The 920,134-nt window shown below is 55.3% G+C and carries 844 protein-coding genes, 10 tRNA genes, 7 rRNA genes, 2 other RNA genes, 7 pseudogenes and 2 riboswitches (2 of these 872 running past the window's edge); of the genes and pseudogenes, 503 read left to right on the top strand and 367 right to left on the bottom strand.

All coding sequences use genetic code 11. The annotated features are described in order from the left end of the window. Together ACSOSI_RS24685 and ACSOSI_RS24680 are read left to right on the top strand one after the other, a co-directional pair. Positions 1–200, top strand: the 3' portion of a protein-coding gene (locus ACSOSI_RS24685; protein ID WP_476706294.1) for a hypothetical protein. The gene continues 10 nt to the left of window position 1, outside the view; the window shows 200 of its 210 coding nt (coding positions 11–210); its start codon lies off the left edge, out of view; the stop codon is at positions 198–200. 51 nt (positions 201–251) lie between these two features. Continuing rightward, on the top strand, positions 252–461 hold the full coding sequence (locus tag ACSOSI_RS24680) for a hypothetical protein (RefSeq protein ID WP_259191248.1): 210 nt from the start codon (positions 252–254) through the stop codon (positions 459–461). A 90-nt stretch (positions 462–551) separates the two neighbouring features. Here the strand turns inward: ACSOSI_RS24680 and ACSOSI_RS24675 are convergent, their stop codons facing one another. Continuing rightward, positions 552–974: an Lrp/AsnC family transcriptional regulator gene (locus ACSOSI_RS24675; protein WP_017894339.1), complete on the bottom strand. Its 423-nt coding sequence runs from the start codon at positions 972–974 to the stop codon at positions 552–554. Between the two features lie 143 nt (positions 975–1,117). On the opposite strand from ACSOSI_RS24675, the gene ctlX reads away from it, so the two are divergent. Next, positions 1,118–2,044 (top strand): citrulline utilization hydrolase CtlX, encoded by a 927-nt coding sequence (ctlX, locus tag ACSOSI_RS24670; RefSeq protein WP_115183582.1) that lies wholly within the window; start codon positions 1,118–1,120, stop codon positions 2,042–2,044. Here ctlX and ACSOSI_RS24665 read toward each other — a convergent pair. The 9 genes from ACSOSI_RS24665 to ACSOSI_RS24625 form a co-directional block, all read right to left on the bottom strand. Further along, complete coding sequence (locus ACSOSI_RS24665; RefSeq protein ID WP_012147353.1) at positions 2,036–2,647, bottom strand: helix-turn-helix transcriptional regulator; 612 nt, start codon at positions 2,645–2,647, stop codon at positions 2,036–2,038. The two genes, ctlX and ACSOSI_RS24665, sit on opposite strands and share 9 nt — an antisense overlap. Positions 2,648–2,649: 2 nt before the next feature. Further along, positions 2,650–4,284, bottom strand: a complete 1,635-nt coding sequence (locus ACSOSI_RS24660) for a PglL family O-oligosaccharyltransferase (protein WP_476706293.1) — start codon at positions 4,282–4,284, stop codon at positions 2,650–2,652. Positions 4,285–4,308: 24 nt separating this feature from the next. Beyond that, positions 4,309–4,848, bottom strand: a complete 540-nt coding sequence (locus ACSOSI_RS24655) for a fimbrial protein (protein ID WP_012147351.1) — start codon at positions 4,846–4,848, stop codon at positions 4,309–4,311. Between the two features lie 18 nt (positions 4,849–4,866). Next, a complete protein-coding gene (locus tag ACSOSI_RS24650; protein ID WP_012147350.1) occupies positions 4,867–5,871 on the bottom strand; it encodes a fimbrial protein in 1,005 nt (334 codons plus the stop codon). Between the two features lie 14 nt (positions 5,872–5,885). Beyond that, positions 5,886–6,500 carry a fimbrial protein gene (locus ACSOSI_RS24645; RefSeq protein WP_261133130.1) on the bottom strand — a complete coding sequence of 205 codons (615 nt, stop codon included), beginning with the start codon at positions 6,498–6,500 and terminating at the stop codon, positions 5,886–5,888. Between the two features lie 11 nt (positions 6,501–6,511). Further along, a complete protein-coding gene (locus tag ACSOSI_RS24640; RefSeq protein ID WP_476707296.1) occupies positions 6,512–7,237 on the bottom strand; it encodes a fimbrial biogenesis chaperone in 726 nt (241 codons plus the stop codon). Positions 7,238–7,286: 49 nt separating this feature from the next. Next, positions 7,287–9,788, bottom strand: coding sequence for a fimbria/pilus outer membrane usher protein (locus tag ACSOSI_RS24635; RefSeq protein ID WP_017894333.1), 2,502 nt, complete (start codon positions 9,786–9,788; stop codon positions 7,287–7,289). Between the two features lie 98 nt (positions 9,789–9,886). Beyond that, the gene (locus ACSOSI_RS24630; RefSeq protein WP_261139595.1) at positions 9,887–10,438 is read right to left on the bottom strand and encodes a fimbrial protein; all 552 of its coding nucleotides are present in this window, start codon (positions 10,436–10,438) and stop codon (positions 9,887–9,889) included. An 87-nt stretch (positions 10,439–10,525) separates the two neighbouring features. Continuing rightward, a complete protein-coding gene (locus ACSOSI_RS24625; RefSeq protein WP_006317526.1) occupies positions 10,526–11,056 on the bottom strand; it encodes a fimbrial protein in 531 nt (176 codons plus the stop codon). A gap of 762 nt (positions 11,057–11,818) precedes the next feature. Here ACSOSI_RS24625 and ACSOSI_RS24620 point away from each other — a divergent pair. From ACSOSI_RS24620 to fetB, 5 genes are all read left to right on the top strand, one after another. After that, positions 11,819–12,232, top strand: a complete 414-nt coding sequence (locus tag ACSOSI_RS24620) for a hypothetical protein (RefSeq protein ID WP_012147345.1) — start codon at positions 11,819–11,821, stop codon at positions 12,230–12,232. Positions 12,233–12,234: 2 nt separating this feature from the next. After that, positions 12,235–13,380 carry an FKBP-type peptidyl-prolyl cis-trans isomerase N-terminal domain-containing protein gene (locus ACSOSI_RS24615; protein WP_476706292.1) on the top strand — a complete coding sequence of 382 codons (1,146 nt, stop codon included), beginning with the start codon at positions 12,235–12,237 and terminating at the stop codon, positions 13,378–13,380. Between the two features lie 18 nt (positions 13,381–13,398). After that, on the top strand, positions 13,399–13,680 hold the full coding sequence (locus ACSOSI_RS24610; protein ID WP_041418798.1) for a FaeA/PapI family transcriptional regulator: 282 nt from the start codon (positions 13,399–13,401) through the stop codon (positions 13,678–13,680). Between the two features lie 183 nt (positions 13,681–13,863). Beyond that, positions 13,864–14,541: an iron efflux ABC transporter ATP-binding subunit FetA gene (fetA, locus tag ACSOSI_RS24605; RefSeq protein ID WP_476706291.1), complete on the top strand. Its 678-nt coding sequence runs from the start codon at positions 13,864–13,866 to the stop codon at positions 14,539–14,541. Beyond that, on the top strand, positions 14,528–15,301 hold the full coding sequence (gene fetB / locus ACSOSI_RS24600) for an iron efflux ABC transporter permease subunit FetB (RefSeq protein ID WP_476706290.1): 774 nt from the start codon (positions 14,528–14,530) through the stop codon (positions 15,299–15,301). Before fetA ends, fetB begins: the two co-directional genes overlap by 14 nt. Before the next feature lie 230 nt (positions 15,302–15,531). On the opposite strand, the gene ACSOSI_RS24595 is transcribed toward fetB, so the two are convergent. Both ACSOSI_RS24595 and ACSOSI_RS24590 read right to left on the bottom strand, forming a co-directional pair. Then, positions 15,532–16,368 carry a TIM barrel protein gene (locus tag ACSOSI_RS24595; RefSeq protein WP_476706289.1) on the bottom strand — a complete coding sequence of 279 codons (837 nt, stop codon included), beginning with the start codon at positions 16,366–16,368 and terminating at the stop codon, positions 15,532–15,534. A gap of 46 nt (positions 16,369–16,414) precedes the next feature. Next, positions 16,415–17,842, bottom strand: coding sequence for a sugar porter family MFS transporter (locus ACSOSI_RS24590; RefSeq protein ID WP_115183587.1), 1,428 nt, complete (start codon positions 17,840–17,842; stop codon positions 16,415–16,417). 563 nt (positions 17,843–18,405) lie between these two features. Between ACSOSI_RS24590 and ACSOSI_RS24585 the strand changes: the two genes are divergently transcribed. Both ACSOSI_RS24585 and iolB read left to right on the top strand, forming a co-directional pair. Beyond that, positions 18,406–19,911: a CoA-acylating methylmalonate-semialdehyde dehydrogenase gene (locus ACSOSI_RS24585; protein ID WP_112364234.1), complete on the top strand. Its 1,506-nt coding sequence runs from the start codon at positions 18,406–18,408 to the stop codon at positions 19,909–19,911. A gap of 243 nt (positions 19,912–20,154) precedes the next feature. Beyond that, positions 20,155–20,976 carry a 5-deoxy-glucuronate isomerase gene (iolB, locus tag ACSOSI_RS24580; RefSeq protein WP_261133141.1) on the top strand — a complete coding sequence of 274 codons (822 nt, stop codon included), beginning with the start codon at positions 20,155–20,157 and terminating at the stop codon, positions 20,974–20,976. 117 nt (positions 20,977–21,093) lie between these two features. On the opposite strand, the gene ACSOSI_RS24575 is transcribed toward iolB, so the two are convergent. Both ACSOSI_RS24575 and ACSOSI_RS24570 read right to left on the bottom strand, forming a co-directional pair. Beyond that, a complete protein-coding gene (locus ACSOSI_RS24575) occupies positions 21,094–21,930 on the bottom strand; it encodes a MurR/RpiR family transcriptional regulator (RefSeq protein ID WP_012147336.1) in 837 nt (278 codons plus the stop codon). Between the two features lie 197 nt (positions 21,931–22,127). Then, entirely contained in the window at positions 22,128–24,056 is a 1,929-nt protein-coding gene (locus ACSOSI_RS24570; RefSeq protein WP_476706288.1) for a bifunctional 5-dehydro-2-deoxygluconokinase/5-dehydro-2-deoxyphosphogluconate aldolase, read from the bottom strand. Between the two features lie 534 nt (positions 24,057–24,590). Here ACSOSI_RS24570 and iolD point away from each other — a divergent pair. The 4 genes from iolD to iolE all read left to right on the top strand — a co-directional run bounded on the left by iolD (position 24,591) and on the right by iolE (position 29,489). Continuing rightward, a complete protein-coding gene (iolD, locus tag ACSOSI_RS24565; RefSeq protein WP_476706287.1) occupies positions 24,591–26,531 on the top strand; it encodes a 3D-(3,5/4)-trihydroxycyclohexane-1,2-dione acylhydrolase (decyclizing) in 1,941 nt (646 codons plus the stop codon). A 64-nt stretch (positions 26,532–26,595) separates the two neighbouring features. Continuing rightward, positions 26,596–27,609, top strand: a complete 1,014-nt coding sequence (iolG, locus tag ACSOSI_RS24560) for a bifunctional inositol 2-dehydrogenase/D-chiro-inositol 1-dehydrogenase (RefSeq protein WP_017894323.1) — start codon at positions 26,596–26,598, stop codon at positions 27,607–27,609. Between the two features lie 39 nt (positions 27,610–27,648). After that, complete coding sequence (locus tag ACSOSI_RS24555) at positions 27,649–28,533, top strand: sugar phosphate isomerase/epimerase family protein (protein ID WP_012147332.1); 885 nt, start codon at positions 27,649–27,651, stop codon at positions 28,531–28,533. A 59-nt stretch (positions 28,534–28,592) separates the two neighbouring features. Next, the gene (iolE, locus tag ACSOSI_RS24550; RefSeq protein WP_017894322.1) at positions 28,593–29,489 is read left to right on the top strand and encodes a myo-inosose-2 dehydratase; all 897 of its coding nucleotides are present in this window, start codon (positions 28,593–28,595) and stop codon (positions 29,487–29,489) included. Between the two features lie 134 nt (positions 29,490–29,623). On the opposite strand, the gene ACSOSI_RS24545 is transcribed toward iolE, so the two are convergent. The 3 genes from ACSOSI_RS24545 to ACSOSI_RS24535 all read right to left on the bottom strand — a co-directional run bounded on the left by ACSOSI_RS24545 (position 29,624) and on the right by ACSOSI_RS24535 (position 32,119). Further along, positions 29,624–29,944: a hypothetical protein gene (locus ACSOSI_RS24545; protein ID WP_017894321.1), complete on the bottom strand. Its 321-nt coding sequence runs from the start codon at positions 29,942–29,944 to the stop codon at positions 29,624–29,626. A 481-nt stretch (positions 29,945–30,425) separates the two neighbouring features. After that, a complete protein-coding gene (locus tag ACSOSI_RS24540) occupies positions 30,426–31,604 on the bottom strand; it encodes a P1 family peptidase (protein ID WP_017894320.1) in 1,179 nt (392 codons plus the stop codon). Beyond that, complete coding sequence (locus ACSOSI_RS24535) at positions 31,601–32,119, bottom strand: GNAT family N-acetyltransferase (RefSeq protein ID WP_012147329.1); 519 nt, start codon at positions 32,117–32,119, stop codon at positions 31,601–31,603. The genes ACSOSI_RS24540 and ACSOSI_RS24535 overlap by 4 nt, the downstream gene beginning before the upstream one ends. A 387-nt stretch (positions 32,120–32,506) precedes the next feature. Here ACSOSI_RS24535 and ACSOSI_RS24530 point away from each other — a divergent pair, with 387 nt between their 5' ends. The 4 genes from ACSOSI_RS24530 to gntK (ACSOSI_RS24515) all read left to right on the top strand — a co-directional run bounded on the left by ACSOSI_RS24530 (position 32,507) and on the right by gntK (ACSOSI_RS24515) (position 36,608). Continuing rightward, positions 32,507–33,202 (top strand): pirin family protein, encoded by a 696-nt coding sequence (locus ACSOSI_RS24530; RefSeq protein WP_012147328.1) that lies wholly within the window; start codon positions 32,507–32,509, stop codon positions 33,200–33,202. Between the two features lie 131 nt (positions 33,203–33,333). Beyond that, positions 33,334–34,329: a gluconate operon transcriptional repressor GntR gene (gntR, locus tag ACSOSI_RS24525; protein ID WP_017894317.1), complete on the top strand. Its 996-nt coding sequence runs from the start codon at positions 33,334–33,336 to the stop codon at positions 34,327–34,329. Positions 34,330–34,659: 330 nt separating this feature from the next. Beyond that, entirely contained in the window at positions 34,660–35,976 is a 1,317-nt protein-coding gene (gene gntT / locus ACSOSI_RS24520; RefSeq protein WP_012147326.1) for a gluconate transporter, read from the top strand. A gap of 104 nt (positions 35,977–36,080) precedes the next feature. Continuing rightward, positions 36,081–36,608: a gluconokinase gene (gntK, locus tag ACSOSI_RS24515; protein ID WP_012147325.1), complete on the top strand. Its 528-nt coding sequence runs from the start codon at positions 36,081–36,083 to the stop codon at positions 36,606–36,608. 48 nt (positions 36,609–36,656) lie between these two features. Here the strand turns inward: gntK (ACSOSI_RS24515) and ACSOSI_RS24510 are convergent, their stop codons facing one another. Beyond that, positions 36,657–37,250: a YhgN family NAAT transporter gene (locus tag ACSOSI_RS24510; RefSeq protein ID WP_012147324.1), complete on the bottom strand. Its 594-nt coding sequence runs from the start codon at positions 37,248–37,250 to the stop codon at positions 36,657–36,659. A 238-nt stretch (positions 37,251–37,488) separates the two neighbouring features. Here ACSOSI_RS24510 and asd point away from each other — a divergent pair, with 238 nt between their 5' ends. From asd to glgP, 6 genes are all read left to right on the top strand, one after another. Next, complete coding sequence (gene asd, locus ACSOSI_RS24505; RefSeq protein ID WP_261099989.1) at positions 37,489–38,592, top strand: aspartate-semialdehyde dehydrogenase; 1,104 nt, start codon at positions 37,489–37,491, stop codon at positions 38,590–38,592. A gap of 497 nt (positions 38,593–39,089) precedes the next feature. Continuing rightward, a complete protein-coding gene (gene glgB / locus ACSOSI_RS24500; RefSeq protein WP_419246284.1) occupies positions 39,090–41,276 on the top strand; it encodes a 1,4-alpha-glucan branching protein GlgB in 2,187 nt (728 codons plus the stop codon). Next, positions 41,273–43,258 carry a glycogen debranching protein GlgX gene (gene glgX / locus ACSOSI_RS24495; RefSeq protein WP_261278267.1) on the top strand — a complete coding sequence of 662 codons (1,986 nt, stop codon included), beginning with the start codon at positions 41,273–41,275 and terminating at the stop codon, positions 43,256–43,258. The genes glgB and glgX overlap by 4 nt, the downstream gene beginning before the upstream one ends. 12 nt (positions 43,259–43,270) lie before the next feature. Next, the gene (gene glgC / locus ACSOSI_RS24490; RefSeq protein WP_012147320.1) at positions 43,271–44,548 is read left to right on the top strand and encodes a glucose-1-phosphate adenylyltransferase; all 1,278 of its coding nucleotides are present in this window, start codon (positions 43,271–43,273) and stop codon (positions 44,546–44,548) included. A 140-nt stretch (positions 44,549–44,688) separates the two neighbouring features. Further along, positions 44,689–46,122 (top strand): glycogen synthase GlgA, encoded by a 1,434-nt coding sequence (gene glgA / locus ACSOSI_RS24485; RefSeq protein WP_012147319.1) that lies wholly within the window; start codon positions 44,689–44,691, stop codon positions 46,120–46,122. Between the two features lie 91 nt (positions 46,123–46,213). Beyond that, a complete protein-coding gene (gene glgP, locus ACSOSI_RS24480; protein WP_012147318.1) occupies positions 46,214–48,661 on the top strand; it encodes a glycogen phosphorylase in 2,448 nt (815 codons plus the stop codon). Positions 48,662–48,704: 43 nt separating this feature from the next. On the opposite strand, the gene glpD is transcribed toward glgP, so the two are convergent. Next, positions 48,705–50,213 (bottom strand): glycerol-3-phosphate dehydrogenase, encoded by a 1,509-nt coding sequence (gene glpD / locus ACSOSI_RS24475; protein ID WP_112364245.1) that lies wholly within the window; start codon positions 50,211–50,213, stop codon positions 48,705–48,707. Positions 50,214–50,622: 409 nt separating this feature from the next. Between glpD and ACSOSI_RS24470 the strand changes: the two are divergent. Further along, positions 50,623–51,186 (top strand): annotated as a pseudogene (locus ACSOSI_RS24470) (virulence RhuM family protein); the annotation flags it as partial. Positions 51,187–51,413: 227 nt separating this feature from the next. On the opposite strand, the gene ACSOSI_RS24465 reads toward ACSOSI_RS24470, so the two are convergent. The 4 genes from ACSOSI_RS24465 to malT all read right to left on the bottom strand — a co-directional run bounded on the left by ACSOSI_RS24465 (position 51,414) and on the right by malT (position 56,878). Continuing rightward, positions 51,414–52,172, bottom strand: a complete 759-nt coding sequence (locus ACSOSI_RS24465; RefSeq protein WP_012147315.1) for a DeoR/GlpR family transcriptional regulator — start codon at positions 52,170–52,172, stop codon at positions 51,414–51,416. A gap of 36 nt (positions 52,173–52,208) precedes the next feature. Beyond that, entirely contained in the window at positions 52,209–53,045 is an 837-nt protein-coding gene (gene glpG / locus ACSOSI_RS24460) for a rhomboid family intramembrane serine protease GlpG (RefSeq protein WP_476706286.1), read from the bottom strand. A 165-nt stretch (positions 53,046–53,210) separates the two neighbouring features. Further along, a complete protein-coding gene (gene glpE, locus ACSOSI_RS24455; protein ID WP_012147313.1) occupies positions 53,211–53,537 on the bottom strand; it encodes a thiosulfate sulfurtransferase GlpE in 327 nt (108 codons plus the stop codon). A gap of 626 nt (positions 53,538–54,163) precedes the next feature. After that, positions 54,164–56,878, bottom strand: a complete 2,715-nt coding sequence (gene malT, locus ACSOSI_RS24450; RefSeq protein ID WP_017894307.1) for an HTH-type transcriptional regulator MalT — start codon at positions 56,876–56,878, stop codon at positions 54,164–54,166. Between the two features lie 544 nt (positions 56,879–57,422). Between malT and malP the strand changes: the two are divergent. Together malP and malQ are read left to right on the top strand one after the other, a co-directional pair. Continuing rightward, positions 57,423–59,833 (top strand): annotated as a pseudogene (gene malP / locus ACSOSI_RS24445) (maltodextrin phosphorylase). 9 nt (positions 59,834–59,842) lie between these two features. Further along, entirely contained in the window at positions 59,843–61,933 is a 2,091-nt protein-coding gene (gene malQ, locus ACSOSI_RS24440) for a 4-alpha-glucanotransferase (protein WP_476706285.1), read from the top strand. An 82-nt stretch (positions 61,934–62,015) separates the two neighbouring features. Here malQ and nfuA read toward each other — a convergent pair whose 3' ends face one another. Both nfuA and gntX read right to left on the bottom strand, forming a co-directional pair. After that, a complete protein-coding gene (gene nfuA / locus ACSOSI_RS24435; RefSeq protein ID WP_012147309.1) occupies positions 62,016–62,591 on the bottom strand; it encodes a Fe-S biogenesis protein NfuA in 576 nt (191 codons plus the stop codon). Between the two features lie 67 nt (positions 62,592–62,658). After that, entirely contained in the window at positions 62,659–63,342 is a 684-nt protein-coding gene (gene gntX, locus ACSOSI_RS24430; protein ID WP_476706284.1) for a DNA utilization protein GntX, read from the bottom strand. A 42-nt stretch (positions 63,343–63,384) separates the two neighbouring features. On the opposite strand from gntX, the gene bioH reads away from it, so the two are divergent. Beyond that, positions 63,385–64,179 (top strand): pimeloyl-ACP methyl ester esterase BioH, encoded by a 795-nt coding sequence (bioH, locus tag ACSOSI_RS24425; protein WP_476706283.1) that lies wholly within the window; start codon positions 63,385–63,387, stop codon positions 64,177–64,179. A gap of 244 nt (positions 64,180–64,423) precedes the next feature. Then, a complete protein-coding gene (locus ACSOSI_RS24420; protein ID WP_012147306.1) occupies positions 64,424–64,705 on the top strand; it encodes a YdgH/BhsA/McbA-like domain containing protein in 282 nt (93 codons plus the stop codon). A 54-nt stretch (positions 64,706–64,759) separates the two neighbouring features. On the opposite strand, the gene ACSOSI_RS24415 is transcribed toward ACSOSI_RS24420, so the two are convergent. The 8 genes from ACSOSI_RS24415 to ACSOSI_RS24380 all read right to left on the bottom strand — a co-directional run bounded on the left by ACSOSI_RS24415 (position 64,760) and on the right by ACSOSI_RS24380 (position 74,885). Continuing rightward, entirely contained in the window at positions 64,760–64,999 is a 240-nt protein-coding gene (locus tag ACSOSI_RS24415; protein WP_012147305.1) for a FeoC-like transcriptional regulator, read from the bottom strand. Continuing rightward, entirely contained in the window at positions 64,999–67,314 is a 2,316-nt protein-coding gene (gene feoB / locus ACSOSI_RS24410) for a Fe(2+) transporter permease subunit FeoB (protein ID WP_476706282.1), read from the bottom strand. The genes ACSOSI_RS24415 and feoB overlap by 1 nt, the downstream gene beginning before the upstream one ends. Before the next feature lie 71 nt (positions 67,315–67,385). Continuing rightward, positions 67,386–67,610: a ferrous iron transporter A gene (gene feoA, locus ACSOSI_RS24405; protein WP_012147303.1), complete on the bottom strand. Its 225-nt coding sequence runs from the start codon at positions 67,608–67,610 to the stop codon at positions 67,386–67,388. A 642-nt stretch (positions 67,611–68,252) separates the two neighbouring features. Next, the gene (locus tag ACSOSI_RS24400; RefSeq protein WP_476706281.1) at positions 68,253–70,586 is read right to left on the bottom strand and encodes a Tex family protein; all 2,334 of its coding nucleotides are present in this window, start codon (positions 70,584–70,586) and stop codon (positions 68,253–68,255) included. 281 nt (positions 70,587–70,867) lie between these two features. Continuing rightward, entirely contained in the window at positions 70,868–71,341 is a 474-nt protein-coding gene (gene greB / locus ACSOSI_RS24395) for a transcription elongation factor GreB (RefSeq protein WP_476706280.1), read from the bottom strand. Positions 71,342–71,426: 85 nt separating this feature from the next. Continuing rightward, positions 71,427–72,290 (bottom strand): fumarylacetoacetate hydrolase family protein, encoded by an 864-nt coding sequence (locus ACSOSI_RS24390; protein WP_017894297.1) that lies wholly within the window; start codon positions 72,288–72,290, stop codon positions 71,427–71,429. A 69-nt stretch (positions 72,291–72,359) separates the two neighbouring features. Next, entirely contained in the window at positions 72,360–73,394 is a 1,035-nt protein-coding gene (locus ACSOSI_RS24385) for a cupin domain-containing protein (RefSeq protein WP_476706279.1), read from the bottom strand. Beyond that, positions 73,395–74,885, bottom strand: coding sequence for an aldehyde dehydrogenase family protein (locus tag ACSOSI_RS24380; RefSeq protein ID WP_476706278.1), 1,491 nt, complete (start codon positions 74,883–74,885; stop codon positions 73,395–73,397). A 113-nt stretch (positions 74,886–74,998) separates the two neighbouring features. Here ACSOSI_RS24380 and ACSOSI_RS24375 point away from each other — a divergent pair, with 113 nt between their 5' ends. The 3 genes from ACSOSI_RS24375 to envZ all read left to right on the top strand — a co-directional run bounded on the left by ACSOSI_RS24375 (position 74,999) and on the right by envZ (position 78,370). After that, positions 74,999–75,943, top strand: coding sequence for a LysR family transcriptional regulator (locus ACSOSI_RS24375; protein ID WP_476706277.1), 945 nt, complete (start codon positions 74,999–75,001; stop codon positions 75,941–75,943). A 331-nt stretch (positions 75,944–76,274) separates the two neighbouring features. Continuing rightward, positions 76,275–76,994, top strand: coding sequence for an osmolarity response regulator transcription factor OmpR (ompR, locus tag ACSOSI_RS24370; RefSeq protein WP_004709363.1), 720 nt, complete (start codon positions 76,275–76,277; stop codon positions 76,992–76,994). Continuing rightward, a complete protein-coding gene (gene envZ / locus ACSOSI_RS24365) occupies positions 76,991–78,370 on the top strand; it encodes a two-component system sensor histidine kinase EnvZ (protein ID WP_012147296.1) in 1,380 nt (459 codons plus the stop codon). Before ompR ends, envZ begins: the two co-directional genes overlap by 4 nt. A gap of 16 nt (positions 78,371–78,386) precedes the next feature. Here the strand turns inward: envZ and ACSOSI_RS24360 are convergent, their stop codons facing one another. From ACSOSI_RS24360 to ACSOSI_RS24330, 7 genes are all read right to left on the bottom strand, one after another. Next, complete coding sequence (locus ACSOSI_RS24360; protein ID WP_017894293.1) at positions 78,387–78,866, bottom strand: type II toxin-antitoxin system VapC family toxin; 480 nt, start codon at positions 78,864–78,866, stop codon at positions 78,387–78,389. Continuing rightward, positions 78,863–79,126 carry a FitA-like ribbon-helix-helix domain-containing protein gene (locus ACSOSI_RS24355; RefSeq protein ID WP_017894292.1) on the bottom strand — a complete coding sequence of 88 codons (264 nt, stop codon included), beginning with the start codon at positions 79,124–79,126 and terminating at the stop codon, positions 78,863–78,865. Before ACSOSI_RS24355 ends, ACSOSI_RS24360 begins: the two co-directional genes overlap by 4 nt. A gap of 125 nt (positions 79,127–79,251) precedes the next feature. Beyond that, the gene (gene pckA / locus ACSOSI_RS24350) at positions 79,252–80,871 is read right to left on the bottom strand and encodes a phosphoenolpyruvate carboxykinase (ATP) (RefSeq protein ID WP_112364261.1); all 1,620 of its coding nucleotides are present in this window, start codon (positions 80,869–80,871) and stop codon (positions 79,252–79,254) included. Between the two features lie 196 nt (positions 80,872–81,067). Then, positions 81,068–81,946, bottom strand: coding sequence for an Hsp33 family molecular chaperone HslO (gene hslO, locus ACSOSI_RS24345; RefSeq protein WP_476706276.1), 879 nt, complete (start codon positions 81,944–81,946; stop codon positions 81,068–81,070). Positions 81,947–81,971: 25 nt separating this feature from the next. After that, the gene (gene hslR, locus ACSOSI_RS24340) at positions 81,972–82,379 is read right to left on the bottom strand and encodes a ribosome-associated heat shock protein Hsp15 (protein WP_476706275.1); all 408 of its coding nucleotides are present in this window, start codon (positions 82,377–82,379) and stop codon (positions 81,972–81,974) included. Further along, the gene (gene yrfG / locus ACSOSI_RS24335) at positions 82,379–83,056 is read right to left on the bottom strand and encodes a GMP/IMP nucleotidase (protein ID WP_012147290.1); all 678 of its coding nucleotides are present in this window, start codon (positions 83,054–83,056) and stop codon (positions 82,379–82,381) included. The genes hslR and yrfG overlap by 1 nt, the downstream gene beginning before the upstream one ends. 98 nt (positions 83,057–83,154) lie before the next feature. Further along, on the bottom strand, positions 83,155–85,287 hold the full coding sequence (locus ACSOSI_RS24330; protein WP_375190583.1) for an intracellular growth attenuator family protein: 2,133 nt from the start codon (positions 85,285–85,287) through the stop codon (positions 83,155–83,157). 465 nt (positions 85,288–85,752) lie between these two features. Between ACSOSI_RS24330 and nudE the strand changes: the two genes are divergently transcribed. After that, the gene (gene nudE / locus ACSOSI_RS24325) at positions 85,753–86,307 is read left to right on the top strand and encodes an ADP compounds hydrolase NudE (protein WP_012147288.1); all 555 of its coding nucleotides are present in this window, start codon (positions 85,753–85,755) and stop codon (positions 86,305–86,307) included. Positions 86,308–86,358: 51 nt separating this feature from the next. On the opposite strand, the gene mrcA is transcribed toward nudE, so the two are convergent. Continuing rightward, the gene (gene mrcA / locus ACSOSI_RS24320) at positions 86,359–88,917 is read right to left on the bottom strand and encodes a peptidoglycan glycosyltransferase/peptidoglycan DD-transpeptidase MrcA (protein ID WP_112364264.1); all 2,559 of its coding nucleotides are present in this window, start codon (positions 88,915–88,917) and stop codon (positions 86,359–86,361) included. A gap of 122 nt (positions 88,918–89,039) precedes the next feature. Between mrcA and pilM the strand changes: the two genes are divergently transcribed. The 12 genes from pilM to trpS all read left to right on the top strand — a co-directional run bounded on the left by pilM (position 89,040) and on the right by trpS (position 99,280). Further along, a complete protein-coding gene (gene pilM, locus ACSOSI_RS24315) occupies positions 89,040–89,882 on the top strand; it encodes a type IV pilus biogenesis protein PilM (RefSeq protein WP_476706274.1) in 843 nt (280 codons plus the stop codon). Further along, positions 89,882–90,418 carry a PilN domain-containing protein gene (locus tag ACSOSI_RS24310; RefSeq protein ID WP_476706273.1) on the top strand — a complete coding sequence of 179 codons (537 nt, stop codon included), beginning with the start codon at positions 89,882–89,884 and terminating at the stop codon, positions 90,416–90,418. Before pilM ends, ACSOSI_RS24310 begins: the two co-directional genes overlap by 1 nt. Beyond that, positions 90,411–90,938: a hypothetical protein gene (locus ACSOSI_RS24305; protein ID WP_476706272.1), complete on the top strand. Its 528-nt coding sequence runs from the start codon at positions 90,411–90,413 to the stop codon at positions 90,936–90,938. The genes ACSOSI_RS24310 and ACSOSI_RS24305 overlap by 8 nt, the downstream gene beginning before the upstream one ends. Next, a complete protein-coding gene (locus tag ACSOSI_RS24300; RefSeq protein ID WP_218218323.1) occupies positions 90,931–91,293 on the top strand; it encodes a DUF2531 family protein in 363 nt (120 codons plus the stop codon). The genes ACSOSI_RS24305 and ACSOSI_RS24300 overlap by 8 nt, the downstream gene beginning before the upstream one ends. Continuing rightward, positions 91,290–92,531 carry a DNA uptake porin HofQ gene (hofQ, locus tag ACSOSI_RS24295; protein ID WP_476706271.1) on the top strand — a complete coding sequence of 414 codons (1,242 nt, stop codon included), beginning with the start codon at positions 91,290–91,292 and terminating at the stop codon, positions 92,529–92,531. Before ACSOSI_RS24300 ends, hofQ begins: the two co-directional genes overlap by 4 nt. Before the next feature lie 350 nt (positions 92,532–92,881). Next, positions 92,882–93,403: a shikimate kinase AroK gene (gene aroK / locus ACSOSI_RS24290; RefSeq protein ID WP_004391482.1), complete on the top strand. Its 522-nt coding sequence runs from the start codon at positions 92,882–92,884 to the stop codon at positions 93,401–93,403. Between the two features lie 91 nt (positions 93,404–93,494). Further along, a complete protein-coding gene (gene aroB / locus ACSOSI_RS24285) occupies positions 93,495–94,595 on the top strand; it encodes a 3-dehydroquinate synthase (protein ID WP_218218325.1) in 1,101 nt (366 codons plus the stop codon). A gap of 155 nt (positions 94,596–94,750) precedes the next feature. Next, positions 94,751–95,773, top strand: a complete 1,023-nt coding sequence (locus ACSOSI_RS24280) for an SPOR domain-containing protein (RefSeq protein ID WP_476706270.1) — start codon at positions 94,751–94,753, stop codon at positions 95,771–95,773. Positions 95,774–96,028: 255 nt separating this feature from the next. Then, positions 96,029–96,841, top strand: coding sequence for an adenine-specific DNA-methyltransferase (gene dam / locus ACSOSI_RS24275; protein ID WP_012147279.1), 813 nt, complete (start codon positions 96,029–96,031; stop codon positions 96,839–96,841). Positions 96,842–96,904: 63 nt separating this feature from the next. Further along, complete coding sequence (rpe, locus tag ACSOSI_RS24270; RefSeq protein WP_012147278.1) at positions 96,905–97,582, top strand: ribulose-phosphate 3-epimerase; 678 nt, start codon at positions 96,905–96,907, stop codon at positions 97,580–97,582. Further along, the gene (locus tag ACSOSI_RS24265) at positions 97,575–98,273 is read left to right on the top strand and encodes a phosphoglycolate phosphatase (RefSeq protein WP_218218327.1); all 699 of its coding nucleotides are present in this window, start codon (positions 97,575–97,577) and stop codon (positions 98,271–98,273) included. Before rpe ends, ACSOSI_RS24265 begins: the two co-directional genes overlap by 8 nt. A 2-nt stretch (positions 98,274–98,275) precedes the next feature. After that, complete coding sequence (trpS, locus tag ACSOSI_RS24260; RefSeq protein ID WP_012147276.1) at positions 98,276–99,280, top strand: tryptophan--tRNA ligase; 1,005 nt, start codon at positions 98,276–98,278, stop codon at positions 99,278–99,280. Between the two features lie 51 nt (positions 99,281–99,331). On the opposite strand, the gene cysG is transcribed toward trpS, so the two are convergent. The 4 genes from cysG to nirB are packed head-to-tail and all read right to left on the bottom strand — an operon-like array spanning position 99,332 to position 104,487. Beyond that, positions 99,332–100,735, bottom strand: a complete 1,404-nt coding sequence (gene cysG, locus ACSOSI_RS24255) for a siroheme synthase CysG (RefSeq protein WP_261099998.1) — start codon at positions 100,733–100,735, stop codon at positions 99,332–99,334. 49 nt (positions 100,736–100,784) lie between these two features. Beyond that, entirely contained in the window at positions 100,785–101,585 is an 801-nt protein-coding gene (gene nirC / locus ACSOSI_RS24250; protein WP_115183612.1) for a nitrite transporter NirC, read from the bottom strand. A gap of 29 nt (positions 101,586–101,614) precedes the next feature. Then, on the bottom strand, positions 101,615–101,941 hold the full coding sequence (nirD, locus tag ACSOSI_RS24245; protein WP_012147273.1) for a nitrite reductase small subunit NirD: 327 nt from the start codon (positions 101,939–101,941) through the stop codon (positions 101,615–101,617). Further along, the gene (gene nirB / locus ACSOSI_RS24240) at positions 101,938–104,487 is read right to left on the bottom strand and encodes a nitrite reductase large subunit NirB (protein WP_261422754.1); all 2,550 of its coding nucleotides are present in this window, start codon (positions 104,485–104,487) and stop codon (positions 101,938–101,940) included. Before nirB ends, nirD begins: the two co-directional genes overlap by 4 nt. A gap of 304 nt (positions 104,488–104,791) precedes the next feature. Here nirB and ACSOSI_RS24235 point away from each other — a divergent pair, with 304 nt between their 5' ends. Next, on the top strand, positions 104,792–106,060 hold the full coding sequence (locus ACSOSI_RS24235; RefSeq protein WP_368461266.1) for a cytosine deaminase: 1,269 nt from the start codon (positions 104,792–104,794) through the stop codon (positions 106,058–106,060). A gap of 55 nt (positions 106,061–106,115) precedes the next feature. Here ACSOSI_RS24235 and ACSOSI_RS24230 read toward each other — a convergent pair whose 3' ends face one another. The 5 genes from ACSOSI_RS24230 to ACSOSI_RS24210 all read right to left on the bottom strand — a co-directional run bounded on the left by ACSOSI_RS24230 (position 106,116) and on the right by ACSOSI_RS24210 (position 111,587). Further along, entirely contained in the window at positions 106,116–107,267 is a 1,152-nt protein-coding gene (locus tag ACSOSI_RS24230; RefSeq protein ID WP_261422755.1) for a Fic family protein, read from the bottom strand. A gap of 220 nt (positions 107,268–107,487) precedes the next feature. Further along, positions 107,488–108,672, bottom strand: a complete 1,185-nt coding sequence (gene tsgA / locus ACSOSI_RS24225) for an MFS transporter TsgA (protein ID WP_012147270.1) — start codon at positions 108,670–108,672, stop codon at positions 107,488–107,490. Between the two features lie 190 nt (positions 108,673–108,862). Further along, on the bottom strand, positions 108,863–109,843 hold the full coding sequence (locus ACSOSI_RS24220) for a LacI family DNA-binding transcriptional regulator (protein ID WP_041419075.1): 981 nt from the start codon (positions 109,841–109,843) through the stop codon (positions 108,863–108,865). Positions 109,844–109,938: 95 nt separating this feature from the next. Continuing rightward, positions 109,939–111,246, bottom strand: a complete 1,308-nt coding sequence (locus ACSOSI_RS24215; protein ID WP_012147268.1) for a 6-phospho-beta-glucosidase — start codon at positions 111,244–111,246, stop codon at positions 109,939–109,941. Next, entirely contained in the window at positions 111,243–111,587 is a 345-nt protein-coding gene (locus ACSOSI_RS24210; protein WP_037410805.1) for a PTS lactose/cellobiose transporter subunit IIA, read from the bottom strand. Before ACSOSI_RS24210 ends, ACSOSI_RS24215 begins: the two co-directional genes overlap by 4 nt. Positions 111,588–111,941: 354 nt before the next feature. Between ACSOSI_RS24210 and ppiA the strand changes: the two genes are divergently transcribed. From ppiA to btsR, 3 genes are all read left to right on the top strand, one after another. Further along, the gene (gene ppiA / locus ACSOSI_RS24205; RefSeq protein ID WP_012147266.1) at positions 111,942–112,511 is read left to right on the top strand and encodes a peptidylprolyl isomerase A; all 570 of its coding nucleotides are present in this window, start codon (positions 111,942–111,944) and stop codon (positions 112,509–112,511) included. 161 nt (positions 112,512–112,672) lie between these two features. Next, positions 112,673–114,358, top strand: coding sequence for a sensor histidine kinase (locus ACSOSI_RS24200; RefSeq protein WP_012147265.1), 1,686 nt, complete (start codon positions 112,673–112,675; stop codon positions 114,356–114,358). Further along, the gene (btsR, locus tag ACSOSI_RS24195; protein WP_012147264.1) at positions 114,358–115,083 is read left to right on the top strand and encodes a two-component system response regulator BtsR; all 726 of its coding nucleotides are present in this window, start codon (positions 114,358–114,360) and stop codon (positions 115,081–115,083) included. Before ACSOSI_RS24200 ends, btsR begins: the two co-directional genes overlap by 1 nt. On the opposite strand, the gene ACSOSI_RS24190 is transcribed toward btsR, so the two are convergent. Next, complete coding sequence (locus ACSOSI_RS24190; protein ID WP_012147263.1) at positions 115,084–115,368, bottom strand: type II toxin-antitoxin system RelE/ParE family toxin; 285 nt, start codon at positions 115,366–115,368, stop codon at positions 115,084–115,086. It abuts the gene before it with no gap. 17 nt (positions 115,369–115,385) lie between these two features. After that, positions 115,386–115,655, bottom strand: a complete 270-nt coding sequence (locus ACSOSI_RS24185; RefSeq protein WP_012147262.1) for a hypothetical protein — start codon at positions 115,653–115,655, stop codon at positions 115,386–115,388. A gap of 230 nt (positions 115,656–115,885) precedes the next feature. Here ACSOSI_RS24185 and ACSOSI_RS24180 point away from each other — a divergent pair, with 230 nt between their 5' ends. From ACSOSI_RS24180 to argD, 5 genes are all read left to right on the top strand, one after another. Beyond that, entirely contained in the window at positions 115,886–117,412 is a 1,527-nt protein-coding gene (locus ACSOSI_RS24180; RefSeq protein ID WP_476706269.1) for a helicase HerA-like domain-containing protein, read from the top strand. 102 nt (positions 117,413–117,514) lie between these two features. Next, complete coding sequence (locus tag ACSOSI_RS24175) at positions 117,515–118,831, top strand: AAA family ATPase (protein WP_261422758.1); 1,317 nt, start codon at positions 117,515–117,517, stop codon at positions 118,829–118,831. 2 nt (positions 118,832–118,833) lie between these two features. Further along, entirely contained in the window at positions 118,834–119,571 is a 738-nt protein-coding gene (locus tag ACSOSI_RS24170; RefSeq protein WP_476706268.1) for an HNH endonuclease, read from the top strand. Between the two features lie 68 nt (positions 119,572–119,639). Next, a complete protein-coding gene (locus ACSOSI_RS24165; RefSeq protein WP_012147260.1) occupies positions 119,640–120,215 on the top strand; it encodes an aminodeoxychorismate synthase component II in 576 nt (191 codons plus the stop codon). 131 nt (positions 120,216–120,346) lie between these two features. Further along, complete coding sequence (gene argD / locus ACSOSI_RS24160) at positions 120,347–121,564, top strand: bifunctional acetylornithine/succinyldiaminopimelate transaminase (protein WP_476706267.1); 1,218 nt, start codon at positions 120,347–120,349, stop codon at positions 121,562–121,564. 37 nt (positions 121,565–121,601) lie between these two features. Here argD and ACSOSI_RS24155 read toward each other — a convergent pair whose 3' ends face one another. Together ACSOSI_RS24155 and crp are read right to left on the bottom strand one after the other, a co-directional pair. After that, positions 121,602–123,677, bottom strand: a complete 2,076-nt coding sequence (locus ACSOSI_RS24155; RefSeq protein ID WP_476706266.1) for a YccS/YhfK family putative transporter — start codon at positions 123,675–123,677, stop codon at positions 121,602–121,604. A gap of 54 nt (positions 123,678–123,731) precedes the next feature. Beyond that, positions 123,732–124,364 (bottom strand): cAMP-activated global transcriptional regulator CRP, encoded by a 633-nt coding sequence (gene crp / locus ACSOSI_RS24150; RefSeq protein ID WP_004718520.1) that lies wholly within the window; start codon positions 124,362–124,364, stop codon positions 123,732–123,734. 379 nt (positions 124,365–124,743) lie between these two features. Here crp and ACSOSI_RS24145 point away from each other — a divergent pair, with 379 nt between their 5' ends. Then, positions 124,744–125,151, top strand: a complete 408-nt coding sequence (locus ACSOSI_RS24145; protein WP_012147257.1) for an OsmC family protein — start codon at positions 124,744–124,746, stop codon at positions 125,149–125,151. A 39-nt stretch (positions 125,152–125,190) separates the two neighbouring features. On the opposite strand, the gene ACSOSI_RS24140 is transcribed toward ACSOSI_RS24145, so the two are convergent. From ACSOSI_RS24140 to ACSOSI_RS24130, 3 genes are all read right to left on the bottom strand, one after another. Further along, entirely contained in the window at positions 125,191–126,060 is an 870-nt protein-coding gene (locus ACSOSI_RS24140; protein WP_012147256.1) for a phosphoribulokinase, read from the bottom strand. Positions 126,061–126,211: 151 nt separating this feature from the next. After that, positions 126,212–126,445 (bottom strand): YheU family protein, encoded by a 234-nt coding sequence (locus ACSOSI_RS24135; protein WP_012147255.1) that lies wholly within the window; start codon positions 126,443–126,445, stop codon positions 126,212–126,214. Next, positions 126,442–127,422 (bottom strand): hydrolase, encoded by a 981-nt coding sequence (locus tag ACSOSI_RS24130; protein ID WP_012147254.1) that lies wholly within the window; start codon positions 127,420–127,422, stop codon positions 126,442–126,444. The genes ACSOSI_RS24135 and ACSOSI_RS24130 overlap by 4 nt, the downstream gene beginning before the upstream one ends. Before the next feature lie 118 nt (positions 127,423–127,540). On the opposite strand from ACSOSI_RS24130, the gene ACSOSI_RS24125 reads away from it, so the two are divergent. Next, complete coding sequence (locus ACSOSI_RS24125) at positions 127,541–128,143, top strand: LysE family translocator (protein WP_012147253.1); 603 nt, start codon at positions 127,541–127,543, stop codon at positions 128,141–128,143. Between the two features lie 10 nt (positions 128,144–128,153). Then, positions 128,154–128,936, top strand: coding sequence for a PhzF family phenazine biosynthesis protein (locus ACSOSI_RS24120; protein ID WP_017894266.1), 783 nt, complete (start codon positions 128,154–128,156; stop codon positions 128,934–128,936). On the opposite strand, the gene ACSOSI_RS24115 is transcribed toward ACSOSI_RS24120, so the two are convergent. Beyond that, a complete protein-coding gene (locus ACSOSI_RS24115) occupies positions 128,937–129,917 on the bottom strand; it encodes a LacI family DNA-binding transcriptional regulator (protein WP_012147251.1) in 981 nt (326 codons plus the stop codon). 243 nt (positions 129,918–130,160) lie between these two features. Between ACSOSI_RS24115 and ACSOSI_RS24110 the strand changes: the two genes are divergently transcribed. From ACSOSI_RS24110 to tauD, 9 genes are all read left to right on the top strand, one after another. Next, the gene (locus ACSOSI_RS24110; RefSeq protein ID WP_476706265.1) at positions 130,161–131,078 is read left to right on the top strand and encodes a GNAT family N-acetyltransferase; all 918 of its coding nucleotides are present in this window, start codon (positions 130,161–130,163) and stop codon (positions 131,076–131,078) included. 31 nt (positions 131,079–131,109) lie between these two features. Beyond that, positions 131,110–132,369 carry an MFS transporter gene (locus ACSOSI_RS24105; protein WP_115183622.1) on the top strand — a complete coding sequence of 420 codons (1,260 nt, stop codon included), beginning with the start codon at positions 131,110–131,112 and terminating at the stop codon, positions 132,367–132,369. Further along, on the top strand, positions 132,362–133,441 hold the full coding sequence (locus ACSOSI_RS24100; protein ID WP_012147247.1) for a Gfo/Idh/MocA family protein: 1,080 nt from the start codon (positions 132,362–132,364) through the stop codon (positions 133,439–133,441). The genes ACSOSI_RS24105 and ACSOSI_RS24100 overlap by 8 nt, the downstream gene beginning before the upstream one ends. Continuing rightward, a complete protein-coding gene (locus ACSOSI_RS24095; protein WP_476706264.1) occupies positions 133,438–134,502 on the top strand; it encodes a sugar phosphate isomerase/epimerase family protein in 1,065 nt (354 codons plus the stop codon). Before ACSOSI_RS24100 ends, ACSOSI_RS24095 begins: the two co-directional genes overlap by 4 nt. Next, the gene (locus ACSOSI_RS24090) at positions 134,499–135,620 is read left to right on the top strand and encodes a Gfo/Idh/MocA family protein (RefSeq protein WP_476706263.1); all 1,122 of its coding nucleotides are present in this window, start codon (positions 134,499–134,501) and stop codon (positions 135,618–135,620) included. Before ACSOSI_RS24095 ends, ACSOSI_RS24090 begins: the two co-directional genes overlap by 4 nt. Positions 135,621–135,727: 107 nt before the next feature. Then, positions 135,728–136,723, top strand: coding sequence for a taurine ABC transporter substrate-binding protein (gene tauA / locus ACSOSI_RS24085; protein WP_017894260.1), 996 nt, complete (start codon positions 135,728–135,730; stop codon positions 136,721–136,723). Between the two features lie 9 nt (positions 136,724–136,732). After that, positions 136,733–137,500 (top strand): taurine ABC transporter ATP-binding subunit, encoded by a 768-nt coding sequence (gene tauB, locus ACSOSI_RS24080; protein ID WP_017894259.1) that lies wholly within the window; start codon positions 136,733–136,735, stop codon positions 137,498–137,500. Next, positions 137,497–138,336, top strand: a complete 840-nt coding sequence (gene tauC, locus ACSOSI_RS24075; RefSeq protein ID WP_012147242.1) for a taurine ABC transporter permease TauC — start codon at positions 137,497–137,499, stop codon at positions 138,334–138,336. The genes tauB and tauC overlap by 4 nt, the downstream gene beginning before the upstream one ends. Further along, positions 138,333–139,181, top strand: coding sequence for a taurine dioxygenase (gene tauD, locus ACSOSI_RS24070; RefSeq protein ID WP_476706262.1), 849 nt, complete (start codon positions 138,333–138,335; stop codon positions 139,179–139,181). The genes tauC and tauD overlap by 4 nt, the downstream gene beginning before the upstream one ends. On the opposite strand, the gene ACSOSI_RS24065 is transcribed toward tauD, so the two are convergent. Then, complete coding sequence (locus ACSOSI_RS24065; protein WP_476706261.1) at positions 139,178–141,091, bottom strand: ABC transporter ATP-binding protein; 1,914 nt, start codon at positions 141,089–141,091, stop codon at positions 139,178–139,180. The genes tauD and ACSOSI_RS24065 overlap by 4 nt on opposite strands. A gap of 133 nt (positions 141,092–141,224) precedes the next feature. Between ACSOSI_RS24065 and kefG the strand changes: the two genes are divergently transcribed. The 4 genes from kefG (at position 141,225) to slyD (ending at position 144,530) form a co-directional block, all read left to right on the top strand. After that, positions 141,225–141,776: a glutathione-regulated potassium-efflux system ancillary protein KefG gene (gene kefG / locus ACSOSI_RS24060; RefSeq protein ID WP_012147239.1), complete on the top strand. Its 552-nt coding sequence runs from the start codon at positions 141,225–141,227 to the stop codon at positions 141,774–141,776. Positions 141,777–141,778: 2 nt separating this feature from the next. Continuing rightward, positions 141,779–143,587, top strand: a complete 1,809-nt coding sequence (gene kefB, locus ACSOSI_RS24055) for a glutathione-regulated potassium-efflux system protein KefB (RefSeq protein ID WP_012147238.1) — start codon at positions 141,779–141,781, stop codon at positions 143,585–143,587. A 14-nt stretch (positions 143,588–143,601) separates the two neighbouring features. After that, entirely contained in the window at positions 143,602–143,805 is a 204-nt protein-coding gene (locus tag ACSOSI_RS24050; RefSeq protein ID WP_012147237.1) for a YheV family putative zinc ribbon protein, read from the top strand. Positions 143,806–143,927: 122 nt separating this feature from the next. Beyond that, positions 143,928–144,530 (top strand): peptidylprolyl isomerase, encoded by a 603-nt coding sequence (gene slyD, locus ACSOSI_RS24045; protein WP_012147236.1) that lies wholly within the window; start codon positions 143,928–143,930, stop codon positions 144,528–144,530. Between the two features lie 60 nt (positions 144,531–144,590). Here slyD and ACSOSI_RS24040 read toward each other — a convergent pair whose 3' ends face one another. Beyond that, entirely contained in the window at positions 144,591–144,818 is a 228-nt protein-coding gene (locus tag ACSOSI_RS24040) for a SlyX family protein (RefSeq protein ID WP_012147235.1), read from the bottom strand. Positions 144,819–145,187: 369 nt separating this feature from the next. Between ACSOSI_RS24040 and fkpA the strand changes: the two genes are divergently transcribed. The 41 genes from fkpA (at position 145,188) to ACSOSI_RS23835 (ending at position 168,596) form a co-directional block, all read left to right on the top strand. Beyond that, the gene (fkpA, locus tag ACSOSI_RS24035; RefSeq protein ID WP_261409398.1) at positions 145,188–146,021 is read left to right on the top strand and encodes an FKBP-type peptidyl-prolyl cis-trans isomerase; all 834 of its coding nucleotides are present in this window, start codon (positions 145,188–145,190) and stop codon (positions 146,019–146,021) included. 400 nt (positions 146,022–146,421) lie between these two features. Continuing rightward, the gene (locus ACSOSI_RS24030) at positions 146,422–147,144 is read left to right on the top strand and encodes a helix-turn-helix transcriptional regulator (protein WP_012147233.1); all 723 of its coding nucleotides are present in this window, start codon (positions 146,422–146,424) and stop codon (positions 147,142–147,144) included. Then, positions 147,144–147,533 (top strand): sulfurtransferase complex subunit TusD, encoded by a 390-nt coding sequence (tusD, locus tag ACSOSI_RS24025; RefSeq protein ID WP_017894253.1) that lies wholly within the window; start codon positions 147,144–147,146, stop codon positions 147,531–147,533. The genes ACSOSI_RS24030 and tusD overlap by 1 nt, the downstream gene beginning before the upstream one ends. An 8-nt stretch (positions 147,534–147,541) precedes the next feature. Beyond that, the gene (gene tusC / locus ACSOSI_RS24020; RefSeq protein WP_476706260.1) at positions 147,542–147,901 is read left to right on the top strand and encodes a sulfurtransferase complex subunit TusC; all 360 of its coding nucleotides are present in this window, start codon (positions 147,542–147,544) and stop codon (positions 147,899–147,901) included. Positions 147,902–147,909: 8 nt separating this feature from the next. Then, entirely contained in the window at positions 147,910–148,197 is a 288-nt protein-coding gene (tusB, locus tag ACSOSI_RS24015; RefSeq protein WP_112363684.1) for a sulfurtransferase complex subunit TusB, read from the top strand. Between the two features lie 142 nt (positions 148,198–148,339). Beyond that, complete coding sequence (gene rpsL / locus ACSOSI_RS24010) at positions 148,340–148,714, top strand: 30S ribosomal protein S12 (RefSeq protein WP_004930426.1); 375 nt, start codon at positions 148,340–148,342, stop codon at positions 148,712–148,714. Positions 148,715–148,810: 96 nt separating this feature from the next. After that, positions 148,811–149,281 carry a 30S ribosomal protein S7 gene (gene rpsG / locus ACSOSI_RS24005; protein WP_012147229.1) on the top strand — a complete coding sequence of 157 codons (471 nt, stop codon included), beginning with the start codon at positions 148,811–148,813 and terminating at the stop codon, positions 149,279–149,281. 97 nt (positions 149,282–149,378) lie between these two features. After that, positions 149,379–151,493 (top strand): elongation factor G, encoded by a 2,115-nt coding sequence (fusA, locus tag ACSOSI_RS24000; RefSeq protein ID WP_012147228.1) that lies wholly within the window; start codon positions 149,379–149,381, stop codon positions 151,491–151,493. A 70-nt stretch (positions 151,494–151,563) separates the two neighbouring features. After that, positions 151,564–152,748 carry an elongation factor Tu gene (gene tuf / locus ACSOSI_RS23995; protein ID WP_012147227.1) on the top strand — a complete coding sequence of 395 codons (1,185 nt, stop codon included), beginning with the start codon at positions 151,564–151,566 and terminating at the stop codon, positions 152,746–152,748. A 132-nt stretch (positions 152,749–152,880) separates the two neighbouring features. Continuing rightward, positions 152,881–153,075: a bacterioferritin-associated ferredoxin gene (bfd, locus tag ACSOSI_RS23990; RefSeq protein ID WP_017894251.1), complete on the top strand. Its 195-nt coding sequence runs from the start codon at positions 152,881–152,883 to the stop codon at positions 153,073–153,075. Positions 153,076–153,149: 74 nt separating this feature from the next. After that, positions 153,150–153,614, top strand: a complete 465-nt coding sequence (gene bfr / locus ACSOSI_RS23985) for a bacterioferritin (protein ID WP_012147225.1) — start codon at positions 153,150–153,152, stop codon at positions 153,612–153,614. A 406-nt stretch (positions 153,615–154,020) separates the two neighbouring features. After that, a complete protein-coding gene (gene rpsJ, locus ACSOSI_RS23980) occupies positions 154,021–154,332 on the top strand; it encodes a 30S ribosomal protein S10 (RefSeq protein ID WP_001181005.1) in 312 nt (103 codons plus the stop codon). A gap of 32 nt (positions 154,333–154,364) precedes the next feature. Beyond that, complete coding sequence (gene rplC / locus ACSOSI_RS23975) at positions 154,365–154,994, top strand: 50S ribosomal protein L3 (protein WP_012147224.1); 630 nt, start codon at positions 154,365–154,367, stop codon at positions 154,992–154,994. A 10-nt stretch (positions 154,995–155,004) separates the two neighbouring features. Next, positions 155,005–155,610 (top strand): 50S ribosomal protein L4, encoded by a 606-nt coding sequence (gene rplD, locus ACSOSI_RS23970; RefSeq protein ID WP_012147223.1) that lies wholly within the window; start codon positions 155,005–155,007, stop codon positions 155,608–155,610. Continuing rightward, entirely contained in the window at positions 155,607–155,909 is a 303-nt protein-coding gene (rplW, locus tag ACSOSI_RS23965) for a 50S ribosomal protein L23 (protein ID WP_012147222.1), read from the top strand. The genes rplD and rplW overlap by 4 nt, the downstream gene beginning before the upstream one ends. Positions 155,910–155,927: 18 nt before the next feature. Continuing rightward, positions 155,928–156,752 (top strand): 50S ribosomal protein L2, encoded by an 825-nt coding sequence (rplB, locus tag ACSOSI_RS23960; RefSeq protein ID WP_012147221.1) that lies wholly within the window; start codon positions 155,928–155,930, stop codon positions 156,750–156,752. Between the two features lie 14 nt (positions 156,753–156,766). Then, positions 156,767–157,045, top strand: a complete 279-nt coding sequence (gene rpsS / locus ACSOSI_RS23955; protein ID WP_004929772.1) for a 30S ribosomal protein S19 — start codon at positions 156,767–156,769, stop codon at positions 157,043–157,045. 14 nt (positions 157,046–157,059) lie between these two features. Continuing rightward, complete coding sequence (rplV, locus tag ACSOSI_RS23950) at positions 157,060–157,392, top strand: 50S ribosomal protein L22 (RefSeq protein ID WP_004391423.1); 333 nt, start codon at positions 157,060–157,062, stop codon at positions 157,390–157,392. A gap of 17 nt (positions 157,393–157,409) precedes the next feature. Continuing rightward, on the top strand, positions 157,410–158,108 hold the full coding sequence (gene rpsC, locus ACSOSI_RS23945; RefSeq protein ID WP_012147220.1) for a 30S ribosomal protein S3: 699 nt from the start codon (positions 157,410–157,412) through the stop codon (positions 158,106–158,108). A 12-nt stretch (positions 158,109–158,120) separates the two neighbouring features. Continuing rightward, positions 158,121–158,531: a 50S ribosomal protein L16 gene (gene rplP, locus ACSOSI_RS23940; RefSeq protein WP_004951171.1), complete on the top strand. Its 411-nt coding sequence runs from the start codon at positions 158,121–158,123 to the stop codon at positions 158,529–158,531. After that, positions 158,531–158,722: a 50S ribosomal protein L29 gene (gene rpmC / locus ACSOSI_RS23935; RefSeq protein WP_004951169.1), complete on the top strand. Its 192-nt coding sequence runs from the start codon at positions 158,531–158,533 to the stop codon at positions 158,720–158,722. The genes rplP and rpmC overlap by 1 nt, the downstream gene beginning before the upstream one ends. Next, positions 158,723–158,977: a 30S ribosomal protein S17 gene (rpsQ, locus tag ACSOSI_RS23930; RefSeq protein WP_012147219.1), complete on the top strand. Its 255-nt coding sequence runs from the start codon at positions 158,723–158,725 to the stop codon at positions 158,975–158,977. It begins immediately after the preceding gene. A gap of 165 nt (positions 158,978–159,142) precedes the next feature. After that, on the top strand, positions 159,143–159,514 hold the full coding sequence (rplN, locus tag ACSOSI_RS23925; protein ID WP_004951161.1) for a 50S ribosomal protein L14: 372 nt from the start codon (positions 159,143–159,145) through the stop codon (positions 159,512–159,514). Between the two features lie 10 nt (positions 159,515–159,524). Beyond that, complete coding sequence (gene rplX, locus ACSOSI_RS23920; protein WP_004951158.1) at positions 159,525–159,839, top strand: 50S ribosomal protein L24; 315 nt, start codon at positions 159,525–159,527, stop codon at positions 159,837–159,839. A gap of 14 nt (positions 159,840–159,853) precedes the next feature. Further along, positions 159,854–160,393 carry a 50S ribosomal protein L5 gene (rplE, locus tag ACSOSI_RS23915; protein ID WP_004951155.1) on the top strand — a complete coding sequence of 180 codons (540 nt, stop codon included), beginning with the start codon at positions 159,854–159,856 and terminating at the stop codon, positions 160,391–160,393. Between the two features lie 13 nt (positions 160,394–160,406). Beyond that, entirely contained in the window at positions 160,407–160,712 is a 306-nt protein-coding gene (gene rpsN, locus ACSOSI_RS23910) for a 30S ribosomal protein S14 (protein ID WP_012147218.1), read from the top strand. 30 nt (positions 160,713–160,742) lie between these two features. Then, positions 160,743–161,135 carry a 30S ribosomal protein S8 gene (rpsH, locus tag ACSOSI_RS23905; RefSeq protein WP_004951149.1) on the top strand — a complete coding sequence of 131 codons (393 nt, stop codon included), beginning with the start codon at positions 160,743–160,745 and terminating at the stop codon, positions 161,133–161,135. Between the two features lie 14 nt (positions 161,136–161,149). Beyond that, entirely contained in the window at positions 161,150–161,683 is a 534-nt protein-coding gene (gene rplF / locus ACSOSI_RS23900; protein ID WP_012147217.1) for a 50S ribosomal protein L6, read from the top strand. Positions 161,684–161,692: 9 nt separating this feature from the next. Further along, positions 161,693–162,046: a 50S ribosomal protein L18 gene (gene rplR, locus ACSOSI_RS23895; protein ID WP_012147216.1), complete on the top strand. Its 354-nt coding sequence runs from the start codon at positions 161,693–161,695 to the stop codon at positions 162,044–162,046. Positions 162,047–162,060: 14 nt separating this feature from the next. Beyond that, positions 162,061–162,564 carry a 30S ribosomal protein S5 gene (gene rpsE, locus ACSOSI_RS23890; protein ID WP_004951140.1) on the top strand — a complete coding sequence of 168 codons (504 nt, stop codon included), beginning with the start codon at positions 162,061–162,063 and terminating at the stop codon, positions 162,562–162,564. A gap of 2 nt (positions 162,565–162,566) precedes the next feature. Further along, positions 162,567–162,746 carry a 50S ribosomal protein L30 gene (rpmD, locus tag ACSOSI_RS23885; RefSeq protein ID WP_012147215.1) on the top strand — a complete coding sequence of 60 codons (180 nt, stop codon included), beginning with the start codon at positions 162,567–162,569 and terminating at the stop codon, positions 162,744–162,746. 3 nt (positions 162,747–162,749) lie between these two features. Further along, a complete protein-coding gene (gene rplO / locus ACSOSI_RS23880; protein WP_012147214.1) occupies positions 162,750–163,184 on the top strand; it encodes a 50S ribosomal protein L15 in 435 nt (144 codons plus the stop codon). A gap of 7 nt (positions 163,185–163,191) precedes the next feature. Beyond that, positions 163,192–164,523, top strand: coding sequence for a preprotein translocase subunit SecY (secY, locus tag ACSOSI_RS23875; protein ID WP_004929740.1), 1,332 nt, complete (start codon positions 163,192–163,194; stop codon positions 164,521–164,523). A gap of 32 nt (positions 164,524–164,555) precedes the next feature. Next, positions 164,556–164,672, top strand: coding sequence for a 50S ribosomal protein L36 (rpmJ, locus tag ACSOSI_RS23870; RefSeq protein ID WP_002227352.1), 117 nt, complete (start codon positions 164,556–164,558; stop codon positions 164,670–164,672). A 146-nt stretch (positions 164,673–164,818) separates the two neighbouring features. Next, entirely contained in the window at positions 164,819–165,175 is a 357-nt protein-coding gene (gene rpsM / locus ACSOSI_RS23865) for a 30S ribosomal protein S13 (RefSeq protein ID WP_012147213.1), read from the top strand. A 16-nt stretch (positions 165,176–165,191) separates the two neighbouring features. Next, positions 165,192–165,581: a 30S ribosomal protein S11 gene (gene rpsK, locus ACSOSI_RS23860; RefSeq protein ID WP_004951128.1), complete on the top strand. Its 390-nt coding sequence runs from the start codon at positions 165,192–165,194 to the stop codon at positions 165,579–165,581. A 31-nt stretch (positions 165,582–165,612) separates the two neighbouring features. After that, positions 165,613–166,233 carry a 30S ribosomal protein S4 gene (rpsD, locus tag ACSOSI_RS23855; RefSeq protein WP_012147212.1) on the top strand — a complete coding sequence of 207 codons (621 nt, stop codon included), beginning with the start codon at positions 165,613–165,615 and terminating at the stop codon, positions 166,231–166,233. Positions 166,234–166,258: 25 nt separating this feature from the next. Then, a complete protein-coding gene (locus tag ACSOSI_RS23850) occupies positions 166,259–167,248 on the top strand; it encodes a DNA-directed RNA polymerase subunit alpha (protein ID WP_002919219.1) in 990 nt (329 codons plus the stop codon). A gap of 40 nt (positions 167,249–167,288) precedes the next feature. After that, positions 167,289–167,678, top strand: a complete 390-nt coding sequence (rplQ, locus tag ACSOSI_RS23845) for a 50S ribosomal protein L17 (protein ID WP_004929726.1) — start codon at positions 167,289–167,291, stop codon at positions 167,676–167,678. A 195-nt stretch (positions 167,679–167,873) separates the two neighbouring features. Continuing rightward, a complete protein-coding gene (gene zntR / locus ACSOSI_RS23840; protein ID WP_012147211.1) occupies positions 167,874–168,305 on the top strand; it encodes a Zn(2+)-responsive transcriptional regulator in 432 nt (143 codons plus the stop codon). An 84-nt stretch (positions 168,306–168,389) separates the two neighbouring features. Next, positions 168,390–168,596, top strand: coding sequence for an alternative ribosome-rescue factor A (locus tag ACSOSI_RS23835; protein WP_261422770.1), 207 nt, complete (start codon positions 168,390–168,392; stop codon positions 168,594–168,596). A gap of 57 nt (positions 168,597–168,653) precedes the next feature. Here ACSOSI_RS23835 and mscL read toward each other — a convergent pair whose 3' ends face one another. The 5 genes from mscL to def all read right to left on the bottom strand — a co-directional run bounded on the left by mscL (position 168,654) and on the right by def (position 173,499). Further along, complete coding sequence (gene mscL / locus ACSOSI_RS23830; RefSeq protein WP_012147209.1) at positions 168,654–169,070, bottom strand: large-conductance mechanosensitive channel protein MscL; 417 nt, start codon at positions 169,068–169,070, stop codon at positions 168,654–168,656. Between the two features lie 140 nt (positions 169,071–169,210). Beyond that, a complete protein-coding gene (gene trkA, locus ACSOSI_RS23825) occupies positions 169,211–170,587 on the bottom strand; it encodes a Trk system potassium transporter TrkA (protein WP_012147208.1) in 1,377 nt (458 codons plus the stop codon). A gap of 77 nt (positions 170,588–170,664) precedes the next feature. Continuing rightward, on the bottom strand, positions 170,665–171,954 hold the full coding sequence (gene rsmB / locus ACSOSI_RS23820; RefSeq protein ID WP_012147207.1) for a 16S rRNA (cytosine(967)-C(5))-methyltransferase RsmB: 1,290 nt from the start codon (positions 171,952–171,954) through the stop codon (positions 170,665–170,667). Between the two features lie 73 nt (positions 171,955–172,027). Next, on the bottom strand, positions 172,028–172,972 hold the full coding sequence (fmt, locus tag ACSOSI_RS23815) for a methionyl-tRNA formyltransferase (RefSeq protein ID WP_476706259.1): 945 nt from the start codon (positions 172,970–172,972) through the stop codon (positions 172,028–172,030). 17 nt (positions 172,973–172,989) lie between these two features. After that, positions 172,990–173,499 carry a peptide deformylase gene (gene def / locus ACSOSI_RS23810; RefSeq protein ID WP_012147205.1) on the bottom strand — a complete coding sequence of 170 codons (510 nt, stop codon included), beginning with the start codon at positions 173,497–173,499 and terminating at the stop codon, positions 172,990–172,992. A 133-nt stretch (positions 173,500–173,632) separates the two neighbouring features. Between def and dprA the strand changes: the two genes are divergently transcribed. Genes dprA through aroE form a run of 5 tightly spaced genes read left to right on the top strand, consistent with a single transcriptional unit; the run spans position 173,633 to position 177,177 of the window. Further along, the gene (dprA, locus tag ACSOSI_RS23805) at positions 173,633–174,754 is read left to right on the top strand and encodes a DNA-protecting protein DprA (RefSeq protein WP_476706258.1); all 1,122 of its coding nucleotides are present in this window, start codon (positions 173,633–173,635) and stop codon (positions 174,752–174,754) included. Continuing rightward, a complete protein-coding gene (gene smg / locus ACSOSI_RS23800) occupies positions 174,726–175,199 on the top strand; it encodes a DUF494 family protein Smg (RefSeq protein ID WP_012147203.1) in 474 nt (157 codons plus the stop codon). Before dprA ends, smg begins: the two co-directional genes overlap by 29 nt. Before the next feature lie 25 nt (positions 175,200–175,224). After that, complete coding sequence (locus tag ACSOSI_RS23795) at positions 175,225–175,770, top strand: DNA topoisomerase family protein (protein WP_099065716.1); 546 nt, start codon at positions 175,225–175,227, stop codon at positions 175,768–175,770. A gap of 7 nt (positions 175,771–175,777) precedes the next feature. After that, on the top strand, positions 175,778–176,347 hold the full coding sequence (tsaC, locus tag ACSOSI_RS23790) for an L-threonylcarbamoyladenylate synthase type 1 TsaC (RefSeq protein ID WP_115183626.1): 570 nt from the start codon (positions 175,778–175,780) through the stop codon (positions 176,345–176,347). A gap of 11 nt (positions 176,348–176,358) precedes the next feature. Continuing rightward, positions 176,359–177,177, top strand: coding sequence for a shikimate dehydrogenase (gene aroE / locus ACSOSI_RS23785; RefSeq protein WP_012147200.1), 819 nt, complete (start codon positions 176,359–176,361; stop codon positions 177,175–177,177). 37 nt (positions 177,178–177,214) lie between these two features. Here aroE and ACSOSI_RS23780 read toward each other — a convergent pair whose 3' ends face one another. Further along, a complete protein-coding gene (locus ACSOSI_RS23780) occupies positions 177,215–177,757 on the bottom strand; it encodes a gamma carbonic anhydrase family protein (RefSeq protein ID WP_012147199.1) in 543 nt (180 codons plus the stop codon). 535 nt (positions 177,758–178,292) lie between these two features. On the opposite strand from ACSOSI_RS23780, the gene ACSOSI_RS23775 reads away from it, so the two are divergent. From ACSOSI_RS23775 to aceK, 10 genes are all read left to right on the top strand, one after another. Then, positions 178,293–179,835, top strand: a 16S ribosomal RNA gene (locus tag ACSOSI_RS23775). 143 nt (positions 179,836–179,978) lie between these two features. Next, positions 179,979–180,054 (top strand) — tRNA-Glu (locus ACSOSI_RS23770). Between the two features lie 235 nt (positions 180,055–180,289). Beyond that, positions 180,290–183,198, top strand: a 23S ribosomal RNA gene (locus tag ACSOSI_RS23765). Positions 183,199–183,295: 97 nt separating this feature from the next. Further along, a 5S ribosomal RNA gene (gene rrf, locus ACSOSI_RS23760) occupies positions 183,296–183,411 on the top strand. Positions 183,412–183,424: 13 nt separating this feature from the next. Next, positions 183,425–183,500: transfer RNA gene (locus ACSOSI_RS23755), tRNA-Thr, on the top strand. A gap of 50 nt (positions 183,501–183,550) precedes the next feature. Then, positions 183,551–183,666 (top strand): 5S ribosomal RNA (gene rrf / locus ACSOSI_RS23750). The 16S, 23S and 5S rRNA genes sit together here with 2 tRNA genes alongside, the layout of an rRNA operon. A gap of 195 nt (positions 183,667–183,861) precedes the next feature. After that, positions 183,862–184,791, top strand: coding sequence for a homoserine O-acetyltransferase MetA (gene metA, locus ACSOSI_RS23745; protein ID WP_012147198.1), 930 nt, complete (start codon positions 183,862–183,864; stop codon positions 184,789–184,791). A 386-nt stretch (positions 184,792–185,177) separates the two neighbouring features. Beyond that, complete coding sequence (aceB, locus tag ACSOSI_RS23740; RefSeq protein ID WP_112362600.1) at positions 185,178–186,776, top strand: malate synthase A; 1,599 nt, start codon at positions 185,178–185,180, stop codon at positions 186,774–186,776. 47 nt (positions 186,777–186,823) lie between these two features. Continuing rightward, entirely contained in the window at positions 186,824–188,131 is a 1,308-nt protein-coding gene (aceA, locus tag ACSOSI_RS23735) for an isocitrate lyase (RefSeq protein ID WP_476706257.1), read from the top strand. A gap of 70 nt (positions 188,132–188,201) precedes the next feature. Next, positions 188,202–189,956: a bifunctional isocitrate dehydrogenase kinase/phosphatase gene (gene aceK, locus ACSOSI_RS23730; protein ID WP_012147195.1), complete on the top strand. Its 1,755-nt coding sequence runs from the start codon at positions 188,202–188,204 to the stop codon at positions 189,954–189,956. A 30-nt stretch (positions 189,957–189,986) separates the two neighbouring features. Here the strand turns inward: aceK and ACSOSI_RS23725 are convergent, their stop codons facing one another. From ACSOSI_RS23725 to iclR, 10 genes are all read right to left on the bottom strand, one after another. Next, positions 189,987–190,628: a bifunctional 4-hydroxy-2-oxoglutarate aldolase/2-dehydro-3-deoxy-phosphogluconate aldolase gene (locus ACSOSI_RS23725; protein ID WP_476706256.1), complete on the bottom strand. Its 642-nt coding sequence runs from the start codon at positions 190,626–190,628 to the stop codon at positions 189,987–189,989. 56 nt (positions 190,629–190,684) lie between these two features. Further along, complete coding sequence (edd, locus tag ACSOSI_RS23720) at positions 190,685–192,499, bottom strand: phosphogluconate dehydratase (RefSeq protein WP_261137703.1); 1,815 nt, start codon at positions 192,497–192,499, stop codon at positions 190,685–190,687. 109 nt (positions 192,500–192,608) lie between these two features. Then, positions 192,609–193,946, bottom strand: coding sequence for a gluconate transporter (gene gntU / locus ACSOSI_RS23715; RefSeq protein WP_012147192.1), 1,338 nt, complete (start codon positions 193,944–193,946; stop codon positions 192,609–192,611). After that, positions 193,943–194,482: a gluconokinase gene (gntK, locus tag ACSOSI_RS23710; protein WP_012147191.1), complete on the bottom strand. Its 540-nt coding sequence runs from the start codon at positions 194,480–194,482 to the stop codon at positions 193,943–193,945. Before gntK (ACSOSI_RS23710) ends, gntU begins: the two co-directional genes overlap by 4 nt. A 277-nt stretch (positions 194,483–194,759) precedes the next feature. Beyond that, the gene (locus ACSOSI_RS23705) at positions 194,760–195,623 is read right to left on the bottom strand and encodes an acid phosphatase (protein WP_476706255.1); all 864 of its coding nucleotides are present in this window, start codon (positions 195,621–195,623) and stop codon (positions 194,760–194,762) included. 60 nt (positions 195,624–195,683) lie between these two features. Continuing rightward, positions 195,684–196,985 carry a YhfT family protein gene (locus ACSOSI_RS23700; protein WP_476706254.1) on the bottom strand — a complete coding sequence of 434 codons (1,302 nt, stop codon included), beginning with the start codon at positions 196,983–196,985 and terminating at the stop codon, positions 195,684–195,686. Positions 196,986–196,995: 10 nt separating this feature from the next. After that, on the bottom strand, positions 196,996–197,349 hold the full coding sequence (locus ACSOSI_RS23695) for a DUF2620 domain-containing protein (protein WP_112362605.1): 354 nt from the start codon (positions 197,347–197,349) through the stop codon (positions 196,996–196,998). A gap of 5 nt (positions 197,350–197,354) precedes the next feature. After that, on the bottom strand, positions 197,355–198,248 hold the full coding sequence (locus ACSOSI_RS23690) for a phosphotriesterase-related protein (protein ID WP_012147187.1): 894 nt from the start codon (positions 198,246–198,248) through the stop codon (positions 197,355–197,357). Between the two features lie 351 nt (positions 198,249–198,599). Next, positions 198,600–199,496, bottom strand: coding sequence for a hypothetical protein (locus tag ACSOSI_RS23685; protein ID WP_017894232.1), 897 nt, complete (start codon positions 199,494–199,496; stop codon positions 198,600–198,602). Between the two features lie 329 nt (positions 199,497–199,825). Further along, entirely contained in the window at positions 199,826–200,656 is an 831-nt protein-coding gene (iclR, locus tag ACSOSI_RS23680) for a glyoxylate bypass operon transcriptional repressor IclR (protein ID WP_012147185.1), read from the bottom strand. A gap of 198 nt (positions 200,657–200,854) precedes the next feature. Here iclR and metH point away from each other — a divergent pair, with 198 nt between their 5' ends. Beyond that, complete coding sequence (metH, locus tag ACSOSI_RS23675) at positions 200,855–204,550, top strand: methionine synthase (protein WP_375189607.1); 3,696 nt, start codon at positions 200,855–200,857, stop codon at positions 204,548–204,550. A gap of 37 nt (positions 204,551–204,587) precedes the next feature. Here metH and ACSOSI_RS23670 read toward each other — a convergent pair whose 3' ends face one another. Continuing rightward, positions 204,588–205,298, bottom strand: coding sequence for a UTRA domain-containing protein (locus ACSOSI_RS23670; RefSeq protein WP_476706253.1), 711 nt, complete (start codon positions 205,296–205,298; stop codon positions 204,588–204,590). Between the two features lie 191 nt (positions 205,299–205,489). Between ACSOSI_RS23670 and ACSOSI_RS23665 the strand changes: the two genes are divergently transcribed. From ACSOSI_RS23665 to ACSOSI_RS23640, 6 genes are all read left to right on the top strand, one after another. Further along, complete coding sequence (locus ACSOSI_RS23665) at positions 205,490–206,551, top strand: ABC transporter substrate-binding protein (protein WP_017894228.1); 1,062 nt, start codon at positions 205,490–205,492, stop codon at positions 206,549–206,551. Positions 206,552–206,562: 11 nt separating this feature from the next. Beyond that, complete coding sequence (locus ACSOSI_RS23660; protein WP_261133040.1) at positions 206,563–207,360, top strand: alkaline phosphatase family protein; 798 nt, start codon at positions 206,563–206,565, stop codon at positions 207,358–207,360. Positions 207,361–207,369: 9 nt separating this feature from the next. Next, positions 207,370–208,209 carry an ABC transporter permease gene (locus ACSOSI_RS23655; RefSeq protein ID WP_476706252.1) on the top strand — a complete coding sequence of 280 codons (840 nt, stop codon included), beginning with the start codon at positions 207,370–207,372 and terminating at the stop codon, positions 208,207–208,209. 17 nt (positions 208,210–208,226) lie between these two features. Beyond that, positions 208,227–209,012 (top strand): ABC transporter permease, encoded by a 786-nt coding sequence (locus ACSOSI_RS23650; RefSeq protein WP_012147179.1) that lies wholly within the window; start codon positions 208,227–208,229, stop codon positions 209,010–209,012. A 3-nt stretch (positions 209,013–209,015) separates the two neighbouring features. Continuing rightward, positions 209,016–210,008 carry an ABC transporter ATP-binding protein gene (locus ACSOSI_RS23645; RefSeq protein ID WP_012147178.1) on the top strand — a complete coding sequence of 331 codons (993 nt, stop codon included), beginning with the start codon at positions 209,016–209,018 and terminating at the stop codon, positions 210,006–210,008. 127 nt (positions 210,009–210,135) lie between these two features. Further along, positions 210,136–211,785: a Na/Pi cotransporter family protein gene (locus ACSOSI_RS23640; RefSeq protein ID WP_012147177.1), complete on the top strand. Its 1,650-nt coding sequence runs from the start codon at positions 210,136–210,138 to the stop codon at positions 211,783–211,785. A gap of 89 nt (positions 211,786–211,874) precedes the next feature. Here ACSOSI_RS23640 and ACSOSI_RS23635 read toward each other — a convergent pair whose 3' ends face one another. The 5 genes from ACSOSI_RS23635 to ACSOSI_RS23615 form a co-directional block, all read right to left on the bottom strand. After that, positions 211,875–216,722: a hemagglutinin repeat-containing protein gene (locus ACSOSI_RS23635; RefSeq protein WP_476706251.1), complete on the bottom strand. Its 4,848-nt coding sequence runs from the start codon at positions 216,720–216,722 to the stop codon at positions 211,875–211,877. A gap of 45 nt (positions 216,723–216,767) precedes the next feature. Further along, a complete protein-coding gene (locus tag ACSOSI_RS23630) occupies positions 216,768–218,444 on the bottom strand; it encodes a ShlB/FhaC/HecB family hemolysin secretion/activation protein (RefSeq protein WP_476706250.1) in 1,677 nt (558 codons plus the stop codon). A gap of 385 nt (positions 218,445–218,829) precedes the next feature. Beyond that, positions 218,830–219,747, bottom strand: a complete 918-nt coding sequence (panS, locus tag ACSOSI_RS23625; RefSeq protein WP_261277122.1) for a ketopantoate/pantoate/pantothenate transporter PanS — start codon at positions 219,745–219,747, stop codon at positions 218,830–218,832. 144 nt (positions 219,748–219,891) lie between these two features. Further along, complete coding sequence (gene lysC, locus ACSOSI_RS23620; RefSeq protein ID WP_261277123.1) at positions 219,892–221,259, bottom strand: lysine-sensitive aspartokinase 3; 1,368 nt, start codon at positions 221,257–221,259, stop codon at positions 219,892–219,894. A gap of 109 nt (positions 221,260–221,368) precedes the next feature. Continuing rightward, positions 221,369–221,562: riboswitch (Lysine riboswitch) on the bottom strand. A gap of 52 nt (positions 221,563–221,614) precedes the next feature. After that, positions 221,615–223,423 (bottom strand): cation:proton antiporter, encoded by a 1,809-nt coding sequence (locus ACSOSI_RS23615; protein WP_261099254.1) that lies wholly within the window; start codon positions 223,421–223,423, stop codon positions 221,615–221,617. A 273-nt stretch (positions 223,424–223,696) separates the two neighbouring features. Here ACSOSI_RS23615 and pgi point away from each other — a divergent pair, with 273 nt between their 5' ends. Further along, positions 223,697–225,343, top strand: coding sequence for a glucose-6-phosphate isomerase (gene pgi, locus ACSOSI_RS23610; protein WP_017894221.1), 1,647 nt, complete (start codon positions 223,697–223,699; stop codon positions 225,341–225,343). Positions 225,344–225,405: 62 nt separating this feature from the next. Here pgi and ACSOSI_RS23605 read toward each other — a convergent pair whose 3' ends face one another. Next, positions 225,406–226,839: a capsule assembly Wzi family protein gene (locus ACSOSI_RS23605; protein WP_017894220.1), complete on the bottom strand. Its 1,434-nt coding sequence runs from the start codon at positions 226,837–226,839 to the stop codon at positions 225,406–225,408. 221 nt (positions 226,840–227,060) lie between these two features. Here ACSOSI_RS23605 and psiE point away from each other — a divergent pair, with 221 nt between their 5' ends. Then, positions 227,061–227,468 carry a phosphate-starvation-inducible protein PsiE gene (psiE, locus tag ACSOSI_RS23600; protein WP_012147169.1) on the top strand — a complete coding sequence of 136 codons (408 nt, stop codon included), beginning with the start codon at positions 227,061–227,063 and terminating at the stop codon, positions 227,466–227,468. A gap of 220 nt (positions 227,469–227,688) precedes the next feature. Here the strand turns inward: psiE and malG are convergent, their stop codons facing one another. The 3 genes from malG to malE form a co-directional block, all read right to left on the bottom strand. Further along, on the bottom strand, positions 227,689–228,579 hold the full coding sequence (malG, locus tag ACSOSI_RS23595) for a maltose ABC transporter permease MalG (protein ID WP_012147168.1): 891 nt from the start codon (positions 228,577–228,579) through the stop codon (positions 227,689–227,691). Positions 228,580–228,590: 11 nt separating this feature from the next. Further along, on the bottom strand, positions 228,591–230,168 hold the full coding sequence (gene malF / locus ACSOSI_RS23590; RefSeq protein WP_476706249.1) for a maltose ABC transporter permease MalF: 1,578 nt from the start codon (positions 230,166–230,168) through the stop codon (positions 228,591–228,593). 63 nt (positions 230,169–230,231) lie between these two features. Further along, positions 230,232–231,425, bottom strand: coding sequence for a maltose/maltodextrin ABC transporter substrate-binding protein MalE (gene malE / locus ACSOSI_RS23585; RefSeq protein ID WP_012147166.1), 1,194 nt, complete (start codon positions 231,423–231,425; stop codon positions 230,232–230,234). A gap of 359 nt (positions 231,426–231,784) precedes the next feature. Between malE and ACSOSI_RS23580 the strand changes: the two genes are divergently transcribed. The 4 genes from ACSOSI_RS23580 to malM all read left to right on the top strand — a co-directional run bounded on the left by ACSOSI_RS23580 (position 231,785) and on the right by malM (position 236,196). Then, entirely contained in the window at positions 231,785–232,756 is a 972-nt protein-coding gene (locus ACSOSI_RS23580) for an alpha-amylase family glycosyl hydrolase (RefSeq protein ID WP_012147165.1), read from the top strand. Then, positions 232,749–233,858, top strand: coding sequence for a maltose/maltodextrin ABC transporter ATP-binding protein MalK (gene malK, locus ACSOSI_RS23575; protein ID WP_419246259.1), 1,110 nt, complete (start codon positions 232,749–232,751; stop codon positions 233,856–233,858). The genes ACSOSI_RS23580 and malK overlap by 8 nt, the downstream gene beginning before the upstream one ends. Before the next feature lie 29 nt (positions 233,859–233,887). Next, a complete protein-coding gene (locus ACSOSI_RS23570) occupies positions 233,888–235,192 on the top strand; it encodes a maltoporin (protein WP_153858812.1) in 1,305 nt (434 codons plus the stop codon). Between the two features lie 95 nt (positions 235,193–235,287). Beyond that, on the top strand, positions 235,288–236,196 hold the full coding sequence (malM, locus tag ACSOSI_RS23565) for a maltose operon protein MalM (protein ID WP_017894215.1): 909 nt from the start codon (positions 235,288–235,290) through the stop codon (positions 236,194–236,196). Positions 236,197–236,251: 55 nt separating this feature from the next. Here malM and ACSOSI_RS23560 read toward each other — a convergent pair whose 3' ends face one another. The 3 genes from ACSOSI_RS23560 to ACSOSI_RS23550 are packed head-to-tail and all read right to left on the bottom strand — an operon-like array spanning position 236,252 to position 239,664. Next, complete coding sequence (locus ACSOSI_RS23560) at positions 236,252–237,235, bottom strand: nucleoside hydrolase (protein ID WP_012147161.1); 984 nt, start codon at positions 237,233–237,235, stop codon at positions 236,252–236,254. 22 nt (positions 237,236–237,257) lie between these two features. Beyond that, positions 237,258–238,259 (bottom strand): LacI family DNA-binding transcriptional regulator, encoded by a 1,002-nt coding sequence (locus ACSOSI_RS23555; protein ID WP_375189593.1) that lies wholly within the window; start codon positions 238,257–238,259, stop codon positions 237,258–237,260. A 22-nt stretch (positions 238,260–238,281) separates the two neighbouring features. Continuing rightward, positions 238,282–239,664 (bottom strand): MFS transporter, encoded by a 1,383-nt coding sequence (locus ACSOSI_RS23550; RefSeq protein WP_476706248.1) that lies wholly within the window; start codon positions 239,662–239,664, stop codon positions 238,282–238,284. A 392-nt stretch (positions 239,665–240,056) separates the two neighbouring features. Between ACSOSI_RS23550 and ubiC the strand changes: the two genes are divergently transcribed. Both ubiC and ubiA read left to right on the top strand, forming a co-directional pair. After that, entirely contained in the window at positions 240,057–240,581 is a 525-nt protein-coding gene (ubiC, locus tag ACSOSI_RS23545; protein ID WP_261277130.1) for a chorismate lyase, read from the top strand. Beyond that, entirely contained in the window at positions 240,578–241,471 is an 894-nt protein-coding gene (gene ubiA, locus ACSOSI_RS23540) for a 4-hydroxybenzoate octaprenyltransferase (protein ID WP_012147157.1), read from the top strand. The genes ubiC and ubiA overlap by 4 nt, the downstream gene beginning before the upstream one ends. A gap of 60 nt (positions 241,472–241,531) precedes the next feature. Here the strand turns inward: ubiA and plsB are convergent, their stop codons facing one another. Beyond that, the gene (plsB, locus tag ACSOSI_RS23535; RefSeq protein ID WP_012147156.1) at positions 241,532–243,997 is read right to left on the bottom strand and encodes a glycerol-3-phosphate 1-O-acyltransferase PlsB; all 2,466 of its coding nucleotides are present in this window, start codon (positions 243,995–243,997) and stop codon (positions 241,532–241,534) included. A 149-nt stretch (positions 243,998–244,146) separates the two neighbouring features. On the opposite strand from plsB, the gene ACSOSI_RS23530 reads away from it, so the two are divergent. The 4 genes from ACSOSI_RS23530 (at position 244,147) to ACSOSI_RS23515 (ending at position 247,396) form a co-directional block, all read left to right on the top strand. Then, complete coding sequence (locus ACSOSI_RS23530; RefSeq protein ID WP_012147155.1) at positions 244,147–244,515, top strand: diacylglycerol kinase; 369 nt, start codon at positions 244,147–244,149, stop codon at positions 244,513–244,515. A gap of 121 nt (positions 244,516–244,636) precedes the next feature. Next, entirely contained in the window at positions 244,637–245,245 is a 609-nt protein-coding gene (lexA, locus tag ACSOSI_RS23525) for a transcriptional repressor LexA (RefSeq protein WP_012147154.1), read from the top strand. 292 nt (positions 245,246–245,537) lie between these two features. Then, positions 245,538–246,902 carry an MATE family efflux transporter DinF gene (gene dinF, locus ACSOSI_RS23520; RefSeq protein ID WP_012147153.1) on the top strand — a complete coding sequence of 455 codons (1,365 nt, stop codon included), beginning with the start codon at positions 245,538–245,540 and terminating at the stop codon, positions 246,900–246,902. Positions 246,903–247,186: 284 nt separating this feature from the next. Continuing rightward, positions 247,187–247,396, top strand: coding sequence for a CsbD family protein (locus ACSOSI_RS23515; protein WP_012147152.1), 210 nt, complete (start codon positions 247,187–247,189; stop codon positions 247,394–247,396). A 108-nt stretch (positions 247,397–247,504) separates the two neighbouring features. On the opposite strand, the gene zur is transcribed toward ACSOSI_RS23515, so the two are convergent. The 4 genes from zur to ACSOSI_RS23495 all read right to left on the bottom strand — a co-directional run bounded on the left by zur (position 247,505) and on the right by ACSOSI_RS23495 (position 250,001). After that, the gene (zur, locus tag ACSOSI_RS23510) at positions 247,505–248,017 is read right to left on the bottom strand and encodes a zinc uptake transcriptional repressor Zur (RefSeq protein ID WP_012147151.1); all 513 of its coding nucleotides are present in this window, start codon (positions 248,015–248,017) and stop codon (positions 247,505–247,507) included. 156 nt (positions 248,018–248,173) lie between these two features. Then, positions 248,174–248,932 (bottom strand): anti-sigma factor family protein, encoded by a 759-nt coding sequence (locus tag ACSOSI_RS23505; RefSeq protein ID WP_476706247.1) that lies wholly within the window; start codon positions 248,930–248,932, stop codon positions 248,174–248,176. Continuing rightward, positions 248,929–249,378, bottom strand: a complete 450-nt coding sequence (locus ACSOSI_RS23500; RefSeq protein WP_232020746.1) for an RNA polymerase sigma factor — start codon at positions 249,376–249,378, stop codon at positions 248,929–248,931. The genes ACSOSI_RS23505 and ACSOSI_RS23500 overlap by 4 nt, the downstream gene beginning before the upstream one ends. Positions 249,379–249,467: 89 nt before the next feature. Continuing rightward, entirely contained in the window at positions 249,468–250,001 is a 534-nt protein-coding gene (locus ACSOSI_RS23495) for a tetratricopeptide repeat protein (protein WP_012147148.1), read from the bottom strand. A 205-nt stretch (positions 250,002–250,206) separates the two neighbouring features. On the opposite strand from ACSOSI_RS23495, the gene dusA reads away from it, so the two are divergent. Together dusA and pspG are read left to right on the top strand one after the other, a co-directional pair. Then, on the top strand, positions 250,207–251,217 hold the full coding sequence (gene dusA / locus ACSOSI_RS23490; protein WP_012147147.1) for a tRNA dihydrouridine(20/20a) synthase DusA: 1,011 nt from the start codon (positions 250,207–250,209) through the stop codon (positions 251,215–251,217). A 159-nt stretch (positions 251,218–251,376) separates the two neighbouring features. Next, complete coding sequence (pspG, locus tag ACSOSI_RS23485; RefSeq protein WP_012147146.1) at positions 251,377–251,595, top strand: envelope stress response protein PspG; 219 nt, start codon at positions 251,377–251,379, stop codon at positions 251,593–251,595. A gap of 310 nt (positions 251,596–251,905) precedes the next feature. Here the strand turns inward: pspG and ACSOSI_RS23480 are convergent, their stop codons facing one another. Both ACSOSI_RS23480 and ACSOSI_RS23475 read right to left on the bottom strand, forming a co-directional pair. After that, complete coding sequence (locus tag ACSOSI_RS23480) at positions 251,906–252,337, bottom strand: lysozyme inhibitor LprI family protein (protein WP_012147145.1); 432 nt, start codon at positions 252,335–252,337, stop codon at positions 251,906–251,908. 118 nt (positions 252,338–252,455) lie between these two features. Next, positions 252,456–253,445, bottom strand: a complete 990-nt coding sequence (locus tag ACSOSI_RS23475) for a quinone oxidoreductase (RefSeq protein ID WP_012147144.1) — start codon at positions 253,443–253,445, stop codon at positions 252,456–252,458. A 177-nt stretch (positions 253,446–253,622) separates the two neighbouring features. Between ACSOSI_RS23475 and dnaB the strand changes: the two genes are divergently transcribed. After that, positions 253,623–255,047: a replicative DNA helicase gene (gene dnaB, locus ACSOSI_RS23470; protein WP_012147143.1), complete on the top strand. Its 1,425-nt coding sequence runs from the start codon at positions 253,623–253,625 to the stop codon at positions 255,045–255,047. 17 nt (positions 255,048–255,064) lie between these two features. Continuing rightward, positions 255,065–256,144: an alanine racemase gene (gene alr, locus ACSOSI_RS23465; RefSeq protein ID WP_012147142.1), complete on the top strand. Its 1,080-nt coding sequence runs from the start codon at positions 255,065–255,067 to the stop codon at positions 256,142–256,144. Between the two features lie 42 nt (positions 256,145–256,186). Here the strand turns inward: alr and ACSOSI_RS23460 are convergent, their stop codons facing one another. Next, a complete protein-coding gene (locus ACSOSI_RS23460; protein ID WP_012147141.1) occupies positions 256,187–256,954 on the bottom strand; it encodes a transporter substrate-binding domain-containing protein in 768 nt (255 codons plus the stop codon). A gap of 214 nt (positions 256,955–257,168) precedes the next feature. Here ACSOSI_RS23460 and ACSOSI_RS23455 point away from each other — a divergent pair, with 214 nt between their 5' ends. From ACSOSI_RS23455 to maa, 5 genes are all read left to right on the top strand, one after another. Continuing rightward, positions 257,169–257,636, top strand: a complete 468-nt coding sequence (locus ACSOSI_RS23455; RefSeq protein ID WP_012147140.1) for an Lrp/AsnC family transcriptional regulator — start codon at positions 257,169–257,171, stop codon at positions 257,634–257,636. Between the two features lie 82 nt (positions 257,637–257,718). Further along, positions 257,719–258,912, top strand: a complete 1,194-nt coding sequence (locus tag ACSOSI_RS23450; RefSeq protein ID WP_476706246.1) for an amino acid aminotransferase — start codon at positions 257,719–257,721, stop codon at positions 258,910–258,912. A gap of 122 nt (positions 258,913–259,034) precedes the next feature. Next, a complete protein-coding gene (locus tag ACSOSI_RS23445) occupies positions 259,035–259,451 on the top strand; it encodes a secondary thiamine-phosphate synthase enzyme YjbQ (RefSeq protein ID WP_017894193.1) in 417 nt (138 codons plus the stop codon). Positions 259,452–259,455: 4 nt separating this feature from the next. Beyond that, positions 259,456–259,809, top strand: coding sequence for an MmcQ/YjbR family DNA-binding protein (locus ACSOSI_RS23440; RefSeq protein ID WP_012147137.1), 354 nt, complete (start codon positions 259,456–259,458; stop codon positions 259,807–259,809). A 164-nt stretch (positions 259,810–259,973) separates the two neighbouring features. Beyond that, on the top strand, positions 259,974–260,531 hold the full coding sequence (maa, locus tag ACSOSI_RS23435) for a maltose O-acetyltransferase (protein ID WP_476706245.1): 558 nt from the start codon (positions 259,974–259,976) through the stop codon (positions 260,529–260,531). A gap of 38 nt (positions 260,532–260,569) precedes the next feature. Here the strand turns inward: maa and ACSOSI_RS23430 are convergent, their stop codons facing one another. Together ACSOSI_RS23430 and uvrA are read right to left on the bottom strand one after the other, a co-directional pair. Continuing rightward, entirely contained in the window at positions 260,570–261,622 is a 1,053-nt protein-coding gene (locus tag ACSOSI_RS23430) for an NAD(P)-dependent alcohol dehydrogenase (RefSeq protein WP_261409373.1), read from the bottom strand. Between the two features lie 222 nt (positions 261,623–261,844). Continuing rightward, complete coding sequence (gene uvrA / locus ACSOSI_RS23425; RefSeq protein ID WP_012147134.1) at positions 261,845–264,676, bottom strand: excinuclease ABC subunit UvrA; 2,832 nt, start codon at positions 264,674–264,676, stop codon at positions 261,845–261,847. Between the two features lie 277 nt (positions 264,677–264,953). On the opposite strand from uvrA, the gene ssb1 reads away from it, so the two are divergent. Beyond that, entirely contained in the window at positions 264,954–265,490 is a 537-nt protein-coding gene (ssb1, locus tag ACSOSI_RS23420; protein ID WP_017894189.1) for a single-stranded DNA-binding protein SSB1, read from the top strand. A 614-nt stretch (positions 265,491–266,104) separates the two neighbouring features. Then, positions 266,105–267,985: a group II intron reverse transcriptase gene (locus ACSOSI_RS23415; protein WP_476706244.1), complete on the top strand. Its 1,881-nt coding sequence runs from the start codon at positions 266,105–266,107 to the stop codon at positions 267,983–267,985. A 172-nt stretch (positions 267,986–268,157) separates the two neighbouring features. On the opposite strand, the gene ACSOSI_RS23410 is transcribed toward ACSOSI_RS23415, so the two are convergent. Next, positions 268,158–269,708: an MltF family protein gene (locus ACSOSI_RS23410; RefSeq protein WP_476706243.1), complete on the bottom strand. Its 1,551-nt coding sequence runs from the start codon at positions 269,706–269,708 to the stop codon at positions 268,158–268,160. Between the two features lie 270 nt (positions 269,709–269,978). Further along, positions 269,979–270,728: a 3-oxoacyl-ACP reductase family protein gene (locus tag ACSOSI_RS23405; protein WP_476706242.1), complete on the bottom strand. Its 750-nt coding sequence runs from the start codon at positions 270,726–270,728 to the stop codon at positions 269,979–269,981. 130 nt (positions 270,729–270,858) lie between these two features. On the opposite strand from ACSOSI_RS23405, the gene ACSOSI_RS23400 reads away from it, so the two are divergent. Continuing rightward, positions 270,859–271,776 (top strand): LysR family transcriptional regulator, encoded by a 918-nt coding sequence (locus ACSOSI_RS23400; RefSeq protein ID WP_261277139.1) that lies wholly within the window; start codon positions 270,859–270,861, stop codon positions 271,774–271,776. A 56-nt stretch (positions 271,777–271,832) separates the two neighbouring features. Here ACSOSI_RS23400 and bhsA read toward each other — a convergent pair whose 3' ends face one another. Continuing rightward, positions 271,833–272,093: a multiple stress resistance protein BhsA gene (gene bhsA, locus ACSOSI_RS23395; protein WP_012147129.1), complete on the bottom strand. Its 261-nt coding sequence runs from the start codon at positions 272,091–272,093 to the stop codon at positions 271,833–271,835. A gap of 211 nt (positions 272,094–272,304) precedes the next feature. On the opposite strand from bhsA, the gene ACSOSI_RS23390 reads away from it, so the two are divergent. The 5 genes from ACSOSI_RS23390 to ACSOSI_RS23370 all read left to right on the top strand — a co-directional run bounded on the left by ACSOSI_RS23390 (position 272,305) and on the right by ACSOSI_RS23370 (position 277,411). Next, entirely contained in the window at positions 272,305–272,748 is a 444-nt protein-coding gene (locus ACSOSI_RS23390; protein ID WP_017894185.1) for a lipocalin-like domain-containing protein, read from the top strand. Further along, positions 272,745–273,413, top strand: a complete 669-nt coding sequence (locus ACSOSI_RS23385; RefSeq protein ID WP_012147127.1) for a glutathione S-transferase family protein — start codon at positions 272,745–272,747, stop codon at positions 273,411–273,413. The genes ACSOSI_RS23390 and ACSOSI_RS23385 overlap by 4 nt, the downstream gene beginning before the upstream one ends. A 47-nt stretch (positions 273,414–273,460) precedes the next feature. Next, complete coding sequence (locus ACSOSI_RS23380; protein WP_012147126.1) at positions 273,461–273,868, top strand: VOC family protein; 408 nt, start codon at positions 273,461–273,463, stop codon at positions 273,866–273,868. 336 nt (positions 273,869–274,204) lie between these two features. Further along, positions 274,205–275,566: an NCS2 family permease gene (locus tag ACSOSI_RS23375; RefSeq protein WP_012147125.1), complete on the top strand. Its 1,362-nt coding sequence runs from the start codon at positions 274,205–274,207 to the stop codon at positions 275,564–275,566. A gap of 195 nt (positions 275,567–275,761) precedes the next feature. Then, positions 275,762–277,411 carry a Na+/H+ antiporter gene (locus ACSOSI_RS23370; RefSeq protein ID WP_012147124.1) on the top strand — a complete coding sequence of 550 codons (1,650 nt, stop codon included), beginning with the start codon at positions 275,762–275,764 and terminating at the stop codon, positions 277,409–277,411. A 29-nt stretch (positions 277,412–277,440) separates the two neighbouring features. Here ACSOSI_RS23370 and ACSOSI_RS23365 read toward each other — a convergent pair whose 3' ends face one another. Further along, entirely contained in the window at positions 277,441–278,328 is an 888-nt protein-coding gene (locus ACSOSI_RS23365; RefSeq protein ID WP_012147123.1) for a LysR family transcriptional regulator, read from the bottom strand. A gap of 139 nt (positions 278,329–278,467) precedes the next feature. Between ACSOSI_RS23365 and ACSOSI_RS23360 the strand changes: the two genes are divergently transcribed. Together ACSOSI_RS23360 and ACSOSI_RS23355 are read left to right on the top strand one after the other, a co-directional pair. Further along, the gene (locus ACSOSI_RS23360; protein ID WP_476706241.1) at positions 278,468–278,890 is read left to right on the top strand and encodes a CidA/LrgA family protein; all 423 of its coding nucleotides are present in this window, start codon (positions 278,468–278,470) and stop codon (positions 278,888–278,890) included. Then, on the top strand, positions 278,883–279,572 hold the full coding sequence (locus tag ACSOSI_RS23355; RefSeq protein ID WP_012147121.1) for an LrgB family protein: 690 nt from the start codon (positions 278,883–278,885) through the stop codon (positions 279,570–279,572). The genes ACSOSI_RS23360 and ACSOSI_RS23355 overlap by 8 nt, the downstream gene beginning before the upstream one ends. Positions 279,573–279,683: 111 nt before the next feature. Here ACSOSI_RS23355 and lpxP read toward each other — a convergent pair whose 3' ends face one another. From lpxP to acuI, 13 genes are all read right to left on the bottom strand, one after another. Continuing rightward, on the bottom strand, positions 279,684–280,604 hold the full coding sequence (lpxP, locus tag ACSOSI_RS23350; protein WP_012147119.1) for a kdo(2)-lipid IV(A) palmitoleoyltransferase: 921 nt from the start codon (positions 280,602–280,604) through the stop codon (positions 279,684–279,686). Positions 280,605–280,960: 356 nt separating this feature from the next. Continuing rightward, positions 280,961–281,257 carry a DNA-binding transcriptional regulator Fis gene (gene fis / locus ACSOSI_RS23345; RefSeq protein ID WP_000462905.1) on the bottom strand — a complete coding sequence of 99 codons (297 nt, stop codon included), beginning with the start codon at positions 281,255–281,257 and terminating at the stop codon, positions 280,961–280,963. 21 nt (positions 281,258–281,278) lie between these two features. Then, positions 281,279–282,244, bottom strand: coding sequence for a tRNA dihydrouridine synthase DusB (gene dusB / locus ACSOSI_RS23340; RefSeq protein WP_012147118.1), 966 nt, complete (start codon positions 282,242–282,244; stop codon positions 281,279–281,281). A gap of 386 nt (positions 282,245–282,630) precedes the next feature. Next, positions 282,631–283,365: a carbonic anhydrase gene (locus ACSOSI_RS23335; RefSeq protein ID WP_012147117.1), complete on the bottom strand. Its 735-nt coding sequence runs from the start codon at positions 283,363–283,365 to the stop codon at positions 282,631–282,633. Positions 283,366–283,551: 186 nt separating this feature from the next. Next, a complete protein-coding gene (prmA, locus tag ACSOSI_RS23330; RefSeq protein WP_012147116.1) occupies positions 283,552–284,433 on the bottom strand; it encodes a 50S ribosomal protein L11 methyltransferase in 882 nt (293 codons plus the stop codon). 12 nt (positions 284,434–284,445) lie between these two features. Then, positions 284,446–285,891 carry a sodium/pantothenate symporter gene (gene panF / locus ACSOSI_RS23325; RefSeq protein ID WP_259190332.1) on the bottom strand — a complete coding sequence of 482 codons (1,446 nt, stop codon included), beginning with the start codon at positions 285,889–285,891 and terminating at the stop codon, positions 284,446–284,448. After that, positions 285,881–286,123, bottom strand: coding sequence for a YhdT family protein (locus tag ACSOSI_RS23320; protein ID WP_026142555.1), 243 nt, complete (start codon positions 286,121–286,123; stop codon positions 285,881–285,883). Before ACSOSI_RS23320 ends, panF begins: the two co-directional genes overlap by 11 nt. 155 nt (positions 286,124–286,278) lie before the next feature. Next, the gene (gene accC / locus ACSOSI_RS23315) at positions 286,279–287,628 is read right to left on the bottom strand and encodes an acetyl-CoA carboxylase biotin carboxylase subunit (RefSeq protein ID WP_012147113.1); all 1,350 of its coding nucleotides are present in this window, start codon (positions 287,626–287,628) and stop codon (positions 286,279–286,281) included. Between the two features lie 10 nt (positions 287,629–287,638). Beyond that, positions 287,639–288,103: an acetyl-CoA carboxylase biotin carboxyl carrier protein gene (gene accB / locus ACSOSI_RS23310; protein WP_012147112.1), complete on the bottom strand. Its 465-nt coding sequence runs from the start codon at positions 288,101–288,103 to the stop codon at positions 287,639–287,641. 32 nt (positions 288,104–288,135) lie between these two features. After that, the gene (gene aroQ, locus ACSOSI_RS23305; protein ID WP_012147111.1) at positions 288,136–288,588 is read right to left on the bottom strand and encodes a type II 3-dehydroquinate dehydratase; all 453 of its coding nucleotides are present in this window, start codon (positions 288,586–288,588) and stop codon (positions 288,136–288,138) included. 241 nt (positions 288,589–288,829) lie between these two features. Then, positions 288,830–289,429 (bottom strand): protein-methionine-sulfoxide reductase heme-binding subunit MsrQ, encoded by a 600-nt coding sequence (gene msrQ, locus ACSOSI_RS23300; protein WP_012147110.1) that lies wholly within the window; start codon positions 289,427–289,429, stop codon positions 288,830–288,832. After that, positions 289,430–290,431 carry a protein-methionine-sulfoxide reductase catalytic subunit MsrP gene (msrP, locus tag ACSOSI_RS23295; protein WP_012147109.1) on the bottom strand — a complete coding sequence of 334 codons (1,002 nt, stop codon included), beginning with the start codon at positions 290,429–290,431 and terminating at the stop codon, positions 289,430–289,432. A gap of 122 nt (positions 290,432–290,553) precedes the next feature. Further along, positions 290,554–291,531 carry an acrylyl-CoA reductase (NADPH) gene (gene acuI / locus ACSOSI_RS23290; protein ID WP_012147108.1) on the bottom strand — a complete coding sequence of 326 codons (978 nt, stop codon included), beginning with the start codon at positions 291,529–291,531 and terminating at the stop codon, positions 290,554–290,556. A gap of 293 nt (positions 291,532–291,824) precedes the next feature. On the opposite strand from acuI, the gene csrD reads away from it, so the two are divergent. From csrD to ACSOSI_RS23210, 16 genes and pseudogenes are all read left to right on the top strand, one after another. Then, the gene (csrD, locus tag ACSOSI_RS23285; RefSeq protein ID WP_012147107.1) at positions 291,825–293,756 is read left to right on the top strand and encodes an RNase E specificity factor CsrD; all 1,932 of its coding nucleotides are present in this window, start codon (positions 291,825–291,827) and stop codon (positions 293,754–293,756) included. Positions 293,757–294,168: 412 nt separating this feature from the next. Next, complete coding sequence (mreB, locus tag ACSOSI_RS23280; RefSeq protein ID WP_012147106.1) at positions 294,169–295,212, top strand: rod shape-determining protein MreB; 1,044 nt, start codon at positions 294,169–294,171, stop codon at positions 295,210–295,212. 94 nt (positions 295,213–295,306) lie between these two features. After that, on the top strand, positions 295,307–296,311 hold the full coding sequence (mreC, locus tag ACSOSI_RS23275; RefSeq protein ID WP_026142554.1) for a rod shape-determining protein MreC: 1,005 nt from the start codon (positions 295,307–295,309) through the stop codon (positions 296,309–296,311). Next, complete coding sequence (gene mreD / locus ACSOSI_RS23270) at positions 296,308–296,796, top strand: rod shape-determining protein MreD (RefSeq protein WP_012147104.1); 489 nt, start codon at positions 296,308–296,310, stop codon at positions 296,794–296,796. The genes mreC and mreD overlap by 4 nt, the downstream gene beginning before the upstream one ends. A 10-nt stretch (positions 296,797–296,806) precedes the next feature. Beyond that, positions 296,807–297,391, top strand: a complete 585-nt coding sequence (locus ACSOSI_RS23265) for a Maf family protein (RefSeq protein ID WP_012147103.1) — start codon at positions 296,807–296,809, stop codon at positions 297,389–297,391. Positions 297,392–297,429: 38 nt separating this feature from the next. Beyond that, complete coding sequence (rng, locus tag ACSOSI_RS23260) at positions 297,430–298,899, top strand: ribonuclease G (RefSeq protein WP_012147102.1); 1,470 nt, start codon at positions 297,430–297,432, stop codon at positions 298,897–298,899. Positions 298,900–299,002: 103 nt separating this feature from the next. Beyond that, positions 299,003–302,818 (top strand): AsmA2 domain-containing protein YhdP, encoded by a 3,816-nt coding sequence (gene yhdP, locus ACSOSI_RS23255; RefSeq protein ID WP_476706240.1) that lies wholly within the window; start codon positions 299,003–299,005, stop codon positions 302,816–302,818. Beyond that, positions 302,815–303,675 carry a deaminated glutathione amidase gene (gene nit1, locus ACSOSI_RS23250; RefSeq protein ID WP_012147100.1) on the top strand — a complete coding sequence of 287 codons (861 nt, stop codon included), beginning with the start codon at positions 302,815–302,817 and terminating at the stop codon, positions 303,673–303,675. Before yhdP ends, nit1 begins: the two co-directional genes overlap by 4 nt. A gap of 7 nt (positions 303,676–303,682) precedes the next feature. Further along, positions 303,683–305,128, top strand: a complete 1,446-nt coding sequence (gene tldD, locus ACSOSI_RS23245) for a metalloprotease TldD (protein WP_012147099.1) — start codon at positions 303,683–303,685, stop codon at positions 305,126–305,128. Between the two features lie 287 nt (positions 305,129–305,415). Next, entirely contained in the window at positions 305,416–307,089 is a 1,674-nt protein-coding gene (locus tag ACSOSI_RS23240; RefSeq protein WP_476706239.1) for a ShlB/FhaC/HecB family hemolysin secretion/activation protein, read from the top strand. A 26-nt stretch (positions 307,090–307,115) separates the two neighbouring features. Continuing rightward, entirely contained in the window at positions 307,116–316,061 is an 8,946-nt protein-coding gene (locus ACSOSI_RS23235) for a hemagglutinin repeat-containing protein (RefSeq protein WP_476706238.1), read from the top strand. Position 316,062: 1 nt separating this feature from the next. Beyond that, entirely contained in the window at positions 316,063–316,572 is a 510-nt protein-coding gene (locus tag ACSOSI_RS23230; RefSeq protein ID WP_476706237.1) for a DUF2247 family protein, read from the top strand. Positions 316,573–316,714: 142 nt separating this feature from the next. After that, a pseudogene (locus tag ACSOSI_RS23225) lies at positions 316,715–317,947 on the top strand (hypothetical protein); the annotation flags it as partial. A gap of 5 nt (positions 317,948–317,952) precedes the next feature. Beyond that, positions 317,953–318,336, top strand: coding sequence for a CDI toxin immunity protein (locus ACSOSI_RS23220; protein ID WP_476706236.1), 384 nt, complete (start codon positions 317,953–317,955; stop codon positions 318,334–318,336). 359 nt (positions 318,337–318,695) lie between these two features. Then, positions 318,696–319,043 carry a hypothetical protein gene (locus ACSOSI_RS23215; protein WP_476706235.1) on the top strand — a complete coding sequence of 116 codons (348 nt, stop codon included), beginning with the start codon at positions 318,696–318,698 and terminating at the stop codon, positions 319,041–319,043. A gap of 963 nt (positions 319,044–320,006) precedes the next feature. Next, positions 320,007–320,174, top strand: coding sequence for a hypothetical protein (locus ACSOSI_RS23210; RefSeq protein ID WP_329907766.1), 168 nt, complete (start codon positions 320,007–320,009; stop codon positions 320,172–320,174). 89 nt (positions 320,175–320,263) lie between these two features. Here ACSOSI_RS23210 and uriH read toward each other — a convergent pair whose 3' ends face one another. Next, positions 320,264–321,208 (bottom strand): uridine-preferring nucleoside hydrolase UriH, encoded by a 945-nt coding sequence (gene uriH / locus ACSOSI_RS23205; RefSeq protein WP_017894163.1) that lies wholly within the window; start codon positions 321,206–321,208, stop codon positions 320,264–320,266. 208 nt (positions 321,209–321,416) lie between these two features. Here uriH and ACSOSI_RS23200 point away from each other — a divergent pair, with 208 nt between their 5' ends. Both ACSOSI_RS23200 and ACSOSI_RS23195 read left to right on the top strand, forming a co-directional pair. Next, positions 321,417–321,698, top strand: a complete 282-nt coding sequence (locus ACSOSI_RS23200) for a zinc ribbon domain-containing protein (RefSeq protein ID WP_261132964.1) — start codon at positions 321,417–321,419, stop codon at positions 321,696–321,698. A gap of 2 nt (positions 321,699–321,700) precedes the next feature. Next, entirely contained in the window at positions 321,701–322,078 is a 378-nt protein-coding gene (locus ACSOSI_RS23195) for a hypothetical protein (protein WP_476706234.1), read from the top strand. Here the strand turns inward: ACSOSI_RS23195 and aaeR are convergent. Further along, the gene (gene aaeR, locus ACSOSI_RS23190) at positions 322,041–322,952 is read right to left on the bottom strand and encodes an HTH-type transcriptional activator AaeR (RefSeq protein ID WP_012147088.1); all 912 of its coding nucleotides are present in this window, start codon (positions 322,950–322,952) and stop codon (positions 322,041–322,043) included. The genes ACSOSI_RS23195 and aaeR overlap by 38 nt on opposite strands. 308 nt (positions 322,953–323,260) lie before the next feature. Between aaeR and aaeX the strand changes: the two genes are divergently transcribed. From aaeX to ACSOSI_RS23165, 5 genes are all read left to right on the top strand, one after another. After that, positions 323,261–323,464: a p-hydroxybenzoic acid efflux pump operon protein AaeX gene (gene aaeX, locus ACSOSI_RS23185; protein WP_012147087.1), complete on the top strand. Its 204-nt coding sequence runs from the start codon at positions 323,261–323,263 to the stop codon at positions 323,462–323,464. Between the two features lie 7 nt (positions 323,465–323,471). Continuing rightward, entirely contained in the window at positions 323,472–324,407 is a 936-nt protein-coding gene (gene aaeA, locus ACSOSI_RS23180; RefSeq protein ID WP_012147086.1) for a p-hydroxybenzoic acid efflux pump subunit AaeA, read from the top strand. After that, entirely contained in the window at positions 324,407–326,374 is a 1,968-nt protein-coding gene (gene aaeB, locus ACSOSI_RS23175; RefSeq protein WP_476706233.1) for a p-hydroxybenzoic acid efflux pump subunit AaeB, read from the top strand. Before aaeA ends, aaeB begins: the two co-directional genes overlap by 1 nt. Positions 326,375–326,617: 243 nt before the next feature. Beyond that, positions 326,618–327,067 (top strand): ribonuclease, encoded by a 450-nt coding sequence (locus tag ACSOSI_RS23170; protein ID WP_112362643.1) that lies wholly within the window; start codon positions 326,618–326,620, stop codon positions 327,065–327,067. 5 nt (positions 327,068–327,072) lie between these two features. After that, a complete protein-coding gene (locus ACSOSI_RS23165) occupies positions 327,073–327,372 on the top strand; it encodes a barstar family protein (protein ID WP_012147083.1) in 300 nt (99 codons plus the stop codon). A 30-nt stretch (positions 327,373–327,402) separates the two neighbouring features. Here ACSOSI_RS23165 and yjgA read toward each other — a convergent pair whose 3' ends face one another. Next, on the bottom strand, positions 327,403–327,951 hold the full coding sequence (yjgA, locus tag ACSOSI_RS23160) for a ribosome biogenesis factor YjgA (protein ID WP_476706232.1): 549 nt from the start codon (positions 327,949–327,951) through the stop codon (positions 327,403–327,405). A gap of 187 nt (positions 327,952–328,138) precedes the next feature. On the opposite strand from yjgA, the pseudogene ACSOSI_RS23155 reads away from it, so the two are divergent. The 4 genes and pseudogenes from ACSOSI_RS23155 (at position 328,139) to cybC (ending at position 330,873) form a co-directional block, all read left to right on the top strand. Beyond that, a pseudogene (locus ACSOSI_RS23155) lies at positions 328,139–328,484 on the top strand (type II toxin-antitoxin system RelE/ParE family toxin). Beyond that, the gene (locus tag ACSOSI_RS23150) at positions 328,481–328,819 is read left to right on the top strand and encodes a helix-turn-helix domain-containing protein (protein WP_012147080.1); all 339 of its coding nucleotides are present in this window, start codon (positions 328,481–328,483) and stop codon (positions 328,817–328,819) included. Before ACSOSI_RS23155 ends, ACSOSI_RS23150 begins: the two are co-directional and overlap by 4 nt. A 175-nt stretch (positions 328,820–328,994) precedes the next feature. After that, positions 328,995–330,335, top strand: a complete 1,341-nt coding sequence (gene pmbA / locus ACSOSI_RS23145) for a metalloprotease PmbA (protein WP_476706231.1) — start codon at positions 328,995–328,997, stop codon at positions 330,333–330,335. A 151-nt stretch (positions 330,336–330,486) separates the two neighbouring features. Further along, positions 330,487–330,873, top strand: coding sequence for a cytochrome b562 (cybC, locus tag ACSOSI_RS23140; RefSeq protein WP_476706230.1), 387 nt, complete (start codon positions 330,487–330,489; stop codon positions 330,871–330,873). On the opposite strand, the gene ACSOSI_RS23135 is transcribed toward cybC, so the two are convergent. Then, complete coding sequence (locus ACSOSI_RS23135) at positions 330,870–331,655, bottom strand: AraC family transcriptional regulator (RefSeq protein ID WP_476706229.1); 786 nt, start codon at positions 331,653–331,655, stop codon at positions 330,870–330,872. The genes cybC and ACSOSI_RS23135 overlap by 4 nt on opposite strands. 121 nt (positions 331,656–331,776) lie before the next feature. Here ACSOSI_RS23135 and ACSOSI_RS23130 point away from each other — a divergent pair, with 121 nt between their 5' ends. Then, the gene (locus tag ACSOSI_RS23130; RefSeq protein ID WP_476706228.1) at positions 331,777–332,565 is read left to right on the top strand and encodes a sulfite exporter TauE/SafE family protein; all 789 of its coding nucleotides are present in this window, start codon (positions 331,777–331,779) and stop codon (positions 332,563–332,565) included. 39 nt (positions 332,566–332,604) lie between these two features. Here ACSOSI_RS23130 and rnk read toward each other — a convergent pair whose 3' ends face one another. After that, the gene (gene rnk, locus ACSOSI_RS23125) at positions 332,605–333,015 is read right to left on the bottom strand and encodes a nucleoside diphosphate kinase regulator (protein ID WP_012147077.1); all 411 of its coding nucleotides are present in this window, start codon (positions 333,013–333,015) and stop codon (positions 332,605–332,607) included. Positions 333,016–333,438: 423 nt separating this feature from the next. Here rnk and ACSOSI_RS23120 point away from each other — a divergent pair, with 423 nt between their 5' ends. The 10 genes from ACSOSI_RS23120 to ACSOSI_RS23075 all read left to right on the top strand — a co-directional run bounded on the left by ACSOSI_RS23120 (position 333,439) and on the right by ACSOSI_RS23075 (position 342,267). Beyond that, a complete protein-coding gene (locus ACSOSI_RS23120) occupies positions 333,439–333,786 on the top strand; it encodes a glycine dehydrogenase (RefSeq protein WP_261277159.1) in 348 nt (115 codons plus the stop codon). A 34-nt stretch (positions 333,787–333,820) separates the two neighbouring features. Next, positions 333,821–334,186: a glycine-rich SFCGS family protein gene (locus ACSOSI_RS23115; RefSeq protein ID WP_012147075.1), complete on the top strand. Its 366-nt coding sequence runs from the start codon at positions 333,821–333,823 to the stop codon at positions 334,184–334,186. Next, positions 334,186–334,482 (top strand): DUF4312 family protein, encoded by a 297-nt coding sequence (locus ACSOSI_RS23110; protein ID WP_012147074.1) that lies wholly within the window; start codon positions 334,186–334,188, stop codon positions 334,480–334,482. The genes ACSOSI_RS23115 and ACSOSI_RS23110 overlap by 1 nt, the downstream gene beginning before the upstream one ends. A gap of 30 nt (positions 334,483–334,512) precedes the next feature. Further along, positions 334,513–335,289 carry a DUF4311 domain-containing protein gene (locus ACSOSI_RS23105; RefSeq protein ID WP_012147073.1) on the top strand — a complete coding sequence of 259 codons (777 nt, stop codon included), beginning with the start codon at positions 334,513–334,515 and terminating at the stop codon, positions 335,287–335,289. Positions 335,290–335,300: 11 nt separating this feature from the next. Beyond that, positions 335,301–335,951 carry a DUF4310 family protein gene (locus ACSOSI_RS23100; protein ID WP_017894152.1) on the top strand — a complete coding sequence of 217 codons (651 nt, stop codon included), beginning with the start codon at positions 335,301–335,303 and terminating at the stop codon, positions 335,949–335,951. A gap of 62 nt (positions 335,952–336,013) precedes the next feature. Beyond that, entirely contained in the window at positions 336,014–337,153 is a 1,140-nt protein-coding gene (locus tag ACSOSI_RS23095) for an amidohydrolase/deacetylase family metallohydrolase (RefSeq protein WP_135344866.1), read from the top strand. Continuing rightward, entirely contained in the window at positions 337,137–338,255 is a 1,119-nt protein-coding gene (locus ACSOSI_RS23090) for a DgaE family pyridoxal phosphate-dependent ammonia lyase (RefSeq protein ID WP_012147070.1), read from the top strand. Before ACSOSI_RS23095 ends, ACSOSI_RS23090 begins: the two co-directional genes overlap by 17 nt. Then, on the top strand, positions 338,252–338,992 hold the full coding sequence (dagF, locus tag ACSOSI_RS23085) for a 2-dehydro-3-deoxy-phosphogluconate aldolase (protein ID WP_476706227.1): 741 nt from the start codon (positions 338,252–338,254) through the stop codon (positions 338,990–338,992). Before ACSOSI_RS23090 ends, dagF begins: the two co-directional genes overlap by 4 nt. A 92-nt stretch (positions 338,993–339,084) precedes the next feature. Further along, entirely contained in the window at positions 339,085–340,299 is a 1,215-nt protein-coding gene (locus tag ACSOSI_RS23080; RefSeq protein WP_476706226.1) for a lactonase family protein, read from the top strand. A gap of 51 nt (positions 340,300–340,350) precedes the next feature. Continuing rightward, positions 340,351–342,267: a BglG family transcription antiterminator gene (locus tag ACSOSI_RS23075; RefSeq protein WP_476706225.1), complete on the top strand. Its 1,917-nt coding sequence runs from the start codon at positions 340,351–340,353 to the stop codon at positions 342,265–342,267. A 55-nt stretch (positions 342,268–342,322) separates the two neighbouring features. Here the strand turns inward: ACSOSI_RS23075 and npr are convergent, their stop codons facing one another. The 12 genes from npr to ACSOSI_RS23015 form a co-directional block, all read right to left on the bottom strand. Next, entirely contained in the window at positions 342,323–342,595 is a 273-nt protein-coding gene (gene npr, locus ACSOSI_RS23070; RefSeq protein WP_012147066.1) for a PTS phosphocarrier protein NPr, read from the bottom strand. Continuing rightward, positions 342,592–343,446, bottom strand: a complete 855-nt coding sequence (gene rapZ / locus ACSOSI_RS23065; RefSeq protein ID WP_012147065.1) for an RNase adapter RapZ — start codon at positions 343,444–343,446, stop codon at positions 342,592–342,594. The genes npr and rapZ overlap by 4 nt, the downstream gene beginning before the upstream one ends. Positions 343,447–343,577: 131 nt before the next feature. After that, entirely contained in the window at positions 343,578–344,039 is a 462-nt protein-coding gene (ptsN, locus tag ACSOSI_RS23060) for a PTS IIA-like nitrogen regulatory protein PtsN (protein ID WP_012147064.1), read from the bottom strand. Between the two features lie 163 nt (positions 344,040–344,202). After that, positions 344,203–344,490, bottom strand: a complete 288-nt coding sequence (hpf, locus tag ACSOSI_RS23055) for a ribosome hibernation promoting factor (protein ID WP_012147063.1) — start codon at positions 344,488–344,490, stop codon at positions 344,203–344,205. A 23-nt stretch (positions 344,491–344,513) separates the two neighbouring features. Continuing rightward, positions 344,514–345,947 carry an RNA polymerase factor sigma-54 gene (rpoN, locus tag ACSOSI_RS23050; RefSeq protein WP_012147062.1) on the bottom strand — a complete coding sequence of 478 codons (1,434 nt, stop codon included), beginning with the start codon at positions 345,945–345,947 and terminating at the stop codon, positions 344,514–344,516. Positions 345,948–345,997: 50 nt separating this feature from the next. Then, complete coding sequence (lptB, locus tag ACSOSI_RS23045) at positions 345,998–346,723, bottom strand: LPS export ABC transporter ATP-binding protein (protein WP_006317106.1); 726 nt, start codon at positions 346,721–346,723, stop codon at positions 345,998–346,000. A 6-nt stretch (positions 346,724–346,729) separates the two neighbouring features. Further along, positions 346,730–347,269, bottom strand: a complete 540-nt coding sequence (gene lptA, locus ACSOSI_RS23040; RefSeq protein WP_012147061.1) for a lipopolysaccharide ABC transporter substrate-binding protein LptA — start codon at positions 347,267–347,269, stop codon at positions 346,730–346,732. Further along, complete coding sequence (gene lptC / locus ACSOSI_RS23035) at positions 347,238–347,816, bottom strand: LPS export ABC transporter periplasmic protein LptC (protein ID WP_012147060.1); 579 nt, start codon at positions 347,814–347,816, stop codon at positions 347,238–347,240. The genes lptA and lptC overlap by 32 nt, the downstream gene beginning before the upstream one ends. Continuing rightward, the gene (gene kdsC, locus ACSOSI_RS23030; protein WP_017894144.1) at positions 347,813–348,367 is read right to left on the bottom strand and encodes a 3-deoxy-manno-octulosonate-8-phosphatase KdsC; all 555 of its coding nucleotides are present in this window, start codon (positions 348,365–348,367) and stop codon (positions 347,813–347,815) included. The genes lptC and kdsC overlap by 4 nt, the downstream gene beginning before the upstream one ends. Before the next feature lie 17 nt (positions 348,368–348,384). Next, positions 348,385–349,371: an arabinose-5-phosphate isomerase KdsD gene (gene kdsD, locus ACSOSI_RS23025; RefSeq protein WP_112362650.1), complete on the bottom strand. Its 987-nt coding sequence runs from the start codon at positions 349,369–349,371 to the stop codon at positions 348,385–348,387. Positions 349,372–349,391: 20 nt separating this feature from the next. Further along, entirely contained in the window at positions 349,392–350,369 is a 978-nt protein-coding gene (locus ACSOSI_RS23020) for a calcium/sodium antiporter (protein ID WP_017894142.1), read from the bottom strand. 20 nt (positions 350,370–350,389) lie between these two features. Then, positions 350,390–350,668 (bottom strand): hypothetical protein, encoded by a 279-nt coding sequence (locus ACSOSI_RS23015; RefSeq protein WP_156779312.1) that lies wholly within the window; start codon positions 350,666–350,668, stop codon positions 350,390–350,392. 4 nt (positions 350,669–350,672) lie between these two features. Here ACSOSI_RS23015 and mlaF point away from each other — a divergent pair, with 4 nt between their 5' ends. The 7 genes from mlaF (at position 350,673) to murA (ending at position 355,466) form a co-directional block, all read left to right on the top strand. Next, positions 350,673–351,488, top strand: a complete 816-nt coding sequence (gene mlaF, locus ACSOSI_RS23010) for a phospholipid ABC transporter ATP-binding protein MlaF (protein ID WP_012147056.1) — start codon at positions 350,673–350,675, stop codon at positions 351,486–351,488. A 4-nt stretch (positions 351,489–351,492) separates the two neighbouring features. Next, complete coding sequence (mlaE, locus tag ACSOSI_RS23005) at positions 351,493–352,275, top strand: lipid asymmetry maintenance ABC transporter permease subunit MlaE (protein ID WP_476706224.1); 783 nt, start codon at positions 351,493–351,495, stop codon at positions 352,273–352,275. A 4-nt stretch (positions 352,276–352,279) separates the two neighbouring features. Continuing rightward, on the top strand, positions 352,280–352,813 hold the full coding sequence (gene mlaD / locus ACSOSI_RS23000) for an outer membrane lipid asymmetry maintenance protein MlaD (RefSeq protein WP_261413917.1): 534 nt from the start codon (positions 352,280–352,282) through the stop codon (positions 352,811–352,813). Between the two features lie 14 nt (positions 352,814–352,827). Beyond that, positions 352,828–353,457, top strand: coding sequence for a phospholipid-binding protein MlaC (gene mlaC / locus ACSOSI_RS22995; protein ID WP_218216724.1), 630 nt, complete (start codon positions 352,828–352,830; stop codon positions 353,455–353,457). Further along, positions 353,457–353,756 carry a lipid asymmetry maintenance protein MlaB gene (mlaB, locus tag ACSOSI_RS22990; RefSeq protein ID WP_153858882.1) on the top strand — a complete coding sequence of 100 codons (300 nt, stop codon included), beginning with the start codon at positions 353,457–353,459 and terminating at the stop codon, positions 353,754–353,756. The genes mlaC and mlaB overlap by 1 nt, the downstream gene beginning before the upstream one ends. Positions 353,757–353,896: 140 nt before the next feature. Beyond that, positions 353,897–354,151: a BolA family iron metabolism protein IbaG gene (ibaG, locus tag ACSOSI_RS22985; RefSeq protein WP_017894138.1), complete on the top strand. Its 255-nt coding sequence runs from the start codon at positions 353,897–353,899 to the stop codon at positions 354,149–354,151. Between the two features lie 55 nt (positions 354,152–354,206). Further along, positions 354,207–355,466 (top strand): UDP-N-acetylglucosamine 1-carboxyvinyltransferase, encoded by a 1,260-nt coding sequence (gene murA / locus ACSOSI_RS22980; protein ID WP_012147050.1) that lies wholly within the window; start codon positions 354,207–354,209, stop codon positions 355,464–355,466. A gap of 69 nt (positions 355,467–355,535) precedes the next feature. On the opposite strand, the gene degS is transcribed toward murA, so the two are convergent. The 3 genes from degS to zapG form a co-directional block, all read right to left on the bottom strand. Beyond that, positions 355,536–356,594: an outer membrane-stress sensor serine endopeptidase DegS gene (gene degS, locus ACSOSI_RS22975; protein WP_476706223.1), complete on the bottom strand. Its 1,059-nt coding sequence runs from the start codon at positions 356,592–356,594 to the stop codon at positions 355,536–355,538. 96 nt (positions 356,595–356,690) lie between these two features. Next, positions 356,691–358,061 carry a serine endoprotease DegQ gene (gene degQ / locus ACSOSI_RS22970; RefSeq protein ID WP_476706222.1) on the bottom strand — a complete coding sequence of 457 codons (1,371 nt, stop codon included), beginning with the start codon at positions 358,059–358,061 and terminating at the stop codon, positions 356,691–356,693. A gap of 195 nt (positions 358,062–358,256) precedes the next feature. Then, positions 358,257–358,658 (bottom strand): Z-ring associated protein ZapG, encoded by a 402-nt coding sequence (gene zapG / locus ACSOSI_RS22965; RefSeq protein WP_012147047.1) that lies wholly within the window; start codon positions 358,656–358,658, stop codon positions 358,257–358,259. 231 nt (positions 358,659–358,889) lie between these two features. Between zapG and zapE the strand changes: the two genes are divergently transcribed. The 5 genes from zapE to sspB all read left to right on the top strand — a co-directional run bounded on the left by zapE (position 358,890) and on the right by sspB (position 362,614). Next, positions 358,890–360,020, top strand: coding sequence for a cell division protein ZapE (gene zapE, locus ACSOSI_RS22960; RefSeq protein WP_476706221.1), 1,131 nt, complete (start codon positions 358,890–358,892; stop codon positions 360,018–360,020). Between the two features lie 276 nt (positions 360,021–360,296). Then, the gene (gene rplM, locus ACSOSI_RS22955; protein WP_012147045.1) at positions 360,297–360,725 is read left to right on the top strand and encodes a 50S ribosomal protein L13; all 429 of its coding nucleotides are present in this window, start codon (positions 360,297–360,299) and stop codon (positions 360,723–360,725) included. 15 nt (positions 360,726–360,740) lie between these two features. Then, positions 360,741–361,133 carry a 30S ribosomal protein S9 gene (rpsI, locus tag ACSOSI_RS22950; RefSeq protein WP_012147044.1) on the top strand — a complete coding sequence of 131 codons (393 nt, stop codon included), beginning with the start codon at positions 360,741–360,743 and terminating at the stop codon, positions 361,131–361,133. A 336-nt stretch (positions 361,134–361,469) separates the two neighbouring features. After that, the gene (gene sspA / locus ACSOSI_RS22945) at positions 361,470–362,111 is read left to right on the top strand and encodes a stringent starvation protein SspA (protein WP_012147043.1); all 642 of its coding nucleotides are present in this window, start codon (positions 361,470–361,472) and stop codon (positions 362,109–362,111) included. A 5-nt stretch (positions 362,112–362,116) separates the two neighbouring features. Then, positions 362,117–362,614: a ClpXP protease specificity-enhancing factor gene (sspB, locus tag ACSOSI_RS22940; protein ID WP_012147042.1), complete on the top strand. Its 498-nt coding sequence runs from the start codon at positions 362,117–362,119 to the stop codon at positions 362,612–362,614. 120 nt (positions 362,615–362,734) lie between these two features. Here the strand turns inward: sspB and ACSOSI_RS22935 are convergent, their stop codons facing one another. Together ACSOSI_RS22935 and gltB are read right to left on the bottom strand one after the other, a co-directional pair. Beyond that, positions 362,735–364,153, bottom strand: coding sequence for a glutamate synthase small subunit (locus tag ACSOSI_RS22935; RefSeq protein WP_012147041.1), 1,419 nt, complete (start codon positions 364,151–364,153; stop codon positions 362,735–362,737). Positions 364,154–364,163: 10 nt separating this feature from the next. After that, a complete protein-coding gene (gene gltB, locus ACSOSI_RS22930) occupies positions 364,164–368,624 on the bottom strand; it encodes a glutamate synthase large subunit (protein WP_112363741.1) in 4,461 nt (1,486 codons plus the stop codon). Positions 368,625–369,317: 693 nt separating this feature from the next. On the opposite strand from gltB, the gene mnmL reads away from it, so the two are divergent. The 4 genes from mnmL (at position 369,318) to mtgA (ending at position 374,307) form a co-directional block, all read left to right on the top strand. After that, complete coding sequence (gene mnmL, locus ACSOSI_RS22925) at positions 369,318–370,256, top strand: tRNA modification radical SAM protein MnmL/YtqA (RefSeq protein ID WP_153860904.1); 939 nt, start codon at positions 369,318–369,320, stop codon at positions 370,254–370,256. A gap of 92 nt (positions 370,257–370,348) precedes the next feature. Next, positions 370,349–372,688, top strand: a complete 2,340-nt coding sequence (gene arcB / locus ACSOSI_RS22920; protein ID WP_012147038.1) for an aerobic respiration two-component sensor histidine kinase ArcB — start codon at positions 370,349–370,351, stop codon at positions 372,686–372,688. Positions 372,689–372,925: 237 nt separating this feature from the next. Further along, a complete protein-coding gene (gene elbB, locus ACSOSI_RS22915; protein WP_017894133.1) occupies positions 372,926–373,579 on the top strand; it encodes an isoprenoid biosynthesis glyoxalase ElbB in 654 nt (217 codons plus the stop codon). Continuing rightward, positions 373,576–374,307, top strand: a complete 732-nt coding sequence (gene mtgA / locus ACSOSI_RS22910) for a monofunctional biosynthetic peptidoglycan transglycosylase (RefSeq protein WP_012147036.1) — start codon at positions 373,576–373,578, stop codon at positions 374,305–374,307. Before elbB ends, mtgA begins: the two co-directional genes overlap by 4 nt. An 81-nt stretch (positions 374,308–374,388) precedes the next feature. Here the strand turns inward: mtgA and dolP are convergent, their stop codons facing one another. Genes dolP through ACSOSI_RS22890 form a run of 4 tightly spaced genes read right to left on the bottom strand, consistent with a single transcriptional unit; the run spans position 374,389 to position 377,990 of the window. Further along, positions 374,389–374,964 (bottom strand): division/outer membrane stress-associated lipid-binding lipoprotein, encoded by a 576-nt coding sequence (dolP, locus tag ACSOSI_RS22905; RefSeq protein WP_012147035.1) that lies wholly within the window; start codon positions 374,962–374,964, stop codon positions 374,389–374,391. A gap of 9 nt (positions 374,965–374,973) precedes the next feature. Further along, positions 374,974–375,564 (bottom strand): DnaA initiator-associating protein DiaA, encoded by a 591-nt coding sequence (diaA, locus tag ACSOSI_RS22900; protein WP_004948462.1) that lies wholly within the window; start codon positions 375,562–375,564, stop codon positions 374,974–374,976. A 51-nt stretch (positions 375,565–375,615) separates the two neighbouring features. Further along, the gene (locus ACSOSI_RS22895; protein WP_012147034.1) at positions 375,616–375,969 is read right to left on the bottom strand and encodes a YraN family protein; all 354 of its coding nucleotides are present in this window, start codon (positions 375,967–375,969) and stop codon (positions 375,616–375,618) included. Next, positions 375,966–377,990 carry a penicillin-binding protein activator gene (locus tag ACSOSI_RS22890; RefSeq protein ID WP_329907720.1) on the bottom strand — a complete coding sequence of 675 codons (2,025 nt, stop codon included), beginning with the start codon at positions 377,988–377,990 and terminating at the stop codon, positions 375,966–375,968. The genes ACSOSI_RS22895 and ACSOSI_RS22890 overlap by 4 nt, the downstream gene beginning before the upstream one ends. Before the next feature lie 62 nt (positions 377,991–378,052). On the opposite strand from ACSOSI_RS22890, the gene rsmI reads away from it, so the two are divergent. Together rsmI and rnpB are read left to right on the top strand one after the other, a co-directional pair. After that, positions 378,053–378,916 (top strand): 16S rRNA (cytidine(1402)-2'-O)-methyltransferase, encoded by an 864-nt coding sequence (gene rsmI, locus ACSOSI_RS22885; RefSeq protein ID WP_012147032.1) that lies wholly within the window; start codon positions 378,053–378,055, stop codon positions 378,914–378,916. Positions 378,917–378,957: 41 nt separating this feature from the next. Continuing rightward, positions 378,958–379,336: RNase P RNA component class A (gene rnpB / locus ACSOSI_RS22880), an RNA gene on the top strand. 58 nt (positions 379,337–379,394) lie between these two features. Here the strand turns inward: rnpB and ACSOSI_RS22875 are convergent. Continuing rightward, positions 379,395–380,096: a pirin family protein gene (locus ACSOSI_RS22875; RefSeq protein WP_476706220.1), complete on the bottom strand. Its 702-nt coding sequence runs from the start codon at positions 380,094–380,096 to the stop codon at positions 379,395–379,397. Between the two features lie 107 nt (positions 380,097–380,203). On the opposite strand from ACSOSI_RS22875, the gene ACSOSI_RS22870 reads away from it, so the two are divergent. Next, positions 380,204–381,109: a LysR family transcriptional regulator gene (locus ACSOSI_RS22870; RefSeq protein WP_012147030.1), complete on the top strand. Its 906-nt coding sequence runs from the start codon at positions 380,204–380,206 to the stop codon at positions 381,107–381,109. A 37-nt stretch (positions 381,110–381,146) separates the two neighbouring features. Here ACSOSI_RS22870 and ACSOSI_RS22865 read toward each other — a convergent pair whose 3' ends face one another. The 11 genes from ACSOSI_RS22865 to ACSOSI_RS22815 all read right to left on the bottom strand — a co-directional run bounded on the left by ACSOSI_RS22865 (position 381,147) and on the right by ACSOSI_RS22815 (position 388,654). Next, positions 381,147–382,133: a glutathione S-transferase family protein gene (locus ACSOSI_RS22865; RefSeq protein WP_476706219.1), complete on the bottom strand. Its 987-nt coding sequence runs from the start codon at positions 382,131–382,133 to the stop codon at positions 381,147–381,149. Between the two features lie 73 nt (positions 382,134–382,206). Next, the gene (locus tag ACSOSI_RS22860) at positions 382,207–382,602 is read right to left on the bottom strand and encodes a DoxX family protein (RefSeq protein ID WP_112363736.1); all 396 of its coding nucleotides are present in this window, start codon (positions 382,600–382,602) and stop codon (positions 382,207–382,209) included. A gap of 295 nt (positions 382,603–382,897) precedes the next feature. After that, positions 382,898–383,185 (bottom strand): YqjK-like family protein, encoded by a 288-nt coding sequence (locus ACSOSI_RS22855; protein WP_012147027.1) that lies wholly within the window; start codon positions 383,183–383,185, stop codon positions 382,898–382,900. Continuing rightward, on the bottom strand, positions 383,182–383,583 hold the full coding sequence (locus ACSOSI_RS22850; protein ID WP_012147026.1) for a phage holin family protein: 402 nt from the start codon (positions 383,581–383,583) through the stop codon (positions 383,182–383,184). Before ACSOSI_RS22850 ends, ACSOSI_RS22855 begins: the two co-directional genes overlap by 4 nt. Positions 383,584–383,585: 2 nt before the next feature. Further along, a complete protein-coding gene (locus tag ACSOSI_RS22845) occupies positions 383,586–383,891 on the bottom strand; it encodes an ElaB/YgaM/YqjD family protein (protein WP_085119129.1) in 306 nt (101 codons plus the stop codon). Between the two features lie 164 nt (positions 383,892–384,055). Next, the gene (locus ACSOSI_RS22840; protein ID WP_112363735.1) at positions 384,056–384,427 is read right to left on the bottom strand and encodes a DUF1090 domain-containing protein; all 372 of its coding nucleotides are present in this window, start codon (positions 384,425–384,427) and stop codon (positions 384,056–384,058) included. Positions 384,428–384,651: 224 nt separating this feature from the next. After that, the gene (mzrA, locus tag ACSOSI_RS22835) at positions 384,652–385,023 is read right to left on the bottom strand and encodes an EnvZ/OmpR regulon moderator MzrA (RefSeq protein WP_012147023.1); all 372 of its coding nucleotides are present in this window, start codon (positions 385,021–385,023) and stop codon (positions 384,652–384,654) included. Next, on the bottom strand, positions 385,023–385,694 hold the full coding sequence (locus tag ACSOSI_RS22830; RefSeq protein WP_012147022.1) for a DedA family protein: 672 nt from the start codon (positions 385,692–385,694) through the stop codon (positions 385,023–385,025). The genes mzrA and ACSOSI_RS22830 overlap by 1 nt, the downstream gene beginning before the upstream one ends. A gap of 140 nt (positions 385,695–385,834) precedes the next feature. Further along, positions 385,835–386,281, bottom strand: a complete 447-nt coding sequence (locus tag ACSOSI_RS22825) for a hypothetical protein (RefSeq protein WP_012147021.1) — start codon at positions 386,279–386,281, stop codon at positions 385,835–385,837. A gap of 184 nt (positions 386,282–386,465) precedes the next feature. Further along, the gene (gene exuR / locus ACSOSI_RS22820) at positions 386,466–387,242 is read right to left on the bottom strand and encodes a transcriptional regulator ExuR (RefSeq protein WP_261413926.1); all 777 of its coding nucleotides are present in this window, start codon (positions 387,240–387,242) and stop codon (positions 386,466–386,468) included. Between the two features lie 113 nt (positions 387,243–387,355). Continuing rightward, entirely contained in the window at positions 387,356–388,654 is a 1,299-nt protein-coding gene (locus ACSOSI_RS22815) for an MFS transporter (protein WP_012147019.1), read from the bottom strand. 389 nt (positions 388,655–389,043) lie between these two features. On the opposite strand from ACSOSI_RS22815, the gene uxaC reads away from it, so the two are divergent. Together uxaC and ACSOSI_RS22805 are read left to right on the top strand one after the other, a co-directional pair. Then, positions 389,044–390,456 carry a glucuronate isomerase gene (gene uxaC / locus ACSOSI_RS22810; protein WP_476706218.1) on the top strand — a complete coding sequence of 471 codons (1,413 nt, stop codon included), beginning with the start codon at positions 389,044–389,046 and terminating at the stop codon, positions 390,454–390,456. Between the two features lie 20 nt (positions 390,457–390,476). Continuing rightward, positions 390,477–391,967 (top strand): UxaA family hydrolase, encoded by a 1,491-nt coding sequence (locus ACSOSI_RS22805; protein ID WP_476706217.1) that lies wholly within the window; start codon positions 390,477–390,479, stop codon positions 391,965–391,967. A 65-nt stretch (positions 391,968–392,032) separates the two neighbouring features. Here ACSOSI_RS22805 and sstT read toward each other — a convergent pair whose 3' ends face one another. From sstT to ACSOSI_RS22770, 7 genes are all read right to left on the bottom strand, one after another. Further along, positions 392,033–393,268 (bottom strand): serine/threonine transporter SstT, encoded by a 1,236-nt coding sequence (gene sstT / locus ACSOSI_RS22800; RefSeq protein ID WP_012147016.1) that lies wholly within the window; start codon positions 393,266–393,268, stop codon positions 392,033–392,035. A 266-nt stretch (positions 393,269–393,534) separates the two neighbouring features. Continuing rightward, positions 393,535–394,512 (bottom strand): TerC family protein, encoded by a 978-nt coding sequence (locus ACSOSI_RS22795; RefSeq protein WP_112363732.1) that lies wholly within the window; start codon positions 394,510–394,512, stop codon positions 393,535–393,537. 258 nt (positions 394,513–394,770) lie between these two features. Further along, positions 394,771–395,502, bottom strand: coding sequence for a glutamine amidotransferase (locus ACSOSI_RS22790; protein WP_012147014.1), 732 nt, complete (start codon positions 395,500–395,502; stop codon positions 394,771–394,773). 1 nt (position 395,503) lies between these two features. Continuing rightward, the gene (locus ACSOSI_RS22785) at positions 395,504–396,484 is read right to left on the bottom strand and encodes a Gfo/Idh/MocA family protein (protein ID WP_012147013.1); all 981 of its coding nucleotides are present in this window, start codon (positions 396,482–396,484) and stop codon (positions 395,504–395,506) included. A 50-nt stretch (positions 396,485–396,534) separates the two neighbouring features. Further along, positions 396,535–397,047, bottom strand: coding sequence for a M48 metallopeptidase family protein (locus tag ACSOSI_RS22780; RefSeq protein WP_012147012.1), 513 nt, complete (start codon positions 397,045–397,047; stop codon positions 396,535–396,537). Continuing rightward, on the bottom strand, positions 397,040–397,363 hold the full coding sequence (locus ACSOSI_RS22775) for a HigA family addiction module antitoxin (protein WP_012147011.1): 324 nt from the start codon (positions 397,361–397,363) through the stop codon (positions 397,040–397,042). The genes ACSOSI_RS22780 and ACSOSI_RS22775 overlap by 8 nt, the downstream gene beginning before the upstream one ends. Positions 397,364–397,456: 93 nt before the next feature. After that, on the bottom strand, positions 397,457–397,693 hold the full coding sequence (locus ACSOSI_RS22770; protein WP_476706216.1) for a type II toxin-antitoxin system RelE/ParE family toxin: 237 nt from the start codon (positions 397,691–397,693) through the stop codon (positions 397,457–397,459). Positions 397,694–397,923: 230 nt separating this feature from the next. Here ACSOSI_RS22770 and rlmG point away from each other — a divergent pair, with 230 nt between their 5' ends. Next, on the top strand, positions 397,924–399,063 hold the full coding sequence (gene rlmG, locus ACSOSI_RS22765; RefSeq protein WP_115183677.1) for a 23S rRNA (guanine(1835)-N(2))-methyltransferase RlmG: 1,140 nt from the start codon (positions 397,924–397,926) through the stop codon (positions 399,061–399,063). On the opposite strand, the gene ACSOSI_RS22760 is transcribed toward rlmG, so the two are convergent. The 3 genes from ACSOSI_RS22760 to ACSOSI_RS22750 all read right to left on the bottom strand — a co-directional run bounded on the left by ACSOSI_RS22760 (position 399,057) and on the right by ACSOSI_RS22750 (position 402,685). After that, complete coding sequence (locus ACSOSI_RS22760) at positions 399,057–400,313, bottom strand: type II toxin-antitoxin system HipA family toxin (RefSeq protein WP_476706215.1); 1,257 nt, start codon at positions 400,311–400,313, stop codon at positions 399,057–399,059. The genes rlmG and ACSOSI_RS22760 overlap by 7 nt on opposite strands. After that, complete coding sequence (locus tag ACSOSI_RS22755) at positions 400,306–400,578, bottom strand: helix-turn-helix domain-containing protein (protein ID WP_012147007.1); 273 nt, start codon at positions 400,576–400,578, stop codon at positions 400,306–400,308. The genes ACSOSI_RS22760 and ACSOSI_RS22755 overlap by 8 nt, the downstream gene beginning before the upstream one ends. Before the next feature lie 85 nt (positions 400,579–400,663). Further along, positions 400,664–402,685: an NADPH-dependent 2,4-dienoyl-CoA reductase gene (locus ACSOSI_RS22750; protein ID WP_261099289.1), complete on the bottom strand. Its 2,022-nt coding sequence runs from the start codon at positions 402,683–402,685 to the stop codon at positions 400,664–400,666. Between the two features lie 298 nt (positions 402,686–402,983). Here ACSOSI_RS22750 and ACSOSI_RS22745 point away from each other — a divergent pair, with 298 nt between their 5' ends. Then, positions 402,984–404,603 (top strand): ABC-F family ATP-binding cassette domain-containing protein, encoded by a 1,620-nt coding sequence (locus ACSOSI_RS22745; protein ID WP_017894114.1) that lies wholly within the window; start codon positions 402,984–402,986, stop codon positions 404,601–404,603. A gap of 18 nt (positions 404,604–404,621) precedes the next feature. Here ACSOSI_RS22745 and pdxR read toward each other — a convergent pair whose 3' ends face one another. Further along, positions 404,622–406,088 carry a MocR-like pyridoxine biosynthesis transcription factor PdxR gene (gene pdxR / locus ACSOSI_RS22740; RefSeq protein WP_017894113.1) on the bottom strand — a complete coding sequence of 489 codons (1,467 nt, stop codon included), beginning with the start codon at positions 406,086–406,088 and terminating at the stop codon, positions 404,622–404,624. A gap of 128 nt (positions 406,089–406,216) precedes the next feature. Between pdxR and ACSOSI_RS22735 the strand changes: the two genes are divergently transcribed. Genes ACSOSI_RS22735 through ACSOSI_RS22725 form a run of 3 tightly spaced genes read left to right on the top strand, consistent with a single transcriptional unit; the run spans position 406,217 to position 410,253 of the window. After that, complete coding sequence (locus tag ACSOSI_RS22735) at positions 406,217–407,482, top strand: 4-aminobutyrate--2-oxoglutarate transaminase (protein ID WP_476706214.1); 1,266 nt, start codon at positions 406,217–406,219, stop codon at positions 407,480–407,482. A gap of 13 nt (positions 407,483–407,495) precedes the next feature. Continuing rightward, positions 407,496–408,950: an NAD-dependent succinate-semialdehyde dehydrogenase gene (locus tag ACSOSI_RS22730; protein WP_476706213.1), complete on the top strand. Its 1,455-nt coding sequence runs from the start codon at positions 407,496–407,498 to the stop codon at positions 408,948–408,950. Between the two features lie 58 nt (positions 408,951–409,008). After that, positions 409,009–410,253, top strand: coding sequence for an aromatic amino acid transport family protein (locus tag ACSOSI_RS22725; RefSeq protein WP_476706212.1), 1,245 nt, complete (start codon positions 409,009–409,011; stop codon positions 410,251–410,253). 71 nt (positions 410,254–410,324) lie between these two features. On the opposite strand, the gene yfcF is transcribed toward ACSOSI_RS22725, so the two are convergent. Continuing rightward, a complete protein-coding gene (yfcF, locus tag ACSOSI_RS22720) occupies positions 410,325–410,960 on the bottom strand; it encodes a glutathione transferase (RefSeq protein WP_476706211.1) in 636 nt (211 codons plus the stop codon). 171 nt (positions 410,961–411,131) lie between these two features. Here yfcF and ACSOSI_RS22715 point away from each other — a divergent pair, with 171 nt between their 5' ends. Then, complete coding sequence (locus ACSOSI_RS22715) at positions 411,132–411,848, top strand: HPP family protein (protein ID WP_476706210.1); 717 nt, start codon at positions 411,132–411,134, stop codon at positions 411,846–411,848. A gap of 165 nt (positions 411,849–412,013) precedes the next feature. Continuing rightward, a complete protein-coding gene (locus tag ACSOSI_RS22710) occupies positions 412,014–412,628 on the top strand; it encodes a Fic/DOC family protein (protein WP_476706209.1) in 615 nt (204 codons plus the stop codon). Here ACSOSI_RS22710 and ACSOSI_RS22705 read toward each other — a convergent pair. Both ACSOSI_RS22705 and ACSOSI_RS22700 read right to left on the bottom strand, forming a co-directional pair. Next, on the bottom strand, positions 412,625–412,783 hold the full coding sequence (locus ACSOSI_RS22705) for a hypothetical protein (RefSeq protein ID WP_476706208.1): 159 nt from the start codon (positions 412,781–412,783) through the stop codon (positions 412,625–412,627). The genes ACSOSI_RS22710 and ACSOSI_RS22705 overlap by 4 nt on opposite strands. Before the next feature lie 219 nt (positions 412,784–413,002). Beyond that, positions 413,003–413,079 (bottom strand) — tRNA-Ile (locus ACSOSI_RS22700). Positions 413,080–413,226: 147 nt separating this feature from the next. Here ACSOSI_RS22700 and mug point away from each other — a divergent pair. Further along, positions 413,227–413,715, top strand: coding sequence for a G/U mismatch-specific DNA glycosylase (mug, locus tag ACSOSI_RS22695; protein ID WP_261422944.1), 489 nt, complete (start codon positions 413,227–413,229; stop codon positions 413,713–413,715). Positions 413,716–413,833: 118 nt separating this feature from the next. On the opposite strand, the gene ACSOSI_RS22690 is transcribed toward mug, so the two are convergent. The 4 genes from ACSOSI_RS22690 to rpsU all read right to left on the bottom strand — a co-directional run bounded on the left by ACSOSI_RS22690 (position 413,834) and on the right by rpsU (position 418,308). Further along, positions 413,834–413,989 carry a YegP family protein gene (locus tag ACSOSI_RS22690; RefSeq protein WP_017894064.1) on the bottom strand — a complete coding sequence of 52 codons (156 nt, stop codon included), beginning with the start codon at positions 413,987–413,989 and terminating at the stop codon, positions 413,834–413,836. Positions 413,990–414,213: 224 nt separating this feature from the next. Further along, entirely contained in the window at positions 414,214–416,049 is a 1,836-nt protein-coding gene (gene rpoD, locus ACSOSI_RS22685; RefSeq protein ID WP_017894063.1) for an RNA polymerase sigma factor RpoD, read from the bottom strand. 158 nt (positions 416,050–416,207) lie between these two features. Further along, positions 416,208–417,956: a DNA primase gene (dnaG, locus tag ACSOSI_RS22680; RefSeq protein WP_012146996.1), complete on the bottom strand. Its 1,749-nt coding sequence runs from the start codon at positions 417,954–417,956 to the stop codon at positions 416,208–416,210. 136 nt (positions 417,957–418,092) lie between these two features. Beyond that, positions 418,093–418,308: a 30S ribosomal protein S21 gene (gene rpsU, locus ACSOSI_RS22675; RefSeq protein WP_001144069.1), complete on the bottom strand. Its 216-nt coding sequence runs from the start codon at positions 418,306–418,308 to the stop codon at positions 418,093–418,095. Between the two features lie 324 nt (positions 418,309–418,632). On the opposite strand from rpsU, the gene tsaD reads away from it, so the two are divergent. Then, a complete protein-coding gene (gene tsaD, locus ACSOSI_RS22670; protein WP_153858921.1) occupies positions 418,633–419,646 on the top strand; it encodes a tRNA (adenosine(37)-N6)-threonylcarbamoyltransferase complex transferase subunit TsaD in 1,014 nt (337 codons plus the stop codon). A gap of 34 nt (positions 419,647–419,680) precedes the next feature. Here tsaD and plsY read toward each other — a convergent pair whose 3' ends face one another. Continuing rightward, positions 419,681–420,319, bottom strand: a complete 639-nt coding sequence (gene plsY / locus ACSOSI_RS22665) for a glycerol-3-phosphate 1-O-acyltransferase PlsY (RefSeq protein ID WP_115183683.1) — start codon at positions 420,317–420,319, stop codon at positions 419,681–419,683. Positions 420,320–420,426: 107 nt separating this feature from the next. On the opposite strand from plsY, the gene folB reads away from it, so the two are divergent. Together folB and bacA are read left to right on the top strand one after the other, a co-directional pair. Continuing rightward, positions 420,427–420,786, top strand: coding sequence for a bifunctional dihydroneopterin aldolase/7,8-dihydroneopterin epimerase (gene folB, locus ACSOSI_RS22660; protein ID WP_006320572.1), 360 nt, complete (start codon positions 420,427–420,429; stop codon positions 420,784–420,786). Between the two features lie 131 nt (positions 420,787–420,917). Then, positions 420,918–421,742 carry an undecaprenyl-diphosphate phosphatase gene (gene bacA, locus ACSOSI_RS22655; RefSeq protein ID WP_012146993.1) on the top strand — a complete coding sequence of 275 codons (825 nt, stop codon included), beginning with the start codon at positions 420,918–420,920 and terminating at the stop codon, positions 421,740–421,742. 39 nt (positions 421,743–421,781) lie between these two features. Here bacA and ACSOSI_RS22650 read toward each other — a convergent pair whose 3' ends face one another. Both ACSOSI_RS22650 and ACSOSI_RS22645 read right to left on the bottom strand, forming a co-directional pair. Further along, positions 421,782–423,026 carry a multifunctional CCA addition/repair protein gene (locus ACSOSI_RS22650; RefSeq protein WP_261099296.1) on the bottom strand — a complete coding sequence of 415 codons (1,245 nt, stop codon included), beginning with the start codon at positions 423,024–423,026 and terminating at the stop codon, positions 421,782–421,784. Between the two features lie 123 nt (positions 423,027–423,149). Beyond that, on the bottom strand, positions 423,150–423,770 hold the full coding sequence (locus ACSOSI_RS22645; protein ID WP_012146991.1) for a TIGR04211 family SH3 domain-containing protein: 621 nt from the start codon (positions 423,768–423,770) through the stop codon (positions 423,150–423,152). Positions 423,771–424,050: 280 nt separating this feature from the next. Here ACSOSI_RS22645 and ACSOSI_RS22640 point away from each other — a divergent pair, with 280 nt between their 5' ends. The 4 genes from ACSOSI_RS22640 to yjeH all read left to right on the top strand — a co-directional run bounded on the left by ACSOSI_RS22640 (position 424,051) and on the right by yjeH (position 431,044). After that, entirely contained in the window at positions 424,051–425,358 is a 1,308-nt protein-coding gene (locus tag ACSOSI_RS22640) for a CYTH domain-containing protein (RefSeq protein WP_476706207.1), read from the top strand. A 45-nt stretch (positions 425,359–425,403) separates the two neighbouring features. After that, a complete protein-coding gene (glnE, locus tag ACSOSI_RS22635; protein WP_112363702.1) occupies positions 425,404–428,241 on the top strand; it encodes a bifunctional [glutamate--ammonia ligase]-adenylyl-L-tyrosine phosphorylase/[glutamate--ammonia-ligase] adenylyltransferase in 2,838 nt (945 codons plus the stop codon). A gap of 93 nt (positions 428,242–428,334) precedes the next feature. Next, complete coding sequence (hldE, locus tag ACSOSI_RS22630) at positions 428,335–429,765, top strand: bifunctional D-glycero-beta-D-manno-heptose-7-phosphate kinase/D-glycero-beta-D-manno-heptose 1-phosphate adenylyltransferase HldE (RefSeq protein ID WP_012146988.1); 1,431 nt, start codon at positions 428,335–428,337, stop codon at positions 429,763–429,765. Between the two features lie 25 nt (positions 429,766–429,790). Further along, positions 429,791–431,044 carry an L-methionine/branched-chain amino acid transporter gene (gene yjeH / locus ACSOSI_RS22625; RefSeq protein ID WP_017894056.1) on the top strand — a complete coding sequence of 418 codons (1,254 nt, stop codon included), beginning with the start codon at positions 429,791–429,793 and terminating at the stop codon, positions 431,042–431,044. 29 nt (positions 431,045–431,073) lie between these two features. Here yjeH and ubiK read toward each other — a convergent pair whose 3' ends face one another. Continuing rightward, on the bottom strand, positions 431,074–431,352 hold the full coding sequence (ubiK, locus tag ACSOSI_RS22620; RefSeq protein WP_012146986.1) for a ubiquinone biosynthesis accessory factor UbiK: 279 nt from the start codon (positions 431,350–431,352) through the stop codon (positions 431,074–431,076). 146 nt (positions 431,353–431,498) lie between these two features. Next, a riboswitch (FMN riboswitch) is annotated at positions 431,499–431,660 on the top strand. A 110-nt stretch (positions 431,661–431,770) separates the two neighbouring features. Here ubiK and ribB point away from each other — a divergent pair. After that, positions 431,771–432,424: a 3,4-dihydroxy-2-butanone-4-phosphate synthase gene (ribB, locus tag ACSOSI_RS22615; RefSeq protein ID WP_012146985.1), complete on the top strand. Its 654-nt coding sequence runs from the start codon at positions 431,771–431,773 to the stop codon at positions 432,422–432,424. 62 nt (positions 432,425–432,486) lie between these two features. On the opposite strand, the gene zupT is transcribed toward ribB, so the two are convergent. Then, complete coding sequence (zupT, locus tag ACSOSI_RS22610) at positions 432,487–433,254, bottom strand: zinc transporter ZupT (protein ID WP_261277183.1); 768 nt, start codon at positions 433,252–433,254, stop codon at positions 432,487–432,489. Positions 433,255–433,460: 206 nt separating this feature from the next. On the opposite strand from zupT, the gene ygiD reads away from it, so the two are divergent. After that, entirely contained in the window at positions 433,461–434,243 is a 783-nt protein-coding gene (gene ygiD, locus ACSOSI_RS22605) for a 4,5-DOPA-extradiol-dioxygenase (protein ID WP_476706206.1), read from the top strand. A gap of 15 nt (positions 434,244–434,258) precedes the next feature. Here ygiD and ACSOSI_RS22600 read toward each other — a convergent pair whose 3' ends face one another. Beyond that, entirely contained in the window at positions 434,259–435,284 is a 1,026-nt protein-coding gene (locus ACSOSI_RS22600) for a LacI family DNA-binding transcriptional regulator (RefSeq protein WP_261137922.1), read from the bottom strand. A 214-nt stretch (positions 435,285–435,498) separates the two neighbouring features. On the opposite strand from ACSOSI_RS22600, the gene ACSOSI_RS22595 reads away from it, so the two are divergent. Genes ACSOSI_RS22595 through ACSOSI_RS22575 form a run of 5 tightly spaced genes read left to right on the top strand, consistent with a single transcriptional unit; the run spans position 435,499 to position 439,850 of the window. Beyond that, complete coding sequence (locus tag ACSOSI_RS22595; protein ID WP_476706205.1) at positions 435,499–437,268, top strand: class I mannose-6-phosphate isomerase; 1,770 nt, start codon at positions 435,499–435,501, stop codon at positions 437,266–437,268. Between the two features lie 5 nt (positions 437,269–437,273). Continuing rightward, the gene (locus ACSOSI_RS22590) at positions 437,274–437,702 is read left to right on the top strand and encodes a PTS sugar transporter subunit IIA (protein WP_126501831.1); all 429 of its coding nucleotides are present in this window, start codon (positions 437,274–437,276) and stop codon (positions 437,700–437,702) included. 9 nt (positions 437,703–437,711) lie between these two features. Next, entirely contained in the window at positions 437,712–438,206 is a 495-nt protein-coding gene (locus ACSOSI_RS22585; RefSeq protein ID WP_012146979.1) for a PTS sugar transporter subunit IIB, read from the top strand. 22 nt (positions 438,207–438,228) lie between these two features. Then, complete coding sequence (locus ACSOSI_RS22580) at positions 438,229–439,029, top strand: PTS mannose/fructose/sorbose/N-acetylgalactosamine transporter subunit IIC (RefSeq protein ID WP_012146978.1); 801 nt, start codon at positions 438,229–438,231, stop codon at positions 439,027–439,029. Further along, on the top strand, positions 439,029–439,850 hold the full coding sequence (locus ACSOSI_RS22575; protein ID WP_012146977.1) for a PTS system mannose/fructose/sorbose family transporter subunit IID: 822 nt from the start codon (positions 439,029–439,031) through the stop codon (positions 439,848–439,850). The genes ACSOSI_RS22580 and ACSOSI_RS22575 overlap by 1 nt, the downstream gene beginning before the upstream one ends. A gap of 157 nt (positions 439,851–440,007) precedes the next feature. Here the strand turns inward: ACSOSI_RS22575 and ACSOSI_RS22570 are convergent, their stop codons facing one another. The 4 genes from ACSOSI_RS22570 to ACSOSI_RS22555 form a co-directional block, all read right to left on the bottom strand. Then, positions 440,008–440,790, bottom strand: coding sequence for a glucose-6-phosphate isomerase family protein (locus tag ACSOSI_RS22570; protein ID WP_476706204.1), 783 nt, complete (start codon positions 440,788–440,790; stop codon positions 440,008–440,010). Next, positions 440,783–441,346, bottom strand: coding sequence for a glucose-6-phosphate isomerase (locus tag ACSOSI_RS22565; RefSeq protein ID WP_259190387.1), 564 nt, complete (start codon positions 441,344–441,346; stop codon positions 440,783–440,785). The genes ACSOSI_RS22570 and ACSOSI_RS22565 overlap by 8 nt, the downstream gene beginning before the upstream one ends. A 272-nt stretch (positions 441,347–441,618) precedes the next feature. Beyond that, positions 441,619–442,779, bottom strand: a complete 1,161-nt coding sequence (locus ACSOSI_RS22560; RefSeq protein ID WP_261132913.1) for a glutathionylspermidine synthase family protein — start codon at positions 442,777–442,779, stop codon at positions 441,619–441,621. A 3-nt stretch (positions 442,780–442,782) separates the two neighbouring features. Beyond that, positions 442,783–443,445 carry a DUF1190 family protein gene (locus ACSOSI_RS22555; RefSeq protein WP_012146973.1) on the bottom strand — a complete coding sequence of 221 codons (663 nt, stop codon included), beginning with the start codon at positions 443,443–443,445 and terminating at the stop codon, positions 442,783–442,785. Positions 443,446–443,797: 352 nt separating this feature from the next. On the opposite strand from ACSOSI_RS22555, the gene ACSOSI_RS22550 reads away from it, so the two are divergent. The 4 genes from ACSOSI_RS22550 to dhaM are packed head-to-tail and all read left to right on the top strand — an operon-like array spanning position 443,798 to position 448,114. Continuing rightward, positions 443,798–444,904, top strand: coding sequence for a glycerol dehydrogenase (locus ACSOSI_RS22550; RefSeq protein WP_017894049.1), 1,107 nt, complete (start codon positions 443,798–443,800; stop codon positions 444,902–444,904). 52 nt (positions 444,905–444,956) lie between these two features. Then, complete coding sequence (gene dhaK / locus ACSOSI_RS22545; RefSeq protein WP_476706203.1) at positions 444,957–446,027, top strand: dihydroxyacetone kinase subunit DhaK; 1,071 nt, start codon at positions 444,957–444,959, stop codon at positions 446,025–446,027. A 9-nt stretch (positions 446,028–446,036) separates the two neighbouring features. Then, positions 446,037–446,669: a dihydroxyacetone kinase subunit DhaL gene (gene dhaL, locus ACSOSI_RS22540; RefSeq protein ID WP_017894048.1), complete on the top strand. Its 633-nt coding sequence runs from the start codon at positions 446,037–446,039 to the stop codon at positions 446,667–446,669. Between the two features lie 11 nt (positions 446,670–446,680). Next, positions 446,681–448,114: a dihydroxyacetone kinase phosphoryl donor subunit DhaM gene (gene dhaM, locus ACSOSI_RS22535; protein WP_476706202.1), complete on the top strand. Its 1,434-nt coding sequence runs from the start codon at positions 446,681–446,683 to the stop codon at positions 448,112–448,114. Positions 448,115–448,124: 10 nt separating this feature from the next. Here the strand turns inward: dhaM and dhaR are convergent, their stop codons facing one another. Both dhaR and tolC read right to left on the bottom strand, forming a co-directional pair. Continuing rightward, positions 448,125–450,071: a dihydroxyacetone kinase operon transcriptional regulator DhaR gene (dhaR, locus tag ACSOSI_RS22530; RefSeq protein ID WP_476706201.1), complete on the bottom strand. Its 1,947-nt coding sequence runs from the start codon at positions 450,069–450,071 to the stop codon at positions 448,125–448,127. A gap of 151 nt (positions 450,072–450,222) precedes the next feature. Next, positions 450,223–451,716: an outer membrane channel protein TolC gene (gene tolC / locus ACSOSI_RS22525; RefSeq protein WP_012146967.1), complete on the bottom strand. Its 1,494-nt coding sequence runs from the start codon at positions 451,714–451,716 to the stop codon at positions 450,223–450,225. 281 nt (positions 451,717–451,997) lie between these two features. Here tolC and nudF point away from each other — a divergent pair, with 281 nt between their 5' ends. The 6 genes from nudF (at position 451,998) to ACSOSI_RS22495 (ending at position 457,427) form a co-directional block, all read left to right on the top strand. Then, the gene (gene nudF, locus ACSOSI_RS22520; protein WP_261132903.1) at positions 451,998–452,630 is read left to right on the top strand and encodes an ADP-ribose diphosphatase; all 633 of its coding nucleotides are present in this window, start codon (positions 451,998–452,000) and stop codon (positions 452,628–452,630) included. After that, a complete protein-coding gene (locus tag ACSOSI_RS22515; RefSeq protein ID WP_012146965.1) occupies positions 452,630–453,055 on the top strand; it encodes a DUF1249 family protein in 426 nt (141 codons plus the stop codon). Before nudF ends, ACSOSI_RS22515 begins: the two co-directional genes overlap by 1 nt. Before the next feature lie 27 nt (positions 453,056–453,082). Continuing rightward, the gene (cpdA, locus tag ACSOSI_RS22510) at positions 453,083–453,910 is read left to right on the top strand and encodes a 3',5'-cyclic-AMP phosphodiesterase (RefSeq protein ID WP_012146964.1); all 828 of its coding nucleotides are present in this window, start codon (positions 453,083–453,085) and stop codon (positions 453,908–453,910) included. Next, positions 453,910–454,494 carry an esterase YqiA gene (yqiA, locus tag ACSOSI_RS22505; RefSeq protein WP_012146963.1) on the top strand — a complete coding sequence of 195 codons (585 nt, stop codon included), beginning with the start codon at positions 453,910–453,912 and terminating at the stop codon, positions 454,492–454,494. Before cpdA ends, yqiA begins: the two co-directional genes overlap by 1 nt. A 44-nt stretch (positions 454,495–454,538) precedes the next feature. Continuing rightward, on the top strand, positions 454,539–456,434 hold the full coding sequence (gene parE / locus ACSOSI_RS22500; protein ID WP_218216693.1) for a DNA topoisomerase IV subunit B: 1,896 nt from the start codon (positions 454,539–454,541) through the stop codon (positions 456,432–456,434). Positions 456,435–456,530: 96 nt separating this feature from the next. Further along, positions 456,531–457,427, top strand: coding sequence for a LysR substrate-binding domain-containing protein (locus ACSOSI_RS22495; protein WP_112364137.1), 897 nt, complete (start codon positions 456,531–456,533; stop codon positions 457,425–457,427). Between the two features lie 13 nt (positions 457,428–457,440). Here the strand turns inward: ACSOSI_RS22495 and ACSOSI_RS22490 are convergent, their stop codons facing one another. Together ACSOSI_RS22490 and ACSOSI_RS22485 are read right to left on the bottom strand one after the other, a co-directional pair. After that, a complete protein-coding gene (locus ACSOSI_RS22490; RefSeq protein ID WP_012146960.1) occupies positions 457,441–457,749 on the bottom strand; it encodes a putative quinol monooxygenase in 309 nt (102 codons plus the stop codon). Between the two features lie 33 nt (positions 457,750–457,782). After that, complete coding sequence (locus ACSOSI_RS22485; RefSeq protein ID WP_261092670.1) at positions 457,783–458,364, bottom strand: NAD(P)H-dependent oxidoreductase; 582 nt, start codon at positions 458,362–458,364, stop codon at positions 457,783–457,785. 316 nt (positions 458,365–458,680) lie between these two features. Between ACSOSI_RS22485 and parC the strand changes: the two genes are divergently transcribed. The 3 genes from parC (at position 458,681) to ftsP (ending at position 463,481) form a co-directional block, all read left to right on the top strand. Then, positions 458,681–460,954 carry a DNA topoisomerase IV subunit A gene (gene parC, locus ACSOSI_RS22480; RefSeq protein WP_012146958.1) on the top strand — a complete coding sequence of 758 codons (2,274 nt, stop codon included), beginning with the start codon at positions 458,681–458,683 and terminating at the stop codon, positions 460,952–460,954. 241 nt (positions 460,955–461,195) lie between these two features. Beyond that, complete coding sequence (locus tag ACSOSI_RS22475; RefSeq protein WP_012146957.1) at positions 461,196–461,933, top strand: 1-acylglycerol-3-phosphate O-acyltransferase; 738 nt, start codon at positions 461,196–461,198, stop codon at positions 461,931–461,933. Between the two features lie 132 nt (positions 461,934–462,065). After that, a complete protein-coding gene (gene ftsP, locus ACSOSI_RS22470; protein ID WP_112364139.1) occupies positions 462,066–463,481 on the top strand; it encodes a cell division protein FtsP in 1,416 nt (471 codons plus the stop codon). Here ftsP and ACSOSI_RS22465 read toward each other — a convergent pair. Beyond that, a complete protein-coding gene (locus ACSOSI_RS22465; RefSeq protein ID WP_476707295.1) occupies positions 463,478–464,416 on the bottom strand; it encodes a LysR family transcriptional regulator in 939 nt (312 codons plus the stop codon). The genes ftsP and ACSOSI_RS22465 overlap by 4 nt on opposite strands. A gap of 132 nt (positions 464,417–464,548) precedes the next feature. Here ACSOSI_RS22465 and xapA point away from each other — a divergent pair, with 132 nt between their 5' ends. The 15 genes from xapA (at position 464,549) to ACSOSI_RS22390 (ending at position 478,109) form a co-directional block, all read left to right on the top strand. Continuing rightward, positions 464,549–465,370 (top strand): xanthosine phosphorylase, encoded by an 822-nt coding sequence (gene xapA / locus ACSOSI_RS22460; protein ID WP_476706200.1) that lies wholly within the window; start codon positions 464,549–464,551, stop codon positions 465,368–465,370. An 81-nt stretch (positions 465,371–465,451) separates the two neighbouring features. After that, positions 465,452–466,711: a nucleoside permease gene (locus ACSOSI_RS22455; RefSeq protein ID WP_261277198.1), complete on the top strand. Its 1,260-nt coding sequence runs from the start codon at positions 465,452–465,454 to the stop codon at positions 466,709–466,711. Positions 466,712–467,050: 339 nt separating this feature from the next. Then, positions 467,051–467,527 carry a winged helix-turn-helix domain-containing protein gene (locus tag ACSOSI_RS22450; protein ID WP_476706199.1) on the top strand — a complete coding sequence of 159 codons (477 nt, stop codon included), beginning with the start codon at positions 467,051–467,053 and terminating at the stop codon, positions 467,525–467,527. Positions 467,528–467,575: 48 nt separating this feature from the next. Continuing rightward, positions 467,576–468,109 (top strand): type II secretion system protein N, encoded by a 534-nt coding sequence (locus ACSOSI_RS22445; protein WP_476706198.1) that lies wholly within the window; start codon positions 467,576–467,578, stop codon positions 468,107–468,109. Between the two features lie 87 nt (positions 468,110–468,196). Continuing rightward, complete coding sequence (gene gspD, locus ACSOSI_RS22440; protein WP_476706197.1) at positions 468,197–470,140, top strand: type II secretion system secretin GspD; 1,944 nt, start codon at positions 468,197–468,199, stop codon at positions 470,138–470,140. Beyond that, a complete protein-coding gene (gene gspE / locus ACSOSI_RS22435; RefSeq protein ID WP_476706196.1) occupies positions 470,137–471,621 on the top strand; it encodes a type II secretion system ATPase GspE in 1,485 nt (494 codons plus the stop codon). Before gspD ends, gspE begins: the two co-directional genes overlap by 4 nt. Continuing rightward, positions 471,611–472,822 (top strand): type II secretion system inner membrane protein GspF, encoded by a 1,212-nt coding sequence (gene gspF, locus ACSOSI_RS22430; RefSeq protein ID WP_476706195.1) that lies wholly within the window; start codon positions 471,611–471,613, stop codon positions 472,820–472,822. Before gspE ends, gspF begins: the two co-directional genes overlap by 11 nt. Before the next feature lie 16 nt (positions 472,823–472,838). Continuing rightward, complete coding sequence (gspG, locus tag ACSOSI_RS22425; protein WP_476706194.1) at positions 472,839–473,273, top strand: type II secretion system major pseudopilin GspG; 435 nt, start codon at positions 472,839–472,841, stop codon at positions 473,271–473,273. Between the two features lie 40 nt (positions 473,274–473,313). Further along, positions 473,314–473,796 carry a type II secretion system minor pseudopilin GspH gene (locus tag ACSOSI_RS22420; protein ID WP_476706193.1) on the top strand — a complete coding sequence of 161 codons (483 nt, stop codon included), beginning with the start codon at positions 473,314–473,316 and terminating at the stop codon, positions 473,794–473,796. Beyond that, complete coding sequence (gene gspI / locus ACSOSI_RS22415) at positions 473,777–474,157, top strand: type II secretion system minor pseudopilin GspI (RefSeq protein ID WP_476707294.1); 381 nt, start codon at positions 473,777–473,779, stop codon at positions 474,155–474,157. The genes ACSOSI_RS22420 and gspI overlap by 20 nt, the downstream gene beginning before the upstream one ends. Then, positions 474,144–474,737, top strand: a complete 594-nt coding sequence (gspJ, locus tag ACSOSI_RS22410) for a type II secretion system minor pseudopilin GspJ (protein WP_476706192.1) — start codon at positions 474,144–474,146, stop codon at positions 474,735–474,737. Before gspI ends, gspJ begins: the two co-directional genes overlap by 14 nt. Next, entirely contained in the window at positions 474,734–475,690 is a 957-nt protein-coding gene (gene gspK, locus ACSOSI_RS22405) for a type II secretion system minor pseudopilin GspK (protein WP_476706191.1), read from the top strand. The genes gspJ and gspK overlap by 4 nt, the downstream gene beginning before the upstream one ends. Continuing rightward, entirely contained in the window at positions 475,687–476,781 is a 1,095-nt protein-coding gene (gene gspL / locus ACSOSI_RS22400) for a type II secretion system protein GspL (protein ID WP_476706190.1), read from the top strand. The genes gspK and gspL overlap by 4 nt, the downstream gene beginning before the upstream one ends. Continuing rightward, positions 476,778–477,230: a type II secretion system protein GspM gene (gspM, locus tag ACSOSI_RS22395; RefSeq protein ID WP_476706189.1), complete on the top strand. Its 453-nt coding sequence runs from the start codon at positions 476,778–476,780 to the stop codon at positions 477,228–477,230. The genes gspL and gspM overlap by 4 nt, the downstream gene beginning before the upstream one ends. 15 nt (positions 477,231–477,245) lie before the next feature. Next, on the top strand, positions 477,246–478,109 hold the full coding sequence (locus ACSOSI_RS22390) for a prepilin peptidase (RefSeq protein ID WP_476706188.1): 864 nt from the start codon (positions 477,246–477,248) through the stop codon (positions 478,107–478,109). Between the two features lie 2 nt (positions 478,110–478,111). Here ACSOSI_RS22390 and gspS read toward each other — a convergent pair whose 3' ends face one another. Further along, positions 478,112–478,495 carry a type II secretion system pilot lipoprotein GspS gene (gene gspS / locus ACSOSI_RS22385; RefSeq protein ID WP_476706187.1) on the bottom strand — a complete coding sequence of 128 codons (384 nt, stop codon included), beginning with the start codon at positions 478,493–478,495 and terminating at the stop codon, positions 478,112–478,114. A gap of 254 nt (positions 478,496–478,749) precedes the next feature. On the opposite strand from gspS, the gene gbpA reads away from it, so the two are divergent. The 3 genes from gbpA to ACSOSI_RS22370 all read left to right on the top strand — a co-directional run bounded on the left by gbpA (position 478,750) and on the right by ACSOSI_RS22370 (position 482,267). Beyond that, positions 478,750–480,165: an N-acetylglucosamine-binding protein GbpA gene (gbpA, locus tag ACSOSI_RS22380; protein ID WP_476707293.1), complete on the top strand. Its 1,416-nt coding sequence runs from the start codon at positions 478,750–478,752 to the stop codon at positions 480,163–480,165. 66 nt (positions 480,166–480,231) lie between these two features. Continuing rightward, positions 480,232–480,762, top strand: a complete 531-nt coding sequence (locus tag ACSOSI_RS22375; protein ID WP_012146937.1) for a cytochrome b — start codon at positions 480,232–480,234, stop codon at positions 480,760–480,762. A gap of 74 nt (positions 480,763–480,836) precedes the next feature. Continuing rightward, positions 480,837–482,267, top strand: coding sequence for a DUF1996 domain-containing protein (locus ACSOSI_RS22370; RefSeq protein ID WP_476706186.1), 1,431 nt, complete (start codon positions 480,837–480,839; stop codon positions 482,265–482,267). Positions 482,268–482,280: 13 nt separating this feature from the next. Here ACSOSI_RS22370 and ACSOSI_RS22365 read toward each other — a convergent pair whose 3' ends face one another. Together ACSOSI_RS22365 and ACSOSI_RS22360 are read right to left on the bottom strand one after the other, a co-directional pair. Further along, positions 482,281–483,138 (bottom strand): helix-turn-helix domain-containing protein, encoded by an 858-nt coding sequence (locus ACSOSI_RS22365; protein WP_476706185.1) that lies wholly within the window; start codon positions 483,136–483,138, stop codon positions 482,281–482,283. A 222-nt stretch (positions 483,139–483,360) separates the two neighbouring features. Beyond that, a complete protein-coding gene (locus ACSOSI_RS22360; RefSeq protein WP_051071230.1) occupies positions 483,361–483,870 on the bottom strand; it encodes a tyrosine-type DNA invertase in 510 nt (169 codons plus the stop codon). Positions 483,871–484,496: 626 nt separating this feature from the next. Between ACSOSI_RS22360 and ACSOSI_RS22355 the strand changes: the two genes are divergently transcribed. Then, the gene (locus tag ACSOSI_RS22355) at positions 484,497–486,662 is read left to right on the top strand and encodes a YgiQ family radical SAM protein (protein WP_476706184.1); all 2,166 of its coding nucleotides are present in this window, start codon (positions 484,497–484,499) and stop codon (positions 486,660–486,662) included. Positions 486,663–486,880: 218 nt separating this feature from the next. On the opposite strand, the gene ACSOSI_RS22350 is transcribed toward ACSOSI_RS22355, so the two are convergent. Together ACSOSI_RS22350 and ACSOSI_RS22345 are read right to left on the bottom strand one after the other, a co-directional pair. Continuing rightward, positions 486,881–487,486, bottom strand: a complete 606-nt coding sequence (locus tag ACSOSI_RS22350; protein WP_041418756.1) for a transglycosylase SLT domain-containing protein — start codon at positions 487,484–487,486, stop codon at positions 486,881–486,883. A 38-nt stretch (positions 487,487–487,524) separates the two neighbouring features. Further along, positions 487,525–488,727, bottom strand: coding sequence for an ROK family protein (locus tag ACSOSI_RS22345; protein WP_261133345.1), 1,203 nt, complete (start codon positions 488,725–488,727; stop codon positions 487,525–487,527). 107 nt (positions 488,728–488,834) lie between these two features. Between ACSOSI_RS22345 and ACSOSI_RS22340 the strand changes: the two genes are divergently transcribed. From ACSOSI_RS22340 to ACSOSI_RS22290, 11 genes are all read left to right on the top strand, one after another. Next, positions 488,835–492,125, top strand: coding sequence for a DUF5107 domain-containing protein (locus ACSOSI_RS22340; protein ID WP_476706183.1), 3,291 nt, complete (start codon positions 488,835–488,837; stop codon positions 492,123–492,125). A gap of 36 nt (positions 492,126–492,161) precedes the next feature. Continuing rightward, a complete protein-coding gene (locus ACSOSI_RS22335; protein ID WP_476707292.1) occupies positions 492,162–493,565 on the top strand; it encodes a sugar porter family MFS transporter in 1,404 nt (467 codons plus the stop codon). A gap of 157 nt (positions 493,566–493,722) precedes the next feature. Continuing rightward, the gene (locus ACSOSI_RS22330) at positions 493,723–494,712 is read left to right on the top strand and encodes a substrate-binding domain-containing protein (RefSeq protein WP_476707291.1); all 990 of its coding nucleotides are present in this window, start codon (positions 493,723–493,725) and stop codon (positions 494,710–494,712) included. Continuing rightward, on the top strand, positions 494,712–496,250 hold the full coding sequence (locus ACSOSI_RS22325) for a sugar ABC transporter ATP-binding protein (RefSeq protein ID WP_476706182.1): 1,539 nt from the start codon (positions 494,712–494,714) through the stop codon (positions 496,248–496,250). Before ACSOSI_RS22330 ends, ACSOSI_RS22325 begins: the two co-directional genes overlap by 1 nt. Positions 496,251–496,280: 30 nt before the next feature. After that, positions 496,281–497,267: an ABC transporter permease gene (locus ACSOSI_RS22320; protein WP_026142532.1), complete on the top strand. Its 987-nt coding sequence runs from the start codon at positions 496,281–496,283 to the stop codon at positions 497,265–497,267. A gap of 47 nt (positions 497,268–497,314) precedes the next feature. Then, positions 497,315–498,373: a zinc-dependent alcohol dehydrogenase family protein gene (locus ACSOSI_RS22315; RefSeq protein WP_476706181.1), complete on the top strand. Its 1,059-nt coding sequence runs from the start codon at positions 497,315–497,317 to the stop codon at positions 498,371–498,373. A 14-nt stretch (positions 498,374–498,387) separates the two neighbouring features. Beyond that, positions 498,388–499,275, top strand: coding sequence for an aldose 1-epimerase (locus ACSOSI_RS22310; protein WP_419246173.1), 888 nt, complete (start codon positions 498,388–498,390; stop codon positions 499,273–499,275). 144 nt (positions 499,276–499,419) lie between these two features. Further along, the gene (locus tag ACSOSI_RS22305) at positions 499,420–499,731 is read left to right on the top strand and encodes a PTS sugar transporter subunit IIB (RefSeq protein ID WP_012146923.1); all 312 of its coding nucleotides are present in this window, start codon (positions 499,420–499,422) and stop codon (positions 499,729–499,731) included. Positions 499,732–499,816: 85 nt separating this feature from the next. Then, positions 499,817–501,136 carry a PTS cellobiose transporter subunit IIC gene (locus ACSOSI_RS22300; RefSeq protein ID WP_012146922.1) on the top strand — a complete coding sequence of 440 codons (1,320 nt, stop codon included), beginning with the start codon at positions 499,817–499,819 and terminating at the stop codon, positions 501,134–501,136. Continuing rightward, positions 501,133–501,462 carry a PTS lactose/cellobiose transporter subunit IIA gene (locus ACSOSI_RS22295; protein ID WP_012146921.1) on the top strand — a complete coding sequence of 110 codons (330 nt, stop codon included), beginning with the start codon at positions 501,133–501,135 and terminating at the stop codon, positions 501,460–501,462. The genes ACSOSI_RS22300 and ACSOSI_RS22295 overlap by 4 nt, the downstream gene beginning before the upstream one ends. Next, a complete protein-coding gene (locus ACSOSI_RS22290) occupies positions 501,459–502,862 on the top strand; it encodes a GH1 family beta-glucosidase (protein WP_476706180.1) in 1,404 nt (467 codons plus the stop codon). Before ACSOSI_RS22295 ends, ACSOSI_RS22290 begins: the two co-directional genes overlap by 4 nt. Positions 502,863–503,018: 156 nt before the next feature. Here ACSOSI_RS22290 and dkgA read toward each other — a convergent pair whose 3' ends face one another. Further along, positions 503,019–503,843: a 2,5-didehydrogluconate reductase DkgA gene (dkgA, locus tag ACSOSI_RS22285; RefSeq protein WP_112364167.1), complete on the bottom strand. Its 825-nt coding sequence runs from the start codon at positions 503,841–503,843 to the stop codon at positions 503,019–503,021. A gap of 202 nt (positions 503,844–504,045) precedes the next feature. Then, positions 504,046–505,209, bottom strand: a complete 1,164-nt coding sequence (yqhD, locus tag ACSOSI_RS22280; RefSeq protein WP_218216666.1) for an alcohol dehydrogenase — start codon at positions 505,207–505,209, stop codon at positions 504,046–504,048. Positions 505,210–505,432: 223 nt separating this feature from the next. Here yqhD and ACSOSI_RS22275 point away from each other — a divergent pair, with 223 nt between their 5' ends. Further along, positions 505,433–506,320, top strand: coding sequence for an AraC family transcriptional regulator (locus tag ACSOSI_RS22275; protein WP_256137947.1), 888 nt, complete (start codon positions 505,433–505,435; stop codon positions 506,318–506,320). A 38-nt stretch (positions 506,321–506,358) separates the two neighbouring features. On the opposite strand, the gene ACSOSI_RS22270 is transcribed toward ACSOSI_RS22275, so the two are convergent. Both ACSOSI_RS22270 and metC read right to left on the bottom strand, forming a co-directional pair. Further along, the gene (locus ACSOSI_RS22270; protein WP_476706179.1) at positions 506,359–507,021 is read right to left on the bottom strand and encodes a DedA family protein; all 663 of its coding nucleotides are present in this window, start codon (positions 507,019–507,021) and stop codon (positions 506,359–506,361) included. A gap of 153 nt (positions 507,022–507,174) precedes the next feature. Next, positions 507,175–508,371, bottom strand: a complete 1,197-nt coding sequence (gene metC / locus ACSOSI_RS22265) for a cystathionine beta-lyase (RefSeq protein WP_012146911.1) — start codon at positions 508,369–508,371, stop codon at positions 507,175–507,177. Between the two features lie 255 nt (positions 508,372–508,626). On the opposite strand from metC, the gene exbB reads away from it, so the two are divergent. The 4 genes from exbB (at position 508,627) to ACSOSI_RS22245 (ending at position 510,712) form a co-directional block, all read left to right on the top strand. Continuing rightward, on the top strand, positions 508,627–509,598 hold the full coding sequence (gene exbB, locus ACSOSI_RS22260; RefSeq protein ID WP_012146910.1) for a tol-pal system-associated acyl-CoA thioesterase: 972 nt from the start codon (positions 508,627–508,629) through the stop codon (positions 509,596–509,598). Positions 509,599–509,601: 3 nt separating this feature from the next. After that, positions 509,602–510,030: a TonB system transport protein ExbD gene (gene exbD / locus ACSOSI_RS22255; protein WP_012146909.1), complete on the top strand. Its 429-nt coding sequence runs from the start codon at positions 509,602–509,604 to the stop codon at positions 510,028–510,030. A gap of 128 nt (positions 510,031–510,158) precedes the next feature. Further along, positions 510,159–510,419 (top strand): type II toxin-antitoxin system ParD family antitoxin, encoded by a 261-nt coding sequence (locus ACSOSI_RS22250; RefSeq protein WP_261133329.1) that lies wholly within the window; start codon positions 510,159–510,161, stop codon positions 510,417–510,419. After that, a complete protein-coding gene (locus tag ACSOSI_RS22245) occupies positions 510,419–510,712 on the top strand; it encodes a type II toxin-antitoxin system RelE/ParE family toxin (protein WP_261099329.1) in 294 nt (97 codons plus the stop codon). Before ACSOSI_RS22250 ends, ACSOSI_RS22245 begins: the two co-directional genes overlap by 1 nt. 152 nt (positions 510,713–510,864) lie before the next feature. Here the strand turns inward: ACSOSI_RS22245 and ACSOSI_RS22240 are convergent, their stop codons facing one another. The 8 genes from ACSOSI_RS22240 to ACSOSI_RS22205 all read right to left on the bottom strand — a co-directional run bounded on the left by ACSOSI_RS22240 (position 510,865) and on the right by ACSOSI_RS22205 (position 521,901). Next, positions 510,865–511,908 carry a LacI family DNA-binding transcriptional regulator gene (locus tag ACSOSI_RS22240; protein WP_476706178.1) on the bottom strand — a complete coding sequence of 348 codons (1,044 nt, stop codon included), beginning with the start codon at positions 511,906–511,908 and terminating at the stop codon, positions 510,865–510,867. A 21-nt stretch (positions 511,909–511,929) separates the two neighbouring features. Further along, positions 511,930–513,339, bottom strand: a complete 1,410-nt coding sequence (locus ACSOSI_RS22235; RefSeq protein ID WP_476706177.1) for a sucrose-6-phosphate hydrolase — start codon at positions 513,337–513,339, stop codon at positions 511,930–511,932. Beyond that, a complete protein-coding gene (locus tag ACSOSI_RS22230) occupies positions 513,339–514,709 on the bottom strand; it encodes a sucrose-specific PTS transporter subunit IIBC (RefSeq protein WP_012146904.1) in 1,371 nt (456 codons plus the stop codon). The genes ACSOSI_RS22235 and ACSOSI_RS22230 overlap by 1 nt, the downstream gene beginning before the upstream one ends. 65 nt (positions 514,710–514,774) lie before the next feature. Continuing rightward, entirely contained in the window at positions 514,775–516,184 is a 1,410-nt protein-coding gene (locus tag ACSOSI_RS22225; RefSeq protein ID WP_012146903.1) for a carbohydrate porin, read from the bottom strand. Between the two features lie 214 nt (positions 516,185–516,398). Continuing rightward, positions 516,399–517,328: an aminoimidazole riboside kinase gene (locus ACSOSI_RS22220; protein ID WP_476706176.1), complete on the bottom strand. Its 930-nt coding sequence runs from the start codon at positions 517,326–517,328 to the stop codon at positions 516,399–516,401. A 177-nt stretch (positions 517,329–517,505) separates the two neighbouring features. After that, complete coding sequence (gene abgT, locus ACSOSI_RS22215) at positions 517,506–519,032, bottom strand: p-aminobenzoyl-glutamate transporter (RefSeq protein WP_017893995.1); 1,527 nt, start codon at positions 519,030–519,032, stop codon at positions 517,506–517,508. A gap of 104 nt (positions 519,033–519,136) precedes the next feature. Further along, positions 519,137–520,588: a M20 family metallopeptidase gene (locus tag ACSOSI_RS22210; protein ID WP_476706175.1), complete on the bottom strand. Its 1,452-nt coding sequence runs from the start codon at positions 520,586–520,588 to the stop codon at positions 519,137–519,139. Continuing rightward, the gene (locus tag ACSOSI_RS22205) at positions 520,585–521,901 is read right to left on the bottom strand and encodes a M20 family metallo-hydrolase (protein ID WP_012146899.1); all 1,317 of its coding nucleotides are present in this window, start codon (positions 521,899–521,901) and stop codon (positions 520,585–520,587) included. Before ACSOSI_RS22205 ends, ACSOSI_RS22210 begins: the two co-directional genes overlap by 4 nt. A 271-nt stretch (positions 521,902–522,172) precedes the next feature. Between ACSOSI_RS22205 and ACSOSI_RS22200 the strand changes: the two genes are divergently transcribed. Next, the gene (locus ACSOSI_RS22200) at positions 522,173–523,069 is read left to right on the top strand and encodes a LysR family transcriptional regulator (protein WP_476706174.1); all 897 of its coding nucleotides are present in this window, start codon (positions 522,173–522,175) and stop codon (positions 523,067–523,069) included. 52 nt (positions 523,070–523,121) lie between these two features. Here the strand turns inward: ACSOSI_RS22200 and ACSOSI_RS22195 are convergent, their stop codons facing one another. The 7 genes from ACSOSI_RS22195 to ACSOSI_RS22165 all read right to left on the bottom strand — a co-directional run bounded on the left by ACSOSI_RS22195 (position 523,122) and on the right by ACSOSI_RS22165 (position 530,711). Next, positions 523,122–525,269, bottom strand: a complete 2,148-nt coding sequence (locus tag ACSOSI_RS22195; protein ID WP_476706173.1) for a phosphocholine-specific phospholipase C — start codon at positions 525,267–525,269, stop codon at positions 523,122–523,124. 122 nt (positions 525,270–525,391) lie between these two features. Then, positions 525,392–526,234 (bottom strand): NADPH-dependent 7-cyano-7-deazaguanine reductase QueF, encoded by an 843-nt coding sequence (gene queF, locus ACSOSI_RS22190; RefSeq protein WP_012146896.1) that lies wholly within the window; start codon positions 526,232–526,234, stop codon positions 525,392–525,394. Continuing rightward, on the bottom strand, positions 526,212–527,108 hold the full coding sequence (locus ACSOSI_RS22185) for a queuosine precursor transporter (RefSeq protein ID WP_012146895.1): 897 nt from the start codon (positions 527,106–527,108) through the stop codon (positions 526,212–526,214). The genes queF (ACSOSI_RS22190) and ACSOSI_RS22185 overlap by 23 nt, the downstream gene beginning before the upstream one ends. Next, the gene (locus tag ACSOSI_RS22180; protein WP_476706172.1) at positions 527,109–527,723 is read right to left on the bottom strand and encodes a helix-turn-helix domain-containing protein; all 615 of its coding nucleotides are present in this window, start codon (positions 527,721–527,723) and stop codon (positions 527,109–527,111) included. Positions 527,724–528,270: 547 nt separating this feature from the next. Then, on the bottom strand, positions 528,271–529,566 hold the full coding sequence (locus ACSOSI_RS22175; protein ID WP_012146893.1) for a cytosine permease: 1,296 nt from the start codon (positions 529,564–529,566) through the stop codon (positions 528,271–528,273). A gap of 19 nt (positions 529,567–529,585) precedes the next feature. Continuing rightward, the gene (locus ACSOSI_RS22170; protein WP_012146892.1) at positions 529,586–530,275 is read right to left on the bottom strand and encodes a helix-turn-helix transcriptional regulator; all 690 of its coding nucleotides are present in this window, start codon (positions 530,273–530,275) and stop codon (positions 529,586–529,588) included. 25 nt (positions 530,276–530,300) lie between these two features. After that, positions 530,301–530,711 carry a GNAT family N-acetyltransferase gene (locus tag ACSOSI_RS22165; RefSeq protein WP_012146891.1) on the bottom strand — a complete coding sequence of 137 codons (411 nt, stop codon included), beginning with the start codon at positions 530,709–530,711 and terminating at the stop codon, positions 530,301–530,303. Between the two features lie 947 nt (positions 530,712–531,658). On the opposite strand from ACSOSI_RS22165, the gene ACSOSI_RS22160 reads away from it, so the two are divergent. From ACSOSI_RS22160 to ACSOSI_RS22135, 6 genes are read left to right on the top strand one after another with little or no spacing between them, the layout of a single operon-like run. Next, positions 531,659–534,193, top strand: a complete 2,535-nt coding sequence (locus ACSOSI_RS22160; RefSeq protein ID WP_476706171.1) for a DUF2169 family type VI secretion system accessory protein — start codon at positions 531,659–531,661, stop codon at positions 534,191–534,193. Then, positions 534,190–535,260: a pentapeptide repeat-containing protein gene (locus tag ACSOSI_RS22155; protein ID WP_476706170.1), complete on the top strand. Its 1,071-nt coding sequence runs from the start codon at positions 534,190–534,192 to the stop codon at positions 535,258–535,260. Before ACSOSI_RS22160 ends, ACSOSI_RS22155 begins: the two co-directional genes overlap by 4 nt. A 9-nt stretch (positions 535,261–535,269) precedes the next feature. Next, entirely contained in the window at positions 535,270–535,875 is a 606-nt protein-coding gene (locus tag ACSOSI_RS22150; RefSeq protein WP_012146888.1) for a DUF3540 domain-containing protein, read from the top strand. 10 nt (positions 535,876–535,885) lie between these two features. Next, on the top strand, positions 535,886–536,278 hold the full coding sequence (locus ACSOSI_RS22145; protein ID WP_012146887.1) for a DUF4150 domain-containing protein: 393 nt from the start codon (positions 535,886–535,888) through the stop codon (positions 536,276–536,278). A gap of 46 nt (positions 536,279–536,324) precedes the next feature. Next, on the top strand, positions 536,325–538,634 hold the full coding sequence (locus tag ACSOSI_RS22140) for a type VI secretion system Vgr family protein (protein WP_476706169.1): 2,310 nt from the start codon (positions 536,325–536,327) through the stop codon (positions 538,632–538,634). Positions 538,635–538,645: 11 nt separating this feature from the next. Next, a complete protein-coding gene (locus ACSOSI_RS22135) occupies positions 538,646–538,969 on the top strand; it encodes a hypothetical protein (RefSeq protein ID WP_012146885.1) in 324 nt (107 codons plus the stop codon). A 63-nt stretch (positions 538,970–539,032) separates the two neighbouring features. Here ACSOSI_RS22135 and ACSOSI_RS22130 read toward each other — a convergent pair whose 3' ends face one another. After that, positions 539,033–539,914 (bottom strand): alpha/beta hydrolase, encoded by an 882-nt coding sequence (locus tag ACSOSI_RS22130; protein ID WP_476706168.1) that lies wholly within the window; start codon positions 539,912–539,914, stop codon positions 539,033–539,035. Between the two features lie 333 nt (positions 539,915–540,247). Here ACSOSI_RS22130 and ACSOSI_RS22125 point away from each other — a divergent pair, with 333 nt between their 5' ends. Continuing rightward, complete coding sequence (locus ACSOSI_RS22125; protein ID WP_476706167.1) at positions 540,248–540,817, top strand: MepB family protein; 570 nt, start codon at positions 540,248–540,250, stop codon at positions 540,815–540,817. Here the strand turns inward: ACSOSI_RS22125 and ACSOSI_RS22120 are convergent. The 9 genes and pseudogenes from ACSOSI_RS22120 to ACSOSI_RS22080 form a co-directional block, all read right to left on the bottom strand. Beyond that, positions 540,818–541,003 (bottom strand): annotated as a pseudogene (locus ACSOSI_RS22120) (transposase); the annotation flags it as partial. 405 nt (positions 541,004–541,408) lie between these two features. After that, positions 541,409–541,900, bottom strand: a complete 492-nt coding sequence (locus ACSOSI_RS22115; protein WP_476706166.1) for an isochorismatase family protein — start codon at positions 541,898–541,900, stop codon at positions 541,409–541,411. 212 nt (positions 541,901–542,112) lie between these two features. Continuing rightward, a complete protein-coding gene (locus tag ACSOSI_RS22110; RefSeq protein WP_476706165.1) occupies positions 542,113–542,583 on the bottom strand; it encodes a RidA family protein in 471 nt (156 codons plus the stop codon). Between the two features lie 508 nt (positions 542,584–543,091). After that, positions 543,092–543,775 carry an outer membrane protein gene (locus ACSOSI_RS22105; protein ID WP_476706164.1) on the bottom strand — a complete coding sequence of 228 codons (684 nt, stop codon included), beginning with the start codon at positions 543,773–543,775 and terminating at the stop codon, positions 543,092–543,094. 128 nt (positions 543,776–543,903) lie between these two features. After that, on the bottom strand, positions 543,904–544,512 hold the full coding sequence (locus tag ACSOSI_RS22100; protein WP_476706163.1) for a response regulator transcription factor: 609 nt from the start codon (positions 544,510–544,512) through the stop codon (positions 543,904–543,906). Positions 544,513–545,134: 622 nt separating this feature from the next. Further along, positions 545,135–545,293 carry a DUF1427 family protein gene (locus ACSOSI_RS22095; RefSeq protein WP_476706162.1) on the bottom strand — a complete coding sequence of 53 codons (159 nt, stop codon included), beginning with the start codon at positions 545,291–545,293 and terminating at the stop codon, positions 545,135–545,137. A gap of 275 nt (positions 545,294–545,568) precedes the next feature. Then, the gene (locus ACSOSI_RS22090; RefSeq protein ID WP_476706161.1) at positions 545,569–546,273 is read right to left on the bottom strand and encodes a DJ-1/PfpI family protein; all 705 of its coding nucleotides are present in this window, start codon (positions 546,271–546,273) and stop codon (positions 545,569–545,571) included. Positions 546,274–546,806: 533 nt separating this feature from the next. Continuing rightward, a pseudogene (locus tag ACSOSI_RS22085) lies at positions 546,807–546,910 on the bottom strand (transposase); the annotation flags it as partial. A 181-nt stretch (positions 546,911–547,091) separates the two neighbouring features. After that, positions 547,092–547,697 carry an FMN-dependent NADH-azoreductase gene (locus ACSOSI_RS22080; protein ID WP_476706160.1) on the bottom strand — a complete coding sequence of 202 codons (606 nt, stop codon included), beginning with the start codon at positions 547,695–547,697 and terminating at the stop codon, positions 547,092–547,094. 104 nt (positions 547,698–547,801) lie between these two features. On the opposite strand from ACSOSI_RS22080, the gene ACSOSI_RS22075 reads away from it, so the two are divergent. After that, positions 547,802–548,737, top strand: a complete 936-nt coding sequence (locus ACSOSI_RS22075) for a LysR family transcriptional regulator (protein WP_476706159.1) — start codon at positions 547,802–547,804, stop codon at positions 548,735–548,737. 587 nt (positions 548,738–549,324) lie between these two features. Here the strand turns inward: ACSOSI_RS22075 and ACSOSI_RS22070 are convergent. The 11 genes from ACSOSI_RS22070 to ACSOSI_RS22020 form a co-directional block, all read right to left on the bottom strand. Next, entirely contained in the window at positions 549,325–549,654 is a 330-nt protein-coding gene (locus ACSOSI_RS22070; RefSeq protein ID WP_476706158.1) for a type 1 glutamine amidotransferase family protein, read from the bottom strand. A gap of 18 nt (positions 549,655–549,672) precedes the next feature. Beyond that, a complete protein-coding gene (locus ACSOSI_RS22065; protein WP_476706157.1) occupies positions 549,673–550,275 on the bottom strand; it encodes a TetR/AcrR family transcriptional regulator in 603 nt (200 codons plus the stop codon). A gap of 427 nt (positions 550,276–550,702) precedes the next feature. Next, positions 550,703–551,233, bottom strand: coding sequence for a type II toxin-antitoxin system RelB/DinJ family antitoxin (locus ACSOSI_RS22060; protein ID WP_476706156.1), 531 nt, complete (start codon positions 551,231–551,233; stop codon positions 550,703–550,705). Positions 551,234–551,271: 38 nt separating this feature from the next. Beyond that, positions 551,272–552,339: a fimbrial protein gene (locus ACSOSI_RS22055; RefSeq protein ID WP_476706155.1), complete on the bottom strand. Its 1,068-nt coding sequence runs from the start codon at positions 552,337–552,339 to the stop codon at positions 551,272–551,274. 21 nt (positions 552,340–552,360) lie between these two features. Beyond that, positions 552,361–554,871, bottom strand: coding sequence for a fimbria/pilus outer membrane usher protein (locus tag ACSOSI_RS22050; protein ID WP_476706154.1), 2,511 nt, complete (start codon positions 554,869–554,871; stop codon positions 552,361–552,363). Positions 554,872–554,886: 15 nt separating this feature from the next. After that, positions 554,887–555,582, bottom strand: coding sequence for a fimbrial biogenesis chaperone (locus ACSOSI_RS22045; RefSeq protein ID WP_476706153.1), 696 nt, complete (start codon positions 555,580–555,582; stop codon positions 554,887–554,889). 49 nt (positions 555,583–555,631) lie between these two features. Then, a complete protein-coding gene (locus ACSOSI_RS22040) occupies positions 555,632–556,216 on the bottom strand; it encodes a fimbrial protein (RefSeq protein WP_476706152.1) in 585 nt (194 codons plus the stop codon). Positions 556,217–556,848: 632 nt separating this feature from the next. Beyond that, complete coding sequence (locus tag ACSOSI_RS22035) at positions 556,849–558,456, bottom strand: FKBP-type peptidyl-prolyl cis-trans isomerase N-terminal domain-containing protein (RefSeq protein ID WP_476706151.1); 1,608 nt, start codon at positions 558,454–558,456, stop codon at positions 556,849–556,851. Continuing rightward, complete coding sequence (locus ACSOSI_RS22030) at positions 558,453–558,839, bottom strand: hypothetical protein (RefSeq protein ID WP_476706150.1); 387 nt, start codon at positions 558,837–558,839, stop codon at positions 558,453–558,455. Before ACSOSI_RS22030 ends, ACSOSI_RS22035 begins: the two co-directional genes overlap by 4 nt. Beyond that, positions 558,832–559,560 (bottom strand): response regulator transcription factor, encoded by a 729-nt coding sequence (locus tag ACSOSI_RS22025; protein WP_476706149.1) that lies wholly within the window; start codon positions 559,558–559,560, stop codon positions 558,832–558,834. The genes ACSOSI_RS22030 and ACSOSI_RS22025 overlap by 8 nt, the downstream gene beginning before the upstream one ends. Positions 559,561–559,644: 84 nt before the next feature. Further along, positions 559,645–559,953 (bottom strand): FaeA/PapI family transcriptional regulator, encoded by a 309-nt coding sequence (locus ACSOSI_RS22020; RefSeq protein ID WP_476706148.1) that lies wholly within the window; start codon positions 559,951–559,953, stop codon positions 559,645–559,647. Positions 559,954–560,668: 715 nt separating this feature from the next. On the opposite strand from ACSOSI_RS22020, the gene ACSOSI_RS22015 reads away from it, so the two are divergent. The 15 genes from ACSOSI_RS22015 to ACSOSI_RS21945 all read left to right on the top strand — a co-directional run bounded on the left by ACSOSI_RS22015 (position 560,669) and on the right by ACSOSI_RS21945 (position 576,531). Beyond that, a complete protein-coding gene (locus tag ACSOSI_RS22015) occupies positions 560,669–561,211 on the top strand; it encodes a fimbrial protein (protein WP_476706147.1) in 543 nt (180 codons plus the stop codon). 85 nt (positions 561,212–561,296) lie between these two features. After that, the gene (locus ACSOSI_RS22010; protein ID WP_476706146.1) at positions 561,297–561,839 is read left to right on the top strand and encodes a fimbrial protein; all 543 of its coding nucleotides are present in this window, start codon (positions 561,297–561,299) and stop codon (positions 561,837–561,839) included. Positions 561,840–561,861: 22 nt separating this feature from the next. Then, the gene (locus ACSOSI_RS22005; protein ID WP_476706145.1) at positions 561,862–564,402 is read left to right on the top strand and encodes an outer membrane usher protein; all 2,541 of its coding nucleotides are present in this window, start codon (positions 561,862–561,864) and stop codon (positions 564,400–564,402) included. Beyond that, entirely contained in the window at positions 564,399–565,154 is a 756-nt protein-coding gene (locus ACSOSI_RS22000; protein ID WP_476706144.1) for a fimbria/pilus periplasmic chaperone, read from the top strand. The genes ACSOSI_RS22005 and ACSOSI_RS22000 overlap by 4 nt, the downstream gene beginning before the upstream one ends. 32 nt (positions 565,155–565,186) lie before the next feature. After that, positions 565,187–565,855 (top strand): fimbrial protein, encoded by a 669-nt coding sequence (locus tag ACSOSI_RS21995; RefSeq protein WP_476706143.1) that lies wholly within the window; start codon positions 565,187–565,189, stop codon positions 565,853–565,855. Between the two features lie 10 nt (positions 565,856–565,865). Further along, on the top strand, positions 565,866–566,381 hold the full coding sequence (locus ACSOSI_RS21990; protein WP_476706142.1) for a fimbrial protein: 516 nt from the start codon (positions 565,866–565,868) through the stop codon (positions 566,379–566,381). A 9-nt stretch (positions 566,382–566,390) separates the two neighbouring features. Next, on the top strand, positions 566,391–566,903 hold the full coding sequence (locus ACSOSI_RS21985) for a fimbrial protein (protein WP_476706141.1): 513 nt from the start codon (positions 566,391–566,393) through the stop codon (positions 566,901–566,903). A 10-nt stretch (positions 566,904–566,913) separates the two neighbouring features. Then, on the top strand, positions 566,914–567,411 hold the full coding sequence (locus ACSOSI_RS21980; protein WP_476706140.1) for a fimbrial protein: 498 nt from the start codon (positions 566,914–566,916) through the stop codon (positions 567,409–567,411). A gap of 11 nt (positions 567,412–567,422) precedes the next feature. Continuing rightward, complete coding sequence (locus ACSOSI_RS21975; protein WP_476706139.1) at positions 567,423–567,920, top strand: fimbrial protein; 498 nt, start codon at positions 567,423–567,425, stop codon at positions 567,918–567,920. Positions 567,921–567,929: 9 nt separating this feature from the next. Then, on the top strand, positions 567,930–568,472 hold the full coding sequence (locus ACSOSI_RS21970; protein WP_476706138.1) for a fimbrial protein: 543 nt from the start codon (positions 567,930–567,932) through the stop codon (positions 568,470–568,472). A gap of 77 nt (positions 568,473–568,549) precedes the next feature. Continuing rightward, entirely contained in the window at positions 568,550–569,494 is a 945-nt protein-coding gene (locus ACSOSI_RS21965) for a reverse transcriptase domain-containing protein (RefSeq protein ID WP_476706137.1), read from the top strand. Then, positions 569,491–570,375 carry an MrpH family fimbial adhesin gene (locus ACSOSI_RS21960; protein ID WP_476706136.1) on the top strand — a complete coding sequence of 295 codons (885 nt, stop codon included), beginning with the start codon at positions 569,491–569,493 and terminating at the stop codon, positions 570,373–570,375. The genes ACSOSI_RS21965 and ACSOSI_RS21960 overlap by 4 nt, the downstream gene beginning before the upstream one ends. Before the next feature lie 1,495 nt (positions 570,376–571,870). Beyond that, positions 571,871–572,245 carry an MrpH family fimbial adhesin gene (locus tag ACSOSI_RS21955; protein WP_476706135.1) on the top strand — a complete coding sequence of 125 codons (375 nt, stop codon included), beginning with the start codon at positions 571,871–571,873 and terminating at the stop codon, positions 572,243–572,245. A gap of 1,092 nt (positions 572,246–573,337) precedes the next feature. Further along, positions 573,338–574,018 (top strand): MrpH family fimbial adhesin, encoded by a 681-nt coding sequence (locus tag ACSOSI_RS21950; RefSeq protein ID WP_476706134.1) that lies wholly within the window; start codon positions 573,338–573,340, stop codon positions 574,016–574,018. A gap of 2,021 nt (positions 574,019–576,039) precedes the next feature. Next, a complete protein-coding gene (locus ACSOSI_RS21945; protein WP_476706133.1) occupies positions 576,040–576,531 on the top strand; it encodes a hypothetical protein in 492 nt (163 codons plus the stop codon). Between the two features lie 170 nt (positions 576,532–576,701). Here ACSOSI_RS21945 and ACSOSI_RS21940 read toward each other — a convergent pair whose 3' ends face one another. Beyond that, a complete protein-coding gene (locus ACSOSI_RS21940) occupies positions 576,702–577,106 on the bottom strand; it encodes a winged helix-turn-helix domain-containing protein (RefSeq protein WP_476706132.1) in 405 nt (134 codons plus the stop codon). 465 nt (positions 577,107–577,571) lie between these two features. Between ACSOSI_RS21940 and ACSOSI_RS21935 the strand changes: the two genes are divergently transcribed. Both ACSOSI_RS21935 and ACSOSI_RS21930 read left to right on the top strand, forming a co-directional pair. Continuing rightward, on the top strand, positions 577,572–578,363 hold the full coding sequence (locus ACSOSI_RS21935; RefSeq protein WP_476706131.1) for a winged helix-turn-helix domain-containing protein: 792 nt from the start codon (positions 577,572–577,574) through the stop codon (positions 578,361–578,363). A gap of 17 nt (positions 578,364–578,380) precedes the next feature. Then, entirely contained in the window at positions 578,381–578,827 is a 447-nt protein-coding gene (locus ACSOSI_RS21930) for a hypothetical protein (RefSeq protein WP_476706130.1), read from the top strand. A gap of 105 nt (positions 578,828–578,932) precedes the next feature. Here ACSOSI_RS21930 and ACSOSI_RS21925 read toward each other — a convergent pair whose 3' ends face one another. The 4 genes and pseudogenes from ACSOSI_RS21925 to ACSOSI_RS21910 form a co-directional block, all read right to left on the bottom strand. Then, positions 578,933–579,142, bottom strand: coding sequence for a hypothetical protein (locus ACSOSI_RS21925; RefSeq protein ID WP_476706129.1), 210 nt, complete (start codon positions 579,140–579,142; stop codon positions 578,933–578,935). Between the two features lie 1,005 nt (positions 579,143–580,147). Beyond that, positions 580,148–580,981, bottom strand: a complete 834-nt coding sequence (locus ACSOSI_RS21920) for a DJ-1/PfpI family protein (protein ID WP_476706128.1) — start codon at positions 580,979–580,981, stop codon at positions 580,148–580,150. Positions 580,982–581,595: 614 nt separating this feature from the next. Next, positions 581,596–581,709, bottom strand: a pseudogene (locus tag ACSOSI_RS21915) (hypothetical protein); the annotation flags it as partial. 178 nt (positions 581,710–581,887) lie between these two features. Beyond that, positions 581,888–581,963 (bottom strand) — tRNA-Phe (locus ACSOSI_RS21910). Between the two features lie 703 nt (positions 581,964–582,666). On the opposite strand from ACSOSI_RS21910, the gene speF reads away from it, so the two are divergent. Together speF and ACSOSI_RS21900 are read left to right on the top strand one after the other, a co-directional pair. Next, a complete protein-coding gene (speF, locus tag ACSOSI_RS21905; RefSeq protein ID WP_476706127.1) occupies positions 582,667–584,829 on the top strand; it encodes an ornithine decarboxylase SpeF in 2,163 nt (720 codons plus the stop codon). A 104-nt stretch (positions 584,830–584,933) separates the two neighbouring features. Then, positions 584,934–586,046 (top strand): GGDEF domain-containing protein, encoded by a 1,113-nt coding sequence (locus ACSOSI_RS21900; protein WP_476706126.1) that lies wholly within the window; start codon positions 584,934–584,936, stop codon positions 586,044–586,046. Between the two features lie 47 nt (positions 586,047–586,093). Here the strand turns inward: ACSOSI_RS21900 and mltC are convergent, their stop codons facing one another. From mltC to mutY, 3 genes are read right to left on the bottom strand one after another with little or no spacing between them, the layout of a single operon-like run. Continuing rightward, entirely contained in the window at positions 586,094–587,170 is a 1,077-nt protein-coding gene (gene mltC, locus ACSOSI_RS21895) for a membrane-bound lytic murein transglycosylase MltC (protein WP_112364225.1), read from the bottom strand. A gap of 55 nt (positions 587,171–587,225) precedes the next feature. Next, positions 587,226–587,498: an oxidative damage protection protein gene (locus tag ACSOSI_RS21890; protein WP_012146746.1), complete on the bottom strand. Its 273-nt coding sequence runs from the start codon at positions 587,496–587,498 to the stop codon at positions 587,226–587,228. After that, entirely contained in the window at positions 587,495–588,595 is a 1,101-nt protein-coding gene (gene mutY, locus ACSOSI_RS21885) for an A/G-specific adenine glycosylase (RefSeq protein ID WP_375189088.1), read from the bottom strand. The genes ACSOSI_RS21890 and mutY overlap by 4 nt, the downstream gene beginning before the upstream one ends. A gap of 177 nt (positions 588,596–588,772) precedes the next feature. Between mutY and trmB the strand changes: the two genes are divergently transcribed. The 5 genes from trmB to ACSOSI_RS21860 all read left to right on the top strand — a co-directional run bounded on the left by trmB (position 588,773) and on the right by ACSOSI_RS21860 (position 592,107). Then, positions 588,773–589,492 carry a tRNA (guanosine(46)-N7)-methyltransferase TrmB gene (gene trmB / locus ACSOSI_RS21880; RefSeq protein WP_012146744.1) on the top strand — a complete coding sequence of 240 codons (720 nt, stop codon included), beginning with the start codon at positions 588,773–588,775 and terminating at the stop codon, positions 589,490–589,492. Continuing rightward, positions 589,492–589,818: a YggL family protein gene (locus ACSOSI_RS21875; protein WP_020828611.1), complete on the top strand. Its 327-nt coding sequence runs from the start codon at positions 589,492–589,494 to the stop codon at positions 589,816–589,818. Before trmB ends, ACSOSI_RS21875 begins: the two co-directional genes overlap by 1 nt. An 83-nt stretch (positions 589,819–589,901) precedes the next feature. Continuing rightward, on the top strand, positions 589,902–590,825 hold the full coding sequence (gene glsB / locus ACSOSI_RS21870) for a glutaminase B (RefSeq protein ID WP_012146742.1): 924 nt from the start codon (positions 589,902–589,904) through the stop codon (positions 590,823–590,825). 30 nt (positions 590,826–590,855) lie between these two features. After that, positions 590,856–591,572: a YggN family protein gene (locus ACSOSI_RS21865; protein WP_012146741.1), complete on the top strand. Its 717-nt coding sequence runs from the start codon at positions 590,856–590,858 to the stop codon at positions 591,570–591,572. A gap of 100 nt (positions 591,573–591,672) precedes the next feature. After that, positions 591,673–592,107 (top strand): DUF29 domain-containing protein, encoded by a 435-nt coding sequence (locus ACSOSI_RS21860; protein WP_476706125.1) that lies wholly within the window; start codon positions 591,673–591,675, stop codon positions 592,105–592,107. A gap of 35 nt (positions 592,108–592,142) precedes the next feature. On the opposite strand, the gene hemW is transcribed toward ACSOSI_RS21860, so the two are convergent. The 6 genes from hemW to ACSOSI_RS21830 are packed head-to-tail and all read right to left on the bottom strand — an operon-like array spanning position 592,143 to position 596,308. Next, complete coding sequence (gene hemW / locus ACSOSI_RS21855) at positions 592,143–593,282, bottom strand: radical SAM family heme chaperone HemW (RefSeq protein WP_261409214.1); 1,140 nt, start codon at positions 593,280–593,282, stop codon at positions 592,143–592,145. Then, positions 593,275–593,868 (bottom strand): XTP/dITP diphosphatase, encoded by a 594-nt coding sequence (locus tag ACSOSI_RS21850; protein WP_368454209.1) that lies wholly within the window; start codon positions 593,866–593,868, stop codon positions 593,275–593,277. The genes hemW and ACSOSI_RS21850 overlap by 8 nt, the downstream gene beginning before the upstream one ends. A gap of 17 nt (positions 593,869–593,885) precedes the next feature. Beyond that, positions 593,886–594,176 carry a DUF167 family protein YggU gene (gene yggU, locus ACSOSI_RS21845; protein ID WP_012146735.1) on the bottom strand — a complete coding sequence of 97 codons (291 nt, stop codon included), beginning with the start codon at positions 594,174–594,176 and terminating at the stop codon, positions 593,886–593,888. Then, positions 594,173–594,727 (bottom strand): YggT family protein, encoded by a 555-nt coding sequence (locus ACSOSI_RS21840; RefSeq protein WP_012146734.1) that lies wholly within the window; start codon positions 594,725–594,727, stop codon positions 594,173–594,175. The genes yggU and ACSOSI_RS21840 overlap by 4 nt, the downstream gene beginning before the upstream one ends. Positions 594,728–594,758: 31 nt before the next feature. Further along, positions 594,759–595,580, bottom strand: a complete 822-nt coding sequence (gene proC / locus ACSOSI_RS21835) for a pyrroline-5-carboxylate reductase (RefSeq protein WP_476706124.1) — start codon at positions 595,578–595,580, stop codon at positions 594,759–594,761. A gap of 20 nt (positions 595,581–595,600) precedes the next feature. Continuing rightward, the gene (locus tag ACSOSI_RS21830; RefSeq protein ID WP_012146732.1) at positions 595,601–596,308 is read right to left on the bottom strand and encodes a YggS family pyridoxal phosphate-dependent enzyme; all 708 of its coding nucleotides are present in this window, start codon (positions 596,306–596,308) and stop codon (positions 595,601–595,603) included. A 20-nt stretch (positions 596,309–596,328) separates the two neighbouring features. Between ACSOSI_RS21830 and ACSOSI_RS21825 the strand changes: the two genes are divergently transcribed. Next, positions 596,329–597,351 (top strand): type IV pilus twitching motility protein PilT, encoded by a 1,023-nt coding sequence (locus ACSOSI_RS21825; protein WP_476706123.1) that lies wholly within the window; start codon positions 596,329–596,331, stop codon positions 597,349–597,351. Here ACSOSI_RS21825 and ruvX read toward each other — a convergent pair. The 6 genes from ruvX to ACSOSI_RS21795 form a co-directional block, all read right to left on the bottom strand. Continuing rightward, the gene (gene ruvX / locus ACSOSI_RS21820; protein ID WP_012146730.1) at positions 597,348–597,770 is read right to left on the bottom strand and encodes a Holliday junction resolvase RuvX; all 423 of its coding nucleotides are present in this window, start codon (positions 597,768–597,770) and stop codon (positions 597,348–597,350) included. The two genes, ACSOSI_RS21825 and ruvX, sit on opposite strands and share 4 nt — an antisense overlap. Continuing rightward, positions 597,770–598,333, bottom strand: coding sequence for a YqgE/AlgH family protein (locus tag ACSOSI_RS21815; protein WP_012146729.1), 564 nt, complete (start codon positions 598,331–598,333; stop codon positions 597,770–597,772). The genes ruvX and ACSOSI_RS21815 overlap by 1 nt, the downstream gene beginning before the upstream one ends. 132 nt (positions 598,334–598,465) lie before the next feature. Next, entirely contained in the window at positions 598,466–599,416 is a 951-nt protein-coding gene (gshB, locus tag ACSOSI_RS21810; RefSeq protein WP_476706122.1) for a glutathione synthase, read from the bottom strand. A gap of 10 nt (positions 599,417–599,426) precedes the next feature. Beyond that, positions 599,427–600,158: a 16S rRNA (uracil(1498)-N(3))-methyltransferase gene (gene rsmE, locus ACSOSI_RS21805; RefSeq protein ID WP_115183839.1), complete on the bottom strand. Its 732-nt coding sequence runs from the start codon at positions 600,156–600,158 to the stop codon at positions 599,427–599,429. A 188-nt stretch (positions 600,159–600,346) separates the two neighbouring features. Next, positions 600,347–601,042: a deoxyribonuclease I gene (endA, locus tag ACSOSI_RS21800; protein ID WP_259191716.1), complete on the bottom strand. Its 696-nt coding sequence runs from the start codon at positions 601,040–601,042 to the stop codon at positions 600,347–600,349. Positions 601,043–601,143: 101 nt separating this feature from the next. Beyond that, entirely contained in the window at positions 601,144–601,656 is a 513-nt protein-coding gene (locus ACSOSI_RS21795; RefSeq protein WP_112363511.1) for a SprT family zinc-dependent metalloprotease, read from the bottom strand. A gap of 370 nt (positions 601,657–602,026) precedes the next feature. On the opposite strand from ACSOSI_RS21795, the gene fumA reads away from it, so the two are divergent. Both fumA and ACSOSI_RS21785 read left to right on the top strand, forming a co-directional pair. Continuing rightward, positions 602,027–603,673, top strand: a complete 1,647-nt coding sequence (fumA, locus tag ACSOSI_RS21790) for a class I fumarate hydratase FumA (RefSeq protein ID WP_476706121.1) — start codon at positions 602,027–602,029, stop codon at positions 603,671–603,673. 169 nt (positions 603,674–603,842) lie between these two features. Further along, positions 603,843–604,709 (top strand): helix-turn-helix domain-containing protein, encoded by an 867-nt coding sequence (locus ACSOSI_RS21785; RefSeq protein WP_012146723.1) that lies wholly within the window; start codon positions 603,843–603,845, stop codon positions 604,707–604,709. Here the strand turns inward: ACSOSI_RS21785 and ACSOSI_RS21780 are convergent. Together ACSOSI_RS21780 and ACSOSI_RS21775 are read right to left on the bottom strand one after the other, a co-directional pair. Further along, complete coding sequence (locus ACSOSI_RS21780) at positions 604,633–605,685, bottom strand: XdhC family protein (RefSeq protein ID WP_476706120.1); 1,053 nt, start codon at positions 605,683–605,685, stop codon at positions 604,633–604,635. The two genes, ACSOSI_RS21785 and ACSOSI_RS21780, sit on opposite strands and share 77 nt — an antisense overlap. 7 nt (positions 605,686–605,692) lie before the next feature. Further along, positions 605,693–606,277, bottom strand: a complete 585-nt coding sequence (locus tag ACSOSI_RS21775; protein WP_112363508.1) for a nucleotidyltransferase family protein — start codon at positions 606,275–606,277, stop codon at positions 605,693–605,695. 204 nt (positions 606,278–606,481) lie between these two features. Between ACSOSI_RS21775 and ACSOSI_RS21770 the strand changes: the two genes are divergently transcribed. The 3 genes from ACSOSI_RS21770 to ACSOSI_RS21760 are packed head-to-tail and all read left to right on the top strand — an operon-like array spanning position 606,482 to position 611,054. Further along, positions 606,482–609,271 (top strand): xanthine dehydrogenase family protein molybdopterin-binding subunit, encoded by a 2,790-nt coding sequence (locus ACSOSI_RS21770; protein WP_115183844.1) that lies wholly within the window; start codon positions 606,482–606,484, stop codon positions 609,269–609,271. Further along, positions 609,268–609,822, top strand: coding sequence for a (2Fe-2S)-binding protein (locus ACSOSI_RS21765; protein ID WP_012146719.1), 555 nt, complete (start codon positions 609,268–609,270; stop codon positions 609,820–609,822). The genes ACSOSI_RS21770 and ACSOSI_RS21765 overlap by 4 nt, the downstream gene beginning before the upstream one ends. Further along, complete coding sequence (locus ACSOSI_RS21760) at positions 609,819–611,054, top strand: c-type cytochrome (protein ID WP_112363506.1); 1,236 nt, start codon at positions 609,819–609,821, stop codon at positions 611,052–611,054. The genes ACSOSI_RS21765 and ACSOSI_RS21760 overlap by 4 nt, the downstream gene beginning before the upstream one ends. Before the next feature lie 198 nt (positions 611,055–611,252). On the opposite strand, the gene ACSOSI_RS21755 is transcribed toward ACSOSI_RS21760, so the two are convergent. The 3 genes from ACSOSI_RS21755 to ACSOSI_RS21745 all read right to left on the bottom strand — a co-directional run bounded on the left by ACSOSI_RS21755 (position 611,253) and on the right by ACSOSI_RS21745 (position 615,193). Continuing rightward, positions 611,253–612,203, bottom strand: coding sequence for a glycoside hydrolase family 43 protein (locus ACSOSI_RS21755; protein ID WP_017893952.1), 951 nt, complete (start codon positions 612,201–612,203; stop codon positions 611,253–611,255). Between the two features lie 10 nt (positions 612,204–612,213). After that, positions 612,214–613,614, bottom strand: a complete 1,401-nt coding sequence (locus ACSOSI_RS21750; protein WP_012146716.1) for a glycoside-pentoside-hexuronide (GPH):cation symporter — start codon at positions 613,612–613,614, stop codon at positions 612,214–612,216. Between the two features lie 196 nt (positions 613,615–613,810). Next, positions 613,811–615,193 (bottom strand): amino acid permease, encoded by a 1,383-nt coding sequence (locus ACSOSI_RS21745; protein WP_476706119.1) that lies wholly within the window; start codon positions 615,191–615,193, stop codon positions 613,811–613,813. A gap of 633 nt (positions 615,194–615,826) precedes the next feature. Here ACSOSI_RS21745 and pdhR point away from each other — a divergent pair. From pdhR to yacL, 6 genes are all read left to right on the top strand, one after another. Beyond that, positions 615,827–616,591, top strand: a complete 765-nt coding sequence (pdhR, locus tag ACSOSI_RS21740) for a pyruvate dehydrogenase complex transcriptional repressor PdhR (RefSeq protein WP_012146714.1) — start codon at positions 615,827–615,829, stop codon at positions 616,589–616,591. 170 nt (positions 616,592–616,761) lie between these two features. Continuing rightward, positions 616,762–619,425 carry a pyruvate dehydrogenase (acetyl-transferring), homodimeric type gene (gene aceE / locus ACSOSI_RS21735; RefSeq protein WP_012146713.1) on the top strand — a complete coding sequence of 888 codons (2,664 nt, stop codon included), beginning with the start codon at positions 616,762–616,764 and terminating at the stop codon, positions 619,423–619,425. Between the two features lie 13 nt (positions 619,426–619,438). Continuing rightward, a complete protein-coding gene (aceF, locus tag ACSOSI_RS21730) occupies positions 619,439–621,322 on the top strand; it encodes a pyruvate dehydrogenase complex dihydrolipoyllysine-residue acetyltransferase (RefSeq protein ID WP_476706118.1) in 1,884 nt (627 codons plus the stop codon). 233 nt (positions 621,323–621,555) lie between these two features. After that, positions 621,556–622,980, top strand: a complete 1,425-nt coding sequence (lpdA, locus tag ACSOSI_RS21725) for a dihydrolipoyl dehydrogenase (RefSeq protein ID WP_012146711.1) — start codon at positions 621,556–621,558, stop codon at positions 622,978–622,980. A gap of 425 nt (positions 622,981–623,405) precedes the next feature. Further along, positions 623,406–626,003, top strand: a complete 2,598-nt coding sequence (acnB, locus tag ACSOSI_RS21720) for a bifunctional aconitate hydratase 2/2-methylisocitrate dehydratase (RefSeq protein ID WP_012146710.1) — start codon at positions 623,406–623,408, stop codon at positions 626,001–626,003. A gap of 139 nt (positions 626,004–626,142) precedes the next feature. Then, entirely contained in the window at positions 626,143–626,505 is a 363-nt protein-coding gene (gene yacL / locus ACSOSI_RS21715) for a protein YacL (RefSeq protein WP_012146709.1), read from the top strand. A gap of 43 nt (positions 626,506–626,548) precedes the next feature. Here the strand turns inward: yacL and ACSOSI_RS21710 are convergent, their stop codons facing one another. The 7 genes from ACSOSI_RS21710 to ACSOSI_RS21680 all read right to left on the bottom strand — a co-directional run bounded on the left by ACSOSI_RS21710 (position 626,549) and on the right by ACSOSI_RS21680 (position 632,618). Beyond that, positions 626,549–627,784 (bottom strand): phosphopentomutase, encoded by a 1,236-nt coding sequence (locus tag ACSOSI_RS21710; protein WP_476706117.1) that lies wholly within the window; start codon positions 627,782–627,784, stop codon positions 626,549–626,551. Next, the gene (locus ACSOSI_RS21705) at positions 627,777–628,943 is read right to left on the bottom strand and encodes a YhfX family PLP-dependent enzyme (RefSeq protein ID WP_476706116.1); all 1,167 of its coding nucleotides are present in this window, start codon (positions 628,941–628,943) and stop codon (positions 627,777–627,779) included. The genes ACSOSI_RS21710 and ACSOSI_RS21705 overlap by 8 nt, the downstream gene beginning before the upstream one ends. Positions 628,944–629,003: 60 nt before the next feature. Continuing rightward, positions 629,004–629,372 (bottom strand): PRD domain-containing protein, encoded by a 369-nt coding sequence (locus tag ACSOSI_RS21700; protein WP_012146706.1) that lies wholly within the window; start codon positions 629,370–629,372, stop codon positions 629,004–629,006. 15 nt (positions 629,373–629,387) lie between these two features. Then, on the bottom strand, positions 629,388–630,287 hold the full coding sequence (yhfZ, locus tag ACSOSI_RS21695) for a GntR family transcriptional regulator YhfZ (RefSeq protein ID WP_115183849.1): 900 nt from the start codon (positions 630,285–630,287) through the stop codon (positions 629,388–629,390). Positions 630,288–630,474: 187 nt separating this feature from the next. Further along, positions 630,475–631,269: an adenosylmethionine decarboxylase gene (gene speD / locus ACSOSI_RS21690; RefSeq protein WP_012146704.1), complete on the bottom strand. Its 795-nt coding sequence runs from the start codon at positions 631,267–631,269 to the stop codon at positions 630,475–630,477. Between the two features lie 27 nt (positions 631,270–631,296). Continuing rightward, positions 631,297–632,160 (bottom strand): polyamine aminopropyltransferase, encoded by an 864-nt coding sequence (gene speE, locus ACSOSI_RS21685; RefSeq protein ID WP_012146703.1) that lies wholly within the window; start codon positions 632,158–632,160, stop codon positions 631,297–631,299. A gap of 110 nt (positions 632,161–632,270) precedes the next feature. Further along, positions 632,271–632,618 carry a YacC family pilotin-like protein gene (locus tag ACSOSI_RS21680; protein WP_037410781.1) on the bottom strand — a complete coding sequence of 116 codons (348 nt, stop codon included), beginning with the start codon at positions 632,616–632,618 and terminating at the stop codon, positions 632,271–632,273. A gap of 221 nt (positions 632,619–632,839) precedes the next feature. Here ACSOSI_RS21680 and cueO point away from each other — a divergent pair, with 221 nt between their 5' ends. The 4 genes from cueO (at position 632,840) to hpt (ending at position 635,690) form a co-directional block, all read left to right on the top strand. Continuing rightward, positions 632,840–634,459, top strand: a complete 1,620-nt coding sequence (gene cueO, locus ACSOSI_RS21675; RefSeq protein ID WP_218217918.1) for a multicopper oxidase CueO — start codon at positions 632,840–632,842, stop codon at positions 634,457–634,459. 103 nt (positions 634,460–634,562) lie between these two features. Further along, positions 634,563–634,754, top strand: coding sequence for a type II toxin-antitoxin system RelB family antitoxin (relB, locus tag ACSOSI_RS21670; protein ID WP_017893941.1), 192 nt, complete (start codon positions 634,563–634,565; stop codon positions 634,752–634,754). After that, entirely contained in the window at positions 634,754–635,041 is a 288-nt protein-coding gene (locus ACSOSI_RS21665) for a type II toxin-antitoxin system RelE/ParE family toxin (protein ID WP_017893940.1), read from the top strand. The genes relB and ACSOSI_RS21665 overlap by 1 nt, the downstream gene beginning before the upstream one ends. Before the next feature lie 112 nt (positions 635,042–635,153). Next, on the top strand, positions 635,154–635,690 hold the full coding sequence (gene hpt, locus ACSOSI_RS21660; RefSeq protein WP_012146700.1) for a hypoxanthine phosphoribosyltransferase: 537 nt from the start codon (positions 635,154–635,156) through the stop codon (positions 635,688–635,690). A 37-nt stretch (positions 635,691–635,727) separates the two neighbouring features. On the opposite strand, the gene can is transcribed toward hpt, so the two are convergent. Then, positions 635,728–636,384, bottom strand: a complete 657-nt coding sequence (gene can / locus ACSOSI_RS21655) for a carbonate dehydratase (RefSeq protein WP_012146699.1) — start codon at positions 636,382–636,384, stop codon at positions 635,728–635,730. Between the two features lie 236 nt (positions 636,385–636,620). Here can and ACSOSI_RS21650 point away from each other — a divergent pair, with 236 nt between their 5' ends. The 3 genes from ACSOSI_RS21650 (at position 636,621) to ACSOSI_RS21640 (ending at position 639,813) form a co-directional block, all read left to right on the top strand. Continuing rightward, positions 636,621–637,544: an ABC transporter ATP-binding protein gene (locus ACSOSI_RS21650; protein ID WP_476706115.1), complete on the top strand. Its 924-nt coding sequence runs from the start codon at positions 636,621–636,623 to the stop codon at positions 637,542–637,544. Continuing rightward, positions 637,541–638,311, top strand: coding sequence for an ABC transporter permease (locus ACSOSI_RS21645; protein ID WP_012146697.1), 771 nt, complete (start codon positions 637,541–637,543; stop codon positions 638,309–638,311). The genes ACSOSI_RS21650 and ACSOSI_RS21645 overlap by 4 nt, the downstream gene beginning before the upstream one ends. 221 nt (positions 638,312–638,532) lie before the next feature. Further along, positions 638,533–639,813 carry a polysaccharide deacetylase family protein gene (locus tag ACSOSI_RS21640; protein ID WP_017893937.1) on the top strand — a complete coding sequence of 427 codons (1,281 nt, stop codon included), beginning with the start codon at positions 638,533–638,535 and terminating at the stop codon, positions 639,811–639,813. 39 nt (positions 639,814–639,852) lie between these two features. Here ACSOSI_RS21640 and panD read toward each other — a convergent pair whose 3' ends face one another. From panD to panB, 3 genes are all read right to left on the bottom strand, one after another. After that, a complete protein-coding gene (gene panD / locus ACSOSI_RS21635) occupies positions 639,853–640,233 on the bottom strand; it encodes an aspartate 1-decarboxylase (RefSeq protein WP_012146695.1) in 381 nt (126 codons plus the stop codon). Between the two features lie 134 nt (positions 640,234–640,367). Further along, positions 640,368–641,222, bottom strand: a complete 855-nt coding sequence (gene panC, locus ACSOSI_RS21630; protein WP_476706114.1) for a pantoate--beta-alanine ligase — start codon at positions 641,220–641,222, stop codon at positions 640,368–640,370. Positions 641,223–641,246: 24 nt separating this feature from the next. Next, a complete protein-coding gene (gene panB / locus ACSOSI_RS21625; RefSeq protein WP_476706113.1) occupies positions 641,247–642,041 on the bottom strand; it encodes a 3-methyl-2-oxobutanoate hydroxymethyltransferase in 795 nt (264 codons plus the stop codon). Positions 642,042–642,210: 169 nt separating this feature from the next. Here panB and qseB point away from each other — a divergent pair, with 169 nt between their 5' ends. Together qseB and qseC are read left to right on the top strand one after the other, a co-directional pair. Further along, on the top strand, positions 642,211–642,873 hold the full coding sequence (qseB, locus tag ACSOSI_RS21620; protein ID WP_012146692.1) for a quorum sensing response regulator transcription factor QseB: 663 nt from the start codon (positions 642,211–642,213) through the stop codon (positions 642,871–642,873). Then, a complete protein-coding gene (gene qseC, locus ACSOSI_RS21615) occupies positions 642,870–644,228 on the top strand; it encodes a quorum sensing histidine kinase QseC (protein ID WP_476706112.1) in 1,359 nt (452 codons plus the stop codon). The genes qseB and qseC overlap by 4 nt, the downstream gene beginning before the upstream one ends. Positions 644,229–644,254: 26 nt before the next feature. Here the strand turns inward: qseC and folK are convergent, their stop codons facing one another. From folK to thpR, 6 genes are all read right to left on the bottom strand, one after another. After that, complete coding sequence (folK, locus tag ACSOSI_RS21610; RefSeq protein WP_017893931.1) at positions 644,255–644,755, bottom strand: 2-amino-4-hydroxy-6-hydroxymethyldihydropteridine diphosphokinase; 501 nt, start codon at positions 644,753–644,755, stop codon at positions 644,255–644,257. Next, a complete protein-coding gene (gene pcnB / locus ACSOSI_RS21605; protein WP_071593043.1) occupies positions 644,755–646,305 on the bottom strand; it encodes a polynucleotide adenylyltransferase PcnB in 1,551 nt (516 codons plus the stop codon). The genes folK and pcnB overlap by 1 nt, the downstream gene beginning before the upstream one ends. Before the next feature lie 61 nt (positions 646,306–646,366). Continuing rightward, the gene (gluQRS, locus tag ACSOSI_RS21600; protein ID WP_012146688.1) at positions 646,367–647,278 is read right to left on the bottom strand and encodes a tRNA glutamyl-Q(34) synthetase GluQRS; all 912 of its coding nucleotides are present in this window, start codon (positions 647,276–647,278) and stop codon (positions 646,367–646,369) included. Between the two features lie 71 nt (positions 647,279–647,349). Continuing rightward, complete coding sequence (dksA, locus tag ACSOSI_RS21595) at positions 647,350–647,805, bottom strand: RNA polymerase-binding protein DksA (RefSeq protein WP_012146687.1); 456 nt, start codon at positions 647,803–647,805, stop codon at positions 647,350–647,352. A 183-nt stretch (positions 647,806–647,988) separates the two neighbouring features. Continuing rightward, entirely contained in the window at positions 647,989–648,696 is a 708-nt protein-coding gene (sfsA, locus tag ACSOSI_RS21590; protein ID WP_017893929.1) for a DNA/RNA nuclease SfsA, read from the bottom strand. Continuing rightward, positions 648,693–649,235, bottom strand: coding sequence for an RNA 2',3'-cyclic phosphodiesterase (gene thpR, locus ACSOSI_RS21585; RefSeq protein ID WP_012146685.1), 543 nt, complete (start codon positions 649,233–649,235; stop codon positions 648,693–648,695). The genes sfsA and thpR overlap by 4 nt, the downstream gene beginning before the upstream one ends. Positions 649,236–649,314: 79 nt before the next feature. Here thpR and hrpB point away from each other — a divergent pair, with 79 nt between their 5' ends. From hrpB to nadS, 10 genes are all read left to right on the top strand, one after another. Continuing rightward, positions 649,315–651,753, top strand: a complete 2,439-nt coding sequence (gene hrpB, locus ACSOSI_RS21580) for an ATP-dependent helicase HrpB (protein ID WP_476706111.1) — start codon at positions 649,315–649,317, stop codon at positions 651,751–651,753. A gap of 99 nt (positions 651,754–651,852) precedes the next feature. Further along, a complete protein-coding gene (mrcB, locus tag ACSOSI_RS21575; protein WP_261422787.1) occupies positions 651,853–654,357 on the top strand; it encodes a bifunctional glycosyl transferase/transpeptidase in 2,505 nt (834 codons plus the stop codon). Positions 654,358–654,538: 181 nt separating this feature from the next. Then, positions 654,539–655,933, top strand: coding sequence for a DUF1996 domain-containing protein (locus tag ACSOSI_RS21570; protein WP_261277263.1), 1,395 nt, complete (start codon positions 654,539–654,541; stop codon positions 655,931–655,933). 222 nt (positions 655,934–656,155) lie between these two features. After that, complete coding sequence (fhuA, locus tag ACSOSI_RS21565; protein WP_476706110.1) at positions 656,156–658,351, top strand: ferrichrome porin FhuA; 2,196 nt, start codon at positions 656,156–656,158, stop codon at positions 658,349–658,351. A gap of 47 nt (positions 658,352–658,398) precedes the next feature. Beyond that, on the top strand, positions 658,399–659,196 hold the full coding sequence (fhuC, locus tag ACSOSI_RS21560; RefSeq protein ID WP_012146680.1) for a Fe3+-hydroxamate ABC transporter ATP-binding protein FhuC: 798 nt from the start codon (positions 658,399–658,401) through the stop codon (positions 659,194–659,196). Further along, entirely contained in the window at positions 659,196–660,104 is a 909-nt protein-coding gene (gene fhuD / locus ACSOSI_RS21555; RefSeq protein ID WP_261409237.1) for a Fe(3+)-hydroxamate ABC transporter substrate-binding protein FhuD, read from the top strand. The genes fhuC and fhuD overlap by 1 nt, the downstream gene beginning before the upstream one ends. Further along, positions 660,101–662,089 (top strand): Fe(3+)-hydroxamate ABC transporter permease FhuB, encoded by a 1,989-nt coding sequence (gene fhuB / locus ACSOSI_RS21550; RefSeq protein ID WP_368460916.1) that lies wholly within the window; start codon positions 660,101–660,103, stop codon positions 662,087–662,089. The genes fhuD and fhuB overlap by 4 nt, the downstream gene beginning before the upstream one ends. A 316-nt stretch (positions 662,090–662,405) precedes the next feature. Further along, positions 662,406–662,558 carry a Hok/Gef family protein gene (locus tag ACSOSI_RS21545; RefSeq protein WP_041418706.1) on the top strand — a complete coding sequence of 51 codons (153 nt, stop codon included), beginning with the start codon at positions 662,406–662,408 and terminating at the stop codon, positions 662,556–662,558. Between the two features lie 222 nt (positions 662,559–662,780). Beyond that, complete coding sequence (locus ACSOSI_RS21540; protein WP_476706109.1) at positions 662,781–663,065, top strand: type II toxin-antitoxin system RelE/ParE family toxin; 285 nt, start codon at positions 662,781–662,783, stop codon at positions 663,063–663,065. A gap of 1 nt (position 663,066) precedes the next feature. Next, positions 663,067–663,351, top strand: a complete 285-nt coding sequence (nadS, locus tag ACSOSI_RS21535; RefSeq protein WP_153859146.1) for a NadS family protein — start codon at positions 663,067–663,069, stop codon at positions 663,349–663,351. A gap of 101 nt (positions 663,352–663,452) precedes the next feature. Here the strand turns inward: nadS and metK are convergent, their stop codons facing one another. After that, complete coding sequence (gene metK, locus ACSOSI_RS21530) at positions 663,453–664,607, bottom strand: methionine adenosyltransferase (protein ID WP_012146676.1); 1,155 nt, start codon at positions 664,605–664,607, stop codon at positions 663,453–663,455. A gap of 516 nt (positions 664,608–665,123) precedes the next feature. Here metK and ACSOSI_RS21525 point away from each other — a divergent pair. The 5 genes from ACSOSI_RS21525 (at position 665,124) to rluF (ending at position 670,085) form a co-directional block, all read left to right on the top strand. After that, entirely contained in the window at positions 665,124–665,267 is a 144-nt protein-coding gene (locus ACSOSI_RS21525) for a hypothetical protein (RefSeq protein ID WP_476706108.1), read from the top strand. A gap of 98 nt (positions 665,268–665,365) precedes the next feature. Next, a complete protein-coding gene (locus ACSOSI_RS21520; RefSeq protein WP_112347340.1) occupies positions 665,366–665,509 on the top strand; it encodes a virulence promoting factor in 144 nt (47 codons plus the stop codon). Next, positions 665,502–667,478, top strand: coding sequence for a biosynthetic arginine decarboxylase (gene speA / locus ACSOSI_RS21515; RefSeq protein ID WP_012146675.1), 1,977 nt, complete (start codon positions 665,502–665,504; stop codon positions 667,476–667,478). Before ACSOSI_RS21520 ends, speA begins: the two co-directional genes overlap by 8 nt. Positions 667,479–668,250: 772 nt before the next feature. Beyond that, positions 668,251–669,171, top strand: coding sequence for an agmatinase (gene speB, locus ACSOSI_RS21510; RefSeq protein WP_115183856.1), 921 nt, complete (start codon positions 668,251–668,253; stop codon positions 669,169–669,171). Between the two features lie 53 nt (positions 669,172–669,224). Beyond that, positions 669,225–670,085: a 23S rRNA pseudouridine(2604) synthase RluF gene (gene rluF / locus ACSOSI_RS21505; protein ID WP_017893917.1), complete on the top strand. Its 861-nt coding sequence runs from the start codon at positions 669,225–669,227 to the stop codon at positions 670,083–670,085. Positions 670,086–670,135: 50 nt separating this feature from the next. On the opposite strand, the gene ACSOSI_RS21500 is transcribed toward rluF, so the two are convergent. Beyond that, a complete protein-coding gene (locus ACSOSI_RS21500) occupies positions 670,136–671,383 on the bottom strand; it encodes an MFS transporter (protein WP_476706107.1) in 1,248 nt (415 codons plus the stop codon). Between the two features lie 394 nt (positions 671,384–671,777). On the opposite strand from ACSOSI_RS21500, the gene ACSOSI_RS21495 reads away from it, so the two are divergent. From ACSOSI_RS21495 to ACSOSI_RS21430, 14 genes are all read left to right on the top strand, one after another. Then, positions 671,778–672,095: a non-heme iron oxygenase ferredoxin subunit gene (locus tag ACSOSI_RS21495; protein WP_012146671.1), complete on the top strand. Its 318-nt coding sequence runs from the start codon at positions 671,778–671,780 to the stop codon at positions 672,093–672,095. A gap of 2 nt (positions 672,096–672,097) precedes the next feature. Beyond that, positions 672,098–672,406 carry a recombinase-like helix-turn-helix domain-containing protein gene (locus ACSOSI_RS21490; protein WP_012146670.1) on the top strand — a complete coding sequence of 103 codons (309 nt, stop codon included), beginning with the start codon at positions 672,098–672,100 and terminating at the stop codon, positions 672,404–672,406. Between the two features lie 20 nt (positions 672,407–672,426). After that, complete coding sequence (locus tag ACSOSI_RS21485) at positions 672,427–673,470, top strand: Rieske 2Fe-2S domain-containing protein (protein ID WP_476706106.1); 1,044 nt, start codon at positions 672,427–672,429, stop codon at positions 673,468–673,470. Continuing rightward, the gene (locus ACSOSI_RS21480) at positions 673,467–674,222 is read left to right on the top strand and encodes an SDR family oxidoreductase (protein ID WP_135344943.1); all 756 of its coding nucleotides are present in this window, start codon (positions 673,467–673,469) and stop codon (positions 674,220–674,222) included. Before ACSOSI_RS21485 ends, ACSOSI_RS21480 begins: the two co-directional genes overlap by 4 nt. Positions 674,223–674,250: 28 nt before the next feature. Next, a complete protein-coding gene (locus tag ACSOSI_RS21475; protein ID WP_135317939.1) occupies positions 674,251–675,045 on the top strand; it encodes an IclR family transcriptional regulator in 795 nt (264 codons plus the stop codon). Between the two features lie 110 nt (positions 675,046–675,155). After that, positions 675,156–676,097: a VOC family protein gene (locus tag ACSOSI_RS21470; protein WP_476706105.1), complete on the top strand. Its 942-nt coding sequence runs from the start codon at positions 675,156–675,158 to the stop codon at positions 676,095–676,097. Continuing rightward, positions 676,094–677,305, top strand: a complete 1,212-nt coding sequence (locus ACSOSI_RS21465; protein WP_476706104.1) for an NAD(P)/FAD-dependent oxidoreductase — start codon at positions 676,094–676,096, stop codon at positions 677,303–677,305. The genes ACSOSI_RS21470 and ACSOSI_RS21465 overlap by 4 nt, the downstream gene beginning before the upstream one ends. A gap of 24 nt (positions 677,306–677,329) precedes the next feature. Beyond that, on the top strand, positions 677,330–678,592 hold the full coding sequence (locus tag ACSOSI_RS21460) for an MFS transporter (RefSeq protein ID WP_017893911.1): 1,263 nt from the start codon (positions 677,330–677,332) through the stop codon (positions 678,590–678,592). A gap of 31 nt (positions 678,593–678,623) precedes the next feature. Beyond that, positions 678,624–679,148 (top strand): cupin domain-containing protein, encoded by a 525-nt coding sequence (locus tag ACSOSI_RS21455; RefSeq protein ID WP_012146663.1) that lies wholly within the window; start codon positions 678,624–678,626, stop codon positions 679,146–679,148. Then, entirely contained in the window at positions 679,148–679,966 is an 819-nt protein-coding gene (locus ACSOSI_RS21450; protein ID WP_476706103.1) for an alpha/beta fold hydrolase, read from the top strand. Before ACSOSI_RS21455 ends, ACSOSI_RS21450 begins: the two co-directional genes overlap by 1 nt. Next, entirely contained in the window at positions 679,963–680,757 is a 795-nt protein-coding gene (locus ACSOSI_RS21445; RefSeq protein WP_112363484.1) for an SDR family oxidoreductase, read from the top strand. The genes ACSOSI_RS21450 and ACSOSI_RS21445 overlap by 4 nt, the downstream gene beginning before the upstream one ends. A gap of 17 nt (positions 680,758–680,774) precedes the next feature. Continuing rightward, positions 680,775–681,569 carry an aspartate dehydrogenase gene (locus tag ACSOSI_RS21440; RefSeq protein ID WP_012146660.1) on the top strand — a complete coding sequence of 265 codons (795 nt, stop codon included), beginning with the start codon at positions 680,775–680,777 and terminating at the stop codon, positions 681,567–681,569. Positions 681,570–681,584: 15 nt separating this feature from the next. Continuing rightward, entirely contained in the window at positions 681,585–683,054 is a 1,470-nt protein-coding gene (locus tag ACSOSI_RS21435; protein ID WP_012146659.1) for an aldehyde dehydrogenase, read from the top strand. 50 nt (positions 683,055–683,104) lie between these two features. Beyond that, the gene (locus tag ACSOSI_RS21430) at positions 683,105–684,745 is read left to right on the top strand and encodes a thiamine pyrophosphate-binding protein (RefSeq protein WP_375189112.1); all 1,641 of its coding nucleotides are present in this window, start codon (positions 683,105–683,107) and stop codon (positions 684,743–684,745) included. 304 nt (positions 684,746–685,049) lie between these two features. Here the strand turns inward: ACSOSI_RS21430 and ACSOSI_RS21425 are convergent, their stop codons facing one another. Both ACSOSI_RS21425 and loiP read right to left on the bottom strand, forming a co-directional pair. Further along, a complete protein-coding gene (locus ACSOSI_RS21425; protein ID WP_218217956.1) occupies positions 685,050–685,394 on the bottom strand; it encodes a hypothetical protein in 345 nt (114 codons plus the stop codon). Between the two features lie 290 nt (positions 685,395–685,684). Then, positions 685,685–686,437, bottom strand: coding sequence for a metalloprotease LoiP (gene loiP / locus ACSOSI_RS21420; RefSeq protein WP_012146657.1), 753 nt, complete (start codon positions 686,435–686,437; stop codon positions 685,685–685,687). Between the two features lie 238 nt (positions 686,438–686,675). Between loiP and tkt the strand changes: the two genes are divergently transcribed. Further along, positions 686,676–688,670, top strand: coding sequence for a transketolase (gene tkt / locus ACSOSI_RS21415; protein WP_012146656.1), 1,995 nt, complete (start codon positions 686,676–686,678; stop codon positions 688,668–688,670). Positions 688,671–688,723: 53 nt separating this feature from the next. Here the strand turns inward: tkt and brnQ are convergent, their stop codons facing one another. Continuing rightward, positions 688,724–690,043: a branched-chain amino acid transport system II carrier protein gene (gene brnQ / locus ACSOSI_RS21410; protein WP_012146655.1), complete on the bottom strand. Its 1,320-nt coding sequence runs from the start codon at positions 690,041–690,043 to the stop codon at positions 688,724–688,726. 149 nt (positions 690,044–690,192) lie between these two features. After that, the gene (locus ACSOSI_RS21405; protein WP_476706102.1) at positions 690,193–690,702 is read right to left on the bottom strand and encodes a 2OG-Fe dioxygenase family protein; all 510 of its coding nucleotides are present in this window, start codon (positions 690,700–690,702) and stop codon (positions 690,193–690,195) included. A gap of 346 nt (positions 690,703–691,048) precedes the next feature. On the opposite strand from ACSOSI_RS21405, the gene ACSOSI_RS21400 reads away from it, so the two are divergent. From ACSOSI_RS21400 to ACSOSI_RS21385, 4 genes are all read left to right on the top strand, one after another. Continuing rightward, positions 691,049–691,966, top strand: coding sequence for a DMT family transporter (locus ACSOSI_RS21400; protein WP_476706101.1), 918 nt, complete (start codon positions 691,049–691,051; stop codon positions 691,964–691,966). Positions 691,967–692,168: 202 nt separating this feature from the next. Beyond that, on the top strand, positions 692,169–693,224 hold the full coding sequence (locus ACSOSI_RS21395; RefSeq protein ID WP_375190131.1) for an ABC transporter substrate-binding protein: 1,056 nt from the start codon (positions 692,169–692,171) through the stop codon (positions 693,222–693,224). A 78-nt stretch (positions 693,225–693,302) separates the two neighbouring features. Further along, positions 693,303–695,072: an ABC transporter permease gene (locus tag ACSOSI_RS21390; protein ID WP_017893897.1), complete on the top strand. Its 1,770-nt coding sequence runs from the start codon at positions 693,303–693,305 to the stop codon at positions 695,070–695,072. Next, positions 695,065–696,135: an ABC transporter ATP-binding protein gene (locus tag ACSOSI_RS21385; RefSeq protein WP_115183866.1), complete on the top strand. Its 1,071-nt coding sequence runs from the start codon at positions 695,065–695,067 to the stop codon at positions 696,133–696,135. Before ACSOSI_RS21390 ends, ACSOSI_RS21385 begins: the two co-directional genes overlap by 8 nt. A 43-nt stretch (positions 696,136–696,178) precedes the next feature. Here the strand turns inward: ACSOSI_RS21385 and ACSOSI_RS21380 are convergent, their stop codons facing one another. The 4 genes from ACSOSI_RS21380 to ACSOSI_RS21365 all read right to left on the bottom strand — a co-directional run bounded on the left by ACSOSI_RS21380 (position 696,179) and on the right by ACSOSI_RS21365 (position 701,379). Continuing rightward, positions 696,179–697,144, bottom strand: coding sequence for a PDR/VanB family oxidoreductase (locus ACSOSI_RS21380; RefSeq protein ID WP_261277283.1), 966 nt, complete (start codon positions 697,142–697,144; stop codon positions 696,179–696,181). A gap of 37 nt (positions 697,145–697,181) precedes the next feature. Continuing rightward, complete coding sequence (locus ACSOSI_RS21375) at positions 697,182–698,306, bottom strand: aromatic ring-hydroxylating oxygenase subunit alpha (protein ID WP_261132566.1); 1,125 nt, start codon at positions 698,304–698,306, stop codon at positions 697,182–697,184. A gap of 41 nt (positions 698,307–698,347) precedes the next feature. Beyond that, positions 698,348–699,937, bottom strand: a complete 1,590-nt coding sequence (locus tag ACSOSI_RS21370) for a BCCT family transporter (protein WP_261132564.1) — start codon at positions 699,935–699,937, stop codon at positions 698,348–698,350. A gap of 356 nt (positions 699,938–700,293) precedes the next feature. Beyond that, positions 700,294–701,379 (bottom strand): tartrate dehydrogenase, encoded by a 1,086-nt coding sequence (locus tag ACSOSI_RS21365; RefSeq protein ID WP_261132562.1) that lies wholly within the window; start codon positions 701,377–701,379, stop codon positions 700,294–700,296. Between the two features lie 79 nt (positions 701,380–701,458). On the opposite strand from ACSOSI_RS21365, the gene ACSOSI_RS21360 reads away from it, so the two are divergent. The 4 genes from ACSOSI_RS21360 (at position 701,459) to fbaA (ending at position 706,192) form a co-directional block, all read left to right on the top strand. Continuing rightward, positions 701,459–702,418, top strand: coding sequence for a LysR family transcriptional regulator (locus ACSOSI_RS21360; protein ID WP_314725715.1), 960 nt, complete (start codon positions 701,459–701,461; stop codon positions 702,416–702,418). Between the two features lie 324 nt (positions 702,419–702,742). After that, positions 702,743–703,759 carry an erythrose-4-phosphate dehydrogenase gene (epd, locus tag ACSOSI_RS21355; protein WP_012146648.1) on the top strand — a complete coding sequence of 339 codons (1,017 nt, stop codon included), beginning with the start codon at positions 702,743–702,745 and terminating at the stop codon, positions 703,757–703,759. 77 nt (positions 703,760–703,836) lie between these two features. Then, positions 703,837–704,997, top strand: coding sequence for a phosphoglycerate kinase (gene pgk / locus ACSOSI_RS21350; RefSeq protein ID WP_012146647.1), 1,161 nt, complete (start codon positions 703,837–703,839; stop codon positions 704,995–704,997). Between the two features lie 115 nt (positions 704,998–705,112). After that, entirely contained in the window at positions 705,113–706,192 is a 1,080-nt protein-coding gene (gene fbaA / locus ACSOSI_RS21345) for a class II fructose-bisphosphate aldolase (protein ID WP_012146646.1), read from the top strand. Positions 706,193–706,248: 56 nt separating this feature from the next. On the opposite strand, the gene ACSOSI_RS21340 is transcribed toward fbaA, so the two are convergent. Beyond that, positions 706,249–706,917, bottom strand: a complete 669-nt coding sequence (locus ACSOSI_RS21340; RefSeq protein ID WP_012146645.1) for a DUF1345 domain-containing protein — start codon at positions 706,915–706,917, stop codon at positions 706,249–706,251. 193 nt (positions 706,918–707,110) lie between these two features. On the opposite strand from ACSOSI_RS21340, the gene mscS reads away from it, so the two are divergent. Next, entirely contained in the window at positions 707,111–707,977 is an 867-nt protein-coding gene (mscS, locus tag ACSOSI_RS21335; RefSeq protein ID WP_017893892.1) for a small-conductance mechanosensitive channel MscS, read from the top strand. A 32-nt stretch (positions 707,978–708,009) separates the two neighbouring features. On the opposite strand, the gene ACSOSI_RS21330 is transcribed toward mscS, so the two are convergent. The 13 genes from ACSOSI_RS21330 to ACSOSI_RS21270 form a co-directional block, all read right to left on the bottom strand. After that, on the bottom strand, positions 708,010–709,359 hold the full coding sequence (locus ACSOSI_RS21330; protein ID WP_476706100.1) for an MFS transporter: 1,350 nt from the start codon (positions 709,357–709,359) through the stop codon (positions 708,010–708,012). A gap of 227 nt (positions 709,360–709,586) precedes the next feature. Then, positions 709,587–710,285, bottom strand: a complete 699-nt coding sequence (locus ACSOSI_RS21325; protein ID WP_112363476.1) for an RluA family pseudouridine synthase — start codon at positions 710,283–710,285, stop codon at positions 709,587–709,589. 195 nt (positions 710,286–710,480) lie between these two features. Continuing rightward, complete coding sequence (gene araD / locus ACSOSI_RS21320) at positions 710,481–711,182, bottom strand: L-ribulose-5-phosphate 4-epimerase (RefSeq protein ID WP_012146641.1); 702 nt, start codon at positions 711,180–711,182, stop codon at positions 710,481–710,483. Then, positions 711,176–712,036, bottom strand: a complete 861-nt coding sequence (locus ACSOSI_RS21315; RefSeq protein WP_476706099.1) for an L-ribulose-5-phosphate 3-epimerase — start codon at positions 712,034–712,036, stop codon at positions 711,176–711,178. Before ACSOSI_RS21315 ends, araD begins: the two co-directional genes overlap by 7 nt. Before the next feature lies 1 nt (position 712,037). Continuing rightward, a complete protein-coding gene (gene ulaD, locus ACSOSI_RS21310) occupies positions 712,038–712,694 on the bottom strand; it encodes a 3-keto-L-gulonate-6-phosphate decarboxylase UlaD (protein ID WP_476706098.1) in 657 nt (218 codons plus the stop codon). Next, positions 712,691–714,172, bottom strand: a complete 1,482-nt coding sequence (locus ACSOSI_RS21305) for an FGGY-family carbohydrate kinase (protein ID WP_129939800.1) — start codon at positions 714,170–714,172, stop codon at positions 712,691–712,693. The genes ulaD and ACSOSI_RS21305 overlap by 4 nt, the downstream gene beginning before the upstream one ends. Next, positions 714,172–715,467, bottom strand: a complete 1,296-nt coding sequence (locus ACSOSI_RS21300; protein ID WP_012146637.1) for an MFS transporter — start codon at positions 715,465–715,467, stop codon at positions 714,172–714,174. The genes ACSOSI_RS21305 and ACSOSI_RS21300 overlap by 1 nt, the downstream gene beginning before the upstream one ends. Before the next feature lie 108 nt (positions 715,468–715,575). Next, a complete protein-coding gene (locus ACSOSI_RS21295; protein ID WP_259191632.1) occupies positions 715,576–716,046 on the bottom strand; it encodes a NanQ anomerase/TabA/YiaL family protein in 471 nt (156 codons plus the stop codon). Between the two features lie 13 nt (positions 716,047–716,059). After that, positions 716,060–717,058 (bottom strand): 3-dehydro-L-gulonate 2-dehydrogenase, encoded by a 999-nt coding sequence (gene yiaK / locus ACSOSI_RS21290; protein WP_012146635.1) that lies wholly within the window; start codon positions 717,056–717,058, stop codon positions 716,060–716,062. A gap of 256 nt (positions 717,059–717,314) precedes the next feature. Beyond that, on the bottom strand, positions 717,315–718,175 hold the full coding sequence (locus ACSOSI_RS21285) for an SMP-30/gluconolactonase/LRE family protein (RefSeq protein WP_476706097.1): 861 nt from the start codon (positions 718,173–718,175) through the stop codon (positions 717,315–717,317). A gap of 11 nt (positions 718,176–718,186) precedes the next feature. After that, the gene (locus ACSOSI_RS21280; RefSeq protein ID WP_115183872.1) at positions 718,187–719,287 is read right to left on the bottom strand and encodes an ABC transporter substrate-binding protein; all 1,101 of its coding nucleotides are present in this window, start codon (positions 719,285–719,287) and stop codon (positions 718,187–718,189) included. 15 nt (positions 719,288–719,302) lie between these two features. Then, positions 719,303–720,385 (bottom strand): ABC transporter permease, encoded by a 1,083-nt coding sequence (locus tag ACSOSI_RS21275; protein ID WP_112363470.1) that lies wholly within the window; start codon positions 720,383–720,385, stop codon positions 719,303–719,305. Continuing rightward, entirely contained in the window at positions 720,378–721,931 is a 1,554-nt protein-coding gene (locus ACSOSI_RS21270; protein ID WP_012146631.1) for a sugar ABC transporter ATP-binding protein, read from the bottom strand. Before ACSOSI_RS21270 ends, ACSOSI_RS21275 begins: the two co-directional genes overlap by 8 nt. Before the next feature lie 362 nt (positions 721,932–722,293). Here ACSOSI_RS21270 and ACSOSI_RS21265 point away from each other — a divergent pair, with 362 nt between their 5' ends. The 3 genes from ACSOSI_RS21265 (at position 722,294) to ACSOSI_RS21255 (ending at position 724,696) form a co-directional block, all read left to right on the top strand. Beyond that, positions 722,294–723,112 (top strand): IclR family transcriptional regulator, encoded by an 819-nt coding sequence (locus ACSOSI_RS21265; protein WP_012146630.1) that lies wholly within the window; start codon positions 722,294–722,296, stop codon positions 723,110–723,112. Between the two features lie 123 nt (positions 723,113–723,235). Further along, positions 723,236–723,853, top strand: a complete 618-nt coding sequence (argO, locus tag ACSOSI_RS21260; RefSeq protein ID WP_012146629.1) for an arginine exporter ArgO — start codon at positions 723,236–723,238, stop codon at positions 723,851–723,853. 111 nt (positions 723,854–723,964) lie between these two features. Next, a complete protein-coding gene (locus ACSOSI_RS21255) occupies positions 723,965–724,696 on the top strand; it encodes an oxidative stress defense protein (RefSeq protein WP_012146628.1) in 732 nt (243 codons plus the stop codon). 49 nt (positions 724,697–724,745) lie between these two features. Here ACSOSI_RS21255 and ACSOSI_RS21250 read toward each other — a convergent pair whose 3' ends face one another. Then, a complete protein-coding gene (locus ACSOSI_RS21250) occupies positions 724,746–725,639 on the bottom strand; it encodes a LysR family transcriptional regulator ArgP (protein WP_012146627.1) in 894 nt (297 codons plus the stop codon). Positions 725,640–725,842: 203 nt separating this feature from the next. Here ACSOSI_RS21250 and rpiA point away from each other — a divergent pair, with 203 nt between their 5' ends. Next, positions 725,843–726,499, top strand: coding sequence for a ribose-5-phosphate isomerase RpiA (rpiA, locus tag ACSOSI_RS21245; RefSeq protein WP_261414430.1), 657 nt, complete (start codon positions 725,843–725,845; stop codon positions 726,497–726,499). 301 nt (positions 726,500–726,800) lie between these two features. After that, positions 726,801–728,039 (top strand): phosphoglycerate dehydrogenase, encoded by a 1,239-nt coding sequence (gene serA / locus ACSOSI_RS21240; protein ID WP_012146625.1) that lies wholly within the window; start codon positions 726,801–726,803, stop codon positions 728,037–728,039. A 43-nt stretch (positions 728,040–728,082) separates the two neighbouring features. Here the strand turns inward: serA and ACSOSI_RS21235 are convergent, their stop codons facing one another. The 3 genes from ACSOSI_RS21235 to zapA form a co-directional block, all read right to left on the bottom strand. Beyond that, on the bottom strand, positions 728,083–728,691 hold the full coding sequence (locus ACSOSI_RS21235) for a 5-formyltetrahydrofolate cyclo-ligase (RefSeq protein WP_476706096.1): 609 nt from the start codon (positions 728,689–728,691) through the stop codon (positions 728,083–728,085). Positions 728,692–728,719: 28 nt separating this feature from the next. Then, a non-coding RNA gene (gene ssrS / locus ACSOSI_RS21230) (6S RNA) lies at positions 728,720–728,902 on the bottom strand. A 41-nt stretch (positions 728,903–728,943) separates the two neighbouring features. Then, positions 728,944–729,273, bottom strand: coding sequence for a cell division protein ZapA (gene zapA / locus ACSOSI_RS21225; protein WP_012146623.1), 330 nt, complete (start codon positions 729,271–729,273; stop codon positions 728,944–728,946). A 321-nt stretch (positions 729,274–729,594) separates the two neighbouring features. On the opposite strand from zapA, the gene ACSOSI_RS21220 reads away from it, so the two are divergent. The 9 genes from ACSOSI_RS21220 to ACSOSI_RS21180 all read left to right on the top strand — a co-directional run bounded on the left by ACSOSI_RS21220 (position 729,595) and on the right by ACSOSI_RS21180 (position 743,669). Then, positions 729,595–730,173, top strand: a complete 579-nt coding sequence (locus ACSOSI_RS21220) for a YecA/YgfB family protein (RefSeq protein ID WP_012146622.1) — start codon at positions 729,595–729,597, stop codon at positions 730,171–730,173. Between the two features lie 60 nt (positions 730,174–730,233). Beyond that, complete coding sequence (gene pepP / locus ACSOSI_RS21215; RefSeq protein ID WP_476706095.1) at positions 730,234–731,547, top strand: Xaa-Pro aminopeptidase; 1,314 nt, start codon at positions 730,234–730,236, stop codon at positions 731,545–731,547. 4 nt (positions 731,548–731,551) lie between these two features. Next, on the top strand, positions 731,552–732,730 hold the full coding sequence (gene ubiH / locus ACSOSI_RS21210; RefSeq protein ID WP_012146620.1) for a 2-octaprenyl-6-methoxyphenyl hydroxylase: 1,179 nt from the start codon (positions 731,552–731,554) through the stop codon (positions 732,728–732,730). Between the two features lie 83 nt (positions 732,731–732,813). After that, positions 732,814–734,016: an FAD-dependent 2-octaprenylphenol hydroxylase gene (gene ubiI / locus ACSOSI_RS21205; RefSeq protein WP_017893874.1), complete on the top strand. Its 1,203-nt coding sequence runs from the start codon at positions 732,814–732,816 to the stop codon at positions 734,014–734,016. Positions 734,017–734,561: 545 nt separating this feature from the next. Then, positions 734,562–735,659 carry a glycine cleavage system aminomethyltransferase GcvT gene (gene gcvT / locus ACSOSI_RS21200; protein ID WP_012146618.1) on the top strand — a complete coding sequence of 366 codons (1,098 nt, stop codon included), beginning with the start codon at positions 734,562–734,564 and terminating at the stop codon, positions 735,657–735,659. Between the two features lie 45 nt (positions 735,660–735,704). Continuing rightward, positions 735,705–736,091: a glycine cleavage system protein GcvH gene (gene gcvH / locus ACSOSI_RS21195; RefSeq protein WP_017893873.1), complete on the top strand. Its 387-nt coding sequence runs from the start codon at positions 735,705–735,707 to the stop codon at positions 736,089–736,091. 92 nt (positions 736,092–736,183) lie between these two features. Next, complete coding sequence (gene gcvP, locus ACSOSI_RS21190; RefSeq protein WP_476706094.1) at positions 736,184–739,063, top strand: aminomethyl-transferring glycine dehydrogenase; 2,880 nt, start codon at positions 736,184–736,186, stop codon at positions 739,061–739,063. 250 nt (positions 739,064–739,313) lie between these two features. After that, a complete protein-coding gene (locus ACSOSI_RS21185) occupies positions 739,314–742,586 on the top strand; it encodes an autotransporter outer membrane beta-barrel domain-containing protein (RefSeq protein ID WP_476706093.1) in 3,273 nt (1,090 codons plus the stop codon). Between the two features lie 117 nt (positions 742,587–742,703). After that, positions 742,704–743,669, top strand: coding sequence for a quinone oxidoreductase family protein (locus tag ACSOSI_RS21180; RefSeq protein WP_476707290.1), 966 nt, complete (start codon positions 742,704–742,706; stop codon positions 743,667–743,669). A 99-nt stretch (positions 743,670–743,768) separates the two neighbouring features. Here ACSOSI_RS21180 and ACSOSI_RS21175 read toward each other — a convergent pair whose 3' ends face one another. Further along, positions 743,769–745,175: a sensor histidine kinase gene (locus ACSOSI_RS21175; RefSeq protein ID WP_476706092.1), complete on the bottom strand. Its 1,407-nt coding sequence runs from the start codon at positions 745,173–745,175 to the stop codon at positions 743,769–743,771. Further along, a complete protein-coding gene (locus ACSOSI_RS21170) occupies positions 745,172–745,840 on the bottom strand; it encodes a response regulator (RefSeq protein WP_017893868.1) in 669 nt (222 codons plus the stop codon). Before ACSOSI_RS21170 ends, ACSOSI_RS21175 begins: the two co-directional genes overlap by 4 nt. Before the next feature lie 187 nt (positions 745,841–746,027). Between ACSOSI_RS21170 and ACSOSI_RS21165 the strand changes: the two genes are divergently transcribed. The 4 genes from ACSOSI_RS21165 to ACSOSI_RS21150 all read left to right on the top strand — a co-directional run bounded on the left by ACSOSI_RS21165 (position 746,028) and on the right by ACSOSI_RS21150 (position 747,841). Next, positions 746,028–746,246 (top strand): hypothetical protein, encoded by a 219-nt coding sequence (locus ACSOSI_RS21165; RefSeq protein WP_476706091.1) that lies wholly within the window; start codon positions 746,028–746,030, stop codon positions 746,244–746,246. Positions 746,247–746,394: 148 nt separating this feature from the next. Beyond that, on the top strand, positions 746,395–747,141 hold the full coding sequence (locus tag ACSOSI_RS21160) for an SDR family oxidoreductase (protein ID WP_112363189.1): 747 nt from the start codon (positions 746,395–746,397) through the stop codon (positions 747,139–747,141). A 96-nt stretch (positions 747,142–747,237) separates the two neighbouring features. Beyond that, complete coding sequence (locus ACSOSI_RS21155) at positions 747,238–747,546, top strand: BrnT family toxin (protein WP_476707289.1); 309 nt, start codon at positions 747,238–747,240, stop codon at positions 747,544–747,546. Then, positions 747,524–747,841: a BrnA antitoxin family protein gene (locus ACSOSI_RS21150; RefSeq protein ID WP_218217324.1), complete on the top strand. Its 318-nt coding sequence runs from the start codon at positions 747,524–747,526 to the stop codon at positions 747,839–747,841. Before ACSOSI_RS21155 ends, ACSOSI_RS21150 begins: the two co-directional genes overlap by 23 nt. A 90-nt stretch (positions 747,842–747,931) precedes the next feature. Here ACSOSI_RS21150 and ACSOSI_RS21145 read toward each other — a convergent pair whose 3' ends face one another. Further along, positions 747,932–748,609 carry a GntR family transcriptional regulator gene (locus ACSOSI_RS21145; protein ID WP_026142516.1) on the bottom strand — a complete coding sequence of 226 codons (678 nt, stop codon included), beginning with the start codon at positions 748,607–748,609 and terminating at the stop codon, positions 747,932–747,934. A gap of 129 nt (positions 748,610–748,738) precedes the next feature. Between ACSOSI_RS21145 and ACSOSI_RS21140 the strand changes: the two genes are divergently transcribed. The 4 genes from ACSOSI_RS21140 to ACSOSI_RS21125 are packed head-to-tail and all read left to right on the top strand — an operon-like array spanning position 748,739 to position 752,828. Continuing rightward, positions 748,739–749,452 carry a DUF2848 domain-containing protein gene (locus ACSOSI_RS21140; RefSeq protein WP_012146607.1) on the top strand — a complete coding sequence of 238 codons (714 nt, stop codon included), beginning with the start codon at positions 748,739–748,741 and terminating at the stop codon, positions 749,450–749,452. After that, the gene (locus ACSOSI_RS21135; RefSeq protein WP_476706090.1) at positions 749,452–750,801 is read left to right on the top strand and encodes an amidase; all 1,350 of its coding nucleotides are present in this window, start codon (positions 749,452–749,454) and stop codon (positions 750,799–750,801) included. Before ACSOSI_RS21140 ends, ACSOSI_RS21135 begins: the two co-directional genes overlap by 1 nt. A gap of 51 nt (positions 750,802–750,852) precedes the next feature. After that, positions 750,853–751,506 carry a hypothetical protein gene (locus ACSOSI_RS21130; RefSeq protein ID WP_419246133.1) on the top strand — a complete coding sequence of 218 codons (654 nt, stop codon included), beginning with the start codon at positions 750,853–750,855 and terminating at the stop codon, positions 751,504–751,506. Further along, complete coding sequence (locus tag ACSOSI_RS21125; protein ID WP_017893860.1) at positions 751,503–752,828, top strand: MFS transporter; 1,326 nt, start codon at positions 751,503–751,505, stop codon at positions 752,826–752,828. Before ACSOSI_RS21130 ends, ACSOSI_RS21125 begins: the two co-directional genes overlap by 4 nt. Before the next feature lie 50 nt (positions 752,829–752,878). Here the strand turns inward: ACSOSI_RS21125 and ACSOSI_RS21120 are convergent, their stop codons facing one another. Continuing rightward, positions 752,879–753,487, bottom strand: a complete 609-nt coding sequence (locus ACSOSI_RS21120; protein ID WP_012146603.1) for an HD domain-containing protein — start codon at positions 753,485–753,487, stop codon at positions 752,879–752,881. Positions 753,488–753,670: 183 nt separating this feature from the next. On the opposite strand from ACSOSI_RS21120, the gene trhA reads away from it, so the two are divergent. Continuing rightward, on the top strand, positions 753,671–754,345 hold the full coding sequence (gene trhA, locus ACSOSI_RS21115; RefSeq protein WP_012146602.1) for a PAQR family membrane homeostasis protein TrhA: 675 nt from the start codon (positions 753,671–753,673) through the stop codon (positions 754,343–754,345). Between the two features lie 90 nt (positions 754,346–754,435). Here trhA and ygfZ read toward each other — a convergent pair whose 3' ends face one another. Beyond that, the gene (gene ygfZ, locus ACSOSI_RS21110) at positions 754,436–755,428 is read right to left on the bottom strand and encodes a tRNA-modifying protein YgfZ (RefSeq protein ID WP_112363194.1); all 993 of its coding nucleotides are present in this window, start codon (positions 755,426–755,428) and stop codon (positions 754,436–754,438) included. A gap of 323 nt (positions 755,429–755,751) precedes the next feature. Here ygfZ and sdhE point away from each other — a divergent pair, with 323 nt between their 5' ends. From sdhE to creD, 5 genes are all read left to right on the top strand, one after another. Beyond that, positions 755,752–756,018 (top strand): FAD assembly factor SdhE, encoded by a 267-nt coding sequence (gene sdhE / locus ACSOSI_RS21105; protein ID WP_261414453.1) that lies wholly within the window; start codon positions 755,752–755,754, stop codon positions 756,016–756,018. Continuing rightward, on the top strand, positions 755,999–756,421 hold the full coding sequence (locus tag ACSOSI_RS21100) for a protein YgfX (protein ID WP_012146599.1): 423 nt from the start codon (positions 755,999–756,001) through the stop codon (positions 756,419–756,421). The genes sdhE and ACSOSI_RS21100 overlap by 20 nt, the downstream gene beginning before the upstream one ends. After that, positions 756,421–757,116 (top strand): two-component system response regulator CreB, encoded by a 696-nt coding sequence (creB, locus tag ACSOSI_RS21095; protein ID WP_012146598.1) that lies wholly within the window; start codon positions 756,421–756,423, stop codon positions 757,114–757,116. The genes ACSOSI_RS21100 and creB overlap by 1 nt, the downstream gene beginning before the upstream one ends. Then, positions 757,113–758,531, top strand: coding sequence for a two-component system sensor histidine kinase CreC (creC, locus tag ACSOSI_RS21090; RefSeq protein ID WP_476706089.1), 1,419 nt, complete (start codon positions 757,113–757,115; stop codon positions 758,529–758,531). The genes creB and creC overlap by 4 nt, the downstream gene beginning before the upstream one ends. Positions 758,532–758,613: 82 nt before the next feature. Then, positions 758,614–759,978: a cell envelope integrity protein CreD gene (gene creD, locus ACSOSI_RS21085; protein WP_476706088.1), complete on the top strand. Its 1,365-nt coding sequence runs from the start codon at positions 758,614–758,616 to the stop codon at positions 759,976–759,978. A gap of 36 nt (positions 759,979–760,014) precedes the next feature. On the opposite strand, the gene fldB is transcribed toward creD, so the two are convergent. Next, positions 760,015–760,533 carry a flavodoxin FldB gene (gene fldB, locus ACSOSI_RS21080; protein WP_017893855.1) on the bottom strand — a complete coding sequence of 173 codons (519 nt, stop codon included), beginning with the start codon at positions 760,531–760,533 and terminating at the stop codon, positions 760,015–760,017. A 107-nt stretch (positions 760,534–760,640) separates the two neighbouring features. Between fldB and xerD the strand changes: the two genes are divergently transcribed. The 6 genes from xerD (at position 760,641) to ACSOSI_RS21050 (ending at position 767,058) form a co-directional block, all read left to right on the top strand. Then, positions 760,641–761,540: a site-specific tyrosine recombinase XerD gene (xerD, locus tag ACSOSI_RS21075; protein WP_012146594.1), complete on the top strand. Its 900-nt coding sequence runs from the start codon at positions 760,641–760,643 to the stop codon at positions 761,538–761,540. Positions 761,541–761,567: 27 nt separating this feature from the next. Beyond that, positions 761,568–762,284, top strand: a complete 717-nt coding sequence (dsbC, locus tag ACSOSI_RS21070; RefSeq protein ID WP_012146593.1) for a bifunctional protein-disulfide isomerase/oxidoreductase DsbC — start codon at positions 761,568–761,570, stop codon at positions 762,282–762,284. A gap of 6 nt (positions 762,285–762,290) precedes the next feature. Continuing rightward, complete coding sequence (recJ, locus tag ACSOSI_RS21065) at positions 762,291–764,024, top strand: single-stranded-DNA-specific exonuclease RecJ (protein ID WP_476706087.1); 1,734 nt, start codon at positions 762,291–762,293, stop codon at positions 764,022–764,024. A 166-nt stretch (positions 764,025–764,190) separates the two neighbouring features. Beyond that, positions 764,191–765,289, top strand: a protein-coding gene (gene prfB, locus ACSOSI_RS21060; protein WP_112363199.1) for a peptide chain release factor 2 whose coding sequence is annotated in 2 segments (ribosomal slippage) — positions 764,191–764,265 and positions 764,267–765,289 — 1,098 coding nt in all. Because the reading frame shifts where the segments join, the coding sequence is not laid out codon by codon here. 9 nt (positions 765,290–765,298) lie between these two features. Then, positions 765,299–766,816: a lysine--tRNA ligase gene (gene lysS, locus ACSOSI_RS21055; RefSeq protein ID WP_012146591.1), complete on the top strand. Its 1,518-nt coding sequence runs from the start codon at positions 765,299–765,301 to the stop codon at positions 766,814–766,816. A 168-nt stretch (positions 766,817–766,984) separates the two neighbouring features. After that, positions 766,985–767,058 (top strand) — tRNA-Gly (locus tag ACSOSI_RS21050). Between the two features lie 13 nt (positions 767,059–767,071). Here ACSOSI_RS21050 and ACSOSI_RS21045 read toward each other — a convergent pair. The 3 genes from ACSOSI_RS21045 to ACSOSI_RS21035 all read right to left on the bottom strand — a co-directional run bounded on the left by ACSOSI_RS21045 (position 767,072) and on the right by ACSOSI_RS21035 (position 769,923). Further along, positions 767,072–768,301 (bottom strand): cysteine desulfurase-like protein, encoded by a 1,230-nt coding sequence (locus tag ACSOSI_RS21045; protein WP_476706086.1) that lies wholly within the window; start codon positions 768,299–768,301, stop codon positions 767,072–767,074. Next, entirely contained in the window at positions 768,298–768,912 is a 615-nt protein-coding gene (locus tag ACSOSI_RS21040; RefSeq protein ID WP_476706085.1) for a 2OG-Fe dioxygenase family protein, read from the bottom strand. Before ACSOSI_RS21040 ends, ACSOSI_RS21045 begins: the two co-directional genes overlap by 4 nt. A gap of 177 nt (positions 768,913–769,089) precedes the next feature. Continuing rightward, positions 769,090–769,923, bottom strand: coding sequence for an oxidoreductase (locus ACSOSI_RS21035; protein ID WP_476706084.1), 834 nt, complete (start codon positions 769,921–769,923; stop codon positions 769,090–769,092). A 161-nt stretch (positions 769,924–770,084) separates the two neighbouring features. On the opposite strand from ACSOSI_RS21035, the gene ACSOSI_RS21030 reads away from it, so the two are divergent. Beyond that, a complete protein-coding gene (locus ACSOSI_RS21030) occupies positions 770,085–771,026 on the top strand; it encodes an AraC family transcriptional regulator (RefSeq protein ID WP_218217314.1) in 942 nt (313 codons plus the stop codon). 97 nt (positions 771,027–771,123) lie between these two features. Here the strand turns inward: ACSOSI_RS21030 and ACSOSI_RS21025 are convergent, their stop codons facing one another. Further along, positions 771,124–771,561, bottom strand: coding sequence for a winged helix-turn-helix transcriptional regulator (locus tag ACSOSI_RS21025; RefSeq protein WP_476706083.1), 438 nt, complete (start codon positions 771,559–771,561; stop codon positions 771,124–771,126). Positions 771,562–771,648: 87 nt separating this feature from the next. Between ACSOSI_RS21025 and ACSOSI_RS21020 the strand changes: the two genes are divergently transcribed. Both ACSOSI_RS21020 and ACSOSI_RS21015 read left to right on the top strand, forming a co-directional pair. Then, on the top strand, positions 771,649–772,590 hold the full coding sequence (locus ACSOSI_RS21020) for an aromatic alcohol reductase (RefSeq protein ID WP_476706082.1): 942 nt from the start codon (positions 771,649–771,651) through the stop codon (positions 772,588–772,590). Positions 772,591–772,843: 253 nt separating this feature from the next. After that, positions 772,844–774,184, top strand: a complete 1,341-nt coding sequence (locus tag ACSOSI_RS21015; RefSeq protein ID WP_112363205.1) for an anaerobic C4-dicarboxylate transporter — start codon at positions 772,844–772,846, stop codon at positions 774,182–774,184. Between the two features lie 163 nt (positions 774,185–774,347). On the opposite strand, the gene cspE is transcribed toward ACSOSI_RS21015, so the two are convergent. The 4 genes from cspE to ACSOSI_RS20995 all read right to left on the bottom strand — a co-directional run bounded on the left by cspE (position 774,348) and on the right by ACSOSI_RS20995 (position 777,673). Then, the gene (gene cspE, locus ACSOSI_RS21010) at positions 774,348–774,560 is read right to left on the bottom strand and encodes a transcription antiterminator/RNA stability regulator CspE (RefSeq protein WP_012146565.1); all 213 of its coding nucleotides are present in this window, start codon (positions 774,558–774,560) and stop codon (positions 774,348–774,350) included. A 1,160-nt stretch (positions 774,561–775,720) separates the two neighbouring features. After that, the gene (gene cbpM / locus ACSOSI_RS21005; RefSeq protein WP_012146564.1) at positions 775,721–776,026 is read right to left on the bottom strand and encodes a chaperone modulator CbpM; all 306 of its coding nucleotides are present in this window, start codon (positions 776,024–776,026) and stop codon (positions 775,721–775,723) included. Continuing rightward, positions 776,019–776,948, bottom strand: coding sequence for a curved DNA-binding protein (gene cbpA, locus ACSOSI_RS21000; RefSeq protein WP_012146563.1), 930 nt, complete (start codon positions 776,946–776,948; stop codon positions 776,019–776,021). Before cbpA ends, cbpM begins: the two co-directional genes overlap by 8 nt. Before the next feature lie 155 nt (positions 776,949–777,103). Beyond that, the gene (locus ACSOSI_RS20995; RefSeq protein WP_017893844.1) at positions 777,104–777,673 is read right to left on the bottom strand and encodes an HdeD family acid-resistance protein; all 570 of its coding nucleotides are present in this window, start codon (positions 777,671–777,673) and stop codon (positions 777,104–777,106) included. A 212-nt stretch (positions 777,674–777,885) separates the two neighbouring features. On the opposite strand from ACSOSI_RS20995, the gene ACSOSI_RS20990 reads away from it, so the two are divergent. Then, a complete protein-coding gene (locus tag ACSOSI_RS20990) occupies positions 777,886–779,652 on the top strand; it encodes an ABCB family ABC transporter ATP-binding protein/permease (RefSeq protein ID WP_261137690.1) in 1,767 nt (588 codons plus the stop codon). Positions 779,653–779,695: 43 nt separating this feature from the next. Here ACSOSI_RS20990 and ACSOSI_RS20985 read toward each other — a convergent pair whose 3' ends face one another. Then, positions 779,696–780,085: a tautomerase family protein gene (locus ACSOSI_RS20985; protein ID WP_476706081.1), complete on the bottom strand. Its 390-nt coding sequence runs from the start codon at positions 780,083–780,085 to the stop codon at positions 779,696–779,698. A 140-nt stretch (positions 780,086–780,225) separates the two neighbouring features. On the opposite strand from ACSOSI_RS20985, the gene ACSOSI_RS20980 reads away from it, so the two are divergent. Next, positions 780,226–781,176, top strand: a complete 951-nt coding sequence (locus ACSOSI_RS20980; protein WP_476706080.1) for a LysR family transcriptional regulator — start codon at positions 780,226–780,228, stop codon at positions 781,174–781,176. A 64-nt stretch (positions 781,177–781,240) separates the two neighbouring features. On the opposite strand, the gene lldD is transcribed toward ACSOSI_RS20980, so the two are convergent. The 3 genes from lldD to ACSOSI_RS20965 form a co-directional block, all read right to left on the bottom strand. Beyond that, positions 781,241–782,383 (bottom strand): FMN-dependent L-lactate dehydrogenase LldD, encoded by a 1,143-nt coding sequence (gene lldD / locus ACSOSI_RS20975; protein WP_476706079.1) that lies wholly within the window; start codon positions 782,381–782,383, stop codon positions 781,241–781,243. 34 nt (positions 782,384–782,417) lie between these two features. After that, positions 782,418–783,998 (bottom strand): L-lactate permease, encoded by a 1,581-nt coding sequence (locus tag ACSOSI_RS20970; protein WP_017893840.1) that lies wholly within the window; start codon positions 783,996–783,998, stop codon positions 782,418–782,420. A 334-nt stretch (positions 783,999–784,332) separates the two neighbouring features. After that, a complete protein-coding gene (locus ACSOSI_RS20965) occupies positions 784,333–785,253 on the bottom strand; it encodes a LysR family transcriptional regulator (RefSeq protein ID WP_218217311.1) in 921 nt (306 codons plus the stop codon). Positions 785,254–785,406: 153 nt separating this feature from the next. Between ACSOSI_RS20965 and ACSOSI_RS20960 the strand changes: the two genes are divergently transcribed. The 3 genes from ACSOSI_RS20960 (at position 785,407) to ACSOSI_RS20950 (ending at position 787,760) form a co-directional block, all read left to right on the top strand. Beyond that, positions 785,407–787,059: a multidrug ABC transporter permease/ATP-binding protein gene (locus ACSOSI_RS20960; RefSeq protein WP_476706078.1), complete on the top strand. Its 1,653-nt coding sequence runs from the start codon at positions 785,407–785,409 to the stop codon at positions 787,057–787,059. A gap of 402 nt (positions 787,060–787,461) precedes the next feature. Beyond that, complete coding sequence (locus tag ACSOSI_RS20955; RefSeq protein ID WP_017893837.1) at positions 787,462–787,575, top strand: YmiA family putative membrane protein; 114 nt, start codon at positions 787,462–787,464, stop codon at positions 787,573–787,575. An 11-nt stretch (positions 787,576–787,586) separates the two neighbouring features. Further along, the gene (locus tag ACSOSI_RS20950) at positions 787,587–787,760 is read left to right on the top strand and encodes a hypothetical protein (protein WP_017893836.1); all 174 of its coding nucleotides are present in this window, start codon (positions 787,587–787,589) and stop codon (positions 787,758–787,760) included. Here ACSOSI_RS20950 and ACSOSI_RS20945 read toward each other — a convergent pair. Further along, the gene (locus tag ACSOSI_RS20945) at positions 787,750–788,970 is read right to left on the bottom strand and encodes a CynX/NimT family MFS transporter (protein ID WP_476706077.1); all 1,221 of its coding nucleotides are present in this window, start codon (positions 788,968–788,970) and stop codon (positions 787,750–787,752) included. The two genes, ACSOSI_RS20950 and ACSOSI_RS20945, sit on opposite strands and share 11 nt — an antisense overlap. 513 nt (positions 788,971–789,483) lie before the next feature. Here ACSOSI_RS20945 and agaR point away from each other — a divergent pair. From agaR to agaF, 6 genes are read left to right on the top strand one after another with little or no spacing between them, the layout of a single operon-like run. After that, complete coding sequence (agaR, locus tag ACSOSI_RS20940; protein WP_012146552.1) at positions 789,484–790,257, top strand: transcriptional repressor AgaR; 774 nt, start codon at positions 789,484–789,486, stop codon at positions 790,255–790,257. A gap of 23 nt (positions 790,258–790,280) precedes the next feature. Beyond that, complete coding sequence (locus ACSOSI_RS20935) at positions 790,281–791,564, top strand: D-tagatose-bisphosphate aldolase, class II, non-catalytic subunit (protein ID WP_476706076.1); 1,284 nt, start codon at positions 790,281–790,283, stop codon at positions 791,562–791,564. Between the two features lies 1 nt (position 791,565). Next, positions 791,566–792,042 carry a PTS N-acetylgalactosamine transporter subunit IIB gene (gene agaV, locus ACSOSI_RS20930; RefSeq protein ID WP_476706075.1) on the top strand — a complete coding sequence of 159 codons (477 nt, stop codon included), beginning with the start codon at positions 791,566–791,568 and terminating at the stop codon, positions 792,040–792,042. Between the two features lie 14 nt (positions 792,043–792,056). Next, positions 792,057–792,836 carry a PTS N-acetylgalactosamine transporter subunit IIC gene (gene agaW / locus ACSOSI_RS20925; protein WP_012146549.1) on the top strand — a complete coding sequence of 260 codons (780 nt, stop codon included), beginning with the start codon at positions 792,057–792,059 and terminating at the stop codon, positions 792,834–792,836. Continuing rightward, on the top strand, positions 792,826–793,719 hold the full coding sequence (locus tag ACSOSI_RS20920; protein WP_012146548.1) for a PTS system mannose/fructose/sorbose family transporter subunit IID: 894 nt from the start codon (positions 792,826–792,828) through the stop codon (positions 793,717–793,719). Before agaW ends, ACSOSI_RS20920 begins: the two co-directional genes overlap by 11 nt. A 10-nt stretch (positions 793,720–793,729) precedes the next feature. Beyond that, entirely contained in the window at positions 793,730–794,164 is a 435-nt protein-coding gene (gene agaF, locus ACSOSI_RS20915) for a PTS galactosamine/N-acetylgalactosamine transporter subunit IIA (protein WP_261132499.1), read from the top strand. Positions 794,165–794,204: 40 nt separating this feature from the next. Here the strand turns inward: agaF and ACSOSI_RS20910 are convergent, their stop codons facing one another. After that, complete coding sequence (locus ACSOSI_RS20910) at positions 794,205–795,941, bottom strand: ABC transporter ATP-binding protein/permease (protein WP_476706074.1); 1,737 nt, start codon at positions 795,939–795,941, stop codon at positions 794,205–794,207. 191 nt (positions 795,942–796,132) lie between these two features. On the opposite strand from ACSOSI_RS20910, the gene ACSOSI_RS20905 reads away from it, so the two are divergent. Then, entirely contained in the window at positions 796,133–796,840 is a 708-nt protein-coding gene (locus ACSOSI_RS20905; RefSeq protein ID WP_476706073.1) for a tetratricopeptide repeat protein, read from the top strand. A 49-nt stretch (positions 796,841–796,889) separates the two neighbouring features. Here ACSOSI_RS20905 and ACSOSI_RS20900 read toward each other — a convergent pair whose 3' ends face one another. Together ACSOSI_RS20900 and ACSOSI_RS20895 are read right to left on the bottom strand one after the other, a co-directional pair. Further along, positions 796,890–797,540 carry a DsbA family protein gene (locus ACSOSI_RS20900; protein ID WP_261277313.1) on the bottom strand — a complete coding sequence of 217 codons (651 nt, stop codon included), beginning with the start codon at positions 797,538–797,540 and terminating at the stop codon, positions 796,890–796,892. Positions 797,541–797,615: 75 nt separating this feature from the next. Beyond that, the gene (locus tag ACSOSI_RS20895) at positions 797,616–798,500 is read right to left on the bottom strand and encodes an MBL fold metallo-hydrolase (protein WP_017893827.1); all 885 of its coding nucleotides are present in this window, start codon (positions 798,498–798,500) and stop codon (positions 797,616–797,618) included. 109 nt (positions 798,501–798,609) lie between these two features. On the opposite strand from ACSOSI_RS20895, the gene ACSOSI_RS20890 reads away from it, so the two are divergent. Together ACSOSI_RS20890 and ACSOSI_RS20885 are read left to right on the top strand one after the other, a co-directional pair. Next, entirely contained in the window at positions 798,610–799,518 is a 909-nt protein-coding gene (locus ACSOSI_RS20890) for a LysR family transcriptional regulator (RefSeq protein ID WP_012146542.1), read from the top strand. A gap of 315 nt (positions 799,519–799,833) precedes the next feature. Next, entirely contained in the window at positions 799,834–800,988 is a 1,155-nt protein-coding gene (locus ACSOSI_RS20885) for an MFS transporter (RefSeq protein WP_259191569.1), read from the top strand. Here ACSOSI_RS20885 and ACSOSI_RS20880 read toward each other — a convergent pair. Further along, a complete protein-coding gene (locus ACSOSI_RS20880) occupies positions 800,978–801,901 on the bottom strand; it encodes a LysR family transcriptional regulator (protein ID WP_012146540.1) in 924 nt (307 codons plus the stop codon). The genes ACSOSI_RS20885 and ACSOSI_RS20880 overlap by 11 nt on opposite strands. A 132-nt stretch (positions 801,902–802,033) precedes the next feature. Between ACSOSI_RS20880 and lysA the strand changes: the two genes are divergently transcribed. Next, on the top strand, positions 802,034–803,296 hold the full coding sequence (gene lysA / locus ACSOSI_RS20875) for a diaminopimelate decarboxylase (protein ID WP_476706072.1): 1,263 nt from the start codon (positions 802,034–802,036) through the stop codon (positions 803,294–803,296). Between the two features lie 33 nt (positions 803,297–803,329). Here lysA and ACSOSI_RS20870 read toward each other — a convergent pair whose 3' ends face one another. The 3 genes from ACSOSI_RS20870 to ACSOSI_RS20860 all read right to left on the bottom strand — a co-directional run bounded on the left by ACSOSI_RS20870 (position 803,330) and on the right by ACSOSI_RS20860 (position 805,132). After that, positions 803,330–803,632, bottom strand: coding sequence for a helix-turn-helix domain-containing protein (locus tag ACSOSI_RS20870; protein ID WP_012146538.1), 303 nt, complete (start codon positions 803,630–803,632; stop codon positions 803,330–803,332). A 5-nt stretch (positions 803,633–803,637) separates the two neighbouring features. Further along, the gene (locus tag ACSOSI_RS20865; protein ID WP_115183925.1) at positions 803,638–803,982 is read right to left on the bottom strand and encodes a type II toxin-antitoxin system RelE/ParE family toxin; all 345 of its coding nucleotides are present in this window, start codon (positions 803,980–803,982) and stop codon (positions 803,638–803,640) included. A 139-nt stretch (positions 803,983–804,121) separates the two neighbouring features. After that, entirely contained in the window at positions 804,122–805,132 is a 1,011-nt protein-coding gene (locus ACSOSI_RS20860; protein WP_261137638.1) for a LacI family DNA-binding transcriptional regulator, read from the bottom strand. 154 nt (positions 805,133–805,286) lie between these two features. On the opposite strand from ACSOSI_RS20860, the gene ACSOSI_RS20855 reads away from it, so the two are divergent. Next, positions 805,287–805,742, top strand: coding sequence for a GNAT family N-acetyltransferase (locus tag ACSOSI_RS20855; RefSeq protein ID WP_476706071.1), 456 nt, complete (start codon positions 805,287–805,289; stop codon positions 805,740–805,742). On the opposite strand, the gene galR is transcribed toward ACSOSI_RS20855, so the two are convergent. Further along, positions 805,739–806,758 carry an HTH-type transcriptional regulator GalR gene (galR, locus tag ACSOSI_RS20850; protein ID WP_012146535.1) on the bottom strand — a complete coding sequence of 340 codons (1,020 nt, stop codon included), beginning with the start codon at positions 806,756–806,758 and terminating at the stop codon, positions 805,739–805,741. The genes ACSOSI_RS20855 and galR overlap by 4 nt on opposite strands. 219 nt (positions 806,759–806,977) lie before the next feature. Between galR and ACSOSI_RS20845 the strand changes: the two genes are divergently transcribed. The 3 genes from ACSOSI_RS20845 (at position 806,978) to lplT (ending at position 813,104) form a co-directional block, all read left to right on the top strand. Then, on the top strand, positions 806,978–809,236 hold the full coding sequence (locus ACSOSI_RS20845) for a molybdopterin guanine dinucleotide-containing S/N-oxide reductase (protein WP_012146534.1): 2,259 nt from the start codon (positions 806,978–806,980) through the stop codon (positions 809,234–809,236). Positions 809,237–809,754: 518 nt separating this feature from the next. Further along, a complete protein-coding gene (gene aas, locus ACSOSI_RS20840; RefSeq protein WP_261409283.1) occupies positions 809,755–811,908 on the top strand; it encodes a bifunctional acyl-ACP--phospholipid O-acyltransferase/long-chain-fatty-acid--ACP ligase in 2,154 nt (717 codons plus the stop codon). Further along, on the top strand, positions 811,908–813,104 hold the full coding sequence (gene lplT / locus ACSOSI_RS20835; RefSeq protein WP_218217301.1) for a lysophospholipid transporter LplT: 1,197 nt from the start codon (positions 811,908–811,910) through the stop codon (positions 813,102–813,104). Before aas ends, lplT begins: the two co-directional genes overlap by 1 nt. A 52-nt stretch (positions 813,105–813,156) precedes the next feature. On the opposite strand, the gene ACSOSI_RS20830 is transcribed toward lplT, so the two are convergent. From ACSOSI_RS20830 to mutH, 4 genes are all read right to left on the bottom strand, one after another. Then, complete coding sequence (locus ACSOSI_RS20830; RefSeq protein WP_259191556.1) at positions 813,157–814,197, bottom strand: NADP(H)-dependent aldo-keto reductase; 1,041 nt, start codon at positions 814,195–814,197, stop codon at positions 813,157–813,159. Positions 814,198–814,394: 197 nt separating this feature from the next. Continuing rightward, positions 814,395–814,613, bottom strand: a complete 219-nt coding sequence (locus ACSOSI_RS20825; protein WP_012146530.1) for a YgdI/YgdR family lipoprotein — start codon at positions 814,611–814,613, stop codon at positions 814,395–814,397. A gap of 167 nt (positions 814,614–814,780) precedes the next feature. After that, entirely contained in the window at positions 814,781–815,497 is a 717-nt protein-coding gene (locus tag ACSOSI_RS20820) for a TerC family protein (protein ID WP_012146529.1), read from the bottom strand. Positions 815,498–815,592: 95 nt separating this feature from the next. After that, positions 815,593–816,279: a DNA mismatch repair endonuclease MutH gene (gene mutH / locus ACSOSI_RS20815; RefSeq protein ID WP_012146528.1), complete on the bottom strand. Its 687-nt coding sequence runs from the start codon at positions 816,277–816,279 to the stop codon at positions 815,593–815,595. A 696-nt stretch (positions 816,280–816,975) separates the two neighbouring features. Here mutH and rppH point away from each other — a divergent pair. From rppH to recD, 12 genes are all read left to right on the top strand, one after another. Beyond that, positions 816,976–817,503 (top strand): RNA pyrophosphohydrolase, encoded by a 528-nt coding sequence (gene rppH / locus ACSOSI_RS20810; RefSeq protein WP_012146527.1) that lies wholly within the window; start codon positions 816,976–816,978, stop codon positions 817,501–817,503. Positions 817,504–817,515: 12 nt separating this feature from the next. Further along, entirely contained in the window at positions 817,516–819,762 is a 2,247-nt protein-coding gene (gene ptsP, locus ACSOSI_RS20805; RefSeq protein ID WP_012146526.1) for a phosphoenolpyruvate--protein phosphotransferase, read from the top strand. A 193-nt stretch (positions 819,763–819,955) separates the two neighbouring features. Then, complete coding sequence (gene lgt, locus ACSOSI_RS20800) at positions 819,956–820,828, top strand: prolipoprotein diacylglyceryl transferase (RefSeq protein ID WP_012146525.1); 873 nt, start codon at positions 819,956–819,958, stop codon at positions 820,826–820,828. Positions 820,829–820,835: 7 nt separating this feature from the next. Continuing rightward, positions 820,836–821,630 (top strand): thymidylate synthase, encoded by a 795-nt coding sequence (gene thyA / locus ACSOSI_RS20795; protein WP_017893814.1) that lies wholly within the window; start codon positions 820,836–820,838, stop codon positions 821,628–821,630. 198 nt (positions 821,631–821,828) lie between these two features. Beyond that, positions 821,829–822,338, top strand: coding sequence for a prepilin peptidase-dependent protein (locus ACSOSI_RS20790; protein ID WP_261100340.1), 510 nt, complete (start codon positions 821,829–821,831; stop codon positions 822,336–822,338). Beyond that, positions 822,326–822,904 (top strand): prepilin peptidase-dependent protein, encoded by a 579-nt coding sequence (locus tag ACSOSI_RS20785; protein WP_476706070.1) that lies wholly within the window; start codon positions 822,326–822,328, stop codon positions 822,902–822,904. The genes ACSOSI_RS20790 and ACSOSI_RS20785 overlap by 13 nt, the downstream gene beginning before the upstream one ends. 8 nt (positions 822,905–822,912) lie before the next feature. Then, entirely contained in the window at positions 822,913–823,359 is a 447-nt protein-coding gene (locus ACSOSI_RS20780; RefSeq protein ID WP_476707288.1) for a YgdB family protein, read from the top strand. Then, complete coding sequence (locus tag ACSOSI_RS20775) at positions 823,349–823,690, top strand: prepilin-type N-terminal cleavage/methylation domain-containing protein (RefSeq protein ID WP_012146520.1); 342 nt, start codon at positions 823,349–823,351, stop codon at positions 823,688–823,690. Before ACSOSI_RS20780 ends, ACSOSI_RS20775 begins: the two co-directional genes overlap by 11 nt. A gap of 33 nt (positions 823,691–823,723) precedes the next feature. Further along, positions 823,724–827,095, top strand: a complete 3,372-nt coding sequence (gene recC / locus ACSOSI_RS20770; RefSeq protein WP_476706069.1) for an exodeoxyribonuclease V subunit gamma — start codon at positions 823,724–823,726, stop codon at positions 827,093–827,095. Positions 827,096–827,324: 229 nt separating this feature from the next. Next, entirely contained in the window at positions 827,325–830,213 is a 2,889-nt protein-coding gene (gene ptrA / locus ACSOSI_RS20765; protein ID WP_476707287.1) for a pitrilysin, read from the top strand. Continuing rightward, positions 830,210–833,761, top strand: coding sequence for an exodeoxyribonuclease V subunit beta (gene recB / locus ACSOSI_RS20760; protein WP_476706068.1), 3,552 nt, complete (start codon positions 830,210–830,212; stop codon positions 833,759–833,761). Before ptrA ends, recB begins: the two co-directional genes overlap by 4 nt. Further along, the gene (gene recD, locus ACSOSI_RS20755) at positions 833,758–835,623 is read left to right on the top strand and encodes an exodeoxyribonuclease V subunit alpha (RefSeq protein ID WP_476706067.1); all 1,866 of its coding nucleotides are present in this window, start codon (positions 833,758–833,760) and stop codon (positions 835,621–835,623) included. The genes recB and recD overlap by 4 nt, the downstream gene beginning before the upstream one ends. Before the next feature lie 36 nt (positions 835,624–835,659). Here recD and argA read toward each other — a convergent pair whose 3' ends face one another. Further along, on the bottom strand, positions 835,660–836,985 hold the full coding sequence (gene argA, locus ACSOSI_RS20750) for an amino-acid N-acetyltransferase (RefSeq protein WP_012146515.1): 1,326 nt from the start codon (positions 836,983–836,985) through the stop codon (positions 835,660–835,662). A gap of 239 nt (positions 836,986–837,224) precedes the next feature. On the opposite strand from argA, the gene amiC reads away from it, so the two are divergent. Further along, on the top strand, positions 837,225–838,478 hold the full coding sequence (amiC, locus tag ACSOSI_RS20745; RefSeq protein WP_012146514.1) for an N-acetylmuramoyl-L-alanine amidase AmiC: 1,254 nt from the start codon (positions 837,225–837,227) through the stop codon (positions 838,476–838,478). A gap of 100 nt (positions 838,479–838,578) precedes the next feature. Here amiC and ACSOSI_RS20740 read toward each other — a convergent pair. From ACSOSI_RS20740 to ACSOSI_RS20730, 3 genes are all read right to left on the bottom strand, one after another. Next, positions 838,579–838,655 (bottom strand) — tRNA-Met (locus ACSOSI_RS20740). 64 nt (positions 838,656–838,719) lie between these two features. Further along, positions 838,720–838,796, bottom strand: a tRNA-Met gene (locus ACSOSI_RS20735). Positions 838,797–838,863: 67 nt separating this feature from the next. Continuing rightward, positions 838,864–838,940 (bottom strand) — tRNA-Met (locus ACSOSI_RS20730). Positions 838,941–839,153: 213 nt separating this feature from the next. Here ACSOSI_RS20730 and mltA point away from each other — a divergent pair. Both mltA and tcdA read left to right on the top strand, forming a co-directional pair. After that, positions 839,154–840,296, top strand: a complete 1,143-nt coding sequence (gene mltA / locus ACSOSI_RS20725) for a murein transglycosylase A (protein ID WP_017893804.1) — start codon at positions 839,154–839,156, stop codon at positions 840,294–840,296. Positions 840,297–840,368: 72 nt separating this feature from the next. Beyond that, positions 840,369–841,175: a tRNA cyclic N6-threonylcarbamoyladenosine(37) synthase TcdA gene (gene tcdA, locus ACSOSI_RS20720; protein ID WP_012146512.1), complete on the top strand. Its 807-nt coding sequence runs from the start codon at positions 840,369–840,371 to the stop codon at positions 841,173–841,175. Here the strand turns inward: tcdA and csdE are convergent. After that, a complete protein-coding gene (gene csdE / locus ACSOSI_RS20715) occupies positions 841,166–841,600 on the bottom strand; it encodes a cysteine desulfurase sulfur acceptor subunit CsdE (RefSeq protein ID WP_476706066.1) in 435 nt (144 codons plus the stop codon). The two genes, tcdA and csdE, sit on opposite strands and share 10 nt — an antisense overlap. 18 nt (positions 841,601–841,618) lie before the next feature. Further along, positions 841,619–842,824, bottom strand: a complete 1,206-nt coding sequence (csdA, locus tag ACSOSI_RS20710) for a cysteine desulfurase CsdA (protein ID WP_476707286.1) — start codon at positions 842,822–842,824, stop codon at positions 841,619–841,621. A gap of 194 nt (positions 842,825–843,018) precedes the next feature. Here csdA and ACSOSI_RS20705 point away from each other — a divergent pair, with 194 nt between their 5' ends. From ACSOSI_RS20705 to rlmM, 5 genes are read left to right on the top strand one after another with little or no spacing between them, the layout of a single operon-like run. Further along, positions 843,019–843,243, top strand: a complete 225-nt coding sequence (locus ACSOSI_RS20705; RefSeq protein ID WP_012146509.1) for a YgdI/YgdR family lipoprotein — start codon at positions 843,019–843,021, stop codon at positions 843,241–843,243. Continuing rightward, positions 843,227–843,574: a hypothetical protein gene (locus ACSOSI_RS20700; RefSeq protein WP_172641819.1), complete on the top strand. Its 348-nt coding sequence runs from the start codon at positions 843,227–843,229 to the stop codon at positions 843,572–843,574. Before ACSOSI_RS20705 ends, ACSOSI_RS20700 begins: the two co-directional genes overlap by 17 nt. A gap of 50 nt (positions 843,575–843,624) precedes the next feature. After that, positions 843,625–844,542, top strand: a complete 918-nt coding sequence (locus tag ACSOSI_RS20695) for a transcriptional regulator GcvA (protein WP_012146508.1) — start codon at positions 843,625–843,627, stop codon at positions 844,540–844,542. Between the two features lie 52 nt (positions 844,543–844,594). Continuing rightward, positions 844,595–844,990, top strand: a complete 396-nt coding sequence (locus ACSOSI_RS20690) for a DUF423 domain-containing protein (RefSeq protein ID WP_012146507.1) — start codon at positions 844,595–844,597, stop codon at positions 844,988–844,990. Then, positions 844,983–846,086 carry a 23S rRNA (cytidine(2498)-2'-O)-methyltransferase RlmM gene (rlmM, locus tag ACSOSI_RS20685; RefSeq protein ID WP_012146506.1) on the top strand — a complete coding sequence of 368 codons (1,104 nt, stop codon included), beginning with the start codon at positions 844,983–844,985 and terminating at the stop codon, positions 846,084–846,086. Before ACSOSI_RS20690 ends, rlmM begins: the two co-directional genes overlap by 8 nt. 30 nt (positions 846,087–846,116) lie before the next feature. On the opposite strand, the gene xni is transcribed toward rlmM, so the two are convergent. The 3 genes from xni to queF (ACSOSI_RS20670) form a co-directional block, all read right to left on the bottom strand. Next, complete coding sequence (gene xni, locus ACSOSI_RS20680) at positions 846,117–846,872, bottom strand: flap endonuclease Xni (RefSeq protein ID WP_368454523.1); 756 nt, start codon at positions 846,870–846,872, stop codon at positions 846,117–846,119. Between the two features lie 56 nt (positions 846,873–846,928). Next, positions 846,929–848,293, bottom strand: a complete 1,365-nt coding sequence (ppnN, locus tag ACSOSI_RS20675; RefSeq protein ID WP_012146504.1) for a nucleotide 5'-monophosphate nucleosidase PpnN — start codon at positions 848,291–848,293, stop codon at positions 846,929–846,931. Between the two features lie 199 nt (positions 848,294–848,492). Further along, entirely contained in the window at positions 848,493–849,338 is an 846-nt protein-coding gene (gene queF / locus ACSOSI_RS20670) for an NADPH-dependent 7-cyano-7-deazaguanine reductase QueF (RefSeq protein WP_476706065.1), read from the bottom strand. Positions 849,339–849,401: 63 nt separating this feature from the next. Here queF (ACSOSI_RS20670) and syd point away from each other — a divergent pair, with 63 nt between their 5' ends. Beyond that, positions 849,402–849,953 (top strand): SecY-interacting protein, encoded by a 552-nt coding sequence (gene syd, locus ACSOSI_RS20665; RefSeq protein WP_476706064.1) that lies wholly within the window; start codon positions 849,402–849,404, stop codon positions 849,951–849,953. A gap of 620 nt (positions 849,954–850,573) precedes the next feature. Here syd and ACSOSI_RS20660 read toward each other — a convergent pair. Then, a complete protein-coding gene (locus tag ACSOSI_RS20660; protein ID WP_012146501.1) occupies positions 850,574–851,812 on the bottom strand; it encodes an MFS transporter in 1,239 nt (412 codons plus the stop codon). A gap of 183 nt (positions 851,813–851,995) precedes the next feature. On the opposite strand from ACSOSI_RS20660, the gene ACSOSI_RS20655 reads away from it, so the two are divergent. The 3 genes from ACSOSI_RS20655 to ACSOSI_RS20645 are packed head-to-tail and all read left to right on the top strand — an operon-like array spanning position 851,996 to position 853,578. After that, on the top strand, positions 851,996–852,325 hold the full coding sequence (locus ACSOSI_RS20655) for a YqcC family protein (protein ID WP_012146500.1): 330 nt from the start codon (positions 851,996–851,998) through the stop codon (positions 852,323–852,325). Further along, entirely contained in the window at positions 852,325–853,095 is a 771-nt protein-coding gene (truC, locus tag ACSOSI_RS20650) for a tRNA pseudouridine(65) synthase TruC (RefSeq protein WP_012146499.1), read from the top strand. Before ACSOSI_RS20655 ends, truC begins: the two co-directional genes overlap by 1 nt. 33 nt (positions 853,096–853,128) lie before the next feature. Beyond that, positions 853,129–853,578 carry a flavodoxin gene (locus ACSOSI_RS20645; RefSeq protein WP_017893795.1) on the top strand — a complete coding sequence of 150 codons (450 nt, stop codon included), beginning with the start codon at positions 853,129–853,131 and terminating at the stop codon, positions 853,576–853,578. Between the two features lie 98 nt (positions 853,579–853,676). Here ACSOSI_RS20645 and ACSOSI_RS20640 read toward each other — a convergent pair whose 3' ends face one another. From ACSOSI_RS20640 to map, 4 genes are all read right to left on the bottom strand, one after another. Then, positions 853,677–854,066 carry a DUF3461 family protein gene (locus ACSOSI_RS20640; protein WP_006318690.1) on the bottom strand — a complete coding sequence of 130 codons (390 nt, stop codon included), beginning with the start codon at positions 854,064–854,066 and terminating at the stop codon, positions 853,677–853,679. 129 nt (positions 854,067–854,195) lie between these two features. Beyond that, a complete protein-coding gene (gene dapD, locus ACSOSI_RS20635; RefSeq protein WP_012146497.1) occupies positions 854,196–855,020 on the bottom strand; it encodes a 2,3,4,5-tetrahydropyridine-2,6-dicarboxylate N-succinyltransferase in 825 nt (274 codons plus the stop codon). 43 nt (positions 855,021–855,063) lie between these two features. Next, complete coding sequence (glnD, locus tag ACSOSI_RS20630) at positions 855,064–857,742, bottom strand: bifunctional uridylyltransferase/uridylyl-removing protein GlnD (RefSeq protein ID WP_012146496.1); 2,679 nt, start codon at positions 857,740–857,742, stop codon at positions 855,064–855,066. 74 nt (positions 857,743–857,816) lie between these two features. Beyond that, complete coding sequence (gene map / locus ACSOSI_RS20625; protein WP_012146495.1) at positions 857,817–858,611, bottom strand: type I methionyl aminopeptidase; 795 nt, start codon at positions 858,609–858,611, stop codon at positions 857,817–857,819. Positions 858,612–858,967: 356 nt separating this feature from the next. Here map and rpsB point away from each other — a divergent pair, with 356 nt between their 5' ends. The 18 genes from rpsB (at position 858,968) to ACSOSI_RS20535 (ending at position 880,949) form a co-directional block, all read left to right on the top strand. Then, the gene (gene rpsB / locus ACSOSI_RS20620) at positions 858,968–859,693 is read left to right on the top strand and encodes a 30S ribosomal protein S2 (RefSeq protein WP_012146494.1); all 726 of its coding nucleotides are present in this window, start codon (positions 858,968–858,970) and stop codon (positions 859,691–859,693) included. A 128-nt stretch (positions 859,694–859,821) separates the two neighbouring features. Continuing rightward, positions 859,822–860,673: a translation elongation factor Ts gene (gene tsf / locus ACSOSI_RS20615; protein ID WP_012146493.1), complete on the top strand. Its 852-nt coding sequence runs from the start codon at positions 859,822–859,824 to the stop codon at positions 860,671–860,673. A 148-nt stretch (positions 860,674–860,821) separates the two neighbouring features. After that, complete coding sequence (gene pyrH / locus ACSOSI_RS20610; RefSeq protein WP_004952223.1) at positions 860,822–861,547, top strand: UMP kinase; 726 nt, start codon at positions 860,822–860,824, stop codon at positions 861,545–861,547. A 123-nt stretch (positions 861,548–861,670) separates the two neighbouring features. Beyond that, a complete protein-coding gene (gene frr, locus ACSOSI_RS20605) occupies positions 861,671–862,228 on the top strand; it encodes a ribosome recycling factor (RefSeq protein ID WP_012146492.1) in 558 nt (185 codons plus the stop codon). 157 nt (positions 862,229–862,385) lie between these two features. Further along, positions 862,386–863,582 carry a 1-deoxy-D-xylulose-5-phosphate reductoisomerase gene (gene ispC, locus ACSOSI_RS20600; RefSeq protein ID WP_115183939.1) on the top strand — a complete coding sequence of 399 codons (1,197 nt, stop codon included), beginning with the start codon at positions 862,386–862,388 and terminating at the stop codon, positions 863,580–863,582. 278 nt (positions 863,583–863,860) lie between these two features. Then, positions 863,861–864,619, top strand: a complete 759-nt coding sequence (ispU, locus tag ACSOSI_RS20595; RefSeq protein ID WP_012146490.1) for a (2E,6E)-farnesyl-diphosphate-specific ditrans,polycis-undecaprenyl-diphosphate synthase — start codon at positions 863,861–863,863, stop codon at positions 864,617–864,619. Positions 864,620–864,628: 9 nt separating this feature from the next. Next, the gene (cdsA, locus tag ACSOSI_RS20590) at positions 864,629–865,477 is read left to right on the top strand and encodes a phosphatidate cytidylyltransferase (RefSeq protein ID WP_012146489.1); all 849 of its coding nucleotides are present in this window, start codon (positions 864,629–864,631) and stop codon (positions 865,475–865,477) included. Positions 865,478–865,505: 28 nt separating this feature from the next. After that, a complete protein-coding gene (gene rseP, locus ACSOSI_RS20585) occupies positions 865,506–866,861 on the top strand; it encodes a sigma E protease regulator RseP (RefSeq protein ID WP_012146488.1) in 1,356 nt (451 codons plus the stop codon). 35 nt (positions 866,862–866,896) lie between these two features. Then, the gene (gene bamA, locus ACSOSI_RS20580; RefSeq protein WP_012146487.1) at positions 866,897–869,302 is read left to right on the top strand and encodes an outer membrane protein assembly factor BamA; all 2,406 of its coding nucleotides are present in this window, start codon (positions 866,897–866,899) and stop codon (positions 869,300–869,302) included. Between the two features lie 159 nt (positions 869,303–869,461). Further along, positions 869,462–869,959 (top strand): molecular chaperone Skp, encoded by a 498-nt coding sequence (gene skp / locus ACSOSI_RS20575; RefSeq protein WP_017893791.1) that lies wholly within the window; start codon positions 869,462–869,464, stop codon positions 869,957–869,959. 4 nt (positions 869,960–869,963) lie between these two features. Further along, positions 869,964–870,986 carry a UDP-3-O-(3-hydroxymyristoyl)glucosamine N-acyltransferase gene (lpxD, locus tag ACSOSI_RS20570; protein WP_012146485.1) on the top strand — a complete coding sequence of 341 codons (1,023 nt, stop codon included), beginning with the start codon at positions 869,964–869,966 and terminating at the stop codon, positions 870,984–870,986. Between the two features lie 161 nt (positions 870,987–871,147). Then, complete coding sequence (fabZ, locus tag ACSOSI_RS20565; RefSeq protein ID WP_017893789.1) at positions 871,148–871,603, top strand: 3-hydroxyacyl-ACP dehydratase FabZ; 456 nt, start codon at positions 871,148–871,150, stop codon at positions 871,601–871,603. A gap of 3 nt (positions 871,604–871,606) precedes the next feature. Further along, positions 871,607–872,395 carry an acyl-ACP--UDP-N-acetylglucosamine O-acyltransferase gene (lpxA, locus tag ACSOSI_RS20560; protein ID WP_012146483.1) on the top strand — a complete coding sequence of 263 codons (789 nt, stop codon included), beginning with the start codon at positions 871,607–871,609 and terminating at the stop codon, positions 872,393–872,395. Between the two features lie 3 nt (positions 872,396–872,398). After that, the gene (lpxB, locus tag ACSOSI_RS20555) at positions 872,399–873,547 is read left to right on the top strand and encodes a lipid-A-disaccharide synthase (RefSeq protein ID WP_012146482.1); all 1,149 of its coding nucleotides are present in this window, start codon (positions 872,399–872,401) and stop codon (positions 873,545–873,547) included. Further along, complete coding sequence (gene rnhB / locus ACSOSI_RS20550; RefSeq protein WP_012146481.1) at positions 873,544–874,137, top strand: ribonuclease HII; 594 nt, start codon at positions 873,544–873,546, stop codon at positions 874,135–874,137. The genes lpxB and rnhB overlap by 4 nt, the downstream gene beginning before the upstream one ends. Positions 874,138–874,206: 69 nt before the next feature. Further along, positions 874,207–877,695: a DNA polymerase III subunit alpha gene (dnaE, locus tag ACSOSI_RS20545; protein ID WP_476706063.1), complete on the top strand. Its 3,489-nt coding sequence runs from the start codon at positions 874,207–874,209 to the stop codon at positions 877,693–877,695. A 12-nt stretch (positions 877,696–877,707) separates the two neighbouring features. Next, complete coding sequence (gene accA, locus ACSOSI_RS20540) at positions 877,708–878,667, top strand: acetyl-CoA carboxylase carboxyl transferase subunit alpha (protein WP_012146479.1); 960 nt, start codon at positions 877,708–877,710, stop codon at positions 878,665–878,667. Positions 878,668–878,804: 137 nt separating this feature from the next. After that, entirely contained in the window at positions 878,805–880,949 is a 2,145-nt protein-coding gene (locus ACSOSI_RS20535; protein ID WP_012146478.1) for a lysine decarboxylase LdcC, read from the top strand. Here the strand turns inward: ACSOSI_RS20535 and ACSOSI_RS20530 are convergent. Next, positions 880,946–881,491: a MarR family winged helix-turn-helix transcriptional regulator gene (locus tag ACSOSI_RS20530; RefSeq protein ID WP_476706062.1), complete on the bottom strand. Its 546-nt coding sequence runs from the start codon at positions 881,489–881,491 to the stop codon at positions 880,946–880,948. The genes ACSOSI_RS20535 and ACSOSI_RS20530 overlap by 4 nt on opposite strands. Before the next feature lie 150 nt (positions 881,492–881,641). Between ACSOSI_RS20530 and ACSOSI_RS20525 the strand changes: the two genes are divergently transcribed. The 8 genes from ACSOSI_RS20525 (at position 881,642) to ACSOSI_RS20490 (ending at position 891,189) form a co-directional block, all read left to right on the top strand. Next, positions 881,642–881,875 (top strand): glutaredoxin family protein, encoded by a 234-nt coding sequence (locus tag ACSOSI_RS20525; RefSeq protein WP_012146476.1) that lies wholly within the window; start codon positions 881,642–881,644, stop codon positions 881,873–881,875. Between the two features lie 120 nt (positions 881,876–881,995). Beyond that, on the top strand, positions 881,996–882,385 hold the full coding sequence (locus ACSOSI_RS20520) for a VOC family protein (protein WP_017893785.1): 390 nt from the start codon (positions 881,996–881,998) through the stop codon (positions 882,383–882,385). Positions 882,386–882,473: 88 nt separating this feature from the next. Then, a complete protein-coding gene (gene cadC / locus ACSOSI_RS20515; protein WP_476706061.1) occupies positions 882,474–884,030 on the top strand; it encodes a lysine decarboxylation/transport transcriptional activator CadC in 1,557 nt (518 codons plus the stop codon). 358 nt (positions 884,031–884,388) lie between these two features. After that, positions 884,389–885,738, top strand: coding sequence for a cadaverine/lysine antiporter (gene cadB / locus ACSOSI_RS20510; protein ID WP_218217287.1), 1,350 nt, complete (start codon positions 884,389–884,391; stop codon positions 885,736–885,738). Positions 885,739–885,829: 91 nt separating this feature from the next. After that, positions 885,830–887,971: a lysine decarboxylase CadA gene (locus ACSOSI_RS20505; RefSeq protein ID WP_476706060.1), complete on the top strand. Its 2,142-nt coding sequence runs from the start codon at positions 885,830–885,832 to the stop codon at positions 887,969–887,971. Positions 887,972–888,037: 66 nt separating this feature from the next. Continuing rightward, a complete protein-coding gene (dtpD, locus tag ACSOSI_RS20500; RefSeq protein ID WP_012146471.1) occupies positions 888,038–889,486 on the top strand; it encodes a dipeptide permease DtpD in 1,449 nt (482 codons plus the stop codon). Positions 889,487–889,542: 56 nt separating this feature from the next. Next, entirely contained in the window at positions 889,543–890,853 is a 1,311-nt protein-coding gene (tilS, locus tag ACSOSI_RS20495) for a tRNA lysidine(34) synthetase TilS (RefSeq protein ID WP_476706059.1), read from the top strand. Between the two features lie 18 nt (positions 890,854–890,871). Next, on the top strand, positions 890,872–891,189 hold the full coding sequence (locus ACSOSI_RS20490; protein WP_026142508.1) for a c-type cytochrome: 318 nt from the start codon (positions 890,872–890,874) through the stop codon (positions 891,187–891,189). Between the two features lie 69 nt (positions 891,190–891,258). On the opposite strand, the gene rof is transcribed toward ACSOSI_RS20490, so the two are convergent. Together rof and ACSOSI_RS20480 are read right to left on the bottom strand one after the other, a co-directional pair. After that, positions 891,259–891,516, bottom strand: coding sequence for a Rho-binding antiterminator (gene rof / locus ACSOSI_RS20485; RefSeq protein WP_368040125.1), 258 nt, complete (start codon positions 891,514–891,516; stop codon positions 891,259–891,261). Then, the gene (locus ACSOSI_RS20480) at positions 891,509–891,709 is read right to left on the bottom strand and encodes a YaeP family protein (protein WP_012146467.1); all 201 of its coding nucleotides are present in this window, start codon (positions 891,707–891,709) and stop codon (positions 891,509–891,511) included. The genes rof and ACSOSI_RS20480 overlap by 8 nt, the downstream gene beginning before the upstream one ends. Before the next feature lie 213 nt (positions 891,710–891,922). Here ACSOSI_RS20480 and ACSOSI_RS20475 point away from each other — a divergent pair, with 213 nt between their 5' ends. The 3 genes from ACSOSI_RS20475 to nlpE are packed head-to-tail and all read left to right on the top strand — an operon-like array spanning position 891,923 to position 893,601. Then, complete coding sequence (locus ACSOSI_RS20475; RefSeq protein ID WP_012146466.1) at positions 891,923–892,471, top strand: YaeQ family protein; 549 nt, start codon at positions 891,923–891,925, stop codon at positions 892,469–892,471. A gap of 3 nt (positions 892,472–892,474) precedes the next feature. Then, positions 892,475–892,888, top strand: a complete 414-nt coding sequence (arfB, locus tag ACSOSI_RS20470; protein WP_012146465.1) for an alternative ribosome rescue aminoacyl-tRNA hydrolase ArfB — start codon at positions 892,475–892,477, stop codon at positions 892,886–892,888. Between the two features lie 29 nt (positions 892,889–892,917). Beyond that, positions 892,918–893,601, top strand: a complete 684-nt coding sequence (gene nlpE, locus ACSOSI_RS20465; RefSeq protein ID WP_476706058.1) for an envelope stress response activation lipoprotein NlpE — start codon at positions 892,918–892,920, stop codon at positions 893,599–893,601. Positions 893,602–893,652: 51 nt separating this feature from the next. On the opposite strand, the gene proS is transcribed toward nlpE, so the two are convergent. The 6 genes from proS to metN all read right to left on the bottom strand — a co-directional run bounded on the left by proS (position 893,653) and on the right by metN (position 899,690). After that, entirely contained in the window at positions 893,653–895,371 is a 1,719-nt protein-coding gene (gene proS, locus ACSOSI_RS20460) for a proline--tRNA ligase (protein WP_012146463.1), read from the bottom strand. A gap of 390 nt (positions 895,372–895,761) precedes the next feature. Next, positions 895,762–896,469: a tRNA (N6-threonylcarbamoyladenosine(37)-N6)-methyltransferase TrmO gene (gene tsaA, locus ACSOSI_RS20455; protein ID WP_115183944.1), complete on the bottom strand. Its 708-nt coding sequence runs from the start codon at positions 896,467–896,469 to the stop codon at positions 895,762–895,764. Continuing rightward, positions 896,466–896,870 (bottom strand): Rcs stress response system protein RcsF, encoded by a 405-nt coding sequence (gene rcsF / locus ACSOSI_RS20450; RefSeq protein WP_012146461.1) that lies wholly within the window; start codon positions 896,868–896,870, stop codon positions 896,466–896,468. Before rcsF ends, tsaA begins: the two co-directional genes overlap by 4 nt. Before the next feature lie 266 nt (positions 896,871–897,136). Then, a complete protein-coding gene (locus ACSOSI_RS20445) occupies positions 897,137–897,952 on the bottom strand; it encodes a MetQ/NlpA family lipoprotein (protein WP_004952177.1) in 816 nt (271 codons plus the stop codon). A 60-nt stretch (positions 897,953–898,012) separates the two neighbouring features. After that, a complete protein-coding gene (locus ACSOSI_RS20440) occupies positions 898,013–898,666 on the bottom strand; it encodes a methionine ABC transporter permease MetI (protein WP_012146460.1) in 654 nt (217 codons plus the stop codon). Continuing rightward, positions 898,659–899,690, bottom strand: a complete 1,032-nt coding sequence (gene metN, locus ACSOSI_RS20435; protein ID WP_012146459.1) for a methionine ABC transporter ATP-binding protein MetN — start codon at positions 899,688–899,690, stop codon at positions 898,659–898,661. Before metN ends, ACSOSI_RS20440 begins: the two co-directional genes overlap by 8 nt. 187 nt (positions 899,691–899,877) lie before the next feature. On the opposite strand from metN, the gene gmhB reads away from it, so the two are divergent. From gmhB to ACSOSI_RS20400, 7 genes are all read left to right on the top strand, one after another. Further along, on the top strand, positions 899,878–900,441 hold the full coding sequence (gene gmhB, locus ACSOSI_RS20430; RefSeq protein ID WP_017893778.1) for a D-glycero-beta-D-manno-heptose 1,7-bisphosphate 7-phosphatase: 564 nt from the start codon (positions 899,878–899,880) through the stop codon (positions 900,439–900,441). Between the two features lie 423 nt (positions 900,442–900,864). Next, positions 900,865–902,407 (top strand): 16S ribosomal RNA (locus ACSOSI_RS20425). A 73-nt stretch (positions 902,408–902,480) separates the two neighbouring features. After that, positions 902,481–902,557: transfer RNA gene (locus tag ACSOSI_RS20420), tRNA-Ile, on the top strand. A 37-nt stretch (positions 902,558–902,594) separates the two neighbouring features. Continuing rightward, positions 902,595–902,670: transfer RNA gene (locus ACSOSI_RS20415), tRNA-Ala, on the top strand. A 205-nt stretch (positions 902,671–902,875) separates the two neighbouring features. Continuing rightward, positions 902,876–905,784: ribosomal RNA gene (locus ACSOSI_RS20410) — 23S ribosomal RNA — on the top strand. Positions 905,785–905,881: 97 nt separating this feature from the next. Next, positions 905,882–905,997 (top strand): 5S ribosomal RNA (rrf, locus tag ACSOSI_RS20405). A 231-nt stretch (positions 905,998–906,228) separates the two neighbouring features. Next, entirely contained in the window at positions 906,229–907,539 is a 1,311-nt protein-coding gene (locus tag ACSOSI_RS20400) for an MFS transporter (RefSeq protein ID WP_012146457.1), read from the top strand. A 1-nt stretch (position 907,540) separates the two neighbouring features. Here the strand turns inward: ACSOSI_RS20400 and ACSOSI_RS20395 are convergent, their stop codons facing one another. The 5 genes from ACSOSI_RS20395 to trxC all read right to left on the bottom strand — a co-directional run bounded on the left by ACSOSI_RS20395 (position 907,541) and on the right by trxC (position 913,404). Continuing rightward, a complete protein-coding gene (locus ACSOSI_RS20395; RefSeq protein ID WP_012146456.1) occupies positions 907,541–907,873 on the bottom strand; it encodes a YfiM family lipoprotein in 333 nt (110 codons plus the stop codon). A 79-nt stretch (positions 907,874–907,952) separates the two neighbouring features. After that, complete coding sequence (gene pssA, locus ACSOSI_RS20390) at positions 907,953–909,308, bottom strand: CDP-diacylglycerol--serine O-phosphatidyltransferase (RefSeq protein WP_165366774.1); 1,356 nt, start codon at positions 909,306–909,308, stop codon at positions 907,953–907,955. A gap of 153 nt (positions 909,309–909,461) precedes the next feature. Next, positions 909,462–912,110, bottom strand: a complete 2,649-nt coding sequence (locus tag ACSOSI_RS20385; protein WP_261435411.1) for a bifunctional acetate--CoA ligase family protein/GNAT family N-acetyltransferase — start codon at positions 912,108–912,110, stop codon at positions 909,462–909,464. A gap of 33 nt (positions 912,111–912,143) precedes the next feature. Further along, entirely contained in the window at positions 912,144–912,848 is a 705-nt protein-coding gene (locus ACSOSI_RS20380; RefSeq protein WP_476706057.1) for a tRNA-uridine aminocarboxypropyltransferase, read from the bottom strand. 136 nt (positions 912,849–912,984) lie between these two features. Further along, the gene (gene trxC / locus ACSOSI_RS20375; protein WP_012146452.1) at positions 912,985–913,404 is read right to left on the bottom strand and encodes a thioredoxin TrxC; all 420 of its coding nucleotides are present in this window, start codon (positions 913,402–913,404) and stop codon (positions 912,985–912,987) included. A 208-nt stretch (positions 913,405–913,612) separates the two neighbouring features. Between trxC and ACSOSI_RS20370 the strand changes: the two genes are divergently transcribed. Then, on the top strand, positions 913,613–914,713 hold the full coding sequence (locus ACSOSI_RS20370; RefSeq protein WP_476706056.1) for a tRNA/rRNA methyltransferase: 1,101 nt from the start codon (positions 913,613–913,615) through the stop codon (positions 914,711–914,713). Positions 914,714–914,769: 56 nt separating this feature from the next. On the opposite strand, the gene emrB is transcribed toward ACSOSI_RS20370, so the two are convergent. The 6 genes from emrB to ACSOSI_RS20340 form a co-directional block, all read right to left on the bottom strand. After that, complete coding sequence (gene emrB, locus ACSOSI_RS20365) at positions 914,770–916,305, bottom strand: multidrug efflux MFS transporter permease subunit EmrB (protein ID WP_012146450.1); 1,536 nt, start codon at positions 916,303–916,305, stop codon at positions 914,770–914,772. 17 nt (positions 916,306–916,322) lie between these two features. Next, positions 916,323–917,495: a multidrug efflux MFS transporter periplasmic adaptor subunit EmrA gene (gene emrA, locus ACSOSI_RS20360; protein ID WP_012146449.1), complete on the bottom strand. Its 1,173-nt coding sequence runs from the start codon at positions 917,493–917,495 to the stop codon at positions 916,323–916,325. A 25-nt stretch (positions 917,496–917,520) separates the two neighbouring features. Beyond that, complete coding sequence (locus ACSOSI_RS20355) at positions 917,521–918,972, bottom strand: efflux transporter outer membrane subunit (protein ID WP_112362834.1); 1,452 nt, start codon at positions 918,970–918,972, stop codon at positions 917,521–917,523. Between the two features lie 21 nt (positions 918,973–918,993). Then, positions 918,994–919,515, bottom strand: coding sequence for a transcriptional repressor MprA (mprA, locus tag ACSOSI_RS20350; RefSeq protein WP_012146447.1), 522 nt, complete (start codon positions 919,513–919,515; stop codon positions 918,994–918,996). 159 nt (positions 919,516–919,674) lie between these two features. Continuing rightward, a complete protein-coding gene (ygaH, locus tag ACSOSI_RS20345; protein WP_012146446.1) occupies positions 919,675–920,028 on the bottom strand; it encodes an L-valine transporter subunit YgaH in 354 nt (117 codons plus the stop codon). Continuing rightward, positions 920,018–920,134 carry the end of an AzlC family ABC transporter permease gene (locus tag ACSOSI_RS20340; RefSeq protein WP_012146445.1) on the bottom strand. It continues 630 nt past the right edge of the window, so 117 of the gene's 747 nt are visible here — the last part of the coding sequence; its start codon lies off the right edge, out of view — the gene reads right to left on this strand; its stop codon occupies positions 920,018–920,020. Before ACSOSI_RS20340 ends, ygaH begins: the two co-directional genes overlap by 11 nt.

Genomic DNA, 920,134 nt, shown 5'->3' with positions numbered 1-920,134 from the left:
GAAAATCCTGGATGCCGTCTGCTGTAGGTTCTTGTATATTTAATCTATGGATTGTCAATCAATCATCATTGCAGATTGCCCAGTTTTGTGGGGATGTCTTTGATATTATTGTCGCGATTCTTTCTTTTGTCGGGTTTTATACCTTGTCGATGAATGTATTTGCTTTGTACTTTTTGCATAAGGGGGAAGAGTTTAAGTAACCGCTATCAATTACCGTTTCTTTTTAATATAACTCGCAAAGGGAGAGTGGCATGGCAAGCAGAAAATCCTGTAGGCCGCTAGCTGCGGCTGCCAGTTTTTTTAATCTATGGTTAATCAATAAGTCATCATTGCAGATTGTCCAGCCCTGTGGGCAACTGATTGACGTTATTGTCGCAGTTCTTTCTTTTGTAGGGTTTTATACCCTGTGGATGAGTATCTTCGCTTTATACTATTGGTGTAATGATAAAGAGTTTAAATAACGGCCATCACTTGGCGCCTCGTTTTCGTCATAACTTCGTCTGCGATATTGCCTGTGCAAAATTTGGGCTAGTCAAACCTCCCGTGAGCCGTTAAGCCTTGTGCGTCGACAGCAGGATGCTGGTCTCGGTGCCGGCAATGCCGGCAATACGCCGGATGCGGCCCAAAATTTTATCGAAGCTCTCCAGGCTGTCGGTGCGGATCTCCACCAGAATATCCCACTTGCCGTTGGTGGTGTGCAGGGTGAAGACCGAAGGTTCGCCACGCAGTTGCTGCAACACGCTGGGTGCCTTGGTGCCTTCTACCGCCACACACATCCAGGCGCGGATGCGGTTATGCTCCACGCCCGGTTTGATGCGGATGGTATAGCCGGTAATGATCCCCTGTGCTTCCAGCGCCTCAATTCTTTTTTGTACAGTAGCGCGTGAAACCCGCACCTTGCTGGCGATCTCGGTGATGGAGGCACGGGCGTTTTCGCGCAGCAGCGCGAGGATCTGGCGATCGGTATCATTCATGTTGTCAATGTGTCACTGGTTTGTGGCGATTTGTCAAAATATAGAGCAATTTAATCATTTTTCACACTGACTGGTTTCAAATTGATTATCCATAATGGTGTCGCGCCAGCCCCTGGCTAATCCTGAACCCGGTGAAAAATAACATGCAAACCACCCAGTCCGTTTTTATGATCAGGCCGTCTGGCTTTACCGCTAATCCGGAAACCCGGCACAGCAATTTTTTCCAGAAAATCACCGAGAAAAATGAGGATCACAAGGCTGGGGCCGTCATTGCCTTTAACGGCTACGTTGATGCATTACGGCAGGCCGGTGTCGACGTCAGGGTGATTGATGAGATTGACGGGCAGGAAACGCCGGACGCGTTATTTCCCAATAACTGGATTGCCCTGTTGGGGGACGGCACCCTGTTCACCTTTCCGATGGAAGCCGTCAACCGACGACGGGAACGCCGACAGGACATTATCGCGCAGCTCGCCAATGACTTTGTGGTTGAACGATGTGTCGATCTTTCAGCCCACGAACTGGCCGGGCGCTTTCTGGAAGGTACCGGCTCGCTGATCCTGGATCGTCAACACCAGCTGGCTTACTGCTGCCAGTCGTCCCGCAGCTCGCCGGAGGTAGGTGGCGAATTTGAGCGCCATTCGGGTTATCAGATTGTCTGGTTTGACGCCGTAGATGCTAATAATCAGCCGATCTATCACACCAATGTGATGATGAGCGTCGGAGTGCAATACGCCATTATTTGCCTTGAAAGCATCCGCAACGAGGCGCAAAAAAGCAGGTTGATCGCCACGCTGGAACGCAGCGGAAAAACCATTATTGACGTCAGTTTCGCTCAGATGGAAGCTTTCGCCTGCAACGTATTGGAACTGCGAGCCGGGGACGGCAGCCCGGTCTATGCCATGTCGACCCGCGCCTGGGCCAGTTTCACCCCGCAGCAGCAGGCGCTGATCGGCGATTATGCCCGGCTGGCGCTAGGATCGATCGACATTATTGAAGATCTTGGCGGTGGTGGCGCACGCTGCATGCTGGCGGAGATCTTCCTGCAAAAGAAACCGCTGTCAGTTTAATCCCATCTGATTTAACAGCATTTTGTTCAGCTCGGTGCTTTTATGCACGTTCAGTTTGCGCATCGCCGAGCGTTTATGGGCGCTGATGGTCTTCTGGCTGCGGTGCAGCATACCGGCGATGGTGCAGGCGGACATGCCGGTGCTCATCAGTTTCAGCACCTTCTTTTCGCAACTGCTCAGGGCGGCGATGCGGCACTGCCGGCATTTCCAGATGCCGCTTGCGTGCAGTGCCACCCAGGGCTGCTGGCAAAACTGTTCCAGCGCCATCTGCAACTTGTTGCGGACAGTCGCGGTGGCGTCACGGCGGTTAATACTGAACAACGCCGGATGGGCGTGCGAATAACGGGTGTCGCGATCGTCGAGGATCAACACGGTCATTTGCCGGTGGCGCGGCGTCTGGTGCGGGCTTTGATAGCAACGTGCGCAGCCGCAAGTATCTTCCAGAGTACGAAACACGATTTCTATCGGCTCCAGATTCTGCAGATCGACCTGATATCTACGGCTGCTGGTGTTCAGGTCATGCAGATACTCTTCCAACAGCAGCCGTAAGCCGAATTGATAAAAGTTATCGCTGCCCAGTAGGGTGAACCGAATATTAAGCATGATTACTCCTCAAAACGCATATCGTGCGGGAACAGTCGACGAGCCTGATGTTGCAGTTCGGCGGCCCGCTGGGGCTGTTGCAGTAAGCGGCTGACCGCTACCAGATTGATGTAGATATTGGCGTCCGGCCGCACGCGGATTTCGTTTTCTGCCCACTGCCGGTAGCTCAACAGCGTGGCGGTATCACGGTTTTGCGGATATTGCAGCAGCCGCTGCAACTGGACGTCGTAGTCATAACGTACCTGCCAGGGCGTCGGCGTTATCACCCGGCCCATGGGGCCAAACTGCCACAGGCCGCTCTTCTCCACTGCGGTAACGATCAGTGCGCTGTGCAGGCCGTTGAACAGATAGGGCAGGATCAGTAAGGCAGCGGCACCGATAAGCAGACGCAGTGTCTGTTGCGGCCAGCGAGGTAACCGCCAGCGGCGGCGTACGTCACCCGCGCGCAAGATTGCCAGCAGCAGCACGGCGTGGGCGGCGGAAAGATAAAGTGGGTACTCCACCATCATATGCAACAAGATTGGCAGCGCAGCCATCCAGGGGGCAGGGCGCAGTGGCAGTACTCGAGTGCGTCGCAGCAAACACCATAATCCCCAACCGACCATTACAATGCCGCTCAGGCCGAGCAGGCCACCTTCGATGCCCCACAGCAAAATTTCGTTGTGTGGGTGGCTGATGGCGACGCTTTCCATTCCACTGCTATGGGTGGTGTAGAAATGATGCAGGAAATCGTGCTGAAAATGGCCGTAACCCCAGCCAAACCACGGGCGTTCGGCGATCATGCGCAGTGCTTCTTGCCAGTAAGCCAACCGGTAGAAAATCGGTTCTGTCACTGTGACCGCCCGTGTCGCACCGTTGAGCAGCACCAACAGTACCCCGGCGGCTACCCCGGCTAGCAGTAGCAACAGGGAGAGGGTGGCGCGGCGGCGATTAAGGCGATATAGCATCCACAGTTGCAGTGGTGACAGCAGCAGAGCAGCCAGCAGTCCGACGCGCGAAGCAATAACCACCAGCAACAGCGGTGCCAGTACCAACATGGTGGCGCTCAACCATTGCAGGCTACGCGACAAGGGGCGACGACTGCTGAGCAAATACAGCGCCAGCGCCAGACCGGTCGCCATAAAGCTGGCCATCAGGTTCCACTGCTGGAAGATGCCGTAAGGGCGGTTTTTCAGGCTGTTATAGCCGATCCAGTTGCCCGGCTGCAGCAGGCTGTATTGCACCAGGCCGAACAGGGCCTCGATCACCGTTGCCGCCAATAACAGAGTCAGCAGCCTGCGCCGCCCTTGGCGGCTGAGCGGGATCTGCAGCAGTGCGAAGTAGGCCATGATGCCCAGTGCCAGACCCATCAGGCGCGGTAGGGCTTCGCTTAGCCAGGGTTGTTGCGCCCACAGCAGCGGCAAAAATAAAATCAGGCCCCCCAGCGCCAGCCGGTTAAAAAAGCCGGAGACCGCCAGCGGTGGTCGGCAAAACAGCAGGGTGCCGAGGATCGTCAGGGCGATAAATATCCCACCAACCAGATTCCACGGCAGATAAAAACCGCTGCCGCCGCGATTGGGCCAGTAAATATGCATGGCAATCAGGCAATAAAACGCCGCCAGCCCGAATAACCAGGCTGTTTTGGATTTGGATATCATCACTTCTTCCTGCAGATGCCGGGCTTATTGATAGGCCAGCACGAAATTGGCCACCGAGCTGAACTCACCCTCGGTAATGGTTTTATTCTGTATCGCGCTGGGGTGGCCCTGCACATAGGCGGTAAAGTTCAGAATGTTGGCGCCATCCTGCAATGCCACCGCGCTGGTGGCCTGGTTCAAATCAATATCGGCCCCCTTGCTGTCAAACAGGGCGATAGCGGCGCCGTTGGTGCCGTTATTGATCGCCAGCTTGCCCGGCAGTTCACTGTCTTCGGTACCGCTGAAGGTAACGTTGACGGATTTGAATACCGACGTTTTACAGTCGGTCAGCTTGATGTTGAACGGTACCGGGTTGCTATGCCCATAGCGGTACAGGGTTTTGACGATCACCGTGTCCATTTCCACCACCTGATCGGCCGATTGCGGCTCAATATTGCACGGCCGGCTCACCACGGTGCCGTGGAACTGCAGCGGAGACCCGACCAACTCGGTATCCGCCAGAGTCGGCAATGTTGTAAACCAAAAGGGCGTGCAACTGAGCATCGCTAAAGCGCGTAAACGCATCGTCTGTTTCTCCCTGAATTACTCGAAGGCCGCCACAATGGTGGCCGAGGCGTTAAATTCCCCTTCTGCGATTTCCTTGCTACCGTTGGCCAAGGGGGCGGCAACCAGGTTCCAACTGCCGCCGTTACCGATATTCGGCACCGGGTAAAACTCATTCGGGATAACCAACTGGCCGTTATGTTTGATCTCGATGCCGAGATCGGTTTTATCGGTCTTAAACGCGTTATTGGTGAAGGGCGCCGGGGTGCCGGAGACCGCCAGTTTGATATTCAGCGTGCCGTCCTCAAAGCTGCCCCCTTCACACTGGAAGCGCACCGGAATGCTTTGCGGATAACTTTTGCCGTCCAGGTTGCTGCCGCTGATTTCACCGAACTCAACGTTGATCAACTGCCCTTCGTTCACCACGCATTTGTCCGGTACGTAGAGGATGGCGGACTGAATAAATACCTGCGCCATAGGGTTGGGGCCGAAACCGCCGTCGGTCGACCCTAAGCGGCCATACATCTCGATGATTTGGCGGTCATTAATCTGTACGCCGTTGATGATTTTTTTGCGCACCCGGAAGGTGATCTTGCCTTTAGATCCGCTGCCGTAGTTATTGACCTGCAAATAGGGTGGCCGACAGGAATGTTGGCTTAACAGGTTGGACTCGTTATAAAACGGCACCGTGATATAGGCGTTTTTATTACCGGCGATCCAAACCTCGGCTTTTAAATCCAGGAAATCATTAAGTTTTAAATAACCGTTACCGTATTCGGAAGGCGGTAACGCCGAATCCGATTTATAAAAGTGCGGGCTGGTAGGAATTGGCGTATCGCAATAGACTTTACCGGTATAGGTACCGCCGAGATCATAGAGAAACTGCTTGGTAAAGCCGACGGTATTGGTAATGTTGCTTTCATTCAGGTCGATATAAAACTGCTTCGGGCCACCATCCGGCGTTACATAACCGTTGGCCCAGACGGCAGGGGCTGACAGCAGCAACGCCAGTGGCAAGCAGTGGCTCAGGTAGGTTTTTTTCATCGTGTTTGTGAACCTCACAGGTAAATCACCTGAATATGTGCCACGCCGGAAAAACCGGCCGCCATTACCGCCCGCTGCGTGGATTCCACGCTGGCACTGAACCACAGCGTATTGCTGCCGGGCTGCAGAATGTAAGGCCGACTCTGTTGGTTGAGCGCCAGCGCACGGCCTTGTTGATCCTTCAACCGCAGGCCGATGCCCTGTACGCCGCCGTTAAGTTTCAGCAGCTCCGGGTTGTTGACATCGCTGTCGCCGAGAAACACCAGCGTGGCAGCCTGCTCACCCTGTAAATAAAGCTGCGCGGCATCGCCGTTGCGCTGCCCTGCCGGGTTATCCGCCAGCGCTTTGGCACCCAGCAGGCAGTTGCGGAAAGAGAGGCGAAAGCGCACCGGCGTGCTTTGGTCGCCGGCATTCTGGAAGTCGCGCGCGTTAACATCACCCAGATCAATCGATTGATCCTGGCTGTCCGGCGTCAGGCTGCAGGGGGAACTGAGCAGGCCGCCATGAAAGCTGACGGTGCCGGTGGTGCCTTGGATCACGCCCAGTGGCGTCGCCGCCGTTGCGCTGCCGGTGAACAGCAACGCGCCGAGCAGCAGGGGCCGCAGGCGGCCGCCGGTGAATTCAGCCATGCGCTATCTCCTTATTTTTTGCTATCGGGCACGGCGTTGCAGACGCTGCCGTTGCAGGCGAAGCGCAGCTCCGGATGGCCGCCGTAGTCATTGATATAGCTGACGACAAAGCTGCTGAGGCCAGTGTCGCTCAGCTTGAGGGGCTCGCTGGATTTTGGCTTCAGCATCACCGGCTGGAAACCAGCCAGTGCGCCGCCGCCCTGTTTCTGCGTCTGACGGGTCATACCGGTCAGGGTGATATAAAACGGCGTTGGGTTCTCAACGGTAAAACCGCCGGCGCTTTTGTGAAACACCAGCTTCTCCTGCCACACTTCACCTTTAGGCGCGACGATGGCCTTCGGGCGATAAAACAGTTTGATCTGGGTTTGCAACGCCAACTGCATCACATTGGTTTTGCTGCTTTTCGGCGGGATCTCTCGCAGGTTGAAATAGAACACCGATTCGCGATCCTGTGGCAGGCGATCGGCCTCCGGCGTCTTGGTGATACGCACCACGCTGCGTTCGCTGGCCTCAACCCGTTGCAATGGCGGCAACACCACCAGCGGTGAGGTGACTTTCTGGTGCTGCTCGTTTTCCAGCCAGGACTGCGCCAGGAAGGGCAGTTCCTTGTTTTCATTGACGATATTCAGGCTGATCGATTTCGCGTCGCTGAGGTAAACGGCGCGGGTGCGATCCAGCGATATCGCCGCGTTGGCGACGGGGGCTGCGGCGGCCAATGCCAGGCCCAGCGAGGCCATTTTTGCTAACGGAAAGTGGTTCATCATCTTCAATTCTCTGCGTTACGGATTACAGTTTGGCGCACGGCAGCAAGAGCTGATCCAGCGGCTTGGCGGCGCCCGGTATGACAATGCGGCACTGACGCTGGCCTTCCCAGGCGACGTCGAGTTGCTCTTGCGGCTGTACGCCGGTCAGGTAGACCGAGCCACCGTCGTTCACTACGGCCACTTCGCGGCCTTTTTCGCTCAGCACGGTGGCACCAAACGGCGGTTCACTGCCGTCGGCCAGTTTGATGGTGGCCAGCAGCTTGCTGCCTTTCACCACCTCAAAGTGGCGGTAGCCGATGGCCCCTTCGGTTAGCGTGCCCTGTACTACGGCACGGGTGGCCTCCACGTCGTCCGCCAAGGTATTGACGTCGATGCGGGTGTCGGTGTTGTAGTAGCTGGTGATGTCGGAGATCACCGCCAGGCCGAAACGGTTGCTGTAGGCGCGGCCGTTGTTGATTGGCACCCCGGCAATGCCGTCGGTATCGAGCATCATCCGGCTGCCGCCGTTGCTGGAGTTCTGGTGTGCGGCTATGCCGTGTCGGGTGGCGGTAATGCCACTGCGGAAGGTACCGCCGATCGACGAATAACTGTCCTGTTGATAAGAGGCGCTGGCGTTGAGCGAACCAAACGAAGCGTTATGGCTGTAGTAACCACGGGCCAGTGATTTGCCTGACTGGTTAAAGCCACCGCTGACCTGCCAGGTGTTGTTCGGATCGGTATAGTCGTTGTAGGACGCCATCTGCGTCACGTCGCTGTTGCTGGTTTGCAACGAGTAACCGACCCGACGGCGATCGCCAATCGGCACGCTGAAATTCACCATCACGCTGTCGTCGGTGCGGCCGTGATAAGTGGTGCGATAGGCCGACAGCGAGGCGGTGATGTTGCTGACATTGCCGACGTTGAACAGTTTACTGGCAGACAACCCGTAACGGTCCTGCGCCCTGGCATCCCAATAGGTTTGGTGCGAGTAGGTCAGGTAAGCGGTGATCGCCTTGGCGCTGTCTTCCGCCATAAAGGTTTTGCTGGCGGTAATGGTGTACAGCTCTTTTTGCCGCCCGTCGTAGCGCTCGTCGTAATCGTTGTAGCGTTCCTGCAGATATTGCGACATGTTCATGAATTTGCGCTGTGAGAAGCGGTAGCCGGCAAAGGTGATCTGGCTGTTCATCTCATCAAACCGCTTGGCATAGTTGACCTTGAACGACAGGCCGCTGGCGGTCGGCTCATTGGGCAAACGAGCGATAGACTGCGTCACGTCCACCGACATGGCGCCAAACACGTTCAGGTCACGACCCAGGCCGAGTGCCCAGGCGTTGTAATCGCCGCCGAGCAACGCGCCGCCGTACAGCGACCAGGCGCTGGTTAATCCCCAGGAGAAATCACTGGCGGAGAATAGCGGCCCTTGCGTTCGGTGATCGTAAGCCGAGGGCTTGCCCACGGCGACGTTGTAGCGGACATAGCCGGGGCGAGTCAGGTAAGGAATGGTGGCGGTGTCTACCTGGAAGGTCGATACGCTGCCGTCCTGTTCTTCTACCTTCACATCCAGCCGACCGCGTACCGAACTGTTGAGATCCTGAATGGCGAACGGCCCGGCGGGCACGGTGGTTTCGTACAGCGTGCGGCCTTCTTGCGACACGGTGATCTTGGCGTTGCTTTTGGCAATGCCGCGCACTTCCGGTGCATAACCCTGCAGGTTTGGCGGCAGCATACGCTCGTCGCTGGCCAGGTTAAGGCCGGTGAAGCGGTAGGAGTCGAACACGCCCGAGTCGAGGAAGATTTCGCCGAGCGTCAGCTTGGCGGCCTGCATCGGCAGCGCGCGATAGGCGTAAATCTGGTTCCAGTCGAAATTGCTGTCGCGCTGACCGGCCTGCTGATTGTAGGTGGCCTGATAATCGGCGCGCAGACGCCAGGCACCCAGATTGGCGCCGACCGTCCCGTAGCTGCTGAGGTTTTCTGCGGTGTTGTTATTGTGGCTTTGCTTACCGACCTGGCCGCTGATGCTGTAGTCCAGCAACAAACCAGGGATGCCGTCATCCCACTGTTCCGGTGGCGTCCAGTCCGGATCGGAATATTTCATCCAGGCCTGTGGAATAGTGATCGCCAGCACGCCCCCGCCGATGCGGTCGGAAATGGTCGCCCCTTTGATGCCGCTGATATCGGCGCAGCTGTTGTCGTGCCACAGGGTGATTTTTTTGACGACTTCTTCTTTCAGCGCCATTTTCTCTATCAGATCCGGCGGCAGACAGACACGGGAACGATCCTTTTGGTCCGGCGACGGGTAATACTGGATGCTGCGCTGCGGCAGGGTTTTCTGGTTGATCTTGATATCCAGCAGATAGGCACCGGGCATGACGTAATCGGCGTCGGAAAAACGCGATAAATCCACTTTGCTGCGATCGCCAATATCTAATACGTCGGTATTAAATTCCGTGGCGGAAAAAGCCGAATGCACCCAGAGGAAAGATAGAATGACGGTGAGGGGTATTTTTTTCCGTGTCAGTAATGACGTCATAGAATAATCACTCATGGCAAATCCGCGCCCAATAGCAGGTCATCCTGTACGACCTGAATACGTAATACGTGATGTCATTCAGTGCCCTATGCAGGCACCCGCCTAACGAGGCGTTACAGATAAGACAGGGTGAATTTCGCCAGAGAGCTGAATCCGCCGGCTCGGGCCCTGTCAGGGTGAATACGTAGCTGAGCGCTAAAGCGCAGCGTATTGTCGCCGGCGACAATCTGATAATCCGCCGTGGTGCTACCCAGCGGGATCGGGATACCGGCAGCGGTCAGCAGCTCAATGGCCACGCCTTGCGCTTCGCCGTAAACGGCCAATAACTCGGGATCCCGGCTGTCAGCCGTGCCGTCGAAGGTGACGGTGGCTGCGCGGTAGATAAAGTCGGGTTTTACCTGGCTGGCCAATTCGCAATTCACCAGCTTGATTTCAAAGTTGCGGCGACTGCCAATCAGCACCGGCTGCGAATCCAACGCGGCATCAGTCATGGATATCAGCCCGAAATCAACGGTCTGGTCCAGGCTTTCGCTGGCAATCCCACAGGGGGTTTCGACGATCTCGCCGCCCAGGTTGAGCGTGCCGTGGCCCTGATTTTTTGCCGTCGCTTCGGCGCTGCAAACGCTGAGCGCGATAAGCACTACGCCCCAAATCCGCTTGGTCATGCTGGCTCTCCCTGTTGCCGTTGGTGCCGTTACCCAATATCCGTGCAGGTAAAGCGGGGATACCGCAGTGATATCCCCAGCGAGGGATTACAGGTAGGCCAGAGTGAAGTTTGCAACGCTGGTGAATTCGCCTGGAACCACGGCGCCAGAAGCGCTGCTGCCTTGCAGATAGGCGGCGAATTTCAGGGAGTTATTGCCTTCGGTCAGGCCCTGACCATCGGTCGCGGTGCCCAGCTCAACGTCTTTGGAGTGCAGGTTGTCATAGATCATGATGCCAGCGCCGGTTGCGGTGCCGCTCAGAGCCAGCAGTTTGCTGTTATCTGGATCCGGAGTCCCGGTGAAGGTCACCTGGACGTTCTTCATCGTGGCGATGGAACAGTCTTTCAGTTCAATGCTGAATGGCTCAGAGCTGGATTTACCTTCTTTGGCCAACAGACGGCTGCTGATTTGGCCCATTGGCACAGTTTGGTCAACAGATTCCGGTGCTACGCTGCATGGCGCATCAATAATTTCACCGGTAAAAGTGACTTTACCGCTACCCTGGTTAGATGCGGCGTGAGCAACAGATGCAGAAGCGAAAGCAATCACGGTTGCCAGCATTAATTTATTCAGTTTCATTTCTCAAGTTCCTGTAGAGAGTATTTAAATAAAAAGAACAGCACATCTAAATCCCCCACAGCGGCAGCAACTTCATGTCACCGACGCGGTAGTTGGAGCCAGATCCTTTTGCTCTGGGCAATACGCCACCGTCCGTTATTCATGAGTGAATAACGAAAGGTTTTGTAAGTCGAATAGGCGAAATCCATAGAATTAAAATAGGTATATCGCCGTAGCGTTTTGCTGGGATTATTCTTGCAAATAATAGGCTTGATTGGAAATAGCTTTTATTAAGTTGAGTCAAATACAGAATATAAACCCAAAAGGAAAAAGAAATATATATGATTGAAAATCAATAGATCGTATACAACTATTATCCAGAATAAATGACTATATAAATAGCAATATGCGAGATATTAGATCGCCAGAATTAGTCTTCACACTACAATTAGCAATATTGTTTTGATAATATCGCCCTCAGACAGCAGATGATGAATTCTGGCTGTTAATCATAAGTTAAAAGTTAACTCGTTGTTTTGAAAGGTATGTAGGCCATAAATACTGGCTTGCATGCGGACTTTATTCATTGTGGTGCGGCTAACTCTCTTCGTGAAATTAACAAATTTATAACAATGTGATTGGCTGTCGGATTATTACCAATATCCGCCTGTTGCCGTGCGATTTTGTTATTTAACTCGTTAGGATTAATCAGAGGAAGTGAGGTCTGGCAGGGCTTCGCGACACAATAATGACCTAAGTGATAATTAAGGGATGATAAACGGAATGATTACAATAACTGATGATTCAACTCGCCGTTCTGCTACCGTTATGGCCGCGTTGATAATGACATGTTTACTGTTGTCCGGCTGTGTTGGAAAAAATAGCACGGGTAACGTTGCCGTGAAAAAAGTTTCACAGAATAATCCTAAGGAAAACACTGATGAGCAACGCATTGCGCTTTGTCAGCAACGGGTCAATTCGCTCAAGGATATTAATCCGCAAAGCTACCAGAAAAGGATAGCTTATTTTAACGGACTGTTATCCAACGCCTCCGGATATGCCGGCATTCGCAGTAATGTCGATGAAAGTACCCGTAAGGCTATAGACGCACTTTATAAATACAAGACCGAGAAGTTCTGCGCCGACGTTGAACATGAGCTAATGTCCAGTCTGTCCAGCCGGGTGGAGAGCCTGTAGCCATGAAAAAGTACGCGGAAGGAGCCGCGGCTTTACTGCTGTTGATTGCAGGAGGCAGCGCGTTAGCGGCAGGTAATGCGTCTGGCGGGGATGACGGCATCCCTGCATTGCTGAAATTTGCCGAGCAACAGCAGGCCGTGCCGGTGGTGGAAAAAGTGCCGCCGACGCCCCCGCCTGCGGCCAGCAAGCCAAAACCTGCGCCCGTTCCGCGTGGGGATAACGCCCGGCTAGCGGCGTTGAATCAGGCGTTACAGCGGCAGGCCGACACTATCCGCCTGTTGGAACAGCAGTTGGCAACTCAGGCTCAACCAACGATGCCGGTACCGCTACCCAAGGCTGCACCTGTGGATATCCGGCCGCTGGTGGCGGCGTTAAAAGGCGTTCGCCGGGCCATTGCCACACCGCCGGATCTACTTGCCATGGCGGCAGCACTAGCACGGCAGCAGCGGTTGATCGCGGAGCAAGAGCGGCAATTGCAGCAGCTCAACCGCCAGCTTCAGCCACCGGAGCTGGTCAGTGTGGCAGATAAACAGGCTTACGCCGCCGGGGTTTCGCTCGGACGCGACATTCTGCGGCTGCAGGAAGAGAACCGACGGCTGGGGATTGAGGCCGATCGGTCACGTCTGCTGGCGGGTATTGGCGATACGTTGGCGGGCAAGCCGCGGCTGGACAACGCCGCTATCGACAGCGCGCTGCAGGCTGCAGACGCTGCATTGCAGCAGGCCCGGCAGCAACGGCAACAGGACATACGGCAGGATGGCAAAGCCTATCTTGCCGATTTTGCCAAACAGCCGGGGGTACAAAAGGATGAACTCGGCTTCTATTACCGTGTGGATTACGCCGGCAGTGGGCAGATAGCCGCAGGCGACAATGTCGATATTGTGGTGCGTGAAAGCCTGCCCGACGGGCAAGTGATCAAGGATATGGAGTTGGCCGGCACGGTGATCTCACAACCCCTGGCACAGTACCCGGCGCTGTTCCGCGCAGCCATCGGCAAACTGAACAAACACGGTTCGATGACTCTGGTGGTGCCGGCGGCGCTGGCCTATGGCGATAAGGGAAGCCCACCCGCCATACCACCTGGGGCCACCATGATTTATACCCTGCGCGTGGCGGATGCGCTGCCGCAGGACAGGAGCAGGCAATAGTAACTCAAGGAGAACGCGATGGCCAAGGTGCCGATAACATATGAAATCAGGAAGTCACATATGCTAAACGTGTTACGAAAACTGTGTATGGAACGTGCGGCCGGAGCCGATGGACAGCATCCACCCGCGCCGGAACACTGGCCCAAAACCAGGGAGTTGGCGGATAAATGCGGTGAGAATATTTACACTACGCGTACCTTGCTATTGGCGTTGGAAAAAGAGGGCAAAGTGAGCTGTACCCATCGCAGCATCAATAATTCGTTGCGCTGGTATATTTGTACATCAGCCAAAAAAGCGTAATTCCTTTCCCGTTTTGTGTTTTGACTACCTTTCACAGCAGAGATTTATAGGGCTGACGGAGCGAAATGCCCCTCAGCCCGACTCCTTTGTTACGGCTAATGACCAACCATTGTCAGTGCATTTTTTTAAGCTCTATACTGGTGGCCTGAGCGCCAATATTTTTATGAGGGATGCGGTTTTATAATGAAGGAAAGCAAAGAAATACTGTTGTTGGATGATATTCATTATCAAATAGGTGAGCAGGTTATTCTGGATTCTGTCTCTTTCGGTCTGAATCAGGGGGAATTTAAACTGATTACCGGGCCGTCCGGCTGCGGGAAAAGTACGCTGCTTAAAATCGTTTCCTCGCTGATCGACCCGACCCGTGGAAAAATTATTTTTGCCGGTAAGGCCATCACCGAAATACCTCCGGAAGAATATCGCCAGCAGGTGTCTTACTGTTTTCAAACCCCCTCGCTGTTTGGCGACAGCGTGTATGACAATATTGCGTTGCCTTACCAGATCCGTAAGCAAAAACCGGACGAGAAAAAAATGCAGGCCGATCTGGTGCGCTTTGGGCTGCCGGAAAATATGCTGAAGAAAAGCGTGAATGAATTATCCGGTGGGGAGAAACAGCGCATTTCCTTGATCCGTAATCTGCAATTTATGCCCAGAGTACTGTTATTGGATGAGATTACCAGTGCGTTGGATGAAGATAATAAGCGCAATGTAAACGAAATTATTCATCAACTGATAGAGCAGCATGGCGTGGCAGTGCTGTGGGTCACGCATGATAAAGATGAAATCAAACATGCGGATGATGTGATTACCCTGAGTGCGCACGGTGCAAGCGCACAGGAGACAAACGATGAACCAGCATAATATCAGCAATGAGTCCCTGGTGCTGTCGATGGTATTGGTGGTGATCGCCATTTTCATCAGCCATAAAGAAAAGTTGGCGTTGGAAAAAGACATTATCTGGAGCATTTGCCGCGCGGTGGTGCAGCTGATTATCGTCGGCTATGTGCTGAAGTACATTTTTGATGTGAACAACGCTATTCTGACCGTGCTGATGGTGCTGTTTATCTGCTTTAACGCCGCTTACAACGCGCAAAAACGCAGTAAATATATCGGTCATGCGTTCATGACGTCATTTATCGCCATTACCACTGGTGCGGTACTGACGCTGGTGGTGCTGGTGCTGACCGGCTCGATAGAATTTACCCCGATGCAGGTGATCCCGATTTCCGGCATGGTGGCCGGTAATGCGATGGTGGCGGTGGGGCTGTGCTACAACAACCTGGGGCAGCGTTTCAAAAGCGATCAGCAGAAGATTCAGGAAATGCTCAGCCTGGGGGCATCACCGAAGTTTGCCTCGGCTGCGCTGATCCGCGACAGCATCCGCGCTTCGTTGATCCCGACGGTAGACTCGGCCAAAACCGTCGGCCTGGTCAGCCTGCCGGGCATGATGTCCGGTCTGATCTTCGCCGGTATTGACCCGGTGAAAGCCATTAAGTACCAGATTATGGTGACCTTTATGCTGCTTTCTACCGCCAGCCTGTCGACCATTATCGCCTGCTACCTGGCCTACCGTAAGTTCTACAATGCCCGCCATCAACTGGTGGTGAGCACGCTGAAATAGCGCCATAAAAACGGCCTCGGAAGAGGTAATGCTTGTAAGTTAAGGTGATATTGTTCCCTCTCCTTTGGGAGAGGGTCAGGGTGAGGGGATACATACCAACGCGAAAGCCCCTCACCCCGGCCCTCTCCCTCGGGAGAGGGGGACGCCCACTTAAACAACGTCGTACATTCTTATTCAGAACTTTGCTTAACTGATCGGCATTACCTCCGAAGAGGCCGTTTTACTGTCGATTACCCTTGCAGCAGAGCGATGCTCTGGCGGATTTCACGTTCGATATCCGCCTCTGTCCAGCTATCCAACTGCGAAGAGAACGGCTCGAAGGCGTAAATGCCGGTGTAGCCCAGGCGCTCCAGATTCTGCACCTGCTTTTTGCTCTCCAGCCGATCCTGATGACTCAACATAATGCGTTCTTCGTCGCTGAGCGCGCTTTTGCTTCGCGCATCTTCCACCCCGGAAAGGTGTACCAGACCGATACCCTCAATCTGAATTTGCGCATCAAACTCAAGCTGCGCCACATCACTTAAATAGTGGTGGAAGGTATCCAGCACGATCTTGTACGGCGCGCCGGAGTCGCGAATCAGGGATTGCGTCAGCAGCGATGAGCGCAGTGAACTGATACCGAACCCCAGCGGCTCGACGTAGCCCTGCACGCCATATTGCTTGAACAGGGGAGCCAGCAGCTTCAGCGCCGCCAGCGTATCGGTTTTTTTCTGCTCCTCACTGCGCCGATCGTCCGCGCTGCAGTGTGGACACAGTACCAGCGCCTGGCTATGGATCGCCTGAGCCTGCGACAACAGCGCCTCGGCGTTTTGCAGCAATATGGCACTATCGCCTGGCAGGTTAAACTTGCCGAGGGCGTTAATGGTGACGATTTCGATACCGTATTTGGCCGCCAAAGCATTTAATTGATCGTTGCTCAGGTTATCTGTCACCTTGCCGCTCGGCATATCGTTGCGCAGCTCAACTTTGCTGAGTCCGCACTTTTTTACCAGGCTGAAAAACGGCTCCAAATCGAGATTGGGTGCGATCTTGCGGTTGATACAAAAACGGTCTGGCGCAATGGTCATGATGCATTACTCCTGAATGGTTTGATACAGCCTGAGAATTGCCGACTTACAGCGGCGTGCGTTGTGTTTCGGGTGGCGCTTGGCGATAGCGTTTGGCCATCACCACGTCTTCCATTTTTTCCAGCGAGACGCCTTTGGTTTCCGGAATATAGCGGCCGATGAACCAGTAGCTAAACAGGCAGCAGGCGGCAAAGACCCACATCGGGAAGGCACCATGGAAGCTGGAGAACAGATAAGGGTTGTCGTTGATCATCGGGAAGCTCTGCGAAACGACAAAGTTGGCCAGCCACATGCAGCCGACGGCGATGCTCATGCCCTGCGCTCGCATGCGATTTGGGAAGATTTCCGACACCAGAACCCAGGCACCCACTCCCCAGGACAGGGCGTAAAACACCATAAAGAACAGCATGCCGAACAGGGCAAGGTAGCCGGTGGCCTGGGTGTAGAGCGCATAAGAGGTGATAAGCAACCCGGCAATGGCGCCAAGGGTGCCGTAGCGCATCAGCGGAATGCGGCCCATGCGATCCATCAGCATGGCGCCAATCACTGAACCGACCAACTGCAGCACGCCGATCCAAATGGTTTGGAACAGTGCCTCCTGGGCATTTTCGGTAACGGTTTTCAGCACCATTGGCGCGTAGTACATCATTACGTTGACGCCAGTGACCTGTTGCAGCATGGCGATCATACAGCCGACAAAAAGAATGAAGCGCACCCGCACGTCGCCGAAGTTCAGCTTCTGCTGGTGTTTTTGCCGGTCCTGCTGCAATGAGTCTTTGATTTCCTGCAGTACGCTTTGCGCATGGGCAGCGTTGGAGACTTTGGTCAACATCGCCAAAGCCTGGCTGTCACGGCCGACCATGACGCTCCAGCGCGGCGATTCCGGAATGATAAACACCAGCATCAGGAACAGCATGCACGGGATCACTTCCGACCCTATCATCCAGCGCCAGCCCATCTCCACCAGCCAGGCTTCGCTGGCGATGCTGGCGATTTTGAAGTTAACGTAGAAAATCACAATTTGGCCGAACACGATGGCGAACTGCTGCATGCTGAGCGCTCGACCACGCATGTCTTTAGGTGAGACTTCCGACATATACATCGGTGAGACGGTGGCGGCAATGCCGACGGCCAAACCGCCAATAATGCGGTAAATCACAAACCAGGTGAAGGTCATGGCCAGGGCTGCACCGACCGCTGAAATAGTGAACAGCACCGCCGCCAGCATCAGGGCCTTTTTACGGCCGTAACGCGCAGCCAACGGCCCGGCACCAAAGGCACCGACCACACAGCCGATCACCACGTTAGAGACTGCCCAGCCGGTTTCAAGCGGGTTGAGGTCAAAATAAGTTTTTAGGGCATCGATCGCGCCGGAGATCACGGCGGTGTCATAACCAAACAGAATGCCGCCGAGTGCTGCAATACCGCAAATTCGCAGTATGTACCCGGTGTTGTGCTTACGCTGATGTGACATGTGTTGCTCCGATTTTTTCCTGGCTTCCACCCGCGCAGTAGGTTGTAGGGAATAGGGAGGCGGAAGGGTGTGAACCGTGCCTGTCATCAAGGCGGTGATATTTGAATGAATCTTCTCTAAACAAGAACATTTATTTCATAATTAGTGAATAATGAAATATTGATTTTTAGATCCAGTTCAAAAAAAACCGCAAACAGCCAACAAGGGTTGTCGGGCGATCCTATTGCGGCAGGTTTCGCTATTTTGTCCGGTGGGTCGCCTATTTCTGTATAAAAGTCAGGGCTAATTCCCGCCGCCCGACGGAGAAGTGGTACGGCGAGTTTTTTCCGGCATGTAATGGCTTTGCACAAGGGCATGGCAAAACTGCGACCTCCCGCACTAAAAACAAATTTTCTAAAATAATTTATTTGAAACTTTTTTTTCAATGAAATAGAGTTTGCTTCATCCGGTCAGGATTTAGCCTGCTTGTGGGCCGTTTCCGGCAGGCGGTGTGATGAAAACGCCACCGCTTGCGGCAGTGCCGCAGGCAGTCAGGCGACAGCGGACTTAAAAGAGGGTGAGACATGAAAACCGTGGGTAACTTTATTGGCGGGCAGGTGTGCCTGAGCAGCAGCAATCAAACCGTCGACGTTCATAACCCGGCTACCGGGCAGGTCGAACGTCGCGTTACGCAGAGCACTGCCGCCGAGGTGAAGCAGGCCATTGATGTGGCTCACCAGGCCTTTGCCGACTGGTCGCGTACCACGCCGCTGCGCCGGGCGCGCATCATGTTCAATTTTAAGGCACTGCTGGAACAGCATCGCGACGAGCTGGCAGCGCTGATTGTCAGTGAGCACGGCAAGGTTTACTCCGACGCGCTGGGCGAACTGACCCGCGGCATTGAAGTGGTCGAGTTTGCCTGTGGCATTCCGCATTTGATCAAGGGTGAGTATTCGGCGGACGTCGGCAGCGGCGTTGACAGCTTCTCGCTGATGCAGCCGCTGGGGGTGGTCGCAGGTATCACCCCGTTCAACTTCCCAGCGATGGTGCCGATGTGGATGTTCCCTATCGCGTTGGCCTGCGGCAACACCTTCGTGCTTAAGCCACCGGCGCTGGTGCCTTCGGCTTCGGTGCGGATGGCGGAATTACTGAAAGAAGCCGGCCTGCCGGATGGCGTATTTAACGTGGTGCACTGCGCTAACGAAGATGCCGCGCAGCTGTGCACCGACCCGCATATTCAGGCGGTGAGCTTTGTCGGCTCGTCCGCCGTGGCGGAACATATCTATACTACTGCCAGTGCCCACGGCAAGCGGGTACAGGCCTTCGGCGCGGCGAAAAATCAGGCGATTATCATGCCGGATGCCGATTTGGACGCAACGGTAAATGCCCTGATGGGCGGGGCTTTCGGCTCTGCCGGCGAACGCTGTATGGCGCTGCCGGTGGCGGTGGTGGTCGGTGACGACACGGCTGATAAACTGATCGCCAGACTGAAACCGTTGATCGCTCAACTGCGCGTTGGCCCAGGCATTCAGCAGGGCGGCGAAGAGAACGAAATGGGGCCGCTGGTCTCCTCGGCGCACCAGAAAAAAGTATTGGGTTATATCGATCTTGGCGTCGAAGAAGGCGCAACCCTGGTGGCCGATGGCCGCAATTATCAGGTGGCGGGCTACCCGGACGGCTACTATGTCGGCGGCACCCTGTTTGACCACGTCAAACCAAACATGCGTATCTATCGCGAAGAGATTTTCGGACCTGTGTTGGGTATTGTCCGCGTGCCGGACTACCAGACCGCCATCGACACGGTCAACAGCCACGAGTTTGGCAACGGCAGCGCCATCTTTACCAGCAACGGCCACTACGCACGTCAGTTCGTGCAGGAAGTGCAGGCCGGTATGGTGGGGGTTAACGTACCGGTGCCGGTTCCTATGGCATTCCATAGCTTCGGCGGCTGGAAGCGCTCGGTATTTGGTGCGCTGAACGTGCATGGCACCGACGGTGTACGTTTCTACACCCGCATGAAAACCGCCACCGCCCGCTGGCCAACCGGACAGCAAACGGTGTCTGAATACAGTATGCCGACGTTGGGTTAAAGTTCTACGTTTGAATTGATTAATGCCCATACCCTATGGATTTCGAGTTGCAGCTAGGCGCCCAGCTCGCTCACCCCAGGCGCTTATTTAGTAAGTAACTGGGGTGAGCGACAAATCTGTCGGGAACAGATTTGAACGCTGCTTGCAGCGGCCCCGAAGGGGCAAGACCCACGGATGGGTCTTGTAAAGCAGGTAACAACGCTGCAGCTTGAAAGACGACGGGTATTTAATTCGGAGGAATATATGTCTTCATTACTCGCCAAGTGTCAGCAGCCGGATGGCCAGGGGCGCATCCAGCATGTCACCCCAGAGAATGCCGACTGGCGCTTTGTCGGCTTTGATGTTTATCGCCTTGAGGCCGGTCAATCACTGCGGTTGGAAAGCGGCGACAAAGAGCTGTGCCTGGTGTTGGTCGCCGGCATCGCCTCCGTCGCCACTCTGCGCGCGGAATACCCGAGCATCGGCAAACGCATGAGCCCGTTTGAACGCACTCCGCCTTACGCGGTATACGTGCCGCATCACGACAAGATTGAAGTGCGGGCGGAAAGTGCCCTGGAATTGGCGGTCTGCAGCGCCCCGGGTCATGGGCATCTGCCGTCGCGCTTGATCACCCCGGCGGAGGTCGGCGTCGAACGTCGTGGCAAAGGGCGTAACCAGCGTCTGGTACACAACATTCTGCCGGACAGCGAACCGGCTGACAGCCTGCTGGTGGTGGAGGTGTATACGGATGAGGGTAATACCAGTTCGTACCCCAGCCACAAGCATGACCAGGAAGACTCGCCGGATGAAACCTACCTGGAAGAGACCTATTATCACCGGATCCAGCCGGAGCAGGGTTTTTGCATGCAGCGGGTGTATACCGACGATCGCTCACTGGATGAGTGCATGCCGGTGTATAACCGTGACGTGGTCAAGGTGCCGCGTGGCTACCACCCGGTGGCGACGCTGGCCGGTTACGACAGCTACTATCTCAACGTGATGGCCGGGCCGGTGCGGCTATGGAAGTTCACCTGGGAAAAAGACCACGCCTGGATTAACACCGACGGCTATCCCGCAGCTAAATAATTGCCTATTTACGACGTTGCCAAGATGAGCGTCACCCTCTCCAGGGGGAGAGGGCCGGGGTGAGGGGATTTCACGCCACTATGCCTACCCTTTCCCAAGGGAGAGGGTAATTCTTCGTTACTCTTCTTTGGCGTTATTCAGCGCCAGCGATACCGCCAGGGTCTGCGCCAGACACATTGAAGCAACCTGGGAGCGGAAGCCATCCACCTGCGCCTCTCGTACCACAAAGCACACGTCGCTGAAGGCAGCCAACGGGCTGACCTGGCTGTCGGTTATGGCGATCTGCTGCGCTCCGTTCTTGGCACCTAATTCAACCAGTTCCAGCGCTTCCTGCGCATACGGCGAATAGCTGATGGCAATCACCACGTCATTCGGCTTCACCATGCTGAGCTGTTCGGTAAACATGCCGCCCAGCCCGTCGATCAGGAACGCCCGGCGCTCCAGATGGCGCAACGCATAGGTGAGATAGGATGCGACGCTAAATGAGCGACGCAGGCCAATCACGTAGATATTCTCGGCATTGTTCAGCAGTTCAACCGCCCGATCCAACTGCTCGGAACTGGTTTGCATCGCCAATTGTTGCAGCGCCTGGGCATTGACCATGGTGAAAACGTTAAGGATTTCCGCCGGCTTTTCTGGGGCCACGTTACCGTCGGTAGAGGTCTGCCGGAACAGGCGAGCCCGTTCGGTGTAGTTGACCGTTTCCTCCATCAGGTGCTGGCGGAAAACCTGTTTCATTTCGTTGAAACCGCTAAAGCCAAAGGCGTTGGCAAAGCGGATCAGGGTTGAAGGGGGGACGCTGGCCTGTGCGGCGATGGAGGCGACGGTATCGAAAGCAATGCTGTTACTGTTATCCAAAATGTAACGCGCCACCTGTTTTAAACGCTTGCTCAGCGTTTCATAACGGTGGCGGATCTCGTCCTGTAACAGCGAAAGTTGAGTTGGGTTGTTCATCCATTCGGCTCGCAGTGGGGGCTAAGGCGTATCGGCCTGACGCCTGAGTTATTGACAGGTTATTCTAACAGATGGATTGGAAATTTCATTTCAACAAAAAGCGATTTATTCGATTGCAAGTTGCGTTACTTCACAGAAAAAAGGCAAAAAAATCCCCTTAAAGCGGCGAAAATCCGTTTAAGGGGAGGGTTCGGTAATTAATGCTGGTGAGAGGTTGGGCGATATTGACGCCAGAAACCAATCAGCGTCAGGTATTTTTGTTTCACCTGCTCGATTAACGCGGCGTCATCCAGCTCACCCTGCAGCCAGCGGCGTGAAGGTTGGCCAAAAATGGTCCGCCCGACGGCAAAACCTTTTACCCAGCGTGCATCCGCCGCCGCGGCAAAGCCCGCCTTCAGCGTTTCTTCCGGCGAATCTAGCCCCAGAATCAGCACCCCGCGACACTGGGGATCGTTAGCGTCGATCAACGCGCCGACCTGCTGCCAGTTCTCAGCTCTCAACGGTGGCAACTTCCACCAGTCCGGTTTAATTCCCAGTTGATAAAAGTGCTGCAGCATTTCCAGATAGTGGCTTTCATCCTTGTCGGCGTTGCTTTCCGGCAGGATCACTTCCAGCAACAGTTCATGGCCGGATTTGCAGCAGCCGCGATACACATCGCCAATCAGTTCATCCTGCTCACGGCGCAGTTCGGCGGAGTCATGCGGATGGTAAAACACCAGACATTTCACTACGTGCTCCTGCGGCCAGTCGATCAGCTGCGAGCCAATATTGCCGTGCTCCAACCGCAGCGGACGTGAGCCGGGCAGCTCGACCGGTCGGCCTATCCACCAACCCTGCCCGGTGATCTGGTTCAGCGCCGCTTGGCCATAGGTGGTATCGGCCAGAATGCCGCTGTTGCCCTTCAGCCCGGCGGCCTCTGCGGCCTGTTGCGCCGCCGTCAGCAGCAGGGTTTTCAGTTTGGGGATGCGTTCTTCGCTGACGTTGGCTTCTCGCGCCATATCCGCCAGCTGTTTGCGGTGATCGAAGGCGAACACGCACAGTTCCGGCCATTGCTGTTTGCGGGTGGTGACCCGATGCAGATGGTTAAGCCGCTCATCGCGGTCTGGGCGTTTCACTTGCTGTTCGCGTTGCAGATAGTCATCCAGCTCCTGCTTGCTGGGCATCGCCGGGGCGCAGCCGTGGCGCGAAACCACCAATGCGCCGCAGGCATTGGCATAGCGGCAGGCCTGATCCCAACCTTCATCGTTCAGATAGCCACGCAGCAGGCCGGACATAAAGGCATCACCTGCGCCCAGCACGTTCAGCACTTCAACCCGTACCCCGGAATGCAGTTTTACCTGCTGCCAGTCGGCGGCGATCTCGCCTTCGAATACCGAACAGCCCTGTGCGCCGCGCTTACAGACCAGCGTGGCCTGGGTCGCTTTACGCACGTTTTTCAGAGCGGTCAGGGTGTCGGTGCTGCCACCGGCAATATGAAACTCTTCTTCGGTGCCGACGATCAGATCAAAGTGATGCAGCACCTCCTGCAGTTCGCGGGTCACTTTCTCTGACTCGACAAAGCGGGTTTCACCGTCACCCAGCGACGTCAGGCCCCACAGCACCGGTCGGTAGTCGATATCCAGCGCGGTGCGCAGGCCATGGCGGCGGGCGTATTCCAGCGCTTTTAATACCGCGGCGCGGGTGTTTGGGTGTGACAGGTGAGTGCCGGTTATAGCCAGCGCGCGCGATGACGCGATGTAGGACTCATCGATATCGTCCGGCGTCAGTGCCATATCGGCACAGTTCTCACGGTAGAAAATCAGCGGGAAGGTTTCCTGATCCTTGATGCCGAGGATCACCAGACCGGTCAGCCGCTGGGGGTCGGTGATCAGGCACTGGGTGTCGGCTCCGACGCGTTGCAGTTCTTCACGCAGGAAACGGCCCATATGCTCGTCGCCGACGCGGGCCAGCATGCCGGACTTCAGGCCCTGAATGGCGGTGCCATAAGCCACGTTGCCGGAAGAGCCACCGAGATATTTGGAGAATGTGCTGGCATCTTCCAGGCGTGCGCCGATCTGTTGTGCATAGAAATCGACGGCAATACGCCCGAGACAAATGACATCAAGCTGTTTTTCTTGTGTAGCCATACCCGTTTCCTTCTGTATTAAGCCAAACCCCGACTACGAAGCATTTTTGGAGTATGAGGAATAAAAATTTCAATTTCAAGATTGAATGAAATTTACACCCCAAAAATGTGATGCATTTAAAACGGCGCCAATGCGTTAGCTGAAAGCACTAAAAACCGCGTCCTGTCTGATGCGAAAACACCGGTTAACGGCAAGGTTATCGCTTGTGTCACAAGCTGACGATGCCAAGGGTTGCGGTACCCTCGGCTGCTGCTGGACTGAGGTGTCGGCGGGAGCTGGAGCCCTAAGTCAGTGAATTCTAAAGGCATGAATGAAACGTCGTTTTCATCAATATGCGATCTTTATCGCAAAATGAAATGTTTCTTCTGTAATGTGATTTTATGAAAAATATATTTGTTTATAATCGCTTCACGTTTCAGGTTGTCGGCCTAAGTAGCGCTGCGCGCTTGAAGGCAACGGGGACCACAGAGATTCCAGGCTCGGCATGCAGGTATTTTGCCGGAGCGGGCGCGACTAATCTAAAAGGGTGAGCAAATGGGCAAGATCCGGTTAACCATGGCACAGGCACTCGTCAGGTTCCTTGATAACCAGTATCTGGTAGTCGACGGCGTGGAAACCAAATTCGTCAAAGGCATCTTTGCGATTTTCGGTCACGGCAACGTACTCGGTCTGGGGCAAGCGCTGGAACAGGACAGCGGTGATCTGATCGTGCATCAGGGGCGTAATGAGCAGGGCATGGCTCACGCAGCGACCGGTTTTGCCAAGCAGAAACTGCGTCAACAGATCTACGCCTGCACCTCTTCTGTCGGTCCCGGCGCCGCCAATATGATCACCGCCGCCGCGACGGCCACCGCCAACCGCATTCCTTTATTACTGCTGCCGGGCGATGTTTACGCTTCACGCCAACCGGACCCGGTGTTACAGCAGATTGAACAGTCCTACGATCTCAGTATCAGCACCAACGACGCTTTCCGCGCGGTGAGCAAGTATTGGGATCGCATTGTGCGACCGGAACAGTTGATGAGCGCCTGTATCAACGCGATGCGCGTGCTGACCGATCCGGCGGAAACCGGTGCGGTGACGCTGAGTTTGCCGCAGGACGTACAGGGTGAAGCCTACGACTACCCTGACTACTTCTTCCAAAAACGCGTGCACCGGCTGGATCGCCGTCCGGCGACCGAAGGCATGTTGGCCGACGCGCTGGCGCTGCTGACCACCAAGCGTCAACCGCTGCTGGTGTGCGGCGGTGGGGTGAAATATTCGCAGGCCGGTCAGGCGTTGCGCGAGTTCGCCGAACGCTTCCAGATCCCGTTTGTGGAAACCCAGGCCGGCAAGGGCACAGTCCCGTCCAATCACCCGTTTAACCTGGGTGGCATTGGTGAAACCGGCTGTCTGGCGGCCAATACCCTGGCCAGACAGGCCGATCTGGTGATTGGCGTGGGCACCCGTTATACCGATTTCACTACTTCATCCAAATGGCTGTTCCAGAATCCTGACGTTGATTTTCTCAACGTCAACGTCAGCGCCTTCGACGCCGGTAAGCTCGACGGCCTGCAGGTACTGGCCGATGCCCGTGAGGCACTGTCTGCCCTGGGGGCATTATTGGCTCAGGCCGATTACCGCGCCGGCTGGGGCAACGCCATTGCCGAAGCGCGTAGCGCACAACAGCAGGAAACCGCCCGAGTTTATGCGGTGGAATACACCGGCGAAGGTTTTGTACCGGAAATTGACGACCACCTCGATCGCGACAGCGTGTTTGCCGAATTTATCGAAAAGACCGATTCACTGCTAACCCAAAGCCGGGTGCTGGGGGTGCTAAACCAGCATCTGCCGCAGGATAGCGTGATCGTCGCCGCTGCCGGTAGCCTGCCGGGGGATTTACAGCGCGTGTGGCAGAACCATGGCGAGCACGGCTACCACGTGGAATACGGTTATTCCTGCATGGGTTACGAGGTCAACGCCGCGCTGGGGGTCAAGTTGGCAGAGCCGCAGCGTGAAGTGTACGCGATGGTCGGCGATGGTGCCTTTATGATGCTGCACTCCGAGCTGGTCACCTCAATTCAGGAAGGCTGCAAAATCAACGTGGTGCTGTTCGACAACATGACCAACGGTTGCATCAACAACCTGCAGATGGAACACGGCATGGACAGCTACACCACCGAATTCCGCTTCCGCAACCCGCAGGGCGGCAAACTCGACGGCAAACTGGTTCCGGTCAACTTCGCCATGCTGGCGGCAGCTTACGGTTGTAAAACCTACAGCGTGACCACCGAACAACAGCTGATCGAGGCGCTGGCCGATGCTCGCCGGCAAAGCGTTTCTACCCTGCTGGACATCAAAGTGCTGCCAAAAACCATGGTGCACAAATATCTCAGCTGGTGGCGCGTGGGCGGTGCTCAGGTGGCGGACAGCGAAAAAATTGTCGCCGTGGCCCGCAAGCTGCAAGAGAACATCGACAAGGCCCGCGACTACTGATTAACACATTGCTTGATGACCCAGACCTTGCGTCTGCCGCAACTATTTGAAGAGGATAACGAAAATGACACTGAACATTGGGGTTATTGGCACCGGCGCAATCGGTCGGGATCACATTCGTCGCTGCAGCAAAGTGTTGCAGGGCAGCCGCATCGTGGCGGTCAACGATATTAACCGTGACAACGCCGCCAAGGTGGTGAGCGACCTGAAGCTGGACGCCAAGGTGTATGACAATGGCCACGATCTGGTCAAGGCGGCGGACGTTCAGGCGGTGCTGGTGACCTCCTGGGGCCCGAGCCACGAAGAGTTCGTGCTGGCGGCGATTGCTGCCGGCAAGCCGGTATTCTGCGAGAAGCCGCTGGCGGTCACTGCGCAGGGCTGTAAAAACATCGTTGAGGCAGAGGCCAAACACGGCAAACGCCTGGTGCAGGTAGGCTTTATGCGCCCTTACGATCAGGGCTACCGAGCACTGAAGCAGGTGCTGGCCAGTGGGCAAATCGGCGAACCGCTGATGCTGCACTGTGCGCACCGCAACCCCACCGTGGGTGAAGCTTACACCACGGATATGGCGATCACCGACACCCTGATCCACGAGATCGACGTGTTGCGCTGGCTGCTGGATGACGACTATGTTTCGGTTCAGGTGGTGTTCCCGCGCAAAAGCGCCAAGGCATTCCCGCACCTGAAAGATCCGCAGATCGTGCTGTTTGAAACCGCCAAGGGCACGCGCATCGACGTCGAAATCTTCGTTAACTGCCAGTACGGCTATGACATCCAGTGTGAAGTGGTGGGTGAAACCGGCATTGCCAAACTGCCGGAGCCGTCTTCAGTACAGATGCGCAGCGGGGCCAAACTTTCTACCGAAATTCTGACCGACTGGAAAGATCGCTTTATCGATGCTTACGATGTTGAGCTGCAAGGCTTTATCAACGACGTGCTGGCCGGCAAGTTGACCGGGCCTTCTGCCTGGGACGGCTACGCTGCAGCCGTGACGGCCGATGCCTGTGTGGCTGCGCAGCTCAGCGGCGAGATCGTACCCGTGACTCTGCCGCCACGCCCGGCGTTCTACAACAAGTAGTGTGCTGAACGCGGTACTCACGTTTAAAGGGGAATCACCATGAAGATCGCTTTTGATGTTGATGTCATCAGGGACCTGGGCATCACTAAAATGGTTCAGCAGGTGGCGGACTGGGGCTATCAGTATATTGAGCAGTCGCCGCATCCGCAGATCAATCCGTTCTACAAGCATCCGAAGGCCGGGCGTGAAGTGATGGCGGAATACAAAAACGCGCTGAAGGCCACCGGCGTGGAGATTTCCTCATTTATCGTGGTGTATCGCTGGTCCGGCCCGGGGGAAGATCGTCGCCAGGCGGCGGTCAAAAACTGGCGCAGGATGATCGAGATCGCGGTGGAAATGGGTGTGCAGGTGATCAACACCGAACTGGCGGGCAACCCTAATGAGCCGGAGATCTGTGAAGAGCTGTGGTATCGCTCCATGGAAGAGCTGTTGCCGATTATCGAGCGCGAAGGTATTCGCATGGAGATCCAGTCTCACCCGTGGGACTTCTGCGAGTTGAGCAATGAGACCGCCGATATCGTTAAATCGCTACGTAGCGATCACGTCAAGTACCTCTACAGCGTGCCGCACACCTTCTACTACGACAAAGGCCAGGGTGACGTGGCCGGCATGCTGAAATATGCCGGTGACGATCTCTCGCACGTGTTGATCGCCGACACCATGAACCATACCAAACACTGTCGCTATATCGTCAATCCGCCGGGTGTCGATGCCGCCGTGCACCAGCATATGGGCATCGGCGAAGGGGAAGTGGACTTCGATACCCTGTTCCAGACCCTGCGCGATATGGAGTTTGCCAACCGCAGCTTTAAGGTCGGCGGTGAGTCGATTATCTGCACCTCGCTGTTTGGTTATCCGGAAAGAATGAAAACCCAGGCGGTAGCGACCCGCGAGCGAATCGAAAAAGAGCTGCTGGGTAAATAAATTTCTCGGCTGCGCGGGTTGGCATCACCGTCGGGCCGTTTCGACTATTGAGGCTGAAAATGAATAAAGACAACGTAAAACTGGCCATCGCCCCGATTGGCTGGACCAATGACGACATGCCCGACCTGGGCAAAGAGAATACTTTCCAACAGTGCGTCAGTGAAATGGCGCTGGCCGGGTTCACCGGTAGCGAAGTGGGCAGCAAGTACCCGCGCGATCCGGCGGTGCTGAAACCGATGCTGGATATCCGCGGTATTCAGATCTGCAACGCCTGGTTCAGCACCTTCTTCGCCGATGGCCTGAAAGAAAAAACCATCGATGAGTTTATTAACCATATGAATTTCCTGCATGCGATGGGCGCCAAAGTGATTGGCTGTTCCGAGCAGAGCAAGAGCATTCAGGGCACCACCAAAGGGGTGTTCGAAGAGAAGCCATATTTCAGCGATGAAGAGTGGCAGCGGGTGGCCGATGGCTACAATGAGCTGGCTAAAATTGCCGCTGACAAGGGGATGCAGGTCTGCCTGCACCATCATATGGGCACCGGCATCCAGACTACCGCCGAGATCGACCGCTACATGAGCATGGTAAACGACGACGTTTACCTGCTGTTTGATACCGGCCATGCCTACTACTCCGAAGGCAGCCAGCAGGCGATGATGGCAATTCTGGAAAAATACCTGCCGCGCATTAACCATGTGCATTTGAAAGACGTGCGTGACGAAGTGGTGGCAGAGGTGAAGGCCAACAAACTGAGCTTCCTGGATGGTGTGAAGAAAGGCACCTTCACCGTGCCGGGTGACGGGGTTATCGACTTCCGGCCGGTATTCAAACTACTGGACGAGCGCGGTTACAAAGGCTGGATGGTGGTGGAGGCCGAGCAGGATCCGGCGTTGGCCAATCCGTTTGAGTATGCGGTGAAGGCACGGCGTTATATCAAAGAGACTGCCGGCATTTAATCCGGCCGTGATCTGCAAGGGGCGCTTGATTAATCAATGCGCCCCTTTTTATTCTGTCTGTCAGGCGAGAGTTTTCCAGGTGGTGACCAGCCTGCCAGTCACGAACAAAGGCCTTTTGGCGTTTGCTCTTAAAACTATACGCATTGGAAAACGAGCTTTGCGACGCCATTAACCAAAAGGTGCGAATCGGTTTCTGATTTAACTTCTTTCATCGCCTTGTTTTGCAGTTTGCAATAATCTGCAGCATCCTTTGCTACCAGGGCCTCGGCGCCAGTTACTCTTCCGCGGCCAGGTGAAGCTTCCACCGCCGCCGTATAATCTCCATTCGGCAGTTTCTCTATGTTGCTATGATAAGATAAACCAATAAATCCGACCCGGGTATTGTCGTTTTTTACTGCGCAACCGGATAAGAGAAGCGCAGTTCCTAATAATAAAGTACAAAAACGCATTGTCATTTGATAGTTACTCCGTCTGTGTATTGTTGTGTGTCCCAACATAAAGACAGCCGTCGATAACCTTAGTTCTTATTCGAAGTGTGCAAATCAATGTCGTTTAGTTTTCATTGAAAACACATATCAAAATATTGCTACTGAACGGTCTGGTTTTCTTGATGATTTCATATATAACAATTGGTTATGTGTGAATTTAAAATGGATGTGTAGTTTTGGCGTTACATTTATGGTCGGTTTATTGATTAACGGGTAAAGATGTGTGCGTTTATTTATAACGCGACTTTATATCTACGGGATATTAAATTCCTAAAGTGTCTGGTCTGTATTTTGTTGATTGTTTTTGTAAGGCTTAATAGCCAATTCTCTTTTCTATTTAGTCCATTATATAGCTATTCATTACCTCAAAGAGACTGCCGGCTTTTAAGCCGGCAGGGATCTGCAAGGGGCGCTTGAGCCATCAATGCGCCACTTTTTATTCCGGCTGTCAGGCGAGAGTTTTCCAGGTGGTGACCTGCCCACCGGGCCATGGGGTTGCCGCGTAAACGCCACGGGCGATCGCTCGTGCCAGGGTGTCTGCCGCCAGCGCGCCAATCTGTAGCACCGCCAGCTCTCGGCTGCCTTCGACTTTACGTTGGCCGGTGGACAGGGCAAACACCACGTCGCCGTCGAACGGGCTATGCAGTGGGCGGATAGCACGCGCCATGCCGTCCTGTGCCATCATTGCCACGCGTTTAAGCTCTACCCGTGTCAATGCCAAATCGGTGGCGATACAGGCCAGGGTGGTGTTCTTCCTGCCGCCCGTCGGTTCTTCGGGCATCCAGTCTTCGCCCTGGCCGTGCAGTTGTGCCAGTGCCGAGGCTCCGCCATTGCCAAACTCGCCGTTGATTTCATAAGGCGTAGCCCAGAAGGCGCGGGTGCCCGGGGCCACCACAGAACCCAGGCTGTTGACCGCTACCAGTGCGCCGACGGTAGCGCCATTAGCCGCCATGATTGAAGCCGACCCGAGGCCGCCTTTCAGCTTGCCCATGCCGGTCATGGCGCCATAGCCTGCGCCTACGGTACCGAGCGGGAAGTCGTGACCTGCTTTGCTCGCAGCCTCGATCCCCAGTTGACGATAAGGAGGATTAAGCTGCCAGTCTTTATCGCCGGCGTTGCTTAGATCGTACAGGCATGCGGTGGGGACTATCGGGGAGACCGGCACGCCCGGAGCCGGGCGCAGCGCATAGCCTTTGCCCTGTTGCCCGAGCCAGGCGGCCACGCCATCCGCCGCCGCCAGGCCATACACCGAGCCGCCGCTCAGCACCAGCGCATCGAGGGTTTGCACCAGGTTATCTTCACCCAGCGCATCGGTTTCACGGGTTGCCGGGCCGCCACCGCGTACGTCGACGGCGGCTGTCGCCGGGCGATCCGGCAAGATCACCGTGGTACCGGTACGCACCCGACTGTCCTGGGCGACACCGACCCGCAGGCCGGGCACGTCGGTAATCAGGTTACGGGCGCCGGTACGGACGGCTGGAGAGGTTGGCATCGCGGCCCCCAGAAAGGTGGTGGGAGAAAGGATGCCGATAGCACCCGTTACGCAGGCCAGCGTTTGCACAAAGGTGCGGCGGCTGACGGTGAAGGGGCGGTTTGCCGCCCCTGATCCACTTTTGCTTTCACTCATAATGAGGGTTTTTTCTGTTGTTCGCTGCGAAAACGCGCCATGTGATGGGAATCGACCAGCTCACCGTCGCGCATGGCGTAGGCACGGCTGGTGCCTTCAATTTCAAAACCGAACTTGCGGTAAAGCGCAATGGCGGCCTGATTGTCGGTAAACACCGTCAGTTCGATGCGTTCGATTGCCGCCCAATTGTCGCAGAGGTCAATCATTGCGGTCATCAGGCTGCTGCCGACGCCTTTGCCCTGATGGCGGTCATCAACGCCAATGCCAAAGCTCGCCACGTGACGGCGGCGCACCCGCTGGTTCAGCATAAGGCCCAGTTGGCCGACGATTTGCCCGTCGATGCAGGCCACCAGGCTATGGGTACCTGGTTCAAGGTTGGCAAGGCGTTGGTGCCACGACTCGATTGAATGTAGTGGAAGATGTAGCGTGTCACGGTAAGCCTTCGGCTGAGAATAAAGTTGATGCAGGGCCTGTGCATCTGCCGTTTCCACGTGACGAACTACGATTTCACTCATTACGCTGCTCCTTTGGCTTACCGGTTGAATAACCTCTGAATTTATCCGTTTAATGTTTCGAGTCAATATTATTTCGGATTGGTTAAAAAAACGCTTTACAGATACGAATGATAATGATTATTATTGCGATGCGTTCTCGGGAGAGTATCAACCTTTGGTACCCTCGCTACGAAGGCACGACATTGCTCACATTGCTTCCAAGTATTACTTAGCCAGCTCGGGTGCTGGCTTTTTTTTTGCCTGCGTTCCGCCCTCCAAGCCTCCTCCAAATTCACTGCCCATGGCTCCATAACTCCATCTAATTTTTTGAACAGAGGGAAGAGTTTTTTGCGCTTTCTTATTCTGCTGTCAGGACTAGACTGTAAAAAACATTGAGGAGAGTTGAATATGATTTATTTACGTAAGGCAGAAGATCGCGGTCATGCCAATCATGGTTGGCTGGACAGCTGGCACACCTTCTCATTTGCCAACTATCACGATCCTGATTTTATGGGGTTCTCGGCGCTGCGGGTGATCAACGAAGACGTGATTGACGCAGGGCAGGGTTTTGGCACCCACCCGCATAAAGACATGGAAATCCTGACCTACGTGCTGAGCGGCACGGTAGAACACCAGGACAGCATGGGCAATAAAGAGCAGATCCAGGCCGGTGAATTCCAGATCATGAGTGCCGGCACCGGAGTACGTCACTCCGAGTACAACGGCAATAGCGATCGTCCGTTGCACCTGTACCAGATTTGGATCATTCCCGATCGGGTCGGGCTGGAACCGCGTTATGAGCAACGCATGTTTGATGCGCCACAGGGGCGCCAACTGGTGCTGTCGCCGGACGCACGTGAAGGTTCACTGAAGGTGTTCCAGGACATGACGCTGTCCCGTTGGGCGTTAGGTAAAGACGAACTGGCGGAGTGCCCGATTGAAGCCGGACGTCGCGTGTGGATCCAGGTGGTACGCGGTAAGGTGACGGTCAACGGTCAACAGGCCGGCACCAGCGATGCTTTCGCGGTGTGGGATGAAACCGCACTGTCGATTAAGGCCGATGAAGACAGCGAAATCTTGCTGTTCGATCTGCCGCCAGTCTGATTAAGCGGTAAATATCAAGGGCTCACGCGATGAGCCCTTTTTGCGTCGTACCTTCCAACAACCAACAATATCGGCCCCGGTTTTTTTTTGCTAAAATGAGCGCCCATTCACGGTTAGCCAGTTCATTGATAATGAAGAAAAAACGGCCGGTACTCCAAGATGTTGCAGACAAGGTTGGCGTGACCAAGATGACGGTGAGCCGTTATCTGCGTAATCCCGATCAGGTTTCTGCCGTCTTGCAGCAAAAAATTGCCGTCGCGCTTGATGAGCTGGGCTACATTCCCAACCGTGCGCCGGATATCCTTTCCAACTCCACCAGCCGCGCCATTGGCGTCCTGCTGCCGTCGCTGACCAACCAGGTGTTTGCCGAAGTATTGCGCGGCATCGAGAGCGTCACCGATGCGCACAATTACCAGACCATGCTGGCGCACTACGGCTATTTGCCGGAGCGTGAAGAACAGCGCCTGACCTCGTTGCTGTCTTACAATATTGACGGGTTGATCCTGTCTGAACGTCACCATACGCCACGTACCATGAAAATGATCGAGGTTGCGGGTATCCCGGTCGTCGAGCTGATGGACTGCGTTTCACCCTGTATCGATCTGGCGGTAGGTTTCAATAACTTTGAGGCCGCACGCCAGATGACCCAGCAAATCATCGCGCACGGCCATCGCCACGTGGTGTATTTCGGCGCGCGTCAGGATGAACGTACCATTATCAAACAGCAGGGCTATGAACAGGCGATGCGTGAATCCGGTCTGCAGCCGTACAGCGTGATGACGGCGCGTTCGTCTTCTTATTCCGCCGGTGGTGAACTGCTGCGTCAGGCGCAACGCGACTACCCGCAGATTGACAGTATTTTCTGCACCAACGATGACCTGGCAATAGGGGCTACCTTCGAGTGCCAGCGGCAGGGGCTGTCGATCCCCAACGATATGGCGATTGCCGGTTTCCACGGCCACGATATCGGTCAGGTGATGGTGCCGAAGCTGGCCAGCGTGTTGACGCCGCGTGAACGTATGGGGCAAATCGGCGCCGAACGCCTGTTGGCCCGACTGCGGGGTGAAACGGTCAGCCCGCGCATGGTGGACGTCGGTTTCACCGTGATCCCCGGTGGCAGTATCTGATCGGTTTTAAGCCATTTTAATTCTGGAACCGCGCTGCTTGGCGCGTTTTCATTTCCCTCTGTAAGCCTGCCCCCTGTTACCCCCATAAGTTTGATCTCTATCCCAGAACGGGAATTTTAGCCCGTTACCCGGTTCCGGCGATCGGGTTGTTACCGGTATCATGATACCGGTAACAATGAGTGTGCGGTGATATTGATCGCGATAGAACCTTTGCCTCAGCACCACCTACAGCTCGTCTTCTAACACCGGGAAGAGCCTAAAAATACAACAAACGCGCGCTTTACGATCTATCGTAAAGAGGGTCTGCGATAAAAAGGTTGGAGAAAAATTATGCCATTAGTGATTGTTGCAGGCGGCGTAGCGCTGCTGCTGCTGCTGATGATTCGCTTTAAGCTGAACGGCTTTATCTCTTTGATTTTGGTTGCTCTGGCGGTCGGGATCACCCAGGGGATGCCGGTCGATAAAGTGATCGGCTCCATCAAGGCCGGCGTTGGCGGCACGCTGGGTAGCCTGGCGTTGATCATGGGTTTTGGTGCCATGCTCGGCAAGCTGCTGGCGGACTGCGGCGGCGCCCAGCGCATCGCCACTACGCTGATCGAAAAGTTCGGTAAAAAACACATTCAGTGGGCAGTGGTGCTGACGGGCTTTACCGTCGGCTTCGCGCTGTTCTATGAGGTGGGTTTCGTGCTGTTGCTGCCGCTGGTATTCAGTATCGCCGCTTCCGCGCGCGTTCCTCTGCTGTATGTCGGTGTGCCAATGGCGGCTGCGCTGTCGGTAACCCACGGTTTCCTGCCGCCGCACCCTGGCCCAACGGCTATCGCCACCATCTTCCATGCCGATATGGGTAAAACCCTGCTGTACGGTACGCTGCTGGCTATCCCGACGGTGATCCTGGCCGGTCCGGTTTATGCCCGCTTCCTGAAAGGTATCGACAAGCCGGTACCGGAAGGCCTGTATAACCCAAAAATCTTCACCGAAGCGGAAATGCCAAGCTTTGGTATCAGCGTGGCAACCTCTCTGGTGCCGGTGATCCTGATGGCGCTGCGCGCGGTAGCCGAAATGGTGCTGCCGAAGGGTCATAGCCTGTTGCGCTTTGCCGAGTTCTTCGGCGATCCGGTAATGGCGACGCTGATTGCGGTGCTGATTGCTATCTTCACCTTTGGCCTGAACCGTGGCCGCACCATGGATGAAGTGATGGGCACCATCACCGACTCCATCAAGATTATCGCCATGATGCTGTTGATCATCGGCGGTGGCGGCGCGTTCAAGCAAGTGCTGGTCGACAGCGGCGTAGAGAAATATATTGCCGCCCTGATGGAAGGCAGTAACGTCTCGCCGATTCTGTTGGCATGGTCGATTGCCGCCGCACTGCGTTTGGCACTGGGTTCGGCTACCGTGGCGGCGATTACCGCCGGGGGTATCGTTGCTCCGCTGATCGCCACTACCGGCGCCAGTCCGGAACTGATGGTGATCGCGGTCGGTTCAGGCAGCGTGATTTTCTCTCACGTCAATGACCCGGGTTTCTGGCTGTTCAAGGAGTACTTCAACCTGAGCATCATGGAAACCATTAAATCCTGGTCGGTGCTGGAAACCATCATTTCAGTCTGTGGTTTGGTAGGTTGCCTACTGCTGGCGACGGTCGTCTAAAATACTGAGGTTTCCGGCACCTTGGCGGTGTCGGAAACTATTTTGAGTTTGGGGCGCATTTGATGACGCTACCAGCGTCATCTGATCCCATAAGGGCATGACATATGAGCAATCCACAGCACCACGTATTTATTTTGATGGGCGTTTCCGGCAGCGGAAAATCCGCCGTGGCCAACGCCGTTGCCCATGAGGCGAATGCCGCCATGCTGGACGGCGACTACCTGCATCCGCGTGCCAACATCAATAAAATGGCCGCCGGGCACGCGCTGGACGATAACGATCGTGCCCCGTGGCTGGCGGCGTTGAATGACGCGATTTTTGCCATGGAGCGCACCAACGATGTTTCACTGCTGGTCTGTTCGGCGTTGAAAAAGAGCTATCGTGACCGTCTGCGCGAAGGTAACCGCAATCTGCATTTCATCTATCTGAAGGGTGACAAGGCGGTGATTGAAGAGCGTCTGAAGCAGCGCAAGGGCCATTTCTTCAAGCCGCAGATGTTGGTTTCCCAATTCGCTACTTTAGAAGAGCCGAACGAGCAAGAACAAGACGTGCAGGCGATCGAGATTGACCAGCCGCTGGACGGCGTGGTGGCCGATACCCTGGCCTATATTCGTCGTGTTGCAGCCCAGTAACCCGGGCTGCCGCCACTTCTCGGCGCCGTACTGGCGCCAGTAACTTCACTACAACTTCATGTAAGCTCTCACGCCGTCCAGGAACATCTGGGTCGACAGCATCACCAGAATCAGCCCCATCAGCCTTTCCAGCGCACTCACCCCTTTGCTACCCAGCAGGCGCAGGAACAGGTTCGACATCAGCAAAATGGCGGCGGAAATGCCCCAGGCAATCAGCAGCGCCACCACCAGATATGAAATCTGGTTTGGATACTGGTGCGACAGCAGCATCAGCGAGGCCAGAATCGAAGGGCCGGCCACCAGCGGGATGGCCAGTGGCACCAGGAAAGGTTCTTCACCGGCGGAAAGCCCGCTGCTGTCACCCTCCTGCGAGGGAAAAATCATCTTGATGGCGATCAGGAACAGAATAATCCCGCCGGAAATGGATACGGTTTCGGTGCGCAGATTAAGGAACGCCAGAATTTTTTCACCGGCAAACAGGAAAATCAGCATCAACAGCAGGGCGATCAGCAGTTCACGGATCAACACCACCCGACGACGACGCGGCTCCAGGTGCTTGAGCACCGACATAAAAATCGGCAAATTGCCCAGCGGATCCATGATTAAAAACAGCAACACCGTGACCGAAATCATCTCTGTCATTACTACCTCTGAATCTGAAAAGTGCGTCGGTCATCCCGACCGCTTAATAACCTATACCCTATGACTTTCAAGTTACAGCCAGGCGACCAGCTCGCTCATCCCCAGGTATATAAGAAGGATTGCTGAGAATCGCTCACCCATCGAATAAATTCACTTTGCGCCTGCGCCGACATTTTGTAAGGTGGAGAGATATTGCACACAACTTATAGCAGTCATCCTCCAAGGCAGGACAGTCATTATGAAAAACGTTGGTTTCATCGGTTGGCGCGGAATGGTCGGCTCCGTACTCATGCAACGCATGACGCAAGAGCGTGATTTTGACGCCATTCGCCCGGTCTTTTTCTCCACCTCGCAACACGGCCAGGCGGCACCCACCTTCGGCGGCCAGCAGGGCACGCTGCAGGATGCTTACGATGTTGATGCGCTGAGCGCGCTCGACATTATTATTACCTGCCAGGGCGGCGATTATACCAACGAAATTTACCCAAAGCTGCGTGAAACCGGCTGGCAGGGGTACTGGATCGACGCCGCTTCTTCTCTGCGCATGCAGGATGACGCGATCATCATTCTGGATCCGGTCAACCGTGCCGTGATTCAGCAGGGCCTGGATAAAGGCATCAAGACCTTTGTCGGCGGTAACTGCACCGTCAGCCTGATGCTGATGTCGCTGGGCGGCCTGTTCGCCAATGATCTGGTGGAGTGGGCGTCCGTTGCTACCTATCAGGCGGCTTCCGGCGGTGGCGCGCGTCACATGCGTGAACTGCTGACCCAAATGGGCATGCTGCACGCCGACGTGGCGAAAGAGCTGCAGGACCCGGCTTCGGCGATTCTGGATATCGAGCGTAAGGTCACTGAGGCCACCCGCAGCGGCAAACTGCCGACCGATAACTTTGGCGTGCCGCTGGCCGGCAGCCTGATCCCCTGGATTGACAAGCAGCTCGATAACGGCCAGAGCCGTGAAGAGTGGAAAGGCCAGGCGGAGACCAACAAAATCCTGAACAGCGGCCTGGTGATCCCGGTCGACGGTCTGTGCGTGCGCGTTGGCGCGCTGCGCTGCCATAGCCAGGCGTTTACCCTGAAGCTGAAAAAGGACGTTTCGCTGCCGGAAATCGAACAAATGCTGGCGACCCATAATGACTGGGTGCGGGTGATCCCGAACGACCGTGAACTGACCATGCGTGAACTGACGCCGGCAGCGGTCACCGGGACGCTGAACACTCCGGTCGGTCGCCTGCGCAAGCTGAATATGGGGCCGGAATACCTGTCTGCGTTCACCGTGGGTGACCAGTTGCTGTGGGGTGCGGCCGAGCCGCTGCGCCGCATGCTGCGCATCCTGCTGTAAACCTGAACTGTACTTCCCGGGGGCTGACCTCTTTTGGCCCCCAAAAGCCTTATTTTCTTCCTTTTTCTTCGTTTCTGCGCGCTATGGACCAAATCGCTGCAAAGGGGGAAAAGCACACAAGTCATCAGCACTTCTCCACGCGGGCAGCAGCGCAAAGACGCTGTCAGGCTGGCAGTTTTCTTAATGAAGAGTTTTCCTTGCTAATGGGCAATGTTTTTAACCGGCATTGGCTATGCTTAAAGGGCTGGCGGATACATTTTCACCAGCGCTAAAAATAAGCATAAAGAGCGGAATTCGGGCCGGGAAGGTGAGAATTGATCAATAACCGACCGCAATCACGCTTTAGATACCGAATGAATTGCATGATAACCAAAACGGCTATGGATTAAGCGTTACGCCCTGTGGATCTCAAGGTGCAGCCATTTCGCGGCAACCTGAAAGACGATGAGCTTACGCGGCCCCTTATAAATCATGCTCTTAATCTTAGGAAGAAGACTATGCCTGTACTTCCCGATCGTGACGTGATTGATCAGCTTTTCTCCGGCAATTCTGCCGACCCCTTTTCTCTGCTGGGTATGCATGCGGCCGATAACGGTCTGCAGGTGCGTGCGCTGTTGCCTGATGCCAGCGAAGTCTGGCTGCTGGAGCAGCAAACCGGCCGGCGTCTGGTGCAGCTAAACTGCGACGATGCGCGCGGCTTTTTCAGCGCCACGGTACCGCGTCGCAAAACCCCGTTCCGCTATCAATTCGAAGTTCGCTGGCAGGATCATCAGCAGATCGTCGACGATCCCTACCGTTTCGGCACCCTGCTGCAGGATATTGACAGTTGGTTGCTGGCCGAAGGCACCCATTTGCGTCCTTATGAACGTCTGGGGGCACACCTCAGTACGCTTGATGACGTCGAAGGCGTCAGCTTTGCCGTTTGGGCGCCGAATGCCCAGCGCGTCTCGGTGGTTGGCGAGTTTAACTTCTGGGACGGCCGCCGCCACCCGATGCGCCTGCGGCGTGAAAACGGGATTTGGGAGCTGTTCCTGCCGGGGGTGAAAGCCGGGCAATTGTACAAGTACGAAATTATAGACTGCTACGGCAATACCCAGTTGAAGGCCGATCCTTACGCCTTCGAGGCGCAAATGCGGCCGGATACCGCGTCGCTGGTGACGCCGTTGCCGGAGGTGGTGGAAAACACCCCGCAACGCCAGCGGGCCAATGATTTTGACCGACCGATTTCGATCTACGAGGTGCATCTTGGCTCGTGGCGGCGTCACACCGACGATAATTTCTGGCTCAGCTATGGCGAACTGGCCGTGCAGCTGATTGATTACGTCAAGGACATGGGGTTCACTCATATCGAGCTGCTGCCGATTAACGAGCATCCGTTTGACGGCAGCTGGGGCTATCAGCCGTTGGGGTTGTATGCCCCGACCCGGCGTTTCGGCACCCCGGCCGACTTCAAAGATTTTGTCGCGGCGGCGCACCGGGCGGGCATCAACGTGATCCTGGACTGGGTGCCGGGGCATTTCCCCAGCGATGCCTATGGCCTGGCGAATTTCGACGGCACCGCGCTGTATGAATACGCCGACCCGCGTGAAGGCTTCCATCAGGACTGGAATACCCTGATTTACAACTATGGCCGCCATGAAGTGCGTAACTATCTGGCGGGTAATGCCCTTTACTGGTTGGAACGCTATGGCATCGACGCATTGCGTGTCGATGCGGTGGCTTCGATGATCTACCGCGATTACAGCCGTGCCGAAGGCGAATGGGTACCGAACTACTACGGTGGCAACGAAAATCTGGAGGCCATTGCCTTCCTGCGTTACACCAACCAGAGCATCGGCAAGGAGCGGCCCGGTGCGGTGACGCTGGCGGAAGAGTCCACCGATTACCCAGGGGTAACGCTGCCGCCGGAATCTAACGGGCTGGGGTTCCACTACAAATGGAATCTGGGTTGGATGCACGACACGCTCAACTACATGCAATGCGACCCGGTACACCGCAAGTATCATCACAATCAGATGACCTTCGGCATGTTGTACGCCTACACCGAAAACTTCGTGCTGCCGATTTCCCATGACGAAGTGGTGCACGGCAAGAAATCGATTCTCGACCGCATGCCCGGCGACGCCTGGCAGAAGTTTGCCAACCTGCGTGCCTACTACGGCTTTATGTGGGCGCACCCGGGCAAAAAACTGTTGTTTATGGGCTGCGAGTTCGCCCAGGGCCGCGAATGGAATTTCGACAGCAGCCTCGACTGGCATCTGCTGGAAGGGCTGGACGGCTGGCATCATGGCGTGCAGCGGCTGGTGCGCGATCTTAACCATTGCTATCAACAGCAGGCGCCGTTGTATGAGCGTGACTACCGGCCGGACGGTTTTGAGTGGCTGGTGGTGGACGACCATGACAATTCGGTGTTTGCCTTCGCCCGCTATGATGCGCATGGCAATGAGCTGATCGCTGTCAGCAACTTTACCCCGGTGCCGCGTCACCACTATCGCATCGGTATTTCCCGCCCCGGTGAGTACCGGGAAATCCTCAATACCGACTCGCACCATTATCACGGCAGCAATACCGGCAACCAGGGGCGCGTGGTGTCCGAGCAGATAGGCAACCACGGCCGCGAGCATTCGATTAGCGTGACCGTACCGCCGCTGGCGACCATCTACCTGCTGCGGGAGGCGCAATGACTGAGCTGACGCCCGGCATCGCCGCGCCTCTCGGGGCGCACTATGACGGTAACGGCATCAACTTTAGCCTGTATTCCGCCCATGCTACCGGGGTGGAGCTGTGCCTGTTTGACGAACAACAGCGTGAAGTTCGCCTGCCGCTGGCGACGCGCAGCGGTGATATTTGGCACGGTTATCTGCCGGGCGGCAAACCGGGCCAGCGTTATGGATACCGGGTGCATGGCCCGTTTGATCCTGCGCAGGGGCTGCGTTTTAACCCCAATAAGCTGCTGCTGGATCCCGCCGCCCGCGCGGTCGAGGGACCGGTGGCCGATGACCCCTACCTGCATGGTGGCTATGACCGGCCGGATCGGCATGACAGCGCCGAGCTGATGCCAAAGTGCGTGGTGATCGACGAAGCCTACGACTGGCAGGATGATTGCCCGCCGGCCACGCCGTGGGGCAAAACGGTGATCTACGAAGCGCATGTGCGCGGTCTGACCCTGCAACACCCGGAGATCCCGCAGGTGCTGCGTGGCAGTTTTGCCGCGCTCGGCCACCCGGTGATGATCGCCTACTTCAAGCGCCTTGGCATTACCGCGCTGGAACTGCTGCCGGTGCAGCAACACAGCTCCGAGCCGCGCCTGCAACGCCTCGGGTTGATTAACTACTGGGGCTATAACGTGCTGGCGCCCTATGCGCCGGATAACCGTTACTCCAGCCTGCGTACCGACATGACGCCGCTGCGCGAATTCCGCGACGCGGTGAAGGCGCTGCATAAGGCCGGGATTGAAGTGATCCTCGACGTGGTGTTCAACCACAGCGCCGAGCTGGATACCGACGGGCCGACGCTGTCGCTGCGTGGCATCGATAACCCGGGCTATTACTGGCTCACTCCCGAGGGAGGCTACGTGAACGATACCGGCTGCGGTAACACGCTGCGGCTTGATCAACCACAGGGCGTAGCCTGGGTGATGGACTGCCTGCGTTTTTGGGTGGGTGAGTGTCACGTAGACGGCTTCCGCTTTGATCTGGGTAGCGTGCTCGGCCGCACGCCAGCGTTCGATCGCGACGCGCCGCTGTTCCAGGCGATGCTGGCCGACGACCTGCTGTCACGCTGCAAGCTGATCGCCGAACCCTGGGATATTGGTCCCGGCGGCTATCAGGTGGGTGAGTTTCCCGGTCGTTTTGCCGAGTGGAACGACCATTACCGGGACGATATGCGCCGCTTCTGGCTGCAGGGCGATATTTCGCTCGGTCAGTTCGCCCAGCGTTTTGCCGCTTCCAGTGACCTGTTCAACCAACGCGGGCGTGCGCCGTACGCCAGCATCAACATGCTGACCGCTCATGACGGTTTTACCCTGCAGGATCTGGTCAGCTTTAGCCGTAAGCACAACCAACTGAACGGCGAAGGTAACCGCGACGGCAGCGACCGTAACTTTAGCAACAACCACGGTGTTGAAGGCCCGATAGCCGACGACGCCATTGTGCAACGCCGTAGGGCCAGCCGGCAGGCACTGCTTGCCACGTTATTGCTGTCCCAGGGAACGCCGATGCTGCTGGCCGGCGATGAACATGGACACAGCCAGCAGGGCAACAACAATGCTTATTGTCAGGACAACGCTATCACCTGGCTCGACTGGGCCACGGCGGATGACTCACTCACCGCTTACACCGCCGCACTGATCCACCTGCGCCAACAAATTCCCGCCCTGCAGCATGACCGCTGGTGGCAGGAGGGCGACGGTAACGTGCAGTGGCTGAACGCGCAGGGGCAATCGCTCAGCGCGCAACAGTGGGAGCAGGGAGATCTGCAGTTGCAGATCTGTCTGTCACAACGCTGGCTGGTGGTAGTGAACGCCACGCAGCAGGCGGTGGAGATGACGTTGCCTGCCGGCGATTGGCAGCTTGTCGCCCCCTTTACTCAGGAAGATTCGCGGGCGGTCTTACCCGCCTGGAACCAGGCTGCGCACTCGATTTGCGTGCTGGTCAAGAAAAAATAAAAGGAGTCAGCTATGGTTAGGTTTGAAAATAAAGACCCCCTGATGTTGGCACGCCAACTGCCGATTAAGTCCGTCGCCCTGATTTTGGCCGGTGGCCGCGGTTCGCGTTTGAAAGATTTAACCTCAACCCGTGCCAAGCCGGCCGTCCACTTTGGCGGTAAATTCCGCATCATTGATTTTGCCCTGTCGAACTGCCTGAACTCGGGGATCCGCCGCATCGGTGTGATCACCCAATACCAGTCTCATACCCTGGTGCAGCATATTCAGCGTGGCTGGTCGTTCCTCAACGAAGAGATGAATGAGTTTGTCGATCTGCTGCCGGCCCAGCAACGCCTCAGTACCGAGCACTGGTACAAGGGCACGGCGGATGCGGTGTACCAGAACCTGGACATTATCCGCCGTTACGACGCCGAATATGTGGTGATCCTGGCGGGCGATCATATCTACAAGATGGATTACTCGCGCATGCTGATCGATCACGTGGAAAAGGGCGCGCAGTGTACCGTTGCCTGCCTGCCGGTGCCGCGCGATGAGGCCAGCGAGTTCGGCGTGATGGAAGTGGACGAGAACGATCTGATCCTCGAATTTCTGGAGAAACCCAGCAACCCACCGCCGATGCCAGGTAACCCTGATATGTCGCTGGCCAGCATGGGGATCTACATCTTTAACGCCGACTACCTGTTCCAACTGCTGGAGGAGGACATGTCGACACCGGGCTCAACCCATGACTTCGGCAAGGATCTGATCCCGAAAATCACCGCCCAGAAAGCGGCGTGGGCGCACCCGTTCACGCTGTCCTGCGTAACCTCCAACCCCGAGTTGCCGCCGTATTGGCGCGACGTGGGGACGCTGGAAGCCTACTGGCGCGCCAACCTTGATTTGGCTTCGGTGACGCCGGAGTTGGATATGTATGACCGCGCCTGGCCGATCCGCACCCATATGGAGCCGCTGCCGCCGGCCAAGTTCGTGCAGGACCGTTCCGGCAGCCACGGCATGACCATGAACTCGCTGGTGTCCGGCGGCTGTATTGTTTCCGGTTCGGTGGTGGTGCATTCGGTGCTGTTCCCGCGGGTGCGGGTGAACTCGTTTTGTACCATCGACTCTACTGTATTGCTGCCGGACGTTAACGTCGGCCGTTCCTGCCGTCTGCGACGCTGCATCATTGACCGCGCCTGCCATATCCCCGAGGGCATGGTGATTGGCGAAAACGCCGATGAGGACAGCAAACGCTTTTATCGCTCGGAAGGCGGCATTGTGTTGGTCACGCGCGAAATGTTGTCAAAATTGTGAGTTAAGGTATCCGGCAGAACGATAGCCTGCCGCCATGTAAACGGATTGACTGATGGCTTGCAAAACGCGGATTAACAACAGCGGCAAGCCTGCTTTATTTCTTATCCAGAGGCATTTTTTGCCGACTCTCAGGAGTGATAATGCAGGTTTTACACGTATGTTCTGAAATGTTCCCCCTGTTGAAAACCGGGGGGCTCGCAGACGTGGTTGGCGCATTACCGGCGGCTCAGATCGCCGAGGGCGGCGATGTTCGGGTGTTATTGCCCGCTTTCCCTGACGTTCGTAATGGCATACCGGATTCCGTGTTGGTGGCGGAAATCGACTCGTTCGCCGGCCGGGTCGGTCTGCGTTACGGTACCTATCACGGTGTGGGCATCTACCTGATCGACGCCCCCTGGTTGTACGAACGCCCCGGCAGCCCTTATCACGACCAATCCATGAATGCCTATTCCGACAACCACCGGCGCTTTGCCCTGTTGGGTTGGATGGCCTGCGAACTGGCCAAGGGGCTGGACCGCTACTGGCGGCCACAGGTGGTGCATGCCCATGACTGGCACGCCGGGCTGGCCTGTGCCTATCTGGCGGCTAACGGTCACCCGGCGCGTTCTGTTTTCACCGTGCACAACCTGGCCTACCAGGGGCTGTTCTCCGCCCATCATGTGCCGGAACTGTGGTTGCCGCCTTCGTTCTTCAACATCTATGGCCTGGAGTTTTACGGCCAGATGTCATTCCTGAAGGCCGGTCTGTTTTACGCCGACCATATCACCGCCGTCAGCCCGACCTATGCGCGTGAGATCACCCGGCCGGAGTTCGGCTACGGCATGGAAGGGCTGTTGCAGGAACGCCAGCGGCAGGGGCGTCTTAGCGGCATTCTTAACGGCGTGGATGACAAGATTTGGGACCCGTCCCACGATCCGCGCCTGACTGCGCGCTATGACGCCGACAATCTGAAAAACAAGGCCAAGAATAAACTGCACCTGCAAAAAGCCATGGGGCTGAAAGTGGATGAGTCGCTGCCACTGTTTGCTGTCGTCAGCCGTCTGACCAGCCAGAAAGGTCTGGATTTAGTCCTGGAAGCGCTACCGGCGCTGCTGGAGCAGGGCGGTCAACTGGCGCTGTTAGGGGCCGGCGATGCGGTGTTGCAGCAGGCATTTCTGGCCGCGGCCGCCGACTACCCTGAACAGGTTGGCGTGCAGATTGGTTACCACGAGGCCTTCTCGCACCGGATCATCGGCGGGGCCGATGTGATTATGGTGCCGAGCCGTTTCGAGCCCTGCGGGCTGACCCAACTCTATGGCCTGAAATACGGCACGCTGCCGCTGGTGCGTCGCACCGGTGGGTTAGCGGATACGGTAGTGGACTGCGCGTTGGAGAACCTGGCCGACGGCAGCGCCAGCGGGTTTGTTTTTGATGATTGCGACGCCGTCGCTCTGGGTAACGCCATTCGGCGTGCCATGGTGCTGTGGAGCCGACCCAAGCATTGGCGTCACGTCCAGCGCCACGCCATGAGCGTGGATTTTGGCTGGCAAGTTGCGGCACAGGAATATCTGTCGCTTTATCAACGCTTATCGTAACTATTGTTATGCCCTATGAATTTCAAGCTGCAGGTAACAAGGCTGCGGCTTGAAAGGCGACGGGCAATCACGCACTTGGGATCGAAAAACTATGACGTTACCGATTAGTTACACCTCACCCACGGTCAGTGTTGAAGCGCTGAAACACTCCATCGCCTATAAATTGATGTTTATTGTCGGCAAGGACCCGGCAATTGCCAATCAGCATGACTGGCTGAATGCCGTGTTGTTTGCGGTTCGCGACCGTATGGTGGAACGCTGGTTGCGTTCTAACCGTGCGCAACTTTCACAGGATGTGCGTCAGGTGTATTACCTGTCGATGGAGTTCCTGATCGGCCGCACGTTGTCCAACGCCCTGCTGTCGATGGGCATTTATCAGGATATTGACGACGCATTGAATGAGATGGGGATGAGCCTGGGCGAGCTGCTGGAGGAAGAGAACGATCCGGGCCTCGGCAACGGTGGCCTGGGGCGGCTGGCGGCCTGTTTCCTGGATTCGCTGGCGACGCTGGCGCTGCCGGGACGTGGCTACGGTATTCGTTATGAATATGGCATGTTCAAACAAAATATCGTCAACGGTCAGCAGATGGAATCGCCGGACTACTGGCTGGAATATGGCAACCCGTGGGAATTCCCACGTCACAACACGCGCTATAAGGTGCGTTTTGGTGGGCGGATCCAACAGGAAGGCGCCAAGGCTCGTTGGGTAGAAACCGAAGAGATTATTGCCACCGCTTACGATCAGGTGATCCCCGGTTTTGATACCGATGCGACCAACACGCTGCGGCTATGGAGCGCCCAGGCCAGTAATGAAATCAACCTGGGAAAATTCAACCAGGGCGATTACTTCGCGGCCGTTGAGGATAAAAACCACTCGGAGAACGTGTCACGCGTGCTGTATCCGGATGATTCCACCTATTCCGGGCGCGAACTTCGCCTGCGGCAGGAGTATTTCCTGGTGTCGGCCACGGTGCAGGATATCCTCAACCGCCACTGGACGATGCATAAAAGCTTCGACAACCTGGCAGACAAGATTGCCATTCACCTGAATGACACTCACCCGGTCCTGTCGATCCCGGAGCTGATGCACCGATTAATTGACGAGCATAAATTCAGTTGGCTGGATGCCTGGGCCGTGGTGGAAAAGGTGTTCTCCTATACCAACCACACGCTGATGAGCGAAGCGCTGGAAACCTGGCCGCTGGATATGATCGGCAGGATCCTGCCGCGTCACCTGCAGCTGATTTTCGAGATTAACGATCACTTCCTCAAACACGTACAGGAAGTCGCGCCGGGTGACAATGATCTGCTGGCTCGAGTGTCGATCATTGATGAAACCAATGGCCGCCGGGTACGTATGGCCTGGCTGGCGGTGGTGGCCAGCCACAAGGTTAACGGCGTTTCCGCACTGCATTCCGAACTGATGGTGCAATCGTTGTTTGCCGATTTTGCCCATATCTTCCCCGATCGCTTCTGCAATAAAACCAACGGTGTTACGCCACGCCGCTGGCTGGGGCTGGCTAACCGTCCGTTATCCGCCGTACTCGATGACAGTATCGGCCAGACCTGGCGCACCGATCTCAGCCAACTGAGCGAGATCAAGGCCAATGTTGATTATCCGAGTTTCTTGCAGGCTGTGCAGGCCGCCAAACGGCAGAACAAGGAGCGACTGGCTACCTACATCGCCAAAACGCTGAATGTGGTGGTCAACCCGGATGCGCTGTTCGACGTACAGATCAAGCGTATCCACGAATATAAGCGGCAGTTGCTCAACGTACTGCACGTGATCACGCTGTATAACCGTCTGCTGCAGGATCCGGAAACCGAGCGGGTGCCGCGGGTGGTGATCTTTGCCGGCAAGGCGGCCTCGGCTTATTACGCCGCCAAGCAGATCATTCGTTTGATCAACGATGTCGCCAAGGTGATCAACAACGATCCGCGCGTGCATACGCAGTTGAAAGTGGTGTTTATCCCGAACTACGGCGTCAGTCTGGCGCAGATGATCATTCCGGCGGCGGATCTTTCCGAGCAGATCTCACTGGCGGGCACCGAGGCGTCCGGCACCAGTAATATGAAGTTTGCGCTTAACGGTGCGCTGACTATCGGCACGCTGGACGGTGCCAACGTCGAGATGCTGGAACACGTGGGTGAGGAGAATATCTTTATCTTCGGCAATACCGCCGAGCAGGTAGAAGAGCTGCGGCGCAACGGTTACAACCCGCATCTTTACTATGAGCAGGATCCCGAGCTGCATCAGGCGCTGACTCAGATCGCCACCGGTGCTTTCAGCCCTGAGGAGCCAAAGCGCTACAGTAACCTGTTTGATTCACTGGTTAACCTGGGCGATCACTATCAACTGCTGGCCGATTATCGCAGCTATGTGGATACGCAGGACAAGGTGGATGAGGTGTATCGCAATCAGGATGACTGGACGCGGCGGGCAATATTGAATATCGCCAACATGGGCTACTTCTCTTCCGACCGCACCATTCAGGAGTATGCGGACGAGATCTGGCACATCAAGCCTATCAAGCTGTAAATACAAAAGGGCCGGAAATCCGGCCCTTTTTAGCTTTGGCGAGTTACGATGCCAGAGACAGGGTTTTCGCTTTCGCGTGTTCTGCCAGCCAGGCTTTTACCCGCGCCTGCTGCGCTTCATCCAGCCACATACCCAGCTTGGTACGGCGCCAGATAGCGTCATCGAGTTCCACCACCCATTCTTTGTCGATCAGGTAGCGCAATTCGGCTTCATGCAGGCCATGACCGAAATCTTCGCCCAGGTCGCTGAGGCTATTGGCATTGGCCAGGATCAGCTCGCTGTGGCTGCCGTAGGTGCGTGCAAAGCGGCGTGCCAGCGATTCCGGCAACCAGCTGTGTTCACGACGCAGTTTCGCGGCGTAGCTGTCGCGATCGCCACCGATGTCACCACCTGGCAGCGAACCGTTTTTGGTCCACGCCGGGCCACAACCAGGGTAGTAGTGCGCCAGTTTTTCCATCGCATGCTCAGCCAGCTTGCGGTAGGTCGTCAGTTTGCCGCCGAATACGGAAAGCAACGGCGCTTTACCCTGCTCGTCATGCACGTCCAGCGTGTAATCACGGGTCACCGCCTGCGGTGAATCGGACTCGTCGTCACACAGCGGACGCACACCAGAGTATGTCCAGACGATATCGTCACGGCCCAACTGCTTCTTGAAGTGGTCGTTATACACTTTCAGCAGATAGTTGATTTCGTTATCGTCGATCTTCACATCTTTCGGATCGCCGTGATACTCCACGTCGGTGGTGCCGATGATCGAGAATTCGTCATTCCATGGGATCACGAAGACGATACGATGGTCTTCGTTTTGCAGAATATAGGACTGTGGCTGATCGTGTACACGCGGTACCACGATGTGGCTGCCTTTGATCAGACGGATGCCATAAGGGGATTTCAGCTTCAGACCATCGTCGAAGAAGTGTTTCACCCATGGACCGGTGGCGTTCACCAGGCCCTTGGCGCGCCAGGTAAAGGTTTTGCCACTGTCGACGTCGACCGCTTCCACCATCCACAGGCCGTTTTCACGCCATGCACGGGTCACTTTGGTGCGTGTGCGCACTTCGCCACCGCGCTTTTCCACTTCCTGGGCATTGAGTACCACCAGGCGAGCATCGTCGACCCAGCAGTCAGAATATTCGAAACCGCGCTTCAATTCAGGCTTCAGCACCGATTCTGGTCCAAAGCGCAAACCCTTGCTGCCTGGCAGACTGGTGCGTTTCCCCAGGTGATCGTACAGGAACAGGCCGATACGGATCATCCAGGCCGGGCGCAGGTGCGGCTGATGCGGCAGACGGAAACGCATTGGGAAGGCGATGTGTGGCGCCAGTCGCAGTAACACTTCACGCTCGGCCAGCGCTTCGCTCACCAAACGGAATTCGTAGTGTTCCAGGTAGCGCAGGCCGCCGTGGATCAGTTTGGAACTGGCGGAAGACGTAGCACAGGCCAAGTCTTGCGCTTCCAGTAGCAGAACGGACAGCCCGCGCCCGGCAGCATCGGCCGCGATGCCGGCACCGTTGATGCCGCCACCGATAACGATCAAGTCTTTGGTTTCCACGTCAACTTCCTCCAGATGTTCGAAATAGCTCTTTCATGTTCGTTTTCGCTCATGATTGTAATCAAAAACCAACAAACAAGCCAAGACTTAACCAAACAAAAACATTTAGGCGTGATAGAGGTAACAGTTTGATGATAGTAGTTATACAAAAAGAAGGGGTATTAGGCGTTGCGAGCATTGCGCTGTGCAGTGTGTTAACCGAGCTACTAATAAACCAGATGAATAATAAATGCTTATCTATCTAGAAGTTACAAGATGCTAGAGTTTTTGAATCGTCAGAGTATATTTCTAAGTCGGATGTAATAAAGTCACGGACTTAAAGCTGAAAAACAGGTGCTGATGCAGAAGCGGAAAATAGCGCGTCGTGCTGTAAGACCGCAAACTCTGTGCCCTATAAAAGGATATTGTCATGGCGAACTCGTTTCTTTCTCCTTCCCCTGATGGGGAGTTTGTTCTGTTTCAGTCAACGGATGGCAAGGTACGTTTAGAGTGTCGTTTTGCATCGGATACACTTTGGTTATCACAGGCGGCGATGTCTGAACTCTACCAGGTGACACCGCAGGCGGTGACCCAGCATATCAAGGCGGTTTACGACGAAGGTGAGCTTGAACAAAGTTTAACCTGTAAGGATTACTTACAAGTTCAAACTGAAGATACAAGACAGGTTCAGCGGAAAATTCGCCACTATAATCTGGGTGTTATCCTCGCGGTTGGCTATCGTGTTCGTTCTTCTCGTGGTACTCAGTTCCGCCAGTGGGCGACACAAACGCTGCAAGAATATCTGGTGAAAGGCTTCGTGATGGATGACGAACGTCTGAAAAACCCGCCGGTCGGTAAATCGGTGGTGCCGGATTACTTCGACGAGCTTCTTGAGCGCATCCGTGATATTCGCACTTCCGAGTTACGCTTTTATCAAAAAATCCGCGATCTGTTTACGCTATCAGAAGATTACAGAGCTAACGAAAAAGACACTGGGTTAATGAACAGCCACTGTTGAGCCACTGTGGCTCCGTAAGTCGTGAACAGATGAAGTCTGTTGTACACCAACGTTATGAATCCTTCGATCAGCAAAGAAAAATGACTGATGCACGTGAGGCCGACCGAATTGAACTGGAACAACTTGAGCAGCTTGAAAAACGCTTAAGCAGGAAAAATGCTCCCTAGCACCTTCTCCAAATGGAGAAGATGCGAGAGAAGGGCTTAACACAACTCCAGCTGTACGTCGTACTGCTCGATGATTTTCATCACGCTTGGCGGCGGCAGTTGATCGGTAAACAGGTAGTCGATCAGGCTCATATTGCCGAGGTTAACCATCGCGTTGCGGCCGAATTTGGAATGGTCGGTGACCAACATCACGCAGCGTGAATTTTCGATAATTGCGCGTTTGGTGCGCACTTCGTGATAGTCGAATTCAAGCAGCGAGCCGTCCATATCGATGCCGCTGATACCCAGAATGCCGTAATCGAGACGGAACTGGGAGATAAAGTCCAGCGTGGCCTCACCCATGATACCGCCGTCGCGGGTACGTACCTCGCCACCGGCCAGGATCAGACGAAAATCTTCCTTGGCGGTCAGCAGAGTGGCGACGTTCAGGTTATTGGTCACCACGCGCAGGTTCTTGTGATTCATCAGCGCATGGGCGACCGCTTCCGGCGTGGTGCCGATGTCGATAAACAGCGTGGCGCCGTCCGGGATCTGGCTGGCGACGCGTTGAGCGATACGCGCTTTCTGTTCCGACCACATCACTTTGCGATCGTTGTAGGCGGCATTGACCGAACTGGAAGGCAAGGCTGCCCCACCGTGGTGGCGTTGGATTTTGTTCTGATCGGCCAGGTCATTCAAATCACGACGAATCGTTTGCGGGCTAACGTCAAAATGTTCGACCAGCTCTTCGGTACTGACATAACCCTGCAGGCGCACCAGCTCGATAATAGCGTCATGACGCTGTGTTTGCTTCACGGTAATCCCCTAAAACGCCTGGCTTGTACCTGGCTGTTATTGTTCGTTGTGCGCGCGATGTCGCGTGTCCCAAAATGCCATCAATAACCCTAACACTAAACCGGCTACGTGTGCCGCGTTAGCGATCGACATTCCTAAAATATCGAAATATCCGGCCACCAGCCACAGGACCGAAAACACCATCAGGCCGCGCGGCAGCATCAGACCGCGTTCCGGTGCTCGCTCGCCGCTGAGCCAGCAGTAACCCATCAGAGCGTAGACCACGCCGGACAGGCCGCCGAACAACGCACCGCTAAACAGCGACTGCGCCCAGCCGCTGAAGAAGGCCGAGACCACTGCCAGCACGAACAGTTTGCCGCTGCCGAGGCGTTTTTCCAGCGGGCCGCCGAGATACCACCACCACAGCAGGTTAAAGGTGATGTGCAGCAGTGAAAAATGCAGGAAAGCGTGGCTGACCCAGCGCCACAGCTGCAGGTACTGGCTGCTGTCTTGCGGCCAGGAGAGCCAGTACATCAGGATATCATCGCCCAATATCTGCATCAGGATATAGACCATAATGCACAGCGCCATCACGCCGAGCGTCAGCGGCCCGGCCTTGCTGCGCAGGGTTTGCAGATAGGAAAAACCCTGATAGTGCAGATCGGCATCGGTATTGCCGGCCTGCCAACTGGCGGCGCGATAGCGACTGTTAAGCGGATCGATCAGAAACTGCTGCAGTTCGTGCTGCACCTGCTCCAGATGGCTGTCGTCTGCCAGCCAGATTTCCGCCGCCTCGCCGGTATTGTGCACCCTAAGCTCAATGCCCTGTGTCGTCATGTAGTCGACAAAGGCCTGCGCCAGGCGGGGATTGGATACGGCGATTACTCTAACCATTGCTCTTCCGTCTAAGTGAATGATTTTAGCCGCCGGTGACCCGATGGCGTTGACGGCCGATTATAGCGTCGAAATCCTGAGCGCAGGCAAAGGATCTGCTAAAAACCAGTAAAAACACTCACTAACGGCGCGAGGAAGGAACCCGCCGAAGGGGCGGGAAGAGGATTATGCGGAGGTTTCAACGTCCTGCGGATACTGACGCGCCCAGGCCTCAAAGCCACCGTCAATGCTGTATACCGCGTCAAACCCCTGATGTAGCAGGTATTGCGCCGCGCTGCGGCTGCTGTTGCCGTGGTAGCACATCACCATCACCGGCCGTTCAAAATCATTCTGCTGCATAAAAGTCTGCAGGCTGGCGTTGGTGAGATGAAAAGCGCCCGGTGTGTGCCCGGCTTCAAAACTCTGTGGATCGCGGATATCAACCAGGGCGGCGCTGCCGTCTTTCCAACGGCTGTATGCCTGCTCAACGTTGATCGCTTCAAACTGTTCCATGACTTCCGACTGCCTCGTAATTAGATAATGTCGCTATTGTAACCAACTCCGAGGCAATTAAGACCAGAGCGACGTTGTGGGTTTGGGGAGCGTATATTTTTGAAATTTATCCTGTGGGCTGACAGCCATGTCTTTAGGGACAGAAACAAAAAAACCGCCGAGGGGGCGGTGTTTTTGTGCTAGTCCGGTAAGCGGCCATTCCAGCAGGTTCGGTACTAATGTAATGCAAGCACGATCCGGTGTTCATATTTTGTTCTGCTTAACATGAAGTGTCAAGTGTCAGGTCAGCATAAAAGGCATATAGTGCTTGTGGGCTTTTCCGCCACCTTAAGCAAGTGGGCATCGGTTTTGGGGAAAGGATTCCAATAGCCGTAAATGCAAGCACGACCCGGTGCTTGTCTTTCACGGCAATATCGCCGGTGGTGTTGCCGTGAAGCGGTTTGAGCATGGACCGCACAATGAAACGATACTTTTGTGTTGTGCTCGTTGTATCTGGTGTGATGTTGTCGTCTGGAAAGGGAAGTTGGAATCTCTCCGACAACGTTATTTCAGTAACAATCTATCACCAGAGCAAGTAAGCCAGATGGCCGCTTGGCGGCCATCTTTTCACATCAAAAGTACTTCCGTTAAGCGCCATATCCCATCATCTTCAGCAGCTGTTGTGCCTGCTGCACTGCTTCCTGGCGGTGGGCCACACCCAGCTTCTGGTACAGGTTACGAATATGGGTTTTGATGGTAGTGGCGGCCACTGCCAGTTCGCCGGCGATCTGGTCGTTGCTGTAACCGGAATAAATCAGCCCCAGCACCTGCCATTCGCGCTGTGTCAGCGGACTGGTGCGGATCAGCTCGGGCACTTGTGGGTGGGTTAGCAGCTTATCGACGAAGTTCTCGTCAAAATGCGCAAACTTATGCCGATGATGCTGATTGATGTCGCGCAGGATACGTTGGGCGCGGTGGTTTTCCAGCTCCGGCAGCGTATTGAGCTGGATCAGTTGGCGTAGCTGCTGCGCCATCGCCTCGCCTTCAATGACGAAGTGACTGATAAATCCGGTACGACTGGCCAGTGACAGTGCTTCCATCAGCACCTTTTGTGCGTCGCTTTTGCGCTCCATCTGCCAGTAAAGTTGGTTGCTGAGCAGCAGGTTACGGTTCAGATCGCTGACCAGCCGCAGGCGTCGGGCGTTTTCGTTGAGTTCATCCAATACCACTTCGGCCTCTTCATACTGGCCCAGCATGATTTGTACCCGGGCAATGTTGCGCCACTGGCCCTGCATAAAGTGGTTATCCGCCATGCCCGGCTTTTCAGTCTGGCGCAGCCATTGGGCAGCGGCGGTAGTATCGCCGGTCATCTGCCAGTGGATCACCCGCGGTTTGTCGGCGTTGGTCAGCCAGTCGCGATGGTACTGGGTACCGTGCAGCAGCACTTCGCAACGCTGCATGTGCGCATTGGCGTTATCGAGATCGCCACGGGCCAGAGAGCACTTGGCCAGCATGGCGATGCACTGCAACTGTTGCTGGGGCTGGTAGTTGGCCAGGATTTTCAGACCTTCGCGCGCCGCGTCTTCCGCTTCGTCCAGCCGCGACCATGACCACAGGATCTGTGAACGGATGCGCAGCAGGAACTCATGCATCGGCAACTGTTCCAGGTGCTGTTCACGTACCAGTTCAAACGCCTTGTCCTGTGTCTCAAAGGCGGCCTGCAGGAAACCCTGAGCAATCAGGATCTCGCTCTGCTGCAACAGTGCCCACAGCGCATAGTGGTAAGCCTGATGGCGTCGCGCCATCTGCTCGGTTTGTTGCATCATCGGCAGTGCACGGGCCAGTTCGCCCTTGCAGTGGTGGACTTCACCGGTCACCGAGGTGGCGACAATGCGGCTGTAATAGCTGGATAGTGGCAGGAACTTCAGCGCCTCTGTCGCCAGGCGTTCGGCTTCTTCCGGTTTACCGGCGTTGATCGCCACCTGGGCGCGCAGGGCGTCAAATTCGGCCTCCAGGGTGCGATCGACCTCAATTTTTTGCTCACGCATCGCCTGTTCGGCGCGTTCCAGCAGGGTGTTCACTTCGCTGTAGCGGTGCTGACTTTGCGCTAGCCAGGCCTGCAGCAGCGCCAGTTTGGGATTTTGGATCAGCCGTTCATAGGGGAGCGCATTCAGACACTCTTCCAGCAAGGCCAATTCGCTGTGATGGAACAGCGACCAGGCGTGCTGCAGCAGGATGTCGCGCAGCATGCTGACGTCGCTGGCGGCCAGCGCGTGGTGAATAGCCTCTGCCGGGTAACCCAGCGCCAGCCAGCCTTCGGCGGCGGCACGGTGCAAGCCGGGTAGTTCCAGCGCCAGTTCCCATTGGCAGCGTTGACGCAGGAAAGTGGCGAACAGCGGATGGAAGCAGAACCACTCACCGCTGTCGTCCATACGGTGGATAAATAACCCCTGACGTTCCAGTTCTTCCAGCCGTTGCTGGCCGTTGTCTTCGCCGGTCAGACGTACGATCAGTGCATCATTCATCGAGCGCAGCACCGAACAGCGCAGCAGGAAGGCGCGCGCCTCGGCGTCGACGTGATCCAGCACTTCGTCTACCAAATAATCCGACAGATGGCTGGCGTTCAGCCCGGCCAGGCGCTTGGCGGACTGTTGGGCGGAGGAGGTCGACTGCCGGGCGGACAGGGCGATCAACTGCAGCGCGGTGGCCCAACCTTCAACCTCATCGCACAGGCGGCTGCTGTCTTGCGATTCCATTGGTGACACCAGGCGGCAGTCGAAGAACTGTTTGGCTTCCTGATGGGTAAATGCCAACTGTTGCGTACCCATTTCCAGCAGTTGGTCGCGCACGCGCAAATTGGCAATGCCGAGCGGCGGCAGGGTGCGGGACAGCAGGATCAGCGTCAGGTTTTCCGGCTGGTGGCGCAGGAAGAAGCGCATGGCTTCATGAATGACATCATTGGTGATCAGGTGGTAGTCATCAATCACCAGATACAGCGGTTGGTGCCAGTCGGAAAGTTCGATAAACAGTTGGGCAAACAGCGCCGACAGGCTGGCGTACTGATGCTTTTGGCTCAGCGCCTCGCTCTTCACGCAGTGACCGCCGCTGGCGAGTTGCAGGGCGGCGATCAAATAGCTTGCGAAACGCTCGGGCTGGTTGTCGCTTTCATCCAGCGAATACCAGCCCAAATCTGATTTGCCGGCCGCCCATTGTGCGACCAGCGTCGTTTTTCCGTATCCCGCAGGGCAATTGACCAATGTCAGGCGATAGTTGGCCGTGCTGGCCAGTTTGGCCAACAGGCGATCGCGGATCACGGTATTTTGCAGCCGTACCGGGCGGCTCAGTTTTGATGGGATCAGCATAGTATTCCAGAGTGAAAAGCGCGGTTCCCGCCGCCGTAGGCCTGCCCGATGGCGTTTTATTCATCGCGACGCCTGCCGGGATCGGAGTGAGGCTAATTATTTTATGGCTCGTAATTAATCCCCCTCCTAACTTCTGACAACGTTAAACGTATTGCAACAAGGTTCAGCATTGGCTTGGAGTTAAATTGCTATTGATCACACTTTTTTACGTTTGCAGGCAAATCCCTGTGGAATCGCGGCGTGGTGGAGCGGTTTGGTGACGCAGATGCAGAAAAGCATTTCTGGCTGTGTGCAACACTATAGCCGCTGCAATAACTATGCTAACGTCATTGAACAAGTTTTCACCTTATTCTCAGTGCTCGCTGCCTTCGTCGGTGGGCTTTTTTGCATGATGCAAGGGAGTCAAAAAGTGCCTGAGATCACAATTTTAGCTACGCCCCAATCCTCCTCCCCAGCTAATCCCCAGGCGGGATGATGCCTTCATTCTTTCTCCCCGGCACGATAACGGTAATTTGACCCACTTACTGGATAGAGAGTTTTCCTTATGTCACAGCCTATGCTTAAAAAGGATGCTTTTCTGGCGGCACTGACCCGTCAGTGGCAACAGTTTGGCCTCAGTTCTGCACAACAGATGACCCAGCACCAATGGTGGGAAGCAGTCAGCCGCGCCCTGGCCGAGCAGCTTGCTGCACAGCCTGCGCCGCGTAAAAGCAATAAGCCGTTGCGCCATGTGAACTACATTTCGATGGAGTTTTTGATTGGTCGCCTGACGGCCAACAACCTGATTAACCTGGGCTGGTACGACACCGTCGAACAGGCATTGGCGGAACAGGATATCAAGCTGGCGGACCTGCTGGAGCAGGAAACCGATCCGGCGTTGGGCAATGGCGGGCTGGGGCGTCTGGCGGCCTGTTTCTTGGACTCGATGGCCACAGTGGAACAACCGGCCACCGGCTACGGGCTAAATTACCAGTATGGGTTGTTCCGTCAGTCATTTAGCGGCGGCCAGCAGCAAGAAGCCCCGGACAACTGGCAGCGCGAAAGCTACCCGTGGTTCCGCCACAATGCGGCGCTGTCGGTGGATGTGGGTATCGGCGGCAAACTGGAGAAACTGGCCGATGGCCGCGAGCTGTGGCGCCCTGAGTTTACCCTGCGCGGTGAAGCCTGGGATCTGCCGGTGTTGGGCTTCCGTAATGGCGTGACCCAGCCGCTACGCCTGTGGCAGGCCACCCATCAGCATCCGTTTGATCTGAGCGATTTCAACGATGGCAAATTCCTGCAGGCGGAGAAGCAGGGCGTGGAAGCCGCCAAGCTGACCAAGGTGCTGTATCCGAATGATAACCACCAGGCGGGCAAGCGCCTGCGCCTGATGCAGCAATACTTCCAGTGTGCCTGTTCGGTGGCCGATATTCTGCGTAAGCACCATCTGGCGGGCCGCAAGATTGAAGACCTGCCGAAGTACGAAGTGATCCAGCTCAATGATACTCACCCGACCATCGCCATTCCGGAAATGCTGCGCATTCTGCTCGATGAGCACCAGTTGGACTGGGAGGCCGCCTGGGCTATTACCAGCAAAACCTTCGCCTACACCAACCATACCCTGATGCCGGAAGCGCTGGAGTGCTGGGATGAGAAGCTGGTGCGCAGCCTGCTGCCGCGTCATTTCTCCATCATCAAACAGATCAACGCCAACTTCAAAAAGCTGGTGGATAAACACTGGCCGGGCGACGACGCGGTGTGGGCCAAGCTGGCAGTGCATCATGATAAACAGGTGCGGATGGCTAACCTGTGCGTGGTCAGCGGCTTCGCGGTCAACGGCGTGGCACAGTTGCACTCCGATCTGGTGGTGAAGGATCTGTTCCCGGAATACCACCAATTGTGGCCCAACAAATTCCATAACGTCACCAACGGCATTACGCCACGCCGCTGGCTGAAGCAGTGTAACCCGGCGCTGTCAGGGTTGATTGACGAAACGCTGAAGGTGGAGTGGGCCAATGACCTTGACGCTCTGAAAGGGCTGGAGAAATACGCCGATGATGCGGCGTTCCGTCAGCGTTATCAGCAAATCAAACGCGATAACAAAGTCGTGTTGGCAAACTATGTGCACGACGTGATGGGGCTGACGCTCAATCCGGACGCGATTTTCGACGTGCAAATCAAACGCCTGCACGAATACAAACGCCAGCATTTGAACCTGCTGCACATTTTGTCGCTGTATCGCCAACTGCGCGATAACCCGCAGCTGGATATCGTGCCACGGGTGTTCCTGTTCGGCGCCAAAGCGGCACCGGGCTACTATCTGGCGAAAAACATCATTTACGCGATCAATCAGGCGGCGGAAAAGATCAACAACGATCCGCTGGTGAAGGATCGACTGAAAGTGGCGTTTATTCCTGATTACCGCGTGTCTGTCGCTGAACTGATGATCCCGGCGGCGGATATTTCCGAGCAGATCTCGACCGCTGGCAAAGAGGCTTCCGGCACCGGCAATATGAAGCTGGCGTTGAACGGCGCGCTGACCGTCGGCACTCTGGATGGCGCCAACGTGGAAATCGCCGAGCAGGTGGGTGAAGACAACATCTTTATCTTCGGTAACACCGTGGATCAGGTGAAGGCGCTGCTGGCGAAAGGCTATGACCCGCTCAGCTATCGCAAGAAAGACAAGCACCTGAAGGCGATCCTGGACGAACTGGCGAGCGGCGCATTCAGCCACGGCGACAAGCATGCATTCGACATGATGCTGCACAGCCTGCTGGAAGGTGGCGACCCTTATTTGGTGCTGGCGGACTTTGCTTCTTATTGCAAAGCTCAACAGCAGGTAGATGAACTCTATCGTGACCGTGATGAGTGGACGCGCCGTACTATTCTTAACACCGCGCGGGTCGGTATGTTCAGCTCGGATCGGATCGCTCGATCCGCGACTACCAACAGCGTATCTGGCAAGCCAAACGTTAAGGAGAGCGAATGGATCGCAAGGTCATCGATCAGGCGGCAGCTCAGGCGGGTATCGCTGCCGATTATATTAATGCCCACGGTCAACAGCAGGCGATCGCTGAGGACACCAAGCGCCGACTGCTGGACGCCATGGGGCGCAGCACGACCCCGCAGGAGGCCGTAGTACTGCCACTACCGGCGGTGAAGGTCTTCTATCAGGGGGCGCCGGTGGCGTTGCCGCTGGCAGGGAGCGGCGAGTATCTGTGGACGCTGCAGCGCGAAGACGGTGGCCAGCAACAGGGGCGCGCCAGTGCGCGTAAAACCTTTACCCTGCCGGTTGAGTTACCGCCGGGGTACCACCAACTGACGCTGAAACAGGGCGAGCAGCAGTGGCAGTGCCGGCTGATCGTGGCACCGAAACGCTGCTTTGAACCGGATGCCTTGCTGACCGGAAAGAAGTTGTGGGGCGCTTGCGTCCAGCTTTATACCCTGCGATCCGACAGTAACTGGGGCATCGGTGACTTTGGCGATCTGCGCCAGATGGTGGAGCAGGTCGGTGAAAGGGGCGGTGCTTTCGTTGGACTGAACCCGATCCATGCGCTGTATCCTGCCAACCCGGAAAGCGCCAGCCCGTACAGCCCGTCATCGCGCCGCTGGCTGAACGTGATTTATATCGATGTGAACGCGGTGGAAGATTTCCAGCGCAACGAGGCCGCGCAGCGATGGTGGTTGAAACCGGCCACGCAAAAGAAACTGGCCGCCGCGCGCAGCAGCGAACTGGTGGATTACAGCACGGTGACGCAGCTTAAGCTGGCGGCGTTGACGCTGGCATTCCCGCAGTTCCAGGCGCGCAAAGCGGGTGACGAGCAGCGTCAGGCATTTGAGCAGTTTGTTCTCGAAGGTGGCGAAAGCCTGTATCAACAAGCGGCCTTTGATGCGCTGCATGCCCATTTGGCCGCCACAGACAGCAGCCTGTGGGGCTGGCCGGTCTGGCCTGAACAATATCAACAGGGCGACAGCGCTGCGGTGCAGCAATTTTGTCAGCAGCAGCAGGCGCAGGTGCAGTTTTACCTGTGGCTGCAGTGGCTGGCCGCCAGCCAGTTCGCCGATTGTTTCCGCCTGAGTCAGCAACAGCAGATGCCGATTGGCCTGTACCGGGATTTGGCGGTCGGCGTGGCAGAAGGGGGTGCGGAAACCTGGTGCGAGCGCGATCTTTATTGTCTGAAAGCCTCGGTGGGGGCGCCGCCGGACATTCTGGGGCCGCTCGGACAAAACTGGGGCCTGCCGCCGATGGACCCGCATGTGATGGCGGCGCGCGGCTACCAGCCGTTTATCGATCTGCTGCGTGCCAATATGACCAGCTGCGGCGCGCTGCGCATTGATCATGTGATGGCGTTACTGCGCCTGTGGTGGATCCCCTACGGTGAAACTGCGGTTCACGGTGCCTATGTGAAATACCCGGTGGATGACCTGTTGGCGGTGCTGGCGCTGGAAAGCCAACGCCACCGCTGTATGGTGATTGGCGAAGACCTCGGTACCGTTCCGGTTGAGATTGTCGCGAAGTTGCGCGACAGCGGGGTCTATTCCTATAAGGTGCTGTATTTCGAACGTGACGGTGAGAACCATTTCCGCGCGCCGCAGGCCTATCCGGTGCAGGCCATGGCGACCATTACCACGCACGATCTGCCGACGCTGCGCGGCTATTGGCAAAGTGGTGACCTGCAGTTGGGCAACCAATTGGGGTTGTATCCGGATGCGGAGATCCTGAAAGAGCTGTTTGCCGACCGTGAGCGAGCCAAGCAGGGGTTGCTGGACGGGCTGCACCACTATGGTTGTGTGCCGCAGAAGGTAGGAAAAAAGGCGGCGTTGCTGAATATGAGCCCGCTGCTTAACCGGGGCTTGCAGCGTTACGTTGCCGACAGCGCCAGCGCGTTGCTGGGTCTGCAGCCGGAAGACTGGCTGGACATGGCGGATCCGGTCAATATTCCCGGTACCAGCAGTCAGTACCCTAACTGGCGGCGTAAATTGACCCAAACGCTGGAGGAGATGTTTGCCGACCAACAGGTCAACCGCTTACTGAAGGATTTGGACAAGCGGCGGCGTAAGGTATCGGTAGGGTAATTGAGTTAAAAATGCCGGATTGGGTAAACCGAATCCGGCATTTTTTTATCCGCTGTGGGGCATGTTGCCCTGGAACAGGGGATTAATAATAAGAGTGCTCGCCGCGCTGGTGTTCGGTCAAATCGCGCACGCCTTTCAGTTCAGGGAACTTCTGCAGCAGCTCTTTCTCGATGCCTTCCTTCAGGGTCACATCGACCATGGAACAACCGTTACAGCCGCCACCGAACTGCAGGATCGCCAGGCTGTCGTCAGTGATTTCCATCAGCGTCACACGGCCACCGTGGCCTGCCAGCTGTGGGTTGATCTGTGACTGCAGTACGTATTCAACACGCTCCATCAGCGGTGCGTTGTCGTCCACTTTGCGCATTTTGGCGTTTGGCGCTTTCAGCGTCAGCTGCGAGCCCAGTTGGTCGGTGACGAAGTCAATTTCGGCATCGTCCAGATAAGGTTTGCTCAGTTCGTCGATATAGGCGGACAGTTTTTCGAACTTCAGCTCGGTGTCTGTTGCTTCTACCGCGTCCGGCGGGCAATAAGAGACACCGCATTCGGCCGTAGGCGTACCCGGGTTGATCACGAATACGCGGATTTGGGTGCCTTCCTCTTGATTTGCCAGCAGTTTGGCAAAGTGTTCCTGTGCAGTATCTGTTATACGAATCATGGCATTAGCTCGTTAGTTCAAATAGTTGACTTTAATACTAGGTTATAATACGCCCATTGCCGTGGCACTACAACGTGCGGCAAACGCACCAAATCTGTATTGATGCCACGCCCTGCCGCTGCAACAACCTGGCAATTTCCGCCACCGTGCTGCCCGTCGTGACTACATCGTCCAGCAGGGCGATGTGTCGGCCCTCGAGGGATTCGTGGCAACGAAATGCTCCGCGCAGATTACGCCGCCGCATGCGGGCCGGCAACCCCTGCTGTGGGGCGGTTTTGCGTACCCGGCTCAGTGCGGCGGGGCGGTAGTCGCAGCCCAACCAGTAGGCCAGCGGTCGTGCCAGCAGACTGCTCTGGTTATAGCCGCGTCGCCAGCAACGTTTTGCCTGCAAGGGTACCGCTAAAATCACATCGGGTCTGTTCAAATACTGCTCTCGATGCGCTTGTTGCCAGTTTAGCAAAATTAGCCGAGCCAGCAGCGGCGCCAGCTCCGGCGTATGCTGAAACTTGAATTTTTTGATTAGCTGACGCAATGGGGCCTGATAATCGCCGACGAACACCAGTGCCTGCCAGGGGGGCGGTTGCTGCAGGCAGCGGCCACAGGGTAATGCGGTATCGCCAGCGGGCAGGCCGCAGCGGGGGCAGCATAAGGGCTTGGTCGGCAGGTGGCGCAGGCAATAGCTGCAAATGCCATGATGGCTGAGGCGTAATGGCTGTCGGCATAGCCAACAGCGGCTGTAGATTGATAGCATAGCCGTCCTCCCTGACGGATGAGAATGAAAGGACAATAACCGATGACAGCGTTGTACTGGCAAACAATAGGTGAAGGCGATCGCGATCTTGTGCTGCTGCACGGCTGGGGGCTGAACGCGGAAGTATGGAGTTGCATGCTTGAGCGGCTGACGCCGCATTTTCGTCTGCATCTGGTCGATCTGCCGGGTTATGGCCGCAGCCAGGGATTTGCTGCCATGTCGCTTGAGCAAATGGCGGAAATTGTGTTGGACGCCGCGCCGGCGCAGGCCTGGTGGTTAGGTTGGTCGCTCGGCGGGTTGGTGGCCAGCCAGATTGCGTTGACGCAGCCACAACGGGTGCATGGGTTGATTACCGTGTCTTCTTCACCCTGCTTTGCGGCACAGGATGATTGGCCGGGGATCCGCCCTGAGGTGCTAAGCGGTTTTCAGCATCAGCTGAGCCAGGATTTCCAGCGCACCGTAGAGCGTTTTCTGGCATTACAAACGTTGGGCACGGAAAGTGCGCGGCAGGACGCCCGTTTGCTGAAATCGGTGGTGCTTAACCAGCCGATGCCGAGCGTTGAAATACTGAACGGCGGGCTTGAGATACTGCGGACCGCTGACTTGCGCCAGTCGCTGGCGGGGCTGTCACTGCCACTGTTGCGGATTTACGGTTATCTGGACGGATTAGTGCCGCGTAAGGTCGCCGGATTGCTCGACGTCAGTTGGCCGCACTCGTCATCAATCATCATTGCGAAAGCGGCTCATGCGCCATTCATTTCCCAGCCTGATGAATTTGCAGAAATTATTGGCACTTTTGTGGCCGAAAATGGGATCTGCCGCCAAAACGCACAATAAAGCGCTAAAAAAAGAGCGGTTTAGTGGATAAAAAATAAAGCTGTCCGATACTTAAGGGGGTAACTGCGTTGGTTGAAAATGAAAAAATCGCCCATGGTTTTTTCACTTTGGCGTTTCGTCTCTGGGAAACGGCTCTCGTCAGGGAAAGCAACGAGGTCAGCAGATGTCACGGCAACTGGTGTTATGACGCATTTACTCTGGACAGCTTTCATAATAAATAAACTATCCATTGAGAGGTAATGTAATGAAATCTTTGAAAATGATTATTGCCGCGTTAGTTGTAGGTTCAGTGTCTTTCAGCACCATGGCAGCCACCCTGCTGACCAAGGAAGATCTGGCCAAGAATCCGGGTAAATACGAGAAAGTGGGTTCGGTGTCTACTACCGCACAGACCACGTCGCCAATGGATGCAAAAGAAGAACTGTCCAAACTGGCTGATGAGAAAGGCGGTCAGTATTATGTGATCATTGCTGGCCGTGAACACGGTAAATTCAGCGCTACTGCTGACGTGTATAAAGACAAATAATAACGATTGAATCAGTTAAGTTGGGGCGTGCTTTGTGCTGCGCCCCAACCTCCATTACTTCAAACGATACACCACGGTACTGCTGCACTTCTGGCCCTCAGGGCAGCTCTTGCAACTGCCGCTCAGGCAGGCGCTGTTATCCTGCTCGATTCGCTCTACTTTCCCCATCGCGATTAAACGCTCCAGCATGGCCTGCACTAACGGCAGCGGGGCGGCCAACTGACGGCTGAGTTGCAGCGCCTGCACGTTTCCGTGCAGCGCCAATGCATCGCGGATCTGCAACAGGCCGGCCATCAGTGACAGTTTCCCTTGCCACTCTGACAGCATGCCGCAGGTGTGGCGTTGCCCAGGCGAACCGTTACCCGGCTGCGCGCCCGGCGTAGGCCGAACAGGATCAACAGATTGAACAGCACCACAATGGTTATCGCCGTCAGGCTGTACTGCGGGTGCTGGCCGAAGGTGGCGACCTGATAAAACAGCGTGGCCAACGAGTAAGCGACATTCAGTCCCCAGAGAATGGAGAAGGTCATCCAGCCACGGCTGGATTCACGGGCGATAGCCCCCATGACCGAGACGCAGGGGACGTATAGCAACACGAAAATCAGGTAGCTGTAGGCGGAAATCCCGGAACCGAATTTACTGCTCATCATGCCCATCGAGCCGACATCCATTTCCCCGTCACCCTTGCTGGCCTCAATCGGGTTGGACAGTACGCTCAGGCTGAAGGTGTCTTTCAAGCCTTGCCAGGTGGTCTCCAGGGCACCGCCCAGTTCGTCCAACAGATTAAAGTTGGCAGCGTCAAACTCGGTGTTATTGATGCGTTCGGCGGTGTACAGCGTGTTCAGCGTGCCGACCACCACTTCTTTCGCCATGGCCCCGGTGACCAGGCCGACGGTGGCCTGCCAGTTATCATTGTGTACGCCCATTGGCTCTAGCAGCGGTGTCAGCACCTTGGAAACCGATGCCAGCGCGGAGTCATTGATGTTATCCACCGGCTTGCCGCTGAATGAAAAGCTGTTCAGGCCGCCAATGAAGATGCTGGCAATCACAATTACTTTACCGGCACGCAGGACGAAGCCTTTCAGTCGCTGCCAGGTTTGCAGCAGCAGGCTTTTCAGGTGCGGCACGTGGTAGACCGGCAGCTCCATAACGAAGGGGGAGGCTTCGCCGCGCATGATGGTGTACTTCAACACCAGCCCGGTGAGGATCGCCACCACAATGCCGAGCATATACAGGGAGAACACCACGCCCGCGCCGTCCTGGCCGAAGAAGGCGGCGGCAAACACGGCGAAGATTGCCAACCGGGCGCCACAGGACATAAATGGCGCCATCATGATGGTCATCAGGCGTTCGCGCTGAGCATCCAGCGTGCGTGCGCCCATGATGGAGGGCACGTTGCAGCCGAAACCGACAATCAACGGCACGAAAGATTTACCCGGCAGTCCGAGTGCCTGCATCAGACGATCCATCACGAAGGCCGCTCGCGCCATGTAGCCGGAGTCTTCAAGGAATGACAGGAACAGATACATCATGCCGATTTGTGGCACCAGCGGCAGCACGGTATTGATACCGCCACCGACCCCCTGCGCCAGGAAAATCGTCAGCCATTCCGGGAAATGCAGGGTGTAGCCCAGCCATTGAATTCCCTGGATAAAGATGGCCGCTGAGCCAATATCGAAAATAGGCTGTAGCGCACCGCCGATGTTGATCGCCAGCAGGAACATCAGATACATCACCAGCAGGAAGATCGGTACCCCCAGCCAGCGATTGAGGATCACTTTATCCAATGCTTCGGTCAGGCGGTTCGGCATCGCCTGCTGAGAATTACTGACGGCGTCACACAGGGTGGTGATTGACTGATAGCGCGCATCGGCGATCACCAGTGCCGGGTCTTCCTGTTGCTGCTGTCGCAGTGCCTCTTTGGCTGCCGGCAGCAGAGCTGCTGCCGGGCCGGCCAAAGTATGGCTGTAGATATCGCCCTCCAGCATTTGCAGTGCCAGCCAGCGACGTTGTTCGCTTGGCAAGTTTTGCGGCATCGCGTCGCTCAGCGTGGTCATTTCTTTCAGCAGCACCGGTGGGTAGAGCACCAGCGCTTTCAATTCGTTGAACTGATGATTGTCGATCATTTGCTTTAACACGCCAATACCGTCGGCCTTGGTGGAGACCAGCGGTACCACCGGGCAGCCGAGGCGTGCGGACAGTGCGGCAATATCAATATCAATTTTCTGACTTCTGGCAATATCCAGCATGTTCAGCGCGACGATGCAGGGAATACCCAGCTCCAGCAGTTGCAGCGTCAGGTACAGATTGCGCTCCAGATTGGAAGCGTCGACCACGTTGATCAGCAGATCGGCGTCGCCGCTCAGAATGTAGTGGCAGGCGATCTGTTCGTCGAGTGAGGTTTGCTCCGAGATGGTGGTCAGGGAGTAGGTGCCGGGCAGATCGACCAGTTTGACCTGGGATTGCGGCGTGGTGAACAGGCCTTCTTTACGTTCTACCGTCACCCCCGCCCAGTTACCAACCCGCTGGCGCGCCCCGGTAAGCTGGTTAAACAGCGTCGTCTTGCCGGAATTAGGATTTCCTATTAAGCCAATAGTGAGTTTTTTCATAATGTTGCGTGATATCAGTCAAGGGAAATGGGGCCAGGCAATGTGCATGGCCAAGGCAAGGCGGCTCAGCGTCAGGATTGACCGTCGAGCAGGATCAGGGCCAGATCTTTCCTGCGTAGCACCAGGCTGACGCGGCGGGTTTTAATTTCTATTGGGTCACCCAGCGGCGCTACGCGCACTACTTCAAACGATGAACCCGGCAGCATGCCGAGGGATAAAAGTTTCTGGCGGTAGGCTGGGCCAATGTCATTGGCGAAGCCGGCGATCTTATACGATCGTTTAGGCTGAAGATGCATGTAACCTTCCCTGAGCCCAGCTTATTGGGCCGATGATGATAAAAGAACGTTCCTGAGGCAGCGCCGAGCAAAGCTACGGGCTGCCGACGTTTTCAATCCATGAGGTAATGCAGTGAACACGCAAAATAATAATAGTGAGAATCATTATCGTATTCAATACAAAAAATAGGGGTATTGGTAACCAAAGGTTGTGGCGATCACATTTTACGATCGGGATTGCCTGACAGGACTACTTTTATCACCCGCTCTGGCGGGGTGCAAATGCGAATGGTGAGTTAAATCAGTTACGTGATTGTAGTAATTTTTTCCAGATTGAAAAAATTAGCGACACATTCAATAGTCATGATCCGGCAGCGTTACTATTGGTATTTATTTGGCAACATCTCATCGGTTGAATACGAGCGGTAACTATTTGTGTTTCTCTGAGAAATACCAAAATGAGAACATGATTGTTAATAACGGTGTTAATTGATGGCTATGCAGCGCTATTTTCAGGCCTGAAACAGCGGGTCATTATGGCTGTTGGCAAGATTGAAGAAATATGCAGGTTTATTGAGGCGGGTCAAAAATTGCGGTGATAGTTCGGCAGGAAAGGGCGGAGTAAACTCCGCCCTGCATCCCATAGGCCTGGTCAGGGCCTGATTAAGATTTTTTGCCGAATGCCGCCGCCAGCGCATCACCCATGGCGCTGTTACCCGCCGAGGTGTTGTTGTTGCCGCGTGGTTTGGCCTTATTGGCCGGTGCCCGGTTGGCGTTGTCCCTGGCCGGGGCGGCGTTACCGCCGCGGCGTGGTGAACCTTCACCCGGTTGCTCGTCCAGACGCATGCTCAGCGCGATGCGTTTGCGCTGCAGGTCCACTTCCATCACCTTCACTTTGACGATGTCACCGGCTTTCACCACGGTGTGCGGATCTTCGACAAACTTGTCCGCCAACGAGGAGATATGCACCAGACCGTCCTGATGCACGCCGATATCGACAAAGGCCCCGAAGTTGGTGACGTTGGTCACTGAACCTTCCAAAATCATCCCCGGCTGCAGGTCGCTCAGGGTTTCAACGCCCTCGGCGAAGGTGGCGGTTTTGAATTCCGGACGCGGATCGCGGCCCGGTTTCTCCAGCTCTTTCAGGATGTCGGTCACCGTTGGCACGCCGAACTTGTCGTCGGTGAAATCGCTGGCCTTCAGGCTGCGTACCGCTGCCGGGTTACCCATCAGATCCTGTAGTGCCTGGCGGGTGGCGGCCAGAATGCGTTCGACCACCGGGTAGGTTTCCGGGTGAACGGTCGAGGCGTCCAGCGGGTTGTCGCCGTGGTTGATACGCAGGAAGCCGGCGCACTGCTCGAAGGCTTTTGGCCCCAGGCGGCTGACTTTCAACAGCTGTTCGCGGTTGCTGAAACGGCCATTCTCATCACGCCAGGTGACAATATTCTGCGCCATCATGCGCGTCAGGCCGGCTACGCGGGTCAGCAGCGGCACCGAGGCGGTGTTCAGATCGACCCCGACGGCGTTTACGCAGTCTTCAACCACCGAATCGAGTTTTTTCGCCAGTTGGCTTTGGCTGACATCGTGCTGGTACTGACCAACACCGATGGATTTCGGATCGATTTTGACCAGTTCGGCCAGCGGATCCTGCAGGCGACGGGCGATGGAGACGGCGCCACGCAGCGAGACGTCGAGATTCGGGAACTCCAGCGCCGCCAGTTCGGAGGCGGAATATACCGAGGCACCGGCTTCGCTGACGATCACTTTCTGCGCTTTGACTTCGCCGAATTGCTGTTGCAAATCAAGATAAAAACGCTCGGTCTCACGCGATGCGGTACCGTTGCCGATGGCGACCAGTTCCACTTTGTGTTTGATGCACAGTGCCGCGACGATGGCCGCGGCTTTGGCGGCCTGGCCGGTATGCGGGTAGACGGTGTCGGTGGCGACCAGCTTGCCGGTGGCATCCACCACCGCCACTTTCACCCCGGTACGCAAGCCCGGATCCAGCCCCATGGTCGCGCGCATGCCGGCCGGTGCGGCCATCATCAGATCGTGCATGTTACGGGCGAAGACGTTGATTGCTTCATCTTCCGCACGTTCGCGCAGGGTGCTCATCAGTTCGGTTTCCAGATGCAGCAGCACCTTGATGCGCCAGGTCCAGTTGACCACCGCTTTGCGCCAGGCGTCTGCCGGGGCGTTATTCAGGCGCAGATCGAGATGGCTGATGATGATCTGTTCCGCCTGGCTTTCGCGCGGCGCTTCTTCAAACTGCGGGTCGGCGTTCAGCGCCAGTTGCAGCACGCCTTCGTTGCGGCCACGGAACATGGCCAGCGCACGGTGTGAAGGCACCTGGGCAATAGGTTCGTGGTGATCGAAGTAGTCGCGGAATTTCGCGCCGGCTTCTTCTTTGCCTTCCACCACTTTGGAGACCAGATGCGCATGCTTCCACAGGTAATTACGAACCTTGGCCAGCAGCGCGGCGTCTTCGGCGAAACGCTCCATCAGGATGTAACGCGCGCCGTCGAGGGCGGCTTTCACGTCCGCTACGCTCTTGTCGGCATCAACGTAGCCTTCGGCCAGTTGTTCAGGCTGCTGCTGAGGATCTTGCCACAGGGTGTTTGCCAGGGGCTCCAGACCGGCTTCAATCGCGATCTGGCCACGGGTGCGGCGCTTGGGTTTGTACGGCAGGTAGAGATCTTCAAGTTCGGTTTTGCTTTGCGTGGCGGTGATCGCCCCCGCCAGCTGTTCGGTCAGTTTGCCCTGCTCGTCGATCGATTTAAGGATGGTCTGACGGCGGTCTTCCAGTTCACGCAGATAACCCAGGCGGGTTTCCAGCTGGCGCAGTTGGGTATCGTCCAGACCCCCGGTGACTTCCTTACGATAGCGTGCAATAAAGGGCACGGTATTACCTTCATCCAGCAGACGGATGGCGGAGTCAACTTGCTCCGGCCGGGCCTGCAGTTCTGTTGCAATAATGCGGCTCAGTGGGTCATTCATATGTCTGGTATCTGTTGGGAATGGTTAGTAAACAGGGGGACAGTTATACGGATTGCGCGGGGAAAATGCCAGTGAAGCGGGCCGCCTCTCGGCAGCCATGGCGCGCAAAACGGCCTGTACCGCGGCGGCGGGCGGCCGCTCGGAAAAAACTGAAATCTTTTAAGTTTGATTTTAGCCCGAGATACTCGGGCCTAGCGCACCGAGGGGCAACTCCGGCGGGCAAGCCCGCTACGACCCCTTCGGCACGCTCTCCCTAATAATGGACTTGTTAGTCGCCAGCTCTATTTAACGTACTCGATCTCATTCACAAACCACAGCGCATCTCCTGCCGGAGTGTTGACGGTGGCGGCGTCCCCCACTTCTTTTTTCAGCAGGGCGCGGGCCATCGGTGAATCGATGGAGATGTAGTCCCGGCGGCCAAAAATCTCGTCATAGCCGACGATGCGAAAGCGTTTGATCTCACCGTCTTCGTTTTCTACCGCTACCCAGGCACCAAAGAAGACTTTGCCTTCCTGCTGCGGCGAGTAGTCGACCACCTTCAACTGTTCGAGGCATTTGGTCAGGTAGCGCACGCGGCGATCGATTTCCCGCAGCCGTTTTTTGTTGTACTGATAGTCGGCATTTTCACTTCTGTCGCCGAGGCTGGCCGCCCAGGTCACTTTTTTAGTGACCTCTGGCCGATCTTCGCGCCAGAGGTAGTCCAGCTCTTGTTTCAGTTTGTCGTACCCTTCACGGGTGATCAGCGGTGTTCTCATGCAACCTGTTGCCATGGCAATAGTGGAACCTATAGCGCGAAGTGTACGACAGATGCGGGGCCAGAGGCATCGAAAATAGGGGCCGTTACGACGCGTTGTCGGCAATCGTGACCGACATCGCACCGATGCGCTCGATGTTGACCTCGATACGATCGCCGGCCTGTATCGGTGAGACGCCGGATGGCGTACCGGTATAAATCACGTCTCCCGGCCACAGGGTAAACATCGCCGAGGCATAGGCAATCAGGCGTTGTACGTTATAAATCAGGTGGCGGGTGTTGGAGTGCTGCCTGAGTTGGCCGTTGACCCGAATGCTGAGATCCAGGGTGTTCGGATCGCCGATTTCGTCAGGGGTGACAATCCACGGGCCGAGTACCGAAAACCCATCGGCCGATTTACGAAAAGAGGGAAACTCCGAGCCGCGTACGGTCATGTCTATGCCGATACTGTAGCCGAACACCACCTCAAGGGCCTGTTCGAGAGGTACGTGGCGCGCGCGTTGGCCAATGATCACCGCCAGTTCGACCTCTGGGTCGGTGCGTCGCTCGGGAGCAGGCAAGTTTATGATCTCGTTCGGCCCGCACAATGAGCTGTTGGCCTTGAGAAACAGACCGTATTCGCTGATATCGGTGTAGACCTTGCCGTGGTTGATTTGTTGATCGGCATTGGCTTCGGCGATGTGGTCACGGTAATTGATTGGCGCGCCGAGAAGCTTGCCTGGGTTGGCTACCGGTGCGTTCAGGCTCACCTGTTCCAGCGGATAGCTTACCAGTCGCTCCCAGTTTGCACCCAGCTGCGAGGCAATGTCGGGGAAATGGCTAATCATCCAGTCGGCAGGCGGTGCGGGCCAGTGGGCGGGGGTTATGGCGTGAAACATCGGCGTGATGTCGTACACGCGCTGTTGCCGGATGATCCCTATCCGATCCTGGTTAAAGCGGCAAATCTTCATGATATAGATCCTCTGAAGGTGGCAATGCAAGGGAGGCTCACGATGAGCCGAGGGGTAAAACCGACGGCATCAGCCGTCCGGCGTGATTTCATGGCGCCAGATCCCCAGTTTTTCCAGCACCGGGCGATCGGAAAAGCTGAAACAGACCGTATCGCCGTCAGGTGCCGACAGGCGATAGCTGAGCCACGAAGGCAGGGCAAAGATATCTTTCGGTTTTAGTCGGAAGCAGACACCTCCCGTCAGCTTTATTTCCAGCTCCCCCTCCATCACCACCAGCACCTGGCTGGCATTGCCGCGTTGGGCGAGGGTGGTAAAGCCTCCTGGCAGCAACATGATGACCGTGCCAAGGGTGGGAATAGCCCAATCACCGCTGGCCGGATTGATGTAGCGCAGGCTGATGGCGTTGGCCGGGTCGATCTCGCTGCAGCGATGTAATTGTTCCAGTGCTTCGCGGGTGCGCTGATACGGATAGTTAAATATCGGCGAGGGCTGGCTTTGCCTCGTTGGCCGGTATTCCAGCGGTATCAGGCCGGCACCGTAGCGGGCCAGGGCATCACCTTCCGGGCGTGGCTCCAGCGTTTGGCCCGCGGGCAGGCGGTCTTGCCGAAACCCGGCCTTGAGAAAGTGCAGCAGCGGGGCATCCAGGCCATCGAGCCAGAATATCGGTTTATCGGTATCATTCTGGTGCTGGTGCCAACGCCATGAAGGGGTAATGATAAAATCCCCCGGATGCAGAGTGGTCTGCTCGCCGTCCACCGTGGTGTTGCCGCCCTCGGCTTCCAGAATAAAGCGCAGGGCGGTGGGCGTGTGGCGATGCAGCGGGGCCACTTCCCCCGGCAGCACCATTTGCATCCCGGCGTACAGCGTGTCGGTGATGCGCGACGAACCCGGCGGCAGCGATGGGTTTTCCAGTACCAGCACGCGGCGTTCGGCACGTTCGAGGTCGATCTGCGAGCCGATATCCAGCAGCGCTTTTTTCACCTCGACGTAATGCCACTGGTAAGGCGTGGCCTGAGGTTCTGGGTGATTGGGAACCAGACCATGCAGTGACTCCCACAGCGGAAACAGGTGCTTTTTTTGCAGTTGCTGAATATCGATGCTCATTTAGTCCTCCCTTTGTGGGGCAGAAACCCCCACATTTTGATAGACGTGTTTGTATTCGATAAAACTGTCCAGTGAGGCGATGCCGTTCAAACGGCCAAGGCCGCTCTGCTTGTATCCGCCCTCTTCGAACTCATCGTGAATTTGCGCCCAGTCATTGATCCACACGCTACCGGCCTGAATTTCCCGCGCGACGCGGTGCGGACGGTTGGCATCCATTGACCAAATGCTGGCGGCTAACCCGTAGTCGCTATGATTGGCGGAAGCGATCGCCTGTGCTTCGTCGTCAAACACCTCCAGCGTCAACACCGGGCCGAAAACTTCCTGCTGCACAATGTCCATATCGCTGTTGGGCACTTCCAGCAGGGTCGGCCGGTAGAACGCACCTTTGGCCAGGGGGCCTTCCACTACCGGTCCACCGCGAACCACGGCCTTGGCCCCCTGGGCCAGCGCGGCAGTGACCATGGCATCGACCCGCAGGACGCTTTGTTGGTCGATCAACGGCCCCAACTCAACGCCCGCCTCCAGCGATGGCCCGATTTTTACCGCCTCCAGCAAGGCGGCCATGCGGGCTTTAACCTGCGGATAGATAGCGCGCTGCACCAGAAAACGGCTGCCGGTAACACAGAATTGACCGCTGAAAGTGGTGAGTGAACGCACGATCATCGGCAAGGCGCGATCCAGGTCGGCGTCTTCGAACAACAGGTGCGGCGTTTTCCCACCTAATTCCAGCGAGATGCGTTTGACCCGCTGCATGGCGTTGGCCGCCAATGTGCGTCCGGTGCGGGTGCTGCCGGTAAAACTGATGCCCGGGACTGCCGGGCTGCTGACCAGCAACATGGCACCTTCGCTGCCGCTTTCGGTGAACAGGTTCACCACCCCCTGCGGCAGGCTGTCGACTTCGGCCAGAATGCGGGCGAATGCCGCGTTAACCTGAGCGGTCTGAGCCGGAAGTTTGATGACGACGGTATTGCCCGCGGCCAACGCCGGGGCCAGCGATCTGATGGTGAGAATGGCCGGTGAATTCCACGGAGTGATCACCCCGACCACGCCCAGTGGCTCGTACAGCACCCGGGATAAGGCACCGGGCTGGATCTCCATGGCACGCCCGTAAGTGGTCAGGGCCAGTGCGGCGGCATAGCGCAGTTTGCTGGGAATGAACTGAACCTCAAAGCGGGCTTCGCTCAGCGGTTTACCGTTGTCTTGCGCCAGGATCCGGGCCAGGGCTTCCGCATGTTGTTCAAATCGATCGGCCATTTGATTCAGGCAGCGGGCCCGCAGCTGCCGGTCGCGGCTCCAGGCCGGCACAAATGCGCGTTGGGCGGCGGCAATCGCCATCGCGGCTTCCTCGGTGCCGCCGTCGGCAAATTCTCCCAGTTCGGAGCCATCCGCCGGGCTGATACTGATGCCTTGTTTGGGCGAATCCAGCCATTGGCCATCGATCCAGTGCAGTGCTTTTGGCCTGGCTGAGTGGGTCTGGTCACCTGTCTGCATAACCGCTCCTGTGATGCATTTTTGTTAATGAAATGAAAATTCTTATGTACTGAGAGAATATCTGCTGCCTACAATCAATCAATCGAATGTGGTTTATTGGGCGAATAAGAAAAATGAATTTGAAGAACGTCGATTTGAATTTATTGGTGGTGTTTGACGCCATCTTTCGCCAGCGTAGCGTCGGCCTGGCGGGGCAGATGCTGGGCATCAGCCAGCCGGCGGTGAGCCATGCACTGGCTCGCCTGCGTCAACTGTTTGACGACCCGATGTTTGTGCGGATTAATAACGAGATGTGCCCGACTGACCGGGCCAGCGAGTTGATGCCGTCCGTCGAACGGGTGCTGTCGATGATCCGCGATGATGTTTTGCAACCGGTGGGGTTTGATCCTGCGGCTAGCCGCAAAACGCTAACGCTCTGTATGCCGGACATCGGTGAGCAGTATTTTTTACCTCATCTGATTAACCACCTGGCTCAGGTGGCCCCGGAGATGGCGGTGGTCAGCCATGAGCTGGGTCCGGCGCAATTGGAAGAGGCGCTGGAAAGTGGACGGGTCGATCTGGCTATCGGCTATTTTCCCGACCTGCGTCGCGCCGTTTTTTATCAGCAGCGGTTATTTTACAGTGGGTTCTGCTGTGCGGTGCGCCAGGGCCATCCGCAGATTGGCAAAACGCTGTCATTGCCGCAGTTCTTGCAGGCAGAGCACGTCACTGCCCGTTTGCGCATCCGCAGCCAGGAAATTGCCGAACAGGCGATGAGGGAACAGGGGATTGTGCGCAACGTCAAACTGCAGACCAGCCACTTTCTGAGTTTGACCCAGATCATTGCCCAAACGGACCTGCTCGCCACGGTGACCTATGAGGCGGCACAGTTACTGCAGGCTGCGGGCAAGGTGCATATTTATCCGGTGCCTTTCCCAATACCTCAGTTCCCGGTGATGCAGTATTGGCATGAGCGCGCTCATCATGACCGTGGCAATCAATGGCTGCGGGGCGAAATACGAGGGTTATTCCAACGCGATGACGACAATAGTGCCGATGAATGCACGGCAGAACATTAGGTGCATTGTCACTGGCGGCTTAGACTGAGGCTACACTCGCCGGAATCAGGCCTAATCAGGTTATAAATACGTTATTAATTTGAGGGCCAGTCCCCAGCAGTCCACGCTGATGATGTCATTCTTCCGGGAGGGCTGAGTGAGCTTTTTACCGCGAAACGAGACAATAATGTGCGGATTAATTAGTCTGCGGAATGAAAGATATTGATAACTCGGTAAAAGAATAAGCTTTGTAACAATTTAGTCTAGAATATATACCAATAATCGCTGTCCGAATTGCCATGGTTTTTTAACAATATTCACGTCAGGCAATAAAGCCTTTGGGAGTACTACAATGCAAGAGAATCATAAGATTCTGGTCGTCGATGATGACATGCGCCTGCGCGCGCTTTTAGAGCGTTATTTAACCGAACAGGGTTTTCAGGTTCGCAGCGTAGCCAACGCTGAGCAAATGGATCGCTTGCTGACACGTGAATCCTTCCACCTGATGGTGCTGGACCTGATGTTACCGGGTGAAGACGGGCTTTCTATCTGCCGCCGTCTGCGCAGCCAAAGCAACCCTATGCCGATCATTATGGTGACCGCCAAAGGTGAAGAAGTCGACCGTATCGTCGGTCTGGAAATCGGCGCTGACGATTACATCCCAAAACCGTTCAACCCGCGTGAACTGCTGGCCCGTATCCGTGCGGTATTGCGTCGTCAGGCTAATGAACTGCCGGGCGCGCCTTCGCAAGAAGAAGCGGTGATTGCCTTTGGCAAATTCAAACTGAACCTGGGTACCCGCGAAATGTTCCGTGAAGACGAGCCTATGCCGTTGACCAGCGGCGAGTTCGCGGTACTGAAGGCGTTAGTGAGCCATCCGCGTGAACCGCTGTCGCGTGACAAGTTGATGAACCTGGCCCGCGGCCGTGAATACAGCGCCATGGAACGCTCCATCGACGTGCAGATTTCTCGTCTGCGTCGTATGGTTGAGGAAGATCCTGCGCATCCACGTTATATCCAGACCGTTTGGGGTCTTGGCTACGTCTTCGTCCCGGACGGCAGCAAGGCATGAGACGATTACGCTTTTCACCGCGTAGCTCGTTTGCCCGAACCCTGCTATTGATCGTCACCTTGCTGTTCGTCAGCCTGGTGACGACCTATCTGGTGGTGCTGAACTTCGCCATCCTGCCCAGTTTGCAGCAGTTCAACAAGGTATTGGCCTACGAAGTTCGTATGCTGATGACCGATAAGCTGCAGCTGGAGGATGGGACCTTGCTGGAGGTGCCGCCGGCGTTCCGTCGTGAAATCTATCGCGAACTGGGGATTTCTCTCTACACCAACTCGGCGGCGGAGGAGAGCGGTCTGCGCTGGGCGCAGCACTATCAATTCCTCAGCCAGCAAATGGCTCAGCAGCTCGGTGGGCCAACCGACGTTCGGGTAGAAGTGAACAAAAACTCACCGGTGGTGTGGCTGAAGACCTGGCTGCAGCCGGATATCTGGGTGCGCGTTCCGCTGACTGAGATTCACCAGGGCGATTTCTCGCCGCTGTTCCGTTATACCCTGGCAATTATGCTGTTGGCGATAGGCGGTGCCTGGCTGTTTATTCGTATCCAAAACCGCCCGCTGGTGGAGCTGGAGCATGCGGCTCTGCAGGTCGGCAAGGGTATTATTCCGCCGCCGTTGCGTGAGTACGGCGCATCTGAAGTACGTTCGGTAACGCGGGCCTTTAATCAGATGGCATCGGGCGTTAAGCAACTGGCGGATGACCGCACGCTGCTGATGGCCGGCGTCAGCCACGACCTGCGCACACCGCTGACGCGCATCCGTCTGGCAACCGAGATGATGAGTGCCGAAGACGGCTATCTGGCGGAGTCGATCAATAAAGACATTGAAGAGTGCAACGCCATCATTGAGCAGTTTATTGATTATCTGCGCACCGGCCAGGAGATGCAGACCGAGTTAAGCGATCTGAATGGCATTCTGGGTGAAGTGGTTGCGGCCGAGAGTGGCTATGAGCGGGTTATCGAAACTGCCATGGCACCGGGTGAACTGATGATGAATGTGCATCCGCTGTCGATCAAGCGTGCGGCGGCGAATATGGTGGTGAATGCGGCACGTTACGGCAACGGCTGGATCAAAGTCAGTAGTGGCCGTGAGCTGCAGCGCGGCTGGTTCCAGGTGGAAGACGACGGCCCGGGCATTAAACCGGAAGAGTTGAAACATCTGCTGCAGCCGTTTGTCCGTGGCGACAGCGCACGCAGCACCAGCGGAACCGGGCTTGGCCTGGCTATCGTACAGCGTATTATCGATGGTCATCACGGCGCTTTGGATATTGGCACCAGCGAACGCGGCGGGTTGTTGATCAGGGCTTATATTCCGTTGCCGATGGAAAAGAAAGAGTCGGCCAACGGGCATCAGGCAGTGAAAGACAGCGCCAAACTCCCCTGACAGTGAGGCTGCCCTGTCAGGGTTTTCTGCTCATGACGTAATATTCCGCCGCTTCTTCATGCAGACGCCGACCGGTGCTGGCTTGCCAGGGGTCGATTAATTCAATTCCGCAATGGATAAAGTCTTTGGTATTACGCGTGGCCAGGGCGGCACCGTAATGCAGGCAGGTGGCGGCGATTTGGGTGTCCGCCATGCTCATTAAGCGGCCCTGACGCTGATTTTTCCCCATAAGTTCCGCGTATTGCAGCGCGCAAAGTGTATCAAATGGCAGAGTTTGCTCATCAAATCTTATCTGCACCGCCTCCGCCAGCTTATGTTTGAATTCGCGCTGCCGTTTACCTTCAGGCATACAGGCAACCCCACTGAACAGCTCGGCGAGAACTATCGCACTTAGATAAAGCTCATCGTTGTCTTTTTCATTCAGCCATGTGAGGACGTTGTAGTGCGGATTGGGGCGCAACGTTTCTGAAACCACATTGGTATCGAGAATAATCATACCTGGTCATCGTCGTCGTCAAAGGTGACAATGCGCGGAGGTGTTTTATCACGCGGCGGGATCTCCAGTTCAACGCCACCCAACTCGGCAAAATGCTGATGCATCCAGGTGCCCAACCCATAGCGCGGGTGTTTTTTCACTAATGCCTGTTTCAAAATCATACGAGCTTCCTCCTCCATGGAATGGCCATTTTTCGCTGCAGAAACGCGCAGCAACTCTTTTACTTCGTCGTCCAGATTCCTGACGGTTATGGTAGCCATTGAAACCTCCTTTGCTATCAATGATTGCAGTGCTTATTATCCCTTTGCGTTGATTAAATAACAACCGATAAAAATAAAAAAAGGCGTGGGATCCACGCCTTGGATGAAGCTGTAAAAAGAAGGTTTTACAGTTTTGGACCGGCGCTGACCAGCGCGGCACCTGCAGGGGTATCGGTGTATTTGTCAAAGTTGGTGACAAAACGCTCGGCCAGATCCTGTGCCTTCTCTTGCCATTGCTCAATGCTGGCGTAAGTGGCGCGTGGATCCAGGATATCCGGGTTAACGCCCGGCAGTGAGGTTGGCATCGCCAGGTCGAAGATAGGCAGAGTAATGGTTTCTGCCTTATCGATTTCACCGCTGAGGATCGCGTCGATAATGCCGCGGGTATCCTTGATCGAGATACGTTTGCCGGTGCCATTCCAGCCGGTGTTCACCAGATAGGCCTGCGCGCCGGCGGCCTGCATGCGTTTCACCAGCACTTCGGCGTACTGCGTTGGGTGCAGCGACAGGAAGGCTGCGCCGAAGCAGGCGGAGAAGGTTGGGGTCGGCTCGGTCACGCCGCGCTCGGTACCGGCCAGCTTGGCGGTAAAGCCAGACAGGAAGTGGTACTGGGTCTGGTTAGCGGTCAGGCGAGATACCGGCGGCAGTACGCCGAAGGCGTCTGCGGTCAGGAAGATCACCTTGGTGGCGTGACCCGCTTTGGAAACCGGCTTCACGATATTCTGGATGTGATAGATCGGATAGGAAACGCGGGTATTCTCGGTTTTCGAACCATCATTGAAATCTATGGTGCCGTCAGCCAGAACGACGACGTTTTCCAGCAGCGCATCGCGTTTGATGGCGTGATAGATATCCGGCTCGGCTTCTTCAGACAGCTTGATGGTTTTGGCGTAGCAGCCGCCTTCGAAGTTAAACACGCCGTCATCATCCCAACCGTGCTCGTCATCGCCAATCAGTTGGCGTTTCGGATCGGTGGACAGGGTGGTTTTGCCGGTGCCGGACAGGCCGAAGAATACCGCCACGTCGCCTTTCTCGCCTACGTTGGCCGAGCAGTGCATTGAGGCGATGCCTTTCAGCGGCAACAGGTAGTTCATGATGGAGAACATACCCTTTTTCATTTCGCCGCCGTACCAGGTGCCGCCAATCAGTTGCATACGCTCGGTCAGGTTGAAGGCGACAAAGTTTTCCGAGTTCAGGCCCTGTTGCTGCCAGTTCGGGTTAGTGCATTTGGCGCCGTTCATGACCACGAAGTCTGGCTCGAAATCCTGCAGCTCTTCATCCGTCGGACGGATGAACATGTTTTTAACAAAGTGCGCCTGCCAGGCTACCTCGGTAATAAAGCGAACTTTCAGACGGGAGTCGGCGTTGGCGCCGCAGAAGGTATCCATCACAAACAGACGTTTGCCGGAGAGTTGTGTAGTGACCAGCTGTTTCAGGTCTGCCCAGGTTTCCGGGCTGAGGGGTTTGTTGTCGTTTTTACCTTTACCCTGATCGGCCCACCACACGGTGTCGCGGGTGATGTCGTCACGGACAATGTACTTATCTTTCGGGGAACGGCCGGTAAAAATACCGGTGTCGACGGATACAGCACCCAGTTTGGTTACCACTCCACGCTCAAAACCTTCCAGAGATGGGTCTGTTTCTTCCTTGAACAGCAAGTCATAACTCGGGTTGTGAACGATTTCGCCGACGTTATGAATCCCATAAGCGGCCAGATCCTGAGGGGTTATACCTTTAACACGCATGTCACTACTCCTTGGTCACAGAATTTCTGGCGCCAATTGTAGGGATTCAGCAGCGAGTAACCGCGATAGGTATCAAATATTTAACGTTTTAGTCGGTTTTTCGTTACGTTATGAGAGATAGCACACGGAAAAAAGCAAACGTGCAAACGAAGAAAACCGGCAGGCGCAGGGCGCGCCCGCCGATATAAGGTGCTACTTAGTGCAACTGTTCGCTTTCGCCGGTGTTACCGGTGTACAGCGCGGCTACGTCCATGGCGTCGAAGACATAGTGATTGCCGCAATAATCGCAGTGCATATCAATATTGCCGTCCTGCTCCAGCATTTGAGCCACTTCTTCCGCCGGCAGCGTGATCAGCGCATCGGCGCAACGCTGGCGTGAACAGGTGCAACGGAAGACAACGTCCTGCGGTTCATACAGGGTGACTTCTTCCTGATGGTACAGGCGATACAGCACTTCGTTGGCCGGCAGGCTGAACAGCTCTTCGCTTTTCACCGTGTTGGTCAGTTGCACCAGATGATCGAAGTCATCGGCATTGCCGTCCTGTGCCGGCAGCACCTGCAGCAACATACCGCCCGCGGCCGGTTGGCCTTCGAACTCGCCGGTACGGATGAACAGGCGGGTTGGTAACTGCTCTGACTGACGGAAGTAAGCCTCGAGGCACTCGGCCAGCGTTTCCCCTTCCAGCGCCACTACGCCCTGATAGCGTTCGCCCTCGGTGGGGGCGATGGTGATCACCATGACACCATTGCCGATCATCTGGTGCAGCGTGCTGTCATCAGCAATTTCGCTCTGTACGCGTGCTACGCCACGCATTTCCTGGCGGTTGTTACCGTTAATCACCGCCAGCTTCAGCGGACCGTCGCCTTGTAACTGCACGGTGATGTCGCCGTCAAACTTCAACGTTGCGGTCAGCAGGCTGGTGGCAACCAGCAGTTCACCCAGCAGTTTCTTGACCGGGGCCGGATAGTCGTGGCTGTTCAGAACCTGCTGATAGGTTTCGCTGACGGTAACCAGCTCACCGCGCACCGCGTAGTTTTCAAACAGGTAACGGTGCAATTGGTCATGGTTAGACATAGTTTTCTCTCATTGCGGTGAGGGGTTATTCCTGCTCACCAAATTTAAATTTAATCAGGTCGCGCCGCTCTTTCTTGTCCGGACGGCGGTCCGGATGCGGCATGGTCAGCGCATTCATTTTGCGCGCGAGCGCCACTTTCTCTCGGTTGACGATGCTGGCCTCGGTTTCCTGATACATTTGCTGCGCCTCGTCGGCGCTGCGCCGTTGGCTGGTCAAAGCCAGCACGATCACCGTGCGTTCTTCATTTCCCTGACGCAGTTTGATCTCGGCGTTAAGCTCGACAATCTTGCTCGGTTTGCCGCGCTGTCCGTTGTAGTGCACCTTGCCGCCGTCGATCATCTCCCGTGCCAGTGCGCGGGTCTTATAGAAACGTGCCGCCCATAGCCACTTGTCCAGCCGGACGGCTTCGTCGCCTGTTGCTTTTCCTTTCATCAATTCCCCCTGGCCAGCGCCGGTATCAACAGGCGGTAATCGCGCATCGATGGGTAATGCTGGAAGGTTTTCTCCGCCATGCTGGAATCCGGGTTTTGCACGCCCAGGCAGTAGCGAATACCGAAGGTACGGGCGGCATCCAGTATCGGTTCGCCGTCGTCGACAAACAGCGTACGCTGCGGATCAAAACCGGTGTGTTGCTGCACTGCCTGCCACAAACGCTGATCTTCTTTCGGATAACCAAATGTGTGGGTGGAAAGTAATAAATCAAGGTGCCGATCCAAACCGGTATGCTCAATTTTTACCGCCAGGCTGTGCGGATGGGCGTTGGTCAACAAAATCGTCTGGTGGCCCGCCGCACGTAATGCTTGTAAAAACGGCTCGGTATCTTCACGCAGACGAGCACGGTTGCCTACCTCGCTGGTCATGCGGTAAATATCCATATCCAGCCGTTCGCTCCAGTAATCGAAGCAGTACCAGTTCATGGTGTGCTGTACGGCCAGATATTCCTGATGAATAATTTTACGCGCTTCATCGAAGGGAATAGCCCGCTGCTCGCTCAGGGCCTGTGGTACCAGGCTGAGCCAAAAGTGGCTGTCGAACTCCAGATCGAGCAGGGTACCGTCCATATCCAGCAGCACGGTATCAATCTCACTCCAGTCAAACTCGGGAACCATGAAAACTCCATAGGCGAACCTTCGGCGGTCCGCAGGATAAGGGGAATAGCGTTAGCGTAGCATAAGCTGATGACAGGGCGCAGGCCGGGGCTAGTGGCTCAGGGCATCGGCCGCAATGACATCGGGGCGAGCTGCGGGTTAAAGCAGCTTTCGTAGTAGCGCTGGATATCGGCGATGCGGTGCTGATTGATGCGACGGCGCTGCACCAGTTTCCAGCTGTTGTAGCCCAGCACGACGGCGACGCTCAGCAGCAGCAGGCTGGTGCCGAGATAGCGCCACAGGGTGATGATATCCGGTTCGCTGTGCAGTGCAATATGACGGGTACCGTTGGCATCGACGCTGATATTGGTGATCACGCCCTGCGCCTCGAACGGCGTATGCAGCAGCATGCCGGCAAGGCGTTGTAGCTCATTCCACTGGTCAAGTGCGTTGTATTCGTTTAGCGGCACCGTCGGCTGCGGATGATTCACCAGCTGTTTGCCTTCATCACTGGTGATCAGGAACCCCCCCGGTGGTGGGCTGTTGAGCGCGGCTGCGGCCTGCCTGGTTTCGCTGTAGACGAAGGATGATGCGGCCACTTTGGTCAGGCTTTCCAGCGATTCGGCGCTCACCGGGCGCAGCAACACGTTCACCCCTTGCAGCGAGCCTGATTTGGCACGTTTCACCAGGGTGCCCCAATTTTTGACGTTGCCCAGATTGACCAGTGCGTTCTTCAGCCGGACGCAGTCATTATCCGCTTGGCACAGATCCTGCGTTTTCAGCACGATATCGGAAAAATCATCCAGCAGGATCATGCCGGATTTTTCGATTGCGCTGGCCAACTGTGGGTTGAGCTTTTGGTCGGAGCCGTCAGGGTGCAACTGGGTGTTGACCGTCGCCAGCAGGGCTGAGGCCTTGTCGATCACTTCCGACTCCGGCTGCGGCAGAGGCGCCGCGTTGTTCCAGTAAATTCCGGAACAGTCGAACGGCATAAAGCTGGCGGAGCGCGTGCCACTGGTTAACGGTGGTACGTAGCACATGCCCGTGCCCTGGGCTTTCAGGGTATCCCCGATGCGTAACGTTGCGCCTTCCAGCGCCTGTACGTTGGTCACTTCAATTTTTTGCGCGCCCTGTAGCCAGGCCATGCTCAGCTTGAGCGGCAGGCTGAGCGGGATATAGGTCAGCAACAGCAGCAGCACCAAAAGTGAACTGGCCATGAGTACCGCGTTCCTGCCCCATTGCTGCAGCGGGAAGTTTTTCACCTCGTCATGCAGCGAAAGGTAGCGACCCTGGCGCAGCACCTGGCGGTTAAGGTAGATATCCACGTCGGTGGTTTTACCCAGATCCTGGGCGATGTATGGCTGCCAGTGCGGCGGATAAATCAGGTCAATGATGCCGAGTGAAATATTGCTGATTTGCCCCTGGTTGGATTCGCCAAACAGCCCCCAGCGCTTGGGGGTACCCCGCAGGCAGTGCACTTCTTTTAGTTCGCGTGTGGCAGGGCGGCGGAACAGGTTCCAGCAGCCCCAGGCGATCATCAACACGGCGACGACAATCATCCAGGGGATCACCACGACCGGGCTTATCAGGCTGAAGAACAGCAGCAGCAGGGCCGCCGAGATAATGGCGGCCTCTTTGATACCGTTCGGGCGATTGAGTGCGTGTTCTTCCGGGCTTTCCTTGCGGATGTTCAGCAGTTCGACATGCTCGCTCTCTTCCTTGCGGATAGAGGCGTTTTGGCTCGGGGTCGCCTTCACCACCGGCGGCAGCGGCCGATCGTGAATATGGTCTTTCAGCGAATGCCCGTTGAGAGAGATCACCAGCGGCAGCGTCTGGGTTCTAATCACTTCCACATGGTTATCGGCGCTGATGTACTGCTCCCAGAACGGCGGCAGATGCACCTCTTCGGCGTCCAGATAATAGCGCCATTTATTGGGTTCATCGCTGGCGAGGCCGTAGCGGGTAATGGCGTGGGTAACCGGGTAGACGTTGTCGCTTTGCGGCGTCAGCGCCAGTTTGGCAGAAGGCAATGAGTTGCTGCCGGGCAACAGTTTGTTGCTCAGCTTGTTTTGTTGGCCAAGATAGTGCTCAACGGCGGCGCGTTCTTCGCCGGTCAGCTTGCGGTGGGTGGGTTTGATAAAGGGCAGCGTACGCATCAGCAGCGGCTGATTGCGGGCTTTGAACCAAAGATACAGGCCGGCGGCAATCAGGCAGGCAAGCACTAAGGCCAATATCAACACTATTGTGCTCATGCTATCCCCATCCTGTACCCGTGAACCTCACCAACCTGATGAATCCTGGACTATTATACGCAGCCAAATCACCAAGAGACACCCTGATCCGTAACGAGAGAACAGATTCTCTGTCAGGATCTCACTTATTGATAAAAATATTCGTCTTATTGCCCTTTCTTACCTGTGTGATGATAGCAACCAGGTTGCACTGTCGATATCGGCATTATCTTATTTTAATGCGCTCTTTTTACTGGATGAGAACAGAAAAGCGGCGGGTACTGGCTAGGCTTGTTAAAAAAAAGTAAATTACTGCTTGTGCTCGTTGCGGCAAAGGTTCTCATTAACGCACAATGTGATCAAGATCGGATTTGGTCAGCGTTTGAACGCATGCGGACTACGCGTCACGCCCATCATTATTCTGGTTACCCGCGTTAGCACGCCCGATGCTGTGGCTTGCTAGCGGATAACTCATTTGAGGCAATCATGGATAAACACCTGCAAAAACCCAAAATTCTGAAAGTGGAAACGGTCGCGCGTTCGCGTTTATTTAACGTTGAATCGGTCGATCTGGAGTTCAGTAACGGTGTACGGCGGGTGTATGAGCGGATGCGGCCCTCAGATCGCGAGGCCGTGATGATTGTGCCGGTGATTGGCGACGATTTGCTGCTGATCCGTGAATATGCCGTGGGCACCGAATCTTATGAGCTTGGCTTTCCCAAAGGCTTGATTGATCCGGGTGAAGGCGTGCTGGAAGCGGCTAACCGTGAGCTGATGGAAGAGGTAGGTTTTGGTGCCAGACGCTTTGATTTCCTCAGCAAGCTGACGATGGCCCCGTCGTACTTTTCCAGCAAAATGAATATTGTACTGGCGCACGATCTCTACCCGCAAAGTCTGGAAGGGGATGAGCCGGAGCCCTTGCCGCAGGTGCGTTGGCCAATAGCCGACATGATGGCGTTGCTGGCAGAGCCTGATTTCCGCGAGGCGCGCAACGTGAGTGCGTTGTTCCTCACCGAGGCATTTTTACGCGGTTCCCGCTAAGCGCGACGGTTAAATGAAAAAGGGCCCAGATGAATCTGGGCCCTTTTTTTGTTAGAACAACTCGTGGCTTTCGCCGCCGGGATCCGTCAGCGTAGTGCCGGTATCTCGTGAAGGATAGTCCGTCGGCTGAGTTCCTTCGATAAAGTACTCGGAACGGCTGCCGCCGCCACCGCCGGAAAGCTTACCGCTGCTCTTGTCGATGGTAACGCTGATAATGCCCGGTGGTGGAGTGACCTTCTGCTCCGGAATGCCTTCCAGTGCGGTTTTCATAAAGTCATCCCATGCCGGTTGCGCACTCTTGGCACCGCCTTCACCGCCGGAAACCTGATCCGGGATCGCACCGGATACCGTTGCACGGCCAAGGTCACGGCGGTGGTCATCGAAACCAATCCATACCGACGTCACGGTATCCGGGCCATAGCCGGAGAACCAGGCGTCTTTTGAACTGTTGGTGGTACCGGTTTTGCCACCGATATCACGGCGTTTCAGATCACGACCTGCACGCCAGGCGGTACCCATCCAACCCGGTTCGCCATAGATATTGCTGTTCAGCGCATCGTGCATCAGGAACGCCAGCGGGGTGCTGATAACGTGCGGCGCATACTGCTGATCGCCGTCCTGCTGGACTTGAGCCGGGGTTACCTGCTCCAACTGCGGCATTGGCACGTTGCCATTTTTGCCTTCCTGCGACGTCGCGACATTTTCAATGTTGTCTTCGGAAAGCACGGCCGAACGGTGAGTGTCACCATAAATCACCGGCAGATTACAGCTGTCGCAGACAATCTTCGGCTTGGTTTCGAACACGGTGTTGCCGTTATCGTCTTCAATCTTGGTGATGAAGTATGGATCCACCAGATAACCGCCGTTGGCCAGCACCGCGTAACCGCGTACCAGCTGCATTGGGGTGAACGAAGCCGAGCCCAGTGCCAGTGATTCGGTATGCACGATGTTTTGTGCCGGGAAGCCGAAACGCTGCAGGTATTCCGCTGCGTAGTCGACGCCCATAGCACGCATCGCGCGCACCATCACCACGTTCTTCGATTGTCCCAGCCCCTGACGCAGGCGAATCGGGCCATCGTAAGTTGGCGGTGAGTTCTTCGGCCGCCAGTCGGTACCGGCACCTGGATCCCAACGGGTGATCGGCAGGTCATTGAGGATAGTGGCCAGGGTCAGGCCCTTGTCCATCGCGGCGGTATACAGGAAGGGCTTGATATTGGAGCCGACCTGACGCAGCGCCTGAGTCACGCGGTTGAACTTGCTTTGGTTGAAGTCAAACCCGCCGACCAGGGCTTTCACCGCGCCGTCATTCGGGTTGATCGAAACCAGGGCGGAGTTGACGTCCGGCACCTGTGACAGCCACCAGTTTTCACCCACCTTGCGAACCCACACTTGTTGGCCGGCCTGCACCACATCGGTGACGCGTTTCGGCGTTGGGCCTTGCTGAGTGTCGGATCTGTAAGGTCGTGCCCAGCGCATGGTGGACATTGGCAGCGCTACATGGCTGCCGTCTGCCATCATGGCCGTTGCCTCTTCGGCGCTGGTTGAAACAATCACCGCCGGCGACAATGGGCCGTAGTTCGGCAGATTCTTCAAGGAATCGACGATCTGCTTTTGGTCCCAGGCCGCTTCACCCACTTTCCACAGCACGTTGGACGGGCCGCGGTAGCCGTGGCGCATATCGTACGCCAGCACGTTGTTACGCACTGAGTCCTGCGCCGCCAACTGCAGTTTTTTGGTGACGGTGGTGTAGACCTTATAGCCGTCGGTATAAGCATTGTCACCGTAACGCTTGATCATCTCCTGACGCACCATCTCGGAGAGATAGGGGGCGGAGAAGCTGATTTCTGGCGCATGGTAATTGGCCACCAGCTCTTCACTGCGCGCCTGATCGAACTGCGCCTGAGTGATGTAATGCTCATCCAGCATCCGCGACAGCACCACGTTGCGGCGAGCTACGGCGCGATCGTGAGAGTAGAGCGGATTGAAGGTTGATGGGGCTTTCGGCAAGCCGGCGATGGTCGCCATTTCGCTTAAGCTGAGCTGACTGACGTCTTTACCGAAATAAACCTGCGCCGCAGCACCCACGCCATAGGCGCGATACCCCAGATAGATTTTGTTCAGATACAGCTCGAGGATTTCGTCTTTGGTCAGCATCTGCTCGATGCGTATTGCCAGGAAGGCTTCCTTGATCTTGCGCATCAGGGTGCGTTCCGGGCTTAAGAAGAAGTTTCTCGCCAGCTGCTGGGTAATGGTACTTGCCCCCTGTGACGCATGGCCAGAGACCAGCGCAATAGAGGCAGCACGGAAGATACCGATTGGGTCGACGCCATGATGCTCATAGAAGCGGCTGTCTTCGGTGGCGATAAACGCATGCACCATAACCGGCGGAATTTGGTTCAATTTTAGCGGAATACGGCGTTTCTCACCGTATTGGGCGATCAGCTCGCCGTCGGCGCTGTAAACCTGCATCGGTATTTGCAGCCGCACATCTTTCAGCGTTGCGACGTCAGGCAGCTGTGGCTCGACATATTTGTACAAGCCAAAAATCGAGGCTGCCCCCAACACGATGCAACACACTGCAAGGATTAGTAAATACTTTACGAACTTCACCTGAGATTTCCCATTTTCATGTCATTTGGGCAGTTTATAAACAACCGCGCGGTAGTATAAAGGCAAGCCTGCAACATGGATATGTTCTTTTGTTATCTGACGATAAGGAGGTCGGGCAAAATATGATCACTCAAGCATGGCAGGTGGGGCTGGATATACAAAGTCACTGCGTTCGTGCCCTGGCGGCACAGCGCCGTCGCAATGGCTGGCAACTGCGTCACTGGTGGCAACAAAGGTTGCCGCAACCGGTGCTGCGTGAGGGCTGTCTGGAGCAGAGCGACGCGCTGATCCAGGCGTTGCGCCAATGGCGGGTTCAGTTACCAAGACATATTTCCTTACGCATTGCTCTGCCCGCGCAGCGGGTTTTACAGCACAGGTTGCCACTGCCGGACGCCAGGCTGAAAGAGCCGGCACGCGGTGACTACATCACCAGCCAGGGGCTGAAAAAGTTTCCTCTGGATAGCCAAACATTGGCGCTGGACTACCGCCAATCCCTGCCCGAACACGCGACTCTGCTGCTGACCGCCGCCCGTCAGCAAGAGCTGCAACAGTGGCTGAACTGTCTGCGTCAGGCCAATTTACAGCCGCAGGTGGTTGATATTGCCCCATGCGCCCTACGCGTGATGGCGGCGGCTGCAGGCGTGTCGGGCGAAGCCGGTTTGCTGCACCGCCTCGATGAAGAATGGTTATGGGTGACCGCACACCGGGCGGAGTTTGCCTATGGCCTGGTATCGATTCGAGAAGCGGACGAGGCAAATCAGGCGTTGGCCGCAATGCGTACCGCCTGCCCATCGCTCGGCGAACATCAGATTTACTATAGCAGCGTGATGGATGAGCAGCCTCCGTCTGGAAGCTTGCCGTGGTCACCGCTCAGCGCTTTCAGCCAGCTGCGTCCCCCGTTACCTTCATTGCCGGCGGCATTTGTTTTGGCCGGCGGGCTGGCGCTGCGCGCTGAGGACAACTGATGTATCAGGTTAATCTTTTGCCCTGGCGCATGCGGTGCCAGCGTCGCCGCTATGCCTTTTGGTTACGCATATTCATCTTGCAGTTAGTGCTGGTGTTGGCGGTACTGATGGTGGTTTTCGGCCTGTTGAATCAGCAACAGGCCCAGCGGCATGAGGCACTGCTGACGCTGATCGGTCAGCAGGCAGAACTGACCGGGCGTTATCAACAATTGCAACAGGCGGTGGCGCGTCTGGCGCGTTTAACTGCGTTGGCGCAACAGTATGACAACAATCGGGTGCATAACCGACGTTATCTGCAGCTGTTGCAGCAGCTCTCCACTTCGCTACCTGATTCGCTATGGCTTATCGCGCTGGAAAGCCACTCGCAAAATATCACTTTACGGGGACTTGGCCGGCGTTATGAGGCGGTGCTTCAGTTTGAGCAGCAACTGACGGCGTTACCCCTGTTACAGAACTACCGCTTGGCAGAGGTGGTACAGCGTCAGGATGGTCTGTTCTCGTTTACCTTGATGGCGCAATGGGGGCCGGGTGGATAAGTCATTGCCGCTGTGGTTGGCGAGGGGGCTGAGTTTGCCGGGGTGGAAGCTGTTGGCCTTCCAGTGGCTGGTGTTGGGCAGCCTGATCCTGCTGTTCGGCCTGCTGCTGTTGCAAGGAAAATGGCAGCAACTGGCAGACACCGAGGCGCAGCAGCAGCGTCTGATGCAACAGATGACCCCCTTGTGGGAGCAACTGGCTCGTATGCCGACGCTGGATCAGGTGAATCAAAGCCTGCAGCAGGTCAGCCGCCCACCTGCCGCCGATAGCGATTTGGCGAGCACGTTGCAACTAGCGGGGGCCGGGCTGCAACGTTGGCAGCAGCAGGGTAATTCGCCGCGCCAAACCCTGATGCTGCATCTCAATTACGGCAGTTTATTAAGGCTGCTGGGGCGTTTTCCAGCCCAGTTGCGTATTGATCAAATGACCGTTGAGGCGCAGGTGGGGGAACTGACGGCGCATTTCATTCTCCAGGCGGCTTTGGCAGAGGCAGAAGCAGAGGCGGTAAACCCCAATGAATAAATGCTGTGGGTTCTGGTTACTGTGGCTGCCTCTGGCGCTGATGGCCCAGCCTCAGCCACGCGATCCTTTCAAGCCATTACCCCTGCCCGACTGTCCGAGCGCGGCGGAGTCACCGGTGAACTGGCAATTGAAGGGCACCATTGGGCAGGCGGCGTTACACCATGCCTGGGTGGTTACGACCGCCGGGCAGTGGCTGCGATTAAAACCCCAACAAACCCTGTTGGACGGGCGTTGGCGGGTGGAGCAGGTCGTTAAGGGGCAAGTAACGCTGAAAGCGAACCAGGGCGATCCGCTGTGTCCGGCCGCTGAGAATGCAGTGGTGTTGCCCCTGAGAAACCATAAGGAAGAAAAATGAAAGGATGCCGTTGGTTGGCCGGGTTGCTCTGGGGTGTTGTTATCGCCGGTGCAGCACAGGAGCAAGAACCCGTTTCGCTGGAGTTTCAGGAGGCTCCCATTACGCTGGTGTTGCAGGCGTTGGCGGATTATCAACAGCTGAATATGGTCGCCTCTGCGGGTGTGGGGGGCAACCTGACGCTGAGGTTGGATAATGTGCCCTGGCAGCAGGCACTGGCGGTGATTTTGCGTATGGGGAAGTTGTCAATGACGCTGGAAGGGAATGTCATGATGGTCTCTCCTGAACCCAATGAGCAAGAAAAGCAGCGCCAACAGCAGGCGTTGGCACAAAAACAGCCGCTGAAAAGCGTAACCCTGCCGTTGAGTCATGCCGATGCCGAAGAGGTTGCTGAAAACCTGAATGCGCAGGGCGGACTATTGCTGAGCGAACGTGGCAGCGTGGTGGCAGATAAACGCACCAATGCGGTGTTGATCCGCGATACAGCACCGATCGTGGCGTTATTAACGCAAAGGATCGGCGAAATGGATGCGCCTTTGGCTCAGGTGCAATTGGCGGCGCATATCGTCACCATCAACAGCGAGAGTTTACGTGAGCTTGGCGTGCGCTGGGGGTTGGCTCCGGACGACCGGCCGGCCAGCTCATGGCAGATGGACGGCTTTAACGTCGGGTTACCACTGGAGCGCAGTGCTGTCAGCGCGGGTTTCCATCTGGCGCGAATTGGCGGGCGATTATTGGATCTGGAGTTAATGGCTTTGGAGCAGGAGAACCGGGTAGAAATCATTGCCAGCCCACGCCTGCTGACTGCGAACCTGCAAACCGCCAGCATAAAGCAGGGGACTGAAATTCCCTATGAAGTGAACAGCGGCTCTAGCGGGGCGACGTCGATGGAGTTCAAGGAAGCAGTGCTGGGCATGGAGGTGACGCCGAAAATTTTGCCCAATGGCCGCATCACCCTGACGTTGCAAATCAGCCAGAACATGCCCGGGCGTTCAATCAGCCGTTCGGCCGGCGAAACGTTGGCGATAGATAAACAGGAAATTAAAACTCAGGTGACGGTAAAAGATGGCGAAACCATTGTTTTGGGTGGCGTATTTCAGCGCCATAGCGCCGAGGGGGCAGACAAGGTTCCCGGAATTAGCGACGTGCCGCTGCTGGGATCCCTGTTCAAACAGAGCAGCAAACAGCATAAACGGCGCGAACTGGTGATATTCATTACTCCGACATTGATTAAGGCCTGAGCAACCGGGTGTGCGGTTCGTGGGAAATCGCCTAAAGTTGATGAGCAGATGCACTTTTTTATCACCTTCGGGGCATCTGCGTTTGACGCTGCGACCGATTTAGCTTACAAGGGTTACCGAATTGAGCACCGAGGTTTTTTTGTTAGCGCCAAGACGCCGTTAAAAACGTATGGTTTCCCTCCTGCGGCGTGGATTGCGATTTATTCGGTTGCCAAACTACCAAGAGTGTTGAGATAATTTTCCGTCTGATCTCGCACTATCGTTCATGAGGTTTCAGTTTAGGTCCCGCCGCTGATTTGATTGGCGGGGCGGGTTAACATTAACGAATTGTCTTAGTAATACCGAAAAACATGGCAGAGAAACGCAATATCTTTCTGGTTGGGCCTATGGGTGCCGGCAAAAGCACTATTGGCCGTCAGTTAGCTCAGCAACTCAATATGGAGTTTTTCGACTCCGATCAAGAAATTGAGCGACGTACCGGAGCTGACGTGGGCTGGGTATTCGACGTGGAAGGTGAAGAAGGTTTCCGCGATCGTGAAGAAAAAGTCATTAATGAACTGACGGAAAAGCAAGGCATCGTGCTGGCTACCGGCGGTGGTTCGGTTAAATCGCGTGAAACGCGTAACCGTCTGTCGGCGCGTGGCGTAGTGGTGTATCTGGAAACCACTATCGAGAAGCAATTGGCCCGTACCCAGCGTGACAAAAAGCGTCCGCTGCTGCAGGTTGATTCTCCTCCGCGTGAAGTGCTTGAAGCGCTGGCGAAAGAGCGCAATCCGTTATACGAAGAAATTGCAGATGTCACCATCCGCACCGACGATCAAAGCGCCAAAGTGGTTGCCAACCAGATAATCAACATGCTGGAAAGCAACTGATAGCGGTTTCCGTGTTCGCCACGGCAAATGCGGAAGACTGATTGTGTTCCCCGCGTTGCGGGGATAAACCACATTGAGAACTGAGCGCGACATGGAGAGAATTACCGTAACGCTTGGGGAGCGCAGCTACCCGATAACCATAGCCGCCGGATTGTTTAACGATCCGGCTTCTTTTATGCCGCTGAAGGCGGGTGAACAGGTCATGCTGGTCACCAACCAAACCCTGGCGCCACTCTATCTGGACCGCGTCCGGAAGGTGTTGGAGCAGGCAGGCGTCATGGTGGATCAGGTGATTTTGCCTGATGGCGAACAGTATAAATCTCTGGCCGTACTCGAGCAGGTGTTCTCGGCACTGTTGGAAAAGCCGCACGGTCGTGATACCACGCTGATTGCCCTTGGGGGCGGCGTGATTGGCGATCTTACCGGCTTTGCCGCCGCCTGTTATCAGCGCGGTGTCCGCTTTATTCAGGTCCCTACCACGCTGTTGTCGCAGGTGGACTCTTCCGTTGGCGGTAAAACCGCCGTCAATCATCCGCTCGGCAAGAACATGATCGGCGCCTTCTATCAACCCGTTTCTGTGGTGGTTGATCTCGATTGCCTGAAAACCTTACCGGCGCGTGAGCTCTCCTCTGGTTTGGCTGAAGTGATCAAGTACGGGATTATTCTCGACCACGATTTCTTCGTCTGGCTGGAAAACAATATCGATGCCCTGGTGGCGCTGGATATGCAGGCTCTGGCCTACTGTATCCGTCGCTGCTGCGAGCTGAAAGCTGAAGTGGTTGCTGCTGACGAACGCGAAAGCGGGCTGCGCGCGCTGCTGAATCTGGGCCATACTTACGGCCATGCGATCGAAGCCGAAATGGGCTATGGTGTATGGTTGCACGGTGAGGCCATTGCCGCCGGTATGGTGATGGCGGCAGAAACCGCGCACCGTCTCGGCCAGTTCTCCCGCGAAGATATTGAACGTATTAAAGCACTGTTGTTGCGCGCCGGTTTACCAGTGTGTGGCCCGCAGGAAATGGCTCCGGGAACTTATCTGCCGCATATGATGCGCGATAAGAAAGTCCTGGCCGGTGAATTGCGCCTGGTACTGCCGACGGCCATTGGCCAGGCGGAAGTCCGTGGCGGAGTGGGGCATGATATGGTGCTCGCTTCGATCGCAGCTTGCTTTCCTGACGGAATGTCTAAGTAAATCGGACGAAGTAACAGTGGCTTAGCCGCCGTTTACATCTATATTAATTAATGTGCAAAGCATGACTGACGTCGCTTTGCCATCATCGGGTTAATCTGCCCGTGCCACGGTAGGTATACAGTGGTGGGCTTTTGCCTCTAGTTGGAGGGTTTCAGATGGATGAGTTTAAACCGGAAGACGATCTCAGACCTGATAGCAGCGATCGTCGTCCTGCACGTTCGCGTAAACCGGCTCCGGGACCGCGTTTTGCCATTTCACGTCAGCATTTAATGATTGGTATCGGTATTTTGGTGCTGTTGCTGCTGATTATCGGCATTGGCTCGGCGTTGAAGGCGCCAACCAAGCATGAGGCGGCACAGGATAGCGCACAGAATGGCGCAGCCAAGGACATTAATCTGTCAGGTTCTTCGTCACTGACTGCCGGTAATACCGGTGTTCCGGGCGGAACCACGGATACCAATGACAATAACGGCGTGAGCAGCAGCTCGCAGCCGCAAACCGTCAGCGTTCCTCCGATCTCCAGCACCCCGACGGAAGCGCAACCGCAGCCACCGCAGGGCGGCGCGCAGCAGCGTGTCGATCTGCCGGGCAATATGTCGGATGCATTGTCAGCGCAGCAGGGTCAGGTTGATGCCGCTACGCAGGGCATGACGGGTCCAGCTTCGACGCTGCCAACGGCTCCGGCAACCCTGATGAACGGCGCTGTGGCGAAAGAAACCGTCCGCCCGGTTCAGGGTACTGCGTCACAGCAACATAAAACACCGGCGAAAACCGTCAGCAAGCCGACGGCCACGGCCACACAGCATAAATCGCCAACCACGGTGTATACGCCGGCACCAACCTCTTCTGCCAAAGCGGGAGCAGCCAGCGCCAAGGCAGGAGCCGTTAGCGGCAGCGGCGGTTCGCTGCAGTCTGCACCGGCAAGCCATTACACTCTGCAACTGAGCAGCGCCTCGCGTTCCGATACTTTGAACGCCTACGCCAAGCAGCAGAAATTACAGCATTATCTGGTCTATTCGACTAAACGTGACGGCAAACCCTGGTACGTGCTGGTGAGTGGCAACTATGCCTCTTCTGCGGAAGCCAAGCGTGCCATTGCGACGCTGCCGGCAGATGTTCAGGCGAAAAAACCCTGGGTCCGGCCTGTAAGTCAGGTCCAGCAGGATCTGAAAAAGTAACCCGATAGATTTCAAGCTGCATTCAGGCATTGAAGGGGCGCACAAACTGCGCCCCTGTTACTCAGGGCGGACAGAGTCGCCCATGACCGATGGCTGGAGTTGCCTGCGGACAGGCCGAATAACTGTGCGTGGCCAAGGGTGCTGCGGCTTGAAGGATGAAGGGTATCAATCACTTAAATTTGTGCGCTGATGTGCTGTCTGAAACAGAGTACAATCCGCCGCTCTGAATTGTATAATAAGTAGCTAATTGACGGCATGAAGAAAAACCGCGCTTTTTTAAAATGGGCTGGTGGAAAATACCCGCTGGTGGACGAGATCCGTCGTCACCTACCAGCAGGCGACTGCTTAATCGAGCCCTTCGTGGGTGCGGGTTCAGTCTTCCTGAACACGGAATACGACGCCTATATTCTCGCCGACATCAACAGCGATCTTATTAATCTGTATAACATCGTTAAACTGCGTACGGATGACTTCGTGCGTGATGCCCGCCTGCTTTTCACCGATGAATTCAATAAGTCAGAACAGTTTTACCTGCTGCGCGAAGAGTTCAATATGAGTGCCGATGCTTACCGTCGTGCGCTGCTGTTTCTTTACCTGAACCGCCACTGCTATAACGGCCTGTGCCGCTATAACCTGCGCGGGGAGTTCAACGTGCCGTTTGGACGTTATAAGAAACCGTACTTCCCGGAGGACGAGCTGTACTGGTTCGCTGAAAAATCCCGCAACGCCACTTTTGTCTGCGAGCATTACCGCGATACCATGGCAAAAGCCGAGCGTGGTACCGTGGTGTATTGCGATCCGCCGTATGCGCCATTATCGGCGACGGCGAATTTTACCGCCTACCACACCAACAGCTTTAGCATGGCCGACCAGCAGAGCCTGGCGCTGATGGCGCACCAGCTTGCGGTAGAAAGTCAGGTGCCGGTATTGATTTCCAACCATGATACCGAGCTGACGCGTGACTGGTACCAGCACGCCTCGCTGTACGTGGTGAAAGCGCGCCGTACCATCAGCCGCAATATTCTTGGTCGCAGCAAAGTGAACGAGCTTTTAGCGCTGTATCGTTAAACCGGGGTTACGCCCCGGCGTAGTTATCCTATGGATTTCGAACCCTACGTTTGGAGATAGCGGATGAAAAAATTTTTGATTGCCCCGTCCATTTTGTCAGCAGACTTTGCCCGTCTGGGTGAAGATACTGCCAACGTGTTGGCCGCAGGCGGCGACGTAGTGCATTTTGACGTAATGGATAACCACTACGTTCCCAATCTGACCATCGGGCCGATGGTTTGTCAGGCGCTGCGTAATTACGGCATCACCGCACCGATTGACGTTCACCTGATGGTGAAACCGGTCGACCGCATCGTGCCGGATTTCGCTGCAGCGGGCGCCAGTTACATCTCTTTCCATCCGGAAGCCTCCGAACACGTCGATCGCACCATTCAATTGATTAAAGAGCACGGCTGTAAAGCCGGCCTGGTGTTCAATCCGGCAACGCCGCTCAGCTACCTCGATTACGTGATGGATAAAATCGACGTGATCCTGTTGATGTCGGTCAACCCTGGTTTTGGCGGTCAGTCGTTTATCCATGGCACTTTGGATAAGCTGCGTCAGGTGCGCAAAATGATCGACGAAAGCGGTCGTGATATCCGACTGGAAGTGGATGGTGGCGTGAAGGTCGACAATATCGCCGAGATCGCTGCCGCCGGTGCGGACATGTTTGTCGCAGGTTCCGCCATCTTCAGCAAGCCGGATTATCGTCGGGTGATCGACGAAATGCGCAGCGAGTTGGCGAAGGTGACGCATGGCTGATTTTGGAGCCATCCGCGCTCTGGCTTTCGATCTCGATGGCACGCTGGTAGACAGCGCGCCGGGGTTGGCAGCTGCTATCGATCTGGCATTGGCGGAAATGGGCCTGCCGCAGGCCGGTGAGGCCCGAGTGGGCACCTGGATTGGCAACGGCGCCGACGTGCTGGTACAGCGTGCGCTGCGCTGGGCAGAAGTGGAAGTCACGCCGGAACACTGCGGGCAGCTTCGCGAGCGTTTCGATCATTTCTATGCGCAAACCGTCGACAGCGGCAGTCGCCTGTTCCCACAGGTGAAAGAAACCCTGGCTCAACTGGCTGCGCAAAATTACCCGATGGCGCTGGTGACCAACAAGCCAACGCCGTTTGTTGCGCCGTTGCTGGCCGCATTGGGCATTATTGATTACTTCTCGCTGATTATCGGCGGTGACGACGTGGTGGAAAAGAAACCGCACCCGGCGCCGCTGTATCTGGTCCTCGGCAAGCTTGGCCTGCGCGCCAACGAGTTGCTGTTTGTCGGCGACTCCCGCAATGATATTCAGGCGGCACAGGGGGCAGGTTGCCCAAGCGCCGCGCTGACTTACGGTTATAACTACGGCGAGGCCATTGCCCTGAGCCATCCCGACCGCGTGTTGGAGCGCTTTGCCGATTTGTTGCCCGCTCTTGGGCTGTCATCTTTAGAGAATCAGGAAATTTAAACATGAGTAAGCCCATCGTATTTAGCGGCGCGCAACCGTCCGGTGAACTGACCATTGGCAACTACATGGGTGCACTGCGTCAGTGGGAAAAAATGCAGGATGATTACGACTGCATCTACTGCATCGTTGACCTGCATGCGATCACCGTACGTCAGGATGCAGAAAAATTGCGTAAAGCCACGCTCGATACGCTGGCGCTGTATCTGGCCTGTGGTATCGATCCGCAAAAAAGCACCATCTTCGTGCAGTCGCACGTACCGGAACACACGCAGCTGAGCTGGGTGTTGAACTGCTACACCTATTTCGGCGAACTGAGCCGCATGACCCAGTTCAAGGACAAATCCACTCGTTATGCAGAGAACATCAACGCCGGCCTGTTCAGCTACCCGGTATTGATGGCGGCGGATATCCTGCTGTACCAGACCAACCAGGTGCCGGTCGGCGAAGACCAGAAACAGCATCTGGAGTTGAGCCGTGACATCGGTCAGCGTTTCAACGCGCTGTACGGTGACGTGTTCAAAGTGCCTGAGCCGTTTATTCCCAAGTCCGGCGCCCGCGTGATGTCGCTGCAAGAGCCGACCAAGAAGATGTCCAAGTCGGACGATAACCGCAATAACGTGATCGGCCTGCTGGAAGATCCGAAAGCGGTAGCTAAAAAGATCAAACGCGCGATGACCGACTCGGAAGAGCCGCCAGTGGTGCGTTATGACGTGGTGAACAAGGCGGGGGTATCCAACCTGTTGGATATTCTCTCCGGCGTGACCGGCAAGAGCATCCCTCAGTTGGAAGCCGAGTTTGAAGGGCAGATGTACGGCCACCTGAAAGGCGCCGTCGCTGACGCGGTCTCCGGCATGCTGGGTGAGCTGCAGGAGCGCTATCATCGTTTCCGTAATGACGAGGCCCTGCTGCAGCAAGTGATGCGTGATGGCGCTGCCAAGGCCCGTGCACGCGCTCAGGAAACGCTGGCGAAGGTTTACCAGGCGGTGGGCTTTGTTTCCCCGCAGTGAAGCTCCGAGCAAAAAGAAAAGCGGCCACCGGCCGCTTTTTTTACGTCTGTATCAGGCCATTTGCGCCAGTGGTTGCGACGGCTCCTGGCTTGAGAACCAGTTCAGCTTGCTGCGCAGGCTGACTACGCTGCCGACGATGATTAAACTTGGGCTGGCAGCCTGTAAGGCCAGCGTCCCCAGTTGGCTCAATTCACCTTCGATGACCCGCTGGCGGCAGGAAGTGCCGTTTTCTACCAACGCCACCGGCGTAGCGGCAGGCATGCCGTGGGCGATCAGTTGGCGTTGGATGTCCGCCGCCTGCGTCAGGCCCATGTAAAACACCAGAGTTTGTTGCCCGGCGGCCAGCGTTGACCAGTCCAATCCGCCGTCACTCTTGGCGTGGCCGGTCACCAGCCGCACGCTCTGGGCGTGGTCGCGATGGGTGAGGGGAATGCCGCTGTAGGCCGAACAACCGGAGGCGGCGGTAATGCCCGGTACCACCGAGAACGGAATATTGGCGTCGGCCAGGGTTTCCAGCTCTTCACCGCCGCGGCCGAAGATAAAGGGATCGCCGCCTTTCAGCCGCACCACGCGTTTACCGAGCTGCGCCTGCTGCAGCAAAATTTGATTGATCTGCTCCTGCGGCACGCAATGGTGGCCCGCACGTTTGCCGACAAAAATGCGTTCGGCATCGCGGCGCACCAGCGTCATGACTTCATCAGACACCAGCCGGTCGTAAACCACCACGTCGGCCTGCTGGATTTGCTGCAGGCCTTTCAGCGTCAGCAACCCGGCATCGCCCGGCCCGGCCCCCACCAGCACCACTTCGCCGCACTCTTGCGGTTGATGGCTAAACAGTTGCTCAATTTGCCGCTCCGCCAGCGCTACGTCATTATTGGCCAGTGATTGTGCCAGCCGATCGTGGGCAAACAGCTTTTCCCAAAAACGGCGGCGTGAGCCGATGTCGCTGAAGTGTTTTTTCACCCGCTGACGCAGTGAACCGCCCAACTGTGCCAACTTGCCAAGATGTTGGGGCAGTACGGCTTCCAGCTTTTCGCGCAGCAGTCGTGCCAGCACCGGGGCTTTACCGCCGGAGGACACTGCGACCATAATCGGCGAGCGATCGATAATCGACGGCATGATAAAGCTGGCGCGTTTCGGATCGTCGACCACGTTGCAAAATACCCGCTGCTGGTTGGCACATTGGTACACCAGCGCATTGACCTCGACCTTGTCGGTAGCGGCGATCACCAGCCATTTTTCCGCCAGTAACTCTGCGCTGAATTCACCGGCCGCCAGCGTGAGGCGGCCAAGAGCTGCCCATTCGTGGAACTGTGGGGTGAAGCTACAGGCGTTGACGGTCAGAGCCGCACCGGCGTCCAGCAGCAGGCGAGCCTTGCGCTCGGCAATCTCGCCGCCACCGACCAGCAGGCAAGCTTTGTGTTGCAGTTGGCAGAAAATCGGCAGGTAATCCATCGGCAATCCTCGGGGCAATCAGCAGTGGGGCGCAAGGCGCCCCGGAATATTATGCAGTCTGGCGAGCTACGGCTTTATCAGCCTGTGGCCGTTCGGCGCGCGGGGTGGCGTACCAATAACCCAGCCCCATCAACACGGCACCGGACAGGATATTGCCCAGCGTCACCCACAGCAGATTATGGCCGATCCCGCTCAGGGTATAGGCTTCGCTGTGATTACCGAACCAGGACAGGGCAAACAGCGTCATGTTGGCGACCGAGTGTTCATAACCGGAGGCGATAAAGGCCAGCAGACACCACCAGATGGCGATGAATTTGGCGGCACCCTCAACGCGGATAGCCATCCAAATCGCCAGGCAAACCAGCCAGTTACACAGCACTCCCTTGAAGAACAGCACTTCTGCCGGTGCAGTGGTTTTCGCCAGTGCCACGCTATGTACCAGACTGGTGTCCACCGGCAACAGGCTGCCGCCGCCGTAATAATACATCAGCGCCACCAGCACCGAGCCCAACAGGTTACCCAGCCAGGTTTGCGGCAATACGGCCCACATCTGGCCCTGCGTAATGGTGCCGGCTTTGACGCCCAGCGTCAGGAACATGGTATGACCGGTGAACAACTCCGACCCGGCAATGATCACCAACGTCAGCGCGATGCCGAAGGTGGCACCCATCACCAGCGGGCGAAGTGATGGATCGACCAGGTTGCCGAGGGTGAAGATTAAAATGATGCCGAGGCCGACGTAGGCTCCGGCCATCGCCGAGCTGATCCAAAAGCCCAGCGGGCTGTGCTTTGCCAGCCTGACGATGCGCGCCGCGTTGGCGGCACATTTGTTGATGGTATCGGTGAACATGCTGCTTCCCCTGAGGTTAAATAAAAATATCAGGCCGCGACCTGCACCATGCCGTCCACAACCCGGCTGGTGAAATGCGCGACGCAGCGGCTGTCATCTTCCAGACAGTAGCCGTCGTGCAGGCGGAAATGCTGTTTTTTTAGCGGGCTGGCGACCCACAGCTCACCCTGATGTTCGGCAATCAGCCCACGTGACAACACGCTGGCCTGGGCGAAGGGATCAATATTGCTGATGGCAAACACCTGCTCGTCGGCAAAGGGGCGGAAAATCGCCACCTGTTGGTCGCCGACCAGGGCACACACGCCGGTGCCAGGCAGAATATCGGTGATGGCGCAAAGGGTTGTCCACTGGCTCATACGTTGTTCTCCTCGGCTTCAAGCAGGGTGACGGGAATGCGTTCATCCGGACGTGCCGGACGGTGCTGTTCGCGCTCGGTGACCACCTGGACGTTAGGATCGCGCAGGTTGCTGTTGATAAAGTGGGCGAAGCGCACCTGGGTTTCAGGGTGCTCCAGGGTTTCTTTCCACTCGCAGACAACCGCATCGCGCAGGCGGGCGATCTCGGCTTCCAGTTGGTCGTTGATCCCCAGTTTGTCGTCAATAATCACCTTACGCAGGTAATCGATACCGCCTTCCAGGCTTTCCAGCCATACCGAGGTGCGCTGCAGTTTATCGGCGGTGCGGATATAGAACATCATAAAGCGATCGAGGTAGTGCTCCAGCGTCTCGCGGTCGAGATCGGCTGCCAGCAGGTCGGCATGGCGTGGTTTCATCCCGCCGTTACCGCATACGTACAGGTTCCAGCCGTTTTCGGTTGCGATAATACCGACGTCTTTGCCCTGAGCTTCGGAGCATTCACGGGTACAGCCGGAAACGCCAAACTTCATTTTGTGCGGGGTGCGAATGCCCTTGTAGCGATGTTCCAGTTTGACGCCAAAACCGACGCTGTCACCGACACCAAAGCGGCACCAGGTGCTGCCGACGCAGGTTTTTGACATGCGCAGCGCCTTGGCGTAGGCGTGGCCGGTTTCAAAACCGGCGGCAATCAGTTTGCTCCAGATGGCCGGCAGATCGTCTTTCTGTGCGCCGAACATGCCGATGCGCTGGGAGCCGGTCAGCTTGGTGTAAAGGTTATATTCCTTGGCGATCTGGCCAACCACCATCAACCCTTCCGGGGTAATTTCGCCGCCGGGGGAGCGTGGGATCACCGAGTAGGTGCCGTCTTTCTGGATATTGCCGAGGAAGTTGTCGTTGGTGTCCTGCAGCGCCGTGTGTTGCGGCTTGAGAATGTACTCATTCCAGCACGAGGCCAGCAGCGAGCCGACGGTCGGTTTACAGACTTCGCAACCGTAGCCCTTGCCGTATTTGGCCAGCAGTTCGTCGAAGGATTTGATGCCTTCGACGCGGATCAGGTGGTACAGCTCCTGGCGTGAATAAGCGAAGTGTTCGCACAGGTGGTGGTTCACCTCAATGCCCTGTTTGCTCAATTCGGCGTTCAGCACCTGGGTGAGCAGGGGAATACAGCCGCCGCAGCCGGTACCGGCCTTGGTTTCTGACTTGAGCGCGGCCACGGTATGGCAACCCATGCTGACCGCTTTGATGATATCGCCTTTACTGACGTCGAAGCAGGAACAGATTTGCGCGCTTTCCGGCAGTGAATCGACGCCGATGGCCGGTTTGCTGCCTGCATGCGCCGGCAGGATCAGGCCGTCCGGATTTTCCGGCAGTTCGATAGCATTCAGTGCCAGCTGCAGCAGGTTGCCGTAGTCGCTGGTGTCGCCCACCAGTACTGCGCCCAGCAGGGTTTTGTTGTCGGCGCTGACCACGATGCGTTTATAAACTTCTTTGCTCTCGTCCAGATAGACGTAGCTGCGTGCGCCTTCGGTGCGGCCGTGAGCATCACCGATACCGCCGACGTCGACGCCCAGCAGTTTCAGCTTGGCGCTCATGTCGGCACCCATGAAGGTATTTTCACGACCCAGCAGATGGTCGGCGGTAACCTGCGCCATTTTATAGCCTGGGGCTACCAGTCCGAAGGTGCGCTCACGCCATGAGGCGCATTCGCCGATGGCGTAAACGTCAGGATCGGAGGTCTGGCAACTGTCGTTAATCACGATGCCGCCGCGGCGGGCTGTGGCCAGACCGCACTGATGGGCCAACTTGTCCTGGGCGCGGATGCCGGTGGAGAAGACGATAAAGTCCACTTCCAGCGCGGTGCCGTCGGCAAACTGCATGGTTTTGCGCGCCTGTTCACCGCCGTTGACGATTTCCTGGGTATTTTTACCGGTATGGACTTTGACGCCCATGCGTTCAATCTTGCGGCGCAGTTGATCGCCGCCCATCGGGTCGAGCTGTTCGGCCATCAGTACCGGCGCAAACTCGATGACGTGAGTTTCAACACCGAGGCTTTTCAGCGCACCGGCGGCTTCCAGCCCCAACAGGCCACCGCCGACCACCGCACCGCGTTTGCTGCGGCGCGCGCAGGCTTCGATGGCGTTCAGATCTTCAATGGTGCGGTAGACGAAACAGTCCTGACTTTCGGAGCCTTTAATCGGTGGGATCCACGGATAAGAACCGGTGGCCATGATCAGTTTGTCGTAGTAGACGGTGCGGCCGGTATTGGAGTGAATGACTTTCTCGCTGCGGTTAATGGTGATGGCGCGTTCACCAACCAAAACCTTCACGCCCTGCTTCTCGTAAAAGCCTTCACGTACCAGTGAAAGTTCTTCGGCGGTGTGGTGGGAGAAATAAGAAGAAAGGTGTACGCGATCGTAGGCGATGCGCGGTTCTTCGCAAAATACGGTGATATCGAATTGGTCTTTGTCTGCTTTTTCCAACAGATCTTCGATAAACCGGTGGCCGACCATGCCATTGCCGATGACAGCGAGTTTGACTCTGCTCATTATTGCCTCAAAATTCTGGTTTCCTAGCGTTACCTTATTCCTCCCTGTGGGCAATTTATTGATGCAAATCAAGCGCCCCTCCATATACCTCTAATGTGGTATATGAATGATTTTTATCGTTATTTGATAAGTTGCGGTTTTTATTCATCTTTAGCTGAAACGAGCCAGTTAATGCGAATTCTACCCATTCGGGAGTAATGGGTGGGGGTAATAAATTATTGGCGTCTTTGTCAGTAGGATGAGCTGCCAGTATGATGAATGAAACAGGCTGGAACAGCAGAGGTGAAGGGTGGCCAAGAGTCCATTGAAGTTTATCGATAACCTGCGTCTGAGCGGGCATGAAGGGCTGTGGCAATTGGCCATTGAGCAGGGGCGCATCGCCCATATCGTGCCGCAGCCGGAAGGGCGGGAATGGCGCAGCGACGTGCTGGATGCACAGGGCGGGCTGGCGCTGCCGGCGTTTGTCGAACCGCATATCCATCTGGATACCACCCAGACCGCCGGGCAACCGGCCTGGAACCAGTCAGGCACCCTGTTTGAAGGCATTGAGCGCTGGGCCGAGCGCAAGGCGCTTCTGACCCACGAGGACGTCAAACAGCGCGCCTGGCAGACGCTGAAATGGCAGATCGCCAACGGCGTACAGTACGTGCGTACGCACGTTGACGTTTCTGACCCGACCCTGACCGCGCTACGTGCGATGCTGGAAGTGAAACAGGAAGTCGCACCCTGGGTCACGCTGCAAATCGTCGCTTTTCCACAGGAAGGCATTATGTCTTATCCCAACGGCGAGGCGCTGTTGGAAGAGGCGCTGCGGCTGGGGGCCGATGTGGTAGGAGCCATTCCGCACTTTGAGTTTACGCGCGAGTACGGCGTGGAGTCCCTGCACAAGGCATTCGCCCTGGCGCAGAAATACGATCGGCTGGTGGATGTTCACTGTGATGAGATAGACGACGAACAGTCGCGCTTTGTCGAAACCGTGGCGGCGTTGGCGCTGAAGCTGGATATGGGCGCCAGGGTCACTGCCAGTCACACCACGGCGATGCATTCCTACAATGGGGCTTACACTTCACGGCTGTTCCGCCTGCTGAAAATGTCCGGCATCAACTTTGTCGCCAACCCCCTGGTCAATATTCACCTGCAGGGGCGCTTCGACAGCTACCCGAAACGGCGTGGCATCACCCGGGTGAAGGAGATGCTGGAGGCGGAAATTAACGTCTGCTTCGGCCATGATGATGTGTTCGATCCCTGGTACCCGCTGGGCACTGCCAATATGCTGCAGGTGCTGCATATGGGGCTGCACGTGTGCCAACTGATGGGATATGGCCAGATCGACGACGGGCTGAAACTGATTACCAGCCACAGTGCACGTACTCTGAACCTGACCGACTATGGTTTGAAGGCTGGCAACAGCGCCAATCTGGTGATATTACCGGCCGATAGCGGCTTTGATGCGGTGCGCCGACAGACGCCGGTGCGTTACTCGATACGTCAGGGCACGGTGATTGCCGAAACCCTGCCGGCAGAAACCACTCTGTATCTGGCGCAGGATGAGAAGGTGGATTTCCGGCGTTGAGAGCGGGCTGCCGACCAATTTTCTTTGGTTACCAATGCTCTATCACACATTGTTGTTAATCATTGCGCAATACATCTACATAGGCCTGATAGACGTAGCTTTTGCCTCTTAGCCGGCCTGTCGTTTCCATCAGGATCCCTGCATTTTCCAGCGCTTTGACGGCGGCGCTGGCAGTAGGGAAGGAGACGGCTAACTCCGCCTGAGCGCGTTCCACAGTCAATTTCGGCATGGTGGGTAATAACTCAAAAAGGCGCAGCGTTTGTAATGTACTTGATGTAGTCGCGAGAATTTTTTTCCTGTCAGTTGCGATCAACGAAGCTATCTGAATGATGCTTCGTTGTGCTTCCTCTGCCGCTATTTCAACCCCTTCAAGAAAGAAAGCCACCCACGACTCCCAGTCCCCATTGATCCTGATTTCAGATAAACAACGGTAGTACTCAGCCTGATGAGCTTTCAGATATCCTGACAGATACAATAATGGCTCAGGCAAAAGTTTCCATGTCTCAAGTAACATGGCGATCAGCAAACGACCTATACGGCCATTTCCATCAAGAAAAGGGTGAATGGTTTCGAACTGGGCGTGCACCAAAGCTATCCTCACTAGGGGGGGCAAGGTAGGTGCTTCATCGTGTATAAAAATCTCAAGATCTGCCAGTAAACGGGTGACATGCTCTGGTGGTGGTGGAACATACGCCGCATTACCTGGTCGCGTACCGCCAATCCAGTTCTGACTGGTTCGTACACTGCCTGGCTGCTTATTGGTACCCCGAATGCCATCCAGGAGAACTTTGTGGGCCTCTGTGAGTAAGCGGACCGATACAGGTAATCCCGTCGGAGAGAGTATCTGCTCGCGGACAAACCTGAATGCCTGCAGATACCGGGTGACTTCCTCGACATCATTCGCATTGGTTACAGACAATCCGGCTTCTTCATCAAAAACATCTGTCAGCGTCGCCTGAGTCCCTTCAAGCTGAGAGGTGAGTAATGCTTCTCGCCGTATTGCACTGTAGATGAGCCACTCCCCCGATGTCACCAGGCCAGCCATACCTGATAGTCTGGCCAACGCAAGTTCAGCTCGGGCATTGAGTTGTTGATAGGCTTGGGAATCAAGGACAGGAGCAGATGGCGGTAAAGGCACAGGCACAAAGGCATTAACGGTTTCATGATGACTCTGGGTTGTCATAAATCGGCCAGATGTGCGCTTCATTAAACTCTCCTTTAATAAGGCTGAACGTTATTAAACAACCCTTTAATAACACGAGCGCTCATTAAAAGTCTTTTTAATTAGTTGAGGTCATGATGACAACTGGCAAATCGCTTATGGGCCCGGACTCATTTTGTCCGCCAACACATATAAAAAATCCGGTGAGGGGGCTCACCGGATTTTGATCTCTTGGTAAAAGCGCGTGTTACATCGCGCTAGCAGATCAGTGGGTCACGTGACCGTGGCTGCGGTGCTTGGTTACGAAACCGAGCAGCAGACACATCACGAACACCGCCAGGTACAGACCATTGGCGGTAGTCAGCGCCGCGTGTGCGCCGCCTTTGGCTACGATAGGGCCGGTAACCACGAAGGTCAGCATGGTGCCGATGGTGCCGCAGGTCAGGATGAAGTTAACCAGTTTCGGTGAGGAAACCTTGGTCTGCAGCGAGCCCAGAGTGATCAGGGTGGTGTAGATCGCGCTGGAAACGAAGCCCAGAGCCATAATGTAGTAGCTCAGGTGTTCCGGGTTATCGGTGCTGACGAACAGGTACATCGCACCGGTCGCCAATGCGGCCAGGATAGTGACGATGCGCTGCAAATCGAAGAAGCGCAGGATAAAGCTGAATACCCACATGCCGATCATGTACGAGGTCCAGAAATCGCTCACCAGCTTACCGGCCTGGCTGATATCCATCCCGAACGACTTGGTGGCGTATTCCGGCACCCACTGAATGAAGCCAAGCTGGCCGAGGATGTAGCACAGTGCGGCGATCGACAGGAACAGCACGCCGATACCCCATTTCTCTTTCACTACCGGCTGGCCGGCGTCGGCGCCCTTGTTGCCCAGTACCGGGAACTCGGAGAACAGGGTCAGCACAAAGATACCTACATACAGCAGGCCGATGCAGGCGTACACCCAGTACCAGCCGATCTGACGCGCCAACAGCATCGCGGCGACAATCGGGAAGATCATCCCGGCCATGCTGAAGAAGGAGTCAGTGAACAGCAGGCGCGAACCGCGTTGGCGGCCGGCATACATATGGGTGATCAGGAAGGTGCCTATCGACATGGTGATACCGCTGACCACGCCAAGGATAAACATGCACAACGAGAACATGGTCAGGCTTTTACCGAGCATCAGCCCGGCAATAGCCAGTACCATCAGCACAAAGCCAAACATCAGTTGACGTTTAAGCGGGATAATTTCCATCAGCCAGGCATTGAGGAAGATCGAAATCAAAATACCGGCGTTAAGGAAGGTGAAAGTATTGCTCATGCTGGAAACCGGCAGATTAAAGTACTCTGCAATGTTCCCCATCACCATCCCTGTGACGATAACTAAAGCACCGGTCAGCGCGTAAGAAAAGTAGCTGATCCAGGTAAGCCGTAGACGGTTGCTGTCATTCATTATTTAGGCCTGATTAAGTCTATAAAGAGTTTAAAACTGGATTAAGGCCGCTGGCTTTTCCTGGCAAAAGCAGAAAAAAGTCCCGATCAGGCCACCAGGGAGCGGATCCTAGCACAGACAACGGGAGTTTTTGTGATGCCTATCTACTTTTTGATGCAATCAATGAGTAGTTCTGAAATATTTTTGTGATCTATTTGCTCGCCGTCACGATCGAGTCGCGGCTGATGACTATCGGCGCAAAGCTAACCGGTGGCGTGGCCGGGTCAATCAGCAGGCGTGCGGCATATTGCGCCATTTCGCTAATCGGGAAATGCACGCTGGTCAGCGCCGGGCGGACAAAGGGCGCGCGTTCGCCGCTGTCGTAACAGATCAGCGAGATATCTTGCGGCACCCGCAGGCGGTGTTCGTTGACGGCCAGCAGTGCGCCGATAGCCATTTCTTCATTGCAGCAATAGATGGCGGTGGGCAGGGTTTTCATTTTCAGCAGTTGATCGGCGCAGCGATAACCGCTCTCCAGATCGTAAAGCCCTTCGGCGCAGGCGACCGGCTTGATATGCGCTGCCTGCATGGCCTGTTCAAAACCCTGCAGCCGCAAGAGACTGGAAGGGCGGTCGCGCGGGCCGCTGATACAGGCGATGTGCCGGTGGCCGGCATCAATCAATTGTTGTGTTGCCATGCGGCTGGCGTACTGGTGATCGAAAGTGACGCAGTGCGCTTCCAGACCGGGCACCAGGCGATCGAGCAGCACAAAGCGGCGTTGCTCCGCGGCCAGTTGGCGCAATTGGTCATCGCTGAGGAAACGGACGTGCAGGATCACGCCATCGCAGCGCAGATTGAACAGCCGCTGGATCGCCTGCCATTCGTTTTCCGCACTGTTACGCCCCTGGGTCACCAGCAATTGCTTGCCGTGGGATTCGGCTTCGGTTTGCACAAAGTCCATCAGTGCGCCGAAGAAACCACCGCGATAGGAGGTAGTGACCAACCCCAGGGTATTGCTGTGGCTGGAGGCCAGCGCACGGGCGGCCGGGTTGGGTGTGTAGCCAAGTTGGGCCACCGCCTTTTCAACCTTCTCGCGGGTTTGCCCCTTAACGTTGGTATCGCCATTCACTACGCGTGACACGGTGGCGCGGGACACGCCCGCCAGGGCTGCGACATCTTCCAGTGTCACCATCATCCGACTCCTGATTACGACAAAAATGGGGCCGACTCAGCGACCCCTGTATACTAGGTATAGCAATGTATCAGCAACCGCGGTTGGCCCGACGGTTATTTAAACTGAGGCAAATAAGGCGCGTTCACCGCCAGCACTTCATCCAACAGCGGCTGCGCCACATTGGCATTGCCGACCAACGGGTTGGTGACCAACGCCAGCAGGCCACTGCGGCGATCGCCGTGCACTGCGGCTTCGATGGTCAGGCGCTCATAGGCTTTCACCTGTTGGGTCAGCGCGTGCATGGAATCCGGCAGCGTGCCGAAGGTCAGCGGATGAGCACCCTGAGCATCGACGATACAGTTGGTTTCTATCACCGCGTCGTCCGGTAAACCGCGAATAGCGCCACGGTTTGCGGTATTAACGACTAATTGCGTTCCGAGATTATTATGGATCGCACGAATTAGCTCCAGTGCCACTTCCGAATAATATGATCCACCGCGGAAACTTAACTGCTCCGGTTTGCTGTCGAGATGTGGATCGGCATACAGCTCAAACAGCTCTTTCTCCACCTTCATCACCTGCTCGGCGCGGGTACCGCGTTCGGCTGCTGCGGCAATTTCCTCGGCCAGCATTTCTTTGGTTTGGTAGAAATAGCGGTGATAGGGGCAAGGGATCGCCCCGACGGCGCGCAGGAAGTCCGGCTGCCAGGGTTCTTCCTTGATGTTGTTCATGGTCAGCGCGGCACCGTCGCACAACATGTCGATCACCTTGCCGGTGACGTCATGCCCGTTTTGCAGCACCTGATGTACCCACACCATGTGGTTCAGCCCGGCGAACTGCAATTGCACCTCTTGCGAAGGGACTTTCAGCATGTTGGCAATCATGTGATGCATGCTGATCGGCACATTGCACAGGCCGATGATTTTCGCTTTGGTGTAGCGGGAGACCGCTTCGGTGACGATGCCGGCTGGGTTGGTGAAGTTGATGATCCAGGCGTCAGGCGCCAGTTTTTCCACCCGGCGTGCAATATCCAGCATCACCGGAATGGTGCGCAATGCCTTGGCAAAACCGCCAACGCCGGTGGTTTCCTGGCCGATTAAATCGTATTTCAGCCCCAGGCGCTCGTCGGCGGCGCGTGCCGGCAACTGACCCACGCGGAACTGGGTCAGGACGAAATTGGCGTCGCGAATGGCCTCATCCAGTTCGAAATGCACGCTGACCTTCACCTGCTCCAGCCCATGGCGCGCCAGCATGCGTTCGGTCAGAGCGGCAATAATCTCGACCTTTTCACGGCCAGGCTCAACGTCAACCAGCGCCAGTTCGGTGACCGGCAGTTCTTCGATACGCTGGATCAAGCCATCGACCAATTCTGGCGTGTAGCTGCTGCCACCGCCGATGACGGCGATTTTTAACGATTTCATGCACGAATCTCCATTTTGGCCTGACGGCGGTAAAGCTCAATCATGTCATCCGCCAGATCCTGGATCACCATGGCGTTCATCAGATGGTCCTGGGCATGAACGGTAATCAGGTTGATGGTCAGTTTGCCGCAGCCTTCGTCCAGGCCGATCAGCTGGGTCTGGATCAGATGGGCCTTTTTTACCGACTGTTTGGATTCGGCCATGTGTTTGGCTGAAGCTTCAAAGTCGCCGGCACGCGCTTGTTGCAGCGCCATCAGCGCACTGCTGCGGGCGCCACCGGAGAACACCAGCAGCTCCATGATGGTGCTTTCAAAATCGGGGCTGATTTCAGTTTCAGTCATCAATTCACTCACATTATTTCTCCTGTATTGCACGGCGGTGGTGCCGGCGGACATTCATTATTCTTATCTTTGCGCCAAATGAGAGCGCTCTCATTTGTCTAGAGTAACGGGAATGGGAAATGAAACCGGGAGTTGTGTCGCAAAAAACGACCAAGGCGTAAAAAGGGCAAAAAATGCGTGATGCAGTTGGCAAAAAGGTCTAAGGCGATCATACTTTTGGCAGTAAAATCCGGGGCTGACTGAGATAAGTCCCACTATTAAGTAAATATAGGTAAATGGCTGGCACTCGCAGGTGCAGCTCTTTAGAATCAATGCGCTTTTCCGTTGTTTGTCTCTTAGAGAAAGGACCCGTTAATGTTCAAACGTACTTTAGTGACCTTCGTTGCGCTGTGTTCCCTGACAGCAATGGCACCTGCCGCGCTCGCCGCCGGTGAAACTCATGTCATGCTGACTACCTCGGCTGGGAATATCGAATTGGCGCTCGACAGTCAGAAGGCTCCGGTTTCCACCAAGAACTTCGTCGACTACGTGAACAGCGGCTATTACAACAACACCATTTTCCACCGTGTGATCCCGGGCTTTATGGTTCAGGGCGGTGGCTTTACTGCTGACATGCAGCAAAAATCCACCCAGGCACCGATCAAGAACGAAGCGGATAACGGCCTGCGCAACCTGCGCGGCACCATTTCAATGGCGCGTACCGCTGACAAAGACAGTGCCACCAGCCAGTTTTTCCTCAACGTGGCAGATAACGCCTTCCTGGATCACGGCCAGCGCGATTTCGGCTATGCGGTATTCGGCAAAGTGGTCAAAGGGATGGACGTGGTAGATAAAATCTCCCAGGCACCGACTGGCAACGTCGGTCCGTACCAGAATGTTCCGAGCAAACCTATCGTCATCCTGTCAGCAAAAGTGCTGCCATAATGATTTTGCGCCGGCCCCAGGTGGGCCGGCTGCGTTGCTTTCCCCGGAAGCCTTGCCTGCATCACTGTTTTTTCCCCCTCCACATGCTTTAATCGCCAGCTTATAACCAGACCGGAAACCCGGCGTTCTGCATCTGTTTTGTTAAGGGATGAGCTGCTGCCATGTTTGAATTTAGCCAGGTTCTGCTGCTGTTGCAGCAGATGTGCGTTTATCTTGTCATTGCTTATTTACTGAGCAAAACCCCGTTATTCATTCCGCTGACGCAGGTGACCATTCGCCTGCCGCACAAGCTATTGTGCTACGTCATTTTCTCGGTGTTCTGCATCATGGGCACCTATTTCGGTCTGCATGTCGAAGGTTCCATTGCCAACACCCGCGCTATCGGCGCCGTATTGGGCGGCCTGTTGGGTGGGCCTTCGGTCGGGCTGCTGGTGGGGCTGACCGGTGGCCTGCACCGTTATACCCTGGGGGGCATGACCGATATCGCCTGTGCGGTATCAACCGTGGCGGAAGGGCTGGTGGGCGGGCTGGTGCATAGCATCGCCATGCGTCACCGGCGTATCGATCTGCTGTTTAATCCTCTGTTTGTCGCCGGGGTCGCGCTGGTGACCGAAGTGCTGCAAATGGTGATTATCCTCGCGATTGCACGGCCGTTCGACGAGGCGCTGCGGCTGGTGGAACATATCGCTTTGCCGATGTTGATCGCCAATACGGTGGGGGCCGCGATGTTCATGCAAATCCTGCTGGACAGGCGAGCGATGTTCGAGAAATACACCGGTGCGTTTTCCGCCAAGGCGCTGAAGATTGCCGAACGTACCGAAGGGATCTTGCGACAGGGGTTTGATCAGGAAAACAGCATGAGGGTGGCGCGGGTGATCTATCAGGAGCTGGGTATCGGTGCCGTAGCGATAACCGACCGCGATAAACTGCTGGCGTTTATCGGCATCGGTGACGACCATCACCTGCCGGGCACGCCGATTTCATCAAAGCACTCGCACCGCGCAATCGACAACAACGAAGTGGTCTACGCCGACGGCAATGAGCACTCCTACAGCTGCTCGATTAACCCCGGTTGCAAACTGGGTTCGACACTGGTGATCCCGCTGCGCGGTGAGAATCAGCGGGTGATCGGCACCATCAAACTGTATGAACCGAAGAGCCGGTTGTTCAGTACCATCAACCGTACGCTGGGGGAAGGTATCGCCAGCCTGTTATCCGCACAGATTATGGCTGGCCAGTATGAGCGCCATAAACAGCTGCTGGCGCAGTCAGAAATCAAATTACTGCATGCGCAGGTCAATCCGCACTTTCTGTTTAACGCCCTGAATACGCTGGTAGCGGTGATCCGCCGTGACGGCGACCGGGCCTGTGAGCTGGTGCAGTCACTTTCGACCTTTTTCCGCAAGAACCTCAAGCGTTCCGGTGATGAGGTCAGCCTGGCGGACGAACTCGAGCATGTGAATGCCTACCTGCAAATCGAACTGGCGCGTTTTGCCGATCGGCTGGAAGTCGTGGTTTCGTTGCCGCAAGACCTGTTGGCAGTACGGTTGCCGGCATTTTCACTGCAGCCGATCGTGGAGAATGCCATTAAGCATGGCACTTCGCAGCTGTTGGGGGTGGGGCGGATTGATATCGGTGCGCGGCGCGAAGGGGAATGCCTGTTGCTGCAGGTGACCGACAATGCCGGATTATTCCAATCGCAGCCGAACAACAGTGGGCTGGGGATGAACCTGGTGGATAAGCGTATCCGCGTACGCTACGGCGATGATTATGGTGTACAGGTAGCCTGTGAGCCGCAAACATTCACCCGGATTACAATCAATGTCCCCTTGGCGAGGGCTGCCTGATGTTAAACGTACTGATTGTCGATGACGAACCCTCCGCGCGCGATAACCTGCGGCATTTGCTGGAGGCGGAAGAAGGCATCTCTATTGTTGGCGAATGCGCCAATGCGATAGAGGCCATCAGCGGGATCCATCGCCTGCAGCCGGACGTGGTGTTTTTGGATATCCAGATGCCGCGCATCACCGGGCTGGAGATGGTAGGCATGTTAGATCCCAACCGTATGCCGCACATCGTCTTTCTGACCGCCTATGACGAATACGCGGTGCAGGCCTTTGAAGAACATGCGTTTGACTATCTGCTGAAGCCAGCGGAACCGAAGCGGCTGAGCAAAACGTTGCAGCGCCTGCAGCAGCAACGGGGGCAGCAGAATATCGCTGCGCTGGACGAAAGCGCCGGCTACCTGAAATACATTCCCTGCACCGGCCACAGTCGCATCTATTTGCTGCGTTTTGATGAGGTGGTGGCTATCCGTTCACGGTTGAGTGGGGTGTTTGTGGTCCGCAATGACGGCATGGAGTGCTTCACCGAGCTGACACTGCGCACGCTGGAAATGCGAACGCCGCTGGTGCGCTGTCACCGTCAGTATCTGGTTAACCTGGAGCAGGTGCGTGAAATTCGCTTTGATGACAACGGCGCAGCGGAAATGATCATGCCGGTCGGCGAACCGGTACCGGTCAGCCGTCGCTACCTGAAAGCGCTGAAAGAAGAGCTGGGGCTGCGTGGTTGATTAACCCTTTGGCCATTGGCGTCGGGCGTGTACTACCGCCAATATGATAAGCAGGTCGTTGGTTAATTCATAAATCAGCAAATAAGAATGATGAATAACCCATTCACGAGTACCCGGAACCCGGCCCGCTTTTCCACTTGATGGGTTTTGGGCTAGTCGGGCAGCAGCCGCGGAAATTAAAGCATCAATCTCTGCGGCGGCTGTTGGGTTCTTTGACGCCAAATAATCATAAATTGCAATACGGTCGGCAATGGCGGGTTCCGTCCACTTGAGCTTCAGTTTCACGATATTTCCTTATCGTATTACCGCATTGATTTTTCCCTGCGCTCGGCGAAGTAAGCCTCAACATCCTCATCATCAACGATTTTCCCTTCATGAAGCGCTTTCCGGCTTAATTCCACTTTTTCTTGTAGCCATTGTTCGTATTCTTTTTGTTGAGATTGGCGACTAACAAAATCCCGCATGAAATCCCGTAACAGTTGAGATGCAGTACGATCTGCTGCTTTTGCCGCGCTGGCGAAAGCCATTTTTAATTCATCATCCACTCGGATCACCACGGTAGATTCAGACATGATATGTACCTCGTATATACAGCGTCTTGCTTACTATATCACTGCTGTTTTATTGTTCAAGTCGACCATAATCGGCTAACCCTGTGTTAAGCGGAATCCTAAATTCATTCTCCCGCGAGCAGGTTGGTAGCTACGTTTTTGTTTGTCCTTGACGGGGTTACGCCACGCTTATAGCTTTATTGACATCCACTGGCGCTTTTCGCGCCATGTCAGCGTCCAAGGAAAAGAAAATGAGTGAAGCACGGATTATTGCCAAAGCGATGAAAGACGGGAAACCGGAACAGGATCTGGTTATCTTGCCCGCGTTGGCCAACCGCCATGGTCTGATCACCGGTGCAACCGGGACCGGTAAAACCGTGACGCTGCAAAAAATGGCTGAGCAATTCTCGCGTATCGGCATTCCGGTATTTTTGTCCGACGTGAAGGGCGACCTGTCGGGAATTGGCACCGAAGCCGTGCCCTCCGAAAAACTGCAGGCACGCCTGACGGCCATTGGCGTCACTGACTGGCAGCCGCAGGCCTGCACCATTATTCCGTGGGACATCTACGGTGAGAAGGGCCACCCGATCCGCGCCACCGTGTCTGACCTGGGGCCGCTGCTGCTGGGCCGTTTGCTGGATCTAAACGAAGTACAAAGTGGCGTGCTGCAGTTGGTGTTCAAAATTGCCGACGATAACGCGTTGCTGCTGTTGGATATGAAAGATCTGCGCGCCATGGTGCAGTACGTGGGTGACAACGCCAAACAGTTCCAGACCCAATACGGCAATATTTCTTCGGCTTCGGTGGGCGCTATCCAGCGCGGGCTGTTAACACTGGAAGAGCAGGGGGCCAACCAGTTCTTCGGCGAGTCGATGCTCGATATCAATGACCTGATGAAAACCGACGCCAACGGTCACGGAGTGATTAACCTGCTGGCGGCGGACAAACTGATTAACCAACCGAAACTGTATTCGGTATTCCTGCTGTGGCTGCTGGCCGAACTGTTCGAACACCTGCCGGAGGTGGGCGACCCGGAACAGCCGAAGCTGGTGTTCTTCTTTGATGAAGCACACCTGCTGTTCAACGATGCGCCTGCGGCACTGCTGACCAAAATTGAACAGGTGGTACGCCTGATCCGCTCCAAAGGCGTCGGCATCTACTTCGTGACCCAGAACCCGCTGGATATCCCGGACAGCGTGCTGGGCCAGCTAGGCAACCGCGTGCAGCATGCGTTGCGTGCCTTTACCCCTCGCGACCAGAAGGCAGTGAAGGCTGCGGCACAAACCATGCGAGCCAATCCGGCCTTCGACGCCGAGACGGCGATCACCGAACTGGGCGTCGGCGAGGCGCTGGTGTCGTTCCTGGATGAGAAAGGGCGGCCAAATGTGGTGGAGCGAGCGATGGTGATCGCACCGGAATCCAAGATGGGCATGTTGGGGGCCGAAGGGCTGAACAGTGCGATCAACAAGTCGCCGCTGTATGGTCGTTACGAGGATATGGTTGACCGCGAGTCCGCTTATGAGAAGTTATCGTCGGAAGGTTTTGCTACCGTCGGCACACCGCAACCGGGCCAGCCGACACAGCAACCGCAGGCGCAGCAGCAGGCGGGCGGTGGCCTGATGGGTGGATTGAACGATATCCTGTTCGGCTCTACCGGCCCGCGCGGTGGTAAGCGTGATGGCATCGTCCAGACCGCCGCCAAGAGCATGGCGCGTGACCTTGGTCGCCAGATCCTGCGTGGGGTGCTGGGCTCGATTATGGGCGGCCGCAAACGTTGAGATAACTGACTGAGTTCAGATGCATAATTTGCTATGCTGTCATGGGCTGTGTGGAGCCCATGACAGGTAAATTCTGATGTGCGGATCAGAGTTGAGGGTGCAATGAAAATTAATCAAATTTCTTTAGTGAATTATCGGTGTTTTGAGCGCAGAACATTTCCATTCCATCCTGAGTTCAACCTTATCGTCGGAGTGAATGGCACGGGGAAAACGGCCTTGCTGGAGGCCCTGTCAGTTGCGTTATCTACATGGCTTTTGGGATTCAGAAATAAACCCGATAATAGTTCACTATCAAAAGATGATGTTCGTCTTAGCTACCAAGAGGTTTCTGGACGAGTAAAAACCGCTCAGCACTGGCCGATTCTTATCGATGCACAGGGGACAGTATTCGACAAAAATATTAGCTGGGAAAGATCAAAAGAGAGTGAAAATGGCAATGTACGTTATGGCAAAGCGAGTGATTTAATTTCACTTGCTAAAGAAGCAGATAAAAAACTGCGTGCCGATAACATTGTTACACTGCCCCTTATTGCTTATTACGGCACTATGCGTTTATGGCAAGAGCCTAGAAAACTTAAACAAGAAAGTACAATCCAAGGCCCGGAGGCTCTGAGCCAACAAGAGAAAACCAGTCGCTTAACGGGGTACCGTCATAGCGTTGACCCCAGAATTTCAGTCCGCAACCTGGTCAGTTGGTTTGCCAAAGAAGCGTGGGCTACTTTTCAAAATGGTGGGGAAGAGTCTGTTAGCCTTCAGGTGGTGCGGAAAGCGATTTTAGGGTGTATTGACGGCGCAGATAGATTGTTTTTTGATGCTAAACGTGGTGAATTGCTGTTTGATATTGCCGACCACGAGATCCAGCCTTTTGCTAACTTAAGTGATGGTCAGCGCTGCATGTTAGCCTTGGTCGCTGATCTTGCTCAAAAAGCAGTTGGCTTGAATCCTCATCTTGGGAACGATGTATTAACGCAAACACCTGGCGTTGTTTTGGTTGATGAGTTGGACTTACATCTGCATCCTAAGTGGCAGCGCCGCGTTGTTGAGGATTTGCGTAAGACATTTCCATCACTCCAGTTTATTTGCACAACACACTCTCCTTTCCTTATCCAATCGCTGCGCTCTGGCGAAGAATTATTGATGCTGGATGGTCAACCGACGGCAGCGCTTAATAATAAAACATTGGAAGATATTGCCGAAGGGATTATGGGCGTTGATGATTCAGAAACCAGTGAACGCTATGCCGAAATGAAAGATACGGCTAAAAATTATCTGATGATGCTGGACGATGCCGTAATGGCACCTGCAGAAAAGTTGGAAAGTTTTAAACAGCGTTTATCTGAGAGCATTGCGCCTTTTGCGGATAACCCAGCCTATCAGGCATTTTTAGAGATGAAGCGTGCAGCAAAACTGGGGGAGTAACGATGCGGCCAGTAAGAAAAGGAATTTCACCTACCGGGGATATTGATTTTGATGATTACAAAAAAGCTTTCCCTCACTTAGTCGGCCGTATTGGTAGTTATTGCAGTTATTGTGAACGCCGTATTGCTACGAATTTGGCGGTTGAGCATATTCAGCCAAAAGATGGTCAGTATGGCCATCCGGGGTTGACTGGCAGATGGAGTAATTTCTTGTTAGCCTGCGTAAATTGTAATTCTACGAAAGGGGCTAAGAAAGTCATTCTCTCAAACTTGTTGCTGCCGGACAGGGATAATACCTTCTACACCTATGTTTATTCTGCCGATGGTAAGGTTGCTCCTGCCGCTCAACTTTCTCCGGAACAGCAAGCGATAGCCCAAGAAACATTATCTCTTACCGGTCTTGATAAAAAGGTCAGTCAGATTTTTGACGACAACGGCAAGCTTGTCGCCTTAGATAGAGAAAGCCAGCGTAAGGAAGCATGGGGAACAGCACAGGAAGCGCTGAGCGATGTGCTAAATAACCCAGGCAATACTGCTGTATTACGTTTAACGGCGGTTTTAGCAAAAGAAACTGGTTTTTTCAGTATCTGGATGACGGTGTTTAGCGGCCAGCCGACGATGTTGTTGCGTATCATTGAGGCGTTTGAAGGTACGGCTGCGAGTGGCTGTTTTGATGCGATCGGCGTATCAACCGTGCCGGCGCCTAATCCCGACCGGTTGGCTAATGGTAGCAAAGTATAATCAATGCTGGTGGCCTGATATCGGCTGTGCGTTAATAGGCTATTCTGATTTTCCAACTCGTCCATATCATGCTGCTGCTAATCGATAACTACGATTCTTTTACCTATAACCTTTACCAGTACTTCTGCCAATTAGGTGCCGAAGTGCTGGTGAAGCGTAACGACGAACTGCAACTGGCTGATATAGAAAGGCTGGCCCCGCAGCATTTGGTGATCTCTCCTGGCCCTTGCACCCCGAACGAAGCCGGTATCTCGCTGGCGGCCATTAGGCATTTTGCCGGCAGGCTGCCGATCCTCGGTGTTTGCCTGGGGCACCAGGCACTGGGGCAGGCTTTTGGCGCCAAGGTCGTGCGTGCCCGCGAGGTGATGCACGGCAAGACCTCGGCGATCCGCCATCTCGACAGTGGCGTTTTTCACGGACTGAACAACCCGCTGACCGTCACCCGCTACCACTCGCTGGTGCTTGAAGCCGCTACTTTGCCGGACTGTTTTGAAGTGACGGCCTGGAGCGAGCGCGACGGCGTACGCGATGAGATTATGGGGATCCGCCACCGCCAACTGGCGCTGGAAGGGGTGCAGTTCCACCCGGAGAGCATCCTTAGCGAGCAGGGCCACCAGCTGTTGGATAATTTCCTTAAAAGTTAGTCGGTTAGGTTTTTTTTAACCGCGAAGACGATTTGCGTTTGCCCTTTATTGGTTTTTTATGCATATTTTGTGATTATATTTTCACTCAATCGCAACCAAAAAACTGAGTCACATTCAGGGTGGGCCACATAATGACCGAAAAATCCGCAGTTAGCCGCAGTACCTTTGATCAGGTTATCCTGCCTGTTTATGCACCCGCGCAGTTTGTTCCGGTCAGGGGAAAAGGCAGCCGCGTGTGGGACAGCCAAGGGAAAGAGTACATTGATTTCTCTGGCGGCATTGCGGTGACGGCGTTAGGGCACTGTCACCCGGCCTTGGTCGAGGCGCTGAAACAGCAGGGCGAAACCCTGTGGCATACCAGCAACGTTTTTACTAACGAGCCGGCGCTGCGGCTGGCCACCAAGTTGATCAACGCCACCTTTGCCGACCGGGTGTTTTTCGCCAACTCCGGCGCAGAGGCTAACGAAGCGGCCTTCAAGCTGGCTCGGCATTACGCCATTACCCGCCACAGCCCGTATAAAACCAAAATCATCGCGTTTTATAACGCTTTCCATGGCCGCACCTTATTCACCGTCTCGGTGGGCGGGCAGGCCAAGTATTCTGATGGTTTTGGGCCAAAACCGGCCGACATTGTGCACGTGCCGTTCAACGATCTGGCGGCGGTGAAAGCAGTGATGGACGACCATACCTGTGCGGTGGTGATGGAGCCAATCCAGGGCGAAGGGGGCATTACTCCGGTTAATGCCGAATTCCTCAAGGGCGTGCGTGAACTGTGCGACAAACACCAGGCACTGCTGGTATTCGACGAAGTACAAAGCGGCATGGGGCGCAGCGGCAAACTGTTTGCCTATATGCACTATGGCGTAACGCCGGACATTCTCACCACGGCCAAAGCGCTTGGCGGCGGTTTCCCGGTCAGCGCCATGCTGACCACCGAAGAGATTGCCTCGGTGATGCAGGTCGGTACCCACGGCACCACTTACGGCGGCAATCCGCTGGCCTGTGCGGTGGCGGAAGCGGCGCTGGACGTGATCAATACGCCGGAAGTGCTGAGCGGCATTGAGTTGCGTCATGGGCTATACGTGCAGGCGTTAAAGAAAATTGGCGATAAGTACGGTATTTTCAGCGATATTCGCGGCATGGGCCTGCTGATTGGTGCTGAGTTAACGCCGCAATACCAGGGTAAGGCGCGCGATTTCCTGACCGCAGCTGCTGCTCGTGGGCTGATGATCCTCAATGCCGGGCCAAATGTGATCCGCTTTGCCCCTTCGCTGGTGGTGGAGACCCAGGACATCGACCAGGGTATGGCGCTGTTTGAGTTGACGGTGCAGGACGTGATTAACGCGTAATGCGTTGCATTGATGACAAGGGCGCCAGACGGCGCCCTTATTGATCGCGCAGTTTGCGTTTCAGCCAGATGCCGTGGTGTGGGCGTTGGCTCCAGGCCAATGACGAGATGGTATGCATCACGCTCAAGTGTGAAAGAATACGCCGCAGGTGGCGCTCCATTTCGGTCACCGGCATATCTGGGTGCAAATCCGGCGGCTGCATAATGCTGTTGCCACTGCTCGGCCCGTCGTACTCCAGCCGTTGCTGGCAGCTCTGCAGCGCGATCTCGCAAGATTGCAGATACTCCTCCGCCAGTTTTGGCGTCAGCATATAGTGCTCGCGCGCCAGGATAGTCATCGCATTCAGATGCTCGACAATAAACTGGCTGTGCGTCACCCACAGGCGCATATCCGCCAGATAGTTCGATTCAAACCCCGGTTCCTGCATCGCCTGATTCAGTGAGGTGAATAACGCGTTGTGCGCCTGATTGACCTGCATGCGTGCGTAGGCCAGTGCAGTGGGATCCGGCTCTTGCTCTTCCAGCAACAAACGTAACGCCTGCTGATCGTTCTCCAGCGCCTGATGGGCATTCTTGCGCAGCAGCCCGCTTTGCCACTGTGGCCACAGCCAAATGGTACTGCCGAACACCAGTACGCAGCCAATCAGGGTGTCGATCAGACGCGGTACCAGGAAATTCGTGCCGTTCAGCGCCAGTAATTGCAGGGTATAGACCGCCGTCACCGTAAAACCAATCACCGCCAATCCGTAATTTTTACGTGACACCATATAGGCCAGCAGCGTAATCACCAGCATCACGCTCAGGGTTTCGGCCTCGGGCAGTTGTAATTGCAGCAGACCGGCGGCGATCACCAGCCCGGCCAAAGTACCGAGCGCACGGTGTTGGATGCGCACCCGGGTGGCGTTGTAGCCGTTCTGGCTCACCAGCATGATGGTGAGCAGGATCCAGTAGGGTTTCGGCAGGTTGAAAATCATCCCCAGGCTGCTGCCTGCCGCCAGCGTGACGCCTAATCGTGCCGCATTACGCAGGGCATTGGATTTGAACGACAGATAACTGACCAGCGCCGGCCAAAACGGCAGGCGGTTTTGATTGGCCATCAGGTCACGCCGATAGAGTGGATGCTGAGTACGCAGCAGACGGGCGATGCGACTGAAGTGGTAGTAGCAGAACTGACCCACCGGATTATCCGGGTGCTGTGCCGCTACTTTTTCCAATGCTGCCAGTTCATTGCCCATATTGAAGCGCTGCGAATGCTGGTGATAGAGAATATCGTGCGCCACCGTGCGTAGCCGGCCGGCAATCACCTGTGCGTTGCGGCGGATAATCGCTTCGGCCTGGCTCTGTTCCACCAGCTTTTGTACTTCTTCCGGCAGGTGCAGGCTGACGGTGATGTGTTCCTGCAAATCCAGCGCGACCTGAAAGGTTCGTTGCAGACGTTTTTGCTCGAGGTTACTGGCGTGCGGCAGAAAGTTTAGCTGCTGATACAGCAGAGTAATCAGATCCATCACCTTTTGCTGACGAACCAACAACGGCGGTAACGCGGTCTGTGGATCGGTATGCTGGGTCAGCAGTGAGTATTTGGCCTCGAAGTAGTCCGCCAACTCCAGATAGAGCTGATTGAGCGACTCGCGCATCGGCTGCTCTTTCCACAGTTTGAACCAGAACCAGGTGAACAGCCCGTACCAGGCGGTGCCGACCACATATAACAGCGGCGCATGCCAAAGCGGTACTGAACCGGCCATGCTGAGGGAGAAGATGGCGGCAACCAGCGCAGCGGGCAGCAGACGGGCGTGTAACGGGCTGATTTCACCGCTGACGCCGAGCAGCAGCGCCAGGCCGAGCATCAGTATCGGCAGCGGCAACTGCCATAACAGGGCTTGCTGCAGTAACAAACTGCTGAGTGCGAACAGTGAACCGCCGACGATCAGGCGTTTGAAAAAACGTTTGTGAGGCGTGTCCAGCCCGGCGATGTTACAGCAGGCGGGAACCAGGGAAAATAGCAGGCCATATTGCAGTTGGCCTATCAGCAAGCCAAACAGTACCGGCAGGCAAAGCACCAGCGTTTGCCGCAGTGCGTAATTAACTTCCGGGTGGTAGATCAGTCGGCGCCACATGATGACTCGGGGCATAAAAAAACGGCGCGAATCATCGCGCCGTTTTTTCAGTGATTAACGCGTGCCGTAAACGACAATAGTTTTGCCGTGGGCGGAGATCAGGTTTTGATCTTCCAGCATTTTCAGAATACGACCCACGGTTTCACGTGAGCAACCGACGATCTGGCCAATTTCCTGGCGGGTAATTTTAATCTGCATACCATCCGGGTGGGTCATGGCATCAGGCTGTTTCGCCAGGTTCAGCAGGGTTTGCGCGATGCGGCCCGTAACGTCCAGGAAAGCAAGGTTACCCACTTTCTCAGATGTGATCTGCAGACGGTTTGCCATCTGAGCTGACAGGCGCATCAGGATGTCCGGGTTAACCTGAATCAACTGGCGGAATTTCTTATAGGAAATTTCAGCCACTTCACAGGCGGTTTTCGCCCTAACCCAGGCGCTACGCTCCTGACCTTCTTCAAATAATCCAAGCTCGCCGATGAAATCCCCCTGGTTAAGGTAGGACAGGATCATCTCTTTACCCTCTTCATCCTTAATCAGCACCGCGACGGAGCCTTTGACGATGTAGTAAAGCGTTTCAGCCTTTTCACCTTGGTGAATCAGCGTACTTTTGGATGGATATTTGTGGATATGGCAATGAGACAGGAACCATTCGAGAGTAGGGTCTGTTTGCGGTTTGCCGAGAACCATTCGCTGTTATCCTCTGTTGTTATCGCTGCCTTGTGTCACAGGGGTCAGAGTTCCCTGTAAAACGTGCTGTCGCCGTTCTTTTAATGGTGGCTGTCAGCAGGTTTTGAGGCGTGTCATAAATATACGCTGTCGCCCTAGCATATTAACTTGCCGGGAGAGCTGCAAGCTACATTCTGTTAACATACCGGTAAAGGAGCCTTTCCCTGGGAGTTTCCCTGAAATCAGTGTCCCGGAAAGATTTATTGCGGCTCTGTTTGTAGCACAGAGTGAGGCGGGTGTCTTGTGTTGTCTCGCTTCAGCATGATTAGCATCAGGTTCCGTTGCCAGTTTCTATGCGAAAGCGTAGTCTGATTTTAAGAAATTAACCGGAGTGACCAGTATGCAGGCAAGAGTTAAGTGGGTGGAAGGGTTGACGTTTCTGGGTGAATCCGCGTCTGGCCATCAGGTGCTGATGGACGGCAACGCCGGGGATAAAGCCCCCAGCCCAATGGAAATGGTACTGATGTCGGTGGGAGGTTGCAGCGCGATAGATGTGGTGTCGATCCTGCAAAAAGGACGTAACGATGTGCGCGACTGCGAGGTGAAATTAACCTCCGAGCGGCGTGAGGAGGCGCCACGACTGTTTACCCATATCAACCTGCATTTCATCGTCACCGGTAAAGATTTAAGTGACAAAATTGTCGAGCGCGCGGTGAATCTTTCCGCCGAGAAATACTGTTCGGTGTCATTGATGCTGAGCAAGGCTGCCAGCGTGACCCACAGCTTTGAGATCCGCGCAGTGTCCTGACGGATAAAGGAGCGCGGCTTGTTGCCGCGCTCCGGTAAGCTATTCGATTTTTTTGCCTTCCAGCAGTTGCTGCACCAGCGGCGCCATAATCAACTCCATCGCCAGCCCCATTTTGCCGCCCGGCACCACCAGCGTATTGATATGCGAGATAAAAGAACCCTGCAGCATCGCCAGCAGATAAGGGAAATCGATCTGATCCAGGCCGCGGAAGTGGATCACCACAAAGCTCTCGTCCAGCGAGGGGATCGCCTTGGCGGCGAACGGGTTGGAGGTATCTACCGTCGGCACCCGCTGGAAGTTGATATGGGTGCGGGAAAACTGCGGCGTGATGTAGTTGATGTAGTCTTCCATCGAACGTACCACCGAATCCATCACCGCTTCACGAGAGTGGCCGCGCTCGCCGGTATCGCGGATTAACTTTTGGATCCATTCCAGGTTAACGATAGGCACCACGCCGACCAGCAAATCGACATGCTTGGCCACGTCGTTGTGCTCGGTCACTACGCCGCCGTGCAGCCCTTCATAAAACAGCACGTCGGTCGGTGCCGGTAAGGCTTCCCACGGGGTAAAGGTACCGGGAACCTGGTTATAGGGTACCGCTTCATCGTAGGTGTGCAGATACTTGCGTGAACGGCCGGTGCCGTTGGTGCCGTACTCGCTAAAGCTTTGTTGCAGCAGGCCAAAGTCGTTGGCCTCGGGGCCGAAATAGCTGATATGACGGCCAAGATCGCGCGCTTTGCGGATCGCCGCGTCCATTTCCGGCCGGGTATAGCGATGGAAACTGTCGCCTTCCAGCTCCGCGGCGCGGATGTTCAACTGCTGAAAGATTTTACGGAACGCCACGCTGGTGGTGGTGGTGCCGGCACCGCTGGAGCCGGTCACTGCGATAACGGGATGTTTGGCGGACATGGTGATGGGTCACTCCGTGTTTAATGCGCCGGTGTCAGATATCATTATTGGTCTGTTTGACACCCTTTCGCCTAGGGCAAAATACTGCGCGTTGGTTTGCAATCCCTCATTGTTACCTGATTTTTTCCGTCAGTCATAGAACCGATAAGCACTAAATTTCTTCTTGTCCGGCGCGGAACTGCCCGCGCGGCATGATGTTGATGGTCTCATGCAGTTCTGACCACACCAGCAGCACCTCGCCGTTTTTCAGCTGGCGGCGCACGTCTTCCACTTTCTGTTCCAGCGAACGTTCATGCTCGCCGTAGTCGGTACCTTCGCGCAGCACAAAGGACTCGATCAGGCTATTGAGGGTCTCGGTTTCCAGTTCTTTCCAGGGGATGATCACTTGGTTGTTTCCAGGTAAGGGGCAAGCCAGGATGGAATACGGTATTCCAGCCACATATGGGGTTTTTTCAATGTGCCGCCGACAAAACCGACGTGACCGCCAAACTCGGTCAATTGATATTCAATATTGTGCGGCAGCGTGGCGGTTTCGGGGATCACTTCGTCGGTCATAAAAGGATCGTCCTTGGCATGGATGATCAACAGCGGCGTTTGGATCGACGGTAACAACGGCAGGGCGCTGCAACGGCGGTAATAATCGGTGGCGTCGCTAAAGCCATGGATGCGCGAGGTAATGGCATCATCAAAGTCGCGGATCCGACGCAATGCCTTGAGCTGCGGCAGTTTGAGCGGCAGCGTATCAGGATAGTGCAGCAGTTTGCGGGTGGCGTTTTGTTTCAACTGCCCGAGCAGGTAGTGCTGATAGACCCGCGAGAAGCCTTGGTCCATCCGCCACGAACAGGGTTCCAGCATCAGTGGCGCAGAAACCACCACCGCCGCCTGCAGCAGGCTGTCGGCGCCCTGTTGTGCCAGATAACAGGCCAGCATGTTGCCGCCGAGCGAAACGCCAACGGCAGCGGTGGGGGCTTCTCCGTAGGTAGCACGCAGCCACTGGAGGAAGAAGCGCGCATCTTCCGTTTCACCAGAATGGTAGATACGCTGCTTGCGGTTCGGCACACCGCTGCAACCGCGAAAATGCATTACCACCCCGAGCCAGCCCTTTTCACGCCAGGCATTGAGTTGGCCATGGGCATAGGGGCTGTAGAAGTTGCCTTCCAGGCCGTGGAACAGCACCACTCGCGGCTTGCCGCTGGCCTGAGCCGGATCTTCGCTCCAGGCGAGATCGACAAAGTCGCCGTCGGGCAGTTCCAGCCGTTGCCAGTGGGGTTTCAACTGCACGCGGCGACGCACCAGCCGTGGCAGCAGCGTTTGCAGGTGCGGATTACTGGCCCCGGTCAAAGGGCGAAAGGATTCATGCATAACCTGAGTAAAATTCTTATTGGCAACTATTGTGGGATGATTAGTGCGCTGTTAGCTTCACTAGCCTGAGTTAACAATAATACTGCAAAAAATGACCTGGGTGAGGAGCGCCCGCCTGATGGATGCGAGTTTATTTCTTTCGATGTTAGGTTTTCTGTGGGTTGCCGCGATCACACCTGGCCCCAACAATATGTTACTGACCACTTCCGGTGCCAACTTTGGCTTTATGCGTTCACTGTTGCTGATGATTGGCATCATGCTCGGCATGCAAAGCATTTTGCTGCTGGTGGCGTTCGGCGTCGGCAGCCTGATTCTGGTTTATCCGGCGCTGCATCTGGTGCTGAAAATTCTCGGTAGCCTGTATCTGCTGTGGCTGGCATGGAAAGTGGCTACAGCCGCTTATGAAAAGCTGGAAACCGACGTGGCACCGCCCAAACCGATACGGCTCTACCAGGGGTGGCTGCTACAGTTCCTTAATCCCAAAGCCTGGCTGATGGCGCTGGGGGCGGTGGCCAGCTTCAGCCTGGCGGGTGCTCAATACAACGCCTCGATTCTGGCGATCTCACTGGGCATATTCGTGGTGAACATCATTGCCGGCGTGATTTGGTTGGGATTTGGCACGGTGATTGGCCGACTGCTGCGCAGCAAAAAGGCCTGGATCATTTTTAACGTTTCTATGGGGTTGCTCACCGCGGCCTGTGTGTTACTCATCTGGCATTAAGGAATTGCGAATGGCAGAAAATTACTTCCATATTGCGGCCTTCACCGGTAAAGGGTTTCGGGGCAATCCGGCCGGCGTCTGCCTGCTGAAGCAGCCGTTGTCGGTTGCGGAGATGCAGGCTATCGCCAATGAACTGAGCCTGCCGGAAACCAGCTTTGTCTGGGACGATGGCGATATGTCGGCCATCCGTTGGTTTACTCCCCAGCGAGAAGTCGATTTGTGCGGTCATGGCACGCTGGCGGCGGCACACGTGATGTTCAGCGTGGTGAACCCGGCGCTGCAGGATATTCGTTTCCGCTCGGCGAGCGGCGACCTGTACGTTAAACGCGACGCCGAAGATGGCGAACGCCTGGTCCTGGATTTCCCGTCCCGGCCGCCGCAGAAGGTTGTGGAGCCTGAAGGGTTGGCGGCGCTGCTGGGGGCTAATCCGCAGGAAGTGTGGCAGGCCAATGCGCTGTTGGTGGTATTGGAAAACGAAGCGCAGGTCAGGGCATTACAGCCGGATATCCCGGCACTGATTGCCCTGGTCGGCCGGGCAGTGATTGTCAGCGCTCCGGGTGAGGCGGTGGATTTTGTCTCGCGCTATTTTACCCTCGACGGCGGCGAAGACCCGGTGACCGGCTCCGCACACTGCACGCTGATGCCCTACTGGAGCGCACGTCTTGGTCGCCATCAGCTGCACGCCCGGCAGATTTCGGCGCGCGGCGGCGAGTTGTTCTGTGAGCTGAAGGGCGATCGCACCTTGATTGGCGGCTATGCGCACACGTTTTTGCGTGGGGAATTGAGCTTGTAATCAGGCTGAGCCACGCTCAACCAGCCGCCACTCAAGCACTTCATTGCGCGGTGGTTGTTGCGGATTTTTGATTTTTTCCAGCAGCAACTGCACGCTGCGCACGCCGAACTGGTGCATCGGTTGTTCGACGGTGGTCAGCGGTGGCGTGGTGACGGCCCCGAATGGCACGCCGTCAAAGCCCATTACCGCGACATCTTCGGGAATGCGCAATCCCTGTTGGTGCAGGGTGCTCATCGCCCCACCGGCGATCACGTCGGAGATGGTGAATACCGCATCCGGTCGCGGCCCGGCATCCAGCAGGCGAGCCATGGCCAACGCACCGGCGGCATATTCCAACCCCTCGACGTATTCCACCTGACAATAGTCGAATCCGGCTTCGGCCAGCGCCTGTCGATAACCTTGCTCTCGCTGCTGCGAGTAGAGATAGCGCATGTCGCTGTTGATCAGGGCAATACGTCGTCGACCCCGTGCAGCTAAATAACGCACGCCGGCCCTCGCCGCCTGATGGTTGTCGATGGTGACTGAAGAGGCACGGAACTCGGGATCGCCTTCGCCGCATTGTACCCAGGGAAAATCGCCAATCATTGCGGTCAGGCCGGGCAGGCAACTGACGGCGTCCATGGTAATCACGCCGTCGACCACTTTACCGCTCAGCAGGCTGAGATAGGCGGACTCCCGGGTTGGATTGGATTCGGAGTTGCACAGCAAAATGTGGTAGCCGTGGCGTTCGGCTTCTTCTTCGATACCGCGTACTACCAGGGAACAAAAAGGATTGGTGATACTGGAAACCAGTACCAGCAGCATACGGCTACGCGAAGTGCGTAGCTGACGCGCCAGCAGGTTGGGTTGGTAGTCGCATGCGCGGATCGCCGCCAGTACCTTGTCGCGAGTGGCCGGTTTGACGATTTGCTGGCCGTTCAATACCCGTGAGACCGTCGCGGCAGAGACGCCGGCGAGTTTCGCCACCTTTTCGATCGACATGGTTTGCTGTTCCTTCTGCCCAATTGCCCCGCACAATATGCCCAAGCGCGGCAAAAAGTCTGCGCCTGGCCTCAGGATTGTGATGTGGGTTACAAATTCATCTTATCAGCCCCTTTCAACAGATTAATCAGGTTGCCGAAAAAAAGAAATCGATTACATTTTGCTCATGGTGAAAATGAAATCGATTACATTTTGCGATTTCACGTTATTTCGCTGAACCCATAATCTGAAAAGAGGGGGCGGATGCAGGTGCAACTGAGAGTAGCGGAAAACAGTGATCGCCAGGCGGTCGCACAACTGATTCATCTGTCGACCAATGCCTGGTATCAACGCCACGGCATGGGCGCCATCTTTTCCGCAGCACCGACCAGCTGCGGGCTGTTTGTTGACGTCTATCGCCATCTGGATCCCGGACAGCACTGGGTTGCGCACGATGAACAGGGCGTGCTGTGCGGTTCCTGCTTCTTTCACCCGCGTGAAACTCATCTCGGGCTGGGCATCATGAATGTACATCCCGACTACTTTGGTCGTGGTATCGCCGTGCAGCTGATGGCGAAAGCCGACGAACTGGCGGGATCGCTACCTATACGCCTGATTTCCAGCGCGTTAAATCTGGACTCCTACGCGTTGTACCACCGTGCCGGTTTTACGCCCTATGCGATTTACCAGGATATGACGATACCGGTGCCGGTAGAGGGATTTTCCTTCCCCAGTCTGACGCGCGGCAGAGTGCGCGCCGCCCGGCCAGATGATCTGCCAGGCATCCTGCAGTTGGAACGAATGCTGTTGGGCATCGAACGTCGGCGCGATATTGACTACTTCCTCAATGACGCCAGCGGGCTATGGCGGACTGCCGTGTGGGAACTTGACGGCAGCATGGGCGGTTATCTGACCTCGGTGGCGCATCCGGCTTCCCGCCTGTTGGGGCCGGGCTGTAGCCACAGCGAAGAGATTGCCCTGGAGTTGATCGGTTGGATGCTGGATCGCCACCATCGCGGTACCACGCCGGTGGTGCTGGTACCGGCGCAACGTTCCGCCCTCAGTCAGGTGCTGTTGCAGTGGGGCGGGCGGATTTGTGAATTGCATTTGGCGCAGGTGAAAGGCCGTGCGCTACAACCCGGCGGTGTGGTTATGCCGTCCTTCCTGCCGGAAAGCGGTTAGACAACACCACAACAAGACCAATGGGGGAATTATGCAAACTGACAGCGCGGTCCTGGGGACCAAAAGCGTCACATTCAAATGGGTGGTGCCGCGGTTGGCACTGATGATGTTTCTGCAGTTCTTTGTTTGGGGGGCGTGGTACGTCACGCTCGGCGTAGTGATGGGTAAGTTCGGCCTGGCGGCGATCATCGGCGATGCTTACTCGACCGGGCCGATCGCTTCGATTCTGTCACCGTTTGTGCTGGGCATGCTGGTCGATCGCTTCTTCGCCTCGCAGAAGGTGCTGGGGGTGCTGCATCTGATCGGTGCCGGGTTGTTGTGGCTGATGCCCGGCTTCTTCAGCAGTGGACAGAGCGGCCTGTTGTGGATCATTTTCGGTTATATGTTGTGTTATATGCCGACTATCGCCCTCAGCAACAACGTGGCGTTTTATAGCCTGAGCAACAGCGAAAAAGCCTTTCCTGTGGTGCGGGCGTTCGGCACCTTTGGCTGGATTGTCGCTGGGCTGATCGTCGGTGCCAGCGGATTGTCAGACAGTACCGGTATTTTCACACTGGCGGCGGTGGCCTCGTTGGTGTTGGCCATTTACAGCTTCACCTTGCCACACACACCGGCACCGGAACGCGGCAAACCGATAAAAATGCGTGACCTGCTGTGTGCCGATGCTTTCGCCATGCTCAAGCAGCGACACTTCCTGGTGTTTATCATCTGCGCGACGCTGATCTCTATCCCGCTGGCGGCCTACTATGCCTATGCCGCGCCTTTCATCGCGGCGACCGGTTTCAGCAATGTCGGCGGGGTGATGTCGCTGGGGCAGATGTCCGAACTGTTCTTTATGCTGCTGATCCCGTTTCTGTTTGTACGGCTGGGCATCAAGGTGATGCTGCTGATTGGCATGTTGGCGTGGTTCCTGCGCTACGTGATGTTTGCGCTGGGGATTACCGAAGAACTGCGCTGGATGATTTACCTCGGCATCATTCTGCACGGTATGTGCTACGACTTCTTTTTCGTGATCGGTTTTATCTACACCGACAAGGTGGCCGGTGACAAGGTCAAGGGCCAGGCCCAGAGTCTGCTGGTGTTGTTCACCTATGGTCTGGGCATGTTGATCGGTTCGCAAATCAGCGGTGCACTGTTCAATCGTTTGGTGACGGCGGAAGGGGCGGCAGCGCTGCCACAGTGGCAGAGTTTCTGGTGGTATCCGGCCATCGGTGCGCTGGCGATCGCGGCACTGTTCTTCTTCACCTTCAATTACCGGGAAATCCCGCAGGGGGAGCAACGCGATGACTGATTTGCGTGTGCTGGTGGTGGGCTGCGGCAATATGGGGGCTTCACATGCTGAAGCCTATCACGATATGGACGGCGTCGAGATTTGCGGCTTGGTGGCGCGCGGTGATTCCCGACATCGGCTCAATACCCGGTTGGGGGGCGGTTACCCGGTGTTCAGTGATTTCGCCCAGGCGCTGACGGTGACGCGTCCGGATGCGGTTTGCCTGACCACCTGGCCAGATACCCATGAAGCCTACGCGTTGGCGGCGCTGGCTGCCGGTTGCCATCTGTTCATTGAAAAACCGCTCGCCACTACCCTGGTCGGTGCGGAGCGAGTGATTGCCGCCGCGCGGGCCGCCGGGCGGCAACTGGTGGTCGGCTATATTCTGCGTCACCATCCGTCATGGCAACAATTTGTCGAATTGGCCCGTGACCTGGGCAAACCGCTGGTGATGCGCATGAACCTCAATCAACAGAGTCACGGTGCGATGTGGGATGTGCACCGCAATTTGATGCAGTCGCTGTCGCCGATTGTCGACTGTGGCGTGCATTACCTTGACGTGATGTGCCAGATGACCCAGTCGGAGCCGGTCAGCGTCAGCGCCATCGGAGCACGACTGAGTGAGGAGCTGCCGCCGGAAATGTACAACTATGGCCAGTTACAGGTGCGTTTTGCCGATGGCTCCGTTGGCTGGTACGAAGCCGGCTGGGGGCCGATGATCAGCGAAACCGCCTACTTCGTCAAAGACGTGATTGGACCGCGTGGCTCAGTCTCGATCGTCGCGCGGCAGGCGGATGCGGATTCAGATAACGTCGACGGCCACACCCGTACCGACTCGTTGCGTATCCACAGCGCGGCGTTGGATAGCACTAATCAGTTTCTCCAGTCGGACCGCTGGATTGACTGTCAGGACGAACCGGACCATTTGGCGCTGTGCCTGAGCGAGCAGCGCTATTTTCTTCAGGCGATCCAGGACGGGTTGGATCTCGACCGGCATTGGCAGGATGCCCTGAACAGCCTGCGGGTGGTACTGGCGGCGGACGAAGCGGTGCGCAGCCGGCAAACAGTAATGTTAGGGAGGTCATCAGCATGAAAACCATTCAGGGGCCGGGGCTGTTTCTGGCCCAGTTTATCGGCCCGCAGGCGCCGTTTGATTCGCTGGACGGGTTGGCCGCTTGGGCCGCCGGGCTGGGGTTTAAAAGTCTGCAGATCCCGACCACGTCTCCCACTATTTTTGATCTCAAGCGGGCGGCCCACAGTCAGGAGTATTGTGACGAGGTGCGCGCGTTGCTGGCGGGGCACGGCCTGACGATCTCCGAGTTATCCACCCATTTGCAGGGGCAACTGGTGGCGGTGCATCCGGCTTACGATCCGGCTTTTGACGGCTTTGCTCCGGTTCAGGTGCGCGGCAATTCTCAGGCCCGGCAAGCATGGGCAACGGAGCAATTGCTGATGGCAGCACAGGCATCGCAGAGGTTGGGATTAGCCGCACACGTGACTTTTTCTGGCGCGCTGGCCTGGCCCTATTTTTACCCTTGGCCACCGCACAATGCGCTGTTGCTGGAGGAAGCCTTCGGGCAACTGGCACAGCGTTGGCGGCCGATCCTCGATGCTTTTGACGACGTCGGTGTTGACCTTTGCTATGAACTGCACCCAGGGGAGGATCTGCATGACGGTGTGACCTTTGAGCGCTTTCTACGGCAGGTTGGCAATCACCCGCGTTGCCATATCCTGTATGACCCCAGCCATCTGCATTTGCAGCAGATGGACTATCTTGGCTTTATTGATGTTTATCACCCGCGCATTCGGGCGTTTCACGTCAAGGATGCTGAGTATCGGCCCAATGCTCGCAGCGGCGTGTACGGCGGTTATCAGCCGTGGCTGGAAAGACCCGGACGCTTTCGTTCACTCGGCGATGGGCAGATCGACTTCCCGGCAATTTTCAGCAAGCTGGCGCAGTACGATTTTCCCGGCTGGGCCACGCTGGAGTGGGAGTGCTGTCTGAAATCGCCGGAGGCCGGTGCGCGGGAAGGGGTTGAGTTTATCGCCCGCCATATTATTCCGGTCGCTGAGAGGGCGTTTGATGATTTTGCCGCCGTCAGCGGTGAACGCAATCAGGTCAGACAGATGTTGGGTATGGGAGAGCAACCATGAGATTACGCTTGGGGATGGTCGGCGGTGGCGAAGGGGCCTTTATCGGCGCAGTGCATCGTCTGGCGGCGCGGATGGACGATGAGTTTGAGCTGGTAGCCGGGGCTTTCTCTGCTGATTGGGAAAATTGTCGCCGCACCGGCGAACGGCTACACCTCGACCCACAGCGCTGCTATCACGATTTTAAGCAGATGGCGCAGGCAGAGGCGGCGCGCGAAAACGGCATCGATGTGGTGGCTATCGTCACCCCCAATTATCTGCATGCGCCGGTGGCGACCGCGTTTCTTAACGCCGGCATCGACGTCATCTGCGACAAGCCTCTGTGCAACAGCTATGCCGAGGCGTTGCAGTTGGCCGAGACGGTGCAGCGTAGCGGAAAGCAGCTGATATTGACCCATAACTACAGTGCCTATCCGTTGGTGCGCGAGGCGCGTAGTCGGGTATTAGCCGGTGAATTGGGGGCGATCCGCTTTATCGAGGTGGAGTATTTGCAAGAATGGCTGGCGCAGCCGCTGGAACTGACCGACAACAAGCAGGCTGGCTGGCGTTCCCAGCCAGAAAAGGCCGGGGCCGGCTGTATTGGTGATGTGGGTACCCATGCCTGGCAGTTGGCGCACTTTGTCAGCGGCCTGTTGCCGCAGGCGATCAGCGCCGAACTCACTGCGTTTATTGCTGGGCGTCAGGTAGACGACGATGTGCGGGTGCAGATGCGCTACGCCAACGGTGCCAGAGGCCGACTGTGGGCCAGTCAGGTGGCTTGTGGCCATGAGAACGGCCTGCGGTTGAGAGTCTATGGTAGCGACGGCAGCCTGGAGTTTTGTCAGGAACAACCGAATCAGCTGTGGATGCGGCCCCGGGATGCGCCAGCCTATTGCATAACCCGCGCCTCTTCATTCCAGTATGTGGAGAACCGTTCACTGGCACGGGTACCGGCAGGGCATCCTGAAGGCTATCTGGAAGGATTTGGTCAGATTTACCGCGAGGCGGCGGCACGATTGCGGGATGGGTCGCAGGCGGCTCCCCTGTTACCGGGGATTGAGACCGGGGTGCAGGGCATGGCATTTATCGATGCTGCCCAACGTAGCAGTGCTGCCGGCGGGCAATGGATCGACCTGAATTAATTTATATTCCCATAAGTAATAACGCAGTTTTTTTTATTCTTTTATAGCTCGTCACCGCTCAGATAAAACTGTCAGCAACTGAACAGACTTTTATCAACGGAGCGATCATGGCGAGCAAACACTTTTCATTACGCGGCGCGGCACTGCTGGTGTTATCACTTGCTGCGGCTAACGCCTATGCGGTGGACGTGACCGTGGCGTACCAGACTTCGGCGGAACCCGCCAAGGTGGCGCAGGCGGAAAACAGCTTCGCCAAACAGTCCGGTGCCACCGTTGACTGGCGTAAATTCGACAGCGGCTCCAGCGTGCTGCGTGCTTTGGCCTCCGGTGACGTGCAGATCGGTAATATCGGTTCCAGCCCACTGGCGGTGGCCGCCAGCCAAAAACTCCCTATCGAAGTCTTCCTGATCGCCTCCCAGCTCGGCAGCTCCGAAGCCCTGGTGGTGAAGAAAGAGATCAAAACCCCGCAGGATTTGATCGGCAAGCGAATCGCCGTGCCCTTTATCTCAACCACTCACTACAGCCTGCTAGCCTCGCTCAAGCACTGGGGCATCAAGCCTGAGCAGGTCAAAATTCTCAATCTGCAACCGCCGGCCATTGCCGCTGCCTGGCAGCGCGGTGACATCGACGGGGCCTACGTCTGGGCGCCGGTAGTCAATGAATTAGCCAAGCAGGGCAAGGTACTGACCGATTCTGCCCAGGTTGGACAATGGGGCGCGCCGACGCTTGACGTCTGGGTGGTGCGCAAGGACTTTGCCGAAAAACACCCGGAAGTGGTGACCGCCTTTGCCGCCAGCGCATTGAACGCCCAAAAAGCCTATCTGGCGCAGCCGGAGCAGTGGCTGAAGGATAAAGGCAATCTCAACACGCTGTCCCGTTTGAGCGGTGTGCCGGAGGAACAGATACCGGTGCTGGTGAAGGGCAATACCTATTTGCCGGTGGCGGAGCAAATAACCCAACTTGGCCAGCCGGTGGACAAGGCTATCCGCGATACCGCCGAGTTCCTTAAACAGCAGGGCAAAATTCCGCAGGTCGACGGTGATTACAGTGCCTACGTCACCGATCGCTTTGTGAAACAGGTGCAGGCTGCGCCGCAGTCGTAAGGGAGCAGCATGTTAAACGTTAATCACCTTTCAGCAGAGTATCAGGGGCGCCCTGCGCTGCGCGACGTCTCTTTCCAGATTGACGCCGGGCAACTGGTGGTGGTGCTCGGGCCCTCGGGCTGTGGCAAAACCACGCTGCTGAATTTGATCGCCGGGTTTATCGAGCCTTCAGCTGGCAGCATCACGCTTGACGAAGTTCCCGTAAAAGGCCCCGGAGCCGAACGGGGCGTGGTGTTCCAGCATGAAGGTTTACTGCCGTGGCGCAACGTGGTGGATAACGTGGAGTTTGGTCTGCAACTGGCCGGTGTCGGCAAACAGCAGCGACGTCAGGTGGCACAAGAGATGTTGCAACGCGTCGGATTGGCCGGCTATGAACAGCACTTTATCTGGCAACTCTCCGGCGGCATGCGTCAGCGGGTAGGGATTGCCCGTGCGCTGGCTGCCGATCCGCGCCTGTTGCTGCTGGATGAGCCGTTTGGCGCGCTGGATGCATTTACCCGCGAACAAATGCAGGAACTGCTGTTGACCATTTGGCGGGATACCGGCAAACAGGTGCTGCTGATCACCCACGATATTGAAGAAGCGGTGTTTCTGGCCAGTGAACTGCTGTTGCTGTCGCCGGGACCGGGGCAGGTGGTGGAGCGCCTGGCGCTTAACTTCGGCCAACGCTATGCCAACGGCGAGGCGTGCCGTTCGATCAAGTCCGACCCTGAATTTATCGCGCAGCGCGAATATGTGCTGGGCAAAGTCTTCCAACAGCGCGAGGCCTTGCTATGAGCCTGCATTCCGCCCTCAAAGAAGTTGTTCAGCCGCAGGCTGCCGCCCCGACGCGCCGTTTTAGCGTGCCGCGTAACCTCTGGCTGAGCAGCGCCACCCTGCTGGTGGTATTGGCCATCTGGTGGGGCGTGACCGCGCTGAACCTGATCAGCCCGTTATTTCTACCGGCACCGCAGCAGGTGCTGCATCAACTGATTACCATCGCCAGCCCGCAAGGCTTTATGGACGCCACGCTATGGCAGCATTTGGCCGCCAGCCTGGGGCGCATTCTGGTGGCGCTGTTGGCGGCGGTGATTATCGGTGTACCTGTGGGTATCGCCATGGGGCTGAACGATACGGTGCGCGGCATTCTCGATCCGTTGATTGAAATTTACCGCCCGGTGCCGCCGCTGGCCTATTTACCGCTGATGGTGATTTGGTTCGGCATTGGCGAAACCTCGAAAATCTTGCTGATTTATCTGGCGATCTTCGCCCCGGTGACGCTGTCTGCCGTAGCCGGTGTGCGCAGTGTGGCGCAGGTTCGCGTGCGGGCCGCCCGTGCGCTGGGTGCAAATCGTTGGCAGTTGCTGCGTTTTGTGGTGCTGCCTAGCGCCTTGCCGGAGATTTTAACCGGCATCCGCATTGGGCTGGGAGTCGGTTGGTCGACGCTGGTGGCCGCAGAACTGATCGCCGCCACCCGCGGCCTGGGATTTATGGTGCAATCCGCCGGTGAGTTTCTGGCTACCGACGTGGTGCTGGCCGGTATCGGTGTGATTGCGATTATTGCATTTGGGCTGGAGCTGGGGCTGCGCGCCCTGCAGCGCCGATTGACCCCGTGGCACGGAGTAAACCAATGAACGAACGTTTAAGTATCACCCCGTTGGGGCCTTATATCGGTGCGCTGGTGGAAAACGTTAATCTGGCACGCCCCCTGGGTGATGGCCAATTCGAACAGCTCTACCATGCATTGCTGAAACATCAGGTGCTGTTTCTGCGTAATCAGCCGATCACCCCGTTGCAACAGCGGAATTTGGCCGGTCGCTTCGGCGACCTGCATATTCACCCGGTCTATCCGCAAGCCGCCGATGTGAAAGAGATTATCGTGCTGGATACCCATGACAATAATCCGCCGGACAATGATAACTGGCATACCGACGTGACCTTTATCGAGAATCCTCCGCTGGGGGCGATACTGGCGGCGAAAACCCTGCCTTCCACCGGTGGCGATACGCTGTGGGCCAGTGGTATCGCGGCCTATGAAGCGCTGTCTGAGCCGTTCAGGCAACTGTTGGCCGGGCTGAAGGCGGAGCATGATTTCACCAAGTCATTCCCGGAACACAAGCATCGCGGCAGCGAAGAACAGCGCCAGCGCTGGCAGGTAGCGGTACAGAAAAATCCGCCGTTGCTGCATCCGGTAGTGCGCACGCATCCGGTCAGCGGCCGGCAGGCCCTGTTCGTCAATGAAGGTTTTACGACGCGGATTGTTGATCTGGCACCGAAGGAAAGCGACGCGCTGCTGAACTTTCTGTTCGCCCACATCACCAAGCCGGAGTTTCAGGTGCGTTGGCGTTGGCAGGAAAATGACATTGCCATCTGGGATAACCGCGTGACGCAGCATTACGCCAACGCGGATTATCTGCCGCAGCGGCGCATTATGCACCGCGCGACCATTCTGGGGGACAAGCCTTTCTACAAGGCTTAAAGGTCAAACTCGTTGGTGAACTGTTCCAACTGCTCTTGCGCATCCAGCCAGGTCATTTCCGTTTCTTCCAACGCGGACTTGGCCTGGCTTTGCTGTTGCAGACAAAGCGTCAAATCGGCCTTGCGGCTGATGTCGTACAACGCGGAGTCCGCCAGCTTCTCTTCCACCGCCGCCAGTTCGGCACTCAGTTTTTCCATCTGCTGTTCCAGCTTGGCGATCTGCTTGCGCAGCGGCTGAGTCTGGCTGCGGAACTCGGCTTCCCGACGTTTCTGATCTTTACGGGCCTGCGCGCTGTTGGCGTTGTTTTCCCTGTCCGGCGCGTCCTGCTGGTTTTCCTGACGTTGCAGGTCAACCAGCCATTGCTGATAGTCGTCCAAATCGCCGTCGAACACTTCCACCTGGCCATCGTGCACCAGATAGAGATCGTCAGTGGTGGAGCGCAACAGGTGACGGTCGTGCGAGACCACCACTAACGCGCCTTCAAAGTCGATCAGCGCTTCGGTCAGCGCCTGACGCATATCCAGATCCAGGTGGTTGGTCGGTTCATCGAGCAGCAGCAGGTTAGGGCGCTGCCAGACAATCAGCGCCAGCACCAACCGCGCCTTTTCGCCACCGGAGAAACGTTCGGTAATCTCGGTGACCTTATCGCCCTGGAAGCCAAAACCGCCCAAATAGTCGCGCAACTGCTGCTCCAGCACCCGCGGGGCGATGCGGCTCAGATGCTGCAACGGGGATTCGTCGGCGCGCAAGAACTCCAACTGATGCTGGGCGAAGTAACCCAGCTTGATGCCTTTCGCCAGACCAATCTCACCGCTCAGCGGCTCCAGCGAACCGGCCAGCATTTTGATCAGGGTGGATTTACCGGCGCCATTACGGCCCAGCAGACCGATACGTGAGCCGGGCACCAGGTTCAGTTTGATCGAGTTCAGGATCACCTTGTCGCCATAACCGGCGCTGACCTTCTCCATGCGCAGCAGCGGGTTCGGCAGGCTTTCCGGCTGGCGGAAGCTGAAGCTGAACGGGTTATCGACGTGGGCCGGTGCAATCAGCTCCATGCGTTCAAGCATTTTGATACGGCTTTGCGCCTGCTTGGCCTTGGTGGCCTGCGCGCGGAAGCGGTCAATGTAGCTTTGCAGATGCGCTACCTTCTCCTGTTGGTTCTGGTACAGCGCCTGCTGCTGTGCCAGTTTGGTCGAACGTTGACGTTCGAACGAGGAGTAGTTACCGGTATATTCGTTAATGGTTTCTTGTTCGATATGCAGAATCTTATCGACGATCGGATCAAGGAAATCGCGGTCGTGCGAAATCAGCACCAGCGTGCCTGGGTAGCTTTTCAACCAGCGTTCCAGCCAGATCACCGCGTCCAAATCCAGGTGGTTGGTCGGTTCGTCGAGCAGCAGCAGGTCTGAACGACAGACCAACGCTTGTGCCAGGTTAAGGCGCATACGCCAGCCGCCCGAGAAGGCGCGTACCGGATTGAGCAACTGTTCGTTGGAAAAGCCCAGGCCGTGCAGCAGGCTGGCGGCGCGAGAACGGATGGTCCAGGCATCAAGGGCATCCAGTTTACCGTGCAATGTGGCGATGGCGTGGCCGTCGTTTTTATCATTCGCCACCTGCAATTCGGCTTCAAGCTGGCGGAATTCGCGGTCGCCGTCGATCACATACTCAAGCGCAGGCACGTCCAGCGCCGGTGTTTCCTGATTAACCCAGGCCAGGGCCCAGTTGCTTGGAAAGGTGTAGCTGCCGCCGTCCGCGGCCATCTCGCCCTTCAGCAATGACAGCAACGTGGATTTGCCGCAGCCGTTTTTACCCACCAGGCCGACCTTCTGACCTGGATTAACCGTCGCCGTGGCGTTGTCCAACAGGACGCGGGTGCCGCGTCGGATTTGTAGCGAGGAAAATACAATCATAAAGTGCCGTATGTTCAGAGTATGTTAAATTGAGTGAGTTCTAAGTTAACAGGACGCAGACTGTCCTATTATTAGTCTTTGCGGAGCATGGTAACGGAAAACCGCTACCCTGACGACGCTTTGGAGGGGAATGATGTCGCAGCCGCCGAAGGTCTTGCTGCTGTATGCCCATCCGGAATCCCAGGACTCGGTCGCGAATCGGGTTTTGCTTCGACCGGCACAGCAGTTGGAACATGTCACCGTGCACGATTTATACGCGCACTATCCTGATTTTTTTATTGATATTCACCACGAACAACAACTGCTGCGTGAACATCAGGTCATTGTTTTTCAACATCCTCTCTATACCTACAGTTGCCCGGCCCTGCTGAAAGAATGGCTGGATCGCGTGCTGTCGCGTGGTTTTGCCAGCGGCATGGGGGGCAATGCGCTGGCGGGAAAATACTGGCGTTCGGTGATCACCACCGGTGAACCGGAGGGCGCCTACCGTACCGGCGGTTATAACCGCTATCCGATAGAAGATATTTTACGCCCGTTTGAGTTGACCGCCGCCATGTGCCATATGCACTGGCTGACGCCGATGCTGGTGTATTGGGCGCGTCGGCAGAAGCCAGAGGTGCTGGAAAGCCATGCCACGGCGTATGGCGACTGGTTGCGCAACCCGCTGCCACACGGAGGGAGGTAAACATGGAAGGCTCAACCTTACTGACCGCAATTTTACTGTTTCTGTTCGCTGCGGTGGTCACGGTGCCGATTGCACGCCGCCTGGGTATTGGCGCGGTCTTGGGCTACCTGATTGCCGGCATTGCCATCGGCCCCTGGGGGCTGGGCTTCATTCGCGACGTCGACGAGATCCTGCACTTTTCCGAACTGGGCGTGGTGTTTCTGATGTTTATCATCGGCCTGGAGCTGAACCCCAGCAAGCTGTGGGAGTTGCGGCGTTCAATCTTTGGCGTCGGTGCCGGACAGGTGCTGATCACCGCCGCGGTGCTGGGGGCCTTGCTTTATCTGACCCATTTTGCCTGGCAGGCCGCCGTGATAGGCGGTATCGGGCTGGCGATGTCGTCAACCGCCATGGCGTTGCAGCTAATGCGCGAGAAGGGCATGAACCGCAATGAGGGCGGCCAACTGGGGTTCTCGGTGCTGCTGTTCCAGGATATGGCGGTGATCCCGGCGCTGGCGCTGATCCCGATCCTCGCCGGGGCCGGGGGCAGCAGTGACGACTGGGCACAAATTGCACTCAAGGTGGCGGCGTTCGGCGGCATGCTGATTGGCGGGCGGTTCCTGTTGCGGCCACTGTTCCGCTATATCGCCTCTTCCGGAGTACGCGAAATCTTCACCGCTGCCGCTCTGCTGGTGGTGTTGGGGGCGGCGATGTTTATGGATGCGCTCGGCCTGTCGATGGCGCTCGGCACCTTTATCGCCGGCGTGTTGCTGGCGGAGAGTGAATATCGCCATGAGCTGGAGATTTCAATCGAGCCATTCAAGGGGCTGCTGCTGGGGCTGTTCTTTATCTCGGTGGGCATGGCGTTGAATATCGGCGTACTCTATACCCATCTGGCCGAAGTGCTGCTGGGCGTGGTGCTGCTGGTGGCGATCAAGTCGGGCGTCCTGTATTCGCTGTCGCGTATTTTTGGCCTGCGCAGTTCGGTGCGTTTGCAGTTTGCCGGCGTGCTTAGCCAGGGCGGCGAGTTTGCCTTCGTACTGTTTTCGGCGGCGGGCACGCAGAAGGTGCTGCAGCCCGATCAACTCGCGCTGTTGCTGGTGGTGGTGACCTTGTCGATGATGACTACGCCGCTGTTGATGCAAATTATTGACCGTATTCTGGTGCGCCGATACAACGCCAGGGATGAAGACGAAGAGACACCCTATGTGGAGGACGATGACCCGCAGGTGATCATCGTCGGCTTCGGGCGTTTTGGTCAGGTGATCGGCCGATTGCTGATGGCCAACAAGATGCGCATCACCGTATTGGAGCGCGATGTCAGCGCCGTTGGCGTGCTGCGCCGCTACGGTTACAAGGTATATTACGGCGACGCCACCGAGCTGGAGCTGCTGCGTGCGGCCGGTGCGGCGAAGGCCAGGTCGATCGTGATCACCTGTAATGAGCCGGAAGACACTATGGAAATTGTGCGGCTGTGTCAGCAGCATTTCCCCGATCTGAGCATTTTGGCGCGAGCGCGCGGTCGTGTTGAAGCGCACGAATTGCTGCAGGCCGGGGTCAAGCAGTTCAGCCGCGAAACCTTCTCCAGCGCGCTGGAACTGGGGCGAAAGGCACTGATGGAGTTAGGTATGCATCCGCATCAGGCCTATCGTGCGCAACAGCACTTCCGCCGGCTGGACATGCGTATGCTGCGTGAATTGATGCCGCCGCATCACGGCGATGTGGCGCAAATTTCCCGCGTGAAAGAAGCGCGGCGTGAGTTGGAAGAACTTTTCCACCGAGAAATGCAAAAAGAGAGTCGCCAGTTCGACGGCTGGGATGAATACGAATAATTTGGAGCACTGATATGTCTGCAACACGTAAAAGATTTATCGCCGGAGCAGTCTGCCCGAGCTGTAAGGCTATGGATACGCTGGCAGTTTGGCGTGAAGACCAGGTCGAAGTGGTGGAGTGCGTCAAGTGCGGCCATCACCAGCGACAGACCGAAGAACAGGTGGAAAAGCACGTCCGGCCGCAGGAGCAGGTGATCGGTATTTTCCATCCGGAGTAGCGTTATCGGGCGCGATTTTTTATGCTGAAGGGTACAGCGGGAAAGATTTCCGATACAATCTGTCCGGTTAAGGCGCGGCCCCCATGACGGTTGCGTCCAAGTATCCAACGGTAGGAGATATCATGAAAGTAGCAAAAGACTTGGTGGTCAGCCTGGCTTACCAAGTACGTACAGAAGACGGTGTGTTGGTTGATGAGTCTCCGGTGAGTGCGCCGCTGGACTATCTGCATGGGCATGGTTCACTGATTGCGGGTCTGGAAAAAGCACTCGAAGGCCACGAAGCGGGCGACCGTTTTGACGTGAATGTTGGCGCTAACGATGCGTACGGCAACTACGACGAAAACCTGGTGCAGCGCGTGCCGAAAGACGTCTTTATGGGCGTTGACGAGTTGGAAGTGGGTATGCGCTTCCTGGCTGATACCGATCAGGGCCCAGTGCCAGTCGAAATCACCGAAGTGGACGGCGACCACGTAGTGGTTGACGGTAACCACATGCTGGCGGGTCAGAACCTGAACTTCAACGTGGAAGTTGTCGCGATCCGCGAAGCTACCGCTGAAGAACTGGCGCACGGCCACGTACATGGCGAGCACGATCATCATCACGACCATGAACACGGTGAAGGCTGCTGCGGCGGTCATGGCCATGACCACGATCATGACCATGCACACGACCAGGCTCCGGCCAAGAAAGGCGGTTGCGGTAACGGCGGTTGCGGTTGCCACTAATCGCAATGCTGTAACGGCAAAAAAAAGGGCGGCCCTGGGGCTGCCCTTTTTTATTGTTTATCAATAATGTGGCGGCGGAGTCTCTTCCGACTGCGAAGCTATCATCGACGTCTGGCTCGAACGCAGTTTATCGGTCAGCACGCGCAGGTGCTCTTGTAATTTCAGCATTTCAAACTGGTGCTGCACCACGATCTGATTGAGCTCTTCGATGGTGACTTCCTGGAAGGCCTGGCGGCTCTCCAGCTCTTCCAGCCGCAGTAACAGGCTGTGGTTATCGGCGTTGTGCATGGTGCTACCTCTGACGCGGTTTAATCCTGAATCTGACGCTATGTTAACAGCTGCTGCCGGCTTTGCGCTGCGCTATTTCACCCCGTTTCATGGGGGCGATAACCGCACGCGTCATAGCACTGTGTAAAGTGCTGAAAAATAGAGCGCTTACCATGGGCGGATTTGTTACCGTTGGGCGTCGGATGATGGAAAAATCTGATTTATCATACGGGTAGCACATTAAACGAAACTTCTGTTTAAAGCTGGAGTCACACTTTGACTCGATTGGTTACCTGTGTGACTGTTTTGTTTTGTTTCGGACAGCTATAGTAGCCCGGTTATCTTACTTAATGATTGTTTGGGGCATCGCTTCAGACACTGGAGAAATGGATGAAATCTTTGTTTAAAGTCACGCTTCTGGCAACCACCATGGCTTTTGCTTTGAATGCGACCCAGGTTATGGCTGCTGATGCAGCTAAACCAGCAGAAGCGGCTAAAGCTGCCGACGCGGCACCAAGCACTGGCAAGTTCAAGAACGATGACGAGCAAGCGGCTTACGCACTGGGTGCATCCCTGGGCCGTTACATGGACAACTCGCTGAAAGAGCAAGAAAAACTGGGCATCAAACTGGATAAAGACCAGTTGATCTCAGGCGTTCAGGACGCTTTTGCCAACAAGAGCAAGCTGAACGATGCAGATATCGAAAAAACCCTGCAAAGCTTTGAAGCACGCGTGAAGGCTTCCGCTCAGGCGAAGATGGAGCAGGATGCGAAAGATAACGAAGCGAAAGGCACCAAGTACCGTGATACCTTCGCTAAAGAAAAAGGCGTGAAGAAAACCGAGTCTGGCCTGCTGTATCAGGTAGAGAAGCCAGGTGCCGGCGCGGCGCCTAAAGACAGCGATACCGTTGTGGTGAACTACAAGGGCACCCTGACCGACGGTACCGAGTTTGACAACTCCTACACCCGTGGTGAGCCACTGTCATTCCGTCTGGACGGTGTGATCCCAGGCTGGACTGAAGGCCTGAAACACATCAAGAAAGGCGGCAAAATCAAGCTGGTTATCCCACCGGCGCTGGCCTACGGTAAAACTGGCGTCCCGGGTATTCCGGCTAACTCCACTCTGGTGTTCGACGTTGAGCTGCTGGATGTGAAAGCCGCGCCGAAAGCGGACGCCAAGGCTGAGAAACCGGCTGACGCAGCGGCCGATGCCAAAGCGCAGTAAGTCTGCCTGAGCCCCACACCGCCGCGAACATTCTTCGCGGCGGTGTTCATTTCAACCTGCCAAATCAGGCGTAACTTTCACTTCCTCCCCCACTGATCGCTTGACGCCTGCCGGGCATCGGGCTTAACGTCAATACCACGCGCAAACGCAAGGACTTTACTCTGGCTGTTTTGCTAGACTAATTATCCGGACTTATAAGTCATGCGCCTGCCCCTTAGGGCGTGTACCTAAAACTGTTCCTGGTCGTCAAGGCCGGCGGACGCACATCGTGCTGTTTCAGACTGATATCAGCCAGCCACCCTGCGTAATCACAAGGGTGTGCCGCCTGTGGAAGGGAACCCGCACGAGCAGTTTTAGCTGCGCCCCCTGGCACAGGCGATCTTTGAGGGTGGTATTTTCGATGTCTAATTCGCTTTTATCCAGCGAAGCCAGCGAACTTGATTTGCTGAACGAACGTCCGTTTACCCAAACGGATCATGAAATTTTGAAGTCTTACGAAGCGGTAGTTGATGGCCTGGCGATGTTGATCGGCGGGCACTGTGAGATCGTGCTGCACGCACTGGAAGATTTGAAATGCTCGGCGGTACGTATTGCCAACGGTGAGCATACCGGGCGGCAAATCGGTTCGCCGATTACCGATCTGGCGCTGCGCATGTTGCACGATATGGCTGGTAATGACAGTAGCGTATCGCAGGCCTATTTTACTCGCGCCAAGAGCGGTGTGCTGATGAAGTCGGTGACTATCGCCATCCGCAATCGCGAGCAGCGAGTGATCGGCCTGCTGTGTATCAACATGAACCTCGACGTGCCTTTCTCGCAGGTGATGCAGACATTTATGCCGCCGGAAACCCAGGAAGTGGCCCCTTCGGTCAACTTTGCGTCCTCCGTTGACGATCTGGTGGCACAAACGCTGGAGTTCACCATCGAAGAAGTTAATGCCGATCGTAACGTCTCCAACAATGCCAAAAATCGTCAGGTGGTGCTGAACCTCTATGAGAAGGGCATTTTTGATATCAAGGATGCGATTAATCAGGTGGCAGATCGTCTGAATATCTCCAAGCACACCGTCTATCTGTATATCCGCCAGTTCAAAAGCGGCGATCTGTTGGGAACTGAACGCTGATGCTGGATTACTGCCTTGTGGTCACCGGTCCGGCGTATGGCACCCAGCAGGCCAGTAGCGCCTATCAGTTTGCTCAGGCTTTGCTGGCGAAAGGGCACCGTCTCTCCAGCGTGTTTTTTTACCGTGAAGGGGTGTTGAACGCCAACCAGCTGACGGCACCTGCCGGTGATGAGTTTGATTTGGTCCGTGGCTGGGTACAATTGGCGCAGCAGCATGGCATCGAGCTCAATGTCTGCGTTGCCGCTGCGTTGCGACGTGGGGTGACCGATGAGCAGGAGGCTGCACAACAGGGGTTGCCCGCGGCAAACCTCCAACCGGGTTTTATCCTCAGCGGGTTGGGCTCACTGGCCGAGGCTGCGCTGAGCAGTGACCGCCTGGTGCAGTTCTGAGAGAATCTATGAAACGAGTTGCTTTTGTTTTTACCCAGGGCCCTCACGGCAGCGCCGGCGGCAGGGAAGGGCTGGATGCGTTACTGGCCACCTCGGCGCTGAGCGAAGATCTGGGCGTGTTTTTTATCGGTGATGGCGTATTGCAGCTATTGCCGGGGCAGCAACCGGAAAAAATTCTGGCTCGCAATTACATCGCCACCTTTGGTGTACTGCCATTGTATGACGTTGAACGCTGCTATCTGTGCCAGGCATCCTTGCAGGAGCGCGGTCTGAGTCAGGTAACTGACTGGGTGCTGGACGCCGAGGTATTGGCACCGGACGCGCTGGGCCAACTATTGGCCGGCTATGATGCGGTGATGACTTTTTAGGAAACCTGATGCTGTATACCCTTAGCCGTTCCCCCACTCAATGCGATTTGCCTGCACTGCTGCGCCTGACGGCAGCGGGCGACGACCTGCTGCTACTACAGGATGGTGTGCTGGCCGGCCTGGCCGGTAGTGCGCATCTTGAATTGCTGCTTAATGCCCCCATATCCCTTTATGCACTGCAAGATGACCTGGAAGCCAGAGGCTTGGTTGGTCATTTTTCGCACAAAATCACTGTCATCGGCTATAATCACTTCGTTGAATTAACCGAAAAGCATCGCAGTCAAATGTCCTGGTGATGAGAGTAATGTTGTATATTTCTTGACACCTCTACTGCTCAGCCATAAAATTCTGCGTCCCGTACTTTGCCTGTAGTGCATACGGGGGGATTTATCACATGTTTACGAAGCAACAAACGAAGCAAAAACCAGGAGCTTTTTAATGGCAACAATTAATCAGCTGGTACGCAAACCACGCTCTGTGAAGGCTGCTAAAAGCAACGTTCCAGCGCTGGAAGCTTGCCCGCAGAAACGTGGCGTATGTACTCGCGTATATACCACCACTCCTAAGAAACCAAACTCCGCACTGCGTAAAGTATGCCGTGTGCGTTTGACTAACGGTTTTGAAGTTACCTCCTACATCGGCGGTGAAGGTCATAACCTGCAGGAACACTCCGTGATCCTGATCCGTGGCGGTCGTGTAAAAGACTTGCCAGGTGTGCGTTACCACACCGTCCGTGGTGCACTTGACTGCTCCGGTGTTAAAGACCGTAAGCAAGCTCGTTCCAAGTACGGCGTGAAGAAGCCAAAGGCTTAATGGTTCTCCGTTAAGTAAGGCCAAACATTTTCACTTTAATGTCAAAATAAACTCGTAGAGTTTTGGACAATCCTGAATTAACAACGGAGTATTTCCATGCCACGTCGTCGCGTAATCGGCCAACGTAAAATCCTTCCAGATCCTAAGTTCGGATCCGAACTGTTGGCCAAATTTGTAAACATCCTGATGGTAGATGGTAAAAAATCTACTGCAGAAGCAATCGTCTATACCGCGCTGGAAACCCTGGCTCAGCGTTCTGGTAAAGATCACCTGGAAGCTTTTGAAGTAGCTCTCGACAACGTTCGCCCGACTGTAGAAGTTAAGTCGCGCCGCGTTGGTGGTTCTACTTATCAGGTACCAGTTGAAGTCCGCCCGGTCCGTCGTAATGCTCTGGCAATGCGCTGGATCGTTGATGCTGCTCGTAAACGCGGTGATAAATCCATGGCTCTGCGCTTGGCGAACGAACTTTCTGATGCAGTTGAGAACAAAGGTTCTGCTGTTAAGAAACGTGAAGACGTTCACCGTATGGCAGAAGCCAACAAGGCGTTCGCCCACTACCGCTGGTAATTGCCACGCAGTAGTTATGCTAACCAAGCGGGCGCTTCAAGAAGCCAACCCGCTTGGGTTAACTGAACTTGAACGCCTAAGGCAATAGAGGAATCAAATGGCTCGTAAAACACCCATTGAGCGCTATCGTAACATCGGTATCAGCGCTCACATCGACGCCGGTAAAACGACCACTACCGAACGTGTTTTGTTCTACACCGGTGTAAACCACAAAATCGGTGAAGTGCACGACGGCGCAGCTACCATGGACTGGATGGAGCAGGAGCAGGAACGTGGTATTACCATCACGTCCGCTGCGACTACCTGTTTCTGGTCTGGTATGGCTAAGCAGTTCGACGCACACCACATCAACATCATCGACACCCCAGGACACGTTGACTTCACCATCGAAGTAGAACGTTCCATGCGTGTTCTTGATGGCGCGGTAATGGTTTACTGTGCAGTTGGTGGCGTTCAGCCACAGTCTGAAACCGTATGGCGTCAGGCTAACAAATATAAAGTTCCACGCATCGCGTTCGTTAACAAAATGGACCGCATGGGTGCTAACTTCCTGAAAGTTGTTGATCAGATTGAAAAACGTCTGGGCGCAACTCCGGTCCCTCTGCAGCTGGCTATCGGCGCAGAAGAGAAATTCACCGGTGTTGTTGACCTGGTGAAAATGAAAGCCATCAACTGGAACGAAGCCGATCAGGGCGTGACCTTCGAATACGAAGAGATCCCGGCTGATATGCAAGAACTGGCTGAAGAATGGCGTCAGAAGCTGGTTGAGTCCGCTGCTGAAGGTTCTGATGAGCTGATGGAGAAATTCTTTGGTGGCGAAGAGCTGACTGAAGAAGAGATCAAAACTTCTCTGCGTAAGCGCGTTCTGAACAACGAAATCATCCTGGTTACCTGTGGTTCTGCGTTTAAAAACAAAGGCGTACAGGCAATGCTGGATGCTGTTGTTGAGTATCTGCCGGCACCAACTGACGTTGCAGCAATCAACGGCATTTTGGATGACGGTAAAGACACTCCAGCAGTTCGTCGTTCTGACGATGCTGAGCCGTTCTCTGCTCTGGCGTTCAAAATCGCTACTGACCCATTCGTGGGTAACCTGACGTTCTTCCGTGTTTACTCCGGTCTTGTTAACTCAGGTGACACTGTATTTAACCCAGTGAAATCTCAGCGTGAACGTCTGGGCCGTATCGTTCAGATGCATGCTAACAAGCGTGAAGAGATCAAAGAAGTTCGCGCAGGCGACATCGCTGCAGCTATCGGTCTGAAAGACGTGACTACCGGTGACACTCTGTGTGATCCGAACAACGTGATCATTCTGGAGCGCATGGAGTTCCCTGAGCCGGTAATCTCTGTTGCAGTTGAACCAAAAACCAAAGCTGACCAGGAAAAAATGGGTCTGGCTCTGGGCCGTCTGGCGAAGGAAGATCCATCATTCCGCGTATGGACTGACGAAGAATCAGGTCAGACTATCATCGCAGGTATGGGTGAACTTCACCTGGACATCCTGGTTGACCGTATGCGTCGTGAATTCAACGTTGAAGCAAACGTGGGCAAACCTCAGGTTGCTTACCGTGAAGCGATTCGTTCGAAAGTTACCGATATCGAAGGTAAACACGCCAAGCAGTCTGGTGGTCGTGGTCAGTATGGTCACGTTGTGATCGACATGTACCCACTGGAGCCGGGCTCAAATCCGAAAGGCTACGAGTTCATCAATGACATTAAAGGTGGTGTAATCCCAACGGAATACATCGGTGCCATTGATAAAGGCCTCCAGGAGCAGCTTAAGTCTGGTCCGCTGGCCGGTTACCCGGTAGTTGATCTCGGTGTGCGTCTGCATTTCGGTTCTTACCACGATGTTGACTCCTCCGAATTGGCGTTTAAACTGGCCGCTTCTATCGCCTTTAAAGATGGCTTTAAGAAAGCGAAACCTGTTTTGCTTGAGCCAATCATGAAGGTTGAAGTTGAAACGCCGGAAGAGAACACTGGTGACGTCATCGGTGACCTTAGCCGTCGTCGTGGTCAACTGAAAGGTCAGGAATCCAACGCTACTGGCGTTCAGATTCACGCTGAAGTTCCGTTGTCCGAGATGTTCGGCTACGCAACTCAACTGCGTTCTCTGACCAAAGGCCGTGCTTCTTACTCCATGGAGTTCCTGAAGTACGATGATGCGCCGAACAACGTCGCTCAGGCCGTTATTGAAGCCCGTGGTAAATAAGCTTTCGGGTTTAACACATTGATCAGTGCTCTCTCCATGAGGGGAGAGCATAAGAGTAAGGAATATAGCCGTGTCTAAAGAAAAATTTGAACGTTCCAAACCGCACGTTAACGTTGGTACTATCGGCCACGTTGACCACGGTAAAACTACCCTGACTGCAGCAATCACCACCGTTCTGGCTAAAACCTACGGCGGTTCTGCACGTGCTTTCGACCAGATCGATAACGCGCCAGAAGAAAAAGCTCGTGGTATCACCATCAACACTTCTCACGTTGAATATGACACCCCAAGCCGTCACTACGCGCACGTTGACTGCCCAGGGCACGCCGACTACGTTAAAAACATGATCACCGGTGCTGCTCAGATGGACGGCGCTATCCTGGTTGTTGCTGCGACTGACGGCCCTATGCCTCAGACCCGTGAGCACATCCTGCTGGGTCGTCAGGTTGGCGTTCCTTTCATCATCGTATTCATGAACAAATGTGACATGGTTGATGATGAAGAGCTGCTGGAACTGGTAGAAATGGAAGTTCGTGAACTTCTGTCTGCTTATGACTTCCCTGGTGATGACCTGCCGGTTGTTCGTGGTTCAGCGCTGAAAGCACTGGAAGGCGAAGCTGAGTGGGAAGCTAAAATCATCGAGCTGGCTGGCTACCTGGATTCTTACATCCCAGAACCAGAGCGTGCTATCGACAAGCCGTTCCTGCTGCCAATCGAAGACGTATTCTCCATCTCCGGCCGTGGTACTGTTGTTACCGGTCGTGTAGAGCGCGGTATCGTTAAAGTTGGCGAAGAAGTTGAAATCGTTGGTATCAAAGACACCGTTAAGTCTACCTGTACTGGCGTTGAAATGTTCCGCAAACTGCTGGACGAAGGCCGTGCTGGTGAGAACGTTGGTGTTCTGCTGCGTGGTATCAAGCGTGAAGACATCGAACGTGGTCAGGTACTGGCTAAACCAGGTTCTATCAAGCCACACACCAAATTCGACTCAGAAGTTTACATCCTGAGCAAAGAAGAAGGTGGTCGTCATACTCCATTCTTCAAAGGCTACCGTCCACAGTTCTACTTCCGTACAACTGACGTGACCGGTACCATCGAACTGCCAGAAGGCGTTGAGATGGTAATGCCTGGCGATAACGTGAACATGGTTGTTACCCTGATTCACCCAATCGCGATGGACGACGGTCTGCGTTTCGCAATCCGTGAAGGCGGCCGTACTGTAGGCGCTGGTGTTGTTGCTAAAGTTATCGCTTAATCGCGAATAATTTTTCGACACAAAAAGAGGGCACTTCGGTGCCCTTTTTTTATGCAATTTTTCCAAATCTTAATTGAAATAAAAAGCATTCCTATTTAGACTTACAGCATTGGTTAAGAAGTGAGTCCCTCTATGTATGTATGTCTGTGTAATGCCGTGACTGACAAAGCGATCCGCAAGGCCGTGCGTCAGCACAATCCGCATACCATGAAACAACTGCGTGAACTTGTACCTATTGGTACCGATTGTGGAAAGTGCATTCGCCAGGCGAGACAGATTATGGTGGAGGAAAGCGGAACCATTATCCATATGCACGAAGTTGCCTAACTAAAGGTAAGGTTATTTTTTGACTCTTGGCTTTCAGCTTCTACACTTTTAGAACTGGCCAGGAGGAATTACCTATGAAAGGCGATAAAAAGATCATTGCTCACCTCAACAAACTGCTCGGCAACGAGCTGGTTGCCATCAATCAATATTTCCTGCATGCCCGAATGTTCAAGAACTGGGGTTTAACTCGCCTCAATGATAAGGAATACCACGAGTCGATCGACGAAATGAAGCATGCCGATCGTTACATCGAACGTATTTTGTTTCTGGAAGGTATCCCGAACTTGCAGGACCTCGGCAAGTTGAATATTGGCGAAGATATTGAAGAAATGTTGCGTTCAGATCTGGCCCTGGAGTTGGACGGTGCCAAGGGGCTGCGTGAAGCTATAGCTTACGCCGATTCCATCCATGACTACGTCAGCCGTGATTTGATGATAGAGATCCTGGCAGATGAGGAAGAGCATATCGACTGGCTGGAAACTGAACTTGATTTGATCGACCGCCTGGGTATTCAGAACTACGCACAAGCCCAACTTTAGCAATGTAAAAGCTGTTTCTCCGACTTAACAACAATGCTTCCCTGCCGGCATGTATTATCTCCGGCAGGGCAGGGGAGCAGCCTCAACGTCCCACTGATTTCCTCGCAAGCCAATGCCCACAGCTTACCGAATCGTCATCCAAGAGCTAAAACTGTATTAAATGTCGATATCCTGAGCATATTTCCATCTGCGCCTTGCTTCTCGCTCTGTTTTGCGTATAATGCGCGGGCTTACCTAATCTTGGTAAGCCTGATTTTAGCGAATCAGTCGATAGGCAAGTTCGTTTTGCCCTTCGAACAATACTCCCGATATGGGGGTTATATGTTGACGATTACACTCCCCCATCAATCGAAATGGGTGTGAGGAGTAATTATTTACGTTTATAAATAATTGGAGCTCTGGTCTCATGCAGAACCAAAGAATCCGTATCCGCCTGAAAGCGTTTGATCATCGTCTTATCGATCAATCAACCGCGGAAATCGTCGAGACTGCTAAGCGCACTGGTGCGCAAGTCCGTGGTCCGATCCCGCTGCCAACTCGCAAAGAGCGCTTTACCGTTCTGATCTCTCCGCACGTTAACAAAGACGCGCGTGATCAGTACGAAATTCGCACTCACAAGCGTCTGGTTGACATCGTTGAGCCAACCGAGAAAACCGTTGATGCTCTGATGCGTCTGGATCTGGCTGCTGGTGTAGACGTGCAGATCAGCCTGGGTTAATCAGGTCATTGAGCGATTGAGAGGTTGAAACAATGATTGGTTTAGTCGGTAAGAAATTGGGCATGACTCGTATCTTCACTGAAGATGGCGTTTCTATCCCAGTAACCGTGATTGAAATTGAAGCGAACCGCGTGACTCAGGTCAAAGACCTGGCTAACGACGGGTACCGTGCTGTGCAGGTTACTACCGGTAGCAAAAAAGCTAACCGCGTAACCAAGCCGGAAGCGGGCCATTTCGCTAAAGCTGGCGTTGAAGCTGGCCGTGGTCTGTGGGAATTCCGCACTGCTGAAGGTGAAGAATTTACTGCAGGTCAAAACATCAGCGTAGAAATCTTCGCTGAAGTTAAAAAAGTCGATGTTACCGGTACTTCTAAAGGTAAAGGTTTTGCTGGCACTGTAAAGCGCTGGAACTTCCGTACCCAAGACGCTACCCACGGTAACTCCTTGTCTCACCGCGTTCCGGGTTCTATCGGTCAGAACCAGACTCCGGGCAAAGTGTTCAAAGGCAAGAAAATGGCTGGCCACCTGGGTGACGAGCGTGTAACCGTTCAAAGCCTGGACGTAGTACGTGTTGACGCTGAGCGCAACCTGCTGCTGGTTAAGGGTGCTGTACCGGGCGCAACCGGTGGCAACCTGATCGTTAAACCAGCTGTGAAGGCGTAAGGGGATAGCAATGGAATTAGTATTGAAAGACGCGCAAAGCGCGCTGACTGTTTCCGAAACTACCTTCGGTCGTGACTTTAACGAAGCGCTGGTACACCAGGTTGTTGTTGCTTATGCAGCAGGTGCCCGTCAAGGTACTCGTGCTCAGAAGACCCGTGCTGAAGTAACTGGTTCCGGTAAAAAACCGTGGCGCCAGAAAGGTACCGGCCGTGCGCGTTCAGGTTCTGTAAAGAGCCCGATCTGGCGTTCAGGTGGCGTGACCTTTGCTGCGAAGCCTCAGGACCACAGTCAGAAAGTAAACAAAAAGATGTACCGCGGCGCGCTGAAAAGCATCCTGTCCGAACTGGTACGTCAAGATCGTCTGATCATTGTCGAGAAGTTCTCTGTAGAAGCGCCTAAAACTAAGCTGCTGGCACAGAAACTGAAAGATATGGCTCTGGAAGATGTGCTGATCGTAACCGGCGAACTGGATGAGAATCTGTTCCTGGCTGCTCGCAACCTGTACAAGGTTGACGTGCGCGATGTAGCAGGTATCGACCCGGTTAGCCTGATCGCCTTCGACAAAGTGGTTATGACTGCTGATGCTGTGAAGCAAGTTGAGGAGATGCTGGCATGATCCGTGAAGAACGTCTGCTGAAAGTGCTGCGTGCACCGCACGTATCTGAAAAAGCATCCGCTGCGATGGAAAAAACTAACACCATCGTTCTCAAAGTTGCCAAAGACGCGACCAAAGCAGAAATTAAAGCTGCAGTGCAGAAACTGTTTGAAGTCGAAGTCGAAGACGTTAACACCCTGGTAGTTAAAGGGAAAGTGAAGCGTCACGGTCAGCGTGTTGGTCGTCGTAGCGACTGGAAAAAAGCTTACGTCACCCTGAAAGAAGGCCAGAATCTGGACTTCATCGGCGGCGCAGAGTAAGTCGGAGGAGTAAGAACAATGGCAATTGTTAAATGTAAACCTACATCTCCGGGTCGTCGCCACGTTGTTAAAGTGGTTAACCCTGAGCTGCACAAGGGTAAACCTCATGCCCCGCTGCTTGAGAAACTGAGCAAAAGCGGTGGCCGTAACAACAATGGCCGTATCACCACCCGTCATATCGGTGGTGGCCACAAGCAACATTATCGTCTGGTTGACTTCAAACGCAACAAAGACGGTGTGGCTGCAGTGGTTGAGCGTCTGGAGTACGATCCGAACCGTTCCGCGAACATCGCGCTGGTTCTGTACAAAGACGGCGAACGCCGTTATATCCTGGCGCCGAAAGGTCTGAAAGCTGGTGACCAGATCCAATCTGGTGTTGATGCTGCAATCAAGGTAGGTAACGCCCTGCCAATGCGCAACATCCCAGTGGGTTCAACGGTTCATAACGTAGAAATGAAACCAGGTAAAGGCGGTCAAATCGCTCGCTCAGCTGGTGCCTACGTTCAGATCGTTGCACGTGATGGTTCCTACGTAACTCTGCGTCTGCGCTCAGGCGAAATGCGTAAAGTTCCAGTTGATTGCCGCGCCACCCTGGGTGAAGTCGGTAACGCTGAACATATGCTTCGCGTTCTGGGTAAAGCAGGTGCTGCACGTTGGCGTGGTATTCGTCCTACCGTTCGCGGTACGGCGATGAACCCGGTAGATCACCCGCACGGTGGTGGTGAGGGTAAAAACTTTGGTAAACACCCAGTAACACCATGGGGCGTTCAGACCAAAGGTAAGAAAACCCGCAGCAACAAGCGTACTGATAAGTTCATCGTACGTCGCCGTAGCAAAAAATAATTAGAGGATAAGCCATGCCACGTTCTCTCAAGAAAGGTCCTTTTATTGACCTGCACTTGCTGAAGAAGGTAGAGAAAGCGGTGGAAAGCGGTGACAAGAAGCCTTTGCGCACTTGGTCCCGTCGTTCAACGATCTTTCCTAACATGATCGGTTTGACCATCGCTGTCCATAATGGTCGTCAGCACGTACCAGTGTTCGTTTCCGATGAAATGGTCGGTCACAAACTGGGTGAATTCGCGCCGACTCGCACTTATCGCGGCCATGCGGCTGATAAAAAAGCTAAAAAGCGCTAAGGTAGGAGGAAGAGATGGAAACTATCGCTAAACATCGCCACGCTCGTTCTTCTGCACAGAAGGTCCGCCTTGTTGCAGACCTGATCCGCGGTAAGAAAGTGTCGCAAGCTCTGGAAACTCTGGCCTACACCAACAAGAAAGCTGCTGGTCTGGTTAAGAAAGTGCTGGAGTCTGCCATTGCTAACGCAGAACACAACGATGGCGCTGACATCGATGATCTGAAAGTCACGAAAATCTTCGTAGACGAAGGCCCAAGCATGAAGCGCATTATGCCGCGTGCAAAAGGTCGTGCAGATCGCATCCTGAAGCGCACCAGCCACATTACTGTGGTTGTGTCCGATCGCTGAGACTCTGGAGACTAGCAATGGGTCAGAAAGTACATCCTAATGGTATTCGCCTGGGTATTGTCAAACCTTGGAACTCTACTTGGTATGCGAATACCAAAGAATTCGCTGACAACCTGGACAGCGACTTTAAAGTTCGCCAATTCCTGATTAAGGAACTGGCGAAAGCTTCCGTTTCTCGCATCGTTATCGAGCGTCCTGCGAAGAGCATCCGTGTGACTATTCACACTGCTCGTCCAGGCATCGTTATCGGCAAGAAAGGTGAAGATGTCGAAAAACTGCGTAAGGTCGTAGCGAACATCGCTGGCGTTCCTGCGCAAATTAACATCGCCGAAGTCCGTAAACCGGAACTTGACGCTAAATTGGTTGCTGACAGCATCACTTCACAGTTGGAACGTCGCGTTATGTTCCGTCGTGCTATGAAGCGTGCTGTACAGAACGCAATGCGTCTTGGCGCTAAAGGTATCAAAGTTGAAGTAAGCGGCCGCCTTGGCGGTGCTGAAATCGCGCGTACCGAATGGTACCGTGAAGGTCGTGTTCCGTTGCATACACTGCGTGCGGATATCGATTACAACACATCTGAAGCGCACACCACTTATGGTGTAATCGGCGTTAAGGTATGGATCTTCAAAGGTGAGATCCTGGGTGGTATGGCTGCAGTTGAACAACCGGAACCGGCTGCTCAACCTAAAAAGCAGCAGCGTAAAGGCCGCAAGTAAGGAGAGTCGCTGATGTTACAACCAAAGCGTACAAAATTCCGTAAGATGCACAAAGGCCGCAACCGTGGTCTGGCGCAGGGTACGGATGTTAGCTTCGGCACTTTCGGTCTGAAAGCTGTTGGCCGTGGCCGTCTGACTGCTCGTCAAATCGAAGCAGCTCGTCGTGCAATGACTCGTGCAGTTAAGCGTCAAGGTAAAATTTGGATCCGTGTATTCCCGGACAAACCAATTACCGAGAAGCCGCTCGAAGTGCGTATGGGTAAAGGTAAGGGTAACGTGGAATATTGGGTTGCCCTGATCCAACCTGGGAAAGTCCTGTACGAAATGGACGGTGTACCAGAAGAGGTCGCCCGTGAGGCATTCAAGCTGGCTGCAGCTAAATTGCCGATCAAAACCACCTTTGTAACTAAGACGGTGATGTAATGAAAGCACAAGAGCTGCGTGAAAAAAGCGTTGAAGAGCTGAACACTGAGCTGCTCAACCTGCTGCGTGAGCAATTTAACTTGCGCATGCAGGCGGCAAGTGGCCAGCTGCAACAAACTCACCTGTTGAAACAAGTGCGTCGTAATGTCGCACGCGTTAAGACTTTACTGACTGAAAAGGCGGGTGTGTAAATGACTGATATTAACCGTACTCTGCAGGGTCGTGTTATTAGTGACAAAATGGAGAAATCCATGGTTGTTGCTATCGAGCGCACGGTGAAGCACCCGATCTACGGGAAATTCATCAAGCGTACGACCAAGCTGCACGTACATGACGAGAACAACGAATGTGGTATCGGTGACGTGGTAGAAATCCGCGAATGCCGTCCACTGTCCAAGACTAAGTCCTGGACGTTGGTTCGCGTTGTAGAGAAAGCGATTCTGTAATAGAGTAGCTGGCTCTAACTTATAAACGGCTCAGAAAATGAGCCGTTTATTTTTTCTACCCATACTCTGGAAGCGGTGTTATAATGCTGCGCCCTTGGTTATGGGGCTTTTCAACGATCTAGTAATAGGTCCTAAAGTTGTAGTTGACATTAGCGGAGCACTAACATGATCCAAGAACAGACTATGCTGACCGTGGCCGACAACTCCGGTGCACGTCGCGTAATGTGTATCAAGGTTCTAGGTGGCTCGCACCGTCGCTACGCAGGCATTGGCGATGTCATCAAAATTACCATCAAGGAAGCAATTCCTCGCGGTAAGGTGAAGAAAGGCGATGTGCTGAAGGCGGTAGTGGTGCGCACCAAGAAGGGTGTACGTCGCCCGGACGGTTCTGTCATTCGCTTCGATGGTAATGCATGCGTTATTTTAAACAATAACAGCGAGCAACCTATCGGTACGCGTATTTTTGGGCCGGTAACTCGTGAACTGCGTAATGAGAAGTTCATGAAAATTATCTCTCTGGCACCAGAAGTACTCTAAGGAGCGAAACATGGCAGCGAAAATCCGTCGTGATGACGAAATTATCGTGCTTACCGGGAAAGACAAAGGTAAACGCGGTAAAGTAAAAAATGTCCTGTCTGCTGGTAAGGTCATTGTTGAAGGTATCAACCTGGTTAAGAAACATCAGAAGCCGGTCCCGGCCCTGAACCAACCAGGTGGCATTGTTGAAAAAGAAGCTGCAATTCAAGTTTCTAACATTGCTCTCTTCAACGCGGCTACCGGTAAGGCTGACCGTGTAGGCTTTAGATTCGAAGACGGGAAAAAAGTCCGTTTCTTCAAATCTAACAGCGAAACTATCAAGTAATTTGGAGTAATACGATGGCGAAACTGCATGATTACTACAAAGACGAGGTAGTCAAACAACTGATGTCTCAGTTTGATTACAACTCTGTCATGCAAGTCCCTCGGGTCGAGAAGATCACCCTGAATATGGGTGTTGGTGAAGCGATCGCTGACAAGAAACTGCTGGATAATGCAGCAGCGGATCTGGCAGCAATCTCCGGTCAAAAGCCGTTCATCACCAAAGCACGCAAATCTGTTGCAGGCTTCAAAATCCGCCAGGGCTATCCGATCGGCTGTAAAGTAACTCTGCGTGGCGAACGCATGTGGGAGTTCTTTGAGCGACTGATTTCCATTGCTGTTCCACGTATCCGTGACTTCCGTGGCTTGTCCGCTAAGTCATTCGATGGCCGTGGTAACTACAGCATGGGTGTGCGTGAGCAAATCATCTTCCCAGAAATCGACTACGACAAAGTCGATCGCGTTCGTGGTTTGGATATTACCATTACCACTACTGCGAAATCTGATGATGAAGGCCGCGCGCTGTTGGCTGCTTTTAACTTCCCGTTCCGTAAGTAAGGCAGGGTTACTGATGGCTAAGCAATCAATGAAAGCACGCGAAGTCGTTCGCGTGAAACTGGCTGAAAAGTACCGCGCTAAACGCGAGGAACTGAAGGCTATCATTTCTGGTGTGAACTCTTCCGACGAAGATCGTTGGGATGCTGTTCTCAAGCTGCAAACTCTGCCGCGTGATTCCAGCCCGTCTCGTCAGCGTAAACGCTGCCGCCAAACTGGCCGTCCACATGGTTATGTGGGCAAATTCGGGTTGAGCCGTATCAAGTTACGTGAAGCCGCTATGCGCGGTGAAGTACCAGGCTTGAAAAAGGCTAGCTGGTAATTACCAATTGAATCACGGGAGTAAAGACAGATGAGCATGCAAGATCCGATCGCGGATATGCTGACCCGTATCCGTAACGGTCAAGCCGCGAACAAAGTTGCGGTCACCATGCCTTCCTCCAAGCTGAAAGTGGCAATTGCCAACCTGCTGAAGGAAGAAGGTTTTATTGAAGATTTCAAAATCGAAGGCGACACCAAGCCTGTTCTGGAACTGGTACTGAAGTACTTCCAGGGCAAGGCAGTGGTAGAAAGCATTCAACGAATCAGCCGTCCTGGTCTGCGCATCTACAAGAAAAAAGATGCACTGCCAAAAGTTATGGCTGGTTTGGGTATTGCTGTTATTTCTACCTCTAAAGGTGTTATGACCGATCGTGCAGCTCGCCAAGCAGGTCTTGGTGGCGAGATTATCTGCTACGTAGCTTAATTCGGGAGGAAAGAATGTCTCGTGTTGCAAAAGCACCCGTCGTCATTCCTGCCGGCGTAGAGGTAAAACTCAACGGTCAGGTTATTTCGATTAAGGGTAAGAACGGCGAGCTGACTCGTACTGTCCACAACGCCGTTGAAGTGAAGCAAGAAGCTAACGCACTGACTTTCGCCCCGCGCGAAGGTTTTGCTAACGCATGGGCCCAAGCGGGTACTACGCGCGCTCTGCTGAACGCAATGGTTGTTGGTGTTACCGAAGGCTTCACCAAGAAGCTTCAACTGGTAGGTGTTGGTTATCGTGCTGCTGTTAAAGGCAACGTGGTGAATTTAGCCTTAGGCTTCTCTCACCCGGTCGATCACCAGCTGCCAGCAGGTATTACTGCTGAATGCCCAAGCCAAACTGAAATCGTGCTGAAAGGCGCTGATAAGCAAGTTATTGGCCAGGTTGCTGCAGATCTGCGTGCCTACCGCCGTCCTGAGCCTTACAAAGGCAAGGGTGTCCGTTACGCCGACGAAGTCGTGCGTACCAAAGAGGCTAAGAAGAAGTAAGGTAACACTATGGATAAGAAATCTGCTCGTATCCGTCGTGCGACCCGCGCACGCCGTAAGATCAAAGAACTGGGTGCAACCCGCCTGGTGGTACATCGTACCCCGCGTCACATTTACGCACAGGTAATTGCTCCAAATGGTTCTGAAGTACTGGTAGCTGCTTCTACTTTAGAAAAAGCTGTCACAGAGCAATTGAAGTATTCCGGTAACAAAGACGCAGCAGCAGCCGTAGGTAAAGCTCTGGCTGAGCGCGCGTTGGAAAAAGGGATCTCTAAAGTTTCCTTTGACCGTTCCGGTTTCCAATATCATGGTCGAGTCCAGGCACTGGCAGATGCTGCCCGTGAAGCTGGCCTTCAGTTCTAAGGAAGAGGTTTAAGATGGCTCACATCGAAAAACAAGCTGGCGAACTGCAGGAAAAGCTGATCGCGGTAAACCGCGTATCTAAAACCGTAAAAGGTGGCCGTATTTTCAGCTTTACCGCACTGACAGTAGTTGGTGATGGTAACGGTCGCGTTGGTTTTGGCTACGGCAAAGCACGCGAAGTTCCGGCAGCGATCCAGAAAGCGATGGAAAAAGCCCGTCGCGCTATGATTAATGTTGCTTTGAATAGCGGTACTCTGCAGCACCCTGTTAAAGGTGCTCACACGGGTTCCCGCGTGTTCATGCAACCAGCTTCCGAAGGTACCGGTATCATCGCCGGTGGTGCAATGCGCGCCGTCCTGGAAGTTGCAGGGGTTCATAACGTATTAGCTAAAGCATATGGTTCTACTAACCCGATCAACGTGGTTCGTGCAACTATTGCTGCTTTGGAAGATATGAAATCCCCAGAAATGGTCGCTGCCAAGCGTGGTAAGTCCGTCGAAGAAATTCTAGGGAAATAACCATGGCAAAGACTATTAAAGTAACTCAAACAAAAAGCAGCATCGGCCGTTTGCCAAAGCACAAGGCAACCTTGCTCGGTTTAGGTCTGCGTCGTATTGGTCATACTGTAGAGCGTGAGGATACTCCTGCTGTACGTGGTATGGTCAACTTGGTTTCCTACATGGTTAAGGTTGAGGAGTAACAGATGCGTTTAAATACTCTGTCTCCGGCTGAAGGTGCCAAGCATGCGCCTAAGCGTGTAGGTCGTGGTATTGGTTCTGGCCTGGGTAAAACCGCTGGTCGTGGTCACAAAGGTCAGAACTCACGTTCTGGCGGTGGCGTACGTCGTGGTTTTGAAGGTGGTCAGATGCCTTTATATCGTCGTTTGCCGAAATTCGGCTTCACCTCTCGCAAAGCTATGATCACGGCAGAAGTTCGTCTGTCTGAACTGGCTCTTGTTGAAGGCGACGTAATCGACCTGAACACGCTGAAAGCCGCTAACGTTGTTGGTGTCCAGATCGAATTCGCGAAAGTTATGCTTTCTGGCGAAATCGCTCGTCCGGTTACCCTGCGTGGTCTGCGTGTCACCAAAGGCGCTCGTGCTGCTATCGAAGCTGCTGGCGGTAAAATTGAGGAATAAGTAGCAGATGGCTAAGCAACCAGGATTAGATTTTCAAAGTGCTAAAGGCGGGCTCGGCGAGCTGAAGCGCAGACTTTTGTTTGTAATCGGCGCGCTGATTGTCTTCCGTATCGGCTCTTTTATTCCGATTCCTGGTATCGATGCCACTGTGCTTGCCAAATTGCTCGAGCAGCAGAGAGGCACTATCATTGAAATGTTTAACATGTTCTCTGGTGGTGCCCTCAGCCGTGCTTCTATCTTTGCCCTGGGGATCATGCCGTATATTTCGGCGTCGATCATTATCCAGCTGTTAACGGTGGTTCATCCAGCGTTAGCAGAAATCAAGAAAGAAGGGGAGGCTGGCCGTCGCAAGATTAGTCAGTACACCCGTTACGGTACGCTGGTGTTGGCTATATTCCAGTCGATCGGTATTGCTACCGGTTTGCCGAATATGCCTGGTATGCAAGGTCTGGTGTTAAATCCAGGCTTTGCGTTCTACTTTACTGCAGTAGTGAGCTTGGTTACCGGGACAATGTTCCTGATGTGGCTGGGTGAACAGATTACTGAACGTGGTATCGGTAACGGTATCTCGATCATTATCTTTGCAGGCATTGTAGCGGGACTCCCGCCGGCTGTGGCCCATACTATCGAACAAGCCCGGCAAGGCGACCTGCACTTCCTCCTGTTGCTGTTGGTTGCAGTATTGGTGTTTGCAGTAACCTTCTTCGTTGTTTTCATCGAACGTGGTCAACGTCGTATCGTCGTTAACTATGCGAAACGTCAACAAGGTCGTCGTGTTTATGCAGCACAGAGCACACACTTACCGTTGAAAGTGAACATGGCAGGGGTTATCCCGGCAATCTTCGCTTCCAGCATTATTCTGTTCCCTGCCACGATTGCATCATGGTTTGGGGGCGGTACCGGTTGGAACTGGCTGACAACGATTTCGCTGTATTTGCAGCCAGGGCAACCGCTTTATGTGTTACTCTATGCGTCTGCAATCATCTTCTTCTGTTTCTTTTACACGGCGTTGGTTTTCAACCCGCGTGAGACAGCAGATAACCTGAAGAAGTCCGGTGCCTTCGTACCAGGAATTCGTCCGGGAGAGCAAACGGCGAAGTATATCGATAAAGTAATGACGCGTTTAACCCTGGTGGGCGCGATGTACATTACTTTCATCTGCCTGATCCCGGAGTTCATGCGTGATGCAATGAAAGTACCATTCTACTTTGGTGGTACCTCGCTACTGATCGTGGTTGTCGTCATCATGGACTTTATGGCTCAAGTGCAAACTCTGATGATGTCAAGTCAGTACGAGTCTGCATTGAAGAAAGCAAACCTGAAAGGCTATAACCGCTAACAGGTTCGTTTGAGAAGTTACGGAGAGTAAAAATGAAAGTTCGTGCTTCCGTCAAGAAATTATGTCGTAACTGCAAAATCGTTAAGCGTAACGGTGTCGTTCGTGTGATTTGCAGCGCCGAGCCGAAGCATAAACAGCGTCAAGGCTGATTATCTCGCATATTTTTCTTGCAAAGTTGGGTTGAGCTGGCTAGATTAGCCAGCCAATCTTTTGTATGTAGCTGCAACATTATTTGAGTATCCTGAAAACGGGCTTTTCAGAATGGTGTTGCCGTATAAAATAGTAGGAGTGCATAGTGGCCCGTATAGCAGGCATTAACATTCCTGATCATAAACATACCGTAATCGCCTTAACGTCGATCTTCGGAATCGGTAAAACCCGCTCACAGTCTATCTGTGCGTCTACGGGTATTGCTGAACATGTTAAGATCAGTGAGCTGTCTGAAGAGCAAATTGAACAGCTGCGTGAAGCAGTCGCCAAATTCACTGTAGAAGGTGATTTGCGTCGTGAAGTTACCCTGAGCATCAAGCGTCTGATGGATCTTGGTACTTACCGTGGTTTGCGTCATCGTCGTGGTCTGCCAGTTCGCGGTCAGCGTACTAAGACCAACGCACGTACCCGTAAGGGTCCGCGTAAACCAATCAAGAAATAATCAGGGTGATTGAATAATGGCAAAGGCACCTGTTCGTACACGTAAGCGTGTAAGAAAACAAGTCTCTGACGGCGTGGCTCATGTCCATGCGTCTTTCAACAACACCATTGTGACTATTACCGATCGTCAGGGTAATGCATTGGGTTGGGCAACTGCCGGTGGTTCTGGTTTCCGTGGTTCTCGTAAGTCAACTCCGTTTGCAGCTCAGGTTGCAGCCGAACGTTGTGCTGACGCAGTAAAAGAATACGGTATCAAGAATCTGGAAGTTATGGTTAAGGGACCGGGTCCAGGCCGCGAATCAACTATTCGTGCTCTGAACGCCGCTGGTTTCCGCATCACTAATATTACTGATGTGACTCCTATCCCTCACAACGGTTGTCGTCCGCCGAAAAAGCGCCGCGTATAACGTAAGCTTTTAGGTTTGTTGGAGAAAGAAAATGGCAAGATATTTGGGTCCTAAGCTCAAGCTTAGCCGCCGTGAGGGCACAGACTTGTTCCTGAAGTCTGGCGTTCGCGCGATCGATACCAAGTGTAAAATTGAGCAACCGCCTGGTCAACACGGTGCGCGTAAACCGCGTCTGTCTGACTATGGTGTACAGTTACGTGAGAAGCAAAAAGTTCGCCGTATGTACGGTGTTCTGGAGCGTCAATTCCGTAACTATTACAAAGAAGCAGCACGCCTGAAGGGCAACACCGGTGCAAACCTGTTGCAACTGCTGGAAGGTCGTTTGGACAACGTTGTTTACCGTATGGGCTTCGGCGCTACTCGTTCAGAGTCACGTCAGTTGGTTAGCCACAAAGCAATTATGGTAAATGGTCGCGTTGTTAACATCGCTTCTTATCAGGTATCTCCGAATGACGTAGTCAGCATCCGCGAGAAGGCTAAAAAGCAATCTCGTGTTAAAGCTTCTCTGGAGCTGGCTGAGCAGCGTGAAAAGCCGACCTGGCTTGAAGTTGATGCTGCTAAGATGGAAGGCGTGTTCAAGCGTATGCCTGAACGTACCGATCTGTCTGCGGACATTAACGAACACCTGATCGTCGAGCTTTACTCCAAGTAAGGCTTAGTACCAAAGAGAGGACACAATGCAGGGTTCTGTGACAGAGTTTCTAAAACCGCGCCTGGTAGATATCGAGCAAGTCAGTTCGACGCACGCCAAGGTGACCCTTGAGCCGTTAGAGCGTGGCTTTGGCCATACTCTCGGCAATGCACTGCGCCGTATTCTGCTTTCGTCTATGCCGGGTTGCGCGGTGACCGAGGTTGAGATTGATGGTGTACTGCATGAGTACAGCACCAAAGAAGGCGTACAGGAAGATATCCTGGAGATCCTGCTCAACCTGAAAGGGCTGGCGGTGAGAGTTCAAGGGAAAGATGAAGTTATCCTTACCCTGAATAAATCTGGCATTGGCCCTGTGACCGCTGCCGACATTACCCATGATGGTGATGTCGAAATCGTCAAGCCTCAGCACGTGATCTGCCACCTGACCGATGAAAACGCTGCTATCAGCATGCGTATCAAAGTTCAACGTGGTCGTGGTTATGTGCCGGCTTCTGCCCGAATTCATTCGGAAGAAGATGAGCGCCCGATCGGTCGTCTGTTGGTTGACGCCTGCTATAGCCCTGTAGAGCGTATTGCCTACAATGTTGAAGCAGCGCGTGTAGAACAGCGTACTGACCTGGACAAGCTGGTCATCGAAATGGAAACCAATGGCACGATCGATCCTGAAGAGGCGATCCGCCGTGCGGCTACCATCCTGGCTGAACAACTTGAAGCTTTTGTTGACTTACGTGATGTTCGTCAACCAGAAGTTAAAGAAGAGAAACCAGAATTCGATCCGATTCTGCTGCGCCCTGTTGACGATCTGGAATTGACTGTCCGCTCTGCTAACTGCCTTAAGGCAGAAGCTATCCACTACATCGGTGATCTGGTACAGCGTACCGAGGTTGAGTTGCTGAAAACGCCGAACCTGGGTAAAAAATCTCTTACTGAGATTAAAGACGTGCTGGCCTCCCGTGGACTGTCACTGGGCATGCGCCTGGAAAACTGGCCACCGGCAAGCATTGCTGACGAGTAACCGGATCACAGGTTAAGGTTTTACTGAGAAGGATAAGGTCATGCGCCATCGTAAGAGTGGTCGTCAACTGAACCGTAACAGCAGCCATCGCCAGGCTATGTTCCGTAACATGGCCGGCTCTTTGGTTCGTCATGAGATCATCAAGACGACCTTGCCAAAAGCAAAAGAGCTGCGTCGCGTTGTTGAGCCGCTGATTACTCTTGCCAAGACCGACAGCGTAGCTAATCGTCGTCTGGCATTCGCCCGTACTCGTGATAACGAGATCGTGGCAAAACTGTTTAACGAGCTGGGCCCGCGTTTCGCGAGCCGTGCCGGTGGTTACACTCGCATTCTGAAGTGTGGCTTCCGCGCAGGCGACAACGCGCCGATGGCATACATCGAGCTGGTTGATCGTGCTGAGTCTCAAGCAGAAGTAGCAACTGCAGAGTAATCTGTGGACGCGTGAAAAAACCGGGCTTGCCCGGTTTTTTTACGTCTATCGTCAGCCAAACGTGCGTTCTTTCCCCGCTAGACTTAAGTTCCCCGTCTCTATCCGCTATGCTAACGCTATTAACATGAGTACCGATTTCTTGCATGGTGAATATCAACGTGCACTGAGTGGAAAATTTTCACCGGAGAAAGAGTGATGCTTAAAATTGGCCAACTGGCAAAGCTTGCTGACGTGACCCCTGACACCGTGCGTTACTACGAGAAGCAGGGAATGATGGATCATAACATCCGTACCGAGGGCGGTTATCGGTTGTATAGTCAGCAAGACTTGCAGCGGTTACGTTTTATCCGTTATGCCAAACAACTCGGTTTTACATTGGAAACCATTGCTGAACTATTATCTATCCGGGTTGACCCTGTACATCATACCTGTCGGGAGTCGAAGTCGATCGTCGATGCACGGCTCAGTGAAGTAGAGAATAAGCTTAAAGAGCTGACCCGGATGCGTGAGTCGCTAAAGCGCCTCAGCGATGCTTGCTGCGGTAGCGCGCATACCAGCAATTATTGCTCGATTTTGGAAGCGCTAGAACAGGGTGCCAGTGATGAAAAGGCAAAAAAAGATGCCTGAAAGGGCTGGCGGCTCTTTAATTTTTACACGGGCAGCAGTATTATCGCCGTGATTTATATCCATACATAAACAAGGAGAATTACCATGACTAAATACCGTCATACCAAAGGCCAGATACAGAACAATGCCATTGAGGCACTGTTGCACGATCCGTTATTCCGCCAAAGGATTGAGAAAAATACCAAAGGGAAAGGCAGCTACCGGCGTAAAGATAAACACGCAAAAGGCGGTAACTGGGAGGCCAGTGGTAAACTATCAAAGGATAATTTACCACTGGCCTTCTGGTTTTAAGGCATTAAAAAAGCCATCTGAATAAGATGGCTTTTTAGTAATCCCAGATAAACTATTTTATAGTTTTGGCTGTTGCTGTTGGCTCAGTAAATCGCGAATTTCAGTCAGCAATTTTTCTTCTGCAGTTGGCGCAGGCGGCGCTGCCGGCGCTTCTTCCTGTTTACGGCGTACTTTATTCATTAATTTAATTGCCAGGAAAATAGCGAAGGCAACAATCACGAAATCGAAAATGGTTTGGATGAATGAACCGTAGTTCATCACTACTGCAGGAACCGCGCCTTGAGCTTCGCGCAATACCAGGTGGAATTGTTTGAAATCAACCCCACCGATCAGCAAGCCTAGCGGCGGCATGATGATATCTGCAACGAAAGACGATACGATCTTACCAAACGCCGCACCAATAATTACACCCACTGCCAAGTCAACCACGTTGCCACGCATGGCAAATTCGCGGAACTCTTTCATCATACTCATAGAACGCACCCCTTGCAGAATTTAATAACTCAAGTTTAACAAAGCAATTTCCCTTTGCCACAAAAGGAGCGAAAAGTTTTATCTCTTTCTATGGCAGAGAACAACCTCGCAATTATAGACCATTCATTACTACATTTGTTCTACAGGAAGAAAGGACTTGGCTGGAACAGCCGCTCAACGTCAGGAACGAATTTTTTATCGGTTATAAACATAATGACGTGATCGCCCTGTTCGATTTTGCTGTTGCCGTTGGCAATAATAACGTCATCACCGCGCACAATGGCGCCAATAGTAGTACCTGGCGGCAATTTAATATTTTCAACGGTGCGGCCAACCACTTTTGAGGTACTTTCGTCGCCGTGCGCAATGGCTTCGATGGCTTCCGCGACGCCGCGACGGAGTGAGGAAACGCTGACGATATCTGCTTTCCGCACGTGGCCCAACAGCGCTGAAATGGTGGCTTGTTGTGGAGAAATTGCAATGTCGATGACGCTGCCTTGTACCAAATCAACATAGGCACGACGCTGAATCAGCACCATTACCTTTTTGGCCCCCATACGTTTGGCGAGCATGGCGGACATGATATTTGCTTCGTCATCGTTGGTGATTGCGATAAAAACATCCACCTGATCAACATGTTCTTCTGCCAGCAGCTCCTGGTCAGAAGCATCGCCATAAAATACGATGGTGTCATGCAGTTGTTCGGCCAGCTCTGCGGCACGTTGCTGATTACGTTCAATCAGCTTCACGTTGTAAGATTTCTCCAACCTTTGCGCCAGGCCTGCGCCGACGTTGCCACCGCCAACAATCATGATGCGTTTATAGGGCTTTTCCAGTCGTTGCAACTCACTCATTACCGCACGGATATGCTGTGATGCAGCTACAAAGAACACTTCATCGCCAGCCTCGATAATGGTGGAGCCCTGCGGACGAATCGGTCGATCCTGACGGAAGATAGCGGCGACGCGAGTATCAATATGCGGCATATGCTCGCGCATTGAAGACAAGGCATTACCCACCAACGGCCCACCGTAGTAGGCTTTTACCGCGGCAATGCTGACTTTGCCCTCTGCAAAGTTGACCACCTGCAGCGCACCCGGATACTCAATCAATTTATAGATGTAGTCGATAACCAGCTGTTCTGGTGAGATCAGGTGGTCGATGGGTACCGCTTCAGGGTGAAACAGCTTCTCTGACTCGCGGATATATTCTGGCGCACGGATACGGGCGATTCGGTTAGGTGTATTAAACAGCGAGTAGGCAATCTGACAGGCAATCATGTTGGTTTCGTCCGAATTAGTGACGGCAACCAGCATATCGGCATCTTCCGCCCCCGCTTCCCGGAGTACACGTGGATGAGAGCCGTAGCCCTGAACGACCCGCAGGTCGAACTTATCCTGTAACTGACGCAGGCGGCCGGAATCGGTATCCACGACGGTAATATCGTTATTTTCACCCACCAGGTTTTCTGCCAGTGTCCCGCCAACCTGACCCGCGCCAAGAATAATTATTTTCATTCGCTTCTCTGCTTCACACTGAAACCGCTGAAGATTATCTGAAAGGGCGCAACAGCCGCGCCCAGAGTACTGAACAGCTACATTTTAATCAGCTTAGCGTAAAAGAAGCCATCCCCATCCTCTGGATGCGGAAGATTCTGTCGGCCAGGCTGCTGCTGGTTGCCGGTTTCAACCAGACGGGCATCGGCATGACGCTGGAGGAAGGCGCTAACCTGCTCAGCATTTTCTGCCGGCAAGATGGAGCAGGTGGCATACACCATCACTCCTCCGCTTTTGAGATGCGGCCAGATGGCCTCAATAATCTCGGCCTGCAGCGCGGCCAGTTCAGCGATATCACTGTCGCGTCGCAACCATTTAATATCTGGGTGACGGCGGATCACACCGGTAGCAGAGCAAGGAGCATCCAGCAAAATGCGATCGAATTGCTTGTCGCCGCACCATTGTTGCGGAGTGCGGCCATCGCCTTGCTTTACTTCGGCGTGTAAACGCAGACGTTGCAGGTTTTCTTTGACCCGCTTCAGGCGCTGTTCATCGATATCGACGGCCATCACATGGGCTTTGGGAGCCGCCTCTAAAATATGGGTAGTTTTTCCACCGGGAGCCGCACACAAATCGAGGATCTGTTCCCCGTCTTGCGGATCCAGCAGATCGACACAGCCCTGCGCGGAGGCATCCTGCACGGTGACCCAGCCGTCGGCAAAGCCTGGCAGGTCGGTAACGGCGCAGGGTGCCAGCAAACGTACCGCATCGCGATATTCGGCATGAGGTTCCGCGGCAATGCCCGCCTGTTCCATCAACTGCAAGTAGTCTTCGCGAGTATGATGCAAACGGTTGACGCGCAGCCACATTGGCGGCTTCTGATTATTGGCATCGATGATCTGCTCCCACTGTGCGGGATAGGCCTGCTGGATACGTTTCAACAGCCAGCTCGGGTGCAGATAGCGGCTGTCATTATTGGCAGCGCGTTGCAGTAATTCTTCTTGCTGGCGTTGGAACTGGCGCAATACGCCGTTGATCAGGCCCTTAAGCTGCGGGCGTTTCAGCGCTACTGCGCCTTCTACGGTTTCCGCCAGCACCGCATGAGCGGGGATACGGGTATACAGCAGTTGGTATAAGCCGACCATCAACAAATAGTGCAGCGTGCGCTGCTTGCCGGTCATTGGCTTGGCCATTAATTGTTGAATACACCATTCCAACTGTGGCAGGACGCGCAGGGTGCCAAAGCACAGTTCTTGCAGCAGAGCACGATCCTTGTCAGAAATGGTTTTTTGCAGTGACGGCAGGACAGTACTGAGTGACTGCCCCTGATCCAACACCTGACCGATGGCAATGGCTGCGATGCTGCGGAGATTGTAATTGTTTTTCATAGGCTAAAGCTGATAACGATCGGCATTAAGAAAGAAACAGCCCGGCGATTATTGGCCGGGCAGTGGGGGCGGTTTATAACCGGTTGCCCGGCGTAAACCATTCACGACGTGAGTTCAGCAAATCCTGAGCAGACATGGGTTTTTTGCCTGCCGGCTGCAGTTGAGTCAGGTTAAGAATGCCTTCGGCGGTCGCCACCTGAATACCGTGCTTGTCGGCATGGATGATGGTGCCAGGTTCTGCATCCGCGTTTTGTGTCAGCACCGTTGCCTGCCACACTTTCACCGGTTGATCGTCAATGGTGAAGTAACTGACTGGCCACGGGTTGAAGGCACGAACGCAGCGTTCAAGCTGCACGGCGGGCAGGTTCCAGTCCAGGCGGGCTTCTTCTTTGCTCAGCTTTTCGGCATAGGTGACCAGCGATTCATCCTGCACTTCACGTTTCGCCGTACCTGCAGCCATCTGCTGCAACGTGGTCAGCATGCCCTGCGGGCCGAGCTGCGCCAGTTTATCGTACAGGCTGGCGCTGGTGTCATCGGCTTCGATCGGGCAGGCAATCTTGTGCATCATATCGCCGGTGTCCAAACCCACGTCCATCTGCATGATGGTAACGCCGGTTTCATGATCGCCGGCCCACAGTGAACGTTGGATCGGTGCGGCTCCACGCCAGCGAGGCAGCAGTGAACCATGGACGTTAATGCAACCGAGTCGCGGCATATCCAACACCGCTTTGGGCAGAATCAGACCATAAGCCACGACCACCATGACATCGGCGTTGAGATCGGCAACCAGGTGCTGATTCTCTTCCGGGCGCAGTGATTTGGGCTGAAACACCGGTAAATGGTGCTGCTCGGCCAGAACCTTGACTGGGCTGGGCGTCAGCTTATTGCCGCGACCCGCAGGGCGGTCGGGTTGAGTGAAAACCCCGACAATCTGGTGCCCAGATGACAACAGCGCGTCAAGATGACGCGCTGCGAAGTCTGGAGTTCCGGCGAAAATAATCCGTAAAGAGTCAGACACGTTGATTTCCTGATCGGTTAGGCGCGGGCGTTAAGCTTGGCCATTTTTTCCAGTTTCTGACGGATACGCTGGCGCTTGAGTGGCGACAGGTAATCGACGAACAGCTTGCCTACCAGGTGGTCCATCTCATGCTGGATACAGATGGCCAACAGGTCGTCGGCTTCCAGCTCAAAAGGTTTACCGTCACGGTCCAGCGCTCTGATTTTCACAGCAGCGGCGCGCGGGACTAAAGCACGTTGTTCAGGAATGGAAAGGCAGCCTTCCTCAATCCCGGTTTCACCGCTTTTTTCCAGCAGTTCCGGGTTGATCAGCACCAGGCGCTGATCGCGGTTCTCAGAAACGTCAATGACGATAATACGCTGATGGATATCCACCTGTGTCGCAGCCAGGCCAATGCCTTCCTCTGCGTACATGGTTTCAAACATATCATCCACGATGCGCTGGATATTCGCATTGACTTCTTTTACCGGGGCCGCGACTTTGCGCAGCCGGTCATCTGGGTAATGTAATACCTGCAATACTGACATATATCTTGAGATCTGTATCCGAGTGATAAACGAGGTTTAGCTTCTATTCTAGACATTTCCCAGCCTGATTGACAGCATTGCGCACCAATTGCTCGAATTGGTAATACCACCATTTTCTGCGAGGGAACAGGCGATGCAGGCACAGGAAATCGGCTTACGGATGCGTGGGGTCACCGGGCTGGGGGCGGCGCAGGCCAGCCAGATAATACGGCAGATGGTGACGACTGGAGGAGAGCCTTATCTCCTGTTTCGGGAATTGGGGTTGAATGAGCGACAGCAGGCCCAGTTTCGTCAGGCCGATCCGCGCTATCTGGCGGCTACGCTTGCCTGGTTGGAACAGCCCGGCAACTTGATGTGGGTCTACGGTGAGGTCGGTTACCCAGAACTATTGCTCCCTATCGATGATGCTCCGCTGTTGCTGCTGGTAAAGGGAAATCCGGCTGCTGTGCAGCAGCCGCAAATCGCCATGGTAGGTAGCCGTCAGTTTAGTCATTACGGTGAACACTGGGCCAATTACTTTGCCACCGGATTAGTGCACTGCGGGTTTACCATCACCAGTGGGCTGGCGCTTGGCATTGACAGTATTTGCCACCGCGCGGCGCTGGCGGCGGAAGGAGGAACGGTAGCCGTATTAGGCAGCGGCTTGGACAACATCTATCCGCGCCGACATCGCCGCCTGGCGGAACGAATTGTTGAGAACGGTGGGGCATTGATCTCTGAATATCTGGTCACCGATCTGCCGATGCCAGATCATTTTCCTCGTCGTAACCGTATCATTAGTGGGTTGAGTCTGGGTGTGGTGGTGATTGAAGCCTCTTTGCGCAGTGGAACGCTGATTACCGCACGTTATGCGCTGGAGCAGGGGCGTGAAGTATTCGCTTTACCTGGGGCGCTGGGCAACCCGATGAGCGAGGGCACGCATTGGTTGATCCAACAGGGAGCCTATCTGGTAACTGGCCCGAAAGAGATCGCTGAACAACTGGGAAGTGGGCTGCATTGGCTGTCACTGAACGAAAATACAACTATTTGTGCGTCAGAGGCCGAAGTTGAATTGCCATTTGCCGATGTGTTGGCTAACGTAGGAGATGAGGTGACACCTGTTGACGTCGTCGCTGAACGTGCCGGCCAACCTGTGCCAGAGGTGGTAATCAAATTACTCGATCTGGAGTTAGCAGGGTGGATCGCAGCTGTACCCGGCGGCTATGTCCGAATAAGGAGGGCAGGCCATGTTCGACGTACTGATGTACTTGTTTGAAACTTATATCCACAATGAACCAGAGATGCGCGTCGATCAGGATCAACTGACTGATGATCTCGCTCAGGCGGGGTTTCATCGGGATGATATCTACAACGCGTTGAATTGGCTTGAAAAACTCGCCGACCTGCAGGAAGGCGAAAATGCGCCGTATTTTATGGATGCCGATCCGCTGGCAATGCGGATTTACACCGAAGAAGAAGGCGTGCGTTTGGATGCCAGTTGCCGTGGTTTCCTCCTGTTCCTGGAGCAGATTCAGGTATTGAACCTCGAAACCCGTGAAATGGTTATCGATCGTGTTATGGCTTTGGATAACACGGAATTCGATCTCGAAGATCTGAAATGGGTGGTGCTGATGGTGCTGTTTAATATTCCCGGATATGAAAGTGCCTATCAGCAAATGGAAGAACTGTTGTTTGAAGTAAACGAAGGTTATCTGCACTGAGCCGATAACATGCATAGAAGAAGTTATGACAAAAGCCGCGATTTTTGCCGCCAGGCAAAATGAACCCTGTCCGGAATGCGGGGCCGAGCTGGTGATCCGCAGTGGTCGCCACGGCCCCTTCCTCGGCTGTAGCCGTTACCCTGAATGCCAACATATCCGGCCGCTGAAAGCGCAGGCCGATGGCCATATCGTCAAAATGCTGGATGGACAGGAATGTCCAAAATGCCAGGCGACGCTGGCCTTGCGCCAGGGACGTTACGGCATGTTTATCGCTTGCAGTAACTACCCGGAGTGCGACCATACCGAGGTTATCGATAAACCTGACGAAACCAGTATCAGCTGTCCGCAGTGCGAACAGGGCAAATTGCTGCAGCGGAAATCGCGCTATGGCAAAGTGTTTCACTCATGCGATCGCTACCCTGAATGCCAGTTTGTTCTCAATTTTAAACCCGTTGCCGGTGAGTGTGAGTACTGCCACTATCCGTTACTGATGGAAAAGCGCACGGCGAAAGGTCCAACCCTTTGCTGTGCCAGTAAACTTTGCGGGAAACCCGTAGTAACCACAGAATAATGACATCATGAGCTCAGAATCCACAGCCATCTTCACGCCAATTATTGACGCACTGCATAATCAACAGGTCATTGCCTATCCGACCGAGGCGGTGTTTGGCCTGGGTTGCGATCCCGACAGCGAGCAGGCGGTTAATGCCTTATTGGCACTGAAACAGCGCCCATGGGAAAAAGGATTGATCCTGATTGCAGCGGATTACGCACAGTTAACACCTTATATAGATGACACCGCGTTGAACGAACAGCAACGCGCTACGATGTTTGCCAGCTGGCCGGGGCCGGTGACCTGGGTGATCCCTGCCCGGTCGGAAACCTCGCGTTTGCTGACCGGCCGTTTCAATTCGTTGGCGGTACGTGTTAGCGATCATCCGTTGGTACAGCAACTTTGTCGGCAGTTTGGCAAACCGCTGGTATCGACCAGCGCCAATCTCAGCGGGCAAGAGCCTTGTCGCAGTGTCGATGAAGTACAGCAGCAGTTTGGTGCCGCTTTCCCGCTGCTGGCCGGTAGCGTCGGTGGCCGTCTTAACCCTTCCGAAATCAGAGATGTCCTGACCGGTGAGCAGATCCGTCAAGGCTAGAGGCAACGTGCATGGAGAAGTTTGCAGTATTCGGTAACCCTATCGGCCACAGCAAGTCACCGCGTATTCATGCGCTATTTGCCGCGCAAACAGGGATAGAACATCCCTATGGCACTGTGCTGGCACCACTGGATGGTTTCGAAACCACTTTGCAGACGTTTATTCAGGCGGGTGGCAAGGGAGCGAACGTCACGGTGCCTTTTAAAGAAAATGCTTATGAAGCGGCGACCGAACTGAGTCAACGAGCCTCGCTGGCCGGTGCGGTAAATACCTTGAAGATACTGCCAGACGGTGGGTTACTGGGTGACAACACTGACGGGATCGGCCTGCTGACCGATCTTGAACGTCAGGGGTTGATCCAACCCAAGGATCGTATCCTGTTGGTGGGGGCTGGTGGCGCGGCACGTGGCGCGATCTTGCCGCTACTGTCTTTTGGTTGTGAAGTGGTGATCACCAACCGTACTTTTAGCCGTGCGCAGACATTGGCGCAGGTGTTCCAGCATCTGGGTGAAATATCCGCGTTACCCCTGGATCAACTTGATCAACAGCGGTTTGATTTAGTGATTAACGCCACGGCATCCGGTATCAGCGGTGACATCCCGGCGCTACCGGTTGGTACGGTCAATGGCCATACGCGTTGTTATGACATGTTTTATCAGCAGGGATTAACTCCGTTTCTGGCCTGGGCGCAGCAACAGGGTGCCACAGAATATGCCGACGGTTTAGGGATGCTGGTGGGGCAGGCCGCGCATGCGTTCCTGCTGTGGCATGGTGTGATGCCGGAGATCGAACCGGTATTACGCCAGCTGCGTCACGAACTGGCAGTGTAACTCTGAGCCCGTTCCCCTGAGAGGGAACGGGCGCCTGTCAGATATCTTCTGACAAATATTCGTCTTTCCAACGTACATAGTTAGTAGAAGAGTAAAGCAACCCTTCCCGTTCCGCAGCGGTCAATGGGCGAACCTGGCGTGCCGGGCTGCCCATATAGAGATAACCACTCTCCAGGCGTTTACCCGGAGCAACCAGGCTGCCGGCACCAATCATCACATCATCTTCTATTACTGCACCATCCAACAGGATCGATCCCATACCTACCAGCACCCGATTGCCTATGGCGCAGCCATGCAACATGGCCTTGTGCCCAACAGTAACGTCTTCACCGATCAATAATGGGTAACCCTCAGGGTTATATTCAGACTTATGGGTTACGTGCAACACGCTGCCATCCTGAATATTGCTGCGTGCACCGATTTTTACTGCGTTCACATCTCCGCGGATAGCAACCAACGGCCAGATACTGACGTCATCGGCCAGCTCAACGTTACCGATCACCACACTGGAAGGGTCGATCATGACGCGCAGGCCCAGTTTAGGAGAGTAATGAAGATAAGAACGTACTGCATCAGACATGGTAATAGCCTCGCATCGGGATCATATTTACCGGCAATACTAGACGTTGGCGGTGGAATTACAACCAACTGAAGTGATGGATCCTGCGGAAAACGGCCCTGATCGCGCAAGATCCACCCGAAAGGGCCGAAAAGTGTGCAAACAGTAAGAAAAGATCAAAAAAGGGGTTGTGCAAAAAACTCGGTTCCCTATAATGCGCCTCCATCGACACGGCGCAAGTGATTCACTTCACATAGCGGCCGGGAAGAAAGAGAAAAAATCCTGAAAATTAGGGGTTGACTCTGAAAGAGGAAAGCGTAATATACGCCACCTCGAGATGGCAAGCTACGGCGGCTAACTCACTGCTCTTTAACAATTTATCAGACAATCTGTGTGGGCACTCCACAAGACGATATCCAGAACCTTCGGGTTCGAAAAAATATCAAGTCTTGAAGAGTGACCAAGCAATAAGTCAGTCAGTTGATTCGTCAACGGTCTGATTATTACGAAAGTTATTTTCGAGCATCGCTTCACGAGTTGAAGCAAATCAAGCTTTTAATTGAAGAGTTTGATCATGGCTCAGATTGAACGCTGGCGGCAGGCCTAACACATGCAAGTCGAGCGGTAGCACAGGAGAGCTTGCTCTCTGGGTGACGAGCGGCGGACGGGTGAGTAATGTCTGGGAAACTGCCTGATGGAGGGGGATAACTACTGGAAACGGTAGCTAATACCGCATAACGTCTTCGGACCAAAGTGGGGGACCTTCGGGCCTCACGCCATCAGATGTGCCCAGATGGGATTAGCTAGTAGGTGGGGTAATGGCTCACCTAGGCGACGATCCCTAGCTGGTCTGAGAGGATGACCAGCCACACTGGAACTGAGACACGGTCCAGACTCCTACGGGAGGCAGCAGTGGGGAATATTGCACAATGGGCGCAAGCCTGATGCAGCCATGCCGCGTGTGTGAAGAAGGCCTTCGGGTTGTAAAGCACTTTCAGCGAGGAGGAAGGGTAGTGTGTTAATAGCACATTGCATTGACGTTACTCGCAGAAGAAGCACCGGCTAACTCCGTGCCAGCAGCCGCGGTAATACGGAGGGTGCAAGCGTTAATCGGAATTACTGGGCGTAAAGCGCACGCAGGCGGTTTGTTAAGTCAGATGTGAAATCCCCGCGCTTAACGTGGGAACTGCATTTGAAACTGGCAAGCTAGAGTCTTGTAGAGGGGGGTAGAATTCCAGGTGTAGCGGTGAAATGCGTAGAGATCTGGAGGAATACCGGTGGCGAAGGCGGCCCCCTGGACAAAGACTGACGCTCAGGTGCGAAAGCGTGGGGAGCAAACAGGATTAGATACCCTGGTAGTCCACGCTGTAAACGATGTCGACTTGGAGGTTGTGCCCTTGAGGCGTGGCTTCCGGAGCTAACGCGTTAAGTCGACCGCCTGGGGAGTACGGCCGCAAGGTTAAAACTCAAATGAATTGACGGGGGCCCGCACAAGCGGTGGAGCATGTGGTTTAATTCGATGCAACGCGAAGAACCTTACCTACTCTTGACATCCAGAGAATTCGCTAGAGATAGCTTAGTGCCTTCGGGAACTCTGAGACAGGTGCTGCATGGCTGTCGTCAGCTCGTGTTGTGAAATGTTGGGTTAAGTCCCGCAACGAGCGCAACCCTTATCCTTTGTTGCCAGCACGTAATGGTGGGAACTCAAAGGAGACTGCCGGTGATAAACCGGAGGAAGGTGGGGATGACGTCAAGTCATCATGGCCCTTACGAGTAGGGCTACACACGTGCTACAATGGCGTATACAAAGAGAAGCGAACTCGCGAGAGCCAGCGGACCTCATAAAGTACGTCGTAGTCCGGATCGGAGTCTGCAACTCGACTCCGTGAAGTCGGAATCGCTAGTAATCGTAGATCAGAATGCTACGGTGAATACGTTCCCGGGCCTTGTACACACCGCCCGTCACACCATGGGAGTGGGTTGCAAAAGAAGTAGGTAGCTTAACCTTCGGGAGGGCGCTTACCACTTTGTGATTCATGACTGGGGTGAAGTCGTAACAAGGTAACCGTAGGGGAACCTGCGGTTGGATCACCTCCTTACCTAATGATATTGATTGCGTGAAGTGCTCACACAGATTGTCTGATAGAAAAGTAATGAGCAAAAGCGCTACCTGTTGATGTAATGAGTCTCTGACTCATGCTGATACGAACCGATTAAGACGAGAGTCTAATCGGAATTTCGTGTCCCCATCGTCTAGAGGCCTAGGACACTGCCCTTTCACGGCTGTAACAGGGGTTCGAATCCCCTTGGGGACGCCATTCCGATAATGAGTGAAAGACATTATCACCGGTGCTTGCTGCATCGAAAACATCTTAAAGATGACTTTAACGAGTCGTGTTTAAGATATTGCTCTTTAACAATCTGGAACAAGCTGAAAATTGAAACATGACAGCTGAAACTTACTCCTCCGTAGATGTATTGGAGTAAGGATTAACCTGTCATAGAGTCTCTCAAATGTAGCAGCACGAAGGTGGAAACACTTTTGGGTTGTGAGGTTAAGTGACTAAGCGTACACGGTGGATGCCTAGGCAGTCAGAGGCGATGAAGGGCGTGTTAATCTGCGATAAGCGTCGGTAAGGTGATATAAACCGTTATAACCGGCGATACCCGAATGGGGAAACCCAGTGCAATTCGTTGCACTATCATACGATGAATACATAGTCGTATGAGGCGAACCGGGGGAACTGAAACATCTAAGTACCCCGAGGAAAAGAAATCAACCGAGATTCCCCCAGTAGCGGCGAGCGAACGGGGAGGAGCCCAGAACCTGAATCAGTTCTTGTGTTAGTGGAAGCGTCTGGAAAGTCGCACAGTAAAGGGTGATAGTCCCGTACACTAAAATGCATTAATTGTGAGTTCGATGAGTAGGGCGGGACACGTGACATCCTGTCTGAATATGGGGGGACCATCCTCCAAGGCTAAATACTCCTGACTGACCGATAGTGAACCAGTACCGTGAGGGAAAGGCGAAAAGAACCCCGGCGAGGGGAGTGAAATAGAACCTGAAACCGTGTACGTACAAGCAGTGGGAGCCTACTAGTTGGGTGACTGCGTACCTTTTGTATAATGGGTCAGCGACTTATATTTTGTAGCAAGGTTAACCGTATAGGGGAGCCGTAGGGAAACCGAGTCTTAACTGGGCGAATAGTTGCAAGGTATAGACCCGAAACCCGGTGATCTAGCCATGGGCAGGTTGAAGGTTGGGTAACACTAACTGGAGGACCGAACCGACTAATGTTGAAAAATTAGCGGATGACTTGTGGCTGGGGGTGAAAGGCCAATCAAACCGGGAGATAGCTGGTTCTCCCCGAAAGCTATTTAGGTAGCGCCTCGTGAACTCATCTTCGGGGGTAGAGCACTGTTTCGGCTAGGGGGCCATCCCGGCTTACCAAACCGATGCAAACTCCGAATACCGAAGAATGTTATCACGGGAGACACACGGCGGGTGCTAACGTCCGTCGTGAAGAGGGAAACAACCCAGACCGCCAGCTAAGGTCCCAAAGTCATGGTTAAGTGGGAAACGATGTGGGAAGGCATAGACAGCCAGGATGTTGGCTTAGAAGCAGCCATCATTTAAAGAAAGCGTAATAGCTCACTGGTCGAGTCGGCCTGCGCGGAAGATGTAACGGGGCTAAACCATGCACCGAAGCTGCGGCAGCGACGCTTAGGCGTTGTTGGGTAGGGGAGCGTTCTGTAAGCCGTTGAAGGTGGCCTGTGAGGGTTGCTGGAGGTATCAGAAGTGCGAATGCTGACATAAGTAACGATAAAGCGGGTGAAAAACCCGCTCGCCGGAAGACCAAGGGTTCCTGTCCAACGTTAATCGGGGCAGGGTGAGTCGACCCCTAAGGCGAGGCCGAAAGGCGTAGTCGATGGGAAACAGGTTAATATTCCTGTACTCGGTGTTACTGCGAAGGGGGGACGGAGAAGGCTAGGCTAGCCGGGCGACGGTTGTCCCGGTTTAAGCGTGTAGGGGGAGTGACCTGGTAAATCCGGTGACTTATCTAACCCTGAGGCGTGATGACGATGCACTACGGTGCAGAAGTAGTTGATGCCAAGCTTCCAGGAAAAGCCTCTAAGCATCAGGTAACACAGAATCGTACCCCAAACCGACACAGGTGGTCAGGTAGAGAATACCAAGGCGCTTGAGAGAACTCGGGTGAAGGAACTAGGCAAAATGGTGCCGTAACTTCGGGAGAAGGCACGCTGGCGCGTAGGTGAAGAGACTTGCTCTCGGAGCCGAAGCCAGTCGCAGATACCAGCTGGCTGCAACTGTTTAATAAAAACACAGCACTGTGCAAACACGAAAGTGGACGTATACGGTGTGACGCCTGCCCGGTGCTGGAAGGTTAATTGATGGGGTCAGCCGCAAGGCGAAGCTCTTGATCGAAGCCCCAGTAAACGGCGGCCGTAACTATAACGGTCCTAAGGTAGCGAAATTCCTTGTCGGGTAAGTTCCGACCTGCACGAATGGCGTAATGATGGCCAGGCTGTCTCCACCCGAGACTCAGTGAAATTGAACTCGCTGTGAAGATGCAGTGTACCCGCGGCAAGACGGAAAGACCCCGTGAACCTTTACTATAGCTTGACACTGAACATTGAGCCTTGATGTGTAGGATAGGTGGGAGGCTTTGAAGCGTGGACGCCAGTCTGCGTGGAGCCAACCTTGAAATACCACCCTTTAATGTTTGATGTTCTAACTCGGCCCCGTAATCCGGGGTGAGGACAGTGTCTGGTGGGTAGTTTGACTGGGGCGGTCTCCTCCCAAAGAGTAACGGAGGAGCACGAAGGTTAGCTAATCACGGTCGGACATCGTGAGGTTAGTGCAAAGGCATAAGCTAGCTTGACTGCGAGAGTGACGGCTCGAGCAGGTACGAAAGTAGGTCTTAGTGATCCGGTGGTTCTGAATGGAAGGGCCATCGCTCAACGGATAAAAGGTACTCCGGGGATAACAGGCTGATACCGCCCAAGAGTTCATATCGACGGCGGTGTTTGGCACCTCGATGTCGGCTCATCACATCCTGGGGCTGAAGTAGGTCCCAAGGGTATGGCTGTTCGCCATTTAAAGTGGTACGCGAGCTGGGTTTAGAACGTCGTGAGACAGTTCGGTCCCTATCTGCCGTGGGCGTTGGAAGATTGAGAGGGGTTGCTCCTAGTACGAGAGGACCGGAGTGAACGCACCACTGGTGTTCGGGTTGTCATGCCAATGGCATTGCCCGGTAGCTAAGTGCGGAAAAGATAAGCGCTGAAAGCATCTAAGCGCGAAACTTGCCTCGAGATGAGTCTTCCCTGGGAACTTGATTCCCCTGAAGGAACGTTTAAGACTAAGACGTTGATAGGCTGGGTGTGTAAGTGCAGCGATGCATTGAGCTAACCAGTACTAATGATCCGTGAGACTTAACCTTACAACACCAAAAGTGTTTTGATTTGAGAGATTTTCAGCGAGTTCCGAGATTGGTTCTGGTGGTTACTGAGGTAACGGCTGGAATGAAACAGAATTTGCCTGGCGGCAATAGCGCGGTGGTCCCACCTGATCCCATGCCGAACTCAGAAGTGAAACGCCGTAGCGCCGATGGTAGTGTGGGGTCTCCCCATGCGAGAGTAGGACACTGCCAGGCATCAAATTAGTGTGCTGATATGGCTCAGTTGGTAGAGCGCACCCTTGGTAAGGGTGAGGTCCCCAGTTCGACTCTGGGTATCAGCACCACTTTATTAAAGTGGGTTTAGAAGTTCGGCGAAAAGAATTAAAAGAATTTGCTTGGCGGCAATAGCGCGGTGGTCCCACCTGACCCCATGCCGAACTCAGAAGTGAAACGCCGTAGCGCCGATGGTAGTGTGGGGTCTCCCCATGCGAGAGTAGGACACTGCCAAGCATCAATTAAGCCAAGAGGCCATCCGAAAGGATGGCCTTTTTGCTTTGTGCCTTCCTAAAACGTATGGATCCTGCCTCTGCCAAGGCAATGAAACATTTTCACCTTCCGGTTGAACGCTCGACATCCTGCTAAAAAAACGCTATCTTCGGGCATCTAGAAGTCTAAACGTTTAAATGGATGTGTGAGGGTTAAGCAATGCCGATTCGTGTTCCTGATGAGTTACCTGCAGTCAGTTTTTTGCGTAATGAGAATGTCTTTGTCATGGCATCCTCTCGGGCAAAAACACAGGAAATCAGGCCATTGAAAGTACTGATCCTCAACCTGATGCCAAAAAAGATCGAGACGGAAAACCAGTTTTTACGTCTACTTTCCAACTCTCCGCTGCAAATCGACATTCAGCTGCTGCGTATCGACAGCCGTGAGTCAAAGAACACGCCGGCGGAGCATTTGAATAACTTTTACTGTGATTTTGAAGATATTCAGGATGAGAATTTCGACGGATTGATTGTCACCGGGGCGCCGCTGGGGCTGGTCGATTTCTGTGACGTTGCCTACTGGCCACAGATCGAACGGGTGATTGACTGGGCCAAGAATCACGTCACCTCCACGCTGTTTGTATGCTGGGCGGTGCAGGCGGCATTGAACATTCTGTATGGTATTCCGAAGATGACGCGCGAAGTGAAACTGTCGGGGGTTTATCAGCACCAGACGCTGCAGCAGCATGCCTTGCTGACTCGCGGTTTTGATGAGACCTTCCTCGCACCTCACTCACGCTATGCAGACTTTCCTACGGAGATTATCCGCCAGTATACGGATCTGGATATCCTGGCCGAATCAGAACAAACCGGGGCCTATTTGTTCGCCAGTAAGGACAAGCGGCTGGCGTTTGTGACCGGCCACCCGGAGTATGATGCGCTAACGTTAGCTGGCGAGTATTGTCGCGATAACGATGCCGGTCTTAATCCTGTGGTACCGCTGAATTACTTCCCCGATGATAATCCCGAACTCACCCCCAAAGCCTCCTGGCGCAGCCATGGCCATCTGCTGTTTGCCAACTGGCTCAACTACTACGTTTACCAGATCACGCCGTACGATCTGCGTCATATGAACCCCACCCTCGAGTAATCCTTTTTCCCTAATCGGCGGCTGAATCGAGGCCGCCGACGCAATCTCTTCCCCATCCGTCTTCCTCATTTCACTCTCTTTTCTAGTAAAAACCATTGTCTTACAACTAGTTAAATTAATTTCGCCTCTACCTTGGAACCGGTTTCCTTAACGGTGTCTGTTGTTATATTTATTAACCAATTGATAATAAAAGGTTAATAAAATATTTTATAATAAAATGGAAATGGTTTTTGATTTTTATTTTTAGTTGAGTATTCTTAGAGCCAGAGAGAAGAGATCTGACCAGTTAAGGATCGTTTTATACGCCCTGATCCACACTGATTTCTGATAAAGCTGCGCTGGCTGAATGGCAACGGTGGTGCGCAACGATAGGAAGGAGCAAGACAATGACGCAACAGATAGTAGGCACGGAATTAACGTTTACGCAGGGTTTTAGCGCTGCTGAACGGCAGGTGTTGACGGATGACGCGGTCGAATTCCTGGCGGAACTGGTGAGTAAATTTACTCCACAGCGCAACAAACTGTTGGCTGCGCGTGCCTGCTGGCAGCAGAAGATCGATCAAGGTGAACTTCCAGACTTCATTTCGGAAACTAATTCCATTCGCAATGAAAAGTGGTCGATCCGTGGCATACCAGAGGATCTTCGCGACCGCCGGGTGGAAATCACCGGTCCGGTTGAACGCAAGATGGTCATCAACGCCTTGAACGCCAATGTGAAGGTGTTTATGGCGGACTTCGAAGACTCACTGGCACCGAGCTGGGACAAAGTCATCGACGGCCAAATCAACCTGCATGACGCGGTGAACGGCACCATCTCTTACACCAATGAAGCCGGCAAGATTTATCAGTTAAAGCCGAACCCGGCGGTATTGATTGCTCGCGTACGCGGCCTGCATCTGCCGGAAAAACACGTGCAGTGGCAGGGGGAAGCGATCCCCGGCGGCCTGTTCGATTTTGCGCTGTATTTCTTCCATAACTATCGTCAACTGCTGGCTAAAGGCAGTGGCCCTTATTTCTACCTGCCAAAAACCCAGTCCTGGCAGGAAGCGGCCTGGTGGAGCGAAGTCTTCAGCTTTGCCGAGGATCGTTTCTCCCTGCCACGCGGCACGATCAAAGCCACGGTGCTGATCGAAACGCTGCCGGCAGTATTCCAGATGGACGAGATCCTCTACCACCTGCGCGATCATATCGTCGGTTTGAACTGCGGCCGTTGGGATTACATCTTCAGCTACATCAAGACGCTGAAAAATCATGCTGACCGGGTATTGCCGGATCGTCAGTCGGTCACCATGGACAAGTCATTCCTTAGCGCCTATTCCCGGTTGCTGATCAAGACCTGCCACAAGCGCGGTGCCTTTGCCATGGGCGGCATGGCGGCGTTTATCCCGAGCAAAGACGCCGAGAAAAATGCCTGGGTGCTGAACAAGGTGCGGGCAGATAAAGAGCTGGAGGCCAATAACGGCCACGATGGTACCTGGGTGGCCCATCCAGGGCTGGCGGATACCGTAATGGAGGTCTTCAGCCGGGTGCTCGGTGAGCGCCGTAACCAACTGGAAGTGCTGCGTGAAAACGACGCGCCAATCAGTGCTGCGCAGTTGCTTGAACCTTGTGACGGGGAGCGTACCGAAGCCGGCATGCGCGCCAATATTCGCGTGGCGGTGCAGTACATCGAAGCCTGGATCTCCGGCAATGGCTGCGTCCCGATTTATGGCCTGATGGAAGACGCGGCGACGGCGGAAATTTCCCGTACCTCTATCTGGCAGTGGATCCACCATGAAAAGAGCCTGAGCGATGGCCAACTGGTCACCAAGGCGCTGTTCCGTCAGATGCTGAAAGAAGAAATGTTGGTAGTACGCGAAGAGTTGGGTGAGGCACGCTTTAATGCTGGCCGCTTCGACGAAGCGGCACGCCTGATGGAGCGTATCACTACGCAAGACGAATTAATCGATTTCCTGACTTTACCGGGCTATGAGCTACTGGCCTGAATCCGTTCCTGACCATTAACCCTATATTATTGAAAAGGATAAAAATTATGTCTACCTCTCGTGCTCAACAGATTCAACAACTGGAACAGGAATGGAAATCGGCTCGCTGGGAAGGCATCACCCGCCCGTACAGCGCGGAAGACGTCATTAACCTGCGCGGTTCGGTTAACCCGGTTTGCACCCTGGCACAGAACGGTGCCGCCAAACTGTGGGAACTGCTGCACGGTAAATCACGCAAAGGCTACGTCAACAGTCTGGGGGCGCTCACTGGCGGCCAGGCACTGCAGCAGGCCAAGGCCGGCATCGAGGCGATTTACCTGTCCGGTTGGCAGGTGGCGGCGGATGCCAACACGGCGTCTGCGATGTACCCGGACCAGTCGCTGTACCCGGTTGACTCTGTGCCGGGTGTGGTTGAGCGCATCAACAATACCTTCCGCCGCGCCGACCAGATCCAGTGGGCCAACAAAATTGAGCCGGGCAGCAAAGGTTACACCGACTACTTCCTGCCGATCGTCGCCGATGCCGAAGCCGGCTTTGGTGGCGTGCTGAACGCTTTCGAACTGATGAAGGCGATGATTGAGGCCGGTGCTGCCGGGGTGCACTTCGAAGACCAACTGGCGGCGGTGAAAAAGTGCGGTCATATGGGTGGCAAAGTGCTGGTGCCAACCCAGGAAGCGATCCAGAAATTGGTTGCTGCGCGCCTGGCGGCCGATGTGCTCGGCGTGCCGACGCTGGTGATTGCACGTACCGATGCCGATGCCGCCGATTTACTGACCTCTGACTGCGACCCGTACGACCGCGAGTTTGTGTCCGGAGATCGCACTGCCGAAGGTTTCTTCCGCACCCATGCCGGTGTCGAGCAAGCGATCAGCCGTGGCCTGGCATATTGCCCTTACGCTGATCTGGTGTGGTGCGAAACCTCCACGCCGGATCTGCAGGCGGCCAAGCGCTTTGCCGATGCGATCCATGCCAAATTCCCGGGCAAACTGCTGGCGTACAACTGCTCGCCGTCATTCAACTGGAAAAAGAACCTGGACGACCAGACTATTGCTCGCTTCCAGGAAGAGCTGTCGGCGATGGGCTACAAGTACCAGTTCATTACGCTGGCGGGCATCCACAGCATGTGGTTCAACATGTTTGACCTGGCGCATGCCTATGCACAGGGCGAAGGCATGAAACACTACGTCGAAAAAGTGCAGCAGCCAGAGTTCGACGCGGTGTCTCGCGGTTATACCTTTGCCTCACACCAACAGGAAGTGGGTACCGGTTATTTCGACAAGGTGACCACCATTATTCAGGGCGGAGCTTCCTCAGTGACGGCATTGACCGGTTCTACGGAAGAACAGCAGTTCTAATGCAGTCACGCTGACGATAGTTAACTCTGAGCCTGCTTATGCAGGCTCTCTTTTCTGGCGGGAGGTAAGGATGGCGGCAAAACTGGAGCTGTTGATCGCGCAGACGATCCTGCAGGGCTTTGATGCACAGTACGGCCGCTTCCTGGAGGTGACCGCCGGTGCGCAGCAGCGTTTTGAGCGGGCGGACTGGCCGGCAGTACAGCAGGCGATGAAAAAACGAATCCACCTGTATGATCATCACGTCGGTCTGGTGGTAGAGCAGCTGAAGTGCATCACCGGGCAACAGTATTTTGATGCAGACTTTCCCAGTCGGGTGAAGGCGGTGTATACCGATCTGCTGCCGGAGTACCCACGTTTTGAGATTGCCGAAAGCTTCTTCAATTCAGTCTACTGTCGTCTGTTCAGACATCGCGACCTGACGCCGGAAAAACTGTTTGTTTTCAGCTCTCAGCCGGAAGGGCGCTTTCGCGACATCCCGCGTCCATTATCACGCGATTTCACCGCCAACGGTGACGTTTCGGCAATGTTGTACAACCTGCTGACCGATTTGCCTCTGCGGCTGCCGTGGGAAAACCTATCGCGCGATATTGATTACATCACGCTGGCGTTGCAGCAGAGTTTCAGCGCGCAGCAATTGGCTGGTGCAACGTTCCAGATCGCCAATGAGCTGTTTTACCGCAACAAGGCGGCCTGGCTGGTAGGGAAATTGCGTGTGGCAGACCGGGTCTATCCTTTCCTGCTGCCGATCCATCACAGTGATTCCGGCGCCTTGTTTATTGATACCTGCCTGACCAGCAAGGCCGAGGCCAGCATCGTATTCGGCTTCGCCCGCTCCTACTTTATGGTTTACGCCCCTCTGCCGGCGGCAATGGTCGAGTGGCTGCGTGAAATACTGCCGGGCAAAACCACCGCCGAGCTGTATATGGCGATTGGTTGCCAGAAGCACGGAAAAACAGAATGTTACCGTGAGTACCTGACCTTTATGAGTGGCTCGCAGGAGCAGTTCATCATCGCGCCGGGAGTGAAGGGCATGGTGATGCTGGTGTTTACCCTGCCGTCTTTCGATCGGGTATTCAAGGTGATCAAGGATGAGTTTGCGCCACAAAAAGAGGTGACGCAGGCGCAGGTGATGGCCTGCTACCAACTGGTGAAAGAACACGATCGCGTAGGACGCATGGCGGATACCCAGGAGTACGAAAACTTTGTCGTCGACAAGGCGCGACTCAGTCCGGAACTGCTGGCGGAACTGCAGCGCGAGGTACCGGATAAGCTGGAGGATCTGGGCGATCGCATCGCGATCAGGCATCTGTATATGGAACGACGCATGACACCGCTGAATCTGTATCTGGAACAGGCCGATGAACAGCAGATGCGCGACGCGATAGAAGAATACGGTAACGCCATCAAGCAGCTGGCTGCCGCCAATATTTTCCCCGGCGATATGCTGTTCAAGAACTTTGGCGTGACCCGGCACGGGCGGGTGGTGTTCTACGACTACGATGAGATTTGCTATATGACCGAGGTCAACTTCCGTGATATTCCGCCACCGCGCTATCCGGAAGATGAGTTGGCCAGCGAACCCTGGTACAGCGTGTCACCCAATGACGTCTTCCCGGAGGAATTCCGGCACTTTCTGTGTGGTGACCGGCGTATCCGGCAGGTGTTTGAAGAGATGCATCGCGACCTGTTCGAGGCCGATTACTGGCGCGGGTTGCAACAGCGCATCCGCGATGGGCATGTGGAAGACGTGTTTGCTTACCGCAAAAAACGGCGCTTCAGCCAGCGTAGTGGTGCGGCGCTGCCCGCGACATCGGCTACGGCATAAGGGCGCGGTTCATTACCGCGCCCGGCAATATTACGCTTTCGCACCCGCAAGGGCGGCGCGCGCCAATTCGGTGATGCGGGCGTAGTCACCGCTTTCCAGTGCATCTGCCGGTACCAGCCAGGAGCCGCCGATGCACAGCACGCTTTTCAGCGCCAGGTAGTCACGGTAGTTGTTCGGTGAGATGCCGCCGGTTGGGCAGAAGCGCACCTGCGGGAAGGGGCCGCTGATGGCCTGCAGCGCTTTCACGCCGCCGTTGGCTTCCGCCGGGAAGAATTTAAACTCACGCAGGCCGTGATCCATGCCCAGCATCAGTTCCGACACGGTGCAGATACCGGGAATCAACGGGATCGAACCGGCAGTGGCCGCTTTAAGCAGATCGGCGGTCAGGCCTGGGCTGATGGCGAACTGTGCGCCGGCGTCGGTGACTTCCTGCAGTTGTTGGGGATTAATAACCGTGCCGGCACCGATAATCGCGTCTGGCACTTCTTTGGCAATCGCACGGATCGCGTCCATCGCGCAGGCGGTGCGCAGTGTCACTTCCAATACCCGCACACCCCCGGCGACCAGGGCTTTCGCCAACGGCACCGCATGTTCCAGTTTGTTGATGACGATCACCGGGACTACCGGTCCTGCCATCAGGATCTGCTCTGCGCTTGTCTTCCAATTGTTCATTAACGGTTTTCTCCAGTTATGGCCGCCGCCGTCGGGCTGTACGGCCATGCTATCGGTTAAAATTTAATGCAGCAGGCGCCCTGTTCGGCACCGGAAAGCTGGCTGCGCAAGGCGCCGAACAGTTCACGGCCACAGCCGATGTGTTCTGCGCTCAGGTCGGGTTGATAAGGTGCGCGCTGGGCCAGCAGGTCGGCATCGACCAACAGTGCCAGCTCGCCAGTGCGGCCATTTACGCGGATCAGGTCGCCGTTTTGCACCTTGGCCAGCATGCCACCGGTGTAGGCTTCTGGGGTCACGTGAATGGCGGACGGAACCTTGCCGGAAGCGCCGGACAGGCGGCCATCGGTCACCAGTGCCACTTTAAAGCCGCGGTCCATCAATACGCCCAACGGCGGCATCAGTTTGTGCAGTTCTGGCATGCCGTTGGCCTGAGGCCCCTGGAAGCGCACCACCACCACACAATCGCGATCCAGTTTGCCGGCTTCAAACGCCGGTACGATGTCATGCTGGCTTTCAAAGACCACCGCCGGTGCTTCGATAATCTGGTTTTCAGCGGGGACTGCCGAGGTTTTCATCACCGCCCGGCCAAGGTTACCGGCCAGCACCTTGGTACCGCCGTGGTGCTCGAAAGGTTCGGCCACGCTGGCGATAACCTGGGCGTCGAGCGAACTCTCCGCACCCTCGCGCCAGGCCAGTTGGCCATTATCCAGCCAGGGTTCCTGGGTGTAGCGCGTCAGGCCAAAACCGGCCACGGTATGCACGTCTTCGTGCAGCAGGCCGTGTTTCAACAGTTCGCGTACCACCAGGGCGACGCCGCCCGAGGCCTGGAATTGGTTGATGTCCGCCGGGCCGTTCGGGTAGATGCGACATAACAATGGCACCGCGTCCGACAGTTCGGAGAAATCATCCCAGTTGATAATGATGCCGGCGGCGCGAGCCATTGCCACCATGTGCATGGTCAGATTGGTGGAGCCACCGGTAGCCAGCAGCGCAACGATACCGTTCACCACCACCTTCTCATCCACCAGTCTGCCGATCGGCAGATAGTTGCCGGCGGTTTCGGTCAGGCGAGTGACCTGGCGTGCGGCGGCGTCGGTCAGCGCATCGCGCAGCGGTGTGTCCGGGTGGACGAAGGAAGCGCCCGGCAGGTGCAGCCCCATCACTTCCATCACCATTTGGTTGGTGTTGGCGGTGCCGTAGAAGGTGCAGGTGCCTATGCCGTGATACGAAGCGGCCTCGGCCTCCAGCAGTGCCAGACGGTCGGCCTTGCCTTCGGCATACAGTTGGCGCACCCGGACTTTCTCTTTGTTCGGCAAGCCGCTGCTCATCGGGCCGGCAGGGACAAACAGCGACGGCAAATGGCCGAAGGACAGGGCGGACATCACCAGTCCCGGTACGATTTTGTCACAGATGCCGAGGAACAACGCGCCGTCGAACATATTGTGCGACAGGCCGATGGCGGAGGACATGGCGATCACGTCACGACTCATCAGTGACAGTTCCATGCCGTCCTGTCCTTGAGTCACACCGTCGCACATCGCCGGGACGCCACCGGCGACCTGACCGACGGCCCCTACTGCGTGCAGTGCCTGTTTAAGCTTTTGCGGGTAGTTTTCGTAGGGCTGGTGGGCGGACAACATGTCGTTATAAGCGGTAATGATGGCGATATCGCTGCGCACCATATTTTTCAGCGCAGTTTTGTCATCCGGCTGGCAGGCGGCGAATCCATGGGCCAGATTACCGCAGGCCAATTGGGCCCGGTGTACGGTTTGTGAACGTGCTGCTTCAATGCGTGCCAGATAGGCGGTACGGCTCGATTTGGAACGGTCGATGATGCGTTGTGTGACACGGGATAGGGTTGGATTAATCATACCTTCCTCACATGCTATTGTTATAGACGCCGCCTGTGGCGGTGCCCCCGGTGGTGAATTGCAGCCCTGATGTGCAAGGCCGGGGGCGCTGTTATGTCGTTATGGTGGTTTAAAACAGGGTGAAAGCAATCATGCCGATAATCCCGCCCACGCTACCCAGAATGGTTTCCATCACCGTCCAGGTTTTCAGCGTTTGCAGCTCATTGGCACCGGTAAATTTGCCGAACAGCCAGAAACCGGCGTCGTTGACGTGACTGAGTACGATAGATCCACCGGCAATACAGATAGCCAGCGCGGCCAGTTGTCCGCCGCCAAGCCCCAGTTGGCTGGTCACCGGTAACACCAGGCCGACGGTGGTCAGACAGGCCACGGTGGCAGATCCCTGAATCACTCGTACCATGGCGGACAGCACAAAGGCCGCGACGGCGATTGGCAGACCGGTACCGATCATGGCGTCCCCCAGGGCTGGACCGACGCCGGAATCCACCAAAATCTGTTTGAAGACGCCACCGGCCCCGGTCATCAGCAAAATGATCCCGGCGGGTTGGACTGCCGCAGAGCAAATGGCCAGCGTTTGTTCGTTGGTCATGCCGCGTGGTTTCGCCAGACCATAAATCACGATCAAACAGGCGACTAAAATGGCGATAAACGGGTGGCCGATAAACTCCAGCCATTGTTGTAACTGCGAGCCAGGCGTGACCAGGCGGGCGCCAATGGTTTTCATGCCGACCAGCACCAGTGGGCAGAGTACCAGCGCCAGACTAAGGCCAAATGACGGCAGTTTGGCGGTGTTCAGCGTCGGTTCGTTTTCATCCGCCGGCATTGACCAGTTAACGTAGCGGCTGATAAAGCTGCCGTACAACGGGCCGGCAATCAGCATGCCGAGGACCGCGGCGACCAGACCGATGGCAATCATCCAGCCGAAGTCGGCCTTCATTTGTGAAGCCAGCAGCATCGGTACCGGCCCCGGTAGCAAGAACGACGCGGCGGCGGCGACACCGGCAAACAGCGGAATGGCCAGCTTAACGATGTTGCCGTCGGTGCGGCGCGCCACGGCAAACACGATGCCGATCAGCAGCACCACGGCCACGTCAAAGAACAGCGGCAGGGCACAGATCAAACCGGCAATGCCGAGTGCGTAATGGGCCTTGCTTTGGCCGAAACGTTTCAGCAAATGCGCCGCAATTTGGTCCAGCGCACCGACTTCATGCAGTATTTTGCCAAACATCGCCCCCAGCGCCACCACGATGGCCAGGAAGCCCAAGGTGTCGCCCATGCCTTTTTGCATGGTATCGGCAATGCGATCCAGCGGCATGCCGGAGAAGATCCCGGCAGCGATAGACACCAGCATTAATGCGACAAAGGCGTGCATACGCGCCTTCATCACCAGAAACAGCAGTAAGAGAACCGAGCCGACTGCGGTACCGACCAGCGTTACAGTATTCACGCGCACACATCCTGTGGCAGGAAACTTTGGATATGTTTCACCGTATCGGCGATCACCGCTTCCAGCGGCTGGTTGATGTCCACCGACATCACGTCACTCTCATCTGCGCCAGGTTGTTCCAGCGCGGCAAACTGTGTGACCAGCATCTGCGGTTTGAAGAAGTGGCCGTTGCGGGCCGCCAGGCGGGCTTCAATCACCGGGAAGTCACCGTGCAGGTAGATGAACGACAGGTTGCCATTACCGGCACGCAGGCGATCGCGGTAGTGTTTCTTCAGCGCTGAACAGACGATAACCGAAACATTGTTGGTTCGCTGCATGGCGAAGGCGGCGTCATTGAGTGCGGCCAGCCAAGGGGCACGATCGTCATCATTCAGCGGTTCGCCGGCGGCCATTTTCAGGATATTACTGCGCGGGTGCAGAAAATCACCGTCGAGGAACCCGGCAGAAAGTTGGCGGGCCGCTGCGGCGGCCACAGCGGACTTGCCACTGCCGGAAACGCCCATAATGACGTAAATGCGGTTTTGATTATTGGTCATGGCTTAGCTCCAAAACGATGAGAGACGTTACCTTATTCTGTTTGTTACCGGTAACATGTTATCGGTAACATTGTCGAAGGAAGTTTCGTCGGTTGCAATGGGCTTTAGCTGCCAGGATCGTTATCTGTGATCGGCTTCAAGTTTTTATTGGGGGAGGGAAACAGGATCGGTACAGCGTTTTACATGCTGACAACAGCAGGGGCGCAACAAGCGTGGTGGATGGAAAGGCGATGGTTTGCACAACAGCGGCACCATTGTGCAAACCTATTATGTGGCTTTAATTATTGGTCGTTGCCTTCTTTTGTTCCAGCAGACGATCAACCTCCTGCTTGGCCTCACGGAATTGTTTTTGGTATTCCGGGCTTGCCTGCAGGCGGGCAAAAGCGCCGGCGGCCAGGAAGCGGCCTGCGTCAACGTCACTTTCCCAATGAACACCGCAAATCAGACGGCTACGGCCAAATTCATAGCCCTTTTTCATTAACGGGGTGGATAACTGCGGTTCCATTGCCGTTAAGGTCATCGCCCACATCATCCCGGTGACGGCATGGCCGGAAGGGTAAGAGCCGCCATCGTTACTTAATGCACTATGTTCTTTTGGGGTACAGCTATCAATGCGCAATGCCGAATAGGGACGAATGCGGCTAAAGGCTTTCTTGGTGTCATTGGAGGCATAACCTGCATCGGTAAAGACACGGGCGAGCAGCAGGTGTAATCGAGGCGTGTTTTTACGTGAAATAGTGATACCTAACGCCGGTGAGAATGCGCTGCCAATATAGTTAAAGGAGAGTTTGGCATCCTTGATCGCCAACTGGCCGCGTGGCGTATCGCGCAGCTTGCGTAATTCATGGAATGTCTCAATGTCGCTTTGTGCGGCGGCGGAATTTTCTTTTGGTGGCGGCGGCAGGATTTTTGCTCCGTCCGGGTAATCCGTCGGAGTCAGATAGCCGTTGATCCAACCCTTGATATAAGGCGAGAAGCCCACGTCAGGATAGCCGATATCACTGTAATCGGTACGCCAGGTCTCAGTGGGATCATTATTTGGCGCAGTATCATCTTTTGCCTGGGCGGGTGATAAACATGCCACCGAGCCGAATAGTAAAATCAATGCGGTAAATCTATTTATATTCTTCCTTGTTTTCATTATATTTCCCTCGTGTTGGTATTATGTTTCCCGGTAAGTTCTATGACTCAAGTCCTGAGATTAACTGACAACGAATAACCCTAAGAAATACAAAATATTTAACAGGATTCCGCATATTATTGTTGCTACTACCGGTGCGGCAATCTTCAATATTGGGCGTCCCAGAGCTTCGTTAAGGAAATAAAGTGCGGCGGTAATGCTGAATCCGGTATAACCCGCCATCTTGATGGAGGCAAAAATGGCACCAATCATCAGGGCGAATTCCATCAGCATGTTCATGGCGTTGCGGATGCTGTCGGATGCGTTACGAACCGAAGGATAGTTGCTCAACCAGCGGCCGATAGAGCGTAATAACAGCACTTCCAGCGTGATGGTTAACGCGCCGAAAATGGCCGCCAACCAGGGGGACGGTGCCAGATAACCCACGGTAAAAACAAAGGTAAAACCGGCAACGGCATAGACGCCGGTGGCCAGTGCGGTAGTGGCGATGAGCGGAATAAAACCTAACCCGCGCATAAATTCAGCCAGCGCCGCCTGATTCACCAGCGCCGCCGACTCCTCGGGTGAAACCCCAGGGGCCCAGGCTTTTGCCAGGGTGTAGATAGAAACCTCGGATCCGCCAAACAGCTTCAGGCTGGCCACCGTCGATATCAGTGCGCCGGTAATGGCAAGCAGCGGCAGGTTTTTGATAATTCTTGCGGTTCTTTCTTCAAAAACTGAGGCGCCGTGGTTGTTCTCATGATGCTTGCGCTGAGAAATATCACGAAAGATGGCAATCCCCAACAGCATGACCATACCGACGAAGATCTCGATGGATTCAGGGAAAAGAGAAGGGTAAAAACGTACCACAATCACGCGGGCCATCAGCACCACGACAGCGGCCAACAGGCTGTGACGCCAGCCGAATTGATAAAAAATAGCGACCAGTGGGAACAGGGCGAAAGCCGAAATCACCGGGCTGGAAAGCTCGCCCAGCGAACCGAGAATATCCACCGGCAGGGCGGTAAGCAGGGTGTTGATCGGTACCAGACTGGTTAATACCAATACGCCCCAGGCCATGCCCAAAGTGAACGCCAGGTAACTGTTAAATGCCAATACGCCGATGATGTCGGTAGGCAGAAACAGTAACCAACTGTTCAACAGACCGGTTGATAAGGTAAATGAAATCCCGACGGAAGCCACGAAACCGATGCTTAAACCAAAGGCAATGCTGCCGGCCTCACGACGGTTCATATTCCCTTCAACCAATTGCGGCAGAATGGGACGAATACCATCGTGAAATACGGCAACCGACCGATGAGAAAGCAGCGAGGTCATGCCTGTGAGCAAGGCAACGATAACAATATGCAAATATTGCTCCATGGGAAGCTCCTTAACCCAAGTGACCAATCAACATCGGGACGGCATGTTCGACATGTTCCACCGAAAGGCCAAAAGCCACTTTCCCTTCATCAATCCATTTAACTATTTGTTCTTCTTTTGCCTGTATTCCTGGTTTGGCAATGGTGCAGCATCGGTTGTAACCGATAATGGCGATAGCAATAGATAGCGCTGCACCCGCCCCGGTGTTACAGGCACCAATAAAATAATCCAGTTCGCCACTTTTGACTTTACCTGCCGCCTCCATATCGTTTTGGATAAAGCACTCAAATTTACCGGGTGCGGTGGATTCAATAACCTGTTTTATTTGCTCACGTTGTAAGCCTGCAATGCCGATTTTTTTCATTATTATTATCCTTTGAAGAATGTATTGGGGTTATCGCGCAGCATAAGGTCAATATCCCGCTGGTGGATCCCCGCCTGTAATAACATGGGAATGAACGTATCAATGAGGTAGCTGAACCCTGGGCCTTCGTTGGCCGCCAGGTGTGAACGCCGGGTGATATCCATGGAGAGCATGACCTGACCTGATAAACCCCGTTGAGCGAGTGCCAGTAAGGTAGCCACACGTTTTTCGTCTGGGTAATAATTATTTTTCCCGATGGTATCGAATTGAATTAACGCACCGGTATCCAGAATGCGTAGCAACGTTTCCCACTGATCGCGAAGATCGCAATGGCCGATAACAATATGCTCTGCGGCCACCCCGTAGCCGGTTAATAGCCGTAGCTGCTCCAGCCCCATGGTGCTGAAACTGGTGTGGGTCGAGATAGGTTTACCGGTCGCCAAATGTGCCAATGCGGCGGCGTGAAACACTTTTTCTTCCGTCGGGGTAATGGTGCCTTCACTACTGCCTATTTCTGCGATGACGCTTGCACGTAACTCTGTGCCGTCAATGCCCTGTTCTATTTCGTCGATCATTTCCTGCGCCAATTGCTGCGCGCTACGTTGCGCGACATGTGGCGGGTAGAACTCCTGTTGGTAGTACCCGGTTGACGCCAGGATGTTAATGCCGCTTTCTTGCATCAGATCCAGCATAAATTGCGGGTTGCGTCCCATATAGCGATTGGTGACCTCAACCAGGTTGAGAACGCCTTTACTGACCAGCGTCCTCATTTCATCGACGAGCAAAGCGTAACAATCCAGCCTGCAATCCATATCCTGCTTGAATGGCGACAGGTCGATATGCAGATGCTCGTGCGCATAGGTATAACCACGGCTATCGAATTGCGTTGAAAGATCCATTGTTGCCCCTTGTTGAGTTGTGAATAACACCAATGGCCACTTTGTGGTTCAGAGGCGCCAAAGGTGTCACCGCAATGTCTGCATCGTTGCTGTTGCCTCAGACAGGCACTCTTAATTTTCATTTATTTGAAGATTTATGAACGACAAACTGGGTTGTGCCGTTGTTTAAATCGGGCTTGTCGGCCGCTTGATAACTCTGTCCAGACTTTGGTTGTTCACTCTATATCCTCATTTTTTTGAATATATTAATGCAATGGTAAGTGAGCCTATTTGGGACAACAACGGGCAGATGACTATTACTTGAACAGGATCACAAATATAGTGAGGCGCCACAGTCGGCGCCGCTAAATTTTAATCGGCTGCTGATCCTGCATAAGGTGTGCTGTAGCCACCGAAATCGTAAACATATTGCAAGATAGCCGTTCCGTTTTCATCCGCATGATTTTCGTGATTTATCAGGAGGGCGACGACGCCTTCTGCCCCGCGCAGATGTGCCCCTGCCAGTAAGCCTGATAAAGTGATCTCCACGTCATTGGGGCGGCCATCCGGAGGCGTTAACACCGGCTGGCACTCGCTCCAGCGAACCGTTTTCCCCAGATAATTACTCAGTTTTTCCCCGTGTTCGGCTAACTGTAAGACTATGTTTTGGTATTTATTGTCAAAATGGTCGAGGGCGATAAATTCCTGCTTGTCTGGGTTGATGACATCCTCGAAAGAGTTAATACCATGTTTACCGGTAAATGTTCCTCGCCAGGTATTAACATCGGTAACGTGGATCTTCCCTTCGGGAAATTCCATTATTTTATCACGTACGCCATTGGCCCAATTGCTGACGTCTACATCCGAATAATACATCGGCAAACCATTGCTATCATAATGGGTATAATAGCCGAGATCCCAGAGGTCGTGTTCGCTGAACTGGTAACCCACAAAGCCCAGATAATTCATAACGGCATATTGCATTGTCCGAAACATTGCGGGATCACCAGAACCCCGGATATAGAATTTATCAACGCCCAGTTTTATAAAATAATCTTTTATCGAGGTGGTGCTGACCAATGGCGCGCCACTCTTGCTGCGGACAACACGCCCGGGAGATTCAACCTGTTGGTAGGTAACTGCCTGTTGATCATCGTAATGCTGGTCGTAATACTCTGCATCAAGAGGATCGATAGAGCATTCAAAGGTTCTGATTGCGGTAAGAAAATCGGTATAGTCGCCATGACTGCTTTTTTTTGCGCGTTTCATTTTTATATTCCTTAGCGATATTCCCACCAGGGGGAGATAATTTTGGAAGAAAAATTACGCGGTTAGCTTATACCTCTTAATGGGTATTCATATTAATGTGAGGAATTATATTAATAAATAACTGTAAAGCTATGCTGGCATAAATTATATACAAAACTTGATTGTTCAATCGCTACTTCGTTTCCTGATGCGGGATTATGCCGATAGTGGGGCGGGTATTTTTGTCAACCTGCCGTGCCAGCAGTGTTGCGATATTTCCCTGATTGCATTTTCATGCCGCTGGCCCGGATTTTATAAATTTGACTCAGGCCAGCAGTATCACGGGTATTTTAACGCACGCCGCCATATTCCAGGCTGATCTCTTTCGCCGCGTGGATCACCAACGCGCCCAGCTCAGTCACGCGGTTGTCGGTGATGCGAGACACCGGGCCGGAGATGGAGATGGCGGCGAAGGCTTCACGGTGCTCGTCGAAGATGCAGGCTGCTACGCAGCGCAGACCGAGCGCATGTTCTTCATCGTCAAAGGAAAAGCCCTGCTTGCGAATCTGCGCCAGCCCTTCCTTCAGGTTGTGCGGCGTCAGAGTATGTTGGGTATAGGTTTGCATGCCCTTTTTATGCAGCAGTTTGGTGACCTGCTCATCCGGCAGGGTGGAAAGAAAGGCCTTCCCCGCGCCGGAAGCGTGCATCGGCAGTTTACCGCCGATCGGTGCCGACATGCGCATCAACGCGGTGCACTGTACCTGATCGATAATAATGGCCTGATACTCGCTGGTATCCAGCACCGCCAGATTAACCGTCTCGCCGGACTCCTCCATCAGGCGACGCAGCGTTGGGTGCACCATCGCCAACAGATTTCGGCTCTGCAAAAAGCTGCTGCCGACTACAAAGGCGTGTGAGCCGATGGTCCACAGGCCCAGATCGCCCACCTGCCGCACGAAACCTTGTTGTTGCATGGTGGTGAGCAGGCGGTGGGTGGTGGAGTTCGGCAAGCCGGCCTGTTGGGCCAGATCGGTTAGCGCGACATTGCCCTGAGCTTCGGCAATGTATTCCAATAATTTCAGACCACGGGTCAGCGACTGTACCTGGCCGGTCGCCGCACTGGCGGTCGGGGATGCAGCACGGGGCTTTTTGCCACGTTTGGCAGGAGCAGGGGTGACCATAATTCACGTTCCTTTTTCCGTATGATGGAATTCATTTTCGTTTTTTACGTGTGAATTGCAAGCCGTCAATCAGCTCATCGGATCTGTTGCCCGGCAACCTGAAAAACTCTCAATTAGCGCTCGCCCCTTTGCCGGCACAACCTGTGCTAGGATGACTCGTTGGTTTTTGCAGCAGTTGAGCGATGGGCTGGATCGGTAATTGAAGGGGTTACAGTGACAAATCGAGTAGAACAACTGCGCCGGCAGTTAGCGCAGCGAATTTTAGTGTTGGACGGCGGTATGGGCACCATGATCCAGAGCTATCGTCTGGAAGAGAGTGACTTTCGTGGCGAGCGTTTTGCCGACTGGCAGAGCGATCTGAAAGGCAATAATGACCTGCTGGTGCTAACCAAACCGGAAGTGATCACCGCCATTCACTACGGCTACCTGGAAGCGGGGGCCGACATTCTCGAAACCAATACCTTCAACTCCACGTCCATCGCCATGGCCGACTACCATATGGAGTCGCTGTCCGCCGAGATTAACTACCAGGCCGCCTGCCTGGCACGAGCCTGTGCCGATGAATGGACCGCTCGCACGCCAGAGCAGCCGCGTTACGTGGCCGGGGTGCTGGGGCCGACCAACCGTACCGCCTCTATTTCACCGAACGTCAACGATCCGGCGTTCCGTAATGTTTCTTTCGATGAGCTGGTGGAAGCCTACCGCGAATCGACGCGTGCGCTGGTGGAAGGCGGTGTCGATCTGATCATGATCGAAACCATCTTCGATACCCTGAACGCCAAAGCCGCCGCCTTCGCGGTGGAAACCGAATTTGAAGCCCTGGGCGTTGCGCTGCCGATCATGATTTCCGGCACCATCACCGACGCCTCCGGCCGTACCCTGTCGGGCCAGACCACCGAAGCCTTCTATAACTCGATGCGCCACGTCAAGCCGCTGAGCTTTGGCCTGAACTGTGCGCTGGGTCCGGACGAACTGCGCCAATACGTTTCTGAGCTGTCGCGTATCTCGGAAAGCTACGTCACCGCTCACCCCAACGCCGGGTTACCCAACGCCTTCGGCGAATACGATCTGGACGCGCAAGAGATGGCGAAACAGGTCGGCGAGTGGGCGAATGCCGGTTTCCTGAATATTATCGGTGGCTGCTGCGGCACCACGCCGGAACACATTGCCGCGATGGTCAAGGCCGTGGCGGGTGTGCCACCGCGCCAACTGCCGGCGATCCCGGTCGCCTGCCGTCTGGCCGGCCTTGAGCCGTTGAACATCGACGCCAAGACGCTGTTCGTCAACGTGGGCGAGCGTACCAACGTCACCGGTTCCGCCCGCTTTAAGCGGCTGATCAAAGAAGAGAAATACAGTGAAGCGCTAGCCGTTGCCCGCCAGCAGGTGGAAAGCGGCGCACAGATTATCGATATCAACATGGATGAGGGGATGCTCGACGCCGAAGCGGCGATGGTGCGTTTCCTCAACCTGATTGCCGGTGAACCGGATATTGCCCGCGTGCCGATCATGATCGATTCTTCCAAATGGTCGGTGATCGAGAAAGGCCTGAAGTGTATTCAGGGCAAAGGCATTGTTAACTCTATCTCGATGAAAGAGGGCGAAGAGGCCTTTATCCACCACGCCAAACTGGTGCGCCGCTACGGTGCTGCGGTCGTGGTGATGGCATTTGACGAGGCTGGCCAGGCGGATACCCGCGAGCGCAAGTTCGAGATTTGTCGCCGCGCTTATAAAATCCTGACCGAGCGCGTCGGCTTCCCGCCGGAAGACATCATTTTTGACCCGAATATTTTTGCCGTCGCCACCGGTATCGATGAGCATAACAACTATGCCGTCGACTTTATCGAAGCCTGTGCCGACATCAAAACCCACCTGCCGCATGCGATGATCTCCGGTGGGGTGTCCAACGTGTCGTTCTCATTCCGCGGTAACGATCCGGTGCGTGAGGCGATCCACGCGGTATTCCTGTATCACGCGATCCGCAACGGCATGGATATGGGCATCGTTAACGCCGGGCAGTTGGCGATCTACGACGATCTGAGCGCCGAACTGCGCGATGCGGTGGAGGACGTGATCCTCAACCGCCGCGACGACGGCACCGAGCGGCTGCTGGAGCTGGCGGAAAAATACCGCGGCAGCAAAGACAACGAAGTGGCGGTGCAGCAGGCGGAATGGCGCGGCTGGCCGGTCGAAAAACGGCTGGAATATTCACTGGTCAAAGGGATTACCGAGTTTATCGAACTGGATACCGAAGAAGCGCGCCAGCGTGCGGATCGTCCGATCGAAGTGATCGAAGGGCCGCTGATGGCGGGCATGAACGTGGTCGGTGACCTGTTCGGCGAAGGCAAGATGTTCCTGCCTCAGGTGGTGAAATCCGCCCGTGTGATGAAGCAGGCGGTGGCCTATCTGGAGCCGTACATCGAGGCCAGCAAAGAGAAAGGGACGACGGCGGGTAAAATCCTGCTGGCGACGGTGAAGGGCGATGTACACGACATCGGCAAAAATATCGTCGGCGTGGTGTTGCAGTGCAACAACTACGAAATTGTCGATTTGGGCGTGATGGTGCCGACGGAGAAAATCCTGAAAACCGCGCGTGAGCAGAACGTCGATATCATCGGCCTGTCGGGGCTGATTACCCCGTCGCTGGACGAGATGGTCAACGTGGCTAAAGAGATGGAGCGTCAGGGCTTTACCCTGCCGTTGCTGATCGGCGGTGCCACGACCTCCAAGGCCCATACCGCGGTGAAGATTGAGCAAAATTACAGTGGCTCAACCACCTACGTGCAAAATGCCTCACGCACCGTGGGTGTGGTGTCGGCACTGCTTTCCGCCACCCAACGCGACGATTTCGTGGCGCGAACCCGTAAAGAATATGAAACCGTGCGCATCCAGCATGCGCGTAAAAAACCACGCACTCCACCGGTCAGCCTGCAAAAAGCGCGCGATAACGCCATGGTGCTGGATTGGGAAAGTTATCAGCCGCCGGTGCCGAAACGGTTGGGCGTTTACCCGGTTGAAGCCGGTATAGAAACGCTGCGCCATTACATCGACTGGACGCCGTTCTTTATGACCTGGTCGCTGGCGGGTAAATACCCGCGCATTCTGGAAGATGAAGTGGTGGGTGAAGAGGCCAAACGGCTGTTCGCCGACGCCAACCAGATGCTGGACATGCTTGCCGCCAACGGCAGCCTCAACCCGCGCGGCGTCTATGGCCTGTTCCCGGCCAACCGCGTCGGCGACGATGTGGAGGTGTACCGCGACGAAAACCGTGATGAGGTGCTGGTGGTCAGCCGCCACCTGCGCCAGCAGACGGAAAAAACCGACTTCCCGAACTACTGTCTGGCGGACTTTGTCGCGCCGAAAAGCAGCGGCAAGGCCGACTACTTCGGTGCTTTCGCGGTGACCGGCGGTCTGGAAGAGGATGACCTGGCGGCGGCCTATGATGCGCAGCACGATGATTACAATAAAATCATGGTGAAGGCGCTGTCGGATCGTCTGGCGGAGGCTTTCGCCGAGTACCTGCACGAGCAGGTGCGCAAGCTGCACTGGGGCTTCGCGGCGGAAGAGAACCTGAGCAACGAAGAGCTGATCCGCGAAAATTATCAGGGCATCCGTCCGGCTCCGGGCTATCCGGCCTGCCCGGAACACACCGAGAAAGCGGAAATCTGGCGCCTGCTGGACGTTAACCGCCACACCGGTATGGTGTTGACCGAATCCTTCGCCATGTGGCCGGGGGCGGCGGTGTCCGGCTGGTACTTTAGCCACCCGCAAAGCAAGTATTTTGCAGTAGCCCAGCTCCAGCGCGATCAGGTGGAAGACTATGCGGCGCGTAAAGGCATGAGCGTCAGCGAGGTTGAACGCTGGCTGGCACCCAACCTCGGCTACGACGCCGACTGATTATCCTTCTTTAGGGGCGCGGCTTGCCGCGCCCCTGTCATTGTGCCTCCACGTCAATGTGCAGCGCGTCGTAACGCCAATATTCCAAATCACAATCAATCACCCGATCGTGCTGATCGCGGTTAACCCGGGTAATAAACAGCGCCGGGCTGCCGTAGGTTACTTTCAGCATGGTGGCCGCTTCCTGTGGCAGCAGGGTGGGCAGCATATCGAAACGCACCCGGCCATAACGAATACCGTAGCGTTCGGCGTACAGCCCGGTCAGCGACTGGGTTAAATCTTCGTCCAGGATACCGGCAAAATAGGCGGGATTGAGGTAGTGCTCGCAGTACAACACCGCACGACTGTCGATATAGCGCAGCCGACGAATGCGGTAGATCTCGCTACCAGGGGGCAGATCCAAGCGTTGGCACAGGCTGCCGTACAACGGCAGAGTGGTGGCGTCGATCACTTCGGTATGGGCATCGCGTCCCTGCTGCTGCGCCATGGCGTGGAAATGGCTGCGCTGCAACGGGTTGTACACCAGCCGGGGCGGCGAAATAAACCAGCCACGCCTGACCTGACGGTAAATCACACCCTGCGCCTCCAACTGGCCGAGCGCTTCCTGCAGCGTAATGCGGGTGGTGGAAAACTGTTCGCTCAGGGCTCGCTCAGAAGGCAGCTTGCCGTCGGCGTTGAACTCCCCGTCGGCGATACGGCTGGCCAGAATCTGGCAAATAGTCGCCACGGTTGTTGTTCCTTCACTCATGCACAGTTGCCCCAATTGAGTGCGCTTTGCCCCGCTAAAGGTAGACCAACGTAAGCTTCGGTGACGCCCGAATGCGATAAAAATGCTGCTTTTTTAGACTGACATATAATTATCACATTCGTCCGTTAGATTGGCTTGGTTCTTGCTGGACTAGTCCAGCCACTTCCACACTACCACCCGGAGCATCAGTTATGAAACGTTTGTGCGCTTCTGTGTTAACCAGTGCCATTATCCTGTCCAGCCAGACCAGCTGGGCTGCCGATTCCGATCTGGCGGCGCTGGCACAGGCTGCCAAGAAGGAAGGGGAAGTCAACAGCGTCGGTATGCCGGACAGCTGGGCCAACTGGAAAGACACCTGGCAGGATCTGCTCAGCAAGTACGGCCTGAAACATGCCGATACCGACATGAGCTCGGCGCAGGAAATCGCCAAGTTCGATGCCGAAAAGAGCAACGCTACGGCGGATATCGGTGATGTGGGCGCGGCATTCGGCCCGATCGCGGTACAAAAAGGGGTGACCCAGCCGTACAAGCCATCCACCTGGGATCAGGTGCCTGACTGGGCGAAAGACAAAGACGGTCATTGGGCGCTGGCCTATACCGGCACCATTGCTTTCATCATCAACAAGAAACAGGTGAAAGAGATCCCGCATAGCTGGGCGGATCTGCTGAAAGGAACCTATCAGGTCACTATCGGTGACGTGGGTACCGCCTCGCAGGCGGCCAGCGGCGTATTGGCGGCCACTTACGCCATGGGCGGCAATGAGAAGAACCTGAAGCCGGGCCTGGAATTCTTCGGCAAGCTGGCGAAAGCCGGCCGTTTGAGCCTGAGCAACCCGGTGATCGCCTCACTGGAAAAAGGCGAAGTCCAGGTCGGCGTAGTTTGGGACTTTAACGGCCTTAACTACCGTGACCAGATCGACAAAACCCGCTTTGAAGTGTTGATCCCGTCCGACGGCTCAATCACCTCAGGCTACACCACCATTATCAACAAATACGCCAAGCACCCGAACGCCGCCAAGCTGGCGCGTGAATACATCTTCTCCGACGCCGGCCAGATCAACCTGGCGCGTGGCTACGCGCGTCCCATCCGTGCCGAACATCTGACGCTGCCGGACGATGTCAAAGCCAAGCTGCTGCCGGCCGAACAATATAAAAATGCTCACCCAATCGCCGATCCGGCGGCCTGGGAGCAAAGCGCCAAAACGCTGCCGCGCCAGTGGCAGGAAAACGTCATTATGTTTATGCAGCAGTGAGTTAAGCCATTATGAAAACGATCCTCGTACTGCTGGACGGGCTGAACTATCAGGTGGCGCATGACGCCATGGGCTATCTGCAGGCCGAATGTGCGGCAGGGCGCGGACGGTTATATCAATTGGAGAGCGAGCTTCCCTCGCTCTCCCGCCCGCTGTATGAGTGCATCCTCACTGGCGTGCCGCCGGTGGAGAGTGGCGTGGTGCATAATCAGGTATCACGCCTCTCACAGCAGCAAAGCGTGTTTCACTATGCGCGCGCCGCAGGGCTAACCACCGCTGCGGCCGCCTACCATTGGTTCAGTGAGCTGTATAACCGCACCCCGTTTGATGCCGCCCGCGATCGCCATACCGACGATGCCGAGTTGCCGATCCAGCACGGCCATTTTTATTACGACGACCGCTACCCGGATTCGCATCTGTTTGACGATGCCGAAAGCCTGCGCCGCCGTCATCAGCCCGATTTCTTGCTGATCCACCCGATGAACATTGATGATGCCGGGCACCGCTTCGGCCTGTCTTCGCCGCAATACCGCAATTCGGCGCGCAATGCTGACGGCGTGCTGTCGCGCTATTTGGCCGATTGGTTGGCCGACGGTTATCAGGTGATGGTTACCGCCGATCATGGCATGAATGACGATCGCAGCCACGGCGGCGTGTTGCCGGAAGAGCGTCAGGTGCCGCTGTTTGTCTTCGGCAGCGCATTTAGCCAAAACGATGCCGACCCGCAGCAAACCGACCTGTGCGGTACGTTGTGCGAGGTGCTGCAGGTGGCGCACGACAAGCCACGCTGCCGTGCGCTGTTGGCATAAGGGTGATTGATGAAAGCCAAGTGGATTGCCGCCTTGTGCCTGTTGCCGTTTATCCTGCTGTTTGGTGCGTTCCAAATCGCGCCGCTGGTGTGGATTGCGGTCAGCAGTTTTTTCAGCCAAACCAGCGGCTGGGGGCTGGGCAACTATGCTGATGTGTTGACCTCGCCGTTTTATCTGCAGGCGTTTCAGTTCTCGCTGGAGATTTCCCTCTGGTCGAGCGTCTATGGGCTGTTAATCGCCCTGGTGGGCAGTTACTCACTGCGCCAGCTGGGTCAGACGCGGTTCCATGATTTTGTGATGTCGTTTACCAACATGACCAGCAACTTCGCCGGGGTGCCGCTGGCGTTTGCCTTCGTCATCCTGCTGGGGCTGAATGGCTGCCTGACGCTACTGCTGCGCAAATACGGCCTGATGGAGAGTTTTAACCTTTACTCCAAAACCGGGCTGATTGTGCTCTACACCTACTTCCAGATCCCGCTCGGCGTGCTGCTGCTGTACCCGGCGTTTGATGCGCTGCGCGAAGACTGGCGCGAATCGGCATCCTTGCTCGGAGCCAGTCCGTGGCGCTATTGGCGGCATATCGGCCTGCCGGTGCTGGCACCGGCGCTGATGGGCACCTTTGTCATCCTGTTGGCCAACGCATTGGGTGCTTATGCCACAGTCTATGCGCTGACCACCGGCAATTTTAACGTTATCCCCATCCGGATCTCGGCGCTGGTGGCGGGGGACATCTCTCTCGATCCTAACCTGGCCAGTGCGCTGGCGATGCTGCTGGTGGCGATGATGGCGTTTATCACCCTGATCCATCAGTGGCTGCTGCGCAGGAGTTACCTCAATGCACGCTCATAATATTGCGGAGGGCGGCCATGTCGCGTTTTGAAACCGGCTATCACCGCGTGGTGAGCGGCTTGCTGCTGCTGATCCTGCTGTTGCCGCTGGCGGCGACGCTGATTTATGCGCTGGCCACCCAATGGGGCGCGACCATACTGCCGGACGGTTTTACCCTGAAATGGCTGGTGACGTTATGGAGCGATCCGCGTTTCCTGCTGGCGCTATGGCACTCGCTGCTGATCTGCTTTGGCACTTTGGTGCTGGCAGTGGTGGTGATTTTGCCGATGATGTTTGTGATTGCTTACTATTTCCCCAAGCTGGATGCGGTAATGAACGTGCTGATCCTGCTGCCATTCGCCGTGCCGCCAGTGGTGTCGGCGGTCGGGCTGATGCAACTGTTCGCCGCCGATCCGCTGCCGTTACTGGGTACGCCGTGGATCCTGATCGGTTGCTACTTCTCTATCGCGCTGCCGTTTATTTACCGCGCCATCAGCAACAACATGCAGGCGATTAACCTGCGTGATCTGATGGATGCCGCGCATCTGCTCGGGGCCAGCACCTGGAAAGCGGCACTGTTGGTGGTGCTGCCGAACCTGCGCAAGGGCGGGATGATTGCCGTGCTGTTGTCGTTTTCTTTCCTGATTGGTGAATTCGTCTTCGCCAACCTGCTGGTGGGTAGCCAGTATGAAACGCTGCAGGTTTACCTGTTTAACATGCGTAACGGCAGTGGCCATTTCACCAGCGCACTGGTCATTTCTTATTTCGCCGTGGTGCTGATCGTCACCTGGTTGGCGAATTTGCTGAATAAAAATAAGGGCTAACCCATGGCTTATCTCAACGTGACCCGCCTCAACAAACACTACGGCCAGACCCAGGTATTTCAGGATATCGATTTCACTGCCGAAGAAGGTGAGTTTGTCACGCTGCTCGGGCCGAGCGGCTGCGGCAAGTCTACGCTGCTGCGCTGTCTGGCGGGCCTGACTTCGGTCGACAGCGGGCAGATCCTGCTGCAGGGGCAGGATCTGGTGCCGGTGCCGCCGCAAAAACGCGGTATCGGCATGGTGTTTCAGAGCTATGCGTTATTCCCGAACATGACCGTTGAAGGCAATGTGGCATTCGGCCTGAAAATGCAAAAGCTGGCGACCGGGCAGATCCAGCAGCGGGTGCAGGAGGTGCTGGCACTGGTGGAACTGACCGAACTGGCGAAGCGCTACCCGCATCAACTTTCCGGCGGCCAGTGCCAACGGGTGGCGCTGGCGCGATCCCTGGTGACGCGTCCGCGCTTGTTATTGTTGGATGAACCGCTCTCGGCGCTGGATGCCCGTATCCGCAAACACCTGCGCGAACAGATCCGTCGGATCCAGCGTGAGCTGAACCTGACGGCGATCTTTGTCACCCACGATCAGGAAGAGGCGCTGACGCTGTCGGATCGCATCGTGCTGATGAACAAGGGGCAAATTGTACAAAGTGGCGATGCGGAAACCTTATACACCCAACCGGCCGACGTTTTCGCCGCCGGGTTTATCGGCAACTACAATCTGCTGAGCGCCGAACAGGCGTCGGTTTTGACCGGCAACACTTATCGCGGTAAGGTGGCTGTTCGCCCGGAGTCCATGACCTTACTGCCTGCCGGGCAGGGTATCGCCGCCACTATCCTTAACCACAGCCTGCTGGGCAACGTGGTGCGTTATCGGGTTAAGGCCCGCGGCGTAGAGTTGCTGGTCGACGTGCTCAACCGCTCGGTTGAGGATTTGCGGCCCGACGGCAGTGAAATTGGACTACACTTAGAAACTGTTACATTACGGGAAGTTGCATGACATTTTCCCGCTGACAAACGGAATTTCCCTTTCCTTCAGCGGCAGTCTGCAACCCGTTGCCGCTGTTCTGCTCTTTTAACGCCCGGCAGAACGGTTGCCTTGCTGGCGTTTAGGGAGCGTATTTTTCGTGTTGACCCTTCTTCATCTGCTCTCTGCGGTGGCGCTGTTGGTGTGGGGTACCCACATCGTGCGCACCGGGATTATGCGGGTCTATGGCGCTAATTTGCGTCGAGTATTGAGCGACAGCGTGCAGAAAAAGCCGCTGGCGTTCGTCTCAGGTATCGGCGTGACCGCGCTGGTGCAAAGCAGTAACGCTACTGCGCTGCTGGTGACCTCTTTCGTCGCACAAGGGCTGGTGGGGCTGACGCCTGCACTGGTGATCATGCTCGGTGCCGACGTTGGTACCGCGCTGATGGCGCGCATCCTGACCTTTGATCTCTCCTGGCTGTCTCCGCTGCTGATCCTGGTCGGCGTGTTCCTGTTTCTCAGCCGCAAGCAAACTCGCGTGGGCCAAATGGGCCGAGTGTGTATTGGCCTGGGGCTGATTGTTCTGGCGCTGGAGCTGATCGTGGCTGCCGCAACGCCAATCACCCAAGGGGCAGGGGTGAAGGTGCTGTTCTCGTCATTGACCGGTGATGTGATGCTGGATGCCCTGACTGGCGCGTTGTTCGCCATTGTCAGCTATTCCAGTCTGGCGGCGGTGCTGCTGACGGCAACTCTGACCGCCTCCGGCGTGATCTCGCTGAAAGTGGCGCTGTGCCTGGTGATCGGTGCCAATCTTGGCAGTGGTCTGCTGGCGGTGATTAACACCAGCGGCCAGAATGCCGCCGGCCGTCGGGTGGCGCTAGGCAGCCTGCTGTTCAAGCTGATCGGTTGTGTGCTGGTGCTGCCCTTTGTCTCTTATCTGGCTGATGCGATGGCCCGGCTGCCCGGTGGCAACGAAGAGTTGGTGATTTATTTCCACGTGTTCTACAACCTGATCCGCTGCCTGATACTGATCCCGCTGGCCGGGCCGATGGCGCGGCTGTGCGAAACGCTGATCGCCGACGTAGCGGCTGACGATCCCCGGTTGCGACCACGGCATCTGGATGCCAGCGCGTTGGATACGCCGACGCTGGCGTTGGCCAATGCGGCGCGTGAGACCCTGCGCATGGGGGATGTGGTAGAACATATGATGATCCTGCACCGCGAAGTGCTGCACGGCAAGATAGGGCAGGATAAAGAGGTGCGCCGGTTGGACGATGACGTTGATGTGCTGTACACCGCCATCAAGCTGTATCTGGCGCAGATCCAGAAAGAGGAACTGGGCGAAGAGGATTCGCGACGTTGGGCAGAAATCATCGAAATGGCGCTCAACCTGGAGCAGGCCGGGGACATTATCGAACGCATGACCGGCGATATTGCGTCGAAGTCACTTGCGGCGCGGCGGGCGTTTTCAGCTGAAGGGTTGGCGGAGCTGGACACGTTGTATGAGCGACTGATTGGCAACCTGCGGTTAAGTCTGTCGGTGTTCCTGTCCGGTGACCTCACCAGCGCCAAGCGGCTGCGACGCTCCAAGCACCGCTTCCGTATTCTGGATCGCCGTTACGCGCATGCCCACGTCGATCGCCTGCACCAACAGAACGTGCAAAGCATCGAAACCAGTTCGCTGCATCTGGGGCTGCTGGGTGACATGAAACGTCTGAATTCCCTGTTCGCAGCGGTGGCGTATAACGTGCTGGATCAGGATGAGAAGGATGACGAGCGTGAGTGGGAGGACACCCCGAGCACGCTATAAAAAATGCCCCCGGCTGAAACCTGCTGCCAAAGGCATTGCTTAAATAGGCGTCTCCCTCTCCCGAAGGAGAGGGGACCATTTACCGCCAGTTATTTACCCGAAAAGACTCCTGCCTTGGCATCAGCGGCCTGGTTGTTGATATAACCACCGACCGGGGTCTCCAGGTTCACCACGCTTTTTCCGGCGATGCCCAGCAGTGCGCCGGCCGAGGCGGCCGCATCGAGGTGGCCGCCACCCTGATAGCGATTGCCCGCCACGTCCTGTTGCTCCAGCTTGCCGTTACCCAGCGTCACCTCGCCTTGTTGGCTGCGGATCTCGCCGCCGGTCAGGTGGGTGTTGCCCTGCACGTTCAACGTCACGTCATTTTTCCCGCTGATGGCGGACTGCACGCCAACCGCATCGTTATTGACCACGTCGGCGTTGACCTTGAACTGGCCCTGTAGCCCTGCGGGGCCGGTCAGGCTCTCTTTGGACTTGTTGCCGAGGAAGCGAGCGCCGCGATCCCACAGCGGGGCCTTCTCTTTTTCGCCGACCAGCGTTTCCGGCAGGGTGACCTTGCTATCGGCCTTGCTGAAACTGACCGCGCCGGTGGTATCCTGTTTTGGATCGAGACGACGGGCCACGCTGTTGTACTTGTCGGTGATGGCGTCAGCGGCCTTGTCGATGCCGCCCTCCAGCTTCTCCTTCACTTTACCGGCATAGTGCGGCGTGCCCACTTTCGACAGTTTAGAGGTGATGCTGCTGGCCGGATCGTTGGTGTGGCTCAGGCCGACGTCCACGTTGACCTTGACGCTGCTTTCGCTGTCTTTACGGCTCTCGACGTGCAGATCGCCACCGACGTTGCCCTGCACGCGATCGGCATCGATTCGCGCGCCGGCCAGGGTAGTGTCTTTACCGCTGTTGAGCGTCACTTCGTCGGCGCTAATCAGGCTGTTGACCTGGCTGGTTTTCTGCAGTTTATCGACGCCGACCTTCACTCCGGCACCCAGAGTATGGGTGTCGCTGCCGCTGGTGGTGTCAACCTTGCCGTTGGCATCCTTGTTGAAGGATTGGCCGCCTTTGACGTTGGCCTTCAGCCCCAGGTTCCAGTTGTTTTTCTGCTCCTGATTTTGCGCCGACTCTAACACCACACCGCCGTGTTCGGCATTCAAGGCGACGCTGCTGCCTTTGACCTCGGTTCCCTGCAGGTGCAACGCCTGGTCGCCATTGCCTTTGGCGGTAATGTTCACTGCGCCGCCGCTGGTGATTTTGCCGCCCTGTTGAGTCGTGGAGGACTCATCGACCTTGGCAATGTCAAATGCACCGCCGAGGGAAATGACGCCTGCGCTTTTTTTGTCGTTGTCGGTGCTGATACCACCAATATCGATATTGCCTGACAGCGTGTCGTCCTTACGCGTTTGGTGCGACTTGGCTGCCTGTAGCGCCACCTTGTCGCCAGCCTTCAGCGAGACGTCACCCTGACTGGTAACCGTGCTGCCTTGCAGCGTCAGCCCACGACCGGCCTCAAGCTCTACGCCCTGCTTCCCGCCGAGGTGGCTGACCTGTGCGCTGCTGCCATCGCTCGCCCCTTTGCTGTGACCGCCGCCCAGCCCGGCGCCGAAGCTTTTGGTTTCCGGTGAGGTACCGCCTTTGGCCGACACTTTGACATTGAAGCCGCTGTGGCTTTCATGGTTGCGATCGGTGGCCTGCTCGAAACGGAGATTGCCGTCTTCCGCTTTCACCTGTGCCTTACCCTTGCCAGCATCCAGCGAGGTCCCCTGATACACCGCGTCCTGCTTGACCTTGATATCGATGCCATTGGCGGCGGTGATGCTGCCGGTAACGGCCTGGCTGCCGCCGCTTTCGCTGCGCTTATTACCGCCTTCGCCTTTGGCATCCACGGTCAGATCGCTACCGGTGGTGGTATAAACGCGCACGCTGGCGCCGCCGCGGGTTTCGCTGTTGCTTTCCTGCCGACTGTTTTGCGCCGCTTCACTTTGGTGGCTGTCTGCCGTCAGCGTTACGCTCCCCTGGGTGGCCTGATATTTTGTTCCGCTATCCTGCAGTTTACCGCTGGCGGATACCTCAATATCCCCGGCGGTAATGGTGCTAACCACGGCCTGCGAACTGCGGCTGCGCTTTTCGCTGCTGCCGCCATTGGCGCTGATATCCAGCCCGACATTAGGTGCGCCGATGCCGCCGATCTCGTTAATTACACCGTTGGCGTCCAGCTTCGCGGCTTTCCCTACCGCGCGCTCAACCGGGCGGGTGACGGCGCTGTAATCAATGTTGGCACCGATATCCACGCCGACGTCGGTTTTGCGGGTGTGGCTGCTTTCGCTGTCGACGGCGGCCAGATGGGCGACGCTGTCGGCATTTTCCTGATATTTACCGCCCACCTGGTGCTGGGCACCTTGCTGGGTCAGCTTGTCCTTGGCGTTAATGGTCAGATTGCCGGCAATGTCACTGCCCGAAGTCACAGCCTTGCGGCTTTCCGAGTGTGTTTTGCTGTTCTCGTAACCGCCTTCGATACCGGAACCGACTTTATCTATGCCACCGGTGTAATAAAAACCGCCGCCAATTTTGGTTTTCTCGGTGTCGCTGGTGGTCTTGTTTTCCGCCGCCAGGAAGGAGACGTTGTCGCCGCTGACGCTGGCATCACCCTTAGTGGTCGTCAGTTTGGAGCCGGTGAAAGTCACGTCTTTATCCGCTTTCAACGCTACGCTGCCGCCACTGAGCATCGAAGACTGTTGCTCGCTGCGGGTGGTTTTCTCGCTGTCGCTGGTATGTTCAATTCGTAGGCCGGCGCGGTATTGCTTATCACCTTGCTCTTTGGCATAACCGTTGACAGTCAGCGCGGTTTTCTGCTCATCAATGCGTTGCTGCTGCTCTGCGGCGCTGACGTTGATATTGCCACCGGCATTGATGTCCAGCTTGCCGACGCTGGTCACCTTGCTGCCCACCACGTCGGTATCCTTTTTACTGACCAACTGCAGGTTGGTATCGGAAACCAGCTCACTGGCGGTGGACTGTTGGTAACTGTTGTTGGATTTTTGCGAACTGCTGGTGATGTTAAAGGCAGTGCCGGTGCGGGCATTGACCTTGTCGACGTTGGTACTGAGCGCGTTGTCGATCCGCAGGCCACCTTCACTGGCTTCGACAAACCCCCCCTGTTTGCCTTTCACCTTGCTGCCGGTAATGGTGACGCCCTGCTGCCCGTTCAGCCGCAAAATGCCGTCGGCTGTCAGTTCGGAGGCGTTGCTGATCTCGCGAAGGTTGCTGTTGTCCTTGTTGTTACCGCCGCCAATCCCGCCCCATGAGGTTTTATTGTCGCGGACGGTCTTCGCATTGGCGGTTTTTTGCACGTTGATATTGATTTGGTCCTTGGCGTCGACCGTCAGGTTACGTCCCGCATGGGCTTTGGCCCCCTGGGCCTGCAGATTGTTGCCGGCCGTGAGCGTCAGATCGCCGCCGGTATACAAATCGCTGGCCTTCAGGCTTTCGGTCTCCTGGCTGTTGTACCAACTGCCGGTGCGCAGGCTGGAGGTATGGTTGCGCTGATTACCGCGTTCGCTGGATTTATCCTGCTCGACCAGCCCGCTGAGCTGCACGTCGCGCTTGGCCTCGATTTTCAACGTGTCGCCCGCCGTGATCGTGGTGCCAAGCAGCTTCACATCCTGTTTGGTGGCGGTCAGCGTGGCATTCTTTGTGGCGCTGATGGTGCTGCCGATCTGCTGATGCTGTTCATTATCACGGCTGACGTTGTACTTCCAGGAGTAGAACCATTGGTTGTCGGTGTCGCCCTGAGCCTGTTTCAGTTGCTGACCGTCGAGCGTCAGGCTGGCGCCTTGCAAGCGGATCTCGTCACCTTGAATATCGACGGCGCTCAGGTGGTTGCTGTTATCGGCCAGCAGGCTGATGTTTTTACCTTTCAGCTTGGTGCGGGTCAGTTGCTGGCTGTTGTTGTAGTCGCTGATGTCAATGCCGCCGCGATAGTTTTGGTAGTTATCACCGCTGGTGCGGCTGGTGTCGTAGTTACTGACCTCGCTTTGGGCACTGATGTTGTGGGCTTTCACCCGGATCTCTTCACTACCCTGCAGTTGGCCCGCCAGCCTCACACCGCTGCCGGTTCGGGTATGGACGATATTGATGCGCCCTGCCTGCATGCTGCCAAGATAGTAGCTGTCCGTCGTGCCGAAGAACTGCTCCAAGAGTGTTATCTCAGGTTGCTCGCTGCTGAGCACCTGTGCATCGCGCGATACGCGGTTATTGCCGCTGATGGCATTGATATCCGATACCCTTTTGTTGCTTTTCTGATCGTAGACCGGTTTGACGATCACCTCGCCGCGGCTGTTGATTCTCGGTGCGATCAAATCCAGCACGCCAGCGGCGTTCAGTTTGCCATCCAGGCTCAGGGTGTTGCGATTACCCAGCGTGCTGTAGCCCTGCAGCATGCCGTTTTCCACCAGCGGGTTGCCCACCACCAGTGATGAACGGCTGGTATTGATAAAACCGCAGCCGTTACAGCTAATGCCGTTCGGGTTGGCCAGCACGTAGTCGGCCGCCATGCCGAAGATTTCCTGCTGGCCGAGCAACAGTGATGGATTGCGGCTGATCACTTCGTTGAGGATCACGCTGGCCGCCTGATTGTTCAGGTTCGGGTTGGCACCCAACTGCCCGGCCAACTGAGACTGCCCGGCGTTGAGTGAGTTATTCAGCACCGCGCCTGGCTGGTTGACGTTGAAATCCTGATACTGGTTATGCGACAGCCCGTGGTCATTCGGGGTCACGATATTCACCACCTGCGCACCGTTACCGGCAGTGGTAACACCGGGTCCGTTAGCACCGTTGGCCGCCACGATCTCAGCGGCGTAACCGCTGCCGAACGAGGTGAGAATGATCGCCAGTGAAGCGGCCAACTTACCCGCCGCCGAAAGCCTGAAGTTATTATTTTTCATCCATGTATCTCCATATATCGCTGTGGTAGTGCAAGAAAACGCTGACTAAAAGGTGTACGAAAAGCGCGCCAGTACCTGGACGGGATCGTCGGGCATGGCGTGACTGGACAGTAGCCAGCCACGGCTGGCTTCGACGTCGAGCGACGCCCGCTGGTAACGCAGAGTGGCGCCGGCGCTCAGACCTGCGCTGCTTTGCCAGCCAGAGGGGCGATTGTCACGCGGTAGCACCCGGCCGACATCGCCACCAATGCGCGGGGTGAGGATGCTTTGGCCCAGGTTGAAGCTGCGGGACAGGGTATTTTGCAAATACCAGCCGTTATCGCCGGACAGCGTGCTGCGGCTGAAACCGCGGATCGCGCTGCGGTCGGTCAGGCTGAGCCATTCCACGCCGGGCAGGCGATCGCGGCTGTATTGCCCGTAAAGCAGGTTACTGAGCTGGTAGCTGGAACCGGCCAGGGTGAAACGTTGGTTGAGGTTGGCAAACAGCTTGCCCTTGGTGAATTGGGCATCGGGCAGCCCGGCACCGCCGTGGCTGTCGGCCCCAAACCACGGCAATCCTTGTTCTACGCTGAGGTTGGCGCTGACAAGCCCGCCAGGCAGGATCTGCAGGTGGTTAACGCCCAGTTCGAACAGGCTGAGCGTCGGGCTGCCGAGGCCGATACGCACGGTGTCGAAATAGTTATTGATGCGCTTATGGGTTAGCTGACCGCTCAGGGCGTTGATTTGATCGCGATCGCGGTAAAATACATAGTCGCCGCGCAGGCCGTACTGCTGGGTCTGACCGTGCAGCTTATAGCTGTTGAACACCAACTGCTGGCGGTTCATGTATTGCGAATAGCTGGCAAAGCCGCTGAAGGTAAAGGCGCCGTAGGGCAGGGAATAGAGCAGGGTATAGGCGCGGTTGTAGCGCTGCGATGGGTCTTTCAGCGTGCCGGCGACGTTCAGACTGACAAAGTCCGACAGGCCGAATGGACTGTCCAGCGTTGCCGTGCTGCGCGCTAACCACTGGCCGGTATTTTTTTGGCCATAATTGTCCAGAGTGGCAGACAGCAACCAGGGTTTGGCATGTTGGTTGTGCAAGCGAATAATGGAGCCGCCGGTTTGGCTGCCAGGCAATATATCCAGACGGGTTTTGTTCGATTGCAAACGATTGGCCTGATCCAATCCCTGGTCGAGCTGAGTTAATTTCAGCGGCTTACCTTCCAGTCCGGGGAATAATAATTGGCTGTTAACCCAACGATCGCCACCTTCTATTTTCTCGATAAATCCTTCGGTCACCCGCAGCCCTAATTCACCCTCGGCATTAGGGCGAATAAACTGTACGCGGGCGGTGATATAGCCTTTATCAAGGTATAAACGGGTTAATTCGCGCGTCAGGCGGTTGATGTCATTACTGCTGATGCAACGCTGTGGCAGTGCGCTGAGCGCCGCCAAATCTTTCGCCGACAGCAGGGTAATGCCTTGCAGATATACGCCATCGATGGGCAGGCACTGGGCCGAACGCGGTAATGCCGGGGTCGCAGGCTCGGGTTCTGCCAGTAATTGCTGCTGTTTAAGCTGTCGGTAGCGGCGTTGCTCTATCTGTTGATTCACTTCACGCGTGCCGTCTTGTAGGGCGCGGCGTGATTCGCCCATCGGCGAAAAATGCTCCATTTCCGGCAGGGTAGCGGCGGGGAGTGCGGTGCTGAACAGCAACGCCAGTGCGACGGTTTTTTTAATCATTTTAATCCATTATGAGAAGCCAGCGGGGTGGCCTGCTCAATCCATGAGGTCAAGAAACGTACGGCCAGAGGCCGGCCCGAAACAGCGAGCGACAAGCACATTGCGTGATATCTCGATTTGCCGCAGGCAAATTAAGACGATGGGTATTTATCTAAATAATAATTAGGCTGCTTGTTTTAATTTTCAGATTTCTTTAGTTAATTAACTAAAAAAAGTAATTAACCTTTCCGTTATTTAAACTTTATCGGCACGGATAGGAAGAATCTGAATTTTTATTTTGTCTGGGGATAATAGGGGAACGGGATATTTCTGACAATCCGACCAGTGGCAAATACGAAATTTCGCAGAAGGGGTGGGGCGCAGTTATTTGCGCCCCGGAGTGAGATTATTTTTTGTCGGTCGGCCGACCGGACCAGTAACCCGCCAGCAGGGAGCCGGACAGGTTATGCCACACCGAGAACAGCGCGCCCGGCAGAGCGGCCAGCGGCGAGAAATAGATTTTACCCAGCGTCGCCGCCAGCCCGGAGTTCTGCATGCCGACTTCAATCGCCAGCGTACGGCAGGTGGACTCGTCGAAGCCAAATAGCTTGCCGCCCCAGTAACCGCTCAGCAGCCCGATGGCGTTATGCAGGATCACCGCGATGATCACCACCAGCCCGACCGAAGCGATGTGGCTTTGGCTACCGGCCACTACGGCGCTGATGATCGCCAAAATACAGACCATCGACAGCGCCGGCAAAATAGGCTCAATGCGTTTGACGGTTTTGGTAAAGGTGTGATGGACGATCAACCCAAGGCCAATCGGGATCACCACGATCTGCAGAATGCTCAGCAGCATGCCCATCACATCGACGCTGATCTCGGTATCAACGTATAAGCGGGTCAGCAACGGTGTGGCGAACACGCCCACCAGTGTGGAAACCGCCGAGATGGTCACTGACAGTGCCACATCTCCTTTGGCCAGATAGATCATGACGTTGGAAGCCGTACCGCTGGCAACGCTGCCAACCAGCACCATGCCGGCGGAAAGGTCCGGCGGCATGTGGAACAGCATCGCCAGCAGCCAGGCCGCCAGCGGCATGATCAGGTAATGCAAAAAGATCCCTGCGGCTACCGGGCCAGGACGGGACAGCACGCGCTTGAAGTCATCCAGCCGCAGCGTGACGCCCATGGCGAACATGATCAACATCAACAGCGGGCTGACGTAGGGGCCGATACCGGTAAAGTTGGTGGGCGTGAAGTAGGCGGCGACGGCGAGCAGCACCGCCCACAGGGGGAATAATCGGGTAAATTTTGCCAGCATGAATGAGGTTTTCCTTAGCCAAATAGAACGATGGGATGGAGTTGTGTTTTTTTGCGAGTTCAGCGGACTGAACCCCTACGGTTATGAACTGATTTTTTAGATGTAGGGGCGCAGCGTGCTGCGCCCGCAAGGGATGATAATAGTTTATTCGAACAGATTGTGATGCAGGGTGCGTACCACTTGCTCGGCGTCGTTGCCGGGCACCAGGAAGCACAGGTTATAGCTGCTGGCACCGTAGCAAATCATGCGGATATTGAACGGATCGAGCACGCCAAACACTTCCTTGCCGACGCCGCAGGCCTGGGAAAGTTTGTTGCCAATCAACGCCACCAGCGCCAGGTTTTCTTCCACTTCCACCCGACACAGTGATGACAGGTCGGTCAGCAACGAGGTGGTCAGCGGGCTGCCACCGGTGTTGGTAGAGCCGGTAGTGTCCATGGTCAGCGCGATACTGACTTCGGAAGTGGTGATCAGATCCACCGAGACATTATGGCGCGCCAGAGTGTTGAACACTTCGGCCAGAAAACCGCGTGCGTGCAGCATGTTGAGGCTGTGCAGTGTCAGCAGGGTTTGCTTGCGGCGCAGTGCCAGTGCGCGGAACAGCGGCGGATTCTCGGTGGTATTACACACCAGGGTCCCCCCGGCGGCCGGATCCTTGCTTGAACCGACAAACACCGGAATATCGCAGCGCACCGCCGGCAGCAGGGTCGCCGGGTGCAATACTTTCGCACCGAAGGTCGCCATTTCTGCCGCTTCTTCGAAGGTAATTTTATCAATGCGTTTCGCCGCCGGAACCACGCGCGGATCGGTGGTGTAGATGCCCGGCACGTCGGTCCAGATATCCACCCGGCTGACGCTCAGCGCTTCGCCCAGCAGTGCGGCGGTGTAATCGCTGCCGCCGCGACCCAGCGTGGTGGTGCGGCCTTTCGGCTCGCTGCCGATAAAGCCCTGGGTCACCACCAGCGCTTCTTGCAGGCGCGGTTTGAGCAGCGATTGGGCTAATTGGCTCAGCGCTGCGGTGTCCGGTGTGGCACGCCCGAAGTGGTCATCGGTGTGCATCACTTTACGCACGTCAAACCATTCCGCCTGCACCTGGCGAGCGCGCAGGATCTCCACAAACAGCAGGGTAGACATTAGTTCGCCATGGCTGACCAGTTCGTCGGTCAATGCCGCCGAGTTTGCCAGCGACGCCGCTTCGGACAGCATGGCGATGTTTTCCAGCATGCGGTCGATTTCTTCGCGGACAACCGCCGGATTGTCGAGACAATCAAGGATAGCGTATTGGATGCGACGGATTTCATCGAGCTGGAAATGGCGTTTGTCGGCATCGCTGCCTTCGGCCAGAGCCACCAACAGGTTGGTGACGCCCGCAGAAGCGGACAATACCACCAGGCGTACGTCCGGATTGGCGAGTACGACGTCGGCGCTGCGGTTCATGGCTTCATAGTCAGCAACGCTGGTGCCGCCGAATTTGGCGACAACGGTGGAATTCTGGGGTGCTGCTTGGTTCATGTAAAAACCTCGTGTCAGGGTGGCTCTATTCAGAGAGCGCTTTTTTCATAGCCTTGGCACAAGGGAGGAGCGATAAGCAGGGGGCAGACGTAGAGGTTAAAGCTACGATACACCCAGAAGCGCCCCACCTTGCTGATTGCCCCTACGGACAATCCCTGGTGACAACTCAGGGGATTCAGCCCCTGTAGTCGATACGATGAATGCCGCACATCACCTTACCTCGGCGTCGCTCCCCCTCAAGCGCCGTCATTGGACAACGGCTCCTCTGACACTCTACCTGGGCGACGCACCTCTTCTGGCTTGCGCACCGGGTGCGCAAGTAGGCTGTTAGGAATAGCCGGTAATCGCGCTGCTGTCAACGTCCGGACGTTGAGGGATTTTCATCTTGTACCAGTGCAATCAGCGTACAGGGCATCGATGGGACGAAACCGGTACCGATCGGCTGCAAAGTGCCGTCCTCGCGCTGACTGAATAGCGGAATAACGCCCTGATGTTTCTCAAGATATTCCAGCCAGCCAAAGTTCTCGTTCAGCTTGGTGGCCTTGATGGCCGCCCCCTGGGCGATCAGACTGCTTAAGCGGCCATAAGTGGCTTCTTGATTAAATAAAACTTCATGCCGACGAAAGCGCGAGCTTTCACCACTGTTGCCGCGACCTTTCAGCGGGGCACCGGAGCGGATGGCGAACACCTGCCCGTCGCCAAAAATATGGCCAAAGTGATAGACCGCCAGCGCATTCTGATGGCGGTTGGGCGACAGCGCCAACACCTGCGCGGTATCGCTGAGATCGAGGTAGTTCTCGGCATGTTCGGAGTAAGCATGGCCATAATAGGCGGGGATGCCGTCCATACGCGCCTGGCGGTAATACTCCCAACTGCTGTCGGTGACGATCACCGGGATATTCATTTTTATCAACGCCTGCGCCAGCATGCGCGCCACGCTGTTGGCGCCGACGATCAGCACGCCGCGTGGTTTTTGCTGCTGTACCCGCAACCAGCGGGCCATCATGCTGCTGGTCAGGCTTTGCAGCACCACGGTACCGATGATCACGGCGAACACCACGGTCACCAGGCGATCGGCTCCAGGATAACCGCTGCGTTGCAAGGTCAGGGCGAACAGTGAACTGACCGCCGCAGCAACGATACCGCGTGGTGAAATCCAGCACAGCAGCAGCCGATCGCGCCAGTGCAGGGAGGAGCGCCAGGTCGACACCGCAATACACAGCGGCCTTGCAATAAACTGCACCACCAGCAGCAGGCCCAGCAGCGGCCAGCCCATATTCCACAACGCCTGGATATCAAGCCGTGCCGCCAAAATGATAAACAGCGCCGAAATCAGGATCGCCGACAGCTCTTCTTTAAATGCCAGGATGTCGCTGGTATCGACATCGCGCATATTGGCCAGCCAGATGCCCATCACCGTGACGGTCAGCAGGCCGGACTCGTCGGCAATGGCGTTGGACAGGCCAAAAGCGGTGAGCATAATTGCCAGCACCGCCAGGTTTTGCAGGTAGCCCGGTAGCCAGACGCGGCGCAATGCCAGACCCAGCAGGTAACCGAACAGTGCGCCAGCCACCAGACCGACGGCGGCAGTAATACCCAGGGTGTAGAACAGGTGGGTGTAAGATTCCGAATGCTGTTTCAGTACGATAAATTCAAACACCAGCAGGGTGAAGATAGCGCCGACCGGGTCGATCACTATCCCTTCCCAGCGCAGCACCTGGTTGATATTGGCGTTGGGTCGCACCACCCGCATCAGCGGGGCGATCACCGTCGGGCCGGTGACCACCGTTACCGCGCCGATCAGCGCCGCCAGCTCGGGGGGGAAGTCCAGCAGCCACCAGCAGGCTACGCCAATCACCAGGAAGGTCATCAGCATGCCGATGGTTACCAGGTTGCGCACTACGCCACCCAGGCCACGAATTTCCTCGACCCGCAGCGTCAGCGCGCCTTCGAACAGAATAATGGCGACCGACAGCGACACCAGTGGGAACAGCAAATCGCCAAACAGCGCGTCCGGCTGGACCCAATGCACCACCGGGCCCAGTACCACGCCAAACACCAGCAGCGGCAGAATGGCCGGCAGGCGTAACAGCCAGGCCAGCCACTGCGCCAGAAGCGAACTCAATCCAATAACCACCAACATCAACGGGGCAGATAATTCCATAGTCATGTCCTTCGTGTTTCAAACCGCAGCCTGATTGGCCGCGCATCCTTAGCCTAATTACGTCAATGACGTGGTGATAACCTGACACAGTTTAGTGACAGTTAACTAACCCTGATAACAGGCTGTTATCCAAAAGTATAGGGGAAGAGCTGAAACGATGCGGCGGCGTTTGACAGTTAGCGCCTATCGCAAGAAAAGAGATCATAATCACAGTCGAACAGGCTACAATCGGACAACCACGTCATCTTTATTCTCAAGCCTAAGAGTGTTGCTATGAAAAATATCAATCCTAGTCAAACCGCTGCTTGGCAAGCCCTGCAGCAACATTTCGAACAGATGAAAGATGTACAGATCAGCGATCTGTTTGCTCAGGACAAAGAGCGTTTCTCCAAGTTCTCTGCCACCTTCAACGATCAGATGCTGGTGGACTACTCTAAAAACCGCATTAGCGCGGAGACCCTGGAGAAGCTGCAGGCACTGGCGAAAGAAACCGATCTGCAAAGCGCGATCAAATCCATGTTTGCCGGTGAGAAAATCAACCGTACCGAAGACCGTGCGGTGCTGCACGTTGCCCTGCGCAACCGCAGCAATACCCCAATTATCGTGGACGGTAAAGACGTGATGCCGGAAGTGAACGCGGTGCTGGCCAAAATGAAACAGTTCTGCGACCGCGTGATTGGCGGTGACTGGAAAGGTTACACCGGCAAAGCCATTACCGACGTGGTGAACATCGGTATCGGCGGTTCTGATCTCGGCCCTTATATGGCGACCGAGGCGCTGCGCCCTTACAAAAACCACCTGAATATGCATTTTGTCTCCAACGTTGACGGCACCCATATCGCCGAAACGCTGCAGCCACTGAACCCGGAAACCACCCTGTTCCTGGTGGCGTCCAAAACCTTCACTACTCAGGAAACCATGACCAACGCCCACAGCGCGCGCGACTGGTTCCTGAGCACTGCCGGTGACCAAAAACACGTGGCGAAACACTTTGCTGCGTTGTCGACCAACGGCAAGGCGGTGGGTGAGTTCGGTATTGATACCGCCAATATGTTCGAATTCTGGGACTGGGTCGGCGGTCGTTATTCCCTGTGGTCGGCGATTGGCCTGTCAATTGCCTTGTCGCTGGGCTTTGATAACTTCGAACAACTGCTGAGTGGTGCGCATGCGATGGACCAACATTTCGCACAAACTCCGGCAGAGAAAAACCTGCCGGTGCTGCTGGCGCTGATCGGCATCTGGTACAACAATTTCTTCGGTGCAGAAACCGAAGCTATCCTGCCTTACGACCAGTACATGCATCGTTTTGCTGCTTACTTCCAGCAGGGCAACATGGAATCCAACGGTAAGTATGTCGATCGCAACGGCAACCCGGTGGATTACCAGACCGGCCCAATCATCTGGGGCGAGCCAGGCACCAACGGTCAGCACGCGTTTTACCAGTTGATCCATCAGGGGACCAAGCTGGTGCCTTGCGACTTTATCGCACCGGCCATCAGCCACAACCCGCTGAGCGACCACCACGCCAAACTGCTGTCGAACTTCTTCGCACAGACCGAAGCGCTGGCGTTCGGTAAATCGCTGGAAGTGGTAGAGGCCGAGTTTGCCGCACAGGGTAAAACGCCGGAAGAGGTCAAGCACGTGGCGCCGTTCAAGGTGTTTGAAGGCAACCGCCCGACCAACTCCATCCTGCTGCGTGAGATCACCCCGTTCAGCCTGGGCAGCCTGATTGCCCTGTATGAACACAAGATCTTCACCCAGGGCGCGATCCTGAACATCTTCACCTTCGACCAATGGGGCGTGGAGCTGGGCAAGCAGCTGGCAAACCGCATCCTGCCGGAACTGGCGGGTGACGAAGCGGTCAGCAGCCATGATAGTTCAACCAATGCGCTGATCAACCGCTTCAAAGAATGGCGTTAATTACCGCCTGAATTGATGCCAATAAAAAACCCGCCGCGGCGGGTTTTTTTACATCTGAACGATTACAGATCGATTGGCACTTCGAAACTGATGCCTGCGCCCACGTCATCGGCGGTGCTGGCATGGCTATCGGTGTACCACAGGCTGGTATCGAATTTGACCTGGGAAGGAAGGGTGTAACCCCAGCCCAGTTGAATGCCTTTCAGCGTGTCAGATTTCGGGAACGCCTGGTTGATTGACTGGTTGTTCGGGTTCACTTTGGCATAGACCAAACGGGTGCTCCAGCGTTGGCTGTCGTCCAGCACCAGCTCTACACGGCCGGACAGCATTTGCCCGTCGCCACCCATTGCATGACCCAGTGGGTAGCCTTGCTGGTAGTAGCCACCTTTGTAAATGTAGTGATTGTACATAACGTTGTTGGCATTGCCGTTGGAGCGAGTATCAGTGCCCTCAATGTGCCAGTTGATGGTGGTTGGGCCCCATTCCGGGTGGCCTTCCAGACCTAAAAGATAGGCATTGTGCGACGGCAACATGCCGGCTTCATCTTCACCGGTGATTTGGCCGTAGAAGCTGACTGGCAGGCCAATCAGCGGCTGCATTTTCAGCTTGAAGTCAAACCCGCCAAGCTGGTTGCCCGGATCGTTTTTCGGGTCGCCGGTGTTGTCATTGCCGGTCACACCGTCCCAGAACGAACTCCAGGAGTGCGGACGGCCATCGCCACCCCACATCATGACGCGTGAAGCGCCCAGTTCGAGGAAATTGGTCGGCATCATGGTAAAACGACCGCCAATCAGTTTGGTATCAGGCACGGCAGTGTATTGCGACAGCTGGCCGGCGGTCAGCTGGTACTGCCAACGGCCAATCCACGACAGCCAAGGGGTTTCAAACGGTGATTGATCGGCACGTTGCAGCATAAAACCGGCAACCGGGCGTGCGGCGTCGGAACGAATCAGGCTGCCGTCATAGCCCGGTCCCCACCACTGGGAAACCTCGCCGAAGGACAACCATTGGTTCCAGATTTTCACTGCACCATAGGAGCCGTTCAGGTTGAATTTGGAGCCGTCGCTGACGCGTTGATCGCCCTCGACCGAACCCTGAACGCGCACGTCCCAAAACTCGCCGTTGGCACCGGCACCGATAGTCAGGCTTTGGTCAGCATATTGGTTCTGGCCGAAGCCCTGTGGCGTGCCCGGTTTGTCGGTGGCAGCGTAGCCGCTGACGCGAATATTGGCTTTTAAGTCACCGACGCGGCGTTGAACGCGGTCGAGAACGTTTTTCTCGGTATTGGTTACCGGTTTGGCCTGTGAAATTACGGAGCTGATTTCTTCCTGGCTCAGTGGCCAGGTGGACAGGCTGACGTTGATGACGCCACGGTCGGACAGCCAGGCGAGGTCATTACGCAGGTCATTATCAGGGGTTACCAATCCGCTGGCATGGCCGCTCAATGCACAGGTAAACAGGCCTGCGGCGACCAGTCCGTTAAGTTTAGCGCGCATAAATATTCCCTTGTTAATTCGAGTTGTTTGTTTTATGTAAAGATCTATGACCCATCATAGTGGACATTTCAATTTGCTACAAATATATCCATATGAAACATTAAAGTGTAACCTTTTGAATAATATTTAATTTTTTCAGGCCCTGCGCAGATGTTAATTTTTAAGATAATGCCTATGTCAGGATGCGCGAATAACTACAGTGGTATTGATGGGGAATATTTATGGCAAAAACCTCTCGTTCGGTGATGATCGCCAAAGGGTTGCAACGGGTGTTGAACGTGGGGCTGTTGCTGCTGGCGGCGATCCTGATCGTCTTTTTGGTGAAAGAAACCATTCATTTGGCGAAAGTCTTATTTGTCAACAACGAGGAATCGACGTCCTATTTGCTGATTGAAGGGATTGTGATTTACTTCCTCTACTTTGAGTTTATCGCCTTGATTGTGAAGTATTTTGAATCGGGTTATCACTTCCCACTGCGCTACTTTATTTATATCGGCATTACCGCGATTATTCGTTTGATCATAGTGGATCATGAAAACCCAATAGACACGTTAATTTATTCTGCCGCGATATTGTTGCTGGTGGTGACGCTTTATCTGGCGAATACCGACCGCTTAAAAAGAGAGTAAATAGTATAAAAATGGCGGCCTGTAAGGGCCGCCGAAGACACAGGTATAGATTACCCGTCGCCTTTCAAGCTACAAGCGTTGTTAACTGCACTCGCCAACCCCAGTTACTTACTAAAGTAAGCGCCTGAGGATGGGCGAGCTGGTCGCCTAGCTGTAACTTGAAATCCATAGGGTAAAGAAATAGAACGAAGTACATCAAGCGTATTGCAGTGGCACAAAACTAACCTTTCACCCCACCGGCCGTCAGGCCACCGACCAGCCAGCGCTGCGCCAGCAGGAAGACGGCGGTAATCGGAATCGCTGACAGCACCGCCGCAGCGGCAAAGTCGCCCCACAAATAGTTCTGCGGGTTCAGATATTGCTGCATCCCAACCGCCAGCGTATAGCTGTTGACGTCGCGCAACAGCAGCGAGGCCACCGGCACCTCGGTGATGGCGGCGATGAACGATAGAATAAACACCACCGCCAGAATCGGCACCGACAGCGGCAACAGTACCAAACGGAAAGCCTGCCACGGGCTGGCCCCGTCCAGTGCCGCCGCTTCTTCCAGCGAGTTATCGATGGTTTCGAAATAGCCCTTGATGGTCCAGACGTGCAGCGCGATGCCGCCCATATAGGCGAAGATCACCCCGCCATGGGTGTTCAAACCGATAAACGGAATGTATTGGCCCAGACGATCAAACAACGCATACAGTGCCACCAGTGACAGTACCGCCGGGAACATCTGGAAAATCAGCATGCTTTTCAGCAGGGTGCTTTTACCGCGAAAACGCATGCGGGCAAAGGCATAGGCACAGGTGGTAGACAGCGTGACGATGCCGATGGCGGTGATCACCGCGATCTTGATCGAGTTCCACAGCCACAGCAGGACCGGGAACGGCGGTGGGGTGACGCTGCCATCGGCGTGCGTCACGCTCATGCCGAGCGCCAACCGCCAGTGATCCCAGGAAATTTGTTCCGGTATCAGGCTGCCGGTGGCGAAGTTGCCAGAGCGCAGCGAGATAGTGACGACCATCAGCAGCGGGAACATGATCAGGGCGATAAAGCACAGCATCAGTGCATGGGTTATCCACAGGCGCAGACGCTGGGATTTGGGTTGGACCATAGCCATTATTTTTCTCCCTAGTCGAAGTTCATCTTGCTGGCTTTCAGATTCAGGATCGCCAGGGCGCCCACCAGCAGGAAGATCAGCGTGGCAATTGCCGCCGCCAGCCCGAAGTCCTGTCCGCCGCCGCCTTCGAAGGCGATGCGGTAGGTGTAGCTGACCAGCAGGTCGGTATAACCGGCCGGCGTGGTGGTACCGATCATGTCCGGCCCGCCGTTGGTCAACAGTTGGATCAGCACGAAGTTATTAAAGTTGAAGGCGAAACTGGCGATCATCAGCGGCGTCAGCGGTTTAATCAGCAGCGGCAGAGTGATGCGGAAAAAGTTCTGCATCGGGGTGGCGCCGTCCATCGCCGAAGCCTCGTACAGGTCGTCCGGGATGGCTTTCAGCAGCCCCATGCACAGGATCATCATGTACGGATAACCCAGCCAGGTATTGACGATCAAAATCATGCTTTTGGCGGTGACAGGGTCGCTGAACCAGGCCGGTTTGATACCGAACAGATGGCTGAGCATCATGTTGATTTCACCGAAGCTTTGGTTGAACAACCCCTTGAAAATCAGAATCGAAATAAACGACGGCACCGCGTAGGGCAGTATCAGCATCACGCGATAGATTGCTTTGCCTTTCAGCGCTTCCCACTGCACCACGCAGGCCAGCACCATGCCTACCGCCACGGTGAGGATCACGGTCATCACCGAGAACACGATGGTCCAGATGAAGATCGACACGAATGGCTTCTTGATGCCTTCGTCCTGCAACACACGCAGGAAGTTTTTCCCGCCAATGGTGACGGTATAGCCCGGACTTAGCGTTTCTTTGGCCCAGTTACCGTCGGCGTTCACCGCCTGATAAAAGCCAATCTCCGGGTTCGGCCGGTATTGAATATGGGTCTGTTGGTCGGTCAGCGCATTGCTGTCCTTATCCAGTGCGTAAAGCGGACTGGTACCGGAAAACTGGCGCAGGGAACTCATGCGCAGCTCACCGCCGTCCGGTAATTGTGCCACCAGTTGGCTCAGTGCCTGACGGTTTTGAGTGATCACCCGCAGCGTGGCGCGCTCGCCTGCCGGTTTGGCGCTTTCTTCGACCAGTTTTAGCGTTTGCGGTGCGTTGGCATCAAAGCTGAAAGGCTGGGAAATCAGCTGCTGGCCGTTGTCCGGGTGGGTTAACTGCAGACGCCAGCGTTGGTTTTCCGCCGGATACAGGCCGAAGGTAAAGGTCTTGCCGGTCTGGAATTGCCGTTGCATCAGCACCGACTGGGCGCGCTCAAAGGTGAGCTGATTGGTGCTGCTGTAGTTGGTAAAGGCGATGGCGATAGTGCAAATCAGCGGAAACAGGACAAACAGCCCCATGCCGGCGATGCCAGGATAAACGTAGCGCCAGGCATAAGCGCGGCGGTTAGCGAAGACGTAAAGCCCGGCGCTGACCAGAATCAGCGTCAGAATGGCAAACAGGTATTCACCCTGTGCATACATCAACACAATCAGATAGCAGGTAACCAGGCTGAACAGGCCGATAACCAGCCATTTCAGTATGTCACTCTGCCACCACTTCGACTTTTTGCGCGCAGGTGAACCGGCGTGAGCTAATTGCATAGGGCGTTCCTTTCTGTGAAGCCACAGCGGGGTGCCTGTCTGCACCCCGCACAACATAGTGTGTTACTTGGTGATACGGGTCTGTACGTCATCCAGCGCGGCTTTCACCGTCTGGCGGCCGCTGACGGCGTTGATCACCGCACTGCGCTCGGCATACCAGAAGGCGCTCATCTGCGGGATATTTGGCATGATTTCGCCGTTCTGTGAGTTTTCCATGGTGGCGGCAATCTTCGGATCTTTCGCCAGTTGTTCCTGATAGGACTTCAGCGCTACAGCGCCCAGCGGTTTGTCCTTGTTGACGTCCGCCAGCCCTTCGTTGGTCAGCAGGTAGTTTTCCAGGAATTCGGTCGCCAGCTCTTTGTTCGGGCTGGCGGCGTTGATCCCGGCGGTCAGTACGCCGACGAAAGGTTTGGAAGGCTTGCCTTTAAAGGTTGGCAGCAGGGTCACGCCGTAGTTGATTTTGCTTTGTTCGATGTTTGACCAGGCCCATGGGCCATTGATGGTCATCGCGGTCTGGCCTTTATTGAACGCGGCTTCGGCAATCGAGTAATCGGTATCGGCGTTGATGTGTTTGTTTTTCACCAGATCGACGATGAACTGCAGGCCTGCCTGTGAACCGGTATTGGCCACGCCTACGTCCTTGATGTTGTACTTGCCGTTCTCATACTTGAAGGCATAACCGCCGTCGGCAGCGATAATCGGCCAGGTGAAGTAGGGTTCTTGCAGGTTCCACATGATGGCGCTCTTGCCTTTGGCGCGCAGCTCTTTGTCCAGCGCCGGGATCTCTTCCCAGGTTTTTGGCGCCTGTTTGATCAGGTCTTTGTTATAAATCAGCGACAGCGCTTCCACCGCGATCGGGTAGCCGATCAGCTTGCCGTCGTAGCGCACCGCGTCCCAGGTGAATGGGAACAGTTTGTCCTGGAAGGCTTTGGAAGGATGGATTTCGGCCAGCAGGCCCGACTGCGCGTAGCCGCCAAAGCGGTCATGGGCCCAGAAGATAATATCCGGGCCGTCGCCGGTGGCGGCAACCTGCGGGTATTTCTCTTCCAGCTTATCCGGGTGCTCGATGGTGACTTTGATACCGGTGTCTTTCTCAAATTTTTTGCCGACCTCGGCCAGGCCGTTATAGCCCTTATCGCCGTTGATCCAGATAACCAGTTTCCCTTCCTCGATCTTGGCGAAGGCGGAAGAAGAAAGCACCAACGTGGTCAGAGCCGAAAGCACCAGTGTGCGGGCGGTGGTAAAGCTGCGAGTCATAATCCAATCCTTCTTTTTTATGGGCACGTTAATCAAGGAGAGAGGTTTCGCGGTAATAGTGGGTCACAAAGCGACACATTCTCATCCTCCCCCCCTCTACGCCCCATGCCTGCGTAGTGTGATCCAGTTAACATTGCTCTCTATTCTGTGGCGTCAGACACAAAATAGGGGGACGATTTTTGCCAGGCAGATCACAGATTTGTCTTAAGCGTGGAACTTCTCACCGCCGCGGTCGTTCCCTCATCCTCCCATCTCCTCCCCCATGAAAAATCCTGTTACGGATGATTACCCTTTGTGGGGTTTACCGCACTATCGGCCACATTGATTTTTATCGCCACGAGCAGCAGGGAACCGGATTTATGTCGCCAATGCCTACCGCCACTCAACCCACCCTGTATCGGATCCATCCGGTCAGTTTCCGTGATGGAAACGGGGATGGGGTGGGCGACACCCACGGCATGATTGCGGCCTTGCCCTACCTGAGCACGCTGTCGATTGACGGCCTGGTGTTGCCGCAGGCGTTGGCGGCCCAGGAGGAAGCGGCGGTCGTTGCCCAGGGGTTGGCCCTGTGGTACTGCGACGGGCCAAACCACATTCGTCGCGCCGCGGCACCGCAACAATATTTGCGCAGCCCACTGGCGCTGGAAGTGGTGCCCTTTAGCGTGGAGAGGCTGGTTGAGGTTTTGAATGCTCGCCGCACCACGTTGGCAGAAAGCCTGTGGAGCACCGGTGATGCTGACCAGCCTCGGGTGGTCAGCCACTGGGGGCAGGGTAACTTGCGCTCCGCCGATGCCTTTTTGACGCTGTTGGCGATGCTGCCCGCACCCATTTGCCTGTATCAGGGGGAAGAGCTGGGCTTGCCGCACGCGGCTGGTTTGCAGGATCCGCTCGGCGCGCAAACGCCGATGCCATGGCATGAGGCCCCTGAGCAAGTGACTGCCGGTGAGATCCACTGGTATCAGCAGGTGGCGATTGAACATCGCGCGCTGGCCATCAGTCGCCAGCAGTATGACAACCAATCCACCTTGCGTTACTGCCAGTCCTTGCTGGCGCTGCGCCGTTTAGCGGTGATCCAGCAGGGGGAACTGAGCGCGGTCAGCCAGAGTAATGGTGTCGTTAGATTACTTATTACCCATCAGGATCAATGCCTTGAAGCGCTGATTAACCTGCAGCCTTATACTCAGGCGGCCGCACCGTCTGAGGCGACCTTGCCACTGGCTTGGCAGCACGGTGCACAGCAAGAGGGTCATCAATGGGTTTTGGCGGGTTTTGCGTCCGCCATTTTTACACGAAATGTTAACTGCGAAAGCAGGGGAGTAACGCATGGCTAGCGTCACATTGCGCAGCGTTTATAAGGCTTTCGGCGAAACGGTGATTTCCAAAGACGTCAATCTGACGATCAATGACGGTGAGTTTGTGGTGTTTGTCGGGCCATCGGGCTGCGGCAAATCGACGCTGCTGCGCATGATCGCCGGGCTGGAGGACATAACCTCCGGTGAGCTGATGATCGGCGATAAACGTATGAATGAGGTGCCGCCGTCCGAGCGCGGCATCGGCATGGTATTCCAGTCTTACGCGCTGTATCCGCACCTGTCGGTGGCCGACAACATGTCGTTCGGCCTGAAGCTGGCCGGGGCTAAAAAAGCGGAAATCAATCAGCGGGTCAATCAGGTATCGGAAGTGCTGCAACTGGCTCACTTGCTCGACCGGCGGCCAAAAGCGCTGTCCGGCGGGCAGCGTCAGCGGGTGGCTATCGGCCGTACGCTGGTGGCAGAGCCGGACGTGTTCCTGCTCGATGAGCCGCTGTCCAACCTCGACGCCGCGCTGCGAGTGCAGATGCGCATTGAGATCTCCCGTCTGCACAAGCGTCTGCAGCGCACCATGATATACGTCACCCACGATCAGGTTGAAGCGATGACTTTGGCCGACAAGATCGTGGTGCTGGATGCCGGGCGCGTCGCTCAGATCGGCAAGCCGTTGGAGCTGTACCACTATCCAGCCAACCGCTTTGTCGCCGGCTTTATCGGATCGCCGAAAATGAATTTCCTGCCGGTCAAAGTGACCGCCGTAGAGCCTCAACAGGTCCAGGTCGAACTGCCTAACAGTCAACTGGTGTGGTTACCGGTGGAAGGCTCGCAGGTGCAGGCCGGCTCGAACATGTCACTGGGCATTCGCCCGGAGCATCTGTTGCCTGGTGATGCCTCTGAAGTTCGGCTGACCGGTGACGTACAGGTGGTGGAGCAACTCGGCAACGAGACGCAAATCCACATCCAAATCCCGGCAATTCGTCAAAACCTGGTTTACCGCCAGAACGACGTGGTGCTGGTAGAAGAAGGTGCAACATTCGCCATTGGCCTGCCGCCTCACCGCTGCCATCTGTTCCGTGAAGACGGTACGGCATGTAAACGGCTGCACCAGGAGCCGGGCGTTTAAAGCATCACAGTCTGTATAACAGGAGAATAATGATGACTACTCTGCGCAAACTTCCTCTGGCACTGGCAATCGCCGCTGGTGTTCTCACCACTCAGGCCATGGCCCTTGATTTTAAAGGCTATGCCCGTTCCGGCATCGGCTGGACCGGCAGTGGCGGTGAGCAACAGTGCTTCAAGGCCACCGGCGCCGACAGCAAATACCGTCTCGGTAACGAATGTGAAACCTACGCCGAACTGAAGCTGGGTCAGGAAGTGTGGAAAGAGGGCGACAAAAGCTTCTACTTCGATACCAACCTGGCTTACTCGGTTTCACAACGTTCCGACTGGGAAGACGTGACGCCAGGCTTCCGTGAAGTGAACGTGCAGGGTAAAAACCTGATTGAATGGCTGCCGGGTGCCAATATGTGGGCCGGTAAGCGTTTCTATCAGCGTCATGATGTTCACATGATTGACTTCTACTACTGGGATATCTCAGGTCCGGGTGCCGGTCTGGAAAATATCGATCTGGGCTTCGGCAAGCTGTCTGCTGCCGTGACCCGTAACTCCGAATCCGGCGGTTCTTACGGTTATCTGGATAATGAACTGGACCAACGTCCGACCGTCAACGACACCTTCGACGTGCGTCTGGCCGGTCTGGAATTGAATCCGGGCGGTACCCTGGAGCTGGGTCTGGACTACGGTCGGGCTAACGCGCAGGACGGCTACAGCCTGGCCGATGGCGCCAGCAAAGACGGCTGGTTGGTGACTGCGGAACATACCCAGAGCATCCTGACCGGCTACAACAAGTTCGTGCTGCAATACGCCACTGACTCAATGACCTCGCAGAACAACGGCCGTAGCCAGGGGTCAACCATCGACAACAACGGCAAGATGATCCGCGTGCTGGATCACGGTGCCATCGACTTCAACGATCAATGGGCGATGATGTATGTCGCCATGTTCCAGGACATCGATCGCGACAACAACAACGGCAGCACCTGGTACACCGTGGGCGTGCGCCCAATGTACAAATGGACGCCTATCATGAGCACCCTGCTGGAAGCCGGTTACGACAACGTGAAATCCCAGCGCACTGGCGATCGCAACGGCCAGTACAAGGTCACCCTGGCGCAACAGTGGCAGGCGGGCAACAGCATCTGGTCACGTCCGGCTATCCGCGTATTTGCGACCTACGCCAAGTGGGATGAGAAATGGGGCTACGCGACTTCCAGCGACGCAGAGGGCAATCCAGGTCTGAAAGCCGGCACCGCGTATAACGACACCAGCATGCACACCTTCAGCCGTGGCAATGACGATGAAGTCACCTTCGGCGCCCAGATGGAAATCTGGTGGTAATGAGATAACGGGGAGAGCCAGGTGCTCTCCCCAACCTGTATTCGCCGACATCGTCTCTCTTGCCTGAGCCGCGTCGGTTACCTTGGGGTATCACAATGAAAAAGAATCTGCTGTCTCTATGCCTGTCACTGGCTCTTACCGTTGGTGCACCACTGGTGGCCAATGCCGATACGCCGGCCAATGTATCCATAGCTCCGGCTATTAGTTCCAGCACGCTGCAAAGCCTGCCATGGCAACCGCTGGTGCCACCGGTCAGCCAGAATGTGAAACTGGATAATGTCAGCCCGCAAATTAATCAGGGTGATATTCAGGGCGCTATCGCCGCCTATACGCTGCCGGCCGATCGCGGTTCGCTGGAAGTCACACTGAGCAGTATCAGCAAGAACAACTCAATTTACGCGCCGAGCGTACTGGTGCTGGATGAACACCTGCGTCCGGCGGCCTATTATCCGAGCAGCTATTTCCCTTATCAGCCACCGGGTGCGATGTCATCCGATCGCCTTGAGGGCACGCTGAAACTGACGCCGGCACTGGGCCAAAAGCAGATTTATTTGCTGGTATACACCACCCGTCAGGATCTGGCGAAAACCACCCAATTGACTAACCCGGCGAAGGCTTATGCGCAGGGCGTGGGTAACGCGGTACCGGATATTCCGGATCCGATCGCCAGCCACAGCACCAGCGGCACCATCAAACTGAAAGTTACGGCCGAACAGGGCAGCGGCAATATCATGATTGGCATGCTGCAACCGGCACCGGCGGCGGCACCAGTGGTAGTGGGATCAACCGCGGCGGTTGCTGCAGCACCGACTCCGGCACCGGCTCCAACCAAACCGGCGGAACCGATGTTGAATGACACCGAAAGTTACTTTAACAACGGCATCAAACAGGCAGTGAAGGCGGGGGATATCGATAAAGCGCTGAAACTGATGAATGAGGCTGAAAAACTGGGTTCTACCACAGCGCGTGAAACGTTTATTGGCAGCGTGAAAGGCAAGGGGTAGTACCCGACGCTGCCGATGCTGGCTTGATGATTGGTGCGCCCCGGCGCACCTTTTTTCATTCGTCGGCCAGTGTTTCACCGATCAACGCCAGCAGGCGCGCATTGTCCACCTGCTGCATTATCCGCACCGGTCGACCTTCGGCTTCCGGCATGCCGACCGTCAGGCGCAGACTTTCCGGTCGCCAGCGACGGGAGCTGCCGCGCGTTATGGCACCTTCCAGCGCCACGTCGACAAAATATTCCTCCGTGGTGACCAACTGCGGTTCCAGCAGCCAGGCAATCACCAGTGCATCATGGATCCAGCAGCCCGGCAGATGGCGGGTATGGCGAGAGTAGTCGATCCAGGGCTGAGTGGTGGTTCGCAGGTAGCGGCACAGCGGCGTATCCGGCTGGGTCATTTGGGCCAGGTCAGCCTGCGTCAGCATGGTTTGCGTGGTGACATCCAGCGGAGCGAGCGTGATATTGGCACCGCTGGTCAGCACCTGTCTGGCCGCTTCCGGATCCAGGCCGAAATTGGTGTCCTTGATGTAACCCTCGACGTTGAACACCCCACCCATAATCACGATTTCCTTCACCGCCTGCGCCATCTGCGGGTACAGCTGCAAGGCATGGGCGACGTTGGTCAGCGGACCGATTGCTGCCAGGGTTATCTCGCCGGGGTGATTGCAGATCAACTCGCCGATCGCTACGGCGGCATTGGGGGTGGGTATTGTGGCGGCTTGGGGATAAGGCGTATTACGCCACAGGGTGGCTAGCTGCGGATCGGTAATCGCCCGATCCAGATGGGTGCGCCAGGGTTCTGGCGCTTCGCTCAATGCTCGCGTTGCGCCAGCCACCACCGGCACCTGATAACCGGTTTGCTGCAACAAATGGCTGGCCACGGCAAAACCGACGTCGCGCGGCGTATTGCCGGCCACGATGCTGATAAGCTCCAGTGAGAGCTGAGGTTTGGCTGCCAGCGCCAGCGCCAGGGCCAGCCCGTCGTCAACGTTGGCGCCGGGAATGCCGTTGCCGGGATCGCAATCAATAATCAAACGCATAGCAGTTACCTGAATCAATAAACTAGCAGCCGCACGATCGGCGGATATGCAGCTGGAAGGCGAATTCGTGCAGTTCTGGCTGCGCGGTACCGGTGGCCAACATGGCGATGGCCTGCCTGGCCATCGCGTCGATCGGTTGTTCGACCGCGCTGAGCGGCGGCACGCTGAATTCGGATTGTTGGGTGCCGTTAAAGCAAATGATAGCCAGATCGTCCGGCACGCGCAGTTGATGTTCCGCCAGCGCTGACAGACAGCCAAGTGCCTGTTGTTCGTTGGAGGTGAATATGGCGCGTGGGCGGGGGCCTTGCAGCATTTTCTGGCTGGCCTGATAGCCGCCCTGTCGGGTATAGGGTGCTTCAAAAATCCATTCTTCACGCGGCGTAATACCCGCCTCAATCAGCGCGTCACGCCAGCCGTTAAGGCGATCTTGTGCGTTGAGCATGGTCAGCGGGCCAACAAAAATGCCGAGCTCCCGATAGCCGTGCTGCAACAGATGGCGTGTGGCCTGGCAGGCGGCGTCGCGTTCATTAACGCGGATGGCGCTGATACCGGCATGGCTGTCGATGGTATCTATCATCACGCAGGGGGTGCCGGAATTGCGGATCAGATCAAACCAGGGATGACGATCGACGCTGGTATACAGCAGCCCGTCAACCTGACGGCGCAGCAGGTGGTTAATCAGCTCGTGCTCGTGCTGCCGGTCGTCGCCGGCGTCCCCCAACAGCAGCACGCGGCCATGGTTGAAGGCTTCACGCTGCAGTGCCCGTGCCATTGAGGCAAAAAACGGGTTGGAAATATCGGGAACCACTAATCCATAAGTCAGAGTATTGCCCGAAGCCAGCGCCCGGGCGATGTCGTTCGGCCGGTAACCGGTTTGCTCGATCGCCGCCAGCACCCGCAAACGGGTAGCTTCTGCCACCGGGCGCGGACCGTTATTGATCACATAACTGACTACCGCGACCGAGGTGCCCGCTACGCGGGCGACGTCGGCGCGGGTGATACGCCGCGCGGATTGATTATCCAAGTTGGATTCCTGTACGCCCTGATTACACCGCGTCCTGCGGCAGGTTAAGGTCGCGGCCACGGGTTTCCGGTGCAAAGAAGGTGGTGATTAAGCCAATGCCTGCCATTACAACAAAATAGCAGGCAACAGGCCACCAGTGACCGAAACCGGCCAGCAGCGCAGTAGCGATCAGCGGTGCGGTCCCACCGGAGAGGATCGACCCCAGTTCCTTGGCGAAAGCCATTTTTGAGTAGCGGTTTTTGACGCCGAACAGTTCCACTCCATAGGCCGCCTGCACGCCAAAAATGCCCAAAGATGCGATGCACATGCCGACCACAATCACCGAAATCACTATCGCCGGCTCACGGCTGTCGAGCAGCCAGAAGGCCGGGAAGGCGTACAGCACCAGCAGCAGGCAGAACCAGCGGTAAGTGACGCGGCGGCCGAAGCGGTCAGAAAGCCAACCCGCCAGCGGGATCACCAGGAAACCGCACAGCGAGGCGATCATCACCGCCAGCGCCGGCACCGATTTATCCACCATCAGCACCTTGGCCACATAACCGACGATAAAACCCTGGCACAGATAGGACGGGCCATTCTCACCAATACGCAGGCCGAGCATGATCCAGAAGGCTTTGGTGCGCTGCAGGTAGCTGCGGTTATCCGTTGCCACGGGAGCGTTGTCCAGCATGCGCTGACGGTTTTGTTGCAGTTCGCGTTCAAATACCGGGGTTTCACGCACGTGACGGCGCAGGTAGAGAGCGCCCCCGGCGATCAGGATGCTGGCGAGGAACGGAATGCGCCAGCCCCAGGCGATCAGATCGGCCTTGTCCAATTGCAACACCAGCAACCAGACCAGCGAGGCTAACAGAGTACCGCTGTTGGAGCCGATCGCAATGATCGAAGCGACCAGACCACGGCGTTTGGCCGGTGCGTATTCTGCCAGCATCACCGCGCCTCCGGACAGCTCTGCCCCGGCACCGAAGCCCTGGGCAAAACGCAAGATCACCAGGCAGGTGGGGGCCCAGACGCCGATTTGGGCGTAAGAAGGGATCAGCCCGATCAAGGTGGTAGAGACGCCCATCAACGCTACCGTGGTGAGCAGCACCACGCGGCGGCCCTTACGGTCGCCAATCCAGCCGAAAACCAACGCGCCGATAGGTCGGGCAATAAAACCGACGGAGTAGGTGGCGAAGCTGGCCAGCAACGCCACCATTGGGGTGGCTTCTGGGAAGAACACGTCGCCGAACACCATGCCGGCCGCCAGGCCATACAGGGCAAAATCGACATATTCCATTGCCGTGCCGAGCCAGCACGAGAAAGTGGCGCGCCAGAATTGGCCGCGCCCTTCTTTGGTGGTCAAACGTTCATCGGCCGCCAAGGTTTCGTCGGTGGCCTGTGGGGTTGCAAGCGTTGTTTCGCTCATGGCATTGATATCCTCTTTTCGTCATGCGCCATAAATGGCGCCGTTAAAGATGGTTTCCCTGGTGTCGGCAAGAAGGTTTGCTGACAAAGTTTTGAACTGTTGGCGATTCAACGCTGCAGTAACAAGGGTATCTACGCGCGTAGATAAAACAATGCTGCAGGAGTGAAAATTTGCTGAGGATCACATAATCCCCACCGCGCCGGAGAATGAAGGTAAAGAAAACAGATGGCAGAAAGATGACAAGGTGGTGCTTTAAGGCGCGAAGTTTTGCTGTGTGGCACCCCTCGAATCAGCCTGCCGCTTTTGAATTTCTGCGTTACAATGGGCGCCTGTTAACAGTTTGTCTGGTCTGGCGCGGCCGCAGGGCGCGGCGTCAGGCATGGAGTAGAACAATGTCAGGCAACAGGGATTCGATCCTACCGCCGCTGGAGTGGTTATCCGCGCAACATCCTCCGGCACCCGCCGCCGTCAGCGATTGGCTGATGGAACCAGGTTCCATGACGCGCCGCTTTGAACGCCACTGTGGGCGGGTGCACGTCGAACCGCAGCGCGAATGTTTTATTACCCGCGACCAACTGGGGGAAGAGGCAGAACATCTGCCGGACAGTCCGCGCTATTGGCTGCGTGAAGTTGTGTTGTTGGGCGATAACCAGCCCTGGCTATTGGGGCGCACGGTGATCCCGTTGGAAACTCTGACCGGCCCTGATCTGGCATTGGTGGATTTGGGTACCTTGCCACTGGGCCGCTATCTGTTCAGCAGCGATGAACTGACTCGCGATTACATTCATATTGGACGGCAAGATGCACTGTGGGCGCGCCGTTCCCGCCTGCGGCTGGCGGGTAAGCCGCTGTTGCTGACCGAACTGTTTTTACCGGCTTCGCCGCTGTACGCGACAGGAAGTTCGGTTCCCGAATGATGAGGAGAGAAAAAACCTTGGAAGGAAGCGTGAATCAAAGCAAATGGCAGGCTTATAGCCATCTGATGCGCATTAATAAACCCATTGGCACCTTGCTGTTGCTGTGGCCGACGCTGTGGGCACTGTGGCTGGCGGGCAAGGGCGTGCCGTCGCTGTCTATCCTGGTGGTGTTCGTGGTTGGGGTCTTCCTGATGCGTGCCGCCGGTTGTGTCGTGAATGATTACGCCGATCGCGCTGTCGATGGCCACGTGAAACGCACTGCCGCTCGTCCGATGCCGAGTGGCCGGGTGAGCGAGAAAGAGGCCAAGGTGCTGTTTGTGGTGTTGGTGCTTGTCTCGTTCGGGCTGGTGCTGACGCTCAATGCGATGACCATCTGGCTGTCACTGGCGGCGCTGGCGCTGGCGTGGGCCTATCCGTTTATGAAACGGGTCACTCATCTGCCGCAGTTTGTTCTTGGCGCGGCGTTTGGCTGGGGGATCCCGATGGCCTATGCCGCCGTCAGCGAGTCGTTGCCACTGAGCTGCTGGCTGTTGCTGCTGGCCAATATTTGCTGGACGGTGGCTTACGACACCTTATATGCGATGGTTGACCGTGACGATGACCTGAAGATTGGCATTAAATCTACGGCCATTTTGTTTGGTCGTTACGACAAGCTGATCGTCGGTTTGCTGCAGTTCGCCACGCTGCTGCTGATGCTGTGGGTAGGCTATCTGACGCAGATGAGCGGGGCCTTTTACTGGTCGCTGTTGCTGGCCGGTGCCTTGTTTATCCATCAGCAAAAACAGATTGCCACCCGTGAGCGTGACGCTTGCTTCAAGGCGTTCATGGATAACAATTATGTCGGGCTGGTGTTGTTTATCGGTATTGCACTGAGTTACTGGCAGGGTTAAGGCGTTACCGCAATAAAAAAGGCACCCGAGGGTGCCTTTTTCGTATCCATATCAATTGGATTAGTCTTCTTTCTCTTCCGCTGCGACCGTTTCCGGCAACGCGTTGGTTTCCGCCGGCATACTGACGCTTTCAATGGTCAGCTTGATTTCCGGGGTAATCAAATCGCTCAGCATGTTGTAGACCTCCATGGTGTGCTCACGGACCGCATCGCCGATGTCATTGATGTAGCCTTCTGCACGCAGCGTAGCCACCAGGGTGGAGAACACCGCCTTGTCGAAGAACTCCGGCGCATTGATGCCATGCAGCACCGACAGACGCTGGGCCATAATACGGCTCTCTTTCTCCAGCGCACCGCGGTTGATGCTTGGATTGGCACTGAGGATTGACATGGTGATGGCATAACGCTGCAGCGTTTCGCGGACACCGGCGGCCAACAGCTGCAATGGACGGATGCGTGCCGGATTCAACACCAGATCGTCACCCTTATCGCAGATCAGTTGCTGACGGATCATTTCGTCGATCAGTGGTCGTAGCACTTCCGGCAGTTGTTCCTTGTCGTTATGCAGGAACAGTTCAGCCTTCAGCATTGGGTAAATCAGGCCAATCTGGCGTAGCAGTTCAGCGCGCGATACCCGGCGGTGATGCATCACGATAGTGGCGATCAGCGATGGCAGAACCAACAGATGATGGATATTGTTACGGTAATAGGTCATCAACACCGCCTGCTCGCGCGGCAGGATGATGATATCGCCGATGTTATCCTTCTCCACCTCGAACTTGTTCATGTTCAGCGCGTGATCCAGCAGCTCATCCGGCGTTTGGGTTGGTACGGTAACGTCGCCGGCATAAGGCACATTGCGCATCAGTTGCAGGTAGCATTCCAACTGCTCAAGCAACTGCTCGCGGGTCAGCGAGCGTTGGCGTGAGGCCAGCAGCGCCGTGGAACACAGGTTCATGGCGTTGGCGGCGGCGGCATTGTTGATGCGCACCATAATCTTGGCCGCCAAATCGTTGACCGTCGGCGTTAACCAGCTTGGACGCTGGGCTTCGATCGGGTCAATCGATTCGCGCCACTGTGGCACATTCTGGTTCAGGTAAGCGGTCAACGGCAGTGGGTCACCAAAGTTGACGTAACCCTGGCCGAGATTGCGCAGCTTGCGCAGGCCGCGCAGCATCTGCAACAGGCTCTCTTTTTCCTTGGTCGCGCCACGCAACTCTTTGGCGTAGGTACCCACTTCCATCACGTGTTCGTAACCGATGTAAATCGGCACCAGTGTGATAGGACGGCTACCGCCGCGCAGCATCGCCTGAATGGTCATCGACAGGGTGCCGGTCTTCGGTTCCAGTAAACGTCCGGTACGGGAACGGCCACCTTCAACAAAGTATTCCACCGAGTAACCGCGGGTAAACAGCTCGCCGAGGTATTCACGGAATACCGTCGAGTACAGTTTGTTGCCTTTGAAGGTGCGGCGGATAAAGAAAGCGCCCAGGCGACGGAAGATCGGCCCGGCCGGCCAGAAGTTGAGATTGATACCGGCAGCAATATGCGGTGGCACCAGACCCTGGTGATACAGCACGTAGGACAGCAGCAGGTAGTCCATGTGGCTGCGGTGGCAGGGTACATAAACAATCTCGTGGCCGTCCTGCGCCAACTGACGCACGCGTTCGGCGTTTGTGACGTTGATACCTTGATACAGTCGGTTCCAGGTCCAGCTCAGCACGCGATCGGAAAGGCGCACCGTCTCGTAAGAGAAGTCGGCAGCGATCTCTTCCATCAGCGCAATGGCATTCTGCTGGGCTTTTTCGTGGGAAATCTTCTTGCTGCGAGCTTCGTCTTCGACCGCTTTTTCGATCGCCTTGGACGCCAACAGCTTGTTGAACAGGTCCTGACGGGCCGGCAGGCTTGGGCCGACGGCGGCCAGACGCTGACGCGAGAAGTGCATGCGTGCTACGCGAGCCAGTTTCTGCGCAATGATTTTGTCCGTACCGTGCTCGGTGGCCATGCGGCGCAGCGAAACGGTATTGGAAAAACGGACAAAGCTGTCGCGGCCGAGCCACAGCACGGCGAAGAATTTCTGCACGCCATTCAGCAGACGCAGATGCGGTGTGCCGTGACCTTCGCGCCCCGGAGAGCGGCCAAACATCACCGAAACCGGCAGCATCTGAATGTCGAGATCCGGATTACTGCGGTGCAGGTCCAGATAGTCGTGGAACAGTTTTACCGACTCTTCTTTCGGCGTGTAGTAGCGGAATACGCGCGGGCCGTCGTGAATAAACACGTGGCTTGGCAGCACGGTGCCGTCTATCTCCAGCGGATTGAGGGGGTCGGGCAGATCTTGCGCCAGGCACTGGGTGCGCAGCGTCAGCAAATCCGCCTTGGAATTATAAGGTAAAACATACAAAATCGGCCGTGAGGGATCCAACCCTAACTCCGTGACCGGATCTGAAGGGATAACCTTACTTCTTACCAACAGTTTGAGTGGTAAATTCAATAGTTTATAATAAATTTTACGCCAACCTGACATAACAACGTGAAGCCTCTTGTTAGCAATGCGCCGCAAGCATACCAGAAACCGGGTAGCAGATCTGTGGTGTTGGAAAACCGAGAGCCGGGAGAGTTTCCTGGCCTAGACTGTTTAATTATGACTTATCTCTGCTAAAGGCACTAAAAAACATGGCAAACCAAGCAACCGGCCTGACCCGTATTATTAAAGCCGCCGGCTACTCTTATAAAGGCTTTTCCGCTGCCTGGCAGCACGAAGCGGCATTCCGCCAGGAATTGGTGGCGACCGTGCTGGCTATCATACTGGCGATTTGGCTGGACGTGGGTGCGATAGCGCGCATTTTACTGATCGGATCGGTGCTGTTGGTGATGATCGTCGAAATCCTGAACAGCGCGATTGAGGCGATTGTCGATCGGGTAGGGACTGAGCATCACGAGCTTTCCGGTCGGGCAAAGGATATGGGCTCGGCGGCGGTTTCGCTGGCGATTATTTTGGCGCTGTTTGTCTGGGGGTCGGTGCTGTGGCAGCACTTTGCCTGAGTGGCGGCGTTGCGTTGCGACAGGTGTCGCTAATCCCTGATTTTTATTCACTCTTCGGTTCCCAAGCCGCAGTTACCTGTATATACTCACAGCAAGACTGTATAAACAAACAGGGGGCGGAATGAAAGCACTAACTACCAGACAGCAAGAGGTCTATGATCTGATTCGCGATCATATTTCGTCCACTGGCATGCCGCCAACGCGCGCCGAGATCGCCATGCGTCTGGGGTTCCGTTCGCCAAATGCCGCAGAAGAACACCTGAAAGCGCTGGCGCGTAAAGGCGTTATCGAGATTATCTCCGGCGCTTCGCGCGGCATTCGCCTGCTGATGGAAGATGAAGAGGGTTTACCGCTGATTGGCCGTGTCGCTGCCGGTGAGCCGCTGCTGGCGCAGCAGCATATCGAAGGGCACTACAAGGTCGATCCATCCCTGTTCAAACCGAGCGCGGATTTCCTGCTGCGGGTCAACGGCATGTCGATGCGTGACATCGGTATTCTCGACGGCGATCTGCTGGCGGTGCATAAAACTCAGGACGTGCGTAATGGCCAGGTGGTTGTGGCACGCATTGAAGATGAAGTCACAGTCAAGCGCCTGAAAAAACACGGTAACGTGGTTGAGCTGCTGCCGGAAAACAGTGAATTCCAGCCGATTGTGGTCGATCTGCGTCAGCAGAATTTCACCATTGAAGGTCTGGCGGTCGGTGTGATCCGCAATGGCGACTGGGTTTAATCCTCACGCCCAAACATCGTCCTCTGATTCAAGTCGCCCCAGTTCTGGGGCGATGTCATATCTGATTCACTATATACCCTATAGCTTTCAAGTTGCAGCTAGGCGGCCAACTCGCTCATCCCCAGGCGCTTACTCAGGTAAGTAACTGGGGTGACAAATCTGCCGGGAGCAGATTTGAACGCTGTTTGCAGCGGCCCCGAAGGGGTGTGGCTCATGGACGGGCCACATAACTGAGTGCAGATAACAACGCTGCAATTTGAAAGATGACGGGTATACACGGGAACATTTCACTATGCGCCTGCTTTCTGCCTTCACCAGCGATACCGATAAAGCCCTGTGGCGCCTTGCGCTGCCCATGATTTTCTCCAATATCACCGTGCCGCTGCTTGGGCTGGTAGATACCGCAGTCATCGGCCACCTCGACAGCCCGACCTATCTGGGTGGCGTAGCGGTTGGCTCCATGGCCACCAGCTTCCTGTTTATGCTGTTGCTGTTTCTGCGTATGAGCACCACCGGGCTGACTGCTCAGGCGTTGGGGGCACAAAATCCGCAGGGGCTGGCACGAGCCTTTATGCAGCCGTTGCTGCTGGCGGTGTTGGCCGGGGTGGCTATTGTGTTGCTGCGCTATCCGCTGATTGAGTTGGCGCTAAAAATCGTCGGTGGCGATGGGGCGGTGCTGGAACAGGCTCGTTTGTTCCTCGAGATCCGCTGGCTGAGCGCCCCGGCGGCGCTGGCCAATATGGTGATCCTGGGTTGGTTGCTTGGCGTGCAATACGTGCGCGCACCGGTGATCCTGCTGATTGTCGGCAACCTGCTGAATATCGTATTGGATATCTGGCTGGTGATGGGACTGGGCTGGAACGTGCAGGGGGCCGCGACCGCGACGGCTATCTCTGAATATGCCACGCTGCTGTTGGGATTATGGCTGTCCTGGCGCGTGATGCGCATACGCGGCATTTCTGTGCCAATGCTGCGCCAAGCCTGGCGCGGTAATCTGCGGCGTCTGCTGGCGTTGAATCGCGACATTATGCTGCGTTCATTGCTGCTGCAACTGTGTTTTGCCTCGCTGACCATCTTCGGTGCCCGGCTGGGCGGCGAGGTGGTCGCGGTAAATGCGGTGCTGATGAATTTGCTGACCTTCACCGCTTATGCGCTGGACGGTTTCGCCTACGCGGTAGAGGCACATTCGGGCCATGCCTATGGCGCCCGTGACGATAGCCAACTGCGTAAAGTATGGCGTGCGGCTTGCCGGCAGGCCTGCCTGGTGGCGTTGGGCTTTGGTCTGCTCTATGCCGTTGCCGGGCAGCAAATCATTGCCGCCTTGACCTCTTTACCGGAGCTGCGCGCACTGGCGAGCCACTATCTGCCGTGGCAGGTAGTGCTGCCGTTGGTGGGAGTATGGTGCTATTTGCTGGACGGCATGTTTATTGGTGCCACCCGCGGCGCAGAAATGCGTAACAGCATGGCAGTAGCCGCCGCCGGTTATGGGCTGACGCTGTTTACCCTACCTGTACTGGGCAACCATGGATTGTGGCTGGCGCTGGCGGTGTTCCTTTCGCTACGCGGCCTTGCGCTCGGGTGGATTTGGCATTGCCACAGGGTGCGAGGGACCTGGTTTACAGCGGATGTGACACAGTCAAAAATGAGTAATAATTAGTTTTTCTTATGTTTTTGTTTATATTAAGTTACATTTTCTTGAGCGAAATTCTTTCCGCTTAACTACTGTTCTTCTGGGGTTTTTACTGATTTTTCTTTGTTTTGTGAATTTTTATCCTGACTTTTTCTTTTTTATCGCTATCTGTAGCTATAGTTAATCATGTGGTTGGCGGAATAAATTGGAACTGACAACCCTTTTATTCAGGTCGATTGACCGAAATAATTACTCAGTTAAGTCCGGCCACAGGCGTTTAAAACTGACTAATCACAGGTAACGGAGAGGTTATGAACAAAGATCAAGCCGACGGTAACTGGAAGCAGTTTAAAGGGAAAGTGAAGGAACAGTGGGGCAAGCTGACCGATGACGATCTGACGGTCATTGAAGGGAAACGCGAACAGCTTGTCGGTAAAATTCAGGAACGTTATGGCTACCAGAAAGAGGCGGCCGAGAAAGAAGTTAAATCCTGGGAAGACCACAACAAGTATCGCTGGTAGCGCGCTGGGCCGCAGCGGATTGCGGCCACAAGCTACTTTTAAAGGCCCGGCGTTTTTATCCCCTTAACGCCAAGCCTGCAGGTACAGGGAGGTACCTGAAAAACCAACCTATTTCTTCTTGATGGCGATGCTGTGATCGTGTTCGCCGCAGTCATGCTTGCTGTCACAGGCTTCTACCTCAACGCAACCCGCACACAGGCCATGCGCCTCCACCACGTTATGACGCAGAACAAAACCAGACTCCTTCGCCAGTTTCTGCAACGTCTCTTCGACCCCTTCGGTAGTGCGTTCAGTCACCTGACCACAGCGATCGCAGATAAACAGCGCGGAAGTGTGCGTCGGCTGTTCGAAGTGATGGCACAGCACGTAGCTGTTGGCGGATTCCACCCGGTGAATGAAGCCTTGTTCCAGCAGAAAATCCAGAGCACGGTACACCGTCGGTGGTTTGGCCTGAGGTTCGGCGACGCGCAGCAGATCGAGCAGGTCGTAAGCGCTGATGGCACCGGGCTGCTGTGCCATCAGGCGTAACACTTCCAGCCGCTGCGGTGTCAGACGCACATTGCGTTGCTGACAGAGTTGTTCAGCCTGCGCCAGCAGCTTTTCCTGGGTGCTTGAGTTCATGGCAAATTTCCCGGTACGTAAAAAAGCCGATTTTACCATGCTTCAGTCAAATCGCCGAGAGTCGGCCCCTTTTCCTCTGATATGGCGCACTAATCGGCTGGTTTACCACCTACCGTTCGTCACCAGTGTGACGATGTTCACACTTGGAGTGGCGTCTTAGCTGGCAAGTGAGTGTTGCAAGCGCTCTGCCAACGCGGCCATTTCCGGCGCAGGGTTATGCCCAATCAGCATAAAACCATGACGGCCATCGGCCCAGTAGATCACGTTCATTCCCTGGCGGCGCTCGCTTTGGGCGGACTGAGACTTACCCGGTTGTTGAACAATGCACAGCGCCAGCGCACCGAATTGAGCATCCAGCCAGGTTAACTGAGCGATACGCCGATCGTCGTAAGCCAGCACGCGAGCGTTTTTCAGCTCGGCGCCACTCAACATTAACTTCGGTAGCGAGAGTGCGATGCCCAGCCGATCGCCGGTTTGCTGTAGCTGATGGGCAATCTGTGTAGCCGTGTCATCGAAGCCTGCCAGCGTTTCCGGCGTGTACAGTGCCATATATTGGGCGACCAAACCGCGCCAGTTGTCTTCTGGCTGGCTGAACTGTAAATAGGCGCGATCACCTGCGATGCCGAGTGCCAGAAAACCAACCGCGGCGGCGATCAGGCTACGCCGACTGATACCGCGCTGCGGCACTGGGGCGGTAAGGGGGCCTGCGGCGCGCAGACGTTGTACCGGCGCCTCATCAAGCAATGGAGCAAATGCTTGCTTAAAAGGCAGGGTGCTGCGTGCCAATAACGACAAACGTTCGGCCAGCGCGGGTTCATCGATCAGGCGCTGTTCCAGAAGCTGGCGCTGCCGTGGGTCCAATTGATTGTCCAGGTAGGCGACCAGCAGTTCATCCGCAGCGTAGGTTGAGCTCATGATTGTTCTCCTTTTGCCTGGGGTGAACGGGTCTGCAGCATGCTGTCATTTGCCAATCTCAGGCGTGCCGCCGCCAGACGACTCATGATGGTGCCGATGGGCACGTCAAGCACCTCGGCGGCCTCACGGTAAGACAGCTCCTCCACATAGACCAGAAACAGCGTATTGCGCTGCGCCTCCGGCAGCCGGTTAACCCGCTGCATCACCTCGTTGGCCCAAATCGGCTCTTCACTGTTTTCCGACCCGGCCAGTTCTTCGACGTCGACAAAACCCTGCCCCTGGCGGATATGCTGGGCGCGAGTCTCGTTAAGCCAGATAGAATGAAGGATCGCAAACAACCAGCGGTCCATCCGCGTGCCCACGGCAAACTGTGCGGCGCGTTCCAGCGCCCGCACGCAGGTGGCTTGAACCAAATCGTCGGCAACATCCCGCCGGTGGGAAAGCACCAGACCATAGCGCCACAGGCGGGAAAGATACTGGCCGATTTCGTTACGGATCGCGTCGCTACTGATGTTTACCTCCGGGCCAGGCTAGATCATGATTCTGGATGGTGATCGATGGCTGCCGCCAGATCGCGGTACTCTTCACAACCGGTACCGCATAGCGACTGGATCACCTTCAGTTGTTCTTTCGCCAAATCCTGACGGCCCTTGACCATATAGGCCTCACCCAGATATTCACGGACTTTCGGGTATTTCGGATCGAGCGCGACTGATTTTAAATAGTAGCCGATCCCTTCATCGGTGCGGCCGAGCTTGCGGGTAGCGTAACCGCGGTAGTTCAGTGCAACCGCGGTGTTAGGATCCTTAAGGGTATTGAGCACGTCGAGCGCCTCCTGGTAACGACCGCTTTTTGCCAGCGCATAGGCATAGTTAGCCCGATCGTTGTCGTCGATCATGCTGCTTTTTTCCACCATGCAGGTCTTGGTTTTTGTATCGTATATCTGGCCTTTCGGGCAGGTTGGGGTGGTCTGACCGCTATCATCACCGCCCATTGCCAGGGCCGCCCCGGAAAACAGCAGAGAACCGGCAATGACTGGTAACAGCAGGCGTTTAACGAAACTGTTCATGGTTGTTTCCTCATTGGGAAGGGCGCAGAGCTGCACCCATAACGAGAGAACACCTGACCACGCTTTTTTATTCGTTTTTTCGGGGGCTTTTTTAACCAGGCGGTACAGTGGTTTTCCCAACGCCGTCGATTGTCGTTATAATAGCCGTTTGCGGCAGTACGCCGTTCGTTGAAACCAGACAGAATCAGGTAGCCAGTAGCCCAGCATGACGACAGACAACAACGCTTCAAAATACGCCGCCAATCGTTTCTCCATCGCGCCGATGCTCGACTGGACCGATCGTCATTGCCGTTACTTCCACCGCCTGCTGACCAAGGACACGCTGCTGTACACCGAAATGGTGACTACCGGCGCGATTATCCATGGCAAGGGCGACTATCTGGCTTACAGCGAAGAAGAACATCCGGTGGCGCTGCAACTGGGCGGTAGCGATCCGGCCGCGTTGGCACACTGTGCCAAATTGGCTGAGCAGCGCGGCTACGACGAGATAAATCTCAACGTCGGTTGTCCGTCCGATCGGGTGCAGAATGGTATGTTCGGTGCCTGTCTGATGGGGCAGGCAACGCTGGTTGCCGACTGCATCAAGGCGATGCGTGATGTGGTGTCGATCCCGGTGACCGTGAAAACCCGTATCGGTATTGACGACCAGGACAGCTATGAGTTTCTGTGTGATTTTATCGCCACCGTTGCCGGACGCGGTGAATGCGATATGTTCACCATTCATGCGCGCAAAGCCTGGCTGTCGGGCCTGAGCCCGAAAGAGAATCGTGAAGTGCCGCCGCTGGATTATCCGCGTGTCTATCAGTTAAAACGTGATTTCCCAGAACTGACTCTTGCCATCAATGGCGGGGTGAAAACTCTGGAAGAGGCGAAGCAGCACCTACAGCATCTGGACGGCGTAATGATGGGGCGCGAAGCCTATCAGAACCCAGGCATTCTGGCGCGGGTCGACAGCGAACTGTTTGGCCGCCAGACCGAGGTGATGGACAGCGTAGCGATTATTGAGTCGCTGTATCCTTACATCGAACGCGAACTGTCGAACGGCACCTATTTGGGCCATATTACCCGCCATATTCTGGGCCTGTTCCAGGGCGTGCCGGGTGCGCGTCAGTGGCGCCGCCACCTGAGCGAAAATGCCCATAAGCCAGGGGCAGATGCGCGCGTGGTTGAACAAGCACTGGATTTGGTGCGCCTGCCGCGTACCGAAATGGCGTAATTGACATCAATATCTGACTAAAAGTTAGCGTTTTTGACCAGGCATGTCGCATTGTGTGATGTGCCTTTTTTTTAATTTCAATCACTTAGTTTCCACGCCGGCCTGGCACGCTTCTTGTAATAGCTCAGCAGATACTTTGTTTTGCGAAGGAGCAAAATCATGTTGGAACTCTTCTTTCTGGTCGGTTTTGTTGTGATGCTGATGGTGACCGGGATTTCGCTGCTGGGCGTGTTTGCCGCGATATTGGTGGCGGCGGCGTTTATGTTACTTGGTGGGCTGTTTGCGATGGTGATTAAGCTGTTGCCGTGGTTGATTCTGGCTGTGGTAGGCGTTTGGATTTACCGTTCGATGCAGAAACCACAAATACGCCGCTACTGATTTTTTGTCGAATAATCAGTCGGTCACACTGAAATCTACGCAACAGCTCCGCTCTGAATGCGGCGGAGATCACAGCTTGGCGTTTTAAATGCCAATGCGCCGCATTAGCCATGTTTTTTGCATTTCGGGGCTGTTAGGATGTTTGCCGTGCAGCGATGCGACCTATTTCATCACCGCAAGAGACATTGACCCAATACGAGTGTTGCTCAAGCAACCCGCTGTCTCGGGCGGACTCTGCTCTACCCCTACAAACGCAGTAACAAAAAGGGCTCCGTCAGGAGCCCTTTTTATTGGTTATGATCCCGCGATATCAGGATACTGGCCAGTCATTACTTTCGAGTTGCAGTGTGCGATCAATGGTCATATTCAGTTGGCACGAGGCAGAATCCAGCGCATCGCCGGAACCATGCGGCGCTGCGACCAGCGCAAGACACTGGCTGTCTTTGAACTTCAGCCAGTTACGTTGCGCCTCACGCCAGGCCTTTGGCGCGGCTTTAAACTTGAGTGATTCCTTATAGGCCTTGTTCAAACGCGCATCCCAGAGTTTGAATTCCGCTTCGATACAGGCAGCAGCACCAGGCGTGTTACCGCCATCCTTATCCATGCATTGCATATAGGTCTTGGAGTATTGGTATTTCATCAAAACGTTTTGCTCTGTGTCCTGGGTAGCCGCCGGTGCTGCGCTGACGAATGCAGGGGTTGCGGCGAAAACCAGTGCTGCGGCAAGCATTTTTATTTTCATTTCTGAGTTATTTCCTTATTGATCAATATGAATTACCAGAAGATCATATTCCTTTAGTAATGATTTTTCGATGCGATACAGTGCTTTGTATTACCTTGTGTTTGTAAGGGTACTCATCTCAGCGACCGGGGATCAGTAAGCTTGAACCGCTGGTGTTGCGGCTTTCCAGCACCTGATGCGCGCGTTGTGCATCGGCCAACGCAAACTTTTGCTCTTCCTTCACGTCGACTTTGATAGCCCCGCTGCCGATCAAGGAAAACAGCTCATTGCTGGCATACTGCAGTTCAGCACGGGTGGTAATGTAGCCGTTAAGCGAAGGGCGGGTGACGTACAGCGAGCCTTTTTGGTTCAGCAACGCCAGATCAACACCGGTGACCGGGCCGGAGGCATTGCCGAAGCTCACCATTAGCCCACGGCGTTTCAGGCTGTTAAGCGAGGCCTGCCAGGTACTTTGGCCAACCGAGTCGTAAACGACGCCGACTTTCTCTCCCTGTGTCAGCTCAGCCACGCGCTGGGCGATATCTTCCTTATGGTAATTGATGGTTGCCCATGCGCCTGCGTGCTTCGCCAGCTCGGCTTTTTCGTCGGAGCCGACGCTGCCGATCAGTTTTGCCCCGAGCGCTTTAGCCCACTGGCAGGCAATCAGCCCAACGCCCCCTGCGGCGGCATGGAACAGAAACACTTCACCCGGTTGCACCTCATGGGTTTGGCGCAGCAAATAATGCACCGTCAGCCCTTTCAGGAAGGAGGCCGCGCCCTGCTCAAAACTCAGGTTATGCGGCAGCAATGCCACTTTTTCCTGCGAAACGTTGTGCACTTCGCTGTAGGCTCCAAGCGTCGACTGGGCATACACCACCCGGTCACCCGGTTTTAGCACGCTGACACCGGCACCGACCTTGATCACCACCCCGGCCGCCTCGGTACCCAACCCACTCGGTAGTTTGGCGGGCGGATACAGGCCGCTGCGCACGTAGGTGTCGATATAGTTGATGCCGATCGCCTTGTTCTCGATCTGCACCTCACCGGCTGCCGGATCTACGGGGGTAAAATCAACATATTGCAAGACTTCCGGGCCGCCGGTGGCGGAGAATTGAATGCGCTTTGCCATTTCATTACCTCGAGTGGGGGTCTGATTTCACCCTACGCGTTTTAGCATCGGCGATCCAGTTTGCCCTGGGGTGGCTTGATACTTTTTGCATCTGTTATGCGCAGGAATCACAGCTAAAAATCACGTATACTCTCGCGTCAGGATCCTCCATTCGCCACCGGATAAAGAATACGTTTCATGGCAGGAAAAAAACCAACCAACAGAACAAACGCAGACGAAGCCAAAGAGCGCCCAAGAGACCGCCAGATGGAAGGGCTGAAGATGCCGCCACATTCGCTGGAGGCGGAACAGTCCGTGTTGGGCGGTTTGATGCTGGATAACGAACGCTGGGACAACGTGTCCGAACGCGTAGTTTCCAACGATTTCTTCAGCCGCCCGCATCGCCTGATCTTTACCGAGATGCAGCGCCTGCTGGAAATGAGCCGACCGATCGACCTGATCACCCTGTCCGAATCGCTGGAACAGCGCGGTGAGCTCGATTCCGTCGGTGGGTTCGCCTACCTGGCCGAATTATCGAAAAACACCCCAAGTGCTGCCAACATCGGTGCTTATGCAGATATCGTACGTGAACGTGCGGTAGTGCGTGAGATGATCTCGGTGGCCAATGAAATCGCCGACGCCGGTTATGATCCGCAGGGTCGCAGCAGTGAAGACCTGCTCGATCTGGCCGAATCTCGGGTGTTCCAAATCGCGGAAAACCGGGCCAGCAAAGATGAAGGCCCGAAAGGCATTGAGCGTATCCTGGAAGATACCGTTGCGCGCATCGAACAGCTGTATCAGCAGCCGCACGATGGCGTTACCGGGGTGGATACCGGCTATCAGGATCTCAATAAGAAAACCGCCGGTTTGCAAAAATCGGATCTGATCATCGTCGCCGCCCGTCCTTCGATGGGTAAAACCACCTTCGCCATGAACCTGTGCGAACACGCCGCGATGACGCAGGAAAAACCGGTGCTGATCTTCAGCCTTGAGATGCCAGGCAACCAGATCATGATGCGTATGCTGGCGTCGCTTTCGCGCGTAGACCAGACGCGTATTCGTACCGGCCAGCTCGATGACGAGGACTGGGCGCGAATCTCCAGCACCATGGGTATCCTGCTGGAGAAGCGCAATATGTACATTGATGACTCCTCCGGCCTGACGCCAACCGAAGTCCGCTCCCGCGCCCGCCGTATTTTCCGTGAACATGACGGCCTGAGCCTGATCATGATCGACTACCTGCAGCTGATGCGCGTGCCGTCCCTGTCCGACAACCGTACGCTGGAGATCGCCGAAATTTCCCGCTCGCTCAAGGCGTTGGCGAAAGAACTGCAGGTGCCAGTGGTGGCGCTGTCGCAGTTGAACCGAAGCCTGGAGCAGCGTGCCGACAAGCGCCCAGTCAACTCCGACCTGCGTGAGTCCGGTTCCATCGAGCAGGATGCCGACCTGATTATGTTCATCTACCGTGATGAGGTTTATCACGAGAACAGCGATCTGAAAGGGATTGCCGAAATTATTCTGGGTAAGCAGCGTAACGGTCCAATCGGTTCCGTGCGGCTGACCTTTAACGGCCAGTGGTCGCGTTTCGATAACTACGCGGGGCCACAATATGATGACGAATAATCAGCTAAGGAACTGAAATGAAAGCGGCAACCGCTGTAATCGACCGCCGCGCTCTGCGACATAATCTGCAACAGGTGCGCCGTCAGGCGCCGCAAAGTCGCCTGATTGCCGTTGTGAAAGCAAACGCTTATGGACATGGCCTGCTGGAAACAGCGCACACCCTGCAAGACGCCGACTGCTACGGCGTGGCGCGCATTGGCGAGGCATTGATGCTGCGCTCCGGCGGTATCGTCAAACCGATCCTGATGCTGGAAGGTTTCTTCTGTGCCGAAGACCTGCCGGTGTTGGTGGCCAATAACATCGAAACCGCCGTACACAGCATCGAACAGCTTGAAGCGCTGGAGCAGGCCACGTTGGCGCGCCCGGTGCCGGTGTGGATGAAGCTCGATACCGGCATGCATCGCCTGGGCGTGCGCCCGGAGCAGGCGGAGGCGTTCTATCAGCGTCTGAGCGCCTGCCGTAACGTGGTGCAGCCGGTTAATATCATGAGCCATTTCAGCCGCGCTGATGAGCCTGAGTCGGACACGACGCTCAAGCAAATACAGTGTTTCGAAAGCTTTGCCGCCGGCAAACCGGGGCAGCGTTCGATCGCCGCCTCCGGTGGCACTCTGCTGTGGCCGGATGCGCACAACGAGTGGGTACGCCCAGGCATTATCCTGTACGGTGTTTCACCGATGGAAGGCTCTCAGGGCTGTCAGTATGACCTGCAACCGGCGATGACGCTTAAATCCAACCTGATCGCGGTGCGTGAACACAAAGCCGGTGAATCTGTGGGCTACGGCGGCACCTGGGTTAGCGCAGGTGATACCCGTTTGGGTGTGGTGGCAATGGGTTATGGCGACGGCTACCCGCGCAGCGCACCTACGGGAACGCCTGTGTGGCTTAACGGCCGTGAAGTGCCGATAGTGGGTCGGGTGTCGATGGACATGATGTCGGTCGATCTGGGGCCGGAGGCCACCGATAAGGTTGGCGATGAAGTGGTGCTGTGGGGCCAGGCTTTACCGGTCGAACGAATTGCCGACTGTACCGGCATCAGCGCTTATGAACTGATTACCAAACTAACGCAGCGCGTGTCGATGGAATACATCGGCGAATAGCCTGTGAGGGGCCAGCGCCTGCCGGCCCCAATCAATAACGCGTTATTTCTTTACCGCCAGCCATTGATCGATAATGCTCTGATACTCACCGGTCGCTTTGGACAGGTGCAGCCACTGATCCACATACAACTTCCAGCTTAAATCATCACGCGGCAGCATGTAGGCCTTCTCGCCGTACTGCATCGGTTTTTTGGGATTTACCGCGCACAGTTTCGGAAAACGTTTTTGCTGATACAGCGCCTCGGAGGCGTCGGTGATCATGACGTCGGCTTTCTTGTCGACCAACTGCTGGAAAATCCCCACGTTATCATGGGTCAGCGTCAGTTTGGCCTTGGGCAGATAGGCGTGCACGAAGGCTTCGTTGGTGCCGCCCGCCGGCTCCAATAGGCGCACCGACGGTTTGTTGATCTGGTCGATGGTGCGGTATTTCTTCACGTCGGTGCAGCGTACCAATGGGATCTTGCCGTCGGTATCCAGCATGTCGGCGAAAAATACCTGCCTTTGACGCTGCAGCGTGACGGAGATACCGCCCATGGCGATGTCGCATTTACCGGCGACGAAGTCCGGCGTCAGGGTTTTCCAACTGGTTTTTACCCATTTCACTTTGGCGCCCAGGCTTTTGGCCAGCGATTCCGCCATATCGATATCAATGCCTTCATAGCTACCGTCTTCTTTCAGGAAGGTATAAGGCTTGTAATCGCCGGTGGTGCACACTTCCAGTGTGCCCTGCTGGATCACCTTATCCAGGTGCGATTGAGCGCTGGCGCTCCCGGCGGCAACCAGCAGTGCGAGAGGTAATAATTTTTTCATCGGCGTCCTTTTTATACATTCGTGGTTTTATGCGCTCTTTAGGCGTTAATTGTCGCTGACTTGCGCGAGTTACCCACTTTTTATGCCATTAGCAGCTGGAAACGTTCGGCATTGCTGCTGTGCGCTTCACAACCTCGGTGGGGGAAGGGTATCCACAGTCAAAAAACTGATAGGCTGTAACGTCAACATTTATTAACACAGTTTACAGGTGGCTATGTACAACATTGACGATTTTGATATGAAAATCCTGACGCTGCTACAGGCCAATGGCCGTCTGACCAATCAGGAACTGAGCGATCTGGTGGGGTTGTCGGCCTCCCAGTGTTCCCGGCGGCGCATCAGTCTGGAGCAGGCACAGCTGATCCGCGGCTACCATGCACGGCTGGCACCGGAGGCCGTCGGGCTGGGGCTGGTGGGGCTGATAGAAGTGAGCCTGACTCACCATGCCCAGGAGCAGATCGACAGTTTCCACCAGATGCTGGAAGAAGTGGACGCCATTCTTGACGCCTATAAAACTACCGGCGATGCTGATTATCTGCTGAAGGTGGCGGTGGCGGACCTGCCGGCGCTGGACGACTTTATCAGTCAGACGCTGTCGCGGCATAAAAGCGTGGCGCATATCAAAACGGCGGTGGTGCTCAACCGAATCAAGGAAAACGGTTTGTTGCCGGTTGCGAGATAAAGCTCAAACTGAACGGCCTTTTCCGTCTATATTAGAGCCTGATGCTGTGCCCCCGAACCCTAATAATCCAGGAGAACAACCCGTGTTTCAGAACGTTGATGCCTATGCAGGTGACCCGATCCTGTCGCTGATGGAAAAATTCAAAAAAGATCCCCGTTCGCACAAGGTTAACCTGAGTATCGGCCTTTACTATGACGAGCAGGGCATTATCCCGCAGATGAAGGCGGTTGCCGCCGCAGAAGCGCAACTGAGCAGCGTGGACCACGGCGCGTCAGTGTACCTGCCGATGGAAGGCCTGCAGCCTTACCGTACTGCCATTCAGCATCTGCTGTTCGGCGCCGAGCACCCGATGTTGCAACAGGGGCGTATCACCACCATTCAAACCGTGGGCGGTTCCGGCGCGCTGAAGGTCGGTGCCGACTTCCTGAAAAGCTATTTCCCGGATTCGCAGGTGTGGGTCAGCGATCCGACCTGGGAAAACCACATCGCCATCTTTGGCGGTGCCGGCTTCAAGGTCAATACCTATCCCTACTTCGACAGCGAAAGCCTGGGCGTGAAGTTTGACGCCATGCTGAGCGCATTGAAACAGCTGCCGAAGCACAGCATCGCGCTGCTGCACCCGTGCTGCCATAACCCGACCGGCTCTGACCTGACTCATGCCCAGTGGGATGAAGTGGTCAAAGTGATTGCCGAACGTGAACTGATCCCGTTCCTTGATATCGCCTATCAGGGTTTTGGCGGTGGGATTGCCGATGATGCCTATGCCATCCGCACTATGGCTGCGGCCGGTCTGCCATGCCTGGTAAGTAATTCGTTCTCGAAAATCTTCTCGCTGTACGGCGAACGCGTCGGCGGCCTGTCGGTGGTGTGCGAAAGCGAAGAGGCGGCGGGGCGCGTATTGGGTCAGTTGAAAGCCACGGTTCGCCGCAACTATTCCAGCCCGCCGAACTTCGGTGCGCAGGTGGTGGCGAAGGTGCTGAACGATACGCAACTGAAAGCCCAGTGGCTGGCAGAAGTGGAAATCATGCGTACCCGCATCCTTGAGATGCGTAAAACGCTGGTGGAAGCGCTGAAAGTTGCTCTGCCGCAGCGTAACTTCGATTACCTGCTGGAACAGCGCGGTATGTTCAGCTACACCGGTTTCAGCGCGGCACAGGTCGATCGCCTGCGGGAAGAGTTCGGTGTGTACCTGATCCACAGCGGCCGTGTCTGCATGGCCGGCCTGAACCATAACAACGTGCATCAGGTGGCCGAGGCGTTTGCCGCAGTGCAATAATGTTGTTAGGGTTTGAAGTTCGCAAGGGAGCGATAGCGATATCGCTCCCTTTTTGTTGTCGGTTTGCCGCCGGAGTTGCTGCAAACTGGATAGAGAATATACTGATTGAGGGGCGCTCACTCATGTGGCATCAGCAAACGCTAATCCTCAGCGCAAAAGCGCGTGGTTTTCATCTGGTTACCGAAGAGATTACCGACCAGCTAACCCACTTACACCGCCTGCAAACTGGCCTGTTGCATCTGTTGTTGCAACATACCTCGGCCTCGCTGACGCTGAACGAGAACTGCGATCCTACGGTGCGAGCCGACATGGAACAGCATTTCCTGCGTCAGGTGCCAGAGAACGCACCCTATCAGCACGACTATGAAGGGCCGGACGACATGCCGGCACACATCAAATCCTCTCTGTTGGGCACGTCCCTGACGTTGCCTGTCGGTCACGGGCGACTGATGCTGGGCACATGGCAGGGAATTTGGCTGGGGGAGCACCGCATTCACGGCGGTTCACGCCGGGTTGTGGCCACTTTACAGGGGGAATAACCCAATGAATAACACAGCACTGCTGGAATACTGCATGGCGAAGCCGGGCGCGGAACAGAGCGACCAGAACCAGTGGCAGGCCAGTCAGATCAAGGTTGGCGACGTTATGTTCGCCATGGTGTGCGAGGTGCAGGGGCGGCCGGCGCTGGCGGTAAAATCCAGCCCGGAACTGGCGGAGAGCCTGCGGGAACACCATCCGGAGATCGTCGCCTGTGAGCGGCTGAACAAAGCGCACTGGAATACGGTGTTTCTTGACGGCAACCTGCCGAACTCGCAGTTTTATACCCTGATCGACAGTTCATATCAGTTGGTGCTGGAAGGGTTACCTGACCACGTGCGCCAGGAACTGCGCGCTTAAGCGTTGAGGGCAGGCGCACCGCCTGCCTTTTTAATCGCCTATCTTCCTGTCTACCTTTCAAACTGTGATCGTGATTCGAGAATGGGAACGTTCCCGTTTTAATCTATGCCGGAAACGACTAGGCTTTTTACTCCATAAGCCGCCAGATTAAAGGATGCCGTGAGATGGCCATGAGTGAACAGAAACGCAAGATGATTGCCGGCGAGTTGTATGATGCCGGCGACGAGCTACTGCGCAGCGAGCGTAAGCATGCACGCCAGTTGGTGCACCATTACAACCATTCTTCCCCGGATGACACTGACCTGCGTAAACAGTGGCTGGCGGAGCTGTTGGGCCAGTATCAGGGGGGAACCATCGAGCCGACGTTTCGCTGCGATTACGGCTACAACATCTACCTGGGTAAGAACTTTTACGCCAATTTTGACTGCGTGATCCTCGACGTGTGTGAAGTGCATATCGGTGATAACTGCATGCTGGCACCAGGGGTGCATATCTACACTGCCACCCATCCGTTGGATGCGGAAACGCGCGTCGGCGGTGCGGAGTTCGGCAAGCCGGTGTGCATTGGCGACAACGTGTGGATTGGTGGTCGGGCGGTGATTAACCCTGGCGTGACTCTGGGGGATAACGTGGTGGTGGCATCCGGGGCGGTGGTCACTAAAGACGTACCCGCCAACTGTGTGGTCGGCGGCAACCCGGCACGGGTGATTAAACAACTGTAAGCAAAAATCGGGCGCCACAATGAATGGCGCCCTTAGAGTTAAACTCGCAGCGAGTTGATATCCACCACGAATCGGTATTTCACGTCGCTTTTCAGCATCCGCTCATAGGCCTGGTTGATTTGCTGCATCGGAATCAGTTCGATGTCCGAGGTAATACCGTGCTGACCACAGAAATCCAGCATCTCCTGGGTTTCTGCAATACCGCCGATCAGCGAACCGGCGAGGCGGCGGCGTTTCATGATCAGATTAAACACCTGCGGTGACGGGTGATCGTGTTCCGGGGCACCGACCAGCGTCAGGGTGCCGTCGCGGCGTAGCAGGTTAAGGAACGGGTTCAGATCGTGCTGGGCTGCGACGGTGTTAAGAATAAAGTCGAAGCTGTTGGTGTGCTGCGCCATCTGTTCCGGGTCACGGGAAATGACCACTTCGTGGGCACCGAGGCGTTTGGCATCCTCGACTTTGGACTCGGAGGTGGTGAATAGCACCACATGCGCGCCCATCGCCCGGGCCAATTTGACCCCCATATGTCCTAATCCGCCCAGACCAACAATGCCAACCTTTTTACCGGGGCCGGCACCCCATTGGCGCAACGGGGAATAGGTGGTGATACCGGCGCACAGCAGTGGTGCTACACCGGCCGGATCGAGGTTCTCCGGCACCCGCAGCACAAAGTCCTGGTCCACGGTCATCGCGGTTGAGTAGCCGCCGTAGGTGATGGCACCGGTTTGCCGATCCTGTCCGTTATAGGTGCCGGTAAAGCCGTTTTCACAGTATTGCTCCAGCCCTTCTTCACAGCTCGGACAGCTACGGCAAGAGTCCACCATACAACCCACGCCGACCAAATCGCCGACCTGATAGCGTGAAACATGGCTGCCGACGGCACTTACGCGGCCAACAATCTCGTGGCCGGGCACTACCGGGAAAATTGTGTTGCTCCATTCGTTGCGGGCCTGGTGCAGATCAGAATGGCAGACGCCGCAGAACAGAACGTTGATTTGCACATCGTGGTCGCGCAGGGTGCGCGGCGTGTAATCAAAAGGAACAAGCGCTGACTTGGCGTCGTGCGCGGCATAGGCGTGCGTAATGTTCATGGTCACTCCAGTCATCAAAGGGTGGGGAACGATTTCCGGCAGCAGGATGCCGGTGAGACGCGGCCTGGATACAGCAGGTGGCCACAGAGGGAACATTGATGATAAAAGCTGCGAGCGGGGAGGGAAATGCCTGAAAATGTCTAAATCTTGCCTGTTTCTGTTCAATTTGAGCGAAACAGGTAATAGCGCGGGCCGCTACAGGAACGGCCCGCCGGGCAGGGATTACTTCTTCTTCAGTAACGGCTTGAGGAAGCGCGCGGTATGTGAAGCTTCGCAGTTGGCCACGGTTTCCGGCGTACCCGCCACCAGGATCTCACCGCCGCCGCTGCCGCCTTCCGGCCCCAGATCGACGATCCAGTCCGCGGTTTTAATCACGTCCAGATTGTGCTCAATCACCACGATGGTATTGCCCTGGTCGCGCAGCTGATGCAGCACCGCCAGCAGTTGCTGGATATCGGCGAAGTGCAGACCGGTGGTCGGCTCATCCAGGATATACAGCGTTTGGCCGGTACCGCGTTTCGACAGCTCACGTGCCAGCTTGACGCGTTGCGCCTCGCCGCCGGACAGCGTAGTGGCCGATTGGCCGAGACGGATGTACGACAGGCCCACTTCCATCAAGGTTTGCAGTTTGCGCGCCAATGCAGGCACCGCGTCGAAGAATTCACGCGCCTCTTCGATGGTCATCTCCAGCACTTCGTGAATGCTTTTGCCTTTGTACTTCACTTCCAGCGTTTCGCGGTTATAGCGCTTGCCTTTACAGTGATCGCACGGCACGTAGATATCCGGCAGGAAGTGCATTTCCACCTTGATCACGCCGTCGCCCTGACAGGCCTCGCAGCGGCCGCCCTTGACGTTAAAACTGAAGCGGCCTGGGTTGTAGCCACGGCTACGCGACTCAGGCACGCCGGCGAACAGTTCACGCACCGGGGTGAAGATGCCGGTGTAGGTCGCCGGGTTAGAACGTGGAGTACGGCCGATCGGGCTTTGATCGATGTCGATCACCTTGTCGAAATGCTCCAGACCGGTCACTTCGCGGAACGGTGCCGGTTCGGCCAGGGTGGCGCCGTTGAGCTGGCGCTGGGCGATTGGGAACAGCGTGTCGTTGATCAGCGTTGACTTGCCCGAGCCGGAAACCCCGGTAATACAGGTGAACAGCCCCACCGGCAGCGTCAGCGTCACGTCTTTCAGGTTGTTGCCGCGTGCGCCGCTCAGTTTCAGCACCTTGGTCGGATCGGCCGGTACACGTTGCTCAGGAATGGCAATCCCACGTTTGCCGCTGAGGAACTGGCCGGTCAGTGATTCCGGCTGCGCCATGATGTCTTCGACGGTACCTTCTGCCACCACCTGGCCGCCATGCACCCCGGCACCGGGGCCGATGTCGATCACGTGATCGGCGGCGCGGATGGCGTCTTCGTCATGCTCAACCACGATCACCGTGTTACCCAGGTTGCGCAGGTGGATCAGCGTTTCCAGCAGGCGTTCGTTGTCGCGCTGATGCAGGCCGATTGACGGCTCGTCCAGTACGTACATTACGCCCACCAAACCGGCGCCAATCTGGCTGGCCAGACGGATACGCTGTGCCTCACCGCCGGACAGGGTTTCCGCCGAGCGCGACAGCGACAGGTAGTTCAGGCCGACGTTCACCAGGAACTTCAGGCGATCGCCAATTTCTTTCAGCACTTTCTCGGCAATCTGGGCGCGTTGGCCGCTGAGCTTCATGTTTTGGAAGAAGCTCATGGCGTGGCCGATGCTCAGATCGGAGATTTCCGGCAGCGTGGTGTCTTCAACGAACACGTTGCGCGCTTCTTCACGCAGGCGGGTGCCGTGGCACGAGGCGCAAGGACGGTTGCTGATAAACTTGGCCAGCTCTTCGCGTACCGCGCTCGATTCGGTCTCTTTATAGCGGCGTTCCATATTGTGCAGCACGCCTTCGAACGGATGGCGGCGCACGGTGGTATCACCGCGATCGTTGATATATTTGAATTCGATGGTTTCTTTGCCGGAACCGCTGAGCACCGCTTTCTGCACGTTGGCATCCAGGCTGTTGAACGGCGCTTCGACGTCAAACGCGTAATGCTCCGACAACGAGCGCAGCATCTGGAAGTAATAGAAGTTACGGCGATCCCAGCCGCGGATCGCGCCGCCGGCCAGCGAAAGCTCAGGGTTCTGTACCACACGTTCCGGATCGAAGAACTGCTGCACGCCCAGGCCGTCACAGGTCGGGCAGGCACCGGCCGGGTTGTTGAACGAGAACAGCCGCGGTTCCAGCTCGCGCATGCTGTAGCCGCAGATGGGGCAGGCGAAGTTGGCGGAGAACAGCAACTCATCGGCTTTCTCGTCGTCCATGTCGGCGACGACGGCCGTGCCGCCGGACAGCTCCAGCGCGGTCTCGAACGATTCCGCCAGACGCTGTGACATATCGTCACGCACCTTGAAGCGATCGACCACCACTTCGATAGTGTGCTTCTTCTGCAGCTCCAATTTTGGCGGATCGGAAAGATCGCAGACTTCACCGTCGATACGCGCACGGATATAGCCCTGGGTGGCCAGATTTTCCAGCGTTTTGGTATGCTCGCCCTTGCGGTCTTTTACCACCGGTGCCAGCAGCATCAGGCGTTTGCCTTCCGGCTGGTTGAGCACGTTGTCCACCATTTGGCTGACGGTTTGCGCCGCCAGCGGCACATGGTGCTCCGGGCAGCGCGGTTCGCCGACGCGGGCAAACAACAGGCGCAGGTAATCGTGGATCTCGGTGATGGTACCGACCGTAGAACGCGGGTTATGTGAGGTCGATTTCTGCTCGATGGAGATCGCCGGAGACAGGCCTTCAATGTGGTCGACGTCCGGTTTTTCCATCAGCGAGAGGAACTGGCGTGCATAGGCGGAGAGCGACTCAACGTAGCGACGCTGCCCTTCGGCATACAGAGTATCAAAAGCCAGCGAGGACTTGCCTGAACCGGATAAACCGGTGACGACGATCAGCTTGTCACGCGGGATAATCAGGTTGATGTTTTTGAGATTATGGGTCCGAGCACCACGAACTTCGATATTGTCCATTTACACTTCCCGTCTTGATGATACACCGCGCCTGTCTGGGTGATTTACGGACGATTTTGTGATCGAACGCGCAAAAAACCGGCACAGCCAGTACGAAACGCATAATTATGACACAAAAAAACCTGAATGAATATCCAGTATACGAATGCAACAAGGTCGATCGGAACGACAATTCTGGAATAGAATACGCAGTTATCAACACGGGTGTCGTTTCGGGCTGAGCGTGTTAAACTTACTCGTTTATACTGTGTAAAAATCAATCTTCAGGAGAGTTCTCATGGCCAGCAGAGGCGTAAACAAAGTAATTCTGGTCGGGAATCTGGGCCAAGACCCAGAAGTCCGTTACATGCCGAATGGCGGCGCAGTGGCCAACATTACCCTGGCGACCTCCGAAAGCTGGCGTGACAAGGCGACTGGCGAGCAGAAAGAAAAGACTGAGTGGCACCGCGTTGTGCTGTTCGGCAAGCTGGCTGAAGTGGCGGGCGAATATCTGCGTAAAGGTTCCCAGGTGTATATCGAGGGCGCTCTGCAAACCCGTAAGTGGACCGATCAGGCTGGCGTTGAAAAATACACCACCGAGATCGTTGTAAACGTGGGCGGCACCATGCAGATGCTGGGCGGCCGTCAAGGCGGCGGTGCACCTGCAGGCGGTGGTCAGGCTTCCGGTGGTCAGGGCGGTTGGGGTCAGCCTCAACAGCCGCAAGGCGGCAACCAGTTCAGCGGTGGCCAGCAGGCTCGCCCAGCGCAAAACAATGCGCCGGCAGCCAGCAGCAACGAACCGCCAATGGACTTCGACGACGATATTCCTTTCTGAGTGCGCCGTTTTGCTTTGTAAATCAAGTGGTTAACTCAACGTTCTGAGTTAACCATAGGCTGTTGGAGAGCCTATTGCAAGCCTGACTTATCCTTACCCAGTAATGGGTTTGAACCTCGAAAGAGGGAGGGGAGTGTAGCATGTCAGGAAAAGGCTGGTTGCGGGGAAATAACCTACTTTGCGCCAGCCATTGCAAGTCCCATATGGTTAAGCCTGATTGGTTGAATCATAGTTCATAGTGGGTTTCGGGATGCCTTTGACTCACGGTTATTCAGGAGTCATACCAGTATTTATAGTAATTATTTTTAGAAGGTTACTATATCCAACAATATTGGCACCTGCTCGGTGAGAGTGGTAATTGAACGTAAGTGGAACCTAAGTGGGATGCACCTTGACTACAAAGAAATACGGGATTACCTAAGTTGGTTATGTAATTAACCAATATGGTAACGGAGGCTCCGTAGTACCCAACGTAGCTCTGTAATGGAGTCGCAATTGGCTAACCAATCTGAAAAATATATATAAATTGATAAGCAATTATCGGTGAAATTATATTCGTAAGGGGGAAGGGAGTCAGTTGGAACTATACTAATAGAAGCGAGGTTCGATAGTCAGTGCTATCACAAAGAACACTCAATGCTCTAAGTGGTATAAACAAAGCCAGTACACAAGGTTATAAGATCAAGAAGCTGCACAAAATCATGTGTAGCAATAAAGATCTTTGGGCACAGGCCTATGCCAATATTTATTCTAATCAGGGAGCCATGACGAGAGGAATAAATAATAATACGATGGATGAAATGAGCGTGGACAGGATTATTAATCTCATTCAGCTTATAAATTCAGGCTCGTATAAGCCTAAACCTTGCAGGCGCACGCACATACCTAAAGATGCCCGAAAACCGAATGGAAAGAAACGTCCATTAGGTATTCCAACTGGAGACGATAAGTTAATACAGGAGGTAATGAGGATGTTACTGGAAGAAATCTATGAACCGGTTTTTAGCGACTGGAGCTATGGATTCAGGCCTAAACGTTCCTGTCATTCTGCATTAAAAGAAATCAGAAACCGTTGGAAAGGAACAAAATGGGTATGTGATGTTGATATCAAAGGTTACTTCGACAACATTGACCACGATCTGCTGCTGAAATTCCTGAGTAAGCGGATCGCTGATAACAAATTTCTGGCGCTTCTCAAGAAGTTCCTGAAGGCTGGCTATCTGGACAACTGGCGTTACTTTGGCACCCATAGCGGGACACCGCAAGGTGGTATTATCTCCCCTATTCTTGCCAATGTATTTCTCCATGAACTTGATGAGTTTATGAAAAATAGAATCAACGAGTTCGGCAAAGGGGGACGGAGGAAACCCAATCCCATATACAAAAGAGCACTACAGAACCGAGCAAATCGTATTAAATGGATCAGGCAAGGTTTCGGCGCTTCCGGAATGCCTGCTGATGAGCAGAAAATCCAAAAATGGAGACATGAAGCGGATGAACTGGAGAAAAAATTGCGCACACTATCTAGTGTTATTATGGATGATTCTGAATTCAAAAGAATGCGGTATGTTCGATATGCTGATGATTTTCTGATTGGTGTGACAGGAAGTAAAAATGAGGCAAAAAAGATAATGAAAGAGGTTGTCAATTTTGTTGAAACTGAACTTCATCTGGAAATATCAAAAGAGAAATCCGGCATTATTGACCCAAAGAAAGGATTCACTTTTCTCGGTTATGAAATTAAAACACGCCGTGAAAGCAAACAGGTCAAATGTGTTGTAGGGCTTAATGCAGATGGAAGTAAAACTCATGCGGTAAAACGTACGATAACGGAACACGTCCATCTGGGTGTACCGAGGGAAAGAATCCTGAAATTCTGCTCTCTACGTGGCTATGGGAATTACGATGGCGGATATGGTAATAGTGCTGGTCGGCCAGCAATGATGCACATGTCTGACTATGAAATAATTGGTCAGTACAACGCCGAAATGCGCGGCTATGCGAATTACTACAATCTTACCCCCGTTCTCTATCTCAATAAGTTGCATTGGATATGGGAAAATAGTCTTTATAAGACGCTGGCAGGTAAACATCGGATGTCACGCACCAAAATCGCGCGGCGGTTAAGGCAAGCGGATGGCAGGTATGTTTATCGGGAAAATCGTAATGGAAAGGTATATGAGTTGGAGGTATTTAGACTCAAAAACAGGAGTGCGCCAAAACACAGTTCACCGGATATATTGCCGAACACGCATAAATATTCTGGTAGAACTGAATTGCTGGACAGGATGGCTGCATGCCAATGTGAATATTGCGGTACCAGAACCGGTCCTTTTGAAGTCCACCATGTGAGGAAACTTAAGGATATCAAGTCGGGTACAGATAACTGGAAGAAGCTGATGATTGCCCGTAACAGGAAAACATTAGTGATCTGCCGGACCTGTCACGTCAACCTTCACAGAGGAACACTGCCAGACCGAAGAAGCTTTGTTTGATCCAATGGAGAGCCGTATGCACAGAAATGTGCACGTACGGTTCGGTGGGGGGGCAACGGCTATCCCGTTCTGGGCGCACGTGCCCTACCCAACTATCAGGTTGTCTAAAGCCGATGAAAAAGCCCCGAAAGGGGCTTTTTTGTTTCTGAAGGAGGCTACTTTCACGCCAAACTCACTGCCCGGCTGGGACTTGTTGCGGCTTCTCTGCTGCTGGCGCACTTTTGGATTGGTCCATGGCCTGCTGCTTGCGAGTTCGCTGATCCATGATCAGCCGATAAGCCACGTAGTATTTGTAGATATTGCTGACATAGGTCACCGTCTCGGCCCCAATCCGTTCGGCGGCCAGGTATTCCACATTGCCAAACCAGATATTGGGGTTAAAGCCACGTTTCTCCGTTTCCGCTCGCAAACGAGCGATGCGGGCTGGGCCTGCGTTGTAAGAGGCGAATGAGAACAGCACTTTGTCGAGGGGCGTCATCGGCTCGTCTGCGTAGTAACGGTCGATCATCCAGCGCATGTATTTCACCCCGGCATTGATATTGGGATCCAGTTTGCGGATGTCGCCGACCTTCAGCTCTTTGCCGGTACCCGGCATCACCTGCATAATACCGATGGCCCCCACCGGGCTGCGGACCGACTGGTTGAGGCGCGACTCCTGATAGCCCTGGGCCACCATCAGTAGCCAGTCCACGTTATAGCGATCGCCATATTTCCTGAACACGTCCACCATTGCCAGAAATTTGCTGCGCTCCTTCTCTGAGGCCGCATTTTTGACATATTTGGCATTTTTCAGATAGCGCAACAGAAGAGTGTTCCCCAACTTGCTGCCCTGGCGATTCTTCTCTACGAAGCCGTTGAGCAAAGCGAGTAACTGCGGGTTATCCTTGCGCACCGCCCAGGCGATGTCGGCATCGTCACGCAGCACCACATTTTCGTGTATCTGAATTTTAGGGAAAACCTGTTTCCAGAACAGAGCCTTATGGCGATCAACTACGATAAGTGGAATGAGGCCGGCACTCAGCATCTCGATCAGATCCTCATCCTCGAGCGCTTCGGGGGCTGTATCCAGGATAACGGGAGGACGTGATTCCTGGGCAAAGCGCTTATTCAGGGCCACCAGACTTTCGTGATAGCTCGATGAGAGGCGCACGAATACCGTTTTTCCGGAAAGTTGTTCCAGGTTTTCCACTTTGGGTGAGGAGGGGCCAGAAATCAGCAGTTCCTTCACTTTCGGATAAAGAGCGGTGGTGAACGTCACTTGCTCCTGACGCGCCGGGGTAATGGTGAGGTTGGAGGCCGCAATGTCGCCCCGGCCTTCATTGAGGGCATTGAGTAACTGGTCACGAGCTACCGGCACGAAGATGATGCGCACCTTAAGATGGCGCTGTTTGAGCTTTTTATCCTTCATCAACTTGAGATTAAGGTCGCGCTCGAACTCCATAAATATGTCATGGGTGGCTCCACGCTGGGTGCCCTTGGTGATAAAGAAAAAGGTCTTGCTGTAAGTCGTCAATACCCGAATCACCCGTCGGTCGAGCATGCCTGGCAAATCCCCCAGCCAGGGGCGCATGATGTCGTCCATATTGACCTGGAGTGTCTCTGGTTCTTCCTGATCCTGCGTCTTGTCCTTCATTGGGGCCGCATATACGGAACCGGTGAACAACAGGGCTGTGAGACACGCCAGGCAGGCGACCAGCAATCTTTGGGAAGAGGTGGCATTCATGGAAGACACTCCGAATGGTGCGTCTTCTCATTGTAGTCAAACTAAAAAAGCCCCGAGAGGGCAATGCTGGTCAGTTAAGGTGATATTGTTCCCTCTCCTTTGGGAGAGGGTTAGGGTGAGGGGATACATACCAACGCGAAAGCCCCTCACCCCGGCCCTCTCCCTCGGGAGAGGGGGACGCCCACTTAAACAACGTCGTACATCCTTATTCAGAACTGTACTTAACTGAACGGCATTACCCGAGAGGGGCTTTTTGTTTTTCTGGGAACATTAGGCCGAGAAGCCGCCGTCAATGCTCAGGCTGGCTCCGGTGATATAACCCGCTTCGGGGCCAACCAGATAGGCGACGAAGCTGGCGATCTCTTCATCCTTGCCGTAACGACCGATCGCCATCATCCCTTTCAACTGCTCGGCGAAATCGCTGTTGTCCGGGTTCATATCGGTATCTACCGGGCCGGGCTGCACGTTGTTGACGGTAATGCCGCGTGGGCCGAGATCGCGTGCCATGCCTTTGGTCAGGCCGACCAGCGCAGATTTACTCATCGCATATACCGCGCCGCCGGCAAATGGCATACGTTCGGCGTTGGTGCTGCCAATATTGATGATGCGACCGCCATCATTCATATGACGCGCGGCTTCCTGACTGGCGACAAACACGCTGCGGACGTTCACCGCCAGCGTGCGGTCCAGATCTTCCAGCGGCAGTTCTTCGGTGCTGCCCATCGCCAGCACACCGGCGTTGTTCACCAAAATATCCAGATTGCCCAGGCTGTTTACTGCCTGGCGTACCGCCTGCTGCAGCGCTGTTGCGTCGGCACTGTCGGCCTTGATAGCCAGCGCCTTGCCGCCGGCAGCGGTGATTTCACCGACCAGTGCATCAGCTTTACCGGCAGAAGAGACGTAAGTGAAAGCCACGGCGGCACCTTCGCGCGCCAGGCGTTTGGCGATGGCGGCACCGATGCCGCGTGAACCGCCCTGAATGAATGCGACTTTGTCTTGCAGAGAGAGAGTTGCGGACATGATGTTTCTCCAGAGTGTGATTTGGTTAATAAAGCTACCGGTTCAGTATCGGAGAAACGCGGATCGGTAACTAGCCACAAAGAGCTATAATCAGCTTAAACCACTGGTTTGAAATTGTCGGAGAAAAATCATGCTCGGCCATCTGGAATGTTTTGTCAGCAGTGCAGAGAGCGGCAGTTTTTCCGCCGCCGGCCGCAAGTTGGGGATCAGTTCTGCTGCGGTGGGAAAGAACGTCACCAAACTGGAGTCGTTGGTGGGCGTGCGACTATTCCAGCGCAATACGCGTAAATTGACGCTGACCGAAGAGGGCGAACGTTTTTTGCAGGAGGTCAGCGGCGGCTTGCTGTCGATCCAGTGTGCATTGAAAAGTTTGAGCAGCAGTGGAGGGGTCGCTGCGGGAACCTTAAAGGTCAGCATGGGTACCGCTTTTGGCCTGCATTTTGTGCTGCCGATGTTGCCGGACTTTCTGGCACGTTATCCGTCGATTATTCCAGACTGGCATTTTGATAACCGTCAGGTGGATTTGATTGGCGAGCATTTCGATGCGGCAATGGGAGGCGGTATCGAGCTGGCGCAGGGGATGATCGCCCGTGAACTGGCGCCGGCACACGGCGTGCTGGTGGCTTCGACGCAGTATTTGCAACAGTACCCATCGCTCCAGCAGCCGGAACAGTTGGTGAGTCATGCGGGCATTTTTATTCGCTCACCGCAAACCGGGCGAGTCCGCAACCTGCCGCTGCGCAATGCGGATAACGAGCAGCGAGCGCCGAGCATGACGATAAAAATGACGGTAAACGAGCCGGAAGCGGCGGCACGGGCCGCGGAAATGGGTTTAGGCATTGCGCTGATCAGCATGCCGAACGCGTTACCTTATCTGGAGAGCGGCCGCCTGGTGCGAGTATTGCCAGGCTGGTATGTCGATCGCGGTAGTGTGCATCTGTATTTCCCCACCACCAAATTTCTGCCGACCAAAACCCGGGTATTCGTCGATTACATCACCGAACAATTCCGCCTGCAGAAGCTGGCGGCTCGGTTTGACGCCCGCTAGAAACGTGAAAAGCCCCTTGCGGGGCTTCATTCTTCCGTCAGTTTACTGTCTGACGATCAGTTGAAGATTTCTGCGGTGCCGTACAGTTTGTTCTGGCCACCGGCGGAGATGATGCGGTAAGAGCTGGCGCCTGATGCTGCGGCTTTGTTGGCCAGTTCAGTTTCCAGCGCGCTCAGGTTAGAGGCACCGCTAACGGACACCACACCGATTTTCTGGGCGTCGGCAGCAGGTTGGCTGGTTGGCTGGTCGGCGGCAACGCTGGCGAAAGAGGCGGTAGTCAGCAGCAGAGCAGTAGCAAAAATTTTGATGTTTTTCATGATTCAATCCTCAGGGTATTTTTTAGGTGAGAGGTTGTTGCCTCTCGATGTGGTAGATAATAGGCTGGCGCGGCTGAATAGAAAATCGGAGAGTTTTGATAATCTTTATCAAATAAATTGACTTATTTTTGAGCGGTGCGGCTTGCGCTGGCGTGCTGGAAAAATCGCCACTACCCTTTGAGTAAGCAGAAACCTTAGAGGAGTAAACGGCATGTCAGTCAACGCGTTTATCGGCAGTTGGTCATTAGTGTCTTCTGTCTTCAAAGGGGAAGACGGCAGAGTCAATCACCCGCTGGGCGAGCAGGTGCTGGGGCGCATTAACTACGAGCCCAATGGCACCATGGCGGCGCAGCTCTACAGCGCCACCCGGCCATGCTTTGCCGCCGACGATCTGGCACAGGGCAGCGAACAGGAGCTCCGCGCCGCCTTTATCAACATGATTTGTTATTTTGGTCGCTATCAGGTGGATGAAAGCGACCAGCGGGTGGTGCATCAGGTCGAAGGCAGCTCGTTCCCCAATTGGATCGGTAGCCGCCAGGTGCGCTTTTATCGTTTCTCCGGCGATCGTCTCGAGCTTCGTACGGTACCGCTGCAGTTTGGCAACGGCGTGCAGACTGGCGAATTGGTATGGCAACGGATAGGAGCGCCCTCATGATCATTGTTCACCATCTGAATAACTCGCGTTCGCAGCGTATCCTGTGGTTTTTGGAAGAGTTGAACGTGCCCTATCAGGTGCAGCGCTATCAGCGCGATCCGCAAACCATGCTGGCACCGCCGGAGTTAAAGAAAATTCATCCGTTGGGCAAGTCGCCGGTGATTGTTGATGGCGATCTGACGTTGGCGGAGTCCGGCGCCATTATTGAATACCTGCAGGAAGCCTACGACGCGCAGGGGCAGTTTATTCCCACCGACTATCATGCCCGTCAGCAGTACCGGTATTGGTTGCATTATGCCGAAGGGTCGTTAATGCCATTGCTGGTGATGAAGCTGGTGTTTAGCCGGTTGGGCCAGCCGCCGATCCCCTGGTTGCTGCGGCCGGTGGCGGGGGCGATTGGCAAAGGCGTGCAGCGTGAATATCTGGACAAACAGATCGCGCCACACTGTGATTATCTGGAACAGCACCTGAGCAAAAACACCTGGTTTGTCGGTAATGAATTCAGCGCGGCGGATATCCAGATGAGCTTCCCGCTGGAGGCGATGGCGGCACGTGGCGCACTGGACGGTTGCCCCAAGCTGCGCGGTTATCTACAGCGCATTCATACGCGTCCGGCCTACCAGCGGGCGCTGGAGCAGGGCGGGCCTTATGACCTGCTGAGCTGAGGCGATGGGCTATTCTCGATGAGGTCACCCTTCATCGGAGGTAGCCCATGGCTACGCAAATCTTTGTTAATCTGCCGGTGGGCAATCTGCCCGCATCCATGACATTTTTCACCGAACTGGGCTTCAGCTTTAATCCCCGGTTTACCGATGATACCGCCGCTTGCATGGTAGTTAGCGACAGTATTTATGTGATGTTGCTGACCCACGACAAATTCAAAATGTTCACCCCGAATCCGATTGTCGATGCCAAAAAATCGACCGAGGTTTTGCTGTGTCTGTCGCAGCCCGATCGGGCGGCAGTGGATGCACTGGTGCGCAAGGCGATTGCTGCCGGCGGTAATACCTATAATCAGCCGCAGGATTACGGCTTTATGTACGGTCACGGCTTCCAGGATTTGGACGGTCATATCTGGGAACTGATGTACATGGACGAAAAGGCCGCACAGGCCCAGTGACCCTTTTTGCCCTCCGAACGGGGGGCTTTCCCATCAGATTTCCCTATGTGACAAATTTCATATTTTCGATAATGATGGGCCTCATTACTTTTCTGCATAAATTGCCGCGATCTTTGGTTGATCAGAGGGCACAGAAGGCTGGATAATCGTTTGCCTTGAATAAACCACCATAAATCACCCGCCTCACGCCATGAGAGTTAATCGTTTGCCTTAATAAGCGCCGCCAATGGGTGACGTGAGTGAAAGATCGAAAAGCAAACGATACCCTACTAAACAGGTGTGGGCGGAATAACAAGCCTTGCAACGGGCTGGCAATGAAACACAGGGGACAGCAAGATGTCGAATTCTCAAGCGAACAACGCCGTTAAACCAAAAGGCGGGCTTGATGGTTATTTTAAAATTTCTGCGCGTGGCAGCAGCGTGCGGCAGGAAGTGGTGGCAGGGTTAACCACCTTCCTGGCGATGGTTTACTCGGTGATTGTGGTGCCGAGCATGCTGGGCAAGGCGGGGTTCCCACCAACGGCGGTGTTTGTCGCCACCTGTCTGGTTGCCGGTCTGGGTTCGTTGCTGATGGGGCTGTGGGCTAATTTGCCGATGGCTATCGGCTGTGCGATCTCACTGACCGCCTTTACCGCCTTCAGCCTGGTGCTGGGTCAGCACATCAGCATTCCGGTGGCGCTGGGTGCGGTATTCCTGATGGGCGTGCTCTTTACCATTATCTCGGTCACCGGTATCCGCGCCTGGATCCTGCGCAATCTGCCAATGGGCGTGGCACACGGCACCGGTATCGGCATTGGTCTGTTCCTGTTGCTGATCGCCGCTAACGGCGTGGGCCTGGTGGTGAAGAACCCGCTGGACGGCCTGCCGGTGGCATTGGGTGCCTTCACCTCATTCCCGGTAGTGATGACACTGCTTGGGCTGGCGGTGATTTTCGGTTTGGAAAAACTGCGCGTTCCTGGCGGCATCCTGCTGGTGATTATCGCCATTTCGGTGATTGGGCTGGTGTTTGACCCGGCAGTGAAGTATCAGGGGCTGTTCGCCATGCCAAGCCTGGCGGACGCTAACGGCCATTCGCTGATTTTCAGTCTGGATATCATGGGCGCCTTGCAGCCGGTAGTGTTGCCGAGCGTATTGGCGTTGGTGATGACGGCGGTGTTTGACGCTACCGGCACCATCCGTGCGGTAGCCGGTCAGGCTAACCTGTTGGATAAAGACGGGCAGATCATCAACGGCGGCAAAGCGCTGACTTCGGACTCGCTGAGCAGCATTTTCTCCGGCCTGGTGGGTGCGGCTCCGGCAGCGGTGTATATCGAATCTGCGGCGGGTACTGCGGCGGGCGGCAAAACCGGCCTGACTGCGACCGTGGTCGGCCTGCTGTTCCTGATGATCCTGTTCCTGTCGCCGTTATCTTATCTGGTGCCGATTTACGCCACCGCACCGGCGCTGATGTACGTCGGCCTGCTGATGCTGAGCAATGTCACCAAGCTGGACTTCAACGACTTTGTCGATGCCATGTCCGGCCTGCTGTGCGCGGTGTTTATCGTGCTGACCTGTAATATCGTCACCGGCATCATGCTGGGCTTTAGCGCACTGGTGATTGGCCGTATCTTCTCCGGCGAATGGCGTCGGTTGAATATCGGTACCGTGGCCATTGCCGTGGCGCTGGTGGCGTTCTATGCCGGCGGTTGGGCAATCTGATCGCGCTGGTGTTTCCCCCGTCGCTTCGGCGGGGGATGTTTTATCCCCATTTCTGCTTCAGATAAGTCTCCTTCTGCCGATACTGCATTTTGAATGGCACAACAAGCTTTAACCGCTGTAAAAAAAGTGATCTACTATCGGGGCATACTCCGGCTATGTGCTGTTGTGGTTTGAACCCTAGAGTCTAAGGAAAGCATGGAAATCTTTTTTACAATCCTCATTTTAATTTTGGTGGTCTCCCTGTCCGGGGTGGTGACGCGCATGTTGCCGTTCCAGGTGCCATTACCGTTAATGCAGATCGGTATCGGGGCCTTGTTGGCCTGGCCGCATTTTGGGCTGCACGTCGACTTTGACCCTGAATTGTTCCTGGTCCTGTTTATTCCGCCGTTGCTGTTTGCCGATGGCTGGAAAACGCCAACCCGCGAATTTTTGCACCACGGCCGTGAAATCCTTGGTCTGGCACTGGTGCTGGTGCTGATTACCGTCGTCGGTGTCGGCTACCTGATTTACGCCATGGTACCGGGCATCCCGCTGGTGGCGGCGTTTGCCCTGGCGGCGGTACTGTCGCCAACCGATGCCGTGGCGCTGTCCGGCATCGTGGGTAAAGGGCGTATTCCCAAATCGATCATGGGGGTGCTGGAAGGCGAGGCGCTGATGAACGACGCGTCCGGTCTGGTCTCACTCAAATTCGCCATCGCAGTGGCGATGGGCACCATGGTGTTTACCGTGGGCGGGGCGACGCTGGAGTTTCTCAAGGTGGCGATCGGCGGCCTGCTGGCCGGTGTGGCGATCACCTGGCTTTACAGTAAGTCGTTGCGCGTCATGAGCCGCTGGAGCGGCGACGACCCGGCAACGCAAATTGTATTCCTGCTGCTGTTGCCGTTTGCCTCTTATCTGATTGCCGAACATATTGGCGTCTCCGGCATCCTGGCCGCGGTTGCTGCGGGGATGACCATCAGCCAGTCCGGCGTGATCCGCAATGCCCCGCTGGCGATGCGTCTGCGTGCCAACAGCGTCTGGGCGATGCTGGAATTTGTGTTTAACGGCATGGTGTTCATCATGTTGGGGCTGCAGCTGCCGGGGATCCTGGAGACCTCCATCTTCCAGGCGGAGCTGGATCCGACCATTCAGACCTGGTACCTGTTTGCCGATGTTGCCATCATCTACGCCGCGTTGCTGGTGTTGCGCTTCACCTGGCTGTGGCTGATGAAAAACGCCAGCCGTCGCTTTATGAAAAAACGGCCGTTGCAGTTTGGCGATTTCACCACGCGTGAACTGTGGGTGGCGTCGTTCGCCGGGGTGCGTGGGGCGATTACGCTGGCAGGTGTGCTGTCCATTCCGCTGTTGCTGAGTGACGGTTCTGCCTTCCCGGCGCGCTATCAACTGGTGTTTATCGCCGCCGGGGTGATCCTGCTTTCGCTGATTGCCGGCGTCATGGCGTTGCCGCTGTTGCTGCGTGGCGTGCAGGTGGCAGACAAGAGCGTCAGCAAGAGTGAAGAGCGGATGGCGATTGCCATGGCGGCCGAAGTGGCGATCGAAAGCATCAACAAAATGGAAGAACGCCTGGCCGTGGATACCGAAGAAAATATCGATCCGCAGATATTGAAAGAGATCAGTTCGCGGGTGGTCGGGACGCTGCGGCGGCGCATCACCACTAAAGACGATATCGAAAATGCGCTGATGCTGGAAAACCTCGAACGGCGTTTTCGCCTGACGGCGCTGCGTGCCGAACGCGGTGAGTTATATCACCTGCGCGCCACGCAGAAAATCAGCAACGAGACGCTGCAAAAATTATTGCACGATCTCGACCTGCTGGAAGCGCTGTTGATAGAGCGCGAGGGGTAATGCCAATGGGGCCGCAGACGCGGCCCCGTTTATTTCATCGACGGCCAGTAGTCGCGACAGCAGGCGATCCAGGCCTGGGCGCTGTGTGACAGGTAGCTGCCCTGACGCCAGATTAACCCCACCTTCCATTCCATGCGTGGCTCCAGCGGCAGCCAAATCAGGTTTTCCTTATCCAGCCATTGGCAGACCGGCTCCGGCAGGGTGGCGATGCCAACCCCGGCCTGCACCATCGACGCCAGAAAATCCCATTGCCCGCTGCGTACCGCAATCTGGGGTTCAAAACCGGCCTGGCGGAATGCTGTCATCAGCATCTTGTAGAGCGCGAAGTCCTCGTTATAAAGCAGGATCGGCCAGTTGGCCAACTCGGAGATATGGATACTGGTACGGTTTAACCAGTGCGGCGTTCGTGGTGCGACCACGCACATGGGGTGGCCGAGCAAGGGCAGAAAGGTCAATGGCTGAGCGGAATCGACCGGCAGAATGGTCATCGCCAGATCCAGTTCACCGGACATCACCGCCTGTTCAACCGATAGCCCGCCCAGTTCGGAGATTTTGAGTTCGATGCCGGGATAAGTCTGGCGAAACTGCCGGATCAAATCGGCAATCTGCCGGCCGACCATCGGTGGGATGCCCAACCGCAGCACGCCTTTTTTCACCGAGCTGATGTCTTCCAGCTCGGCCTCCAACTGGCGGAATTCATCGATGATGGCCAGACCGCGCTGATATACCGCCTGGCCGCTGTCGGTCAGGTGCAGCCTGCGGCCTTCGCGGATCAGCAAGGTACACTCCAGCTCCTCTTCCAGATGGCGCAGCATCTTGCTGATGGTTGGCTGGGTGACGAACAGTTTTTCCGCCGCGCGGGTAAAGCTTTGCTGGCGCACCACTTCCACGAAGTAGCGCAAAGTGCGGACATCCACGTTGGGTTCTCCTCAGGAACAATACCAGCGGGAAATTATTCCCTGATGGCATGATATTGATGATTTTAATTCATTTCAGGCGGGGTTTCCTGGCTGCGTATACTGTAATCCGTGAATTTTTTGTTTAAGGTCATCTTCCATGTTACTGGCGTTACGCCACGCTGCTCCTTCTTTGCTGACCCGCTTGCAGGTGCCTGTCCAGGTTGTTTTATACGCGGTGTTATTTTTGATTGCTGACCGGCTGGTGCAGCAGTTCCATTTGCCGTTGCCCGCCAACATTATCGGCATGTTGATGCTGCTGGCGCTGATTTCGCTGCGCATTCTGCCGCTGAACTGGGTCAGGGCCGGTTCGCGCTGGCTGCTGGCCGAGATGCTGCTGTTCTTCGTCCCGGCGGTAGTGGCGGTGGTCAACTATGCCCAGTTGCTGATGGTTGAGGGCTGGAAGATTTTCCTGGTGATTGCCGTCAGCACCACGCTGACGCTGGGCGCGACGGGGCTGGTGGTTGATCGGGTCTATCGACTGGAAGTCTGGTTACAACGGCGAAAACAGCGCGATGAATGATTTTATCCTGAGCATCGCCTGCTTTGTGGCAACGCTGGCGCTCTATTTCGCCAATAAAAAACTCTACCGCCGCCGTCGAACCTTGCTGTTGATGCCATTGGTACTGACGCCAATGATCCTGGTGCTGTTGCTGGTGGTGACCCATATTTCGTACCAGGACTACATTGGCGAAACGCACTGGTTGCTGTGGCTGCTGGGGCCGGCCACCATCGCCTTCGCGGTACCGGTATACGAGAATCTGCATATTATCCGCCGCCACTGGCTGTCGCTCAGCGCCGGAGTGCTGACGGCAGTGCTGGTGGCGGTTTACAGCTCGGTGTGGCTGGCGCGACTGCTGACGCTGCCGGAAGAGGTGCAGCGCAGCCTGGCAGTGCGCTCCATCACCACGCCGTTTGCGCTGGAGGCGGCCAAACAGATGGGCGGGCAGGCAGATCTGGTGGCGCTGTTTGTGGTGATCACCGGGGTGTTCGGCATGGCGGTTGGGGATATTTTGTTCCTGCGGCTGGCGGTGCGCAGCAGTCTGGCGAAAGGCGCCGGGCTCGGGGCGTCATCACACGGTGCCGGTACGGCGAAAGCCTATGAGATGGGGCAGGAAGAAGGGGTGGTTTCCAGCCTGGTGATGATGCTGGCGGGGATTATCACGGTGATTGCCGCGCCGCTGATAGGGCAACTGATGTGGTAAGCCTGCGGCAGCTCGACTGCTCGCGCGTCACTTTCGCCGCTGTGGTTCCTTTAGAGCTACGGCGCACAAAAAAGCCCGGCGTTGGCCGGGCTTGGAAAATCAGGTTTTGGCTCAGTACAGCGAAGGGGTACCGGCCGGTCGGGTTTTGAAGCGACGATGCAGCCACATATACTGCTCTGGAGCGCGCATGATCTCTTTCTCCACCACTTTATTCATGTAAGCCGCGGCGGCGATTTCGTCGCTGATAGGGTAATTTTCCAGTGCCGGTTGGATCAATAGATCATAACCACGGCCTTTCTCGCGACGAATCAGCACCACCGGTACCAGCGCCGGCTTGGCCATGCGTGCCAGCATATAGGTCCCGCTGGTGGTAGCGGCCTGATCGACGGCGAACAACGGGGCGAATACGCTGCCGCGTGGGCCGTAGTCTTGATCCGGAGCGAACCATACGGCTTCGCCGCGCTTAAGAGCCTGAACCATGCCGCGCAGGTCTTTGCGATCCAGCATGGCCTTGTTGGAACGCATACGCCCTTTGGTTTGTGCCCATTCCATCGCTTTATTGTTGTGTGGACGGTACATCGCCATCATCGGCTGGCACAGCCCCATGGCACGACCACCCAGCTCCAGCGACATAAAATGCACGCCAATTACCAGTACGCCACGTTGGTTTTGCTGTGCCGCTTTCAGGTGATTGATGCCGGAAACGTTGAACCAGCGCTTAACGCGCTTATCTGACCAGAACCAGGCCATACCGGTTTCCAGCAGGCCCATGCCGAGGGATTCGAAGTTACCTGTCACTTTGCGTTCGCGCTGTTCCACGTCCATGTCCGGGAAGCAAAGTTCCAGGTTACGGCGGGTAATGGAAACGCGGCGTTTCAGGAAGCGCATCGAGGTGCGGCCCATCCATATACCGAGCTTGTGCAGCACCGGATAGGGGAGTTGAACCAGTAAGAACAGACAGCCCAGCCCGAACCAGGTAAACCAGTAGCGAGGATGTAGCAGGGCCATTTTGAATTTTTGCGGACGCTTCATATGAACTCATTTATGCATTAAAAGGGGCAGCAACCTGTAACGCACAAGGATCCACTTAATTGCGATACGACCACTCAGACACCCAGACATCACTATTGTTTAGCCAGATTCCATAATTGACCAAATCTTTACACTCGAGGGGCGGTTCGCGCTGCTATCAGGCTTCGGAGGGAGGGCTGCAGGCCCGCGAAGGCGGCTCCAGGAATGTATATTGTAACACACAATACGACCTGATAAGCAGGAGTGGCATGCGAATATTCTCATTCGCATTGGCCTGAATTTGATAAAGCATCAAAGAAGAAAAAGGCGCCGCCTCTTGCGAGGTTGCGCCTTTTCAACATGCCAACTGACTAGTATCAGTTCATGCCGTATTTTTTCAATTTCTTACGCAGCGTACCGCGGTTGATGCCCATCATCAGGGCTGCACGGGTCTGGTTGCCACGGGTGTATTGCATCACCATGTCCAACAGTGGCTGTTCAACTTCAGCCAATACCAGCTCATACAGATCGTTAACGTCTTGACCATTCAGTTGAGCAAAATAGTTCTTCAGTGCTTGTTTCACCGAGTCACGCAGAGGCTTTTGAGTCACTTGGTCCTGTGAGTTCACGGTAGAAACGGTCAGTACGTCAGAATTTACGCGTTGTTCGAACATAGTTCTGTCAGCTCTTTTTTGTTACGCAAGATTTTCGAAATATGCCTCCAACGCCTCCAGCTGTTCGCTGGCATCCTCTATGGCGTTGAATGTGCGCCGAAACTGGTCATTCGGGGCGTGCTCCTGGAGATACCAGGATACGTGCTTACGAGCAATCCGGAATCCCTTGCCTTGGCCGTAAAAGCCGTGCAATTCCCGAATATGCCCTATCAACAAACGCTTAACCTCGCCAAGTGGCGGAGGGGGCAGCAGTTCCCCAGTGTCCAGATAATGCTGGATTTCCCGGAAGATCCAGGGTCTCCCCTGAGCAGCGCGGCCTATCATCAGGGCATCAGCCCCAGTGTAGTCGAGCACTGCTCTGGCTTTATGCGGGTCAGTAATGTCGCCATTCGCGATAATCGGAATGGAAACACTCTGCTTAACTGCCCGAATGCTGTCGTACTCCGCGTTGCCGTTGAACAGGCAGGCGCGGGTTCGGCCATGAATAGTCAGGGCCTGTATACCACAGTCTTCGGCCAGTTGGGCAATCTCTACACAGTTACGGTGTTCGGGTTCCCAGCCGGTACGGATCTTAAGTGTTACCGGCACATCCACAGCGTTAACTACCGCGTGGAGGATCTGTTTAACCAGATCCGGGTACTGCAGCAATGCAGACCCTGCAAGCTTCCGGTTCACTTTCTTGGCCGGGCACCCCATATTGATGTCGATGATCTGTGCGCCACCAGCCACGTTAATACGTGCCGCGGCGGCCATATCATCCGGATCGCATCCGGCAATCTGCACGGAACGGATCCCTGGTTCATCGCTATGGACCATACGCAGACGCGACTTATCCGTCCGCCACACCTCCGGATTGGAGGAGAGCATTTCGGATACAGCCATCCCAGCACCCATTGCATGACATAGGGCTCTAAATGGGCGATCTGTAATGCCGGCCATCGGGGCCGCAATCAAGCAATTTGTAAGCTGGTGGTGTCCAATGCGCATAGACAAAGAGTAACCATACTGTGTCCGCAAGGGCGCGTATATTACGCATTTTTGCGTTGAGATGAAAGGCCAAACTTTGACCAATCAGGCGCTATTCGGCAATAAAAATGCACCTCGTCAGGATCTATAAAAATATTATATATATTTAACAATGAGTTGACGAAATTTGGTCAATTAGTGCTCGATAAAATATTCCCAACACAACAGAATTTTATCTGTATTGAGTCTCGATTCAGCTGGATATCGGCAACGATATAGGCCATTTGTCAGGGTATTGCGTTGAGAAGGGGCACAATTACGCTGAAATCGCGTGGTGAAGGTTTCGATTAAAAACGCATTTGTTCACCGCCGGGGATCAAACCGGCGGTGAAGTTATTCCGACAGCCTTAGTCGATGATTACGCGGCCGTTCAGCGCCTGTAGCGGACGATTGTTCGCATGCTGTACCACGGCGCGGAATTGAGCGATCTGCTCGGCAGAGGCGCTGACAGGCTTATCCAGCACCATCCAGCTTACCCCTTCGGAACAAGGGGGCGTGGTTAACGAACCGCTGAACCGATAGAAGTTAAAGTTTTGAGGGAGCAGCGCCTTGATATCCAGCGGCGTGGTCAGCACCGCGGTCTGATCGACGGCGGTCGGCATCTGCCGCCAGGCCTGCGCCAGCTGCGGGTTGGCTTTGCCTTGCTGGAACATCAATGCCAGGACTGCCAGTGCACCCTGTTGGTCTTTATAGACAAAGTGTGCCTCAAGGGGGAATTGCTTACCGTCAATTTCGTTTTCGCTGGGGGCGTGGAAGTGAAATTGTTGCAGCGTGAAAGTGTCGTTATCCAGCACCAGGGTATTGCCGCCGCTGACGTTTACCTGCACGGTATGGCCGTTATTGACGATCTGCTGTTTGCCTGGTTGGAAAGCCAGTTTCAGCTTGTCGTGCTGGGTTTTCAGAGCACCTTTAACATTAACCGGTGACTGGTTCTTACCGGTTTCGCACAGCGAAAAGTCCGGAGAGAGTTTTCCCCAGTGTGCCGGATCTTCCTGACCTTCATAGCCCCAATGGGCTTGCTCTGTGGCGTTGGCCGAAAAGCCGGCGATCAGTAAAGCGGCGAGTAATAATTTCCCTTTCATTGCCAATCCTTATTGAAAAATCGTTAATTGTCTTTGGCGGGCAGCGGCTAAAAAAATCGGCTGCGATCGCGCCTGCAGCAGAATACGCCTGCTTTTTGTCAGGATAAATCAGTGAAATCTTGGGGCGAAAAAAAACCACCGTAACTTGTTAAGTTATCGGTGGTTTTTATCGGAACAAAAATACGATTACTTGCGTTGACCGGTAATGCGGCACCATTCTTCGCGTTCTGCTACCGGGTCGAGCGTGAATTTATCTTCATAGGCTTGCGCCACGCTCGCTGCCTGGGTGGCCAGCACGCCGGACAGGCCCAGATGGCCGCCGGACTTCGGCAGGCAGCCAATCAGCGGTGCCAGCTCACGCAATGGACCGGCCAGAATATTGGCGACCACGACGTCGGCCAGCAAATCGGCAGGCTGATCTTTTGGCAGGTACAGCTCCAGACGCTCTGAAACGCCGTTACGCTGCGCGTTGTCGCGACTGGCCTGAATGGCCTGGGGATCGATATCGATGCCGATAGCGCGCGCTGCACCGAGCTTCAGGGCGGCAATCGCCAGAATGCCGGAGCCACAACCGAAGTCGATAATGGTCTTACCGGCCAGATCCAGGCCATCTAGCCACTGCAAACACAGCGCCGTCGTCGGGTGGGTGCCGGTACCGAACGCCAGGCCCGGGTCGAGCATCACGTTAACCGCATCCGGATCGGGCACGTCACGCCAGCTTGGGCAGATCCACAGACGCTGGCCGAAACGCATCGGGTGGAAGTTGTCCATCCACTCGCGCTCCCAGTCTTTGTCTTCCAGCTGTTCAATCTTGTGGCGGAAACCGGCGCCCAGCAGTGGATGCTGTTCCAGCATTGCCACCACTTCGGCCATATCGGTTTCAGCGTCGTACAGTCCGATCACATCGGTATCGCCCCACAGCAGGGTTTCGCCCGGCAGCGGTTCGAACACCGGATTGTCGTGAGTGTCCTGAAAGGTCACCGATACTGCGCCGCTTTCAACCAGCGCGTCGCTCAGGTCTTCTGCCTGGCTGCCGGTGGTGTTCAGTTTGAGTTGGATCCAAGGCATAACAATTCTCTTTTAAGAGGGTAATGATGACGCCGTCCGGCGTTTTTCGCCGACGAGGTTACCGATATAAAATGCCAGCAGGCTAATCAGCAGCGAAGGCACGATAGGGTGCAGCCCCGCCAGTTGCAGATTAAAGCTGGCCAATAGCGTATAGCATACCGCACCCGTCACCATTGAGCTAAGCGCTCCCTGTGCGTTGGCGCGCTCCCAGTACAGGCCCAGCACCAGCGGCCACAGGAATACCGCCTCCAGGCCGCCGAACGCCAGCAGGTTCAGCCAGATGATCATTTCCGGCGGTCGCCATGCCGCCAGCAGAACCAAAAGCCCGAGGATCAAGGTGGTCAGGCTGGAAAAGCGTTTGATTAAGCGTTCGTTCTGCATCTGCTGCGGCCGCACGCCAAGATAGAGGTCTTTAATAATAGTGGCGGAAGACTGCAGCAGTTGGGCATTAATGGTCGACATGATGGCCGCCATCGGTGCTGCCAGGAAGATGCCGGCAGCATACGGCGGCAGCACGGTGATCATCAGCGTCGGGATCACCTGATCGGGGATCTTCAGATCCGGCAACACCGCGCGGCCCAGCGCACCGGCCAGATGCATACCGAACATCAGCACTGCCACTACCATGGTACCGAGGATGATACCGCGGTGTACCGCTTTGCTGTCTTTGTAAGAGATGCAGCGCACCGCAGTATGCGGCAGGCCTATCACGCCAAAGCACACCAGGATCCAAAACGAGGCCATAAACGGCAGGCTGAGGATCTGTTCACCGCCCTGGGGGGACACCAGCGCCGGGTCAATTTGGTGGAGTTTGTCCACCGCGCTGTGCAGGCCGCCAGCGGCGTGGATCACCGCCACCAGCAACAGCACGGTGCCGATCAACATTACCAGGCCCTGCATGGCATCGTTCAGCACGCTGGCACGAAAGCCGCCAAAGGCGGTATACAGCGCGATGCTGACGCCAAAGATCAGCAGGCCGGTGTCGTAAGGGATGCCGGCAGCGGTTTCCAGCAGGCGTGCGCCGCCGATAAACTGCACCGTCATGGCCCCGAGGAACGCCACCAACAAACTGAGACTGGCCAACCAGACCAACAGGCGGCTTTGATAGCGCCCGTACAGCATGTCGTTTAAGGTGATGGCGTTGTAGCGGCGCGCCAGAATGGCGAATTTCTTGCCCAGCACACCGAGCGATAACCATACGGCGGGCAGTTGAATCATCGCCAACAACACCCAACCAAGGCCATATTTATAGGCGGCACCGGGGCCACCGATAAACGAACTGGCGCTGATATAGGTTGCGGTCAGCGTCATCGCCAGCACAAAGCCACCCATCGATCGGCTACCCAGGAAGTATTCGCTGAGGAAATTACCTGTCTGACGCCGACTGTAGGCGTAAACCGACAGTCCAAACACCAGCAGCAGATAGGCAACCAGCGGCAAAATGACTTCAGTTTGCATCGCCGTCCTCCAGCGAAATATTGCGGAATACGCCACGCACCATCAGCCAACACAGGCCGATAAACAGCAGTGGTACCAATAAGCAGGCCATTTCGAACCAGTGTGGCAGGCCGGTAATACCAGATTCACTGTCCGGCAGGTAGGCCGCCAGCGACCAGGCCAGCAGATACAGCAGCGTCAGACCGAGCGCCCATCGTGCTTCGCGGTGGGCTTGAATAAAGCGTGTTTCCATCAGTGTTCCCCATAGGTTTACGGTGATGGTTTTGCCAAAGGTAAGGAATTCTACGGCAAGGCCGGATTTTGCCAAGCCGTTACCGTGCCTGAGATGAAAAAGAAAAAAGGCCGGTGATTAACCGGCCTTCTGTCAGGCGATGCGAATAGCCTGCCTTAGGTTTCCTGCAGACCGAGCTTCTTCTCCAGATAGTGGATGTTGGTGCCACCGTGCTGGAAGTTTTCGTCGCTCATGATCCGCTGCTGCAGTTCAACGTTGGTTTTGATGCCATCGATGATCAGCTCAGCCAGGGCGTTCTTCATGCGGGCAATTGCCACGTCACGGTTTTCACCGTAAGTGATCAGTTTGCCGATCATGGAATCATAGTACGGCGGTACGGTATAACCGGCGTAAATATGAGATTCCCAACGCACGCCGAAACCGCCTGGCGCATGGAAACGGGTGATCTTGCCTGGGCTTGGCAGGAAGGTGTTCGGGTCTTCGGCGTTGATACGGCATTCTACCGCATGGCCGTGAACCTTCACTTCATCCTGTTTGATCGACAGCGGCTGACCGGCAGCGATACGCAGCTGCTCTTTGATCAGATCCACGCCGGTGATCATTTCGGTAACCGGGTGTTCAACCTGAATACGGGTGTTCATTTCGATGAAATAGAACTCGCCGTTTTCGTACAGGAACTCGAAAGTACCCGCACCGCGGTAGCCGATCTCAACACAGGCTTTCGAGCAGCGCTCGCCGATGTAACGGCGCATTTCGCTGGTGATGCCTGGTGCCGGAGCCTCTTCAACCACTTTCTGGTGGCGACGCTGCATGGAGCAGTCGCGCTCGGCCAGATAGATGGCGTTACCCTGGCCGTCTGCCAAAATCTGAATTTCGATATGGCGTGGGTTTTCCAGGTATTTTTCCATGTAAACCATGTCATTGTTGAAAGCCGCTTTGGCTTCAGCTTTGGTCATGGAAATGGATTGTTCGAGGTCTTTGTCGCTGCGCACAACGCGCATGCCACGGCCGCCGCCGCCGCCAGATGCCTTGATGATCACCGGGTAGCCGATGCGCTTGGCGAAGGCACGGTTTTTATCCATGTCGTCGGTCAGCGGGCCATCAGAGCCTGGTACGCAAGGCACGCCAGCTTTCTTCATGGCGTTGATGGCAGAAACCTTATCGCCCATCAGGCGGATGGTTTCGGCTTTCGGGCCGATGAAGATAAAGCCGGAACGTTCGATCTGCTCGGCGAAGTCGGCGTTCTCAGACAAGAAGCCGTAGCCCGGGTGAATCGCCACTGCGCCGGTGATTTCCGCTGCAGAGATGATGGCCGGGATATTCAGATAGCTTTTTACCGATGGCGCAGGACCGATACACACGGTCTCGTCAGCCAGCAGCACGTGTTTCAGATCGCGATCTGCTGTGGAATGCACGGCAACGGTTTTGATACCCAGCTCTTTACAAGCACGCAGGATACGAAGCGCGATCTCGCCACGGTTGGCGATAACAATTTTATCAAGCATGTTCGCCTCGTTATTCGATGACGACCAGTGGCTCGTCAAATTCTACCGGTTGGCCGTTCTCTACCAGAATGGCTTTCACCACGCCGGATTTATCCGCTTCGATCTGGTTCATCATTTTCATGGCTTCAACGATGCACAGCGTGTCGCCGGCATTCACTTTCTGGCCAATTTCGATGAAGGCTTTCGCATCCGGGCTTGGCGTGCGGTAGAAGGTGCCGACCATTGGAGAACGGACGATGTGGCCACTCATGGCCGCTGGTGCTGCAGGGGTTTCGGCTGGCGCGGCAGCAACGGCAGTAGCCAGTGCTGGCTGCGGCTGTGCCGGCATTGCGTATGCCTGCGGCATCATTGGGTAAGCCTGTGCCGGGGCGGCACGGCTGATGCGAACTGACTCTTCGCCTTCAGAGATTTCCAGTTCAGAAATACCTGATTCTTCAACCAGTTCGATCAGTTTCTTGATTTTACGAATATCCATGAGTGTGATTCCGTACTCTTTTTGCGTAGCAATTAGTGGGTTTTCGACAGACGGTTAACCGCTGCCTGTAAAGCAAATGTGTAGCCATCTGCGCCGAGGCCGCAAATCACACCTACCGCAATATCGGAAAGGTAGGAGTGATGGCGGAAAGGCTCTCGGGCATGCACGTTGGAGAGGTGGATCTCGATAAACGGGATCTGCACCGCCAGCAATGCATCGCGCAGCGCCACGCTGGTATGCGTGAACGCGGCAGGGTTGATCAGAATAAAATCTGTGTTGCCGCGTGCCTGATGTATGCAGTCGATAAGCGCATGTTCAGCGTTAGACTGCAGATGGCTCAGGGTAATATCCAGTGCGGATGCCTGGTTTTCCAATCCGTTAACAATCTCTGTTAGCGTCGTGCTGCCGTACTTCTCCGGCTCACGCGTCCCCAGCAGATTCAGATTGGGGCCGTTCAGAAGCAAAATGTGAAACTTATCCGCCATTGTGCTGGTATCTCCGGCAATAAAACCATCATCGTAGAAAATAACCCGATGTCACCGATTTGTCACCTGTTAAGGGGAAAATTCACCCTGAGAACAGAAACAAGGTCGGGCATTATAACGATATCGTAGCAATTCGCAGCTAAATACTGGTCTTATCAGCGAAGATATTCAACCCAAAACCTGCAAACTGATGAGGGTGTTATCGCATTATGAGGGGTAGAACACAGAAAAGTTCCGCCTTTTAACGCCACCAATTACGGAATTTCTTGTAGCGTAGTGCCAGCAGCACGACGGCCAGCAGGGCATAAATGAAGGGCTGTGGCGAAAAGGTTTTGACCGACCACAGGTAGTGAATCGGTGCCAGGATCGCCACCAGGTACACCAGATTATGCAACGTCTGCCATTTGGCCCCCAGTTTGCGCATGGCCCACAACGTCGAGGTTGCCGCCAGTGCCAGCAGGATCAGCCAACTGATGATGCCGAGCGTCAGGTAAGGGCGGGTGACCAGTTCACGCCCCAACAGGCCAATATTGCTCAGTCCCAATTCAAGCGTCGAATAGCTTATCAGATGCAGCGTACCCCAGGCAAAACACCACAGGCCCACCAGGCGGCGGCAACGGATCAACAGAGGCTGGCGGGTATAGCGTGCCAGTGGGGCGATCATCAAGGTTGCCAGCAACAGTTTCAGCGTCATCCTGCCGGTAAAATGCTGGATATCTTTGGCCGGATCGGCGCTGAACCAGCCCTGATCCACCGACAGCACCAGCCAGAGAAAGGGCAAAAATGCCGCCAGATAAATGGCAACCTTGATCCCTTTGATATGGGTTGGAGTCAAACGCACTTAGAAATTCTCCCGTAGATCCAGGCCACGGTACAGCGATGCGACCTGTTCCGCATAGCCATTAAACAGCAGGGTGGGTTGGCGTTTAACGTCCAGAATGCCGCCGGAACCGATAAAACGCTCGGTGGCCTGCGACCAACGGGGATGATCGACGTGCGGATTCACGTTGGCGTAGAAGCCGTACTCATTCGGCGCCGACTGATTCCAGGTGGTCGGCGGCTGATCGCGCACCAGGCGGATATGGACGATCGACTTTATCCCCTTAAAACCGTATTTCCATGGGGTGATCAAGCGCAGCGGCGCGCCATTTTGCGGCGGCAGCGTTTTGCCGTACACGCCGACGGTCAGCAGTGCCAGCGGGTTCATTGCCTCGTCGAGACGCAGCCCTTCGACATAGGGATACTTCAACCCGCCGCCGATAAAGCGGTCTTTCTGGCCGGGCATCTGTTCCGGGTCGTACAACGTCTGGAAAGCGACGTAGCGTGCGTTGCTGTTGGGTTCCGCGAATTTGATCAGTTTACCCAATTCAAAGCCAATCCACGGCACCACCATTGACCAGGCTTCAACGCAGCGCATGCGATAGATGCGCTGTTCCAGCGGGAAGCGTTTGATTAAATCATCTATGTCCAGCGTGATGGGTTTGGCGACTTCACCGTCGATGCGTACCTGCCAACCTTCGGTTTTCAAGCCGCCGGCATTGGCTGCCGGATCGGCCTTGTCCAGACCGAATTCGTAGAAGTTGTTATAGCCGGTGACTTTATCTTCGGGCGTCAAATCCAACTGGGCCTGCCAGGCGGCAGGTTTGCTGAACTCCAGCGGTTTACCCGGCGGCGCCTTGGGCCGATCGTTACCCTTAAACCATGACAGCAAATCGGCCTGCGCATTATGCGGCAGGGCCAGTGATGCGGCGGTAATGCCCAACGCCTGCAACACTTTACGGCGCTGATAAAATACGCTCTCTGGCGTGACATCGGCCTCAGTGAGTTTTCGTTGTTTGCTCATGGTATTTTCTCCGCAATTTATGGTGTAAGCATGGCGTGAAACCAGGCCTTATGCGAGAGGCGGAGGGAAAATATGAAATTTCGCAGACGGGATAGGCCCCCGTTGCGGGGGGGCCGTCAGACTCAGCGGATTTTTACCAGGGTGCGACCGGTAACTTTGTTGTCTAACAGTGCGGCAGCCGTGGCCGGTGCCTGTTCCAGCGTGATTTCCTGGGTGGCTTGCTGGTAGAAGCTGTCCGGCAGGATACCGGCCAGGCGCTCCCAGGCGGTTTGACGGCGATGCAACGGGGTGTGCACCGAGTCGACCCCTTGCAAACGAACATTGCGCAAAATAAATGGCATCACCGTGGTCGGCAGGTGATAACCACCGGCCAGGCCACAGGCGGCGACCGTGCCGTTATAGTTCATTTGCGCCAAAACCCGCGCCAGCATAGTGTCGCCGACGGTATCCACCGCACCGGCCCACAGTTGCTTTTCCAGTGGGCGCGGAGCTTCGAGATAGCCGTCACGCGACAGGACTTCTTTGGCGCCGAGCGCTTTGAGGTAGTCGGTATTGCTTTCACGGCCGCTGATGGCCGTGACGTGATAACCCAGCGCCGCCAGAATAGCGACCGCCGTGCTGCCGACGCCACCGCTGGCACCCGTGACCAAAATGTCGCCGTCATCCGGATGTACGCCGCCTTCTTCCAGAGCCATCACGCACAGCATGGCGGTAAAGCCGGCGGTACCGAGGATCATCGCTTTACGTTCATCCAATCCGTTTGGCAACGGCACCAACCATTCCCCGGAGACACGCGCCTGCTCAGCCAGGCCGCCCCAGTGGTTTTCACCCACGCCCCAGCCGGTAAGCACCACGCTTTGGCCTTCTTTAAAACGATCGTCGCGGCTTTGGCGCACGGTACCGGCGAAGTCGATGCCTGGCACCATCGGGAAGTTACGCACGATTTTGCCTTTGCCGGTGATCGCCAACGCGTCTTTATAGTTAATGCTGGACCAATTAACGTCTACCGTGACATCGCCGTCGGGCAGTTGGTCACTGTTGATATCTTTGACGCGAGCCAGAGTTTGATCGTCTTGTTGTTCCAATAACAGTGCACGCATGTCACTCTTCCTCTTGTTTGCAATTTTGTCATGGATGGCTGGATCCGATTTAATTGACTATATGCATATAAGAAATTTATGTCCTGATAAAAGACAAAAAAGGGTGATTGAAGGTTTTCTTCGTTGATGATGCTTGGTAGTTTGGCGGCATGAACTGCCGGCGATGATCGTCAAGGATACGCCAGTGACTAATTAAAAATCAGGGTATTGTGTTGGATTCTTTTGAGCGGATTCGGGGCCTTTATACGACCAAAGGTGATAATTCACGTAACCATAACGGACAAGGCACAGGGATGCGATTTACCACCAAGCTCTCTGCATTGATCACCCTGCTTGTTGCTCTGGCGATGTTTTTGATGCTGATGGGCTGCTCATACAGTTACTTTTACGTCACTCAGGAGAGGCTGGATCGCCGCTTCAATTCGCTGATGACCTCGCTCGATCAGGCCATGCTGCGTGAATCTCCACAGGAACAGGAACAATGGTTACCGCTGGTGATGCGTCCGCTTGGTATCGTGGCCGTCAGCGTGGATACCAGCCACAGCAATCTTCTTTCTTATCATCTGCCAACGGTAAAGCAGCCCTGGGAATCGCTCAACGGCTACCGGCAGGTTTCCCTGCCGTTGATGCAGCATCCCGGCGCTTCGCTACGCATTACCTATATTGACCCTTTCGCCAGCGACGTGCGTTCGTTGCAATCCACTGCGGCTGTCACTTTGTCGATCGTCGTGATGGTGGTTATCTTGCTGCTCAGTTTGCGTTGGTTACGCGATCAGGCCGACGGGGAGGACCGGCTGGAACGCCGTGCACGCCGTATTCTTAATGGCGAACGAGAGAGCGTGATGCAGGGCGACGTGCGCGAATGGCCGGCAAACGTCAGCGGAGCACTCGATCGCCTGCTGGCGGATCTGGCGGAAGCGCGCGAGGAGCGTAGCCGGGTCGATACGCTGATCCGCGCCTTTGCCGCTCAGGACGCCAAAACCGGGCTGAACAACCGATTGTTCTTTGATAACCAACTGACCACCCAACTGGAAGAGGAAGGTTCGCACGGCATTGTCATGATGGTGCGATTACCGGATTTCGACACGCTGCGGGAAACCCACGGCAACAGTGCGGTGCAAGAACTGATGTATTCGCTGGTCAATCTGTTGTCGACCTTCGTGATGCGCTACCCGGCGGCGTTGCTGGCGCGCTATTTCCACAGCGATTTCACCGTTCTGTTGCCGCATCGCACGCTGAAAGAGGCGGACGGCATTGCTTCACAGTTGGTTCATGCCATTGACGCCCTGCCTTCAACGGCGCTTATCGATCGCGAGGCGTTTTTGCATATCGGTATTGTGGCCTACCGCAGCGGACAAAGTACCGAACAGGTGATTGATCATGCAGAGCAGGCCACGCGCCACGCGACGCTGCAGGGGGAAAACGGCTGGTATGTTTACGACAGCCAGGTGCCGGAAAAAGGGCGCGGCAGCGTCAAATGGCGCACTCTGTTGGAACAGGTGCTGGCGCGGGGCGGGCCACGGTTGTACCAGAAACCGGCAGTGACGGTGGAGGGGGAAGTTCATCACCGGGAGATCATGAGCCGGATATACGATGGGACCCAGGAACTGCTGCCATCTGAATATATGCCGTTGGTGCAGCAGTTGGGGCTGGCGGAAAGTTACGACCGCCAGCATTTGAGTCGCATTCTTCCTTTACTGGCGCTGTGGCCTGAAGAAACGCTGGCATTTACGCTGTCCGTAGATTCATTATTGCAACGCACTTTCCAGCGTTGGCTGCGTGATAGCCTGTTACAGTGTGAAAAAAGTCATCGTCGGCGAATTCTGATTGAACTTGCAGAGGCAGACGTGTGTCAACATATCGACCGTTTGCGCCCGGTGTTGAGATTACTCTCTGGATTGGGGTGTCGTCTGGCCGTGTCCCAGGCGGGGTTAACCGTGGTTAGTACCTCCTATATCAAGTCCTTACCGGTGGAACTGGTCAAGCTCCACCCTGGTTTGGTGCGGAGTATTGATAAGCGGGATGAGAATCAGCTGTTCGTTCAGAGCCTGACGGGTGCCTGCGAAGGCACCAGTACCCAGGTTTTTGCCGCCAGCGTGCGGACGCGTAATGAATGGCAGACGCTGAAAGATCGCGGGATCCTCGGCGGGCAGGGTGACTTTTTCGCGTCGCCGGAACCGATAGACGCAGGGCGTAAAAAATATTCGCGTCGTTATCGCGTTTAACCTGAATGCCGGGCAAAAATTGACGTAGAATGAGCGCCAATTCATCTGGGCTATTTTATCTGTCTTTTTGGGGTTATCCCCAAACTGCCTGCGACAATGACGCCTATTTGATATAGGCTCTTGTCAGTCCTTTTCTGTTGAACGTTGGTAGGTGCTTACCACCAACGGCAATCAGGGAATATGTTAGATTTTATGAGCTGTGTTACGCCGTTTCGTGCGCTGACAGGGTGGTAAACTGAGCCTTTGTTCAGGGAATTCAGGCCTCATCCAATTTCCGTGCATTCGAGCAGAAACAATACAGACTATTTTTCACCGAAGTAGAACGTTTTTGCGCCTTGTCGCTGCTTCGTGTGGTTGGTAAAGTAGGCGGATTTTATTTTCCGCCCCCAGCTTGCAGGATTATCCTTTAGTTATGTTTAAGAAATTTCGTGGCATGTTTTCCAATGACTTGTCCATCGACTTGGGTACCGCCAATACCCTGATTTATGTTAAAGGGCAAGGCATTGTACTGAACGAACCTTCGGTGGTTGCCATTCGCCAGGATCGTGCCGGTTCACCCAAGAGCGTTGCGGCCGTGGGTCATGAGGCTAAACAGATGCTGGGGCGTACCCCCGGCAATATCGCGGCTATCCGTCCGATGAAAGACGGCGTTATCGCCGACTTCTTCGTGACTGAAAAAATGCTGCAGCACTTTATCAAACAGGTTCACAGCAACAGCTTCATGCGGCCAAGCCCGCGCGTGCTGGTGTGTGTGCCGGTCGGCGCAACTCAGGTTGAACGTCGTGCCATCCGCGAATCCGCCCAAGGGGCCGGTGCGCGTGAAGTGTTTCTGATTGAAGAGCCAATGGCTGCGGCAATCGGTGCAGGCCTGCCGGTTTCTGAAGCGACTGGTTCAATGGTGGTGGATATCGGTGGTGGTACTACTGAAGTGGCGGTGATTTCACTCAACGGTGTGGTCTACTCTTCTTCCGTGCGTATCGGCGGTGACCGTTTCGACGAAGCCATCATTAATTATGTGCGTCGTAACTATGGCTCACTGATTGGTGAAGCGACGGCCGAACGTATCAAGCACGGCATCGGCTCAGCTTATCCGGGCGATGAAGTGCATGAAATCGAAGTTCGCGGCCGTAACCTGGCTGAGGGCGTGCCACGCGGCTTTACCCTGAATTCCAATGAAATCCTCGAAGCGCTGCAGGAGCCGTTGACCGGCATCGTCAGTGCGGTGATGGTCGCGCTGGAACAGTGTCCGCCGGAGCTGGCTTCCGACATTTCCGAACGCGGCATGGTGTTGACCGGCGGTGGCGCATTGCTGCGCAACCTGGATCGCCTGCTGATGGAAGAAACCGGTATTCCGGTAGTCGTGGCAGAAGATCCGCTGACCTGCGTAGCTCGCGGTGGCGGCAAGGCGTTGGAAATGATCGACATGCATGGCGGCGATTTGTTCAGCGAAGAATAGTCAGCCCCAGGAAGGATGAATCGTATCGGATGAATGCGCAAAGCGAAAATCGGGTACGGTTCCTCTTTCTGTTGTCGAGGAACACGCATAATTTATGAAGCCGATTTTTAGCAGGGGGCCTTCCCTGCAACTACGACTTTTTTTAGCAGTGATTGTGGCTATCTGCCTGATCGTTGCCGACAGCCGTCTCGGTACGTTCGTGAAAATACGTAACTACATGGATACGGCCGTCAGCCCTTTCTATTTTCTGGCCAATGGGCCGCGTAAGGTTTTGGACAGCGTTTCAGAAACGCTGGCTACCCGCCAACAGCTGGAGCTGGAAAACCGTGCTCTGCGGCAGGAACTGCTGCTGAAAAACAGCGATATTCTTCTTCTTGGCCAATTCAAGCAGGAAAACGCCCGTTTGCGTGAGCTGTTAGGCTCGCCGCTGCGCCAGGACGAACACAAAATGGTCACCCAGGTGATCTCGACCGGATCTGATCCTTACAGCGACCAGGTGGTGATCGACAAAGGTTCGGACAACGGCGTTTATGAAGGCCAGCCGGTCATCAGTGATAAAGGCGTCGTCGGCCAGGTAGTCGCGGTGGCGAAAGTCACCAGCCGCGTGCTGCTGATCTGCGATGCTTCACACGCGCTGCCTATCCAGGTCCTGCGCAATGATATCCGGGTGATCGCTGCAGGCAGCGGTTGTGCCGACGATTTACAGCTCGAACACTTGCCGAACAATACCGATATTCGTGTGGGCGACGTGCTGGTCACTTCCGGTTTGGGCGGCCGCTTCCCGGAAGGCTATCCGGTGGCGGTGGTGTCCTCGGTTAAAGTGGATAACCAACGTGCTTATACCGTGATCCAGGCACGCCCGACGGCGGGTCTGCAGCGTTTGCGCTATTTGTTGTTGCTGTGGGGTGCCGATCGTAATGGCGATATGCCGTTGCCGCCGGACGAAGTGCATCGTGTCGCCAATGAGCGGCTGATGCAGATGATGCCTCAGGTGCTGCCACCGGCCGATGCCATGGGGCCGCAACAGCCACTGCCGGCCCCGGCAACCGGCGTTGCAGTGCCGCAAACCGCCGCACCGGCCGCGGGAGTGACCCAATGAATCGCTACCGCAGTAATGGGCGCTGGATAATCTGGCTGTCATTCCTGGTGGCGCTGGTGCTGCAAATTATGCCGTGGCCGGAACAGATCTACATGTTCCGGCCCTCCTGGCTGGCCTTGATCCTGATCTACTGGGTAATGGCACTGCCACACCGGGTTAACGTCGGCACCGGCTTTGTGCTGGGGTTGATTATGGATCTGATCCTCGGTTCTACGCTGGGTGTGCGTGCGCTGGCGCTGGGGATCATTGCCTATCTGGTCGCGTTTAAATTCCAACTGTTCCGCAACATGGCCCTCTGGCAACAGGCGCTGATCGTCGTGCTATTGTCACTGGCGATGGATGTTGTGGTGTTCTGGGCCGAGTTTTTAGTGATCAACGTTTCTTTCCGCCCAGAGGTGTTCTGGAGTAGTGTGGTAAACGGCATTCTGTGGCCGTGGTTATTCCTGCTGATGCGCAAAATCCGCCGTCAGTTCGCCGTACAGTAAGGGTATATCAATGACTTCGCTTTATCTGGCCTCCGGCTCTCCCCGTCGACGTGAATTACTGACCCTGTTGGGCGTGGCGTTTGAAATTATTCTGACGGATACCGAAGAACAACGGCAGGAAGGGGAAGCTGCGGAAGTCTATGTGCGCCGTTTGGCGCAGGATAAGGCCAGGGCAGGCGTGGCGCTGGCCCAGCAGGACTGGCCGGTGCTGGGCGCGGATACCATTGTCGTGCTCAATGGCCGGGTGCTGGAAAAACCCCAAAGCGAAACGCATGCGGCGCAAATGCTGGCGGCGCTGTCGGGTAAACAGCATCAGGTGATGACCGCGGTGGCAATCGCCGATCGCCATGATGTTCTGTGCCAACTAGTGGTGACAGACGTGACATTCCGCAACCTGTCACAACAGGATATCTGCGACTATATTGCAACGGGCGAACCGATGGATAAAGCGGGCGCCTATGGAATTCAAGGAAAGGGTGGTTGTTTCGTCAGGACGATAACCGGGAGTTATCACGCGGTGATGGGCTTGCCGTTGGTCGAAACACATGAGCTGCTCAGTAATTTTGTCGCATTACGTGATGTAAGAACCGGTTGATGGGCGCTGCCATTATCGACCGGCTCTGAGGAGAAGGCATGACAGCTGAGCTACTGGTTAATATCACACCGTCTGAAACGCGGGTTGCCTATATTGATGGCGGCATCCTGCAAGAGATCCATATCGAGCGCGAATCCAAGCGCGGCATCGTCGGCAATATTTATAAAGGGCGCGTAAGTCGCGTGTTGCCGGGTATGCAGGCGGCATTCGTCGATATCGGCCTGGACAAAGCGGCCTTCCTGCACGCCTCCGATATCATGCCGCACACCGAATGTGTCGCCGGTGATGAGCAGAAAAATTTCCACGTGCGCGATATTGCCGAGCTGGTGCGCCAGGGGCAGGATCTGATGGTGCAGGTGGTAAAAGATCCGCTGGGCACCAAAGGCGCGCGCCTGACCACCGACATCACTCTGCCTTCGCGTTACCTGGTGTTCATGCCGGGGGCGGCGCACGTTGGCGTTTCACAGCGTATTGAAAGTGAAGCCGAGCGCGATCGCCTGAAAAAAGCCGTCGCCGGTTACTGCGATGAACTGGGTGGTTTTATCATCCGCACCGCGGCAGAAGGCATTGGTGAAGAAGAGCTGTCGCAAGACGCCGCCTTCCTCAAGCGCCTGTGGACCAAGGTGATGGAGCGTAAAAAACGCAACCAGACCAAATACAAGTTGTACGGTGAGCTGGCGCTGGCGCAGCGTATTTTGCGTGACTTCGCCGGTGCGGCGCTGGACAGGATCCGCGTGGACTCGCGTCTGACCCACGATCTGCTGGTGGAATTTACCGGTGAGTACATCCCGGATATTACCGCCAAGCTGGAGTTGTACACCGGCAGTCAGCCGATCTTCGATCTGTATGATGTCGAAAACGAGATCCAGCGCGCGCTGGAGCGTAAGGTTGAGCTGAAGTCCGGCGGTTACCTGATCATCGATCAGACCGAAGCGATGACCACCGTGGATATCAATACCGGCGCCTTTGTCGGCCATCGCAATCTCGACGAAACCATCTTCAATACCAATATCGAAGCGACCCAGGCCATTGCCCGCCAACTGCGGCTGCGCAATCTGGGCGGCATTATCATTATCGACTTTATTGATATGAATAATGACGAACATCGTCGTCGGGTGCTGCATTCGCTGGAGCTGGCGCTGAGTAAAGATCGGGTAAAAACCACGATCAACGGCTTCTCTCAGCTAGGCTTAGTTGAAATGACGCGTAAACGCACGCGCGAAAGCATTGAACATGTGCTGTGCCATGATTGTCCTACTTGTCATGGACGCGGCACCCTGAAAACTGTGGAAACCGTGTGCTACGAAATTTTGCGTGAAATTGTGCGCGTGCACCATGCTTATGATTCAGATCGTTTCCTGGTTTACGCCTCTGCGGCGGTGGGGGAGGCGCTGAAAAGCGAAGAGTCCCATGCGCTGGCCGAAGTGGAAATCTTTGTTGGCAAACAGGTCAAGGTGCAGATCGAACCCTTGTACAGCCAGGAACAATTTGACGTTGTCATGATGTAGTCCGCCCGTTGGCGGCCAAAGTCCGGTATTGGTGGGGCCCAGCATGCTGGGCCTCCCATGCATAGATATCCCGTTGCCAGGCAGCGGAAGCAAGGAGAACTGCGTGAGGCGACTGCCTGGGATTTTGTTAGCTACAGGCGCCAGTCTGATTGTCATCGTGGCGTTGCTGATCAGCGGGCTGCGTTTGGCGCTGCCTGAACTGAACAACTACCGCCCGCAACTGTTGGCCAAGGTCGAAAGCCTCTCCGGCGTGCCGGTGCAGATCGACTTTATGCAGGGAAGTTGGGAAACCTTCGGCCCGCAGCTGGAAATGCGCAACGTGCGCGCCACGCTGCCCAAAAGCAATCTGCGTATTGAACGCGTTACCCTGGCGCTGGACGTATGGCAGTCGCTGTTGCACTGGCGCTGGCAGTTCCGCGATCTCACCTTCTACCAACTCCAGTTCGATCTCAACACCACTTTGGGTGGCGAAGAGCATAAGGGCAGCACCATCGAGCCGGGTAAAATCAGCGATTTGCTGCTGCATCAGGTCGATCACTTCAACCTGCGTGACAGCCGCCTTTCCTTCCTTACGCCTGCCGGTGCGCGCGCCGAATTCGAGGTTCCACAGCTAACCTGGCTTAACGGGCGCGATCGCCACCGTGCCGAAGGGCAGATTAGCCTGTCGACGCTGAATGGCCAGCATGGTGTGGTACAGCTGCGCATGGACCTGCATGATAACCAGGGTTTATTGAATGTGGGTACGGTCTATATGCAGGCCGATAATATCGACATGAAGCCCTGGTTCACCCGTTGGTTACGCGCCAATACCGGCCTGGAAAGCGCCGACTTTAGCCTGGCAGCCTGGCTACAAATACAGAACGGTGAAATTGCCGGCGGCAGTGCGTTGTTAAAGCAGGGCGCGGCCAACTGGAACGTGGGCAAACAACAGCACCGGCTGGACGTGGACAATCTGGCGCTGACGCTCAGCCGCCAGGGGACCGGCTGGCAAGTCGAGGTGCCGCAGCTCAACCTGGCCACCGACGGCCAGGCCTGGCCGCAGGGCAAGCTGTCCGGGCTGTGGCTGCCGGAAAATACCGAGTTTATGGGGCCGGGGCAGACGGAAGAGCTACGCGTGCGAGCGACCAACATTCAGCTTGAACGCCTGTCTGCGCTGTTGCCGACCTTCTCATTCCTCAGCCCGGACGTGCTGGAGCGCTGGAACGACCTGCAACCGCAAGGCAAGGTCAATGCATTGGCGTTGGATATTCCGTTGAAACAGCCGGAAAAAACCCGTTTCCAGGCCCGTTGGCAGGACGTCAGTTGGCAGCCGTGGAAGCTGTTGCCGGGGATAAATCATTTCTCTGGCGCGCTGAGTGGCGGTGTAGAAAATGGCCGTCTGCAGCTTGATCTCAACGACAGCACCTTACCGTACGGCGACATGTTCCGCGCCCCGCTGGAAGTCAGCAGCGCGCGCGGTGCGTTAACCTGGCTGAACAACCCACAGGGCTGGGAGCTGGCGAGTAAAAATCTGGATGTGAAAGCCAAATCGCTGTGGGTGAACGGTGATTTCCGCTACCAGCAGCCGGCCAAAGGGGATCCGTGGCTGAGCATTCTGGCCGGTATCCGCCTGTATGATGCCGCAGACGCCTGGCGTTACTTCCCGGAACCCTTGATGGGCAAGCACCTGGTGGACTACCTCAGCGGTGCCATTCAGGGCGGGCAGGTGGATAACGCCACGCTGCTCTACAACGGTGACCCGCAGCACTTCCCTTACCGTAAACATGAAGGCCAGTTTGAGGTATTTGTCCCGCTGCGCCATTCGACCTTCCAGTTCCAACCGGACTGGCCGGCATTGACCGATCTGGCCATCGATCTCGATTTTGCCAATGAAGGGCTGTGGATGAATGCTCCGCAGACCAAACTGGGTAAAGTCGATGGCAAAAATGTTACCGCCATCATTCCGGACTACCTGAAAGAGCGCCTGTTGGTTGACGCTGACGTGGCGGGTCAGGGTGAGGAAATCCACGACTATTTCGAGCAGACACCTCTGCATGATTCGCTGGGTGCTGCACTGGATGAACTGCAGATTGGTGGGAATGTCAGTGGGCGCTTACATCTCGATATCCCCTTGAACGGCGAGCTGGTGCGCGCCACGGGCGAGGTGGCGCTGAACAATAACTCACTGCTGGTTAAGCCGATCGAAAGTGAGCTGCAAAAGGTCAGCGGCAAGTTCCGCTTCGATAACGGCAACCTGACCAGTGATAGCCTGTCGGCCAACTGGTTCGGGCAGCCGGTTGCGGTGAATTTCAATACGCTGGAAGGTAAAAGTGACTACAAGGTCAATGTGGGTCTGAAGGCCGACTGGCAGCCGGGCAAATTCCCGGGAATTCCACAGGAAGTCGCCGATGCGCTGAGCGGCAGTGCTCCGTGGCAGGGGCAGGTTGCCATTACCTTGCCGCATAAGGGCAACGCCAGCTATGACATCGGCATTGATGCAGACCTCAAAAAAGTAAGCAGTCACTTACCGTCTCCACTGGATAAGCCGGCGGGTGAACCACTGCCGTTGAGTGTAAAAGTGAAAGGTGGCCTGAATGGCTTCATGCTGACCGGTAGCGCCGGCAAGCAGAACCATTTCAACAGCGAATGGACCTTCGCCAAAAAGCAGGTGCGGCTTGCACGAGCGGCATGGCAAACCGAAGGCGGTGGAACGCCACCTTTACCGGCCGGTAAATCTTTGACGCTAAACCTGCCGCCACTGGACGGTGAAAAGTGGTTGGGGTTAATGGCACCGGCGTTAAAACAAGGCGGTGGCTCGGGCCAGGTGGGCGGCTTCAACTTTCCAACCACCGTAGCGCTGAAAACACCGCAGCTGCTGTTGGGCGGTCAGGCCTGGCACAAGCTGACGTTGTCGGCCGAGAAACAGCTCGGCGGCACGCTGGTCAGTGCCAAGGGCGATGAAGTTGACGGCAGTCTGCGGGTGACGGATCGTGGGCCGTGGCGTGCCGATATCAATTATCTTTATTACAATCCGCAGTTTAGCGATAGCAAGGGGACGGCGACGGCGGCGACCAACCCGCTGGCCGCGGCAGAAAAGGTTTCTTTCCGTGACTGGCCGTCGTTGATGCTGCGCTGCAAATCGTGCTGGATGATGGGGCAAAACCTCGGCAAGGTGGAGGCGGATCTGGCCAATCAGGGTGATACCCTGACCCTGGAGCATGGCTTGGTCGATACCGGCAAAGGGCGCATGACCGCCAGCGGCCTGTGGAAGCAGAACGCCCAGGAAGAACGCAGCTCGCTGAAAGGCAAACTGCTGGGTGGCAAAATTGATGAAACCGCCGCTTTCTTCGGTATCACCACGCCGCTGAAAGGCGCGCCTTATGACATTGATTTTGATCTGTACTGGCGTGGCACGCCGTGGAAACCACAGATGAGTACCCTCAGCGGTGCGATGAAGGTCAATATGGGCAAGGGGGAGATCGACAGCATGGGCGGTGGACGTGCCGGCCAGCTGTTGCGTTTGGTCAGTGTCGACTCCCTGTTGCGTAAGTTGCAGTTCGATTTCAGTGATACCTTCGGCAAAGGTTTCTACTTTGACTCCATCCGCAGCACCGCGTGGCTGAAAGATGGCATAATGCATACCGATAACCTGTTGGTTGACGGGCTGGCGGCGGATATCGCCATGAACGGACAGGTCGATTTGGCGCGCCGCCGGATTGATATGGAAGCAGTGGTCGCACCGGCCATTTCGACCACTGTCGGTGTGGCGACGGCATTCGTGATTAACCCGATTGTCGGCGCGGCGGTGTTTGCTGCCTCGCAGGTGTTGGGGCCGCTGTGGAGTAAGATCTCGCTGATTCGTTACCACATCAGCGGCGATTTGGACCAGCCGAAGGTTAACGAGGTCCTGCGTAAGCCAAAGGAGGATAAGGCGTCATGAGAAATGCTAACGTTGCGTTGTTACAGTTGTGCAGTGGCGATCGGGTGCGTGATAACCTGGCCCAGATTGAACAGCAGATTAAGCAGCTCAATACCGGGGTAAAACTGGTGATGACGCCGGAGAACGCGCTGCTGTTCGCCAATTCTGCGGCTTATCGTGAACATGCTGAACGCCAGGGCGACGGGCCGCTGCAGAATGCGGTGCGCGAGATGGCACGGCGTTATGGCGTCTGGCTGCTGGTGGGGTCGATGCCGTTGGTCAGCCGTGAAAATCCTGCGCTGATCACCACCAGCAGCCTGCTGTTCGACGACCAGGGCGAGATCCGCGCGCGCTATGACAAGCTGCACATGTTCGACGTGGACATTAACGACTCTCACGGCCATTATCGGGAGTCGGATACCTATCAGCATGGCCAAGAGCTCCAGGTAGTGGATACCCCGGTCGGGCGGCTTGGCATGACCATCTGCTACGATCTGCGCTTCCCGGCGCTGTTCCAGGCGTTACGGGCACAGGGCGCTGAACTGATTTCCGTACCGGCGGCCTTTACTCGTGTGACCGGTGAGGCGCACTGGGAAATTTTGCTGCGCGCCAGAGCGATAGAAAACCAGTGTGTGATCCTGGCGCCGGCACAGGTTGGCAGCCATGGCCCGACTCGTCGCACCTGGGGCCATTCGCTGGCGGTGGATGCCTGGGGCAAGGTATTGGCTGAAAACCCCGATGCGGTATCGGCGTTGAAAGTTCGGGTCGATATCACCGGCCTCAAAACCATTCGCGAGCAAATGCCGGTATTGCAACACAACCGATTCCAGACGTCGCTGACGGCGCCGTTTGACAACAAATTCTCCATTAAAGAGTGAAAAAATTATGAGCCTGACGTTTGTCAGTGAGCAGTTACTTGCTGCCAATAAGCTGAGCCACCAGGATCTGTTTTCCGTCCTGGGGCAACTGGCCGAACGCCGCCTCGATTACGCCGATCTCTATTTCCAGTCGAGCTACCACGAAGCCTGGGTGATTGAAGACGGTATCATCAAGGATGGCTCTTACAATATCGACCAAGGGGTTGGAGTACGCGCCGTGAGCGGCGAGAAAACCGGCTTCGCCTATGCCGATCAAATCACCCTGAACGCCTTGCAGCAAAGTGCCCATGCCGCGCGCAGCATAGTGCGTGACAGCGGTAATGGTCAGGTGCATACCTTGGGTGAAATCAGCCATAAGGCGCTGTATCCCCTGCTCGATCCGCTGCAAAGCCTGCCGCGGGAAGAGAAAATCGCCCTGTTGCACCGCATTGACAAGGTAGCCCGCGCGGCCGATAAGCGGGTGCAGGAAGTTAGCGCCAGTATCACCGGCGTGTATGAACAAATTCTGGTGGCGGCCACCGACGGTACTCTGGCTGCGGACGTTCGCCCATTAGTGCGCTTGTCTGTCAGCGTACTGGTGGAGCAAGACGGCAAGCGTGAACGCGGTTCCAGCGGCGGCGGTGGCCGTTTCGGCTATGACTATTTTCTGGAAATCGCCGATGGCGAAGTCCGTGCCGATGCCTACGCCAAAGAAGCGGTGCGCATGGCATTGATTAACCTTTCTGCCGTTGCGGCCCCAGCCGGTAATATGCCGGTGGTGCTGGGCGCTGGCTGGCCGGGCGTCCTGCTGCATGAAGCGGTGGGCCATGGTCTGGAAGGCGACTTTAACCGTCGCGGTACCTCGGTGTTTAGCGGCCAGATGGGCCAGTTGGTGGCCTCAGAGCTTTGTACGGTGGTGGATGACGGCACTTTGCAGGGGTTACGAGGTTCACTGGCGATCGACGACGAAGGCGTACCGGGCCAGTACAACATGTTGATTGAGAACGGTATCCTGAAAGGTTATATGCAGGACAAACTCAATGCGCGTCTGATGGGCGTTGCACCGACCGGTAACGGCCGCCGTGAGTCCTATGCGCATCTGCCGATGCCGCGCATGACCAACACCTACATGCTGGCGGGCAAGTCTACGCCGGAAGAGATCATCGCCAGCGTTGAATACGGCCTGTACGCGCCGAACTTTGGCGGCGGCCAGGTGGATATCACCTCCGGCAAGTTTGTTTTTTCCACCACCGAAGCCTACCTGATCGAAAAAGGCCGCATCACCAAGCCGGTGAAGGGTGCCACACTGATCGGCTCAGGTATTGAGGCAATGCAGCAAATTTCGATGGTGGGCAACGATCTGGCGCTGGATAAAGGCGTTGGCGTTTGCGGTAAAGAGGGGCAAAGCCTGCCGGTGGGGGTTGGTCAACCGACCCTTAAGCTGGACACCCTGACCGTCGGTGGTACCGCGTAATACTTTCCAGGGGCCGGTTCACGGCCCCTATCCGTTTCTGTTTTGCGGCGCTCATCGCATTAGCAGCAATTTTTGGGTTTAGCTGAAATAAAGAGCGATCCACTGTTTTTTCCTTTTCGTGCGAATCAATGAATTATATTTAACTATTACAGGTAATTTTCTGCGGTTTGGCTTAGGAATTGTCTCTACCAATCGGCCTGAACTACCTTATTGGCTAATGATTCAACCTTGTTACATTCCCCGTCCTGTCGTTAAAATGCTGAAAAAACACACGGATGGTCTTCTGAATGGATTCAGTTACTCAACGGCTTTCGGCTGCTTTGCTGTGCATTTTCTTTTCTTCCGCCACCGGCGCTAACCTGCTTAGCCCGGCGGATCGCGACACGATCCAACAACAGCAGCGCGAATTACTGGAACAAAACCAGCAGCAGCGACAGGAATTGCAACGCAGCCTGACGCCGACCTTGCCAGCAACCCCGGCCCCCAGCGCCAACGCGGGTGGTCCTTGTTTCACCATCACCCAAATTCAACTGGAAGGCGCCGAGCATCTGCCTGCCAGCGCGCAACGTAAACTCACCCAGAATTACCTGCAGCAATGCCTGAATCTGGGGCAAATCCAAACGCTGGTGCAGCAGATCTCCGACTGGTATATCGGCCGTGGCTATATCACCAGCCGCGTATTTCTGACCGAGCAGGATCTGTCGCGTGGCGAACTGCGGTTACTGGTGCTGGAAGGCAAGCTGGAGAAAATTCAGCTGGAAAAGCAGGACGATCGGATGCTGAAAATGGCCTTCCCGGGCCTGCAGGGCAAGATCCTTAACCTGCGTGATATCGAGCAGGGCATGGAGCAGATTAACCGCCTGCGTCAGCAACCGGTGCAGATAGAAATCCTGCCCGGCAGCCAACCGGGTTACTCATTGGTCAATCTGAGCGCCAAACCCGAATTTCCGCTGATGCTGGGGCTGGGTTTCGACAACAGCGGGCAAAAAAGCACCGGGAGCGGGCAGATCAACGGATCCTTGACCGGCAATAACCTGCTCGGGTTGGCGGACCAATGGTTTGTCGCCGGCGCCCGCAGCAGTGATTTTGCCAACGATCACAACGCACGCAGCGTACAAACCGGCGTCAGCCTGCCCTACGGCTACTGGACGCTGGATTACAACTATTCCTACAGCGATTACCTGACCACTCTCAATAACCAGGGTTTTGACTGGCGCTCCAGCGGTGACAGCCAGACCCATCGCCTGGGCGTTTCGCGGGTGCTGTTCCGTGACGGCGAAATGAAAACCGGCCTGTCGCTGGGGCTGACGCACCGTATCAATCGCAATTACCTCAACGATACCCGGCTGGAAAGCAGCAGCCGCAAGCTGACCAGCGTGACGTTAGGGGTCAGCCATAGCCAGAAATTGCTGGGCGGGTTCGCCACCCTGAACCCGGCCTACAGCCGTGGTGTCCCCTGGCTGGGCGCAGAAAATGACAGCGGAAAAATCAAGGAAGCGCCCCGGGCCGAGTTTCACAAACTTTCGCTTTCCGGCAGCTACTATCTGCCGCTGGCGCAAGATTGGACCTATCTCACCAGTCTTTACAGCCAGTGGAGTAACCACCGTTTGTACGGCAGCGAACGCCTGACGATAGGTGGTGAAAGCTCTGTGCGTGGTTTCAAGGAACAATACCTTTCTGGTGACAAGGGCGGTTACTGGCGTAACGAAGTCAATCGCACGCTGGTGACATTGCCGTACCTCGGCAGCATCAACGCCCTGGCGGCGCTCGATGGTGGCTATTTACAGCGTGACAAGCTGGACGCTAACGCCTCCGGCACGCTGTGGGGCGGCGCAGTGGGGCTGGGCAGCCGCGGCCGCTATTTCGGCAGCCAACTGACCGTCGGCTGGCCGCTGGCTTATCCCGACTGGTTGAAGCCGGATCGGGTTTCGGTTTACTACCGGGTGAATATCGTACTTTAACGCTACTGTACAGGAAGGTTTCAAGGATGAAGCGTAAACAGAATCAACCGCTTAATACCCCTCAGCGTCTGCTGAGCTACACCCTGTGCATGTTACTGGCCGGGCAGCCGCTGCTGCCGGCGCTGGCCGAAGGCGTTAACGTGGCCGAAGGTAATACCCGTGTCGATCAGGCCGCCAACGGCGTGCCGGTGGTCAACATTGCCACGCCGAATCAGGCCGGTATTTCCCATAACAAATACAACGATTTCAACGTCGGCAAAGAGGGCATGATCCTCAACAACGCCACCGGTCAGCTCAACCAGAGCCAGCTTGGCGGCCTGATCCAGAACAACCCCAACCTGCAGGCCGGCAAGGAAGCGCAGGGCATCATCAACGAAGTGGTGGCACCGAACCCTTCACAGCTTCAGGGCTACCTGGAGGTGGCAGGCAAGCAGGCCAGCGTGATGGTCGCCAACCCCTATGGCATCACCTGCGACGGCTGCGGCTTTATCAACACCCCTAACGCGACGCTGACCACCGGCAAACCGGTGCTGGGTGCCGACGGCAAGCTGCAGGCGCTGGAAGTCACCCAAGGGGCGATCACCATTCAGGGTAAGGGGCTGGACGCCAGCAAGAGCGACAAATTCGCCCTGATCGCCCGCGCTACCGAGATTAACGCTCAACTGTATGCCAAAGATCTCAACATCACGCTCGGGGCTAACCGGGTGGACGCTACCGGCAAAGCCACGGCGATCGCCGGTAATGGCGACGTGCCCAAGGTGGCCATCGACACCGGCGCCCTTGGCGGTATGTACGCCAACCGTATTCATTTGGTGTCCAGTGAAAAAGGGGTCGGGGTCAACCTCGGCAACCTCACCGCGCGTGAAGGCGATATTCAGCTGGATGCCAATGGCCAACTGCGACTGAATAAAACCCTGGCGCAGGGCGGTCTGAATGCCACTGCGGCGGGAATAACGCTCAGCGGCAACCACAAGGCCGGGCAGGCGCTTACCCTGAATAGCGGTGGCGATATTGCCATGAGTCAGGCCACGCTGAGCGCCAAAGGGGATATGCAACTGACTGCCGCAGGCAAACTGCAGGCGGGCAAAGCCGATACGGACGGCCGCCTGCAAGTGGATGCTGCCAGCCTGAGCAGCGATAAAAACAGCAGCCTGACGGCCGAAGGTGATATCCACCTGACGCTCAGCGGCGACGGTAACTGGCAGGGCACCCTGACCGCTGGACGCGATCTGCAGTTGCAGGCCAATCATCTGACCAACGCTGGCCAGCTGGCTGCCAATCGCGACAGCCGTGTTAAGACACAGAATCTGACCAACAGCGGCCTGATCCAGGCTCAGGGCACGCAGAACCTGACCAGCAACCAACTCGCTAACCTTGGGCAGTTGCAAGCGGGGGGAATGCAGACCATCACCGCCAACGGTGTCGACAATAAGGGGGCGATCGGTTCCCAACAACAACTCGAACTGCGGGTACGCGACAGGCTTAATGTCGCGGGCTCACTACTTGCCGATGGCCCATTGACGGTACAGGCGGGTGAATTTTTACTGGCCGGAAGCGCCAGCGGCAAGCAGGGTGTCACCCTTGTTCACACCGGCTCTCTGAAAACCGAGCTGGGTTCATCGCTGCTGAGCGACGGCAATATCACCCTCAACGCCGATGATGTACGGCTCGGCGGGCTGCTTTCCAGTGAACTTGGCCTGACGATAGAGACAAAAAAACTGCTGTCTACCGCCGGCGCCCGCACCCAGTCCAAACAGGACATGAAGCTCAAGGTTGCGCAAGACGCGCAGCTGGCCGGCGTGTTCAACACGCTGGAGGATTTGAAGTTTTCTGCCGCCACGGCGGATAACAGTGGCGAAATAGACGCACACAATATTGACTGGGGCGGAGACTCGCTGAAGCAGCGCGGACACCTGAAGGCCACTGAGAACGCCACGCTGAAGGTAAAACAGCTCGATCAGCAGGGGGATCTGCTGGCTGACCAACGGCTGGAGCTACGCGGCGATAACCTGGTGAACAGTGGGCTGATGGGTGCCCAGACGCTGGATCTGGTGTTAAGCGAATCGCTGAACAACACCGGCAACCTGCACGGCGTACAAAAGCTGGTGTTGCAGTTGGCTAAGGATCTGACCAACGCTACTGGGGGCAAGCTGCTCAGCGAAGGCGAATTAACGGCCCAGGCGGCGACGGTTAATAACAGCGGATTATGGCAGGGGGATCGTATCACGCTGACTGCGCGGCAGTTGGATCATAAAGGTACGCTGCAGGCGGGCAAAGGGATCACACTGGATCTAAGCGGCGATCTTGATGCCGGTCTCGACAGCAAGATTTTCTCCAATGGCAAAGCGGACCTGACGGCGCTGACCTTGAACAACCAGGGTCATATACAGGCAGAAGAATTGAAGTTAAGCGCTGCAGACCTGACCAACAGCGGCAGGCTGCAGGGGCAAAAAAGCCTCGAGGCCAAGCTAAGCGGCATATTCAATAACCTGGCCGGCGGCAATGTGCGCAGTCTGGGGACGTTGCAGCTGGAGGCTAAAGAGCTCAAAAACGCCGGGGATCTGCAGGGTGATGGCAGCAGCGCGCTGCAGTTGGATCTTCAATTGATCAACTCAGGTAACCTGATGGCAGGTGGTGCGCTGAGTCTGCAAGCACCGACGCTGAACAACAGCGGCTTACTGCAGGCCGACAGCCTGACGTTCACCGGCACGACGTTGGATAACAGCGGCACATTGAGCACCTCCGGCGATAACCAGCTCACGCTGGATACTCTGAATAATAAAGGGACGTTGCAGGGCGGTAATTTAAAACTGAAGGCGGACAGCCTGGATAACACCGGCACGCTGCTGGCGACAAGCCAGATGAGCCTCAAAGCGCGGCAGATTGATAACCAGAACAGCGGCAAGCTATTGAGTGGCGGCGATATTTCACTGGCCAGCACCCAGTTGAATCAGTACGGCCAATTGGTGGCGCTGGGCAACATGACGTTGACGCTGAAAGACGCCTTCACCCAGAGCGGAACTCTGGCGGCGGGCAAAGCGCTGGTTCTGACCAGCGACGGCGATATTCTGCTGCAGGGCGCCACTCAGGGCCAGAGTGTGGATATTCGCAGCGGCGGTCAGTTGAGCAACGCCGGTTCATTGCGTGGCGGCAGCGGAGAAATGCGCCTCGAAGCCGCCGGGATAACTCAAAACGCCGCCGCCAGCCTGCAGTCGGGCGGATTGGTGCAGCTGTTGAGCCGTGGCGACATCAGCAACAACGGCTTTATCGGCACCGCCGGTACTCTGCTGTTGAGTGCCGCCAACTCATTACTCAACAGCGGCATGCTGTACGCCGGCGTCGATATGAAGTTGCTGGCTGATCGTATCACCAACCAGCGTGGCGACATTCTGGCAGCCAACAAACTGTGGATGCAGAAAGACGCCGACGGTAATACCAACAGCCAGATCGTCAACACCTCGGGCACCATCGAGACCGAAACCGGCGATATTCAGATCAAAACCGCGCATCTGCTTAATCAGCGTGATGGGCTGAAAACCTCGGTTACGCAGGAAGATCTGACCAAAAAATACGACTGGCTGAACGGGGCCACGGCCAGCATTCCGCTGAGCTTCTTTAACGATGACGAGTACGGTTATTACACCGTGGAGACCATGCGTCAAATGGCGGGGGATGCTGCGCGTGAAGTGTACAAGACGTATACCTACGCCTCGCCGTATGCCACCACAAAAGAGCTGGCATTGTCGACCAGCAAAGTGACGGTCAGCAGCTCGGGCGGCGCGGCGCGCATTGCCGCCGGCCGTAACATGACGCTGAATGCCACGACGCTGGATAATCTGGCCAGCGATATTCTGGCCGATGGGGATATTGCGCTCACCGGCAGCACGCTGAACAACCAGTCATGGGCTGCGGGTACAGAAACACGTTATCAAACCTATACCTATCAAAAACCGCCGTTGCCGGGCTCGGATAATACGCCGAAGGTATCCGCGGTCTCTGCAATCAATAATTACGCCAAAGGGAAAATCGACGACAAAAATATCCACTATAAAGCCAGCGGAGACGTGCGCACTGAACGCACTGACGACGGTGTCTATCGTTCAGTGATCCAGGCTGGCGGTGCAGTCAACGCCAAGTTTACCGACGATATCAGCAATACCACTGTGACCCCGAACGCCGGTAGCCTCAGTCACACTCTGGCACGGCCGACGCTGGATAGCCTGCAGCAACCGGAAGCCGTCAATGCGGTAGAACAACATGCCCTGGCGAAGGATCAAAGCGTAGTGTTTGGTTCGCCGGAGTGGAAAGACAATCTGGCGGATTACCCGTTGCCAACCGGTGGCAACGGTCGTTTTATCGTGACCGAAGACCCGAACAGCCCCTATCTGATCACCACCAATCCCAAACTGGACGGCCTGGGCCAGTTGGACAACAGCCTGTTCAACGATCTCTACGCCATGCTGGGCCAACAGCCGGGTACGGCCCCGCGTGAAGGCGACAGCCGTTTCACCAACGAGAAGCAGTTTATCGGCTCGGCCTATTTCCTCGACCGCTTAAAGTTAAACCCCGATTACGACTACCGTTTCCTGGGCGATGCGGCGTTCGATACCCGTTACATCAGCAATGCGATGCTCAGCCAGACCGGTCAGCGCTATCTTAACGGCGTCGGATCCGAACTGGCGCAGATGCAGCAGTTGATCGACAACGCGGCACGGGCGCAGAGCGGCCTGAAGTTGCAGTTCGGCATCGGCCTGACACCGGCACAGGTTTCACAGCTGGAGCACAGCATCGTCTGGTGGGAGAAGGTGACGGTCAACGGCCAGACGGTGCTGGCACCAAAATTGTACTTGGCCAAAGCTGACGTCGCCCCGCTGAGCGGCAGCGTGATTGCGGGCAACAAGGTTAACCTGAACGGTGGCAACATCCGTAACGACGCCAGCACGCTGCAGGGCGGTCAGCGGCTGAACGTCAACAGCCAGGCAGGCATCAGCAATCTTAATCAGGGGATGATCAACGCTAACGATGGGCTGAGTTTGAACGCTATTGGGGATATCAGCAATATCGGCTCGACCATCAGCGGTCAGCGGGTCGAGCTTGAAAGCCAGGACGGCAGCATTATCAATAAAACCCAGGCCCGCCAGTGGGATGCCACCGGTACCCTGGGTGGCCAATCGCTGACGCTGTCGCGTACCGAAGTCGGTGATACCGCCGTGATCCGCGCCGGAGATACATTGAATATGCAGGCCGGTAACAATATCGATGTTACCGGGGCGCAGGTTACCTCTGGTGGTGCAATGGATCTACGGGCGGGTGGCGACATCAACCTGCTTGCCAATAACACTTCTCGCGTCGATAAGTCAGACGGCGGCCGCTGGGGCGGTGGGCTAAAAGAAAGTGAAACCCATGGCAGCCTGGCCACTGAAATCAGTGCGGGTGGGGCGCTAAACGTCAACGCCGGGCAGGATCTGAACCTGGTTGCCAGCCAAATCGGCAGCAAGGGTGATGCGGCATTAACAGCCGGGCGTGACATCAATCTGAACACCGCCGAACAGGGGAGCCGTCAGAAAACCGACGGTAGCGAACACATCAGCAGTGGCGCGACGCGCAGCACCCTCACCAGCGGTGGGGATCTGCAGCTGCAGGCCGGTCGCGATTTGAATTCGCAGGCGGCGGCGCTGGTGGCGGATAACGACGTTGAACTCCGCGCCGGGCGTGACGTTAACCTCAATACTCAACAAAGCCGGGAATATCAGGAAAGTCACGGCGGTCGCCAACAGCGAGTAAACGAGTCCATACGCCAGCAGGGCACTGAAATCGCCAGCGGCGGCGACACGCGCATTCAGGCCGGACGGGACGCGGCCCTTAACGCCACCCAGGCCCAGGCCAGCGGCGACGTGGCGGTGAGTGCCGGGCGTGATATCGCGCTGAACAGCGCCACCGAAAGCGACTATAGCTTCTTTGAAGAGACCAAGGTCAAAAAAGGCCTGATGTCCAAAACCACCACCCATACGGTGGAAGAGGATTACGCCACCCGCGAGAAAGGCGGGCTACTGAGCGGGAACAATGTCTCACTCAATGTCGGTAACGATCTCAAGGTGCAAGGCTCGACGGTGGTCGGCGACGGCAAGGTAAACCTGCAGGCAGGCAATAACGTCGACATTGTGGCAGCCACCGAGGAGCAATCCCGTTATCGGCTGAACGAGAAAAAAACCAGCGGCATGTTCAGCGGCGGTGGCATCGGCGTGACCTTCGGCAGCAAATCTTCCCGTCATCAGTTGAACGAAGACGGCACCACCCAAAGCCAGAGCGTCAGCACCATTGGCTCTACCGGCGGCGACGTGAATATCGTGGCCGGCGCCAAGGCGCATATCGGCGGCGCGGACGTGATTGCGGATAAGAACCTGTCGGTGACGGGAGATAGCGTACAAATCGATCCGGGTCAGGATATCCGTCGTCGTGATGAAACCTTTGAACAGAAACAAAGTGGTCTGAGCCTCGCCTTGTCCGGCACGGTTGGTAGCGCCATCAACACGGCGGTAACGACGGCCCAGCAAGCGAAGCAGGAAACTGATGGTCGGTTGGCGGCATTGCAGGGCACCAAAGCAGCCTTATCTGGCGTGCAGGCCGTTCAGGCAGGGCAACTGGCACAAGTCGGCAATACCGATACCGAAGAAGGCAGCATGGTAGGTATCAGTGTCTCGCTGGGGGCACAGAAATCGTCGTCGAAACAGCATCAGGAGCAAACCTCAGTTACTGGCTCGACGCTCAACGCCGGTAATAACTTGCAGGTGACGGCCACCGGCAAGGGTAACTCGGCCGACAGTGGCGATATTGCCGTAGTGGGCAGCCAGCTCAAAGCAGGGGGCGACACCACCCTGAGTGCCGAACGGGATGTGCTGCTGCTGGGCGCAGCCAATACGCAGAAGACCGAGGGCAGCAACAAGAGCAGCGGCGGCAATATCGGCGTCAGTATTGGCGTAGGGCAACAGACCGGATTGAGCGTGTTCGCCAATGCCAACAAGAGCCAGGGCAGCGAGCATGGCGATGGCACGTTTTGGAGTGAAGCGACGATAGACAGTGGCGGCACGCTGTCAATGCACAGCGGCCGGGATACTCTGTTGTCGGGTGCGCAGACCAGTGGCGAAACGGTGAAGGTGGATGCCGGGCGTAATCTGACGTTGCAAAGCCAGCAGGATAGCGATAATTACGACGCCAAACAGACCAGCGTCAGTGGTGGCGTCAGCGTGGCCATCATCGGTGCCGGTGGCTCCGCCAGCTTGAGCATGAGTCGTGACAAACTGCACAGTAATTATGACAGCGTGCAGGAGCAAACCGGTCTGTTTGCCGGCAAGGGCGGCTATGATGTTAAGGTGGGCGAGCATACGCAGTTAGATGGCGCGGTGATTGCCAGCACGGCTACGGCGGATAAAAACCGCCTTGATACCGGCACCTTGGGCTTCAGTGATATCCATAATCAGGCGGATTTCAAGGCCGAGCATCAGGGGGGCAGCATCAGCAGCGGTGGCCCGGTAGGGGCCGACTTGCTAACCAATCTGGCGGGCGCAGCCCTGTCCGGCGCGGGTAATAAAGGGCATGCAGAAGACACCACGCAGGCGGCAGTGTCGGGCGGTAGCGTGGTCATTCGGGACCAGGCCAACCAGCAGCAGGATGTTAATCAACTGAGCCGGGATACCGATAACGCCAACGACAGTATCGGACAGATATTCGACAAGGAGAAAGAGCAGAACCGGCTGAAGCAGGCGCAGCTGATTGGTGAGATCGCCGGACAGACGATGGATGTTATCCGCACCCAGGGTGATATTAATGGGCTGAAGGCGGCGAAGGATAAGCATCCGGGGCTGGACGTGAAAGCGTTGCGTAAAACGCCGGAATATCAAGCCGAGATGAAGGAATACGGCACCGGCAGCGATATACAAAGAGCCGCACAGGCGGTGACGGGGGCGCTGCAGGCGCTGGCGGGGAACAATCTTGCCGGAGCACTGGCGAGCGGCGCGGCACCGTATCTGGCGAGAGAAATCAAAGCGCGTATCGGTGATGACAACGTGGCCGCCAACGCGATGGCGCATGCGGTGCTGGGTGCGATAACCGCGCAGTTGAACAACCAGTCGGCGGTAGCGGGTGCGGTAGGGGCCGGTGGTGGCGAGCTGGTAGCGCGGGTGATACTGAGTGAGATGTTCCAGGGCCGTAAAATCTCGGACCTGACAGAAAGCGAGAAACAGCAGGTCAGTGCGCTGAGCCAGCTGGCCGCAGGGCTGGCGGGAGGTCTTGCTGCAGACAGCAGCGCAGGTGTGGTGACAGGTTCGCAAGCCGCTAAGAATGCGGTGGAGAATAATGCGCTGAGCAGCCTGGGGGACATATTTGGTAGTCAAGGTGCGAAATATTTTGAAGGGGCGGGCTCGTTAGAAAAAGGGCTTTCAGCCGATAACACGCTGACTGCGCAAGAAAAACAAGCTATTCGAGACCATTATTTGAAAGGAGACTTGCCAGAAGATGTAGTTAAAGTAATTCTGGAAAATTCTCCTGCATCAGATACTGTGATGGCATTGCTTCAGGCTGAATCGACTAAAGATTATGCTCTGGCGTTATTGAGTTCTTTACCTGCAGAGCGCGCAATTGCTGTATTGGGTAAAACTGCTAATACTTTAATAAAGTCTTCGGTTGTTGATAAAATCCTTGATGCTCAACGTGTTGGTAGTGGTCTTAAACCAGATCCTGGCCATCGTGGTGCTAGCTATTTAAGCCGAGAGCAATTAATGGCTGGTGAGGTGTTCACTATTACTGGTGGGGATGGAGTGAAACGTTCACTGTTGCAGACCAAAGGATCATTTAATGGGAAGGATGGCGTTTTTGAGTATATTTATGATAAGACAGGAAATGTCACGCACCAACGCTTTATTGAAGGTGTTGGTATAACAGGAATGCCGAATAAAAAATCGCCGAAGGTGAAATAATATGGATATACTTCCAATATCACATGAATTTATTTGTAGCCACATTAAACTGTCATGGTTTGATATTAAGTGGGCTTATGAAAAAAAATTAATCGGATGGCATTCGATTGTAAAACATGCTGAATATATAGTGTCATTAGGTGAATCGTCACAGTTAGAGCTTGAGTTGTCTTTTAAAAGCAAAGAGGACACTCATGAGATAAATTTAATATTAGATGTTTTATCAGTATGTTGCATAAATTCGGATGAGTCTGTAGCTCAAGAAAAATGGATTTTTATTATATTGCTATGGTTATTTACTAATCGTCATGATTACTCAGAACCATTAAAAATGGTTGAGACCATTTATGAGGATTTTGATTATCCTGAGGCGATTGAAAGTTTTGTTGCATATATGCCTGCCAGTGATGGCTATGATCCTAGTATCCATAGTCATAGGGAGAATACTGAGAGACTATTTAGAAACTGGCAAACTTACTTAGATCAAGAATCGATTAAATTTAAGCAATAATAGTAAAGTTCCCGGCCTTGTGCCGGAATCTTTACTTCTAAGCCCTAAATCCATCTTCCTGCCGCTACAGCTGCAGCTGCGGCGGTGACATACAGTTGTTCGGCATCGGTGAGCCAGTCTCCGCCAATCGCCAGCTCTCCGTGCAGAAGGCACCACGCAGACGGCGGTGTCGGGCGGTAGCGTGGTTATTCGGGACCAGGCCAACCAGCAGCAGGATGTTAATCAACTGAGCCGGGATACCGATAACGCCAACGGCAGTATCGGACCGATATTCGACAAGGAGAAAGAGCAGAACCGGCTGAAGCAGGCGCAGCTGATTGGTGAGATCGCCGGACAGACGATGGATGTTATCCGCACCCAGGGTGATATTAATGGGCTGAAGGCGGCGAAGGATAAGCATCTGGGGCTGGACGCGAAAGCGTTGCGTAAAACGCCGGAATATCAAGCCGAGATGAAGGAATACGGCACCGGCAGCGATATACAAAGAGCCGCACAGGCGGTGACGGGGGCGCTGCAGGCGCTGGCGGGGAACAATCTTGCCGGAGCACTGGCGAGCGGCGCGGCACCGTATCTGGCGAGAGAAATCAAAGCGCGTATCGGTGATGACAACAAATCCCGTGCTCAGGAGATGACTCAGTGCCAGGGCGGTGCTGCCTGTGAAAATGCTGTTATTGATAAGTACAAGAACATCAATGCCGAGCAACGTGAGAGCGTTATAGGTTGTAAAGGCGCTCAGGAGTGTGTGGATAAGGCAAATGAAGTTGGCAAATTGCAGGCTGATTATGCCAACCGTGCAAACGAGTTGCTGGAAAAATCTCGCGTTAATGGTGGGTTAAGCCCGGCAGAACAGAATGAATTAGCTGTTCTTCAGGTGACGACCATCCAGCTTGAAGCAGACCGAAACGCAGCAATCCACAATGCGTTAATGTCTGGTGATTCGTCTGAAGCGAAACAGCTAGCGATAAACTCATTGGCACAGGCAGCAGGAACCAGTGCTGCCGGGATTGCTGCGGGGATTGGTAAGGCCAAAGCTGGGGCACAGACAGGAAACCGAATAGAACAAATACTTAAACCTGAGAAGAGTTGGGAAGGTGCTCGAAACAAGGCATTGAGTATTGTGGGTAATTTAGGATCAGATTCCAAACCTGTCATAGGGCGGTTAGAAGTAAGTGCTGGGAATGGAAAGGTCATTGGGCGTCAATCTAATGACGGGAAGATAGGCTGGCGTGTTGACTATGATCCAGAAAAAGGAACTCATATTAATATCTGGGATTATTCTCAAGGGAAAGGGCCAGGCAAAGCGATAAAGCAGGTCGTACCTTTTGAGGGTAATGAAAAGTCGTTTGAAACGATATTGAAACAGCTAAATAGGTAAGCTAAATGACTTTATTCGAAGAGTGTAAAGAGGCATTACATACTGATTTTAATATTGTTGATGGAGAGTGTAAAAATGATGTTGTTGAGATTTTTGGGTCGTATCCCTTTGTTGCAGGAAACGTTGATTGGTCAAAAATAAAACACTCTGATTATGAAAGTATTGATGACATATTGCGTAGTGATTTTATAAGAATTGATGATGTATTTGTTATTGTAGATGACTCTAGCGTTCCTATATTCAGAACAAAATTAAAGTTGATTGCTGAAAATGTATATGATGTTACGGCTCTATCACCAAAGTTGTTTATTTTCAATAGTGAAATAATATTGCAACCATTGTTCCCAACTGAAATTTTTCGCTTAGGTATAAAAGTTGGTGGTACGTGATTTAATAACCCGGCCAGTTGGCCGGGTTCTGGTTCTACATACGAAAGTTTCCAATTTCCGTAGCTAGAACCAGATAGTGCTGGGGGCAGAGATGACTTCCAATTGTTCGGCATCGGTGATGCCGGAGTTGGCCAGCCAGTCCTCACCAATCACCAGTTCTCCGTGCGGAAGCCACCACGCAGGCGGCGATGTCGGGCGGTAGCGTGGTTATTCGTGACCAGGCCAACCAAAGGCAGGACATGAATCAAACCAAATAGTAAACAAGATGCTAATTTATATGGGGATAATGATGAGTTAAATTAAACTTGATCTACACTTAGGTGATGGGATGTTTCTCTAATGAACTATGGATGGTCAATATGTCAAAATACTATGTTCTGCTACTGTTAATTACTGTAAACCAAACTCATGCGGCTACCTATGAGGAAGCTTTACAGGTTTATAATTCGCTAAAAAATGGCGATAGGTTTGAATGTGTTACTATCTTCGAGCCTAAAGGCATAGGAATACCTTCAGTGAATACGTTAACTGCATTGGTTTTAGAAAAAAAACCTGGTTTATTTTTGTTTGATGTGAACGACTCATCATCTTATGATGGAAATATATTCTTCAGCTCTACTTATAGATCAATGAGCACACTAACGGAAAAGGGATATTATTATGATATTTTTCCTGAAACCTATGACGTAAAAAATCATTGTCGTTAGAAGCTAAAAATGAAATGATTGACTTTATTAAAGGTAATAATAAAATATTTATTAATTATGAAAATGTTACATTCAGCGATTACAATCACTATACGCAAGTAAATAATATTAAATCGGAATATTTTAAGCTGGACTCTATTTCTAAATGTACAATATATAACTAAGTTATTAGTAAGATCAATTGGGATTGAGGATCTTTCAACTAAAGAAAGATCGTTGACGCACAACTTGATTATGTGCTTTCTATGAATGAATGGGATTGTATCTATGGATGGAGATAACAGAGTTAATATATTTAATGACGTGATTTTGGATGGTATTTTATCACTTTATGTTATTAAAAAGTCAAATATTCACTACCCTATTCGATCTGTATATAAATATATTTTTGATTTTTCTGAGTCTGAGGTTGTTAATGGAAATGCTTCAGAAACATTGCTTGTATTATCGTCACTATACTTAGATAAAAATTGGATATATATTAATTTGAATTTTATTTCAAAAGGTTTATAAATGAAGTGGAAATAAAAGATCCTACAGTATGCTCACGTGGCTACATTTGGAAATAGAGGCAATGTTACATAGTGAATCTAGGTGTGAGATAGAGGATAAATTATCTAACTTTGCATTCTATTGGTATGAGTCAGATAATTATTTTATCAGAAGAGCAATTTTTTGCGCAATATATACTTTTGGTTTATAGAAGACCTATCCTATTGCGATAAAAATCTGGTAACTGTTAGTGAAGTAAAGTATAAATTATTTGGAATATGTAAGTTTTTATCAAGTAAGGAAAAGCGAAAGTGGTTTGGAGACAGAGTGTGCATAGCGAATAAATGATGTGTCAATTACATATCACTCCCGCCAGGTGGTTGCTGGTGTATCAAGAGCTTTCGAAAAGTGACACTCCATTCGAACTGCGCTACGCGGTTACCTTTTATAAACGGCCGGAAGGGGGGGAACATGTTCTCAGCTTTCGACCAGTTCAAGTGCAGCCCAACGCCGCGAACGGCATCGTTGGCGCAGTGGCAAGCCAGTGATTATGCGATGGTGAAGCAGGTCACCACGGAATATATGGATAACTGCCTTAGCCAGTTGGATGGGCAATTAACTGCATTGCTAAAACGCTAGTTTATCCCCCTCGATAAACCCAGGCCAGGCAGCTATCCAAACACCCCCCGGCCCACCGCCTTACTATTACCTGTCCTACAAGCCGAAGCCTAAACCTTCACTTCCCCAATTCTCTCCAGCGCATCCACTATCAAATCCCAAAACTTATCCTGATCCAGCGTCACCGCCACCTGAGTGTGGCAGTCCGGCGGCGGTGCGGCGCGGAAGTCGGCTACCGTCATGCCCAGCGTCAGGGTGCCGGTCAGTTCGATATCCACCGGGACTTTACGCACCGTCATCACTTCGGGGTCGATCACATAGGCCACCGCGCAAGGATCGTGCACCGGCGGGGCGCTAAAACCTTGCGCCTGCTGATACATCTTGCCAAAGAATTCAAGCAGTTCGCCGACAAACCTGGCTGGTCCGGTTTGGATAGCGGCGATGCGGGCACAGACTTCTGGCGTGGCGAGCGCCTGATGGGTCAGATCCAGCCCGACCATGGTCAGCGGCCACTTTTCATTGAACACGATGTGCGCGGCTTCCGGATCGATCTTGATATTAAATTCCGCCACCGCGCTCCAGTTGCCCACGTGGTAGCCGCCGCCCATCAGCACCACTTCTTTCACTCGTTCGGCAATGCGTGGTTCTTTGCGCACCGCCATGGCGATGTTGGTCAGGCCGCCGGTCGGAACCAGCGTCACGCTGCCCGGCGGGTGAGCCATGATGGTATCGATGATCAGATCAACCGCGTGGCAGGGTTCCAGCGCCAGCGTTGGCTTCGGTAACACCGGGCCATCCAGGCCGGATTCGCCATGGATATCTGGTGCGACTTCTATCTGGCGTACCAACGGGCGCGGGCAGCCGGCGGCAAAGGGTACGCCGGTAATATTGGCGATGCGTGCGACGGCCAGCGCGTTACGGGTGACCTTCTCCAGCGTTTGGTTGCCCACCACGGTGGTCACGGCCAGCAGATCGATCTGCGGGTTACCCCAGGCCAGCAGCATGGCGATCGCGTCGTCATGTCCCGGGTCGCAGTCCAGTATGATTTTTTTCATTGTTATTCCTGATGCAGGGAGAGGTCCCCGCAGCATAGCGCACCGGTGGTGGGCGAGGTAATGACCGATAATGCTTTTTGCTAACCACATCAAAGCGTTGCTGATTTAGCGATGTAATTAAACGTAAATCCCCTTCGGCGCGCTTTACCCTGGAGTTTACTCCAGGGTTTATTCTATAACCTGGCGTAAAGCACAGAGGAGAAGCGCGATGAGCCTGTTGAAAAAACTCTTGGGACAAGGCGATTTTGGCGGTGGGCACCAGCGCTCAGGGCATCGCAGTGGCCGCCATGGCAACCGCTATAACCAACACGGCGAGCAGGGGCCACAATGCCTGCAATGTCAGGCACCTAACAAGCCCGGCGCCCGTTATTGCCACCGTTGTGGACAACCTTTCGAGACGGCGGCGGCACAGTGCAGCGGGTGTTCAGCGCCGTTGTCACCGGGCAGCCGTTTTTGCCAACAATGCGGCAAGGCCGCTAACGGGGGATAGCCATGACAAAACGTGGATGGAGTGTGGCAGTGCTGTTGGCGGTAATGGCGTTATGGACGCTGCTGGCCTGGGGCGTTTCTGGCGTATTGGGCTGGTTGCCCGCGTTAACGGGGCTGGCGCAGAGCGGTTCGGCACAGTTGGCACCGCAGCTTACCGGCTTGCTCAGCCTGGTGCCGCAGGCGCTATTGGACACTTGGCTGCCGCAGTTGCAGCAACTGGGGAACTGGCTGGCGGGGTCTTTCCCACTGTTGCTCACCTGGGCGAAGTACGCCGTCTGGTTAATCTGGGGGCTGGGCATGCTGGCATTACTGGTGCTTGGCACCTTGGCGCGTCGTGTATTGCTCAGCGGTAGCCCTGATAGACTTCCCCCACGCGCTTAAAGTACTCGGTCAGGTAGTTGATGCACACCTGCACCTTGAGCGGCAGCTTGTCTTTCTCGGTGTACACTGCGTACACCGGGCGAGGATCCGAATGGTAGTTTTTGAACAGGATCTCGATCTCTCCGCGTTTGATCTCCTCGATCACCCACATCAGCGGTGCATAGGCGATACCGGCCCCGGCTTTCAGCCAGCGGATCATGGTCTGTGAATCGTTGGTGACGAAGCGTCCCTGCGGCGAGATGCGCGTGCTGATGCCTTCTGGCGCGATCAGCTCGAACTCGCTGTCTGGCCGCACGCTGTATTCCAGCCAGGAAAAATTGACCATATCGCTTGGTTTTAGTGGCGTGCCGTGCTGGCTGAGATAGCTTTTGGCGGCGCACACTACCATCGGCATTGAACCCAGGCGTTTGGAGAACAGGCTGGAATCCTGCAGCGCGCCGGTGCGGATCACTACATCCAGCCCGTCGGCGATCAGATCCGGTGCCGGGATACCGGTCACCAGGTTCACCGTCAGGCCGGGGTACTCTTTGAGCATATCTGCGGTCATGGTTGCCAGCACGTTTTGTGCCATGGTGGATGAGCTACCAATGCGCAGCGTGCCGGTCGGCGTATTGTTAAACGCGTACAGCTGCTCATGCACTTCGCTGACTTCCAGCAGCATGCGGCGACAGCCCTGATAATAGATTTTTCCGGCCTCCGTCAGGCCAATGCTGCGCGTGCTGCGGTTAAGCAGCTTGACCTGCAGCTCATTTTCCAGTTTGGAGACGGTCTGGCTGATAGACGAAACGCTCATATCCAACTGGCGCGCTGCCGCAGTAAATGACCCGCATTCAACCACTTTGGCGAATACCGACATCCGTTTTAGTCTTTCCATTATTCACTCTGGCTTAAAAGTGATTTAGATCACAGATTGTTGATGACTTGATAGTAAGCACGCTAATATAAACAGGTCGGGTGAAAAGACCTTACTAACGCGCGAGTGCGATCGGCAGCGCCATAGTGGCCGATCCCTCCGATATCCTCGCAGTCCCTATCGCGGATGTACGCTCCAGAGTTTACTCTTATTTCAGGTTCCTGACCTGTCTGGGCCTGAATTTGTGGTGCGTGTCAGCTAAAATGTAAAGAGAATGTGAATGGATAGAGTTCTTAACGCCCGGTGCAGTGAACAATAAGGAAAAATTGATGAGTTTGCTTCCGGTTATGGTCATTTTCGGACTGTCGTTTCCCCCGATATTTTTTGAGTTGCTGCTCTCGCTGGCGCTGTTTTTTTTGCTGCGCCGCCTGCTGCAACCCACCGGGATTTACGATTTTGTCTGGCATCCAGCGCTGTTTAATACTGCGCTGTACTGCTGTTTGTTCTATCTGATTACCTGTCTTTTCGTTTGAGGTCGCTGTGAAAAATTTTTCAATAAAAATAACCCGAATCGCGATCACTCTGATTCTGGTCCTGCTGGGGATCATAGCCATATTCAAGGCCTGGGTGTTCTACACCGAATCCCCGTGGACGCGTGACGCCAAGTTCACCGCCGACGTGGTGGCGATCGCCCCGGACGTCACCGGTCTGTTGACCGATGTCCCTCTGGTGGATAACCAACTGGTGAAGAAAGGGCAGGTGCTGCTGGTGATTGACCAGCCGCGCTACCAACAGGCCCTGGCGGAAGCCAATGCCGATGTCGCCTACTACCAGACGCTGGCGGCAGAAAAAAGACGTGAAGCCGGCCGCCGTGTGCGCCTCGGCGTGCAGGCGATGTCGCAGGAAGAGATCGACCAGGCGAATAACGTATTGCAAACCGTAGAGCATCAGCTGGCGAAGGCTGTAGCGACCCGTGAACTGGCTAAATTGGATCTGGAACGCACTACGGTACGCGCACCGGCCGATGGCTGGATCACCAACCTGAACGTTCACGCCGGCGAATACATCACCCGGGGTTCAGTCGCCGTGGCGCTGGTGAAGAAAAACAGCTTCTACATTCTGGCCTATCTGGAAGAAACCAAGCTCAATGGCCTGAACAAGGGCGACCGTGCGGAAATCACTCCGCTGGGCAGTAACCGCATCATGCACGGCACCGTCGATAGCGTGGCCGCCGCCGTCAACAACAGCAGCAGCACCGTGAACAGCAAAGGGTTGGCGTCGATCGACAGCAACCTGGAGTGGGTGCGTCTGGCGCAGCGCGTGCCGGTAAAAATCCTGCTGGACGACAAAGACCAATTGCACCCGTACCCGGCTGGCACCACCGCTACCGTGGTGATCACCGGTAAGAATGACCGCGCTACCGACAGCGGCTCGCCTTTTGTGCGTTTGATGCATCGGCTGCGTGAGTTCGGTTAATGAATAACCCAACCTTTATTCGGCTGAGATTTGCCTTCAAGCTCAGCTTTGCGGTGGTGTTTGCGCTGTTCGTCGGCTTCCATCTCAATCTGGAAACCCCACGCTGGTCGGCGATGACCGCCGCCATCGTGGCCGCCGGTACGGCCTTTGCCGCGGGCGGCGAGCCTTTTTCCGGTGCTATTCGTCATCGCGGTTGGCTGCGTATTATCGGCACATTCATCGGCTGCTTTGTCGGCATAGCGATTATCGTCACTACGGCGCGTGCGCCGGTGGTGATGTTGCTGCTGTGCTGCATCTGGGCCGGCTTCTGCACCTGGATTTCCTCTCTGGTTAAAGTTGAAAACTCCTATGCCTGGGGCCTGGCGGGTTATACCGCGCTAATCATTATTGTCACCGTTGCCAGCAGCGAAGCGCATCTGCTGGAAGCGCCGCAGTTCGCTATTGAGCGCTGCAGTGAGATCGTGCTGGGGATCGTCAGCGCCGTGTTGGCAGACTTGCTGTTCTCGCCGCGTTCAATCAAACAGGATATCGACCGGGCGGTGGATAAACTGCTGGTGGATCAGTACCTGTTGATGCAGATGTGCATCAGCAATGCCGAGAAAGAAGATATCGACCGTGCCTGGAGCAATTTGGTGAAGAGCACCACAGCGCTGAACGGCATGCGCAGCAACCTGATGATGGAGTCATCACGCTGGCAAAAGGTGAATCGCCGCATTCTGGCGCTGCATACGCTTTCGCTGACGTTGATTACCCAGGCCTGCGAGACCTATTTAATCCTGTTGAACCACCCGGATGCGCTGAAAGAAAACGTTCGCGAGTTGCTGATGGTTCCGGCTCAAACGCCGCAGGAAATCCATAAACGCATGAAGTTGTTGCGGCAGGTGCTGACCACTAACCGTACCGACGAGACATTAGTGACCATCACCAGTTGGGTGGGGGCGGCCACTCGCTACCTGCTGCTGGCCAAAGGCGTACACACCAACAGCAGTATCAGTTCGGTAGAAGAAGGGGTGTTGAGCAGTGAGGTGGTGGTTAAACCGACCTCGGCGGAAAGACACCACGCGATGATTAACGGTCTGCGCACCTTTGTGGCGACGGCCTTTGGCAGCCTGCTGTGGCTGTGGACCGGCTGGACCTCCGGCAGCGGCTTTATGGTGATCATTGCGGTGATCACCTCCCTGGCGATGCGCACCCCGGCACCGCGCATGGTGGCGATGGACTTTATCCTGGGTATGCTGGCGGCGATCCCGGTCGGCTCACTGTATTTTATGGTGATCCTGCCGGCGACTCAGCAAAGTATTTTACTGCTGTGCCTCAGTCTGGGCTTGCTGGCGTTTTTCATCGGTATCGAGGTGCAGAAACGACGGTTGGGCTCGCTTGGCCTGCTGGCGGGGACCATCAATATTCTGGTATTGAGCAACCCGATGGAGTTCAACGTCACGCAGTTCCTTGATGGTGCGCTTGGCCAGTTCCTCGGCAGCTGTGTGGGCCTGATGGTGCTGCTGCTGATCCGCGATAACTCGCGTGAACGTACCGGTCGCACCTTGCTGAACCAGTTTGTCGGCAGCGCGGTATCGGCGCTGACTACCAAGGCCGCACGCCGTCAGCAAAACCACCTGCCTGCGCTGTATCAGCAGTTGAATCAGCTGCTGATGATGTTCCCGAACGATATTGCCAAGTACCGATTGGCGCTGAACCTGATTATCGCTCACCAGCGTATGCAGCGGGCTGAGATCCCGGTTAGCGAGGAGCTTTCGGCTTTCCATAAGCAGATCCGCAGTACCGCCGACCACATGGTCTCGGCGAAGAACGAGGTAAAACGTGCTTATTATTACGATCGGCTGTTGAGTGAAATGAACGATTATCAGCAGAAGCTGGTGGATTATCAGGCCCCGCTCAGCGTTACCGGGCCGGTAAAACGTCTGGCCGACATGCTGTATCGCTATCGTCACGCCCTGATTGACTGATACCTCAAATTTTCTTGCCGGGGCTATACTTGCCTGAGATAGCCCCGTTTCAGAGTTGCACTGAGTGCCTGACCGGCTGCAAAATGGCATGATTAGCTTGAACGGGTGATGCAGGTTGTTCGGCGCGCTTTCCCTGAAGTGAAAACGTTACATGCCAGTCATCTCTGCTTCATCCTTTTCATCTATAAATCCAACCAGCATGGGTGTTGATGCGCCCCTGTCGGCCATAAATCAGGGACAGCAATGAATAAGCGGATCCTCGTGGCGATCGTTATCGCCGTTGTGATAGCCGGCTTTACTGCAATGCGCAGTAACGATCGGGTGATTGCCAACGTACCGGCGGTAGCCGAAGGTCAGAGTATTGACCAACTGACGCAGCAGCAAAGGGTGGTGAGCTATCTGCAGCAGCACCAGCGGCTGCCGGACTATTACATCACCAAGAAGCAGGCGCGTGAACAGGGATGGGATGCACGTAACGGCAATCTGTGTTCGGTGTTGCCGGGCAAAGCGATTGGCGGCGATCGTTTCTCAAACCGTGAAGGGCAACTGCCCACGGCCCGCAGTCGGGTATGGCGTGAGGCGGATATCAATTATCAATGCGGCCGGCGCGGCGCCGATCGTTTGCTGTATTCCAGCGACGGCCTGATTTTTGTCACGCGTGACCATTATAAAAACTTCATTCGGGTGGAGTGAGCTTGATGGCAAAAGTAGAGTTCGATTTTAATCAGATTAACGATTTGCCGGCTTTTTACCGCGACTTCGCGCAAAAGTTTGCGCTGGATGAGGCGTTTGGTGCCAATCTGGATGCGCTGTGGGACGTGGTGACGGTGGACATCGGTTTGCCGGTGGAGATAGAGTTTACCCATCTCAATGCCCGCAGCAAACGTCGCTTTGGCGCGATAATCCTGTTGTTCGAAGAGGCGGAGGAAGAGCTGGAAGGCAGCCTGCGTTTCAATATTCGTGAAAGCAGCGGTGAACCTGCACATCACCGGGGATGAACTGGGTTCATCCCGTGGTGACGGCGGCGATCATTCGGCGGTCTCGGCCAGATCGCGCAGGTACTGGAAGATTTGACGGTAAGCTTTCGGCGGCTTGTTAGCGGCTTTCTCTTTCTGTGCGTTACGCACCAGTGAGCGCAGCTGCTGGCGATCGGCTTCCGGATACAGCGCCAAAATTGGCGGGATCGCGTCGTCACCCTCTTCTACCAGGCGGTCACGTAATACTTCCAGCTTGTGGAACAGCGAAACCTGTTGGTTATGGCGGTTCTTCAGCTTGTCGAGCGCGGTCTGAATCGGCTCTACGTCGCGGGCGCGCAACATCTTGCCAATCAGTTGCAGCTGACGGCGGCGACCTTCTTTTTTGATTTTTTGCGCCAGATCAATCGCAGCGCGCAAATCTTCATCCAGCGGGATGCGTTCCAGCGCGTTCTTACCCAGCTCGACCAGTTCAACACCCAGGTCTTTTAGCGCTTCGGCATCACGTTTAATTTCACTTTTACTGACCCAGATAATCTCGTCATCTTCCTCGTCAATGTTCTCCGGGACATCGTCGAGCCAGTCTTCAGGCTGTTTGTTCATGGTAGGCTCCGTTAAAAAGAGGCTAATCCTAACAGGTTGTCCAGCAACCCGCCAATTACGCACCAGAGCAGATTGAGTATAGCTGCCGATGCGACGAAAAATCGCCCTTATTAGCGGACAGCCATTTTGATTTGTTGTTTTTATCAGCATGTGAGTATAAAATTTTATACAAATGGAGGCGGTGCTCATGGATGATGAGAGTGAAAAGGCCATTGACTGGCGTGGATCCTCGTTGGTGGATCTATTAGCGTTTCCGACCGACGCGCGAAAGGCTGCCGGGTTTGAATTGAGTAAAGTACAAAGAGGCGTCGAACCTGGCAGTTGGAAACCCATGAGTGGGTGCGGGTGTTTGTGAAATCCGCTTATATGCACTTGCTGGTGCATTCAGAGTGATTTACGTGGCTAAGTTCAAAGAAGTTATTTATGTTTTGCACAGTTTTCAAAAGAAGACAGCTAAAACCAGTCGGCACGATATTCAGATTATCAAAACGCGATATGACGCGGTGATAGAAGAGCGGGGTAAGAAGAAATGACCAAGCCAATTGATACCCATTCCCGGCATGTCACGCCACGAGGCGGCAACGTATTTGCTGATCTTGGGTTTGCCCCCGATGAGGCAGGGCAATTACAGGCGCAATCCAACGCCGAGATTGAACACCTCATTGCGCTTAAAAAACAGCTGATGGGAGAGATAAGTGCCTGGATAGAAGGGGAAGGGTATCGTCAAGAAGAGGCCGCACGTCATTTGCATACTTCCAGACCACGCGTGTCTGACGTGGTAAATCAGAAAACAGACAAATTTACTCTCGATGCACTGATCAATATGCTCGCCAATATAGGCAAATCAGTAAAGTTGGTGATTGAGTGACAAACTCACCGATTTAGTGTCCTTTCTATGCCCCGCAATTGCTTTATGCGAAATTCCACGCGGTTCCTGTTAGACTCAAAAGTATAAATCTCATGATTTTTGCGCGTGACTCCACGCGCAACCACGCCGCCACGGCACTTTTCTCAACGATTTTCTGATTAAGTATGGCAGATTGATGAAAGTAGTCACTCAAGTTGCACAGCAGCGCAAGGCGCTGGAACAGGCCGTTTCACAGGCTTTGGAACTGGCGCGCGCCGGTTCCGATGCGGCAGAAGTTGCCGTGACCAAATCTACCGGTATCAGCGTCAGCACCCGCTTTGGCGAGGTGGAAAACGTTGAATTCAACAGCGATGGTGCGTTGGGTATTACCGTCTATCACCAGCAACGTAAAGGCAGCGCTTCATCAACCGATCTCAGCCCGGACGCTATTGCCCGCACCGTGCAGGCGGCGCTGGACATTGCCCGTTATACCTCAGTGGATCCCCATGCCGGCCCGGCGGAGAAAGACCTGCTGGCGTTTGACGCGCCGGATCTGGATCTGTTCCACCCGGCAGAGCTGGACGCCGATCGCGGTATCGAGCTGGCTGCCCGCGCCGAACAGGCATCCCTGGCGACGGACAAGCGCATCACCAATACCGAAGGCGGCAGTTTTAACAGCCACTATGGCATCAAGGTGTTCGGCAACAGTCACGGCATGCTGCAAAGCTATTGTTCCAGCCGACATTCATTGTCGAGCTGTGTGATCGCCGAGCAAGGTGGTGATATGGAGCGTGATTACGCCTATACCATCGGCCGTGCGATGAGCGATCTGGAAAGTCCTGAATGGGTGGGACAGGAATGTGCCCGTCGCACCTTGTCACGCCTGTCTCCGCGCAAGCTGTCGACCATGACCGCTCCGGTGCTGTTTGCCTCTGAAGTGGCGACTGGCCTGTTCGGCCATCTGGTTGGTGCCATCAGCGGTAGCAGCGTTTACCGTAAATCGACCTTCCTGTTGGATTCGCTGGGCAAACAAATCTTGCCGGAGTGGCTGACCATCGAAGAGCACCCGCATCTGCTGAAGGGGCTGGCTTCCACGCCGTTCGACAGCGAAGGCGTGCGTACCCAACGGCGCGACATTGTCAAAGACGGCGTGCTGCAAACCTGGCTGATGACCAGCTATGCGGCGCGTAAGCTCGGCATGCACAGCACCGGCCATGCGGGCGGCATCCATAACTGGCGTATTGCCGGTCAGGGTAATGATTTTGCCGGCATGCTCAAGCAGTTGGGTACCGGTCTGGTGGTCACCGAACTGATGGGGCAGGGCGTCAGCGGTATTACCGGTGACTACTCACGCGGCGCGGCTGGTTTCTGGGTGGAAAATGGCGAGATCCAATATCCGGTCAGCGAGATCACCATCGCCGGCAACCTGAAAGATATGTTGCGCAATATCGTCAGCGTGGGCAGCGATATTGAAACTCGCAGCAACATCCAGTGTGGTTCCGTGTTGTTGCCGGACATGAAAATCGCCGGTCAGTAAATCTTCTTACGGCTGGCCGCTCCGGTTGCCAGCCGCATCACTCCCCCTTCCCCGTTTTAACCTTGCTTACAAATCTTCGGTTTCGGTTTTCAGCCCTCTTGCCTATGGTTAGGCTGGGTCAAATAAAACAATAATTGGAAGGTGAGCAAGCATGTCGAACAAACTGAAAGCGCTGTTGGCGTTGGCATTATTGGGTGCCAGTTCACTGGCGGTCGCGGCCGATCTGGCCGACGATATGGATACCATCGCAGGCAATTACAAAAAGGTGCTGAGCACCGACGCCACCGATACCCTCAAACAAAGCTTGCAGAATATGCGTGCTGCGGCAGTGGATGCCAAGCAAAGCAAGCCGCCAAAAATGGAAGACAAAGCCAACGATAGCCCGGAGATAAAAGATTTCCACCACGGGCTGGATACGCTGATCGGCCAGATCGACCAGTCGCTGGCGTTGGCTAATCAGGGCAAGCTGGCCGAAGCCAAACAGGTCGCCCAGGGTTTCAAGCAAACCCGCGACGCCAACCACAAGAAATTCCGCTAACCTCTTTCGCGCCGTTCTGAGGCCAGATAACAGGACGGCGCCTGTCCCAGCACGCGGCGAAACATGGTTGCAAACGCCGCACTACTTTCATAACCCATTTCCAGCGCTACCTGGGTCACACTGCTACCTTCAGCCAACCGGGCCAACGCCAACACCACGCAGGCCCGTTGACGCCATTGTGAAAATGACATGCCGGTTTGATCCCGAAAAAAGCGGCTGAAGCTGCGGATACTCATATACAGGCGTTTAGCCCACGCCTGCGGCGAGTCGTGTGCGTCAGGTTGCTGCAGAAAAAGTTGGCACAGCCCCTCCAGTCGTCGGTCGGCAGGCAGCGGGATGTGAAGTGGCAGGGACTGCAGGTGGGCAATCTCATGCAATAACAGACTGACCAATGCGCCATCACGGCCTTTCTGCTGATACTCCAGTGGCATATCGACCGCCGCCATCAACAGTTGGCGCAGCAGCGGTGTCACGCTAACCACCTGGCAAACCTGCGGCTGAGTGGCCAGCAGCGCTGCAGGTTCAATGTACAGGCTGCGGGTAGTGACGCCGACCATTCTCACCTCATGCGGCATCTGTGGCGGTAGCCATACCGCCCGCTGCGGTGGTACAAGCCAGTTCCCCTGGCGGGTGAATACGTGCATCACGCCGGTAGCGCCATACAACAGCTGAGCGCGCCGGTGGCTATGCATCGGCAACAGATGGCCCGAAGGATAGTCGGTACCTATGGCAATCACCGGTCTGGGCACGTGGTCGAGGTCATCAATACGTAAGTTACGCATAAAACCTGTTATTGAGCAGTTTGGCCGAAACGCAATAATAGTTGGCCTTTCATATGAAGCAAGCCAATAGCCATCGTTTTATTCTGCCCTCCGACATTTTTACTCAGGGGGACTTGAGTCTATGGCAGATATCATTCTCGTATTGTTAACCGGGTTTATTACCGGCATTACCACCATTTTGTTCGGTTTTGGCGGTGGTTTCGTGGTGATTCCTTTTGTTTATCATCTGGTTGCTAATTCTGGTGAACACTCTGGTCAGGCGATGCATATCGCGGTAGCGACCTCGACGGCGGTCATGATCCTGAATTCGGGTTATGCCACCTTCACCAACTGGCGCAGTGGTAACCTGCTGCGTGAAACCATTGTCCCGTTGATTTATTTTATCGGCATTGGCGCTGCATTGGGGGCTTTCGCCTCCAGTTTGCTGAAGGATGCGGTGGTTCGGCTGCTGTTCGTTATTTATATGCTGGTGACGATCGCCGATTGCCTGTTCAGACAGGGTTTTTTGGTCAAGCCGGCTCGTGCGGTGCTGTCAAAGACGACTCTGTGGGTTGGTGGTCCGGTCATTGGGGTGATCGCCACTATGCTCGGTGTGGGGGGAAGTGTGCTGACGGTGCCTTTATTGCGTCGGCATGGCTACGAGATGAAACATTGCGTCAGCGCGGCCAATCCGTTGTCGATCCCGGTCGCCGTCATTGGTGCATTGATGTATATCGGATTGGGCTGGAAGGAAATGAGCGGGCCGCAATACCTGGGTTATGTCAATCTCACCCTTTTGGGTATGTTGGTGGCGGCGGGCATTGTGGGGATAGTGTTTGCCAAAAGATGGCTGCCGAAGGTCAACGACAGATGGCATGCCAGAATTTATGTATTGCTGCTGATCCTGGTTTTGATCGCCATCAGTTTGTAAGACCCAGAAAGGGCGGCAGGGTACCGCCCTGATAACCGCTTAGCGGTGGTATTCACCCGCCGCTTCCGGCTGGTACAACAGTTCCAGCACTTCGATACGCGCTTCTTCACCGTTCGGCAACTGCCAGGTAATCTGGTTACCTACGTGCATACCCAGCAGCGCTGCGCCCAAAGGTGCCATTACCGAAAGCTGTTCGTGGCTGTCCTTCAGCGAAGCCGGGTAAACCAGCGTCCGCACGTGTTCTTCTGCAGTATGCAGATCGCGGAAACGCACGCGGCTGTTCATGGTCACCACGTTGGCTGGGATCTGGGACGGCGGCAGAATTTCGGCGCGATCCAGCTCGATGTTCAGCGCGGTGGCGACATCGGTGTTGGCAAAGGCCGGTTGTGCCAATAGCGCATCCAGGCGCTCCGCATCCAGCTCATTAATAGTAATGGTTGGTTTGGTCATTCCACTCTCCAGTCAAATCAAAGGGCGTCAGGTTACGCGCCCATAAATTCGGAAAAACAGCACAAAAGCAACACCCCCGCGCCAGAGGAGCGGGGGTGTTGTTGATGTCGAATTGTCTTACCGATAGTAGGCGGTTAAGCGGGGAAAAGAAAGAGATCCCGATCACGAAGCTTTTCACCGTCGCCGGGCGAACTGGAAACAGTTTGTGGTGTTATCTTTTTGTAATTTAATTGAATTATCTGGCAAATGCTTATTTTGCGAAATGGATCCCTGACGGTCACTGAATTTCCACTTCCAACTGGAAAAAAACAGGCTACACAGAAAATCTTCCCGGGGTTAGGGTAAAGGCATCAGAGAAGGCGGGTTATTCAGGTGATGCCGTGCAATTGACCGAGTCATGTTTGGATCTAGGGGTACTGAAAAGTGAATGATGGATCTGTTGCGATAGAAAATAGTGAGCAACCCGATATCAGCGTAGCCGGGGCAATCACCGAACAGGTGCTGGCAGGTATTACCGAGATGCTAAGCGCAGAGGGTATTTATACCAACGCGGTACAGCAACAGATGCTGGAGTCGCATATTCGTGCCATGGTGCTGCGATCAATAACCGGCGAGCCATTACCGGAAGTCGATAAATCACTGTTTGATGAAATTTCGGCGGAATCAATGCAAATGGCCGAGCGGGTAGTGGGGCAGTTTGCCACTTTACCGATCGAAGAGGCTTATTTGCTGTCCGTCCATTTTGAAGTGGCAAAAGATAATAACCAATAGCAGTTAACGAATTAATTTAATCAGGAGAAATACCATGGGTCAGATTACCGTAGTGATTGGCGATCGTTTGGGTAAAGGTCAGAAAGTGGGTCAGGGCATTGAAAATGCAGGCGGAAAAGCCATCGTGATCCCAGGCGTAGCGGCAGACATGAAGCTGGGCGACGTGATGAAAGCGGAAGGCGCGCAGCTGGGTATTTCTTTCTGCGGCAGCGGCGGTGCAGGGGCAATTACCGCTCAAACCAAATACGGTTATAAAGCCAAATACGGCATGCGCTCGATTGATGAAGGCGTGACGGCAATTAACGAAGGCTGCACCGTATTAGGTTTCGGTTTTATGGATAAAGAAGAGCTGGGCCAGAGGCTGGTTGAAGCCTACGTTAAAAAACACGGCAATCCGTAATGAAAGAGCAATATACAACGTCGGTAAAGGTTGAGGGTAAGGGCGACAGCAAAGCGAAAGCTTTTGCTTCCGCCTTGGCCAATGTGCAGGGCGCGGTATTAAAATCCACCAGTAATATTCTGCTGCGTATTGAACCGCAGGATGTCAGCGTATTAAGAGCGGAAGAGAAAATAACAAAAGAAAAGTTTCTGTTCTTCTTTCTGCCGCGGGAAAGAAAGAACTATTCCGTATCTCTGGAAATAACCGTGAACGTGACAATCATCAATACAGAAAAAGTTGTCTTCGTCGCGAAATAAAAACGTTAGCATAAATCAAAGGGTATACTGATGTTTTTAATCATCTTATTTAAGTCGCTTATTATCGGCGGACTGGTGGGGGTTGGCGTAGGGGCCGGCGCCGCACGCATGTTCCATGCCCCAACCACCCAGGGCATGGGCGCTTTCCGTACCTTGGGCGAGCTGAACTCCTGCGAGGGCGATCCGGCTTCCCATTTCTCATTCGGTCTGGGCTTCTTCTTCAACGCCTGGGCGTCTTCCGTGGCGGCTGGGGCCTTCACGCAGGACGTTGACCACCGCATCATCCCACACTGGGGTGCGGCAGCGTTGATGGTCAAAAACCGCAACCTGGCGCAAACGCTGCACGACCCGAAAAAAATGGCTATCGCCTGCGGCATTATCGGCATGCTGGTGGTGGCTTTCCTCAATACTACCGCCTCCGCGGTGCCTGCTGCGCTGCAGGTCACGGCGATTAAAGTGTTGGTGCCGGCCGCTAACCTGCTGGTGAACACCGTGATGCCGGTGATCTTCTGGCTGGCGGCGATCGACGCCGGGCGTCGTTCCGGTTTCTGGGGCACCATCTTCGGCGGCCTGGCGCAGCTGATTATGGGCAACGCCGTACCGGGTCTGGTGTTGGGCATCCTGATCGGTAAAGGCGTGGAAGAGAGCGGCTGGAACAAAATCACCAAGATCATGATGGCGGTGATCGTGCTGCTGTTCGTGCTGAGCGGTTTCTTCCGCGGCTTCGACATGAAAGTCCTCGAATCCTTCAGCCTCGGCGTGCCGGGCTGGTTGGATGCCATTCACAATACCCTGAGCGGTAAATAAGGAGCTGGATGATGGAAGAACAAACCCAAAAAGGCTTCTGGTATGCCGACTGGTCATTCCCGATTTTTGTCGGCCTGCTCTCGTCCGGCGTGTTCGCCGGGACGCACATGTACTACCTGTACGGCATCGGTGCCTTTAACGAAGTGGCCTTCGTTTCCATGCTGCGGGCCGGAATGGATACCGGCGTTTATGGCGCGGTGGCGGCATTCGGTGCCAGCTTCCTGTTTGCGCGCATCATCGAAGGCTCGTTGGTGGGGATCCTGGACATCGGCGGTGCAATCCAGACCGGTGTTGGCCTGGGGGTGCCGGCACTGCTGCTGGGGGCCGGCATTATCTTCCCGGTTGCCAACTTTGCCGCCTCGCTGGTAACCGGCCTGGTGATTGGTCTGGCGATTGGCTACCTGATCATTCTGGCGCGTAAATTTACCATCAACCAGAGCAACTCCACCTACGGGGCGGACGTGATGATGGGGGCTGGTAACTCCTCCGGTCGTTTCCTGGGGCCGTTGATCATCCTGTCGGCGATGACCGCCTCGATTCCGATTGGCATTGGTTCACTGCTCGGCGCACTGCTGTTCTATATCTGGAATAAGCCAATCACCGGCGGGGCGATCCTCGGGGCGATGCTGTTAGGGGCTATTTTCCCGGTAGCCATCGCTTAAATGCGACTGTGATTGTTGGGGAGCGGCGCGCCGCTCCCCTGCTTGAAAAGGAGTAATGCAGTATGTATGACTTAGTAATCAGACGCGCCAGACTGGCGGATGACCGACTGGTCGATTTGGCGGTCCTGGACGGCAAGATTGCCGCGGTCGGGCAACTGGCTGAAGACGTTCGCGCTCATCGGCAATGGGATCTGGCGGGTAATCACCACCTGAGCGCCGGCTGGATTGACTCCCACGTGCATTGTTACCCCTCTTCGCCGATTTACCATGACGAGCCGGATTTGGTTGGCACCGCCTGTGGCGTCACCACGGTGGTCGACGCCGGTAGCACCGGCACTGACGATGTCGATACGTTTTATGCACTGACGCGCCGTGCCAAAACCAACGTTTTTGCCTTCCTGAATATTTCGCGTATCGGTCTGCTGCGACAGAATGAACTGGCAGACCTGACCGATATCGACAAGCAGAAAGTCAGCCAGGCGATCGACAAACATGCCGGTTTTGTCATCGGCATCAAGGCGCGCATGAGCAGCAGCGTGGTCGGCCAGAACGGCACCCGGCCGCTGGTGCTCGCCAAAGAGATCCAGCAGGAAAATAGCCTGTTGCCGCTGATGGTGCATATCGGCAATAACCCGCCGGATCTCGATGAGATAGCCGATCTGCTGACCCGTGGCGACATTATTACCCACTGCTATAACGGCAAGCCAAACCGCATCCTGACCCCGGCCGGCACGCTGCGCGAGTCTATCCAGCGTGCGTTGCAGCGCGGTGTGTTGCTCGACGTTGGCCATGGCACCGCCAGCTTCAGCTTTGAGGTCGCCCGGCAGGCGATAGCCTTGGGCATTTTGCCACATACCATCAGTTCCGATATTTACTGCCGTAACCGCATGGCCGGGCCGGTACACAGCCTGGCGACGGTGATGTCCAAATTCTTCGGCATCGGGCTGTCGCTGCCGCAGGTGATTGCCTGCGTGACTGAGAATGCCGCGTCGGCCCTACGTCTGGTCAACAAGGGCCGGCTCGAAGTGGGGTGCGACGCCGATTTCACCCTGTTTGATCTCCGCCAGGGGCCGCAGGTGTTTGCCGATTCAGAAGGGCAATCGGCAGCCGGCCAACAGTTGCTGGTTCCGCTGGCCGCGGTGGTAGCCGGGGAAATCCTATTAACCGATGAAGGGAAAGCCGCTCATGTCTTCGATTTATGAAAAATATAATTTAAAACAAGTCATTAATACTTCAGGCCGCATGACCATGCTTGGCGTGTCGACACCGCGTCAGGACGTCATTGACGCGGTTGACTACGGCCTGAATCACTATTTTGAAATCAAGGATCTGGTCGACAAGACCGGTGCCTATATCGCCAATCTGTTGAATGTCGAAGATGCGGTGATCGTTTCCTGCGCCTCGGCTGGTATCGCCCAGTCGGTAGCGGCATTGATCGTCAAAGACAACGCCAACCTGCTGGTGAATTTGCACTCTGCGCCGATTACCGTACCGCGGGAAATCGTGTTGCCGCGTGGGCATAACGTCAACTTCGGCGCGCCGGTCGACACCATGGTCGCGCTGGGAGGCGGCAAAGTAGTCGAGGCGGGCTACGCCAACGAGTGCTCCGCCGAACAACTCGAAGCCTGCATCACGCCGCAGACTGCCGCCATTCTCTATATCAAGTCGCACCACTGCGTGCAGAAAAGCATTCTTTCCGTTGAACAGGCGGTGGTGGTGGCACGTAAACATAACCTGCCGCTGATCGTCGATGCCGCCGCGGAAGAAGATCTGCTGTGCTACTACCAGATGGGGGCCGACCTGGTGATTTACAGCGGCGCCAAAGCCATTGAAGGCCCAACCAGCGGTTTGGTGATCGGCAAGAAGCAATACGTCGAGTGGGTGAAACTGCAATCCGGCGGCATCGGCCGGGCGATGAAAGTGGGTAAAGAGGGCATCCTCGGCCTGACGCAGGCGATCGAAAGCTATCTGACGTTGGAGAAAACCACCGGCCAGCAAATGGTGGAAAGAATGACGCCGTTTATCGACAGCCTGAACACCCTGACCGGCATCAGCGCCAAAACCGTCTGGGACAGTGCCGGCCGTGATATTGCACGGGCAGAGATCACCTTTGACGAAGCGGTACTCGGGCGTTCGACCTACGACATCGTGCAGGCGCTGAAAACCGGCGCCATCGCCATCTACTTCCGTGGCTATAAGGCTAACGAAGGCAAGATTGAAGTGGATGTGCGCAGCGTTGATCAGCAACAGCTGATGACCGTCTTCACCTGTATTAAAAATCTGTTCACGGAGAAACAAGCATGAAGCTGCAACCCAACTACTATCGCGATCGCGTGTGCCTCAACGTATTGGCCGGCTCGAAAGACAATGCGCAGGATATTTATTCGGCGGCGGAAGGGCATGTGCTGGTGGGCGTTCTGTCCAAGAACTACCCGGACGTCGACAGTGCGGTGGCAGACATGCAGCGCTATGCGCGGCTGATTGAAAATGCGCTGTCGGTGGGGCTGGGCGCGGGGGATCCGAAACAATCGGCGATGGTCAGCCTGATTTCTCAGCAGGTGCAGCCACAGCACGTAAACCAGGTGTTTACCGGTGTCGGTGCCAGCCGCGCGCTACTGGGCCAAAATGACAGCGTGGTCAATGGCCTGGTGTCGCCTACCGGCCGCGTTGGCTGGGTGAAAATCTCAACCGGTCCGCTGAGTGCAGCGGCACCGGACGGCATTGTGCCGGTGGAAACCGCCATTGCCCTGTTAAAAGACATGGGCGGCAGCTCAATCAAGTATTTCCCGATGGGTGGGCTGGCATGCAAAGAAGAATACCAGTATGTGGCCCAGGCCTGCGCCGAACATGACTTTATGCTGGAGCCGACCGGCGGCATCGATCTGGAAAACTTCGAGCCGATCGTCGAGATCGCACTGGCTGCGGGTGTGAAGCGGGTGATCCCACATATCTACAGCTCTATCATCGATTCCGCCACGGGCAACACTCGCCCGCAGGACGTTAAAACCCTGCTGGCCATCACCAAAACGCTGGTCGGGTAAACGCATTATCGGATGACGTAAGGCAGGGAGGCGACAGGCTTTGTATCCACAGGCGCGGGCATTCCGCGCCGCTATCTATCATAAGGATAACTATGCGAAACTGGCAGTCTCCAACCCTACGCACCGCGTTAACTCTGGCGTTACTGGCGATGACCAGCCCGGTGCTGCATGCTGAGGATGCAATGAAATCTACGTCATCTCATTTTGCTTATATCGGTACTTACAATCCCAACGGTGAAGGCGTTTACCGGGTGCAGGTTGACTCGGCCAGCGGTGCGTTAAGCGCCAGAACGCTGGTCAGCAAGCAGGCCAATCCGGCACAGCTTACCGTGGATGCCAAAGGCCAGACGCTGTATGTCGCCAGTGAAGTGGCGGATTTTAACGGCACCAGGCACGGCGGCATTATTGCCTACCATATCAATCCGTCCGATGGCAGCCTGACGCAGCTTAATCAGGTCGATTCACAAGGCGCGGGGCCGGTTTATCTTTTTCCGACGCCCAATGGCCGTTATCTGCTGGTAGCGAACTACGTCAGTGGCACCGTGGCGGCCTTCCCGCTGGAGAGTGACGGTAAACTGGGCAACGCCAGCTCGGTGCAGCAACAGCAAGGGCCTGCAGGTGCCGGCAAGCCGGAAGGCGCGGTAGAAGGCAGTTTTGCCATCAGCGATCACAATGGGCCGCATGCGCATATGATCGCCAGCGATCCGAGCGGCAAGTTTGTGTTTTCTACCGATCTGGGGCTGGATCGGATCTACCAGTGGCGCTTTGACGATGCCAGTGGCCAGCTGACGCCGAACGATCCGCCGTGGATCGCCGCATCTTCTGCTGGTGCCGGCCCACGTCACTTTGTCTTCCATCCGGACGGCAAAACTGTGCTGCTGGTGAATGAAGAGGCCTCGACGCTGACCAGCTACCGTTTCGACAGCCAAAAAGGGACATTGAAACAGTTACATGTCGTTTCTTCGTTGCCTGCCGATTATAAGGGTACCAACTTTGCCGCCGGGCTGGTTCTGAGCGCAGACGGCAAAAATCTGTATGTTGCCAACCGGCTACATAACAGCATCGCGCAGTTCAGCGTCGGCAGCGATGGCGAGTTGCACGCGGTGGCGGAAACCTGGACGCGTGGCGATTATCCACGCTCCCTGACGCTAAGCCCGGATGGCCATTATCTGTATGCCATGAACCAACGCAGCGATAACGTCACCCGCTTTGGCGTGGATAAGGTCAGCGGCAAACTCAGCTTTGTTGAAGGCTATACGCCGGTGGGCAGCCCCTCGCAAATGGTGTTCTTGCCGGTGGCGAAGTAACCCGTTGCCCGCCTGATTCCCCAGGCGGGCACCTTAATTGACGGAAAGAGAATGGTGCGATTTCCCTACCCGCGTTTGGCCTATCTGTTTGATGCTTTGCAGTCAGAGACTTTGCCACAGGAAGAGCTGGCGAAGCGCTTTGCTGTTTCCACCCGAACTGTGCGCGCCGACATCACCGCGCTGAACGATATTCTGGAAAACTATGGTGCCCACTTTGTGCATAGCCGTGGGGCGGGTTATCGCCTGCAGGTCGATGACGTCGTACTGTTTAGCGCCCTGCAACATCAGGAACGTAAAAAACACGCCACGCCACGCAGCGCGCAGGAACGGGTGCACTATTTGCTGATTCGTTTTCTGACCTCAGCCTTTTCTCTGAAACTTGAAGATTTAGCCGATGAATGGTTTGTCAGCCGTGGCACGCTGCAAAACGACATGGCTGAGGTAAGAGAGCGTCTGGCGCACTACCAATTGACCATTGAAACCAAACCGCGCTACGGCATGAAGCTGTTTGGTTCGGAGATGGCGATCCGCGCCTGTCTGACCGATCTGTTATTCCAACTGCACCTGGCCGATGCCGAAAATCCGCTGCTCAACAATGAGATCCTGCGGCAACCGCAGGTGACGACCTTTGCCGGTTTGCTGCATCCGTTGCTGTCGCAATATGCCATTCGTTTGACGGACGAAGGTGAGCAGTATCTGATTTTCTATTGTGCAGTGGCGCTGCAACGCATTACCGATGGTTATCCGCTGCCGGACTTTGACGTTGAGGACGGGGATGACGCGGTGCGCAAGGTTTCGACCTGGCTGGCCGGGGAACTGCGTAAAGCCAGTGGCAAAGAGATATCGATAGCGGAAGAGGCCTACCTGCGGGTGAACATTGCTGCGCGGCGGGTGCAGGAGGTGCAACCTACCGAGATCAACGCCGACGATGAAGAAGCGCTGGTGGATTACATTCTGTCGTATATCAACGCGCACTATAACTACAATCTGCAGGGTGACAAGCAGCTGCGTGCCGATCTGCTGACCCATATCAAGACCATGATCACCCGGGTGAAATACCAGATTAATATCCCCAACCCGCTGCTGGCGAACATTAAACAGCACTACCCGATGGCCTATGACGTGACGCTGGCCGCGGTCTCCAGCTGGGGGAAATATACGCCCTACACCCTGAGTGAAAACGAGATCGGTTATCTGGTACTGCACATTGGCGTTGGGCTGGAGCGGCATTACAACATCGGCTATGAGCGACACCCGCAGGTGATGCTGGTGTGCGATACCGGTAACTCGACGGTGCGGATGATCCAGGCGCAGATCGCACGCAAATACCCGCAACTGGTGATGACGCGCATCGTTTCACTGCGAGATTACGAGGTGCTCAGCCATATCGACGAAGACTTCGTTATTTCCAATGCGCGGGTTAGCGAAAAGAACAAGCCGGTGGTGGTGATGTCGCCGTTCCCGACCGAATACCAGCTCGAACAGCTCGGCAAACTGGTGCTGGTGGATCGTACCAAGCCCTATATGCTGGAGAAGTTCTTCGACGCCGAGCATTTTATGTTGGTCAATGAACCGCTGACCCAGGCGGAATTATTCCAGCAGGTGTGTCGTCAGCTTGAGCAAGAAGGCTATGTTGGCGAAGATTTTTACCCTTCAGTGGTCGAGCGCGAGGCGATTGTTTCTACCCTGCTGGGTGAAGGGATCGCGCTGCCGCACTCGCTGGGGTTGCTGGCGAAAAAAACCGTCGTGGTGACGCTGCTGGCGCCGCAAGGGGTGGCCTGGGGTGAAGGTGAAATTGCCCACGTGATTTTCCTGCTGGCGATCAGCAAGAGCGATTACGAAGAGGCGATGGCAATCTACGATCTGTTCGTCACCTTTGTGCGCGAACGTTCGATGAGTCGCCTGTTGGGCAGTGATAATTTCGACAGTTTCAAGGCGGTGGCGCTGGACTGTTTAAGCCGGATCTAGCTGCAGGAATGATGTGTTGTAAAGTAGGTGCGCTGCATGTAGCGCACCTGACTCTTTAGTCTTCGTCAAAACCGGAATTGATCAGTTCGATCACCGCCGCGAGTGCCTTGGCTTCATCCGGGCCGGTGGCTTCCACTTCGATATGACGGCCCTGCGCGGAGTCCAGCATCAGCAGCGCAATCACGCTGCTGGCTTCGGCCTCGGTGCCACTGTCGTTGCGTAGCATCACCTCGGCATCAAAGCTTTGCACCAGCTCAAACAGCTTCATCGCCGGGCGCGCGTGCATCCCCAGCTTGTTTTTGATTTCAACCGTTTGTTTGACCGTCATTGTTTGCGTTTTTCCAGCGTGCGGTGGCGCGACTGCACGTTTTTGCCGCGTGAGCGGAAGTAGTCGGCCAGCTGTTCTGCCACGTAGACTGAACGGTGCTTACCGCCGGTACAGCCAATGGCGACCGTCAGGTAGCTGCGGTTGTTGGTTTCCAGCATCGGCAACCACTGTTCGAGATAGCTGCGGGTCTGGTAGATAAAGTTGTGCACTTCGGTGTGGCGATCGAGGAACGAGGCGACGGGTTTATCCAGACCGGTCATCGGGCGCAGTTTCGGATCCCAGTGCGGGTTAGGCAGGAAGCGCACGTCAAACACGTAATCGGCGTCGATTGGAATACCGTGCTTGAAACCAAAGGATTCGAACACCATGGTCAGTTCGCGCTCGCGTTTGCCCAACAGGCGGGTACGCAGCATTTCGGCCAGTTCATGCACTGACATTTCTGAGGTATCGATGATCAGATCGGCCCTGGAGCGCAGTGGCTCAAGCAGGTCGCTCTCTTCATCGATGGCGCTTTCCAGCGACAGGTTCTTGCTCGATAGCGGGTGCAGACGGCGAGTATCACTGTAGCGGCGAATCAGCGTATTACGGTCGGCATCGAGGAACAGCAACTGCGGCGAAAAACTGTCCGGCAGTTGAGTCATCGCATATTCAAACACTTCCGGCGATTCCGGCATGTTACGTACGTCGATGCTTACCGCAGCGGAGCTATTGCGTTCCGCCAGCGTATTGGCAAGCTGCGGCAGCAGTACCACGGGCAGGTTATCAACGCAGTAAAAACCCATGTCTTCCAGCGCCCGTAAGGCGACGGATTTCCCTGAACCGGAACGGCCGCTGACAATCATCAGCACCATGTGGCAACTCCCCCTGGCATCTCAGTGGCGTTTATCGCCACCGTTAGAAACTTTAGGATCCCTGTCCGAACCGGGATCCATCGTGGCTAAACAGTATCGTTATCCGGGCTGGAAGTCACGCCAGCCGGGCGTTACTCGGTGATGATTTGGTAAAGCTCTTCGTCACTTTGCGCCGCACGCAGGCGGCGGCATACGGTTTTGTCGGCCAGGCGTTTGGCGACCAGCGACAGAGTATGCAAATGGGTTTTACATTGGTCGGCAGGTACCAGTAAGGCAAACAGCAGATCGACCGGCTGGTTATCAATGGCGTCAAAGGCGATAGGTTGGTCGAGACGGATAAACACGCCAACGGCCCGCAGTGTGTCCTCTTCCAGTTTGCCGTGGGGAATAGCGATACCATTGCCGATACCGGTACTGCCCATGCGCTCGCGGGTGAGAACCGCGTCAAACACTACCTGTGATGACAGGTTGAGCTGTTTTGCGGCCAGTTCGCTGATAATTTCCAAAGCCCGTTTCTTGCTGGTGCAATGGACGGAGCTTCTGGTGCACTCGATGTTTAACACCGAGCTTAATTGCATTGTTTCGTTGTTCATCTCATCTTCACTTAAAACCACACCAGCAAGCAGGAGGCTTGTGAGGTGATTTTTCGCCTTGTTTAACCCTTGATGGCTTATCGGCGCGATACCCATACAGGTAACGCGCCGATGGCCGAGGCTACGTTTGAGCCGTACCCGCTGACGGAAACGGCCCAGAATGTCAGTGTTGTTTCAGTTTGTCTTTATGTTTGTTCAATTGACGCGCCAGTTTGTCGATCAGGCTATCAATTGCAGCATACATGTTCTCGTCTTCCGAGGTGGCGTGCAACTCGCCTCCATTCACGTGCACCGTCGCTTCCGCAATCTGCTGCACTTTTTCCACACTAAGTACGACATACACCTGATTTATGCGATCAAAATACTGTTCGAGTTTGGCGAACTTGGTGTTCACGAACTCGCGCAAAGGTTCGGTGATTTCGATGTGGTGTCCGGTAATGTTGAGCTGCATAATGTCTTCCTTCTCAATAGAGGTCAAACCAACTGTTTACGTTGGTTGGACGGCGGGATGGACAAAGACTCTCGGTACTTGGCGACGGTACGCCGTGCCACGATGATCCCCTGGTCGGAGAGCAGGGTGGCCAGCTTGCTGTCGCTGAGCGGTTTGGCGGGGTTTTCCGCCGCGATCATTTTCTTGACCACTGCCCGGATCGCCGTAGAGGAGGCTTCGCCCCCGCTGTCGGTATTCACATGGCTGGAGAAGAAATATTTCAATTCGAAAATGCCGCGCGGACTGTGCAAAAACTTCTGCGTGGTCACGCGTGAAATTGTCGATTCATGCATCTCCACGGCCTGGGCAATATCTGCCAGCACCATGGGCTTCATAAATTCTGTGCCCTGTTCAAAGAACGCCTGTTGCTGCTCGACGATGCAGCGCGAAACTTTCAGCAGAGTGTCGTTTCGGCTTTCCAGACTTTTGATCAGCCATTTCGCTTCCTGCAAATTGCTGCGGATGTACTGCCCGTCACTGTCGTTACGTGCGCTATTGCCCATCGCGGCGTACTGCTGGTTGATCTTCAAGCGTGGAATGCTGTCGCTATTGAGCTCGACCGTCCAGACATCCTGCACTTTGCGCACCAGCACGTCCGGGATCACATACTCGGATTCGCCGGTGTTGATCGACTGACCCGGACGGGGATCCAATGACTGGATCAGCAACATCGCTTCTTTCAGTGTATCTTCTTTTGAGCGCGTTGTTCGCATCAGGCTGCGAAAGTCGTGGTTAGCCAGCAGGTCCAGATGCTCGCTGATGATCAGGCGTGCCTCAGCCAGATAGGGCGTGTCTTTAGCGTACTGGGAAAGCTGAACCAGCAGACAATCGCGCAGGTCGCGCGCGGCGACGCCAACCGGATCAAAACGCTGTACGCGCTTCAATACCGCTTCGACTTCGTCCATTGTCACATTATCGTCACCCAGACTCTCCAGAATGTCTTCCAGCGGCACGGTGAGATAGCCGGTGTCGTCAACGGCGTCGACGATTGAGGTGGCAATAGCGGCATCGGTGTCGGAAAACGGTGTCAGATCCACTTGCCACATCAGGTAATCCTGCAGGGTCTGGGTGGTCTCGCCCTGATAAACCGGTAGCTCATCGTCACTGTAATCGGTGCGGGTACCGGACGGCGTACCGGCGGTGTAGATTTCGTCCCAGGTGGCGTCGAGCGGCAGCTCTTCGGGCATGTCCTTTTGTTCCAACGCCTCGCGGGTATCCAAACCTTCGGTTTCGACAGTTTCTTTGGCGTCGACTTCTTCGTGCAGGTCGCTCTGTTCAAGCAATGGGTTGCTCTCTAACGCCAGCTGTATCTCCTGCTGGAGCTCAAGCGTGGACAACTGCAGCAGGCGGATAGCCTGCTGGAGCTGGGGGGTCATGGCCAGTTGTTGGCTAAACCTGAGTTGCAAACCTTGCTTCATAATCTTCAGTCTACTTCCGTTAACAGTCGTCCATCAGGACGCGCTGGCACTCAGAGGCGGAATTCTTCGCCCAGATAAACGCGTTTCACCTGCTCATCGGCCAGAATAGCATCCGGCGTGCCGTGGGCAATCAGTTTGCCCTGGCTGACGATATAGGCGCGTTCACACACGTCCAGCGTTTCGCGCACGTTATGGTCGGTGATCAGCACGCCCAGGCCGCTGTCACGCAAGTGCTCGATAATTTTTTTAATGTCGATAACGGAAATCGGGTCAACCCCGGCGAACGGTTCATCCAGCAGGATGAATTTCGGATTCGCCGCCAGCGCACGGGCGATCTCGACGCGGCGGCGTTCACCACCGGACAGCGCCTGGCCCAGGTTGTCGCGCAGGTGGGAGATATGGAATTCTTCCATCAGCTCTACCGCACGGTCTGCTCGCTGCTCGCTGCTGAGATCTTCACGGATCTCCAGCACGGCCATCAGGTTGTCATACACGCTGAGGCGGCGGAAGATGGAGGCTTCCTGCGGCAAATAACCGATGCCACGGCGCGCACGGGCGTGCAGCGGCAGCAGGCTGATGTCTTCTTCGTCAATCACGATACGCCCGGCATCACGCTGAACGATACCCACCACCATGTAGAAGGTGGTGGTCTTGCCGGCGCCGTTTGGCCCCAGCAGGCCGACGATCTCGCCGGATTTCACTTTCAGGCTGACGTCTTCAACAACTTTGCGGCCCTTGTAGGCTTTCGCCAGGTTTTCTGCGATGAGTGTAGCCATAAGTGATTAGTTACTCTTCTTTTGCCCGTTTTTGTCTTGCAACTGCGACGGTACCAGAACCGTAGTCACGCGTTTGCCTTTGTCGCTAAACGCCTGCATTTGCTGCTGTTGCACCAGATAGGTGATGCGATCGCCTTTTACGTTGCTGTCGAGCTGTTCCAGATAGGCATTCCCGGTCAGGGTCACCAACTGCGACGCCACATCGTAACGGACCTTCTGCGCGTGGCCTTTCACCGGCTTGCCGCTGTCTTGCATCTGATAGAAGGTCACCGGATTGCCAAAGGCTTCGATATAAGTTTTGTTCTGATCGCCGCCTGGGCGGGTCACCACAACCTTGTCTGCCTTGATATCGATAGTGCCTTGCTTGATCACCACGTTATCGGTAAAGGTGCTGACGTTGCTCTGCATATCCAGAGACTGTTTCAGTGAGTCAATGCTTACCGGTTGGCTGGAGTCGGACTTCAGCGCCCAGGCGGGTGCGCTGGCGGCCAAAATCAAGCTGCCGATCAACAAATTACGGCTTGGTTTGTTGGTTCTGAATTTCATAGTTGGTCTTAACCTTATCAATCAGCTCAGCGGTTTTGGCCCGCAGGTTCCCACGCATTTTCATGCCGTTAGAGGTGAAGTTCGTCCCATAGAGCGTCACTTCGTCATCCGAAGCCACATCCTGGGTCACCAGGTTCACCTGAGCATTGTCTGTTTTAATTTTTTCCAGCTGTGAGGTGGTGGTCAGGCTGTTCACCTCGACATGGCCGTAAAGATACAGCATCCGGTCTTTAGTCAGTTTGGCGCGATCGGCGCGAACTGACCAGGTGGCCACCGCGTTTTCATCAAACAGCGTCATCACCGGCTGGGTAAACCAGCTTAATTCGTCGGCCTCATAGTACTTTACGTCTTCCGCCACCAGCTTATAGCTCAGCTTGCCGGTCGGATTGTACACTATGGTGACCGTGTGCTGGCTCTGATAAGTCGGGTCTTTACTGTTAGCCGGTCCCGGCATGGCATCATCATTGACATCAGTCATGTTCCAGCCAATCAGCGCCAATGCGATCACCGCCAGCAGGATGGTGATCCAAAGTTTGGTTTTACTCATATCGACAGCCCTTTGGCGTCCTCCAGCTTGTTCTGAGCCAAAAGAATAATGTCACACAGCTCGCGCACCGCACCGCGGCCGCCGGCAATGCGGGTAATATAGTGGGCTCGTGGCAGCAACAGAGGATGTGCATCTGCTACCGCGACTGCCAGGCCAACCTGGGCCATTACCGGCCAGTCGATCAGATCGTCACCGATATAGGCTACCTGATCTGCCGTTAGCGACAGTGTATCCAACAGTTCGCGGAAGGCCAAAAGCTTATCGGATTGCCCCTGATAAAGGTGGGTAATACCGAGGGTATTTGCGCGGTCTTCCAGCAGCTTGGCGGAGCGGCCGGTAATAATTGCCACTTCAATATCCGAGGTTTTCAGGCAGCGAATGCCGTAACCGTCGCGCACGTTAAACGCTTTTAGTTCTTCACCGTTGTTGCCCATGAAAATCAGGCCGTCTGACAGCACGCCATCGACATCACAAATCAGCAGGCGGATTTTACCGGCGCGCGCCATGACGTCTTGTTCTACAGGCCCGTAGCAGGTTTCAACCAGACTCATTGAGTTCTCTTCCATAATTAAACGACGCCGGCGCGCAGCATGTCATGCATATGTACCACACCCAGCAACTGGTCGCCATCGGCAACCAGCACTGAGGTGATATGACGTTGCTGCATCAGGTTCAGCGCGTCGACCGCCAGCAGGTTCGGCCGCACTCGCACGCCACCGAGCGTCATGACATCGACGATCCTGGCCTCGTTGAGATTGATACCCATATCAAAAATCCGGCGCAGGTCACCATCGGTAAAGATACCGGCGATCTTCATCAGATCGTCACAGATGACCGTCATGCCCAGATTTTTGCGGGTGATTTCCAGCAGCGCGTCGCGCAGCGATGCATCGGCGCTGACGTGGGGAATTTCATCGCCGCTGTGCATGATATCACTCACGCGCAGCAGCAGTCGGCGGCCCAGAGCGCCACCAGGGTGTGACAACGCAAAATCTTCCGGCGTGAAACCGCGGGCTTTCAGCAGGGCGACGGCTAGCGCATCGCCCATCACCAGGGTGGCGGTGGTGCTGGTGGTCGGTGCCAGGCCGAGCGGGCAGGCTTCCTGTGGCACCTTGATGCACAGGTGAATATTCGCCGCTTTGCCCAGCGAGCTTTCCGGGTTGTTGGTCATGCAGATCAACGGGATTTGCTGGCGCTTCAATACCGGGATCAGCGCCTGGATTTCGTTGGACTCGCCGGAGTTGGAGATGGCGAGCACAATATCCTGCGCAGACACCATGCCCAGGTCACCGTGGCTGGCTTCCGCAGGGTGGACAAAGAACGAAGGCGTGCCGGTGCTGGCGAAGGTGGCGGCAATCTTGCAGCCGATATGGCCGGATTTGCCCATGCCCATCACCACCACTTTACCCGTGCATTCGGCGATCAACTCGCAGGCGCGGGTAAAGTCTGCATTGATGTATTGATCGAGCTGAGCCAGCCCGTCACGCTCAATCTGCAGCACTTCTTTGCCTGCCTGCTGAAAATCAAAGCCTGGTTGCAACTGAATGTTCGACATACTCATTCCCGCTCGTCGGTTTAGCCGAAAGTACTGAAAGGGTTAAAAAACAGCACCGCAAGATACGCAATAAAGCCACATAATAACAGAGCCCCTGCCAGATGACCGATGCGATGTTTACGCCCAACGCACAAGGCGGTGAGCACAATGCTGACCGCCAGCATCACCCAGTAATCGCGGTGGAAGGCGGCGCCATCGACACTGCCAGGAGACAGCAGGGCGGGGACACCCAGCACTATCACCGTATTGAAAATGTTGGAGCCGATGATATTGCCAATCGCCATATCATCCTCACCCTTTAGTGCTCCGGCGATGGAGGTCGCCAGCTCCGGCAGGCTGGTGCCGACAGCGATAAGGGTCAGGCCGACCACCAGCTCACTCATACCGAAAAAGTGCGCGATCACCGTGGCGTTATCGACCACCATTTTGGAAGACAGCGGCAGAATGATAAACGCCAGCACCAGCCACAGCACCGCCACGGTGTTGCTGCTGTCCTGCGGCAGCTCGGCCATTTGTTCCACGGTCAGGCTGTCGTTGCCTTCACGCTGTGCCAGCCGGGCAATTTTCAACATCAACAGAATGAAGACGGCGGCGGCGGCCAACAGCACCACGCCATCCAGCCGACTTAGCGTGCCGTCCATCAGCACGAAACCGCACAATACTGTGACCGCCAACATCAGCGGCAGTTCGCGTCGCAACACTTCAGAACGTGCAGCCAGCGGGTGGATCAGCGCGGCAACGCCGAGGATCAAGAGAATATTGGTGATGTTGGAACCAATTACGTTTCCCACCGCCATATCTATCTGCCCGTTCAGCGCAGCGGTGGTCGAAACAAACAGTTCCGGCAGCGAAGTGCCGATGCCGACGATGGTCATGCCGATAATCAGCGGTGGCACACCAAGTGAACGAGAAATCACCGCAGCACCGTAAACTAAGCGGTCTGCGCCATACACCAGTAAAAATAAACCAACGATTAATAAAACTATCGCGAGAAACATGCAGGGTCCTTTGTTGGGAATTATCCCGGTTCGTTGGTTAAAAGCCGTAATTCGGCTATCTTGCTTTGCCCTCCGTTGCGCAGGCAAAATCCGCAGCAACGGGATTTCCCGGCTAATATATGAACACTTTCGTTTTTTTTCGTTATGGTGCCAATTTTGACCGGGTGGCGCGTAAAAGTAAAACCTATGGCACCATTGGTAACGAAATGCCGGTAAGTTTTTGTAAAGATGAGACGCATTGCGCCCGTTGCTTTAACATCGCGGGTAGATTTGGCAAAAATAAGCCGCAAAGGATCCATTAACATGCACCAGAAGGCAGAGAATCTGGTCGAAGTTCGCGACATGACTTTCTCTCGCGGCGATCGACTAATATTCGAAGACATCAACCTGACGGTTCCCCGTGGCAAGGTGACGGCGATCATGGGGCCGTCCGGTATTGGTAAAACGACGCTGCTGCGTCTGATTGGCGGCCAGTTGGCACCGGACAGCGGTGAGATCTGGTTTGATGGCGACGACATTCCTGCATTGTCCCGTCATCAGCTGTATGAAGCACGTAAGAAAATGAGCATGCTGTTCCAGTCAGGCGCGCTGTTCACCGATCTGACGGTGTTTGAAAACGTGGCTTATCCGCTGCGTGAGCACAGCCGCTTACCGGAACCTATTCTGCGCAGTACGGTAATGATGAAACTGGAGGCGGTCGGACTGCGTGGTGCGGCCGAGCTGATGCCCAATGAGTTGTCCGGCGGTATGGCGCGGCGTGCGGCGCTGGCGCGGGCGATTGCGCTTGACCCGGAGATGATCATGTTCGACGAGCCTTTCGTCGGTCAGGATCCGATCACCATGGGTGTGCTGGTTAAGTTGATTGATGAGCTCAATCACGCGCTGGGCATCACCTGCATTGTGGTTTCGCATGATGTGCCGGAGGTGCTGAGCATCGCCGACTACGCGTACATTGTTGCCGATCATCGGGTGATTGCCGAAGGCACCGCGCAAGAATTACAGAACAATCCTGATGCACGCGTGCGCCAGTTCCTGGATGGTATTGCCGATGGGCCGGTGCCTTTCCGTTATCCGGCCGGCGATTATCAGGCCGAGTTGTTAGGTTTAGGGAGTAAATAAGCTGATGTTATTACAGGCGTTAGCGTCGATAGGACGCCGTGGCATCAACACCTGCGCCAGCTTTGGGCTCGCCGGATTGATGCTGTGGGGCGCGTTGGTCGGGCGGCCCGAGCCGCGCAAGCAGTGGCCGTTGCTGCTCAAGCAAATGCACAGTGTAGGTGTGCAATCACTGCTGATTATCATGGTTTCCGGGTTGTTTATCGGCATGGTACTGGGGCTACAGGGCTATTTGGTGCTGACCACCTACAGTGCCGAAGCCAGCTTGGGCATGATGGTGGCGCTGTCGCTGTTACGTGAACTGGGCCCGGTGGTGACGGCACTGTTGTTTGCCGGTCGTGCCGGTTCCGCGCTGACGGCCGAAATTGGCCTGATGAAGGCAACCGAACAAATCTCCAGCCTGGAAATGATGGCGGTCGATCCACTGCGGCGTATTGTCGCGCCGCGCTTCTGGGCCGGTTTAATTAGCATGCCACTGCTGACGCTGATCTTTGTCGCAATTGGTATCTGGGGCGGTTCGATAGTTGGCGTGGATTGGAAGGGTATAGACAGCGGCTTCTTCTGGTCGGCCATGCAGGGTGCCGTAGAGTGGAAAAAAGACTTGCTCAATTGCGTTCTCAAGAGCGTGGTATTTGCCATCACCGTGACCTGGATTGCCATCTTCAACGGTTATGATGCGGTACCGACCTCTGAAGGGATTAGCCGGGCAACGACCCGTACCGTGGTACATTCGTCACTGGCGGTGTTGGGATTGGATTTCGTGCTGACAGCACTGATGTTTGGGAATTGATTCGATGCAAACGAAGAAGAGTGAGATCTGGGTTGGGGCATTTATGCTGATTGCGCTGTGCGCCATCGTGTTTTTGTGCCTGCAAGTGGCGAACATTAAGTCGATCGGTAACGAGCCGACCTACCGCATTTATGCGACTTTCGATAATATCGGCGGTCTGAAAGCGCGTTCACCGGTGAAAATCGGCGGTGTGATGATTGGCCGGGTGGCTGAAATCTCGCTCGACCCTAAAACTTATACGCCGCGCGTTGCCCTGGACATCCAGGATAAATTCAACCAGATACCGGATACCAGTTCACTGGCGATCCGCACCTCCGGCCTGCTGGGGGAGCAATATCTGGCACTGAACGTCGGTTTTGAAGACCCGGATATGGGTACTACCATCCTGAAGGACGGTGGTACCATTCAAGACACCAAATCAGCCATGGTCCTGGAAGATCTGATCGGCCAGTTCCTGTATAAGAGCGGCGGTCAGGATGACGCAGCCAAAGCGGGCGATGCGGCGACTGCGCCGCAACCTGCCGCCCCCATTCATTAAGAGAGGAAGCCTGCATGTTTAAACGTTTACTTATGGTTGCTCTGCTGGTGGTTGCGCCGCTGGCGAACGCGGTCGATCAAACCAATCCTTACAGCCTGATGCAGGACGCGGCTCAAAAGACCTTTAACCGTCTGAAAACCGAGCAGCCGAAAATCAAGCAGGATCCCAACTACCTGCGTTCCGTAGTGCATCAGGAGTTGATGCCTTTTGTACAGGTTAAATACGCCGGTGCACTGGTACTGGGCCGTTATTACAAAGAAGCGACCCCGGCGCAGCGTGAAGCTTACTTCACCGCATTCCAGGCCTACCTGGAACAGGCCTACGGCCAGGCGTTGGCGATGTACCACGGCCAGACTTACCAGATTGAACCTGAAAAGCCGTTGGGTAATGCCGATATCGTCGCCATCCGCGTGACCATCATTGACCAGGGCGGTCGCCCGCCGGTGCGCCTGGACTTCCAGTGGCGCAAAAACAGCAAGACCGGTTACTGGCAGGCGTATGACATGATCGCCGAAGGCGTCAGCATGATCACCACCAAGCAAAACGAGTGGGCATCTACCTTGCGTACCCAAGGGATTGACGGCCTGACCAAACAACTGCAGGCGGCGGCGCAGCGTCCAATCACGCTGGATCAGAAAAACTGATGACCGCACTCAGTTTTGAATCGCAGCAGCAGACTCTGATCCTGCGCGGTGAACTGGATCGGGAAACTCTGTTGCCGCTGTGGGAACAGCGGGAAACGTTGCTGGCGGATAAAACTGTCCTCGACGTTACGCAATTGCAGCGTGTGGACTCTTCCGGGCTGGCATTGCTGGTACATCTGCGTGAACAGCAGCGTCAGCACGGCGTGGAATTAAAAATTTCTGGTGCCAGCGATCGCCTGAAAACCTTGATCACGCTGTACAACCTGCAAGCAATAATGCCTGTCGATACCGCTGGTTAGCCCTACTTTCGGCTGGTTAAAGACGGTTTCGCCTCAGAAAGCCCCTGTTACACAGGGGCTTTTTCTTTAGTTTAAGAAAACGTCTGATTCCACTAAGATGTCAGGCTGATTATGATCCTTTTGATGCAGAACTGGATACTATGGAAAATAACGAGATTAAAGACGTGCTGATGCGAGCATTGGCACTGGATGAAGCACATGTTACCGGTGACGGTAGCCATTTTCAGGTGATCGTGGTCGGCGAGCTGTTTGCCGCCATGAGCCGCGTCAAGAAACAACAGGCGGTGTATGCACCGCTGATGGAATACATTGCGGACAACCGAATTCATGCTTTGTCGATCAAGGCGTATACCCCAGAAGAGTGGCAGCGAGATCGCAAACTCAACGGATTTTAAGGCTGTTTGCCCAGCGGGGCGGGCAGCGTCAGTTTAGATAATAGAGAGTAGTCAAATGGATAAATTTCGTGTGCAGGGCCGGACCCGCCTAAGCGGTGAAGTTGCTATTTCCGGGGCCAAAAATGCTGCCCTGCCGATCCTGTTCGCCGCATTATTAGCGGAAGAGCCGGTCGAGCTGCAGAATGTCCCGAAGCTGAAGGACATCGATACCACCATTAAGCTACTCAACCAGTTAGGCACCAAGATTGAGCGTAACGGTTCCGTATTCGTTGATGCCAGCGGCGTGAACGAATTCTGCGCGCCGTATGACCTGGTGAAAACCATGCGTGCTTCTATCTGGGCTTTGGGGCCTCTGGTCGCTCGTTTTGGTCGTGGTCAGGTTTCCCTGCCGGGCGGTTGTGCGATCGGCGCTCGTCCGGTTGATCTGCATATTACGGGTCTGGAACAGCTGGGTGCAGAGATCAAACTGGAAGAGGGTTACGTAAAAGCTTCCGTTGACGGCCGCCTGAAGGGTGCACACATCGTTATGGACAAGGTGAGCGTTGGCGCTACCGTGACCATCATGAGTGCAGCAACACTGGCGACGGGCACCACCGTGATTGAGAACGCCGCACGTGAGCCGGAAATTGTCGATACCGCCAATTTCCTTAATACGCTGGGTGCGAAAATTACCGGTGCCGGCAGTGACCGCATCACCATCGAGGGCGTTGAGCGCCTGGGCGGCGGCGTTTATCGCGTTCTGCCGGACCGTATCGAAACCGGCACCTTCCTGATCGCTGCCGCGGTTTCCGGTGGCAAAGTAATGTGCCGTGATACCCGTCCGGATACGCTGGATGCCGTGCTGGCCAAACTGCGTGAAGCCGGTGCGGATATTGAAGTGGGTGAAGACTGGATCAGTCTGGACATGCACGGCAAACGTCCGAAAGCGGTGACCATTCGCACCGCGCCGCACCCGGGGTTCCCAACCGATATGCAGGCTCAGTTCAGCTTGCTGAACCTGGTCGCGGAAGGCACCGGTGTGATCACCGAGACCATCTTCGAAAATCGCTTTATGCACGTGCCTGAATTGATCCGTATGGGTGCACATGCCGAGATCGAGAGCAACACCGTGATTTGTCACGGCGTTGAGCAACTGTCCGGTGCTCAGGTTATGGCGACCGATTTGCGCGCTTCAGCCAGCCTGGTGATTGCCGGCTGCATCGCCGACGGCGTGACCGTCGTAGATCGTATCTATCACATTGACCGTGGCTATGAGCGTATTGAAGACAAGCTGCGTGCGCTGGGTGCAAATATCGAGCGTGTGAAAGGCGAGTAATCTGTAGGATGCCGGGGTGATGCCCCGGCGAAAATGCAGTCTTGAGGGCTCGGCTTTGCCGGGCCCTTTTTAATTGGTGTCTTCCGGGAATTCGCCCACGGTCATCTTCAAGGTGATGCGTTTGCCTTCGCGCAACACAATCACCGGAATTTCAGTGCCTGGGCGGATCTCCGCCACCTGGTCCATGGTCTCCAGCACCGAAATCGCCGGTTTGTTGTCGACGTTGATGATCACGTCGTTGATATGGAACCCGGCGTTACCAGCCGGCCCGTTCGGCGTAATTTCGGTCACGATAATGCCCTGCAGGCGATCGATGCCGGAATTGGACGAACGCAGAGGAATAATCTCTTTCCCCTGAATACCGAAATAACCGCGGATGACGCGGCCGTCGCGGATCAGCTTGTCCATAATCTTGGTGGCCAGCTCGATGGGAATGGCGAAGCCCAAACCTTCCGGCGTTTCCCCGTCGGTGATTTTATCGTAGGTCAGGGTATTGATGCCGATTAGCTCGCCCAGCGAGTTGACCAGCGCGCCGCCCGAGTTGCCGCGGTTAATCGAGGCATCGGTCTGCAGGAAGGTTTGGCGACCGGTGGTGCTCATACTGATGCGGCCGGTAGCGCTGAGGATCCCCTGAGTGACGGTCTGACCGAGATTGAAGGGGTTGCCGATCGCCAGTACTACGTCACCTACGTGCGCGGTGCGAGCCGTGTTTATCGGGATCACCGGCAGGTTGCCCGGATCAATTTTCAGCACCGCCAGATCGGTCAAACCGTCAGAACCGACTAACAATGCTTCGTAACGGCGGCCGTCCTGTACCACCACGGTAATTTGTTGTGCATCCTTGATCACGTGGCGATTAGTCAGGATATAACCGCGCTCGTTCATGATCACGCCAGATCCCAGAGAGAGTATGTTGGCGGAACCGTTCATATTGCGGTTGTAGATATTCACCACGGCGGGCGCGGCGCGACGCACCGCTTTGTTGTAGCTGATCGGCGTTTCGTCAAGAGTACTGTCATGTTTTTCTGCGAACAGGATATTGGAAGAACGTAGCACGGGCAGAGCAGCCAGCAGCAGGCCGGCAACGATTAAACCAATAACGACGGAACGCAAGAGCTTAGCAAACATGGAGTTTTAGTACGTGAGATGAAGGATACACGGAGGATAGCATGAGAATACCGGGCGCAGTATGTCACCGGGCCCGGTTTTTAAACAAATTACCGATTAACGCAACAGCAGATAAATGGTTTCGCCGCCGCGCACGATGTTCAGTGCCATCACCGGTGGCTTGGCTTCCAGCACCTTGCGTAAGGTCGTGATGTTTTCAACGCGCTGACGGTTGACGCCAATGATCACATCGTCTTTCTGCAACCCGATCTGCGCGGCTACGGAGCCTTTATCGACTCTATCGATCTTCACGCCTTTGTCACCACCTGGAATGGCACCGTTGCTCAGTGACACGCCTTGCAGAGCCGGAGAAAGCGTTTCGGCGTTGGTGGAGGCACCTTCGCTGTTGTCCAGCGTGACGGAAACTTCCTGCGGCTTACCGTCGCGCAGCAAGCCAACCTTGATGGTTTTGCCAGGAGCTGTAGTACCAACCTTGGCACGCAGTTCGGCGAAGCTGCTGACGGGCTTGCCGTCGACGGAAACCAGAATGTCACCGGCTTTGATGCCGGCCTTGGCGGCGGCAGATTTCGGCAACACTTCGCTGACGAAGGCACCGCGTTGGGCGTCGGTGTTAAACGCCTTGGCCATATCGGCGGTCATTTCACTGCCTTTGATGCCCAGCAGGCCGCGTTTCACTTCGCCAAATTCAATCAACTGCTGGCTGAGGTTCTGCGCCATGTTGCTCGGAATGGCAAAGCCGATGCCCACGTTGCCACCGCTTGGCGCCAAAATGGCGGTGTTGATACCGATTAACTCACCGTTGAGGTTAACCAGTGCGCCACCGGAGTTGCCGCGGTTGATGGAAGCATCGGTCTGAATGAAGTTTTCCAACCCTTCCAGGTTCAGACCGCTACGACCCAGTGCAGAGATAATACCGGAAGTCGCCGTCTGGCCGAGGCCGAATGGGTTGCCGACGGCCACGGCAAAGTCGCCGACCCGTAGTTGATCGGAGTCCGCCATTTTTATCGCGGTCAGGTTTTTCACATCGCTGAGCTGCAGCAGGGCAATGTCGGACTGTTCGTCACGTCCCAACAACTTGGCATCCACTTCACGCCCGTCATTCAACTGTACGCTGATTTTGTCGGCATTGTTGATCACGTGGTTATTGGTCAGCACATAGCCTTTGGCGGCGTCGATGATCACGCCAGAACCCAAGCCTTCAAACGGGCGTGAGCTTTGCTGCTGCCCAGGGCCGCCGGGGCCGAAGAAGCGTTTGAGCTCTTCCGGTACCTGCTGGCGCTGCACCTGGGTGCCTTCCACATGCACGCTGACGACAGCGGGCAATACTTTTTCCAACATTGGCGCCAGGCTTGGCAACTGCTGCCCCTGCACGGCGACAGGCATCGCCGCGTTGGCTGCCGGTACGGAGGTCAGTGTGAGGCCAATACTCATTGCCAATGCACTAAGAATTAACGACTTTTTATTCATTGATTATAACTCTCTCAATACCTGCCGGTGAAAGGGTGATGATAATGCAGCAGCACTACCATAGTGAAGGGTAAGACCGTGAATTTGCGTGAAAAGTTCACTCAGGCGCCAGCTTTAAGGATAGCTCGGCGTGGGGAAGAAAAAGCATGGGGGAGCAAAAGCCCGTGGAACTGGTCCACGGGCGAAGAACAGCGTTTAGTCGCGGCGCGGACGTTCGCCACGCAGCAGGCCGGATGCGCCTTCTGAGTAGTCGCGCGGCATCTCTACCGGCGTCTGATCGTTATCCGCTTCGGCTTCGGTCAGGCGATAGCGGAACGGGTTTTCCTGCATTGGCAGGTCCGGCAGCAGGTTGTTGGAGCTTTTCGCCATGTGCTGATACAGCTGGCGATAGTCGCGTGCCATATTGTCCAGCAGCTCGGCGCTACGGGCAAAGTGGCCGACCAGCTCCTGGCGATACTCTTCAAGATCGGTTTTGCTCTTGTCCAACTCGTTCTGCAAAACTTGTTGTTGACGTAATTTACGGTTACCAAAACGCATCGCTACCGCACCAATGACGATACCGACCACCAAACCAATCAGCGCATACTCCCAGGTCATGATGACTCCTATTTTGACTTCGTTGTTCCGCAGGGATTTTTCACTTAATAATATCCACTATAACCGTTAACCTTGTCCGAGTGGAATCCTGATGAGCCATGACCTGTTTTCTTCAGGGTTTTCAGCGCCGCCCTGAGCGGGTATTTGTAGCGATAAGGGCGCGAAGCCACCCAAAGTTGCCGCGAAAATGGGCTAAATAATTTCTAAGCGTTGTGAAGGAACATCGAACAGATGCAGGCACAATCACCGTTATCACGCTACCAGCGGCTGCTTGCTGCGGGAGAATACCAGGCTGATGAAGTCCAGATGGAGGCCGTGACTCAACTGGATCATATCTATCAGGCATTATTGCAGCAGACGCCCGCTGTCAGTGCGCCGGCCGCGGGCCTGCGCGGCAAACTGAATCGTTGGCTGGGCAAGAGCAGTGAAAAGACTCAGCAGCGTCCGGTCCAGGGCTTATATATGTGGGGCGGGGTTGGACGCGGCAAAACCTGGCTGATGGACATGTTCTTCCATAGCCTGCCAGGGGAGCGCAAGCTGCGGCTGCATTTTCACCGTTTTATGCTGCGGGTGCACGAAGAGCTGACCGAACTGCAGGGGCAGGAAAACCCACTTGAAATCATCGCGGATGGTTTCAAGGCACAGACCGATGTGCTGTGTTTCGACGAGTTCTTTGTTTCCGATATTACCGACGCCATGTTGTTGGCAACGCTGTTGCAGGCGCTGTTTGCCCGTGGCATTACGCTGGTGGCGACCTCCAATATTCCGCCGAACGATTTGTACCGCAACGGCCTGCAGCGGGCGCGTTTCCTGCCGGCGATCGATCTGATTAACGAATTCTGTGACGTGATGAACGTTGACGCCGGCATTGATTATCGCCTGCGTACCTTGACTCAGGCGCATTTGTACCTGACGCCGCTTGATGAACAGACCCGGCTGACCATGGATCGGATGTTTGTGAAGCTGGCCGGCAAGCAAGGAGAGGCGGCGCCGGTATTACAGATCAATCATCGGCCGTTGCAGGCGATCAACGCGGTAGACGGCGTACTGGCGGTCGATTTCCACACGTTGTGCGAAGAGGCGCGTAGCCAGTTGGACTATATTGCGCTGTCGCGCCTGTATCACAGCGTGATCCTGTATAATGTGCGGGTGATGGGGCCGCTGAAGGAAAATACCGCGCGCCGCTTCCTGGCATTGGTCGATGAATTTTACGAACGTCACGTCAAACTGGTGATCGCTGCCGAAGCGTCGATGTTCGATATTTACCAGGGTGAGCGGTTGAAGTTCGAGTACCAGCGTTGTCTGTCGCGGCTGCAAGAAATGCAGAGCGAAGAGTATCTGAAGTTGCCGCATCTGCCGTGACGTCCAGGGGGACCCAGGCCACTGGCGTCCCCGGTTTTCTGCCATTGGCGTTTAATTGCGTTTCTATTCAAAAAGCGTTCGATCTTTGTGAGCGACTTCTCTATAATCTTGCGACCCCACGTTACAACAAAGTTTTTTTCCCAAAAACTTTTTAGTGCCGGCAATGGCTATTCGAAGGGGTAGGTTTGCTGGACTTGTATGGTCGTGTGAGCCTCAACTGTTTTCGAGCGTTTGGGTGTTCACCAACGTGTAACTAATTATTGGGTAAGCTTTCTAATGAAAACTTTTACAGCTAAACCAGAGAGCGTAAAACGCGACTGGTACGTTGTTGATGCAGATGGTAAAACTTTAGGCCGTCTCGCTACTGAACTGGCTCGTCGTCTGCGCGGCAAGCATAAAGCGGAATACACCCCGCACGTTGATACCGGTGACTACATCATCGTTCTGAACGCAGAAAAAGTTGCTGTAACCGGCAACAAGCGTACAGACAAAGTGTATTACCGTCACACCGGCTACGTCGGTGGTATCAAGCAAGCGACCTTTGAAGAGATGATTGCCCGCAACCCAGAGCGTGTGATTGAAATCGCGGTTAAAGGCATGCTGCCAAAGGGTCCGTTGGGTCGTGCAATGTTCCGTAAACTGAAAGTTTACGCGGGCACAGAGCACACTCACGCGGCACAGCAACCGCAAGTTCTTGACATCTAATCGGGATTATAGGCAATGGCTGAAAATCAATACTACGGCACTGGTCGCCGCAAAAGCTCCGCCGCTCGCGTTTTCATCAAGCCGGGCAGTGGTAACATCGTAATTAACCAGCGTAGTCTGGAACAGTACTTCGGTCGCGAAACTGCCCGCATGGTAGTTCGTCAACCGTTGGAACTGACCGACATGGTTGGTAAGTTTGACCTGTACATCACCGTTAAAGGTGGTGGTATCTCTGGTCAGGCTGGCGCTATCCGTCACGGTATCACCCGTGCACTGATGGAGTACGACGAGACTCTGCGCGGTGAATTGCGTAAAGCTGGCTTCGTTACTCGTGACGCCCGTCAGGTTGAACGTAAGAAAGTCGGCCTGCGTAAAGCACGTCGTCGTCCGCAGTTCTCCAAGCGTTAATTTTTTACTGCCTCGGCAGTGGAATTTACGCCAAAAACCCGGTGCTTCACCGGGTTTTTTTATGCCTGAAAATCAACTTGTCGCTACTAAAATCTTTGGTATATCAGACAATTCAATACGAAATCACCGCACAGCCCCCACAAAACAAGCAAAATCTGGTAAACTATCATCCACTTTTGCGCCTGTTCGCCATGCAGCAGTTATCAGTCTACCTCCGAGGCCGTTTTTATGACCTAAGGTTTCGCTGCAAGTTGCTGGCCTGCGGTCAAGATCATTCAGGATAGCAGCCTGTCAGTTGGCTATTCGCAGTATTTTCTAGATAACTTGGAGGTTTTCATGGCTGTCGCTGCCAACAAACGTTCGGTAATGACGCTGTTCTCTGGCCCGACCGACATTTTTAGCCATCAAGTACGTATCGTACTGGCGGAGAAAGGTGTCAGCGTTGAGATTGAGCAGGTTGAGTTGGATAACCTGCCGCAGGATCTGATTGACCTCAACCCGTACCAGACGGTGCCTACCCTGGTCGATCGCGAACTGACCCTGTATGAATCCCGTATCATCATGGAATACCTCGATGAGCGTTTCCCGCACCCACCATTGATGCCGGTCTACCCGGTTGCTCGTGGTGAGAGCCGCCTGATGATGCTGCGTATCGAGAAAAACTGGTATTCGCTGATGTACAAAATCGAGCAGAGCAACGGCCAGGAAGCTGAATCAGCTCGCCGTCAACTGCGCGAAGAACTGCTGGCGATTGCCCCTATCTTTGGTCAGACCCCGTACTTCATGAGCGAAGAGTTCAGCCTGGTGGATTGCTACCTGGCGCCGCTGCTGTGGCGTTTGCCGCAGTTGGGCATTGAACTGAGCGGTGCTGGTTCCAAAGAGCTGAAAGGCTACATGACTCGCGTGTTCGAGCGTGACGCCTTCCTGGCCTCCCTGACCGAAGCCGAGCGCGAAATGCGCCTGCAGACTCGGGGCTAAGCGTTATGGATATGTCTCAGATGACTCCGCGCCGTCCGTATCTGCTGCGAGCTTTCTATGACTGGCTGTTGGACAATCAGTTGACACCGCACCTGGTGGTGGATGTGACGCGTCCTGACGTTCTGGTGCCTATGGAATTCGCCCGTGATGGTCAGATCGTTCTGAACATCGCGCCGCGTGCAGTGGGCAACCTGGAGTTAGGCAACGACGAAGTGCATTTCAACGCACGTTTCGGTGGTGTACCGCGTGAAGTCTCGGTGCCAATGGCAGCGGTGCTGGCGATTTATGCCCGTGAGAACGGTGCAGGCACCATGTTCGAACCGGAAGCCGCTTATGAAGCGGAAGGCACGTTTGAAGGTTTGGACAATGAGACGATCCCTTCGGAAAGCCTGATGTCGGTGATTGATGGCGATCGCCCCGATCTGGATGAAGGTAACGATTCAGACGACGAGCCGCCACCGCCGCCACGTGGTGGCCGCCCGGCACTGCGCGTGGTGAAATAATCCCGCAGCGGTGAACAGTAAAGGTCGCTTCGGCGGCCTTTTTTATGGCTTGCGATCCGGGAAAAAACAAAGGGCCCGGCAGATCACCTGCGGGCCCTTTGGGGAAAAGCCGGTGGAAGATTAGACTTCCAGGTAGCTCATGATGCCATCGGCAGCTTTACGACCTTCGGCAATCGCCGTTACCACCAGATCCGACCCTCGCACCGCATCGCCACCGGCGAAGATTTTCGGGTTGCTGGTCTGGAAGGCATTATCGGTGCTTTCCGGTGCCACAATGCGGCCCTGTTTGTCGAGCTCCACATCGTGCGCGGCCAGCCAGTCCATCTGGTGCGGACGGAAACCAAAGGCCATAACCACCGCGTCGGCATCAATGATGTGCTCGGAACCTGGCACCTGCTCAGCAATCTGGCGGCCGTTGGCATCCGGTGCACCCAACTGGGTACGAACCATTTTCACTCCGGCCACGCGACCGGCGCTGTTGAGTTCGATGCTCAGTGGTTGCAGGTTGAATTTGAAATCAACCCCTTCCTCACGCGCGTTTTTCACTTCGCGTTTGGAGCCTGGCATGTTGGCTTCATCACGACGGTAGGCGCAGATAACGTCGGTTGCCCCCTGGCGAATAGAGGTACGCACGCAGTCCATCGCGGTGTCACCACCGCCCAGCACCACCACACGTTTGCCTTCCATGCTGACATAAGGCTCGTGCTGCTCGGCCTGATAGCCCATCAACTGCTTGGTGTTGGCGATCAGGAACGGCAGGGCGTCATAGACCCCCGGCGCATCCTCGTTCTCCAGGCCACCGCGCATTGACTGATAGGTACCGACGCCGAGGAACACCGCGTCATAATCACTCAGCAACGTCTCCATGGTGATGTCTTTGCCCACTTCGGTATTGAGTTGGAACTCAATGCCCATCTCGCTGAAGATGCCACGGCGCTTCACCATCACTTCTTTTTCCAGCTTGAAGGCCGGGATCCCGAAGGTCAGCAGGCCGCCGATCTCCGGGTGACGATCGTAAACCACCGCTTTCACGCCGTTACGGGTCAGCACATCGGCACAGGCCAGGCCTGCCGGGCCGGCCCCGATCACCGCCACGCGTTTACCGGTAGGCAGCACGTGAGACATGTCTGGTTTCCAGCCCATCTCAATCGCTTTATCGCTGATATAGCGTTCGATGTTGCCGATGGTCACCGCACCGAACTCGTCGTTCAGGGTACAGGAACCTTCACACAGACGATCCTGCGGGCAGACGCGACCGCACACTTCCGGCAGGCTGTTGGTCTGGTGCGCCAGATCCGCTGCCTCCATGATGCGGCCTTCATTTGCCAGCTTCAGCCAGTTCGGGATGTAGTTGTGAACCGGGCATTTCCATTCGCAATAAGGGTTACCGCAGGACAGACAACGGTCCGCCTGCGCCTTCGCCTGACTTTCCGAAAACGGCTCGTAAATCTCTACAAACTCAATTTTACGGATCTTGAGCGGTTTCTTTGGCGGATCAACGCGCTGCAGGTCGATAAATTGATAAACATTCTGACTCATTAATGACCTCTTACTGCGCCTGAACCCGCAGCTCGGCAGCGGTTCGACTACGGTGACCCAACAATGCTTTGACATCACTGGACTTCGGCTTGACCAGAGCGAACTTCGGTGCCCATTCCGGCCAGTTGGCCAGGATCTCTTCCGCACGCGAAGAACCGGTCGCCTGGACGTGCTCGGTAATCAAGCCACGCAGGTGCTCTTCATGGATAGCCAGTTGTTCGACATCCAACACTTCCACCAACTCTGGATTCACACGTTTGCGGAACTCGCCGTCTTCATCCAGCACGTAGGCGAAGCCGCCGGTCATGCCCGCACCAAAGTTGATGCCGGTTTTGCCCATGACGCAGACAATACCGCCGGTCATGTATTCACACCCGTTGTCACCGATACCTTCGACGACGGTGATGGCACCGGAGTTACGCACGGCAAAGCGTTCGCCTGCCCGGCCAGCGGCGAACAGCTTGCCGCCGGTCGCACCATACAAACAGGTATTGCCGATGATGCTGGCTTCGTGGCTGCGGAACGCAGAACCAATCGGCGGACGTACCGCGATACGGCCACCGGCCATGCCTTTACCAACGTAGTCGTTGGCGTCGCCGGTCAGGGTCAGTTCAACCCCACCCGCATTCCAGACGCCGAAGCTCTGGCCGGCGGTACCGGAGAAGTACGCCTTGATCGGGTCGGCAGCCATGCCCTGATCGCCGTGCACGGTTGCGATAGCCCCGGACAGGGTAGCGCCCACCGAACGGTCGGTATTGCGGATATCGAAGTAGAAAGCCTTGCTTTGTCTGGCTTCGATATGCGGTTGCGCCTGCGCCAGCAGATCCTTGTTCATCGACCCCTGGTCGAACGGCGGGTTGCTGCTCTCGGTGCAGTACAGTGCCTTGCCCGGATGCGGCGTGGCGGTTTGCAGCAACGGTGACAGATCCAGCTTGTTCTGCTTGGCAGAAATGCCATCCAGCTCGGTCAGGAACTCAGTGCGGCCAATCAGATCTACCAGTTGGCTGACACCCAGTTGCGCCATAATCTCGCGGGTTTCACGGGCGATAAACTGGAAGTAATTAACCACACGTTCCGGCAGGCCGTGGTAGTGATCGCGGCGCAGTTTTTCATCCTGAGTTGCTACGCCGGTTGCGCAGTTATTCAGGTGACAGATACGCAGATATTTACAGCCCAACGCCACCATAGGGCCGGTACCGAAGCCAAAGCTTTCCGCACCGAGGATCGCCGCTTTGACGATATCCACGCCGGTTTTCAGGCCGCCGTCTACCTGCAAGCGGATTTTATGGCGCAGGCCGTTAGCCACCAGCGCCTGCTGTGTTTCCACCAGACCCAGTTCCCACGGACAGCCGGCGTATTTTACCGAAGACAGTGGGCTGGCACCGGTACCGCCGTCGTAGCCGGCAATGGTGATCAGGTCGGCATAGGCTTTCGCCACGCCGGTGGCAATGGTACCCACGCCCGGTTCTGACACCAGTTTTACCGAAATCATCGCCTTCGGGTTGACCTGTTTCAGGTCGAAAATCAACTGCGCCAGATCTTCGATCGAGTAGATGTCATGGTGCGGCGGTGGCGATATCAGGGTCACGCCCGGTACCGAGTAACGCAGCTTGGCGATATAAGGGGTCACCTTGTCGCCCGGCAACTGGCCGCCTTCACCTGGCTTGGCCCCTTGCGCCACTTTAATCTGGATCACATCGGCATTTACCAGGTAGGCCGGAGTCACGCCGAAACGGCCGGATGCCACCTGCTTGATGCGTGACACCTTGTTGGTGCCGTAACGTGCCGGATCTTCGCCGCCTTCACCGGAGTTGGAGAAGCCGCCGAGGCTGTTCATGGCAATCGCCAGCGACTCATGCGCTTCCGGGCTCAGGGCGCCGATAGACATGGCCGCGGTATCGAAGCGTTTGAACAGCGATTCTGCCGGTTCAACCTGATCGACCGGAATTGGCGTGCCTTTCGGCGTGATGGCCAACAGGTCGCGCAGCATTGCCACCGGGCGTTCATTCACCAGCTTGGCGTAAGTCTGATAGTCGCTGTATTTGCCGCTGTGGACCGCGGTTTGCAGTGTGCTCACCACGTCAGGGTTGTACGCATGGTACTCGCCGTCGTGAACGAACTTCAGCAGGCCGCCTTGTTCCAGCGGTTTGCGTTTCAGCCACGCACGCTTGGAAAGGTTTTGCAGATCCTGTTGGATGTCACTGAAGCTGGCACCGCCGATACGGCTGACCACGCCCTGGAAACACAGATCGGACAAATCGCGATGCAGACCGACGGCCTCGAACAGTTTGGCGCAGCGGTAAGAGGCAATGGTCGAGATGCCCATTTTGGACATGATCTTGTACAGGCCTTTGTTGATGCCGTTACGGTAGTTCAGCATCACTTCACGGTATTTCTTGTCGATTGCTTGGGTATCTACCAGTTTGGCCAGGGTTTCGTAGGCCAGGTACGGGTAGACCGCCGTTGCACCGAAGCCCAGCAACACGGCGAAATGGTGTGGATCGCGGGCGCTGGCGGTTTCAACAATGATGTTGGCGTCACAGCGCAGGCTTTTCTCTACCAGACGGGTCTGGATCGCCCCTACGGCCATCGGTGCAGGCACCGGCAGACGGCTGGTGGAGATCGCGCGGTCGGACAATACCAGCAGCACGGCGCCGTCGCGGACTTTGCGTTCCGCTTCGTCGCATAGCGCGCGGATGGTCTGCTCCAAATCCTGCTCCGCCGGATCAAAGGTCAGATCAAGCGTATCGGCGCGATAGTATTCGCCTTCCAGCGTGGTGAGCTGTTTGAAGTCGGAGTACAGCAGGATCGGCGATTTGAAGCTTAAACGGTGTGCCTGGCCTTCGGCCTCGCAGAACACGTTCATTTCGCGGCCGATGCTGGTCGCCAGCGACATCACATGCGCTTCACGCAGCGGGTCGATCGGTGGGTTGGTCACCTGGGCAAACTGCTGACGGAAATAGTCATAAATAATGCGCGGACGGCTGGAGAGCACGGCGAACGGGGTATCGTCACCCATTGAACCCGTGGCTTCCTGGCCAATCTCACCCAGCACGCGGATCACCTGATCCAGTTCTTCGCTGCTGTAACCAAACTGTTTCTGGTAAGTCTCAAGCTGCGAGTCGTCAAGCTCACGGCTGCCAACCTGATCGGCCGGTAGATCTTCGAATGGCACCAGACGTTTGACGTTCTTTTCCATCCACTCTTTATACGGATGGCGGCTTTTCAGATCGTCGTCGGTCTCGGCGGAGTGCAGGATCCTGCCGCTGCGGGTGTCGATCACCATCAGCTCGCCAGGGCCCACGCGGCCTTTCTCAACCACTTCATCGGGCTGGTAGTCCCAGATACCGACTTCCGAGGCGCAGGTGATCAGCTTGTCTTTGGTGATGACATAGCGCGCCGGACGCAGGCCGTTACGATCCAGGTTACAGGCAGCGTAGCGGCCATCGGACATCACGATGCCGGCAGGGCCGTCCCACGGCTCCATGTGCATCGAGTTGAAGTCGAAGAAGGCGCGCAGATCGGTGTCCATATCCGGGTTGTTCTGCCAGGCCGGCGGCACCAGCAGGCGCATGGCACGGATCAGATCCATCCCGCCCGCCAGCAGCAGTTCCAGCATGTTATCCAGCGAGCTGGAGTCGGAGCCGGTTTCGTTAACGAAGGGGGCAGCAGTCTGCAAGTCCGGGATCAGCGGCGTCTGGAATTTATAAGTACGGGCACGCGCCCACTGACGGTTGCCGGTGATGGTATTGATCTCGCCGTTGTGCGCCAGATAGCGGAACGGCTGCGCCAGCGGCCAGCGCGGCACGGTGTTGGTGGAAAAACGCTGGTGGAACAGGCAGATGGCCGATTCCAGGCGCAAGTCCGCCAAATCAAGATAGAAACGCGGCAGATCCGCAGGCATGCACAGGCCTTTATAGATCGTCACCAGATTCGAGAAGCTGCAGACGTAGAAGCTGTCGTCCTGGACGCGCTTCTCGATACGGCGACGCGCGATAAACAGGCGGCGTTCCATATCACGCGGACGCCAACCGGCCGGGGCGTTAACGAAGATTTGTTCAATGCGTGGCAGAGAAGAGAGGGCGATCTCACCCAATACGTCCGGGTTGGTCGGCACTTCACGCCAGCCGACTACCGACAGCGTTTCATTCTGCAGCTCTTCTTCGACAATGCGGCGGCTGGCACGGGCTTCCTCTTCGTTCTGGCTGAGGAACATCATGCCAACGGCGTAGTTCTTGGCTAAACGCCAGCTGCGCTCTTCTGCGACCATGCGGAAGAAGCGATCGGGCTTTTGCAATAACAGGCCGCAACCGTCGCCAGTCTTGCCGTCAGCAAGGATTGCGCCACGGTGCTGCATACGGGCAAGTGCGTGAATAGCGGTACGCACCACCTTATGGCTAGGTTCGCCTTCTATGTGGGCGATCAGGCCGAAACCACAGTTGTCCCGCTCTTGGGATTTATCGTACAACATATCAGTGAACCTCCCCAGGCTCTGCGTGACTCTCACAACCCACTGCGAGCGGCTTCTTAATTTCAGGAAGAAGTCCAATCAGCAAGGTTAATAGCGCCGATCTGCTTTTCCGCCCTCCGTTAATGGCCTCTCGTGACGGTTCTCACAAGTGGTAAATGACTTGTTTTAAGAGGGAGTCTTAAATTACTGCATAAATATGACGAGACGTTTGCCCGTCCAGAAAGCTTCCAGCGGACTTCCAACTTAGCGAGAAAGAATACGCAGGTCAACTATAGGCCTAAGGGGGTTTCTTATGGGATTTTTTGCGCTCAATTAATTGATATTTAATATGTTATATCCGTTTTTGAGCTTGTGCAGGAGAGCAGTAACCCCCGGAGAAATGTGAGCTGTCTCACTATAGTGCAACGCCTGAATCTCTGCACCATGCTAGTGCGGGTGGGAATGTCGGAATTTTATTCTAATAAGTTATTCTTTTTCGTTGTTTATAACTATTTTTCATCGCTTTGTCATATTGACGTGAACGGTTGCGTGAGAATAAGAAAAATTCATCTCGGCCAGAGTGATTTTATTTGCATTTATAATGAATAGTTATGCCTGGTGAAGCCTTGCGGGGAAAGCGTTGATCTCTGTCATCGCGGGAAAAGCCGTTTCTTATTAGCATCACGGGCTTTGAGCACAGAGACTCCCAAGATTATGCAGTTGCCGCAATTAGTCAATATGTTTGGCGCCGATCTTCAGCGCCGCTATGGTGAAAAGATCCATAAACTCACGCTGCATGGCGGTTTCAGTTGCCCGAACCGCGATGGCACGCTTGGGCGCGGTGGCTGTACCTTTTGCAATGTGGCCTCTTTCGCCGATGAACAGATGCAGCAACAAAGTATCGCCGAGCAGTTGGCGCTGCAGGCGGTCAGGGTCAATCGCGCCAAGCGCTATCTGGCCTATTTCCAGGCTTATACCAGTACTTATGCCGAAGTGAGCCTGCTGGCACAGATGTATCGGCAGGCGCTGGCGCAGGCGGATATGGTCGGTATCTGCGTCGGCACGCGCCCGGACTGTGTACCGCCCGCCGCGCTGGATCTGCTGGCGGGTTACCTTGAACAGGGCTATGAGGTGTGGCTGGAGTTGGGGCTACAGACCGCGCACGATAAAACTCTGAAACGCATCAATCGCGGCCATGATTTCTCCTGTTATCAGCACACCGCCCGGCTGGCGCGTGAACGCGGGTTGAAGGTCTGCAGCCATCTGATTGTTGGGCTGCCAGGGGAAACGGCCGCCGACCATCTGGCGACCCTGCAACAGGTGGTGGACAGCGGGGTGGACGGCATCAAGTTGCACCCTCTGCATATCGTGACCGGCAGCACCCTGGCGCGGGCCTGGCAGGCTGGGCGCTTGCCTGAGCTGGCGCTCGAGGAGTATGCCTGCAGCGCCGGTGAGATGATCCGCCATACGCCGAAAGAGGTGGTGTATCACCGCATCTCCGCCAGTGCCCGCCGGCCGACGCTGTTGGCACCATTATGGTGCGAAAACCGTTGGAACGGCATGCAGGCGGTGGGGGGCTATCTGCAACGCCATGGCGGCCAGGGCAGCGCATTGGAAGAAAAGCAGCAATATCGCCCTTGCGCACTGTTTTGATTTGCAATCTTTCCCACACTTCGGCGTTTGCTTTCTTATCTCACCGGGGTTTTACGGTATGATTTACAAGATTCTGTCTGATGGGAGCGGCTATGAAGCAAATCCGGGTGTTAGCCCAGTACTACGTTGATTTAATGGTAAAACTGGGGCTGGTGCGCTTTTCGCTGCTGCTGGCATCGGCGCTGGTGGTGCTGGCGATGGTGGTACAGATGGCTGTCACCATGCTGCTGCGCGGGGAAGTAGAAAGCATAGACGTGGTGCGTTCCATCTTCTTCGGCCTGCTGATTACGCCATGGGCGGTCTACTTTCTGTCGGTGGTGGTCGAACAGCTTGAGGAGTCGCGTCAGCGCCTGACGCGGCTGGTGGATAAGCTCGAAGAGATGCGCCACCGCGACCTGGAGCTGAACCAACAGCTTAAGGACAACATCAGCCAACTGAATCAGGAAATTGCCGACCGTATCAAGGCGGAAGAGGAACGTCAGCAGGTGATGGACAAACTGACGGGAGAGATGGAGCAGCGTGAACTGGCGCAGATCGAACTGGGCCAGCAGTCGGCACTGCTGCGCTCCTTCCTCGATGCTTCACCGGATCTGGTCTATTACCGCAACGAAGACAAAGAGTTTTCCGGCTGTAACCGGGCGATGGAACTGCTGACCGGCAAAAGCGAAAAGCAGCTGATCGGTCTGACGCCTTTTGACGTCTACGGTGAGGAAATTGCCGAGAAAGTAATCGAAACCGACGAGAAAGTGTTCCGTCACAACGTCTCACTGACCTACGAACAGTGGCTGGTTTACCCGGATGGTCGCAAGGCCTGTTTTGAGCTGCGCAAGGTGCCGTTTTACGACCGCGTGGGCAAACGCCACGGCCTTATGGGCTTTGGCCGCGATATAACCGAACGTAAGCGCTACCAGGACGCGCTGGAGAATGCCAGCAGGGACAAGACCACCTTCATCTCAACGATCAGCCACGAGCTTCGTACGCCGCTTAACGGCATCGTCGGCCTGAGTCGCATTCTGCTCGACACCGAGTTAAACGACGAACAGCTGAAATACCTCAAAACCATCCATGTCAGCGCCATCACGCTGGGTAATATCTTCAATGACATTATCGAGATGGACAAACTCGAGCGCCGTAAAGTGCAGCTCGACAATCAACCGGTTGACTTTACCGGCTTCCTGGCCGATTTGGAAAACCTCTCCGGCCTGCTGGTGCAGCCGAAAGGGCTGCAGTTTGTGATGGAGCCACAACAACCGCTGCCGCAACAAATCATCGCCGATGGCACCCGCCTGCGGCAGATCCTGTGGAACCTGATCGGCAACGCGGTGAAGTTTACCCCGCAGGGGCAAATCGTGGTGCGGGTGCGGCGTGAAGAGCAGGATCGGCTGGTGTTTGAAGTGGAAGACTCCGGCATGGGCATTCCGCAGGATGAACAGGACAAGATCTTCGCCATGTATTATCAGGTGAAGGATCAGCACGGCGGCCGTCCGGCGACCGGTACCGGTATTGGGCTGGCGGTTTCCAAGCGGCTGGCGCAGAGCATGGGCGGCGATATCACCGTCAGCAGCGTCCAGGGGCAGGGTTCTTGCTTCACCTTATCCATCAAGGCACCGGCGGTGCAGGAAGTGGAAAGTGAAACCGCAGTTGAAGAGGAACTGCCATTGCCGGCGCTGCATATCCTGCTGGTGGAAGATATTGAGCTGAATGTGATTGTGGCGCGTTCGGTACTGGAAAAACTGGGTAACAGCGTTGAAGTGGCGATGAACGGCCAGGATGCGCTGGCCATGTTTGATCCGGACGAGTTCGATCTGGTGCTGTTGGACATCCAGTTGCCGGATATGACCGGGCTGGATATCGCCCGGATACTGCGTGAACGCTATGCCGGGCAGGCGTTGCCGCCGCTGGTTGCGCTGACTGCCAACGTGCTGAAAGACAAAAAAGAGTACCTCGACGCGGGAATGGACGATGTGCTGAGCAAGCCGCTGTCGGTACCGGCGCTGACCAAAGTGATTAAACATTACTGGGATCATCAACCCTCTCACACCACGAAGAAAACGGAGCAAAAGACGATGAAGATTAATGAGTCTTTACTGGATACCACCATGCTGGAACAGTATATGGACCTGGTGGGGCCGCAGTTGATTCATCAGAGCCTGGAGATGTTTGAGCAGATGATGCCAGGTTATCTGGCAGTGCTGGATTCCAACATGACGGCGCGCGACCAGAAAGGCATCACGGAAGAGGGGCATAAAATCAAAGGTGCCGCCGGCTCGGTTGGCCTGCGTCATTTGCAACAGATTGCACAGCAAATTCAAACTCCGACGCTGCCGGCATGGTGGGATAACGTGCAAGATTGGGTTGATGAGTTGAAGCTGGAATGGCGCAACGATGTGCAGGTACTGCGTGAGTGGGTAGCGGAAGCTGAAAAAAAATGACCCCGACCTAGGCCGGGGTGCGCGAATATTGCGCCAACACCAGGGAAATTGTGAACCTGCGTATTGGTTTTAATGTTCTGGTCGAGCAGGTTGTAGAGAATTCCTAAACATCATACAGCCAACAACATAGCAAATGTAAGCGCTCTTGTTAGAAGATTCATTAAAATGTGTGATGTAGATTAGTGTTTGTCAACTCAGAGCACTAACCAGTTGACAGTAGCGACAGGAGGAAGGGTGATGAAAAACGTTGGCGTAGTGCTGAGTGGCTGTGGGGTTTATGACGGTTCGGAGATCCATGAAGCCGTCCTGACGCTGCTGGCGTTGGACCGGGCGGGGGCGCAGGCGGTGTGTTTTGCCCCGGATAAACCTCAACTTCATGTTATCAATCATTTATCTGGCGATGTAGTGCCGGAAAATCGCAATGTTTTAGTGGAGTCTGCGCGCATTGCCAGAGGCAAGGTTCAGCCGCTTTCGCAGGCTGACGCCAGCCAACTCGACGCCCTGATCGTCCCCGGCGGCTTTGGTGCGGCAAAGAACCTCAGCAGTTTTGCCAGCGAAGGGGCGGAATGCTGGATTGATAAGGATTTGGCTAAGTTAACGCAGCAAATGCATAAGGCAAATAAACCAATTGGTTTTATGTGTATTGCGCCTGCCTTGCTGCCGAAGTTGCTGGATCAACAAGTGCGGCTGACCATTGGCAACGATCCCGACCTCGGTGAAGTGATTGATGCCATGGGCGGCGAGCCGGTGATTTGTCCGGTTGACGACATCGTAGTGGATATCGAGAACAAAGTGGTGACTACGCCGGCCTATATGCTGGCGAAATCGATCGCTGAGGCGGCCAGCGGAATTGATAAGCTGGTTTCACGGGTGCTGGATTTGACTGAATGAGAAAATCAGCGGGCAAATCGATTTTTTCCCGGCCCTGGTTCTGGCTGAAACGTGGATTAATTGTGCTGGTTGGCGCATGGCTACTGGGGATCCTTGCCTTTGCTTTCCTGCCAGTGCCTTTTTCTGCGGTGATGGTTGAACGGCAGATCGGTGCCTGGCTGAGTGGCGATTTTAGCTATGTGGCGCATTCCGACTGGGTGTCGATGGACGATATTTCCCCGCAGATGGCGTTGGCGGTGATGGCGGCGGAAGATCAGAAATTCCCGGAGCACTGGGGGTTTGACGTGGCGGCGATCGAAAAGGCGTTTAGCCATAACGAACGTCGGCCCACGCGCATCCGTGGTGCCTCCACGCTGTCCCAGCAAACGGCGAAGAACCTGTTCCTGTGGGATGGCCGCAGCTGGCTGCGCAAAGGGCTGGAGGCCGGGCTGACATCGGGCATTGAGCTGGTGTGGACCAAGCGACGGATCCTGACGGTTTATCTGAATATCGTGGAGTTCGGCGACGGCGTTTTCGGCGTGGAGGAAGCGTCACAGCGCTTTTTCAATAAACCGGCCAAACGTCTGACGGCCTCAGAGGCGGCATTGCTGGCGGCAGTCTTGCCCAACCCGCATCGCTTCAAAGCCAATGCGCCTTCGGGCTACGTAGTACAGCGGCAGCAGTGGATCATGCGCCAGATGCGTCAGTTGGGTGGTGAAGGGTTTCTGAAAGAAAATAATCTGGATTGAGTGAGCTTTCCCCCTCTCCGGTGGGAGAGGGCCGGGGTGAGGGCATCAGACAATGCTGAAGCCACTTTCCCCGGCAAGCGGTTATTTCACAAAGGTAAAGGCGGTGGTGACGTGTTTCACGCCGCCGACCTGGCTAGCCGTCTGTGCCGCAGACTGCGCTTCCTGTTGCGTGACCAGACCCAGCAGGAACACTTCACCATTTTCGGTGGTGACTTTCACATTGGATGACTTCACTGCATCGCTGGTGAGCAATTGTGAACGCACCTTGGTGGTGATCCAGGTGTCGGAAGACGCGGTGCTCAGACTGACCGGTGTACCCTGACGGACCTCGTTATACACTTCGGTAGTGCCTTCAACACCCATCGCGATTTGCTTGGCGCGGGCGGCCAGATCGGTATTCGGCGCCTGGCCGGTCAGCAGCACCTTACCCTGATAGGCGGTCGCAACCACCCGGGCCTCTTTCTTCAACTGCTGATCTTTACTCAGGGCGTTTTCAACCCGGGCTTCCAGCGTGCCGTCGTCTACCTGAGTCCCGACGCTACGTGGGTCGGTGGCCGTTTTGGTGGCAACGGCGGCGCTGCCAACGACAACGCCTGCAATACAGCCTTGTAACAGCAGGGCGCTGGACAGCACTGCAAATGTGGCTTTCAGCTTCATCTCAGTTCCTTATTCGTCCTGGTGGGGAAACAACGTACTATCAATCAGGTCGCATAGGCAATTTACGGTAAGCATATGCATTTCCTGAATACGTGCACTGCGGTGTGATGGAATGCGGATCTCGACATCCTGCTGGCCGAGCAAGCCGGCCAGTTCACCGCCGTCATAGCCGGTCAGTGCGACAATCGTCATGTCGCGCGTCACTGCGGCTTCGACCGCTTTCACAATATCACGGCTGTTGCCGCGGGTGGAAATTGCCAGCAATACGTCGCCGGCATGGCCGAGCGCGCGGACTTGTTTGGCATAAACTTCGTCGTGCAGCCGATCGTTGGTGATCGCCGTCAGCACCACGTTATCGGCATTCAGCGCAATGGCCGGCAGGCTTGGGCGCTCGGTTTCAAAGCGATTGATCATGCTGGCGGCGAAATGCTGCGCGTTGGCCGCCGAGGTGCCGTTGCCGCAGCACAGAATTTTATTACCGTTAAGTAAGGATTGAACCAGCGTCATCGCAGCACGCGAAATGGCGTCGGGCAAGGCCTCCGCTGCCGCAATCTGGGTTTGGATGCTTTCGGTAAAACAGGCTTTAATTCTATCCAGCACGTTGTATTAATCCACTAAGTCAAAGGGCCGGTCTGCACCGGTAAACCATGATTAATCCGCATTGAAGGCGTTGGGTATCCATTCTAACTGGCTACCGGTGATGGCCAAAACATCAAAACGGCAAGACGATGTGTCAAAACTGGCTCCGCGTCCCGCCAGCCACACGGCGGCGGCATGCAGCAACCGCTGCTGCTTGCGATAAGTAACGCTGGCAGCCGCACCGCCAAAAGCGTCACTGCGGCGGTAGCGGACTTCAACGAACACCCAGGTTTGACCATCGCGCATGATGAGATCGAGCTCACCGCCGCGCAGCGCCACATTGGCGGCGCAGAAGGTGAGCCCGGCGCGTTCCAGATAGTGGCGGGCCTGTAACTCATAGCCCGCCCCTATGGCGCGTTGACTCAAGAGACCGGAACGACCGTGCCCTGACGATATTGCAGCCAAGGCAGCTTTCTGTTGATCACACAGCCTGGCGCGGCGGTGAGTACGCCAGTGGTGCCGGAGACCTGGAAGCCAGGCAACTGGCGCATTTCAGCAAAGTGGTTGGACAATGTCCAGGCATCCATCCCCATTGCGTACAGGCGCACCAGCGAATAGTCGTTGCGGAACTGGCTGCTTGCCTGCTGCAACAACTGCGGGTTAGCACCGGCCAACAATGGAATATCACTAAATTGCAGGCCTTCCATTTCCAGGCGGAAGTCCGGGCCGGCACCGGCCTGGTAGCTGCGAGAACTGGCGTACATTGCCGGTTTGCTGCGCGAGTTGGTGGCCATATCGATCATCGGTTTAATCAGCGTCAACTGGGACTGGGTCGCGACGATATACACCGAGTCTACGCTGCCGCCGCTGGTTGCAGGCGTATCGCTTGGTGGTGCCGGAATAGTCAGCCCGGCAATGGTCACTGCCTGCGGCGCCGGTGCGGTGGAGATTGGCGTACCGGACATGCGAATCCCACCGCTGTTGACCATCTGGCGCAGCTCACTGGCGGAACCGATGCCTTGCTGCAGCACGGTTTGGCCACCCAGTTTCTGCCACTCCTGGTTAAAGGCTTTGGCAACGCGATCGCCGAAGGCACCGCGTGGGATCAGCAACAGCGGCTGCCGCTTCTGCTGTTCCCAAATATGGCGGGCTGCATCACGCGCTTCGTCTTCCGGAGAAAGGGCGAAGTAACAGATATTCGGGTTATCTTTCGGCGTTTCCGGCTGATTGAGCGCCAGCACGTTCAGCGTAGTGGTGCTGCTGGCCAGTTGATCGACGTTTTCTTTCAGCAGCGGGCCGACCACCAGGGTCGCGCCATCCTGCTGTGCCTGCGTCAGCAACGCGGCCAGCGGCTGGCTGGAGGTATCATACACCTTAATCTGTGCGTTAGCGGCCTGCGGCGGTGTAATTGGCGCAGTAGACGGCGCAGAAGGCTGGGCGGCGGTCACCGGGGCCGCATCCGGTGCCGAGGTGCTCACTGCACCATTGGCGTTTGGATCGGTTGATGCCGGTTGCATTGTCTGCTCAGGCACGCTGGCGGGTTGCTGTTGCTGAACCGGCGTAGAAGGCGTCACGCCATTTTTAGCCGCTTCAAAGCCTTTTTGGATCGCGTCGGCGAACACTTTGGCCTGACCGTTCAACGGCAGCAGCAGGGCGATTTTCGACGTGGAAGCCTGGGTAAAGTGCAGTACCTGGTTCAACTGGGTCGGTAGCGTTTTCGCCGCCGGGTTCTGCGGGTAACGGTTCTGCCAGTCTTTAATCCCGGCCTTCAGCAGGTCAGGATCCTGTTTGTTGTCCTGATATACCCGCAGCAGATCCAGCCAGCCTTGCAGCACATTTTCATTGGCGTTGATCACCAGACTGTTCATGTCCTGCGGCGTCAGTTGCAGCAGTGACTGCCAGGTTTGATCCAGGTTGTTCTGATGTGCCTTGCCGGTCAGCAATGGCTCTTGCGCAATGTAAGCGCGGATTAGCGGCAGGGAAGCTTTACCCTGATTGACCGCGATCTGCGCCTGGTAGAAGCGCACCAGCTGATTGGCTGATAGCGAGCCGCTATCGATATGACCCAGCGTGCTGCGCGCGCTGACGTAGCTTTTGTTCGCCACCTGCAGTTCTGCGGTCAGCAACTGGCTTTCCACCTGCTGCACGCTGCTGAGGTTTTTCGGCAGTTGGTTCAGTTGTTCACTGGCCTGCGGCAGTTTCCCTTCGCGTAACAACGCGCGAATAGCAAGTAATTGCCAGTCAGCCTTGTTATCATTGCTGCTTTGCTGCAGCTGCTGCAGATAGTAATCGGAACTGGCGCTCGCTTCGTCCTGTATATTGGCAGGCGGCGTCTGCGGGGCCTGACTTGGGCAGCCTGCAAGGAACAGGGCTGCTGCGATAACTGCGGTAAGTCGGACAGGCTTTGAACGCCCTGCTTTGGTACGAACGAATGTTGAGGAAAGCATACTGTATCCAGTGATGTTTTTTTCAAGATGCTCAATATTAAATCGGCAACCCGGATGAAACAATGAATCAACACCAACAATCAGTCATTTCTGCATCAACGCTGTATGTGGTGCCCACCCCAATCGGCAATTTAGGGGATATTACCCACCGTGCGTTAGAGGTACTGAAAAGCGTTGATCTGATTGCGGCGGAAGACACGCGCCATACCGGGTTGCTGCTGCAACACTTTGCGATTAGCGCGCGGTTGTTTGCGCTGCATGACCATAACGAACAACAAAAGGCCGATCAACTGTTGGCGAAGCTGCAGGAAGGCCAGAGCATTGCGCTGGTTTCCGATGCGGGTACGCCGTTGATCAACGATCCTGGTTATCACCTGGTGCGCCGTTGCCGTGAAGCAGGCATCCGTGTGGTGCCGCTGCCAGGTGCCTGTGCGGCAACTACCGCACTCTGCGCCGCCGGTTTGGCTTCAGACCGCTTCTGCTACGAAGGGTTCCTGCCGGCGAAAACCAAGGGCCGTAAGGATACGCTGATGGCGCTGGCAGAGGAACCGCGCACGTTGATTTTCTACGAATCCACCCACCGTTTACTGGAAAGTTTGCAGGACATGGTCACCGTCTGGGGGCCGCAACGTTATGTGGTGCTGGCGCGCGAGCTGACCAAAACCTGGGAATCTATCACCGGCGCACCGGTTGGTGAACTGCTGGCCTGGGTGCAGGAAGATGAAGTCAGACGTCGCGGCGAAATGGTACTGATCGTTGAAGGCCACAAGGCGCAGGAGGACGCATTGCCGCTGGAGGCGCTGCGTACCCTGGCACTGCTGCAAAAAGAGCTGCCGTTGAAAAAGGCGGCGGCGCTGGCGGCGGAGATCCACGGCGTGAAGAAAAATGCGTTGTATAAATATGCTTTAGAGCAACAAGAACAGTAAAGCGGTTGACCTGCCGTGAGCGCAACGCTACTATCCGCGCCGGAGTTGACCAGACAGTCGCCGCTTCATTGCCGTCCCTTTCGGGGGAGACAGATGGAGGGGAGGAAAGTCCGGGCTCCATAGGGCAGGGTGCCAGGTAACGCCTGGGAGGCGCAAGCCTACGACTAGTGCAACAGAGAGCAAACCGCCGATGGCCCGCGCAAGCGGGATCAGGTAAGGGTGAAAGGGTGCGGTAAGAGCGCACCGCGCGACTGGCAACAGTTCGTGGCACGGTAAACTCCACCCGGAGCAAGGCCAAATAGGGGTTCACATGGTACGGCCCGTACTGAACCCGGGTAGGCTGCTTGAGCCAGTGAGCGATTGCTGGCCTAGAGGAATGACTGTCCACGACAGAACCCGGCTTACCGGTCAGCTCCCTCTATAAAGAAAACCCCGCGTGACGCAAGTTACGCGGGGTTTTTTCCTTTCTGGATGCCCATTACACCGGCAAATCGATCAGCAGCGCGCGCAGCGGTGTCTCGGCGCGGATGGTCAGGCGGTTTTCCTCGTGGATAAACGCCCCATCGCCGCAGGTCAGGTGTTGGCCGTCGTTGCGCTCGCCATGGGCTTCAATGGTGCCGTGAATCGATTGCAGGTACGCCCGCGGTCCGTTCAGCGCCAGCGTCTGCTGTTCGCCCGGCTGTAAATCCAGATGGTGGATCCACACCTGTTGACGCAGTTGCAGGCTGCCCTGAGCACCGTCTGGCGAGGCCAGAAGTGTCAGGCCGGCCTCTGGCAACATCAGGCGCTGTACGCGTTCGTTGTTGCGCTCTGGGCAGGCATCCAGCCACAGTTGCAAGCGGGTCAGCGGCGTATCACTGCTGATGTTCTGCTCGCTGTAACTCAGCCCCGGCTGGGTGGCCAGCAGCAAAGCCTCACCCGCCCTGGCGTTGACCGTGTTGCCGTCGCTGTCACGGTATTCCGCCTTGCCCTGCAGGATCAGGTTCAGGATATCCACGCTCGGATAAGTGCGCGGCTGGAATGATGCACCCGGCGCCAGCACTTCCTGATTGAGTACCCGCAGCGAGGCGTAGCCCATCAGCTTGGGATCGAAGTAATGTCCAAAAGAAAAGGTGTAGCGAGCCTGCAGCCAACCAAAGTCAGCTTGCCCGCATTGTTGTGCTGTTCTGCATGTAATCATGGCAATCGGCTCTCTAAATTCATTATCTAGATGGTAAGCATCTGGACGGCGGATTGTTAGCCAGTTAATCTGGTCGGTATATTCAAATTTCCTGACAGAGAGATTCGATGGCCAGAGATCGGGCGTTAACGCTTGAAGCGTTAAGGGTTATGGATGCGATTGACCGACGTGGCAGCTTCGCTGCGGCAGCCGATGAGCTGGGGCGCGTGCCTTCGGCGCTCAGCTACACCATGCAAAAATTGGAAGAAGAATTGGACGTGGTGCTGTTCGACCGCTCCGGCCACCGTACCAAGTTCACCAACGTCGGACGTATGCTGCTGGAGCGCGGACGGGTGCTTCTGGAGGCGGCAGACAAACTGACCACCGATGCCGAAGCGCTGGCACGCGGCTGGGAAACCCACCTGACGATTGTCAGCGAGGCGCTATCCCCCCCGAGCAAACTGTTTCCGCTGGTCGATAAACTCGCGCTGAAGGCCAATACCCAGGTGTCGATCTTGACCGAAGTGCTGGCCGGTGCCTGGGAAAGGCTGGAGCAGGGGCGAGCCGATATCGTTATCGCTCCGGATATGCACTTCCGAGCTTCGTCAGAAATTAACACCCGTAAGCTGTACAAGGTGATGAGCGTGTATGTGGCCGCACCGGGTCATCCAATCCACCTTGAGCCGGAGCCGCTGTCTGAAGTGACGCGCGTGAAGTACCGCGGTATTGCGGTCGCGGATACCGCCCGGGAACGCCCGGTACTGACGGTGCAATTACTGGATAAGCAGCAGCGGCTGACGGTCAGCACCATTGAAGACAAGCGCCTGGCATTGCTTGCCGGCCTGGGTGTAGCGACCATGCCTTACCCGATGGTCGAGAAAGACATTGAAGAAGGGCGCTTACGCGTTGTCGGACCGGAATACAGCCGCGAAGTTGACATCATTATGGCCTGGCGACGTGACAGCATGGGGGAGGCAAAGGCCTGGTTCCTGCGCGAAATTCCGCGTCTGTTTGCACAGTTGGAACGTCAGTAAAACTCCCTCTTGCCGTTAAGCAAAAGGGAGGTGTGCGTTAACCAAAACGCCGGTCGCGGCCGTGTGGCTCATCCAAATCTTGCGCCGGCCCGATAGAAATAATGCCGTGCGGATTGATGGTGGCATGGCTGCGGTAATAGTGATTGCGGATGTGCGGCAGGCTGACCGTTTCGGCAATGCCCGGCATTTGGTAGATGTCACGCAGGAAGCCGTACAGGTTGAGATAATCGCTGATACGGTGTTTGTCGCATTTAAAGTGGGTGACATACACCGGGTCGAAGCGTATCAGCGTGGTCCACAGGCGCAGATCGGCCTCAGTCAGGCGATCGCCCGTCAGGTAACGCTGTTGCCCCAGGATCTGTTCCAGTCGCGCCAGCGCGTCAAATACCCCGTTTACCGCTTCGTCATAGGCTTCCTGGCTGGTGGCGAAACCGGCCTTGTAGACGCCATTATTCACCTGGTCATAAATCCAACCATTCAGTTCATCAATTTGTCCGCGCAGCTCGGTGGGATAATAGTCGCCGGCGCGTGCGCCAACACCATCAAATGCGTTGTTGAACATGCGAATGATATCGGTGGATTCATTGCTGACGATGGTCTGTTGCTGTTTGTCCCACAGCACTGGCACCGTCACGCGGCCGGTGTAGTGCGGGTCGGCGAGCAGGTAAAGCTGGTAGAGAAAATCCGAGTGGTACAGGCTGTCGCCGGTGGCCTCAGGGAAGTCGGTGCCAAAGGTCCAGCCATTTTCCAGCATCAGCGGATGCACCACGGAAACGGGAATAAGTGACTCCAGCCCTTTCAGTTTACGCATCAGCAGCGTGCGATGTGCCCAAGGGCAGGCGAGTGAAACGTACAGGTGATAACGATCTTGCTCCGCTTTAAAACCTCCGACTCCGTGTTCGCCCGGCTGACCGTCGGCGGTCACCCAGTTGCGGAACTGAGAGGTTGAGCGTTTGAAACGGCCCCCGGTGGATGAGGTGTCATACCAGATGTCTTGCCAAACGCCATCGACGAGTTGTCCCATGGGAATCTCCTTCGTGTCCGAGTGAAAAAGCAAAAGGGCCCGACATGCGGGCCCCAGAGTCGGTACTAAAATCTTACCACTTTTTGTTCAGAAGACGGTCGATGCTGAAACCGCCTGGGCCGGCAACGGCCAGTACGATGAAGCCGCCGGCGATGGTCAGGTTCTTCATGAACATCAGCTGGTTTACGCCATCTGCAAAGTTAGTATGGAACAGTAATGCGGTCAGGATGGTAAAACCGGCGGTGAACAGTGCTACGGTGCGAGTCAGGAAACCGAACAGGATCGCCAGACCGCCGCCAAATTCCAGCAGGATGGTCAGTGGCAGCAGGAAGCCAGGTACGCCCATCGATTGCATGTATTGTTGGGTGCCGGCATAGGCATCACCCATTTTGCCGTAGCCTGCCACGATAAACAGGATTGGCATCAGAATACGAGCAACCAGCAAACCTGCATCTTCTAATTTTTTCATCATTTACTCCAAAGTGATTTTTGTTTGCCAGTTTTGGCGTTTGTCATGTTAGTGAGCGGTATGCCGGGTATCTGACCCTGTCCTGCCCGTTTCGTCTTGATGGAGTGAATGTTAATCGGGATGAGTACGCTTTGTTAGCAAGTAAAACTGTCGTATTTTTTCAAAAAAACTGAATCTTTAGCCTGCTAACAAATCGTGGGGAATCAGAAAGTTGCCCAGCCTTCACCGGCAGAAACGCAAAGTCTCTGTGAAAAGGCGGGCAAAACATCGGAAGTATTGATGGAAGGGGGGACGGTTACTTGCTGGAAAACGTTTTCTGGATCAAGCGGATAGTACCAAAGGCACCAAAAGCGCGGCGTGACCAGCGAATCAACTTGCTGGGATGGCGGATACCGTACAACGCCATCACGCTGGAACCGACCACCAGATATTTACGCAGGCCGAAAAGGGTTTGCCAGCCGCGATCGATGCGCTCGGTCTTTTCCAGCCACAGGGCTTTGTTTTCGGCAAGATCCAGCCTTTGTTGCTGGATCTTGCCAATCAACTTCTCTTTTCTCCATTCCAGATAGCGGCGGCGATTCATTTTTCACCTTCCAGCTCGGAACGGTCGATTTCCAACTGATTGCGTGTCGCACCCAGCAGCGTGGAGCGGCGCGCTTTGACCAGTGTCCAGATAGCGCCAGCCACGGCCAGGAACAACAGCACACCGGTCGTCGTGCCTAACGCGATCAAACGGTAGACGGGATCTACGGCCCAGAAAATCAGGATCAGCAGGCTCATCAGGCCGAATGCGGTGAATAACAGGGTCATACCGGCCATAATCAGCAACTGAATGAGGTTGGCTTTCTCCTCCTCCAGCTCGACCACGGCCAGTCGAACCCGGGTCTCCACCATACCGACCAGAATGGTGATGATGCGCTGGGCGACATCCAGGACCCCTTTAGCGGGGCCCTGAGCACGAACTTGCGGTTGTTCTGCCATAATTAGCGGCGCGCTAACAGAACGCCCAGCACTACGCCGACCGCAGCGCCGATACCGATACCGGTCCACGGATTATCACGAACATACTCGTCCGCCTGGCCGGCGATTTGTTTGGTCTGGGAGGCAATCTTGTCCCCGGCATCGCTCAGACGTACGCGGGTATCTTTCAATGCGCTTTCGGCTTTGGAACGCAGCTTTTCCAGCTCGGCTTTTGGCTTATCGGTGGAAGAGTTCAACACTTCTTCCAGCGTATCGGCTAAGGATTTAAGTTCAGCGCGTAAGTTTTCTGCATTTGAATCATGTGCCATGTGATTATTCCTTAACGTTAACTTCGACAGACTTTCAACATAGCGGATTTTTTCGCCGGAGCAAAGGGCGGATGGGTAGCTGATATCACTAAGCATCCATTTTATATGCAATAAAAATCCCGTGTGGCGTGGCTCTCAGCGATAAATCCGCTGGTGTAAAAAAATTATTCCGCTTGAGCTTGTTTCAGCTCGGCTTGAGCTTCAGCCAGCTTTTTCTGTTTCTTGGCCACTTTCTCCAGGTTGCCGGTCTGCTGGGCTTCTTTCAGTTCCTGCTGACGCTCGGTGACCTTGCCTTGTTTTTCATCAATTTTTTTCTGACGATCGGCCTGCAGGCTGGCTGGTGTGCAATGGGTCTGCACTTCGCTCAATGCCGTTTTCAGCCCGGCGACACGCTGAGTATTGCCGTGCTGGGTGGCATAATCGATCTGTTTCTGAATTTCTTGTGCCTTGGTCACACAGCCATTCTCTGCTGCGAATGACAGGGCCGGCACGAGGAATAATGGGAGGGCAAGTAACACCGAATGGCGTAATTTCATGTTATCAGTTCCTTAATTATTGGGATGCATTGGTAAACATCCTCTGTTCCTGACTGCCAACAAAGGCAGCGCGACAGGAGTCTTACGCTGCTGACTGACGCTAACCTTTAGCATAGTCATGGAAAGCGCAGACCCCCAAAGAATCCGCCCCAGTTCGGTGGTGATTGGTGATTAATTGAACAGCGAGGCTAAATGAAAGGAAAGCCCTTCATATGAAGGGGGTATTATCCCAGATTGAGTGGGGCGCGTGCAAATTCACGCACCCAATGGGTAGGAACAGGGGATTCGCTGAGGGCGATGATGTAGCCCGGTGGCAAAATGTTTTGCAATGCTTCGCGCGCCAGCAACTGTTGTTCCGGCGAGTCCAGGCGGATCACCAGGCCATCGCCTTCCGGGGTGATGCTTTTGATGCGAATGCCTCGCTGATCCAGCCTTTGGTAGACATAGAAACCGTCAGGTAGCGAAAGGCCTTGCTGGCCCGCACGGATGCGCAGTTCGCTTTCGGTACGCACCATGCAGGGCACCAACAGCGTGGCGAGCGCCAGTAAAGCTAGCGCAATCAGCAACACGTACTGCCAGCGCGGGCGCTTGATCATCACGCCCCTTTCCCCTGATCGGCGCGTTTCTTGCGCCACAGCACGATTAACGAGCCCACCAGCCCCGCTACCAGCAACACCAGCGGCAGTAGCATCAGGCAGAACATCAATTGGTCTTCATATTTGCGGAACACCGGGGTTTTGCCCAAGGCAAAGCCCAGCGAGGTCAGGATCACCACCCACAGCAGACCGCTCATCCAGTTAAAGAACTGGAAGCGTGCGTTGCTCAGGCCAGAGAGGCCGGCAATGGTCGGCAATAGGGTGCGGACAAACGCCAGGAAACGGCCGACCAGCAGAGCGGAAAGCCCGTGGCGGTGGAACAACTGATGGGCACGCTGATGATAGTGAGCTGGCAGATGGGATAGCCAGCCCTGCACGGTTCGGGTATTACCGAGCCACTTGCCCTGTATGTAACTGACCCAACACCCCAGACTGGCGGCGACGGTGAGGATAAAAATGGTGAGCGGGAAATTCATGGTGCCTTTGGCGATCAGCACGCCAACCAGGATCAACAGGCTGTCACCCGGCAGAAACGCCGCCGGCAACAGGCCATTTTCCAGGAACAGAATCAAAAACAGCAGGCCGTAGAGCGTCCAGACCAGCGAGGGATTCGCCAGCGTCTCAAAATCCTGCTGCCATAAGGCATGTAACAGTTCTTTAATGATGTCCATCCGGTGTTCCTAAAACGTCATTGTTTGTTTTTGTCTCAGCGGCGGATCGGGAGTGGACGCAGAGCGCGCGGGCGATCCTGGCTGCTGATAATGATGAAACGGCGTTGCTTTTTAGTGGTTTCTAATCGGTGCGACACCGGTCAAGAGTGGTAAGTCAGCGTACCACGATAAAGCATATTACTTTCTTTCCAGCCACCCAGCCTGTTTTGCTGCTGCGAGGTATGCAGCGTCCAGTTCATCTGGGCAAGCCGGTTTGGCGCAGGTGATTTCTGGCGCGGGAGGCAAGTGCTGTGACCCAACTCTGTGGCTAACGAATAAACCGGCAACAGTTGGGCGGGGGCAGGTAGCGAACCGGGGTAAGAATGCACCCGCGGCAGCAGCAGCGGCATTTTACCGGGCGCTTTACGCCGCAGTTCTGCCGGTAACCGGTAAACCGGGTCATCAGGGGAGAACACCGACTCGGCAAGCGATGGCTGACCGTTCAGTGCCGTGGGAATAGCTTTGGAGGGCGCCGCGCATAGTTTTTGGCCGGAGACCGAACCGGTCCAGCAAAAAAGAGCAATAAGCATGGCAAACAACCAGCGCATGTATTCGCGTCCCGCCCCGTAGCAGAGGGTAAAAAGTGGCTCAACTTTACCAAAATAGCACGATTGGCAACAGGGAAATCTACGTTGCCAGCGGTGAAATACTACACGGCAAATCGCCGTTCAGGCATCGATTCAGCGGATTTTACAATACCTGACATAACGCTACGGTTTTTGACTGCTCGCACTATTTATTTTCTGCGGCCACGCCGTCCAGATGAACCACCGGGTTATCGGCGAACAGATAGCGGTCGGCGTTATATTCAAAATCGTCGCTGGTGGCGTTGAACAGCATCTGCTTGGTATTTTCCAGATGCTGCCACATGGCCAGTTTGGCGGCGTAAGGATCTTTACGTATCAATGCCTTGAGGATCTGATCGTGATCGTCACACCAACTGGCGATCGAGCGGTCGTCAATATGCTCATGCAGCTTGATCCAATAGGGGTTATTCACGCGCTGTACCCACATTTTTTCCACGATGGTGGCCATCGCCGTGTTCTGAGTGGCCAGCGCGACCTGAACGTGGAATTTCAGATCCCACTGCGAGTCGCGGAAGCGATCTTCCTTGCGTGCCTGTTCCTGGATCTCCATCAACAGAACGATGTCCTGTTTGGTGACCTGGGTGGCGGCGAATTCGGCAATGTTGCTTTCAATCAGTTGGCGCGCCTGCAGCAATTCAAATGGCCCGGCGGTGGCAAACTCGATGCTGTCGCCCGGAACCACCAGGTTTTTCTGCTGGTTGGACATCACGTGGATACCAGAGCCTTTGCGCACGTCAACGTAGCCTTCTACTTCCAGCATGATGATCGCCTCCCGCACGACGGTGCGGCTGACGTTCATCTCTTCGGCAATGTAGCGTTCGGCCGGCAGTTTATCGCCCACCGGATACCGGCCGCTTTCAATACGCTGCTTTAGTTCGGCGGCCAGTTGCTGATACAGGCGTCTGGTTTCAGTGAATTCCATAGTGAATGCTCTTAGGGTAGGGGGGCGCGTAACCATGGATTTGTTATACCACTTATCCTGCTGAGCTACCAGTGGCCGGGGGGCGCGCCCGGCGCGCTGGCCGGGCGATGGGGTTAACTGCGAGCCGAGGCCGGTTGCAGCGGATCTTCCTGCGGCTGTGAGGCCGGCCGATTTTGCAGGATGGTCCAGATGGCGATGGCACCGAGAATATCGAATACCGACAGCGCGGCGAACAGTGGGCTAAAACCCAGAGTATCGGCCAATGCGCCGACCACCAGGGCAAACATTGTGCTGGCTGTCCAGGCTGCCATGCCGGTCAGGCCGTTGGCGGTGGCCACTTCGTTGCGACCAAACACGTCAGATGACAGGGTAATCAGCGCGCCAGACAGCGCCTGATGGGCAAAACCACCGACGCACAGCAGCGCGATAGCCGCATAAGGGCTGGTAAACAAACCGATCATGCCAGGGCCAATCATTAGCACGGCCCCCATAGTGACCACTAGTTTGCGTGACACGATCAGGTTCACCTTAAAGTGTTTTTGGAAAAACGGTGGCAGGTAGCCACCAACGATGCAGCCGAGATCGGCGAACAGCATCGGCATCCAGGCAAACATGGCGATCTCTTTCAGGTTAAAACCATAGGCTTTAAACATGAATAACGGGATCCACGCGTTGAAGGTGCCCCAGGCAGGCTCTGCCAGAAAACGCGGCAGCGCTATGCCCCAGAACTGGCGGTTGCGCACAATCTGCCAGGCGGACATTTTCTTGGCGTTGTCGGTTTGGTGCTGCGCTTCCTGGCCCTCCAGAATGTACTCGCGTTCCTCACTGCTGAGTTTCTTCTGGTCTTTCGGGTGCTTATAGAAGATCAGCCAGCAGATGGCCCAGATCAGGCTTAGCACGCCGGTGATGATAAACGCCATTTCCCAACTGTGTGCCACTATGGCCCAGACCACCAGCGGTGGAGCGAGCATGCCGCCGATTGACGAGCCGACGTTGAAGTAGCCAACGGCTATCGAACGTTCTTTGGCCGGGAACCACTCGCTGCTGGCCTTCAGCCCGGCGGGGATCATCGCCGCCTCTGCCATGCCAACGGCGCCGCGCGCCAGTGCCAGACCGCCCCAACTGTTGGCGAGTGCGGTGCCCATACAAAACAGCGCCCACAGAATGGCGAACATGGCGTAACCCACCTTGGTACCCAGTACGTCCAGCACGTATCCCGCCACCGGCTGCATCAGGGTGTAGCAGGCAGAATAGGCCGCGACAATGTACGAATACTGCTGCGTGGTGATATGTAAGGTGCCTTCCAGCGTCGGTGCCGCCACGGCCATGGCATTGCGGGTCAGGTAGCCCAGCACGGTGCCGATGGTCACCAGCCCGATCATGTACCAGCGTAACCCTTTAATTTTACGCATCCAAAATATCTCCCAGTCTTCAATAGGTGACGCCGAGATGGCGGCAGAGTTTAAGTGGCTCCCCCTTTTCGTTGTTCTGCGCCGGTCTGTCCGTCACCGACGTATTCCCGCCGCATGAACGACTGGGTGGCGAGACAATAACTTGTCATACAGATTTAAAAGTTGAGTGATATCACAAAAGCCATTTTTCAATTGAGGGATACTGCCTGCTGGATAATTAGTCTATTTAGACGGTTTTTTGCCGTAAAACTGCCAATTAATGGCCTTTTATCGGCGATGGCGCCAAGACATAGGGTGATATTTTGCTGGACGCTCAGTGAAATTGGTGTGATAACTTTGTCGCATTGGACAGAGTACCGAACGGCAAGCATGGCGAGGAACCAAAAAAGATGGCGACGTTTTTAAGCGAAGATTTTCTGTTGGGCAACGAATTTGCCCGACGTTTGTATCATGACTATGCGGCAGACCAGCCGATCTTTGACTATCACTGTCATTTACCGCCGGAGCAGATCGCCGAGAACACCCGCTTCAAAAATTTATATGAGATCTGGCTAAAGGGCGATCACTATAAATGGCGGGCGATGCGCACCAACGGTGTGGCTGAGCGGCTGTGTACCGGGGATGCCGGTGACCGTGAAAAGTTTAATGCCTGGGCCGCTACCGTGCCGCATACCATAGGTAATCCGCTCTACCACTGGACTCATCTGGAGCTGCGCCGCCCGTTCGGGATTACCGGCACGCTGCTTTCCCCAACGACTGCGGACGATATCTGGCAGCGGGGCAACGCCTTGCTGGCGCAGGATGATTTCAGGGCGCGTGGCATCATGCAGCAAATGAATGTGAAGATGGTTGGTACTACCGACGATCCGATCGACGATTTGCGCCACCATAAAGCGATTGCGGCTGACAGTAGCTTCGATATCAAGGTGTTGCCAAGCTGGCGACCGGACAAGGCGTTCAATATCGACGCGCCGGGTTTCAATGATTACCTGCAAAAACTGGAAGCGGCAGCGGATATCAATATTGGCCGGTTTAGCGCGCTGTGTGACGCGTTGAAAAAACGCATGGATCATTTTGCCGCCCATGGCTGCAAGGTGGCTGACCATGCGCTGGACGTGGTGGTGTATGGCGAAGCGGACGAAAGCACATTGGACGCGATTTTAACCGCGCGCCTGAGTGGCAAGCTGCCGACGCCGGAGCAGAGCGCCCAGTTCAAAAGTGCGGTACTGCTGTTCCTGGCCGCCGAATATCAACGTCGTGAATGGGTACAGCAGTATCACATCGGCGCGCTGCGCAATAATAACAGCCGTATGCTCGCCAGTGTGGGGCCGGACATCGGCTTCGACTCGATTAACGACCAGCCGCTGGCGGAGGCGCTTTCTCGCCTGCTGGATGCCCAGGCACGCCAGGGCGGCCTGCCGAAAACTATTCTGTACTGCCTGAACCCGCGCGACAACGAAGTGATCGGCACCATGGTCGGCAACTTCCAGGGTGAGGGCACGCCGGGCAAGATGCAGTTCGGCTCCGGCTGGTGGTTCAACGATCAAAAAGACGGTATGCAGCGGCAAATGACGCAGTTGGCGCAACTGGGCCTGCTGAGCCGTTTTGTCGGCATGCTGACCGACAGCCGCAGTTTCTTGTCTTATACCCGTCATGAATACTTCCGCCGCATCCTTTGCCAGATGATTGGCGGCTGGGTGGAGAGCGGGGAAGCGCCGGCGGATATTACGTTACTGGGTGAGATGGTGAAAAACATCTGCTTCGACAATGCCAAAAACTATTTCGCCATTGAACTGGCCTAGCCGTTGCCCGAGGTGGGTTTATGCAAAGCATGGTAAAAATTCATTCGCTGGATAATGTCGCGGTAGCGCTGAGCGATCTGGCCGCCGGCGAAACCTTGGCGTTAGAAGCACAGAGGATTCAGCTGGTGCAACCGGTGACGCGTGGGCACAAGTTTGCGCTGCAGCCGATCGCTGCCGGTGAGGCCATCATCAAATACGGCTTGCCGATTGGTCATGCGCTGGAAGCCATAGCGCCGGGTGAACATATTCACTCGCAAAATGCCAAAACCAACCTGAGCGATCTCGACAGCTATCAGTATCAACCCGCTTTCCCGACGCTGCCACCACAGGCTGCGGATCGTGAGGTGCAGCTTTACCGCCGTATCAGTGGGGAGGTGGGGATCCGCAACGAACTGTGGATCGTGCCGACCGTTGGCTGCGTCAACGGCATTGCCCGGCAGATCCAGCAGCGTTTTCTGAAGGAAACTCAGGATGCGCAGGGGATCGACGGTGTGCATCTGTTCAGTCATCCGTTTGGTTGTTCGCAACTGGGTCAGGATCACGAGAACACCCGCACCATGCTGCAAAATATGGTTCGCCATCCGAACGCCGGGGCGGTGCTGGTGATTGGACTCGGGTGCGAGAACAATCAGGTGGATGTATTCCGCAGTACGCTGGGCAGGGTTGATGAGCAACGGGTGCGCTTTATGGTGTGCCAGCAGCAGGACGATGAGGTTGAAGCCGGGCTGGAGCAGTTGCATGCGCTGTATCAGGTGATGCGTGACGATCGCCGTCAGCCGGGTAAGCTGAGCGAGTTGAAGTTCGGACTGGAGTGTGGTGGATCGGACGGTCTGTCCGGGATTACCGCCAATCCATTGCTGGGGCGTTTTTCTGATTACCTGATCGCCAACGGCGGCACCACGGTGTTGACCGAGGTACCGGAGATGTTTGGTGCCGAACGGATCCTGATGAGCCGTTGTCGCGATCGGGCGACCTTCGAGAAGACCGTCAGCATGGTCAACGACTTCAAACAGTACTTCATCGCCCATAATCAGCCGATTTATGAAAACCCTTCACCGGGCAACAAGGCCGGCGGGATTACCACGCTGGAGGAGAAATCCCTCGGTTGCACGCAGAAAGCCGGGCAGAGTCAGGTGGTAGACGTGCTCAAGTATGGCGAACGCCTGCGCCAGTCCGGCTTAAACCTGCTTAGCGCGCCTGGCAATGATGCGGTAGCGACCAGCGCGCTGGCCGGTGCCGGCTGTCATATGGTGCTGTTCAGCACCGGACGCGGCACGCCTTATGGCGGCTTCGTGCCGACGGTGAAACTGGCCACCAACAGCGAACTGGCGGCGAAGAAACCCCACTGGATTGATTTTGACGCCGGTCGGCTGATCCACGGCACCTCGATGGAGAGTCTGCTGGAGCAGTTTGTCGACCTGATCGTGGCGATTGCCAATGGTCAGGCGGCGCGTAATGAAGTGAATGATTTCCGTGAGTTGGCGATTTTTAAAAGCGGGGTAACTTTGTAGAGGTGTGATATTGAGGTCAAAAAAAGGCGCCCGATAATGAGCGCCTTGTTGAATAAGCTCGGAAATTAACGCACCTTCAGCGGATCTTCATCTGCCAACCGCTGGTCTTCCGCCTGACAGGCTGCGGCAGTAAACAGGACGTCGGTAGAAGAGTTCAGTGCGGTTTCGGCGGAGTCTTGCAGCACGCCGATGATAAAGCCGACGGCGACCACCTGCATGGCCACGTCGTTCGGGATGCCGAACATGTTACACGCCAACGGGATCAGCAACAGCGAACCCCCGGCCACGCCGGAAGCGCCGCAGGCACAAACGGCAGCCACTACGCTCAACAGCAGCGCGGTCGGCACGTCAACCGGGATCCCCAGAGTATGCACCGCCGCCAGCGTCAGCACGGTAATGGTGATCGCCGCACCGGCCATATTGATGGTCGCACCCAGCGGGATAGAAACCGAATAGGTGTCTTCGTTCAGATTCAGTTTTTTGCACAGCTCCATATTCACCGGAATATTGGCGGCCGAGCTGCGGGTGAAGAACGCGGTCACGCCGCTTTCACGCAGGCAGGCGAACACCAGCGGATAAGGATTGCGACGGATTTTCCAGAAAACGATCAGCGGGTTCAGCACCAGTGCGACCAGCAACATACAGCCGATCAGCACCACCAGCAGTTGAGCATAACCCCACAGCGCGCCGAAGCCGGTTTCGGCCAGCGTCGAAGCCACCAGGCCGAAGATGCCAAGCGGGGCACAGCGGATCACCGCACGCACCACCATGGTGACTGCATGTGACATATCGTTAATCAATGATTTGGTGGTGTCAGAGGAGTGACGCAGCGCCAGTCCCAGCCCCACTGCCCAGGCCAGAATACCAATATAGTTAGCGCTAATCAGCGCCTGGAACGGGTTGGCCACCACGCTCAACAGCAGGCCTTTCAGCACCTCAATAATGCCGCCCGGTGGGTTGATCTCGGCATTGCCGGCTACCAGCGCCAGGTTGGACGGGAACATAAAGCTGACCACGACCGCCACCAGCGCCGCAGCGAAAGTGCCCAGCAGGTAAAGGAACAGGATCGGCCGGATATTGGTTTTCTGCCCGTGTTTGTGATTGGCGATTGAGGCCATGACCAACACCAGCACCAGTACCGGCGCCACCGCTTTCAGTGCGCCAACGAACAGCGCACCCAGCAAGCCCACAGCCGAAGCCGTTGCCGGTGAGACCAACGCCACAATAATACCGGCTACCAGGCCGACCATGATTTGTTTGACCAGACTGCCCTGAGTGATCTTCTGTAATAGTTTTTGCATAGTGCTTTTTCTTCCCGATGATGTTGCTTACAGCTTTATCTCGGCGGGAACCTCGCCGGACAACTTTTATTTGAATCTGTAACCAAGTGTGTTTGCCAAATCAGTATTCAGTAAACCAGGGGGGTTGGAAAGGGCCAGCGGTGAAATTCTGAGGGCGGATCAACTCTTGATAACATACTGGTTACATTTGTGTGATCGCAATAACGTTTGGCGTTTTAGGCGAATTGCCAAACAATCACGGGGCGACTAGCGCCCCGGATAACAGATTATGGTGCTTTATTATTAGCCAGGCGGTCATTCCGGCGGTTAACCCAGGCGTTGATCAGCAGCGTCAGCGTCAGGATACTGGCGACTACGCCAAGTGAAACACCGATCGGAATGTGGAACAAATCGATAATCAGCATCTTGACGCCGATAAACATCAGGATCAGCGACAGACCATATTTCAGCATCGAGAAGCGTTCTGCCACGTTAGCCAGCAAGAAGTACATGGCGCGCAGGCCCATGATGGCAAACAGGTTAGAGGTCAGGACGATGAACGGGTCGGTGGTCACGGCAAAGATCGCCGGGATGCTGTCGACCGCAAAGATCACGTCGCTCAGTTCCACCAGGATCAGCACCAGTACCAGCGGCGTAGCAAACAGCAGGCCGTTGCGGCGCACGAAGAAGCGCTCACCTTCCAGATTATCAGTCATGCGCAGATGGCTGCGCAGCCATTTCACCAGCGGCTTGTCGCCAATCGCCGCGCCATCTTCTTTCGCCAGCGCCATCTTGATACCGGTGAACAGCAGGAAAGCGCCGAACAGGTACAGCAGCCACTGGAACTGGGTCACCAGCCAGCTACCGGCGAAGATCATGATGGTACGCAGCACGATCGCGCCCAGTACGCCAAAAATCAGTACCCGACGCTGAAGGTTGGCCGGAACGGCAAAGTAGCTGAACAGCATCAGCCAGACAAAGACGTTATCAACCGCCAACGCTTTTTCGATCAGATAGCCGGTGAGGAAGGCCAGCGCCTGTGTGTCGGCAACGGCACGCCCGGCGGTTTGGTTCAGGTAGTACCAGAAACCCAGGTTAAACAGCAGAGAAAGGCTGACCCACACCAGCGACCAACTGGCGGCCTGCTTCAGCGTCATGGTATGCGCGCCTTTGCGGCCCTGCAGCAGCAGGTCAATTGCGAGCATCACAACTATGATGGCGGCAAAGCTGCCCCATAACCAAGGTGTGCCAACGGTATTCATCATCAGAGGTATCCTTCAAAAACAAAAACGGCCAACGTCGGAAGACGCTAGCCGCTCTTATGAACGCTGCAAGCAAACCTCGCCTTCCGGCAAGGTCTCACTTACAACGTTGATGAAGGTGCACCTTGGTGCTCCCTGACATCAGGTTGCCCGGTAACCGGGTGCTTGCGCACCGTAATGACGATTAACCGGCAATGAAGTTACTCCCCTTTGCACGGCAGAAAGTAATGCAAAATGTGTCAGCGGTCAACGTTTATTGCGTTACCCGGCCAAGGCTTTTTGCGCGCCCAGGCTGACGACAAACCCTTGCAATAGCAGCCGGCTGAACGGCGTATCGCTAACCTGCTGTTGCTTAAGCTGATACTCCGCCTGTTGCTGCGGATACAGCTCACCGAGCCAACTCAGATACTGGTGCATCACCGCGCCGTTAAACTCTGGGTGGAACTGGGTGGTCAGCACGTTATCGCCATAACTGAGGATCTGATAAGCATCCTGTTGCGAACGTGCCAGCACTACGGCACCGGCAGGGGGCGTCAATACGCTCTGCGAGTGGATCAGATTCGCCTTGAAGCGCGGCGGCAGCATCGCCATTCGCCGGTCATGGGCGGCGGCGGGCAACAGCTCGATATCCAGCGTCCCCACCTCCATGCCCTGCGGGTGATAGCCAACTTCCCCGCCAAGCGCATAGGCCAGCAACTGATGACCGTAGCAGGCGCCAAAAATCGGCAGTTTGATCAGCATCGCCTGACGCAGCCATTCGGCGGCCTGTTCGCTCCACGGCAGTTGCTCGGTAACCATCGCCGGTGAACCGGTGATCACCACTCCAGAGTAGTGTTGCGGTGGCAGCGGCTGTTGGCCGGCGGGTAGGTGCACGATCTGCACGCGATCGGCGTCGATATTCCCCTGTTGCAGGAACATACCGTCGAAATTGGCCTTTTCCTGGCGGATAACTTCCGGCGCGTCGCCGGTCTGCATCAGTAATAACGGTTTCATGTCATTCTCCGTCGGCAGGAAACACTACGCCGGTCTGGCGGCGGATTTCGGTCAGCAGGCGGGCGATAATCAGCGAGTTTTCCAGCCCCGGATGTTCTACCTGCCGTTTCTCCACCAGTTCGGCGAAGACTTGCGCTTCGTACAGCATGGTATTGATATGCTGCGGCTGGGTCAGATCCTGGCGTTGACCACCGCGTGGCGTTAGCACTACGCCCTGACACTCCGAGATTTTCTCAATTACCAGCGTGCCTTCTTCGCCCTGGATCTCGCTCGGAATGTCCGAGTTGCTGACCTTGGAGTGGGAGATTGTCACATCGAAGTCGCCGTAGTTGAGGCAGGCGGTGCCGTGTGCATCAACGCCGGTATCCAGCAAGCTGGCGCTGGCGATCACCGATTTTGGCTCACCGAACAGCGCCACGGCACTGGCCAGGCAGTAATAACCAATGTCCATGATCGAACCGTTGGAAAACTGCGGGTTGAAGGTGTTTGGATTTTCACCGGCCAGATAGCGTGGGTAGCGCGAAGAGTATTGGCAGTAGTTGATAAAGGCTTTCCGCAACCGGCCGATTTTCGGCAGCGTCTGCTGCAAGGCCAGGAAATTCGGCAGGTGGGCGCTTTTAAAGGCTTCGAACAGCACCACCTGATTTTCACGGGCACAGGCCACCAGCTTTTCGGCTTCGCGCAGGTTGGATACCAGCGGCTTTTCGCAAATCACATGCTTTTTATGGCTGAGGAATAACAGCGATTGCTGGTAATGCAGGCTATTGGGGCTGGCGATGTAAACCGCGTCGATGGCGTCTGACTGGGCCAGCGCTTCCAGGGAATCGAAAAACAGACTGACGGGGTAGTTGGCACCAAATGCCTGCGCCTGTTCCAGCTTGCGCGAATAGACGGCGGTCAGCTTCAGTTTGCCGCTTTCATGTGCGGCGTCAATAAAGCGTTCCGTAATCCAGTTGGTACCAACAACGGCAAAGCGAATCATAGATATCTCCGGTTCCCAGACGTTAGAAATCAGAGTATCACAGGGAATCGTCAGGTATACAGATTGCCAAACACCGACAGGTGAGTCAGATACAGCCGGGTATCGAACTCCAGTTGATGGTAGTTGGGTTCCATATGGCAGCACAGACTGTAGAAGGCCTTGTTGTGGTCTTTTTCTTTCAGGTGCGCCAGTTCATGCACCACGATCATGCGCAGAAACGGCTCCGGTGCCAGCTTGAATACCGTCGCCACGCGGATTTCCGCCTTGGCCTTCAACTTGCCACCCTGCACGCGGGAAATGGCGGTATGCATGCCGAGCGCGTGTTTCATTACCTGGATTTTACCGTCGTAGGCCACTTTGCTCAGCGGCTGGGCGTTGCGCAGGTACTGGTTTTTCAGATCGACGGTAAACTGATAAAGCGACTTGTCGGTGGTGCAGTCGTGCACCTGCGGATAGCGCTGTAACAGCACCTCACCCAGACGCTGCTGGTCGATCAACTGCTGCACCTGGCTTTGCAGATGTTCAGAGTAACCCTGCAGGTAAGTCAGTTCGATTTCACGCATGAGTAATATCACGCCCCAGAATTTCCATAATCGGACGCAGTCGCTCGCGCTGCATATTTGCCTGTCGGGCTTCCCAGCGGTCGTGGGCCGCCTGCAGGTTTAGCCAAAAGTCTGCAGTGGTTTCAAAAAGATCGGCAAACAGGTTTGCCTCCACAACGCTGAGACGGCGATGCCCATTGCATAAACGGTTTACCGTGGCGCGAGTGACGCCCAAGACCTTGGCCAGATCCTCCTGGCCGATACCCAGCGGTGTTAAGTACTCTTCTTGCAGCACTTCCCCCACCGTAGTGGGTTTTCGGCTTGTGGTCTCTAACATATATTCTCCGTTGCCTAGGTATCTTGATGTGGGTCCAGGTAAATCAGCTCGGCGGCATCATTGCGCCAGCGGAACATTAAGCGCCATTGAATATTAACCCGCAAAGCGCCATTGAATATTAACCCGCATACTGGACCAACCTTGAAAGGTGCCGGACAGGCGTTTGTAGTAATTGCCGGTCGGATTATGTAAATCACACTCTTTTTCAGCGGCGGCCAGCATATCGAGTTTTCTGGCTAGTTGGCGTTCAATGGTCGAAGGAATCAAACGATCGTGTCGACCCTCCTGATAGAATTGCGCCAAATATTTGTCTCGGAAAGACGAAATCATTTCCTTCCCCATTCCATTGGGCCAATGAGTGTAACATTTAAAGTTACATCGCGTCGGATTAAAAATTGCTCAATACAGATTAAGCGGAAGGAATGCTATAGCTATCAGCAGCGAAAAGCGGGTTTGGCTTTCCGCTATGCGAGTGAATGCGCAATTTATCCGAAAAAACATTTTACTGGCGGACGTTTTTAGGGGATAAACAGCCCAAATTTTATCAGTCAGGAGGGGCAATGAGCCAACTCGATCTGGGAACACAGCAACTTGAGCTGGAGCGTTATCCCCAACAGGAAGAATCCACCCAACTACAGGCGTGGGAAGCGGCGGACGAATATCTGCTGCAACAGCTTGAAAATGTAAACATTGGCGATCGTCCGGTGCTGATTTTCAACGACAACTTCGGCACGCTGGCCTGTGCGCTGCACGGCCATCAGCCTTACAGCATCAGCGATTCCTACATGAGCCAGTTGGCCACGCGCCATAACCTGAAGCTCAATGAATTGGATCCGCAGCAGGTTACGCTGCTGGACACCCTGGCCGAATTGCCTGCGTCACCGGCGGTGGTGCTGATCCGCGTTCCTAAAGCGCTGGCACTGTTGGAACAGCAGCTGCGTGCGCTGCGTGATGTAGTGGCACCGGACACGGTGATCATCGCCGGGGCCAAAGCGCGCGACGTGCATACCTCTACCATGCAGCTGTTTGAAAAGGTGCTCGGCCCCACTCGCACCAGCCTGGCATGGAAGAAAGCGCGGTTGATCCACTGTGAAGTCGCAGACATCGTGCCACCGGCAGCGCCGGTAACCACCAACTGGGTGCTGGACGGCACCGATTGGGTGATCCACAACCATGCCAACGTGTTCTCACGCAGCAACCTGGATATCGGCGCACGCCTGTTCCTGGATCATCTGCCGCATGACATTGAAGGCCACATTATCGATCTCGGCTGTGGTAACGGCGTCATCGGCATGGCCGCATTGATGCAGAACCCGCAAGCGCAGGTGAGCTTTGTTGATGAGTCCTATATGGCGGTGGCCTCCAGCGAACTGAACGTGGAGCATAACCTGCCGCAGGATATGGATCGTTGCCAGTTTGAAGTGAACAACTCGCTGGCGGGGATTGAGCGTGAAAGCGTGCAGGCGGTGCTGTGTAACCCACCGTTCCACCAGCAGCATGCGATCACCGATCATACCGCCTGGCAGATGTTCTGCGACGCCAAGCGTTGCCTGCAGGTGGGCGGCGAGCTGCGCATCGTGGGTAACCGTCATCTGGATTACCACCAGAAGCTGAAGCGTTTGTTCGGTAACTGCACCCTGATCGCATCCAACAAGAAGTTCGTGATCCTCAAAGCGGTGAAATCCGGCGCACGTTACTGATTGGCGGAGCGTAGAGCCAGCCATTTCCCATCAATATCTCGTTGAATCTCTTTGGCTAATGCGGTTGGTAACCCGACCGTATTAGCCTGTTGTTGGAAATGGCTTACCACGCTGTAAATTTCTTCGGCCACATTCATTACGGCCTTGGCGTTGGCCAAACCGGCTTGCCCGGCCATCATCGTCATTGCTGATGCGGTGATTTTCGAACCGTTACCGTTAAAAGCCGTCATATGCTGACCATAAGGCAAAGGGCTATAAACGATGTCATAACAGGGGGATAGCCGCCAGTTGTCTTGATCATCCGCCAGAAAAGCAAAGTTTTTGGCGTGGTCGTCCTGATTTACCGTCAGATAATTGAACAGGGCTCGGCGTAGTAATTTTCTGGCTTCTTCCACACCGCAGAGTATTCGGGTCGCTTTAATCAGATCGACATAATCCAATGAAGGCTCACGAAAAGGGGCATCCAATAACCCGCTGGCAGAAATCATGTGCCGACGGCCATGGTCACCCACGCAGTCAAAGCGTTCTTGCTCAAGCCAATGACGGTCTTTGCCAATATCGATCAAAGTAAAGTCTGCGACTTCAATACCGGCTTGCCGCGCCATCATCATATAAACGTATTCGATCTGGCTTTCACGATGCCCAAGGGCAAATTTCTCGGAGGTTAGCTTTACCAAAAGCTTCTTGCCGACAGCATCCTGTTGGCTAGAAAAAGTACCATCAGCTAAGCGAGTGACGCTTAATTTTGGCCGCGCGCCCCCCGATCCCCCGGCATCCATCAAATGAGCAATCAGGTGTGACTCCGTCCCTTCAAACTCCTTAACGGCCTCATTCCCCAGTGTTATCAAGGTTAAATCTTGATTGTTCTCCTGATGGGATAATGGCAAGTCAGGCTCATAAAACAAAGCACCAAACCCACGTTCACCGGTGAAGGCCAACCTTTCCAATACGCTAATTGTTCTGGGATTGTAGCCATTTTGTCGAAATACACGATCCATCAAATAAAGCCCCCAACCGTCCGGCAGGCTATCGGCAAAAACACCCTGTAACCCGTAATGCGGCTGTTTTGGTGCCTGATGCAAAAAGTTATCCCAGGGCAAATTGAAGGGGGAAAGTGAACTCTGATGCGAGGCTAAATAGCTTTCGTCGTAACGGAAATAAACACCGGTGGCATTTTCTGCTAGTTGCCCCACATTTTGTACATTGCCATCGCTCAGGCGACGTTTCACCAGCAGAGGAATATCAAGCATTTTTCAATACCTCCTCAATAGTTTGCGGTCTATTGCGGGTTCTGGTCAGTTGATGAAGTTCATTCAGATCACCAAGAGCGTCATAGAGCATCAGGAACTGACGCAATGAGATATTGCCGTCGGCTTCAAACTTGCGGATGGTACTATTAGGGACGCCAGAAATTTTAGCCAAGGCGGCGACTGATAATTTACGGCGTTTACGCAATTGCTTCAGGTAATCCTGCAGGGCGAGTTGCGTATCGTAGGGAGTATGTAGGGAAATCATGGTGCACCTATGACGACCTTAATTGCTACTATTATAGCAATTAAGGTCATATATAGGTGTTTTTTGCCACTATAGTGGCAATTTTTTACAGCGCCATCGCCAGCCGCGTGCCCTGATCGATAGCGCGGCGGGCATCCAGCTCGGCTGCCACGTCCGCTCCGCCAATCAAGTGCACCGTTTTGCCCATCTCCAGCAGCGGCTGTTGCAGCTCGCGGCGCGGTTCCTGCCCGGCGCAGATAATCACCGTGTCTACCGGCAGGCAACTTTCCTGTTCGGCTCGTGAAATATGCAGGCCTTCGTCATCAATGCGTTGATAATTCACGCTGTTGAGCATTTTTACGCCGCGCATCGCCAGACTGGTGCGGTGGATCCAACCGGTGGTTTTCCCCAGGCCTTCACCCACTTTGCTGGTCTTGCGTTGCAGCAGATAAATCTGCCTAGCCGCGTGCGTCGCCACAGGCCCTTCGGCTGCCAGACCACCGCGATGGTTAAGCTGGTTGTCGATGCCCCATTCACGGTTAAACTCCGCCTGATCCAGGCTGCTCGACACGCCGTGCTGGCTGAGGTACTCGGCGGTGTCAAAGCCGATACCGCCGGCCCCGATAATCGCCACCCGCTGGCCGACCGGTTTTTTGTCGCGCAGCACGTCCAGATAGGTCAAGACTCTGGCGTTATCGATGCCTGGGATCTCCGGGGTACGCGGCACGATGCCGCAGGCGAGGATCACTTCGTCAAATTCTGCCAGATCGGCCGCCGTCACCCAGGTACCCAGTTTCAGCGTCACCTCCAGCAGCGCCAGTTGGCGGCGGAAGTAGCGCAGGGTTTCATGGAATTCCTCTTTTCCGGGGATCTGTTTGGCAATATTGAATTGGCCGCCAATCTGATCGGCAGCGTCGAACAGCGTCACCCGGTGGCCGCGGCTGGCGGCGGTGGTGGCAAAGGCCAGCCCGGCTGGCCCGGCGCCGATCACCGCCAGTTTCTTCGGTTTTTCTGCCGGAACCAGTGGCATTTCGGTTTCGCGGCAGGCGCGTGGGTTAACCAGGCAAGAGGTGAGTTTGCCTTCAAAAATCTGGTCGAGGCAGGCCTGGTTACAGCCAATACAGGTATTGATTTCGTCGGCGCGACCTTCGGCGGCCTTTTGCACAAAGGCGGCGTCGGCCAGGAACGGACGGGCCATCGACACCATATCGGCGCAGCCGTCTGCCAGCACCTGCTCGGCAACAGCCGGATCGTTAATGCGGTTGGTGGTGATCAGCGGAATGCGCACTTTGCCCATCAGCTTACGGGTTACCCAACTGAAACCGGCACGTGGCACCATGGTAGCGATGGTCGGGATACGCGCCTCATGCCAACCGATACCGGTGTTGATGATGGTCGCCCCCGCCTGCTCAACTGCCAGCGCCAACTGTTCGATCTCCTGCCAGCTGGAACCGTCTTCCACCAGATCCAGCATCGAAAGGCGGTAAATCAGAATGAAATCGCTGCCGACCGCCTGTCGCACCGCCCGGACGATCTCCACGGCAAAACGCATGCGGTTGCTGAAGCTGCCGCCCCATTGGTCGTCGCGCTGGTTGGTGCGCGACACCAGAAATTGGTTGATCAGATAACCTTCGGAACCCATCACCTCGACGCCATCGTAACCGGCCTGCTGCGCCAGTGCCGCACACTGGGCGAAGTCGGCGATGGTCTGCACGATCTCCGCCTCGCTCAGCGCAGTGGGAGCGAAGGGATTGATCGGTGCCTGCAGCGCGGAGGGGGCGACCGGCTGCGGCTGATAACTGTAGCGACCGGCATGCAGGATCTGCAGCGCAATTTTACCGCCGGCCTGATGAACGGCCTCGGTGACGATGCGGTGGTGGCTGACCTGCTGTGGTTGACTGAGGGTGGAGCCGCCGCGATACACCACGCCCTTTTCATTGGGGGCGATCCCGCCGGTGACGATTAGCGCCACGCCGGCCGCCGCGCGTTCGGCATAGAAAGCGGCCATGCGCTCGGGGCCATTGGGCAGTTCTTCCAGGCCGGTGTGCATCGATCCCATCAGCACCCGATTTTTCAGGGTAGTGAAGCCGAGATCCAGCGGCGCCAGCAGGTGTGGGTAATTGCTCATTGCAGTCTCCATCGCGTCTTTCATCGTTATTATTATGTACGACCAAGTGGTCGGATGAGATAAATCTAGCCGTCTTCACTGCGGTTGGGAATCTGCATTGCGCTGAATGTGATAGATGTCATGAATCTTTATTGCTGTTTGCATCGTGAACAGCAAATCGGTTAGCATTTGCGCGTTGAAATTCCTTCTCTCTGCGGAGCCATTACCGAAAATGAACACACACGCCTGCTGATATCTTGTCCCACGTTGCGCACATCGGTGCCTTGTGGGGATGTTTTGATCTCATTCAGGAGTGCTTATGGCTCATTTTGCGCAGTCACCCCATCTTGTTTTACATCAACTGAGCTGCCAGTTTGCTGACGGCGAAACGCTGTTCGGCCCATTGGATCTGACTTTCGATCAACAACGCTGTGGCCTGGTTGGGCGCAACGGCGTCGGCAAAACGCGTCTGCTACGGCTGATTGCCGGGCTGGACTTGCCGGGTAACGGCCATGTTGAATCCCATGCTTCACTGGCCTACGTGGCGCAGCAGCCGGATCTCGCACCGCGGACTACGCTGGCGCAGCTGCTCGGCTACGGCGAGACCTTTGCCGCGTTGGCCCGTCTTGAGCAGGGACGACCGCAGGCGGACGATATCGATCGTCTGGAAGGGCAATGGGATCTCAGCGATCGTCTGCAGGCCGCTTTTACCTCCGCCGGATTGCCGCCGTTCGATCCGCAACGGCCAGCGAGCGATCTGAGCGGCGGTGAACGGATGCGTGCCGCCTTGTGCGGGGCGATGCTCGGTGAGGCGGACTTCCTGCTACTGGACGAACCGACCAACCACCTTGATACCCGCGCCCGCGACTGGCTGTATCAGCAGTTGGAAAACTGGCGTGGCGGCTTGCTGGTAGCCAGCCACGATCGACAACTGCTGGCGCGTATGCAGCGCATTGTCGAATTGACGCCCGGCGCACTGCACAGCTACGGCGGTAATTATGATGATTATCGTCACCAGCGTGATCTGGAGCAGCAGGCTGCGCGTGCCGGACTGGAACATGCGCGTCAGGAACGTCGACGCACCCGCGCCCGGCAGCAGAAAGAACACGACATCAGCCAACGGCGCTCTGCGCAGACGCTGAAAACCGTCGATACGCTGAATATTGCCTCCTTTGAACGCGTGGCCTACAAGGCGGCGGCCAAAGAGAGTTTGGGTACGCTGCGCAAGCAGCATCAGGAGCAGAAAGGCTCCCTCGATGCCGCAGTGCGTGAAGCCTGGCAGCGGGTGGAGGAAGACAGCCCGGTGATGTTGACTCTGCCAGGCAGTGCAGTGGCGGCGGGCAAACAGGTATTGGTGCTGGAACAACTGCAACTGCCCTTTATCACTATGCCGCCGCTGGATTTACGCATCGATGGCCCGATGCGTGTGGCGTTAACCGGCCCGAACGGCTGCGGTAAAACGACCTTGCTGAAGGTGATCCTCGGGCAGTTGGCCGCCAAAGCCGGTCGTTGCCATTGCTTGCTACCGACGGCTTATCTCGATCAAAATCTTTCGCAGCTCAATCTGTCGCTCTCGGTGGTTGAGCATCTTGGCCTGCAGGATTCGCCGCTAAATGAAGGCAGGATGCGCAGCCAGTTGGCGCAGTTGCAGTTAAATGCCGAACGCGTGCTGTTACCGTTGGCGGCGCTGAGTGGAGGGGAACGGCTGAAAGCGGCGCTGGCCTGCATGCTGTGGCGGCAGGAACCGGCGCAGTTGCTGCTGCTGGATGAGCCGACCAACCACCTGGATCTGGCATCGTCACTGGCGATCGAGGCCGCATTGGCCAGTTTTCCCGGCGCGATGCTGGTGGTCTCCCATGATGAAGCGTTTTTGCAGGCGTTGAAATTGACCCACCGTTTGCAATGGCGGCAGGAAGGGTGGCAATTGCAGAGCCTTTGATGGAAAACAAAACAGCGCTCAGGGACGGATGCATTCCAGCAGCAGGGTAAAGGCGGCGGCCATTTGTTCTTCTGGCACGCAGGCAAACCCCATCAGCAGGCCACGGCGATGGTTGGGCAGCATGTAGTAACGCGACAGCGGCCGCACCAGCACGCCGCGTTCGTTGGCGGCGGCGGCGATAGCCACGTCGTCCGCCTCGTCCGGCAGGTTTAGGATCAGGTGCAGGCCGGCGTTGTTGTTGAACTCGCTCAACGCCTGCTTGCCCAGATGCTGCTCGATCAATGCGGTCAGAAACGCCCGGCGGCGGGCATACAGCAGCCGCATGCGACGGATATGTGCGGTGTAATGGCCTTCCTGAATAAACTGCGCCAATGCGGTCTGGATCAGCAGATGACCGCCGCGGTACAGCTCGGCATGGGCGGTTTTCAACGCCGCGACCAGCGGCTTTGGCAACACCACGTAGCCCAGCCGTAGCGCCGGGTACAGCGTTTTACTGAAGGTGCCGATATAGATCACCGGTGCGTCGGCTTCCAGCCCCTGCAATGCCGGGATCGGCTGGCCGGAAAAGCGGAATTCACTGTCGTAGTCATCCTCAACGATCCAACTGCCGCCGTTGCGTGCCAGTGCCAGCAAGCGTTGTCGCCGCGCCAGGCTCATCACCGATCCCAGTGGATATTGGTGCGACGGGGTGACAAATATCAACCGTGGTGCGCCGCTGGGCTGCTCCGGCGGCACCATGCCGGCCTCATCAACTTCCAGCGGGCAGATATTCACGTCGTTCATTCGCAGGATATTGCGGATCCCCCAATAGCCCGGTTCTTCAATCCAGGCATCGTCGCCCGGATTACACAGCAGCCGCGTCACCAGATCTATCGCCTGATGGATGCCCTCGGTAATCAGAATCTGCTCCGGCGAACAGCGTACCGAACGCGCTACGCGCAGATAATCCACCAGCGCATGTTGCAGTTCCGGGCTGCCGCCCTGGTTGCTGTAGGTCAGTTTCTGCGGGGCTGGGCGACGGCTAATGCGTGCCTGGATCTTGCTGAATAACTGATGAGGGAAGGCATTTACATCGGGCACGCCGGGGATAAACGCGCCCCATTGTTTGGGGCTGGCGCTGGCGTGATGCAACAGAGCGGCGCCGCGCTCTGACAGTTCAATACCTCGTTGCACCCCATCACTGCCAGCAGGAGCACTGGCAGTGGATAAACAACTGTCCGGCACGGTTTCGGCGACGAATGTGCCACTTCCGGCGCGCGCCAGAACATATCCTTCCGCCAGTAATTGTTCATAAACGGTTAAAACCGTGTTACGTGAAAGGCTAAGCTCCTGCGCTAAATCGCGTGAGGCGGGCAGGCGGCTGGAGGGCGGCAGGCTACCGTCCAGAATGCTGGTACGGATCGCATTATAGAGCCGTTTATGCAGCTTATCATCGGGCTGTTCGCCGAGACGCTGCAATAACAGGTCACCACTCAGTGAGCGCAATTGGATCCCTCAATTAATCGTAACTGGCTCTCGATTATAGGGCCACATCCTGTGTAAATAAACGCCATTGTTTCACGAATGTGAACGAAACGTACAACTGGCATCGCTCATCGACCGGAGAGAACAACATGAAAAACGCAGAATTGAATCAACGTCGTCAAGATGCCACCCCACGTGGGGTAGGCGTGATGTGTGGTTTTTACGCAGAGCGTGCAGAGAACGCCACGCTGTGGGATGTCGAAGGCAATGAAGTCATCGATTTCGCCTCTGGTATTGCCGTATTAAATACCGGTCACCGTCACCCGAAGGTGATCGCCGCGATTGAAAAGCAACTGAAGGCCTTCACCCACACCGCTTACCAAATTGTTCCTTACGAAAGCTACGTCACACTGGCGGAGCGGATCAATCAGCGCGCGCCAATTGAAGGCCCATGTAAAACCGCATTCTTCACCACCGGTGCCGAAGCGGTAGAAAACGCGGTCAAAATTGCCCGTGCTCATACCGGTCGTCCAGGTCTTATCACCTTTGGCGGCGGTTTCCACGGCCGTACCTATATGACCATGGCGCTGACCGGCAAAGTGGCTCCTTACAAACTGGGCTTCGGGCCATTCCCCGGTTCGGTGTTCCACGCTCCATACCCGAATGCGCTGTACGGCGTGACCACCGAAGACGCGATGAACAGCCTGGAACGTATCTTTAAAGCGGATATCGATCCCGCGCAGGTTGCGGCCATCGTGCTGGAGCCGGTGCAGGGTGAGGGCGGGTTTAACATCGCGCCGGCAGAGTTTATGCAAGCGCTACGCACGCTGTGCGATGAACACGGCATTCTGCTGATTGCCGACGAAGTGCAGACCGGTTTTGCGCGTACCGGCAAATTGTTCGCCATGGAGCATTACAGCGTGAAACCCGATCTAATCACCATGGCGAAAAGCCTGGCGGGGGGGATGCCGCTGTCGGCGGTAGCAGGGCGTGCCGAAGTGATGGACGCTCCGGCACCGGGTGGGCTGGGTGGCACCTATGCCGGTAACCCACTGGCGGTGGCGGCAGCGTTGGCGGTATTGGAAGTGATTGAAGAAGAGCAACTGTGCCAGCGTTCGCAGCGCCTGGGGCAGCATCTGGTGGAGGTGCTGCAGCAGGCGCGCCAGACCAGCAAGGCGATTGTGGATATCCGCGCGCAGGGCTCGATGGTGGCTGTGGAGTTCAACGATCCGGCGACCGGCAAGCCTTCGGCGGAAATAACCCGCCAGGTGCTGCAGAAAGCGCTGGCAGAAGGCCTGCTGTTGCTGAGCTGTGGCGTCAACGGCAACGTGATCCGTTTCCTGTATCCGCTGACCATTCCTGAAGACCAGTTCACCAAGGCGCTGGGCATTCTTTCCCGCGCGCTGGCCCAATAAGGAGTGATCGGCAATGAAATTGAATAATCCCGAGCTGCTGCGTAGCCAGTGCCTGATTAACGGTGAGTGGTGCGATGCGCTGAGCGGCAAGCGTGAGGCGGTGATCAACCCGGCGACCGGCGTCGAACTGGCCAGTATTCCGCTGGTCAGCGGCGAAGAAACCCAGCAGGCGATTAACGCGGCGCAGGTGGCGCAGCAAGGCTGGAAGCAACTGACCGCCAAACAACGTTCCGCACTGCTGCTGGTCTGGGCCGACAAAGTGTTGGCGGCGCAGGAAGATTTGGCGCAGCTGATGACCGCTGAACAGGGCAAGTCATTGGCGGAAGCGCGTGGTGAAGTGGCCTATGCCGCTTCGTTTATCACTTGGTTTGCCGAAGAGGCCAAACGGGTCGACGGTGCGGTATTGCAGGCGCCACTGGCCTCACAGCGCCTGGTGGTGGTCAAGCAACCTATTGGTGTTTGTGCGGCGATCACCCCGTGGAACTTCCCGGCGGCGATGATCACCCGCAAGGTCGCGCCGGCGCTGGCGGCAGGCTGCGCGATTATCGTTAAACCGGCCGAACAAACGCCGCTGACCGCGCTGGCGTTAGGCAAGCTGGCGCAGGATGCCGGCATTCCGGCGGGCGTATTGCAGATTGTCACCGGCGATGCCGCTCAGGTGGGCAAGGTGCTGTGCGACAGCCCGGTGGTGCGCAAACTGAGTTTTACCGGTTCGACCGAGGTCGGCCGGATCCTGATGGCGCAGTGCGCGCCAACCATCAAAAAACTGTCGCTGGAATTGGGCGGCAATGCGCCGGTGATCGTCTTCGACGACGCCAACCTGGACGCGGCAGTCGCCGGCATTATGGCCTCTAAATTCCGCAACAGCGGCCAGACCTGCGTCTGCGCCAACCGCATCTATGTGCAGGACGGCATTTATGACCGTCTGGTGGACAAACTGGTGGCGGCGGTTGAACAACTGAAAGTCGGTGACGGCAGCCAGGAGGGCACTACTCAGGGCCCGTTGATCGACCAGGATGCGGTGGAAAAAGTACAAAGCCACATCGACGATGCGTTGATCAAGGGGGCGCAGATCGCTATCGGCGGTCAGCCACACGCGCTGGGACGTGCCTTCTTCCAGCCCACGGTAGTGACCGGCGTGACGCAGAAAATGCGTTTCGCCAAAGAAGAAACCTTTGGCCCGGTGGCGCCGCTGTTCCGATTCCATGATGAGGCGGAAGCCATCGCCATGGCCAACGACACCGAATTCGGCCTGGCCGCTTACCTGTTCACGCAGAACGCCTCACGCCAGTGGCGGGTGCCGGAAGCGTTGGAATACGGCATGGTCGGCATCAATACCGGGCTGATTTCCAACGAGGTGGCGCCGTTTGGTGGTGTGAAACAATCAGGGCTCGGGCGTGAAGGATCGCGTTACGGGATTGAAGAATATCTGGAGTTGAAATACCTGTGTATCGATGTGAGCTGTTAACCAATGGGAAATTAACCTCTCCCGGTGGCTCGCACCGCCGGGAGACAAAGGATGCTGTATGTCTTCTGATAATACCTCTATTTCTCCGGCGCTTAGCGCCGGGGTGCGAAAGCCTGCACCCACCAAATCACTGAGTTTCCTCGAAGGGGTGGCGATGATTGTCGGCACCAACATTGGCGCCGGCGTGCTGTCTATCGCTTACGCTTCCAGCAAGGCCGGTTTTTTACCGCTGTTGTTCTGGCTGGTGCTGGTGGGCAGCCTGACCACTATCACCATGCTTTACGTCGCCGAATCCACTCTGCGCACCCGCGCTCACCTGCAATTAAGCGGGCTGGCGAAACGTTATGTCGGCGGTATCGGTGCCTGGCTGATGTTTGCTTCGGTCTGCGTTAACAGCGTCGGGGCGCTGACCGCCTATATGACCGGCAGCGGTAAACTGCTGCAATCCCTGTTTGGTATCTCACCGGCGATCGGCAGCCTGCTGTTTTTCGTGCCGGCGGCGGGGGTGTTGTACCTGGGGCTGAAGGCGATTGGCCGTGGCGAAAAGTTTATCAGCATTGGCATGGTGGTGATGCTGACCGCGCTGGTGGCCGCCACGCTGCTCAAAGACACCACTCAGATGCGCAACCTGCTGGACGGCGACTGGCGCTTTATGGTGCCGGTCTTCAACGTGGTGGTGTTCTGCTTCTCGGCGCAGTATATCGTGCCGGAAATGGCGCGCGGTTTTTCGGACAAACCAGAACAACTGCCCAAGGCGATTATGGTCGGTATGGCGGTGACCTTTGTGTTGCTGGCGGCGGTGCCGATGTCGGTAATTGCTCTCAGTGGATTGGATGGCATCACTGATGTGGCGACCATTTCATGGGGACAGGCGTTGGGGCAATGGGCGTTCTTCTCCGCCAACATCTTTGCTCTATGCGCGATGTTGACCTCTTACTGGGGGCTGGGCGGCAGCTTCCTGACCAATATTTTCGACCAGTTCAGACTGGGTAATGACGAACAGCCGCTGCGCCGTTTCGGCGTGCTGATGCTGGTGGTATTGCCGCCGTTCGCGCTGGCTTACAGCGGGCTGGTGTCATTCGTTAACGCACTGTATTTCGCCGGGGTATTCAGCGGGGTGATCCTGTCGATTATGCCGATGCTAATCCTGCGCGGAGCACGCAAGCACGGTGACCAGACGCCACGTTGGCAGTGCAGCTGGATCACCCACCCGTTGTTGCAGGTAAGCATCGTATTGCTGTACCTGGCCAGTGCGGTGTATGCCATTGCGTCGCTGTTCGGCTATCTGCCCTCTGGATGGTGACTTGCCTTCCCTCAAGAAGTTATGTTGTTTCTCGATAATTGAGAACGGCGGCGTCGTGGCCGCCGGTTTTTTTAGCCGCGCATTTTCTCCGGCAGTGCCAACCAGGCCTGCACCGAAGGACGTTGCCACTGTTTCTGCGCATAGTGGCGAATGTTTTCCGGCACCGCATCACCGTGTATCACCAGCCGATTGAGCATCAATGCCAGATCGGTATCGGCAATGCACCATTCCCTGAACAGATTATCCTGGCCGTGGCTCAGCATTTTTTCGACGGCGGCGATCAGCTTGTTGGCGTCAGCCTGTGCGGCGGTGGACAGCGGGGGAAACTTGCCCTTGCCGAAAACGGCCTCGGTCGAGCGTTCGGCGCGAAGGTTCTGCAGATCGCTGCGTAGCCATGCCTGGACTTCCCGGGCCTTGGCGCGTTGTTTAACGTCGCGCGGATATACCGGGTGGGCCGGGTGGATCTCATCGAGATATTCATCAATGGCCGAGGACTCCGAGAGTTGAAACTCACCGATCACCAGCGCAGGGACTCTGCGTGTCAATGACAGCGCTGCATAGCTTGCCGCTTTGTTTTCTCCCTGTGACAGGTCGACCGGTTTAACGGTAAAGGGAATGCCTTTCTCCGTCAGGGTAATAAACGCCGACATGGCATAGGGGCTGAAAAATTCGGCATCGGTATAGAGTTCGGCAATCGGCTGAGACATTGGGTTTTCCTCAAGGCAAAGGGATGCGAACTTTGATAATTGCCGAGCAGTGGCTAAAGATCAATCTGTTAGCGGAAAGTTATTTCAACGGCGACCCGCACTGCGGGCGGTGGTTGCCGACGTTGTGATATATTTGTTGCTATTAAGTTGATTTTGGCAGCGCGAAGTAACATGAAGAAGCAGTGGATAGAGAGTTTGAAACTAGGGTGTGCTCGTTTGTGGCCGCATCCCTTAGCCGTAAGCAAAAAAGAGATATTGCTTTCCAGCGTTGGCGCCGGATTGGGGCTGATGATTTCCGGTTGGATCAGCCATTTTGTTCTGGGCGAAGTGAACCTGTGGTTTATTGCGCCGATGGGAGCTTCCGCCGTGCTGCTTTTTGGCGTGCCGAACAGCCCATTGGCACAGCCATGGTCCATCGTCGGGGGCAATATGTCGGCCGCAGCGGTGGGGGTCAGCACCAGCCTGCTGATAGCCGATCCCGGTCTGGCCTGTGGAGTGGCGGCGGCATTGGCGATTGGGTTAATGTTCAAACTGCGTTGCCTGCATCCTCCCGGCGGCGCGGTCGCGCTGACTGCGATCCTCGGTGGGCCGGGTATTCATCAATTGGGCTATAGCTTCGTGCTGTACCCGGTGCTGTTGAACTCGGTGTTATTGGCGCTGCTGGCGATTATCTTCAATAACCTGGCCGGACGACGCTACCCGCACCCTCTGGCCTCGGCCGAGGCCAAGCCAGCCAATCTGCCGATTGATGCGGTGTCCATTACCCGCGCCGATCTGCATGAGGCACTAATGCAGGGTGAACTGTTTGATATCGATGAAGACGACCTGCAGGAAATCCTGCTGCGTGCCGAACAGTTGGCTCACCAGCGGCAGACTGGAAAAACCTGACCGTACTAACGGTCGGAAATAAAAAACCACCTTGAGGATTAATCCTGAGTTTAAAGTTTTCACGGCTCGAGATTTACGTCGGACCTGTAAGATACTGATGGAGGAGGCAGGGATCAGTAAAGAACGTATGCAACGTTGTGAACTTGTTTGGGGGGAGGTAATCGCTTGTCAAAATATGAGATTAATTCAGCAGAAGAGCGTTATCAGCCTGGCTCTGGTGATTTGGTACTGACAAACAAGTTAGGGATCACTGATGTGGATGAAATGGAGTCGCTGGAGGCGGGCTTGCTGTTAATGCTGTATGAACAGTTATTTATCGAAGGCCAACCGCCTAGAACACTGACTTTTGAGCATATAGGCAGGTGGCATCACCAATGGTTGGGGAATGTGTACGATTGGGCAGGGAGACTGCGAAACACTAATCTGACTAAAGATGGTTTCCAGTTTGCCGCTGCTGACAGGATCCCGCTTCTTATTGATGGCTTTGAGAAACAGTTTCTCGCCCACTCTGGTGAGCTGAAATCTCTGGCTCGCCCGGAACAAGTTCGTTATCTGGCTGAATGTCACGTGGAGTTTATTTTGATCCACCCATTCAGAGAAGGCAACGGACGTCTGTCGCGATTGCTTTGCGATGTGTTGGCTGTTTTGGCGGGAAAGGGCTTGCTGGATTACAGCTTATGGGATGAACACAAAGCCTTTTACTTTAAGGCAATTCAAGCTGGAGTATCAGGGAACTACAACCCCATGATGCAACTGGTGAGCGACATTTTGCCAGATTAACGGGCGAGACCAACGGCTTTCGCCTGCGCCAGATTTTTCTTGAGTTGCTGCTCAATTTTTTGCACGGAAACACCGGTTTCGATAGCGGTTGAGCTGGCGACGGCGCGGTAGATTTGAGTTTTAGTTATCTGATTATGTGCTGTTTTCTTTGTCATGCTGAAAACCTCGTTGTTTCTGTCCAGATTCTAGTTCTGTTAGGGACGCCAAGCAAGGCTGATATCCGGTCAGCGAGTAACCCGCAAAGCGCGGGTCCTTTTATGTCTAAAGAAAGTGACGATAAAAAACTATCGCCATTTCATCACCATGAAAATCAGGGCAACAAAAAAGCCACTTCGTGTGAAGTGGCTTAATGTGCTGTTATATCAGCTAAAATTTGGTGGCCCCTACTGGACTTGAACCAGTGACCAAGCGATTATGAGTCGCGTGCTCTAACCAACTGAGCTAAGGGGCCAAGCGGCGAGATTATACGGTAATCCTCCGGCGCAGGTCTACTGTTAACCATCTGTATGTTGCTTTTATGCGCAGTTCTAGCCTGTTGTAATTGCTGGCGGATTTTGCGATAACCGCTGTAAATCCCTTTAATGGACTCTCGAACCTTATGGAACTCCTGGCACCCAACCTGCGGGTCGTGTTTTGCGGCATCAACCCTGGCCTGTCCTCGGCCCATCAAGGCTACCCTTTCGCTAACGGCAGTAACCGCTTCTGGAAGGTAGTGCATCAGGCCGGTTTTACCGATACTCAGTTAGCGCCTGAGCAGTGGCAACAGCTGCGGGATACCGGTTGTGGCATCACTGCGTTGGTGGCGCGGCCCACGGTGGCGGCCAGTGAGGTGACGCGTGAGGAACTGCTCAGCGGCGGTGAGGCGTTAAAGGAAAAAATTCTGCGTTACCAGCCGCGTGCGCTGGCGATTTTGGGCAAGCAGGCGTTCAGCAGTGCCTTTGGGGTGAAAAATGCGGCCTGGGGCCGTCAGGAGATGACGATTGGCAAAACGGAGGTTTGGGTATTGCCTAACCCCAGCGGATTGAACCGTGCCACGCTGGAGCAGCTTACGGAGAGCTACCGCGAGTTGTTCCTGGCTCTGAAATAATTTTTATTGCGGGCATGAGATCGATAATAAGGCTGTGGGGACTGTCAAAGAGCTGCCCCGGCTTTTGCCGCGAGCAGCTTATACTGACTTAATTCAAACCAAACTAATAGAGCAGCGACTACCCTGGATAGCCGTTACGCTTGGCATTGGCAATGCAATCGGAACGGTTCTTATAACCCTCCGTAGATGCGCCGACAATCTTACCGTTAGGTGCAGTACGGCGCCAACGCCATTCATTGCGATTGTCTTGATAAAACTCCCATTTGTCATTCATCAAAATCATTCCTTTTATTTGATATCTCTCAGTAACGTTCTTAAGACAATTACCTCGTGTTTTAACGGAAACCGTAAAACACTATTAATATGGTGTTTTTTTGACCGCCGCTCAAGGCCTTTTTTATTGTGTGGTTACTGGTGTTTTGAGGCATAAAAAAACGGCTTCCTGTTAAAGAAGCCGTTTATTGTCAAAGCTTAAAGTTCGATCAACCGAACCAAACCTTAGTCGTCCAGGAAGCTACGCAGCACTTCGGAACGGCTTGGGTGACGCAGTTTACGCAGCGCTTTGGCTTCGATCTGACGAATACGCTCACGGGTAACGTCGAACTGTTTGCCCACTTCTTCCAGCGTGTGGTCGGTGTTCATATCGATACCGAAACGCATACGCAGCACTTTCGCTTCACGGGCGGTCAGGCCGGCCAGAACGTCGTGCGTGGCAGAGCGCAGGCTCTCCGAAGTAGCAGAATCCAGCGGCAGCTCGAGGGTGGTATCCTCGATGAAATCGCCCAGATGTGAATCTTCATCATCACCGATCGGCGTTTCCATGGAGATCGGCTCTTTGGCGATCTTCAGCACTTTGCGGATTTTGTCTTCCGGCATCAGCATGCGTTCGGCCAGCTCTTCCGGCGTCGGTTCGCGGCCCATCTCTTGCAGCATCTGGCGCGAAATACGGTTGAGTTTGTTGATGGTCTCAATCATATGCACCGGAATACGGATGGTACGCGCCTGGTCGGCGATAGAGCGGGTGATAGCCTGACGGATCCACCAGGTGGCGTAAGTTGAGAACTTATAACCACGGCGATATTCAAACTTGTCTACCGCTTTCATCAAACCGATGTTGCCTTCCTGGATCAGATCCAGGAACTGCAGACCGCGGTTGGTGTATTTCTTGGCGATAGAAATAACCAGACGCAAGTTGGCTTCAACCATCTCTTTCTTCGCACGGCGGGCTTTCGCTTCACCGATAGACATGCGACGGTTAATGTCCTTCACCTGCTCGATGGTCAGGCCGGTCTCTTCTTCGATCTGACGCAGTTTCTGCAGGCTGCGCTGCACGTCATCCGCGACGTCTTTGAGCTTTTCTGACCATGGCTTGGCCATTGCCAGCGCTGCTGCGAACCAGGTATCACTGGTTTCGTTGCTGGAGAACAGGGTAACGAAGTTTTTCTTCGGCATTTTGCACTGCTCAACGCACAGCTTCATGATGATACGTTCTTGAGTACGAACGCGGTCCATCATGATGCGCATGCTGTTAACCAGGAAGTCGAACTGTTTTGGCACCAGGCGGAACTGCTTGAACACTTCAGACAGCTTCAGAATTTCTTCTGCTGCGCTGGCGTGGCTGCGGCCGTTCTTTTTGATGACTACACGAGTCGCTTCATACTGATCGCGCAGATCGGCGAATTTCTGACGAGCCAGCTCTGGATCGATGCTGTTGTCATCTTCTTCTTCGTCTTCGTCGTCTTCTTCTTCGTCATCTTTCTGCTCTTCGGTCGACAGCTCAGAACCGACGTGCGTTGCGGTAGGAGCGATGTCTTCTTCCGCGTTAGGATCGACGAAGCCGGTGATCAGATCGGACAGGCGAGCTTCGCCCGCTTCGACGCGATCGTACTGCTCCAGCAAATAGGTAATGGCTTCCGGGTACTCGGCAACCGAGCACTGAACCTGGTTGATGCCGTCTTCAATGCGCTTGGCGATGTCGATTTCGCCTTCGCGCGTCAGCAGTTCAACGGTCCCCATTTCACGCATGTACATGCGCACCGGGTCGGTGGTACGGCCAATTTCAGACTCAACGCTGGACAACACTTGAGCAGCCGCTTCCGCCGCATCATCATCGGTGTCGGTGGTGTTCTCGGCCAGCATCAGGTCATCGGCGTCCGGTGCTTCTTCCAGCACCTGGATGCCCATGTCGTTAATCATCTGGATGATGTCTTCGATCTGGTCGGAGTCGACGATATCTTCCGGCAGATGGTCATTGACCTCAGCATAGGTCAGATAGCCTTGCTCCTTACCACGGGTGACAAGTAGCTTTAGCTGTGACTGCGGGTTTTGCTCCATAAGACGGTATCCACACTTCAGAGTATTGGGGTTGGTGTCGGTCGGCGAAACCGCCAACAATAGCATTTGGGGCGTTTTTGTTGTTGCCGCGGCCCACTGTGGCGGCATATTGCAGGGCTCTGCCCTCGCATTTATCGGCACTTAAGCCGTTTAGGTATTCAGTTTTTCTTCGCTAGCACTTGGTTAAGAGAACGGACTTCTTCACGTTCTTCCGGGCTGAGGCCATGTGTTCTGGCCTGGGCGATCAATGTCTCCAGCCGTTGCTCCAGTACCGAGTCATATAGGCTGGCCAAGGTGTCCAAAAAGGTCTGTTCGACCCTTTCCTCAACGATCATATGGTTCCATGTCGCCAGGGTTTCAAGCTGCTGGCTCAATTTGTTGTCGCGATACTGCTCCAACAACTGGCCGGTAGTCAGGCCCGGCTGAGCTAAACAGGTCTGCACCAACTCGACAAACAGCGGTAAACCGGCCTGTTTGGTCTGCTCCAATCCCTCGAGTGAAGGGATAAGTGTAGCCAACTGCGGATTTTGTACCAGTAACCCTATTAGTATACGCATGGTTGTGCGTTTTAGCTGGGGCGCCTGATAGGTATTCGCATTTTCAGCCTGTTTGGGCATCAGCTTGTCTAGCTGGCTGTCATCGAGCAGGCCAAGCTTGCTGCCGAGCTGTTGACGCAGGTACAAGCGCAACGTTTCGCCCGGCACCTGAGTAATCAGCGGTAGCGCCAGCGTGCTCAGCTTGGCGCGGCCGTCCGGGCTGCTCAGATCAACCTGTGGCATCAGGGTTTCGAACAGGAAAGTGGAAAGCGGCTGCGCCAGCTCCATCCGTTGTTCGAAGGCCTCTTTGCCTTCTTTGCGTACTAATGTGTCCGGGTCTTCGCCATCAGGCAAAAACATAAACCGCAGCTGACGCCCGTCATTGAGATAGGGCAGCGCGGTTTCCAGTGCGCGCCAGGCCGCTTCACGACCGGCCCGGTCACCGTCATAGCAACAGACCACGTTGTCGGTGGCGCGGAACAGCAGCTGAATATGTTCAGCCGTCGTTGAGGTTCCGAGCGAGGCGACGGCATAATCAATGCCGTATTGCGCCAACGCCACCACGTCCATATAGCCTTCCACTACCAGCAAACGCTGCGGGGTAGGGTGGTTCTGCTGCGCTTCATACAGGCCGTACAGTTGACGACCCTTGTGGAATACTTCAGTTTCCGGCGAGTTCAGGTATTTCGGCATGCCGTCACCCAACACGCGTCCGCCAAAGGCGATCACTCGCCCACGCTTGTCGCGAATAGGGAACATTACGCGTTCACGGAAACGATCGTACGAGCGTCCTTGATCGTTAGTCACCAGCATGCCGGCATCGTTCAATGCACTACGGCTGTCGGCGTCGCGACCAAAACGCTTTAAGGCATTATCCCAACCGGCAGGTGCAAAGCCGATGGCAAAATGGCGGATAACATCGTCACTCAACCCGCGCTGTTGCAGATAATTACGCGCCGGCGCACCGGAAGGTTGATGCAGTGACTGTTGATAGAACGAACTGAGCTGTTCCATCAGTTGATACAGGCTTTGGCGCTGATGACGTTCGATTTGGGTCGGCCCGGAACCTGCCTCGTAAGGCACTTCCAGTCCGTGCATGGTTGCCAGCTCTTCGATGGTTTCGACAAACTCAAGTCGGTCGTAATTCATCAGAAAGTCGACGGCGTTACCGTGCGCACCACAACCAAAACAGTGATAAAACTGCTTTTCACCATTAACGGTAAATGAAGGCGTTTTTTCGTGGTGGAACGGACAGCACGCGTGATAGTTCTTGCCCTGCTTCTTGAGCTTTACCCGGGCGTCGATCAGATCGACGATGTCGGTGCGAGCCAGCAAGTCATTGATAAATACACGCGGAATTCGTCCAGCCATAAGCCCTTACTTTACTAGCCTATAAACGAGAACAAGCCGCGCATTCCTTTCGGAAAGCACGGCCTTCGTATGCAACTACTCGGTCTGCGCGATTTTTAAAATCAGAAATTCACGCGGCGGGGTTGCCCCCGAAGAATTAATACAGACGAGTGCGGCGTGCGTTTTCGCGAGCCAGTTTCTTCGCGTGACGTTTCACAGCAGAAGCTTTAGCGCGCTTACGTTCGGTAGTCGGTTTTTCATAGAACTCACGACGACGAACTTCAGCCAAAACGCCCGCTTTTTCGCAAGAGCGTTTGAAACGACGCAGAGCAACGTCAAATGGCTCGTTTTCACGTACTTTAATTACAGGCATGTGCCTCTCACCTCAATAAAATTCGGTTTGCTGCTGGCCAAGCGCCAGCAATTTCAAAATGGTGCGGAATTTTACTTCAACGGATGCTGCTTTGTAAAGCACCACAGCAAATTGAACCTGCGGCCACCCTGGTAAAACATGCGCAATTTTGCATCGGGCGCTGATTATAGACTAATCAGAAAAAAATGCTCGTTTTTAATCAAACGGCATTTATGGCTGGAATCATCAACATAGCCCAGAGGAGCCGACAAGATGCGCCGCACTGGCGGTAAACCGGCCTGTTTGTGCTAAACTGGCGGCCGCACGTGAATGATGGGAAATGTAATGCGAGTACTGGGTATAGAAACCTCCTGCGATGAAACCGGAATTGCAGTGTATGACGATCAGGCCGGTTTATTAGCGAATCAATTGTACAGCCAGGTGAAGCTGCACGCCGACTACGGTGGTGTGGTGCCGGAACTGGCTTCCCGCGATCATGTGCGTAAAACCGTGCCCTTGATTCAGGCGGCATTGAAGGAAGCGAACCTGACCGCGGCCGATATCGACGGCGTTGCCTATACTGCCGGGCCAGGCCTGGTGGGGGCGCTGCTGGTGGGCGCGACCATTGGTCGTGCGCTGGCGTTTGCCTGGGGCGTGCCGGCAGTACCGGTGCATCACATGGAAGGCCACCTGCTGGCACCGATGCTGGAAGACAATCCACCGGCGTTCCCGTTTGTCGCGCTGCTGGTTTCCGGCGGCCATACCCAGTTGATCAGCGTGACCGGCATTGGTCAATACGAACTGCTGGGCGAATCGGTCGACGATGCGGCGGGTGAAGCCTTCGACAAAACGGCCAAGCTGTTGGGGCTGGACTATCCCGGCGGGCCAATGCTGTCGAAAATGGCGCAGCAGGGTACCGCAGGCCGTTTCACCTTCCCACGGCCAATGACCGATCGGCCGGGGCTGGATTTCAGTTTCTCCGGGTTGAAGACCTTTGCCGCCAACACCATTCGTTCCAACGGTAATGACGATCAGACGCGTGCGGACATTGCCCGGGCGTTTGAAGATGCGGTAGTGGATACGTTGGCGATCAAATGCAAACGTGCGCTGGAGCAAACTGGTTTCAAACGGCTGGTTATGGCCGGCGGCGTCAGTGCCAACCGCACGCTACGTACCAAAATGGCGGAAATGCTGCACAAACGCGGCGGTGAGGTGTTCTATGCCCGTCCGGAGTTCTGCACGGATAACGGCGCAATGATCGCTTATGCGGGTCTGGTACGGTTGCAGAGCGGTGCCAATCCGGAACTGAGCGTTTCGGTGCGACCGCGTTGGCCGCTGGCTGAATTGTCTGCGGTATAAATAGTCGAAGGCCGGAGAGCTCCGGCCTTTTTGATTACTCTTCTTTTTTTTCTTCCTGCTCTGCCGCGTCGGTTTTCTTCTTGCGGAAGACACCCCAGATTTTTCCTTCCTGGCCACGCCACAGGCGCTGAATATTGTCGTGGTGCCGCATCAGGATCAGGCACGACAGCATCGCTACCGGGAAGGTGAACTGCGGTTTGAACCACCAGACGTAGAACGGAGCAATCAGCGCGCTGATAATCGCACCCAGCGAAGAATAGCCGCTGAGCAGCACGGTCAGCAGCCAGGTGCCGGTCATCAGGCCGGTAAGATCCCAGCCGATCGGTGCTATGGCACCAAACGCCGTTGCCACGCCCTTACCGCCGCGGAAGTGGAAGAATACCGGGTAGATATGTCCCAGACAGGCGGCGATCGCCGTCAGGCCCAGATACAGCGGCGGGACATCAAGTTTGTATGCCAGCCAGACCGGCAGCATCCCTTTGAGAATATCGAATACCAGCACCGCCGCCGCAGCTACGCGCCCGCCGATACGCAGGACGTTGGTCGCTCCTGGATTCCCTGAGCCATTTTCACGCGGATCGGGCAGCCTGGCGATCCGGCAAACCAGGATCGCACTGGAAATTGAGCCACACAGATACGCGAAGATAATCATGCCAAGCGCGGTAGCACTCATAACGCGGTTCCGTTTAATAAGGGTCGTTTTACTCGCAACATATATGGATAATACCCATATTCCGCTGGAAGTGGTATCCGGCAAGGCCAAAAACAGAGAATGACGTGATGGATATCGTATTTATAGAAGAGCTTACCGTAATTACTACCATTGGCGTTTATGACTGGGAACAAAACATTCGTCAGAAGCTGGTGTTCGATATCGAAATGGGCTGGGACAATCGCCAGGCGGCCGCCAGTGACGATGTGAATGACTGCCTGAGCTACGCCGATATCAGTGAAGCCATCATCCAGCACGTGGAGCCCAATCGCTTTGCGTTGGTGGAGCGGGTTGCAGAGGAAATATCTGAAATATTACTCCAGCGCTTCAATTCCCCGTGGGTCCGTATTAAGGTCAGCAAACCGGGCGCTGTTGCACATGCCAGCCGGGTTGGGGTGATCATTGAACGTGGCACCCGGCCGGTGTGAGGTTCTGTCATACCTGTGCAACTAAAGGTCATTAAATTGGTCTGAACCTGAGAATTGTTTTAGCGGCAATGTATTGAACACTGCCGCTTTTTTATGTTTATAGCCGTAAATTTATAGGGTGATCGAAGCACATGGCGGACATGCATTCACTGTTTATTGCGTTTGTTCTTGGGGTGGTCGAAGGGTTAACTGAATTCTTACCGGTGTCTTCAACCGGGCACATGATTATTGTCGGCGAGTGGCTGGGTTTCACTGGCGATAAGGCCAAAACTTTTGAGGTGATCATCCAGCTGGGGTCGATTCTGGCGGTAGTGGTGATGTTCTGGCGTCGCCTGTTCGGGCTGATCGGCATTCATTTCGGTGGTAAGCCGGTTGAGCATGAAGGCAAAACGACGGGCCATTTGAAACTGGGCCATATTCTGCTGGCGATGATCCCGGCGGTGGTGCTGGGGCTGCTGTTCCATGACGTTATCAAGTCGCTGTTTGCACCGAAAAACGTGATGTATGCGCTGGTAGTGGGTGGTTTCCTGCTGCTGGCAGCGGAATGGTTGAAGCCGAAAAAGCCGAGTGCTGAAGGGCTTGATGACATCACCTACCGCCAGGCGTTTATGATTGGTTGCTTCCAATGTCTGGCACTGTGGCCGGGCTTCTCCCGCTCAGGTTCCACCATTGCCGGTGGCATGCTGGTGGGCGTGAATCGTTACGCGGCTGCGGAGTTCTCATTCATTCTGGCGGTGCCGATGATGATTGGTGCCAGTGGGCTGGATTTGTACAAGAGTCTGCACTTCCTGACGATGGGCGATTTACCGATGTTTGCAGTCGGCTTTGCCACTGCTTTCGTGGTAGCACTGATCGCGATCAAGACCTTCCTGACGCTGATCAAACGCATCTCGTTTGTGCCGTTTGCCATCTATCGCTTTATCGTGGCCGGCGTGGTTTACATGGTCTTCATGTAAGCCGAGCATCAATAAGAAACCCCGCGCTGCGGGGTTTTTTTATGCCTGATCGAGAGGGATATCCTGAGTTTGTTTCCACTCGGCCAGCGCTTGTTGGCGGCGGCGTTTCAGCTCGTCGCGGACAGCCAGCCCTTGCAGGCCGCTGGCCACCACCTCTTTGACCGATACCGCATTCGCCACCTGAAACGCCTGGCGCAGATAGTCGCCCTGCGGATAAGGGTTGTTTTCAAAGCCGGTACGGCCGCGAGCGTCGGCTTCGCTGGTGAGGATCATCTGTTCCAGCCGCTGCGGTTTGCGCCAAACATCGACCGCATCAAACAGTTTCAGCAAGGTCTCAGGGCGCAGCTTGTTTACCGTATGGATCAGATCGTGATATTCGGCAACCAGCTTGGCCAGATCGCGCACAGGATTGGGGACTCGCAGCCGCCGGCACAGTGCTTCGACCAACAGAACGCCCGCCGGTCCATGACCGTGGTGATGCGGCCAGAGCTCTTTTGGCGTCTGCCCCTTGCCGAGGTCGTGACAGAGTGCGGAGAAGCGCACGTCCACTTCAGGGCTGAGCTGGGCAGCGATAGCCAGCGTCATCAGGGTATGAATGCCGGTGTCGATCTCCGGGTGCCATTTGGCGGGGGCCGGTACGCCGAACAGCGCGTCGATCTCCGGGAACAGCACGCCGAGCGCCTCGCAGTCACGCAGTACCTGAAAATAGACCTGTGGACTCTGGCTTTGCAGCGCCTTCTCGGTTTCTTTCCATACCCGCTCGGCCGTCAGCGCGGCCAGTTCACCACTGCGTGCCATCTGACGCATCAACTCGGCGGTTTCCGGCGCGATGCTAAAACCCAAATGGGCGAAGCGGGCGGCGAAACGCGCCACGCGCAGTACACGCAACGGATCTTCACCAAAGGCATCGGACACGTGGCGCAGTACTCGCGCTTGCAGGTCGGCCACGCCGTTGAAAGGGTCGATCAGCTCACCGTCGGCGCTGCGGGCAATGGCGTTGATGGTTAAATCGCGCCGTTGCAAATCTTCTTCCAGCGTTACGTCCGGCGCGGCGTAGCAGGTAAAACCGGTATAGCCCTGGCCGGATTTCCGCTCGGTGCGCGCCAGCGCATATTCTTCATGTGTCTTGGGGTTGAGAAACACCGGGAAGTCTTTACCGACCTGTTGATAGCCCAGGGCTGTCAGCTCGGAAGGCGCAGCACCTACCACCACCCAGTCGCGGTCGACTACCGGTATCTCAAGCAAGCTGTCGCGGACGGCACCGCCGACCAGGTAAGTCTTCACTGTTAACTCCTGAATTTATCCTAAGGCTCTGTTGACCAGATTACCTCAATTAGCGGGGCGCTGCCGAAACCAATAAAAAGGGCGCCCCGCAGGCGCCCAATCTCAAACCGAACGATACTTTAATCAGTTCATCCAGCGGTTGTTGCTTTTACGACGCGGGATCAGGTGTGGTAACAGCAGACCCAACAGCAGGCCTACGCCAGCCACGCCGCCGCCGTACATAAACCACTGCAGGATAATGGTGCGCTGTTTGTCGTCGAGCTGCAGGTTAACCGCGTTAACCTTTTTCTGCGCCACTACCAGCTGGTTTTTCAGATCCTGGTTTTCCTGCTGCAGGCCGCTGATGGTGCTGTCACTGCCGGCCACTTTCTGCTGCATTTCAGCGGTACGCTGGTTCCAGCTGTTGTCGATATTGGCCAGTTTATCGGTCAGGGTTTTGACCTGCTGCTCCAGCGCGGGCACCTGAGTGCGCAGGCTTGGGGTCTGGCTAAGCTGATCCAACGGGATCCAGGTGTTGCGGCCCTTGGCATCGCGGATCTGGCCATAGTTGGTGCTGTCGTTTACGCTCAACAGGGTCACTTCTTCACCGGCGTTCAAGGTGCCGACAATACGGTACTGATTACCCGGGCCGCTGTGGACGTAAGTATTCAATTCATCGGAGATATAGCGTTTATCTTCGGCATGGGCGCCCCAAGTGATGCTGAAGCTCAGCACGGCAAGGCAAATCAGGCGTAATTTCTGCATTAGTTCATCGTTTCTGTGTGAATTTATGGGAACGATAGTAGAGCGTTCAGTCTGACGACGCAACGCTAAAACCGGAATGAGAACTATCTTACTGTGGCAGATTCTGTGAGTTGCGCAGCGTTTTATAACGTAACAGGTTTTTTCTGCAGTTAGCAGGGTTAAGGCGCCGGGAATCGCGGTAAGATAACGGCAACTGTGCGTCACCGGGCAGAACGTGGCAGGCCAGGCCCGCCGCCGTGAAGGCTGACGCGAATGCGTAACTTATTGGTGTAAAAGACTTATGACCGTTGAAATAGAACTGAAATTTATTGCCACCCCGGATGCGGTTGCCGCCTTGCCGCAGCAACTGGCTGCCTGGCCGAATCAGCATTCCGCACCGCAAAAACTGACCAATATTTATTTCGAAACCGCCGACAATTTCCTGCGTGGTCAGGATATGGGGTTACGTATCCGCGGGTTCGACGACAGTTATGAAATGACTATCAAAACCGCCGGCAAGGTGGTGGCGGGCTTGCATCAGCGTCCGGAATATAATGTGGCGATTGCCACGCCGGAGCTGGCGCTGGATCGGTTCCCGGCAGATATCTGGCCGCAGGGTTGTGATATCCCGGCGTTGCAGCAGGCGTTACAACCGCTGTTCCGCACCGATTTCGTGCGTGAGAAGTGGGTGGTCACTTACGGTAAGAGCGAGATTGAGGTTGGTCTTGACCAGGGTGAAGTGAAAGCCGGTGAGCTGAGCGAAGCGCTGTGCGAAATCGAACTGGAATTGAAAGAAGGCAATACCGCCGATTTGCTGGCGCTGGCCAACGCACTGGCGGAGCACGGCGGCCTGCGTCAGGGCAGCCTGAGCAAGGCGGCGCGGGGTTATCATTTGGCGCAGGGCAACGTCCCGCGCGAACGTCATCCATTGGCGGTATTGAAACCGGCCGCGAAATCCAGCGTTGAGCAAGGGATGATAGCCAGTTTCGAACTGGGTTTGAGCCATTGGCAGTATCACGAAGAACTGTGGTTGCGTGGCGATACTCAGGCCCGTCGTTCCGTGATGGAGGCGATTGCGCTGATCCGCCAGGCACTGGTGATTTTCGGCGGCCTGGTCCCCCGCAAGGCCAGCGCCGATCTGCGCGCCCGGCTGACTGCACTGGAGCCGCTGCTGATTGATAAAACCACTCAGCCACAGGAGTTGTGCTATAGCGCGGAATATCTGCAATGTAAGTTGGCGCTCACATCGTGGTTGGTGACCGCTGCCTGGAAACCTTTTATCGATGCCAAGGCGCAGGCCAAGCTTGACGGTTCCTTCAAACGTTTCAGCGACATTATGCTGGGGCGCAGCGCCGCCGAGTTGAAAGAAGCCTTTACCCGCACGCTGAACGATGACGAATACGAGGAACAGCTGCCGCGTCTGACGCGTCAGGTCTCGGCATTTATCCTGCTGTCTGGGGCTTACCCTGACGACGAAACCGGCCCTTACATTGACGGCTGGCGCGAGCTGCAACTGGCGGTGGCCGAACGGCGCCAGGGCTGGTACGAAGGCAGCCGCAAGCAGGCCTTATCGCATGCGCCATTCTGGTTAAACGGCGCGCTCCGCTAACTAAGCTGGCCTGCCAGGCGCAGGCCTTCGATTGGATCATTCACTATGTTGCCACTTTCAGCAGCGTTACAGACTCAGGCACAGAACATCGTGCAGCGTTTTCAGGAAACTCAGGGCGCGGACTGCGCGCTCAGCAGCCAGGAACTGTGGGTTTTGGCGTCGAGCGACTTTGTCTGCGACATGTTGCAGAGCCAGCCGGAATGGCTGGCGACGCTGCGCAAGCAACCGCCGGTGGCGGACGAGTGGCAACATTATGCCGCCTGGCTGCAGGATGATTTGGAAGAGGTGCGTGACGAAGCGCAACTGATGCGTGCACTGCGCCTGTTTCGCCGCGAGACGCTGGTCAGGATCGCCTGGGCGCAGGCGCTGGGCCAATGCAGCACGCAAGAAACGCTGTTGCAGCTGAGTGGGCTGGCGGAAACGCTGATTGTCAGCGCCCGCGACTGGCTGTACCAAACCTGCTGCCGTGAGTGGGGCACTCCATGCAATGCTCAGGGCGTGCCGCAGCCGTTGCTGATCCTCGGTATGGGGAAATTGGGCGGCGGTGAACTGAACTTTTCGTCCGATATCGATCTGATCTTTGCTTACCCGGAAAACGGCCAGACCCAGGGCGGGCGGCGTGAGCTGGATAACGCCCAGTTCTTCACCCGTCTGGGGCAGCGGCTGATCAAGGCGCTGGATCAGCAAACCATCGACGGCTTCGTCTATCGCGTGGATATGCGGCTGCGGCCGTTCGGCGACAGCGGCCCACTGGTGATGAGCTTCGCCGCGCTGGAAGATTATTACCAGGAGCAGGGCCGTGACTGGGAACGTTATGCGATGGTCAAGGCGCGGCTGATGGGCGGCTCGGAAGACGCCTACAGCGAAGAACTGCGCAAAACCCTGCGGCCGTTTGTCTTCCGTCGCTATATCGATTTCAGCGTGATCCAATCGCTGCGCAATATGAAAGGCATGATCGCCCGTGAAGTCCGGCGGCGCGGGCTAAAAGACAATATCAAACTGGGTGCCGGTGGCATCCGCGAAATTGAATTTATCACCCAGGTATTCCAACTGATCCGCGGCGGGCGTGAGCCGGCGTTGCAAGGGCGCTCGTTGCTGCCGACGCTACAGGCGGTGGGGGAACTGGGGCTGCTGGAGCCGCAACAGGTACAGGCGATGAGTGCCAGTTACCTGTTCCTGCGCCGGCTGGAAAACCTGCTGCAGGCGATTGCCGATCAACAAACGCAAACGCTGCCGCAAGATGAACTCGATCAGGCGCGGCTGGCCTGGGGCATGGGGTTCGACGACTGGTCGGCCCTGCTGCTGGCGTTGGATAACCATATGCAGGCGGTCAGGGCGGTATTTAACGACCTGATTGGCGATGATAGCCCCGACGTTGGCGAAGATCCCGATTATCAGCACTATCACAGTCTGTGGCAGGACGCGCTGGAAGAGAACGAACTGGCCCCGTTGACGCCACATCTGGATGAAGAGGCGCGCAGACAAATGCTGCGCACCATCGCTGAATTTCGGCATGACGTCGACAAACGCACCATCGGCCCGCGCGGTCGTGATGTGCTCGATCAACTGATGCCGCGCCTGCTGGCGGAAGTCTGTCCGCGTCAGGACGCGCCGACCGCACTGCTCAGGCTGACCCAGCTGTTGCTGAGCATCGTGACCCGTACCACCTACCTTGAGCTGCTGGTGGAATACCATGCGGCCCTTAGCCATTTGATTCGCCTGTGTGCCGCTTCGCCGATGGTGGCCAACCAGCTGTCGCGTTATCCGCTGCTGCTCGATGAGCTGTTGGAGCCGGCGACGTTGTATCAGCCGGTGGCCCCGGATGCCTACCGCAGCGAGCTGCGCCAGTACCTGCTGCGGGTGCCGGAGGACGACGAAGAGCAAAGGCTGGAAGCGCTGCGCCAGTTCAAACAGGCGCAACAGCTGCGTATTGCCGCCGGGGATATCTCTGGTGCGCTGCCGGTGATGAAAGTGAGCGATCACCTCACCTATCTGGCGGAGGCGATTATCGACACCGTGGTACAGCAGGCGTGGAACGATATGGTCGCACGCTATGGCCAGCCAACCCATTTGCAGGAGCGTGAAGGGCGCGGTTTTGCGGTGATTGGCTACGGCAAGCTGGGCGGTTGGGAACTGGGTTACAGTTCCGATCTTGACCTGGTGTTTATCCTCGATTGTCCGCCAGAGGTGATGACCGACGGCGATCGCAGCATTGACGGCCGTCAGTTTTATCTGCGTCTGGCACAGCGGGTGATGCACCTGTTCAGCACCCGTACCTCGTCCGGTATTTTGTATGAAGTGGACGCCCGCCTGCGGCCGTCGGGTGCGGCCGGCATGTTGGTCAGCACCGTCGAAGCCTTTGCCGATTATCAGCAGAGCGAAGCCTGGACCTGGGAACATCAGGCGCTGGTACGGGCACGCATCGTGCATGGCGATCCGCTGTTGCATCAGCAGTTTGATGTTATCCGCCGGGAGATCCTGTGCAAACCGCGTGACCTGGAAACGCTGAAACGCGAGGTGCGTGAGATGCGTGAGAAAATGCGCAATCACCTTGGCAACAAGCAGCGTGAACTGTTTGATATCAAAGCCGACGAGGGCGGGATCACCGATATCGAATTTATTGCCCAGTATCTGGTCTTAGGCTATGCGGCCGCCGAACCGCGCCTGACGCGCTGGTCTGATAACGTGCGCATTTTCGAACTGATGGCCAATTACGACATCATGCCGGAAGAGGAAGCGCGTGCGCTGACTCAGGCTTACGTCACCATGCGCGATGAGATCCATCATCTGGCGTTGCAGGAGCATTCCGGCAAGGTTGGCAATGGGCAATTCGCCGCCGAACGTGAACAAGTCCGCGCCAGTTGGGCGAAGTGGCTGGGCTGAGCAGGCCGGTTGCGCAATACGTTTTGCAGCTATTACAGACGTCTGTGGTAATATCTGCGCCACTAAAATTTTGTACTTTTTTGGAGTTATCGGATGAAAGTTACACTGCCTGATTTTCGCCGCGCCGGGGTATTGGTGGTGGGTGACGTCATGTTGGATCGCTATTGGTATGGGCCGACCAGCCGCATTTCACCGGAAGCGCCGGTGCCGGTGGTCAAGGTTGAAACCATTGAAGAGCGTCCCGGCGGTGCGGCTAACGTAGCGATGAACATTGCTTCGCTGGGCGCCAATTCACGCCTGGTGGGCCTGACCGGTATTGATGATGCTGCGCGGGCGCTGAGCGCCAAGCTGAATGAAGTCAACGTGCGCTGTGATTTTGTCTCGGTGCCGACGCACCCGACCATCACCAAGCTGCGCGTGCTGTCGCGTAACCAGCAATTGATCCGTCTCGATTTCGAAGAAGGTTTCTCAAACGTCGATCCGCAGCCGCTGTTGGAACGTATCCAGCAGGCATTGCCGCAGATTGGCGCACTGGTGCTGTCAGATTACGCCAAAGGCGCGCTGAGCCAGGTGCAAAGCATGATCCAACTGGCGCGTGCCGCCAAGGTGCCGGTGCTGATCGATCCAAAAGGTTCTGATTTTGAGCGTTATCGCGGTGCAACGTTGCTGACGCCAAACCTGTCCGAATTCGAAGCGGTGGTCGGTCACTGCAAAGACGAAGCCGAACTGGTTGAGCGCGGCATGAAGCTGGTGGCGGACTTTGAGCTTTCTGCACTGCTGGTCACCCGTTCCGAGCACGGCATGACGCTGCTGCAGCCGGGCATCGCGCCGCTGCATTTGCCCACTTTGGCGCAGGAAGTGTTTGACGTTACCGGTGCCGGCGATACCGTTATCGGCGTGTTGGCCGCGGCACTGGCTGCCGGCAACACGTTGGAAGAGTCCTGTTTCCTGGCCAATGCCGCAGCCGGCGTGGTGGTAGGCAAACTGGGGACTTCGACCGTTTCACCAATCGAGCTGGAAAACGCGGTACGCGGCCGGGCTGAAACCGGCTTTGGCGTAATGACCGAGGCCCAATTGAAAACCGCCGTGGCGCAAGCCCGTCAGCGCGGTGAAAAAGTGGTGATGACCAACGGCATCTTCGACATTTTGCATGCCGGTCACGTCTCTTATCTGGCCAATGCCCGCAAGCTGGGCGATCGCCTGATTGTGGCGGTGAACAGCGATGCTTCCACTAAACGTCTGAAAGGCGAAACCCGTCCGGTCAACGCGCTGGAAAACCGCATGATTGTACTGGGTGCGCTGGAAGCGGTGGATTGGGTGGTGCCGTTCGAAGAAGATACGCCACAACGCCTGATCGCCGATATCCTGCCGGATCTGCTGGTGAAAGGCGGCGATTACAAGCCTGAAGATATCGCCGGTAGTACCGAGGTATGGGCCAATGGCGGCGACGTAAAAGTGCTGAACTTTGAAGACGGCCTATCGACCACCAACATCATCAAGGCAATCAAAGACGGGCGTGGCTAACGTTCGCTGAAAACGGCGGTGGGCAGTGAGTGGACTGAAGCAAGAGCTGAGTTTGGCGCAGGGCGTTGGGCTATTGTCCACTTCACTGCTGGGTACCGGCGTATTTGCCGTTCCGGCTTTGGCAGCACAGGTGGCACAGGGCGATAGTCTGTGGGCCTGGCCGCTGCTGATTATCCTGGTTTTCCCGATCGCCATTGCCTTTGCGGCTTTGGGCCGCCATTTCCCCAGTGCGGCTGGTGCCGCGCATTTTGTCGGGCTGGCCTTTGGTCCGCGCATGGCGAAAGTCACCGGCTGGCTGTTTTTGTCGGTTATTCCGGTTGGCCTGCCGGCGGCGCTGCAGATTGCCGCCGGTTTTTGGCAGGCCACTTTCGGCTGGAGCGCCAATGGCCTGCTGTTGGTGCAAATTGCCACGCTGGTGATGATTTGGTTTTTAGGCACGCGCAGCGCGGGCTCCAGTGCCAATATTCAAACGCTAATCGCCGTTCTGGTGGTAGCGCTGGTGGCCGCTATCTGGTGGCGTGGCGACATCTCACTGTCCCAAATTCCCTGGCCGGCAATCAACGAAATCTCCTCGCCCAATCTGTTCCATGCGCTGGCAGTGATGTTCTGGTGCTTTGTGGGCCTGGAGGCATTTGCCCATCTGGCGACCGAGTTTCGTAACCCTGAACGCGATTTTCCGCGTGCACTTCTGTTTGGCATGTTGGTCGCCGGGGCGGTGTACTGGGGCTGTACCGTGGCGGTGCTGCATTTCCACGCCTACGGTGAGCATCAGGCGGCGGCTGCGTCATTGCCGGGTATCGTGGTGCAACTGTTTGGTCAGCATGCGCTGTGGGTGGCCTGTATCATTGGCTATCTGGCCTGCTTTGCCAGCGTTAATATCTATACCCAAAGCTTCGCCCGGCTGGTGTGGTCACAGGCGCAGGATCGTCCGGCCAGCGCGCTGGCCAGGCTGTCTGCCGGACAGGCACCGGTCAATGCATTAAGCGCGGTGGTGGGCAGCTGTTTGCTGTTCACTTTGCTGATTTATACGCTGAAGCTGCCGCTGGATACGCTGCTGGTGTATGCCAATGGCATCTTTGTGCTGATCTATTTGCTGTGTATGCTGGCGGGCTGTCGAATTTTGCACGGGCGTTCGCGGCTAATGGCGGCGACAGGATTAGGGCTGTGTGTGCTGTTGATGGTGATTATCGGCTGGAAAAGCCTGTATGCGCTGGGAATGTTCGCGCTGATTTGGCTGGTGTTGCGGCTTAAGGCTCAGGCGGCGCTCAAACCGCAATAAGGGCGCAGTATCGCGCCCTTAACGGTAACTTATTCGGCGTCTGGCTGTTGCGCAGCAGGCGTGGCGTTCAGCTTGCTTTCCAGCTCGCTCATACGCTGTTCCAGCAACGCCAGTTTTTCACGGGTGCGCAGCAGTACCTGGGTCTGCACGTCGAACTCTTCGCGGTTGACCAAATCCAGACGGGTGAGCTGTGACTGCAACACCTGACGGATTTTCTTCTCAACGTCTTCCCCGAATTCGCGCACGCCTTTAGGCATGGACTCATGCACCTGACGTGCGATCTGTTCAATTTTTTTCGGGTCAATCATGGCGTATCCCTTTCAGAGTTTAATTGCTGTTGCCTAGTGTAATGCGAGTTGCCCGCCGGATAAACTATTTAACCGCATTCCCTGCGGCTGGCCGAATTGTGCTTTTGCCAATTGCCCTGATTAATCATTAGCGTTATAGTCGAGAGGCTTATTCTCAGGGCGGGGTGCAAGTCCCCACCGGCGGTAAATCACCTTCTACGGTGAAAGCCCGCGAGCGCTCAGCCAGTCTCTTGCAGTTTGGTTAGAGGTCAGCAGATCCGGTGTAATTCCGGGGCCGACGGTTATAGTCCGGATGGGAGAGAGTAACGGTATCTGCCGGGTTTGCGCCCGCTTGCGTTATTTTTTTAGCTATTGCTAGCTACTCCTCAAGATCGCCCTGGTTCTGGTAATCCATAATTTTCTAATGAGGTTTTTTACCATGAATCAGACCCTACTTTCAGATTTCGGCACGCCGGTAGAACGCGTAGAACGCGCTCTTGAAGCATTGCGCAATGGGCGCGGTGTGATGGTGCTCGATGATGAAAATCGTGAAAACGAAGGTGATATGATCTTCGCCGCAGAAACCATGACCGTTGAGCAGATGGCGCTGACCATTCGCCACGGTAGCGGTATTGTGTGCCTGTGTCTCACCGAAGAACGTCGTCAGCAGCTTGAGCTGCCGATGATGGTGACCAACAACTCCAGCCAGTTCCAGACCGCCTTCACCGTGACTATCGAAGCGGCGCAGGGTGTGACGACCGGTGTTTCCGCGTCCGATCGCCTGACCACCATTCGCGCGGCGGTAGCCGATAACGCCAAGCCGAGCGATCTGAACCGCCCTGGCCACGTGTTCCCACTGCGTGCGCAGCCGGGTGGCGTCCTGAGCCGTCGTGGTCATACCGAAGCGACTATCGATTTGGTATCAATGGCCGGTTTCAAACCTGCCGGCGTGCTGTGTGAACTGACCAACGATGACGGCAGCATGGCGCATGCGCCAGAAGTTATCCTGTTCGCCAAACAGCATGATATGACCGTGCTGACCATCGAAGATCTGGTGGCCTACCGCCAGGCACACGAGCAGAAAGCCAGCTGATATCGGACTGATTTTCTGAATATAAAAAAGCCGCGAATGCGGCTTTTTTTGGCTTAAAAGGCTTAACCGATCCCGCCGCTTTGCAATAACGTCAGGCTGAATCCCATCACCGCCATTCCGCACAGCACGCCGTAACTCGGGTTATTGTTCGGATCAATTTCTTTCGCCAACGGCATCAGCTCATCGACCGACAGCGCCACCATAATACCGGCGACTGCCGCCATAATCGACGCCATCACCACCGGCGATATCATCGGGCCGAGCAGCAGAAATGCCAGCACGCCGCCGAGAATTTCCGCCATGCCGGAAATACCCGACCACAGCAACGCCTTGGTCTTTGAGCCGGTCGCGGCATAAACCGGCCCGGCGACCGCCAGACCCTCAGGGATATTGTGAATGGCGACGGCCAGCGCGATGCCCATCCCCAGTTCCAGATCGGCGCTGGCGGTCACGAAGGTGGCGATGCCCTCCGGAAAGTTGTGCAGGCTGATGCCTAGCGTCAGCAGCACGGCAGTGCGTTTCAGGTTGTGCGGCTGGAGTGGTTTCTGCAGTAAATCTTGCGGGTGCTGGTGTGGCAGCATCCGGTCCAGCGCAAAATAACCCAGCAGGCCAAGCATGAACATGCCGTAGCCCAGCATGGGCGACATGCCCTGGGTGTGCAGCGCCGCGGGCAGCATTTCCATCAGCGATATCAACAGCATAATCCCGGCGGCAAAGCCGAGTGCAAACGCCAACATTCGGTTGGATGGCTTCTGGCCGATAATGCCGAACAGGGCACCGACAAAGGTGGCGCCGCCGGCCAGCAAGGTCAGGAGTAGCGGTACGGACATGGTTGTCTCCCTTATGCTGAAATTGTTGTTTATTTTCTGATACTAACAGAGTAAGCGCATAAATCGAGTGGATTTGGCTGATTGCTTCCATTGTTTTAACCATTCAAATTTATTGAAGATCATCATCATGGTTATCCGGCTGTTTTACCTCGGCAAACGGCGTAGTCTGGTCCACAGAATGTATTGCGACCAACCAAGGATCCTGTATGAAAACCTCTCGTATGCCAGCACTTTTCCTCGGCCACGGTAGCCCGATGAACGCGCTGGAAGAAAACCGCTACACCCGGGCATGGCGTACGTTGGGTGAAACCTTGCCACGTCCGAAGGGCATCGTTGCCGTATCCGCTCACTGGTATACCCGTGGCACCGCCGTTACTGCGATGGAAAAACCGAAAACCATCCATGACTTTGGTGGTTTCCCACAGGCGCTGTTTGATACCCAGTATCCGGCTCCCGGCTCTCCCGAATTGGCTGCGCAGGTCCAGCAGGTGTTGGAACCGACTCGCGTCAAGGCTGACGTCAGTGAATGGGGGTTGGATCACGGTACCTGGGGCGTGTTGATCAAAATGTACCCTGAGGCGGACATTCCGGTGGTGCAGCTCAGCATCGACGGTACTCAGCCGGCGGAATACCATTATGAGCTGGGCCGCAGGCTGGCGGAGTTACGCGAACAGGGGATCATGATCGTAGCCAGCGGTAACGTGGTGCATAACCTGCGGATGGTGAAATGGCAGGGTGACGCGACACCTTATCCGTGGGCCACGTCGTTCGACAAGTTTGTGCGGGATAACCTTAATTATCATGGTGATAACCACCCTCTGGTGAATTTCATGCAGCATGAGGGCGCAGCGCTTTCGAACCCGACGCCGGAGCACTACCTGCCGCTGCTGTATGTGCTTGGCGGTTGGGACGGCAAGGAAGCGATCACCGTGCCGGTCGATGGCATTGAGATGAGCTCATTGAGCATGCTGTCAGTGCAGATCGGCTAGATCATTCACGCCAGCTCAGGCTGGCGTGGATTTATCTGCAAAACCGCAGGACTCGCGGATCACCAGAGAAGGCGGCAGGATGATACGTTTTGGCGGCTCATCATTACCCTGAATACGGCTGTACAACAGTTCCCCGGCTTTACGGCCAATCTCGCGTGAAGCCACCGATACGGTGGTCAAACCCGGCTGCACCAGCGAGGCTTCGGTAATATCATCAAAACCGATTAGCGCAAAATCACGGCCAATCTGGCGGTTGAGTTTGCGCAATGTCTGCATCACCCCCAGCGCGACAATGTCCTGATAGCATAAGGCCGCAGTGATTTCCGGATGGGCTTTCAGTAACTGTTCCGCCGCCATGGCTCCGGAGCTTTGGCTGGCCTCGCTATCCACAATCCATTCTCCGTTGACCGCGATACCGTGCTCTACCAGCTTGCTGGTGTAGCCGCCCAGCCGTTGTGCGCGGGTAGTCGAGCTGATGGATCCCCCGATAAAGGCGATATGACGATGCCCCAGATTCAGCAGATGCTGAGTCGCCAATTGAGTGCCCAGGAAGTTATCGGTGCCGACGAAGTCAAAGTGCGCATCGGCCACCGGGCGGACTACCATAATGGCCGGTATCTTGCGGCGTTTCAGCGTTTCAAAAAACAGCGGTGGCGTTTGTCTTGCGGCGCACAGCACCATGCCGCTGGTATTGTTCTGCAACAGGGAGTCGACAAATTTTTGCTGCCTGTCGGCAGACTCTTCGCTGTTAGCCAGAAACAGCATCAACTGATGACGCTCCATCTCCTGGCTCAGCCCGGCGGTCATCTCCGCATAAAACGGATTGGTGATGTCGTGCAGCAGTAGGCCGACCTGGTTGCTGCTGCGATTGCGCAGGTTAGCGGCGGTCTGATTGTAGACATAGCCCAGCTCATCAATGGCGCTCAGTACGCGCTTGCGGGTGGCGTCCGATATGCGACCACGGTTGCGCAATACCATCGATACCGTCGCGGTGGAGACTTTTGCAAATGCGGCGACGTCCGCCAAGGTTATTGTGCTCATTTCATCTCCTGTCGGTGCCGACTGTCACGGCAAGGTATAACGATTAACCTTGTTTTGTAAAACCCTGCCGATAAATCGTGACTCGCGTCACGAAAGTTTGGTTTTTTATGGGGTTATTATCGATTGTAAGAGGTTAATCTCGTTAATCAGCCTATTTTGTCTTCGGTTAATCGATTAATCTTTTTCTATGTATTCAGTTCATAGGCAGAAGAATATGACACAGCAACAGCATAAATCAACAAGCTATGACAAGTCTCCGGAAGTGGCAGTGCAGGGATTTGATCATGCCGCCTGGCAGGGCTGGCAGGCAGTGGCCGCCGCCGTCAGCCACAAGATTGCCACTCTTGGGTTGCGCAAAACCCTGTTGGTGGTGGATTGCTACCATGGGGTGAGCCTGGCAGAGCTAACCGAGAATTTTATTCATCCTCTGCAACCGGTCAGTAGCATCAACGCCGAGTCGGCTAAATACGATGAGTCGCACATCCACGCGATGATTGAGCGCAATTTAACGGATGACCGTGTGTTTGGCGTGCTGTCGTGCCATGAAATGCCCGAGTTTTTTGATGCCGAGCGCGTCCAGCAATTGCGCGATCAAATTGCGAGCGTAGACAGTGGGCTGGTGGTGGTTTACGGGCCGGGCGCGGCGCTGATCGCCGAAGCCGATGTGCTGGTGTATGCCGATATGGCCCGCTGGGAAATACAGCAGCGTTTCCGTCGCGGCGAACTGGGCAACTGGGGGGTGAATAATGTGGACGAAGACGTGCTGCGCCGTTACAAGCGGGCATTCTTCGTGGAATGGCGAGTCTTCGATCGTCATAAAACCCCGTTGCTGCAGCGTGCCGATTTTGTGTTGGATACCAATCAGGCAGGCCAACCCAAGCTGGTGACCGGCACGGCTTTCCACGCCGGATTGCAGCAGGCTACCCAACGCCCATTCCGCGTGGTGCCGTTTTTTGACCCTGGCATTTGGGGCGGCCAGTGGATGAAACAACAGTTCGATCTCGACCCGACGGCAGCCAACTACGCATGGTGTTTTGACTGCGTGCCCGAGGAAAACAGCCTGCTAATGCGTTTTGGTGACGTTCGGGTCGAGATCCCCTCACAGGATTTGGTGCTGTTATATCCCCGCCCCTTGCTGGGTGAGCAGGTGCATGCCCGCTTCGGCGCCGAATTCCCGATCCGCTTTGATCTGCTCGATACCGTCGGTGGGCAAAATCTCAGTTTCCAGGTGCACCCGCTGACGGAATATATCCAACAGCATTTCGGTATGCACTACACCCAGGATGAAAGCTATTACATTCTGGCGGCAGAGCCGGGGGCTGAGGTGTACCTGGGAGTGAAAAACGGCACCGAACCGCAGGCGATGATGGCCGACCTGGCCGCTGCCCAAAGCGGTGAAAAGCCCTTCGATGACCAGCGTTTTGTTAATCGTTTTCCGGCGCGTAAACACGACCATTTCCTGATCCCGGCGGGGACGGTGCATTGTTCCGGCTCCGGCTCCATGGTGCTGGAGATCAGCGCGACGCCATATATTTTCACCTTCAAACTGTGGGACTGGGGCCGCCTGGGGTTGGATGGTCAGCCACGCCCGGTGCATCTGCAGCATGGCGAACAGGTGATCAACTGGCAGTGCGACACCACCTGGGCGAAGGATCACCTGGTGAACCGTATTGAACAGGTTGCTGAAGGTGCGGGCTGGCAGGAAGAGCGAACCGGTTTGCACGAGCGCGAATTTATCGAAACCCGTCGTCACTGGTTCAGTGAACCGGTGCTGCACCATACCGAAGGCCGGGTGAACGTACTGAATTTGGTTGAAGGGGAAGAGGCGGTAATTGAAAGCCCTGAGGGCCATTTCGCGCCCTTTGTGGTGCATTACGCCGAAACCTTTATCGTACCGGCCGCCGTGGGGCCATACCGTATCAGCCCCCATGGTCGCAGCCTGGGCAAAACCCTGGGCACCATCAAAGCCTGGGTAAGGGGATAAGCATTATGTTGAAAGTGATAGTGACCTCCCATGGCCCGCTGGCCGAGGCGCTGATGAGCAGCGCACGTATGGTTTACGGTGATCTGCCGGGGACCAGCCATGTAGGCCTGAGCGAAGGTGCCGGTATCGAAGCCTTTAAACAGGAGTTTGCCGACGAATTGCAGCGGGTGAGTGCGGGTGCGGACGGTGTGCTGGTGCTGTGCGACATGCTGTGCGGTACGCCCTACAACGTGGCCTGCCGCCACGCTTTTGATCCCCAAACGCCGGTGCCGATGGCCGTGGTGACCGGCGTGAATTTCCCGATGCTGTTGATGAGTGCCGAATTGCTGGAAGAAAAGGACGTTCACCAGGCGGCACAGGAGCTGGTAGCGCTGGCGGGTGAGGCGATTGCCGTTGCCCGTCCGGCGGTAACGGCGCAACTGGACGATTTCTGAGGAGAGAAGATGGCCATTTCATTTGTACGTATCGACGACCGGGTCATTCACGGTCAACTGGTCACCCGCTGGGCGAAGGAGTTGCCTTGCGACGGTATTGTGGCGATCGATGATGAGGTGGCGGCAGACCCGTTGCTGTCATCGGTGATGAAGGGGGCGGTGCAGGACACGAAAGTGTGGCTGTTTACCGTGCAGCAGGCGATAGAAAAACTGCCGAAGGTGATCGCCAGCGACAAGCAGTACTTCGTGATCGGCAAATCGCCGGTCACGCTGCGCAGGCTGATAGAGGCGGGGATCGATCTGAGTAATCGTAACAAGAAAATTAACGTCGGGCCGATGTCTGCCCGCAAGGAAACGGTGACCATCGGCCCGAATCAATCCGTGAACGCGGCAGAGACAGAGGCTTTCGATTTCCTTGCCGAACAAGGACATGCCATCGAATTCCGTTTAGTCCCTGACGCCAGCCATTTCAGCTGGCTGGACGCAAAAAAGAAACTCAAATAAGCCTGAACGGCGGGAGTGAACTATGTGGTTTGAAGCGACGCTTATCGGGATACTTTGTTATCTCGGTGCGCTGAGCAGCCCCTGGCTGCTGGGACTGACCGGAGGCTGGTATATCCTCAGCCGTCCGCTGGTTTCCGGCATGCTGGTGGGGGCTATCCTCGGCGATGTGCAGACCGGCATTATCATCGGTGTTGCGGTTCAGGCGGTGTATATCGCCATGGTCACACCGGGCGGATCGATGCCGGCCGATCTCAATTTTGTGGCGTTCCCGGCGATTGCGTTGGGCATTCTTTCCGGTAAGGGAACCGAGGTGGCGGTGGCGCTGGCGGCGACTATCGGCATCATGGGCACCGTGCTGTTCAACGCCATGATGGTGCTCAACTCTTACTGGAATCACCGCGCGGATCTGGCGGTAGAGCGCGGCGATGAGCGGGGGATTTACCTCAATAGCGCCATCTGGCCGCAGGTCACCAACTTCCTGTTGCGGTTTATACCGACGTTCATCGCGGTCTTTTTCGGGGCGCGCTATATCAATGCCTTTATGGACAGCCTGCCGGCGCTGGTGTTGACTACCATGAACGTGGTGGGCGGTATTCTGCCTGCGGTCGGCATCGCTATTCTTCTCAAACAGATAATTAAAAGCTACAGCATGCTGATTTACTTCCTGGTGGGGTTCATCTGCATTGTTTTCCTCAAGCTGAATATGGTGGCGCTGGTGATTGTCGGCGCACTGCTGGCACTTATTCACTACAACTATAAGCCAGAGCCGCAGGTGGCTGCCGCACAGGGCACGCCTCAGGCTGATGATGAGGATGAATTCTGATGGATACGCCAACACCTAAATTGAATAAGCAGGATCTGCGTCGTTGCTGGCGCAGCTGGATGATGTACAACCTGTCATCGATGAGTTTCGAACGCCTGGAATCTTACGGTTTTTGCCTGAGTATGATGCCGGCGCTGAAAAAACTGTATCAGGATAAACAGCAGCGTATTGAAGCCATTCGCCGTCATACCTCTTTCTACAATACCGAGCCACAGCTGGGTGCGATTGTTAACGGCATGGTGATTGGGCTGGAAGAAAAACGTGCCAACGGCGAGCCGATCGACGGGGAAACCATCAACACGCTCAAGGTGGGGCTGATGGGGCCGGTGGCCGGCATTGGCGACTCGATGGTGCCGGGCATGCTGATCCCGATTTTGTTGAGTATCGGCATGGCGCTGGCGGCCGGTGGCAGTGTGATTGGCCCACTGTTTTACATCATCGCGTTTAGCCTGATCGTCATTCCGGGGTCTTACTGGCTGTTTATGAAAGGCTACCATATGGGCTCCGGCTCGGTGGAGATGCTGGTCAGCAGCAAGTCCTCACGGCTGCGGGAAGCCCTTTCTCTGCTGGGAGTGTTCGTCATGGGCGGCGTCGCGGCGAGCTACGTCAAACTGGGGACTGGGCTGGAGTTTGTGACCAAAGACGGGGTGAATATCCACCTGCAGCAAATGCTGGACGGCATTTTCCCTAACCTGATGCCGCTGATCGTGGTGCTGGCGACCTGGTATCTGATGGCCAAGCGCGGACTGTCACCGGTGAAGGCGATGCTGGGGTTGTTGGTATTGGCAGCGGCAGGGGTAGCCTGCGGTCTATTCTCTTAATACCCGTCGCCTTTCAAGTTGCAGCGTTGTTACCTGCACTCACTCCCCCCAGTTACTTACTTAAGTAAGCGCCTGGGGATGAGTGAGCTGGGCGCCTAGCTGCAACTCGAAATTCATAGGGTATGAAATTTCCTGTTATTGAGTGGGACAGTGGTCTTTACGGTTCAAATCGTTGCCATTTTTCCGCTACGCTGCCGGGTTTGGAAATGAACTGGAAGCGCGCCGGGTCAGCTTCAAACTGCGAGTATAAGGGAGCGTCGCTCAGACCGAATTCGTGGTATTGGCGCGGCCCGATGGCGTGCAGCCTGCCGGATTGATAGCGTGGATTCTGCTGCCAGACAATATTGTTGCCCTGCAACAGCGGGTACCAGGCCAGCCCTTTATATTCACGTACGGCATCGTATTCAAAGCCATATTCACGATCGCACCAGGCGGCGAAGGTCAGCGGCTGGTGAGGATCGGCGGAAATCGTGGCGTGCGCCCATCCTGGCGGTACCAATACTTTCTCACCCGGGCCGGCATGCACGGCAAAGCAACGTCCCGGCTCACGCTCAACCCTTTCTTGCATGTAAATAATGGCCTTCCCTTGCCAGATTTCGTACAGCTCCGGCGGTGACCAGCCACTGTGTACACTGATGCGATGCACATGACCCTGACTGCGTACTGGCTCCTGACCTAACTGGCCTTTGGCATAGGTGACAATGCCGAACAACAACATGCGTTTTTTTAATTCGGCTAAATGCTGCTGTTTGGCGACGTCCATGGCGATGGCATAGACCTGTTCTGGCCCGCTGCAGTCAGGGTCGCGCAGAGAACGGCGGATTTGTTCCAACGTCCGAATCTCCGGCAAGGGGCCAATCACGTCATCGCCATAGCCAAACCCCATCGGATGGTCGTTAATGGAGACATCCAGGCCAAATCTAAGCATCGAATCACTCATATTGCGCCTCCGCTTTCCAACCGCTGCCATCGGCAAACACCCGCAGTTTGAAGCCCTGTGGCTGTAGTGCGTCGTAGTTGTGTCCAGCCACCGTTGGCCAAACCGCCAGTGCGGACAGTACCTCAGTACCGGTGTTGATCAGGCGATGAGCGGTAAAGGAAGGGATATGGTGCACGCTGCCGGGGGATACCTGTTCCAGCATGCAAGCACCGTCCCGGTGTTGCAGCAACAGCAAACCCTGGCCACGCAGACCAAAATAGAATTCCGCCTGTTCGGGGCGCTGATGAAAATGCCCGCGGGTCATAAAGAATTCGTTGCCCACCCGGCCAGGTTGCAGGTGAGTGGTGCCGACAAACAGTTCACCTTCCTGTTGCTCGGAAGGCAGCATTTCTACCTGATACACGGCAAGTTCTGCCGGCATCGCGCGCCATGCGGCAGGATCGGAAAAGATCCCCGTCAGACTGCCCAGGGTGGTAGATTTTCGTTGAATATCAGGTGCAGTAAAGCATCCGTCCGCCAGGTTGACCTGCGGTGGAATAATGGACGTCAGTTTCATATCTGGTTGCTCCGCCCGAGGAGAACAGACGCTTCGAGTATAAAAGGTTAATCGATTAATCACTAGCCGGAAAGTATAAAAAAAGCGCGATATGATCGCGCTGAGTTTGATGAAAAAGTTGTCTTTGAACCCGAGATACCCGGGCCTAGCGCACCGAGGGGCACTCCGGCGGGCAAGCCGCTACGACCCCTTCGGCACGCTCTCCCTAATAACGGGGTTTGTCAGTAGTCTGAGCGCGATATGATCGCGCTTGATATCAAACAATTTGCTCGTTAGCCGAGGATGATGTGCGGATAGAAACGCGACAGATCCTGGGTGATCAGCTCGCGATCTTCACGCAGACCGATGCCGCAGGGTTGATCGTCAACCAGCCAGCTGCCGATCAGCGTATAGCTGCCTTCGAACTGTGGCAGTGGGTGGAACTGCTGCACGATCATGCCTTCTTCGCCGTAAGGGCCGTCGACGCGTGCCACTTCCTGACCGTTTTGCACGATCTGGATATTGGCACCTTCGCGTGAGAACAGCGGCTTGGTGACGTAGTGATCGAGCTGTGGATGATCGTCTTCTGCAAAGTATGACGCCAGCAGATTAGGGTGATCCGGGAACATTTCCCACAGCATCGGCAGCAGGGCCTTGTTGGAGATAATGCTTTTCCACGCCGGCTCCAGCCAGCGCACGCCGGCATCTTCCAGCTTGGTGGAAAACATTTCGCGCAGCATGAATTCCCACGGGTAAAGCTTGAACAGGTTACCGATGACCTGATTTTGCAGGTCGGTAAACTGGCCTTTCTCACCCAGACCAATCTCTTCCATAAACAGGAATTCGGTCGGGACTCCGGCTTCCAGCGCGCAGTCTTGCAGGTATTGCACAGTACCGCGATCTTCCTCACTGTCCTGGCAGCAGGCCAGGTGCAGCAGGCCGAAACCGTGGTGTGCTTTCAGATCGGCGAAACGCTCGATCAGTTTTTCCTGCAGGCTGTTGTACTGATCGGACTCCGGGCTGAGCTTGCCGGCGTTGATCTGGTCTTCCAGCCACAGCCATTGGAAAAAGGCCGCTTCATACAGCGAGGTCGGGGTATCGGCGTTATTTTCCAGCAGTTTGGGCGGATTGATACCGTCGTAGGCCAGATCAAGACGTGAATACAGTGACGGCTGGTTGGTGCGCCATGAGCTGCGTACGAACTCCCAGGTGTGTTTCGGGATGCGGAACTTGGTCATCAGCGCATCGCTGCTGACCACTTTCTCTACCACCTGCAGGCACATCTGGTGCAATTCGGCGGTGGCGTTTTCAATTTCTTCAATCTGCGCCAGCGTGAATTGGTAATAGGCGTCCTCACACCAGTAGGGTTCGCCATACATGGTGTGGAAGCGGAAGCCGAATTCGGTGGCTTTTTCGCGCCAGTCCGGGCGCTCGGTGATCGCAACGCGTTTCATGCATTAACCGCCCATGCTGCGTGAGCTGGAGGTCGCGCTGCTGCGCTGCATGCTGGTCTGCTTGGCGACGGATTCGCCAAAGCCACCACGGGTGACGGTATTGGTCACTGCCGGTTTCGGCGCCATGGCGGTTTTTGGCACCGTCATGGTACGGCCGCCTGCGGTGGCCGGGCCGTAGCTCTTGCCAGAGGCATCAACGAATTTGCCGTTGGCCGGGCTGGCGGCGTTTTTAGAGGTGAACAGCGGCTGTTGAGCAAAGCCGGAGCCGCCCATCATGCGGCCCATCATGTAACCCGCCATCAGCGGCATCCACATGCTGCCGCTGCTCTGTGACTCTGCAGCCATGCCGGCCTGTGCCGGAGCCGGTGCCTGAGTACACTGCGCTTCACCGAACTCGGCGACACAGTCTTCGCGAGTCGCGTATTTCGGCGCGGTTTTTTCGGCTTCTTTCAGGGCGTTGTTATAGGCAGTGGTGCACTGCTCGCTCATCGAAGGGTTGGTGCGCGAACAGTCGTCGGCATTTTGATACATAGAGACCGTTTCATCGCTCTTCTCGCAGCCGGCCAGCATAAAGACTGCGCTGATCGCCAAAGCTACGGGCGCAACGCGGTAGTCGCGCCAGGATTTGCGGAACGTCTCTCGGTTGATGTTTTTTGTCCGTTTCATCGTTATTCATCCCATCAGTCGGGCTGTATTCGCCCATTCCCAGTAATGGCGGTAAGGATAGGGTAAAGATGGTCAAAATTAAAGCTGAAATACTTACGGAATCCACTCTTTACGCAGCTATACGTTGGGTTGTGCGCCAGTTCGCTTTACCGGCTAAAAAAGCCTCGTCAGAGTTTCATTATGAAACGTCATTGGTAAAGTAATGTTCCATAATGAAACGAAAATACCGGAGGTCGCAAAGCCTTCGACAAGCCCTATAGTCAGTCCATAACAACGCGACGGCACAAGACCGACGCACTATCACCTGATATCTGAACGTTACCATCGCCAATTTCCCTACAAGGATCCGGTTATGTTGAGAATCATCCAGTCTCCAGGCAAGTACATCCAGGGCGCCAACGCATTGGCCGCCGTGGGCGAATACGCGAAAGCCCTTGCCGACCATTATTTCGTGATCGCCGACGACTTCGTGATGAAGCTGACGGGCGATACCCTGATGGGTAGCCTGCACCAGCACGGGGTGAAGCATCACGCCTGTGTGTTCAACGGCGAATGCTGCCATAAGGAAATCGACCGGCTGGGCCAGGAACTGAAGGCCCATGGCTGCCGCGGTGTGATTGGCGTCGGCGGCGGTAAAACGCTGGACACCGCCAAGGCTATCGCCCATTACCAGCATCTGCCGGTGGTGCTGATCCCGACCATCGCTTCCACCGATGCGCCAACCAGCGCGCTGTCGGTGATCTACACCGAGCAGGGCGAATTTGACGAATATCTGATCCACACCAGTAATCCGGACATGGTGATAATGGACAGCTCGATTATCGCCAAGGCACCGGTGCGGCTGCTGGTGGCTGGCATGGGCGACGCGCTTTCAACCTATTTTGAAGCACAGGCCTGTTTCGATGCCCAGGCGACCAGCATGGCGGGCGGCAAGTCCACGCTGGCGGCATTGAGCCTGGCGCGGCTGTGCTATGAGACGCTGCTGGCAGAGGGCGTGAAGGCCAAGCTGGCGGTCGAGGCCGGCGTGGTGACCGAGGCGGTCGAGCGCATTATCGAGGCCAATACCTATCTGAGCGGCATCGGTTTCGAAAGCAGTGGCCTGGCGGCCGCGCATGCCATTCACAATGGTTTTACCGTGCTGGAAGAGTGCCATCACCTTTATCACGGCGAAAAGGTGGCGTTTGGCACGCTGTCACAGTTGGTGCTGCAAAACAGCAGCATGGCGCAGATCGAAACGGTGCTGGATTTCTGTCAGCGTCTCGGCCTGCCAATTACGCTGGCGCAGATGGGCGTTAGCGGCGACCCGGCGGAGAAAATCATGGCGGTGGCCGAAGCCAGCTGCGCGGCAGGCGAAACCATCCACAATATGCCGTTTGAGGTCACGCCTGCCAGCGTACAGGCGGCCATTCTGACGGCAGACCGGCTGGGCAACGCCTGGCTGCAACAACACTCAAGCTGATAGAGCAGGGGCGCAGCACGCTGCGTCCCGTTGGCCAAACGAGGAAATAACCGTGAAAAAACTGATTAACAAGGTTGAGTCGGTACTGGAAGAGCAACTGCTGGGGTTGGCAGAGGCTCATCCTGAGCTGTTGGTGCATCAGGAGCCGGTGTTTGTCACCCGCGCCGATGCGCCGGTAGCGGGCAAAGTGGCGATCCTGTCCGGCGGCGGCAGCGGCCACGAGCCGATGCACTGCGGTTTTGTCGGCGAAGGCATGCTCGACGGTGCCTGCCCGGGGGAAATTTTTACCTCGCCCACACCGGATAAAATGTACGAGTGCGGCCAGGCGATCGACGGCGGCGCCGGGGTATTACTGCTGATTAAAAACTACACCGGCGACGTACTGAACTTTGAAACCGCCACTGAGCTGCTGCATGACAGCGGTGTCCAGGTGGCGACGGTGCTGGTGGATGATGACGTGGCGGTTAAAGACAGCCTGTTCACCGCCGGGCGACGCGGGGTGGCCAATACCGTGCTGATGGAGAAACTGCTCGGTGCGGCAACGGCGCGTGGCGATGACCTCGATAGCATCGTGACGCTGGGCCACAGCATCAATAATCACGGGCATTCGATCGGCATCGCGCTGGGGGCCTGTACCGTACCGGCTGCCGGTAAACCGTCATTCGTGCTGGCGGAAAATGAGATGGAATTCGGCGTCGGTATTCACGGTGAACCGGGGATTGCGCGGCGCCCGTTCACCACCCTGAATGCGGCGGTGGACGACATGTTCCATACCCTGATCGACCATGGTCATTACCAGCGCACCATCCGCGTCTGGGATCGTCAACAGGGCGAATGGCGCGATGAAGTGCAGATCAAACAACCGCTGATGCGCGGTGACCGGGTGATCGCACTGGTAAACAACCTGGGTGCGACGCCGCTGTCCGAACTGTATGGCGTCTATCACCGGTTGGCGGAGCGTTGCGCCGAGGCGGGCATGATTGTTGAGCGCAGCCTGGTGGGTTCCTATTGCACATCGCTGGATATGCAAGGGGTCTCAATCACGCTGCTGAAAGTGGACGACGAACTGTTGTCCCTGTGGGATGCGCCGGTGAAAACGCCTGCGCTGCGTTGGGGTTGCTGAGGAGGAATCATGGCGTTAACCAAACAACAAGTGGTCGACTGGCTGATGCGCTGCGGCGAGGTATTTACTCAGCAGCGTGATTTTTTAACCCGGCTGGATACCGAGATCGGTGATTCCGACCACGGGCTGAACATGAACCGCGGCTTCAACAAGGTAGTGGAAAAACTGCCTTCGGTGGCGGACAAAGACATCGGTTTTATCCTGAAGAACACCGGCATGACGCTGCTGTCCAGCGTCGGAGGAGCCAGCGGTCCGCTGTTCGGCACCTTCTTCATCCGCGCTGCGCAGTCGACCAATGCCAAGCAGAGCCTGGATCTGGCGGAGCTGCATCAAATGATGCAGGAAGGCGTCGAAGGCGTGGTGATGCGCGGCAAGGCGGAGCCGGGTGATAAAACCATGTGTGACGTCTGGTGGCCGGTGGTGGAAAGCCTGGGCCAGTCGGCCGAGCAGCAGCTAAGCGTGGCGGAGGCCTTGCAGCGCGCCAGTGAACGGGCGGAGCAGGCGGTTGAAAGCACCATCACCATGCAGGCACGCAAAGGGCGGGCCAGTTACCTGGGTGAGCGCAGCATCGGCCATCAGGATCCGGGTGCCACCTCGGTGATGCTGATGATGAAAACGCTGGCAGCGGTCGCCGGCCAATAGCAGGAGGCGAAATGATCAATATCGTTGTAGTTTCACACAGCGCGCTGTTGGCGCGCGGGGTTGAAGAGCTGGCGTTGCAGATGATGCGTGGCGATAGCTGCAAACTGGTGCTGGCGGCGGGGGTCGATGATGCGGAGCACCCGATAGGCACCGACGCTGTCAAAGTGATGGAGGCGATTGAGTCGGTGGCTGACGGTGCGGGCATTGTGGTGCTGATGGATTTGGGCAGTGCGCTGCTGAGCGCCGAAACCGCCATCGATCTGCTGGATCCGTTGTTGGCCGCCAAAGTCCGGCTGTGTTCGGCACCGCTGGTCGAAGGGACGCTGGCCGCAGTGGTGGCTGCCAATGCCGGAGCCGGGCTGGAACAGGTACTGGCCGAGGCGCAGGGCGCATTGCAGGCCAAGCAGGCGCAGTTGGGGGAAGCCACCGCGCCGGTTGCACAAAGCGTTGAGTTGCCGCTTGCACAGGGGAAAAGCGTCAGTTGGACGGTGCAGAACCCGCATGGCCTGCACGCCCGACCGGCGGCGCGGCTGGCGGAAGCGCTGGCCCCCTTTGATGCCGAGCTGGTGTTGGAAAAACAGGGCCAGTGCGCCAATCCGCGCAGTCTTAACCAGATTGCGCTTTTGCAGGTGCGCCACGGCGACACCATTCGGCTGATTGCGGACGGACCACAGGCCGAACAGGCACTGGCGGCGTTTAGCGCACTGGCGGAGCAGCACTTTGGCGAAACGGTCTCCGAGCAGAGCCTGCCGTCGCTGCACGGTATTCCGGTAGCGGAGAGCGTGACCAGTGGCCCGGTGTGGCAAGCGCTGAGCTTCTGGCCGACAGTGGTCGAGCGCACTATTGGCGCTGACGACGTGCTGAACGAACAACAGCGGCTACGCCAGGCGTTGCAGCTCACGCTGAGCGATTTGAACCGGCTGGCGGAGCGCACTGGCTCATTGATTGGCAAACCGCAGGCGGCCATATTCGGCGCCCACAGCATGCTGCTGGACGATCCAGATCTGCAGCAGGCGGCCTATACCCGCATCGCCCGCCAGCAATGCAGCGCCGAGCAGGCATGGCGGCAGGAGATGGAAGCGATTGCCGGGGAGTATCGTGAACTGGACGATGAATATATGCGGGCGCGGGAATTGGACGTGCGTGACATGCTGCGTCGCACCCTGAGTCATCTGCAACAGCAGCCGTTACCGGTGATTACGCTAACCGCGCCGTCGATTCTGGTGATGGATGAACTGATGCCGTCTGACGTGGTGATGCTTGATCGTCGTCTGGTGCTCGGCATCTGCTTAAGCGGCGGTAACGCACTGTCGCACAGCGCCATTTTGGCGAAGGCGATGGGCATGCCGATGGTGGTGGGCATGAACGATTGCATCAGCAAAACCCGCAACGGCCAGAAAGCGATGCTGGATGCGGCGCGCGGTGTGTTGCAACTCAGCCACTGACGGCGTGCCCTCAGGCGCGCAGCTTAAACTGGCGAATATCAATCTGATACTGTTTGATTTTTCGCCACAGCGTGGTGCGACCAATGCCCAGCAGCTGCGCCATTTCGTTCAATTGCCCGCGGCTGACGTTAGCCGCGTGAATGATCGCCTGACGTTCCATCTCCGCCAGTGTTAATAGCGGTATGCCCGGCTGCGGTTCACTTTCCAGCAGTGGCTGGTGGCTGAGCAAGTGCTCGGGCAAGTCCGCCAGTTGCAGATGGTGGCCGTGGCACATCATCGCGGTGCGCTCCACCACTCCCTTCAGCTCCAGATCGTTGCCGGGCCATAGATACAGACCGAGCTGGACCATCACTTCGTCATCCACCCGAAAACGGCACTGGAAATGCTGTTCCAGCGTGCGCAAGTGGTGCTTCACCAGCAGCGGAATATCACTCAGCCGTTGGCGCAGCGCCGGGATTTGGATCTCGAATGCCTGCAGGCTGTAGAACAGTTGGCGGCGAAAGCGATTCTGTTGCACCAACAGCGGCAGATCGGCGGCACTGCTGGCGATCACCCGCACATCGACCGGGATCACCCGATTGGAATTGAGCCGCATGACTACGCCGGTTTTCAGCACCTGCAGCAGCGCAGACTGCATCTCCGCCGGCAAATACTCTATTTGTTCCAGGTACAGCGTACCGCCATTGGCCAGTTCAAACTTGCTGAGCTGGCCCGCTTCTTCCTCGTTGGCATCGCTGCCGAGCAGCTCCCGCAGCCCCTGAGCCTCCGGCAATAACTGGCAATTGAGGGCGATGTAAGGCCCGGTGGCGCGCTCACTGGCGTTGTGGATCGCCTGGCTGAGTAGCTCCTTGCCAACACCTTCTTCGCCGCACAGCAGGATCGGGTGCTGGCCCTTTGCCGCCTGTTGGCCATAGCGAATCAACCGCCGCATCTCCAGCGAGGCGGAAGGCATCTGTTCAAAACTGTGGCTGACGCGCCCCAGCTGGCTGCTGACATACTGATGCAGTCGTTCGAGCGGATGGAGCAGGGCAATAAAGCTGCAGCGCTCACCGTCGAAGATCGGTTTGAGGGTTAACAGCGCCGCAATAAACTGCCGCTGGCTTTCGAAGGTCACTTCAACATGTTGCAGTGGCTGCCGCTGGGCGATGGCCCGGTTGAGCAGGGCGGGCAGCGTCAGTAATTGGCTCAGGGGCTTGCCCTGACTTTGTTGTTCATCCAGCTTGAGCAAGGAAGCGGCACGCTGATTGATGTACTGCAGGTAACCGCGATGGTCCCAGGCCATGACGCCGTCATCCACCCCGTCGAGCAGGCCGTATAGCTGATTCAGGTGGCGGTTGGATTCCGCCAGCAGGCTGTCGGCGTTGATTGAATTACCGATCTCACGTGCCAGCGCCAGCGTTAGTGACAAATCACCGGCGGCACAGTCGGCAAGCAGGCAGCCTAATGCGATCGAGCCGCGTTGGCGGCCACTGTTGTCATAGACCGGCGTGGCGCAGAATGACCAGTCGTGCAGCGCCTCGCGCACATGTTCGCTGCCGCGGACCTGCATTGGGTGGCCCTCCGCCACCGCCAGTGACGGTGCATTGGTGCCGATGTCACCTTCGGCCCAATAAGCGCCAGGCATAAAACCCAACTGTTGCAGACGTTCGCGCGTTGGGGCATGGCCACACAGCCACAGCATGCAGCCGCTTTCGTCGAGGATCATCAGCAGGCAGCGCCGTTGTTCCATGTACTCGCAAGCGTCTTCCAGCGCCGCCTGGCCGAGCGTCAGCAGATCGTTCTTACGCTGGCAGATGGAGTTAAAGGTAGCGCCAAGCGCGCAGTGGGGGGCTTTCCACACCGCGGGCTGCATCAGGCTGCGGCAGCGTAGCCAGGAAGCATAGATTGCCGGCGCAGGACGTTGTTCGGGTGGCAGGTTGCCTTCGATCAGGCGGTGCCAGCTTGAGGTGTTTTCCATTGGATCCCGTCCAGACGAGATAAAGCGATAACCTGGATGATACCACCCCAGGGTGGGGGAACGGCTGTGAGGCGGTGGGCAGAACCGATGAGCAGGCAAAAAAAACGGGGTGCGGCAGATGCCGGACCCCGTATTCAGCGCAGTACGGCAATCAATTACGGAATGGATTACCGCTGGTGCGTGCAGGCTGGCTGGTGGTGGCCGCCGGCGCGGAGGCGCGGGTGGCAACCGGTGCTGCAGTTTGTGGCGCAGGGGCGTTGCCGTTATAGCCTTCAGCGTAAGCGTCCTGTGCGGTAGTCGGTGGCGCTACCACGTCTTGCGAAGTAGAAATCGGTTTACCCAATGCGCCATTCAGCATCATCAGATCGTTCTCGTTCAGGGTACCGAGCGCCGACTTGATGTTCAGTTGGTTGATCAGGTAGGTATAACGCGCGCTGGAGAGCTGTTGCTTGGCGTTATACAGCGTACTGGTCGCATCCAGCACGTCGACGATGGTACGGGTACCTACCTGGTAACCGGCCTCGGTCGCATCCAATGAACTCTGAGCAGACACTACCGCTTGTTGATAGGCGTTGATGCTGCTGATCGAGGCATTCACGTTATTGAACGAAGAACGCACGGTCTGCACTACGCTGCGGTGGGCGCTTTCCAGTTGCTCACTGGCGCCAACGAAGTTGTACTGCGCCTGCTGCACCTGTGAGTTGGTCTGGCCGCCGCTGTACAACGGCAAGTTAAAGCTCAGGCCCACTTTGTTCTGACCAATATCAGCGTCGTTGTTCACGTTGCGAGAACCGCTGTAATTAGTATTGCTCACCGCGGTGGATGCGCTGAAATCAACGGTAGGCATATAACCGGTCTGTGCGGAACGGATCTGCTCACGGGCCAGATCCTGGCTCAGGCGAGCGGACAACAGGCTCAGGTTACGGCTTTCGGCTTCTTTCAGCAGATTATTGACTGCATCCGGGCGTTTGGTGTTGAAACGGTCGGTATTCAACGAGGCCAGTTCCGGATAGAAAGTGCCGGTGACCTGGCGCAGTTTTTCCAGCGCGTTGTCCAGGTTGTTACGGGCGGTGACTTCGGCCGCCAGCACGGTATCGTAGGACGAACGGGCGTTTTGCACGTCGGTGATCGCGACCAGGCCCACGTTAAAGCGTTGGGTGGTCTGGTCCAGGGTGCGGTAAACCGCTTGCTTGTTCGCCTGGGTGTAGGACAGCGTATCGATGGCGCTCAGCACGTTAAAATAGGCGGTAGCGGTATCGAGGATCAGTTGCTGTGACGAGGTTTGGAAAGTCACGTCGGAAATGCCGGCGGTTTTTTCCTGCAGCGTCAGCGCACGCCATTTGGACATGTCGAAGATAGTCTGGGTCAACGCCAGGGAGCCACTGGTGGCATCGCTGTTGGCATCTTTGCTGTCACGGTAGCCATTGGTGTAAGTGTAACCGGCGCTCAAACCCAACTGCGGCAGCAACGGGCTGCGTGCTTCGTTGATTTTTTCGAATGCGGCGTCACGGTCAGCGGCGGTTTTGCGCAGATCCGGGTTACTTTCCCTGGCCTGTTTGTAGACCTGCAGCAGGTTCTCTGCCTGGCTCATTGCACTGAAGCCGCCCAGGCTCAGTCCGATAAGAAGGGGGAGCAGTTTCTTCATTTGCATTCCTTGTTGTGCAGCAATATTGCGGAGTTAGCTGACGATAGACGAAATAGTTGCCGATTCTAGCAGAGTCTGTTGTACGCCTAAGGTGGCTGAATGTGCCATCTCGCGTAACTTTTACCTTTCAGGCCGCCTGTTTACATTAGTTCAACTGGTCGCACACGTCACACCTGATATCATGGCTCACAATCTATCATAAAGCCGCGGAAGATTATCCCGCCGTTTCTGTCATCAAAACTGTTTATTTTATCGGCATACTCATGCAGGAGAATTCACTTATGAGCCACTCGCTTCCGTCGCCCGTTACTCTTGATGAAAATGATGTAGAAATTATTGCACGAGAGACGCTTTACCGTGGTTTTTTTTCACTCAATTTATATCGTTTCCGCCACCGCCTGTTCAACGGTGACATGAGCCCAGAAATTAAACGTGAAATTTTTGAGCGTGGGCATGCCGCGGTGTTACTTCCCTATGACCCGGTGCGTGACGAGGTGGTGCTGATTGAACAACTGCGGATCGCCGCGGTCGATACCAGTAACTCACCCTGGCTACTGGAAATGGTGGCGGGTATGATCGAAACCGGCGAGAGCGTTGAAGACGTGTGCCGCCGTGAAGCGCAGGAAGAGGCCGGCGTCGATGTCGGGCGGTGCAAGCCGGTGCTGAGCTACCTGGCCAGCCCCGGTGGTACCAGCGAGCGCCTGTCGATTATGGTGGGCGAAGTGGACGCGACTACCGCAGTTGGCATCCATGGACTGATCGACGAGCATGAAGATATCCGTGTCCATGTGGTCAGCCGCGAACAGGCTTACCGCTGGGTTGAAGAGGGCGCGATTGATAACGCGGCATCAGTGATTGCATTGCAGTGGCTGGCGTTGCACCATGAATCGTTAAGAAAAGAGTGGGCCAATTAATGAAACAGCGCTATACCCCTGATTTCCCCGAAATGATGAGATTGTGCGAAACCAACTTCGCGCAATTGCGCCGCTTGTTGCCGCGCAATGACGAAGTGGGTGAAACGGTGACTTATCAGGTGAGCGGCGCCAGTTATCGTCTGACCATTATTGAATCCACCCGCTATACCTCGCTGGTGCAAATTGAACAGACCGCCCCGGCGGTCAGCTACTGGAGCCTGCCAGCCATGACGGTGAGGCTGTATCATGACGCGATGGTTGCGGAAGTGTGTTCAAGTCAGCAGATCTATCGCTTTAAAGCGCGTTATGATTATCCCAACAAAAAGTTGCATCAACGCGACGAAAAGCATCAAATTAACCAGTTTCTTGCTGATTGGTTGCGCTACTGTTTGGCGCATGGAGCGATGGCGGTTCCGGTTTGTTAAACAGACTGAGATAACAAAGGACACCATTTGGAAAGCCTGTTTAAACCGACCGTGGCAAGTGGGGCCAGGGTCAGGATCCTGCAAATAACAGATACCCACCTTTTTGCCGGCGAGAATGAGACTTTGCTTGGCATTAATACCTATCGCAGCTATCACGCGGTGTTGGACGCTATCCTGGCGCAGCAGCGTGATTTTGATCTGGTCGTCGCCACCGGTGATTTGGCTCAGGATCATTCATTGGCTGCCTACCGGCACTTTGCCGAAGGTATTGCACGACTGCCGGCGCCTTGCGTTTGGCTGCCGGGCAACCATGATTTTCAGCCGGCGATGGTCGACGCCCTGGCCGACGCCGGGATTGCCCCGTCAAAACAGGTACTGGTGGGCGACCACTGGCAGGTGCTGTTGCTCGATAGCCAGGTGTTCGGCGTGCCCTACGGCGAGTTGAGCGACTATCAGCTCGAGTGGATGGAGCGCTGCCTGCAAGCCTATCCCGAGCGCTATACTTTAATGCTGTTGCATCATCATCCGCTGCCTTCCGGCTGCACCTGGCTCGATCAGCACAGCCTGCGCAACCCGCATATGCTGGGTGCGGTGCTGCTGCGTTACCCGAAAGTGAATACCCTGCTGTGCGGGCATATTCACCAGGAGCTGGATCTGGAGTGGCAGGGCAGGCGCCTGCTGGCCTCGCCGTCCACCTGCGTGCAGTTCAAGCCGCACTGCACCAATTTCACCATCGACGAGGTTTCACCCGGCTGGCGCTATATTGATTTACTGCCGGACGGCCGCGTCGAAACGCAGGTTTTCCGCTTGGAAAACGACGATTTCCGCCCCGACATGGATTCGGAAGGGTACTGATGCCTTCGACACTGCTCTATCTGCACGGTTTTAACAGTTCGCCGTTTTCGGCCAAGGCAACGTCTTTCAAGGCGTGGCTGGCCGAACATCATCCGCATATCGAGGTATTAGTGCCGCAGCTGCCGGTTTTCCCGGCGGAGGCTGCCGAGATGATCGAGAACATGGTGATGGAGCGCGCCGGGCAGACGATAGGCCTGGTCGGTTCCTCACTGGGCGGGTACTACGCAACCTGGCTTTCACAGTGTTTTTCACTGCCGGCGGTAGTGGTTAACCCTGCTGTGAAGCCGTTTGAGCTGCTGATTGACTACCTCGGCAAAAACGAGAACCCCTACACCGGCCAGCAATATGTGTTAGAGTCTCGTCACGTTTACGATCTGAAAACGATGCAGATCGATCCCTTGGAGTCACCGGATTTAATCTGGTTGCTGCAACAAACGGGCGATGAAATTCTCGATTATGGGCAAGCGGTGGCCTATTACACTGCGTGCCGTCAGACGGTGGAATCGGGTGGAAACCACGCTTTCGTCGGTTTCGAGCACTACTTCCCCCAGATTGTGGATTTTTTAGGGCTCAACGCTGTCTGAGCAGGCGGTTCCGGTTCCTTCCTTTAACCACGAAAAATTCAACGATGACTCAATCCAGCTATAACGCTGATGCCATTGAAGTACTCAGCGGTCTAGAACCAGTGCGCCGTCGTCCCGGCATGTATACCGACACGACGCGCCCCAATCACCTCGGCCAAGAGGTGATAGATAACAGCGTCGATGAAGCGTTGGCCGGTCACGCCAAGCGCATCGACGTGATTCTGCACGCCGATCAGTCACTGGAAGTGATCGATGACGGCCGCGGTATGCCGGTGGATATCCATCCTGAAGAAGGCGTTCCTGCGGTTGAGTTGATCATGTGTCGTCTGCACGCGGGCGGTAAATTCTCCAATAAAAACTACCAGTTCTCCGGCGGCCTGCACGGCGTGGGGATTTCGGTGGTTAACGCCCTGTCGACCCGGGTGGAAGTCAACGTCAAGCGCGACGGTAATGTCTACAGCATTGCCTTCGAAAACGGCGACAAGGTGCAGGATTTGGCGGTGACCGGCAGCTGCGGCAAACGCAATACCGGCACCAGCATCCACTTCTGGCCTGACGAGAAGTTCTTCGACAGCCCACGTTTCTCGGTTTCGCGTCTCAGCCACCTGCTGAAAGCCAAAGCGGTACTCTGTCCTGGAGTAGAAATCTACTTCATCGACAAGCTGAACAATACCGAGCAACGCTGGTGCTATCAGGACGGCCTGACCGATTACCTGATGGAAGCGGTTAACGGCCTGATTACCCTGCCGGAAGCGGCGTTTGTCGGCAACTTTGCCGGTGACACCGAAGCGGTAGACTGGGCACTGCTGTGGCTGCCGGAAGGCGGTGAACTGCTGACCGAAAGCTACGTGAACCTGATCCCGACCATGCAGGGCGGCACCCACGTTAACGGCCTGCGTCAGGGGTTGCTGGATGCGATGCGCGAGTTCTGCGAATTCCGCAATATTCTGCCGCGCGGCGTGAAGCTTTCCGCTGAGGATATCTGGGACCGTTGCGCCTACGTGCTGTCGGTGAAGATGCAGGATCCGCAGTTCGCCGGGCAGACCAAAGAGCGTCTGTCGTCGCGCCAGTGTGCAGCCTTCGTCTCCGGCGTGGTGAAAGACGCCTTCAGCCTGTGGCTGAACCAGAACATACAGGCGGCGGAACAGCTGGCCGAGCTGGCTATTTCCAGCGCCCAGCGCCGTCTGCGTGCCGCCAAAAAAGTGGTGCGCAAGAAGCTGACCAGCGGTCCGGCGCTGCCGGGTAAACTGGCCGACTGCACCTCGCAGGACCTGAACATGACCGAGTTGTTCCTGGTGGAAGGGGACTCGGCGGGCGGTTCAGCCAAGCAGGCGCGCGATCGCGAATATCAGGCGATCATGCCGCTGAAAGGTAAAATCCTCAATACCTGGGAAGTGTCTTCGGACGAAGTGTTGGCTTCGCAGGAAGTGCACGACATCTCGGTGGCGATCGGTATTGATCCGGACAGCGAAGATCTCAGCCAATTGCGCTATGGCAAAATTTGTATCCTGGCGGATGCGGACTCAGACGGCCTGCACATTGCCACGCTGCTGTGCGCGCTGTTTGTGCGCCACTTCCGTTCGCTGGTGAAGGGTGGCCACGTGTATGTGGCGATGCCGCCTCTGTACCGTATCGACCTCGGCAAAGAGGTGTTCTATGCGCTGGATGAAGAAGAAAAGGCCGGCGTACTGGAACAGTTGAAGCGCAAAAAGGGCAAGCCTAACGTTCAGCGCTTTAAAGGGCTGGGTGAGATGAACCCGCCACAGCTGCGTGAAACCACGCTCGATCCCAATACCCGTCGTCTGGTGCAGTTGACGGTGAGCGATGAGGACGTGGATCAGACGCTGGCGGTGATGGACATGTTGCTGGCCAAGAAGCGTTCGGAAGATCGCCGCAACTGGCTGCAGGACAAAGGCGATATGGCCGAGCTGTCTGCCTGACAGACCAGGCGAAAGACTGACTGACCCGGCTTCCCCGCCGGGTCTTCTTCCCGCAGGGGGACCGCGTGCGGCACCCGACCACACTGGGCGGAATCCATGAAAATCACCCTCGAAGAGTTACTGGCGTTTACCACCGTTGTTGATAGCGGTTCCATTACTGCCGCCGCCGAACAACTTGGCCAGACCACCTCCGGCATCAGCCGTGCCCTCAGTCGGTTGGAAAAAAAGCTCGATACGACCCTGATGCGCCGCACCACGCGCCGCTTGGAGCTGACCGAAGAAGGCCAAAGTTTTCTCGGCCATGCGCGTGAAATTATCAACTCGGTGGAGAATGCTGAAGAGCAGATGGCGCTACGCAGGCTGATCCCGGCCGGCAGGTTGCGGGTCAATGCCGCCGCCCCCTTTATGGAACACGTGATTGTGCCGCTGGTGGCGGGCTTTCGCCAAAGCTACCCGCAAATTGAGCTGGAACTGAATACCGACAACCTGATCATCGATCTGCTGGAGAAACGTACCGATATTGCCATTCGCATCGGCGCGCTGCGAGATTCGACCATTCATGCACGCCTGCTGGGTGCCAGCCGTTTACGTATTCTCGCCAGCCCGGATTACCTCGCACGTTACGGTACACCGGCCAGCGTCGAAGCGCTGCGAGATCACAGCCTGCTGGGCTTCACCCAACCGGAGTCACTCAATCTGTGGCCGCTGCGTTATCAGCAGGCGCAGCACTTTGCTATCACGCCGACTATTTCGGCATCCAGCGGCGAAACCTTGCGACAGCTGGCGTTGCGGGGTGAAGGAATTGTGCAACTGGCTGATTTTATGACCCGTGACGATCAGCGTAGCGGGCGGTTGGTGCCGTTGCTGGAGCAGGAGACGTTGGATGTGCGCCAGCCGATTAATGCGGTCTATTACCGCAATACCCAACTGGCGGCGCGTATTACCTGTTTCCTGGACTACGTCAGCGCGCATATTGATGCGCAGATGCTTTAGAGATCGACAGGCATTACAGTGCGTTACCCAATACGTGAATGGTCACGCCCAGTACGCTGTCCTTGATGGTGTCACGATGCCGATGCATGTGAGCGATATCCAGATGTTTTTCCAGGTGCGCCTGGCTGGCCCATTTTTCCAGCATAAACACCGAGTCCGGCGACAGTTTTTGCCATGGCGCCTGGGTGTGGCTGTCGATCATCGGCGTATATTCGCTACAGCCGTCTTCTGCCAGCACCAGCGGGATCAGTTTCTCAATCGCCTTCAGGACCGTTTCACGGTGGCCCGGTTTGGTTTTGATTTCTGCAATTACGGTGATCATCACTACCTCATTGATTGACGTGCATAGTGCCAGTTAAGCAAAAATTTCGGCCAGATGCTCGCGATAACGTGCGATGTCGCTGTCGATATCCGGTTGTTTAATCACGTCATTACAGATAAAGGTCGGCAGCGCTTCCATGCCCAGGAACTCATTGGCCTTGTGGAAGTGCAGATACACGCCGTCAACGCCGACGCCGTGGAAGAACTGTTCCGGGTCGGTAAAGGCTTCCAGCGGGGCGTTCCAGGTCAGGCTCAGCATGTACTTTTTGCCCTGGATCAGGCCACCGGAACCGTATTTCTTACCGGCGTCCGAGCGGGTGCGACCATCGCTGGCATACAGGCTGCCGTGCCCGGCGGTGAACACTTCATCGATGTATTTTTTCAGGATCCACGGCTCGCCCATCCACCAGCCTGGCATCTGATAAATCACCACGTCGGCCCACAGATATTTTTGCACTTCGGCTTCGATGTCGTAACCGTCATCGACCACGGTAACCTGCACCTGGTGTTGTACATCGCGCAGATAGGTTTCCGCCACGTCGCTCATGGTTTGGTTGAGTTCGCCGTTGGAATGGCCGAACTGTTTTTTAGCATTGATAATCAGGATATTGCTCATCTTTCGCGGCACCTGTCAGAGTTAAAGTCTATGATGCCCTCCGCGCCAGGGGGCGGAAAACATTTCGCTGACAGGAAGTGTAATGCTTGGCAATGTAAGTAAAAATGGGATCCAGCGCACAACAGTGTTGACTGTGAGTCAATAAATGCGCCGTGGGATAGCGAAATTTTGCATAAAATCGGCCGATGAACCCGCGACACCGGACGATTGCTGCGCCATCTGTGACAGCCACCCCGCTGATGAGTTACTATCGCGGACAGAATCAACCCTTTGTCGTCCAGGGATTGCCAAGCCACGGTCTGAGGATAATTGAGTAATGAGTGATCTGACTCATGACGGTGTAGAGCGTTTACCGCTGCACACATTCACTGAAAACGCCTATCTGAACTATTCCATGTACGTCATCATGGATCGGGCGTTGCCGTACATTGGTGACGGTTTGAAGCCGGTACAACGCCGCATCATCTACGCCATGTCTGAGCTGGGGCTGAATAACAGCGCCAAATTCAAAAAATCTGCCCGTACCGTGGGTGACGTGCTGGGTAAATATCATCCGCACGGCGACAGTGCCTGCTATGAAGCCATGGTGTTGATGGCGCAGCCATTCTCTTATCGCTATCCGCTGGTAGACGGCCAGGGGAACTGGGGGGCGCCGGATGACCCGAAATCCTTCGCCGCGATGCGTTATACCGAATCCCGCCTGTCCAAATATGCGGAAGTGCTGCTGGCCGAATTGGGCCAGGGCACGGTTGACTGGGTGCCGAACTTTGACGGCACCATGCAGGAGCCGAAGATGTTGCCGGCCCGCCTGCCCAACATCCTGCTGAACGGTACCACCGGTATTGCCGTGGGTATGGCGACCGATATTCCACCCCACAACGTGCGTGAAGTGGCCGCCGCTGCGGTGGCGTTGATCGACAAGCCTGGCGCTTCGCTGGAAGAGTTACTCGAGTTCGTACAGGGCCCGGATTACCCGACCGAAGCCGAGATCATTACCCCGCGTGAAGAAATCCGCAAAATTTATCAGAACGGTCGTGGCTCGGTCCGCATGCGCGCCGTCTGGAGTAAAGAAGACGGCAGCGCGGTGATCACCGCCTTGCCGCACCAGGTTTCCGGTGCCAAGGTGCTGGAGCAGATTGCCAGCCAGATGCGTGCCAAAAAGCTGCCGATGGTCGAAGATCTGCGCGATGAATCCGATCACGAGAACCCAACGCGGCTGGTGATTGTGCCACGCTCGAATCGAATCGATCTCGATCAGGTGATGAATCACCTGTTTGCCACGACCGATCTGGAACGCAGCTACCGCATCAACATGAACATGATTGGTCTGGACAACCGCCCGCAGGTGAAAGGGCTGGTGGAAATCCTCACCGAGTGGTTGGCATTCCGCCGCGATACGGTGCGTCGCCGCCTGAACTACCGTCTGGAAAAAGTACTGAAACGCCTGCACATCCTGGAAGGTTTGCTGGTGGCGTTCCTCAATATTGATGAAGTGATCCACATCATCCGTAGCGAGGACGAACCCAAGCCGGTACTGATGCAGCGCTTTGGTATTTCTGATACCCAGGCCGAAGCGATCCTCGAACTGAAACTGCGCCATTTGGCGAAGCTGGAAGAGTTCAAGATCCGCGGTGAGCAGGATGAGTTAGCCAAAGAGCGCGATCAATTGCAGGCGTTGCTGGCCTCCGAGCGCAAGCTGAACACCCTGATCAAAAAAGAGATCCAGGCCGATGCACAGGCCTACGGCGACGATCGCCGCTCGCCGATTACCGAGCGTGCAGAAGCCAAGGCGATGAGCGAGCACGACTTTGTGCCTTCGGAGCCGGTGACTATCGTGCTGTCTGAAATGGGCTGGGTGCGCAGCGCCAAGGGCCACGATATCGATCCAAGTGGCCTGAGCTACAAGGCCGGTGACAGCTTCCGCAGTGCGGCACGCGGCAAGACCAACCAGCCGGTGGTGTTTATCGACTCCACCGGGCGCAGCTACGCGCTGGATCCGCTGACGCTGCCTTCGGCGCGTGGGCAGGGCGAGCCGTTGACCGGCAAGCTGACGCCACCGCCGGGCGCGACCATTGAACAGGTGCTGATGGCTGCGGACGACCAGAAGTTGCTGATGGCTTCCGATGCCGGTTATGGCTTTGTCTGTACCTTCAACGATCTGGTGGCGCGTAACCGTGCCGGTAAGGTGATGATTACTCTGCCGGATAACGCCAAAGCGCTGGCGCCGATGGAAATCCACGGTGAAGATGACATGCTGCTGTCGATCACTGCTGCCGGGCGCATGTTGTTCTTCCCGGTTGCCGACCTGCCGCAACTGTCGAAGGGCAAGGGTAACAAGATTGTCTCCATCCCGTCGGCACAGGCCGCATCCGGTGAAGACAAGCTGGCATGGCTGTTCGTGCTGCCGCCGCAAACCTCTGTGACCCTGCACGTGGGTAAACGCAAGCTGACGCTGCGTCCGGAAGATTTGCAGAAGTTCCGTGCGGAACGTGGCCGTAAAGGCACCTCACTGCCACGTGGCCTGCAGCGAATCGATCGCGTAGAGGTTGATGCCCCGGCACGTGCGCCTGGCGGTGACAGCGAAGAATAAGCCTGTGAAGGCTGGATAACCCCACGGGCGCAGCATGCTGCGCCCGCTTTATTTCCCATCACCGGTAATTATTTTCAAATAGTTAACATTTCCCGGCATAAAATTATTGTGCGTTTCGTCGGCTGGCGGGAAAATAGCAAAAAAAAGGCAGGGCAGGTTTTCGAACCCTGCAAGCAAAGAATGAGTAAAGGGATCTGCGCAGCGTTTCAGGCTGCGCCGGCAGTGTGCTAATGAGGTTGTTATGTTATTAATTTTACGTGCCGTGCTCGCCACTCTGTATTGTCTTCTGGTGTGCATTTTCGGTTCTATTTACTGTTTGGTATTCCGCCCCCGCGATCCCCGCCATGTGGCGACGTTCGGTCATTTGTTTGGTCGCCTGTCCGGGTTATTTGGTCTGAAAGTGGAAGTCCGGGTGCCGGCCGATGCGGCCAAAAACGGCAACTGCATTTATATTGCCAACCACCAGAATAACTACGATATGGTGACGGCCGCCAAAGCGGTGCAGCCGCGCACCGTGACCGTGGGTAAAAAAAGCCTGCTGTGGGTTCCGTTCTTCGGCCCGCTGTATTGGGTGACCGGTAACTTGCTGATTGACCGGGATAATCGCGCCAAGGCGCACGGCACCATTGCCCAGGTGGCTGAACAGTTTAAAAAACGTGATATTTCGGTCTGGATGTTTCCAGAAGGTACGCGCAGCCGCGGGCGTGGGTTGATGCCGTTTAAAACCGGTGCATTTCACGCGGCAATCGCTGCCGGGGTGCCGATTGTGCCGATCTGCGTTTCCACCACCAGCGGTAAAATTAATCTTAACCGTTGGGATAACGGTCATGCGATCGTAGAAGTGATGGAACCGATCGATATCAGTAATTACGGTAGAGAAAATGTGCGTGAGCTGGCAGCCCATTGCCATGAGCTGATGCTGGCCAAAATTGCCGAACTGGACGCAGAAGTTGCCCAGCGCAATGCAGCCGGAAAATAATATTCCTACCGGCTTCAAAGAATGAACTTTTAAACGGCGTAAAACGCCGTTAACGCCTGGGCTCCTGCTAATCTGATTAACAGGAGCCCGGTCTTTACACACGGTTTAGTCATTGCTTTTCATGGAGAAAATATGTCACTCAGTCGACGTCAGTTTATTCAGGCATCGGGCTTGGCGCTGTGCGCAGGAGCCGTGCCGCTGAGGGCTGAGGCGAGCGGAATGCAGACCCCATTACCTATTCCCCCGCTGCTGGAGTCCCGCCGCGGCCAGCCGCTGTTTTTAACCTTGCAGCGCGCCCATTGGGCATTTATGGATAACCGCAAGACGTCGGTGTGGGGCATTAACGGCATGTACCTTGGGCCGACGGTACGGGTTTACAACGGTGATGACGTCAAGCTGATCTACAGCAACCGCCTGCCGGAACCAGTGGCGATGACCATCAGCGGTCTGCAGGTGCCGGGAACCTTGATGGGTGGCGCACCGCGCATGATGTCTCCTAACGTTGACTGGTCGCCGGTGCTGCCAATCCGTCAGAGTGCCGCCACCTGCTGGTATCACGCCAGCACGCCCAACCGCATGGCACCGCATGTTTACAACGGCCTGGCCGGGCTGTGGCTGGTCGAAGATGAAGTCAGCAAGGCATTGCCGCTGCCCAACCACTATGGCGTCGATGATTTCCCGTTGATCATTCAGGACAAGCGACTGGATAACTTCGGCACACCGGAATACGCTCCCCCGTCGCAGGGCGGCTTTATCGGCGATACGCTGTTGGTTAACGGCGTGCAAAATCCTTACGTCGAAGTGTCACGCGGTTGGGTGCGCCTGCGTCTGCTCAATGCCTCCAACTCACGTCGCTACATGCTGCAACTGAGTGACGGTCGGCCGTTAAATGTGATCGCCAGCGATCAGGGTTTCCTGCCGGCTCCGGTAGCGGTACAGCAGCTGTCACTGGCTCCGGGTGAGCGCCGTGAAGTACTGATCGATATGTCAAAAGGCGATGAAGTGACGATCAGCGCCGGTGAGGCTGCGGGCATTATGGATCGCCTGCGTGGCCTGATTGAGCCTTCGAGCATCCTGGTTTCTACCCAGGTTCTGACGCTGAAACCGACAGGGTTGTTGCCGCTGGTGACCGATAACCTGCCGATGCGCCTGCTGGCGGATGAACTGCTGGACGGCAGCGTCAGCCGCACCCGTGAGTTCCGTCTGGGCGATAGCCAGGCCGGGATCAACGGGGCTATCTGGGACATGAACCGTATCGATGTGCAAACCCAGCAGGGCAGTTGGGAACGCTGGAATATCCATGCGGATACGCCGCAGGCGTTCCATATTCAGGGCGTACGTTTCCTGGTGAAACGGGTCAACGGTGCGCAGCCGATGGCGGAAGATCGCGGCTGGAAGGACACGGTATGGGTCGACGGCGACGTCGAGCTGCTGGTTTACTTCAACCAGTCCACTTCGGAACATTTCCCGTTCCTGTTCTACAGCCAGACGCTGGAGATGGCGGATCGCGGCAGCGCAGGCCAGTTTATGGTGCAGCCGGCGCTTTAAGCTCGTTGCATAGACTTGTTCTGGGGAGCTGTACGCAGCATCTCCAGAAACGCCTGCACCACCGGCGTTGCGCTGTCGGCATGATAAATAGCGTAAAGATCCGCTGACGGCGCCTGCTGCAGCGGGCAAAAACGCACGCCGGGCCAGGGAATACGGCCGTAACTGTCCGGCAGCAGCGTGATGCCATAGCCTTCGGCCACCAGTGCCATCAGCGTTTGCGGCTCGTTGACCTGATAGGCGATATCCGGCTTGAAACCCTGCTGCAGACACAAATTGTGCAGATAGAGACCCAAACTGGCTTCGTGCGACGGCAGTACAATGAATTTTTCATGTCGCAGCGCGGCGAGCGGCAGGCTTTCCGCCTGAGCCAGTGGGTGGTCCTGCGGTAGCACCAGCGCAATATTCTCCCGTGCCAGCAGCTGACTCGCCAGTCCCGGCAATATCTGCTCCTTTGCCTCGCGCCAGACACCAATATCGATATGACGCTTTTGCAGCGCAGTAATCTGCTGGCTGGGTGTCAGTTCGTTTAACGCCCAGGTGACGTTGGCCGTTTGCCCGGCAAAGCGTTTCAACGCCGGGATTAGCCCACCCCAAACCGAAGTGCCGACCATGCCGATCACCATATGCCCGGCCTCGCCACGCCCCAACTGCTGCACCTGATTGAGCGCATGCCCGGCCTGATCGAGCAGCATTTCTACATTGTGAAACAGCGTGCGACCAGCCAGCGTCAATGCCATCGATCGGGTGGTGCGCTTGAAAAGCTCCACGCCCAGTTGGCTCTCCAGCTCTTTAATATGTTTGCTCAGCGGCGGCTGTGAAATATTCAGTCGCAATGCCGCCTGAGTGAAGTTCATCTCCTCCGCCACCACGCGGAAGTAGTGAAGCAGGCGGAAGTTAATCCTGCTGGGATCGGGCAGTTGTTGGGGCTGTTTGATGCTGATGATCGCCTCCTGGGGCTACCGATTTATAGGTAAATGGAATAAATCGGCCGCCAATAATGTATTGGTCGCCGCTGCACCTCGCTCTCTACTATGGGGATAACCTCCCCCCTCATAGAAGAGAATACAATGTTTAATCAAGAAGATGCTTTTTCCTGTGCTGAAGTGATCCGCGCCAGACTGCCGGACTTCCAGCCGCGCGCTGCTTTGATACTGGGCTCCGGGCTGGGTGCGCTGGCGGAGGTGATGACCGACACCCTGACCATCGACTACGCAGAGCTGCCGGGCTTCCCGGTCAGTGGCGTGGCAGGCCATGCCGGGCAACTGGTTGCCGGCTGGCTGGAGGGCGTGCCGGTACTGTGCATGAAAGGGCGTGGCCACTACTACGAAGGGCGCGGCATGCAGGTGATGACCACCGCCGTGCGCACCTTCAAACTGTTGGGCTGTGAGTTCCTGCTGGCCACCAATGCTGCCGGCTCGCTGCGTCAGTCGGTGGCACCGGGCAGCCTGGTGGCACTCACCGATCACATCAATTTTATGCCCGAGTCGCCGCTGGTTGGCGATAACGACGAGCGTTTTGGCCCGCGTTTCTTCAGCCTGGCCAACGCCTACGATCGTGAGCTGCGCGGCCAGTTGGCACAGGTGGCGCAAAGCGTGGGCATTCCGCTGGCCGAAGGGGTATTTGCCGCTTACACCGGGCCAAACTTCGAAACGCCGGCGGAAATTCGCATGATGCAAACCTTGGGCTGTGACGTAGTCGGTATGTCGATCGTACCGGAAGTGCTCTCGGCGCGTCATTGTGGACTGAAGGTGTTGGTGGTGTCTGCGATGACCAACTACGCCGAAGGGCTGTCCGATACGCCGCTCTCTCATGAACAAACGTTGAGCTGTGCGGCACTGGCGGCAGAGGACTTTATGCGCCTGATCCGTGAGTTCTTCAAAACGCTGTAATGCTGTAAAACCCCTCGCGGCAGGAGGCAGGGACCCTGTCGCGCGAATCATCGTTTTAATCAGAATAATAAGGTGATGGTGATGGCAATAAAAACACGACTTAAGGTGATGCTCTTTCTGCAGTTCTTTATCTGGGGGGCCTGGCTGGTCACGCTGGGATCTTACATGATTAACACCCTGCATTTTACCGGCCTGCAGGTGGGTATGGTGTACAGTGCCAAAGGTATCGCCGCGCTGATTATGCCGGGGCTGGCGGGCATTCTTGCCGATCGCTGGATCAAGGCCAATTACCTCTATGCGCTGTGTCACCTGTTCGGCGCAGGAGCGCTGTACTGTGCCGCCCAGGTTGAGCAACCTATGGTGATGTTCTGGGTGATGCTGTTCAATGCCATGGTGTATATGCCCACTATTGCGCTCTCCAACGCCATTTCCTATTTTTGTCTGGAAAAGCACGGTTACGATACGGTGAAAGATTTCCCGCCGGTACGGGTGTACGGCACCGTCGGCTTTATCGTAGCGATGTGGTTGATTGGTTTTAGCAGAATTGAACTCAGCAATTTGCAACTCTATCTGGCCTCCGGGGTGTCGTTGTTGTTGGCGGGCTATTCGCTGACGCTGCCGAATTGCCCGACCAGCAAAGTGGAACAATCGAAAAGCTGGTTCAGCGTGCTGGGGCTGGACGCGCTGGTGCTATTCCGCCAGCGGCGCATGGCGCTGTTTTTTCTGTTTGCCATGTTGTTGGGTGCCGCACTGCAGGTCACCAACACCTTCGGCAATCCCTTCCTGCATGATTTCGCCAATAACCCTTTGTATCAGGACAGCATAAGCGTCAGGTACCCTGCGGTGCTGTTGTCGCTGTCACAAATCTCCGAGGTGTTCTTTATCCTCACCATTCCGTTCTTCCTGCGTCGATATGGCATCAAACAGGTGATGTTGATCAGTATGGCGGCCTGGACCCTGCGTTTCCTGTTCCTGGCCTACGGCACCCCGGCGGGTTTCGGCTTTGTGCTGCTGTTACTTTCGATGATCGTCTATGGTTGCGCCTTTGATTTCTTTAATATCTCCGGGGCTATATTCGTTGAGAAAGAGGCCGATCACCGCATTCGTGCCAGTGCACAAGGGTTGTTTATGACCATGGTGAACGGTATCGGCGCTTATCTGGGGGCGATTGCCAGCGGTGAGGTGGTGGACTTCTTCACCCACAACGGCGTCAAGGACTGGCAAAGTATCTGGCTGATCTTCGCATTATATACGCTGGTATTGGGCGTGATTTTCGCACTGACCTTCAACTACCAGCATCGGCCGGAGGAGCTGCCTGGGGCGGCGCAACGGGCACATTAAAACCCTATGGGCGCATCTCGGTTTGCGCCCATTTTACTTCATGGCCTCTCGCCTTGCCGCTGCGCTATTTCCCAGTTTTACCCCGACAGGTAATATTTCTATAAATTGCTCTGCTTTATTATTATTGCTTTTAATGACGTAGATATTAAATAATGCACAACAAGATAAAACATCGATACAACAAAGTTGGTGAGGATTGTTTTATATAATGAACTTTAAGCGTCGACAGCTTATTGCTCACTGCGTTTTTAGTCGCTAACCCTTGACTGCTATCGGGCTATGTGGTCTCTTATTCATAACGAGGAATAATGGATTATTGCTGAAGGGTATATTTTAGTTATGACACTCGCAGAGAAAAAATTGTCTTTGGTTGAAAACGATTTTCTCGTTCTGAACAGTAAGAGTAGCACCCTAATTATCAAGCCGAAAAATATAACCATTCATCTTACTGAACTACAGAGACGACTTTTTTGTATTTTGCTCAGTGGCGTAACCAAGAAGCAAGAAGTGATAGAGTCAGTATGGGAAAATAACCACGTTACTATCACTGACAACAACTATCATCAATTAATATATCAATGCAGAACGTTGCTTTCCCGCCATGGTATACCTCCTGAAGTCATCAAAACCATCCCCCGATATGGTGTGAGATTCAACTACTCGCCACTGGAAGAAGCCCTGAACCAGCGCACCGTCAAGTTGCCTAAATGGCATAAAAAATTTGTCGGAATGCTCAGTGAACGGCAAAGGTTGTTTCGCAACATTCTACTTCTAGTCGTTATTAATTATATAGTTATTGCCAGTGTCGTGGTTTGAATTCGATAGGCATGTCTACATTTCATTACGACGAGTGAGAGACGTTGCATGAGGTTTGGTATTGTTCACGGCGACCTGCCAATAATCGGCCGTATTGACAAAGAAGCGTGGCCGAGAGTGCTGGGGTATTTATTTTTGCTGTTCGGGGTGCTGTCGGTATTTTGGGTAGGTTACGAAATTCCGAGTGCAAAGAAAATTCCTGAAGCCAATATTAAAGAATTATCCCAGATTATAGTCAAAAAACCCATGGAATTGGAGGCTAACCGATTACTGACCCTGTTATATTCAAATGCTCACGCCAACATGCCGATAGAGCAAACTCTTTTCCGTATTACCGAAAAAAAACCGAGCAGTGCCATATTAATGACGGCGCCCGTAGCAAAGTTAGCGGTAAAAGTGGTGGGGTTGCTGTGCGATAAGGATGACCATGCCGGCATGGTGATTATAGAACGCTCAGGTCGGCAGCAGAGTTATGTATCAGGCGAAAAAATAAATGACACTTATCCGATAGTGAAAATATTGGCAGACCGGATCATTATCAATGAAAACGGATTTTATGCTGCATTAATGCTCGAAAATTGAGTGCAATCACAGCGGTTACATTACAGCAAGCCGCAATCGGATACAGATATGTGCAACCTCGACTTATTTCCAGGCAGGCATTGGTACATGCGCGCAAAAATGACAAATATGCTCTTCTCGAAAATGATCGCATTAATGGCAGTGCTCGTCATGCTGTTGTGGGTGACCGCGCCCGTTCAGGCCGAGGCGTTTTCCGCCAATTTTAAAGGAACGGACATACACGAATTTATCAGTACAGCCAGTAAGGCGCTGGGGAAAACCATCATTATTGACGATGCGGTAAAAGGCAAGGTTACCGTGCGCAGCTATGAGCCGCTGGATGCCGGGCAATATTACCAATTTTTCCTCAACGTGCTTGATGTCTATGGTTATGCGGTGATCAGCATGCCCAACAACGTTCTGAAGGTGATCCCGGCGAAAGACGGCAAAAGGGCGGCGCTCAACGCCCTGAATACCCCAGCCGAAGGCGATGAGCTGATCATGCGGATTGTGCCCCTGAACAATATCGCGGCGAAAGAGGTGGCGCCGTTGATGCGCCAGTTTAACGACAGCATTGGTATCGGGAACGTGGTGTTCCTGGAAAGTGGCAATGCGTTGTTGATCACCGGCCGTGCCGATGTGGTCAATAGTCTGGTTGAGCTGGCCCATGAAATGGATCGTACCGAACAGGCCGGCGTGGTCTCTGTCGCCTTGCAACATGCCTCCGCCACCGATGTGGTCGGCATTGTCACGACGTTATTTCGGGATGAAAACCGCACGAAAAAGGGAGCGCTTCCCGGCATGAAAGTGGTTGCCGATGAGCGGACCAACACCGTGCTGATTGCCGGTGAACCGAGCCTGCAGGCGCGCATCGAAGGGATTATCCAGCAGTTGGATCAAGAAAAAGCCAGCCAGGGGAATACCAAGGTGATCCGGCTGAAATATGCCAAAGCGCAAGGCCTGCTTGAAGTATTGTCCGGCGTCAGCGCCAATCTGCAAGACGAGAAAAAAACGGTCGGCAACAACGTTTCCGTCATGAAGAACATGGTGATCAAGGCAGATGAACAGACCAATGCACTGATCATCAACGCCACACCGGACGTGATGAGCAACCTGGAAAAAGTCATTGAGCAGCTTGATATTCGCCGGGCTCAGGTACTGGTTGAAGCGGTGATTGTCGAAATGCAAAACGCAGACGGTCTGAACCTGGGTATCCAATGGGCCAACCGTTACGGTGGCGGTACGCAGTTCGGCAATGCTCAGGCGCAGATCGCTCCCGGCTTTAAAGGGGGAATGACGGAGGTGTTTAAAAACGCCAACGGTCTGGTCACGGGATTTTACAGCGGTAACTGGGCCGGCTTGCTCACCGCCATCAGTAACCAGAGCCAGAACAATATTCTCGCCACGCCGAGCATCATGACGCTGGACAACGAAGATGCCGAGTTTAGCGTGGGTCAGGATGTGCCAATTCTGACCGGCTCGCAAACCACCAACAGTGACAACGTGTTTAATACGGTGGCGCGCAAAACCGTCGGCATCAAGCTCAAGGTCAAGCCGCAAATCAACAAAGGGCAGTCGGTACTGCTGCAGATCGAACAGGAAGTATCCAGCGTGGCGGAAAACAGCTCGGTGGATAAGGATAACCTGGGCGCGACTTTCAATATCCGGACGGTGAATAACACGGTGCTGGTTGAAAGTGGTGAGACCGTGGTGGTGGTCGGTTTGCTGGACAAGTCGCAATCTGACAGCAAAAGTGCGGTGCCGTTTTTGGAGCGCATACCGTTGCTTGGAGCCTTGTTCCGCTCTACCTCTCATAAAGAGAGCAAACGGAATCTAATCTTGTTTATTCGGCCGACGGTCATACGCTCTACCGAGGAATACGCGCAAGAGAGTATGCGCAAAGCGGCCCGTTTCCGCTCACTCGACGCGCAACCCCTTCCGTTAAAAACCCATGCGGAGGCGCAGCTCGATAGGGTCGGTTCCACCGCGAATGGCACCTTCCAGCGAGTCCAACGGCAAATTGATGCATTTTACCCACGGGGGGAGCCGTGAAGACACCCTGCTTGTCTTATGCCTGGGCCCGTCAGCATCACGCAGTACTCACCAGCGAAGAAAACCAATACACCCTGTGGTGTCGACAGGACGTGGGGCTGGCCACGTTGGCCGAGCTTGCGCGTCTGCTGGAGGCCGACATTCCGCTGTGTCTGCTGGACGAAAATGCCTTTGAGCAGAAATTGCTGGAACATTACCAACAGGGTACCAGCAATGCGCAAAAGACCATGGACGATTTAGGCAAAGAGCTGGATTTCTACAGCCTGGCACAGGCGCTGCCGGCCACCCAGGATCTGCTGGATGAACAAGACGATGCGCCGATTATCCGTTTGCTTAATGCGATGCTCAGTGAAGCCATTAAAGAGCGGGCCTCAGATATTCATATTGAAACCTATGACAGCGAACTGGTGATCCGCTTTCGTATTGATGGGGTGCTGAAAACCATTCTGACTCCCCAGCATCAACTGGCGGCCTTGCTGACCTCTCGCATTAAGGTGATGTCCAAACTGGACATTGCCGAGAAGCGCATCCCGCAGGATGGCCGTATCACGTTGAAGATTGGCGGCCGGGCCGTCGATGTGCGGGTGTCCGTGCTTCCGACCAATCATGGTGAGCGGGTGGTGATGCGTCTGCTGGATAAAAGCAGCGTCAGTCTGGATCTCGCCAGGATGGGCATACGCTCGGTGGAGTTCGCGGCGCTGACGCGACTGGTTCATCAGCCCCATGGGGTGATCCTGGTGACCGGCCCGACCGGCTCGGGCAAAAGCACCACGCTTTATGCGTTACTGATGCAGATTAATGACGGCAATCGCAACATCATGACCATAGAAGACCCGGTGGAGTTTGAATTAAAGGGCATTTCGCAAACCCAGGTCAACACGCGGGTCGATATGACGTTTGCCCGCGGGTTACGCGCCTTGCTGCGGCAAGATCCGGATGTGGTGTTGCTGGGCGAAATACGTGATACCGAAACCGCACATATCGCCGTACAGGCTTCACTGACCGGGCACCTGGTGTTATCCACGCTGCATACCAATACCGCCATCGGCGCCATCACCCGCCTGCGTGACATGGGGATTGAGCCCTTCCTGCTGGCCAGCTCGCTGACCGGTATTCTGGCCCAGCGGCTGGTGCGAAAACTGTGCCCGCATTGCCGTCAGGCCTATGTGCTTTCTGCAGAGCAAGCGCTCTCGCTACAGCTCTCTGTCGAGATTGAGCAGGTCGCGTGGCGTCCGATCGGGTGCGATAAATGTCATGGGCTGGGCTACCGTGGGCGTCTGGGGATCCATGAACTGCTGCTGATTGATGACGCCATCCGCAAAGCCATTCATTTGGGCAGCAGTGAGCAGGAGATAGAACAATTGTGCGGCCATGCGCGACACACCCTGCGGCAAGATGGTGCGCGCAAACTGCTGAACGGTGAAACCAGTATTGAGGAAGTTCTGCGGGTCACCGGGGGGGAGCATTGCGGTGAAGTTTAACTATCACGCCTACGATGCTGCCGGCAAAGACGTCAGAGGGGTACTGGAGACGGATTCTTTGCGCAGTGCTCGGCAACGGCTCCGTGAGCAGAACCTGACGCCCTCGCATATTATCCTGCAGAAGAAAAGCGTGGTGGCGTCGCTGCTGGCGGCACGGCAGCGTCCTCGTTTAAGCAGCGGCGAACTGGCTCTGGTGACCCGGCAGCTCGCGACCCTGATTGCAGCCTCCTTACCACTGGAAGAGGCACTGTTAACCGTCGCATGTCAGTCAGAAAAAAAAACCGTTATCCAGTTAATCACCCGCATACGCAGCCATGTGCTGGAAGGCTTGTCGTTGTCGCAGGCATTGATGCAATTCCCTTCGGTTTTTGACCGTCTGTTTTGCGCCATGGTGGCCGCCGGAGAGAGCAGCGGCCAGTTGCCGCTGATCTTCACCGAGTTGGCGGACTATGTCGAACAGCGGCAGAAAATCAAAAATAAAATGACCCAGGCCATGACTTACCCCGTGATATTGACGCTGGTCGCCATTGCCGTGATCGGTGTGCTGTTGGTGGCGGTGGTACCGAAGGTGATTGAACAGTTTGTGCATATGAAACAAACGCTGCCGTTAACCACGCAGATCCTCCTGCTGTGCAGTGAAGGCGTCGGTAGGTGGGGGCCTTCCGGCCTGGCGGTGGTCGTGCTGAGCTTGCTGGGTTTTCGCTGGCAGTTGAAAAAACGGCGGTTTCGCCTGGCGTGGCACCGTTATCTGTTGCGCATGCCGTACCTGGGAAGCCTGTTCCTGAATCTGGATACGGCCCGTTATGCGCACACTCTCAGCATCCTGACGCTCAGCGCGGTGCCTTTACTGGACAGCATGAATATCAGTGCTGCGGTGTTGAATAACGAGGAGGCCCGGCGTCGGTTGCTCGAGGCGATGACGCAGGTACAGGAGGGGGGATCTTTGCATCAGGCACTGGCGGACAGCGATCTTTTTTCCCCGATGATGCGCCACATGATCGCGGCGGGTGAACGCAGCAGTGAACTTGGCGGCATGTTGAAACGGGCCGCCGCTATGCAACAGGACGCCCTTAATCAGCGCATCGCGTTGGTCCTGAGCCTGTTTGAACCGGCGCTGGTGATCAGTATGGCCGGCATTGTCCTGTTCATTATCCTGGCGATCCTGCAGCCGATTTTACAGCTCAACAACATGATGGGTTAATTCAATGGAGAACCGTATGCGAACCCCAACAATGGCAAGGAACACCCGGCAGTCGGGATTTACACTGATGGAAATCATGGTGGTGATTGTGATCCTGGGTCTGCTGGCCAGCTTTATCATCCCCAATCTGATGGGCAATAAGGACAAGGCGGATCGGCAAAAAGCCGTCAGCGACATTGTCGCGCTGGAGAATGGGCTGGACATGTACCGTCTCGACAATGGCCGCTACCCCAACACCGAACAGGGGCTGGCGGCGTTGATTGCCAAACCGGTGACGCCACCGCTGCCTCGTAATTATCCGGAAGATGGCTACCTGCGCCGCCTGCCGCAGGATCCCTGGGGAAGCGATTACCGTTTGCTTAATCCGGGGAAACACAATCGGATAGACATTTCGTCAGCCGGACCAGATGGCCAATGGGATAGCGAAGACGATATCACCAATGGCTCCTAGCGGCAGGCCGCATCAGCGTGGGTTTACCCTACTGGAAATTATGTTGGTTCTGGTGCTGATTGGCCTCACCGGTGCGATGTTAGTTCCCCATGGACGTTCAGATAGGGCGCTTTTTTCCACGACCATGAGCACGTTGATTCTGGCGCTGGATGCCGCTCAGCAGCGCGCAGAGCAAACGGGTTTGCCCGTGGGCATTGCCGTTTCCGAGCAAGGGTGGCAACGGATGATCTACCGTCTGAGGGACTGGCCAGAAGCAACCGAAGGTTGGCGAGCCGATGGCGTTCATACCGTCATTTTGCCTGAAACCCTCAGCCTTTCATTACGTCTGGAGCTGCAGGAGATCGCCTTACCGCCTTCCCTGGCCCCCGACGTGACACCGCAGCTTTGGTTCTATCCCGGTGGTGAAATGTCGGTTTTTACCCTGAGGCTACGACAAGGGTCATGCGAACGGGTCCTGGAGACGAGCGGTTATATGAGCTTTAGCTCGGGAGATGAAAGTTGTGATGATGCGCAAGCACCATAACGGCATGACTTTGCTGGAAGTTCTGTTGGCGATGGTGATTTTATCCGTCGGTTGCATGGCGGTGATCCGCACTACCGGGCTACAGGTGCGCAATCTTGGCACGCTGGAGGAAAAAATGGTGGCCGGCTGGGTGGCGGATAACCAACTGACGCAGCTCTATCTGGGGGATATGACCTTGTCTCCGTTATGGCAGCAGGGGAATAGCATGATGGCTAATCGACAATGGTTCTGGCGTTGTCGCAGTCGGCAGACCACCGACAGCCATCTGCAGGCTATTGATATTGAAGTGGATAGCGAACCTGAGTTCAGGTACCCGATCCTGCGCCTGCGAACCTGGAGGATAAGCGATGCCAAACCCTGAGCAAAAGGGGTTCACCTTAATTGAAATGATGCTGGCGATCGCGATTTTTTCCTTGATGTCGTTGATGGCGTCACAGTTGCTGAGCAGCATCGTTAAGAACAATGCCATAGTGCAAACTCAGGCCAACGCGCTGACCCAGATACAACAGGTACTGGCTCTGATGGAGCGGGATGTCCGCCAAACCCTGATGTTCCTGCCTGATCATCCGCTCAGGACCAATCTGAGGACTGCCCAAGTGGGGGAAGTCTCGCCGACGCTGGCGCTACTGCGTAGCAACTGGCTCAACCCTGGGGGCTTATTGCCTCGTTCCTCCCTGGAGCGCGTCACTTACCGTCTGCATGACGGGCAGTTGCAGCGCCTGAGCTATCCGACCCCCGATGCCCCGGAAGACAAAGCCAGAGTCGTCACTTTGTTACAGGGTGTAGAACGTTTCCAACTGCGTCACCGGCTTACCGGACGTTGGCAAGAGGGAGCGTTTAACGGTGCCGGTTTACCTCAGGCGATAGAGGTGTCCGTGACCTTGTTCGACCGGGGGGAACTACAGCGTATTTTCTTGACGGCCGATGGAGAGGCGGCATGAACAAATCACGGGGAATGGCGCTGCTGATCGTCCTGTTATTGTTGGCGCTGATGGCCACTTTGTCGATGGGCATTCATCAGTTTTGGCAGCTTGCCTTCACCCGAACATTGCACGCGCAAACGGCCTTTCAGGCCAAATGGGATCTGTTGGCGGGGGAGCAATTTGTTCGGCAGTTATTGGTGGAAAGTTTGCATGAACAGACGTCCGTCCATCTGGGGCAGCGATGGGCGACGCCTGGGATGATACACATGGAAGACAGGGGGATTTCTTATGTTATCAAGGATGCCCAGGCCTGTTTTAACATCAATACGTTACGCTACCACTACTTGCCGGATAAGCAAAAATCGCCCCCGCAGGACCCGCCGCCGGCCCCAGCGGCCGAGGTTAAAATCGACAGAGATATTGCCCGTCAGGTGTTCGGCGCTCTGTTATCGAATCTGGCGTTCACCGATGATGAAATCAAAGGCATCGGCAGTGCGATAGAACAGCGGCTGATGCCGGAGAATTCGCTTTTTACTGACGTTTCCGAATTGCGCACATTTCCCTTCATTGGCCGCCAGCAGTATCTGCGTTTACTGCCCTGGCTATGTGCATTGCCGGAACGTAAGCCGGCAATCAATATCAACACGCTGGATGAGGCTCACTTACCTCTGCTGCGCGCCTTGTTTTTGAACCAGGCCAGCGCCACTCAATTGAAGAAATGGCTCAATACTCGTCCCGAGGCCGGTTGGCGCGCGCTGGACGATCAGAATTGGCAAAAAGCACTGGCCGGGTTGCGTCTGTCCTCGCCGGCGGGGGAGAAACTGTTGGTGACGGAGAGCCGTTTTTTTAACGTCCTGCTGCTGGCTCAGGGGGCAGACGCCGGTTATTACCTGCGCAGCAAATTGCATTATGAAAAAGGAAGGGTGACGGTGAAAGGCCGTCAAACCGGGCAGGGAGAGAAGGTTCAATGACGTGTTCAAAACCCTTGTTGGTGCTGGCATTGGGGGAGGCCGGAGCGCCAATCCTATGGTGTCAGGGGGATCCGAACGAATCGCAATGGCGGCATGCGGGGGCAGATACATTACCGGCGACGCTGCCGATAAAGGCATCGCAATGCCGAGTCGTGGTCTGCGTGCCGGGTCAGTCGGTGACATTGCAGAGGGTGACATTCTCTGGCCCCAGCCGCGCGGCAACCCCTCTGGCCCTGGCTTATCAGTGTGAAGATGGCCTGCTGGAGGAGGTCGAGCAGTTGTATTGGGTAATCCTCGGTCGGCAGGACGACGACTATGCTCTCGCCGGTTATCGTCATACGGATATGCAGCGCTGGCAGTCGCAATTGAAACTCTGGGGCGTTGTTCCCGACAGCCTATTGCCAGACACGCTTTGCGGACCGGTCAACGACCGTCATTTTTACCGTTGGCGGGGAAGGTTGTTGCGCAGGGCGTCGCCATGGTCAGGCTATTCGCTGCCGTCACAGTGGCTTTTGGCTCCGTCCGACGTTGTCGACGCGGTTCCCCTGTCACCTTGCGATGTGTTGTGGGACCGGGTCCGGGGAGAGGCAGAGACGGCGGTTTCACTCCTGCAGGGCAAATATAAGGCCCCACCACGCTGGCAAAGAAATCCGTTCTGGCGCCACTGGCCCAGCATCGCCGGGGCGGTGTTAACGCTATGCGCCCTGGCGATCGGTGGGGCGCATTATCACCAGCAGGCTAAGCAGGCCAACCAGCAACGTGACGCTTTATATCAAAGTCTTTTTGTCGGTCAGCCGATACCGGCGGAACCTGTGAGTGAGAGCGCGCGTTATATCCGAGCGTTACAAGAAGCAAAATCTCCGCGCCAATTCTTCGAGCTTGCCGCGCAGGCGCAACGGGCCCTGCAGGGGATCCCGAAACACCGGGTCATCGGCCTGACTTTCGACGCCGATAGGTCAATGCTGACTATCCGATTACAGGCGCCGGAATTGCAGCCCTCCACGCAAATAAATGATGAAGGTAACACCCTGGAGCTGCAAGTTAACCCGGCCAAACAGCAGGGGACGCTTACCCTGAAGGAAACTCAATGATGTCTCCAATAATGCGGCAGAATGTGGGCAAAAAGAGCACGGCGCTTATCTTTTGCGGCATGCTCTTCGCGGTCAGCATTTTGGCATTTTATCTTCAGCAAAAAGGCCAGGCTCAGCAGGCGAACGCTGAACTGGCTCAAATGCAACGCAATGCGCAGCGCATTGCCATGCTGCGGCACCCTTTACCCCCGCCGCCGCCTGAAGGCGTATCGCTCCAGACCCTGCTTAAGACCAGCGCTGAAAAACTCGGACTGCGATTGGGGACCGTCCGCTCTGACAAAAATAACCTGGATGTTGTATTGCCCCCGCAACCCGTCAAGCCACTGCTGTTGTGGCTGGAGAACCTGCAACAGGAATATGGCATGGGGGTTAATTCGATTGAACTCAGCCTGCATGGGGATGAGGTCAGGGTGCAGGCATTGAGTCTTCAAGTCATCTCAGTTCATTAATCAATAGGAATGACCATGGCGTTTTACACGGATACCTCTCTTTGGCTGGCGTTCTCGGGGCTGGTGGGGTTGTGCGTCGGCAGTTTGCTTAATGTGGTGATCTATCGCTTGCCGCTGATGGTGCAGCGGGAAGAAACAACCTTCGTGATGGATTATTTAACCCGACATCCCAGCGCCGCGCCAACGCCCGTCAGAACGAGCATTTTCCCCGATAAAAACCGTGCAGTCCTGAACCTGTTTCTGCCACGTTCTCATTGCCCCAATTGCAAGCATACCGTTGCCTGTTACGATAATATTCCGCTGCTCGGTTGGTTGTTTTTGGCCGGGCGCTGTCGCCATTGCCGGCAGGCTATCGGTTGGGCGTACCCGGCAGTCGAGCTGGCGATGGCGGTTATCGCCACCCTGTTGGCCTGCTATCTGCCCCCGGGAGCGGACTGGGTGATGATGATGGTTTTTAGCGCCTTGCTGCTCTCGCTGGCCATCATCGATTTTCGCCATCAAATATTGCCGGATATCCTGACATTGACGTTGCTGTGGTGCGGCCTGTTTTGGCACTGGCTGGAGCAGCGTGATTTTCTGGGGGATGCGGTGCTCGGCGCTATCGCCGGTTACCTGGTGTTGTGGTTGCTCTATTGGAGTCTGCGGTTGATGACCGGGAAGGAAGGGCTGGGGTATGGCGATTTCAAGCTGCTGGCGGCGCTCGGCGCCTGGCTTGGCTGGCAGAAATTGCCGGAGATCCTGCTGATAGCCTCGACGGCAACGCTGTTTGTCATCCTGTTGTTCGCGAAAAAACGAGCAGATAGCTGGAGCCAGCCCCAACCTTTCGGTCCGGGGCTGTGTGTTGCAGGGGCGATTTGCCTGATCTTACAGCTGAAATAGCGTTATTGTCGGCGAGATGTTTCAATAAAAGCGGCCAACGATGAGTTAAAGTAGGCACACTTCTGGGCAACCGGCGTGGGGTCCTGGTTCAGTTTGTTAATGATTTCGCGGGCATTCAGCGGTAATGCGTCAGACAGGGTTTCATTGACCGGCCATTTTTTCTTCTTCGCTTCTAATATCGCCGTTTTTGTTAATACCGAAATAGCAGGAATGTCATTGCGTTGGCAATTTTCTTTTAGATACTGACTTCCGGCAATTAATGCCGCCAACTGTTGTTGATGTTCTACATCCAGTTTGGTGGTGGGGTTATTGTCAGAAGTTGTTGAGCAACCCGTTAATAATAAGTTGCACAAAATAAAAGATAATAAAAACTGTTTTTTTACCACTGATAGGCTCCATGAAATTTCAGAATATCTGCGTCTCTTATGTCGAAAGATACGGGGGTGACAGGTGTTTTTCTCTGGGGGTATTATGGGCCGTCAGAGGCGTCATGTCACTTATACTCCCTTATATTCAGCCTTTTTAAGGTGCCCGTGGCAGAAGAATAACTATGATGTCGGCAGAGTAAATGAGCGGTTATCGGTGTATGGGATATACACCGTTTAACCAGTTAAATTTGAATGATAACTCTGGTGATAAAATGGAATTGAAAAAAATCGCGCTGGCAGTAGCTGCATTAACTCTCTCCAGTGGTGCTCTGGCGCATGGTTATGTTGAATCGCCGCAAAGCCGTGCCTATAAATGTAATTTGCAGGAAAATACCGATTGCGGCGCCGTGCAATACGAGCCGCAAAGCGTTGAGAAAGATTCTGGTTTCCCGGCCGGGCCTTTACCGCGCGATGGCGAACTGGCCAGCGCCAGCATTCCTCATTATTCCCCGCTTGATAAGCAAAGTATGAATATGTGGGCAAAAAACCCCATCAAGGCGGGAATGAATACGTTTACCTGGTTCCATACTGCCATGCACAAAACCAATAACTGGCGGTATTACATCACCAAACAGAATTGGGACGCCAATCAGCCGCTGACTCGCGCGGCATTCGAAGCGACGCCTTTCTGCCAAGCTGAGGGGCATGGACAGATGCCGGCCCAGCGGGCAGTTCATGAATGTAACGTGCCGCAGCGCAGTGGTTATCAGGTGATTTACGGCGCCTGGGAAATTGCCGATACCGTAAACAGTTTCTATCAGGTCATTGACGTCGATTTTGGCGGAGGTGAAGGCATAACGTCACCGTGGAGTAAGCAGATCTCAGGTCAGGTATCTGGTAAGGATTTGAAAAAGGGCGATAAGGTTATTGCTCGATTCTTTGACGATCAGGGAGAGGTAACGTCTCTGCGCACTGAAATGGCCATTGATAGTGAAAAGCAGACGGATAAAAACCGTTGGTCATACGATCTGGCGGTATTGATTAATGCGAAACATGATGATGTACGTATTGGCGTAAAGGACACACAAGGAAGTGTGAATCCGGTCTACGGCAACAACAGTGCTTTCGTCAAGGATGACAGCCGTTTGAGCAAGGTAGTCATCTCCTATGAAGAGCAGGCGCCAGGCATTGAGGAAGAAGTGGAAATCTCCGGCGTTCAGGTGGATAAAATCCAGGATGGCCGCGCCAACGTGAGTTTCAACGTTAACGTCAAGGGTGACGTCATCTTTGAAGCCCGGGTGTTCGATCACCACGGCAGTGAGAAAGGCTACCTGAAGCAAAGCGTAACCGATAACCGCCTATCGATGACTGTGCCGCTGAACGACGTTACTGCCGGGCACCATATGCTGAAATACTTCGCGACCAATAAAGAAGGTCAGTTGGTTAAACAGGATGTGATTAACCTGCAATTAGAAGATGCTTCTTCCGGCAACTATCAATATATCTTCCCCGAAGGCCTCGAAAGCTATACGGCAGGGACGGTGGTGTTACAACCTAAAGATGGCAAAACCTATCAGTGCAAACCTTTCCCTTACAGCGGCTATTGCACACAATGGACTAGCGGTAAGGCGCAATTTGAACCGGGTATCGGTGAACACTGGCAACAAGCCTGGATATTAAAAAACTAATAGCAACACTACTTTTTTGTCGGCCTGCCCCGGGCCGACTTTTTTTTATCAGTAATAAGGATATTAATGACCATGCAGAATAAGGCACCTCGCTCCCGCTACGATCGTTTTTCTCGCATATTACACTGGGTGCTGGCCGTCGGGATTATCTACGCCTCGCTGGTGGGTTATGGCTTGCATTTTATTTCGGACCCCAAGATTTTCACGTTCTTCTCAGAGCTTAATATGTCATTGGCAACGGTGATGACGCTGCTGATGATTGTGCGTTTTACCTGGCGTTTTTTCAGACCCTCGGTACCCTACGGTGAACATATTCAGGGAAATAAAAAAGGGTTGGTTATTTTACTTCATGAAATTTTCTACCTGATTATCTTTGTTGTTTTGATCAGTGGCTTTTTGATGTTGAAAGATGGCTATCTCTTCTTTGGCCTGCTGCCGGTCCCTCAGCCGCTCAATAACCTTGAAGTGAACCTCTTCTTTTTCAACGTTCATCGTTACAGTTGCATTGCTCTGGGGCTGATGTTGTTAATGCATGTCGCAGCGGTGATAAAACATCAGTTATTTGATAAGAAAAACATTCTCTCAAGAATGGTCTGATTGCCCTCTATCCATTATTTATCCGGGTTATGTACAACAGGAAATATTGCTTTTTCATTTCAAAAGGAAAAAACATGTTTAGCAATAAACTCACCTGCCTTATTCCTCTGACTTTATTTCTCCCCTGCTTGTCGCTGGCTTCGCCTCTGGCCCCCGAATACACCCCTACCGAGGTGATTGACGGTGGCGATGTTGGCATCTTTAACGTGGTATGCGATTACTCGCATACGTTGGCCGATGACGCCATTGTCATGCCGGGCTTGCCAGGGTTCTCGATGATCCATGATTTTTTTGGCAATACGGAGGCGGATGCGATGAGCACGGTCGAGTCGTTGCAAAAAAAACCGACGACGACCTGTACCTCGCCCTATGACAGCTCTTCGTATTGGGCGCCGCAGCTAAAACGAGCGGATGGCAGCGTTGTTACCCCCAGCTATATCAAGGTTTATTACCGTAACAATATACCGGAGCAGGCCGTTGCGCCTATCCCGCCGGGGCTGCAACTGTTGGTAGGCAACCACCACAGGTCGCCGGACGATTATGACCCTTATATTTGGTTTTACTGCCGCCTAACGCTTGAGGGCGGGATGCATTATAACGATCCGCCGGAGAGCTGTCCGCAGATAGCCGGGTTTGACGAAGGCGCAGAATTCAATATTTCGCTTAACTTCCCGGACTGTTGGAATGGCACCAGCCTGACTACCAACCCGCACAAACGCAATGCAGTTTACAGCGATAAATTAACCGGTCTATGCCCTGCGGCATATCCGGTGAAGCTCCCGCAGCTGAATATGCGTATCCATTATGCCTTGGGGGAAAATAGCAGTCTTAAAGGGGCCAAATTGTCCATGAACCCCGTTCTGCAGGCTGACGGCAGTTTGCTCCCTAAATGGGGTGACCTTTATGCTGCGCACGCGGATTTCTTTGCCGCCTGGAACCCAGGCGCTACGCGCTACAGCGTGGAGGAGTGTCTCAATCGCAAGATTGCCTGTGATAAGGATATCCCGGGCGATTTTGAGCGTAGCAGTGATGATGCCTGGGTTTCGGTGACCGATGGGCGTCTTCATGGTGATGAGGCAGTGATCAAGGTCGGGGGAGAACAAAATATTGGCTTAATCAAGTTTGAGCTGCCGGAACGTCTCGACACCCTGAATATAACCCAAGCCGACCTGCGCCTCTATGGTCGTCAGGTCAGCGGCGAAACCGGGCAGGTGAGGTTATATGCGCTGCCGGGGGGGAGTTGGGATGAAAATCAGGGGGAACATACCATCAAGGAGTGTCCATCGACCCCATTGGATCATGCGCAGATGTGGACCGATTCGGTGCAGAAAACCTTTGACGTCACTGCCGCCGTCACGCAAGCCATGCAGGCCGGCCAGCGTGAGGTGAGTTTTTGTTTGAGCGGCAGTCAAGACGCGGATGCCGAGTTCAATAGCAAAGAGGGGCCTCGCGGGCCGGTGTTGCGTTTCTATTTTACCCCCGAAAATAGCCATCAAAACCCTTAACCTTCTGCCGTCGCTAGGGACGCAGGGACGAAGGAGACCGACCGAACTGGCGACGGAAGTGGGTACTGAATTGCGCCGGGGCGCTGAAACCGCATTGGGCGGAGATCTCGGTCAGAGACAACCGGCTGGTGATGACCAATTGATAGGCTCGTTCCAGCCGTCGATGCAGGACATACTGATAGGGCGGCAGACCAAAAACCTGTTTAAAAACCCGGGAAAAATGGAACATGCTCAACTCGGTGAGTTGAGCCAGGGCCTGAAGAGTGATGGTATCACCCAGATTATCTTCGATGTAGCAAGTCAGTTGCTCCATCTGCGTTTTGGTGAGCGCCTGGTGCGCGAGCGACGGCGAGGACAACACCCGCAGGTGATGTGACGTTTCAGTCAGCATCGCCAACATCAAGGACGTAGCATGCAATTCATCCGTACTGGTTTTCAGGCTGGCACACAGTTGCCTGATTAGCGGGCTGCGAATATTGGCGTTAGGCTCAATATTCAGCCCGGTGGTGCCACCCGGAAGTGACGCGATGAGCTCGGGGGAAACGGAAATAGCGGTGTATTTGAGCGTGCCGTCGATATAAGTCGCCGCCTCAAAACCACAGCCGCAGGGGATGATGTCCGCGACCTGGCTGATCGTACGTCTGCAGGGAACCCGTTTTTCGTCAAACCAAATGTCGCCATGGATGGTGCTACCGCCTTCAGCAGCGTGAAAACTGTCATAGATAATCAGCGTGTGGCTGGGGCGGAAAAGTTGAGCTTGATGAGCCCCGCTGACCGCAACGTTATCGACCTGGCCGTATTCCCAGTGGGTAGAGCTAACGGTTAATTCTGTCTGGTGACGGTAAATAAGCCCATCATTATCTTTAGTCATTGTATTTTAGGCCTTGAAGATTTTATAAATTCTGGGGTTAATGGTAAATGATCTTGCATGGGGTAAACCAGTCGGTTTGTTTATTTGTCGGATTTGTTACTCCTGGTTTTGGTGTGCAGGATAGTAATGTTATCGTGATTATTTGAATTATATATAATTTAAATTAAAAATATATTTTATTTTTATTTGTGAAGCGTTGTTATTATTTCCAAGGGAAATGAATCAGAATTCAATAGCCTGAAATCGCATGGCATTACTGGCGGTATAGAGTACGGTATGTTGAATGTTTCGATGCCCAAGGTAGTCCTGAATCAAGCGGGTGTCCATCCCCAGATTTGCCAGAAAGTAGCCACAGGCATGGCGTAACATATGAGGATGTGTCGAAACTTGGATGTTGGCATTTTTACCGTAATCACGTATCAGACGGTAAATTTGCTGGCGGGATATTGGCCCGCCTTTTCGTGAAAGAAACAGCCAGGGCTGATCGGCATAGTGCCAGCTTTTCCTTATTTCCAACCAATGGTTCAGCATGACTATCTCATTTTCATGTAAAGGGTGTTGTACGGAAAGACCATTCTTCAAACGAGGGATGTAGATCCTCTTCGCATCCAGCTCGATATTATCTAATGTCAACCCCCGCAACTCACTGGCGCGTAAGCCGTGAATAAAGCACATGCTGATCATGCATCTGTCGCGCCAGGCATTCAGGCCTTTTTTAATATTCTCGATCATGCTGTTTATTTCTGACTCATCCAGATATTTTCTGATGTTAGGTTTCACACTGACCTCCGTTGTACTTATGTGTGGTGAGATTAAATGATCGAGTAATCATAAAATGTTTCTTAATGACCATAACAACTTAAGATAAATCTTACTTAGTTATGTTTGCATAAATAGTCTCCCGTCTTCTACTTGATTATTGCTGTGACATTTTGATTATTGCCGTGCCTCGATAAATTCTAAATATATCATTAAAAAACAATGGTTTATGTTTGTTTTATTTTTATATAATTTGTTTTTACATTATTAATATTGCTTATGTTGAGTTTTTGTTTAATAAAAACATTTTTTGTTAAGTGCAGTTATTTATTTAAATGTCAGTATTGTTCAGTGTTTTTTATTAAAATTGAGTAATGCGTTACGAGAATGAAGCACGGTGTGAGGTCCATTGCGCTCATCAGCAGCCTTAAACGCCACTCTGCCAAACTCGAACCGTCGTCCCTGTTTGCCCCCGATATGCCTTTCACCGGCGTAACTCGCCCGTGATGTGACCGATGTGTGAAATAACCATGCTCTTTTTGCAACTAGTGCGTATAATCGCCGCCCGGCGATTAATTAACCTGTGAAAGAGCACCAGAATGAGCACTACCAGTCTGATCCAACCCGACCGTGAATTGTTTTCCTATAAGCCTTATTGGGCCGAATGTTATGGCACCGCGCCGTTTTTACCGATGTCGCGCGAAGAGATGGATCAACTGGGCTGGGACAGCTGCGATGTGATCATTATCAGTGGTGACGCCTATGTCGATCACCCGAGTTTTGGCATGGCGATCATCGGCCGTATGTTGGAAGCGCAGGGCTTTCGCGTCGGTATCATCGCGCAGCCGGACTGGAGTAATAAAGAAGATTTCATGCGTTTGGGCAAACCGAACCTGTTTTTCGGCATCACCGCCGGCAACATGGACTCGATGATCAACCGCTATACCGCCGACCGCAAGCTGCGCCACGATGATGCCTATACCGCCGGCAACGTGGGCGGCAAACGCCCGGATCGCGCAACGCTGGTTTACAGCCAACGCTGTAAAGAAGCCTATAAAGATGTGCCGATCGTACTGGGCGGCATTGAAGCCAGCCTGCGCCGCATTGCTCACTACGATTACTGGTCGGATACCGTGCGCCGCTCGGTGCTGGTGGACTCCAAAGCCGACATGCTGATCTACGGTAACGGCGAACGCCCGTTGGTGGAAGTGGCGCACCGTCTGGCCGCCGGCGAAAAAATCAGTGAGATCCACGATATCCGCAATACGGCAGTGATGCGCAAGGGCGCGTTACCAGGCTGGACTGGCGTAGATTCTACCCGTCTGGATAGGCCGGGCCGCATTGAACCTATTCCAAACCCTTACGGCGACGATCTGCCCTGCGCCGACGGCGGCAAGCCGGAACCGGAAGCCAAGCCGGTGACCGTACGCGCCGCCAAGCCCAAGCCGTGGGAAAAAACCTACGTGTTGCTGCCGTCCTTTGAAAAGGTGAAGGCCGACAAGGTGCTGTATGCGCACACCTCGCGTATTCTGCACCATGAAACCAACCCGGGCTGTGCCCGCGCGCTGATGCAGTCACATGGCGATCGCTACGTGTGGATCAACCCGCCGGCTATTCCGTTGACTACGCCGGAAATGGACAGCGTGTTTGCCCTGCCGTACCAGCGTATTCCGCACCCGTCCTACGGCAAGGAAACCATTCCGGCCTATGACATGATCCGCTTCTCGGTCAACATCATGCGCGGTTGCTACGGCGGTTGTTCATTCTGTTCGATCACCGAGCATGAAGGACGCATCATCCAGAGCCGTTCGGAAGACTCCATCATTCGTGAAATCGAAGAGATCCGTGACAAAGTGCCGGGCTTTACCGGCGTGATCTCCGATTTGGGTGGCCCGACGGCCAACATGTATATGCTGCGCTGCACCAACCCGCGCGCAGAGCAGACCTGCCGTCGCGCCTCGTGCGTGTATCCGGAAATCTGTACCTACATGGACACCAACCACGAGCCGACCATCAAGCTGTATCGCCGTGCGCGCTCGCTGGAGGGCATCAAGAAGATCCTGATCGCCTCTGGCGTGCGTTACGATCTGGCGGTGGAAGATCCGCGCTATATCAAAGAGCTGGCTACCCATCACGTTGGCGGCTACCTGAAAATTGCCCCGGAACACACCGAGGAAGGCCCGCTGTCGAAAATGATGAAGCCGGGTATGGGCAGCTACGATCGGTTTAAACAACTGTTCGACCATTACTCCAAACTGGCGGGCAAAGAGCAGTATCTGATCCCGTATTTCATCTCCTCGCATCCGGGCACCCGCGATGAAGATATGGTGAACCTGGCGCTGTGGTTGAAGAAAAACCGTTTCCGCCTTGACCAGGTGCAGAACTTCTATCCGTCACCGATGGCTAACTCCACCACCATGTACTACAGCGGCAAAAACCCGTTGAGCCGGGTCGGTTATAAGAGTGAAGATGTGGTGATACCGAAGGGCGATCGTCAGCGTCGTCTGCACAAGGCGCTGCTGCGTTATCACGATCCGGCCAACTGGGCGATGATCCGTACCGCGCTGGAAGAGATGGGCATGAAGCACCTGATCGGCAGCCGTCGCGAGTGTCTGGTTCCGGCGCCAAGCATTGACGAGCAACGTGAAGCCAAGCGTTTGCAGCGCCATACCCGCCCGGCGTTGACCAAGCATACTGACATCACCCGTCAGCGTACGCCGTCCAATAAGCCGCCGCGCAAGCCTATCCGCAGCGGTAAACCCTAACGGTCGGGCAGTGCTCTTAAACGAAAAGGATAACTTTCGGGTTATCCTTTCAGACAACTGACAAAGCCCGTTATTAGGGAGAGCGTGCCGAAGGGGTCGTAGCGGCTTGTCCGCCGGAGCGCCCCTCGGTGCGCTAGGCCCGGGTATCTCGGGGGTAAAGACAACGTTGTCATCAAAACGAAAGGAGAACCCCCGGGTTCTCCTTTTTGCGTTGAAAATCAAAGTTGCTCGTAGGCCGCTTCTACTTTCATCAAATGGCGCGGTGCCTGCGGGGCGGGATGATACTTGCGGACATGCCAGTTAAAGGCTTCCGGCGACAGATTGTTAATCATCGAAATGGCTTGCTGGCGGTTGCTGGAGAAGGTCCGCAACAGCGCGCCGGTGCCGTTGACGTAGGCGATAATGGTGGCGTAACGCAGCGTGACGGGATCGTCGATCCCTTTAAGCTGCTGTTTTTGCAATACGGCAATATAGGCGGCGCCGAGATCGATATTGGTATCAGGATCCAGCAGATCGTCTTCGTCCGGGCAGCCGCGTTTGCCTTTGTAGCGATAGGCGTCGCAACCTGCGGTATCGGCTTTCAGCTGCATTAACCCTATGGCATTTGACCGGCTGATTGCTGCCGGGTTAAAGCCGGACTCCACCTTAATCATCGCGGCGATCAGCTTTTGATCGACATCGTATTTATCCGCAGCATCTTCAATTGCGTCATCAAAAGCGTGAGCATCATAGCTGGTACGCGGTTTTTTGCTGGAACAACCGGCCAGGATCAGCATCAGGCAGACAATGCCTGCGCGTGACCAGAGTCGTAGAGTGGGGTTCATGGTGCTCCGTATTGTTTTTGCTGGGATAAAGTCGGGCATCATAGCATCTCCGTCAGTGCCTGTTCGACATACAGATAGCCTATCCCCGTCACCTGCTGCGCGCGCGTCAGTTGGCCAAAGCCGATATGCGTGGCCTGGGCCTGGATCTGGTCGTGCCGGTCGAAAGGGTTAAAACCGGTTTGACTGATGATGGTGTCCAGCCAGGCCTGACCAAATCCACAGCTGCGCCCGTACAGATAGATACGGTTGATATTGAGGATATTAAGGAAGTTATACAGGCTCAGGCCAATCGCCTGGGCGGCGCGTTGCACCAGCACCTGCAACGCAGCATCGCCCTGATGGTAACGAGCGATCAGGTCGGCGGTGGTGGGGGTTTTAATCCGTTCACCTTCCTGTTGTGCCCAGGGAGCGACCTTGAGCTGAATGCGGGCCTTTTTCTTCAGCGCCGACAGCGAAGCGATGGTTTCCAGACAGCCGTAACGGCCACAGGAGCAAAGGCCGCCATCGGGATCGACAATGGTATGGCCGATTTGACCGCTGCCAAACAGGCTGCCCCGGTAAATCTGCTGGTTAATCACAAATGATGAACCTATGCCGTAATCGACGTTAATCACGCAGAAGTCCTGCAGATTGGCGTTATTTTGCCACTTTTCCGCCAGCCCCAGCATCACGCAGTCGTTATCGATCAAAACCTCGGTCTTCAGACGCTCTTCCAGCAGGTATTTTATCTCTACCGGGCCTTCCCACGGGGCCTGCGGCATACGTTGGGACACCCCGGTCAGCGGATTGACCTGGCCGTGGATCGACAGCGCAATCTTCAGTGGCATGCCCTGCTGGCGGCTGTGCAGATGATAGATTTGCACCATTTCCTGCAGCATCGCCTGCGGCGTAGTGGCGACGATCGGCTGCGGGGTGAAGGCGCTGCAAGGCGTCATCAGGCCATCCACCACGATGCTTTCAATCAGATAAGGGGAGACATTCAGGCACAGGATGCGTTGCCCGGCGGCGGCGATGCGGTAACTGCCGCCACCCAAACCGCGGCTGTGCAGGTTGTGCGGGTCGTGTTCTACCCGCTGCTCTTCCTGCAGTTCGTCGAGAATTTTGCCGACCGCAGGAATAGACAACTGCGAAAGCCGTGCCAGCGTCGACTTACTGGCGACCTTTTCCCGGTACAGCAGTGCACATAACACCCGTTTATTAAAATTACGCACCCGCTGGTTATTCAAACCTTGCAATGCCATTTATTAAACCCCGTTTAGTGTATTGCGTGATGGTAGCGCATAAAGTCATCAATTCCGTCATCTAGACTGCCTGAAACGCAATGTTCAGTATTTTTAGAGAGGAAAGCATGCACGGGACAGTCAAGGTTTGGCAAGAACAGGTTGAATTACCCACCTACGGTACCGGTGAGCAGGACTCGCACCCGATGTTCCTGGAAAACCGTGTCTATCAGGGATCTTCCGGCGCGGTTTACCCTTATGGCGTGATTGATACCCTAAGCGGTGAGAAAACCTTGCGCCGTTATCAGGCGGTGTATCTGGAAAACGACTACCTGCGCGTGATGCTGTTACCGGAGCTGGGTGGGCGCATTCATCGGGCCTACGACAAAGTGCAGCAGCGTGATTTTGTTTACCACAACGAGGTGGTCAAGCCGGCGTTGGTGGGGCTGCTGGGGCCGTGGATCTCCGGGGGCATTGAGTTTAACTGGCCGCAGCACCACCGGCCGACCACTTATATGCCGGTGGACTGCCAGATTCAACAGCATGAAAACGGAGCGCAGACCGTCTGGCTGGGGGAAGTGGAACCGATGCGCGGCCTGCAGGTGATGGCCGGTTTCACTCTGTATCCCGACCGTGCATTGATTGAAATCAGCGCCAGGATCTTTAACGCCAACCCGACACCGCGCCATTTCCTCTGGTGGGCCAACCCGGCAGTGAAGGGCGGGGACGATCACCAGAGCGTGTTCCCACCGGATGTGACCGCCGTTTTTGACCACGGCAAGCGCGATGTCTCCTCGTTCCCCATCGCTACTGGCACCTACTACAAGGTGGATTACTCGGCCGGTGTGGATATTTCACGCTACAAGAATATCCCGGTGCCGACGTCTTATATGGCGTATAAGTCGGACTATGACTTCGTCGGGGCCTATAGCCACGATGAGCAGGGCGGTTTGCTGCATATCGCCGATCATCATGTATCACCCGGCAAGAAACAATGGAGCTGGGGCCACGGCGAATTTGGTCAGGCCTGGGATCGCAATCTGACCGACAACAATGGCCCGTATATCGAGCTGATGACCGGGGTCTACACCGATAATCAGCCGGATTTCACCTGGCTCGATGCCTATGAAGAAAAATGCTTCGTGCAGAATTTCCTGCCTTACAACACCCTGGGCATGGTGCAGAACGCCAACACCCGGGCGGCGCTAAAGTTGGAAAGCGACGGACGACAGCTGGTGTGGGGGCTGTATGCAGTCGCGCCGCTGGCGCAGCATCGGCTGGTAGTCCGCAGCGATAGCGACCAACAGCTATTGCTCGATCGTCGTATCGATCTCCGCCCCGGAGCGGCCTTGATGGAGACCATGACCGGTGATTTCTCTGGTCGTCTGACGATTGAATTGTTGGACTCGCAGGGGGGCTGCGTACTCAGCTATCGTCAGCATCAGGCCGATCCGGCGGCAGAACTGCCGCAGCCGGCCAAAGCACCGCCGCTGGCCGGGCAAATTGACAGTGCCGATGAGGCCTGGTTTATCGGCCAGCATCTGGAGCAATACCATCACGCCAGCCGTTCGGCGTTCGATTACTACCAGAGAGGTTTGGCGCTGGATCCGCTCGATTACCGCTGCAATTTGGCCCTGGCGACGCTGGAATATAACCGCGCCAATTTTGCACGCGCTATTGCCTATGCTGACAATGCGCTGGTACGTGCTCACCACCTTAACCGTAACCCACAGTGTGGCTTGGCCAGTCTGATCCGCGGCTGCGCGCATGAACAATTGGGTGACGACAGCGCGGCCTATGAAGATTTCTACCGCGCCATCTGGAGCGGCAATGGTAAACCGGGCGGCTTCTACGGCCTGGCTCGGGTAGCTGCGCGGCGCGGGAATTATTCGCAGGCGCTGGAATTTTGCGAAAGCAGCCTGAGCGTTAATGCCAGCCATTATCCGTTGATCGCTCTCAAGGCATGGTTGTTGCAACGCCTGGGACAGGGGGAACAGAGCCTGGCCTATATTGCGCAGCAACTGGCTGCCCGCCCGTTGCATTACAGCCTGTATTACCTGCGTTATGCGCAAACCCGTGAGGCTGCCGATTTACAACGCTTGCGTGCGGTGACCGGTTGCCGTGGCATTAATGCGCTGACCATGGCCAACCAACTCTGTGAATGGGGGGCCAAACCGCAGGCGATTGAACTGCTGACGCTGCTGGACAGCCAGGAAAGCCTGCCGCTTTATCTGTTGGCCAGCTTGCGCAAGGGCGAGGCGGGCGATAGCGAATACCAGCAGTTGCTGGTGCAGGCGCGTGAAAGCTTTAGCCGACAGGTACGCTTCCCCAATACCCTGAACGAAGTACAGATGCTGAGCCAATTGCCGGAGTGCGATTTTGCGCAGTACCTGCTGGGGTGTTTTCATTACAGCAAACGCAACTACTCGCAGGCGGTGGCACTGTGGCAGCGCTGCGTCGAGCGGCAGCCGGGGTTTGCCGATGCCTGGCGCAACCTGGGGATCTACAGCTTCAACAAGCTCCAGCAGCATGACGTTGCGCTGGAATATCTGCAACGAGCGTTCAGGCTACAGCCCGACGATGCCCGGTTATTGTTCGAGCTGGATCAACTGAATAAGCATCTGCGAGTGGCTCCTGAACAACGGCTGGCCTTGCTGGAACAACATTTGGCGGTGGTGGCCAGGCGTGATGACCTCACAGCCGAACTGCTGAGCCTGTACAACCAGTGTGGCCGCTTGAGTGAGGCGCAACAGACTCTGCAACAGCGGCAGTTCCACCCGTGGGAAGGCGGTGAAGGCAAGGTCACCGGCCAGTACCTGATCAACCTGCAGCGCTTGGCGTTTCAGGCGCTACAGCGGGGGGATCCGCAGCAGGCGCATGAGTTGCTGCAGTCGGCGTTGCACTACCCGCACAATCTGGGGGAAGGCCGGCTGGCCGGGCAAAGTGACAACGATCTCTACTATTGGCTCGGCATCAGTGCCGCCCGGCAAGGTGACCTTGACGCTGCCGCCGGCTACTGGCAGCGGGCCTGTGCCGGCCAGGGTGACCTGACGCAAAGCCGCTACTACAACGACCAACCGGTGGACTATCTGTTCTATCGCGGTATGGCACTCAAACAACTGGGGCAGTCGGCACAGGCCGAACAACAGTTCATGCAAATGCAGGAATGGGTGCGGCAACAGTCAGAGCTGGCGCCGGGTGCCGATTTCTTTGCCGTTTCGCTGCCGGATTTGATGGCGTTGGACAACGACCTGAACCAGGCGCATCAACAGCACTGCCTGCTGGTGACTGCTTTGGCGCTGCTGGGGTTAGGGCAGTTAACGGCGGCGCAGCAGACATTGGGCGAGTTGCTGGTGGTAAATCCTGCGCATGACAAAGCGCGTTTATTCAGCGTACTGGCCGAGGTTTTAGCCAACTGATGCCGCAAGGGGACGAATGTGACGAATAAACTGAACATGCCCTATGTCTGGACTATCTGCCTGGTCGCCGCTTGCGGTGGCCTGTTATTCGGCTATGACTGGGTAGTGATCGGCGGGGCCAAGCCGTTTTACGAGGCTTACTTCGGCATTACCGATCCTGCGCAGTCCGGCTGGGCGATGAGCTCAGCGCTGGTCGGTTGTATTTTTGGCGCCCTGATCTCGGGCCTGTTGTCGGACCGTTTTGGCCGCAAGTTGCCGTTGGCGATCGCCGCGCTAACCTTCGTGATCTCCGCCTGGGGCACCGCCATGGCCACCAGTTTCGACGCCTTTATTGTGTATCGCATTGTCGGTGGCGTCGGTATTGGCCTGGCCTCGGCACTGTCGCCGATGTATATCGCCGAAGTCAGCCCGGCAGCCCAGCGTGGCCGCTTCGTGGCGGTGAACCAATTGACCATTGTGATTGGGGTGCTGGCGGCGCAGTTGATCAACCTGTTGATCGCCGATCCGGTGGTGGCCAATGCCAGCCAGGCCGATTTGTTAGCCAGCTGGAATGGACAAATTGGCTGGCGTTATATGTTCGGCGCCGAACTGGTTCCGGCACTGGCTTTCCTGCTGTTGATGCTGGTGGTGCCGGAATCCCCACGCTGGCTGGCAAAAGCCGGACGTCATGAAAAGGCGCAACGGGTATTGCGGCGTATTGGCAACGAGCAATACGCACAGCAAACGCTGGCGGAGATCCGTCAGACTTTGGGCAAGGACAGCAGCAAGGTGCCGCTCGGCGCGCTGTTGCGCAGCGATGTGCGACCGGTGCTGGTAATTGGCATTGTGCTGGCGGTCTTCCAGCAGTGGTGCGGCATCAACGTGATCTTCAACTATGCGCAGGAGATCTTCGCGTCGGCAGGGTTTGATATTAACGACACCCTGAAATCGATCGTCGCCACCGGATTGATCAACCTGATCTTCACCTTGCTGGCCCTGCCACTGGTGGATCGTATTGGTCGTCGCCGACTGATGTTGATCGGTGCCTGCGGACTAACGATGGTCTACCTGTTGATGGCAGCGGCTTACGCCTATGGGCTGCTGGGCCTGCCGGTCCTGCTGCTGGTGTTGGTCGCCATCGCTATCTATGCCGTCACTCTTGCGCCGGTTACCTGGGTGTTGTTGTCTGAAATATTCCCCAACCGCATTCGCGGCGCGGCGATGGCCGCCGGCACCTTCGCGCTGTGGATGGCCTGCTTTGTGCTGACCTACAGCTTCCCACTGCTGAATGCGGCGCTGGGTGCGGCGGGCAGTTTCCTGCTGTATGGCGGCATTTGTCTGGCCGGTGCGGTGTTCATCTACGCCCAGGTCCCGGAAACCAAAGGCATTACCCTGGAGGCGTTGGAAGAGCGGCTCAGCGCAGCAGGCGCTAGCGTCGCCAAGGCGAAAGAGTTTACTTAACGCCGTTTAGTTTAATGCGTGATCCTGTGGCGGTAAGTAATCAGCTTGATCATTTAGTGTAATGAGTCTGTGCCCCGTTGGATGGCAAACTGCGGTAAATCCATCCGACGGGATAATAAAAATAGGCAGCAAGAGGTTAATGAACATTAACTGGAGAATAACGATGTTGCTAAAAAATATAAAACACATGCTGTTAGCCATTACCGGGGGCCTGATTATTTTCAGTGCAGGCGCACAGGCTAAAAACGATAAAACCACCATCGGCGCGATTTATCTCGATACCCAGGGGTATTACGCCGGAGTCCGCTGGGGTGTGCAGGATGGCGCCGCCAAGGGCGGAGGGAAAATCGAAATCATAGAAACCAATGCGCAGGGGGATGTTTCTAAAGAGAGTTCGTTTATCGATACCATGATCGCACGCGACGTAAATGCCGTGGTGCTTTCCGCCGTTTCGGTCAACGGCAGCGTGCGGGCCATCAAGCGTGCCAACGAAGCGAATATTCCGGTGATTTGTTACAACACCTGCATTAACGAGAAGGGCGTAGATAACTATGTTTATGCCTATCTGGTCGGTGATCCCTATGAGTTTGGCAAAAAACTGGGCAATACCGCCGCCGATTACTTTATAGAAAAGAAAATACCCGAACCCGCGATTGCGGTAATTAACTGCGAAGCCTTCGAGGTTTGCGTGCAGCGGCGTAAAGGTTTTGAAGATGCGCTAAAAGCGAAAGTGCCGGGCATGAAAATCGTCGCCAATCAGGAGGGTACCGTGCTGGATAAGGCGATCTCGGTCGGCGAGAAACTGTTGATCTCCTCCGGGAATGTCGATGCCATTTTCGGCGAGTCCGGCGGTGCCACGCTCGGCGCGGTTAAAGCCGTGCGCAATCAGAACAAGGTCGGGAAAACGGTGGTTTTCGGCTCGGATATGACCACTGAAATCGCGCAGGAGCTGGTTAACCGTCAGGTACTGCAAGCGGTGGTGGATATCTCGGGCAAGAAAATGGGGGCTTTGGTCTTCACGCAGGCAATGAATGCGATTAACCGCCAGCCGGTCGGTCAAAAGGTGGTGCAGGTACCGATAGATCTCTATGCCTCATCGCAGAGTGCCACTGATTGGCTGGCGACTCACAAAGACGGTTTACCTTAATGTCGGCGGGGACCCTGAGCGAAAGGGCCTTAAACGAATTGGCGCAGCAACCGGTGGTGGCCTGCATTGAATCCGGGCATAAGCGTTACCCGGGGGTAGTGGCGCTGCAAGATGTGAATTTCACCCTGCGGCGAGGTGAGGTACGTGCCCTGCTGGGGAAAAACGGCGCGGGCAAGTCTACCCTGATCCGCATGCTGACCGGCAGTGAGCGACCGGACGCCGGGCAAGTCTTTATCGGCGACCGCTTGTTGGATGGGCCAGAGGCGTTGTTGACGCGTCGTGCCGGTGAGCTTGGCGTGCGGGCGGTCTATCAGGAACTCAGCCTGGTGCAGGATATGAGCGTGGCGGAAAACCTGTGCCTGGGCGCCTGGCCGCAGCGTGCCGGAGTGATTGACGTGCAATGCATGATGGCGCAGGCACGCGCTGCGCTGGCGCTGCTTGGGGTGGATATCGATCCTCAGCAATGGGTACGCGATCTCAGCCCGGCGCAGCAGCAACTGGTGGAGATAGCCCGGGCTTGCCAGGGAGATCCCAAAGTGGTGATCCTCGACGAGCCGACCAGTTCGCTGGCCAACGCCGAGGCGGATCTGGTGGCTGCGGCGGTGATGCGCCTTTCTGCGGCGGGGATTGCGGTGGTGTATGTCAGCCACCGGATGAATGAAATCCGCCGGTTGGCGTCGTCCTGCACCATTATGCGCGACGGCCGCGTGGCGGGTGACGTGACGCTGGACAACACGACCACCCAGCAGATTGTCGATCTGATGCTGGGCCATCAGGAGCACCATACGCAAACCGTGTCTGTTCCGGCGGGGGGCGAAACGGTATTTGAGGTGAGGCAGTTATCGCTGCCGCCCAAATTGCGGCAGGTCAGTTTTGAGCTGCGGCGCGGTGAGGTGCTGGGCATTGCCGGGTTGCTGGGGGCGGGCCGCAGCGAATTGCTGAAGGCCATTGTTGGCCTGACGCCGTTTACCGATGGCGAACTGGTGCTGGACGGGGAGGCGCTGATCTGCCCGAATTATGCCGACATGCTCAAACGGGGTATGGCCTACACACCGGAGAACCGCAAGGCCGAGGGCATCATGCCGCTGCTGGGGGTGGATGAGAATACCGTGATGACCGACAGCCGCTCGGTAAGCCGCTTTGGCGTACTGAACTGGTCGAAGATCAAACAGGCAACCTCGGCCATCGTCAGCCGCATGCGGGTGAAAACCGCTGAAACCGGCACGCCGATCATGACGCTCTCCGGCGGTAACCAGCAGAAGGTGGTGATTGGCCGTTGGGTTTACGCCAGGAGCCGCATCTTGTTGCTGGATGAGCCGACGCGCGGCGTCGATGTCGAAGCGAAAAATCAAATCTATCGTATTGCGCGCGAGCTGGCGGCCGAAGGGAAAAGCATTATTTTCGTGTCGAGCGAAGTGGAGGAATTGCCTCAGGTCTGCGATCGGATCTTATTGTTACAGCAGGGAACGATAGTGAAGGAGTTTATCTCGCCCGTGGATGTTGAACAGCTGATGTCCGAAGTGCTGATGATCCAATAATTCTGCCCGCATGTGAAGGCATCGGAGGTAATGACAATGTCCACCTTGGTACCGGATGTAAAAATAGCAAAAGCCCGTAAATTATCGAAGCACGCTAATGAACTTGGCCTGTTGGCAATTATTATCGTGCTGTACCTGGTGTTTTCCATTTACGCCACCGGGTTTATTTCTCTGAATAACCAAATGAATATTTTACGCGACGCCGCCACTATCGGTATTGCCGCCTGGGCAATGACGCTGATTATTATTTCCGGTGAGATCGACGTCAGCGTCGGCCCGATGGTGGCGTTTATTTCGGTGATCCTGGCTTATTTAATGCAATACCAAATCCCGCTGGCGTTCGCGCTGATACTGGCTCTGTGTCTGGGGGCGGCGTTGGGTTCGGTCGCCGGAGCGCTGCGCGGTTGGTTTAACGTGCCGAGCTTTGTCGCCACGCTGGGGCTTTGGAGCGCCTTGCGCGGCATGGGGCTGTTTATGACCAACGCCTTGCCGGTACCGATTGACGAAAACGCGGTGCTGGACTGGCTGGGCGGGCAGGTGTTGGGCCTGCCGGTTTCGGCGGTGATTATGCTGATCCTGTTTGTGGTGTTTCAGTTTATCAGCAAGAAAACTGCCTTTGGTCGCTCGGTGTATGCCATTGGCGGCAACGCCGGTGCCGCCCAGCTGTGCGGCATTAACGTCAAACGCATTCGCGTGCTGCTATTTACTCTGGCCGGCTTGCTGGCCGCCGTCACCGGTATTCTGCTGGCGGCGCGTCTTGGCTCCGGCAATGCCGGGGCGGCCAGCGGCCTGGAGTTTGACGTGATTGCCGCCGTGGTGGTGGGCGGTACCGCCTTGTCCGGCGGACGCGGTTCGATGCTCGGCACCCTACTCGGCGTGCTGGTGATCACCCTGATTGGCAACGGCCTGGTCTTGCTGGGGATTAACTCCTTTTTCCAACAGGTGGTCAGAGGGGTAATTATCGTACTGGCGGTGCTGGCCAATATTATCGTGATGCAAAAGAACTCTAAGCAATAGCCTCATATGCCACACAAATAACTGATTAAAGCTGGAGGGAAAATAGTATGGGAAAAATGTTGGCGGCTTATTTACCCGGAAACGCCACGGCAGAACTGCGCGAGGTGGATATTCCGCAACCGGGCATTGGTCAGGTATTAATTAAAATGAAATCGTCCGGTATTTGCGGCAGCGATATTCATTATATTTATCATCAGCACCGTGGTACGGCGGCCGCACCGGATCAACCCTTGTACCGGGGGTTTATTAACGGTCACGAGCCTTGTGGCCAGATCGTGGCGCTGGGGGCCGGCTGTCGCCACTTCCGCGAGAGCGATCGCGTGCTGGTGTACCATATTTCCGGCTGCGGCTTTTGCAGCAACTGCCGGCGAGGCTATCCGATTTCCTGTACCGGTGCTGGCAAGGCCGCCTATGGCTGGCAGCGGGATGGCGGCCATGCCGACTACCTGCTGGCGGAGGAAAAGGATTTGATTCATCTGCCGGATTCGCTCAGCTATGAAGACGGCGCTTTTATCTCCTGTGGGGTCGGCACGGCTTATGAAGGCATCGTGCGTGGCGAGGTCTCCGGCAGCGACCACGTACTGGTCGTGGGGCTGGGCCCGGTCGGTATGATGGCGATGATGCTGGCGAAGGGACGCGGGGCAAAAACGGTGATTGGCGTTGATGTTATCCCGGAGCGTCTGGCGACCGCGAAACGCCTGGGGCTGATGGATCACGGCTTCCTGAGCGGTGAGGACGTGACGGAACGCATTCGCCAATTGACCGCTGGCGGGGCCAACGTCACGCTCGACTGTTCCGGCAACGCCAAAGGGCGCCTGCTGGCGCTGCAGGCCTCTTCGGACTGGGGAAGAGTGATCTACATTGGCGAAACCGGCAAGGTAGAATTCGAGGTCAGCGCAGACCTGATGCATCACCAGCGGCGGATCATCGGCTCTTGGGTCACCAGCCTGCACCACATGGAAAAATGCTGCACCGATCTGCACGACTGGAAAATGCACCCGCATCAGGCGATTACCCACCGTTTTAAACTCGGGCAGGTTGCCGAGGCCTATGCTCTGATGGCTTCTGGCCAGTGCGGCAAAGTGGTGATCAATTTCGCCGATTAATATCCGGGGGCACTATGGCATTGTTTGATATGGATAACGGCTGTCTCTCGTTGGTGGTTTCGTCGTTGGGTGGCAGCGTGTTGAAATTGGCCGCGCGCGGACCAGAGGGAGAGATCCCTCTGCTGCGGCCTGCGGTGTTGAGTGATACCACGTCGGCGCTGCAATCGGGGTGTTTTCCTCTGGTTCCTTTTGGTAATCGGGTGAATCAAAACCGCTTCAATTTCGAGGATCATGAATATCAGCTCAGCGCGAATACCGACTGGGATCGGCACTATCTGCATGGCGACGGCTGGCTGCAGGAGTGGCAATGTGTTGAACAGGGTAGCAATCACCTTCACTTGCGTTATCAGCATGAGGATGGCCCTTACCGTTATCAGGTAGAGCAATATTTCACCCTGCAGCAACATCAACTCAGTATTGAATTGGCGGTAGAACACCGTGGTGAAAGGCCGATGCCCTATGGGTTGGGTTGGCATCCGTATTTCCCGTTAACGGCGGATACCCGAGTACAGGCATCCGCCGGGGCCTACTGGTTGGAGGCCGAAGACTGGCTGGCGGGTGAGCAGGCGGCACTGACCGAGGCGCTGGATTTCTCCCAGCCAGGCCCGTTGCCGCGTCACTGGGTGAATAACGGGTTCAGCGGCTGGAACGGTGAGGCGCGGATCCAGTGGCCGGAACAAGGCGCTCGGTTACGGATGAACACTCAGCCGGCTTGCCCGGTTTACTTCCTGTTCGTCTCGGATCCGGCGTTTGATCCGGGTTATCAGTTCGACTTCTTCTGCCTGGAACCGATGTCGCATGCCGCTAACGGCCATAACATGGCTGACCTGGGTGGGCTGCGCCGCTTGGCTAAAGGGCAGCGGTTTAGCCAGACGATGCTGCTCAGTTATTCCTCGTTTTAAGTCCGGAAATTAAAATTCGGATCTCCTTCACAGAACCCGTTTAAACCCTGCAACCGGTTACTGAAACCGGTTGCTGTTTTTTCGTTTTTGAAACCATACTCATTCATCGACTGTATGATTTGCACCTATATCTCAGGAGAGCGAATGAAAAAAATATTCTTATGCTGTGCCGCCGGAATGTCTACCAGCATGGTGGTAAATAAAATGAAAAAGTCAGCAGAACAACAGGGGATTGAGGTTGATATTATTGCCGTCGGTATGGATGAATTTGAATCTACGCTGGCAAATTATCAATGCTGCCTGCTTGGGCCGCAGGTTAAATATAAACTGGCCGATTTTAAAAAAATCGCCGACAGGGAAAATAAGCCCATTGCGGTTATCAACAGCATGGATTACGGCATGATGCGCGGTGATAAAATCCTCGCCGAAGCCTTACGGATGATCGCACAACACTAATTCCGCCGGGGCCACCTGCCGCCGAGCGTGGCGTCGGTTTGTTCGCCCCGTGACCATTGACTCAGAACGTCCCGAGGGTTGAACCATGAGTATCAGCCAGGCCGCATTCAATTTTATTGAAAACCGTATCAGCCCCATTGCCGGTAAATTATCGACCCAGCGACATATTATGGCGATCCGCGACGGTTTTATTTCCGCGATGCCCTTTATGATCGTCGGCTCATTCTTATTGGTATTTGCCTACCCGCCTTTTTCGGCCGACAGCAGTTGGGGAATAGCTCAATGGTGGCTGGGTGCTGCGGAGAAACATCAGGTCGCTATTCTCACCCCGTTTAATATGACCATGGGGATTATGTCGATTTATATTACTGCCGCCATCGCTTATAACCTGGCGCAGAGTTATAAGCTCGATCCCTTTATGGCGGCCATGCTGGCGCTGATGTCATTTTTGCTGGTCGCCGCGCCGCAGACCGAAAAGATGCTGCCGACCGCTGCGTTGGGCGGCGTGGGGATCTTCACCGCCATTTTGGTGGCGGTCTATACCACCGAACTGATCCGCTTTCTCAAGCAGCACAATATCGGTATCTCACTGCCGGAACAGGTGCCGGCCAAGATCAAACAGTCGTTTGATCTGCTGATCCCGATCCTGGCGGTGGTGATCACCCTGTATCCGCTCAGCCTGCTGGTGCAGCATCAGTTCAACTTACTGTTGCCACAGGCGATCATGGCGCTGTTCCAGCCGCTGATTTCCGCCGCCGACTCGCTGCCGGCGATCCTGCTGGCGGTGCTGATCGGCCATTTATTGTGGTTCGCCGGTATTCACGGCGCGGTGATCGTCTCCGGCATGCTGCAGGCATTCTGGCTGACCAATCTGGGCATCAATCAGGATGCGTTGGCCGCCGGCCACCCGATGCCGCACATCTTTATGGAAGCTTTCTGGACCTTCTTTATCGTCATTGGCGGATCCGGCGCCACCTTTGGGCTGGTGCTGCTTTATCTGCGCAGCCGTTCGGCGCACCTGCGTTCGATCGGCAAGCTGAGCCTGGTGCCGAGCTGCTTCAACATCAATGAACCGGTGATCTTTGGCACGCCGATCGTCATGAACCCGACCTTCTTTATCCCGTTTATTACCGCGCCGATCGTCAATTCGATCATTGCCTATGCGGCCGTGAAGCTGGATCTGATTGGCCGCGTGATCTCGGTAGTGCCCTGGACGGCACCGGCACCGATTGGCGCTGCCTGGGCCACCGGTTGGGATCTCCGTGCCGCACTGCTGGTGCTGCTGCTGGCGGCGGTATCGGCACTGATCTACTACCCGTTCTTCAAGGTCTATGAGCAGCAGTTGCTGGATCAGGAAGTGAGTGAGGCGGAGCAGATCGAACAGACACAAGGAGTCACCGAATGATCGACATGGAAACGGCGGTAATGGAATTGATCATCAACGCCGGTGAGGCTCGCAGTTGTGCCATGCAGGCGTTGTACGCAGCGCGCAAATACCAGTGGGATCAGGTAGATATTTTGCTGGCGGAGTCGCAGTTGGCGGCGAAGCGAGCGCATGCCACTCAAACCGAGCTGATCGGTTTTGACGAGGGGGAAGGCAAGCTGCCGGTCAATCTGATTATGGTGCACGCGCAGGACCACATCATGAACGCCATGCTGGCGCGCGATCTGGTGGAGGAACTGGTGAGAATTTACCGATTACTGGAGCAGAACGGGGTGAAAAACCAATGAGCGTATTTCCGAAGGATTTCCTGTGGGGCGCGGCGACCGCGTCTTACCAGGTTGAGGGCGGCTTTGATGCCGACGGCAAGGGCCTGTCCAACTGGGATTTGTTCTCCCACCTGCCCGGCACCACTTATCAGGGTACCAACGGCGACGTCGCGGTCGATCACTACCATCGCTTTCGCGAAGACGTGGCGCTGATGGCCGAATTGGGGATGCAGACTTACAGATTTTCGATCTCCTGGCCACGGTTGCTGCCGCAGGGGCGGGGCGAGGTGAATGAGGCCGGGATCCAATTCTACAGCGATCTGATCGACGAACTGCTCAGGCACAACATCAAACCGATGATCACCCTGTACCACTGGGATCTGCCGCAGGCGCTGCAAGAAGAGTTTGGCGGTTGGGAATCGCGTGAGATCGTCGATGCTTTCGATGAATATGCCCGTCTGTGCTATCAGCGTTTCGGCGACCGCGTCGAGCTGTGGTCTACCTTTAACGAAACCATCGTGTTTATCGGCATGGGCTATATCACCGGGGCGCATCCGCCCAAGCTGACCGATCCGAAAAAGGGCATTCAGGCCTGTCACCATGTGTTCCTGGCCAATGCCCGCGCGGTAAAAAGCTTCCGTGAAATGAAGATCAACGGTCAGATCGGCTTCGTCAACGTGCTGCAACCGAACGATCCGATCAGCGACTCGCCAGAAGATCGCCGCGCCTGCGAGTTAGCCGAGGGGATCTTCACCCATTGGCTGTACGATCCGGTGTTGAAGGGCGAATACCCGGCAGAGCTATTGGCGATGGCGCAGCAGGCCTTTGGCGTACCCTATTTTGCACCGGGCGATGAGGCGCTGCTGAAGGGCAACATCGTCGATTTTATCGGTCTTAATTACTACAAGCGCGAAATGGTGGCGCATAACGACGATGTCGAGGGCTACGCGATCAACACCAGTGGCCAAAAGGGCAGCGGGCGTGAACTGGGTTTTAAGGGGCTGTTCAAACTGGTGCGTAACCCGAACGGGGTTTATACCGACTGGGATTGGGAGGTTTATCCGCAGGGACTGACCGATGCCATTGGCCGCATCGTCAAACGCTACGGCAACATTCCGATCTATATTACCGAGAACGGGTTGGGTGCCAAGGATCCGATCGTCGCGGGGGAAGTGCGCGATCAACCGCGCATAGACTATTTGCGCGATCATATTCAGGCGATCGGTGCGGCGATCGAGCAGGGTGCCGATGTGCGCGGTTACTACCCCTGGTCGTTTATCGATCTGCTTTCCTGGCTCAACGGCTATCAAAAGCAGTACGGCTTTGTGTATGTCGATCACGACAATAATTTGGCGCGCAAGAAGAAGCAGAGCTTTGGCTGGTATCAGCGGGTGATCGCCAGCCACGGTGAGCAGCTGTAACGGGGAAGGGGAAAAAGTAGCCCTCTCTTTCAAGAGAGGGCTGGTAAGAGCTAAACCTGTAGGGGTCGAACATGTTCGACCCGATTTAACCCATTGATTATGCTATCGGGCGCGGCATGCAGCGCCCCTACCATTAAACAACAGGGCTGGCTAACATTACAGTGAGTCGGGATCCGGCCCCAGACGGTTGCCGATATCCAGTTGGGCGATATCGCTCAGCTCGTCTTTATCCAGTTTGAAATCAAACACCTCGAAGTTTTCACGAATGCGTGAAGGCGTGACCGATTTCGGGATCACTATCAGGCCGCTGTCCAGGTGCCAGCGCACCACGATTTGCGCCGGGGTCTTCTCGTATTTTTCAGCCAGATGTTTGATCAGCGGTTGGTCGAACACCCCTTCGCCGCCCTGCGCCAATGGGCTCCATGATTCGGTAGCGATGTGGTGCGTTGCGTTCCAGGCGCGCAACTGACGTTGTTGCAGCAATGGATGCAGCTCAATCTGATTAATCACCGGCGCGATATTGGTTTCGTCCAGCAGGCGCTGCAGATGCGGGGTATGGAAATTGCAGACCCCGATACTCTTCACCAGCCCCTGTTCGCGCAGTTTGATCAGCCCGCGCCAGGCGTCTACGTATTGATCTTGCTGCGGTTTTGGCCAGTGGATCAGATACAGATCGACGTAGTCCAGCTTGAGTTTTTCCAGGCTGGTTTCCAGAGCGGCCTGTGGGTCGCCCTGATCGTCGTTCCACAGTTTGGTGGTAATAAACAGTTCATCGCGCGGCACCGAGGCGGATTGCAGTGCGGCACCGACCCCTTCCTCGTTCTTGTAAATCGCAGCGGTATCGATCGAACGATATCCCACCTCCAGCGCCTTGAGCACCGCCTGGGTGGTGTCTGGAATACTCGCCTGCCAAACGCCGAGACCCAACTGCGGCATCAGATTACCATCGTGGAGTTTGATGATGGGTTGTTGCGTTGTCATGCGTATCTCCTTGTTAACGGATTGCCCGGTGCTGCATGCACCAGGAACGGCTATCAATAAATTCTAGTTGGCAAACTGGGGTGGTGCTGAGTTTGCTAAGCAAATTTCAGCGATATCAGAATAGTGCTTGGCACTGCGCCCGAGGACAACTCGGGCGCAAGAGACTGAAATTAAAGCCTGACAGGTAACCGCGAGTTTGCGATTAACGTGCCGCCTCATAAATACGCTGGCTGACTTCCAGGGTGATGTCCTGATGTTCGCCCAGCGCGGTCATGCCGTGCTGATGCAGCTTATCAAGCAGTGCCGGGATCGAGCTGCCGTCGAGCTGGTAATCGGCCATGCGGGTTGGCACGCCCATTTGTTCGAAGAAGGCACGGGTGGCGGCGATGGCCCCGTCGATACGGTTGTCTTCGCTGCCCTCACGCAGACCCCAGACGCGGTCGGCATACTGCAGCAGTTTTTCGCGTTTCTGCGCTTTTTTCTCGTTCAGCAGCGCCGGCAGGACGATGGCCAGCGTCTGGGCATGATCCAGACCGTGCATGGCGGTTAACTCGTGGCCCAGCATATGGGTTGCCCAGTCTTGCGGCACACCGGCACCGATCAGACCGTTCAATGCCATGGTGGCGCTCCACATCACGTTGGCGCGTACGGCATAGTTTTCCGGTTCTGCCAGCGCACGCGGGCCATCTTCCAGCAGCGTCAGCAGCAGGCCTTCGGCAAAGCGATCCTGCACTTTCGCATCGACCGGATAGGTCAGGTATTGCTCAATGGTGTGGATAAAGGCATCGACCACGCCGTTGGCGATCTGGCGCGGTGGCAGCGAATAGGTCACTACCGGATCCAGTACCGCAAACAGAGGCTGAACGTATGGCGAGAAGAAATGCTGTTTGTCGCCGCTGCTTTTACGGGTGATCACCGCGCCGCTGTTGGATTCAGAACCGGTAGCCGGCAGTGTCAGCACGCAACCCATCGGCACAGCGCCTTTGATTTCGCTGCCGACGGTTTTCAGGATATGCCATGGATCGCTATCCGCCTGATAATGGGCCGCTGCGGCGATGAACTTGGTGCCATCGACCACCGAACCGCCACCGACGGCCAGCAGGAAATCGATGTTCTCTGCACGCACGACCTCGACCGCTTTCATCAGCGTTTCGTAGGTTGGGTTAGGTTCAATACCGGAGAACTCCTGCACGTTGCGACCCGCCAGTGCGGAATAAACCTGATCCAGCACGCCGTTTTTCTTCACGCTGCCGCCACCGTAGGTGATCAGAATGCGTGCATCGGCAGGGATCTGCTGCGCCAGGCCGGCGATTTGGTCTTGACCGAACAGGATTTTGGTTGGGGTATGGAGAATAAAGTTTTGCATGGCTGATTTCTCTTCTGCATGAGGCAAGCGCCGGATGGCGCAAAATATCTGGGGTGTATTGTCAGTAACCTGGCCCCGCAGCACAATGCTCATTCCTGCCCGAGTCTTGCCTATTCCTACAAAGCGTTGTAGAAAAGCAGAGTTTTAAACTATTATTTATGCCGAATTGTTCTTAGTGTAAGAGGGTGTTTCCGTGAGTGAAATCGATGAACTGCGCGGCCGGATGGCGCGCCAGGCGGCCGGCTTTGCCGAGAGTAACGGTTATACCCCTTCGCCGGTGCCACTGGTGAAAATCCTCTATGTAGATCGCCATTGTCCGCGTCAGCCGGTGATGTACGAACCTGGGGTGGTGATCATTTTCCAGGGCCACAAAGTGGGTTACTGCGGCAATCGGGTGTTTCAGTACGATCCGCGTAACTATCTGTTGATGACGGTACCGCTACCGTTCGAATGTGAAACCTTTGCCAGCCCGGAACTGCCGCTGGTGGGGCTGTCAGTGAATATCGATAGCCAAATGCTGCAGGATCTGTTGATCGACATCGGCGATGACGACTACCTGATGAAACCGCGAAGAGAAAGCAGCGGGGTTAATCTGGCCGAGTTGTCGGAAGAGTTGTTGTGCGCCACCGAACGCCTGCTGGACGTGATGGCCAAACCGCTCGATGCACGGGTATTGGGGCCGCAGATTGTGCGCGAAATTCTGTACCACGTGCTGCGTGGCAGCTGCGGGACGTCGTTGCAGGAGCTGGTCAATCGCCATACCCACTTTAGCCAAATCGCCAAGGCGCTGCGACGCATCGAGAACCAATATGCCGACAGCCTCAACGTTGAGCAGTTGGCGGGGGAGGTGAATATGAGTATTTCGGCGTTTCACCATAACTTTAAGGCGGTGACCAATACCTCGCCGTTGCAGTATGTGAAGTCCTATCGGCTGCACAAGGCGCGTCTGCTGATGGTCCACGACGGTCTGAAGGCCAGCACCGCCGCGCTGCGCGTCGGCTATGAGAGCGCTTCGCAGTTCAGTCGTGAATTCAAACGCTTCTTTGGCGTGACGCCAAGCGACGAAGTGGCCCGACTGCGTGATAACCCTCCTTTAATGATGGAGGGCTAAGCACGCAGCCGGGGTGGCTACTGCCGCCCGCAAGCCGATCAGGAAGAGGCGGCGCGCTTTTTACGCCAGATAACCAGCATGGCGCCCAGCAGCCCCACCAGCAGCAGTAGCAGCGGCAGGATCATCAGCCCGGTCATTACCTGGCTTTCGTAGCGTTTCACCAGTGGGATCTGGCTGAAAGCGTAGCCAAGACCGACCACCGCGCCAACCCAAATCACGGCGCTCAGCCAGTTAAATATCTGAAAACGCGTGCTGTTCAGGCCTGAGATACCGGCCATGGTCGGCAGCAGGGTACGAACAAAACCCAGAAAACGGCCGATCACTAATGCCATCAAGCCATGGCGGTTAAACAGATTATGCGCACGTTGATGATATTGGGCAGGCAGTTGCAGCAGCCAGCCTTTGACCAGATTGGTGTGACCCAACCAGCGCCCCTGCACGTAGCTAAGCCAACAGCCGAGGCTGGCGGCAACGGTTAAAATGATCAGCGTTGGCACAAAGGCCATCACGCCTTTGGCGATCAGGGCACCGGATAACAGCAGCAGGCTGTCGCCGGGCAAGAAGGAGGCTGGCAGTAGTCCGTTTTCTAAAAATAGAGTGGTGAAAAGTACTGCATAAACCACCCAAATTACGCTGGGATCAGCAAGGGCAATAAAGTCCTGCTGCCAAAGCGCATGAACAATCTCTCGTAATACATCCATTATATATCCTGTTGCATGCCGGTTGCGCCTGGGGTTGGCTTCCCCAGGATGCGGTGTTGACCGTATCTGACAGTTACCCGGCTAGTGTAACGCTAATAGCTTAAGCACACATTAAACAAGGCGAATAAAGTTGCCATTGCAACAGGTGGCGCGTCAGTGCGCGTTGGCGATACGCTCGAATCCGGCGGCGAGGTCGTCAATCAGATCCTGTACGTTCTCCAGTCCGATATGCAGGCGCACCAGGGTGCCGGAGAAGTCGACGCCGCCGGCCGGACGAATGGCTTCCAGCTCTTCCGGTTGGTTGGCCAGTATCAACGATTCATAACCGCCCCAGGAATAGGCCATGCTGAAATGGTTGAAATTGTCCAGATATTCGGCCAACTGTGCGTCGCTCAGACGTTGTTTCAGCACGAAAGAGAACAGGCCGTTGCAGCCGCTGAAATCGCGGCGGTAAAATTCGTGGCCCTTGCAGCTGGGCAGCTCCGGGTGATTGACCACTGCCACCTCCGGCCGTTCGGCCAGCCAGTTGGCGACTTCGATGCTGCCTTGCTGATGTTGCTTCAGGCGTACGCCCAGCGTGCGCAGGCCACGGCTGGCCATATAGGCGGTATCGGCGTCCACCATCTGGCCCATCAGATAAGAGTATTCGCGCAGTTGATCCCAACAGCGCTGGTTTGCCACGGCGGTGCCGAGCATGTAATCGGAGTGGCCGATAATGTATTTGGTCCCAGCCTGAATCGAAATATCAATGTCGAAGTCCAGCGCCTTGAACAGCACACCGGCCGCCCAGGTATTGTCGATCATGATCACCACTTCCGGTGCCACCGCGCGAATGGCCTGCACCATGGCCGGGATATCCTGAACTTCCATGGTGATCGAACCGGGCGATTCAAGGAACACCACGCGGGTATTGGGCTGAATAAGCCCGGCGATATCGGCACCGATCAGCGGGTCGAAATAGGTGGTTGCCACGTTCATGCGGCTCAGGATATGGCTGCAAAAATCCTGTGTGGGTTCATACACCGAGCCGGTCATCAGCAGGTGGTCGCCGGCGCTGACAAACGAAAGGATAGCGTTGGAGACCGCAGCCGCGCCGCAAGGGTAAAGGACACAACCTGCGCCGCCTTCCAGCTCAACCATCGCATCCTGTAACGCAAAGTGTGTCAGGGTGCCGCGCCGGCCATAAAACAGTTCGCCATGGGCCCGCCTGGCAGTGGCGTGCTTTTTGGCCGCCACCGAATCAAATACCAGTGAAGAAGCGCGTTGGGTGACGGGATTGACGGAGCCCTGGGTATAGCGCTTGCTGCGTCCTGCGCCGATCAGAGTGGTTTCGATGTTTTTTGACGTCATAGGAGCGGGCTCACCTTTGGCTTGGTCTTCACGGGATGTTTGCGATAGCCCTTACGTTAGCATGACATATGATAGCCATCCAGACGTTTTAACCGCCAAATGTAAAAGCGTTGCCGATTTACCCGTTCTTGGGACGTTGTTTTGCCGATTATTTGGTAAATAATAATGAGAACTACTATCAATCCCTGATTGGTTTGATATGATCGCACGCTGAATTATTCCTCAATTTTGATCGGTAACGGGTGGAGGCACAGCGTGAAAACGGCTGGCAAGAATTTAAATCAAGGATCGTTCGGTCAGGGCCGGGCGCAATGGGGCCAGGCATTTGGCCGCGGTCTGTTAGCTTCAATGGTATTGGTAGTGGGTCTGGCCGGTAGCGCTCAGGCTGCTCCGGCGACTAATCCGGCCGTTACCCAGAGCGTTGCTCCGGCCTCTGCGCCTGCCGCAGCCGCGCCTGAAAGTATCACTCCGCTGAATCCGCAACCGACCATCCTGCCGCCGGAAACTCGCGGTATGGACCTGTCCGTCTGGGGCATGTACCAGCATGCGGACATCGTGGTGAAAATCGTGATGATCGGTTTGGTGCTGGCGTCTATCGTCACCTGGACCATCCTGTTCTCCAAGGGCAGCGAACTGTTCCGCGCCAAGCGCCGTCTGCGCCGCGAACAGCTGGCGCTGGCCAATGTGCGCTCGCTGGATGAAGCCTCCGAGCTGGCACAGAACTTCTCGGACGAGAGCATCAGTTCCGTATTACTGAATGATGCGCAAAACGAACTGGAGCTGTCGGCAGAGTCTAACGACAACAACGGCATCAAGGAACGTACCGGTTTCCGTCTGGAGCGTCGCGTTGCGGGCTACAGCCGTAACATGGGCCGTGGTAACGGTTTCCTGGCAACCATCGGTGCCATTTCGCCGTTTGTCGGCCTGTTCGGCACCGTCTGGGGCATCATGAACAGCTTTATCGGCATCGCCCATTCGCAAACCACCAACCTGGCCGTGGTTGCACCCGGCATCGCAGAAGCGCTGTTGGCAACCGCATTGGGGCTGGTGGCCGCTATCCCGGCGGTGGTGATTTATAACATCTTTGCCCGTGTAATCAGCGGTCATCGCGCTCAGGTTGGCGACGTGGCTGCTCAGGTGCTGTTGCTGCTGGGTCGCGATTTGGATCTGGCCGCCACGGCACAAGCCAAACGTTCACAGCATTCACAGCAACTGCGGGTGGGGTGAGTTATGGCGATGCGCTTAAATGAAGATCTGGACGACAGCGGCGAACTGCATGAAATCAACGTGACGCCGTTTATCGACGTCATGCTGGTGCTGTTGATCATCTTTATGGTGGCCGCGCCGCTGGCAACGGTAGATATCCGTGTCGATCTCCCGGCTTCCTCAGCCAAACCGCAGCCGCGCCCGGAAAAACCGGTGTTCCTGTCGGTAAAAGCGGATAAGCAGCTGTACGTTGGCGAACAGGCGGTCAGTGCAGATCAACTGACGTCGGTGCTGGATCAGCAAACTCAGGCCAACAAAGAGACCACCATCTTCTTCCAGGCGGACAAGACCGTGGACTACGAGACGCTGATGAGCGTGATGGATACGCTGCGTAAAGCCGGCTACCTGAAGGTGGGGCTGGTGGGGATGGAAGGCACCGCCAAAGCGGGCTGACATCACCAACGATAAAAAAGGCGCTCAGGCGCCTTTTTTATTGGCTGAGTTTTGTACAAAGGCTTGACGAGTCGTCAGCCAATGAAATACTAATAGATAGTAACTAACACTACTTTTCGGAGACGGCTATGCCAACCAGCATTGCTTTAAGCCCTCATTTTGAGAAGTTCGTTCATGAGCAAATCGACAGTGGGCGTTATGGCAACGTCAGTGAAGTGATACGGGCGGGTCTGCGTCTGCTCGAAGAACATGAGCGGGCGATGAAAATCGAACAGCTGCGAGTGGCTATTGCACAGGGAATAGAAAGTGGTGAGGGAGTCCCGGCGGAGGAAGTTTTTGAACGTATGCGGGCTAAATACCAACGGATGGTGGATAACGGAAGTGACTAATGGAGCTAACAATATCGCCGGCAGCGGTATGTGATATTGAAAATATTGGTGACCATATTGCGCAGGATAACCCAGTCCGTGCGCTTAGTTTTATCTCTGAGCTTTACCGCCAATGCCAGCGCATTGGCGAATCCCCCGAAGCCTATCAGAAACGCCCTGAGCTTGGTCGAGGCGTCAGGATAAGCGCCTATGGTAAATACCTTATTGTTTTTACTGCGATACAACGCAATGTCAGGATTGAGCGTGTATTCCACAGTGCGCGAGATATTTTGCGCCTCCTGGCTCAGCGTTAAAACGTTAATGGCTGGCCCGTCGGTTCAACCCCCAACGTTCAATACCATTCAGCCACGAGCATGTGCCGTAGCGCAATCACCTCTGCCCCGGTAAGCACCTGTTTGCCATGCTCACGACTTATGACGAACTCCTTAACCGGGACAAGAAAAGCCTAAGGCTGGCCGAGCAATGCCTTCGAACCGGCGTGGCGCCAGTGGATGCTGCCCGGCAGGTACAGCGCGTTCTGCTCTAATGGTCGCTCGTCAATCAGCGCACTAACCATGTCGAAACTGTGTTGGGCCAGGGCGCGGCAGTCTTGCGCCACGGTGTCGATTTTCAGCGTTAGTCCGTCGAACAGGTAGTGGTCGTCAAAGCTGCACAGATGCAGATCGCTCTCCATCAACTGGTGCTGATTCAGATAACGCAGCACCCCTTCCAGCAGGCCGCAGGCTGCGGTAAACAGCGCCCTGGGCGGTCGGCCCAGTTGCGCACAGAGTTGGGCGAACATCTCGTAGCCGGAACTGGGGTGATAATTACCGTTGATGATCCACTCCGGTTTACACACCACCCCGGCACGTTCCAGACCGAGTTGGAAACCGGCCAGCCGATCGCGCGTGGGTGAAATGCGGGGTTGGCCGCCAAGGAAATAGAATTCGTCCGGATGCTGACGCGCGACGTTTTCCACCAGCGTGGCGGTCGAGGTTAGCGAGTCGGTGATCACCAGCGGCAGGTCGGAGCCGACGATCAGCCGGTCCATCTGCACCACCGGCAGGCCGGCGTTAATCTTTTGGTATTCCGCATCGTTAAGCTGGCTGGAGGCGACGATCAGACCGTCGACCTGGCGTTGTACCAGACTGTTCACCGCCATCATTTCCTGCGCCGGGTTTTCATCGGTACAGGCGATCAGCAACTGCAAACCGGCCTCGCGGCACAGGGTTTCCAGCTCGCGTGAAATCACCGCAAAACCGTAGTTGGTCATTTCCGGCACCACCAGCCCCAGGGTATGGCTGCGGGAAGAACGCAGTGAACGGGCGTGGAAGCTGGGCTGGTAGTGGTGCTCACCGGCCAGTGCCAGGATACGATCGCGGGTGTCATCGGACACCCGATATTCCTTGCTGCGACCGTTAAGCACCAGGCTGGCGGTCGATTTCGACACGCCGGCCAGTGCGGCAATATCACTGATGGTAATGCGTTTATTTTTTTTCACTGACGGCATCTGAATTCATCGAAGGATGCGTCATTCTAGCATGCATGGCGTCAGCGACCAGTGCTCGAGCGCCAGTTGGGTTTTACCGCTCAGGTGCAGTTGGGGTTGCGGCCCGGGGAAGTAGCGTGCGCTCATCACTGCCTCGCCGTGGTTGATAAAAATCTCCACGCTGGAGCGGTCAAACAGGATCTGCAGCTGGCTCAGGTTGCCGCGCCAGTAGCGATGTTCCGGTTGCCCGTTACGCAGATTATTGCGCGTCAGTCGTAGCAAGGCACCGTCCCAGAGCAGCGTCATTGCCCCGCCAAAATCGGCGCTGAATGCCCCTTCTGGCGTTAGCAGCAGTTCCGCGCTGCCGACGGGCCAACATGGCGCTTCGTCGGCGATCCCCTGCCATTGCCGGCTTTCACCGCGCAATTGTTGCAGTTCGCGCGCCGGTTGTTGGTAAAGCTTACCCTGATGCAGCGACAGTTCGCGCGGGCAGGTCAGGATGTGGATCCAGCCGTACTGCAGCGTCGGGTGATAATCCTCGTCCTGCTCCGGCACGCCCATCCAGCCGACCAGCAACCGGCGGCCGTCTTCGGCCTGGGTGGTCTGCGGCGCATAGAATTCGAAGCCGAGATCCAGCTCGTGGAAGGCACCATGTTCGAAACTGGCCTGCCGATAATCCAGTTTGCCAGTGAAATAGCCCGCCTGATAAACGTTGAGATACTGCTCGGCCTGCGCCGCCAGCCCCTGTGGGCAACAGATCAGCACTTCGGTGCTATCCAGAGTGAACAGGTCCGGGCATTCCCACATATAGCCGAAATCGCCGATGCCATTCAGCTGTGAACCGGCAATTTCTCCCAGCAACTGCCAACCGCGCAGATCGGCGGAGCGCAACAGCAGCACTTTGCCACGGTCTTGCAGGTCGCGAGCGCCGAGTACCATGTACCAATCTTCCTGATGACGCCAAACCTTCGGATCGCGCACGTGGCCGCTATAGCCCGGCGGCAGCGGTAATACCGGGCCAAGTTTGTCATAGCCGCCCTGGGCATTTTCTTGCGCCAGGCACTGGTAGGCGGTGCGGGAGCCGTCGGGGTATTTGACGTTGCCGGTATACGCCAGCATGATTTTGCCGTCCGCCACCACTGCCGATCCGGAATAACAGCCGTGGCTGTCGTAGCAGGCTCCCGGTACCAGTGCCACCGGCTGATGCTGCCAGTTGACCAGATCCGTCGACTGCCAATGGCCCCAACACTTGTTGCGGTGATCGCAACCCAGCGGGTTCCACTGATAAAACAGATGGTAGACGCCGTTATGCTGAATGAATCCGTTGGGATCGTTGAGTAACCCGACGCTGGGCGCCAGATGCCATGCCGGGCGGTGCGGCGCACGCAGTACTTTTGGCATGTCGCGCATCAACGCCTGAACGGCCTGTTTCATCAAATTCAATTCTTCCATTATTCGCTGTCCGTTTTGTATTTCAGCAGCAACGAGATAATAAAGGCGCTGCCGAAGGCGATCACCAAACCAATGATATAGCTGACCAGCGAACTGGCCTGCACAATGGCCATCCCCGGAATTGCCGTCAGCCCGACCGCGTTCATGCCGACGTGATTGGCCACCACCCAGGCACCGCCGAGCGCACCGCCTGCCAGCGCCGCCAGGAAGGGTTTCACAAAGCGCAGGTTAATGCCGAACAGTGCCGCTTCGGTAATGCCGAGCATGGCGGAAAAGGCCGAAGGCACCGCGATGGCTTTGATCTTGGCGTCGCGGGTTTTGAAATAGACCGCCAGACAGGCACCGCCCTGAGCGATATTGGCCATCGACCAGATCGGCAACAGGAAGTTAACGCCGATATTCGGGTTGCCGAGCAGTCCGGCTTCGACGGCATGGAAACTGTGGTGGATACCGGTGATGACGATGGCGGAATACAGGCCACCGAACAGCAAGCCGGCAAACCAACCGGCGTGGGCGATCAGCGTGCTGAGCACCAGCGAGATGCCATCACCCAGCGCGCGACCGGCCGGGCCGATAAACAGCATGGCGACGAAGCCGGAGATCACCACCGTCAGGAACGGTGTCAGGATCAGATCCAGCGAATTGGGGATCACTCTGCGCAGCTGTTTTTCCAGCATGCTCATAAACCACACCGTCAGCAGCACCGGGAACACCGTGCCCTGATAGCCGATCATGGCAATCTGCAACCCGAAGAAATCCATGGTGTGAAAACCGCTGGCGACGCCCCAGGCGTTGGTCAGAGCCGGATGGGTCAGAATGCCGCCGAGCGTAGCGCCCAGATAGGGGTTACCACCAAATTCACGCGCGGCGGTGAAGCCGATCAGGATTGGTAAAATAATAAATGCCGCCGAGCTGAACATATCCAGCATCACGAATACGGCGCTGTTGGCATCGGCCCAGCCGTAGGTTTTCACCATGCCGAGCAGGCCCATCAGCAGGCCGGAGGCGACGATAGCCGGGATGATTGGCACAAAGATATTCGACAGCAGGCGGGCAATGCGCTGCAGCGGGTTGAGTTTTTTCGCCGCGATATCGGCGGCCTCAGACTTGCTGGACTCGCTGACGCCAGCCGCCTTGATAAACTCTGCGTGCACCTTGTTGACCAGCCCGGTACCGAAAATCACCTGGATTTGCCCGGCGTTGCTAAAGCAGCCTTTTACCCCTTCCAGCTTGCCGATCGCCACTTTGTCCACCTTGCTGTCATCGAGCAGCACCAGGCGCAAGCGCGTGGCGCAGTGGGCGGCACTGGCTATGTTTTCTTTGCCGCCGAGCAACGGCAATAGCGCGTTAGCGGTTGCGGTAATGTCCATGTTCACTCCCTTAATCAATAAAAATGCCGCCGCGGAATTTCGCGGCGGAAATCAGTTCATCAGCGTCAGAAGAAGTACTTGAACCGGGCACGTACGCCGTAGCGCTGATCGTTGCTGGAGTTGGCAATTTTGTTATCTGCATTGGCCTCCAGCATCGAGACGTAGGCCCCGAGATACAGGTTAAAGTTCTTCATATTCATGATGTTTGGTATTTGGTACGAGGTATGAATGGTATGAATATCATATTTGCCCGGCTCGCTGAGCGGGTTGCTGATGTCGGCGCTCATACCGGCGGTATTGAACTCTTTGATGTTGTTGTGGGCATAGATGTAACCCACTTCAAAGCGACGCCACAGTACGTTGATACCGGCGGTCAGGTCCTGCTCGCCGGAGGCGTCCAGGTAGGCGGTGCTCAGGTTGGCAACCACGCCGTTGTCCGGGTTGGCGGCGGTATTGTTCCAACTGAGAGTCATGCCGTAGCCGTTACGTTTGGACTGGTCGACGAATTGCCCCTGACTGTCGTGATAGCCGTAGGCATTGTTGACCACATTGCTTTCCATCGCCACTGCCGCGCTGAGCTGGTCTTTTTTCCAGGCGATCACCGGCCGTAGGTAGGCGACATTCTTCTTATTATCCAGGCTATTGCCGTGGTAGGCGTCGTCCTGGAACAGTGAGGTACCGTCTTCCACCAGCGTATTGAGTTCGAAGTAGAAGTTACCGGCATACTTGCTCAGCATCAGGTTGCCGCCGCTGCTGCTACGCCCACGACCTTCTTTCATCATGTAGATATAGCCAAAACCGTCGGCATACAGATCGTTGGCGGTATTGCCGGAATACTGGATGAAGGTGTCCTGATTGAGCGGGAACATGTCGTAGGCTTCAAAACGGCCAATCTTGGTCTGCCAGTTCTTTTCGTTACCGAAGAAGAAGGCGGCATCGTCGAGGTTCATTTTACCGGTCATGTCGGCTAACGGCTGCACGCTGAAACCGGAGAAGTTGCCGTCCGGGTTGCGTCGGTAGCCGTCTACACCGACCAGAATGCGGCCGTTGATATCCCAACGTTCTTTGTTGCCCGGCTTCCAGTCTTTGTTGTCGCTGCTTTTCAGCGAGGTGAGCTGGCCGCTGCGGCTGGCGCCGTCCAGGTTGAACTCGACGTCGCCGTACAGTTTCAGGTCGGTTAATCCGGTGAGTTGCAGCTTGCCGGCCGGTGCGGCGTGGGTTTCCAGCGTCGCGGTGCGCTGAACAACCTGTTGGGTTTGCTGCTCGGTGTTGGCGGTGCGTAATTCCAACTGTTGTGCCTTGCGTTCCGCCGCCGTGGCACGCGTTTCCGCCTGGACAGCTCGCTGCTCGGCCTGTTGCAGCCGTTGTTCCAGCGCATTCAGACGGGCTTCGATACTGGTATTGGTACCAGTCGCGGCCGCAGAGGTAGAGATGAGAAGCCCTGTAGTGACTGCCAGATAGCCAAGTTTTTTCATGATTTTCTATCATCCGGGGTGGTTGTTATTATTTTTTGCTAAATTGCTAAACCGGTTTTTCAGGATGAAAGATAGTGAGTTGAGCGACGGCTGGCAATCAAGTTTGCTAACCCGATTCAGCTATTGTGATCAAGTCCGCAAATTATGTTCCGGAGATGAAGGAGGGGGGGTACCCAATGCCCTGTGGCATTGGGCCTGAATCATAGCTATCGGGTTAGCGTCGCAGGAAGTCCTGCAACTCGTCGGCATGCGGCAGGGCGGTCATCGCGCCTTTGGCGGTGGTGGCCAGCGCCCCGCAGGCCTGGGCCTGGGCGATCACTGCCGGCCATTGGGCTTCCAGCGGTAAAGCGCCCAGGTGTGCCAGTGCGGCCAGCAGACCGGCGACAAAGGCGTCACCTGCACCGGTGGTATCGACCGGCGTGATTGAAGGGGCGCGGAAATGGCGGATCTGTTTGCCGTCATGCACGCAGACACCGTCGCCGCCCAGCGTCACCAGCAACAAACGCAGTGGGTAGCGCTGCATCATCCAATCGATACCGCTCTCCAACTCGCCGATATTGCTGATAAAACTCAGTTCCTCCAGCGAGATCTTCACCACATCCGCCAGCAATAACGCCTTTTGCAAGCAGGGGCGCAGCGCTTCCGGCTGGCGCCAAACGTCTTCACGAATATTTGGGTCAAAGCTGACCCAGCCACCGGCCGCCTTGATGTTCTCCATTGCGGTGAAGGTGGTGCTGCGGCTGGGTTCCTGTGAGAGAGCGATAGAGCAGACGTGCAGCCATTCATCCGCTTTGAAATCAGGCAGGTCCTCGGGTTGCAGGAACAGATCGGCGCTTGGGCTGACCATGAAGGTGAAGGAGCGTTCACCCATCAGATCAAGATCCACCACCACGGTAGAGGTGTGGTGGTCTGGATCCTGTGACATATGGCCGATGTCGACCTGCTCTTCGCTCAGTACCTGCTGCAGGAAAGCGCCGAAGCTGTCCCGGCCTACCCGGCCGATAAAGGCGCTGTTGCCACCCAGGCGGGCGATGCCGACCGCCACATTGGCCGGAGCGCCACCGGGGCATTTAAGGTAACTGTTTGAATTTTCAGGTACCAGGTCGACGACTGCATCACCCAGCACCCATACGCGATTAACCATGTTCGATCCCCGTTTTCATCAGTGTCTGATGGCGAGCTAAAATAGAAGAACCGGTTTAGCAAAGCAATAAAATAATGAGTAGAGTGGCGAAAGGCTGGGGTTAAAGAGTAGCGACAGCGAGCAAAAGCGCAGGAGGGAATGCCCGCCCTGGTGTAGTTCAGGGCGGGGTCAGCAGGGTTATCCCATCTTAGGATAAACCCCCGGGCCAATCGGCAGGCCGAGCGCGTACCAGGCCAGCAGCAGCAAAATCCACACGGCAAAGAACACCAGCGGATAGGGCAGGATCAGCACGTAATAGGTGCCGAGCTGGGCGTCTTTGCGGTAGCGCTGCAGGAAACCGAGGAACAGCGGCAGGAAGGGCGACATCGGTGCCAGCGGCAGCACCGAGGAGTCGGCGATGCGGAAAATCATCTGGGCGAACGCCGGATGAAAGCCCAGCAGCATAAACATCGGTACAAAGATCGGCGCCAGAATCGACCAGATGGCAGAGCCACTGGCGATAAACATGCACAGGAAGGCCGAGAGGAACATCAGCCCGAGAAACGCCGGGGCACCGCTCATACCGGCGGCCTCCAGCATATCGGTCAGGCCGATGGCCATAAACTTGCCCATGTTGCTCCAGTTAAAGAACGCCACGAACTGCGACAGCGGGAACACCATCACGATAAAGCCGGCCATGCTTTTCATCGGTTCTATCAGGTGGTTGGGAATATCGTCCGGCCGTTTGATCTGTTTGGTGACCACGCCATAGGTAATGCCAACGGTGAAGAAGAACAGGATGATGATCGGCACAATGCCTTTAATAAACGGCGATGGGATCACCGAGCCGGTTTTCGGATCGCGCAGCGGGGCCGCTTCCGGTACCACCAGGGCGGCGATAATCGCGATAAACACCAGCGCGGCAATGCCGCTCATCATCAGCCCACGGTTTTGTAGTGGGGTTAGCGTCTCAATTTTGTCCTCGGCGCTGCCCTGCCATTTGGGCAGGCGCGGTTCGATAAACTTATCGGTCAACAGCGCCCCGGCGAAGGTCAGCACTACGACCGAGGTGGCCATAAAGTACCAGTTGTCGATCACGCTGACGTGAACGGCGGCGTCCACCGCCTTGGTGGCCTCGGTACTGATGCCGGAGAGCAGTACGTCGGTGGTGACGATCAACAGGTTGGCGGTAAAGCCGGAGGCAACCCCGGCAATCGCGGCCAGCAGCCCGGCTACCGGGTGGCGGCCCACGGCCAGAAACATCAGCGCGCCGAGCGGCGGCATCACCACCAGTGCGGCGTCAGAAGAGATATGGCTGAAAAAGGCGATAAACAGCACCAGATAGCTGGCATAGCGGGCGCTAACGCGTGAGGCCATCTTGTACATCAATGCCTGTAGCAGCCCGACCTTTTCGGCCAGCCCGGCACCGATCACCAGCGCCAAAATTGCACCCAGCGGGGCAAAACTGCTGAAGTTATGAATGATATTCGGGAAGATCCACTGCATGCCCGCCACGCTCATCAGGTTATTTACCTTGATCAACTCGCCGGTGGCCGGGTTTTTTACCGCCATGTCGAGCCAGGAGAACAGCGCGGTAGCCAGCATTAAAACAACGATTAAATAGACGAACAGTAAAAATGGATTGGGGATTTTATTCCCGATGCGCTCTACCCAGTAAAAAACGCGACCGGGGCTTTTATTGGCTGAAGTTGTGACCTCACTCATTGTCTTACCCTCTGTGTTTGTCCTGTTGTGTTTATTTTTTATTATTTGATTTAATTATAATTATTATTACTGGCCCGCTATTGCGGGCCTTGGCAGCATGGTGGTTACTTTAACGGTGAAGGCCTGATGTCTTTAGGGATCGGGCAGCTATAAGGCTGTTCGGCGCGCTGGCGTTCGAACTCGCGGCGGCAGTCCGCCAGCAGAGCGCTGTCGCTCAGCAGTTCGACGGCGGTGGCTGCCATCACCTTGCCGGCCAGGCACATGCCTTTGTGGGCGATCGAAGTGCGACCCTGTGCTACCAGTTGCCAGGTGTGCAGCGGAGTGCCGAACGCAAAGCAGGGGCTGAAGCACTGGGCGGTCGGCGCGACCCAACTGACATCGCCGACGTCGGTAGAGCCGTACAGTAGATCTTCCGATGCCACATAAGGGGCGACCTGATCCATCAACACCTTGTCGCCCAGATTCTGAACCCACTCGCGACCTGCCGCGCCGCCGGTACGGGCGATATTTAACCTGGCATTACGCAGGTCATCTTTGTTGAGCGTTTGGCGGATTTCCGTGGCGAATTTGCGTTCCGCCTCACTGTATTCCGGCAGGCCGAAGTCGCAGACATAGCGATACATCACCTGCTCCATGCTGCGGTTTGGCACGTAGTTGGAGCAAGCCTTGTCGAAACGTACCGTCATCTGGGTATCGGTCATCAGCGCTGCGCCTTTGGCGATGTTGATCACCCGTTGGTAAATATCCTGCGCCTGATCGAGCTGTGGCGCGCGGATCAGGTACAGCACCTCGGCATCGGCTTGCACCACATTGGGTGAACTGCCACCGGTATTGGTGACGGCATAGTGCAGCCGGGCTTCCTGTACGATGTGCTCACGCAGGAAGTTGGCACCGGTGTTCATCAGCGTTACCGCATCCAGCGCGCTGCGGCCAAGGTGCGGTGAGTTGGCGGCGTGAGCAGCGATGCCCTTGAACTGAAACGCCGCCTGAATGTTGGCCAAAGTGCTGGTATTGAACATGCCGCTGAAGCCTTCCGGGTGCCAGGTGAGGGCGGCATCAACGTCATCGAACAGGCCTTCACGCACTATAAAGGTTTTGCCGGAGCCGCCTTCTTCACCCGGGCAGCCGTAGAAACGCACGGTGCCGGACAGGTGCTGCTGTTGCATCCAGGCCTTCACCGCGAATGCCCCCGCCAGCGCGGCGGTGCCCAGCAGATTGTGGCCGCAGCCGTGGCCGTTGCCGTTTTCCACCAGCGGCTGTGGCGTGGCGCAGCCGGCCTGTTGGCTCAGTCCGGCGAGTGCGTCGTACTCGCCCAGCAGCGCGATCACCGGCTGGCCGCTGCCGTAGCTGGCGATAAACGCGGTTTCAATGCCGCCAACGCCGCGCTCAAGCCGAAAACCTTCCTGCTCCAGCGCGTCGGCCAGCAGATTGGCAGAATAGGTTTCGGTAAAGCGCGTCTCCGGGTGATCCCAGATGCTGTCGCTCAGTGCGCTGAACTGCGGCTGGTGTTGGTCAATGTACTGATTGATAAACGTAAGCAGTTGCGGGTTACTCATGCTTTGCTCCCAAAAGTCGGCAGGTTCAGTGCCAGCGACGCCAGCGTTTTCACCGCCACCGCCATCACCTGTTCGTTAAAATCGAACTTTTCGTTGTGGTGCCCGGCGCTCAGTTCGGTACCGAAAATCACGTAAGAGGCCTGTCCGCCGTGGGATTTCACCCGTTCCATCATATAAGTGGCGTCTTCGGAACCGGCGGCCTGCTCGCGGCGATCGACGACCGAAGTCAGTTCGGCTATCTCCTGCGCCTGGCGGTGAATGTAGTCCACCCAGGGCTGGGTCGGTTTACTGCTCTGCGCTGCACCCATCAGGGCGATGTCGTATTCCACGCCGTGCATTTTGGCCGCGCCTTCGATCACGTTCAGCGCCTGCTGGTAAACAAATTCGTTGATGGCGTTGGTGGCCCCGCGGGTTTCCACCTTCATAAACGCTCGATCGGCAATCACGTTGCGGCCGGTTCCGCCCTGCAGCACGCCGACGTTGATGCGTGAGCTGCCCTCGCTGTGGCGTGGGATGGCGTACAGCCCCACTGTGGCCTGCGCCGCCGCCAGCAGGGCATTACGGCCGTCCTCCGGTTTGGCACCGGCGTGAGAGGCAACGCCACGGTAGGTGACGTCCAGCTTGCTGGTGGCCATAAAGCTGTCGCTACCGCACACCAGTTCCCCGGCCGGTACGCCGGTGCCGATGTGTACGGCGGTGAAGAAATCCACGTCGTCCACCACGCCGGCTTCCACCATGGATTTTGCGCCACGAGTGCCTTCTTCTGCCGGCTGGAAAATCAGTTTGATAGTGCCGCTCAGCTGCGCTTCCAGGCTCTTGAACACCCGTGCCAACCCCAGCCCAATGGTGGTGTGGCCGTCATGACCGCATGCATGCATCATGCCGCTGTTGCAGGAGGCGAAGCCTTCACGGAACGGCAGGTGATCCGGCTGCAGTTTTTCGTTGAGATCGAGCGCATCCATGTCAACGCGATAGGCGATCACCGGGCCGGGGCGGCCGGTGTCCAGCGTGGCGACAATACCGGCGAAGCCGCCGGAAAAGTGCGGTAACCACTTCTCCAGTGCCCCCTGTTCGCGGGCGCGCTGCTCCTGTTGCTGCAGAGCTTCGGCGGAAGGCAACCCCATGCGGGCATCGGCATTAATGACTTCGCGGCCCAGTTGCAGGCGGTAGCCCAGCCGATCCAGTTCTTCCGCCACCAGCGTAGCGGTGCGGAACTCAAACCAGCCGGACTCGGCATAGCGGTGAAAATCGCGGCGCCAGGCCTGCAGTTGCGGGGATAAATCTGACACCAACATCGAAAGCGGATTATTCATTGGGAGATCTCATTGGTTATCGCGCCCAGGCAAACGCCGGGCAGCAGTGGAGCGCTGAACTGAAGTCAGACGGTGGAACTGTTTAATGAAAAAGACGTATTTAGTGACTAACTGCCGTGAAATGCGCTTATTGGCGCAGAAAATGCGTTTAATTAAGCGAAATAAGGATTTGGTTATTTATTATGTTTTTTTCGAATGTACACAATGGAATCGGGCTAAATAAGATGCCAATATCTTGCTATTGATAAACAACGGTTATCACCATTCGCCTATGCCAGCCTCAATAAAATTGCACCAATTACGTGCGTTTGTAGAAGTCAGCCGTCAGGGCAGTATCCGCGCCGCCAGCCGGACTTCACAGCTTTCGCAGCCTGCGCTGACCAAGTCGATTCAGGAGCTGGAGACGGTGCTGGGGGCCAAACTGTTTATCCGCCGTAGCCAGGGCGTGGTGCTGACCGACTGCGGCGATAACTTTTTCCAGCATGCCAGCCTGATCCTCGAAGAGCTGCGGGTGGCGCAGGAGGATATCCAGCAACGACTGGGGCTGGCGGGCGGCTCGGTGAATATCGGCGTCGGCGGCAGCATTGCGCGCACCGTGATGCCGCAGGTGATTAATCAGTTCCACCGTGAATACCCAAAGGTCAAAGTGCGGATTGTCGAAGGGCAACTGGTGTCGATGATCCCGGAACTTCGCCAGGGGGAACTGGATTTCACGGTCAATACCTATTACCCCAGCAGCCTGGACAATGAATTGCAGTACGAACGGCTGATGGAGAAAGAATACAAGGTGGTGGTGCGCAAGGGGCATCCGATGGAGGGGGCGACGTCACTCAGGCAACTGCAGCACTGCGACTGGACCATGCCGACGCCAAAGGGCAGCTACTACCGGCTACTGTACGACTTGTTCGGGGATTTGGGAATGGCGCCGTCTATCAGCGTCACCTGCGAGACTTTTATGGCCTGCACCAGCCTGGTGGCGCAGAGCGACTTTGTCAGCATTCTGTCGGTGGACGTGATCTCCGACCCGATATTGGGTAAACATCTGGTGCCGCTGGCGCTGGAGGAGAGCCTGCCAAAAGCGACGTTTTATCTGATCCAGCGTAAAGACACCACGCTGACGCCGATGGGCGCACACCTGGCGCGCCTGTTCCGCTTGTACTGCCGCTAAAAGGATGCCCCCTCACAGGGCATTCCCCCTTCGAACACCCTGTACGGATATCTCAGGCTTTACCCATCAACGGATCGCTGACGCTGTGGTCGCCGTTCTCCAGCCGGCCTGCCAGTCGGCGTTGCCAGCCCTGTGCCCCCTGCAGTGAAAGATCGTACCAGCCACCGCTGGATTTGGTAGCAAAGGCCTGCTGATGGCGGCCACCCGCCGGCAGTTCAATCTGCCAGGGGCCTTTTTGCGTATAAGGGCAGCGGGCGATGGTTACCGTTGTTGCCTGGCTACCCGCGTTGGTTAGCGTTAGCGATAAACGATCGCCCTGCGGGGTGAGTTGCACTTCCGGCTGCGGCTGCAGAACGCTGCCACCCAGCTCACGATGGAAACCGTTGGGGCCTAGCAACCACAGGTGGTAGCGATCCGCCGTTAGCCAGTTATCACTGACCGCTTTACCGGCCTCGACGGTATAGCGCCGTGGGATCTGCTCCAGACTCAGCCGGTCGTACACATGAAAGACCACGCCCTGTTCGCCAGTGTTGTACAGGTTGAGCGTCAGCATTTTTTGCTCGGGGTTGCTGCTGGCCTCAACGTGCAGCTGGTAAGGCAGCGCACGCGATGGGCGTGCCAGTCGCGACTGATGCGGTAACTGTTGTCTGTCCACCGGCGGCAAGGGCACCTGCGGTAACTGTTCCTGTCGCTGGCGCAGACTGTCGGCGGCGTGGCGACTGGTGGTGGGCAGACGAGGCAAGGTTTCCTCATTAGGGTCGACAAAGTTGAAGGCGGAAGTGAGGTCACCACAGACCGCCCGTCGCCAGGCGCTGATGTTCGGTTCATGCACCTGGAAGCGTTTTTCCAAAAATTGCAGTACCGAGGTGTGGTCGAATACCTGTGAATTGACCCAGCCGCCACGGCTCCAGGGAGACAGCACCAACATCGGAACCCGTGGGCCGGGACCATAGATACGGCCGTCCGGCGGCGGTTGCTCCTGAGAACCGGGTGGGGCGACATGCTGGAAGATTTCACTGTCGAACGGCACCGTCGACTTGCCGGCGAAGCTGCCGTCTTCGCGCAGTGACGGGGCCGATGGCGAAGGCATATGATCGAAGAAGCCGTCGTTTTCGTCGTAATTGACCAGCAGCACGGTTTTGCTCCACACCTCCGGGTTATCCGTCAGCGCGTTGAGGATCTCCTGGGTAAACCAGCCGCCCTGCACCGGGCTGGAAGGCCCGGGGTGCTCCGAGTAGGCCGCCGGGGCGATAATCCAGCTCACCTGCGGCAACTTGCCCTGCTGTACGTCGTTGCGAAAGCCGGTCAGCATCGCATCCAGATCGTTGCCGTCGGCTGCCGGCAGCGTATTGCCATTGCCCTTGTACAGCGGGGCTTCAACGTTCAATTCATCGCGATAGGGTACAAAGGCGGTGAAGTCTTTTGGCGGCTGTGCCGGGTTGCCGACCTTAACGCTGGCGGCACGGTACTGGCGGAATCCCGCCAGTGGGTTGTCGGTGAAGTTATCAGGCAAAAACTGATAGACCTTCCAACTGACGCCGCCGGCCTCCAGCCGCTCCGGATAGGTCTGCCATTGGTAGCCGACTTCCGCCGGGCCGGGGCTGTCCCACTCGTTGACCACCACCGCGACCTCGGCCGCCGTCGGGCCATTGGTGCCGGTCCAGTGGAACAGGCGGTTGGTGTTGGTGCCGGCGTGGATCGAGCAATGATAGGCGTCGCACAGGGTGAAGGTTTCGGCCAGAGCAAACTGGAACGGCAATTCGTGCCGACGGTAATAGCCCATCGAGGTGGGCGTTTTGTAGGTCGGCCAGGCGCTCATGCGGCCGTTATCCCAGGCGGATTGTTCATCTACCCACGAATGCGGCGTGCCGCTTACCCGTTGGGCATTGCCGAGCTTGCTGTCGAGATGATAGGGCAGCACCAGCCGATGTTCCCCCTGCTGTTGCCAGACGTGACGGCCGCCGGGCAAAGGAATGGTGATGCGATCGCTAAAGCCGCGTACGCCGGGCAGAGTGCCGAAGTAATGGTCGAAGGAGCGGTTTTCCTGCATCAGGATCACTACGTGTTCGACATCGTTAAGAGTACCGGTACGGTTATTGGCGGGGATTGCCAGCGCTTTGCGGATCGAGGCGGGTAACAGTGAAAAAGCCGATCCGATGGCGGCAGCCCGCAGTATTTCTCTGCGCGAAAAATCAGGCATGCGTCGTTAATCTCCCTGAGGGTTGTTTTGAAGATAGTTGTTAACGACGGTAATGGCGAAAAATAACAAACAGATGACGGGGAGAAATAATGCCCCCGGGCGGGGGCATGACAAGTGGAGCGTTATTGCCTGATCAAACGGCCCAGGGTCGGCGCCGTTTCAAAATCGCTGCGGAATGGGTTGATGTCCAGACCGCCGCGGCGCGTATAGCGGGCGAACACGCTGAGTTTCTCCGGCTGGCAGCTTTGTTTAATGTCGTTAAAAATACGCTCGACACACTGCTCGTGGAACTCATTATGCTGGCGGAAGGAGATCAGATAGCGCAGCAGGCGCTCGCGATCGATTTTACGGCCCTGATAGTGGATCACCACGCTGCCCCAGTCCGGCTGATTGGTCACCAGACAGTTGGATTTCAGCAGGTTGGAGGACAGCGTCTCCGTCACTATTTCCGCCTGTTCGCTGGTGGCACCAATCAGATATTCCGGTTTGAAATCAAAGTCATCCACGGCGATATCCAGGTCGTCGATATTGATGCCCGGCAGGGCGTCGATCTGCGCTGAATAACCGTCCAACCCCGGATACAGCTTCACCCCAACCTGACCATTGGCGGCCTGCGACAGATCTTTTTGCATCGCGGCGCTGACCTGTTCCACGCTGTCGAAGCGCGTCTGGTTAAAGCTGTTGAGATACAGTTTGAATGATTTGGACTCGATCAGGTTGGTGGACGAATGGGGCAGGGTAAATTCACCAATGCCCACCACCGGTTTGCCTTTGGCGTTGAGCCAGGAAAGTTCGAAGGCGGTCCACAGGTCGAAGCCGCTGAATGGCAGTTTGCGTTCATCCACGCCGATCAGATCGCGACCGCGTGCGCGCGGCAGGGCTTCGAGCAATTCGGGAGCATACTGGTCCGGATAATCGGAGTTGGCGCCAAGATGGGTGATTTTATCTTGTTTTTTGATATGCATATTCATTGCTCCTTGCAAGATCGGTATTGATATAACGGTTAAACAGGCTACGGGCGGCGTATATCGGCCCGACGCCCACCAGGGCGTAGACCACCTTAATCAGGAACTGCGACAGGATCATGGTTTTGATGATGTCCCAGCTCAAAACGTTGTAGAACGCCAGGGTGCAGAACACCAGGCTGTCGATGGCCGAGGCCACCACGGTGCTGGTGATTACCCGTACAAACAGATAGCGGGAGTTGGTCAGCTCTTTGATTTTGCACAGCAGCCAGGAGTTGACGTTCTCGGAGATTAAATAGGCGGCAGATGAGGCTACCAGCACCGCCATGATGCTGTGGACGATACCGTCATAAGTCTGGCTGAACTCCCACTGCGGAATGCTCGGTACCAGCGTGGTTGCCCAAACGCCCAGCACAAAAATCAGGTTGGCCATAAACGAGATGATAATGGTGCGCCTGGCCAGCCGCAGCCCATAAAATTCGTTCAGAATATCCACCAGGATAAAGGTCAGGGGGTAAATAAATATCGCCGGGGGCGTGATGATGTTCAATGCAGCAATTTCAATCGGTTTGACGCCGCACAGGGTTGAGAAGATATAAATCACGCTGAGCGCCACGGTAATAATCAGATAGGCATACCAGGAGCGTTCATGACGATCGCTGAGCTCATAGGCGGTTTGCTGCTGATTGTTACCGTAGATTTTGCGATACAGTGCCTGTAGCTCATGGCGGCTCAGATCTTCCGATATATCGCTGTCGGCCAGCTCATTGAGCCCCATGGTAATGGTTTTGCCGGTGGCTAATACCATGACATTGGCAGCCAAAGTGCCATGCCGGGTAAAGCCCAATAGCTTGAACTTTTGATTCGGTTCCATTTATAGCCTTTCTCCAAAGATATAACCCAGGAATTGCACGGTATCCTGATGACTTTTCTCCATGCTGCTTTCTTCTTTGTCGTTAACCACAAAGAAGCCGTATTTTCCCGAGTGATACAATAAAGGCGAATCGCAAACTAATACCGGCGGGCGTTTTATAATAATGACCTCGCCTGGGATAAATGAACCTTTTATTTCGGTCTCTATGCGCATTGCTACCATATTTGACTCATCGCCGAAGAAATAAGTCAAAGGGAACTCTGTGACCAGTTGGCCGATCTTCTTGCCGGCAACCGCTAAATAACGCGACTGCGGAATAACAGGAATTGCGGAAGGATTTTTATTGCCTTCGGTGGACAGGGTTTCATTGAGCAGCTCCAGTTTTTCCAGATCATAGTCTTCGATCTCTTCGCAGGAAACGCCGAAGAAATCTGAAATCCGGTTAACCGTGGCTTGCTGCACATTGTTGACCCGTCCGTCGAGGATCTTGTAGATAGTGGTACGCGTCAGGCCAGTACGGTTAGAGAAGGATGCCTTGGTTTCGCCACGGGTGCGCATCAGATATTCAATATTCTTAATGATGTTGCTTTTGCGCTGGGCGTTAGTGGTCTTCATAAGCATTCCTTACAATATTCTGGCCGGCTTTACTATATCGTACGCGCTGACATTGTCCAGAATTGCCATTGGAAGAGGGAGGGTAACCGGCTGATTAATCTTTGAAAACGTATGTTAAACGGCTCCGTATCACCCCTAATGATACTTTCACCCTGTTGAGTGAAAAGTGGAATGAAAGTAATTAAATACAAATCAATCGCTTAGATGATGAACCCATAAAAGTGAACACAAAAGTGGGTTTTGTGTCTACTTTTGTGTTGACCATGGTGCTTTTTGTGAGCTACTGTTCATCCATACTGAAGTGTTTCTTGACGGTCAAAACAGTTAATAACCGATTGTCTGACAACTTCTATAATAAAAAACTCAGGGAGGGAGGCGTTTCCATTCTCTGGGTAATAAAGGATGTTTTAGCTACCGACACCAGGGAATTCCAATCAGGTTTCAGTTTTAAAACCGCAGTTTTTAGTCCACCAAATCCTCATTCTATAGTATTACCACTCACCCGTTGCAGGAGAGTGGTAATAGCATTTCGTCGCTGGCAATCGAATCAGCTTTGCGCCGGGGCCGGTTTCTGCGAACGATTCAGCGCCAACTTGAATACCCAATACAACAGGCTGGCGGCCAGCAATGAGTTGATGGTCGGCACGCCCCATTCGGTCACTAACCCGACGATGCTGCCGGCAATGCTGGCGACGATCGCTGCCCAGCCAATGGTCGGCGTTTGGTCGGGCAGTTTGCCTTCCCGGCGGCTGTCATCCAGAATTTTACGGTGAGTCCGCAGCAAGTAATAATCCACCAGCATCACGCCGATAATCGGCGGGAACACCACGCCCAGTACCGTCAGGAAGTCGACGAACCGATCCAGGATCCCCAACACCGAAAGCGTTGTGCCCAACACGCCAATCACCAGCGTGGTGGCGGTGTATTTCAGCCTTTTACCGGTCATGCCTTCAACCGCGTTGACGATGCCCAGTGAAGATGAGTACAGGTTGAGGTCATTGACCCTTAAGGTGGAGAACACCACCACCAGCAGGCCAGCCCCTCCGGCGACCTGCGACATGATGGTCACGACATCCGCCGTGCCGAGCGTTTTGGCGATCAGCAGCGCCAGACCGTTAACCACGAACTCCCCGGCGACAATGGTGAGCAGGGTCACGCCAAACACGTGCTTGCCGTTTTTGGAATAACGCGTCAGATCGGGGGTCATCAGGCTGGCAACGATGGCACCACCGACCACGATGGTGATGCCGGCACTGATCGACAGTGGCTCACCTGGCGGCATTAATTGAATAATTTCCGGCAGATTATGGCCGGTGAGGGTGATGTAAGAGATATAGGCTACCAGCATAATAAACATTGGTACCGCAATTCGGGCGGCGATACGTAATGCCTTGAAGCCAAAGGCCACCAGTATGGTCAGCAGGGTACCGGACAGGCCGGCCGCCAGCCCAAAGCCCAGCTTATTGCCCAGTGCGAAATCCAGCGACTTGGCGAAAATGGCGTTCTGTATGCCAAACCAACCCAGCAGGCTGACGGCTACCACCACGCCGATCAGCACCGAGCCCAGTCGGCCAAAGCCGCACCAGCGGGCCAGCAGGCTGCCGGAGATCCCTTCGCGCATCCCCGCCAGCCCGAGGCCGTAGGTGACAACGCCAAAGATCAGGCTGCCGACGAAAATGGCGGTAAAGGCGTCGAACAGCGTCATCGAGTGGCCCAATACGGCGCCGAGCATAAACTGATCCAGCGCGGTCAGCATGCCCATATGCACAATGGCCACGCTTAAAAACGAGACTCTTTTATCCTGAGGTACCCGGGTTAACGGATAGTCTTCAATTTTGATCACGGTGAGGTATTCCTTGCTATTAAATAAACTGAATGCCTTTAGCTATCAGGCGATCGGGAATGTAATTGTCCAGATGCGCATATTTGCAAAATTCTTCAAACTGCTGCTGTGTATGGACGTCAGATTTTTGATAGATGTTATATATTCTGTTTTCTATGGTTTTATTGCTGATATTGTATATTTTGGCGATCTCTTTCACCGACAGCCGTTGCAACATTAAAAATATCACGTCAAGTTCGGCTCGGGTGAAAATGGTGCTATTGGTTTCTGTGGTCAGAACGCTGGGTTTTTGTTGATTGATAAATTTCAGCGGAGATAAGGTGTTGAGCGGTTTGGCGTTCCACATCACCCCAACCACTTCTTTTTTATCGTTGTAGATCGGCAGTTTTTCGCTGATAAACGGGGTCAGACTGTCTTTCCCGTACCAATAATGCGTTTCTATCACCGCAACCCGCTCCCGCGAGACCTCTGTCATTTTGTCGTGTTCGACAAAATCAGCCGCGCATTCGGCCCAGTCGGCGGGAAACTCGTCGTCCAGCTTACCGGCTACATCAAAATCAAGCGGCGTATTGGTATAGAGGTAGGCGGCGTGGTTCATATAAATATGACGGGATGCCAGATCCTTAATGCCCCATGGCTCACTTAAGTGCTCCATCATGGCAATCAGACCTTTCAAATAAAATTCATTATTTTTATCGGACGAATCCATTCTGACCTCTCCGATGACAACCGGATTAAATCTCTTTTGCCAGGTAGTGGCGCGTATGCTTCTTGGCATAGCCGCCCAGGTTGCCGTACAGCTGATAGCCCAATTTTTCATAAAAGCCGCGGGCCTGGAAGTCGAAGGTATCGACATAGGCCATGTGGCAGCCGCGCTTCCTGGCCTCTTCTTCTGCCTGGAGCATCAGTTGACGGCCATAGCCGCTTTTACGATGCTGGTCGCTGACCCAAAGATATTGCACTTCAAGCCCGCCCCACCAGGTTCTGGCCACCAGCCCGGCAACGATTTTACCTTGCTCATCGGTCACGGTCAGGAACAAGGGGTGGATATCAACGTGTTCGGTTTTTTCATTATGAGCCCAAAGGCTGTCGATAACGAACTCTTCATCCTGCGGATTTGGCTGGTCGGTAATATTGATTTTCATGGATGTGATATGATTCCCTGTGATAATAATGTCTTATGGCAACTAATTTGGGGCTTGCCAACGGCTTTAACTATCACTTTTCGTAATGTATTTCAAGGGTGTTTTTCACCCGTTCCCGTCAGGGGGCCAAACGTTTATATTAACTGTGACGAGGCTAGAAAATAGCGTAATACGTGGTAATAAATAGCCGTTAGCCTTGCTCAGTCAATCTATTCCTATTGTGCCTCACCAGGGCCCCATCCAGGAAATACATTAGCCTTTCAGGCTCCACCGGTAGAGCAAGTCAACTTGCCAAAGGGGAGCCGCTATCTTCAGCCTTCCGATGAATCTGCGTTGAAATTTGCTGCTGTGCGTCGTCGACCGTCGGTCGACAGAGTGCAGGGTCTTGGCGGCGGCTTGTCAGAGGGGAGAGCAGAGGAGGTTGAGGCTATTGTATTGTTTTAATACGGGGATAACACCGACGGCTCAATTCAGCTCGCCGTATTTCAAAATAACCTGTAAGGCTATATCAATCAGGGCTGAACGATGTGTGATTCAATCCTTTGCTTTTCCTTCACGCCTTCCAGTTTAAAATCTATATCAATATCCATGGAACACCACCTTATATTGATAATATAAGGGAATGACGCTTATTAGTAATAGAAGCCACTTTGGGTTAATGCAAAAAAATATCAGTTTAACACCGCTAATTAGGAATAATCTTAATTCTGGGTTTGCCAGTCTCCGCCTTTTGAGACAAGGGCTGAGCGCCATAAGGCGTTAGCCCCGCTGGCGCTTGGCCTGAGAGCGCCTGGCGTAGTGGCTGTCTTTTATTCTCTGACATTGGGGAATAATTGTTTCTAACATCCATCTTGCACTGATTAGGTTAATGCGATAGAAAACCTAGACAGATGTATTATCCCCCTTTTTAAGCGCGTTCATTAACTGGCTGCCTAAAGGCGCATTATATGAAGATTATTAAGCCGCTGCGTCTGAGCGTATTAAATCGACCTTTCCGCCAGCAGGGTAAAAATTATCTCGGCGTTTCTGTGATGGCACTGCTGGATATGGGCACAACGCCCCAGCTGCGTCCGGAAGTGGAATTATGGCAACTGGCGGCGGAAGAACTGCAAACCAGTGGCGGCGTCATTGATGTGGCCATTCCGAAAGTCCGGGCTGAATTTCTGGCGACGGGTAATGCTTATACCCGTCATCAGAAGGAAAAAAACAGCTGCGCAGTGCGCATTGACGTGGGCAGCCTCAGCAAGACCCTGGTGGCTTTTGGCGATCGTTTCTGGTCTGGTTCGCAGCCGACCCCGCCACGCAATTTTGAGTCGATGCGCCTTGACTGGAGTCGTGCTTTCGGCGGCGCAGGATACGAAGAGAATCCTCATGGTATTGGCGCCGTGGAAGAGCAGCACAACGGCGCGGCTTTTCGTCGCCTGCCGAATATCGAACCGCTACATCAACGTATGACCTCACCGCGGCAGCAGCCCGAGCCGGTAAGTTTTGGGCCGCTGGACATGACCTGGCCGCGTCGTTTTAAGCGCATGGGCAAAGCCTATGATGCCAACTGGCTGAAGAATGACTTTCCAGGCCTGGCCCGCGACGCCGACTGGCGTGTATTCAATGCCGCCAGCCCGGATCAATGGTGGCCGGAACAAGATGAGCTGCCACCTGAAGCCGAGTGGCGCATTTGGAATATGCATCCGGAAAAACCGCTACAGTCGGGCAAACTGCCGCCATGGCGGGCGCGCTGTTTTATCAATCGTCAGCGCGGGGATGAAACGCTGTTTGAAGAGATTAGGTTGCGTGCCACCACGGTCTGGTTCTTCCCGCATCGGCAACAGATGATGCTGATCTGGCAGGGCAGTTGCCGCATTAACGAGGATGATGCGGCGGATGTGCTGCAACTGATGCCGGCGCTGGAGAAAAACGGCGCCGCTCGTTCGGCCAATCACTATCGCAAAGTGTTGGCCCAGCGGCTGGATAAAGGGAAGGGGGCGCTGTTTGCCTTCCGTGAAAAAGATTTGTTGCCGGAAGAGCTTATCGGTCCCTGGATTGACAGCGAAATGCAGCAAACAGAAAGCCCGATGCAAAACAATATGCAAAACCGGGTAAGTAAAATACGCGAACAGCACCGCGCCAGGCTTGAGGCTGAAGGGCGGGATGTTAACGAGCTACTGGCGGATATGTCGCAGCCAGAGATGCCGAGGCTGGATGAACTGCCGGAGTTTGTCGAACGACTGGAGCGCCAGGCTGAGGAGATGAAAGCGCAGGCTGAGGCGCGCCAGGCTGAAGTGGAAGCCCGCCAGGGTGCCAAACAGGACTCGCGGCCGCGTGGCCCGGAATCAATGCACCGTATGCAGGAGATGCTGCATCAACATGCGGACAGCATGACGGCGAAGAAATTGGCGCAGAGCCGCGAGTCGCTGCACCAGATGTATCTGATGGCAGCCCAGCATCAACCGCCGGCGCAACGCATGACGGGGGATATTGCCCGGATTATTCGCCAGCGCGCTTCGAACACCATGGCGTGCGGAGGGGACTTTAGCGAGTTGGATTTCACCGGCGCGGACCTCTCCGGCATGGATTTTCGCGGCGCTAATTTCCGTAAGGCGTTGCTGGAAAGCGCCGATCTCAGCGGTTGTCAGTTGGACGGCGCTGATTTTAGCGAGGCGATGCTGGCGCGAACCGATTTGCGCAACAGTTCGCTGCGTGAATGCAATCTGACCAAAGCCAGCCTGGCGTTGGCCCAGTGCCGACAGAGCGATTTTAGCGGTGCCAACCTGACAGAAACCCAACTGGAAGACGCGCTGTTTGAAGACTGTGACTTCAGCCGTGCCACGCTAAAAACGCTATTGCTGCGCCAGGTCGGTATTAGCCATTGCCGTTTCCACCGTGCCGAGCTGGAGGAGTGTATCGTTATGAATTTAACGCTGCCGCAGCTCGATTTCAGCGAGGCCAGGCTGCGTAAGACCGTCTTCCAACAGTGCGAGTTGCAGGCTGCGGTCTTCAACGGTGCGTGGCTTGAGAGCTGTAACTGGGTGGAGAGCAAACTGCCGTACGCCCAGTTTAAAGCGGCCAGCCTGCTGACCTGCGCGGCCGTAATGGAGAGTGACTTAAGCGGCGCGGACTTTAGCGAAGCAACGCTGAAAGAAAGTAACCTGCGCCAGGCTTTGCTTACGCAGGCGAACTTTACGTTGGCGAAGGTGGAGAACAGCGATCTCAGCGAGGCGGACTGTCAGAGGGCGAATTTCACCCGCGCCAACCTGGTCGGGAGCCTGTTGATCCGCACTGATTTCCGCCAGGTCAATTTCACCGGAGCTAACCTGATGGGCGCACTGATGCAGAAAACCCAACTGGGTGGCGCGGACTTTACCGCTGCCAATCTGTTCCGTGCCGATCTGTCACAATCCTTTATTAATATGGAGACGCGGCTGGACAACGCCTATACCAGCCGGGTGAAGACGCTGCCGAAGCGGGATGAGGAACTGTCATGACGACGCTGAGCGCGGCAGAGCTACAGCAGAAAATAAAAAATGGCGAGATGATTAACGCCTGCAACCTCGATGGTCTCGAGCTGCAAGGATACGACCTGTCCGGCGGAATTTTTCAGGATGTCTCACTGCTGGGGGCGAACCTGCAGGCGGCCAATTTACATGAAACGGTATTTAATGAGTGTCTGTTGAATGGGGTGACGCTGAGCGGTGCCCGCATGCAGCAGAGCGTGTTTAACGACTGTGAAATGACGGCAATCAGCGCCTGCGACACGCTAATGGCGCAGTGCATCTTTAATCATTGCGAGCTTGGCAACGGCGATTTCTCCTGCAGCAGGTTCGATGCTTGCCAATTCATGCGCAGCCCGCTATCCGGCAGCACCTTCAACCAGTCCACGCTGGAACGTACTACCTTCTTCGAGAGCTCGCTGGATGAGGCGCAACTGGAGCAGTGCCAGTGCCTGCAGACGACCTTTTTCAATATTGACTTGCGTACTACCCGTTTGGGCCACAGTCAATTCGACCGTACGGTCTTTTTCAACTGCGATCAGCGTGGAAAAAACTATGCCCAGCAGCGTTTTAGCGGCTGTCAGTTTACCGATAATCAGCTCGACGCGGTCGATTTTAACGGGGCGCAGCTGACGCAGTGCAATTTCAAAGGCGCTTCGCTGAGAAAGGCTCAACTCCGTAAGGTGAACGCCAGCCAGGCGCTGTTTATGAGTGCGGACCTTACCGGAGCCAGCTGTCAGGGCAGTTTGTTTGATCAGGCGTTGTTTATCGGTGCCAGGTTACAACAGGCCGATTTTAGCCACAGCCGCCTGTTCCAGAGCATTTTGCAGCAGGTGAAGGCCGAAGACAGCAACTTTGCCCTGTGCGATCTGACCTACAGCGATTTCACCCACGCTGATTTACGCCGGGCCGATTTCCGCAGTGCCACATTTTCCCGCACCCGGTTCCATCGGGCGCAGCAGGAGGGAGCCCATTTTTCCGATCGCCGGGGCATCCTTGAGTATGACGAAGAGTTACTGTCTGCGGAGGCCTGGAGCCTTCAGCATCAGAGCCGCCGTTAAGGAGAGAAGATGAACAATATCAATCACAAACTGCTACAAGCGGCAGCACCGCCACTACAGAGTGCGGGGGTGGTGACCCACTGCTTTTCCAACGGCAGCCTGAGCGTGGAGAGTGAAGGGCGCGGCTGGCACTGCCGGCGTGCTACCAGCTGCGTTATTGCTCCTCAGACCGGGGATCTGGTGCTTATCACCAGCGTGGATAATCAGGTGTGGCTGCTGGCGGTGCTGGAGCGTGCCAACCCGGAAATGGCCGAACTGAGCGTACCGGGCGATCTGCATATCCGCAGCAGCGGCGAAATCAGCCTCAGCAGCGAAGCGTTACGCGTCAGCGCCAGCCAGGGTGACTGCCATATCAGCGAAATGCAGTACAGCGGCGATAAGCTTTCCGCCTGGGTAAGCCTTTCGCGCATGGTGGGCAAGCACAGCGAGTCAATCTGGCAAACCATCACCCAGGTGAGCCATAACCTGCTGCGCACTACGCGCCAGACGGAGCAGGTACGCGCCGGCCAACTGGATATGCAGGCTGAAGATTATGCGCGTCTGCATGCGCAAAATACCGTTATTACTTCAAAGGCAATCACCAAAGTGGATGCCGAACAGATCCATATGGGCTGAGGAGGCCGCGATGTTTGCCAACTGTCAACTGATGGGCACCGATTTGGCCTTTCCCGACGTCTGCATGACGCCGATGCCGACCCCAACGCCGATACCTTATCCGGATATCGCGCTTGGGCCAACGGCCGTCCCCAACGCGCTGAATATTCTGTTTATGGGCATGCCTGCCCACAACATGGCCACGGTGACGCCGCTGACCAACGGGGATAATCCCGGTGTTGCCACCGGCGTGGCGTCAGGCACCGTGATGGGGCCGTCGCGGCATCTCACCGGTTCCTTCACCGTGCTGCTCAAAGGCACTCCGGCGACGCGCCTGACCAGCGTCAGCCTGCAGAATTCAACCAATGCCGTGGGGATACGTGCGGTACCCAGCCAGTTCAAAGTACTGATGCTGGCACCATGAGTGGCAGAGCGGCATAACGCAGTCTTAGTTACAGGGGTAAGAAGCTATGTTTGACCGTATCACGGCAACAACGCCTGCGGGTGAGGGAACGCTGAAGTTCTGGAAACTTAGCGGAGAGGAAGTGGTTTCACGCTCATTTGAATTGAGCGTGACGATGCTCAGCACCAACGCCCGCCTGGACCGCAGGGCCATGCTTGGCCAGCCGATTACCCTGACTATCCCTACTCAGGGGCTGCTTGCTGCGCCACGCTATCTCAACGGAAAAATCACCAGGGTCAACGTTCATAGTGCGGATATTAATGGTGAGCGCTACGTGGTTTACACGCTGACCATGGAGTCGGACCTGTGGCCGCTGAAGCGGGACCGCAACCAACGTATATTCCAGAACCAGCGGGTGCCGGACATCATCAAAACGGTGCTCGACGAATATGGCGTGCAGATGGAGAACCAGCTCACCGGTAACTACCGCAATTGGGAATATTGCGTGCAGTACCAGGAGAGCAGCTACGACTTTATTTCGCGCCTGATGGAGCTGGAAGGCATTTATTTCTTTTTCCGCCACGAGTCGGGTAAACACACCATGGTGCTGTACGACGCCTCTCAGCAGCACCAGCCGTTTAGCGGTTATGAGGCCATTCCCTACCACGCCACTCCTTCCGGTGGCAGCACCAGCGAAGAGGGGATCGGCCAGTGGGCGATATCCGAGCGGGTGACGCCGGGGATCTACAGCATCGACGACTACGATTTCCGCAAGCCCAACGCATGGCTGTTCCAGGCGCGACAGAACCCAACCTCACCCTCACCGGGCCAGATTGACTACTACGACTGGCCGGGGCACTTCGTGGAGCACAGCCACGGCGAAACCTACGCCCGGGTGCGCCAGGAGGAGTGGCAGGCGGAGCATCAGCGCATCGACGCAACGGCTACCGCGCTGGGCATCGTACCGGGGTGTACCTTTGCCCTGCTCAACCCGCCGTTTGCCAGTGACGGCGGAGAGTATCTGGTGCTGAGTGCGCGTTACGATTTTGAAGAGAACAGCTACGCCAGCGGGGGCGAAGAGGCGGTGCATCGCACCGATTTTGTGGTGATCCCGGCGAGCACGTCGTTCCGCTCAGCGCAGCGTACCCCGTGGCCGCGGACCCATGGCCCGCAAACGGCCCGGGTGGTGGGGCCGCAGGGGGAATCTATCTGGACCGATAAATACGGTCGGGTGAAGGTGAAATTCCACTGGGATCGTCTGGCGAAAGGGGATGAAAGCAGTTCCTGCTGGGTGCGAGTGTCCAGCGCCTGGGCAGGCCAGGGCTTCGGCGGCGTACAGATCCCGCGAGTGGGGGATGAAGTGGTGATTGATTTTATCAATGGCGATCCGGACCGCCCGATGGTCACCGGCCGGGTGTATAACGAAGCCTGTATGCCGCCGTGGACGCTGCCAGCCGGTGCGACCATGATGGGCTTTATGACGCGCTCCAAAGACGGCCACAGTGACAATTCCAGCCACCTGTTCTTCGAAGATAAGGCGGGCTCGGAAATGGTGCAGCTGCATGCCGAAAAAGACATGAATATTTCGGTGGAGAACGATAAAACGGTGACCGTGGACGGCAATCGCACCACCACCATCCAAAAAGATCAGAAGGATGAGGTGTTCGGCAACGCTATCTTCCAATTCCACGGTATGCGCACCACGACGGTCGACAAACCGGAAACCAAAACCTTTAAGGACGGGGAAAAGGTCACTATCACCAATGGCCGGACGTCGGATATTACCAGCGGCGGAGAAACGCTAACCATTAAGGGAAAGCGGAGCATCGATACGGACGGTACAGAAAATCAACATGTTACCGGCAAGGTAACCCGCACCTATGACACAGGCATGGACTCCTTCCTCACCGGGGATCGCTATGACAAGGTCACGGGGAAACGCCATAATATCGTCACCCAGGACGTTACTGACGAAATCTTGGGGGGACGGGTACAAACCATCACCAAGGATGCCAAGACGGACATCCTGGGCAGTTGGAAGCAGACGGTGCAAGGCGGGGTATCCATCACCTCACCGAAAATGATCACCATCGACAGTGCGGAAAAAGTGAGCATCAAGACGCCGCATGCTTTTGAATACAAAGATCATAAAGAGTCCGCTTCCATGTTTTCCTTTGATTTCACGGCGGCGAAAATTGTTACGGAAGGCTATTCTATGAGCGTGACTGCGAGCGGCAAGCTCGGGTTGACCAATATGAAATTTGATAAGACAGCCTTTGATCTTACCACCACCGAGGGGCGTGTGGCTTTTATCGATGCGATGGCTCATGTCGGGAAGATAATGTCATCATTTAACGGTCTGACCATGTTCGGCTAAGGGACGAATCGATGAAGTTTGCGATTATTATTTCAGTGATTCTTACAGTAGGCGTCATTGCCTATATTGTTTATCTGTTTAACCGTGACCATAAAATCCAGACACTGGGGCGGGATATTCAGGCTCGGGTGGAGGAGGTCCATTACATCAGTTCAAATGATAACGGGAGCACCAACATAAAATACCGCCTTTCATGGCATGAAAAGGGGATGACCAAGCAGGTAGAAGGCAAGGAAACCATTCCCGCCTTTTACTCTTCAAAGGTCCAGAAAGGCTGTGAGGTTGAGATCAAGTATCTGGACGATGACCATATTTCGTTTGTTTTCGATAAGTAGATAATAAAACTTCTTCGTAAACAGAAAATTAAGATCATCGCCAGATTAGCGGCATGGTGTTATTCAGTCGCCTGCTGCTACCTCATCCAATGCCGGTGCGATGGCCGCATTGAACATGGCACCGTGATCCAGGCCTGGCCATTCCCGGAAATCTACCTTAAGCCCGTTCAGCGTCGCCAGCCGTTCGGCCAGACGCTGAGCGGCGTCGGCGGGGAGCGGTTGCTGTTTGATATTGGGCGGCGCACTACGCATTTTCTCACCGCCGCCGGTCCACAGCCACAGATGGGCGGAGATGGCGGGATGCCGTTCAATAACCCGCTGTGCTTCCTGCAGAATAAAGCCCTTTCCCCACCACAGTGAAGGTTCGACGGCGACGTAATTTTGGAATGCGGTTGGCTGGGTTAACAGAGTATGCAGAACGAACAGACCGCCATAAGAGTGCCCCCACAGCGTTTGCCGTTGAGAGTTAATGGCCACCTTCGCCGCCACTGCCGGTTTAATCTGGCTTTCGATCAATTTCAGAAAGGCATCCGCCCCGCCATTGGCCGGCGTGTAATCTTGGCTGCGGCTTTTGGCATCGATACGTAAATCATTGTCATAACTGAGCAGCACCAATACCGGCGGCTGTTTTTGCGCTGCAAGCCGGGCCAATAAGCTGGTATTCAACTCCATCAGCACCGCATTACCGTCCAGAAAGTAGATCGCGGGATAGCCGGCCGTCGGCGGGGCAATACGCGGCTGCGCTATGCGAATGCGATAACGGCGTTGGCCGTCCGCCGAAGTGATCGGCAGGTCGCTGAACTGGTAATCAGGCGAACTCGTATCGGCGACGGTCACGCCAATCTTACGTTCCAGATCGGGCCTGGCCTGCGCCAGCATAGGTGAGCCCACGCCGATAACCAGCATGATAACAAGGGTGAGAAAGCGACGATAAGAGGATGGCATGCTGGATTCGGTTTATGAGAAAAAGGGGATATTAGCATTACAAGAAATGATGTCGTCATTTCTTTTTCGCATTTTTTACCGTCATCAAAACTGTTACCGAACTTTGTCCCTGAGGAGTTAAAATATATCTTCCCGGTGTTGGTTTCTGAAAAACTGGCGGAGCAGATCCCTATTCTTTAGCCCGATATCCATGTTTACGGTCACAGTCAGGTTGTATGCGACTGTGGTAGTGTTACGAGCAGGTTTTTATTCTGTGCGCATCTTTCTGAGCAAGCAGGGAATATACAATATTATTGGAGAGAGAGTCTCTGATACTAAATAAGGAAATAAAATATGTTGGGAAGTAGTAAAGACATTGAGGGTGTTTGGTTTGCCGATCCGGCGAAAGGGAACATTCCGGTTCAACTTTCTGACATAATAAACGATGTATTATTGCCTGCCGGAATTCGCATCTCGGAACCCCAACGAGAATCTGAGAGCAGCGAATATGGCGCCTGTCAGTTTGAGGTGGAAGGTAAGCGAGCATTATTCCGTGTCGCCAATACGACTCCAACTAAGCTCGGGCAATTTGTTACTATGTGGAAAAGACCGCATATACAAGATGAGATTATGCCCATCGATTTTGACGATGGCATTGAGTTCGTATTGGTGAGCGTTTTTGATCATACTCATCGAGGATTCTTTATATTCAACAGACATGCGCTGGCGAAAAAAGGGGTCATGTCAGTTAAGGGGAAAGAGGGAAAAAGAGCTATCCGCGTTTATGCCCCTTGGGTTAAACCTGTTGTAAAACAAGCTATCACAACGCAAAAGTGGCAGTTACAGTACTTTGTCCCAGTCACTTCTGGTGAGGTGAATGCCAACAAACTTAAGGCGCTATTAACAATAGATAGCCTTTTCTAACCTTATTTTTGATGTCAGTTGCTGTTGTTGCTTACTGCGCCACGCGTAGAGCTGAGATTCATACAGGCTGAGTTCGCGGGCTGCGGCAGCAACACCGATACGCTCAGCAAGCTTCAGGGCTTCGTTGCGGAATTCAGGCGTATGTTGCTTGCGGGGCTTTTTGCTGGTTGATGCTGATTTTGTCATGAGTCACCTCTGGTTGAGAGTTTACTCACTTAGTCGCGTGTCCACTATTCGCGGGTAGGATCAGTACAGGTAGCCGTCGGCAGCTATGTACGGCGCTACTGCGTTTCAGGCATTAAGCTGATTTCCGGGTGGCTCGTAGGTTGATGCTCACCCCGTGTTGACGAGTGATTTGTTGGAGTACCTTCCCTCCACCCACGTGGCAACGGCAAGAGAGTTTGACGTGAAGCCATCCAGCTGTCCCTCACTTAAAAAGGCGTAGATCCCCGTTAACGAATAAGATTCATTTATTTTCCACCGCCCAAGTTACGGAAGGCCCACAATTCAATCGGTATCGGTATTTAAAAAGCGGGCTGTGTTATCAGATTACATAGCCCGTATTAGCCGGATTCTTATTAAACCAGAGGGTTAATAATGTACGCTACAGCGGGCAACAAGTCCTAACAGGGCAAGATCGCTCAGCGCTTTGGTTGGCGCAGTGCATCCTTCAGCAATGATGTGCATTTTCATGCCCTGTCCTTGTGGTGAAAGCGCCGTATGCGTGACACAATGTTGCGTCATCATGCCGATAAGATAGATATCAGTGATGCCATTATCGTGCAACAGTTGCTCAAGGTTGGTTTCGAAGAAGCTGTCCGCCTCATTCTTCATGATAACAGGTGCATCTCCCAGTGCTGTGGCAACATCTGGATGAATTTTTGCCCCTTCACTGTCAGGTTTGAAGAATGGTGCATCGACTGTTGCAATATGCTGAATACCTACGATCAACCAACCTTCTTCACGCGCTTTTCCAATGGCTTTAACTGCAGCTTTGCAGGCTATTTCAGACGCCTCAAGCGGAAAGGCACCGCCCGGGAAATAATCATTCTGAATATCGATAACGATCAGGGCATTTCTCATGATCAGTCCTTGGGTTTCATTTATTGGAGGGGGCACAGCGTAAACGTAAAAAACTAACCGTTAACCCCGGAAGGGACTATAACGCCAAAATGCGATTAAATTAGATAAGAAAATCAATGGCATCCTGGTTAATAGGTTTGCTTTTTGGCTAAGGTCTTTGGGTCCTGCGGCAACGACCCACGGTATTCAAATGAGATGCATGGCTTTCCAACCTAATGAGGAATGACAAGTATTGCATCAATCTCAAACTTCATTCTGTCTAAAGCAAGTCGTGGAACAGGAACCAATGTGCTGGCTGGAAGATTGTCACCAAATAACCGTGTGAGCTCCGTCTGGAGTTGACCTGCATCTTTCTGGTTATAGTCGACAATATAAACCTGAATTTTCACCACGTTTTCTGGCTTGGCACCTGAGGCTTTGATGGCGTGTTTCAGGTTTTGAAGCGCAATCGGTATTTGCTCTGCCACCGTTTCGCCTAGAACATTGCCTTCAGTATCGCTACTAAATTGCCCAGACAGGTATACTGTGCGCCCATTATTGGGCGCTACCACGACCTGAGTAAAACCATAGGCTGTCGAATCCAGCAGTGTTGGTGGGTTGATCCTGCTGATGGATTCGGCCTGAGTGACCGAGGCCGCGATCAAACCCAATGCTCCAATGCCAAATGTCAGTAAACTGTTCATATTTAATTTCCATTGTTAGGTTTAGTCAATTCGGGGGCTAAATTGCTTGCTTTAGGATAAAATCCTACGTTGTTTTAGACGGTTTAAGCTAACTCCTCCGATATTCATCACATTTATCAGCTTTCGACTGATTGCGACACTAAACCATTTTTCATATCGATAATAACCTCACATGCTTTTGGGAAAATATTAGCGAGTAATCGCCCAGCCTAAGCGATATTGTACAGGGGATATCACGCCATATGGGGCCACGGTTATTGAACCAAAAGCGGTGCGAGGGGATTATCTTTAGCCCCGGTACGTTACCTTTAATAAAGACAGCGCAATTGTCTGGTGTGTTGATTAAACGGTACTAACAGGTACACCGGTCACCGACCGATTCTGCATGACCTGATAGTGAGAATATTACTCCTACGCTGAGTAACATTAACAATGTTGCCTTGCAACACTTTCTCTGTTGAAGGCTCCATGCACCCTATGTCTGTTTGAACCAGGCATACTTTTTTGTTTAGAACAAATAGCGTACGCCCAGGGCAATTTCACTGGATACCAGGTGCGCCTTCATTTGTTCATCGCGTAACCCTCGCCCATTAGTGAAGTTGTTATAGCCACTCTCGACATCGCCCATGTCTATATAGCGATAACCCAAATCCACACTCACGGATTCAATGGGGGAATACGTCAACCCGGCACCTACAGCATAAGCCAGGTTAGTTTGCGTATTGCTGGCATAATCACGTGTCGTGGTAGCCTGCCAGCCGGAGGATTTTACTTTCGCAATCCCAAGACCCAGTGTCGCGTAAGCGGCAACGCGATGCCCCAGGGGATAGTCGCGGTAGGCGTTTAACATGAGCCGCTGTGCAGCAACATTGTGATGGTTAAAGTTGCCGGCGAAGTTGGTCGAGGTGCTGGTGTATTCGGCATTTTTCTTAAATACATACTCGCCTTCGGTGCGCCAGCCATTACCGTACTGATAACCCAGCGCTACACTGGCATTATAGGCCCGGTCCTTGTCATTCCCGGCGACAAAACGCCCAATACCCGGCAGATTGCTGGTTTCCATATTGTCTGCGGTTTGTTCTGCGTGCAATACTTTGAGTGCGCCGTAATAACCCGATGGGTTTGTGCTTGCTATTGCAGCATGAGGAGTGACACTCACCACTGCGATGACGAGATAATGAGTAATACGCATACTTCCCTCCTGGATTAAACACCCTTTACCGTCGCCGGTTCCTAGAGGAAATATAAGCATTTCCATTAAAACCAACAATGCGGGTAGTTACGTGTTTGGCTACGTAACTTTACGTAATGGCGATTGAATTACCCTAGCTCGCCATACACTTTAATTAGCCGCGCTACCGAATCCACCGCTAGTTTGTTAAACGCATTGGCACGGTATATTTCTATGGTGCGGGGAGACAACGATAATCGCTGGGCGATCGCTTTATTCGGCCTGCCCTCCATCAATAATAGGTACACCTGCCGTTCGCGTTCGGAGAGCGTAGTGAGCCTGTCCTGCAGGACATTCTTTTTTTGATATTGCTCGCACAGGCCACGATGATGGATCAGTGCAGCCCCCACGGTCTCAATCAACAGGTCGGCATCCACTGGTTTGCTGAGGAAATCAAAAGCGCCAAGCTTGAATGCACGGCGGCATTGTTCAACGCTCGAATTGTCGGATATCATGATCACCGGTAGGCTGATCGGCTGGCCGCGCCACTCCTCCAGCAGCATAAACCCGCTTTTACCCGGCAGGCGAGTATCCAGCAACAGGCAACCGGACGCAGGATTTACCGATGCGCTGTGGTGTTGAAAGCTTGACACATTCTCATAGCTGTCAACTTGCCAGCCCAGGGTGCTCAGTAATTGAGTGACTGAAAGGCGCAGCGCCGTGTCATGAGCAATGATGTAGATACGTTGTTCCATCATACCTCCTGCAGGTGCAGAGGCTTACGCTAGATAAAATGTGGATTCCGGCCGAGCCAGAAGGTGAAAAACACCAAAACCTCTGGGCACAAAGCCCAGTTTCCTCATCCGTGACGGTCACTTTGATCCCTTATATCTGACGGGGCTACTGTTATTTTACAAAGAACACCGGTTATATTGCTGACCTGTAGATAGGTTTTACACTGTTGTCGGGAGTATGATCCTCCTATAGCATTCAGTTAAGTAACCCGTTATTGCCGGTGAAATTGAGTTATATTAACTCCGATGATTTATGTGAGTGCACCATTTCCATATATGACTGAATAAGCTCAGCGATTGCACCTGGCTATTACCTCATACCAGAGAGGAACGAAGAACCTGCTGCAGGAGAACAATATGGTTCAACCTTGGCGAGTAAACTCTCGGATATCGTTTCAGTCTCAGCTGACGCGATATCCGGTTATTTTACCGGTGTTTAATCTCTAACAGCCCAGTTTTTCAGTCTGAGCGCTGATAAAAAATGGCCTGCAACGGTATACTAGCTCGCGTAACAGTCTAAAATGTGTTCAGAGCGCCAGCGCCCCCACATCTTACCAGTAATATTTTACCTGACAGGGTTTCTGCTCTATAAGTTCCTGACGAAAATAACTAAACGTTCACCGGTTAGCATCCCCAGCAGGCCAAGCAACATCACAATTGGCGGCGCCGGTGGCCGGGTCCCCAGCAGGGAGTATACGCCACCGACGATGAGCCCCAGGGTAATAGATAATAGATATTCTCGCATAATGCACCTCTATATTTAAAATCCAGAATGTTCCCGTTGAATATATTATTGCCCGAAGTGATTGTCGATTTTCGAGTGATAATGTTTAATGCAACTTCATGGCGATATTTCCGTATGACTCCTGTCTGGTCTGCCATTAATATTAATCGGCAGCGGATATTGTTAGGAAATAACGTCATCTATCACCCAGGGCTAGAAGCAACGACCATACTGCGCCGACAACCAACCCAAAAAATACAGATAACAGATATTCACGCATGTATTCACTTGATGAGTTAGCCTACAGATGAAGCGCGCTTCTTTTCCCTGAGGATGTTGTTTATGGCAGTGGCTAGTTTTGCTTTCATGGGGGCGATTTCAGACCAAAGCATATCGACAATTCTGTCGCCGGCCTTATCTGGGGTCCCACAAGCATAAGGGGGGTTAGGGTCGTACTCAAGTAACAATGTTATGGCCTTGGCTGCATCCTCGCTGATCACTTTAGCCACGACTTCCAGCCCGAAATCGATACCAGAGGTGATCCCCCCTCCAGTAATTCGGTTGCCGTCAACAACGACACGTTGGTTAACTACGGTTGCACCTAGCATCGCTAGCTCGTCACGTACTGACCAATGGGTCGTCGCTTTTATCCCTTTCAACAGTCCAGCAGCGGCGAGGATCAGTGATCCGGTACAGACCGCCGTGATGTATTGGCTGGTAAGACTTTTTTCCCGGAGAAAAGACAAGACTGCTTCGTCCTGTATCATTTCGACGGCGCCAGGCCCACCGGGGGCGAATATGATATCGAGATCGTCGGGGCAATCGATAAAAGTACAGTTCGGATTGATGGAGATGTTCGTATCAGTTTGCACGGGGGTAAGCGTTTTCCAAACGAGATAGATGTCAGCGTATTGGCTAAATACTGTCTCTGGTCCGACTAAGTCAAGCAGTGTCATATCCGGATAACATAACATGGCGATCTTTAGTTTTTTCGTATTCATATTTCTATACTCCTATTTACCACGGTGTTGAGCTCTTGGCACAGAATGACTCTGAGGTAATGGATCACGTTTTCCCAGGGAAACGACACTCTGGCTTGCCTATGCTTGCATCAGAACACCTTCAATAATGCTGGCGGTGTCAGCTAACCTTTTCGTCGTTTCTTCATTAACACCTATCTTAAGTCGATGGATCGTATTCATTGTCTCCCCACTTTTCTCAATGATCTTGTTGGTCCCGTTTTACGTCGTATCCCAGAGGCAGGACAAACCGATGGTGGTATCGACGAATGGGGACTTAGGCCGATGGTCATGTTCATTTCTTGCACTCAGTATGTAGACCGATCTCTATAATATGAATTCAACGATGAATGTCAATCTTGAAATCAGACTTTAAATGACCTCTGTTTCTGGTGCCTGAGTGTAGATATTCCGGCATTAGCAGAGCGAAAGCCTTGGGTAAGTGATTGATGCACCGGTTATTCCTGATGAAGAAGGGATCATCGACGGGGGGCAGGTCATTTCACCTGCGCTTAAAGCTGCTGAATTTCGTGCTGTTCAGGTGTAAGAGCATTACCAACGGCTCAATACCCTGACGTTCCTGTTTATACAGCCGTATCCATTTACGTAAATGGTCAGGGAAAGTATGGCACTGGATACGTTAAGGAGGGGTGTCCATCACATCACTGCAGTTTTAGCAGGACGACAGCTTTCCAGATGCAGTCCTGCTTTGAAAGTATTATAGGTATATGATTTTTTTATAATTTAAACTTATTTAACGTTAAACAGATAACGGATCCCAGCACTTCATCAACAGGCTATCAAGCCAGTTGTGCGGCACGGGCCATGTGCTCTCGGGCATGGGCGATACCCGCATCGCGACCCTGTGGTTTGATATCGATTCCTTCGGCATAGATAAATTCAACATCGATGATCCCCATTAACCCCAAAACAGCGCGTAAATAGGGGGTTACAGTATCCGTTGATTGCCCTTCATGCACACCACCACGGGAACTAATCACCACTGCTCTGACGTTTTCTACCAGCCCCTGTGGGTAGGTTTCTGTATAACGGAAAGTTTCTCTGGCGCGAGCCACCAGGTCGAACCACTTTTTTAAATCTATCGGGACATTCAGGTTGTACATTGGCGCACCGATGACCAGTAAATCGCTTGATTTTAATTCACCGATCAGAGTATTCGATAACGCCACTCCCTCTTGAATAGCAGGATCTGAGGTATCTCCGCCGCGCAGGGCGGCAAAAAGTGATTGACTAAGTTTCGGCAGCGCGAGAGCAGTAAGATCACGTTCAATGAGACTGTCAATGTGCCCTGCCTGCTTCCGCTGCGATTTAAATTCATCGATCAGTTGGTTTGTTAGCGATGCATCTCCATTGATGCTTGATTTCAAAATCAATACGTTACTCATTAGATATTCTCTGGTTAACATTCATTACCCATAGAATATCATTATGTTTATTTCCTCATTAGTGACATTATGTCTATTGATTGTATCCATAAGGGAACCAATTGATGCGTACCGATCTTAAAGGCATCTCTGTTTTTGTCGCTGTTGTTGACTGCGGTAATTTTGCGCAAGCAGCCCAAAGTTTGAACATAACGCGTTCTGCTGTGGGGAAAACCATAGCACGTCTCGAAGAGCGACTCAGTGTCACGTTATTCCAACGAACCACCCGTAGCCAGACCCTGACTGAAGAAGGTGAGATTTTATATCAGCAATCGCGTATTGCGTTGGACTGCATTCGTGAGGCTGAAGATGCTATACATCTGGGTAAAACCTTGGTACAGGGCCGTCTCAGGATCAGCCTGCCGGTATTGTTTGGCCAGCACTGCGTTGCACCAATCTTGCTTGCCATTGCCAAGAGTTACCCACAACTAAAACTCGAACTCTCTTTTAACGATCGACAGGTGAATCTGTTTGAGGAGGGGTTCGATCTGGCTGTTCGCATAGGTGAGTTGGCAGACTCAAGCTTTTTGCAGGCCAGACGATTAGGTCATCACGGAATGATTCTATGTGCTTCCACTCACTATCTGAAAACCCACCCGGTACCCCGCAGGTTATCAGAACTAAAAGAACATCCTGCCATTGGATATCAGCTTGGGGGGAAGGTTCTAAACTGGCAGCTCAGAGATACGGAAGGAAAGGAGATCGATTTTCGACCTAATACGGTCCTGGCGGCGGATGATCTTGTCGTCATTACAACGGCAGTCATCAGTGATCTCGGAGTGGCATGGCTTCCGGACTGGCTGGTTTCAAAAGAAATCGCACAGGGAAAAATTCAACAAATTTTGCCAGAGTGCACGAGTTTGAAGTTCGCCATAAGCGCCGTCTGGCTGGAGGCCGCATGGATGCCACAAAAAATCCGCATTGTTATTGATGAGTTGCTGACTAAACTTCCTGAACAGATAGTTCATATTCCCCCTTTCGGAACTAGCCAGGTTAATTAATGCCAGCAATATAAATCAACTTACTGCAACGGCTAAACATCTTCATGCTGAAATGGATGCAGCCTACGCCTGCGTGAACAGGGTTTTAACGTTGGCCGTGACTACAGAACGCCCTGAGCCTGGTCGCAAAAACGTCTTGGACATCACCGTTATCCACCCAGTGGAAAACAGGCAGTAGTCGCAGTTTAATCCAGGGGCATGGAATACGTGATGGCCTGGCGACGTGGCTTATCTTCTCATTGACCAGGGGGGGATATCTGGCTATCGTTTTCTAACCTGTCACTCATTTAATTCAGAGCAAGCCCTGAAGCCATTTCACCTGTCGGCGAAGGCGAGCAGCAACGACCATATTGTGCCGACTACTAACTCAAAAAATACAGATAATAGATGTTCACGCATGTATTCCCTTGATGAGTTCGCCTATTCAGGAAACCAGAATTTTTCTATCCAGCATGTTGTACATTGCAGTGGCTACTTTTCCTTTGATTGAAGAGATTTCAGGCTAAAGTAGGATGACGATTTTATCGCCGGCTTTATCTGGCGTACCGGATGCACAAGGTGGGGCAGGGAGTATTCAAGAAACACCATTATGGCATTGGCGGCATCCGTACCCAGCACTGTGATGTATTGGCGGGTAAGACTTTTTCCCGAATAAAGGACAAGACCGCTTCGTCCTGTATCATTTCAACGGCGGCCAGGCCCACCGGGGGGAATATGATATCGAGATTGTTGGGGCAATCGATAAAAGTACAGTTCGGATTGATGGAGATGTTCGTATCAGTTTGCGCGAGGGTAAGCGTTTTCCAAACGAGATAAATGTCGGTGAATTTGCAACGTACCGTTTGTGGCCCGAGCAAATCCAATCGCGACATATCAGAGTAACACAGCATAGCGACCTTTAATTTTTCTGTATTCACATCCCTATGGTCCTGACTTTAACACTTCATGCTAAGGTTACTCTTGTTGAGCTCTTGGCACAGAATGACTCTGAGGTAATGGATCACGTTTTCCAGAGAAACGACACTCCGGCTTACCAGCGCTTGTATCAACGCACCTTCAATTAAGGTGACGATAATGTCAGCTAACCGTTTTGCCGCGCCCTCCTCAACGCCTATCTTCAGTAAATGGCTCGCATAAATAGCTTTCCAACTTTCGTAAACGTCCAGGCAAGCTTGCCTTAATCGTGAACTGACCTGTGACGCTTCGGCAGACACCCAAAAACACGCGGGTGTACTACTGTTGAAATCACACGTCTGGAAAAACGAGATGGTGGAACGGACAAAGTTCACTACGCCTGTTTCGAAGCTGGCTGTACTCAATGCTTGTTCAATAGTTACCGACACATCTGTTTTTATCCGTTCTATACACGTGAGGGCGATCTCTTCTTTTCCATTTGGGAAGAAATAGTAAAGCGAACCTTTAGGGGCCCCACTTTTCTCTATGATCTTGTTGATCCCCGTGGCGTTATAGCCTTGGTGTAAAAACAGGCCCATGGCGGTATCAACGATCTGTGTTCTTCGGTCGATAGTGCTGTTCATTGTTGCATTCCTTTATGTAGACCGATTTCCATAATATGAGTTCAACGCTCAATGTCAATCTTGTACACTGTCCAAAAAGACGTCCCTCTCAGGGAGGGGCGGAGCGGGTATTCGCGCAGCTGGCATAATCTGGTTTGCCATGCCGGTTTGTGTAAGATCCGTTACCCTACAATGGCCTATCATCATGAACAAGATCGACAAGGAGTGTCAGATGAAAAATTTACTCTTTTTATTCGTTATCATATTGTTATCCGGATGTTCAGGCCCTTTAGGCGGAGCATGGGGCGTTATACCGCAAAACACTGATGTGTGCCCCCAGGGGCGAGATGCGGTCTCCGGCGTATGCCGATGACAACGCAAATTGAAAGAAAGACAACCTGATAAATCAACCCACTCTCACTGAGAGTGGGTTGATTGAGCGAAAAGTCTATACACCCGCTTCTGCATCAATGATCATCTTTAATGCCAGAGACAGTTTTATTATGCCACTGTCCTCCAGATAGTGGCCCTGATAGGTTTCAAACCTGACATGCGTTTCAAGAACATAAAAGGCTCGCTTGGCGCCATTAAAGGCCTTTTTCCAGTCAATGACTTTTTCGTCGTTTAATGGATATAGTGCATTTTCTATTTGTCGAAAATTAGCAATAAACTCACGGACGACATATTTTAACAACTCCAAGTTTTTTTCTGTAAGCGGTTCTTCATGTTCTCTATTTCGATAAAATTCCTGCATGGTTCTTTTCAATAAGAGATAATCCATAAACAAATTGCTGTGCAAATTACTTGGTTTATTCACCTGTGTGCTGATGATGAAAGGCAGCTCTCTATGCTGAACAATATAATGGTAAAGACCGTTGATCGCTGCTGTTGGTTTCACATCCAGGCTACGTAATATTTCATCAACTTCGTCTTTCAGGTCCTTATCTACTTTTACGCCGATTTGTGCTTGCTCACCCATTATAATATCCTCATTATAATAAATGATTACTTATGATTTTACTCATAAATAATATTTAATGTGGCACTGGTATTTATTTTTCCTTTGCCCGCAGACGATAGGTTATAGGGAAAGTAATAAGCACCCAGAGTCATTGTGAACCGATCATCTAAGGTGTCGCCCACTGCCGCATGAAACAGGGAGGTTGCATTGCCTTTATGGGTACTTGAGGTTGACATGCGCAGGGGCGTTGAAGGTGCGTTTTGCTGGGCAAGTCGAATGCCGATACCTTTGGCCGAGCCGCTGCTGGTATCGATCATAACGCTGTTATCCGAGGCCAACAGGTTATTGCTCGATAAAAACATCTCGATGCTTCTGTCGGCTGTCCCATTTTCTAGCCTGTTCTCACATCGTATGTTCAGGGTAAAGGGGGTGTATCCAGGGCGTATCTGGTCGGCCAATTGGACAATGCCCAAACGTGGCAACTGCACCGCCAGGCCGGCATTCTCAAACAGGCAAGTGGTAGCTTTAGGTGTGTAGATAATATTTAGCGGTTGCATGTACATATCTCGTTGGTCCACAGGCCAGCCATTGCCCGTCAGCCAGGATAAAAATTTACCTGCCTGCTTGATAGGCCAGGTGATGGTCTCCCAAAGTGACATTCCGCTCCAATCGGACACCATCATCGAGTTATCAATGTAATAACGATCTTTGGCTGTGGTACTGCCGGATTTTTTCACCAGCGTTGCCTTGACGGTATAACCGATATTGAGCTCGGTTGCCGAATGTTGGCCCTTTTCCGCCAGAGTAATTTCCCCTTTCTCAGGTGCGGAGGTTTGGATCTTAATCCAATGTTTGCCATCACCAAAGCCGACAACCAACGTGTTGCTGGCCGTGTCTGCAATGGGGGAGAAATAACCCAATTTGCTGTTTTTTCCTGAGCAATTGAAGGTTCCTGAAAATTGTGAATGAACCTGTCCGCTCCATTCAGGCGAATTGGCGCTGAGTTTATCTGACAGATCGATTGCGATGGCACGTGCTGTTCCCAGCGGATTGCCGTAGCACTTTGCCTGACTTTCACCAGCGTACAAACCGGCAAGTAAAATAGATAAATATAATGCTTTCATATTGACCTCAATCACACGGAGTCAGTGGCAAATTGCTTTGTTCACTGTTGTATTGTCGACGGTAGTCAGATCGATGACGCACTGGCGTGCATCCCCCCGGTTGAGTTTGACTTCGAGGTGTTTCGGCATCTGTTCACTCTTGATATAGAGCACGCTGGCCTGGCCGACATAACCGACCGGGAGCCCGGTTTGGTCAACCACCTCAGTACCGAATGGCAGGGGGTTGCCGTCGGGGAAGCTGGCGGTCAGGGTATAAGATTGGCGCAGGTCGGTGGCAAATTTGACGCGATTAACTGCACCATAGAACGGCACGATATAACCGACGTTGTTGGCAATTTCTGCGCCGGAAGCGTCGTTGGTGTCTGATAGCGTGAGTGTGTTTTGGCGATACGGTGTGGCGTAGGGAACCAGTGCCAATCCGTTCCGGTTGGTGATAATACTTTCATCGCCATTAACCATTAGGCCAGCGGCCTGAGGAGCGTCGACGACTGTCAGAGTGTGGCCAATTTCATTGGCGGCCAGTAAATCCCAGGGAATAGCGACCAGGCTGCCGCGCGCGCTAAGGCCCGCTTGCCGGTAATCACTCGCTTCGCTGTAAGACGCGCCGAGTGTCGAAAGTGACGTACGGTAACTGGCGCTCACGCCGGCCATGTTTTCACCGCCGGGCTGATTGGCGCCGGACAGCGTATAGCTCAGCTGGTTGGCGTCGCCGGACACACCGCTGACGCTGAGCTGGCTCTGTTGGTAATGGCTGTCTGTCATCGACAGGCTGCTGCTCAAATAGGCGGTGTGTTCGAAAGCATCGAAGGGCACATTGATCGACAGGTAATACCGGGTTTCTTCTTCGTGGCTGTCATTACGAACACGGCTAGCGGAGAGATTGTAATCCACTTTGCCGAAGGTGTTGGAATACCCCAATTGGTATTCGCGGCTATTGCCCTGTTCGGTCCAATAATCACGTTGAGTGCCAGAGAAAAACAGTGTGCCCAGATTGTCGCCTAGCCGTTGGTTCAGGCTCAGGTTAAAGGTATTACGTGGGCGGGCCGAACGCAGCGCATCCAGTGTATTCATATCCAACGGATCTCCTGACCAGTCTCCCGGTGTGTTTGGCATATCGGGTTGCCGATCGGCCAGTTGGCGATAACCGTCGTGGGTATAAATAGCATCGGAAAAACTGTAATAGCCCTTGGTCGAATAACGGTATGCCGCGAGAGTGAAATTGGTGGCGGTAGTATCCAGAAATTTACTGTAGGCGATTCGGTAGCTTTGCCCGCTTTCGCTCCTGCCCGGGAAATGCGCGTCCGCTTGGGTAATATCCACGGATACAGCCCCAAAGGGCAGGTTCCAGCCGCTTCCCAGCAGATAGGCACGGTAATCATCGCTAATAAGTGTGCCGGCATAACCGGTAACCAAATTGTTGAAGCCGTATTGCAACGAACTTTGCAGGAAATCTGGGCTGTAACGAGTATTGCTTTGCTTGACCTTACCGGCCAACAGAACGTATTTGGCGAGCCCCGGCTTCAACATATTCGGCACTGCGGAAAAGGGCACGGTGAAAGACTGTTCACTGCCGTCCGCTTCTTTCACGATCACCAGCAGATCGCCACCGGAACCGGTGGGTTGAATGCTATCTAGGCTAAAAGCACCTGGCGGGACGTTTTCCTGGTAAATCACGTTACCGCTTTGCATCACTTTTACCAGAGCATTGGTTTGCGCCACGCCGTGAACCACGGGTGAAAATCCCTGTTGGGAATTGGGCAGCATGTTGGTATCGGAAGCCAGTGAGATCCCCCGCAAACGGATAGAGTCAAACATATTGCCAGGTGAATAGAAATCGCCCCCTGTTAACGTTGAGGTAATAGATGAAAACCCGCGTTGCAAATAACGGGTATTGTTCCGCCATTGGCTGTCGCGGCCGGAATAATGTGAAAAGGTACTGTTATCTCGGAACTGCCAGCCTTCAAGGTTAAAGCCTGAATTCAATCCGGCGTATAGATCGTCCCGAGTGGCGGTATTACCGGTTTTAAATTGTGAACGGTAGTAGGTGGTATTGTAGGAAAACAGCAGGGCGGATTCGCCCTGTTGCCAGAACTGCGGATCAACATAGCCGTTTTCCGCATGAATAATATGTGCCTGCGGCACCGACAGCTTCATGCTGAGCGTGTCGGTTTCCTGTGTGATACTGCCGCCTTGAACCAGTGCGTTTAGGGGCAGAAGTTGCGTGGCCTTTTGCTGCTTGGGCAAGGCGGTGAGATCGATTCCCAGAACGGCGGCATCTTCATAGCGCATCGCGATCTGTTCAGGCAGTTCCCCCAGATGCAGCGGGAAACGTCCCTTCCAGTTGCCGTTAACATAGATATCAAAGGTATGTTGCCCGGCGGGGAGATCGGACTGGCGATAAAAGCGTGAAAGGTCGGCTTCTTGCGACGCGCCCGCCAGTAAACGGGTGTCGAACTCGACGGCTCCTGCCCGATTAGCCAGCAGAATTGATGTCAATGTCAGCAGTGAAGTGAGGGTTTTATTTATCGTCATCGTTGCTTAACCTCATCAATGAGACGTTATGATTTTTTCTTTATAGGCGCCAAGGTCATCAACATATTTTAGCGATAGCTTGTCATTGGCTTTTAGTGGTTGCCGGGTTTGCGCCGTTGCGCTGGAAAATGGCGGGATCATGATGGCATCGGTCAATAAATTCTGCTGGTTAGCACGGTCGATATTGGCCAGGGTAAAGTGGTAGGGTGCATTATTTTTGACCGTCACAGAGTTACCGCGTGAATACAGTTCGACATGATTGGCCACGGAATCAGGATTGATCTGCAGATCCTTAGGGCGGTAAAAAAGTTTTATCCGCGACTTCACCGCCAGTTGTAACGTATTTTGACCCTGCAAATTTTCTGGCACGGGGGGGATATCCAACACGTTCAGATAAAAAACAGATTCACGATCGCCAGCGAGTGGGGGACCGATTTTTTTTATACGCAATTGCTGGCCGCTGTTAGCGGAAACTTTAACTACCGGTGGCGAAAGTAAAAAAGGGACATTGGCCGTTTCAGGTGTGGAGTTTATATCGCCGTCATCGATCCAGGCCTGCACCAATGACGGATCGTTGCCGCTGTTAATCAACTGAACGACAACGTCCTTATTCCTTTCCTGATAAATTACGCGGGTAGTATTGATCACCACGTTGGCACAGGCGTGAGTCGTCACCAGGGTTAACCCGGCTAATAGAATATTTTTTATCATACTTCTCCCGATAGCCAGGCTCATCCGTTGAGCCTGGCGAATAACTAAATTACAGGTAAGAAATGGTATAGGTCACATTAGAATGCAGTGCGCCAACTTTGGCCGCTGCAGTATTGGTTTTGTAGTAATACGCGTCCAGCGTGAGGGTTTCCGAGTCCGGATCGGCGCTGTTGCCGAGAATATCGGTTACGAAAGGCTGATTCAGCGCAATGGGGGTTGAGGCGTTGGCGTTGGCCAGAGAGAAACCAACATTTTTGGAGACTGCAGTATCCTGCTCGTTGACAGTATCATTTAGCAGATATTTTCCGTCGGTGGAAATATTGTCAGCGGAAGAGAAATAGATCTTTAACGGTTGCCCAGAGGTGCCGGAGGCCGGAGAACAGTTAGAGAAGGTGAGAGAAAAAGACTTTTTGTTTTTGATAATTGGCCCCACGGTGTTACCGGCATCGACCACGGAGATCGGGCTGAGTGCAACGGTAAAATCAGCGCTTTTACCGCCATTAATAGTACAAGTGGTATCAGTAATCGCGCCAGAGAACGAAATAATGCCACCGGCGGATTGATCTGCCGCCAGCGCGCTGCCTGAGTTTAGCGCTGCGGCCAATACTGTGAGAGAAAGGATTTTATTAACCATATTGACTCCAAATTCCATATAGAGAGTTATAGGTATACGTGAAGATATATATTGACTTGCTCAACTCTCATGAAAACACCAGGTTTTCGTCCTGCTGAATTCGTTTATATATACATACCTATATTAGTTTCGGTATTACTACCTGAGCATGGCAATACTATGCTTGCTCAGTGATACCATCATAAATCATATGGGCTTCAAATCAATGTAAACATAATGGTTTTTAATGATTCATAATATGTTTTTAATTCTCATTAAAAACAATGAGTTGCTTGTTTTTTATTTGTCGCGAGAATAGCTGATGCTAATTTTATGCTTACATAAGGTCAGAGCAAGGCTTTTTGTATATAAAACGATATACACTTTTTCCGCTGCGATCCGTTTACCACAGTAAAGTAATAATTCCGAAGACCGCGCACCAAAATAGTAAACTAATGACGATAAGTAATAGGCATCCGTCTCTAGGGGGATAGTTGTGCGAGGTGATTTTATTTAATGGTTTTTTATAGTATTTCATTGAACTGTCGCTCCTTATTCAGTTCAGGAATTGGAATAGACATAGCGAAAAAATGGCTGCTAACGAAGGAGTAAGGTCGTCAGCAGCCAATGGCGATTAGCCAGAGAACATGAGGCTACTGGGGGGATTCTGCAGAGTCCTGCGCCTCCTTTTTTTTCTGTGTTTCGGGGTATATTTCGGCAATACGTAGTTGGTACACCATGGTGGCATTGGGCGGTACGTTTGGCGGATAACCTTTTTCGCCGTACGCCAACTCAGGCGGCACGACCAGGGTCAATGAACCGTGATTTTTTAATTGCTTCAGCGCGTCGGCAAATAACGGTGGAAATTGTTCCAGAGGTTGCGATAACACGGCACCGCTGGTATCCATATCCTGGATCACGGTGCCATCGGTGAGTGTTTCTTTTATTATCACGTCCAGGATGGCACCGGCGGGAATTGAGGTATCACCGGCATAGTCAATACGATACCAGCCCCCGGCCGCGGTGGTTTTGACCCGTTTGTCTTTTTTAAAATTGCTCAGATAGGCGTTACCCTGTTTTACCTGGGTTGACCGTATCTTATCCCTGGCCTGTGTCACCTGCTGCTCCGAGTCCGAAAGCGCACGATTGAGCGCTTCGTCATCCAGTTGTCGCTGTCCGGAGAAGGTGTCAGTCAGGCCTGCCAGCAACACCTGCTTATCGATTTGAACTCCCCATTTTTGGCGTTCATCGCGCATTTGTAACATCTCTTCGCCCAATGAAATACCGGCGGCGTATGCCTGGCGCACTGCGGGCTGTTTCATTCGGTCTGCCGGAATTTTTAAGGGGGCCGTCTTTTGTAAGGTATCAAGCTCTGCCTTCAGATTGGCAATCTCGGCGACTTGCCCATCCAATTCGGATTGCAGGGTATTGCGCTGTTGCTGTAGTTCATTGTGTTGTTGTTGCTTCAGTACCTGTGTTTCACGCAGATCAGCCTCAGTGGTTTTCAATCTTGCCAACTGCGCCTTAACATTTTCACTAGTCGCGGTCAGCGTTTGGTTGCTTTTTTGTGCCTCTGACAAATGTGTTTGCAGCGTAGCCTTGTCCTGTTCGGTTCGTTGTAACTGAGCGGTGAGGGTGTCATGTGCCTCGGTTGCGGATTTCTGACTTTGGGTCTTGATGGCCGCCAGTTGATTTTTAAGCTTGTCATTTTCTGACTGCAGACTTTTTTCCTTCGTTTGCGCCAGTGATATTTGCTGCTGCGTTTGCTGCAGGCGTTCCTTCATCTGAACTTCTTCGGGTGTTAATGACAGTGCCCGGCGGACCCCTTGGACCAACTTCCCCAGCGTCTGAATATCCAGAGATGGCTGGGGAACTGGCGCCGTGTCCGCCCGATTTTTACCCAAGGTAGTGATTTGTTGCTCAAGTCGGGTAATTGTGTCCTGTAGACGTCGGATCTTGGCGTCTTTAGTTTGCCAGCTAGTGGCGACGGTGGTGTTTTCCTTGGTGGAACGTGCACCTGGCGTATTCGTGGTTTTGTCGGCGGTTTTTTTTACCTGGTTAGCACCGGTTTTTTCCACCGGTTTGGCGTCCGGTGGCGGCGCGTCAATCGTCTGTTGCTGGTACTGTTCGGCAAACTGCAACAGGGCAGGGACCCCGGGTTGCACCGCAGCCTGAGTTGCGCAGGAGGCTATCAGGCCGAGAGCTATCACGATCAGCGACGGCAACAAACCGGGCGAAGTGTGTGTAACGTCATGACTCATGGTGCTCCACCCTGTTCAGCCAGTCTATTGAGAACGCTTTGATTGATTTGTGAACACAGTAAGTTGACGCGATAACGGTATAACGCGTCTACGGTATCCTGCGTGTTTTCATTGATGCTGGTACGTAAGCCGGCGTACTGGGCGGCACCACGCATCAATTGATCAAAGCTGCGTTGGAGTCCTGGATAGTTGGCGGCTTGAAGCGTATTGAGCGCTTTCAGCTGTTGTTGACATTGACGTAAACGCTGAACTTCCTGGCCCGCTTGTTGTTCGAGTTGTTGTTTGGGCACAACGCTTGAAGCTGTGGAATATGCGGGTGATTTACAACCGCTCAGCCCGGTAGTCAACAACAACAAAAAGGGAAGTAAGTGGGTATTAGACATAGTCATTCTCGGGTCTATTTTGTGATGGTTCGATCTGCCGATGTGGCAGTAATAAAAGTGGCGATTCTCCCTGGCATGAGGGATCCATTGTGGTGTTCCATCGGTGGGCTGCCGGCAGGGAGTGTGTCGCCAATTGTCCAATGCCGCCACGGAGCAGCCAGTAATTCAGGTCCGAAGTGCGAGTGATACCCAATTTCTCCATGGCGTTGCGTTTATGACCGCTGACCGTTTTGGCACTGATGTGTAAATATTGACTGATCTCGCTGGCGCGTTGGCCATTGGCCAGATAGCGCAGGATCTCAATTTCTCGAGCGGTCAGCGCCGGGCAGAGTGTGTTGACATGCCCTTTGCTCGTACTTGGCAACGTCATTTTGTACAGAGCCTGCGTCACAATTTGCATAGCCCAGCCGACGCTTTGGTGGCGATAAAAAATCCCATCTAAACTCTTGAACTGAGTACTGTCGTGTTGGCTCGGTTTCTCTTTGAACACAAAAATTCGTTGATGCGCCGGCGCAGCTCGCCGCTGAGTCAGATAGCGCAACTTGGAAATATCCTGCTCTGCAGCCAGAAAGACCATATCGCAATGGTTTTTATCCAACAGGTTTTCACTGATGTGAAGATCGACACCAATATGGGTAAAATGCAATAGCAATCCCTGTGAAAAACCCAGTGCGAAATACAGATTAGGCTCGGCGAGGAGTATCGTTACTGTTGTTTTCATATTTACCTTCTCGTGAAAAGCCCGGCAGGTTTTTACCGTGCAGGTATATGCCATACTTTATGTGGGCAGTTGAAACTGCAGTACTTATTCGTCGTCATCGTTAATCTCTCTATTTTTCATTTTTGGGCAGATATACCAGCGCAGGGCATTGTTGATAGGATGAGGCGTCACTTGCACCCAGCCTTTTTGTGCCATTTTCAGGAGTAAATACCGGGTTTTATAAATACTGAAATTACAGTCATCTGCTATATCACGCGTGCTGACCCAGGTCGCTGGCGCATCTGCATTACGCCGTTCATTATCGGCGCATAATTTTATGACGGATTTGGCTACGAGTTCGAAATGCACGTCTTGTCGCTGGCTAGCCGAGGTTTTATTAACGAATTCATTCATTCCTTTGTTTGCTCCGTTGCTGAATGTGGGTGCCTTGACCTTACTTATGAAAGGGAAAATAAAGGCAATTTAATTCCCATGCTAATTATTTATGGTTGAAATCATTACAAGTGTTAATCTTTTCGTGATAATCCCAACCACTTCGTTATAAATCAACAGGATTGTTCCTAGCTCTTATCTGTCAGCCGCATCAAAACCCCTGCTTATTAGATGATTATATCGTAAATAAAAAAAAATCGATCCTTGATGTCATTGGTTGGTTTATATTTGGTTTTATATTCTGATTGATCATTTCATTGCGACATTTAAGATCGTAATTATTAATTATTTGAAATAACAGAAGTGTTATGTCTCGTATTTGTTTTGTTTTTGTTTTTTGTGTTTATAAATTAATTTCAATTTGTAATAATTGTTGCATCTGGAGGCCGTGCTGGACTGTTATATATCATAGTCTAAAACGCTTTATTTGCTGTCCTGCCTTTGGATGTGAGCTGCAGTTATCATTATTTTTGTGCGATTAAATTTCGTGATGCGCACAAGGACTTTTGACGTGATAAATATCCCGCCTATTGTATTTGCGTGAATGTTTGTTGTGTGAAACGCATTCGCTAATGCCGTGAATGTGAAAGGGTTCCCATACGCCAATGTTATTGGGGGAACAAAGTGTAAGTGAATGAACTCGAGTTCATCATTATTAATAACTTAAGGAAAGAAAATGAAATTGAATAAAATCATGATGGCGGCAGTAGTGGCATTTGGTATGTCTTCTATGGCTCATGCAGACGAAGGCCACGGTAAAGTGAACTTTACCGGTTCTATCGTTGATGCTCCATGTTCTATTACCCCAGAGACTGTCGATCAGACCGTGAACCTGGGCCAGGTTTCCAACGTGGCTCTGAAAGACGGTGGCCGTTCTACACCGAAAAATTTCCGGATTGATCTGGAAAACTGCACCGTAGAGACCGGTAAAACCGTTCAGGTCACCTTCACCGGCGCTAAAGCGCAGGAAACCAATAAAAACCTGTTGGCTATCACCGGTTCTGCCAGTGGCGCAGGTATTGCGATGACTGACACCAGCGGTGCTCTGGTTGAGCTGGGTAAAGCCGGTACTGCACAGATGGTGCAGAACGGTAACAACACCCTGCAGTTCTCTGCCTACATGCAAGGCCTGATGACCGGTGGCGAAGGTGGCACAGGCGTTGATGTGGTGCCAGGTGACTTTGCCGCCGTGACTGATTTTACCCTGACTTACCCGTAATAGCGTCAATACCGGTTATGCAGCATGCGGGGTAACCCGCATGTTTTTTCCTTTCAAGGGCTGTTTAACAGCTTGGAGTGCATTAATGAATCGATTAACCGGGTCTGTGGCGTTTTCCCTATTGGCGGTGCTATTGGCCAGTTTGCCAGCAGTGGCTGTGTCAGCCCAGGCAGGCTGGGGCAGGGTCAATATGGAAGGGGCTATTCTTGATACCGCCTGCGCAATTGAGGCCGGCAGCCGGGACCAGAGCATCGACATGTCTACCCTGCCGATTGGCCAGATTATTCGTGACGGGCAGGGACTGACGAAGCCATTCACTATCCGCTTGGTGAATTGCGTGTTGTCCCGTGCAACGACAGATCTGCCAGACTGGCAGCGATTTCAGGTGGCATTTGACGGTGATGGCCACAACGGATTGTTTCGGGTACGCGGTGAAGCGCGAGGTGTGGCGCTGCAGATCACCGATGCACGGGGCAATATTGCGTTGCCGGGGAAACCTTTACCGATGAATGAAGTGATGCCTGGGAATATGGACCTGAGTTTTTTCCTGCGTCTGGTCGGCGATAAGAATGTATTGCGGGCAGGTGAATACTCTTCTGCTGTGCGTTTTAAACTGGATTATTACTGATAATAATAAAGGGACAGTAGTTATGGCGTATTTATCTCCTGCGCCCAGGATATTTCGCGCGCGTTTACTGGGTGTTTTCATTGTCGCAGCCTTAGGTGGGGAAGTTATATTCGCTCAGGCAGGGGACGAGATTCAGTTCAATACCGATATTTTAGATTTAAAAGATCGCGCTAATATCGACTTAAGTCAATTTTCTCAGGGCGGGTTTATTATGCCCGGGACTTATCCGATGGTGGTGCGGATCAATGAGCAGGATCTACCGGAACAGCCGGTCGTGTTTCGTGCACCGGATAATGACCCCAAGGGTAGTTTAGTGTGTTTGTCTCCTGAACTGGTTGGTCAACTGGGGTTAAAGCCAGACATGGCCGACGGGGTGACCTGGTGGCACGACGGGCAGTGTCTGGAGCTCAGCAGCCTGAAGGGAATGGAAGCGCGCGGTAACTTAAGCAATGGAGTGTTGTATCTGAGCATTCCGCAAGCGTATCTGGAATACACCTCGGATAATTGGGACCCACCCTCACGCTGGGATGACGGTATTCCTGGTTTGTTGCTCGATTATAACTTCAATGCACAGACCCGACGTCAGGAATCGCAGGGCGATAAAGGTTATAGCCTGAGCGGCAACGGTACAGCGGGGGCTAACCTTGGCGCGTGGCGCTTGCGTGCAGACTGGCAAACACGGCTTGAGCATCAAACTGGCGCGGGGCAGGGCAACCAGAAGAACTGGGAATGGAGCCGTTATTACGCCTACCGCGCTATCCGTAGCCTGGGGGCACGCTTAACGCTGGGGGAAGATTACCTCAGTTCCGAAGTCTTCGACAGCTTCCGCTTTAGCGGCCTGAGCCTGAACTCCGACGACAATATGCTGCCGCCTAACCTGCGTGGCTATGCGCCGGAAGTGACCGGGATCGCCCGCAGTAACGCGAAAGTCACCATCAGTCAGCAAGGGCGCGTGCTGTATGAAACCCAGGTGGCCTCGGGGCCTTTTCGGATCCAGGACATCAATAATGCGGTGAACGGCAAGCTGGATGTCCGGGTAGAAGAGCAGGACGGCACCGTACAGAAATTCCAAATGGATACCGCCAGCGTGCCTTATCTGACGCGTCCGGGGCGAGTGCGCTACAAGCTGGCGAGCGGTAAACCTTCAGACTGGCAGCACCGCAGCGACGGCCCGCTGTTCGCTATGGGGGATTTCTCTTGGGGCATCAATAACGGCTGGTCAGTGTACGGCGGTGGACTGGCTGCCGGTGATTATAACGCGGCTTCGGTGGGCTTCGGACGAGACCTGCTGGTGTTGGGCGCGTTGTCATTTGACGTCACCCAGTCACGGGCGGTGTTGGATCGTCAGGGCACATTGAGCGGACGTTCGTATCGTTTGAGCTATTCCAAAACGTTCGACGAGTACGACAGCCAGGTGACGTTTGCCGGGTATCGCTTCTCCGAACGTAACTTCATGCGTATGGGGGAATATTTGGAGGCGCGGCGAGACAGCTCTTTGCTTAATCAGAGCAAGGAGATGTATACGGTCTCATTCAACAAGCAGTTCCGCGATCTTGGATTGAGCGCGTATCTGGATTATCAGCACCAAACGTATTGGGACCGCCCGGCCAACGATCGGTTAAGCCTGTCTGTGTCGCGTTACTTTGATGTTGGCGAGTTCCGCAACCTGAGCCTTTCGCTGTCGGCTTATCGTAATACCTACAATGGGGTGAGTGACGACGGTATGTACCTCTCGTTGTCGATGCCATTCGGCAACAATGGCTCGGTGAGTTACAACACCTCAACCAGCCGCAGTGACACCACTCACCGGGTGGGCTATTACGACCGGGTGGACGATCGTACCAACTATCAGCTTAATGCCGGCACCGCCCGCAGCGGTGAGTCGTTGAGTGGTTACGTCAGCCATCGGGGTGATATGGCGCAGGTCAATGCCAATGCCAGTTATCAGGCAGGACAATACTCGTCAGTGGGGCTTTCCTTACAGGGCGGCGCTACGGCAACGCTGGAAGGTGCGGCATTGCATCGCTCTGGCATGGCGGGCGGGACGCGGTTGTTAATTGACACTGACGGTGCACCAAACGTACCGGTACGTGGGTATGGTCCCAGTGTGCGATCCAATGCCTTCGGCAAAGTGGTGGTGGCGGATATCAGCAGTTACTACCGCAGCAAGGCGAGCATCGATCTGGACAAGCTGGATGAGAACACGGAAGCAACCAACTCGGTGATCCAGGCCACGTTAACGGAAGGGGCCATTGGTTATCGACATTTTGAAGTGATCTCGGGAATGAAGGCGATGGCCGTCATTCGACTGGCTGATGGCACCACACCACCGTTTGGCGCCACGGTGCGAAACAGCAAAGATCAGGATACCGGCATCGTTAACGAAGACGGCAGTGTTTACCTGAGTGGTATCAAAGCCGGGCAAATGATGTCGGTTAACTGGGATGGTCGCAGGCAATGTGAGATTACCCTGCCGGAGACGTTGCCGCAGGGTGACCAAACGAATTTACTGCTGCCGTGTCATGCGGTGGCGTCCAAAGAGAAAACAGGTAACGAATCATGAACATGAACAAGATATTACCCCTTTCTGCGTTGCTGTTATGCGCGGGAATGACGGCCCAACAGGCAAGCGCGGCAATCTCCCTGGACCGCACCCGGATTGTGTTTAACGGCGGGGAGAAATCACAGAGCCTGACGGTAAGCAACCAGAACAAGCAGTTGCCCTATCTGGCGCAGGGGTGGATTGAAGACACGCAAGGCAACAAAGTCCAATCCCCGCTGACCATTTTACCGCCGGTGCAGCGCATTGAGCCGGGTGCGCAGAGCCAGATAAAAATTCAGGCGCTGCCGGCCGCAAATCTGTTGGCGCAGGATCGCGAATCGCTGTTTTATTTCAACCTACGGGAAATTCCACCGAAGAGTGATAAGCCCAATACGTTGCAAATTGCTTTACAAACACGCATCAAGCTGTTTTATCGGCCGGCAGCCCTAGTGCCAACCAAAACTCAGATGGCAAATCCGTGGCAGGAAAAACTGACGCTAACCCGCCAGGGCGACAGCTACCAGCTTAACAACCCGACGCCGTACTTCATCACTCTGGTGGATGCAGGCAGCAAACCGGGGGGGGAAGGCGTCAAGGGGTTTGAGCCGGTGATGGTTCCACCGAAGGGGCAGACCTCGCTGGGCGTTAACGCTGGCGTGCTGGGGGCTAATCCGGTGTTGACCTACATCAATGACTACGGCGGCCGACCACAATTGAAGTTTTCCTGTAACGGCACCACTTGCACCGCCACACCGATTAAAGACAGCCAGTAAATCCGAGTGAATGCCTTTGCAAGGAGGGAAAGATGAAACGACAAAACCAAACTGTGCGCCTGCCGTCGTCACGCCATGAGCGGCTGTACCGGTGGTGTTTGGGTGCATTGGTGATGATGGTGCCGGTGGTGATGTTAGTCGGCTGGTTGTTGATCCCCTCGGCACGGGCGGCGGACTGGGTATTAACCGAACAGGGTGATGTGGAAGGTAGCAGCGGCCAGCTGTGGGTGCACGGTGCGTTGACGGAAAGCGCCTGCCGGCTGGACATGGTGTCGGCCTATCAGGACGTGAGTCTGGGCGACATTGGTACCGGGCGCTTGCAGAACGTTGGCGATCGCGGCACGCCGGTGGCGGTGCAACTGCACCTGCGTGATTGCCTGCGGATGTCCGGCGGCAGCCAGGATAGCCGAACCGGCAATCTGACCTGGAGCGCCAGCCAGCCGGCGGTGTCGGTGAGCTTTATAGCACCGATGGATCCGGATACTCCAGGTTTAGTGCAGGTGCGGGGCGCGAAAGGGATCGGGTTGCGGTTGCTGGACGAGCGACTGCGGGACGTACGCCTGGGGGAACGGGGGCCAAAACAGTTACTGACGCCAGGACTGGCCACGTTGACCTATACGATTGCGCCGGAACGGACTGCCGCACCGCTGCAGGCCGGGGCATACCGGGCGACGGTGGATTTCAGACTGAACTATGACTGAGGCGCGGACAATGACACAGCCTGATGCGAAAAAAGGCGGTAAATTGCTGCTATTGCTTCTGCCTTTGTTAACGGTAGGCCACGTTGGGCGTGCGGCTACGACGCTGCCGGACATCAACGTGCTAATTAGCGGCACCGTAGTGGCTTCTGCATCCTGCCAGATAAATAACGGCAACGATGTTCAGGTGGATTTTGGCGAAGTGGTCAATTCCCAAATTGACGGCGTGAATTACAAAAAAACATTCGACTTAAATTTGAATTGCCGGGGCGGGAGTTCCAATTCTGTACGTCTGAAGTTTAACGGAACGGTGCATCCGCAGTTGCCAAATGCCTTATCTGTTTCTGGGAACCCAGGGATGGGAATACAAATGATGAGCGGGGGGGCGGCATTTGCGCCAAGCACCTGGTTGAAGTTTGAGTACCCGACTCTGCCGATATTTTCCGCAGTGCCGGTGAAAGTGCCGGGAGTCGCTATTGTCGGTGGGAATATTGGCGCCGCGGTTGTTATCGAAATTGATTATCAATAAGGGGCGGCAATGAATGAGACTCAGGTTGGTCGGCGTAGTTGCCGGGCCAGGTATTGCGCCTTGCTATTGCTGTTGTCAAGTGGGCTAACGCAGGCCAAAGATATAGTGAATTTTACCGGTAAGGTGATAGAGGGCCCGCCGTGCGTTATCAACAATGGTCAGGTTATTGAGGTTAACTTTGGCGATGATCTGCTGATCACTCGGATTGACGGCGTGAATTACAGCAAGACCATCAACTATACCCTGGACTGCCGCGAAGCGGGCAATAATGCGATTCGGATGCAGATAAAGGGGCCCGCAGCCTCTTTCGATGGCGATGTGCTTGCATCGGTAGAACGGCCTGAACTTGGGGTCGCGATAAAACTCGCCAATATCATGGTCCTGCCGGTAAACAACTGGTTAAACCTGGAGAGTTCGTCGACAAAGCCGGCTCTAACGGCGGTACCGGTAAAAGCACCGAACAGTGAGCTGCGCCCGGGACGTTTTTCCGCCGGCGCAACCATGTTATTTGAGTATCAATAAGGGGCAGAAGATGCAGCATACACAAGTTTTGCGGGCAGTCTCTGCCTGCGCTCTGGCGGTATTGTTGGGCGGCGGGGCCGTGCAAGCGGAAGATAACATGCATTTTCAGGGAACCCTGATCGCTCCGCCTCCCTGCATCATTAATGGCAGCCAGATGATTGAGGTGAATTTTGGCGATGATCTGGTGACCACCCGGATCGACGGCATAAATTACAGGAAGGACATCGAATATACCCTGGATTGTCGCGATGCCGGCGTTAACTCTGTGCAGATGCAAATACAAGGGACCGGCGCGTCATTCGATGGAAAGGTGCTGGCGACCGTTGAACGTAGCGAGTTGGGGATTGCCTTGAGGACTGATAATGGCCCGTTGGCAATTAATACTTGGTCAAAAGTTGTGTTCGGTACAACGCCGAGATTGGCTGCAACGCCAGTGAAGTCGGAGGGCAGTCAGTTGCAAGCAGGGAGTTTTACCGCTGGCGCTACGATGCTGATTGAATATCAATGAGGGGTGAAAGGGTGATTGCTAAACAGGTTGGCAGAGCCACTTTTTTTTATTTACTGCTCGGGACGTTGGGGAATTTTTCCGTATTGGCTGAAGAGAACATGCGCTTTCGCGGGGAGTTAATTGAGCTGCCGCCGTGCGTCATCAACGGTGGTGAGCGGATCGACGTCAACTTTGGTGAGCGTATCGGGGTAAATAAGGTTGATGGCGTGAACTATATGCAAACGGTGGATTACCGTTTGCAGTGTGAGCCCGGTAGCAGTGGCTCGGGCCTGGGACTGACGTTAATCGCCTTGGGAAGTCCGATTGGTACAGACGTGTTATGGACTAATGTTTCGAAACTAGGTATTCGAATGACGCTCAATGGCCAGCCGTTTAACCTGAATCAGCGGGTGTTGATCGACGCTGCCAATCCGCCGGTGATGCAGGCGGTGCCGGTCAAGGAGTCCGGCTGGAATCTGGAAATAGGCGCGTTCGAAGTGTTAGCGACCTTGCTGGCTGACTATCAATAAGGAAATTCAATGCGAGCGCAAAATAAATGGCGAGTATTGCCGGCGATGTTGAGTCTGGCGATGGGGCTATTGAGTATCCTTCCGGCCCGTGCGGAAAATATGCGTTTGTTCGGTGCCCTGGTGGCCGAGCCCTGTGCGCTGTTGCCAGGAGATGAGAACATCTCGCTGGATTTTGGCTCGGTGCTGGAGAAATACCTCTATCTGAACCAACGCACGCACGGCAAACCCTTTCAACTGCACCTGACGGGCTGTGATGTACAACCCGGCAGCGGCGTCACCCTGACCTTCAGAGGCACGCCCAATGTTGCTTTGCCCGGGTTGTTGGCGCTGGACGGCAGCAGCCAGGCCGGCGGTATCGCTATTGGTATGGAGACGGTGGAAGGAAAAATGTTGTCGTTCAACGAGACCAGCGAGGTTTACCCACTGACGCCCGGCGATAACGTGGTGACGCTGCAGGCTTATGTGCAGGGTGAGCCGGATGCCCTCAATAATCAGCGCATTCGGTATGGTAATTTCAGCGCGGTGGCGACCTTCAGCCTGGCGTATCCCTGACGCCAAATCACGAGCACTGGCAAGCCGCTTACCTGTGGCTATGCCGTGCGCGTTCACATGCGCCGGCGGGGGCCGGTGTGTGGCACCTACGGTTTCACTGGGGTGAGCAGGCGGCCCGTTTACAGCAGCAAGTGGAACGTGGTGATTATCGTCTTTCGGCAATGCAGTTGGTGGGCCGGAGAGGGAAGGGTGAAGAACGGCTGGCGCAATGGAGTGCGCAGGACGCGCTGGTGCTGAAATGGGTTGCGTTGCGGATAGAGGGGTTATTACCTGGCCACCCCCGCTGCGCGCACTTAAAAGGCCACGGCGGGGGGAGGGAGTCGGTCAGGCAAGCCGCTCGTGCGTTGGCGAGAGGTGAGTTTAATTTTGTTTACCGCACCGATATCCGCGGCTATTACCGCCATATACGCAAAGAGCAACTGCTGAAGCAGATCAGGCAGTATGTGGCTGATCCGGTGCTGCGAGATTTATTGCGGCAATATTTGTATTACAGCGTTGAAGACGGTGGCGCATTTCACACGCCAAAGCAGGGGATTTGTCGTAGTTGCCCGCTGAGCCCGTTATTCGGCGCCAGTCTGCTTTACCACGTGGATGCGCATTTTAGTGCGCAGGAAGCGCTTTTTTATAGCCGCTATATGGATGATTTTTTGTTGTTGAGCCGCACCCGTTGGCCGTTGCGCCGCGCGGTGAAGCAACTGCATCAGTTTTTTAACCTGGGTGGTTTTGAAACGCACCCGGATAAAACGCAGCTGGGGAGAATTGAACAGGGATTCGACTGGCTGGGACTAGAGTTTAGCGACGCGGCACCCGTAATAGCGCCGCGCGCATTATCGAACCATCACGCCCGACGCCTGCGGCTTTACGAGCAGGCCCGCAGACGTGGTTTGTCGGCAGTGGCAACCCAGGCGCGGGTGCAGGCCTATGAGGCGCGATGGAAAATATGGGCGGAAGGGCTTCTGCGTATGGGGAGTTATTCGCCTGACCATATGGCCAGGATCATCTGTGGAAAAAATCTGATATGAGAAATGCGTTATACCTATGCACCATCGTGGCGATGTACGCCCCCTCTGTAGTGGGGGTGGAGATCCAGCTTAACGGACCAATTGAGACCGCAACTCAAATGACGATCACCGGAGACCCCAGCGGCGGGTACATGCAATCCTACGATGAAAATGGCCACCGGTACCCTCCCTCCCTTGTATCGTTCTGCGTTATCCGGGGTCATATATCGGAACCGAACGGTAACATCCATAAGTGCAGCTCCTTCTCCAAAGCGTCGTGGATCCCGAACACCGGGCCATGGACTAACCACAACGTCCCCCCCTCGAACGCCGCTGGGAGGGATTTTTGGGATGGGTGGCGTATGGGGGTGCCCGGCTCGACTTATACTATAAATGACGCTGGTCTAAGCGACACTGGCTGTGCTGGGTGGTACACCCTAGCTAACATGGGTGCCACCCTGTGCATGTCCACGTCTGGTGGGGCCCAGGGGGGAGGGCTTGTCATCCGTCATTTCTGGCGCGCCACAGTGTCGTCTGGCCCCCCCCCGCCGGCCGCTTGCTCCGCTACAAAATATAGCGATATCGATTTTGGCACTATAGACGCTAAGGAAATCAATGGGAAAAAGGCGGCAGGGACAGTGCTGGTCACCTGCGACAAAAAGGCCTCTGTTCGCGTCAGGTTTATGACCCGCGAGGGGAATGATAATTATCTGATGGACAATGGGTTGATAGGTAATCTGACGGTAGACGGGACTGCAGGTGCACTAGGGAGTTTCCAGACCGTAGGTGAAGGAGTCCCGGACAGGGCTTTTATCCTGTCTGCCGAGCTGGTGGGAACCTCGGGTAATGTGCAGCCTGGGAAGTTTGCCTACACGGCGGTGGCGCGCGTAGATATTCTCTGACGTATATTCCTTATAGATCATTATCAATAGCCGCCGTCGCGGCTATTTTTATGTTCTTCAACGCTAATTTTTAAAGAGCGCACTGACTTCCATTTCTTAATTATTTTTTTTCGTCTTAACTTCAGTCTACAACCTGCATATCGATACCTTTCCCGCTATTCCTTGCGTTGGATTACGCCGTGTTACCCCATTTCTTTTTATAAAAGCGCAATACACACCTGACCTTTCTGCTCGTTAGTTTTTCCAGCGCCACAACAGGTGCCCAGGGTGGGTTATGGCGCTGGGCTATCTGACTAGCTCATGCGGTCAATTATACGCATTTTATCAATTTTGCGATCTATTATTTTATTAATTTAGCATATTCAGAATAATGTATCGCAATGTAATTTTATTGCGACCGCATCGATCGCAAATAGCCAGTGCTTAATATTTTAAAAGTGTTATATGGTTATTTTTTACCTTTGATTGATTTGATGTTTGAAAATTGATTTTCATTGGTGATAATTAAACCAGACAACCCCCAGGTAAGAGCCGTTTCAGTCAATGAGATTGCGGTAATAGCCGTAGTTTTAATCTTAATTTATTCAGCCTGCTTACAGTGAAAATACTCCGTGAGCTGGGAGGGTTTTAATTTTTTATGGATAAAACCAGCTTTTCGGGTCTATTAACAGGCCATGTCCTTAGTGACTGCGGCTTATGCCAGTAATTAACCTGTCAAAAGGGTAATTAAAACAGGCCTTTTACTCGCTGGGGCAAAGTTTAGCGACGCGGCACTCACCATAGCGCCGCGCGCATTATCGAACCATCACGCCCGACGCCTGCGGCTTTACGAGCAGGCCCGCAGACGTGGTTTGTCGGCAGTGGCAACCCAGGCGCGGGTGCAGGCCTATGAGGCGCGATGGAAAATATGGGCGGAAGGGCTTCTGCGTGTGGCTAGTGATACCACTGACCATCTGGCCTGGATCATCTGTGGAAAAAAACTGACATGAGAAATGCAATATCCTTATGCGCGATTATGGCGATATATGTGCCATTCGCGGGTGGAGTGGACATCCAACTTAATGGTCCTCCTGAGACTGCGACACAACTTACCATCAACGGAGACCCGAGTGTAGGGTACATGCAACCGGTCGACGAGCGAGGTTACCCTTATGGACCCAACCTTGTATCGTTCTGTATTATCAGGGGTAGTATGACCGACCCGAGCCATAACATACATAAGTGCAGTGCTTTCACCAAGGTATCGTGGATCCCGAACAGCGGAATGTGGACTAGCCATGGCGTCCCACCCTCCAGTGCGGCTGGGAAGGCGTTTTGGGATGGGTGGCGTGTTGGTGTGCCCGGTTCAACTTATACTATAAATGACGTTGCGGGAAGCACCGTTGGCTGTGCCGGGTGGTATACCTTAGCTAACATGGGTGCCACCCTGTGCATGTCCACGTCTGGTGGGGATCAGGGGGGAGGGGTTGTCATCCGTCATTTCTGGCGCGCCACAGTGTCGTCTGGCCCCCCCCCGCCGGCCGCTTGCTCCGCTACAAAATATAGCGATATCGATTTTGGCACTATCGACGCTAAGGAAATCAACGGGAAAAAGGCGGCAGGGACAGTGCTGGTCACCTGCGACAAAAAGGCCTCTGTTCGCGTCAGGTTTATGACCCGCGAGGGGAATGATAATTATCTGATGGACAATGGGTTGATAGGTAATCTGACGGTAGACGGGACTGCAGGTGCACTAGGGAGTTTCCAGACCGTAGGTGAAGGCGTTCCGGACAGGGCTTTTATCCTGTCTGCCGAGCTGGTGGGAACCTCGGGTAATGTGCAGCCTGGGAAGTTTGCCTACACGGCGGTGGCACGCGTAGATATTCTCTGACGTATTTTCCTTATAGCTCATTATCAATAGCCGCCGTCGCGGCTATTTTTATGTTCTTCAACGCTAATTTTTAAAGAGCGCACTGACTTCCATTTTTTAATTATTTTTTTTCGTCTTAACTTCAGTCTACAACCTGCATATCGATACCTTTCCCGCTATTCCTTGCGTTGGATTACGCCGTGTTACCCCATTTCTTTTTATAAAAGCGCAATACACATCTGACCTTTCTGCTCGTTAGTTTTTTCAGCGCCACAACAGGTGCCCAGGGTGGGTTATGGCGCTGGGCTATCTGACTAGCTCATGCGGTCAATTATACGCATTTTATCAATTTTGCGATCTATTATTTTATTAATCTAGCATATTCAGAATAATGTATCGCAATGTAATTTTATTGCGACCGCATCGATCGCAAATAGCCAGTGCTTAATATTTTAAAAGTGTTATATGGTTATTTTTTACCTTTGATTGATTTGATGTTTGAAAATTGATTTTCATTGGTGATAATTAAACCAGACAACCCCCGGGTAAGAGCCGTTTCAGTCAATGAGATTGCGGTAATAGCCGTAGTTTTAATCTTAATTTATTCAGCCTGCTTACAGTGAAAATACTCCGTGAGCTGGGAGGGTTTTAATTTTTTATGGATAAAACCAGCTTTTCGGGTCTATTAACAGGCCATGTCCTTAGTGACTGCGGCTTATGCCAGTAATTAACCTGTCAAAAGGGTAATTAAAACAGGCCTTTTACTCGCTGGGGCAAAGTTTAGCGACGCGGCACCCGTAATAGAGCCGCGCGCATTATCGAACCATCACGCCCGACGCCTGCGGCTTTACGAGCAGGCCCGCAGACGTGGATTGTCGGCAGCGGCAACCCAGGCGCGGGTGCAGGCCTATGAGGCGCGATGGAAAATATGGGCGGAAGGGCTGTTGCAGATTCTCTGCTGGACCCTAACTACCTGAATTATACCTCGTCATAGGAAAAGATATGGGATCCTTTTATCATCGGGTGTCGATTATATTATTATATTGTTTTGGTATGTGGGTTCATCCGTCGTCTGCACTTACTTATGAAACGGAGATACGACAAGACAGGGTTGTGGCTGTTAAGATTTCAGGTGGGGTAGACCGAGCAGATTGCGTATTCACCTACAACAACCCCGCCCCGGGCATTCATGTCGGTAGTGGCGAGATTGATCCAGGTCAAACGTCCTCGTTTTCTGTCATCCCTTATGACATAAAAGTGCGCGATTGCGATTCTGCAACAACTTATGTGAACTCGCTCCCTATCTGGGACGTGTGGTTTTCCACGTGGACTAATGGGGGTTGTTGCACTAAATACGATGTGATCGTCATTCGGGTTGCTTGCCATCCCGTTGATTGCAATTGGACGTACAGACAGCCACCAAGCCCGCCTATTCCTACTCCTGTTACGTGCACCGCGCAAAAATACAGCGACCTGGATTTTGGGTCTATCGACACTAAGGAAATCAACGGGAAAAAGGCGACAGGGACAGTGCTGGTCACCTGCGACAAAAAGGCCTCTGTGCGCGTCAGGTTTATGACCCGCGAGGGGAGTGATAAATATCTGATGGACAATGGGCTGATAAGCAATCTGGCGGTAGACGGGACTGCAGGTGCACTTGGGAGTTTCCAGACGGTAGGGGAAGGAGTCCCGGACAGGGCTTTTATCCTGTCTGCCGAGCTGGTGGGAACTTCGGGTAATGTGCAACCTGGGAAGTTTGCCTACACGGCGGTGGCACGCGTAGATATTCTCTGACGTATTTTCCTTATAGCTCATTATCAATAGCCGCCGTCGCGGCTATTTTTATGTTCTTCAATGCTAATTTTTAAAGAGCGCACTGACTTCCATTTCTTAATTATTTTTTTTCGTCTTAACTTCAGTCTACAACCTGCATATCGATACCTTTCCCGATATTCCCCGCGTTGGATTACGCCGTGTTACCCCATTTCTTTTTATAAAAACGCAATACACATCTGACCTTTCTGCTCGTTAGTTTTTCCAGCGCCACAACAGGTGCCCAGGGTGGGTTATGGCGCTGGGCTATCTGACTAGCTCATGCGGTCAATTATACGCATTTTATCAATTTTGCGATCTATTATTTTATTAATTTACCATATTCAGAATAATGTATCGCAATGTAATTTTATTGCGACCGCATCGATCGCAAATAGCCAGTGCTTAATATTTTAAAAGTGTTATATGGTTATTTTTTACCTTTGATTGATTTGATGTTTGAAAATTGATTTTCATTGGTGATAATTAAACCAGACAACCCCCGGGTAAGAGCCGCATCAGTCAATGAGATTGCGGTAATAGCCATAATTTTAATCTTAATTTATTCAGCCTGCTTGCAGTGAAAATACTCAGTGAGCTGGGATGGTTTTAATTTTTTATGGATAAAACCAGCTTTTCGGGTCTATTAACAGGCCATGTCCTTAGTGACTGCGGCTTATGCCAGTAATTAACCTGTCAAAAGGGTAATTAAAACAGGCCTTTTACTCGCTGGGGCAAAGTTTAGCGACGCGGCACCCGTAATAGAGCCGCGCGCATTATCGAACCATCACGCCCGACGCCTGCGGCTTTACGAGCAGGCCCGCAGACGTGGTTTGTCGGCAGCGGCAACCCAGGCGCGGGTACAGGCATATGAGGCGCGATGGAAAATATGGGCGGAAAGGATGCTGCGTGCTGGGTCTTTTCATCACTGAATGTTAACTGAGATTTTTGCCATGCGTAGTGTATGTGTAATTTTTATATCTGCTTTGATGTCTTATATGCCGACCGCGGTAATAGCATGGTCCTATGAAAGGATTACCTCGACGAGTGTGTCCATCACTGTCCCGGAGGGTATCGCCGGCGCTGGATGTTCGTACGGCTACCACAGACCTACCTCAGGCGTGTTTGTGTACGCTATCATAGAAGGAATTCAATACGTGGGCAGTACTAATGAGTTTTGGTCACTTGAACCTCCTAAGCTGTGCGGGGAAGTCTCTGCGGAGTATGACAACGCTATCCGTGAAACCAAGTTCGTCCTCCACCAAAACTTTGCGAGTGCGACCCAATACCCGCTTCTCATAGAAGTGTATCCCAAACCATCTGGGCCGATGGCTGTGAATTTCTTTTCAACTTCTCCCCCTGGCCCGCCGGAACCTGAACATGGCACCTGTGTAGCAACTCAACCCGCGAACATAGACTTTGGATCCCTTAGCGCAAATGACATCCCCGCTGCGCCCTCGGGGACGATCTTGACCGTCATGTGCACTGATGACACTAAAGTAACAGCCAAGTTTGTGTTTGGAGATGCGACCGATACCAACACGCTGTCTAACGGGCTGGCTGTCAAACTACGTGTGGGTGGTTGGCCGGGGGCGCGTGGGTATATCTTTAACGCAAGCAGATTTACGCCCTTGTCTATCGACATGAACGCCATGCTAAGCGCTAGCGGGAAAGTAACAGAGGGGGTTTTCCGTACGATAGGAGTAGTTAAGTTAAGCTATGATTGAGGGTATCAAATACATGCCCGGGGACGGGGATGGATATTAACATTACATTTATTGAATTATTCTATGGGGTTTTTGGTAGATGAGAATAATTCGGGTTGGTTTCTATTTTTTGAATTATCTTAAAGAAATCGGTGGAGGTTTGTGGTGAATACCTGGTGGTTTTTTAGCTAATTTATAGTGAAAGATGGGCAAAATCAGCGTGGGTTGCTTCCGGTAAATAACTGCGCTTATAGTGTACGGGTGCCGGGAAAGGGCTTACTGACGAGTGGCGATGGAATGAAGAAACAGATATTTATCCTGATTGAAATTCTCGCACTGACTGGGGTGTTCATGGGGGAAGTTTTCGCTGAGGTAGCTGTTACGGCCACTGACACCGGCGAACCTGCCGGCAATTGGGAGGGGAAGAAATGGAACTATGTTTCCGGCCATGTTCTCTGGCGAGAGCAAAACGACGCAGCCGCCCATGTTAGTTGTACGGCGGTGTTGGATTGTGCATTGGCTGTGGGTACAGTGAATAGCGGCAAATTTTACCCCCGCTACGGTTTTGTCAGTATTGTTCGTGGCACAAGTTGGGAGGAGGCATATTCAGTATGGCGCTACCAGCATGGCACTGAAACCGCCTTTAAATACCCTGAACCGGTGGAACGCTTATCTACCAACGGTATCTGTACGCTTATTGGTTTGTACTGGGGCACTGATGAGGGCGGCGGTTACCAAAACTGGCTTCCGGTGCCCGGGAGTCATTGCGCTCCTATCAATCGTTCTTAATGACTGCACATTTAGAGAGTAATATATTTTTTTATTGGTCTTTTAAGGTGTGCGAAGAATGGTTGATGAAACCAGGCCAGGGTTATTTTGCAGATAGCCCCCTGGCCTGGAGTAAAGTAAACTAGCGATTGTTTTCACAAATGGTTAAATTAATTATATTTTTGTCGTTTTCAGGTGCGTATATCGTAGTTAAACATCCCTTGATCGCTAAACAACTCCTCCCTTTGAGGAGCATCTTTAGGCAGAGGTCTCAATAGGTTCATGTTTAAACATACGCCATATTTCGGCATGGTGATGACGGTATCCTCAGGAAATCCCCCTCTCGTCAACACAGCCTTGGTTTGGAACAATAATTGAGTATAATTATTCTCTTTGGATTTTGCCTTTGTCCCAGGCCAAATATTCTCCATGATATGGTTTTTATCATTCACTTCATTTATCAAGCAAATGAATAATTTCATCTGATTTTTACTCAATACGACTTTTCTACCGTTAGCCTTGAGCAATAGTCTGTTATTTACTAAAGAAATGGCGTCGTTTTCAAAAAATATTTTATGGGTAAAATGACAGTTCATAATTTTTTTCTGGCGTAAAAGGTGACCCTGGGAAGGTATTCCCAAATATGGATTTTTATTTTTTGTGTGGCGCTATGGTAGAGCGATCTACCACCGCAGCTGTCTTTGCTTTGCCGCTTTGTCGTTTTTTTATCTGATTGCGTTCATCCTCAGGTGGTGTGTTGAGAATAATCCTAACACCGAGGAGCGTGGTTGGCTTTATATAATTAAATTGACCATGTGAATAGATTTTTATCCTTTTTTTTTGGTATTAATAGATTTATGTTCTTATCATTGTAAGTTGAGCTCTATGGACTTAAGGCCAGAAAGGGCTCAAAAACCGTGGTTGATAGCGACTTTCTTTTAAAATTCAGTTTGATTTTTAGTCGTAGAGGGGAGGTAACTGCATTTTCTATCGGTATTGCGTCACCTTGCGAGGAGGGGAAAAGTAGATATAATAAAATATATTTTGATACCAGGTGCATTATGGAGTTTATAGTTAACGGTGTTGTAAAGTACAATTCCTCAGATGGGACACTGTATTGCCCTGATAACAGTGTGGATATGCTCACCCTGAGCAGGGTGGCCAATGAGCTTTTGTTATTGTTTATTAATAATAATCATGTGTCATTGCGCAGGGATGATATTTTAACTGAACTCTGGGAGAAGAGAGGGCTAAGTGCGTCGAGCAATAACTTAAATAATTATGTCTCTATGCTGAGAAAGGCACTGGAACATTGTGGTCTTTCAGAGTTGATCACCACACTGCCTAAATATGGGTTTATATTTGATGCCGACGTCGTGCAGGTTATCAAAGAGGAAAGCCACAAAGATACGCAATATTCTGTTGAAAAAATACCGTCTGAAACCTTCAGTGCTGATGATGTCAGCGCAGCTGTTCCCCCGGTAAAAAAACACATTTCACCTCTGTTTCCAAAAGTGAGAGCTGTTGCGATTTTTATATTGGCTGTTGTGATTTTATTCTCGCCAGATTTTTATGATTCAATAAGACTTTCATTAATTAGAACTGAGGTTTTTAGTGTTGATAATTGCAAATTCTATCTTCTCGATGATAAAACGGGTGGTGTGATTAAGAAAGGTGTGATTAATGATTTTAAGGCGGCCGCGACCCAAAAAAAATTAAATTGCAAAGCCCAATCCAATGTTTATTATTTTAGCGAGAATATGCTGGATTCATTAGGGCAAGAATATGTCAGTAGTTCGCTTATCTATTGTCCATACAGAAATAAAATCCCTTGTGAAAATTATCATTTATAGTACGACGGGGAAATAAAATGAAAGCGAAATTTTTTATATACTCTTCACTGATGATAGTGTTTATTTTAATTGTGTATCTACGCTGGGAAAATGAGTTAAATAATACCGGTTTTGAATGCCAGGCAAAAATGCATACCAGAATCGCGGCCGATATATGTAATGGCAACAGCAATTTTGATTTATTCCTCTCTATGAATAATAAAGGTAGTGGTTATTATATCGTTTTAGGAAACTATTCTTGTCCAAACTCGCCGACAAAAGTGATAGATACGACGGTTCATTTTACCTATAAAAAGAGTGGGCAGTACTATTCTTTGATTTTGGATAAACGCAATGCTGATGTTTACAAAATGGTTAAGATATTCAAGTATGATGAAATAAAGATAAAAATAAAAAGAATAGATGATTTTGAACATATTATTTATTTGCCTTTTGAACAACCGATGATTTGCAAGCAGGACTAATTTCGTATTCGGTAGGTAATAAAAGATGTTCACATCAAGTATTATGGTTTTCACCGTATGTAAAATATGGCGATCATCAGATCGCCATAACCACATTAACATTTATTAGCTCAGACGGTACAGTTGCGGATTGATGTAATTGCGAAACTGGGCATGCGTAACAAAATAAACTGTCAGCTCTTCTTTTAATTCCTCACCCATCACTCTCAACATGTTACGGTTAACTTCACTTTGTTGCTTGTTAACATCGCGTAAATGGTAGTTAAGTTCGTGGCCTTCAGAAAAATTAACATACTCGTGATCGTGTATATTCACTTTTTCGCTCCTTGGTTAGATGTTTTGGCTCTTCGTGAGCACATTAATCATTTTATTAACCCATGCTACCCAGGTCAATGGGAATTTGTGTGAGTTATTTATTTTATTTTTAAATTTTTTTAGATGATGCTGTGAATCTCCAGACGCAAAAATATACCTGGCAAACACGTGTTGCCATTCTATCAAAGCTTTCAATATACATTGTACCTCGCGTATAACCCATCTGTCGCTGTACACCAAGGATAGGGGGCCGGACCAAAATTCCTCGATATTGCGACAATCAAATGAGAATGCAGCCTATGTTGCGACATAAAATATTTTTTTATACCGATAAGTATAAAATGATTGTTAAAAAGCAATGTAATAAATTAGAATGTTTGTAGTATTGGTATTGAACCAATATAAATAAGCAGTGAACCCTTTTAACCCTGAGTGATTTTATCGTTTCAGGGTTTTTTTATTTTTTTAGGATATGCACATGAGATCAGTTGGTCTTGTTACTATTTTATTTTTCTAGATGTCCTATTTCATCAAAAAAGCCCTACCATTTTAGGAAGGGCTTTGAATTAATCGTCGGTCTTTCCCGACTGTCGTTGTGTATCAAGGAGCACAATTCGATCACCCAGAATAGGGGCGAGTGCATAAAAATAGAATGTGCCCACCTGATGATGTTGAACTACTGTGTCGGATGCCTCCCGATGAGCCTTTGGCCAGCATCCTTGGCCCACGTCTTTTAAGCATTGACTTAACTTGCTGATTCGTCCCTCCGCTAGGGCGATTCACCGTAGAAATAACAGCTTAACCCAGAAAAAATTAAAAATACAAACATGCCAAATTTTCAGAAATCTCTTGGTGAGCAAGTAAAAAACCGTGGTAATAAGGCCAGGGCTTAGACTTGGTGCCGATTTTTCCTGGCGGTCACGTATCGAGGGACGGAGCCCGTAAACACAAAGTAGGGGCCGATATTTTAGGTGACCGTTGAAGCTATTGCTGTAAGTACTACGGTTATTGATAATTGCTTTTATGAGTAATTGCAGCAGCCAGGGTTTCTTTATAGTCAGGTGTTTCTTTGGCCAGATACATCGCTGTAATTGCTTTCGCCTGGTCAGTTAATTTGGGGCCCGCCAGCTGTGGAGTGCCAGTGTTGAAGGGGGGTTGGGGATCATAGTGGATAAAGAGTTGCGTTAACTCAGCGGTAGGCTTTCCTTTTAATAAAGAAAGTAAATACAGGCCAAAATCAATGCCGGCCGTCACTCCGCCACCCGTTACCCTGTTTCGGTCAATCGTGACGCGTTCATCCGAAGGGAGCGCCCCCAATGCGGCCAATGTGTCTTGAAAGGCCCAGTGAGTTGAGGCCTTATAGCCATTAAGCAAGCCAGCAGCGGCAATAATGATACCGCCAGTACATACGCTAGTGACGTACTCTGCACGCTTGCCGACGGTATTGATCCAATCCAGCATTTTTTTATCAGCGATAGCATTAAAAGGATTATGCGTCCCTGTCACGCAAAGGATATCGACTGAGTTTAACTCCGAAAAAGTAGTCGTAGGCATCAATGAGAGGGAACCGATCTCTGTAGGTATTGGATTTTTATCGTGCCATACGTACTCAATGTTGAAATCATGATTTTGCAGCACAGTGACAGGTCCAACGATATCCAACGGTGTCATATCCGGGAAAAGTACGAAGGCAATAGTTTTAGCATTAGGATCTTTTTTCTTTTCACGTCCGGAGTTGGGGGCGACTGTGGCCGTAGAAGATATTCCTTGTGCACTGTAAGTTGCAGCAAGAGTAGCGGTTGCCAATACTGACTTTACGATAAAATCGCGTCTTTTCATTTTAGCCTCTGGGTTAAGATAGTAGCTGTTAATAAGACGATGCCAGTAAAAATGGTCTATTGCAAATAAAATGGATATAACTTAACAGACACTAATCATTAAATGTCTCTGGTTTGAGGAATATAAGAAGAATCTGTTGTCTTATGTTCAATTAAATGTTTTATTCTTTAATGTGAGATTTAATAATCACTCGTTTTTTACGTCATCCATTAATGGCTATAATACCATCAAGTGGAGTTTGTTTTATTGATGGCGAGAATTATCTGATTTTCAATTTTGAGAATTGACCTGGTGCTGAAAAGTAATTATTTCAGGTGTGCTTTTTTATTTTTTGGTGTTGTTTTTTTTGTGTTTTTTACTCAAAACTCTGTTTTGTTAATGTCATTTTTTGAGAGGCGCAACCTGAGTTTAATGTGTGTTAACGCGAGCGTTAACCAGGATAATATCAGTGACGGTGTTTTCCACTCATTGACGCTTGTAATAACGAAATGTTGTCGAATAAATTTTTCTTGATTATCTCCTTATGCATAATGTTACCCGCTCTGGATTAAATATTTTCTCACTGTGTTGTGAGTGCCACTGCAACTTACTCTTTAAACCAAATTGATTAGTCATCATCCCTGTATTGGGTTATTGATTTTTGCATAATCGAAAGGAGAGATAGTTTTTTCCTGATTTTCATCCAGAAAGTTTGCCCACCACTGCAGCATTAACCTTTGTGTCGTAAGCAGAGCGGGTGTTTTCAGCGTGGTGATATCCCGCGAACCGCTAAACGGCAAGACATGGGATTCAAGGCTCTTGAGGGTTTTCTCGCAGTGTGACGCGGACCATTTTTTATTGCTGCTGTGTCACTGGCGGGCTTAGAATGCAAAAACGGACCTCCGTGGAGGTCCGTTGATATGAATATGGTGCCCGGACTCGGAATCGAACCAAGGACACGGGGATTTTCAATCCCCTGCTCTACCGACTGAGCTATCCGGGCAACGGGGCGCATTTAACCCTATTGGCCGGAAATCGTCAATCGCTTTCTGTCACAAAGCCGATCGGTTGCTCTATTTTCATGCAATGGCAGGTTGGGCAGGTGAGAGTCAGTGGTGTTGTTTGGTAATAGATATGCAAAAAAATCGTCTATTTATACCGTTTTGATTTTTCTTTGTTTTATTTTAATTGTTTAATTAACAATATGTTACTCGTTAAGTTTTCGTAATCAAAGCAGCATAATTGTCACTTGAACCTCATAAAAAAACATGCAATCATTGCGCAAATTTTGGCACTCTACGTCCCCTAACGGCGTTCCGCTCATTTAAGTCAGAGGGTTGCAGGCATGACTGGTTTTGTTACTCAAGCGTCACTGCGCACCAGACATCAAATGATGCCGTTACTCAACCGTTACCCTTCCCGAACGCAATCCGTCAAAAACGTCCAGCCTGCCATGCGGTAAGGCTATCTGATGCTCGCTGTTAGGCATTATTAAAAATAGAGCTGCGGCTCTGCTTTTACTGATGTCTATCGGACGCTGCCGATACCAGTCCCCGATAGTTACCTGATAATCTTAAGAGAGTCAGCCGGCCACGCTTGCGCTTTATGCGCTAACGCCGGACATCAATTTGCCGGGATAATTTTTGTTATCCCATCACCGTGCCCCGTGGCACCACCTCATCCTTAACCGTTTGAGAGTTAGCACAATGAAAGAATTGAAAATAGCCACCAGCGCCAGTTTGGTTGCCACCATTGAAACACTGCGCCAGGTCGTCCGCATCGAGCAAACGGACTACACCGACGTGGCCGCGTTAGTGGTGTCGGTTGATGACGTCAACGCAGGTCATCTGGCGCAGCTCAAAGCGACCGGGTTCGAAATACCGACCTTTGTGGCGGTGGCAGGGGACGAGCATCTCTCCCCGGACTACCTGCCGTTGATCAGCGGTGTTTTTGCGCTGGAAGGCGCCAGCAAGGCGTTCTATATGGCACAGCTCGAAGCCGCCGCCGATGCCTACGAGCAGGCTCTGCTGCCGCCGTTTTTCAAGACGCTGAAAACCTATGTGGAAATGGAAAACTCAACCTTTGCCTGCCCTGGCCATCAGGGCGGCGAGTTTTTCCGCAAGCACCCGGCCGGCCGGAAGTTTTTTGAGTTCTACGGTGAAACGCTTTTTCGTTCCGACATGTGCAACGCCGACGTTAAGCTGGGCGATTTATTGATCCACGAAGGCTCGGCCAAGGATGCGCAAAAGCATGCGGCACGGGTATTCAACGCCGATAAAACCTATTTCGTGCTTAATGGTACCTCTGCCGCCAATAAGGTCGTGACCAATGCTTTGCTGACCCGCGGTGATTTGGTGTTGTTCGATCGTAACAACCACAAGTCCAACCACCACGGTGCACTGATCCAGGCCGGGGCAACGCCGGTCTATCTGGAAACCGCGCGTAACCCGTTTGGTTTCATCGGCGGCATTGATTCGCGCTGCTTTGATGAGCGTTACCTGCGCGAGCAAATCCGCGAAGTGGCGCCTGAAAAGGCCAATGCGGCACGTCCGTTCCGCCTGGCGATTATTCAGCTCGGTACCTACGACGGCACCATCTATAACGCCCGTCAGGTGATCGACACCATCGGCCACCTGTGTGACTATATTCTGTTTGACTCTGCCTGGGTGGGGTACGAAGGTTTTATCCCGATGCTGAAAGAGTGCTCGCCGCTGTTGCTGGAGCTGGATGAGCTGGATCCGGGCATCTTTGTTACCCAGTCGGTGCATAAACAACAGGCCGGTTTCTCGCAGACTTCGCAAATCCACAAGAAAGACGACCACATCAAGGGCCAGAAGCGCCACTGCAACCACAAGCACCTTAACAATGCTTTCATGCTGCACGCCTCTACCAGCCCGTTCTATCCACTGTTTGCCGCGCTGGACGTTAACGCCAAGATGCATGCCGGGGCTGCCGGTCGCCGCATGTGGCTGGACTGTGTGAAACTGGGTATCGAGACGCGCAAGCAACTGCTGGAACGCTGCTCGCAGCTCAGGCCGTTTATTCCGCCGCAGGTGGCGGGTAAAAACTGGCAGGATTACGACACCGATCTGATCGCCAACGACGCGCGTTTCTTCAATTTTGTGCCGGATGAAAAATGGCACGGTTTTGAAGGTTACGCGCAGGATCAGTACCTGGTCGACCCGTGCAAGCTGCTGCTGACGACGCCGGGTATCGACGCGGCTACCGGCCAGTACACCGAGTTTGGCGTACCGGCGACTATTCTGGCCAACTTCCTGCGTGAGAACGGCATAGTGCCGGAGAAATGCGATCTTAACTCGATCCTGTTCCTGCTGACCCCGGCGGAAAATCCGGCCAAGATGGACCAGTTGGTGGATATGCTGGTGCAGTTCGAACGCTATGTGGAAGAAGACGCGCCGCTGAGCGTGGTGCTGCCAACGGTGTATCGCAAGAATGAACAGCGCTATCGCGGCTATACCCTTCGCCAATTGTGCCAGGAAATGCATGACCTGTACGTCAGCTTTGACGTCAAACAGTTGCAGAAAGAAATGTTCCGCCAGCGTCATTTCCCGCAGGTGATGATGAACCCACAGGATGCCAACGTGGAGTTTATCCGCGACAACGTTGAACTGGTGCCAATTGGCCAGGCGGAAGGGCGCATTGCGGCGGAGGGCGCGCTGCCGTACCCACCGGGCGTATTGTGCGTGGTGCCGGGGGAAGTGTGGGGCGGGGCGGTGCAGCGTTACTTCCTGGCGCTGGAAGAGGGTATCAACCGGCTGCCGGGCTTCTCGCCGGAGCTGCAGGGCGTGTATATCGAGAAAAAGGATCACGGCTGGAAACGTATCTTCGGTTATATGATCAAGCAATAGTCTTGGGCGGCCCGCAGGGGCCGCTTTTAAATCATCCCGGTCCGGGATGACAAAGCCGAGTGCTGGCGCTACCTTTAGGTAAAAGTGTCCAGTAGCGGAATAAGATGATGAAAGAAGAGGGTAATCTCGAGTGGGTCGGTAGAGAGAAGCGACGTTCGACGCTACGTAATTTTAACTGGTTCTTATTGGTTAATGTGCTGCTGGCGCTTTATCTGCTGTTTCAGCGTGCCCAAGCATTTGGCGAGCACTCTCTGATTTCTTTGTTACGTGGCGCACCGGCTATCTGCGGCGTGGTATTGGTGTCTGCTCTGTCTTTTGTTGCGTTGCGTCAGTTGGCCGCCCGAGGTGAACAGGCCGCCTGGCGTGGCGGGGTGGTTTGTATTTTGTTGTTGGCCCTGTGTTGGTGCGGCGTTTTTCACCATCTGATCGTCAACGACAGTATTAATCTGCTTTACCCGTTAACCCTCGGCCTGCTGTTTTCTTCTCTGATCGCTTTTTATCTGTCCCCGCGGCTATTTTTCCTGTTCAGCATTCCGGTGCTGCTGGTGGCGATTGCCGAAAATATCTTCATCAACAGCGCATTTTCGCTGGTGAACCTGATCTCCTATGCGCTGATGCTGTTTTTGATTTATTCGGCGCGGAGCCGGCTGGAGCAGTGGTTCCAACTGGCGATCGAGCGCGAGCTGGAAAATAAGCAGCTGATTGAACGCCTGAGCAAGCTGGCCAACCGCGATCCGCTGACTGGCATTGCCAACCGCCGCTACTTCGACAACTACTTTGATGCGGTTCTGTTGCGGGAATCAACCCTGCAGGCGCCGTTTTCCCTGATCCTGCTGGACGTCGATTTTTTCAAAAAATACAACGACCACTATGGCCATCAGCAGGGGGACGAGTGCCTGACTCGCTTGGCTACCTGCCTGGAGAGTGCCACCCGGCGTTCGCAGGATCTGGTGGCCCGCTACGGCGGTGAGGAGTTTATTATTCTGCTGCCAAAATCCGACGCAGGCGAAGCCGTGCAGGTGGCGAAGAGGATTGAAGGTTTGCTTGCCGATCTGGCGATGCCGCATGCGGCTTCTGAGGTGGCGCAATGGGTGACGGTCAGCCAGGGGGTAGCGCAATGGCAGCCGGGACAGAACCGTGAACAACTGCTGGCAGCAGCCGATCAGGCTCTGTACCGCGCCAAGGAGCTTGGCCGTAATGGCTACAGTATTGCTTAGGGATGCTGGTGGTCAGGGCGACGGGAAAGACCGCCCTGACCGGGTGATTAACGTCGTCGATAGCTCTTCTGCGCGTTGTTCACCTTCACCAGATAGCGGCGCGATTCACTGGCCGGATGCTTGGTAGTCAACGTCTGGTAGACGTCGCCCGGTTGCATGCCGTTGATGATGCTCACCGCGCGGGTTCTGTCGCTGGAGAACACCCTCAGCACACTGCCCGCCCCGCCGTTATAGGCGGTGATTACCGCGTAGCGACGCGAGGTTGGGTTCTGGATGCCGCCCAAATAGTTGTTCTGCAAAATGGCCAGATAGGCGGTACCGGTGTCGATGTTGTTCTCCGGATCGAACAGGTAACTGCGGCTTGGTTTACCCCATTTGCCACGCATCTGGAACACGTCTTTACCGGCGGTGTGTTGTACCACCTGCATCAGGCCCAACGCATCCGAACCGCTCACCGCATAGGGGTTAAAGCTCGATTCGGTCTGCATAATCGCCAGGATCAGCGATTCTTCCACCCCGTACTTCTCGGACGCCTTGCGGACCATCGGCAGGTATTTATGCGCACGCTTGTCCAGGTGGTTCGGTACCAGTTGAATGGTGACCGAGTAAATCACGTGCAGGCCGGAGGTGCGTTTTTGCAGTTTGGTCTGCACCAGATAGTCGGCGAAATGCGCCGCACGCCATTCCCAACGGATTGGTGCGCCTTTGTTATCCAGCACCTGGCCGTACAGGAACGGCTCTTTACTGATCTGGATATCGTTGACGTCGGAATACAGATCGATAGAACCCGGATCGTCCCCCATCAGCAAGGTGCTGATAATCGCCTGGCGCAGGTGGGCGGCAGGATCGGTGGTGGCGATGGTTTCAATGGTGATGGCACCAGAATCAAAGTTGATGTGGCTACGAGTCTGATACTGGTCAGTGTATTTAACGTAATCTTTTGGCCCGGCGATCAGAACTTCGTTCAGACCCCAGATATTCTCGATGTTGTGGGCGAATTGGCCCATCAGGATCTCAAAGCCGTTGGTGTCTTTGACCAGGGCTTCGTTGACTTCGGTATTTTTTTTGCCGGAACAGGAAATCAGCAAAGGCGCTATCACTAGCAGAGCTAAAATTTTCTTCATCTTAAAGCCGTATACGAGATGTGTTGAAGAGGGCCAGCGCCTGGCCCCAACAGCGTTATTCGCTTGGTGGCGTATAGCCTTCGATGTGCACGTCGTGCCCTTCAAACAGGAACTTGATCATCTCTCCTTCCAGCAGTTTGCGGTCATCAACGTTCATCATGTTCAGTTTTTTCTCGTTGATAAGCATGGTTTGTTTTTTCATCCATTCTGCCCAGGCTTCCTTCGAGATCTCGTTATAGATGCGTTTGCCGACTTCCCCTGGATAAAGCTGGAAATCCTGCCCTTCGGCGTCGCGCTGCAGGAAGGTACAAAAAATGGTTCTGCTCATGCTAATTCCTCATCAATGGCTCTATCGCCAAATAAACCCTGTTGGCGCGGGGACTGTTTTGCCAACTGTTGTAACAGGCGGTCAACCGGCGCTGCCAGCCCGACCGATGGCGGCTGCGCCAAGTTATACCAGAGACCGGCGCCCTCATCCATGCTGGCCGCCGCGTCGTTCATTTCCAACCATATCGGCACGATATCGAGATGGAAATGACTGAAAGTATGACGAAATGCGGTCAACTGCTGTTGGCGATTGTTGTTCAGACCGCGTTGTTGCAGCCAGAGTTCCATCTCTTCGCGTTCGCCGAACTGCGGGAAGCAGAACAGGCCGCCCCATAAGCCGACGGCCGGGCGCTGTTCCAGCCAGGCTCGTTCGCCGTGTTGCAGCAATAAAAAGTAGGCGGTTTTTTCCGGCAGCGTCTGCTTGGGCTTTTTGCCGGGGTATTTCGCCCAACTGTGATGGGCATAGGCGATGCAGCCGAGGTTGAGCGGGCACAGCTCGCACTTGGGTTTGGAGCGGGTGCAAACCATTGCCCCCAGGTCCATCATCGCCTGATTGAACTGGCCGACGCCCTGCGCCGGGGTGACGTCTTCACTGATCTGCCACAGCCGGTTTTCGACCTCTTTTTTGCCCGGCCAGCCTTCGACTGCATAGCAGCGAGCCAACACGCGTTTCACGTTGCCGTCGAGGATCGGGTAATGCTGGCCGAGTGCCAATGATAGTACCGCACCGGCCGTTGAGCGGCCAATGCCGGGCAGGGCGTGGATTTCTTCAAAGGTTGTCGGGAACTCGCCGCCGTGCTGTGCGACAATAGTCTGCGCGGCCTTGTGCAGGTTGCGAGCACGGGCGTAGTAACCCAGGCCGGTCCACAGGTGCAGCACTTCGTCCAGCGGCGCTTCTGCCAGCGCACGCACGTTGGGAAAACGTGCCATAAAGCGTTCAAAGTAAGGGATCACGGTGGCAACCTGAGTTTGTTGCAACATGACCTCGGAGAGCCATACTTTATAGGCGGTTTTATCAAGCTGCCACGGCAGGGTTTTACGGCCGTAACGCTGGTACCAGTCAAGCACCACCTGTGCGAACTGTTGTGCTTGCATCATAAGCAGATTCGATATCCGGCAGAAAATGAAGCGCGATTGCAGCATAGAGTCATGATGCTGTAAACCGGAACTTTCCGACGTCGCACGGCAGGTACACAAGATGAACACTTGCTAAACCAATGTATCTTTGCATAATGCGCGTTTCCCTAATTGGCAGCCAAACAGACAGAAAGCACTATGATTAATGACGTCATCTCCCCAGAATTTGATGAGAACGGCCGTGCGATGCGCCGTATCCGCAGTTTTGTCCGCCGCCAGGGGCGGTTGACCAAAGGCCAGCAGCACGCGCTGGACAACTATTGGCCGGTGATGGGCGTGGAGTATCAGGCTGAACCTGTCGATATCACCGCACTGTTTGGGCGCGATGCGCCGACCGTGCTGGAGATCGGTTTTGGCATGGGCGCCTCGCTGGTGACCATGGCGGGCCATAACCCGCAGCAGAATTTCTTGGGGATTGAAGTACACTCGCCGGGCGTGGGTGCCTGCCTGGCCGACGCTACCGAAGCGGAGCTGAGCAACCTGCGCGTGATGTGTCACGATGCGGTTGAGGTGCTGGAGAATATGATCCCGGATGGTTCGCTGGACATGGTGCAGCTGTTCTTCCCCGATCCGTGGCATAAAGCGCGCCACAACAAACGTCGCATCGTACAGACGCCGTTTGTTGAACTGGTGCGGCGCAAATTGAAAGTCGGCGGCGTCTTCCATATGGCCACCGACTGGCAGCCTTACGCAGAACATATGTTAGAGGTTATGAACGGGATCTCAGGCTATCGTAATCTTTCCAGCGATAATGATTACGTGCCGCGTCCGGATTCACGACCACTGACAAAATTTGAATTACGCGGCCAGCGTCTGGGACATGGCGTTTGGGATTTGATGTTTGAGAGGAAAGAATAATGGCTAAGAACCGCAGTCGTCGTTTACGTAAAAAGTTACACATTGAAGAGTTTCAGGAGCTGGGTTTCTCCGTAGCATGGCGTTTTGCCGAAGGCACCGCGGTTGAAGATATCGACAGCACGCTGGACGCTTTCATCGACGAAGTGATCGAGCCGAACGGCATGGCGTTTGACGGCAGTGGCTACCTGCAGTGGGAAGGTTTGATCTGCCTGCAGACTATCGGTCACTGTACCGACGAACAGCGTGAACTGGTCAAAAAATGGCTGGAAGCGCGCAAGCTGACCGACGTTAAGGTTAGCGATCTGTTCGATATCTGGTGGGACTGATTTTCCCCGCCTGATTTTGCGCTGTATTCATTGATTGTAAGGTGCCTTAACGGCACCTTTATTTTGTCCGGAGTGTGACCGCGGTGGTAACTACATTGGATAACGCGTTGCTGGAAGAGATCCTGCAACAGGTGCGCCCGCTGATTGGCCAGGGCAAGGTGGCGGACTATATTCCGGCGCTGGCGGAAGTGGCGTCCGATCGTCTGGCGATCGCCGTTTGCACCGTCGACGGTGAAATTTTCCAGGCCGGTAACGCCACCGAGCGCTTCTCTATTCAGTCAATCTCCAAGGTGCTTAGCCTGACGCTGGCGCTGACACGCTATCAAGAGCACGAGATCTGGCAGCGGGTCGGCAAAGAGCCCTCTGGTCTGCCGTTCAACTCGCTGCTGCAGTTGGAGATGGAGCAGGGCAAGCCGCGCAATCCGTTTATCAACCCCGGTGCGCTGGTGGTGTGCGACATGCTGCAAACCCGGCTCAGCGCCCCCAAACAGCGCATGCTGGAAGTGGTGCGCCAACTGGCCGGAGAAGAAGACCTGGCCTATGATTCGCGGGTCGCCCGTTCCGAGTTTGAACACTCCGATCGCAATGCGGCCATCGCCTATCTGATGAAGTCGTTCGGTAACTTTGAAAACGACGTGCTCACCGTGCTGCAAACCTATTTCCACTACTGTGCGTTGCGGATGAGCTGCCTGGAGCTGGCGCGCAGCTTTGTCTACCTGGCCAATCACGGTCGTGACCTGAGCGGGCGTGAAGTGATCAGCCCACTGCAGGCGCGCCAGATTAATGCGCTGATGATGACCAGCGGCATGTACGACGGCGCGGGGGAATTTGCCTATCGCGTGGGCATGCCGGGCAAGTCCGGTGTTGGCGGCGGTATTGTCGCCATCGTCCCCGATGAGCTGTCGATCGCCGTCTGGTCGCCAGAGCTGGATGCCTCCGGTAACTCACTGGCGGGAACTGCGGCGCTGGAACTGTTGTCTCAACGGATTAGCCGTTCGATTTTTTAATCCCACCACGGAAGGGAGTCAGGAGAAAATATGTTAAAGAAAACCGGGTTAGCCTTACTGCTGTTGACTGCTTCACAGGCCCATGCCGAGTATCAGTGCAGCGTTAAACCCCAGGACGACGTGATTATCAGCCCGCAGAACGTGCAGGTGACAGGAGCCAGCGGCAACCTGCAGATTTCAGCGGATGGCGATGTGACCCGCAACGGGCAGGCGTTGACCCTGACTGACAGCCAGCGCCAGAAGGCCTTCAGCTACCAGAGCGCATTGCGTAAGGAACTGCCGTGGATCGACAACGGCGCGCAGCAACATCTGGAAAAAGCGCGTGTAGCGTTGGATAAGGTGATCGTCAAGGAATTAGGCAGCGACAGCAACGTGCGCAACCGCCTGACTACGCTCAATGGTCAGCTCAAACAGCAGATGAACCGCATTATTGAACACCGCAGCGACGGCCTGACCTTCCACCACAAGGCGATTGATCAGGTTGAGCAGGATGGCCGTAATCTGGTGCAGCAGAGCATGGGTGGCGTGTTGCAGGACAGCCTGAACGAGATGGGCGTCAAGCAGGCGGCCAACAGCGGCGGCAATCCGTTGCAGGCGATCATGGGCAATCTGGGTGGCTTGCAAAAAGCGATTCAGAACGAATGGAACAACCAGGAGCAGGACTTCCAGAACTTCGGCCACGACGTGTGTAACCGCGTTACCGGTCTGGAAACTCAGCGCAAAGACCTGCTTAATGCTTTGAAGTAACACCCAATCACCGCGGGTAGCGTGTTTTTTGACCTCCTGATGGTTATCTGACAGACTGGTTAAACTATGTACAGATTCATGGGTGTTTACGGAGAACGCTATGAGCCATACTCGCTACGAAACTGATGTTGTCGCCTGGGCAAATGAACAGGCAGCTCTTTTGCGCTCCGGAAAATTGTCTGAGATCGATGTTGAAAAGATCGCCGAGGAGATTGAGGACGTGGGGAAGAGCGAGCAAAGGGAACTTGCAAGCCGAATGACGGTGCTGATAGCACACCTGCTGAAATGGAAGTATCAGCCGGTGCGTCGTGGCACCAGCTGGGAAAGAACCATTAAGGCGCAGCGCAAAGAGGTGCTTTATAGCCTGAAAGAGTCACCCAGTTTAAAAAGCAAACTCGGCGATGCAGACTGGCTGGATGTGGTTTGGTCCAAGGCGATAGCGCTGGCGACGACGGAAACCGGGTTGGACGTTTATCCGGAAAACGGGATTTGGGATATTCAGCAGGTGCTTTCCCACGAGTTCTATCCAGATTGAAACCAAAAAAAGCGCTGATAATTCAGCGCTTTTTGCTATTCATCCGCCAGGAACAGCTCCAGCAACGAGTTAAGGAACAGCTTGCCTTTCTCGGTGATCTGCCAATATTCCGGCGTCTCTTCCAGATAACCTTTCGCCAGTGCTTCATCCAGCGGGGCGCGGATAGTGCTTTCATCCAGCCCGGTGTAGTTGACGAACTCGGCGCGCGGCGCGGCCTCCAGCAGGCGGAAGCGGTTCATAAAGAACTCGAACGGCCGATCCGCCGTCGTCACCTCATGCTGCTTGTCCATATACTTGCCCTGCATAAAACCGCGCGGATGCTTGGTTTTCGCGGTGCGCAGAATGCGGCCGTCGCTGAAGGTCAGTTTACCGTGTGCGCCACAGCCAATCCCCAGATAGTCGCCAAAGCGCCAGTAGTTGAGGTTGTGCTGGCACTGATAGCCCGGCTTGGCATAGGCCGAAGTTTCATACTGCTGATAGCCGGCGGCGCTCAGTAACTCATGACCGCGTTCGAAAATATCCCACAGCGCATCGTCGTCCGGCAGTACCGGCGGGCGTGAGCTGAACAGGGTATTGGGTTCGATGGTCAACTGATACCACGACAGGTGCGGCGGGTTCAGGGCAATCGCCTGGCGCAAATCGTCCAGCGCTTCTTCCAGCGACTGGTCCGGCAGGCCGTGCATCAGATCAAGGTTAAAGCTGCGCAGGCCGAGACCGGTGGCCAGATGCGCTGCGCGTTTGGCCTCTTCCGGGCCGTGAATGCGCCCCAGACGGGTTAACTTCTCGGCGCTGAAGCTCTGCACCCCGATAGAAATACGATTCACACCGGCCCGCTGATAGCCGCTGAAGCGATCGGCTTCCACGGTGCCGGGGTTGGCCTCCATGGTGATCTCTGCGCCATCAACGACGTTAATGCGCGCCCGCACGCCGTCCAGCAGCGATTGCATCGCCTCGGCACTCAGCAGGCTGGGGGTGCCGCCGCCGATAAAAATGGTACTGATTTCCCGGCCGGCCACCAGCGGCAGATCGGCATCCAGATCCGCCAGCAGGTGATCAACATATTCCTGATGCGGGACTTCGCCCTTTAACGCATGTGAGTTGAAGTCGCAGTACGGGCATTTCTGCACGCACCACGGAATATGGATGTACAAACTCAGCGGAGGCAACTTAAGCATTACGCATGGCTTCCAGCATCAGTTTCAGCGCCTTGCCACGGTGGGATATCGCGCGTTTTTCGTCGCGGTTCAGTTCGGCGGCGGTGCGGCCCAGTTCCGGGACGTAGAAGATCGGATCGTAGCCAAAACCGCCTTCACCTGCCGCGGTGTCGGTGATTTCACCGGCCCAGCTGCCGTGGAACACCAGCGGCGTTGGGTCTTCGGCGTGGCGCAGATACACCAGCACGCAGTGGAACTGAGCGCCACGGCTGCCTTGCGGTACGTCTTTCAGTGCCACCAGCAGTTTGTCGAGGTTTTGCCGGTCAGAGGCGTCAACGCCCGCGTAGCGTGCAGAATAGATGCCCGGCGCACCGCCCAGAGCGTCCACCGCCAGGCCCGAGTCGTCGGCGATCGCCGGCAGGCCGGTGATTTGCGCCGCGTGACGGGCTTTCAGGATGGCGTTTTCGATAAACGTCAGGCCGGTTTCCTCGGCAGATTCAACGCCCAGCTCGGTTTGTGCGACCACATTCAGCCCGAAATCGGCCAGCAGGTCGGCGAGTTCGCGCACTTTGCCCGGGTTACCGGTGGCAAGAACGACTTTTTGCATGATGACTACCTTGAAATTTATTCGATTAGCGCCGCGACCACGTCGGGGATCTGTTGCGGATTAACGATGCGTAACTGTTTATGCCGCCCCAGTTCGCCTTTCTCGATGGTGACGTTGCCTTTCGCCACTTTGAACTGTTTGGCGAGAAACTTGATCAGATGAGCGTTAGCCTGGCCGTCTACCGGCGGGGCGGTAATGGCGACTTTAAGTTCGTCGCCATGCAAACCGACAATCTGGTCGCGGCTGGCTTTCGGCTGAATATATAGCCTGATCGCCAGCCCGTCCAGCACCGGGGTTACTGCACTCACAGCAGGAACCAGATCTCACCGAACAGATCCATGCCCAGGTAGTTGATCAGATACAAGATAAGGATCACCACCATCGCCGAAAAATCAATGCCGCCCATCGCCGGCAGAATACGGCGGATGGGTGACATCAAAGGTTCGGTCAGTTGGTACATCAACTGGTCGATTGGACTGCGGCCCTGGCTTATCCAACTCATCAACGCGCGGATAATCATTACCCAGAAGATCAGGTAACCGGCCGACTTCACCAGCGAGATCAGGCCAAACAGCAGGTTATACGGGCTGAGTGACATTGCGCCGCCCTGGATCAGCAGCAACAGCGGATACTTGATGGTCATCAGCAGGAACGCCAGCAGCAGTGATGCGCTGTCGATCGGCCCCATCGATGGGATAATGCGGCGCAGCGGGCCGATTACCGGCTGGGTGATCTTCACGATAAACTGCGCGAATGGGTTGTAAAAGTCAGCGCGCGTCCACTGCATCCAGATACGCAGCAGCAGTACCATGACGTACAGATCAATAACGGTTTTGACCAAAAAAGTCAGCGTTAGCATGTAGTAGCCCTTCTCCTTAACTCTCGATTATTTAAAATGATTTTTCCATTTCCTGCGCGCGGGATACTGCCGCCTGCATGGCTTTGGCCACGGTTGCCGGCAGCTGTTGCTCGTTGAAAACGCGCAGTGCTTCGGCGGTGGTGCCGCCTTTGGAGGTGACCTGCTCACGCAAGGTCGACAATGGCGTATCCGGGTTGGCTTCCACCAGCGCAGCCGCGCCGGAGGCAGCCTGCTGCACCAGATTACGGGCGGTCTGGCTGTCGAAGCCCATACGTTCGGCTTCCTGTTGCATGGCTTCCATAAACAGGAAGAAATAAGCCGGTGCGCTGCCTGCTGCGGCGATCACGCTATTAATGCCGTTTTCGTCTTCCACCCAACACACCTTGCCGACTGATGCCATCAAATCGCTGGTGTAGTCGCGGTCCTGTTGGCTGACCTGCTGCGGCGCATACAGGCCGCTCATGCCTTTGCCCACCAGCGATGGGGTATTGGGCATGATGCGCACGATGTTCAGCTTGTCACCCAGCAGTTGATAAAAACGGCTGACCTGGATACCGGCGGCGATCGACAGAACCAGCTTGGCGCTGAAATTCACTCCTTCGCGCAACGGCTGGCAGACGTCGGCCATCATTTGCGGTTTGACTGCCAGCACCACGACATCGGCGGCTTGTGTGCAGGCCAGATTGTCACTGCTGCTGACGATGCCGTAGTCCGCCGCCAGCGCATCACGGTTTTTGGCCGAAGGTGCGCAGACGCTAATGGATTTGGCCGGATAACCGCCCGCCACCAGGCCGGCGATGATAGCGCGCGCCATGTTGCCGGCGCCAATAAAGGTGATCTTGCGATGCTGCATTAGAATCCCTCGTCAGTATATTAGGCCTGTGAATAATCACGGGCGCCAAAAATGGCGGTGCCAATACGCACCATGGTGCTGCCTGCGGCAATTGCCGCCGTCATGTCATCGGTCATGCCCATCGACAGGGTGTCTACCTGCGGATATTGCTGCTGCAGGGCCAGAAAGGCGTCGCGCATTTGGCCGAATACCGCCAACTGGCTCTGATAATCCTCCTGCGGGGCTGGAATAGCCATCAGCCCGCGCAGTCTGAGGTTAGGCAGGGCGGCGACCGCCTCCGCCAGCGCCGGCAATTCAGCCAGTACAATGCCAGACTTACTCTGCTCATCGCTGATATTTATTTGGATCAGAACGTTAAGCGGCGGCATGTCCGCCGGGCGCTGCTCATTCAGGCGCGAGGCGATACGCAGCCGATCGACGGTGTGACACCAGGCGAAGTTCTCTGCCACCAGTCGGCTCTTATTGGATTGCAACGGGCCGATAAAGTGCCAATCCAGCGTTGCGCCTTCCGGCTGCGCGGCGAAATGCTGAACCTTATCCACCCCTTCCTGAACATAGTTCTCGCCGAAGGCGCGCTGACCTGCCGCGATGGCTTCTGCGATCGCCGCCACAGGTTTGGTTTTGCTTACTGCAAGCAGCGTAACTTCTTCTGGAGCGCGCGCGCAGCCTTGAGCGGCCGCGGCAATGCGGTTTCTGACATCCTGCAGATTCTGTTGGATAGTGCTCATTGTTGACCCAGGAGATTGATATGGATATCGATGAATTCGTGGCCCTTAGTGTAAAGCATAATGCTTCCGATCTGCACCTTTGTACCGGTCATCGGCCGATGTTGCGCATTGATGGTGAACTTCAGCCGCTGGAAGGGGCGGAAATACTAAGCGAAGCCAGAATGCAACTGCTGTGCAACGGCGTGCTGCAACCGTTACAACGACAGCAGTTACAACAACAAGGGCAGTTGGATCTGGCGCTTTCGCTGCCGGGTGATATCCGGTTGCGCGCCAATTTTTTTCTGCAAAACCTGGGCGTCTCCGTTGCATTGCGGCTGATAGCGGGCCAATGTCCGACTCTGGCAGCATTGGCGGCGCCAGATATTATCCCTGCGTTGGTGCGACGTGAAGACGGCCTGATCCTGGTGAGCGGCGCGACCGGTAGCGGTAAATCCACCACCTTGGCGGCGATGATTGACGACATCAATCAGCACCAGCGGCGGCATATCCTCACGTTGGAAGATCCGATTGAGTTTATCCACCGCAGCAGGCAGTGTTTGATTCAGCAGCGGGAGTTGGGGCGCGACAGCCACAGTTTTGACGACGCATTGCGTGCCGCACTGCGTGAGGATCCGGATGTGATCCTGTTGGGTGAGTTGCGCGATACCGCCACCATCCGCCTTGCTCTGACCGCTGCAGAAACCGGCCACCTGGTACTGGCCACGCTGCATACCCGCAGTGCGCCGCAGGCGGTGGATCGGCTGGTGGATGTTTTTCCGGCGGAAGAAAAGCCCTATGTACGCGCCCAACTGGCCGGGAGCCTGCAGGCGGTGATTGCACAAAAGCTGTTAAGCCGGCCCGGAGGCGGCAGGGTGGCGATTTTTGAGGTGCTGACGGCAACGGCGGCGGTCAGCAGCATGATCCGTGAAGGCAAAACCCATCAGTTGGCCAACGTGCTGCAAACCGGCGGGCAGTCCGGCATGCAGACCTTTGAACAGGGCCTGCAGCAGCGGATCAGCGCCGGCTTACTTGATGGAGGGCAAGACACTCAGAATAGGGATTAACCCAGCTGCCGCTCAAACCAGCTTTCCAAAATAACCACCGCCGAGGCGGAGTCCACGCTGCCCTTGTCCAGCGCGCGGAACCCGCCTCGGTCGAACAAATTAGCGCGGGCTTCGACGGTACTCAGGCGCTCATCATGCAGCGCTATCTGTACGCCAAAACGGCCGTGCAGGCGGTTGGCGAACTTGCGTGCTTGTTCGGTCACCAACTGCTCGGTGCCATCCATGTTCAGCGGCAGGCCGACCACCACCAGATCCGGCTGCCACTCTTTGAGCAGTTTTTCGATCTTTTGCCAGTCCGGTGAACCGTCCTGTGCTTTGAAGGCGGCCAGCGCGCGGGCGCTGCCAGTCAGTTCCTGCCCAATGGCGGCGCCAATGCTCTTGGTGCCGAAGTCGAAGGCGATAATGGTGCGGTTGGTCATCAGGCGTGTCCTGCGTGGTTGGCAATGCTGCAGATGTCGATGCCCAGGCGGTTGGCGGCTTCACGCCAGCGGCTGGCGATTGGCGTATGGAACAGAATGTCGGTGTCGGCTTCAATGGTCAGCCAGGCGTTTTCCAGCACTTCTTGTTCTAACTGGCCCTTTTCCCAACCGGCATAACCGAGCGCGACCAGCACGTCATCCGGCTGCTCCGGGGTGCCTAGCGTTTCCAGCACGTCTTTCGAGGTGGTGATCATGGTATCCGGCGAGATCTGAATGCTGGAGCCGAAACCCTTGCGCGGCGTATGCAGGATAAAACCGCGATCGTCTGCTAGCGGGCCACCGGCAAACACCGGTTTATCGAGGCTGATCGCCGGATCACGCGCCTGTGGCATGATCTTCAGTTTGCTCAGCACCGTTTCCACCGTGAACTGCTCCACCGGTTTATTGATCACCAGGCCCATGGCGCCGTCTTCATTGTGCTCGCAGACGTAAATCACCGAGCGTTTGAAGCGAGGATCCTGAAGTGATGGCATAGCGATAAGAAAATGGTGCTGTAAATTCATGGTGTTATTTAAAATAATCAAGTGGTGGTAAGTTGAACAGCCGCCAGTATGCGGCCATCCCCGTCGCCTTTCAAGCCGATAGCGCCAGTTCGGGGGCAGGGTGGCGGGCGACAACGCCGCCCGCACTGCGGATTACTTCGCCGCCAGACGCTTTTCGATCGCGTCCATCAGCATACCGGTGATAGACACCGGGAAGGCCGCTTCGATTTCGCGTGCACAGGTTGGGCTGGTGACGTTGATTTCGGTCAGTCGATCGCCAATCACGTCCAGGCCAACGAAAATCAGCCCTTTTTCTTTCAGCGTTGGCGCTACCGCGCGCGCAATTTTCCAGTCGCTTTCGCTGAGCGGACGCGCTTCGCCCCGGCCACCGGCCGCCAGGTTACCACGGGTTTCGCCCTGGGCCGGAATACGCGCCAGGCAGTAAGGCACCGGCTCACCGTCCACCACCAGAATGCGCTTATCGCCTTCCTTGATCGCCGGAATGAAGTTCTGCGCCATGCAGAAACGACTGCCGTGTTCGGTCAGGGTTTCGATAATCACCGACAGGTTAGGGTCATCCTGCTTCACGCGGAAAATCGACGCGCCGCCCATGCCGTCCAGCGGCTTGAGGATGATGTCGCCATGCTGCTGGTGGAATTTACGGATGTGCGCCGCACTGCGGCTGACCAAAGTGTCCGGCGTCAGTTCCGCGAACCAGGCGGTGAACAGCTTTTCGTTGCAGTCACGCAGGCTCTGCGGCTTGTTGACCACCAGCGTGCCCTTGACCTCTGCGCGCTCGAGAATATAGGTCGCGTAGATGTATTCGGTATCGAACGGCGGATCTTTACGCATCAGGATCACGTCCAGATCCTGCAGCGCCAGATCCTGCTCGCTGCCAAAGCTGAACCAGCTCTCTTTATCTTCTTTCACGCTCAGCAGGCGGGTGCGGGCGCGGCCGTCACCGGCGTGCAGATAGAGATCGTCCATCTCCATATAGTGCAGTTCCCAGCCACGGCGCTGCGCTTCAAGCAGCATGGCGAAGCTGGTGTCTTTCTTGATATTGATGGAGGCGATAGGGTCCATCACGATGCCGAGCTTAATCATCTTTTCTCCTTTAACCCAGATCGCCGAAACGTACCTGCAAAGCGGTAATTGCGGTGAGCGCTGTGGTTTCTGTACGCAGAACGCGTGGCCCCAGCAGGATATCAGTAAATCCGTGGCCTGTGGTCATCGCAATTTCGCCTGTAGATAAACCGCCTTCCGGCCCAATCAGCAACCGGACATGTTCCACCGGTAGCGGCAGGGTGTTGATGCTGTGGCTGGCGCGCGGGTGCAGGTTCAGCTTAAGGCTGCCATCCTGCTCGGCACACCAGGCTTCCAGCTGCATCGCCTCGCGGATTTCCGGGATGCGGTTGCGGCCGCACTGCTCGCAGGCGGCGATGGCAATCTTCTGCCACTGCTGAATTTTTTTCGCCAGGCGTTCGCCGGAAAGCGCAACGCCGCAGCGCTCGGAAAACAGCGGGGTAATGACGTTGACCCCCAGCTCGATGGATTTCTGAATGGTGAACTCCATCTTCTCACCGCGAGAAATTACCTGACCCAGATGCAGATTGAGCGGTGATTCACGGTCTTCCAGCTGGCCGGCGCTGAGCTGCACCTGCACGCTTTTCTTGTCGACCTGGGCGATCACTGCGTCAAACACCTGATTGCTGCCGTCGAATAACTGCAGCGCCTGGCCGGCGTTCATGCGCAGTACACGCCCGATATGGTTGGCGGCGTCTTCGCTTAAGAAGATTTCCGCGTGGTCGATTAACGGCTGCGGGTGATAAATGCGAGGTATGCGCATATGAATATTCGATCCTGACTCATGTGCAGTCATCAGTGCTGCAGCTTGAAAAAAAAAGAGTATATACCCAAAGTAATTGAAGCTGCAGCAAGGCGGCAAGTGATTGCATCCCGATGAGCTTACTTAGGTAAGTGATTCGGGTGCGCTTACGCAGTCAACACCGCTGCAGTTTTAAGTACGCAGGGGATTTAGCCTTTTCGTTGCTGGCACGCCTGCTGAACATAAGGATTATGGTTACCCTGTACCTTAGCGATGCGTGCTTCGCGCAGGCATTCCCATTGGTTGACCGGGTATTGGCGATCCCATACTTCAAAAAGCTGGGTCTGCTGGCGTGAAAGCCGCAGTTGATAACGGTCGCGCATATAGAAGTAGGTGCGGGCGATCGTACCGCGGGCGCGGGCAGGCGGTTCGGCCTGCTTATTTTTGAAGTCCACTTTCATCGGGCACTGGCCGTACTGGCCCTCGCCGCCTTTCCATTGGCTGTACATAAAGTTATTACGATCGCCGTTCACTTCACCTATCGCCGGCTGCAGATTGTGCAAATCGGTTTCGATTTGGCGGTAACCGGCGTCTTTATTGCAGTTTTTGCGCCCGCCCTGTTGCCAGCACTGTAATTGGTGACCGAATTGCCAGGCCGGTACCACGTGTTCCCATTCGATACGTTGCGCACGTTGGGCGTTTTTACGCGCCTGGTAGCCACAACTGTTTAGATCGGGGATGCCTTTTTTACCCTGCCAGTCTATCCGGCAGCCGCAGTAGAAGGAGCCGGGGGCGTCCTGATTGATTTTGGCGGCAGCCGCCTTGGCCTGAGAAAAGTTGTTGATGCCGTGCGCCTGTGCGGCACCGGCAGTGAGAACCACCATAAATAAAATTTTGCGAAGCATATTCCAAAACAGCTCAAAATTGGAAAAGCAGGCAGGGTAGCGGAAGTTTGAAGCCGTAGCAAATGGCGATATTTACTTGTTTTAACGTATAAATCGTTACGCTAAACAGGCTCGCCGGCGAAAAATTTCAGTTTGTCGCCACACTGACGGCAGCGATATTCACTTTCTCCGCGCATCACCCGATTGTGGCGGCGCACGGTAAGCTGGTGCAGTTGGCAACCGCAGCGGTAGGGGTAGGTTTTGCTCTGCACCGAGGCAATCTCAAACTGATGAGTACGGCTGGCCGGTACCTGTAATACGCTTTCCATCATCCAGCGCCATTCGTTGCCGTGTGGTGGCACGCGGCCAAACTGGCGAAATACCAGCAGGTGAGCCAGTTCATGCGGTACCACTTCATCGATAAACGGCTGCTGATTTTCCATCAGCAACACCGGATTCAGCCGGATTTCCCAGGCTTGCAGCCAGGCGGTGCCCGCGCTGGTTCCGCGTTGCTGGTAAAGGATTTTTGGCTCAGGGAACTCGACGGAAAAATGCTGACGGGCCAGCTGCAGTTTTTCTCGCAGACAGCGCATCACCGCCTGTTGCAGCGCAATGGGGATTCTTGCTTTGTTCATTGTGGCTAGCTTAAGCAAAGGCGCGCCGGCTGGCAATAAGAGGCAAAGCTAATTTGTCAGGGGTTTACCAGGCAGGTTTTTCACCGCATTGATAACCCGATCGACGCTGATGGATTGTAATCATTGTGTTAACTGCGGGATAATGAACCGTACATGCTGAGTCCCTGCCTGTAGGGGACGAATATATTCGTCCCGATTAACACGGGCGCAGTATACAGCGCCCCTACAAATCAGAGGGAGTTATGCGATTTAGCGCAATAACCGACTGATTAAAAATACGTAAGGTGTGGGGAGTTTTTTGACGCGGCCTGCCCCGAGCTGGCTGAGTAAGTGTGAATTTAACGCAGCTGATGTTGCAAGTGAGAGATTAATGTCGAATAAACCGTTCCATTATCAAGATCCGTTCCCACTGAAGAAAGACGATACTGAATACTATCTGTTGAGCCGTGACCACGTTTCCGTGAGTGAGTTTGAAGGCCAGGAAGTGCTGAAAGTAGCCCCCGAAGCGTTAACCCTCCTTGCTCAACATGCATTCCATGACGCCTCATTCATGCTGCGCCCTGCGCATCAGCAGCAGGTGGCCGATATCCTTAAGGATCCGGACGCCAGCGAAAACGACAAGTACGTTGCGCTGCAATTTTTACGTAACTCAGAAATCGCCGCCAAGGGTATTTTACCGACCTGTCAGGATACCGGTACCGCCATCATCGTCGGCAAAAAAGGCCAGCGCGTCTGGACCGGCGGCGGTGACGAAGCGGCATTGTCGCGTGGGGTGTACAACACCTTTATCGAAGACAACCTGCGCTACTCGCAAAACGCCGCGCTGGATATGTACAACGAGGTCAACACCGGCAGCAACCTGCCGGCGCAGATCGATCTCTACAGCGTTGACGGTGAAGAATACAAGTTCCTGTGTATCGCCAAGGGCGGTGGTTCAGCCAATAAAACCTATCTTTACCAGGAAACCAAGGCGCTGCTGTCCCCGGGCAAGCTGAAGGATTATCTGGTCGAGAAAATGCGTACGTTGGGTACCGCGGCCTGCCCGCCTTACCACGTGGCATTCGTTATCGGTGGTACCTCGGCCGAAGCGACGTTGAAAACCGTCAAGCTGGCCTCGACCAAGTACTATGACGGCCTGCCGACCGAAGGCAATGAGCACGGTCAGGCATTCCGCGACGTTGCGCTGGAAGAAGAGTTACTCAAAGAAGCGCAGAATTTGGGGTTGGGCGCGCAGTTTGGCGGCAAATACTTTGCGCACGACATTCGCGTGGTGCGTCTGCCGCGCCATGGTGCTTCCTGTCCGGTAGGTATGGGCGTTTCCTGCTCCGCTGACCGTAACATCAAGGGCAAGATCAACCGTGACGGCATCTGGCTGGAGAAGCTGGAGCACAATCCGGGCAAGTTTATTCCGCAAGAACTGCGTCAGGCGGGGGAAGGCGAAGCCGTCAAGATTGACCTCAACCGCCCAATGGCCGATATCCTCAAGCAGCTGTCGCAATTCCCGGTGTCTACCCGTTTGTCGCTGAGTGGCACCATCATCGTGGGGCGTGACATCGCCCACGCCAAGCTGAAAGAGCGGCTGGACAACGGCGAAGGTCTGCCGCAGTACGTTAAGGATCATCCAATTTACTACGCCGGCCCGGCCAAAACGCCGGAGGGTTACGCTTCAGGTTCTCTGGGGCCAACCACCGCCGGGCGTATGGACTCTTACGTTGATCTGCTGCAGTCCCACGGCGGCAGTATGATCATGCTGGCGAAAGGCAACCGCAGCCAGCAAGTGACCGACGCCTGCCACAAACACGGCGGTTTTTACCTCGGCAGTATTGGTGGCCCGGCGGCGGTGCTGGCGCAACAAAGCATCAAAAGCCTGACCTGCGTCGAATACCCTGAACTGGGGATGGAAGCCATCTGGAAAATCGAAGTGGAAGATTTCCCGGCGTTCATTCTGGTGGATGATAAAGGCAATGACTTCTTCCAGAAGATCCAGGCCGGTCAGTGTTCACGCTGTGTGAAATAACTTTCGTCAATACTTGCCGTCCGCTTTCGGGCGGCAAGTTTCAGGCTTGCTCTGGCCCTGTGTAAAGTCCTGTAGCCCGCTGGACGCCGCGTTTTAACCTGTATACCCTACGTGCGCAGCAGTAATACACGAATAAAGGCATATTTGGCACAGAAGGCTCGGCAACTACATGGAAACGCAAGAAAATCATATCAGGGAACTACTGGTCTGGATTGAAGACAACCTGACCAACCCGCTATCATTGGATATCGTTTCTGCCAAATCAGGCTACTCGAAATGGTATCTGCAGCGAATGTTCAAGACGCAGACCGGTCTGTCGCTGGCCTCCTATATTCGCGCCCGCCGTTTGTATCTCGCCGCTTTCGCCTTGCGCTTTACGCAAAAAACCATTCTTGATATTTCCATTGAATATCAATTTGATAACCAGCAAACCTTTTCCCGCTGCTTCAAAAAGCACTTTGCCGAATCTCCCAGCGTCTATCGTCATGCCCGCAAGCAGGACTTCAGTCATCTGGTTCGTTCGCTGTCAGCCAACCATCCTGGTGATATTCAGGTTGACCGCATCAAGGTGGCCAAAGGGCAGTATGCGATCAAGGGGAAAAGTTACGCTTACCACCTCGATATTGCCGATTTGGATAAGTCGCATTTGCACATCCGCAGCAAAATCAGAGAGCAGTTCTATCAATCGGTGGCCAGCCGGCCGGCATTGACCTATGCATTGACCCAGTTTATTCCTGATGGAGAGCAGGTCAGAGTGGAATATGCGCTTGGCGTTGCCGAGGACTGCCCGACCAGTGATGTCGCCGGGCTTGAGCCATGGCCGGAAATTCACGGCGATTATTGCCGCTTTTGTTACTCCGGCAAGCCGGTGGCCTTGCACGACCATGTGGTGCAGATTTACACCCAGGCACTACCGGAATTGGGCCTGGCCCGCAGAGTAGGGCCAGACCTGACGATGTTCAACTATTCGCTGAACGAGCGGGAGGAGTTGCAGCTTGAGCTCCAGCATCTGGTGCCAGTGACTCCAATTGGTTGACCGATTGGACCGCGGTAGTGCGGTTTTTCTGCTGCACGATATCTGCCATCACCGCCAGCGCGATTTCCGCCGGGGTTTTACTGCCGAGTGGCAACCCGATCGGGGCATGAATACGTTCCAGTTCCTGTGGGCTGAATTCGGCAATCTGCTGCAGACGCTGGCGGCGTCGCGCGCTGTTGCGCAATGACCCCATGGCACCGATGTAAAATGCCGGGGTGTGGATCGCTTCCATCAGCGTCAAATCGTCCATGCGCGGATCGTGGGTCAGCGCCACAATCGCCGTATTGGCGTGGCAGCCGCCGTCTTCAATAAACTTGGCCGGGAACTGGCGCAACAATGTGACGTTGCCTCTGAGCTGAGGGGTGAAATTATCCAGCGCCTCCGGCCGATTCTCACAAACCAACACTTCAAAGCCCAGTGAGCTGGCGAAATCGGCGCAGTACAGCGCTACGCTGGACAGCCCGGCGATCAACAAACGCGGTGCCGCGGCGATATGCAAAGTGACCTGCGGACCACGACGTTCCACCTGGGTGGCGCTGGCGAAATCGGTCAATGTCAGGCTGGTACAGGCATCGGGCAAGGTCAGGCGTTTGACCAGCGCGTGGTGTCCGTTCAGTGCACCGGCAATTTTTGTCAGATAGGCAATACTGTCGTCACCGGCTGGCAGGGATTCGATCAGTACTTCCAATACGCCGCCGCACGGCAGTGCTACATTCGGCTCCAGACCCCCTTCACCATAACGGATCACCTGGCTGGCCGCCTGATATTCCCCGGCCGCCACGCGCCGCAGAAAATCCTCTTCCACGCAGCCACCCGACAGCGAACCACAGTAATGCCCATCCTGGGTAGCCACCAGCAGCGCTCCTGGCGATCGCGGTGAGGAGCCGTAGGTGTTCAGTACGGTGCACAGCCACACCGGCTGTTGCTTCAGCCAGCTTATCGCCTGGTTGACCACGGTGATATCGAGATGTTGCATAGATGATTTACTCGCTGGCCGGTAGCTGTGACGGAAGATCAATATCCTGCACCACTTCGGACGTTTCAAGAGAAAGCAGGAACACTGGCTGCCCTTTAAGCAGCTCACGTGCGCCATTATCACCGCGCAATTGGCCCAGTTGTTTGCGCAAAATGGCGGAAAACCCGACCGGGTGGCCCGGCTGCTGCTGGAAAGCGGGGCGGACGATGGCGTGTTGCCGTAGGGCGGCCGCCACCTGCCGGAAAACCGTCGGCGTAACGAAGGGCATATCCGCTAAATGGATCAGCCAGCCTTGCCAGTGCGGGGTGGCGTTAACGCCGGCGGCGATCGATTCTCCGAGGCCAGAGCTTGCCAGTAGCGTGACCGGAACCTGATAGGCCGCGCAGACCTGCTGTACCAGAAGATTGTCCGGGCGGGTGACCACCCATACCGGCAGATCAGAGGCCAGCGCCTGACGCAGCGTTTGTTCAAATATCGAGCGTTGCTGACCAGAATTATCCGCAAACTCGGCATTCAATTTATTGCCTTCGCCCCCGGCCAGAGAGAAACGCTCTCCACGTCCGGCAGCGGCGATCACTATGCCCGTTGTCATCTTATCCGCCCGAATTTGCGCAACTTATTATTACCTTACTAAAAATATGTGTTCTTGAGATGTGTTTTTCTTGAAAACAGCATGTTAATCATCACATAATTTTAGTTATAAGCATATGCTTATGACGTCTACGGCAAGGTCGTCAGCGTTTGCGCAACACCACCGCTGAATACAAAAATACAATAAAGAAGCAAAGGACTTTTTATGAGCAATTTTAGCCCGTCGCGGCGCCGCTTTATCAAAAGCGCCGTGATTGCGGGGGTATCCGTGTACCTCGCGCCACTGTACAGCCGTGCTTATGCCGCGCTGTTTGAGCAAAAAATCCTTCAGTCCCCGAACTGGGATGCCCATGAAAAGCGTATTCGCTTTCGTATCGATGGTCGTGCCAAGGTGATGGGGCAAAAGGTATTCGCCCGCGACATTCGCGCGGTCGATATGCCGCACTGGCCGCAACAACAGGCGCACGCCTTTATTTTACGCGTCACCAAGGCCGACCGGCTGTTCGAGGGCATCGATCTCTCGTTGCTGGGAGACGATCTGCAGCCCGACCGGCTGGTCACGGCAGAGGATCTGGCGCGTGACGGCCTGGCCTTCCCGGCGTTCTACGGCGACGACATGCTGCTGCCGATCGGCAAAACTCCGGCCTATCTTGGCCAGGCGGTGGCAATTCTGATTTATCACGATTTCGCCCGTTTCCGCTTTGCCAAAGACAAGCTGAAATTCCGTGAAGAAACGCTCAAGTACGGGGCGGAAACCGGCCCGCTGGAGCGGGATCCCTGGGGCACTTTCCGCTATGTGCGCGTGGGTGGCGATAAGCCGTTCGACGACGATCGCTTCTCCAGCCTGAAAGACACGCCGATTTTCCCGGTATCGATGAAGAAACACCTGCCGGTCTGGCCGGAAGGCCGCGAGGGCGGCAAGCTGGATCAGGAAGGGATGTATTACGCCGGCATGATAGCCAATGAGCTGCAAACGCCGCCGGAAGACTGGCTGGTGATGTCGCGTCGCTATACTACGCAATCCGTCGATACTTCGGCGCTGGAGCCGGATAACGCCAACGGCTGGTACGATGCCACGACGCAGACCCTGCATCTGGTGGTGCCTACCCAGTCACCGCAGGAAGTGGCCGACGAAATGCCTCGCATGTTGGCCAAACACAATCCGCCGGTGAAACAGCTGATTTTACACCCGTGCTACACCGTCGGTTACGGTTCGAAAGATCACTTTAACTTCCCGTACTACGGTGCGGTGGCGGCGATGTACGGTGACGGGCACCCGGTACGCCTGGCCAATGACCGTTTCGAACAGTTCCAGACGGCGCTGAAGCGCCATGCCTTCGATATGAATTACCGTATTGCGGTCAACCGTCAAACCGGCGTACTGCAATCATTCCACGGCGAGATGACGGCAGACGGCGGTGGTCGCAGCAACTTTACGCCGTCGGTGGTGATGGTAGCGGCGACGGCGGCACAGTCGATTTACTACTTCCCGAAAAGCGATTTGTCGGCGGTGGGGCTGGCTTCGCGCGCCATTGATGCCGGATCTGCTCGTGGCTACGGCACGCTGCAAAGCATGGCCGCTACCGAGATGATGGTGGATGAACTGGCTGCCGAGCTGAAGATCGACCCGATCGAGTTCCGTTTGCGCAACGTACTCAAATCCGGCATGAAAAATACCCAGGGCGCTATCCCGGCCGGGGCAATTCGTGCCGATGAAGTGCTGGAAAAGGCAGCGAAGCATGAGATGTGGTTGCAACGTGCCCAGCGGAAGGCGGAGTTTGAGAGCCGGCACCCGGGCAAACGCTATGGCGTCGGCTTTGGCTGCGTGCAAAAAGACTTCGGCACCGGGGCCGAGACCTCGTTCGCTCGCGTCGAGCTGGGGGAAGATGGGCGCATCATGCTGCATCACAGCGGTGCCGAGATGGGAACCGGCATGTCGACCTCACAATCGGTGCTGTGCGCACAGTGGCTGGGCAAACCGGCGGATGAGGCGCACTTCTCGGTGACCGACTGGTCGGTACTGCCGATGGTCACCAGCGGCGATCCTTACATTATGTCGCAGGCCGAACAGGACAAGTTGCAAGCCAACCCGGCCTGGACGCCAAGCTATTGCTCACCGTCCAGTGCCAGCAACTCGGCGTATTACTTCTCCCACAGCACGCGCGAAGCGGCGCGTCTGATATTCGATCACGGCCTGTGGCCGGCGGCGATGGCCATTTGGCAATCCGGCCCCGGTGGCGGCCAGGCAGCACCATTAGTGGTGCGCAGAGAAGACGCACGTTGGGTGGAAGGCGGGCTGACCGCGGCCGGCATGGAAGTGCTGAGCCTGGAGCGGCTGGCGAAACAAGCCTACCAGATGGGCGGTATCACCGGTGCGGCGGTACACGTATTTAACCGCTGGCAGTGGGCCGAGGCGGACTTCACCCTGAGCGCTAAAAGCGAGCGTCTGCCGATTGACGGGCTGGCGGTGCGCAATGCCAATGGCGAGTTTAAAACCTTACCGCGCAGCCAGGCCTACTATCCACCGACCCAACGCAATAACGCGGCGGTTACCTATTACAGCGCCGTCGGTACCCTGGCGGAAGTGGCGGTGGATATCGCTACCGGTCAGGTGGAGCTGCTGAACCACCATTCAATCATGGAGTGCGGCAATCTGATTGTGCCTGAGCTGGTTTCCGGCCAATTGCAGGGCGGCCTGGCAATGGGGATTGGCCATGCACTGCACGAATATTTACCGCTGTACGAAGACGGGCCTGGTAACGGTACCTGGAACTTTAACCGTTACCATCTGCCGCGCGCCAGCGATGTGGCGGTCTGGAAACAGACCGATGACATCCTGCCCGCGCTGTCGGAAACCGATCCACCCAAAGGCATGGCCGAAGTGGTGATGATCCCGGTAGTTGCGGCACTGGTTAACGCTATCGCCGACGCTACCGGCCACCGTTTCCGTGATTTGCCCGTTCGTGCAGAAAATATTCGTGAGGTATTACAATGAGCATTAAAACCCAGCCGATTTCCCTGACCATCAATGAAAAGCAGTACGGCCCGATCGAAGTACCGGAAGGGCTGATGATGATCGACTTCCTGCACGAATATCTCGACCTGACCGGTTCGCGTCTTGGCTGCGGGCAGGGGATCTGTCACGCCTGCGTGGCGATTGTCGATCATCCGAGCGGCACCAGTGAGGAAGTGCGTACCTGTATCACCGGCGCGCATTTCTTCAGCGGCAAGAAAGTGCGTACCGTCGAAGGCCACGCCAAGGTGGATGATCAGGGTGAAGTGGTCGAGCTTTCGCCGATCCAGCAGGCTTTCCTGGAGCATTACAGTTTCCAGTGCGGTTACTGCACGCCGGGCTTTGTTAACGCCGCCACTATTTTTGTCGAGAAGCTCAAGCGCGAGCCGATTGCCCGCGATCAACTGGAAAGCGCGATTGAACAGGCGCTGGACAGCCATATCTGCCGCTGTACCGGCTATGTGCGTTACTACGAAGCGGTACGCGACGTAGTGCTGAAAACCCCTGGCCTGGTGAAGGAGACGGCGCAATGAAAAAACGTCTCGCACTGCTGATCCTGTTGGTGGTGATTATCGTCATCGCCGTGCTGTGGTGGCGTGAAAATCGCCATTACGACGGCCCGGTACAGCAGGTAACCGCCAGCACCGAACAGGTTGCCCGTGGCCGCTATCTGGCTCAGGCCGCCGACTGCGCTGCCTGTCATACCGCCAGTGGTGGCGCGCCAATGGCAGGGGGGTATCCGCTGGATACGCCGTTCGGCACTATCTATGGCAGTAACCTGACGCCTTCGGCCGATCAGGGGATTGGCCGCTGGACCAAGGACGACTTCTTCCTGGCGGTGACCCAGGGCGTGGCACCGGGCGGTCGTCATCTGTATCCGGCCATGCCTTATACCTCGTATAAAGGCATGTCGCGTCAGGATGCCGATGATATCTATGCCTATCTGATGACCCGTCCGGCGGTGGATGTTGCCATTCCGGAAAACGCCATGCCGTTCCCGTTTAACCAGCGCATGGCGCTGATTGGCTGGAATCTGTTGTTCCGTAGTCAGGATCCGCTGCCGGTCAGTTCGCAGGGTGATTCGGCGCAGTGGCAACGCGGCCGTTATCTGGCGGATACGCTGGGCCACTGTGGGGAATGCCACACGCCACGCGGCATGCTGGGTCAAATGAATCTGGCCAAACCTATGCAGGGCGGTGATCTTGGGCGCTTTATGGCACCGGACATCACCCCGCACGGGTTGGCGCAGCGCGGCTGGACGCCGGACGATCTGAACCGCTTCCTCTCGACCGGCCTGGCACCGCAGGGTTCCGCCTTTAGTGAGATGCATATGGTGGTGAGTCTCAGCACCCGTCATTTGACGCCGGAAGATGGTCAGGCGCTGGCGACCTATCTGATGGGGGAACAGCCGCCGGCGGCTGTGCCGGTTAAAATCGGTCAGGGCAGCGATGCCGGGCGCATCAGCTATCAGGATCAGTGCTCCGGTTGCCATGCGCGTGAAGGCCAGGGTAAGCCTCATGTGGCGGTCGCGATGCGTGATAACGCTACGCTGCGCCAACCGGACGCTAAAAACCTGATTGTCTCGATACTGGACGGTTTACCGGCCCAGCAATTCCCTAACGGCGAAAGCATGCAGAGCATGCCGGCCTTTGGCGAACGTCTCGATGATGCACAGGTGGCGGAACTGGTGAACTACCTGCGTGTGACCTGGGGCGGGTTGCCGGCGGATGTGACGGCCGAGCAGGTGAAAGCGCTACGTAAGTAAGGTTCAATGGAAAAATGGCTCGGCATATCGAGCCATTTGAGTTTGATGACAAAGTTGTCTTTGAATCCGAGATACCCGGGCCTAGCGCACCGAGGGGCGCTCCGGCGGGCAAGCCGCTACGACCCCTTCGGCACGTTCTCCCTAATAACGGGCTTTGTCAGTAGTCTGAAATGGCTCGGCATATCGAGCCATTTTTTATTAACGATTATCTGCCGGGGGTTCACCCAATACCGGCATTCCTTCCTCATCCCATTCCAGCGGTTTAATCCGTGTATGACGATTTGGGTCATAGAGCGGATCCCCTTCGATTTCCGTGTAATTACGCGCATGGTAAACCAAGATATCTCGCCCCTGTTCATCCAGGGTAAAGCTGTTGTGCCCGGGGCCGAACTGGCGGTTTTTTACGCTGGTGCGAAACACGGGCTGTTCGAGCTTATGCCATTGGGCGGCATCGGTGATGTCGCTGTCGATGTCGGCCCATAACAGACCGAGGCAATAATTCTCGTCGGTCGCGCTGGCGGAGTAGCTGATAAATATTCTTTGGCCATGGGCGATCACCGCCGGTCCTTCATTGACCGAGAACCCGACGGTTTCCCAAGGGAGTTCAGGTTGGCTGAGCATCACCGGCCGGCCCTTCAGCGTCCAGGGATCTTCCATTTCGGCCAAATACAGGTTGGAGTTGCCGTGGATCGCCGGATCCTTCTGCGCCCAAAGATAATAGTGTTTGCCACGATGTTCGAAGTGGGTGGCGTCGAGGGAGAAACTGTCGATATGGGTATAAATTCGGCCTTTTTCCTCCCACTCTCCGGTCAGCGGGTTGGCAGCGCTGCATTCCAGAGCAAACATTCGGTGCTGGAACAGGCCATTGGCAATCTCCGGGCTATGGGCTGCGGCGAAGTATAAATACCATTTGCCGTTAATAAAGTGCAGTTCCGGCGCCCAGATTAAATGGCTCATCGGCCCCTGCTGTGGTTTTCGCCATACCACCGTCGGGCTGGCTTGCGCCAGTTCGCTGAGGCTACGCGCGCGCCGAAGTTCTAACCGGTCATATTCCGGTACCGAGGCGGTGAAGTAGTAATAGCCATCGCTGTGGCGCAAAACAAAGGGATCCGCCCGCTGTTCAATCAAGGGATTAGGGTAGTCGCGCATCGCAGGCTCCTTACGGGGTTCGGGTTTTTAGTTGCTGCTCAGAGTAGTCGGTTAGCTCGCGGTAATTAATGCGTCGCTTTTCCAGGTCGATCTGAATTTGACGCATCAGTTGGCGATCAACCTTCAGCAGGCGTACCACGCCGGCAGTGATCAGATATCCGATACCGGGGATCACGGTGAACAACAGCACGATGCTGTTAAGTGCGCCAGCGCTTTGGCTGACCGCATCGGCCTGATAGCCGGACAGCGACATCAGGAAGCCCACCATGGCGCCGGCCACCGCCAGCCCGACCTTAAGGAAGAACAGATTGCCGGAAAAACTGATGCCGGTGATGCGCTTGCCGGTTTTCCATTCGCCGTAATCGTCCACGTCGGCCATTAACGACCAGTGCAACGGCGAAGGGATCTGATGCAGGATATTCAGCAGGAAATAGGCGGCGACGATCAGCGAAGTGAACTGAGGGTTGAGGAAATAGAAGCCGCACGAAAACGCCGCCAGCAAAATATTGGTCCAGAAGAACACTTTCAGTTTGCAGAAGCGATCGGTCAGGGGCTTGGCCAATGCGCTGCCAACCATCATGCCAACGACGCCCAGCGCGATAAACAGACTGGCAAAGGAGGTTGATTGTTGCATGACGTAGGTGACGTAATACATGGTGGCGGCCATGCGGATAAAACCGGGGCAGACGTTGCAAAACGTCAGCAGCAGAATGCGCACCCACTGATCGTTTTTCCACACGTCTCTCAGATCGGATTTAAGGGCGTCATGGGTTGGCACTGCCGGACGAATACGTTCTTTGACCGTGGCAAAGCAGAACAGAAACATGAACAGGGCAATCAGTGCCAGTACACCCATTGCCATCTGATAGCCACGCGCCTTGTTTGCGCCGCCAAACCATTCAGCCATTGGCAGCAGCGTCAGGGACAGGATCAGGGTAGCGATACCGACCAGGATAAAACGGTAGGACTGACAGGAGACCCGTTCGTGCGGATCGGCGGTGATCACGCCGCCCAGCGAACAGTAGGGGATATTGATCGCCGTGTAGGTCAGCGACATCAAGAAGTAAGTGGCGAAGGCGTAGACCACTTTGCTGTTGTAGCTCCATTCCGGCGTCGTAAACATCAACACGCTGAATAATACATATGGCAGGGAGATCCACAGCAACCAGGGGCGAAAGCGACCCCAACGGCTTTGGGTGCGATCGGCTATTGCGCCCATGATCGGATCGGTGATGGCATCCAGCACGCGGACTGACAGCAGCAGCACGCCGACCAGTGCGGGAGTCAGACCGTAGATATCGGTATAGAAATAGTTGAGAAACAGCATAATCGCTCCGCCGATCATGTTGCAGCCGGCATCTCCCATGCCGTAGCCAATCTTTTCTTTTATTGATAGGGCGTTGCTCTTCATGGACATTTTCTCCGCACCTGCAAAGTCTAACTGAGTGGCAACGATTATTGTCCCGGTTGGCGGCGAGTTATCAGAAGTGAATGGTTGTAGAGATGGACAAATCCACCGTGGCGGGGAAACTGTGAGCCAGCTTGCAAAATAGAGCGGCAATAAAAAGGCCCACAGTTTGCACTGCAGGCCTTGTTTTTTGGCTTGGTTACCCGCGGCCTGTAGCGCTCACGGCACGCTGGCTACGCTGTTTAATGGCATAGCCGATGCCTAAAATGGCGACCCAAACCGGGATCAGCAACACCGAGATTTGGATCCCCGGCGTCAGGTACATGATCACCAGGATAGCGGCCATAAACACCAGGCACAGATAGTTGCTGAACGGGTACCAGAAGGCTTTGAACTTCGGTTCAACACCTTCGCGGTTCTTGGCTGCGCGGAACTTCAGGTGCGCCAGGCTGATCATCGCCCAGTTGATCACCAGTGCCGACACCACCAACGCCATCAGCAGTTCGAAGGCACGGCCGGGGATCAGGTAGTTAATCAGTACGCAGAACGCCGTGGCGGTGGCGGAAACGGCAATCGCAATGACAGGGACGCCGCGACCGTCGACTTTCAGCAGGCTTTTCGGCCCGTTGCCCTGTTTTGCCAGGCCGTACAGCATGCGGCTGTTGCAGTAGACGCAGCTGTTGTATACCGACAGCGCGGCGGTCAACACCACCACGTTCAGCACCGTTGCTACCAGGTTGCTGTTCAGCGCGTGGAAGATCAGTACGAACGGGCTACCGCCTTCAACCACTTTACCCCACGGGTACAGCGACAACAGAATGGTCAGTGAACCGATATAGAACAGCAGGATGCGGTAGATAACCTGGTTGGTCGCTTTGGGAATGCTTTTCTGCGGGTTGTCGGCTTCTGCCGCGGTGATGCCCACCAACTCCAGCCCACCGAACGAGAACATGATCACCGCCATCGCCATCACCACCCCCATGACGCCGTTCGGGAAGAACCCGCCCTGCGCCCACAGATTGGTCACTGTGGCTTCCGGCCCGCCCATGCCGCTGAACAGCAGGTAGGCACCGAACACGATCATGCCGATAATCGCCACGACCTTGATGATGGCGAACCAGAATTCCATCTCGCCATACACCTTCACGTTTGCCAGGTTGATGGCATTAATCGCCAGGAAAAATACGGCTGCCGACACCCAGGTCGGGATCTCCGGCCACCAGTACTGCACATAGATCCCCACCGCGGTCAGTTCCGCCATGGCAACCAGGACGTACAGCACCCAGTAGTTCCAGCCGGAAGCGAAGCCGGCGAAGTTGCCCCAGTATTTATAGGCGAAGTGGCTAAAGGAACCGGCCACCGGCTCTTCGACCACCATTTCACCCAGTTGGCGCATGATCAGAAATGCGATAAAGCCGCCAATGGCATAACCGAGAATGACCGAAGGGCCGGCCATCTTTATTGTTTGCGCGATACCGAGAAATAGCCCGGTACCAATAGCGCCCCCTAGTGCAATAAGCTGAATATGGCGGTTTTTAAGGCCGCGTTTCAGCTGGTCGCCATCATGCTGTTGACCATCCATCAATCAAACCCTCTGTCGTTGCAGAATTACTCACATGCTGTAAAGCAGTGGTTACGATGTGTGTTTTGTTTTATTTACGGCGTTATATCTATTAATTCCACGGAGCCGCTACCGTTTGGCAAAGAATAATGTTATGCGCGCCAGTTTGCACCTGCTTTATGTAGTGAGTGATTAAGATTTCAGCAGTTTAGGAAACAAAATGCGGGTTGTGTGACGACAGGGGGGATTCAATGCATGAAATAAGCATTAACTCACATAATGCGCAAAAATAATTTAGCTCTGGCGGTTTGTCGGTGGCGAAATATCAACCGGCTGAACGCACCTTTTGCGATGTAAATAGGTATTCGTCAAAGCTTAATAAACATGCAATAGAATTCTACTTTAGAGACTTCAGTCTGCCTGACGGCAGGTTTCGCAAAAGTTAAATCAAAAACCTACCTCGTAAATGGTATTACCAAGCGCGCGTTAGCGGTTTGCAGCAGGTCTGGTATTGAGGTGTTAAAATGTGCGGGTAACCTGATTTCGATCAAGGCCCATATGGACAGGAGGTGAATACTTTGTTACTTTACCGTCACGTTTTTGAAATTGGTATTACCAATTGACTCCGCGCCATTCGCAGAGAAGAAATCACCCATGGCCTACAGCAAAATCCGCCAACCCAAGTTGTCAGACGTCATCGAGCAGCAGCTCGAACACCTGATCCTCGAGGGAACACTGCGTCCAGGCGAAAAACTGCCACCGGAGCGTGAACTGGCGAAACAATTTGATGTTTCCCGTCCTTCTCTGAGAGAGGCTATCCAGCGCCTGGAAGCCAAAGGGTTGCTCCTGCGCCGTCAGGGCGGTGGCACCTTTGTACAAACTAATCTGTGGCAGAGCTTTAGCGATCCGCTGGCTGAACTGCTGGCCGACCATCCTGAATCACAATTCGATCTGTTGGAAACCCGTCATGCCCTCGAAGGCATTGCTGCCTATTACGCGGCGTTGCGCGGTACCGACGAAGATCTGGCACGCATCCGCGATTGCCATATGCTGATTCAGCAGGCCCAGGACAGCGGCGATCTCGACGCCGAAGCCGACGCGGTCATGCAATACCAAATCGCCGTGACCGAAGCTGCCCACAACGTTGTGTTACTGCACCTGCTGCGCTGTATGGGGCCGATGCTGGAACAGAACGTGCGTCAGAACTTTGAATTGCTCTACTCGCGCCGTGAGATGTTGGCAAAAGTGAGCAGCCACCGCGCCGGAATTTTTGAGGCGATTGTGGCACGCGAGCCAGAAAAAGCTCGTGAAGCCTCGCACCGCCATTTGGCGTTTATCGAGGAAATTTTGCTGGATCTCAGTCGGGAGCATACCCGACGCGAGAGATCGCTGCGGCGTCTCCAGCAACGCAAGGATTAAGAGCGGTTCTCTTCAGGGCACACCAGCCTGCGGGGTTTACGTTCGAAGTGCTTAATTAAGCATTTAAGTAAGCGGCAACTAAACTGATGGGCCTGTCTTCGTGTGTTTTGCCTCAGAACACAGGAAGACAGGCTCCAAAACAAACCATTAGACAGATAAGGAATACCACCATGTCAGAACGTTTAAACAATGACGTGGATCCGATCGAAACCCGCGACTGGCTGCAGGCGATCGAATCGGTCATCCGTGAAGAGGGTGTTGAGCGAGCTCAGTTTCTGATTGATCAGGTTCTGGGTGAAGCCCGTAAAGGCGGTGTTAGCGTTGCAGCCGGTGCTGCGGCTCACAACTACGTCAACACCATCGCGGTGGAAGACGAACCTGCTTACCCTGGTAACCTGGATCTTGAGCGTCGTATCCGCAGCGCTATTCGCTGGAATGCGGTAATGACCGTTCTTCGTGCTTCCAAAAAAGATCTGGATCTGGGCGGCCACATGGCTTCCTTCCAATCTTCTGCGACCTTCTATGAAGTCTGCTTCAACCACTTCTTCCGTGCACGCACCGAACAAGATGGCGGCGATCTGGTTTACTTCCAGGGCCACATCTCTCCGGGCGTTTACGCACGTGCCTTCCTTGAAGGCCGCTTGACCGAAGACCAAATGAATAACTTCCGTCAGGAAGTTCACGGCAAAGGCCTGTCATCTTACCCGCATCCTAAATTGATGCCGGAATTCTGGCAGTTCCCGACCGTTTCCATGGGCCTGGGCCCAATCAGCGCCATCTATCAAGCGAAGTTCCTGAAATATCTGGAACACCGTGGCCTGAAGAACACCTCTGCTCAAACCGTTTACGCCTTCCTGGGCGACGGCGAGATGGATGAGCCGGAATCCAAGGGCGCGATCACCATCGCTACCCGTGAGAAGCTGGACAACCTGGTATTCGTCATCAACTGCAACCTGCAGCGTCTGGACGGCCCGGTCACCGGTAACGGCAAGATCATCAATGAGCTGGAAGGCATCTTCGCGGGCGCAGGCTGGCAGGTACTGAAAGTGATCTGGGGTGGTCGTTGGGATGAACTGCTGCGTAAAGATACCAGCGGCAAGCTGATCCAACTGATGAACGAAACCCTGGACGGCGACTATCAGACCTTCAAATCCAAAGACGGCGCTTACGTACGTGAGCACTTCTTCGGTCGCTTCCCGGAAACTGCTGCGCTGGTCAAAGATATGACCGACGAAGAGATCTGGGCGCTGAACCGTGGCGGTCACGATCCGAAGAAAGTCTTTGCTGCACTGAAAAAAGCGCAGGACACCCAAGGCAAACCAACCGTTATCCTGGCCCATACCATCAAAGGTTACGGCATGGGTGAAACCGCGGAAGGTAAAAACATTGCTCACCAGGTGAAGAAAATGAACATGGAAGGGGTTCACCACTTCCGCGATCGTTTCAACGTGCCGGTTGCCGATGCTGACATCGAAAAACTGCCGTACGTCACCTTCGAGAAAGATTCCGAAGAGTACAAATATCTGCACGAACGTCGTCAGGCGCTGGCAGGCTATGTGCCTACCCGTATGCCGAAGTTCACCGAGAAGCTGGAAATGCCGGCTCTGGCAGACTTCAGCTCCTTGCTGGAAGAGCAGAACAAAGAAATTTCTACCACCATCGCCTTCGTGCGTGCCCTGAACGTGATGTTGAAGAACAAGTCGATCAAAGATCGCCTGGTTCCAATCATTGCCGACGAAGCTCGTACCTTCGGCATGGAAGGTCTGTTCCGTCAGATCGGTATCTACAGCCCGAACGGCCAGCAGTACACTCCTCAGGACCGTGAGCAGGTTGCTTACTACAAAGAAGACGAGAAAGGCCAGATCCTGCAGGAAGGTATCAACGAACTGGGTGCAGCCTCTTCATGGTTGGCCGCAGCGACTTCCTACAGCACCAACGATCTGCCAATGATCCCGTTCTACATCTACTATTCGATGTTCGGTTTCCAGCGTATCGGTGACCTGTGCTGGGCAGCAGGCGACCAACAGGCGCGCGGCTTCCTGGTAGGCGGTACTTCAGGCCGTACCACCCTGAACGGTGAAGGTCTGCAGCACGAAGACGGCCACAGCCACATCCAGTCCCTGACTATTCCTAACTGTATCTCTTACGATCCAGCTTACGCGTACGAAGTGGCAGTGATCATGCACGACGGTCTGGTTCGCATGTACGGTGACGCGCAAGAAAACGTCTACTACTACATCACCACGCTGAACGAAAACTACCACATGCCGGCTATGCCGCAGGGTGCAGAAGAAGGTATCCGTAAAGGTATCTACAAGCTGGACACTCTGGCAGGCAGCAAAGGCAAGGTTCAGTTGCTGGGTTCAGGTTCTATCCTGCGTCACGTTCGTGAAGCGGCGAAGATCCTGGCTGACGATTACGGCGTGGGTTCTGACATCTACAGCGTGACTTCCTTCACTGAACTGGCGCGTGATGGCCAGGATTGTGAGCGTTGGAACATGCTGCACCCAACCGAAACTCCGCGCGTACCTTACATCGCTCAGGTGATGAACGAAGCGCCGGCGGTTGCGTCTACCGACTACATGAAGCTGTTCGCAGAACAGGTTCGTACTTACGTTCCAGCCAGCGACTATCGCGTTCTGGGCACTGACGGCTTCGGTCGTTCAGACAGCCGCGAAAACCTGCGCCACCACTTTGAAGTTGATGCTTCTTACGTTGTGGTTGCTGCACTGGGTGAACTGGCTAAACGCGGTGAAATCGAAGCTTCTGTGGTAGCTGATGCGATTAAGAAATTCGACATCAACCCAGAAAAAGTTAACCCGCGTCTGGCATAAGAGGTACAGAAGAATGTCTATCGAAATTAAAGTACCGGACATCGGTGCAGACGAAGTGGAAATCACCGAAATTCTGGTGAAAGTGGGCGATAAAGTTGAAGCAGAACAATCGCTGATCACCGTTGAAGGTGATAAAGCTTCCATGGAAGTCCCATCCCCGCAGGCGGGTGTGGTTAAAGAAATCAAGGTTGCCGTCGGTGATAAAACCGAAACCGGCAAACTGCTGATGATCTTTGAAGCAGAAGGGGCGGCTCAGGCCGCACCAGCTGCCAAGGCTGAAGAGAAACCGGCCGCAGCACCTGCTGCTGCACCGGCTGCCGCTGCTGCCAAAGACGTTGCGGTACCGGACATCGGTGCTGACGAAGTTGAAGTGACCGAGATCCTGGTGAAAGTGGGCGACAAGGTGGAAGCCGAGCAGTCCCTGATCACCGTTGAAGGCGACAAGGCTTCAATGGAAGTTCCGGCACCGTTCGCAGGTACCGTGAAAGAGATCAAAATCGCCACCGGCGACAAAGTCACCACCGGTTCTATGATCATGGTGTTCGAAGTGGCTGGCGCCGCTTCTGCTGCCGCTCCGGCTGCGGCACAAGCTCCGGCTGCTCCTGCAGCACCGGCGGCTTCTGCGGCCAAAGACGTTGCAGTACCGGACATCGGCGGCGACGAAGTAGAAGTCACTGAAGTGATGGTTAAAGTGGGCGACAAAGTTGCCGCTGAGCAGTCACTGATCACCGTTGAAGGTGACAAGGCTTCTATGGAAGTGCCGGCACCGTTCGCAGGTACCGTGAAAGAAATTAAAATCAGCGCCGGCGATAAAGTGAAAACCGGTTCCCTGATTATGGTGTTCGAAGTTGAAGGCGCTGCGCCTGCTGCCGCTCCAGCCCAGAAGGCAGAAGCTGCACCGGCTCCGGCTGCAAGTTCTGCACCGGCCCAACAGGCTGCACCTGCTGCCAAAGGCGAGTTCGCTGAGAACGACGCTTATGTGCACGCTACCCCGGTCATCCGCCGTCTGGCGCGTGAGTTCGGCGTAAACCTGGCGAAAGTGAAAGGCACCGGTCGTAAAGGCCGCATCCTGCGCGAAGACGTTCAGACTTACGTGAAAGACGCGGTCAAACGTGCAGAAGCGGCTCCGGCTGCTGCTGCCGGTGGCGGTCTGCCAGGCATGCTGCCTTGGCCGAAAGTGGACTTCAGCAAGTTCGGTGAGATCGAAGAAGTGGAACTGGGTCGTATCCAGAAAATCTCTGGTGCCAACCTGAGCCGTAACTGGGTGATGATCCCGCATGTGACTCACTTCGACAAAACCGATATCACCGATCTGGAAGCTTTCCGCAAGCAACAGAACGAAGAAGCTGCCAAGCGTAAGCTGGACGTGAAGTTCACCCCGGTGGTGTTCATCATGAAAGCCGTTGCTGCTGCTCTGGAGCAGATGCCGCGCTTCAACAGCTCTCTGTCCGAAGATGGCCAGAAGCTGACGTTGAAGAAATACATCAACGTGGGTGTGGCGGTTGATACGCCAAACGGTCTGGTGGTTCCGGTGTTCAAGGATGTGAACAAGAAGAGCATCACTGAACTGTCCCGCGAACTGATGGCTATCTCCAAAAAAGCTCGTGACGGCAAGCTGACCGCAGGCGAAATGCAGGGCGGGTGTTTCACCATCTCTAGCCTGGGCGGTATCGGGACGACTCACTTCGCACCGATTGTGAATGCACCGGAAGTGGCCATTCTGGGCGTCTCCAAGTCTGCTATGGAGCCGGTCTGGAACGGTAAAGAGTTCGTGCCGCGCCTGATGATGCCAATGTCGCTCTCCTTCGACCACCGTGTTATTGACGGTGCAGATGGTGCGCGCTTTATTACCATCATCAACAACATGCTGGCTGACATCCGCCGTATGGTGATGTAATGAAAAAAGGGCGCAGCATGCTGCGCCCTTACCACTTCAGTAGCAGTTTTGTCGGTTTTTGCACGACTCGACAAAATTGTTGAGACACGGGTCACTCGAACACGCTTTGCAGATTATTAACAATTCTGTAAACTGCTGGCGGTGTAAGCGTCCCGGTGGATGAAGGGCGTTATGAGATCGATTAGCTATAAAAATGACGTCTGACCCGCCGGACAATCAATTAAGAGGTCATGATGAGTACTGAAATTAAAACTCAGGTCGTGGTACTTGGGGCGGGCCCGGCAGGTTACTCTGCTGCCTTTCGTTGCGCTGACTTAGGTCTTGAAACCGTTCTGGTTGAACGTTATTCCACTCTGGGCGGGGTTTGCCTGAACGTGGGATGTATCCCTTCCAAAGCCCTGTTGCACGTTGCCAAAGTGATCGAAGAAGCCAAAGCCCTGGCCGAACACGGCATCGTTTTCGGCGAGCCGAAAACTGACATCGACAAAGTGCGCGTCTGGAAAGAAAAAGTCATCAATCAGCTGACCGGCGGTCTGGCTGGTATGGCTAAAGGCCGTAAAGTGAAAGTGGTTAACGGCCTGGGCAAGTTCACCGGCGCTAACACCCTGGTTGTTGAAGGCGAAAATGGCCCAACCACCATCAACTTCGACAATGCCATCATTGCCGCAGGTTCCCGTCCGATCCAACTGCCATTCATTCCTCATGAAGATCCACGCGTGTGGGACTCTACCGATGCACTGGAACTGAAAACTGTCCCAGAGCGTCTGCTGGTTATGGGCGGCGGCATCATCGGCCTGGAAATGGGCACCGTATACCATGCGCTGGGTTCACAGATCGACGTGGTCGAAATGTTTGACCAGGTGATCCCGGCTGCTGACAAAGACGTGGTGAAAGTCTTCACCAAACGCATCAGCAAGCAGTTCAACCTGATGCTGGAAACCAAAGTGACCGCGGTAGAAGCCAAAGAAGACGGCATCTATGTCACTATGGAAGGCAAAAAAGCGCCTGCAGAACCACAGCGTTACGACGCGGTGCTGGTGGCTATCGGCCGTGTGCCGAACGGCAAACTGCTGGAAGCGGGTAAAGCCGGTGTTGAAGTTGACGAGCGTGGCTTCATCAACGTCGACAAACAACTGCGCACCAACGTGCCGCACATCTTCGCTATCGGCGACATCGTCGGTCAACCGATGCTGGCGCACAAAGGCGTGCATGAAGGCCACGTTGCCGCAGAAGTTATCGCCGGCATGAAGCACTACTTCGACCCGAAAGTGATCCCATCGATCGCGTACACCGAGCCGGAAGTTGCGTGGGTGGGTCTGACCGAGAAAGAAGCGAAAGAGAAAGGCATCAGCTACGAAACTTCCACCTTCCCGTGGGCAGCTTCTGGCCGTGCTATCGCTTCCGATTGTGCAGACGGCATGACCAAACTGATCTTCGACAAAGAAACTCACCGTATTATCGGTGGCGCGATTGTCGGCACCAACGGCGGCGAGCTGCTGGGTGAGATCGGTCTGGCTATCGAGATGGGTTGCGACGCAGAAGACATCGCGCTGACTATCCATGCTCACCCAACCCTGCACGAATCCGTAGGTTTGGCGGCTGAGATCTACGAAGGCAGCATCACCGACTTGCCTAACCCGAAAGCCAAGAAGAAGTAATTCTGCTGGTTTGAAAGGTTGATAAGCGGCTCCTGAAAAGGGGCCGTTTTTTTGTGCCTTCCGCTCTCAAATTTTACTATTCGCGACCAATAGCCATTGTAAGTGAATGGGTATTGTGTTGTGCTCGTCAGGCTTAATTTTGTTGTAGACGGACCCAACCTGCAGCCGCGGCTAGCCTGTACCGCAGCCGATTACACTGTACTCAACGATTCAGCAAAGATTTAATGTTGCTTTTATGTGAACGAATTAACAACCAATTCAAATCCTGATATGCTGGCTGAGCGGAACCGGGCACTGTAACTTACAGTCCAGGACATCGACAGCAGTGCCCCGTCAGGATCAATGGCATCAATACCGTGCGCTAAACCCGGTTTGAATAGAGAACGCCAGGCACAATAAATGACAATGAGAGCGAGGAGAATGTCGTGCTAGAAGAATACCGTAAGCACGTAGCCGAGCGTGCTGCAGAGGGCATCGTCCCTAAGCCGTTAGACGCCACCCAAATGGCAGCGCTGGTTGAATCATTAAAGAATCCGCCAAAAGGCGAAGAAGAATTCCTGTTAGATCTGCTGATTAACCGTGTACCCCCAGGCGTCGACGAAGCCGCCTATGTTAAAGCAGGTTTCCTGGCGGCCATCGCCAAAGGCGAAGCAACCTCCCCCCTGATTACCCCTGAGAAAGCCATTGAACTGTTGGGCACCATGCAGGGCGGCTATAACATTCATCCGCTGATTGACGCGCTGGATAACGAAAAGTTGGCTGCAATTGCCGCCAAAGCGCTGTCTCATACGCTGCTGATGTTTGATAACTTCTACGACGTGGAAGAGAAAGCCAAGGCGGGTAACCCACACGCCAAACAGATTATGCAGTCCTGGGCCGATGCCGAGTGGTATCTGTCGCGTCCGCAGTTGGCGGAAAAAATCACCGTTACCGTGTTTAAAGTCACCGGTGAAACCAATACCGATGATCTGTCACCGGCACCGGATGCCTGGTCGCGCCCGGATATCCCGCTGCACGCCCTGGCGATGCTGAAAAACGAACGTGAAGGCATAGTGCCGGATCAGCCGGGCAGCGTTGGCCCGATCAAGCAGATTGAACTGCTGAACAAAAAAGGCTTCCCGCTGGCCTACGTCGGTGACGTGGTCGGTACCGGTTCATCCCGTAAGTCCGCCACCAACTCGGTGCTGTGGTTTATGGGCGACGACATCCCGCACGTGCCTAACAAGCGCGGTGGCGGTGTGGTGCTGGGTGGCAAAATTGCGCCTATCTTCTTCAACACCATGGAAGATGCCGGTGCGTTGCCGATTGAAGTGGACGTCAATGACCTGAACATGGGTGACGTGATCGACATTTACCCGTACAAGGGTGAAGTGCGTAACCATGAAACCGGTGAACTGATTGCCAACTTCGAACTGAAGACCGACGTGCTGCTCGACGAAGTGCGCGCCGGTGGCCGTATTCCGCTGATCATCGGTCGTGGCCTGACCACGAAAGCACGTGAATCTTTGGGTCTGCCGCACAGCGATGTGTTCCGCATTGCCAAAGAAGTGGCAGCCAGCAACAAAGGCTTCTCGCTGGCACAGAAAATGGTTGGCCGCGCCTGTGGCGTTGCCGGCGTGCGTCCGGGGGAATACTGCGAGCCGAAGATGACCTCCGTCGGTTCTCAGGACACCACCGGCCCGATGACCCGTGACGAGCTGAAAGACCTGGCTTGCCTGGGCTTCTCTGCCGATCTGGTGATGCAGTCGTTCTGTCACACTGCCGCGTACCCGAAACCGGTTGATGTGACCACTCACCATACGCTGCCGGACTTTATCATGAACCGTGGTGGCGTATCGCTGCGACCTGGCGACGGCGTTATCCACTCCTGGCTGAACCGCATGCTGCTGCCGGATACCGTGGGTACCGGTGGTGACTCCCACACCCGTTTCCCGATCGGTATTTCCTTCCCGGCGGGTTCAGGCCTGGTCGCCTTTGCTGCCGCCACCGGCGTGATGCCGCTGGATATGCCTGAGTCGGTGCTGGTGCGCTTCAAAGGCAAGATGCAGCCTGGCATTACTCTGCGCGACCTGGTGCATGCTATCCCTTACTACGCCATCCAGCAGGGTCTGCTGACGGTTGAGAAGAAGGGCAAGAAGAACATCTTCTCCGGCCGTATTCTGGAAATCGAAGGTTTGCCGGAGCTGAAAGTTGAGCAGGCGTTCGAACTGACCGACGCCTCTGCCGAGCGTTCCGCTGCCGGTTGCACCATCAAACTGGACAAGGCACCGATCGAAGAGTACCTGAACTCCAACATCGTACTGCTGAAGTGGATGATCTCCGAAGGTTACGGCGACCGCCGTACGCTGGAGCGTCGTATCCAAGGCATGCAGAAATGGCTGGCGGATCCGCAACTGCTGGAAGGCGATGCGGATGCAGAATACGCTGCGGTGATCGACATCGATCTGGCAGAGATCACTCAGCCAATCCTGTGTGCGCCAAACGATCCGGATGATGCGCGTCTGCTGTCAGATGTGGCCAACAGCAAGATCGACGAAGTGTTCATCGGGTCCTGTATGACCAACATCGGCCACTTCCGTGCCGCCGGCAAGCTGCTGGATCAGCACAAGGGCCAGTTGCCGACCCGTCTGTGGGTAGCACCGCCAACCAAGATGGACGCAGCTCAGTTGACCGAAGAGGGCTACTACAGCGTATTCGGCAAGAGCGGGGCACGCATCGAGATCCCGGGTTGTTCACTGTGCATGGGTAACCAGGCGCGTGTGGCTGATGGTGCGACGGTAGTTTCCACCTCTACCCGTAACTTCCCGAACCGCTTGGGTACTGGCGCTAACGTCTATCTGGCGTCTGCAGAACTGGCGGCGGTGGCTTCATTGCTGGGCCGCCTGCCAACGCCGGACGAATACCAGACGTACATGGCACAGGTTGATAAAACGGCGGCGGATACCTACCGCTATCTGAACTTTGACCAACTGGGTCAGTACACTGAAAAAGCCGACGGCGTGATCTTCCAAACCGCTGTTTAAGTCGCTATATTGCGCAACTGTTTAACGGGAGGCCTTGGCCTCCCGTTTTATTTTTCTCAGTTGCCAACTTTGCGAGCGCTCACTGAGTTAGTCATGAATTAATGTTTACACTAAGAGAAAGGGCTCAGGAGGGCGTGCTATGGATTACGAATTTCTGCGTGACGTGACCGGACAGGTGATCGTCAGATTTTCGATGGGGCATGAGGTCATTGGCCACTGGATCAACGAAGAACTCAAAGGCGATTTTAACCTGCTGGATCGCATTGAAGCCGGTGCGGCGGAAGTGAAAGGCAGCGAGCGTCAATGGCAGTTGGAAGGCCATGAATACACATTGCTGATGGACGGTGAAGAAGTAATGATCCGTGCCAATCTGCTGGAGTTTGAAGGCGAAGAGATGGAGGAGGGGATGAATTATTATGACGAAGAAAGCCTCTCATTCTGCGGCGTCGAAGATTTTCTGCAGGTGCTGAAGGCCTACCGTTCTTTTATGCTGAAATACTGATTGTGCCGACAGGGGCAGTGAGAGTGCCCCTGTACATTAGGCGCTAAGCGTTAAGCGCGGCCAGAAATGAGCGGCCGTTGTAGGGAGCTTTAGCGTTGAAGAACTCACAAACTGTTGCCCCCACGTCAGAAAGCGTGGTGCGAATACCGAGTGAGCAAGCCGCTTGTCCTGGGCGAAAAACTAACAGGGGAACCTGTTCGCGCGTGTGTTTGCTGTGACCGACGGTAGGATCGTTACCGTGGTCAGCCATGACGACCAGACAATCGCTTCCATCCATCGCGGAGATGAGTTTTGCCAGTGAAGCATCGACCAGTTGCAGGCGTTCGGCGTAACGTTCTGCATCTTGCGCATGACCGGCAAGATCGGTTTCCTGAATATTGGTGCAGATAAACGCTGGCCCCGGGCGCTGCAATTCATCGAGGGTGATATCCAGGATGGTTTGCGAATCAACCAGCTGCTGATAATTACGTCCCTGCGGGTTTTCGACAATATCGGCCACTTTCCCTACCAGGACGGTCAAAATGCCTTGCTGGTATAATTGTTGCGGTACCTGAACGCTGGCATCGACCCCATAGCCCAGGTGGATCACCTGGAAGCCGTTCCGATAAACCCCGGCCTTTGGGCTGTTGATGCCGATAAAGCGGTTATCTTTGACTTCCACCGCCGCCAGGATTTGTTCACTGCTTTCCAGCAAGCCGCCGTAGGCGATAACCCGGCCCACTTCGACACAACTGCGCACCACCCGACCAATTTTTTCCACCTGCTCAAAGCTGATGGCCGAGAGATTGCCACAGACGTTAAACACCTGGCCTAAATCCGCTTCGAGGTTGTCACCAATGGCGACTGCGTCGTTGACCCAAAGTAAACGCAATTCGCTGTTGTGAGCCGGATAGCGTTCGACCTTAAAACCTTCGTTCTTTAGCGCCTGTTCAACTTTTTCAAGCCGGGTAGAGAAGGGCATGCGCACCGGAGGAAGTGGCAGGGTACCCATGATTTCCTGATGCCCCATGAAGGTATCACCGCCCTCGTGTTGCAGCAGTGCGACGCCAAAAGCCGCTGTCGGGCTTTCGTGCATGGCGCTGACGCGATGGCCGGGTTCGGCGATATGCAGTGCATTGATCAAACCGAGCTTTTCGAGCATCGGCAGTTGCAGATTGGGCAACCGTTGCAAAATATGGCCGCAAGTATTGGCGCCAATGTCCTGTGGGCGCACTTCGGGAACATCTCCCATAGCACCCACGCCAAAACTATCAATGACCAAAACCACAAACTTATCCATGATGGCTCCTTGCCAGGTCGTTACCGAGACTATCAAACACCCCCAACAGTTGAGGGTTACCCATTTGAATACCGCTTATCAGCGCCACATCGCTGCGTGTTACAAAAACCTGAGTGCGAAAACACATAATCACCGGGCTGCTGACAGGCCAGCGTCCTGCTAATGGCAGCGTATAATCGATGCTGTCGCTATCTATCGGCAGTACGCGACAGCGCTGCCATTGGCCGTCGAGCACCAGCGCGTTTTGCAGGTGGCCGCGGCGATAGTAGCCACCGCCATAGCAGAAACTGATGTTGTCCTGGCCGTGCGAAATTTCAGAAAGGTAAAGCATGGCTATTTTTTCCGGGCCGCCGCCGTACTGATTCGCGGGCTGAGTGCCCGTCAGGGCATGGCCAGGTTCGGTATGGGTCACGCCGGCAGCGGCCAGTTTGGGCAGGGTTTCAATGCAGGTTGCCGAAGCGGCATTCATTTGGCGAACTTCAATACCCTGCTGTTCCAGCAGGTTTTTTGCCCTGGCTAATGTGGTGAGATTGGGGGTTGCCTCGGTAGTTTGCCGTTGCTCGTTGAATAGCATGCAGGGGAAGTGAGTGACCCCAATAATTTCAACGCCTGCCATCCCGCTGATTTGATTAATCACGTCCGGCAGTTCTGCCAATAAGAAACCCGCCTCCTGGCCCGGATAGACCACGTCGCCTTTATCCTGAACTTTCAGTAGCAGCGCCTGCCGGTGATTTTGGCGCAGCGCCGCAGTGGAGATCTGCCGTGCTTTTTCAATGCTATAAACGGTAATGACTTCTGGACGCTGGGCAATGGCTTCATCAATCATATTGACGGGCGTTTGCACCAGATGGCCAATGTGGGCTATCGGTAAACCCTGCTGCCAAAGTTGACGAGCCTCTTTAAAATCAACGGCGACAATGCCCTGATAACCCTGCTTCAACAGCAGCTGGCATAGCAGCGGATTGCGGCCAAACTGTTTGCTCATCAGGTACAGCGAAAGGCCCAGTTTCTCCGCGCATTCCTGTAATAGCCGGGCATTTTCCAATACCAGGTCGACATCGATAACGTAGCAATCCGGCTTGATAGCGCCGTTACGCCAAAAGTGAACAGCGGCATCAATCAGGGCAGGGTTTTGTTTTTCCAGCGCATTTAGAAACATAGGTCCCTCGATGTGTGCTATTAATTCATTTTTTTGAATATTTAATGCGTAATCAAAACTTCACACTGTGCTGCTGTCTGTCTGGGCGAGATACAGGCCAAAAACGTTAGCCAGTAGGTAGCCGAGTTCAGAATCTGGAATCGCAAATGCGAATAAACTCAGCAGGTCGCTGTTGATTTCCCGGATGTTGGCAAAGACGTTTGATGCTTCGATCTCATCTAATAGCTCCGGATCGATAGCCGCGATGATTTCCCCACGGCGTGCGCGTGTCAGGGCATTGGCCATATGGGTAATCATCATTTCGCCCTGGGTATGGCGGATATTAAGCTGCCAATGCTGCTCGAGCCGTTTAACGACCTCAAGCATACCGATATAGACCTCAGTATCGATGACCTGGGCATCATGTAAAATCTGCAGACGTGTTTCCATTTTGCTGCTCCTGAGTTAGTAACTGGGTTCTCTGGTGCCTTTTTTGACTTCTTGTTGATGTGCCAATAGCCGCTGCAGGTTAACCAGCGTCTTGACCAGATGAGGGATCACCCGGTCATCATTGCGCACCAGCAGGACGGCTTCGGAAGCCTTAATGCTTACCGGGTAATGATTAAGGGGTTCCTTGACCAGGTTCAGACTGTCGAGATCTTCGGTTACGTTCCACACCGTTGCATCTATTTCTCCCCGCTCAATCCGCGTCAGAGATTCGTTATAAGGCAGGTTAATGCGTTCAATATCCTGCCCGGCAAATACCACTTCCGTGAGCAAACGCTGATCGGGCGAACGAGAGTCCAGACCAATACGACGGATGTTCTGTTTTTCGCCTTTGCGATAAACCAACTGATGCCCGTCAACGTAAGAACCGGCCCCCAACATCATTGCCGCAGTGACTTTGCCATCGCGCAAGTAGCTTTCTGCGGCAAGATGGGAGACGACCGCCATGTCATAAACGCCGTCGATCAGGCATTCAATGCGGACATCTGCACCGCGCATATGGGCGTAATAGAGTGGGTAACCCTCAAACTGGGCCTTAAGCGCGCTGGCCAGTCCTTCATACAGTCGGGTGTAGGGCAATGGCATGGCACACACAATATTGCCGATATCCGCTTGCTCCAGCAGGGCCGGATAATTCATGTTGCTAAGCAGGGTACCATTCCTGCCGCGACGCTCCAGCGTAACGCAAGAGGCGGTTTCCAGGGTCTTCAAGGCGTGTTGTACCACGCCGACCGAGAGATTCAGTTCGCTGGACAGCTCATCAATGGTTTTCAGACGGGCACCCGGTGCCAGTCCGAACAGGTAGCGTGCCAGGCTGACTAACGCCAGACCTTCCTTCTTAATAAATGCCTTGCTCATCTTTTTTAATTTTCATTTTTGTGAAGATTTAAATCTTCTATCTTCCCGGCCCATCAGGCAATCGGCAAAAAATGATAATGGGAGAGGGATCACATAACTCAGAGGGGGAGACGAATGAGGCTTATGGTTTGGGCGAAAACAGACAGGCATTTAAGAGTAGGGTGCGGCATGCCGCACCCGTTACTTATCACAGATGCGGAATATTGCGGCCGTAATAGATTTCCTGCATCTCTTTCCACAGCAGATCGGTAATCTCTTTACGTTCGGCGGCACTCAGCGCATCCGGTTTGGCGTTAAACAGGTAGTGCTTCAGATCGAAATCCTTCAGCAACATCTTGGTATGGAAGATGTTCTCCTGATAAACATTCACGTCCATCATGTGGTACAGCGCCTTCATATCATCAGACATAAAGTTCTGGATCGAGTTGATCTCATGATCGATGTAATGCTTCACGCCGTTCACGTCGCGGGTAAAGCCACGCACGCGGTAGTCCATGGTAACGATGTCGGATTCCAACTGGTGGATCAGGTAATTCAGCGCTTTAAGCGGTGAAATCACGCCGCAGGTCGACACTTCGATATCGGCGCGGAAAGTGCACAAACCACCTTCCGGATGGCTCTCCGGATAGGTATGAACGCAGATGTGGCTCTTGTCCAGGTGGGCAACCACCGTTTTTGACAGCGGGCCTGGGTGTTCCGAGGTATCGACATCGTTCGGATCCACCGGCTCTTCGCTGACCAGAATGGTCACGCTGGCACCCTGAGGTTCATAGTCCTGGCGGGCAATGTTCAGAATATTAGCGCCAATGATCGAGCAGGTTTCGCTCAGGATCTCGGTCAGGCGATTGGCGTTGTATTGCTCGTCAATGTAGGCGATATAGCCAGCGCGGTCATCCGCAGTTTTGGCGTAACAAATATCGTAAATACAAAAACTCAGGCTCTTGGTCAGGTTGTTGAAGCCGTGCAGTTTTAGCTTATGCAATTTGGTTCACCTCCTTTATCTTCTCGCTTAACGTGAAACGTTCAGTGCGTCGAGCAAATACTGCGGCAGAGCAAAGCTGCCCGCGTGAATTGCCGGGTTGTAATAACGACAGTTTAAGCCGCTTTGATGAAAGCGATGTTGCAGCGTGGTCAGATCAAGCTGGCGCAGCGCCGGATCCTGGCTCGCCCAGGCGAAGGTCATGATACCGCCGTAATAGGTCGGGATCGCCGCCTGATAGAAGCTGACGTCCTTGAAGTACTGGCTCAGCCTGGTGTGGCTATTGACCGCTTCGTCTTGCTGCAGGAAGCACACGCCGTTCTGCGCAACAAAAATGCCGCCTTCGTTCAGGCAGCGCGCGCAGCCTTCGTAGAATGCTGAGGTGAACAGACTTTCGCCGGGGCCGATGGGATCGGTACAGTCAGAGATAATCACATCGAATTTTTCATCGGTCTGATTAACAAAGTTGACGCCGTCGTCGATCACCAGCTTGAAGCGCGGATCGTCATAAGCACCGGCATTGTGGTTAGGTAGATATTGGCGACAGAACTCGACCACACCGGCGTCGATCTCAACCATGGTGATCTGCTCTACGCCCTGATGGCGGCTGACTTCGCGCAGCATGGCGCCGTCGCCACCGCCGATGATCAGCACTTTCTTCGCCTGGCCGTGGGCCAGCAGCGGTACGTGGGTCATCATTTCGTGATAGATGAACTCATCGCGCTCGGTGGTTTGCACCACGCCGTCGAGCGCCATCACGCGCCCCAGAACCGGGTTTTCAAAAATCACCAAATCCTGATGCTCGGTCTTCTCACGATACAGCACGTTCTCTACCGAGAAGTACTGGCCGAAGTTGGCATGCAGCGTTTCATACCAAATTTCTTTCTGGGTCATGTGCGGGGACTCCGTAATAACAGCCATGAAAAATTGGCGCAACATCATAGCTAACTCTGCCTGGTGATGCACGGCTGAATTTCAAACAGAGGTAGCGCAAGGCGGGGGGATTAGTTGGCGTATGCCAGCAGGCTCAGCGAGTCGCGCGCCAGGGATTTGCACTTGTTGGGGGTAGGGATGGCGATCCCGCTGAGATCGCGATAGCTGTCTTCACCCAGCGCCTTCATATTAAAACTATTATAGTTGGTCAGATCCCAACGGTTTTGCTGAGCGAAATAAACGATGGCGCGCTTGATTTGTGCATTGGGCAAATCGTTGTAGCCGCAGTCATTTTTCAAATAAATAAAGACCGCCGTCAGATCGGCCAGATCTTCCGCCTCAGACTCATTCAGCGCCAGACTGGCGTTGGAGAACCCCAGCATGGTGAGCAGCAGCACCAGTAACGTTGTTTTTTTCATCATGAAAATAGACCTGTTTATTGTCCACAGACGTTATCACACTTGCCTGTAAAGGCACCAAATTTTATTACCGGCAGGTAACATAACCGGCAGCAAAGGCTTGACCTTCCGCTAAGGGGAGGGTTTAGGCTGCGAACAGATCAATCTATACCCATACTCTTTCAAGTTGCAGTGCAGCTTGTGCCGCATTAAGTGCCGATCACTGAAAAAGGGAGTCAGCGATGTTACGCCGTGATTTTATCAAATTGACCGCTGCGCTGGGCGCGGCAAGTGCTTTACCCTTGTGGAGCCGGGGCGTGTGGGCAGCCGAGCTGCCGGCGTTGCCGATCCCGCCGCTGCTGATGCCGGACGCTCAAGGGAACATAGCGCTGGCGCTGCAAACCGGCGAAATGAACTGGCTGCCGGGCAAGGCGACCCAAACCTGGGGCGTTAATGGGGCGTTATTGGGACCTGCGGTGCGATTGCAGCGCGGCAAGCCGGTGACGGTGGATATTCGCAATGGCTTGCCGGAGGCCAGTACCGTTCACTGGCACGGTCTGGAAATCCCCGGTGACGTTGATGGCGGCCCGCAGGCACTGATTCAGCCAGGTACCACGCGCAGGGTGCAGTTCAAGGTCGAACAGCCCGCAGCCACCTGCTGGTTCCATCCGCATACTCACGGCAAGACTGGCCAGCAAGTGATGATGGGTTTGGCGGGGCTGGTTCTGCTGGAAGACGACGAGAGCAGCAAGTTGCCGCTGCCTAAAACCTGGGGGCAGGATGATATTCCAGTGATCCTGCAGGACAAGCGGTTGGGTAAAGATGCACAGATTGAATACCAACTGGACGTAATGAGTGCCGCAGTAGGCTGGTTCGGTGACCGTATGTTCACCAACGGTGCCCAGTATCCACGGCATGTGTCACCGCGCGGTTGGCTGCGCTTGCGTTTCCTCAACGGTTGTAATGCGCGTTCACTGAATCTGGCAACCAGCGATAATCGGCCGCTCTACGTGATCGCCAGCGACGGCGGCTTTTTGGCCGAGCCGGTCAAGCTGACCGAACTGTCGATGCTGATGGGCGAACGCTTTGAAGTGCTGGTGGATGCCTCCGACGGCAAGCCTTTCGATATTGTTACGCTGCCGGTTAAACAGATGGGCATGACGCTGGCCCCGTTCGACCAGCCGCTGCCGGTATTGCATATTCAGCCTTCGCTGGCGCAGGGTATCAAGAGCATGCCGGACAGCCTGGTCAAATTGCCCGCAATACCGGCGGTAAGCGGGATCCAGGAGCGCTGGTTGCAACTGATGATGAACCCGCAGTTGGATAAGCTGGGTATGCAGGCGTTGATGGACCGCTACGGCCATCAGGCCATGGCCGGCATGAGCATGGACCACGGCAGCATGCCTAAAGACGGTGGTGATATGGCCGGCATGAAAGGCATGGACCATGGCAGTATGAAGGGGATGGACCACGGCAATATGAAAGGGATGGATCATGGTGCCAAGTCGTTCGACTTCAGCCATGCCAATATGATCAACGGCAAGGCCTTCGACATGACCAAGCCGATGTTTGAGGCCAAGCGCGGCAAATACGAAAAATGGACCATTTCGGGTGAGGGCGACATGATGCTGCATCCGTTCCATATTCACGGCACCCAGTTCCGCATCCTGTCGGAAAACGGCAAACCTCCGGCGGCTCACCGCAGCGGCTGGAAAGACACGGTGCGGGTCGAAGGTTGGCGCAGTGAGGTATTGGTGCGCTTTGATCACTCAGCCAATAGCGATCATGCCTATATGGCCCACTGCCACCTGCTGGAACATGAAGATACCGGCATGATGCTGGGCTTTACCGTCACCGACTGATCACCCCCATGGAAAACCGGGCGGCGCACTCGCGTCGCCACGCTTGGTTTGGCCTTGGGAAGTGGCTATACTGCTTAAAATATCAGCTATGGAGGGAAGCATTATGTCGACAAAATTGGACCCTATCGTCTCGGAGTTTGAAACTCAAGAGCAGGCTGACCACTACGACCGTTGGTTTCGGAGCCAGGTTGAAGCTGCAATCAATAGTAGCGCCCCTTTGATCCCTCATGATGAAGTCATGGCCGGTGCCCGCAAGATTATCGAAGAAGCTAAAGCTAAAAGAAAATCAGCCTGATGCTGACCGTCAAATGGACTGACGAGGCAAAAACGGGTTTATATACCCTGATCGCTTTTATCGCGGAACAAAATCCAGTTGCTGCTGAGTCGCTGATGCAGCGTATAGAAGAATCGGTCATTCCAGTAACTGAACATCCGTATTTGTTCCGAACCGGGCGCGTAGCCGGAACTCGGGAAATAGTGGTACACCCAAATTATATAGTGATTTATCGCGTATTAGCGGAGCATATCGAGGTGTTAAGTGTGCTTCATGCCCGTCAGGAATACCCTCGAGCTATACCCTAAACTTAGTTGATACCTGAACCCGCCAGATTCAACGGGCGGCGCACTCGCGTCGCCAGCGGCGTCAGGCTATGCTAAACTCTGCGCCCTTCTTCCGGCAACTGACCTGAAAACTATGAAACACACTGTAGAAGTAATGATTTCCGAGCAGGAAGTTAAGACCCGTATCGCCGAACTTGGCCGCCAGATCACCGAAGATTACCGCGATAGCGGCAGTGATATGGTGCTGGTCGGGCTGCTGCGCGGTTCCTTTATGTTCATGGCCGATCTGTGTCGCACCATTGAAGTGCCGCATGAGGTCGACTTTATGACCGCCTCCAGCTACGGCAGCGGCATGTCCACCACCCGTGACGTGAAAATCCTCAAGGATTTGGATGAAGACATCCGTGGCAAAGACGTGCTGATCGTTGAAGACATCATTGACTCCGGCAATACGCTGAACAAAGTGCGCGAAATTCTGGCGCTGCGCGGGCCGAAATCACTGGCGATTTGCACCCTGCTGGACAAGCCTGAACGTCGTGAAGTCGAAGTGCCGGTGGAGTACGTGGGCTTCCCGATCCCGGACGAGTTCGTGGTAGGTTATGGCATCGATTACGCTCAGCGTTATCGCCATTTGCCGTACGTCGGCAAAGTGGTACTGCTGGACGAGTAATATGCGGTGGGCGCGGTTTGCCGCGCCCCTGACAGGATTAAATACCCTTATCCTGCTGCAGTGTAGCCATCGCCTTGCGATAGCCCATTTCCAGGCTTTCCCGGCTGGTGGCTGCAACTTCCAGATCCCGCAGACGTCCGTCTTGGATCCCGTACACCCAACCGTGAATCATCACTTTCTGCCCGCGTTTCCACGCTGACTGCATAATGGTGGAATGGCCCAGGTTATAGACTTGCTCAATCACGTTGATTTCACAGAGTACGTCGAGGCGCTGTTCTGGTTCCAGCTCACCCAACAGTGAACTGTGCTTGTACCACAGGTCACGAATGTGCAGCAGCCAGTTGTTGATCAGCCCCAGCTCAGGGTTCTCAACCGCGGCCTCTACGCCACCACAGCCCAGGTGACCGCAGATAATAATATGCTCAACTTCCAGAACGTCGACGGCGTACTGCACCACCGACAGGCAGTTTAAATCAGTGTGAATCACCAGGTTGGCCACGTTACGGTGAACAAAGAGTTCACCCGGCTCCAGCCCGGTCAGTCTTTCCGCGGGAACGCGGCTGTCTGAACAACCTATCCATAAAAAGCGAGGCTTTTGCGCCTGGGCCAAACGTTCAAAAAAGTTCGGGTCTTCCTTGCTGATGTTAGCCGACCAGGTATGGTTATTAGCGATAAGCTTTTCGATTTCTTTCATGGAGGTTATAGACCTGTAACGGACAGATTGCGTTGGGGTAATATAGGACAAGCGTCACAGTTTGGAAATCGGAACAGCTACGCTAGAGGGTATTCAGCCACTTTTTATACAGTAAGGCGGGATGGAACCTGAATTTTCCGCACGGATTTGCCTCAGTGAAAACGCTGCTGATGATAACATCACCTTCATTACAAGACGCAGCAGCATACTCATCGTCACAAGGTACTTTTTAACTTATGAATTATGCACTGGAAATAGCGCAGCTCACCAAGACTTACGCCGGTGGCGTCAAGGCATTGCGCGGGATCGACCTGAACGTCGAGGCGGGGGATTTCTACGCCTTGCTGGGGCCTAACGGCGCCGGAAAATCCACTACCATCGGCATTATCAGCTCGCTGGTTAATAAGACGTCCGGCAGCGTACGGGTGTTCGGCTACGACATCGATAAAGACATCGTCAACGCCAAGCGCCAACTTGGGCTGGTGCCGCAGGAGTTCAACTTTAACCCGTTCGAAACCGTGATGCAGATTGTGGTCAATCAGGCCGGCTACTATGGCGTGACCCGCCGTGAGGCACTGGTGCGGGCGGAAAAATACCTGACCCAGCTGGATCTGTGGGGCAAGCGCGACGAACGTGCCCGCATGTTATCTGGCGGGATGAAGCGCCGCCTGATGATCGCTCGCGCATTGATGCATCAGCCAAAATTGCTGATCCTCGACGAACCGACCGCCGGGGTAGATATCGAGCTGCGCCGCTCGATGTGGGGCTTCCTGAAAGAGCTTAATGCCCAGGGCACCACCATCATTCTCACCACCCACTATCTGGAAGAAGCAGAAATGCTGTGCCGCAATATCGGCATTATCCAAAACGGTGAGCTGGTGGAAAACACCTCGATGAAAAGCCTGTTGGCCAAGCTGAAGTCTGAAACCTTCATCCTCGATCTGGCGGCGAAAAGCCCGTTGCCGCAGCTGGACGGTTATCGCCATCGCCTGACGGACACCTCAACGCTGGAAGTGGAAGTGATGCGCGAACAGGGCCTGAATGGCCTGTTTGCCCAGCTCAGTGCGCAGGGCGTTCAGGTACTGAGCATGCGTAACAAGGCCAACCGGCTGGAAGAGCTGTTTGTCACTCTGGTTAACGGTAATGGAGAAAAAGCATGATGCGTTTGTATTGGGTGGCCTTGCAGAGCATCTGGGCTAAAGAGATCAACCGTTTTGCCCGCATCTGGATCCAGACGCTGGTGCCGCCGGTGATCACCATGACGCTGTATTTCATCATCTTCGGCAACCTGATAGGTTCACGCATTGGCGAGATGCACGGTTTTGATTACATGCAGTTTATCGTCCCCGGCCTGATTATGATGGCGGTGATCACCAACTCGTATGCCAACGTGGCGTCATCGTTCTTTAGCGCCAAATTCCAGCGCAATATTGAAGAGCTGCTGGTGGCACCGGTACCGACGCACGTGGTGATTGCCGGTTACGTCGGTGGTGGCGTAGCGCGCGGTATTTGCGTCGGCGTGCTGGTGACCGTGATTTCGCTGTTCTTCGTGCCGTTGCAGGTGCATGCCTGGTGGGTGATTGTCGCCACGCTGCTGCTGACGGCGATTTTGTTCTCGCTGGCGGGGCTGATCAACGCGGTGTTTGCCACCACCTTTGACGACATCAGCCTGATCCCGACCTTCGTGCTGACGCCGCTGACCTATCTGGGCGGGGTGTTTTACTCGCTGACGCTGCTACCGCCGTTCTGGCAGGCGGTGTCCAAACTGAACCCGATTGTCTACATGATCAGCGGATTCCGCTATGGCTTCCTGGGCATCAGCGACGTGCCGTTGACGCTGACCATGACGGTGCTGGTGGCGTTCATTGCGGTGTTCTACCTGCTGTCCTGGTACCTGATTGAGCGCGGTCGCGGTCTGCGTACCTGATTAACCAGCGTCCCCGGACATTGCGTACGGGGACGCTTTACCTGACCTGAAGCAAGTAGCCTGTAAATCAATAGAATTGCTCAAATAACCCCTTTCTCCCCGCCATTCAAATCGTGCTATGCTGGCGCTCCACATTTTCTCCATTTTGTTATATACCCTATGAATTTCAAGTTGCGGCTGGAAAAGCGACGGGTATACGCACTCGTAAGCAGAACATAACCATGCGGTCTACACACAAGATAGCGGCTGGGTTACTCGGCATTCTGTTGTCCCTTGTCGCCCCGGCAAGCCTGGCCAATTTGTTGTCGGAAGACAGTGCCGTTAAATCCGAATATATGGAAGCGCAACGCGACAGTGAGGTTTATTCGCTGATTGGCGAGCATGTCATTCCTGTCGGTGAAGTGAAGCAGGGGCAACTGATCCAGGTGTTCCCGGCGGATGCGGAATATTACGAGTTCAAATTCGGCCACGGCACGGGTTTTATCGATAAAGACGATGTGCGAGAGCTTAAAAAATCACGCAAGGTGAAAGACGATCTGGGGGAGTTGAATAAACCGCTGACTAACCAGAACCTGATCACGCAGAAGGCGATCAACGTCTATACCGATGCGGATAACACCAGCGATGTGTTTGGTGTACTGGAACAGAACCTGCGCTACCCGATTATCGGCAAGCTGAAAGATCGGCTCAACAACACCTGGTATGAGGTCAATATTGGCGATCGCCTGGGTTATGTCAGTGAGCTGGACTGTGAGATTGACACCGGTATACCGATACTGACCTATCATCATCTGCTGAAAAACGAAGAGAACAAGCGCTTCCGCCATACCTCGACGACTACCTCTGACGTGGCGTTCAGTAACCAGATGACCTATTTGAAGCAGGCGGGCTACGACACTATTTCCCTGTATCAGTTGGAAGCCTACCTGAAAAACCAGATCAATCTGCCGGGCAGGGCGGTGGTGCTGACATTTGATGACGGGCTGAAATCGGTCTATCGCTACGCTTACCCGGTCTTGAAGAATTACGGCTTCCGTGCCACGGCGTTTATTATTTCTTCACGCATCAAGCGTCACCCGCAGAAGTGGAACCCAGATTCGCTGCAGTTTATGAGCATTTCCGAGCTGAAGCAGATTCAGGACGTGTTCGACGTGCAGTCACATACCCATTTCCTGCATCGTACCGACGGTAATCGTCAACCGATCCTGCTCAGTCGTTCACTGCACAATATTGAATTCGATTTTGAGCGCTCACGCCGCGCGCTGTCGCAGTTTAATCCGCATGTGCTGTATGTCTCCTACCCATTTGGCGGCTACAATCAGCGGGCGATACAGGCTGCGAAAGACGCCGGTTTTCATATGGCGGTGACCACGGTGCAGGGCAAAGTGAAACCGGGGGATAACCCCTATACGCTGAAACGGCTGTATATTTTGCGCACCGACTCGATTCAGACCATGGCGGACAGAATAGCCAATAAACCGGGAACGCTGGTGGTGCAATAATCAGGAAGGAACGGGCGCCGACAGCGCCCGTTTTTACTTTTATGCGACCTGAACCGGCACGGCTTTCGCCTTGCGCTGCAGGTGGTTGTCACCCTCGAAGTAGCCCACTTTCGGGCGGTGTTGGCGGGCATCGGCATCGCTCATCTGTACGTAGGAGCAGATGATCAGTTTGTCGCCCACGCAGGCGCAGCGTGCTGCCGCACCATTGACCGAAATAATGCGCGAACCGCGTTCGGCGGCGATGGCATAGGTTGAGAAACGCTGACCGTTATCAACGTTATAAATATCGATAGCTTCATATTCCAGAATGCCTGCGGCCTCCAGAAAGTCCTGATCAATCGCGCAGGAGCCTTCATAGTGCAAGTCGGCCTGAGTCACTTTCACCCGATGCAGCTTGCCTTGCAGCATAGTACGTATCATAACTTTACCTAACTGAGTATCAGCCTTCACAGGCGATTGAGGTTAAACATCCATCCGGTGTTATCGTCACCGATAAGCCCGCCATTGTCTACTGTCTGGCCGGTCGCAATGGTGACGATTGCACAAAAAATGACCTACAGCGTCAGGTCAACCTGTTGATTGTCGATCAACCGCGCTTTACCCAGCCAGGCGGCCATTAACACCACGGCACGTTGGCTTTCAACACCCAGCGGTTGCAGGCTGTCGGCGTCGCGGATAAACAGCTCATCCGGGGTGAACCCGGCGTTGCGCAGGTGCTCTGCGGTTTGTTCCAGCAGCTCGTCGACGTGGCGTTCACCGTTGCTGAGCTGTTCGGCCAGCGCATTCATGATTCTGCTGAGCTGTGGGGCGATTTTCCGCTCTTCGGCGGTCAGGTAACCGTTGCGTGAGCTGAGCGCCAGACCATCTTTGGCCCGTACTGTCGGTACGCCAACAATGTTGATGTCGTAGCCCATATCCGCCACCATCTTGCGGATCAGCGCCAGTTGCTGATAGTCCTTCTCGCCAAAACAGGCCAGATCCGGCTGTACCAGATTGAACAACTTGCTGACAATAGTGGCGACGCCGCGGTAGTGGCCCGGACGGCTGGCACCCTCCAGCATGGTGGAAATCCCCGGTACGTCGACATAGGTTTGCTGTTCCAGCCCCTGCGGATAGACATCGGCCGGCGCAGGGGCGAACACCAGTTCGACGCCGCGGCGGGTTAGTTTCTCGCTGTCTTCCTGCAGGGTGCGTGGGTAACTGGCCAGATCTTCAGGGCGTTCGAATTGCATCGGATTGACGAAAATACTGACTACCACGATATCGGCGCGCGCGCGGGCTTCATCGATAAGCCGCATATGACCTTCGTGCAGGTTGCCCATGGTCGGCACCAGCGCGATGCGTTTGCCATCCTGACGCCAGCGGCGGATCTGCTGACGCAACAGCGGCAGGGTTTCGATAATTACCATTCCATAACTCCTAACGCGGACACTTTAGTTGAAAGAGTGCTCTTCAGCGGGGTAAATGCCTTGCTCTACGTCCTGAATATATTGTTGCACCGCCGAGCGGATATCGCCGCTCTGTGCCAGGAAGTTTTTAGCGAATTTTGGCGTGCGGCCACCGGTAATGCCGAAGGCGTCGTGCATCACCAGGATCTGTCCATCGGTGGCGTTACCGGCACCAATGCCGATCACCGGAATGGTCAGGGCTTCGGTGACCTTGCGTGCCAGTTCGGTTGGTACGCACTCCAGCACCAGTAGTTGGATACCGGCCAGCTCCAGATTTTTTGCATCTTCCAGCAGTTGCTTGGCGGCAAGTTCATCGCGGCCTTGCACCTTGTAGCCGCCGAATACGTTGACTGACTGCGGCGTCAGGCCGAGGTGGCCACAGACCGGCACCGCGCGTTCGGTGAGTGTTTTCACCGTTTCACACAGCCAACTGCCGCCTTCCAGCTTCACCATATTGGCACCGGCCTGCATCAGCTCGGCGGCATTGGCGCAGGCCAATTGTGGGGTGGCATAGCTCATAAAGGGCAGGTCGGCCAACAGCAGACAGGCCGGAGCACCCCGGCGCACGGCACGGGTATGATAGGCGATATCGGCGACGGTGACCGGTAGGGTAGAGTCGTGGCCCTGCAGCGTCATGCCCAGTGAATCGCCCACCAGCAGCACTTTAACGCCTTGCTCTTCAAACAGTTTGGCAAAGCTGGCATCGTAGGCGGTGAGGGAAGCAAACTTACGCTGTTCCTGCTTCCACTGGTGCAAATGGGTCACGGTGGTGGGTTTCATCACGTCGTCTCCTGAATAGAGCCGCGCGGCGTGCGCAGGGCCCTGGCGGCAAAAAAGTGCTGTCATTCTACTGTAACCCTAACGGGGTGGGTAGCGCAGATCATAATGCTTAAGCGGTTCTTAAGAACCTTGTGGTGTAATGGGCGGCAATGGCTAAAAAAGGACGCACATGCGAATTCTGCTGATAGAAGATGACAAGTTAATCGGCGACGGTATCAAGGCCGGGCTGACCAGGTTGGGCTTTAATCTGGACTGGTTTACCGATGGACTGGTCGGCAAAAATGCGCTGGAAAGCGCGCCTTACGATGCGGTGATCCTCGACTTGAGCCTGCCGGGCCTCGATGGCCTGGATCTGTTGCGTCAGTGGCGGCAGGCCGGCCATGACGTGCCGGTGCTGATCCTGACCGCGCGTGACGCACTGGAGCAACGGGTTAGCGGCCTGCAAAGCGGCGCCGATGATTACCTGTGTAAACCTTTTGCCCTGACGGAAGTTGCGGCGCGCCTGCAGGCCTTGATTCGCCGTCGTCACGGCCAACTGATGCCGCAACTGGTCCATGGCAATGTGGTGTTCGATACCGCAACCCGTAGCGTGAGCTGTAACGGTGAGCCGGTCACGCTGACCCCGCGTGAATTGGCGGTGCTGGAGCTGTTTTTGCATAACAAGGGACGGGTATTGGCGCGGCCGCTGATCCAGGAAAAACTGTACAACTGGGACGACGAAGTCAGCAGCAACGCGGTGGAGGTGCATATCCATCATCTGCGGCGCAAGCTGGGTAACGGGTTTATCCGCACCATACACGGCGTGGGTTATACGCTGGGGGATAATGCGTGAAACATCTTAGTCTGCGGTTGAGATTGATCCTGATTTTCAGCCTGCTGGCGTTATTGACCTGGTGCGCTGCCAGCCTGGTGGCCTGGAAGATGAGCCGCAATATCATCAACGAAGTCTTCGATACCCAGCAGATGCTGTTTGCCAAACGGCTGGCAACCGCCAATCTGGGCGATCTGTTGGCAGACGAGAGCGTGCGCAGCCTGCCGAAAACCAAAAAACTGGTGCATCACGGCAAGCGTGGCGAGCAGGATGATGATGCGCTGGCGTTCGCCATCTTCGACCGCAGCGGCAAGATGCTGCTCAATGACGGGGAGAACGGGGCAGATTTCCGTTTTGACGGCGACCGTGAAGGTTTCACCGACGGAGAACGTAAGGGCGATGATGACAGTTGGCGGTTGCTGTGGCTGACCAGCCCGGATGGCCGTTATCGCATCGTGGTGGGGCAGGAGTGGGATTATCGCCGGGATATGGCGCTGGGCATGGTGACCGGGCAACTGGTGCCATGGCTGGTGACGCTGCCGATACTGATGCTACTGATTGCGCTGATGGTCGGGCGCGAGCTGCGGCCATTACGCACCGTCGCTGCCGGGCTGCGTAAACGCGCACCGGACGATGCTACGCCGCTGGATGCCGGTCAGGTTCCGACCGAAGTCCGGCCATTAGTCGATGCGCTTAATGCTCTGTTTGCCCGAATCAATGCGCTGTTGGTGCGTGAACGCCGTTTTACTTCTGACGCCGCCCACGAACTGCGTAGCCCATTGGCGGCGCTGCGGGTGCAAACGGAAGTGGTACAACTGGCCGGTGATGACGAGCAGATGCGTGAGCATGCGCTGGGCAATCTGACGGTAGGTATCGATCGCGCCACCCGGTTGGTGGATCAACTGCTGACGCTGTCGCGGTTGGATTCCCTGTCAGACCTCGCCGAGCTGGAAGCTGCCGACTGGAGCCAACTGGTACCGATGACGTTGGCCGAGCAGGATCGCCATGCTCATGCGGCCGGCGTCACGCTACGTTACGAACAGCAGGGCATGCCACCACCGTTACAGGGGCAAGCGTTGCTGCTGTCGCTGCTGGTGCGCAACCTGGTGGATAATGCGGTGCGTTACACCCCGACGGGCGGTACGGTCACGGTGAGGCTGACAGAGCGTCTGTTGACGGTGGTAGACGATGGCCCGGGCGTGACGACGGAACATCTGGCGCGGTTGGGGGAGCGTTTTTATCGTCCACCGGGTCAGGAACAGACCGGTAGCGGGTTGGGGTTGTCAATTGTGCAACGCATTGCCGGTTTACACGGGCTGCGGGTTAGCTTCGCCAATCGGCCTGAAGGGGGCTTTGTTGCTCAGGTAGCGCTGTAGGGGCGTTCTGTATATCCTGCGCCGACTCAGGCTTTTTGCCTGGGTTGGTGCCAGAGCTCCATGCCGTTTTGCGGCACACGCTTCAGGCAGCTGACCAGCGATTCGCCGTCCGGGAAGACTAACTCGGGGGCGATTTCTGCCAACGGATAGAGCATAAACTCACGCTCTTTCAGACCGTAGTGCGGCACCGTCAGGCGATCGGTATGGATCACTTGTTCGCCATACAGCATGATATCCAGATCGAGGGTGCGTGGGCCCCAGCGCTCATCTTTGCGCACGCGGCCCTGATTGCGTTCAATCGCCTGGGTGTGATCGAGTAACTGTTCGGCGGGCAGCAAGGTATCCAGTGCCACCACCGCATTGAGAAAGTCCGGCTGGTTCTGCGGCCCCAGCGGCTTGGTGCGGTAAAACGAAGAACAGACGATCAACCGGGTGCGCGGGAGATGCTCCAGCGCTTCCAGTGCGGCTTTCACCTGCTGTAGCGGGTGCGCCAGGTTGCTGCCCAGCGCGATATAAACGCGGATCATTATTCTCCTTCTTTACGCGGCGTCCGACGGCGAGGGCGGCGCTGACGCGCACGGCGCGGTGCCGGATCGTCACCCAAAGTACTTAACATGGTTTTCTGTCGTGCCGGTGTGGCTTCCTGGAACTCGCCCCACCATTCGGTCAGACGCAGCATCTCCTGGTTTTCTTCTACTTCGGCACGCAGCGCCAGCAAATCGTAAGCGGCACGGAATTTCGGATGTTCCATCAGCTTGTGCGCACGCTTGCCCTGACGACGGGACAGACGCAGCTGCAGCTGCCAGATATCGCGAACCAGCGTGGTGATGCGTTTTGGAATGGCCAGCGAACGACACTGCTCGTCCAACACATCATTCATCGCCAGCGCGAAGGCGTCGTAGTAAGCCAGCCCACTTTCCTGAGCCAGTTTCTGCGCATGTTCCAGCAGCGGATACCAAAGCATAGCAGCAAACAGGAACGCCGGATTGACGCGCATGTTGTTTTGCAGACGGTAGTCGGTGTTCTTCAGCACCTGCGCCAGAATACGCTCCATTGGCGTGTCCTGACCCGGCGTGAAGTGACGTGCAATCTGCGGGAACAGCGGCTGGAACAGCTGGTATTCACAGAGTTTCAGATAGGTCGGGTAACCGTAGCCTGCCTGCAGCAGCTTGAGTGATTCCTCAAACAGACGCGCCGGCGGGATCTCATGCAGCAAGGACGCCAGACGCGGGATTGGCTCGGCGGTTTCATCGCTGATGGTCATGTCCAGCTTGGCGGCAAAGCGCACCGCGCGCAGCATACGCACCGGGTCTTCACGATAACGGGTTTCCGGATCGCCAATCAGACGGATCACGCCCTGTTTAAGATCGCGCAGGCCATCGACGTAATCACGCAGGGTGAAGTCCGCTACACCGTAATACAGGCTGTTGATGGTGAAGTCGCGGCGCTGGGCATCTTCTTCGATCGAACCAAAGATGTTGTCGCGCAGCAGCATGCCGTTTTGGGCCTGCTGGGAAGAATTTTTGTCAGACTCCGGCGTTTGCTGCTCGTGGTGACCACGGAAGGTGGCAACCTCAATGATTTCCGGCCCGAACATCACGTGGGCCAGGCGGAAGCGGCGGCCAACCAGACGGCAGTTGCGGAACAGCTTGCGCACTTGCTCCGGCGTCGCGTTGGTGGTGATGTCGAAATCTTTCGGTTTTTTGCCCAGCAGCAGGTCGCGTACGCCGCCACCGACCAGATAGGCTTCGAAGCCGGATTTGTTCAGGCGATACAGCACCTTCAGCGCATTCTCACTGATGTCTTTACGTGAGATGGAATGCTGGTCGCGTGGGATCACGGTCATTGAGCCGGTTCCCTCTGCGGCAGGAAAAGGGGGGCGTTTACGCGGTGCCGGCCGGCGGGCAGGGCTTTCTCTGCCGCGTTCGACGGAACGTCGCTGCGGCGCGGCCGGCTGTTCCGCCACCACGCTTTCTTCGCGGACTACGTTTTTATCGCTGACCGGCGCATCGTCGCGCGGTTGCTTGTCATCGCGGATTAGCACCTTACGGCAGAAATTGGCTACTCGGGTAAAAATGGTACACCTCGATAGTGTCTGATAAAAATGGCGCTAACAAAAAATAGCGGCTAATCATAGCTCACCATGGCTCTTTTGAGAATGCCGATGTGTTTTCGTCCAGGGAAATAGCCTCCCGGCGTGGCACATCCTCCAGCTTCCAGTGAGCGACTGCCCAGCTCAATAATAACGACAGGTCAAGATCTTGCCAGCTTTCCGGCAGCGGTTGACGCAGAAATTTCAGCGCGGCCACCAGGGTCGGCCGTGGATCGCCGTCGGGGAGAGCGGGCGCATGGTTTTGCTTCGACAGTTTGCTGCCGTTAGCGCCCAGCGCCAGCGGCAGATGTACATAGGTGGGTACTGGCGCCTGCAACTGGTGGTACAGCGCTATCTGGCGCACCGTCGGTTCAATCAGGTCGGCACCACGCACAATTTCGGTAACGCCCTGAAAATGGTCGTCCACCACCACCGCCAGATTATAGGCGAACAGCCCATCGCGTCGGCGGATGATAAAGTCTTCCCGTGCCAGCGCCGGGTCGGCCTGCAACTCGCCCTGCAGGCGGTCATGGAAGGCGTAAACCGGGGTGGACTGGCGTAAGCGAATGGCGGCACCCTGCGGGCCAAGATTCAAATGACGACAGTGGCCGTCATACAGACCGCCTAGCTGCTGGATACGGCTGCGGGTGCAGTTGCAGCAATAGCTGAGCCCCTGCTGATGCAGTAGATCCAAAGTAGCGCGGTAGGCTTCATGACGTTGGGATTGATAGATGACCTGGCCGTCCCAGAGGAGACCATAGTGTTCCAGAGCGGATAAGATACGATCGGCCGCACCGGCGACTTCGCGCGGGGGATCGATATCTTCAATGCGAACCAGCCACTGCCCGCGTTGGGCACGAGCCTGGAGGTAGCTTCCCAGAGCGGCAATCAGCGAACCAAAATGCAGGCTTCCGGAAGGCGATGGGGCAAAGCGCCCCACATATTGTCTTTCTTGCATATCAGAGGGGAAACTTTCCCTTTTCTCTGTGCGGCGCACGCAGAACGCACGCCGCAGCGGTAACAACTGTATTAGCCTGCCATCTGCTTTTCGCGGATTTCGGCCAGAGTCTTGCAGTCGATGCACAAATCAGCAGTCGGACGCGCTTCAAGGCGACGAATGCCGATCTCCACGCCGCAGGATTCGCAGTAGCCGAAATCTTCGTCTTCTACTTTCTTCAGCGTTTTCTCGATCTTTTTAATCAGTTTGCGTTCGCGGTCGCGGTTACGCAGTTCAAGACTGAACTCTTCTTCCTGAGTGGCACGGTCGGCCGGATCAGGGAAGTTGGCTGCCTCTTCCTGCATATGAGATACAGTACGATCCACTTCATCCCTGAGCTGGTTGCGCCATGCTTCAAGAATGCGCTTGAAATGCGACAACTGGGCGTCGTTCATGTACTCTTCGCCCGGCTTCTCTTGGTACGGCTCCACCCCAGCGATGGCGAGAATGCTCAAGGACGAGGTTTTACGGGTTTGCCCTTCTTGCATGTTGCTTCTCCTACATACACACGCACTATCGAATCCCCAATGTGGGGGAAAAACAGGCCGCTATAAATAACAGATGGGAAGTAGGTTGGCAATTATTCCTGTCGCCTGCTTGACAATGGTGTGAAGGAAGGCGTATTTGGCGACGCGTTAACCGGTTGTCGAATTATTGGTGCCCGGTCAGTGCTAATCGATAAAAAACGGTAACTTATCGCAGAGATATATACCGTCAGGTGATAATTTAGCCCCATAGCAAACCACTTCTACGCCCAACTGCTGAACCTGTGCCAACAGTGTCGCATAACGCTCATCTATATGATGTGCCGGTGCGACCTGCTCAATACCGCTATGTAACACAGCAAAGAACAATACCGCCCGTTGCCCGCTTTCAACCACGCTTAGCAACTCACGTAAGTGCTTCTGTCCTCTGAGCGTTACCGCATCAGGGAAGTAACCACGTTGTTGTTGCAATAATGTGACTGACTTAACTTCAATATAGCAGTTAGCGCGATCTTCTGCCTGTAATAACAAATCGATACGACTGCTTTCGCTGCCATATTTTACTTCGCTGCTTATTTTACTGTAACCGGATAATTCATTGATTAGATTCTGTTCGATCGCCTCACGTACCAGGGTGTTGGCTCGCAGGGTGTTCACGCAGATCCAGTCCCCCTGTTGGGTATGCGTCAGTTCCCAGCTGTGGGCATATTTACGTTTGGGGTTATCCGAGGTGGAATACCAGACGGTATCGCCAGGCGTGGCACAGCCGGTCATGGCACCGGTATTGGCGCAGTGCAGGGTGAAGGTTTCCCCTTCCGGGGTAATGACGTCCGCCAGAAAGCGTTTGTAACGTTTAATCAGCGTGGCGTGGCGCAACGGTGGCGAAAAAATCATGGCGTATCCTGATGGGCTAAAGACCATTGCTCAAGCATCTGATAACGCGTGCGGCCGTTTTCAAACACTGACTGGTACAGGGCGAATTCGTTAGCGCTGAAGTTCCAGCCCGGCGTAGCGGGCGGTACGGCGACCGGCTGCGTTGCGCTGCGCAGCAGGGTGATATGCGGATGAAACGGCATGGGGTTTTGATAGCAGCCGCTGCGGGCCGCTTGCGATCGCAACAGCTCCGCCAACTGCAATAGCCCACGCGGCGCACGGCGGGTGCCGAGCCAGACCACGCCGGGGCGCGGCCAGTGGCCGAGGTCATCGAGCACCATGCTGAAACCGGGCTGGCTGATACGGGCGGCCAGCTTTTTCAATGCAGATTCTTTTTGCGCCGAAACGTCACCAAGAAAGGCCAGCGTCAGATGTAAATTGGCTGCCGCGACCGGCCGGCCGACTTCCGGCGCGAAGGCTTCGGCACGCCAGCGGATCACCTGTTGCTGCAGCGCATCAGGCAAGGTCAGGGCGAAAAACAGGCGGCGCGAGCTGGACATAGGTTCCCGGCAAGTAATGAAAGGCGGAGTCTAATGCTACAATGTGCGCCGTCCAATGTTAACCACTACGGAGAGTTCTGTGTCTTCACTGCCCGTCAGCGCGGTTCTTGATGAATTACTCACTGCGCTGCAATCCGCCCCGCAGGTATTGCTGCATGCGCCGACCGGTGCCGGTAAATCCACCTGGCTGCCATTACAGATCCTGGCCAGAGCCGGGCTGCCGGGGCAAATTATCATGCTCGAACCACGGCGATTGGCGGCGAAAAACGTGGCTTATAGGTTGGCACAGCAACTGGGAGAAGAGCCTGGCCAGACGGTGGGTTACCGCATGCGCGCCGAAAGCAAAAGCGGGCCGAATACCCGATTGATCGTTGTTACCGAAGGGATTCTTACCCGCATGCTGCAGCAGGACGCCGAGCTGCAGGGCGTCTCGCTGGTGATCCTCGACGAATTCCATGAACGTAGCCTGCAGGCCGATCTGGCATTGGCGCTGCTGCTGGACGTACAGCAGGGGCTGCGTGACGATCTAAAGCTGCTGATCATGTCGGCGACGCTGGATAACGCCCGCCTGTCGCAGTTGCTGCCGCAGGCCCCAGTGGTGGTCTCTGAAGGCCGCAGTTTCCCGGTTGAACGCCAGTATCAGCCGTTGGCCAGTCATCAGCGGCTGGAGGACGGCGTGGCCGCGGCGGTCAAACGCCTGCTGTCGGAACAGACAGGATCGCTGTTGCTGTTCCTGCCGGGCGTAGCGGAAATCAACCGGGTGCTGGAGCGGTTGAACGGTGAGGTGGCGGCGGATACCGAACTATGCCCGCTGTACGGTGCCTTGCCGTTGGCACAGCAACAGAAAGCGATTCAACCGGCCCCCGCCGGGCGACGCAAAGTGGTGCTGGCGACCAACATCGCCGAAACCAGCCTGACCATCGAAGGTATCCGGCTGGTGGTAGACAGCGGCCTGGAGCGAGTGGCGCGTTATGACGTGCGTAACGGTCTCACGCGGCTGATCACACAACGTATCAGTCAGGCGTCAATGATCCAGCGTGCAGGCCGTGCCGGGCGTCTGGAGCCGGGTATCTGCTGGCATCTGTTTGCCAAAGAGCAGGCAGAACGGGCGGCAGAGCATGCCGAACCGGAAATTCTGCAAAGCGATCTCGCCGGTTTTTGGCTTGAGTTGCTGCAATGGGGCTGTCATGACGTCGGGCAACTGACCTGGCTCGACAGGCCACCAGAAACGGCGCTGGCGGCAGCCCGCAGGCTGTTGCAGCGGCTGGGGGCCATTGATGATGGCGATAAACTCACTTCGCGCGGCCGGCAGATGGCCAAACTGGGCTGTGAGCCACGGCTGGCGGCGATGCTGGCCCACGGCGCGGAGCTTGGAGCCGATGGGCTGGCAACGGCCGCCGCGCTGGCGTCGTTACTGGAAGAGCCTCCGCGCAGCGGACAAATGGATATCGGCTACTGGCTGAGCCGCCCACAGCCGAACTGGCAACGCCGTGCCACCCAGCTTGCCCGACGTTTGCCAGGAAAAACCGGGCAGGTTGATGTCGAGATGGCACCGCGCCTGCTGGCGTTAGCCTTCACTGACCGCATCGCTCAACGGCGCGGTCAGGATGGCCGTTACCTGCTGGCCAACGGCATGGGGGCGGCGATGAATCAGGATGAGGCGTTATCGCGTGCGCCATGGCTGATCGTTCCCAGCCTGTTGCAAGGACATAACAGCCCCGATGCCCGCATCCTGCTGGCGCTGCCGGTTGAGATTGAGGCGCTGGCGGCACAGTTGCCGGCGATGGTTTCCCAGCAAACCGCCGTAGAGTGGGATGAGGAAAAAGGCACGCTGCGCGCCTGGAAACGCCAGCAGATTGGTCGCCTGACGCTGCGTGCGCAGCCGCTGGCCAAACCGGCTGCCGAAGAGCTGCAACTGGCGCTGCTCAATTGGGTACGTGCCCAGGGGGTAGCGGTGCTCAACTGGGACACCGCCGCCGAACAGTTGCGTGTGCGCCTGCAGTGCGCGCAGAACTGGCTGCCGGAGGCTGACTGGCCGCCGGTCGACGATGAGTCGTTGTTGGCATCACTGGAACAGTGGCTGCTGCCGTCGCTGAGTGGCGTACGCGACATGCGTGGGCTGAAACAGGTGAATATCGCCGAGGCGCTGGCGCGGTTACTGAATTGGCAGCAAAAGCAGCGACTGGATAATGCGTTACCCACTCATTACACTGTGCCGACCGGCAGCAGGCTGCCTATCCGCTATGATGCCGGCAAACCCCCGGCGCTGGCGGTGCGTTTACAGGAAGTGTTTGGTGAACAACGCAGCCCTATGCTGGCAGAAGGTCGCATCCCGGTGGTGCTTGAGTTACTCTCACCGGCGCACCGGCCGTTGCAAATCACCGGCGATCTGGCGGCGTTCTGGCAGGGCGCTTATCGGGAAGTGCAAAAAGAGATGAAAGGGCGTTACCCGAAGCACGTGTGGCCGGACGACCCGGCAAATACCGCTCCTACGCGGCGCACGAAAAAATATCAGTAAATGAATTCAGATGTTTCTTCTGTTCAGCGGCGTCACGCCACGACAGATTAAGCGACTTATAATGGCCGGCAGTGCCGCCAAGTCTGGAGATTAACAGCAATGGCTGGGGATGACCGCGAGCCCATCGGGCGCAAAGGGAAACAACCAACACGCACCGCGTCGCGCAAGCCGCCGCGCCGTCGTCGAGATGACGATTACGATGATTACGAGGAAGACGAGTACCAGGATGACGAAGATGATTATGAAGACGAGGAAGAACGCATGCCGCGTAAGGTAAAAGCGACTCCGCCGCGTAAAAAACGCCGCTGGCTCGGCTTGCTGATCAAACTGATTCTGGTGGTTGCCGTGCTGTTGGCAATCTACGGCGTTTATCTGGATTCGCAGATCCGCAGCCGCATTGACGGCAAGGTCTGGCAGTTGCCGGCGGCGGTGTATGGCCGCATGGTCAACCTGGAACCGGGTATGCCGTACAGCAAAAAGGAAATGGTCGATCTGCTGCAGGGCATGCAATACCGTCAGGTCAGCCGCATGACCCGTCCGGGCGAATTTACCGTACAGGCCAACAGCATTGAGATGCTGCGTCGTCCATTTGACTTCCCGGACGGTAAAGAAGGGCAGATCCACGCCCGTCTGGATTTCCAGAACAACCGCCTGGCGAAAATCGAGAACATGGAAAACCAGCGCAGTTTCGGGTTCTTCCGCCTCGATCCGCGCCTGATCACCATGTTGCAGTCACCTAACGGTGAACAACGTCTGTTTGTCCCGCGCGCCGGTTTCCCGGACCTGCTGGTGGATACGTTGATCGCCACCGAAGACCGTCACTTCTATGAACATGACGGCATCAGCCCATACTCCATCGGCCGTGCCGTGCTGGCTAACCTGACCGCCGGGCGTGCGGTGCAGGGCGGCAGTACCCTGACGCAGCAGCTGGTGAAAAACCTGTTCCTGACCAACGAGCGTTCGCTGTGGCGTAAGGCCAACGAAGCCTATATGGCGTTGCTGGTGGATTACCGGTACAGCAAGGATCGTATCCTTGAGCTGTATCTGAACGAGGTTTACCTCGGTCAGAGCGGCAACGACCAGATCCGCGGTTTCCCGCTGGCCAGCCTGTATTACTTCGGCCGCCCGGTGGATGAACTGAGCCTGGATCAGCAGGCGCTGCTGGTTGGCATGGTTAAAGGGGCGTCGCTGTATAACCCTTGGCGTAACCCTAAACTGGCGCTGGAACGCCGTAACCTGGTACTGAAACTGTTGCAGAACCAGGGGGTTATCGATGCCGAACTGTATAACATGCTCAGCGCCAGGCCGTTGGGCGTGCAGCCGAAAGGTGGGGTGATCACACCACAGCCGGCGTTTATGCAGATGGTGCGTCAGGAACTGCAAGCCAAGCTGGGCGACAAGGTTAACGATCTGTCCGGTGTGAAAATCTTCACCACGCTGGATCCGGTTTCGCAGGATGCGGCGGAAAAAGCGGTCGAAGACGGTATTCCGGCATTGAGGGCGGCTCGTCACGTGCAGGATCTGGAAGCGGCGATGGTGATTGTCGATCGTTTCAGTGGTGAAGTTCGCGCCATGGTCGGCGGTGCCAACCCGCAGTTCGCCGGGTTTAACCGTGCGATGCAGGCGCGCCGTTTGGTCGGTTCACTGGCCAAGCCACCCACTTACCTGACCGCGTTGTCCGAGCCGGATAAATACCGTCTGAATACCTGGCTGGCGGATCAGCCGTTGACGCTGAAACTGCAGAACGGCACCGTCTGGCAGCCAAACAACTATGACCGCAAATTCCGTGGGCAGGTGATGTTGGTGGACGGGTTGGCCTTCTCACTCAACGTGCCGACGGTGAACCTGGGTATGGCGGTTGGGCTGGATCAAATCAGTGCCACACTGCAACGTCTGGGCATTCCGAAAGCGGAAATCAATCCGGTACCTTCCATGCTGCTCGGCGCGATTGGCCTGACGCCGATGGAAGTGGCGCAGGAATACCAGACCATCGCCGGTGGCGGTAACCGTGCGACGCTGTCTGCGGTGCGCTCGGTGATCGCCGAAGACGGTTCGGTGCTGTACCAGAGCTTCCCGCAGGCGGAACGCGTGGTGCCGGCACAGGCCGCTTATCTGACGCTGTACGCCATGCAACAGGGTGTCGCACGCGGGACTTCTCGCTCGTTGTCGGTGAAATTCCCCAACTACAATCTGGCGGCGAAAACCGGTACCACCAACGATCTGCGCGACAGCTGGTTTGCCGGTATTGATGGCAAGGAAGTGGCTATCGCCTGGGTGGGTCGTGATAACAACGGCCCGGCCAAGCTGACCGGTGCCAACGGTGCGCTGACCCTGTATCGCCGCTATCTGGAAAACCAAACGCCGCTGCCGCTGATGCTGCAGCCGCCGGAAGGTATCAACCAGATGGGCATCGATTCAGGCGGTAACTTTGTCTGTGGCGGCGGCGGGCGCACCATCCCGGTGTGGACCGACAATCCGCAAGGGCTATGTCAGGCAAGCCAGGCCGCTCAACAGCAGCAGCAACAGCAACAGCAGCAGGATGCGGGTGAGCAAAAAGATGCTGACGGCGTTGCCGGTTGGATCAAGGACATGTTCGGCAAGTAAACATTGCTGAAACCTTCCCTAAAGGGCACAAATTTTTGTGCCCTTTTTCATGTTTATATCAATATGTTGGCATTTTCTATTCCCTATTATCGGTGTCGATGAAGGGCGGTCACACCTGAGAATTAACCTTCAAGAGGTCTCGACGTCGCCTTCTCGCTAAAACGTAATAAGGAACATAACGATGCGATACCTTTCTGCTTATTCAGCGCTAACCATCGGCATGGCCGGTGGGTTACCCCTCAGTACTTTTGCCGTACAGCCCAGCGGGCCGCAGGCCGACGTGCAATGCCATTACAGCCATACGCTGGCCGACGATGCCATTATGATGCCGGGCGAGGCCGGTATGGCGATGTGGCATGATTTCTTTGGCAACACGGCAACCGACGCCAATTCTACCTCCGATACTTTGTTGGCTAACCCGGAAACCACCTGTAATAACCTGGCCGACCATTCCGCGTACTGGGTGCCTGCACTGCGGTTGGAAGATGGCACGGTGGTGCGCCCGGCCTATCAGAAAACCTATTACCAGGCGAAAAACGTAGAGCAGTTTCCGCTGCACCCGTTTCCGCATGGGCTGGAATTGTTGGTGGGTGACCATCAAGGCACTAAACCCACGCCTGGCGTGGTGAACTATTTTTGTCAGGGGCAAGGGTATTCTTCTGTGCCGTTTAAAAACTGTCCGCCGTATGCGCCAGGTAAACTGCAATTCAATATTGCTCTGGCATTCCCTAATTGTTGGGATGGTAAAAACCTCAAGCCAGGCAAAACGTTGAAAAATGCGGTCTACGCGGTGAAGGATGCGTGCCCGGCGGCCTATCCGGTGAAACTGCCAACCATCAACATGAACGTCGCCTATGAGCTGGATAGCGATACGGCGGTGGATCTCAGCAAGGCGCAGTTGTCGCTGGATCCAGTGATGGAAAACGGCAAAATGGTCGAGAAATGGGGTTCGATCTATACCGCACACGGCGACTTTATGAATGGCTGGACTGAACAGGCCGCCGTTTTTATGACCGAGCAGTGCATGAATTTCCCTATGGATTGTGGCAAAAAAATACCTTCTAGCTATTCAGTTCCACTGGCTGAGGCTACGGTTGCCGCTGATGGCAGCATAAATGAAAATCCTGCAGAGCTGTTGGTGCGGGGAGACAGCAAAAAACCTGGCCTCAGGAAAATTGCCTATCTCAAATTTGCTGTGCCTGAGTGGCCGGCAGACAAAGATATTGATACCGATAAAGATCTGGTTTATCACCTGCGCACGGTTGCTGGCAACGTGACCGACGCCACTGCCGGCATGATCTATTTTTATCAATGCAACAATGACTGGCAGCCGGAGAACCTGAGCTGGGGCGCCCGCCCGGCATGTTCTACCGACACCAAAACGGCGCTGTATCTGGACCACAATCGCGAATACCGTTATAGCAACGTGGATGCGTGGTTGCGGCAGGCAGTGAAAAATCAGCAAACCGAGATCACTATCGCGGTGGAAGGTAATGACAGCGGTCGTCTGTTCAGTATTGATTCAGCCGAGAGCAAAACACCGCCGTTGTTGATGTTAACGGGATATAGGAAATAAACGCATTGTGTTGTCCGGCCCGCACTATTGTGTTGCGGGCTTTTTGTTCTTATCCGCTCAGTCTATTCCCACTCTGTTAATCCGTGTATCAACCCCGTCCCCTCTGGCTTCTGCTGCTGAAATGAGCTTGCAGTTTAATTTGGCTTCTGCATAAAATGCGTCGCTTATAATAATTATTATCGTTTACATTCGTCATCAAATAATAAACCAGAGAAACCACCTATGCCGACCAAGCGTCTTTCATCTTTCGCGGCCAAGCAGGGCCGCACTCACGTCAGTGGGTTAGCGATGACTATCGCTGCCGCACTTGGCACGCTGGCAATGCCGGCATTTTCCGCCGAGGCCAAACCGGTCGCCAAGGAAGACACTATTACCGTTGTGGGCAGCAGCCAACCGCAGCAGGAAAGCGCCTGGGGGCCGGTCGGCACCTATGTGGCCAAACACAGCGCCACCGGTACCAAAACCGATACGCCGATCGAAAAGAACCCGCAGTCGGTTTCCGTGGTAACGCGTGAAGAGATGGATATGCGCCAGCCGGAGACGGTGAAAGGTGCGCTGGCTTACTCGCCGGGGGTGTACGCCAGCCGTGGTAGCTCCAACACTTATGATTCGGTGGCTATTCGCGGCTTCCCGGCGGTGAATACCAACCAGTATCTGGACGGTCTGCGCCTGCAGGGCGACAACTATAGCGAAGCGTCAATCGATCCTTACTTCCTGGAACGCGCCGAACTGCTGCGCGGTCCGGTCTCGGTGCTGTACGGCAAAAGCAGCCCGGGTGGCCTGGTGGCAATGGTCAGCAAGCGGCCAACCACCGAACCGCTGCGCGAAATCCAGTTCAAGATGGGTACCGATAACCTGTTCCAAACCGGTTTCGACTTTAGCGATGCGCTGGACGACAACGGTGTTTACTCTTACCGTCTGACCGGCCTGGCGAAAGACAGTGACTCGCAACAGAACATGGCCAAAGAAAAGCGCTATGCGATCGCACCCTCTTTCAGCTGGCGTCCTGACGACAAGACCAACTTTACGCTGCTGGCTAATATCCAAAACGATCCCTATACCGGTTATTACGGCTGGCTGCCGAAGCAGGGCACGCTGATCCCGTTGCCGGACGGCAGCAAGTTGCCAACTGATTTCAATGAGGGTGAAGCCAGTAACTATACTTCCCGCAAACAACGGATGATCGGTTATAGCTTCGAACATGCATTCAACGATACTTGGGCGGTGCGTCAGAATCTACGCTATATGCAGTTGGAAACCGATCTGAAGAGCATATACGGCAGCGGTGTTTCTGCTGCAACGCCAACCACCATTAATCGTGCCTATGTTCAGTCTAAAGAGCATCTGAACAGCTTCTCGGTAGATACTCAGGCACAGGCTAAACTGAAAACCGGCGATGTCGATCATACGCTGTTGTTCGGTGTGGATTACATGCGCATGCGCAATGATATCAACTCCGGGTTTGGCACTGCAGATGGTCTGAGCATGACTAATCCGCAGTATGGCAACGACGGCTATGTTATTAATTTCCCTTATAACTATCTGAACCGTCAGGAACAGACGGGCCTGTATGTTCAGGAGCAAGGTGAGTGGAATCAGTGGCTGTTGACGCTGGGCGGCCGTTACGACTGGGCGAAAACTTCGGCCTATAATCGCAATGCGGGAACCACAGATGAACAGACTGATGGGCAATTTACGTGGCGTGGTGGTCTGAACTATCTGTTTGAAAATGGTATCACTCCTTACTTCAGCTATAGCCAATCGTTTGAACCAAATCTGGGCACCACCGCTGGGGGGAGTACCTTTAAGCCTTCGATCGGTAAACAGTATGAAGCCGGGGTGAAATATGTGCCGAAGGACCGTCCTGTCGTCCTGACCGCAGCCTTGTACCAGTTGACCAAGAACAACAATCTGACGACAGATCCGAACAATATTTTGTTCAGCATGCAAAGCGGAGAGATTCGTTCACGCGGGGTTGAATTGGAAGCCAAGGCAGCGTTGAATGCCAACGTCAACCTGATTGCTTCTTATACCTACACTGACGCCAAGTATACTGAAGACACCAATTTCCAGGGTAAGCCGACACCGGAAATCCCTAAACATCTGGCTTCCATATGGGCGGACTATACCTTCCATGAAAGTGCGGTCAGTGGCCTGACGTTGGGTTCCGGCGTACGCTATGTCGGCTCCAGCTCTAGCTTCAATGGCGACAACAGCACCTTTAAAGTGCCGGATTACACGCTGGTTGATGCGACCATCAAATACGATTTGGCGCGTTTCGGCCTGCCTGGCTCGTCCGTCGGTGTTAATATTAACAATCTGTTTGATAAGACTTACGTTTCAAGCTGCTATCGCGACTACGCCTGCTATTGGGGCGCAGAACGTCAGGTGGTCGCCACCGCAACCTTCCGCTTCTAACCGGATTACCGGGGCGGCATCATGTCGCCCCGGAAAAAGTAGGACCTATGCAGGATAAACACCCCAATCACGACGCCACTTTTACCCTGGACAGCGCCAGCTTTGCCGTTCCCGGCCGCGTGCTGTTGCAGCCGTTATCGCTGACCTTTCCCGTGGGAAAAGTCTGTGGGCTGATCGGCCATAACGGCTCCGGTAAATCCACGCTGCTAAAAATCCTTGGTCGCCATCAAAGCCCCACCACCGGCAACGCGCTGCTTAACCAGCAGCTACTGGGCCAGTGGGACAGCAAGGCCTTTGCGCGTCAGGTTGCCTATCTGCCCCAGCAACTGCCCGCTGCAGAAGGCATGACGGTGCGTGAACTGGTGGCGATTGGCCGCTATCCATGGCATGGCGCGCTGGGCCGTTTCGGCGCTAACGATCGTCAGCAGGTGGAAGAGGCGATTGCGCTGGTGGGTTTGAAGCCATTTGCCAACCGCCTGGTGGACAGCCTGTCCGGCGGGGAGCGTCAACGCGCCTGGCTGGCGATGATGGTGGCGCAAGACAGCCGCTGTCTGCTGCTGGATGAACCTACCTCGGCACTGGATATCGCTCATCAGGTTGAGGTGCTGGCGCTGATCCAGCAACTGAGCCGGCAACGTGGCCTGACGGTGATTGCGGTACTGCACGATATCAATATGGCGGCGCGCTACTGCGACCATCTGGTGGCCTTGCGCGGCGGTGAGATGATTGCCCAGGGCAGCCCACTGGATCTGATGCAGGGCGAGGTGCTGGAACAAATTTACGGTATTCCTATGGGAACGCTGCCACATCCAAGCGGCGGTGCGCCGGTGAGTTTTGTCTACTGATGCCTGATTCCTCCGATTTTCACCATGACGCCGTTCGCCGACGCCTGTTGACGGCAATGGCGCTGTCGCCCTTGTTGTTTTCTTTGCCGGGACAAGCCGCAGCCACGCCGCCTGACCTTGCGCGTATTGTGGCGCTGGAATGGCTGCCGATTGAGCTGCTGTTGGCGCTGGGGGTTACCCCGCTGGCGGTCGCTGATATCCATAACTACAACCTGTGGGTGGAAGAGCCAAAGTTGCCCGCCTCGGTGATTGATGTCGGCCAGCGCACCGAACCTAACCTCGAGCTGTTACAGCAGCTTCAGCCATCGCTGATGTTGCTGTCGAAAGGCTATGGCCCCACGCCGCAAAAGCTGGAGCCTATCGCGCCCTCAATGAGCTTTAGCTTCAACGACGGCAGCGGCAAGCCGCTGACGGTGGCCAGGCAGTCACTGCAGGCATTGGCGCAGCGGTTGGGGCTGGAAACCCGGGCGGTGCAGCATTTGGCTCAGTTTGACCGCTTTCTTCAGGATGCGCGTCAGCGTCTGCATTCATACACCACACGGCCATTGCTGATGTTTTCACTGATCGACACTCGCCATGCGCTGGTCATTGGCCAGAAAAGCCTGTTCCAGGAAGTGATGGATCAGCTTGGAATAATCAATGCCTGGGAAGGGGAAACCAACTTTTGGGGCACGGCAGTGGTGGGGATTGAACGTCTGGCGGTGGTGAAAAGTGCGCGGGCGATTTATCTCGACCACGGTAATCAGGAAATGTTGAAGAAAGTCAGTTCCACCCCGCTGTGGCAGGCATTACCGTTCGTGCGGCAGAATCAATTGCGCCAGGTACCGGCGGTGTGGTTCTACGGGGCAACGCTGTCGGCGATGCGCTTCTGTCATCTGCTGGAGCAGGCGCAGGAGAGTTATTCATGAGCGCGCGCATCCGGGCATTTCCGCTGACGCTGGTACTGCTGTTGTTGGCTGCGGCTGGCGGTCTGACTCTCTACAACCTGTTGCAACAACTGCCCTGGGCATTATGGGGGCAGGCGCTGATGGCGCCGAACATCGACGATGTGCAGCAAATGCTGTTCCACTATAGCCTGTTGCCGCGGCTGTCGGTCTCTCTGTTGGCCGGTGCCGGGCTGGGATTGGTCGGCGTGCTGTTCCAGCAGGTTTTGCGCAATCCGCTGGCGGAGCCGGCAACGCTTGGCGTTTCCGCCGGTGCCCAGCTTGGGTTGACTGTCGCTACGCTGTGGATGTTGCCCGGCGGCGAGTTGACTCGCCAGTTGGCCGCCATGGCGGGGGCGGTAGTGGTCGGTGGGCTGGTGTTCGGCGTGGCCTGGGGCAAACGTATGTCGCCGGTGACGCTGATCCTGGCCGGGCTGGTGCTGGGATTGTACTGCGGTGCGGTCAACAGCCTGCTGGCGTTGTTCAATTATGATCAGCTGCAGGGGGTGTTCCTGTGGAGTACCGGAGCGCTGAATCAGCAAGACTGGAGCAACGTACAGTTTATTCTGCCGCGCCTGCTGGTGGCCGGGCTGTTGGCGGTGCTGCTGCTGCGCCCACTGACGCTGCTGGGCCTGGATGATGGCGTGGCACGCAATCTTGGGCTCGGGCTGTCGATGGCGCGTTTCTGCGCGCTGGCAGTGGCAATTATCTTCAGCGCCATGTTGGTGAATGCCGTTGGGGTGATTGGTTTTATCGGCCTGTTTGCTCCGCTGATGGCGAAAATGCTGGGGGCGCGTCGGTTGGCGCACCGCATGATGTTGGCACCACTGCTGGGGGCTCTGCTATTGTGGTTAACCGATCAGGTGATGATCTGGCTGACGCAGGTATGGCGAGAAGTGCCGACCGGTGCGGCTACCGCGCTGTTTGGTGCACCACTGTTGTTATGGTTGCTACCGCGCCTGCGTAGTGCTTCGACACCACCGCCGATGAATCTGGGCGATAAGGTACCGGCCGAACGTGGCCACTTGGTGGTGTGGGTGACGCTGGCAGGGGCGGTGCTGTTGGCCGGAATTGCCGTTGCGCTGATGTTTGGCCAAAACGCTGCCGGCTGGCACTGGAGTCAGGGTGCCCAGCTGGAGTCATTGCTGCCGTGGCGCTGGCCTCGGGTATTGTCGGCACTGGCCGCGGGCATGATGTTGGCGGTGGCAGGGACCCTAATCCAAAAACTGACCGGTAACCCAATGGCCAGCCCGGAAGTCCTGGGTATCAGCTCGGGAGCCGCCTTTGGCGTGGTGATGATGTTGCTGATAGTTCCGGGTGATGCCTTTGTCTGGTTGTTGCCGGCAGGCAGCCTGGGGGCCGCGGGAACCCTGCTGGTGATCATGATTGCCGCCGGGCGCGGAGGCTTCTCCACCGAGCGTATGCTGCTGGCCGGTATTGCGCTCAGCACGGCGTTTACCACCACCATTTTCCTGCTGCTGGCCAGTGGCGATCCGCGCACCGGTGGGCTGCTGACCTGGATTTCCGGCTCCACCTATTCGGTGACGCCAGAGCAAGCAGTGCGTACGGCGGTCATTGCGTTTGCGTTGATTGCGTTGGCGCCGCTGTGTCGTCGTTGGCTCAGCATCCTGCCGCTCGGCAGTGCCACTGCCCGTTCGGTGGGCATTGCCCTGACGCCGGTGCGCTTGAGCATTCTGCTGCTGGCCGCCACGTTGACTGCCATGGCAACGCTGACCGTAGGGCCATTGAGCTTTATCGGTCTGATGGCACCGCATATGGCGCGGATGTTGGGTTTCCGCCGTGCGTTACCGCAGATGGTGATTGCCGGGTTACTGGGCGGGCTGCTGATGGTGTTTGCCGACTGGTGCGGACGCATGGTGATGTTCCCGTACCAAATACCCGCCGGGCTGCTGGCGACCTTTATCGGCGCGCCGTATTTCGTTTACCTGTTGCGCAAGCAAACCTCGTAAACGACCCGGCGACTCCGGTTTTTGCTCTCAAAGGCTCAGCATTGCTGGGCCTTGTTTTTTTTGTATTTACAGACTGTTGCAGCGCTTTGCGCAACGCTGCGCAGAAACGGAATTTAGTGCGGAAAGGGACGCCGAAACCAAGGTATGGGTGAATATACTGCGTGCGGGTGCTCTGGATCTTTCGTCCTGAGCATACGCAAGGGATAGAAAGAGAAAAGCCCCGTGTCGATATACATCAACCCGAGGCCAACTCTAACGCCAGAGAACGTTAGGTTAGCTTCTTACCTGCCGAGAGGCAAGGAAAAGGAGGTCAAAAATGCAGCAGGGACGGATAGTTCCAAGGCTGATGATTATCTGCATGACGCTGATTGCGCTTATGTGGATCACCCGCGGTTCGCTGTGCGAATTGCGCATCAAGCTGGGCGACACGGAAGTTGCAGCCATTCTGGCTTACGAATCCAAAGGGTAAGGCAACCCAACGGCGGGGGCGTTGCTCCCGCCTGTTGGTTGTTTGTGCGTTGATCCATGAGCACCCATCCGATAAAAACAAAACGGCAGGCCTCGGCTTGCCGTTTTCACTTTGGCAATCTTGTCGAGAGGCAAGGAAAGGTGCATCCATACACTCAGATTACCTTGGTGTACGTAGTACATCTCATGGTGTATTGTGTACCTCAACATGGAGAGGGTGCCAGTGAGTCATGCGCTAGTATTTATTGAGATCCCGATGTTCACGCGGCAGGTAAAGCAAATAGCCACGGACGATGAGCTAAAAGAACTCCAGAAAGAACTCATCGAATCGCCAGGCAAAGGCGATCTGATTCAGAAAAGCGGCAGTGCCAGGGGGATTTACTTTCTGGCGACCGAAGAGGTTATCTATTTGGTGATGGCCTACCCGAAAAGCATTAAAGACAGTCTGACTGATGCGGAAAAATCAGTGCTGAAGAGATTAACGAAATTGCTGAAAGATGAGGTGTGACATGAGCTTTTTTGACGATATGAAAACGTCTCTTGAAGAGGCTGTCGACATTAAAAATGGCGTTACTGCACCAGCCAATGTCACTCGTTATGCTATCGCAGATGTGAAGGCGATCAGAGCGCAGCTTAACGTTTCACAGAGCGAAATGGCCCAGGCACTGGGTACCAGCGTTGATACCATCAAAAGCTGGGAAACCAAAAGACGTAACCCAACAGGTCTGGCCGCAAAGGTGTTGGCAGCCATCCAGGCTAACCCTGAATTGTTCCGCGAACTTGCTGCGCATTAGTTAACGCGGTGATTGTTGTCTCATCTGTAGTCTGTACCTCATCCAATAAAAACAAAAACGGCGAGCACCAGGCTCGCCGTTTTCACTTCCGATACCCGGGCTTATTTCAGGCCGGCGGCATCGCGCAGCAGGGCTGCCTTGTCGGTGGCTTCCCAAGGGAAGTGCTCACGGCCGAAGTGGCCATAGGCAGCAGTTTCGCGGTAGATCGGCTGCAGCAGGTCCATCATCTGGATCAGGCCGTATGGGCGCAGATCGAAGAACTCGCGCACCAGCAGGGTCAGCTGCTCGGTAGGGATCTTCTCGGTACCGAAGGTTTCCACCATGATTGAAGTCGGTTCTGCTACGCCGATAGCGTAGGAAACCTGGATCTCACAGCGGTCAGCCAGGCCGGCAGCCACGATGTTTTTTGCTACGTAGCGCGCAGCGTAGGCTGCTGAACGGTCAACCTTGGACGGATCCTTACCGGAGAATGCACCGCCGCCGTGACGAGCCATGCCGCCGTAGGTATCAACGATGATTTTACGTCCGGTCAGACCGCAGTCGCCCATTGGGCCACCGATAACGAAACGGCCGGTTGGGTTGATGTGGTATTTGGTGCCGGCGCTCAACCATTCGGTAGGCAGAACCGGTTTGATGATCTCTTCCATCACTGCTTCTTGCAGGTCTTTGAGAGAAATATCTTCGGAATGTTGAGTGGACAGTACTACCGCGTCGATACCAACGATTTTACCGTCGTCGTACTGGAAGGTGACCTGGCTTTTTGCATCCGGACGCAACCATGGCAGAGTGCCGTTCTTGCGCACTTCGGCCTGGCGCTGCACCAGACGGTGTGCGTAGGTTACCGGTGCAGGCATCAGCACTTCGGTTTCGTTGGTGGCATAGCCAAACATCAGGCCCTGATCGCCGGCACCCTGTTCCAGCGGATCGGTACGGTCGACACCCTGATTGATATCCGGGGATTGCTTACCGATGGCGCTCAGTACGGCACAAGAGTTGGCGTCGAAACCCATATCTGAATGAACATAGCCGATTTCACGCACGGTTTTACGGGTGATCTCTTCGATATCTACCCAGGCGCTGGTGGTGATTTCACCGCCGACCAGCACCATGCCGGTTTTCACGTAGGTTTCGCAGGCTACGCGTGCTTTAGGATCCTGTTCCAGGATGGCGTCGAGAACGGCATCGGAGATCTGGTCGGCGATTTTGTCAGGATGTCCTTCAGAGACGGATTCAGACGTGAAAAGGTGTTTAGCCATTGTGTTCGTTACCTTGCATAAGACGGGTTAGAAATTACTGCACAGCGCTGGAGATCCGGCATCAAAGCGAAGGGTCTTCCGCTGATGGCGCGAGATGCATCCTGCAACGCCCCTCAGGCAAAGCCGTTAAGCAGTTTCTTCGTTAATCAGTATAGATGGATTAACATCTGGACGTCTATTTTAGGTCAGGCCTTGGCCGGATTGCCAGTATTTTTTTGCCATTTCGCTCTTTTGCGCAAAGCCGGCGACGCCATTTTCATCGCTTGAAACAGTTTCCGGCAAATTTTCATTTTGCATTTTCCCCGTGTTATCGGTATAAACTGCGCGCGCGGCTCATTTGATGCACAGCGTGGGGCAAGAAGTTGTAAATTTCTGTGACGCTCCCGTTAGTCGCCTGATGGTCAGCCGCAGACGCCGCTTTTGGCGTCGCCGCTTCATAGAACGGTCACGTTCTTACACTATTAATAGAGGCTCGGTCGTTCATTGTGGGCGGCGTGCGTGGAGGTGGTTGGATTAATGATCCGTTGTCTACCGGTTGTTGGTTCTCAGCAACAGTGCCGTTCTGGCGCACATTCTTTTGCTATCTCCCGTCTTGTCTCTACACCACCTTTCAGGTGTGATAAACACCTGGGCGCTACTCAGGATTCTCGGGCCGGTTAACGGTCGTCTGAAGAACTGAACAAGGGTAGCCTGCAGCCTTCCTGTGGGATGTTTCTTGACCCGATTCACGAGGTTTGAACAGGGTGTCTTACAATTATATGAGTAATAAACCGATCGCTGACCGCGAACGGCAGTTTTATTCGCTGCCGCAAGGGCGGTTTGTTGGGTTGTTCTCGCGGGTTGTAGCTGCGATAGTGGCTGACTGTATCGTCAGTACGGGATGTGAGGCGAGTAATGTCTGATGATCTATTGATTCACCGTCCGTCAGCAACGGGCGAATCTATATCTTTGCGCTCCATGCAGGAGGTTGCTATGAATGACCGTGATGCCAGCAAGATGCTGCGCACTTATAACGTCGCCTACTGGGGCAACAACTATTATGACGTCAATGAATTGGGCCACATCAGCGTGTGCCCTGATCCAGACGTCCCGCAGGCACGTGTCGACCTGGCCGATTTGGTAAAACAACGCCAAAAAGATGGCCTGCGTTTACCGGCGCTGTTCTGTTTCCCGCAGATCCTGCAGCACCGCCTGCGTTCGATCAATGCCGCGTTCAAACGCGCGCGTGAATCGTTCGGCTATGAAGGCGGTTATTTCCTGGTTTACCCGATCAAAGTGAATCAGCACCGTCGCGTGATTGAGTCCCTGGTCAACTCCGGCGAACCGCTGGGGCTGGAAGCCGGCTCCAAAGCCGAGCTGATGGCGGTGCTGGCGCATGCCGGCATGACCCGTTCGGTGATCGTCTGTAATGGTTATAAAGACCGTGAATACATCCGTCTGGCGCTGATCGGCGAAAAACTGGGGCACAAGGTGTACCTGGTGATCGAGAAGATGTCCGAGATCAACATGGTGCTGGAAGAAGCTGAACGTCTGAACGTGGTACCGCGTCTGGGTGTGCGTGCGCGTCTGGCTTCACAAGGTTCCGGTAAATGGCAGTCGAGCGGTGGCGAAAAATCCAAGTTCGGTCTGGCAGCCATTCAGGTGCTGAAGCTGGTGGAAACCCTGCGCGAAGCGGGTCGTCTCGACAGCCTGCAACTGCTGCACTTCCACCTGGGATCGCAACTGGCCAACATTCGCGATATCGCTACCGGCGTGCGCGAGTCTGCACGTTTCTACGTTGAACTGCACAAGCTGGGCGTTAACATCCAGTGCTTCGACGTGGGCGGCGGTCTGGGCGTGGATTATGAAGGCACCCGTTCGCAGTCCGACTGCTCGGTGAACTATGGCCTGAACGAATACGCCAACAACGTAATCTGGGGTATCGGCGACGCCTGTAATGAACATGGTTTACCGCACCCGACGGTGATCACCGAATCCGGCCGTGCGGTCACCGCGCACCATACGGTGCTGGTATCTAACGTGATCGGCGTTGAACGCAACGAATTCAGCGAGCCATTGCCGCCGGCAGAAGACGCGCCGCGCGCGTTGGAAAGCATGTGGGAAACCTGGCAGGAATTGAACGAGCCGGAAAACCGTCGCTCGCTGCGCGAATGGCTGCACGACAGCCAGATGGACCTGCATGATGTTCACACTCAGTACGCTCACGGCATGCTGGATCTGACCAAGCGCGCCTGGGCCGAGCAGCTGTACCTGAACATCTGCAACAAAATCCAGCAGCAGTTGGATCCAAGCAACCGCGCCCACCGTCCTATCATCGACGAACTGCAAGAGCGTATGGCGGACAAGTTCTACGTCAACTTCTCGCTGTTCCAGTCAATGCCGGACGCCTGGGGTATCGATCAACTGTTCCCGGTGCTGCCGCTGGAAGGGTTGGACAAGCCGCCGGAAGGCCGCGCGGTGCTGCTGGACATCACCTGTGACTCTGACGGCACCATCGATCACTACATCGACGGTGACGGCGTGGCGACCACCATGCCAATGCCACCGTACGATCCGGAAAACCCGCCGGCGCTGGGCTTCTTTATGGTCGGTGCCTATCAGGAAATTCTGGGCAACATGCACAACCTGTTCGGTGATACCGCCTCGGTTGACGTGTTTGTCTTCCCTGACGGCACGGTAGAAAGCGAAGTGTCCGATGAAGGTGATACCGTTGCCGACATGCTGGAGTACGTGCAGCTCGATCCTACCGCGCTGCTGGCCAAATTCCGCGATCAGGTGAAAGAAACCGATCTGGACAGCGAGCTGCAGGCGCAGTTCCTGGAAGAGTTTGAGGCCGGTTTATATGGTTATACTTATTTAGAAGATGAATAAGTAGAGCCGAACTGAAAGGCCGGGCATCTCCATGATGTCCGGCCTTTTTTAATGGTTTTCTTCTATTATTTTCAGTTTTATGAGTTTTTATAATCACCATTGACCTGGTTTATGGTGAAACCTCCAATCTATAATTAATTTTAATACTTATTTTGACTCAATAAGTTGGTAAAAATAATTCATTGATATCATTGAGATAGGAATGTAGATAAGTACTATTTCTATGGAGATTTCATTCAGTGCATCAAATTTAGAGCACAGATAACCCAATGGAATACTTGATAAGAAAGCGATAACTTCTAGCGTTATATAAAGTTTTTTATTTTTAATGCTTCGTTTGTAGCTCATTGGCATGATGTTAAACATGGCTTTGATTAATTCCGTTTCATATATCAGTTTGATTTTTTTATTTATTAATGGGATGAATGTTCTATTTTTGTATTATTAATAAAGTTGGTCGATGTAATGAACTTAAATGATTTATCCGCCAGGTAAAGGGATCAAAATCACAAAGCTCGAAGTGTCGGCGAGCGGCGACGTTCACATGCCTGAAGGATGCAGGGTCTATACTGGGTGACGACGAGCAGTCGGGATGATGATGCGCGCTCTTGAAGCGCGAACCAAATACGGCGATAATCTGCCGTATCAGCAGTACTAAACAGATTTCGAATGGATCCCTTTCTCGTCGGGCTAACGACGCGGGAGGGATTTTTTTTTGCCAGCGCCTGTGTGATTTTTCAACAGGTGAAACGTTGAAATATGAGGGTTTACTATGAGTACCTTAGGCCATAAGTCCGATAATTCTTTAGTGTCCAACGCCTTTGGTTTCCTGCGCTTTCCGCTGAACTTTATGCCTTACGACAGCGATGCAGAGTGGGTCATCACCGGCATTCCATTTGACATGGCAACCTCCGGCCGCGCCGGTGGCCGTCATGGCCCTGCGGCGATCCGTCAGGTTTCCACCAACCTGGCATGGGAAGGCAACCGCTGGCCGTGGAACTTTGACCTGCGCGATCGTCTGAACGTCGTCGATTGTGGCGACATCGTGTTCAACTTTGGTGATGCTCAGAGCATGAGCGACAACCTGCAGGCGCACGCGGAAAAACTGCTGGCGGCCGGTAAACGTATGCTCTCTTTCGGCGGCGACCACTTCGTCACGTTGCCACTGTTGCGTGCGCACGCCAAACATTTCGGCAAAATGGCGCTGGTGCACTTCGATGCCCATACCGACACCTACGCTAACGGCAGCCAATATGACCACGGCACCATGTTCTTCCATGCGCCGAACGAAGGCCTGATCGATCCAACACACTCGGTGCAGATCGGCATTCGTACCGAATACGATCACGACAACGGCTTTACCGTATTGGATGCTGCGCAGGTTAACGATCGCAGCGCGGACGACCTGTTGGCCCAGATCAAACAGATCGTCGGCGATATGCCGGTGTACCTGACCTTCGATATCGACTGCCTGGATCCGGCGTTCGCACCGGGCACCGGCACGCCGGTGATCGGCGGCCTGACCTCCGATCGCGCGCTGAAACTGGTTCGCGGCATGCAGTCACTGAACATCGTGGGTATGGACGTAGTAGAAGTGGCTCCGGCCTACGATCAGTCCGAGATCACCGCGCTGGCTGCGGCGACCCTGGGCCTGGAAATGCTGTATCTGCAGGCTGCCAAAAAGCAATCTTAAACAGTAACAGCTAAAACTCTGGCCTTTCAGAGGCCAGAGTCCATGGAGAAAGCATGCTGACCAAACCTTCCACACGTCTCAACAAATATATAAGCGAGAGCGGGATTTGCTCGCGCCGCGATGCCGATCGTTATATCGAACAAGGCAATGTTTTTATCAATGGCAAGCGCGTGACGCTTGGCGATCAGGTGTTCCCAGGCGACGTCGTCAAGGTCAACGGTCAGCTGATTGAACCGCGTAATGAAGACAATCTGATCTTTATCGCGTTGAACAAGCCAGTCGGTATTGTCAGCACCACGGAAGAAGGCGAGAAAGATAATATTGTCGATTTCGTCAATCACAGCACTCGTATCTTCCCGATAGGGCGATTGGATAAAGATTCACAGGGCCTGATCTTCCTCACCAACCACGGCGATCTGGTGAACAAGATCCTGCGGGCGGGCAACGACCACGAGAAAGAGTATCTGGTCACGGTCAATAAACCGGTAACCGATGACTTCATTCGTGGCCTGGGGGCCGGCGTGCCAATGCTGGGTACGGTGACCAAAAAGTGCAAGGTGAAGAAAGAAGCGCCATTTGTGTTTCGCATCGTGCTGGTGCAGGGGCTTAACCGCCAGATCCGCCGCATGTGCGAACATTTCGGCTATGAGGTGACCAAGCTGGAGCGTACCCGCATTATGAATGTGGGCATGGCCGGGTTGCCTCCGGGTGAATGGCGCGACTTAACTGACGATGAGCTGGTCGAACTGTTCAAATCGATCGAAGGCTCTTCCTCAGAAGCCAAGCCGGCGAAGAAAGCCAAACCGGCGGTGAAAAAGCCCGCCAGTGCGCCGAAAAGCGCCGAAAAGCCAGCCGGAGGTGCTCCTGCGCGTAAGCGCTTCGCTCAGCCTGGCCGTAAAAAGAAAGGGCGTTAAGCCGCAGTAACATGAATATGAGTCGGGGCTCGTTATCTGCCCCGACCCTTTTACGCCCGCCTTGCCTCACGCGTCATCAGCATCCGGCTGAACAGCACGCCGCCCGCCAACAGTGTCACTACCTGCGACACAATCAGCACCGCAAACCCCGAAGACACCTTGCCCTGGCTGGCCATCACCATGCCCATAATCATAGGTACAAACGCCGAGAACATATTGCCGATGCCGTTAATCAGCCCATAGGCGCTGCCGACGGCCTGCGGCTGCGCATAATGCTGCAACAGCGTCGGGATCGCGGCTCCCTGAGCGCCCCAACAGGCATTGGCCGCCAGCAGGAAGAAGGCTATCCAGCCGAGCTGTTCGCTATGCATCACGCCATAGATGCACAGTGCCGTTGCCGCACCGCCAAAGGCGAAAATCAGCGGTGCCTGATAAGGACGGATGCGATCAAGCAGTACGCCGCCGAGATATTTAGAGGCAATGCTGACGATAAACGGCAAGGAGGCCATCCAGCCCATCTGTTTGATGGAAAAGCCTTTCTCGTCGGTCAGGTAGGCCGGGAGCCAGGAGCTGGATCCCCACAGATAGCTGAGGGTGGCGATCTCGATAAGCATGATCCAGCCGAGCATCGGGGTGCGCCAGGCGAGGGTAAAAGTATCCCAGACGCGTTGCAGGATCGGTCTTGGGTCAACAGCGCGCGGCGGCATTGCGGCGGGATGGATAAACAGCCGCACCAACGCCAGCCCCAGCAACAGGTTGATCAGCGCCAGCAGATAGAAAGAAACCGCCCAGCCGAAGTGCGCCATCAGGAAGCTCACCAGTGGAAAGCCAATCACCAGCCCCAGCGAGACGCCCAGAGTGCTGACCGCATTGGGCTTGCCGCGTTCATCGGCAGCGAAGTGATCGCCGATATACATGGTTTTCAGCGAGAACAACGGGCCCTCACTGACACCCAACAATGCGCGCACCGCAAATAACAGCAGCAGCGACCCTGCCAGCGGCGAGGCGGCGGTGAGCAACGCCCATAGCACAATGCTCAGCGTCAGCGCACGGCGATAACCCATCAGGGTTTCCAGAAACGGCGTCAGCAGCATGGCGGAAAGCCCGTAACCGAGCAAAAACACCGTCATCAGCATGCCCTGATGCGCACGGTTTCCCCCGAGCTGAAAGTGCTGCAGAAAGTCGGGGTTAACCAGCATCACGGCGATATTGACCCGATCGGCATAGGCGATGACGATCAAAAACAGCAGGGCCACAACCCCGAACCAGCGTTGACGTTGTTGCACAATGCGCTCCATCTGCGCTCCTTTGGCGGGTGGTTAAAGAATTCAGGCAGCAGAGAACTAACCCGCTGATTTCACAGTGCTGAAAAGCAGGGTTGAGTCATCTAAATGTAAATTTATTGTTATTTAAAAGGATGATTAGTCAGTGAGAGAGAACTTTTACTCTCATTGCCTCAGCCAGATCAACCTGTTTTTTGCCATGAATTTGTGATGAAAAGCACAATGTTCATCAGTTTTTCATATCGGTGCATTTTTTCGTGATCCTCTCCGCATTTGTCATGTTTAAACAACTTTCCATTAACAATTGCCGCTTTGCTCTCTTGACGAAAGTTTCACCAGACTTATAGTGAGCGTATTAAATAAGAAACTGAGTTTCATATATGAAACAATCAGATAGAGGACAGAAGCAATGAGCTGGAAGAAAGTGTGTGAAGTGTCTCAGGTGAAAGAAGATTTTCCTTTCTCCGCCAACGTGGAAGGGAAAGAAGTCGGGGTGTATCTGATCGACGGCAACTATTACGCGCTGGAAGACGTTTGCCCACATGCCTATGCCTTGCTCAGCCAGGGGTTTGTTGATGACGGTAAGGTCGAGTGTCCGTTGCACGAAGCATTGTTCGACGTGCGTACCGGCCAGTGTCTGCGTGAGCCAGGCGGCCGCGATCTGCAAACCTATGCCACCCGGGTGATCGACAATCAAATCCAAATCACCTTTATTGCGGAGGAGTAATCATGCAGCACATCACCGATTTCAATCCCTGGCTGCCGGACACCCAACAGGTGATCCCGGCGCGCGAAGGCGGCAACGGTCAAATTCACCAACCAGGCCAATTCCAAAACGTCATCTGGCAGAACCGTGCCCGGGTGCCGGACGGTTTTGAAACTGCGCTGGTGACGGCGTTGGAAGAGATCTTCGATCAGGGTGCGGAAGAGTTGGAGCAGATCGTCAGTGCGCTTAATCAGCGTCGCCTGTTTGATCGCAACGGCCAACCGTGGAATGAGACGGCGTTCCGCGAATTCCTGCACGTTAACGGTTTCTGATCCACACCCGGGAGAAGACAATGACAGCAAACACAACATCCTCCGCACAAGCCTTGCAGGACTATCTCGATCAGGGGCTGCGCGGCATGTGGTATCCGGTGCTGGCCAGTTGGGAAATTGGCAATAACCCGGTCGGCATTACGCGTCTGGAGCAGCAAATCGTGGTGTGGCGTGACGGCGAAGGCGCGATCCACGCGCTGGAAGATCGCTGTCCGCATCGCGGAGCGCGGCTTTCCATGGGCTGGAACCTGGGCGATCGCATCGCCTGCTGGTATCACGGCGTGGAAGTCGGCGGTGACGGTACGGTTAAAGACGTGCCGGCGGTCGATCGTTGCCCGCTGGTGGGGCAAAAATGCCTGCGTTCTTATCCGGCCAAAGAGGCCTACGGCGCGGTGTTCCTCTATTTCGGCGTGACCGCAGATGAAGAACCGACCGAACTGACCTTCCCGCCGGAGCTGGCGGACGAAGCGGCCTACAGCAACTTCCTGTGCACCGCCAGTTGGGACTGTAATTACCAGTACGCATTGGAAAACGTGATGGATCCGATGCACGGCACCTACCTGCACTCCTCGTCGCACTCAATGGCGGAAGGGGATCGCAAGGCGGATATGGCGCTGGAGCCGACCGACAGCGGTTTCATCTTTAAGAAGAATGGCCAGATCGGCGTGAATTTTGACTGGGTAGAGTTTGGCAGCAGCGGAGCTTACTGGATGCGCCTGTCGATCCCGTACAAAAAACGCTTTGGGCCGGGCGGCCACTTCTGGATCATCGGCATGGTGGTACCGGAAGACAAGGATCACTGCCGGGTGTTCTTCTGGCGGATCCGTAAGGTGAAAGACTGGCAGCGTGACATGTGGCGCTTTATGTACCGCAACCGCCTGGAATCCTTGCACTGGGATGTATTGGAGCAGGATCGCATCGTGCTGGAAAACATGGCACCGAACGCGCGTGGCCGTGAATATCTGTATCAGCATGACGTCGGGCTATCTCGCCTGCGCCGCATGATGCAAAAAGAGGCGCAGAAACAGCTGGCGCGGCTCAGTGAACTGGAGGCGGCGCAGTGAACGGCCTGCTGACGGGGAAACGTATTGTGGTGACTGGCGCTGCACGCGGGCTGGGGCGTAGTTTCGCCGCCGCTATTGCCGCCGCCGGTGCCAAGGTGGTGATGTGCGATATTCTGGCGGATGAATTGGCAGACGCTGCCGCCAGCCTGCGCGAGCAAGGTGCTCAGGTCGAAAGCCAGGTTATCGATCTGGCCGATCCTGCCTCGATCAGCGCCGCGTTTAACGCCATCGCCGAAGGCGGAGCGATCGACGGGTTGGTGAACAATGCGGCCCTGGCCACCGGCGTCGGCGGCAAAACCATGATGGAATACGACATCGATCTGTGGGATCGGGTGATGCAGGTTAACGTACGCGGCACCTGGCTGGTGAGCCAGGCGGCGGTACCGCTGCTGGCTCAAACCCCGCATGCCAAGATCGTTAATGTGGCTTCGGATACCGCGCTGTGGGGCGCACCGCGCTTAATGGCCTATGTGGCCAGCAAAGGGGCGATTATCTCGATGACCCGCTCGATGGCGCGTGAGCTGGGCCCGCAGGGCATTTGCGTCAATGCCATCGCACCGGGCCTGACGCGGGTGGAGGCCACGGAATACGTGCCTGCCGAGCGTCACCAACTGTACGAGCAGGGCCGGGCCTTGGCCGGGGCGCAGCATCCTGACGACGTCAACGGCACGGTGCTCTATCTGCTGTCACCGTTGGCAAACTTCGTGACCGGTCAGTTGTTGCCGGTTAACGGCGGCTTCGTCTTTAACTAATCAATATTCAATTAGCCAGGAGCAGCACATGGCAGACGACCAAGGGTGTAAATATCTGATCCCAGGACTGGATCGCGGATTGCAACTGTTGCTGGCGTTTGGCGAGCAACATAAGGAAATGACCTTTGCCCAATTGCATCGCCTGGTCGATATGCCAAAAGCTACCGCCTATCGCGTGGTGCAAACGCTGGAGCATCTGGGTTTTCTGGAGCGCAATCCACGCACCAACACTTTCTCGCTGGGCATCAAGGTACTGCGCCTGGGCTTTGAATATATTGCCTCACTGGATGTGGCGCAGGCCGGTCAGCCGGTAATAGAACAACTGCGCGATCGCAGCCAGTGCAGCAGTCATCTGGCGATCCGTGATGGACGCGATGTGATCTACATCGCCCGCGTCAGCGCCGCCGGTTCGCAAATCAACCAGGTCAGCGTCGGCACCCGCTTGCCGGTGCACCAAACTTCGCTTGGCCGCATGTTGCTGACCAGCGCCACTCGCGAAGAATTCGAACTGCTGTATCCGCAGGAACAGCTGCCGGGCAGCGGACCGGGCACCCCGGCGGATCGCGAAACGCTGTGGCAAATGGTGCAGCAGGACAAGGCGCGCGGCTATGTGATCGGCGAGTCGTTTTTCCGCCACGGCATCTCTTCCATCGTCTACCCGATCTTCAATCGCGAGCAGCGGGTTGAGGCCGTGATCAGCATTATGGTGCCGTCCGATGAGATCCCAAAAGCGGATCGCGAGCGGTTACGCATGGAGGTGCGGGACGCCGCAGTGAAAATCTCCGGCTTCCTGGGCGCACCGCCGCAGGCTAACGTCGGTTAACTGACGACACCGACTCTTTTACTCAGGCAGGGATAAGGCTCATGGCAAACAGGGGCCGGGGTTCGATCATGCCTGAAAACAGCATTCAACGAGAACGTGAGGCACACTTAATGAGCGTAATCGGAATCGAAAAACTGGAATTTGGCGTCGAAGATCTGCCAACCTGCGAAAAGTTCATGCAGGACTTTGGCCTGTTGGCGGCGCAACAGCACTGGGGCGAAACCCAGCGCGAATTCACTACCCTGAGCGGGGCGCGCGTGGTGCTGCATCCGCTGCAGAGCGAAGCTTTACCCGCGGCATTTGAGGGCGGTTCGACCCTGCGCCGCATGACCTGGGGCGTTGGCAGCCCGGCCGAATTGGCGGCGTTGCAGCCATTGCTGGCGCAGATGCCGGGTTTCCGCCTGGTCGGGGAAGAACTTGAGTGCCTTGATCCGAACGGTATGACGGTACGCTTTTGCGTTAGCCGGCAGAGGGAAGTTGATTTGCCGGTATCGCCGATCAACCAGTGGGGCGACGTGCGCCGCATCGATCAGCCCAGCCCGGTGTATGCCCAGGCGCAGCCGATCAATATCGGCCACGTGGTGTTCTTCGTCGAAGATCTGGCCGCGACCGAGCGCTTCTACCGTGAAGTGTTGGGGTTCCAGGTGTCGGATCGTTATATCGACCGCGCGGTATTCCTGCGTACCCAGACGCGGGGCGGCCACCACAACCTGTTCCTGCTGAAATTGCCTAATCGTCCACGCGGTCTGAATCACGTGGCCTTTACCGTACGCGACATCCACGAGGTGATCGGCGGCGGTATCGCCATGAACAAAGAGAACTGGAGCACCTTTATCGGCCCCGGCCGTCACCCGATCTCCTCGGCCTATTTCTGGTACGTCAACAGCCCGACCGGCGGGGCGTTTGAGTACTACACCAACGACGATTATCTGACCGAAAACTGGCAGCCACGCGAGCTGGAGCACTCACTGGTGTCGTTCACCGAGTGGGCAGTGGAAGGCGGTATTGACCACGATACACGTCGCCAGCATAAAAAGCCGGAGGCGTTATGAGCCAGCCAGAATCGGCGGGCATCCTGATCATCGGCGGCGGGCAGGCCGGGGGTTGGGCAGCGAAAACGCTGCGTGACCGCGGCTACACCGGCAAGCTGACGGTGGTCAGTGACGAACCCTATGACTTTTATGAACGTCCACCGCTTTCCAAGGCGGCGTTGCTGGACGGCAATGCGCCGCTCAGCCGGCTGTTCAGTGAGCAGGTGGTGGCCGGGTTAAACATCAACTGGTGCCGCCCGTTGCGTGCCGAAGCCATTGATGCACAGCAACAAATTGTCACTCTCAGCGACGGCCGACGGCTGCAGTTTGATCAACTGCTGATCGCTACCGGTGGGCGACCGCGTCTGCCGGACGCCCGTTGGGCCAGTCATCCGCGCATTATGACGCTGCGCTCCTGGGACGATGCGACCCGCCTGCGCCAGGCGCTGCAGGGTTGCCGCCGGCTGGCCATCGTCGGTGGCGGTTGGATCGGCCTGGAAATCGCCGCTTCGGCACGGCGTCTCGGGGCTGGAGTAACGGTGTTTGAGCGCCAGCCTGCATTGTGCATGCGCAGCGTGGGTGCGGACGTCTCCCAGGCGTTGCTCGAACTGCATCAGCAGCAGGGCGTAACGGTGCATTGCGGCTGCGGTGACATCCAACTCGAAGATCGTGGCGGCCGCGCCTGGATCGGCAGTGACAGCAGCGATCCTCAGGAGTTTGATCTGGTGGTGGTGGGGATCGGCGTGGAGTTGAATCTGGAACTGGCGCATAGCGCCGGGCTGAAGGTTGACGCCGGCATCGTGGTTGACGGCCAGGGACGCACCAGTCACCCGGCGATCTTCGCCGCCGGAGACGTAGCTCGCCACCCGACGCTGGGTCTGTGCCTGCAATCCTGGGCCTATGCGCAGAATCAGGCGATCAGCACCGCCTGCGCGATGCTGGATGCCTTTGCCTCACCTTACGATGACGTGGCCTGGCTTTGGTCGGATCAATACGACGCCAATATCCAGATCCTCGGCATCCCGACCGGCGGCGTGCATCACGTGGTGCGACGCACGCCGCAGTCACAGGTGTTCTTCACGCTGAATGCCGACCGGCAGTTGGTGCAGATGGTGGCGTTTAACGATGCACGCACCATCAAGCTGGGCAAGCGCTGGCTGGCCAGTGGGCGAGTGTTGGAGCCACAGCAGTTGGCGGACGCGGAGTTTTCTTTGATGGCGTTGAAATAACGCCCGTAACCTCGGGAGCGTTTCATGACTACGCAAGATATTGACGCCCGCGCTGGACGGGTGGGGGAAGCCGTTGCCGAAAATCCGCAGCAGCGGGTGCGCTGGTCGGTGCCGATTGCGCTGTTTGCCTGCGTGCTGCTGGCATTTTTCGACAAGATCAGCATCGCGGCACTGTTTTCCGATAGCGAATTCCAGCAGGCGCTGGGCATCAGTTTTGACCCGGCGCGACTGGGCTTGCTGATGAGTGCATTTTTGTTCTCGTACGGCATTTCTTCGATGCTGCTCAGCGGTATTGGCGACCGGCTGAATCCGGTAAAAGTGTTGATCGGCATGATGGTAGTGTGGGGCGTATTGATGGTGCTGATGGGCCTGGCCCGTTCGTATCACACCATGATGACGCTGCGCATTTTGCTCGGCATTGCCGAAGGCCCACTGTTACCGATGGCCTACGCCATTATCCGCCAGGCCTTCCCGCAGCGGCTGCAGGCGCGTGCCACCATGCTGTGGCTACTCGGCACCCCACTGGGGGCGGCGCTTGGTTTCCCGGTCACGCTATATATCCTCAACACCTTTGACTGGCAGACCACCTTCTTTTTTATGGCGTTTCTGACGCTGCCGGTAATGTTGTTGGTGCTGTTCGGTATGCGTCATCTGAATGTGTCACGCCCGGCCGCCGCTACCGTTTCAAAACCGGCAATCGCCGAACGCAAACAGCATCGCCTTGAGCTGCTGCGCAACCCGCATTTCTGGATGATTTGCCTGTTTAACATCGCCTTCCTGACCTACCTGTGGGGCATGAACGGCTGGCTGCCCAGCTACCTGATCAAGGGCAAAGGTATTCACCTGGAACACGCCGGGTACCTGTCATCGCTGCCGTTTATCGCCATGCTGCTGGGTGAAGTGCTCGGGGCCTGGCTGTCGGACAAACTGGATCGTCGTGCGCTGGCCTGTTTTATCTCGCTGTGCGGTGCCGGGCTGGGGTTGGCCGCGGTGCTGCATATGCAGGGCACCTACAGCGTGATCGCCGCCATGGCCTTCAGCACCTTTATGTGGGGGGCCGGTGCGCCGAACATTTTTGCCCTGCTGGCGAAGGCCACCAGTAGCAAGGTTAGCGCCACCGCCGGCGGTATTTTTAACGGATTGGGTAATTTTGCCGGTGCGCTGGCGCCGGTGCTGATGGGGGCGCTGATCGCCGCCACCGGCAACATGGATAACGGCTTGCTGTTCCTGGTGGTAATGGCCTTTATCGGCTGCATCATTCTGCTGCCGTTGCTGAAGAAATATTGATATCCCATTGATTGAAAAGAGGAGTACCAACATGTCCCAGGTTGAGAAACAAGCCGGCGTCAAGCCGCAGGATCAGTCGATAGAGCATTGGGTGGAATCCCGTATCGCCCGCTTTGAAGGCCGTAAATATGACTGGAACGCGCTGAAATTCCAGGCTGACTACGACCCGAAATACCGCCGCGCGCAGATGCGTTATATCGGCACCGGTGCAACCGGAGTGGTTAACGACACCAATACCATTCCGGCGGGTAACTTTACCTTCTCCACCATGGTGTTGCCGTCGAAATGCGAAGGCCCGCTGCATCTGCACGACGATGTGGAAGAGGTGTTCTTTATGCTGAAGGGCAGTATCACGCTGATGATCCAGGACGGCACGGAGTACTACGAAACCAAGCTGAAAGAGCGCGATCTGATCTCGGTGCCGGCCGGTGTTTATCGTGGGTTGTTCAACCACGGCGAGGAAGAGGCGCTGATGTGCGTGATGCTCGGCACGGCCAAACCGGAAACGCCGACCTACCCGGCAGATCACCCCTTGTCCAAAGTGAAGCGTAACTGATGAACGGCCTGGTTCAACGTCAGCAGGCGCGCTGCGGGAGTTACACCCTGAGCTGGCGTGAAGCGGGGCACGGCCGCCCGGTGGTGTTGCTGCACGGCATCAGCTCCGGTTCGGCCTCGTGGATCAAGCAGTTTAACGATCGTAGCCTGGCCGATGGTCACCGCCTGCTGGCCTGGGATGCCCCGGGCTACGGCGGCAGCCTGCCGCTGACGGTGAACCAGCCGGATGCTACCGCTTACGCCGCCGCGCTGGCGGCGCTGGTGGCCGAATTGCAATTGGATCAGCCGCTGATCGTCGGCCATTCGCTCGGGGCGTTGATCGGCAGCGCCTATGCTGCGGATCATCCCGACGGCCTCTGCGGACTGATATTGGCCGATCCGGCTCAGGGTTATGCCACCGCGCCGGAAGAAAAACGCCAACAGGTTTACGGCCAGCGTAAACAGATGATTGAAACGCTGGGGCCGCAGGGTTACGGCGAACAACGGGCGGCTGCGCTGCTGCGTGATGACGCGGATCCACAGGATATCGCCTGGGTGCGCAACGGCATGCAACAGCTGGATCCGGAAGGTTTTCTCAGCGCCGCCTGGATGCTGGCCAACGACGATATCGGCCGCCATCTGGCGCGTTACCGTGGCCCGTTACAGGTGTGGTGCGGCGACTGTGACCGGATCACACCGCCGGAAGCGGCGGCAATACTGGCGCAGCAGCAGGACGCGCCTCTGAGGTTGATTGAGGGCGCAGGGCACGCCAGCTATCTCGATGCGCCGGAGCAATTTAACCGTTATCTGCAGGACTTTACGGGAGCAATCCAACCATGAATTTTCAGCTTGAGCAACGGGTCGCAGTGGTCACCGGCGGTTCGTCGGGCATCGGTTTTGAGACCCTGCGCCTGCTGTTGGCGGAAGGGGCGAAGGTGGCCTTTTGCGGCCGTAACCCGGACAAACTGGCCGGGGCCGAAGCCAGCCTGCGTAATGAGTTTCCACAGGCGGAGATCCTGGCGCTGTGCTGCGACGTGTTGGACGAGGCGCAGGTGACGCAGTTTGCCGCTCAGGTGACGGCGCACTTCGGCGGGGTGGATCTGTTGATCAACAACGCTGGCCAGGGATTCGTCGCGCATTTTGACCAGACGCCACGTAGCGCCTGGCTGCATGAGGCGGAGCTAAAACTGTTCGGCGTGATTAACCCGGTGCAGGCGTTTTTGCCGGCGCTGGAGCGTTCGGATATCGCTTCAATTACCTGCGTGAACTCACTGCTGGCATTGCAGCCGGAAGAACACATGATCGCTACCTCGGCGGCGCGCGCCGCACTGCTGAACATGACGCTGACGCTGTCGAAAGAGCTGGTGAACAAGGGCATTCGCGTCAACTCGATCCTGTTGGGCATGGTGGAATCCGGCCAATGGAGACGCCGCTTCGACGAGCGCAGCGATAAGGATCAAAACTGGGAGCAGTGGACGGCGGCGATTGCCGAACGTCGCGGCATCCCGATGAAACGCCTCGGTAAGCCACAGGAGCCGGCGCAGGCGCTGTTGTTCCTGGCTTCGCCTTTGGCGTCTTTCACTACCGGTGCGGCGCTTGACGTCTCCGGTGGCTTTAACCGCCATCTTTAACCGCAGGGGCTGAAAAGATGAAGAAGATCATGATGATTGGCTACGGCGCAATGGCCAGAGAAGTGCTTTCCCGCTTGCCGGACGGGGTGAGCGTGGGCTGGATCCTGGCGCGTGCGGCTCATCATGCGGCAATCGACAGTGCCTTCGGTGGCCAGGTGCAGGCGTTAACCCACCCGGATCAGTGTACTGAACAGCCGGATCTGGTGCTGGAATGTGCCAGCCAGCAGGCGGTGGCGGAATTTGGTGAAGCGGTGGTGACGCGCGGCTGGCCGTTGGCGGTGATTTCCACCGGGGCTCTGGCGGATGCGGCGCTGCAGCAGCGGTTGCAGCAGGCCTGTCGGCAGCACCAGGGCCAGTTGATCGTCCTGTCCGGAGCGGTGGCGGGGATGGATGGGCTGGCGTCGGCGCGTGAAGGCGGGCTGGACAGCGTCACCTATCAGGCCTGTAAAAGCCCGGCGAGCTGGCGCGGCAGCATGGCGGAGCAATTGATTGATCTTGATGCCGTGAGCGAGGCGCAGGTGTTTTTTGAAGGTTCAGCGCGTGAGGCGGCGCGGCTGTTCCCTGCCAATGCCAACGTGGCCGCGACCATTGCGCTTAACGGATTGGGGATGGACGCCACCCGGGTGCGGCTACTGGTCGATCCCGCCACCCGACGCAATACCCACCGGCTACAGGTGTGCGGCAATTTCGGTGAGTTTCAGATTGAGCTGAGCGGCAACCCGCTGGCGAGCAATCCCAAAACATCAACCCTGGCGGCGCTGAGCGCGGTACAAGCCTGCCGCCGTCTGGTTGACGGTGGCTTTATTGCCTGAACGGCAGGAGCGAGCATGGAAAAGTTAAAGATTTTTGTAGCTGGGCGCTGGTGTGAAGGGCGTGGCGACGAGATGACCTCGGTGTTTCCGGCCGATGGCAGCGTCAATGCGCAGCTGCGTGCCGCCAGCGTTGAAGACGTCAATGATGCGGTAGCCGCGGCGGAACGCGCCTGGCGTGCGCCCGAGTGGCGTGGGCTGGTGCCGCATCAGCGCGCCAATATTCTGTACCGCGTCAGTAATCTGATTATGGCGCAGCAGGAAGAGTTGGCGCAGTTGCAGACCCGCGACAACGGTAAACCGCTGGCGGAAACCCGTGGGCTGGTGGCCAGTGCGGCGGCAACGGCTCGCTACTTTGCTGCCGCCTGCGAGGTGCTGGAGGGCGAACTGCCGACCCAGCGCAGCGCCGAGGTGATGACGCTGAGCCAGTATCAACCGCTGGGGGTGATCGCGGCGATTACGCCGTGGAACTCGCCGATTGCCAGTGAAATGCAAAAGGTGGCCCCGGCACTGGCGGCGGGCAACGCGGTGATCCTCAAACCGGCCGAAGCCACGCCGCTGATGGCGCTAAAACTGGCGGAGCTGTTTGAACAGGCAGGGCTGCCTGCCGGGCTGCTCAGCGTGCTGCCGGGCAAAGGTTCGGTGATTGGCGAAGCGCTGGCCCGCCACCCGTTAGTGAAAAAGATTTCCTTTACCGGTGGCACCAATACCGGTCGCCATTTGGCGCATATCGCCGCCGAGAAACTGATCCCCACCTCGCTGGAACTGGGCGGTAAGTCGCCGACCATCGTGCTGGAAGATGCGGATTTAGAACAGGCGGCGCGCGGCATCTGCTATGGCATTTTCAGCTCCGCCGGCCAGGCCTGCATCGCCGGTTCGCGGCTGTTTGTGCACCGTTCTTTGTACCAGCCACTGCTGGCGCGGCTGAGTGAACTGGCGGCCGGATTGCGGGTGGGTAATCCACTGACGCCGGGTGTGCATCTCGGCCCGCTGATTAACCAAAAGCATCGCCAAAGCGTGGCGGATTACGTAGCGCTGGCGCAGCAGGAAGGCGGGCGGATAGTGATTGGCGGTGAAGCCCCGGCCGATCCGCAACTGGCCGGCGGCAGCTATTACCTGCCGACGATCATCGAAGGGCTGAGCAATAGCGCCCGCGCCTGTCAGGAAGAGATTTTTGGCCCGGTGCTGGTGGTGTTGCCGTTCGACGACGAGCAGCAGTTGATTGAACAGGCCAATGATTCGGTCTACGGGCTGGCGGCCGGTATCTGGAGCCGTGATTTCCCTCGGGCTATGGCACTGGCGGAGCAATTGGAAACCGGCACGGTGTGGATCAATACCTACAAAACATTCTCCATTTCTACGCCTTTCGGCGGTTTTAAAGAGAGCGGTCTGGGCCGCGAAAAGGGCCTGCACGGCATCAAAGCCTATATGCAGCAAAAAAGCCTGTATCTGGCGCTTAGCCATCAGGTGAATCGCTGGAGCGATTAGTTTTGAGCGACGGTGCGTACCCCTACAACGAACATATAAGAAGGCTGATGATGAGCGAGAAAATAACGGTTGGCGAGGCGATAGCCCGGACTCTGGAACAGTACGAGGTGTCGGCGATGTACGGCATCATTTCGATTCATAATCTGCCGATTGCCGATGCGGTGGGGCAGCGCGGCAACATTCGCTTTGTGCCGGCACGCGGTGAGGCGGGGGCCGTGACCATGGCCGATGCCCACGGCCGTTTCTCCGGTCTGGGCGTGGCCTTGACCAGTACCGGTGCCGGTGCCGGCAATGCGGTCGGTGCGATGATCGAGGCGATGAACGCCAATACGCCGTTGCTGCACATTACCGGTCAGGTGGAAAAAGCCTGGCTGGATGCCGACGCCGGGTTCATTCATGAAACCCGCGATCAATTGGGTTTCCTGCGCGCCTGCTCCAAACGCGCGTATCGGGTTAACTCTGCGGAACAGGCAGTGGCAGTGATCCAACGGGCCATTCTCGACGCGCAGACGGTGCCTTGCGGCCCGGTGGCGGTAGAGATCCCAATCGATATTCAAAGCAGCCTGGTTTCCAGCGCGGTGCTGAGCCAGCCGGTGATGCCTGCGCCACTGCCGCCAGCCAGTGACGACGCGGTTGAACGGCTGTATCAGCGGCTGAAACAGGCCAAACGCCCACTGTTATGGCTGGGCGGCGGTGCGCTGGGCTGCGCTGAGGCGGTGCGTAAACTGGCGGATGCCGGTGTGGCAGTGATCTCCAGCACCCACGGGCGCGGCATTCTGCCTGATAGCCACCCGCGCAGCCTGCGTGCGTTTCATAATTCGCCGAGCATTGAGGCGATCCTGACGCAGTGCGATCTGACGCTGGTGGCCGGTTCACGCCTGCGCAGCAATGAAACCCGTACCTGGACGCTGCCGCTGCCGCGCCCATTGGTGCAGATTGATATTGATCCGGCGGCGGCCAATCGCAACTATCTGGCCGACGAACAAATCAACGGCGACTGTGGTGCCTTGCTTAAAGCACTGGCTGCCCGAGTTAGCCCGGGAGAGAAGGTCAATGCCGAGTGGGATAGCGAAATCGCCCGCGCGGTGCAGCAGGCGGAAAGCGCGCTGCGCCAACAGTCGGGGGAATATGCCAAATTAAACGACGCCATTGCCGCCGCGCTGCCACAGGATGGGCTGCTGGTGCGTGATATCACCGTCTCCGGCAGCGTTTGGGGCAGCCGTTTGTTCCGCGCGATTTCGCCGCTGTGTAACATTCACTCGCTGGCCGGGGCGATTGGCATGGGCTTGCCGATGGCGATTGGTACCGCGATCGCTAACCCGCAGCGCAAGGTGGTCGGGCTGGTGGGCGACGGCGGGTTGGCGTTAGGCCTGGGCGAGCTGGCGACCATGGCGCAGGAGCAGGCCAATATCACTTTGCTGATTATGAACGACGGCGGTTACGGCGTGATGCGCGGCATTCAGGATAAATACTTTGCCGGTCGTCAGTACTATAACGAACTGCACACTCCGGCCTTTACGCTGGTGGCCGAAGCTATGGGGCTGAAAGCCTGGAAGGTCGACAGCGCGGCGCAGTTCAGCGGCGTCTTGGCAGAGGCGATTAACTATCCGGGGCCGTCGGTGGTGGAGGTGGACATGAACAGCATTGGGCCGTTGACCTTCGCTGGACCACCGCAGAAAACCCTGTACTGAGTTGTGACAGATTGAACGACACCTTGATCAGTAAGGTGTCGTTCAAATGAAGTTAATTTTTATTAAATATTCCCAGGGCGTCGACTATCAGTGAAATGGATACTCGTAGCCCAATAATAGCAAGAACCAGCGTGACCAAGTCCACATAGCTGGTCGCCGGTTGTAATATTTTCAATGACGACTTAATGCCAATAAAGTAACAGCCTGGCATCCAGATAATGGAAATTAACGAGTATCTTGCTTTATTCATAAGTTGACGCCTTAATCGCCCCCCACTGAGTGGGGGGATATATACAGAAGAATATTACCAGCGGCATTGACCATTTACGCTATTTGGGGAGCGGTTACCCGCTAGTGCATCTCTGTTATTATTGTTGTTATTTCTATATGGGCTTTTATCAGGGCAGCTTAGGCTTGCCGTCGCAGCCCCCGCAACGGCAAAACCAACCATCGTCCACGGCCCACCAGCCACGCCTGTTAGCGCGCCAGTGATGATGCCAATGCCAACATCATTTGCGCATGTTTTTGGGGCTCCGCCTCCGTTTCGGCCATTATTTCGGCTTCTTCCGCCATTATCGCTACGGTCACCGCCATTATTTCCACGACCACCAGAGATTTGATCGAGTAAAGATGAGTCAATAGTTTTCATAAATAACTCCATTCCATAGTGTTGTTTTATTTCCATAAGGGAACTTAGTATTATATCGTTTCCAGACAACGTTCAATGCCACATGGGTGAATTTTCGTTAAAGATCACAAAAAATAAATGGTTATTATGTGTTGTTGTAAGTTGTTTTATTTATATAAATCTATAAGCGGTTTTGAGGTTTTTTTTAAATGGATTTAATAGGATTGCGCTTTTTTATTTTTTTTGAAAACGGCACCTTAGTCAGTGGGAAGCCCACTTTTGGGTGCCGTTGCTCTGTAGGATAATGAAGTTTACTTGCCTGCCGCGATGCGGTCGCGAATGTGCTGCGCACGCGCTTCCGAGGCCGGGTGGTCGTCGAACATGCTGCTTTGACGGCCGGCTTCCATTTTCGCCAGTTTTTCAAAGCTGGTGACCAGACCGTTCGGATCGATACCGCGTTGTTTCAGCAGGTCGAACGAGTAGTCATCCGCTTCGCTTTCCTGCTTCTGCGAGAACTGGGCATTCACCAGTTTCTCGCCCATGTCCGCCAGTTGTGACTGTGACAACGAGCCGATGATGCCGCCGGTTGAGGCCGCTGCGGTACGCAACGCCACGGTGCCGTAAGCCACTTGCATGGCTTTACGCGTATGGCCCAGTGCCACGTGGCCCATTTCATGGCCCAGCACGCCTTCCACTTCATTATCGGTCATCATGTCCATCAGGCCGCTGTAAACGCGGATACAGCCGTTGGCCATCGCCCAGGCATTCACGTCCTTGGTGACGTAAACCTTGTAGTTGGCCGGCGTGCCGTTGATATTATCACCCAGCGCCGCGGCGATTTTGTTCAGACGCTTGGCATAGGTGCTGTCAGCCGGCGCGATTTGTGCCTTGCTGTCCATCTCCGCGCAGGATTTATCACTCAGGGTTTTTACGTCGTTATTGCTCAACGTCGCCGCCTGGAACGCCTGTGCGCCAGACTGCATCAGGGTATCGGTATTCAGGTTTTGACAGCCGCTTACCAAAGTGGCAATGCTTAATGCAATCAAAGAGGTACGGATCTTCATAAAGCCATCTTCCTGTGATAGTAACAAGGGGGGAGTGCCATTTTAATTTAGGGAAATCTTGCCGTCTGAGACTAGTGTACGCTGACAATCAGGAAAATAGTGTTATTCCGAAAAAACGACCAATTGTGCTAATAAGTTGTGAACTCGCTCTCATTTGGCATTAGGGATTGCCGTTTTAATGCTGAGTCTGAGAAAATAGAAAACTTGACTGATTTTTTAATCCGACCTGGAGTAAAACATGTCCTCTCGTAAAGAGCTTGCCAACGCCATCCGCGCACTCAGCATGGACGCCGTACAAAAAGCAAATTCCGGCCACCCGGGTGCACCTATGGGCATGGCGGACATCGCCGAAGTCCTGTGGCGTGACTACCTGAACCACAACCCGACCAACCCGCACTGGGCTGACCGTGACCGCTTCGTCCTCTCCAACGGCCATGGCTCCATGCTGATTTACAGCCTGTTGCACCTCACCGGCTACGACCTGCCGATGAGCGAGCTGGAAAACTTCCGCCAGCTGCACTCCAAAACCCCGGGCCACCCGGAATACGGCTACACCCCAGGCGTGGAAACCACCACCGGCCCACTGGGTCAGGGCATCGCCAACGCCGTCGGTTTCGCCATTGCCGAACGCACCCTGGGTGCGCAGTTCAACCGCCCGGGTCATGACATCGTCGACCACCACACCTACGCCTTTATGGGCGACGGCTGCATGATGGAAGGCATCTCCCACGAAGTCTGTTCGCTGGCCGGTACCCTCAAGCTCGGCAAACTGACCGCGTTCTACGATGACAACGGCATCTCCATCGACGGTCACGTCGAAGGCTGGTTCACCGACAACACCGCCGAGCGCTTTGAAGCCTACGGCTGGCACGTGGTGCGTCACGTTGATGGCCACAACCCGGACGCCATCAAGGCCGCCATTGAAGAAGCCCGCAAGGTCACCGACAAGCCGTCGCTGCTGATGTGCAAAACCGTGATTGGTTTCGGTTCCCCGAACAAGGCCGGTACCCACGACGTGCACGGTGCTGCGCTGGGCGCCGCCGAAGTGGCCGCCACCCGCGAAGCGCTGGGCTGGAAATACGCCGCCTTCGAAATCCCGCAGGACATCTATGCCCAGTGGGATGCCAAAGAAGCCGGCAAGGCCAAAGAAGCGGCCTGGAACGACAAGTTCGCCGCCTACGCGAAAGCCTTCCCGGAACTGGCTGCCGAGTTCAAACGCCGTGTGAACGGTGAACTGCCGGCCAACTGGAAAGCCGAAGCCAAAGCCTTCGTGGAAAAACTGCAGGCCAACCCGGCCAATATCGCCAGCCGCAAGGCCTCGCAGAACGCACTGGAAACCTTCGGCAAGGTGCTGCCGGAATTCCTCGGCGGCTCCGCTGACCTGGCACCAAGCAACCTGACCATGTGGTCCGGCTCCAAGCCACTCAACGAAGACCTGGCGGGTAACTACATCCACTACGGCGTGCGCGAGTTCGGCATGACCGCCATCACCAACGGCATCGCGCTGCACGGCGGCTTCCTGCCGTACTCGGCGACCTTCCTGATGTTCGTGGAATACGCCCGTAATGCGGTGCGTATGGCGGCGCTGATGAAAATCCGCAACGTGTTCGTCTACACCCATGACTCCATCGGTCTGGGTGAAGACGGCCCGACGCACCAGCCGGTTGAGCAGATGGCCAGCCTGCGCGTGACCCCGAACATGAGCACCTGGCGTCCGTGTGACCAGGTGGAGTCGGCGGTCGCCTGGCAGTACGGCATCGAGCGCAACGACGGCCCGACCACGCTGATTTTCTCACGTCAGAACCTGACCCAGCAGCCGCGTACCGCAGAGCAACTGGCCAACGTTTACCGTGGTGGTTATGTGCTGAAGGACTGCGCCGGGACGCCGGACGTCATTCTGATTGCCACCGGTTCGGAAGTGGGTATCACCGTGGAAGCGGCAGACCAGCTGACTGCGGCGGGCCGCAAGGTGCGCGTGGTCTCCATGCCGTCTACCGACGCGTTCGACAAGCAGGATGCGGCGTACCGTGAATCCGTGCTGCCGGCGGCAGTGAGCGCACGCGTGGCGGTAGAAGCGGGTATCGCGGACTACTGGTACAAGTATGTGGGCCTGAACGGCGCCATCGTGGGTATGACCACCTTTGGTGAGTCAGCCCCGGCAGAGCAGCTGTTCAAAGAGTTTGGCTTCACCGTGGACAACGTGGTGGCCAAGGCGCAGGCACTGCTGAAATAAGCGGTCCTTCGCAAGCTGATAAAAAAACCGGTCATTGACCGGTTTTTTTTATTTTAGGCCATCGTCCCGGCGCGGCGCGGTGCGCGCAACCGATCGTAAACCGCCGCCAGCAACAGCACTAACAGCGTCGGCTGCAACCAAACCAATCCCTGATCCGCCAACGGCAGTTGATCGAACCAGGCCGGCAGCAGGCCGCTGAAGCTGGAGGCCTTTATTCCGTCGGCGAGGCCAAGCAGCAGACTGGTGGCGATCACCGGTGTGAACACGCGGTTGGCGCTGCGCCAACGGCTCTGGCTAAAGCTGAGCAATACCAGGGCGATGCACGGAGGATAGATGGCCGTCAGCACCGGAATCGATACGCGGATCAGATTGGCCAGCCCGAGATTGGACACCAGCATGGCGAACGCAGCGAGGAGGACCACCAGTGAACGGTAAGACAGCGGCAGATAGCGGGAGAAGAAATCGGCGCAGGCGCAGGTCATGCCCACCGCAGTCACCAGACAGGCGATGAACATCAGGATGGCCATAAAGACGCTGCCCAAATCGCCGAAGGTGTGTTGTACATAGGCATGCAGGATTGCCGCGCCGTCTTGCCCATCAGCAACCAGGCCGCCGCTGCCGGCACCCAGCTTGAACATGCAGATATAAACCAGTGTCAGGCCGATGCCGGCAATCAGGCTGGCCCACAGAGTGTAGCGCATCAATAACCCCCGATCGTTGACGCCGCGCGACCGTGCGGCGGTAACGATAATTGAGCCGAACATCAGCGCCGACAGCGTGTCCATCGTCAGATATCCCTGCACAAAACCGGTGGAGAACGCCGCGTCCTGATAGCTGCCGCTGGCGAGGATGGGCGCGCCGGCGGGCCAAATCAACGCGGCGACGCCCAGTGCGGCCAGCGCGAGGATCTTCAGCGGTGCCAGAATATGGCCGACGTTATCCAGCAGCCGCCCGGGGTACAGCGAGATAATCATTGCCAGCGTGAAGAACAGCAGGCTGTAGATAAACTGCTGCAGGGCGCCGTCGCCGGTAAAAGGCGCGATGCCCAAAGCGAAAGAAACGTTGGCGGTGCGCGGTGTGGCGAACAGCGGGCCGAGCGCCAGATAGCAGAGGGTAGCCAGCAGCAGGCCGGCCCTGCGGCCGATTGGTGCGGTCAACAGGCTGATGCTGCCGCCGACACGCGCCAGCGCAATCACCGCGATCACCGGCAGGACGACGGCGGTGACGATAAAGCCTGCGGCGGCCAGCCACAGATGTTCACCGGACTGCAGGCCCACCATTGGCGGGAAAATGATATTGCCGGCGCCGACAAACAGGGCGAAGGTCATAAAGCCCAGGGCGATAATGTCTTTGGGAGATAAGCGTGTTGTCATAACGGTATTGCGTTGCCTGTGTGCGATAAAAACAACCTGGCGCCGGTAAACTCAAGGGCAGGCGCGATGGGCAAACGGGCACCCATAAAAATTTCGGCATGCAGGATATGATATTTTGCCGAGAAAAGCCTGAGTTACGCTGCGATGAATCAGTTCAAAGCTGGAAATAAACCGGTTGCCGGGCAGCAGGGAATAAACGGCAACCGGTTGAAAACGGTACAGACAAATTTATTGATGTCCTGATTCAGCCTGGCGCGCGGGGCTACGCTGACGCCATCGATAATGTAGGCCTTAAAGCGCATTATCGCCTGGAATACCGTGTTTAACTGCAGGTCGTCGTTGATGCCGCGGAAGTGGCGAATTTGCCCCGAATCATGGCGGATAAAGTCTTCCTCGACCGACGGCACAAAAGGCTGGAATTCCAGTCTCTCTATGCGGTCATTATCAAAGTTAAAGCAGAAGCGGCCGTTTCTCGATTTGCGAAAGGGCTGCGTGGGATCGTCCGCCAGGTTATTGCTGACCTGCGTCAGTTTGGTAAAGTCTTCGGGCTGAGCGCCAAGAGCCAATAAAATGTCCTTCATGGTATCACCGGGAATAAACACAGAGCGCTTTTCCTGGTATTCCTTCTTTATAGCGTCAAGCTGAGATAGCTGTTGCATTGCTCTATTGCCTCTTGGATTAGGATAAACTGACAGTTATAAAACCTTGCTGCCGATCTCTTCGCCAAAATAGACCTGCAATTTATACGCCGGCTTTAATGCATTCTCGTTATATTCCACAGAGATGATTTCGCCGATGCGCATATCCAGCCTTAAGTATGAAGGGTATAAATAAAAATGAATTATAAGACAGGTTAATTATATGGTTTTCGATTTAATTATTAGCGTATCGGGCATGTTTTGTTTTATCGAGGTCAATATTCGTGAGGTAAAATCTATTAAGCTAATGTTAAATTAGTTAGTATGCTTTGTAGTGAACCACCAACAGCATTATTCAGGTATTTTTATGGTAATTACCGGCAAGGAAAGCTTCTATCGGCGCAAATCCATTATTGCGCCGTTTTTCCTGATACTGATCTGGTCGACCGGGTTTATAGCCGCCCGCGCGGTGGCGGACCATGCCGATCCCAATCTTTTTCTGACCTTTCGCTTCCTGATCGCCGCCGCGGTTTTTGCCCTGCTGGCCGCCAACTGCGTCTGGCCTAAAGGGCGGCAGTTCATCATGCACCTGTTTACCGGCATGCTGATGAACGGCGTTTATCTCGCCGCCAGTTGGTGGGCGGTGGCGAACGGCCTGGCGGCCGGCGTAATGTCATTGAGCGGCGGCCTGCAACCGCTGTTCACGGCGCTGATTTTTGCTTTGGTGCTGCGCAAGCCGATAGGGCTGCGTTCCTGGACGGGGTTGGCGCTCGGTTTTATCGGCGTGGCGTTGGTGCTGTCACCGCGGCTGACCGGCATCGACGTCGGTAACATGGCGCTGCTGCCCATCCTGCTGGGTTTTGGCAGCATCGTTGCGCTGACGATTGGCATCATGGTGCAGAAGTCTTCGCTGGCGGCGGCGGATCTCCGGGCCGCGGGGGCTATCCAGCATCTTGGCGCGGCATTGGTCACCGGCGTTTTGGCGGCGGTGATGGGATCAGGAGAATGGGATAATTCGCCAACGCTGTGGTTCTCGCTGCTGTGGTCGGCCGGGATATTGTCGCTGGGCGGTACCGCGTTGTTTATCTGGATGGTGCGGCATGGCGATCTGACGCGCATTACCGCGCTGATGCTGCTGGTGCCGCCGGCTGCCGCGTTGCAGGCTTATTTCCTGTTTGGCGAAGCGCTGTCGTTGGTGCAACTGGCGGGGTTTTGCCTGACATTGCTCGGCGTGGCTATCGTACAGAAGATCCGCCTGCTGCGGCGTTCCAAACTGATGCAATAACACCGGTTATTTCGTCCTTGGTTTAAAAACCGGGATGACCATGGATTTTTTTGACTGAAAAACGTCCAACCTCACAAAACCAAAAGATAAAAAATCAACGGCGTTGCTTAAGAACACTTATTAACTATATGTTAATTTTTAGTTTCTTAAATGTAACCAGGAGTTAATTATGTTGACAAGAATCGGCGCGTCGGTAGTGGCGATGGCTGTACTGGGCGCGGTGCCTGCTTACGCTGAATTCCCGGCAGGCTATCCAGCCGACTATCAAAAAATTGTGGATGGCGCGAAGAAAGAGGGCAAGGTGGTGGTGTACTCCACCACGGATACCAAGGCCGCCGGGCCGCTGATCCAGGGGTTCGAAGCGTTGTATCCTGGCGTTAAGGTCGAATACAACGACATGAACAGCACCGAGCTGTACAACCGCTATATCAGCGAACAGGCGGCGGGAGGCACCAGCGGCGACGTGGTGTGGAGCTCGTCGATGGATACCGCGCTGAAACTGGCGACCGACTATGCACAGGAATACGCTTCGCCGGAACAGGGCCAACTGCCCAAGTGGGCGGTATGGAAAGATAAAGCCTACGGTACCACCTACGAACCGGTGGTCTTCATCTATAACAAACGGTTGATCCCGCAGGGTGATGTACCGGACTCTCACGCCGCGCTGGCCAAGCTAATTGCCAGCCAGACCGACAAGTTCAAAAAGAAAGTCACCACCTATGATATTGAAAAGTCAGGGTTGGGCTTCATGCTGTCGGTGCAGGACTTCAAGGCCGACCCGAACTATTTCGCCACCCTGGCTGACGTCGCCAAAGGGGGGCTGGCGGTGCAATCTTCTACCGGCACCATGATGGAAAGGGTGTCATCCGGTGAAAACCTGATTGGTTTCAACATCCTGGGTTCCTACGCCGAAGCACGAGCCAAAACCGACCCTTCGCTGGGCATCTCTTATCCGAAGGATTACACCCTGGTGCTGTCGCGCGTGTCCTTTATCAGCAAAGAGGCTGCCAACGGCAATGCGGCAAAACTGTGGCTTAACTACGTGCTGTCGGAAAAGGGCCAGAGCATTCTCGCCAACCAGGCCGATATTCCGTCTATTCGTAACGACATTGAAGGCAAAAACGACATCGACGGCATGACCAAAATGCTCGGCAAAGCGCTCAAACCGATCCCGGTGGATGAAAGCCTGCTGGAGTACCTGCAGCCGGCCAAACGCCTGGATTACATCAAACAGTGGCGTACCGCCGCCGCGAAATAACACAGGATCCGGACGCGCGTCTGCCATTGTGGCGCGCGCCCTTTGGTCGTCGTCGTTTACAACCATCGGGATATATTTATGGAAGCATGGCGCAGAAAGTGGCAAAGCCTGCCGCGCGGCTTGGTGGTGTTGATAACCGCACTGGTTATCTACGTGCCGCTGTCGTTTATCGTGATTCAAAGTTTCCTCTCCGCTCCCTTTTTCTCCCCCTCCAAGGTGTTCAGCCTGGAGGCGTTCCAGTTTATCTTTACCGATCCGGACTTCTACAAGGCGCTGAAAAGCGGGTTTATTCTGGCTTTCGGCCTGGTGGTGATCGCCATTCCGCTGGGGGGCATTCTGGCCTTTTTGATGGTCAGAACCGACTTGCCCGGTCGGCGCTTTATTGAACCGCTGATCCTGGTGCCAATCTTTGTCTCGCCGATGGTCTTGGGTTTTGGCTACGTGGTGGCCGCCGGGCCGGTGGGCTTCTTCTCGCTGTGGGCGGAGTCGCTGCTGGGGTTCGTACCCTGGAATATCTATTCGATGGCCAGCATCGTGGTGATTGCCGGGCTGACGCACGTGCCACACGCCTATCTTTATATTTCCTCGGCCTTGCGCAGCGTCGGTTCCGACGTGGAAGAGGCCGCGCGCACGGCGGGTGCCTCGCCTTTGCAGGTGATGACTGCCGTTAGCTTGCCGATGGTGCGACCGTCCATTTTGTACGCTGGGGTACTGCTGTTTTTCCTTGGGCTGGAAGTGTTTGGCCTGATGTTGGTGCTGGGCGATCCGGAAGGCAACCTGGTGCTGGCGACTTACCTGTATCAACTGACCAATAAGCTGGGCACGCCGTCTTACCATCTGATGGCGGCGGTGGCGGTGGTGCTGATCTGCATCACCATTCCGTTGGTGATGTTGCAACGCCGTCTGATGCGCACCGCTAACCGCTTCGTTACCGTCAAGGGCAAGGCGTCGCAGGCGCGGGCGCTGCCGCTGGGGAAATGGCGTTGGGTCGCCGGTGCGGTGGTGGTGTTCTGGCTGACGGTGACCATCGGCGTACCGCTGGTGGGGGTGGTGCTGCGCGCCTTTATTTCCAACTGGGGCGTGGGTGTTTCCATTTGGGACGAACTGTCGCTCAACACTTTCCGCACCATCTGGCAGCAACCCAATCTGCTGCGGGCGATCGTCAACTCGATGGCGATTGGGGTATTCGGCGGCGCGCTGGCGGTGGTTTGCTATCTGTTTATCGGCATTGCCATGCACCGCAAACCCGACGGGGCTACCCGTTTCCTCGATTACAGCGTGCTGGTACCGCGTGCGGTGCCGGGTCTGCTGGCGGGGCTGGCGTTCCTGTGGGTGTTTCTGTTCCTGCCGATGTGGCTGGACAAGTCATTGAAAGAAGGCTGGCTGTCGGCGCTGCCGGTGGCCGAGTGGCTGCGGGAGAACCTGATCGTCTGGCTGCGCTCCTTGCGCAGCACCATCTTCAGCGTCTGGCTGGCGTACACCGTGGTGTGGATGGCCTATGGCCTGCGGCTGATCTCTTCGACGCTGCTGCAGGTCGGCCCAGAGCTGGAGGAGGCGGCGCGCAGTGCCGGCGCGACCCGGGGGCAGATCACCCGTCACGTCACCATTCCGCTGTCGCGCTACGGCCTGATTGGTTCGTGGCTGCTGATGTTCCTGATTTTCGAACGTGAGTATTCCACCGGGGTGTATCTGTTGTCTCCGGGCACCGAAACCATAGGTTCGATGCTGGTTTCCCTGTGGGCGGCGGGCGCCATCGATATCGTTGCGGCACTCTCGTTCATTAACATCCTGCTGGTGGTGTTGGGGCTGGGTATTGCCCTGCGCTTTGGAGTGAAATTACATGATTGAACTTTCGGTAGAAAACCTGCATTTAACCTACGGCGACAACCCGGTGTTGAAGGGTGTCTCGATGGATTTAAAGCGCGGCGAGGTGGTTTCGCTGTTGGGGCCGTCGGGCAGTGGTAAAACCACGCTGTTGCGGGCGGTTGCCGGGCTGGAGAAACCGACCCAGGGCCGCATTATCATCGGCAGCAATACCGTGTACAACGGCAGCGCGCGCAGCGAAATTCCGGCGGAGGAACGCAACCTGGGGTTGGTGTTTCAGTCCTATGCCCTGTGGCCACATAAAACGGTGTTTGAAAACGTCGCCTACCCGCTGAAATTACGCAAAGTCGCCGCGGCGGAAATCAACCAGCGGGTGCAGGGCGTGCTCGACCAGCTTGGTCTGGGGCATTTGGGCCAGCGTCATCCGCATCAGTTGTCCGGTGGTCAGCAACAGCGCGTGGCGATTGGGCGGGCGCTGGTGTACAACCCGCCGGTTATCCTGCTCGATGAACCGTTATCTAACCTCGACGCCAAGCTGCGCGAAGAGGCGCGGGTGTTCCTGCGTGAGCTGATCATCAAACTGGGGCTTTCGGCGCTGATGGTGACTCACGATCAGAACGAGGCAATGGCTATCTCCGATCGCATCCTGTTGCTCAACAACGGAAAAATCGAGCAGCAGGGTACGCCGCAGGAAATGTACGGTTCGCCGTCGACCCTGTTTACCGCCGAGTTTATGGGCAGCAATAACCGCCTGCACGGCAAGATTACCGAAGTGAGTGAGGGCAAAGCACGCATTGAAGGCAAAGACTGGGCGCTATGGGGCATGGCGGGGGCAGGGGTAAAAGCCGGCGAAGAGGCCACGGCGGTGATCCGCGTGGAGCGCGTGCGCCTGGGAGATGATCCGCAGGGCAATCAGCTTGAGCTGCCGTTGCTGACCAGCATGTACCTCGGCGACCGTTGGGAATACCTGTTCCGCACCGTTGCCGAGGATTTCGTGGTGCGTGCTTATGGCACCGAAGTACGAGGTCAGACACTATGCCGGCTCTCCCTGCCGCCCGAGCACCTGTGGATTTTTCCTAAAGTTTAACCCTAAAAACACCGCGTCCCATAATGGGGCGCGGTGTACTCAATTACAAATCCAGCACCAGCCGTTTCCCCTTGGCCCGTGAGCAGCAAATCAGCAGGCTTTGCTGTGCTTGTCGTTCTTCCTCGCTCAGGTACTGATCGCGGTGGTCTGCCTCACCCTCAATAATCCGCGTTTCGCAGGTGCCGCAAATCCCTTCTCGACACAGGCATTCCACTTTTGCTGCTTTGCTGTTTTCCAGCGCTTGTAAAATGGTGACGTCTTCTGCCACCTCCAGTTCAGTACCGGAACGGGCCAGCACCAGGGTGAAGGCACCGCCCTGACTGTCAGCGGCACTAAAGGCTTCGCGATGCAGACGTGCTGGGGCAATTCCCAACGCCGAGGCCGTCTGCCATACCGCTTCGTTCAGCAAAGGAGGGCCGCATACGTAGATATGAGCGCCGGGTTCTACATCGGCCAGCAAATGCTTCAGATCCAAACGGCTACCCTGGCTAGAGATGTGGCAGCGGATATGCTCGGCAAACGGTGACGTTTCCAACTGAGATTGAAAGGCATTATGTTCCTCACTGTGAAAGCAGTAGTGCAGCCGGTAACCTTGGCCACGCTGATGCAGTTCATGCAACTGCGCCATAAACGGCGTGATACCGATGCCGCCCGCAATCAATAGGTGGTGCTTCGCATCCGGCGCCAGCGCAAACAGATTATTCGGCGTGCTGATGGTCAGCGTATCGCCAATCCGCAGGTTGTCGTGCATGAAAGCCGATCCCCCCTTAGAGTGCGGCTCGCGCCGCACAGCAATCTGATACTGCTGTAAGTCGAAAGGGGAACTGAGCAGGGAGTAGGCGTTGCTGTAACGCCGTTCCCCCTGTTGCATCTGTACGATGATATGGCTGCCGCCGCTGAACGCAGCCAAGGGGCGCCCCTGTCGGTCCGCCAGAGTGAAGCGCTTTACCTGTGCGGTAATGGGTTCGATATCGATAACGCTGACCTCGAACATCTGATAGCTGGACATAATCTAAACTCCAGAGCGCGGGTAGACCCTGACGCATTCAAGATTGGAATACCTGAGCCACCAGATGATGGAAATGCGCGATGGCGTGTTCACTGACGCCGCTGCCCGCACCGTCAGCCATAATGCGTCCCTGGCCGCGATAGCCGCGCGATTTGAGTCCTTTCTGCACGCTCTCGACCAACCGCAGATCTTCCGGACGGAACACGTCGCGATACCATTCGATCAGCCGCTGCTGTTCGGCGGTCAGATCCTGATTAGTGAAGTAAATGTCATAGTTCTGCAGGGTAGTTTCCGCATCGACCGGGAATTCATAAATCACCGTCATCATGCCTTCCAGCGGGGGGATGTTGAACATGGTGCACGGCCACAACCAGATGCCGTGGAAACTGGCGTCTTTGCCTTCTTCGAATTTGAATGACTGTTCGGAAGGGCGGGCATAGCCAAATTGCATCGTCCAGTTGCCGTGTAGGGTGTGCCAGTAGCGATCGACCTGCACAGAGTCGGCAAAGCCGGGGTGTGCCGGTGCGCAGTGGTAACATTCGAGATAGTTATCAACGATATTTTTCCAGTTGGCCGGGGTACGCGTAGTAAAGCGTGCCGCCAGTTTCAGGTCGTCCACCGTCGGGCAGGCTTCGCGCACTTTGGTTGCCAGTCCAGGCAGTTGATCTTCTACGCTGCCGGCCTGTGAGTTCATGTTGATAAAAATAAACCCACCGTATTCTTCTACCCGCAGTGGCATCAAATGTGCGTTGCCTTTATTGAAATTATGTACGTTTTCACAGTTACGTGCGTGTGCCAGCTCACCATCGAGTTTGAACGCCCAGGCGTGATAGGGGCAGGTAATGACGTTTTTGGCTTTGCCTTCACCCGTCAACAATTGGTGGCCACGGTGCGGGCAGACGTTATAAAAGGCGCGCAGTTTCTTGTCGCGGCCACGTACCACCAGAATGCTCTCGCCGATGATTTCTCGGGTGATGTAATCATTGGGCTGAGCCACTTCACTGCCGTGCGAGACGCAGATCCAGCTATTGGCGAATATCTGCTCTTTCTCATGTTCGAACGCCGTCGAGTGAGTATAGAACTGGGCCGGAATGGTGTATGCCTCGCTGGCATCGGCGCAGAAGTCCTTGGGTAAGATGAATGCAGGGGTCAGATTGCTCATGGTTAACCTTCCTCTTATTGGTTTTATTCCGTAGGGGTGGTTCAGACGATAGTCGTGTTACTTACCGGGCTGACGGCCGGCGGTTCGCTCTGCGCTGGGGGGCTGCTGTCAATCAGGTTTGCCGGTATGGCGGCGTAGTCCTGTTTTAACCAGCGGGAGAAACCGTAGGTTTTTATCAGCAGTACTACCAGAAACGGTAGCGCGGTCAGGATGACGGTGGTTTTCATGGTGTCCAGTGAGGCACCGGTAAACAGGATCGCCAGCGGAATCAGGGTGATCACTACGCACCAAAACAGGCGTAGCATTGGGCTGGGATCTTGGCCTTCTTGCAGATTGCGGGTGCTGGTGGCGGCCATGGCGTAGGCAACGGCGTCCATGTGTGACGCCAGAAAAATAATCATGACAAACAGATAGCCAGCCAGGAAGAGTTTGCCTAGCGGCAGTGACATCAGCAGCATTTGCACTGCCGTTTCGCCTCCCTGAGTATTGAGGATCTCCGGCACGTCTAACTGGCCGCTGATGAATTGGTGCATGGCGAAACCTTCCAGCGCACCGAAGAAAAACCAGCAGCCGAGGGTGCTGCCGACCAACAAGGCCCAAATGACCTCTTTGATCTTGCGTCCGCGAGAAACTCGGGTCACAAACATGGCGACGCCGGGTGTATAAGAAATCCACCACAGCCAGTAGAACACTGTCCAACTGCGATTGAAGCTACCGTCACCCATAGGGTCGGTAAACAGACTCATTTGCAGGAAGTTCTGCGTCGTCAGGCCGATGGCGTTAACGGTATTGTTGATGATGAATTCGGTTGGGCCGACCAGTAGTACCAGCGCAGCGAAGATAAAAGCGCCCCAGCCGACCATTTTACTCAGCCGCTGCATGCCACCGTCGATGCCGATGTAGGAACTGAGGCAGAAAATTACCGCAGCCAGCAGGATCACCGTTGCCTGCACGGTAAAGGTGTCGGGAATGCCGGTTAACGCTGTCAGCCCACGGGTAAAGGTGGAGGCGGTCAATACCAGCGAGATAGTCAGTGCGCCCACCGTTGCGACCAGAAAAATAAGGTCTACGGCTCGTCCAATCGGCCCATTGGCGCGTACGCCGGTAATGGCCGCAATAATGCCAGACAGGCTCAATCCCTTGTTTTTACGCACGTGGAAATGATAGGCCATGATCAATGAGGCCAGCGCGTAGGTTGCCCAAGCGCTCAGTCCCCAGTGGAAAAACGAATAGCTGATGCTGTATTCCAACGCTTTTGGGCTGCGTGGCTCAATATTCAGCCCCGGCGTTTGGTAGTAATAGGCCCATTCCATCACGCCCCAGTAGAGGGTGGAGGAACCCAACCCGGCACAGATGAACATAAACAGCCAGGCCAGAGTGGAGTACTGCGGTTTGCCTTCGCCTAAACGGATATTGCCGTATTTGCTTAATGCCAAATAAAGCACCACCAGCAGTGCCAGCAGCATCAGAACCTGAATGATGGAACCGAACAGCCGGGTGACCGCATTGAAAATGATATTGGCGAGCAGTTCGGACTGAGCCGGGAAGAGCGTCAGGAAAATAGCAATCAGCGTGATGCTGCAAAGGCTGATGGCAATAAGCATGACATCCTTTTTAGGGGCGTTCTCCATGGTGTGAACTCCTGTATTTGTGGTAGGCCGCGGCAGACAATTAACCTTGCGCATCGGTCTTTTTGGCATCGTGCCGTTTCTTTTGTCAGACCACGTAGGGCGGATGTCCGATACCTTTGGTACCGCAGATAGTTACCCTTCCTTAACATTTTTGAGTGTGCACAAATTAACCAATCGCCACAATTAGGGGATCTGTGAAGGGATAAAACACAGTATGTGAATAATTTGTTGTGATCTTGCCGTGAGAATTTGTGTGGTTTTCAGCGGTGATGCTGCAGTACAAAGCGCAAGACAAAGTGGGGCATGACAACGCAGGGTATTAGGTAACACCCTGCGGATGGTATAGGGGAGGACGGTTAAGAGAGCAGTAGGGTGGCGATCGCCTGGCCGACCTGTTGAGTGGTGGCATGGCCGTGAATGTCCGGCGTCCGTGGTCCGTTGGCAATAACCTGTTCGATGGCGGCCAGAATGCCGTCATGGGCCTGACGGTAGCGTGGTTCATCCTCCCCGAGGAAGTCCAGCATCATGGCTCCGGCCCAGATCATGGCAACTGGGTTAGCGATGTTTTTGCCAAAAATATCCGGTGCTGAGCCGTGCACCGGTTCGAACAACGACGGGAAGTTACGTTCGGGGTTGAGGTTGGCCGAAGGTGCAATGCCAATGGTGCCGGCGCAGGCCGGGCCAAGATCGGACAGGATATCGCCGAACAGGTTAGAAGCCACCACCACGTCGAAGCGTTCGGGCTGGAGCACGAAGCGGGCACACAGAATATCAATGTGCTGTTTGTCCCAGTTGATCTCCGGATATTGCTGCGCCATGGCGGCCACACGCTCATCCCAGTAAGGCATGCTGATGGCCATACCATTGGATTTGGTGGCGGCGGTGAGCGTCTTACGTGGACGCTGTTGTGCCAGTTCAAAAGCGTATTTCAGGATGCGGTCAACGCCGTGGCGGGTGAATACCGATTCCTGAATCACCATTTCGCGCTCGGTGCCTTCAAACATCCGGCCGCCGAGTGAGGAGTACTCCCCTTCGGTGTTTTCACGCACCACGTAAAAATCGATATCACCCGGTTTTTTATTCGCCAGCGGGCAGGGCACGCCGGGGAACAGCCGCACCGGGCGCAGGTTCACGTATTGATCGAAATCGCGGCGAAACTTCAGCAGTGATCCCCACAGCGAAATATGGTCCGGCACCTTGTCCGGCCAGCCGACGGCGCCAAAATAGATGGCGTCGAAGCCTTGCAGTTTCTGGAACCAGTCGTCCGGCATCATCTTGCCGTGGTGCAGATAATAATCACAGCTGGCCCATTCGAAGGTTTCAAACTGCAGGGACAGATCCCAGCGTGCCGCCGCAGCTTGTAAAACGCGAATGCCTTCCGGCATCACTTCCTGGCCTATGCCGTCTCCCGGTATGGCGGCGATTTTATAGCTTTTGCTCATAGGGTCTCACTTGTCGGTAGAGGTAATTGACATCCCCTCCATCCTATAATTGACTAACTGTTAATCAATGCTGGAAACGGTGAAACATAAAACACGAATCATGAATAATATTCCGATCCTCAGTGACCTGCGGGTGTTTGTGTTAGTGGCACGTCGCGCCGGATTTGCCGCCGCAGCCGACGAGTTAGGGGTTTCACCGGCGTTCATCAGCAAGCGTATCGCCCTGCTGGAAAAGGCGCTGGGGGTGTCTTTACTGCACCGGACCACGCGGCGGGTGGCGATCACTGAAGATGGCGAGCGTATTTATGAGTGGGCGTTGCGCATTTTGAACGACGTTGACCAAATGATGGATGAGCTGTCCGATGCCCGGCAAGCGCCGCAGGGCACGCTGCGTATTGTCAGCAGCTTTGGTTTCGGCCGGCGTTTTGTCGGCCCTGCGCTGTCGGCCTTGTCGCTGCAGTACCCGGCGCTGGAGCTGCGCCTGGATGTTTCCGATCGGTTGGTGGATTTGGTCAGTGAAGGCTTTGACCTGGATATCCGCATTGGTGATGACATTGCGCCCAATCTGATCGCCCGTAAGCTGGCACAGAACCAGCGTATTTTGTGCGCCTCGCCGGAATACCTGCGGCGCTGCGGTACGCCCAAGAATCTGGGGGAGCTTTCCGGACGTGCCTGCCTGGCAATCAAGGAACGCGATCATCCCTTTGGCCTGTGGCGGCTACAGGGGCCGCAGGGCGAGGAGGTCGTGAAAGTGACCGGCGGACTGTCATCCAACAACGGCGAAATTGTGCATCAATGGTGTCTGAACGGGCAGGGCGTGGCGCTACGCTCGTTCTGGGACGTGAGGGAGAGTATTGAGAACGGTCGGCTGGTGCATCTGTTGCCTGACTATTACCAGCCGGCAGATATCTGGGCGGTGTATGTTTCGCGTCTGGCGACCTCGGCCAAGGTGCGGGTGACGGTCGAATTTTTGCGCGAATATTTCCGTCAGCATTATGGCGAAGCCTCGTTATTGTCAGAATACCTGGCGCGTCGCTAAGGATTGGCCAGGAAAAAGTGTGCGCTAGATCATCTTATTCCCGCAAAGTGTCGTTCGGTTGTCAGGCAGACTGTCGCATCTGTTCCTTTTGGTAAAACTTTGGTTTATGCTCAGCTGAAGCGTTTCAGTTGTGGTTGTTTTCAACTGAAATGCCGGAGTGAAGCCGGTGAAACCACTGCCGGGTCGAAGGAATAATGCAATGCGACGATTCACAGCGGGTGGTGCGCTAAAGTACTCTATGCGGGTTATCCAGATAACCCAGTCAGCGCCCTCTCGACAACGGTGAGTACGCCCGGTGAGGGAAGGCCCTTTTTCAGGAGCAGCATGACAATCCGCATAGCGATAAACGGCTTTGGCCGCATTGGCCGCAGCGTTTTACGCGCACTGTATGAATCGGGACGAAGAGCGGAGATTTCCGTGGTGGCGATCAACGAATTGGCAAACGCCGAGGGGATGGCCCACCTGCTGAAATACGACTCCAGCCATGGCCGCTTTGCCTGGGATGTTCGCCAGGAATGCGACATGCTGACCGTCGGGGACGACACCATTCGCTTGCTGCATCAGCCGGCGGTGGAACAGCTTCCCTGGGGAGAGTTGGGTGTCGACGTGGTACTGGACTGCAGCGGTGTGTACGGCAGCCGGGCAGATGGCGAAGCCCATCTGGCGGCGGGGGCGAAAAAAGTGTTGTTCGCCCACCCAGGCGGTAACGATCTGGACGCCACCATCGTGTTCGGCGTCAACCATCAGACGCTGCTGGCAGAACACCGCATTGTTTCCAATGCGTCATGCACCACCAACTGCATTATTCCGGTGATCAAGCTGCTGGACGATGCCTACAGCATCGAATCGGGCACCCTGACCACCATTCACTCTTCGATGAACGATCAGCCGGTGATAGACGCCTATCATCAGGATTTGCGGCGTACCCGTGCGGCGAGCCAGTCGATTATTCCGGTCGACACCAAGCTGGCCGCGGGCATCACCCGTATTTTTCCGCAGTTTTGCGATCGTTTCGAAGCGATTTCCGTGCGCGTGCCGACCATCAACGTGACGGCCATCGATCTCAGCGTCAGCGTCAGTTCGGCGGTGAAGGTGACAGAGGTCAACCAGCTGCTGCAAATGGCCGCACGGGGATCATTTCGTGGTATAGTTGACTATACGGAACTACCATTAGTCTCGATCGATTTTAACCATGACCCGCATAGCGCTATCGTCGACGGTACGCAGACCCGGGTCAGCGGTCAGCACCTGATCAAGACCTTGGTCTGGTGTGATAATGAATGGGGCTTTGCCAACCGGATGTTGGATACAACACGGGCAATGGCCGCAAGCGGTTTCTAGTACGGCGGCATCGGCACGACCGATGCGCCGCTCAGGCAACTTTATAGTTTCTAGAGAATCAACCAAGAGGGTTCACCATGTCTGTAATTAACATGTCCGATCTGGATCTGGCCGGTAAACGCGTTCTGATCCGCTCCGATCTGAACGTTCCAGTGAAAGACGGTAAAGTGACTTCCGATGCACGTATCCGTGCCTCCCTGCCGACTATTGAAGCTGCGCTGAAACAAGGCGCCCGCGTGATGGTAACTTCCCACCTGGGTCGTCCTACCGAAGGCGAGTACAACGAAGAATTCTCCCTGCTGCCTGTGGTCAACTATCTGAAAGAACACCTGAAAAACCCGGTTCGTCTGGCTAAAGACTACCTGGAAGGTGTTGACGTTGCAGAAGGTGAACTGGTAGTGCTGGAAAACGTCCGTTTCAATAAGGGCGAGAAAAAAGACGACGAAACTCTTTCCAAAAAATATGCGGCGCTGTGCGACGTGTATGTGATGGACGCCTTCGGTACGGCACACCGTGCGCAGGCTTCCACCCACGGCGTGGGCAAGTTTGCACCTGTCGCCTGTGCTGGCCCGCTGCTGTCTGCAGAACTGGAAGCCCTGGGCAAAGCGCTGAAAAGCCCGGCTCGCCCGATGGTTGCCGTGGTTGGCGGTTCTAAGGTTTCGACTAAATTCGATGTGCTGAACTCGCTGGTGAAAATCGCCGATACGGTGATCGTGGGCGGCGGTATCGCCAACACCTTCGTGGCTATCGATAACAACGTCGGTAAATCTCTGTACGAACCTGACTTCGTCGATGCAGCGAGAAAACTGCGTGACGAGTTTAAAATTCCGGTTCCTACCGATTCTCGCGTAGGTACGGAGTTCTCTGAAACTGCACCTGCCACCTTGAAAAAAGTCAGTGAAGTCAACGATGATGAAGAGATCATGGACTTCGGTGACGAAACCGCGCTGGCTATGGCCAAGTTGCTCAAAGAAGCCAAAACCATTCTGTGGAATGGTCCGGTTGGCGTATTCGAGTTCCCTAACTTCCGTAAGGGTACCGAAATTGTCGCGCGCGCTATCGCAGACAGCGAGGCATTCTCTATCGCTGGTGGTGGTGATACGCTGGCGGCTATCGATCTGTTCGGTATCGAGGATAAGATTTCCTACATCTCTACCGGCGGCGGCGCCTTCCTGGAATTCGTGGAAGGCAAAGCGTTACCGGCAGTTGTGATGCTGGAAGAGCGCGCTAAGCAGTAATTCAGACAACGGGAGGCGAAAGTCGCCCGTTTATTTTATACCGCGCGGCATAGGCGGCGCGGCATGAAAAATCGATTTACATCCATCTACGGCCGACGAAACAGGACAAAGTAACATGTCTAAAATTTTTGATTTCGTAAAACCGGGTGTCATCACTGGTGATGACGTTCAGAAAGTATTCGCAGTAGCTAAAGAGAACAACTTTGCTCTGCCAGCAGTTAACTGTGTGGGTACCGACTCTATCAACGCCGTGCTGGAAACAGCCGCGAAGGTACGCGCTCCGGTTATCGTTCAGTTCTCCAACGGCGGTGCCGCGTTTATCGCCGGCAAAGGCGTGAAGACTGACGTTCCACAGGGTGCAGCAATTCTGGGCGCGATTTCTGGTGCACACCACGTTCATCAGATGGCTGAGCATTACGGCGTGCCGGTTATTCTGCACACCGACCACTGCGCGAAGAAACTGCTGCCATGGCTGGACGGCCTGTTGGACGCTGGCGAGAAGCATTTCGCCGCTACCGGCAAACCATTGTTCTCTTCCCACATGATCGACCTGTCTGAAGAGTCCCTGGAAGAAAACATCGAAATTTGCAGCAAATACCTGACTCGCATGGCGAAAATCGGTATGACCCTGGAAATCGAACTGGGCTGCACCGGCGGTGAAGAAGATGGCGTGGACAACAGCCATATGGACGCATCCTCCCTGTACACTCAGCCAGAAGACGTGGCTTACGCATACGAAAAACTCAATGCGATCAGCCCACGCTTCACTATCGCAGCGTCCTTCGGTAACGTGCACGGCGTTTATAAGCCAGGCAACGTGAAACTGACCCCGACCATCCTGCGCGATTCTCAGGACTATGTTTCCAAGAAATATAACCTGCCGCACAACAGCCTGAACTTCGTGTTCCACGGCGGTTCCGGTTCTAGCGATGCAGAGATCAAAGAGTCCGTAGGTTACGGCGTGATCAAAATGAACATCGATACCGATACCCAATGGGCAACCTGGGACGGCATCCTGCAGTACTACAAAAAGAACGAAGGCTATCTGCAAGGCCAACTGGGTAACCCAGAAGGTGCTGACAAGCCGAACAAGAAATACTACGACCCACGCGTATGGCTGCGTTCAGCCCAGACTTCGATGATTACTCGTCTGGAACAGGCTTTCAAAGATCTGAACGCAGTAGACGTTCTGTAATCTCGGTTAGCTGTTAGCTCTACATGAAGGCTCCCCTCGGGGAGCCTTTTCTATTTCTAGCTCAGCAGGCTGGCGCCAACGTTGATCGACAACCCGAGGATGATCAGGTTGAAGACAAAGGAAATTACCGATTGCAGCAGGGCGATTTTGCGCACCTCGGCCGCGCCGACCGCCACGTCGGCGGTTTGCGACGCGACGGCAATGGTGAACGAGAAATAAGCGAAGTCCCAATAGGTCGGTTCTTTGAGGTCACCGGGAAACAGCAGTGGCAGAGGATCTTGCTGCGCGCCCTGACGATAAAATTGATGGGCATAGTGCATGGTGAACGCGGTGGGCAGCAGCAGCCAGGACACCACCAGCGTGGCGCCGGTCAGCGCCAGATGCAGTGTTTTCAGCGAGTCGCTGACCTGCCTGGTGGTACTGAGCTCAAACAGAATCGACAGAATGCTCACCATGCAGCCAATGCTGACCAGCGCCAGCACTTTACTGGCGCTTTCATCCTGCGTGCGCGCGAGTTGGCGGATATGCTTCGGCGTGCTGACCAGCATCAACCGCCACAGAAACAGCAGGTAGCACCAGGCCAGCAGGTTCCAGCCGAGCATCAGGCGTTGCAATTGACCGAGCCTGTCCGGCAGCAGCAGGTAGCACAGGATGCCCGCAGCCACGGAAAGCAGCAGCCTGGGGCGAACCCGCCAATAGTGTTGAATCGACGATGGCATCTGCATGACGAGCGAAGTTCCTTATCGTTAAAAAGGCGATAGCGCTATGTTCAGCATAGAGGAAGTTCGGCGATTTTTACCGCTTACGGTTGGCATGCTGCGGAAATGTTAGTTAACCTAGGGCGGTGGTTTCCGACTGACGCCAGATGTCAGTTTTTTTGCGAGTTTATCCCCTTAGGGAAAAGTTAGGACGACACGAATGAAAGATCTGAATGTAGTAGACGGCATTAATGGTGCCGGTAACTGGCTGGTGCAGAACCAGGATTTATTGATTCAGTATGCGGTGAACATCGTCGCGGCGATTGTTATTTTCATCATTGGTTCGATCATTGCACGGGTAGTCAGCAATGCGGTAAACCGCGTGATGAAGCTGCGCGGCATCGATGCCACGGTAGCCGATTTCCTGTCGGCCATGGCGCGTTACGGCATTTTGGCCTTCACCTTTATTGCAGTGCTGGGGCGCGTAGGCGTACAGACTACCTCGGTGATCGCCGTGCTGGGTGCCGCAGGCTTGGCCGTCGGCCTGGCGCTGCAGGGCTCACTGTCCAACTTCGCCGCTGGCGTGCTGCTGGTGGCCTTCCGTCCACTGCGTGCCGGTGAGTATGTCGACTTGGGCGGCGTAGCCGGTACCGTCGACCAGGTGCAGATTTTCTCCACCACGCTGCGCACCGCAGACAACAAAACCATCGTGGTACCGAACGGTAAAATCATCGCCGGCAACATCATCAACTATTCCCGCGAGCCGAACCGCCGTGTGGATATCGTGGTTGGCGTGGCTTATAACGCCGACATCGATGTGGTGAAAAAGGTACTGGGCGATGTGATCGCCGCTGACAAGCGCATCATGCACGCCAAAGGCGTGACCGTGCGTCTGAACGAGATGGCGCCTTCTTCACTGAACTTCGTGACCCGCTCCTGGACCACCAATGCCGAGTATTGGAACGTGTACTTCGATCTGATGGAGAACTTCAAGCGCGCGCTGGATGCCAACAACATCGGTATTCCGTTCCCGCAGATGGACGTTCATCTGTATCGCAACGATGCGACCACCGCGAAAGCGGAATAACGGAAAGGGGCCTTGGCCCCTTTTTTATTTGTTCAGTTGGGCAACGCAGGGTCATGCGCAGATGCCCGGCGGCTCAAACTGAGCCGGTAGAGCAGGAAGATGGCGGCAGAACCCACCAACACCGGTAGCGCCAGCCAGATAAAGAACGTCTCCGGGGAACCTGCAGCGGCAATCATCCAGGCACCGAGCATGGAGCCGACAATGGAGCCGAAGCGGCCACTCGCCATCGCCCAGCTTACCCCGGTGACGCGAGCCGCAGTGGGGTAGATAGTGGCGGAAACCAGATTCAAACCGTTCTGTGCGCCTGCCACACCGAAGCCGACAAGGAACACGGTGGCGGCCAGCGTGTAGACGTCCCCCATCAGATAGCCGGTAGCGCCGACAACCAGCGCGGCACCCAGGTAGGACAGGGCCAGCACCCGGTAAGGGCCGGCGCGGTCCATCAGCAGCGCCATCAGGATTGCCCCGAGAGTCCCGCCCAGTGGCAGCATCGCGCCAATGCGTGATGCGTGAACGATATCGTAACCGGCGTCCTTGAGAATGCTCGGCAGCCAACTGGTGAGCTGGTAAAACACGAACAGCGAGCAGAAGAACGCGGCCCACAGCAGCAGGGTCCGCACTGCGCGACCTTCGGTGAACAGATGGGTCATTGGCGACCGCGCCTGCGTTGGGCGCTCGTCATCGAGGATCGTTACGCCAGCCCAGCTTTTGCCAGTGATACGTTCAACCACCTTGCGCAGGCCAGCGGCATGTTTCGGGCTGGAGGCCATAAAGCGTACCGACTCGGGCATCTGCCAGGCCAGCAACGGCAGCAGCAATAACGGCGCTATGCCGCCCAACATCAGCACGCCACGCCAGCCGAACACCGGAATAATCTGCCCGGCCAGCAGGCCGCCCAGGGCCAGACCGGCGGTGAAACCGCTCCAGCTCAGGGTGACCATGATCATCCGCCGGCGTGCCGGCGAATACTCTGAACTGAGGGTGATGCAGGTGGGCATCGCGCCCCCCAAACCAATGCCGGTAATTAACCGCAGCAGGGTCAGCGACTCAATGGAATGGGTATAGGCCGAGGCCAAAGTCCCCCCGCCAAAAATCAGTATCGAAACCAGTAACACCCGTTTGCGGCCGATGGCATCGGCGATCGGACCGAAGATCAGGCTGCCGAGCAGCAGCCCGAACAACCCGGCACCAAAGGCGGGGGATAACTGCGCAGGCAGCAGATCCCACTCTTCGCGCAGCGCGGGGGCGATATAGCCAATGATGGCGGTATCAAAACCGTCCAGCAGGACGATCAGAAAACACAGGCTGAGGATCAGGATCTGGTAAGGCGAGACCTTGGCGTTGTCGATAATCTCACTGATACGAGCGGTGTTTTGGCTCATGGTAGTTCCACTAAATTGGGCTGGTGTGGAGCTGGCTGGAGGGCAGAATAGGCGTCAGGTTCCGGCTGAAACGGGCCTGATCCAAAGCCGCTTTGGCTGGCATGGCGTAGAAACCCGAGTATACACCAGAGCCAAGGGCTTGCAGCGATGTTACGGGGGAAGCCGATGATCTTTTGCGGGTTTCACGCAGGGGAAGCAGAGGGCGCTAATAATAGATACTTTCGCTTTCAGAACGGGCTGGCGTGATGGGCTTTGATCGGCTCTTGGCTGATAGGATGAACAAAATGCAGCTCACTGGCGTGCAGCATCAGCCGCGGGGTCCGTTCGGTGCCGGGCAGCAGGAGACCGCCATACAGGTCACAGCCCAAAATAGGGTGGCCCAATTGCTGACAGTGGATGCGCAGTTGATGAGTACGCCCGGTTTCCGGGGTTAGCTGCACCCGCGTTAATGGCAGTGACGTTCCGTCTGCCAACTCATGATAAAAGCGCTCAATGACCTGATAGCCGGAGCGAGCGGGCTTGCCGTGGATGGCGCAAATCGACATCAGCGGGAACAACGCCGGATCTTTGGCAATCGCTGCGTCTATCACCCCTTCGTTATCGGCCAGATGCCCGCACAGCAGTGCGCTGTACACTTTGGTCACGGTACGCTGGCTGAACTGCTGGCAGAGGGCGGCATTGATAGCCTTATTGCGGGCAATCACCATCAGCCCGGAAGTGCCGAAATCCAGGCGGTGGATCAACGTGCAGCCGGGGAATTGCTGTACCAGCCGATGATGCACTGAATCGAGATTTTGCGGATTTTTCCCCGACAGGCTGAGTAACCCGGTGGGTTTGTTGATCAGCACCAGACTCTCGTCCTGATAGAGGATCTCGATCTGCTCATGGCACGGCGGGGCGATAAAGGTATCGATAATCTTGGACATCAGGCTACCCGGAGGGAGAGTGGGTGCGGATGATAACGAATTTTAAACCGGCTGACGAATTACGATCGCCTGACAACAGGGCGGGCAAAAAACCGAGAAGGTTGATTTCCATGCCAGCTAACTTTGTTTTCACCAGATGCCTCAAAGCATCCGGTGAAAACTTTTGATACTGGAACTGAGGCCCGCCAACCCTATTTATTGCCCGTAATAAGCATTCTTGCCGTGTTTGCGCAGGTAGTGTTTATCCAGCAGCGCGGGCTGCATGCTGCTGATGCCCGGCGTCAACTGGCGCGAGAAAATCCCCATATAGGCAATTTCTTCCAGCACTACCGCGTTGTGTACCGCGCTGTGCGCGTCCTTGCCCCAGGCGAAGGGGCCGTGTGAATTGACCAGCACCGCCGGAATGGCGTTCGGGCTGATACCGCGTCGGTGGAAGGTGTCGATAATCACCTTGCCGGTCTCCAGTTCGTAATCCTGCGCAATTTCGTCCTCGGTCATCAGCCGGGTGCAGGGAATGGCACCGTAGAAATAATCGGCGTGGGTAGTGCCCCAGGCGGGGATGTCCAGCCCGGCCTGCGCCCAGATGGTGGCGTGGCGCGAATGGGTGTGTACGATGCCGCCGATATCGGCAAATTCACGGTACAGCGCCAGATGGGTGGCGGTGTCCGAGGAGGGCTTTTTGCTGCCCTCGACGGTTTGGCCACTGGCGAGGCTGACCACCACCATGTCCTCGGCCACCATGTGTTCATATTCCACGCCGGAAGGCTTGATCACCACCAGCCCGCGTTCGCGATCCACCGCGCTGACGTTGCCCCAGGTGAAGGTCACCAGGTTATGGCGCGGCAGGTCGAGGTTGGCTTCCAGTACCTGTTGTTTCAGCTGCGACAGCGTTAGCATGTCATACCCCCTTGTTGCATTTTTTGTTCGATCCAGCGGCGTGCCTGTACGATTTCTGCCACCGGCTCTTCGGCTTTCTCGGTCCACATCTCGATCAGGAAAGCGCCGCGATAGTTAAGCTGTTTCAGCGTGCGGAATAGCGCGACGAAGTCGACGCAGCCTTCGCCAAAGGGCACGTCGCGGAACTGCCCTGGCGAGCTTTCGGTGACCGGATAGGTGTCTTTCAGATGGATGGCGGCGATGCGGTCAATGCCCAGCGCCAGCTCCTGCGCCACGTCATTGCCCCAGGCGCTGAGGTTGCCGACGTCCGGATAGACCGTGAACCACGGTGATGCCAGGCAGGTATCCCATGCCTTCCACTTGCTGATTGAGTTCATAAAAGCGGTGTCCATGATCTCCACCGCCAGCATCACCTGGGCGGCGGCGGCGCGTTCGACCGCCCATTGCATGCCCTCGGTGAAGCGGGCGAGGGTGCTTTTGTCCTGCTGTTCGTAATAGACGTCATAACCGGCGAGCTGGATGGTACGGATACCTACGTCCTTCGCCAGTTGGATCGCCTGTTCCATCACCTCGAAGGCGCGTTGGCGCAGCGCATCGTCATGGCTGCCGAACGGAAAGCGGCGGTGGCCGGACAGGCACATTGATGGGATGCTGATGCCGGTTTCCAGCATGGCGCTGACTAGCGACAGCCGCTGTTCTTTGCTCCAGCTCAGGCGTGCCAGCCGTTCGTCACTTTCATCCACCGACATTTCGACAAAATCAAAACCGCAGGCCTTGGCCAGCGCCAGACGCTCGGGCCAGGTCAGGTGTTTCGGCAGGGCTTTTTCATAAATTCCCAATGGGTGCTGGCGCATATCAACTTCTCCAGATGTCATCAATGACGGTGTGGAACTGACCGGCGGCGGTCAGCGGATCGGCAGCTTCTGCCAACGCCCGGCCGACGATAAAAGCGGTAACGGCGATGTCCTTAAACAGCGGTAAATCGGTCGGGGTGATGCCGCCAGTGACCGACAGCTCAATGCCCAGATCCGACAGCGCTTTCATCAGATCCAAATCCTGTCGGCCCCAGGTTTGTCCGCTGGCCTGGGCGTCGCGGCCACGGTGGTAGATCGCCTGGCGGATGCCAAGCTTGCGCCACTGCCGGGCATCGTCCAGCGTCCAGCGGCCGAACAGCTCAATCTGGATCTCGCCCTGGTGCTGTTGCGCCACCTCCAGCGCGCTGGCCATGGTGGCTAACGGCGCGGCGCAGATCACCGTCATCCAGTTGGCACCGTGGCTGAAGGCCTGCTGCGCCAGCGTGCCACCGGCATCGGCCACTTTCAGGTCGGCCACCAGCGTATGTTGTGGGCAGCGTTCACGCAGCGCGCTCACCGCCTGGATACCGGCGCTGATGCATAAAATGGTGCCGGCCTCGATAATGTCGACGTGCGGCTGCAGGCGTTCTGCCGTTTGCAGGGCGGCGTCCAGCCGGGTGTGATCGAGCGCCAGTTGCAGACGCGGTTTGTTGCTCATAGGGCCTCCTTCTGGATGGATTGCAGCGTGGCTACCAGCGCCTGATAACATTGATATTTTTTACCGTAAGCCTCAGCTGCTGCTGCGTCCGGCAGCACCCGTTCGATGCGCGGTGCCAGCGCTCGCTGGGCGGCAGTGAAATCGCTGAATACGCCGCTGCCGACCATTGCCGCCATGGCTGCACCCAGGCAGCCGGTTTCTTCCACCTGCGGCAGTTCCACCGGCAGGCCGCTGACGTCGGCGAACATTTGCATCCAGGGGGCGGATTTGGCCGGACCGCCGGTGACGCGCAGTGCAGTAGCCGCAGGGAAGCGTTGCCGCATGCGGTTGAGGTGGGTCATATGGCAGAACACCACGCCTTCATAAATCGCCTGTACCAAATGCTCGCGCTGGTGGAAGGCCTGCATGCCATGGAAGCTGGCGCTCAGGCCCAGTCCGGCGTTGGAGCCGTACAGGAAGGGAACAAACAGCAGGCTGCTGTCGGCCTTCGGCAGCGTTGCCACCCAGTCGTTGAGCTGGGCGTAGTCCTGCAGCCCCCATTGTCGGCAGAACCACTCCAGGTTGGCGGCAGAGGTTGGGCTGGCTTCGTGCACAATGTATTTGCCGGCTTCGGCGTGGCGACCATAAACAAACGGGTGGTCGAAACCGTCGGTGATTTTGTCGGTAATGCCGCTGGTAACCGACCAGGTGCCCATCACTGCGTTGAGCCGCGTTTCGTCGTGTAACCCGGCGCACAGCGCGGTGGACACCACATCGAACAGCCCGCCGACCACTGGCGTACCTGGCAATAGCCCGGTTGCCTTTGCAGCGGCGGCGTTGATCCGTCCGGCGATTTCGGCCGAACCGACAATCGGCGGCAGGGTGGGCATGATGTCGCCAATGCCCAGCAGCTGTGCCAGCGCCGGGTCATAGCGACCCTCGGCCATTTGGTAAAGATTGGATTCGGAGATATTGGTTTCTTCACAGGCCAACTCGCCGGTCAGGCAGTAGCGCAGATAATCGTGGGCCATCAGCACGCTGCCAATCTGGCGATAACGTTCTGGCTGATGCTGCCGAACCCAGCGCAGCAGCGACACCGGGTGGCCGGTCCACAGCGTTTGCCGGGTCTGCGGATACAGCGTCTGCGGCACGCCCTGTTTTTGCCATTCCTGCACCAGCGCCAGTGCGCGCTGGTCAGAAGACAGCATGGCATTGCCCAGTGGCTGCCCTTGCTGGTCCAGCAGAAACGCCCCTTTGCCCTGCGCCGAGATGCCGACGGCCTGAATATCACCGACAGCAATCTTGTTGCGGGTCAGCAACTCGCGGATCACCTCGGCAGCGGTGTGCCATAGCGCAGGCATATCCCGCTCCGCCCAACCCGGTTGGGGCGAGACAATTTCCAGGTTGCGGCGAGCGATGCCCAGTTCAGTTCCCTGACGGTCATACAGCCCGGCTTTGATAAAGGTGCCGCCGCAGTCCAACCCCAACCAATAGTCCATTATTCGGCCCTCGCGCTTTGGTCGCATTTGTTCGGCAGCATCAGCGCCAGCACGGAGGCAATGGCCAGTGATACCGCCAGGCTGTAAACGCCGACGTCCTTGCTGAACAGGCTGATCAATACGCCGACCATATAAGGGCCGCAGAAACCGCCCAGGTTGCCCAGCGCGTTGATCACGCCGCGTGCCCCACCGGCCACTTCGGCATTGAACAGTTTGGGAGGAATGGTCCAGAACACCCCGGCGGCGGCCTGGATGAATACCCCGCAGCCGACCAGCGCCGCGTAGGACCACCAGATGTGATCTTTCAACAGTACCGACAGCGCCATGCAGATGGCGAAGCAGGCCAGCGGCAGCGCGACGAAGATTTTGCGTTTTCCGGTACGATCGGAGAGTGAGGAAATCACCAGCATGCCGAAGATGGCACCGATGTAGGGCAGAATAGCCAGTATGCCGACCTGTTCCATGTTGCCGTTGGTCAGCCCCTTGAGGATGGTCGGCAGCCACAGGGTGTAGCCGTAAATTCCGGTTTGGTAGAAGAAGTTTACCAGGATCAGCTGCCACATGATCTTGTCGCCCAACACCCGGCGCAGCGAGGCGTTGCGCACCGTTTTGCCTTTGATCAGCAGTTGTTCGTCATGCAGCGTTTTGATCAGGTAGTCTTTTTCCGCTGCTGAAATCCACTTGGCCTCCTGCGGACGGTTGCTGATGGTGAAGTACCACAGCACCATCACCACCAGCGACAGCGCGCCTTCCACCAGAAACAGCATACGCCAGTCCCAGACGGTGATGATCCAGCCGGACAGTGGGGCGGTGAGAATACCGGCTATCGGCACGAACATAATGACGATGGCGTTGGCACGGCCGCGTTCCTTGTCCGGGAACCAGTTGCTGATCATGGTCAGCACCACCGGCAGCATGCCGCCCTCGGAGACGCCCAGGGCAAAGCGCAGGAACAACAGTTGATACTGGTTACTGACCAGCCCGGTCAGCACCGAAATAATCGCCCAGGCCAGCAGCGACCAACCGATGAATTTCTTGCCGTTGCCGTACACCGCCAACTTGCCGCCGGGCACCTGCAGGAACAGATAACCGATAAAGAAGATGCCGCCGGCCAAACCGGCCATCGAGGCGGTAATACCCAGCTCGGCATCCATACCACCGGGCATGGCGAAGGCGATATTCACCCGGTCCATATAGGAAATGATGCAGGTAATCAGGATCGGCGGTACGATCCGCAGCCAGCGTAATTTGGGGATCGCCTGGTTTTGAGTGACAGAAACAGAGGCAATATTCATATATACACCTGTAGGGTCAGATTTTATTGTTTTGGTGGTTTAAGGCGCAGGGGCGCCCACACCCGCCCGTAGGCCGATGATTTTTATCTTTGATTCCTTTGCTGTCGGTCAGGCGCTAAATAATGCCAGCGGTATTTTCACCACTACTTTGCGAATATCGCAGGGTTGTTGATGAATACAGGCCGGGCGATGAACATCCGGCGGGAAAAATACCGCAAAATTACCGGGCTGCATGGTTAACCAGGATTCATCCGCGACGTCCTGATAAAAAATAATGTCGCGCTGCGCCAGTAATTCCTGATGGATCGGGTTATCGCCACGATCCGCCGCCACGCCGATCAATTCGCTGCCGCTGACCAGAAACTGCACATCAACATTTTGACGGTGCACTTCGGGCCGCAGATCGCTCGGTTGCTGGGTGTGCAGATCCAGCACCTGTACTACATAGCCGGTAGCGGGATCCTGATAACGTCCGGCGGGCAGGGCGCTGAAATCCGTGCCTTGCAAATAGGCGATGGCGTGAGCCACCGGTGCCGGGTAGTGCTCCGGTGAGGTATTGGCGATATGGCCAAAGATCATGGTGTTTCTCCTGTTACAGCGCCTGAATGCGCGCCCAGATGCGCTCATCCACCGGGATGCCGTCACGCATGTTTTCTGCATGAATTCGTGGGAATTTATGGCCCGGCAGGCGGATAGCCACCTCCGGGTTATCGCGTTCGGCGCTGGTGATGTAGTCCATGATGCGCTGCAGTTTTGCATCGCGAGTGGCACCGTCGATCAAGCGTTCGATCTCAATGGCGATAAACACCTGCGACACGCCGTACTCGTCACTGTTGTCCTCGGTGACTTCCGCGACTGAAGATCCGCCGGAAAGCAGGGTGGCGATCATATCCAGCACTACCGACAGCGCCGATCCTTTCCAGTAGCCCATCGGAAGAATGCGACGGTTCTCTTCAATGGTGGCCGGATCGCGCGTCAATTGCCCGTCGTTGTCAAAGCCGCCGTCCACTGGCAGGGTTTTGCCCGCCAGCCGGTTCAGCTCCAACGCGCCATAGGAGAACATCGACATCGACATATCCACCATGGTGATTGGGTTACCCGGCACCGCGACGATCAATGGATTGGTGCCGATGCGGCACTCTTTGGCTCCCCAGGGCGGCATCACTGCTGCTGAGTTGGTCCAGCAAATGCCGATATAGCCTTTCTCTGCCGCTTGCCAGCCGTAGCCGCCGCCGCGCATCCAGTGGTTGGCATTACGCAGGGCCACCAGCCCGATACCGTGGCCGTCGGCTAACTGCATGGCGCGATCCATCATCTTGCGGGCGGTGAGGTTACCTATGCCCTGATGGGCGTCCCATTGCTCAATTGCACCCAGCGACAGCAGCTTGCTGGGTTCGGCGTCCGGCACAATATCGCCAGCGTCCAACTGCTGAATAAAACGTGGGAAACGGTTAACGCCGTGGGAGTAAACGCCGCTGGCGGAGGTATCGGCGAACATACCGGCACAGTCATCGGCGGTGCCTTCCGCCACGCCCCGCGCCAATAGCACGCGTTTGAATTGCTGCTTTAGATCGGTGTAACTCACTCTCATCCTGATTCTCCGCTACGGCGTATTTGTTTGTTTTGTGTTCTTTGTATTTCAATATGCGGAATTGCATTTCAAATAAATGCTATACCTGCGGTTAAACGAAGTCAAAGCGACGGAGGAGAAAGTTATTTATATAAAACAGTGTGTTAAATTAATCTGATGAATTTGTGATCGACAACACGTTTTGGGGTGTTGACGTGCTTCAGACGTGGCAAAGCAGAGCGGAACAGGCCCGCTCTGCCAACATCATTTTTCCCCGTTATCCGCGAGTATTCAGCACCATGCGGTATAACGAGGTGGTGGCGGTAATGTACAACTCATTGCCATCCGGCCCGCCGAAGGTGCAGTTAGAGACGCGTTCCGGCACCTCAATCTTACCTAGCTGTTTTCCCTGGCTGTTGAAGATCAGTACCCCATCGGCACAGCTGCAAAACAGGTTACCGATCTCATCAACACAAAAGCCGTCCGGGAAGCCGGGCGCCACGCTGACGAAACGCCGACCGGCATCCAGTTCACGCCCATTGACCTGATACACCCGCAGTTCACTGCGGCCGAGGGTGGGGAAATCGACGATCGACATGTCCGCCACATATAACAGTGACTCATCCGGTGAAAACGCCAGGCCGTTTGGCCGCTGCAGGTCACTGGCGGCAATGTTCAGCGAGCCGTCGCGCGGATCAAAACAGTAGAGGTAGCAGCCGATGATCTGGCTTTCCGATTTGTAACCTTCTTCATCCCCGGTGATGCCATAGGGCGGGTCGGTAAACCAAAGGGTGCCATCGGAGCGAACCACCAGGTCATTAGGGGAGTTGAAGCGCTTGCCGTCTACCCGATCGACCAGCATTTGCATCTCACCGTTGTTTTCGGTGCGGCTGATGCCGCGCCGCCCGTGTTCGCAGCTGATCACCCGGCCTTCGGCATCGCGCGCATTGCCGTTGGCATAGTGCGACGGGGAGCGCCACAGGCTGAGTTCTCCCTGTCGCGACCAGTGGAACATGCGGTTGCCTTTCACGTCGCTGAACACCACCGCATCCTGCAGCGGCAGCCACACCGGCCCCTCGGCCCAAATGGCTGGTGAGCACAGGCGTTCAAGCGGGTGACCTGTCATCAGTGGGTTCATGCTGCCTCCGCTTACTTCACGCCCCAAATGGCTTTGTAGTGGCCCTGATAATCATTTTGCGGGTCATACCGATTGCTGCTGCCACCGTCGGCAGTGATATTGTCGCGGGTCACCAGGTGCGCCGGGGTGACGTAGCCGGAAGGCGGCTGTTTGGCGAAGGCGCGGTTAAACTCATCCAGCAGTTGCCAGCCGTGCAGTTTAAGCGGTTCCGGTACCGTAGCCGATTGGCTGCCCCCAGAGCGGATGCGTTGGTAGGCGGAAATAGAGCCGTCGCCGGCCGAGATGCTGTAGGGCGCATTGTTGCCGCCTTTGCCCGCGGTTTTCAGCGCCGGGGCCATAAAATCAAAATACAGATCGTTAATGGCCAGCGCGTACTGGAACTGGTCACCGTATTTTTGCAGCAGGCTGAAAGTCATGGCCGGCATGCGGTTGGCGGTGTCTGCCAGCGGGGTGTCGATAAACTCGACCACCTTGCAGCCGCTGCATTTGCCGATTTCCTCTTTCATTACGTTGGCCTTGTCCAGCGCGATTTGGTACAGCGAATCGGTAAAGATCAACACGTTGGCCTTGCCGCCGGACTGCACCACCGCATACTGGGCGGCGATGCGTGCCACGTCATTGGAGTCGGAGGTGACATTGTAAAACACGTTGTATTTGGCGATTGGCCCTGGCTCAGGCACCGCATGCCAGGCGGTCAGCACAATGCCTTGCTGGATGGCTTTTTTCAGCGGGATCTTGGCCACGTTCGGGTTCCAGCCGCCGATCACGATACCGTCCGGCTTCTGGGCAATCGCCTGGTTCAGTGACGCCAATTGATCTTTCACCGAGCCGCCGCCATCCAGGGTTTCCAATTTCCAGCCGGCCGCTTTCGCCGCTTCACTCAGCCCTTCCTGCACGCCCTGCACGCCGCCGTTTTTCATGTCCGAAGCGATAAAGATGATTTTCTTGTTGGCCTGTAACTTTGGCCCGCTGGTGGGGCCATCCCACTGGGTCACGCTGGCGGTGGCCTTGGTGACCGCCGCCGTGGCCTGGTCGAGATAGGCATCGGCCCAGGCGGATGATGAGGCGCCGGCCAGCAGCAGGGTGGTGGGCAATATCCAAAGATGTTTCATTCGGTGAACTCCTGGTTAAGGATTGATCGCTTTATGGTTATTTTTATCAGCCGGAATGGCTGGGCTGCGTTGAACCGCTTTTTGATTGAGTAGCCGACGGCGTTGGGCGTAGCCTGCCAGCGTGATTGACAGCAACAGCGTCGCACCGTTAAACAGGGGTTCGACCCAGAACTCGCCGCCGAACTGCTGGATACCGGCGATGCCGATAGCCAGAATGGCGATGCCGACTACGGTGCCCCAGACGTTAACCCGACCGGGACGAATGGTGGTACTGCCGAGGAAGGCACCCACCAGCGCGGGCAATAGATAGTCCATGCCGACGCTGGCCTGGCCAACACCCTGCTCGGCGGCGATCAGCACCCCGCTAAAGCCGGTCAGCACGCTGGAGGCGATAAAGGCACCGATGGTAAAGCGATTGACCGAAATGCCGTTCAGCCGCGCCGCCGCCGGGTTACCGCCAACGGCATACATGCAACGGCCCAGTGGAGTGTGTTCGGTGATCAACCACAGCACCACCGCGACGATCAACACGTAGAACGCCACTATCGGGATCCCGCCGATCTCGGTGTGGTGCAGGGCGATAAAGGCGTCCGGCAGATCGCCGACGATCTGTCGTCCGCCGGAGTGCCACAGCGCAATGGCATACAGCACGGTGCCTGAACCGAGGGTGGCGACGAAACTGTCGATATCCGCCAGCGCCACCAAAATACCGTTCAACAGGCCGTACAGCGCGGAGAGTGCCAGCACCGTCAGCACCGCCATCTGCCACGAAAAGCCGTATTCCACCTGTAAGGTAATGGCCAGGATATGCCACAGCACGATGCCGAAGCCGACGTTAAGGTCAATTTTGCCGACGATCATCGGGATGGTCGCCGCCAGCGCCAACAGGGCGATTTTTGCTTTGCTGGAGAGGATCGCCTGCAGCGTCAGCATTGAGGCGAACGTGGGGGAGATCAGTGAAAACAGGAGCACCAGCGCAATGCACAGCAACAGCAGGCCGTAGCGGGTAAGGACCTGCATCAGCCACGGGCCGGCGCCGTCCTGCGACAGGCTGACTCTTTGTTCCAGTGCCGTTGATTTAACAGATGTTTTAGACATGACCCACCTCAGATTCTAATCTTGTCTCGAGAGTTTCCCCGGCGCTGGCGGAGGCCAGTTCCAATAAATTGGCGAATGACACCTGCTGATTTTTCAGCTCGCCGACCACTTTTCCCCGGTTAAATACCAGTGCGCGGTTGCAGATATGGGCGATCTCCTCAAAGTCATTGGAGATAACCAATACCGCCACGCCTTCCTCCAGGGATTTATTTAACAGATGGTAGATTTCCGCCCGTGCGCCGACGTCGACGCCGGCGGTGGGATCTTCCAGGATCAGCAGTGGGGCGCCCAGATGCATCCAGCGTGCCATGACCACCTTTTGCTGGTTGCCGCCGGACAGGGCGCTGATATCGATATTGACGTCCTTGGGCCGCACGTCGAACAACTGAACTTTCCACCAACTGGCCCCGATCTCGGCCCGGCGGCTATAGCGTGACAGCAGTTTGTGGCCGCTGGCCACAGGGTTGATAAACAGGTTTTCACGCACGCTCATCGACATCACCAGGCTTTCGCCGGTGCGATCCCCTGCGACCAATGAGACGCCGCAGGCCATGGCTTGCTGTGGGCTGCTGGCGGTGTAGCCTTGCTCGCGAAAGCGGATTTCGCCTTCATCAGCGTGACGCAGGCCAAACAGCAACCGGCCAATTTCTTCCTGTCCGGCACCGCGCAGACCGGCCAGCGCCAGCATTTCCCCAGGCTGCAGATTGAAGCTGACCGGGCCGATATCACCGACCACCACGTTATTGAGTTGCAGCACGGGCGGCCGATTTTCAGGCAGAGGTTCACGCTGATCGTCAGCCATTGCTTCGCCGACGATCATCTGCACCAGATCGCGCAGTGAATAATCGGCGGTATTGCCACCGGCCACATAACGGCCGTCGCGCATAACGCACACCCGGTCGGCAATTTCGATTACTTCATCCAGCCGATGGGTGACGTAAATCATGCCGACTTTTTTGGCACGTAGCCGGTTAATCACCGCGAACAGGTGGCGCACATCGTTGGCGGGCAGCGAGGCGGTGGGTTCATCCAGCACCAGCAGTTCGGCATTGACCGCGACCGCCCGGGCTATCGCCAACAGCGATTTTTCGGTACGCGACAGTTCGAAGACTCTGGCGTCGGGATCCAACTCTATGCCGACATCCTGCAGTGCCTGAACGGCACGGCGGCGAATGGCACGCCAGTCGATCAGGCCGAAACGACGTGGGAAACCCATCACCAGCGCCATGTTTTCCGCTACCGTCATCCATTCGATCAGCCCGAGATCCTGATGAATAAAGGCAATAGGCTGGCGGCTGTCACTTTTTATCGCCGCGGCGGAGGCTATGCTGGCCCCTTGAAACTGAATATCGCCAGCGTCGCGTGGGTAAACCCCGGCCAGTACTTTGATCAGCGTCGATTTGCCCGCGCCATTTTCGCCCAGCAAGGCCAGGACTTCGCCCGGCATCACCTGCAGGCTGACGTCATTCACCGCGACGTTACCGCCAAAGCGTTTGACGATATGGCTTAGGGTGAGAATGGGTTGTTCCGCATTTTCTGGTGTCATGTGATGCGCCCCTGGTCCCTGCATCCGCGATCGGCGTGATGCTGATTGGTGGTTATATCGCCTTTAAATTTCAACATGCGAAATTCAATTTCAAAAATAATATGCCGATTGCCGATCTAAAGCAAAGCAGGAGAGGTTTTAATTGTCTTTTTAAAACAAGTGGTTATTTATATCTTTGCGGAATTGTGACGCACAACTCACTTCGGTAGTTAGCTGAATGTTGCGAGTTTTTAACCCGCTGACGACAATGAAACGGCGTTCCGTCTTCACCTGATGCGGGCCTTGGGGTAACATTCCCGGCAAAGGATCCGTTTGCCACGCCGTGGCGTTGGCTGGCGGCCCGACACTGGAGAAATTGCGCTATGAGCCTGAAAGCTGTCGACGAGAAAGATGACAAGAAAGACAAACCCCTGGGCAGCCAAAGCCTGTTCCGTGGTTTGCAACTGATTGAGATCCTGAGCAACTTCCCTAACGGCTGCCCACTGGCGCACCTGTCTGAGTTGGCCGGCATGAATAAAAGTACCGTCCATCGCCTGCTGCAGGGGCTGCATACCAGCGGCTATGTCACTCAGGCGCCGTCGCCCGGTAGCTACCGCCTGACCACCAAGTTTATTTCTGTCGGTCAGAAGGCGCTTTCTTCGCTGAATATTATCCATGTCGCTGCGCCGCATTTGGAACAGCTCAATCTGGAAGTGGGGGAGACGGTCAACTTCTCCAGCCGCGAAGACGACCATGTCATTTTGATCTACAAGCTGGAGCCAACCACCGGCATGATGCGCACTCGCGCCTATATCGGCCAGCATATGCCGCTGTATTGCTCGGCGATGGGCAAGATTTTTATGGCCTACGGCAACAGCGATTATCCCGATCGTTACTGGCAAACCCATCAGCATGAAATTCAGACGTTGACGCGCAATACCATCACCGAGTTGCCGAAGATGTATGAGGAACTGGCCGATATTCGCAAGCAGGGCATGGCGATGGATCGCGAAGAGAATGAGCTGGGGGTGTCCTGCGTGGCGGCACCGGTATTTGATATTCAACAGCGGGTGCCTTATGCGGTGTCGGTCTCTTTGCCGACCGCCAAACTGCAACAGATTGGTGTCAAAGCCCTGATTAAGCCGGTGCTGGCGACCGCACAGCGTATTTCTCAGGAGCTGGGATTTGTTATTCCCGCCTGATTATTAGCATTGCTGATAGTTGATTAGAAATATCAATTTCACCTAATAATTTTTTCCTCCTATGATGCGCGTATTGACCGATACGCGCCGCTGAACGGCGCTCTTTTCTCTGTGAGGAATACCATGCTAGCTGTCTTTTTGCAGGGCTTTGCCCTGAGCGCCGCGATGATCCTGCCGCTTGGCCCACAAAACGTTTTTGTTATGAATCAGGGTATTCGTCGCCAGTATCATCTGATGGTCGCGTCGTTGTGTGCGCTGAGCGACATCGTGCTGATCTGCGGCGGGATTTTCGGTGGCAGCGCCTTACTGAGCCGCTCGCCGCTGCTGCTGGCGCTGGTGACCTGGGGTGGGGTAGCTTTTCTGCTGTGGTACGGCTGGGGGGCCTTTCGTACCGCATTTAGCCGGCAACTGGCGCTGGCGACGGCCGAAGAGCTGAAGCAAAGCCGCTGGCGGCTGGTGGTTACCATGCTGGCGGTGACCTGGCTGAACCCGCATGTCTATCTCGACACCTTTGTGGTGCTGGGAAGTTTGGGAGGGCAACTGACGCCGGATGTACGTTCCTGGTTTGCGCTGGGGGCGGTGAGCGCTTCCGTCGTGTGGTTCTTCGCCCTGGCGCTGTTGGCCTCCTGGCTGGCGCCGTGGCTGAAAACCCAAATGGCGCAGCGCATCATTAATACATTGGTCGGGGTGGTGATGTGGGGCATCGCTTTGCAGTTGGCCTGGCAAGGGGCAAGTTTATAAGAATTTGTCACTAATCCGAATTCAAAAACCCGTGCGATATGCTAGCTTTGATGCCAAGGAACTGGCCTTTCAGGCCGGTAATCAGTTAGAGCCTGTCATCAAGGAGACACCGTGAAGCTTAAAGCATTGGCTATGGCCGCAATGATTGGATTAGGGACGTTACCTCTGGCGCTGCAGGCGGCAGAAGTGCCGGAAGGGCCGCACGTAGTGACCTCGGGTACCTCCAGCGTTGACGCGACGCCAGACATCGCCACCCTGGCGATCGAGGTCAGCGTTTCATCCAAAGACGCCGCCCAGGCGAAGAAGCAGGTTGATGAGCGCGTAGCGCAATATTTTGATTTCCTGCAGAAAAACAATATTGAGAAGAAAGACATCAGCGCCGCCAACCTGCGCACCCAGCCTGAATATGATTACCTGAAAACCGGTGAGTCAGTGCTGAAAGGCTACCGTGCCGTTCGTCAGGTACAGGTGACGTTGCGCCAGTTGGACAAGTTGAACGAGCTGCTGGACGGGGCGTTGAAATCCGGTCTCAATGAGATCCGTTCCGTTGAGCTGGGCGTGGCAAAACCAGACGTCTACCGTGAGCAGGCGCGTCAGAAGGCCATCGAGAACGCAACTCAGCAGGCCGCGTCTCTGGCGAAAGGCTTTAACGCCAAGCTGGGGCCGGTATACAGCATTCGTTACCATGTCGCCAACTACCAGCCGATGCCGGTAGCGCGCATGTATAAATCCGCGGGTGCGGCAGCGGAAAGTGATGCGGCGCAAACCTACGAACAGCAAAGCATTCACTTTGACGATCAGGTGGATGTAGTGTTTGAGTTGCAGCGTAACGCGGCACAATAACGCAGGTGGGTTTCAGTAAAAAAGGTTCGCCGCGGCGAACCTTTTCTATTTAATCCTGACGCAGAACCTGGCGGCCGTGCTCCAGCAGGGCATCGGTCACTTTACGCATCATGCGGCTCTCCGGCGCGAAGCGGTGCCAGAACAGCATGCGGCGCTGGAACAGACCCGGCGTCAGATCGATCAGTTCGCCCGAAGCCAACTCTTTCTCAATCTGCAGATGCGGGATCATACAGCAGGTGGTGCCCTGGCGTGCCAACTGCACGAAGGCTTCCGACGAGTTCACGATATGGCAGGGCACGCTACCCGGCGACAGATCAAAGTTCTGCTGCAGGAAAGCCTGGTGCATGTCGTCGAGATGATCGAACGCCACCGCCGGCGCTTTGAGTAGCGCGGAGCGCGTAACCCCGTTCGGGAAGTAACGCTCGGCAAAACCCTTCGAGGCGACAAACAAATAATCCAGCGCGCCCAGTTGATCTACCAGGCAGCTTGGCAGCGGCTGTGGCTGGATACTCACTGCGCCAACCACTTCACCCCGGCGCAGACGTTCCTGAGTGCGGGTTTCGTCTTCTACCTGCAGGTTCAGGCGGATAGGGGAATCTGTCAGCACCGGTTTCAATGCCGGTAGCAGCCAGGTCGCCAGGCTGTCGGCGTTAACCGCCAGCGACAGCAGCAGCGGCGTATCAATGCCGGTATCGTTGCCCAGCCACTCTTCTTCCAGTAATTCCACCTGGTGCAACAGCGCCAGCAGTTTTTGGCCCTGCTCGGTCGGGCGTGGCGGCACGGTACGCACCAACAGCGGTTGGCCAAACAGGTTTTCCAACTGCTTGATGCGCTGGGATACTGCCGATTGTGTGATGCAAAGTTTTTGCGCGGCGCGCTCAAAGCCACGCTCACGGATCACCGCGTCCAGCGCTTGCAGCGTTCGATAGTCTGGGCGTTTCATCGGAAAGATATCCCTTAAAGTAAATTGATACAGGCACTATGCCACATCTCTGGTGTATTACAGGTGGAAAATCACCGGGCCATCTTGCCGCACCGCGCCTAAAAATGCGGCCTGGCGTGAAGAAGTGTGATCCTGCCTAAGTGAAAAATAGCGATTTACCCTATAATACGCACACGTTTTCGTACAGAGGCAATGGACATATTATGACGCAGGATGAACTGAAAAAAGCGGTTGGCTGGGCAGCACTGGATTACGTTACCCCGGGCACCATCGTTGGGGTCGGCACTGGCTCGACCGCCGCCCACTTTATTGACGCGCTCGGCTCGATCAAGCACCAGATCGAAGGGGCGGTGTCCAGCTCTGACGCCTCTACCGCCAAGCTGAAAAGCCTCGGTATCCACGTTTTCGACAGTAATGAAGTGGATTCGCTGGATATTTATGTCGACGGCGCGGATGAAATCAACCGCCATATGCAGATGATCAAAGGCGGCGGCGCTGCGCTGACGCGTGAAAAAATCATTGCCGCTATCGCGCGCAAATTTATCTGTATTGTCGATTCCAGCAAACAGGTCGATGTGTTGGGTAAATTCCCGCTGCCGGTAGAAGTGATCCCGATGGCACGTTCTTACGTAGCGCGTGAGCTGGTCAAGCTGGGCGGGCTGCCGGAGTATCGTCAGAATATCCTGACCGATAACGGCAACGTGATCCTCGATGTGCATAACCTGAGTATCATGGACGCCATTGCGCTGGAAAACAAAATCAACGGCATCGCCGGTGTGGTGACCGTGGGTCTGTTCGCCAACCGGGGTGCCGATGTGGCGCTGGTTGGTACGCCTGACGGCGTGAAGGTTGTCGAGTAATGTAGTGCCGCTACAGGTATGCGGTCTTGGATCCCACCAGGCCGCATAATTCACTGGTTAAAATATCTTTTATTAAAAGCGTCAAATTTGGTGACATATGTCACATTGCGAGCGATAGCTCCACGAAGCTTCTGTCTATTTCTTTCCCTATGGCATTTTCTGCCAGAAACCACCAACAACGCTGAGCCTTGTACTGACGGGCGGGCAATCGTTTGTATTGCCGCCCGCGATATTTTTGTTATGTTGGATGCGTGCTGTTTCACAACAGCCGCTTCTGAAGTCTGAACATAGGGTCGGGTAAATGGCAAAAGTATCATTGGAGAAAGACAGGATTAAATTCCTGTTGGTGGAAGGGGTTCATCAGAGCACGGTAGATAATCTGCTGGCAGCCGGATATACCAACATTGAATATCACAAAGGTGCGTTAGACACCGAATCGCTTAAGGCATCGATTCGCGATGCTCACTTCGTCGGTATCCGATCGCGCACAAATCTGACCGAGGAAGTTTTCGCTGCCGCAGAGAAGCTGGTGGCGGTGGGCTGTTTCTGTATCGGCACTAACCAGGTTGATCTGAAGGCGGCGACCAAACGCGGCGTCCCGGTGTTTAACGCACCTTTCTCTAATACCCGATCCGTGGCTGAAATGGTGCTGGGCGAACTGCTGCTGATGTTGCGCGGCATTCCGTCCGCCAACGCCAAAGCGCACCGTGGCGAATGGCAGAAACTGGCCGTCGGCTCGTTTGAAGCGCGCGGCAAGAAGCTGGGGATTATTGGCTACGGCCATATCGGCACCCAACTGGGGATCCTGGCCGAAGGCCTGGGCATGAAAGTGTTCTTCTACGATATCGAGAACAAGCTGCCGTTGGGTAATGCCCAGCAGGTGCGTCACCTGTCCGATCTGCTCAATATGAGCGACGTAGTGACGCTGCACGTGCCGGAAACCCTGTCGACCAAGAATATGATGGGCGCAGAAGAGCTGGCGTTGATGAAGCCAGGCTCGATTCTGATCAACGCCTCGCGCGGTACCGTGGTGGATATTCCAGAATTGTGCAAAGTCCTGGCCAGCAAGCATTTGGCCGGTGCGGCGATCGACGTCTTCCCGGAAGAACCTGCGACCAACAGTGAGCCGTTCATCTCACCGTTGTGCGAGTTTGACAACGTGATCCTGACTCCGCACATTGGCGGTTCTACGCAGGAAGCGCAGGAGAACATCGGTGACGAAGTGGCCGGTAAGCTGGCGAAATACTCCGACAACGGTTCGACCCTGTCGGCGGTTAACTTCCCGGAAGTGTCACTGCCGGCGCATGGCCCTAATGCCAGCCGTCTGCTGCACATCCATGAAAACCGTCCTGGTGTACTGACGCAGATTAACCAGATCTTCGCTGAAGAAGGGGTGAACATCGCCGCGCAGTACCTGCAAACCGGTCCGGAAATCGGCTACGTGGTTATCGATATCGAAGCGGAAACCGAACGTGCTGATGCTGCACTGCAACGCATGAAGGCTATTGACGGCACTATCCGTGCTCGCCTGCTGCTCTGATTGAATACGCGGTGACAAAAAGGCCGGATTTTTCCGGCCTTTTCTATTTGGCTATCTGCCATGTCCAATTTTGAGATGGGGTAATGATTTCCGGCAGCGGGATATCCCAATGCTCCACCGGCAACTGTTCCACCTGCTGACAGTCATGCGCCAACCCGATAGGGTAGGGGCCGAGATGTTGCCAGTTTTGCAGAGTGCGATCGTAAAAACCGCCGCCCATCCCCAAACGCTGGCCCGAGCTGTCAAACGCCACCAATGGCGTCAGCACCACGTCGAGTGATCCGACCGGCAAGACGTTGCGCACATCGAGCTGTGGCTCAAGGATATTGAAACGGTTGTTAACCAGCGGCGTTTCCGGGGTGTAACGCAGGAATAGCAGGTTGCCGGGGCTAAACGGGTGCAACACCGGCAGGTAGACTTGCTTGGCCTGTTGCCATAACCGTTCAATCAGCGGACGGGTATCCAACTCACCGTCAAACGACAAAAATACTGCAATGCTGTGTGCCGCCTGGATGCGCGGATGCGCAGCGATACGTTCGGCAGTTTGCAGGGCAAAGTTATTTTGTTGTTCAGAGGTTAGAGCGCGTCGACGCTGACGGATTTGGTTACGGATGTTCTGCCGCTGCTGGGCATACTGGGCTTGAAAAGACATAGTCAGCACACTTACCGCTGAGGAAGGGGGAATCTCCGAGATGCCGTCGCAGGCTGTAACCCTTGAACCCATGGTTCAAGGTGAACGTGCTGTCGCAATCTTAAGGCTTCTCGGCGGGCCGAGCATGCACACCGATCGCGGATCATCACATTCTGTTGGTACTAAATATCGGCTCAGGGGACTGGCCCGCTGGCGAACATCTCAGAGAAATTTTTTACTCATTGCCGAAACCTTGGATTTCAGCAACTTAAGTTATTCGAATTGTGCATCCTGACGTTCAGAGATGCGACCCTGTTCAAGCAAAGCCTGTTCAATGGTCTGTTGTAGCATGCGAATGCGTTGTTCCATATTGGACGCATAATCACGGGTTTTCAACCGTTCTTGAGCAAGTTCGTGACAAACATTCAATGCCGCGATGAAAACGAGCTGCTCAGTATTTGTGACTCTAGTGCGAACTTTAAGATCTTGCAACCGTTCGTTAAGATCGACCGCTGCCATGTTCAACGCATCTTGTTGTTCTGGCGGGCAATTGACTCTTAAAGAGCGACCAAAAATTTGAATATCTACTGGTTGTGCAGACATGCCACCTTCCTGCCTAAATTTCGCGCCAGCCTCAACCTGCCCTTACCGGGCCGTCCAAAGCGGGCGCCACTATATATACCTCGGTACCAAGATACAACCCCTTTTTCAGTACCTGGTTGTAATCTACTGCGACAGACATTACCAGTCAAAAAAGGGTTTCAAAATGCGTATTTAGCTTCATTTTGTTCCCTGCCGGCAGTGTGTGAGATCTGGCACATCACGATTATAACTAGCCACTGAGGTGTCGTGCTTATCTGGTACAGCGACGGACCTTGGTGGTAGCATAACACGAACTTATCCTGCCAACGATGACGAATACGCATGTCTATACAGAATACATTTCCAAGTTACCAATCTTTGACCCTTGCCCTCAACCAGCAAGCGGTGGCGTTGACCGCTGCAGAAATGCACGGCCTGATCAGTGGCCTGTTGTGCGGTGGCAGCCGCGACGCCGGCTGGCAATCGCTGGTCTATGATCTGACTAACGAAGGCGTGGCCTTCCCGCAGGCGCTAAGCTTGCCACTTCAGCAACTTCATGAAATTACGCGTGAAACGCTGGAAGATGACGATTTCATGTTCCAATTGATGATGCCGGAAGGCGAGACGGTCAGCGTGTTTGACCGCGCCGACGCGCTGAGCGGTTGGGTGAACCATTTCCTGCTCGGGCTCGGCATGATGCAGCCGAAACTGGCTCAGGTGAAAGACGAGGTGGGTGAGGCGATCGACGATCTGCGCAATATCGCCCAACTCGGTTATGAAGAAGACGAAGACCAGGAAGAGCTTGAGCACTCTCTGGAGGAAGTGGTGGAGTATGTGCGGATGGCGGCCATTTTGTGCCACACCGAATTTACCCGCCGCAAGCCGACGGCACCGGAAAATGCCAAACCGACCTTGCACTAAATACCCGCTATCACGTCCTTAAGGCCGTGAGCACAGGCAGATTGATTTCAGGAGAAGGTGATGACTCAGCAGGAATTCAACAGCCGCCGTCAGGCGCTGTTGGCTAAAATGGCTCCGGCCAGCGCGGCGATTATTTTCTCTGCGCCGGAAGCGACGCGCAGTGCCGATACTGAATATCCTTACCGTCAGAACAGCGATTTTTGGTACCTGACCGGTTTTAACGAGCCGGAAGCGGTGCTGATTCTGGTGAAAAGTGACGAGACGCATAACCACAGCGTGTTGTTCAACCGGGTGCGCGATCTGGCGGCGGAAACCTGGTTTGGCCGCCGTCTGGGCCAGGATGCCGCTCCGTCGAAGCTGAGTGTGGACCGTGCTCTGCCGTTCAATGAAATCAACGACCAATTGCCTCTGTTGCTTAATGGCCTGGACGTGGTTTACCACGCACAGGGCCAGTACGCCTATGCCGATAAAATAGTGTTCGACGCGCTGGACAAGCTACGTAAAGGCTTCCGTCAGAACCTTCAGGCACCGGCGACCCTGACCGACTGGCGTCCGTGGCTGCATGAAATGCGCCTGTTCAAGTCGTCCGAAGAGATGGTTATCATGCGCCGCGCAGGTGAAATTAGTGCGCTGGCCCATACCCGCGCGATGGAGAAATGCCGTCCGGGGATGTTCGAATATCAGCTCGAGGCGGAAATTCACCATGAGTTTACCCGCCTGGGTGCCCGCTCCCCGTCCTACAACACCATCGTCGGTGGTGGAGACAACGCCTGCATCCTGCATTACACCGAAAACGAAAGCGAATTGCGCGATGGCGATCTGGTGTTGATCGACGCCGGCTGTGAGTTTAAAGGCTATGCCGGTGACATCACCCGTACCTTCCCGGTCAACGGCAAATTCAGCCGACCGCAGCGCGCGGTGTATGACATCGTGCTGGCGTCACTGACGCGGGCGCTGGAGATGTTCAAACCGGGCATCAGCATCCGTGTGGTGAATGATGAGGTGGTGCGCATTATGATTACCGGTATGGTAGAGCTGGGGATCCTGAAAGGCGAAGTAGAGCAGTTAATTGCCGAGCAGGCCCACCGTCCGTTCTATATGCATGGCCTTGGCCACTGGTTGGGGCTGGATGTACATGATGTCGGCCATTACGGCACGCCGGATCGCGACCGTACGCTGGAGCCGGGTATGGTGCTGACGGTTGAACCGGGGCTGTACATTGCGCCGGATGCCGACGTGCCGGAAGAATATCGCGGCATGGGCATTCGTATTGAAGACGACATCCTGATCACCGCGACCGGTATTGAGAACCTGACTGCCGGCGTAGTGAAAGACGCTGACGCCATCGAAGCATTGATGGCGGCGGCAAGGTAATAGCATGAGTGTAATCATCGTTGGCGGCGGTATGGCGGGCGCGACTTTGGCGTTGGCCATTTCATCGCTTACTCAGGGACGATTGGCGGTTGATCTGGTCGAAGCGACCCGACCGGACGACCGCAGCCATCCGGGATTTGACGCCCGCGCCATTGCCCTGGCGCAGGGCACCTGTCAGCAGTTGACGCGCATCGGCGTTTGGCCGGCGCTGCGTGACTGTGCGACGGCCATCACCCAGGTGCACGTTAGCGATCGCGGCCACGCCGGGTTCGTTAATTTGCACGCGCAGGATTATCAGGTTGACGCGTTGGGGCAGGTGATTGAGCTGCACGACGCAGGGCAACGGCTGTTTGCGCTGCTGGCCAAGGCCCCCGGCGTTACGCTGCACTGTCCGGCCCGGGTGGTCGATGTGGTGCGCACCGCGGAGCAGGCCGAAGTGCTGCTGGATAACGGTCAGCGCATCAGCGGGAAACTGCTGGTGGCGGCAGACGGCTCGCGTTCGGCGCTGGCACAGGCTTGCAATGTGCAGTGGCAGCAAAGCGACTATCCGCAGTTTGCTACCATCGCCAACGTCACCACCGCCGAGCATCCGCAGGGGCGCGCTTTTGAACGCTTCACCCGGTACGGGCCGCTGGCATTATTGCCGATGTCTCAGGGACGCAGCTCACTGGTGTGGTGCCATGCGCGTGAAGATCGCGAGCAGGTTGACGGCTGGGACGACGAACGTTTTATCAGTGAGTTGCAGCAGGCATTTGGCTGGCGTCTGGGGCGCATCCTTCGCGCCGGGAAACGTCACAGCTATCCGCTCAGCCTGCTGACCGCCAATCAGCATGTCAGCCATCGCCTGGCACTGGTGGGCAATGCCGCGCAAACGCTGCACCCGATCGCCGGGCAGGGGTTCAATCTCGGCCTGCGTGACGTGATGTCGCTGGCGGAAACCCTGGCCGAGGCGCAGCAGGCCGGAGAAGATCCCGGTGGCTATGCGCTGTTGGGGCGTTACCAACAACGGCGGCAGCAAGATCAGCAGGCGACCATCGGCGTGACCGACGGCCTGATCCGGCTGTTCGCCAATCGCTACGGCCCGCTGGTGGTCGGTCGCAATCTGGGCCTGATGGCGATGGCCCGGTTACCGGCGGTGCGAGACGCCTTTGCCAAGCGCACTTTGGGCTGGGTCGATCGTTAAGCGGTGTATGAGCAGGGGCGTAGCGTGCTGCGCCCAAAACGCTGGGCAATGGCACAGCGAGTCATTTAAGGAAATTAAGCAGCATGCAATCATTTGACGTGGTTATCGCCGGCGGCGGTATGGTGGGGCTGGCTCTGGCCTGTGGTTTGCAGGGCAGCGGTCTGCGCGTTGCGGTGCTGGAACATCAGCAACCGGATATGACGCCGCCGCAACCACAGCCGGAACTGCGCGTTTCCGCTATCAATGCCGCCAGCGAGCGCCTGCTGCAGCATATCGGCGTGTGGGACGAGATCCTCAACCTGCGCGCCAGCGCCTATAACGCGATGGAAGTTTGGGATCGCGACAGTTTCGGCAAGATCGCCTTCCGGGGTGACGAATGTGGTTTCAGCCATCTCGGGCATATCATCGAAAACTCAGTGATCCAGCAGGCGTTGTGGAAACGGGCGGAAAGCCTGAGCGACGTCACGCTGATGACTCCGGCGGCGCTCAAGCAGGTAGCCTGGGGCGAAAACGATGCTTTTATCACCCTGGAAGATGGCCGCATGCTGACTACCCGGTTGGTCATTGGTGCCGACGGCGCCCATTCCTGGCTGCGTCAGCATGCCGATATCCCGCTAACCTTCTGGGATTATCGCCACCATGCACTGGTGGCCACTATCCGCACTGAAGAACCGCATTTGGCGACGGCGAGGCAGGTGTTCCACGGCGATGGCATTCTGGCGTTTCTGCCGTTCAGCGATCCGCATTTAAGCTCGATCGTCTGGTCGGTGGCGCCGGAGGAGGCAGAACGGCTGAAGCAACTGGAGCCGGAGCAGTTTAACCGTGAACTGGCGATGGCTTTTGACCTGCGCCTCGGTGCCTGCACGGTGGAAAGTGAACGTCAGACCTTCCCCCTGACCGGGCGTTACGCCCGCAGCTTTGCCGCGCACCGGCTGGCGCTGGTAGGTGATGCCGCACATACCGTGCATCCGCTGGCAGGGCAAGGGGTGAACCTGGGCTTTATGGACGCCGCCGAGTTGATTGCCGAACTGCGCCGTCTGCAACGTCAGGGCAAGGATATTGGCCAACACCTGTATCTGCGTCGTTACGAGCGCCGCCGCAAACACGGCGCGGCGGTCATGTTGGCCAGCATGCAGGGGTTCCGCGAACTGTTTGATGGCAACCACCCGGCGAAGAAGCTGCTGCGTGATGTTGGGCTGCGACTGGCCGACAGCCTGCCGGGCGTGAAGCCCAGGTTGGTGCGTCAGGCGATGGGCCTCAATGATCTGCCTGAATGGCTGGCCTGACCGCTGTCTGAGGGAGGTCGCCAGGCCTCTCTGCCTTATTTTCCTCGCATTATCATCGCTCCCGAAGGCGCAGTCCTGCGCCTTATACCCATAGCTTTTTCTTATATAACCCTTCATTTGAAATAATCTAATTCCAGGCCGGTTTTGCCATTAGTTTTTCTAATTCCATGTTCGGTTATCAAAAGTCGAAATTCCGTATACGGCCGTGGGTTTGTTATATAACTTCGGATTTTTGGTGCTTTAATTGTTGGTTTTGTGCCTTAAAGCGCATTTTTCCAGTCAAAAACTCTGCACACTAGCCCGGCATTTTACTGGCCCTGAACGACGCCAAGCCTATTTTATCTTATGGTTAATGGGGTCATTCGGTGATAACGTCAGGACAAAGGTATCGTTTGCGTCACGGCGGTTAGCCGCAGTTTTTGCACGTTTCGGCGCAGCGTTTCCGTTGGGCAGTCAGTGCGCCACGCAATCCGGCCGCGAGCCATTATCTGATGTATTGCGTAGCAGCACCCTATCTTCAGCTTCTGAGTGAAATGAGGGAAAAGATGGCAAAGCAAACCCCACTGTACGACCAGCACGTGGCGTGCGGTGCGCGCATGGTAGATTTTCATGGCTGGATGATGCCGCTGCATTACGGCTCCCAGATCGATGAGCACCACGCCGTGCGTCAGGATGCCGGTATGTTCGACGTCTCCCATATGACCATTGTGGATCTGCGCGGTGCCCGCACCCGCGAGTTCCTGCGTTACCTGCTGGCGAATGACGTCGCCAAGCTCACTCAACCTGGCAAAGCGTTATACACCGGTATGCTGAATGCATCCGGCGGTGTGATTGACGACCTGATTGTTTACTTCCTTACTGAAGACTATTTCCGCCTGGTGGTGAACTCCGCCACACGCGAAAAAGACCTGGCCTGGATCGAAGAGCACGCAGCCCCTTACGGCGTAGCCCTGACGGTGCGTGACGATCTGGCGCTGGTTGCGGTGCAGGGCCCACAGGCCAAAGAACGTGCCGCCACCTTATTTACTCCGGAACAAAAAAGCGCGGTTGAAGGCATGAAGCCATTCTTCGGCGTACAGGCCGGGGATCTGTTTATTGCCACCACCGGTTATACCGGCGAAGCGGGCTATGAAATCGCCCTGCCGAAAGAGCAGGTGGTCGATTTCTGGCAAAAACTGCTGGCAGCAGGTGTGAAGCCTGCCGGACTGGGCGCACGCGACACGCTGCGTCTGGAGGCAGGCATGAACCTGTACGGGCAAGAAATGGACGAAGGCGTTTCGCCGCTGGCCGCCAACATGGGCTGGACCATTGCCTGGCTGCCGGAAGACCGTCAGTTTATTGGCCGTGAAGCGCTGGAAAAACAGCGTGAAATGGGTACCGAGCAACTGGTCGGCTTGATCATGACGGAAAAAGGCGTATTACGTAATGAGCTGCCGGTGCGATTCACCGATGAAGCAGGTCAGACGCATGAAGGGATTATCACCAGCGGTTCATTCTCACCGACCCTGGGCTTCAGTATTGCCCTGGCTCGCGTGCCCGCCGGTATCGGCGAGCAGGCCATCGTGCAGATCCGCAACCGTGAAATGCCGGTCAAGGTCACCAAACCTGGATTCGTGCGTGCCGGTAAGCCACTGACTAATTAATTTTTTGTTTATTGATTCTTTATTTCTTCGAAGGAGTAGCTGGCGATGAGCAATGTGCCAACAGAATTGAAGTATGCATCTTCCCATGAGTGGGTTCGTTCAGAAGGTAACGGCGTTTACACCGTGGGCATCACCGAACACGCGCAGGAACTGCTGGGCGATATGGTATTTGTCGATCTGCCGGAAGTAGGCCGTACCGTTGCCGCCGGTGAAGACTGCGCCGTGGCGGAGTCCGTCAAGGCGGCATCTGACATTTACGCGCCAATCAGCGGCGAAATCGTTGCGGTAAACGGCGAACTGGAAGGCTCTCCGGAGCTGGTCAACAGCGGGCCATACGCTGAAGGCTTCCTGTTCCAGATTAAAGCCTCAGACGAAGGCGAACTGGCGAAGCTGCTGGACGCCACGGCTTATCAGGCTTCTATCGACGAGTAACCGTTGCAACGCCCCAGGCCTATTGGTCGGGGCGTTTTAGTTACAGAACAGGCTATGTCCCGTACCCCGTAAGCATTCAGGAATTTGTAGCAATGACTCAGACACTCAGCCAACTTGAACACAGCGAAGCGTTCATCGAACGTCATATCGGCTCTTCTGCGCAGCAACAGCAGCAGTTGCTGGAAGCGGTGGGCGCACGTTCGCTCAACGCGCTGATCCAACAGATTGTGCCGGCAGATATTCAACTGCCTGCGCCGCCGCCGGTGGGTGATGCGGCCACTGAACATCAGGCGCTGGCCGAACTGAAGGCGATTGCCTCGCAGAATCAGCGCTACAAATCCTATATCGGTATGGGCTACAGCGCAGTGCTGACGCCGCCGGTGATCCTGCGTAACATGCTGGAAAACCCGGGCTGGTATACCGCTTATACCCCTTATCAGCCGGAAGTGTCGCAGGGCCGTCTTGAGGCGCTGTTGAACTTCCAGACCGTAACTCTCGATCTCACCGGTCTGGATCTGGCATCCGCTTCATTGCTGGACGAAGCAACCGCGGCAGCCGAAGCGATGGCGTTGGCCAAACGCGCCAGCAAGCTGAAAGACGCCAACCGCTTCTTCGTGGCTGACGACGTACATCCGCAGACGCTGGACGTAGTACGTACCCGCGCCGCCACCTTCGGTTTTGAAGTGATTGTAGATAAAGCCGAGAAGGTGCTGGAACTGCAGGGCGTGTTTGGCGTGCTGCTGCAACAGGTTGGCACGACCGGTGAATTGCACGATTACAGCGCACTGCTGGCGGAACTGAAAAACCGTAAAATCGGCACCAGCGTGGCTGCCGACATTATGGCGTTGGTGCTGTTGACCGCACCGGGCAAACAGGGCGCCGACGTGGTGTTCGGCTCCGCACAGCGCTTTGGCGTGCCGATGGGCTACGGTGGCCCACACGCCGCCTTCTTCGCCTGCCGTGACGAATTCAAACGTTCGATGCCGGGCCGCATCATCGGTGTTTCCCGCGATGCCGCTGGTAACACCGCGCTGCGCATGGCGATGCAAACCCGTGAACAACATATCCGTCGTGAAAAAGCCAACTCGAATATCTGTACCTCGCAGGTGCTGCTGGCCAACATTGCCAGCCTGTACGCGGTGTACCATGGCCCACAGGGCCTGCAGCGCATTGCCGGGCGTATCCATCGCCTGACCGACATTCTGGCAGCCGGGCTGCAACAGGCCGGTCTGCAATTGCGCCACAAAACCTGGTTCGACACCCTGACGGTGGAAGTGAAAGACAAGGCCGCGGTACTGGAACGTGCGTTGAGCTTTGGTATCAACCTGCGTACCGACATTCACGGTGCGGTAGGTATCACGCTGGACGAAACCACCTCACGTGAAGACGTGCAGACTTTGTTCGTCCTGCTGGCGGGCGACAATCACGGTCTGGACATCGACGCGCTGGACGCGGCGGTGAGCAAAAATAGCCAGTCGATCCCGGCAGGCATGCAGCGTCAGGATCCGATCCTGACTCATCCGGTATTCAACAGCTACCACAGCGAAACCGAGATGATGCGTTATATGCACCGTCTGGAGCGCAAGGATCTGGCGCTTAACCAGGCGATGATCCCGCTCGGTTCTTGCACCATGAAGCTGAACGCCGCGGCGGAAATGATCCCGATTACCTGGCCTGAATTCTCCGAGCTGCACCCGTTCTGCCCGCCAGAGCAGGCTGCAGGCTATCAGCAGATGATCGGCCAGTTATCACAGTGGCTGGTGCAATTGACCGGTTACGACGCGGTTTGCATACAGCCGAACTCCGGCGCGCAGGGCGAATACGCCGGGCTGCTGGCGATCCGCCATTACCATGAAAGCCGTAACGAATCCGGCCGTCATATCTGCCTGATCCCAAGCTCCGCACACGGTACTAACCCGGCTTCTGCCCAAATGGCAGGAATGAGCGTGGTGGTGGTGGCCTGCGACAAGAACGGCAACATCGATCTGCACGATCTGCGCGTCAAGGCGGAGCAAGCGGGTGAAGCGCTGTCTTGTATCATGGTGACTTACCCGTCGACCCACGGCGTGTATGAAGAAACTATCCGTGAAGTGTGCCAAATCGTTCATCAGTTCGGCGGCCAGGTGTACCTCGACGGCGCCAACATGAATGCTCAGGTGGGCATCACTACGCCAGGTTATATCGGTGCGGATGTCTCACACCTTAACCTGCATAAAACCTTCTGTATCCCGCACGGCGGCGGCGGTCCAGGCATGGGGCCCATCGGCGTTAAAGCGCATTTGGCACCCTTCGTTCCAGGCCACAGCGTAGTGCAGATCGACGGTGTGCTCACTCAGCAGGGTGCGGTTTCCGCTGCGCCGTTCGGCAGCGCTTCTATTCTGCCAATCAGCTGGATGTATATCCGCATGATGGGCGCGGAAGGGCTGAAACAGGCGAGCCAGGTGGCAATTCTTAATGCCAACTACATTGCGACTCGCCTGAAGGACGCTTACCCGGTGCTGTATACCGGCCGCGATCACCGCGTGGCGCATGAATGCATTCTCGACATTCGTCCGATGAAAGAAGAGACCGGCATTAGCGAAATGGATATTGCCAAGCGCCTGATTGACTACGGTTTCCATGCGCCGACCATGTCGTTCCCGGTAGCGGGCACGCTGATGGTTGAACCTACCGAATCGGAAAGCAAAGTGGAGCTGGATCGCTTTATCGATGCGATGCTGGCTATCCGCAGCGAGATTGATCGGGTGGCAAAAGGTGAATGGCCGTTGGAAGACAACCCGCTGGTAAACGCGCCGCACATTCAGGCGGAACTGGTCAGCGACTGGCAGCATGCCTATAGTCGTGAGCTGGCTGTATTCCCTATCGCCGGTGTGCGTGAGAACAAATACTGGCCGAGCGTGAAGCGTCTGGATGATGTGTACGGCGACCGCAATTTGTTCTGTTCCTGCGTGCCGATGAGCGAATACGAATAAGCTCCTCTGTCAATGGGCTATCAAGAGGCAGCGCATCATGCGCTGCTTTTTTTTGCGCGAAACACCTAAGAGTATTCTTGTTTATATCTTTGATTAATTGCTATTTTTTTTATTTTTTATGCTATTTCCCGTCGTTTTTATTCAATCCGGGTTAAGACTCGGATCGGTTTACTTTCCGTTTAAACCCTGGTGATTAAATTGAACTCAGCAAAATATTTTGCAGGGAAGATAGACTCACAAGGAGTGCTCTATGAAAAGGTTGGCTATCGCAATCATGGCGGCTTTACCCTTCTGTGCCGCGCAGGCGGTTGAGAGTTATGAAGTCCGCAATCACAGTGGACAAACGGTATTTAAACTGAATTTTTACGCTCCCACCGACGGCAGCTATTTTACGGATGAGGATGGACCTCAGCGCTCATCCTGGACACTGGATGCCGGACAAAAGGCCCAGGTGATCAGTGCGGCGCAGCGCTGGGCCGATATCATTAAACCCAAGCCCGGCGAATTGCCCGGCATATTGAATATCGGCACCTTTAATGAAGAAAACGCGGCGGCGGCAAGCCCTGATGTCAGCGAAGATCCATTTAGTCTGACCCAACTTCAGGCGGTATTGCAAGGGCTGGCACCAGGGGAGCTAAACAGCGGCGCTCATGCTGCGGTGTATATCGGTAAATTGAACTTTACCCCGACCCAAGCCTCGCCAGCGCAGATCCCAACCGATCACCGTACCGATCTGGAAGTCACTATATTTCATGAGATTGCCCATGCGCTGGGAATAAGTAATGATGCTGAGGTAGTCGATGGCGTGACGCAATTTAGCCCGACGCAGGGCAGTTGGACATCACACCTGTTTGACGACAACGGTAATCCTGCTCAGCCGGATCAGGCCATTTTATGCAACGGTTGTGAGGGACCGGACGATCCTTCAGGTTTTGACGTGCGCAAAGATCAGGGCTATTTTGCCGGCAGTCACGTCAAAGAGGTGCTGGCCGGCGCTATGCCGGGAGTGCCTGTACGAATCCTCTTTGAGGATGGCAGTCTGGATGAGGATTACATGTCCCACAGTGAGCTGGATCGCAGCCTGATGAGCCATCAGAACTACCGCAACTACACCACTATGATGGAAGCCGAGCTGGCGATGCTGCAGGACATGGGGTACGACATCGATCGTCGTAATTTCTTTGGTCGCTCTGTGTACGGCAGTGGCCTGAATGTGGTTAACCAGCAGGGGTATTTGGCGCGCAATGCCGCAGGCACTGCGTATCTTGACGGTCAGGCCAATACCGCCGCCCGCGGTGTCGGGTTGCACATATACGGCAGTAATAACCGGATAGAGCAACATGGTGACTTACTGGCTGACGGCGTTGCCGCCGCCGGTATTCGGATTGACGGTGCGGGCAATACGCTGACCATCGCACCGGGTACCCGGGTGCAGGCCAACGGTGACTACGGCACCGGCTTATTGGTGGCCTACGGCGATAACCACAGGATTATCCAGCGCGGCAGCCTGGAGGCGACCGGCAAAGAAGGCGTGGCCGCCCGGTTGGATTTTGGCAACAACCTGCTGGGCAATGAGAGTGAATATCGGGGTTCATATATTTGGCTGGTGGACGGCACCGATCAGTCCGAAGACATGGCAGGACCATTGGTGTCCAACTTCGATATCACCGGCTCGTTAAAGGGGGCCAAAGCGGCTATTTACCAGTCGGTGAATGCGCTGGCCGGAGCAATCAACGTGATGCGCGGCGCCGATATTCAGGGTGATATTATTTCTGATTATGCGCAATGGGACGAAAATAATCAGGCGCGGCTCACCCGCTTAACCTTCGGTCTGCAACCGGATGCGTTGGGGCAGGTGACCGCTGCGGCGGATAGTGGTTTTGATTTCACCTATAACGGCAATATTCGCGGCAAGGATAATCTGGCGCTGGTGGCGGAAGGGGGCAAAACCACCCTGAACGGCGAGCATCAGGTGTATAGCGTGGACATTGAGCCGGGGGCCCAGTTGGCAGGCAATAGCCGTTATGCGCTGTCGGATGCCGGGTTGTTCACCAATAACGGCTTGCTGACTACCGGTTCGCCTTTTGGCCAGGTTGTTATCATTGGTGATTACCAGCAGGGGCCACAGGGGCGTTTGCAACTGATGTTCGACAGCCTGGGGCGCGGAGATCAGGTGTCAATCAGTGGCACATCCAGTCTGGGCGGTGCCCTGACGCTGATGCCGGTAAAAGGCTGGTATGCCTCAGACTGGCAGTTGAACAGCGCTTCGCTGCTGCAACTGGGACAGGTCAGCGGCGAGTTCGATCAAGTCAGCGTACAGACGCAATCACCGACGCTGAGTTTCAGTACAGCGCCGTTGGCGGGCGGAGAATATCAAATCAGTGCGACCCGTGGTGCATCGGCCTACAGCCAGTATGCGCAGAGCGCAAATGAGCGAAATGTCGGGCTGGCGTTGGCCCGTGCGGCGGTGACGGCGGGTAATGATATGCGGCCGTTACTGACTGCGCTGGATTTTTCCACCCCTGATGGCAAGCAGGTGAGCGGCGCTTTGGCACAGTTGGAACCGTCGGCCTATAACAGCCTGATCCAGGCCTCTTTTGATCGTGAGCGTCAGTTAACCCGTGCGTTGACGGCACCGGAACGCAATCTGACGTTGGCTCCAATGGGCGACGAGCAGGATTGGATCAGTTTTGCCCTGCCTTACGGCGGTGGCACCTGGCAGCGTAATGCGGGCAATATCACCGGTTACAACGCCTCGCGTTATGGCGTGTTGTTCGGCGCGGAGAAACGCAATGTCCTGGTGCCGGGGCTGACAACCGGTTTCCACGCGGCGGTCGGTGGGCAAACGGTCAATGCCAAAAGCGCCGATCGGGCGCGGGCACACAGCACGTCATTTGATGTCGGTCTGCAGTTCAGCTTCGCGCAGGATCCCATGGCCGGGCCGTTTGCCTATGGCCTGGGGCGTGTAGGCGCGGAGGATAATCATATGAAGCGTCAATTTGATATTGCCGGTGTCAGTGGCACCAGCAAGAGCGACTGGACGTCGTGGAATGGTTCATTAGCCCTGGGCGGCGGCTATCATTTTGCGTTAACCGAGTCGTTTAGCTTCGGCCCGTTGGCGGTACTGGATTATACCGCCAGCAAGCATCGTACAATTAAAGAGTCCGGGTCGGGTACCTTGCCGATGCAGATTAAAGGGCATTATGCCGATTCACTGCAAAGCACGCTGGGTGTAGAAGCGTTGTACCAGGGGCCACAGGCTTTGTCCGCCACCCTGCGCCTTGGCTGGCAGCATGAGCTGCTGAGCAACAATGTCACTCAGCGTGCTCAATTCGTCGGTTATGACGCCTCCGCTTTTGATAGCAAGAGCACGTTGGCCGGTCGTGATGGATTGGCCGCGCAGGCGGGTGTGCAATATCAGCTTACTAAAGATGTTTCCGTCGGGGCCGGCCTTTCCAGCGAGCTGTTCCGTCAAGGCAGCAATTCGTTAGAGGGCAATCTGTCCGTGACCTGGCGGTTCTGATTTTAGGCAATATCAATAACACGTTCGGCAAAGCGTGCTATCAAGGGACACTGCATTATGCAGTGTCCTTTTCTATTGTCGCCGCAGGGTACCCGAACGATATATGGAGCAATAATGATGAGAGCTGCAATTGTCAACGTGTTAGGTCAAGCGCCGGTGGCGGGTAATGTGGATGAGCCGGTAGCCAGGGAAGGGGAGACGCTGATCGAGGTGAGCGTAGCCGGTATCAAACAACTGGATCGCGCCATGGTGGCGGGAACCCATTACTCCAGCCCGAAGGCGTTGCCGATCGTGCCCGGAACCGATGGTGTTGGTTATACACCGGACGGCCAGCGGGTTTACTTCGCCTCTTTCCGACAGCCGCACGGTGCTCTGGCTGAGCGTACCGTCGCTTCCTGGACCGTGCCGGTACCGGCTGGTGTGGATGATGCTACCGCCGCCGCCTTGATCAACCCGGCATTCGCTGCCTGGCTGCCGCTGCACTGGCGTGCCGAGCTTCAGGCGGGTGAAACGGTACTGATTATTGGCGCGACCGGCACCTCGGGCAAGCTGGCGGTGGCGGCGGCTCGTCAGGCGGGCGCAGGGCGCATTGTTGCAGCAGGCCGTCGGCAGAGCGTGCTGGATACGTTGGATGTCGATGCAACGGTGGATCTCAGTCTGGAAGGGGATGCGCTAACCCAGGCTTTCGCTGCTGCCGCAGGGCCGAACGGATATCAGGTGATAGTCGATTACATCTGGGGTACGGCGACCGAAGCGCTGCTGGCCACGCTGAACAACCACGACCTGTCTTCCTACGCCGGTGGGCGCGGTATTCGCTTGGTCAATGTTGGGTCGATGGCCGGGCCAGACATTCGCTTGCCGGCGGCAGTATTGCGCAGTAACCAACTGCAGATTATGGGTAGCGGCACCGGCAATTTCCCACTGGCGGCTGAGATGCAGAGATATGCCAGTGAAATCCTGGCGTTAGCGGCCACCGGGCAGATTTCGGTCGAGACTCAGGAGCATGGCTTATCCGAGATCGCGGAAGTGTGGGATCTGAACAAGAAAAGCGATGTCCGCTCGGTGATCCGCATTGCCGGATAGCTATTTTTATATTTATGGGCAAACCGCAGTTTGCCCATTTGTTTGCCACAGCAAATCAAGCGGATGCCGTTACAGTAAAATTGGCTGGGCGATGTTGGCTTAACTCTCCGATGACGCCAGATAGTTCTCCGGTAGATCAATAACAAACCCGATGCCGCGTTCATCAAGCCCTTCGGCCACCCGCAGTTGCGCACCGACTTTATCCGCCAGATTTTTGGCAATCGCCAACCCCAGACCGCTGCCGACCTGCAGAGTACCTGGCACGCGATAAAAACGTTCGAATAACCGTTTGTGGTATTCAGGGTTAATACCGGGACCATTGTCTCGCACAGTAATATAGCAACCCAGTGGCGATAGCGAACGGATGTTGACTTCGATTCGGCCACCGTCAGGCGCGTATTTGATGGCATTTTCCAACAGGTTGGTAAAAATGGTAATCAGCGAGTGACGATCGGTATCAATCATCACATTTTCACTGCCATCCAGCGAGAGTTCGACGTTCTTCTCCAGCGCATAGGGCACGTGCTGGGCAATGCATTTGCCGATTTCCGCGTGGATATTCACCGTTTCAATCTTCAGTGGGAAGTCTTCCGATTCCAGTTTGGCCAGATCAATCAGTTGGCGCGAAAGCGATGCGGCGCGATCCAACCCATGCTGCATGTCTTCAATGATTTCCTGACGTTCGGTTTTATCCGCCACCTGGGTCAACAGGTGCAGCTGTGCCAGTACGGCGGCGATCGGGGTGCGCAGCTCATGCGCCGCATCGGCCATAAAACGCTTTTCACGTTGGTTGGCAGCATCGATGCGCGACATCAGCTTATTGATTTCCAAAACGATTGGCCGGATTTCTTGATATTGTTCGGCCGCATTGATCGGCGACAGAGTACCGGGCTTGCGGTCAGAGATCATTCTGGCAATTTGCCGCAGAGGCCGCAGGCTGAGATAAGCGGTAAACAGTAAAGTGACAATGATGGCTGCCAGGGTGACCAACAGCGGGATCGCGGTGCTTTCCGCCGGATTGCCGAAAATAGTGGTGCGGTTGTCAAAGGATTCGCCGACGATCACCCTAAATTGCTGTTTATCGCTCCAACTGCCGGCAATATGCCACTTCACATTGGCGTAGCTGATGGTGCCGGACAGCACCGACGGCGGCAGGAACAGCGGTTTTTCCTGTGACGGTGAGGCGTAAAGCATCTGGTTGTTGCTATCGTAAACCACAAATAGCGGGCGATAGTCTATTTCATCCTGCATGCCGTTTTTGATCGAGTCGATATACATGACTTCGATATCTTTAATCACCTCAAGATAACTGCGGTTGGTAACATCTGTCTTATCAAGAATATTGGCGATACCCCGGGCGACAATGCGTTGCTGATTATCTAAATACTTTTCCGCATCGGGATAATATGAGTATTTTACCCAACCAATCAATGCGCCCCAGAGCAATAATATAGCTAAAACCTGGAAAATAATGGTGCGCATAAAAAAGGATTTAAAACTTATCATCCCAGAGTCTCTTTTTTTAATAAATAACCGATGCCACGCACGGTGATAATTTTTTCCTTGCCAATCTTGCGCCGCAAGTTATGCATATGCACCTCCAGAGAATTACTTTCCACGCTGTCGCCATGGCCGAACAGACTCTGCTCCAGTGCGGTTTTACGCACCACGGTGCCGGCGCAGCGCATTAGTTCATGCAGCAGCCGATACTCCTTTTTCGATAACAGCAGAAGTTCGTCATCCAGCGTCACCTGGTGATTAATTGGGTCCAGATACAGATTGCCCAGGCTCCAGGTTTGGGAGGCAAACCCGGCCATGCGGCGGTTCACCGCCTTCACGCGGGATATCAACTCAGGCAAGGCGAAAGGTTTGGCCAGAAAGTCGTCCGCGCCGGAGTCCAGGCTATTGACCAGGCTTTCGATACGGTCGCGGGCGGTCAGAATAATGATCGGGATATTTTGTCCGGCGGCCCGCCACTCGACCAGTTTTTTTAATCCATCCCCGTCTGGCAGGGTCAGGTCTAACAGCATTAAATCGAAACTGCCCTGTGAGAGCCTGGTTTGAGCATCATGCACCAGCCGCACCCAGCATAGCTCAAAACCCGCCAGTTCTAGTGCCCGGCACAGGGCCTTGCCCAATTGCAGATCGTCTTCCACTAACAATATGTTCACGGGGTATCCGGTTTATGTCACGACGCTGGCGGCTATATAACTACAACCCTCATGGGAAGACAACGGCGTCATCCTTTTTGCACCATCGTTCTTAAGCAAACCTTAATCTGGGATTAATTTGGCGTTAAGGGAGCGTCGATATATTTCGAGTACGCTGATTCCTGCACAAATCATCAGGGTAGGAAAAATGCGTGTCGACAACTTTTCAATGGCGGTTACCTGTACAGGCACAATTTTATTGTTGGTATTGGTCATACTGCCTTCCGACGTTGGCGCGCAAAGGGGTAATCATCCCGTCCAGATTTCTTCTCCCTTGCCGCATATTCAGCATGCGCAGTCCCTGATTTTTTATAAAAGCTTAAAGCCACGGATTAAAAAACAGCTGCGTCGTTTGGTGCAGTTATAAGGTTTATTTTAATAAGGGCAACAAGTGGAAAAATACCCTTGGATATTCTGCAGCATGGATATCTATACTCTGTTGAAGAAGGTGGCTGAGGTAGCTTTGCTGAGCGCCAGTTACCGGTTATGACTTCCCAATCAAAGAAAGGAACAACATGACTAAAGTTGCATTGGTCACCGGTGCCAGTCGGGGTATTGGCCGCGCTACGGCGCTACTGCTGGCACGTCAGGGTTACGCGGTAGGCGTTAACTATCTGCAAAATGAAGCTGCGGCGCAACAGGTGGTCGCGGAGATAGAATCACTGGGCGGCCGGGCGCTGGCGCTGCGTGCCGATATTGGCGATGAAAGCCAGGTACAGGCGATGTTTAGCCAACTGGATGCGACCCTCGGGCCTATTGATGCTCTGGTCAACAATGCCGGTATTCTGTTTCAGCAGTCGAGCATTGAGCAACTGACCGCCGAGCGCATCAACAAGGTGCTGAGCACCAACGTTACCGGTTATTTTCTCTGTTGCCGCGAGACGGTGAAGCGCATGGCGCATCGTCATGGCGGCCAGGGCGGGGCGATCGTCAATGTTTCTTCCGCTGCAGCACGCTTAGGCGCACCGGGCGAATACATTGACTATGCCGCCTCTAAAGGGGCGGTGGACACGCTAACTACCGGACTGGCGTTGGAGGTGGCGGCGCAGGGCATTCGCGTCAACGCGGTGCGGCCGGGGCTTATTTATACCGAAATGCATGCCAGCGGCGGCGAGCCTGGGCGCGTTGATCGGGTAAAAAGCAGCCTGCCGATGCAACGCGGCGGTACCCCGGAAGAGGTGGCAGAAATCATCGCCTGGCTGCTGTCCGATGCCGCTTCTTACGTCACCGGCAGCTTTATCGAGGCTGCCGGCGGTCGTTGATGGCTCATTAGCCACAGTTCCGCGAGTATCCTTTTGACTTCAGGTATTATTGGGTGTAATTTTTGTTCAAATAACAACCAATTTGTAGTTACAAAAATGTATGTTTCTTTTGAATGGAGTCAAAGAAAAAGCCAAAGTAATCTGGCGAAACATCACATAAGCTTTGAGCTGGCGCAGCATGTTTTTTCGGACCCAAACCAGCTAGCCGTGATTGAGCGCATTGATGGTGGCGAAGAGCGCTGGCAAACCATTGGCATGGTCGGTGGTTGCCTGATATTGCTGGTGGCGCATACCACGCGAGAGGTTGATGTGGACGGTGACGGTATAGCGATTATCCGTATCATTTCAGCCCGCAAAGCGGATGTTAAAGAAAGGGGAAAATATGAAGCGAAAAAATTTGGTTAGGAATGTGCCACATAGCGTGCTTCCTCCCCTGACGGAGGTGCAAAAAGCGCAAATAGCTTCATTGAGTGCTATGCCAGACGTCGACATTGACTACAGTGATGCGCCCACACTTAGCGATGAGAAGTGGGGGACTGCGTTACAAGGAAGGTTCTACAAACCGATGAAGGTATCAAAAACCGTCAGGATCGATGCTGATATTCTGGAGTGGCTTCAGAGGCCGGGTAAAGGTTACCAGAAACGTTTGAACGCGGTCTTGCGTGCAGCGATGCTGAAAGGCCAAGAGCTCGAAGAGTAAAACTCCTCACCTGCCAGTATTTATCCTGCAGTTTAAAACCCGGTAGCTTTAGACTCACCGGGTTTTTGCTTTGGCGTTATCTCTACCCAATCAGCCCTCATGCAGCAGCGCACTGCGGAAAGACAGAATGTGCGCCTCTGCTGCATTGGCGGCTGCGTCGTCATCCTGTGCGGCCAGTGCAGCGATAATGGCTCGATGTTCTTCGATCACCTCTCGCATATGACCTTCGCGTGACAGCGTACTGGCCCAAAAGCGTTGCGCCCTGGCATGCAGCACGCTCAGGATGTCCGCCAGCATATTATTCCCGGCGATCTGCGCCAGCTGCTGGTGGAACTGGTGGTCCAGCGTCATCATCTGCACCCGGTCACGGCGCTGGCTGGCGGCTTCAATTTGTTGATTGAGGGCCGTCAGTGCGGCGACTTGTGGTTCGGTAATTCGCTTGCTTGCCAGCCGCATACACAGCATTTCATTGGCCAGTCGGACTTCAATCAGTTCCAGTGCGTCATCCATCGACAGCGGCGAAACCATCACTCCTTTACGCGGGATCACCTGTAACAACCCTTCATTGGCCAGCCGGTGGATTGCCTGATTGATAGGCGTTCTGCCCATATCCAGCTCACTCATTACCTGCGCGGTATTGAGATATTCACCAGGCTTATAACTCAACGTCACCAATGCCTGCTTAAAGCGCCGATAGGCCAGTTCATTCAGTGACATTCCGGCTTCCTCTGCCGTCGGGAGTTCCTGGCTCTCTGCGTCAAGGCTCATCACGTTCTGCTCCTGCAAGAAGAAAGTTTTTAGACATAGTACACAAAAACATGGCATGGAAATCGCTTATTTGGTAGCTAAAGATATAGTGAAATTTCACAGTATTTTAACCAAAGGGACACAAACGCCATGAGACTGACCTTCACTTTACCTGAATCCAGCGGGGCCGGGGTGCTGGATGTTGAGATTGATCATCTGGTGATCGCCGGCTGGACCGGCCGCGATCGCGAGGCCATTCTGCACCATATTAGGGAGTTGGCCGAACTGGGCGTGCCACAACCCAGTGCAGTCCCGCTATTTTATCGGGTGGCGGCTAATCAGCTCAGTCAGAGCGATTGCATTGAAGTGATCGGCAATGCCAGCTCCGGCGAAGCGGAGCCTTTGATCTTCACTCATCAGGGTGAACTGTTTGTTTCGCTGGCCTCAGATCATACCGATCGCCAACTGGAGGCGCACAGCGTCGCGCTGTCCAAACAAATCTGCGTCAAACCGGTAGCCCGCGCCGCCTGGCCACTACGGGAAGTGATTGCTCACTGGGATTCATTGATCCTGCGATCCTGGATCAAAGAAAACGGTGAGTTCCGGCTTTATCAGCAGGGTTACCTTGCCAGTCTGCGTACTCCCGGCGATCTGCTGGATCGCTATTTGAGTGGTCAGCAGGTGCCGGAGGGCGGGTTGACGGTCCCGCAGCCGCGAGATGGCCTGGCGATGGCCTGTGGCACGGTCGCGGCGATTGGCGGTATCCGTCCGGCGGTCGAGTTTCGTATGGAACTGGTGGACGAAGTGCTGGGACGTACCATCAGCCACGGTTATCGCAGCATAGAACTGCCGGTGGTGGCGTGATGGAAAAACTGACTTTAGCGCAGGCCGCCGCCGGATTGGCCAGTGGTGAATTCACTGCTGTACAACTTACCGCCACCGCTCTGGCGCAAATCGCCGACCCACAGGGGGAGGGCGCACGCACTTTTACTCATGTTTATAGCGACTGGGCACAGCAGCAGGCATTGGCTGCCGATCGACGGCGTGCGGCGGGTAAGCCCCTGTCGGCGTTGGACGGTGTGCCGGTATCGGTCAAAGACCTGTTTGATGTCGCCGGGGAGGCCACCGTTGCCGGTTCGCGGGTGTTGGCCGATGCGCCGGTAGCCAATAACCACGCTGCAGTGGTGGCGCAGTTGTTGCAGGCTGGTGCGGTAGTGATCGGCAAAACCAACATGACCGAGTTTGCCTATTCGGGGCTTGGCATTAATCCCCACTACGGCACGCCCGCCAATCCCTGGGATCGCCCTGCTGGCCGTATTCCCGGTGGTTCGTCTTCCGGTGCGGCGGTTGCGGTGGCTGACGGCATGTGCTTTGGCGCGATAGGCAGCGATACCGGCGGTTCGGTACGTATTCCGGCGGCCTTCTGTGGCCTGACCGGTTATAAACCTACCGCCCGGCGCATCAGCAGTCGTGGTTTGCTGCCCTTGTCACCCTCACTGGATTCAATTGGCGTGATTGCCCATGACGTTGCCGGTTGCATCGCGCTGGATACGGTGATTGCCCAGCAGCCGCTGCACCCGCAGCAGAAAATGCTGAGTCAGGCGCGCTTTGCCGTGCCACAAACGCTGGTGCTGGATGGCCTGGATGAGGAAGTCACCGCCGCCTTTCATCTCAGCGTGGAGCTGCTGGTGCAGGCGGGGGCACAGATTGAATTTATTCCCTGTCATGAGTTCGCCGAGCTGGCAGCGATCAACGCCGCCGGCGGTTTCACCGCGCTGGAGTCCTGGCGCTGGCACCAGCCGCTGATTGCCGAACATGCCGAAGACTATGACCCACGGGTGCTGTCACGTATTCGTCGCGGCCAGTTGCTCGATGAGCATGATCTTCAGCAATTGCGGATGCAGCGTGCCGATTGGCAACGGCGAGTGACCGCGGCAGTGGAAAAATTTGACGCGTTGTTGATGCCAACTGTGCCCTTCGTTGCGCCGACCATTGCCGAACTGCAGGAGGATGAAGACGCCTATTTCCGTATCAACGGTGCCGCGTTGCGTAACCCTTCGGTAATCAACTTCCTCGATGGTTGTGCGTTGTCGCTTCCTTGCCAGCGGCCCGATACGGCTCCTGTGGGGCTGATGGTAGCCGGGCTGCCGCTGCAGGACGAGGCGCTGCTGGGCTGGGCGCTGGCGATCGAACGCTGCCTCGCCGAGGCGTGATTTTCCGGTGGGGACGACCCCGCCTTACTTTGAACTAACAGGAGAGTACCCATGACCGGTTCCCCAAACGGAATGCTGTTTGTCGCAACAGATGTCGCCGCGCAGGACGAGGCGGATTTCAATAAGTGGTACGACCGCGAGCACGTGGAAGAGCGAGTGCGGGTGCCCGGTTTCTTATCGGGTACGCGTTATCAGGCACTACAGGGCGGACGCAAATACCTCGGACTGTATAAAACCGAATCCCTGGCCAGCTTTACCTCGGCGGCCTACCGCGCCGCGTTTACCGAACAGACCCCCTGGTCGGTCGCCAGTCTCGATAAAATGCGCGATCCGATGCGTCGTGTCTGCGCGGTGGAGGCGGTGACCGGTCAGGGTTGCGGCAGCCATCTGGTTATCCTTCCCCTCGAACCGGCGCAGCCGCAAGTGCTGAAGGCCTGCATCAAGCATTTGGGGAGCCAACTGGCCGAACTGCCCGGTTTTGTGCGCAGTAGCCTGCTGTCGCCGGACGCTGAACTAAGTTCCCCGTTGCCGAAAGAGTCGCGGGAGAACCGCCGGTTACTGCCGATGATGCTGATCGAAAGCAGCAGCGCCGAAGCCGGACAGCGGCTGAGTGAGTTGGCCTGTAGCCAACTGAAAATCCCCGCCGCCGATGCCCTGCATTATGCCCTTGGCTGGCAACTGACCACACAGGAGCTTTCATCATGAGCACTTCAACCACACAGCCGTCAATCGCGGAAGCCTCCACTGCCGAGGCTACCGCCCATCCGCCAAACACCGGCAAGCTGGCGGCGGCCAGTTCGATTGGCACCGCGCTGGAATGGTATGACTTCACCGTCTACAACATCATGGCGGCGCTGATTTTCAACCACGTATTTTTCCCCTCTTTCGATCCGCTGGTGGGCACCATTTTGGCGTTTTCCACTTACGCGGTGGGTTATGTTTCGCGGCCGATTGGCGGTATCGTCTTTGGTCATCTGGGTGACGTGCTGGGACGGCGTTTTGTATTGGTGACCACGCTGGTGATCATGGGGGTGACAACCGCGCTGATGGGGCTGCTACCCGGTTATGCCAGTTGGGGGATTTGGAGCCCGCTGCTGTTGGTGACACTGCGCTTTATTCAGGGAATTGCGCTGGGGGGCGAATGGGCGGGGGCGGTATTGCTGTCGATGGAGCACGGCAAGCCTCATCAGCGAGGACGCAACGCCTCCTTTGCTCAGGTTGGCCCTTCCTGCGGAACGCTGATCGGCACCGGGCTTATCACGCTGGTGACGGTGGCGATGACGGCGGAGGATTTCCAGCAGTGGGGCTGGCGTATTCCCTTCCTGCTTAGCCTGGTACTGGTGGTGTTTGGCCTGTGGCTACGCCGTGGCGTGGGGGAAACGCCGGCGTTTCTGAAACTGGAGGCATCGAAGGACGTTACCCATTCACCAATCCGCGAAGTTTTCACCCAGCATCGGCGTCCGCTGTTGATCGCCGGAGGGTCGCGTATTGGTTCCGACGTGCTGTATGCGCTGGTGGTGGTTTTTACCCTGACCTACGTCACTACGGTACTGAACCTGCCGCGCCCGGTGGCGTTGGCTGCCACCATGTTGGGGGCGATCGGTAACGCGATTACCGTGCCGATGTTCGGCGCACTGTCCGATCGTTTTGGCCGTCGGCCGGTGTATATCGGTGGGGCTTTGGCGGCGATGGTTTGGGCATTTGTGTTCTTTATGCTGCTCGACAGCAGTCAGCCGGTGCTGATCTGCCTGGCGGTGGTGGTCGGTCTGTTGATCCATGCGGCAATGTATGGCCCGCAGGCGGCCTTTATCACCGAACAATTCCCAACCCGGGTGCGTTATGCGGGGTCGTCGTTGGCTTATACGTTGGCAGGTATTATCGGTGGTGGCTTTGCGCCGCTGATCATCGCCTCATTGTTCAAGTCTTACGACAGCACGCTGGCTATTTCGGCCTATGTGGTGCTGGCACTGCTAATCACACTGTGGGCCGTGATTGCCGCGAAGGAAACGGCACACAAGCCGTTATGAAAGGCGTGCCGGGTGAAGGGATCACCCGGCCTGTCACAATAGCAACGCTGTTACTTCAGCCAGCCTTTGCGTTGTGCGTCCTGCAGGTGTTGCAGCAGGTACTTCCACAACTCCGGGTGAACATCGGCGATGGTAGTGTTACGCGCCAATACCTGCTCCAGGCTGATACCGTTCTCTACCCAGCTTTGGCCCTGGTTGTGCAGGTTCATCAGCATCGGCATGGTGCGATCCAGCACCAGCGCAAAGCGCGCGTCGGCGCTCTCGCCATCTTCATATTCCTGCCATAAAGCGGTGAAATACTCGCGCTGAGTGTCCGGCAGCATACCGAACAACCGGCGTGCCGCCGCCACTTCCACATCATGGATCGCTGCGCGGGCCGCCAGATCGTAGACCAGCACGTCACCGGCATCGATCTCAACGATGTCATGCAGCAGCGCCATCTGGATCACGCGTTGGATATCTACGCCTTCACTGGCGTAAGGGGCCAGGCTCATGGCAGCAATAGCAAAGTGCCAGCTATGTTCGGCGGAGTTTTCCTGGCGTTGGGTGCCCAGCACTTTGGTGCGGCGTTGCACGCTTTTCAACTTGTCGATTTCCATCAGGAACTGGATGACCTGGGTCATGGAGCCGAAATCTAACGCGGGTACAGCGGATGACATGGTGTAAACCTCATGGTAGATGGGTTGAAGCCGAACGATTGTAGACCAGCGGGCGAGGGATTTCGATGGTTACACGCGCACACAGTTTTATTTTAGCGTACACGTGTACACTGAAATTATTCTCAGTTAAGCTGCCTTGCGGTAATTTCGAACAATGTTGGCTGTTTTGAGGGGTTGTGTGCAATGGGAAAAACGGGCGTAGTGAAAGCCGGTACTGAAAAAATGGCCGCCACGGCCTATCCGTGGGCGGAAGAAATCGCTAACAGCATCAGTCACGGTATAGGGTTGGTTTTTGGTATTGTCGGCCTGGTACTGTTGTTGGTTCAGGCGGTAGACACCGGCGCTGACGTAACGGCCATCGCCAGCTACAGTCTTTATGGCGGCAGCATGATCCTGCTGTTCCTGGCCTCCACGCTGTACCATGCCATTCCCCACCAGAAAGCCAAGCACTGGCTGAAAAAATTTGACCACTGCGCCATTTATCTTTTGATTGCCGGTACCTACACGCCGTTTCTGTTGGTGGGGCTGAATTCACCGCTCGCCAAGGGGTTGATGGCGGTAATTTGGGGTTTGGCACTGCTGGGCGTGTTGTTCAAACTGGCGTTCGCGCACCGGTTTGAAGCGCTCTCGCTGGTGACCTATCTGACCATGGGTTGGCTGTCGCTGATCGTGATTTATCAGTTGGCAACTCGTTTGGCGCTGGGCGGTGTGACGCTGCTGGCGGTCGGTGGCGTGGTTTATACCCTGGGCGTGATCTTCTATGCATCGAAGCGTTTCCGCTTCGGCCACGCCATTTGGCATGGTTTCGTGCTCGGTGGCAGCCTGTGCCACTTTATGGCGATTTATCTGTACGTCTGATACCCGCTGATATCTTTCGCACTGCAGCGTTGTTGGCTGCAGTGCGAAATCTATTGCAGACAGACCAGGAAGCTCTGACTGCTCCCTTCTTTATTTCTCTTCCGCCAGTGAGTATGGCAGCGGCTTGATGGCCAGTTGACTGGTGGCATCGTCGCGAACCCGCAGCTTGCTGTCGGCGTCCAGATCGTTATTCAGCACCACTTGTACCCACAGCGTGCCGTCGGCCAATCTGGCAGCGCTCAGCACCGTACCGGTACGGCGCCAGTTTTCACCCAACTGCAATTCCACGTCTTCAGCGGCCTGCGGCACTCGCCCAGCCTTGCCTTCCAGCCAGTACAATGCCCGTTTGTTGGCCCCGCGGAACTTGGCGCGCGCCACCATTTCCTGACCGGTGTAGCAGCCCTTGCTGAAGCTGATGCCATCCAGCGCCTGCAGGTTGGTGGCCTGTGGGATCAACTGCCCGCTGTTGGCGGCGTCAATCACCGGGTAGCCGGCTTCGATATCCAGCGTCAGCCACTGCTGGCTGTCGTTCAGTTCGGCCTGCTCGTGCAGCTTGTCGACCAACTGTTCGGCAACGGCGGCGGTGGTGACCAACAGAAAACGTTCTGCCGGGAGTGAGAAGTGCAACAGGGTAGTTTCACCGTCCTGCACTACCTGATGCTCAGCATCCGGCAGGCTGTTGAAAACCCCTGCCAGCGCCGCGCGTGCCTGAAAACCGGCTACGCCCAGCAACACCGCTTCGCTGTCGGCGGCAATGGTGAGTTTGGAAAATACCGCGTACTTTTTGATTTCAGCCAGTTGGCTGTCCAGCACGCTGCGGCGTTCCAGATAGGCAAAGCCTTCACCGCGATGGAATAAACGCAGGTTGCTCCACATTTTGCCTTTGGCATCACAGTGGCCGCACAACACGTGGCTATCGGCCGGCAGCGCTTCGATATCGGCGGTTACCTGGCCCTGAAGGTATTTCACCCGGTCCGGCCCGTTCAATGTCACCAGCGCCCAATCTTCCAGTGAGATCAGGGTCAGGGGCAGATGGGAGGAAGCGGAAGGCTGACGGGGTGGAAATGGAATTTTATACGCCATAGTAAGATCCTGCTTAACGTTTAGCTTACCTGAAGGTGTGTTGGCCCCATGGTAAAAGAGGTGGCGGCCTTTGCAAACTGTTATTCACGCTTGCCTCGCAGACAGCGCTTTTTTTGACATTTAGCGCTTTATTACGCTTTACACCGAGAACGTCCTTCCCGGCGAGTATGTCAAATTGTTACTCTATAGGCTTGCGGCCAAGGGTAACCCTTGCAGACAGATCTTTGGCTGATGGAATTATATCGCGCCGGTGTTGCCATACAGTGTGTCAGTTGAACCCTGCGATGGCGTTGCCACGCTGAAAAGAGGTTAGTCATAACAACATGGATATTAATAACAAAGCACGTATCCACTGGGCTTGTCGCCGCGGTATGCGTGAGCTGGACATCTCCATCATGCCCTTCTTCGAGTATGAATATGACCTGTTGAACGATATAGACAAAGCGCTGTTTATCCGTCTGCTGGAGTCTGACGATCCCGATCTCTTCAATTGGCTGATGAATCATGGCGCTCCGCAGGACAGTGAACTGCAGAGAATGGTGACACTGATCCAGACGCGAAATAAAGACCGTGGCCCAGTGGCGATGTGACGTCCGTATTTCCTGGCGCACCCAGTTATTTTCGCTGCTGACACATGGCGTATTGATCCTGCTGATCCTGATTTCGCCCTGGCCGGAAGGCTATGGCCCGATCTGGCTGGTGCTACTGACGCTGGTGGTGTTTGAGTGCATTCGCAGCCAAAAGCGTATTGCGTCGCGGCAGGGTGAGCTGCGCCTGCTGGAGAACCAACGCCTGGGTTGGCATGGGCAGGAGTGGCAACTGCTAAAGCAGCCCTGGATGCCACGTTACGGCATTCTGTTGACCTTACAGCCGGTGGGAGGCAAAAAGCGCCGTCGGCTGTGGCTGGCTTCCGACTCCATGGCTAAAGCCGACTGGCGGCAGTTGCGCCAACGGTTGCTGTATCCGCCCGCCAGTGATGACGAGGAGCCCTGATGAAGCCGACGCTCTGGCTGGTGGAAGATGAACCCAGCATTGCCGACACGCTGATTTATACCCTGGAGAGCGAAGGCTTTCAGGTGCGCTGGTTCGAACGCGGTGAACCGGCATTACAGGCGTTGGCGCAAGGGGCACCTGCGCTGGCGATCCTCGATGTTGGTCTGCCGGACATCAATGGTTTTGAACTCTGCCGCCGGTTGTTATCGCAGTCGGCGGATTTGCCTATTTTATTTCTCACCGCCCGCAGCGATGAGCTTGATCGCCTGATAGGGTTGGAAATCGGTGCCGATGATTACGTCGCCAAACCCTTTTCCCCGCGAGAAGTCAGCGCCCGGGTGCGCACTATTCTGCGCCGTTTGCAAAAACAGCAGCGCCTGCAGCAGCCGGCTCTGTATCAATTCGGTCCTTTCAGCCTGGATGAACAGGCCGCGGCCATCCATTACCATCAGCAGCCGCTGCTGCTGACCCGTTACGAATTTTTGCTGTTGAAAACGCTGTTGCTGGCGCCCGGTCGGGTATTTTCACGCCAGCAACTGATGGAAAGCGTCTGGGCGCTGGCCGAAGAAAGCCTGGATCGCACCGTCGACACCCATATCAAAACGTTGCGTGCCAAGCTGCGCGCCATCGATCCCGCTGAACCCCCGATCCACACCCATCGCGGCCTCGGCTACAGCGTGAGCCGCCAGCCATGAGAATAGGCCTGCGCCTGCTGTTGGGGTACTTCCTGATTGTGGCGGTGGCGGGCTATTTCGTACTGAGCATTTTCGTGCAGGAAGTGAAACCCGGCGTGCGGCGCGCTACCGAAGGCACACTGGTGGACACTGCCAACCTGCTGGCGCAGATTGCACGTCTGGACATGCAGCGCGCCGACGTAGCGCACGGGCAACTGGCGCAGGCGTTCGCTCAACTCAATCAACGTCCCATTGGCGCCAATATTGCCGGCATCCGCAAGGATCGCAGCGAATATCACGTTTATCTTACCGATCAAAACGGCAGGGTCATTTTTGATTCCAGCGGCAAGGCGCTCGGCCAGGACTACTCACGCTGGAATGACGTTTATCTGACGCTGCTTGGCCAGTACGGCGCACGCAGCACGCGCAGCGATCCGCAGGATGAAAACAGCTCGGTGATGTATGTTGCCGCGCCGGTCATGGAGCAGGGGAAAATTATCGGTGTGCTTAGCGTCGGTAAACCGAACAGCACCATGGTACCGGTAATCAAGCGCAGCGAACGCCGTATTCTGTGGGCCGGTGCGCTGCTGTTGGGCATTGCCTTGCTGATTGGCCTGGGCTTTGTCTGGTGGATCAACCGCTCGATTGGGCGGCTGGTGTACTACGCCGACGGCGTGGCGCAGGGAAAAAGTGTGCCGTTGCCGAAGATGGGCGGCCATGAATTGACCCAGTTGGCGCAGGCGCTGGACAGCATGCGGGTGAAGCTGGAGGGCAAGGCCTACATCGAACAGTATGTACATACCCTGACCCATGAACTGAAAAGCCCGTTGGCGGCGATCCGCGGTGCGGCCGAGCTGTTGCAGGAACAGCCGCCGGCAGCCACCGCCCAGCGTTTTCTGACCAATATCGAACAGCAGAGTGCGCGCATTCAGCAGCTGGTGGATAAATTGCTGGTGCAGGCGCGGCTGGAGAGCCGGCCGGCCCTGGATCTTGTGCCACTGGCCATGGCGACGCTGGTGCGTCAGGCTGTGGCAGGCAAAGAGGCGCAGGCAGCGCGGCGTAGCGTTTTGCTACAGGTTGAAGGGGTGGAAGATATTACCCTGAGCGGCGATGGACTGCTGATTAGCCAGGCGCTGACCAACCTGCTGGACAACGCACTGGACTTCACCCCAACTGGCGGCAGCATCAAGGTGCGCGGTGAGCGCCATGAGGGCCACTATCAGGTCACCGTTAGTGACGACGGCAGCGGCATTCCGGATTATGCACTGGATAAAGTGTTCGAGCGTTTCTATTCTCTGGCCCGCTCGGATAAGCCGAAAAGCAGCGGTCTGGGGCTGAATTTTGTGCAGGAAGTGGCGCGCTTGCACCGTGGCAGTATCCAGTTGAGCAACCGCCAGCCGCACGGCGTGACCGCTATTTTCACCTTATCGCTCTGACTTCACCGTCCCTTCACATAACCACATTCTGCTTTCACCCGAGGGCATTATCGTGACTCCATTACCTACATGGAGCGCGGCGATGATGAAATCGATACTGTTTTGGAAAATAACCACTCTGCTGGGACTAATGATTTTAATGATCATCCCGGTAACGATGTTAATGAATGTGATTGATGAGCGCAGCGGCTACCGCCAGAGCGTGGTTGGGCAGGTCAGTGAAAGCACCAGCCGGGCGCAGCGCATTTTGGGGCCGCTGATCGTCATCCCTTACAGCGAGCGGGAAGAGAAGACGGATGACAAGGGGCAGAAGGTGGTGCAGATAGTTCGGCATCATCGCTATCTGCTGCCCGAGACGTTGCAGGTCAGCGGCAAGCCGAACGTGGAGGTGCGCAAGCTGGGCATTTACCAGACTCAGGTCTATCAGGGACCGTTGCAGTTTAAGGTGAAGTTTGGCCAGCCGGATGTGACAGACCTGCAGCGCAGCAATGTCGTGATTGACCAGCCGTTCCTGCTGGTTTCGCTGAGCGATTCACGCGGCATCAAGAGCATCTCGCCGCTTAGCAGCGCAGAGTCTCAAACGGTGTTTGAACCAGGTACCCAGGTAAACGTGTTACCTCAGGGTATTCATGCACCGCTGACGCTGCCCGCATTGCAAAAAGCGGGGCTGGATGCCGAGTTCACCCTGACGCTGGCCGGCACCAGCAGCCTGTCACTGGTACCGCTCGGGCGTAGCAGCGAATTGACGTTGCAGAGTAATTGGCCACACCCGAATTTCCTCGGTAACTTCTTGCCGGACGAACGCAAGGTGACGGAAAAAGGCTTCAGTGCCCGCTGGCGCAGCACCTGGTTTGCCAACAACATCAACAGCGCTTTCCATTACGACGACGAAATTCTTGGCGAAGACAAGTTGCCAACCTTCAGCACCAGCCTGATTGAACCGGTCGATCACTATCAACTGACCGAACGCGCGGTGAAGTATGCGGTGCTGTTTATCGGCCTGACATTTATGGCGTTCTTCCTGTTCGAAACCCTGACCGGCCTGCGGGTGCACCCGATTCAGTACCTGCTGGTCGGCACGGCACTGGTGCTGTTCTACCTGATCCTGCTGGCATTCTCCGAGCATTTTGGCTTCGCCACCGCTTATCTGCTGGCCAGCATCGCCTGCAGTGGGTTGATCGCCTTTTACCTCAGTGCGGTACTGCGTGGCAGGCTGCGGGGGGCGCTGTTCGCGGCCAGTCTGTTGATGCTGTATGGCGTGCTGTATCTGTTGCTGCAGTCGGAAGATAACGCGTTGGTGCTGGGGGCAGGGCTGTTGTTCGCTATTTTGGCGGGAATTATGCTGCTGACGCGTAAATTGGACTGGTATCAGGTGGCCGATCCGGCGCGCTTGAACGGAGAAACGCCAACCGACGCGGAGGAGAGCCGCTTCCGGTTGTGGAAATAAGCATCGGACTGGGCGCGGCTACCGCGCCCACGGGCATTACAGCAGGGGTTCCATCTCCAGCAGGATCTGTTCGCACCACTGTTGCAGACGTTCTTCGCTCATGTCGTATTGGTTCACATCATCGAGCGCCAGGCCAACAAAGTGTTTGCCGTCGGCGCTTAGCGGTTTCGGGCTGGTGAATTCGAAGCCGTCGATCGGCCAGAAGCCAATAAACTGCACGCCCAGTGGGGCAATGTGATCGTGCAACATGCCGAGTGCATCGAGGAACCATTCGCCGTAGCCGAGTTGATCGCCCATGCCATACATGGCGACAATTTTTCCCTGGAGATCCAGCGTGGTCAGTTGTGGCCAAATCGCTTCCCAGTCTTCCTGAAGCTCACCGAAATCCCAGGTTGGCATGCCGAGGATCAGGATGGAGTACTCTTCCATCAGCTTGGGGGAAACGTCTTTCAGGTTGTGCAGGTCGACCAGGTCTTCACCTAAAATCTCACGGATTTTTTCTGCCGCCATCTCGGTGTAGCAGGTGCTGGAGCCGTAAAACAGACCAATCTTCATGTGTAAACCGTTTATATTGCCGTAGGTAGAATTGCAGCGAGTATACCCGATTTGTCCCGGCTTAAGGCATAATGCCTGTGGCATAAACGTAACAAAGAGAGGACCGCGTGCAACAGCAAGAGAGTGCGTTGATTGAGCAATTCCTGGATGCGCTGTGGCTCGAACGTAATCTGGCAGAAAATACGCTGGCCTCTTACCGATTGGATTTGCAGGCGCTGGGTGCCTGGCTGAATCAGCAAAATACCTCGCTGTTACAGGCACAGGCGCTGGATTTACAGGCGTTTCTCGCCGATCGGGTGGAAGGAGGATATAAAGCGACCAGCTCCGCACGTTTGCTGAGCGCTATGCGCCGTCTGTTCCAATATCTGTATCGCGAAAATATGCGTAGCGACGATCCCACGGCACTGCTGGCTTCGCCGAAGCTGCCGCAGCGCCTGCCGAAAGACTTGAGCGAAGCGCAGGTCGATGCGCTGCTGAAGGCGCCCTGTGTCGATCAGCCGCTGGAGCTGCGTGACAAGGCGATGCTGGAAGTGCTGTACGCTACCGGGCTGCGCGTCTCCGAACTGGTCGGGCTGACCATCAGCGATGTCAGCCTGCGTCAGGGCGTGGTACGGGTGATAGGTAAAGGCAACAAGGAACGACTGGTGCCGCTGGGTGAAGAAGCGGTGTACTGGATAGAAAATTATCTGGAGCACGGCCGCCCGTGGATGGTCAACGGCCAGGCGCTGGACGTCTTGTTCCCCAGCAACCGCAGCCAGCAAATGACCCGACAGACATTCTGGCATCGCATCAAACACTATGCGATCCTAGCGGGTATTGACAGCGAGAGGCTGTCGCCGCACGTGTTGCGCCACGCGTTTGCCACCCATTTGCTGAACCATGGGGCCGATCTCCGTGTCGTACAGATGTTATTGGGGCATAGCGACCTCTCGACCACACAAATTTACACGCATGTAGCGACCGAAAGACTTAAACAGCTACATCAACAGCACCACCCGCGTGCCTGACACGCCGGGTTCAAAAGGATTGGAAGAATGAAGAAAGGTTTAATGCTGCTCTCTATGCTGGTGGCTTCAGTGACCGGCGCGGCCCATGCCGACGACGCGGCAATTCAAAAAGCACTTGGCAGCCTGGGCATTCAGCAGGCGGACGTGCAGCCTTCACCGGTGAACGGCCTGAAAACCGTATTGACCGATAGCGGCGTGCTGTACGTGACCGAAGACGGCAAACACATTCTGCAAGGCCCGCTGTACGACGTCAGTGGCAAAGAGCCGGTTAACGTCACCAACCAACTGCTGACCGGTAAACTGGAAGCGCTGAAAGATCAGATGATCGTCTACAAAGCGCCAAAGCAGAAACACGTGATCACCGTGTTCACCGACATCACCTGTGGCTATTGCCACAAGCTGCACCAGCAGATGAAAGAATATAACGATCTGGGCATTACCGTCCGTTATCTGGCGTTCCCGCGTCAGGGGCTGAATTCCCAGGCCGAAAAAGACATGCAGTCAATCTGGTGTACCGCCGACAAGGCCAAGGCCTTCGATACCGCAATGAAAGGCGACGCGGTTTCTCCGGCGACCTGTAAAACCGACATCAGCAAACACTATGCGCTCGGCGTGCAGTTCGGTATTCAGGGCACCCCGGCGATCATTCTGGAAAACGGCATGATGATCCCAGGGTATCAGGGGCCAAAAGAGATGGCCGCCATGCTGGACGCGCATCAGACCGCAACCAAAACCGGTGGTTAATCGCCGGTGAGCATCAAAACACAACTACGCCGCCGTGCGGCGACGGACGACAGCCATTTGCCAGCCAGCCTGCACCCGCTGTTGCGCCGTTTATATGCGCTGCGCGGCGTTCAGGCTGAGCAGGAATTGGAACGCAGCGTCAAAGGCATGCTGCCGTGGCAGCAGTTGGATGGCATTGACACCGCCGTTGGCATTCTGCAACAGGCGCTGGCGGCGAGTCGCCGCATCATGGTGGTGGGGGACTTCGACGCCGATGGCGCCACCAGTACCGCGTTGACGGTGTTGGCGCTGCGCAGCATGGGCGGCAGTGCGGTCGATTATCTGGTGCCGAATCGTTTTGAGGACGGCTACGGCCTGAGTCCCGAAGTGGTCGAACAGGCGGCGACGCGCGGTGCCGAATTGATCCTCACGGTGGATAACGGCATATCTTCCCATGCGGGAGTGGACGTGGCCCACGCCAAAGGCATGCAGGTGCTGGTGACTGACCACCACCTGCCGGGGGAAACCCTGCCGGCGGCGGAAGCGATCGTCAACCCGAACCTGCGTGGCTGTGAGTTCCCTTCCAAATCCCTGGCCGGCGTCGGTGTGGCTTTTTATCTGATGCTGGCGTTGCGTGCGCGGCTGCGTGACAGCGGCTGGTTCGAACAACGTGCGCTGGCGATGCCGAACCTGGCAGAACTGCTGGATCTGGTCGCGCTCGGTACGGTGGCGGACGTGGTGCCACTCGACGCCAACAACCGCATTCTGGTGTACCAGGGCCTGAACCGCATCCGCGCCGGTAAATGCCGGCCGGGCATCCGGGCGCTGCTGGAAGTGGCTAACCGTGATGCACGTCAGCTGGCGGCCAACGATCTCGGCTTTGCGCTGGGGCCGCGGCTCAACGCCGCCGGGCGGCTGGATGATATGTCGATCGGCGTGGCCTTGTTGTTGAGTGATGACATCGCGCAGGCGCGTATGTTGGCTAACGATCTTGATGCGCTCAATCTGACACGGCGTGAGATTGAACAGGGCATGCAGGTTGAAGCTCTGCAGCTGTGCGACGAACTCGAGCGCAGCAGCACCGCCTTGCCATACGGGCTGGCGATGTATCATCCGGAGTGGCATCAGGGCGTGGTGGGGATTCTGGCCTCACGCATCAAGGAGCGCTTCCATCGCCCGGTGATCGCCTTTGCACCGGCCGGTGAGGGCATTCTTAAAGGTTCAGGGCGTTCGATAGCCGGTCTGCACATGCGTGATGCGCTGGAGCGGTTGGATACGCTGAATCCGGGGTTGATGATGAAGTTCGGTGGTCATGCCATGGCGGCCGGGCTGTCGCTGGAAGAGAGCAAATTCGACGAGTTCCGCCAGCGCTTTGGCGATCTGGTGGGGGAATGGCTCGATCCGGCGATGCTGGAAGGGGTGATTTGGTCTGACGGCGAACTGGCGATGCAGGAACTTTCGCTGGAAACGGCGGAGCTGTTGCGCGAGGGCGGCCCCTGGGGCCAGGCGTTCCCGGAGCCGACCTTCGATGGCACATTCCGCATCCTGCAGCAGCGGCTGGTGGGCGAGAAACACCTGAAACTGATGGTGGAGCCGCTTGGCGGCGGCCCGCTGCTGGACGGTATCGTCTTCAATGTCGATACCACCCTGTGGCCCGACAGCAGCGTGCGCGAAGTGGAGCTGGCCTACAAGCTCGACGTCAACGAGTTCCGTGGCAACCGTAACGTGCAGTTACTGATCCAGCACCTCTGGCCGCGTTGATTTGTGGCTGCTTTATCCCGGGGTTTGCTCTGCCAAACCCCGGCAAGTTTTCTTCCCCCACAAAAACTAACCAACCGGCTATAAACTGACGCCTGGATCCGCTAGAATTACCGGTTCCAATGGCATTTCGCCATCGACGACATCAACGTAAAAGAACGCAAAAAACATGTTTGAAATTAACCCGGTAAAAAACCGAATTCAGGACCTGTCCGTGCGGACTGCCGTTCTTAGGGGGTATCTTTGACTATGATGCCAAGAAAGAACGCCTAGAAGAAGTTAACGCAGAGCTGGAACAACCTGACGTTTGGAACGAACCCGAGCGCGCACAGGCGCTGGGTAAAGAGCGCGCGGCGCTCGAAGCCATCGTTGAAACCATAGATCAGCTGGAACAGGGTGGCGAAGACGTCTCTGGCCTGCTGGAATTGGCGATTGAAGCCGACGATGAAGAAACCTTTAACGAAGCCGTCGTTGAGCTTGATCAACTGTCTGCCAAGCTGGAGCAATTAGAATTCCGTCGTATGTTCTCTGGTGAATACGACAGTGCTGATTGCTACCTGGATATCCAGGCGGGTTCCGGCGGCACCGAAGCACAGGACTGGGCCAGCATGTTGCTGCGCATGTACCTGCGCTGGGCCGAGGCCAAAGGCTTCAAGACCGAAGTGATTGAAGAGTCCGACGGCGACGTGGCAGGGTTGAAGTCCGCCACCATCAAGATCATCGGTGACTATGCGTTCGGCTGGTTGCGTACTGAAACCGGCGTACATCGCCTGGTGCGCAAGAGCCCGTTCGACTCCGGCGGCCGTCGTCATACCTCGTTCAGTTCGGTGTTTATCTACCCGGAAGTGGACGACGATATTGATATCGACATCAACCCGGCGGATTTGCGTATAGACGTTTACCGCGCCTCGGGTGCGGGTGGTCAGCACGTGAACAAAACTGAGTCGGCGGTGCGTATTACCCACTTGCCGACCAACATCGTAGTGCAGTGTCAGAATGACCGTTCTCAGCATAAGAACAAGGATCAAGCGTTTAAACAGCTGCGAGCCAAGCTGTACGAGTTTGAGATGCAAAAGAAAAATGCTGATAAACAGATGATGGAAGACAACAAGTCCGATATCGGGTGGGGCAGCCAAATCCGCTCTTACGTGCTGGATGACGCCCGAATCAAGGATTTGCGCACTAACGTTGAAACGCGCAACACGCAGGCCGTATTAGATGGCGACCTGGATAAATTCATTGAGGCAAGTTTGAAAGCCGGGTTATAAGGAACAGAAATGTCTGAGCAACAACCACAAGGCGCCGAACAGGCGCTGGATCTCAATAACGAGTTGCAGTCACGCCGTGAAAAACTGGCTGCGCTGCGCGAGAACGGCATTGCGTTCCCGAATGATTTCCGTCGCGACACCACGTCCGACAAGCTGCACGCTGCGTACGGCGATAAAGACAACGAAGAGCTGGAAGCACTAGGTGTAGAAGTCACCGTTGCCGGCCGTATGATGACCCGCCGTATCATGGGCAAGGCATCCTTTGTTACGCTGCAAGACGTTGGTGGCCGCATCCAGTTGTACGTCGCCCGCGACGATCTGGCGGAAGGCGTTTACAACGAAGAATTCAAGAAGTGGGACCTGGGTGACATCCTTGGCGCACGCGGCAAGCTGTTCAAAACCAAGACCGGCGAGCTGTCTATCCACTGCACCGAACTGCGCCTGTTGACCAAGGCACTGCGCCCGCTGCCGGACAAGTTCCACGGCCTGGCCGATCAGGAAACTCGCTATCGTCAGCGTTACCTGGATCTGATTGCCAACGACGAATCGCGCAAGACCTTCCAGGTGCGTTCTCAGATCATGGCGGCGATGCGTAACTTCATGGTGGAACGCGGCTTCATGGAAGTCGAAACCCCTATGATGCAGGTGATCCCGGGTGGTGCTTCTGCTCGTCCATTCGTGACTCACCACAATGCGCTGGACATCGATATGTACCTGCGTATTGCCCCAGAGCTGTACCTGAAGCGTCTGGTGGTAGGTGGCTTCGAGCGCGTGTTCGAAATCAACCGTAACTTCCGTAACGAAGGCGTTTCTCCGCGTCATAACCCAGAGTTCACCATGATGGAACTCTATATGGCTTACGCGGATTACAAAGATCTGATCGAACTGACCGAGTCGCTGTTCCGCACCCTGACCCAGAACGTGCTGGGTAATACTCAGGTGCAGTACGGTGATGAAGTGTTCGACTTCGGCAAGCCGTTCGTGAAGCTGACCATGACCGAGGCGATCAAAAAATACCGTCCTGAAACCGATCTGGCTGACCTGGCTGATATGGGTAAAGCGGTGGCTATCGCTGAATCCATCGGCATCAAGGTTGAGAAGAGCTGGGGTCTGGGCCGCGTAGTGACCGAGATCTTCGAAGAAGTGGCGGAAAGCCATCTGATTCAGCCGACTTTCATCACTGAATACCCGGCCGAAGTTTCACCGCTGGCGCGCCGTAACGACGTTAACCCGGAAATCACTGACCGCTTTGAGTTCTTCATCGGCGGCCGTGAAATCGGTAACGGCTTTTCCGAGCTGAATGACGCAGAAGACCAGGCACAGCGTTTTGCTGACCAGGCTAATGCGAAAGACGCAGGTGATGACGAAGCCATGTTCTACGACGAAGACTACGTCACCGCGCTGGAGCACGGCCTGCCACCAACCGCAGGTCTGGGCATCGGTATCGACCGTATGGTGATGCTGTTCACTAACAGCCACACCATTCGCGACGTGATTCTGTTCCCGGCAATGCGCCCACAGAAATAACTTCGCAGTAATGAATATCAACCGGCGCAGGTCTCTGTGCCGGTTTTTTTTCGTCTGAGGGGGAAGGTGAGAGGATGTTGCGGCTAACTGCTTAAAACATCAGCAGTTACGCGTTATCTCCGCTTGCCCGGCAGGGATAACCGGTTATAATGGCAGCCGCACACCGATGCGGGTGTAGTTCAATGGTAGAACGGCAGCTTCCCAAGCTGCATACGAGGGTTCGATTCCCTTCACCCGCTCCAAAACTTCCTGTCACTACCTTCCGCTGGCAAGTATTTCAAACAAAGTATCGATTTCTTGCAGAGTATTGTAATGCATCATCCCAATGCGCAGCACGCCGCCGCTGTCCTGTAGGTTCAACCGTCGAATTAACCCCAGTGCATAGAAGTGTCCGCTGCCGACGCAGATATTGTGTTGGCCAAGTCGACGGGCGATCTCCTCAGGCGCATGGCTGCTGAAGGTCAGGGCAAAGGTCGGGGTACGACGGTGAATGTCCGCCTGCGGGGTGCCATAGAGCTGCACGCCGTCGAAGTTCCGCAGGCCTTGCAAAAAGTACCTGCACAGGCTCTCCTCATGACGGTGATAGTCGGCAAAACTTTCCTGTAAACGCTGCCTTAAAGGAGCGCCTGCTGTACCCCATTGCGCCAGGTAGTCAATCGCCGCCGTTACACCGGCCAGCCCTTCGAAACTTTGGGTGCCGGTCTCAAAACGGCCTGGGCCGATGTCGGTGGCCGGCTCGACTTTATAGGGCTGCAGCCGTTGCAGCCATTGCGGCGCGATATAGGCCATGCCGATATGCGGGCCAAAGAATTTATAGGCGGAACACACCAGAAAGTCGCAACCCAGCGCCTGCACATCGATCAGGTTATGCGGAGCATAATGCACTGCGTCGACATAAACCTGCGCGCCGACCCGGTGGGCGGCTTCGGTGATGGCTTTAATATCGACGATGCTGCCCGTAACATTTGACGCATAGCTGACTGCGACCAGGCGAGTTTTGGCGGTAATCTTTTCGCACAGCCGGGCGGTATCCAAAGAACAATCCGCTTGTTGCAGGGGGATTTGATGCACGGTGACTTGCTTGTCATTTGCTGCCTGCTGCCAGCTGGAGACATTGGCGTAGTGATCAAGCTCGGTAACGATGATTTCGTCCCCGGCTTGCCAACTACGGCTAATGATGCGGCTGAGGTGGAACGTCAGCGAGGTCATGTTCATGCCAAAAACGATATTATCGGGCGAGGGTGCATTCAAGAAGGCGCGCACCGATTCCCTTGCATGATCCATCACCTCGGTTGTTTTATGGCTGGAAAAATAATGTCCGCCCAGATTGGCGTTATATTTCCCCAGGTAGTGGGTCATTTTCTCCAGCACCCCTTGCGAAACCTGAGAACCGCCAGGCCCATCGAAAAAGATAACGGGTTTGTCATCATAGCGTTGGGTCAGCGCACTAAACTGAGCCCGGGCGAGTTCGGGAGTAAATGTCATGCTTTTTCCCCTCGTGCGGTCAGAACAAACAGGTCAAGATGCCCCTCTTGTTCCGGGACAATGGCGCTGATCGGCGTGGCGTTATGCCATAGCTTACTGTCCGCCAGCAAAACGGCTTCGCCGTCCGCCAACACTTTTTTAAAGAACGGGGGCTGGTGATTATCGGCGTATAACATGATCTCGCCGCCGACAATATTTTGCCGATGAATACCAATCATCGCTATATGGTCAAAACCATCCTGATGGATCCCTTCCGGCGCCACCTGCGTTTCATTATCAATAGCGATCACGCGCATCTGATGAATTTCTATTTCCGTTCCTTCAGGTAAATCATTGCTTTCAGCAAACAGATTGCACATTTCTTCCATAGCGGCGCTTTGCAGTACGGCATCGTCAATCGGTTCGAAACGGCGCACTACGTTGCCCTGAAAGTGGTTGATCTCATCAGACTGAACGAAATTGCGCGGACCAATTTCTACCACATGACCATTGAGATGTTTGACGACCGAATAGCGGCGCAAACGGTACTTGCCGTCGGCGTGTTGTGTATGGGGCAAGCCAGAAAATGACGGCATTAATTGTTGGGTGGCCTGGTGGCTAAGTGCAGTCATACTTATTACGTTTTCGTGTTTATGTAACATAATCACCTCAAATATGAATCAAGACTGACTTTGTAGGGAGGTATTTCGATTGAATTGTAGTCGACACTATTGCCAACGCAATTTTTAGCCAGCGCCGACTACCTTCAAGCGATATGTTGCTGTAAACAAGAATGAACGCAGACAGTATTAGCTGTCGGTTGAGCGGCTAAGGGTTTCCCAGGCATCGATATCGGTATTCATTTGGTGCAGTTTTTCTCTGACATACATGACGGCGTCGCTGCCCAGCAGCAGTGATGCAGGGGGGGCTGGGCTGTTGATGAGTTGCAGGATGGCTTTGGCGGCCTTAACCGGATCGCCGGGTTGATGGCCGCTGCGTTTTTCGCGTGTTTCACGGATCGGTCCAAAACTCTGATCGTAATCACTGATGCTGCGTGGTGAACGCACCATCGAGCGCCCGGCCCAGTCGGTTCGAAAAGAGCCGGGCTGAATGGCGGTGACCGCAATATTAAAGGGCTTTAGTTCTTTGGTCAGCGTTTCTGAAATTCCCTGCAAGGCAAATTTGCTGCCGCAATAGTAGCTGATCCCTGGCAGGGTAATGAAGCCGCCCATGGAGGTTACATTGAGAATATGGCCGGCCCGGCGCGCCCGAAAATAAGGCAGGAAGGCTTTAATTACGGCCACTGCACCAAACACGTTGACCTCAAATTGGTGGAGAGCTTCACTCAGCGGCGATTCTTCCATAATCCCTTCGTGGCCATAACCGGCATTATTGACCAGAACGTCGACAGCCCCCAGTTCCTGCTCTACGGCATCGACCAGTGGGGCAACCGCAGCAAAGTGAGTGACATCGAGAATGCGGCCAAAGCAGCGGCCCGGCGCCAGGGTTTCGAATTCATCTTTGGCCTGCCGGTTGCGCAGTGTTCCGACCACGCGGTGCCCCGCTTTAAGCACTTCTTCTGCCAGTGCGCGACCAAAACCGCTGCTGACTCCGGTGATGAAAAATAATTTTGAATGGTTCATGGCACTCTCCTCAGTAATGTGGAGAAGCAGAATAGGGGGGACAGGATAAAATCCGTAGCCCAGATCCTCTCTGATGTTTGCCTATTCCTCTGAGCTGTCTGGACGAGGATGACGCTGAGTGTCACACTTCAATGACTTCCCACTTCTCTTTTCAGATGCCTATGACCTTCTTCATGCCAACGGTTACGGACCAAATGATTGAGCTTTTGGATCGGTTGACACCGCGTGAAGGCTACAACCTAACGGCCCTGGCGGACGTGCGCTTTTTACGATCCAACCGTCCGCTGATGCGCACGCCGGTTTTATATGAACCGGGGATCGTCATTGTGGTGCAGGGGCGAAAACGCGGATTTTTGGGGAACGATGTCTATTTGTATGATGCGCAGCATTATCTGATGGTCTCGGTTCCGGTGCCCTTTACCATGGAAACTGATGCCAGTGCTTCCGAGCCGATGCTGGCGATTTACATGCGGTTGGATTTCAGTTTGGCCGCTCAGTTGATGTTGCAACTCGACGATCGCGCTCCGGTGCTCAGCGAGCCGCCACGAAGTATGGTCTCGAGTCCGATGGATGACGCAATAAGCCGTTCGGTTTTACGTTTTTTACAGGTCATGGCTTCACCACTGGATGCCGAGATATTGGGGCCGGCGATGATGCGGGAAATTTATTACCGCGTAATGACCGGGGCGCAGGGGCAGATGTTGCGAAATGCGCTGACCACCCAAGGGCAGTTTGGCAAAGTGGCGAAAGCGCTGCGAAAATTGCACGCTGAATATGACTCGCATCTGGATGTGAATGCGCTGGCGAAAGAGGCGGGTATGAGCCTGCCAACATTCCATAGCCATTTCAAAACCGTGACCAATACCACGCCGATACAATATCTTAAGTCTACGCGACTGCATCAGGCCAGATTGCTGATGCTGCGAAATAATCTCTCCGCTTCAGCCGCCTGCGTGCGGGTGGGGTATGAAAGCGTTTCTCAGTTTAGTCGTGAGTTTAAACGTCTGTTCGGACTAACGCCGCTTAATGAAGTTGAGCGTATGAGGCACAACTTTTCGTTGCCTGCGCCAGTGACCCCTTCAGATTTTATTTCTTCTCATTGACCGGGAAGCTGCGCTTCACGAAATGGCGACCAGAGCACCGATGATGGCGATCAGCAGGATCCAAAACCATTTGGAGGTTTTTAGGTGTAAGTCCTAATTATAGCGCTGTGTTTTCACCTTGAACATCCATAGCTCCCGCCATAAATTTGCTACGGGAATCCCGGATCTCAGCCATGTTTGACAGGATCCATTCCCACATTGGCAGCATATTAATCAGCACGCCTTCGCCAATTGGGGTTAATTGATATTCAACGTGAGGATGCGGGTATTTTTGTTGGTAGTCGTGACGAGTAATCAATCCGTCACGCTCCAAATGGCGCAGTGTTCTTGTCAGCATGCGTTGTGTTACACCGGATAGCGCCCGGCCCAGTTCCGCATGACGTAAAGGCCCATGGGTGCCCAGCGTATAGATGATACTCAGAGACCAACGGTTGCCGGTATGCGCCAATACTTCACGTTTTAAGCCATCATCTTCATCGCTGAGCGCACTGCATATCGCGGCAAATTTTGTTTTTTGTTCGTCGTTGAGTTTCATTTCATCCTCACAGTATCAACGGTGTGCCTGATTGCTCCCCTGCTATCAGGCTGACAGGATATGGCGACCAATACAGCAGGAGAGAGTATGAGCATCTCAAATAGTCGTCAAATATCTAATATTCTGATTCTGGGAGCCGGTGAACTTGGCATGGCCATGTTGAAGGGATTTGTGAGGGAGAAGGAACGGCGGCCTGATGTCGAACTGACGGTACTGCTGCGGCCTTTATCACTGGGCAATACCTCGCAGGAAAACCTGTTGCGTCAAAGGCAGCTCGAAGCATGGGGGATTAATATCGTTACCGCCGATTTTAGCCTGCAATCGGAACAAGAACTGGCAACGGTTTTTGCCAAGTATGACGCCGTCATAAACTGTAGTGGATTTGTCGGCGGTAAAGGAACACAGCTTAAAATTACTCGTGCGGTTCTGTTAGCCGGGGTGGCCCGTTATTTCCCTTGGCAGTTTGGCGTCGATTACGATCGTATCGGCATGGGAAGCGGTCAACCGGTATGGGATGAACAGCTTGCCGTGCGGAGTCTGTTACGTGCGCAGCAGGGGACAAATTGGGTCATCGTATCGACCGGAATGTTCACCAGCTATCTTTTCGACCCCGGCTTTGGGGTGGTTGAGCGGGAGCTCCACAGGGTTAATGCACCGGGTAGTGCTGACTATTCGGTCACCCTGACCACGCCCGAAGATATTGGTCGACTGACGGCGAAGATTTTCTTCCAGCGGCCACGGATCGACAATGATATTATTTATATCGCAGGGGACAGCATGACTTACCGTCAGTTGGCTGAACTGCTTGGTGAGCATGACCGATGTGCTTATACGCTGGTGGTCGAGGATCATCAGGCTTTGCAGGATGCTGTGGCTGAGTCACCTGAAAGTCTCACCGCGGCCTACCGACTGGCGTTTGCCCGTGCTGATGGTGTCTCCTGGGATAAAGCGAAAACCTACAATGCTCGGCAGGGTATTGTGGTGACGGATGTTCGGGGATGGCTGAAACAACATTGCCCCGACGTTTAATTAAGACTGCCGGCATTGTCGGCAGTCTTAAGGGAAATTTATAGCTATATTTATTTACCGAAGTTGATGATAATCAATTTCCATTTTTTTACAAAACAAAAACAATAATAACTTTATTTAAACAAGCTGAGTTCAAGTTATTTCCTCTGGTGTTTTTTTAACTTAAAAAACCATATGTTTGTGATCGCTATCCCTCAATGAAAATGAAAATAAGTTAACTATTAACCTTCTTAACAATAATAATGAGGTTAGCATGTTATTTACCATTCAACTTATTGTCATACTGATCTGTCTATTTTATGGAGCCAGAAAAGGTGGGATTGCACTGGGGCTGCTCGGCGGTATTGGATTAATCATCCTGGTTTTCGTTTTTCATTTACCGCCCGGAAAACCGCCGGTGGATGTCATGCTGGTTATCATCGCCGTAGTGGCCGCATCGGCGACGCTGCAGGCATCCGGTGGGCTCGACGTGATGCTGCAGATTGCCGAGCGTATGCTGCGCCGCAATCCTAAATATGTCTCCATCGTCGCTCCCTTTGTGACCTGCATCCTGACCATTCTTTGCGGTACCGGGCATGTGGTATACACCATTTTGCCGATTATTTATGATGTGGCAATCAAGAATAACATTCGCCCGGAAAGGCCGATGGCAGCCAGTTCTATCGGGGCACAGATGGGTATTATAGCCAGCCCGGTATCCGTCGCTGTGGTGTCGCTGGTCGCCATGTTGGGTAATTTTACCTTCAATGGCAAGCACCTCGAGTTTCTCGATCTGCTGGCCATTACTATTCCCTCGACCCTGTGCGGCATTCTGGCTATTGGTATATTCAGTTGGTTCCGGGGTAAGGATCTGGATAAGGATGAAAAGTTCCAAAGCTTCATTTCAGACCCAGAAAACTATAAATACGTTTATGGCGAAACGGCAACGTTACTGGATAAGAAATTGCCCACCAGCAACTGGGTGGCTATGTGGATTTTTCTGGCTACCATAGCTATTGTTGCGCTATTGGGCGCTTTTTCTGAACTACGGCCATTAATTAATGGGAAACCACTTTCCATGGTATTGGTCATCCAGATGTTTATGCTGTGTGCAGGTGCAGTAATTATTATCGCGACCAAAACGAACCCGGCCAATATCTCAAAAAACGAGGTTTTCCGTTCAGGCATGATTGCCATAGTGGCGGTTTACGGTATTGCCTGGATGGCCGAAACCATGTTTGGTGCGCATTTGGAAGAGATAAAGTCCGTACTGGGAACCCTGGTTAAAGAGTATCCCTGGGCTTACGCTATCATTTTGCTGCTGGTTTCCAAGTTTGTTAACTCCCAGGCCGCTGCACTTGCAGCCATCGTCCCTGTCGCATTGGCTATCGGTGTTGATCCGGCCTATATCGTAGCTTCTGCCCCCGCCTGCTATGGCTACTATATTTTACCCACCTACCCAAGCGATTTGGCGGCTATTCAGTTCGATCGCTCCGGGACAACCAACATCGGACGGTTCGTCATCAACCACAGTTTCATCATGGTGGGTTTGATCGGGGTTTCCGTATCCTGCGTGATGGGTTGGGTGCTGGCCGCGGCCTACGGGTTCTTATAACGGGGGGCGTAGCGCTGGATAATACTGTTTGTTGATGAGTCACTATTTTTCTTAGATGTGAAATGCAAAAAACCCGCTCAACGCGGGTTTTTTATCACTAATGCTTAACTGCTCAGGCTGGTGCCTTCATCGCTATCGTAAGTCTTCGTGAGGTTATCGGCGATTAAAGCGCGATAACATTAACAGCAGATGGGCCTTTAGCGCCGTTCTCAATCGAGAACTCTACTTTCTGACCTTCATCCAGGGTTTTAAAATCGCTGCTCTGGATGGCGGAGAAATGTACGAAGACATCTTTGCTGCCATCTTGTGGAGTGATAAAGCCGAAGCCTTTGTCAGCGTTAAACCATTTTACTAAACCAGTCATTTTGTTAGACATAGATATATCCTTTTCATTTTTTGAGCCACTCAACGTGGCGAACATGGCCTGTTTTGCAGATTTTTACTTATGGGGCACTTAGGAGGAGGCTCATGAAGAAGGGTATCTAGAGATAACGCTTGAACTGAGAACTGCTTTACTAAAACTGCTTTCATAAGGTCTGTGTTCCAAACCGATGCCGCCATAGTAGGCTTGGTTTGATTTATTAAGCAAGGATTAATTTCCTTAATGTCATTGGCAGGCCAATATTTCCTTGGTGCCGCATGAGGGATAATGACAGGACTCAGGCTGTGTGGCAGGCATCTTTTATCGTCATGTGGCTGATGCATAAAAGATAAAAGCCCTGACAATGGTTGCCAGGGCTTTTAAGGTACTATCGACTTCAAATTTAACATTAATGAACTTACTGATTTCTTACTGCTAAGGTACTACCATTAAATGTACATGTTTATCACAGATAATATTGGGCGAACTAAAACCTCCCCTATATTTACCAGTTTACGTTTATCATCAATCCTAATAGATATTCAAAGATTGATGGCTTAACCAGGTACATCTCCCCTCGCGATATAGACTCTTTGATGCGTGGCCTCACTTCTATTGCGATCTGTTGCACTAAACTGAAGAATCGCAAACAAAAAACAATTAGAACATGGCCTTACATCATCGCGTGTTGGTACACACCCTGCGATTGTAGGTACTGACTACATGGCCTGAAAGCGTCATCAATAGAGAATGTTGCTTATCTCGATACTGATGCCCATACAAAAAATACTTCGTGGCCTTTATCGCAAAAATAACTGTAATAACTAAACTTCAATACTTTTACCTTTATCAACAAGCTATTATTACGCTGTTGATGATTACTAATCTACTGGTTTTTTAAGGGGTGTCAATACTGTTTTTAATAACATGTTTTTAATGACATGTCTTTATTAACAGTATTCATAATAATCATCGACTAAGCATCATGGAACGCTTATTTTTCAGCCTCAAATCTTGAGTTTTAGGAGGTTTATTATGCTTGAAATTCGTACAGTGGCGGTAGGGTAAAACTTATTTTTTAATTAATTAATGAAAACAAAATTATAGTGGAACAGCAGAGAATGGCAGTGTCTGACATAGCCCGCTGCAGAAGCAACGGGCTGGTTTTGATGCTATCAGGGCTTAGCGATAAAGCGGGCCAGCCGTTGATGCAATTGACTGTTCTCTTTACGTAAATGCTCAATTTCTTCCAGCAGCGTCAGCGTTACCGCAATTCCGGGCCAATCCAGAGCCAGCTCGCGATGCAACTGCTCAGCGCGATGGAAGGTGATTAATGCACGATCGTCAAAGATCCAGTCTTCAGTCTCGGGATCGCGCGGTTGAATCACACCCAGCCCGACAATTTCCGTTAGCTCATCCTGTGAAACGCCGGTATGCAGGCAAAACTCGGTAATGGTGAAAGTTACTGTTACGTTAGCCATTTTGCTTACTCCAGTCTTTGCGCGGATCGAAGCTCTGCTGGGCTTCTGCCAACTGTTGCCACAGCGCGGCGCTTTTTTCGTCCGGCTTCGGTGGCATCATGACCTTGATCACGGCATACAAATCCCCGGTTTCTTTTTTGCCGACCAGGCCTTTTCCCTTGATGCGCAAGCGCTGCCCGGTTTGGCTACCGGCAGGAATGGTCAACAGGATACTGTCTTTCAGTGTGGGTACCGGTACTTTGGCGCCGAGTGCGGCTTCCCACGGGGCGACTGGCAGCACGATCTCCAGATTATGACCGACGATGTCGAACAATGGATGCGGAGCAATGCGGATGATCAGATAGAGATCGCCGCTGGCGCCACCGTCAGTTCCTGGTCCGCCCTGGCCCTTAAGACGAATGCGTTCGCCATCGCCAACGCCGGCGGGGATTTTCACATTAAGGGTTTTAGGAATTTCCTGCTCCACCATGCCGAAAGCGTTATATACCGGCAGGCTATAGCGAATGGTACGGGTTTGCTCGGCCTGGGTTTCTTCCAGGAAGATAGCCACTTCCATTTCAACATCCTGGCCACGCATGCCCTGACGTCGTTGACGATGTTGTTGGCCACGGGCATGTTCGCCGAACATGGAGGAGAAAATATCGGAAAAATCTTCGGCGTTATGAGCACTGCCATGCTGCGTCTGGCGGCCAAAATTGGGATCGTTGCGGTGCTCTCGCAGTTGATCATATTCGGCGCGGCGTTCGTCGTCTTTCAGCACTTCATAGGCTTCGGCGACCAGTTTGAACTGTTCCTCGGCATTCGATTCGGTGCTGACGTCGGGGTGATATTTTCGTGCCAGTCGGCGATAGGCAGTTTTGATTGCCTTGAGATCGTCCGCCGGCTTAACCCCTAAAATGGCATAGTAGTCCTTGAATTCCATAGCGTTATCATCTCACTTCAATCTTTCGTCAGGGGGATAGTTGAACCTGTATTGGGTGAAACTTTACTCTTAGTCGGGCTGTTTGTCGTTGATGTCCCGATGTCATCAGGCGGTTTGGCAACCAAAAAGCGGAGCCGGGTGGCTCCGCTGCGGGATCATGTCCGTTTCAGGAGTCGGGCAACCTGGAACAGGCTGAAAGAGCTGAACAGCATTTCAATGCCGACAATGGTGGTCACTAACACCACCGACGTCACGGGATCGGCGCTCAGCAGCAGCCAGGCAATCGCCAAATCCAGAACGCCAATCACCAATTGCAACCAGCTTCCTTTAACTTCACGCAGCTTATAGCCGGCGATCAGACGAGCAATCCCACCCAGCGCAAACAAGGCGGCGAGATAAATTGCCATGGCGAAAATGCCCACCGCCGGGTTGGTGATAAAAACGTAGCCGATAATCAGGTAAGCCACCCCGAGTAGAATGCCGCCGATCATCGGCCAGGTATTTTGCAACCGGTTGGCAACCATGGCGAAAATCAGACCGAATCCACTCAGCAACAAGAAAATCCCCACGACCATACTGATCGCCGCGCCGGAGGCGAAGGGGCTGAACAGGCAGAAAAGGCCGCCCAGTAACAGCAGTAGCGAGATGATTAACAGCGGGGTGCGTTGTTTCTTTAGGCTCTGTTCGTCGATGTTCAACGAATGAAGATGATTCATATTTAACATGATGTAACTCCCTTGTTTTGAATGTCCTGTACTGTTCACCACTGAGTATAGTGGAACACGCTGCCTTGAGGATGATGCATGGCTGCGGTGTTTTTCCTCCGGTACCAAAAAGAGCCTCGCAGGTGGATTACATAAGGTTTTTCATGGCATACGTGCCAGAATAGAGATAAAACCGATGCCGCTATGCTGACCGAGATAATAGATATCCGATGATGGCTCCTTCCCGCTTACTGAAATTTCTGCTGCCTTATCTTTGGCCTAAAGATAACCCTAAACTGCGTTATTACCTGGTTATTGCCTTTGCTTTCATGGTGATTTCCAAGGTCAGTATCACGCTGGTGCCGCTGGCATACAAAGCGATGATCGACGCCCTGAGCGGCGAAACCGCCAAAATGCTGGCCATCCCCATAGGATTGATTTTGGCCTATGGCGTCGCCCGTATCGGTGGGGCGTTATTTGAAGAGCTGCGCAACGTGATGTTTGTACATGTCAGCCAGAATGCCACCCGATTACTGGGGCTGCGGGTTTTCAGACAGTTGCACGCGCTGAGCCTGCGCTTTCACCTGGAGCGCCAAACCGGCGGGCTATCGTTATCGATCGAACGCGGTACTCAGGCGGTGGCAACGGTGCTTTCGCGGCTGCTGTTCTCCATTTTCCCCATTTTGTTCGAGATCACCCTGGTCGCGGTGATCATGTGGCATCTGTTAAACGGTTGGTTTGCACTGGCCATTTTGCTGACGGTCGGCTGCTATATCCTGTTTACCGTGATGGCGGTCAGTTGGCGTAGCCGCTTTCGGCGCGAGCTTAATCAGGCGAATGCCGATGCCAATACCAAATCTATCGACAGCCTGCTCAATTATGAGACGGTAAAATACTTCGGTAACGAAGACTTCGAGGCCGAGCGTTTTAATATGTCGCGCCGGTTGTATGAATATGCCGCCATCAAGAACCAGTTCAGTTTTACCGCTCTGAACCTCGGGCAAACTGCCATTATTTCCATCGGCCTGATCGTGATGATGGCGATGGCGGCGCAGGGCATTGTGCAAGGGCGCATGACGATTGGTGACTTTGTATTGGTGAATGCCTATCTGCTGCAACTCTATCAGCCGCTGAATTTCTTCGGTTTTATTTATGCCGAGGTCCGGCAGGCGCTGATCGATATGGAAAACATGTTCGATTTGTTGCAGGAAGAGCAGGAAATCGTCGATCGGCCGGATGCGAAGGCGCTGCACCTGGCTGCTGGCGAGGTGAGTTTTGACTCGGTCAGCTTTGGCTATGATGCGCGTCGGCCGATCCTGAAAAACGTCAGCTTCACTATTACGGCCGGTAACACGGTCGCGGTGGTCGGAGCCTCGGGGGCGGGCAAGTCCACGCTGTCCCGGTTGCTGTTTCGTTTCTATGACGTGAGCGGTGGCTCGGTCTCGATTGACGGCCAGGATATCCGCAGCCTGAAACAGGCCAGCCTGCGTGCGGCGATCGGCATCGTGCCGCAGGACACCGTATTGTTTAACGATACGCTGGGCTACAACATTGGCTACGGTAAAACCGGCTCGAGCCAGGACGAGATCGAGCGGGCCGCCAGGTTGGCGCATATACATGAGTTTATCGTCAGCCTGCCCGACGGCTATCAAACCCGGGTGGGGGAGCGTGGACTTAAGCTGTCCGGCGGTGAAAAGCAACGGGTGGCGATTGCTCGTACCATTCTGAAAAATCCGGCGATCCTGGTTTTCGACGAAGCCACCAGCGCGCTGGATACCCAGACCGAACGCGAAATCCAGTCGCACTTACGTGAAGTGAGCCGTGACCACACCACGCTGGTGATTGCGCACCGTTTATCGACGGTAGTGGATGCCGATGAAATTATCGTGCTGGAGGCCGGTGAAATCGTTGAGCGCGGACGGCATGAAGCCTTGCTGGCCGCCAATGGCCGCTATGCTGCGATGTGGCAAAACCAATATAACGACGAACAGCAGCCCTGAAGGTGTTGACCCCGGGCGCTTTACTGCGCCTGGGGATTATCGTTTATAGATCGCCGGTCAGGTACTGCGCTACGCCGTTGCCGAAACTCCAGTCGCCCTGACTGTTGGTGGTGATTGACACCATCAGGTCACTGCCTTCAATCCCACAGTTCTCCTTCAGCTCCCGGCTGAGATCGGCATAAAAACGATGTTTCTGCTGCTCGGGTCGCGGGCTGGTAATCACCCGTACCACCACCAAATCGCGGGTGCGAGTCAGGTTAAGGCCGGTGTCTTCAATCACCATGTGGTGAGCCTTGTTTTCATGAACAATCTGGTACCTGTCACGCGGCGGTACCTCAAAGGCGCTGAGCACCGCTCGGTGGGCAGCATCGAGCAGGGTTTTCAGTTCGGCTTCGCTGCGGCCCTCAATGACTTCAAAGATAAGTAATGGCATTTTTATAATCCTGTCAGTGGGTTAATCTCGATATGAGGCAGCGAGTCATCTTCGCCTTTGAGAACCCATCTTAGCCAAGCGGCGGTGTGGGAAGAAGCGCTATACTTGAACTCATTGTTTATATAAATGAACAGTCGACGATGAAAAACCCAAAAATAGAAACCCTGTGGACCCATTTGCACTGGCTCACCGTGCTGGCCGAGCAGGGCAGTTTTACCCGTGCTGCGGAGCGGCTGGATGTCAGCAAAGCGGCGATGAGCCAAAAAATCAAAGAGATTGAAACCTTGGCCGGGGTGCCGCTGGTGCAACGCACGACGCGCAGCGTCAGACTGACCGATGCCGGGCTGCGACTGGTGGAGGAACTGCGCCAGCCTTTCGCGCAGATAAAGCAGAGTTTCTCCGGCATTTGCGATTCGGCCGGGCCGCTGCGTGGTTCGGTGCGGGTGACGGCCCCGGTGGCATTTGCCCGCCAGCAGCTGGTGCCACGTATTACCGGCTTTCTGCGTGCTAATCCGGAGGTGCGGTTGCAGCTTGAGGTTTCCGACCGGCTGGTGTCGTTAACCAGCGAAGGGTTCGATATGGCGATCCGTCACAGTGACAGCCTGCCCGATACCCATGTCGCCTGGCGACTGTGCCAGACCGAAACCTTGGCGGTGGCCTCGGCAGACTACGTGAAACGGCACGGCATGCCGGTTTCACCGGCCGATCTGCAACGGCATCAGTGTCTTTATTATCCCCGCAGCAGTGAATCCCCGAGCTGGAGCTTTGTCGCCAAACAGGCAGCAGAGGGCAAGACAGAAAAGATTCGGGTGCCGGTCAGCGGCCCGTTTGCCACCAACAACAGCGAGTCGATACGTGATGCGGCAGCGGAAGGCTTGGGCATTGCCCTGTTGCCAGACTTTAGCGCGCAGCAGGCATTGGCAGACGGCAGATTGATTGAGGTATTACCGGCCTGGCGGCCGATAGATGCCTTTGCTGACAGCCTTTATGTGGTACGCCCTTATGCGCCCCAGGTCTCGCGAGTGGTGGCAGAATTCAGCCGTTATCTGCGCAGTGCCTTTGCCGAGGGGTTTTCGTCTGCCGGGTGCTGAATTGCCAGCGTTACCACCCACCAAGGCTGGCGCAATGGTAACGCTAATTATAAGAACGATGTGATTAACGCAGCCCCTGGACCAGCGAGTCGGCGCTGATGTCCGCGATGGTTTTCGCGCCGATCAGCGTCATGGCAACGCGCATTTCTTTATCGATCAGCTCGAGCAGGTTGGCGACTCCGGCCTGCCCGGCGGCGGCCAGCGCATAGGCAAAGGCGCGCCCCAGCAGCACGCCGTCGGCGCCCAGAGCAATCATGCGCACCACGTCCAGCCCGCTGCGAATACCGGAGTCGGCCAGCAGGGTAATCTCGCCTTTTACCGCCTCGGCAATCGCCGGCAGCGCATGGGCAGTGGACAACACGCCGTCGAGCTGGCGGCCGCCGTGGTTGGATACCACAATACCGTCGGCACCAAAGCGCACCGCATCTTTGGCGTCTTCGGGATCCAAAATGCCTTTGATGATCATCGGGCCTTGCCAGAACTCGCGGATCCAGTCCAGATCCTTCCAGGAGATTGAGGGATCGAAGTTGGCGCCCAGCCAGCCGATATAGTCTTCCAGGCTGGTGGGTTTGCCGCGATAGGCCGAGACGTTGCCCAGATCGTGCGGCTTGCCGCACAGCCCGACGTCCCAGGCCCACTGCGGATGGGTCACCGCCTGCAACATGCGGCGCACGGCGGCATTGGGGCCACTCATGCCGGAGTGGGCGTCGCGGTAACGCGCACCGGGCACCGGCATATCGACGGTGAATACCAGGGTTTTCACCCCGGCGGCTTTGGCGCGCTCCAGCGCATTGCGCATAAAGCCCCGGTCTTTCAATACGTACAGCTGGAACCACATCGGCCGATCGATTGCCGGTGCCACTTCTTCAATCGGGCAAACAGAGACCGTCGACAGGGTAAAAGGAATGCCTTTCTGCGCGGCGGCTTTGGCTGCCTGGACTTCACCGCGTCGGGCGTACATACCGGTTAACCCGACCGGGCCGAGGATCACCGGCATCGCCAGTTTTTCACCGAACAGGTTGGTTTCCAGGCTGAGGTCGGACATATTGCGCAGTATGCGCTGGCGTAGCGCGATGCCCGCCAGGTCTTCCGTGTTGCGTCGTAGCGTGTGTTCCGCGTAGGCCCCGCCGTCAATATAGTGAAACAGAAAAGGCGGGAGCTTAGCCTGTGCTGCGGCCCGGTAATCGGTTGAAGCGGAGATGATCATATTTATACCTTATTTCGATAATGGGCTTTTACGCTCAGAGGATCATTGCCTGCGCCATCACAGCGGCGATCCCCCCGTACACCAACATGGGCAATACGGTCTTTTTGATAATTTTGCCTTCGGCATTGCCGATCCCGAGGATTGAGCAAACGGCGATAATATTGTTCAGGCATATCATGTTGCCCATCGCTCCCCCGACGGATTGCAGTGCCAGCGTCAGGTTGACGTTTAGCCCGCTGCTCAGGGCGATTGACTGCTGGATGCCGCCGAACGTCAGGTTGGAAACGGTATTGGAACCGGAGAAAAACGAACCCAGCGCCCCAAGGAAAGAAGAGAACAGCAGCCAGCTTTCCCCCGTCAATGCCGCCAACGCCTTGCCGATGAGGATCACCGGCGCATTGTCGCCGCCCAGCATCATCAGGTTGACCATCACCAGCGCACCAAACAGGGCGATAAAGGGTTTAGCCACGCGCCCACCGGTTTCTGCGAACATCTGTTTTACCTGCCTGCAGTTCAGCCGGAACAGGGGAATACACAGCACGACCACCAGCAAGAAAGGGATCAGTGCGGGTACATACAGCGTTTTGTAGCTGGCGGCGGCAGAAGTGCCGAACACCTGCTGCAATTCAATGATCAGGGCATTGCTGACGCGTAGCTCACCCACGTTACCGAGGCTCCCTTGCCACAGCAGTGCGCTGCTGTTGAGCAGCGCTTTGATGCCCAACTGGTGGATACGGGTCACTATCAGAATAGCAATCAGCAGCAGGGTCGGGGTCATTGCCTTGATGACCTGAACGAATGGCACGGCCTGGGGAGATGTTTTGCCTTCGCAGCGGGTCAGGCCGATGCCGGCACGCGCCAACAGCACCGACAGCATCAGGCCAATGGCGCCGCCCACCAGAGCCGGGAATTCATAGTTAACCTGTGCCAGCAGCAGGTAAGGCACCGTGCAACTCAAGACGCTGAGTAAAATAAACGGCAGGTTATAGCGAATTTCACGCCAGGAAACGATAAAACGCAGCGCCAGCAATGGGATAACAAATCCGGCGACAAAGTGGATCAACGCGGTCTGACGGCCAATTTCCAGCAGGCTGGCATCGGATAACCCCAAATTGGCAAACCCGAACCAGGTGGGCGTGCCGACGGCACCGAATGAGACGGGAACCGAGTTCATGACCAGCGTCAGCAGCGCAACGCGCAGGGGGTTAAAGCCTAGCCCGACCAGAATGGGGGCGGCAATGGCGGCTGGCGTGCCGAATCCGCTGGCACCTTCAATCATAAAGGCGAATGCCCAACCGATAATCATCAACTGAGCAACCGGATTGGGGCTGATATTTTCCAGCCAACGACGAACCACGTTTTCCGCACCGCTGATTTGCATCAGCTTATTCAGCAAAATCGCGCCGGCAATAATGGTTATCGGGGTGAAAACCGACACCAGTGCGGTAATGATATTGGCGTGCAGCAGCAGGGGCAGACTGTCGAACCAAAACATTTGCACGCCATACACGGCAGCGGCCGTTAAGGGCAGCGCGATATAAGAGGGCACACCGTTCTTTTTGGTCATCATCCAAATCAGCAGGACGATCGGCGCAATACTGAAAAACAGGGACATAAGAGCCTCAGCGTTATTATTGTTATTTGTAGAGGTATGTAGCCGGAAGGTTAATTACCGCAACATTTTCATTCTAATCACAACGCTGGCTGATGTTCTATTCTGCAATTTTCCAGGATGGGGATGTGGGTCGGTATAGTGACTCTGCGGGATGATTTCTGATTATTGGGTTTGTTTTTATTTGATTTAAAATCAAGTGGATATAATTTTTTGTTGTGTGATGAATGTGCTGGGTCACATTGATTACACAATAATTACCAATAGATTATATTCAAAAATGGAGTAATCCCGTGGCTCGCTCACGAGCCAACGAAAAATAATTATGTGACTCACTTCAAAAATAGTGGCTGATATTCTGATAGGACGTAATGATATGTTCGATCAGCAGCCGGGTTTTTAACGGTAAATTGCGGGTATAAGGGTAAACCGCGTAAATACCTAATACCTTGCCACAGTGGCCGCTCAAAACCTCCACCATGCTACCTTCCTGTAAATCCTCGTACACCATGCAGCGTGGCACCATGGCAATGCCATAACCGGCGATCACCGCCTTGCGGATCGCCCGGGCGTTATTGGCGGACAGGTTGCCACTAACCTGCAGTTCATAAATCTTGTTGCTGCCCGGTTGCTTCATCAGCCAGTTGTCGGTGCCGCTTTCCTGATAGGTATAGGTCAGACAGTTATGCTCGAGCAGGTCGCCTGCTGACTGCGGCTCAGAATATTGTTGCAGATAGCTGGGCGAGCAAACGATCACCCAGCGGGAGTTCAGGATCGGACGGGCGATCAGGCTGGAATCCGGCAGGGTGCCGGTGCGGATAGCCAGATCTATCCCTTCGTTGACCAAATCGGCAAAGCGATTTTCCAGCCGCATTTCCACCTTCAGGTTCGGGTGAAGGGCACAAAATTCCGCCACGCTTTCACTTAACAACAATTCCCCTGAAATGGTTGGCACCGACATGCGGATGATGCCGGTCAGTTCATCGCTGTGTTCACTGATGACGTTCAGGGCTTCCTGAGTTTTTGCGCTGATTTCTTTGGCCTGACGGTACAGGCTTTGGCCGTTTTCGGTTAGCGTCAGGCTGCGGGTGGTGCGGTACAGCAGGCGTGCGCCGAGAGATTTCTCCAGGCGACCAATGCGCTTGCTGACCACCGAGCTGGTGATGCCGGCGGTTTCAGCGGCTTTGCTGAAAGAACCGCAGTCAACAATCAGGGCGAACAGGATCAGGTCGTTGGCGTATTCATGTGTGGGCAGCATCGGTGGGTGTTTTCCTCGTCCCGGAGTAACGGCCAGTGTAAATCCTCAGGTTCAGGAATCAATCGTTGGCGACAATATGAGAATTGTTATTGATATCACTTTTTGGCCGCTTACAATGCCTGCCATCTCAAGATTTCAGGCTAAGGGTTCTTCATGGAGTTGCTACGGGTGGTTTACCGCCAGTATCGCTGGCCGTTTCTGGCGGTAATGGCGTTGACCATGGCCAGTGCGGCGCTGGGCATAGGCATCATCGCCTTTATAAATTTGCGGCTGATGACGGTGGCGGGTAACCCGCTGGCCGTATTGCCTGAGTTCCTCGGGCTGCTGGCGTTGCTGATGGCGGTCACGCTGGGCTCGCAGCTGGCGCTGACCACGCTCGGCCATCATTTTGTGTTCCGACTGCGCGGCCAACTGGTGAAACAGATCCTGGATACCGATATCGAGCGGATAGAGCAACTGGGCAGCGCCTCACTGTTGGCGAGCCTGGCCAGTGATATACGAAATATCACCATTGCCTTTGTTCGCCTGCCGGAGCTGGTGCAAGGGGTGATACTGACGCTGGGGTCGGCAGCCTATCTGGGCTGGCTATCTCCGCAGATGCTGGCGGTCACCGCCGTTTGGGTCGCGGTGACGGTATTTGGCAGCGGCTGTCTGGTCTCGCGGGTGTATCGTCATTTGACCAGCGTGCGAGAGGCCGAAGAGCGCCTCTACGAACACTACCAGTCTGCGATTGACGGCCGTAAAGAGCTGGCATTGAACCGCGATCGTGCAAAAGCGCTGTACCAGCAGGCCTACCAGCCGGATGCCGAAGATTATCGACAGCACATTATCCGCGCCGATACCTACCATCTCAGTGCGGTGAACTGGTCGAATATCATGATGCTGGGGGCGATTGGTTTGGTGTTTTACATGGCCAACAGCCTGGGCTGGGCCGATACCACCGTCGCGGCAACCTACTCGCTGACGTTGTTGTTCCTGCGTACCCCGTTACTGCAGGCGGTGGGGGCATTCCCGACGCTGATCGGTGCCGAAGTTGCCTTCGGCAAGGTCAAAGCGCTGCGACTGGCCGATTATCAACCCGAGTTTCCTGCGGTGGCGGCCAAAGCCTGGCAAACCCTGGAGCTGCGCGATGTGATGTTCCACTATGGCGCTACGGAGCAAAAAGCGGGGTTCGCCGTTGGGCCGATCGACCTGAGGTTGCAACGTGGTGAACTGGTCTTCCTGATAGGCGGTAACGGCAGTGGGAAGTCGACGCTGGCGATGTTGCTGACCGGGTTATATCAGCCGGTCAGTGGACAAATCTTGCTGGATGGCGTGCCACAGACTCCGAACGATATGTCTGACTATCGTCGTTTGTTCTCCGCCATTTTCACCGACTTTCATCCGTTCCACCATTTGCAGGGGCCTGAAGGCGAACAGCCGGATGCCGAACTGGTGGAAAGCTGGCTTAACCGTTTGAACATGAAAAGCAAATTGCAATTCGACGGCCTGCGGGTAACTAATCCACAGTTGTCGCAGGGGCAGCGCAAGCGTCTGGCGCTGCTGCTGGCAGTGGCGGAGAAGCGGGATATTTTGCTATTGGACGAATGGGCGGCGGATCAGGATCCGCAATTTCGCCGAATATTCTATCGTGAACTGCTACCGCAGTTACGCACTTTGGGCAAAACGGTGTTTGCCATCAGCCATGACGATCATTACTTCGAACATGCCGATCGGCTGCTGCAAATGCGTGACGGGCGCCTCAGCGAGTTGACCGGCAGCGAACGTGAACGTGCCAGCAAGGACTCGGTTTCGCAGATTGACTGAAATTAATATCACCCGGCCTGCACTATTGGGCTGGGTTATCCATTCTTCTCGCATGGCGCTATCCGCTAAAATCAGTATATCCCCGCGTTTCAGAGTCACTCCCCAGCCTAAATTGTCGCCAATTTAACTTAAGTTGTGCTGATTAATTGTGTTTTGATTTATTGAATAGTGGTTTAATTTTGATCTATCTGCTTGTGCCACACTGCGGCTTGTCGATTAATCCACCCCAAATCTGGCGCCAATGACCTGACTAATCCTGTTGTCTTTCTGCCGCATACCTGACTTCAGGTACATGAGTAGCAGATATTTTTTAAATTTCTATAGGAACAAACTTCTTTATTGATCGTTTAAATAGATCAATAATTGCATTTTGATTAGTTTAATCTATTAGATGAGGCGGCTGTGATAAGCAAGGATGACGCGGATATCAAACGTAAAGCTTGGCTGTGCGTATTTATCGGCTGCGGGGTGTTTTGGCTGGCCGTTGCCGCCGTGATTTATTGGCTGCTTATTTAGGAAACAAATCGATGGACAAAAAGCGCGTAAAGAAGAAAGGGGGCGCCCGGGATGACAGCCCGGTCAAGATCCCCCCTTTATGGCAGTTGACCCAACAACAACGGGATTTTATCAACGATCTCTGGCAGGACGATGCCACGGAACCCGTACCGAAACCGGCCACCCGGCCCGGCGTTAACGAATAACCCTATTGCGCCCGGCCAATATGCCGAACAGCATCTGCAGCAGCGTCAGGCCCAGCAGAATGCTCAGCGGCAACTGCCAGCCCTGAGTCAGGTCATGTAACAGACCGAACAGCGTCGGCCCCAGCGCGGCCAGTAAATAGCCTACCGATTGCGCCATGCCTGACAGTTGCGTGGCCTGGTGATGATGGCTGCTGCGCAGGCCAAAGAACGACAGCGCCAGTACCAAAGAACTTCCCGCCCCCAGACCGGCAAAAATCAACCAAATCAGAGAATAGGTTGGCAGCAGCAGTAGCCCGGCGACGCCGATAAAAATCAGCAGTGAACTGCACAGCGCAATAGCCTGCTGATCGCGTGCGCGCGGCAGAATAAACACCATCACAAAGTTAGCGGCGATGGCCACCACCTGATAGATAAACAGCTCAAACCCCGCCTGCTGCGGCGAGGTGCCATGGCTGGCGGCGAAGGCGCTAAACCAGCCGATAATGGTATAGAAGGTGATGGACTGCAGGCCCATAAACAGCGCCACCTGCCATCCGAGCGCACTGCCCCAGGGGGAGCGGGGCGGCGCCGGCTGAACCGCCGGGGCATCGGCAGTCACCGAAGTCGCTGGACGGCGCAGCTGCGGCAGCCAGACAATCAGCGCCAACAGGGCAGGCAGGCTCCAGCACAGCAGGGAAAAACGCCAACCGAGACCATTCAACCCCGCCAGCGGCACCGCCAGACCCGAAGCGGTTGCGGCCACCAGTGACATCACCGCCGCGTAACCGGCAATCATGGCGGCGGCACGGCCTGGAAAGTCGCGTTTCACCAGCGTCGGCAGGACCACGTTGGCAAATGCGATGGCAGCGCCGATCAGGATAGTGCCCAGCCATAACATGCCGGGTTGCGGCAGGGAACGCAGTGCGATGCCGAAAACCAGCAACAACAGTGCCATACCCAGCGTGCGTTCAATCCCCAGGCGTTTGGCCAGGCCAGGAGTCACTGGTGACAGCACGGCAAACAGGATCAACGGCAATGAATTAAGCAGGCCGGCCGCGGTGGCGGACAGCAACAACTGTTGCTGGATCTGTTCCAGTAATGGTCCGACGCTGGTGAGCGCGGCGCGCAGGTTGGCCGCGACCAGCATAATGCCGGTGACCAGTAATAATGGGTGGCGTAAACGGCTGCGTTTTAGGGGAGCAGACGTTGGGGGTAAGACAGATTGGGGCATCAGTTCCTCGCACCAGGGCAGGCAGTCAATCAATACTGCATGGCATGATGCGTTGATTGACGTTAACGCTTACGCATTGGCAGCGGCCAATGTCTGCGCGCAAGTGTAGGGAAGAACCCCTGACCTGACAAGGGGCTGGTTTTGCGATGTATGCGCCATTCCGGCGTCTGCGACGCAATGCCGGGAGGGGATAATTGCTGTTATGTGATCCCGATCACCTGATGAACTAAAAGTCAGCCAGCCAGGCCGCTGCACCCCCTCTTTCGTTTTCTGCTGCGCATTGGACTCCTCACCCCGGCAGCCGCGCCCACGCAGAGATTTCACTTTACCTTTCACTGGCCATTAATATTTTCACTTCATTTCGATTCGAAAGGTTTTTAGCCTCTTTTTCTGCTAAAACAGCGCTGTAACCCCGATCACAATTTCATTGCTTTCGCTTTGCTGTAATGCCAGCGCAGTAGAGCGAAAGCCATCTTCTCCCCGGCCCGGCCGGAAACCTGAGGACCGCAGCTCATGCCAGTGAATACCGCAAAGCGACGTGAACACATTATCGACTTGTTATGCGAGCACGGCAGCGTGCGCGTGGAGCAGCTCAGCAAACAGTTTGCAGTATCCACGGTGACGATCCGCAACGATCTGCGCTTTCTGGAACGAAAAGGGTGTGCGCTGCGGGCTTATGGCGGCGCGATGCTCAATCAGCAATTCGCCTTCGATCGCCCGTTGCATGACAAAGGGCGGTTAAACCGCGACGTGAAGTCGCAGATCGCAAGCGTAGCTGCCAGCTATGTGCGCGATGGTGACGCGCTGATCCTCGATTCCGGTTCCACCACTACCCAGATAGTGCCGTTCCTCAAAGGGCGACGTGACCTGGTGGTGATGACCAATGCGCTGAACATTGCCTATGAGCTTTCAGGTAACGATGGGGTGGAGGTGATGGTGCTGGGCGGCAGCGTGCGCCGTAACTCCTACTCGCTCTACGGTCCGGCTGCCGAGCAGCAATTGCGCCAGTACCGCTTCGACAAACTGTTTTTGGGTGTCGACGGTTTCGATCTGGTTGCCGGCATCACCACGCCTCACCCCGGTGAGGCCCACCTCAATCGCGTGATGTGCGAGGTGGCGCGCGAGATTATCGCCGTGGCGGATGCCAGCAAGTTTGGTCGCAAGAGCTTTTGCATGATTCGCGAAGCCGGACAAATTCATCGGCTGATTACCGACAGCCTTCTTCCGGACGATTACGAGCGGGCGTTAACCGAGTTGGGCGTGGAGGTTGTCATCGCTGACCGGTAGTACGGCGCCTGCGTGGGGGTTTCATGCAGCAGTTGTTACAGCTTGTTGAGCAGCACAAGGCCGGAAAACCGGTTGGGGTATTTTCCGTTTGTTCCGCTCACCCCTGGGTGCTGAAAGCGGCCCTGCGACAGGCCAAAGCGCGTGGTACACCGGTGCTGGTTGAGGCCACCTCGAATCAGGTCAATCAGTTTGGTGGTTACACCGGCCAGACGGCGCAGCAGTTCCGTGATGCGTTGTGGCAACTGGCGGATGAAGTGGGGTTGGCGCGGGATCGTCTGTGGCTGGGGGGCGATCATCTCGGCCCCAATGCCTGGCAGGATCGACCGGCGGAAGAGGCGATGCAACTGGCGGAAACGCTGATCGACGATTATGTGCGCGCGGGTTTTCGCAAAATACACCTCGATTGCTCCATGTCCTGCGTTGGCGATCCTTTCCCGCTCAATGATGAAACCGTGGCCGTTCGTGCCGCCCGGTTATGTAGCGTCGCGGAACGCGCCTGGCAGCAAAGCGGCGGCGAGCCACCGGTGTATGTCATAGGTACCGAAGTGCCGGTGCCGGGCGGCGCGCAGGAGGCGCTGGAAGGCATGCAGGTCACCACGCCACAGGCGGTCCAGCAAACGCTTGAGGTACATCGCCTGGCCTGGCAACGGGCGGAGCTGGTCGACGCCTGGAGGCGAACCATTGCGCTGGTGGTGCAACCGGGCGTGGAGTTTGATCATCACAGCGTAGAACACTACCAGCCACAGCGGGCTCATGAGCTGAGTCGTTTTATCGAACGGCAGCCGGGCATGGTCTACGAGGCGCATTCAACGGACTACCAACCCCCGCAGGCCTATCGGCAACTGGTGGGCGATCATTTCGCCATCCTGAAAGTCGGCCCGGCGCTGACCTTTGCCCTGCGTGAGGCGCTGTTCGCCCTGGATCATATTGAACGTGAATGGCTGGGTGAGCATCAGTCGGCACAGCTGTGCGCCACGCTGGAACAGGTGATGCGCGAGCAGCCGCAACAGTGGAGCCGCTATTACCACGGCAACCCGCATCAACAGTATCTGGATCGCCACTACAGCCTGAGCGACCGGGTGCGTTACTACTGGCCGCAGCCGCAGGTTCAGCAGGCGGTAGAAGGTCTGATCGACAACCTGCGCCGCAATCCGGTACCGCTGGCGCTGTTAAGCCAGTATCTGCCCGAGCAAGCCCGCGCGATGAATGCCGGCGAACTGAGCGAGGATCCGCAGGACTGGGTGATGCACAAGGTGACGCAGGTGCTCAATGATTATCACGCCGCCTGCTACCCGGAGGTGCACTGAAATGCCGAATATCCTGATGACCCGCATTGATAACCGACTAGTACATGGCCAGGTCGGCGTTACCTGGACCAACACCCTGGGGGCCAATCTGGTGGTGGTGGCCAACGATGAAGCGGCAGCCGATCCGGTGCAGCAGAACCTGATGGACATGGTGGTGGCGGAGGGGGTGCAGACGCGTTACTTCACGCTGCAGAAAACCATCGACGTGATCCACAAGGCGGCGGATCGCCAGAAGATCTTTTTAGTGTGCAAAACGCCGCAGGATGTTTTGCGGCTGGTACAGGGCGGAGTACCGATCCGTTTCGTCAACGTCGGCAATATGCATTTCGCCGAGGGCAAGCGGCAGGTGCATAAAACGGTCTCGCTGGATGAGGGTGACGTGGCCGCCTTTCGCGAACTGGCGGCGCTGGGCGTCGAGTGTGAGGTGCGTCGGGTGCCGGATGAAGCGGGTGAGTCTGTCGGCAAACTGCTGTTTTGAGTTTGGGGGAAATCATGTTGACTGATGCGTTATTGATTGCACTGCTGGCCGGATTGGCGGGGGTTGACCTGTTCGACGGCCTGACCCACTTCCACCGTCCTGTGGTTCTGGGGCCGCTGGTCGGCCTGATCCTCGGGGATGTCTACACCGGCTTGCTGGTCGGTGGCACGCTGGAACTGGTGTGGATGGGCATGGTGCCGCTGGCTGGGGCTCAGCCGCCGAACGTGGTGATCGGCGGGGTGATTGGCACGGCGTTCGCCATTCTGACCAAAGCCGATCCCAAGGTGGCGATTGGCGTTGCGGTGCCGTTTTCGATTGCGGTGCAGGGCTGTATCACGCTGCTGTTCACCCTGTTTTCACCGATGATGCATCGCTGCGATCGCATGGTGAAAGAACTGAACTGGCGCGGTATTGAACGGGTGAACTATCTCGGTATCACCATCCTGTTCGCGTTCTATTTTGTGGTGGCGTTTCTGCCGATTTATTTCGGTGCCGACGCGGCCAGCGCCATGGTGCAAAAGGCCCCGGTCTGGCTGTTGGACGGCCTGGCGGTGGCGGGTGGCATGATGCCGGCGATTGGTTTCTCACTGCTGATGAAAGTGATGATGAAAAAAACCTATGTGGCCTATTTCATCCTCGGTTTTATTTCCGTCACCTTCCTGAAACTGCCGATACTGGCCGTGGCGCTGGGCGCGCTGGCGATCGCCCTGATCGACTTCTTTAACAGTCAACGGGCCGCTGCCGACCCGCTCAAACAACCTGTACCCCAGGAGGATGCTGAAGATGGCATTTAATGATTCTGACGATCTGCTGGCGCAAAAAGCGGAAAAACGTATGGCGCAGGCGCTGGCCACCAGTCAGGTGGAGCAGGACGACTACGTCGATAGCCAGCCCGCCGAGGCTCTGACCCGCGGCGATATCAACCGGATGGCCTGGCGCTCGTTGCTGTTGCAGGCGTCGTTCAACTATGAGCGTATGCAGGCCGGTGGCTGGCTGTATCAGTTGATCCCGGCATTGCGCAAGATCCACCGCAATCCGCAGGATCTGTCCAACTCGATGAAAATGCACATGGAGTTTATCAATGTGCATCCTTTTGACGTCACCTTCCTTTCCGGGTTGGTGCTGGCGATGGAGCAAAACAAAGAGAAGATCTCCACCATCCGTGCGGTAAAAGTGGCGCTGATGGGGCCGCTGGGCGGTATTGGCGATGCGCTGTTCTGGCTGACGCTGCTGCCGATCTGCGCCGGGATTGGTGCCTCGCTGGCGCTGGAGGGCAGCCTGTTTGGGCCGATCGTCTTCCTGCTGCTGTTTAACGTCTTTCACTTCGGGCTGCGCTTCGGGCTGGCTCACTACGGTTATCAGGCCGGAACCAGCGCGTTGGCGCTGCTGAAAACCCATACCCGACGAATATCCCACGCCGCCTCGATTGTCGGCATGACGGTGATCGGCGCACTGGTGGCTTCGTATGTTCATCTTTCTACCCCGCTGGTGATGCATGCCGGCAAAGCCAGCGTGGCGCTACAGACCGATGTGCTGGACAAGCTGATGCCCAACCTGCTGCCACTGTGTTTTACGCTACTGATTTTCTTCCTGATGAAGCGCGGCTTCTCACCGGTGAAGCTGATCGGTGTGACGGTGGTGATTGGCGTGGTGGGCAAGTTTATCGGTTTATTGTGAGGAGCGGTTTATGCCAGGCATTGTGATTACCGGTCACGGCGGTTTCGCCAGTGGGCTGTTGCAGGCGGTTGAGCAGGTGGTGGGGCCGCAGCCGTACTGCGTTGCGGTCAATTTTCCCGAGCAGATGAGTACCGCCGAGTTAAAAGCGGCGTTGATCTTGGCGTTGGCCGAAGTGGCACAGCCGGACGGCGTGGTGTTTCTCACCGATATGCTCGGCGGTTCGCCGTTTCGCTGTGCCAGCGAACTGGCGGATACGCACGGGGATTGTGAGGTGCTGACCGGGGTGAATATGCAGTTGGCGGCGGAAATGATGCTGGAAAGGGACGGGCTGAGCCTGGACGAATTCCGCGAAGTGGCGCTGGCGTGCGGCAAGCGCGGGTTGACCAGCCTGTGGCACGAAAGACGCCGGGTAAAATGTGAGGACGTACAGACCGACGGCATTTGAGGGAAGCCGGGTACCGCTCCAGTGAGCGGCACCCGGTTGATTAGCCGACGACCGGCAGCGGGCTAAGCGCCATGCGGGCCGGTTGATTCTCCTCCGGGCGGCTAAAGCGCCAGCAGCTCTGGTGGTATTTCGCCACGCTGTTGCGGTGCGCCACGCTGACCAACGTCACCTGCGGCAGTTCATCCACCAACAGGCAATACATCAACTGCTCGGTTTCATCGTCCAGCGCGCTGGTGGCCTCGTCGAGGAACAGAATATCCGGTCGGGTCAGAATCGCACGGGCGAATGCCATCCGCTGTTGCTCGCCTGGCGACAGGCGGTGGCTCCAGTTGGCGCTGGTGTCCAGCCAGCGTTGCAGATGCTTCAGACGGCAATTTTCCAGCACTCTCAGCAGTTGTTCATCACTGTATTCGGCCGCGAGATGCGGATAACTGAGCGCCTCGCGCAGCGTGCCGATGGGAATATAGCTGCGTTGTGGCAGGAATAAGGCGCTGCTGGCCGCGTCGCGGCCAATGGTGCCGGAACCGTAGGGCCAGATCCCGGCGATAGCACGCAGCAGCGTGGATTTACCGCAGCCCGAAGGGCCGACGACCAGCACTTTCTCACCGCGTTTCAGCGTCATCGACGTTGAGCCCAGCAAACTTTGACCGTCCGGCAGTTGCAGGCTGAGACGATCGAGGATCAGCGGTTGGTCGTTCTCCGCTTGCAGTTGAATGCCGCGTTGCTGATGGTGTACCTGATCCACGGCGGCGTTAAAACCGGCCAGGCGGTTAACGCAGGCTTTCCAGGTCGCCAGATCGCTAAAGGCATCGATAAACCATGACAGTGCCCCCTGTACCTGGCCAAAGGCGGAGGCGATCTGCATCATGCCGCCCATCTGGATAGCGCCGGAGAAGTAACGTGGTGCCGCCACCAACAGCGGGAAAACAATGGCAAACTGGCTGTAAAAGTTAGAGGCGATGTTCAGCCGGCGGGTGATGCGCATGATTGACCACCAGTTGGTGCGGATGCTGTCAAAGCGGTCACCCAACTGTTGCGCTTCGCGCGGTTCGCCGTGATAAAGCGCGATGGCATCGTTGTTTTCCCGGATACGGATCAGCCCAAAACGGAAGTTTGCCTCATAGCGCTCCTGATTAAAGCCGAGCTGGACCAGCGGTTTGCCGACCCACCAAATCAACAGCGAACCCAGCACCGCGTACAGCAGGGCGAACCACACCATGTAGCCGGGCAGGGTGATGGCATGCTGATGGATAACAAAGGTCATTGGCCCGCTGACGTGCCAGAGAATGGTGATAAAGGAAAACAGCGTCACCAGGCTGGAGAGCAGCCCGAGCGACAGCGACAGCGTGTACTGGGTCAGTACATTGAGATCTTCGGCAATACGCTGGTCCGGGTTATCGACGATCTGTTGCTGTTCGGTATGGTAATAGGCCTGATGCGCCAGCCATTTACCCATAAATTTTTCCGTCATCCAGCGCCGCCAGCGCATCTGCAGGCCCTGCGTCAGGTAAATCTTATACACCGCGAGCACGATAAAGATCAGCGCCAGATAGGTAAAGCGCCACAGTTGCGCCTTGAATACCGGATAGTTTTTGTTTTGCAGCGCGTCGTAAAACACCTGGTTCCACTCATTGATCTGTACGCTGATGTACACCAGCCCGAGCGACAAAGCGACAATGGCGATCAGCATCGACCAGGCCCGCAGCTTTTCTTCCGAAACCCAGAAGGGTTTAATCAATTGCCAGACGGCGTGTTTGGGGGTTGGGGTTGCGTTCATGAGGTCTCGTTAATTCTGCATTTTTTTCAGCATGGGCCGCAGGCAAGTAACAAACAAACCGGGACTGTAAGCAGTTTTAACGCGGCTAACCTTTTGAAATATTGTGATTGAATCGTCAGAGGTGAAGCCGGGAGGGATGGCGGTTATACTGGCGCCGAAATTTGGCTTGTTTACTGCGGAAAGGATGAGTGATGAAGGCGTGGGTTCCCCTGCTGTTGGCCTATGGTGCGCTCACCAGCGGCCAGGCGACGGCACAGATTGATGAGCCGGATATTGATGCCGATTGTCACAAGGTGGCGAGCTATGCCGAGCTGGGGAAAAGTGCCTACCAGCGCGGTGATTACCCACGCGCAGCCGACGTTTTCCGCGATCAGGCCGCCTGGAGTGAGTTCTGCGGTCTCGACAATCAGGCGACCGCCACTGCTTACAACAATGTGGCGCTGGCGCTGATGCATGCCGGTGAACTGCTCAAGGCACGCGCCTATCTGGAACTGGCGCCGCAGGACAGTAAATCCCAACATAATTTAAAACTGCTGCAGCAGCGCCTGGCGAAGCAACCGCCGTCGAACGGACCGGGTGGCGTCTACTGGCAGTACGCCGGGCGCGGCGTGTGGAGCGAAGTGGAGGTCAAGCCACAGGACGGCCGCTGGCTGTTCAATTATTCCGGCTATTATATGCCGCAAATGGGGTTGTATTACGGCCCGAATATGGGCGAATTCGCCGAGGTGTTGCCGATTGAACAGGGCAAGGCGCTGTACCGTCAGCGGGAGCCGGAGGACGCGATGGCCTGTGATGTGACGATGCAATTCAGCGCGGATGCGCTGGAAATGCGCACCAAAGGCGACTGCGGTTTTGGTTTTAACGTGCGGGCGGAAGGGCGCTTCGTGCGGGTCGAATAATCAGCCCCGGACATTCAATATCCTGAATGTCCGGGCACTGTAACAGGCATTACGCCCAGGTAGTGGCACCGCTCAACAACTCTTTCCAGGCTTCAACATTCCCCAGATAGTTGCCCGCCGGGATCTGGCGCAGCTGGCCTTCACTGTCTTCAAGCGCAAAGGTCGGGAAGCCTTGTCCCTGAACTTTGGCAAGCATCGCCCGGCTTTGTGCGATGTGTTGCGCGGTCGGGGCACCGGCGTTAAAGCGCATCTCGGCGATGAACGGGGCAGAGGCCAGACCCAGCTCTTTCGCCAGGGCCTCCAGCACCGGCGTATCGGCGATGCGTCGACCTTCCTGATAATGTGCTTCCTGAATGCGATGCAGCATATCCAGCCCGCGTCCCGCCAGCGCTTGCGCCGCCAGTATCGCGGTAATCGGCGGTTCTGAGTCCATGATCGCCGTGGTATCACGCAGCAGGCCATTGAAATAGGCTTCGCCAAAGGTCTGTCCGGTTAACTCCGCAATACGTTTGTCGTGCGGGATAACATAATTACGCCATTCGTCCGTGATTTGGCGGCGGTTGTTGCCGGTCATCATGCCACCGGCGTGCAGGGCAATATTCAGCCCTGGAATGGTTTTGGCCGCCTTCACCAGTGGGGCTGCGCCATAGCACCAGCCACACAGCGGATCGAAAATGTAATGCAGAGTCGTGCCGGTCATATTTATTCCTCGTTATCCCCGCCCTCTTTCAAGGGCGGGTTGCAGTAACGCCGTAGTCTGTTTATTAAGGCGGGCTTATTGCGGCCACTTCATTTCGCCTTTCAGCACCTTGGCGCTCAGTTCCAGGCTCGATTCATCTTTCAGGTTCGGGTAATGCTTTTTCATTGCTGCCACCAGTGCAGCAGAATCTTTGGCTTTCGGCAGTTCAGCTTCCAGCGTGGTCAGGTAGTTCTGGGTAAAGGTCACGGATTTCAGCGTCTGGTCGGCACCCGGCAGGAAATGGCCAGGGACAACGACTTTCGGTTTCAGCGCCTTGATGCCTTCCAGCGTTTGCTGCCAGTGCGCGCGGGATTCAACGCTCTGGTTATCGGCGACCCACGGATGGATGTTGTCGCCCGCGACCGGAACACCGCCCACTACCGCTTTCAGCGCCGGGATCCACACATAGGTACGTTCTGGCGTTGGGCCGGTCAGGCCTTTCACTTCCACTTTCTGGCCGTCAACGGTGAAGCTGTCACCCTGCAACGCCTGTGGAACCACCACCGCTTTCGGTGCATTGTCTTTCAGGATCGGGCCCCAATAGGCGACTTTGCCGTCTTTGGTGGCGTTGATTTCTTCGATGGTGCCTGGGGACGCGATGATTTTCGCCTGTGGGAACGCGGCTTTAATCACGTCCAGACCAAAGTAGAAATCCGGATCTGAATGGCTGATGTAGACGGTGGTCAGTTTTTTGCCGGTGGCCTTGATCTTTTTCACCAGCTCTTCTGCGTCGTTGCGCTGGAACTGGGCGTCAATCAGCGCCACTTCGTGTTTACCGCTGATGATCTCAGAGGACACCGGGAACACGCTTTTCTCACCTGGGTTGTACACTTCCATGGTCAGAGTGTCGGCGGCGGTGGCGTAGGCGCTAAAGGTGGTGATGCCGGCGAAGGCCAGGGTCAGTAATGATTTGTTAAACATGGGCAGAGGTCCTTGGGTAGCGATTAAATGTTGTATAGATGTTAGGTTGCATAAAGCGATAGAAAAACCGGATAATGAGCAATTATTCATTGCGTAAATCGGACGAATCATGGATCGCATCACCGCAGCTGAGGTTTTTATCACCATCGTTGACCGTGGCAGCATGATTGCGGCGGCAGAAACGCTGGAAATGTCGCGAGCCATGGTGACGCGTTATCTGGCCCAGATGGAGCAATGGGCCGGGGCACGTTTGCTGCACCGTACTACCCGTAAGCTTAGTCTGACTGACGCCGGTGAGCGTACATTAGAGCGTTGCCGACAGATGCTGGCGCTGGCGGGGGAAATAGACCTGGTTGAAGGGGAACAGAGTGATGAACTACGCGGCCTGCTGCGGATCACCTGCTCGCAGTCGCTGGGCCAGACGGCGCTGGTGGGCGCGGTAGCGCAATATCTGAAGCGTCATCCGCAGGTGGCTGTGGATCTGCAAATGAATAATCGCGCAGTGAATCTGGTCGAAGAGCGTATCGATTTGGCGCTGCGAATTACCAATGAGCTGGATCCCAATCTGATCGCCCGCCCGCTCTCTTCCTGCGCCTCGGTGGTCTGCGCTGCACCGGCCTATCTGGCGGCGCATGGCACGCCGCGCCATCCGCAGGATCTGGCGCTGCACAACTGCCTGACTTACTCCTACTTCGGTAAAAGCCTGTGGCATTTTGACCACCAGGGGGTGAAGTCGGCAGTCGCGGTCAGCGGTAATCTGAGCGCCAACGAATCGGTGGTATTGATGGCGGGAACGGTGCAGGGGGCCGGGGTTTCCATGCAACCTTATTATTCGGCGGCACCGCTGCTGGCCAGTGGCGAACTGATTGAGCTGATGCCGGATTATCGGCCCCAGTCGATGGGCATTTATGGCATTTATACTTCGCGTCGGCAGATGCCGGCGACTCTGAGGACCATGTTGGACTTTTTAGTGGAGTGGTTTGCCACCGATGCCGGCTGGCGAGCGACGTTGCGCTGATATTATTAACGCCGCAGTAACATTTTCACACATTTTTCATCATTAGCGCATTCAAGCGGTTAGCGAGTTTACCGGGGCATTTTGTGCGCTGTCGCGGCTCTGTCACTGGTTAACTGATGGGGCGACGTGTAGTTTTTGTAGCGTGAGAAGAGTGAATAAGACTTAATAATTATAGGGTTAAATAGATATCCCGGCTCTTTGAACATCCTCTCTGACCTTTCCACGGGCAGTCTGTCAGGCTGGCCGATAATTTTGTGTTTTTTTACCAGCCTCGCGCGCCTGACGCCGGGGCTTTGTTGATTGGGAGCGTTTCGCATGCCTGTTTCTCTGCTCGCACTGGCATTAAGTGCATTTGCTATCGGCACCACCGAGTTCGTTATTATGGGGTTGCTGCCGGAGGTCGCGAGGGATCTGCAGGTCTCTATTCCTTCCGCCGGCTGGTTGATCAGCGGCTATGCCCTTGGGGTGGCTATCGGCGCACCGATCATGGCGCTGCTAACGGCGAAGCTGCCGCGCAAAAAGACTCTGCTGCTGCTGATGGTGATTTTCATCTTCGGCAATATTATGTGCGCGCTGAGTTACAGCTACGATTTCCTGATGCTGGCGCGCATTATCACCGCCCTGTGCCACGGAGCATTCTTCGGCATTGGCGCTGTAGTGGCGGCTAATCTGGTGGCACCCAACCGTCGGGCTTCCGCCGTGGCGTTGATGTTCACCGGTCTGACATTGGCCAACGTGCTGGGGGTGCCGATCGGCACTGCACTGGGGCAAGCATTGGGCTGGCGCTCAACCTTCTGGGCGGTGACGGTGATCGGCGTATTATCCCTGTTGGCGCTGTATAGCAAGCTGCCGACGGTCAGGGATGAACAACCGACCGACCTGAAAAAAGAGCTGACGGCACTGCGCGGCGGCGGCATCTGGCTTTCGCTGCTGATGACCGTGGCCTTTGCCGCATCGATGTTCGCACTGTTTACCTATATTGCCCCGCTGCTGACCGAAGTGACCGGGGTTTCGTCACATGGCGTGAGTTGGACGCTGTTGTTGATGGGGGTTGGCCTGACGCTGGGCAATATCCTTGGCGGCCGTCTGGCAGACTGGCGTTTGCCGCTGACCCTGACCTGTACTTTCCTGGTCATCGCCTGTTTCGCGGCGCTGTTCAGTTGGACCAGTCACTCAATGGTGCCGGCGGAAATCACCCTGTTCCTGTGGGCCGCCGCCGCGTTTGCCGCGGTGCCTGCATTGCAGATCAACGTGGTGACCTACGGTAAAAAGGCACCCAATCTGGTGTCTACGCTAAATATTGCTGCGTTTAACGTTGGCAATGCCATTGGTGCCTGGGTCGGTGGCGTGGTGATTGCGCAGGGGCTGGGCTTGACCAGCGTACCGCTGGCGGCCGCGGGGATCGCGCTGCTGGGGCTGCTGCTCTGCATAGTGACCTTCAGCCGCGCCAAGCGCCCGGCTAGCGTGTAATTACCGCAGCCAGGCGGGCGGGGAGTGTCTCCGCCTGCTGTTGCAAATGCTGAGTAAAGGCCGTGACCAGCGCCGACGATGGGCGATGCAGCGGCCGGATCAGACTGACGGTAAAGGGGACCTCAACGCTGAATGGCCGCACGTGGACGCCGCTGCCGGCGTAATCGAGCGCCGTCAGCGGGTTAACGATCGACACTCCCACTCCCGCTTTAACCATGGCGCAGACCGATGCGGCGCTATGGGTTTCCATCACCAAACGGCGGTTGACTCCTTCCTCACTGAACAACGAATCCAGTAGCTGGCGATAACTGTCTGTGTTCGACAGGCTGATAAAGTTTTGTCCGGCAAAGTCCTGCGGCGTCAACACCGTTTTCGCCAGCAGGGGATGCCCGGCCGGTAGCACGCACACCTCGTTCAAGGTCATCAGCGTCATGCGCTCGGTCCCCGCCGGGGTCAGGGTATTTTCTGTGAGTCCCAAATCGTGACGCTGCGCCGACAGCCACTCCTCCAGCAGCGGTGATTCCTGCGGTATTACGCTGAAACTCACTTCCGGATAGCGATCGATAAAAGGTTTGCACACCGCGGGCAGCAGTGATTGCGAGAACACCGGCAGGCAGGCAATCGACAGCTGTGCCTGCCGGAACTGGCGGATACTGGCGGCGGCGGCGGTGATACGATCCAGACCGTAGTAGGAGCGTTGCACCTCTTCCAATAGCCGCAGGCCTTGCACCGTTGGGGATAACCGGCCGCGAACCCGTTCGAATAATTGCAGCTGGATTAGCTTCTCAAAGCGCGCCAGCTCGCGGCTGACGGTGGGCTGCGAGGTTTGCAGCAGCGCGGCGGCTTCGGTCAGGTTGCCGGTGGTCATCACCGCATAGAAGATTTCAATCTGGCGTAGCGTTATCGCGTGCATCGGCAGCTCTTTTAATCAGCAAAACCATATCATAAATGAATAGACTCTGGCTAAATAGATATTTTCCATCCAAGAAAGCGTGCGGCAATATTGGGGTATTAGAGTCACTAAATTTTATTCAGGGATACCACCATGCCACGTGCTCTCGACGACACCACTACCGCTCTTAATACCGCTAACCTGCTGGCCTTGCCTGGGCGTTTTGGTTGCCCGGTATGGGCCTATGACGCCGCTATCATTAGCGAGCGCATCAGCCAGCTGCGTCATTTCGATGTTATTCGTTTTGCCCAAAAGGCCTGCTCGAATATCCATATTCTGCGCCTGATGCGTGAGCAGGGCGTCAAGGTGGACTCGGTGTCGTTGGGGGAGATTGAGCGTGCATTGCAGGCCGGTTTTCAGCCGGGTGGTGAGCCAAGTGAGATTGTGTTTACCGCCGATGTGCTGGATCACGCGACCCTGGCGCGCGTCAGCGAATTGAAAATTCCGGTTAACGTCGGTTCGATCGATATGCTGGAACAACTGGGCCAGGTTTCTACTGGGCATCCAGTGTGGCTGCGCATCAACCCAGGTTTTGGGCACGGCCACAGCCAGAAAACCAATACCGGCGGCGAAAACAGCAAGCACGGCATTTGGTATGCCGATTTACCGCAGGCGGTGGAGAAAATTCAGCAGTACGGCCTGAAACTGATTGGTGTGCATATGCATATCGGTTCGGGCGTGGATTACCAGCATCTGGAGCGGGTGTGTGATGCCATGGTGCAGCAGGTGATCGATCTCGGCCAGGATATCAGCGCCATCTCCGCCGGTGGCGGCCTGTCGATCCCTTATCAGTATGGTGAAGAGGCGATTGATACCGAGCACTATTTTGGCCTGTGGAACAGTGCCCGTGAGCGCATTGCCGCGCATCTGGGGCATCCGGTGAGCCTGGAGATTGAACCTGGACGTTTCCTGATGGCGGAAGCCGGGGTGCTGGTGGCCGAGGTGCGCGCGGTGAAAGACATGGGCAGCCGCCACTTTGTACTGGTGGACGCCGGTTTTAACGATTTGATGCGTCCGGCGATGTACGGCAGTTACCACCATATTTCATTGCTGCCGGCCGATGGCCGCGATACTGCCAACCAGCCGCTGCGCGATACCGTGATTGCCGGGCCGCTGTGCGAATCCGGTGATGTCTTTACCCAGCAAGCCGGTGGTGGCATTGAAACCCGCGAACTGCCGCCGGTGCAGGTCGGTGATTATTTGGTGTTCCATGACACCGGTGCTTACGGCGCGTCAATGTCATCGAACTACAACAGCCGTCCATTGCTGCCGGAAGTGCTGTTTGAGAATGGCGAGCCTCGTTTGATCCGTCGCCGTCAGACCATTGAAGAGCTGATTGCGTTGGAACTGATCTGAGTGCTTCGGGCGCAGTTTAATACTGCGCCCGTCTCACAGAGACATGCGCCGGTGCTGGCCGTTGGGGAGTTGGACTTCCAGCGACAGCGTACCGCCCATGGCTTCAATATAGCGTTTTAACGAAGAGAGTTTGATTTCGCTACCGCGTTTTTCCAAATTGGCCACAGAAGGTTGGCTGATGCCAAGCCGCTTCGCCAGTTCAACCTGGGACACCGCCAGTTCTTCCCGCAGCATAGCCAGCCGCAGTTCAAAAATTTCTTTGTCCGCTTTTTGCCGAGCCGCGTCAACCACGGCGGGATCGAGCTTATCGATCAGATTTGATAATGGTTTGGCCATTTGCGTTACCTCTGGGTTGCCAAATAATGTGAAAACTCTCTGACGGCAATCGGTAGCATTTGTTGATAGAAACGTTTATTGCCGGTTTTGTCGCCGCCGCACAGTAGAACCGCTTGCCGTTGTGGGTCGAAGGCGAAGAAAACCCGATACGGACGACCACGATGCTGAATGCGTAATTCTTTCAGATGCTGTATTTGACCGTTGTGATGCAGCGTGTCGGCATGGGGACGCGCCAGCAAGGGGCCAAATTCCTGCAGTTTAAAGATGCCCACCAACAGGCTTTTTTGTTCATCGCTGTGTAATGATAAAAACCAGCTGTCGAATCGTTCGACGGTCACGACCTGCCACATGTCACGCTCCGAATATAGCCTTTGTGCTATATAATGTAAAGGTTATTGTCATGACAATATGCGGGCTGGTGGCAGGGAAGGGAAATGGCGGTGGAGGAAATGCGGCGCGGCGCGCAATCGGCGGCGCCGCCAGATGGAATCAGTCGGCGTAAGGCCCTGGCACCACGGATTCCCGCAGCCGAAGTTCACCGGTGAAAGGCGTAAGCGGCTGTATGTCCTCCCCCTTAATCAGGCGGAAAGCCTGGCTGATGGCGGCTTCGATCATCACGTCGATCGGCAGATAAACGGTAGACAGCGCCGGTTGCAAATAGGCGGCGCTGGGTTCGTCGTCAAAGCCGAACAGTGAGACATCCTGCGGCAGGCGTTTACCTGCATCGTGCAACGCTTTCATTGCGCCGACCGCCATGTCGTCGTTACAGGCAAACAGGGCGCTAAAGCCGCTACCCCCGGCCAGTAAACTACGCACAGCCTGATGGCCGCTCTGTACGCTGCTGTCACCATAGGCTACGCGGGCGTCGTCGAAGGCAATGGTGTGATGCTCAAGCGCCTGCCGATAACCGGCCAACCGAGCCAGGGCGGTAGGCGTGGCAATCGGCCCGGTAATGCAGGCTATCTCGCGATGTCCTTGCCGAATCAAATAATCCACCGCATGGAAGGCGGCTTTCTGCTGTTCGAAGGACACACAGCGTGCGCGGGCCTGTGGCAGATCGCGGTTGATCACCATGATCGGCACCGGCAGGCTGTCCAACAGGTTCATCAGCGTGGGCTCGGACATAAAACGGGTATACAGGATGATGGCGTCGCAGCGGCGATCGGCCAGCAGTTGCACCGCCTGCAGCTCGTCTTCCGGCGTGTCGTGGCCATCGGTGACAATCAGATGCTTGCCGCTGGCCTCGATCAGCTTGGCGGCTTTACGCAGCAGGCGGCCGAAGTAGGGGCCATCGAAGTTGGAAACCACCAGCCCGATACTGTTGGAGCTTTTATTTGCCAGCGATTGGGCCAGGAAATTGGGGCGGTAGCCCAGCTCGTCCATGGCCTTGAACACCGCGTCGCGGGTGCTCTTTTTCACCTGGCCGGTGCCATTCAACACGCGTGAAACCGTGGCTTTAGATACCCCCGCGCGAATGGAAACATCCAACATGGTGATCATCAATGGCTTACCCCTTTCAACATCCGCTGTGGCAAATAATGCTCAGTCTAGCATAGGGTTAGCCCTTGGCTGCGCGGCTTTTTATCGCAGTGATTGCGTTGTGGTGAAACGCTCGTAGACTGTTCTCTGGCAATGAGAATAAGGGGAAGGCTGGATGACTAATATTGTGCTTCTGGCAGATTATCCGCAGCACCGGCAGCAGGTGATCAACTGGCTATGGCAGTCATTCGGCAGTGAAAACAGCAGGGCATTTTTCGCCAGCGTGGTGGACAGTGGTCTGCGTGGGGCAGACTTGCCCATCACTTTTATTGCCTTGCACGGGGACGAACTGGTTGGCACCGTCGGTCTGTGGCGCTGTGATTTAATCAGCCGCCAGGATCTGACGCCCTGGCTGGCGGCGCTGTATGTCGATGAAAGCCAGCGCGGCAGCGGCCTGGGCTTGCGGCTACAGCAGCATGTACAGGACTACAGCCGCCAGGCCGGCTTTAACGAGCTGTATCTCTACAGTGACTTCAGCGGCTATTACGAACGTCACGGCTGGCACTATATCGGCGACGCGCTGGACTACCCTGACCGCCCGGTGCGGCTCTATCACCGCGAGCTGGACTAGTTCTGCTCGTAAACGTTATTGATGCTGGCCACCGAGTGGCGGCGCACCAGCGTCGGGCTGAACATATTGGTGATCTCCGGCAGCGGCTGGTTATTGGCCAGCGCCAGTGCCAGTTCGGCCGCCTGGGTCGCCATGGCCACCACCGGATAGCGGATGGTGGTCAGGCGGGGGCGCAGATAGCGTGAAATCAACACGTCATCAAAGCCAATCAACGACATTTGGCCCGGCACATCCACGCTGTTGTCGCTCAGCACCGAGAGCGCGCCTGCGGCCATCGAATCGTTATAACAGGTCACTGCGGTGAAGTTTTTACCGCGCCCGAGCAACTCAGTCATCGCTTGTTCACCGCCGATTTCGTCCGGCTCTCCGTAGGCAATCAGCCTTTCATCTACCGCAATGCCATGCTCCTGCAATGCATCGAGATAACCCTGCAGACGGTCCGCGGCGTCGGAAATTTGGTGGGTGGAGCAGACGATGGCAATACGCTGATGCCCCTGTTGAATCAGATGGCGAGTCGCCAGCCAGGCACCATAGCGGTCGTCCAGCGCCACACAGCGCGATTCAAAGCCCGGCAGCGTGCGGTTAATCAGCACCATCCCCGGGATCTGCTGCATCCAGCCGCTTAACTCAGGATCGGTCAGCTTTTTGGCATGCACCACCAGTGCTGCACAGCGGTGCCGTACCAGTTGTTCAATCGCCTGACGCTCTTTTTCTGCCTCATGGTAACCGTTGCCAATCAGCAAGAAGTTGTGGGTAGCGTAGGCCACCTGTTCGACCGCTTTGACCATAGCGCCAAAAAAGGGATCGGACACGTCGGAGACGATCAGCCCCAGCGTTTCGGTCGATTGCTGCGCCAGCGCGCGGGCGTTGGCGTTTGGGTGGTACTGCAGTTGTTCCATCGCGGCCAGCACGGCGGTGCGTGAGCTTTCGCTGGCCTTCGGGGAATGGTTTATTACGCGGGATACCGTGGCCACGGAAACACCCGCCAGCCTGGCAACATCCTTTATGGTAGCCATATCTGTCATACATCCTGGGTAATCGCTTACATTCCTCAGTCTTGCGGAAAAAACCCGGGGCTGCAAGCGCTGGCGATCGCAACTTGTGGCGGCTGTTGCAGATATGGGCGATTTATTCTGTGCTTAGACCTGCGCAGCTCAGTAATAGAGCCATTTGTGCTTTGGCGGCGCACGGCAGCTAATGTTACTTTTGTGTATCCCATTTTGTTTGAGAACCGCATGTCGATTAAACGTTACCCGCAACTCGCTCACTGGGGGGCGTATACCGCCGTGGTTGAAGACGGCAGGCTTATCCGCTGTGAGCCGTTTGCAGGCGATCCGGATCCTTCCCCGATGCTCGACTCCATCGCGCCGATGGCCTATTCCGACAAACGCATCCGCAAGCCGGCGGTGCGCCGCTCCTGGCTGCAAAAGCGTGAAGGCAGCGATCGCACGCTGCGCGGCCGTGAGGATTTTGTCGAAGTGGACTGGGATCTGGCGCTCGATCTGGTGGCGGAAGAAAACCGCCGCGTGCGCGATCGCTACGGCCCCTCGGGCCTGTTTACCGGCTCCTATGGTTGGTCATCCGCCGGGCGTTTGCATCATGCGCGTTCGCTGGTGCGGCGCTTTTATTTCGGCGGTGGCGGCGGTGTTGATCAGTTAGGCAACTACAGTTGGGGCGCTGCGCAGTTTTTCCTGCCGTATGTGATTGGTACCTTCACCCCATTGACCGGGCGCGTCACCAGTTGGCCGAGCGTGGTTGAGCACTGTGAGCTGTTTGTGGCTTTCGGTGGGTTGGCACTGAAAAATGCCCAGGTATCGTCCGGTGGCGCGGCGGAACACTCGCTCAAACCATGGTTGCAAAAACTGGTGCAGAAAGGCACCCCGGTTATCAACATCAGCCCGATGCGTGATGACTGCCCGGCATTTGTGAATGCCGAATGGATCCCAATCCGCCCGAATACCGATGTGGCGTTAATGCTGGCACTGGCGTATGAAATTCAGCGTCGGGGCGCGCAGGACGAAGCATTCCTCTATAGCCACTGTGCCGGTTATGACCAACTGGCGAGTTATCTGCGCGGCACCGATGACGGCGTGGCGAAAACCCCAGAATGGGCCAGTGCGATCACCGGTATTCCGGCGGCGCGCATTGGCTTGCTCGCACAGCAACTGATTGGCGTGCGAAGCTTTCTTACCTGCTCCTATTCCGTTCAGCGCGCTCATCGTGGCGAACAGCCCTATTGGATGATGATTGCCCTGTCGGCGATGCTCGGCCAGGTTGGGCTACCGGGCGGCGGCTTCTCGTTTGGCCACGGTTCAATGAACGGCGTTGGCAACCCGCGCGTGGATACGCCGGGGCCAATGATGCCGGTGGGGCCTAACCCTTGCGGGTTGGCGATCCCGGTGGCACGCATTTGCGACATGTTGCTGCAACCGGGCGAACCCTACCAGTTCCGCGGTGAGACGCTGCATTACCCGGATATCCATTTGGTGCACTGGGCCGGGGGTAACCCGTTCCATCATCACCAACAGTTAAACCGGCTGGTGGAAGGCTGGCAGAAGCCGGATACGGTGATTGTGCAGGATATCTGGTGGACTCCGGCCGCCAAAATGGCGGATATCGTGCTGCCGGTAACCACCTCGCTGGAACGTAACGATATCGGCGGTTCATCGCGCGATCGCTACGTGTTGGCGATGCATCAGGCCATTGCGCCGCAGCATCAGGCGCGTAACGACTTTGATATTTTTGCCGATCTGGCGGAGCGACTGGGTTACCGCGAACAATTCACCGAAAATCGCGATGAACGAGCCTGGATCGAATCTATCTATCAGCAGTGCGGACAGGCGCAGGCCGGTACCGGTGTGGAATGGCCCGAGTTCGAGGATTTTTGGCGTAAAGGCTATGTCGAGCTGCCGGCACCGGCGAAAGAATTCGTGTTCTTTGACGACTTCCGCGCCGACCCACAGGCCAACCCGCTGCAAACCCCGAGCGGCAAGATTGAGTTGTTCAGCGAGAAAATTGCCGGCTACGGTTATGCTGATTTTGCACCGCATCCGCAGTGGCAGCCGCCGGTCGAATGGCTGGGGGCGCCACAGGCCAAAGAGTGGCCGCTGCACCTGATTTCCATCCAGCCGAGCGATCGTTTACACAGCCAGATGGACCCGGCCCCCCTGGCGCAGGGCAATAAAACCGCCGGGCGCGAAACGCTGTATATGCACCCGCAGGATGCGATAAAACGCGGTATTGTCGATGGCGTTGAGGTGTTGGTCAGCAATGCGCGCGGCAGTTGTCTGGCGGGCGTCGCTATTACCGACGGCGTTACACCGGGCGTGGTGCTGATGGCCACCGGTGCCTGGTTTGATCCGGGCTTCGGCAGCCAGCGGCTGCAGGTGGAACAGTCCGGCAATCCGAACGTATTAACGCTGGATATCGGCACCTCGCCGCTGACCCAGGGGCCGAACGCCATGAGCTGCCTGGTCGAGGTGAGCGTTCGATAAACAATTACACCCCTGGTTACACTTTGCGCCCCAATGTTGCGATTGCCTGCTGGCTGGTTTTTGCCGGCACGGGGTAAATTGAACGTCCCAGAGGTATTGATTGGTGAATCTCAGCAACTTGTTGTTGAACCCATATTAATTTGCACCAACCTACGCAGATGCGTAGGTTTTTTTTTGTCTGATGCCCTGCCATCCCGCCTGCACAAAATTCGATTTTGTTTTTTTCTGTTCCAGGACTGTTTAAGTTTCATTGAGTTATTTCCGTAAATTGCGGGAAATTTACAGCTGGTTGCATTTAGAGCAAAACTCTTGCGATTGGTCGGTAGTTTCTTGATCGCTACCTCTCTAGAGTAGGTGATCCCAGAGGTATTGATTGGTGAGAAATCAGCATACTCTGTATGTTGAAGCCATTTTCAATTGCACCAACCTACGCGGATGCGTAGGTTTTTTTTTGCCTGCCATATAGTATTCTTTTCCCTACAACCATTTACGCTCATCTTGGCCAAGGGGAGAAGGGCATGATCTTTTCTATACTGCGGGTGCTGTTCCGCCTGCTGTACCGGGTACGTGTCGAGGGCGACGTCCGGCATTTCGACCAGCAAAAACTGCTGATTACGCCCAATCATGTCTCCTTCCTTGACGGTATTTTGCTGGCGTTGTTTTTGCCGATCAAACCGGTGTTTGCCGTCTATGCCAGTATTGGCGATCGTTGGTTTATGCGCTGGCTGCGGCCCTATATCGACTTTGTCTCGCTCGACCCTACCAAACCCATGGCCATTAAACAGCTGGTGCGCACGGTGGAACAGGGCAGGCCGGTAGTGGTGTTTCCCGAAGGGCGCATAACCGTTACCGGTTCGCTGATGAAGGTTTATGACGGTGCCGCGTTTATCGCCGCCAAATCGGGGGCGACCCTGGTGCCGATACGGCTCGATGGCGCCGAGTTCAGCCCCTTTGGCCGCATGGCCGGAGTGTTCAAGATCCGCTGGTTCCCGCAGATCAGCATCCGTATTTTACCGCCGACCTCGCTGCCGATGCCGGTAGCGCCGCGCGCCCGCGATCGCCGAGCATTGGCCGGGGATCGGCTGCACCAGATCATGATGCAGGCGCGGATGGATACCCGTGAGCCGCAGACCCTGTTTCAGGCTCTGCTGGCGGCGCAGCACCGTTATGGCCGCAGCAAGCCGTGTATCGAGGATATTAACTTCAAGGAGGACAGTTACCGCACGCTGACCAAGAAAGCGCTGGGCGTCAGCCGTATCCTGCAACGTTTTACCGCCGAGGGCGAACATGTCGGTATGTTATTGCCGAACGCGACCATCACCGTAGCGGCGATTTTTGGCGCTTCACTGCGCAACCGCATTCCGGCGATGCTCAACTACACCGCCGGTTCCAAGGGCCTGAAAAGCGCCATGACCGCCGCCAGCCTCAAAACTATCGTCACGTCACGTCAGTTTCTCGAAAAGGGCAAGCTGACCCATTTGCCGCAGCAGGTGCCGGAGGCCAACTGGGTGTACCTGGAAGACCTGAAAGATACGGTGACCCTGGCGGACAAGCTGTGGATCCTGCGCCATCTGTTACAACCGGCGCGGGCCATGCTGCCGCAGCAGCCTGACGATGCGGCACTGATCCTGTTCACCTCGGGTTCGGAGGGCAATCCGAAAGGCGTGGTGCATTCCCATGCCAGCCTGTTGGCCAACGTTGAACAGATCCGTACCATCGCCGATTTCACCCCGCGTGACCGCTTTATGTCATCGCTGCCGTTGTTCCACTCGTTCGGCCTGACGGTCGGGCTGCTGACGCCGCTGATGACCGGCAGCCGCATCTTCCTTTACCCCAGCCCGCTGCATTACCGTGTGGTTCCGGAACTGGTTTACGACCGTAACTGCACCGTGTTGTTCGGCACAGCGACCTTCCTTAATAACTATGCGCGTTTTGCTCACCCGTATGATTTTGCCCGTTTGCGCTATGTGGTTGCCGGGGCGGAAAAGCTGGCGGACAGCACCAAACAGATTTATCAGGACAAATACGGCATCCGTATTCTGGAAGGTTATGGCGTGACTGAATGCGCACCGGTGGTGTCGATCAACGTGCCGCTGGCGGCCAAGGTCGGTACCGTCGGCCGTATTATGCCGAACATGGAAGCGCGGCTGATGAAGGTGCCGGGCATCGATAACGGTGGGCGCCTACAGTTGAAGGGGCCTAATATCATGAAAGGTTACCTGCGGGTCGAGCGTCCGGGCGAACTGGAACCCCCGGCGGCCGAGGATGAGCATGGCAACCTGCAGCCGGGTTGGTACGATACCGGCGATATTGTCACATTGGACGAGCAGGGTTACTGCGTGATCCGCGGCCGGGTGAAGCGCTTTGCCAAGCTGGCAGGGGAAATGGTTTCGTTGGAAAGCGTTGAACTGCTGGCACAGCGCGTCGCGCCGGAAGCCCAGCATGCCGCCACGGTTAAAAGCGACAGCAGCAAGGGCGAGGCGCTGGTGCTGTTTACCACCGACGCCGGCATCACCCGTGAGGCCTTGTTGAAGGTGGCACGTGAATTGGGCAGCCCTGAGCTGACGGTGCCGCGTGATATCCGTATTTTGAAAACCTTACCGGTGCTTGGCAGCGGTAAACCGGACTTTGTGACCCTGCGTAACATGGCTGAACAGCCGGAGATTGCCTGATGAACCCGACGTTACCTACTGATTCACCTTTGCTTTCTCGCAGTATGATCGCCGTAATTTGCGCCCAGTTTCTGTCCGCATTCGGTGACAATGCATTGCTGTTCGCTACCCTGGCATTGATCAAGCAACAGCTCTATCCCGACTGGAGCCAACCGATTTTGCAGATGGCGTTTGTCGCCACCTACATCATCCTCGCGCCATTTGTCGGGCAGGTCGCCGACAGCTTCGCCAAGGGGCGGGTGATGATGGTGGCCAACGGCCTGAAACTGGCCGGCGCATTGGTGATCTGTTTCGGGTTTAATCCGTTCCTCGGCTATACCCTGGTCGGCGTAGGGGCAGCCGCCTATTCACCCGCCAAATACGGCATTCTGGGAGAGATCACCAGCGGCGAAAAGCTGGTCAAAGCCAACGGCCTGATGGAGGCTTCTACCATCGCCGCGATCCTGATAGGTTCGGTGGCCGGTGGCATATTGGCCGACTGGCACATTGTGGCGGCGCTGGCGGTGTGTGCGGTGGTCTACGCGGCGGCGGTGATCGCCAATCTGTACATTCCACGTTTGCCGGCGGCACATCCTGCCGTTTCCTGGACGCCGCGTGCCATGACGCAGGCTTTCTTCAACGCCTGTGTGGTGCTGTGGCGCGACGGTCAGACGCGTTTCTCTTTGATCGGTACCAGTCTGTTTTGGGGGGCCGGGGTCACGCTGCGCTTCCTGTTGGTGCTTTGGGTGCCGGTGGCTCTCGGTATCGCCGACAACGCTACGCCGACGTTGCTCAATGCGATGGTAGCGGTCGGGATAGTGATAGGCGCCGGGGCAGCCGCGCGTTTCGTCACGCTGGAGACGGTGAAGCGCTGTATGCCAGCCGGGATCCTGATCGGCGTGGCGGTGGCAATATTCGCCCTGCAAACCACCCTGTTTAACGCTTATGCACTGCTGTTGATTATCGGCGTATTGGGCGGTTTTTTTGTGGTGCCGTTGAATGCGCTGTTGCAGGAACGGGGCAAAAATTCGGTGGGGGCAGGCAATGCGATCGCGGTACAGAACCTGGGGGAGAACACCGCCATGCTGCTGATGCTGGGGTTGTATTCGCTGGCCGTTAAAGTCAGTGTGCCGGTGGTCGGCGTGGGAATTGGCTTTGGCGTGGTGTTTGCATTGGCGATTAGCGCACTGTGGCTGTCGCAGCGGCGGGCAAAATAGCAGAAGGGGCGCGGATTAGGCGCCCCATCTTATTTATGGCGCAGGACGTGTTTTATGGTGCCGGAATAGTAAAGCGGGTGTGGATCTCTTCCAGCCCCTGCAGTACGTCTTCATTCAATACCACGTCGAAACTGTCGATGTTGGTTTTCAGCTGTTCCAGCGTGGTTGCACCCAGCAGGGTGCTGGCAACGAACGGCTGCTGGCGCACAAACGCCAGTGCCATCTGCGACGGATCCAACCCGTGCTTTTTGGCTAACGCGACATACTCGGCAATCGCCAACTGCGTTTGTGGCGCAGAGTAGCGGTTAAAGCGAGTGAATAGCGTGTTGCGTGCACCGGCAGGCTTGGCACCGTTGAGATACTTGCCGCTCAGGGTGCCGAACGCCAGGCTGGAATAGGCCAATAGTTCGACCCCTTCGTGCTGGCTGATCTCCGCCAGGGCAATCTCAAAACTGCGGTTCAGCAGGCTATAGGGGTTTTGAATCGAAACGATACGCGGCAACTCATGTTTTTCAGCCAGTTGCAGGTAACGCATTACGCCCCATGGCGTTTCGTTAGACACCCCGATATAGCGGATTTTACCGGCGCGTACCTGTTCGGCCAGCGCTTCCAGCGTTTCCAGCAGGGTGACGGTGGCCTTATCGTCGGTGTATTGATAATTGAGCTTGCCGAAGTAGTTGGTCGGGCGCTGCGGCCAGTGCAATTGGTAGAGATCGAGATAATCGGTGTTGAGTCGTTTCAGGCTGGCGTCCAGCGCGACACGAATATTTTTGCGATCCAGCGCCTGCTGCGGGCGGATGCTGCTGTCGGTACCGCGCACCGGCCCGGCAATCTTGCTGGCCAGCACTATCTTTTCACGGTTGCCGCGTGCCTTGATCCAACTGCCGATGTATTGCTCGGTCAGCCCCTGGGTTTCAGGGCGGGGCGGTACCGGGTACATCTCTGCGGTGTCGATCAGGTTGACGCCAGCGGCTAATGCATAGTCGAGTTGCGCATGGGCATCGGCTTCACTGTTCTGTTCGCCAAAGGTCATGGTGCCCAGTCCCAGCACGCTCACTTCTAAAGAACTGTGGGGAATACGGTGGTATTGCATTAACGGCCTTCCTTTCATGTTAGCGCTTACGGGCTAAACCGCCCGGTGAAACAGGAGCCAAAGGGCAGGCTGTGGCAAACAACCTGCAAGGCGGTGTACTGCCTTTGCCGACTATAACCAAGCCGAGAAGATGGGGGAAGCGGATTCAGTGCGGGGAGGGCTATCGCGCACTACGAGAGCGATAGCCGACGGGGAATTTAACGTTCGATAACCTGTGAAACCTGATCGCCGTTGATTTGGCGGCTGTTGCCTTTTTCATCTTTATAGCTGATCAGGCCGGTATCTTGGTCAATCTCCGGTTTGCCCTCGGTCAGGATCATATTGCCGTCTTTGGTCGCCATCACGTAATCGCTGGAACATCCCGCCAACCCGGCGGCGATCACCAACGCAGATACTGCCATTACCCACTTTTTCATCCTGCGGATCCTCAGTTATATATGCAAAAAAGAAGCTTCTTTTAAGATTAGCAAAATCTGGATGCGCCGTGTTTCGGATAAGTCTTTATCTTGATAGGGAAAGTGACGCTGAAACAGGGCAGCAGAAAATAATAACGGGAGTGGCTGACGCGCACTCCCGTGGAGAATTACTCAGAGACGGTTTTTTTCTTGCTGCGCATCAGGTTGAGCGCTTCGACCGACATTGAGAAGAACATCGCAAAGTAGATGTAGCCTTTCGGCACATGTACCTGGAAGCTTTCCAGCATCAGGGTGAAGCCCACCAGGATCAGGAACGCCAACGCCAGCATCTTCACCGAAGGGTGGCGGTTAACGAACTCACCAATAGGTCGGGCGGCAAACATCATGACGCCAACGGCAATCACCACTGCGGCCATCATAATAAACAGATGGTCGGACAGGCCTACCGCGGTAATCACCGAGTCCAGGCTGAAAATGATGTCCAGCAGCATAATCTGCACGATAGCGCCGAAGAAGCCGTGCACCTTGGTGTGGTGCTCTTCATCAGAGCCTTCGATGGTTTCATGGATCTCTTTACTGGCTTTCCAAATCAGGAACAGCCCACCCAGCAGCAGGATCAGATCGCGTGCCGAGATGCTGTGGTCCATGACGCTAAACAGCGGATGGGTCAGACGGATCACCCAGGCGATGGAGGCCAACAGCCCCAGACGCATTAACATTGCGCCGGCCAGCCCGATGCGGCGAGCCTTGTTCTGCTGCGCTTTCGGCAGCTTGGACACCACCAGCGAAAGGAAAATAATGTTATCAATACCCAGAATGATCTCAAGAATGGTCAGCGTACCTAACGCTAACCAGGCATTGGGATCCATAATCCACTCAAACATTGTCGAGCCACACCTTAATAAAAAACAAAGGCTGAATTATACGCGTTTATTGATACAGCGACACTGTTACCTAAACGCGACCTAAACAAAAGGGATCAGACAAAGAAATGTCTTGCCAATAATGCACCGGTGAAGCTTTTTTTCAGGTAAAAACCGCGTGGCAATGTGAGGATCGGCTGCCCCTGTTCGCCGATAGCTTCGGTCAGGGCCTTACTGTTGGCCGCTTTGGGACGCAGTTGCAGCACCTCACCGTGGCGGGCGGTGATCCGCTCTACGTGGCCGAGCACGATCAAATCCATCAGTTCCTCCCAGTCGCGGCGCAGCATCTCTTCTTCTTCGGCGTTTGGGCTCCACAACAGCGGTGAACCGATACGTCGCTGCGCCAGCGGGATTTGTCGCTCACCTTCTACCGGGATCCACAGCACCCGCGCCAGCTTATGACGTACATGGCTGCTGGCCCAGGTGACGCCGCTGTTGCCGGTTAAGGGGGCTACGCAGACGAAGGTGGTTTCCAGCGGTTTGCCGGCGGCGTCTATCGGGATGGTTTTCAGCTCGATGCCCAGTTCGGGGAAATCCTGCTCCGGCTTGCTGCCCGCCATGGCACCAAGATATTGCTCCAGCAGCATGCCAACCCAGCCTTTATCACGCTTAAGATCCCTGGGGATAGCCAACCGCGCACCTTCGGCCAGTTCGCCCAGGGAACAGCCGGCAAGCTGCTGCGCCCTTTCAAACAGCTGTTGTTCGTTTTCTGGAGGAGGGGGCAAAGGAGATAAAAACGCCATAATACAAGCCTGTTAGATTTGGTTGAAAAACGTACTGTATTTGTCCACAGAGAACTTTGACCGGAAAGGACTGGGGAAAAGAATAATAGTAGCATGATTTTCCATGACTTTTTCTCTCTCACCCGACAGAGGAAAAATTCCGGCTGACGCTTGTGCACCTGTAGCCACCGACAATAAACAGGATCTTACACCTATTTATCCACAGATTTATGGGATAACCCAAATTTTTACCGATCACTGGTTCGATTTACAGCCTTGACGCAGGCACTTTTTTGCGAAATTGTCCGATTTGTGCGTAACTCATACGGATAATCTGTGGATAAAAACGACGTTGGTGGATCTTTCGCCAGGGTAAGATCCTAAACGGACATAGATCACATTTTTGCTCTGTACAGGGCTGTTGATAATTACATATCAATATGTTTTTAAAGGGTTAATGTGATTTTTGTATTTCCGGGGTTTTTAGGCTCACCAGAGTTTTACCGGCTTATCCCTTGAGTTCTTCACATACCTATCCACAGAAAAAGTGAATAAAACCCGGTGTAAATCGTTCCGCATGTTTATAACTTTGCCATTATCTGTGAGTTATCCCAATGTTATCCGGTTTGCAGCGCCGCAAAGCAGTGGTTTACCGCCTGTAGCTTGTGTGAAACAATCAGGGTATCTATGCGAATTTAAGCTTATCGAGGTAGTCCGGTGATCGATGATGATGGCTACCGCCCGAATGTTGGTATCGTAATCTGTAATCGTCAGGGGCAAGTCCTGTGGGCTCGCCGTTACGGTCAACACTCCTGGCAGTTTCCCCAAGGTGGGATTAACCCTGGTGAAACCGCAGAACAGGCCATGTACCGTGAGCTGTTCGAAGAAGTGGGGCTGAGTAAAAAGGATGTCCGTATCCTGGCCTCAACCCGCAACTGGTTGCGCTATAAATTGCCAAAACGTTTGGTGCGTTGGGACACAAAGCCGGTTTGTATCGGCCAAAAGCAGAAATGGTTTCTGTTGCAGTTAATGTGCAATGACGCTGATATCAATATGCAACGCAGCAGCACGCCGGAGTTTGACGGCTGGCGCTGGGTAAGTTTTTGGTATCCGGTGCGCCAGGTGGTGTCGTTCAAACGCGACGTTTACCGCCGGGTGATGAAAGAATTCGCCGTCACCGTGATGCCGATGCAGGAGCAGGCAGCACAGCGGCAGACCCCCGCCTATCGCCGGAAGAGAGGTTAAGTTAAGCCGACTATGCTCACGCGCTTGCGAGAAATTGTTGAGAAGGTGGCCGCGGCGGCCAGTCTGACAGATGCGCTGGATCTTTTGGTCAATGAAACCTGTCTGGCAATGGATACAGAAGTCTGTTCCATCTACCTGGCGGACAACGACCGCCGCTGCTATTACCTGATGGCGACACGCGGGTTAAAAAAACCGCGTGGGCGCGCTATCGCACTGGCATTTGATGAAGGTATTGTCGGGTTGGTCGGACGCCGTGCGGAGCCGATTAACCTGGCAGACGCGCAGAGCCACCCCAGCTTCAAATACATTCCCCAGGTGAAAGAGGATCGTTTCCGATCCTTCCTCGGCGTGCCGATCATTCATCGCCGTCAGTTGCTGGGGGTATTGGTGGTGCAGCAGCGTGAACTGCGCCAGTTTGACGAAAGCGAAGAATCCTTCATGGTGACCCTGGCCACGCAAATGGCCGGGATCCTCTCGCAGTCACAGCTTAACGCCATTTTTGGTCAATATCGTCAGACGCGTATTCGTGCACTGGCGGCATCGCCGGGCGTCGCGGTAGCTGAAGGCTGGCAGGACAGCAGCCAGCCGTCTCTCGACCAGGTTTACAAAGCCTCGACGCTCGATACCGCCAGCGAACGTGAACGCCTGACTCAGGCACTGGAAGAGGCCGGCGCGGAATTCCGCCGTTTCAGCAAGCGCTTTGCCGCCAGCTCGCAAAAAGAGAGCGCGGCGATCTTCGATCTTTACTCCCACCTGCTCAACGACGCTCGCCTCAAGCGCGAACTCTTTGCCGAGATTGATGCCGGTTCCGTGGCGGAATGGGCGGTTAAACAGGTGATCGAAGTCTTTGCCGCCCAGTTTGCCAGCCTGCAAGACACCTATATGCGTGAGCGTGCCAGCGATCTGCGCGCGCTCGGCCAGCGTCTGCTATTCCATCTCGATGACACCACCCAGGGCGCTACCCAGTGGCCGGCGCGTTTTGTGCTGGTAGCCGATGAACTGACCGCGACTCTGCTGGCTGAAATGCCGCAGGACAGGCTGGTCGGCGTGGTGGTGCGCGACGGTGCCGCCAACTCCCATGCAGCCATATTGGTACGGGCGATGGGCGTACCGACGGTGATGGGCGCGGATATTCAGCCTGCGCTGCTCAGCCAGCGACTGCTGATTGTTGACGGTTATCGCGGCGAACTTTTGGTCGACCCCGAACCGGTGCTGGTGCAGGAATACCAACGGCTGATCAGCGAAGAGCTGGAATTAAGCCGATTGGCGGAAGATGACGTTGAGCAACCGGCCCAGCTTAAAAGCGGCGAGCGGGTTCAGGTGATGCTTAATGCCGGCCTCAGCCCGGAACATGAAAAGCTGCTGGGCGGGCGGGTTGACGGTGTGGGTCTGTACCGTACCGAAATTCCCTTTATGCTACAGAGCGGCTTCCCTTCCGAAGAGGAGCAGGTCGCCCAGTATCAGGGCATGTTGCAGATGTACCCGAATAAGCCAGTGACGCTACGTACGCTGGATATCGGTGCCGATAAACAACTGCCTTATATGCCGATCAGCGAAGAAAACCCGTGCCTGGGCTGGCGTGGTATCCGAATTACCCTGGATCAACCGGAGATCTTCCTGATCCAGGTGCGAGCCATGCTGCGCGCCAATGCCGGCACCGGCAATCTGGGTATACTGCTGCCGATGATCACCAGCCTGGAAGAGATCGACGAGGCACGCAGGTTGATCGACCGGGCAGGGCGGGAAGTGGAAGAGGTGCTGGGGTATGAAATCCCAAAACCCAAATTGGGCATCATGCTGGAAGTCCCTTCGATGATCTTCATGATCCCGCATCTGGCCGGGCGTATTGAGTTTATTTCGGTGGGGACCAACGACCTGACCCAATACCTGCTGGCGGTGGATCGCAACAATACCCGGGTGGCCTCACTGTACGACAGCCTGCATCCTTCCATGTTGCAGGTGCTGAAGCTGATAGCCGTTCAGGCCAGGGCCGTCGGGCTGCAGGTCAGCCTGTGCGGTGAACTGGCCGGCGACCCAATGGGGGCGCTGCTGCTGGTGGGGATGGGCTACCGCAACCTGAGCATGAACGGCCGCAGCGTGGCGCGGATAAAATATCTGCTGCGACACATTGAGTTATCCGACGCTGAAGTGCTGGCCCAGCGGGTGCTTAACGCCCAAATGACCACCGAAGTGCGCCATCAGGTGGCGGCATTTATGGAACGTCGTGGTATGGGCGGTTTGATCCGCGGCGGCAAGTAAGGCCGCGGGCTGACTGATTTTTTTACAGAACTTTTCCCGGCGGGCCAGTCCGGTGGTGGTTAAGCTTATGCTATTATCCGCTTCCTCAACTGCGTTGAAAGCCACGGAAAAATAGTGTTCCCGCTGTGTTTCACCGCGTTTGGCACCTGCCGCCCCCGGATGGGGAAGAATAATAGACATGTTGTGGTGATAGATGACCAATAGCTATCTGGCGTTTCCTAAATTTGATCCGGTGATTTTCTCGATCGGCCCGGTTTCTCTGCATTGGTACGGTCTGATGTACCTGGTTGGCTTTGTTTTTGCCATGTGGCTGGCGGTACGCCGGGCTAACAAACCAGGCAGCGGCTGGACCAAGGATGAAGTAGAGAACCTGCTGTACGCCGGTTTCCTCGGTGTGTTCGTCGGTGGCCGCGTTGGTTATGTGCTGTTCTACAACCTGCCGCTGTTCATGGAAAACCCGCTCTATCTGTTTAAAGTCTGGGATGGCGGCATGTCGTTCCACGGCGGTTTGATGGGGGTGATCCTGGTGATGTTCTGGTTCGCTCGCCGCACCAAACGCACCTTCTTCCAGGTTTCTGATTTTATTGCCCCGTTGATCCCCTTCGGCCTGGGCGCCGGCCGTTTGGGCAACTTTATCAATGGTGAACTCTGGGGCCGCGTGACTACCGATACCCCATGGGCGATGCTGTTCCCAAGCTCGCGTGCAGAAGACGTGGCGCTTGCCGCCGCCGATCCGAAACTGTTGCCTATCCTGAACCAATACGGCGTGTTGCCGCGTCACCCGTCCCAGCTGTATGAACTGCTGTTGGAAGGCGTGGTGCTGTTTATCATTCTGAACCTGTTTATCCGCAAGCCGCGGCCAATGGGCGCCGTCTCCGGCCTGTTCCTGATTGGCTATGGTGCATTCCGTATTATTGTCGAAGCTTTCCGCCAGCCGGATGCCCAGCTCGGCCTGTTCGACGGCGTAATCAGCATGGGGCAGATCCTGTCCGTCCCTATGGTGGTGGCCGGTATTATTATGATGATTTGGGCGTATCGTCGCCGCCCGCAGCAACAACTGTCGTGAGGAACAAATGAAACAGTATCTGGATTTGATGAACAAAGTGCTCGCCGAGGGCACCCCTAAAGCCGACCGTACCGGCACTGGCACCTTGTCGATATTCGGCCACCAGATGCGTTTCAATTTGCAGGAAGGGTTTCCGCTGGTTACTACCAAAAAGTGTCACCTGCGTTCAATCATCCATGAGCTGCTGTGGTTCCTGAACGGTGACACCAACGTGGCTTACCTGAAGGAAAACAAAGTCAGCATCTGGGACGAGTGGGCCGACGAAAACGGTAGCCTTGGCCCGGTGTACGGCAAGCAGTGGCGTGCCTGGGGGACGGCGGACGGTCGTCAGATCGATCAATTGACCACCGTGCTGAACCAGCTGAAACAGGACCCGGATTCACGCCGTATCATTGTTTCAGCCTGGAACGTGGGGGAGTTGGATCAGATGGCGTTGGCACCGTGCCACGCGTTCTTCCAGTTCTACGTGGCGGATGGCAAATTGTCTTGCCAACTGTACCAGCGTTCCTGCGATGTGTTCCTCGGCCTGCCGTTCAACATTGCCAGCTACGCGCTATTGGTACATATGATGGCGCAGCAATGTGACCTGGAAGTGGGTGATTTCGTCTGGACCGGCGGCGACACTCATTTGTACAGCAACCATATGGAACAAACCCAGCTGCAGTTGACGCGTGAGCCGCGTGCCTTGCCGAAATTGGTGATCAAGCGCAAGCCGGCATCGCTGTTTGATTACCGTTTCGAAGACTTTGAAATCGAAGGTTACGATCCGCACCCAGCCATTAAGGCACCGGTTGCCATCTGATTTTTACCTTATGATTGATCCCCAGGGGCGCACAGGTTGCGCCCTTTTTTATTTCTGCCGATCCGCCGTGGTTGTTTCTGCGTTCCTCATCGCATTTTGTTGGTTTCTCCCGTCAGTTTCATAGAAAGGTTGCGCAGCGCGCTTCAGGTCGGATAACGCCGTCTTTATCCGGCGGCGGCCCTGGTTACACTGGCCGCCATGAACGACAAGATGATTTTCAATAATATTGATGGCCAGCGCGGGATGACGCTGATTGAGCTGCTGGTGGTGATAACCCTGGCAGGCCTGCTGACCGGCTGGGGGGTTAGCCACTGGCGTCATTATCAACAGGCCCTGCGGCTGGAACATACCGCGCAGCAACTGTTGGCATTTCTCACCCGGTTACAGGCAGACGCCAACTGGCGCAACCGCACGGCACTGCTGGGGTTTAAAACCGGCGATCCCTGGTGCATCGGCAGCGGCCAATCGCCAATGGATTGCGCAGCGCTCGGCGATGATGTGTTCAGCCCCGGCTATCGGGACGTGCAACTGGCGGGGTTTACTCAAAAGGATATGGGGTTCTATGGCCTGCGTAACAATGCACAGGCCGGGCATATCTTGCTCAGCAATGGCGCTGGCCGCCTGCGGTTGGTGCTGTCTGCCAAGGGGCGGCTACGGCTATGCAGTGAAGGCGCGAGCATAAGAGGGATTACGACATGCCAGCCCTAGAGCGCGGTTTTACCTTGCCGGAGGTGATGCTGGCGCTGACGTTTGGCAGCCTGATTGCGTTGGCGGCGGCTAAAACTTATCCGGTCTTGCGTCAGCACAGTGTCGATGTTGGTCGGCATTATCGGCTGGAATCGGTGCTGCGGCAGTTAGCCTTTGGCATTGAGAAGGATCTGCGCCGCGCCGGCTTCTGTGCCGGCCAGTGCCAGGGGCAACCTCTGTTGATTAGCCGGGCGGGCGGGGAGGCCGTGGGCAGTTGCGTGATAGTCGCCTATGACATCACCCGCAGTGGGCGCTGGGAAACTCTTGGCGCCGACGCCGGATACTTCGGTTACCGCTTACGGCAAGGCATGCTGGAGGGGCAACGTGGGGTGAGACACTGCCATGGCGCTGGCTGGGAGCGTCTGCTCGATAACGACGAAGTGCGCATTGAAGCCTTCGGCATCAAGGTGAATGTGGGCGAAGGCGGTAAACGTTGGGTAACGCTGACCTTGAGTGGCCGTTCAAAAGCGGATGGCGGCATACGGCGCAGTCTGCAGTGGGCGGTTAATATGGCCTCGCTACCATGAGCGCTGCCATGAACGCTGCCGGGCAACGGGGAGGCAGCACTCTGGCGGCGGTGATGATGCTGTTGGTGATGGGGCTGATGCTGTTGAATGCCCAGCATCGCCAACTCGACAGTGCTTTGCTGCTGGCTACCGACGAGAAGCAATATTTACAGGCTTACAATCAGGCCGCTTCGGCGCTCAGTTGGGGTGTTGCGCAGTCCTGGCCACGCGGCAGGCTCGCCGCCAACGGCTGGTGGTGCCAGCAAACCGACCAACTGCGGGCCTGTGCAAAACTGTCCTCTCAGGCAGGTATTGTGCTGGTACGTGGTGATGCGCAGGTGAGCCGTGGGGAACCGCTGCGGTTATATCAACGCACCAGGCCTGATGGCTCAGGGGGAGACATCGGGCTAAGAGCGGAAACCGGCGGCTGGCTGGATTTTTGCCCCGAGAAAAAGCAGGCTGACTGTGCGGAGTAGCCAACGGGGCTTCAGCCTGCCGGAGGTGCTGATTGCCGCATTGCTGTTCGCGGTGTCACTGCTGGGATTGTTACAGTATCATCAGGTGCTGTTGCAGTCGTTCCAGCGTCAATGGCAGTATCGACAGGCCTGGTCGTTGGCGCATCAGCAATTGGAAGTTTTCGCCGCTACCGGGCGCGTGGACGTCGGGCTACCGCTACCGACATCCGGATGGCAGCGTCAGACCGGGTTAAGCACCCCGCAAGCCGCCTGCCAACGGCTGACGGTAAGAATACAAACGCCCCAGCGGCAGTGGGCGGAACTCAGTCGTTGGTACTGCATACGTCAGTGATCCGGCAGATATTTTGTTTTAAGGGAGCTCCCAATGTTTAGGGTTTATCATTCCAATCAGTTGGATTTGCTGAAAACGTTAACCAGCGCGTTGATAGCCAGAGAGCCATTGGCCGATCCTTTTCAACAGGAAGTGGTGCTGGTGCAGAGCCCCGGTATGGCGCAGTGGCTACAGATGCAACTGGCTGAACAGTTTGGCATTGCTGCCAACATCGCTTTCCCATTGCCGGCGACCTTCATCTGGGACATGTTTACCCGGGTGTTACCGGGTATCCCGAAAGAGAGCGCCTTTAGCAAAGACGCCATGACCTGGAAGCTGATGTGGCTGCTGCCCGATCTACTCACTCAGCCTGAATTTGCCCCGCTGCAGCATTACCTCACCGACGACGGCGACAAGCGGAAGATTCACCAGCTTGCCGGCCGGGTCGCCGACCTGTTTGACCAATATCTGGTGTATCGCCCGCAATGGCTGGAAAGCTGGCAGAAAGGCGAACGCATTGACGGACTGGCGGAAGCACAGCAGTGGCAGGCACCACTGTGGGCGCGATTGGTCGAATACACCCAGGAACTGGGGCAGCCGGAATGGCATCGTGCCAACCTGTATCGCCGTTTTATCAGCGCGTTAGATAAAGCTGAAACCCCACCTGCGGGGTTGCCACCGCGGGTATTTATCTGCGGCATCTCGGCCTTGCCGCCGGTCTATCTGGAAGCGCTGCAGGCGCTGGGCAAGCATATCGATATTCATCTGATGTTCACCAACCCCTGCCGCTACTATTGGGGGGACATTCAGAGCCAGTCCTTCCTGGCGAAATTACAGAGCCGCAAAAGACAGCATTTTCGCGATAAAACGGAATATTCGTTATTCAGGGATCCAGATAACGCCTCTGCATTGTTTAATGACGCCGGCGAGCAAGACCTGCCGAACCCGCTGTTGGCCTCATGGGGCAAGTTGGGGCGCGACCACCATTTTTTACTTTCGCAGATCGAGTCCTCAGAAGAGATTTTTGCCTTTGTGGATATCCCTGCGGACAATCTGTTGCATGGCATTCAACACGATATGTTGGAGCTGAAGAACAGTGCGGTGATCGGCACCACCCCGGAAACGCTGGAGAGCAGCGACACCAAACGTCGACTGGATCCGGCCGACAGGTCTATCAGCCTGCACGCCTGCCATAGCCCGCAGCGTGAGGTAGAGGTGCTGCATGACCAACTGTTGAGCATGCTGGCGGACGATCCTGAGCTGACGCCGCGTGACATCATCGTGATGGTGGCGGATATCGACAGTTACACCCCTTATATTCAGGCGGTATTCGGTAACGCCTCTCCCGAACGCTATCTGCCGTTTGCCATTTCTGACCGAAAAGCCAGCCAGGCGCACCCGGCGCTACAGGCGTTTATCTCGCTGTTGGATCTGCCGCAGAGCCGCTTTACCTCAGAACAGGTACTGGCTTTGCTGGAGGTGCCGGCACTGGCGGCGCGTTTCTCGATTCGGGAGGAAGGATTGCGCCTGTTGCGCCATTGGGTTGGTGAGTCTGGCGTGCGCTGGGGGCTGGATGACGACAACGTGCGTGAATTGGATCTGCCCGCTACCGGCCAGCATACCTGGCAATTTGGCATTACACGCATGCTGCTGGGTTACGCGATGGACAGCAATGCCGGTGATTGGCAAGGCGTTTTACCTTATGACGAGTCGAGCGGGCTGGTGGCAGAACTGGCCGGGCAACTGGCGGAACTGCTGGCAGCGCTGAGTCGTTGGCGGCAACGGCTGGGGCAGGCGCGCTCTTTGCCAGAGTGGCAGCCACTGTGTCGTCAACTGCTTGAGACCTTTTTTGAGCAGGACGGCGAAACGGAAGTGGTGTTGGCACTGATAGAGCGGGAGTGGAACAGGCTGTTTGAGTTCGGGCTGGCGGCGCGCTATCCCGATGAGGTGCCGCTGTCTATCCTGCGGGACGAGTTGGCAGCGCGCCTCGATCAGGAACGCATCAGCCAGCGTTTCCTGGCCGGGCAAATCAACTTCTGTACGCTGATGCCCATGCGTTCCATCCCGTTCAAAGTGGTTTGCCTGCTGGGCATGAACGACGGGGTTTATCCGCGCACTCTGCCGCCGTTAGGCTTTGATCTGATGGCGCAACAGGTCAAACGCGGTGACCGCAGCCGCCGTGATGATGACCGTTACCTGTTCCTGGAAGCGATTTTGTCGGCTCAGCAACGGCTGTACATCAGCTTTATTGGCCGCTCCATTCAGGATAACAGCGAGCGTTATCCTTCGGTGCTGGTGACTGAGCTGCTGGAGTATCTGGAGCAAAGTTATTGTCTGCCGGGCGATGAACATCTGGACGCCGATGGCAGCGCACGTCTGGTGGGTAAACACTTGCTTAACTGGCATTCACGCATGCCGTTTGCCGCCGAGAACTTCCTGCCTGATACCGAAGCGCAGAGCTATGCGGCAGAATGGCTGCCTGCCGCCGATCGGCGCGGTGCGGCGCATCCGCCGTTTAATCAGCCCTTGCTGCCGGATGAGAAAACTCAGATCTCGCTGGACGATTTATTGCGCTTCTACCGCCACCCGATCCGCGCCTTCTTCCAACTGCGGCTGGGGGTCAGTTTTATCCTGGAAGAAACCGAACTGCCGGATGAAGAACCCTTCACCCTGGATAACCTCAGCCGCTATCAGTTCAACAGCCAACTGCTGAACACCCTGATTGACGGCGAGGATGCCAGCCGCCTGTTTCAGCGGGTGCGTGCCGCCGGTGGGTTGCCTTTTGGCCCCTTCGGCGAAATTTACTGGCAAAAACAACAAGAAGAGATGAGCGAACTGGCCGAACAGGTACGCGCCGAAAGAAGTGAAGGGCACAGCCTGGAACTGGATATCGACATTGCCGGTGTGCGCATCAGCGGCTGGTTACATCAGGTACAAGGCGATGGGCTGCTGCGCTGGCGGCCATCAACCCTATCGGCAGTCGATGGCATATTGCTGTGGCTGGAGCATCTGGTGTATTGCTGCGTCGGGGGGAGCGGCGAAAGTCGCATTTACGGGCGCAAAGGGGCTGTCTGGCGCTTTGCTGCATTAAGCCCGCAAGAGGCCCACGAACAATTGGCCGAACTGGTGGCGGGTTATCAGCGCGGCCTGTGTCAGCCGTTGCTGCTGCTGAACAAAAGCGGCTGGGCGTGGCTGAGCCAGTGCTACCAGCCACAAACGCAGCAGATAGACTGGGATGAAGAGGTGCAAATCAAGGCCCGGGGCAAGCTACTGCAAACCTGGCAGGGCGACCAGCGTATTCCGGGCGAAGGTGAAGACCCTTATGTGCAGCGGGTCTTCCGCCAGTTGGACAATATTTATTTAGCGCAAATTCTGGACGAAACAGAGCGTTATCTGTTGCCGGTGGCACGGCATAACCTTGGGTAACAATCCCCCGGTGGTACTGATTGCCCTGAGGTGGTAAAAATAATCAGGGTTATATTCAACTATCGGGGTTAGCTCCGGTCTTACATAACGTACAGGCATATAGACCCGTCGCCTTTCAAGCTACAGCTTGAAATTCATAGGGTATAGATTTTGAGTGTGTTGTTTTGATGTACGCCGTCAACGTCAGGGATGTGGCGCGACGGCGTCTGAATAGGGGTTCATTTTGGATATGCGCAGACAGTTGGCCCGCATCACCGGGTTGGTATTAGTGGTTATGTTTTGGACGCCGTTGAGCTGGGCCGCACAGGGATGGCAACCGCTGGCGGAGAAGATCAATAAAAGCGATCACGATCCGCGCCAGTACCAGGCGATCAAACTGACGAACGGCATGACCGTGCTGTTGGTTTCCGATGCTCAGGCACCGAAATCACTGGCGGCGCTGGCACTGCCGGTAGGCTCGCTGGAAGATCCGAACAGTCAGTTGGGGTTAGCGCACTACCTGGAACACATGGTGTTGATGGGTTCCAAGCGCTATCCGCAACCCGAAAACCTGTCGGAGTTCCTGAAGAAGCACGGTGGCAGCCATAACGCCAGCACCGCGTCTTACCGCACCGCGTTCTATCTGGAAGTGGAAAACGACGCGCTGGCCCCGGCGGTAGACCGCATGGCGGACGCCATCGCCGAGCCGCTGCTGGATCCGGGCAATGCCGATCGTGAACGTAATGCGGTCAACGCCGAACTGACGATGGCACGCTCACGCGACGGTATGCGCATGGCGCAGGTTGGGGCAGAAACGCTGAACCCGGCTCACCCGAGCGCGCGTTTCTCAGGCGGTAACCTCGATACCTTAAAGGACAAGCCGGGCAGCAAGCTGCACGATGAGCTGACGGCATTCTACCAACGTTATTATTCTGCCAATCTGATGATGGGGGTGCTGTACAGCAACCAGCCATTGCCGGAACTGGCTGAACTGGCGGCCAAAACCTTTGGCAAGGTCCCTAACCGAGACGCCAGCGTACCGCCGATCACAGTCCCGGCGGTCACCCCTGAACAGCAGGGCATCATTATTCATTATGTACCGGCCCAGCCGCGTAAACAGTTGAAAGTAGAATTCCGCATCGACAACAACAGTGCCGAGTTCCGCAGCAAGACCGATACCTACATTAGTTACCTGATTGGCAACCGCAGCCAAAATACCCTGTCTGACTGGCTGCAAAAGCAGGGGTTGGCGGATGCCATCAATGCCGGGGCCGATCCTATGGTCGATCGCAACGGCGGCGTATTCTCGATCAGCGTCTCGCTGACCGATAAAGGCCTGGCCAAGCGCGACGAAGTGGTGGCGGCCATCTTCAACTACCTGAAAATGTTGCGCAGCGAAGGCATCAAGCAAAGCTATTTTGATGAGATTTCCCACGTACTGAATCTGGATTTCCGCTATCCGTCGATCACCCGTGATATGGACTACATCGAATGGCTGGTGGATACCATGCTGCGCGTGCCGGTCGAGCATACGCTGGATGCGCCTTATCTGGCCGACCGCTATGACGCTAAAGCGATTGCCGATCGTCTGGACGCCATGACGCCGCAAAATGCGCGTATCTGGTTCGTCAGCCCCAATGAGCCGCATAACAAGATGGCCTACTTCGTCAATGCGCCGTATCAGGTCGATAAAATCACTCCGCAGCGCTTTGAGCAGTGGCAGCAACTGGGGAAAGGCATCAGCCTGTCGTTACCCACGCTGAATCCGTATATTCCTGATGATTTCAGCCTGACCAAACCTTCGCACGAGTTTAAAAAACCGGAGGTGGTGGTCGACCAACCGGGCCTGCGCGTGTTGTATATGCCGAGTCGTTACTTTGCCGACGAGCCGAAGGCTGACGTCACAGTAGCGTTCCGCAATGCAAAAACCATGAATTCTGCACGCAACCAGGTGTTGTTCTCTTTGACTGACTATCTGGCCGGCATTTCACTGGATCAACTGAGCTATCAGGCTTCGGTTGGCGGGCTGAGTTTCTCAACCTCGCCGAACAACGGTCTGGAGTTCAACGCCAACGGCTTTACCCAGCGTCTGCCGCAACTGCTGACCTCGCTGATCGAAGGCTACTCAAGCTTTACGCCGACGGAAGATCAACTTGCGCAGGCCAAATCCTGGTATCTGGAACAGCTGGATTCTGCCGAGAAAGGCAAAGCCTTTGAACTGGCTATCCAGCCGGTGCAGATGGTTTCCCGCGTGCCTTACTCAGAACGTAGTGAGCGCCGTGAGGTGCTGAAAACCCTGACGCTGAAAGATGTGCTGGCCTACCGTGACAGCCTGCTGGCTGAGGCGACGCCGGAGTTGTTGGTGGTGGGCAATATGAGCAAGCAGCAGGTGGATACCCTGGCCTCTACGCTGAAACACCGTCTGGGTTGTACCGGTGTTGCATGGTGGCATGGCGAAGACGTTGAAGTGACTAAAAGCCAGTTGGCCAATCTGCAGCGGGCAGGCAGCAGCACCGACTCGGCGCTGGCGGCAGTGTATGTGCCGACCGGCTACGACGAAGTGACCGGCATGGCTTACAGCTCGCTGCTTGGCCAAATTATCCAGCCATGGTTCTACAGCCAACTGCGTACTCAGGAACAGCTGGGCTACGCGGTGTTTGCTTTCCCGATGTCCGTCGGCCGTCAGTGGGGGATTGGTTTCCTGCTGCAAAGTAACAGCAAGCAACCGGCATACCTGTATCAGCGCTATCAGGATTTCTACCCGAAAACCGAGAAACGCCTGCGAGAGATGAAAGAAGCAGACTTCGAGCAGTATAAGCAGGCGATGATCAACGAATTGAAGCAGCGTCCACAAACCCTGAGCGAAGAAGCCGGCCGTTTCTCCAATGACTTCGACCGTGGCAACTTCACATTTGATACCCGTCATAAGCTGATTGAGCAAATCAAGCAGTTGACGCCGACCAAACTGGCGGATTATTTCCACCAGGCGGTGATTAAGCCGCAGGGGCTGGCGGTGCTGTCGCAGGTGAGTGGTAGTGGGCAAGAGAAGGCGGATTATGCGGTGCAGCCGAACTGGGTGACTTATCCAAACGCCTCTGCGCTGCAGAAAACTCTGCCGCGTAAGGTGGCGACACCATGACAGAGACCACCCCGCAGCGACTTGATCCGCTAACGTTGCCGCTATTTGGCGAGCGGTTGATAGAAGCGTCGGCGGGGACCGGTAAAACCTTTACCATCGGTGCGCTGTATCTGCGCCTGCTGCTTGGCCTGGGCCAGGCAGCGGCCTTTCCCCGGCCGCTGACGGTAGAGGAGATCCTGGTGGTGACCTTTACCGAGGCCGCCACCGAGGAGCTGCGTGGACGTATCCGCAGCAATATCCATGGCTTACGCATTGCCTGCGTGCGTGGCAGCAGTAAAGACCCATTATTTGTTTCGTTAATGGCTGAAATTGACGATCTGCCGGATGCTGCCGCGCAACTGCTGGCTGCCGAGCGGCAGATGGACGAAGCGGCAATCTACACCATCCACGGTTTTTGCCAGCGTATGCTGACCCACAACGCCTTCGAGTCCGGCATTCTGTTTGAGCAAACGCTGGTGCAGGATGAACTGCCGCTGCGCCGCCAGGCCTGTGCGGACTTTTGGCGTCGCCATTGTTATCCGTTGCCGATTGGCGTTGCCCGGGCGGTGAGCCAGGAATGGAGCGGCCCGGAAGCGCTGCTGGCCGATCTTTCCGGCTATCTGCATGGCGAAGCACCCATGCTGCGTCGGCCGCCGAAGGATGAAGAAACGGTGCTGATGCGCCATGAGCAGATCGTGGCGCGTATTGACGCCATCAAAGCGCAGTGGCTGGCAGCGGCGGGCGATTTGGAGGCGTTAATCAGCCAGTCCGGCGTTGATAAGCGCAGCTACAGCAGCAAGCACCTGCCTAACTGGCTGCAGAAGGTGGGTGAATGGGTGGTGCTGGAAACTCAGGACTACCAACTGCCGAAAGAGCTGGATAAATTTCGCCAGTCGGTACTGTTGGAGAAAACCAAAAAAGGCGAACCGCCGAACCATGCATTGTTCGTGGCGATCGACGAACTGTTCGATGAACCGCTGACACTGCGTGACCTGATTATGGCGCGGGCGCTGAGCGAGATACGTTTGTCCATTCAGCAGGAGAAACGCCAGCGGGCCGAGCTGGGTTTTGACGACCTGTTAAGTCGGCTGGACAGTGCATTGCAGAGCGAAGGTGGTGAACGTTTAGCACAGGCGATTCGCCAGCGTTACCCGGTGGCGATGATCGATGAGTTCCAGGATACCGATCCACAGCAATACCGCATCTTCCAAAAACTCTATGTCGGCAGGCCGGAATGCGGCCTGCTGCTGATCGGCGATCCCAAACAGGCAATTTACGCTTTCCGCGGTGCCGATATCTTTACCTATATGCGCGCTCGTTCAGAGGTAAGCGCCCACTACACGCTCGAAACCAACTGGCGCTCCTCACCGGCGATGGTGAACAGCGTTAACCATCTGTTTGCGCAGGTGGAAAAACCTTTCCTGTTCGGCCAAATTCCCTTTATTGAGGTGGCCGCCGCCGAGAAAAATCGGGGGCTGGCGTTTGAGCTGCAAAATCAGCCGCAGCCGGCGATGCAGTTCTGGCTGCAGCAGGGGGAAGGTGTTGGCGTTAGTGAGTACCAACAATTGATGGCACGCCTGTGCGCCACGCAAATTCGCGACTGGCTCAGCGCCGGACAAAACCAACAGGCCTGGCTGGTCGATGGCGAAAAACGGCGGGCGGTAGAGGCGTCACACATTACCGTGCTGGTGCGCAGCCGCAATGAGGCGGCGTTAGTACGTGATGCCCTGAGTGCGCTGGCGATACCTTCGGTTTATTTGTCCAACCGCGACAGCGTATTCGATACGCCAGAAGCCAAGGATTTGCTGTGGCTGCTGCAGGCCGTGCTGGCGCCGGAGCAGGAACGTACGCTGCGCAGTGCTATGGCTACCGGGCTGATGGGGCTGGATGCCCCGACGCTGGACGGATTGAATCGGGATGAGCGTGCCTGGGATGCGCTGGTCAACGAGTTCGACAAATATCGTACGCTGTGGCTGCGCCGCGGCGTGTTGCCGATGCTGCGTGAGGTGATGAATCAGCGCCATCTGGCAGAAAACCTGTTGGCCAGCCTCGGCGGTGAGCGCCGGTTGACCGACGTGATGCATCTGGGGGAGCTTTTGCAGGAAGCTTCTGCGCAGCTCGACAGCGAACATGCGCTGGTGCGTTGGCTGGCGCAGCAGATTGCTCAGCCCAATCGGCAGTCAGACAACCAGCAGCTACGGCTGGAAAGCGACCGCCATTTGGTACAGGTGATCACCATCCATAAATCCAAAGGGTTGGAGTTCGATCTGGTATGGCTGCCGTTCGTCGGCAATTTCCGCCAGCAACAGCAGGTGTTGTACCACGATCGTCACAGTTTCCAGGCCCTGCTTGACCTCAACGCCGATGAGCAAAGTATTGAGTGGGCAGAGGAGGAGCGGCTGGCGGAAGATTTACGCCTGTTGTATGTCGCGCTGACCCGTTCGGTATACCACTGCAGTATCGGTATTGCGCCGTTGATTCAGGGCACCCGCAAAAAACAGGGTGATAGCGATTTACACCGCAGCGCGCTGGGCTATCTGGTACAGGCCGGCCAAGCCGGCGATGCGGCTTATCTGCAGCAATGTCTGCAACAGTTGGCTGTAGATGGCGTTGCGCTGTCGCTGGTCGAAAGCCTTGACGAGCAACCCTGGCAGCCGCAAACGCCAGACTTGACCGAACTGTCGGCGAAACACTTCATGCGCCAGGTGCAGGATTTCTGGCGGGTGACCAGCTATACCGGTCTGCAACAGCACGGCACGAGCCTGATGCAGGATTTGTTGCCGCGGTTGGATGTTGATGCCGCCGGCGAGCAAGCGCAGGACAGTGAGCCAGCGCTCACACCGCATACCTTTCCTCGTGGCGCCGGTCCGGGGACTTTCCTGCACAGTCTGTTTGAAACGATCGACTTTACCCAACCCCTCGATGAGGCGTGGTTGCTGGAGCAGTTGCAACAACAAGGATTTGGCGAACACTGGCAACCGATACTGTTGGCGTGGATGCAGGTGCTGTTAAACACCCCGCTTAATGATACCGGCGTCGCTTTGTCGGCGCTGGCTCCGCAGCATAAGCAGGCTGAGTTGCAGTTTTATCTGCCTATCGAGCAGCTGTTGCAGGCGCGTGAGCTGGATAAGCTGGTGAAAAGTTACGATCCGCTTTCTGCCCGTTGCCCTGAGTTGGATTTTCAGCAGGTGCAGGGGATGCTGAAAGGATTTATCGACCTGGTGTTCTGCTGGCAGGGGAAATATTACCTGCTGGACTACAAATCCAACTGGTTGGGTGAAGACAGCAGTGCCTATACCCAACCGGCGATGGAGCAGGCGATGGCGGAACATCGTTACGATTTGCAGTACCAGCTATACACGCTGGCACTGCACCGCTATCTGCGCCATAGGTTGCCGGATTATGATTATCAGCGGCACTTCGGCGGGGTGATTTATCTGTTCCTGCGCGGTGTGGATGCACAGCATCCGGGCAACGGCATTTTTGCCTGCCGTCCGCAGGAGCAATTGGTGGAAGGCATGGATTTGTTATTCAGCGGTAAAACCGCTGCGGTGGAGGATGCATCATGATCGCTCTACTGGAACAGGCACAGGCGCTTGGCGTGTTACGTCCACTAGATTTGCAGTTCGCCCGCGTAGTCGCTGGAGCGGATGAGCCTGAGATACTGTTAGCTGCCGCCTGCCTCAGTGCGGAGGCTGGCGCGGGTCACGTTTGCCTGATGCTGGAGCAACTGCTGCCGGAAAACCTTTTTGACGGACGTCAGCCGGAGCTGGCGCAGGCCGCGTGGTTGGCGGCAGGGCAGTTGGATGTGGCCGGTTGGCAACGGCGGCTGTCGGCCAGTGCGGCGGTGAGCGACGGCAGCACTGCGACGCCGATGGTGTTACAACCACAGCGCTTGTATCTGCAGCGCATGTGGCAGAACGAGGGAGAGGTTGCCGCCTTTATCCGTGGTGACAGTATCAGCAGTGACAGTCTTCCTCAGGCGGTTGAAGAGGCCGACCTGCGCACCATTCTCGACCAATTATTTGGTGAGGCGACCGATGAACCCGACTGGCAGAAAATTGCTGCCGCGGTGGCCGCTACGCGACGTATTGCGGTGATTTCAGGCGGGCCGGGTACCGGTAAGACCACCACGGTCGCCAAATTGCTGGCGGCGCTGGTGCAGCTTGATGAAGGGCGACGTTTGCGCATCCAACTGGCGGCGCCTACCGGTAAAGCGGCGGCGCGTTTAACCGAATCGTTAGGCAGCGCCGGCAAACAATTGGCGCTAACCCCGGAGCAGCGTGCGCTGTTCCCTACCGAAGCTTCCACCTTGCATCGCCTGCTGGGCGCTCAACCCAACAGTCAGCGTATGCGTTATCACAGTGGCAATCGGCTGCATCTGGACGTGCTGGTAGTTGATGAGGCCTCTATGGTCGACCTGCCTATGATGGCGCGTTTGATTGCCGCCTTGCCCACTCAGGCACGGGTGATCTTCCTGGGCGACCGCGATCAACTGGCTTCGGTGGAGGCCGGGGCGGTACTGGGAGATATTTGCCGCTTTGCCGAACAAGGTTACAGCGTGGCGCGGGCGGAGCAACTTTCGCGGCTGACCGGCTGCCAACTGCTGGGGCAAACCGCCCAGGCGGAAGCTGCGGTGCGCGACAGTCTGTGCCTGCTGCGTAAAAGCTACCGTTTTGATGCCAATTCGGGTATTGGTCAATTGGCCCTTGCCGTGAACGCCGGTGATGGCAAGCGGGCAATGGCGGCGCTCAGCGGCAGTTTCGCTGACGTTAGCGGTTATCCACTGGCGGAAACGCAGGACTATCAGGCGCTGTTGGATGCCTGCGTGGCGGGTTACCGTGATTATTTGCGGCTGGTGGGTGAGGGGGCGGACGCAGTGGCGGTGTTGGCGGCGTTCGGTCATTTCCAGGTGCTGTGCGCGCTGCGCGAGGGGCCTTTCGGCATCGCCGGGTTAAATGAACGCATTGAGACGGGGCTGCAACGTGCCGGTCTAATCCAGCGTAAGCCGGGAGCTGCTGGGCGTTGGTATTCTGGCCGTCCGGTGATGATTGGTCGCAATGACAGCGCTCTGGGGCTGTTTAACGGCGATATTGGCATTGCCTTGCGGGACGAGAGCGGCGAACTACGTGTTCACTTTCAACTGCCGGACGGCAGCATCAAGTCGGTGCAGCCGAGCCGTTTACCGGCGCATGAAACCGCTTATGCGATGACGGTGCATAAATCACAAGGCTCGGAGTTTGACCATACGGTACTGGTGTTGCCCAATCATTACCTGCCGGTGCTGACCCGTGAACTGGTGTACACCGCGATCACCCGCGCTCGCAGGCAGCTTTCGCTGTACGCCATTGATGCAGTTTTGATGCGGGCGATCCGCACTCCGACTCAGCGCCGAAGCGGGTTGGCGGAGCGGTTGCAGGTCAAGGCTTAAGTGCCCATGGGCGCAGCACGCTGCGCCCGCCAGCAATTACAGATCCGCCAGCAAAATCTTGGAACGGCGTTGGTAGTTGTACAGCGCCTGTTTCTCAACCGGCAGCACGTCGACTTCCGCCGGCGTGAAACCACGTTCCTGGAACCAGTGGATGCTGCGCGTAGTCAGCACAAACAGCTTACGCAGGCCCATCTGGCGTGCCTGACTCTCCACCCGTTGCAGCAGCATTTCACCCCGTGACGAGCTGCGGTAATCAGGATGAACCGCAACGCAGGCCATCTCGCCAATCTTCTCTTCCGGGAACGGATACAGCGCTGCGCAAGCGATGGTCAGGTTATCGCGCTCAATAATGGTGAATTTGTCGATCTCCATCTCCAGTTGCTCACGTGAGCGGCGCACCAAGATGCCCTGCTGCTCAAGCGGACGGATCAGCTCGAGGATGCCGCCGATATCGTTAATCGTCGCCCGGCGCACCTGTTCAGCGCTCTCCATCACTATCTGAGTGCCTATACCATCGCGTGAAAACAGTTCCTGCACCAGCGCACCGTCTTCCTGATAGCTGATCAGGTGGCTGCGGCGTACGCCGCTGCGGCAGGCCTTCACCGCGCCACGCAGGAAACGCACGGTGCCGGAATGATAGTCGCCATGCTCTTCCAGCTCCTCAATGCGTTTTTGCGCGTCGTTGGGGAACAGTTCGGAAATGATGGTGCCTTCCTGATTGGTGACCCCCTGTGACGAACAGAAGCCGATCATTTTCTCGGCTTTCAGCTTGACGGCCAACTGGGTTGCCACTTCTTCCGAGGTCAGGTTAAAGCTTTCGCCGGTAACGGAAACGGCCACCGGGCCAATCAGCACGATGGCGTTGCTATCGAGCTGACGGTGAATAGCTTCTTCATCAATACGGCGGATGCGGCCGCTGTGGCAGTAGTCCACACCGTCATCAATCCCCAGTGGCTGGGCGATAATAAAATTACCGCTGACCACGTTGATATGCGCGCCCTGTAATGGCGTGTTGTTGAGGCTCATTGACAGCCGGGCGGTGATATCCAGTTGCAGCAGACCCGCCGCCTGTTTAACCAGCTCCAGCGTATGGGCGTCGGTGACGCGGGTGTGCTTGTGATAAATCGGTTCGAGATTATGCTGCGCCAGATTGACGTCAATCTGCGGCCGGGCACCATAGACCACGACTAAACGAATACCCAGACTATGCAGCAGCCCGATGTCGTTAACGATGTTGGCAAAGTTCTCATGTTCTATGGCTTCGCCACCCAGCATAACGACAAACGTCTTGCCACGGTGGGCGTTGATATAGGGAACTGAGTGACGGAATCCTTGGACCAGCTCTGTACTACGTTCCTTCACGGCCAAACCTCATTTGCATATTTATACGATATTTTTGTATTTTTATTCTTTTATTGCCCTGATGGCAAGTGAGAATTTATCTCTATTTCTTTGCCGGGGGCGCTGAGTCGTTAATAAATTGAAAAACCATAAAAAGATTTTCTGATGACAGCGCCGGAATGATTGGTTAAAGTTTTCGGCATTCCTGTTAACTGGTGTTTTTTTCATCTGTTTTAATCTGTTACCACTGCTGGAGCCGCATGCCAAACTCAAATCACAATCTGGGCCGCCGTCGTTTATTACAGGGGGTTGCCGCAAGCTGGTTGCTGAGTGTGAGTCGCACAGGTTTCGCTGCTTCATCGCACGTCATTGCCGTACGCGTCTGGCCATCCTCCACCTATACCCGGGTGACGCTCGAATCCAACGTTGAACTGAAATATAAGCAGTTTGCGCTGACCAATCCCGATCGCGTGGTGGTGGATATTGAAGGCGTGCAGCTCAACAGCGTGCTCAAGGGGATTGTTGGCCAGGTTCGTGCCGACGATCCCTACCTGAAACAGGCGCGCGTCGGTCAGTTTGATCAAAACACCGTCCGGTTGGTGCTGGAGCTTAAGCGCAGCGTCAGCCCGCATATGTTTACTCTGGCGCCGGTGCCGGAATACCGCAATCGTCTGGTGATGGATCTGTACCCGAGCAAGGGCGGCAGCGGTGAAGACTATGATCCGCTGTTGGCGTTACTGGAAGATTACAACAAGGGCGATCTTGAGCGCACATTGCCGGCGGAAGCGCCGCAGGCCGGTAAGGCGGGGCGTGACCGCCCGATTGTCATCATGCTGGATCCCGGTCACGGCGGCGAAGATCCCGGAGCGATTGGTAAATTCAAAACGCGTGAAAAAGACATCGTATTGCAGATTGCGCGCCGGCTAAGCACGCTAATCAAGCGCGAGCCGAATATGAAGGTGTTCATGACGCGTAATGAAGACGTCTTCATTCCGTTGAAGGTGAGGGTGGCTAAGGCGCGTAAGCAGCGTGCCGACCTGTTTGTGTCCATCCACGCCGATGCCTTTACCAGCCGGGCCGCGCGTGGGTCATCGGTGTTTGCGCTGTCGACCAAAGGTGCCACCAGTTCGGCGGCGAAGTTCCTGGCGCAGACCCAAAATGAATCGGACCAAATCGGCGGCGTAAGCAAAAGCGGTGACCGCTATCTGGATCACACCATGTTTGATCTGATTCAAACCGCGACCATCAATGACAGCCTGAAATTCGGTAAGGAAGTGCTGAACCGGATGGGCAAAATAAACCGTTTGCATAAGAATCGTGTCGATCAGGCCGGTTTTGCGGTATTGAAAGCGCCGGACATCCCTTCGATTCTGGTTGAGACGGCGTTTATCAGCAACATCGAAGAAGAACGCAAGCTGCGCACCACCCATTTCCAGCAGCAGGTGGCGGAATCTATTCTGGCGGGTATCAAGGCGTACTTTGCCAACGGTGGTGCGGTGGCGCGCAGAGGGTAAGGCTAATGCGGAAACGACTGGGCGGCTGCCCGGTCGATTTTTGGCGGATTTCAGATACAAAAAAACACCCGTTAAGGTGCTTATTTGTAGTCATTAAGATTGGTTGCGGAGGCCGGATTTGAACCGACGACCTTCGGGTTATGAGCCCGACGAGCTACCAGGCTGCTCCACCCCGCGTCCGTCTTAATGCTTGTATTATCGAAACCAACATTTCATGTGATACCGCTGGTACAGTATCGGTTGGTTGCGGGGGCCGGATTTGAACCGACGACCTTCGGGTTATGAGCCCGACGAGCTACCAGGCTGCTCCACCCCGCGTCCGTATAATACTTTCTTTTTCATCGAATCCAACACTTTACTTGATACTGCCTCTGGCAATATCGGTTGGTTGCGGAGGCCGGATTTGAACCGACGACCTTCGGGTTATGAGCCCGACGAGCTACCAGGCTGCTCCACCCCGCGTCCGATGGAAGCGCACTATACTCTCCGTGCATTTTGTTGCAACCCTTTTTGCACTTAATTGAACTAAAACAGTCTTTCTGCTGGATTAGTCCGCAATCTGCGTTCTTTTTCAGCGTTATTGCCCCTGGGGCTTTTTTTATTGGCGGCGATTCCTTTATCTATGGGCGTTTGTTATCGTTCGCCGGGAGATCATATATGTAGAGAGTGTGCGCGATGAAAGGACGTTGGGGCAAATACCTGCTGGGCGGGTTAATGGTAGCGGTACTGGCGGGCTGTTCTTCCAAGCCGACCGACCGGGGACAACAATATAAGGATGGTCACCTGGATCAGTCGTTGGAGTTGGTGAATCAACCCAACGCCAGGGGCGTACCGGTTAATGCCAAGGATTACTCGGATCAGCTGATGGAGATTAAATACGCCTCTCCTTCACTTTTTAATCGCAACAACACTACCTTCCAGGCGGTACAAAGCTGGATGGCGTCCGGTGCCGACACTCGTACTCTGAACCAATATGGCCTCAGCGCTTATCAAATGGAAGGCGTGGACAGCTATGGCAACGTGCAGTTCACCGGTTACTACACACCGGTGCTGCAGGCGCGTTATACCCAGCAGGGGGAGTTCCGTTACCCGCTGTACCGCATGCCACCAAAAGGTAAAGGCCGTCTGCCCGATCGCGCGGGCATTTACTCGGGCGCACTGGATGACCGATATATCGTGGCGTATACCAACTCGCTGATGGACAACTTTATGATGGAAGTCCAGGGCAGTGGCTATGTGGATTATGGCAACGGCCAGCCGTTGGTGTTCTTCGGTTACGGCGGCAAGAACGGCCATGCGTATCGCAGCATTGGTAAAGTGCTGATCGATCGCGGTGAAGTGGCCAAGGCGGATATGTCGATGCAGGCGATCCGCCAGTGGGCGGACACTCATAGCGCCGCCGAAGTGCGCGAATTGCTGGAGCAAAACCCTTCCTTTGTCTTCTTCCGTCCTGAAGCCTTTGCGCCGGTACGCGGTGCCAGCGCCGTGCCGCTGGTGGCCAAGGCGTCGGTGGCTTCCGACCGTTCACTGATCCCGGCGGGTACCACGCTGCTGGCAGAGGTGCCGCTACTGGACAACAAGGGTAAATTCACGGGAAAATATGAGATGCGCCTGATGGTGGCTCTGGACGTGGGTGGAGCAATCAAAGGCCAGCACTTCGATATGTATCAGGGCATCGGGCCGGATGCCGGCCACTCGGCCGGTTTTTATAACCACTATGGCCGCGTTTGGGTGCTGAAAGGCGCCAACGTTAATGCGCCGTTGTTCACCAGCCAGACCCGTTCCGCCTCTGGCGGCTCGCTGTTAGTCACCCGCTAACGGCAACAATTGACCGCAAGGGCCGGACATTCCGGCCCTTATTATTTGCAATGTTAAGGTAATTAAAGCGTTATGAGCACAGCCTATTCTGAAGCCTACCTGCAGCGTTTTGGCGGCACGGCACGTTTATACGGTCAGCAGGCCCTGGCGCTGTTTGCCCAGGCGCACATTTGCGTGATTGGCATCGGCGGCGTGGGCTCCTGGGCGGCAGAGGCGTTGGCGCGCACCGGTATCGGTGCCATTACGCTGATTGATATGGATGATGTCTGCGTCACCAACACCAACCGCCAAATCCACGCGCTGCGTCAGCATGTGGGCCAGTCAAAAACGGAAGTGATGGCGGAGCGCATTCTGGCGATCAACCCGGAGTGCCGGGTGACCTGCATTGACGACTTTATTACTGCGGACAACGTTGCAGAGCTGCTGAATAACAATTTTAGCTATGTCATCGATGCGATTGACAGCGTGCGACCGAAGGCCGCGCTGTTGGCCTATTGTCGTCGTTACAAGATCCCGGTGGTCACTACCGGCGGAGCAGGTGGTCAGATAGATCCGACCCAGATTGCAGTGGTCGATCTGGCCAAAACCATTCAGGATCCGCTGGCGGCCAAGCTGCGTGAGCGGTTGAAAAATGATTTCAACGTGGTGAAGAACAGCAAGGGCAAATTGGGCATCGACTGCGTATTTTCCAGCGAGCCGCTGGTTTACCCCCAGCCGGATGGCAGCGTTTGCGCATCACGCAGTACCGCGGAAGGGCCAAAACGAATGGATTGCAGCGCGGGATTTGGCGCGGCAACCATGGTTACCGCTACCTTTGGTTTTGTCGCCGTTTCCCATGCGCTGAAGAAGATGGTGGCGAAAGCCGCGCGTCAGGCGTAGCGAGCGGCCATTTCTTTCACGGCAGCAGCCAGTGCTGCCAGCCCGCTGGCGCGGGTGGCGCTGAGTTGAGCACGTAACGCCAGTTGATCAAACAGCGCCAGGGGATCCATCGCCGCTATCTGCTGCGGCGTTTTTCCTTCTACCGCCGTTAGCAGTACCGCCAACAGACCGCGCACGATACGGCCTTCGCTGTCGCCATAAAAGTGCAGCGTGCCGTCCGCCAGTAACTGATGCCCCAGCCAGACCCGATTCTCACAGCCACTCAACTCCATTTCTGCTGCGCGTAATGCTTCCGGCAGTGGCGGCAATTGTTTCGCCAGCATGATCAGTTGGCGATAGCGATCTTCCCATTGTTTCAGCGCGGTAAATTTATCGATCAGCGCTTCGGCGGTGATTTCATGGCCAAAGGGATGGGGGGCAAGCATAGCGTCTCCGGGGTTCATTTAATCGGCCAGCAGGTCGATGGCGTTGTGCAGTGCGGTGACCAGGGTATCGACGTCTTCCTGCGTGTTGTATGGCGCAAAGGAGGCGCGTAGCGTCCCACTGACACCCAGCGCTGCCATCAGCGGTTGAGCGCAGTGCTGACCGGCTCGCAGCGCGATGCCTTGTTCTGCCAGCAGGGTGACGATATCGCTGTGATGGATACCGGCAATATCAAACGCCAGTAAGCTGGAGCCCGAACAACGGAAGCTGCGGAACCCCGGCAGTTGCGCCAATCGCTTCTCGGCGAGATCGGCCAACTCGCGGCTGTATTGCTCGGCTGCCGCCAGATCCTGGGTGCCAAGCCATTCCAATGCGGCGGCCAACCCCAGCACACCGGCGATATTCGGTGTACCGGCTTCAAAACAGTGCGGTGGTTTTTGCGGCGTAAAGCCGTCGAAGGAGGCCTGAGTCAGCATCTTGCCGCCCCCTTGCCAGGGGGCCATCTGCGCCAGCAATTCGCTTTTACCGTATAGCGCACCGATGCCGGTCGGGCCATATAATTTGTGGCCGGAGAAAGCGTAGAAATCAATGTCTAGTCGCTGAACGTCAGCCGGACAGTGAACGATGCCTTGTGCGCCGTCGATCATCACCAGGGCACCGGCACTATGGGCAAGCCGGATGGCCAGATCCAGATCCGGACAGCCGCCGGTGACGTTGGACATTTGGCCCAGTGCCAGCAGGCGGGTTTTATCACTCAGCAGGCTGGGTAACTGGGTCAGATCCGGCAGGCGGTCTGCACCCAGTGGCAGTTTCACCACCCGAGCGCCGGTTTGTTCCGCCACCATCAGCCAGGGGATCAGGTTGGCGTGGTGTTCGGCTTCGCTCACCAGGATTTCGTCACCGGGCTGCAACCGGGGGCGGGCATAGCTCTGCGCTACCAAATTGATGGCTTCGGTGGTGCCGCGGGTCCAGATAATGTCGTCGGCTGAAGGAGCATTGACCAGCGTAGCGACCTGTTGGCGAGCCTGCTCGAAGCGTGCAGTCAGATCCTGTGCCGCCCGGTGCTGGCTGCGGTGCACGGTGGCGGCATCGTCGCGGTAAAACTGCTGCGTGGCATTGATGACCGCCAGCGGCTTCAACGCGGTGGCGGCGCTGTCGAGATAAATGCCCGCTTGCTGCAAGGCAGGAAACTGATTACGAAAGACGATGGGATTAAAAGGTGTCATAACCTGATTGTCACTGGCTTGAGTCAATGGCCGATCCTGTCTTATTTTACCGCCAGAGACAAGCTATCCCGCATATTAGGATTCATCGTCTGGAAATTATAGGTAAGTTTGTTATGCTGTTAGGTGCGCACTAAGTCATGGCGTTAAATAACATAAAAGGTTTTTACAGCATTTAAAACTACAAGGAGTCCACAATGAAGAAAACAGCCGCAGTTATCTCTGCCCTGATGCTAACGTTTACCCTGGCCGCCTGTTCCAGCAACTACGTGATGCAGACCAATGATGGACGCACCATTGTCGCTAAAGGAAAACCCGCGTTGGATAACGACACCGGGATGATCAGCTATAAAGACGCCAACGGCGTTGAGCAGCAGATCAACCGTTCAGACGTGAAGGAAATGGTTGAAAAAGACCAATAACGTCGGGCAAAAAAAAGCACCGCAAAGATTGCGGTGCTGCATAAAATCACTATGGACAGACAGGGTAAATGTACAGGAAGTGAAAAACAGTAGCTTAGCTACCACGTCTGGATTGCCAGACAATTTGCAAACACAACATCACAACCACAAGCCAAAAGTTCATCGGCGTCCTCGACACCCACTCCCTTTTCGTTCCGGCCCGGGAAGTGCCGCCACTATAGGTATTTACTGGCGCATGCTCAACGGACAATTTATAATGGCTCGGATTAAAAAAACTAATGGTAGCGCTTTGCTGTCTGGTGCCTATCGCACGGCAGATAACGCCGCCTGATTTTTTATGCCGAATCACTCGGATTATTGTTACACAAAAGTAGCTAATAAATGTCTAAACGCTTACCACCTCTTAATGCACTGCGGGTTTTTGACGCGGCTGCCCGTCACCTGAGTTTTACCAAAGCGGCAGAAGAACTGTTTGTCACCCAGGCTGCGGTGAGCCACCAGATCAAGTCGCTGGAGGACTTCCTCGGCCTGAAGCTGTTTCGGCGCCGCAATCGCTCGCTGTTGCTGACGGAAGAAGGGCAAAGTTATTACCTGGATATCAAAGAAATTTTCACCTCAATCAATGAGGCCACCCGCAAGCTGCAGGCCCGCAGCGCCAAGGGGGCATTAACCGTCAGTTTGCCCCCTAGTTTTGCTATTCAGTGGCTGGTGCCGCGCCTGTCCGGCTTTAACTCAGCTTATCCGGGAATTGACGTGCGTATTCAGGCCGTGGACCGCGAAGAAGACAAGCTGGCGGATGATGTCGACGTGGCGATTTTCTATGGGCGCGGCAACTGGACCGGATTGCGAGCCGAACGTTTATACGCGGAATATCTGTTGCCGGTGTGCTCACCCAGCCTGCTGACCGGGGAACATGCGTTAAAAATGACGAGCGATCTGGCTTATCACACGCTACTGCATGATACTTCACGCCGCGATTGGCTGGCCTATACCCGTCAGTTGGGGTTGCAGCACATTAATGTGCAGCAGGGGCCTATTTTCAGCCATAGCGCGATGGTGGTTCAGGCGGCGGTGCATGGGCAGGGGATTGCGCTGGTGAATAACGTGATGGCGCAGACCGAGATTGAAGCCGGGCGTTTGGTCTGTCCGTTTAACGAGGTTTTGGTCAGTAAAAATGCTTTTTATCTGGTATGTCATGACAGCCAGGCAGAACTGGGTAAAATAGCCGCCTTTCGTCAGTGGATCCTGGCTCGGGCAGCCAGCGAACAAGAAAAGTTCCGCTTTCGCTACGAACAATGAGGCCGGTCGCCGCGATGGCGCAGCCGGTTTTCTTCAATAAAGGTAAATAACGATGAGCAGTCGTTCAATGCTGATTTTTGCCGCTATCAGTGGCTTTGTATTTGTTGCTCTGGGCGCGTTTGGCGCACACGTATTAAGTGGCACCCTGGGTGCCAACGAGATGGTCTGGATCCGTACCGGACTGGACTATCAGGGGTTCCATACCCTGGCGATCCTGGCGCTGGCGGTGGCAATGCAACGCCGCGTCAGCCTGTGGTTTTACTGGAGCGGAGCGTTGTTGGCGCTCGGCACCGTACTGTTCAGCGGCAGTCTGTACTGTCTGGCGCTGTCACACCTGAAGTTCTGGGTTTATATCACGCCGATTGGCGGCGTGTGTTTCCTGATCGGTTGGGTTTTGATGTTGATTGGCGCTTTGCGTCTGAGGAAAAAGGCCGAGCGCCATGAATAGACTTGCGTTGTATTGCCGTCAAGGCTTTGAAAAAGAGTGTGCGGCAGAAATTACCGCCAAGGCTGCCGAACTGGAAGTGTTCGGTTTTGCCAGAGTAAAGGATAACAGCGGCTACGTGCTGTTCGAGTGCTACCAGCCGGATGACGCCGATCGCCTGGCGAAGGAAATCCCGTTCCGGGAGCTGATTTTTGCCCGTCAGATATTGGTGGTGGGCGAGTTGCTGCGCGATTTACCACCGGAAGATCGGGTTTCTCCGATTGTCGGCATGCTGATTGGCGTGGTCGATCGTGGTGGTGAGCTGCGCGTGGAAGTGCCGGATACCAACGAAAGCAAAGAACTGTTGAAGTTCTGCCGCAAGCTGACGGTGCCGTTGCGTACTGCGATGCGTGAGCAGAAGGTGTTGATGGCGCGTGAGAATAAGACCCGTCCAGTGGTGCATGTGTTCTTTATCGCACCGGGGTGTTGCTATGTGGGTTACTCCTTCAGCAATAACAACTCACCGTTCTATATGGGCATTCCGCGTCTCAAGTTCCCATCCGATGCTCCGAGCCGTTCTACCCTGAAACTGGAAGAAGCGTTCCACGTGTTCATTCCTGCCGACGAGTGGGATGAACGTTTGGCCAGCGGCATGCATGCGGTCGATCTGGGCGCCTGTCCGGGTGGCTGGACCTATCAACTGGTGCAGCGCAGCATGATGGTGCACGCAGTGGATAATGGCCCAATGGCACCGAGCCTGATGGATACCGGGCAGGTGACGCATCATCGTGCCGACGGTTTCAGATATGAGCCTTCCAGCAGCAAGATTTACTGGCTGGTGTGCGATATGGTGGAAAAACCGGCGAAGGTGACCAGCCTGATGATCCAGTGGCTGGTGAAAGGCTGGTGTCGTGAGGCGATCTTCAACCTGAAATTGCCGATGAAAAAACGTTACGAAGAGGTTTCGCAGAATCTGCTGGCCATCAAGGAAGCGTTGGATACGGCGGGTATCAGTTCAGAAATTCATGCCAAGCAGCTGTATCACGATCGTGAAGAAGTCACCGTACACGTCCGTCGTATGTGGTCGGCCGTGGCAGGCCGCCGCGACGAGCGCGATTAAATGACAGGGCGCTGTCTTCAGCGCCAGTGATTAAACCGGTAACCGCAGTTGTTGCAGGTTGCCGGTTAATGCCAGATCGGTTCGCAAGGTAGCGACACTTTTGCTGACGTAGGCCATCTCGCGGTGCTGTTGCAGTTTTCCGCGCCATTTTTCCGGCACCTGTTCCAGACTTTGATATAACCCATCCAGCGAACCTGCCTGTTGTAACAGCAATACCGCCGTCTTCGGCCCAATCCCCGCCACGCCGGGGATTTTGCTGCTGCTTATTCCCGCCAGCCCCCAGTAATCTGCCAATTGTTGTGGCGATACGCCGAACTCTTGCTGCACAAACGGCATATCCAGCCAACGTTTTTGGAAATAATCGCGGATCTGCACGCTGGGTGCCAACAGTTGGCAATAGCCTTTGTCGGTGGACACAATGGTCACCTGATGGCCGCCGCCTGCAACCTTGGCGGTCAGCGTTGCCGCCAGATCGTCGGCCTCATTGCCTGGAGAGTGCCAACAGGCAACGCCAAGCGATTCAAATGCTTGCCGTAACTGCGGCATTTCCTGCTGCAAATTGTCCGGCATGGGCGAACGTCCGGCCTTGTAGTCGGGCAGGATTTGGTGGCGCCAGCTTTCGCTGCGGTCGTCCTCATCGAACACCGCTACGGCGTGCGTTGGCCGACTGTGCTGAATCAACTGTTGCAGTGCGTGCTGGCAGGCATTCACACAGGGGGACCCCTGCACGGCGTGTATGCGGCGGATCAGGTTGAGGGCATCGACAATCAGTAGGTGTATCATCATGGGCTTACAAGGTCAGAAAAAAGAAGGGCGGCTGTCAGGCCGCCCCGGATAGCTCATTAAGCGACTATTTCGTAACAGGGCACATAAGCGGTGCCTGGCAGTTTCATCCGGTGCTGAGCGACAAAGCCCTGCAGCAGACTGTCCATTTGCTTCATCATCTGCGGTTCGCCGTGCAGCTTGTACGGCCCAAACTGTTCGATGGCATGAATGCCATTTTCCTTCACGTTACCGGCGACGATGCCGGAAAACGCGCGGCGTAGCGCGGCAGCCAACTGTTCGGCCGGCTGGTCGGGATACAGGTTGAGATTGGCCATATTCTCATGGCTTGGCTCAAACGGCAGCTGCAAATCCGGCGCAATGCGGATCGACCAGTTAAAGCTGTAGGCATCGCCGGTATTACGACGGTTCTCTTTCACCAGCGGCATGGCTTTTTTCATCTGACGTGCGACTTCGGCCGGATCGTCGATGATGATGGTGTAGTGACGGCGCGCTTCGTCACCCAGCGTGTTCATGATGAACTCATCCAGCACCTGGAAGTAATTGGCGCTCTCTTTCGGCCCGGTGAGGATCAGCGGCAACACCTGTTCGCTGTTCTCCGGGTTCATCAGGATACCCAGTAGATAAAGCAGCTCTTCTGCCGTGCCGACACCGCCCGGGAAGATGATGATGCCGTGGGCGATACGGACGAAGGCCTCCAGGCGCTTTTCAATGTCCGGCATGATCACCAGCTCATTGACCAACGGGTTGGGTGGCTCTGCGGCGATGATAGACGGCTCGGTCATGCCGATAAAGCGGCTATTGTGGTAGCGCTGTTGCGCATGGCCTACGGCCGCGCCTTTCATCGGTGCCTCCATGGCACCCGGCCCACAGCCGGTACAGATATTCAGCTCGCGCAGGCCCAGTTGGCTTCCGACCTTACGTGCGTAGAGGTATTCGTTTTCGTTGATCGAGTGACCCCCCCAGCACACCACCAGATTGGGATCTTCATCAAGGTGCAGCGCGCGGGCGTTGCGCAGGATAGAGAACACCAGATTGGTAATGTGGGCCGAGTTTTCCAGATTCAGATGCTGGAAACGACCGGCGCTGTCGATCTGCCCGTGAACGAACAGGATATCGCGCAGCACGGCAAACAGGTTGGCCTGCAGCGAACGGATGATTCGCCCGTCGACAAAGGCGTCTTCCGGTGGATTCACCAGTTCAAGTTTGACCCCGCGCTCACGGCGCAGGACGTTGATATCAAAGGTTTCGTAGCGTGACAGCAGCTGTTTGCTGTTGTCGGTCTGGCTGCCGGAGTTCAGGACGGCCAGCGAACAGTTGCGGAACAAACGGTAAAGATCGCTGCTGGCGGTACGCTTCAGCATGTCTACTTCCAGCTGCGACAGCAAATCCATAGAGCCAAGCGGGCTGATGTGTGTAATCAAGGTAACTCCTTTGCACCCGGAAAGGGGCAGTAGTAATCCATACGCAGCAGAACAGCATCTCGTTATAGTTAGCGCGCGGCGGCAACATCATCGTTTGCCAGCCGGAATGCCCAGCGCTCCTGATTTAACCTTACCGCCGTCCCCTGTTTTTTACCAATACAAACCGCTCGTTAGCTCAGTTGTTGAGCACTGTTTCGCACTATTGGCGTGCCAGACGGCCATGTGACGGGACAAAGTCAGTGTTGCTGCGCCATGGATTGATGTCCAACCCGCCGCGACGGGTGTAGCGCGCATATACCGTCAGGCTTTGCGGCTGACAGTAACGCATCAGGTCGTTAAAGATGCGTTCGACACATTGTTCATGGAATTCATTGTGATGACGGAAAGACACCAGATAACGCAGCAGCGCTTCGCGATCGATCTGCGCACCACGATAAGCAATTTGCACCGAGCCCCAGTCCGGCTGGTTGGTGATCAGGCAATTGGACTTCAACAGATGGCTGACCAACTGTTCTTCCACCTGCAGGGGGCCGGTGGCATTTTGCAGATAATCGGCATTGAACTCGTAGTTATCGATACGAATGTCCTGGTTATCGATGCATTCGCCGTCCAACCGGGCGATCGGGTTGCCTTCCAGCTGATCTACGCGGAACAATGAGACGCTGACCTCGCCCTGAGCGCAGGCAGACAGATCGCGTTGCAAGGTATTGCGCACCGTCTCCCAGTCGCTGAAAGGCGTTTGGTTGAAACTGTTGAGATAAAGTTTGAAGCTCTTGGACTCAATCAGATTGATGCTGTCGGCAGTCAGGCTTATCTCTCCAACTGCCACCTGCGGCAAGCCGTTGTCGTTCAGCCAGGAGAGTTCGTACAGCGTCCAGATATCGGCCCCGTGGAACGGCAGGCTGTCCGGATACAAGCCCAGCGGCTCGCGGTTCATACTGCGCGGTACCGCCTGCAACAGCGTGGCGTCGTAATGGTCGCGATACGCGGTGGCTTTGCCCAGCGTCAGTGCCGACAGGGCGTGATGGTCTTGGTAGGAGGACATCTGCTGTCACCTTGGTAATAGATAGGTACAATGGTTGCCAGTTTACCGTATGCGAGAAAAAATATGGACCATGATGTACCGCACGCCCTGCGTGAATTTACCCAGCGCTATGTTGATCTTTGGCAGCAAGAGCGTGGTCATGCCCCAGCCAGCCAGGATCTGTACGGTGTGCCGTCGCCTTGCCTGGTAGAAAATCGCGATGACGAAGTGCTGTGGTTGCCCCAGCCGTTTACCCCGGCGGCGACGCTGGAAAAGGTAGAGACCGCGCTCGAGCTGCGCTTGCAGCCGGATATCAACCTGTTTTATACCCAGCAGTATGCGGGTGACATGAGCGCCCAGTTTGGTGAGCATCACGTGACTCTGTTGCAGGTATGGAGCGAGGACGACTTTATTCGTCTGCGGGAAAACCTGATCGGTCATCTGGTGACGCAAAAGCGCCTGAAGCTGTCGCCAACGCTGTTCCTGGCAACGACCGAATCAGAAATGACCATGGTCTCGCTGTGTAACGTTAGCGGCAATGTGGTTTTGGAGCAGTTTGGCAGTGATAAACGCACTTTGCTGGCGGCTTCGTTGGGCAATTTCCTCGATGCATTGCGCCCGACGTTGGGTGTTTGAGCCTTTTTGTTCCGAAGTCCGTGTGCGAGATCTCGCACACGGGCTGTGAGAGATCGCTTTTAATTTTTCCCTCGCACTAGCTTAGGTGGGATTTATTGTTATCCAGATCAATTGGTTAGATTTTCTTTAGGATAACTCTTAGTGTTAATTTCCTGTCAGCCGTCCAGTAAGCCCTTGTGAACCCGGGATAATTAAGCGATCTTATGTTCACCGGAAGGGATACGGTGGAGCTGGAAAGCATCAGGATGATGCAGCTTCAGGATGAAGAAGTGGATGCGCTCAGTGAAGAGCGAAGGACGGCGTCAGGAGATGCTCAGGATGTTTCAGGATTGAAACCAGGGACACCTCCAGGATGGAGATTGAGAGCCGGCACAGGATGGTTGGCGGGTCATGAAGACTGAGGAACCGCGTCAGGACGATGCTACAGGACAGAGCCAGGATGGTTTTGGTCAGGATGGCCGCAGGAAAAGTTTTCAAGGATTGAGCAGGGAGCACACTGTGTAGCGGGACTGCTATAAAACGAACCGAGGGCACTGTTAGCGCAGTGCCCTCAACTTTTTATACGGGTTCATGCTTTAAGTATCAATAATACTTAACCCTGCTTACATTCATCTCAGTTATTAACCAATCGCACCCAGCGTATCGCCATCGCTCTGTTTTTTCGGTAACAGGAACAGCGTGGCGTAGATATCCAACAAATAAATAGCCGCCAGCAGGCTGATCGCCGCAGTGAAGGATACCTGTGTCACCAGCGCGCCGATGACCAATGGCCCCAGCCCGCCGACGCCTCGCCCCAGGTTAAACAGAATATTTTGTGCAGTGGCTCGCGCCTGAACCGGGTAGGTATCGGAGATCAATGCGCCGTAGCCCCCAATCATGCCATTAACGAATAACCCCATCAGCGCTCCGGCAAACAGCATCAACGTTGGGTCACTAAGCTGCGCGTAGACAACCACCATGACCACCGCACCAATCTGATAGCAGATAAAAATCTTCCAGCGGCTGAAGCGATCGGCCAACACGCCAAATAGCCAGATGCCAAATGTCATGCCGATCACCGTGACGGCTGTCCACAGGCCGGATTTGGTCAGTGAGAAACCAAAGTTTTTTGCCAGGTAGGTCGGCATCCAAATCATCAGCCCGTAATAACCGAAGTTCTGCACCGAGCACAGAATGAAAATGCCGATGCTGGCCTTGCTGGTGGCCCGGTCTTTGAATAGCAGGCTCAGACGTTGGGCGAATGACAGTTGTGGGCCGCTGTTTTGCTGACGGACGAACTCTTCCGGCTCACCCAGAGTGCGGCGGATCAGGAACGACACCAGCGCCGGTAACAGCCCAACCAGGAACATGCCACGCCAGCCGATATGGGGCAGCAGCAGTGGGGTGAGGAACGCCGCCGCCAGGACGCCAAGCTGCCAGCCCATGCCCACATAGGCCGAGGCGCGATTACGTTTTTCTGCCGGCCAGGCTTCGGCGATCAGCGCCATGCCGATACCGAACTCGCCGCCGAGTCCAATGCCCGCCAGCGTACGGTAGGCGAGTAAATCCCAGTAGCCTTGCGCCAGCGCGCACAGACCGGTAAACAGTGAGAACATCAAAATTGTAATGGTCAGCACCCGGATACGGCCAAAGCGATCGCTGAGGTGGCCGAAGATCACGCCGCCCAGTACCGCGCCGATCAGCGTCCAGGTGACCAGTGAACCGGCAGCGGAGGAGCTTAACCCCATTTCGATACTGATGGCCGGCAGCATAAAGCCGAGGATCAGCAGGTCAAAGCCGTCCATGGCGTAGCCGGTGACTGAAGCCACCATGGCTTTGCCGGGCGTGGCGTGATTTTTTGTCGGTGTGATTGCGGGCATCTGTCTAATCTGTGTGGTTTATTCGGTGAACACATTGTGCCGTGTGGCCGTGCCGCCCACCAGTCCAAATCCATTTCTGCCATCAACTCAGCTGAATTTGGGCTATAAAAAGTAAAATGCTATGCTTTGCCGCCTTTCAGCCGCGCCGCTGAATATCATGGTTTAAACAGATCGGGAATGCAGATGAGTATACAAAATCAGGTTCGCCTTAGTTTGCAGGCGATTGAACAGTCAATGCGAGAGTTGGCGCTGTGGCAAGCTACGCCGCCCGAGCCTGAAGCCTTCGCCAGCCCCGAGCCGTTTTGCGTTGACAGCATGTCGGCCGAAGCCTGGTTGCAATGGGTCTTTCTGCCACGCATGTACGCGTTGCTGGATGCGGGAGCGCCGCTGCCGACGCGTTTTGCCATCACGCCTTATTTCGAAGAGGCGTTGAAAGATAACGACCCCAACTGTATGCCGCTGTTGGTGCTGTTGCAGCGCCTGGATAACATGCTGAATAAAGAGCTGCAATAATGCTTGAGATTCTATATCAGGATGAGCATTTGGTGGCGGTGAACAAGCCTTCCGGGTGGTTGGTACACCGCAGTTGGCTGGATCGCCATGAAACCCGGTTTGTGATGCAAACCGTGCGCGATCAGATTGGCCAGCACGTGTTTACCGTGCATCGCCTCGATCGGCCCACCTCAGGGGTGCTGTTGATGGCGCTGTCCAGTGAGGTGGCACGGTTGCTATCGCAGCAGTTTGAACAGCATCAGATGCAGAAAACCTATCACGCGGTGGTGCGTGGTTACGTGCTGGAGGGTGCGACCATCGACTATCCGCTGACGGAAGAGCTGGACAAAATCGCCGACAAGTTTGCCTCTAAAGACAAAGGCCCGCAGCCGGCGGTCACTCATTACCGGCCGCTGGCGCGGGTAGAAATGCCGGTAGCGATTGGCCGTTACGAAAGCGCGCGCTACAGCCTGGTTGAACTGAAGCCGGAAAATGGCCGCAAGCACCAGCTGCGCCGCCATATGGTGCATATCCGCCATCCGATTATTGGTGACAGCAAACACGGCGACCTGAACCAGAACCGGGGTATGGCCCAGCATTTTGGCTGTCCACGCCTGATGCTGCATGCCAGTCATCTGCAACTGAATCATCCGGTGACCGGCGAGCCGCTGCATCTTTCCGCGCGCTGGGATGAACCCTGGCAGGGAGTCATGTCACAGTTTGGCTGGACAGAGAATCTCCCTGAGCTTGCCAGGGTTGAGTTTCCCCCGGCTAGCGGTCAGGATAACTGATCATTTTCAAAGATATTTAAGGGAGTAGGGGCAATGGCTCAGGTTGGAATCTTCGTGGGAACGGTCTACGGCAACGCATTATTGGTGGCGGAAGAGGCTGAAACTATCCTCAGTGAGCAGGGCCACGAGGTCAAACTGTTTGAAGAAGGCACGCTTGAGGCCTGGCAGTTTTACCGTCAGCACTACGCGCTGGTGATCACTTCAACCACCGGCCAGGGTGATTTGCCGGACAGCATTGCGCCGCTGTTTCACGCTATCCGTGACCAGGTCGGCTACCAGCCGGAGCTGCGCTATGGGCTGATCGCACTGGGTGACAGCAGCTACGACAATTTCTGCGGTGCCGGGCGTGCTTTTGATGCGTTGCTGCAGGAACAAGGCGCCACCCGCGTGGGTGAAGTGTTGGAAATCGATGCGATGGAACAGCCGGAACCGGAAGTGGTTTCTTGCCCGTGGGTTGAGAAGTGGGGCACGCTGCTGAAATAGAATGACCCGCTGCCTGTAGGAGCGAATATATTCGCCCCGATTAATACGGGCGCAGCATGCTGCGCCCCTACAATCTGTAGTCTCAGTGCGCTGAACCCTTACTTACCGCGAGTCAGTTTTTCCAGATCGGATTCGATCTCGGCAATTTTGTGGGAGACCACGCCTTCCAGATGACGCAGGTCATCAAGAATTTTGCGTTTCAGATCGACTTCCACCTGATCGCGCTGGCATAGCTGATCCAATTCATCAATGACGTAGCGAAGGTTCGGGTTAATTTCGTGGATTTCTTTGTAACCCTGGCCGGCGTTGTCAGCGACGACCGTTTTGCGTTGGCGCGGATATTTGAATTTCACGCTCTTGGCAAAGAATTCGCCTTTATCCTTGCGGAAATAAATCTTAAGAATGTCGTTATTGGCCTCCTGACGCAGGCTATAGCGATCGACATCTTCCGGTTGATTAATTCCTAAGCTTTTCAGATTGTCATACATAATAGCGCCACCTTATAAATAGACTATATTCCACGGTCTGGGATTATGGCGAATAACCGCGCCAGAGACTGTGACTGCTCACGTAATGAAGATAAAAAAATGGCGGGTGATTAACCCGCCATGTCTATTTTAGTCGATGGTGCGTAATAACTCATTAATGCCGACTTTACCACGCGTCTTGGCATCGACCTTCTTGACGATGACCGCGCAATACAGGCTGTAAGAGCCATCTTTGGACGGCAGGTTACCGGAAACCACTACCGAACCGGCCGGTACGCGGCCGTAGTGCACTTCGCCGGTTTCACGGTCGTAAATGCGGGTGCTCTGGCCCAGGTACACGCCCATGGAGATCACTGAACCTTCTTCCACGATCACGCCTTCAACCACTTCTGAACGCGCACCGATAAAGCAGTTGTCTTCAATGATGGTCGGGTTGGCCTGCAGTGGCTCCAGTACGCCACCGATGCCGACGCCGCCGGACAGGTGAACGTTTTTGCCGATCTGCGCGCAAGAGCCGACGGTTGCCCAGGTATCCACCATGCTGCCTTCGTCAACGTAGGCACCGATGTTCACGTAGGATGGCATCAGTACGGTATTACGGGCGATGAACGCGCCCTGGCGAACGGTGGCTGGTGGCACCACGCGGAAGCCTTCTTTCTGGAAGCGCGCTTCGTCGTAATCGGCGAATTTCATTGGCACTTTGTCGTAATAACGGGTTTCGGCACCGTCCATCACTTTGTTGTCATTGATGCGGAAAGAAAGCAGCACGGCCTTTTTCAGCCACTGATGCGTTACCCACTGACCGTCAATCTTCTCGGCAACGCGCAGGGCGCCGCTGTCCAGCAGGGCGATCACCTGGTTTACCGCTTCGCGCGTTACGGTGTCTGCGTTCGCCGGGGTGATTTCCGCACGGCGTTCGAAGGCGTTTTCAATAACGTTTTGTAATTGCTGCATGCTGTTCTCTGTCCTGATGTTGTCTACGAAAAGGTTACTTGTATCACATTTTATCGTTTGGATTGAGGGCCTCTGTCAACCGTTGTTCCAACTTTCTGCGCGTTTCCGGGTTAAGGGCGCGTCGATCGCTGTCGGCCAGAATAAATAAATCCTCAACCCGTTCGCCGATAGTGGAGATGCGTGCGCCGTGCAGCGACAGGTTGAGATCGGCGAACACTTCGCCCACCCGAGCCAACAGACCGGGCTGGTCGAGTGCGGTCAGTTCCAGATAGCTGCGACGGTCGGTATGGGTCGGCAGGAAACTGACTTCGGTCGGCACGCTAAAATGACGCAGCTTGGAAGACGGCCTGCGCACCCGCGGCGGCTGATATTCCCGCTGGGTAATGGCCTGCAACAGTGCGTGGCGGATCGCCGTGTGGCGGTCCTGGGCCAGCGGGCTGCCGTCCGGCTCCAGTACGATAAAGGTATCCATTGCCATGCCGTCACGATTAGTGAAGATCTGCGCGTCATGTACGCTCAGGTTACGGCGATCCATCTCCCCGGCCACGGCGGCAAACAGGTAAGGGCGGTCAGGGCTCCAGATGAAAATTTCGGTGCCGCCGCGCGTGGCCTGCCGGCTGACCAGCACCAGCGGTTTGGTGGAGTCATGGGCCAGCAAATGGCGCGCATGCCAGGCCAACTGGTTGGGTGAATGACGCAGGAAGTAATCGGCGCGACAGCGGCTCCAGATGCGGTGCAGCGCCTCCTCGTCGATATTGTCCATGCGCAGCAACGCCAAAGCCTGCAGGCGATGATGACGTACGCGTTCGCGCAGGTCCGGGCTGTTTTGCATGCCGCGGCGCAGCTGTTTTTCGGTGGCAAAATACAGCTCGCGCAACAGGCTCTGTTTCCAACTGTTCCACAGGGTTTCGTTGGTGGCGCAGATATCCGCCACCGTCAGGCAGACCAGATAACGCAGACGGGTTTCGCTCTGCACTTCGGCGCTGAACTGCTGAATAACGGTCGGATCCTGAATGTCGCGGCGTTGGGCGGTCACCGACATCAGCAGATGACAACGCACCAGCCAGGCGACCAGTTGGGCCTCGCGGGAATTCAGCCCATGGACTTCGGCGAACTCCAGCACGTCCTGCGCACCGAGGATCGAATGGTCGCCGCCGCGCCCTTTGGCGATATCGTGGAACAGGGCGGCCAGCAGTAGCAGTTCCGGATTCGGCAGGCGTGGATACAGCTCGACACACAGCGGATGACGCGGCCGCGTTTCGGCATCGGCGAAGCTTTCCAGCTTTTGCAGGACGCGAATGGTGTGTTCGTCGACGGTGTAGGCGTGGAACAGATCGAACTGCATTTGCCCGACGATTTTGCCCCACTGCGGCATATAGGCCCACAGCACGCTGTGGCGGTGCATCGGCACCAACGCCCGGGAGACCGCGCCGGGGTGGCGCAGAATGGCCATAAACAGTTCGCGTGCCTCAGGAATGGTGCAGAGCGGCTGCTTCAAATGGCGGCGCGCATGACGCAGCTGGCGCACTGTGGTGGAATAAATGCCTTTGATTTCGCGGTTGCGTACCATCAGGTAGAACATCCGCATGATGGATTCCGGCTGGCGGATAAACAGCGTTTCATCACGCAGGTCGATCAGATCGCCACGCAGTTGGAAATCGTCGTTCAGCGGACGTGGTTTTTCCGTCGCGTCCAGCGCCAGAATTGCCTCGTCGAACAGCTGCAGCAGCATATGATTCAGCTCGCCGACGCGGCGCGTCATGCGATAAAAATCCTTCATCATGCGTTCAACCGGTTCGTTGCCTTCCCCCTCATAACGCAGTAACTGTGCCACGTTGAGCTGGCGATCGAACAGTAAACGGTTGTCGTAGCGCGGCAGCACCAGGTGCAGTGCGAAGCGGATGCGCCACAGGAAGCTCTGGCATTCGTTCAGCTCGTTGCGCTCGGCCTGAGTGAGAAAGCCGAAGCCGACCATTTCGTCAAGTGATGTGGCGCCAAAGTGACGACGCGCCACCCACAGCAAGGTGTGAATATCGCGCAGGCCACCGGGGCTGCTCTTGATATCCGGTTCCAGGTTGTAGCTGGTACCGTGGTATCGCTGATGGCGTTCCTGCTGCTCAACCACCTTGGCGTGGAAAAATTGCGGGGAGGGCCAGAAACCATCGCTGAAGATATGTTTTTGCATTTGCAGAAACAGTGCGACATCGCCGCAGATCATCCGCGATTCAATCAGGTTGGTGGCGACGGTCAGGTCCGCCAGCCCTTCCAGCAGGCATTCTTCCAGGGTTCGCACACTGTGGCCGACTTCCAGCTTCAGATCCCACAGCAGGGTGATAAATTCCCCCACGCGTTGGGATTGCTGTTCATTCAGGCGGCGCTGGCTGAGCACCAGCACGTCAATGTCCGAGAGCGGGTGCAGCTCGCCACGGCCATAGCCGCCAACGGCAACCAGCGCGGTTTCCGGAATATCCTCGAACCCGTAGAAGACCCACAGACGGCGCAGCAGACGGTCGATAAAGTCGCTGCGGGCCGCCACCAGGCTTTCGGCGCTGGAGCCGGCGTTGAACGCTGCCGCCAGCCATAATTGGAACTGCTCCAGGCGTTGTTTCAGCGCGATGCAGTTAATCTCCTCATCGCCATAGGCGTTGGGATATTCAGGCTGCACCGGTACGGCCTGTGGCGAAATAACCGAGGTGTCTTGTTGGCGAAAGTTTTCAGACATAATACGCAGCCCATAAAAAAGGCCGGCAAAAGCCGGCCTGTGACATCATGCATCGCGGCAAAACGCCGCGGCGCTTACATCTCGTGCGTAATGATGTTGGGGATGGTGTCATCCTTGCGCAACGTCATTATCTCGCAGCCGTTATCCGTGACCACAATAGTATGCTCATACTGCGCCGACAAGCTGCGATCTTTGGTTTTTACCGTCCAGCCGTCTTTCATGGTGCGAATGCGGTAATCACCGGCATTGACCATCGGCTCGATGGTGAAGGCCATACCAGCCTGCAGCACCACGCCGCCGTCGTCAGCGTCATAGTGCAGCACCTGAGGTTCCTCGTGGAACACTTCGCCAATGCCGTGGCCGCAGTACTCGCGAACCACCGAGAAATTCTCGGCCTCGACGAATTTCTGGATCTCTTTGCCCAGCGTGCGCAGGCGGATACCCGGCTTCACCATTTTCAGCGACAGATACAGGCTTTCCTGAGTGATGCGGCACAGGCGCTCGCCCAGAATGGTCGGTTTACCGGCGATGAACATTTTAGAAGTATCACCGTGGAAACCGTCTTTGATGACGGTAACGTCGATATTAACGATGTCGCCGTCTTTCAGGACCTTGTCATCGCTCGGGATGCCGTGGCAGACCACTTCATTCACCGAGATACACACGGATTTCGGGAAACCGTGGTAGCCCAGACAGGCAGAGATCGCCTGCTGCTGGTTGGTGATGTGATCGTGACAGATACGATCGAGTTCGCCGGTGGTCACGCCAGGTTTGACGTGCGGCTCAATGATTTCCAGCACTTCGGCAGCCAGTCGGCCGGCCACGCGCATTTTTTGGATGTCATCAGGTGTTTTAATTGAGATTGCCATGAAATTCGTCCGCAGGTGTCGTGCTCGCCGACAACAGAAAGAAATAAGAAGCAGTCTCTTATGGTATCAGCCCGGCCTGAGGCTGCCAAATTTGATTTCTCGCCGGCCTGCGCCTGGCAACAAAAGTTGGTGTCCTGGGTGGGTTTATGGTATAAAGCGCGCCGGCAGATCCGCACATCTTCCTTGTGATAATGGCGGAATAGGCCGAAAATACTTTAACTGCACTCACTTTGTGTAAATAACACACACGTATCGGCACATCCGCCGGGGTGCCCTGAGGTGATTTATCACCGCCAGGGTCGGCGTTATGGGATACGTGGAGGCATAACCCCAACTAACTCTATAGAGGTTTAATCATGGCAACTGTTTCCATGCGCGACATGCTCCAGGCCGGTGTACACTTTGGTCACCAGACCCGTTACTGGAACCCGAAAATGAAGCCTTTCATCTTCGGCGCACGTAACAAGGTTCACATCATCAACCTGGAAAAAACCGTACCAATGGCCAACGCAGCACTGGCTGAACTGACCAAGATCTCTTCCCGTAAAGGTAAGATCCTGTTCGTTGGTACCAAGCGCGCAGCAAGCGAAGCGGTAAAAGAATATGCTACCGGCTGCGACCAGTTCTTCGTGAACCATCGCTGGTTGGGCGGCATGCTGACTAACTGGAAAACCGTTCGTCAGTCAATCAAGCGTTTGAAAGATCTGGAAATCCAGTCTCAAGATGGCACCTTTGACAAGCTGACCAAGAAAGAGGCGCTGATGCGTACTCGCGAACTGGCCAAGCTGGAAAACTCCCTGGGTGGTATCAAGGACATGGGTGGTCTGCCTGACGCTCTGTTCGTAATCGATGCTGATCACGAACACATCGCGATCAAAGAAGCCAACAACCTGGGTATCCCGGTATTCTCTATCGTTGATACCAACTCCGATCCAGACGGCGTTGACTTCATCATCCCTGGTAACGACGATGCAATCCGTGCAATCAAATTGTACCTGACTGCCGTTGCTGCCGCCGTCCGTGAAGGTCGTTCTCAAGATCTGGCCGTTCAAGCGGAAGAAAGCTTCGTAGAAGCTGAATAATAAGGCAAGCTCGTCACTGAGCCCTTATTAACCAGGTATTGAATATGTTGGTTAGGGGGGCCTTTATAGGCCCCCTTTGCTTATCTGAATGAGAACTGTCTCCACGTGAGATAACCGAGGAAAAAGAAATGGCTGATATTACCGCTGCTCTGGTAAAAGAACTGCGTGAGCGTACTGGCGCTGGCATGATGGATTGTAAAAAAGCTCTGGTTGAGTCTAACGGCGACATCGAGCTGGCAATCGAAAACATGCGTAAATCTGGTGCGATCAAAGCGGCGAAAAAAGCAGGCAACGTAGCTGCTGACGGCGTGATCAAAACCAAGATTGAAGGCAACTACGGTCTGATCCTGGAAGTTAACTGCCAGACTGACTTCGTAGCTAAAGATGCTGGTTTCCAGGCATTCGCTGACAAAGTGCTGGATGCTGCTTTTGCCGGCAAAATCACTGACGTTGAAGTGTTGAAAGCACAGTTCGAAGAAGAACGTGTAGCGCTGGTTGCGAAAATCGGTGAAAACATCAACATCCGTCGCGTTGCTTCCCTGGAAGGCGAAGTGCTGGGTAGCTACCTGCACGGTGCGCGTATCGGCGTTCTGATCGCAGCTACCGGTGCTGACGAAGAGCTGGTTAAGCAAATTGCCATGCACGTTGCGGCAAGCAAGCCTGAATTCGTTAAGCCTGAAGACGTGTCTGCTGAAGTGGTAGAAAAAGAGTACCAGGTTCAGTTGGACATCGCCATGCAGTCTGGCAAGCCGAAAGAAATCGCTGAGAAAATGGTTGAAGGCCGCATGAAGAAATTCACCGGCGAAGTTTCCCTGACCGGTCAGCCTTTCGTTATCGAACCAAGCAAAACCGTTGGCCAGGTGCTGAAAGAGCACAACGCTGACGTGGTTAACTTCATCCGCTTCGAAGTGGGCGAAGGCATCGCTAAAGTTGAGAACGACTTTGCTGCTGAAGTTGCAGCAATGAGCAAGCAGTCTTAATGACTGTTAATGGGGCCGCCGTCTGGCGGTTCCATTTTATCCAGCCAGAATTACACCGGTGGCAAGCCCTGTGGCATGATACACAGCACAGGCGCGTTTCATCGGCTGAAATCCCCAATACTAATACTGCTTCTTAGGACAGATCACCATGGCAACCAATGCAAAACCCGTATATCAGCGTATTCTGCTTAAACTGAGTGGCGAAGCCCTGCAAGGTGCAGAAGGTTTTGGTATCGACGCTAGCGTTTTGGATCGCATGGCTCAGGAAGTTAAAGAGCTGGTCGAACTGGGAATTCAGGTCGGTGTAGTTATTGGCGGCGGTAACCTGTTCCGCGGCGCGGGCCTGGCACAAGCCGGCATGAACCGCGTAGTGGGCGACCACATGGGAATGCTGGCTACCGTGATGAACGGTCTGGCTATGCGTGATGCACTGCACCGTGCCTATGTGAACGCTCGCCTGATGTCGGCAATTCCGTTGAACGGCGTGTGCGACAACTACAGCTGGGCCGAGGCGATCAGCCTGCTGCGTAATAATCGCGTGGTGATCTTCTCCGCCGGTACCGGCAACCCGTTCTTCACTACCGATTCTGCGGCGTGCCTGCGCGGGATCGAGATTGAAGCGGATGTGGTATTGAAAGCGACTAAAGTGGATGGTGTATACTCCGCTGACCCGGTTAAAAATCCGGATGCCACACTGTACGAACATATAACCTATCAGGACGTGTTGGAACGTGAGCTGAAAGTGATGGATCTGGCGGCATTTACGCTGGCTCGCGATCACGGTCTGCCAATCCGCGTATTCAACATGAACAAGCCGGGTGCGCTGCGCCGGGTAGTGATGGGTGAAAACGAAGGCACGCTGATCAGCAAATAAGGCGGGTCTGCCAAATTTAGCGGGAGCGGGTAACGCCAGGCGTAGCGCGCTTTCCTTGAGTAAAATTCACGGGCTATACTGTGGTATGGCCTGCCAAGTATCCAGCTTTCAAGGGTTCGCAACGTGATTAATGAAATCAGAAAAGATGCTGATTCACGCATGGAAAAAAGCGTAGAAGCATTCAAAAACCAAATCAGTAAAATCCGTACCGGCCGCGCTTCTCCGAGCATCCTGGACGGCATCATGGTTGAATATTACGGCGCATCTACGCCGCTGCGTCAGCTGGCTAGCGTGACGGTAGAAGATTCTCGTACGCTGAAAATTAACGTATTTGACCGCTCTATCAGTGCCGCTGTTGAAAAGGCAATCATGAGCTCCGATCTGGGTCTGAACCCATCTTCAGCCGGTAGCGACATCCGTGTTCCACTTCCTGCATTGACCGAAGAGCGCCGTAAAGATCTGATCAAGATCGTGCGTAATGAAGCTGAGCAGGGCCGTGTAGCGGTTCGTAACGTGCGCCGTGATGCCAACGACAAGGTTAAAGCGCTGCTGAAAGACAAAGAAATCAGCGAAGATGAAGATCGTCGTTCACAGGACGACGTTCAGAAGCTGACCGATGCTTACATCAAACTTCTGGATGCCGCTCTGGCGGATAAAGAAAAAGAGCTGATGGAATTCTAATCAGCATCGCGCAGAAAAAAAGCGTCGCCTGGGCGGCGCTTTGTTTTTTGTGGCGCAGATCCCGTTTCATCGTACTGATTGATCATGGACAAGTGGTGGCCAAGGTTACACACTGGAGCACCTCCGATCTCATCAGACAGTTATTCAGAGTGAGCTCATGAAGCAACTGACTATTCTTGGTTCCACCGGCTCAGTGGGGACCAGTACCCTGGCCGTGGTCAGGGAAAATCCCGACCGTTTTGCGATTAAAGCGCTGGTTGCCGGCCGCAATGTCGCGGTCATGGCGCAACAGTGCATCGAATTTCGCCCGGCCTATGCCGCGATGGCGGACGAAGGCGCTGCGCGTGAACTGCGTATTCTGCTGGCGGAAAACGGTATTGCCACCGAGGTGATGGCGGGCGAGCAGGCGGCCTGTGAGTTGGCGGCATTGGACGACGTCGACCAGGTCACGGCAGCCATTGTGGGCGCTGCCGGACTGCTGCCAACGCTGGCGGCAATTCGTGCCGGCAAGCAGGTGCTGCTGGCGAACAAAGAGTCGCTGGTCACCTGCGGGCGTCTGTTTATGGACGCGGTGCAACAGAGCAAGACGCAGTTACTGCCGCTCGACAGCGAACATAACGCCATTTTTCAGAGTTTGCCTGAGAGCATTCAGCGTCAGTTGGGATACTCTTCATTAGAGAGTCATGGTGTGTCGCGCATCGTGCTTACCGGTTCCGGCGGCCCGTTCCGCACTACGCCGCTGGAGCAGTTCACCACGATGACGCCGGATCAGGCCTGTGCCCATCCCAATTGGTCGATGGGGCGCAAGATCTCGGTGGACTCCGCCACCATGATGAACAAAGGACTGGAATATATTGAGGCCCGCTGGCTGTTTAACGCCTCGGCCGAGCAAATGGAAGTGATTCTGCATCCGCAGTCGGTGATCCACTCGATGGTTCGTTACACCGATGGCAGCGTACTGGCCCAGTTGGGCACGCCGGATATGCGTACGCCGATCGCCCATGCGATGGCTTATCCTCAGCGCGTTAATTCTGGTGTGGAAGCGCTGGATTTCTGCCGCATCGGCTCGCTGACCTTTGCCGAGCCTGAACGGGAACGCTATCCCTGCCTGTATCTGGCCATTGAGGCCTTTGATGCCGGTCAGGCGGCGACTACCGCGCTGAACGCGGCTAACGAAGTGGCCGTGGCGGCTTTCCTGCAGGAGCAGATTCGCTTTACCGATATTGCGGCAGTGAACCAAAAAGTAGTCGAACGGCTGTCACTGCAGGAACCGTCCTGCATTGATGCGGTCTTAGAAATAGATCGCCAGGCGCGTGAGGTTGCGGTTGGATTGGTTAAATCACTGCATAACTGATACCGGCAATTGTCCTATTTTGTTCGCAAATTACGCGTGCCGCAGTGGGGCCGTTTGTTCAGGCCTTGCTGAGGTGGTATAGTCTGCGCCACCTTTCAGCGGTTATACCGTTGAATTATGGCCTGATTGACATCTCGAATGCCGATAGTACAGCGCAGATTACCGGCTGTCGCAAGGCAGTCTGAAAAGCCGTGTCGGGCACACGGCTTTTTTTGCGCGTAAGGGCCTGATGTTCCGGAAGGGCAGTTGTATTTCTATTGAGGAAATAAGTACGAGTTATGTCGTCCGCAAATCAACAAGAGGCTAATCTGTCCACTCTGGGGCCACGACATGTCGCCATTATTATGGACGGCAACGGGCGCTGGGCTAAACGTCAGGGTAAGTTACGTGTCTTCGGTCATAAAGCAGGGGTGAAATCGGTGCGTCGCGCGGTCAGTTTTGCCGCCAACAACCATTTAGATGCGCTCACGCTTTATGCCTTCAGCAGCGAGAACTGGAATCGTCCAGTGCAGGAAGTTTCCGCTTTGATGGAGCTTTTCGTCCGCGCCTTGGACAGTGAAGTAAAAAGCCTGCATAAACATAACGTCAGACTGCGAGTGATCGGTGATATCAGCCGTTTCAGCACGCGCTTGCAGGAGCGGATCCGTCGCTCCGAGCAACTGACAGAAAATAACGATGGCCTGACGCTCAACATTGCTGCCAACTATGGCGGCCGTTGGGATATTATTCAGGGAGTAAGGGAACTGGCTGAGCAGGTGAAGGACGGTTCACTGCGTCCGGATCAAATCAGCGAAGAGTTACTGGGTGAGCGGATCTGCATGAACGATCTGTCGCCGGTGGATTTGGTGATCCGTACCGGTGGCGAACATCGCATCAGTAACTTCTTGCTGTGGCAAATTGCTTATGCCGAACTTTACTTTACTGATGTACTCTGGCCTGATTTTGATGAACTTGTCTTTGAAGGTGCGCTGAATGCATTTGCACAACGCGAGCGTCGCTTCGGGGGAACAACACCTATCGGCGCCAATGCGTCCTAGGGGGAACTTTTGCTGAAGTATCGCCTCATAACTGCTCTGATCTTAATTCCGATTGTTATCGCGGCGCTGTTTTTGCTGCCGCCGGTGGGCTTTGCCCTGGTAACACTCGTGGTGTGCATGTTAGCGGCCTGGGAGTGGGGCCAACTGGCCGGATTTACCTCCCGCTCGCAGCGCATCTGGTTGGCGATATTGTGCGGCTTCCTGCTGGCGTTGATGATGCTCAGTATTCCGGCCTATCATCAGTCGGTCCATTTACTTCAGGTAGGCGGTTCGCTGTGGCTGTCAATGGCTTGGTGGCTGGTGGCGCTGTTGCTGGTGCTGTTCTATCCCGGCTCGGCCGCACTGTGGCGTAACTCACGCCCGATACGTCTGGTTTTCGGTCTGCTGACCATAGTGCCGTTCTTCTGGGGTATGCTATCGCTGCGTCAGTTCGGCTACGAACAAAACCACTTCACCGGCGCCTGGTGGCTGCTGTATGTGATGTTGCTGGTTTGGGGCGCGGATTCCGGTGCCTACATGTTCGGCAAACTGTTCGGCAAGCATAAGCTGGCACCCAAAGTTTCTCCGGGGAAAACCTGGGAAGGGCTGGTCGGTGGCCTGATTACTTCGGCCCTGATATCCTGGCTGTTTGGTCGTTATGCCCCGCTCAATGTGGTGCCGACAACCTTACTGATTTGTTCGGTGATTGCCGTGCTGGCCTCCGTGCTGGGCGATCTTACCGAGAGCATGTTCAAACGCGAAGCGGGTATCAAAGACAGCGGTCATTTGATACCGGGTCATGGCGGCATACTGGATCGTATCGATAGCCTGACCGCAGCAGTGCCTGTATTTGCCTGCCTGATGCTGTTAGTGTTTTAATCCGTCAACGGCGGGGAGTGAAGGGATTATGGTTAGCGTGCTCTGGAACTTAGTCGCATTTCTTGTTGCGCTCGGTGTATTGATCACCGTGCATGAGTTCGGGCACTTTTGGGTCGCCCGTCGCTGCGGCGTCCGTGTAGAACGCTTCTCCATTGGCTTCGGCCGCGCCCTGTGGCGTCGTACCGACCGTCAGGGTACGGAGTACGTGATTGCCCTGATCCCGCTTGGCGGCTACGTGAAGATGCTCGATGAGCGGGTTGATTCGGTCGCACCGGAACTCCGTCATCAGGCGTTTAACAACAAAACCGTTTGGCAGCGTGCCGCTATCATCAGTGCCGGTCCTATCGCCAATTTCCTGTTTGCTATCCTTGCTTACTGGCTGGTATTCATTATCGGCGTGCCCAGTTTCCGCCCGGTAATCGGTGAAATCGCTCCCCAATCGATTGCAGCCCACGCTGAAATTTCGCCTGGAATGGAACTTAAGTCCGTAGATGGCATCGAAACGCCTGATTGGGAATCAGTTCGTCTGGCACTGGTGGCGAAGATTGGCGACGCAGAAACCGAGGTGGGTATCGCGCCGTTTGGTTCTTCCAGTGTGGTGACCAAAACCCTGGATTTGCGCCAGTGGAATTTTGAGCCGGACAAACAGGATCCCGTGGTGGCGTTGGGTATCATTCCGCGCGGCCCGCAGATAGAATCTGTCCTTGCCGAAGTGCAGCCGGGGTCGGCAGCGCAAAAGGCGGGTTTACAAGCGGGGGACAGGATCGTTAAAGTCGATGGTCAGTTATTGGGTCGTTGGCAAACGTTGGTGAAACGGATACACAACGGTCCAGGGCAACCGCTGGCTTTAGAGATCGAAAGAAACGGCGCACCCTTGTCTTTGACGCTGATACCGGATACAAAGCCGGTGGGAAAAGACAAATCGGTGGGTTTTGCCGGCATCATTCCGAAAGTGTTGCCGCTGCCGGACGAGTATAAGACGATTCGCCAGTATGGACCTTTCCCGGCGCTGTATCAGGCTGGGGACAAGACCTGGCAGCTTATGAGCCTTACGGTCAAAATGCTGGGTAAATTAATAACCGGTGATGTAAAGCTGAACAACCTGAGTGGCCCGATTTCGATTGCACAGGGAGCAGGGGCGTCAGCTGGGGTCGGGTTTGTGTATTATCTGATGTTTCTGGCGTTGATCAGTGTCAACCTGGGTATCATCAACCTGTTCCCATTACCGGTGTTAGATGGTGGGCATCTCCTCTTCCTGGCGATAGAAAAGCTGAAGGGTGGGCCGGTTTCCGAGCGAGTACAGGACTACAGTTACCGCATAGGTTCGATCGTGTTGGTGCTTTTAATGGGTCTTGCACTTTTCAATGATTTTTCTCGTCTTTAGGGGCGGGGATAGGTTAGGAAGAACGCATAACAACGATGGCGATGAAAAAGTTGCTCATAGCGTCGCTGCTGTTTGGCAGCGCCACCGTATACGGTGCAGACGGGTTCGTAGTGAAGGATATTCATTTCGAAGGCCTGCAGCGAGTCGCCGTCGGTGCGGCGTTACTCAACATGCCGGTTCGCGTAGGCGATACCGTCACTGACGATGATATCAGTAATACCATCCGTGCCTTGTTTGCCACTGGCAACTTCGAGGACGTTCGCGTGCTGCGCGATGGTAATACGCTGATTGTTCAGGTTAAGGAACGCCCTACCATTGCCAGCATCACTTTCTCCGGCAACAAGTCGGTGAAAGATGACATGCTCAAGCAAAACCTGGAAGCCTCTGGCGTTCGGGTTGGCGAAGCGCTCGACCGCACCACGATATCCAGCATTGAAAAAGGGCTGGAAGACTTCTATTACAGCGTCGGTAAATACAGTGCCTCGGTGAAAGCCGTGGTCACGCCATTGCCGCGTAACCGTGTTGACCTGAAACTGGTGTTCACGGAAGGGGTTTCCGCCAAGATTCAACAAATCAACATTGTCGGCAATCATGCCTTCACCAATGATGAACTGATTTCACGCTTCCAACTGCGTGATGAAGTGCCGTGGTGGAACGTGGTTGGCGATCGCAAATACCAGAAGCAAAAGCTGGCGGGTGACCTCGAAACCCTGCGCAGTTTCTATCTGGACCGCGGCTACGCGCGCTTTAATATTGATTCGACTCAGGTCAGCCTGACGCCGGACAAAAAAGGCATCTATATCACCATCAATATCACTGAAGGCGAGCAGTACAAGCTCACCGACGTGGTGGTGAACGGTAATCTGGCCGGCCACTCGGCGGAAGTCGCCCAGTTGACCAAGATTGAGCCAGGTGAGCTGTATAACGGCAGTAAAGTGACCAAAATGGAAGACAACATCAAAACGATGTTGGGCCGTTACGGTTACGCTTACCCGCGTGTTTCTACCCAGCCTGAAATCAACGACGCGGATAAAACCGTGAAGCTGCACGTGAATATTGATGCGGGTAACCGTTTCTATGTCCGTCGCATCAAGTTTGAAGGCAACGACACCAGTAAAGATTCCGTACTGCGCCGTGAAATGCGTCAGATGGAAGGTGCGTGGCTGGGCAATGCACAGGTAGAGCAGGGCAAAGAACGTCTGAACCGTTTGGGCTATTTTGAAACGGTAGATGTGGAAACCCAACGCGTGCCAGGTACTGCAGATCAGGTTGATGTCACCTATAAGGTGAAAGAGCGTAACACCGGTACCTTCAACTTCGGCGTTGGCTACGGCACCGAGAGCGGCGTGAGCTTCCAGGCGGGCGTTCAGCAGGACAACTGGCTGGGGACCGGCTATTCCGTCGGTATCAGCGGTACCAAGAACGATTACCAGACCTACACCGAGCTGTCGGTAACCAACCCGTACTTCACCGTTGACGGTGTGAGTTTGGGTGGCCGTATCTTCTACAACGACTTTAAAGCCGATGACGCGGACCTGTCCGACTATACCAACAAGAGTTACGGTATAGACGGTACCTTGGGCTTCCCGATCAACGAAAACAACTCGTTGCGTACCGGCCTGGGTTACGTGCATAACGGCTTGTCCAACATGCAGCCGCAGATTGCCATGTGGCGTTATCTGGACTCGATGGGTCTGAACCCTAACACCACCGATCGCGCCAGCTATTCTGCCGATGACTTCACGCTGAACCTGGGTTGGACCTACAACAACCTTGACCGTGGCTATTTCCCAACCTCGGGTAACCGCACTACGCTCAATGGTAAAGTCACCATTCCAGGATCAGATAACGAATACTACAAGTTGACGTTAGACAGCGTGCAGTATGTTCCGATCAATGATGACCGCACCTGGGTGCTGTTGGGTCGTGGCCGTCTGGGTTATGCAGATGGTCTGGGCGGCAAAGAAATGCCGTTCTACGAGAACTTCTATGCCGGTGGTTCCAGCACCGTGCGTGGTTTCGGCTCCAACACCATTGGTCCAAAAGCGGCATACTACAACTCCAATTCGTATGGCTGTAGTAACGGTACCCCGATTTGTAATTCGGACGACGCAGTGGGCGGTAACGCCATGGCTGTCGCCAGCATGGAGCTGATCACACCAACGCCATTCATCAGTGAGAAATACGCCAACTCGGTGCGTACTTCACTGTTCATGGATGCGGGTACCGTGTGGGATACCAACTGGCAGAATACGGCTCAAACCAGCATGTATGATATTCCGGACTACAGTAAGGCGAGCAATATCCGCGTTTCTGCCGGTATCGCCTTGCAGTGGATGTCACCTTTGGGTCCGTTGGTGTTCTCTTATGCCAACCCGATCAAGAAATACGAAGGCGACAAGTCCGAACAGTTCCAGTTTAACATTGGCAAGACCTGGTAACAGGTCCGGCTTCTGGGCATAGCAGTTATTAAGAATCGCAAATGCCAGGCGCCCGTCAGAGCACAGAGAGATGATTCTCATTGTTTTGCGGGATAAGTCTGGCAGATTGTGTACTTCAAGTGTCATATGACACAAATGGGTGATGGTAAGGAGTTTATAGTGAAAAAGTGGTTGTGTGCCGCAGGCCTCGGTTTAGCAATGGCTGCTTCAGCTGGCGTTCAGGCAGCAGATAAGATCGCTGTAGTTAACGTCTCCAGCATTTTCCAACAGTTGCCGGCTCGTGAAACCGTAGCTAAACAGCTGGAAAACGAGTTTAAAGGCCGTGCGGGTGAGCTTCAGACTATGGAGCGTAGCCTTCAGACCAAAATGCAACGTTTGCAGCGTGATGGCGCTACCATGAAAGCCAGCGATCGCAGCAAGTTGGAAAAAGACGTGATGGCACAGCGCGAGCAGTTCTCTCAGAAAGCACAGGCTTTTGAGCAGGACAACCGTCGCCGTCAGATGGAAGAGCGTAACAAAATCCTGAGCCGTATTCAGGACGCTGTGAAATCTGTTGCCAGCAAAGAAGGCTACGACGTAGTTATCGATGCTAACGCTGTTGCCTACGCAGGGACTTCTAAAGACATCACTGCTGACGTGCTGAAACAGGTTAAATAACAACATGCCTTCAATTCGACTGGCTGATCTAGCGCAGCAGTTGGATGCACAATTGCACGGTGATGGCGATCTCGTCATCACCGGCATTGCTTCTATGCATTCGGCACAGGCTGGCCAAATCACGTTTTTGTCAAACAGCCGCTATCAAGAGCAGCTGGCTTCCTGCCAGGCAAGCGCAGTAGTGCTTACCGAGGCGGATTTACCACACTGTCGTTCTGCGGCGCTGGTGGTTAAAAATCCTTACCTGACTTACGCGCGCATGGCGCAACTGATGGATACCACGCCGTCCCCGGCTCAGGATATCGCTCCAAGCGCGGTTATCTCACCTGAAGCCACTCTGGGTCAGCATGTTGCCATTGGTGCCAATGCGGTGATCGAGTCGGGCGCAGTGCTTGGCGATAACGTGGTTATCGGCCCTGGCTGCTTCATCGGCAAACGTGCACGCATTGGCGCGGGTACGCGTCTGTGGGCGAACGTAACGATTTATCATGAAGTCGAGATCGGCCAACGCTGCCTGATCCAATCAGGTACTGTGATTGGTGCTGATGGTTTCGGCTATGCCAACGAACGTGGTGAGTGGATCAAAATCCCTCAGTTGGGCACGGTAATTATCGGCGATCGCGTCGAGATTGGCGCTTGCACCACCATTGACCGCGGCGCGCTGGATAACACCCAGATCGGGAATGGTGTTATCATCGACAACCAATGCCAGATTGCACATAACGTGGTGATTGGCGACAATACTGCCGTTGCCGGCGGTGTTATCATGGCGGGCAGCCTGAAAATCGGCCGCTACTGCCAGATCGGCGGAGCCAGCGTGATCAACGGTCACATGGAGATCGCCGACAAGGTTGTTGTCACCGGAATGGGAATGGTTATGCGACCAATCACCGAACCTGGGGTATACTCTTCGGGCATTCCGTTACAACCCAACAAAGTTTGGCGTAAAACCGCTGCGTTGGTGATGAATATCGATGAGATTAGCAAGCGCTTAAAAGCTGTCGAACGAAAAGTCGGAAAAGACTAATCACTACCGCCCGCCTCGCTGGGTACAAAACGAAACGCGTTGGTCATGAGACCAAAAGCGCAAAGAGTTGTTAATTTGCGGCCTGCATGACTTCCTCCTTATTGGGGGCAGCGCAGGCCGTGTTGTTGATGCCATCAGTTTTTAGAGACAGGAAGAGTATTTTGACTACTGACACTCATACTCTGGATATTGCAGAAATTTTAGAGTTGCTTCCTCACCGTTACCCGTTCTTGCTGGTTGATCGCGTCCTCGAGTTTGAGGAGCACAAATTCCTGCGTGCGGTGAAGAACGTATCTGTAAATGAGCCGTTTTTCCAGGGACACTTCCCTGGTAAGCCGATTTTTCCAGGCGTATTGATTCTGGAAGCCATGGCGCAGGCCACCGGTATTCTGGCGTTTAAAAGCGTCGGCAAACTGGAGCCGGGCGAGTTGTATTACTTTGCCGGTATCGACGAAGCTCGCTTCAAACGTCCGGTAGTGCCTGGTGATCAAATGATCATGGAAGTCACCTTTGAGAAAACTCGTCGTGGTTTGACGCGCTTTAAAGGCGTGGCGACCGTCGACGGCAAAATTGTCTGCGAAGCAACCATGATGTGTGCGCGCAGCCGGGAGGCCTAATCCGTGATCGACAAAACCGCCTTTATCCATCCTAGCGCGATTATTGAAGAAGGCGCCGTTATCGGCGCTGGTGCGCACATCGGTCCCTTCTGCTACGTCGGCTCCCAGGTGGAAATCGGCGAAGGCACGGTACTGAAGTCCCACATTGTGGTGAATGGCTTGACCAAAATCGGCCGCGATAATCAGATCTATCAGTTCGCCTCTATTGGCGAAGTGAATCAGGATCTGAAATACGCGGGTGAACCGACGCGTGTCGAGATTGGCGATCGCAACCGCATCCGCGAAAGCGTCACCATTCATCGCGGTACGGCGCAGGGCACCGGTTTGACCAAAGTAGGTAATGACAACCTGCTGATGGTTAACGTGCATGTCGCGCACGACTGCGTGGTGGGTAACTCCTGTATCCTGGCAAACAACGCCACGCTGGCCGGCCATGTGGAAATTGACGATCATGCCATTATCGGTGGTATGACGGCTATTCATCAGTTCTGCATTATCGGGACTCACGTGATGGTTGGCGGTTGTTCCGGCGTAGCCCAGGACGTGCCACCTTTTGTCATTGCGCAGGGTAACCACGCCACGCCATTTGGTGTTAACGCCGTTGGCCTGAAGCGTCGTGGTTTTGATAAAGATGAAATGCAGGCTATCCGTAACGCCTACAAAATTCTTTATCGCAGCGAGAAAACGCTGGATGAAGCGAAAACAGAAATCGAAGCCCTGGCGAAAGAACAGCCAGTGGTGCAGCAGTTCCTTGATTTCTTTGGTCGTTCCACCCGCGGTATTATTCGCTGACCTATGCAAAATCGCCCATTGACCATCGGATTGGTCGCCGGAGAAACTTCCGGTGATATTCTTGGCGCCGGTTTAATTCGCGCGCTCAAGGCGCAGATCCCCGACGCGCGTTTTGTTGGCGTCGCCGGCCCGCTGATGCAGGCCGAAGGCTGCGAAACCTGGTACGAAATGGAAGAGCTGGCGGTAATGGGCGTGGTCGAGGTGCTTGAGCGCCTGCCACGCCTGTTAAAGATCCGCAAGGATCTTACCCGCCGGTTCAGCGATCTCGCGCCTGATGTGTTTGTGGGTATCGACGCGCCGGACTTCAATATCACCCTGGAAGGTCGCCTGAAACAGCGCGGCATCCGCACTATTCACTATGTCAGCCCCTCCGTTTGGGCCTGGCGTCAAAAGCGCGTTTTCAAAATAGGCAAAGCCACCGATCTGGTGTTGGCGTTTCTCCCTTTCGAAAAAGCGTTTTACGATCGTTTCAACGTTCCCTGTCGGTTTATCGGCCATACCATGGCCGACGCCATGCCGCTGCAACCGGACAAACTGGCTGCGCGCGCTAAACTGGGCATTGCCGCTGATGCGCGTTGTCTGGCCCTGCTACCGGGCAGCCGCGGTGCGGAAGTCGAGATGCTGAGCGCTGATTTTCTGAAGACGGCCCAGTTGCTGCGTACCCGCTATCCGGAGCTGGAACTGGTGGTGCCGTTGGTTAACGCCAAGCGACGCGAGCAGTTCGAACGCATCAAGGCGGAAGTGGCACCTGAGTTAAGGGTCCATTTGCTCAATGGCCAGGGCCGTGAGGCGATGATCGCCAGCGACGCAGCTTTACTGGCCTCAGGGACGGCGGCACTGGAGTGCATGCTGGCCAAATGCCCGATGGTGGTGGGTTACCGCATGAAGCCCTTTACCTTCTGGATAGCGCAGAGGTTGGTGAAGACCCCCTATGTCTCGCTGCCCAACCTGTTGGCCGGTCGTGAGATCGTCACCGAACTGTTGCAGCACGACTGCGTGCCGGACAAGCTGGCGGCATCGGTCATGCCGTTGCTGGAAGACAGTCCGCAAACCGACGAACTGAAACAGACTTTCCTTACCCTGCACCAAAGCATCCGTTGTGGTGCCGATGAACAGGCCGCTCAGGCTGTGTTGGAGCTGGCAAAAGCATGATTGAACCCTTCATTTATCCTGTCGCCACGCTGATTGCCGGCGTGGACGAAGTCGGCCGTGGCCCTTTGGTCGGGGCGGTAGTGACCGCCGCAGTGATCCTCGATCCTGCGCGGCCAATCGTTGGGCTGGCGGACTCGAAAAAACTCAGTGAAAAGCGCCGCCTGGCGCTGTATGACGAAATCGTCGAAAAGGCACTTTCCTGGAGTCTGGGGCGAGCCGAGCCGGACGAGATCGATCAACTGAACATTCTGCATGCCACCATGCTGGCGATGCAGCGAGCGGTTGCCGGATTGCATATCGCGCCGGACATGGTATTGATCGACGGTAACCGTTGTCCTAAATTACCGATGCGTTCGCAGGCGGTGGTGAAGGGCGATAGCCGCGTGGCAGAAATCAGCGCCGCGTCCATTCTGGCGAAGGTAACGCGTGACCGCGAAATGACCGAGTTGGATCGGGAATTCCCGGACTACGGTTTTGCGCAGCATAAAGGCTACCCAACCGCTTTCCATCTGGAGCGGCTGGCCGCACTGGGTGCGACCGAGCATCATCGCCGCAGCTTTGCCCCGGTTAGAAGGGTGCTGGCGCTGTAATCTGCCGGCCCTAGCGATAGAGTTAACCCGGGTTCAGTTCGCTGAACCCCTAGATTCAGGTATCTGGATATGGCCGAACCTCGTTTTATTCACCTGCGCGTTCATAGCGACTACTCCATGATTGATGGATTAGCCAAGATCGGACCGTTGGTGAAAAGAGCCGCCGCGTTAGCCATGCCCGCTTTGGCAATTACCGACTTTACCAACCTGTGTGGCCTGGTGAAGTTTTATGGCAGCGCGCACGGCGCCGGGATCAAACCGATCATCGGCGCGGATTTTCATGTGCAAAGTGAAGTGCTGGGCGACGAGCTGGCGCAGCTCACCGTACTGGCCGCCAATAATGAAGGTTACCAAAACCTGACGCTGCTGATTTCCCGCGCCTATCAGCGTGGTTACGGCGCTGCCGGACCGATCATCGATCGTGACTGGCTGATTGAGCACCGTGAAGGGCTTATCCTGCTCTCTGGCGCCCGTCAGGGCGACGTCGGCAAGTTTCTGCTGCGCGGCAACCAGCCGCAGGTGGAGCAGTGCCTGGAGTTTTATCAGCAGTACTTCCCCGACAGTTACTATCTCGAACTGATCCGTACCGGTCGGCCGGACGAAGAAAACTACCTGCATGCGGCGGTAGCCCTGGCGACCGAACGTGGGCTGCCGGTAGTGGCCACCAACGATGTGCGTTTTCTGGTCGCAGATGACTTTGACGCCCACGAGATCCGCGTTGCCATCCACGACGGTTTCACGCTCGATGATCCCAAGCGCCCGCGTAACTACACCTCGCAGCAATACATGCGTGACGAAGACGAGATGTGTGAGCTGTTTGCCGACATCCCGGAGGCCTTGCTCAACAGCGTAGAGATCGCCAAGCGTTGTAACGTGACTATTCGCCTTGGCGAATACTTCCTGCCGCAGTTCCCAACCGGTGATATGACTACCGAGGACTTCCTGGTCCTTAAGTCGAAGGAAGGGCTGGAAGATCGACTGGAGTTCCTGTTCCCGGATCCGGAGGTGCGTGCCCAGCGCCGCCCTGAATACGACGAACGTCTGGATATTGAGCTGAAAGTAATCAACCAGATGGGGTTCCCGGGCTACTTCCTGATCGTGATGGAGTTTATCCAGTGGTCGAAGGACAACGACGTGCCGGTCGGGCCAGGCCGTGGTTCTGGTGCCGGTTCACTGGTGGCTTACGCGCTGAAAATCACCGATCTTGATCCGCTGGAATTTGACCTGCTGTTCGAACGTTTCCTTAATCCGGAACGTGTTTCGATGCCCGACTTCGACGTCGACTTCTGCATGGAAAAACGCGATCTGGTGATTGATCACGTGGCGGAGATGTACGGTCGTGAGGCGGTATCCCAGATCATTACCTTCGGTACCATGGCGGCGAAAGCGGTTATTCGCGACGTGGGCCGCGTGCTGGGTCACCCGTATGGCTTCGTCGATCGTATCTCCAAGCTGGTGCCACCCGATCCGGGTATGACGCTGGAGAAAGCCTTTGCCGCCGAGCCGCAGTTACCGGAAATTTACGAGGCTGATGAGGAAGTCAAAGCGCTGATCGACATGGCGCGCAAGCTGGAAGGGGTGACGCGTAACGCCGGTAAGCACGCCGGTGGTGTGGTGATCGCACCGACCAAAATCACTGACTTCGCCCCCTTGTACTGCGATGCGGAAGGCCAGCATCCGGTAACCCAGTTTGACAAGAACGATGTGGAATACGCCGGGCTGGTGAAGTTCGACTTCCTGGGCCTGCGTACCCTGACCATCATCGACTGGGCGTTGGCGATGATCAACGCCCGCCGCGCGAAGACCGGGCTGGAACCGATCGATATCGCCGCTATCCCGCTCGAAGACAAGAAAAGCTTCGATATGCTGCAGCGTTCGGAGACCACTGCGGTCTTCCAGCTTGAATCGCGCGGCATGAAAGACTTGATCAAACGCCTGAAGCCCGACTGCTTCGAAGATATGATCGCCCTGGTGGCGCTGTTCCGCCCTGGGCCGCTGCAGTCTGGCATGGTAGATAACTTTATCGACCGTAAGCACGGTCGTGAAGAAATCTCCTACCCGGATATCCAGTGGCAGCATGAGTCGCTCAAGCCGGTGCTGGAGCCTACCTACGGCATCATCCTGTACCAGGAACAGGTAATGCAGATTGCCCAGGTGCTGGCCGGCTATTCGCTGGGCGGCGCGGACATGTTGCGTCGTGCGATGGGTAAAAAGAACCCGGTCGAGATGGCCAAGCAGCGTGGCGGTTTCGAAGATGGGGCAAAATCACGCGGTATCGACGGTGAACTGTCGGTAAAAATCTTTGACCTGGTGGAGAAATTCGCCGGTTACGGCTTCAACAAATCGCACTCCGCCGCCTATGCGCTGGTGTCATACCAGACATTGTGGCTGAAGGCGCACTATCCAGCCGAGTTTATGGCGGCGGTAATGACCGCCGATATGGACAACACCGATAAAGTGGTCGGGTTGGTGGATGAATGCTGGCGTATGGGGTTGAAAATCCTGCCGCCGGACATCAACAGCGGTCAGTACCATTTCCACGTTAACGATGAAGGCGAGATCGTTTACGGCATCGGCGCTATCAAGGGCGTCGGGGAAGGGCCGATTGAAGCCATTCTTGAAGCGCGTAACAGTGGTGAGCAGGGCTACTTCAAAGACTTGTTCGATCTGTGTGCTCGCTCAGATATCAAAAAACTGAACCGCCGCATTCTGGAAAAGCTGATCATGTCCGGGGCATTCGACCGCCTTGGGCCGCACCGCGCCGCGCTGATGAACTCATTACCCGATGCGTTGAAAGCGGCCGATCAGCATGCCAAAGCCGAAGCGATCGGCCAGGTGGACATGTTTGGCGTACTGGCCGAAGCGCCGGAGCAGGTGGAGCAATCCTACGCCAACGTGCCCCTCTGGCAGGAGCAGGTGGTGCTGGACGGTGAACGGGAAACGCTGGGGTTGTACCTTACTGGCCACCCGATCACCCAGTACCTGAAGGAAATCGAACGCTATGCCGGTGGCCAGCGTTTGAAAGATATGCACCCGACGGATCGGGGCAAGATGACGACCGCCGTTGGGCTGGTGATCGCCTCACGGGTTATGGTCACCAAGCGGGGTAATCGCATCGGAATTTTTACGCTGGATGACCGTTCAGGCCGTCTGGAAGTGATGTTATTCACCGATGCGTTAGAAAAATACCAGCATTTATTGGAAAAAGACCGTATCCTGATCGCCAGTGGACAGGTCAGCTTTGATGACTTTAGCGGTGGGCTTAAAATGACCGCCCGCGAGCTAATGGACATCAGTGAAGCCCGTGAAAAATACGCTCGCGGACTTGCTATCTCGCTGACGGACAGGCAAATTGATGACCAGCTTTTGAACCGTCTCCGTCAGTCTTTGGAACCCCATCGCTCGGGGACGATTCCAGTGCATCTTTACTATCAACGGGAAGATGCGCGGGCCAAGCTGCGTTTTGGCGCAACCTGGCGCGTGACGCCCACCGACCGCTTATTGATAGATTTGCGGACTTTGGTAGGTAATGAGCAGGTGGAACTGGAATTTGACTAAAATAGGAATGCTATGAGTCTGAATTTTCTTGATTTTGAACAGCCGATTGCAGAGCTGGAAGCGAAAATTGACTCGCTGACTGCAGTCAGCCGTCAAGACGAAAAATTAGATATTAATCTGGACGAAGAGGTTCAGCGCCTTCGTGAAAAGAGCGTTGAGCTGACGCGCAAGATTTTTTCCGATCTTGGGGCTTGGCAAGTTGCTCAATTGGCACGCCACCCACGCCGTCCTTATACCCTGGATTATATCAAACACATCTTCACCGACTTCGAAGAACTGGCTGGCGATCGCGCCTATGCCGATGATAAAGCGATTGTCGGTGGTATTGCGCGTCTGGATGGTCGCCCGGTGATGATCATCGGTCACCAGAAAGGCCGCGAAACCAAAGAGAAAATCCGCCGTAACTTCGGCATGCCGGCACCGGAAGGTTATCGCAAAGCGTTGCGCCTGATGGAAATGGCTTCTCGCTTCAAGCTGCCGTTGATCACTTTCATCGACACCCCAGGGGCATACCCGGGCGTGGGCGCGGAAGAACGCGGCCAGTCAGAAGCGATTGCCCATAACCTGCGTGAAATGTCTCGCCTGAACATCCCGGTCGTCTGCACCGTGATCGGCGAAGGCGGTTCTGGCGGTGCATTGGCCATCGGCGTTGGCGACAAAGTGAATATGCTGCAGTACAGCACCTATTCGGTGATTTCACCGGAAGGCTGTGCATCCATTCTGTGGAAGAGTGCTGATAAGGCACCTCTGGCTGCAGAAGCGATGGGCATTACCGCACCGCGTCTGAAAGAGCTTAAGCTGATCGATTCGGTGATCCCGGAGCCTTTGGGTTCTGCTCACCGCGACGTTCCTGCGATGGCTGCAACGCTGAAAGCACAGTTGCTGGCTGACCTGAAAGATCTCGATGGCCTGAACAACGAAGAGTTGCGTAACCGTCGTTACCAGCGCCTGATGAACTACGGCTACTGCTGAGTTTTGTTATGCGTTACAAGAAACCGCCTTCATTTGGGCGGTTTTTTTTGGCTGACGAAAAGGGGGGCTTTGGGGTACACAGCACGGTTTTTTCATGTTGTTATAGACGATTGGTGGTTAACTGACAGGAGCAGCCGTTGAATATCATCGCGATCATGAGCCCAGCGGGCGTTTATTACAAAGACGAGCCGATCCGCGAGCTTCACACCGCACTGGCTGCAATGGATTTCCAACTGGTCTATCCGAAAAACAGCGGCGATCTGTTAAAACTGGTCGAAGCCAACGCGCGCATTTGTGGGGTGATTTTTGACTGGGACGACTACAGTCTGGAGCTGTGCAGCGATATCAATGAGTTGAATGAATATCTGCCGTTGTATGCCTTCATCAACACCCATTCCACCTTCGACGTCAGCCTGCATGAAATGCGCATGGCGCTGTATTTCTTTGAGTACGCTCTAAATGCGGCGGATGATATTGCACAGCGTATTCAGCAGTACACCGCCGAATACATAGATACCATTACGCCTCCTTTGACCAAGGCGCTGTTCAACTATGTGCGCGAAGGGAAATACACTTTCTGTACTCCAGGCCATATGGCCGGCACTGCCTTTCAGAAAAGCCCGGTCGGCTGTCTGTTTTACGACTTTTTTGGTGCCAACACGCTAAAAGCAGATGTCTCGATCTCTGTGACAGAACTGGGATCGCTGCTGGATCACACCGGCCCACATCTGGAAGCCGAGGAGTATATTGCTCGTACCTTTAACGCCGAGCAGAGTTATCTGGTGACTAACGGCACCTCCACCGCCAACAAGATAGTCGGAATGTATTCGGCGCCGACCGGTAGCACGGTATTGATTGACCGCAACTGCCATAAATCCTTATGCCATTTGCTGATGATGAGCGATATCGTGCCTATCTACCTGCGTCCGCTGCGTAATGCCTATGGCATTCTCGGTGGTATTCCGCAGCATGAATTTACTCGCGAGAGCATTGCCGGCCGGGTCGCGGCAACGGCTAACGCCAGTTGGCCGGTACATGCGGTGATCACCAACTCCACTTATGACGGTTTGTTGTACAACACCGACTACATCAAACAGACGCTGGACGTACCCTCAATTCACTTTGATTCGGCCTGGGTGCCCTATACCAACTTCCATCCCATTTACGACGGCAAGAGCGGTATGAGCGGCGAGCGCACGCCCGGCAAGGTTATCTACGAAACCCAGTCTACGCACAAACTGCTGGCGGCGTTTTCACAGGCTTCAATGATTCACATTAAGGGTGACTACGACGAAAGCACCTTTAACGAAGCCTATATGATGCACACCACCACCTCGCCGAATTACGGCATCGTAGCATCGATGGAGACTGCCGCAGCCATGCTGCGCGGCAATCCGGGGCGGCGATTGATAAATCGCTCGGTGGAACGCGCACTGCATTTCCGCCGTGAGGTGCAACGGTTGCGAGAGGAGAGCGATAGCTGGTTCTTCGACATCTGGCAGCCGGAGGAGATCGACGAGGCGCAGTGTTGGCCGCTGAACCCGGATGATAATTGGCACGGTTTCGGCAACACCGACAGCAACCACATGTACCTCGATCCGATCAAGGTCACTATCCTGACGCCGGGCATGAATGAACTGGGCATGCTGGAAGAGAGCGGGATACCGGCGGCGCTGGTGGCGAAGTATCTGGACGAACGCGGTATCGTAGTGGAAAAAACCGGGCCTTATAACCTGTTATTCCTGTTCAGCATCGGCATCGATAAAACCAAGGCGATGAGTCTGCTGCGCGGTTTGACCGATTTTAAACGCGCTTACGATCTCAACCTGCGGGTGAAGAACATGCTGCCGGATCTGTTTGCGGAAGATCCGGATTTCTACCGCAATATGCGCATTCAGGATCTGGCGGCCGGGATCCACAGTTTAATCTGTCGGCACGACCTGCCGGGGCTGATGCAGCGGGCGTTTGACGTGCTGCCTGAAATGAAACTGACGCCGCACCAGATGTTCCAGCAACAGGTGCGCGGCAACGTAGAAACCTGCGAGCTGGATCAGTTGGTCGGCAAGGTGGCGGCTAACATGATCCTGCCTTATCCGCCAGGGGTTCCGCTGGTGATGCCGGGCGAGATGATCACCGAAGAGAGCCGTGCAGTGCTGGATTTCCTGCTGATGCTGTGCTCGATCGGCGAGCGTTACCCGGGCTTTGAAACCGATATCCACGGCGCGAAACTGACCGAGGACGGGCGTTATCTGGTGAAGGTGCTGAAAATGCCGCTGGCTTAAGCAAATTCCCGGCAAATCAGGTTCACGCTGTTTGCCGGCAACGGTTCCTGCGTCAGGCCGCAAAATGGTTGGCCATCCTGCCGTTGGTGATAGCGGCAGCGATGGCATTCGCCGAATAACGCCACGTTATCATCCTGCTTTTGCAACTGGCGCAACAACTGCGTCAGCAGTTCCACTAGCTGCCCGCCGTCTCGCTGCATGGCATCCTGCGCATCCTGTAAATAGGCCGGTGGGAACAGGGCATCCATCAATACGCGTGATTTGTCGGTCAGCTTTAGCCTGACGCTGCGGCGATCCTTCTCGTCCGCAGTGCGGGCAATCATTCCGTTACTTTCCAGCTTTTTCAGCGATTGCGATACCGTGCCCTTGGTCAGGCCAAGATATTCCGCCACCGCCATTGGCGTGTTGGAGTAATGGTTGCAGCGCGCCAGATAGTACAACGCACTCAATTGCACCGGGGGCAGGCTTTCCAGCTCTTCATGGCTACGCAGCCAGCTGCGTTGCAGGCTATTCAGCCGTTCCAGTAAATCAAAAAGTCTCAATATGGGATCCTCGCTAGTGTGGGAAAATAGTATCGATTAAAAACTATATTGACAAGGCGTGACGGAGGATTTATTGTGCATTTGGTTTCGGGTCGAAACTAAATGTGCGAATTAATTTCGCCCACACAGTCAGAACCAAGGAGAATTATCATGACTAAGGCCGTTTTCTATCATGCCGGTTGCCCGGTTTGCGTGAGCGCAGAGCAGCAGTTGTTGGGCCTGTTGAGCCAGGATGTGCAAGTGGATGTCGTTCATCTGGGTGAAAAACCGGCGCGTATCGCCGAAGCAGAAAAAGCCGGGGTACAGAGCGTACCGGCGCTGGTGGTGGATGGGCAGGTACTGCACATCAACTACGGTGCTGCGCTGGCGGATCTTAAAGCCTGATCTGCCGTTGCGTTGCTGATTTCTGAATGACGGCCCCGTCTTATATGCGGGGCTTTTTGTCGTTGACGTCGCCACTGCTGCCGGATAACGTGCCTCATCACATCGATAATGAGACACACTATGTTGGCACTCCGTCAGATACACCACATTGCCGTCATTGGTTCAGACTATGCGGCCAGTAAGCATTTTTATTGCGATATTCTGGGTTTCACCTTACTCGGCGAGTTTTACCGCGAAGAACGTGACTCCTGGAAGGCCGATTTGGCACTCAATGGCCAATACAGCATCGAACTGTTTTCCTTCCCGTCCCCCCCGGCTCGTGTCAGTCGTCCGGAAGCCTGTGGCCTGCGCCATCTGGCATTCAGCGTCGAGGACATCGAGCAGGCCATCCAGCATTTGCAGGCTGCCGGCGTAGTTTGCGAGCCGGTACGCATCGATCCTTATACCCAGTCACGCTTCACTTTTTTCAGCGATCCCGATGGCTTGCCTCTAGAATTATATGAGGTATGAATGCTTAATCGGGGCATATCGACGCAGGTCGGGCGCTCATATGGTATTATCCCGCGCTTGCCGCACCCCCTTTTGAGTTATTTTCACTATGCAAGAACCCGTTTTTCGCGTTGGTGAGTGGTTGGTTACTCCCGCAGACAACAAAATAAGCCGTGATGGGCGCCAGTTGGCGTTGGAGCCGCGCTTAATCGATATGCTGCAATATTTCGCCCGGCACCCGGATGTGGTGCTGAGTCGCGATGAGCTGATCGATAACGTTTGGAAGCGCAACATTGTCACCAACCATGTGGTGACTCAGAGTATTTCCGAACTGCGCAAATACCTGAAGGACGGTGACAGCAACAGCCCGGAATACATCATTACCGTGCCCAAGCGCGGCTATAAGCTGGCTGCGCCAGTGATGTGGTGTGAAGGGGAAGAGACAGGCATACCTGCGCTACCGCGGGTGGCGGTCATCACCCATGAGCCGGAAGATGGCAGTGAAGACGATGACGTTGATTATCAACCGCCAAAACCCAGCCAGGCAAAAACATCGCCGGCAAAGTCGAAGGTGGCTTTTTATCGACAATCGCCGTTCTGGGTGTGGCTGGCTTTCCTGGCGGCATTGAGCGCCTGCGTGGTGTTTGTGGCCATTGCAACTTTGTCGCGTCGCATACCGGAATCCACCATGCCGGTGCTGATGAACCCGCGGGATATTGATATCCGCATTCAGGGGGGCAACAGCTGCAGTAACTGGACGCCGCAACTTTCCTATGTCGTCGGCCTGAGCGAAGTAGTCACGGACTCGCTAAATACCTATTCCACTTTCCTGGTGCACGATCAAACCAACTATAACTACACCGGGCCAAGCAGTTCGGGTAAATCGCTGACCATTGAGTTCGTCAACCAGCGCCATTATCGTGCGCAGCAATGTTTCCTGTCGGTACGGCTGGTGGACAATGCGGACAGCTCGATCATGCTGGATAAGCGCTACTTTGTTACTACAGACAATCAACTGAAAATTCAGGAGGACTTCCTGAGTAGCCTGTCTGTGGCCCTCAATCAGCCGTGGCCGGCCCCTTTGCAGCAGCGGTTGATGAAACTCTTGCCAAACTCAGGCCCGGAACTGCAGCAGTATTACCAGGCACATCAGTTATTGATCCAGGGGGATATCGATTCTTTGACCCATGCCAGTCGCATGCTGGGTGATATGGTGAAATCGTCTCCGGACTTTATTTATATTGCGGCCGAAAAAGCGCTGGCAGACTTACTGCGTAATTCTTATCAACCTTTTGATACTGTGCAGTTGGCGCAACTGGATACGGAGATAGCTCGCCTGGATGCACTGCCCGCTTTAAAAGACAGCCCCATAATTCAGCAAATTCATACGATACGGGCACTGGGAGAGGGGAAAACCGATGAGGCTTATCAGGCGATAAATAAAGGCATCGAGCTGCAGATGTCATGGATGAATTATGTGTTACTCGGCAAAGTTTATGAAATGCAGGGCTACAATCGCTTGGCTGCAGACTCCTATATCACGGCATTTAACCTGCGTCCGGGCGAGAATACCCTGCACTGGATCCGTAATGCCGTCTTCCATACCTCAATAAACACCGTAGTTCCCTACCTCGAAAACTACAATCCGGATAAACAACCCAATTAAGCCACGCCGCCGAGTCAGATAGTTGACCGGCGGTGTTATTTATTGTGTTTTATTTGTTAAGTCCCATTAACTTATTGGTTGATTTGTTTCTCTCTTTTATTTTCATTTGTTAGTGAAAATAACAACGCTATCTTAATGTTTTTATTGGTTGTTTATCTTTTCTTGAGCACGTGTTTATCTCTTGATGTGTTAATGAAAAACCTCAGTTTATCATTTGTATGATCATGAGCGTAATATCACTTTATCTTTAGGACTTTATTCCCGCCAATCATTAGCATCCTGACTATCAAGTCCGGTCATTAGCAAATTTGCTTAGCGGCCAAGACTTATAAGAAATCAAAATCAGGAGAAACTGACCATGGGTTCATCCAAGAAAATAGGGCTTATTGCCTGCACCGGTGTGGTTGCCGGTAATATGATGGGGAGCGGTATTGCCTTATTACCCGCGAACCTGGCAAGCCTCGGTTCTATCGCCATCTGGGGATGGGTAATCTCTATTATTGGCGCGATGTCACTGGCTTATGTCTATGCGCGTCTGGCCACCAAAAACCCTCAGCAGGGTGGCCCTATTGCTTACGCAGGTGAAATTTCCCCGGCGTTTGGTTTCCAGACCGGTGTGCTTTATTACCATGCGAACTGGATCGGTAATTTGGCTATCGGTATTACCGCAGTTTCTTATCTCTCTACCTTCTTCCCTGAATTGAATAATCCGGTACCGGCAGGTATTGCCTGTATCGCCATCGTCTGGATATTCACCTTTGTTAACCTGCTCGGCGGGACCTGGGTCAGCCGTTTGACCACCCTCGGCCTGGTGTTGGTGCTAATCCCGGTGATTGTCACCGCGACTGCGGGCTGGCATTGGTTCGACGCGGCAACCTACCACGCTAACTGGAACACTTCCGGTACCACCGACAGCCATGCGGTAATCAAAAGTATTCTGCTGTGCCTGTGGGCGTTCATCGGCGTAGAGTCTGCCGCCGTGAGCACCGGCATGGTGAAAAACCCGAAACGCACCGTACCGCTGGCAACCATGCTGGGTACCGCGCTGGCCGGGATTATCTACATTGCGGCCACTCAGGTGATGAGCGGTATGTTCCCGGCTAGCCAAATGGCTGCCAGCGGTGCACCGTTCGCCGTCAGCGCCTCCGCCATTATGGGTAACTGGGCTGCACCACTGGTCTCCGCCTTCACCGCCTTTGCCTGCCTGACTTCACTGGGTTCGTGGATGATGCTGGTTGGCCAGGCCGGGGTTCGTGCCGCCAACGACGGTAACTTCCCGAAAGTTTATGGTGAGGTCGATAAAAACGGCGTGCCGAAAAAAGGCCTGCTGCTGGCAAGCTGCAAAATGACCGCGCTGATGGTGCTGATTACCGCCATGAGCTCCGGCGGCGGTAAAGCTTCCGACCTGTTCGGCATGCTGACCGGTATTGCGGTGCTGCTGACCATGTTGCCTTACTTCTACTCTTGCGTAGACCTGATCCGCTTCGAAGGCGTCAATATCCGTAACCTGTTGAGCCTGATCGCCTCGGTTCTGGGTTGTGGCTTCTGCTTCATCGCACTGATGGGGGCCGAATCGTTCGAACTGGCCGGTACCTTCATCATCAGCCTGATCATTCTGATGTTCTACGCCCGCAAAATGAATACCCGTCAGACAGAGAAAGCCAATGCTGTAGCCATCGAAAACAGCTCAACGGCCAAAGCGCACTAAGCGCGTACTGACCCACTTCTTAATTCAGCCCCTTGCAACAACAATTGTCATCCGTGATGGCAAGGGGCTCGCATTACCTGGAGAAATGATTATGAACATTATTGCTATCATGAACCACATGGGTGTCTACTTTAAAGAAGAGCCTATCCGCGAACTGCACAAAGCATTGGAAAGCCTGGACTTCCGCGTTGTCTATCCGAACGATCGCGACGACCTGTTAAAGCTGATCGAAAATAATGCACGCTTGTGCGGGGTGATTTTCGACTGGGATACATACAACCTTGAGTTGTGTGAAGAAATCAGCCAGTTGAATGAATACATGCCGCTGTATGCATTCGCCAATACGCATTCAACCCTGGATGTCAGCCTGAACGATCTGCGCATGCAGGTGCGTTTCTTTGAATATGCGCTCGGTGCGGCTACCGATATCGCTGCCAAGATCAAACAAAACACCGATGAGTACATCGATACCATCCTGCCGCCGCTGACCAAGGCGTTGTTCAAGTATGTTCGTGAAGGCAAATACACCTTCTGTACTCCAGGCCACATGGGCGGTACCGCCTTCCAGAAAAGCCCGGTCGGCAGCCTGTTCTACGATTTCTTTGGCGCCAACGCCATGAAGTCCGACATTTCTATTTCGGTTTCCGAACTGGGTTCACTGCTGGATCACTCCGGTCCGCACAAAGAAGCTGAAGAATACATTGCCCGCGTGTTCAACGCTGAACGCAGCTATATGGTGACTAACGGCACTTCTACCGCCAACAAAATTGTCGGCATGTATTCCGCACCGGCCGGCAGCACCGTATTGATTGACCGTAACTGCCACAAATCGCTGACTCATCTGATGATGATGAGCGACATTACGCCAATCTATTTCCGCCCAACCCGTAATGCTTACGGCATTCTCGGTGGTATCCCGCAGAGTGAATTTGCCCGTGACACCATCGCCAAACGTGTTAAAGAAACACCAAACGCCACCTGGCCAGTGCATGCGGTAATCACCAACTCTACCTATGACGGTCTGCTGTACAACACCGATCATATTAAGAGCGCGCTGGATGTGAAATCTATTCACTTTGACTCCGCCTGGGTGCCTTACACCAATTTCCACCCGATTTACAAAGGCAAATGCGGCATGAGCGGCGGCCGTGTGGAAGGGAAGGTGATTTATGAAACCCAATCCACCCATAAACTGCTGGCGGCATTCTCTCAGGCCTCAATGATCCACGTGAAAGGCGATATCAACGAAGAAACCTTCAACGAAGCCTACATGATGCAAACCACCACTTCACCGCACTACGGTATCGTGGCATCTACCGAAACTGCCGCGGCGATGATGAAAGGTAATGCCGGTAAGCGTTTGATTAATGGCTCTATTGAACGTGCTATCAAGTTCCGTAAAGAAATCAAACAGCTGAACGTTGAGTCCGAAGGTTGGTTCTTTGACGTCTGGCAGCCAGAGCACATCGATCAGGCTGAATGCTGGCCGCTGAAGTCTGACAACGCCTGGCACGGGTTCAAAAATATCGATGATGAACATATGTATCTCGACCCGATCAAAGTGACTCTCCTGACCCCAGGGATGAGCAAAGAGGGTGAAATGCAGGAGTTTGGTATCCCGGCCAGCCTGGTTGCCAAATACCTGGATGAGCACGGCATCATTGTTGAGAAAACCGGCCCGTATAACCTGCTGTTCCTGTTCAGCATCGGTATCGATAAAACCAAGGCTCTCAGCCTGCTGCGCGGTCTGACTGACTTTAAACGCTCGTTCGATCTGAACCTGCGGGTGAAAAACATGCTGCCTTCGCTGTATAAAGAGGCACCAGAGTTTTATGAAGACATGCGGATCCAGGAGCTGGCTCAGAATATCCACAACCTGGTGAAACACCATAATCTGCCTGACCTGATGTACCGCGCCTTTGAAGTGCTGCCGGCGATGGTAATGAACCCGTTCCAGGCCTTCCAGAAAGAACTGCACGGTGAAGTGGAAGAGGTTTATTTGGAAGACATGGTGGGCAAAGTGAATGCCAACATGATCCTGCCATATCCTCCGGGTGTTCCGCTGGTCATGCCGGGTGAAATGCTCACCGAGGAAAGCCGTCCGGTTCTGGAGTTCCTGCAAATGCTGTGCGAGATCGGCGCGCATTATCCAGGCTTCGAAACTGATATCCATGGCGCTTATCGCCAGGCGGATGGACGTTACACCGTGAAGGTGTTGAAAAACGATAAATAAGTGAACTAACAAGGGGAGGCGCTTGCGCTTCCCCTTTTGTCGTTCCCCGACTGATGGGAGAAAACCATGAAAACACCCTCACAGCCGCGCGCAATCTACTATGTCGTAGCCATACAAATTTGGGAATATTTCAGCTTTTACGGCATGCGTGCGTTACTTATTCTCTATCTTACCCACCAACTTGGTTATTCCGATAGCCGCGCCATTAGCCTCTATAGCGCTTACGCTTCTCTGGTCTATGTCACGCCGATCCTCGGCGGCCTGCTTGCCGATCGCCTGCTGGGCAACCGCGTAGCGGTCATTGCCGGAGCGGTATTGATGACGCTGGGCCATATCGTGCTCGGCCTGAGCGCCGTATCGACACAATCACTCTATCTCTCGCTGTCGATCATCATCTGTGGCTACGGCCTGTTTAAATCCAATATCAGCTGCCTGCTGGGCGAGTTGTATCAACCGCAGGACTCGCGCCGGGAAGGGGGCTTTTCACTGCTGTATGCCGCCGGTAATGTCGGCTCGATCCTGGCGCCCATTGCCTGTGGGTTGGCGGCTGAACGCTACGGCTGGCACGTCGGCTTTGCGCTGGCGGGTATCGGTATGCTGGCCGGGTTGACGATCTTCCTGTTCGGCAGCCGTCATTTCAGCCATACGCGCGGTGTGGATCGGGCGCAGATGTGCGTCACCACGCTGCGGGTACCTAATTGGGTATGGCTTGGTGCCATGCTGCTGTTGGCCCCTCTGTTCTTCACTTCACTGTTCATTTACGACCTGGCCGGCCAATTACTGATGCTGGTGTGTGCCGCCGCCGTCGTGATGGTGATCCGTATAATGGCCCGGGCTACAACAGTGCAGCGCCGTGGGCTGTGGCAGATAGTGATGTTGATGTTGTTGGGCACTTTGTTCTGGGCCTTTGCCCAGCAGGGCGGTAGTTCGATCAGCCTGTTTATCGATCACTTTGTCGACCGCCAATGGTTTTCCTGGACGGTCCCGACCGCATTGTTCCAGTCGGTTAACGCTTTTGCCGTGATGTTTGGCGGTGTGATGCTGGCCTGGCTGGTGCGGGGCAACGGCAATGGCAACCCCACTCTGCGGATTTGGGGAAAGTTCGCCTTTGGTTTACTGCTGATTGGCGTGGGGTTTACCCTGATGGCGCTTAACGCCCGTTACGGGCAGGGCTCGATGAGCCTGATGATCGCCGGGCTGTCGGTGATGGGGCTTGCCGAACTGTTTATCGATCCGGTCGCCATGGCGCAGATTACCCGGCTGAATATCCCTGGCGCTACCGGGGTGCTGACTGGTATTTATATGCTGACTACCGGCTCGATAGCCAATTACCTGGCTGGTATTATCGCCGGCCAGACCGCTGAAGACCCGGCAACGGGGGCGACGGCGCAGGCCTATGTTCACCTGTTTGCTCAAATTGGCTGGTGGGCTATGGGCTGTACGGCGGCAGTGGTGGCGGTGTTGGCCATGTGGTGGTTGCTGTCCGGCCGTCATATCCGTGCGGTTAATGCTTGATTGATGGTATGACGGGGGTTAACGTGCAGCTATCTGGACGTCATTAAGCCTAATCAATGAATAACAATCAATTATCCGCACAGCTAGCCCGCCAATTGGGTGCACACCGGCACTTGCTGGTGGCATTCAGTGGCGGGCTGGACTCCAGCGTGCTATTGCATCTGCTGGTAGGGTTACGGCAGCAATTGCCGGACTTGCAGCTTCGCGCGGTGCACGTGCATCACGGCCTGAGCGCTTTTGCCGACCAGTGGGTAACACACTGTCGGCAACAATGCGTTGCCTGGCAGCTACCCCTGGTGGTTCAGCACGTGCAGGTTGATAGCCAGCAGGGCGGTATCGAAGCCGCAGCCCGGGCGGCACGCTACTCGGCTTTTGCCAGCACGCTGGCGGCCGATGAAACCTTGCTTACCGCGCAACACCTTGACGACCAATGTGAAACCTTCCTGCTGGCGCTAAAACGTGGCAGTGGCCCGGCGGGCCTGTCGGCCATGGCTGCACAGACGTCGCTGGGGAATAATCATTTGCTGCGCCCACTGTTGGGTCACTCTCGCCAGCAGTTGGAGGCCTATGCGCAGCAACATCAGCTCAGTTGGATTGAAGACGACAGCAATCAGGACCCACGCTTCGACCGAAACTTTTTGCGCCTGCAGGTGTTGCCGCTACTGAATCAGCGCTGGCCGCACTTTGCTGCAGCGACGGCACGTAGTGCCAGCCTGTGCGCCGAGCAGGAGCAATTGCTGGATGAATTGCTGGCAGAGCAACTGCACAATCTGCTCGATGAAGACCGTGCGCTGGCGATTGATGGTTTGCTGGGATGCTCAGCGGCCCGACGTTTCGCCTTGTTACGCCGTTGGATCGCGCTATTTGGCGTTACTATGCCTTCTCGCGAACAGTTGCAGCGGTTATGGGAAGAAGTGGCGCTTAGCCGTGAAGACGCCGAACCCCAGCTGCAATTGGGACAATATCAGTTTCGCCGCTTCCGCCGCCGCTTGTATCTGCTGCCGCTGATGGCCGATCTGCGTGAAATCAGTCTAAGCTGGTCATTGGATAATTCGCTGATGCTGCCGGATGGGTTGGGTGAACTGGTCAGTGGGGAAGGAGACATCTGTTTGCGTGCGCCGCAATCACAGCAAAAAGTGAGCATTCGTTTTAGCGCTCAGGGCAAACACCGCATCCTGGGGCGCGCGCATTCTCGTCCGATCAAAAAATTGTGGCAGGAGTTGGGTATTCCTCCGTGGCAGCGTGAGCGTATCCCGTTGATCTATTATGATGACCAGCTGATTGCGGCGCTGGGGATTTTTGTCAGCGAGGCCGGACAAACGCCTGAGGGGCAGCAGCCCTGGCGGCTGCATTGGCGTAAAAAATAATAATTAGACTGAGGAACCATGATGAAATTTGTGAGCGCAATGGCGGTGATGTTGGGTCTGTTCAGCCTGCCTGTAATGGCGGCGGGCGATGCGGCTGCGGGTAAGGATAAGTCCGCCAGTTGTATGGCGTGCCATGGGGCTGAAGGGAAGGTGTCGATGCCTATGTACCCGAATCTGGCTGGGCAAAACGCCATGTATCTGGAGCATGCGTTGCAGGCTTATAAGAAAGGTGAGCGTAACGGAGGGCAGGCGGAAGTGATGAAAGCCTACGTTTCCCCACTGTCTGATGCGGATATTGCCGATCTGGCGGCCTACTATTCCAGCCTCAAACCCTAGGCCAGCCTCAAACCATAAATGACGAGGGCAGCCGTTGGGCTGCCCTGTTGGGATGGCGTTACCGCTAAATCAATCAGACAGGCTGACGACCACGGTACCGATTTCCGGATGACTGAAACTGAGGATGTGATCCAGACGCAAGCTGAGAGCGTCGCCGGCCCGATCGATAATCAGGTACTCAACGCCCTTGGTAAACTTCAGCTCGGTGGCTTTGCCTTCGAATTTTTCTCCGTCGCGTAACTCCAGCTTCAGAATGTAGTTATGCTGACAGGCGAGTTCCAGGCTTTCATAGTCATCGCAATTGATGGATTGGTACTCATCATTCATCAACATAGTCGCTCACCAATAAGTTAGCGGCGGCAAAGGCCGCCTGTTCCCTAACGGAGGACGGTAGCGTGCTATTCGCAGCAACTTCGTCCAATGCCTTTAATACACATGCTAACGCATCAGGCACGTAGCCGAGATCACCACTGCCGATCTCAGCGTAAAAACGGCGTACTAACTCACAGTATTGTTGCACAGTTTCCTCCCTTAAGAACCTCTGCGTCATCGAAGCCTTATAGCGATGAGGCGCAGGCACTCGGAGCTTGACTCTATCCTAGACGACTATAGCACAGCTATTGTGGAGTTATTAGCACCTCAGCGCGGCTTTCGCACCGGGCTTTGCCCGGCCGTGCTGGCCGCGGTTGGGCCAAATCTAGTACACTGTCGCCTGATAATAATGAGGTCACCCATGGCGCTGAAAGCTACTATTTATAAAGCCACGGTCAATATCGCTGATATGGATCGTCACTTCTACCACGACGCCACGCTTACCCTGGCCCAGCATCCTTCCGAAACTGAACAGCGCATGATGCTGCGTTTGCTGGCCTGGATCTGTCATGCCGATGAGCGTCTGGTGTTTACCAAAGGCCTGAGCGCCGATGATGAGCCGGAAATCTGGCGGCGAAACGATCATAACGGGCTGGAAATGTGGATTGAAATGGGCCTGCCGGATGAAAAACGCATCAAGAAGGCCTGCAACCAGTCACCGAGAGTGGTGCTGTATGCTTACGGCGAACGTGCCGGCCACGTGTGGTGGCAATCGATGCAAGGCAAGGTGGCAAACCACAAAAACCTAAGCATCCGTTTCCTGGATGATGAACAATTAGCCAAACTGGCGGCGTTGGCCAGCCGCAATATGACGCTGCAGGCCACGCTGCAAGAGGGAACTATCTGGCTTTCCGATGCTCAGAATAGTCTGGAAATCCAGTTTGCCGAGTGGCAACAGGCGCAGGTGTGACCGGTGCTTGAACTGTCAAGAAATGTAGCCATACCGGATAACGAAGTGGAATTGACGGCGATCCGCGCGCAGGGCGCGGGTGGCCAGCACGTGAACAAAACCTCAACGGCTATCCATTTGCGCTTTGACATCCGGGCATCCAGCCTGCCAGAGTATTATAAGGAAAGGCTGCTGGCCCTGAATAATCATTTAATTACCGCCGATGGCGTGGTGATTATCAAAGCGCAGGAATATCGCAGTCAGGAATTAAACCGCGAGGCGGCGTTGGCCAGACTGGTCACTTTGATCCAGCAGGCGATGGTGGTAGAAAAAACTCGCCGGGCGACCAAGCCCACCAAAGGGGCAAAATTACGTCGTCTGGAAGGCAAGGTACGGAAAGGCGCGACTAAAGCGCTGCGCGGCAAGATCCGCACTTAAGGACACATGAACACAGTAGGAGAATAACTGTGAAGAAAATAACACTGGCCCTGTTTTTAGCGGCAGGGGCACTTTCGTTACTGGGATGTAATAACCACTTCCAGCCGAAAGAACAACCGCTTCAGGCGATGCAACAAAGTTATCAGGGCGTGCTGCCTTGCGCTGACTGCGGCGGTCTGGATACCGCATTATTCCTGGATAAAGACGGTACTTTCGTCCTGCAGGAAACCTATCGCGGCACCAAAGACGGCGATCAAACCTTTGCCGACTACGGTAAATGGGCGCGTACCGCCGATAAGCTGGTGCTGACCGACAGCCGTGGTGATAAGCGTTATTTCCGCCCGGTGGGTAAAAGTTTGGAAATGCTGGATCAAACCGGCATGCCGATTGAGTCGCAGTTGAATTACCGTCTTGATCCGGTAGAGAAAGCCTTGCCTAAAACGCCGATGGCGCTGAAAGGCAGCTACACCTACATGGCGGATGCGGCAGTGTTCAAAGATTGCGCCACCGGTAAAACGTTCCCGGTCGACAATACAATCGCGCTGGAGCAGGGGTATGCCAAGGCGTACAAAACGCCGGGCGAGCCGGTGTTCCTGACGCTGAATGGCCACTTTAGCGTTCAGCCGTCAATGGAAGAGGGGTTAACCGAGAAGGCGCTGGTGCCGGACGGTAAAGTAGCCTTCGACCGCAGTAAAAATTGCGACAGCAAATAACCGCTACAAAAAAACCCGCCTAGGCGGGTTTTTAGTTTCTGCGATAGTGGATTAGCGCTTGATCTGCCCCAGCAAGAAATCAATGACTTCGCCGGTTTTAATCATTTGCTTCTCGCCGACACGGCGGTTTTTGTACTCAATCTCTTCGCTGTCGAGGTTACGGTCGCCGATCACGATAGAGTGCGGTACGCCAATCAGTTCCATATCCGCGAACATCACGCCCGGACGTTCTTTACGGTCGTCGAGGATCACGTCGATACCGTGGGAACGCAGAGTGTTGTACAACTCCTCCGCCAGCGCCTGCACGCGGAAGGATTTGTGCATGTTCATTGGCAGAATAGCCACCTGGAATGGCGCAATAGCGTCAGGCCAAATGATACCGCGTTCGTCATGGTTCTGCTCGATAGCGGCAGCGACCACGCGGGTGACCCCGATACCGTAACAACCCATGGTCAGCACCTGATTACGGCCATCTTCACCCTGAACGGTGGCTTTCATCGCTTCCGAGTATTTGGTCCCGAGCTGGAAGATATGGCCCACTTCGATACCGCGTTTGATCAGCAGTGTGCCTTTACCGTCCGGGCTGGCATCGCCTTCAACGACGTTACGGATATCGGCAACCTGTGGCAGCGGCAGATCGCGCTCCCAGTTGATGCCGAAGTAGTGTTTACCGTCGATGTTGGCGCCGGCGCCAAAATCACTCATCGCCGCTACGCTGCGATCGGCAACCACGGGAACCTGCAGATTGACCGGGCCGAGTGAACCAGGGCCTGCACCTACGATAGCGCGGATCTCTTCTTCGGTAGCAAAGACCAACGGAGCAGCAACCTGCGGCAGCTTCTCGGCTTTGATTTCGTTCAGTTCGTGATCGCCACGCACCAACAGGGCAACCAACTTGTGGCCGCTCTCTTCTTTAGCACGTACCAGCAGCGTCTTGACGGTTTTCGTCACCGGCAGCTGGAATTGTTCTACCAGTTCAGCAATGGTCTTGGCGTTCGGGGTATCCACAATGCGCAGTTCTTCACTGGCTGCCGCACGCGGCTCAGCCGGTGCAACCGCTTCTGCCAGTTCGATATTGGCGGCAAAGTCGGAGCCGGTGGAAAACACGATATCGTCTTCACCGCTGTCGGCCAGTACCTGGAACTCGTGTGATGCACTACCGCCGATCGAGCCGGTATCGGCATGTACCGGACGGAAGTCCAGCCCCATGCGGCTGAAGATTTTGCTGTAGGCTTCGTACATCGCTTCGTAGGTTGCCTGCAGCGATTCCTGCGAGGTATGGAACGAGTAAGCATCCTTCATCAGGAATTCACGCGAGCGCATGACGCCGAAACGTGGGCGGACTTCATCACGGAACTTGGTCTGAATCTGGAAGAAGTTCAGCGGCAGCTGCTTGTAAGAGCTGATCTCGTTACGGATCAGGTCGGTGATCACTTCTTCGTGGGTTGGACCCAGTACGAATGGACGATCGCCGCGATCGACAAAGCGCAGCAGCTCAGGGCCGTACTGTTCCCAACGGCCGCTTTCCTGCCACAGATCGGCAGGCTGTACCACCGGCATGCAAACTTCGATCGCGTTAGCATTGTTCATTTCTTCGCGAACGATGTTTTCAACCTTTTTCAGAACGCGCAGGCCGGTTGGCAACCAGGTATAAAGACCGGAGGCCAGCTTGCGAATCATCCCGGCGCGCAGCATCAGCTGGTGGCTGATCACTTCGGCATCGGCAGGTGTCTCCTTCAGAGTGGAGAGCAGATATTGGCTAGTACGCATGGTGTTTTGGTTCCGTTAGAACTGCAAATTGCAACCGGCTGCCAGTAGTAGGGCAGCCAAAATTTTCGAAAGTGGTCGAGGCCGTGTCCCGCCATTGACCGTGGTGCCGTCGCAGACCCAAAAGCCCGTAATCAAGGCAGAGGGTGCAGGGCATAGCGGGCCTACGTTCAAGCCCGACAACGCAGAGTACGGGCTTTTGGGGCGCGACCCGAAGGGCTGGGGCCATTTGAACGCGCACCTGTGTTACGAGCCGCTTATTTGGCCCACCAAACCTCACGACTCGCGCCTTGCTGCGCGCTCAAATGACCGCCAGCGGCGCTCACGGACAATGGTGGGATACGGCCTATTCTACCAGTGCGAGCGGGTTGTCAAAAGAGAGACGGTGGAATTTTAACGCAGGTCGAGAGACAGCACCTCGGTTTGTTGACCCACCACTCGCCAGCGCACGTTGAAATCCAGTAGCCAGACGGCATAATCCCGTTCTGCTGCTTGCCCCTTGCGGTAGGCTGGACGCGGATCCTGAGCCAGCACCTGACTGATAAAGCGCCGCAGGTGCGGATAACGCCGCTGATGTTGCAGCAACTGTTGTTCCGCTTCTGGTGCAAAGCATACCGGCATATCACCGGCAGGCGCTGCCTGAGCAAACCCGGCGCGGGCCTGTGGCTGGCTTTCGGCAAATGGCAGATAGGGTTTGATATCCACCACCGGCGTGCCGTCAACCAGATCGAGACTGCCCAACTCCAGCACCACTTCTCCGCCCTGCACACGTACGCCTTTTAATTCGATCAGCGACATGCCGAGCGGATTGGGGCGGAAGGTTGAGCGGGTGGCAAAAACCCCCATCCTGGCATTACCGCCGAGGCGCGGTGGCCGGACAGTGGGGCGCCAGCCACCTTCCATGGTTTGATGGAAAATAAACATTACCCACAGATGGCTGAACTCACTGAGCCCGCGTACCGCTTCCGCCTGATTATAGGGCGGCAGCAGCACCAACTCACCGCCACCGTCTTCGACTAACCCCGGTTGGCGGGGGACGGCGAACTTTTCTTTATACGGTGAACGGATGGTACCGATCTGGTTGAAAACAAATTCGGTCATTTGGACGAGACGTTAAGCGCTGAACCCTGGCAAATGGCCTGTTGGTAACAGCCGGCAACACCGCTGACAATCTGGCAGTCATGCAACAGCACGGCATTAGCCTTCATATAAGAAGCGCGGATTTGCATGCGCTTACGAGCGGTCGCCAGATTCGGTGGTGAGTCCTGAACGGTTGTCTGGCAGGATTCGCCAGAGACCTCACCCAGATCGCGGAATGGTTTACCCACTAATTCTTCTGCACTTTTGTACAGTTTAACCGGTGCCGGACGCGCTGCTGGTGTGGGTTTGGTCGGAGTGGTTACTGCCGGTTTGCTGGTGCTGCTTGTGGACGGGGGCGCGAAACGCTGCGACGAACACCCTGCCAGCGCAAGCGCTAACAAACAGAGAGGTAAAGCACGCATTGAGATTCCTCTGCCTTGATGGAATAGTTAAGTGGCGCTATTGAAGCAATCTATGGTGGAAATAACAAGACGGGCCGTAGCCCGTCTAGATATAAGACAAACACCCGAAAAACGTGGTTTTCGGATGTTTGGGGTAATTCAGAAGATCTAATTCTTTGTTTTCATTAGGACTAAATCATTACTTTTAGCCGCAAAGAACTATGCCAACTCTCTCGACGGGCCGTAGCCCGTCTTGCAATTATAGGAATAAATTCGGTAATTAATGATTACCAGCCTTTAACTGCGCCACCGTTAAAGATCTTGTTGGCCGCTTCATTAACTTCGTCAGACTGATAAGCCTGAACGAACTTCTTCACGTTTTCCGCGTCTTTATTATCTTCGCGGGCAACCAGCAGGTTAACGTACGGTGAGTCTTTATCTTCAACAAACAGGCCGTCTTTTGCCGGCGTCAGGCCAATCTGGCTGGCGTAAGTGGTGTTGATCACCGCCAGAGCGATTTGTTGGTCGTCCAGGGAGCGTGGCAGCTGTGGTGCTTCCAGTTCAACCAGCTTCAGGTTTTTCGGGTTTTCAGTCACGTCCAATACGGTCGGCAGCAGGCCAACACCGTCTTTCAGTTTGATCAGGTTAACCTTCTGCAGCAGCAGCAGGGAGCGGCCCAGATTGGTTGGGTCGTTAGGCAGCGCAACCTGAGAACCGTCTTTCAGTTCGTCCAGCGATTTGATTTTCTTGGAGTAACCGGCAATCGGGTAAACGAAGGAGTTACCGACCGACACCAGTTTGTAGCCGCGATCCTTGATCTGCTGATCCAGGTAAGGTTTGTGCTGGAAGGCGTTCAGATCGATATCGCCTTTGCTCAGCGCTTCGTTTGGCAGCACATAGTCATTGAAGGTCACCAGTTCGACGTCCAGACCGTATTTCTCTTTTGCCACTTTTTGCGCGATTTCAGCGACCTGCTGTTCAGCACCGACAATGACGCCGACTTTGATATGGTTCGGATCTTTTTCTTCCTGACCGCAGCCTGCCAGAGCCAGAGTACCGATCAGTGCGCCGATTGCCGCGATGGATTTAAATTTTAACGACATATCCCTTCCTCATTAGACTCGCATTTGAAATACGCTGTGTGAGCGCAGTTGCTGTAAAAACTACTTATGGGTGACGGCCTTGACGATCCGATCACCGAAGAACTGAATCAGATAGACCAGCACCACCAGTAATACTAATACGGTATTCATTACTGTGGCGTTATAACCGATATAACCGTACTGATAGCCAATCTGTCCCAGACCACCTGCGCCGACTGCGCCACCCATGGCGGAATAACCCACCAAAGTGATCAAGGTGATAGTGGCGGCGTTAACCAGGCCCGGCAGGGCTTCCGGCAGCAGCACCTTCTTGATGATTTGCATCGGGGTCGCTCCCATAGCGCGGGCGGCCTCCACCAGACCGGATGGGATCTCCAGCAGGGCGTTTTCCACCATACGGGCAATAAACGGCGCAGCGCCCACGGTCAGCGGCACGATAGCTGCCTGCAGACCGATCGAGGTACCGACGATCAAACGAGTAAATGGAATCATCCACACCAACAGAATAATGAACGGAATGGAACGGAAAACGTTCACCAGCCCGGACAGCGTCCTATATAGCGTGTTGTTGGCGGCGATTTGCCCCGGGCGGGTCACATACAGCAGCACGCCAACCGGCAGGCCGAGTACGAAACCGAAAAAGCCGGAGACAAAGGTCATCATGACGGTTTCCCACACGCCACGAGCCATTAACCACATCATTGCCTCAGACATAACCCAGAACCTCTACTTTTACCTGATTTTCCTGCAGGAACTTAATCGTTGCCAGCGCGTCTTCATCACTGCCGTGCAGTTCTGCCAACATCACGCCGAATTTAACGCCGCCGGCATAATCCATCTGCGCACTGATAATGTTGTTGTTAACGTTGAAACGACGGGCGGCTTCTGACAGCAGCGGCGCATCAACGGATTGGCCGGTGAACTCCAGACGCAAAAGGGGCTGACGGCCGCCACTGCGTTCCGGTGCCAGGCGTTTTGCGTAGTCGTCCGGGATATCCAAATGCAGCGTGGCTTGAATAAACTGCTGGGCCAGAGGAGTTTTCGGGTGCGAGAACACTTCGCTGACGCTGTCTTTTTCAATCAATTGACCCTGGCTGATAACCGCAACCTGATCGCAGATGCGTTTCACCACATCCATTTCATGGGTGATCAGCAGGATGGTCAGACCGAGACGACGGTTAATGTCTTTCAGCAGTTCCAGAATTGAACGGGTGGTGGCCGGGTCCAGCGCGCTGGTGGCTTCATCACACAGCAGGACTTTAGGTTGGCTTGCCAGCGCACGGGCAATCGCCACGCGTTGCTTCTGGCCGCCCGACAGGTTGGCCGGGTAGGCGTCATGCTTGTCTGACAGTCCGACCAGTTCCAGCAATTCGGTTACGCGTTTTTTGATTTCAGCGCGTGGGGTGTTGTCCAGCTCAAGCGGCAATGAAACGTTGCCAAACACCGTACGGGAAGACAACAGGTTAAAGTGCTGAAATATCATACCGATCTGACGGCGAGCGCGCGTCAGTTCGCCTTCAGACAGTGAGGTCAGATCCTGTCCGTCAACCAGTACCTGGCCGGAGGTAGGACGCTCAAGCATGTTGGCGCAGCGGATTAAGGTACTTTTACCGGCGCCTGATGCACCGATAACGCCATAAATTTGCCCGGCAGGGACGTGAAGAGTCACGTCAGAGAGCGCGGTAATGGTGCGCGAACCCTGCTGGAACACTTTGGTGATGTTAGAAAGTTTAATCATATTCTTCTTATTTTAGCGTGGTTGCCCGTGGCTAGATAAAAGTAAACCCCGGCGTGGACCAAGGTATGAGTCAGATGTTAAGGCGTCTAGACGTCCAAGTCAACGATCAACGCTGTTCTCTGCCGTTCTCAGTGCCGGGTAAAACATGCGATACTGTCGGCGTTTTCAGGCCCTCAGGAGCAAACCGGTGACACAAAGCGTTCCAGCAATTTTCCTCGATCGTGATGGCACGATTAATGTCGATCATGGCTACGTTCATGAAATCGATAATTTCCACTTTATAGATGGCGTGATTGACGCCTGTCGCGAACTCAAAAAGATGGGCTTTGCTCTGGTATTGGTGACCAACCAGTCCGGCATCGCGCGCGGCATGTTCAGCGAAGACCAATTTATGTACCTGACCGAGTGGATGGACTGGTCGCTGGCCGATCGCGATGTTGACCTGGACGGTATCTATTTCTGTCCACATCATCCTGATGCAGTAGTAGAAGAGTTCCGTCAGGTGTGCGACTGCCGTAAACCTCAGCCGGGCATGTTGTTGCAGGCGCAGCAGGAATTGAACATTGATATGGCTGCTTCTTATATGGTTGGCGATAAACCGGAAGATATGCAGGCAGCAATAGCGGCAGGCGTCGGGACTAAAGTGCTGGTGCGTACTGGCAAACCTGTCACTGAGCAAGGTGAGAAACTGGCGGATTGGGTGATAAACAGCCTGGCAGACCTGCCGGAAGCCATCAAAAAGCGGGTTTAGTAGGCGTTATGCATGAATAGTGAGCGGTCAGATAAAAAGTGAATATAAACCCTTGTCATTCTGAACCAGCTCCCTATAATGCGCCTCCATCGACACGGGACATGTGAACAACTTCACAGAGTCTCCGGGGTTCGAAGAGAAAAAATCCTGAAAATTAGGGGTTGACTCTGAAAGAGGAAAGCGTAATATACGCCACCTCGAGATAGCAAGCTACGGCGGCTAACTCACTGCTCTTTAACAATTTATCAGACAATCTGTGTGGGCACTCCACAAGACGATATCCAGAACCTTCGGGTTCGAAAAAAATATCAAGTCTTGAAGAGTGACCAAGCAATAAGTTGTTTTGTTGGCTTGTCCAACTGAATGACTATTACGAAAGTTATTTTCGAGCATCGCTTCACGAGTTGAAGCAAATCAAGCTTTTAATTGAAGAGTTTGATCATGGCTCAGATTGAACGCTGGCGGCAGGCCTAACACATGCAAGTCGAGCGGTAGCACAAGAGAGCTTGCTCTCTGGGTGACGAGCGGCGGACGGGTGAGTAATGTCTGGGAAACTGCCTGATGGAGGGGGATAACTACTGGAAACGGTAGCTAATACCGCATAACGTCTTCGGACCAAAGTGGGGGACCTTCGGGCCTCACGCCATCAGATGTGCCCAGATGGGATTAGCTAGTAGGTGGGGTAATGGCTCACCTAGGCGACGATCCCTAGCTGGTCTGAGAGGATGACCAGCCACACTGGAACTGAGACACGGTCCAGACTCCTACGGGAGGCAGCAGTGGGGAATATTGCACAATGGGCGCAAGCCTGATGCAGCCATGCCGCGTGTGTGAAGAAGGCCTTCGGGTTGTAAAGCACTTTCAGCGAGGAGGAAGGGTAGTGTGTTAATAGCACATTGCATTGACGTTACTCGCAGAAGAAGCACCGGCTAACTCCGTGCCAGCAGCCGCGGTAATACGGAGGGTGCAAGCGTTAATCGGAATTACTGGGCGTAAAGCGCACGCAGGCGGTTTGTTAAGTCAGATGTGAAATCCCCGCGCTTAACGTGGGAACTGCATTTGAAACTGGCAAGCTAGAGTCTTGTAGAGGGGGGTAGAATTCCAGGTGTAGCGGTGAAATGCGTAGAGATCTGGAGGAATACCGGTGGCGAAGGCGGCCCCCTGGACAAAGACTGACGCTCAGGTGCGAAAGCGTGGGGAGCAAACAGGATTAGATACCCTGGTAGTCCACGCTGTAAACGATGTCGACTTGGAGGTTGTGCCCTTGAGGCGTGGCTTCCGGAGCTAACGCGTTAAGTCGACCGCCTGGGGAGTACGGCCGCAAGGTTAAAACTCAAATGAATTGACGGGGGCCCGCACAAGCGGTGGAGCATGTGGTTTAATTCGATGCAACGCGAAGAACCTTACCTACTCTTGACATCCAGAGAATTCGCTAGAGATAGCTTAGTGCCTTCGGGAACTCTGAGACAGGTGCTGCATGGCTGTCGTCAGCTCGTGTTGTGAAATGTTGGGTTAAGTCCCGCAACGAGCGCAACCCTTATCCTTTGTTGCCAGCACGTAATGGTGGGAACTCAAAGGAGACTGCCGGTGATAAACCGGAGGAAGGTGGGGATGACGTCAAGTCATCATGGCCCTTACGAGTAGGGCTACACACGTGCTACAATGGCGTATACAAAGAGAAGCGAACTCGCGAGAGCCAGCGGACCTCATAAAGTACGTCGTAGTCCGGATCGGAGTCTGCAACTCGACTCCGTGAAGTCGGAATCGCTAGTAATCGTAGATCAGAATGCTACGGTGAATACGTTCCCGGGCCTTGTACACACCGCCCGTCACACCATGGGAGTGGGTTGCAAAAGAAGTAGGTAGCTTAACCTTCGGGAGGGCGCTTACCACTTTGTGATTCATGACTGGGGTGAAGTCGTAACAAGGTAACCGTAGGGGAACCTGCGGTTGGATCACCTCCTTACCTAATGATATTGATTGCGTGAAGTGCTCACACAGATTGTCTGATAGAAAGTAACGAGCAGAAATACCTTTATAGGCTTGTAGCTCAGGTGGTTAGAGCGCACCCCTGATAAGGGTGAGGTCGGTGGTTCAAGTCCACTCAGGCCTACCACTTCTCGAAGTGGAAAAGGTACTGCACGTGACTGTATGGGGCTATAGCTCAGCTGGGAGAGCGCCTGCCTTGCACGCAGGAGGTCAGCGGTTCGATCCCGCTTAGCTCCACCATATAGTCCTGTATTTCAATACTTCAGAGTGTACTGGCAACAGTATGCTGCGAAGTATTTTGCTCTTTAACAATCTGGAACAAGCTGAAAATTGAAACATGACAGCTGAAACTTACTCCTCCGTAGAAGTACTGGAGTAAGGAGTACCCTGTCATAGAGTCTCTCAAATGTAGCAGCGCGAGAGTGGAAACACTTTTGGGTTGTGAGGTTAAGTGACTAAGCGTACACGGTGGATGCCTAGGCAGTCAGAGGCGATGAAGGGCGTGTTAATCTGCGATAAGCGTCGGTAAGGTGATATAAACCGTTATAACCGGCGATACCCGAATGGGGAAACCCAGTGCAATTCGTTGCACTATCATACGATGAATACATAGTCGTATGAGGCGAACCGGGGGAACTGAAACATCTAAGTACCCCGAGGAAAAGAAATCAACCGAGATTCCCCCAGTAGCGGCGAGCGAACGGGGAGGAGCCCAGAACCTGAATCAGTTCTTGTGTTAGTGGAAGCGTCTGGAAAGTCGCACAGTAAAGGGTGATAGTCCCGTACACTAAAATGCATTAATTGTGAGTTCGATGAGTAGGGCGGGACACGTGACATCCTGTCTGAATATGGGGGGACCATCCTCCAAGGCTAAATACTCCTGACTGACCGATAGTGAACCAGTACCGTGAGGGAAAGGCGAAAAGAACCCCGGCGAGGGGAGTGAAATAGAACCTGAAACCGTGTACGTACAAGCAGTGGGAGCCTACTAGTTGGGTGACTGCGTACCTTTTGTATAATGGGTCAGCGACTTATATTTTGTAGCAAGGTTAACCGTATAGGGGAGCCGTAGGGAAACCGAGTCTTAACTGGGCGAATAGTTGCAAGGTATAGACCCGAAACCCGGTGATCTAGCCATGGGCAGGTTGAAGGTTGGGTAACACTAACTGGAGGACCGAACCGACTAATGTTGAAAAATTAGCGGATGACTTGTGGCTGGGGGTGAAAGGCCAATCAAACCGGGAGATAGCTGGTTCTCCCCGAAAGCTATTTAGGTAGCGCCTCGTGAACTCATCTTCGGGGGTAGAGCACTGTTTCGGCTAGGGGGCCATCCCGGCTTACCAAACCGATGCAAACTCCGAATACCGAAGAATGTTATCACGGGAGACACACGGCGGGTGCTAACGTCCGTCGTGAAGAGGGAAACAACCCAGACCGCCAGCTAAGGTCCCAAAGTCATGGTTAAGTGGGAAACGATGTGGGAAGGCATAGACAGCCAGGATGTTGGCTTAGAAGCAGCCATCATTTAAAGAAAGCGTAATAGCTCACTGGTCGAGTCGGCCTGCGCGGAAGATGTAACGGGGCTAAACCATGCACCGAAGCTGCGGCAGCGACGCTTAGGCGTTGTTGGGTAGGGGAGCGTTCTGTAAGCCGTTGAAGGTGGCCTGTGAGGGTTGCTGGAGGTATCAGAAGTGCGAATGCTGACATAAGTAACGATAAAGCGGGTGAAAAACCCGCTCGCCGGAAGACCAAGGGTTCCTGTCCAACGTTAATCGGGGCAGGGTGAGTCGACCCCTAAGGCGAGGCCGAAAGGCGTAGTCGATGGGAAACAGGTTAATATTCCTGTACTCGGTGTTACTGCGAAGGGGGGACGGAGAAGGCTAGGCTAGCCGGGCGACGGTTGTCCCGGTTTAAGCGTGTAGGGGGAGTGACCTGGTAAATCCGGTTGCTTATTCAACCCTGAGGCGTGATGACGATGCACCACGGTGCAGAAGTAGTTGATGCCAAGCTTCCAGGAAAAGCCTCTAAGCATCAGGTAACACAGAATCGTACCCCAAACCGACACAGGTGGTCAGGTAGAGAATACCAAGGCGCTTGAGAGAACTCGGGTGAAGGAACTAGGCAAAATGGTGCCGTAACTTCGGGAGAAGGCACGCTGGCGCGTAGGTGAAGAGACTTGCTCTCGGAGCCGAAGCCAGTCGCAGATACCAGCTGGCTGCAACTGTTTAATAAAAACACAGCACTGTGCAAACACGAAAGTGGACGTATACGGTGTGACGCCTGCCCGGTGCTGGAAGGTTAATTGATGGGGTCAGCCGCAAGGCGAAGCTCTTGATCGAAGCCCCAGTAAACGGCGGCCGTAACTATAACGGTCCTAAGGTAGCGAAATTCCTTGTCGGGTAAGTTCCGACCTGCACGAATGGCGTAATGATGGCCAGGCTGTCTCCACCCGAGACTCAGTGAAATTGAACTCGCTGTGAAGATGCAGTGTACCCGCGGCAAGACGGAAAGACCCCGTGAACCTTTACTATAGCTTGACACTGAACATTGAGCCTTGATGTGTAGGATAGGTGGGAGGCTTTGAAGCGTGGACGCCAGTCTGCGTGGAGCCAACCTTGAAATACCACCCTTTAATGTTTGATGTTCTAACTCGGCCCCGTAATCCGGGGTGAGGACAGTGTCTGGTGGGTAGTTTGACTGGGGCGGTCTCCTCCCAAAGAGTAACGGAGGAGCACGAAGGTTAGCTAATCACGGTCGGACATCGTGAGGTTAGTGCAAAGGCATAAGCTAGCTTGACTGCGAGAGTGACGGCTCGAGCAGGTACGAAAGTAGGTCTTAGTGATCCGGTGGTTCTGAATGGAAGGGCCATCGCTCAACGGATAAAAGGTACTCCGGGGATAACAGGCTGATACCGCCCAAGAGTTCATATCGACGGCGGTGTTTGGCACCTCGATGTCGGCTCATCACATCCTGGGGCTGAAGTAGGTCCCAAGGGTATGGCTGTTCGCCATTTAAAGTGGTACGCGAGCTGGGTTTAGAACGTCGTGAGACAGTTCGGTCCCTATCTGCCGTGGGCGTTGGAAGATTGAGAGGGGTTGCTCCTAGTACGAGAGGACCGGAGTGAACGCACCACTGGTGTTCGGGTTGTCATGCCAATGGCATTGCCCGGTAGCTAAGTGCGGAAAAGATAAGCGCTGAAAGCATCTAAGCGCGAAACTTGCCTCGAGATGAGTCTTCCCTGGGAACTTGATTCCCCTGAAGGAACGTTTAAGACTAAGACGTTGATAGGCTGGGTGTGTAAGTGCAGCGATGCATTGAGCTAACCAGTACTAATGATCCGTGAGACTTAACCTTACAACACCAAAAGTGTTTTGATTTGAGAGATTTTCAGCGAGTTCCGAGATTGGTTCTGGTGGTTACTGAGGTAACGGCTGGAATGAAACAGAATTTGCCTGGCGGCAATAGCGCGGTGGTCCCACCTGATCCCATGCCGAACTCAGAAGTGAAACGCCGTAGCGCCGATGGTAGTGTGGGGTCTCCCCATGCGAGAGTAGGACACTGCCAGGCATCAATTAAGCCAAGAGGCCATCCGTAAGGATGGCCTTTTTGCTTTGCCTGCTATAAATAAATGGCCGTTATCCCACCAATTTTCATATCACTCTTCAATGCGCATCACATAAATCACGCTATATTCTTCGCCCGCTATTTGTTTTAATCGTTAACTAAACACTAACAATTGAATCACATTTAAACGGCAGGACGTCGACTTCACTGTTTATCTGGCTCGGAGAATATAAAATGACAGAAACAACCTCGGCCATTGAGGATGAAGGGACCGCCGATCTGGCTGTTCAGGACAAAAAGAAACGTATTTTCGCGATTGTTGGGGCTTCATCAGGGAATCTGGTGGAGTGGTTTGATTTTTACGTCTATTCCTTCTGTTCTATCTACTTTGCCGCCTCGTTTTTCCCCGCCGGTAACAGTACTACCCAGCTGCTGCAAACGGCCGGTGTGTTTGCCGCCGGTTTCTTTATGCGCCCAATTGGTGGCTGGTTGTTCGGTTATATTGCCGACAAGCATGGCCGTAAAAACTCGATGCTGATCTCGGTCTGTATGATGTGCGCCGGATCGCTGGTGATCGCTTGCTTACCGACCTACGAGTCGATCGGCAGTTGGGCACCGGTGCTGCTGCTGGTAGCACGCCTGTTCCAGGGACTGTCGGTCGGCGGTGAATATGGCACCAGTGCGACCTATATGAGTGAGGTGGCCATAAAGGGGCGACGCGGGTTCTATGCCTCTTTCCAATATGTCACGCTGATTGGCGGCCAACTGTTGGCGTTGCTGGTTTTGGTGGCGCTGCAGCAAATCCTGTCCACGGAAGAGCTCAAAGCCTGGGGCTGGCGTATTCCCTTCGCGATAGGAGCGGTATTGGCCGTAGTGGCGTTGTATCTGCGCCGTTCACTGAATGAAACTTCCGATGCCGAAACCCGTAACCATAAGGATGCCGGTTCGCTGAAAGGGCTGTGGAAGAATCGCAAAGCCTTCCTGATGGTGCTGGGGTTTACCGCCGGTGGCTCGCTGAGTTTTTATACTTTTACCACCTACATGCAAAAGTATCTGGTCAATACCTCAGGGATGGATGCCAAGCTGGCCAGCGGTATTATGACTGCAGCGTTGTTTATCTATATGCTGCTGCAACCGTTGGTTGGGGCACTATCGGACAAGATTGGTCGCCGTAGCTCAATGCTGATCTTTGCCTCTTTCGCCACCTTACTCACAGTACCTATTCTGTTAACCTTGAAAAATGTCAGCAATCCCTATGCGGCATTCGGTCTGATCGTACTGGCACTGTTTATTGTCAGTTTTTATACTTCGATCAGTGGGTTGCTGAAAGCCGAAATGTTCCCGCCGGAAGTGCGGGCGCTAGGCGTTGGTCTGTCTTATGCGGTGGCTAATGCGATGTTTGGCGGGTCTGCAGAATATGTTGCCCTGTCGCTGAAGTCATATGGCATAGAGAATGCCTTCTTCTGGTACGTTTCCGGCATGTGTCTGTTGGCGCTGATCGTTTCACTTCGCTTGCATCGCAAGGGAAAAGAGATCCAACTGTGAATCAACGGGTGGCGTGGTACAGGCTATACCCCGTAGCCGCCCCCGCCACATCCCAGGCAAAATCTTTCCAGCTCCAGCCGGTGCCGCCTTCGCGACTGTCATACAGCTCTTTGGCGGCACCCAGCCCGATCGAAAACATCAGGCCAAAGCTCCGGCTGCGAGCCTCACTCCAGTTTTGATGATCGCCATAAGCGGCACCCGCGGCGGCAAAGGCAGCAGAAGAAACAAAATGCTGCGCCTTGTCTTTTCCGGTCCAGCTGTCATTTGCCCAATGGGTGCAACCGCTGGTGAACAGGACAAAGGGCAGCACAAACAGACAGCGGAGTGGGCGCATAATGAAAACATCCTGTTGTCATGGCTCATAAAAAACCCCGGCATGGGCCGGGGTCTGCGATAGCTGAATTATAGCGCGCTTACAGTATACGGCTAATCAATCGGTCGATACGGATACGGCGTAGACGGCGGATCAGCTTACGCACTTTGATCGGATACTCCTGGATGCTTTGCAATTCCAGATAGTGTCCCACCACGGTGGTATGGGTACGGATGCACTCCAGCTCTTTATGCCGCTGCTCACGCATTTCCTGCTTGGGATCGTGGATCAGAATGGCATTTTCCAGATCCAACCGCCAGGCGCGTGGATTGAGGTTATTACCGGTAATCAACTGCCATTCGTCATCCACCCACATGCCCTTTAGGTGATAGCTGTTATCGCCGTCTTTCCACAGGCGAACAATCAGCTGACCGGTATCGATATAACGCTGCAGACGGCTGAGAAAGCGTCGCAGGTTGATTTCGTACAGGTAAGGCAGCGCGCCGATGATTTTGAATGGCTGATCTTCCGGAATATAGAAGTCATTAGCGGTTTTATCACCGACAATGATTTCCACCTGCTTGCCCTGGCGCAACAGATAAATAATATTGCGCACCAGCAGCGCCGGCAGGTTGAAATAGGGGGTGCACAGCGTCAGTTTCTGATCGGCGCTGGACATCAGGTGGTGAATGGTTTTATTCAGTATGCTTTGTTTGCCCAGCCCAACCAGCGGTGTTACCGCCAGCTCATCGTTGCTGGCGTTGTTGCTAAACTGATAGCCGGCACGGCGCAGGCCGAAGCGGAACAGGCGAGTTTCGTTTTTGATCTCGGGGCTTTTCGGGCGATCGTCACGATCCAAACGTTGTACGGCACCGGCGGTCAGCAGATGCTGTTTGATGTAATCGACCAGGGTATTGGCCAATTCACCGTTAGCGATCAGTTGGTAGCGATCGTAACGGTATTTTTCATGCTGATGCAGGTAAACGTCATTGATACTGGCACCGCTGTAAATCACGGTATCGTCGACAACAAAACCTTTCAGGTGCAACACGCCCAAGGCTTCACGGGTGTTGACCGGCACGCCGTATATCGGCACCGGCAGCCCCGGATGCTGGTCTGCCATTGAGCAGTACCAGTCGGCGTTGGTATTGGCGGCCGCGGCGCCGATGCGCCCACGCTGGGCACGATGCCAGTCGACCAAAATGCAAATCTCCAGCTCCGGACACCGCTGCTTCGCCTGATAAAGTGCGTTGAGAATATCGCGCCCGGCGTCGTCATGCTCCAGATACAGAGCGACCAGATAAATGCGTTGGGTGGCGTTAGCGATTAATTCCAGCAGGGTGGCACGGTAATCAGACGGCGTGTACAAAGTACGTACATCAGCTACCGTCTGAGGGAGTTTGGGCAGTTGTGCAAGGTGTTGTTGATGTTTGCTACGTTTAAATTTTGACAACATCACAGTGCGCTTCTTCTCTCATGATTAGATGGCCTGAACGCCAAATACGGAAAAACAACAAATCGAATAATCGGGCGATAATACCACTAGTTGCCTCGATTGTGCGTATGTTTTGGCGTTAAGTGATGGATTCGTAGCGCATTGCGACACAGGTCACTGCGCTTCCTCCGCCTGCAGCGGCAGGGTCAAATTGACGATACCGTCCTCGATCTGCACATCAATGCCAAAACCCAACCGCTGTGCCAGTCCGATCATTCCACGGTTGTTCGGCATGGTGATACCGGTCAGACGGGTCAACCCATGGGCTCGGGCATAGGCGATCATTTTTTCCAGCAGTTGGCGTCCCAGACCGAGTCCTTTCAGATCGGAACGCACCAGCACGGCAAATTCTGCATCGGTATTGTCCGGGTCGGATAGCGCGCGGGTTACGCCTATAATCTGTTCATCACGCACTGCTACAAAAGCCATTTCTCGATCGTAGTCGATCTGCGTCATGTTAGCCAAATCGTCATGGGTAAACTCGTTGATCTCACTGAAGTAGCGATAGTAGAGGTCTTCCTTGGTCACGCGATCGATAAAGTGTTTCAACGCAGGTTCATCTTCCGGCAGGATCGGCCGGAACAGGCATTGCGAACCGTCTTTCAACCCAATGGTTTCTTCCAGCTCATGGGGATAAGGACGGATCGCCAGCCTTGCCTGCGGGTCACCCACAAAGGGGGCAAGCTGCATGGAAACATCCAGCAGGGTGAACTCGCTGCCGGAGGCCAGTACCGGGTGGATGTCCAGCCGGGTGATTTCCGGACAGTCGAGGATCAGATTGGAAACTTGCACCAACAGGCGGCTCAGCCCGGGAATATCCAGCGGCCTCAGGGCACTGCGCCCGCGGATTTTTCCTCCTTTTACCGCCTGCAATACCAGATAGCGCGCCAGCGCCATATTCAGCGGCGGCAGCGCCACCGCGACCTGATTTTCCTGCCGCCATTCGATACCCCCTTCGCCCAGCATGATCAATGGACCAAAAATGGCATCTTGTTCTACCGCAATACGCAGCTCTTGTGCCCCGGCGCGGTTGGCCATGCTCTGCACCAGCAAGCCGTGGATACGTGCCTGCGGATAGGTGCGTTTCACCCGGTCAAGGATCGCATCTGCTGCCCGCTGCACTTCGGTCGCGGTGCGCAAGTAGAGCATAACGCCCTGGACTTCAGACTTGTGGGGGATATCCGGCGAACGCAATTTCAGGGCTACCGGGTAGCCAATTTGCTCGGCGATATGCACCGCTTCGGCACTGTCTTCGGCAATCCAGGTTGGCAGCGTGGTCAGATCATAGGCCTGCAGAATCGATTGCACCTCGTGGGTATCGAGCTGCGTAGCGCCTTCGGCCAGCGCCTGTTGAATTAATCGGTGGGCATCGGCGGTGTTGGCGGTCAGGCCGACCGGGAGCGCCGGGGTTTCTTTTAGCTGTTTCTGATTACGGCGGTATTCCACCATATGCATAAACGCGGTCACCGCGCCTTCCGGGGTGCGATAGGTGGGTATGCCGGCCTCGGTAAACAGCCGTCGGGCTTCCTGCGAGGAATATTCACCGCACCAATTGGTGAGTAGCGTAATGCGTTTGCCACGCGGGTGCTGATGTACCGCTTCGATAATACGTTCGGCAGTAATGGTGCCCGGGGCCGCCGCGCTTGGGGCATGGATCAGCAGCAAGGCGTCGTAGTCATGGCTGTCGAGCAGCGTTTTAACCGCCGCCAGATAACGTTGCGGTGTCGCGTCATCACGCAGGTCTATCGGGTTGCCGGCTTGGATAAATTCGGGCAAAGCCTCGCCAAGCTGCGCCAGGATCTCGTCGCCCAACTGCGCCAGCTTGCCATTACGGCCCAACAGCTCGTCCAGAGCCATAGCGGCTGGTGCCGCACCGTTGCTGACGATCATCAGCCGCTCGCCGCGCAGCGGGTGCATATGGCTCAGGGTCTCTACTGCGGAGAACAGCTCATGGGTATCCTGCACGCGCAACAAACCGGCGCGCTGGATAGCGGCATCGTAGGCGGCATCCAGCCCCTGTTGGCTGTTAAGCAACAGCTGGGCCTGCTGGCTGCGGCCGCTTTTGACCACCAGAATCGGTTTGTTGCGTGAGGCGCTGCGCGAGGCGGATAAAAAGCGCCGTGCATCGCTGATGTTTTCCAGATACAGCAAAATGGCGCTGGTTTTACTGTCGCGCGCCAGAAAGTCCAGCAGGTCGTCGACGTCAATATCCAGGCTATCGCCCAGCGCGATAAAATAGGAAAAGCCAACCTCACGCTGTTGCGCCCAGTCGAGAATGGTGTTGGCCACGGCGGCGGACTGGGAAATAAACGCCAGCTTGCCTTTGAGAATGGGGACCGGTGAGAAACTGGCGTTAATGCCTTGCCAGGGGGCCAGCAGGCCGAGGCTGTTTGGCCCCAGCAGGCGCATCGAATAACGCTGCGCACAGGCTTTCAGCTCGGCGAACTGTTCCGGCGGGGAGGAGAGCACAATGGCAGTTTTGCAGCCGCGCTTGCCCAGTTCTTCAATCAATGCCAGGTTGCGCTGCGCATGGGTACAAAGTATCGCCAGATCGGGGCTGATGGGCAGGCTGGCGACGTCCGGGTAGGCCATGACGCCACACACTGCCTTGTAGCGCGGTGTGACCGGCATCACCGGCCCGTTAAAACCGCCGGCCAGCAGGTTGCTCATCATCAGGTTACCGGCGCGGCCGGGCTGTTGTGAAGCGCCGAGAACGGCAATCGATTTAGGACGTAAAAGCGCTTCTAACCCTCGCTGGCTCATGCACGACTCCTTTAGGCAACGTTACGCCTGATTCTAGGCGTTTTGCGACGGCTTTGCTGTGACCGGTGCCTCCGGGCGGGTAGGTTTCCCGGCCAGATACTGTTGACGGAAATAGTGAAAATGTTCGGCCAGCCCGTTAGCGGCGGCCACGTCACCGGCTTGCTGCAACAGCGCTGCCGCCACTTCGGCCGTGCAGTGTTGCTCGATGCGGCTGGCTTCGCGCAGTTGGTAATTCGAAGCGGCGGTCACGTTGAGTGAGAATACCGGGAACTGATTAAGGTACGGGCTTTTACGGAACATTTTGCTCGCCTCGGTCCAGGTGCCATCGAGCATAATAAACAACGGCGGTTTGCCACCGGCAGGCAATTCGCTGAACACCGGCCGCTCGGGGGCGGCATAGGACGCGGGAAACACCACGTAAGGCTGGCGTTCGGGATCGTTAATCGCCGCCAGCAGGGCAGGGTCAACCTCGGTTCGCGACCAAATAAATGCCTGGGTTTCCGGCAGAATATCGGCGATCAGTCGGCCGGTATTGCTCGGTTTCAGCGGTTCTGCACCAAACATGATCAGGCAAAAACGGCTGGTGGCAGGCTGTGGCCGGATACTGTCACACAGGCAGTTTTTATGGGGTAGCAGGCAGCCCTGACAACGCGGTACGCGGTTGCCACGCGCCAGAAAAGGGCGGGTAGAGCGTTCCAGGCGAAATTGGCGCAGGCGAAGGACGGCGTTGTCGGTCATAAAGATCTCGGGGAAAACCGCTATTGTAACGCAGAAAAAAGCCCGACGGGAGCGTTCGGGCTGGATTGCGTCACGGCGGTGTCACGGGCAATGGACAACACGCCTATTGAAAGGCGACGGGTATAGACTTTCTGCGTTAAACTAGTTCATTGAGCCAGTTATCGAACGGCGTTTTCGGCATGGCACCGTTGAGCATGTCGACCATTTTCCCTTCGCGGAACAGCATAATGGTTGGAATGCTGCGGATGCGGAAACGGGCGCTCAGTTCGGGTTCTGCCTCGGTGTTGACTTTAACGAAGCGAACTTTGCCGGCGCGCTCTTCGGCGACGTCTTCAAAGATCGGGGCAAAACTGACGCAGGGGCCGCACCACGGCGCCCAAAAATCGACCACCACTGGCAGACCATCCTGCAACAACGAGTCCAGTGTGGCGGCGGTGGCGTTGATCACCTCGCCGTCAAAGAGCGCATGGCCGCAACGGCCGCATTTCGCGCCGTCAGCCACTCGTTCTTCAGGCACGCGGTTGGTGGCATTACAAGCTGGACAAACTGTATTCATGATGACCTCGGATACTGAGAATGCACGACATGCCGCACTCGGGTTGCGGATATGTATCTTTAATGCTGCTTATTATCGTTAAAAGTAGGGCAATGGACAAAGAGGTTTGTTCGATGAATACGATAGTTGTTAGCTTTTAGCGCAAGTAGGTGGCTTAGCACCCCAACATCAGGTAATCTTCGCGCCCTGCGCGTTGGTGGAGAAGAAAATGAACGATTCATTTAGTGGCAAGAACGGTAAAGTTAAAGTGATGTACGTCCGCAGTGACGACGACAACAACAGCGACGACCGTAACAAGAATAAGCGTCCGGCCGGCAAAGGCCGTCCGGCAGACGGTGCGCGCTCTTCGGGCCGTACCGGTCAGGACAAGCCGCGCGGTAATAACGATCGCCGTGGCTCTGGCTCTGATTCCCGCCGCAGTGAAAGCGATCGTCCTCGCCGTCCAGCGCACAATGAAGACCGTGGCGGTTATGATTCGCCGTGGAAAACCGTGTCACGTGGCCCGGAAGAAGAGCCGGCGTTTGATCACGGCGGCATCAGCGGCAAGAGCTTTATCGATCCAGAACAGTTACGTCGTCAGCGTGCGGAAGAAACCCGCGTTTACGGTGAAAACGCCTGTCAGGCCCTGTTTGCCAGCCGTCCGGACGCTATCGTCCGCGCCTGGTTCGTACAGTCGGTCACGCCACGTTTTCGTGAAGCACTGCGCTGGATGGCGGCAAACCGCAAAGCCTATCACGTGGTGGATGAAGAAGAGCTGGCCAAAGCGTCCGGCACCGAACACCACGGCGGCGTTTGCTTCCTGATTAAAAAGCGTCAGGGTCTGGATGCGCAAACCTATCTGAAAGAAGCCCCGGCGAAAGACTGCGTGCTGGCGCTGGAAGAAGTAGGCAACCCGCACAACCTGGGTGCTATCGTGCGTTCTTGCGCTCACTTTGGCGTGAACGGCGTGTTGCTGCAGGATCCGGCGGTGCTGGAATCAGGTGCTGCGGTGCGTACGGCCGAAGGCGGCGTGGAACACATCAAGGCAATTAACGCCGATGACTTCCTGTCGGTGCTGGATACCTTCCGCAAGGCGGGTTACGCCATCGTCACCACCTCGAGCCACAAAGGGACTCCGTTGGCGCAGGCTAAGCTGCCGGCCAAAATGGTACTGGTACTCGGCCAGGAACGTGACGGCCTGAGCGACAGTGCCTGGCAGCAGGGCGACATGAACGTGTCTATCGGCGGTACCGGCAAGGTGGAAAGCCTGAACGTATCGGTCGCGACCGGCATTTTGCTGGCTGACTGGTGGCGTCAAAACCAGGCTTAAGGCTTTGCAGAATAAAAAAACGGGCACCCTGGGGTGCCCGTTTTGCTTTCTACTGTTTAGTGAGCGCCGCCGCCCCCACCGCCGGAGCTGAATGGCGGTTTCGCCACCCAGACCAGCGCCAGCAGGACCAGGAACACCCCAGCGGACAGCCAGAATATCTCGTTAGCCGAGATAATCAGCCCCTGCGCGGTGATCTCGTTGGCAATATAGGCCGACGCCTGCTGCTTGCTCATGCCAATCTGTTCCAGTTGCCGGTACATGTCCTGCGACTGCGGGCTGTAAGGATTCACAAACTCCGCCAGCTGCGAGTGGTGTTGCGACTCGCGCTGAGTCCACAGCGTGGTGGTGATCGATGTCCCGATCGACCCCGCCAGCGTACGGGTAAAGTTCGACAGGCTCGATGCCGCCGCCATACGCTCCGGCGGCAGACCGGACAGCGTAATGGTGGTTAATGGCATAAAGAAGCAGGCGATGGCGAAGCCCTGGACAAACTGCGGCCACGCCGAAGCACCAAAGTCCATTCCCGGTTCAAACGTATAGGCGCGCCAGTAAAAGCACACGGCATACATAATGAAGCTGAAGGTCACCAGTCGTCGCATGTCGAGTCGGTTACCGAACTTGCCTATGATCGGCGACAGCAATACCGGTATCAACCCGATTGGCGCCGAAGCCAGCCCCGCCCAGGTGGCGGTATAGCCATACACCTCCTGCAGCAGCTGCGGCAATAGCACGATAGCGCCGAAGTACAGCATATAGGCCAGGCTGATACACAGGCAGCCGACGGTAAAGTTGCGCGACTTGAACAGCGACAGATCCACCACCGGGTGGTCGTCCGTCAGTTCCCAGATGATCAGGAACACCAGCGCCACCACCGCCACCACCGTTAGCACTATTATCTCGGTGGAGTTGAACCAGTCCAGCTCCTTGCCCTGATCGAGCATCACCTGCAGCGAACCAATACCGACGATCAACAGCACCAGACCGATGGTGTCGATCGGTTTGATCTCGGTTTTGGTTTCCCTGCCTTTCAACGTCGACATCGCCACCAGGATCACTACGGCGCCAATTGGAATATTGATGAAGAAGATCCAGCCCCAGTGATAGTTATCACTGATATAACCGCCGAGGATAGGCCCGAATATTGGCGCGACGATCACCGTCATCGACCATAGCGCCAGGGCCATCGCTCGCTTGGCGGGCGGATAGTTGTTCAGCAACAGACTTTGCGACAGCGGGATCAGTGGCCCCGCGACCACGCCCTGAATCACGCGGAAGAAGATCAGCATGCCCAGGCTGTTGGAGATGCCGCACAGCCAGGAAGCGAGCACGAACAGTGCGGTGGACCAAAGGAACAGCCGCACTTCACCGACGCGCTTCGCCAGCCAGCCGGTGATCGGGATCGAGATAGCGTTCGCCACGCCAAACGAGGTGATCACCCAGGTACCCTGCGAGTTGGAAGACCCGAGGTTACCCGCGATGGTCGGGATCGCCACGTTGGCAATGGTGGAGTCCAGCACCTGCATAAAGGTCGCCATGGCGAGCGCGACCGTCATCCAGGCGAGCTGGGCACCTTCAAGCGGTTTCTGTGCCAAGGTAGCCTCCCACGCGCTTAGCCGGCATTCGCATGGATCACGTCGGCGATCATCTGGTTAACCGGTGCCAGGTTCAACGCCAGCGCGTCGGTCTGATACAACGGCTTGTCACGCACCACGTCAGACAGCACGCGGCCGTCCAGGTTGGTGGTGTCCACTTTCACCAGCGTCGACAGACCGATACGCAGCGGATGATCGGCGATTTGCTTGGCATCCAGTTCAATACGTACCGGCAGGCGCTGAACCACCTTGATCCAGTTACCGGTAGCATTCTGCGCAGGCAGCAGTGAGAAGGCGCTGCCGGTGCCCATATCGATACCGACCACTTTACCGCTGTACACCACGTCGTCACCGTAAATATCACTGACCACGGTGGCCGATTGACCGATGCGCATATTGGCGATCTGGGTTTCTTTGAAGTTGGCGTCCACCCAGATGTGATCGGCAGGCACCACCGCCATCAGCGGGGAACCGGCGGCGATTTGCGCGCCAACCTGTACGCTGCGGCGGGACACATAGCCGGTGATCGGGCTGATGATTTTGGTACGTTGCAGCGCCAGCCAGGCGTCACGCATTTGCGCAGCGGACTGTTGGATAGCCGGCTGTTGCTCCAGCGGGGTGTTCAGCACCATCGCCTGGTTGGCGTTGTATTGCTGAACCGCCACTTCCAGTGCCGCTTTGGCGCTGTCGACCGCATCACGCGCATGTTGCAGTTCTTCGCGGCCGATGGCGTCAAGGCTGCCCAGTACCACGCGGCGCTTCAGATCGTTCTCCGCCTTGCTCAGGTCAGACTTGCGCAGGGCAATGTTGGCCTGATACTGCTTGCTGTTAATGATCAACTGGTGGGTCTGACGCACGCTGTTGGCCAGGCCGGTTTTGGCGCGTTCAAGCGCCTGTTCGGCATCGGTCGGATCCAGCGTAAGCAGCACATCCCCCTGCTTCACGTAGTCGGTATTGTCGAAGTTGACGCTGTTAACGCTACCGTTCACCTGGGCCATGATCTGCACCTGGTTACCGGACACATAGGCGTCGTCCGTTTCCTGATGATGACGCAACACCAGGAACCAATACACTAAATATGCCACCCCAATAACAACGAAAATAACCGTCATCAACAGCAGCCAAAACTTGCGCTGCTTCTTTTTGCCGACAGGTTGTGGCGGGGTCTGAGTCTCCGCGCTTGCGCTCATGGTGTTCTCCAAGCTCTCTATTTTATTATGCTTTTGAATCCGCAGCGACCGGGGCCTGATAGCCACCGCCCAGCGCACGGATCAGTCCTATCTTCGCCTGCAGCAAGTTGCTGTTGGCATTCAGTTCCGCCTGTTGCTGCTGCAAGAGCTGCGTCTGGCTGGTTAACAACTGGTCGCGCCCGATAATCCCTGCCTGGTATCGAGCGTTAGCGACGCGGTACACCTGTTGCATCGATTGGGACGCAGATGCCGCCTGCAGCTGCTGTTGCGCAGTGCTTTGTTGGACGGTGATGGCATCGGCGGTTTCCTGTACGGCATTCAGGATGGTTTGGTTATAGGACTCCACCGCCTGGTCATACAGCGCGGACTCCTCACCCAGTTTGCTGCGCAGCGCACCGGCGTGGAAGATCGGCAATGAAATCGCCGGCATCACGTTCCAGGCCTGGCTGGCCGCTTCAAACAGATTCGGGCTGGTCCCACTGGTGTTGGTGGTAGTCAGGCCGGCAAAGGCTGAAATGGTCAGGCTGGGGTAAAATTCCTTGCGGGCGGCGCTGACGCGTTGGTTGTAAGACTCGACCAACTGACGCTGCGCGGCGATATCCGGGCGTTTGCCCAGCAGATCGGCGGTCAGTTCACCTTTTGGCGCCATCAGATTACTGGCGGGCAGAGCCACCGGACGCAGATGCTGCATCGCGCTTGGGCCCTGGCCGGCCAGCGCGGCCAACTGGTGTCTTAGTTGTTCAATCTGCGACTGCAGTTGCAGGATCTGCTGCTTGGCACCGTCGGCCTGCGCCTGGCTTTGTTGCGGAACATCAACACCGGTGATGCCGGCTTTATATTGTTGTTGGCGCAAATCCGTCAGGCGTTGGTTGTTGTCGACTTCCTGTTGCAGCAGTTTTTCCAGCGCGAAATTGCTCTGCAGCTGGAAATAGGCGGAGGCCACCGAGCTGGTTAACGTCAGCGCAGCCTGTTCCTGCTCGGCGCGGGCCGCATCGACTTGCGCCTTGGCGGCGTTAACCTGATTGCGGTATTTACCCCACCAGTCAAATTCATAGGCCAGATTCAGCCCCAGCGAGTTGGAGCTCTCGTAGATCGGCTTATGTGGATAGCCCAATCCCATGTTGACGTTTTGCGGGACTTTCTGGCGGTTGCTGCTGGCGTTCAGATCCAGATTCGGGCCGTTGGCTGCACTGGCTTCACCCATCACACTTTGCGCTTCGCGCACGCGCCCGGCGGCTTGTCTCAGCGTCGGTGAGCTTTGCAGCGTCTGGGTCATCAGGCTGTCGAGCTGTGCATCGTTAAGCGAGCGCCACCACTGTGGGCTAACGTTCAGCGAGCTGACTTTCGGCTGTGACAATTGCAGGCTCTGCGGGTCCATCAAGGTGGACTGCGGGGCAATATTGTCGGTAGAAGCGCACCCGGCCAGCAGCAATACGGCGAACAGCGGGGTGAATCTCCAGTTAAACGGGGATCGCATAGTAGGTTACCTGAACAGAAATTATTGGGATAACTGTCCTGAAACTTCCATCTGGTCCAGACGCGTTAACAGCTTGCGCGTCAGCTGTTCAAGCTGTTGCTGTTCATCATCGTTCAGCGTGGACCACAGGAAATGCAGACATTTGTGCTGCGGTGGCAGCAGTTGGTTGAGAAACTCTTCTCCCTGCGGCGTCATGTGCAGATGCAGGCAACGACGGTCATGGTCGCTTTCCCGGCGTTCAATCCAGCCGCGTTTTTCCAGTTCATCGGCAATCCGCGTGGCATTGGTGCGTGACGAGCCCAGAGCAGAGCTTAGCTCAGAAGGCTGGATGCTGTGATTCTCCTGCGCATCCAGAGTAATCAGCGCCATAAACAGTGTTTCGTTAATCCCTTGTGCCTTGAGCATTTTATTGCGGTTTTCCAGCAGCTTGCTTTGCATGTGCATGCACAGCCGGGTCAGCAGAATTTCCTGATAAGGAAAATCTTTCTGACGTTTTGCGCGGAAATTAAGCATTTGTTCAATGGGAGTAAACGAGCTTTCCATAATTTGGGGCCTCATTAATTTCGTTCGAGATAGTAACGATAGTGATTAATAATGTAAATCTTCAGCCGTGCGAATAATTTAGCAATTCGTGTCATTTGTAAGTTATTTGTCAACGGCCCATTCACGAGCGACAGCTCAGAATGGGGATGACGGATAAAATCAAAGGCTGGCAGGACCGAAAATCATAAATATTTTTAACGTGATGCCAAAGGCGAGCGCACCGATCAAGGTAGACAGAATGATGCTTTTGCTACGGTAAAAGCACAGCCCCAGGGCGGCGAAGCCGACCAGCGTCGGCCACAGCTTGTCCGGTTCGCGCATCACCACCGGCGTGCTGGACACCACCAACAGTGCACAAATGGAGGCGATACCAATGCTGTCGAGCAACAGCGCGGTTTTACCGCGTTTAATACCCGGTTGGGCACGCGCCGGAGCCAGGCGTAAGGGCAAGTAACGGAACAGATAATTCGCGCAACCGACCACCAGGCCAATCACCACCACATCAGTGTTCATCGATGGCCTCCGTTGCGGTGGGTTGGAACAGGGCGGCAATACAGCCGGCGCTGATGCCGGCTAAAATGGCGACGGGAATGGAAAACAGCACCACGCCAAGCAGCGC

Source organism: Serratia sp. AR11 (assembly GCF_056376275.1).
This window is presented reverse-complemented; position numbering and strand designations above follow the sequence as displayed.

What these genes read in the sequence shown, in the direction of transcription:
- ACSOSI_RS24680 (WP_259191248.1), top strand. Translation starts at nt 252, where the DNA reads ATGGCAAGCAGAAAATCCTGTAGGCCGCTAGCTGCGGCTGCCAGTTTT.
- ACSOSI_RS24675 (WP_017894339.1), bottom strand. Translation starts at nt 974, where the DNA reads ATGAATGATACCGATCGCCAGATCCTCGCGCTGCTGCGCGAAAACGCC.
- ctlX (WP_115183582.1), top strand. Translation starts at nt 1,118, where the DNA reads ATGCAAACCACCCAGTCCGTTTTTATGATCAGGCCGTCTGGCTTTACC.
- ACSOSI_RS24665 (WP_012147353.1), bottom strand. Translation starts at nt 2,647, where the DNA reads ATGCTTAATATTCGGTTCACCCTACTGGGCAGCGATAACTTTTATCAA.
- ACSOSI_RS24660 (WP_476706293.1), bottom strand. Translation starts at nt 4,284, where the DNA reads ATGATATCCAAATCCAAAACAGCCTGGTTATTCGGGCTGGCGGCGTTT.
- ACSOSI_RS24655 (WP_012147351.1), bottom strand. Translation starts at nt 4,848, where the DNA reads ATGCGTTTACGCGCTTTAGCGATGCTCAGTTGCACGCCCTTTTGGTTT.
- ACSOSI_RS24650 (WP_012147350.1), bottom strand. Translation starts at nt 5,871, where the DNA reads ATGAAAAAAACCTACCTGAGCCACTGCTTGCCACTGGCGTTGCTGCTG.
- ACSOSI_RS24645 (WP_261133130.1), bottom strand. Translation starts at nt 6,500, where the DNA reads ATGGCTGAATTCACCGGCGGCCGCCTGCGGCCCCTGCTGCTCGGCGCG.
- ACSOSI_RS24640 (WP_476707296.1), bottom strand. Translation starts at nt 7,237, where the DNA reads ATGGCCTCGCTGGGCCTGGCATTGGCCGCCGCAGCCCCCGTCGCCAAC.
- ACSOSI_RS24635 (WP_017894333.1), bottom strand. Translation starts at nt 9,788, where the DNA reads ATGAGTGATTATTCTATGACGTCATTACTGACACGGAAAAAAATACCC.
- ACSOSI_RS24630 (WP_261139595.1), bottom strand. Translation starts at nt 10,438, where the DNA reads ATGACCAAGCGGATTTGGGGCGTAGTGCTTATCGCGCTCAGCGTTTGC.
- ACSOSI_RS24625 (WP_006317526.1), bottom strand. Translation starts at nt 11,056, where the DNA reads ATGAAACTGAATAAATTAATGCTGGCAACCGTGATTGCTTTCGCTTCT.
- ACSOSI_RS24620 (WP_012147345.1), top strand. Translation starts at nt 11,819, where the DNA reads ATGATTACAATAACTGATGATTCAACTCGCCGTTCTGCTACCGTTATG.
- ACSOSI_RS24615 (WP_476706292.1), top strand. Translation starts at nt 12,235, where the DNA reads ATGAAAAAGTACGCGGAAGGAGCCGCGGCTTTACTGCTGTTGATTGCA.
- ACSOSI_RS24610 (WP_041418798.1), top strand. Translation starts at nt 13,399, where the DNA reads ATGGCCAAGGTGCCGATAACATATGAAATCAGGAAGTCACATATGCTA.
- fetA (WP_476706291.1), top strand. Translation starts at nt 13,864, where the DNA reads ATGAAGGAAAGCAAAGAAATACTGTTGTTGGATGATATTCATTATCAA.
- fetB (WP_476706290.1), top strand. Translation starts at nt 14,528, where the DNA reads ATGAACCAGCATAATATCAGCAATGAGTCCCTGGTGCTGTCGATGGTA.
- ACSOSI_RS24595 (WP_476706289.1), bottom strand. Translation starts at nt 16,368, where the DNA reads ATGACCATTGCGCCAGACCGTTTTTGTATCAACCGCAAGATCGCACCC.
- ACSOSI_RS24590 (WP_115183587.1), bottom strand. Translation starts at nt 17,842, where the DNA reads ATGTCACATCAGCGTAAGCACAACACCGGGTACATACTGCGAATTTGC.
- ACSOSI_RS24585 (WP_112364234.1), top strand. Translation starts at nt 18,406, where the DNA reads ATGAAAACCGTGGGTAACTTTATTGGCGGGCAGGTGTGCCTGAGCAGC.
- iolB (WP_261133141.1), top strand. Translation starts at nt 20,155, where the DNA reads ATGTCTTCATTACTCGCCAAGTGTCAGCAGCCGGATGGCCAGGGGCGC.
- ACSOSI_RS24575 (WP_012147336.1), bottom strand. Translation starts at nt 21,930, where the DNA reads ATGAACAACCCAACTCAACTTTCGCTGTTACAGGACGAGATCCGCCAC.
- ACSOSI_RS24570 (WP_476706288.1), bottom strand. Translation starts at nt 24,056, where the DNA reads ATGGCTACACAAGAAAAACAGCTTGATGTCATTTGTCTCGGGCGTATT.
- iolD (WP_476706287.1), top strand. Translation starts at nt 24,591, where the DNA reads ATGGGCAAGATCCGGTTAACCATGGCACAGGCACTCGTCAGGTTCCTT.
- iolG (WP_017894323.1), top strand. Translation starts at nt 26,596, where the DNA reads ATGACACTGAACATTGGGGTTATTGGCACCGGCGCAATCGGTCGGGAT.
- ACSOSI_RS24555 (WP_012147332.1), top strand. Translation starts at nt 27,649, where the DNA reads ATGAAGATCGCTTTTGATGTTGATGTCATCAGGGACCTGGGCATCACT.
- iolE (WP_017894322.1), top strand. Translation starts at nt 28,593, where the DNA reads ATGAATAAAGACAACGTAAAACTGGCCATCGCCCCGATTGGCTGGACC.
- ACSOSI_RS24545 (WP_017894321.1), bottom strand. Translation starts at nt 29,944, where the DNA reads ATGACAATGCGTTTTTGTACTTTATTATTAGGAACTGCGCTTCTCTTA.
- ACSOSI_RS24540 (WP_017894320.1), bottom strand. Translation starts at nt 31,604, where the DNA reads ATGAGTGAAAGCAAAAGTGGATCAGGGGCGGCAAACCGCCCCTTCACC.
- ACSOSI_RS24535 (WP_012147329.1), bottom strand. Translation starts at nt 32,119, where the DNA reads ATGAGTGAAATCGTAGTTCGTCACGTGGAAACGGCAGATGCACAGGCC.
- ACSOSI_RS24530 (WP_012147328.1), top strand. Translation starts at nt 32,507, where the DNA reads ATGATTTATTTACGTAAGGCAGAAGATCGCGGTCATGCCAATCATGGT.
- gntR (WP_017894317.1), top strand. Translation starts at nt 33,334, where the DNA reads ATGAAGAAAAAACGGCCGGTACTCCAAGATGTTGCAGACAAGGTTGGC.
- gntT (WP_012147326.1), top strand. Translation starts at nt 34,660, where the DNA reads ATGCCATTAGTGATTGTTGCAGGCGGCGTAGCGCTGCTGCTGCTGCTG.
- gntK (WP_012147325.1), top strand. Translation starts at nt 36,081, where the DNA reads ATGAGCAATCCACAGCACCACGTATTTATTTTGATGGGCGTTTCCGGC.
- ACSOSI_RS24510 (WP_012147324.1), bottom strand. Translation starts at nt 37,250, where the DNA reads ATGACAGAGATGATTTCGGTCACGGTGTTGCTGTTTTTAATCATGGAT.
- asd (WP_261099989.1), top strand. Translation starts at nt 37,489, where the DNA reads ATGAAAAACGTTGGTTTCATCGGTTGGCGCGGAATGGTCGGCTCCGTA.
- glgB (WP_419246284.1), top strand. Translation starts at nt 39,090, where the DNA reads ATGCCTGTACTTCCCGATCGTGACGTGATTGATCAGCTTTTCTCCGGC.
- glgX (WP_261278267.1), top strand. Translation starts at nt 41,273, where the DNA reads ATGACTGAGCTGACGCCCGGCATCGCCGCGCCTCTCGGGGCGCACTAT.
- glgC (WP_012147320.1), top strand. Translation starts at nt 43,271, where the DNA reads ATGGTTAGGTTTGAAAATAAAGACCCCCTGATGTTGGCACGCCAACTG.
- glgA (WP_012147319.1), top strand. Translation starts at nt 44,689, where the DNA reads ATGCAGGTTTTACACGTATGTTCTGAAATGTTCCCCCTGTTGAAAACC.
- glgP (WP_012147318.1), top strand. Translation starts at nt 46,214, where the DNA reads ATGACGTTACCGATTAGTTACACCTCACCCACGGTCAGTGTTGAAGCG.
- glpG (WP_476706286.1), bottom strand. Translation starts at nt 53,045, where the DNA reads ATGGTTAGAGTAATCGCCGTATCCAATCCCCGCCTGGCGCAGGCCTTT.
- glpE (WP_012147313.1), bottom strand. Translation starts at nt 53,537, where the DNA reads ATGGAACAGTTTGAAGCGATCAACGTTGAGCAGGCATACAGCCGTTGG.
- malT (WP_017894307.1), bottom strand. Translation starts at nt 56,878, where the DNA reads ATGCTGATCCCATCAAAACTGAGCCGCCCGGTACGGCTGCAAAATACC.
- malQ (WP_476706285.1), top strand. Translation starts at nt 59,843, where the DNA reads ATGGATCGCAAGGTCATCGATCAGGCGGCAGCTCAGGCGGGTATCGCT.
- nfuA (WP_012147309.1), bottom strand. Translation starts at nt 62,591, where the DNA reads ATGATTCGTATAACAGATACTGCACAGGAACACTTTGCCAAACTGCTG.
- gntX (WP_476706284.1), bottom strand. Translation starts at nt 63,342, where the DNA reads ATGCTATCAATCTACAGCCGCTGTTGGCTATGCCGACAGCCATTACGC.
- bioH (WP_476706283.1), top strand. Translation starts at nt 63,385, where the DNA reads ATGACAGCGTTGTACTGGCAAACAATAGGTGAAGGCGATCGCGATCTT.
- ACSOSI_RS24420 (WP_012147306.1), top strand. Translation starts at nt 64,424, where the DNA reads ATGAAATCTTTGAAAATGATTATTGCCGCGTTAGTTGTAGGTTCAGTG.
- ACSOSI_RS24415 (WP_012147305.1), bottom strand. Translation starts at nt 64,999, where the DNA reads ATGGCCGGCCTGTTGCAGATCCGCGATGCATTGGCGCTGCACGGAAAC.
- feoB (WP_476706282.1), bottom strand. Translation starts at nt 67,314, where the DNA reads ATGAAAAAACTCACTATTGGCTTAATAGGAAATCCTAATTCCGGCAAG.
- feoA (WP_012147303.1), bottom strand. Translation starts at nt 67,610, where the DNA reads ATGCATCTTCAGCCTAAACGATCGTATAAGATCGCCGGCTTCGCCAAT.
- ACSOSI_RS24400 (WP_476706281.1), bottom strand. Translation starts at nt 70,586, where the DNA reads ATGAATGACCCACTGAGCCGCATTATTGCAACAGAACTGCAGGCCCGG.
- greB (WP_476706280.1), bottom strand. Translation starts at nt 71,341, where the DNA reads ATGAGAACACCGCTGATCACCCGTGAAGGGTACGACAAACTGAAACAA.
- ACSOSI_RS24390 (WP_017894297.1), bottom strand. Translation starts at nt 72,290, where the DNA reads ATGAAGATTTGCCGCTTTAACCAGGATCGGATAGGGATCATCCGGCAA.
- ACSOSI_RS24385 (WP_476706279.1), bottom strand. Translation starts at nt 73,394, where the DNA reads ATGAGCATCGATATTCAGCAACTGCAAAAAAAGCACCTGTTTCCGCTG.
- ACSOSI_RS24380 (WP_476706278.1), bottom strand. Translation starts at nt 74,885, where the DNA reads ATGCAGACAGGTGACCAGACCCACTCAGCCAGGCCAAAAGCACTGCAC.
- ACSOSI_RS24375 (WP_476706277.1), top strand. Translation starts at nt 74,999, where the DNA reads ATGAATTTGAAGAACGTCGATTTGAATTTATTGGTGGTGTTTGACGCC.
- ompR (WP_004709363.1), top strand. Translation starts at nt 76,275, where the DNA reads ATGCAAGAGAATCATAAGATTCTGGTCGTCGATGATGACATGCGCCTG.
- envZ (WP_012147296.1), top strand. Translation starts at nt 76,991, where the DNA reads ATGAGACGATTACGCTTTTCACCGCGTAGCTCGTTTGCCCGAACCCTG.
- ACSOSI_RS24360 (WP_017894293.1), bottom strand. Translation starts at nt 78,866, where the DNA reads ATGATTATTCTCGATACCAATGTGGTTTCAGAAACGTTGCGCCCCAAT.
- ACSOSI_RS24355 (WP_017894292.1), bottom strand. Translation starts at nt 79,126, where the DNA reads ATGGCTACCATAACCGTCAGGAATCTGGACGACGAAGTAAAAGAGTTG.
- pckA (WP_112364261.1), bottom strand. Translation starts at nt 80,871, where the DNA reads ATGCGTGTTAAAGGTATAACCCCTCAGGATCTGGCCGCTTATGGGATT.
- hslO (WP_476706276.1), bottom strand. Translation starts at nt 81,946, where the DNA reads ATGTCTAACCATGACCAATTGCACCGTTACCTGTTTGAAAACTACGCG.
- hslR (WP_476706275.1), bottom strand. Translation starts at nt 82,379, where the DNA reads ATGAAAGGAAAAGCAACAGGCGACGAAGCCGTCCGGCTGGACAAGTGG.
- yrfG (WP_012147290.1), bottom strand. Translation starts at nt 83,056, where the DNA reads ATGGTTCCCGAGTTTGACTGGAGTGAGATTGATACCGTGCTGCTGGAT.
- ACSOSI_RS24330 (WP_375190583.1), bottom strand. Translation starts at nt 85,287, where the DNA reads ATGAGCACAATAGTGTTGATATTGGCCTTAGTGCTTGCCTGCCTGATT.
- nudE (WP_012147288.1), top strand. Translation starts at nt 85,753, where the DNA reads ATGGATAAACACCTGCAAAAACCCAAAATTCTGAAAGTGGAAACGGTC.
- pilM (WP_476706274.1), top strand. Translation starts at nt 89,040, where the DNA reads ATGATCACTCAAGCATGGCAGGTGGGGCTGGATATACAAAGTCACTGC.
- ACSOSI_RS24310 (WP_476706273.1), top strand. Translation starts at nt 89,882, where the DNA reads ATGTATCAGGTTAATCTTTTGCCCTGGCGCATGCGGTGCCAGCGTCGC.
- ACSOSI_RS24300 (WP_218218323.1), top strand. Translation starts at nt 90,931, where the DNA reads ATGAATAAATGCTGTGGGTTCTGGTTACTGTGGCTGCCTCTGGCGCTG.
- hofQ (WP_476706271.1), top strand. Translation starts at nt 91,290, where the DNA reads ATGAAAGGATGCCGTTGGTTGGCCGGGTTGCTCTGGGGTGTTGTTATC.
- aroK (WP_004391482.1), top strand. Translation starts at nt 92,882, where the DNA reads ATGGCAGAGAAACGCAATATCTTTCTGGTTGGGCCTATGGGTGCCGGC.
- aroB (WP_218218325.1), top strand. Translation starts at nt 93,495, where the DNA reads ATGGAGAGAATTACCGTAACGCTTGGGGAGCGCAGCTACCCGATAACC.
- ACSOSI_RS24280 (WP_476706270.1), top strand. Translation starts at nt 94,751, where the DNA reads ATGGATGAGTTTAAACCGGAAGACGATCTCAGACCTGATAGCAGCGAT.
- dam (WP_012147279.1), top strand. Translation starts at nt 96,029, where the DNA reads ATGAAGAAAAACCGCGCTTTTTTAAAATGGGCTGGTGGAAAATACCCG.
- rpe (WP_012147278.1), top strand. Translation starts at nt 96,905, where the DNA reads ATGAAAAAATTTTTGATTGCCCCGTCCATTTTGTCAGCAGACTTTGCC.
- ACSOSI_RS24265 (WP_218218327.1), top strand. Translation starts at nt 97,575, where the DNA reads ATGGCTGATTTTGGAGCCATCCGCGCTCTGGCTTTCGATCTCGATGGC.
- trpS (WP_012147276.1), top strand. Translation starts at nt 98,276, where the DNA reads ATGAGTAAGCCCATCGTATTTAGCGGCGCGCAACCGTCCGGTGAACTG.
- cysG (WP_261099998.1), bottom strand. Translation starts at nt 100,735, where the DNA reads ATGGATTACCTGCCGATTTTCTGCCAACTGCAACACAAAGCTTGCCTG.
- nirC (WP_115183612.1), bottom strand. Translation starts at nt 101,585, where the DNA reads ATGTTCACCGATACCATCAACAAATGTGCCGCCAACGCGGCGCGCATC.
- nirD (WP_012147273.1), bottom strand. Translation starts at nt 101,941, where the DNA reads ATGAGCCAGTGGACAACCCTTTGCGCCATCACCGATATTCTGCCTGGC.
- nirB (WP_261422754.1), bottom strand. Translation starts at nt 104,487, where the DNA reads ATGAGCAGAGTCAAACTCGCTGTCATCGGCAATGGCATGGTCGGCCAC.
- ACSOSI_RS24230 (WP_261422755.1), bottom strand. Translation starts at nt 107,267, where the DNA reads ATGAAGCGCACATCTGGCCGATTTATGACAACCCAGAGTCATCATGAA.
- tsgA (WP_012147270.1), bottom strand. Translation starts at nt 108,672, where the DNA reads ATGAATGACAGCAACCGTCTACGGCTTACCTGGATCAGCTACTTTTCT.
- ACSOSI_RS24220 (WP_041419075.1), bottom strand. Translation starts at nt 109,843, where the DNA reads ATGGTGACACTGGAAGATGTCGCAGCCCTGGCGGGCGTGTCCCGCGCC.
- ACSOSI_RS24215 (WP_012147268.1), bottom strand. Translation starts at nt 111,246, where the DNA reads ATGAAATCGTTAAAAATCGCCGTCATCGGCGGTGGCAGCAGCTACACG.
- ACSOSI_RS24210 (WP_037410805.1), bottom strand. Translation starts at nt 111,587, where the DNA reads ATGACTGAAACTGAAATCAGCCCCGATTTTGAAAGCACCATCATGGAG.
- ppiA (WP_012147266.1), top strand. Translation starts at nt 111,942, where the DNA reads ATGTTCAAACGTACTTTAGTGACCTTCGTTGCGCTGTGTTCCCTGACA.
- ACSOSI_RS24200 (WP_012147265.1), top strand. Translation starts at nt 112,673, where the DNA reads ATGTTTGAATTTAGCCAGGTTCTGCTGCTGTTGCAGCAGATGTGCGTT.
- btsR (WP_012147264.1), top strand. Translation starts at nt 114,358, where the DNA reads ATGTTAAACGTACTGATTGTCGATGACGAACCCTCCGCGCGCGATAAC.
- ACSOSI_RS24185 (WP_012147262.1), bottom strand. Translation starts at nt 115,655, where the DNA reads ATGTCTGAATCTACCGTGGTGATCCGAGTGGATGATGAATTAAAAATG.
- ACSOSI_RS24180 (WP_476706269.1), top strand. Translation starts at nt 115,886, where the DNA reads ATGAGTGAAGCACGGATTATTGCCAAAGCGATGAAAGACGGGAAACCG.
- ACSOSI_RS24175 (WP_261422758.1), top strand. Translation starts at nt 117,515, where the DNA reads ATGAAAATTAATCAAATTTCTTTAGTGAATTATCGGTGTTTTGAGCGC.
- ACSOSI_RS24170 (WP_476706268.1), top strand. Translation starts at nt 118,834, where the DNA reads ATGCGGCCAGTAAGAAAAGGAATTTCACCTACCGGGGATATTGATTTT.
- ACSOSI_RS24165 (WP_012147260.1), top strand. Translation starts at nt 119,640, where the DNA reads ATGCTGCTGCTAATCGATAACTACGATTCTTTTACCTATAACCTTTAC.
- argD (WP_476706267.1), top strand. Translation starts at nt 120,347, where the DNA reads ATGACCGAAAAATCCGCAGTTAGCCGCAGTACCTTTGATCAGGTTATC.
- ACSOSI_RS24155 (WP_476706266.1), bottom strand. Translation starts at nt 123,677, where the DNA reads ATGTGGCGCCGACTGATCTACCACCCGGAAGTTAATTACGCACTGCGG.
- crp (WP_004718520.1), bottom strand. Translation starts at nt 124,364, where the DNA reads ATGGTTCTCGGCAAACCGCAAACAGACCCTACTCTCGAATGGTTCCTG.
- ACSOSI_RS24145 (WP_012147257.1), top strand. Translation starts at nt 124,744, where the DNA reads ATGCAGGCAAGAGTTAAGTGGGTGGAAGGGTTGACGTTTCTGGGTGAA.
- ACSOSI_RS24140 (WP_012147256.1), bottom strand. Translation starts at nt 126,060, where the DNA reads ATGTCCGCCAAACATCCCGTTATCGCAGTGACCGGCTCCAGCGGTGCC.
- ACSOSI_RS24130 (WP_012147254.1), bottom strand. Translation starts at nt 127,422, where the DNA reads ATGCATGAATCCTTTCGCCCTTTGACCGGGGCCAGTAATCCGCACCTG.
- ACSOSI_RS24125 (WP_012147253.1), top strand. Translation starts at nt 127,541, where the DNA reads ATGGATGCGAGTTTATTTCTTTCGATGTTAGGTTTTCTGTGGGTTGCC.
- ACSOSI_RS24120 (WP_017894266.1), top strand. Translation starts at nt 128,154, where the DNA reads ATGGCAGAAAATTACTTCCATATTGCGGCCTTCACCGGTAAAGGGTTT.
- ACSOSI_RS24115 (WP_012147251.1), bottom strand. Translation starts at nt 129,917, where the DNA reads ATGTCGATCGAAAAGGTGGCGAAACTCGCCGGCGTCTCTGCCGCGACG.
- ACSOSI_RS24110 (WP_476706265.1), top strand. Translation starts at nt 130,161, where the DNA reads ATGCAGGTGCAACTGAGAGTAGCGGAAAACAGTGATCGCCAGGCGGTC.
- ACSOSI_RS24105 (WP_115183622.1), top strand. Translation starts at nt 131,110, where the DNA reads ATGCAAACTGACAGCGCGGTCCTGGGGACCAAAAGCGTCACATTCAAA.
- ACSOSI_RS24100 (WP_012147247.1), top strand. Translation starts at nt 132,362, where the DNA reads ATGACTGATTTGCGTGTGCTGGTGGTGGGCTGCGGCAATATGGGGGCT.
- ACSOSI_RS24095 (WP_476706264.1), top strand. Translation starts at nt 133,438, where the DNA reads ATGAAAACCATTCAGGGGCCGGGGCTGTTTCTGGCCCAGTTTATCGGC.
- ACSOSI_RS24090 (WP_476706263.1), top strand. Translation starts at nt 134,499, where the DNA reads ATGAGATTACGCTTGGGGATGGTCGGCGGTGGCGAAGGGGCCTTTATC.
- tauA (WP_017894260.1), top strand. Translation starts at nt 135,728, where the DNA reads ATGGCGAGCAAACACTTTTCATTACGCGGCGCGGCACTGCTGGTGTTA.
- tauB (WP_017894259.1), top strand. Translation starts at nt 136,733, where the DNA reads ATGTTAAACGTTAATCACCTTTCAGCAGAGTATCAGGGGCGCCCTGCG.
- tauC (WP_012147242.1), top strand. Translation starts at nt 137,497, where the DNA reads ATGAGCCTGCATTCCGCCCTCAAAGAAGTTGTTCAGCCGCAGGCTGCC.
- tauD (WP_476706262.1), top strand. Translation starts at nt 138,333, where the DNA reads ATGAACGAACGTTTAAGTATCACCCCGTTGGGGCCTTATATCGGTGCG.
- ACSOSI_RS24065 (WP_476706261.1), bottom strand. Translation starts at nt 141,091, where the DNA reads ATGATTGTATTTTCCTCGCTACAAATCCGACGCGGCACCCGCGTCCTG.
- kefG (WP_012147239.1), top strand. Translation starts at nt 141,225, where the DNA reads ATGTCGCAGCCGCCGAAGGTCTTGCTGCTGTATGCCCATCCGGAATCC.
- kefB (WP_012147238.1), top strand. Translation starts at nt 141,779, where the DNA reads ATGGAAGGCTCAACCTTACTGACCGCAATTTTACTGTTTCTGTTCGCT.
- ACSOSI_RS24050 (WP_012147237.1), top strand. Translation starts at nt 143,602, where the DNA reads ATGTCTGCAACACGTAAAAGATTTATCGCCGGAGCAGTCTGCCCGAGC.
- slyD (WP_012147236.1), top strand. Translation starts at nt 143,928, where the DNA reads ATGAAAGTAGCAAAAGACTTGGTGGTCAGCCTGGCTTACCAAGTACGT.
- ACSOSI_RS24040 (WP_012147235.1), bottom strand. Translation starts at nt 144,818, where the DNA reads ATGCACAACGCCGATAACCACAGCCTGTTACTGCGGCTGGAAGAGCTG.
- fkpA (WP_261409398.1), top strand. Translation starts at nt 145,188, where the DNA reads ATGAAATCTTTGTTTAAAGTCACGCTTCTGGCAACCACCATGGCTTTT.
- ACSOSI_RS24030 (WP_012147233.1), top strand. Translation starts at nt 146,422, where the DNA reads ATGTCTAATTCGCTTTTATCCAGCGAAGCCAGCGAACTTGATTTGCTG.
- tusD (WP_017894253.1), top strand. Translation starts at nt 147,144, where the DNA reads ATGCTGGATTACTGCCTTGTGGTCACCGGTCCGGCGTATGGCACCCAG.
- tusC (WP_476706260.1), top strand. Translation starts at nt 147,542, where the DNA reads ATGAAACGAGTTGCTTTTGTTTTTACCCAGGGCCCTCACGGCAGCGCC.
- tusB (WP_112363684.1), top strand. Translation starts at nt 147,910, where the DNA reads ATGCTGTATACCCTTAGCCGTTCCCCCACTCAATGCGATTTGCCTGCA.
- rpsL (WP_004930426.1), top strand. Translation starts at nt 148,340, where the DNA reads ATGGCAACAATTAATCAGCTGGTACGCAAACCACGCTCTGTGAAGGCT.
- rpsG (WP_012147229.1), top strand. Translation starts at nt 148,811, where the DNA reads ATGCCACGTCGTCGCGTAATCGGCCAACGTAAAATCCTTCCAGATCCT.
- fusA (WP_012147228.1), top strand. Translation starts at nt 149,379, where the DNA reads ATGGCTCGTAAAACACCCATTGAGCGCTATCGTAACATCGGTATCAGC.
- bfd (WP_017894251.1), top strand. Translation starts at nt 152,881, where the DNA reads ATGTATGTATGTCTGTGTAATGCCGTGACTGACAAAGCGATCCGCAAG.
- bfr (WP_012147225.1), top strand. Translation starts at nt 153,150, where the DNA reads ATGAAAGGCGATAAAAAGATCATTGCTCACCTCAACAAACTGCTCGGC.
- rpsJ (WP_001181005.1), top strand. Translation starts at nt 154,021, where the DNA reads ATGCAGAACCAAAGAATCCGTATCCGCCTGAAAGCGTTTGATCATCGT.
- rplC (WP_012147224.1), top strand. Translation starts at nt 154,365, where the DNA reads ATGATTGGTTTAGTCGGTAAGAAATTGGGCATGACTCGTATCTTCACT.
- rplD (WP_012147223.1), top strand. Translation starts at nt 155,005, where the DNA reads ATGGAATTAGTATTGAAAGACGCGCAAAGCGCGCTGACTGTTTCCGAA.
- rplW (WP_012147222.1), top strand. Translation starts at nt 155,607, where the DNA reads ATGATCCGTGAAGAACGTCTGCTGAAAGTGCTGCGTGCACCGCACGTA.
- rplB (WP_012147221.1), top strand. Translation starts at nt 155,928, where the DNA reads ATGGCAATTGTTAAATGTAAACCTACATCTCCGGGTCGTCGCCACGTT.
- rpsS (WP_004929772.1), top strand. Translation starts at nt 156,767, where the DNA reads ATGCCACGTTCTCTCAAGAAAGGTCCTTTTATTGACCTGCACTTGCTG.
- rplV (WP_004391423.1), top strand. Translation starts at nt 157,060, where the DNA reads ATGGAAACTATCGCTAAACATCGCCACGCTCGTTCTTCTGCACAGAAG.
- rpsC (WP_012147220.1), top strand. Translation starts at nt 157,410, where the DNA reads ATGGGTCAGAAAGTACATCCTAATGGTATTCGCCTGGGTATTGTCAAA.
- rplP (WP_004951171.1), top strand. Translation starts at nt 158,121, where the DNA reads ATGTTACAACCAAAGCGTACAAAATTCCGTAAGATGCACAAAGGCCGC.
- rpmC (WP_004951169.1), top strand. Translation starts at nt 158,531, where the DNA reads ATGAAAGCACAAGAGCTGCGTGAAAAAAGCGTTGAAGAGCTGAACACT.
- rpsQ (WP_012147219.1), top strand. Translation starts at nt 158,723, where the DNA reads ATGACTGATATTAACCGTACTCTGCAGGGTCGTGTTATTAGTGACAAA.
- rplN (WP_004951161.1), top strand. Translation starts at nt 159,143, where the DNA reads ATGATCCAAGAACAGACTATGCTGACCGTGGCCGACAACTCCGGTGCA.
- rplX (WP_004951158.1), top strand. Translation starts at nt 159,525, where the DNA reads ATGGCAGCGAAAATCCGTCGTGATGACGAAATTATCGTGCTTACCGGG.
- rplE (WP_004951155.1), top strand. Translation starts at nt 159,854, where the DNA reads ATGGCGAAACTGCATGATTACTACAAAGACGAGGTAGTCAAACAACTG.
- rpsN (WP_012147218.1), top strand. Translation starts at nt 160,407, where the DNA reads ATGGCTAAGCAATCAATGAAAGCACGCGAAGTCGTTCGCGTGAAACTG.
- rpsH (WP_004951149.1), top strand. Translation starts at nt 160,743, where the DNA reads ATGAGCATGCAAGATCCGATCGCGGATATGCTGACCCGTATCCGTAAC.
- rplF (WP_012147217.1), top strand. Translation starts at nt 161,150, where the DNA reads ATGTCTCGTGTTGCAAAAGCACCCGTCGTCATTCCTGCCGGCGTAGAG.
- rplR (WP_012147216.1), top strand. Translation starts at nt 161,693, where the DNA reads ATGGATAAGAAATCTGCTCGTATCCGTCGTGCGACCCGCGCACGCCGT.
- rpsE (WP_004951140.1), top strand. Translation starts at nt 162,061, where the DNA reads ATGGCTCACATCGAAAAACAAGCTGGCGAACTGCAGGAAAAGCTGATC.
- rpmD (WP_012147215.1), top strand. Translation starts at nt 162,567, where the DNA reads ATGGCAAAGACTATTAAAGTAACTCAAACAAAAAGCAGCATCGGCCGT.
- rplO (WP_012147214.1), top strand. Translation starts at nt 162,750, where the DNA reads ATGCGTTTAAATACTCTGTCTCCGGCTGAAGGTGCCAAGCATGCGCCT.
- secY (WP_004929740.1), top strand. Translation starts at nt 163,192, where the DNA reads ATGGCTAAGCAACCAGGATTAGATTTTCAAAGTGCTAAAGGCGGGCTC.
- rpmJ (WP_002227352.1), top strand. Translation starts at nt 164,556, where the DNA reads ATGAAAGTTCGTGCTTCCGTCAAGAAATTATGTCGTAACTGCAAAATC.
- rpsK (WP_004951128.1), top strand. Translation starts at nt 165,192, where the DNA reads ATGGCAAAGGCACCTGTTCGTACACGTAAGCGTGTAAGAAAACAAGTC.
- rpsD (WP_012147212.1), top strand. Translation starts at nt 165,613, where the DNA reads ATGGCAAGATATTTGGGTCCTAAGCTCAAGCTTAGCCGCCGTGAGGGC.
- ACSOSI_RS23850 (WP_002919219.1), top strand. Translation starts at nt 166,259, where the DNA reads ATGCAGGGTTCTGTGACAGAGTTTCTAAAACCGCGCCTGGTAGATATC.
- rplQ (WP_004929726.1), top strand. Translation starts at nt 167,289, where the DNA reads ATGCGCCATCGTAAGAGTGGTCGTCAACTGAACCGTAACAGCAGCCAT.
- zntR (WP_012147211.1), top strand. Translation starts at nt 167,874, where the DNA reads ATGCTTAAAATTGGCCAACTGGCAAAGCTTGCTGACGTGACCCCTGAC.
- ACSOSI_RS23835 (WP_261422770.1), top strand. Translation starts at nt 168,390, where the DNA reads ATGACTAAATACCGTCATACCAAAGGCCAGATACAGAACAATGCCATT.
- mscL (WP_012147209.1), bottom strand. Translation starts at nt 169,070, where the DNA reads ATGAGTATGATGAAAGAGTTCCGCGAATTTGCCATGCGTGGCAACGTG.
- trkA (WP_012147208.1), bottom strand. Translation starts at nt 170,587, where the DNA reads ATGAAAATAATTATTCTTGGCGCGGGTCAGGTTGGCGGGACACTGGCA.
- rsmB (WP_012147207.1), bottom strand. Translation starts at nt 171,954, where the DNA reads ATGAAAAACAATTACAATCTCCGCAGCATCGCAGCCATTGCCATCGGT.
- def (WP_012147205.1), bottom strand. Translation starts at nt 173,499, where the DNA reads ATGTCAGTATTGCAGGTATTACATTACCCAGATGACCGGCTGCGCAAA.
- dprA (WP_476706258.1), top strand. Translation starts at nt 173,633, where the DNA reads ATGCAGGCACAGGAAATCGGCTTACGGATGCGTGGGGTCACCGGGCTG.
- smg (WP_012147203.1), top strand. Translation starts at nt 174,726, where the DNA reads ATGTTCGACGTACTGATGTACTTGTTTGAAACTTATATCCACAATGAA.
- ACSOSI_RS23795 (WP_099065716.1), top strand. Translation starts at nt 175,225, where the DNA reads ATGACAAAAGCCGCGATTTTTGCCGCCAGGCAAAATGAACCCTGTCCG.
- tsaC (WP_115183626.1), top strand. Translation starts at nt 175,778, where the DNA reads ATGAGCTCAGAATCCACAGCCATCTTCACGCCAATTATTGACGCACTG.
- aroE (WP_012147200.1), top strand. Translation starts at nt 176,359, where the DNA reads ATGGAGAAGTTTGCAGTATTCGGTAACCCTATCGGCCACAGCAAGTCA.
- ACSOSI_RS23780 (WP_012147199.1), bottom strand. Translation starts at nt 177,757, where the DNA reads ATGTCTGATGCAGTACGTTCTTATCTTCATTACTCTCCTAAACTGGGC.
- metA (WP_012147198.1), top strand. Translation starts at nt 183,862, where the DNA reads ATGCCGATTCGTGTTCCTGATGAGTTACCTGCAGTCAGTTTTTTGCGT.
- aceB (WP_112362600.1), top strand. Translation starts at nt 185,178, where the DNA reads ATGACGCAACAGATAGTAGGCACGGAATTAACGTTTACGCAGGGTTTT.
- aceA (WP_476706257.1), top strand. Translation starts at nt 186,824, where the DNA reads ATGTCTACCTCTCGTGCTCAACAGATTCAACAACTGGAACAGGAATGG.
- aceK (WP_012147195.1), top strand. Translation starts at nt 188,202, where the DNA reads ATGGCGGCAAAACTGGAGCTGTTGATCGCGCAGACGATCCTGCAGGGC.
- ACSOSI_RS23725 (WP_476706256.1), bottom strand. Translation starts at nt 190,628, where the DNA reads ATGAACAATTGGAAGACAAGCGCAGAGCAGATCCTGATGGCAGGACCG.
- edd (WP_261137703.1), bottom strand. Translation starts at nt 192,499, where the DNA reads ATGATTAATCCAACCCTATCCCGTGTCACACAACGCATCATCGACCGT.
- gntK (WP_012147191.1), bottom strand. Translation starts at nt 194,482, where the DNA reads ATGACCAATAATCAAAACCGCATTTACGTCATTATGGGCGTTTCCGGC.
- ACSOSI_RS23705 (WP_476706255.1), bottom strand. Translation starts at nt 195,623, where the DNA reads ATGAAAACAAGGAAGAATATAAATAGATTTACCGCATTGATTTTACTA.
- ACSOSI_RS23700 (WP_476706254.1), bottom strand. Translation starts at nt 196,985, where the DNA reads ATGGAGCAATATTTGCATATTGTTATCGTTGCCTTGCTCACAGGCATG.
- ACSOSI_RS23695 (WP_112362605.1), bottom strand. Translation starts at nt 197,349, where the DNA reads ATGAAAAAAATCGGCATTGCAGGCTTACAACGTGAGCAAATAAAACAG.
- ACSOSI_RS23690 (WP_012147187.1), bottom strand. Translation starts at nt 198,248, where the DNA reads ATGGATCTTTCAACGCAATTCGATAGCCGTGGTTATACCTATGCGCAC.
- ACSOSI_RS23685 (WP_017894232.1), bottom strand. Translation starts at nt 199,496, where the DNA reads ATGAAACGCGCAAAAAAAAGCAGTCATGGCGACTATACCGATTTTCTT.
- iclR (WP_012147185.1), bottom strand. Translation starts at nt 200,656, where the DNA reads ATGGTCACCCCTGCTCCTGCCAAACGTGGCAAAAAGCCCCGTGCTGCA.
- ACSOSI_RS23670 (WP_476706253.1), bottom strand. Translation starts at nt 205,298, where the DNA reads ATGAGTGAAGGAACAACAACCGTGGCGACTATTTGCCAGATTCTGGCC.
- ACSOSI_RS23665 (WP_017894228.1), top strand. Translation starts at nt 205,490, where the DNA reads ATGAAACGTTTGTGCGCTTCTGTGTTAACCAGTGCCATTATCCTGTCC.
- ACSOSI_RS23660 (WP_261133040.1), top strand. Translation starts at nt 206,563, where the DNA reads ATGAAAACGATCCTCGTACTGCTGGACGGGCTGAACTATCAGGTGGCG.
- ACSOSI_RS23655 (WP_476706252.1), top strand. Translation starts at nt 207,370, where the DNA reads ATGAAAGCCAAGTGGATTGCCGCCTTGTGCCTGTTGCCGTTTATCCTG.
- ACSOSI_RS23650 (WP_012147179.1), top strand. Translation starts at nt 208,227, where the DNA reads ATGTCGCGTTTTGAAACCGGCTATCACCGCGTGGTGAGCGGCTTGCTG.
- ACSOSI_RS23645 (WP_012147178.1), top strand. Translation starts at nt 209,016, where the DNA reads ATGGCTTATCTCAACGTGACCCGCCTCAACAAACACTACGGCCAGACC.
- ACSOSI_RS23635 (WP_476706251.1), bottom strand. Translation starts at nt 216,722, where the DNA reads ATGAAAAATAATAACTTCAGGCTTTCGGCGGCGGGTAAGTTGGCCGCT.
- ACSOSI_RS23630 (WP_476706250.1), bottom strand. Translation starts at nt 218,444, where the DNA reads ATGATTAAAAAAACCGTCGCACTGGCGTTGCTGTTCAGCACCGCACTC.
- panS (WP_261277122.1), bottom strand. Translation starts at nt 219,747, where the DNA reads ATGCTGGCAAAATTTACCCGATTATTCCCCCTGTGGGCGGTGCTGCTC.
- lysC (WP_261277123.1), bottom strand. Translation starts at nt 221,259, where the DNA reads ATGAACCAAGCAGCACCCCAGAATTCCACCGTTGTCGCCAAATTCGGC.
- ACSOSI_RS23615 (WP_261099254.1), bottom strand. Translation starts at nt 223,423, where the DNA reads ATGGAATTATCTGCCCCGTTGATGTTGGTGGTTATTGGATTGAGTTCG.
- pgi (WP_017894221.1), top strand. Translation starts at nt 223,697, where the DNA reads ATGAAAAATATCAATCCTAGTCAAACCGCTGCTTGGCAAGCCCTGCAG.
- ACSOSI_RS23605 (WP_017894220.1), bottom strand. Translation starts at nt 226,839, where the DNA reads ATGCGCGCTAAACTTAACGGACTGGTCGCCGCAGGCCTGTTTACCTGT.
- psiE (WP_012147169.1), top strand. Translation starts at nt 227,061, where the DNA reads ATGGCAAAAACCTCTCGTTCGGTGATGATCGCCAAAGGGTTGCAACGG.
- malG (WP_012147168.1), bottom strand. Translation starts at nt 228,579, where the DNA reads ATGGCTATGGTCCAACCCAAATCCCAGCGTCTGCGCCTGTGGATAACC.
- malF (WP_476706249.1), bottom strand. Translation starts at nt 230,168, where the DNA reads ATGCAATTAGCTCACGCCGGTTCACCTGCGCGCAAAAAGTCGAAGTGG.
- malE (WP_012147166.1), bottom strand. Translation starts at nt 231,425, where the DNA reads ATGACTCGCAGCTTTACCACCGCCCGCACACTGGTGCTTTCGGCTCTG.
- ACSOSI_RS23580 (WP_012147165.1), top strand. Translation starts at nt 231,785, where the DNA reads ATGTCGCCAATGCCTACCGCCACTCAACCCACCCTGTATCGGATCCAT.
- malK (WP_419246259.1), top strand. Translation starts at nt 232,749, where the DNA reads ATGGCTAGCGTCACATTGCGCAGCGTTTATAAGGCTTTCGGCGAAACG.
- ACSOSI_RS23570 (WP_153858812.1), top strand. Translation starts at nt 233,888, where the DNA reads ATGATGACTACTCTGCGCAAACTTCCTCTGGCACTGGCAATCGCCGCT.
- malM (WP_017894215.1), top strand. Translation starts at nt 235,288, where the DNA reads ATGAAAAAGAATCTGCTGTCTCTATGCCTGTCACTGGCTCTTACCGTT.
- ACSOSI_RS23560 (WP_012147161.1), bottom strand. Translation starts at nt 237,235, where the DNA reads ATGCGTTTGATTATTGATTGCGATCCCGGCAACGGCATTCCCGGCGCC.
- ACSOSI_RS23550 (WP_476706248.1), bottom strand. Translation starts at nt 239,664, where the DNA reads ATGAGCGAAACAACGCTTGCAACCCCACAGGCCACCGACGAAACCTTG.
- ubiC (WP_261277130.1), top strand. Translation starts at nt 240,057, where the DNA reads ATGTCAGGCAACAGGGATTCGATCCTACCGCCGCTGGAGTGGTTATCC.
- ubiA (WP_012147157.1), top strand. Translation starts at nt 240,578, where the DNA reads ATGATGAGGAGAGAAAAAACCTTGGAAGGAAGCGTGAATCAAAGCAAA.
- plsB (WP_012147156.1), bottom strand. Translation starts at nt 243,997, where the DNA reads ATGTCAGGTTGGCGTAAAATTTATTATAAACTATTGAATTTACCACTC.
- ACSOSI_RS23530 (WP_012147155.1), top strand. Translation starts at nt 244,147, where the DNA reads ATGGCAAACCAAGCAACCGGCCTGACCCGTATTATTAAAGCCGCCGGC.
- lexA (WP_012147154.1), top strand. Translation starts at nt 244,637, where the DNA reads ATGAAAGCACTAACTACCAGACAGCAAGAGGTCTATGATCTGATTCGC.
- dinF (WP_012147153.1), top strand. Translation starts at nt 245,538, where the DNA reads ATGCGCCTGCTTTCTGCCTTCACCAGCGATACCGATAAAGCCCTGTGG.
- ACSOSI_RS23515 (WP_012147152.1), top strand. Translation starts at nt 247,187, where the DNA reads ATGAACAAAGATCAAGCCGACGGTAACTGGAAGCAGTTTAAAGGGAAA.
- zur (WP_012147151.1), bottom strand. Translation starts at nt 248,017, where the DNA reads ATGAACTCAAGCACCCAGGAAAAGCTGCTGGCGCAGGCTGAACAACTC.
- ACSOSI_RS23505 (WP_476706247.1), bottom strand. Translation starts at nt 248,932, where the DNA reads ATGAGCTCAACCTACGCTGCGGATGAACTGCTGGTCGCCTACCTGGAC.
- ACSOSI_RS23495 (WP_012147148.1), bottom strand. Translation starts at nt 250,001, where the DNA reads ATGAACAGTTTCGTTAAACGCCTGCTGTTACCAGTCATTGCCGGTTCT.
- dusA (WP_012147147.1), top strand. Translation starts at nt 250,207, where the DNA reads ATGACGACAGACAACAACGCTTCAAAATACGCCGCCAATCGTTTCTCC.
- pspG (WP_012147146.1), top strand. Translation starts at nt 251,377, where the DNA reads ATGTTGGAACTCTTCTTTCTGGTCGGTTTTGTTGTGATGCTGATGGTG.
- ACSOSI_RS23480 (WP_012147145.1), bottom strand. Translation starts at nt 252,337, where the DNA reads ATGAAAATAAAAATGCTTGCCGCAGCACTGGTTTTCGCCGCAACCCCT.
- ACSOSI_RS23475 (WP_012147144.1), bottom strand. Translation starts at nt 253,445, where the DNA reads ATGGCAAAGCGCATTCAATTCTCCGCCACCGGCGGCCCGGAAGTCTTG.
- dnaB (WP_012147143.1), top strand. Translation starts at nt 253,623, where the DNA reads ATGGCAGGAAAAAAACCAACCAACAGAACAAACGCAGACGAAGCCAAA.
- alr (WP_012147142.1), top strand. Translation starts at nt 255,065, where the DNA reads ATGAAAGCGGCAACCGCTGTAATCGACCGCCGCGCTCTGCGACATAAT.
- ACSOSI_RS23460 (WP_012147141.1), bottom strand. Translation starts at nt 256,954, where the DNA reads ATGAAAAAATTATTACCTCTCGCACTGCTGGTTGCCGCCGGGAGCGCC.
- ACSOSI_RS23455 (WP_012147140.1), top strand. Translation starts at nt 257,169, where the DNA reads ATGTACAACATTGACGATTTTGATATGAAAATCCTGACGCTGCTACAG.
- ACSOSI_RS23445 (WP_017894193.1), top strand. Translation starts at nt 259,035, where the DNA reads ATGTGGCATCAGCAAACGCTAATCCTCAGCGCAAAAGCGCGTGGTTTT.
- ACSOSI_RS23440 (WP_012147137.1), top strand. Translation starts at nt 259,456, where the DNA reads ATGAATAACACAGCACTGCTGGAATACTGCATGGCGAAGCCGGGCGCG.
- maa (WP_476706245.1), top strand. Translation starts at nt 259,974, where the DNA reads ATGGCCATGAGTGAACAGAAACGCAAGATGATTGCCGGCGAGTTGTAT.
- ACSOSI_RS23430 (WP_261409373.1), bottom strand. Translation starts at nt 261,622, where the DNA reads ATGAACATTACGCACGCCTATGCCGCGCACGACGCCAAGTCAGCGCTT.
- uvrA (WP_012147134.1), bottom strand. Translation starts at nt 264,676, where the DNA reads ATGGACAATATCGAAGTTCGTGGTGCTCGGACCCATAATCTCAAAAAC.
- ssb1 (WP_017894189.1), top strand. Translation starts at nt 264,954, where the DNA reads ATGGCCAGCAGAGGCGTAAACAAAGTAATTCTGGTCGGGAATCTGGGC.
- ACSOSI_RS23410 (WP_476706243.1), bottom strand. Translation starts at nt 269,708, where the DNA reads ATGAATGCCACCTCTTCCCAAAGATTGCTGGTCGCCTGCCTGGCGTGT.
- ACSOSI_RS23405 (WP_476706242.1), bottom strand. Translation starts at nt 270,728, where the DNA reads ATGTCCGCAACTCTCTCTCTGCAAGACAAAGTCGCATTCATTCAGGGC.
- ACSOSI_RS23400 (WP_261277139.1), top strand. Translation starts at nt 270,859, where the DNA reads ATGCTCGGCCATCTGGAATGTTTTGTCAGCAGTGCAGAGAGCGGCAGT.
- bhsA (WP_012147129.1), bottom strand. Translation starts at nt 272,093, where the DNA reads ATGAAAAACATCAAAATTTTTGCTACTGCTCTGCTGCTGACTACCGCC.
- ACSOSI_RS23390 (WP_017894185.1), top strand. Translation starts at nt 272,305, where the DNA reads ATGTCAGTCAACGCGTTTATCGGCAGTTGGTCATTAGTGTCTTCTGTC.
- ACSOSI_RS23385 (WP_012147127.1), top strand. Translation starts at nt 272,745, where the DNA reads ATGATCATTGTTCACCATCTGAATAACTCGCGTTCGCAGCGTATCCTG.
- ACSOSI_RS23380 (WP_012147126.1), top strand. Translation starts at nt 273,461, where the DNA reads ATGGCTACGCAAATCTTTGTTAATCTGCCGGTGGGCAATCTGCCCGCA.
- ACSOSI_RS23375 (WP_012147125.1), top strand. Translation starts at nt 274,205, where the DNA reads ATGTCGAATTCTCAAGCGAACAACGCCGTTAAACCAAAAGGCGGGCTT.
- ACSOSI_RS23370 (WP_012147124.1), top strand. Translation starts at nt 275,762, where the DNA reads ATGGAAATCTTTTTTACAATCCTCATTTTAATTTTGGTGGTCTCCCTG.
- ACSOSI_RS23360 (WP_476706241.1), top strand. Translation starts at nt 278,468, where the DNA reads ATGTTACTGGCGTTACGCCACGCTGCTCCTTCTTTGCTGACCCGCTTG.
- ACSOSI_RS23355 (WP_012147121.1), top strand. Translation starts at nt 278,883, where the DNA reads ATGAATGATTTTATCCTGAGCATCGCCTGCTTTGTGGCAACGCTGGCG.
- lpxP (WP_012147119.1), bottom strand. Translation starts at nt 280,604, where the DNA reads ATGAAGCGTCCGCAAAAATTCAAAATGGCCCTGCTACATCCTCGCTAC.
- fis (WP_000462905.1), bottom strand. Translation starts at nt 281,257, where the DNA reads ATGTTCGAACAACGCGTAAATTCTGACGTACTGACCGTTTCTACCGTG.
- dusB (WP_012147118.1), bottom strand. Translation starts at nt 282,244, where the DNA reads ATGCGCATTGGACACCACCAGCTTACAAATTGCTTGATTGCGGCCCCG.
- ACSOSI_RS23335 (WP_012147117.1), bottom strand. Translation starts at nt 283,365, where the DNA reads ATGAAAGGGAAATTATTACTCGCCGCTTTACTGATCGCCGGCTTTTCG.
- prmA (WP_012147116.1), bottom strand. Translation starts at nt 284,433, where the DNA reads ATGCCTTGGATCCAACTCAAACTGAACACCACCGGCAGCCAGGCAGAA.
- panF (WP_259190332.1), bottom strand. Translation starts at nt 285,891, where the DNA reads ATGCAAACTGAAGTCATTTTGCCGCTGGTTGCCTATCTGCTGCTGGTG.
- ACSOSI_RS23320 (WP_026142555.1), bottom strand. Translation starts at nt 286,123, where the DNA reads ATGGAAACACGCTTTATTCAAGCCCACCGCGAAGCACGATGGGCGCTC.
- accC (WP_012147113.1), bottom strand. Translation starts at nt 287,628, where the DNA reads ATGCTTGATAAAATTGTTATCGCCAACCGTGGCGAGATCGCGCTTCGT.
- accB (WP_012147112.1), bottom strand. Translation starts at nt 288,103, where the DNA reads ATGGATATTCGTAAAATCAAGAAACTGATCGAACTGGTTGAAGAATCA.
- aroQ (WP_012147111.1), bottom strand. Translation starts at nt 288,588, where the DNA reads ATGGCGGATAAGTTTCACATTTTGCTTCTGAACGGCCCCAATCTGAAT.
- msrP (WP_012147109.1), bottom strand. Translation starts at nt 290,431, where the DNA reads ATGAGCAAACAACGAAAACTCACTGAGGCCGATGTCACGCCAGAGAGC.
- acuI (WP_012147108.1), bottom strand. Translation starts at nt 291,531, where the DNA reads ATGCGTGCACTGTTATTGGAACAACAAGACGATCAAACTCTGGCTCGC.
- csrD (WP_012147107.1), top strand. Translation starts at nt 291,825, where the DNA reads ATGCGATTTACCACCAAGCTCTCTGCATTGATCACCCTGCTTGTTGCT.
- mreB (WP_012147106.1), top strand. Translation starts at nt 294,169, where the DNA reads ATGTTTAAGAAATTTCGTGGCATGTTTTCCAATGACTTGTCCATCGAC.
- mreC (WP_026142554.1), top strand. Translation starts at nt 295,307, where the DNA reads ATGAAGCCGATTTTTAGCAGGGGGCCTTCCCTGCAACTACGACTTTTT.
- mreD (WP_012147104.1), top strand. Translation starts at nt 296,308, where the DNA reads ATGAATCGCTACCGCAGTAATGGGCGCTGGATAATCTGGCTGTCATTC.
- ACSOSI_RS23265 (WP_012147103.1), top strand. Translation starts at nt 296,807, where the DNA reads ATGACTTCGCTTTATCTGGCCTCCGGCTCTCCCCGTCGACGTGAATTA.
- rng (WP_012147102.1), top strand. Translation starts at nt 297,430, where the DNA reads ATGACAGCTGAGCTACTGGTTAATATCACACCGTCTGAAACGCGGGTT.
- nit1 (WP_012147100.1), top strand. Translation starts at nt 302,815, where the DNA reads ATGAGAAATGCTAACGTTGCGTTGTTACAGTTGTGCAGTGGCGATCGG.
- tldD (WP_012147099.1), top strand. Translation starts at nt 303,683, where the DNA reads ATGAGCCTGACGTTTGTCAGTGAGCAGTTACTTGCTGCCAATAAGCTG.
- ACSOSI_RS23240 (WP_476706239.1), top strand. Translation starts at nt 305,416, where the DNA reads ATGGATTCAGTTACTCAACGGCTTTCGGCTGCTTTGCTGTGCATTTTC.
- ACSOSI_RS23235 (WP_476706238.1), top strand. Translation starts at nt 307,116, where the DNA reads ATGAAGCGTAAACAGAATCAACCGCTTAATACCCCTCAGCGTCTGCTG.
- ACSOSI_RS23230 (WP_476706237.1), top strand. Translation starts at nt 316,063, where the DNA reads ATGGATATACTTCCAATATCACATGAATTTATTTGTAGCCACATTAAA.
- ACSOSI_RS23220 (WP_476706236.1), top strand. Translation starts at nt 317,953, where the DNA reads ATGACTTTATTCGAAGAGTGTAAAGAGGCATTACATACTGATTTTAAT.
- ACSOSI_RS23215 (WP_476706235.1), top strand. Translation starts at nt 318,696, where the DNA reads ATGTCAAAATACTATGTTCTGCTACTGTTAATTACTGTAAACCAAACT.
- ACSOSI_RS23210 (WP_329907766.1), top strand. Translation starts at nt 320,007, where the DNA reads ATGTTCTCAGCTTTCGACCAGTTCAAGTGCAGCCCAACGCCGCGAACG.
- uriH (WP_017894163.1), bottom strand. Translation starts at nt 321,208, where the DNA reads ATGAAAAAAATCATACTGGACTGCGACCCGGGACATGACGACGCGATC.
- ACSOSI_RS23200 (WP_261132964.1), top strand. Translation starts at nt 321,417, where the DNA reads ATGAGCCTGTTGAAAAAACTCTTGGGACAAGGCGATTTTGGCGGTGGG.
- ACSOSI_RS23195 (WP_476706234.1), top strand. Translation starts at nt 321,701, where the DNA reads ATGACAAAACGTGGATGGAGTGTGGCAGTGCTGTTGGCGGTAATGGCG.
- aaeR (WP_012147088.1), bottom strand. Translation starts at nt 322,952, where the DNA reads ATGGAAAGACTAAAACGGATGTCGGTATTCGCCAAAGTGGTTGAATGC.
- aaeX (WP_012147087.1), top strand. Translation starts at nt 323,261, where the DNA reads ATGAGTTTGCTTCCGGTTATGGTCATTTTCGGACTGTCGTTTCCCCCG.
- aaeB (WP_476706233.1), top strand. Translation starts at nt 324,407, where the DNA reads ATGAATAACCCAACCTTTATTCGGCTGAGATTTGCCTTCAAGCTCAGC.
- ACSOSI_RS23170 (WP_112362643.1), top strand. Translation starts at nt 326,618, where the DNA reads ATGAATAAGCGGATCCTCGTGGCGATCGTTATCGCCGTTGTGATAGCC.
- ACSOSI_RS23165 (WP_012147083.1), top strand. Translation starts at nt 327,073, where the DNA reads ATGGCAAAAGTAGAGTTCGATTTTAATCAGATTAACGATTTGCCGGCT.
- yjgA (WP_476706232.1), bottom strand. Translation starts at nt 327,951, where the DNA reads ATGAACAAACAGCCTGAAGACTGGCTCGACGATGTCCCGGAGAACATT.
- ACSOSI_RS23150 (WP_012147080.1), top strand. Translation starts at nt 328,481, where the DNA reads ATGACCAAGCCAATTGATACCCATTCCCGGCATGTCACGCCACGAGGC.
- pmbA (WP_476706231.1), top strand. Translation starts at nt 328,995, where the DNA reads ATGAAAGTAGTCACTCAAGTTGCACAGCAGCGCAAGGCGCTGGAACAG.
- cybC (WP_476706230.1), top strand. Translation starts at nt 330,487, where the DNA reads ATGTCGAACAAACTGAAAGCGCTGTTGGCGTTGGCATTATTGGGTGCC.
- ACSOSI_RS23135 (WP_476706229.1), bottom strand. Translation starts at nt 331,655, where the DNA reads ATGCGTAACTTACGTATTGATGACCTCGACCACGTGCCCAGACCGGTG.
- ACSOSI_RS23130 (WP_476706228.1), top strand. Translation starts at nt 331,777, where the DNA reads ATGGCAGATATCATTCTCGTATTGTTAACCGGGTTTATTACCGGCATT.
- rnk (WP_012147077.1), bottom strand. Translation starts at nt 333,015, where the DNA reads ATGACCAAACCAACCATTACTATTAATGAGCTGGATGCGGAGCGCCTG.
- ACSOSI_RS23115 (WP_012147075.1), top strand. Translation starts at nt 333,821, where the DNA reads ATGGGTCAGATTACCGTAGTGATTGGCGATCGTTTGGGTAAAGGTCAG.
- ACSOSI_RS23110 (WP_012147074.1), top strand. Translation starts at nt 334,186, where the DNA reads ATGAAAGAGCAATATACAACGTCGGTAAAGGTTGAGGGTAAGGGCGAC.
- ACSOSI_RS23105 (WP_012147073.1), top strand. Translation starts at nt 334,513, where the DNA reads ATGTTTTTAATCATCTTATTTAAGTCGCTTATTATCGGCGGACTGGTG.
- ACSOSI_RS23100 (WP_017894152.1), top strand. Translation starts at nt 335,301, where the DNA reads ATGGAAGAACAAACCCAAAAAGGCTTCTGGTATGCCGACTGGTCATTC.
- ACSOSI_RS23095 (WP_135344866.1), top strand. Translation starts at nt 336,014, where the DNA reads ATGTATGACTTAGTAATCAGACGCGCCAGACTGGCGGATGACCGACTG.
- ACSOSI_RS23090 (WP_012147070.1), top strand. Translation starts at nt 337,137, where the DNA reads ATGTCTTCGATTTATGAAAAATATAATTTAAAACAAGTCATTAATACT.
- dagF (WP_476706227.1), top strand. Translation starts at nt 338,252, where the DNA reads ATGAAGCTGCAACCCAACTACTATCGCGATCGCGTGTGCCTCAACGTA.
- ACSOSI_RS23080 (WP_476706226.1), top strand. Translation starts at nt 339,085, where the DNA reads ATGCGAAACTGGCAGTCTCCAACCCTACGCACCGCGTTAACTCTGGCG.
- ACSOSI_RS23075 (WP_476706225.1), top strand. Translation starts at nt 340,351, where the DNA reads ATGGTGCGATTTCCCTACCCGCGTTTGGCCTATCTGTTTGATGCTTTG.
- npr (WP_012147066.1), bottom strand. Translation starts at nt 342,595, where the DNA reads ATGACGGTCAAACAAACGGTTGAAATCAAAAACAAGCTGGGGATGCAC.
- rapZ (WP_012147065.1), bottom strand. Translation starts at nt 343,446, where the DNA reads ATGGTGCTGATGATTGTCAGCGGCCGTTCCGGTTCAGGGAAATCCGTC.
- ptsN (WP_012147064.1), bottom strand. Translation starts at nt 344,039, where the DNA reads ATGAACAACGAAACAATGCAATTAAGCTCGGTGTTAAACATCGAGTGC.
- hpf (WP_012147063.1), bottom strand. Translation starts at nt 344,490, where the DNA reads ATGCAGCTCAACATTACCGGACACCACATCGAAATCACCGAACCTTTG.
- rpoN (WP_012147062.1), bottom strand. Translation starts at nt 345,947, where the DNA reads ATGAAGCAAGGTTTGCAACTCAGGTTTAGCCAACAACTGGCCATGACC.
- lptB (WP_006317106.1), bottom strand. Translation starts at nt 346,723, where the DNA reads ATGGCTACACTCATCGCAGAAAACCTGGCGAAAGCCTACAAGGGCCGC.
- lptA (WP_012147061.1), bottom strand. Translation starts at nt 347,269, where the DNA reads ATGAAATTCAGAACCAACAAACCAAGCCGTAATTTGTTGATCGGCAGC.
- lptC (WP_012147060.1), bottom strand. Translation starts at nt 347,816, where the DNA reads ATGAGTAAAACCAAACTTTGGATCACCATCCTGCTGGCGGTGATCGCA.
- kdsC (WP_017894144.1), bottom strand. Translation starts at nt 348,367, where the DNA reads ATGAGTCTGGTTGAAACCTGCTACGGGCCTGTAGAACAAGACGTCATG.
- kdsD (WP_112362650.1), bottom strand. Translation starts at nt 349,371, where the DNA reads ATGTCGAACATTCAGTTGCAACCAGGCTTTGATTTTCAGCAGGCAGGC.
- ACSOSI_RS23020 (WP_017894142.1), bottom strand. Translation starts at nt 350,369, where the DNA reads ATGTTTCTCGCGATAGTTTTATTAATCGTTGGTTTATTTTTACTGGTG.
- ACSOSI_RS23015 (WP_156779312.1), bottom strand. Translation starts at nt 350,668, where the DNA reads ATGGATCCTTTGCGGCTTATTTTTGCCAAATCTACCCGCGATGTTAAA.
- mlaF (WP_012147056.1), top strand. Translation starts at nt 350,673, where the DNA reads ATGCACCAGAAGGCAGAGAATCTGGTCGAAGTTCGCGACATGACTTTC.
- mlaE (WP_476706224.1), top strand. Translation starts at nt 351,493, where the DNA reads ATGTTATTACAGGCGTTAGCGTCGATAGGACGCCGTGGCATCAACACC.
- mlaD (WP_261413917.1), top strand. Translation starts at nt 352,280, where the DNA reads ATGCAAACGAAGAAGAGTGAGATCTGGGTTGGGGCATTTATGCTGATT.
- mlaC (WP_218216724.1), top strand. Translation starts at nt 352,828, where the DNA reads ATGTTTAAACGTTTACTTATGGTTGCTCTGCTGGTGGTTGCGCCGCTG.
- mlaB (WP_153858882.1), top strand. Translation starts at nt 353,457, where the DNA reads ATGACCGCACTCAGTTTTGAATCGCAGCAGCAGACTCTGATCCTGCGC.
- ibaG (WP_017894138.1), top strand. Translation starts at nt 353,897, where the DNA reads ATGGAAAATAACGAGATTAAAGACGTGCTGATGCGAGCATTGGCACTG.
- murA (WP_012147050.1), top strand. Translation starts at nt 354,207, where the DNA reads ATGGATAAATTTCGTGTGCAGGGCCGGACCCGCCTAAGCGGTGAAGTT.
- degS (WP_476706223.1), bottom strand. Translation starts at nt 356,594, where the DNA reads ATGTTTGCTAAGCTCTTGCGTTCCGTCGTTATTGGTTTAATCGTTGCC.
- degQ (WP_476706222.1), bottom strand. Translation starts at nt 358,061, where the DNA reads ATGAATAAAAAGTCGTTAATTCTTAGTGCATTGGCAATGAGTATTGGC.
- zapG (WP_012147047.1), bottom strand. Translation starts at nt 358,658, where the DNA reads ATGACCTGGGAGTATGCGCTGATTGGTTTGGTGGTCGGTATCGTCATT.
- zapE (WP_476706221.1), top strand. Translation starts at nt 358,890, where the DNA reads ATGCAGGCACAATCACCGTTATCACGCTACCAGCGGCTGCTTGCTGCG.
- rplM (WP_012147045.1), top strand. Translation starts at nt 360,297, where the DNA reads ATGAAAACTTTTACAGCTAAACCAGAGAGCGTAAAACGCGACTGGTAC.
- rpsI (WP_012147044.1), top strand. Translation starts at nt 360,741, where the DNA reads ATGGCTGAAAATCAATACTACGGCACTGGTCGCCGCAAAAGCTCCGCC.
- sspA (WP_012147043.1), top strand. Translation starts at nt 361,470, where the DNA reads ATGGCTGTCGCTGCCAACAAACGTTCGGTAATGACGCTGTTCTCTGGC.
- sspB (WP_012147042.1), top strand. Translation starts at nt 362,117, where the DNA reads ATGGATATGTCTCAGATGACTCCGCGCCGTCCGTATCTGCTGCGAGCT.
- ACSOSI_RS22935 (WP_012147041.1), bottom strand. Translation starts at nt 364,153, where the DNA reads ATGAGTCAGAATGTTTATCAATTTATCGACCTGCAGCGCGTTGATCCG.
- gltB (WP_112363741.1), bottom strand. Translation starts at nt 368,624, where the DNA reads ATGTTGTACGATAAATCCCAAGAGCGGGACAACTGTGGTTTCGGCCTG.
- mnmL (WP_153860904.1), top strand. Translation starts at nt 369,318, where the DNA reads ATGCAGTTGCCGCAATTAGTCAATATGTTTGGCGCCGATCTTCAGCGC.
- arcB (WP_012147038.1), top strand. Translation starts at nt 370,349, where the DNA reads ATGAAGCAAATCCGGGTGTTAGCCCAGTACTACGTTGATTTAATGGTA.
- elbB (WP_017894133.1), top strand. Translation starts at nt 372,926, where the DNA reads ATGAAAAACGTTGGCGTAGTGCTGAGTGGCTGTGGGGTTTATGACGGT.
- mtgA (WP_012147036.1), top strand. Translation starts at nt 373,576, where the DNA reads ATGAGAAAATCAGCGGGCAAATCGATTTTTTCCCGGCCCTGGTTCTGG.
- dolP (WP_012147035.1), bottom strand. Translation starts at nt 374,964, where the DNA reads ATGAAGCTGAAAGCCACATTTGCAGTGCTGTCCAGCGCCCTGCTGTTA.
- ACSOSI_RS22890 (WP_329907720.1), bottom strand. Translation starts at nt 377,990, where the DNA reads ATGCTTTCCTCAACATTCGTTCGTACCAAAGCAGGGCGTTCAAAGCCT.
- rsmI (WP_012147032.1), top strand. Translation starts at nt 378,053, where the DNA reads ATGAATCAACACCAACAATCAGTCATTTCTGCATCAACGCTGTATGTG.
- ACSOSI_RS22875 (WP_476706220.1), bottom strand. Translation starts at nt 380,096, where the DNA reads ATGATTACATGCAGAACAGCACAACAATGCGGGCAAGCTGACTTTGGT.
- ACSOSI_RS22870 (WP_012147030.1), top strand. Translation starts at nt 380,204, where the DNA reads ATGGCCAGAGATCGGGCGTTAACGCTTGAAGCGTTAAGGGTTATGGAT.
- ACSOSI_RS22865 (WP_476706219.1), bottom strand. Translation starts at nt 382,133, where the DNA reads ATGGGACAACTCGTCGATGGCGTTTGGCAAGACATCTGGTATGACACC.
- ACSOSI_RS22860 (WP_112363736.1), bottom strand. Translation starts at nt 382,602, where the DNA reads ATGAAAAAATTAGAAGATGCAGGTTTGCTGGTTGCTCGTATTCTGATG.
- ACSOSI_RS22855 (WP_012147027.1), bottom strand. Translation starts at nt 383,185, where the DNA reads ATGAATCGCCGCCGCTATCTGGAATGGAGAAAAGAGAAGTTGATTGGC.
- ACSOSI_RS22850 (WP_012147026.1), bottom strand. Translation starts at nt 383,583, where the DNA reads ATGGCAGAACAACCGCAAGTTCGTGCTCAGGGCCCCGCTAAAGGGGTC.
- ACSOSI_RS22845 (WP_085119129.1), bottom strand. Translation starts at nt 383,891, where the DNA reads ATGGCACATGATTCAAATGCAGAAAACTTACGCGCTGAACTTAAATCC.
- ACSOSI_RS22840 (WP_112363735.1), bottom strand. Translation starts at nt 384,427, where the DNA reads ATGAAATTACGCCATTCGGTGTTACTTGCCCTCCCATTATTCCTCGTG.
- mzrA (WP_012147023.1), bottom strand. Translation starts at nt 385,023, where the DNA reads ATGATCAAGCGCCCGCGCTGGCAGTACGTGTTGCTGATTGCGCTAGCT.
- ACSOSI_RS22830 (WP_012147022.1), bottom strand. Translation starts at nt 385,694, where the DNA reads ATGGACATCATTAAAGAACTGTTACATGCCTTATGGCAGCAGGATTTT.
- ACSOSI_RS22825 (WP_012147021.1), bottom strand. Translation starts at nt 386,281, where the DNA reads ATGCGCTGGTTGTTTGCCATGCTTATTGCTCTTTTTTGCTGGACCGGT.
- exuR (WP_261413926.1), bottom strand. Translation starts at nt 387,242, where the DNA reads ATGGAATTCACTGAAACCAGACGCCTGTATCAGCAACTGGCCGCCGAA.
- ACSOSI_RS22815 (WP_012147019.1), bottom strand. Translation starts at nt 388,654, where the DNA reads ATGCGTAAAATTAAAGGGTTACGCTGGTACATGATCGGGCTGGTGACC.
- uxaC (WP_476706218.1), top strand. Translation starts at nt 389,044, where the DNA reads ATGGCGACGTTTTTAAGCGAAGATTTTCTGTTGGGCAACGAATTTGCC.
- ACSOSI_RS22805 (WP_476706217.1), top strand. Translation starts at nt 390,477, where the DNA reads ATGCAAAGCATGGTAAAAATTCATTCGCTGGATAATGTCGCGGTAGCG.
- sstT (WP_012147016.1), bottom strand. Translation starts at nt 393,268, where the DNA reads ATGCAAAAACTATTACAGAAGATCACTCAGGGCAGTCTGGTCAAACAA.
- ACSOSI_RS22795 (WP_112363732.1), bottom strand. Translation starts at nt 394,512, where the DNA reads ATGATGAATACCGTTGGCACACCTTGGTTATGGGGCAGCTTTGCCGCC.
- ACSOSI_RS22790 (WP_012147014.1), bottom strand. Translation starts at nt 395,502, where the DNA reads ATGAAACCGTTATTACTGATGCAGACCGGCGACGCGCCGGAAGTTATC.
- ACSOSI_RS22785 (WP_012147013.1), bottom strand. Translation starts at nt 396,484, where the DNA reads ATGATTCGCTTTGCCGTTGTTGGTACCAACTGGATTACGGAACGCTTT.
- ACSOSI_RS22780 (WP_012147012.1), bottom strand. Translation starts at nt 397,047, where the DNA reads ATGCGTGAAATCGAACTGACTTACCTGCAGGGTTACTCTGAACATCTG.
- ACSOSI_RS22775 (WP_012147011.1), bottom strand. Translation starts at nt 397,363, where the DNA reads ATGTTAGAGACCACAAGCCGAAAACCCACTACGGTGGGGGAAGTGCTG.
- ACSOSI_RS22770 (WP_476706216.1), bottom strand. Translation starts at nt 397,693, where the DNA reads ATGATTTCGTCTTTCCGAGACAAATATTTGGCGCAATTCTATCAGGAG.
- rlmG (WP_115183677.1), top strand. Translation starts at nt 397,924, where the DNA reads ATGAGCCAACTCGATCTGGGAACACAGCAACTTGAGCTGGAGCGTTAT.
- ACSOSI_RS22760 (WP_476706215.1), bottom strand. Translation starts at nt 400,313, where the DNA reads ATGCTTGATATTCCTCTGCTGGTGAAACGTCGCCTGAGCGATGGCAAT.
- ACSOSI_RS22755 (WP_012147007.1), bottom strand. Translation starts at nt 400,578, where the DNA reads ATGATTTCCCTACATACTCCCTACGATACGCAACTCGCCCTGCAGGAT.
- ACSOSI_RS22750 (WP_261099289.1), bottom strand. Translation starts at nt 402,685, where the DNA reads ATGAGCAATTACCCACACCTGCTGGCGCCGCTGGATCTCGGCTTCACT.
- ACSOSI_RS22745 (WP_017894114.1), top strand. Translation starts at nt 402,984, where the DNA reads ATGGCTCATTTTGCGCAGTCACCCCATCTTGTTTTACATCAACTGAGC.
- ACSOSI_RS22735 (WP_476706214.1), top strand. Translation starts at nt 406,217, where the DNA reads ATGAAAAACGCAGAATTGAATCAACGTCGTCAAGATGCCACCCCACGT.
- ACSOSI_RS22730 (WP_476706213.1), top strand. Translation starts at nt 407,496, where the DNA reads ATGAAATTGAATAATCCCGAGCTGCTGCGTAGCCAGTGCCTGATTAAC.
- ACSOSI_RS22725 (WP_476706212.1), top strand. Translation starts at nt 409,009, where the DNA reads ATGTCTTCTGATAATACCTCTATTTCTCCGGCGCTTAGCGCCGGGGTG.
- yfcF (WP_476706211.1), bottom strand. Translation starts at nt 410,960, where the DNA reads ATGTCTCAGCCGATTGCCGAACTCTATACCGATGCCGAATTTTTCAGC.
- ACSOSI_RS22715 (WP_476706210.1), top strand. Translation starts at nt 411,132, where the DNA reads ATGAAGAAGCAGTGGATAGAGAGTTTGAAACTAGGGTGTGCTCGTTTG.
- ACSOSI_RS22705 (WP_476706208.1), bottom strand. Translation starts at nt 412,783, where the DNA reads ATGACAAAGAAAACAGCACATAATCAGATAACTAAAACTCAAATCTAC.
- mug (WP_261422944.1), top strand. Translation starts at nt 413,227, where the DNA reads ATGGAACTCCTGGCACCCAACCTGCGGGTCGTGTTTTGCGGCATCAAC.
- ACSOSI_RS22690 (WP_017894064.1), bottom strand. Translation starts at nt 413,989, where the DNA reads ATGAATGACAAATGGGAGTTTTATCAAGACAATCGCAATGAATGGCGT.
- rpoD (WP_017894063.1), bottom strand. Translation starts at nt 416,049, where the DNA reads ATGGAGCAAAACCCGCAGTCACAGCTAAAGCTACTTGTCACCCGTGGT.
- dnaG (WP_012146996.1), bottom strand. Translation starts at nt 417,956, where the DNA reads ATGGCTGGACGAATTCCGCGTGTATTTATCAATGACTTGCTGGCTCGC.
- rpsU (WP_001144069.1), bottom strand. Translation starts at nt 418,308, where the DNA reads ATGCCTGTAATTAAAGTACGTGAAAACGAGCCATTTGACGTTGCTCTG.
- tsaD (WP_153858921.1), top strand. Translation starts at nt 418,633, where the DNA reads ATGCGAGTACTGGGTATAGAAACCTCCTGCGATGAAACCGGAATTGCA.
- plsY (WP_115183683.1), bottom strand. Translation starts at nt 420,319, where the DNA reads ATGAGTGCTACCGCGCTTGGCATGATTATCTTCGCGTATCTGTGTGGC.
- folB (WP_006320572.1), top strand. Translation starts at nt 420,427, where the DNA reads ATGGATATCGTATTTATAGAAGAGCTTACCGTAATTACTACCATTGGC.
- bacA (WP_012146993.1), top strand. Translation starts at nt 420,918, where the DNA reads ATGGCGGACATGCATTCACTGTTTATTGCGTTTGTTCTTGGGGTGGTC.
- ACSOSI_RS22645 (WP_012146991.1), bottom strand. Translation starts at nt 423,770, where the DNA reads ATGCAGAAATTACGCCTGATTTGCCTTGCCGTGCTGAGCTTCAGCATC.
- ACSOSI_RS22640 (WP_476706207.1), top strand. Translation starts at nt 424,051, where the DNA reads ATGACCGTTGAAATAGAACTGAAATTTATTGCCACCCCGGATGCGGTT.
- glnE (WP_112363702.1), top strand. Translation starts at nt 425,404, where the DNA reads ATGTTGCCACTTTCAGCAGCGTTACAGACTCAGGCACAGAACATCGTG.
- hldE (WP_012146988.1), top strand. Translation starts at nt 428,335, where the DNA reads ATGAAAGTTACACTGCCTGATTTTCGCCGCGCCGGGGTATTGGTGGTG.
- ubiK (WP_012146986.1), bottom strand. Translation starts at nt 431,352, where the DNA reads ATGATTGACCCGAAAAAAATTGAACAGATCGCACGTCAGGTGCATGAG.
- ribB (WP_012146985.1), top strand. Translation starts at nt 431,771, where the DNA reads ATGAATCAGACCCTACTTTCAGATTTCGGCACGCCGGTAGAACGCGTA.
- zupT (WP_261277183.1), bottom strand. Translation starts at nt 433,254, where the DNA reads ATGTCCGTACCGCTACTCCTGACCTTGCTGGCCGGCGGCGCCACCTTT.
- ygiD (WP_476706206.1), top strand. Translation starts at nt 433,461, where the DNA reads ATGAAAACCTCTCGTATGCCAGCACTTTTCCTCGGCCACGGTAGCCCG.
- ACSOSI_RS22600 (WP_261137922.1), bottom strand. Translation starts at nt 435,284, where the DNA reads ATGAGCACAATAACCTTGGCGGACGTCGCCGCATTTGCAAAAGTCTCC.
- ACSOSI_RS22595 (WP_476706205.1), top strand. Translation starts at nt 435,499, where the DNA reads ATGACACAGCAACAGCATAAATCAACAAGCTATGACAAGTCTCCGGAA.
- ACSOSI_RS22590 (WP_126501831.1), top strand. Translation starts at nt 437,274, where the DNA reads ATGTTGAAAGTGATAGTGACCTCCCATGGCCCGCTGGCCGAGGCGCTG.
- ACSOSI_RS22585 (WP_012146979.1), top strand. Translation starts at nt 437,712, where the DNA reads ATGGCCATTTCATTTGTACGTATCGACGACCGGGTCATTCACGGTCAA.
- ACSOSI_RS22580 (WP_012146978.1), top strand. Translation starts at nt 438,229, where the DNA reads ATGTGGTTTGAAGCGACGCTTATCGGGATACTTTGTTATCTCGGTGCG.
- ACSOSI_RS22575 (WP_012146977.1), top strand. Translation starts at nt 439,029, where the DNA reads ATGGATACGCCAACACCTAAATTGAATAAGCAGGATCTGCGTCGTTGC.
- ACSOSI_RS22570 (WP_476706204.1), bottom strand. Translation starts at nt 440,790, where the DNA reads ATGAGTGATTCGATGCTTAGATTTGGCCTGGATGTCTCCATTAACGAC.
- ACSOSI_RS22565 (WP_259190387.1), bottom strand. Translation starts at nt 441,346, where the DNA reads ATGAAACTGACGTCCATTATTCCACCGCAGGTCAACCTGGCGGACGGA.
- ACSOSI_RS22560 (WP_261132913.1), bottom strand. Translation starts at nt 442,779, where the DNA reads ATGAAACGCGTTGCGATCACCGAGCGCCCGGACTGGCGCGAAAAAGCC.
- ACSOSI_RS22555 (WP_012146973.1), bottom strand. Translation starts at nt 443,445, where the DNA reads ATGAAACGGACAAAAAACATCAACCGAGAGACGTTCCGCAAATCCTGG.
- ACSOSI_RS22550 (WP_017894049.1), top strand. Translation starts at nt 443,798, where the DNA reads ATGTTGAGAATCATCCAGTCTCCAGGCAAGTACATCCAGGGCGCCAAC.
- dhaL (WP_017894048.1), top strand. Translation starts at nt 446,037, where the DNA reads ATGGCGTTAACCAAACAACAAGTGGTCGACTGGCTGATGCGCTGCGGC.
- dhaM (WP_476706202.1), top strand. Translation starts at nt 446,681, where the DNA reads ATGATCAATATCGTTGTAGTTTCACACAGCGCGCTGTTGGCGCGCGGG.
- dhaR (WP_476706201.1), bottom strand. Translation starts at nt 450,071, where the DNA reads ATGGAAAACACCTCAAGCTGGCACCGCCTGATCGAAGGCAACCTGCCA.
- tolC (WP_012146967.1), bottom strand. Translation starts at nt 451,716, where the DNA reads ATGAAGAAACTGCTCCCCCTTCTTATCGGACTGAGCCTGGGCGGCTTC.
- nudF (WP_261132903.1), top strand. Translation starts at nt 451,998, where the DNA reads ATGAGCCACTCGCTTCCGTCGCCCGTTACTCTTGATGAAAATGATGTA.
- ACSOSI_RS22515 (WP_012146965.1), top strand. Translation starts at nt 452,630, where the DNA reads ATGAAACAGCGCTATACCCCTGATTTCCCCGAAATGATGAGATTGTGC.
- yqiA (WP_012146963.1), top strand. Translation starts at nt 453,910, where the DNA reads ATGCCTTCGACACTGCTCTATCTGCACGGTTTTAACAGTTCGCCGTTT.
- parE (WP_218216693.1), top strand. Translation starts at nt 454,539, where the DNA reads ATGACTCAATCCAGCTATAACGCTGATGCCATTGAAGTACTCAGCGGT.
- ACSOSI_RS22495 (WP_112364137.1), top strand. Translation starts at nt 456,531, where the DNA reads ATGAAAATCACCCTCGAAGAGTTACTGGCGTTTACCACCGTTGTTGAT.
- ACSOSI_RS22490 (WP_012146960.1), bottom strand. Translation starts at nt 457,749, where the DNA reads ATGATCACCGTAATTGCAGAAATCAAAACCAAACCGGGCCACCGTGAA.
- ACSOSI_RS22485 (WP_261092670.1), bottom strand. Translation starts at nt 458,364, where the DNA reads ATGAGCAATATCCTGATTATCAATGCTAAAAAACAGTTCGGCCATTCC.
- parC (WP_012146958.1), top strand. Translation starts at nt 458,681, where the DNA reads ATGAGTGATCTGACTCATGACGGTGTAGAGCGTTTACCGCTGCACACA.
- ACSOSI_RS22475 (WP_012146957.1), top strand. Translation starts at nt 461,196, where the DNA reads ATGTTATTAATTTTACGTGCCGTGCTCGCCACTCTGTATTGTCTTCTG.
- ftsP (WP_112364139.1), top strand. Translation starts at nt 462,066, where the DNA reads ATGTCACTCAGTCGACGTCAGTTTATTCAGGCATCGGGCTTGGCGCTG.
- xapA (WP_476706200.1), top strand. Translation starts at nt 464,549, where the DNA reads ATGTTTAATCAAGAAGATGCTTTTTCCTGTGCTGAAGTGATCCGCGCC.
- ACSOSI_RS22455 (WP_261277198.1), top strand. Translation starts at nt 465,452, where the DNA reads ATGGCAATAAAAACACGACTTAAGGTGATGCTCTTTCTGCAGTTCTTT.
- ACSOSI_RS22450 (WP_476706199.1), top strand. Translation starts at nt 467,051, where the DNA reads ATGACACTCGCAGAGAAAAAATTGTCTTTGGTTGAAAACGATTTTCTC.
- ACSOSI_RS22445 (WP_476706198.1), top strand. Translation starts at nt 467,576, where the DNA reads ATGAGGTTTGGTATTGTTCACGGCGACCTGCCAATAATCGGCCGTATT.
- gspD (WP_476706197.1), top strand. Translation starts at nt 468,197, where the DNA reads ATGCGCGCAAAAATGACAAATATGCTCTTCTCGAAAATGATCGCATTA.
- gspG (WP_476706194.1), top strand. Translation starts at nt 472,839, where the DNA reads ATGCGAACCCCAACAATGGCAAGGAACACCCGGCAGTCGGGATTTACA.
- ACSOSI_RS22420 (WP_476706193.1), top strand. Translation starts at nt 473,314, where the DNA reads ATGTTGGTTCTGGTGCTGATTGGCCTCACCGGTGCGATGTTAGTTCCC.
- gspI (WP_476707294.1), top strand. Translation starts at nt 473,777, where the DNA reads ATGATGCGCAAGCACCATAACGGCATGACTTTGCTGGAAGTTCTGTTG.
- gspJ (WP_476706192.1), top strand. Translation starts at nt 474,144, where the DNA reads ATGCCAAACCCTGAGCAAAAGGGGTTCACCTTAATTGAAATGATGCTG.
- gspK (WP_476706191.1), top strand. Translation starts at nt 474,734, where the DNA reads ATGAACAAATCACGGGGAATGGCGCTGCTGATCGTCCTGTTATTGTTG.
- gspL (WP_476706190.1), top strand. Translation starts at nt 475,687, where the DNA reads ATGACGTGTTCAAAACCCTTGTTGGTGCTGGCATTGGGGGAGGCCGGA.
- gspM (WP_476706189.1), top strand. Translation starts at nt 476,778, where the DNA reads ATGATGTCTCCAATAATGCGGCAGAATGTGGGCAAAAAGAGCACGGCG.
- ACSOSI_RS22390 (WP_476706188.1), top strand. Translation starts at nt 477,246, where the DNA reads ATGGCGTTTTACACGGATACCTCTCTTTGGCTGGCGTTCTCGGGGCTG.
- gbpA (WP_476707293.1), top strand. Translation starts at nt 478,750, where the DNA reads ATGGAATTGAAAAAAATCGCGCTGGCAGTAGCTGCATTAACTCTCTCC.
- ACSOSI_RS22375 (WP_012146937.1), top strand. Translation starts at nt 480,232, where the DNA reads ATGACCATGCAGAATAAGGCACCTCGCTCCCGCTACGATCGTTTTTCT.
- ACSOSI_RS22370 (WP_476706186.1), top strand. Translation starts at nt 480,837, where the DNA reads ATGTTTAGCAATAAACTCACCTGCCTTATTCCTCTGACTTTATTTCTC.
- ACSOSI_RS22365 (WP_476706185.1), bottom strand. Translation starts at nt 483,138, where the DNA reads ATGACTAAAGATAATGATGGGCTTATTTACCGTCACCAGACAGAATTA.
- ACSOSI_RS22360 (WP_051071230.1), bottom strand. Translation starts at nt 483,870, where the DNA reads ATGATCGAGAATATTAAAAAAGGCCTGAATGCCTGGCGCGACAGATGC.
- ACSOSI_RS22355 (WP_476706184.1), top strand. Translation starts at nt 484,497, where the DNA reads ATGAGCACTACCAGTCTGATCCAACCCGACCGTGAATTGTTTTCCTAT.
- ACSOSI_RS22350 (WP_041418756.1), bottom strand. Translation starts at nt 487,486, where the DNA reads ATGAACCCCACTCTACGACTCTGGTCACGCGCAGGCATTGTCTGCCTG.
- ACSOSI_RS22345 (WP_261133345.1), bottom strand. Translation starts at nt 488,727, where the DNA reads ATGGCATTGCAAGGTTTGAATAACCAGCGGGTGCGTAATTTTAATAAA.
- ACSOSI_RS22340 (WP_476706183.1), top strand. Translation starts at nt 488,835, where the DNA reads ATGCACGGGACAGTCAAGGTTTGGCAAGAACAGGTTGAATTACCCACC.
- ACSOSI_RS22335 (WP_476707292.1), top strand. Translation starts at nt 492,162, where the DNA reads ATGCCCTATGTCTGGACTATCTGCCTGGTCGCCGCTTGCGGTGGCCTG.
- ACSOSI_RS22325 (WP_476706182.1), top strand. Translation starts at nt 494,712, where the DNA reads ATGTCGGCGGGGACCCTGAGCGAAAGGGCCTTAAACGAATTGGCGCAG.
- ACSOSI_RS22320 (WP_026142532.1), top strand. Translation starts at nt 496,281, where the DNA reads ATGACAATGTCCACCTTGGTACCGGATGTAAAAATAGCAAAAGCCCGT.
- ACSOSI_RS22315 (WP_476706181.1), top strand. Translation starts at nt 497,315, where the DNA reads ATGGGAAAAATGTTGGCGGCTTATTTACCCGGAAACGCCACGGCAGAA.
- ACSOSI_RS22310 (WP_419246173.1), top strand. Translation starts at nt 498,388, where the DNA reads ATGGCATTGTTTGATATGGATAACGGCTGTCTCTCGTTGGTGGTTTCG.
- ACSOSI_RS22305 (WP_012146923.1), top strand. Translation starts at nt 499,420, where the DNA reads ATGAAAAAAATATTCTTATGCTGTGCCGCCGGAATGTCTACCAGCATG.
- ACSOSI_RS22300 (WP_012146922.1), top strand. Translation starts at nt 499,817, where the DNA reads ATGAGTATCAGCCAGGCCGCATTCAATTTTATTGAAAACCGTATCAGC.
- ACSOSI_RS22295 (WP_012146921.1), top strand. Translation starts at nt 501,133, where the DNA reads ATGATCGACATGGAAACGGCGGTAATGGAATTGATCATCAACGCCGGT.
- ACSOSI_RS22290 (WP_476706180.1), top strand. Translation starts at nt 501,459, where the DNA reads ATGAGCGTATTTCCGAAGGATTTCCTGTGGGGCGCGGCGACCGCGTCT.
- dkgA (WP_112364167.1), bottom strand. Translation starts at nt 503,843, where the DNA reads ATGACAACGCAACAACCCATCATCAAACTCCACGATGGTAATCTGATG.
- yqhD (WP_218216666.1), bottom strand. Translation starts at nt 505,209, where the DNA reads ATGCAAAACTTTATTCTCCATACCCCAACCAAAATCCTGTTCGGTCAA.
- ACSOSI_RS22275 (WP_256137947.1), top strand. Translation starts at nt 505,433, where the DNA reads ATGGCGCGCCAGGCGGCCGGCTTTGCCGAGAGTAACGGTTATACCCCT.
- ACSOSI_RS22270 (WP_476706179.1), bottom strand. Translation starts at nt 507,021, where the DNA reads ATGGATGTATTACGAGAGATTGTTCATGCGCTTTGGCAGCAGGACTTT.
- metC (WP_012146911.1), bottom strand. Translation starts at nt 508,371, where the DNA reads ATGACGTCAAAAAACATCGAAACCACTCTGATCGGCGCAGGACGCAGC.
- exbD (WP_012146909.1), top strand. Translation starts at nt 509,602, where the DNA reads ATGGCGATGCGCTTAAATGAAGATCTGGACGACAGCGGCGAACTGCAT.
- ACSOSI_RS22250 (WP_261133329.1), top strand. Translation starts at nt 510,159, where the DNA reads ATGCCAACCAGCATTGCTTTAAGCCCTCATTTTGAGAAGTTCGTTCAT.
- ACSOSI_RS22245 (WP_261099329.1), top strand. Translation starts at nt 510,419, where the DNA reads ATGGAGCTAACAATATCGCCGGCAGCGGTATGTGATATTGAAAATATT.
- ACSOSI_RS22240 (WP_476706178.1), bottom strand. Translation starts at nt 511,908, where the DNA reads ATGCCGTCAGTGAAAAAAAATAAACGCATTACCATCAGTGATATTGCC.
- ACSOSI_RS22235 (WP_476706177.1), bottom strand. Translation starts at nt 513,339, where the DNA reads ATGGAAGAATTGAATTTGATGAAACAGGCCGTTCAGGCGTTGATGCGC.
- ACSOSI_RS22230 (WP_012146904.1), bottom strand. Translation starts at nt 514,709, where the DNA reads ATGGACATTACCGCAACCGCTAACGCGCTATTGCCGTTGCTCGGCGGC.
- ACSOSI_RS22225 (WP_012146903.1), bottom strand. Translation starts at nt 516,184, where the DNA reads ATGAAAAAACTTGGCTATCTGGCAGTCACTACAGGGCTTCTCATCTCT.
- ACSOSI_RS22220 (WP_476706176.1), bottom strand. Translation starts at nt 517,328, where the DNA reads ATGGTTAATCGCGTATGGGTGCTGGGTGATGCAGTCGTCGACCTGGTA.
- abgT (WP_017893995.1), bottom strand. Translation starts at nt 519,032, where the DNA reads ATGAGTGAGGTCACAACTTCAGCCAATAAAAGCCCCGGTCGCGTTTTT.
- ACSOSI_RS22210 (WP_476706175.1), bottom strand. Translation starts at nt 520,588, where the DNA reads ATGAGTAACCCGCAACTGCTTACGTTTATCAATCAGTACATTGACCAA.
- ACSOSI_RS22205 (WP_012146899.1), bottom strand. Translation starts at nt 521,901, where the DNA reads ATGAATAATCCGCTTTCGATGTTGGTGTCAGATTTATCCCCGCAACTG.
- ACSOSI_RS22200 (WP_476706174.1), top strand. Translation starts at nt 522,173, where the DNA reads ATGCCAGCCTCAATAAAATTGCACCAATTACGTGCGTTTGTAGAAGTC.
- ACSOSI_RS22195 (WP_476706173.1), bottom strand. Translation starts at nt 525,269, where the DNA reads ATGCCTGATTTTTCGCGCAGAGAAATACTGCGGGCTGCCGCCATCGGA.
- queF (WP_012146896.1), bottom strand. Translation starts at nt 526,234, where the DNA reads ATGCATATCAAAAAACAAGATAAAATCACCCATCTTGGCGCCAACTCC.
- ACSOSI_RS22185 (WP_012146895.1), bottom strand. Translation starts at nt 527,108, where the DNA reads ATGGAACCGAATCAAAAGTTCAAGCTATTGGGCTTTACCCGGCATGGC.
- ACSOSI_RS22180 (WP_476706172.1), bottom strand. Translation starts at nt 527,723, where the DNA reads ATGAAGACCACTAACGCCCAGCGCAAAAGCAACATCATTAAGAATATT.
- ACSOSI_RS22170 (WP_012146892.1), bottom strand. Translation starts at nt 530,275, where the DNA reads ATGGATTCGTCCGATAAAAATAATGAATTTTATTTGAAAGGTCTGATT.
- ACSOSI_RS22165 (WP_012146891.1), bottom strand. Translation starts at nt 530,711, where the DNA reads ATGAAAATCAATATTACCGACCAGCCAAATCCGCAGGATGAAGAGTTC.
- ACSOSI_RS22160 (WP_476706171.1), top strand. Translation starts at nt 531,659, where the DNA reads ATGAAGATTATTAAGCCGCTGCGTCTGAGCGTATTAAATCGACCTTTC.
- ACSOSI_RS22155 (WP_476706170.1), top strand. Translation starts at nt 534,190, where the DNA reads ATGACGACGCTGAGCGCGGCAGAGCTACAGCAGAAAATAAAAAATGGC.
- ACSOSI_RS22150 (WP_012146888.1), top strand. Translation starts at nt 535,270, where the DNA reads ATGAACAATATCAATCACAAACTGCTACAAGCGGCAGCACCGCCACTA.
- ACSOSI_RS22145 (WP_012146887.1), top strand. Translation starts at nt 535,886, where the DNA reads ATGTTTGCCAACTGTCAACTGATGGGCACCGATTTGGCCTTTCCCGAC.
- ACSOSI_RS22140 (WP_476706169.1), top strand. Translation starts at nt 536,325, where the DNA reads ATGTTTGACCGTATCACGGCAACAACGCCTGCGGGTGAGGGAACGCTG.
- ACSOSI_RS22135 (WP_012146885.1), top strand. Translation starts at nt 538,646, where the DNA reads ATGAAGTTTGCGATTATTATTTCAGTGATTCTTACAGTAGGCGTCATT.
- ACSOSI_RS22130 (WP_476706168.1), bottom strand. Translation starts at nt 539,914, where the DNA reads ATGCCATCCTCTTATCGTCGCTTTCTCACCCTTGTTATCATGCTGGTT.
- ACSOSI_RS22125 (WP_476706167.1), top strand. Translation starts at nt 540,248, where the DNA reads ATGTTGGGAAGTAGTAAAGACATTGAGGGTGTTTGGTTTGCCGATCCG.
- ACSOSI_RS22115 (WP_476706166.1), bottom strand. Translation starts at nt 541,900, where the DNA reads ATGAGAAATGCCCTGATCGTTATCGATATTCAGAATGATTATTTCCCG.
- ACSOSI_RS22110 (WP_476706165.1), bottom strand. Translation starts at nt 542,583, where the DNA reads ATGAACAGTTTACTGACATTTGGCATTGGAGCATTGGGTTTGATCGCG.
- ACSOSI_RS22105 (WP_476706164.1), bottom strand. Translation starts at nt 543,775, where the DNA reads ATGCGTATTACTCATTATCTCGTCATCGCAGTGGTGAGTGTCACTCCT.
- ACSOSI_RS22100 (WP_476706163.1), bottom strand. Translation starts at nt 544,512, where the DNA reads ATGATGGAACAACGTATCTACATCATTGCTCATGACACGGCGCTGCGC.
- ACSOSI_RS22095 (WP_476706162.1), bottom strand. Translation starts at nt 545,293, where the DNA reads ATGCGAGAATATCTATTATCTATTACCCTGGGGCTCATCGTCGGTGGC.
- ACSOSI_RS22090 (WP_476706161.1), bottom strand. Translation starts at nt 546,273, where the DNA reads ATGAATACGAAAAAACTAAAGATCGCCATGTTATGTTATCCGGATATG.
- ACSOSI_RS22080 (WP_476706160.1), bottom strand. Translation starts at nt 547,697, where the DNA reads ATGAGTAACGTATTGATTTTGAAATCAAGCATCAATGGAGATGCATCG.
- ACSOSI_RS22075 (WP_476706159.1), top strand. Translation starts at nt 547,802, where the DNA reads ATGCGTACCGATCTTAAAGGCATCTCTGTTTTTGTCGCTGTTGTTGAC.
- ACSOSI_RS22065 (WP_476706157.1), bottom strand. Translation starts at nt 550,275, where the DNA reads ATGAACAGCACTATCGACCGAAGAACACAGATCGTTGATACCGCCATG.
- ACSOSI_RS22060 (WP_476706156.1), bottom strand. Translation starts at nt 551,233, where the DNA reads ATGGGTGAGCAAGCACAAATCGGCGTAAAAGTAGATAAGGACCTGAAA.
- ACSOSI_RS22055 (WP_476706155.1), bottom strand. Translation starts at nt 552,339, where the DNA reads ATGAAAGCATTATATTTATCTATTTTACTTGCCGGTTTGTACGCTGGT.
- ACSOSI_RS22050 (WP_476706154.1), bottom strand. Translation starts at nt 554,871, where the DNA reads ATGACGATAAATAAAACCCTCACTTCACTGCTGACATTGACATCAATT.
- ACSOSI_RS22045 (WP_476706153.1), bottom strand. Translation starts at nt 555,582, where the DNA reads ATGATAAAAAATATTCTATTAGCCGGGTTAACCCTGGTGACGACTCAC.
- ACSOSI_RS22040 (WP_476706152.1), bottom strand. Translation starts at nt 556,216, where the DNA reads ATGGTTAATAAAATCCTTTCTCTCACAGTATTGGCCGCAGCGCTAAAC.
- ACSOSI_RS22035 (WP_476706151.1), bottom strand. Translation starts at nt 558,456, where the DNA reads ATGAGTCATGACGTTACACACACTTCGCCCGGTTTGTTGCCGTCGCTG.
- ACSOSI_RS22030 (WP_476706150.1), bottom strand. Translation starts at nt 558,839, where the DNA reads ATGTCTAATACCCACTTACTTCCCTTTTTGTTGTTGTTGACTACCGGG.
- ACSOSI_RS22025 (WP_476706149.1), bottom strand. Translation starts at nt 559,560, where the DNA reads ATGAAAACAACAGTAACGATACTCCTCGCCGAGCCTAATCTGTATTTC.
- ACSOSI_RS22020 (WP_476706148.1), bottom strand. Translation starts at nt 559,953, where the DNA reads ATGAATGAATTCGTTAATAAAACCTCGGCTAGCCAGCGACAAGACGTG.
- ACSOSI_RS22015 (WP_476706147.1), top strand. Translation starts at nt 560,669, where the DNA reads ATGAAATTGAATAAAATCATGATGGCGGCAGTAGTGGCATTTGGTATG.
- ACSOSI_RS22010 (WP_476706146.1), top strand. Translation starts at nt 561,297, where the DNA reads ATGAATCGATTAACCGGGTCTGTGGCGTTTTCCCTATTGGCGGTGCTA.
- ACSOSI_RS22005 (WP_476706145.1), top strand. Translation starts at nt 561,862, where the DNA reads ATGGCGTATTTATCTCCTGCGCCCAGGATATTTCGCGCGCGTTTACTG.
- ACSOSI_RS22000 (WP_476706144.1), top strand. Translation starts at nt 564,399, where the DNA reads ATGAACATGAACAAGATATTACCCCTTTCTGCGTTGCTGTTATGCGCG.
- ACSOSI_RS21995 (WP_476706143.1), top strand. Translation starts at nt 565,187, where the DNA reads ATGAAACGACAAAACCAAACTGTGCGCCTGCCGTCGTCACGCCATGAG.
- ACSOSI_RS21990 (WP_476706142.1), top strand. Translation starts at nt 565,866, where the DNA reads ATGACACAGCCTGATGCGAAAAAAGGCGGTAAATTGCTGCTATTGCTT.
- ACSOSI_RS21985 (WP_476706141.1), top strand. Translation starts at nt 566,391, where the DNA reads ATGAATGAGACTCAGGTTGGTCGGCGTAGTTGCCGGGCCAGGTATTGC.
- ACSOSI_RS21980 (WP_476706140.1), top strand. Translation starts at nt 566,914, where the DNA reads ATGCAGCATACACAAGTTTTGCGGGCAGTCTCTGCCTGCGCTCTGGCG.
- ACSOSI_RS21970 (WP_476706138.1), top strand. Translation starts at nt 567,930, where the DNA reads ATGCGAGCGCAAAATAAATGGCGAGTATTGCCGGCGATGTTGAGTCTG.
- ACSOSI_RS21960 (WP_476706136.1), top strand. Translation starts at nt 569,491, where the DNA reads ATGAGAAATGCGTTATACCTATGCACCATCGTGGCGATGTACGCCCCC.
- ACSOSI_RS21945 (WP_476706133.1), top strand. Translation starts at nt 576,040, where the DNA reads ATGAAGAAACAGATATTTATCCTGATTGAAATTCTCGCACTGACTGGG.
- ACSOSI_RS21940 (WP_476706132.1), bottom strand. Translation starts at nt 577,106, where the DNA reads ATGAACTGTCATTTTACCCATAAAATATTTTTTGAAAACGACGCCATT.
- ACSOSI_RS21935 (WP_476706131.1), top strand. Translation starts at nt 577,572, where the DNA reads ATGGAGTTTATAGTTAACGGTGTTGTAAAGTACAATTCCTCAGATGGG.
- ACSOSI_RS21930 (WP_476706130.1), top strand. Translation starts at nt 578,381, where the DNA reads ATGAAAGCGAAATTTTTTATATACTCTTCACTGATGATAGTGTTTATT.
- ACSOSI_RS21920 (WP_476706128.1), bottom strand. Translation starts at nt 580,981, where the DNA reads ATGAAAAGACGCGATTTTATCGTAAAGTCAGTATTGGCAACCGCTACT.
- speF (WP_476706127.1), top strand. Translation starts at nt 582,667, where the DNA reads ATGAAAGAATTGAAAATAGCCACCAGCGCCAGTTTGGTTGCCACCATT.
- ACSOSI_RS21900 (WP_476706126.1), top strand. Translation starts at nt 584,934, where the DNA reads ATGATGAAAGAAGAGGGTAATCTCGAGTGGGTCGGTAGAGAGAAGCGA.
- mltC (WP_112364225.1), bottom strand. Translation starts at nt 587,170, where the DNA reads ATGAAGAAAATTTTAGCTCTGCTAGTGATAGCGCCTTTGCTGATTTCC.
- ACSOSI_RS21890 (WP_012146746.1), bottom strand. Translation starts at nt 587,498, where the DNA reads ATGAGCAGAACCATTTTTTGTACCTTCCTGCAGCGCGACGCCGAAGGG.
- mutY (WP_375189088.1), bottom strand. Translation starts at nt 588,595, where the DNA reads ATGATGCAAGCACAACAGTTCGCACAGGTGGTGCTTGACTGGTACCAG.
- trmB (WP_012146744.1), top strand. Translation starts at nt 588,773, where the DNA reads ATGATTAATGACGTCATCTCCCCAGAATTTGATGAGAACGGCCGTGCG.
- ACSOSI_RS21875 (WP_020828611.1), top strand. Translation starts at nt 589,492, where the DNA reads ATGGCTAAGAACCGCAGTCGTCGTTTACGTAAAAAGTTACACATTGAA.
- ACSOSI_RS21865 (WP_012146741.1), top strand. Translation starts at nt 590,856, where the DNA reads ATGTTAAAGAAAACCGGGTTAGCCTTACTGCTGTTGACTGCTTCACAG.
- ACSOSI_RS21860 (WP_476706125.1), top strand. Translation starts at nt 591,673, where the DNA reads ATGAGCCATACTCGCTACGAAACTGATGTTGTCGCCTGGGCAAATGAA.
- hemW (WP_261409214.1), bottom strand. Translation starts at nt 593,282, where the DNA reads ATGCTTAAGTTGCCTCCGCTGAGTTTGTACATCCATATTCCGTGGTGC.
- ACSOSI_RS21850 (WP_368454209.1), bottom strand. Translation starts at nt 593,868, where the DNA reads ATGCAAAAAGTCGTTCTTGCCACCGGTAACCCGGGCAAAGTGCGCGAA.
- ACSOSI_RS21840 (WP_012146734.1), bottom strand. Translation starts at nt 594,727, where the DNA reads ATGCTAACGCTGACTTTTTTGGTCAAAACCGTTATTGATCTGTACGTC.
- proC (WP_476706124.1), bottom strand. Translation starts at nt 595,580, where the DNA reads ATGCAGCATCGCAAGATCACCTTTATTGGCGCCGGCAACATGGCGCGC.
- ACSOSI_RS21830 (WP_012146732.1), bottom strand. Translation starts at nt 596,308, where the DNA reads ATGAGCACTATCCAACAGAATCTGCAGGATGTCAGAAACCGCATTGCC.
- ACSOSI_RS21825 (WP_476706123.1), top strand. Translation starts at nt 596,329, where the DNA reads ATGGATATCGATGAATTCGTGGCCCTTAGTGTAAAGCATAATGCTTCC.
- ruvX (WP_012146730.1), bottom strand. Translation starts at nt 597,770, where the DNA reads ATGACCAACCGCACCATTATCGCCTTCGACTTCGGCACCAAGAGCATT.
- ACSOSI_RS21815 (WP_012146729.1), bottom strand. Translation starts at nt 598,333, where the DNA reads ATGAATTTACAGCACCATTTTCTTATCGCTATGCCATCACTTCAGGAT.
- gshB (WP_476706122.1), bottom strand. Translation starts at nt 599,416, where the DNA reads ATGATTAAGCTCGGCATCGTGATGGACCCTATCGCCTCCATCAATATC.
- rsmE (WP_115183839.1), bottom strand. Translation starts at nt 600,158, where the DNA reads ATGCGCATACCTCGCATTTATCACCCGCAGCCGTTAATCGACCACGCG.
- endA (WP_259191716.1), bottom strand. Translation starts at nt 601,042, where the DNA reads ATGCTTCGCAAAATTTTATTTATGGTGGTTCTCACTGCCGGTGCCGCA.
- ACSOSI_RS21795 (WP_112363511.1), bottom strand. Translation starts at nt 601,656, where the DNA reads ATGAACAAAGCAAGAATCCCCATTGCGCTGCAACAGGCGGTGATGCGC.
- fumA (WP_476706121.1), top strand. Translation starts at nt 602,027, where the DNA reads ATGTCGAATAAACCGTTCCATTATCAAGATCCGTTCCCACTGAAGAAA.
- ACSOSI_RS21785 (WP_012146723.1), top strand. Translation starts at nt 603,843, where the DNA reads ATGGAAACGCAAGAAAATCATATCAGGGAACTACTGGTCTGGATTGAA.
- ACSOSI_RS21780 (WP_476706120.1), bottom strand. Translation starts at nt 605,685, where the DNA reads ATGCAACATCTCGATATCACCGTGGTCAACCAGGCGATAAGCTGGCTG.
- ACSOSI_RS21775 (WP_112363508.1), bottom strand. Translation starts at nt 606,277, where the DNA reads ATGACAACGGGCATAGTGATCGCCGCTGCCGGACGTGGAGAGCGTTTC.
- ACSOSI_RS21770 (WP_115183844.1), top strand. Translation starts at nt 606,482, where the DNA reads ATGAGCAATTTTAGCCCGTCGCGGCGCCGCTTTATCAAAAGCGCCGTG.
- ACSOSI_RS21765 (WP_012146719.1), top strand. Translation starts at nt 609,268, where the DNA reads ATGAGCATTAAAACCCAGCCGATTTCCCTGACCATCAATGAAAAGCAG.
- ACSOSI_RS21760 (WP_112363506.1), top strand. Translation starts at nt 609,819, where the DNA reads ATGAAAAAACGTCTCGCACTGCTGATCCTGTTGGTGGTGATTATCGTC.
- ACSOSI_RS21755 (WP_017893952.1), bottom strand. Translation starts at nt 612,203, where the DNA reads ATGCGCGACTACCCTAATCCCTTGATTGAACAGCGGGCGGATCCCTTT.
- ACSOSI_RS21750 (WP_012146716.1), bottom strand. Translation starts at nt 613,614, where the DNA reads ATGAAGAGCAACGCCCTATCAATAAAAGAAAAGATTGGCTACGGCATG.
- ACSOSI_RS21745 (WP_476706119.1), bottom strand. Translation starts at nt 615,193, where the DNA reads ATGGATGGTCAACAGCATGATGGCGACCAGCTGAAACGCGGCCTTAAA.
- pdhR (WP_012146714.1), top strand. Translation starts at nt 615,827, where the DNA reads ATGGCCTACAGCAAAATCCGCCAACCCAAGTTGTCAGACGTCATCGAG.
- aceE (WP_012146713.1), top strand. Translation starts at nt 616,762, where the DNA reads ATGTCAGAACGTTTAAACAATGACGTGGATCCGATCGAAACCCGCGAC.
- aceF (WP_476706118.1), top strand. Translation starts at nt 619,439, where the DNA reads ATGTCTATCGAAATTAAAGTACCGGACATCGGTGCAGACGAAGTGGAA.
- lpdA (WP_012146711.1), top strand. Translation starts at nt 621,556, where the DNA reads ATGAGTACTGAAATTAAAACTCAGGTCGTGGTACTTGGGGCGGGCCCG.
- yacL (WP_012146709.1), top strand. Translation starts at nt 626,143, where the DNA reads ATGGATTACGAATTTCTGCGTGACGTGACCGGACAGGTGATCGTCAGA.
- ACSOSI_RS21710 (WP_476706117.1), bottom strand. Translation starts at nt 627,784, where the DNA reads ATGGATAAGTTTGTGGTTTTGGTCATTGATAGTTTTGGCGTGGGTGCT.
- ACSOSI_RS21705 (WP_476706116.1), bottom strand. Translation starts at nt 628,943, where the DNA reads ATGTTTCTAAATGCGCTGGAAAAACAAAACCCTGCCCTGATTGATGCC.
- ACSOSI_RS21700 (WP_012146706.1), bottom strand. Translation starts at nt 629,372, where the DNA reads ATGGAAACACGTCTGCAGATTTTACATGATGCCCAGGTCATCGATACT.
- yhfZ (WP_115183849.1), bottom strand. Translation starts at nt 630,287, where the DNA reads ATGAGCAAGGCATTTATTAAGAAGGAAGGTCTGGCGTTAGTCAGCCTG.
- speE (WP_012146703.1), bottom strand. Translation starts at nt 632,160, where the DNA reads ATGACCCAGAAAGAAATTTGGTATGAAACGCTGCATGCCAACTTCGGC.
- ACSOSI_RS21680 (WP_037410781.1), bottom strand. Translation starts at nt 632,618, where the DNA reads ATGAAAAAAACAACGTTACTGGTGCTGCTGCTCACCATGCTGGGGTTC.
- cueO (WP_218217918.1), top strand. Translation starts at nt 632,840, where the DNA reads ATGTTACGCCGTGATTTTATCAAATTGACCGCTGCGCTGGGCGCGGCA.
- relB (WP_017893941.1), top strand. Translation starts at nt 634,563, where the DNA reads ATGTCGACAAAATTGGACCCTATCGTCTCGGAGTTTGAAACTCAAGAG.
- ACSOSI_RS21665 (WP_017893940.1), top strand. Translation starts at nt 634,754, where the DNA reads ATGCTGACCGTCAAATGGACTGACGAGGCAAAAACGGGTTTATATACC.
- hpt (WP_012146700.1), top strand. Translation starts at nt 635,154, where the DNA reads ATGAAACACACTGTAGAAGTAATGATTTCCGAGCAGGAAGTTAAGACC.
- can (WP_012146699.1), bottom strand. Translation starts at nt 636,384, where the DNA reads ATGAAAGAAATCGAAAAGCTTATCGCTAATAACCATACCTGGTCGGCT.
- ACSOSI_RS21650 (WP_476706115.1), top strand. Translation starts at nt 636,621, where the DNA reads ATGAATTATGCACTGGAAATAGCGCAGCTCACCAAGACTTACGCCGGT.
- ACSOSI_RS21645 (WP_012146697.1), top strand. Translation starts at nt 637,541, where the DNA reads ATGATGCGTTTGTATTGGGTGGCCTTGCAGAGCATCTGGGCTAAAGAG.
- ACSOSI_RS21640 (WP_017893937.1), top strand. Translation starts at nt 638,533, where the DNA reads ATGCGGTCTACACACAAGATAGCGGCTGGGTTACTCGGCATTCTGTTG.
- panD (WP_012146695.1), bottom strand. Translation starts at nt 640,233, where the DNA reads ATGATACGTACTATGCTGCAAGGCAAGCTGCATCGGGTGAAAGTGACT.
- panC (WP_476706114.1), bottom strand. Translation starts at nt 641,222, where the DNA reads ATGGTAATTATCGAAACCCTGCCGCTGTTGCGTCAGCAGATCCGCCGC.
- panB (WP_476706113.1), bottom strand. Translation starts at nt 642,041, where the DNA reads ATGAAACCCACCACCGTGACCCATTTGCACCAGTGGAAGCAGGAACAG.
- qseB (WP_012146692.1), top strand. Translation starts at nt 642,211, where the DNA reads ATGCGAATTCTGCTGATAGAAGATGACAAGTTAATCGGCGACGGTATC.
- folK (WP_017893931.1), bottom strand. Translation starts at nt 644,755, where the DNA reads ATGATCCGCGTTTATATCGCGCTGGGCAGCAACCTGGCGCACCCGCTA.
- gluQRS (WP_012146688.1), bottom strand. Translation starts at nt 647,278, where the DNA reads ATGCAAGAAAGACAATATGTGGGGCGCTTTGCCCCATCGCCTTCCGGA.
- dksA (WP_012146687.1), bottom strand. Translation starts at nt 647,805, where the DNA reads ATGCAAGAAGGGCAAACCCGTAAAACCTCGTCCTTGAGCATTCTCGCC.
- sfsA (WP_017893929.1), bottom strand. Translation starts at nt 648,696, where the DNA reads ATGATTTTTTCGCCACCGTTGCGCCACGCCACGCTGATTAAACGTTAC.
- thpR (WP_012146685.1), bottom strand. Translation starts at nt 649,235, where the DNA reads ATGTCCAGCTCGCGCCGCCTGTTTTTCGCCCTGACCTTGCCTGATGCG.
- mrcB (WP_261422787.1), top strand. Translation starts at nt 651,853, where the DNA reads ATGGCTGGGGATGACCGCGAGCCCATCGGGCGCAAAGGGAAACAACCA.
- ACSOSI_RS21570 (WP_261277263.1), top strand. Translation starts at nt 654,539, where the DNA reads ATGCGATACCTTTCTGCTTATTCAGCGCTAACCATCGGCATGGCCGGT.
- fhuA (WP_476706110.1), top strand. Translation starts at nt 656,156, where the DNA reads ATGCCGACCAAGCGTCTTTCATCTTTCGCGGCCAAGCAGGGCCGCACT.
- fhuC (WP_012146680.1), top strand. Translation starts at nt 658,399, where the DNA reads ATGCAGGATAAACACCCCAATCACGACGCCACTTTTACCCTGGACAGC.
- fhuD (WP_261409237.1), top strand. Translation starts at nt 659,196, where the DNA reads ATGCCTGATTCCTCCGATTTTCACCATGACGCCGTTCGCCGACGCCTG.
- fhuB (WP_368460916.1), top strand. Translation starts at nt 660,101, where the DNA reads ATGAGCGCGCGCATCCGGGCATTTCCGCTGACGCTGGTACTGCTGTTG.
- ACSOSI_RS21545 (WP_041418706.1), top strand. Translation starts at nt 662,406, where the DNA reads ATGCAGCAGGGACGGATAGTTCCAAGGCTGATGATTATCTGCATGACG.
- nadS (WP_153859146.1), top strand. Translation starts at nt 663,067, where the DNA reads ATGAGCTTTTTTGACGATATGAAAACGTCTCTTGAAGAGGCTGTCGAC.
- metK (WP_012146676.1), bottom strand. Translation starts at nt 664,607, where the DNA reads ATGGCTAAACACCTTTTCACGTCTGAATCCGTCTCTGAAGGACATCCT.
- ACSOSI_RS21525 (WP_476706108.1), top strand. Translation starts at nt 665,124, where the DNA reads ATGATCCGTTGTCTACCGGTTGTTGGTTCTCAGCAACAGTGCCGTTCT.
- ACSOSI_RS21520 (WP_112347340.1), top strand. Translation starts at nt 665,366, where the DNA reads ATGAGTAATAAACCGATCGCTGACCGCGAACGGCAGTTTTATTCGCTG.
- speA (WP_012146675.1), top strand. Translation starts at nt 665,502, where the DNA reads ATGTCTGATGATCTATTGATTCACCGTCCGTCAGCAACGGGCGAATCT.
- speB (WP_115183856.1), top strand. Translation starts at nt 668,251, where the DNA reads ATGAGTACCTTAGGCCATAAGTCCGATAATTCTTTAGTGTCCAACGCC.
- rluF (WP_017893917.1), top strand. Translation starts at nt 669,225, where the DNA reads ATGCTGACCAAACCTTCCACACGTCTCAACAAATATATAAGCGAGAGC.
- ACSOSI_RS21500 (WP_476706107.1), bottom strand. Translation starts at nt 671,383, where the DNA reads ATGGAGCGCATTGTGCAACAACGTCAACGCTGGTTCGGGGTTGTGGCC.
- ACSOSI_RS21495 (WP_012146671.1), top strand. Translation starts at nt 671,778, where the DNA reads ATGAGCTGGAAGAAAGTGTGTGAAGTGTCTCAGGTGAAAGAAGATTTT.
- ACSOSI_RS21490 (WP_012146670.1), top strand. Translation starts at nt 672,098, where the DNA reads ATGCAGCACATCACCGATTTCAATCCCTGGCTGCCGGACACCCAACAG.
- ACSOSI_RS21485 (WP_476706106.1), top strand. Translation starts at nt 672,427, where the DNA reads ATGACAGCAAACACAACATCCTCCGCACAAGCCTTGCAGGACTATCTC.
- ACSOSI_RS21475 (WP_135317939.1), top strand. Translation starts at nt 674,251, where the DNA reads ATGGCAGACGACCAAGGGTGTAAATATCTGATCCCAGGACTGGATCGC.
- ACSOSI_RS21470 (WP_476706105.1), top strand. Translation starts at nt 675,156, where the DNA reads ATGAGCGTAATCGGAATCGAAAAACTGGAATTTGGCGTCGAAGATCTG.
- ACSOSI_RS21465 (WP_476706104.1), top strand. Translation starts at nt 676,094, where the DNA reads ATGAGCCAGCCAGAATCGGCGGGCATCCTGATCATCGGCGGCGGGCAG.
- ACSOSI_RS21460 (WP_017893911.1), top strand. Translation starts at nt 677,330, where the DNA reads ATGACTACGCAAGATATTGACGCCCGCGCTGGACGGGTGGGGGAAGCC.
- ACSOSI_RS21455 (WP_012146663.1), top strand. Translation starts at nt 678,624, where the DNA reads ATGTCCCAGGTTGAGAAACAAGCCGGCGTCAAGCCGCAGGATCAGTCG.
- ACSOSI_RS21450 (WP_476706103.1), top strand. Translation starts at nt 679,148, where the DNA reads ATGAACGGCCTGGTTCAACGTCAGCAGGCGCGCTGCGGGAGTTACACC.
- ACSOSI_RS21445 (WP_112363484.1), top strand. Translation starts at nt 679,963, where the DNA reads ATGAATTTTCAGCTTGAGCAACGGGTCGCAGTGGTCACCGGCGGTTCG.
- ACSOSI_RS21440 (WP_012146660.1), top strand. Translation starts at nt 680,775, where the DNA reads ATGAAGAAGATCATGATGATTGGCTACGGCGCAATGGCCAGAGAAGTG.
- ACSOSI_RS21435 (WP_012146659.1), top strand. Translation starts at nt 681,585, where the DNA reads ATGGAAAAGTTAAAGATTTTTGTAGCTGGGCGCTGGTGTGAAGGGCGT.
- ACSOSI_RS21430 (WP_375189112.1), top strand. Translation starts at nt 683,105, where the DNA reads ATGAGCGAGAAAATAACGGTTGGCGAGGCGATAGCCCGGACTCTGGAA.
- ACSOSI_RS21425 (WP_218217956.1), bottom strand. Translation starts at nt 685,394, where the DNA reads ATGAAAACTATTGACTCATCTTTACTCGATCAAATCTCTGGTGGTCGT.
- loiP (WP_012146657.1), bottom strand. Translation starts at nt 686,437, where the DNA reads ATGAAGATCCGTACCTCTTTGATTGCATTAAGCATTGCCACTTTGGTA.
- tkt (WP_012146656.1), top strand. Translation starts at nt 686,676, where the DNA reads ATGTCCTCTCGTAAAGAGCTTGCCAACGCCATCCGCGCACTCAGCATG.
- brnQ (WP_012146655.1), bottom strand. Translation starts at nt 690,043, where the DNA reads ATGACAACACGCTTATCTCCCAAAGACATTATCGCCCTGGGCTTTATG.
- ACSOSI_RS21405 (WP_476706102.1), bottom strand. Translation starts at nt 690,702, where the DNA reads ATGCAACAGCTATCTCAGCTTGACGCTATAAAGAAGGAATACCAGGAA.
- ACSOSI_RS21400 (WP_476706101.1), top strand. Translation starts at nt 691,049, where the DNA reads ATGGTAATTACCGGCAAGGAAAGCTTCTATCGGCGCAAATCCATTATT.
- ACSOSI_RS21395 (WP_375190131.1), top strand. Translation starts at nt 692,169, where the DNA reads ATGGCTGTACTGGGCGCGGTGCCTGCTTACGCTGAATTCCCGGCAGGC.
- ACSOSI_RS21390 (WP_017893897.1), top strand. Translation starts at nt 693,303, where the DNA reads ATGGAAGCATGGCGCAGAAAGTGGCAAAGCCTGCCGCGCGGCTTGGTG.
- ACSOSI_RS21385 (WP_115183866.1), top strand. Translation starts at nt 695,065, where the DNA reads ATGATTGAACTTTCGGTAGAAAACCTGCATTTAACCTACGGCGACAAC.
- ACSOSI_RS21380 (WP_261277283.1), bottom strand. Translation starts at nt 697,144, where the DNA reads ATGTCCAGCTATCAGATGTTCGAGGTCAGCGTTATCGATATCGAACCC.
- ACSOSI_RS21375 (WP_261132566.1), bottom strand. Translation starts at nt 698,306, where the DNA reads ATGAGCAATCTGACCCCTGCATTCATCTTACCCAAGGACTTCTGCGCC.
- ACSOSI_RS21370 (WP_261132564.1), bottom strand. Translation starts at nt 699,937, where the DNA reads ATGGAGAACGCCCCTAAAAAGGATGTCATGCTTATTGCCATCAGCCTT.
- ACSOSI_RS21365 (WP_261132562.1), bottom strand. Translation starts at nt 701,379, where the DNA reads ATGAGCAAAAGCTATAAAATCGCCGCCATACCGGGAGACGGCATAGGC.
- epd (WP_012146648.1), top strand. Translation starts at nt 702,743, where the DNA reads ATGACAATCCGCATAGCGATAAACGGCTTTGGCCGCATTGGCCGCAGC.
- pgk (WP_012146647.1), top strand. Translation starts at nt 703,837, where the DNA reads ATGTCTGTAATTAACATGTCCGATCTGGATCTGGCCGGTAAACGCGTT.
- fbaA (WP_012146646.1), top strand. Translation starts at nt 705,113, where the DNA reads ATGTCTAAAATTTTTGATTTCGTAAAACCGGGTGTCATCACTGGTGAT.
- ACSOSI_RS21340 (WP_012146645.1), bottom strand. Translation starts at nt 706,917, where the DNA reads ATGCAGATGCCATCGTCGATTCAACACTATTGGCGGGTTCGCCCCAGG.
- mscS (WP_017893892.1), top strand. Translation starts at nt 707,111, where the DNA reads ATGAAAGATCTGAATGTAGTAGACGGCATTAATGGTGCCGGTAACTGG.
- ACSOSI_RS21330 (WP_476706100.1), bottom strand. Translation starts at nt 709,359, where the DNA reads ATGAGCCAAAACACCGCTCGTATCAGTGAGATTATCGACAACGCCAAG.
- ACSOSI_RS21325 (WP_112363476.1), bottom strand. Translation starts at nt 710,285, where the DNA reads ATGTCCAAGATTATCGATACCTTTATCGCCCCGCCGTGCCATGAGCAG.
- araD (WP_012146641.1), bottom strand. Translation starts at nt 711,182, where the DNA reads ATGCTAACGCTGTCGCAGCTGAAACAACAGGTACTGGAAGCCAACCTC.
- ACSOSI_RS21315 (WP_476706099.1), bottom strand. Translation starts at nt 712,036, where the DNA reads ATGCGCCAGCACCCATTGGGAATTTATGAAAAAGCCCTGCCGAAACAC.
- ulaD (WP_476706098.1), bottom strand. Translation starts at nt 712,694, where the DNA reads ATGAGCAACAAACCGCGTCTGCAACTGGCGCTCGATCACACCCGGCTG.
- ACSOSI_RS21305 (WP_129939800.1), bottom strand. Translation starts at nt 714,172, where the DNA reads ATGGACTATTGGTTGGGGTTGGACTGCGGCGGCACCTTTATCAAAGCC.
- ACSOSI_RS21300 (WP_012146637.1), bottom strand. Translation starts at nt 715,467, where the DNA reads ATGAATATTGCCTCTGTTTCTGTCACTCAAAACCAGGCGATCCCCAAA.
- ACSOSI_RS21295 (WP_259191632.1), bottom strand. Translation starts at nt 716,046, where the DNA reads ATGATCTTTGGCCATATCGCCAATACCTCACCGGAGCACTACCCGGCA.
- yiaK (WP_012146635.1), bottom strand. Translation starts at nt 717,058, where the DNA reads ATGAGAGTGAGTTACACCGATCTAAAGCAGCAATTCAAACGCGTGCTA.
- ACSOSI_RS21285 (WP_476706097.1), bottom strand. Translation starts at nt 718,175, where the DNA reads ATGAACCCACTGATGACAGGTCACCCGCTTGAACGCCTGTGCTCACCA.
- ACSOSI_RS21280 (WP_115183872.1), bottom strand. Translation starts at nt 719,287, where the DNA reads ATGAAACATCTTTGGATATTGCCCACCACCCTGCTGCTGGCCGGCGCC.
- ACSOSI_RS21275 (WP_112363470.1), bottom strand. Translation starts at nt 720,385, where the DNA reads ATGTCTAAAACATCTGTTAAATCAACGGCACTGGAACAAAGAGTCAGC.
- ACSOSI_RS21270 (WP_012146631.1), bottom strand. Translation starts at nt 721,931, where the DNA reads ATGACACCAGAAAATGCGGAACAACCCATTCTCACCCTAAGCCATATC.
- ACSOSI_RS21265 (WP_012146630.1), top strand. Translation starts at nt 722,294, where the DNA reads ATGAGCCTGAAAGCTGTCGACGAGAAAGATGACAAGAAAGACAAACCC.
- argO (WP_012146629.1), top strand. Translation starts at nt 723,236, where the DNA reads ATGCTAGCTGTCTTTTTGCAGGGCTTTGCCCTGAGCGCCGCGATGATC.
- ACSOSI_RS21250 (WP_012146627.1), bottom strand. Translation starts at nt 725,639, where the DNA reads ATGAAACGCCCAGACTATCGAACGCTGCAAGCGCTGGACGCGGTGATC.
- rpiA (WP_261414430.1), top strand. Translation starts at nt 725,843, where the DNA reads ATGACGCAGGATGAACTGAAAAAAGCGGTTGGCTGGGCAGCACTGGAT.
- serA (WP_012146625.1), top strand. Translation starts at nt 726,801, where the DNA reads ATGGCAAAAGTATCATTGGAGAAAGACAGGATTAAATTCCTGTTGGTG.
- ACSOSI_RS21235 (WP_476706096.1), bottom strand. Translation starts at nt 728,691, where the DNA reads ATGTCTTTTCAAGCCCAGTATGCCCAGCAGCGGCAGAACATCCGTAAC.
- zapA (WP_012146623.1), bottom strand. Translation starts at nt 729,273, where the DNA reads ATGTCTGCACAACCAGTAGATATTCAAATTTTTGGTCGCTCTTTAAGA.
- ACSOSI_RS21220 (WP_012146622.1), top strand. Translation starts at nt 729,595, where the DNA reads ATGTCTATACAGAATACATTTCCAAGTTACCAATCTTTGACCCTTGCC.
- pepP (WP_476706095.1), top strand. Translation starts at nt 730,234, where the DNA reads ATGACTCAGCAGGAATTCAACAGCCGCCGTCAGGCGCTGTTGGCTAAA.
- ubiH (WP_012146620.1), top strand. Translation starts at nt 731,552, where the DNA reads ATGAGTGTAATCATCGTTGGCGGCGGTATGGCGGGCGCGACTTTGGCG.
- ubiI (WP_017893874.1), top strand. Translation starts at nt 732,814, where the DNA reads ATGCAATCATTTGACGTGGTTATCGCCGGCGGCGGTATGGTGGGGCTG.
- gcvT (WP_012146618.1), top strand. Translation starts at nt 734,562, where the DNA reads ATGGCAAAGCAAACCCCACTGTACGACCAGCACGTGGCGTGCGGTGCG.
- gcvH (WP_017893873.1), top strand. Translation starts at nt 735,705, where the DNA reads ATGAGCAATGTGCCAACAGAATTGAAGTATGCATCTTCCCATGAGTGG.
- gcvP (WP_476706094.1), top strand. Translation starts at nt 736,184, where the DNA reads ATGACTCAGACACTCAGCCAACTTGAACACAGCGAAGCGTTCATCGAA.
- ACSOSI_RS21185 (WP_476706093.1), top strand. Translation starts at nt 739,314, where the DNA reads ATGAAAAGGTTGGCTATCGCAATCATGGCGGCTTTACCCTTCTGTGCC.
- ACSOSI_RS21180 (WP_476707290.1), top strand. Translation starts at nt 742,704, where the DNA reads ATGAGAGCTGCAATTGTCAACGTGTTAGGTCAAGCGCCGGTGGCGGGT.
- ACSOSI_RS21175 (WP_476706092.1), bottom strand. Translation starts at nt 745,175, where the DNA reads ATGATAAGTTTTAAATCCTTTTTTATGCGCACCATTATTTTCCAGGTT.
- ACSOSI_RS21165 (WP_476706091.1), top strand. Translation starts at nt 746,028, where the DNA reads ATGCGTGTCGACAACTTTTCAATGGCGGTTACCTGTACAGGCACAATT.
- ACSOSI_RS21160 (WP_112363189.1), top strand. Translation starts at nt 746,395, where the DNA reads ATGACTAAAGTTGCATTGGTCACCGGTGCCAGTCGGGGTATTGGCCGC.
- ACSOSI_RS21155 (WP_476707289.1), top strand. Translation starts at nt 747,238, where the DNA reads ATGTATGTTTCTTTTGAATGGAGTCAAAGAAAAAGCCAAAGTAATCTG.
- ACSOSI_RS21150 (WP_218217324.1), top strand. Translation starts at nt 747,524, where the DNA reads ATGAAGCGAAAAAATTTGGTTAGGAATGTGCCACATAGCGTGCTTCCT.
- ACSOSI_RS21145 (WP_026142516.1), bottom strand. Translation starts at nt 748,609, where the DNA reads ATGAGCCTTGACGCAGAGAGCCAGGAACTCCCGACGGCAGAGGAAGCC.
- ACSOSI_RS21140 (WP_012146607.1), top strand. Translation starts at nt 748,739, where the DNA reads ATGAGACTGACCTTCACTTTACCTGAATCCAGCGGGGCCGGGGTGCTG.
- ACSOSI_RS21135 (WP_476706090.1), top strand. Translation starts at nt 749,452, where the DNA reads ATGGAAAAACTGACTTTAGCGCAGGCCGCCGCCGGATTGGCCAGTGGT.
- ACSOSI_RS21130 (WP_419246133.1), top strand. Translation starts at nt 750,853, where the DNA reads ATGACCGGTTCCCCAAACGGAATGCTGTTTGTCGCAACAGATGTCGCC.
- ACSOSI_RS21125 (WP_017893860.1), top strand. Translation starts at nt 751,503, where the DNA reads ATGAGCACTTCAACCACACAGCCGTCAATCGCGGAAGCCTCCACTGCC.
- ACSOSI_RS21120 (WP_012146603.1), bottom strand. Translation starts at nt 753,487, where the DNA reads ATGTCATCCGCTGTACCCGCGTTAGATTTCGGCTCCATGACCCAGGTC.
- trhA (WP_012146602.1), top strand. Translation starts at nt 753,671, where the DNA reads ATGGGAAAAACGGGCGTAGTGAAAGCCGGTACTGAAAAAATGGCCGCC.
- ygfZ (WP_112363194.1), bottom strand. Translation starts at nt 755,428, where the DNA reads ATGGCGTATAAAATTCCATTTCCACCCCGTCAGCCTTCCGCTTCCTCC.
- sdhE (WP_261414453.1), top strand. Translation starts at nt 755,752, where the DNA reads ATGGATATTAATAACAAAGCACGTATCCACTGGGCTTGTCGCCGCGGT.
- creB (WP_012146598.1), top strand. Translation starts at nt 756,421, where the DNA reads ATGAAGCCGACGCTCTGGCTGGTGGAAGATGAACCCAGCATTGCCGAC.
- creC (WP_476706089.1), top strand. Translation starts at nt 757,113, where the DNA reads ATGAGAATAGGCCTGCGCCTGCTGTTGGGGTACTTCCTGATTGTGGCG.
- creD (WP_476706088.1), top strand. Translation starts at nt 758,614, where the DNA reads ATGATGAAATCGATACTGTTTTGGAAAATAACCACTCTGCTGGGACTA.
- fldB (WP_017893855.1), bottom strand. Translation starts at nt 760,533, where the DNA reads ATGAAGATTGGTCTGTTTTACGGCTCCAGCACCTGCTACACCGAGATG.
- dsbC (WP_012146593.1), top strand. Translation starts at nt 761,568, where the DNA reads ATGAAGAAAGGTTTAATGCTGCTCTCTATGCTGGTGGCTTCAGTGACC.
- lysS (WP_012146591.1), top strand. Translation starts at nt 765,299, where the DNA reads ATGTCTGAGCAACAACCACAAGGCGCCGAACAGGCGCTGGATCTCAAT.
- ACSOSI_RS21045 (WP_476706086.1), bottom strand. Translation starts at nt 768,301, where the DNA reads ATGACATTTACTCCCGAACTCGCCCGGGCTCAGTTTAGTGCGCTGACC.
- ACSOSI_RS21040 (WP_476706085.1), bottom strand. Translation starts at nt 768,912, where the DNA reads ATGACTGCACTTAGCCACCAGGCCACCCAACAATTAATGCCGTCATTT.
- ACSOSI_RS21035 (WP_476706084.1), bottom strand. Translation starts at nt 769,923, where the DNA reads ATGAACCATTCAAAATTATTTTTCATCACCGGAGTCAGCAGCGGTTTT.
- ACSOSI_RS21030 (WP_218217314.1), top strand. Translation starts at nt 770,085, where the DNA reads ATGACCTTCTTCATGCCAACGGTTACGGACCAAATGATTGAGCTTTTG.
- ACSOSI_RS21025 (WP_476706083.1), bottom strand. Translation starts at nt 771,561, where the DNA reads ATGAAACTCAACGACGAACAAAAAACAAAATTTGCCGCGATATGCAGT.
- ACSOSI_RS21020 (WP_476706082.1), top strand. Translation starts at nt 771,649, where the DNA reads ATGAGCATCTCAAATAGTCGTCAAATATCTAATATTCTGATTCTGGGA.
- ACSOSI_RS21015 (WP_112363205.1), top strand. Translation starts at nt 772,844, where the DNA reads ATGTTATTTACCATTCAACTTATTGTCATACTGATCTGTCTATTTTAT.
- cspE (WP_012146565.1), bottom strand. Translation starts at nt 774,560, where the DNA reads ATGTCTAACAAAATGACTGGTTTAGTAAAATGGTTTAACGCTGACAAA.
- cbpM (WP_012146564.1), bottom strand. Translation starts at nt 776,026, where the DNA reads ATGGCTAACGTAACAGTAACTTTCACCATTACCGAGTTTTGCCTGCAT.
- cbpA (WP_012146563.1), bottom strand. Translation starts at nt 776,948, where the DNA reads ATGGAATTCAAGGACTACTATGCCATTTTAGGGGTTAAGCCGGCGGAC.
- ACSOSI_RS20995 (WP_017893844.1), bottom strand. Translation starts at nt 777,673, where the DNA reads ATGTTAAATATGAATCATCTTCATTCGTTGAACATCGACGAACAGAGC.
- ACSOSI_RS20990 (WP_261137690.1), top strand. Translation starts at nt 777,886, where the DNA reads ATGGCTCCTTCCCGCTTACTGAAATTTCTGCTGCCTTATCTTTGGCCT.
- ACSOSI_RS20985 (WP_476706081.1), bottom strand. Translation starts at nt 780,085, where the DNA reads ATGCCATTACTTATCTTTGAAGTCATTGAGGGCCGCAGCGAAGCCGAA.
- ACSOSI_RS20980 (WP_476706080.1), top strand. Translation starts at nt 780,226, where the DNA reads ATGAAAAACCCAAAAATAGAAACCCTGTGGACCCATTTGCACTGGCTC.
- lldD (WP_476706079.1), bottom strand. Translation starts at nt 782,383, where the DNA reads ATGATCATCTCCGCTTCAACCGATTACCGGGCCGCAGCACAGGCTAAG.
- ACSOSI_RS20970 (WP_017893840.1), bottom strand. Translation starts at nt 783,998, where the DNA reads ATGTCCCTGTTTTTCAGTATTGCGCCGATCGTCCTGCTGATTTGGATG.
- ACSOSI_RS20965 (WP_218217311.1), bottom strand. Translation starts at nt 785,253, where the DNA reads ATGCTGCCCACACATGAATACGCCAACGACCTGATCCTGTTCGCCCTG.
- ACSOSI_RS20960 (WP_476706078.1), top strand. Translation starts at nt 785,407, where the DNA reads ATGGAGTTGCTACGGGTGGTTTACCGCCAGTATCGCTGGCCGTTTCTG.
- ACSOSI_RS20950 (WP_017893836.1), top strand. Translation starts at nt 787,587, where the DNA reads ATGGACAAAAAGCGCGTAAAGAAGAAAGGGGGCGCCCGGGATGACAGC.
- ACSOSI_RS20945 (WP_476706077.1), bottom strand. Translation starts at nt 788,970, where the DNA reads ATGCCCCAATCTGTCTTACCCCCAACGTCTGCTCCCCTAAAACGCAGC.
- agaR (WP_012146552.1), top strand. Translation starts at nt 789,484, where the DNA reads ATGCCAGTGAATACCGCAAAGCGACGTGAACACATTATCGACTTGTTA.
- ACSOSI_RS20935 (WP_476706076.1), top strand. Translation starts at nt 790,281, where the DNA reads ATGCAGCAGTTGTTACAGCTTGTTGAGCAGCACAAGGCCGGAAAACCG.
- agaV (WP_476706075.1), top strand. Translation starts at nt 791,566, where the DNA reads ATGCCGAATATCCTGATGACCCGCATTGATAACCGACTAGTACATGGC.
- agaW (WP_012146549.1), top strand. Translation starts at nt 792,057, where the DNA reads ATGTTGACTGATGCGTTATTGATTGCACTGCTGGCCGGATTGGCGGGG.
- ACSOSI_RS20920 (WP_012146548.1), top strand. Translation starts at nt 792,826, where the DNA reads ATGGCATTTAATGATTCTGACGATCTGCTGGCGCAAAAAGCGGAAAAA.
- agaF (WP_261132499.1), top strand. Translation starts at nt 793,730, where the DNA reads ATGCCAGGCATTGTGATTACCGGTCACGGCGGTTTCGCCAGTGGGCTG.
- ACSOSI_RS20910 (WP_476706074.1), bottom strand. Translation starts at nt 795,941, where the DNA reads ATGAACGCAACCCCAACCCCCAAACACGCCGTCTGGCAATTGATTAAA.
- ACSOSI_RS20905 (WP_476706073.1), top strand. Translation starts at nt 796,133, where the DNA reads ATGAAGGCGTGGGTTCCCCTGCTGTTGGCCTATGGTGCGCTCACCAGC.
- ACSOSI_RS20900 (WP_261277313.1), bottom strand. Translation starts at nt 797,540, where the DNA reads ATGACCGGCACGACTCTGCATTACATTTTCGATCCGCTGTGTGGCTGG.
- ACSOSI_RS20895 (WP_017893827.1), bottom strand. Translation starts at nt 798,500, where the DNA reads ATGTTTAACAAATCATTACTGACCCTGGCCTTCGCCGGCATCACCACC.
- ACSOSI_RS20890 (WP_012146542.1), top strand. Translation starts at nt 798,610, where the DNA reads ATGGATCGCATCACCGCAGCTGAGGTTTTTATCACCATCGTTGACCGT.
- ACSOSI_RS20885 (WP_259191569.1), top strand. Translation starts at nt 799,834, where the DNA reads ATGCCTGTTTCTCTGCTCGCACTGGCATTAAGTGCATTTGCTATCGGC.
- ACSOSI_RS20880 (WP_012146540.1), bottom strand. Translation starts at nt 801,901, where the DNA reads ATGCACGCGATAACGCTACGCCAGATTGAAATCTTCTATGCGGTGATG.
- lysA (WP_476706072.1), top strand. Translation starts at nt 802,034, where the DNA reads ATGCCACGTGCTCTCGACGACACCACTACCGCTCTTAATACCGCTAAC.
- ACSOSI_RS20870 (WP_012146538.1), bottom strand. Translation starts at nt 803,632, where the DNA reads ATGGCCAAACCATTATCAAATCTGATCGATAAGCTCGATCCCGCCGTG.
- ACSOSI_RS20865 (WP_115183925.1), bottom strand. Translation starts at nt 803,982, where the DNA reads ATGTGGCAGGTCGTGACCGTCGAACGATTCGACAGCTGGTTTTTATCA.
- ACSOSI_RS20860 (WP_261137638.1), bottom strand. Translation starts at nt 805,132, where the DNA reads ATGATCACCATGTTGGATGTTTCCATTCGCGCGGGGGTATCTAAAGCC.
- ACSOSI_RS20855 (WP_476706071.1), top strand. Translation starts at nt 805,287, where the DNA reads ATGACTAATATTGTGCTTCTGGCAGATTATCCGCAGCACCGGCAGCAG.
- galR (WP_012146535.1), bottom strand. Translation starts at nt 806,758, where the DNA reads ATGGCTACCATAAAGGATGTTGCCAGGCTGGCGGGTGTTTCCGTGGCC.
- ACSOSI_RS20845 (WP_012146534.1), top strand. Translation starts at nt 806,978, where the DNA reads ATGTCGATTAAACGTTACCCGCAACTCGCTCACTGGGGGGCGTATACC.
- aas (WP_261409283.1), top strand. Translation starts at nt 809,755, where the DNA reads ATGATCTTTTCTATACTGCGGGTGCTGTTCCGCCTGCTGTACCGGGTA.
- lplT (WP_218217301.1), top strand. Translation starts at nt 811,908, where the DNA reads ATGAACCCGACGTTACCTACTGATTCACCTTTGCTTTCTCGCAGTATG.
- ACSOSI_RS20830 (WP_259191556.1), bottom strand. Translation starts at nt 814,197, where the DNA reads ATGCAATACCACCGTATTCCCCACAGTTCTTTAGAAGTGAGCGTGCTG.
- ACSOSI_RS20825 (WP_012146530.1), bottom strand. Translation starts at nt 814,613, where the DNA reads ATGAAAAAGTGGGTAATGGCAGTATCTGCGTTGGTGATCGCCGCCGGG.
- ACSOSI_RS20820 (WP_012146529.1), bottom strand. Translation starts at nt 815,497, where the DNA reads ATGTTTGAGTGGATTATGGATCCCAATGCCTGGTTAGCGTTAGGTACG.
- mutH (WP_012146528.1), bottom strand. Translation starts at nt 816,279, where the DNA reads ATGGCGTTTTTATCTCCTTTGCCCCCTCCTCCAGAAAACGAACAACAG.
- ptsP (WP_012146526.1), top strand. Translation starts at nt 817,516, where the DNA reads ATGCTCACGCGCTTGCGAGAAATTGTTGAGAAGGTGGCCGCGGCGGCC.
- lgt (WP_012146525.1), top strand. Translation starts at nt 819,956, where the DNA reads ATGACCAATAGCTATCTGGCGTTTCCTAAATTTGATCCGGTGATTTTC.
- thyA (WP_017893814.1), top strand. Translation starts at nt 820,836, where the DNA reads ATGAAACAGTATCTGGATTTGATGAACAAAGTGCTCGCCGAGGGCACC.
- ACSOSI_RS20790 (WP_261100340.1), top strand. Translation starts at nt 821,829, where the DNA reads ATGAACGACAAGATGATTTTCAATAATATTGATGGCCAGCGCGGGATG.
- ACSOSI_RS20785 (WP_476706070.1), top strand. Translation starts at nt 822,326, where the DNA reads ATGCCAGCCCTAGAGCGCGGTTTTACCTTGCCGGAGGTGATGCTGGCG.
- ACSOSI_RS20780 (WP_476707288.1), top strand. Translation starts at nt 822,913, where the DNA reads ATGAACGCTGCCGGGCAACGGGGAGGCAGCACTCTGGCGGCGGTGATG.
- recC (WP_476706069.1), top strand. Translation starts at nt 823,724, where the DNA reads ATGTTTAGGGTTTATCATTCCAATCAGTTGGATTTGCTGAAAACGTTA.
- ptrA (WP_476707287.1), top strand. Translation starts at nt 827,325, where the DNA reads ATGCGCAGACAGTTGGCCCGCATCACCGGGTTGGTATTAGTGGTTATG.
- recB (WP_476706068.1), top strand. Translation starts at nt 830,210, where the DNA reads ATGACAGAGACCACCCCGCAGCGACTTGATCCGCTAACGTTGCCGCTA.
- recD (WP_476706067.1), top strand. Translation starts at nt 833,758, where the DNA reads ATGATCGCTCTACTGGAACAGGCACAGGCGCTTGGCGTGTTACGTCCA.
- amiC (WP_012146514.1), top strand. Translation starts at nt 837,225, where the DNA reads ATGCCAAACTCAAATCACAATCTGGGCCGCCGTCGTTTATTACAGGGG.
- mltA (WP_017893804.1), top strand. Translation starts at nt 839,154, where the DNA reads ATGAAAGGACGTTGGGGCAAATACCTGCTGGGCGGGTTAATGGTAGCG.
- tcdA (WP_012146512.1), top strand. Translation starts at nt 840,369, where the DNA reads ATGAGCACAGCCTATTCTGAAGCCTACCTGCAGCGTTTTGGCGGCACG.
- csdE (WP_476706066.1), bottom strand. Translation starts at nt 841,600, where the DNA reads ATGCTTGCCCCCCATCCCTTTGGCCATGAAATCACCGCCGAAGCGCTG.
- csdA (WP_476707286.1), bottom strand. Translation starts at nt 842,824, where the DNA reads ATGACACCTTTTAATCCCATCGTCTTTCGTAATCAGTTTCCTGCCTTG.
- ACSOSI_RS20705 (WP_012146509.1), top strand. Translation starts at nt 843,019, where the DNA reads ATGAAGAAAACAGCCGCAGTTATCTCTGCCCTGATGCTAACGTTTACC.
- ACSOSI_RS20695 (WP_012146508.1), top strand. Translation starts at nt 843,625, where the DNA reads ATGTCTAAACGCTTACCACCTCTTAATGCACTGCGGGTTTTTGACGCG.
- ACSOSI_RS20690 (WP_012146507.1), top strand. Translation starts at nt 844,595, where the DNA reads ATGAGCAGTCGTTCAATGCTGATTTTTGCCGCTATCAGTGGCTTTGTA.
- rlmM (WP_012146506.1), top strand. Translation starts at nt 844,983, where the DNA reads ATGAATAGACTTGCGTTGTATTGCCGTCAAGGCTTTGAAAAAGAGTGT.
- xni (WP_368454523.1), bottom strand. Translation starts at nt 846,872, where the DNA reads ATGATGATACACCTACTGATTGTCGATGCCCTCAACCTGATCCGCCGC.
- queF (WP_476706065.1), bottom strand. Translation starts at nt 849,338, where the DNA reads ATGTCCTCCTACCAAGACCATCACGCCCTGTCGGCACTGACGCTGGGC.
- syd (WP_476706064.1), top strand. Translation starts at nt 849,402, where the DNA reads ATGGACCATGATGTACCGCACGCCCTGCGTGAATTTACCCAGCGCTAT.
- ACSOSI_RS20660 (WP_012146501.1), bottom strand. Translation starts at nt 851,812, where the DNA reads ATGCCCGCAATCACACCGACAAAAAATCACGCCACGCCCGGCAAAGCC.
- ACSOSI_RS20655 (WP_012146500.1), top strand. Translation starts at nt 851,996, where the DNA reads ATGAGTATACAAAATCAGGTTCGCCTTAGTTTGCAGGCGATTGAACAG.
- truC (WP_012146499.1), top strand. Translation starts at nt 852,325, where the DNA reads ATGCTTGAGATTCTATATCAGGATGAGCATTTGGTGGCGGTGAACAAG.
- ACSOSI_RS20645 (WP_017893795.1), top strand. Translation starts at nt 853,129, where the DNA reads ATGGCTCAGGTTGGAATCTTCGTGGGAACGGTCTACGGCAACGCATTA.
- ACSOSI_RS20640 (WP_006318690.1), bottom strand. Translation starts at nt 854,066, where the DNA reads ATGTATGACAATCTGAAAAGCTTAGGAATTAATCAACCGGAAGATGTC.
- dapD (WP_012146497.1), bottom strand. Translation starts at nt 855,020, where the DNA reads ATGCAGCAATTACAAAACGTTATTGAAAACGCCTTCGAACGCCGTGCG.
- glnD (WP_012146496.1), bottom strand. Translation starts at nt 857,742, where the DNA reads ATGTCTGAAAACTTTCGCCAACAAGACACCTCGGTTATTTCGCCACAG.
- map (WP_012146495.1), bottom strand. Translation starts at nt 858,611, where the DNA reads ATGGCAATCTCAATTAAAACACCTGATGACATCCAAAAAATGCGCGTG.
- rpsB (WP_012146494.1), top strand. Translation starts at nt 858,968, where the DNA reads ATGGCAACTGTTTCCATGCGCGACATGCTCCAGGCCGGTGTACACTTT.
- tsf (WP_012146493.1), top strand. Translation starts at nt 859,822, where the DNA reads ATGGCTGATATTACCGCTGCTCTGGTAAAAGAACTGCGTGAGCGTACT.
- pyrH (WP_004952223.1), top strand. Translation starts at nt 860,822, where the DNA reads ATGGCAACCAATGCAAAACCCGTATATCAGCGTATTCTGCTTAAACTG.
- ispC (WP_115183939.1), top strand. Translation starts at nt 862,386, where the DNA reads ATGAAGCAACTGACTATTCTTGGTTCCACCGGCTCAGTGGGGACCAGT.
- ispU (WP_012146490.1), top strand. Translation starts at nt 863,861, where the DNA reads ATGTCGTCCGCAAATCAACAAGAGGCTAATCTGTCCACTCTGGGGCCA.
- rseP (WP_012146488.1), top strand. Translation starts at nt 865,506, where the DNA reads ATGGTTAGCGTGCTCTGGAACTTAGTCGCATTTCTTGTTGCGCTCGGT.
- bamA (WP_012146487.1), top strand. Translation starts at nt 866,897, where the DNA reads ATGGCGATGAAAAAGTTGCTCATAGCGTCGCTGCTGTTTGGCAGCGCC.
- lpxD (WP_012146485.1), top strand. Translation starts at nt 869,964, where the DNA reads ATGCCTTCAATTCGACTGGCTGATCTAGCGCAGCAGTTGGATGCACAA.
- lpxB (WP_012146482.1), top strand. Translation starts at nt 872,399, where the DNA reads ATGCAAAATCGCCCATTGACCATCGGATTGGTCGCCGGAGAAACTTCC.
- rnhB (WP_012146481.1), top strand. Translation starts at nt 873,544, where the DNA reads ATGATTGAACCCTTCATTTATCCTGTCGCCACGCTGATTGCCGGCGTG.
- dnaE (WP_476706063.1), top strand. Translation starts at nt 874,207, where the DNA reads ATGGCCGAACCTCGTTTTATTCACCTGCGCGTTCATAGCGACTACTCC.
- accA (WP_012146479.1), top strand. Translation starts at nt 877,708, where the DNA reads ATGAGTCTGAATTTTCTTGATTTTGAACAGCCGATTGCAGAGCTGGAA.
- ACSOSI_RS20525 (WP_012146476.1), top strand. Translation starts at nt 881,642, where the DNA reads ATGACTAAGGCCGTTTTCTATCATGCCGGTTGCCCGGTTTGCGTGAGC.
- ACSOSI_RS20520 (WP_017893785.1), top strand. Translation starts at nt 881,996, where the DNA reads ATGTTGGCACTCCGTCAGATACACCACATTGCCGTCATTGGTTCAGAC.
- cadC (WP_476706061.1), top strand. Translation starts at nt 882,474, where the DNA reads ATGCAAGAACCCGTTTTTCGCGTTGGTGAGTGGTTGGTTACTCCCGCA.
- cadB (WP_218217287.1), top strand. Translation starts at nt 884,389, where the DNA reads ATGGGTTCATCCAAGAAAATAGGGCTTATTGCCTGCACCGGTGTGGTT.
- ACSOSI_RS20505 (WP_476706060.1), top strand. Translation starts at nt 885,830, where the DNA reads ATGAACATTATTGCTATCATGAACCACATGGGTGTCTACTTTAAAGAA.
- dtpD (WP_012146471.1), top strand. Translation starts at nt 888,038, where the DNA reads ATGAAAACACCCTCACAGCCGCGCGCAATCTACTATGTCGTAGCCATA.
- tilS (WP_476706059.1), top strand. Translation starts at nt 889,543, where the DNA reads ATGAATAACAATCAATTATCCGCACAGCTAGCCCGCCAATTGGGTGCA.
- ACSOSI_RS20490 (WP_026142508.1), top strand. Translation starts at nt 890,872, where the DNA reads ATGATGAAATTTGTGAGCGCAATGGCGGTGATGTTGGGTCTGTTCAGC.
- rof (WP_368040125.1), bottom strand. Translation starts at nt 891,516, where the DNA reads ATGAATGATGAGTACCAATCCATCAATTGCGATGACTATGAAAGCCTG.
- ACSOSI_RS20475 (WP_012146466.1), top strand. Translation starts at nt 891,923, where the DNA reads ATGGCGCTGAAAGCTACTATTTATAAAGCCACGGTCAATATCGCTGAT.
- proS (WP_012146463.1), bottom strand. Translation starts at nt 895,371, where the DNA reads ATGCGTACTAGCCAATATCTGCTCTCCACTCTGAAGGAGACACCTGCC.
- tsaA (WP_115183944.1), bottom strand. Translation starts at nt 896,469, where the DNA reads ATGACCGAATTTGTTTTCAACCAGATCGGTACCATCCGTTCACCGTAT.
- rcsF (WP_012146461.1), bottom strand. Translation starts at nt 896,870, where the DNA reads ATGCGTGCTTTACCTCTCTGTTTGTTAGCGCTTGCGCTGGCAGGGTGT.
- ACSOSI_RS20445 (WP_004952177.1), bottom strand. Translation starts at nt 897,952, where the DNA reads ATGTCGTTAAAATTTAAATCCATCGCGGCAATCGGCGCACTGATCGGT.
- ACSOSI_RS20440 (WP_012146460.1), bottom strand. Translation starts at nt 898,666, where the DNA reads ATGTCTGAGGCAATGATGTGGTTAATGGCTCGTGGCGTGTGGGAAACC.
- metN (WP_012146459.1), bottom strand. Translation starts at nt 899,690, where the DNA reads ATGATTAAACTTTCTAACATCACCAAAGTGTTCCAGCAGGGTTCGCGC.
- ACSOSI_RS20400 (WP_012146457.1), top strand. Translation starts at nt 906,229, where the DNA reads ATGACAGAAACAACCTCGGCCATTGAGGATGAAGGGACCGCCGATCTG.
- ACSOSI_RS20395 (WP_012146456.1), bottom strand. Translation starts at nt 907,873, where the DNA reads ATGCGCCCACTCCGCTGTCTGTTTGTGCTGCCCTTTGTCCTGTTCACC.
- pssA (WP_165366774.1), bottom strand. Translation starts at nt 909,308, where the DNA reads ATGTTGTCAAAATTTAAACGTAGCAAACATCAACAACACCTTGCACAA.
- ACSOSI_RS20385 (WP_261435411.1), bottom strand. Translation starts at nt 912,110, where the DNA reads ATGAGCCAGCGAGGGTTAGAAGCGCTTTTACGTCCTAAATCGATTGCC.
- ACSOSI_RS20380 (WP_476706057.1), bottom strand. Translation starts at nt 912,848, where the DNA reads ATGACCGACAACGCCGTCCTTCGCCTGCGCCAATTTCGCCTGGAACGC.
- trxC (WP_012146452.1), bottom strand. Translation starts at nt 913,404, where the DNA reads ATGAATACAGTTTGTCCAGCTTGTAATGCCACCAACCGCGTGCCTGAA.
- ACSOSI_RS20370 (WP_476706056.1), top strand. Translation starts at nt 913,613, where the DNA reads ATGAACGATTCATTTAGTGGCAAGAACGGTAAAGTTAAAGTGATGTAC.
- emrA (WP_012146449.1), bottom strand. Translation starts at nt 917,495, where the DNA reads ATGAGCGCAAGCGCGGAGACTCAGACCCCGCCACAACCTGTCGGCAAA.
- ACSOSI_RS20355 (WP_112362834.1), bottom strand. Translation starts at nt 918,972, where the DNA reads ATGCGATCCCCGTTTAACTGGAGATTCACCCCGCTGTTCGCCGTATTG.
- mprA (WP_012146447.1), bottom strand. Translation starts at nt 919,515, where the DNA reads ATGGAAAGCTCGTTTACTCCCATTGAACAAATGCTTAATTTCCGCGCA.
- ygaH (WP_012146446.1), bottom strand. Translation starts at nt 920,028, where the DNA reads ATGAACACTGATGTGGTGGTGATTGGCCTGGTGGTCGGTTGCGCGAAT.